The organism is Actinospica robiniae DSM 44927 (assembly GCF_000504285.1).
Classification (GTDB): Bacteria; Actinomycetota; Actinomycetes; order Streptomycetales; family Catenulisporaceae; genus Actinospica; species Actinospica robiniae.
In genome coordinates this window covers 5171513-6094258 of record NZ_KI632511.1, presented here as the reverse complement: position 1 = coordinate 6094258, position 922746 = coordinate 5171513, and the positions used below count along the sequence as shown (strand labels likewise).

The 922746-nt window shown below is 70.2% G+C and carries 824 protein-coding genes, 19 tRNA genes, 2 other RNA genes, 5 pseudogenes and 3 riboswitches (2 of these 853 only partly in view); of the genes and pseudogenes, 540 read left to right on the top strand and 310 right to left on the bottom strand.

Annotated elements, in window-relative coordinates; genetic code table 11:
- The 6 genes in view from ACTRO_RS25925 to pglW are tightly spaced (each overlapping or abutting the next) and all read right to left on the bottom strand, a layout consistent with a single transcriptional unit that may run on beyond the window.
- Nucleotides 1-1691, bottom strand: the 5' portion of a protein-coding gene (locus ACTRO_RS25925; protein WP_034267108.1) for a DEAD/DEAH box helicase. It extends 457 nt beyond the left edge of the window; the window shows 1691 of its 2148 coding nt (coding positions 1-1691); the start codon lies at nt 1689-1691; its stop codon lies off the left edge, out of view.
- A complete protein-coding gene (brxD, locus tag ACTRO_RS25920) occupies nt 1688-3043 on the bottom strand; it encodes a BREX system ATP-binding protein BrxD (RefSeq protein WP_157436449.1) in 1356 nt (451 codons plus the stop codon). Before brxD ends, ACTRO_RS25925 begins: the two co-directional genes overlap by 4 nt.
- Nucleotides 3043-5985: a BREX-2 system phosphatase PglZ gene (pglZ, locus tag ACTRO_RS25915; RefSeq protein ID WP_034267102.1), complete on the bottom strand. Its 2943-nt coding sequence runs from the start codon at nt 5983-5985 to the stop codon at nt 3043-3045. The genes brxD and pglZ overlap by 1 nt, the downstream gene beginning before the upstream one ends.
- Complete coding sequence (gene pglY, locus ACTRO_RS25910) at nt 5982-9881, bottom strand: BREX-2 system ATPase PglY (protein WP_034267098.1); 3900 nt, start codon at nt 9879-9881, stop codon at nt 5982-5984. The genes pglZ and pglY overlap by 4 nt, the downstream gene beginning before the upstream one ends.
- Nucleotides 9881-13597: a BREX-2 system adenine-specific DNA-methyltransferase PglX gene (gene pglX, locus ACTRO_RS25905; RefSeq protein ID WP_034267095.1), complete on the bottom strand. Its 3717-nt coding sequence runs from the start codon at nt 13595-13597 to the stop codon at nt 9881-9883. The genes pglY and pglX overlap by 1 nt, the downstream gene beginning before the upstream one ends.
- Nucleotides 13594-18180 (bottom strand): BREX system serine/threonine kinase PglW, encoded by a 4587-nt coding sequence (gene pglW, locus ACTRO_RS25900; protein ID WP_211244411.1) that lies wholly within the window; start codon nt 18178-18180, stop codon nt 13594-13596. Before pglW ends, pglX begins: the two co-directional genes overlap by 4 nt.
- Nucleotides 18181-18409: 229 nt before the next feature.
- Between pglW and ACTRO_RS25895 the strand changes: the two genes are divergently transcribed.
- From ACTRO_RS25895 to ACTRO_RS25885, 4 genes are all read left to right on the top strand, one after another.
- Nucleotides 18410-20239 carry a DUF262 domain-containing protein gene (locus tag ACTRO_RS25895; RefSeq protein ID WP_034267088.1) on the top strand — a complete coding sequence of 610 codons (1830 nt, stop codon included), beginning with the start codon at nt 18410-18412 and terminating at the stop codon, nt 20237-20239.
- Nucleotides 20240-20244: 5 nt separating this feature from the next.
- Nucleotides 20245-21240, top strand: coding sequence for a CBS domain-containing protein (locus ACTRO_RS25890; RefSeq protein WP_034267085.1), 996 nt, complete (start codon nt 20245-20247; stop codon nt 21238-21240).
- 179 nt (nt 21241-21419) lie between these two features.
- Nucleotides 21420-21848, top strand: coding sequence for a hypothetical protein (locus tag ACTRO_RS47515; protein WP_157436448.1), 429 nt, complete (start codon nt 21420-21422; stop codon nt 21846-21848).
- An 89-nt stretch (nt 21849-21937) separates the two neighbouring features.
- Nucleotides 21938-24424: a tetratricopeptide repeat protein gene (locus ACTRO_RS25885; RefSeq protein ID WP_157436447.1), complete on the top strand. Its 2487-nt coding sequence runs from the start codon at nt 21938-21940 to the stop codon at nt 24422-24424.
- Nucleotides 24425-24497: 73 nt separating this feature from the next.
- Here the strand turns inward: ACTRO_RS25885 and ACTRO_RS43905 are convergent, their stop codons facing one another.
- The 3 genes from ACTRO_RS43905 to ACTRO_RS25870 all read right to left on the bottom strand — a co-directional run bounded on the left by ACTRO_RS43905 (nt 24498) and on the right by ACTRO_RS25870 (nt 26914).
- Nucleotides 24498-24839 (bottom strand): hypothetical protein, encoded by a 342-nt coding sequence (locus tag ACTRO_RS43905; protein ID WP_051451394.1) that lies wholly within the window; start codon nt 24837-24839, stop codon nt 24498-24500.
- A gap of 402 nt (nt 24840-25241) precedes the next feature.
- Nucleotides 25242-26414, bottom strand: coding sequence for a hypothetical protein (locus tag ACTRO_RS25875; RefSeq protein ID WP_034267077.1), 1173 nt, complete (start codon nt 26412-26414; stop codon nt 25242-25244).
- Nucleotides 26411-26914, bottom strand: a complete 504-nt coding sequence (locus ACTRO_RS25870) for a SigE family RNA polymerase sigma factor (protein ID WP_034267074.1) — start codon at nt 26912-26914, stop codon at nt 26411-26413. Before ACTRO_RS25870 ends, ACTRO_RS25875 begins: the two co-directional genes overlap by 4 nt.
- Nucleotides 26915-27203: 289 nt before the next feature.
- On the opposite strand from ACTRO_RS25870, the pseudogene ACTRO_RS49870 reads away from it, so the two are divergent.
- From ACTRO_RS49870 to ACTRO_RS25840, 5 genes and pseudogenes are all read left to right on the top strand, one after another.
- A pseudogene (locus ACTRO_RS49870) lies at nt 27204-27936 on the top strand (transposase); the annotation flags it as partial.
- Between the two features lies 1 nt (nt 27937).
- Nucleotides 27938-28438 carry a hypothetical protein gene (locus tag ACTRO_RS49865; protein ID WP_169739949.1) on the top strand — a complete coding sequence of 167 codons (501 nt, stop codon included), beginning with the start codon at nt 27938-27940 and terminating at the stop codon, nt 28436-28438.
- An 878-nt stretch (nt 28439-29316) separates the two neighbouring features.
- Nucleotides 29317-29583 (top strand): type II toxin-antitoxin system Phd/YefM family antitoxin, encoded by a 267-nt coding sequence (locus tag ACTRO_RS25855; protein ID WP_034267071.1) that lies wholly within the window; start codon nt 29317-29319, stop codon nt 29581-29583.
- Entirely contained in the window at nt 29580-29837 is a 258-nt protein-coding gene (locus tag ACTRO_RS25850; protein WP_034267067.1) for a Txe/YoeB family addiction module toxin, read from the top strand. The genes ACTRO_RS25855 and ACTRO_RS25850 overlap by 4 nt, the downstream gene beginning before the upstream one ends.
- 1153 nt (nt 29838-30990) lie before the next feature.
- On the top strand, nt 30991-31242 hold the full coding sequence (locus ACTRO_RS25840) for a MerR family DNA-binding transcriptional regulator (protein ID WP_342673776.1): 252 nt from the start codon (nt 30991-30993) through the stop codon (nt 31240-31242).
- Here ACTRO_RS25840 and ACTRO_RS47510 read toward each other — a convergent pair.
- From ACTRO_RS47510 to ACTRO_RS25825, 4 genes are all read right to left on the bottom strand, one after another.
- Entirely contained in the window at nt 31217-31462 is a 246-nt protein-coding gene (locus tag ACTRO_RS47510; RefSeq protein WP_157436444.1) for a hypothetical protein, read from the bottom strand. The genes ACTRO_RS25840 and ACTRO_RS47510 overlap by 26 nt on opposite strands.
- Before the next feature lie 614 nt (nt 31463-32076).
- A complete protein-coding gene (locus ACTRO_RS25835) occupies nt 32077-32472 on the bottom strand; it encodes a DUF6262 family protein (RefSeq protein WP_034267059.1) in 396 nt (131 codons plus the stop codon).
- The gene (locus tag ACTRO_RS25830; RefSeq protein ID WP_211244409.1) at nt 32462-34735 is read right to left on the bottom strand and encodes a tyrosine-type recombinase/integrase; all 2274 of its coding nucleotides are present in this window, start codon (nt 34733-34735) and stop codon (nt 32462-32464) included. The genes ACTRO_RS25835 and ACTRO_RS25830 overlap by 11 nt, the downstream gene beginning before the upstream one ends.
- Nucleotides 34732-35841, bottom strand: coding sequence for a site-specific integrase (locus ACTRO_RS25825; protein WP_034267055.1), 1110 nt, complete (start codon nt 35839-35841; stop codon nt 34732-34734). Before ACTRO_RS25825 ends, ACTRO_RS25830 begins: the two co-directional genes overlap by 4 nt.
- A 116-nt stretch (nt 35842-35957) precedes the next feature.
- Between ACTRO_RS25825 and ACTRO_RS25820 the strand changes: the two are divergent.
- A pseudogene (locus ACTRO_RS25820) lies at nt 35958-36122 on the top strand (ISL3 family transposase); the annotation flags it as partial.
- 376 nt (nt 36123-36498) lie between these two features.
- On the opposite strand, the gene ACTRO_RS47505 reads toward ACTRO_RS25820, so the two are convergent.
- Nucleotides 36499-36657 (bottom strand): hypothetical protein, encoded by a 159-nt coding sequence (locus tag ACTRO_RS47505; protein ID WP_157436443.1) that lies wholly within the window; start codon nt 36655-36657, stop codon nt 36499-36501.
- Between the two features lie 728 nt (nt 36658-37385).
- Here ACTRO_RS47505 and ACTRO_RS25815 point away from each other — a divergent pair.
- Complete coding sequence (locus tag ACTRO_RS25815) at nt 37386-37595, top strand: hypothetical protein (RefSeq protein WP_034267049.1); 210 nt, start codon at nt 37386-37388, stop codon at nt 37593-37595.
- 118 nt (nt 37596-37713) lie between these two features.
- Nucleotides 37714-37914: a hypothetical protein gene (locus ACTRO_RS47500; RefSeq protein WP_157436442.1), complete on the top strand. Its 201-nt coding sequence runs from the start codon at nt 37714-37716 to the stop codon at nt 37912-37914.
- A gap of 28 nt (nt 37915-37942) precedes the next feature.
- On the opposite strand, the gene ACTRO_RS25810 is transcribed toward ACTRO_RS47500, so the two are convergent.
- Nucleotides 37943-39271: a YhjD/YihY/BrkB family envelope integrity protein gene (locus ACTRO_RS25810; protein ID WP_084316526.1), complete on the bottom strand. Its 1329-nt coding sequence runs from the start codon at nt 39269-39271 to the stop codon at nt 37943-37945.
- A 328-nt stretch (nt 39272-39599) separates the two neighbouring features.
- On the opposite strand from ACTRO_RS25810, the gene ACTRO_RS25805 reads away from it, so the two are divergent.
- Entirely contained in the window at nt 39600-40517 is a 918-nt protein-coding gene (locus tag ACTRO_RS25805; RefSeq protein WP_034267045.1) for an NADP-dependent oxidoreductase, read from the top strand.
- Nucleotides 40518-41332: 815 nt separating this feature from the next.
- Here the strand turns inward: ACTRO_RS25805 and ACTRO_RS49090 are convergent.
- Nucleotides 41333-42499: a helix-turn-helix domain-containing protein gene (locus tag ACTRO_RS49090; protein WP_051451392.1), complete on the bottom strand. Its 1167-nt coding sequence runs from the start codon at nt 42497-42499 to the stop codon at nt 41333-41335.
- 663 nt (nt 42500-43162) lie between these two features.
- Between ACTRO_RS49090 and ACTRO_RS25795 the strand changes: the two genes are divergently transcribed.
- The 3 genes from ACTRO_RS25795 (at nt 43163) to ACTRO_RS25785 (ending at nt 45773) form a co-directional block, all read left to right on the top strand.
- Nucleotides 43163-43894, top strand: a complete 732-nt coding sequence (locus ACTRO_RS25795) for a TNT domain-containing protein (RefSeq protein WP_063628075.1) — start codon at nt 43163-43165, stop codon at nt 43892-43894.
- An 811-nt stretch (nt 43895-44705) separates the two neighbouring features.
- Entirely contained in the window at nt 44706-45371 is a 666-nt protein-coding gene (locus ACTRO_RS43890) for an STAS domain-containing protein (RefSeq protein WP_051451391.1), read from the top strand.
- A 159-nt stretch (nt 45372-45530) separates the two neighbouring features.
- The gene (locus ACTRO_RS25785; protein ID WP_034267041.1) at nt 45531-45773 is read left to right on the top strand and encodes a hypothetical protein; all 243 of its coding nucleotides are present in this window, start codon (nt 45531-45533) and stop codon (nt 45771-45773) included.
- A 144-nt stretch (nt 45774-45917) separates the two neighbouring features.
- Here the strand turns inward: ACTRO_RS25785 and ACTRO_RS25780 are convergent, their stop codons facing one another.
- The 4 genes from ACTRO_RS25780 to ACTRO_RS25765 form a co-directional block, all read right to left on the bottom strand.
- Nucleotides 45918-46241, bottom strand: coding sequence for a hypothetical protein (locus tag ACTRO_RS25780; RefSeq protein ID WP_034267038.1), 324 nt, complete (start codon nt 46239-46241; stop codon nt 45918-45920).
- A gap of 355 nt (nt 46242-46596) precedes the next feature.
- Nucleotides 46597-47064, bottom strand: coding sequence for a MarR family winged helix-turn-helix transcriptional regulator (locus ACTRO_RS25775; protein ID WP_034267035.1), 468 nt, complete (start codon nt 47062-47064; stop codon nt 46597-46599).
- A gap of 34 nt (nt 47065-47098) precedes the next feature.
- On the bottom strand, nt 47099-48568 hold the full coding sequence (locus ACTRO_RS25770; protein WP_034267033.1) for a hypothetical protein: 1470 nt from the start codon (nt 48566-48568) through the stop codon (nt 47099-47101).
- Nucleotides 48569-48668: 100 nt separating this feature from the next.
- Complete coding sequence (locus tag ACTRO_RS25765) at nt 48669-49484, bottom strand: ERCC4 domain-containing protein (RefSeq protein WP_211244408.1); 816 nt, start codon at nt 49482-49484, stop codon at nt 48669-48671.
- Between the two features lie 1060 nt (nt 49485-50544).
- On the opposite strand from ACTRO_RS25765, the gene ACTRO_RS25760 reads away from it, so the two are divergent.
- From ACTRO_RS25760 to ACTRO_RS25750, 3 genes are read left to right on the top strand one after another with little or no spacing between them, the layout of a single operon-like run.
- Entirely contained in the window at nt 50545-50961 is a 417-nt protein-coding gene (locus tag ACTRO_RS25760) for a hypothetical protein (protein ID WP_034267026.1), read from the top strand.
- Nucleotides 50958-52394, top strand: coding sequence for a WXG100 family type VII secretion target (locus tag ACTRO_RS25755; protein ID WP_034267023.1), 1437 nt, complete (start codon nt 50958-50960; stop codon nt 52392-52394). Before ACTRO_RS25760 ends, ACTRO_RS25755 begins: the two co-directional genes overlap by 4 nt.
- Before the next feature lie 17 nt (nt 52395-52411).
- The gene (locus ACTRO_RS25750) at nt 52412-53851 is read left to right on the top strand and encodes a S8 family serine peptidase (RefSeq protein ID WP_084316524.1); all 1440 of its coding nucleotides are present in this window, start codon (nt 52412-52414) and stop codon (nt 53849-53851) included.
- Between the two features lie 337 nt (nt 53852-54188).
- On the opposite strand, the gene ACTRO_RS25745 is transcribed toward ACTRO_RS25750, so the two are convergent.
- Genes ACTRO_RS25745 through ACTRO_RS25730 form a run of 4 tightly spaced genes read right to left on the bottom strand, consistent with a single transcriptional unit; the run spans nt 54189 to nt 56284 of the window.
- Entirely contained in the window at nt 54189-54668 is a 480-nt protein-coding gene (locus ACTRO_RS25745; protein ID WP_034267020.1) for a hypothetical protein, read from the bottom strand.
- Nucleotides 54661-55290 carry a glycosyltransferase gene (locus ACTRO_RS25740; protein WP_342673734.1) on the bottom strand — a complete coding sequence of 210 codons (630 nt, stop codon included), beginning with the start codon at nt 55288-55290 and terminating at the stop codon, nt 54661-54663. The genes ACTRO_RS25745 and ACTRO_RS25740 overlap by 8 nt, the downstream gene beginning before the upstream one ends.
- Nucleotides 55287-55607: a hypothetical protein gene (locus ACTRO_RS25735; RefSeq protein WP_157436441.1), complete on the bottom strand. Its 321-nt coding sequence runs from the start codon at nt 55605-55607 to the stop codon at nt 55287-55289. The genes ACTRO_RS25740 and ACTRO_RS25735 overlap by 4 nt, the downstream gene beginning before the upstream one ends.
- Nucleotides 55608-55636: 29 nt before the next feature.
- On the bottom strand, nt 55637-56284 hold the full coding sequence (locus tag ACTRO_RS25730; protein WP_034267011.1) for a hypothetical protein: 648 nt from the start codon (nt 56282-56284) through the stop codon (nt 55637-55639).
- A 113-nt stretch (nt 56285-56397) separates the two neighbouring features.
- Between ACTRO_RS25730 and ACTRO_RS25725 the strand changes: the two genes are divergently transcribed.
- Complete coding sequence (locus tag ACTRO_RS25725) at nt 56398-56709, top strand: hypothetical protein (RefSeq protein ID WP_034267008.1); 312 nt, start codon at nt 56398-56400, stop codon at nt 56707-56709.
- 37 nt (nt 56710-56746) lie between these two features.
- On the opposite strand, the gene ACTRO_RS25720 is transcribed toward ACTRO_RS25725, so the two are convergent.
- From ACTRO_RS25720 to ACTRO_RS25705, 4 genes are all read right to left on the bottom strand, one after another.
- Nucleotides 56747-57448: a maleylpyruvate isomerase N-terminal domain-containing protein gene (locus tag ACTRO_RS25720; RefSeq protein WP_034267006.1), complete on the bottom strand. Its 702-nt coding sequence runs from the start codon at nt 57446-57448 to the stop codon at nt 56747-56749.
- Nucleotides 57449-57467: 19 nt separating this feature from the next.
- Nucleotides 57468-59090 carry a leucyl aminopeptidase family protein gene (locus tag ACTRO_RS25715; RefSeq protein WP_034267003.1) on the bottom strand — a complete coding sequence of 541 codons (1623 nt, stop codon included), beginning with the start codon at nt 59088-59090 and terminating at the stop codon, nt 57468-57470.
- Between the two features lie 61 nt (nt 59091-59151).
- Nucleotides 59152-60255, bottom strand: coding sequence for an MFS transporter (locus tag ACTRO_RS25710; protein WP_051451389.1), 1104 nt, complete (start codon nt 60253-60255; stop codon nt 59152-59154).
- Between the two features lie 118 nt (nt 60256-60373).
- On the bottom strand, nt 60374-61561 hold the full coding sequence (locus ACTRO_RS25705; protein ID WP_034266999.1) for an endo-1,4-beta-xylanase: 1188 nt from the start codon (nt 61559-61561) through the stop codon (nt 60374-60376).
- A gap of 273 nt (nt 61562-61834) precedes the next feature.
- On the opposite strand from ACTRO_RS25705, the gene ACTRO_RS25700 reads away from it, so the two are divergent.
- Nucleotides 61835-62503, top strand: coding sequence for a nucleotidyltransferase domain-containing protein (locus ACTRO_RS25700; RefSeq protein WP_034266997.1), 669 nt, complete (start codon nt 61835-61837; stop codon nt 62501-62503).
- Nucleotides 62504-62509: 6 nt separating this feature from the next.
- Here ACTRO_RS25700 and crcB read toward each other — a convergent pair whose 3' ends face one another.
- The 3 genes from crcB to ACTRO_RS25685 are packed head-to-tail and all read right to left on the bottom strand — an operon-like array spanning nt 62510 to nt 63662.
- A complete protein-coding gene (gene crcB / locus ACTRO_RS25695; protein WP_169739948.1) occupies nt 62510-62881 on the bottom strand; it encodes a fluoride efflux transporter CrcB in 372 nt (123 codons plus the stop codon).
- Between the two features lie 2 nt (nt 62882-62883).
- The gene (locus ACTRO_RS25690; RefSeq protein ID WP_034266993.1) at nt 62884-63225 is read right to left on the bottom strand and encodes a DUF190 domain-containing protein; all 342 of its coding nucleotides are present in this window, start codon (nt 63223-63225) and stop codon (nt 62884-62886) included.
- Nucleotides 63222-63662: a fluoride efflux transporter FluC gene (locus ACTRO_RS25685; RefSeq protein WP_063628074.1), complete on the bottom strand. Its 441-nt coding sequence runs from the start codon at nt 63660-63662 to the stop codon at nt 63222-63224. The genes ACTRO_RS25690 and ACTRO_RS25685 overlap by 4 nt, the downstream gene beginning before the upstream one ends.
- Before the next feature lie 26 nt (nt 63663-63688).
- On the opposite strand from ACTRO_RS25685, the gene purD reads away from it, so the two are divergent.
- The 9 genes and pseudogenes from purD (at nt 63689) to ACTRO_RS25640 (ending at nt 72958) form a co-directional block, all read left to right on the top strand.
- Nucleotides 63689-64990 (top strand): phosphoribosylamine--glycine ligase, encoded by a 1302-nt coding sequence (gene purD / locus ACTRO_RS25680; protein ID WP_034266987.1) that lies wholly within the window; start codon nt 63689-63691, stop codon nt 64988-64990.
- Nucleotides 64991-65195: 205 nt separating this feature from the next.
- Complete coding sequence (locus ACTRO_RS43885; protein ID WP_157436440.1) at nt 65196-66497, top strand: hypothetical protein; 1302 nt, start codon at nt 65196-65198, stop codon at nt 66495-66497.
- An 88-nt stretch (nt 66498-66585) separates the two neighbouring features.
- On the top strand, nt 66586-67896 hold the full coding sequence (gene purB / locus ACTRO_RS25670) for an adenylosuccinate lyase (RefSeq protein ID WP_034266984.1): 1311 nt from the start codon (nt 66586-66588) through the stop codon (nt 67894-67896).
- The gene (locus tag ACTRO_RS25665) at nt 67893-68801 is read left to right on the top strand and encodes a phosphoribosylaminoimidazolesuccinocarboxamide synthase (protein WP_034266981.1); all 909 of its coding nucleotides are present in this window, start codon (nt 67893-67895) and stop codon (nt 68799-68801) included. The genes purB and ACTRO_RS25665 overlap by 4 nt, the downstream gene beginning before the upstream one ends.
- Nucleotides 68802-68939: 138 nt before the next feature.
- Nucleotides 68940-69185, top strand: coding sequence for a phosphoribosylformylglycinamidine synthase subunit PurS (purS, locus tag ACTRO_RS25660; RefSeq protein WP_034266978.1), 246 nt, complete (start codon nt 68940-68942; stop codon nt 69183-69185).
- Entirely contained in the window at nt 69185-69886 is a 702-nt protein-coding gene (gene purQ / locus ACTRO_RS25655) for a phosphoribosylformylglycinamidine synthase subunit PurQ (protein ID WP_034266975.1), read from the top strand. The genes purS and purQ overlap by 1 nt, the downstream gene beginning before the upstream one ends.
- Nucleotides 69886-72156: a phosphoribosylformylglycinamidine synthase subunit PurL gene (purL, locus tag ACTRO_RS25650; protein WP_034266972.1), complete on the top strand. Its 2271-nt coding sequence runs from the start codon at nt 69886-69888 to the stop codon at nt 72154-72156. The genes purQ and purL overlap by 1 nt, the downstream gene beginning before the upstream one ends.
- 33 nt (nt 72157-72189) lie before the next feature.
- Nucleotides 72190-72462 (top strand): annotated as a pseudogene (locus ACTRO_RS25645) (sterol carrier family protein); the annotation flags it as partial.
- A 127-nt stretch (nt 72463-72589) separates the two neighbouring features.
- Nucleotides 72590-72958, top strand: coding sequence for a hypothetical protein (locus ACTRO_RS25640; RefSeq protein ID WP_034266966.1), 369 nt, complete (start codon nt 72590-72592; stop codon nt 72956-72958).
- Here ACTRO_RS25640 and ACTRO_RS49085 read toward each other — a convergent pair whose 3' ends face one another.
- Entirely contained in the window at nt 72959-73240 is a 282-nt protein-coding gene (locus ACTRO_RS49085) for a hypothetical protein (protein WP_051450305.1), read from the bottom strand.
- The gene (locus ACTRO_RS25630; RefSeq protein ID WP_034261336.1) at nt 73215-74480 is read right to left on the bottom strand and encodes an IS4 family transposase; all 1266 of its coding nucleotides are present in this window, start codon (nt 74478-74480) and stop codon (nt 73215-73217) included. Before ACTRO_RS25630 ends, ACTRO_RS49085 begins: the two co-directional genes overlap by 26 nt.
- Before the next feature lie 127 nt (nt 74481-74607).
- Between ACTRO_RS25630 and ACTRO_RS25625 the strand changes: the two genes are divergently transcribed.
- The 3 genes from ACTRO_RS25625 to purM all read left to right on the top strand — a co-directional run bounded on the left by ACTRO_RS25625 (nt 74608) and on the right by purM (nt 79557).
- A complete protein-coding gene (locus tag ACTRO_RS25625) occupies nt 74608-76788 on the top strand; it encodes a PKD domain-containing protein (protein WP_157436439.1) in 2181 nt (726 codons plus the stop codon).
- 152 nt (nt 76789-76940) lie between these two features.
- Nucleotides 76941-78437: an amidophosphoribosyltransferase gene (gene purF, locus ACTRO_RS25620; RefSeq protein WP_034266961.1), complete on the top strand. Its 1497-nt coding sequence runs from the start codon at nt 76941-76943 to the stop codon at nt 78435-78437.
- 40 nt (nt 78438-78477) lie between these two features.
- Complete coding sequence (gene purM, locus ACTRO_RS25615; protein ID WP_034266958.1) at nt 78478-79557, top strand: phosphoribosylformylglycinamidine cyclo-ligase; 1080 nt, start codon at nt 78478-78480, stop codon at nt 79555-79557.
- 301 nt (nt 79558-79858) lie between these two features.
- Here the strand turns inward: purM and ACTRO_RS46000 are convergent, their stop codons facing one another.
- Entirely contained in the window at nt 79859-80107 is a 249-nt protein-coding gene (locus ACTRO_RS46000; protein ID WP_084316522.1) for a DUF3073 family protein, read from the bottom strand.
- A 265-nt stretch (nt 80108-80372) separates the two neighbouring features.
- Nucleotides 80373-81464, bottom strand: coding sequence for a Glu/Leu/Phe/Val family dehydrogenase (locus ACTRO_RS25610; RefSeq protein WP_034266955.1), 1092 nt, complete (start codon nt 81462-81464; stop codon nt 80373-80375).
- Between the two features lie 502 nt (nt 81465-81966).
- Here ACTRO_RS25610 and bldC point away from each other — a divergent pair.
- Nucleotides 81967-82170, top strand: coding sequence for a developmental transcriptional regulator BldC (bldC, locus tag ACTRO_RS25605; RefSeq protein ID WP_034266952.1), 204 nt, complete (start codon nt 81967-81969; stop codon nt 82168-82170).
- Nucleotides 82171-82312: 142 nt separating this feature from the next.
- Here bldC and hrpA read toward each other — a convergent pair whose 3' ends face one another.
- Nucleotides 82313-86284 carry an ATP-dependent RNA helicase HrpA gene (gene hrpA / locus ACTRO_RS25600; RefSeq protein WP_051452497.1) on the bottom strand — a complete coding sequence of 1324 codons (3972 nt, stop codon included), beginning with the start codon at nt 86282-86284 and terminating at the stop codon, nt 82313-82315.
- Between the two features lie 172 nt (nt 86285-86456).
- On the opposite strand from hrpA, the gene ACTRO_RS25595 reads away from it, so the two are divergent.
- The 6 genes from ACTRO_RS25595 to ACTRO_RS25570 are packed head-to-tail and all read left to right on the top strand — an operon-like array spanning nt 86457 to nt 91862.
- Nucleotides 86457-87419: a metal ABC transporter solute-binding protein, Zn/Mn family gene (locus ACTRO_RS25595; RefSeq protein WP_051451387.1), complete on the top strand. Its 963-nt coding sequence runs from the start codon at nt 86457-86459 to the stop codon at nt 87417-87419.
- Nucleotides 87420-87446: 27 nt separating this feature from the next.
- Complete coding sequence (locus tag ACTRO_RS25590; protein ID WP_084316521.1) at nt 87447-88382, top strand: metal ABC transporter ATP-binding protein; 936 nt, start codon at nt 87447-87449, stop codon at nt 88380-88382.
- Nucleotides 88379-89293 carry a metal ABC transporter permease gene (locus tag ACTRO_RS25585; RefSeq protein WP_051451386.1) on the top strand — a complete coding sequence of 305 codons (915 nt, stop codon included), beginning with the start codon at nt 88379-88381 and terminating at the stop codon, nt 89291-89293. Before ACTRO_RS25590 ends, ACTRO_RS25585 begins: the two co-directional genes overlap by 4 nt.
- Nucleotides 89294-89295: 2 nt before the next feature.
- Nucleotides 89296-90153 carry a metal ABC transporter permease gene (locus tag ACTRO_RS25580; protein ID WP_245594485.1) on the top strand — a complete coding sequence of 286 codons (858 nt, stop codon included), beginning with the start codon at nt 89296-89298 and terminating at the stop codon, nt 90151-90153.
- The gene (locus ACTRO_RS25575; protein ID WP_034266949.1) at nt 90150-91271 is read left to right on the top strand and encodes a methyltransferase; all 1122 of its coding nucleotides are present in this window, start codon (nt 90150-90152) and stop codon (nt 91269-91271) included. The genes ACTRO_RS25580 and ACTRO_RS25575 overlap by 4 nt, the downstream gene beginning before the upstream one ends.
- A 39-nt stretch (nt 91272-91310) precedes the next feature.
- A complete protein-coding gene (locus tag ACTRO_RS25570; RefSeq protein ID WP_051451385.1) occupies nt 91311-91862 on the top strand; it encodes a methylated-DNA--[protein]-cysteine S-methyltransferase in 552 nt (183 codons plus the stop codon).
- A gap of 29 nt (nt 91863-91891) precedes the next feature.
- On the opposite strand, the gene ACTRO_RS25565 is transcribed toward ACTRO_RS25570, so the two are convergent.
- The 4 genes from ACTRO_RS25565 to ACTRO_RS25550 all read right to left on the bottom strand — a co-directional run bounded on the left by ACTRO_RS25565 (nt 91892) and on the right by ACTRO_RS25550 (nt 94854).
- Nucleotides 91892-92530: an FMN-binding negative transcriptional regulator gene (locus tag ACTRO_RS25565; protein WP_034266946.1), complete on the bottom strand. Its 639-nt coding sequence runs from the start codon at nt 92528-92530 to the stop codon at nt 91892-91894.
- 2 nt (nt 92531-92532) lie between these two features.
- Nucleotides 92533-93789: an MFS transporter gene (locus ACTRO_RS25560; RefSeq protein WP_051451384.1), complete on the bottom strand. Its 1257-nt coding sequence runs from the start codon at nt 93787-93789 to the stop codon at nt 92533-92535.
- The gene (locus tag ACTRO_RS25555) at nt 93786-94364 is read right to left on the bottom strand and encodes an ArsR/SmtB family transcription factor (protein WP_051451383.1); all 579 of its coding nucleotides are present in this window, start codon (nt 94362-94364) and stop codon (nt 93786-93788) included. The genes ACTRO_RS25560 and ACTRO_RS25555 overlap by 4 nt, the downstream gene beginning before the upstream one ends.
- Before the next feature lie 79 nt (nt 94365-94443).
- A complete protein-coding gene (locus ACTRO_RS25550; protein ID WP_034266942.1) occupies nt 94444-94854 on the bottom strand; it encodes a hypothetical protein in 411 nt (136 codons plus the stop codon).
- A gap of 198 nt (nt 94855-95052) precedes the next feature.
- Between ACTRO_RS25550 and ACTRO_RS49080 the strand changes: the two genes are divergently transcribed.
- The gene (locus ACTRO_RS49080) at nt 95053-95397 is read left to right on the top strand and encodes a hypothetical protein (RefSeq protein ID WP_211244407.1); all 345 of its coding nucleotides are present in this window, start codon (nt 95053-95055) and stop codon (nt 95395-95397) included.
- Here ACTRO_RS49080 and ACTRO_RS25540 read toward each other — a convergent pair.
- Both ACTRO_RS25540 and ACTRO_RS25535 read right to left on the bottom strand, forming a co-directional pair.
- Nucleotides 95394-95594: a hypothetical protein gene (locus ACTRO_RS25540; protein WP_034266935.1), complete on the bottom strand. Its 201-nt coding sequence runs from the start codon at nt 95592-95594 to the stop codon at nt 95394-95396. The genes ACTRO_RS49080 and ACTRO_RS25540 overlap by 4 nt on opposite strands.
- Before the next feature lie 182 nt (nt 95595-95776).
- Nucleotides 95777-95850 (bottom strand) — tRNA-Gly (locus ACTRO_RS25535).
- 101 nt (nt 95851-95951) lie between these two features.
- Between ACTRO_RS25535 and dcd the strand changes: the two genes are divergently transcribed.
- From dcd to ACTRO_RS25520, 3 genes are all read left to right on the top strand, one after another.
- Nucleotides 95952-96527, top strand: coding sequence for a dCTP deaminase (dcd, locus tag ACTRO_RS25530; RefSeq protein WP_034276720.1), 576 nt, complete (start codon nt 95952-95954; stop codon nt 96525-96527).
- Nucleotides 96528-96581: 54 nt separating this feature from the next.
- Nucleotides 96582-96995: a hypothetical protein gene (locus ACTRO_RS25525; RefSeq protein WP_034266932.1), complete on the top strand. Its 414-nt coding sequence runs from the start codon at nt 96582-96584 to the stop codon at nt 96993-96995.
- 77 nt (nt 96996-97072) lie between these two features.
- Nucleotides 97073-97999: a hypothetical protein gene (locus ACTRO_RS25520; protein ID WP_157436437.1), complete on the top strand. Its 927-nt coding sequence runs from the start codon at nt 97073-97075 to the stop codon at nt 97997-97999.
- A gap of 60 nt (nt 98000-98059) precedes the next feature.
- On the opposite strand, the gene ACTRO_RS25515 is transcribed toward ACTRO_RS25520, so the two are convergent.
- From ACTRO_RS25515 to hutH, 4 genes are all read right to left on the bottom strand, one after another.
- A complete protein-coding gene (locus tag ACTRO_RS25515) occupies nt 98060-98707 on the bottom strand; it encodes a hypothetical protein (RefSeq protein ID WP_034266926.1) in 648 nt (215 codons plus the stop codon).
- Nucleotides 98708-98802: 95 nt separating this feature from the next.
- Complete coding sequence (locus ACTRO_RS25510; protein WP_034276718.1) at nt 98803-100980, bottom strand: (Fe-S)-binding protein; 2178 nt, start codon at nt 100978-100980, stop codon at nt 98803-98805.
- A gap of 218 nt (nt 100981-101198) precedes the next feature.
- Nucleotides 101199-102068: a MurR/RpiR family transcriptional regulator gene (locus ACTRO_RS25505; protein WP_157436436.1), complete on the bottom strand. Its 870-nt coding sequence runs from the start codon at nt 102066-102068 to the stop codon at nt 101199-101201.
- Nucleotides 102069-102092: 24 nt separating this feature from the next.
- Entirely contained in the window at nt 102093-103640 is a 1548-nt protein-coding gene (hutH, locus tag ACTRO_RS25500; RefSeq protein ID WP_051451382.1) for a histidine ammonia-lyase, read from the bottom strand.
- Between the two features lie 144 nt (nt 103641-103784).
- Between hutH and hutU the strand changes: the two genes are divergently transcribed.
- The 17 genes from hutU (at nt 103785) to ACTRO_RS25415 (ending at nt 124666) form a co-directional block, all read left to right on the top strand.
- A complete protein-coding gene (gene hutU, locus ACTRO_RS25495; protein WP_034266918.1) occupies nt 103785-105440 on the top strand; it encodes a urocanate hydratase in 1656 nt (551 codons plus the stop codon).
- 3 nt (nt 105441-105443) lie between these two features.
- The gene (locus tag ACTRO_RS25490) at nt 105444-106655 is read left to right on the top strand and encodes an allantoate amidohydrolase (protein WP_051451381.1); all 1212 of its coding nucleotides are present in this window, start codon (nt 105444-105446) and stop codon (nt 106653-106655) included.
- Between the two features lie 56 nt (nt 106656-106711).
- On the top strand, nt 106712-108001 hold the full coding sequence (locus ACTRO_RS25485; protein ID WP_425394884.1) for a formimidoylglutamate deiminase: 1290 nt from the start codon (nt 106712-106714) through the stop codon (nt 107999-108001).
- A gap of 70 nt (nt 108002-108071) precedes the next feature.
- Nucleotides 108072-109250 (top strand): imidazolonepropionase, encoded by a 1179-nt coding sequence (gene hutI, locus ACTRO_RS25480; RefSeq protein ID WP_034266914.1) that lies wholly within the window; start codon nt 108072-108074, stop codon nt 109248-109250.
- Nucleotides 109251-109434: 184 nt separating this feature from the next.
- Nucleotides 109435-111291: a molecular chaperone DnaK gene (gene dnaK, locus ACTRO_RS25475; protein WP_034266912.1), complete on the top strand. Its 1857-nt coding sequence runs from the start codon at nt 109435-109437 to the stop codon at nt 111289-111291.
- 115 nt (nt 111292-111406) lie between these two features.
- On the top strand, nt 111407-112036 hold the full coding sequence (gene grpE / locus ACTRO_RS25470; protein WP_051451380.1) for a nucleotide exchange factor GrpE: 630 nt from the start codon (nt 111407-111409) through the stop codon (nt 112034-112036).
- 26 nt (nt 112037-112062) lie between these two features.
- Nucleotides 112063-113226 (top strand): molecular chaperone DnaJ, encoded by a 1164-nt coding sequence (dnaJ, locus tag ACTRO_RS25465; protein WP_034266909.1) that lies wholly within the window; start codon nt 112063-112065, stop codon nt 113224-113226.
- Entirely contained in the window at nt 113223-113708 is a 486-nt protein-coding gene (locus ACTRO_RS50445; RefSeq protein ID WP_034266907.1) for a heat shock protein transcriptional repressor HspR, read from the top strand. The genes dnaJ (ACTRO_RS25465) and ACTRO_RS50445 overlap by 4 nt, the downstream gene beginning before the upstream one ends.
- A 129-nt stretch (nt 113709-113837) precedes the next feature.
- Complete coding sequence (gene clpB / locus ACTRO_RS25455) at nt 113838-116429, top strand: ATP-dependent chaperone ClpB (protein WP_051451379.1); 2592 nt, start codon at nt 113838-113840, stop codon at nt 116427-116429.
- Between the two features lie 243 nt (nt 116430-116672).
- Nucleotides 116673-117329 carry a DUF2617 family protein gene (locus tag ACTRO_RS25450; RefSeq protein WP_051451378.1) on the top strand — a complete coding sequence of 219 codons (657 nt, stop codon included), beginning with the start codon at nt 116673-116675 and terminating at the stop codon, nt 117327-117329.
- Nucleotides 117265-118182: an SRPBCC family protein gene (locus ACTRO_RS25445; RefSeq protein WP_084316519.1), complete on the top strand. Its 918-nt coding sequence runs from the start codon at nt 117265-117267 to the stop codon at nt 118180-118182. The genes ACTRO_RS25450 and ACTRO_RS25445 overlap by 65 nt, the downstream gene beginning before the upstream one ends.
- A gap of 183 nt (nt 118183-118365) precedes the next feature.
- On the top strand, nt 118366-119163 hold the full coding sequence (locus ACTRO_RS43875; RefSeq protein ID WP_051451377.1) for a FadR/GntR family transcriptional regulator: 798 nt from the start codon (nt 118366-118368) through the stop codon (nt 119161-119163).
- An 86-nt stretch (nt 119164-119249) separates the two neighbouring features.
- Nucleotides 119250-119810, top strand: coding sequence for an orotate phosphoribosyltransferase (pyrE, locus tag ACTRO_RS25435; RefSeq protein ID WP_034266900.1), 561 nt, complete (start codon nt 119250-119252; stop codon nt 119808-119810).
- 143 nt (nt 119811-119953) lie between these two features.
- On the top strand, nt 119954-120715 hold the full coding sequence (locus ACTRO_RS25430; protein WP_211244406.1) for a DedA family protein: 762 nt from the start codon (nt 119954-119956) through the stop codon (nt 120713-120715).
- A 57-nt stretch (nt 120716-120772) separates the two neighbouring features.
- Nucleotides 120773-121792 carry a class II fructose-bisphosphate aldolase gene (gene fbaA / locus ACTRO_RS25425; RefSeq protein ID WP_034266895.1) on the top strand — a complete coding sequence of 340 codons (1020 nt, stop codon included), beginning with the start codon at nt 120773-120775 and terminating at the stop codon, nt 121790-121792.
- Nucleotides 121793-121876: 84 nt separating this feature from the next.
- Nucleotides 121877-123160 (top strand): adenylosuccinate synthase, encoded by a 1284-nt coding sequence (locus ACTRO_RS25420; RefSeq protein ID WP_034266891.1) that lies wholly within the window; start codon nt 121877-121879, stop codon nt 123158-123160.
- Nucleotides 123161-123277: 117 nt separating this feature from the next.
- The gene (locus ACTRO_RS25415; RefSeq protein WP_034266887.1) at nt 123278-124666 is read left to right on the top strand and encodes an aspartate aminotransferase family protein; all 1389 of its coding nucleotides are present in this window, start codon (nt 123278-123280) and stop codon (nt 124664-124666) included.
- A gap of 53 nt (nt 124667-124719) precedes the next feature.
- On the opposite strand, the gene ACTRO_RS25410 is transcribed toward ACTRO_RS25415, so the two are convergent.
- A complete protein-coding gene (locus ACTRO_RS25410; RefSeq protein ID WP_034266885.1) occupies nt 124720-125493 on the bottom strand; it encodes an enoyl-CoA hydratase/isomerase family protein in 774 nt (257 codons plus the stop codon).
- Between the two features lie 91 nt (nt 125494-125584).
- On the opposite strand from ACTRO_RS25410, the gene ACTRO_RS25405 reads away from it, so the two are divergent.
- On the top strand, nt 125585-126907 hold the full coding sequence (locus ACTRO_RS25405) for an MFS transporter (RefSeq protein ID WP_063628072.1): 1323 nt from the start codon (nt 125585-125587) through the stop codon (nt 126905-126907).
- Here ACTRO_RS25405 and ACTRO_RS25400 read toward each other — a convergent pair.
- The gene (locus ACTRO_RS25400; protein WP_051451375.1) at nt 126849-128291 is read right to left on the bottom strand and encodes a CCA tRNA nucleotidyltransferase; all 1443 of its coding nucleotides are present in this window, start codon (nt 128289-128291) and stop codon (nt 126849-126851) included. The two genes, ACTRO_RS25405 and ACTRO_RS25400, sit on opposite strands and share 59 nt — an antisense overlap.
- Nucleotides 128292-128385: 94 nt before the next feature.
- On the opposite strand from ACTRO_RS25400, the gene ACTRO_RS25395 reads away from it, so the two are divergent.
- The 5 genes from ACTRO_RS25395 to ACTRO_RS25375 all read left to right on the top strand — a co-directional run bounded on the left by ACTRO_RS25395 (nt 128386) and on the right by ACTRO_RS25375 (nt 135938).
- A complete protein-coding gene (locus tag ACTRO_RS25395) occupies nt 128386-130554 on the top strand; it encodes a DUF6049 family protein (protein WP_157436435.1) in 2169 nt (722 codons plus the stop codon).
- Between the two features lie 115 nt (nt 130555-130669).
- Nucleotides 130670-132733: a murein biosynthesis integral membrane protein MurJ gene (gene murJ, locus ACTRO_RS25390; protein ID WP_051451374.1), complete on the top strand. Its 2064-nt coding sequence runs from the start codon at nt 130670-130672 to the stop codon at nt 132731-132733.
- Between the two features lie 61 nt (nt 132734-132794).
- The gene (locus tag ACTRO_RS25385; RefSeq protein WP_034266879.1) at nt 132795-134483 is read left to right on the top strand and encodes a protein kinase family protein; all 1689 of its coding nucleotides are present in this window, start codon (nt 132795-132797) and stop codon (nt 134481-134483) included.
- Nucleotides 134473-135150, top strand: a complete 678-nt coding sequence (gene sigM, locus ACTRO_RS25380) for an RNA polymerase sigma factor SigM (RefSeq protein WP_051451373.1) — start codon at nt 134473-134475, stop codon at nt 135148-135150. The genes ACTRO_RS25385 and sigM overlap by 11 nt, the downstream gene beginning before the upstream one ends.
- Entirely contained in the window at nt 135147-135938 is a 792-nt protein-coding gene (locus ACTRO_RS25375; protein ID WP_034266877.1) for a hypothetical protein, read from the top strand. The genes sigM and ACTRO_RS25375 overlap by 4 nt, the downstream gene beginning before the upstream one ends.
- Here ACTRO_RS25375 and trxA read toward each other — a convergent pair.
- The 10 genes from trxA to rpmH form a co-directional block, all read right to left on the bottom strand.
- Nucleotides 135928-136254, bottom strand: a complete 327-nt coding sequence (gene trxA / locus ACTRO_RS25370) for a thioredoxin (RefSeq protein ID WP_034266875.1) — start codon at nt 136252-136254, stop codon at nt 135928-135930. The genes ACTRO_RS25375 and trxA overlap by 11 nt on opposite strands.
- Nucleotides 136255-136296: 42 nt before the next feature.
- Nucleotides 136297-137268, bottom strand: a complete 972-nt coding sequence (gene trxB / locus ACTRO_RS25365; protein WP_034266874.1) for a thioredoxin-disulfide reductase — start codon at nt 137266-137268, stop codon at nt 136297-136299.
- A 128-nt stretch (nt 137269-137396) separates the two neighbouring features.
- Nucleotides 137397-138416 (bottom strand): ParB/RepB/Spo0J family partition protein, encoded by a 1020-nt coding sequence (locus ACTRO_RS25360; RefSeq protein ID WP_034266872.1) that lies wholly within the window; start codon nt 138414-138416, stop codon nt 137397-137399.
- Nucleotides 138413-139303 (bottom strand): AAA family ATPase, encoded by an 891-nt coding sequence (locus ACTRO_RS25355; RefSeq protein WP_051452496.1) that lies wholly within the window; start codon nt 139301-139303, stop codon nt 138413-138415. Before ACTRO_RS25355 ends, ACTRO_RS25360 begins: the two co-directional genes overlap by 4 nt.
- A gap of 614 nt (nt 139304-139917) precedes the next feature.
- Entirely contained in the window at nt 139918-140604 is a 687-nt protein-coding gene (gene rsmG, locus ACTRO_RS25350; protein WP_034266870.1) for a 16S rRNA (guanine(527)-N(7))-methyltransferase RsmG, read from the bottom strand.
- A gap of 140 nt (nt 140605-140744) precedes the next feature.
- Entirely contained in the window at nt 140745-141248 is a 504-nt protein-coding gene (locus ACTRO_RS25345) for a R3H domain-containing nucleic acid-binding protein (RefSeq protein WP_051452495.1), read from the bottom strand.
- A 46-nt stretch (nt 141249-141294) separates the two neighbouring features.
- On the bottom strand, nt 141295-142305 hold the full coding sequence (gene yidC / locus ACTRO_RS25340; protein WP_157436434.1) for a membrane protein insertase YidC: 1011 nt from the start codon (nt 142303-142305) through the stop codon (nt 141295-141297).
- 61 nt (nt 142306-142366) lie between these two features.
- On the bottom strand, nt 142367-142645 hold the full coding sequence (gene yidD, locus ACTRO_RS25335; RefSeq protein WP_051452494.1) for a membrane protein insertion efficiency factor YidD: 279 nt from the start codon (nt 142643-142645) through the stop codon (nt 142367-142369).
- A gap of 5 nt (nt 142646-142650) precedes the next feature.
- A complete protein-coding gene (gene rnpA / locus ACTRO_RS25330) occupies nt 142651-143061 on the bottom strand; it encodes a ribonuclease P protein component (RefSeq protein ID WP_034266863.1) in 411 nt (136 codons plus the stop codon).
- 53 nt (nt 143062-143114) lie between these two features.
- Entirely contained in the window at nt 143115-143252 is a 138-nt protein-coding gene (gene rpmH, locus ACTRO_RS25325) for a 50S ribosomal protein L34 (protein WP_034266859.1), read from the bottom strand.
- Between the two features lie 416 nt (nt 143253-143668).
- On the opposite strand from rpmH, the gene dnaA reads away from it, so the two are divergent.
- The 15 genes from dnaA to ACTRO_RS25255 all read left to right on the top strand — a co-directional run bounded on the left by dnaA (nt 143669) and on the right by ACTRO_RS25255 (nt 159441).
- Nucleotides 143669-145240: a chromosomal replication initiator protein DnaA gene (gene dnaA / locus ACTRO_RS25320; protein WP_034276687.1), complete on the top strand. Its 1572-nt coding sequence runs from the start codon at nt 143669-143671 to the stop codon at nt 145238-145240.
- A 585-nt stretch (nt 145241-145825) separates the two neighbouring features.
- Nucleotides 145826-146965, top strand: a complete 1140-nt coding sequence (gene dnaN / locus ACTRO_RS25315) for a DNA polymerase III subunit beta (RefSeq protein WP_034276685.1) — start codon at nt 145826-145828, stop codon at nt 146963-146965.
- A gap of 100 nt (nt 146966-147065) precedes the next feature.
- Complete coding sequence (gene gnd, locus ACTRO_RS25310; RefSeq protein ID WP_051451371.1) at nt 147066-147980, top strand: phosphogluconate dehydrogenase (NAD(+)-dependent, decarboxylating); 915 nt, start codon at nt 147066-147068, stop codon at nt 147978-147980.
- A 49-nt stretch (nt 147981-148029) separates the two neighbouring features.
- Complete coding sequence (recF, locus tag ACTRO_RS25305; RefSeq protein ID WP_034266856.1) at nt 148030-149193, top strand: DNA replication/repair protein RecF; 1164 nt, start codon at nt 148030-148032, stop codon at nt 149191-149193.
- A complete protein-coding gene (locus tag ACTRO_RS25300) occupies nt 149190-149696 on the top strand; it encodes a DciA family protein (protein WP_051451370.1) in 507 nt (168 codons plus the stop codon). Before recF ends, ACTRO_RS25300 begins: the two co-directional genes overlap by 4 nt.
- A gap of 356 nt (nt 149697-150052) precedes the next feature.
- Nucleotides 150053-151990 carry a DNA topoisomerase (ATP-hydrolyzing) subunit B gene (gyrB, locus tag ACTRO_RS25295; RefSeq protein WP_211244732.1) on the top strand — a complete coding sequence of 646 codons (1938 nt, stop codon included), beginning with the start codon at nt 150053-150055 and terminating at the stop codon, nt 151988-151990.
- A gap of 49 nt (nt 151991-152039) precedes the next feature.
- Complete coding sequence (gene gyrA, locus ACTRO_RS25290) at nt 152040-154640, top strand: DNA gyrase subunit A (RefSeq protein WP_034266854.1); 2601 nt, start codon at nt 152040-152042, stop codon at nt 154638-154640.
- Nucleotides 154641-154724: 84 nt separating this feature from the next.
- The gene (locus tag ACTRO_RS25285) at nt 154725-155372 is read left to right on the top strand and encodes a DUF3566 domain-containing protein (RefSeq protein ID WP_051451369.1); all 648 of its coding nucleotides are present in this window, start codon (nt 154725-154727) and stop codon (nt 155370-155372) included.
- A gap of 80 nt (nt 155373-155452) precedes the next feature.
- Nucleotides 155453-155526 (top strand) — tRNA-Ile (locus ACTRO_RS25280).
- 440 nt (nt 155527-155966) lie between these two features.
- Nucleotides 155967-156104, top strand: coding sequence for a DLW-39 family protein (locus tag ACTRO_RS48240; protein WP_169739947.1), 138 nt, complete (start codon nt 155967-155969; stop codon nt 156102-156104).
- 39 nt (nt 156105-156143) lie between these two features.
- Nucleotides 156144-156216, top strand: a tRNA-Ala gene (locus ACTRO_RS25275).
- Nucleotides 156217-156383: 167 nt separating this feature from the next.
- Complete coding sequence (locus ACTRO_RS25270) at nt 156384-157310, top strand: hypothetical protein (protein ID WP_157436433.1); 927 nt, start codon at nt 156384-156386, stop codon at nt 157308-157310.
- A complete protein-coding gene (locus tag ACTRO_RS25265) occupies nt 157304-157738 on the top strand; it encodes a GntR family transcriptional regulator (protein WP_051451368.1) in 435 nt (144 codons plus the stop codon). The genes ACTRO_RS25270 and ACTRO_RS25265 overlap by 7 nt, the downstream gene beginning before the upstream one ends.
- Nucleotides 157739-157883: 145 nt before the next feature.
- On the top strand, nt 157884-158099 hold the full coding sequence (locus tag ACTRO_RS25260) for a hypothetical protein (protein ID WP_034266848.1): 216 nt from the start codon (nt 157884-157886) through the stop codon (nt 158097-158099).
- A gap of 49 nt (nt 158100-158148) precedes the next feature.
- Nucleotides 158149-159441 carry an aspartate aminotransferase type Ic gene (locus ACTRO_RS25255; RefSeq protein WP_034266846.1) on the top strand — a complete coding sequence of 431 codons (1293 nt, stop codon included), beginning with the start codon at nt 158149-158151 and terminating at the stop codon, nt 159439-159441.
- 57 nt (nt 159442-159498) lie between these two features.
- On the opposite strand, the gene ACTRO_RS25250 is transcribed toward ACTRO_RS25255, so the two are convergent.
- Nucleotides 159499-159921, bottom strand: coding sequence for a hypothetical protein (locus ACTRO_RS25250; RefSeq protein WP_034266843.1), 423 nt, complete (start codon nt 159919-159921; stop codon nt 159499-159501).
- A 252-nt stretch (nt 159922-160173) separates the two neighbouring features.
- On the opposite strand from ACTRO_RS25250, the gene ACTRO_RS25245 reads away from it, so the two are divergent.
- Both ACTRO_RS25245 and ACTRO_RS25240 read left to right on the top strand, forming a co-directional pair.
- Nucleotides 160174-160716 (top strand): peptidylprolyl isomerase, encoded by a 543-nt coding sequence (locus ACTRO_RS25245; RefSeq protein WP_034266840.1) that lies wholly within the window; start codon nt 160174-160176, stop codon nt 160714-160716.
- 103 nt (nt 160717-160819) lie between these two features.
- Nucleotides 160820-161779, top strand: coding sequence for a rhomboid family intramembrane serine protease (locus ACTRO_RS25240; protein WP_051451367.1), 960 nt, complete (start codon nt 160820-160822; stop codon nt 161777-161779).
- Nucleotides 161780-161951: 172 nt separating this feature from the next.
- Here ACTRO_RS25240 and ACTRO_RS25235 read toward each other — a convergent pair whose 3' ends face one another.
- Nucleotides 161952-162206 (bottom strand): cell division protein CrgA, encoded by a 255-nt coding sequence (locus tag ACTRO_RS25235; RefSeq protein ID WP_034266837.1) that lies wholly within the window; start codon nt 162204-162206, stop codon nt 161952-161954.
- Nucleotides 162207-162484: 278 nt separating this feature from the next.
- On the opposite strand from ACTRO_RS25235, the gene ACTRO_RS48235 reads away from it, so the two are divergent.
- Nucleotides 162485-162643 (top strand): hypothetical protein, encoded by a 159-nt coding sequence (locus tag ACTRO_RS48235; RefSeq protein ID WP_034266835.1) that lies wholly within the window; start codon nt 162485-162487, stop codon nt 162641-162643.
- A 22-nt stretch (nt 162644-162665) separates the two neighbouring features.
- Here the strand turns inward: ACTRO_RS48235 and ACTRO_RS25225 are convergent, their stop codons facing one another.
- From ACTRO_RS25225 to ACTRO_RS25195, 7 genes are all read right to left on the bottom strand, one after another.
- Nucleotides 162666-163298 carry an aminodeoxychorismate/anthranilate synthase component II gene (locus tag ACTRO_RS25225; RefSeq protein ID WP_034266832.1) on the bottom strand — a complete coding sequence of 211 codons (633 nt, stop codon included), beginning with the start codon at nt 163296-163298 and terminating at the stop codon, nt 162666-162668.
- 58 nt (nt 163299-163356) lie between these two features.
- Nucleotides 163357-165354: a Stk1 family PASTA domain-containing Ser/Thr kinase gene (gene pknB / locus ACTRO_RS25220; protein WP_084317153.1), complete on the bottom strand. Its 1998-nt coding sequence runs from the start codon at nt 165352-165354 to the stop codon at nt 163357-163359.
- A gap of 120 nt (nt 165355-165474) precedes the next feature.
- Complete coding sequence (locus ACTRO_RS44945) at nt 165475-166968, bottom strand: penicillin-binding transpeptidase domain-containing protein (RefSeq protein ID WP_034276665.1); 1494 nt, start codon at nt 166966-166968, stop codon at nt 165475-165477.
- Nucleotides 166965-168422, bottom strand: a complete 1458-nt coding sequence (locus tag ACTRO_RS25210) for an FtsW/RodA/SpoVE family cell cycle protein (protein WP_157436432.1) — start codon at nt 168420-168422, stop codon at nt 166965-166967. Before ACTRO_RS25210 ends, ACTRO_RS44945 begins: the two co-directional genes overlap by 4 nt.
- Nucleotides 168423-168486: 64 nt before the next feature.
- Entirely contained in the window at nt 168487-170136 is a 1650-nt protein-coding gene (locus tag ACTRO_RS25205) for a PP2C family protein-serine/threonine phosphatase (RefSeq protein ID WP_051451365.1), read from the bottom strand.
- Nucleotides 170137-170263: 127 nt separating this feature from the next.
- Nucleotides 170264-170755, bottom strand: coding sequence for an FHA domain-containing protein FhaB/FipA (locus ACTRO_RS25200; protein ID WP_034266829.1), 492 nt, complete (start codon nt 170753-170755; stop codon nt 170264-170266).
- 94 nt (nt 170756-170849) lie between these two features.
- Nucleotides 170850-171710 (bottom strand): FHA domain-containing protein, encoded by an 861-nt coding sequence (locus tag ACTRO_RS25195; protein ID WP_034266827.1) that lies wholly within the window; start codon nt 171708-171710, stop codon nt 170850-170852.
- A 241-nt stretch (nt 171711-171951) separates the two neighbouring features.
- Here ACTRO_RS25195 and ACTRO_RS25190 point away from each other — a divergent pair.
- Nucleotides 171952-172034, top strand: a tRNA-Leu gene (locus tag ACTRO_RS25190).
- A gap of 243 nt (nt 172035-172277) precedes the next feature.
- Here ACTRO_RS25190 and ACTRO_RS25185 read toward each other — a convergent pair.
- Nucleotides 172278-172643, bottom strand: a complete 366-nt coding sequence (locus ACTRO_RS25185; RefSeq protein WP_034266824.1) for a hypothetical protein — start codon at nt 172641-172643, stop codon at nt 172278-172280.
- A gap of 76 nt (nt 172644-172719) precedes the next feature.
- Between ACTRO_RS25185 and ACTRO_RS25180 the strand changes: the two genes are divergently transcribed.
- Nucleotides 172720-173709 carry an acetylxylan esterase gene (locus ACTRO_RS25180; protein WP_051451364.1) on the top strand — a complete coding sequence of 330 codons (990 nt, stop codon included), beginning with the start codon at nt 172720-172722 and terminating at the stop codon, nt 173707-173709.
- Nucleotides 173710-173777: 68 nt separating this feature from the next.
- On the opposite strand, the gene ACTRO_RS25175 is transcribed toward ACTRO_RS25180, so the two are convergent.
- The 3 genes from ACTRO_RS25175 to ACTRO_RS25165 all read right to left on the bottom strand — a co-directional run bounded on the left by ACTRO_RS25175 (nt 173778) and on the right by ACTRO_RS25165 (nt 175797).
- The gene (locus tag ACTRO_RS25175) at nt 173778-174785 is read right to left on the bottom strand and encodes a hypothetical protein (protein ID WP_034266822.1); all 1008 of its coding nucleotides are present in this window, start codon (nt 174783-174785) and stop codon (nt 173778-173780) included.
- A gap of 2 nt (nt 174786-174787) precedes the next feature.
- Nucleotides 174788-175342: a SigE family RNA polymerase sigma factor gene (locus ACTRO_RS25170; RefSeq protein WP_034266820.1), complete on the bottom strand. Its 555-nt coding sequence runs from the start codon at nt 175340-175342 to the stop codon at nt 174788-174790.
- Between the two features lie 95 nt (nt 175343-175437).
- Complete coding sequence (locus ACTRO_RS25165; RefSeq protein ID WP_034266811.1) at nt 175438-175797, bottom strand: DoxX family protein; 360 nt, start codon at nt 175795-175797, stop codon at nt 175438-175440.
- A 127-nt stretch (nt 175798-175924) separates the two neighbouring features.
- Here ACTRO_RS25165 and ACTRO_RS25160 point away from each other — a divergent pair, with 127 nt between their 5' ends.
- Genes ACTRO_RS25160 through ACTRO_RS43870 form a run of 5 tightly spaced genes read left to right on the top strand, consistent with a single transcriptional unit; the run spans nt 175925 to nt 180398 of the window.
- A complete protein-coding gene (locus tag ACTRO_RS25160) occupies nt 175925-176959 on the top strand; it encodes a serine hydrolase domain-containing protein (protein WP_051451363.1) in 1035 nt (344 codons plus the stop codon).
- 44 nt (nt 176960-177003) lie between these two features.
- Nucleotides 177004-177540, top strand: a complete 537-nt coding sequence (locus ACTRO_RS25155) for a MarR family winged helix-turn-helix transcriptional regulator (RefSeq protein WP_211244404.1) — start codon at nt 177004-177006, stop codon at nt 177538-177540.
- A complete protein-coding gene (locus ACTRO_RS25150) occupies nt 177537-179372 on the top strand; it encodes a chloride channel protein (RefSeq protein ID WP_211244403.1) in 1836 nt (611 codons plus the stop codon). The genes ACTRO_RS25155 and ACTRO_RS25150 overlap by 4 nt, the downstream gene beginning before the upstream one ends.
- Nucleotides 179369-179911: a cupin domain-containing protein gene (locus tag ACTRO_RS25145; RefSeq protein ID WP_034266808.1), complete on the top strand. Its 543-nt coding sequence runs from the start codon at nt 179369-179371 to the stop codon at nt 179909-179911. The genes ACTRO_RS25150 and ACTRO_RS25145 overlap by 4 nt, the downstream gene beginning before the upstream one ends.
- A gap of 31 nt (nt 179912-179942) precedes the next feature.
- The gene (locus ACTRO_RS43870) at nt 179943-180398 is read left to right on the top strand and encodes a GNAT family N-acetyltransferase (RefSeq protein WP_051451362.1); all 456 of its coding nucleotides are present in this window, start codon (nt 179943-179945) and stop codon (nt 180396-180398) included.
- Between the two features lie 22 nt (nt 180399-180420).
- Here the strand turns inward: ACTRO_RS43870 and ACTRO_RS25135 are convergent, their stop codons facing one another.
- Both ACTRO_RS25135 and ACTRO_RS25130 read right to left on the bottom strand, forming a co-directional pair.
- Nucleotides 180421-181266, bottom strand: coding sequence for a siderophore-interacting protein (locus ACTRO_RS25135; protein ID WP_034266806.1), 846 nt, complete (start codon nt 181264-181266; stop codon nt 180421-180423).
- Between the two features lies 1 nt (nt 181267).
- Nucleotides 181268-182332: an ABC transporter substrate-binding protein gene (locus tag ACTRO_RS25130; protein ID WP_051451361.1), complete on the bottom strand. Its 1065-nt coding sequence runs from the start codon at nt 182330-182332 to the stop codon at nt 181268-181270.
- Between the two features lie 102 nt (nt 182333-182434).
- On the opposite strand from ACTRO_RS25130, the gene ACTRO_RS25125 reads away from it, so the two are divergent.
- From ACTRO_RS25125 to ACTRO_RS25115, 3 genes are read left to right on the top strand one after another with little or no spacing between them, the layout of a single operon-like run.
- A complete protein-coding gene (locus ACTRO_RS25125; RefSeq protein ID WP_051451360.1) occupies nt 182435-183412 on the top strand; it encodes a FecCD family ABC transporter permease in 978 nt (325 codons plus the stop codon).
- On the top strand, nt 183409-184371 hold the full coding sequence (locus ACTRO_RS25120; RefSeq protein WP_034266804.1) for a FecCD family ABC transporter permease: 963 nt from the start codon (nt 183409-183411) through the stop codon (nt 184369-184371). The genes ACTRO_RS25125 and ACTRO_RS25120 overlap by 4 nt, the downstream gene beginning before the upstream one ends.
- Before the next feature lie 5 nt (nt 184372-184376).
- Nucleotides 184377-185183 carry an ABC transporter ATP-binding protein gene (locus tag ACTRO_RS25115; RefSeq protein ID WP_034266801.1) on the top strand — a complete coding sequence of 269 codons (807 nt, stop codon included), beginning with the start codon at nt 184377-184379 and terminating at the stop codon, nt 185181-185183.
- 12 nt (nt 185184-185195) lie between these two features.
- Here ACTRO_RS25115 and ACTRO_RS51090 read toward each other — a convergent pair whose 3' ends face one another.
- From ACTRO_RS51090 to rpsF, 6 genes are all read right to left on the bottom strand, one after another.
- Nucleotides 185196-185534, bottom strand: a complete 339-nt coding sequence (locus ACTRO_RS51090) for a cyclic-phosphate processing receiver domain-containing protein (protein ID WP_034266798.1) — start codon at nt 185532-185534, stop codon at nt 185196-185198.
- 11 nt (nt 185535-185545) lie between these two features.
- Complete coding sequence (gene dnaB, locus ACTRO_RS25105) at nt 185546-186991, bottom strand: replicative DNA helicase (protein WP_084316516.1); 1446 nt, start codon at nt 186989-186991, stop codon at nt 185546-185548.
- A 330-nt stretch (nt 186992-187321) separates the two neighbouring features.
- Complete coding sequence (rplI, locus tag ACTRO_RS25100) at nt 187322-187768, bottom strand: 50S ribosomal protein L9 (RefSeq protein WP_034266795.1); 447 nt, start codon at nt 187766-187768, stop codon at nt 187322-187324.
- Nucleotides 187769-187786: 18 nt separating this feature from the next.
- A complete protein-coding gene (gene rpsR, locus ACTRO_RS25095) occupies nt 187787-188023 on the bottom strand; it encodes a 30S ribosomal protein S18 (RefSeq protein WP_034266792.1) in 237 nt (78 codons plus the stop codon).
- Between the two features lie 27 nt (nt 188024-188050).
- Nucleotides 188051-188629 (bottom strand): single-stranded DNA-binding protein, encoded by a 579-nt coding sequence (locus tag ACTRO_RS25090; protein ID WP_034266789.1) that lies wholly within the window; start codon nt 188627-188629, stop codon nt 188051-188053.
- Nucleotides 188630-188678: 49 nt separating this feature from the next.
- Nucleotides 188679-188981, bottom strand: a complete 303-nt coding sequence (gene rpsF, locus ACTRO_RS25085; protein WP_034266786.1) for a 30S ribosomal protein S6 — start codon at nt 188979-188981, stop codon at nt 188679-188681.
- Between the two features lie 233 nt (nt 188982-189214).
- On the opposite strand from rpsF, the gene ACTRO_RS25080 reads away from it, so the two are divergent.
- The 4 genes from ACTRO_RS25080 to ACTRO_RS25065 all read left to right on the top strand — a co-directional run bounded on the left by ACTRO_RS25080 (nt 189215) and on the right by ACTRO_RS25065 (nt 192872).
- Nucleotides 189215-189514 (top strand): hypothetical protein, encoded by a 300-nt coding sequence (locus ACTRO_RS25080; protein ID WP_034266784.1) that lies wholly within the window; start codon nt 189215-189217, stop codon nt 189512-189514.
- A 104-nt stretch (nt 189515-189618) separates the two neighbouring features.
- Nucleotides 189619-190425 (top strand): deoxyribonuclease IV, encoded by an 807-nt coding sequence (locus ACTRO_RS25075; RefSeq protein ID WP_034266781.1) that lies wholly within the window; start codon nt 189619-189621, stop codon nt 190423-190425.
- 66 nt (nt 190426-190491) lie between these two features.
- The gene (locus ACTRO_RS25070) at nt 190492-191646 is read left to right on the top strand and encodes a lipid II:glycine glycyltransferase FemX (protein WP_051451359.1); all 1155 of its coding nucleotides are present in this window, start codon (nt 190492-190494) and stop codon (nt 191644-191646) included.
- A gap of 182 nt (nt 191647-191828) precedes the next feature.
- The gene (locus ACTRO_RS25065; RefSeq protein ID WP_034266779.1) at nt 191829-192872 is read left to right on the top strand and encodes an alanine racemase; all 1044 of its coding nucleotides are present in this window, start codon (nt 191829-191831) and stop codon (nt 192870-192872) included.
- 12 nt (nt 192873-192884) lie between these two features.
- On the opposite strand, the gene ACTRO_RS25060 is transcribed toward ACTRO_RS25065, so the two are convergent.
- The 3 genes from ACTRO_RS25060 to ACTRO_RS25050 form a co-directional block, all read right to left on the bottom strand.
- Nucleotides 192885-193043 carry a hypothetical protein gene (locus tag ACTRO_RS25060; protein ID WP_157436430.1) on the bottom strand — a complete coding sequence of 53 codons (159 nt, stop codon included), beginning with the start codon at nt 193041-193043 and terminating at the stop codon, nt 192885-192887.
- A 163-nt stretch (nt 193044-193206) separates the two neighbouring features.
- Entirely contained in the window at nt 193207-194733 is a 1527-nt protein-coding gene (locus tag ACTRO_RS25055) for a glycosyltransferase family 87 protein (protein WP_051451358.1), read from the bottom strand.
- Between the two features lie 135 nt (nt 194734-194868).
- On the bottom strand, nt 194869-198090 hold the full coding sequence (locus ACTRO_RS25050; protein WP_169739946.1) for a transglycosylase domain-containing protein: 3222 nt from the start codon (nt 198088-198090) through the stop codon (nt 194869-194871).
- 245 nt (nt 198091-198335) lie between these two features.
- On the opposite strand from ACTRO_RS25050, the gene ACTRO_RS25045 reads away from it, so the two are divergent.
- From ACTRO_RS25045 to ACTRO_RS25025, 5 genes are all read left to right on the top strand, one after another.
- Complete coding sequence (locus tag ACTRO_RS25045) at nt 198336-198911, top strand: PadR family transcriptional regulator (RefSeq protein ID WP_084316515.1); 576 nt, start codon at nt 198336-198338, stop codon at nt 198909-198911.
- 105 nt (nt 198912-199016) lie between these two features.
- On the top strand, nt 199017-200096 hold the full coding sequence (locus ACTRO_RS25040; RefSeq protein ID WP_034266771.1) for an inositol-3-phosphate synthase: 1080 nt from the start codon (nt 199017-199019) through the stop codon (nt 200094-200096).
- 81 nt (nt 200097-200177) lie between these two features.
- On the top strand, nt 200178-200474 hold the full coding sequence (locus tag ACTRO_RS25035) for an LppU/SCO3897 family protein (protein WP_034266769.1): 297 nt from the start codon (nt 200178-200180) through the stop codon (nt 200472-200474).
- A gap of 85 nt (nt 200475-200559) precedes the next feature.
- Nucleotides 200560-200648 (top strand) — tRNA-Ser (locus tag ACTRO_RS25030).
- 237 nt (nt 200649-200885) lie between these two features.
- Complete coding sequence (locus ACTRO_RS25025; protein WP_157436428.1) at nt 200886-201989, top strand: hypothetical protein; 1104 nt, start codon at nt 200886-200888, stop codon at nt 201987-201989.
- 95 nt (nt 201990-202084) lie between these two features.
- Here the strand turns inward: ACTRO_RS25025 and ACTRO_RS25020 are convergent, their stop codons facing one another.
- The 9 genes from ACTRO_RS25020 to ACTRO_RS43865 all read right to left on the bottom strand — a co-directional run bounded on the left by ACTRO_RS25020 (nt 202085) and on the right by ACTRO_RS43865 (nt 210906).
- Complete coding sequence (locus ACTRO_RS25020) at nt 202085-203512, bottom strand: tyrosine-type recombinase/integrase (RefSeq protein ID WP_051451357.1); 1428 nt, start codon at nt 203510-203512, stop codon at nt 202085-202087.
- 80 nt (nt 203513-203592) lie between these two features.
- Nucleotides 203593-203778, bottom strand: coding sequence for a helix-turn-helix transcriptional regulator (locus ACTRO_RS25015; RefSeq protein ID WP_034266765.1), 186 nt, complete (start codon nt 203776-203778; stop codon nt 203593-203595).
- A 355-nt stretch (nt 203779-204133) separates the two neighbouring features.
- Complete coding sequence (locus ACTRO_RS25010) at nt 204134-206113, bottom strand: DUF3987 domain-containing protein (RefSeq protein WP_157436427.1); 1980 nt, start codon at nt 206111-206113, stop codon at nt 204134-204136.
- 100 nt (nt 206114-206213) lie between these two features.
- Complete coding sequence (locus tag ACTRO_RS47485; RefSeq protein WP_157436426.1) at nt 206214-206387, bottom strand: hypothetical protein; 174 nt, start codon at nt 206385-206387, stop codon at nt 206214-206216.
- 29 nt (nt 206388-206416) lie between these two features.
- Nucleotides 206417-206617, bottom strand: a complete 201-nt coding sequence (locus ACTRO_RS25005; protein ID WP_034266760.1) for a hypothetical protein — start codon at nt 206615-206617, stop codon at nt 206417-206419.
- Nucleotides 206618-206630: 13 nt separating this feature from the next.
- On the bottom strand, nt 206631-207077 hold the full coding sequence (locus ACTRO_RS49075; RefSeq protein WP_063628070.1) for a GIY-YIG nuclease family protein: 447 nt from the start codon (nt 207075-207077) through the stop codon (nt 206631-206633).
- A 23-nt stretch (nt 207078-207100) separates the two neighbouring features.
- Nucleotides 207101-207298 (bottom strand): hypothetical protein, encoded by a 198-nt coding sequence (locus tag ACTRO_RS47480; RefSeq protein ID WP_157436425.1) that lies wholly within the window; start codon nt 207296-207298, stop codon nt 207101-207103.
- Between the two features lie 262 nt (nt 207299-207560).
- Nucleotides 207561-209768 (bottom strand): hypothetical protein, encoded by a 2208-nt coding sequence (locus tag ACTRO_RS24995; protein ID WP_051451356.1) that lies wholly within the window; start codon nt 209766-209768, stop codon nt 207561-207563.
- A gap of 139 nt (nt 209769-209907) precedes the next feature.
- Entirely contained in the window at nt 209908-210906 is a 999-nt protein-coding gene (locus ACTRO_RS43865; RefSeq protein ID WP_051451355.1) for a DUF2637 domain-containing protein, read from the bottom strand.
- Between the two features lie 182 nt (nt 210907-211088).
- On the opposite strand from ACTRO_RS43865, the gene ACTRO_RS47475 reads away from it, so the two are divergent.
- Nucleotides 211089-211283, top strand: coding sequence for a hypothetical protein (locus ACTRO_RS47475; RefSeq protein ID WP_157436424.1), 195 nt, complete (start codon nt 211089-211091; stop codon nt 211281-211283).
- A 297-nt stretch (nt 211284-211580) separates the two neighbouring features.
- Here ACTRO_RS47475 and ACTRO_RS24985 read toward each other — a convergent pair whose 3' ends face one another.
- The 4 genes from ACTRO_RS24985 to ACTRO_RS24970 form a co-directional block, all read right to left on the bottom strand.
- The gene (locus tag ACTRO_RS24985; protein ID WP_034266757.1) at nt 211581-211967 is read right to left on the bottom strand and encodes a RapZ C-terminal domain-containing protein; all 387 of its coding nucleotides are present in this window, start codon (nt 211965-211967) and stop codon (nt 211581-211583) included.
- 92 nt (nt 211968-212059) lie between these two features.
- Nucleotides 212060-212542, bottom strand: coding sequence for a hypothetical protein (locus ACTRO_RS24980; protein ID WP_034266754.1), 483 nt, complete (start codon nt 212540-212542; stop codon nt 212060-212062).
- 88 nt (nt 212543-212630) lie between these two features.
- Nucleotides 212631-213035: a hypothetical protein gene (locus ACTRO_RS24975; RefSeq protein WP_157436423.1), complete on the bottom strand. Its 405-nt coding sequence runs from the start codon at nt 213033-213035 to the stop codon at nt 212631-212633.
- Between the two features lie 162 nt (nt 213036-213197).
- A complete protein-coding gene (locus ACTRO_RS24970; protein WP_157436422.1) occupies nt 213198-213419 on the bottom strand; it encodes a hypothetical protein in 222 nt (73 codons plus the stop codon).
- Between the two features lie 147 nt (nt 213420-213566).
- Here ACTRO_RS24970 and ACTRO_RS24965 point away from each other — a divergent pair, with 147 nt between their 5' ends.
- Both ACTRO_RS24965 and ACTRO_RS24960 read left to right on the top strand, forming a co-directional pair.
- On the top strand, nt 213567-214433 hold the full coding sequence (locus ACTRO_RS24965) for a winged helix-turn-helix domain-containing protein (protein ID WP_034266745.1): 867 nt from the start codon (nt 213567-213569) through the stop codon (nt 214431-214433).
- Entirely contained in the window at nt 214430-215128 is a 699-nt protein-coding gene (locus tag ACTRO_RS24960; RefSeq protein ID WP_034266740.1) for an HAD family hydrolase, read from the top strand. Before ACTRO_RS24965 ends, ACTRO_RS24960 begins: the two co-directional genes overlap by 4 nt.
- Before the next feature lie 9 nt (nt 215129-215137).
- Here the strand turns inward: ACTRO_RS24960 and ACTRO_RS24955 are convergent, their stop codons facing one another.
- Entirely contained in the window at nt 215138-215668 is a 531-nt protein-coding gene (locus tag ACTRO_RS24955; protein WP_034266737.1) for an NUDIX hydrolase, read from the bottom strand.
- 306 nt (nt 215669-215974) lie between these two features.
- Between ACTRO_RS24955 and ACTRO_RS47470 the strand changes: the two genes are divergently transcribed.
- A complete protein-coding gene (locus tag ACTRO_RS47470; protein ID WP_157436421.1) occupies nt 215975-216148 on the top strand; it encodes a hypothetical protein in 174 nt (57 codons plus the stop codon).
- A 186-nt stretch (nt 216149-216334) separates the two neighbouring features.
- Here ACTRO_RS47470 and ACTRO_RS24950 read toward each other — a convergent pair whose 3' ends face one another.
- A complete protein-coding gene (locus ACTRO_RS24950) occupies nt 216335-217666 on the bottom strand; it encodes an NsdA family TPR-like regulatory protein (protein WP_034266734.1) in 1332 nt (443 codons plus the stop codon).
- A gap of 166 nt (nt 217667-217832) precedes the next feature.
- On the opposite strand from ACTRO_RS24950, the gene ACTRO_RS24945 reads away from it, so the two are divergent.
- A complete protein-coding gene (locus ACTRO_RS24945) occupies nt 217833-218237 on the top strand; it encodes a hypothetical protein (RefSeq protein ID WP_034266731.1) in 405 nt (134 codons plus the stop codon).
- Nucleotides 218238-218276: 39 nt separating this feature from the next.
- Here the strand turns inward: ACTRO_RS24945 and ACTRO_RS24940 are convergent, their stop codons facing one another.
- Both ACTRO_RS24940 and ACTRO_RS51625 read right to left on the bottom strand, forming a co-directional pair.
- A complete protein-coding gene (locus ACTRO_RS24940) occupies nt 218277-219245 on the bottom strand; it encodes a hypothetical protein (protein WP_157436420.1) in 969 nt (322 codons plus the stop codon).
- Between the two features lie 347 nt (nt 219246-219592).
- Nucleotides 219593-220117 carry a hypothetical protein gene (locus ACTRO_RS51625; RefSeq protein ID WP_483758845.1) on the bottom strand — a complete coding sequence of 175 codons (525 nt, stop codon included), beginning with the start codon at nt 220115-220117 and terminating at the stop codon, nt 219593-219595.
- Here ACTRO_RS51625 and ACTRO_RS24935 point away from each other — a divergent pair.
- Together ACTRO_RS24935 and ACTRO_RS24930 are read left to right on the top strand one after the other, a co-directional pair.
- On the top strand, nt 220031-220336 hold the full coding sequence (locus ACTRO_RS24935; RefSeq protein ID WP_157436419.1) for a hypothetical protein: 306 nt from the start codon (nt 220031-220033) through the stop codon (nt 220334-220336). The two genes, ACTRO_RS51625 and ACTRO_RS24935, sit on opposite strands and share 87 nt — an antisense overlap.
- Nucleotides 220337-220549: 213 nt before the next feature.
- Entirely contained in the window at nt 220550-221575 is a 1026-nt protein-coding gene (locus tag ACTRO_RS24930) for a tyrosine-protein phosphatase (RefSeq protein ID WP_051451353.1), read from the top strand.
- Between the two features lie 61 nt (nt 221576-221636).
- Here ACTRO_RS24930 and ACTRO_RS24925 read toward each other — a convergent pair whose 3' ends face one another.
- A complete protein-coding gene (locus ACTRO_RS24925; protein ID WP_034266721.1) occupies nt 221637-221969 on the bottom strand; it encodes a heavy metal-binding domain-containing protein in 333 nt (110 codons plus the stop codon).
- Between the two features lie 101 nt (nt 221970-222070).
- On the opposite strand from ACTRO_RS24925, the gene ACTRO_RS24920 reads away from it, so the two are divergent.
- From ACTRO_RS24920 to ACTRO_RS24900, 5 genes are all read left to right on the top strand, one after another.
- Nucleotides 222071-223336: an IS4 family transposase gene (locus ACTRO_RS24920; RefSeq protein ID WP_034261336.1), complete on the top strand. Its 1266-nt coding sequence runs from the start codon at nt 222071-222073 to the stop codon at nt 223334-223336.
- Nucleotides 223311-223592: a hypothetical protein gene (locus ACTRO_RS49070; RefSeq protein ID WP_051450305.1), complete on the top strand. Its 282-nt coding sequence runs from the start codon at nt 223311-223313 to the stop codon at nt 223590-223592. Before ACTRO_RS24920 ends, ACTRO_RS49070 begins: the two co-directional genes overlap by 26 nt.
- A 154-nt stretch (nt 223593-223746) precedes the next feature.
- The gene (locus tag ACTRO_RS24910) at nt 223747-224568 is read left to right on the top strand and encodes a glycerophosphodiester phosphodiesterase family protein (RefSeq protein WP_051451352.1); all 822 of its coding nucleotides are present in this window, start codon (nt 223747-223749) and stop codon (nt 224566-224568) included.
- A gap of 320 nt (nt 224569-224888) precedes the next feature.
- Entirely contained in the window at nt 224889-225488 is a 600-nt protein-coding gene (locus tag ACTRO_RS44935; RefSeq protein WP_084317150.1) for an ATP-binding protein, read from the top strand.
- Nucleotides 225489-225550: 62 nt separating this feature from the next.
- Nucleotides 225551-226504, top strand: coding sequence for a DUF5926 family protein (locus ACTRO_RS24900; RefSeq protein WP_034266719.1), 954 nt, complete (start codon nt 225551-225553; stop codon nt 226502-226504).
- A 41-nt stretch (nt 226505-226545) separates the two neighbouring features.
- On the opposite strand, the gene ACTRO_RS24895 is transcribed toward ACTRO_RS24900, so the two are convergent.
- Nucleotides 226546-227136 (bottom strand): TetR/AcrR family transcriptional regulator, encoded by a 591-nt coding sequence (locus ACTRO_RS24895; RefSeq protein ID WP_051451351.1) that lies wholly within the window; start codon nt 227134-227136, stop codon nt 226546-226548.
- Nucleotides 227137-227257: 121 nt separating this feature from the next.
- Entirely contained in the window at nt 227258-227851 is a 594-nt protein-coding gene (locus ACTRO_RS24890) for a hypothetical protein (protein ID WP_034266716.1), read from the bottom strand.
- Nucleotides 227852-228113: 262 nt separating this feature from the next.
- Between ACTRO_RS24890 and ACTRO_RS24885 the strand changes: the two genes are divergently transcribed.
- On the top strand, nt 228114-228854 hold the full coding sequence (locus tag ACTRO_RS24885) for a glycosyltransferase (protein ID WP_051451350.1): 741 nt from the start codon (nt 228114-228116) through the stop codon (nt 228852-228854).
- 69 nt (nt 228855-228923) lie between these two features.
- Here the strand turns inward: ACTRO_RS24885 and ACTRO_RS24880 are convergent, their stop codons facing one another.
- On the bottom strand, nt 228924-229262 hold the full coding sequence (locus tag ACTRO_RS24880; RefSeq protein ID WP_034266714.1) for a rhodanese-like domain-containing protein: 339 nt from the start codon (nt 229260-229262) through the stop codon (nt 228924-228926).
- Between the two features lie 76 nt (nt 229263-229338).
- Between ACTRO_RS24880 and serS the strand changes: the two genes are divergently transcribed.
- Together serS and ACTRO_RS24870 are read left to right on the top strand one after the other, a co-directional pair.
- Entirely contained in the window at nt 229339-230607 is a 1269-nt protein-coding gene (serS, locus tag ACTRO_RS24875) for a serine--tRNA ligase (protein WP_034266711.1), read from the top strand.
- Nucleotides 230608-230731: 124 nt separating this feature from the next.
- A complete protein-coding gene (locus ACTRO_RS24870; protein WP_034266708.1) occupies nt 230732-231724 on the top strand; it encodes a phosphotransferase enzyme family protein in 993 nt (330 codons plus the stop codon).
- Between the two features lie 179 nt (nt 231725-231903).
- Here the strand turns inward: ACTRO_RS24870 and ACTRO_RS24865 are convergent, their stop codons facing one another.
- From ACTRO_RS24865 to ACTRO_RS24845, 6 genes are read right to left on the bottom strand one after another with little or no spacing between them, the layout of a single operon-like run.
- Nucleotides 231904-232461 carry a bacterial proteasome activator family protein gene (locus tag ACTRO_RS24865; RefSeq protein WP_034266705.1) on the bottom strand — a complete coding sequence of 186 codons (558 nt, stop codon included), beginning with the start codon at nt 232459-232461 and terminating at the stop codon, nt 231904-231906.
- 47 nt (nt 232462-232508) lie between these two features.
- Nucleotides 232509-233489, bottom strand: coding sequence for an NAD(P)H-quinone oxidoreductase (locus ACTRO_RS24860; RefSeq protein ID WP_034266702.1), 981 nt, complete (start codon nt 233487-233489; stop codon nt 232509-232511).
- 4 nt (nt 233490-233493) lie between these two features.
- Complete coding sequence (locus tag ACTRO_RS24855) at nt 233494-234564, bottom strand: potassium channel family protein (RefSeq protein WP_051451348.1); 1071 nt, start codon at nt 234562-234564, stop codon at nt 233494-233496.
- 40 nt (nt 234565-234604) lie between these two features.
- Nucleotides 234605-234835, bottom strand: a complete 231-nt coding sequence (locus tag ACTRO_RS47460) for a DUF6457 domain-containing protein (RefSeq protein WP_157436418.1) — start codon at nt 234833-234835, stop codon at nt 234605-234607.
- The gene (gene mobA / locus ACTRO_RS24850) at nt 234792-235427 is read right to left on the bottom strand and encodes a molybdenum cofactor guanylyltransferase (RefSeq protein WP_169739945.1); all 636 of its coding nucleotides are present in this window, start codon (nt 235425-235427) and stop codon (nt 234792-234794) included. Before mobA ends, ACTRO_RS47460 begins: the two co-directional genes overlap by 44 nt.
- 13 nt (nt 235428-235440) lie before the next feature.
- On the bottom strand, nt 235441-235896 hold the full coding sequence (locus ACTRO_RS24845; protein ID WP_211244402.1) for an ATP-binding protein: 456 nt from the start codon (nt 235894-235896) through the stop codon (nt 235441-235443).
- A gap of 261 nt (nt 235897-236157) precedes the next feature.
- Here ACTRO_RS24845 and ACTRO_RS43855 point away from each other — a divergent pair, with 261 nt between their 5' ends.
- The 3 genes from ACTRO_RS43855 (at nt 236158) to ACTRO_RS43850 (ending at nt 238840) form a co-directional block, all read left to right on the top strand.
- Nucleotides 236158-236826: an SCO family protein gene (locus tag ACTRO_RS43855; RefSeq protein WP_051451347.1), complete on the top strand. Its 669-nt coding sequence runs from the start codon at nt 236158-236160 to the stop codon at nt 236824-236826.
- Between the two features lie 83 nt (nt 236827-236909).
- Nucleotides 236910-237839, top strand: a complete 930-nt coding sequence (pheA, locus tag ACTRO_RS24835; protein ID WP_034266699.1) for a prephenate dehydratase — start codon at nt 236910-236912, stop codon at nt 237837-237839.
- Nucleotides 237840-238054: 215 nt separating this feature from the next.
- A complete protein-coding gene (locus ACTRO_RS43850; protein ID WP_051451346.1) occupies nt 238055-238840 on the top strand; it encodes a hypothetical protein in 786 nt (261 codons plus the stop codon).
- On the opposite strand, the gene ACTRO_RS43845 is transcribed toward ACTRO_RS43850, so the two are convergent.
- The gene (locus ACTRO_RS43845; protein ID WP_051451345.1) at nt 238837-239658 is read right to left on the bottom strand and encodes a hypothetical protein; all 822 of its coding nucleotides are present in this window, start codon (nt 239656-239658) and stop codon (nt 238837-238839) included. The two genes, ACTRO_RS43850 and ACTRO_RS43845, sit on opposite strands and share 4 nt — an antisense overlap.
- 246 nt (nt 239659-239904) lie before the next feature.
- Between ACTRO_RS43845 and ACTRO_RS24820 the strand changes: the two genes are divergently transcribed.
- Nucleotides 239905-240180, top strand: a complete 276-nt coding sequence (locus tag ACTRO_RS24820; RefSeq protein WP_211244401.1) for a TfoX/Sxy family DNA transformation protein — start codon at nt 239905-239907, stop codon at nt 240178-240180.
- A gap of 36 nt (nt 240181-240216) precedes the next feature.
- On the opposite strand, the gene ACTRO_RS43840 is transcribed toward ACTRO_RS24820, so the two are convergent.
- The 3 genes from ACTRO_RS43840 to ACTRO_RS24805 form a co-directional block, all read right to left on the bottom strand.
- Nucleotides 240217-241350 (bottom strand): peptidoglycan-binding domain-containing protein, encoded by a 1134-nt coding sequence (locus ACTRO_RS43840; RefSeq protein ID WP_051451344.1) that lies wholly within the window; start codon nt 241348-241350, stop codon nt 240217-240219.
- Between the two features lie 242 nt (nt 241351-241592).
- Nucleotides 241593-242498: a fructosamine kinase family protein gene (locus tag ACTRO_RS24810; protein WP_245594480.1), complete on the bottom strand. Its 906-nt coding sequence runs from the start codon at nt 242496-242498 to the stop codon at nt 241593-241595.
- A gap of 177 nt (nt 242499-242675) precedes the next feature.
- Nucleotides 242676-243065, bottom strand: coding sequence for a phage holin family protein (locus ACTRO_RS24805; RefSeq protein ID WP_034266695.1), 390 nt, complete (start codon nt 243063-243065; stop codon nt 242676-242678).
- Nucleotides 243066-243225: 160 nt separating this feature from the next.
- Between ACTRO_RS24805 and ACTRO_RS24800 the strand changes: the two genes are divergently transcribed.
- The 3 genes from ACTRO_RS24800 (at nt 243226) to thiC (ending at nt 246159) form a co-directional block, all read left to right on the top strand.
- Nucleotides 243226-243786, top strand: a complete 561-nt coding sequence (locus tag ACTRO_RS24800) for a MarR family winged helix-turn-helix transcriptional regulator (protein WP_211244400.1) — start codon at nt 243226-243228, stop codon at nt 243784-243786.
- Between the two features lie 401 nt (nt 243787-244187).
- Nucleotides 244188-244400 (top strand): hypothetical protein, encoded by a 213-nt coding sequence (locus ACTRO_RS24795; protein WP_034266692.1) that lies wholly within the window; start codon nt 244188-244190, stop codon nt 244398-244400.
- A 77-nt stretch (nt 244401-244477) separates the two neighbouring features.
- Nucleotides 244478-244584, top strand: a riboswitch (TPP riboswitch).
- Entirely contained in the window at nt 244582-246159 is a 1578-nt protein-coding gene (thiC, locus tag ACTRO_RS24790) for a phosphomethylpyrimidine synthase ThiC (protein WP_034276605.1), read from the top strand. Its footprint overlaps the riboswitch before it by 3 nt.
- A 352-nt stretch (nt 246160-246511) precedes the next feature.
- Here the strand turns inward: thiC and ACTRO_RS24785 are convergent, their stop codons facing one another.
- Nucleotides 246512-247534 carry a LuxR C-terminal-related transcriptional regulator gene (locus ACTRO_RS24785; RefSeq protein WP_051451342.1) on the bottom strand — a complete coding sequence of 341 codons (1023 nt, stop codon included), beginning with the start codon at nt 247532-247534 and terminating at the stop codon, nt 246512-246514.
- Nucleotides 247535-248016: 482 nt separating this feature from the next.
- On the opposite strand from ACTRO_RS24785, the gene ACTRO_RS24780 reads away from it, so the two are divergent.
- Nucleotides 248017-250614: an MGH1-like glycoside hydrolase domain-containing protein gene (locus tag ACTRO_RS24780; protein ID WP_034266689.1), complete on the top strand. Its 2598-nt coding sequence runs from the start codon at nt 248017-248019 to the stop codon at nt 250612-250614.
- A 212-nt stretch (nt 250615-250826) separates the two neighbouring features.
- Nucleotides 250827-252704, top strand: a complete 1878-nt coding sequence (locus tag ACTRO_RS24775; protein ID WP_034266686.1) for a DUF262 domain-containing protein — start codon at nt 250827-250829, stop codon at nt 252702-252704.
- Between the two features lie 36 nt (nt 252705-252740).
- Here ACTRO_RS24775 and ACTRO_RS24770 read toward each other — a convergent pair whose 3' ends face one another.
- The gene (locus ACTRO_RS24770) at nt 252741-253553 is read right to left on the bottom strand and encodes a metallophosphoesterase (protein WP_034266683.1); all 813 of its coding nucleotides are present in this window, start codon (nt 253551-253553) and stop codon (nt 252741-252743) included.
- A gap of 141 nt (nt 253554-253694) precedes the next feature.
- On the opposite strand from ACTRO_RS24770, the gene ACTRO_RS24765 reads away from it, so the two are divergent.
- The 6 genes from ACTRO_RS24765 to ACTRO_RS24740 all read left to right on the top strand — a co-directional run bounded on the left by ACTRO_RS24765 (nt 253695) and on the right by ACTRO_RS24740 (nt 260114).
- Nucleotides 253695-254474: a nuclease-related domain-containing protein gene (locus ACTRO_RS24765; RefSeq protein WP_034266679.1), complete on the top strand. Its 780-nt coding sequence runs from the start codon at nt 253695-253697 to the stop codon at nt 254472-254474.
- A 114-nt stretch (nt 254475-254588) separates the two neighbouring features.
- Nucleotides 254589-255671: a histidinol-phosphate transaminase gene (gene hisC / locus ACTRO_RS24760; protein ID WP_034266676.1), complete on the top strand. Its 1083-nt coding sequence runs from the start codon at nt 254589-254591 to the stop codon at nt 255669-255671.
- Nucleotides 255672-255771: 100 nt separating this feature from the next.
- The gene (gene pdhA, locus ACTRO_RS24755) at nt 255772-256950 is read left to right on the top strand and encodes a pyruvate dehydrogenase (acetyl-transferring) E1 component subunit alpha (RefSeq protein ID WP_084316507.1); all 1179 of its coding nucleotides are present in this window, start codon (nt 255772-255774) and stop codon (nt 256948-256950) included.
- 1 nt (nt 256951) lies between these two features.
- Nucleotides 256952-257932 (top strand): alpha-ketoacid dehydrogenase subunit beta, encoded by a 981-nt coding sequence (locus ACTRO_RS24750; RefSeq protein ID WP_034266669.1) that lies wholly within the window; start codon nt 256952-256954, stop codon nt 257930-257932.
- Nucleotides 257933-257950: 18 nt separating this feature from the next.
- Nucleotides 257951-259309 carry a dihydrolipoamide acetyltransferase family protein gene (locus ACTRO_RS24745; protein ID WP_034266666.1) on the top strand — a complete coding sequence of 453 codons (1359 nt, stop codon included), beginning with the start codon at nt 257951-257953 and terminating at the stop codon, nt 259307-259309.
- Nucleotides 259310-259316: 7 nt separating this feature from the next.
- Nucleotides 259317-260114: a carbon-nitrogen family hydrolase gene (locus tag ACTRO_RS24740; protein WP_034266663.1), complete on the top strand. Its 798-nt coding sequence runs from the start codon at nt 259317-259319 to the stop codon at nt 260112-260114.
- A gap of 26 nt (nt 260115-260140) precedes the next feature.
- On the opposite strand, the gene ACTRO_RS24735 is transcribed toward ACTRO_RS24740, so the two are convergent.
- Complete coding sequence (locus ACTRO_RS24735) at nt 260141-260590, bottom strand: hypothetical protein (protein ID WP_034266660.1); 450 nt, start codon at nt 260588-260590, stop codon at nt 260141-260143.
- Nucleotides 260591-260678: 88 nt separating this feature from the next.
- On the opposite strand from ACTRO_RS24735, the gene ACTRO_RS24730 reads away from it, so the two are divergent.
- The gene (locus tag ACTRO_RS24730; RefSeq protein ID WP_034266657.1) at nt 260679-262430 is read left to right on the top strand and encodes an NHL domain-containing thioredoxin family protein; all 1752 of its coding nucleotides are present in this window, start codon (nt 260679-260681) and stop codon (nt 262428-262430) included.
- A gap of 9 nt (nt 262431-262439) precedes the next feature.
- Here ACTRO_RS24730 and ACTRO_RS24725 read toward each other — a convergent pair whose 3' ends face one another.
- The 4 genes from ACTRO_RS24725 to ACTRO_RS24710 all read right to left on the bottom strand — a co-directional run bounded on the left by ACTRO_RS24725 (nt 262440) and on the right by ACTRO_RS24710 (nt 268166).
- Nucleotides 262440-262871 carry a MarR family winged helix-turn-helix transcriptional regulator gene (locus tag ACTRO_RS24725; protein ID WP_034276600.1) on the bottom strand — a complete coding sequence of 144 codons (432 nt, stop codon included), beginning with the start codon at nt 262869-262871 and terminating at the stop codon, nt 262440-262442.
- Between the two features lie 106 nt (nt 262872-262977).
- The gene (locus ACTRO_RS24720; protein ID WP_034266654.1) at nt 262978-264273 is read right to left on the bottom strand and encodes a M18 family aminopeptidase; all 1296 of its coding nucleotides are present in this window, start codon (nt 264271-264273) and stop codon (nt 262978-262980) included.
- A 95-nt stretch (nt 264274-264368) separates the two neighbouring features.
- Complete coding sequence (locus ACTRO_RS24715) at nt 264369-266129, bottom strand: TIGR03767 family metallophosphoesterase (protein WP_051451339.1); 1761 nt, start codon at nt 266127-266129, stop codon at nt 264369-264371.
- A 207-nt stretch (nt 266130-266336) separates the two neighbouring features.
- The gene (locus tag ACTRO_RS24710; RefSeq protein ID WP_034266651.1) at nt 266337-268166 is read right to left on the bottom strand and encodes an acyl-CoA dehydrogenase; all 1830 of its coding nucleotides are present in this window, start codon (nt 268164-268166) and stop codon (nt 266337-266339) included.
- Nucleotides 268167-268337: 171 nt separating this feature from the next.
- Between ACTRO_RS24710 and ACTRO_RS24705 the strand changes: the two genes are divergently transcribed.
- The 3 genes from ACTRO_RS24705 (at nt 268338) to ACTRO_RS24695 (ending at nt 270688) form a co-directional block, all read left to right on the top strand.
- Complete coding sequence (locus ACTRO_RS24705; protein WP_084316506.1) at nt 268338-268739, top strand: SseB family protein; 402 nt, start codon at nt 268338-268340, stop codon at nt 268737-268739.
- A 161-nt stretch (nt 268740-268900) separates the two neighbouring features.
- A complete protein-coding gene (locus ACTRO_RS24700; protein WP_034266648.1) occupies nt 268901-269644 on the top strand; it encodes a class I adenylate-forming enzyme family protein in 744 nt (247 codons plus the stop codon).
- Nucleotides 269645-269815: 171 nt separating this feature from the next.
- The gene (locus ACTRO_RS24695) at nt 269816-270688 is read left to right on the top strand and encodes a DUF1906 domain-containing protein (RefSeq protein WP_051451338.1); all 873 of its coding nucleotides are present in this window, start codon (nt 269816-269818) and stop codon (nt 270686-270688) included.
- A 122-nt stretch (nt 270689-270810) separates the two neighbouring features.
- Here the strand turns inward: ACTRO_RS24695 and ACTRO_RS24690 are convergent, their stop codons facing one another.
- Entirely contained in the window at nt 270811-271719 is a 909-nt protein-coding gene (locus ACTRO_RS24690) for a hypothetical protein (protein WP_034266645.1), read from the bottom strand.
- 253 nt (nt 271720-271972) lie between these two features.
- On the bottom strand, nt 271973-274774 hold the full coding sequence (locus ACTRO_RS24685; RefSeq protein WP_034266643.1) for a PAS domain-containing protein: 2802 nt from the start codon (nt 274772-274774) through the stop codon (nt 271973-271975).
- 263 nt (nt 274775-275037) lie between these two features.
- Between ACTRO_RS24685 and ACTRO_RS24680 the strand changes: the two genes are divergently transcribed.
- Entirely contained in the window at nt 275038-275799 is a 762-nt protein-coding gene (locus ACTRO_RS24680) for a GPP34 family phosphoprotein (protein ID WP_034266641.1), read from the top strand.
- Between the two features lie 43 nt (nt 275800-275842).
- Here the strand turns inward: ACTRO_RS24680 and ACTRO_RS24675 are convergent.
- The 3 genes from ACTRO_RS24675 to ACTRO_RS24665 all read right to left on the bottom strand — a co-directional run bounded on the left by ACTRO_RS24675 (nt 275843) and on the right by ACTRO_RS24665 (nt 277709).
- A tRNA-Ser gene (locus ACTRO_RS24675) sits at nt 275843-275935 on the bottom strand.
- Between the two features lie 80 nt (nt 275936-276015).
- Nucleotides 276016-276564, bottom strand: coding sequence for an NUDIX hydrolase (locus ACTRO_RS24670; RefSeq protein ID WP_051451337.1), 549 nt, complete (start codon nt 276562-276564; stop codon nt 276016-276018).
- Nucleotides 276565-276704: 140 nt separating this feature from the next.
- On the bottom strand, nt 276705-277709 hold the full coding sequence (locus ACTRO_RS24665; protein ID WP_034276584.1) for a serine protein kinase RIO: 1005 nt from the start codon (nt 277707-277709) through the stop codon (nt 276705-276707).
- 454 nt (nt 277710-278163) lie between these two features.
- Between ACTRO_RS24665 and ACTRO_RS24660 the strand changes: the two genes are divergently transcribed.
- Nucleotides 278164-278236: transfer RNA gene (locus tag ACTRO_RS24660), tRNA-Arg, on the top strand.
- Between the two features lie 321 nt (nt 278237-278557).
- Here ACTRO_RS24660 and ACTRO_RS24655 read toward each other — a convergent pair.
- The 4 genes from ACTRO_RS24655 to ACTRO_RS43835 all read right to left on the bottom strand — a co-directional run bounded on the left by ACTRO_RS24655 (nt 278558) and on the right by ACTRO_RS43835 (nt 282369).
- Entirely contained in the window at nt 278558-280120 is a 1563-nt protein-coding gene (locus ACTRO_RS24655) for a tyrosine-type recombinase/integrase (RefSeq protein ID WP_051451336.1), read from the bottom strand.
- Between the two features lie 95 nt (nt 280121-280215).
- Nucleotides 280216-280593 carry a helix-turn-helix transcriptional regulator gene (locus ACTRO_RS49065; RefSeq protein ID WP_063628067.1) on the bottom strand — a complete coding sequence of 126 codons (378 nt, stop codon included), beginning with the start codon at nt 280591-280593 and terminating at the stop codon, nt 280216-280218.
- Complete coding sequence (locus tag ACTRO_RS24645; RefSeq protein ID WP_211244399.1) at nt 280590-281630, bottom strand: TRM11 family SAM-dependent methyltransferase; 1041 nt, start codon at nt 281628-281630, stop codon at nt 280590-280592. The genes ACTRO_RS49065 and ACTRO_RS24645 overlap by 4 nt, the downstream gene beginning before the upstream one ends.
- Before the next feature lie 16 nt (nt 281631-281646).
- On the bottom strand, nt 281647-282369 hold the full coding sequence (locus tag ACTRO_RS43835; RefSeq protein ID WP_051451334.1) for a hypothetical protein: 723 nt from the start codon (nt 282367-282369) through the stop codon (nt 281647-281649).
- A 375-nt stretch (nt 282370-282744) separates the two neighbouring features.
- Between ACTRO_RS43835 and ACTRO_RS24635 the strand changes: the two genes are divergently transcribed.
- The 7 genes from ACTRO_RS24635 to ACTRO_RS43830 all read left to right on the top strand — a co-directional run bounded on the left by ACTRO_RS24635 (nt 282745) and on the right by ACTRO_RS43830 (nt 292397).
- On the top strand, nt 282745-283635 hold the full coding sequence (locus ACTRO_RS24635) for a hypothetical protein (RefSeq protein WP_034266639.1): 891 nt from the start codon (nt 282745-282747) through the stop codon (nt 283633-283635).
- A gap of 276 nt (nt 283636-283911) precedes the next feature.
- Entirely contained in the window at nt 283912-284193 is a 282-nt protein-coding gene (locus tag ACTRO_RS24630; RefSeq protein WP_245594478.1) for a pilin, read from the top strand.
- 65 nt (nt 284194-284258) lie between these two features.
- Entirely contained in the window at nt 284259-286268 is a 2010-nt protein-coding gene (locus ACTRO_RS48230) for a hypothetical protein (protein WP_034266635.1), read from the top strand.
- Nucleotides 286268-287185, top strand: coding sequence for a PrgI family protein (locus ACTRO_RS24620; RefSeq protein ID WP_034266632.1), 918 nt, complete (start codon nt 286268-286270; stop codon nt 287183-287185). Before ACTRO_RS48230 ends, ACTRO_RS24620 begins: the two co-directional genes overlap by 1 nt.
- Complete coding sequence (locus ACTRO_RS24615; protein WP_169739944.1) at nt 287182-288867, top strand: VirB4 family type IV secretion system protein; 1686 nt, start codon at nt 287182-287184, stop codon at nt 288865-288867. Before ACTRO_RS24620 ends, ACTRO_RS24615 begins: the two co-directional genes overlap by 4 nt.
- 33 nt (nt 288868-288900) lie before the next feature.
- Nucleotides 288901-291393, top strand: a complete 2493-nt coding sequence (locus ACTRO_RS24610) for a type IV secretory system conjugative DNA transfer family protein (protein WP_051451331.1) — start codon at nt 288901-288903, stop codon at nt 291391-291393.
- On the top strand, nt 291390-292397 hold the full coding sequence (locus ACTRO_RS43830; RefSeq protein ID WP_051451330.1) for a replication-relaxation family protein: 1008 nt from the start codon (nt 291390-291392) through the stop codon (nt 292395-292397). The genes ACTRO_RS24610 and ACTRO_RS43830 overlap by 4 nt, the downstream gene beginning before the upstream one ends.
- 89 nt (nt 292398-292486) lie before the next feature.
- Here the strand turns inward: ACTRO_RS43830 and ACTRO_RS24600 are convergent, their stop codons facing one another.
- On the bottom strand, nt 292487-294202 hold the full coding sequence (locus ACTRO_RS24600; protein WP_157436768.1) for an IS1182 family transposase: 1716 nt from the start codon (nt 294200-294202) through the stop codon (nt 292487-292489).
- Between the two features lie 142 nt (nt 294203-294344).
- Here ACTRO_RS24600 and ACTRO_RS24595 point away from each other — a divergent pair, with 142 nt between their 5' ends.
- The 8 genes from ACTRO_RS24595 to ACTRO_RS24560 all read left to right on the top strand — a co-directional run bounded on the left by ACTRO_RS24595 (nt 294345) and on the right by ACTRO_RS24560 (nt 300375).
- Complete coding sequence (locus ACTRO_RS24595) at nt 294345-294875, top strand: hypothetical protein (protein ID WP_051451329.1); 531 nt, start codon at nt 294345-294347, stop codon at nt 294873-294875.
- Nucleotides 294876-295622: 747 nt separating this feature from the next.
- Nucleotides 295623-296237, top strand: coding sequence for a hypothetical protein (locus tag ACTRO_RS24590; RefSeq protein ID WP_034266627.1), 615 nt, complete (start codon nt 295623-295625; stop codon nt 296235-296237).
- Between the two features lie 260 nt (nt 296238-296497).
- Nucleotides 296498-297052 carry an SPDY domain-containing protein gene (locus tag ACTRO_RS24585; RefSeq protein ID WP_034266624.1) on the top strand — a complete coding sequence of 185 codons (555 nt, stop codon included), beginning with the start codon at nt 296498-296500 and terminating at the stop codon, nt 297050-297052.
- A 224-nt stretch (nt 297053-297276) separates the two neighbouring features.
- Nucleotides 297277-297675, top strand: a complete 399-nt coding sequence (locus ACTRO_RS24580; RefSeq protein WP_034266622.1) for a hypothetical protein — start codon at nt 297277-297279, stop codon at nt 297673-297675.
- A 103-nt stretch (nt 297676-297778) separates the two neighbouring features.
- Nucleotides 297779-298219 carry a hypothetical protein gene (locus ACTRO_RS24575; RefSeq protein WP_157436415.1) on the top strand — a complete coding sequence of 147 codons (441 nt, stop codon included), beginning with the start codon at nt 297779-297781 and terminating at the stop codon, nt 298217-298219.
- Nucleotides 298216-298713, top strand: coding sequence for a hypothetical protein (locus ACTRO_RS24570; RefSeq protein ID WP_157436414.1), 498 nt, complete (start codon nt 298216-298218; stop codon nt 298711-298713). The genes ACTRO_RS24575 and ACTRO_RS24570 overlap by 4 nt, the downstream gene beginning before the upstream one ends.
- Before the next feature lie 140 nt (nt 298714-298853).
- Entirely contained in the window at nt 298854-299438 is a 585-nt protein-coding gene (locus ACTRO_RS24565; protein ID WP_034266614.1) for a hypothetical protein, read from the top strand.
- Nucleotides 299439-299571: 133 nt separating this feature from the next.
- Nucleotides 299572-300375 (top strand): DUF2637 domain-containing protein, encoded by an 804-nt coding sequence (locus ACTRO_RS24560; protein WP_169739943.1) that lies wholly within the window; start codon nt 299572-299574, stop codon nt 300373-300375.
- 91 nt (nt 300376-300466) lie between these two features.
- On the opposite strand, the gene ACTRO_RS43825 is transcribed toward ACTRO_RS24560, so the two are convergent.
- Nucleotides 300467-301171 carry a helix-turn-helix domain-containing protein gene (locus ACTRO_RS43825; RefSeq protein ID WP_084316503.1) on the bottom strand — a complete coding sequence of 235 codons (705 nt, stop codon included), beginning with the start codon at nt 301169-301171 and terminating at the stop codon, nt 300467-300469.
- A 234-nt stretch (nt 301172-301405) separates the two neighbouring features.
- Here ACTRO_RS43825 and ACTRO_RS43820 point away from each other — a divergent pair, with 234 nt between their 5' ends.
- Nucleotides 301406-301876 (top strand): ATP-binding protein, encoded by a 471-nt coding sequence (locus tag ACTRO_RS43820; protein ID WP_051451327.1) that lies wholly within the window; start codon nt 301406-301408, stop codon nt 301874-301876.
- A gap of 4 nt (nt 301877-301880) precedes the next feature.
- Here the strand turns inward: ACTRO_RS43820 and ACTRO_RS24545 are convergent, their stop codons facing one another.
- The 3 genes from ACTRO_RS24545 to ACTRO_RS24535 form a co-directional block, all read right to left on the bottom strand.
- Nucleotides 301881-302357 carry a prepilin peptidase gene (locus ACTRO_RS24545; protein WP_157436413.1) on the bottom strand — a complete coding sequence of 159 codons (477 nt, stop codon included), beginning with the start codon at nt 302355-302357 and terminating at the stop codon, nt 301881-301883.
- A 369-nt stretch (nt 302358-302726) separates the two neighbouring features.
- Complete coding sequence (locus tag ACTRO_RS24540; protein WP_211244398.1) at nt 302727-303629, bottom strand: inositol monophosphatase family protein; 903 nt, start codon at nt 303627-303629, stop codon at nt 302727-302729.
- 44 nt (nt 303630-303673) lie between these two features.
- The gene (locus tag ACTRO_RS24535; RefSeq protein WP_034266607.1) at nt 303674-304810 is read right to left on the bottom strand and encodes a hypothetical protein; all 1137 of its coding nucleotides are present in this window, start codon (nt 304808-304810) and stop codon (nt 303674-303676) included.
- A 370-nt stretch (nt 304811-305180) separates the two neighbouring features.
- Here ACTRO_RS24535 and ACTRO_RS24530 point away from each other — a divergent pair, with 370 nt between their 5' ends.
- The 21 genes from ACTRO_RS24530 to ACTRO_RS24435 all read left to right on the top strand — a co-directional run bounded on the left by ACTRO_RS24530 (nt 305181) and on the right by ACTRO_RS24435 (nt 326563).
- Nucleotides 305181-305600, top strand: a complete 420-nt coding sequence (locus tag ACTRO_RS24530) for a hypothetical protein (protein WP_034266605.1) — start codon at nt 305181-305183, stop codon at nt 305598-305600.
- Nucleotides 305597-306649 carry a GPP34 family phosphoprotein gene (locus ACTRO_RS24525; RefSeq protein WP_157436412.1) on the top strand — a complete coding sequence of 351 codons (1053 nt, stop codon included), beginning with the start codon at nt 305597-305599 and terminating at the stop codon, nt 306647-306649. The genes ACTRO_RS24530 and ACTRO_RS24525 overlap by 4 nt, the downstream gene beginning before the upstream one ends.
- 45 nt (nt 306650-306694) lie before the next feature.
- The gene (locus ACTRO_RS24520) at nt 306695-308146 is read left to right on the top strand and encodes an APC family permease (RefSeq protein WP_157436411.1); all 1452 of its coding nucleotides are present in this window, start codon (nt 306695-306697) and stop codon (nt 308144-308146) included.
- A gap of 29 nt (nt 308147-308175) precedes the next feature.
- On the top strand, nt 308176-308772 hold the full coding sequence (locus ACTRO_RS24515) for a GNAT family N-acetyltransferase (RefSeq protein WP_063628282.1): 597 nt from the start codon (nt 308176-308178) through the stop codon (nt 308770-308772).
- 526 nt (nt 308773-309298) lie between these two features.
- The gene (locus ACTRO_RS24510; RefSeq protein ID WP_034266601.1) at nt 309299-309499 is read left to right on the top strand and encodes an FxLD family lanthipeptide; all 201 of its coding nucleotides are present in this window, start codon (nt 309299-309301) and stop codon (nt 309497-309499) included.
- An 88-nt stretch (nt 309500-309587) separates the two neighbouring features.
- Nucleotides 309588-311630 (top strand): lantibiotic dehydratase family protein, encoded by a 2043-nt coding sequence (locus tag ACTRO_RS24505; RefSeq protein WP_157436410.1) that lies wholly within the window; start codon nt 309588-309590, stop codon nt 311628-311630.
- Nucleotides 311627-312685, top strand: a complete 1059-nt coding sequence (locus tag ACTRO_RS24500; RefSeq protein WP_034266599.1) for a lanthionine synthetase C family protein — start codon at nt 311627-311629, stop codon at nt 312683-312685. The genes ACTRO_RS24505 and ACTRO_RS24500 overlap by 4 nt, the downstream gene beginning before the upstream one ends.
- Before the next feature lie 48 nt (nt 312686-312733).
- Nucleotides 312734-314788 (top strand): methyltransferase, FxLD system, encoded by a 2055-nt coding sequence (gene fxlM / locus ACTRO_RS24495; protein ID WP_034266597.1) that lies wholly within the window; start codon nt 312734-312736, stop codon nt 314786-314788.
- 12 nt (nt 314789-314800) lie between these two features.
- Nucleotides 314801-315940, top strand: coding sequence for a hypothetical protein (locus ACTRO_RS24490; protein ID WP_051451323.1), 1140 nt, complete (start codon nt 314801-314803; stop codon nt 315938-315940).
- A gap of 151 nt (nt 315941-316091) precedes the next feature.
- Nucleotides 316092-316658 (top strand): hypothetical protein, encoded by a 567-nt coding sequence (locus ACTRO_RS24485; RefSeq protein ID WP_157436409.1) that lies wholly within the window; start codon nt 316092-316094, stop codon nt 316656-316658.
- A complete protein-coding gene (locus ACTRO_RS47455) occupies nt 316646-317551 on the top strand; it encodes a hypothetical protein (RefSeq protein ID WP_157436408.1) in 906 nt (301 codons plus the stop codon). The genes ACTRO_RS24485 and ACTRO_RS47455 overlap by 13 nt, the downstream gene beginning before the upstream one ends.
- A 189-nt stretch (nt 317552-317740) precedes the next feature.
- Nucleotides 317741-318412, top strand: coding sequence for a hypothetical protein (locus ACTRO_RS47450; RefSeq protein WP_051451322.1), 672 nt, complete (start codon nt 317741-317743; stop codon nt 318410-318412).
- Nucleotides 318409-319773: a TadA family conjugal transfer-associated ATPase gene (locus tag ACTRO_RS24475; RefSeq protein WP_051451321.1), complete on the top strand. Its 1365-nt coding sequence runs from the start codon at nt 318409-318411 to the stop codon at nt 319771-319773. The genes ACTRO_RS47450 and ACTRO_RS24475 overlap by 4 nt, the downstream gene beginning before the upstream one ends.
- Nucleotides 319774-319934: 161 nt before the next feature.
- Complete coding sequence (locus ACTRO_RS24470; RefSeq protein WP_169739942.1) at nt 319935-320771, top strand: type II secretion system F family protein; 837 nt, start codon at nt 319935-319937, stop codon at nt 320769-320771.
- On the top strand, nt 320768-321664 hold the full coding sequence (locus ACTRO_RS24465; RefSeq protein ID WP_051451319.1) for a type II secretion system F family protein: 897 nt from the start codon (nt 320768-320770) through the stop codon (nt 321662-321664). Before ACTRO_RS24470 ends, ACTRO_RS24465 begins: the two co-directional genes overlap by 4 nt.
- 28 nt (nt 321665-321692) lie before the next feature.
- Nucleotides 321693-321938 (top strand): hypothetical protein, encoded by a 246-nt coding sequence (locus ACTRO_RS24460; protein WP_034266593.1) that lies wholly within the window; start codon nt 321693-321695, stop codon nt 321936-321938.
- A 268-nt stretch (nt 321939-322206) separates the two neighbouring features.
- Entirely contained in the window at nt 322207-322608 is a 402-nt protein-coding gene (locus ACTRO_RS47445; protein WP_034266592.1) for a TadE/TadG family type IV pilus assembly protein, read from the top strand.
- A gap of 44 nt (nt 322609-322652) precedes the next feature.
- Nucleotides 322653-323039 (top strand): TadE/TadG family type IV pilus assembly protein, encoded by a 387-nt coding sequence (locus tag ACTRO_RS47440; protein WP_034266590.1) that lies wholly within the window; start codon nt 322653-322655, stop codon nt 323037-323039.
- Complete coding sequence (locus ACTRO_RS43815) at nt 323036-323503, top strand: hypothetical protein (protein WP_051451318.1); 468 nt, start codon at nt 323036-323038, stop codon at nt 323501-323503. The genes ACTRO_RS47440 and ACTRO_RS43815 overlap by 4 nt, the downstream gene beginning before the upstream one ends.
- The gene (locus ACTRO_RS24440; protein WP_034266587.1) at nt 323500-326178 is read left to right on the top strand and encodes a LysM peptidoglycan-binding domain-containing protein; all 2679 of its coding nucleotides are present in this window, start codon (nt 323500-323502) and stop codon (nt 326176-326178) included. The genes ACTRO_RS43815 and ACTRO_RS24440 overlap by 4 nt, the downstream gene beginning before the upstream one ends.
- 202 nt (nt 326179-326380) lie before the next feature.
- The gene (locus tag ACTRO_RS24435; protein ID WP_034266586.1) at nt 326381-326563 is read left to right on the top strand and encodes a hypothetical protein; all 183 of its coding nucleotides are present in this window, start codon (nt 326381-326383) and stop codon (nt 326561-326563) included.
- Nucleotides 326564-326748: 185 nt separating this feature from the next.
- On the opposite strand, the gene ACTRO_RS24430 is transcribed toward ACTRO_RS24435, so the two are convergent.
- The 12 genes from ACTRO_RS24430 to ACTRO_RS24380 form a co-directional block, all read right to left on the bottom strand.
- Nucleotides 326749-328023, bottom strand: coding sequence for a hypothetical protein (locus ACTRO_RS24430; protein WP_051451317.1), 1275 nt, complete (start codon nt 328021-328023; stop codon nt 326749-326751).
- A 67-nt stretch (nt 328024-328090) separates the two neighbouring features.
- On the bottom strand, nt 328091-329359 hold the full coding sequence (locus tag ACTRO_RS24425; RefSeq protein WP_051451316.1) for an McrC family protein: 1269 nt from the start codon (nt 329357-329359) through the stop codon (nt 328091-328093).
- Nucleotides 329356-331314, bottom strand: coding sequence for a DUF4357 domain-containing protein (locus tag ACTRO_RS24420; RefSeq protein WP_063628066.1), 1959 nt, complete (start codon nt 331312-331314; stop codon nt 329356-329358). The genes ACTRO_RS24425 and ACTRO_RS24420 overlap by 4 nt, the downstream gene beginning before the upstream one ends.
- Nucleotides 331311-335378, bottom strand: coding sequence for an Eco57I restriction-modification methylase domain-containing protein (locus tag ACTRO_RS24415; RefSeq protein WP_034266584.1), 4068 nt, complete (start codon nt 335376-335378; stop codon nt 331311-331313). The genes ACTRO_RS24420 and ACTRO_RS24415 overlap by 4 nt, the downstream gene beginning before the upstream one ends.
- A gap of 1 nt (nt 335379) precedes the next feature.
- Nucleotides 335380-338337 (bottom strand): helicase-related protein, encoded by a 2958-nt coding sequence (locus ACTRO_RS24410; RefSeq protein WP_034266582.1) that lies wholly within the window; start codon nt 338335-338337, stop codon nt 335380-335382.
- A gap of 70 nt (nt 338338-338407) precedes the next feature.
- Nucleotides 338408-344719: a protein kinase domain-containing protein gene (locus tag ACTRO_RS24405; protein ID WP_034266579.1), complete on the bottom strand. Its 6312-nt coding sequence runs from the start codon at nt 344717-344719 to the stop codon at nt 338408-338410.
- 809 nt (nt 344720-345528) lie between these two features.
- Nucleotides 345529-345819, bottom strand: coding sequence for a hypothetical protein (locus ACTRO_RS51085; RefSeq protein ID WP_342673773.1), 291 nt, complete (start codon nt 345817-345819; stop codon nt 345529-345531).
- 18 nt (nt 345820-345837) lie between these two features.
- Complete coding sequence (locus ACTRO_RS24400; RefSeq protein ID WP_084315865.1) at nt 345838-346758, bottom strand: IS3 family transposase; 921 nt, start codon at nt 346756-346758, stop codon at nt 345838-345840.
- Nucleotides 346755-347045 (bottom strand): transposase, encoded by a 291-nt coding sequence (locus ACTRO_RS24395; protein WP_034260505.1) that lies wholly within the window; start codon nt 347043-347045, stop codon nt 346755-346757. The genes ACTRO_RS24400 and ACTRO_RS24395 overlap by 4 nt, the downstream gene beginning before the upstream one ends.
- A gap of 43 nt (nt 347046-347088) precedes the next feature.
- Nucleotides 347089-347760: a methionyl-tRNA formyltransferase gene (locus tag ACTRO_RS24390; protein WP_211244397.1), complete on the bottom strand. Its 672-nt coding sequence runs from the start codon at nt 347758-347760 to the stop codon at nt 347089-347091.
- Nucleotides 347761-347837: 77 nt separating this feature from the next.
- Nucleotides 347838-348365, bottom strand: a complete 528-nt coding sequence (locus ACTRO_RS24385) for a DUF6879 family protein (RefSeq protein WP_034266577.1) — start codon at nt 348363-348365, stop codon at nt 347838-347840.
- Nucleotides 348352-348567, bottom strand: a complete 216-nt coding sequence (locus tag ACTRO_RS24380; protein ID WP_034266575.1) for a hypothetical protein — start codon at nt 348565-348567, stop codon at nt 348352-348354. The genes ACTRO_RS24385 and ACTRO_RS24380 overlap by 14 nt, the downstream gene beginning before the upstream one ends.
- 253 nt (nt 348568-348820) lie before the next feature.
- Between ACTRO_RS24380 and ACTRO_RS24375 the strand changes: the two genes are divergently transcribed.
- Nucleotides 348821-351241, top strand: coding sequence for an NB-ARC domain-containing protein (locus ACTRO_RS24375; RefSeq protein ID WP_157436403.1), 2421 nt, complete (start codon nt 348821-348823; stop codon nt 351239-351241).
- 5 nt (nt 351242-351246) lie between these two features.
- Here the strand turns inward: ACTRO_RS24375 and ACTRO_RS24370 are convergent, their stop codons facing one another.
- From ACTRO_RS24370 to ACTRO_RS24335, 7 genes are all read right to left on the bottom strand, one after another.
- Nucleotides 351247-351696: a hypothetical protein gene (locus tag ACTRO_RS24370; protein WP_034266573.1), complete on the bottom strand. Its 450-nt coding sequence runs from the start codon at nt 351694-351696 to the stop codon at nt 351247-351249.
- Between the two features lie 237 nt (nt 351697-351933).
- Nucleotides 351934-353403 (bottom strand): SAVED domain-containing protein, encoded by a 1470-nt coding sequence (locus ACTRO_RS24365; protein WP_211244395.1) that lies wholly within the window; start codon nt 353401-353403, stop codon nt 351934-351936.
- Nucleotides 353400-354326 carry an AAA family ATPase gene (locus ACTRO_RS24360; protein ID WP_034266571.1) on the bottom strand — a complete coding sequence of 309 codons (927 nt, stop codon included), beginning with the start codon at nt 354324-354326 and terminating at the stop codon, nt 353400-353402. Before ACTRO_RS24360 ends, ACTRO_RS24365 begins: the two co-directional genes overlap by 4 nt.
- 30 nt (nt 354327-354356) lie before the next feature.
- Nucleotides 354357-354866, bottom strand: coding sequence for an HORMA-1 domain-containing protein (locus ACTRO_RS24355; RefSeq protein WP_034266568.1), 510 nt, complete (start codon nt 354864-354866; stop codon nt 354357-354359).
- Nucleotides 354867-354872: 6 nt separating this feature from the next.
- On the bottom strand, nt 354873-355871 hold the full coding sequence (locus ACTRO_RS24350) for a CBASS oligonucleotide cyclase (protein ID WP_034266566.1): 999 nt from the start codon (nt 355869-355871) through the stop codon (nt 354873-354875).
- A gap of 229 nt (nt 355872-356100) precedes the next feature.
- Complete coding sequence (locus tag ACTRO_RS24340) at nt 356101-358356, bottom strand: P-loop NTPase fold protein (RefSeq protein WP_034266562.1); 2256 nt, start codon at nt 358354-358356, stop codon at nt 356101-356103.
- On the bottom strand, nt 358353-359078 hold the full coding sequence (locus tag ACTRO_RS24335; protein WP_034266560.1) for a sigma-70 family RNA polymerase sigma factor: 726 nt from the start codon (nt 359076-359078) through the stop codon (nt 358353-358355). Before ACTRO_RS24335 ends, ACTRO_RS24340 begins: the two co-directional genes overlap by 4 nt.
- A gap of 212 nt (nt 359079-359290) precedes the next feature.
- Between ACTRO_RS24335 and ACTRO_RS24330 the strand changes: the two genes are divergently transcribed.
- Together ACTRO_RS24330 and ACTRO_RS24325 are read left to right on the top strand one after the other, a co-directional pair.
- Entirely contained in the window at nt 359291-359755 is a 465-nt protein-coding gene (locus ACTRO_RS24330) for a GIY-YIG nuclease family protein (protein WP_051451315.1), read from the top strand.
- Between the two features lie 243 nt (nt 359756-359998).
- Nucleotides 359999-360457 carry a hypothetical protein gene (locus ACTRO_RS24325; RefSeq protein ID WP_034266559.1) on the top strand — a complete coding sequence of 153 codons (459 nt, stop codon included), beginning with the start codon at nt 359999-360001 and terminating at the stop codon, nt 360455-360457.
- A gap of 194 nt (nt 360458-360651) precedes the next feature.
- Here ACTRO_RS24325 and ACTRO_RS43810 read toward each other — a convergent pair whose 3' ends face one another.
- Both ACTRO_RS43810 and ACTRO_RS50440 read right to left on the bottom strand, forming a co-directional pair.
- Nucleotides 360652-362016 carry a D-alanyl-D-alanine carboxypeptidase family protein gene (locus ACTRO_RS43810; protein WP_051451314.1) on the bottom strand — a complete coding sequence of 455 codons (1365 nt, stop codon included), beginning with the start codon at nt 362014-362016 and terminating at the stop codon, nt 360652-360654.
- Nucleotides 362017-362254: 238 nt separating this feature from the next.
- Nucleotides 362255-368125, bottom strand: a complete 5871-nt coding sequence (locus ACTRO_RS50440) for a LamG-like jellyroll fold domain-containing protein (protein ID WP_034266557.1) — start codon at nt 368123-368125, stop codon at nt 362255-362257.
- Nucleotides 368126-368505: 380 nt separating this feature from the next.
- On the opposite strand from ACTRO_RS50440, the gene ACTRO_RS24310 reads away from it, so the two are divergent.
- Both ACTRO_RS24310 and ACTRO_RS24305 read left to right on the top strand, forming a co-directional pair.
- Nucleotides 368506-374949, top strand: coding sequence for an RHS repeat domain-containing protein (locus ACTRO_RS24310; protein ID WP_157436402.1), 6444 nt, complete (start codon nt 368506-368508; stop codon nt 374947-374949).
- Nucleotides 374950-375046: 97 nt separating this feature from the next.
- On the top strand, nt 375047-375508 hold the full coding sequence (locus tag ACTRO_RS24305) for a hypothetical protein (protein ID WP_034266555.1): 462 nt from the start codon (nt 375047-375049) through the stop codon (nt 375506-375508).
- Nucleotides 375509-375710: 202 nt separating this feature from the next.
- Here the strand turns inward: ACTRO_RS24305 and ACTRO_RS24300 are convergent, their stop codons facing one another.
- Nucleotides 375711-376253, bottom strand: a complete 543-nt coding sequence (locus tag ACTRO_RS24300; RefSeq protein WP_084316500.1) for an IS3 family transposase — start codon at nt 376251-376253, stop codon at nt 375711-375713.
- A gap of 25 nt (nt 376254-376278) precedes the next feature.
- On the opposite strand from ACTRO_RS24300, the gene ACTRO_RS24295 reads away from it, so the two are divergent.
- From ACTRO_RS24295 to ACTRO_RS47430, 3 genes are all read left to right on the top strand, one after another.
- A complete protein-coding gene (locus tag ACTRO_RS24295; RefSeq protein ID WP_034276499.1) occupies nt 376279-377568 on the top strand; it encodes an IS256 family transposase in 1290 nt (429 codons plus the stop codon).
- Nucleotides 377569-377902: 334 nt separating this feature from the next.
- Nucleotides 377903-379030, top strand: a complete 1128-nt coding sequence (locus ACTRO_RS45970) for a polymorphic toxin-type HINT domain-containing protein (RefSeq protein ID WP_084316499.1) — start codon at nt 377903-377905, stop codon at nt 379028-379030.
- 49 nt (nt 379031-379079) lie between these two features.
- Nucleotides 379080-379784 carry a hypothetical protein gene (locus tag ACTRO_RS47430; protein WP_157436401.1) on the top strand — a complete coding sequence of 235 codons (705 nt, stop codon included), beginning with the start codon at nt 379080-379082 and terminating at the stop codon, nt 379782-379784.
- Nucleotides 379785-379995: 211 nt separating this feature from the next.
- On the opposite strand, the gene ACTRO_RS24290 is transcribed toward ACTRO_RS47430, so the two are convergent.
- The gene (locus ACTRO_RS24290; protein WP_051451312.1) at nt 379996-380970 is read right to left on the bottom strand and encodes an IS3 family transposase; all 975 of its coding nucleotides are present in this window, start codon (nt 380968-380970) and stop codon (nt 379996-379998) included.
- 80 nt (nt 380971-381050) lie between these two features.
- Nucleotides 381051-382304, bottom strand: a complete 1254-nt coding sequence (locus ACTRO_RS24285) for an IS256 family transposase (protein ID WP_034276495.1) — start codon at nt 382302-382304, stop codon at nt 381051-381053.
- A gap of 258 nt (nt 382305-382562) precedes the next feature.
- Between ACTRO_RS24285 and ACTRO_RS24280 the strand changes: the two genes are divergently transcribed.
- The 5 genes from ACTRO_RS24280 to ACTRO_RS24260 all read left to right on the top strand — a co-directional run bounded on the left by ACTRO_RS24280 (nt 382563) and on the right by ACTRO_RS24260 (nt 386689).
- Entirely contained in the window at nt 382563-383699 is a 1137-nt protein-coding gene (locus ACTRO_RS24280) for an ISL3 family transposase (protein ID WP_157436399.1), read from the top strand.
- A 264-nt stretch (nt 383700-383963) separates the two neighbouring features.
- Nucleotides 383964-384656 (top strand): WXG100-like domain-containing protein, encoded by a 693-nt coding sequence (locus ACTRO_RS24275; protein WP_034266554.1) that lies wholly within the window; start codon nt 383964-383966, stop codon nt 384654-384656.
- Entirely contained in the window at nt 384656-385567 is a 912-nt protein-coding gene (locus ACTRO_RS24270) for a hypothetical protein (protein WP_034266553.1), read from the top strand. The genes ACTRO_RS24275 and ACTRO_RS24270 overlap by 1 nt, the downstream gene beginning before the upstream one ends.
- Nucleotides 385564-385965: a hypothetical protein gene (locus ACTRO_RS24265; RefSeq protein WP_034266552.1), complete on the top strand. Its 402-nt coding sequence runs from the start codon at nt 385564-385566 to the stop codon at nt 385963-385965. Before ACTRO_RS24270 ends, ACTRO_RS24265 begins: the two co-directional genes overlap by 4 nt.
- Nucleotides 385958-386689 carry a hypothetical protein gene (locus ACTRO_RS24260; RefSeq protein ID WP_034266551.1) on the top strand — a complete coding sequence of 244 codons (732 nt, stop codon included), beginning with the start codon at nt 385958-385960 and terminating at the stop codon, nt 386687-386689. Before ACTRO_RS24265 ends, ACTRO_RS24260 begins: the two co-directional genes overlap by 8 nt.
- Before the next feature lie 804 nt (nt 386690-387493).
- Here ACTRO_RS24260 and ACTRO_RS50435 read toward each other — a convergent pair.
- The 4 genes from ACTRO_RS50435 to ACTRO_RS24245 all read right to left on the bottom strand — a co-directional run bounded on the left by ACTRO_RS50435 (nt 387494) and on the right by ACTRO_RS24245 (nt 391054).
- Nucleotides 387494-387616 carry a hypothetical protein gene (locus ACTRO_RS50435; RefSeq protein WP_281177889.1) on the bottom strand — a complete coding sequence of 41 codons (123 nt, stop codon included), beginning with the start codon at nt 387614-387616 and terminating at the stop codon, nt 387494-387496.
- Nucleotides 387617-387684: 68 nt separating this feature from the next.
- Nucleotides 387685-388902 carry an acyltransferase family protein gene (locus tag ACTRO_RS24255; protein ID WP_051451310.1) on the bottom strand — a complete coding sequence of 406 codons (1218 nt, stop codon included), beginning with the start codon at nt 388900-388902 and terminating at the stop codon, nt 387685-387687.
- 247 nt (nt 388903-389149) lie between these two features.
- Complete coding sequence (locus ACTRO_RS24250) at nt 389150-389374, bottom strand: hypothetical protein (RefSeq protein WP_034266550.1); 225 nt, start codon at nt 389372-389374, stop codon at nt 389150-389152.
- 105 nt (nt 389375-389479) lie between these two features.
- The gene (locus tag ACTRO_RS24245; RefSeq protein ID WP_157436398.1) at nt 389480-391054 is read right to left on the bottom strand and encodes a hypothetical protein; all 1575 of its coding nucleotides are present in this window, start codon (nt 391052-391054) and stop codon (nt 389480-389482) included.
- A 366-nt stretch (nt 391055-391420) separates the two neighbouring features.
- On the opposite strand from ACTRO_RS24245, the gene ACTRO_RS24240 reads away from it, so the two are divergent.
- Nucleotides 391421-391678 (top strand): hypothetical protein, encoded by a 258-nt coding sequence (locus ACTRO_RS24240; RefSeq protein ID WP_157436397.1) that lies wholly within the window; start codon nt 391421-391423, stop codon nt 391676-391678.
- 8 nt (nt 391679-391686) lie between these two features.
- Here ACTRO_RS24240 and ACTRO_RS24235 read toward each other — a convergent pair whose 3' ends face one another.
- The 4 genes from ACTRO_RS24235 to ACTRO_RS24215 all read right to left on the bottom strand — a co-directional run bounded on the left by ACTRO_RS24235 (nt 391687) and on the right by ACTRO_RS24215 (nt 394155).
- The gene (locus ACTRO_RS24235) at nt 391687-392025 is read right to left on the bottom strand and encodes a hypothetical protein (protein WP_034266548.1); all 339 of its coding nucleotides are present in this window, start codon (nt 392023-392025) and stop codon (nt 391687-391689) included.
- Nucleotides 392026-392064: 39 nt separating this feature from the next.
- Complete coding sequence (locus tag ACTRO_RS47425; RefSeq protein ID WP_157436396.1) at nt 392065-392499, bottom strand: hypothetical protein; 435 nt, start codon at nt 392497-392499, stop codon at nt 392065-392067.
- Between the two features lie 108 nt (nt 392500-392607).
- Nucleotides 392608-393150 (bottom strand): DUF4240 domain-containing protein, encoded by a 543-nt coding sequence (locus tag ACTRO_RS24220; RefSeq protein ID WP_034276485.1) that lies wholly within the window; start codon nt 393148-393150, stop codon nt 392608-392610.
- 42 nt (nt 393151-393192) lie between these two features.
- Entirely contained in the window at nt 393193-394155 is a 963-nt protein-coding gene (locus tag ACTRO_RS24215; protein ID WP_034266544.1) for a GlxA family transcriptional regulator, read from the bottom strand.
- A gap of 71 nt (nt 394156-394226) precedes the next feature.
- Between ACTRO_RS24215 and ACTRO_RS24210 the strand changes: the two genes are divergently transcribed.
- From ACTRO_RS24210 to ACTRO_RS24190, 5 genes are all read left to right on the top strand, one after another.
- Nucleotides 394227-394868 (top strand): HD domain-containing protein, encoded by a 642-nt coding sequence (locus ACTRO_RS24210; protein ID WP_034266542.1) that lies wholly within the window; start codon nt 394227-394229, stop codon nt 394866-394868.
- Between the two features lie 79 nt (nt 394869-394947).
- Entirely contained in the window at nt 394948-395937 is a 990-nt protein-coding gene (locus tag ACTRO_RS24205; RefSeq protein ID WP_051451308.1) for a serine hydrolase domain-containing protein, read from the top strand.
- A 60-nt stretch (nt 395938-395997) separates the two neighbouring features.
- Nucleotides 395998-397551, top strand: coding sequence for a M48 family metalloprotease (locus ACTRO_RS24200; protein WP_084316497.1), 1554 nt, complete (start codon nt 395998-396000; stop codon nt 397549-397551).
- Between the two features lie 209 nt (nt 397552-397760).
- Nucleotides 397761-398501 carry a dienelactone hydrolase family protein gene (locus ACTRO_RS24195; RefSeq protein ID WP_034266539.1) on the top strand — a complete coding sequence of 247 codons (741 nt, stop codon included), beginning with the start codon at nt 397761-397763 and terminating at the stop codon, nt 398499-398501.
- A 4-nt stretch (nt 398502-398505) separates the two neighbouring features.
- A complete protein-coding gene (locus ACTRO_RS24190) occupies nt 398506-398763 on the top strand; it encodes a DUF6295 family protein (protein ID WP_034266538.1) in 258 nt (85 codons plus the stop codon).
- An 82-nt stretch (nt 398764-398845) separates the two neighbouring features.
- Here the strand turns inward: ACTRO_RS24190 and ACTRO_RS43805 are convergent, their stop codons facing one another.
- From ACTRO_RS43805 to upp, 3 genes are all read right to left on the bottom strand, one after another.
- Entirely contained in the window at nt 398846-399667 is an 822-nt protein-coding gene (locus ACTRO_RS43805; protein ID WP_051451307.1) for a PH domain-containing protein, read from the bottom strand.
- 8 nt (nt 399668-399675) lie between these two features.
- Entirely contained in the window at nt 399676-399843 is a 168-nt protein-coding gene (locus ACTRO_RS47420) for a hypothetical protein (protein WP_157436395.1), read from the bottom strand.
- 352 nt (nt 399844-400195) lie between these two features.
- Nucleotides 400196-400834, bottom strand: coding sequence for a uracil phosphoribosyltransferase (gene upp, locus ACTRO_RS24180; RefSeq protein ID WP_034266537.1), 639 nt, complete (start codon nt 400832-400834; stop codon nt 400196-400198).
- 118 nt (nt 400835-400952) lie between these two features.
- Between upp and ACTRO_RS24175 the strand changes: the two genes are divergently transcribed.
- The 5 genes from ACTRO_RS24175 (at nt 400953) to ACTRO_RS24155 (ending at nt 403159) form a co-directional block, all read left to right on the top strand.
- Nucleotides 400953-401177 (top strand): hypothetical protein, encoded by a 225-nt coding sequence (locus ACTRO_RS24175; protein ID WP_051452488.1) that lies wholly within the window; start codon nt 400953-400955, stop codon nt 401175-401177.
- 144 nt (nt 401178-401321) lie between these two features.
- Nucleotides 401322-401843 (top strand): tRNA adenosine deaminase-associated protein, encoded by a 522-nt coding sequence (locus ACTRO_RS24170; protein ID WP_051451306.1) that lies wholly within the window; start codon nt 401322-401324, stop codon nt 401841-401843.
- 76 nt (nt 401844-401919) lie between these two features.
- Entirely contained in the window at nt 401920-402519 is a 600-nt protein-coding gene (locus ACTRO_RS24165; RefSeq protein WP_034266536.1) for a tRNA adenosine deaminase-associated protein, read from the top strand.
- Between the two features lie 104 nt (nt 402520-402623).
- Nucleotides 402624-403064 carry a nucleoside deaminase gene (locus ACTRO_RS24160; protein WP_034266535.1) on the top strand — a complete coding sequence of 147 codons (441 nt, stop codon included), beginning with the start codon at nt 402624-402626 and terminating at the stop codon, nt 403062-403064.
- Nucleotides 403065-403074: 10 nt separating this feature from the next.
- Nucleotides 403075-403159: transfer RNA gene (locus ACTRO_RS24155), tRNA-Ser, on the top strand.
- A 110-nt stretch (nt 403160-403269) separates the two neighbouring features.
- On the opposite strand, the gene ACTRO_RS43800 is transcribed toward ACTRO_RS24155, so the two are convergent.
- The 3 genes from ACTRO_RS43800 to ACTRO_RS24140 all read right to left on the bottom strand — a co-directional run bounded on the left by ACTRO_RS43800 (nt 403270) and on the right by ACTRO_RS24140 (nt 404608).
- On the bottom strand, nt 403270-403998 hold the full coding sequence (locus ACTRO_RS43800; protein ID WP_051451305.1) for a LytR C-terminal domain-containing protein: 729 nt from the start codon (nt 403996-403998) through the stop codon (nt 403270-403272).
- Nucleotides 403999-404032: 34 nt separating this feature from the next.
- A complete protein-coding gene (locus tag ACTRO_RS24145) occupies nt 404033-404329 on the bottom strand; it encodes a type II toxin-antitoxin system VapB family antitoxin (protein WP_034266534.1) in 297 nt (98 codons plus the stop codon).
- Nucleotides 404330-404523: 194 nt separating this feature from the next.
- Nucleotides 404524-404608: transfer RNA gene (locus tag ACTRO_RS24140), tRNA-Ser, on the bottom strand.
- 63 nt (nt 404609-404671) lie between these two features.
- On the opposite strand from ACTRO_RS24140, the gene ffs reads away from it, so the two are divergent.
- From ffs to ACTRO_RS24100, 9 genes are all read left to right on the top strand, one after another.
- An RNA gene (gene ffs / locus ACTRO_RS44930) (signal recognition particle sRNA small type) lies at nt 404672-404768 on the top strand.
- Between the two features lie 34 nt (nt 404769-404802).
- Nucleotides 404803-407046 (top strand): DNA polymerase III subunit gamma and tau, encoded by a 2244-nt coding sequence (locus ACTRO_RS24135; RefSeq protein WP_034266531.1) that lies wholly within the window; start codon nt 404803-404805, stop codon nt 407044-407046.
- A 126-nt stretch (nt 407047-407172) separates the two neighbouring features.
- Nucleotides 407173-407508, top strand: a complete 336-nt coding sequence (locus ACTRO_RS24130) for a YbaB/EbfC family nucleoid-associated protein (RefSeq protein ID WP_034266528.1) — start codon at nt 407173-407175, stop codon at nt 407506-407508.
- A gap of 31 nt (nt 407509-407539) precedes the next feature.
- On the top strand, nt 407540-408151 hold the full coding sequence (gene recR, locus ACTRO_RS24125; RefSeq protein ID WP_034266526.1) for a recombination mediator RecR: 612 nt from the start codon (nt 407540-407542) through the stop codon (nt 408149-408151).
- A complete protein-coding gene (locus tag ACTRO_RS24120) occupies nt 408144-408677 on the top strand; it encodes a DUF5063 domain-containing protein (RefSeq protein WP_051451303.1) in 534 nt (177 codons plus the stop codon). Before recR ends, ACTRO_RS24120 begins: the two co-directional genes overlap by 8 nt.
- A 242-nt stretch (nt 408678-408919) precedes the next feature.
- A complete protein-coding gene (locus tag ACTRO_RS24115; RefSeq protein ID WP_034276471.1) occupies nt 408920-410185 on the top strand; it encodes an aspartate kinase in 1266 nt (421 codons plus the stop codon).
- A 79-nt stretch (nt 410186-410264) separates the two neighbouring features.
- Nucleotides 410265-411335, top strand: coding sequence for an aspartate-semialdehyde dehydrogenase (locus ACTRO_RS24110; protein ID WP_034266524.1), 1071 nt, complete (start codon nt 410265-410267; stop codon nt 411333-411335).
- Nucleotides 411336-411568: 233 nt separating this feature from the next.
- Nucleotides 411569-412105: a SigE family RNA polymerase sigma factor gene (locus tag ACTRO_RS24105; protein ID WP_051452487.1), complete on the top strand. Its 537-nt coding sequence runs from the start codon at nt 411569-411571 to the stop codon at nt 412103-412105.
- Entirely contained in the window at nt 412105-413337 is a 1233-nt protein-coding gene (locus ACTRO_RS24100; protein ID WP_034266521.1) for a hypothetical protein, read from the top strand. Before ACTRO_RS24105 ends, ACTRO_RS24100 begins: the two co-directional genes overlap by 1 nt.
- A gap of 15 nt (nt 413338-413352) precedes the next feature.
- On the opposite strand, the gene ACTRO_RS24095 is transcribed toward ACTRO_RS24100, so the two are convergent.
- From ACTRO_RS24095 to dtd, 3 genes are all read right to left on the bottom strand, one after another.
- Nucleotides 413353-414402, bottom strand: coding sequence for a cytochrome c oxidase assembly protein (locus ACTRO_RS24095; RefSeq protein ID WP_051451302.1), 1050 nt, complete (start codon nt 414400-414402; stop codon nt 413353-413355).
- A gap of 94 nt (nt 414403-414496) precedes the next feature.
- Nucleotides 414497-414922, bottom strand: coding sequence for a VOC family protein (locus ACTRO_RS24090; RefSeq protein WP_034266520.1), 426 nt, complete (start codon nt 414920-414922; stop codon nt 414497-414499).
- A 32-nt stretch (nt 414923-414954) separates the two neighbouring features.
- Nucleotides 414955-415380: a D-aminoacyl-tRNA deacylase gene (gene dtd / locus ACTRO_RS24085; protein WP_034266518.1), complete on the bottom strand. Its 426-nt coding sequence runs from the start codon at nt 415378-415380 to the stop codon at nt 414955-414957.
- A gap of 81 nt (nt 415381-415461) precedes the next feature.
- On the opposite strand from dtd, the gene ACTRO_RS24080 reads away from it, so the two are divergent.
- A complete protein-coding gene (locus ACTRO_RS24080) occupies nt 415462-415986 on the top strand; it encodes an O-acetyl-ADP-ribose deacetylase (RefSeq protein ID WP_034266516.1) in 525 nt (174 codons plus the stop codon).
- A gap of 18 nt (nt 415987-416004) precedes the next feature.
- Here ACTRO_RS24080 and ACTRO_RS24075 read toward each other — a convergent pair whose 3' ends face one another.
- A complete protein-coding gene (locus tag ACTRO_RS24075; protein ID WP_051451301.1) occupies nt 416005-416661 on the bottom strand; it encodes a class I SAM-dependent methyltransferase in 657 nt (218 codons plus the stop codon).
- A 907-nt stretch (nt 416662-417568) separates the two neighbouring features.
- On the opposite strand from ACTRO_RS24075, the gene ACTRO_RS24070 reads away from it, so the two are divergent.
- Entirely contained in the window at nt 417569-418036 is a 468-nt protein-coding gene (locus ACTRO_RS24070) for a hypothetical protein (protein WP_034266514.1), read from the top strand.
- 220 nt (nt 418037-418256) lie between these two features.
- On the opposite strand, the gene ACTRO_RS24065 is transcribed toward ACTRO_RS24070, so the two are convergent.
- A tRNA-Pro gene (locus ACTRO_RS24065) sits at nt 418257-418330 on the bottom strand.
- A gap of 139 nt (nt 418331-418469) precedes the next feature.
- Nucleotides 418470-419381, bottom strand: coding sequence for a metallophosphoesterase (locus ACTRO_RS24060; protein WP_034266512.1), 912 nt, complete (start codon nt 419379-419381; stop codon nt 418470-418472).
- 99 nt (nt 419382-419480) lie between these two features.
- Here ACTRO_RS24060 and ACTRO_RS24055 point away from each other — a divergent pair, with 99 nt between their 5' ends.
- Entirely contained in the window at nt 419481-419939 is a 459-nt protein-coding gene (locus ACTRO_RS24055) for a GatB/YqeY domain-containing protein (protein WP_034266511.1), read from the top strand.
- A gap of 86 nt (nt 419940-420025) precedes the next feature.
- Here the strand turns inward: ACTRO_RS24055 and ACTRO_RS24050 are convergent, their stop codons facing one another.
- Nucleotides 420026-422302, bottom strand: coding sequence for a transglycosylase domain-containing protein (locus tag ACTRO_RS24050; protein WP_157436394.1), 2277 nt, complete (start codon nt 422300-422302; stop codon nt 420026-420028).
- Between the two features lie 347 nt (nt 422303-422649).
- On the opposite strand from ACTRO_RS24050, the gene ACTRO_RS50430 reads away from it, so the two are divergent.
- On the top strand, nt 422650-423042 hold the full coding sequence (locus ACTRO_RS50430; protein ID WP_051451299.1) for a WhiB family transcriptional regulator: 393 nt from the start codon (nt 422650-422652) through the stop codon (nt 423040-423042).
- 28 nt (nt 423043-423070) lie between these two features.
- Here the strand turns inward: ACTRO_RS50430 and bagB are convergent, their stop codons facing one another.
- The gene (gene bagB / locus ACTRO_RS24040) at nt 423071-424240 is read right to left on the bottom strand and encodes an ArsA family ATPase (protein WP_063628065.1); all 1170 of its coding nucleotides are present in this window, start codon (nt 424238-424240) and stop codon (nt 423071-423073) included.
- Nucleotides 424241-424298: 58 nt separating this feature from the next.
- Entirely contained in the window at nt 424299-425342 is a 1044-nt protein-coding gene (bagA, locus tag ACTRO_RS24035) for an ATPase BagA (RefSeq protein ID WP_051451298.1), read from the bottom strand.
- Nucleotides 425343-425487: 145 nt separating this feature from the next.
- On the opposite strand from bagA, the gene sp36 reads away from it, so the two are divergent.
- The 3 genes from sp36 to ACTRO_RS24025 are packed head-to-tail and all read left to right on the top strand — an operon-like array spanning nt 425488 to nt 426910.
- Nucleotides 425488-425664, top strand: coding sequence for a Sp36 family protein (gene sp36 / locus ACTRO_RS47415; RefSeq protein WP_157436393.1), 177 nt, complete (start codon nt 425488-425490; stop codon nt 425662-425664).
- On the top strand, nt 425664-426134 hold the full coding sequence (locus tag ACTRO_RS24030; RefSeq protein ID WP_034266509.1) for a RidA family protein: 471 nt from the start codon (nt 425664-425666) through the stop codon (nt 426132-426134). The genes sp36 and ACTRO_RS24030 overlap by 1 nt, the downstream gene beginning before the upstream one ends.
- Nucleotides 426131-426910 (top strand): MBL fold metallo-hydrolase, encoded by a 780-nt coding sequence (locus tag ACTRO_RS24025; protein ID WP_051451297.1) that lies wholly within the window; start codon nt 426131-426133, stop codon nt 426908-426910. The genes ACTRO_RS24030 and ACTRO_RS24025 overlap by 4 nt, the downstream gene beginning before the upstream one ends.
- Before the next feature lie 135 nt (nt 426911-427045).
- On the opposite strand, the gene ACTRO_RS24020 is transcribed toward ACTRO_RS24025, so the two are convergent.
- Nucleotides 427046-427729 carry a Crp/Fnr family transcriptional regulator gene (locus tag ACTRO_RS24020; RefSeq protein WP_034266507.1) on the bottom strand — a complete coding sequence of 228 codons (684 nt, stop codon included), beginning with the start codon at nt 427727-427729 and terminating at the stop codon, nt 427046-427048.
- A gap of 386 nt (nt 427730-428115) precedes the next feature.
- On the opposite strand from ACTRO_RS24020, the gene nth reads away from it, so the two are divergent.
- Genes nth through ACTRO_RS24000 form a run of 4 tightly spaced genes read left to right on the top strand, consistent with a single transcriptional unit; the run spans nt 428116 to nt 431621 of the window.
- On the top strand, nt 428116-428949 hold the full coding sequence (gene nth, locus ACTRO_RS24015; protein WP_051451296.1) for an endonuclease III: 834 nt from the start codon (nt 428116-428118) through the stop codon (nt 428947-428949).
- 13 nt (nt 428950-428962) lie between these two features.
- Entirely contained in the window at nt 428963-429706 is a 744-nt protein-coding gene (locus ACTRO_RS24010; RefSeq protein WP_034276448.1) for an NUDIX hydrolase, read from the top strand.
- Nucleotides 429693-430877 (top strand): MarP family serine protease, encoded by a 1185-nt coding sequence (locus ACTRO_RS24005; RefSeq protein WP_034266504.1) that lies wholly within the window; start codon nt 429693-429695, stop codon nt 430875-430877. Before ACTRO_RS24010 ends, ACTRO_RS24005 begins: the two co-directional genes overlap by 14 nt.
- Nucleotides 430878-430913: 36 nt before the next feature.
- Nucleotides 430914-431621: a metal-dependent hydrolase gene (locus ACTRO_RS24000; protein ID WP_034266502.1), complete on the top strand. Its 708-nt coding sequence runs from the start codon at nt 430914-430916 to the stop codon at nt 431619-431621.
- 52 nt (nt 431622-431673) lie between these two features.
- Here the strand turns inward: ACTRO_RS24000 and ACTRO_RS23995 are convergent, their stop codons facing one another.
- The 6 genes from ACTRO_RS23995 to ACTRO_RS23970 form a co-directional block, all read right to left on the bottom strand.
- The gene (locus tag ACTRO_RS23995; protein ID WP_034276446.1) at nt 431674-432591 is read right to left on the bottom strand and encodes an alpha/beta fold hydrolase; all 918 of its coding nucleotides are present in this window, start codon (nt 432589-432591) and stop codon (nt 431674-431676) included.
- A 116-nt stretch (nt 432592-432707) separates the two neighbouring features.
- Nucleotides 432708-433088 carry a phage holin family protein gene (locus tag ACTRO_RS48225; protein ID WP_169739941.1) on the bottom strand — a complete coding sequence of 127 codons (381 nt, stop codon included), beginning with the start codon at nt 433086-433088 and terminating at the stop codon, nt 432708-432710.
- Between the two features lie 239 nt (nt 433089-433327).
- Entirely contained in the window at nt 433328-435286 is a 1959-nt protein-coding gene (gene acs, locus ACTRO_RS23985) for an acetate--CoA ligase (protein WP_034266500.1), read from the bottom strand.
- 191 nt (nt 435287-435477) lie between these two features.
- Nucleotides 435478-436077 (bottom strand): acetate uptake transporter, encoded by a 600-nt coding sequence (locus ACTRO_RS23980; RefSeq protein WP_034266497.1) that lies wholly within the window; start codon nt 436075-436077, stop codon nt 435478-435480.
- A 126-nt stretch (nt 436078-436203) separates the two neighbouring features.
- A complete protein-coding gene (locus ACTRO_RS23975) occupies nt 436204-436953 on the bottom strand; it encodes a LytR/AlgR family response regulator transcription factor (protein ID WP_211244393.1) in 750 nt (249 codons plus the stop codon).
- A 54-nt stretch (nt 436954-437007) separates the two neighbouring features.
- Complete coding sequence (locus ACTRO_RS23970; RefSeq protein WP_084316493.1) at nt 437008-438174, bottom strand: histidine kinase; 1167 nt, start codon at nt 438172-438174, stop codon at nt 437008-437010.
- Between the two features lie 104 nt (nt 438175-438278).
- Here ACTRO_RS23970 and ACTRO_RS23965 point away from each other — a divergent pair, with 104 nt between their 5' ends.
- Nucleotides 438279-439097, top strand: coding sequence for a Fic family protein (locus ACTRO_RS23965; protein WP_157436867.1), 819 nt, complete (start codon nt 438279-438281; stop codon nt 439095-439097).
- Between the two features lie 413 nt (nt 439098-439510).
- On the opposite strand, the gene ACTRO_RS23960 is transcribed toward ACTRO_RS23965, so the two are convergent.
- A complete protein-coding gene (locus ACTRO_RS23960) occupies nt 439511-440311 on the bottom strand; it encodes an HAD family hydrolase (protein ID WP_034266494.1) in 801 nt (266 codons plus the stop codon).
- A 750-nt stretch (nt 440312-441061) separates the two neighbouring features.
- Between ACTRO_RS23960 and ACTRO_RS23955 the strand changes: the two genes are divergently transcribed.
- From ACTRO_RS23955 to ACTRO_RS51485, 7 genes are all read left to right on the top strand, one after another.
- Entirely contained in the window at nt 441062-441787 is a 726-nt protein-coding gene (locus ACTRO_RS23955; RefSeq protein ID WP_051451293.1) for a CpaE-like family protein, read from the top strand.
- Nucleotides 441784-443151, top strand: coding sequence for a TadA family conjugal transfer-associated ATPase (locus ACTRO_RS23950; protein WP_084316492.1), 1368 nt, complete (start codon nt 441784-441786; stop codon nt 443149-443151). The genes ACTRO_RS23955 and ACTRO_RS23950 overlap by 4 nt, the downstream gene beginning before the upstream one ends.
- Nucleotides 443151-443903: a type II secretion system F family protein gene (locus tag ACTRO_RS23945; RefSeq protein ID WP_051451292.1), complete on the top strand. Its 753-nt coding sequence runs from the start codon at nt 443151-443153 to the stop codon at nt 443901-443903. The genes ACTRO_RS23950 and ACTRO_RS23945 overlap by 1 nt, the downstream gene beginning before the upstream one ends.
- Nucleotides 443900-444970, top strand: a complete 1071-nt coding sequence (locus tag ACTRO_RS23940; RefSeq protein WP_157436392.1) for a type II secretion system F family protein — start codon at nt 443900-443902, stop codon at nt 444968-444970. The genes ACTRO_RS23945 and ACTRO_RS23940 overlap by 4 nt, the downstream gene beginning before the upstream one ends.
- A gap of 135 nt (nt 444971-445105) precedes the next feature.
- Nucleotides 445106-445423, top strand: coding sequence for a DUF4244 domain-containing protein (locus tag ACTRO_RS23935; protein ID WP_245594476.1), 318 nt, complete (start codon nt 445106-445108; stop codon nt 445421-445423).
- Nucleotides 445420-445830 carry a TadE family type IV pilus minor pilin gene (locus ACTRO_RS43790; RefSeq protein ID WP_051451291.1) on the top strand — a complete coding sequence of 137 codons (411 nt, stop codon included), beginning with the start codon at nt 445420-445422 and terminating at the stop codon, nt 445828-445830. Before ACTRO_RS23935 ends, ACTRO_RS43790 begins: the two co-directional genes overlap by 4 nt.
- Nucleotides 445827-446414, top strand: coding sequence for an Rv3654c family TadE-like protein (locus tag ACTRO_RS51485; RefSeq protein WP_084316490.1), 588 nt, complete (start codon nt 445827-445829; stop codon nt 446412-446414). Before ACTRO_RS43790 ends, ACTRO_RS51485 begins: the two co-directional genes overlap by 4 nt.
- A gap of 1335 nt (nt 446415-447749) precedes the next feature.
- Here the strand turns inward: ACTRO_RS51485 and ACTRO_RS23915 are convergent.
- Entirely contained in the window at nt 447750-450152 is a 2403-nt protein-coding gene (locus ACTRO_RS23915; RefSeq protein ID WP_034266487.1) for a DEAD/DEAH box helicase, read from the bottom strand.
- Nucleotides 450153-450367: 215 nt separating this feature from the next.
- Here ACTRO_RS23915 and ACTRO_RS23910 point away from each other — a divergent pair, with 215 nt between their 5' ends.
- From ACTRO_RS23910 to ACTRO_RS43775, 12 genes are all read left to right on the top strand, one after another.
- Nucleotides 450368-450709, top strand: a complete 342-nt coding sequence (locus ACTRO_RS23910; RefSeq protein ID WP_034266486.1) for an anti-sigma factor antagonist — start codon at nt 450368-450370, stop codon at nt 450707-450709.
- A 46-nt stretch (nt 450710-450755) separates the two neighbouring features.
- A complete protein-coding gene (locus ACTRO_RS23905; protein WP_051451290.1) occupies nt 450756-451247 on the top strand; it encodes an ATP-binding protein in 492 nt (163 codons plus the stop codon).
- 801 nt (nt 451248-452048) lie between these two features.
- The gene (locus ACTRO_RS23900) at nt 452049-454403 is read left to right on the top strand and encodes a sodium-translocating pyrophosphatase (RefSeq protein WP_034266484.1); all 2355 of its coding nucleotides are present in this window, start codon (nt 452049-452051) and stop codon (nt 454401-454403) included.
- Between the two features lie 85 nt (nt 454404-454488).
- Nucleotides 454489-456012, top strand: coding sequence for a DUF7782 domain-containing protein (locus tag ACTRO_RS23895; protein WP_245594474.1), 1524 nt, complete (start codon nt 454489-454491; stop codon nt 456010-456012).
- A 294-nt stretch (nt 456013-456306) separates the two neighbouring features.
- Complete coding sequence (gene topA, locus ACTRO_RS23890; RefSeq protein ID WP_034266482.1) at nt 456307-459054, top strand: type I DNA topoisomerase; 2748 nt, start codon at nt 456307-456309, stop codon at nt 459052-459054.
- A 35-nt stretch (nt 459055-459089) separates the two neighbouring features.
- A complete protein-coding gene (gene tmk / locus ACTRO_RS43785; protein WP_051451289.1) occupies nt 459090-460337 on the top strand; it encodes a dTMP kinase in 1248 nt (415 codons plus the stop codon).
- On the top strand, nt 460334-461755 hold the full coding sequence (locus ACTRO_RS23880) for a DNA polymerase III subunit delta' (RefSeq protein WP_245594473.1): 1422 nt from the start codon (nt 460334-460336) through the stop codon (nt 461753-461755). Before tmk ends, ACTRO_RS23880 begins: the two co-directional genes overlap by 4 nt.
- A 213-nt stretch (nt 461756-461968) precedes the next feature.
- Nucleotides 461969-463513 carry an alpha/beta hydrolase gene (locus tag ACTRO_RS23875; protein WP_063628063.1) on the top strand — a complete coding sequence of 515 codons (1545 nt, stop codon included), beginning with the start codon at nt 461969-461971 and terminating at the stop codon, nt 463511-463513.
- Nucleotides 463514-463560: 47 nt separating this feature from the next.
- Nucleotides 463561-463634: transfer RNA gene (locus ACTRO_RS23870), tRNA-Thr, on the top strand.
- 186 nt (nt 463635-463820) lie between these two features.
- A complete protein-coding gene (locus ACTRO_RS23865; protein WP_034266480.1) occupies nt 463821-464327 on the top strand; it encodes a hypothetical protein in 507 nt (168 codons plus the stop codon).
- A gap of 51 nt (nt 464328-464378) precedes the next feature.
- Nucleotides 464379-465494, top strand: a complete 1116-nt coding sequence (locus ACTRO_RS43780; protein ID WP_051451288.1) for a C40 family peptidase — start codon at nt 464379-464381, stop codon at nt 465492-465494.
- Between the two features lie 84 nt (nt 465495-465578).
- Nucleotides 465579-466265, top strand: a complete 687-nt coding sequence (locus tag ACTRO_RS43775; protein WP_211244391.1) for a C40 family peptidase — start codon at nt 465579-465581, stop codon at nt 466263-466265.
- 71 nt (nt 466266-466336) lie between these two features.
- Here the strand turns inward: ACTRO_RS43775 and ACTRO_RS23845 are convergent, their stop codons facing one another.
- Both ACTRO_RS23845 and ACTRO_RS23840 read right to left on the bottom strand, forming a co-directional pair.
- Entirely contained in the window at nt 466337-466876 is a 540-nt protein-coding gene (locus ACTRO_RS23845; protein WP_034266477.1) for a DinB family protein, read from the bottom strand.
- Between the two features lie 132 nt (nt 466877-467008).
- The gene (locus ACTRO_RS23840) at nt 467009-467509 is read right to left on the bottom strand and encodes an inorganic diphosphatase (RefSeq protein WP_034276417.1); all 501 of its coding nucleotides are present in this window, start codon (nt 467507-467509) and stop codon (nt 467009-467011) included.
- A 184-nt stretch (nt 467510-467693) separates the two neighbouring features.
- Between ACTRO_RS23840 and ACTRO_RS23835 the strand changes: the two genes are divergently transcribed.
- The 11 genes and pseudogenes from ACTRO_RS23835 to ACTRO_RS23785 all read left to right on the top strand — a co-directional run bounded on the left by ACTRO_RS23835 (nt 467694) and on the right by ACTRO_RS23785 (nt 478685).
- Nucleotides 467694-468845 carry a zinc-dependent metalloprotease gene (locus tag ACTRO_RS23835; RefSeq protein ID WP_245594472.1) on the top strand — a complete coding sequence of 384 codons (1152 nt, stop codon included), beginning with the start codon at nt 467694-467696 and terminating at the stop codon, nt 468843-468845.
- Between the two features lie 45 nt (nt 468846-468890).
- On the top strand, nt 468891-469928 hold the full coding sequence (gene tilS / locus ACTRO_RS49060) for a tRNA lysidine(34) synthetase TilS (RefSeq protein ID WP_063628062.1): 1038 nt from the start codon (nt 468891-468893) through the stop codon (nt 469926-469928).
- An 18-nt stretch (nt 469929-469946) separates the two neighbouring features.
- A complete protein-coding gene (gene hpt, locus ACTRO_RS49055; protein WP_034276410.1) occupies nt 469947-470498 on the top strand; it encodes a hypoxanthine phosphoribosyltransferase in 552 nt (183 codons plus the stop codon).
- 309 nt (nt 470499-470807) lie between these two features.
- Nucleotides 470808-472742, top strand: a pseudogene (gene ftsH, locus ACTRO_RS23820) (ATP-dependent zinc metalloprotease FtsH); the annotation flags it as partial.
- 211 nt (nt 472743-472953) lie between these two features.
- Entirely contained in the window at nt 472954-473577 is a 624-nt protein-coding gene (gene folE, locus ACTRO_RS23815; protein WP_084316487.1) for a GTP cyclohydrolase I FolE, read from the top strand.
- 284 nt (nt 473578-473861) lie between these two features.
- Nucleotides 473862-475649 (top strand): phosphatidylglycerol lysyltransferase domain-containing protein, encoded by a 1788-nt coding sequence (locus ACTRO_RS23810; protein ID WP_034276403.1) that lies wholly within the window; start codon nt 473862-473864, stop codon nt 475647-475649.
- Entirely contained in the window at nt 475646-476548 is a 903-nt protein-coding gene (gene folP / locus ACTRO_RS23805) for a dihydropteroate synthase (protein ID WP_051451286.1), read from the top strand. Before ACTRO_RS23810 ends, folP begins: the two co-directional genes overlap by 4 nt.
- Nucleotides 476545-477021: a nuclear transport factor 2 family protein gene (locus ACTRO_RS23800; protein ID WP_051451285.1), complete on the top strand. Its 477-nt coding sequence runs from the start codon at nt 476545-476547 to the stop codon at nt 477019-477021. The genes folP and ACTRO_RS23800 overlap by 4 nt, the downstream gene beginning before the upstream one ends.
- Nucleotides 477022-477158: 137 nt before the next feature.
- Nucleotides 477159-477530 carry a dihydroneopterin aldolase gene (gene folB, locus ACTRO_RS23795; RefSeq protein ID WP_034276397.1) on the top strand — a complete coding sequence of 124 codons (372 nt, stop codon included), beginning with the start codon at nt 477159-477161 and terminating at the stop codon, nt 477528-477530.
- The gene (folK, locus tag ACTRO_RS23790) at nt 477527-478072 is read left to right on the top strand and encodes a 2-amino-4-hydroxy-6-hydroxymethyldihydropteridine diphosphokinase (protein WP_051451284.1); all 546 of its coding nucleotides are present in this window, start codon (nt 477527-477529) and stop codon (nt 478070-478072) included. The genes folB and folK overlap by 4 nt, the downstream gene beginning before the upstream one ends.
- Nucleotides 478073-478142: 70 nt before the next feature.
- On the top strand, nt 478143-478685 hold the full coding sequence (locus ACTRO_RS23785; protein WP_034266475.1) for a DUF3180 domain-containing protein: 543 nt from the start codon (nt 478143-478145) through the stop codon (nt 478683-478685).
- 30 nt (nt 478686-478715) lie between these two features.
- Here the strand turns inward: ACTRO_RS23785 and ACTRO_RS23780 are convergent, their stop codons facing one another.
- Complete coding sequence (locus ACTRO_RS23780; protein ID WP_051451283.1) at nt 478716-479870, bottom strand: NADH-quinone oxidoreductase subunit D; 1155 nt, start codon at nt 479868-479870, stop codon at nt 478716-478718.
- A gap of 6 nt (nt 479871-479876) precedes the next feature.
- Nucleotides 479877-480914, bottom strand: coding sequence for an SAM-dependent methyltransferase (locus ACTRO_RS23775; RefSeq protein ID WP_034266472.1), 1038 nt, complete (start codon nt 480912-480914; stop codon nt 479877-479879).
- A gap of 76 nt (nt 480915-480990) precedes the next feature.
- Here ACTRO_RS23775 and ACTRO_RS23770 point away from each other — a divergent pair, with 76 nt between their 5' ends.
- Both ACTRO_RS23770 and ACTRO_RS23765 read left to right on the top strand, forming a co-directional pair.
- Nucleotides 480991-482241, top strand: coding sequence for a sensor histidine kinase (locus ACTRO_RS23770; RefSeq protein ID WP_063628061.1), 1251 nt, complete (start codon nt 480991-480993; stop codon nt 482239-482241).
- Nucleotides 482238-482915, top strand: coding sequence for a response regulator (locus tag ACTRO_RS23765; protein ID WP_034266467.1), 678 nt, complete (start codon nt 482238-482240; stop codon nt 482913-482915). The genes ACTRO_RS23770 and ACTRO_RS23765 overlap by 4 nt, the downstream gene beginning before the upstream one ends.
- Nucleotides 482916-482925: 10 nt before the next feature.
- Here ACTRO_RS23765 and ACTRO_RS23760 read toward each other — a convergent pair whose 3' ends face one another.
- Nucleotides 482926-484164, bottom strand: a complete 1239-nt coding sequence (locus ACTRO_RS23760) for an FUSC family protein (RefSeq protein ID WP_034266464.1) — start codon at nt 484162-484164, stop codon at nt 482926-482928.
- Between the two features lie 127 nt (nt 484165-484291).
- On the opposite strand from ACTRO_RS23760, the gene ACTRO_RS23755 reads away from it, so the two are divergent.
- From ACTRO_RS23755 to ACTRO_RS23720, 8 genes are all read left to right on the top strand, one after another.
- Nucleotides 484292-485227, top strand: coding sequence for a Rossmann-like and DUF2520 domain-containing protein (locus ACTRO_RS23755; RefSeq protein ID WP_063628060.1), 936 nt, complete (start codon nt 484292-484294; stop codon nt 485225-485227).
- On the top strand, nt 485224-486093 hold the full coding sequence (gene panC / locus ACTRO_RS23750) for a pantoate--beta-alanine ligase (RefSeq protein WP_034266462.1): 870 nt from the start codon (nt 485224-485226) through the stop codon (nt 486091-486093). Before ACTRO_RS23755 ends, panC begins: the two co-directional genes overlap by 4 nt.
- A 3-nt stretch (nt 486094-486096) precedes the next feature.
- Nucleotides 486097-487758, top strand: a complete 1662-nt coding sequence (locus ACTRO_RS23745; protein ID WP_245594471.1) for an L-aspartate oxidase — start codon at nt 486097-486099, stop codon at nt 487756-487758.
- Nucleotides 487758-488675, top strand: coding sequence for a carboxylating nicotinate-nucleotide diphosphorylase (gene nadC / locus ACTRO_RS23740; RefSeq protein WP_157436391.1), 918 nt, complete (start codon nt 487758-487760; stop codon nt 488673-488675). Before ACTRO_RS23745 ends, nadC begins: the two co-directional genes overlap by 1 nt.
- 79 nt (nt 488676-488754) lie before the next feature.
- The gene (locus ACTRO_RS23735; protein WP_034266458.1) at nt 488755-489546 is read left to right on the top strand and encodes a type III pantothenate kinase; all 792 of its coding nucleotides are present in this window, start codon (nt 488755-488757) and stop codon (nt 489544-489546) included.
- 140 nt (nt 489547-489686) lie between these two features.
- Nucleotides 489687-489911, top strand: coding sequence for a type II toxin-antitoxin system VapC family toxin (locus ACTRO_RS23730; RefSeq protein WP_211244388.1), 225 nt, complete (start codon nt 489687-489689; stop codon nt 489909-489911).
- A 53-nt stretch (nt 489912-489964) separates the two neighbouring features.
- Nucleotides 489965-491491 (top strand): bifunctional lysylphosphatidylglycerol synthetase/lysine--tRNA ligase LysX, encoded by a 1527-nt coding sequence (gene lysX, locus ACTRO_RS23725; protein ID WP_051451282.1) that lies wholly within the window; start codon nt 489965-489967, stop codon nt 491489-491491.
- A 103-nt stretch (nt 491492-491594) separates the two neighbouring features.
- Nucleotides 491595-491828, top strand: coding sequence for a hypothetical protein (locus tag ACTRO_RS23720; RefSeq protein WP_157436390.1), 234 nt, complete (start codon nt 491595-491597; stop codon nt 491826-491828).
- A 9-nt stretch (nt 491829-491837) separates the two neighbouring features.
- Here ACTRO_RS23720 and ACTRO_RS23715 read toward each other — a convergent pair whose 3' ends face one another.
- Both ACTRO_RS23715 and ACTRO_RS23710 read right to left on the bottom strand, forming a co-directional pair.
- On the bottom strand, nt 491838-492584 hold the full coding sequence (locus tag ACTRO_RS23715) for a M56 family metallopeptidase (protein ID WP_051451281.1): 747 nt from the start codon (nt 492582-492584) through the stop codon (nt 491838-491840).
- Between the two features lie 7 nt (nt 492585-492591).
- On the bottom strand, nt 492592-492942 hold the full coding sequence (locus ACTRO_RS23710) for a BlaI/MecI/CopY family transcriptional regulator (protein WP_034266454.1): 351 nt from the start codon (nt 492940-492942) through the stop codon (nt 492592-492594).
- A gap of 59 nt (nt 492943-493001) precedes the next feature.
- On the opposite strand from ACTRO_RS23710, the gene ACTRO_RS23705 reads away from it, so the two are divergent.
- From ACTRO_RS23705 to ACTRO_RS23680, 6 genes are all read left to right on the top strand, one after another.
- Complete coding sequence (locus ACTRO_RS23705) at nt 493002-494381, top strand: cytochrome ubiquinol oxidase subunit I (RefSeq protein ID WP_051451280.1); 1380 nt, start codon at nt 493002-493004, stop codon at nt 494379-494381.
- Nucleotides 494378-495388, top strand: a complete 1011-nt coding sequence (locus tag ACTRO_RS23700) for a cytochrome d ubiquinol oxidase subunit II (RefSeq protein WP_034266453.1) — start codon at nt 494378-494380, stop codon at nt 495386-495388. The genes ACTRO_RS23705 and ACTRO_RS23700 overlap by 4 nt, the downstream gene beginning before the upstream one ends.
- A gap of 100 nt (nt 495389-495488) precedes the next feature.
- A complete protein-coding gene (locus ACTRO_RS23695) occupies nt 495489-496676 on the top strand; it encodes a globin domain-containing protein (RefSeq protein ID WP_034266449.1) in 1188 nt (395 codons plus the stop codon).
- A gap of 142 nt (nt 496677-496818) precedes the next feature.
- Entirely contained in the window at nt 496819-497832 is a 1014-nt protein-coding gene (locus ACTRO_RS23690) for a M48 family metalloprotease (RefSeq protein ID WP_169739939.1), read from the top strand.
- Nucleotides 497829-498335, top strand: a complete 507-nt coding sequence (locus tag ACTRO_RS23685; protein WP_034266443.1) for an amino-acid N-acetyltransferase — start codon at nt 497829-497831, stop codon at nt 498333-498335. The genes ACTRO_RS23690 and ACTRO_RS23685 overlap by 4 nt, the downstream gene beginning before the upstream one ends.
- A 143-nt stretch (nt 498336-498478) precedes the next feature.
- Nucleotides 498479-498814 (top strand): histone-like nucleoid-structuring protein Lsr2, encoded by a 336-nt coding sequence (locus ACTRO_RS23680; protein ID WP_034266441.1) that lies wholly within the window; start codon nt 498479-498481, stop codon nt 498812-498814.
- A 171-nt stretch (nt 498815-498985) separates the two neighbouring features.
- Here ACTRO_RS23680 and ACTRO_RS43770 read toward each other — a convergent pair whose 3' ends face one another.
- Nucleotides 498986-499465 (bottom strand): hypothetical protein, encoded by a 480-nt coding sequence (locus ACTRO_RS43770; protein ID WP_051451278.1) that lies wholly within the window; start codon nt 499463-499465, stop codon nt 498986-498988.
- Nucleotides 499466-499776: 311 nt separating this feature from the next.
- On the opposite strand from ACTRO_RS43770, the gene ACTRO_RS23670 reads away from it, so the two are divergent.
- Nucleotides 499777-502320, top strand: coding sequence for an ATP-dependent Clp protease ATP-binding subunit (locus ACTRO_RS23670; protein WP_034266439.1), 2544 nt, complete (start codon nt 499777-499779; stop codon nt 502318-502320).
- 159 nt (nt 502321-502479) lie between these two features.
- Here the strand turns inward: ACTRO_RS23670 and ACTRO_RS23665 are convergent, their stop codons facing one another.
- The gene (locus tag ACTRO_RS23665; protein WP_157436389.1) at nt 502480-502821 is read right to left on the bottom strand and encodes a hypothetical protein; all 342 of its coding nucleotides are present in this window, start codon (nt 502819-502821) and stop codon (nt 502480-502482) included.
- Nucleotides 502822-503075: 254 nt separating this feature from the next.
- Here ACTRO_RS23665 and ACTRO_RS43765 point away from each other — a divergent pair, with 254 nt between their 5' ends.
- Nucleotides 503076-504248 (top strand): GGDEF domain-containing protein, encoded by a 1173-nt coding sequence (locus ACTRO_RS43765; RefSeq protein ID WP_157436388.1) that lies wholly within the window; start codon nt 503076-503078, stop codon nt 504246-504248.
- Between the two features lie 127 nt (nt 504249-504375).
- Here the strand turns inward: ACTRO_RS43765 and ACTRO_RS23655 are convergent, their stop codons facing one another.
- From ACTRO_RS23655 to nagA, 3 genes are all read right to left on the bottom strand, one after another.
- The gene (locus ACTRO_RS23655) at nt 504376-506109 is read right to left on the bottom strand and encodes an ATP-binding protein (protein WP_034266434.1); all 1734 of its coding nucleotides are present in this window, start codon (nt 506107-506109) and stop codon (nt 504376-504378) included.
- 21 nt (nt 506110-506130) lie between these two features.
- Nucleotides 506131-506325, bottom strand: coding sequence for a hypothetical protein (locus ACTRO_RS23650; RefSeq protein ID WP_034266431.1), 195 nt, complete (start codon nt 506323-506325; stop codon nt 506131-506133).
- A gap of 250 nt (nt 506326-506575) precedes the next feature.
- Nucleotides 506576-507748: an N-acetylglucosamine-6-phosphate deacetylase gene (gene nagA, locus ACTRO_RS23645; RefSeq protein ID WP_034266428.1), complete on the bottom strand. Its 1173-nt coding sequence runs from the start codon at nt 507746-507748 to the stop codon at nt 506576-506578.
- Between the two features lie 152 nt (nt 507749-507900).
- Between nagA and ACTRO_RS23640 the strand changes: the two genes are divergently transcribed.
- Nucleotides 507901-508164 carry a DUF3263 domain-containing protein gene (locus ACTRO_RS23640; protein ID WP_034266425.1) on the top strand — a complete coding sequence of 88 codons (264 nt, stop codon included), beginning with the start codon at nt 507901-507903 and terminating at the stop codon, nt 508162-508164.
- 18 nt (nt 508165-508182) lie between these two features.
- Here the strand turns inward: ACTRO_RS23640 and ACTRO_RS23635 are convergent, their stop codons facing one another.
- Nucleotides 508183-508821, bottom strand: a complete 639-nt coding sequence (locus ACTRO_RS23635) for a thymidine kinase (protein WP_034266422.1) — start codon at nt 508819-508821, stop codon at nt 508183-508185.
- 245 nt (nt 508822-509066) lie between these two features.
- Between ACTRO_RS23635 and ACTRO_RS23630 the strand changes: the two genes are divergently transcribed.
- A complete protein-coding gene (locus ACTRO_RS23630) occupies nt 509067-509447 on the top strand; it encodes a VOC family protein (RefSeq protein ID WP_034266419.1) in 381 nt (126 codons plus the stop codon).
- 42 nt (nt 509448-509489) lie between these two features.
- On the opposite strand, the gene ACTRO_RS23625 is transcribed toward ACTRO_RS23630, so the two are convergent.
- Nucleotides 509490-510959 (bottom strand): alpha,alpha-trehalose-phosphate synthase (UDP-forming), encoded by a 1470-nt coding sequence (locus ACTRO_RS23625; RefSeq protein ID WP_034266417.1) that lies wholly within the window; start codon nt 510957-510959, stop codon nt 509490-509492.
- Between the two features lie 93 nt (nt 510960-511052).
- Nucleotides 511053-511186, top strand: a riboswitch (SAM riboswitch).
- A 15-nt stretch (nt 511187-511201) separates the two neighbouring features.
- Here ACTRO_RS23625 and thrC (ACTRO_RS23620) point away from each other — a divergent pair.
- The 4 genes from thrC (ACTRO_RS23620) (at nt 511202) to groL (ending at nt 515338) form a co-directional block, all read left to right on the top strand.
- A complete protein-coding gene (gene thrC / locus ACTRO_RS23620; protein ID WP_034266415.1) occupies nt 511202-512479 on the top strand; it encodes a threonine synthase in 1278 nt (425 codons plus the stop codon).
- A 119-nt stretch (nt 512480-512598) separates the two neighbouring features.
- Entirely contained in the window at nt 512599-512877 is a 279-nt protein-coding gene (locus ACTRO_RS23615; protein ID WP_034266412.1) for a ubiquitin-like small modifier protein 1, read from the top strand.
- Between the two features lie 399 nt (nt 512878-513276).
- Nucleotides 513277-513480 (top strand): cold-shock protein, encoded by a 204-nt coding sequence (locus ACTRO_RS23610; protein WP_034266409.1) that lies wholly within the window; start codon nt 513277-513279, stop codon nt 513478-513480.
- Between the two features lie 232 nt (nt 513481-513712).
- Complete coding sequence (gene groL / locus ACTRO_RS23605; protein WP_034266406.1) at nt 513713-515338, top strand: chaperonin GroEL; 1626 nt, start codon at nt 513713-513715, stop codon at nt 515336-515338.
- Nucleotides 515339-515536: 198 nt separating this feature from the next.
- Here groL and ptsP read toward each other — a convergent pair whose 3' ends face one another.
- The 4 genes from ptsP to ACTRO_RS23585 are packed head-to-tail and all read right to left on the bottom strand — an operon-like array spanning nt 515537 to nt 518246.
- Nucleotides 515537-517207, bottom strand: coding sequence for a phosphoenolpyruvate--protein phosphotransferase (gene ptsP, locus ACTRO_RS23600; RefSeq protein WP_051451276.1), 1671 nt, complete (start codon nt 517205-517207; stop codon nt 515537-515539).
- Nucleotides 517204-517470 (bottom strand): HPr family phosphocarrier protein, encoded by a 267-nt coding sequence (locus ACTRO_RS23595; protein ID WP_034276371.1) that lies wholly within the window; start codon nt 517468-517470, stop codon nt 517204-517206. Before ACTRO_RS23595 ends, ptsP begins: the two co-directional genes overlap by 4 nt.
- A gap of 45 nt (nt 517471-517515) precedes the next feature.
- Entirely contained in the window at nt 517516-517965 is a 450-nt protein-coding gene (locus ACTRO_RS23590; protein ID WP_245594470.1) for a PTS glucose transporter subunit IIA, read from the bottom strand.
- Nucleotides 517966-518015: 50 nt separating this feature from the next.
- Nucleotides 518016-518246: a PTS sugar transporter subunit IIB gene (locus tag ACTRO_RS23585; RefSeq protein WP_034266403.1), complete on the bottom strand. Its 231-nt coding sequence runs from the start codon at nt 518244-518246 to the stop codon at nt 518016-518018.
- A 255-nt stretch (nt 518247-518501) separates the two neighbouring features.
- On the opposite strand from ACTRO_RS23585, the gene ACTRO_RS23580 reads away from it, so the two are divergent.
- Both ACTRO_RS23580 and ACTRO_RS23575 read left to right on the top strand, forming a co-directional pair.
- Nucleotides 518502-519275: a GntR family transcriptional regulator gene (locus tag ACTRO_RS23580; protein WP_034266400.1), complete on the top strand. Its 774-nt coding sequence runs from the start codon at nt 518502-518504 to the stop codon at nt 519273-519275.
- A complete protein-coding gene (locus ACTRO_RS23575) occupies nt 519272-520621 on the top strand; it encodes a PTS transporter subunit EIIC (protein ID WP_051451275.1) in 1350 nt (449 codons plus the stop codon). Before ACTRO_RS23580 ends, ACTRO_RS23575 begins: the two co-directional genes overlap by 4 nt.
- Before the next feature lie 10 nt (nt 520622-520631).
- On the opposite strand, the gene ACTRO_RS23570 is transcribed toward ACTRO_RS23575, so the two are convergent.
- The 3 genes from ACTRO_RS23570 to ACTRO_RS23560 form a co-directional block, all read right to left on the bottom strand.
- Nucleotides 520632-521348 (bottom strand): TetR/AcrR family transcriptional regulator, encoded by a 717-nt coding sequence (locus tag ACTRO_RS23570; RefSeq protein WP_211244387.1) that lies wholly within the window; start codon nt 521346-521348, stop codon nt 520632-520634.
- 200 nt (nt 521349-521548) lie between these two features.
- A complete protein-coding gene (locus ACTRO_RS23565) occupies nt 521549-521734 on the bottom strand; it encodes a hypothetical protein (protein WP_034266394.1) in 186 nt (61 codons plus the stop codon).
- Between the two features lie 178 nt (nt 521735-521912).
- Nucleotides 521913-525290 carry a glucodextranase DOMON-like domain-containing protein gene (locus tag ACTRO_RS23560; protein WP_051452483.1) on the bottom strand — a complete coding sequence of 1126 codons (3378 nt, stop codon included), beginning with the start codon at nt 525288-525290 and terminating at the stop codon, nt 521913-521915.
- 418 nt (nt 525291-525708) lie between these two features.
- Here ACTRO_RS23560 and ACTRO_RS23555 point away from each other — a divergent pair, with 418 nt between their 5' ends.
- Nucleotides 525709-527829 (top strand): HelD family protein, encoded by a 2121-nt coding sequence (locus ACTRO_RS23555; RefSeq protein ID WP_034266392.1) that lies wholly within the window; start codon nt 525709-525711, stop codon nt 527827-527829.
- Nucleotides 527830-527977: 148 nt separating this feature from the next.
- On the opposite strand, the gene ACTRO_RS23550 is transcribed toward ACTRO_RS23555, so the two are convergent.
- Entirely contained in the window at nt 527978-528682 is a 705-nt protein-coding gene (locus tag ACTRO_RS23550) for a copper homeostasis protein CutC (RefSeq protein WP_034266389.1), read from the bottom strand.
- 144 nt (nt 528683-528826) lie between these two features.
- Here ACTRO_RS23550 and ACTRO_RS23545 point away from each other — a divergent pair, with 144 nt between their 5' ends.
- Nucleotides 528827-529795 (top strand): hypothetical protein, encoded by a 969-nt coding sequence (locus ACTRO_RS23545; protein ID WP_157436387.1) that lies wholly within the window; start codon nt 528827-528829, stop codon nt 529793-529795.
- Here ACTRO_RS23545 and ACTRO_RS23540 read toward each other — a convergent pair.
- Nucleotides 529779-530618 (bottom strand): sucrase ferredoxin, encoded by an 840-nt coding sequence (locus ACTRO_RS23540; protein ID WP_051451274.1) that lies wholly within the window; start codon nt 530616-530618, stop codon nt 529779-529781. The genes ACTRO_RS23545 and ACTRO_RS23540 overlap by 17 nt on opposite strands.
- A gap of 268 nt (nt 530619-530886) precedes the next feature.
- On the opposite strand from ACTRO_RS23540, the gene ACTRO_RS51080 reads away from it, so the two are divergent.
- Nucleotides 530887-531270 carry a cold shock domain-containing protein gene (locus tag ACTRO_RS51080; protein WP_034266383.1) on the top strand — a complete coding sequence of 128 codons (384 nt, stop codon included), beginning with the start codon at nt 530887-530889 and terminating at the stop codon, nt 531268-531270.
- Between the two features lie 37 nt (nt 531271-531307).
- Here the strand turns inward: ACTRO_RS51080 and ACTRO_RS23530 are convergent, their stop codons facing one another.
- The 3 genes from ACTRO_RS23530 to ACTRO_RS23520 all read right to left on the bottom strand — a co-directional run bounded on the left by ACTRO_RS23530 (nt 531308) and on the right by ACTRO_RS23520 (nt 534386).
- Nucleotides 531308-532090, bottom strand: coding sequence for a 1,4-dihydroxy-6-naphtoate synthase (locus tag ACTRO_RS23530; protein ID WP_051451273.1), 783 nt, complete (start codon nt 532088-532090; stop codon nt 531308-531310).
- The gene (gene mqnB, locus ACTRO_RS23525) at nt 532084-532734 is read right to left on the bottom strand and encodes a futalosine hydrolase (RefSeq protein WP_034266380.1); all 651 of its coding nucleotides are present in this window, start codon (nt 532732-532734) and stop codon (nt 532084-532086) included. Before mqnB ends, ACTRO_RS23530 begins: the two co-directional genes overlap by 7 nt.
- 77 nt (nt 532735-532811) lie before the next feature.
- Nucleotides 532812-534386, bottom strand: a complete 1575-nt coding sequence (locus tag ACTRO_RS23520; RefSeq protein WP_051451272.1) for an MFS transporter — start codon at nt 534384-534386, stop codon at nt 532812-532814.
- Nucleotides 534387-534494: 108 nt separating this feature from the next.
- Between ACTRO_RS23520 and ACTRO_RS23515 the strand changes: the two genes are divergently transcribed.
- Complete coding sequence (locus ACTRO_RS23515; protein ID WP_034266377.1) at nt 534495-535331, top strand: DUF3027 domain-containing protein; 837 nt, start codon at nt 534495-534497, stop codon at nt 535329-535331.
- Between the two features lie 274 nt (nt 535332-535605).
- On the opposite strand, the gene ACTRO_RS23510 is transcribed toward ACTRO_RS23515, so the two are convergent.
- Nucleotides 535606-535884, bottom strand: coding sequence for a DUF2530 domain-containing protein (locus ACTRO_RS23510; RefSeq protein ID WP_051451271.1), 279 nt, complete (start codon nt 535882-535884; stop codon nt 535606-535608).
- Nucleotides 535885-535940: 56 nt separating this feature from the next.
- Here ACTRO_RS23510 and ACTRO_RS23505 point away from each other — a divergent pair, with 56 nt between their 5' ends.
- The 3 genes from ACTRO_RS23505 (at nt 535941) to thpR (ending at nt 539411) form a co-directional block, all read left to right on the top strand.
- Complete coding sequence (locus tag ACTRO_RS23505; protein WP_034266374.1) at nt 535941-537353, top strand: NCS2 family permease; 1413 nt, start codon at nt 535941-535943, stop codon at nt 537351-537353.
- Nucleotides 537354-537476: 123 nt separating this feature from the next.
- Nucleotides 537477-538766, top strand: a complete 1290-nt coding sequence (locus ACTRO_RS23500) for an MFS transporter (protein WP_051451270.1) — start codon at nt 537477-537479, stop codon at nt 538764-538766.
- Nucleotides 538767-538853: 87 nt separating this feature from the next.
- Nucleotides 538854-539411 (top strand): RNA 2',3'-cyclic phosphodiesterase, encoded by a 558-nt coding sequence (gene thpR / locus ACTRO_RS23495; RefSeq protein WP_051451269.1) that lies wholly within the window; start codon nt 538854-538856, stop codon nt 539409-539411.
- Between the two features lie 194 nt (nt 539412-539605).
- Here thpR and ACTRO_RS23490 read toward each other — a convergent pair whose 3' ends face one another.
- A complete protein-coding gene (locus ACTRO_RS23490; RefSeq protein ID WP_051451268.1) occupies nt 539606-540265 on the bottom strand; it encodes a serine hydrolase in 660 nt (219 codons plus the stop codon).
- 10 nt (nt 540266-540275) lie between these two features.
- Here ACTRO_RS23490 and ACTRO_RS45955 point away from each other — a divergent pair, with 10 nt between their 5' ends.
- Nucleotides 540276-540692: a hypothetical protein gene (locus ACTRO_RS45955; RefSeq protein ID WP_157436386.1), complete on the top strand. Its 417-nt coding sequence runs from the start codon at nt 540276-540278 to the stop codon at nt 540690-540692.
- Nucleotides 540693-540797: 105 nt separating this feature from the next.
- Here the strand turns inward: ACTRO_RS45955 and serC are convergent, their stop codons facing one another.
- Nucleotides 540798-541928: a phosphoserine transaminase gene (gene serC / locus ACTRO_RS23485; protein WP_034266371.1), complete on the bottom strand. Its 1131-nt coding sequence runs from the start codon at nt 541926-541928 to the stop codon at nt 540798-540800.
- A 175-nt stretch (nt 541929-542103) separates the two neighbouring features.
- The gene (locus ACTRO_RS23480; protein WP_034266368.1) at nt 542104-543207 is read right to left on the bottom strand and encodes a citrate synthase 2; all 1104 of its coding nucleotides are present in this window, start codon (nt 543205-543207) and stop codon (nt 542104-542106) included.
- 214 nt (nt 543208-543421) lie between these two features.
- Here ACTRO_RS23480 and pdxH point away from each other — a divergent pair, with 214 nt between their 5' ends.
- Nucleotides 543422-544096 (top strand): pyridoxamine 5'-phosphate oxidase, encoded by a 675-nt coding sequence (gene pdxH / locus ACTRO_RS23475; RefSeq protein ID WP_084316485.1) that lies wholly within the window; start codon nt 543422-543424, stop codon nt 544094-544096.
- 97 nt (nt 544097-544193) lie between these two features.
- On the top strand, nt 544194-544895 hold the full coding sequence (locus tag ACTRO_RS23470) for an iron-dependent transcriptional repressor DtxR (protein ID WP_034276345.1): 702 nt from the start codon (nt 544194-544196) through the stop codon (nt 544893-544895).
- Between the two features lie 164 nt (nt 544896-545059).
- On the opposite strand, the gene ACTRO_RS23465 is transcribed toward ACTRO_RS23470, so the two are convergent.
- Nucleotides 545060-545734, bottom strand: a complete 675-nt coding sequence (locus ACTRO_RS23465; protein WP_084316484.1) for a bifunctional DNA primase/polymerase — start codon at nt 545732-545734, stop codon at nt 545060-545062.
- Between the two features lie 253 nt (nt 545735-545987).
- Here ACTRO_RS23465 and ACTRO_RS23460 point away from each other — a divergent pair, with 253 nt between their 5' ends.
- From ACTRO_RS23460 to purU, 5 genes are all read left to right on the top strand, one after another.
- The gene (locus ACTRO_RS23460) at nt 545988-547424 is read left to right on the top strand and encodes an NsdA family TPR-like regulatory protein (protein ID WP_051451266.1); all 1437 of its coding nucleotides are present in this window, start codon (nt 545988-545990) and stop codon (nt 547422-547424) included.
- Nucleotides 547425-547671: 247 nt separating this feature from the next.
- Entirely contained in the window at nt 547672-548784 is a 1113-nt protein-coding gene (locus ACTRO_RS23455) for a hypothetical protein (RefSeq protein WP_157436385.1), read from the top strand.
- Nucleotides 548785-548936: 152 nt separating this feature from the next.
- Nucleotides 548937-549788: a winged helix-turn-helix domain-containing protein gene (locus tag ACTRO_RS23450; RefSeq protein ID WP_051451265.1), complete on the top strand. Its 852-nt coding sequence runs from the start codon at nt 548937-548939 to the stop codon at nt 549786-549788.
- Nucleotides 549789-549847: 59 nt separating this feature from the next.
- Nucleotides 549848-550711 (top strand): sirohydrochlorin chelatase, encoded by an 864-nt coding sequence (locus ACTRO_RS23445; protein ID WP_034266363.1) that lies wholly within the window; start codon nt 549848-549850, stop codon nt 550709-550711.
- Between the two features lie 58 nt (nt 550712-550769).
- On the top strand, nt 550770-551636 hold the full coding sequence (gene purU / locus ACTRO_RS23440) for a formyltetrahydrofolate deformylase (RefSeq protein ID WP_034266360.1): 867 nt from the start codon (nt 550770-550772) through the stop codon (nt 551634-551636).
- 430 nt (nt 551637-552066) lie between these two features.
- On the opposite strand, the gene ppc is transcribed toward purU, so the two are convergent.
- Together ppc and ACTRO_RS23430 are read right to left on the bottom strand one after the other, a co-directional pair.
- Nucleotides 552067-554934: a phosphoenolpyruvate carboxylase gene (ppc, locus tag ACTRO_RS23435; protein ID WP_084316483.1), complete on the bottom strand. Its 2868-nt coding sequence runs from the start codon at nt 554932-554934 to the stop codon at nt 552067-552069.
- Between the two features lie 282 nt (nt 554935-555216).
- A complete protein-coding gene (locus ACTRO_RS23430) occupies nt 555217-556245 on the bottom strand; it encodes an SMI1/KNR4 family protein (RefSeq protein ID WP_051451263.1) in 1029 nt (342 codons plus the stop codon).
- A gap of 317 nt (nt 556246-556562) precedes the next feature.
- Here ACTRO_RS23430 and mfd point away from each other — a divergent pair, with 317 nt between their 5' ends.
- The 8 genes from mfd (at nt 556563) to ACTRO_RS23390 (ending at nt 567010) form a co-directional block, all read left to right on the top strand.
- Entirely contained in the window at nt 556563-560156 is a 3594-nt protein-coding gene (gene mfd / locus ACTRO_RS23425) for a transcription-repair coupling factor (protein WP_034266358.1), read from the top strand.
- A gap of 222 nt (nt 560157-560378) precedes the next feature.
- The gene (locus ACTRO_RS23420) at nt 560379-561446 is read left to right on the top strand and encodes a nucleoside triphosphate pyrophosphohydrolase (protein ID WP_034266355.1); all 1068 of its coding nucleotides are present in this window, start codon (nt 560379-560381) and stop codon (nt 561444-561446) included.
- 100 nt (nt 561447-561546) lie between these two features.
- Complete coding sequence (gene tatA, locus ACTRO_RS23415) at nt 561547-561825, top strand: Sec-independent protein translocase subunit TatA (protein ID WP_051451262.1); 279 nt, start codon at nt 561547-561549, stop codon at nt 561823-561825.
- Between the two features lie 230 nt (nt 561826-562055).
- Nucleotides 562056-563360 (top strand): cytochrome P450 family protein, encoded by a 1305-nt coding sequence (locus ACTRO_RS23410; protein ID WP_034276325.1) that lies wholly within the window; start codon nt 562056-562058, stop codon nt 563358-563360.
- 145 nt (nt 563361-563505) lie between these two features.
- Nucleotides 563506-564786 (top strand): phosphopyruvate hydratase, encoded by a 1281-nt coding sequence (gene eno / locus ACTRO_RS23405; protein WP_034266352.1) that lies wholly within the window; start codon nt 563506-563508, stop codon nt 564784-564786.
- 100 nt (nt 564787-564886) lie between these two features.
- Nucleotides 564887-565480, top strand: coding sequence for an FtsB family cell division protein (locus tag ACTRO_RS23400; protein ID WP_051451261.1), 594 nt, complete (start codon nt 564887-564889; stop codon nt 565478-565480).
- 31 nt (nt 565481-565511) lie between these two features.
- A complete protein-coding gene (locus ACTRO_RS23395; protein WP_051451260.1) occupies nt 565512-566075 on the top strand; it encodes a DUF501 domain-containing protein in 564 nt (187 codons plus the stop codon).
- Nucleotides 566072-567010 carry a Ppx/GppA phosphatase family protein gene (locus ACTRO_RS23390; protein ID WP_034266350.1) on the top strand — a complete coding sequence of 313 codons (939 nt, stop codon included), beginning with the start codon at nt 566072-566074 and terminating at the stop codon, nt 567008-567010. Before ACTRO_RS23395 ends, ACTRO_RS23390 begins: the two co-directional genes overlap by 4 nt.
- A 71-nt stretch (nt 567011-567081) precedes the next feature.
- Here the strand turns inward: ACTRO_RS23390 and ACTRO_RS23385 are convergent, their stop codons facing one another.
- Nucleotides 567082-567711 carry a GNAT family N-acetyltransferase gene (locus ACTRO_RS23385; RefSeq protein WP_051451259.1) on the bottom strand — a complete coding sequence of 210 codons (630 nt, stop codon included), beginning with the start codon at nt 567709-567711 and terminating at the stop codon, nt 567082-567084.
- Between the two features lie 178 nt (nt 567712-567889).
- Between ACTRO_RS23385 and secA the strand changes: the two genes are divergently transcribed.
- Both secA and ACTRO_RS23375 read left to right on the top strand, forming a co-directional pair.
- Nucleotides 567890-570604, top strand: a complete 2715-nt coding sequence (gene secA / locus ACTRO_RS23380; protein ID WP_034276312.1) for a preprotein translocase subunit SecA — start codon at nt 567890-567892, stop codon at nt 570602-570604.
- A 167-nt stretch (nt 570605-570771) separates the two neighbouring features.
- Nucleotides 570772-571299, top strand: a complete 528-nt coding sequence (locus ACTRO_RS23375; protein WP_034266347.1) for an Rv3235 family protein — start codon at nt 570772-570774, stop codon at nt 571297-571299.
- Here ACTRO_RS23375 and ACTRO_RS43755 read toward each other — a convergent pair.
- Nucleotides 571231-573027, bottom strand: a complete 1797-nt coding sequence (locus ACTRO_RS43755) for a bifunctional lysylphosphatidylglycerol flippase/synthetase MprF (RefSeq protein ID WP_051451258.1) — start codon at nt 573025-573027, stop codon at nt 571231-571233. The two genes, ACTRO_RS23375 and ACTRO_RS43755, sit on opposite strands and share 69 nt — an antisense overlap.
- A 239-nt stretch (nt 573028-573266) precedes the next feature.
- Here ACTRO_RS43755 and ACTRO_RS23365 point away from each other — a divergent pair, with 239 nt between their 5' ends.
- The 3 genes from ACTRO_RS23365 to ACTRO_RS23355 all read left to right on the top strand — a co-directional run bounded on the left by ACTRO_RS23365 (nt 573267) and on the right by ACTRO_RS23355 (nt 579949).
- Nucleotides 573267-574274 (top strand): patatin-like phospholipase family protein, encoded by a 1008-nt coding sequence (locus ACTRO_RS23365; RefSeq protein ID WP_051451257.1) that lies wholly within the window; start codon nt 573267-573269, stop codon nt 574272-574274.
- Nucleotides 574275-574329: 55 nt separating this feature from the next.
- A complete protein-coding gene (locus tag ACTRO_RS23360) occupies nt 574330-574830 on the top strand; it encodes a DUF6912 family protein (RefSeq protein WP_034266344.1) in 501 nt (166 codons plus the stop codon).
- 205 nt (nt 574831-575035) lie between these two features.
- Entirely contained in the window at nt 575036-579949 is a 4914-nt protein-coding gene (locus ACTRO_RS23355; protein WP_034266341.1) for an NAD-glutamate dehydrogenase, read from the top strand.
- A gap of 30 nt (nt 579950-579979) precedes the next feature.
- Here ACTRO_RS23355 and ACTRO_RS23350 read toward each other — a convergent pair whose 3' ends face one another.
- Entirely contained in the window at nt 579980-580396 is a 417-nt protein-coding gene (locus ACTRO_RS23350) for a hypothetical protein (protein ID WP_157436384.1), read from the bottom strand.
- A gap of 387 nt (nt 580397-580783) precedes the next feature.
- Nucleotides 580784-583654, bottom strand: coding sequence for an FHA domain-containing protein (locus ACTRO_RS23345; RefSeq protein WP_034266334.1), 2871 nt, complete (start codon nt 583652-583654; stop codon nt 580784-580786).
- 277 nt (nt 583655-583931) lie between these two features.
- Here ACTRO_RS23345 and ACTRO_RS23340 point away from each other — a divergent pair, with 277 nt between their 5' ends.
- The 3 genes from ACTRO_RS23340 to prfB all read left to right on the top strand — a co-directional run bounded on the left by ACTRO_RS23340 (nt 583932) and on the right by prfB (nt 588720).
- The gene (locus tag ACTRO_RS23340; protein ID WP_051451256.1) at nt 583932-585395 is read left to right on the top strand and encodes a serine/threonine-protein kinase; all 1464 of its coding nucleotides are present in this window, start codon (nt 583932-583934) and stop codon (nt 585393-585395) included.
- A gap of 63 nt (nt 585396-585458) precedes the next feature.
- Nucleotides 585459-587555, top strand: coding sequence for a serine/threonine-protein kinase (locus ACTRO_RS43750; RefSeq protein WP_051451255.1), 2097 nt, complete (start codon nt 585459-585461; stop codon nt 587553-587555).
- 67 nt (nt 587556-587622) lie between these two features.
- Nucleotides 587623-588720, top strand: coding sequence for a peptide chain release factor 2 (gene prfB, locus ACTRO_RS23325; protein ID WP_169739938.1), 1098 nt, complete (start codon nt 587623-587625; stop codon nt 588718-588720).
- A gap of 206 nt (nt 588721-588926) precedes the next feature.
- On the opposite strand, the gene ACTRO_RS23320 is transcribed toward prfB, so the two are convergent.
- Nucleotides 588927-589115: a hypothetical protein gene (locus ACTRO_RS23320; RefSeq protein ID WP_034266327.1), complete on the bottom strand. Its 189-nt coding sequence runs from the start codon at nt 589113-589115 to the stop codon at nt 588927-588929.
- A 149-nt stretch (nt 589116-589264) separates the two neighbouring features.
- Between ACTRO_RS23320 and ftsE the strand changes: the two genes are divergently transcribed.
- From ftsE to ssrA, 5 genes are all read left to right on the top strand, one after another.
- Nucleotides 589265-589954, top strand: coding sequence for a cell division ATP-binding protein FtsE (gene ftsE, locus ACTRO_RS23315; RefSeq protein ID WP_034266324.1), 690 nt, complete (start codon nt 589265-589267; stop codon nt 589952-589954).
- Between the two features lie 57 nt (nt 589955-590011).
- Nucleotides 590012-590923: a permease-like cell division protein FtsX gene (gene ftsX, locus ACTRO_RS23310; protein WP_034266321.1), complete on the top strand. Its 912-nt coding sequence runs from the start codon at nt 590012-590014 to the stop codon at nt 590921-590923.
- Between the two features lie 14 nt (nt 590924-590937).
- Nucleotides 590938-591414 carry an SsrA-binding protein SmpB gene (gene smpB, locus ACTRO_RS23305; RefSeq protein ID WP_034266317.1) on the top strand — a complete coding sequence of 159 codons (477 nt, stop codon included), beginning with the start codon at nt 590938-590940 and terminating at the stop codon, nt 591412-591414.
- 120 nt (nt 591415-591534) lie between these two features.
- Entirely contained in the window at nt 591535-592491 is a 957-nt protein-coding gene (locus ACTRO_RS23300; protein WP_034266314.1) for an NADP-dependent oxidoreductase, read from the top strand.
- 183 nt (nt 592492-592674) lie between these two features.
- Nucleotides 592675-593079: a transfer-messenger RNA gene (gene ssrA / locus ACTRO_RS44925) on the top strand.
- A 234-nt stretch (nt 593080-593313) separates the two neighbouring features.
- On the opposite strand, the gene ACTRO_RS23295 is transcribed toward ssrA, so the two are convergent.
- The 8 genes from ACTRO_RS23295 to ACTRO_RS23265 all read right to left on the bottom strand — a co-directional run bounded on the left by ACTRO_RS23295 (nt 593314) and on the right by ACTRO_RS23265 (nt 600912).
- A complete protein-coding gene (locus tag ACTRO_RS23295; protein WP_051451254.1) occupies nt 593314-594606 on the bottom strand; it encodes a DUF2786 domain-containing protein in 1293 nt (430 codons plus the stop codon).
- Nucleotides 594607-595022: 416 nt separating this feature from the next.
- A complete protein-coding gene (locus ACTRO_RS23290) occupies nt 595023-595373 on the bottom strand; it encodes a hypothetical protein (protein WP_034266308.1) in 351 nt (116 codons plus the stop codon).
- Between the two features lie 12 nt (nt 595374-595385).
- Complete coding sequence (locus ACTRO_RS47410; protein ID WP_157436383.1) at nt 595386-595544, bottom strand: hypothetical protein; 159 nt, start codon at nt 595542-595544, stop codon at nt 595386-595388.
- Between the two features lie 110 nt (nt 595545-595654).
- On the bottom strand, nt 595655-596668 hold the full coding sequence (locus ACTRO_RS23285; protein ID WP_034266305.1) for a hypothetical protein: 1014 nt from the start codon (nt 596666-596668) through the stop codon (nt 595655-595657).
- Nucleotides 596661-597191 carry a SigE family RNA polymerase sigma factor gene (locus ACTRO_RS23280; RefSeq protein WP_034266303.1) on the bottom strand — a complete coding sequence of 177 codons (531 nt, stop codon included), beginning with the start codon at nt 597189-597191 and terminating at the stop codon, nt 596661-596663. Before ACTRO_RS23280 ends, ACTRO_RS23285 begins: the two co-directional genes overlap by 8 nt.
- A gap of 137 nt (nt 597192-597328) precedes the next feature.
- Nucleotides 597329-599278, bottom strand: a complete 1950-nt coding sequence (locus ACTRO_RS23275) for a S9 family peptidase (RefSeq protein ID WP_034266300.1) — start codon at nt 599276-599278, stop codon at nt 597329-597331.
- A gap of 64 nt (nt 599279-599342) precedes the next feature.
- Nucleotides 599343-600032, bottom strand: coding sequence for a ribonuclease H family protein (locus ACTRO_RS23270; RefSeq protein WP_034266297.1), 690 nt, complete (start codon nt 600030-600032; stop codon nt 599343-599345).
- A 40-nt stretch (nt 600033-600072) separates the two neighbouring features.
- Complete coding sequence (locus ACTRO_RS23265; RefSeq protein WP_034266294.1) at nt 600073-600912, bottom strand: hypothetical protein; 840 nt, start codon at nt 600910-600912, stop codon at nt 600073-600075.
- 293 nt (nt 600913-601205) lie between these two features.
- On the opposite strand from ACTRO_RS23265, the gene ACTRO_RS23260 reads away from it, so the two are divergent.
- The gene (locus tag ACTRO_RS23260; RefSeq protein ID WP_034266291.1) at nt 601206-603209 is read left to right on the top strand and encodes a S53 family peptidase; all 2004 of its coding nucleotides are present in this window, start codon (nt 601206-601208) and stop codon (nt 603207-603209) included.
- Nucleotides 603210-603285: 76 nt separating this feature from the next.
- On the opposite strand, the gene ACTRO_RS23255 is transcribed toward ACTRO_RS23260, so the two are convergent.
- Nucleotides 603286-603771, bottom strand: coding sequence for an NUDIX hydrolase (locus tag ACTRO_RS23255; RefSeq protein WP_034266288.1), 486 nt, complete (start codon nt 603769-603771; stop codon nt 603286-603288).
- A gap of 71 nt (nt 603772-603842) precedes the next feature.
- Nucleotides 603843-604010, bottom strand: a complete 168-nt coding sequence (locus tag ACTRO_RS48215; protein ID WP_169739937.1) for a hypothetical protein — start codon at nt 604008-604010, stop codon at nt 603843-603845.
- Nucleotides 604011-604232: 222 nt separating this feature from the next.
- Between ACTRO_RS48215 and ACTRO_RS23250 the strand changes: the two genes are divergently transcribed.
- From ACTRO_RS23250 to ACTRO_RS44920, 3 genes are all read left to right on the top strand, one after another.
- Nucleotides 604233-604661: a hypothetical protein gene (locus tag ACTRO_RS23250; RefSeq protein WP_034266286.1), complete on the top strand. Its 429-nt coding sequence runs from the start codon at nt 604233-604235 to the stop codon at nt 604659-604661.
- 104 nt (nt 604662-604765) lie between these two features.
- Nucleotides 604766-607342: a helix-turn-helix domain-containing protein gene (locus ACTRO_RS23245; RefSeq protein ID WP_084316480.1), complete on the top strand. Its 2577-nt coding sequence runs from the start codon at nt 604766-604768 to the stop codon at nt 607340-607342.
- Nucleotides 607343-607452: 110 nt separating this feature from the next.
- Entirely contained in the window at nt 607453-608058 is a 606-nt protein-coding gene (locus tag ACTRO_RS44920) for a helix-turn-helix domain-containing protein (RefSeq protein ID WP_063628059.1), read from the top strand.
- Nucleotides 608059-608119: 61 nt separating this feature from the next.
- Here the strand turns inward: ACTRO_RS44920 and ACTRO_RS23235 are convergent, their stop codons facing one another.
- Together ACTRO_RS23235 and ACTRO_RS23230 are read right to left on the bottom strand one after the other, a co-directional pair.
- Complete coding sequence (locus tag ACTRO_RS23235; protein WP_051451252.1) at nt 608120-608713, bottom strand: ClpP family protease; 594 nt, start codon at nt 608711-608713, stop codon at nt 608120-608122.
- A 149-nt stretch (nt 608714-608862) separates the two neighbouring features.
- Nucleotides 608863-610767, bottom strand: a complete 1905-nt coding sequence (locus tag ACTRO_RS23230; RefSeq protein ID WP_157436382.1) for a DUF4132 domain-containing protein — start codon at nt 610765-610767, stop codon at nt 608863-608865.
- 253 nt (nt 610768-611020) lie between these two features.
- Here ACTRO_RS23230 and ACTRO_RS23225 point away from each other — a divergent pair, with 253 nt between their 5' ends.
- Nucleotides 611021-612421, top strand: coding sequence for an NAD-dependent malic enzyme (locus ACTRO_RS23225; RefSeq protein ID WP_034266279.1), 1401 nt, complete (start codon nt 611021-611023; stop codon nt 612419-612421).
- 106 nt (nt 612422-612527) lie between these two features.
- Here ACTRO_RS23225 and ACTRO_RS23220 read toward each other — a convergent pair whose 3' ends face one another.
- On the bottom strand, nt 612528-613502 hold the full coding sequence (locus ACTRO_RS23220) for a quinone oxidoreductase family protein (RefSeq protein WP_034276290.1): 975 nt from the start codon (nt 613500-613502) through the stop codon (nt 612528-612530).
- Nucleotides 613503-613662: 160 nt separating this feature from the next.
- Nucleotides 613663-615051, bottom strand: a complete 1389-nt coding sequence (gene murA / locus ACTRO_RS23215; protein WP_051451251.1) for a UDP-N-acetylglucosamine 1-carboxyvinyltransferase — start codon at nt 615049-615051, stop codon at nt 613663-613665.
- A 125-nt stretch (nt 615052-615176) separates the two neighbouring features.
- Between murA and ACTRO_RS23210 the strand changes: the two genes are divergently transcribed.
- From ACTRO_RS23210 to ACTRO_RS23190, 5 genes are all read left to right on the top strand, one after another.
- A complete protein-coding gene (locus ACTRO_RS23210; RefSeq protein WP_034266276.1) occupies nt 615177-615749 on the top strand; it encodes a YqgE/AlgH family protein in 573 nt (190 codons plus the stop codon).
- A 133-nt stretch (nt 615750-615882) separates the two neighbouring features.
- Complete coding sequence (locus ACTRO_RS23205) at nt 615883-616185, top strand: DUF3039 domain-containing protein (protein WP_051451250.1); 303 nt, start codon at nt 615883-615885, stop codon at nt 616183-616185.
- Between the two features lie 66 nt (nt 616186-616251).
- The gene (locus ACTRO_RS23200; protein WP_084316479.1) at nt 616252-617292 is read left to right on the top strand and encodes an FAD binding domain-containing protein; all 1041 of its coding nucleotides are present in this window, start codon (nt 616252-616254) and stop codon (nt 617290-617292) included.
- On the top strand, nt 617289-617933 hold the full coding sequence (locus ACTRO_RS23195) for a (2Fe-2S)-binding protein (protein WP_063628058.1): 645 nt from the start codon (nt 617289-617291) through the stop codon (nt 617931-617933). Before ACTRO_RS23200 ends, ACTRO_RS23195 begins: the two co-directional genes overlap by 4 nt.
- Complete coding sequence (locus tag ACTRO_RS23190; protein ID WP_034266273.1) at nt 617926-620343, top strand: xanthine dehydrogenase family protein molybdopterin-binding subunit; 2418 nt, start codon at nt 617926-617928, stop codon at nt 620341-620343. Before ACTRO_RS23195 ends, ACTRO_RS23190 begins: the two co-directional genes overlap by 8 nt.
- Before the next feature lie 36 nt (nt 620344-620379).
- On the opposite strand, the gene ACTRO_RS23185 is transcribed toward ACTRO_RS23190, so the two are convergent.
- Nucleotides 620380-622680: a preprotein translocase subunit SecA gene (locus tag ACTRO_RS23185; RefSeq protein ID WP_157436381.1), complete on the bottom strand. Its 2301-nt coding sequence runs from the start codon at nt 622678-622680 to the stop codon at nt 620380-620382.
- Between the two features lie 131 nt (nt 622681-622811).
- Here ACTRO_RS23185 and ACTRO_RS23180 point away from each other — a divergent pair, with 131 nt between their 5' ends.
- The 4 genes from ACTRO_RS23180 (at nt 622812) to ACTRO_RS23165 (ending at nt 628608) form a co-directional block, all read left to right on the top strand.
- Nucleotides 622812-624284 (top strand): MFS transporter, encoded by a 1473-nt coding sequence (locus ACTRO_RS23180; RefSeq protein WP_034266268.1) that lies wholly within the window; start codon nt 622812-622814, stop codon nt 624282-624284.
- A gap of 101 nt (nt 624285-624385) precedes the next feature.
- Nucleotides 624386-625804: a hypothetical protein gene (locus ACTRO_RS23175; protein ID WP_034266265.1), complete on the top strand. Its 1419-nt coding sequence runs from the start codon at nt 624386-624388 to the stop codon at nt 625802-625804.
- Between the two features lie 219 nt (nt 625805-626023).
- Complete coding sequence (locus ACTRO_RS23170; protein WP_034266261.1) at nt 626024-627817, top strand: DEAD/DEAH box helicase; 1794 nt, start codon at nt 626024-626026, stop codon at nt 627815-627817.
- A gap of 134 nt (nt 627818-627951) precedes the next feature.
- Nucleotides 627952-628608, top strand: a complete 657-nt coding sequence (locus tag ACTRO_RS23165) for an IclR family transcriptional regulator domain-containing protein (protein ID WP_034276277.1) — start codon at nt 627952-627954, stop codon at nt 628606-628608.
- 12 nt (nt 628609-628620) lie between these two features.
- On the opposite strand, the gene ACTRO_RS23160 is transcribed toward ACTRO_RS23165, so the two are convergent.
- From ACTRO_RS23160 to ACTRO_RS23150, 3 genes are read right to left on the bottom strand one after another with little or no spacing between them, the layout of a single operon-like run.
- Entirely contained in the window at nt 628621-630114 is a 1494-nt protein-coding gene (locus tag ACTRO_RS23160; protein ID WP_157436380.1) for a DCC1-like thiol-disulfide oxidoreductase family protein, read from the bottom strand.
- Nucleotides 630096-630767, bottom strand: a complete 672-nt coding sequence (locus ACTRO_RS23155) for a DUF5819 family protein (RefSeq protein WP_157436379.1) — start codon at nt 630765-630767, stop codon at nt 630096-630098. The genes ACTRO_RS23160 and ACTRO_RS23155 overlap by 19 nt, the downstream gene beginning before the upstream one ends.
- A gap of 10 nt (nt 630768-630777) precedes the next feature.
- Nucleotides 630778-631257, bottom strand: a complete 480-nt coding sequence (locus tag ACTRO_RS23150; RefSeq protein WP_034276268.1) for an Lrp/AsnC family transcriptional regulator — start codon at nt 631255-631257, stop codon at nt 630778-630780.
- Between the two features lie 179 nt (nt 631258-631436).
- Here ACTRO_RS23150 and hppD point away from each other — a divergent pair, with 179 nt between their 5' ends.
- Together hppD and ACTRO_RS23140 are read left to right on the top strand one after the other, a co-directional pair.
- A complete protein-coding gene (gene hppD, locus ACTRO_RS23145) occupies nt 631437-632579 on the top strand; it encodes a 4-hydroxyphenylpyruvate dioxygenase (protein ID WP_034276266.1) in 1143 nt (380 codons plus the stop codon).
- 137 nt (nt 632580-632716) lie between these two features.
- A complete protein-coding gene (locus ACTRO_RS23140) occupies nt 632717-633907 on the top strand; it encodes an RDD family protein (RefSeq protein WP_084316478.1) in 1191 nt (396 codons plus the stop codon).
- 28 nt (nt 633908-633935) lie between these two features.
- Here ACTRO_RS23140 and ACTRO_RS23135 read toward each other — a convergent pair whose 3' ends face one another.
- Together ACTRO_RS23135 and ACTRO_RS23130 are read right to left on the bottom strand one after the other, a co-directional pair.
- On the bottom strand, nt 633936-634448 hold the full coding sequence (locus tag ACTRO_RS23135) for an isochorismatase family protein (RefSeq protein ID WP_034266257.1): 513 nt from the start codon (nt 634446-634448) through the stop codon (nt 633936-633938).
- Nucleotides 634449-634451: 3 nt separating this feature from the next.
- Nucleotides 634452-635789, bottom strand: a complete 1338-nt coding sequence (locus ACTRO_RS23130) for a nicotinate phosphoribosyltransferase (protein WP_425394863.1) — start codon at nt 635787-635789, stop codon at nt 634452-634454.
- 78 nt (nt 635790-635867) lie between these two features.
- Here ACTRO_RS23130 and clpS point away from each other — a divergent pair, with 78 nt between their 5' ends.
- From clpS to ACTRO_RS23065, 14 genes are all read left to right on the top strand, one after another.
- Nucleotides 635868-636164, top strand: coding sequence for an ATP-dependent Clp protease adapter ClpS (clpS, locus tag ACTRO_RS49825; RefSeq protein ID WP_034266253.1), 297 nt, complete (start codon nt 635868-635870; stop codon nt 636162-636164).
- Nucleotides 636165-636224: 60 nt separating this feature from the next.
- Nucleotides 636225-636800, top strand: a complete 576-nt coding sequence (locus ACTRO_RS23120) for a DUF2017 domain-containing protein (RefSeq protein WP_034266250.1) — start codon at nt 636225-636227, stop codon at nt 636798-636800.
- 43 nt (nt 636801-636843) lie between these two features.
- Complete coding sequence (locus tag ACTRO_RS23115) at nt 636844-637317, top strand: M67 family metallopeptidase (protein ID WP_051451246.1); 474 nt, start codon at nt 636844-636846, stop codon at nt 637315-637317.
- A gap of 2 nt (nt 637318-637319) precedes the next feature.
- On the top strand, nt 637320-638636 hold the full coding sequence (locus tag ACTRO_RS23110) for a glycosyltransferase family 87 protein (RefSeq protein WP_051451245.1): 1317 nt from the start codon (nt 637320-637322) through the stop codon (nt 638634-638636).
- An 88-nt stretch (nt 638637-638724) separates the two neighbouring features.
- The gene (locus tag ACTRO_RS23105; RefSeq protein ID WP_034266247.1) at nt 638725-640239 is read left to right on the top strand and encodes an MptA/MptB family glycosyltransferase; all 1515 of its coding nucleotides are present in this window, start codon (nt 638725-638727) and stop codon (nt 640237-640239) included.
- A 92-nt stretch (nt 640240-640331) separates the two neighbouring features.
- The gene (locus ACTRO_RS51075) at nt 640332-640445 is read left to right on the top strand and encodes a putative leader peptide (RefSeq protein WP_342673733.1); all 114 of its coding nucleotides are present in this window, start codon (nt 640332-640334) and stop codon (nt 640443-640445) included.
- Between the two features lie 96 nt (nt 640446-640541).
- Nucleotides 640542-640820, top strand: coding sequence for a MoaD/ThiS family protein (locus ACTRO_RS23100; RefSeq protein ID WP_034266243.1), 279 nt, complete (start codon nt 640542-640544; stop codon nt 640818-640820).
- Between the two features lie 8 nt (nt 640821-640828).
- Nucleotides 640829-641776 carry a PLP-dependent cysteine synthase family protein gene (locus ACTRO_RS23095; RefSeq protein ID WP_034266239.1) on the top strand — a complete coding sequence of 316 codons (948 nt, stop codon included), beginning with the start codon at nt 640829-640831 and terminating at the stop codon, nt 641774-641776.
- A 49-nt stretch (nt 641777-641825) separates the two neighbouring features.
- Nucleotides 641826-642632: a glutamate racemase gene (murI, locus tag ACTRO_RS23090; protein ID WP_034266235.1), complete on the top strand. Its 807-nt coding sequence runs from the start codon at nt 641826-641828 to the stop codon at nt 642630-642632.
- A complete protein-coding gene (rph, locus tag ACTRO_RS23085; protein WP_051451244.1) occupies nt 642629-643396 on the top strand; it encodes a ribonuclease PH in 768 nt (255 codons plus the stop codon). The genes murI and rph overlap by 4 nt, the downstream gene beginning before the upstream one ends.
- Nucleotides 643397-643404: 8 nt before the next feature.
- Nucleotides 643405-644004 (top strand): RdgB/HAM1 family non-canonical purine NTP pyrophosphatase, encoded by a 600-nt coding sequence (rdgB, locus tag ACTRO_RS23080; RefSeq protein ID WP_034266231.1) that lies wholly within the window; start codon nt 643405-643407, stop codon nt 644002-644004.
- Nucleotides 644005-644400: 396 nt separating this feature from the next.
- Complete coding sequence (locus tag ACTRO_RS23075; protein ID WP_034266228.1) at nt 644401-645678, top strand: extracellular solute-binding protein; 1278 nt, start codon at nt 644401-644403, stop codon at nt 645676-645678.
- Between the two features lie 87 nt (nt 645679-645765).
- Nucleotides 645766-646734 (top strand): carbohydrate ABC transporter permease, encoded by a 969-nt coding sequence (locus ACTRO_RS23070; RefSeq protein WP_245594466.1) that lies wholly within the window; start codon nt 645766-645768, stop codon nt 646732-646734.
- A gap of 1 nt (nt 646735) precedes the next feature.
- A complete protein-coding gene (locus ACTRO_RS23065; protein ID WP_084316476.1) occupies nt 646736-647611 on the top strand; it encodes a carbohydrate ABC transporter permease in 876 nt (291 codons plus the stop codon).
- 55 nt (nt 647612-647666) lie between these two features.
- Here ACTRO_RS23065 and ACTRO_RS23060 read toward each other — a convergent pair.
- The 3 genes from ACTRO_RS23060 to ACTRO_RS23050 form a co-directional block, all read right to left on the bottom strand.
- Nucleotides 647667-647740: transfer RNA gene (locus ACTRO_RS23060), tRNA-Leu, on the bottom strand.
- Nucleotides 647741-647893: 153 nt separating this feature from the next.
- A complete protein-coding gene (locus tag ACTRO_RS23055) occupies nt 647894-648499 on the bottom strand; it encodes a malonic semialdehyde reductase (protein ID WP_034266224.1) in 606 nt (201 codons plus the stop codon).
- Nucleotides 648500-648580: 81 nt separating this feature from the next.
- The gene (locus tag ACTRO_RS23050; protein WP_034266222.1) at nt 648581-650233 is read right to left on the bottom strand and encodes a hypothetical protein; all 1653 of its coding nucleotides are present in this window, start codon (nt 650231-650233) and stop codon (nt 648581-648583) included.
- A 209-nt stretch (nt 650234-650442) separates the two neighbouring features.
- Between ACTRO_RS23050 and ACTRO_RS23045 the strand changes: the two genes are divergently transcribed.
- From ACTRO_RS23045 to ACTRO_RS22955, 18 genes are all read left to right on the top strand, one after another.
- Nucleotides 650443-650515: transfer RNA gene (locus ACTRO_RS23045), tRNA-Thr, on the top strand.
- Between the two features lie 62 nt (nt 650516-650577).
- Nucleotides 650578-650650 (top strand) — tRNA-Met (locus tag ACTRO_RS23040).
- Nucleotides 650651-650792: 142 nt separating this feature from the next.
- Nucleotides 650793-650957 carry a 50S ribosomal protein L33 gene (gene rpmG, locus ACTRO_RS23035; protein ID WP_034266220.1) on the top strand — a complete coding sequence of 55 codons (165 nt, stop codon included), beginning with the start codon at nt 650793-650795 and terminating at the stop codon, nt 650955-650957.
- A gap of 125 nt (nt 650958-651082) precedes the next feature.
- Nucleotides 651083-651544 carry a MaoC family dehydratase N-terminal domain-containing protein gene (locus ACTRO_RS23030; RefSeq protein WP_034266217.1) on the top strand — a complete coding sequence of 154 codons (462 nt, stop codon included), beginning with the start codon at nt 651083-651085 and terminating at the stop codon, nt 651542-651544.
- Entirely contained in the window at nt 651544-651966 is a 423-nt protein-coding gene (locus ACTRO_RS23025; protein WP_034266214.1) for a MaoC family dehydratase, read from the top strand. Before ACTRO_RS23030 ends, ACTRO_RS23025 begins: the two co-directional genes overlap by 1 nt.
- Entirely contained in the window at nt 651963-653033 is a 1071-nt protein-coding gene (locus tag ACTRO_RS23020) for a UDP-N-acetylmuramate dehydrogenase (RefSeq protein WP_051451243.1), read from the top strand. The genes ACTRO_RS23025 and ACTRO_RS23020 overlap by 4 nt, the downstream gene beginning before the upstream one ends.
- Nucleotides 653034-653073: 40 nt before the next feature.
- Complete coding sequence (locus ACTRO_RS23015; RefSeq protein WP_084316475.1) at nt 653074-653685, top strand: TetR/AcrR family transcriptional regulator; 612 nt, start codon at nt 653074-653076, stop codon at nt 653683-653685.
- A gap of 101 nt (nt 653686-653786) precedes the next feature.
- Entirely contained in the window at nt 653787-655289 is a 1503-nt protein-coding gene (locus ACTRO_RS23010) for an MFS transporter (protein ID WP_051451241.1), read from the top strand.
- A 62-nt stretch (nt 655290-655351) separates the two neighbouring features.
- Nucleotides 655352-655424: transfer RNA gene (locus ACTRO_RS23005), tRNA-Trp, on the top strand.
- A 288-nt stretch (nt 655425-655712) separates the two neighbouring features.
- The gene (secE, locus tag ACTRO_RS23000) at nt 655713-656000 is read left to right on the top strand and encodes a preprotein translocase subunit SecE (protein ID WP_034276240.1); all 288 of its coding nucleotides are present in this window, start codon (nt 655713-655715) and stop codon (nt 655998-656000) included.
- Nucleotides 656001-656083: 83 nt separating this feature from the next.
- Entirely contained in the window at nt 656084-656812 is a 729-nt protein-coding gene (gene nusG, locus ACTRO_RS22995; protein WP_034266210.1) for a transcription termination/antitermination protein NusG, read from the top strand.
- A 199-nt stretch (nt 656813-657011) separates the two neighbouring features.
- Complete coding sequence (rplK, locus tag ACTRO_RS22990) at nt 657012-657443, top strand: 50S ribosomal protein L11 (protein ID WP_034266206.1); 432 nt, start codon at nt 657012-657014, stop codon at nt 657441-657443.
- 100 nt (nt 657444-657543) lie between these two features.
- Complete coding sequence (gene rplA, locus ACTRO_RS22985; protein ID WP_034266203.1) at nt 657544-658257, top strand: 50S ribosomal protein L1; 714 nt, start codon at nt 657544-657546, stop codon at nt 658255-658257.
- 197 nt (nt 658258-658454) lie between these two features.
- Nucleotides 658455-659321, top strand: a complete 867-nt coding sequence (locus tag ACTRO_RS22975) for an SCO4651 family lipoprotein (RefSeq protein WP_051451240.1) — start codon at nt 658455-658457, stop codon at nt 659319-659321.
- Nucleotides 659322-659706: 385 nt separating this feature from the next.
- Nucleotides 659707-660228, top strand: coding sequence for a 50S ribosomal protein L10 (rplJ, locus tag ACTRO_RS22970; RefSeq protein WP_034266193.1), 522 nt, complete (start codon nt 659707-659709; stop codon nt 660226-660228).
- Between the two features lie 84 nt (nt 660229-660312).
- Complete coding sequence (gene rplL / locus ACTRO_RS22965; protein WP_034266190.1) at nt 660313-660699, top strand: 50S ribosomal protein L7/L12; 387 nt, start codon at nt 660313-660315, stop codon at nt 660697-660699.
- 811 nt (nt 660700-661510) lie between these two features.
- Nucleotides 661511-664996, top strand: a complete 3486-nt coding sequence (rpoB, locus tag ACTRO_RS22960) for a DNA-directed RNA polymerase subunit beta (protein WP_034266186.1) — start codon at nt 661511-661513, stop codon at nt 664994-664996.
- Nucleotides 664997-665010: 14 nt separating this feature from the next.
- Nucleotides 665011-668889, top strand: a complete 3879-nt coding sequence (locus tag ACTRO_RS22955; protein ID WP_034266183.1) for a DNA-directed RNA polymerase subunit beta' — start codon at nt 665011-665013, stop codon at nt 668887-668889.
- Between the two features lie 103 nt (nt 668890-668992).
- Here ACTRO_RS22955 and ACTRO_RS22950 read toward each other — a convergent pair whose 3' ends face one another.
- Both ACTRO_RS22950 and ACTRO_RS22945 read right to left on the bottom strand, forming a co-directional pair.
- Nucleotides 668993-670456 (bottom strand): glycosyl hydrolase family 28-related protein, encoded by a 1464-nt coding sequence (locus ACTRO_RS22950; protein ID WP_034266180.1) that lies wholly within the window; start codon nt 670454-670456, stop codon nt 668993-668995.
- Nucleotides 670457-670541: 85 nt separating this feature from the next.
- Nucleotides 670542-672005 (bottom strand): MFS transporter, encoded by a 1464-nt coding sequence (locus ACTRO_RS22945; RefSeq protein ID WP_211244384.1) that lies wholly within the window; start codon nt 672003-672005, stop codon nt 670542-670544.
- A 102-nt stretch (nt 672006-672107) separates the two neighbouring features.
- Between ACTRO_RS22945 and ACTRO_RS22940 the strand changes: the two genes are divergently transcribed.
- The 21 genes from ACTRO_RS22940 (at nt 672108) to ACTRO_RS43730 (ending at nt 702349) form a co-directional block, all read left to right on the top strand.
- Nucleotides 672108-672614 (top strand): MarR family winged helix-turn-helix transcriptional regulator, encoded by a 507-nt coding sequence (locus tag ACTRO_RS22940; RefSeq protein WP_034266178.1) that lies wholly within the window; start codon nt 672108-672110, stop codon nt 672612-672614.
- A gap of 124 nt (nt 672615-672738) precedes the next feature.
- Nucleotides 672739-673131, top strand: coding sequence for a hypothetical protein (locus tag ACTRO_RS43740; RefSeq protein WP_051451239.1), 393 nt, complete (start codon nt 672739-672741; stop codon nt 673129-673131).
- A gap of 72 nt (nt 673132-673203) precedes the next feature.
- A complete protein-coding gene (locus ACTRO_RS22930) occupies nt 673204-674712 on the top strand; it encodes a protein kinase (RefSeq protein ID WP_034266175.1) in 1509 nt (502 codons plus the stop codon).
- A 444-nt stretch (nt 674713-675156) separates the two neighbouring features.
- Complete coding sequence (gene rpsL / locus ACTRO_RS22925) at nt 675157-675531, top strand: 30S ribosomal protein S12 (protein ID WP_034266172.1); 375 nt, start codon at nt 675157-675159, stop codon at nt 675529-675531.
- Entirely contained in the window at nt 675531-676001 is a 471-nt protein-coding gene (gene rpsG, locus ACTRO_RS22920; protein WP_034266168.1) for a 30S ribosomal protein S7, read from the top strand. The genes rpsL and rpsG overlap by 1 nt, the downstream gene beginning before the upstream one ends.
- Before the next feature lie 94 nt (nt 676002-676095).
- Nucleotides 676096-678216, top strand: coding sequence for an elongation factor G (gene fusA / locus ACTRO_RS22915; RefSeq protein WP_034266165.1), 2121 nt, complete (start codon nt 676096-676098; stop codon nt 678214-678216).
- 80 nt (nt 678217-678296) lie between these two features.
- Nucleotides 678297-679490, top strand: a complete 1194-nt coding sequence (gene tuf / locus ACTRO_RS22910; protein ID WP_034266162.1) for an elongation factor Tu — start codon at nt 678297-678299, stop codon at nt 679488-679490.
- A 724-nt stretch (nt 679491-680214) separates the two neighbouring features.
- The gene (locus ACTRO_RS22900; protein ID WP_051452476.1) at nt 680215-681399 is read left to right on the top strand and encodes a glycosyltransferase; all 1185 of its coding nucleotides are present in this window, start codon (nt 680215-680217) and stop codon (nt 681397-681399) included.
- A gap of 99 nt (nt 681400-681498) precedes the next feature.
- Nucleotides 681499-683397: an arabinofuranosyltransferase gene (locus ACTRO_RS22895; RefSeq protein WP_034266156.1), complete on the top strand. Its 1899-nt coding sequence runs from the start codon at nt 681499-681501 to the stop codon at nt 683395-683397.
- 371 nt (nt 683398-683768) lie between these two features.
- Complete coding sequence (locus ACTRO_RS22890; protein ID WP_051451238.1) at nt 683769-687392, top strand: bifunctional glycosyltransferase/CDP-glycerol:glycerophosphate glycerophosphotransferase; 3624 nt, start codon at nt 683769-683771, stop codon at nt 687390-687392.
- A gap of 133 nt (nt 687393-687525) precedes the next feature.
- Nucleotides 687526-688977, top strand: a complete 1452-nt coding sequence (locus tag ACTRO_RS22885) for a N,N-dimethylformamidase beta subunit family domain-containing protein (RefSeq protein WP_051451237.1) — start codon at nt 687526-687528, stop codon at nt 688975-688977.
- Nucleotides 688978-689380: 403 nt separating this feature from the next.
- Nucleotides 689381-690289, top strand: coding sequence for an ABC transporter permease (locus ACTRO_RS22880; RefSeq protein ID WP_034266153.1), 909 nt, complete (start codon nt 689381-689383; stop codon nt 690287-690289).
- Nucleotides 690276-691079, top strand: a complete 804-nt coding sequence (locus ACTRO_RS22875) for an ABC transporter ATP-binding protein (protein WP_084316472.1) — start codon at nt 690276-690278, stop codon at nt 691077-691079. Before ACTRO_RS22880 ends, ACTRO_RS22875 begins: the two co-directional genes overlap by 14 nt.
- 279 nt (nt 691080-691358) lie before the next feature.
- Nucleotides 691359-693302, top strand: a complete 1944-nt coding sequence (locus tag ACTRO_RS43735) for a protein kinase domain-containing protein (RefSeq protein ID WP_051451236.1) — start codon at nt 691359-691361, stop codon at nt 693300-693302.
- Nucleotides 693303-693646: 344 nt separating this feature from the next.
- On the top strand, nt 693647-694369 hold the full coding sequence (locus ACTRO_RS22865) for a hypothetical protein (protein ID WP_034266150.1): 723 nt from the start codon (nt 693647-693649) through the stop codon (nt 694367-694369).
- Nucleotides 694370-694464: 95 nt separating this feature from the next.
- On the top strand, nt 694465-696810 hold the full coding sequence (locus ACTRO_RS22860) for a DUF2206 domain-containing protein (RefSeq protein ID WP_157436378.1): 2346 nt from the start codon (nt 694465-694467) through the stop codon (nt 696808-696810).
- On the top strand, nt 696807-697958 hold the full coding sequence (locus tag ACTRO_RS22855) for a glycosyltransferase family 4 protein (RefSeq protein ID WP_034266142.1): 1152 nt from the start codon (nt 696807-696809) through the stop codon (nt 697956-697958). The genes ACTRO_RS22860 and ACTRO_RS22855 overlap by 4 nt, the downstream gene beginning before the upstream one ends.
- On the top strand, nt 697955-698416 hold the full coding sequence (locus ACTRO_RS22850) for a hypothetical protein (RefSeq protein WP_034266139.1): 462 nt from the start codon (nt 697955-697957) through the stop codon (nt 698414-698416). The genes ACTRO_RS22855 and ACTRO_RS22850 overlap by 4 nt, the downstream gene beginning before the upstream one ends.
- On the top strand, nt 698417-699985 hold the full coding sequence (locus ACTRO_RS22845; RefSeq protein WP_157436377.1) for a lipopolysaccharide biosynthesis protein: 1569 nt from the start codon (nt 698417-698419) through the stop codon (nt 699983-699985). It abuts the gene before it with no gap.
- Between the two features lie 14 nt (nt 699986-699999).
- A complete protein-coding gene (locus ACTRO_RS22840; protein WP_034266133.1) occupies nt 700000-701127 on the top strand; it encodes a glycosyltransferase family 4 protein in 1128 nt (375 codons plus the stop codon).
- A gap of 28 nt (nt 701128-701155) precedes the next feature.
- A complete protein-coding gene (locus ACTRO_RS43730; RefSeq protein WP_051451235.1) occupies nt 701156-702349 on the top strand; it encodes a glycosyltransferase family 4 protein in 1194 nt (397 codons plus the stop codon).
- Here the strand turns inward: ACTRO_RS43730 and ACTRO_RS43725 are convergent.
- Nucleotides 702338-703504: a cellulase family glycosylhydrolase gene (locus ACTRO_RS43725; RefSeq protein WP_051451234.1), complete on the bottom strand. Its 1167-nt coding sequence runs from the start codon at nt 703502-703504 to the stop codon at nt 702338-702340. The genes ACTRO_RS43730 and ACTRO_RS43725 overlap by 12 nt on opposite strands.
- A 567-nt stretch (nt 703505-704071) precedes the next feature.
- Between ACTRO_RS43725 and rpsJ the strand changes: the two genes are divergently transcribed.
- The 16 genes and pseudogenes from rpsJ to ACTRO_RS22750 form a co-directional block, all read left to right on the top strand.
- Nucleotides 704072-704380: a 30S ribosomal protein S10 gene (gene rpsJ, locus ACTRO_RS22825; RefSeq protein ID WP_034266131.1), complete on the top strand. Its 309-nt coding sequence runs from the start codon at nt 704072-704074 to the stop codon at nt 704378-704380.
- Between the two features lie 14 nt (nt 704381-704394).
- Complete coding sequence (rplC, locus tag ACTRO_RS22820) at nt 704395-705036, top strand: 50S ribosomal protein L3 (protein ID WP_034266128.1); 642 nt, start codon at nt 704395-704397, stop codon at nt 705034-705036.
- A gap of 5 nt (nt 705037-705041) precedes the next feature.
- Entirely contained in the window at nt 705042-705668 is a 627-nt protein-coding gene (rplD, locus tag ACTRO_RS22815; RefSeq protein ID WP_034266125.1) for a 50S ribosomal protein L4, read from the top strand.
- Complete coding sequence (gene rplW / locus ACTRO_RS22810) at nt 705668-706003, top strand: 50S ribosomal protein L23 (protein ID WP_034266123.1); 336 nt, start codon at nt 705668-705670, stop codon at nt 706001-706003. The genes rplD and rplW overlap by 1 nt, the downstream gene beginning before the upstream one ends.
- A gap of 34 nt (nt 706004-706037) precedes the next feature.
- On the top strand, nt 706038-706874 hold the full coding sequence (rplB, locus tag ACTRO_RS22805; RefSeq protein ID WP_034266121.1) for a 50S ribosomal protein L2: 837 nt from the start codon (nt 706038-706040) through the stop codon (nt 706872-706874).
- A gap of 12 nt (nt 706875-706886) precedes the next feature.
- A complete protein-coding gene (gene rpsS / locus ACTRO_RS22800; protein ID WP_034266118.1) occupies nt 706887-707168 on the top strand; it encodes a 30S ribosomal protein S19 in 282 nt (93 codons plus the stop codon).
- A complete protein-coding gene (gene rplV / locus ACTRO_RS22795) occupies nt 707161-707553 on the top strand; it encodes a 50S ribosomal protein L22 (protein WP_084316471.1) in 393 nt (130 codons plus the stop codon). Before rpsS ends, rplV begins: the two co-directional genes overlap by 8 nt.
- Nucleotides 707553-708401, top strand: a complete 849-nt coding sequence (gene rpsC / locus ACTRO_RS22790) for a 30S ribosomal protein S3 (RefSeq protein ID WP_034266115.1) — start codon at nt 707553-707555, stop codon at nt 708399-708401. Before rplV ends, rpsC begins: the two co-directional genes overlap by 1 nt.
- Nucleotides 708402-708404: 3 nt before the next feature.
- Nucleotides 708405-708824, top strand: a complete 420-nt coding sequence (gene rplP / locus ACTRO_RS22785; RefSeq protein WP_034266112.1) for a 50S ribosomal protein L16 — start codon at nt 708405-708407, stop codon at nt 708822-708824.
- Nucleotides 708824-709051 (top strand): 50S ribosomal protein L29, encoded by a 228-nt coding sequence (gene rpmC, locus ACTRO_RS22780; protein WP_034266109.1) that lies wholly within the window; start codon nt 708824-708826, stop codon nt 709049-709051. Before rplP ends, rpmC begins: the two co-directional genes overlap by 1 nt.
- Nucleotides 709048-709338, top strand: coding sequence for a 30S ribosomal protein S17 (gene rpsQ, locus ACTRO_RS22775; protein WP_034266106.1), 291 nt, complete (start codon nt 709048-709050; stop codon nt 709336-709338). Before rpmC ends, rpsQ begins: the two co-directional genes overlap by 4 nt.
- A gap of 99 nt (nt 709339-709437) precedes the next feature.
- Entirely contained in the window at nt 709438-709806 is a 369-nt protein-coding gene (gene rplN / locus ACTRO_RS22770) for a 50S ribosomal protein L14 (RefSeq protein ID WP_034266103.1), read from the top strand.
- A gap of 2 nt (nt 709807-709808) precedes the next feature.
- Nucleotides 709809-710177, top strand: coding sequence for a 50S ribosomal protein L24 (gene rplX, locus ACTRO_RS22765; protein WP_034266100.1), 369 nt, complete (start codon nt 709809-709811; stop codon nt 710175-710177).
- Nucleotides 710177-710749 (top strand): 50S ribosomal protein L5, encoded by a 573-nt coding sequence (rplE, locus tag ACTRO_RS22760; RefSeq protein ID WP_034266095.1) that lies wholly within the window; start codon nt 710177-710179, stop codon nt 710747-710749. The genes rplX and rplE overlap by 1 nt, the downstream gene beginning before the upstream one ends.
- A gap of 2 nt (nt 710750-710751) precedes the next feature.
- The gene (locus ACTRO_RS22755) at nt 710752-710937 is read left to right on the top strand and encodes a type Z 30S ribosomal protein S14 (RefSeq protein ID WP_034266093.1); all 186 of its coding nucleotides are present in this window, start codon (nt 710752-710754) and stop codon (nt 710935-710937) included.
- Between the two features lie 176 nt (nt 710938-711113).
- Nucleotides 711114-711635, top strand: a pseudogene (locus ACTRO_RS22750) (sigma-70 family RNA polymerase sigma factor family protein); the annotation flags it as partial.
- Nucleotides 711636-711647: 12 nt separating this feature from the next.
- Here ACTRO_RS22750 and ACTRO_RS22745 read toward each other — a convergent pair.
- The gene (locus ACTRO_RS22745) at nt 711648-712235 is read right to left on the bottom strand and encodes a hypothetical protein (protein ID WP_034266090.1); all 588 of its coding nucleotides are present in this window, start codon (nt 712233-712235) and stop codon (nt 711648-711650) included.
- 358 nt (nt 712236-712593) lie between these two features.
- Here ACTRO_RS22745 and rpsH point away from each other — a divergent pair, with 358 nt between their 5' ends.
- The 22 genes from rpsH to glmM all read left to right on the top strand — a co-directional run bounded on the left by rpsH (nt 712594) and on the right by glmM (nt 727981).
- Nucleotides 712594-712992 carry a 30S ribosomal protein S8 gene (gene rpsH / locus ACTRO_RS22740; RefSeq protein ID WP_034266088.1) on the top strand — a complete coding sequence of 133 codons (399 nt, stop codon included), beginning with the start codon at nt 712594-712596 and terminating at the stop codon, nt 712990-712992.
- Between the two features lie 24 nt (nt 712993-713016).
- Nucleotides 713017-713556 (top strand): 50S ribosomal protein L6, encoded by a 540-nt coding sequence (gene rplF, locus ACTRO_RS22735; RefSeq protein ID WP_034266086.1) that lies wholly within the window; start codon nt 713017-713019, stop codon nt 713554-713556.
- A gap of 2 nt (nt 713557-713558) precedes the next feature.
- Nucleotides 713559-713942 carry a 50S ribosomal protein L18 gene (rplR, locus tag ACTRO_RS22730; protein WP_034266084.1) on the top strand — a complete coding sequence of 128 codons (384 nt, stop codon included), beginning with the start codon at nt 713559-713561 and terminating at the stop codon, nt 713940-713942.
- A 40-nt stretch (nt 713943-713982) separates the two neighbouring features.
- A complete protein-coding gene (gene rpsE, locus ACTRO_RS22725; protein WP_034266081.1) occupies nt 713983-714612 on the top strand; it encodes a 30S ribosomal protein S5 in 630 nt (209 codons plus the stop codon).
- A 1-nt stretch (nt 714613) separates the two neighbouring features.
- A complete protein-coding gene (rpmD, locus tag ACTRO_RS22720; protein ID WP_034266078.1) occupies nt 714614-714796 on the top strand; it encodes a 50S ribosomal protein L30 in 183 nt (60 codons plus the stop codon).
- Complete coding sequence (gene rplO / locus ACTRO_RS22715; protein WP_034266074.1) at nt 714796-715266, top strand: 50S ribosomal protein L15; 471 nt, start codon at nt 714796-714798, stop codon at nt 715264-715266. Before rpmD ends, rplO begins: the two co-directional genes overlap by 1 nt.
- Before the next feature lie 362 nt (nt 715267-715628).
- A complete protein-coding gene (gene secY, locus ACTRO_RS22710) occupies nt 715629-716963 on the top strand; it encodes a preprotein translocase subunit SecY (RefSeq protein ID WP_034266071.1) in 1335 nt (444 codons plus the stop codon).
- 5 nt (nt 716964-716968) lie between these two features.
- On the top strand, nt 716969-717619 hold the full coding sequence (locus ACTRO_RS22705) for an adenylate kinase (RefSeq protein WP_034266068.1): 651 nt from the start codon (nt 716969-716971) through the stop codon (nt 717617-717619).
- Nucleotides 717620-717699: 80 nt separating this feature from the next.
- Nucleotides 717700-718512: a type I methionyl aminopeptidase gene (gene map / locus ACTRO_RS22700; protein ID WP_245594464.1), complete on the top strand. Its 813-nt coding sequence runs from the start codon at nt 717700-717702 to the stop codon at nt 718510-718512.
- A 101-nt stretch (nt 718513-718613) separates the two neighbouring features.
- Nucleotides 718614-719045 carry a DUF1707 SHOCT-like domain-containing protein gene (locus ACTRO_RS22695; RefSeq protein ID WP_051451233.1) on the top strand — a complete coding sequence of 144 codons (432 nt, stop codon included), beginning with the start codon at nt 718614-718616 and terminating at the stop codon, nt 719043-719045.
- Between the two features lie 189 nt (nt 719046-719234).
- Nucleotides 719235-719456, top strand: coding sequence for a translation initiation factor IF-1 (gene infA, locus ACTRO_RS22690; RefSeq protein WP_034266061.1), 222 nt, complete (start codon nt 719235-719237; stop codon nt 719454-719456).
- A gap of 53 nt (nt 719457-719509) precedes the next feature.
- Nucleotides 719510-719623, top strand: a complete 114-nt coding sequence (gene rpmJ, locus ACTRO_RS22685; RefSeq protein WP_034266058.1) for a 50S ribosomal protein L36 — start codon at nt 719510-719512, stop codon at nt 719621-719623.
- Nucleotides 719624-719872: 249 nt separating this feature from the next.
- A complete protein-coding gene (rpsM, locus tag ACTRO_RS22680; RefSeq protein ID WP_034266055.1) occupies nt 719873-720253 on the top strand; it encodes a 30S ribosomal protein S13 in 381 nt (126 codons plus the stop codon).
- 69 nt (nt 720254-720322) lie between these two features.
- Nucleotides 720323-720736 carry a 30S ribosomal protein S11 gene (gene rpsK / locus ACTRO_RS22675; protein WP_034266051.1) on the top strand — a complete coding sequence of 138 codons (414 nt, stop codon included), beginning with the start codon at nt 720323-720325 and terminating at the stop codon, nt 720734-720736.
- A gap of 32 nt (nt 720737-720768) precedes the next feature.
- A complete protein-coding gene (gene rpsD / locus ACTRO_RS22670; RefSeq protein WP_034266048.1) occupies nt 720769-721395 on the top strand; it encodes a 30S ribosomal protein S4 in 627 nt (208 codons plus the stop codon).
- A 158-nt stretch (nt 721396-721553) separates the two neighbouring features.
- On the top strand, nt 721554-722579 hold the full coding sequence (locus ACTRO_RS22665; RefSeq protein ID WP_034266045.1) for a DNA-directed RNA polymerase subunit alpha: 1026 nt from the start codon (nt 721554-721556) through the stop codon (nt 722577-722579).
- Between the two features lie 202 nt (nt 722580-722781).
- Nucleotides 722782-723324, top strand: a complete 543-nt coding sequence (gene rplQ / locus ACTRO_RS22660) for a 50S ribosomal protein L17 (RefSeq protein WP_034266043.1) — start codon at nt 722782-722784, stop codon at nt 723322-723324.
- Nucleotides 723325-723419: 95 nt separating this feature from the next.
- The gene (gene truA / locus ACTRO_RS22655; RefSeq protein WP_051451232.1) at nt 723420-724247 is read left to right on the top strand and encodes a tRNA pseudouridine(38-40) synthase TruA; all 828 of its coding nucleotides are present in this window, start codon (nt 723420-723422) and stop codon (nt 724245-724247) included.
- Between the two features lie 63 nt (nt 724248-724310).
- Nucleotides 724311-725297, top strand: a complete 987-nt coding sequence (locus ACTRO_RS22650; RefSeq protein WP_034266042.1) for a hypothetical protein — start codon at nt 724311-724313, stop codon at nt 725295-725297.
- 228 nt (nt 725298-725525) lie between these two features.
- Nucleotides 725526-725969, top strand: a complete 444-nt coding sequence (gene rplM / locus ACTRO_RS22645) for a 50S ribosomal protein L13 (RefSeq protein ID WP_034266040.1) — start codon at nt 725526-725528, stop codon at nt 725967-725969.
- Between the two features lie 21 nt (nt 725970-725990).
- Nucleotides 725991-726491: a 30S ribosomal protein S9 gene (rpsI, locus tag ACTRO_RS22640; RefSeq protein WP_034266038.1), complete on the top strand. Its 501-nt coding sequence runs from the start codon at nt 725991-725993 to the stop codon at nt 726489-726491.
- Nucleotides 726492-726622: 131 nt separating this feature from the next.
- Complete coding sequence (gene glmM, locus ACTRO_RS22635) at nt 726623-727981, top strand: phosphoglucosamine mutase (RefSeq protein WP_034266035.1); 1359 nt, start codon at nt 726623-726625, stop codon at nt 727979-727981.
- 106 nt (nt 727982-728087) lie between these two features.
- On the opposite strand, the gene ACTRO_RS22630 is transcribed toward glmM, so the two are convergent.
- Genes ACTRO_RS22630 through ACTRO_RS22615 form a run of 4 tightly spaced genes read right to left on the bottom strand, consistent with a single transcriptional unit; the run spans nt 728088 to nt 731790 of the window.
- Nucleotides 728088-728804 carry an ABC transporter permease gene (locus tag ACTRO_RS22630; protein ID WP_034266032.1) on the bottom strand — a complete coding sequence of 239 codons (717 nt, stop codon included), beginning with the start codon at nt 728802-728804 and terminating at the stop codon, nt 728088-728090.
- A 3-nt stretch (nt 728805-728807) separates the two neighbouring features.
- A complete protein-coding gene (locus tag ACTRO_RS22625) occupies nt 728808-729743 on the bottom strand; it encodes an ATP-binding cassette domain-containing protein (RefSeq protein ID WP_051452473.1) in 936 nt (311 codons plus the stop codon).
- A 35-nt stretch (nt 729744-729778) separates the two neighbouring features.
- A complete protein-coding gene (locus tag ACTRO_RS43720; RefSeq protein ID WP_051451231.1) occupies nt 729779-730891 on the bottom strand; it encodes an ABC transporter permease in 1113 nt (370 codons plus the stop codon).
- A complete protein-coding gene (locus ACTRO_RS22615; RefSeq protein WP_034276204.1) occupies nt 730888-731790 on the bottom strand; it encodes an ATP-binding cassette domain-containing protein in 903 nt (300 codons plus the stop codon). Before ACTRO_RS22615 ends, ACTRO_RS43720 begins: the two co-directional genes overlap by 4 nt.
- Nucleotides 731791-732077: 287 nt before the next feature.
- On the opposite strand from ACTRO_RS22615, the gene glmS reads away from it, so the two are divergent.
- From glmS to tsaE, 6 genes are all read left to right on the top strand, one after another.
- On the top strand, nt 732078-733940 hold the full coding sequence (gene glmS / locus ACTRO_RS22610; RefSeq protein WP_034266026.1) for a glutamine--fructose-6-phosphate transaminase (isomerizing): 1863 nt from the start codon (nt 732078-732080) through the stop codon (nt 733938-733940).
- Nucleotides 733941-734011: 71 nt separating this feature from the next.
- Entirely contained in the window at nt 734012-734365 is a 354-nt protein-coding gene (locus ACTRO_RS22605; protein ID WP_034266022.1) for a holo-ACP synthase, read from the top strand.
- A 17-nt stretch (nt 734366-734382) separates the two neighbouring features.
- Nucleotides 734383-735822: a bifunctional ADP-dependent NAD(P)H-hydrate dehydratase/NAD(P)H-hydrate epimerase gene (locus tag ACTRO_RS22600; protein ID WP_034266019.1), complete on the top strand. Its 1440-nt coding sequence runs from the start codon at nt 734383-734385 to the stop codon at nt 735820-735822.
- On the top strand, nt 735819-736979 hold the full coding sequence (gene alr / locus ACTRO_RS22595) for an alanine racemase (RefSeq protein WP_051451230.1): 1161 nt from the start codon (nt 735819-735821) through the stop codon (nt 736977-736979). Before ACTRO_RS22600 ends, alr begins: the two co-directional genes overlap by 4 nt.
- 162 nt (nt 736980-737141) lie before the next feature.
- Entirely contained in the window at nt 737142-738302 is a 1161-nt protein-coding gene (locus ACTRO_RS22590; protein ID WP_051451229.1) for an alpha/beta fold hydrolase, read from the top strand.
- Between the two features lie 23 nt (nt 738303-738325).
- Nucleotides 738326-738796, top strand: a complete 471-nt coding sequence (gene tsaE / locus ACTRO_RS22585) for a tRNA (adenosine(37)-N6)-threonylcarbamoyltransferase complex ATPase subunit type 1 TsaE (RefSeq protein WP_084316470.1) — start codon at nt 738326-738328, stop codon at nt 738794-738796.
- A 25-nt stretch (nt 738797-738821) separates the two neighbouring features.
- On the opposite strand, the gene ACTRO_RS22580 is transcribed toward tsaE, so the two are convergent.
- A complete protein-coding gene (locus tag ACTRO_RS22580; protein ID WP_051451228.1) occupies nt 738822-739460 on the bottom strand; it encodes a L,D-transpeptidase in 639 nt (212 codons plus the stop codon).
- 149 nt (nt 739461-739609) lie between these two features.
- Between ACTRO_RS22580 and tsaB the strand changes: the two genes are divergently transcribed.
- From tsaB to ACTRO_RS22560, 4 genes are all read left to right on the top strand, one after another.
- Nucleotides 739610-740326 (top strand): tRNA (adenosine(37)-N6)-threonylcarbamoyltransferase complex dimerization subunit type 1 TsaB, encoded by a 717-nt coding sequence (gene tsaB, locus ACTRO_RS22575; protein ID WP_051451227.1) that lies wholly within the window; start codon nt 739610-739612, stop codon nt 740324-740326.
- Between the two features lie 53 nt (nt 740327-740379).
- Nucleotides 740380-740958, top strand: a complete 579-nt coding sequence (rimI, locus tag ACTRO_RS22570) for a ribosomal protein S18-alanine N-acetyltransferase (protein WP_051452472.1) — start codon at nt 740380-740382, stop codon at nt 740956-740958.
- Entirely contained in the window at nt 740955-741998 is a 1044-nt protein-coding gene (gene tsaD, locus ACTRO_RS22565; RefSeq protein WP_034266013.1) for a tRNA (adenosine(37)-N6)-threonylcarbamoyltransferase complex transferase subunit TsaD, read from the top strand. Before rimI ends, tsaD begins: the two co-directional genes overlap by 4 nt.
- 201 nt (nt 741999-742199) lie before the next feature.
- A complete protein-coding gene (locus tag ACTRO_RS22560) occupies nt 742200-743162 on the top strand; it encodes a hypothetical protein (protein ID WP_034266010.1) in 963 nt (320 codons plus the stop codon).
- Nucleotides 743163-743232: 70 nt separating this feature from the next.
- Here ACTRO_RS22560 and ACTRO_RS22555 read toward each other — a convergent pair whose 3' ends face one another.
- From ACTRO_RS22555 to ACTRO_RS43715, 4 genes are all read right to left on the bottom strand, one after another.
- Nucleotides 743233-743664 (bottom strand): FMN-binding protein, encoded by a 432-nt coding sequence (locus tag ACTRO_RS22555; protein WP_051451226.1) that lies wholly within the window; start codon nt 743662-743664, stop codon nt 743233-743235.
- Nucleotides 743665-743720: 56 nt separating this feature from the next.
- The gene (locus ACTRO_RS22550; protein ID WP_051451225.1) at nt 743721-745160 is read right to left on the bottom strand and encodes a ferredoxin reductase family protein; all 1440 of its coding nucleotides are present in this window, start codon (nt 745158-745160) and stop codon (nt 743721-743723) included.
- Between the two features lie 120 nt (nt 745161-745280).
- Nucleotides 745281-745709, bottom strand: a complete 429-nt coding sequence (locus tag ACTRO_RS22545; RefSeq protein WP_034266007.1) for an OsmC family peroxiredoxin — start codon at nt 745707-745709, stop codon at nt 745281-745283.
- Nucleotides 745710-745767: 58 nt separating this feature from the next.
- Nucleotides 745768-747387 (bottom strand): DUF2079 domain-containing protein, encoded by a 1620-nt coding sequence (locus ACTRO_RS43715; RefSeq protein ID WP_051451224.1) that lies wholly within the window; start codon nt 747385-747387, stop codon nt 745768-745770.
- Between the two features lie 35 nt (nt 747388-747422).
- On the opposite strand from ACTRO_RS43715, the gene ACTRO_RS22535 reads away from it, so the two are divergent.
- Complete coding sequence (locus ACTRO_RS22535; RefSeq protein WP_051451223.1) at nt 747423-748631, top strand: THUMP-like domain-containing protein; 1209 nt, start codon at nt 747423-747425, stop codon at nt 748629-748631.
- On the opposite strand, the gene ACTRO_RS22530 is transcribed toward ACTRO_RS22535, so the two are convergent.
- Complete coding sequence (locus tag ACTRO_RS22530; RefSeq protein ID WP_034266004.1) at nt 748582-749994, bottom strand: sensor histidine kinase; 1413 nt, start codon at nt 749992-749994, stop codon at nt 748582-748584. The two genes, ACTRO_RS22535 and ACTRO_RS22530, sit on opposite strands and share 50 nt — an antisense overlap.
- A gap of 50 nt (nt 749995-750044) precedes the next feature.
- Nucleotides 750045-750749, bottom strand: coding sequence for a response regulator transcription factor (locus ACTRO_RS22525; protein ID WP_034276183.1), 705 nt, complete (start codon nt 750747-750749; stop codon nt 750045-750047).
- Between the two features lie 94 nt (nt 750750-750843).
- Here ACTRO_RS22525 and ACTRO_RS22520 point away from each other — a divergent pair, with 94 nt between their 5' ends.
- The gene (locus ACTRO_RS22520; protein WP_157436376.1) at nt 750844-751383 is read left to right on the top strand and encodes a hypothetical protein; all 540 of its coding nucleotides are present in this window, start codon (nt 750844-750846) and stop codon (nt 751381-751383) included.
- A gap of 290 nt (nt 751384-751673) precedes the next feature.
- Nucleotides 751674-753182: a cellulose binding domain-containing protein gene (locus ACTRO_RS22515; RefSeq protein ID WP_051451221.1), complete on the top strand. Its 1509-nt coding sequence runs from the start codon at nt 751674-751676 to the stop codon at nt 753180-753182.
- Nucleotides 753183-753296: 114 nt separating this feature from the next.
- Here ACTRO_RS22515 and ACTRO_RS22510 read toward each other — a convergent pair whose 3' ends face one another.
- Nucleotides 753297-753995 carry a class I SAM-dependent methyltransferase gene (locus ACTRO_RS22510; protein ID WP_034266000.1) on the bottom strand — a complete coding sequence of 233 codons (699 nt, stop codon included), beginning with the start codon at nt 753993-753995 and terminating at the stop codon, nt 753297-753299.
- A gap of 170 nt (nt 753996-754165) precedes the next feature.
- Between ACTRO_RS22510 and ACTRO_RS22505 the strand changes: the two genes are divergently transcribed.
- Nucleotides 754166-755068 carry an alpha/beta fold hydrolase gene (locus ACTRO_RS22505; protein WP_034265996.1) on the top strand — a complete coding sequence of 301 codons (903 nt, stop codon included), beginning with the start codon at nt 754166-754168 and terminating at the stop codon, nt 755066-755068.
- A 1483-nt stretch (nt 755069-756551) separates the two neighbouring features.
- Here the strand turns inward: ACTRO_RS22505 and fxsT are convergent.
- The 5 genes from fxsT to ACTRO_RS47405 form a co-directional block, all read right to left on the bottom strand.
- Nucleotides 756552-760478, bottom strand: a complete 3927-nt coding sequence (gene fxsT, locus ACTRO_RS22500; RefSeq protein ID WP_034265992.1) for an FxSxx-COOH system tetratricopeptide repeat protein — start codon at nt 760476-760478, stop codon at nt 756552-756554.
- Between the two features lie 82 nt (nt 760479-760560).
- Nucleotides 760561-761859 carry a TIR-like protein FxsC gene (locus tag ACTRO_RS22495; protein WP_034265988.1) on the bottom strand — a complete coding sequence of 433 codons (1299 nt, stop codon included), beginning with the start codon at nt 761857-761859 and terminating at the stop codon, nt 760561-760563.
- Nucleotides 761860-761971: 112 nt separating this feature from the next.
- Nucleotides 761972-762754 (bottom strand): AAC(3) family N-acetyltransferase, encoded by a 783-nt coding sequence (locus ACTRO_RS22490; protein ID WP_034265985.1) that lies wholly within the window; start codon nt 762752-762754, stop codon nt 761972-761974.
- Between the two features lie 40 nt (nt 762755-762794).
- Nucleotides 762795-765197, bottom strand: a complete 2403-nt coding sequence (locus ACTRO_RS22485) for an FxsB family cyclophane-forming radical SAM/SPASM peptide maturase (protein ID WP_051451220.1) — start codon at nt 765195-765197, stop codon at nt 762795-762797.
- A 175-nt stretch (nt 765198-765372) separates the two neighbouring features.
- Nucleotides 765373-765525, bottom strand: coding sequence for a hypothetical protein (locus ACTRO_RS47405; RefSeq protein WP_157436375.1), 153 nt, complete (start codon nt 765523-765525; stop codon nt 765373-765375).
- Nucleotides 765526-766099: 574 nt separating this feature from the next.
- Here ACTRO_RS47405 and ACTRO_RS49820 point away from each other — a divergent pair.
- Both ACTRO_RS49820 and ACTRO_RS22475 read left to right on the top strand, forming a co-directional pair.
- Nucleotides 766100-767143, top strand: a complete 1044-nt coding sequence (locus ACTRO_RS49820) for an NAD(P)-dependent alcohol dehydrogenase (RefSeq protein WP_034265982.1) — start codon at nt 766100-766102, stop codon at nt 767141-767143.
- Between the two features lie 159 nt (nt 767144-767302).
- Nucleotides 767303-768442, top strand: a complete 1140-nt coding sequence (locus ACTRO_RS22475) for a glycosyltransferase (protein ID WP_051451219.1) — start codon at nt 767303-767305, stop codon at nt 768440-768442.
- Between the two features lie 71 nt (nt 768443-768513).
- Here the strand turns inward: ACTRO_RS22475 and ACTRO_RS22470 are convergent, their stop codons facing one another.
- The gene (locus ACTRO_RS22470; RefSeq protein ID WP_034265975.1) at nt 768514-768882 is read right to left on the bottom strand and encodes a hypothetical protein; all 369 of its coding nucleotides are present in this window, start codon (nt 768880-768882) and stop codon (nt 768514-768516) included.
- Nucleotides 768883-769232: 350 nt separating this feature from the next.
- Between ACTRO_RS22470 and ACTRO_RS22465 the strand changes: the two genes are divergently transcribed.
- Nucleotides 769233-769589: a hypothetical protein gene (locus ACTRO_RS22465; RefSeq protein ID WP_034265972.1), complete on the top strand. Its 357-nt coding sequence runs from the start codon at nt 769233-769235 to the stop codon at nt 769587-769589.
- Nucleotides 769590-770078: 489 nt separating this feature from the next.
- Nucleotides 770079-770603: a hypothetical protein gene (locus ACTRO_RS22460; RefSeq protein ID WP_034265969.1), complete on the top strand. Its 525-nt coding sequence runs from the start codon at nt 770079-770081 to the stop codon at nt 770601-770603.
- A gap of 383 nt (nt 770604-770986) precedes the next feature.
- Here the strand turns inward: ACTRO_RS22460 and ACTRO_RS22455 are convergent, their stop codons facing one another.
- The 7 genes from ACTRO_RS22455 to ACTRO_RS43710 all read right to left on the bottom strand — a co-directional run bounded on the left by ACTRO_RS22455 (nt 770987) and on the right by ACTRO_RS43710 (nt 777094).
- Nucleotides 770987-771478 carry a hypothetical protein gene (locus ACTRO_RS22455; RefSeq protein WP_034265965.1) on the bottom strand — a complete coding sequence of 164 codons (492 nt, stop codon included), beginning with the start codon at nt 771476-771478 and terminating at the stop codon, nt 770987-770989.
- Nucleotides 771479-771698: 220 nt separating this feature from the next.
- Nucleotides 771699-772220 carry a hypothetical protein gene (locus ACTRO_RS22450; protein WP_034265962.1) on the bottom strand — a complete coding sequence of 174 codons (522 nt, stop codon included), beginning with the start codon at nt 772218-772220 and terminating at the stop codon, nt 771699-771701.
- 195 nt (nt 772221-772415) lie between these two features.
- A tRNA-Lys gene (locus tag ACTRO_RS22445) sits at nt 772416-772491 on the bottom strand.
- A 104-nt stretch (nt 772492-772595) separates the two neighbouring features.
- A complete protein-coding gene (locus ACTRO_RS22440) occupies nt 772596-773654 on the bottom strand; it encodes a threonine aldolase family protein (RefSeq protein ID WP_034265958.1) in 1059 nt (352 codons plus the stop codon).
- A gap of 68 nt (nt 773655-773722) precedes the next feature.
- Entirely contained in the window at nt 773723-775123 is a 1401-nt protein-coding gene (locus ACTRO_RS22435; protein WP_034265955.1) for a DUF6421 family protein, read from the bottom strand.
- Nucleotides 775124-775355: 232 nt separating this feature from the next.
- On the bottom strand, nt 775356-776096 hold the full coding sequence (locus tag ACTRO_RS22430) for a M50 family metallopeptidase (protein ID WP_034265953.1): 741 nt from the start codon (nt 776094-776096) through the stop codon (nt 775356-775358).
- Nucleotides 776097-776131: 35 nt separating this feature from the next.
- A complete protein-coding gene (locus ACTRO_RS43710; protein WP_051451218.1) occupies nt 776132-777094 on the bottom strand; it encodes a peptidoglycan-binding domain-containing protein in 963 nt (320 codons plus the stop codon).
- Nucleotides 777095-777400: 306 nt separating this feature from the next.
- Here ACTRO_RS43710 and leuS point away from each other — a divergent pair, with 306 nt between their 5' ends.
- Both leuS and ACTRO_RS22415 read left to right on the top strand, forming a co-directional pair.
- A complete protein-coding gene (leuS, locus tag ACTRO_RS22420; RefSeq protein ID WP_034265950.1) occupies nt 777401-780298 on the top strand; it encodes a leucine--tRNA ligase in 2898 nt (965 codons plus the stop codon).
- 162 nt (nt 780299-780460) lie between these two features.
- Nucleotides 780461-780937 carry a prepilin peptidase gene (locus ACTRO_RS22415; protein WP_157436374.1) on the top strand — a complete coding sequence of 159 codons (477 nt, stop codon included), beginning with the start codon at nt 780461-780463 and terminating at the stop codon, nt 780935-780937.
- Nucleotides 780938-780956: 19 nt separating this feature from the next.
- Here the strand turns inward: ACTRO_RS22415 and ACTRO_RS22410 are convergent, their stop codons facing one another.
- Entirely contained in the window at nt 780957-782120 is a 1164-nt protein-coding gene (locus ACTRO_RS22410) for a hypothetical protein (RefSeq protein ID WP_157436373.1), read from the bottom strand.
- Complete coding sequence (locus ACTRO_RS22405; RefSeq protein ID WP_034265944.1) at nt 782105-782587, bottom strand: hypothetical protein; 483 nt, start codon at nt 782585-782587, stop codon at nt 782105-782107. Before ACTRO_RS22405 ends, ACTRO_RS22410 begins: the two co-directional genes overlap by 16 nt.
- A 443-nt stretch (nt 782588-783030) precedes the next feature.
- Here ACTRO_RS22405 and ACTRO_RS43705 point away from each other — a divergent pair, with 443 nt between their 5' ends.
- From ACTRO_RS43705 to ACTRO_RS22355, 10 genes are read left to right on the top strand one after another with little or no spacing between them, the layout of a single operon-like run.
- Nucleotides 783031-783834 (top strand): hypothetical protein, encoded by an 804-nt coding sequence (locus ACTRO_RS43705; protein ID WP_157436372.1) that lies wholly within the window; start codon nt 783031-783033, stop codon nt 783832-783834.
- Nucleotides 783835-783845: 11 nt separating this feature from the next.
- Nucleotides 783846-784982 carry a CpaE/TadZ family protein gene (locus ACTRO_RS22395; RefSeq protein ID WP_063628056.1) on the top strand — a complete coding sequence of 379 codons (1137 nt, stop codon included), beginning with the start codon at nt 783846-783848 and terminating at the stop codon, nt 784980-784982.
- 1 nt (nt 784983) lies between these two features.
- A complete protein-coding gene (locus ACTRO_RS22390; RefSeq protein WP_034265941.1) occupies nt 784984-786282 on the top strand; it encodes a TadA family conjugal transfer-associated ATPase in 1299 nt (432 codons plus the stop codon).
- 13 nt (nt 786283-786295) lie between these two features.
- Nucleotides 786296-787165 carry a type II secretion system F family protein gene (locus ACTRO_RS22385; protein ID WP_084317136.1) on the top strand — a complete coding sequence of 290 codons (870 nt, stop codon included), beginning with the start codon at nt 786296-786298 and terminating at the stop codon, nt 787163-787165.
- A 10-nt stretch (nt 787166-787175) separates the two neighbouring features.
- Entirely contained in the window at nt 787176-788072 is an 897-nt protein-coding gene (locus tag ACTRO_RS22380; RefSeq protein ID WP_084317135.1) for a type II secretion system F family protein, read from the top strand.
- 25 nt (nt 788073-788097) lie between these two features.
- A complete protein-coding gene (locus ACTRO_RS43700) occupies nt 788098-788370 on the top strand; it encodes a hypothetical protein (protein ID WP_051451214.1) in 273 nt (90 codons plus the stop codon).
- Between the two features lie 13 nt (nt 788371-788383).
- Complete coding sequence (locus tag ACTRO_RS22370; protein ID WP_051451213.1) at nt 788384-788851, top strand: TadE/TadG family type IV pilus assembly protein; 468 nt, start codon at nt 788384-788386, stop codon at nt 788849-788851.
- Nucleotides 788826-789296 (top strand): TadE/TadG family type IV pilus assembly protein, encoded by a 471-nt coding sequence (locus ACTRO_RS43695; RefSeq protein WP_157436371.1) that lies wholly within the window; start codon nt 788826-788828, stop codon nt 789294-789296. The genes ACTRO_RS22370 and ACTRO_RS43695 overlap by 26 nt, the downstream gene beginning before the upstream one ends.
- Nucleotides 789293-789787, top strand: coding sequence for a pilus assembly protein TadG-related protein (locus tag ACTRO_RS22360; RefSeq protein WP_051451211.1), 495 nt, complete (start codon nt 789293-789295; stop codon nt 789785-789787). The genes ACTRO_RS43695 and ACTRO_RS22360 overlap by 4 nt, the downstream gene beginning before the upstream one ends.
- 23 nt (nt 789788-789810) lie before the next feature.
- Nucleotides 789811-792969 (top strand): AfsR/SARP family transcriptional regulator, encoded by a 3159-nt coding sequence (locus ACTRO_RS22355; protein ID WP_034265934.1) that lies wholly within the window; start codon nt 789811-789813, stop codon nt 792967-792969.
- An 11-nt stretch (nt 792970-792980) separates the two neighbouring features.
- On the opposite strand, the gene ACTRO_RS22350 is transcribed toward ACTRO_RS22355, so the two are convergent.
- Nucleotides 792981-793838: a DegV family protein gene (locus ACTRO_RS22350; RefSeq protein ID WP_034265931.1), complete on the bottom strand. Its 858-nt coding sequence runs from the start codon at nt 793836-793838 to the stop codon at nt 792981-792983.
- A 190-nt stretch (nt 793839-794028) separates the two neighbouring features.
- Here ACTRO_RS22350 and ACTRO_RS22345 point away from each other — a divergent pair, with 190 nt between their 5' ends.
- The 6 genes from ACTRO_RS22345 (at nt 794029) to holA (ending at nt 802274) form a co-directional block, all read left to right on the top strand.
- Nucleotides 794029-794973: a ComEA family DNA-binding protein gene (locus ACTRO_RS22345; RefSeq protein ID WP_051451210.1), complete on the top strand. Its 945-nt coding sequence runs from the start codon at nt 794029-794031 to the stop codon at nt 794971-794973.
- Entirely contained in the window at nt 794970-796502 is a 1533-nt protein-coding gene (locus ACTRO_RS43690; RefSeq protein WP_051451209.1) for a ComEC/Rec2 family competence protein, read from the top strand. Before ACTRO_RS22345 ends, ACTRO_RS43690 begins: the two co-directional genes overlap by 4 nt.
- Nucleotides 796495-797709, top strand: coding sequence for a ComEC/Rec2 family competence protein (locus ACTRO_RS22335; protein WP_051451208.1), 1215 nt, complete (start codon nt 796495-796497; stop codon nt 797707-797709). Before ACTRO_RS43690 ends, ACTRO_RS22335 begins: the two co-directional genes overlap by 8 nt.
- Nucleotides 797710-797771: 62 nt before the next feature.
- On the top strand, nt 797772-799109 hold the full coding sequence (locus ACTRO_RS43685; protein ID WP_051451207.1) for a hypothetical protein: 1338 nt from the start codon (nt 797772-797774) through the stop codon (nt 799107-799109).
- A 70-nt stretch (nt 799110-799179) separates the two neighbouring features.
- Complete coding sequence (locus ACTRO_RS22325) at nt 799180-801357, top strand: S9 family peptidase (protein ID WP_084316465.1); 2178 nt, start codon at nt 799180-799182, stop codon at nt 801355-801357.
- The gene (gene holA, locus ACTRO_RS22320) at nt 801354-802274 is read left to right on the top strand and encodes a DNA polymerase III subunit delta (RefSeq protein WP_034265928.1); all 921 of its coding nucleotides are present in this window, start codon (nt 801354-801356) and stop codon (nt 802272-802274) included. Before ACTRO_RS22325 ends, holA begins: the two co-directional genes overlap by 4 nt.
- A 72-nt stretch (nt 802275-802346) precedes the next feature.
- On the opposite strand, the gene rpsT is transcribed toward holA, so the two are convergent.
- The 4 genes from rpsT to ACTRO_RS22300 all read right to left on the bottom strand — a co-directional run bounded on the left by rpsT (nt 802347) and on the right by ACTRO_RS22300 (nt 808651).
- A complete protein-coding gene (gene rpsT, locus ACTRO_RS22315; protein ID WP_034265924.1) occupies nt 802347-802613 on the bottom strand; it encodes a 30S ribosomal protein S20 in 267 nt (88 codons plus the stop codon).
- Between the two features lie 201 nt (nt 802614-802814).
- Complete coding sequence (locus ACTRO_RS22310; RefSeq protein WP_034265921.1) at nt 802815-805985, bottom strand: ATP-binding protein; 3171 nt, start codon at nt 805983-805985, stop codon at nt 802815-802817.
- Nucleotides 805982-807238: a metallophosphoesterase family protein gene (locus ACTRO_RS22305; RefSeq protein WP_211244381.1), complete on the bottom strand. Its 1257-nt coding sequence runs from the start codon at nt 807236-807238 to the stop codon at nt 805982-805984. The genes ACTRO_RS22310 and ACTRO_RS22305 overlap by 4 nt, the downstream gene beginning before the upstream one ends.
- Nucleotides 807239-807295: 57 nt before the next feature.
- Nucleotides 807296-808651: a hypothetical protein gene (locus ACTRO_RS22300; protein WP_157436370.1), complete on the bottom strand. Its 1356-nt coding sequence runs from the start codon at nt 808649-808651 to the stop codon at nt 807296-807298.
- Nucleotides 808652-808787: 136 nt separating this feature from the next.
- Between ACTRO_RS22300 and lepA the strand changes: the two genes are divergently transcribed.
- Nucleotides 808788-810650, top strand: a complete 1863-nt coding sequence (gene lepA, locus ACTRO_RS22295) for a translation elongation factor 4 (protein WP_034265915.1) — start codon at nt 808788-808790, stop codon at nt 810648-810650.
- A gap of 87 nt (nt 810651-810737) precedes the next feature.
- Nucleotides 810738-811457 carry a DUF899 domain-containing protein gene (locus ACTRO_RS22290; protein WP_034265912.1) on the top strand — a complete coding sequence of 240 codons (720 nt, stop codon included), beginning with the start codon at nt 810738-810740 and terminating at the stop codon, nt 811455-811457.
- Between the two features lie 105 nt (nt 811458-811562).
- On the opposite strand, the gene ACTRO_RS22285 is transcribed toward ACTRO_RS22290, so the two are convergent.
- A complete protein-coding gene (locus ACTRO_RS22285; protein ID WP_051451206.1) occupies nt 811563-812384 on the bottom strand; it encodes a GNAT family N-acetyltransferase in 822 nt (273 codons plus the stop codon).
- Between the two features lie 247 nt (nt 812385-812631).
- On the opposite strand from ACTRO_RS22285, the gene hemW reads away from it, so the two are divergent.
- Nucleotides 812632-813852 (top strand): radical SAM family heme chaperone HemW, encoded by a 1221-nt coding sequence (hemW, locus tag ACTRO_RS22280; RefSeq protein WP_034265903.1) that lies wholly within the window; start codon nt 812632-812634, stop codon nt 813850-813852.
- 43 nt (nt 813853-813895) lie between these two features.
- Here the strand turns inward: hemW and ACTRO_RS22275 are convergent, their stop codons facing one another.
- Entirely contained in the window at nt 813896-814747 is an 852-nt protein-coding gene (locus ACTRO_RS22275; protein ID WP_034276141.1) for a DUF3097 family protein, read from the bottom strand.
- Between the two features lie 187 nt (nt 814748-814934).
- Between ACTRO_RS22275 and hrcA the strand changes: the two genes are divergently transcribed.
- Genes hrcA through ACTRO_RS22260 form a run of 3 tightly spaced genes read left to right on the top strand, consistent with a single transcriptional unit; the run spans nt 814935 to nt 817926 of the window.
- A complete protein-coding gene (gene hrcA, locus ACTRO_RS22270) occupies nt 814935-815999 on the top strand; it encodes a heat-inducible transcriptional repressor HrcA (protein WP_034265902.1) in 1065 nt (354 codons plus the stop codon).
- Between the two features lie 56 nt (nt 816000-816055).
- Nucleotides 816056-817183 carry a molecular chaperone DnaJ gene (gene dnaJ, locus ACTRO_RS22265; protein ID WP_034265899.1) on the top strand — a complete coding sequence of 376 codons (1128 nt, stop codon included), beginning with the start codon at nt 816056-816058 and terminating at the stop codon, nt 817181-817183.
- Nucleotides 817184-817185: 2 nt separating this feature from the next.
- The gene (locus ACTRO_RS22260) at nt 817186-817926 is read left to right on the top strand and encodes a 16S rRNA (uracil(1498)-N(3))-methyltransferase (RefSeq protein WP_034265897.1); all 741 of its coding nucleotides are present in this window, start codon (nt 817186-817188) and stop codon (nt 817924-817926) included.
- Between the two features lie 57 nt (nt 817927-817983).
- Here ACTRO_RS22260 and ACTRO_RS50425 read toward each other — a convergent pair whose 3' ends face one another.
- Entirely contained in the window at nt 817984-818397 is a 414-nt protein-coding gene (locus tag ACTRO_RS50425; protein ID WP_034265894.1) for a hypothetical protein, read from the bottom strand.
- Between the two features lie 140 nt (nt 818398-818537).
- On the opposite strand from ACTRO_RS50425, the gene ACTRO_RS22250 reads away from it, so the two are divergent.
- The 7 genes from ACTRO_RS22250 (at nt 818538) to ACTRO_RS22220 (ending at nt 824350) form a co-directional block, all read left to right on the top strand.
- Nucleotides 818538-818933 carry an HIT domain-containing protein gene (locus ACTRO_RS22250; RefSeq protein ID WP_051452471.1) on the top strand — a complete coding sequence of 132 codons (396 nt, stop codon included), beginning with the start codon at nt 818538-818540 and terminating at the stop codon, nt 818931-818933.
- A 130-nt stretch (nt 818934-819063) separates the two neighbouring features.
- Entirely contained in the window at nt 819064-820092 is a 1029-nt protein-coding gene (locus ACTRO_RS22245) for a PhoH family protein (RefSeq protein WP_034265893.1), read from the top strand.
- 8 nt (nt 820093-820100) lie between these two features.
- A complete protein-coding gene (gene ybeY / locus ACTRO_RS22240) occupies nt 820101-820574 on the top strand; it encodes an rRNA maturation RNase YbeY (RefSeq protein WP_034265890.1) in 474 nt (157 codons plus the stop codon).
- On the top strand, nt 820571-821866 hold the full coding sequence (locus ACTRO_RS22235; protein WP_034265888.1) for a hemolysin family protein: 1296 nt from the start codon (nt 820571-820573) through the stop codon (nt 821864-821866). The genes ybeY and ACTRO_RS22235 overlap by 4 nt, the downstream gene beginning before the upstream one ends.
- A 116-nt stretch (nt 821867-821982) precedes the next feature.
- On the top strand, nt 821983-822702 hold the full coding sequence (locus ACTRO_RS22230) for a sensor domain-containing protein (protein ID WP_034265885.1): 720 nt from the start codon (nt 821983-821985) through the stop codon (nt 822700-822702).
- Between the two features lie 53 nt (nt 822703-822755).
- The gene (locus tag ACTRO_RS22225) at nt 822756-823100 is read left to right on the top strand and encodes a cytidine/deoxycytidylate deaminase family protein (protein ID WP_034265882.1); all 345 of its coding nucleotides are present in this window, start codon (nt 822756-822758) and stop codon (nt 823098-823100) included.
- 59 nt (nt 823101-823159) lie between these two features.
- Nucleotides 823160-824350: an LCP family protein gene (locus tag ACTRO_RS22220; RefSeq protein WP_051451205.1), complete on the top strand. Its 1191-nt coding sequence runs from the start codon at nt 823160-823162 to the stop codon at nt 824348-824350.
- A gap of 41 nt (nt 824351-824391) precedes the next feature.
- On the opposite strand, the gene ACTRO_RS22215 is transcribed toward ACTRO_RS22220, so the two are convergent.
- Both ACTRO_RS22215 and ACTRO_RS22210 read right to left on the bottom strand, forming a co-directional pair.
- Entirely contained in the window at nt 824392-824973 is a 582-nt protein-coding gene (locus ACTRO_RS22215; protein ID WP_034265879.1) for a TMEM165/GDT1 family protein, read from the bottom strand.
- A gap of 97 nt (nt 824974-825070) precedes the next feature.
- Nucleotides 825071-825307 carry a hypothetical protein gene (locus ACTRO_RS22210; RefSeq protein WP_034265876.1) on the bottom strand — a complete coding sequence of 79 codons (237 nt, stop codon included), beginning with the start codon at nt 825305-825307 and terminating at the stop codon, nt 825071-825073.
- A 493-nt stretch (nt 825308-825800) separates the two neighbouring features.
- On the opposite strand from ACTRO_RS22210, the gene ACTRO_RS22205 reads away from it, so the two are divergent.
- The 4 genes from ACTRO_RS22205 to ACTRO_RS22190 all read left to right on the top strand — a co-directional run bounded on the left by ACTRO_RS22205 (nt 825801) and on the right by ACTRO_RS22190 (nt 830987).
- Nucleotides 825801-826775, top strand: a complete 975-nt coding sequence (locus tag ACTRO_RS22205) for an acyl-ACP desaturase (RefSeq protein ID WP_342673771.1) — start codon at nt 825801-825803, stop codon at nt 826773-826775.
- Nucleotides 826776-827166: 391 nt separating this feature from the next.
- Complete coding sequence (locus ACTRO_RS22200) at nt 827167-828189, top strand: LPXTG cell wall anchor domain-containing protein (protein ID WP_034265873.1); 1023 nt, start codon at nt 827167-827169, stop codon at nt 828187-828189.
- A 523-nt stretch (nt 828190-828712) separates the two neighbouring features.
- Nucleotides 828713-829933: a glycosyltransferase gene (locus ACTRO_RS22195; RefSeq protein ID WP_051451204.1), complete on the top strand. Its 1221-nt coding sequence runs from the start codon at nt 828713-828715 to the stop codon at nt 829931-829933.
- A 61-nt stretch (nt 829934-829994) separates the two neighbouring features.
- Nucleotides 829995-830987, top strand: coding sequence for an acetylxylan esterase (locus ACTRO_RS22190; RefSeq protein ID WP_034265870.1), 993 nt, complete (start codon nt 829995-829997; stop codon nt 830985-830987).
- Here the strand turns inward: ACTRO_RS22190 and ACTRO_RS22185 are convergent.
- The 4 genes from ACTRO_RS22185 to ACTRO_RS22170 all read right to left on the bottom strand — a co-directional run bounded on the left by ACTRO_RS22185 (nt 830984) and on the right by ACTRO_RS22170 (nt 834513).
- Entirely contained in the window at nt 830984-831898 is a 915-nt protein-coding gene (locus ACTRO_RS22185; RefSeq protein WP_034265867.1) for a GNAT family N-acetyltransferase, read from the bottom strand. The two genes, ACTRO_RS22190 and ACTRO_RS22185, sit on opposite strands and share 4 nt — an antisense overlap.
- A 47-nt stretch (nt 831899-831945) precedes the next feature.
- Complete coding sequence (locus tag ACTRO_RS22180) at nt 831946-832776, bottom strand: isocitrate lyase/PEP mutase family protein (RefSeq protein WP_034265864.1); 831 nt, start codon at nt 832774-832776, stop codon at nt 831946-831948.
- Between the two features lie 43 nt (nt 832777-832819).
- On the bottom strand, nt 832820-834274 hold the full coding sequence (locus ACTRO_RS22175) for a glycosyltransferase family 39 protein (RefSeq protein WP_034265861.1): 1455 nt from the start codon (nt 834272-834274) through the stop codon (nt 832820-832822).
- 164 nt (nt 834275-834438) lie between these two features.
- Nucleotides 834439-834513, bottom strand: a tRNA-Arg gene (locus tag ACTRO_RS22170).
- Between the two features lie 151 nt (nt 834514-834664).
- Here ACTRO_RS22170 and ACTRO_RS22165 point away from each other — a divergent pair.
- The 12 genes from ACTRO_RS22165 to ACTRO_RS22110 all read left to right on the top strand — a co-directional run bounded on the left by ACTRO_RS22165 (nt 834665) and on the right by ACTRO_RS22110 (nt 848025).
- Nucleotides 834665-835072 carry a response regulator gene (locus tag ACTRO_RS22165; RefSeq protein WP_051451203.1) on the top strand — a complete coding sequence of 136 codons (408 nt, stop codon included), beginning with the start codon at nt 834665-834667 and terminating at the stop codon, nt 835070-835072.
- A gap of 11 nt (nt 835073-835083) precedes the next feature.
- The gene (locus ACTRO_RS22160; protein ID WP_084316462.1) at nt 835084-835614 is read left to right on the top strand and encodes a MarR family winged helix-turn-helix transcriptional regulator; all 531 of its coding nucleotides are present in this window, start codon (nt 835084-835086) and stop codon (nt 835612-835614) included.
- A 133-nt stretch (nt 835615-835747) separates the two neighbouring features.
- A complete protein-coding gene (argS, locus tag ACTRO_RS22155) occupies nt 835748-837424 on the top strand; it encodes an arginine--tRNA ligase (protein WP_034265858.1) in 1677 nt (558 codons plus the stop codon).
- Between the two features lie 123 nt (nt 837425-837547).
- Entirely contained in the window at nt 837548-838972 is a 1425-nt protein-coding gene (lysA, locus tag ACTRO_RS22150; RefSeq protein WP_034265855.1) for a diaminopimelate decarboxylase, read from the top strand.
- A 107-nt stretch (nt 838973-839079) separates the two neighbouring features.
- Nucleotides 839080-840372 carry a homoserine dehydrogenase gene (locus tag ACTRO_RS22145; protein WP_034265852.1) on the top strand — a complete coding sequence of 431 codons (1293 nt, stop codon included), beginning with the start codon at nt 839080-839082 and terminating at the stop codon, nt 840370-840372.
- Between the two features lie 95 nt (nt 840373-840467).
- Entirely contained in the window at nt 840468-841550 is a 1083-nt protein-coding gene (gene thrC / locus ACTRO_RS22140; RefSeq protein WP_034265848.1) for a threonine synthase, read from the top strand.
- Between the two features lie 5 nt (nt 841551-841555).
- Nucleotides 841556-842533, top strand: coding sequence for a homoserine kinase (thrB, locus tag ACTRO_RS22135; protein ID WP_034276127.1), 978 nt, complete (start codon nt 841556-841558; stop codon nt 842531-842533).
- 353 nt (nt 842534-842886) lie between these two features.
- Nucleotides 842887-844842, top strand: coding sequence for a transcription termination factor Rho (gene rho, locus ACTRO_RS22130; protein WP_051451201.1), 1956 nt, complete (start codon nt 842887-842889; stop codon nt 844840-844842).
- 162 nt (nt 844843-845004) lie between these two features.
- Nucleotides 845005-845214: a 50S ribosomal protein L31 gene (gene rpmE, locus ACTRO_RS22125; protein WP_034265844.1), complete on the top strand. Its 210-nt coding sequence runs from the start codon at nt 845005-845007 to the stop codon at nt 845212-845214.
- Between the two features lie 148 nt (nt 845215-845362).
- The gene (prfA, locus tag ACTRO_RS22120; RefSeq protein ID WP_034265841.1) at nt 845363-846436 is read left to right on the top strand and encodes a peptide chain release factor 1; all 1074 of its coding nucleotides are present in this window, start codon (nt 845363-845365) and stop codon (nt 846434-846436) included.
- A gap of 7 nt (nt 846437-846443) precedes the next feature.
- Nucleotides 846444-847337: a peptide chain release factor N(5)-glutamine methyltransferase gene (gene prmC, locus ACTRO_RS22115; protein ID WP_051451200.1), complete on the top strand. Its 894-nt coding sequence runs from the start codon at nt 846444-846446 to the stop codon at nt 847335-847337.
- Between the two features lie 46 nt (nt 847338-847383).
- Complete coding sequence (locus ACTRO_RS22110; protein ID WP_034265838.1) at nt 847384-848025, top strand: L-threonylcarbamoyladenylate synthase; 642 nt, start codon at nt 847384-847386, stop codon at nt 848023-848025.
- 70 nt (nt 848026-848095) lie between these two features.
- On the opposite strand, the gene ACTRO_RS22105 is transcribed toward ACTRO_RS22110, so the two are convergent.
- The gene (locus ACTRO_RS22105) at nt 848096-848782 is read right to left on the bottom strand and encodes a LysM peptidoglycan-binding domain-containing protein (protein WP_034265836.1); all 687 of its coding nucleotides are present in this window, start codon (nt 848780-848782) and stop codon (nt 848096-848098) included.
- A 9-nt stretch (nt 848783-848791) separates the two neighbouring features.
- A riboswitch (cyclic di-AMP (ydaO/yuaA leader) is annotated at nt 848792-849008 on the bottom strand.
- 339 nt (nt 849009-849347) lie between these two features.
- On the opposite strand from ACTRO_RS22105, the gene ACTRO_RS22100 reads away from it, so the two are divergent.
- From ACTRO_RS22100 to ACTRO_RS22040, 13 genes are all read left to right on the top strand, one after another.
- A complete protein-coding gene (locus ACTRO_RS22100) occupies nt 849348-850652 on the top strand; it encodes a serine hydroxymethyltransferase (protein WP_034265834.1) in 1305 nt (434 codons plus the stop codon).
- A 208-nt stretch (nt 850653-850860) separates the two neighbouring features.
- Nucleotides 850861-852126: an MraY family glycosyltransferase gene (locus ACTRO_RS22095; protein WP_063628054.1), complete on the top strand. Its 1266-nt coding sequence runs from the start codon at nt 850861-850863 to the stop codon at nt 852124-852126.
- 207 nt (nt 852127-852333) lie between these two features.
- On the top strand, nt 852334-852732 hold the full coding sequence (locus ACTRO_RS22090; RefSeq protein WP_034265832.1) for a Cg1360 family ATP-synthase-associated protein: 399 nt from the start codon (nt 852334-852336) through the stop codon (nt 852730-852732).
- 123 nt (nt 852733-852855) lie between these two features.
- Nucleotides 852856-853185, top strand: coding sequence for a hypothetical protein (locus ACTRO_RS22085; protein WP_157436369.1), 330 nt, complete (start codon nt 852856-852858; stop codon nt 853183-853185).
- A 76-nt stretch (nt 853186-853261) separates the two neighbouring features.
- A complete protein-coding gene (gene atpB / locus ACTRO_RS22080) occupies nt 853262-854095 on the top strand; it encodes a F0F1 ATP synthase subunit A (protein WP_084316460.1) in 834 nt (277 codons plus the stop codon).
- A 79-nt stretch (nt 854096-854174) separates the two neighbouring features.
- Nucleotides 854175-854420 (top strand): ATP synthase F0 subunit C, encoded by a 246-nt coding sequence (atpE, locus tag ACTRO_RS22075; RefSeq protein WP_034265826.1) that lies wholly within the window; start codon nt 854175-854177, stop codon nt 854418-854420.
- A gap of 38 nt (nt 854421-854458) precedes the next feature.
- Nucleotides 854459-855019 (top strand): F0F1 ATP synthase subunit B, encoded by a 561-nt coding sequence (locus ACTRO_RS22070; RefSeq protein ID WP_084316459.1) that lies wholly within the window; start codon nt 854459-854461, stop codon nt 855017-855019.
- 2 nt (nt 855020-855021) lie between these two features.
- Complete coding sequence (locus ACTRO_RS22065) at nt 855022-855834, top strand: F0F1 ATP synthase subunit delta (protein WP_034265823.1); 813 nt, start codon at nt 855022-855024, stop codon at nt 855832-855834.
- A gap of 96 nt (nt 855835-855930) precedes the next feature.
- Complete coding sequence (gene atpA, locus ACTRO_RS22060) at nt 855931-857571, top strand: F0F1 ATP synthase subunit alpha (protein ID WP_034265821.1); 1641 nt, start codon at nt 855931-855933, stop codon at nt 857569-857571.
- 51 nt (nt 857572-857622) lie between these two features.
- Nucleotides 857623-858531 (top strand): F0F1 ATP synthase subunit gamma, encoded by a 909-nt coding sequence (locus ACTRO_RS22055; RefSeq protein WP_034265818.1) that lies wholly within the window; start codon nt 857623-857625, stop codon nt 858529-858531.
- A gap of 5 nt (nt 858532-858536) precedes the next feature.
- Nucleotides 858537-859964 carry a F0F1 ATP synthase subunit beta gene (gene atpD, locus ACTRO_RS22050; protein WP_034265815.1) on the top strand — a complete coding sequence of 476 codons (1428 nt, stop codon included), beginning with the start codon at nt 858537-858539 and terminating at the stop codon, nt 859962-859964.
- Between the two features lie 101 nt (nt 859965-860065).
- The gene (locus ACTRO_RS22045; RefSeq protein ID WP_034265812.1) at nt 860066-860458 is read left to right on the top strand and encodes a F0F1 ATP synthase subunit epsilon; all 393 of its coding nucleotides are present in this window, start codon (nt 860066-860068) and stop codon (nt 860456-860458) included.
- Nucleotides 860459-860503: 45 nt separating this feature from the next.
- Nucleotides 860504-861055: a DUF2550 domain-containing protein gene (locus tag ACTRO_RS22040; protein WP_034265810.1), complete on the top strand. Its 552-nt coding sequence runs from the start codon at nt 860504-860506 to the stop codon at nt 861053-861055.
- Nucleotides 861056-861070: 15 nt separating this feature from the next.
- On the opposite strand, the gene ACTRO_RS22035 is transcribed toward ACTRO_RS22040, so the two are convergent.
- Entirely contained in the window at nt 861071-861655 is a 585-nt protein-coding gene (locus tag ACTRO_RS22035; RefSeq protein ID WP_034265808.1) for a cob(I)yrinic acid a,c-diamide adenosyltransferase, read from the bottom strand.
- A 37-nt stretch (nt 861656-861692) separates the two neighbouring features.
- Between ACTRO_RS22035 and ACTRO_RS22030 the strand changes: the two genes are divergently transcribed.
- Nucleotides 861693-862544 carry a 3-hydroxyacyl-CoA dehydrogenase family protein gene (locus ACTRO_RS22030; protein ID WP_034265805.1) on the top strand — a complete coding sequence of 284 codons (852 nt, stop codon included), beginning with the start codon at nt 861693-861695 and terminating at the stop codon, nt 862542-862544.
- Nucleotides 862545-862640: 96 nt separating this feature from the next.
- Here the strand turns inward: ACTRO_RS22030 and pepN are convergent, their stop codons facing one another.
- On the bottom strand, nt 862641-865196 hold the full coding sequence (gene pepN, locus ACTRO_RS22025) for an aminopeptidase N (RefSeq protein ID WP_034265803.1): 2556 nt from the start codon (nt 865194-865196) through the stop codon (nt 862641-862643).
- 133 nt (nt 865197-865329) lie between these two features.
- Between pepN and ACTRO_RS22020 the strand changes: the two genes are divergently transcribed.
- A complete protein-coding gene (locus tag ACTRO_RS22020) occupies nt 865330-865953 on the top strand; it encodes a mycothiol-dependent nitroreductase Rv2466c family protein (RefSeq protein WP_034265800.1) in 624 nt (207 codons plus the stop codon).
- A 38-nt stretch (nt 865954-865991) separates the two neighbouring features.
- Here ACTRO_RS22020 and ACTRO_RS22015 read toward each other — a convergent pair whose 3' ends face one another.
- The gene (locus ACTRO_RS22015; protein ID WP_051451199.1) at nt 865992-867569 is read right to left on the bottom strand and encodes a sensor histidine kinase; all 1578 of its coding nucleotides are present in this window, start codon (nt 867567-867569) and stop codon (nt 865992-865994) included.
- Nucleotides 867570-867571: 2 nt separating this feature from the next.
- Nucleotides 867572-868318 (bottom strand): response regulator transcription factor, encoded by a 747-nt coding sequence (locus ACTRO_RS22010; RefSeq protein ID WP_034265798.1) that lies wholly within the window; start codon nt 868316-868318, stop codon nt 867572-867574.
- Nucleotides 868319-868532: 214 nt separating this feature from the next.
- Here ACTRO_RS22010 and ACTRO_RS22005 point away from each other — a divergent pair, with 214 nt between their 5' ends.
- The 3 genes from ACTRO_RS22005 (at nt 868533) to ACTRO_RS21995 (ending at nt 870902) form a co-directional block, all read left to right on the top strand.
- Nucleotides 868533-869144: a biotin transporter BioY gene (locus ACTRO_RS22005; RefSeq protein WP_034265795.1), complete on the top strand. Its 612-nt coding sequence runs from the start codon at nt 868533-868535 to the stop codon at nt 869142-869144.
- A gap of 4 nt (nt 869145-869148) precedes the next feature.
- Complete coding sequence (locus ACTRO_RS22000) at nt 869149-869613, top strand: ribose-5-phosphate isomerase (protein WP_034265792.1); 465 nt, start codon at nt 869149-869151, stop codon at nt 869611-869613.
- Nucleotides 869614-869768: 155 nt separating this feature from the next.
- The gene (locus ACTRO_RS21995; protein WP_211244378.1) at nt 869769-870902 is read left to right on the top strand and encodes a PP2C family protein-serine/threonine phosphatase; all 1134 of its coding nucleotides are present in this window, start codon (nt 869769-869771) and stop codon (nt 870900-870902) included.
- A gap of 10 nt (nt 870903-870912) precedes the next feature.
- Here ACTRO_RS21995 and ACTRO_RS43680 read toward each other — a convergent pair whose 3' ends face one another.
- From ACTRO_RS43680 to ACTRO_RS43670, 3 genes are all read right to left on the bottom strand, one after another.
- Nucleotides 870913-872091 (bottom strand): hypothetical protein, encoded by a 1179-nt coding sequence (locus ACTRO_RS43680; RefSeq protein WP_051451198.1) that lies wholly within the window; start codon nt 872089-872091, stop codon nt 870913-870915.
- 17 nt (nt 872092-872108) lie between these two features.
- A complete protein-coding gene (locus ACTRO_RS43675; protein WP_051451197.1) occupies nt 872109-872912 on the bottom strand; it encodes a WXG100 family type VII secretion target in 804 nt (267 codons plus the stop codon).
- 137 nt (nt 872913-873049) lie between these two features.
- A complete protein-coding gene (locus tag ACTRO_RS43670; protein ID WP_051451196.1) occupies nt 873050-875911 on the bottom strand; it encodes a penicillin-binding transpeptidase domain-containing protein in 2862 nt (953 codons plus the stop codon).
- Nucleotides 875912-876233: 322 nt separating this feature from the next.
- On the opposite strand from ACTRO_RS43670, the gene ACTRO_RS21975 reads away from it, so the two are divergent.
- Nucleotides 876234-876806 carry a dihydrofolate reductase family protein gene (locus tag ACTRO_RS21975; RefSeq protein WP_034265790.1) on the top strand — a complete coding sequence of 191 codons (573 nt, stop codon included), beginning with the start codon at nt 876234-876236 and terminating at the stop codon, nt 876804-876806.
- A 159-nt stretch (nt 876807-876965) separates the two neighbouring features.
- Here the strand turns inward: ACTRO_RS21975 and ACTRO_RS21970 are convergent, their stop codons facing one another.
- Complete coding sequence (locus ACTRO_RS21970) at nt 876966-877526, bottom strand: RDD family protein (protein WP_034265786.1); 561 nt, start codon at nt 877524-877526, stop codon at nt 876966-876968.
- 789 nt (nt 877527-878315) lie between these two features.
- Here ACTRO_RS21970 and ACTRO_RS21960 point away from each other — a divergent pair.
- Nucleotides 878316-879038 carry a pentapeptide repeat-containing protein gene (locus ACTRO_RS21960; RefSeq protein ID WP_051451195.1) on the top strand — a complete coding sequence of 241 codons (723 nt, stop codon included), beginning with the start codon at nt 878316-878318 and terminating at the stop codon, nt 879036-879038.
- Nucleotides 879039-879786: 748 nt separating this feature from the next.
- On the opposite strand, the gene ACTRO_RS21955 is transcribed toward ACTRO_RS21960, so the two are convergent.
- Both ACTRO_RS21955 and ACTRO_RS21945 read right to left on the bottom strand, forming a co-directional pair.
- The gene (locus tag ACTRO_RS21955) at nt 879787-880134 is read right to left on the bottom strand and encodes a hypothetical protein (RefSeq protein WP_157436368.1); all 348 of its coding nucleotides are present in this window, start codon (nt 880132-880134) and stop codon (nt 879787-879789) included.
- A gap of 857 nt (nt 880135-880991) precedes the next feature.
- Nucleotides 880992-881065 (bottom strand) — tRNA-Gly (locus ACTRO_RS21945).
- 105 nt (nt 881066-881170) lie between these two features.
- On the opposite strand from ACTRO_RS21945, the gene ACTRO_RS21940 reads away from it, so the two are divergent.
- The 5 genes from ACTRO_RS21940 to clpX all read left to right on the top strand — a co-directional run bounded on the left by ACTRO_RS21940 (nt 881171) and on the right by clpX (nt 885998).
- A tRNA-Pro gene (locus tag ACTRO_RS21940) sits at nt 881171-881244 on the top strand.
- A gap of 280 nt (nt 881245-881524) precedes the next feature.
- Complete coding sequence (tig, locus tag ACTRO_RS21935; protein ID WP_034265775.1) at nt 881525-882901, top strand: trigger factor; 1377 nt, start codon at nt 881525-881527, stop codon at nt 882899-882901.
- A 373-nt stretch (nt 882902-883274) separates the two neighbouring features.
- Nucleotides 883275-883862 (top strand): ATP-dependent Clp protease proteolytic subunit, encoded by a 588-nt coding sequence (locus ACTRO_RS21930; RefSeq protein WP_034276103.1) that lies wholly within the window; start codon nt 883275-883277, stop codon nt 883860-883862.
- Nucleotides 883863-883890: 28 nt separating this feature from the next.
- Nucleotides 883891-884556, top strand: coding sequence for an ATP-dependent Clp protease proteolytic subunit (locus ACTRO_RS21925; RefSeq protein WP_051451193.1), 666 nt, complete (start codon nt 883891-883893; stop codon nt 884554-884556).
- A 146-nt stretch (nt 884557-884702) separates the two neighbouring features.
- Nucleotides 884703-885998, top strand: coding sequence for an ATP-dependent Clp protease ATP-binding subunit ClpX (clpX, locus tag ACTRO_RS21920; protein ID WP_034265772.1), 1296 nt, complete (start codon nt 884703-884705; stop codon nt 885996-885998).
- Between the two features lie 390 nt (nt 885999-886388).
- Here clpX and ACTRO_RS43665 read toward each other — a convergent pair whose 3' ends face one another.
- Entirely contained in the window at nt 886389-887204 is an 816-nt protein-coding gene (locus tag ACTRO_RS43665; protein WP_169739936.1) for a hypothetical protein, read from the bottom strand.
- A gap of 249 nt (nt 887205-887453) precedes the next feature.
- Here ACTRO_RS43665 and ACTRO_RS21910 point away from each other — a divergent pair, with 249 nt between their 5' ends.
- The 6 genes from ACTRO_RS21910 to ftsY all read left to right on the top strand — a co-directional run bounded on the left by ACTRO_RS21910 (nt 887454) and on the right by ftsY (nt 897269).
- Complete coding sequence (locus tag ACTRO_RS21910; RefSeq protein ID WP_034265769.1) at nt 887454-890105, top strand: valine--tRNA ligase; 2652 nt, start codon at nt 887454-887456, stop codon at nt 890103-890105.
- 498 nt (nt 890106-890603) lie between these two features.
- Nucleotides 890604-890813: a hypothetical protein gene (locus ACTRO_RS21905; RefSeq protein ID WP_034265766.1), complete on the top strand. Its 210-nt coding sequence runs from the start codon at nt 890604-890606 to the stop codon at nt 890811-890813.
- 317 nt (nt 890814-891130) lie between these two features.
- Nucleotides 891131-894727, top strand: a complete 3597-nt coding sequence (gene smc / locus ACTRO_RS21900; protein WP_034265763.1) for a chromosome segregation protein SMC — start codon at nt 891131-891133, stop codon at nt 894725-894727.
- A gap of 216 nt (nt 894728-894943) precedes the next feature.
- A complete protein-coding gene (locus tag ACTRO_RS21895) occupies nt 894944-895264 on the top strand; it encodes a hypothetical protein (RefSeq protein ID WP_034265761.1) in 321 nt (106 codons plus the stop codon).
- 3 nt (nt 895265-895267) lie between these two features.
- Nucleotides 895268-896014, top strand: coding sequence for a hypothetical protein (locus tag ACTRO_RS21890; protein WP_157436366.1), 747 nt, complete (start codon nt 895268-895270; stop codon nt 896012-896014).
- A gap of 52 nt (nt 896015-896066) precedes the next feature.
- Entirely contained in the window at nt 896067-897269 is a 1203-nt protein-coding gene (ftsY, locus tag ACTRO_RS21885) for a signal recognition particle-docking protein FtsY (RefSeq protein ID WP_425394862.1), read from the top strand.
- 70 nt (nt 897270-897339) lie between these two features.
- On the opposite strand, the gene ACTRO_RS21880 is transcribed toward ftsY, so the two are convergent.
- A complete protein-coding gene (locus ACTRO_RS21880) occupies nt 897340-897873 on the bottom strand; it encodes a bifunctional DNA primase/polymerase (protein WP_051451191.1) in 534 nt (177 codons plus the stop codon).
- A gap of 293 nt (nt 897874-898166) precedes the next feature.
- Here ACTRO_RS21880 and ACTRO_RS21875 point away from each other — a divergent pair, with 293 nt between their 5' ends.
- The 4 genes from ACTRO_RS21875 to ACTRO_RS21860 all read left to right on the top strand — a co-directional run bounded on the left by ACTRO_RS21875 (nt 898167) and on the right by ACTRO_RS21860 (nt 904016).
- On the top strand, nt 898167-899681 hold the full coding sequence (locus tag ACTRO_RS21875; protein WP_051451190.1) for an NsdA family TPR-like regulatory protein: 1515 nt from the start codon (nt 898167-898169) through the stop codon (nt 899679-899681).
- Between the two features lie 189 nt (nt 899682-899870).
- The gene (locus tag ACTRO_RS21870; protein WP_034276091.1) at nt 899871-901253 is read left to right on the top strand and encodes an ammonium transporter; all 1383 of its coding nucleotides are present in this window, start codon (nt 899871-899873) and stop codon (nt 901251-901253) included.
- Nucleotides 901253-901591 (top strand): P-II family nitrogen regulator, encoded by a 339-nt coding sequence (locus ACTRO_RS21865; protein ID WP_034265757.1) that lies wholly within the window; start codon nt 901253-901255, stop codon nt 901589-901591. The genes ACTRO_RS21870 and ACTRO_RS21865 overlap by 1 nt, the downstream gene beginning before the upstream one ends.
- Nucleotides 901592-901688: 97 nt before the next feature.
- Nucleotides 901689-904016, top strand: coding sequence for a [protein-PII] uridylyltransferase (locus ACTRO_RS21860; protein WP_051451189.1), 2328 nt, complete (start codon nt 901689-901691; stop codon nt 904014-904016).
- A 159-nt stretch (nt 904017-904175) separates the two neighbouring features.
- Here ACTRO_RS21860 and ACTRO_RS21855 read toward each other — a convergent pair whose 3' ends face one another.
- On the bottom strand, nt 904176-905069 hold the full coding sequence (locus ACTRO_RS21855; RefSeq protein WP_063628053.1) for an exonuclease domain-containing protein: 894 nt from the start codon (nt 905067-905069) through the stop codon (nt 904176-904178).
- A 129-nt stretch (nt 905070-905198) separates the two neighbouring features.
- Here ACTRO_RS21855 and ffh point away from each other — a divergent pair, with 129 nt between their 5' ends.
- The 19 genes from ffh to pyrH all read left to right on the top strand — a co-directional run.
- Nucleotides 905199-906740: a signal recognition particle protein gene (gene ffh, locus ACTRO_RS21850; protein WP_034265755.1), complete on the top strand. Its 1542-nt coding sequence runs from the start codon at nt 905199-905201 to the stop codon at nt 906738-906740.
- Nucleotides 906741-906945: 205 nt separating this feature from the next.
- A complete protein-coding gene (rpsP, locus tag ACTRO_RS21845; RefSeq protein WP_034265753.1) occupies nt 906946-907401 on the top strand; it encodes a 30S ribosomal protein S16 in 456 nt (151 codons plus the stop codon).
- A gap of 2 nt (nt 907402-907403) precedes the next feature.
- Nucleotides 907404-907643 carry an RNA-binding protein gene (locus ACTRO_RS21840; RefSeq protein ID WP_034265751.1) on the top strand — a complete coding sequence of 80 codons (240 nt, stop codon included), beginning with the start codon at nt 907404-907406 and terminating at the stop codon, nt 907641-907643.
- A gap of 44 nt (nt 907644-907687) precedes the next feature.
- Complete coding sequence (gene rimM, locus ACTRO_RS21835; RefSeq protein ID WP_034276086.1) at nt 907688-908230, top strand: ribosome maturation factor RimM; 543 nt, start codon at nt 907688-907690, stop codon at nt 908228-908230.
- A gap of 12 nt (nt 908231-908242) precedes the next feature.
- Nucleotides 908243-909022 carry a tRNA (guanosine(37)-N1)-methyltransferase TrmD gene (trmD, locus tag ACTRO_RS21830; protein ID WP_051451188.1) on the top strand — a complete coding sequence of 260 codons (780 nt, stop codon included), beginning with the start codon at nt 908243-908245 and terminating at the stop codon, nt 909020-909022.
- Nucleotides 909023-909216: 194 nt separating this feature from the next.
- Nucleotides 909217-909570 carry a 50S ribosomal protein L19 gene (rplS, locus tag ACTRO_RS21825; RefSeq protein WP_034265750.1) on the top strand — a complete coding sequence of 118 codons (354 nt, stop codon included), beginning with the start codon at nt 909217-909219 and terminating at the stop codon, nt 909568-909570.
- Nucleotides 909571-909762: 192 nt separating this feature from the next.
- Complete coding sequence (gene lepB, locus ACTRO_RS21820) at nt 909763-910659, top strand: signal peptidase I (protein WP_211244375.1); 897 nt, start codon at nt 909763-909765, stop codon at nt 910657-910659.
- Nucleotides 910660-910739: 80 nt separating this feature from the next.
- A complete protein-coding gene (gene lepB / locus ACTRO_RS21815) occupies nt 910740-911765 on the top strand; it encodes a signal peptidase I (RefSeq protein ID WP_157436365.1) in 1026 nt (341 codons plus the stop codon).
- Between the two features lie 9 nt (nt 911766-911774).
- Nucleotides 911775-912581 (top strand): ribonuclease HII, encoded by an 807-nt coding sequence (locus ACTRO_RS21810; protein WP_245594456.1) that lies wholly within the window; start codon nt 911775-911777, stop codon nt 912579-912581.
- Nucleotides 912578-912886: a DUF2469 domain-containing protein gene (locus ACTRO_RS21805; protein WP_034265747.1), complete on the top strand. Its 309-nt coding sequence runs from the start codon at nt 912578-912580 to the stop codon at nt 912884-912886. Before ACTRO_RS21810 ends, ACTRO_RS21805 begins: the two co-directional genes overlap by 4 nt.
- A 282-nt stretch (nt 912887-913168) precedes the next feature.
- Entirely contained in the window at nt 913169-913690 is a 522-nt protein-coding gene (locus ACTRO_RS21800) for a YraN family protein (RefSeq protein ID WP_051451186.1), read from the top strand.
- A gap of 61 nt (nt 913691-913751) precedes the next feature.
- Nucleotides 913752-915455 (top strand): YifB family Mg chelatase-like AAA ATPase, encoded by a 1704-nt coding sequence (locus ACTRO_RS21795; RefSeq protein ID WP_034265744.1) that lies wholly within the window; start codon nt 913752-913754, stop codon nt 915453-915455.
- A gap of 18 nt (nt 915456-915473) precedes the next feature.
- Nucleotides 915474-916742 carry a DNA-processing protein DprA gene (gene dprA, locus ACTRO_RS21790; RefSeq protein WP_051451185.1) on the top strand — a complete coding sequence of 423 codons (1269 nt, stop codon included), beginning with the start codon at nt 915474-915476 and terminating at the stop codon, nt 916740-916742.
- A gap of 642 nt (nt 916743-917384) precedes the next feature.
- On the top strand, nt 917385-918149 hold the full coding sequence (whiG, locus tag ACTRO_RS21785; RefSeq protein WP_034276075.1) for an RNA polymerase sigma factor WhiG: 765 nt from the start codon (nt 917385-917387) through the stop codon (nt 918147-918149).
- A 40-nt stretch (nt 918150-918189) separates the two neighbouring features.
- A complete protein-coding gene (locus tag ACTRO_RS21780) occupies nt 918190-918786 on the top strand; it encodes a TetR/AcrR family transcriptional regulator (RefSeq protein ID WP_245594454.1) in 597 nt (198 codons plus the stop codon).
- 222 nt (nt 918787-919008) lie between these two features.
- Complete coding sequence (locus ACTRO_RS51480) at nt 919009-919818, top strand: M23 family metallopeptidase (protein WP_425394861.1); 810 nt, start codon at nt 919009-919011, stop codon at nt 919816-919818.
- A gap of 336 nt (nt 919819-920154) precedes the next feature.
- Nucleotides 920155-921117: a 30S ribosomal protein S2 gene (gene rpsB / locus ACTRO_RS21770; RefSeq protein ID WP_034265738.1), complete on the top strand. Its 963-nt coding sequence runs from the start codon at nt 920155-920157 to the stop codon at nt 921115-921117.
- A gap of 43 nt (nt 921118-921160) precedes the next feature.
- Entirely contained in the window at nt 921161-922000 is an 840-nt protein-coding gene (tsf, locus tag ACTRO_RS21765; RefSeq protein ID WP_034265735.1) for a translation elongation factor Ts, read from the top strand.
- A 201-nt stretch (nt 922001-922201) separates the two neighbouring features.
- Nucleotides 922202-922746: the 5' portion of a UMP kinase gene (gene pyrH / locus ACTRO_RS21760; protein ID WP_169739935.1), read on the top strand. 205 nt of this gene lie beyond the right edge of the window; 545 of the gene's 750 nt are visible here — the first part of the coding sequence; the start codon lies at nt 922202-922204; its stop codon lies beyond the right edge, outside the window.

The window sequence follows — 922746 nt, the reverse complement described above, 5'->3', positions numbered from 1 at the left end:
AGAAGTACCTCCCGCATTGCGCGCATGAGGTCGAATGATCGCGCGCTCAAACCTGGACTAATCCACCGGGCACGGCCACCGGAATCGACAGGGTCAACGAAACAGCGCTTGCGGACCCAATCAATATACGTGACCTGCCAACTGCGGCCAGCTAACAGGAGCCGTCTGGGCCCTGCGACCTTGTCCGTGAGCAACGAAGGATCCGTGCGGCCGATCTCGCGCCGACCACTGAGAACGGTGAACTGGGGCGCGGCGGTAAAGACGGCCGTGAGATTCATGAAGTGCCGGTGCCCGAAGCGCTTCTCGGCCTCGGGACCGATGAACAGCATGCCATCGTCGGAGTCGACGTAGCCACCAGCCACGAGGTGGCTCACGATCGGCCCGTTCCCCGATCCAAAGCCTGCAAGCCCGTTCCAAGCCTCGGGCCACAGCTTTCCGCCCACCTGGTGTTCCTGCAGGCAGAGGGCGAGCAACTGCTGCGCGGCGATGTGCCGGGGCTCCGGCGGCGCGACGACGGGCTCCACCCAGTGGCGGGCCCAGAGGGTGAGCAGCCCGGCCGCCTGGACGAGGTCTTCCTCCGTAAGGGCGAGAAAGAGACAGTTACGGATAGTCTCGGCGCGCCGACCGGTGCGTCCGAGGCGCTGGAGGAACGCGGCCACTGTGGCGGACGCGCCGACTTGGATGACACGGTCGAGGTCTCCGACGTCGATGCCGAGCTCCAGGGTGGAGGTCGATACGATCACGCAGTCGCGGGCTTCGGCGAATGCTGTCTCTGAGCGCCGCCGTTCGTCCAACGAAAGAGAAGCGTGAGACAAAAACACCGTCAGACCACGTTCGCGCAAGGCCGCGCCGAGTTGCTCGACGAGTGTGCGCGAGTCGCAGAAGACGAGCCTCTTTTCGCCGCGGTGCAGCTTCTCGATCACGGTCGCGGCGTTGGAGATCGTGCCGACGAAATCGAGGGCGATGTCGCCGGGCGGCGGTTCAGACGGTTGCCCGGCCGGTCGAGCCGACGCGTTGGGGACGACGACGCGGGCCGGCCTCGAATTCGCTCCGGCACCTTGAAGCCAGGTCAGCAGGTCACCCGGGTTGCCGACCGTGGCGGAAAGACCGACGCGCTGGATCGGGCGGCCGACGACACGAGTGACGCGTTCGAGGACAGCCAGAAGATGCCAGCCGCGGTCGTCGCCGGCGAAGGCGTGTACTTCGTCTACGACGATGGATCGCACTCCACCGAAGAACGCATGGTGATCTACGTTCGCGCTCACCAGCATCGCTTCGAGCGACTCCGGGGTGGTCAGGAGGACGTCGGGACGCTCCCGCAGGATTCTGCGGCGCGCGCCCGCCGTGGTGTCGCCATGCCAGAGCGCGGCGGTACGGCCGACCCAGTCGCTGTACGTCTCCAGGCGTGGTAGCAGATTGTTCAGCAGTGCTTTGAGCGGGCACACATATAGGACCGAGGTCCCCGTCCACTGCTCGGCAACCATGCGGCTGAGCATCGGGAACATCGCGGCCTCGGTCTTGCCGCCCGCAGTCGGGGCGAGCAGTAACGCGTCGTCGCCGTTCATGACCGGGTCGATCGCTTGCTGTTGCAGAGGCCGGAGGGACGGCCAGCCGAGAGAGTTCACGATGTGGTGGACGAGGGAGGGCTGCAAACGGTCCCACGCGGTCGGCTCGTCTGTCGCGACGTTCACGGCAAGTCGAGTTCGACGTCGTCCATGCCGGGGGTCGCACCACCGGTCGCACCACCGGCTGCGGCATTGCGTTCCACTGCGGTCAGCTCCTGGCTACCGAGAGTCAGAGCGTAATGTTCGCGAGGACGGAAGTCTTCGAACTGATCGACGCGGTCGAGCACGTCCCCGACGAGCTTCTTCAGATAGAGGCGCGGTGCGATTCCGACTTGGCCGCCGAGCCCGCCCGTCACAGCTTTGGCCAGATCATCGAGGTAGGCGGCATCGACGAGCTCGGTGATGCGGTCAGGCGTCGAGGCTCCGCCGAGATAGAGGTCGCGGACCCGGCTGCCGAGCTCGACAAGGCTGCCCTCGTCGAAACCGGGAAGCCGGATTTGGACGGCGCGCGGGTTGTCGAACCGGGGGTCGGTGTTGAAGTCGGTGGCCAAGCGCTGGGCCAGGGGAGCCAGGCGCGCGGCGCCTTGTCGGCCGTCGTAGAACGCGGGAGTGCCGGTGATGACCAGGTACAGTCCGGGGAATCGGCCCGAATGTACTTCGTCGATCAGCTGACGCAGGGCATTGAGCGCTTTGTCTCGTGCGTCCGCGCGCACCCGCTGCAGCGTCTCGACCTCGTCGAGAACCAGCAGGAGGCCGGCATGGCCGGAGTCACGCAGGACGGTGAGCAGTCCTTGCAAGAAGCCGAGTGCGCCGAAGTGGTCGAGGTTGCCACGCACGCCGGCCGCTTTGCGCGCGGAGGCGGCGACGTGCGGCTGCCCGCCGAGCCATGCGAGCACCGCATCGGCGGAAGCATCGTCTCCCGCCGCGCGTGTGGTGCGGTAGCCGCGCAATGCTGCAGCGAACATCGGGGCGGTACGCGACACCTCGGCCAGCCGCGTAGCGAGCAGTTCGTCGACTGCCGCTACCAGATTGCTTTCCGAAGCACCTGCAGCCAGCGAGTCCTCTTCGAGAGCGTAGAACCAGGCGTCGATGACGGCGCGCAAGGCGCTGGGCGGGAAGCTGGAAGTGGCCAAGCGTTCGCACAACCGCCGATAGACGGTTTCCAGCTTGTGCAGCGGAGTCTCGTTCTCAGAGACCTGTACTTCCGCAACGGCGAAGCCACGGCGTTTGGCGCGTTCGCCGAGCCAGCGGGTGAAGAAGGTCTTGCCCGAGCCGTATTCGCCGCGCACGGCCTTGAAGACGGCGCCCCCGGCCGCAGCCGTGTCGAGTTCGACATCGACAGCGGCTTCGAAACGGGATAAACCGACGGCGAGAGCGCCGAGACCGACCTCGGGGACAGCGCCGCGCCGCAGTGCGTCGACAATCTCGCGGCGCCGTGCCGGGGTGAGCGCGGCGTCGGGCTTGGTGGATGCGGTCATCAGCCGGCGCCGGGTAGGTCGAACTGGCGGCGTAGCAACTCGGTGTTCAAGCGCAGCATCCGATTGCCGTCGATGATTTCAAGGACTTCGACCTGATCGTAATTGAACAGCCGTTGCAGTGTCACAGCGAACCCGGCGGCACGGGCGGCCGGCTTGTTCGCCCGCTGAGCGACGAAGCTCAGCGGAGCCACCCCGCCTGATTCCAGCAGTGCGAGCAGCGCGGCTTCGATCGCATCTGCGGATTCGGGCCGCGGCAGCGCGCCGAGCTGGGCATCGAAGAGCTCGGAATCGCGGAGGGCCGCGAGCAGCGCGCTGTGCCGGGATGGGCGCGATCCAGACGTGGATCCGACGACTTTCGCGGTGCGGTCGGCGCTCGATTCGGACACCGGATCGGTCCGGCCAGCTCTCGAGTCGACTGGCTGTTCCAGGAACAGGTCCATCGCCTGCTGGCCCTCGACCTGCTTGCTCCGACCCCGGGGGCGGCGGCTAACGGGCGCCAGTTGCTGCAAGGGCGAGCCCTCGCCGGCGTCCTCGTCGGTTTGGTACAGGTCACTCAGGCGTGTTCCAGACTCGGCATCCATCCACCACGCCGGCTCCTGCGGCCCAAGCTCACGCCAGCCCTTGGGCACGTTCGCTCCGTGTGGGAGGAAGGCCAGCACCGGGATGGCGACTTCGGCGAGAGATGCACCCCCGTGGTACCCGGCCTTCTGATCGGTGTAGCGCAGCTCGGTGTCCCAGAGCGCGGTGATCTCGCCGGATCCGGTGACCACCCGCGTTCCTGCCAACAGGACCTCGCCGTCAGCCACCGTTCCATCGATGGTGCGGTGCCGTGCGGAGAGCGGGTCGCTCGCACCTGTCTTGCGGGCGCCGCGGTCCAGCATGTGTCCGTGGTCGGAGGCGATGACGACGGCGCGGCCGGTATCGCGCGCCATCGTGAGCAGCGATTCCACACCCAACAGCTCGCTTATGGTCCAGGCGGAGACCGGGCGTTCCTCCTTGAGCCGGTCGTCGATGGTGTTGACGACGACGGCAACGTGTACCTCGGGCCTGCTCAGGGCATCGGTGAGCTCGTCTCCCAGCACGGAGCCAGCCAGGCCGCGCAAGTCGGCCTTGTGAAACAGGCGCACCGCCGCACGATTCCAGAAGTCGTGCTTCTCGAATCTGCGGCGCTCCTCATCTTGCCTGATGTCGGCGAGGGATCCGGAGAAAAGAGAACCGCGCGAGACGCTGGTGAGGGTCGGCAGCGCCGCGAACATGGCGTGACGACGCGGGTGAGAGCCGGAGGCCTGACCAGTCGGAACGGGCACGGGATCGTACTCGATCCACTGCCGGCGCAGGTGACGCGCCAGGCCCGTGGCGACCGCGCCGCTCATGCCGTCAAGGAGGAGGAACAGCAACGGCGTAGCAGACTCGGGCTGGTCGGCTTTCGCACTCTTGACCACGGGAGCCAGGACACGCCGCGCGAAGGACTCCACAGTGAGTTCTTCGCCGGACATGGACCCGTCCGCCGTGTATTCGGCGAGTCTGGTGGCGAATTCCCGGTCGATGGCGCGGCGTCGGTCGCGGACAGCGCCGTAGAGCTTGCGGAAAACCGCCTGTAGCTGCGCGTCGGTGTCATCGCCGTCGAAGACGTATCCAAGGGCGTGATCGACCCATGCGTGATCTGCCGCAAAGCGGTCGAGAGCCTGAGGCGCCGTGGCGAAGTCTGGACGCGGGTCGCAGGCGAGCCAACTGGTCAGCCGCACCGCCATGCGTACCGTCTCGACCCGCTGCGGAGTCGTGTCGAAGCGGGCGAGAGCGTGTGAAGAAAGGTCATCGAGCGCATGCCTGAGCGCTGAGAACGCGAGCTCGTGCTCGGCCCTGGTCGAGCCGATCGTCGACAGGCAGGTCTCCAACGCGCTGGCGACAGCCGTGAAGCGCGCATCGAGTCCGGAGGGAAGCAACGTGCTCAAAGCAGCTGCATCCTCGGCGCCGAACTGGCGTACCAGGCTTTCCGCGCGGTCCAGAAGATACCTCGTCGCGGGATCCAGCTCGCCGACGACTCGGGCAAGCCGCGTGCGCACGTACTCGGCCACTGCTTGGCCATACGTGCTCAACTCGCCGTCGGACGGCGTGCCATCCCGGAAGAATTGTTCGGCGCGGCCCTTGGCCCGATCGCTCGACGCGGGCGCGTGCGGGAGCCACAAGGCGCTGTACAGCAGGCCGATCGGGACGGACTGCTCACCGGACCCGCTCTCGCACAAGGCAAGTAGGACCTTACCTGCCTGGCCGGTTCGTTCGGCCAACCAGCGAGTCAGGCCCCGGCGCTCGGCGGGGCGCAGCGCGTCAAGACGTGACACGCCGTCGGGGGCGCAGGTCCAGTTGAGCAGAACCCGGAAATCAAGGCCCGCCGGGTCGAGCGGATACGCGGCGGTGGACAGACGGCGCGCCGCGAGGTGAGCAAGTGCGGTGTCTTTGGACAAAATCGTGCCGACGAGTTTCTGATCACGGCCGACGCCGGAGTCGAGGAGTGCCTCGGCAGCCCAGCCCTCGTCGGCAAGCCGAGGGTCGAGGCCGGTCGCGCCGGACGCCTGGCGCACGGCCTCCCAGAGGTCGGTGATCAGCACCCGGTACCGGAAAACGTGCGCGAGCACGTTCGGACCGAGGTCGTGCTCCTCGGCGTCGGTGATGATCGCGAGGAGCGACTCGTCCCGCGTCTCGGCGTGTCGGACGATGAGCTCCCAGACCTCGAGCGGAGACACCGCCGTGGCAATGCGGACATCATGACCGTCCGGTCCGGGTAGCGTGGCGGGTCCGTTCCACGACGGGGCGCCGCGCACCAGGTAGACGCGCGGCTCATCGTCCTGGGGCAGCCGCCTGTTCAGCAGGAGCTGGCGCAGAGCTGCCAGGTGGAGCGGACGTGCGGCAGCACGCGGCGCCGACGTGTCGGAGGCGATGCTCATTCGACCACCTCCCACGTGACCTTGATCTGTGCGTTCGGGTGCGCCTTCGCGAAAGCGAGGAGTTCGGCGAGTTCGGACTCGGCCTGAGAGACCAACTTTCGAGCCGCGTAGCTTCGGCTCCCGCTGCGTCCGGATGCGCCGGATGATTCGGGCCCGCGGCCGGCCGGCTTGCCGGTGTCCGGAAAATCGTGCCCCGAAGTACCGATATCGATGGTCGGCTTCGACTGCCCTCCGCCTTGGCCGTCGGTGCCATGGGTCGGCGGCTTGGGCTGGGGCTGCCGCTTGGCGTTGTTCACCCGCTCCAGCAGGGCACGGACATCGCGCCGAGTCCGGTCCAGGACCGGCGCGATCGGGTTGGTCATCTCGTCCGCATTGGCCGCACTGCCCAGCGTGCTGAAGATCTCAGCAGCCTCGAGGTCGAAGGGCTCGTCGAGGTCGCGCGCGAACTTGAGGAAGTCCCACGCAGTGCCCTGGATCGCGGACGCCACCTCGTGCGCGCTGCGAATCGACTTGCCCAGACGCTCCGCGGGGCCGCCGAGGTCGGCGTTCGCCAGAGCTTCGACGAGGGTGACCGGACCGATCGCGTCCTGGCTCAGGGACTTGAGCATCTCGACGGCGCGCCTGGCCGTGTTCAGCCGGCCGCTACTCGCCGTGGTGTCGAGGCCGAGGTCCCGGGCGTGCAGCTCCAGGGATTGCGCCAACGCGATCGCCGGGCCCTGGTACTTGGCCACCTCGGCAGTCAGAACCTTGGCGAACTGGGCAACGATACGGGCGCGGCGCAGCTTCGGAGTGGGCCGCATCCCGAAGATCGTCTCGGATCGCACCCGGGCCTCATCCCAGTCCTCCGGCGAGGGCAGCGGCTGCGCGCGAAGAGTCCAGTCGGCGTTCAGCTTCGTGACGTCGGTCAGCTCGGCCAGGCCGCCATGGTGGTACCAGACGCGGTCGGTCCGCTCCGCGTAGGCCGCGAGGATCAGGTTCGCCACCTTCGGGTCCAGGCCATAGTCCCCGTCCGCGTCGATCCACGAGCGCATCGCTGCGACTTGGAGCGCGCCACCGGCTTGCTTGGCCTTGGGCTCGAACTCGTCGACCCAGTGCGTGCCGAGGGTGAAGTAGGACTCGTTCACCGTGCCGATACCCAGCCGATCAGCGATGCGGCGCATCAGGTCCCGCTCGGCACGGGTGGGGACCTCGGCGAGGTTCGGGGTCTCCTGGTTTTCCGCGGCCTTGCGGATGAATCCCGCGACAGCGCGGATATCGGCGTCACGGACGAGGTCCGGACCGAGATCCGGGTGCTTGCTGAACTGCCGGGCGAGCAACTGGCCGGCCAGCGCCCGCAGAGCCTCGTCCAGGTTCAGACCCATGGGGCGCTTGAGAGCGACGGTCGTGAGCGGAACGAGATGGTCGTCGTAGTCGTCGACGTCGCTGGTGGTCCGATCGGCCTGCCCGTAGGCCTGCTTGAGTACCTTGCGCACCCGGTCGAGCAGAGCTGACTTCTGGTTCTCCAACTCCGTGCGTGCGCGCACGCGGTCGTCCGGGGACAGATGGCTCGCGTTGGACTCGAACCGCTGCCCAGCGAGGACGTAGTCGATGACGGTGAGCTCTTCGAACTCCCGGAAGCGCTCCCTGGTCATGTGTGCCGGGATCCAGCAGACCGTGCGGGTATCGCTGCCGAGGAGTTCCTTCATCCCGTATGCGCGGGATCGATCGTCGGCCGGGCCGTTGCCCTTCTCGTCGTACGGCAGGTCGATGACGAAGCGCCAGCGGTCCGGCTCCATCGGAGCGAACTGGCCGTCAGCGAGGGAGGCCGGGTCGAAGATGTTGCCGAAGACGACCTCGACGCTTCGTGCCGAACCACGCCAGACCAGGTCGAGGGTATCGACGATGGCCCGGTCCCCCTTGGCCTCCTTGAGGCCCAACTCCTCGCGGACGAGACGCTCCATGAGGGAACGGCGATTCTGGGCGTTGTTGGCGCCCGCAGCCTTGGTCAGGACCGACTTGTAGTCGACGGTGACGAGCTTGAGGGAAACTACCTTGTCGCTCTCGCCGTCGCTGACTCGGATCCCAGGCAAGGCCACAGCCCAGCGCGCCAGCTTCTCCTGGACGATCCCGGATTCCAAGCCGGGCAGCGGCGAAGCGACCACTCCGTGGTTGAGCGCGGTGAGGCGGCGAACAGTCAGGTTCTGGAACGCGGGGACCGCCGGAGCGAGGCTGGAGAGCAGCAGGGTTCCGATGAGCCGATTGTCGGTGCGGTACTGCTCGGCGCGCCGCGCTAGTTCCGGGACGACGTCCTGCGGGCTGCGCAGGTACCGCTCGACGTCCTCCTGGGTGAGCTGGTGCTCCCCAAGCAGATAGGGAGTGACTTCCTGTCGGTAGAACGCCTGAGCCTTGTGGAACTCAGCCTTGAGATCCTCCATGAACGGCTCGTCGCCGCTACGGCTGATCACGTCGTACAGATCGCCGAGCGGGATGATGTTGCCGAGCTTCGCAGTCTCGCGCTGCTCGACGAGAATCTGCTGGATCAGCTTCAGAGCGGTCCGCGAGCGCATCAGCGAGTCGGAGATGCGGACCAGGGTGTCCATGAAGGCGGGAGTGAACGGGTAGGACTGCTGAAACGATTTCTCGTCCGCGCCGGTCGTACTGCTGCCGTTGTCGCCGAGCAGCGCGTCCCACACGGCAGGCTGGATGCGCTTGATGCTCTGGAACGCCGCCGCCATCTCGGCCTCGTGACCGCCCTTGGGCTTGAGCAGCCGTTTGCTTGCGATCTCGGGGAGGTTCGTGTCGGCGAGCGTGATCTGCGTGAACCTACCGGCGGCGAGCTTGAGCGTGTCCTGGATGGAGACTTCAGCGGCACCTGCACTCAGCTCATCGCCGACCAGCTCGCGCAGGTCGCGCTGCCGAGCCAGCAGCGAAATCACCGGAATCGGCCGGACGGCACCGCTGCCCTCGACGAAGTTCGTGATCTTGCCGGCCTCCCGGCCGACGAACTTCTCGTCCTGGATCGACTGGGCGAGCCAGAGCACGATCTCGTCGACGAACAGCACGAGCGCGTCGAAGCCAAGCTCCTTGGCGTGTGCCGAGATGACGGACAGGCCGCGGTCCAGCGGGATGAAGCCGGTCTCGTCCTCCCTGGCGTTGCTGAAGAAACCAGGCGCGTACGTCAGCTGCATGTCGGTGACTAGCTTCGCGCGCAGTTCCTCGGGCGACGTCGGGTTGACGAGGTCGAGTGTGTCCAGGCTGTCTGATTGGGAGGCGGACAGGGCGATGTCGAGCCGTTCCGGCGTCCACGCCCAGGCGTCGTCGCCCCACTCGTCGTCGAAGGCCTCCGCCGCGCCCTCATCAGACAGGCCCTTGATGAAGTCGACGTCACCGAGGCGTGCCCGCATCTGCCGCACGTTGTCGAACAGCGCGTCGGTCCGGTACACCTGCGGGATCGGCGCGTCCGGGCGGATCTTTCGGACATGCTCGACGTAGCCGCCTAGCACCCGCTGCTCTATCGACTTGGCACCGAGCATGTGCAGCGGAACGACGAGGAATTCTTTCGTCCCGAGCCAGTCGTCGTGCCGACGCAGCAGCGGCGCGAACGCGTCTATGGCGCGTGCGTCGGGCAAGTTGCGCAGCAGGGCGTAGAGAACGGCCATGTAGTGCGACTTGCCGGAGCCGAAGGAACCGTGGAGGTACGCGGCCTTGGACTTACCCGAGTCCAGCGCCGACTTGATCAGGTCCAGACCCTCGCCGAAGTTGTCGACGAGCTTATCCGTGACGACGTAGTCGCCGAGTGCTTCGCGCAAGGACTCTTCATCGCGAAGCGCCTCGGTCAGCTTGAGGACGAGATTCCCTGCATCGACCCGTTCCGGGATGTCGATGACCTCGCGCAGCAGCGGCTGGCGGACAGGCATTACGACGCGTCTCCTTCGAGGGTCTCGTCCGCGGGGGCGGTCTTCTTCGCGACGGTCTTCTTGGCAGCACGAGCTCGGGACTTGGCGGCGGGAACCCAGGATTTCAGGTCCTCGTCGGTCAGACCCAGCTGTTCCTGGAACTGGTCCAGCACGCTGGAAAAGTAGGTGGCCGGCGTGCCCGGGTACGGGTCAAGTGGCTCGTTGTGCCACTGCTTGACCCAGGGTTCGAGCTCGAGGAGACCGGCCAGGTAGGGCGTCAGTTCGACAGCGGACCAACCGGCGTTCTGCATTCGGTCGACCACCAGCATGGCCAGGGCCTGCGCCTGCTCCCGGTGATCCCACCCGGCCCAGCCGAGCACCTCGATGTCGCCGAGGGTACGGGTGTAGGAGATGAAGCGTTCCTTGGGCACGTCGAGCCCACCGCGGTAGGCCGCATACCAGGGCTGGAGAAAGTCGGTGGTGACGTACTTGGGCGGGACGGGGATGGCGTCGCGGATCTTGCGCTTCTTCAGCTCGTCCGGCTCAGCGTCTTCGAGGCGCTGTTGCTCCCAGACGGACTCCCAGACGGCGCGCTTCGCGAGGCCGGACGGCTTGTATCGCAGGGCAGCGAGGAAGGGGACCTGCTCCTGCTTGATCAGCTCGGGGACGAGGGCCGAGAGATGCTCGCCGGGGGCGTAGAGTTCAGCGACATCAACGAAAGATTTGTCGTTGGCGAGTTCGTCGGCGAGTTCGGACGGGGTCCACGTGCGGGGCTGCTCGGTGCCCGTGGCATCCACGGCGTACCAGAGATGACGCTGCTCGATCCGGTCGAGAAGCCAGTCACGGAGCGCAGCATGCTTCTGGTCTTCCCAGTACCAGGGCTGGCTGCTAGTCGCCAACAACCAGCGACGCTTGTGCTCGGGACGTTCGAGCAGGCCGAAGCTCTTCGGCTGGGCGTTGATGAGCTCGATGCGGCGCTCGACGATGGCGCGATACTCCTCGGGCCACTCGGCGGGAATATCAGTGGTCTTAGTGGAACGGTGCCGCCGGATCCACTCGTCGGTGTCGATCCCAGCATCAACGCGACGCGCGAGGATGATCTCGAAGGCACGCTGGCCGTGGAGGAGACCGGATTCGGGAAGCGAGCCTTCGGGAGCGAGGTAGTCGGAAGCGTTGTGGCCCTCGGGGAACAGGTTGTAGAGCCCGTAAACCTGCCAGTCGAGCTCCTCCTGCAATAGGATCATACGAGCGCGAAGACTGTCCCACTCGGTCTTCGCAGCTTTGATGCGGACAGCAGTAAGGGGAGTGCCCGAGTCATTGGCGATAGCACGAGGGCTCACGGCGGCAAGCTGTCGCGCTAAGGAGTCAAGTTCAGCAGCTAGGACGCCCGGAAGCACCTTGGGCAGCGGAAGGTCTTGAACATTTGTTGCGTTGAACTGAAATCGAGCCGTCCACTTCTCAGATTCGACACTGCGGCCGATGCCATTGCTCGGCTTGTCCTGGCACATTTGCTTCAGCCAGAAACATGCAGTCGACGAATTAAGCACGCCGAGCACGTCGAGATGATCCTGTTCGCTTGAGCCGGCCCGCAGTTTGATGACGGGCGCGGTCCGATTGAATACACTCCCGCCCCGATCGAGCGCGAAGTGATTGTGTGTCGCCACTTCACCGAAAGTGATCGTCAACGGCGTCTTAAGCTTGCTCGACGTCAGACGGCCGTATTCATACCATCGCAGACCGCCCTGAATCTTCGTCTTACCACCGAATAGGATGTTGTTGGCCAGGTTTGTCCGACCAGGCCACATATAACGCAGGAGGCCGGGTTCATGGTCGATCACAATAGGCTTGAAGTCAGACCCATAGGGGAAAAGAGCAGCACTATCATGTTCCCCAGCCCAGTCCCTAATCCCATCGCCTAAGACCATCGTCCGGACCAGATCTTGCGGCACACGGTTACGGCCTGCGCTGCGTGGCGGTAACACATAAAGGTCGTCCTCGAGCGTAAAGCTGACGATCCCGACCGAGTCGGCAATAGCGCCCAGCGGCCCTGTGGCACTCCTTTCAATCTCGTTTACCAACTCCAGGCCGCCTGCGGCCAGAATCCAAGGATGCTTCCCGAAGTAGCGCTTACGATCCAAATCCTCGATCGAGACGAATCCACCCACGAAACCCGGCTCGTCGATATGATCGCGGATCTCCGACCACACTCGTCCTTGCGCCGGATCTGCGGGGGCCGAGGGCTCGCCTTGGATGCCACGGACGGTCCGGACCTTCTCCTGGCGCCCTTGCCCAGAGCGTCGCTTGCCGATCATGATGACTGTCGGGGTCCCGTGTCCAGGGATATACGCGCCCGAGGTATCGATAACCTCGGTGAGCTCCACCGAGTGCGCGAGGAACACCTGGATCAGTCCCTTGCCAAACTCGCGCTTCATGAAGTTGTTGCCGGTGATCTGACCCACGTAGCCCGGCTTGTTGTCCGTCCCCGCAGGCTTCGCCAGCTGGAAGAATCGCTCCGCAAAGGGCACTGTCAGCACGTACTTGCCGGTGCAGCTCTTGTACAGCTCCCGGTACAGCTCGCGCAGTTTGGCATCCTTGATCGCGATGTAGGGCGGGTTTCCCACGACCGCGTGGTACCGGCCCTCCTCGAGGATCCCCGGGTGGTCATCCACATCCTCGAATGCGTACTTGAAGAGAGCGAGCTCGTCTGCGCTCTCTTGCCCCCCGAACAGCGTGTCAGCTCGCCAACGCTCCTTGATCAGCGAATCGCCGACCGCCAGGTGCATTGGCCACTCGCCATTGACGGCCTCAGCTAGAGTCTTGAGGTTTGCCGCCTTCATCGCCGCGATCAGCAGCCGGAACCGCGCGATCGAGACCGCGAACGGGTTGATGTCCACACCGTGCACTGCGCCAAGCGCTTTGCGGACTCGGGCCCAGCGGTCCAGGTTCGGGGACTTCTGCTCCCATTCCTTCAGTATCCGCTGAAACGCACCTAGCACGAAGTGGCCCGACCCGCACGTCGGGTCGATCACCTTCACCACGTCGTACCCGAAGTCCCGGATCGCAGGCTTCAGGGTCCGGTCGAGAATGAACTCTTCGATGAACTCAGGGGTCTGTTTGAGTGCGTACTTGTCCTGAGCCTCCTGCGATAGATCCTGGTACAGATCACCCAGGAACCGCGTGCTCCACTCCTCGTCGCAAAAGTCGTGCACGACCGCCGTGTCCGAGCCCGGCGCCGCCGGCGTCCGCCAGGAGTCGATCAGTGCCTTTGCCGCGAAGTGCGACAGCGGGATCTCGTACAGCGGGTTGTGCTGCGGGTCGAACATCAGCCGTCCGGCATCGCCCGCCCCCAGGTCCGCGAACGCCGTCAGCAGCCAGTCGCGCGGGTTCACCTTTCCCTCGCCCTGGGCCAGGAACTCCGTCTGCGACTCCTGCGCCAAGGTCAGCTGGTCGGCCGTGTGCCCCGCGATGTAGGCCGTCTCCTCCCCCAGCAGTCCATTGTCCTCGCAGAACCGGACGAAGACCGTTCCCAGCACCCACGCCACCGCAGCCTGCGTGACGCGCTCCTTGCGCCACATCGTCCAGCTGTCGTTGGTCCGCTTGATACGGAACGCGACGGCGTGTTCGGTCTTGAGCTTGGCCTCGAGACCCTCGACCTCCGAGATCTGCGCGGTCAGGTCCTTTTCGGCCAGCTTGACCTGGTTCTTCAGGTCTACCAGCAGCTTCGCCCGGTCAATCACTTGTCCCGCCCACCTACCGTCTCGTTCTCCACACCGACAGCGCCGTCCGCACCGCGGTGCTTGTTGGTCGCCCACTCGTCCATCAGCTTGATCCAGCCCGAACCTGCCTGCACCCTGACGATCTCCGTATGCAGACGGGGCGGATTGCCCGCGTCTTCGGCCGGGCACAGCAGCCACAGCGCGCCGCCGCCGGACTCGCTTCGCTCGATCAGCCGCCCGAGCAGACCGAATCCACCGAAACGCGCCAGCACCTCGGCGTCCGCGAGCAGCACAGGACGTCCCAGATTACCGTCTGCCACGCTGGCCAATACCGGTTCGACGTCACTCCACGCACTCGCGGCGTACTCCGCGAACTTAACCGCGGCACGGCTGCCCAGCTCCGCGCTCGCCGCAGTCAGGATCGTCTCCCAGGTCGGCTTCGGCCTGCTATCGACGCGCGCGTGCAGTGCTTGCAGAAACAGCGCTGCGACATTCACCTCGTGCGCGTCGTACCGTGTCGCCAGTGCCTGACGGGCCAGGTTGTAGCTCGCCACCTTCACCGTGAGCGCGCGGAAGCCGCCGCTCTGCTTCGCCTCCGTCAACTGTGCGTCCGTTCGATGCGCGGCTGCGCGTGCCGGGTCGTTCGCTGTCCACTGGTCCTCACGAGGCCTACTCGGGCTGCGCAGCGCGGTGGCGTAGTGGCCGCTGCGGAACGTATCGGTGCCGTTGACGTCCCCCGCGCGGGCGACGAACACGACGTCGCCGTTTTTGAGCGTCTTCTGTTCGACGTCGAACCCGGCCTGATTGAGCAGGTTCGCCAGATCGGTCGACTTCTCAGGAAGGCGGGTCGTCAGGCCGGGGAAGCGGGCAGCCACCCGATCCTGGACCGTCTTGGCGGTCAGCCCGGGCTCGTTGCTCTTCGAGTTCTTTGCGCCGCGAACGACCAGGCCGGCCTGTGAAAGGCGCAGGGCGCGCACAGGCTCCAGGTCGCGCGGATAGATTTCGTAGCGGGCATTCGACGCGGCGTCGCGTGAGGCCGCCGTCGACAGTGTGACCAGGCGTGACTCCGTCAGAACGACCGGGCATCCCCGCGCCGATTCCACGAACCCGGTCATTGCGGCGGCAAGTTCTTCCAGGACCGTGGTCGGGGCCGCGAGGGCGTCACGCGCGGCCAGGCCGTCGGCCGCCTTGCCGAGGCGGTCGGCGAGGTCGAGCAGAGCCGGTCCAGGCGGAGTGTCTGCCGGATCGTTGTCCTCGTCCACTTCGAGGGCGATGAGCGTGATCTGTGCTCCCGCCTCTCCATGCTGACGCAGGCCGAATCGCCGCGTGTCCCCCTGCCAGTCGGCCTCGTAGGCCGCCCGAACCGCTGCCAGCGCCATCGCCTGCCTGACGCCTTCAGCGTTCTGCATCGTGCCGCGGCGCCTGATCAGCAGGCCGGCGAGCTCCGTCGCCGAGGCGACACGTCCGAGATCGGACAGCAGCTCGACGAGTTCGGCCCGCAACTCCCGGATGGCCTTGTCCTTCGCCCAGAGTTTGCGTTGCTTGCCGAGGATCTGTGCGACCCGGCCGCCGCTCACGCCGACGGCTACGGCGACCTCGACGTTCCTCGGCCACGCCGACAACCCGCGCGGCCGCGTACCGCGCTCGTCGGGAAGCCCCAGCAACAGTCGAGTCGCCTCAACCTCCGTTGCGTTCCCGCCCTTGTCGTCGAGGAGCGGAACGAGCCTGCCGACGAGAACGTCCAGACTCAAGATGCGCAGGGCGTCCGGCGACTGGTCGCGAAGGGCCTGCTTGAACTCGGCCTCTGCGACACTTCGATTCTCCGGCGACAGTGGCGCAGGCTCGGGTGTGTCCCTCGGTTCGGTGGCGTTGAGCAGCAGCCGCCAGTGCTTCATCCTGGCGTTGATCTCGTCGCGGGTGCGCGCGCCCAGGCCGGGCTTGTTGACTAGACGGCCGGGCGAAGCGTAGCCGAGCAACTCACCGACCGTCGTCAGACCGAGGCCGGCCAAGAATGAGGAGGCCCGCTGCGATAGTCCGGAGGTGAGCAACGCGGTCTCGGCTGTCACCTCCTCGGCTTGCGCCGAGTGCGGCAACTCGCCCAACTCCGCCGCTGCCACCTTTTCCGAAGTGGTCGCAGTCTGCGGATGCAACGTGTGACCGCCGCTGCCGCGCCGGGCAACCGGCTGATCCGCGAGAAGGAAGACGCGCTTCCAGTCGTCGCTCATCGCCTTGAAGTCCGGATACCGCTCAGCGGTGTCGCGATGCAGAGCCCTGCGGAAGAACCGGGTGAGGCCATCGCGGATCGAGGCGTCGAAAGCCTCGGAAGCGATCTTCGGGTACGGCTCCTGTTCCGGGTCGGTCTGCTTCGGATCGACCTTGCCCGAGCCCCATTCGGGCAGTTCGCCCGAGGCCATTTCGTGCAGGGTCACGGCCACGGCGTAGCGTTCGGCGTGGGGATCGTAGTGCGGCCGCTTGAGCGAGCCCAGGAAGGGATCGAGATAGCCCTCCGTGCCCGCCTTGATCTGCTCGACCGGGTAGCCGGCGAGCGAGAAGTCGAACAGGACCAGCCGCTTGGTCTCGTTGGACATCACCCGGATCGCGATGTTGTCCGGCTTCACGTCGCGGTGCCAGACGCCCTCGCTTTCGAGGAAGTCAACGGCTGAAAAGAGGTAGTCGCCGTAGAGCTCCAACTGGTCCGTGAGGAGCCGGCCGTCCTCGCGCAACTGCCGGGCAACGGTCTTCTCACCCGCATGCTCGAGCACCAAGGTCGTGCGCCGGCCCAGCTCGATCGGGTTCGGCACAGCCAATCTGATGATGCGCGAGTCATTGCGCAGCTTGCCGAGCACATCCGCTTCCCGCCGCAGCGCCGCCTCGTACTTACTGGAGCGGGCGACCTTCAGCACCACGAGCGCGCCGTCTCGTGAGGTGTCCTTCGCCAGCAGCGCTTTGCTGGTAGAGCCCATGCCCAGCTGACGCTCGACGAGGAATCGGTCGGCGAGGAGGGTTCCCTTCACCGCTTCGAGGGGGTCCGGGTCCTCCTGCGCCGGCTCGGCCACCGCCTCAGGAGCAGTCAGCCGGTCGTCGATGTCGTCGAGCAGTTCAAGGATTTCATCGACGGTACGCACCCGCCGCAGCGGGTCGTAGGCTGTGGCGCACTGTACGAGAAGGTCGACGTCATCCGGAAGGCCGTCGACTGCCGAGGACGGTGACAGCCCGCTCTCCCCGGCCAGGCGCCCGATCAGCTCGGCCTGGCTGGCAGCCGGCGGTTTTCCGGTGAATAGCAGGTATGCGAGGGTTCCGAGACCGAACACATCCAAGGCGATCGGATCGGGGTCGCGCGCTGTCAGCTCAGGCGCGAGATACGCCTCAGCGGCCGTGTCGATCGACAGCTCCTGATGTGACGGAACGGCCTCCAGGTCCTTGGTGATGCCGCGCCGACCTGTCGCGACTGCGGTCGAGCCCGCGGTGAACCGACGAACCGCGGTCTGCCACTCGGAGATCTGGATTCGCGGAGCAAGCCACGACTCCTCGTCGCTGCCCTCAGACCGGGAACCTTTGCCGCGTGGTCCTGGGATCACATGGATGGCGCGCGCACACAGCGTGCGGTGGAAGGCACGGCGGCCATGCGCGAACCTGATCGTCTCGGCGATCTGGCGGAGCAGGTGGGACCGCGTGAGCATGTCGAGGCGCTCGCCGTAGCGGGCCATGTACTCATCGAGACGCAGCGTCTCGGGGTGGTAACCGTAGATCAGGGCGGGGCCGGCCGGATGCCCGTTCTCGGAGTAGTCCTCCAGCTGCACCAGTCCCGGGTGCAGAATCCCCTGCAGAACCTTGGCCTCGCGCTCCGCTACTCGGTTCACCGACTCGCGCAGCGATTTATCAGCATTTCGCTCACGCAGATAGATGCGTACCCTACGGAGCTTGCGCAACGATTTGTGGGAGGCCAGGTAGTCGGCCCAGTTCTCACCGGTATCGAATGGCCTGGGCTTGAGCTGGTAGGAGCCGACCTCGTACTCGGCGGCGGACCTCCCGATCCCGATCTGATTGAGGAGATCCGGCAGCTTGTTCGACATGGCGACGTCGATGGCACCGCGTCCCCCACCCGGCCCGGTCAAGAGATCCAGGATGCCCTGGAGTGGCGTCCCGGCCTGCGTGCTGCCGTCCTTGCCGTAGAGCTTGAGCACATCATTCGTGCTCAAGCGCACGTTCAGTGAAGGGCTTGTCAGGAAGACCGCTTCAGAGACGTACGGTGCCCGTGCACGGCCGCCCGACCGGTTCAGCGCGTCCTGCAGAAGCCCTCTGAGCTCCTTGGCCTTCTGGTTAGCCAGGTGCACGGCATTCGTGTGCGAGCGCTCGTGCCCGCTCGGGGTGTGCTGCACCCACCCGGAGCCGGCCGTCTCCAGTCTTCCGTGCCAATCCTTGAGCTCGATGAGATACAGACCCGAAGGGCACGCCACCAGCAGGTCCACCTCGCGTACGTGCCCGGTGTTCGCAGTGAACGTGAAGTTCGACCACGCTCGGTACGGCGCGGCGTCCGGTAGCCCGTTCTTGACGAACTCCAGGCCCTCCCGCTCATGCTGGAACGCCGACTCGGTGACGGTCACCCACCGGCCGTCCCGCATAGCCGCACCCCTCTGCTCCATCGCCGGTCACCTGCCAAATCACTAGCCTATCGCGCAGGAAAAGGCTAGTTGCGGACCTCACCGGCTGCGCACGCCCCGCCACCGGGCCGTCGTCCTCGCCTTCAGTGGCGCGACTTCCCCAAATAGTGCGCATAAACCAGTGCCCTGATGCCATGATGTCCTATCAGTCGATGAGAGGAACCGTGAGTCGATGGCACTGGACAGCGTGCGGCTGGGCGAGCTGCTCGCGAGGATCGGGGACGGGAAGATCCAGCTTCCCGTCTTCCAGCGCGACTGGAAGTGGGACGATGACCGCATCCGCGCGATCCTCGCCACCGTCGCACTCGACTTCCCCCTCGGGGTCGTCATGACGCTCGAGTGTGGTGGCGAAGTCCAGTTCAAGGCCAGACCGCTGGCCGGAACGCCCGCGCAGCCGAGTGCCGAGCCGGAGCAGTTGCTGCTCGACGGCCAGCAACGGCTCACCTCGCTTTACCGAGCCCTGTACTCCGACACCCCTGTCGACACAATGGACAGCCGGAACAAGCCGCTCCGACGGTGGTACTACATCGATATCCAGGCAGCCGCAGAGGACGGCGCGGACCTGGAGGAGTCGATCTGGTCGGTCCCCGAGGACAAGGCGGTGCGTGACGACTTCGGCCGGCGCGTGGCCCTGGACCTGACGACACGCGAGAGCGAGTGCGCGGCGGGGATGTTTCCGCTGAACCTCGCTTTCGACGTCACCAAGACGAACGGGTGGATGTTCCAGTACACCGGCGGCAGTGAGCAGCGGCAGGCGCTGTGGACCCGGTTCCAAGAGCAGGTCCTCAACCGGATTACGCAGTTCCAGGTACCGATGATCAAGCTCCCGAAGGAAACCTCGAAGGTCGCGGTGTGCACCGTCTTCGAGAAGGTGAACACCGGGGGCGTCATCCTCAACGTCTTCGAGCTGCTGACGGCGACTTACGCCGGCGACAGGGAGTACTCGGCCGCGCACGAGGGGAACGACTTCAACCTGCGTGACGACTGGGACGCCATCCGGGGCAAGCTCTCTGCGGCGTATCCGGTGTTGGAGGGCTTGGAGAGCACCGACTTCCTGCAGGCCATCGCCCTGGCATCCTCGTGGGAGCGGAGGAACGCGGTCCTCGAGTCCCGCGCCATCGGCCCTGTCCCCGCGGTCGGCTGCAAGCGTAAGGATCTGCTGAATCTGCCGCTCGCCTCCTACGAGGCCTGGAGCCCGCGCATCGCCGCCGCGCTGGAGTGGGTGGGCGGCTTCTTGGGCCGGCAGCGGATCTTCCAGAAGATGGACCTGCCGTATCGGACTCAGCTGGTGCCGCTGGCGGCCATCCGCGCGGCACTCGGCGCCGAGACGGACCAGCCCGAGGTGGAGGCCAAGCTGCAGCGCTGGTACTGGTGCGGGGTACTGGGCGAGATGTACAGCGGCAGCATCGAGACGCGATTCACCCGAGACGTCGAGGAAGTACTCGACTGGGTGCACGGCAGGCTCACCGACCGAACGTTGCCCGACACGGTCGACCGAGCCGACTTCGGCGAGCAGCGCCTCACCTCGATGGTCAGCCGCAACAGCGCCGCGTACAAGGGGATCTACGCCCTCTTGATCAAGCAAGGGGCCGTGGACTGGTATTTCAGCTCCGCGCCCATCGATCAGGAACTCGTCGAGGGTCAGAACATCGACATCAGAACAATCTTCCCGAAGGGCTGGAAGTCACCGGTGCCCGTCGAAAACCTCGATTCCAAGCTCTCGAGCATCGTGAACAAGACGGCCCTGTCGCATCGGGCAAGCACGTCTCAAGGCAAGCGTGCTCCCGGTGCCTACCTGGAGCTGATGGCGCGAGAGTACGGCCAGCCTGACGATTGGTTCGACGACATCGTCGGGACACACCTGGTGAGTCCGAAACTACTGCGCGCCAACGACTTCGATGCCTTCTACGCGGACCGGGTCGATCGGCTGCTGAAGTTGGTCGGCGAAGCGATGGGCAGGCCCGTCACCCGCACCTCTCACGGCGATGATCTGGAGGGCTGATTTACATGGGCCCTTCTCCAAATGCCGCCGTCATCGCGGCTCTCATCGGCCGAAAGCTCAGCATCCTCGAACTCCTGGCCGTGTGGGACGCGCGGGTTCGCGGACACGAAACGAACCAGCGCATCGCGATCGACCTCGACCGCCACGGCTTGACGACGGTGCCCGCATTCGACGTCGGCCCGAGTGACACCCTGGTCGAGGTCGTGTCGCTGGAATCCCTCAGCGCCTCCCCGACGGCGGAAGAGTCGGTCCTGACGGATGAGCAGGAGGACCCGCTCAGCACACCGCCGCAGACGAGGCTGAAGGTCAGTTTCCTGCCCAGCGCACGCGCAGGCATGAGCAGCCTCTCCTCACAGAGCACTCTCGAGGAGGCACTCGTGCACATGTTGATCGGCCAGAAGTCCGAGATCGCCGTCATCGATGAGCCCAGCACGCTGCACGGAGTCGTGAGCTACCGGGGCATGGGCCAAGCACACGCGGCGAATAAGCAGCAGACCCTCATGAACGCCATGGATTGCGAACCTGAAGTCATAGGCGTCAACGACGATCTGCTAGAGGTCACACCTCGCATCCTGGAACATGGGTACGCCCTCGTCCGCGACGTGGACGGCAGTTACTGCGGCATCGTCACGGCAGACGACCTGGCTAGGCAATTCGCGGTCATAGCCGGTCCTTTCTTCCTTGTGGGCGAGATCGAGCGGAGGTTGCGTCGTCTTCTCAACAAGACGTATACCAAAGCCGATTTCCTGGCCCTGACCAACCAGAAGCACAGCAGCGCGGACGAGCTCATGTTCGATCAATACAAGCAGCTGATCAGCCCGGCGCACCGGTGGCAGATGCTCGGCTGGAACCTCGACAAGAAGCTATTCTTGGATCATCTGGACGCTGTCCGCAAAGTCCGTAATCAGATCATGCACTTCCGCCCAACCCCAATGACGGATACCGAGCACAATCACCTGAAGGCTCTTCGCCATATGCTCCTGGTTCTTGACCCGGACTGATGTGAAGCCTCCTCCTCGGTGCGAGCAACGATGCGCGTTCCGGGCTGCGTCAGCAGGCCGCTCAGCTTGCGGCATCGCGTTGCCGCCGAGGCAGAGGGCCGCTTGGCTGAACTCCGTGAAGTACCCGAATGTCCCAAATTGTGATGGCTAACCTCCAATAGCTCGCTTGGGAGAGTGCAATGGATGGAGTCGAGCAGGTTGTCGGAGAGCTGGCGCCGATGGTCGCCGTGGCGGTGAGACAGTACGGGGCCGACCTACTCACGCGAGGAGAAAATCAAGCCGCCGACCTCACAGTCGGTGTAGCTCGACGGGCGCTCCGGAAGCTGCTGAAAAGCACAGCCAAGCCGGAGGCCCTGGCCGAAGCTGTCAACGACCTGGAGTCCGCTCCGCAAAATTCTGATGCAATGGCGACGCTGCGCCAGCAGTTACGGAAGATACTCACACAGGACTCCGAACTGCTCGGGCAGATTGCTGCCATGCTTCCACATACCGGTGCCGAAGCTTCCGCCGGCGGCCAGCGAGCCGTGGCCATTGGCGGAAATAACACCGGCGCCGTGAGTACTGGTGACCACTCAGAAATACACGTCCACTCGTCAACGGACTCCTAGTTGTGAACGTCGACGCCCACGAGGGCCGCGGCGATGCCCGGACCCAGCCCACCGCCGGCTCGGCCCACCGAAACCCGCGGTCAGTGACCGTGTCCGGCGACAACCACGGCCCCATCACCACAGGTGACTTCTCTCCCATCACCCAGGTTTCTCTCGACCCACTGCCACCGATTGCGCAGGCGGGACCGGCTGCGGGACCGATCGGCGTGCCCGGGGCCTCTAGGGACTTCGCCGGACGGCACGCAGAGCTCACTGAGCTGCACCGATTGCTCATGACCGGTCCTGGGAAGGCGCACGTGATATCCGGCTTGGGCGGGATAGGTAAGAGTGCCCTCGCAGCGCGCTACACGCAGGTCTACGCCGGCTCCTATCAGCAAATCATCTGGGTCGCTGCAGACAGCCCGGCCTCGATCAACGCCGGGCTCGCCCGATTGGCAGTCGCGCTCGAGCCACATCTGGCCGCCTTCCTCACCGACCTTGCACTTGTCGATCGTGCCGCCGCGTGGCTCGTCGAGAAGAGTAAGTGGCTGTTGGTACTCGACAACGTCGAGCGCCCCGCCGACCTGAGCGAGCTTTTCGGACGGATCGCGCCTAGCTCGGGAAGCATTCTGGTAACGAGCCGACGCCAGCACGACTGGGAACGCATCGGTGCGACACAGTCCAGGCTCGATGTTCTCCCACGCCTCGATGCTCTGGCACTGCTCGCAGGGCTTGTTGGGGAATTTGCGCCGACAGAGTTGCCGACCGCCTACCGCCTCTGCGAACTACTCGGGTTCCTGCCATTGGCTCTGGAACAGGCCGGGGCCTATATAAGGCAATGCCAGTCCGACGTCCGAGGGTACCTGGAGTTGTTCCAGTCTCAGCCTGCCGCCTTTCTTGGAGCAGCGGATCTCGATACCCCGGCCGCGGCCACCATTGCACGCGTCTGGAACGTGACTCTGGAGCAGATAGCCGAGGTCCCCTCGGCCCTTGAGCTGCTTCTGATTATCGCTTGGTTGGGGCCGCACGGGATACCCGAGTCCCTATTCGACTTCCTTCCGCCGGACCGTCGCGGCGAGGTGCCATACGCGCTCGGTGCGCTGGCCGACTACAGCATGATATCGAGGGCACCAGCGCCTCCTGGAGATTCTGATACGTCACAGCGCATCTCGGTGCACCGCCTCGTCCAAGCCGTAGCACGCACGGCCGACCCAGACGACCGGTATCGCGAACCGCTCCTCGTGCGGATATCTCGCGGAATAGCGTGTTTAATGCTGCGTGCCGCACTATCCGGCCATCCGGAGCACCCCTCTGCGTGGCCGGCTTACCGCAGACTGGGCGAACACGCAGAAGCCTATATAAATCACGCGACTCCCGACACCGATGACGGCGAGTCTGCCGCTGTCCTTGTCAACTACGCGACCTACCTGCAGAACCAAGGACACACGGCGCGATCGATCGAACTGTTCAGCCGCGCCTACGAGTGCTGCCTGCGTGTGTACGGCCCCGACCACGAGCAGACAATCGCCACGCTGACGAACATGGTTCGCCCCCACGAATCTGCCGGAAATCTCAAGTCCGCCGTGAGCGTGGGTGAAGCTGCCTTGCAAAGCGCACAGAACGCATTCTCAGACGACAACCGCGTCACGCTCATCGCAAGCCGAAACCTCGCCTACGCTCTGCAGAGGTCGGGATCCGTAGACAGAGCCATCGAGCTCTTTGAACGCACCCTTGTAATGTGCACCCGGTCGCTCGGCGCGGACGACGAGCTGACCCTTGGCACCCGAGCCATGCTCGCGGGCGCTTATGCCACGTCGGGAGACATTACTCAAGCAATCGGGATTTTCCAGCACGTGGTCGCAGATTCAGATCGTGAACTCGGGGCCAGCCATCCTGATACGATTGCCGCCCGCTGCAATATGGCTGATGCGTATCTGAAAGCAGGAGACGCGCTGCGTGCGGTTGTTACGCTCGAGCAGACTCTCGGGATCGCCGAGAAAACCCTCGGAACGCGCCATCCTGGGATGCTCACCATACGAAGCAATCTTGCCAATGCCTATGTGCAGGCTGGTCGCACAGCGGCAGCGCTCAAGCTGAACATCGCATTGCTCAAGGATTGCCTCGATGCCTTAGGCGAGAATCATCATGAAACCCTACTGTCCCGGATAAATCTGGCGATGTCCTACGCATCGGTTCGGGATATGAGCCAGGCCATCGCCTCCGGCACGATCGCGTTGTCGGAATGCCACAGAGTACTCGGGGACGATCATCCGACAACACTTTCCGCCAAAATCAATCTAGCGAACCTGCATCTCTTGGCAGGAGAACCAGAATTGACAGTACGCCTGCTGGAGGAAGCACTCAGCGTCGTCAGGCGTATTCTTACCCCCAACGATCCGCAGATCGTTACTACCCTCAGCTCACTTTCCCTGGCCCATGCAGTGTTGGGCGACATACGTCAAGCTCTCGACGTGGCCGCCGAGTGCCAAGCACTCGCTGAGCGCTCGCTCAGTGACCAAGACAAGCGTATGGCGCAGGTCCGCTTCAATCTCGCCATCGTGAGCGCGAAGGCTGGTCGGAGGCCTAATGCTGCATAAGTCGGCTTCTGCATGGCAAGCCCGCCAACTTAACCTTCGAGTGGGCTTCACGCAATCAGCGACCGACCGAGAATCAGCTACCGTACAGGTGACTCAGTCCGACCAGCAGGACGTCCCGACGCGCCGCTGCGGCCGCTTGGAGGTTGCGGTCGAACCCGTGGAGGGAGAAGAGGGCGAGTTTCGCGTCACGCACGTCGTGTCCTTGCTCGCCGATCAGGGTCCGGATGCGGTCTAGACGGTCGAGATCGGCGGGCCCCCTCGGGCTGAGGGTGGCCTTGGCTTTGCCGAGCAGGGCGATTCGGGCACGGGGACTTTGCGGTCGTGCGCGCTGGGCGAGCGCCAGGATGTCCACCTCGTGCTTGGTCCGCGTCTTGGCGTCGGAGATCTCGGCTGCCCCGACCGGCCCGATCTCCACGTCGTCGGCCTCGTCGCGGGCGTAGCGGCGGGTCCAGATCCTGGTTAGCTCTTCGAAGTGCGGGCCGGGGAACCTCGCGTGGAAGGTGGGGCGGCCGGCGGTCCGGGCATCTGCTGCGCGCCCGTCTTCGATGAGCGGGGCGTACGGCAGTGTGATCAGCTGGTTGAATCGGGATGGGGTCGGTCAGGGTGAGCGTCGGTTTGCGGGACCGGAGTATGTCCTCGGAGCGGGTGACGTAGCCGGTGGCGCACAGCAGGCTGCCGACCTCCGCGGTGGACCCGGCCACCGGGGAGATCGAGCTCGATCGGCGTGACGTGTCCCTCGCGAGTAGCTCGACCTATTTTGGTCACGTCGCTTCTGACCATGCCCAGACGCTACCCAACGTGTGATCGGCCGGACGCTTTAGCTCGGACTGTGTACATGCTCGAGGATCTGCCCGTCTGCGGCATAGCTCGTCATGGTCTCCAGACCGTTGCCGGCGGGAAGGACATCTGCGAACAGCACCGCGTCGCTGAGCCGTTTGACCGGTAGCGTCACGCTCTGACCGTCTGCAAGAACGGCTACGACGCGCGCTGTGTCGGGTGTGAGCACTCCGGCGAGTACGAGCGGAAGGCTGTTGTTGGAACTGCGGATGCCGTAGGTGAGGCCTTCGGCCAGGCTCTTGCCCGGGGCGACGCAATCGGAGGTGCTGCTGCTCGCGAGCATGCTGCCCGGCATGGCGTAGCTAACGCAGGAGCCGAACGCACCCTCGTGGAGGGCGACAGTCCACTTCTGAGAGCCGAGGGAGCCCCTGATCGAGACTGAAGCCGACCGCGTCGAAGGTGACTCATTGGGCCGGTACCAGGATACGAAAGCGGGCGTGATGCCGCCGTTGAACGGGATCGAGTAGCCGAGATCTATCCCCGCGTTGTCGTATGCGGTAGCTCTGGTGATGGCTAGGGACGGAGTTCCGGCGAAGGCGATGAAGCTCCTGCCGGACAACGTGACCACAGGCACGTTCGCAGATTCGCCGTTCGCGAACGCGATCACGAAGTGCCCGATGTTGTCGGGGACCACGCCGAACGTGGTGTAGAGCCCTTCGCCGGTATTCCCGTATCGGTTCTGGCCCTCGCTCACAACGGACAGGAGCGGGTTCGAGGGCGTCGGATCCTGCCCGGACTCCACCAGCCCCATCTCGTTGGCGGGCGATCCACCGATCGACTCGCTGTAGGTTCCCCCGCCATCGGAAGACACCTTCACCGACCATGCGATCCCGTCCACCGCGCCTGCGCCGATCAGCCCGTGGGACATGTCGTAGGCGAACGGCCGTACCGTGGCTGTATGCGTGGTCGGAGACTTGGGGACCGAAGCGGAAGGGGTGCGCAACGTCCCGGAGCCGAGCAGACCCAGTGGCACGGCCGCCGCCAAGATCACGGCCGTCCCGGCACTCACCGCTCGTCGCCGTTGGCGCTTGATCCGCCGACCGTGTGCCGCGATCGACACGTGCGGAGCGGGACTGGGCTGGGCCCGGCCGAGCTCCGACTCCAGACGGTCGCGCAACAACTCTTCCTCGGGGCTGTACTCGTAGACGCTCATCGCGAGCCTCCATCCGTCAAGTGCGAGCTTGTGCGCAGCCGGCGCAAGGCATCCGAGGTCTGGCTCTTGACGGTGCCGATCGACACACCGAGAACGGCGGCGGTCTGCGCCTCGCTGAGATCCTCGAAGTAGCGCAGCAGTACCGCTGCGCGCTGTTTGGGCGCGAGCTCGGCCAGCGCCGCCCACAAGGCAGCACGCTCTTCCACGGTCGCGGTCTCGTCCGGTTCCCCAGGCTCGGACATCAGCACACGGTAGTCCTCGACCACCCGGCGTTTGCGGAACCGGTCGTTGTTGGCGTTGCAAAGAACCCGATAGACGTAGCCGTCGAGATCCTCGGCTTGCCGCACCCGCCTCCACGAGGCGTACACCTTAGCCAGTGCCGTCTGTACCAGGTCCTCGGCCAGATGAAGATCCCCTGTGAGCCCGAGGGCTAGACGCACCAGCCTCGGCCAGCGGCTGGCCACGAACTCATGGAATCCCTCCTCGTCCGCTTCTCGCACGAGCGTCCCCTCCCTTCACGGCCTACAACCACCGGATGCCGCTGAAAGGTTGGGCGGCGGACACAACTTCTCATTTCCGCAGATCGGGACTCACATGGCCGCCCACCACGTCCGCCGTCAGAGCAATGATCGAGACTTGTGGACCGGTCTGACGGAAGGGCGTACGAAGGCGTACCTTCCCGGGGGATCGATGAGTCTCGAGACTGGCCGGCGTTGGCGCGCCGGTCGGGAAGGTACGCCCGGTGTTGACGGTAGTGGCTGAGAACGGTTCGATGCGAACGGGGCCTCGCTGCTCGACGATGTGGTGCGGGAGGGGGCGCGGCGGATGCTGGCTGCCGCGTTGGAGGCGGAGGTCGATGCGTATCTGGCGGACCTGGCCGATCAGCGCGGCGAGGATGGTCGGCGCCTGGCGGTGCGCAACGGCTACCACCGGCCGCGGCGGGTGACGACCAGTGCCGGGGCGATCGAGGTGAAGGCGCCGCGGGTCAACGACAAGCGGGATCGACCCGGAAACCGGTGAGCGTAAGCGGTTCTCTTCGGCGATCCTGCCGCCGTGGGCGCGTAAGACCCCGCGGGTCGCCGAGGTGCTGCCGTTGTTGTATCTGCATGGCCTGTCCACCGGTGACTTCGTCCCGGCGCTCGAGCAGTTCCTCGGCTCGGCCGCCGGCCTGTCCCCGGCCACCGTCAGCCGGCTGACCGAGCAGTGGCAGGCGGATCACGCCGTGTTTGTCCGGCGGGACTTGTCCAAGCTCGACTACGTATATGTCTGGGCGGACGGTGTGCACCTGCGCATACGCTTGGGTGAGAGCAAGGCGTGCGTGCTGGTGCTGATCGGGGTGCGTGCCGACGGTACCAAGGAGCTGATCGCGATGGACGAGGGCTACCGGGAGTCCGGCGAGTCCTGGGCGAGCCTGCTGCGCGACTGCGCCCGGCGCGGGATGCGCGCCCCGGTTCTTGCGGTTGCGCGGCTCCTCGCTGGGCGACGCGTTCGGGATCTGCTGGTTCCTCAAGCACGTCGGCGGGGTGACGACGGTCGGGCACGGCGGATCCGCGAACGGCCAGTTCGCCGATCTGTTGCTCGTGCCCGAGCGCGACTTCGCAGTTGCGGTGATGTCGAACGCGGGCCCGGACAGCGGGATGGCGTTCAACCAGGCGATCCTCACCTGGGCGTTGGAGGAGTATCTCGGCGTCGTCGAGCAAGCCCCCGAGCCCCTGCCCTACGACGCGACGCGCGCGAGCGAGGTGGCGGGCAGGTTCGGTAACGAGGTGATGGTGCTTACCATCACCGACGACGGCGAGAAGCTCGCAATCGCCTGCGATGTCAGGCCCGAGATCCGCGCGTCGAGCGAGATCGAACTTCCGGCGGACCTGCCACCAGCACTCATGGGCCTGCTGCCTGGGGAGACGGGCGAGTTCATCATCACCGAGGGCGGACTCGCGAACCAGCGAGGCATCTTCACCCGCGACCAGTCCGGCGCCATCATCGCCGCTGACCTCGCCGGGCGCACCTTCGCTCGCGAGTAGTCGAGCGAGCCCGTCCGTCGAGATCAGGATCCAGTCTCGACGGACGGGTACATTCGACGCTCGATCTACGCTAGCCAGGCCACCTGACACTCCAGACGGAAACCCGCTCACCCCCGACTCGCGCCCAGAATGGGCGCGGCTCCCCCTCCGGGGAGCCGCGCCCATTCTGATTCCAGTCCTAAGAGCAATGATTTCAACACCGCAAGGTCGATGGCTGATTCGCGGCGTGCGCCAGCCGCCCGCTCGGTCTCCTTCCGCGAGGGCAAGATCGCTCATTACCACGGGAGCGAGGACACCGCCCGGACCGAGGCCTCGCTCAGACCGTAGCCGGATCTAATCCCCGTCGATCACGCCCGAACCCGGGCTCGTGAATGCCGTCGCTGGACCCGAGCACAAGGATCGAGCCGGGCTCCCCGACCGATCGGCAGCAGGACTCGGTTGATCATCTGGTCAGAGAAGACGAGCCACAGGAGCTACGCGATGTATCTGCATACTGACGGGTGAAGGAGCTGAGCAAGCTCGACGACAACCTCCGTACTCCGTAACGCCAGCCATCCACCGCTCCGCCCTGTACTGGTCACCCCGACCGCTGCCAGAACGCAGAGGATCAGGACGCACGCGTTCAGCGCGATGAGCGCAGCCCATGCGTTCGACCCGCCACGCCACAGCCTCCGCCGCGGAACCCGGCCTCGCGGTGCATCGCGCGCACTCGTTCATCGGTACCGCGAACACCATCCGCGATGGCGTTCGGGCGGTTCGTTGGCTCCGCTCGCGCCACCGACGAACCGCCCGACCCGGCTGTCCTGACAGTGGCTGCCCCTACGCCCCACTACCCCGCATGCTGGTACCGTAAGTTGTACCAATCGAGAGGAGAGGTGATGTCCGTCACCGCGAGCGAGGCGCGCCGCCGGCTGTTCCCCCTGATCGAGGAAGTCAACGACAACGCCGAAGCTGTCGAGATCGTCTCCCGCTCCGGGAGCGCCTACCTCGTCCCGGCCGCCGAATACGAGGCATGGCGCACCACAGCGCACTTGTTCGCCGCACCCGCCAACGCACGCCACCTGCTCGAGTCGTATAACCAGGCGACCAGCGGAGACACACAGGTCCACGAGCTGATCGACCCGGAGGCCGGGAACGCTCGGTGAAACTCACGTTCACCGAGCGCGCCTGGGAAGACTACCTCTGGTGGCTAGCCCAGGACCGCGCAACCCTCAAACGGATCAATCGACTGATCGAGGATGCGAAACGCGACCCGTTCGACGGCATCGGCAAGCCCGAGCCGCTCAAGCACACCCTCGCGGGCGCTTGGTCACGGCGAATCACCGAGGAACACCGACTCGTCTACCTCCCGCAAGACGACCAGATCACCATCATCGCGGCCCGCTACCACTACGAGTAGCCCGAGCGCACTGCCAGGCGGAGCAATTCCCCACCGGAGGCTCTGCCCAACGGGCTTTACGGCGCAAACTCTTTGGCTGGCGTAGCCTGCGGGCTCGCTACCGTCCTGGACGGTCTCCTCCGCGTGGACGGCGAGGCCTTTCCGATTCCGCGCACTACACCGCCTCACTCGGGGGCGCTGCCCTGGGGCGCAAGCACAGAACTCGCGCTCGACAACGTGCTCCCGTTCCTGCGAACCCTTGACCCCGGCTCAGCCGATCCCAGCCAGCAACCAGCCGAAGTCGTACTTCGAGGCGCTGACGAACCGAGACCTGCGGCCGGCCCCTGCGCGCGGTGACCCCATCGCGAGACCGGCCTCCATGGTCATGGCGTCCCGGCTTAGTGTCTGCAGGTTCGTCCACTGCCGTGCGAGCGTCTTGTGCAGGCCGCTCCGGGCATCCGCACAGGCGACTCCGGAACCTGACAGCCCGGTGGACCGGTGGGCCGAGGACGAGAACGCCCTGAGCGGCACCGGCTTGTGCAGCGCGGAGGCCGTCCGCCCGGGCCAGCCCCGACAGCGCCCGCGGGACGCGACTGCTCCGCACGAGTGAGCCAAGAAAATCTTGCGTCTCCGATGTAGATATTCCCGGCTGTCTTGGGTATGGTTCCCCGTGTCGAGAGAAGAAGTCTCAGGGACGTGGCAGAGACGAACTGCCCGTGGATGTGACAGCAGGAAGCCAGACGCGAAGGCCCAGCATCCGGGCGCGCGCGGCTGGCGAAGACAGTCCGACGCGCTGGGACCGTGCAGGTGAACGGGGTTCCGGTAGGGGACTGGTTGTGAGAGATATCCGAGGAGAAGGGAAGGGCTCACCGTCAGATCGCCCGCCGCGCCCGGTTGTTCCGGTCCGGCGGCTTACCGCAGGTCCTCGCTAGGAAAGGTGGTCTCCGGTCACGCTTACGCGATCCCCGCACCCGGTCGTTCCGGCCGGAGCGTGCGGATGACCGTCACCGGCTCTCTCCCCCCGGCCGGTAGACGGTAGATGGTGTCAACCCGAATAACCCCGGGCCCCGGTGCTTGCGCACCGGGGCCCTCTTACCGTGTGGAGAGGCATTTGGAACCCGAGTCGCAGACCGCGGCCGAGAAGCTCGATGACGAGACCTACCCCGCCTACAGCATGGGACGGGCCGCGGAGATCCTGGGAGTGACCCCGGACTTCCTGCGCAGCCTGGACGAGGCGAAGCTCATCACCCCCCAACGCTCACCCGGCGGACACCGCCGCTACTCGCGCTACCAGCTGCGCATCGCCGCCCGCGCCCGCGAGATGCTCGATGCGGGAACCGCTCTGGAAGCCGCCTGCCGCATCATCATCCTCGAAGACCAACTCGAAGAAGCCCGGCACATCAACGCCAGACTTCAAAAGCCCTGAGCGCTCCCATCACCGCCGGCGCCACCACCGGACGCACTCCGGACTCTCCGATCCCGCCGGTGATCAACTGCTCGCCCTGCCGCTGTCGGCTGCCCGGACGCCGCGCGTGCTCGGCGTTGACGACTTCGCGCCGGCCTTGCTTATCTAGAGCTGATCGCTTGGGTGACGCTGTGACCTGGGCTGCCTCGTTGTGGACAGTGTCGTTGATGAAGCGGCGCATGTGGTGGCGACCACGGTCGGCAGGGTTCGATCGAGATGGAACCGCGTCGTGGCTGTAGTCATTGGCGGGTGTGGCAGCTGCCCGACGCATTGCCGAACGGCTCTGGCCGGGTGTGGAGTCCGGCTCCGGCGTGTCGTGTGCTGTGGCACTATGTTCTGCATGCTGACCCGAAGGGACGATGCCGCGTAGGCGGCCGAAGGGGCTGCGCGCTGAGCGCTGGCGGCCCAGACGAGGTGTTCCGGTCCGTCGCATTCGTGGCGTCTCCGCGCTGACGCGTCTAGCGATTCGGAAGCTGGAGGACGATCGGTTGTGGGCTGGTGCCGTTGCCGCGGCGCTGGCGGAGTGCCGGTGGTATCTGGCCCAGCCGGGATCGGTTTTGCCGGACCCTGAGACCGGATGCGACTGCTGTAACCCCGTATTGGCACGTGACCTGCTCGAAGCCGTGCTTCTGTGGCTTCCCCGAGGTGCGCGTATTGACCTTGGGCGTGTTGTCGCCGTTCTTGATGCTGACTTCGATCGCAGGACGGAGCCGCGCCCATGGCTCCTTCTTCCCCGAGGGGTGTGGGGCGCCGATGGGCGGTGGCGTCGACGCTTTCTAGATCAGTGACCCGGTTCTATGGTTCCGCGGCGATGCCTGCGGCGCGCAGGTGTCCGATGGCGGTGGCGAGCTGGCGGCGCAGGCGTTGGTTATCGGCGGTCAGTTCACGGTTGCGGGCCAGTGCGATCTCGAGGCGGCGGGCCAGGGAGGCGTCGCTGCCGCGCTGGCCGGTGGTTGCCGGCTTGGGCAGCGGGCGGCGGTCGAGATCGCGCAGGCGCTGGATCTCGGCTCGGATGTCGGGCTGGGTGTAGAGCCAGGACCGTGAGACGCCGGCGGCGCGGGCCAGTGCCTCGAAGGTGACCGGGTGCTCGGCGGTGTCGAGCTTACGCAGGGCCCGTATCGCCTTCGCCCTGGTCAGTTCGTGACGTGTGCGGGCCGAGGTGATCAGGTGGGCGGTGTTGTCAGCTCGCATCGGCTATCTGTCCTCGTGCGTCGTTCTCGTCGGCGTCCTCGTCAAGCGAGGTGATGATGTTCTCGAGGTTGGTCAAAACCTGGCGGTTCATCTCCACCAGACGCTGTTGTCCGCGGGCTTCAGCGGCGGCGATGATCTGGAGGACTTCGGTGCGTTGTCGGCGGTGCTGGGGTAGGAATTCGGCGGTGGTGACGAACATCGGGCAGGTCAGACAGGAGTTGGCGTGCGGACAGGTCTTGACCACGGGCAGGGAGCAGTAGCCGTTGGGCAGCGCCTGGGAGGCGCGTCCGACGCGCTGTTTCGCCCAAGCCGCCTCGGCCAGAGGTCCGTCGGGGTCCAGGACGACCTGCTCGCCGCCGATGTTGACTTTGCGTGCGGCCTCCCAGTGGCGGCGGATGGTGGTGTCGTGCAGCCGGGCGTAGTGGGCCGTCATCTCATGGGAGTCGTGGTCGAGGATTCGGCGGACCACCTCCTGTGGGACGTCGCGGTTGATCAGCCGGGTACCGAGAGTGTGGCGCCATTGGTGCGGAGTGAGGTGGACCGCGGCTCCGTTGGCGTCGCGGACCTGGCAGCGTTCTAGCCAGAGGTCGAGGACCTGGCGGTAGGTGTCGCCTCTCATCGGCTGACGCCCGTGGATGTTCTTCAGCTTGCGTGGGAAGAGCACCGGCACACCGCCGGGCCAGCGTTCCAGCACACGGCGCTGCTGGTCGCGGATGTCGTGTTCGAGTTCCTCATCGATGGGGACCAGGGCCTCGCGCTTCATCTTGTGGTTGGTGTAGCGCAGGTAGGGGGCGCCATCGGCGTCGTGGACGATGCACTCGAACATGACGCGGGTGGCGTCGTTGATCCGCAGGCCGCAGCGCATCAGGATCAGCGTGATCAGCCGGTAGGCGGGCTCGGTCCAACGGTCGAGGTTGGCGGGGTCTTCCAACTGCGCCATCACGTACTCAGCCAGCGCGCGAGGCAACTGCTTGGCCCGGCGCGGGATGTCCTCGCGGTAGAAGACGACATCGGCCGGCAGCGTCTCGTCCCAGCGGTGGCGGCGAACATCGGTAAGGAAAATGCCCAGCTGTCCGATCGCGCGCTGGCGCCGGTACTCGCTTTGCGAGGCGATGTCGGCGAGGTAGCGTTCCAGCACGGCCCGGCTGAGCTGGCCGAGGCGTTCGATTCCGGGTTCGGCGCGGGCAAGGAACTCGGTGAACCGGATCAGGGCCCGCAGACCGATGTCCGCGTTGCTCAGGCTACTTCCGGCCGACAGCCGCCAGCGGACCCAGCGCTTGGCGAGCGTCTTGAACTGGTCCTGTCCGATCGCGCCGAACCGCAGGGTGGCCCGGCCGCAGTCCTCGATTCCCAGATTCTTCAGCCGCCACACGTCCCGGTCGAACTCGACCTCCCAGCCGGTGCCGTAGAGCAGGTTCTCCACCTGCCGCCGGGCGTAGGACAGGAACGGTCCGGAGGCCTTGCGCCGCATGCCGGGCAGAGAGTTCACGCGCTCGCGCCACCGCTCCTCGGGGTACTCCAGCAGCGAGACCATCCCCGAGGCGGCCAGCACGTTGATCGCGTGCCGGGCGTGCTTCGGGATCAGCGGCGCCTTCTGCTCGTCATGACGCTGCTGGAGCGCGTACTGGACCTCCAGGCGGAGCCGGGGCGGCAGGATTAGCAGGTCTATCGTCTCGCAGTGCGCCGGGGTCGCGGCGTGGGCAGCGACGAACGCCTCGACGTCCGGGCGGCCGGCCTGGCGCCACCGCTGGGCGTGCGAAACGCACAGCCCTGTCTTCGCCGCCCACAGTTCGCAGCCGGCCAGGCGGCAGATCCCGTAGCGTGCGCTCGATACGGCAACGACACCCGAGCCGATCCACGACTCGGTCTCCGGGCCGCCGGCGCGGCGCCATGCCTTGATGTGCATGACACAGAGCCCTGTGCTGTTGCGTCCGAAACCGCATCCCGGCACCGCGCAGGACTTCACCCGGCCGTCGCCGCGGACCGCGGCATCGGCCGCCTGGACCCAGGCCGACTTCTCCGGCCGCCCGAGCGCGGCCCAGCGCTGGAAATGAGCGCTGCACAACTCGTGCACCCGCGCGGCCCGCCGACACGTACCGACCAGGCACGGCACGCCCCCGAACACCGGATCGGCCGGGTCGATGACCAACACCGCAGCGCGGAACTCGATGCGCACCGCCGCCACCAGCATCTCGCTGAGCCCCGGCGGATAGCGCCAGCCCGGCTCGTCCGGCGCGGGTCCGGGCATCGCCTCGCCGCTCACAGCCGTACCTCACGGCCGGCGAACCAGCCCGCAGCCTCCAGGGCCCGCCGGGCATCCTCGGCTGTGAGATGGCCGTAGACGTCCAGGGTCGTACTCAGGTCCGCATGGCCGAGGATCGTCGAGACCACCTCGATCGGCACACCGTCGCGCAGCATGCGGGTGGCCGCCCCGTGCCGGAACCAGTGCGGGTCGAAATCGATCCCGAGCGACCGGCGCAGCCTTCGGACCAGGTCGTAGACCGCCCCGTAGGCCAGCGGCCGCCCGACCGGTTCACCCCACAGATTCACGAACACGTAGTCGCTGTCCAGATCCCCGTACTCGCCGTGCAGGTAGTCGGCGTAGAGCCGGACCAACTGCGCGCTGACCGGAACGGTGCGCGACTGCCGGGACTTGGTGCGGGCGCCGTTGTCGTTGTGCCTGGGAACCACCACCAGCTCCCGCTCGGCGGCGGCGACGTCCTCATGCCGCAGCCCGAGCGCCTCGCCGATCCGAACCCCGGTCTCGTGCAGCACCGCGAACAAGAACCGGTCCCGCAGCCGGGTGCAGCCATCCAGCACCGCCTGCGCCTCCGCCACGGTCAGCACACGCGGCAGCTTCTTCGGCGCCTTCATCGCGATCGTGCGCCGCGCCACCGGAGCACCAGGATTGACATGGTGCAGGAACGGCTTCCACGAACCCCGCCGGGCCCGGGCCGGCTGCCAGGTGACCAGCAACTCACCCAGGTCCACGCCCTGACGGGCCGCATGCTGGTAGAACGCAGACAACGCCGCCAGCTTCCGGTTCACCGTCGACTCTGAGCAGTGCGCGGTCACCGACGGAAGCACCGCTATGTTCCGGCCGCGCATCCGCGGCGGCCTGCGCAGCCAGGCTACGAACTCGCCGATGTCCTCCAGCCGCACCTCCCGCCAATCCAGCCCGTGCTGTCCGAGGAAGACGAAATAGTCCTTCAGATCGTGCGCGTACGCCTTGACGGTGTTCGGCGACCGCTCGATATCAGTCAGGTAGGCCAGATACCGCTCGACCGGCCCGACCGGAAGCCCGTCGCCCCCGAGCACCGTCCAGGACTCCAGCCGCGTAGCCGGCGACACGACACGTTGAACAAGCATGAACACACTCCAGAAGCTGCGTGATGGACAGCGGTAGATAACCACCGCCACCACGCAGCCCCGGACCGTCCCTCCGCTCGTCTTCTACGTCACAGACACTCTCCGAATGACTCTTGATAACCAAGCGCCGCCGCTACGCCACCATCCTGATCGACCCCGGGACGCGCGAGCGCATCGACGTGCTACCCGACCCGGGTGCCGACACCCTCGAAGCCTGGTTGCGCGAGCACCCCGGGGTGCAGATCGTGCGCCGCGACGGCTCGGGCGCCTACGCCGAGGCCAGGAGCCAGCCGAGGGGTGGGACGCGGGATCGCCTTGGCGCTCGGCCGCGCCGACTGGAGTGAGTACGTCACCGCCCGCTCCGGCGCCGCCGGACGCACCTGGCACCTGCAGGCACGATCGAGGCCGCCGCGCACGCCCGGGAGCGGACGCCGAGCCGCACCAGGCAGGCCGGGTGGCGTGGGTGTCCTTTACTTGCGGGGGCGAACCGGCTGCGCTCTCCGCCACCTTCGCCACCGGGGCGGCCCCGGCCGAGCCGGCCGGCCTAGGCACATCGCCCGCGTACGGTTTGGACCGATCACCGCATCACCCTCGGCGCCGACCAGCACTGGGACGGGCACGAACATCCCCGGTCAGCCTTGTCCCGATATGGCCTTGTCACTTGCGAAACGTGATGACTGCGCGGCCCGCGTTGTAGAGCGATCGCGCGACGGTTCGCGGGTCGCCGAGGTAGCCGGCGACCATGGCGCCGTCGCGCAGCATGAGCAGTTGGTCGGCGACGTTTGAAGTGTCGGCGACGCCGACCTGCCGGAGCATTGAAGTTCCCCCGCAGAGCTGGACACGTTCTGCTTGCGCTGCCCACGTGTGTTCGCCCCGGAGCCGCTTTCGCGTCTCTGCTGGGGTGAGGTAGCCGAACTCGGGGTGTCGGCGTAGCCGCTTGCCGGGATCCGGGCCGGCATGGGAACGGTCGGAGATTCATACGACAACGCGCTGGCGGAGAATTTCTGGAGCGTGCTGAAGACCGAGTGCGTGCGCCGGGCCGAGTTCGCCACCCGGCGCCGCCACCGCCGCCTCCCCGGCCAGCGCCCCGGAACCCACCCTCGAACCCGCACCGATACAACCAATCGAGTACGCCCAACCGGGCGAACCCTGAGCTTGAGCATGGGTAAGGGAAATATCGCGCACTGCACCAAGTCGGTACTCGCTCCACGCCTGTCGCAGGAGAACACCCCACAACGGTCCACCAGCTCTGGGGACTTCGGCCAACACCGCGACGGCGGCGTATATCGGCACCCAAAGTGTGACTCCTGACACTTTGCGATACGGCGGTGAGGGGCAAACCAACGCCAGGTGATGCAGGATTTTTCACACGTCGCCGGCACATCCGTCCGCTGTTTCGCGCCGTGGGCCGACCGTCGTGCGAGAGAAGTGCGAGGGGCGTGTAAGGAAGTCGGCGGTAGGGTATCCCGTCGGAAGCGCCGCGAAGGACCCCCCGTGGGTGCCTGGAGTTCGCGGGCGGCCTTGCCGACCGGTTCGATGGGGCCATGAGCAAAGAGCAGTTCGTCCACCACCGCCAGCCGAACGCGGTGCTGCGCGGCGGTCCGCTCGCTGGCGGCCGGATCCGGGTCGAGCGCATCGCGCCGTACGTCGACCTGGTCGAAGCCCAACGCGTCTTCTACCGCCCGACCGCGGAGGTGGACGAGGAGTTTCCGAACCTCGTCGTGTACGCGTTCGACCGCGCCGAAGCCGCCTGACCTCAGTCGACGTGCGCACGAACGTCGACCGCACCGCCCAGATGGCCGGAGCGCTCGCCGCCGACCGCGCTGGGCGGTTCGATGGGCCTATGAGCGATCGGCGGGTCACGCCGTAGTCGTGCCGAACGCGGTGCTGCGCGGCGGGCCACTCGACGGCGAACAGCGGCACGCCGAGACCAGGGCACCGATCGGTATCGGGGTCGCGGACATCGTCCTGGCGCACGTGCTACCGGAGGCTCGGAACGTCACCAGGCACGGAATCCGCCCCTCGGGAGCTGCTGAAGGCGTCACCGACGCCCATCTAAAAATCCAGACCTGAGCAAAAAATGTGCTCAAAGGCAAACATCTCACGTCTGTCGCGGGTGGTGGCGTCGTCCGTCGGCGCAGAGAAGCGCTTCCACCTCCCCGGCGTCCAGCCCGCACTCGGCCGCGATGGCATCGCGCGCGACGCCCGCCCGCGCAGCGGCCAGCACGGCCTCAAGCAGATCCTCGCGGCGGGCGGCGAGGCCGGCCTCGCGCACCTGGTCCGGGGCGGCGGTGACCAGCTGTACGGCATCGGCCCTTAGCCGCGCCACCGTTTGGCGCAGCCGGTCCAGCCCGGCCTGGCACGCGTCCCGGACCGAGTCGCCCGGCGGGTGCGCGCCCGCAGCCGGGGCAACATCCGCAGGGCGCGCTCCATCCGTGCGCGCGGGTTCGGGCACAGCGGGTTCGTCCAGCGGCTGGCGATCCGCCTCAGCGTTGAAAGTCACCTCCACCGTCTGCTCGGGGCGGCGCTCCTCCATCTTCGCCAGCAGCACGAACGCGGTCTTGTCCGGCGCGCTGAACGGCGGCTGCGTCATCGAGCGAGGCCACAACCGGTAGCGCAGCACCACGTTGATCTCGGCCGCCAGCAGGGTGAGGCGCGCGCCCATGTACAGCCAGGACAGCAGGCCGATCACGATCGCGAAGAACCCCGACACATCCGTCGCATGACTGATCACGTAACGGACGTAGATTCCGCCCGCTGCCTGCAGTACCTCCCAGAAAACCGTCGCGAACACCGCTCCGACCAACACGTCCCGTACTCGCACTGCGGCCGCGGTCAGCATCGTGAACGCCGCGAGGAACACGCCGAAGTTGACCAGCGCCGAGACCGCCCAGGTTAAGGCCGATCCCAGCGGCGCGCGCGGCGCGAACCCGATCAGCGTGGTCGACACGAGGATCCCGATCCCGAGCACCACCAAGATCGCGAAGCCGCGAACGCGCCGGCCCACGAACCCCGGCCACTGCTTGAACGGCACATTCCACACCGTGTTCATCGCGTTCTGCGCCGCCTGGCCCACCCCCTGCGCCCCGTAGATGGCGCCGGCGACGCCCACCACCAGGGCGAGCGCGTTGCCGCGTAGCGGGTGCGCCGAACTGCGCAGCTGGGTGCCGATGATCGGGAAATTGGCCAGGGCCGAGTTCACCAGTCGGTGCTCAAGCCCCGGGTTTCCACCCACGACGAAGCCGAGAACCGTGGAGAAGAGCAGGAGCAGGGGGAACAAGGCGAACAGGCCGTAGTAGGCGATGATGGTGGCCTTGCCGCCGGCCTGGTCATTGCCGAACTTCTGGACGATCGCGAACGGCAGCCCGACCGGGCCGTGGTTCTGTTGAAACCGGTCGAACCGGCGCACAACGATCTCCGCGCGATTCATGGGGCTCTCCCTCCGAGCCGCGGTCGGCATCCCTGCTTCCATACTGCGCTCGCACGGCCTGCTGGTCACCGTTACGGGAACCCGACCACATTGCTCCAGCTCAACCGCCGGTCCGCCACCCCATGGCGGCGTGCACAAGCCCCTTCGGGGCCGATCGGGCGCGTCGCGCTTGTGCGTTGACTGCCGATAGTGGGCTGACAAGCCCAAAAAGGGTCCGCCGGCGCGGGCGAATGGACTACTGAGACGCGTCGAGTCGCGCCGGAGTGGACAACACACAGTCACGGACCTGCGCATAGAGGCAGCGGACACGGGATACACGGAGGTAGCAGTGAAGGCGATCGTCGCGACCGATCCGGCGGCGGAAGCGGCCGGTATCAAGCTGGTGGAGCGACCTGAGCCGACGCCGGCGATCAACGACGTCGTCGTCGAAGTCCATGCGTCGGGCTTCGTCCCCGCGGAGTGGGAGTGGCCCTCGACGTGGGTCGACCGCTCCGGTCACGAGCGGGCCCAGGCGATCATCGGCCACGAGTTCGCCGGAGTGGTCACCTCCCTCGGCTACGGCACGACGGGACTCTCGCTAGGGCAGCGGGTGTTCGGGATCACGGACTGGCACCGCGATGGAACCCTGGCCGAGTACGCGGCCGTGGAGGCACGCAACCTCGCGCCGCTGCCAGGCAACGTCGAGTTCACGGTCGGTGCGAGCCTGCCGATCTCCGGCTTGACCGCATGGCAGGGCCTGCTCCAGCACGGTCGCCTACGGGCGGGGCAGGCCGTCCTCGCGCACGGCGCCGCCGGGGCGGTCGGGTCCGTGGTGACGCAGCTCGCCCGGGAGTTCGGCGCCTATGTCATCGGTACCGGGCGGGCGGCGGACCGCCAGGCGGCGCTCGACTTCGGCGCGAACGAGTTCCTCGCCCTCGACGACGAAGACCTCGAAGACATCGGCGGGGTCGACCTGGTCTTCGACGTGATCGGCGGTGACGTCCAGAGGCGCTCGGCAAGCATCATCCGGCCCGGCGGGACCCTGGTGTCAGTAGTCGGGCCCGCCGAGACACGCCCCGTCGACGGTCTCGCGGTCGACTTCGTCGTCGAGTCCGTTCCGAGTCAGCTGGCGGAGATCACCGATCGGGTGCGCGACGGGCGCCTTCGCACCCACATCGGAACCGTCGCGAACCTCGACGACGCCATCCCCGCGTTCAACCCGACCGAGCGACGCAAAGGCAAGACCGTCATCCGCGTGCGCCCCTGAGCCTCCCGAAAGGCCCGCAGCGGCAGAAGCCAACAAGGCAGAAGTCCAGCCGGGTCGACGCCCGGCCTCGCTCGTTGCACCCGCCCTACGACCGATGGCGGGCCGGTTGCGGTGCGTGCCCGGCGCCTTCGGGGGCGGTCAGGCCGACGGGGTTCACCATGCCGTCGCGGAGGGCTTCGGGAAGGACGCCGGCGAACCGGAGGCGATGCCGCCAGAACCAAGTCGGGCTCCTACCTCGCCAAGCGGAGCACAGCGAACACGGGAACTGTCCGGTACCGGTTCCCGCCGCCGCGCAGCCGGTGCGGCGGCGGGATAGACGCATCGACCGTCGAACGGAGGATGCCGCAACGCCACGAGACGCGCCGTCGAATCGCGGTGCCGGCGCCCACGTGGTGCAGTAACGGAGATGCAGGCCAAGCTTCGGCTGGGAACCAGGGGGCGAATACCCCGGGGATCGACGGCGTGAAGGCCGGGATCCTCACGCCGCTACTGGACAACATCGTGCTGTCCGCGCTCGATGAGCACTTCACCCGCGATGTTGGAGGACTGCGGAAGCATGTCCACGCAAAGGCAGCACAGGGAGCTGCCGACATGACCGAGCCAGCCCGACGGTTCGAGGCCACCCAATTCCCGGAAACACGATACGCAAGGTGCCTTGGCACGAGGCGATGAAGCTGCGGAGTGCGCCGCCCCCGCCCGGCATGGACGCGGCTGCAGCCTGCTCGGACGGTCGCGCCGACGGCTTCCTGCCGCCGCGCATCCACGGGGCATCGACTTCGCGCCGGGTCCGGCCCGTGTCTCGTTCATGTCCGCGGTCACGTTGCACTGAGAGTGGCATACACCTGGTCCACGAAGGTCAGCATGGCCCCGCTCTTGAGCCGGGACGTGTTGTCGAAGCCTGGTATCACCCTGACGAGGCCGAACACCGGTTGCCGGCCGGCTGGCCCCGGTCCGGCCCACGCGCAGATGTCCGTCACCATCAGGACCTGGCCGCACTCGAGCACGACGTGCGCCGCGGACAGGTGCGGGCCGGGATCCACGGTGCTGATATCGCCGACGTCTCCCCGTCCGGCCGCGATCGCGAGGGTGTCGTAGGCGAGCAGCTCCCAGCACTGGCCGGGCTTCGGCGTACCGATGGTGACGTACATGTACGGCTCACCACCGTTATCGGTCTGCCTCGGGTCGATGTACCCGGCGCCGGTGACATCCACGAGGCTGCCCGCCACTGCGGCGACCGCCGGAGGGCCGGCCAGCTGCGACCCGAAGCTCGCCGGCAGCAGGGGCCCACCAGCCAGCGACCCCGGGCCGAACTCGCCCGGCAGGTGCTGGACGTCGCCGGGCAGCGAGGCGGGGAGCGTCGAACCCTCAGGCCGAGGCGTTCCGCTCGAGCCGCAGGAGGATTCCGCGCCCAGGACGGCGCCCGTGGCCGCGGTGCTGACCGGGATCGTGCTCACGGTCACTCGCGCCGGGAGGCCGTATGAGGAGGCGGTCGAGGAGACCGGGCGCGGGCGAAGGGCACCGGCGAGCCGGAATCCGCCCACGCACACCAGGAGCACGACCGCACCCGCGATCACGGAGGCGATCAAGGCCCGCATCCCGCGGCGCGGGCCGGAATCCGCGCCGTCCACGGGCGAGAACACCCCGAGCCGAGCACGGTCGAGCGACAGTCCCACCGGCTTGCCCTCGTACGTCGGGAGGCGGTCGTTGACCAGCTCGGCAAACTGCTCCGCCACCTGATGCCAGCGGGCCCGCCATGCCTCGGAATCCCCGCCGCACGCCTGCGCGTAGGCGAGCGTCACGTCCAAAGAGGGCAGCATCGTTCCCGAAGCAGCGATGGACAGCGTGCTGGCGGAATAGCCGGCGCGCTTGGCGAGCGCCCGGTACGTCATGTTTCCCGCCTCGGCGCGCAGCGCGCGCAGATCACGCGCGAACTCGGCAAGCGGACCACCGCCGGGATCCACCGGCTTCTCTTTGCGCGCCATACTCTGTCTCCCTCCCGGGCGGCCTACTTTGCGCCCTATGGTCGGGCGAGGTGAGCGTGCCTGAGCGGCGAGCGGATGTCGAGAGCGTGACGTTCGGAATTGATTGATCGGTGACCGGATGACAGCCGCCCCGAGTCTCCGGCCTTCGCGCGTGGCACACCCGGTGCCACGCGCACGGCTGCAACGCCCGAATGCCCGACCACGCAACAGGTGCGCACGCCGTTCACAGGGTTCCGGATGGGCCCGATTCACCATGCCGGCAGGACCGACTGCGGCTCCGAGAAGCCGGCCGACCGCCAGGTCACAGGGAACTCATTTCGACCGGATTCACCGAGCCCGGACAGCTCTGATCCCGGGTCGGATCGGGCCATGCCTCCGCCGACTCCGTACACGACCCTGCGCGATCCGGTCGGTACTCCGGTCGGTGTACGCGCGAGAGGGGAAGCGGATCAATTTCACTCAGCGGCGCCATGGGCGGCAGGCGCGACGCGCAGTCTGATTGATCGTTCGTCAGGTGGAAGGACTTTTCCATCGATGAGCGCAGCGGTGCGGCCGGGCACGGCCGAGGCGGCTCGGAACCCTGCTAGAACTTCGAGGCACATACGGAAAATCACTGATTTCACCGTATTGTCCCCTGACGCTCCCGACCGTTCTGGAGATCCTGTGGTCTCATTCCGCCTTCCCGCACTCGCCGCGGCAGTCGCCACGCTCGGCTTCATCGCCGCCGCCCCCGCGACTGCCGACGCCGCTTACGGCAACAGCAACGTCAGCTGCTCGGACGCCTTCTACCAGCACGACCCGCGACTCGGCCCGCTCGACCTTCCCAGCAGCGGACCGGTCGGCAACGAGCTCGCCGGCTACCACCGCACCGGATACCTGACCACCACCCAGTTCCTGGACGACTACTACAACCCGGCCACGGGCGGATACATCTTTCCGCCCGAAAACGGCTACGCGCTCGACCTCAACGGGAAACCGATCAAGTCCACCATCCAACTGGTGCCCGGGCAGGACATCGATCGTTACGGCAGCGAGGCCGGCGGATTCCTCGCGCCCGAAGGCACTCCCTACGCGCAGCGCGCGCTCCCGCCGCAGAGCCTCGACAACACCGCCAGCGCGTCGTGCAACTACCACGACTACCGTGTGCTGAGGGCCTTCAACGTGACCGCCGGGCCGATTGCTCCCTGGTTCGCGCAGTCCGGCGGAGGCCTGCAGTTCCAGCTCGACTCGACACAGGTGCCGGGCGCCCCCACCCCGCTGAACGTCCTCTGGCTCGTGCAGCACGGCTACCTGCAGCCGATGGACGGAACCTCCCAGTACGAGTCCGACCAACACGCGCCCGGTTCCGAGGCCGACCAGCAGCAGACCCCGCTGGCGGGCGCGGAGCAGAACTGAGGGCTGTCGGTCCCTTCCCCGCTCCGCGCCTTCACCACCACAGCTTCGCTCCCTAGCCCACCGCCATTCCTCGGGAGCGAAGCCACACACCTCACGGCGCGGGCGGCGCCATCGCCGCGAACCTCATCGCCGGAACCGCGACCCTCAGTAGCCTGCAACGGTCCGTCACCCTCGACGCGACGGTTCCCCTGGGGACACGTGTGCGCACACCAGGCTGTGCCACACGGGTGCACGGGTCGGCAGGGGAAGTCGTACCCGACCTTCTCCCTGACGTCAGCCGTGATCTCGAGCCCGGTCAGCCCGGCCGCCGCGCCGACGGGCGCGCGGGCGCCTCGGAGCCACCGGGGGTAGCGCTGATGGGCACCTCGGCAAGAGCTCCTTCTGCGGAAGAAGTTACGCCCGAAGTCGGACGAACCCGCCACGGAAGCAGCCGGTCCGAAGCCCTGAACGTCGGCCGCGGGAATGAGTCGCCGGCTTTGCCCGTGCCCGTGCTCGTGCCCGCCCGGCGACGCGTCAGCGGCGCTGCACCCTCCGCGAAGAAAAGCGCGCGGAGTCCCTCGACGACGTCGAAGTCGAACCGGGCTGCGGCCCGGCCCATCCCCGCCGCAGCCGAAGGAGAGAAACGGCGGCGCGACGATCGGCTCGCACAAGCCCGCGAGCCGCTGACCGACATATACAAGACATGTACAACCAGTCGGGGCCGCGAGTCGCGCAAAGCGTATATACATCGCACCCCGCCTGACCTAGCATCAGGTATATCGCCCCGGACCCCGGTGATGGCCCCACCCTTCCCGGCCATCCCGAGGCGATCATGGAAACCAGCACGGGCACCGAAGACATCCTGGCCATCCAGCTGCTCTCAGCGGGTGCGGACTGCGCGGTAGTGGCACTGCACGGCGAACTCGACATCGCGCAGTGCGAACACGTCATCCGCTTCTTCGAAACTCTGATCTACGGCGGCCGAAACTCGATCGCGCTCGATCTCAGCGCTCTCACCTTCTGTGATGCGTCCGGCCTCCGGACCCTATGCCGGATCCGGCTGCTCGCGGCCGAGAACGGCGGCCAGCTGAGACTAATCACGCCCTCACCCAAGTTGATCAGGCTCTTGGTCATCACCCGGCTCCATGCCGACTTCATCGTGGACGCGACGGTCGAACACACCCGGAGGGCTCGTCGCGTCCCAGTGACCGGCCCGACGAAGACACGCTGCAGGCAGGAGGCCGACACGCCCAGAACTGGGCCGACCGTACCAGCCTGCTGTCGGTTCGCGCAGGTCTGCCGCACGGTCGAGGCCTTGTACGGCGAGGGGGGAGGCTGGAGAGCACTGGCAGTGCGGGCGGTTTCCAACGACCCGGGCGATGCGCTGCTGGCAAGCTTCCTCGAGCAATGGGCAGTGATCACCGGCATGTCCGGCACGACACCGCATACCGAGGAAATATGTCAGGCATGCCGCTCACGGCTTCCCGGTCGCTCGTGAGCTGCGACCTGCTCCTCTGCTTCGTCGGCCGGGCGTAGCAAACCCCATGGGGAGGGTGAGGGAGACGGGTACCGCCGCACCGAAGGGAGGGGGCGAGGACCTCCGGTGGCTCCCCGCGGCCCGGTCGCGGCGTGTGAGCACCCTGGTGATAATTGCGGTATGGAGATCGCGCAGCGTTACCGCTGGTCATACGGCTCTGTGCCGCTCAACGACGACGAATGGCACGTGGTGGAGATGGAGGCGGAGGGCGGCGCGCGCCGGGCTTTGTGCGGCTTCCCAGTCGAGCTCGAGAAGCAGGGCGCGAGCTGGGGATCCGAGGGCACCTTCCCCCGGCACGACGAGTGTACACATATTTACAACGTGGAGCACCCCGGCGAGCCGCTGGCGATGCAGTCGGATTGAGTCTGCCCGTGGTGCGTGAAGGGCTGTCGGTATCCGGACGTCGCTGTGGTGACCGGCAAGCGCAGGGCGTCGCAGGCAGGTTCGCAGGTTCCCGCTCGACACCGCGATCCGCCGACGCCGGTGCGTCGGCGGATCGGAGGTGCTCTATGCCCCCGTCTCGGCCGCCTCGGTCACTTCGATGGCGATGCCGAGCGCTTCGGCGATGTTGCCGGCAGCCGACATGACGCGCGCGGTGCCGACGATGGGGGCGATGGCGACCAGGACGTCCTGCAGCCGGCTCGAAGTCAGCTGGGCTTTGAGGCCGGGATCGATGTGGGCGAGGTAGGAGACCGGGGGCGCGTCCATGGCGGCGAGCGCGGCGATGCGGGTGAGGATGAGCATGTCCGGGGGCAGGCCGCAGCGCTCGATCGAGTCGACCGTCATGGCGGCGAGGGTGCCGAGGACAGGGGTCTCGGAGTTCGGGGTCACGCGGTCCTCCAGGTGAGGTCGGGGTCTTCGCGGACACCTTTCGAGGCCGTGAGGGGATCCGTGTAAGCAGATTCACAGCGTCGAACATCGGCCCTTCGACCGTAGGGAGCTGTGAGACCGGGCGCACTAAGGGTGGGCTGTCCACGTGGAAAGGCCCACGCCACCGACACCGTCTGATCGCCCAGCGCGCGCACCCGGTCAGGTGAAGGGGATGGATGGAGGGCCTCCCCGCGTAGTTCGGCATCGCCGCCTGGCCGGTGGCCGCGGCAACGGGGGATGGGCAACGGGGACGCTCACACAGTTATGCTGCATAAGCTCGATTACGCACAGCAGCACATCAGCCCGTCGAACCGGCTCATGGGCAGCTCAACGCAATCTGCGGCCGACTGCGGTAGATCCCGGCTGCCCCGACCGGGCCGATCTCGAGGCCCTCGGCTTCGTCGCGGGTGTAGCGGCGGGTCCAGACCCGGGTGAGCTCTTCGAAGTGCGGGCCGAGGATCTTCGCGTGGAAGGTCGGGCGGCCGGCGGGCCAGGCGTCGGCTGCGTGTCCGTCTTCGATGAGCGGGGCGTAGGGCAGCGCGATGAGCTGGTTGAAGCGCACGATGGGGTCGGTCAGGGTGAGTGTCGGTTTGCGGGGCCGGAGTACGTCCTCGGAGCGGGTGACGTAGCCGGTGGATTCGAGGACGTCGAGAGGGTCGGTCATCGCGCCGCGCTCGCGGCCGAGGAGGCTGCCGATGCTGCTGGCGGTGCTCGCGCCGGAAGCCACGGCACCGAGGATGTCGTAGTAGAGCGAGCGGTGGGTGATCCTCGGATCTTCAGTCAAGCCCGGCGACGGCGCGATGACAGGGCCGGGCGTCCTATTTCTTGACAGGGACGATGTTGCCTTCGGCGCGCAGGTTCTCGCGCATGCCCCAGGTACCGAGCGGGGTGAGTTCGATGGTCAGACCCGGTAGCTCGAGCATCTGCCACGGTTCGGTGCCGTGTTCGACCAGCCGCTGGGCCGTGGCGCGCGTCTGTTCATCCAACGCAGCCAGCGCCGAGGTGTCCCAGGTGGCGCTGACCGCACCGTGGCGCATCGCGGCGTGCAGCCTGGCCCGGACGCTGGTACTGATGAGCAGCCCGAGCAGCTGGTCGTCCTCGGCTCCTTCGAACTGCGAGTCTGCGAGCGTCTCGGCGATCAGCTCGTCCCAGGCCAGCGGACGGCCGGCGATGTAGAGCGCTTCGAGCGCCCATGCGCTGATCGGTTCGAGCTCTTCGATGATCGGGTCGAGCTTCGCCAGGCGGCGGTCCCGGACAGGAGTCCGGTCCGGCCGCATGACGCAGTCGAAGGCCTCGAGCCAGTACGACAGGATGTCGGCGGCGCAGGCTCCGCCGGATAGCACGACGGTCAACTCGCCGAGCCGCTCGCCGGCCGCGAGACGGCCGTATCGGATCTCGACGCACTCCATGGCGTACGCGACCGGCAGTACCTCGGATCCCAGCACCAGCGCCGAGCTAGGAGCATCGCAGTACTCTGTGACGAACTCGGCTGCGGTGGTCAAGTCCCGGTCGAGCAGTTCGCCCTTCTTGGTCACCGCGCGCCCCGGTCGCGCCCACTCGGCGAGCGCTGCCACGCGATGCAGGGTGAGGCTGCGGGCGGCGTGCACGGCGAGTTCGGTCTCAGGGCGCAGACGCACAGCCCGATAGGTCTGCGGCTGCGGAACATGCAGTTGCGCAGGCAAGTGTGCCGGAGCGAGCGTGTCCCGCTGGTCACGGCGTACCGCCGCAACGGTGCCGTCACGGGCGACGAAATAAGCGTCGTGCAGTTCCGGTTGGCTGGTGAGAAGGGCTGTGAGCACGGTGTGGCGGCGCTGCTCGTCGGCCTCGTTGAACGCGGCGAACCAGTTCTGTGCGCCGGATTCGTCGCCGAGGGCGACACCGTCGGCCAGCATCGCCGTGTACAAGGTCTTGGCCATGCCCCACCGGGAGCGGTCGGCCATCGCGGGCGCCATCTTGTCCGCGGCCCGTGCGAGTTCCTTGAGTAGCGCCGGGATCTTCGTGCTGGCCGGGTGCAGTCTGCCGCTCTCGTCCAGGAAGCGTAGGAACGCCTCGAGCGCGGCGGCGCCGCGCTCGGCCAGAGCGCCGGGGTCAGTCAACCGTTCCGGCGCTATGACGAGGAGCAGCGCGTGGATATCGCCGCTGCGCCAGTAGGTCGGCTCTTGAGAAGCGCTGTAGTCTCGTCGCCCCGTCAGCAGGAACTGCGCGGGCTCGGCCAGTTCGCTGAGTCCTTTGTCCGACAGCCAGACCTCGAAGCGGTCAAGGAGCTGCCGGGTTAGGTCGCGTCGCACCCGGTAACGGTATCAGGGCCGCGCACGTGACAGGTCGCCTCCAAGCGCCGCCGGCCGGCCGGAGAAGGTCCGGCATGCGGCAGCGGGCCGGCGGCCACGGTCAGCCCCGTGGATGGGCTCTGCGCCAGGCGGCCCAGAGCTCTGGACGGATCGGGCCGTTCTCGGGCTGAGGCAGGCCGACCGTGTACGCCCACCTGCGCACCTCGGCTTCTTGAGCCGAATAGGCAACAGGGGCGCGACGAAGCGCACGATTCCCAGCGCGGCCTTCGCCTTCTACGCGCTCGATGGCGGACGGCTCGTTCACCGCCCACTGGCGTGCGGCGGCTAGGAATCGGTAGATCCACTCCTGCGCGAGGCCGCGGGTGGCGAGGAAGAGGATCGGCACACCCGGGTAGCGGATCTGCAACCGCGCGAGCCGCTCCGCGATCCGCGCCTCACGCAGGTACTCGAGGGCGAACAGCCGGCCGTAGTCCTCCTCGACGACCACGGCGGCGCGCGGCAGGACGGCGAGCTCGGCAAGCGCGTACTCCAGCCGCCGGTCGGTGAGAGAGCCGGCCAGGTCCGGCAGCGACTTGCGCTCCACCGCCGCCACCAGCCGGCCGTCGTGTACGACGCCGTAGTCACCGCAGGCCAGCTTGTGCCGAACCGGGCGCACCGGCTGGTAGGCGAAGTCGTATCCGTCCTTCTCACGGGTGTCCACGATGATCTCAAGGCCGCTCAACCCGGCCGCCGTGCTCGCGGGCACGACCGAACGCTCCGGATAGTGCCCGCGCGCCCGCGGATTCTGCCAGAAGACCATCTCGCGGCCGCGGCAGGTCGTGAACACGAGCTGGGAGCGGTTCCTCGTAGGCCGGTCGAGAACCACGTCGATGCTCGCGCCGCGCCGCTCGCATGAGAGCACTCTGGACCGATCCACCAGGTCAGGAGATCGGGGCCAACACCGCGATGGCAGCTCGATGCAGAAGAGGCTCCGCTCTCGAGGCCACGTGCCGGCCGAAGCGAGGAGCAGCCCATCGCCATAGGGGACCAGCAGGAGGAACGGCAGGCTCGAGCTGGTGTTCGGATTCACCGCCACCAGCAGCTCCCGTGCCGCCACCTTCTCCATGTGATGACGATACGTGTTGACCCTGACACTATCGGCCGATGTCCGTTCCGTCTTAGCCGCTGAGTCGCGCGAGAGAAGCGCGAGGGGAGTGCACGGAAGGCGGCGGCAAGAGCGAGCGAAAGGTGTACCCGGTTCCGCCGGTCGGGCGGTGCGTTCCTTCGCCGCCACGTGCCTTTTCGCGCCCGGAGCGCCCATCCGAAACCATCGCATGCGCTCTGGCCCCGCGACCTTTATCAGACCTTTTAATCCTTGGGTTGTGGGTTCGAGTCCCACGCGGCCCACCCAAGTACCATCCCGCTGGCCTGCGGAGAAGACGCCGCCGGATGCAAGACTCAGGCGCATACGGTGGCGTAGGGCCCGGGGGACGCGCAAGGAAAGCCCGCCGAGACCAGAGCTCTGGCATTGATTCGCTACCCACCGTGACGTACGTCGGTAGACTCCCGTGCTGAACTGGGTACTCAAACCGGGGAAGGGACGCCGGGTCGTAGCCCGCTCTCAGACCCCTGTGCAACCGCAGCTGACTCTCGCCTGACCCTGAGCGCACAGCATGCGTATTCATCGCAATTCACACGTTTATGCGGTCGTTTTCTACCGCGGCGCGGACCATCTGACGACGCCTTCCAAGCCGGAGAGTCGGATGGCACCAGGTCGAGCAGGCGACGCTACGCCGGCGCAGCTGGAGCGATGGGCCGATCAGGCTCAAGCGGCAGATACTCGGCGGAAGAACTCGGGGTGTCGCTGTGGGTAGCCGTATGGCGGCGCCTTCTACTATTCTGGCAGGGTACTGATTCATCCCGCGATGGCGGGACGACGCGGTGCGGGCGGCGCCTTGGGTGAAGTCTTACCGAGGGCGCGGGGGGATGAGGAGGAGATGAGTTCTAGCTTCGAGGTCCGCTTGGAGGAACTGGAGCAGGCGCGCGCCAATTTGGCGAACCTGCTGACCGACGTCTTCGAGGAGACCACCAGCCCGGCCAACGCTACGAAGCTTCGGGGCCGAACCGCGTCCTGTGACGGGCAGGCGGGCCTGGCCGGGTACAGCCGGCTGGCTGCGGCGAACCCCGAGGTCACCGGGAACTCCACTTTCGGCCCGGTGGATCACGGGATCACCGAGGTCTCCGCGCTCAACACCGCGCACGGCCAGGCGCAGGAGACGCTGCTAGCCCTCGTGGGCCAGCTCAACGATCAGATCGCAACGCTTCATGAGCGGGTCGACAAGACGCATCAGGCGTACGCGGGCACGGAGGCTGACCTGCATCTGAGCATCAAGCAGCAGGGGACGGACACGTGAACGCGCTCTTCATGGGGGTGGCGGACAACTACAGTGCCGACTGGCTTCAGCGCAACGGAGGCGTCGCCTGGGCGAAGCAGTTCGCCGCCAGTCTGGATCCGGGCGCGGTCGCAGACCAGGTTGTGGCATATCAGCAGGCGGCTGGCCGAATCGCGGATGCGCAGAGGTCGCTGAAGAGCACGCAGGGAAACCTCGCGTCGTCCTGGACCGGAAGTGCTGCCACCGCGGCCCACCAGGTGTTCCAGAGCTCGGTCGACCACGCGCAGCTGGTTCAGGACACGATCAATCAGAACATCGTGCCGCACCTGCAGACGGCCCAGGCGGCGCAGCAGGAATTCCGCGAGACGATGCAGAACGTCCCGGACGAGAAGCCGCTGACACCGGAAGCGCTGCTGTATCTGGGGACCAAGAGCTTCATCAACTACCCCAGCAACTTCCCCGGACGGGTTCTGGTGGAGCAGAACAACGCCGCACGGTTCAAGGCTGCCGCAGCGATCAATGTGCTGGCAGCCAAGTACAGCGGCGCGGCGGCGCAGTTGGGTGAGCTGAACGAAGGTGGCCAGAACGACGAGGTGGCGCAGCCCGACACCAGCACCTTCAATCTCGGCTCGACCTCCTCGTCGAGCGGCAACGGCGCCGCAGCAAACTATCGACAGAATGCCCGCTCCAACAGCGGCTCGTCCCGCTCGTCCGGTTCCGGTTCAGGCATTCCGAGCACTCGGACGCCCAGCCCCGTGGTGGCGTCCGGTGGAGGCACGCAACTTGCTTCAGGCCCAGTCGGCGGCAGCATTCCGCCGTCCGGGACTCCGATCTCGAGTCCAACGCAGAACCCGACGCCGGTGGGAGGCCAGCCGGTTGATCCGGCGCCGGTGGGGGTTGCGCCGGTGTCGTATCCGGTGAACTCTGTCGGCAGCGAGCCGCCTGCCGCTGGTAGGTACGGCCGCTCAGGCGGGGGTTCTACCAACTTCGGCGAGGGCTCGAGTGACGGGCAGGTGACCGGCGGAACGGGCACTGGTACGCAGCGCGGCAGGACGCTCGGCAAGGACAGCGAGCTGCTCGAGGAGAATCGAAGCCCCGTAGTCGGCGAGAAGGCCGGAGCCGGTGGTGCCGAAGGCGAATCCACTGGCGGCCTCATGGGCGAAGGCATGGGCGGGCTCGGCGGTGGTCTGAGCTCGGGCAGCGGCGGCCGTTCCTCAAGCCGTACCCGCGGCCGCTACTTTGACGAACCCGAAGAGGAAGAACCGCTCACGCCACGCGTTCGCTCCGTCTACGAGGACGCCACGGACGAGCAAGGCAATAGTCTGAATTTGCTGGCCGGGCGGCGTGCCGCCGGCGGCGAGGACGAGGACGAGCGTGGCAAGCGCCCGTCGTATTCGAAGGAAGACGGGTTTTGGGACAGCGCGCAACGCATCGTGCCCCCGGTCATCGAGTAGGCGGGCACGTCAGGCTGGTGGGCAGCGCGATCGTCGCGGCCGCGCTACTCGTCATGCCACTAGGCGTTGCTGCTCCTGCATCCGCGGACTCGTCGAGTCAGTGGCCGCTGCAGTACTTGAAAGCCAATCAGGATTGGGCGATCAGCAAGGGCGCGGGCGTGACGGTCGCAGTTCTGGACAGCGGCGTCGCTCAGATCCCCGATACACAAGGCAGTCTGCTCTCCGGCGCTGATTTCTCCGGCGGCACAACGAGTTCCGGCAACGGGCAAGAGGACCTACACGGGCACGGCACTGAGATGGCGGTCATGATCGCCGGGGCCGGTAGCCCGTCTCACGGCCTCGCGCCGGGATCCAAGATCCTCCCCGTCCGGATCACGTCAGGGGAGACGGACGGCCAAGTAGACGAGATGGCAGCCGGCATCGAGTTCGCCATCAGCCACCACGCTTCGGTGATCAACATCTCGCAGCGTCTCACCTCCACTGATGACACCCTGATTAAGGCAGTTCGAGATGCCGACGCTGCCGGCGCCGTCATCGTTGCTTCGTCTGGCAACGAGTCCCAGTCCATCGTCGACATCCCAGCCTCAATCCCCGGGGTGGTTGCGATCGGGGCGACCGACCACAACGGCACGATCTGGCCACAGTCCAACACCGGCTCGCGGGTCACGCTGTCCGCGCCTGGCGTAAACGTGCAGTCTGACGACAACTCCGGCGGTGTATCCGTAAGCGACGGCACCTCTGACGCCACTGCCTACGTCTCCGCGACCGTCGCCCTCATCCGTTCCGCCCACCCCTCTTGGACTGCGGGACAGGTCATCCGGGACCTGATCGCCACCGCCGATCCGGGACCGGGCCAGAGCGCCGGCGCGCACAGCGACCAGTATGGCTACGGCATCGTCGACCCGCTCAAGGCACTGCAGGCAAGCGCGCCGACCGACACGTCCAATCCCCTGCTCGGATCGGCGTCGGCCGCGCCGACCGGCGGTGCGAACTCCGGCGTCAGCCCGACTGACACCGCGGCCTCCACACCCGGGGGGAATTCGACACCGAAGTCCTCCGGCAACGCGCTGGTGGGCGGGATCATCGTCCTCGTCGTGCTGGCCGGCGCCGTGCTGCTTATCGTGTGGCTGGTACGCCGCAATCGGAACCGCCGGGGTCCTGGTGCTCCTGGCGGTCAGCCGCCGTACCAAGGCGGCGGCCCAGGCGGGCCCGGCTACGGCTATGGCGTTCCGCCCCAGCAGCAGCAGGGTTCCTACCAACCGCCGCAGTACGCTCAGCCGCCCTATTCGCAGCCTCCATCCATCCAGCCGCCCTACCCGCAGCCGCCAGCGCAATATCCCGCGCCGCAGCAGTACCCGACCCCGCCTGCCCCCGCCCCTGCCCAGTACCCGGTCCAACCCCCGCCACAACAACAGCAGCCCCCGGAGCAGCAGCAGAACCCCTACGGCTACCGCTGAACGCCCGCCCTGCACCTACCGGCGACGGCTGGCGCCGCCGTCACCGATTCAGTAGTTGCGAGGTCGCGGCCGCTCGGATCTCCGCGGGAACCTCTGGCGCCGCGTAGTTCCGGGCGCGGATGTGGTTGAGCAGGTCGGGCTCGGGAGGCATGCCGTACTTCTGAACGTAGTAGGTCAGCGCTCCGGACCAGATCCACGTGCCGTCGGTCGAGAAGGTCCGTGGAACGGCCGGTGCGTCCGCGAGTGCCCGCGCGTGGGGTCGAGGCCGCGGCCGAACAGGGCGGTCGGCGCGGCCTTGAGGTAGCCGACGATGCGCATGATCGCGTCTGACGGGCGGTCAGTCGCCCAGACCAGCCAGATTCTCCAGCCGCTTGCTGCACTCCTCGGCGACCGCGGCGAGCGCGCGTCCCGATTCAGCCGTGCCCATGGCGGGTCCCGGGTTGAGCCGTTTCGTCAGTTCTTTGAGTAGCGAGGCCATACACATCGCCCGCGCGTCGGTCAGCTGGACATCGCGTACCGGGTGGTCTGGCACGTGCTCGCCTCGGATGCGGTCAGCGTCGAGTTCCGCGCGGATCTCCGCCCCGAGTCGTTCCAGGTCGTATGGTTCGGACGTGCCGTCTTCTCGGTAGTGCGTGAAGGCGAGGCTATGCCGCCTCGGATCCACTGCGCCGGGCACGTGCATGGATCCGTGCTCCGTCGAGGTGGGTCGCTCGGGCGTGTAGGGCGCGGGGTACTCGCTCAGGAGCGCGGAGTGCACCACCTCGGCCGCCGCCGCTCTTAGGACCGCGTACCGCGTAGCGAGATCCTCGTCAGTCATCGCCGTTCCCCTCCCCACGTGCTGCCACGATCGCCTTCACCAGGTCTGCGGCCGAAGCCCCGGCGCTCTGCAACGTCACAAGGGCCTGCCTCAGGCCTTCACGCAACCGTGCGGCGCGCACCTTGGCGGTCTCCGGGTCCGCCAGAACATCCGCGAGCCTGGCTGTCCACCGCTCGAGCGGCGCATACCGCTCACCGGGCTCCCGCCCGATCACCGCGTGCTCCGCCACCCGTGGATCGACCCGACCGCTCCTGAGCAGAAAAGCGCCCAGGCCACTGGTGTCGGCTACCAGGATCAGCACTCCGGCGGCGATCGCGTCCAACGCGGTCAACCCGACATGCTCGTCCCCGGAGGGCACGATCACCACGTCCGCCGTACTGATCGCCTGCCGCTGTGCCTGCTTTTCCCCCGTCAGCGCGCGCACCTCGACATATCGCCCCGCCGCGTTCGACAGCAGACGTCGCGCGGCTCCCACGGTCTCGGCGGGCGCGCCGTTCACGATCAGACGTACCGGCCGGTCGCCGGCGGCCGCGCGCACCATGAGCGCGGCCTCAAGTGCCCCGTGCTGCATCTCATCGCAGCGCCCTGAATACACGACCGTCGGCCGTGGCTCCCCGGTCACCGCGCCACCCCCGGTCGCTGCGCACCGGCGAACGTCGGGGCAATGATCTCCTCGGCGAGAGCGAGTGCGATCTCGGCCAACTCCATCGCGCCCATGTCACCGGTGACCTCAAGCCGGGCCGCCAACTCCTGGAGCAATGTCCCGATGGTCATCGCCTTCAGCTCCGTCAGCGTCGGATACTCCTCCGGCCAGTCCCGCTCCGGGTGCTCGGCCACGTCGTCGAGAGCCATGCTCTCGCGCAGTTCCCGCGCCTCGACGGCGAAGGACGACGGAGCGCCGTCGCGCAAGCCCTGGTCGTAGTCCCGCGTGCTCAGCATATGCACATCCTGGTCCTGGAGCTCACGGATCACCGTGCTCTGAGGACCGCCGCCGTCCAGCACCGATGCCAGCGCGTCCAGTTCCGCTGATGGGCGACGTAGGCGGGAGTCGGGTCTGCCGCGGCCGCTTCGAGCACGGCCGCCGCGGCCTGCCGGAGGGCTTCATAGCGCAGCGCCAGGTCCTCGTCGGTCATTGCAGCCTTCTCAGAGCTTCGTCGAAGGATTTTACGGCTGGGGCCCAGGTCGCCGGTTGATCCTTGAACGCCTGTTGCAGGTCCAGGGCCCTTTGCTGCGCGGCCGGATAGTCCTGCAGGACGTTCCAGTCGATCCTCGGCAGTGGGGAGGTACCACTGGAGCCCGGTACGCACGGTGAGTAGATCGGCGATGTAGGCGCTGATGTCCACCTCATCAAGCTCAATCCGGCTGCCGTCGGGCGCATGGATGAGTCTGGGTTCGCCGATGTTCGACATCAGCTTCGCGACTTGCTTGCCGCCGATGCCGGACCTGCCCACCAGCGACAGCTTGAGACCGAACACGAATGCGACCTGCGCGTACCAGCGCTGGTGCTCGCCCTCGGCGAAGGTGCAGTTCAGTGCCTGCCCGACGAGTGCGGCGACGTGCTCTAGCTTCTGCGTGCTGTCTGCGCGCACATCGAGCTCGATGATCTGTCGTGCCATCTTGCCCCCTCTTCTCGTGACCAGAACCTCGCTTCCGGCACGTAGACCTACCGTAGAGCGTGGCGCCCGAGCGTGGACGGGCGGCGGCGAGGCGACGGGGTTACGGTCGGGGTATGGACGAGACCAGACCGCTGGATGGACAGGACCCGGGTCGCGCGGCGGCTGAGGAGTTCCTCGACGAGGTCCGGGAGGCGTTGCATTCGACCCAGGGGGTCTCCGCCCTCGATCTCGACACGGACGTGACGCAGACCGACCACTGGTGGGTGAAACTGGCCATTCCGGCGCCGAAGCCGGGGTTCGCCGACGTGGTCATGAGCGCGCTCGAGGAGCACGGCCTGTCTGCTGTGCCGATGGACACCGGGTCGGGGACCGTGGTGGAACGGCTCGCGCGCGGGGAGCGCGTGAAGATCATCGAGTACGCGTAGCTGCGTAACCCACATGGCGCAACGCCCGCAGCTCGCCTCACCCCAGCGTGAGCCAGTGGATGCCGAGTCGGTCGAGTTCGGCCCGCTCCGCGTCGCTGACGGGTGCGCGGCCGGTGGCCTTGGCGACGAACGCGGCCGGCTCCCATCCGAGCTGTTGACGCACCTGTTCGGCGCCCTCGTCTCCGGCGAGGAGCACCATGAGCAGGTCCGCGGCAGACGCGGTCAGCCACGGTTCGCTGTGGACGGCGGCGGCGAGGTCCATACCGTGCACGGCCACTTCCACGACGCGTGTGACGAGGAAGTCGTTGAGCAGCATTGCGTCGCCATGGCGGGTACGCACGACGCGGCCTTCCGGCTCGGCCGCGCACATCGCTGCGGCTCGGCGCCATTCGTGCTCGAACATGGCCAGCGCCGTTGCTCCGTTTCCGCCTGAGCGCGCCGCGTATTCTCGGCCCAGCTCGATCCGTCGGCTGTTCGTCTCCAGCGAGAAGCGGGGGTCGGGGCGGTAGTAGTCGCGCGCGCTCACCAGCGGGTCTGCTGGGTCCGTCGGAACGGGCGCGGGCGAGTGCAGCATGCCGGGCAGCCAGCTGATGGTGACGGCGATATGGCCGAGCAGCTCCCTGACCGTCCACGGCTCGCATGCCGTCGGGAGCGACCACGCGTCTTCGTCGAGGTCACGCAGTTTCGCCGACAGCCGCTCGGCTTCGGCGATGAGTACTTCGAGCGGGTCGCGGCGCATGTTCGGACGATACCGGCCGCTACTTCTTCGGCGGCGTGAAGCTCACGGCGAAGTGCGCGAGCAGCCGTGCGCCGAAGCCGGTGCAGCCGCGGGGGCGCCAGCCGGCGGCGCGCTCGTTCTGGGCCGGGCCGGCGATGTCGACGTGCGCCCACGGGACATCGCCGGTGAAGTGGCGTAGGAACAGTGCGGCGTGGATCGCGGCACCGTTCACACCGCCGATGTTCTTGATGTCGGCGATGTCTGAGTCGAGTTCGTCCCGGTAGATCTCGGCCAGGGGCAGCTGCCAGGTCGGCTCGTCGGTATGCTCGGAGGCGCCCTTGATCTGGTCGATCAGGCCCTGATCGTCGCCGAAGACACCGGCGATGCGGGGGCCGAGGGCACGCAGGCAGGCGCCGGTGAGGGTGGCGATGTCGACGAGTGCGTCGATGGGCTCGTCTCTGGCCAGCACCAGTGCGTCGGCCATGACCAGCCGGCCTTCGGCGTCGGTGTTGAGGACTTCGACCGTCGCACCGCCGTAGATCGTCAGCACGTCGCCGAGCCGCGTCGCCGTGCCGGAAGGCATGTTGTCCGTGCACATCAGATAGCCCGTCACCTCGTTCGGGCAGCCGAGGTCGCGCAGCACGGCCATCGCGGCGAGGATCGCGGCCGCACCGGACATGTCGTTCTTCATCGTCGCGTGGACGGCGTCGCTGGGCTTGAGGCTGATGCCGCCGGAGTCGTACATGACGCCCTTGCCGACCAACGCGAGCTTGCCCGGCCGCGAGGGCGCGGCGGGTCGGCCGGTACCGCCGGGTCCGCCCGGGCCGCCGACGCCGGACTGCGCCCCGGATTGGGCGTCGGCCTGCGCCTGGGCTTGGGCCGCCGGGTTGTCCTCGGGGCGGTAGCGGAGCCTGATCATCCGGGCCGGTTCGGCGCTGCCCGCGTTGACGCCGAGCAGGCCGCCGCAGCCGAGTTCCTTGAGTTGGTCCTGGTCGAAGACCTCTGCTTCGAGTCCCGCGCTCGCGGCCAGCCGGGTGGCGCAGGCCGCCATGGCCGACGCGGTCAGCCTGTTGGCGGGGCAGTTGGCCAGGTCCCGGGCGAGCATGGTGCAGCGGGCGAGCAGCAGACCTCGGGCGGCGCCACGCACGGCGGCCGCTTCGTCGCCGTCGTGGACGAGCAGGGTCAGGAATCCGACCGGCACGTGGCTGGAGCCGGTCTTGAGCGGCTCGTAGCTGTAACGGGCCAGCAGCACGCCTTCGACGAGCGCCTGCGCGACCGTCTCCAGGCCGAGTTCGGAGCGCGGGACGGCGAGGGTGATGGCCGAGTCGTCCTTGACGGCGAGCGCGAAGGCGGCGGCCGCGTCGCGCAGGCCGTGCGGGCTCTTCGCGTCGCCGACGCCGACGTAGACCGCCCGCGCGAGGCCGGATCCGGGCAGTGCGGCCGACAACGTCTGGCCGATCGCGCCGCTCAGTCCGGCTGCGGCGAGCACGTCGCGGCCTAGCCCGGGTGCGCCGGGGACGGGACCGTCCGAGGCGATGGGCACGCCGAGGGGCTCGCCCTCTGCGACGGCTTCCCAAGCATCGGGCGAGGAGGCCCGGACGTTGACGGTGGGTTCCCGGGTCCAGGAGGGGACCGGGTCGAAGGCGGTGTGCGCGGCGACCACGTTGTCAGAATGAGGGCGCTCGCCCGGCGCCGCCTCCGGACACGCGGGCAACACAGCTGGCTTAGGCCGCTCGGGCTACCGCGATCAGTGCTACGAGCAGGCCGAACGTGGCTATGCCGGCTCCGGTCAACGCGGTGTCCTGGATGCCGGCGTGGGCGACGGTGGCGGCGCCGAGGGCGGATCCGAGCCCGATGCCGACGTTGAAGGAGGTGGCGTTCCCGGCGCCGCCGAGCTCGATGCTGCCGGGAGCGATACGCATGACCCGGTTGCTCAGGACGGGTATGGCGGCGCCGATGGTGAAGCCGGTCAGGGTGAGCAGGATGACGGTCGCCGCCCCCTGATGCCCGAAGAAGTAGAGCCCGAGCAGGCTGGTCGGGAACAGCGCGGAGGTCACGATGACCCCGAGCCGCTCGTTGCGGTCGCTGAGGTAGCCGCCCACCACCGTGCCGCCCAGGTCGCCGATGCCGCGCACGATCAGGACCGGTCCGATCGCGGCGGCCGGGAACGCGGTCACGGCGGTGAGGAACGAGGCGGTGTAAGTGAAGAACGAGTAGAGGCCCGCGACCGTCAGAGCCGTGATCAACAGAACCTGGACGTACTTCACGACGCTGGGTTCGTCACCCCGCTGCGTCTTTTCCCGGTGCGCGGGCGAGGAGGGCACCGCGAAGAGCGCGGCGACCAGCGCGAGCAGTTCGAGGCCTGCGATCGTGCCGAAGGCGAGGCGCCAGCCGTCGAGCTGGCCCAGCCAGGTCCCGAGCGGCACGCCGAGCATGGGGCCGAGCGAGCCGCCGGTGAAGACGACGGAGGTGGCCCGGCCACGTTGTTCGAGCGGGAAGAGCAGTGCTGCGAGCGGCGCGGCGAGCGGCCAGAACATCGCCTGAGCCAGGGCCGTGACCACGCGGGCGGCGAACAGCGCGCCATAACCGGGGGCCAGCGCCGAGGCGAGGGTGGAGACGACCAGGATGCTGAGCAAGATGAGGATCAGCGGCCGCCGGGGGATGCGGGCGGCTATGAAGGTCAGCGGCAGCGTGGCCAGCACGACGGTGGTGCCGTACGCCGTGACCAGCAGTCCGGCCCGCTCGGGGGAGATCCGCAGGCCGCTTTCGAGCAGCGGCAGCACGCCGACCGGCAGCGTCTCGACCGAGGTGAAGCTGAACGCGACCATGGCCAGGGACGCCAGCGCGACGGCCGCCCTGGCCCGGTCTCCGTGCGGAAGGCGGATCCGACCCGGGCCGGAGGCGGCCCGGGTCGGAGACGTCGCTTCGATGTCGATCCTGTGATCCTTAGCGGCCGCCGTTGCGGCGCGGCGCGCCGAATGCGGCGAGCTGCAGGTTCCGCTGGAGGTCGGTGTAGGCGGGCTTGGGGTTGAGGTTGACGTCGTAGAGGCAGGCATAGCCTTCCCCCGCGAACGTGCCGGGAACCCAGGAGTCTGCGTCGCCGAAGCCCCAGACTGTGAAGGAGATGCAGTCCGGCGACGACAGCGCGGCCTGGAGCATACCCGCGTACCAGTTCGCGTGCGCCCACTCGGCGAGGCGGTCGGTGGGCACCTGGGTCGTGGGACCGTCCACGAAGGTGCGCACGTCGGCCTCGGTGATGGCGGTCTTCAGGCCCAGATCGGCGTACGCCTTGAGGTCGTCGGCCATCGAGGTCGGGAAGCCGTACTGGGTGTCGAGGTGCGCCTGGCTTCCGATGACGTGCAGCGGAACGCCCTTGGAGAGCTGCTTCTTCGCCCAGGCGTGGACCGCGTCGAACTTGGCGTTCGTGCCGTCTTCGCCGGTGATGTTGTAGTCGTTGACGACCAGCAGCGCGTGCGGGTCGGCGTCGTGGGCCCAGCGGAGGGCGTCTGCGACGATGTCCTCGCCGAGGTTCTGGATCCAGAAGTCGGTGCTGACCAGGCCGTCGGCCGTGGGGGTGTCCCAGGAGTTGGCGAACACCTCGTTGGCCACGTCCCACTGCCAGATCTTGCCCTTGTAGCGGCCGACCTCGGTGTAGATGTGCTTCTTGAGCAGGGCGGCCAGTTCGGTGGCGCTGATGGAGCCGTTGGCCACGCCGTCGGTGAGCCAGTTCGGCAACTGGTTGTGCCACATCAGCGTGTGGCCGCGCACGAGCTGGCCGTTCTTCTGCGCGAAGGCGACCAGGTTGTCGGCACCGGACCAGTCGTAGACCCCTTGCTCGGGTTCGACGACCTGCCATTTCATCTCGTTGCCCGGGGTGACCACGGAGAACTGCTGCGCGGCGATCTGGGCGTAGGCGGGGGTGACGAGTTCGGAGGGGATCAGCGCGGTCCCGAAGCGCAGCCCCACCTTCGCGGCGAGGGCGCGCAGCGAGTCGGCCGGGATCGAGCCGGCCGATGCGGCGTTGCTCGCGGCGTTCGCCTTCGCGCCGCCGGTGGCGGCCTGGGCGACGGCCGGGGCGAGCATCGGGCTGGCGATGGCGCCGGCGCCCAACGCGAGGAAACCACGTCGCTTCATTGCGTATTGCCTCCTCTTCCACAGCCGGCCGAGCGCCGGGTGTGGGAATTCGAAAGTTTCGACAAGTCTGTCGGAACGAGCGAGGCCAAACTAGGCGTGAAACTGCGGAGTGTCAACGGTTACCACCGCAGGTCCTCGGGAAACATCGCAGGTGACTGAAGAAATTCAGATCGAACTTGAGTCAGGCTTCATCCGAAACTTTCGGCATACCTGTGGTGCAGAACGGACCATATCGAGTGGACTTTCCGCGCTCGGCCCCGAACACTGACATCCATGGACGTGCTGCTCTCCGGGATCGTCGGCTCCACCGCGTACGGACTGGCCGGACCGGACTCCGACGTGGACCACCTCGGCATGTTCGCGCTGCCCACGATCGAGTTGGTGGGCCTGGGCAAGCCGCAGCTGAGCCGGGTCGCCAAGAACCCTGATTCCACCTGGCACGAGGCGGGCAAAGCCGTGGGCCTGTTCCTCGCGGGCAATCCGACCGCGATGGAGCTGCTCTGGCTGCCGGACGACCTGTACGAGGCGCGCACTCCCTTGGGGGACGAGGCGATCGCACTGAGGTCCCGGTTCCTCTCCGCGCACCGGGTCAAGGACGCGTATCTGGGCTATGCGACGCATCAGTTCAGGAAGCTGCAGACCCGCTACGAGAACGACGAACAGCAGCGTGCGCGCGACGCCAAGCACGCGCGCCACCTGATGCGCCTGGTCGAGCAGGGCTACGAGCTCTACACGACCGGCAACGTGCGCATCCGCCTGGAGGACCCGCAGCGCTTCCTGGACTTCGGCGCCACCGTGGCCGAGGACGCGCGCCGCGCGATGCCGATCATGGCCAAGGCACAGGACCGCTTCAGCCGGGCCCGGACGGTACTGCCGCAGGAGCCTGACTTCGCTGCCGCGGAGGACTGGCTGCTGCGCGTGCGCCGGGAGTTCTGGGAATAGAGGCCGTCAGAAGGCGAGGGCCAGGCCGAGACCGGCCGCGGCGGCGAGCAGGCCAGCGGCAAGGCTGCCGACGACGTTGCCGGCGGCGGCGAGCCGGGAGCCGTCCTCGGCGAGGCGCTCGGTTTCATAGGAGAAGGTGGAGAACGTCGTGTAACCGCCGCAGATCCCGGTGCCGAGCACAGTCAGCACGTGCGTCGGCAGGCCCTGATGCGCGGCCAGACCGGTGAGTAGGCCCAGGGCGAAAGAGCCTGAGACGTTGATGACGAAGGTGCCCCAGGGCAGCGCGGACTCCCAGCGCCGGGAGACCGCCTGGTCCAGCAGGTAGCGGGCGAGCGCGCCGACGGAGGCGGCCAGGCCCACCAGGAGCGCCAGACCCACCGTCAGCCGACCTTGCGACCGACGTACCGGATCACCTCGACGTCGTCGAGGATCACCAGTCCCTCCTCGACCAGTTCGTCGAGCTGCGGCAGGAAGGCGTCGATGCGCTCGGCCGCGTCCACGATGACGATCGCGATCGGCAGGTCCTCGGAGAGGCTTAGCAGGCGCGTGGTGTGGATGTGGCTGCTCGCGCCGTAGCCCTCGATCCCGCGCAGCACGGTGGCGCCGGCCAGGCCGGCCCGGTGCGCGCGGTGCACGATCTCGGTGTAGAGCGGGTGGTGCCGATATTGGTCGCTCTCGCCGATGAAGATCGTCAATCGGCGAGCCGGACCTCTGAGTCTCATCGCAGCGTCCTCCATCGTCCGAGGCTCACCCCCAGCATCGTCGCCAGCAGTCCGGCCGCCAAGGCCCCGAACAGGTTGGCCGCGGCCAGCCCGTAGCGTCCGGCGGAAACCAGCCGGTCGGTGTCCACCATCCAGGTGGAGAAGGTCGTGTAGGCGCCGCAGAAGCCGGTGCACCAAAGCGGCCGCACATACTTCGTCGGCCGCCAGACCTCCAGGATCAGCACCAGCAGCAGGGCCAGCACGAAGGCGCCGGAGATGTTGACCGCGAAGGTGGTGGCCGGGAAGCCGCCGCGGCTGGTCGGGAAGGCCAGGCCGAGCAGATAGCGCGCCTCGCCGCCGGCGAATCCGCCCACGGCCACGGCGAGCAGCACCCGGGGGCTCGGCCCACGACGAGGCGCGGGCGCTTCGAAAGGGCGCACGTCAGCTTCGGGGGCCACGCGATCAGCGTATAGGCTCGGTGCCCGTGAAGATTCTGGTCATCGGCGGCGGCGGCCGCGAGCACGCCATCTGTGTCGCGCTCAGCAAGGACGATTCGGTCACCGCGCTCTGCTGCGCCCCGGGCAACCCGGGCGTCGCGGAGGTGGCCGAGCTGCGCGAGGTGGACGCGCTCGACCCGGCGGCGGTGGCCGCGCTCGCCCGCGACTTCGGCGCCGACCTGGTCGTGGTCGGTCCGGAGGCGCCGCTGGTGGCCGGGGTGGCCGACGCGGTGCGCGCGGCCGGGATCGCCTGCTTCGGGCCGTCCGGCGAGGCGGCCCAGCTGGAGGGGTCCAAGGCCTTCTCGAAGGAGATCATGGCCGCGGCCGGCGTGCCGACGGCCGAGTCCTTCGTGTGCGCCACGGTGGCCGAGGCGGAGCGCGCGCTCGACGCGTTCGGCGCTCCGTACGTGGTCAAGGACGACGCGCTGGCCGCGGGCAAGGGCGTGGTGGTGACCGAGGACCGCGCCGAGGCGCTGGCGCACGCCCGCGCCTGCGTGGAGCGGGCGGACGGCCGGGTGGTGATCGAGGCCTACCTCGACGGGCCCGAGGTCTCGCTGTTCGCGATCACCGACGGCACGACGGTGCTGCCGCTCCAGCCCGCCCAGGACTTCAAGCGGATCGGCGACGACGACCAGGGCCCGAACACCGGCGGCATGGGCGCCTACTCGCCGCTGCCGTGGGCACCGGCCGGGCTGGTGGCGGAGGTGCTCGAGCGGGTGCTCCAGCCCACCGTCGACGAGCTGCGCCGTCGGGGCACCCCGTTCGCCGGGCTGCTCTACGCCGGCCTCGCGCTCACCAGCCGGGGCACCCGGGTGGTGGAGTTCAACGCCCGCTTCGGCGACCCGGAGACGCAGGTGGTGCTGCCGCTGCTGCGCACGCCGCTGGCCGAGGTGCTGATGGCCGCGGCCACCGGCACGCTGGACCGGATCGAGCCGTTGCGCTGGCATGACGGCGCCGCGGTCACCATCGTGCTCGCCTCGGCGGGCTATCCGGCGAGCTCGCGCAACGGCGACGTGATCCGCGGCGTGCGGGCGGCCGAGATGCTCTCGTCCGCGGCCGGCGGCTCGGTGCGCGTCTACCAGGCCGGGACCGCGCTCGACGCGGACGGAGAGCTGGTGACGGCGGGCGGCCGGGTGCTCGCGGTGACCGGGCGCGGCCGGGATCTGGCCAGCGCGCGCAAGATGGCCTACTCCGGGCTGACCGAGATCGACTTCGCCGGCGCGCAGCACCGCGGCGACATCGCGAGCGCGGCGGTGGCCGGCAAGGTGCGGGCGGCGTCCGAAGGCTGATACCGGCCGGGCGGGCGCCTGGTCAGCCGGGCCGGCCGTGCAAGTGCAGCCCAATAGTCGTACAGGTAGTCAGTCACTCATACGAGCGCATCCGGGTCAATCCCGGGTGCCGGTCTGCCCCCACCGGCGCTACAGTCCGGAACTGGAGGGACTCATTCCGTCCCCGCCCGCGCTGTACGACGCACTCGGGAGCAGGTGAACGCCGGTGGCCGCCCCTTTGGACCAACCGGTGCGACTGGCCAGGGCGATCCTGCGGATCGGCGCCCTGGCCATGGCCGGTTGGACGGTGCTGGCCCTCGGCTGCCTGCTGGCCGCCCTGGTGCTGCTGCCGCTGACCGCGGCGGTGCCGGTGTGCGTGGTGCTGGCGGCCGCGGCGGCGGCTCCGGTGTGGCGCTTCCACCGGATAGTGCCGCCGGGTTCGAGCACGATCCCGGTGGAGGGCGGGACGCAGAGCGAGCTGCACCTGATCGTGCGCCAGATCTCCTCCGCCCTCGGCGTGCCCACCCCCAGCGCGGTGGAGCTCTCGCCGGACTGCGACGCCTGGCTCGAGCCGCGGGCCGGCGGCCCGGTGCTGGTGATCGGCACGCCGTTCCTGTGGTGGCTGCGGGTGAGCGAGCTGCGCGGACTGCTCGCTCCGGTGATCGCCGGGCTCGAGGCCGCGCACGATCCGGCCGTGGTCCGGGCCCGCCGAATGGTGCGCCGACTGGACGTGGCCGAGCACCGCGGCTGCCCGCCGTGGCCGCGCGGAGTCTTGGCGCAGGTGGCGCAGCTGTGCCGCAACCGGGCCGAGGGCATGGAGCGCCTGATCGCGGCGCAGGCCTCACAGCGCGCCCGGATCGTCGAGCCGGCCGGCCGGGTCTACGCGCACGAGCAAGTGGGACTGGTCGCGGCCGGCTGGGATCGACTGCTCAGCCGACTGGCCCGCCCCGCCTGGGAGGCCGGGTACGCGCCGAACACCCTCAACGCCGGCCTGGTCGCGGCCCTGGTGGAGCTCGGCGAGCGGGACCGGGTCGGCGTGGGGCTGGCGGACCGGCTCAGCGAACGGCCGGCCTGCGACCTGCTGGACGAGCCGGGTCTGGTGGACCGGGCCGTCTCCGAGACGGTGCCCGAGGTCTTCGCCGACCGAGCCGACCGGCGGCCGCTGGAGTGGGGCCGGTATACCGCGCTGGTGGCCGAACCCGGCCTGCGCCGGGCCGCGGCCGCGGCACCGGACCATCCGCTGATCGCCAAGACCCGGGCGCTGCTGCATCTGCCGACCCCGTCCGGGGTGGGCGATCCCGGCCACGACGCCGGTGACGGGGAACTGCCGGCCGGGCTGCGCGCGGTGCTGCAGTGCGGGCTGGTCGACCTCGGCCACGCCGAGTTCGCACTGGACTGGCTGGACGGCGTGGTGCTGCGGGACCGCGCAGGACTGACCGTGCCGGTGGACGAACTGGTGCACGCGCTCGTCGACTCGGCCGACTTCGCCCCGCTGCGGGACTGGCTCTCGTACGCCTCCCGGCTCTGAGCGGCCGTCGGCGCGCCACCGACATTAGGATCGATCCCGGCGGGCCAGGTCTGTCTCGCCGAGCCTTGAGAAAAAGGAGCGATCCGCCGTGATCGGACGGTACACCCTCCCGGAGATGGGCCGCGTGTGGAGCGAGGCCCGCAAATACGAGCTGTGGTGCCAGGTCGAGACCCTGGTGATGGAGGCGCACGCGCAGGCCGGCGTGGTGCCCGAGGACGCGCTCGAGGCGGTGCGCAAAGCGCCCGCCCCCACGCCCGAGGCGGTGGCGGAGATCGAGGCCGTCACCCAGCACGACGTCATCGCGTTCCTGAGCGCCTGGGCGGACAACACCGAGCCGCGCGAGGCCGCCGCCTACGTGCACTTCGGCATGACCTCCTCCGACCTGCTCGACTCCGCGCTGGCGCTGCAGCTGGTGGAGTCGAGCGACCTGCTGCTGGAGAAGGCCGACCGGCTGGTGGCGGTGCTGCGCGACCACGCGCTGGCGCACCGGGGCACGCTCCGGGTCGGGCGCACCCACGGCATCCACGGCGAGCCGGACGTGTGGGGCCACCGGGTGGCCGACCTGGCCTACGGCGTGGCCCGTTCGCGGGACCGGATCCGCCGGGCCCGCGAGGCGGTCGGGGTGATGGCGATCTCCGGCGCGGTCGGCACCTATTCGAACATCGACCCTGCGGTGGAGCAGTACGTCGCCGAGAAGCTGAACCTGCGGGCCGCGGACGTGTCCACGCAGGTGGTGCTGCGGGACGGGATCTCCGAGTGGGTCGGCGCGCTGGCGATCATGGCCACGGTGCTCGAGGCCATCGCGCTCGAGGTGCGGCACGGGCAGCGGACCGAGGTGCGGGAGCTGTCCGAGGCCTTCGGCAAGGGCCAGAAGGGCTCCTCGGCGATGCCGCACAAGAAGAACCCGATCGTCTCCGAGCGCATCGCCGGCATGGCCCGGGTGGTGCGGGCGCAGGTGGTGCCGGTGATGGAGGGCATCCCGCTGTGGCACGAGCGGGACATCTCGCACTCCTCGACCGAGCGGATCGCGCTGCCGGACGCCGCCATCGCGCTGGACTATCTACTTAATCTGACTATTCGTCTGGTCGAGGGACTGGTGGTGGACAAGGAGCGGATGAAGGCCAACCTCGAGTCCACCGGCGGCCTGATCTACACCTCCACCGTGCTGCTCGAGCTGATCGAGATGGGCCTGGAGCGCGACAACGAGGCCTACCCGCTCACCCAGCGCGCGGCCATGAAGACCTGGGAGACCGGCCGGCCGTTCCGCGAGACCCTGCGCGAGGAGGCCGCGGCCGCGAACCTGGAGATCGACGAGGCCCGGCTCGACCTGGTCTGCCGCCCGGAGCGCTTCGTCGAGCGCCTGGACGGGATGTTCGAGAAGCTGGCGGAACTCCGGTGAGCGCCGGCGACGGCCTCTCCGGCGTCCCCGGCGTGCGGCACCTCGGCTCCGGCAAGGTGCGCGAGCTGTTCGAGGTGGACGGCAAGCTCCTGCTGGTCGCCTCCGACCGGATCTCCGCCTACGACTACGTGCTGCAGACCCCGATCCCGGACAAGGGCCGGATCCTCACCCAGCTGAGCCTGTGGTGGTTCGAGCAGCTGGCCGACCTGGTTCCCAACCACCTGGTGACCACCGATCCGGCGATGTTCCCCGTGGAACTTCGCGATCACCAGGACGCGCTCTCCGGGCGGAGCATGCTCTGCGAGCGACTGGCGATGATCGAGATCGAGTGCGTCGCGCGCGGCTACCTGACCGGTTCGGGCCTGGCCGAGTACCGCGAGCACGGCACCGCCTGCGGGATCGCGCTGCCGCCGGGCCTGGTGGACGGCTCCCGGCTCGATCATCCGATCTTCACTCCGGCGGCCAAGGCCGCGGTGGGCGAGCACGACGAGAACATCGACTTCACCCAGACGGCCGAACGCGTCGGCGCCGAACTGGCCGCCGAGATCCGCGACCTGACCATGGCCGTCTACCGCCGGGCCGACGAGATCGCGACCGCGCGCGGCCTGATCCTGGCCGACACCAAGTTCGAGTTCGGCCGCCGCGCCGACGGCACCGTGGTGCTCGCCGACGAGGTGCTCACGCCGGACTCCTCCCGGTTCTGGCCGGCCGACGAGTGGGAGCCCGGCCACGCGCAGCCCTCGTTCGACAAGCAGTACGTGCGCGACTGGCTCACCTCGCCCGCCTCCGGCTGGGACCGGCACTCCGGTGAGGCCCCGCCGCCGCTGCCGGACGAGGTGGTCGAGCGGACCCGGGCCCGCTACGCGGAGGCCTACCAGAAGCTCACCGGAGAGGTCTTCCGGTAGCCACGGCGCCTCGCGCTACCTGTCTGACCTGGCGTGATCGGCGACCGGGCGGGGGCACCGCTCCCGCCCGGGTACCCTAGAGGAACCGCCAACTGCGATCACACGCGGACGTGTGTGATCACGACACCGGGAGCGTTCATGGCACGCGTCGTGGTAGACGTCATGCTGAAGCCGGAAATCCTCGACCCGCAGGGTCAGGCCGTCCATCGCGCCTTGCCGCGCCTGGGCTTCGACGGGGTCGTCGACGTCCGCCAGGGCAAGCGCTTCGAGGTGGAACTGGAGGGCGAGGCCGACGAGGCCGCGCTCGCCCGGGTCCGCGAAATGGCCGAGAAGCTGCTGGCCAACACCGTGATCGAAGAGTACCGAGTGCGGGTGGAGGACTGATGCCGGCCCGCATCGGCGTCGTCACCTTCCCCGGCACGCAGGACGACGCGGACGCGCTGCGCGCGGTGCGGATCGCCGGAGCCGAGCCCGTCTCGCTCTGGCACCGCGACGCCGACCTGCACGGGGTGGACGCGATCGTCCTGCCCGGCGGCTTCTCCTACGGCGACTACCTGCGCTGCGGCGCCATCGCCCGGTTCTCCCCGGTGATGGAGTCGGTGATCGCGGCCGCGCACGAGGGCATGCCCGTGCTCGGCATCTGCAACGGCTTCCAGGTGCTGTGCGAGTCGCACCTGCTGCCCGGCGCCCTGATCCGCAACGACGGCATGCTCTTCGTCAACCGCGACGTGCGGCTGTCGGTGGAGTCCGCCGACACGGCCTGGACGAGCGGTTACAAGGTCGGCCAGGAGATCCTGATCCCGATCAAGAACGGCGAGGGCAAGTTCACCGCCGACGAGCGGACCCTGGACGAGCTCGAGGCCACCGGCCGCATCGTGGCCCGCTACCTGGACAACCCGAACGGCTCGGCCCGCGCCATCGCCGGCGTCGCCAACGCGGCCGGCAACGTGGTGGGCCTGATGCCGCACCCGGAGCACGCCGTGGACGAGCTGACCGGCCCCTACCCGGGCCCGGCCACCGACGGCCTGGCCTTCTTCACCTCCGTCCTGCAGCGGCTGATCGACTCCGAGCTGGTGACCGCCTGATGTCCGAGCACTCCTACCAGGCCGACACCGTCGAGCGCGCGAGCGCGACCCCCGAGACCGAGCAGCCCTACGCCGCGCTCGGGGTCAAGGACGACGAGTACGCGCGCATCCGGGAGATCCTCGGCCGCCGGCCGACCTCCTCGGAGCTGGCCATGTACTCGGTGATGTGGTCCGAGCACTGCTCCTACAAGTCCTCCAAGGTGCACCTGCGCCAGTTCAGCGAGCGCGCCCCCGACGTCGACTTCCTGCTCGTCGGCCCGGGCGAGAACGCCGGCGTCGTGGACGTGGGCGAGGACCTCGCCGTCACCTTCAAGATCGAGTCGCACAACCACCCGTCCTACGTCGAGCCCTACCAGGGCGCGGCCACCGGCGTCGGCGGCATCGTGCGCGACATCCTGACCATGGGCGCCCGCCCGATCGCGGTGCTCGACCCGCTGCGCTTCGGCCCGGCGGACGCCGCCGACACCCACCGGGTGCTGCCCGGCGTGGTGCGCGGCGTCGGCGGCTACGGCAACTCGCTCGGCCTGCCGAACATCGGCGGCGAGGTCGTGTTCGACGCCTGCTACTCCGGCAACCCGCTCGTGAACGCGCTGTCCGTGGGCGTGCTGCGCAAGAGCGAGATCAAGCTGGCCAAGGCCGACGGGCCGGGCAACCAGGTGGTGCTCTTCGGCGCGCGCACCGGCGGCGACGGCATCGGCGGCGCCTCGGTGCTCGCCAGCGCGACCTTCGACCAGGACAAGCCCTCCAAGCGGCCCAGCGTCCAGGTGGGCGACCCGTTCATGGAGAAGGTCCTGATCGAGTGCTGCCTGGAGATCTACGCCGAGGACCTCGTCACCGGCATCCAGGACCTCGGCGCGGCCGGACTGTCCTGCGCCACCACGGAGCTGGCCGCGGCCGGCACCGGGGGCATGGACGTGCGGCTCGACCTCGCACCGCTGCGCGACGCGACGCTGGTGCCGGAAGAGATCCTGATGAGCGAGTCGCAGGAACGGATGATGGCGGTCGTCACGCCGGAGAACCTGCCGCGCTTCTTCGAGATCTGCGAGAAGTGGGACGTGACCGCCACCGTGATCGGCACGGTCACCGACACCGGCCGGCTCCGGATGACCTGGCACGGCGAGACGATCGTGGACGTGGACCCGCGCACCCTCGCGCATCAGGGCCCTGTCTACGAGCGGCCGTACCACCGCCCGGACTGGCAGGACGCGCTGCAGGCCGACGCCCCGGACGCGGCCCGGCTGGAGCGGCCCGCCACCGGCGAGCAGCTGCGCGAGACGCTGCTGCGCATGGTCGCCAGCCCCAACCTGGCCGACAAGACCTGGGTGCTCGAGCAGTACGACCACCGCGTGCGCGGCAACACGGTGCTGGCCCACGGCGAGGACTCCGGCATGATCCGGCTCTCCGAGGACTCGGGCCTGGGCATCGCGCTGTCCACCGACGGCAACGGCCGCTACGCCAAGCTCGACCCGTACACCGGCGCGCAGCTGGCCCTGGCCGAGTCCTACCGGAACGTGGCCGCGACCGGCGCGACGCCGCTCGCGGTGACCAACTGCCTCAACTTCGGCTCGCCCGAGGACCCCGAGGTGATGTGGCAGTTCGCCGAGGCCTGCCGCGGTCTGACCGACGCCTGCCAGGTGCTCGGCACCCCGGTCACCGGCGGCAACGTCTCGTTCTACAACCAGACCGGCGCCGAGGCGATCCACCCGACCCCCGTCGTGGGCGTGCTCGGCGTGATCGACGACGTGGCCCGGCGCACCCGCTCCGCCTTCGAGACCGACGGCGAGGTGCTGCTGCTGGTCGGTGAGACCCGCGACGAGTTCGGCGGCTCCGAATGGGCGCACGTGGTGCACGACCACCTCGGCGGACTGCCGCCGCGGGTGGACCTGGAGCGCGAGCGTCAGCTGGCCGAGATCCTGGTGGCCGGCTCGCGCGACGGCATGCTCTCGGCCGCGCACGACCTGTCCGACGGCGGCCTGGTGCAGGCCCTGGCCGAGTCCTGCATCCGCGGCGGCAAGGGCGCCCGGGTGGTGCTGCCGGGCGAGCTCGACCCGTTCGTGGAGCTGTTCGCCGAGTCGGCCGGCCGAGCCGTGGTGGCCGTGCCGCGCAGCGAGGAGAAGCGGTTCACCGACATGTGCGTCTTCCGCAACGTGCCGGTGGCCCGGATCGGCGTGGTGGACGGCGACGCCCTCGAGGTGCAGGACCAGTTCTCCGTTCCGCTCGCCGAGCTGCGCGAGGCCTGGACCGGGACCTTCCCGAAGCTGTTCGGCTGAGGCCGGCCGGGTAGGTCCGAGGGGATGGACAAGGAGCTCGCCGCCGCGGTCCGGGAATCAGTGCGCGCATTCGCCGCCAAGGTCCCGGGCCGCAGCGTCGAGCTGCGCGTGCCGCCGTACGTGGCGGTGCAGTGCGTCGAAGGGCCCCGGCACACCCGGGGCACCCCGCCCAACATCGTCGAGACGGACGCGCCGACCTGGCTGGGCCTGGCCGACGGCACGATCAGCTGGGCGGACGCGGTCGCCGACGGCCGGATCTCGGCGTCCGGCCCGCGTAGCGACCTGAGCGAACATCTGCCGTTGTAACCGCACGTGTAACAACTGCCGTAGGGGCGGCTTTCCTCGTTGTACGGCGAGATGCCCGGGGTTAATCTGGGCTCTGGTTTCCCGTGCGGGATGCCAGGCTGCACAACAGAATAAGAGGTGGGGGGACATGCGTTCTCGAAGCATCGCCGCGTCCGCGGCGGCGCTCATCGCTACAGCCTCGTTGGCGCCCGTCGCGGCGACTGCCGACGGCCAGAACACGCTGTACGTCAACAACACGAACTCCAGCTGCACCGACGCGGGCAGCGGCACCAGCGCGGCGCCCTTCTGCACGATCCAGGCCGCCGCGGACATCGCCGACCCGGGCGACGTCGTCAACATCGTCGCAGGCACGTACGCCGCGACGACGATCACCCGCTCCGGTACCGCGTCCGAGCCGATCGTGTTCGACGGCAACGCCGTGGCGGGAGTGAACGAGACCTTCCTCAAGGGTGCGGTGGCGACCGGGCTCGACCCAATGCCGCTCACGGTAGATTGATCATGCGGTGAGTTCGAGGTTTCCCGTGCTGATCCGTCCCGGATGCAGCACTTGGCGTGCCGGCGGGAGGTTGGCGATGCGTAGGGTCGGCGGCCCGGCGTGGCGTACCCCGACATCAGTGGCCTTCTTCACGGCGTACTGGTTGTGACGTGCCCGTTTGACCACGCGCGGGTAGGAACGGTGGCGCCGCTCGCGATGCAGCTCGCGCGGTGCGGTGATCTCCGTGTTGAACCGCTCGAGCAGGGCCGCCAGGCCCTCAGGGGGAAAAGGCCGCCGGATCATCGATCCGGCGGCGGATGATGCGGACCGCGTTGGTGAACTTCACCCGGTCCGGGTCGATGTCCGCCTCGGTCGCGGCCCGACAGATCAGGGAGTTGATCGCATAGTGGGTGAGCAGGTAGCCGTAGAGCTCCTGGATCACCATGTCAGGGCTCTGGGACCGCATGACCTTCCCCGGTCCCCGTAGAACCGTCTTGGCCTGCGCGTTCGCCTGCTCGTGCTCCCACCGCTCGTGATATCCCGCCGCCAGCAGCGCGGCCGGGGCACTGCGCGCATCCAGCAGCGTCGTCAGCAGGCAAAACAGCTCCCGCTCCCCAGCGGTGCCCCGGTCCGCCACCTCGTACTCCACCACCCGAACCAGCCGCGCGCGATCCTCGAACTCCTCCAGATCCGCCCCCGCCCGAGCCGCCGCCAGGACCTGCTCACGGACCTTCGCCGAGGTACGCGACGCGAACACCACCGAGGTGTACGAGCCGTCCCCGAGCTTGGCGACCAGCGGCAGCGCAATCGTGTCACCCAGGCGCCACAGCAGCTCAGCACCCGTCTGCGACGCCTGACACCAGTCGGCGAACGAGTAGAAGTTGCGATCGGCCAACAACAGCATGTCCTGGTCGAGGAACCGGTAGAGCCGACGCGCCGCGGACTGCTCCCCGCTGCCCTTGCCGCCGCACGGCCCCGCGTCCGCGCCGATCGGAGCCCGCGAGCCGCACTCGACCAACGTCACCACCCGCATCTTCGGGAACGCCGACCGGTTGCCGCCCGAACCGGCGTACCCGAAGTACCCCGCGTTCGCCGCACTGTCCGGCACATCCCACTCGAACCCGTCGATCGAGACCATCCGCCTGCCCGCCAGCCACGCCCCCCGCGTCAGCATCCCCGCCACCGGCTGCGCAACCTGCTCGAACACCTCCCGGACCACGTCAGAACCCAGACGCTTGCGCGCCTGGGTGATCCCGCCCGACCCGGGACACTCCCACCCGGCGTCCCAACGCCCCCAATCCTTCAGGACCTCGGTCAACCGGGTCAGGACCTCCTGATAGTCCTCGTCCGCGAACAACGCCATCGCCATCGCGAAATACACCATGACATGCGCCGGAAGCTTCGCATCCGCCCGCTTCGCACCCCTGCCGAACTCCGCCACCGCGTCATCGATCACCACACGCGGCACCGCCGCCGCCAACAACCCGACCGACACATGATCCGTCAAACGGCCCGACAGGCCCTCCACAGCACTATGCGACACCCCCCGACCGTAACGCCCCACCAATCACCGCACGAACACACAGGTCACAAGCATGATCCCACTACGCTGAGCGGCATTGGGGCTCGACCTGTCCGGCGCCAGCGACATCCGAGTCGAGAATATCAGGATGCTGTCGGGCGCCGGCGGCGACGCCGTCGTCGCCGGCGGGTCGAATGTCACGTTCACCCACGACGCGTTCAACCTGTCGACGGGCGCGACCGGGCCTGCGCTGCACGTCACCGACTCCGCGGCGGAAGTGACGGTGCTCGACTCGAGACTCATGTCATCCGTTGTGGTCGACGGCGGCGCCGACGGCACGGTCCTGACCAACGACGTGCTCGTCGCAACCGGCCCGAACAACGTCTCGATCGTCGGCGCGAGCAACACCGCAGTGACCGGCAACACGATCGGCGGCTGCGGTCAGTCTGTATCGGTCACGGGCTCGGCCGTCGGCACGAGCCTCGAGAACAACATCATCGACAGCACCTACAACACTTGCGTGGCTCCCCCGCAGTCATACGGCCTCCTCGTCGACGCGAGCTCCGCGCCTGGCACGACGTCGGACTACAACGACGTCTACGCCGGCGGATCCGCTGCCTACGACTGGGCCGGTGCGGCCTACCCGACGGCCAGTGCGCTCTACGCCGTGACCGGGCAGGGGCAGCACGACGACAACAGCCTCGCGGGCACGGTCGCGAACGAGGGATCGCCGGCCGTCAACTCGGCGGACTCCGCCGCCGTGGACGAGCAGCCGGTCGACTTCAACGGAGACCCGCGCGTCCTCGACCCGCTGGTGAAGCCCACCGGCGTCGGCCCCTACGACTACTACGACCGCGGCGCCGTGGAATTGCAGGACCCGCTGATGCCGGCGACCACAAAGCTCATCGCCTCGGCGACGCAGGCCCCGGTGGGCGGCGCGGTCACACTGCAACCCGCCGAGACTGACACCTGGTCATACCCGCTCACGTACGAGTTCGAGGACAACAACGAACCGTTGGCCACCACCCTGGGCGCGAACGGGACTTACACCGCGTCGCTCAGCACGCTGGGGGACCACACGATCTGGGCTATCGTCGTGGCGCCCAACGGCGTAGCTTTGAACGCCTCATACGTCCGCACAATCATCAACGTGGTTCCGGCGGCGCCGCTGGTGGCGAAGCAGAAGCTGAGCACAAGCGGCGACGCGCACGGCGTGCCCCTCACCGAAACCTCCGTGATCGCCTCGTCTGTCGGCTCCACAGACTCCTGGAACCTCACCGGTGCCAGCTTCAGCTTCGGTGACGGCACTCCGGCAGTGCCCGGCATCGACAATCACGACGGCACCTGGTCGACCGCGCACACCTACGCCAAGGCCGGCACCTACAAGATCACCGAGACGGTGACGGACGCGGGCGGGCACACCGCGAGCACCACGAGCTCGTTCACCACCACCGCTCCCCCCGCCGGAACCCTGGAGATCGGCACCCGCTCGACCGGCGGCACCTCGCAGACCCCGCCGTGGCCGACCCCGGCCGGCCTCACCGGCATCGCCCAAGCGGCGATCACCGCCCTGCCCAACGGCACCGCCCAACTCGTCGCCGTCACCACCTCGGGCGTCGTCGAGCTCGACATCCGCAACGCCGCCGGCACCTGGCAGGGCTGGCACGCCCTCGCGCAACCGGGCACCACGGTGAAATGGGTGAGCATCGCCGGCATGCGGGACGACTCCACCCAGATCATCGAGGTCACCTCGACCCACAAGATCCTCCAGAACATCCGCAAGGCGAGCGGCACCTGGCAGGCCGGATGGACCAACCCCACCAGCTCCAGCGGCGTGGCCCAGGCAGTCATCACCGCCATGCCCGACGGCACCAGCCAGATCGCCGCCGTCACCACCGCGGGCAAGCTGCTGTACGACATCCGCTACACCAACGGCACCTGGCGAGGCTGGCAGACGCTCGCCCAATCGGGCATCACCGTCAAGGCCGCCGGCATCGCCGGCATGCCCGACGGTTCCACCCAGTTCACCGAAGTCACCTCCACCGGCCTGGCGAAGCTCCTGATACGCAAGGCCAACGGATCCTGGGCGACCACCACGTGGACGCAGATCGGATCCGGGGCGGCCCAGATCTCCAGCGCGGCCCTGCCCAACGGCACGGCCCTGTGCGAGATCGTCACCACCAGCGGCGCCTACGAGTCCGATGTGCGCAACACCAACGGCACGTGGCAGGGCTGGCGGGCCTTCGCCCTCCCCGGCACGGTCGGCACCGGCTCCGTCGCCGGACAGCACAACGGCACCGCCCTGATCGTGGCCGTGGCCGCCGGCTGACCTGATCGGCCCTGCACCGACCCGGCACCGTTCGGCCCCGGTACGCGCTCCCCGCGCGGACCGGGGCCGCACGCGTCCCAGGCGGCTCCGGAGCCCTCCGGGCCTTCTCAACGACTGATCGGACACCCGCGGCCATGACGTAGACTGAAGCAGTGAAGCGGCCAGATGGACGACTGACCCACGACATACTCCCCGGCGAAGACAAGCACCCTAACGACGCCTGCGGCGTGTTCGGTGTCTGGGCACCGGGCGAGGAGGTCGCGAAGCTGGCCTACTACGGCCTCTACGCCCTGCAGCACCGCGGACAGGAGTCGGCCGGCATCGCCGCGTCGAACGGCAGCCAGATCCTCGTCTACAAGGACATGGGCCTGGTCTCCCAGGTCTTCGACGAGGAGACGCTAGGCTCGCTGCGCGGCTACCTGGCCGTCGGCCACACCCGCTACTCCACCACCGGCTCCTCGGTCTGGGAGAACGCCCAGCCGACCTTCCGGGGCACCCCGCACGGGGCGATAGCCCTCGGGCACAACGGCAACCTGACCAACACCGCCGAGCTCGGCGAGCTGGTCGACGCGGCCCGCGCGAACGGGGAGGTGCTCGGCAAGGACCGCGGCGCCACCTCGGACAGCGACCTGATGACCGACCTGCTGGCCAGCCGCTCCGAGCTCAGCCTCGAGGACGCGGCACTGCAGGTGCTGCCGCAGCTGCGCGGCGCCTTCTCGCTGGTCTTCATGGACGAGACCACGCTCTACGCCACCCGCGACCCGCAGGGCATCCGGCCGCTCGTGCTCGGCCGGCTCGAGCGCGGCTGGGCGGTGGCCAGCGAGACCGCGGCCCTGGACATCGTCGGCGCCACCTTCATCCGCGAGGTCGAGCCGGGTGAGCTGCTGGTCATCGACGAGGACGGGCTGCGCTCGCAGCGCTGGGCCGAGCCCGAGCCGAAGGGCTGCGTCTTCGAGTACGTCTACCTGGCCCGGCCGGACACCTCCATCGCCGGCCGTTCGGTCAACGCCTCCCGCCTGGCCATGGGCCGCCGCCTCGCGGTCGAGCACCCGGTCGAGGCCGACCTGGTCATCCCCACCCCGGAGTCCGGCACCCCGGCCGCGATCGGCTACGCCGAGCAGTCCGGCATCCCGTTCGGACACGGCCTGGTCAAGAACGCCTACGTGGGACGCACCTTCATCCAGCCGAGCCAGACCATCCGCCAGCTCGGCATCCGGCTCAAGCTCAACCCGCTGCGCGAGGTGATCGAGGGCAAGCGGCTGGTCGTGGTCGACGACACGATCGTGCGCGGCAACACCCAGCGCGCCGTGATCAAGATGCTGCGCGAGGCCGGGGCGGCCGAGATCCACCTGCGCATCTCCGCGCCCCCGGTCAAGTGGCCGTGCTTCTACGGAATCGACTTCGCCACCCGGGCCGAGCTGATCGCCAACGGGCTCTCGGTGGACGAGATCGCGCACTCGATGGGCGCGGACTCGCTCGGCTACATCTCCCTCGACGGGATGATCGAGGCCACCACCATCCCGGCCGACCGGCTGTGCCGCGCCTGCTTCGACGGCGTCTACCCGGTGGAGCTGCCCGATCCGGAGCGTCTCGGCAAGCACCTGCTCGAGGTGCCGGCCTCCGCCGCCTCCCCGCTCGCCCGCCCCTGACGGACCCCGCGTCCGCCCCCGGCCCCGAAAGGCCCGATCCGTGAACGACAACGCGCGCGCCGGCGCGACCTATGCCGCCGCCGGAGTGGACATCGAGGCCGGAGACCGGGCCGTGGAGCTGATGAAGGAGTGGGTGGCCAAGACCGCCCGCCCCGAGGTGCTGGGCGGGCTCGGCGGCTTCGCCGGCCTGTTCGACGCCTCCGCGCTCACCCGGTACCGGCGGCCGCTGCTGGCCACCTCCACCGACGGCGTGGGCACCAAGGTGGCCCTGGCGCAGCAGCTCGACGTGCACCACACGATCGGCTTCGACCTGGTCGGCATGGTCGTGGACGACCTGGTCGTGTGCGGGGCCGAGCCGCTGTTCATGACGGACTACATCTGCGTCGGCAAGGTGGTGCCGGAGCGGGTCGCCGCGATCGTGCGCGGCATCGCCGAGGCGTGCGTGCAGGCCGGCTGCGCCCTGATCGGCGGAGAGACGGCCGAGCACCCCGGGCTGCTCGACCCGGACGAGTACGACGTGGCCGGGGCGGCCACCGGTGTGGTCGAGGCGGACGAGCTGCTCGGTCCGGACCGGGTGCGCGCCGGCGACGCGGTGCTGGCGATCGGCTCCTCGGGCCTGCACTCGAACGGCTACTCGCTGGTGCGGCACGTGCTGCTGAACCAGGCCGGCTGGGCGCTGGACCGCCAGGTTCCGGATTTCGGACGCTCGCTCGGCGAGGAGCTGCTGGAGCCGACGAAGATCTACGCGAAGGCCTGCCTGGAGCTGGCCCGCCGGTTCGAGATCCACACCTTCGCGCACGTGACCGGCGGCGGCCTGGCCGCCAACCTGGCCCGGGTGATCCCGGCCGGGCTGCACGCCCGGCTGGAGCGCTCGTCCTGGACGCCGGCTGCGGTGTTCCAGACGGTCGGCGAGGTCGGCGGGATCGATCGGCTGGAGCTGGAGAAGACGCTGAACATGGGCGTCGGCATGGTGGCCGTGCTGCCGGCCGGGCAGGCCGACGCCGCGCTGCGCGAGCTCGAGGCGCTGGGCCAGCGGGCCTGGGTGCTCGGCGAGATCGTGCCGGGCGAGCACGCCCACGCCGCCGGCTCGGCGCTGCTGACCGGCGACTACGCCGCCTGAGCGAGGCGCGCGGAAGCATGAGGGGGCGACGGCGTCCGCGATGGCGGGCGCCGGGCCCGGTTCCGAGTCGGCCAGGTTCGGTGCCCTGTCCGCCATTCGGGTGAGGACAGGGCCGGGAGACCGACGGTTTGTCGTAACGACGGATGGTCTGCTCACCCGCTCGGATGCCCGAAGAGCCACGAAAAGGTGCGCCGGACGGTTCAACCGTCCGGCGCACCCTTCACGCAGGTCCCACCGACCTCAGAAATGGTGCGGGCTGCGGTCTGCTTCGAGGCTCACCTCGTCGGCGCAGACCGCAGGATCAACGATGAGGATACGAGTCGCCCTCGTCATCCTCGTCGTCGTCCTCATCCTCATCTTCGGCGTCTTCGTCATAATCCGCGTAGGCCGCGTAGCGGTCGTCGGGCTCGTGGTCGCGAGAACCATTGCTCCTCGACGGCGGATCATTTACGCCCAGCTCTGACCGCAAACGGTCCAGGTCACCGGCCGGCTGGTACTTCAGCTGGCGAGCGACCTTGGTCTGCTTGGCCTTGGCCCGGCCGCGCCCCATGGCTCGACCCCCTCAACGACGGGGCGTTTCGCACGGCCCCGGGTCTCGACAACGATCAACGACACAGTCACTGGCGTGACCGATGCCTCACGTGGGGATCGCTAGACCGGTCACACAGCTAAAGGTACCTGGTTCCGCGACGAATCGGTACGGCAGGGGGCCGAAACTTCTCCTGCGCGGGGACTCGATACCTCGGTTGAGGATACATGGCTTCCGTGCTGATGGTCGATTCCACCACGCGCCGCCGGGCGCCGCGGCGCGGCCGCTAGCCCGGAAGCAGGATCCCGCGCAGGCGTCCCACCGCGCGCATGCGTTCCTCGGCGAGGCGGTCGGCGGTGGCGGCCGGGGGGACCCCGTCGGCCTTGGACCGGCGCAGGATCTCCCGGGTGGTCTCGAAGATCCCGGCGGCCCTGGCCCGGGCCCGGTCGAAGCTGAACCCGCCCTCGTGCAGGTGGGCGGCCTCGTCGCCGACCTGGATCACGCCGCCGGCGTTGACCAGGTAGTCCGGCGCGTAGAGCACGCCGCGCTCGGCCAGGGTCTTGTCGATCCCGGCGTGGGCGAGCTGGTTGTTCGCCGCGCCGCAGACTATCGAGGCGGCGAGCCGCGGCACGGTCTCGTCGTTGAGCGCCCCGCCGAGCGCGCACGGCGCGTAGACGTCGAGCTCGTCGGCCAGCAGGTCGTCCGTGCTGTCCGCTATCCGTACATCGGGGTGGCTGCGGCGCACCCAGTCGAGGGCGGCCGCGGCCGTGTCGGTGACCACGATCTCGGCGCCGTCGCCGTTCAGATGCTCGATCAAGTGCCGGCCGACCTTGCCCACGCCGGCTATGCCCACCCGCCGGCCGCGCAGGGTGGCCTCGCCCCAGCGGTCCTCGGCGCAGGCGCGCATCGCCTGGTAGACGCCGAAGGCGGTCAGGATCGAGGAGTCGCCGGCTCCGCCGTTCTCCGGGGAGCGGCCGGTGACGAAGGAGCACTCGCGGGCGACCATGTCCATGTCGGCCACGTACGTGCCGACGTCGCAGGCGGTGAAGTAGCGGCCGCCGAGGGACTGGACGAAGCGGCCGTAGGCGCGCAGCAGCGCCTCGGTCTTGTCAGTGGACGGATCTCCGAGGATCACCGCCTTGCCGCCGCCGAGGTCGAGCCCGGCCAACGCGTTCTTATACGCCATGCCGCGCGCCAGGTTCAGCACGTCGGCGAGAGCCTCGTCCTCGTCGGCGTACGGGTAGAAGCGGGTGCCGCCAAGCGCGGGGCCGAGGGCGGTGGAGTGCACTGCGATGATGGCACGCAGCCCGGACGGCTCGTCGTGGCAGTACATGACCTGCTCGGGTCCGCCGGACTGGAAGGGGGAGAAGGTGCTCATGTCGAAGGGGTCTCCTCGTCGAGACTTGGGCGCTTTCGCCTGATACGGCGGACATCAGGGGTCTCCTGGGCCGCCGGTGGGACCAGACTAGATCCTCGGGTCCGCCGAGGGGCCGCCGCAAGGGTCTTGTCGCGCCCAGCCATGATCCAATATCGTTCGGTTTCAAGTCGGTACAGTGGACACGTCTGCTATGGCCGCCCCGCCCTCTGTGGCGACGTTCCGGCGGGTGCATGACGAAAAGTCACCATGTCGCCACTGTCCGCAAATGGGCGCCTCGCCACTTCTGCCTGCTTCCAGTGATTTGCCTCTTCTATGTATCGATTTCATAGAGTTCGCGGCCAAGCGGGCCCGGATGGTGTAGTTCTAGTTCTTGAACGACAAGCCGTTCGTCCGATTACCGGCACGCCCGACCTTGCACCAGACGGCATGACGGACCATCGGGGAGGATCCTGCCGAATCGGCCCTGGCGGGCCGTTCACCATGGAGATGGAGGAAGCCGCTCATGACCGCGCGCACGCCCGACGCTGAGCCGCTGCTGACCCCGGCCGAGGTTGCCACGATGTTCCGTGTGGACCCCAAGACGGTCACCCGGTGGGCCAAGGCCGGCAAGCTCACGTCGATCCGCACGCTGGGCGGGCATCGGCGCTACCGCGAGGCCGAGGTGCGGGCCCTGCTGGCCGGTATCCCGGCCCAGCGCGAAGGCTGAAGAGCCCCGCACAAGACGTACCGGCGGCGCCTGGCGCCGACCGGTTTCCGCCGCGAACGGCAGTCCGTCCCGCTACCCAGGCGGACTGCCGTACCGGGTGCCCACCCCGGTCCCCGGCGTGTCCGGCACCGTATGGAGCCCGTCACGCCAGCAGCTTGCGGATCCGCTTCTCCGAGACCGTGGTCGCCGTGCCCATCTGCTGGGCGAACAAGGACACCCGGTACTCCTCGATCAGCCATCGCGCCTGACGCAGCTCCGCGCTCGGCCGCCGGCCCTTCGGCACCCGGGCGAGCGCGTCCTCGTACTCCCGCTCGAGCTGCCCGACCTTGGCCATGTTCGACTGGTCGCGGTACGGATCGTCCGCCATCTTCTCCAGCCGGTAGCCGATCGCGCGCAGGTAGCGCGGCAGGTGCCTGAGCTGCTCGTAGCCGGTGGCGGAGATGAACCCCTTGCCCAGCAGGCGGCCCAGCTGCGTCCGCACGTCCGTGAGCGAGGGCAGCAGCCCCAGCGTCACGGTGCCCTTGAGCCGGCGCTCCAGCTCGTGCGCGGCGGCGAGTGTGTCGGCGACGGTGACGAGCGCGTTCTCGGCCGTCTCGGCCAGATCCGCGCGCACCTTCTCCCGCAGCACGGCGAAGCCCGCCGCGTCCCAGACCGGCCCGCCGGCCTGATCCATCAGGTAGTCGGCCGCACACGCGACGCAGTCCTCGAACAGCAGCGGAACCGGGCCGTACGGGTTCGTGCCGAGAGCCAGCTTCTGCTTGTTGTCCAGGGCCGCGAGCATCGCCTTGACCGGTGACGGGATCGTGAGCAGCAGCAGCCGGCGCACGCCGAGGTGCATCGCGTCGGCCTGCTCCTGCGGGGTGTCGAGCAGCTTGAGGCCGACCGTCTGGCCCTCGTCCACCAGCGCCGGATAGGCCTTCAGCGCCACGCCGCGTTGATGTTGTTCGTAGACCTGCGGAACGTCGCCGACCTCCCAGCCGCGCATCCCGGTGCGCTCCAGGTCGTCCGCCGCCGAAGACAGCTCCTCGCGCAGCTTCGGCTTGAGCTGTTCCTTGAGCGCCGCCAGGTCCTTGCTCTCGGCCAGCTTGCGGCCGCGCTCGTCGACGATGCGGAAGGTCATGGTCAGGTGCTCGGGCAGCCGGTCCAGATCCCAGTCCCGGCGCTCGAGATCGCGCGCGCCCATCCGGCGCATCTCCCGCTCGAGGCCGTCGAGCAGCGAGCCGCGTCCGTCGGCGTGCGCCGGCAGCTTCTCCAGCAGGGCCTTGGCGTAGTTGGGCGCGGGCACGAAGCTGCGCCGGATCGGCTTGGGCAGCGAGCGGATCAGCTCGGTCACCAGCTCCTCGCGCAACCCGGGGATCTGCCAGTCGAAGCCCTCCGGCTCGACCTGGTTGAGCACGGCCAGCGGGATGTGCACGGTCACGCCGTCGGCGTCGGCCCCGGGCTCGAACTGGTAGGTGAGCTTGAACCGCAGCCGGCCCTGGCGCCACGTGTTCGGGTACTGCTCCTCGGTGACCGCCGCGGCGCCCTCGTTGACCAGCATGGAGCGCTCGAACGAGAGCAGGTCCGGCTGCTCGCCGCGGGTCTTCTTCCACCAGGTGTCGAAGTGCTTGGCCGAGACGCAGTCGGGACCCACGCGCTGGTCGTAGAAGTCGAACAAGGTCTCGTCGTCCACGACGATGCCGCGCCGCCGGGCGCGGTTCTCCAGCTCCTCGACCTCTTTCAGGAGCTTGCGGTTGTCGTGGAAGAACTGATGGCGCGTGGTCCACTCGCCGTAGACCAGCGCGTGCCGGATGAACAGCTCGCGGCTGAGCTCCGGGTCGATCCGGCCGTAGTTGATCCGGCGCTGGGCGACGATCGGGATGCCGTAGAGGGTGACCTTCTCGTAGGCCAGCACCGATTCCTCGGACTTCGACCAGTGCGGTTCGCTGTAGCTGCGCTTGACGAGGTGCTCGGCGAGCTCCTCGATCCACTCGGGTTCGATCCGCGCGGCGACCCGCCCCCACAGCCGGGACGTCTCCACCAGTTCGGCGGCCATGACCCAGCGCGGTGACTTCTTGAACAGCGACGAGCCGGGGAAGATGGCGAACCGGGCGTTGCGGGCTCCGATGAACTCGCGCTTCTCCGGCTCGTACATGCCGATGTGCGAGAGCAGTCCCGCGAGCAGGGCCCGGTGCACGACCTGCGGCTGGGCCACGGCCGAGTTCGGCACGACGTCGAGGTCGCGCACGGACTGGCGCAGCTGCGCGTGCAGGTCCTGCCACTCGCGGATGCGCAGGTAGTGCAGGTACTCGCCCTTGCACAGCTTCCGGAACTGGTTCGAGGACAGCTCGCGCTGCTTCTCCTTGATGTAGTCCCAGAGTTTGAGGTACGTCAGGAAGTCCGACTGCGCCTCTTTGTCCACGAAACGCGCGTGCGACTGCGAGGCCTGCGTCTGCTTGTCCACCGGCCGCTCGCGCGGGTCCTGGATGGAGAGCGCCGAGGCGATGACGAGCATCTCGTTCAGGCAGCCGGAGCGGTCCGCCTCGATGACCATGCGGGCCAGGCGCGGGTCCACCGGGATGCGCGCGAGCTTGCGGCCGACGGGCGTGAGTCGCGGCTGGTGGTCGCTCTGCACGGCCTCGATCGCGCCGAGCTCGTGCAGCAGGTCCAGGCCGTCCTTGATGTTGCGGCGGTCCGGCGGCTCGACGAACGGGAAGCCGGCGATGTCGCCGAGCCCGATGTTGGTCATCTGCAGGATGACCGAGGCCAGGTTCGTGCGCAGGATCTCCGGCTCGGTGAACTCGGGCCGGGCCAGGAAGTCGGCCTCCGAGTAGAGCCGCACGCAGATGCCGTCCGAGGTGCGCCCGCAGCGTCCCTTGCGCTGGTTCGCCGAGGCCTGCGACACCGCTTCGATCGGCAGCCGCTGCACCTTGAGCCGGTGGCTGTAGCGGGAGATGCGCGCGGTGCCCGGGTCGATGACGTACTTGATCCCCGGGACGGTGAGCGAGGTCTCGGCCACGTTCGTGGCCAGCACGACCCGCCGCTCGGCGTGCGGCTGGAAGACGCGGTGCTGCTCGGCGCTGGACAGGCGCGCGTAGAGCGGGATGACCTCGGTGCGCCTGAGCTGGAGCTTGCCGAGCGCGTCGGCGGTGTCGCGGATCTCCCGCTCTCCGCTCAGGAACACCAGGATGTCGCCCTCGCCCTCGGCCTGCAGTTCGCCGACCGCGTCGCAGATGGCCTGCACCTGGTCCCGGTCCGGGTCGCCGTCGGGGTCTTCGAGGTCGACGATGGGCCGGTAGCGCACCTCGACCGGGTACGTGCGGCCGGAGACCTCGACGATCGGGGCGGGCGTGCCGTCCGCGGCGGCGAAGTGCTCGGCGAAGCGCTCCGGGTCGATGGTGGCCGAGGTGATGATGATCTTGAGGTCGGGGCGGCGCGGAAGCAGCTGTTTGAGATACCCGAGGATGAAGTCGATGTTGAGGCTGCGCTCGTGCGCCTCGTCGATGATGAGCGTGTCGTACTGGAGCAGGTCCCGGTCGTGCTGGAGCTCGGCCAGCAGGATGCCGTCGGTCATCAGCTTGACCAGGGTGCCGGCGCCGCCCTTGTCGGTGAACCGGACCTTGTAGCCGACGACCTGCCCGATCTCGGTGCGCAGCTCCTGGGCGATGCGCTCGGCGACGGTGCGGGCGGCCAGCCGGCGCGGCTGGGTGTGCCCGATCACGCCGCGCACCCCGCGCCCGAGCTCCAGGCAGATCTTGGGGATCTGGGTGGTCTTGCCGGAGCCGGTCTCGCCCGCGACGATCACCACTTGGTGATCCCGGATCGCGGCCAGGATCTCCGCGCGCTTGGCGCTGACCGGCAGGTTCTCCGGATAGTGGAGTTCCGGCACGGCGGCGCCGCGGGAGGCGAGCCCGGCTATGGCGGCGTCGATCTGCGCCGAGATCTCGGCGGCGATGGCCTCGAGCGCCTCCGGTTTGCGCACCTTGCGGGCGCCCTCTATCCGGCGCCGGAGCCGGGCCGCGTCGCGCGGCGGGAGCTCGGCGAGGCGGGGGCGGAGAGCGGCGAGGGCGGCGGCCGCGGGTCCCGCGGGGGCCGTGCTGGAAGAGCCTGCGGCAGGCCGGCGTTGTGCGCACATGACGCCCACCAGCATAGGCGGGCGGCGGCCCGGGCCGCCTCAGGTTATCGCCCGGGCCGGCCGGATCCGCCGCCTGAGCACGATCCTTTGCATATGAAAACCATTGTCGATATCGTGGGGACTGCTACTAGGGTTAAAATGATGTTCATTACCACCAGATGGGGGCTCCGCCATGACCGCACGTCGCGCCCACGGGCCGCGCCGGGGTCCGGGGCGCACCCGCACGTTCGCGGCGCTGGTGGTGGCCGGGGGACTGGCGACGACGGCCTGCGCGACCACCGCGCCGGGCTCGGCCTCCGCGGCCGGGCGCGGCCGGATCGACGTCGTCGCGGCCGAGAACTCCTGGGGCTCGATCGCCGCGCAGCTCGGCGGCGACAAGGTCGACGCGGTCTCGCTCATCTCGAACCCGCAGACCGACCCGCACTCCTACGAGCCGACCGCCGCGGACGCGCTGCGCATCTCGAGCGCGCGGCTGTTCATCCAGAACGGCATCGGGTACGACAGTTCCTGGGCGCCGAGCCTGGTCGCGGCGAACCCCAGCTCCGCCCGCACGGTGCTCACCGTGGGCGACGTGCTCGGGCTGCCTGACGACGCCAACCCGCACCAGTGGTACTCGCACGCGAGCGTGTACGCCGTCATCGACGCCATCACCGCCTCCTACCAGCGCATCGACCCGGCTGACGCGTCCTACTTCGCCGAGCGCAAGACCTGGTTCGAGACCACCGCGCTGGCCGAGTACAACCAGCTCGAAGCCGCCATCAAAGCCGACTACGCGGGCACGCCGATCGGCGCGTCCGAGTCCATCGTCTCGCCCCTCGCCGAGAGCCTCGGGCTGGACCTGCTCACGCCGGCCTCCTTCCTCAAGGACATCAGCGAGGGCGCCGACCCGACCGCCGCCGACAAGAACGCGATCGACCAGCAGATCACCGACCGCCGGATCAAGGTCTACGTCTACAACTCGCAGAACTCCACGCCGGACATCCAGGCGCAGATCGCATCGGCCCGGCAGCAGGGCATTCCGGTGACGACCGTCACCGAGACCCTCTCCCCCGCCGGCGACACCTTCCAGCAGTGGATGGCCGGGCAGTTGCGCAGCCTGCAGGCGGCGCTGGCCGAGGCGACCGGGCATGAGTGAGCGACAGGCGCGAGGAGAGATCAGCCGATGAGGAACACCGATACGCAGCGATCGGACACCGAGGTGTCGCCGGTCACCGGCGCCGTGGTCGAACTGCGCGACGCCGCCGTCGCGGTGGGCGGCCGGCGGCTGTGGAGCGGCGTGGACCTCACCGTGCGGCCGGGCGAGTTCGTCGCCGTCCTCGGACCCAACGGCGTAGGCAAGTCGACCATGATAAAGGTGCTGCTCGGCACCCTGCCGACCGCGGCCGGCCAGGTCAGCGTGCTCGGGCAGCGTCCGGGCGCCGCGGGCGACCGGATCGGCTACCTGCCGCAGCGGCGCAACTTCGACAGCTCACTGCGCATCCGCGGCGTCGACCTGGTGCGGCTCGGCCTCGACGGGGACCGCTGGGGCGTACCGATGCCCTTCGCTTCGCGTCTGAGCGCCCGCCATCGGGCCGCGGAGGCGCGGGTGCGCGAGGTGATCGAGCTGGTAGGCGCGACCTCGTACGCGGACCGGCCGATCGGCGAGTGCTCGGGCGGCGAGCAGCAGCGGCTGCTGATCGCGCAGGCGCTGGTGCGCCGACCCCGGCTGCTGCTGCTCGACGAGCCGCTCGACTCGCTGGACCTGCCGAACCAGGCCGGCGTGGCCGCGCTGATCCACCGCATCTGCCGGCACGAGGACGTGGCGGTGGTGATGGTGGCGCACGACGTCAACCCGATCCTGAGCTACCTGGACCGGGTCGTCTACATCGTCAGCGGCGGCGCCGCCTCCGGCCCGGCCGAGGAGGTCATCACCGGCGACACGCTCACCCGGCTCTACGGCACGCCGGTCGAGGTGCTCAAGACCGCCGACGGCCGGCTGGTCGTGGTCGGCGGCCCGGAAGCGCCCGCGCTGCACAGCGATCGGCACCACGCCGGCCACACGCACGCCGTCGCGCCGACGGCGCCGCGCGGACTGGGGCGGCAGGTCCGCCGTCGATGAACCCGCAGTTCAGCTGGAACCCGATCACCGACGTCGAATGGCTCTGGTCGCTGCCGTCGGTGCTCAACGCCTACCGGGCCGGCCTGGTCGTCGCAGTGCTGGCCGGGATCGTCGGCTGGTTCATGGTGCTGCGACGCCAGTCCTTCGCCGGCCACTCGATCGCGGTCACCGGCTTCCCGGGCGCGGCGGCCGCCGTCTACGCCGGCCTCAGCGCGACGCTGGGCTACTTCGGGTTCTGCGTCGGCGCGGCCCTGGTGATCGCGTTTTACACGCGGGGCAGCGGATCCGGTGACACGGTCGGCGAGCGCGCCCACTCGTCCGCACTGATCGCGGTGGTGCAAGCCTTCGCGCTGGCCCTCGGCGCGCTCTTCCTGCAGCTCTACGGCGGATTCCTGAACAGCACGGCCAACTTCCTGTTCGGCAACTTCCTCGGGATCACCTCGACCGACGTGCTGGTGCTGGTGGCCGTCGCGGCCGTGGTGCTCGCGGTGATGGCCGCGATCGGCCGGCGGTTGCTGTTCGTCTCGATCGACCCCGCGGTCGCCGCCGCGCGCGGCGTCCCGGTGCGGGCCATGAACGCGCTGTTCCTGGTGCTGCTCGGGGCGACGGTGGCGGAGGTCTCGCAGTTCACCGGCTCACTGCTGGTGTTCGCGCTGCTGGTCATGCCGGCCGCGACGGCGCAGGTACTGACCGCGAAACCCGCGCTGGGCCTGGCGATCAGCGTCGTCATCGGCGCGCTGGCCACCTGGTTCGGACTGGCCTGGGCGTTCTTCGCCAAGCAGGGCACCGGGTTCACCATCACCACCATCGCGTTCGGCTGCTACCTGCTCGCGCTGCTCGTCCGAGCGCTCCGAACCCGGCGGCAGCCCGCGCCGATGGTGCCGCACGGCGTGCTGGAAGGGGCGTCGTAACGGTGTTCCAGGACTCTTACATGCTCACCGCGTTCGTGGCGGGCACCGGAATCGCGCTGGCCTGCGGGCTGGTGGGCTACTTCCTGGTGCTGCGGGCGCAGGTGTTCACCGGTGACGCGCTCTCGCACGTGGCGTTCACCGGCGCTCTGGCCGCCCTCGCGTTGGGCATCGACCTGCGGGTCGGCCTGTTCGCGGGCTGCGTCCTGGTCGCGGTGCTGTTCGGCGCGTTGGGCCGCAGAGGCCGCGCGGACGACGTCGTCATCGGCAACGTGTTCGCGTGGATCCTGGGGCTGGGCGTGTTCTTCATGACGCTCTACATCACCAACCAGTCCGGATCGGGCGGCCAGGGAGGGACGACCACCGTGCAGGTGCTGTTCGGTTCGATCCTCGGCTTGTCCTCGGGCATGGCGCTGACGGCGCTGGCCATCGGGCTGGCGGTCAGCCTGGCCATGCTGCTGATCGCGCGCCCGCTGCTGTTCGCCACGCTCGACGAGGCAGTCGCCATGGCGCGCGGCGTCCCGGTCCGGCTCCTGAGCTATGGATTCCTGGTACTCATCGGCGTCACGGCCGGAGAAGCGAGCCAGGCCGTCGGCTCGATGCTGCTACTGGGGCTGCTCGCGGCACCGGCCGGCACCGCGCTCCTGCTGACGGACCGGCCGTACGCCGGCCTGGCCCTCTCGGCCGGGCTCGCCGTGGCCGACATCTGGATCGGCCTTGTGCTGACCCAGTTCGTCCCGGGTGCGCCGACTAGCTTCTGGATCATGACTGTGGCGACGGTGGCTTACGCCGGTGCCATCGCCTACTCCCGCATCCGGCGGCCGAAGCAGATCGCAGGTCCGGCAGAGGCGACGACCGTATGACGAGCACGACACCAGCCGACGAGAGCCGGCCCGCGCCCGATGCCGCGGACGACTACGTTCTCCGGCACCTGGCCGAAACAGCGGTAGACCTCACGGGCACGGTTGTCGTACTCGGTGACCGGACCGGTGAACTCGTGCGCGGGCTCGTCACGCTCGACGAGTCGTGCCACCCGCTGCTGATCACGGACTCCTACCTCGCCAGCCGTACGTCCGGCGCGCAGCTGGCGCAGGTGCTTACGACGCAGGACGAGCCGCCTGAGCGGATCGATGTGCTCGTCGTGCGGATCCCGAAGAGCCTTGCGCTGCTTGAGGACCAGCTACACCGCTTGGCACCTCGGCTGCGTCCGGACTCGATGGTCGTCGGCACCGGCAAGGCCACCGAGATCCACACGTCGACGCTCACGTTGTTCGAGCAGCTGGTCGGGCCGACGCGCACCTCGCTCGCCGTCCGCAAGGCCCGCTTGATCTTCAGCGCACCCGCCGGACGGCCGGCTGAGGCCCTCGAGCCCGGCGCACCCGAGAACCCCTGGCCGCTGCGTTATCAACTGCCTGTGGATAAATATCTCGGCGCCGCCGCCGGGCGCACGGTGGTCAACTACGCGGGCGTCTTCTGCGCCGATCGGCTCGACATCGGCACGCGCTTCATGCTGGAGAACCTGCCGGTCAGACGCGGAGCAGAGCGCGTCGTCGACCTCGGTTGCGGCAACGGCGTCCTCGGACTCGCAGCGGCGGTGGCGAATCCGGCCGCGAGACTGACCTTCCTCGACGAGTCGTTCCCTGCCGTCGCCTCAGCACGCGCCACCTTTGCCGAGAACGTCCCGGTCGAGCGGTACGAGCAGGCCGAGTTCGTCGCCGGAGACGCGCTCACGCCGCTGTCGACCGCGAGCGTCGACCTGGTCCTGAACAACCCGCCCTTCCACGCCCACCGGGCCACCTCGGACGAGACCGCCTGGCGGATGTTCACCGGCGCGCGGCGGGTGCTGCGGCCCGGCGGAGAGCTGTGGGTCGTGGCCAATCGGCACCTCGGCTACCATGGAAAGCTCCGCCGGGTATTCGGGAACTGCGAAACCGTGGCGGGCAACGCGAAGTTCGTGATCCTGCGTGCTGTGAGGAAGTGAAGGTCGCTGAGCTCCTCGGTACCGCCGTCGGCTCCCGTCGTGCGCTTCAGCCTGGACACGCCGCTGCCCTCGGGCCGGATCCGGGTGGCCGCGAGCGAACAGGGCGTGCTGTGGGCGGCCTTCCACGAGGATGACACGATCCTGCGGCCCGAAGGCCTGGACCTCGAGGACATATCCACGGACCGCCGTGCCGCGATGGTGGCCGAACGGTACGCCGACTACTTCGCCGGCCGACGCCGCGGCCTCGACCTGCCCATCGACTGGAGCCTGACCAGCGGCCTACAGCGCAGAGTCCTGCAATGCCTCTACGGCACCGTCGGCTACGGCGAGACGGTGACCTACGGCGAACTGGCCGAACGCTGCGGCGCCTTCGACACCGAGGATGCCCGCGGCCCGGCCGCACGCCTCGTCGGCACACTGATGGGCACGACCCCGATCGCGATCCTGATCCCGGCGCACCGCGTCGTCGCCGCCGACGGCATCGGCGGCTTCGGCAGCGGCCCGGACGCCATTGCGACCAAGCGCTGGCTGCTCACCCTGGAAGGCAGCCTGGCCCCCACCCTGGACTGGGACGGGCCCGACCCGGCGTGATGCTCCGCCGGTCCGCCGCGTCTACCGGCTCACCTCGCCGGCCGGCGCTTCTCCCGCGCCTGCCGCACAGCCTGCGCGTGCTCGTCGAAGCCGTCGCGCGAAAGCCCCGCCACCACACCGTCCACGTCGGCGGCGGATCGGTTCTGGCTGAACTTCGCCTTCGCCTCGATCCGCTTGATCAGCAGCTCGATCCCGACGATCGCCCGCAACTGTCCGGCAATGTAGTCGGCCGGTGCATCCGAGACAGCCCACGGGTGCTCGCGCTCCGACTCGTGCTTCTCGGTCAGCCGCTCCACCAGCGAGCGCACCCAGTCCGGATCGTCGTGCACCACTAAAGTGCCGTAGACGTGCAGAGTGAGGTAGTTCCACGTCGGCACGACGCGCCCGTGCTCAGCCTTCTCCGCGTAGTACGACGGCGAGACGTAGCCGTTCGCCCCGTGCGCGATCACCAGCGCGTCGCCGATGGCCGGCCGCTTCCACTGCTCGTTGTTCCGGGCCACGTGCCCGAGCAGAGCGCCATGCTCCCCGCGCGACGCGTCGAACAGCAACGGCAGGAACGTGGCGTCCATCCCGTTGTCCGTGACGGTGATCAGATCCGCCGCACCGAGGTTCGTCAGCAGCTCGACGACAGTGTCCTGGTCGGCGGCGAAATGCGCGGGTATATACATGATCACAGCCTACTCGGAGCCGCGATCCCGGGTGCCTGGCGCTCGGACTCAGGCGCGGGCGCGGGCGCGGCGGCCGGCTTCAGCAGCAACGTCGCCGCGCAGACGGCCATGACCACGACGATCGCGAGAAGCAACACTCGGTAGTCCACGACCGCGATGAGCCACGCGCCCGCGGCTATGGAGCAGGTCTGCGGGGTGAGGACGACCATCGACCAGGCCGCGTTGACCCGCCCCTGCAAGAAGGACGGCGTGTGTACCTGGGCCGCCGTGCTCAGACCGACGACGAGCCACACCAGTCCGAGCCCGTCCCCGACCGACCCGATCAGGCAGAGCACCACGGAGTGGGACGTGTAAAGCAGTGACGCGACGCTGAAGCCGGCCAGCGCCAATCCGACCACCCGCGCTTCCCCGAGCCGCTTGAGCATGAACGAGACCGCGATGCCGCCGAGTACCGACGCAGCACCCTGCGTGCTGTTGAGGACGCCGAAGAAGGCGGGCGACCGGTGCAGTCCCTGATCCACCACGGCGAAGATCGCCGTCTCGGTCAGACCGATCACCGTGAAGCCGCACGCGGTCACGACGGTGATCTGGAAGAGCAGCCGCACGGAACGGATGTGCCGAAAGCCCGCTGTCACGTCCGCGAAGAAGGATCCCGAGGAGCCCGGCGAACCGGCGGGAACGGCGTGGCCACGCGGCTCGTCCAGGCGGATCGTCAGCAGCGCGACGATCGCCGCGGCGAAGGTGACGCTGTCGAGGATGGCCACCGACCCGCCGCCGAACGCGACGAACATGCCCGTCCCGACCAGCGGCGCGACGATACGCAAGCCCTGCGAGACGGTCTGCAGCATGGCGTTGGCCGAAGCGGTCTGCTCGGGCCCCAGCAACGACTTGCGCAGCCCCGCGCCCGCGCTGCTCAGGATGCCGGACGCCAGTCCGTAAGCGAAGGCGACCGCGTAGATGATCCACAGCTGCCCACGCCCGTGCACGGCGAGCAGCGACAAGACGACGACCCCGGCGGCCGCGTTCGTCCCGATCAGCAGCGGACGCCGCCGCACCCGGTCGGCCAGGTGCCCGGTGAGCGGCCCGAAAAGAGCCGGCAGTCCCAACGCCAGAAAGACCCCGCCGGCGGCCGAGTTGCTGTTCGTCAGTTCCTTGGCCCAGATGCCGAGCATGAGGTAGAGCGCGGTGTCCCCGAAGCTGGAGAGCGACTGTCCGGCCAGCAGCCTGCGGAACCGCGGATCCGCCAGCGGCCCGGTCACGGCGCGTCCGCCTGCTCGCGAGGCAACCGAGGCGCCACGGTGTTGGTGGCGAACATCCGCACCTGCCGCGCACCCTCCGGCCGCAGCGAGGGATCGCCGTCACGCGCGGAGTAGCGGCGCGCGATCTCCATGAGCTGCGTCTTGATCTCCGTCATCTCCGAGACGGTCACCCACATCGAGGATCCGACGATGCACGAAGCGTCCCGCCACTCCGGCTCCTCCCGATCCCGCTGCCGCACCCGCTGGCGCAGCCGCCCGAACTCGTGCTCCAAGAAGGCCTCGACCGCGGCCTGCGCCGCGAGCTCCCCGTCGATGTCCTCCCGGTCGTCGTTCCCGATCCGCTGCTCCTGCCCCGTCAGCCGCCACGGCTTCTCCCGCCCGGTCCGCCCCGGCGAAGCCTCGACGTAGCCGTACTTGGCCAGGATCCCGAGGTGGTAGGCGCAGCTCGCGACGCTCTCCCCGGTCAACTCCGCACAGCGGGTGGCGGTCGCGTCGCCCTCCCGCTCCAAGACGTCGATCAGCTTCCAGCGCAGCGGGTGCGCGAGGGCGCGAAGCGCCTGGGGATCTGTGCTCATGCGGCCAGCGTAGATGCTCAAGGTTTCTTAATCAAGACTCCTTGAACAAGACTTCTTGAACGAGCTCGAGAGCCCGGCGTCAGTCGCTCTCCTCCGCAAGCGGCTCTGAACCGACGCCGTAATAGCGACGCTGAGCAGGCCATAGGGCCCCGGTTGCCGCGGTCCCGAGGGCTAGAGCAATGCTCAAGCTCCCCCATGCGGGCAGCTTTGCGGGCGGGCCGCCGAACTGGATGACGACGAAGGTCACGAAGCAGAGCAGCACCGCCGAGAAGGACATGAGATTGAGTGCGAACGCCAACGCCAGATGACGCCTCGGCCAGGTGGCGCCGCGCATGGCGTAGAGCTGATAGATCGTGAGGTACAGCCACAAACCGTAGGGTGCTGCCCACCGGATTCCGTAGGCAGCGCCCACTACCGCTGCGAGAAGCAGCGGGCCAAGCGCGACGTAGAACCCCAATGCGATCCTGGCGCGTCTCGGAGTCTTCCTCATAGCCGCACAGTGACTTCGGCGCCTTCTTCAGCGCTGCTCAGTATGTCCACGTCACCACACCCCCGGGACTCAGGCTACTCGCAGAGGCGCCGAACAGGGTGTGCGAGTAAGCGTCCTTCGAAAGGAACCGCGGCGCAGGCAATCACGTCGCCTGAAGGCAGACGGCGGCTGGAATCTGTCATGAGGGGGCGACACGACGTGGACTTGGTCACGGGCACCACGTTCATCCTGCCGGCGGTGCTATTCGCCGTGTGGCTCGTGTCCTGGCGGTGGGAGCGGTGGACCCGTTGGGTCCTGGTGTGCCTCGGGATCAGCGCTTCGGTGCTCTTGGCCGTCATCCCGACCGTGATCATCGGAAGGCAGCCGGCAGCGCCGTTCGTCCCCCCCATGTGTGACTCGCCCATGTGCTGGGAATCGGGTCGTTCGGACCCGCTTGCCTGGTGGGTGGCCGGCTTCGTCGGTGTCGCATTCTGCGTGGCATTGGCCTTGCTGACGGGCTTGATCGAAATCGCCCTCGACGTCAGGCGCAGAGCCTCGGCCTAGGCGCCATTCCCGGACGGCATCTGGTCGTGCGGCGGGATCTGGTCGCGTGGGACGACCAAAGCCCACGTCGCCGCCACCCGCTCCAACTGCTTGCCGGGCGCTACGTGTCTCTCCAGATAGCCGCACGTCACGCAGATGTAGTCCATGGTCTGCGCACCATTGAAGCTGCCGCTGAACGACAAGCGGCCCTGCTCCACGGCGCTCCTGGCGCAGTGGACGGTAGTGGCTCCGCAGCTTGGGCATCGCCCGTTCAACATGGTCACAGGCTAGACCTCATTTTTCGGGTGTGCGGAGTGCGACCGGCGCCGGCTTGGGCGAGTTGGTCGGCAATACGTCGAAAGGCCCGGACCGGAATCCATCTCCGGTCTGGGCCTTCTCGTGGAGCGGGTGACGGGAATCGAACCCGCGCTGTCAGCTTGGGAAGCTGATGTTCTACCATTGAACTACACCCGCGTGAGCACCGTCCGTCACCGTTCGCTGATGGTGACGCCCTGTGCAGCTCGCCCAGGCTACCAGATGCGTGCGGCGGAGTGGAGTGCGATACCTTCGGTCTCGTGTTGCTCTCAGACAAGGACTTGCGTGCGGAGATCGCCTCGGGGCGGGTGCGGATCGAGCCGTATGACGACACGATGGTGCAGCCGTCGTCGATCGACGTGCGGCTGGACCGGTTCTTCCGGGTGTTCGAGAACCACCGCTACCCGCACATCGATCCCGCGCGGGAGCAGCCGGAGCTGACCCGGCTGGTGGAGCCGGAGTCTGACGAGCCGTTCATCCTGCACCCCGGCGAGTTCGTGCTCGGATCGACCTACGAGCAGGTCACGCTGCCGGACGACGTGGCTTCGCGGCTGGAGGGCAAGTCCAGCCTGGGGCGGCTCGGGCTGCTGACGCACTCGACGGCGGGGTTCATCGACCCGGGGTTCTCCGGGCACGTGACGCTCGAGCTCTCGAACGTGGCGACCCTGCCGATCAAGCTCTGGCCGGGTATGAAGATCGGACAGCTGTGCATGTTCCGGCTGTCCTCCCCGGCCGAGAACCCCTACGGGTCGTCCGCGGCGGGGTCGCGGTACCAGGGGCAGCGGGGGCCGACGCCGTCGCGGTCGCACGTGAACTTCCACCGTACGAAGATCTGATCGGACGATCCGACTTCTCCGATCGGTCCACGGGCATTCAGGGGGGCTTGAATCATGCCGATGTTTCCGTCCGATCCGCGCGCGGTGACGGTGCTGGCGCCGGAGCTGGTGGACGCGGTTGCGCTGCTCGACGCGCTGGCGCCGTTGGGGACGGGGGACGTGTTCTGCGCGGCGGCGCCTGACGACGGGCTCGACGACGCGTACGACGACGAGGAGCCGTTCGCCTACTACAGCGCGACCTTCTCCGACACCGTCGCCACGTTCGTCGTCGAGGTCGAGCGGTCGACATCCAGCGCGCAGGCGCGGTACGAGGTGCACGTCGCGGATTCCGGGCCGGGCGCGGAGCGGCTGCGCTACCGGCTGGCGAAGGCGGTCGTAGCGGCGACGGGCGGGTTCGCCGCCGACGCGGAGGGCGGGCCGGTGGTGCTGGCCGCTCCGCCGGAGGACCCGTTCGGCGCACTCTGGTAGGCCTCTGCTTGCGCGATTCGAGTGAATTCGGGGCCTAATCCCTCTCAATTCGGCCAGAACCCTGCGACAGTGGCGGCGTGAAGTCGAGGCCTTGGACACTGCCGGGCCGGTCCCGCGCGGGGTCGGCCGAACCGGGATCGCTGCTGCGGCGGCACCCGGTGCTGCTGCTTGCCGGCACGCCTGTGGACGCCGACGTCAGACGGCTGGTGCGGCTGTGGAATCCGTCCTCGGACAACGGGATCACCGGTCCGGGAACGACGGAGGCGGCAACAGGCGATGCCGGCGGCGACATCGGCATCGACGTCGCCGACGGAGTCCGCTTCGCGGGGCCGTTCCGGCTGGACCCGGAGACGCTCGCGCTGGCGGGCCTCGGCTCACCGTGGACCACGGCGTACGCCGCGTTGTGCACCCAGGAACGAGTTCGGGTGGTGCACGGCATCGACGCCGACCTGCTCCGATTGCGTTACCCACATGGGCTTCCGGTCGGCGCCGAGGGCTTGGCCTGGTCGCTGATCATCGGGCTGGCGCGGCGGCTGGGCGGCGCGGCGCGGCTGCCTGCGGACTCGCCGCGCGCCACTCGGGCCGTCGCCGTGCGTCGGATCCGTGGGCACGACACGGTCTACTGCGTCTACGGACATGAAGCGCTGCCGTGGTCGGTGCTGCGTTCCGTCCTGTCTCTGACGCTGCCGGAACTCGACCGCAACGGCGCACTGGCCGCGAACGATTACTGCCTCGACCGGCCCGGAAGCTTCGAGGTGCGGGTACGCCCGTTCGGCGGCGAGGGGTTCATGCCCTACGCGCTGAGACCGCGCGCCGCCGCCGACTGGCCGTGCACGGTCTACCGCTTCCGCTGTCTGCCGCAGGCCACTGACATCGACGCGGACCGCATCGACACCCGGTTGCGCGCCGCGGCCTGCCAACTCGCCGACGTCGTCGGCGGCGTGGTGCTCGACGGCGAGGGCTTTCCGCTCTCCGCCGCCGTGCCTGCCGTGGCCATACGCTGACGACGGGCACAGCGGGCGGTCGGCGGCGGACAGCGGGCGGCGCGCCCGGGGTCCGCCGGCTCAGGACTTGGCAGTGGCGATGTCGGCGCAGTCGGCGGGGACGTCGCAGGAGAGGGTTCCGAGCACCGCGCCCGTGGCCGTCGTGTCCGTGATGAAGACCTTCGCCGGCGCCGCCATGATCGTGGCTCCGCCGCCGACACCGTCGAGGTCGATGACGGCCGAGTTCATCCGCAGCGCGTTCCCGGCGACGACACTCACGCTCGCGTCCGGGCGCACGGTCAGGCTCAGCTGCGCCGAGCACCGGGAGTCGGGGCAACGCTCCGTCAGGTACAGCGTCGCGCCGATGACGTCCGTGCTGCGCACCGGGTCGTCGAACGGCGTCGAGGTGTCGATGGCGGTGAGGGTCGCGGTCTGGCCGCTCGCCTTGCCCACCACGGTGAGCGAGACGTCGCCGTCGAGGACGACCACCACCGAGGTCACGCCCGAGTACGAGCTCGTACTCGTGTTGGTGTGCCGCACCTCGTGCAGCACCACGTCGGTGACGGTGCCGAGCACGGCCAGCACTGCCAGGGTGATGACGAGCGCGGTCAGGGCGCGGCCGAGCCCGGCGAACCAGGCGCGTATTCGGTCCGATCTGGTCTCGGCGGCCGAGCCGGCTTCGGTGTCCGGTTCCTGTGCTTGCGCACCGATCGGTTCCTCGCCGCTCATGAAGCCGCTGCCCTCCACGTAGCCGGACCTGCGCGCGCCGTCCGTACGGCCGCTTGTGCACGGCAGCCTACTCCTGGCGGCTGCGCCGCCCTAGCTCACTTCACGGAGCGCAACAGCAACTGCGAGACATCGACCACTTCCATCGATTCCGGCACTTCGCCGCTCTGCTTGCGCGCGGTGATGGAGTCGCCGAGCATCACGAGGCAGTACGGGCACGCGGTGGAGATGACGTCAGGGTTCGTCGAGAGCGCCTCGTCCACCCGCTCGTTGTTGATGCGCTTGCCGATCCGCTCCTCCATCCACATCCGCGCGCCGCCGGCGCCGCAGCAGAACCCCTTCTCCTTGCAGCGGTGCATCTCGGTGTTGCGCAGGCCGGGCACCTTGGCGATGATCTCGCGCGGCGGGGTGTAGACCTTGTTGTGCCGGCCGAGGTAGCACGGGTCGTGGTAGGTGATGTTCTGGTCGATCGGCGTGATCGGGGTCAGCCGGCCCTCGGCGACGAGGGTGTCGAGCAGCTGGGTGTGGTGGATGACCTCGTACTGACCGCCGACTTGCGGGTACTCGTTCGCCAGCGAGTTGAAGCAGTGCGGGCAGGTGGCCACGATCTTCTTCGACGGCTTGTCTCCGAAGACCTCGTTGAGCATCGCCACGTTCTGCTGGGCCTGCATCTGGAACAGGAACTCGTTGCCGAGCCGCCGCGCCGGGTCTCCGGTGCAGCTCTCCTCGCCGCCGAGGATGGCGAACTTCACCCCGGCGATGTGCAGCAGTTCGGCGAAGGCCTTGGTGGTCTTCTTCGCGCGGTCCTCGAGCGAGCCGGCGCAGCCGACCCAGTACAGGTACTCGATCTCGGAGACGTCCTCGACGTCCTCGCCCACGATCGGGACCTGGAAGTCGACCTCGGAGACCCAGTCCAGCCGCCGCTTGGCCGGCATGCCCCAGGGGTTGCCCTTGTTCTCGATGTTCTTGAGCATCGTGCCGGCCTCGGACGGGAACGCGGACTCGATCATGACCTGGTAGCGGCGCATGTCGACGATGTGGTCGACGTGCTCGATGTCCACCGGGCACTGCTCCACGCACGCGCCGCAGGTGGTGCAGGACCACAGCGCCTCGGCCGCGAACACGGCGTTGTCCTCGGGGGAGCCGACCAGCGGGCGGGCCGCCTCGGCCAGGACGTCGTGCGGCACGCCCTTGAGCATCTCCTCGGTGGCCTTCTCCTCGCCGGCCAGGTCCAGCCCGCCGCCGGCCAGGATGTAGGGCGCCTTGGCGTGGGCGTGGTCGCGCAGGGCGAGCACCATGAGCTTGGGCGAGAGCGGCTTCTCGGTGTTCCAGGCCGGGCACTGGTCCTGGCAGCGGCCGCACTCGGTGCAGGTGCTGAAGTCCAGCAGGCCCTTCCAGCCGAAGTCCTCGACCTTGCCGACGCCGAAGACCGCGTCCTCGTCCGGGTCCTCGAAGTCGATCGGCTTGCCGCCCGAGAGCATCGGGTTGAGCGCGCCGAGCGCGGTGCCGCCGTCGTCCTTCTTCTTGAACCAGATGTTGACGAAGGCCAGGAAGCGGTGCCAGGCCACGCCCATGGTCGAGTTGAGCGAGATGGTGATCATCCAGGCGAAGGAGATCACGATCTTGAGGGTGGCCACGGCCCAGATGACGTTCTGCAGGGTGCCCACCGAGGCGCCCTGGAACAGGCCCTTGGCGATCGGCGCGGAGAAGAAGTACTCCATGGAGAAGCGCGAGCCGTTCTCCAGCGCGCACTCGGCCCCGCGCAGCACCAGGATGCACAGCAGCACGCCGAGGATGGTGTATTCGACGTAGTACGCCTGCCACATGACCGAGCCGAAGAACCGGGACTTGCGGCCCTTGGTCCGGGGCAGGTTGGCCAGCCGCACCGCCATCAGGAAGACGATGGCGAACAGGCCGACCACGCTGAACAGCTCGGTGACGAACTGGTAGGGCCACCAGTGGCCGATCAGCGGGATCTGGAAGGTCGCCGAGAACAGCTGCCCGAACGCGGTCACCAGGGTGAGGAAGAGCAGCCCGAAGGAGACCATGACGAACCAGTGCGCGATGCCGATCCAGCGCTTGCCGCGGCGGGCGAGCCGGGTGTGCGCGCCGAACTCGACCACCAGGTTCTTGGTGCGGGCCCACGGGTTGGAGGTGCGGCCGGGCACCGGCTGGCCCATGGCGATCGTCTGGTACATGCGCACGAGGACCTGCGCGAAGAGCGCGAGGCCCACCACGGCGATACCCAGCGAGATGATGATCGCGGCGATCTGCATGATCCGGACGTCACTCCTTCGGTGCCGGTCCGCCCGGGGGCGGGGCGGGCGCTGCGTCGAACGGCCGCAGTCTACTCGCCAGTAACTTATTTGGCGACCTTGGACTGAACGCTCATTCAGTCTGACTTATCGGGCTTATCGTCGCATTTACCCACGCGCACGCGCCGTCCGGGGCCCGGCCGCATTCATCCGGTCGGCGGGTGTGTGATCAACGCCACTCAGTGCAGGTAGTACGCGTGATTCTCGTGAAGAGCCTCGTGCTCTTCGAGGCGCAGCTGGGTGCGCGCGGGCTCGGCGTCGGCTATGGCCTGGACGAGCAGGCCCGCCAGGACCATGGGCGCGGCATGCGAGTCGAAGACGAGGCGGGAGCCGACCGGGGCCGGGAAGACGACGTCCGCGCGATCGGCCCAGGGGGCGAGCCGAGAGTCGGTGACGAGCGCGACCTTGAAGCCCTGGCGGTGGGCTTCATCGAGCACTGTGATCGTTTCCACGGCGTAGCGCGGAAGCATGAACGCGAGCAGCCAAGTGCCGCCCGCCTGCCTCGCCTGCAGCAGCAGGTCGAAGGCGGCGGATCCGGCACTGTCCACGAAGCGCACGTCCGGATGGATCCGGGCAGCGCCGTAACAGAAGTAATAGGCCACAGGGTCGGACATGCGCAGGCCGAGCACCGGGAGGCAGGCACTGGCCGCGAGTTCGCGGCCGAGGGCGGCGAACCGCTCCGGGTCCGCGGTCAGCTCGTGCAGGGTGGCGAGGTTGGCCTCCTCGGCCGCGATCGCCGCTTGCAGCTCATTGCGACGCACCTGCTGCGGGGTCTCCGCGACGGCCCCGAGCACTATCGGACGCAGCGCGTCGCGCAGCGCCGGGTAGCCGGAGAAGCCGAGCGCGGCGGCGAACCGGCTCACCGCCGGCTGGCTGACCCCGGCCCGCTCGGCCAGGTCGACGCTGTTGAGGAACGCGGCCTCGGCCAGGTTGTCGATCAGGTACTGCGCGATCCGGCGCTGGGCGGGCGAGAGCCGCCGCCCGTCCAGCAGGGCGAGCAGCTGCTCCGACGCGGGCTTGCGCTGGTCCACGTGCTTGTGCTGGTCCATGAGCCTCGCAGCCTATCGGCTCGGCTAGCGCAGCGGACCGGTCACGGCCTCGACCGCGGCCAGCACCGAACCGTCGAGCACGGCCTGCTCGGCGGCGCGCAGCTCGATGGACAGGTAGCGGTCCGGGCCGGGGCCGCCGACGCCGCCCGCGCGCAGGGCCGCGACCGCCGCGGCGGTGGCCGGAGCGGGGGCCAGCGGGGCGCGCAGGTCGAGCGCGCGAGCCGCGGTGAGCAGCTCGATCGCCAGCACCCGGGCCAGGTTCTGCAGCGAGCGGCGCAGCTTGCGCGCGGCGGACCAGCCCATGGAGACGTGGTCCTCCTGCATGGCCGAGGACGGGATCGAGTCCACGCTCGCCGGCGCGGCCAGCCGCTTGTTCTCGGACACCAGCGCGGCCTGGGTGTACTGGGCGATCATCAGGCCGCTGTCGACGCCGGGGTCGTCGGCGAGGAACGGGGGCAGGCCGTGCGAGCGCGCCACGTCGAGCATCCGGTCGGTGCGGCGCTCGGCGATGGAGGCGAGGTCGGCGACGGCGATGGCCAGGAAGTCGAGCACGTAGGCGACCGGGGCGCCGTGGAAGTTGCCGTTGGACTCGACCCGGCCGTCCGCGAGCAGCACCACCGGGTTGTCCACGATCGCGGCGAGTTCGCGTTCGGCGACGGTGGCGGCGTGGGCCAGGGTGTCCCGGGCGGCGCCGGCCACCTGCGGGGCGCAGCGCAGCGAGTAGGCGTCCTGCACCCGGGTGCAGGTGTTCTCGCCGCGGTGGGAGGCCATCACGCCGGAGTCGGCCAGGATGTCGATGAGGTTCGCGGCCGAGGCGGCCTGGCCCGGGTGCGGCCTTATCGCGTGCAGTTCGGGGCGGAAGACGCGGTCGGTGCCGAGCTGCGCCTCCACGCTCATCGCGGCGCTGACGTCGGCGATCTTCAGCAGCCGGCCGAAGTCGCGGATGGCCAGGATCAGCATGCCGAGCATGCCGTCGGTGCCGTTGATCAGGGCCAGGCCCTCCTTGGGGGCCAGCTCGACCGGGGTGATCCCGTGCGCGGCCAGGACCGGGCCGGCCGCGGTCTCGGTGCCGTCCGGGCCGATCACCTCGCCTTCGCCCATGAGCACCAGCGCGACGTGGGAGAGCGGCGCGAGGTCGCCGGAGCAGCCGAGCGAGCCGTACTCGCGCACGGCCGGGGTGATGCCGGCGTTGAGCAGCGCGGCCATGGTCTCGGCGACCACCGGGCGCACGCCGGTGTGCCCGGTGGCCAGGGTCTTGAGCCGCATCAGGATCAGTGCCCTGATCACCTCCGGCTCGACCAGGTCGCCCATGCCGGCCGCGTGCGAGCGGATCAGCGAGCGCTGCAGCGCGGCCCGCAGCTCGGGGTCGATGTGCCGGGTGGCCAGGGCGCCGAAGCCGGTGGAGATGCCGTAGGCCGGAGTGGGCGCGGCGGCGAGCTCGTCGACCACCGCGCGGCCGCGGGCGAGGGCGTCGAGCGCCGCGGGGCCGAGCTCGACCTTCGCGCCGTCGCGGGCCACGGCCAGCACGTCGTCGAAGCCGAGGTCGCCCTTGCCGAGAGTCACTACGGTCACGGATCCTCCAGAGCCTTCCGGGTCGCCAACCCAAAATGAATATAGCCATGCGGTTGACCGCACCACTGAATGATTGCATAACATGTCTGGTGGCTCCATCGGCCCCCGTCCGTTACCGCCGTCCACCAGAAGGTGAGCTCCCGCATGACCGGTCCCCGGCTCGTCACCGCCCCGCGCGGCACCGACCTCAACACCCTCGGCTGGCAGCAGGAGGCCGCCTACCGGATGCTGCAGAACAACCTCGACCCCGAGGTGGCCGAGCATCCCGAGGAGCTCGTGGTCTACGGCGGCACCGGCAAGGCGGCGCGCGACTGGAACTCGTTCGACGCGATGCTGCGCACCCTGCGCACGCTCAAGGGCGACGAGACGATGCTGGTGCAGTCCGGCAAGCCGGTCGGCGTGATGCGCACGCACGAGTGGGCGCCGCGGGTGATCCTGGCCAACTCCAACCTGGTCGGGGACTGGGCGAACTGGGAGGAGTTCCGCCGGCTCGACGCGCTCGGGCTGATGATGTACGGCCAGATGACCGCCGGGTCCTGGATCTACATCGGCACCCAGGGCATCCTGCAGGGCACCTATGAGACCTTCGCGGCGGTCGCGGCCAAGCGCTTCGGCGGCACGCTCGCCGGCACCATCACGCTGACCGCGGGCCTGGGCGGGATGGGCGGCGCCCAGCCGCTCGCGGTGACCATGAACGACGGCGTGGCCCTGTGCATCGACTGCGACCCGCGCGCGATCACCCGCCGGATCGAGCACCGCTACCTGGACGTGCAGGCCGACTCGCTCGAGCACGCCCTGCAGCTCGCGATCGAGGCGCGCGACGCGCGCCGGCCGCTCTCGATCGGCGTGCTGGGCAACTCCGCCGAGCTGGTGCCCCAGCTGCTGGCGATGAACGCGCCGATCGACATCGTCACCGACCAGACCTCGGCCCACGACCCGCTCTCCTACCTGCCGCTGGGCATGGCGTTCGAGGACATGAAGTCCTTCGCGGCGGCCAAGCCGGCCGAGTTCACCACGCGGTCCCGGGAGGCGATGGCCAAGCACGTGGAGGCGATGGTGGGCTTCCAGGACGCGGGCGCGGAGGTGTTCGACTACGGCAACTCGATCCGCGGCGAGGCCAAACTGGCCGGCTACGAGCGCGCCTTCGACTTCGCCGGCTTCGTGCCGAAGTACATCAGGCCCCTGTTCAGCGAGGGCAAGGGCCCGTTCCGCTGGGCGGCGCTCTCCGGTGACCCGAAGGACATCGCCGTCACCGACCGCGCCGTGCTGGATCTGTTCCCGGAGAACGAACCGTTGGCGCGGTGGATCCGCCTGGCCGGCGAGCGCGTGCACTACCAGGGCCTGCCGGCCCGGATCTGCTGGCTCGGCTACGGCGAACGGCACCAGGCCGGCCTGCGGTTCAACGACCTCGTGGCCTCCGGCGAGGTGCAGGCGCCGATCGTGATCGGCCGCGACCACCTCGACTGCGGCTCGGTCGCCTCGCCGTACCGGGAGACCGAGGCGATGCTGGACGGCTCGGACGCGATCGCCGACTGGCCGCTGCTGAACGCGATGATCAACGTGGCCTCCGGCGCCTCCTGGGTCTCGATCCACCACGGCGGCGGGGTCGGCATGGGCCGGTCCATCCACGCCGGGCAGGTCTCGGTCGCGGACGGCACGCCGCTGGCGGCGCAGAAGCTCGAGCGGGTGCTGACCAACGACCCGGGCATGGGCGTGATCCGGCACGTGGACGCGGGTTACGAGCGCGCGCAGGAAGTCGCGGCGGAGCGCGGTGTGCGCATCCCCATGAACGAGGGCTGATCCGTGGAGAGCTTCCACGAGCTGTGGACGTCGCTGCTGCCGCTGGGCTACTCCCGTTCCAGCGGCGGCTACCGCCGCTTCGCCTGGTCCAAGGCGGACTTCGCCTGCCGGGCCTGGTTCACCGCGCAGGCCGCCGACCGCGGACTGAGCGTGCGCACCGACCGCAACGGCAACCAGTGGGCCTGGTGGGGCGAGCAGCTGCCGGGCAAGGCGCTGGCCATCGGCTCGCACCTGGATTCGGTGCCGGACGGCGGCGCGTTCGACGGCCCGCTCGGGGTGATCAGCTCCCTCGCCGCGGTGGACGAGCTGCGCGCGCAGGGCTGGCAGCCCGGCCGCCCGGTCGCGATCGCGAACTTCGCCGACGAGGAGGGCGCCCGCTTCGGCGTGGCCTGCGCCGGATCCCGGCTGCTGACCGGGCAGTTGGATCCGGACCGGGCCAGGGCGCTGACCGACGCCGACGGGATCCGGCTGGCCGACGCGATGGCCGCGGCCGGTCAGGACCCTGACGCTCTCGGCCGGGACGAGGAGCTGCTCGACCGGATCGGCGAGTACGTGGAGCTGCACATCGAGCAGGGCCGCGGGCTGGTCGAGCTGGACCGCGCGGTCGGCGTGGCCGCTTCCATCTGGCCGCACGGCCGCTGGCGCTTCGACTTCGGCGGCGAGGCCAACCACGCCGGCACCACCCGGCTCGAGGACCGGCGCGACCCGATGCTCGCCTACGCCTTCACCGTGCTGGCCGCGCGCAAGAAGGCGGCGGCGCACGGCGCGCTGGCCACCTTCGGCCGGATCCAGGTGGAGCCCAACGGCACCAACGCGATCCCGTCGCGGGTCAGCGCCTGGCTCGACTCGCGCGCCCCGTCCGAGGAGGCGCTGGCCGCGTTGCTGGCCGAACTGGAGACGGCCGCGCGGGAACGGGCCGAGCGCGACGGCGCGTCACTGTCTGTCGTGAACGAATCGCTGACCCCCATCGTCGAATTCGACCATGCCCTGCGCGACCGTCTGATCAGGACGCTGCACGACGCGCCGGTGCTGCCGACCGGGGCCGGGCATGACGCCGGCATTCTCGCCGCGCGCATTCCGACCGCGATGCTGTTCGTGCGCAACCCTTCCGGGGTCTCGCACTCACCCGCCGAGCAGGCGGAGACGGCCGACTGCGAGGCCGGCGTGCACGCGCTGGCCGGCGTGGTGCGCGAGCTGGCCGGGGGTGGACGGTGACGGCTTACCTGGCCGAATACGCGTTCGTCGACGGCGTGGTGCGCCGGGACGTGCTGATGCAGGTGCAGCAGGACCGGATCGTGCGCGTCACCCCGGACGCGGCGCAGACGCCGATGGCGGCGCAGGCCACGCGGCTGACCGGGTTCACCCTGCCCGGTATGGCGAACGCGCACTCGCACGCCTTTCATCGAGCACTGCGAGGCCGCACCCAGATCGGCGAGGGTACGTTCTGGACCTGGCGAGAGCAGATGTACGCGGCGGTGGCCGGCCTCGATCCGGATACCTACCGGGAGCTGGCCACCGGCGTGTTCGCGGAGATGGCCTTGGCCGGCATCACGAACGTCGGCGAGTTCCACTACGTGCACCACGCCCCCGGCGGCGATGCGTACGCCGACCCGAACGCGATGGGCCACGCACTCATCGAAGCCGCGCGCGCGGCCGGCATCCGGATCACGTTGCTGGACACGTGTTATGTGGCCGGCGGCATCCGCAAGCCGGTGAACGAGACACAGCAACGCTTCTCGGACGGCGACGCGGAGAAATGGGCGACGCGGGTGGAAGACCTGCGCAGCCGTTACGCCACGGCGACGGATGTCGTGGTGGGTACGGCGATCCACTCCGTCCGGGCCGTGCCGGTGGAGCAGTTGGCGACCGTCGCCAAGGCCGCCGAGCAGTGGACGGCGCCGTTGCACGTGCACCTGTCCGAGCAGCGCGCGGAGAACGACGCGTGCCTCGATGAGTACCACCGCACCCCTGCGCAGTTGCTGGAGCAGCACGGCGCGCTCGGTCCGCGCACCAGCGCGGTGCACGCCACCCACCTGTCGCAGATGGACGTCGAGATCCTCGGCGACTCCCGGACCAGCGTCTGCATGTGCCCGACCACCGAACGCGACCTGGCGGACGGCATCGGCGGAGCGCGCTGCGCGTTCCAGGCCGGCTCCCCGATCACCCTGGGTTCGGACAGCCACGCCGTGATCGACCTGTTCGAGGAGGCCCGCGCGGTCGAGCTGAACGAGCGGCTCGCGACGGAGCGGCGCGGACACTGGCCCGCCGCGGACCTGCTCGACGCCGCCACGTCGGCCGGTCACGCGAGCCTGGGCCGGTCGGATGTGGGCCGGCTGGCGGTGGGCCAGGGCGCCGACTTCGTCACCGTGGATCTGGACTCGGTCCGGCTGGCCGGGACCGACCCGGACGCCGCGGTGGAGTCCGTGGTCTACGCGGCGACGGCCGCTGACGTGCGGCATGTCGTGATCGCCGGACGAGTGGTCGTCTGGGATGGTGTCCATCAGTTGGTGGACGGAGTCTCGAGGCGGCTGGGCGCGGCCATCCACGCTCTCTACCTCTGAGTCCGCGCCAGGCAAGCCCGTACCCGGACGCCGCCGTGCGTCCGGGTCCCGACGCAGGAAGGACGCCCGCATGCCCTCCACCCTGCTGGTCACCGGAATCGGCGAGCTGACGGCCAACGATCCACAGGCTGTGGACGACGCGGCGCGGCCCGACCCGCGGGAGCAGGCCGCGCTGATCGTGGCGGACGGCCGGATCGCCTGGACCGGCCCCGCCCTCGGCGCCCCGGCCGCGGACGAGCAGATCGACCTCGGCGGCCGCGCCGTGATCCCCGGCTTCGTCGACAGCCACGCGCACCTGGTCTTCGCGGGCGACCGGGCGAAGGAGTTCAGCGCCCGGATGACCGGGTCGAGGTACTCGGCCGGCGGAATCCGGACCACCGTCGCCGCCACCCGGGCCTCGGACGACGAGACGCTGCGGGCGAACACGCGCCGGCTGGTCGCCGAGATGAGGAGTCAGGGCACGACGACGGTCGAGTGCAAGACCGGCTACGGCCTGACCGTCCAGGACGAAGTACGGGCGCTGCGGATCGCCGCGCAGGAGTGCGACGTCGCCACCTTCCTCGGCGCGCACGTGATCCCGGCCGAGTACACCGATCGCCGCGAGCAGTATGTGGATCTGGTGCGCGGCCCGATGCTCGAGGCCTGCGCCGCGCACGCCGACTTCGTGGACGTCTTCTGCGAACGCGGCGCCTTCGACGAGGTGGAGACGCGAGAGATCCTGGATGCTGCGAAGGCGCGCGGGCTGGCGGTCCGGCTGCACTCGAACCAACTCGGGTACGGCCCCGGCGTGCAGCTAGCAGTGGAGTACGACGCGGCCAGCGCGGACCACTGCACTTATCTGGACTCGGCCGACATCGAAGCCCTGGCCGCCTCGTCGACGGTGGCCACGCTGCTGCCCGGCGTCGAGTTCTCCACCCGCTCGCCGTATCCGGACGCGCGCGGCCTGCTCAACGCGGGGGCGCGGGTGGCGATCGCAACGGACTGCAACCCGGGATCCTGCTATACGTCCTCGATGGCGTTCTGCCTCGCGCTGGCGGTCCGGGAGATGCACATGACCCCGGCCGAGGCACTGCGCGCCGCCACCCTCGGCGGGGCCCAGGCGCTCCGGCTCGAGGACGTCGGCCATCTCACGGTCGGCGCCCGGGCCGACTTCGCCGTCCTGGACGCGCCGACCTATCTGCACCTGATGTACCGGCCCGGCGTCCCGCTCGTCCACAGCGTGTGGAAGAACGGCGCGCGCGTGGCGTGACCGCGGCGGGCGGAAACGGGGCCTCGGCCGGGCCGGCCGACACACGTGAGCGGCGGGAACGGACGCGACTTGAGTCGAAAGCGCTCAAGGCTTACTGTTGAGTCTGCTGGACTCAACTAGAACAGGGTCCGCCCCGCGCAGCGACACCCCAACAGCTACACCGTCCTATCCAAGGAGTCCCACGATGGCACGTCCGGTCGGCATCGACCTCGGAACGACGAACTCCGTCGTCTCCGTCCTGGAGGGTGGCGAGCCCACCGTCATCACCAACGCCGAAGGTTCCCGGACCACTCCGTCCGTGGTGGCCTTCGCCAAGAACGGCGAGGTGCTGGTCGGCGAGGTCGCCAAGCGCCAGGCCGTGACCAACGTCGACCGCACGATCCGCTCGGTCAAGCGCCACATGGGCACCGACTGGAAGATCCGGATCGACGAGAAGTCCTTCACCGCCCAGCAGATCAGCGCCTTCGTGCTGCAGAAGCTCAAGCGCGACGCCGAGGCCTACCTGGGCGAGAAGGTCACCGACGCGGTCATCACCGTCCCGGCCTACTTCTCCGACTCCGAGCGCCAGGCGACCAAGGAGGCCGGCGAGATCGCCGGCTTCAACGTGCTGCGCATCATCAACGAGCCGACCTCCGCCGCGCTGGCCTACGGGCTGGACAAGGGCGAGGGCGAGCAGATGATCCTGGTCTTCGACCTCGGCGGCGGCACCTTCGACGTCTCCCTGCTCGAGGTGAGCAAGGACGAGGACGGCTTCTCCACCATCGAGGTCAAGGCCACCAACGGCGACAACCACCTCGGCGGCGACGACTGGGACCAGGCCGTGGTGGACCACCTGGTCAGCCAGTTCCGCAACGCGCACGGCGTGGACCTGTCCAAGGACAAGATGGCCATGCAGCGCCTGCGCGAGGCCGGCGAGAAGGCGAAGATCGAGCTGTCCGCCTCGAGCGAGACCACGATCAACCTGCCCTACATCACCGCCTCCGCCGAGGGCCCGCTGCACCTCGACGAGAAGCTCACCCGGGCCCAGTTCCAGCAGCTGACCTCCAGCCTGCTCGAGCGCTGCAAGGCGCCGTTCCACTCGGTGATCAAGGACGCGGGCATCTCGGTGCGCGACATCGACCACGTGGTCCTGGTCGGCGGCTCGACCCGCATGCCGGCCGTGGCCGACCTGGTGCGCGAGCTGACCGGCGGCAAGGAGCCGAACAAGGGCGTGAACCCGGACGAGGTCGTCGCCATCGGCGCCTCGCTGCAGGCCGGCGTGCTCAAGGGCGAGGTCAAGGACGTCCTGCTGCTCGACGTGACCCCGCTCTCCCTCGGCATCGAGACCAAGGGCGGCATCATGACGAAGCTGATCGAGCGCAACACCACCATCCCGACCAAGCGCTCGGAGATCTTCACCACCGCCGAGGACAACCAGCCCTCCGTGCAGATCCAGGTCTACCAGGGCGAGCGCGAGATCGCGGCGTACAACAAGCGCCTGGGCATGTTCGAGCTGACCGGCCTGCCGCCGGCCCCGCGCGGCGTGCCGCAGATCGAGGTCACCTTCGACATCGACGCCAACGGCATCGTGAACGTCTCGGCCAAGGACCTGGGCACCCAGAAGGTCCAGTCGATGGTCATCACCGGCGGTTCGGCGCTGTCCAAGGACGAGATCGACCGGATGCAGCGCGAGGCCGAGCAGTACGCGGAGGAGGACCACCGCCGCCGCGAGGAGGCCGAGGCGCGCAACCAGGGCGAGGGCCTGGTCTACCAGACCGAGAAGTTCCTGCGGGACAACGAGGACAAGGTCCCGAGCGAGATCAAGACCGAGGTCGAGGCGGCCATCGCGGACGCCAAGCAGGCCCTGGCCGGCAACGACGTCGAGGAGATCAAGTCCTCCTGCGAGAAGCTCGCGACCACCAGCCAGAAGCTGGGCACCGCGATCTACGAGCAGGCGCAGGCCGCGCAGAGCGCCGGCGCCGCCCCGTCCGACGGCCCGCAGGACGCGGCGCCGAACGACGACGTGGTCGACGCCGAGATCGTGGACGACGGCAAGAACTGACCCACCGCCGCGGGCCGGGGGTGGGCTTCGGCCGCACTCCCGGCTCGCGGCGCACCGCCGCACCCGCCCCCGGCTCGGGCCGAACAACGCGCTTATTGATCGCAGGAGAGCAGAAGTGACTGAGCAGCCCTACCGCTCTGACGAGGAATACGAGCCGGAGGACACCGGGCTCGAGTCCGGGCAGGAGCGCCCGGAGGACGCGTACGACGAGGACGACTTCGCCGGCCGCGTCAACGAGGCGATCGGCGAGGGCGTGGCCGACCTCGCCGTGGCCGACCTGATCCAGAAGGTGGCCGAGCGCACCAACGAGCTGCAGACCGCGCAGCACGAGCTGAGCGAACGCACCGCGGACCTGCAGCGGCTGCAGGCCGAGTTCGTCAACTACAAGCGGCGGGTGGAGCGCGACCGGCAGGCCGTGGTGGAGCTGGCCCAGGGCAAGGTGATCGGCGAGCTGCTCGGCGTGCTCGACGACATCGGCCGGGCCCGCGACCACGGCGAGCTCGAGGGCGGATTCCGCCGGGTGGCCGAGTCGCTCGAGGCGGCGCTGACGAAGATGGGCCTGGAGCAGTTCGGCGCCGAGGGCGAGGTCTTCGACCCGAACATGCACGAGGCGCTGATGCACCAGATCTCCCCGGATGTGGAGGAGGACACCGTCGCGGCGATCCTGCAGCCCGGCTACCGCTTCGGCGAGCGGATCCTGCGGGTGGCCAGGGTGACCGTCGCCCAACCCGGCGACGCGGAGTGATCCGAGCTGCTGCGAAAGGCTGAGCGATGAGCACCAAAGACTATGTGGAGAAGGACTACTACAAGGTGCTCGGCGTGGCCAAGGACGCGACGACCGCCGACATCAAGAAGGCCTACCGGAAGCTGGCCCGCCAGTACCACCCGGACGCGAACAAGGGCGACGCCCAGGCCGAGGAGAAGTTCAAGGAGATCTCCGAGGCCTACGACGTGCTCTCCGACGACAAGCGGCGCAAGGAGTACGACGAGGCGCGCTCGCTCTTCGGCGGCGGCCTGCGCGGCGCCGGGGCCGGCGGCTTCCCGTTCGACCTCGGCGACCTGCTCGGCAACCAGGGCGGGGGCGGCGGGGGGATCGGGGACATCCTCGGCGGGATCTTCAACCGGGGCCGCACCCAGGCTCCGCCCACGCCCGGCACCGGCCGGCGCGGCCAGGACATCGAGACCGAGGCCGCGATCACGTTCATGCAGTCGATAGAGGGCGTGACCATCCCGCTGCGGATGACCAGCGAGCAGCCCTGCCGCTCCTGCTCGGGCACCGGCGCGAAGGCCGGGACCACCCCGCGGGTGTGCCCGGAGTGCTCCGGCACCGGGCAGATCAGCCGCAACCAGGGCGGCTTCGCCTTCTCCGAGCCCTGCCGCGCGTGCAAGGGCCGCGGCCTGGTGGTGGACGACCCGTGCCCGACCTGCCACGGCTCCGGACGCGCCGCGTCCACCCACACGCTGCAGGCGCGCATCCCGTCCGGGGTGCGCGACGGGATGCGGATCCGGCTCAAGGGCAAGGGCGCGCCGGGCGAGCGCGGCGGCCCGCCCGGTGACCTCTACGTGGTGGTGCATGTGAAGCCGCATCCGATCTTCGGGCGCGACGGCGACAACCTGACCGTGACCGTGCCGGTGACCTTCCCCGAGGCGGTGCTGGGCGCGGAGATCAAGGTCCCGGTGCTCGGCGGGATGCCGGTGACGGTGAAGCTGCCGGCCGGCAGCGCCAACGGCCGCACCCTGCGGGTGCGCGGCAAGGGCGCGCCGGTCCGGGACGGCGGGCGGGGCGACCTGCTGGTCACCTTCGAGGTGGCCGTGCCGGTGAACCTGAGCGACGATGCCAAGGCCGCGCTGGAGAGCTTCCGGGCGGCCACGGACGACCACGACGTGCGGGCCGAACTGCTCGCGCAGGCCAAGGACGGAGGTGCGGGAGTATGACGGCACACGGCGGGCACACGGCGCACGAGGCGGTCTCGGCGGACAGCCCGGTCTACGTGATCTCGATGGCGGCGGAGCTCTCCGGCCTGCACCCGCAGACCCTGCGCCAGTACGACCGGCTCGGCCTGGTCAGCCCGGACCGGGCGGCCGGACGCGGCCGGCGCTACTCGGCCAACGACATCGACCGGCTGCGCGAGGTGCAGCGGCTGTCCCAGGACGAGGGCGTGAACCTGGCCGGGATCAAGCACATCCGCGGGCTGCAGGACGAGGTCGCCGTGCTGCGTGCGCGGGTGGCCGAGCTCGAGTCGACGCTGGCCGCGGTGGCCGCCACCACCATCCCGGTGGCGCTGCCGGTGAGCGCGCCGAGCGTCGCGCCGCAGCCCGAGCCGAACCCGCTCTACCGGGGCGACCTGCTGCCGGCCATCCCGGCCTTCGGCTCCTCCACCGCGCTGGTGGTGTGGCGCCCGCAGCACGAGCGGTGAGCTCGCGATCGGACCCGTCCCGCAACTGACCGGGCCGCGTTGACCTTGCGGTCGGCGCGGCCTTCGTCGTCGCACGGGGATTCAAGGCAGTGACCTGATGGCAGTGACCTGAACGTGTAAGGAGCGCTGATGGAAATCGACCAGCTGACGACCAAGGCCCAGCAGGCCCTGTCCGCGGCGGTCCAGGAGACCCAGACAGGCGGCAATCCGGAGGTCGAGCCGGTACACCTGCTCAAGGCTCTGCTCGCTCTGCCCGAGGGCACCGCCGTACCGCTGCTCGAGGCGGTGGGCGTGGATCCGGCGACGGTGGCCGCGGGTGCCCGGGATCTGGCGGCGAGACTGCCCGCGGTCTCCGGTCCGACCGTGTCGGACGCGCCGATCAGCCGGGAGATGCGGGCTGTGCTCAGCACGGCCGAGGGCGAGGCCAGGCGCCTGGACGACGCGTACATCTCGACCGAGCACCTGCTGGTGGGCATCGCCGGCGGCTCGGACGACGCGGCGAAGCTGCTGGTGCGCCTCGGCGCCTCGGCCAAGGCCCTGCGCGACGCGTTCGGCCAGGTGCGCGGCTCGGCCCGGATCACGTCGCAGGACCCGGAGGCGACGTATCAGGCCTTGTCGAAGTACGGCATCGACCTGACCGAGCAGGCGCGCGAGGGCCGGCTCGACCCGGTGATCGGCCGCGACTCGGAGATCCGGCGCGTGGTCCAGGTGCTCTCCCGCCGCACCAAGAACAACCCGGTGCTGATCGGCGAGCCCGGCGTGGGCAAGACCGCGGTGGTCGAGGGGCTCGCCCAGCGCATCGTGGCCGGCGACGTGCCGGAGTCGCTGCGCGGAAAGCGCCTGGTGTCGCTCGATCTCGGCGCGATGGTCGCCGGCGCGAAGTACCGCGGCGAGTTCGAGGAGCGGCTCAAGGCGGTGCTAGCCGAGATCAAGGACAGCAACGGACAGGTCGTCACCTTCATCGACGAGCTGCACACAGTCGTCGGCGCCGGCGCCACCGGGGATTCCTCGATGGACGCGGGCAACATGCTCAAGCCGATGCTCGCCCGCGGCGAGCTGCGCATGGTGGGCGCGACCACGCTGGACGAGTACCGGGAGCGGATCGAGAAGGACCCGGCGCTGGAGCGCCGCTTCCAGCAGGTGCTGGTGGGCGAGCCGAGCGTCGAGGACACGGTCGCGATCCTGCGCGGCCTCAAGGGCCGGTACGAGGCGCACCACCAGGTGCAGATCTCGGACGGCGCGCTCGTGGCCGCCGCCGCCCTGTCAGACCGCTACATCACCTCGAGGTTCCTGCCGGACAAGGCGATCGACCTGGTCGACGAGGCGGCCTCGCGGCTGCGCATGGAGATCGACTCGCGTCCGGTGGAGATCGACGAGCTGCAGCGCACGGTGGACCGGCTGCGGATGGAGGAGATGGCGCTGGGCAAGGCGCAGGACCCGGCCTCGCGCGAGCGCCTCGCCCGGATCCGGCGCGAGCTCGCGGACAAGCAGGAGCAGCTCTCCGCCCTCACCGCCCGCTGGGAACAGGAGAAGTCGGGGCTGAACCGGGTCGGCGAGCTCAAGAAGCGGCTCGACAACCTGCGCGGCCAGACCGAGCGGGCCCAGCGCGACGGCGACTTCGCGGCGGCCTCGCGGCTGATGTACGCAGAGATCCCGGCGGCCGAGCAGGAGCTGGAAGCTGCGTCCAAGGCCGCCAACGACCGGGACGCGATGGTCAAGGAGGAGGTCGGCGCGGACGACATCGCCGAGGTGGTGGCGGCCTGGACCGGGATCCCGGCCGGCCGGCTGCTCGAGGGCGAGGCGGCGAAGCTGCTGCGGATGGAGCAGGAGCTCGGCAAGCGGCTGATCGGCCAGCAGACGGCGGTGCGCGCGGTCTCCGACGCGGTGCGCCGCGCCCGGGCCGGGATCTCCGACCCGGACCGGCCGACCGGCTCGTTCCTCTTCCTCGGCCCGACCGGCGTGGGCAAGACCGAGCTGGCCAAGTCGCTCGCGGACTTCCTGTTCGACGACGAGCACGCCATGGTCCGGATCGACATGTCGGAGTACGGCGAGAAGCACTCGGTCGCCCGGCTCGTCGGCGCGCCGCCCGGATACGTCGGCTACGAGGAGGGCGGCCAGCTGACCGAGGCCGTACGCCGTCGTCCGTACACGGTGGTGCTGCTGGACGAGGTGGAGAAGGCCCACCCGGAGGTCTTCGACGTGCTGCTGCAGGTGCTCGACGACGGCCGGCTGACGGACGGTCAGGGCCGCACGGTGGACTTCCGTAACACGATCCTGATCCTCACCTCGAACCTGGGATCCCAGTACCTGGTGGACGAATCGCTGGCGGTCGAGGCCAAGCGGGACCGGGTGATGCAGGCCGTGCGCGCGGCGTTCAAGCCGGAGTTCCTCAACCGGCTCGACGACATCGTGCTCTTCGACGCTCTCGGCACCGAGGAGCTGGGCCGGATCGTGCTGCAGCAGGTCGCCTCGCTGCAGCGGCGCCTGTCCGACCGCCGGCTGACCCTCGAGGTGAGCGACGCCGCGCAGGAATGGCTGGTACTGACCGGCTTCAACCCGGCCTACGGCGCGCGCCCGCTGCGCCGTCTGGTGCAGACCTCGATCGGCGATCAGCTGGCCAGGGAGATCCTCTCCGGCCACATCCCGGACGGCTCCACCGTGCGCGTGGACGTGGACGGTGCCGAGCCGACCACCGAGCGCCTGGTGGTCACCGCGGTCTAGCCGGGCCGCTCGTGCGCACCGGGCACCTCTCGACCAGGTCTGACCAGGTCTGGGAGGCCCGGTGCGCAGCGCGAGCGTCGCAGCCTCCTGCGTCATGGCGGAAAGATCGAGTCCTGTTGTCACTCACTCGGCCCAGTAGTCACTCTTTAGGGTGATCAGCTTCCGGCGTGGCGTCAGCGCCCTCCCCGATCCGCGTCTTCGACCGTGACAGAACGGATTGGGAGCCGTGGAGGTGTACACGCCATGCCGGAATCGCCGCCTCTCGCCGGGCACGCGGTCGTGGAGCTCGTCGCCCCGTACCGGGACACCCGGGCCGAGGAACTGTGCTGGAGCCTGACTTTGCCGGTCCAGCCGGCGCTGGCCGTCCGCACGGTCCGGCTGGGCCCGTTCGTGCTCGAACTGCGTCTGCTCGGCGCTTCGCATCAGGTGCTGCTGTGGTCCGAGCCGCACGGCACGCTGCGTTGCGTGGAGACCGTCGCCTGTGTGCCCGAGCTGGCCGGGCCGATGCCCGAGCACGCCGCCATGCCGATGGCCGAGGGCTGCTACCGGTTCGCCTCGCGCGTCTCGGTGCTCGACCGGGCCCGATTCGCCGCCGCGGCCGGGCGCGTGCGCCGCGACTGCGCGCGCAACGCGGCGAGTCTGGTCGGGGCCTATCCCGGTTCGCCGGACGCGCTCACCGCGATCCTGCCCGAACTCGAGGGCGCGGGCGTACGCTGGACCACCTGGCACAGCTATCCGCAGAACGGCCGGCTCGTGCGCACTAGTGGCGCGTTCCGGCGTACGCTGGCCCCCAAGCAGGGCGGTTCGGCGTTCGGTGACCAAGGGGAAGGTTTAGATGGCGTACGAAGCTACGGTGCCGGTCCACCGCCGGTTGCTGTGGTCAGCTGTCACCGACCCTGAGCGTCTGCTCGGCGCCGTGCCCAACCTCCTCGTCGAGGCCAGCAGCGACCACGGCGTGGCCGCCCGGTTGCGCCTGCGCGCGGGGGAGAAGTCCATCACCTTCCGCGGTATCGCCCGGCTGGTCGACCTCGCGCCGGACGAGCTGCACGCGGTGCTCGAGATCGAGGCGGTGCACGGCCGCTCCGACGGTGCGCTGGACGGACGCGTGAAGATCACGCTGCGACCGGACGGCGACGGCACCCGGGTCGAGCTCGAACCCGAGTTCGTGCTCTCCGGACACGCCCCCACGGTGTCCGCGGAGCAGCTGACCGCCGCCGGAGCGCGGCTGATACCGCGTTGGTTCGCCCAGCTGGCCGGATCCGGCCCGGCGGCGCCCCCGGCCCCGGTTGCGCTGACGGTGGTGCCGGACGAGCCGGAACCGTCGCGCGTCCCGACCCCCGAGCCGCCCGCCGCGGACGTGGACGTCGACGAGGACGAGGACGAGGACGAGGACGAGAACCTGAACGACCGCGGCCTGGAGCCCGCCGCGGCGGAACCGGAGTTCGAGCCCGAGGCCGAGCCCGCGTTCCCGGCCGAGGCGCGGCCCGGCCCCACCTTCACCCTGATCCCCGGCGCCGGCGACGCGCAGGACGGCGCGAGCGCGCCGGCCGCCGCCAAGGCTCCGTTGCGCCTGGTCGCGCCGCGTGAGCCGGACTCCGAGGACGAGCTCCCGGAGGAGCGCGACCTGTGGAGCGAGCGGCCCGGGCAGCTGATCGCACCGGTGTGGGTGATCGGCGCCGCGCTGCTCGCCGCCCTCGGTCTGCTCGTCGCTGCGCTGCGCCGGATCGCCCGGCACCGCCGCGACGTCGGCTGATCCGAACTGATCACCCTGGTCGGGTACTAGCGCCGTGGCGTTTTTCTCACTAACGAGTGAGTCTTGTCATCGGATCGAGTGGTTGTCGGCTGAATCTCCGTCAAATGGCCGATTCTTCAGCTTAAGGTGAGCGGCACCCGGATCCCCGTGATCCCTCCGTGCACAAACCAGGAGCCGAACGTCATGTACGTCGAAGGGTGGAACGCCCACCGAGTCGTCCGTCCCAGCCGCCTGGCCAACGCCGTGATCGAGCGGCTGCTGCTGCGCATACTGGACGGCGAGTTCCAGCCCGGCGGGGACCTGCCGCCGGAGGCCGCCCTGGCACAGGAGTTCGCGGTCAGCCGCACGATCCTGCGCGAGGCGCTCAAGGCGTTGGAGGAGAAGCGGGTGCTGCGCATCCGCCACGGCCGCGGCACCACGGTGCGGCCCAAGAACGAGTGGAACATCCTCGACCCCATGGTGCTCACGGTGCTGCTCGAGTACGGGGGTTCCTCGACCCTCGCCACCGAGCTGGACGAGGTGCGCACCGCGCTGCAGGGCCTGATGGCCGACCTCGCCGCGCAGCGGATCACCCCGGAGCAGCGCCGGGACCTCGACCTGTGCCTGAACCGGATGCGCGCGGCGCTCCCGGTCGAACCCGGCATCGGCGACCCGCTGGCCTACCGGGAGGCGGCGCACCTGTTCGCCCGGGTGCTCTCCGAGGCGGCCGGCAACGAGGTGGCCCGCTGTGTGGTCGAGACCATCGACGTGCCGCTGCGCGACGAGGACCCGGAACACATGCAGGGCGTCATCCCGCGCACCCAGGAGTTCGCCGAGCGCCTCTACGCCCGTGTGGTGGGCCTGCCCGCCCCGGACGAGCAGGTGGTCGACCTGGCCGATCCCCCGGGCGGGGCCGGCTCGGCCCCGGTCTCACTGCCCAGCCAGCCCCCCGTGCTCACCACCCCGCTGCGGCGGCGGCCCATGGTGAGCGTCTCCCGCTAGCCGTCGCGTCGCGGCGCTGGTGGAACCGAGCAGCCCGACGATCCTTCCTGACGGCCCGGCCGGCCCGGGCCGTTAGGATCAGGGGCATGACGGTCAACTACCCCCAGCCCAGCCCGGAGCGCTCCGCCCTGCTCGAGCAGATCAAGGACAAGGCCCTGTTCCGGGGCGAGTTCACGCTCAGCTCGGGGCTCAAGGCCGACTACTACGTGGACCTGCGCCTGATCAACCTGGCCGGCGCCACCGCGCCGATGGTCGGCCGGGTCATGCTCGAGACCGTCAAGGACGTGGACTTCGACGCGGTCGGCGGACTGACCATGGGCGCCGACCCGGTGGCCGCCGCGATCATGCACGCCGCGGTCGCGCAGGGCCGGCCGATGGACGCGTTCGTCGTGCGCAAGGCCGGCAAGGCACACGGCCTGCAGCGCCGGATCGAGGGCCCGGACCTCGCCGGCCGCCGGGTGCTGGTCGTCGAGGACGCCTCCACCACCGGCAACTCCCCGCTGGCCGCCGTCGAGGCGGTGCGCGAGGCCGGGGCCGAAGTGGCGGCAGTGGCCTGCATCATCGAGCGCGGCGCGGCGAAGACGATCGAGGCGGCCGGCCTGCCGTACTACGCGGCCTACAACGAGGCGGATCTCGGCGTGCGCTGAGCCGCGTGGGACCGGGCGGGCCGCTGGAAGTTTCGCGGCCCGCAGGTCACCGGGCCACTCGTGCGGCCGCACGGGGCCGCGGATTCTCAAGTAGTCCTACAGGAGGACGCGATCCACCTGGTCTCCACATGTACGCTGCTGCGGTGACCAACCTCGCGCTCAACATCCTCAGCCCGGCGTCGCTGATCAGCACCTTCGGTGTGGCCGGGGTACTCCTGATCATCTTCGTCGAACTGGCGGTGATCGTCGGGTTCTTCCTGCCCGGCGACTCGCTGCTGTTCGTGGCTGGAATCGCGTCCTCCAGCGCGGCGAACACGCTGGTCCACGCGCACATGAGCCTCGCGGCCCTGCTGATCGCCACCCCGATCGTGGCCATCGTCGGATCGCAGATCGGCCACTACATCGGTGCCAGATTCGGCCGCCGACTGTTCGACCGCCCGGATTCGCGCTTCTTCAAGCGCAAGTACGCCGTGCGCGCCGAGTTCTACTTCAACAAGTACGGCGGCGCCAAGGCCGTGCTGGTGAGCCGGTTCATCGTGGGTGTGCGCACGTTCGTCAACCCGCTGGCGGGCATGCTGGACATGCCGGCCCGCACGTTCTTCCTGTGGAGCGCGCTCGGCAACATCGTCTGGGTGGAGCTGATGCTGGTGCTCGGCTACGAGCTCGGCGACAAGATCAAGGGCAACATCGACACCACGATCCTGCCGATCGCCCTGGTGGTGGCCGTGATCACGCTGATCCCGCTGGCGCTGGAGATGAACAAGGAGCGCAAGGCGGCCAAGCGCGGCGAGGAGACCGAGCTGCAGCGGTTCGAGCGCGAGCACGAGCGCGCCTACGCCGAGCGGGTGGGCTACCAGGACGCGGTGCCCGCCGTCTCGACGGCCGGAGCCCGGCACAGGAAGTAAGTTGTTTCTGCGAGGATTACGCCGCAGGCACCATCGTTGGATCAGTTTGGAGTCCCCATGCCCATCGCAAGCCCAGAAGTCTACGCCGAGATGCTCGACCGGGCGAAGGCCGGCCGCTTCGCGTACCCGGCGATCAACGTCACCTCGTCGCAGACGCTGAACGCGGCGATCCGCGGCTTCGCCGAAGCCGAGAGCGACGGTATCGTCCAGGTCTCCACCGGTGGCGCCGAGTACCTCAGCGGCGGCCTGAAGGACATGGTCACCGGCTCGGTCGCGCTGGCCGAGTACGCGCACGTGATCGCGGCGAAGTACGACGTCAACATCGCGCTGCACACCGACCACTGCCCCAAGGACAAGCTGGACGGCTTCATGCGTCCGCTGGTCGCCATCTCCCAGGAGCGCGTGGCCAAGGGCCTCGAGCCGCTGTTCCAGTCGCACATGTGGGACGGCTCGGCCGTGCCGCTGGACGAGAACCTGCGCATCGCGCAGGAGCTGATCGTCGAGTGCGCCAAGGCCCGCACGGTCATGGAGCTGGAGATCGGCGTCGTCGGCGGCGAGGAGGACGGCGTCGCGAACGAGATCAACGAGAAGCTCTACACCACCGCCGAGGACGTGCTCAAGACCGTCGAGGCGATCGGCCTGGGCGAGAAGGGCCGCTACCTGCTGGCCGCCACCTTCGGCAACGTGCACGGCGTCTACAAGCCGGGCAACGTGAAGCTGCGTCCGTCCATCCTCAAGGACATCCAGGACGCGGTCGGCGCCAAGTTCAACCAGGACAAGCCGTTCGACCTGGTCTTCCACGGCGGCTCCGGCTCGCTGCTCGAGGAGATCCGCGAGGCGCTGGACTACGGCGTGGTGAAGATGAACGTCGACACCGACACCCAGTACGCCTTCACCCGGCCGGTGGCCGACCACATGCTGCGCAACTACGAGGGCGTGCTCAAGGTGGACGGCGAGGTCGGCAACAAGAAGCAGTACGACCCGCGCGCCTACGGCAAGGCGGCCGAGGGCGGCATGGCCGCGCGCGTCGTCGTGGCCTGCCAGGACCTGCGGTCGGCTGGCACCAAGCTCAAGTAACCAGTAAGCTCTTGTTGCAAGAGGCCCGGTGCGCTTGCGCTCCGGGCCTTAAACTTTTTTGTAGTACCCGGAGGTGTACCCGGAATGCCGGCACTCGTGCTCGTCGGCGCCCAGTGGGGCGATGAGGGCAAGGGCAAGGCCACCGACCTGCTCGGTGGATCTGTCGACTACGTGGTCCGTTACCAGGGCGGTAACAACGCAGGGCACACGGTGGTCATCGGAGACCAGAAGTACGCGCTGCACCTGCTCCCCTCCGGCATCCTCACCCCCGGGTGTGTGCCGGTGATCGGCAACGGCGTGGTGATCGACCCGGCGGTGCTCTTCCAGGAGCTCGACGCCCTGACCGACCGCGGCGTGGACGTCTCCCGGCTGGTGATCTCGGCCAACGCGCACCTGATCACGCCCTACCACCGGACCATCGACAAGGTCACCGAGCGCTTCCTGGGCAAGAACCAGATCGGCACCACCGGCCGCGGCATCGGGCCCACCTACGCGGACAAGATCAACCGGATCGGCATCCGTGTGCAGGACCTGTTCGACCCGGGCATCCTGGCCAAGAAGGTCGAGGGCGCGCTGCGCGACCGCAACCAGATGCTGGTGAAGATCTACAACCGGCGGGCGATCGCGGCCGAGGCCATCGTCGAGGAGTACCTGGGCTACGCGGAGAAGCTGCGCCCGTACGTGGCCGACACCTCGCTGCTGCTCAACCAGGCGCTGGACCAGGACAAGGTGGTGCTGCTCGAGGGCGGCCAGGGCACCCTGCTGGACGTGGACCACGGCACCTATCCGTTCGTCACCTCCTCGAACCCGACCGCCGGCGGCGCGTGCTCCGGCTCGGGTATCGGCCCGACCCGGATCACCCGCAGCATCGGGATCCTCAAGGCCTACACCACGCGCGTGGGCGCGGGCCCGTTCCCGACCGAGCTGTTCGACGAGGACGGTGCCGCGCTGCGCCGGATCGGCGGCGAGCGCGGTGTGACCACCGGCCGGGACCGGCGCTGCGGCTGGTTCGACGCGGTGATCGCGCGCTACGCCACCCGAGTGAACGGGCTGACCGACTTCTTCCTGACCAAGCTGGACGTGCTCACCGGCTGGAAGCAGATCCCGGTGTGCGTGGCCTACGAGGTGGACGGCGTGCGGCACGAGGAGCTGCCGATGACGCAGACCGACTTCCACCACGCCAAGCCGGTCTACGAGTACCTGCCCGGCTGGGACGAGGACATCAGCAAGGCGCAGGAGTTCAGCGACCTGCCGCCGAACGCGCAGGCCTACGTCAAGCGGCTGGAGGAGCTCTCCGGCGCCCCGATCTCGGCGATCGGCGTGGGCCCGGACCGCAACGCCACCATCGAGATCCGCTCGTTCCTGTAGCCGACGGCGCCGCGCGCCGCGTGGACCGGCGCCGGCGAGCAGGTTGATGCAAGAGGGCCGCCCCACCGTACACAGTGACGGTTGGGCGGCCCTTGTCCCGTTATCTACGCTGGTCGCATGACCGACTCCGCCGCCGCCAGCCACGCCGCGTTCACCCCCGACCCCGAGCAGGGGAAGGCGGTGGTCGCGCTCGACCGGGCCCACGTCTTCCACTCCTGGTCCGCGCAGGACCAGATCGCCCCGCTGCCGATCGCGGGGGCGGCCGGCTCCCGGTTCTGGGACTACGAGGGCAACAGCTACCTCGACTTCGCCAGCCAGCTCGTCTACACCAACATCGGGCACCAGCACCCCAAGGTGGTGGCCGCGATCCAGGAGCAGGCGGCGCGACTGTGCACGGTCGCCCCGGCCTTCGCCAACGACAAGCGGGCCGAGGCGGCCGAGCTGATCACCCGGCACGCGCCGGAGGGCCTCAACCGGGTCTTCTTCACCAACGGCGGCGCCGACGCGATCGAGAACGCGGTGCGGATGGCCCGGGTGCACACCGGCCGGCCGAAGGTGATGACGGCGTACCGCTCGTACCACGGCAACACGGCCACCGCGATCACCATGACCGGCGACCCGCGCCGCTGGGCCAACGAGAACGCCGGCCACCGCGACGGCAACGTGCTCAAGTTCTTCGGGCCCTACCTGTACCGCTCCGCCTTCTACGCCACCACCGAGGAGCAGGAGAGCGAGCGCGCCCTGGCCCACCTCGAGCAGCAGATCCAGTTCGAGGGCCCGGGCACCGTCGCCGCGATCGTGCTCGAGACGGTGGTGGGCACCAACGGCATCCTGATCCCGCCGCCCGGCTACCTGGCCGGGGTCCGGGCGCTGTGCGACAAGTACGGCATCCTCTACATCGCCGACGAGGTCATGGCCGGCTTCGGCCGCACCGGCACCTGGTTCGCGGTGGACAACTGGTCGGTCACCCCGGACCTGATCGCCTTCGCCAAGGGTGTGAACTCCGGCTACGTCCCGCTCGGCGGCGTGATCATCTCCGACCACGTCCACGAGACCTTCCGCAACCGGGTCTTCCCCGGCGGCCTGACCTACTCCGGCCACCCGCTGGCCTGCGCCGCGGCCGTGGCCACCATCAAGACGATGGAGGAGGAGGGCATCGTGGAGCACGCCGCCTGGCTCGGCGAGAACGTGCTCGGCCCGGGCCTGCGCGAGCTGGCCGAGAAGCACCCGAGCGTCGGCGAGGTGCGCGGGCTCGGCGCGTTCTGGGCGCTGGATCTGGTCAAGGACCGCGAGACCCGGGAGATGTTCGTGCCCTACGCGGCGGCCGGCCCGGACGCTGCCCCGATGAACGCGGTGATGGCCGAGGCCAAGAAGCACGGCGTGTGGCCCATGCCGCACTTCAACCGACTGCAGGTGACCCCGCCGCTGAACCTCACCGAGAACGAGGCGCGCGAAGGGCTCGCCGGCATCGACGCGGCGCTCGCGGTGGCCGACAGCTACCTCTGAGCTCACCGGCCCCCGCTCCCCCGGCGATCCCGGCGGCAGCGGGGGCCTTCGCGTCATTCGAACCGGGGCCGCCGCTTCTCGGCGAAGGCCTGGATCCCCTCGACCCGATCCGCCGAGAACGCGGCCTGGCGCCAAGCGGCGTCCTCGATGTCGAGACCCGCGGCCAGCGGCAGGTCGTATCCGGTGCGCAGGGCGTGCTTCGCGCTGCGCAGGGCGACGGGGGAGTTCGCGGCGATCGTCCCGGCCAGCTCCAGCGCGGCGTCGAGCGCGCTCGCTCCGGTCTTGGCCACCTGATCGACCAGACCCAGCTCACAGGCCTCGGCATAGGCGATCTGGCGTCCGGTGTAGAGCAGGTCCGCGGCGCGGGCCAGGCCGATCCGGCGGGAGAGCAGCTGCGTCCCGCCGCCCCCGGGCACCAGCCCGACGCTCGTCTCCGGCAGCCCGAACACCGCGTTCGCGTCGGCGGCGATCAGGTCGCAGCACAGCGCCAGCTCGAAGCCTCCGCCCAACGCGTACCCGCCGACCGCCGCGACGGCCGGCATCGGCAGCTCGCGCGCCGCGTCGAACAGCTCACGGAAGACCGGCCGCTGGGCATAGAGCTCGGCGTCGCTGAAACCCTTGCGCTCCTTGAGATCCGCGCCCACGCAGAAGGCCCGGCCGCCGTTGGAGGCCAGGACCAGCGCACGCAGCCGCGGCTCCGCACCGAGCTCGCGCAACCGCTCGGCCAGCTCGGCGGCGAAGGCCGTGCTGATCGCGTTGAGAGCCTCGGTCCGGTTGAGCAGCACGAGCGCCAACGCTCCGTCACGGCGCACTTCGATCATTGCCATCCGACCAGTCTGCCAGCCGGGACCCTCCCGGAGGCCGATGCGCCGCGGCGCGGAAAAATCTAGGCTGACCTCTGTGAAGAGCCTCCGCCCATTGAGCAGTGTCGTTTTCGGTCCCGGTCTGCGCCGGTTCCGGCTGCTGCTCACCGTCCGCCTGGTCGGACAGTTCGGCGACGGCGCCTTCCAGGCCGCGCTGGCCACCTACGTCGTCTTCTCCCCGCAGAACGCGGCCACCCCGGCCAAGGTCGCCGAGGCCTTCGCCGTGCTGCTGCTCCCGTTCACCGTGATCGGGCCGTTCGCGGGCGTGTTCCTGGACCGTTGGCGCCGACGCCAGATGCTGCTGTGGGCGAACCTCGCCCGGGCCGCCCTGGTGCTCGGGGTCGCCGCGTGCGCCGCCGCCGGATCGGCCGGGCCGCTGTTCTACCTGCTCGCGCTGGGCGGGTTCTCGGCCAACCGCTTCATCCTGGCCGGGCTCTCGGCCGGTCTGCCGCACACGGTCACCGGCAAGCAGCTGATCGTCGCCAACGCCGTCTCCCCCACCCTCGGCACGCTGGCCACGACGATCGGCGCGGGCGTGAGCGTGGTCGTGCACGCGGTGGCCGGCCACGGCTCCGGCTCGGTCGCCGGCGTGCTGGTGTGCACGGCCGGCCTCTACGCGCTGGCCGGGTTGTTCGCGCTGATGATCCCGGCCGGCGCGCTCGGTCCGGACAACCCGGCCCTGACGGCGCTGCGTTCCGACCTCGGCGCGGTCGTGCGCGGAGTGGCCGCCGGTGCCCGGCACGTGGTGGAGCGTCCGGCCGCGGGTCGGCCGTTGGCGGCGGTCGCGGTCAGCCGGTTCTGCTACGGCGCGGTGACCATCATGACGCTGCTGCTGTTCCGCAACGCCTTCGACGACCCGCACGACACCAACGCGGGCCTGGCCGGCTTCGCCTTCGCGGTCGGCGTCTCCGGCGTCGGCTTCGGCCTCGGCGCGGTGACCACCCCGTTCGTCGCCCGGCGCACCAGCCTGCACCGCTGGATCCCGCTGTGCCTGGCCGCCTCCGGCATCATCGAGCTCGTCTTCGGCTCGCCGTTCCGCGAGCTGCCGCTGCTGATCGGCGCGTTCCTGCTCGGATTCTTCGCGCAGGGCCAGAAGATCAGCACCGACACCCTGGTCCAGCGCAACGTCGACGACGAGTTCCGCGGCCGGGTGTTCGTGTTCTACGACATGCTCTACAACGGCGCGTTCGTGCTCGCGGCCGCGTTCGCCGCGGCCGCGCTGCCGCTGAACGGCAGGTCGTACCTGGTGCTCGGCGTGGTCTCCGGCGCCTACCTGCTGGCCGCCCTCTGGTACACGCTGCGCCGGCCGGACAAGCCGATCAGCCGGCGTCCTGAGCCGATTCCGGCTGACCAGCCCACCACGCCCGCAGTTCCGTGACCGCGCGGTCGTGGCCCAGCGGGCCCTCGTCCAGCCGCAGCTCGAGCAGGAACTTGTAGGCGCGCCCGACCACCGGCCCCGGCCTGACCCCGAGCAGCTCCATGACCTGGTTGCCGTCGAGGTCGGGGCGGATCGCGTCGAGCTCCTCCTGCGCCTTGAGCCGCTCGATCCGCAGCTCGAGGTCGTCGTACGCGGAAGCCAGCGCAGCCGCTCGGCGCCGGTTGCGGGTGGTGCAGTCCGAGCGGGTCAGCTTGTGCAGCCGGTCCAGCAGCGGCCCGGCGTCGCGCACGTAACGGCGCACCGCCGAGTCGGTCCACTCGCCGTCGCCGTAGCCGTGGAACCGCAGGTGCAGCTCGACCAGCTCCGAGACGTCGTCGACGAACTCCTTGGAGTACTTCAGGTCCCGCAGCCGCTTGCGGGTCATCTTCGCGCCGACGAGCTCGTGGTGGTGGAACGAGACCCCGCCGCCCGGTTCGAACTTGCGGGTGCGCGGCTTGCCGATGTCGTGCAGCAGCGCGGCCATCCGCAGCACCAGGTCGGGGCCGTTCTGCTCGAGCGCCATGGCCTGCTCGACCACGATCAGCGTGTGCTCGTAGACGTCCTTGTGCCGGTGGTGCTCGTCGATCTCGAGGCGCAGCTTGGGCAGCTCGGGCAGGAACTGGTCCGCGAGCCCGGTGTCGACCAGCAGGCCGAGGCCGATCCGCGGGTGCGCGCCGAGCAGCAGCTTGGAGAACTCCGCCTGGATCCGCTCGGCCGAGACGATGGAGAGCCGGTCGGCCATGTCCCGCATCGCCGCGGAGACCTCGGGCGCGACCGCGAAGTCGAGCTGCGAGGCGAACCGCGCGGCGCGCAGCATCCGCAGCGGGTCGTCGGTGAACGAGTCCTGCGGCGTCCCGGGGGTCCGCAGCACCTTGCGGGCGAGATCCTCGAGACCGTTGTGCGGGTCCGCGAAGACGAGCTGCGGCAGCTTCACCGCCATCGCGTTGACGGTGAAGTCGCGGCGCACCAGGTCGCCCTCGAGCGAGTCGCCGTAGTCCACCGCGGGCTTGCGCGACTCTCGGTCGTACGCCTCGCTGCGGTAGGTGGTGATCTCCAGCTTCAGCCCGTCGCGCTGGCAGCCGACCGTGCCGAAGGCGATCCCGACGTCCCAGACCGCCTCGGCCCACGGCTTGACCAGGGCCAGGATCTGCTCCGGCCGGGCGTCGGTGGTGAAGTCGAGGTCGTCGCCGAGTCGGCCGAGCAGCGCGTCTCGGACCGAGCCGCCGACGAGTGCGAGCTCGTGCCCGGCCGCGGCGAAGCGCTCACCGAGCTCGCGGGCGACGGGATTCAACTGCAGCAGCGCGAGGGCGGTGGCGTGCTTGGGATCCGGATCAGAGCTAGACACGTCAACCTAGGGTAGTTGGCCCGGCCCCGTGCCTTGGCACGGCCGCCTCGCCCGTGCTCTTCTCGACCTCTCCAGCGCCCCTAGGATGCTCCCTGTGATCCGGCTCTCCCTGACTCACCGTATGGCCCGCGTGTGGCTCGCCATCGCGCTGGTGGCGGGCGTATCCGCGTACGGGTTCACTGGATCCGCGCCGAGCGCCGAGGCAGCGCAGTCCGGGACTTCGCTGAGCCTGACCACGATGTCGCCGACGGAGGCGAACTCCTCGTCGCAGACGGTGAACCTGGGCGGCCAGCTGAAGGTGGCGTCGGGGCAGACCTACGGCGACGTGATAGTCCAGCTGGACATCATCGCGATTCAGAACCGCTCGGAGATGAGCCAGGGCCCGGAGAGCAGCGCCGACGAAACCCAGCTCTCCTCGGTCCAGGACCACCTCGGCGACGTGTCCGGCACGACGGCCTGGTCGCTCAACCCCACCGTGGCCCAGATGGGGCTGACCCCGGGCACGGTCTACGCCCTGGACGTGCAGGCGTGGTCGGGCGGCCTGGTGCTGCTGGGCTCGGTGCGCACCTACCTCCCCTACAAGATCACCAGCGGATCGTCCTTCACCGCGACCCAGCTGGCCGTGCTGGTCCCGGTCACCGCGGCGTCGCCGCTGGACGGCTACCAGTACCAGCCCAAGGACAACGGCTCGCCGTGGGACGAGGCCACCTCCAACGAGCTGGTCTCGCAGATGGGCGCGACCGGCAGCCTCAGCACGCTGCTCACGCAGGGCGAGGCGCTCAAGGGCGTGGACCTGTCCTGGGCGGTGGACCCCGACCTGCTGGACACGGCCTCGGCGATCCAGAGCGGATACTTCGTCGCGGCCGGCGAGGGGGCCGACGACCAGGCCGGTTCCGGCGCGGCCAACGCCTCCGCCTGGCTCAAGCTGGCCGACTCCGTGCTCGGAAAGAACGGCGAGCTGTGGCAGCTGCCGTCCACCGACCCCGACCTCGGGTCCCTCTCGAACCTGTCGAGCGCGCAGGGGGAGCAGTTCGTCAACGTCTCCGCCGCGCAGACCGCGAAGAGCACCACGCTGGCCGCCTCGACTCAGCGCAAGCCCCTCGGACTGCTCGCCTGGCCCGCCGACGGACAAGTCGACACGAGCGCGCTCGCCCTGTCCCAGTCGCTCAACCCGACCGCGGTGGTGACCGCCTCGAACTCGGTGAACCTCACGGCTGACGGCGGCCGCTACACCCCCACCGGCCGCGCCTCCATCAACGGCAAGAACAACATCACCGTCGCCGACTCGGATCTCGACGCGATCATGTCCGGCGACGCGGCCGACGCCGGCTACGTGACCGCCGGCTCCGACTCCACCCTGCTCGCCAAGCAGCGGCTGATGGCCCAGACCGCGCTGATCGCGCGCGAGGAGCCCGACCTGAGCGGCTCGCGCACCGTCCTGATCACCCTGCCGCGCTCTTCGGCCGAGTCGTCCGCGGACATGTCGGTGCTCTCCGCCCTCGGCCAGGCGGACTGGGTCCGGGCGTCCGGCTTCTCCACCCTGGTCGGCGCCCGCCCCGACCCGAAGTCCTCGACCGGGCACCTGACCCGCTCCGCCGCGGTGGTCAAGACGGATCTGACCACCGCTCAGCTCGACCAGGCGGTCAGCCTCTCCTCGCAGTTCTCGCTCTTCCAGTCGATCCTGGTCGGAGGAGACTCCAGCGACGGCCTGTCCCTCGCCGTCGAGCGCACCGTCTCCACCGACTGGCGCGGCCAGCCCGGCGCCTGGGGCACCTTCGCCGCCGCCGTGCAGCGCCGGCTGACCGGCCAGATGGGCCAGGTCTACCTGATCCAGAAATCCGACATCACCCTGTCCGGCACCAGCGGCTCGATCCCGTTCACCGTGCACAACGGTCTCAACCAGCGGGTCCGCCTCGGCTTGAACTTCAGCATGAAGCCCACCGGCCGGCTCGACATCAGCTCGGTCGCCGCGGCCGAGATCCCGGCCCACAGCAGCCGCACGATCCAGGTCCGGGTGACTTCCCGGTCGCCCAGCGCCACCATCCAAGTCACCGCGTACCTGGTCAATCCGGCCGGGGCGCACTACGGTGGCGCGGAGGGCGACGGCTCGCAGACTCTGCAGGTCAGCGTGACCTCGATCGGGTTCGTGGCCCTGCTGCTGTTCGCCGGTTCAGCCGCTCTTCTGGTGATCGCTGTAGGGTTGCGTATCTATCGGGGTAGGAGAGGCTCGCGGAAGAAGCCGGGGACCCGAGAGGGTGACTGACCGACCCGGTTACACCGCGGGCGCACAGAACCCTGGAGAATGAAGCACGAGCGCTCGGCGTGGGTCCGCGCGCACCGGCCGCGGTGGGCCGTGTGGCACAGGAGGAAACCGAGCGATGTCAGGGTGGCACGAGGGCGACCGGTACCGGGGACAGGAATACGTCTCCGAATACCGGTCCGACCAGCAGCCCGGCCCTCAGCAGCCGACGCAGTTCCACGCTCCGTATCAGCCTGCTCACTATCCGGAGCAGGAGCACGGCTACGAGCAGCACACCGACGAGTGGTACACCGCCACCCGGTACGCCGAGCAGGACCTGTGGTACCCGGAGATACCGCCGGACGAGGCCCCCGAAGCCCGGGCCCAGCGCCGCGCCGCGTACGCCGAGGCGGTCGACGCCACCCGGTTCAACCTGCCCGCGTTCGGTACCGCGTTCCTCGACCCGACCTCGCTCCAGCAGCTGATCCCGCCGCGCCGCGGCCAGGTCCAGGGCCCGGCCACCCGTCCGGGCGACCCGACCGCGGTCGGCACCGAGGTCGAGGCCCGGCCGCAGGAAGCGGCGAAGGTCAGCGTCTCCAAGGCCAGCCGGATCATGGCGATGGGCACCATCGTCTCCCGGGTGACCGGCATCGTGCGCACCTCGCTGATCGTCGCGGCGCTCGGCACCGGCGCGCTCTCGGACTCGTTCAACGTCGGCAACAACCTGCCGAACATGATCTACGCGATCGTGGCCGGCGGCGCGGTCAACGCGATCTTCGTGCCGCAGCTGGTGCGCGCGATGAAGGACGACCGGGACGGCGGCCAGGCCTTCATCGACCGGCTGCTGACCATGACCATCGTCTTCCTCGGCTCGCTCACGGCGCTGGCCGTGCTCGCGGCGCCGCTGCTGATCGACGTCTACGCGGGCGGCTACACCGGTGCCCAGCGCGAGGCCACGATCAACTTCGCCCGCTTCTGCCTGCCCCAGATCATCTTCTACGGCCTGTCCGTCATGCTCGGCCAGATCTTGAACGCCAAGGACAGCTTCGGGCCGATGATGTGGACCCCGGTGCTGGCCAACGTGGTGCAGATCGCCACGCTCGGCGCGTACCTGTGGATCGTCAACGGCGTGGCCAACACCCCGCAGACGATCACCGGCGGGGAACAGCTGCTCCTAGGCCTCGGCACCACCCTCGGCATCGTGCTCCAGGCCGTGACGCTCATCCCGTACCTGCGCGGCGCGGGCGTGTCCTATCGGCCCCGCTTCGACTGGCGCGGCACGGGTCTGGGCAAGTCGATGACCCTGGCCAAGTGGACGCTGGCGACCGTCGGCGTGAGCACCGTGGTGAACTGGGCCGTGACGTACATGGCCACGTCGATGGGCTCGCGCGCGCACAACGCGAACGCCGGCGTCGGCTACTCGGCGTACTCGAACGCGATCACGCTGTGGATCCTGCCGCAGTCCGTCATCACCGTCTCGATCGTCACCGCGCTGCTGCCGCGGATGAGCAGGTTCGCGCACACCGGGGACAAGAAGGCCGTGGGCGACGCGATCTCCTACAGCCTGCGCGCCTCCGGCGTGGCGATCGTCCCGTGCGGCTTCGCGTTCCTGGCCTTCGCCCAGCAGATCGTCTCGATCCTGCTCGGCCACGGCAACATGACGCCCGAGCAGTCGCACAACCTCGGCTACATGCTCATGGCCTTCAGCATCGGCCTGATCCCGTACTCGGCCCAGTTCGTCATGCTGCGCGGCTTCTACGCGTACGAGGACACGCGCACGCCGTTCTTCATCTCGCTCTGGATCGGCGTCGCCAACGCCGGGCTGGCCTGGCTCTCCTACGTGGTGCTCGGCGGTACCTCGTGGGCGGTGGCCGGAATGTGCGTGGCGTACTCGGTCTCCTACCTGGTCGGCATGGTCATCACCGCCGGGAAGCTCAAGGCCCTGGTCGGCGGGTTCGACGCCAGGCGGGTGCTGCGGGTGCACGTCAAGCTGTGCGTGGCGGCCGGAATCGCGACCGCGATCGGCGGGCCGGCCGGCATCTACGTGACCGACATGCGCGGCGCCGGCACCATCGGCGCGATGGCCGGACTCGCCAGCGGCGGCGCGCTGTTCCTGCTGATCTTCGTGCTGATCGCGCGGGCCATGCGGGTGCAGGAGCTGAATTCCTTGTTGGGTACGGTGAAAGCGCGCCTCGGCCGATAGCACTAGCATGGGGCGGGAAGCGAACGACCGAACCGCCGCAAGAAAACCGTGAGGGAGGGCCGTGGCTGCCCTGGCCGACACCCCCGACGAAAACCCCACCGACACGACCGTGTCCGCGGGACAGCTGTGGTCCCCCGGACGCCGTCTCGGCGGCCGCTACCGGCTCGAGCGCCTCGTTCGCGGCTTCGGCGGCACCCACACACCGGACCCGCAGCTCTGGGTCGGCGTCGACGAGCTGCTCAACCGCAAGGTCGGGGTGGACCTCATCGCCGCGGACCATCCGCTGCTCGAGGAGGTCGCCCGAGCCGCCCGGGACGCCGCGGCGGTGGCCGACGCCCGGTTCGTCCAGGTCCTCGACGCCGTGCGCGACGAGGACCTTCTCTACATCGTCACCGAGTGGGTCCCGGGCGCCGAGCAGCTGGGGGAGCGGCTGCAGGAGGGCCCGCTGAGCCCGGCCAAGGCCACGGCCATGATCCGCGAGGCGGCCGAGGCGATGGTGCGGGCGCACGAGGCGGAGGTGGCGCACGGCGCGCTCAACCCGGCCACCGTGCTGATCACCGCGGCCGGGCAGGTCAAGGTGCGCGGGCTGCTGGTGGAGGCGACGCTCGGCGGCGACGCGCCGGAGGTACACCCGGCGGAGGCCCGCTACGCCGCGGACGTGCTCGCCCTCGGCCGGATCTGGTACGCCGCGCTGACCGCGCTCTGGCCGGAGGCCCAAGGCGAGCTCCCGCTCCCCCCGGCCCCCCGGGACGCGGCCCTGGACCGCCCGTACAGCCCGGCCCAGGTCCGCGCCGCGGTGCCCAAGCAGGTGGACACGGCGGTGCGCCGGGCCCTGGGCATGGGCGACGAGTCGGCGCCGGCGATCACCACGGTCAAGGAACTCGCCGACGTGATCCGCTCGCTGCCGCGGCTGCACGACGAGCTGGCCGAGCCGACCTCCGTGCTGCCGCGCAGCCGTTCCCGCGAGTCCGCGCCGACCACCGTGATGTCCTCGGCCTCGGCCGGGCGCCCCACCGAGCTGCACGACTCCCCGCCGTCGTGGACCCCGACGTCCGCCGGCCGTGCCGGCGGGCCGTTCTGGCGCCGCCGCGGCGTGCTGGCCGTGGCCGGCTGCGCGGTGTTGGCGCTGGCCACGCTCGCCGCCTTCCAGTTCGCCGGCGGCGGAAACGGCGGCTCCTCGGCGATCACCAGCAGCGGCGGCACGCCGTCGGTCGGCACGGTCACCATCCCGCCCGGCACGGTGGGCTCCCAGCTGAGCATCCACACCGCCTCGGTCTGGGACGAGAACCCCTCGCAGAGCTCGATAAAGTCCGCGAAGTCGGCGTTCGACGGCAGCTCGACGACCGGCTGGAAGACCACCACCCAGCTCCAGGGCGTCAGCTTCAACGGCTCGTACACCGGCGGCAGCGGGATAGGGCTGATCTTCGACCTGGCCGCCCAGCACGAGCTGGACGAGGTGAAGTTCCAGGTGCCGTTCAGCGGCGGCACGGTGGAGGTGCTGACGGCCGGCGCTTCGGCGTCCGCCTCCCCGACCTGGTCCAAGACCGCCGGTCCGGCCGGCTACACGGTCCAGGGCACCGACTCCCAGCTGACGGCCGGCCAGGACATCGCGGTCAAGTTCTCCCCGGTGACCACGCAGTACGTGATGGTCCTGTTCACCACGCTGCCGTACGAGTCGGCCGTGACCTCGACCAGCACCCCCGAGGGCTATCGGGACGGTCTGATAGACGTCCGCGTCTATGGCGCCTGACGACAGCGCTGATCTCGACTGCCTGCGCAGGCATCTCGCGGGGGAGCGCGAGGCCTTCGGGGAATTACTCGCGCGCCACCGCGGCCGGATGTGGGCGGTGGCGCTGCGGACCACCGGGAACGCCGAGGACGCCGCCGACGCGCTGCAGGAGGCGGCGCTCTCCGCCTTCAAGGCGGCCGCGAGCTTCCGGCGCGACTCGGCGGTGGGCACCTGGCTCTACCGGATCACCGTGAACGCCAGCCTGGACCGCTTGCGCCGGGCCGCGGCGCGTCCCACGGTGCACTACCCCGATCCCGAGTCGCCGGTCTGGCGTGAGGCCACCGCGGACCCGACCGACATGGCCGAACAGCGTGCGCTGCGGCTGATACTCGAACAGGCTCTGACGCAGCTCCCCTCCGACCAGCGCGCCGCCGTGGTCCTGGTGGACGTGCAGGGGCTGCCGGTGGAGGAGGCGGCGCGAGTGCTCCAAGTGCCGTCCGGGACGGTCAAGAGCCGCTGTGCCCGCGGCCGGGCGAAGCTCGCCGGAATCCTGCGGGAGGCCGAAATCTTCCGCACGACCGGGAACGCGAGACCGGATCGTGACGTCCCAGTACAGAACGACCCGAAGGCCGCGCCGTTGACCGAGTCCTCAACCGCGCCGGAGAGCAAGGAACGGGGTGCCCGATGAGAAACCTGCAGGAGCCCCGTGACGCGGCGAGCGAGCACCTCGACGATGAAGGGGTGTCCGAGTGCGCGTTCAGCCCGGAGCAGGCCGCTCCGGGCGCGCTGGAGCACGCCTCGGGCTGTGCCGACTGCTCGGCTCGGATCGAAGAGCTCGGGCGGCTGCTCACCTCGCTCGCCGACCTGCCCGAACCCGAGATCCCCGAGTCGGTCCTCATCCGCCTCGAAGCGACCGTGGAGCGGGCCTGGCGGGAGGCCGACGCCGAAGCCGAGCAGAAGACGCGGACCGAGCAGCGTCGCCCGCGAGCCAAAGCGTGGAGACCACTGGTCGTACCGACGGCGGCACTCGCCGTCATCGTCGGCGTGGTCGTAGCGCTCTCGTCCCTGCTCCATGCCGGCGGCACTGCTTCCACTTCCAACTCGGCCGGCGCACCCGCGGGTGCTGCCGCGGGGTCGACGACGTCAAGGGCGGTGCGTCCGATGGGCCAGTCAGAGCTGACGACGATGGTGATCGCGGCCCTGGACGGCACTTCGGGCTCCGAGAGCACGGCCACCGTGTCCTCGCCGAAGTCCCCTGCGATGGCGACGTGTTTCCGCGCACCGGCCCGAGCCGGCTACACCGTCGCGGCGGTCGCGCCCGAGGCCTACTCCGGTGGCGACGCCAGCCTCGTCGTCTACCGGAACGACGAAGAGCCCGCATCCACCACCACGTTCTACGCGGTGCTGTACGCGGGCTCCTGCCCCGGCTCCACGAGCCAGGTGCTGGACGAGGGACTCGTCTCGGTCAGCCGATGAAGTCTTCGAGGTCCTTGAGCAGAACGCGCTTCGGCTTCGCCCCGACGATCGTCTTGACGACCTCGCCGTTGACGTAGACGTTGAGCATCGGAATGTTCAGCACGCCGTACTTGGTCGCGACTTCCGGATTCTCGTCGGTGTTGAGCTTGACGATCTCCAGCTTGTCACCGTGCTCCTGCGAGATCTGCTCGAGGATCGGCGCGACCATGCGGCACGGGCCGCACCACTCGGCCCAGAAGTCGACCAGGACGGGCTTGCCGCTCCTGAGGACTTCCTCGTCGAAAGTCGCATCCGTGACCTGCTTGAGCGCCGACATCGGCGGCCTCCTTCGTGAGAGAACTGCTCTGTGGGTGGAACGTCAGGACTGGCGGGTGGATTCCGCGTGCTCCTGGGCGGCCAGGAAACGCTCCGCGTCGAGCGCGGCCGAGCAGCCGGTACCGGCCGCGGTGATCGCCTGACGGTAGACGTGGTCGACGACGTCGCCGCACGCGAAGACGCCCTCGAGGTTGGTCCGGGTGCTGGGCGCGTCGACCTTCACGTAGCCCTCGTCGTCCAGGTCGATCTGGCCGGCGAACAGCGTGCTGCGCGGTTCGTGGCCGATCGCGATGAACAGGCCGTCGGCCTTGATGTCGCGCTCTTCGCCGTTGACGGTGTCGCGCAGGCGGAGGCCGGTGACCCGGTCCTCGCCCAGGATCTCGGCGACCTCGCTGTTCCAGGCGAACGAGATCTTCGGGTTGCCGAAGGCGCGCTCCTGCATGATCTTGCTGGCGCGCAGCTCGCTCCGGCGGTGCACGATGGTGACGCTCTGCCCGAAGCGGGTGAGGAAGGTCGCCTCCTCCATCGCGGTGTCGCCGCCGCCGACCACGACGATCTCCTTCTCCCGGAAGAAGAAGCCGTCACACGTGGCACACCACGAGACGCCGTGCCCGGACAGCCGCTTCTCGTCGCTCAGACCGAGTTCGCGGTAGCCGGAGCCGGTGGCGATGATGACGGTCTTGGCGAAGTGCGGATCGCCGTTGCCGTCCACCACGCGCTTGATCGGACCGTCGAGCTCCACCTCGATGACGTCGTCGGTGACGAGTTCGGCACCGAAGCGCTCGGCCTGCTTGCGCAGCCCGTCCATCAGATCGGGACCCATGATGCCGTCCGGGAAGCCGGGGAAGTTCTCGACTTCGGTGGTGTTCATCAGTGCGCCGCCGGCGGTCACCGAGCCCTCGAACAGGAGAGGCTGGAGCCCGGCCCGAGCGGTGTAGATCCCGGCGGTGTACCCCGCGGGTCCGGAACCGATGATGATGACGTTCCGGACTTCGCTTCCCTCTGGTACCTGCACGGCCTGCTGCCCTCTCTCCGATTTCAACTTCTCGTGGATGCAAACGGCGCCTCGGGGGCGCCTATTCCGCAGCCCGCGCCGCCGCGAAGCGGTTCGCGGCGGCGCGGGCTGCGGAGGTGGTGGTGCGGCTATGAGCTGGCGCGCACCCGTTCGCCGGGAGCGATCATCTCAAGGATGCGGTCGAGGTCCTCGATCGAGCCGAACTCGACGATGACCTTCCCGATCCGTCCGCCGACGTTCACGGTGACGCGGGTGTCGTAGCGATCCGAGAGCCGGTCGGCCAACTCGGTCACCTCCGGCGCGATCCGGCTGCCGGCCCGCGCCTTGCGCTGCTTGCGCGGCCGCTCGGCTCCGAAGGTCTGCACGATCTCCTCGACCGTGCGCACCGAGAGCCCCTCGGCGATGATGCGCTGCGCGATCTCGTCCTGGGCCGTGTGCGTCTCCAGACTGCACAGCGCCTTGGCGTGCCCGGCCGAGACCGTCCCGGCCGAGATCTTCACCTGCACCGAGGGGGAGAGCCGCAGCAGGCGCAGCGTATTGCTGATGTACGCGCGGGAGCGGCCGACCTTGCTGGCGAGCTCGTCGTGCGTGCAGCGGAAGTCCTTGAGCAACTGGTCGAAGGCCGCGGCTTCTTCCAGCGGATTCAGCTGGGCGCGCTGCATGTTCTCCAGCAACGCGTCGAGCAGCATCCGCTCGTCTTCGGTCTGCCGCACGATCGCCGGGATCTCGGCGAGCCCGATCGACTGGGAAGCGCGGAAACGCCGCTCCCCCATGATGAGTTCGTACTTGTCCTCGCCGGTCTTGCGCACCACGATCGGCTGCAGCAGACCGACCTCGCGGATGGACTGACCGAGCTCGGCGAGTTCGTCCTCATCGAAGTACTCACGCGGCTGACGCGCGTTCGGAACGATGGCGGAGAGCGGAAGTTCGGCGAAGTAGGCACCAGCGACGAGTCTCGGTTCCACGTGGAACATCTCGCTCGGCGCTTCCGCCTCCTCGGCCTCCGGCCGGTAGACCTCGCCCAGCGGAAGCCGGCGTGAGGGGACGGGAGCCGGCGCGGAGCTCGCGTCGGGCGCCTCGTCGCCCTCGGGACCGGTGGGGATCAGCGAGCCCAGGCCACGGCCGAGCCCTCGCCGACGGTCGTTCATCGTGCTACCTCACGGAAGGTGGAGCCATCGGCCGACGCCGATGTGGGCGAGTTCGAGGAATCGGTCGACCGTTGCCCGGGAACCTGGCCGAAGCGCTCGGCGATTTCCCGTGCGGCTTCCCGGTAGGCGAGCGCACCGGTGGAAGCCGGGTCGTACGTCATCACAGTCTGGCTGTAGCTGGGCGCCTCCGAGATCCGCACCGAACGCGGAATCGCGGTGCTGAGCACCTCGGCCGGGAAGTGCATCCGCACCTCGTCGGCCACCTGGGAGGCGAGGCGGGTACGGGCGTCATACATCGTGAGCAGGATCGTGGAGATGCGCAGGTCCTTGTTCAGATGCGCCCGCACAAGCTCTATGTTGCGGATCAGCTGGGTCAGACCTTCCAGCGCGTAGTACTCGCACTGGATCGGGATCAGCACTTCCTTGCCGGCCACCAGGGCATTGACCGTCAGCAGCCCCAGCGAGGGCGGGCAGTCGATGATGATGTAGTCCATGGTGTCGTGGTAGACCTGCAAAGACCGCTGCAGGCGGCTTTCGCGAGCCACCATGGACACCAGCTCGATCTCCGCACCAGCAAGGTCGATCGTGGCGGGAGCGCAGTAGAGCCCGGGGATGTCCTCCACCGGCTGCACGATCTCTTCCATGCTGTAGCGCTCGATCAGCACGTCATAGATCGAAGGCACATCGGCGTGGTGCTCGATGCCCAGGGCAGTGGACGCGTTGCCCTGCGGGTCGAGGTCGACCACCAGAACCTTGGCACCCAACTGCGCCAGCGACGCGGCGATGTTGACGGTCGTCGTGGTCTTACCCACGCCGCCCTTCTGGTTGGCCACCACCATGACGCGGGTGTGGGCCGGACGCGGTAGCGGCTGGACGTTGCGCGACATGGCGGCGATGGCCGCTTCCGCTTCTCGTGCGATGGGCGTATCGCCGGCGCTGTCGGCTGCAGGCGCCCGACGACCCCCGTGCAGCGTGTCGGTGTCCACCTCGGTCGGCGCCTGCTGGAGGTATGCACCCGACCCGATCGGCTGGTCGTACGGCATCGGCCAACTCTCTTCCTCCGTCGCCGGCGCGACGGCTCGTTCAGCTTCCCGCGGTTGACTGCCCGGAGCGTCCGAATGCCATGTCCAGCTGAAGCCGTCCGGTGGCACGCTTTCCGCTTCCAGAGATTCTTGCAGGCGCCACCCGCGAGGCAGTGGAACGCCGCTGCTTAATTGGTCACCGTTTCCGGGACCCCTAGTGGGATGGCCTTCGGATCGCGCGACCATCGTGTCCCCTCGTCGCATCCGTCGTCGATGCCTAGGTGCCCTTGCTTGCGCTCCCATGTTTCACGTGGAACATGCCGTTCCACGTGGAACCGGCGCTATCGAGATCTCATGTTCCACGTGGAACCGGCATCCTGTCGAGGTGTCATGTTCCACGTGGAACGGCAAAAGCGGGTCGTCCGCCGGCGGTTCCACGTGGAACACGCGCCTAGGAGCAAGAAGTACTGTATCCGTTCTTACTTTGCTGCGCGGCGAGATCGGGGCTTGCGGTATCCCTGTGCCCCCAAATCAATCCGCACCACCCGGGTCGCCGCGTCTCCGAGCTCTGCTCCGACCTCCACGACGCTCCATTTCACCGCGCCCAGGCTCTGCAGCTTCGGAGCCACGGCTTCGAGCTCGCTCGCCGCCGTCTCGCCCTTGAGCGCGAGCATGTGCCCCTTCGGTGCGAGCAGGGGGAGGCACCAGCCGACCAACTTCTCCAGCGACGCCACCGCGCGGGCGGTCACCACGTCTGCCGCCACCCGGCCGGCCCACTCCTCGGCCCGGCCGCGACGCACCTCCACGTTGCGCAGCTCAAGCCGCTCCACGCATTCGCTCAGGAAGACGGTCCGCCGCAGCAGCGGCTCGAGCAGGGTGATCCGGAGGTCCGGGCGGGCGATCGCCAGCACCAGACCCGGCAGTCCGCCGCCGGAGCCGACGTCCACCACGTCGAGGCCCGGGGCGATGAGTTCGGCCACCGCTCCGCAGTTGAGCAGGTGGCGCTCCCAGAGCCGATCCACCTCGCGCGGACCGATCAGCCCGCGCTCCACGCCCGGCCCGGCCAACAGCTCGGCGTAGCGCGCCATCGCGGGCAGGTGCTCGCCGAAGAGGCGCTCGGCCTCAGCCGGCGGCGGGGAGAGGGTGCAGCTGTGCTCGTCGGTCATTCACACACCTCGATTGTTTCACGTGGAACATGGTCCAGATTAACGATCCGCGCTCAGAGGCACCAAGAAGGGCCACCCTGCGGCGCGTCCTCGCCGTGGGTGGCCCTGTCATGGATTGCAGAGTGGTCGGATCCGATGCGTCAGACCGGGTAGACGATCACACAGCGATTGGGCTCCTCGCCCTCGGACTCGCTGCGCAGACCCGCGGCGGCGACGACGTCGTGCACGACCTTGCGCTCGAACGGCGACATCGGGCTCAGCCGGACACCCTGCTGGGTCTCCTTCGCCTGGGTCACCGCCTCGGCGCCGAGGCTCATCAGTTCGGCCTTGCGGGCGGCCCGGTGGCCGCCGATGTCCAGCATCAGCCGGGTGCGCTCGCCGGTCTCCCGGGTCACCGCGAGCCGGGTCAGCTCCTGCAGCGCCTCGAGCACCTCGCCCTTCGCACCCACCAGGTGGTCGAGCCCCTCGCCGACGATGGACACCGCGGCGCGGTCGCCCTCGACGTCCATGTCGATGTCGCCGTCGAGATCGGCGATATCCAGGAGGCCCTCCAGGTAGTCGGCGGCGATGTCGCCTTCCTCCTCGAGCCGGGCCAGGCGGCCTTCCGGCTCAGCCTCCGCTCCGTCTGCCGGCTGCGTCGACACGGCGCTCTCCGACTGCGTCGTCACCGTTCCGCTCCTCACTCTCGCGCTACCGCTTGGTCCGCTGGCTCTTCGTGGTACGGCTGGGCTGGTTGCGCTGCGGCTTGGCCCGGCCGGTCGAGGTGACCGCGATCGGGGTGTCGTCCTTCGACGGGGCCTTGTCCTCCACCGGAGCCGGCTGGCCCTTCTTGGACGCCTTCGCGGCCTTGCGCTCCAGGTGCTGCTGGTGTGCCACCGAGCCCGGCGTCGGACTGTTGCGCAGCACGTAGAACTGCTGGCCCATGGTCCAGAAGTTGGAGGTGAGCAGGTACATGAGCACACCGACCGGGGCGACGAAGCAGAAGAACGCCATGATGATCGGCATGAAGTACATCATGGTCTTCTGCTGCTTGACCATGGGGTTGTCCGGCGAGCTGTTCTTGACGATCATCTGCCGCTGCGTGATGAACTGCGTCGCCACGTAGATCACGGTCATCACGATGATGACGGTCTTGACGTCCGCCACGCTCGAGCCGTTGGCCCTGAGCACAGCCTCCGAGGTCCCGAAGTGGGCCGAGATCGGCGCTCCGAAGACGTGCGCCTGGTTCGCGCTCAGCACGAGCGCGGTGGTCATGAAGGCGAAGGTCTTCTCGTTCGAGACCTGGTAGAGCAGCCGGTAGAGCGAGGTGAAGAACGGCGACTGCACCAGCAGCGGGAGGCAGCTGGCGAAGGGGTTGGTGCCGTGCTCCTTGTACAGGGCCATCAGCTCTTTCTGCTGCTTGGCCTGGACCTCGCGCTTACGGACCGGATCGAACTTGACCCGCTCCGCCTCCTTCTTGTACTTCTCCTGCAGCGCCTTGACCTGGGGCTGGATGACCTGCATCGCCCGCATGGACTTGATCTGCTTGACGAACAGCGGGATCAGCGCGGCACGGATGACCAGGGTGAGGAAGACGATCGAGAGTCCCCAGGCCCAGCCGCTGTTCGAGATGAAGAACAAGCTGAAGAACTTGTGGAACTGCACAATCACCCAGCTGATGACCCACATGATCGGGGTCAACACTGAATAGATACCACTCACGATCAGGCTCCTCGCCTAAGGCCTGCCAAGTCCACTGCTTCCAGGTCCATTGTCTTCTTGCTCACTCGTTGGCCGTGCTGCTGACGCCTACCTTGGCACCCTCCGCGGCCGGTGTCTTCCACCGTCCGCGGGGCGGCACCTCGTCCACTCCGCCCGGGCTCCACGGGTTGCACCGCAGAACACGCCACGCAGTCAGTATTGTCCCCTTGAACGCCCCGTGGACCGACATCGCCTCGTACCCGTAGTGCGAGCAGCTCGGGTAGTACCGGCAGACCTCGCCGAGCATCGGTGAGATCGTCTTCTGGTAGATCCGGATGAGCCCCATGAAGAGGTACTTCATGCTCGTCACTCCGCCGTCGGGATCTTCGGCGGGGACGCCCCGCCGCCTGTCAGACGCTTGAGCGCGCCGTCGAGTTCCCGGCCGAGCAACACTGAGTCGGCCTCGGCCGCCGGCGGCAGCGCCCTGACCACCAGGATAGATCCAGTCGGCAGCGATCCGAGCCGCTCGGCGCACAGATGGCGCAGTCGACGACGGACCCGGTTACGCACCACGGCGTTGCCGACGGCCTTGCTGACGACGAAGCCCGCGCGGGCCGGGGGACCCGTGCGGGCTTCGTCGATCGCCTTATCGGGCCCCTCGGGGCCCATCGTCGCGGCCAGGTACGCCACCAGGTGGGTACGACCGGACCTACGTCCGAAGCGGATCGCCCGGGCGAACTCGTCACCGCGACGTACGCGGCTCTCGCTGGGCAGCACGCGCTACTCCGAGGTTCGGTCGGCCTGGGCCACCCGCCGGGCGGGCGGGGTGCTTACGCGGACAGGTCCTTGCGGCCCTTGTTCCGACGCGAGGCGAGGATGGCCCGGCCGGCCCGGGTGCGCATGCGCAGCCGGAAGCCGTGGGTCTTGGCGCGGCGCCGGTTGTTCGGCTGGAAGGTGCGCTTGCTCACTGGAGGCTCCAGACAGGTACTGACGTGACTCGGTCTACGGTGCGAGCGCCGCTGGGCGGCAACCCCGGGCAGCATTCACCGCTGGAGCATCGACTCGACCTGCTTACGGTACGCGGGCACCGGCCACCGGGTCAAACTCAGCCGCTGTCCACATCTATCCCCCAACTGTGGACAACAAGTTGAACAGCGGGCTCCGGGTGGCTACCGTCATGGGGTCGCCTGGTGGCTCGCACACTGATCCACAGCGGGATCCACAACTTGTCCACAGGACTTGTGGAAAACTAGGGCATGCGCCCCCGTAGTACCGATCACAATGAGTGGTAGCCGTGCCTGAAGACTTCCCCAGCCAGCCTTCCCCGGGCGGACTCCCGCCGTTGGGTGACTTCGCCACGGTCTGGAAGTACTTCACGGCCCGGATGGAGGCCGAAGACCATCCCGGCCCGCGTGACCGCGCCTTCCTCGCGCTCACCGTGCCGATGGCCCTGGTCGGCGACACCGCTGTGCTCGGCGTGCCGGACAACTACACCAAGGACAAGCTCGAGGGTAACCTGCGCGACTTCGTCGCGGGCAGCCTGGAGCAGCTGCTCGGCCATCCGGTGCGCCTCGCCGTGACGGTCACCGACCAGCCGCAGCCCGCCGCGCAGCCATTCGCCCCGGTACGGGAGCAGGCTCCGGTGCCGCGCCTGCCGTTCGCGCCGCCGTTCGCGCCGCCGGCCGTGGAGCCCGAGCCGCGCGTGCCCGGCCTCAGCGCCAGCCCGATCAGCCTGCCGCCGCAGGGCGTCCGGGCCGTCTCGCCGAACCTGCAGCCGTCCCCCGCCCCGCTGCCGTTCTCCCCGCGCGCGGCCGGCGGGCACACCGAGGACTCGGCCATGTCCGCGCCCGGCACGGCGGAGCCGCGCCCGACCGCGTTCGGCAAGCACTCCGGCGCCTCGGACGGACCGCCCAAGGAGGGCGAGGCCGGCCGGCTCAATCCGAAGTACCTGTTCGAGACCTTCGTCATCGGCTCGAGCAACCGGTTCGCGCACGCCGCCGCGGTGGCCGTCGCCGAGGCCCCGGCAAAGGCGTACAACCCGCTGTTCATCTACGGCGAGTCCGGACTCGGCAAGACCCACCTGCTGCACGCGATCGGGCACTACACCCGCTCGCTCTACCCGGGCACCCGGGTGCGGTACGTGAGTACCGAGGAGTTCACCAACGACTTCATCAACGCGATCCGCGACGGCAAGCAGGACCTGCTGCGGCGCCGGTACCGCGACATCGACATCCTGATGATCGACGACATCCAGTTCCTGGAGAACAAGGAAGGCACCCAGGAGGAGTTCTTCCACACCTTCAACGCGCTGCACAACTCGAACAAGCAGATCGTGATCTCCAGCGACCGGCCGCCCAAGCAGCTGACCACGCTGGAGGACCGGCTGCGCTCCCGGTTCGAGTGGGGCCTGATCACCGACGTGCAGCCGCCGGAGCTCGAGACCCGCATCGCGATCCTGCGCAAGAAGGCCGCGCAGGAGGGCCTCAACGCCCCGCCGGAGGTGCTGGAGTTCATCGCCAGCAAGATCTCCACGAACATCCGCGAGCTCGAGGGCGCGCTGATCCGGGTCACCGCCTTCGCCTCGCTCAACCGCTCCCCGGTGGACTTCCCGCTGGCCGAGACGGTGCTCAAGGACCTGTTCCCGGAGACCGGCGGCACCGAGATCACCGCGGCCACCATCATGGCGCAGACCGCCGCGTACTTCGGCCTGTCCATGGAAGACATCTGCGGCACCTCGCGCAGCCGGGTGCTGGTGACCGCGCGTCAGATCGCCATGTACCTGTGCCGGGAGCTGACGGACCTGTCCCTGCCCAAGATCGGGCAGCTGTTCGGCGGCCGCGACCACACCACGGTCATGCACGCGGACCGCAAGATCCGTTCCCTGATGGCCGAGCGCCGCTCGACCTACAACCAGGTCAACGAACTGACCAACCGCATCAAGTCGATGCGCGGCTGAGTCCGCCGAGTTTTCCACTTCTTTCCGGGTTTTCCACCGGGATTATCCACAGCCCTGCGCGGGTACACAGGCCGAAGAGCCTGGTCGCGCCCATCGCCTGTGCACAGATGTGGAAATCGACCGGGAATAGTGCACAGCCTGTGGATGCCTGGGGATAAACTCTGTGCAGAACGGGCGCACTCAGCGGACGAGTCACCGTTTCGGGTGAGAATCTTTTCCCCAGGCCTGCAGATCCTTTTGGGGAAAACATGTGCACAAACTTAGCGAGCCTGTGGACGCGGTGGGGAAAACTTTGCGTCATCCACAGCCGACCGCTGATAATCCCCAGGTTTCGCACAGCCCCCTGTGTACAGAAATTTCCGGGCTGAGCTGCGAAAAGACCGCTTTTCCACAGTATCCACAGCCCCTACTACTACTACTACAGAAATAACTCCACGGATCCAAAAAGCCCGTGGTCGGCGCGCATTTCTGTGGATAACCTTGATGGATCTTCAGAAGTCCAATCTCCATCTGTCCGACCGAAGCGCTATCCTTCTGCGAAGCATCGAGAGCATGCGGTCGACGAACAGTGGAGGCGGATCAGCGGTGAAGTTCCGGGTGGAACGAGACGTCCTGGCCGAGGCGGTCGCCTGGACCGCCAAGTCCCTCCCGGCACGGCCGCAGGCGCCGGTGCTGGCCGGGCTGATGCTCAGCGCGGCCGGCGAGGAGCTGGTCATCAGCGGGTTCGACTACGAGGTCTCCTCCCGCTCCCAGCTGCCGGCCCAGGTCGAGCAGGACGGCACGGTCCTGGTCTCCGGCAAGCTGCTGGCCGACATCGCCCGCGCGCTGCCCAACCGCCCGGTGGAGTTCAGCACCGACGGCCCGAAGGTCCAGCTGGTCTGCGGCAGCTCCCGGTTCACCCTGCAGACCATGCCGGTGGACGAGTACCCGGCCCTGCCGCAGATGCCCAAGGCCGCCGGCAGCATCGCCGCCAACACCTTCGCCGCCGCCGTGGCCCAGGTCGCCGTCGCCGCCGGCAAGGACGACACCCTGCCGTTCCTGACCGGCGTCCGGGTCGAGATCAGCGGGGACACCCTGCGCCTGGTCGCCACCGACCGGTACCGGCTGGCCGTGCGCGAGATCATGTGGAAGCCGGAGACCCCGGACCTGGACGCGGTGGCCCTGGTGCCCGCCCGCACGCTGCACGAGATCGCCCGCTCGCTCACCGGCGGCGAGTGGGTCACCCTCGCCCTGTCCGGCACCGACAAGGACGAGGCGGGCCAAGGCCTGATCGGCATCGAGGCGGCGGGCAAGCGCACCACCACGCGGCTGCTCGAGGGCGAGTTCATCAAGTACAACTCGATCTTCCCGAGCGAGTTCGCCGGCGACGCCGTGATCGAGACCGCGGCGCTGATCGAGGCGGTCAAGCGGGTGGCGCTGGTGGCCGAGCGCAACACCCCGGTCCGGCTGGCCTTCTCCACCGGCCAGGTCACCCTCGAGGCGGGCACCGGGGACGAGGCCCGCGCCAGCGAGACCATGGACGCGGTGTTCGAGGGCGAGGAGATCTCGCTCGCCTTCAACCCGGGCTACCTGCTCGAGGGCCTGAGCGCGCTCGACGCCCCGTTCACGCAGCTGTCCTACACCACCTCGACCAAGCCCGCGGTGCTCACCGGCCGCCCGGCAGTGGATGCCGAGCAGGATCCGGCCTACCGGTACCTGGTCATGCCGATCCGGCTGACCGGCTGACCGGCTGAGCGGGGCACGCGGGCGCGCCGCGAGCGCGATACCGTGGCGCGAGAGACACAGTGCGGACGTCTGACGTAGACGACAAGGAAGGTGGGCTCAAATGGAGCTCGGACTGATCGGCCTGGGCAAGATGGGCGGAAACATGCGCGAGCGCATCCGCCAGGCCGGCCACACCGTGGTGGGCTATGACCGCAACCCCGAGCTGGCCGACGTCGGCTCGCTCAAGGAGCTGGTCGAGTCGCTCAGCGCGCCGCGCGCGGTGTGGGTCATGGTTCCGGCCGGCGCGCCGACCCAGTCGACGGTGGACGAGCTGGGTGATCTCCTCTCGCCCGGCGACCTGGTGATCGACGGCGGCAACTCGCGCTGGACCGACGACAAGAAGCACGCCGAGCAGCTGGCCTTCAAGGGCATCGGCTTCATCGACGCGGGCGTGAGCGGCGGCGTGTGGGGCCTGCAGAACGGCTACGCGCTGATGGTCGGCGGCAAGGCCGAGGACGTCGCCAAGGCCCAGCCGATCTTCGACGCGCTCAAGCCCGAGGGCGACTACGGCTTCGTGCACGCCGGCTCGGCCGGTGCCGGCCACTTCGCCAAGATGGTCCACAACGGCATCGAGTACGCCATGATGCAGGCCTACGCCGAGGGCTGGGAGCTGCTTGAGGCCGTGCCCGAGGTGACCGACGTGCACGAGGTCTTCCGCAGCTGGAAGGAGGGCACGGTCATCCGTTCCTGGCTGCTCGACCTCGCGGTCAACGCCCTCGACGACGACGAGCACCTCGAGGCCCTGCGCGGCTACGCCGACGACTCCGGCGAGGGCCGGTGGACCGTGGAGGCCGCGATCGACCACGCGGTGCCGCTGCCCGCGATCACCGCCTCGCTCTTCGCCCGCTTCTCCTCCCGCCAGGAGGACTCGCCGGCCATGAAGATGATCGCCGCGCTGCGCAACCAGTTCGGCGGCCACGCGGTCACCGACGCCACCGGCCACACGGCCAAGGAACACAAGTCCCCCGGCGCCTGACGGCGCCGCCGCGTCCGCGGCATCCGAGAGACACACGGCGAGGATCGTCTTGCAGCTTCAGCAGTTGTCGTTGGTCGACTTCCGAAGCTACGCCGGGCTCGAGCTCGAGTTCGAGCCCGGCGTCTGTGTTCTGCTGGGCCCGAACGGGCGCGGCAAGACCAACATCGTCGAAGCGGTGGGCTACCTGGCCACCCACGGCAGCCACCGGGTCGCCCAGGATGCCCCGCTGGTGCGCATCGGCGCCGAGCGCGCGGTGCTGCGGGCGCTGGTGCGCAACGGGGATCGCAATGCCCTGCTGGAGCTCGAGATCAACCCGGGGCGGGCCAACCGGGCCCGGGTCAACCGCAATGCCGTCTCCCGCGCCCGGGACGCGCTCGGCTACCTGCGCACGGTGCTGTTCGCGCCGGAGGATCTGGCCCTGGTGAAGGGGGATCCGGCGCAGCGGCGGCAGCTCCTGGACGATCTGCTGGTCAACCGCGCGCCCCGGTACGCGGCGGTGCGGGCCGACTACGATCGCGCTCTCAAGCAACGCAATGCCCTGCTGCGCAGCGCGGCACAGCTGCGACGGGCCCGGCGCGGCGCACAGGTGGACCTGTCCACCCTGGACCTGTGGGACGAGCATCTGGCCCGGGCCGGCGCGCAGCTGCTGGCCGGCCGGCTCGAGCTGGTCGAGGCGCTCAATCCGTTGGTGGGCAAGGGATACGGCGCCATCGCCGGCCGGGACGAGGCCTCCTTGGACTACCGGCCGTCCTTCACTCCGTCCACAGCCTGGGGACAGGGATCGCCCTCCCCGGCCGAAGCGGAGCTCTACGGCGAACTGGCCGCGGCGCTGGCCGCCGGGCGGCAGGACGAGATCGACCGCGGCATGACGCTCGTCGGCCCGCACCGGGACGAACTGGCCCTGCTGCTCGACTACGGGCACAGCGGCCCGGTGCCGGCGAAGTCCTTCGCCAGCCACGGGGAATCCTGGTCCTTCGCGCTCAGCATCAAACTCGCCGCGTTCGAGCTGCTGCGCGCGGAATCCCTGGAACCGGTGCTGATCCTCGACGACGTCTTCGCCGAACTCGACTCCACCCGCCGTTCCCACCTCGCCTCCGTCGCCGCGTCCGCGGAGCAGGTGCTGATCACGGCCGCGGTGGAGCAGGACGTGCCGGAAAGCCTGACCGGCACGCGGTATCGGGTCGGCGAGGGAACCGCGGAGCGCGAGCGATGACGGGTAAGGAGCAAGGCGGCGAGGCCGCGGCCAGCGGGGTGGACCTGGCCCGCGCGGCCTTGGCGGCGGCCCGGGCCCGGGCCCGCGAACTCGAGCAGAACCGGCCCCAACGCGGCGCGGCCGCACGCCGCGCCGGGGCGCAGAAGCGCTCCGGATCCCGTGCGGACGACCGGGATCCGCAACTGCTGCAGGCGACCATCGGCCGGCTGATGGCCGAGCACGGCTGGGAGACTCCGGTCGCCGTGGGCGGCGTCGTGCACAACTGGGCCGAGGTGGTGGGGGAGCGGATCGCAGAACACTGCGTGCCCGTCTCCTTCGCCGAGGGCGTGCTGACCATCCAGGCCGATTCCCCGGCCTGGGCGGTGGAGATGCGCAACCTGTCCCCGCAGCTCGCACAGCGTTTGAACGAGACTCTGCCTGGCTCCCCGAGCGGCGGCGCGGTCAAGCGGATCAACGTGCTCGGCCCGGCCCGTCCGCGTATGGGCTTCGGCGGCTTCCGATGAGCTGAGCCGTCACGACCCCCCACAGGTGTAGGGATACCGACGCCAGGGGTGAAGGCTTGAGAACCGCCTTTCCGCCGCGTATCGCGCTTCCTGTCCCCCGGAACCGGTAGAATGGAACTCAGCTTTCGCGGCTGTCGTGTTCCGCTTCGGCGGGGCCCGGCGCCGCTGTGTCGTCCGCGTGGTCAGATCACGCCTGCTCGCGGCTTCCGTCTCGGCCCTCAAGGCCGGATCGGGGGCCGCTGCCGCCCAGAAAGGGTTCCGCCTCCGTGGAAAACAGCGAAAACCCGCAGTCCGAAGCAGAGAAGAACAGCGCCACCCCGGTCTCGGGTTCCGCCGCATCATCCAGGGTCGAGGCGGTGTACGACGCCAGTGCGATCAACGTACTCGAGGGCCTCGAGGCGGTGCGCAAGCGCCCGGGCATGTACATCGGATCCACCGGCGAGCGCGGTCTGCACCACCTGGTGCAGGAGATCGTGGACAACGCGGTGGACGAGGCCCTGGCCGGCTACTGCGACCACATCGTGGTGACCCTGCGCGGCGACGGCGGAGTCAGCGTCGAGGACAACGGCCGCGGCATCCCGGTCGGCATCGTCCCCGGCCAGGACAAGCCGGCCGTCGAGGTCGTGCTCACCGTCCTGCACGCGGGCGGAAAGTTCGGCGGCGGCGGCTACGCCGTCTCCGGCGGTCTGCACGGCGTCGGCTCCTCCGTGGTCAACGCCCTCTCCACCCGGCTGACCGTCGCGGTCAAGACCGACGGATTCCTGTGGACGCAGGCCTACCTGCGCGGCGTGCCGACGGCCCCGCTGCACAAGGGCGAAGCCGTCACCGACACCGGCACGACGGTCACGTTCTGGGCCGACGACGAGATCTTCGAGACCACGGTCTACAACTTCGAGACCATCTCCCGCCGCTTCCAGGAGATGGCCTTCCTCAACCGCGGCGTCTCGATCGAACTGGTCGACGAACGGCCGGAGTACAAGGACGACGAGGGCAACGCGCGGTCGGTGCGCTACAAGTACGACGGCGGCATCTCCGACTTCGTCAAGCACCTCAACGGCGCCAAGGGCGAACTCGTGCACCCGCAGGTGATCGAGTTCGGCTCGGAGGACAAGGAGCGCAAGATCTCGGCCGAGGTCGCGCTGCAGTGGAACAACCAGTACAGCGAGAGCGTGTACACCTTCGCCAACGTCATCCAGACCCCTGACGGCGGCACGCACGAGGAGGGCTTCCGCTCGGCGCTGACGAACGTGGTCAACCGGTACGCCAAGGAGAAGCAACTGCTCAAGGAGAAGGACGACAACCTCTCCGGCGAGGACATCCGCGAGGGCCTGGTCGCGATCGTCTCCGTCAAGCTCGGCGAGCCGCAGTTCGAGGGGCAGACGAAGGCCAAGCTGGGCAACACCGAGGCCCGCACCTTCGTGCAGAAGATCACCTACGAGTCGATGGCGGACTGGTTCGACCGCAACCCCAACGAGGCCAAGGACATCATCCGCAAGTCCATCCAGGCCGCCACCGCGCGCATCGCCGCCCGCAAGGCGCGCGAGCTGACCCGACGCAAGGGCCTGCTCGAGTCGATGTCGCTGCCGGGCAAGCTGGCCGACTGCCAGTCCACGAACCCGAAGGAGTGCGAGATCTTCGTGGTCGAGGGCGACTCCGCCGGCGGCTCGGCCAAGCAGGGACGGGACCCGCGCACCCAGGCGATCATGCCCATCCGCGGCAAGATCCTGAACGTGGAGAAGGCCCGGATCGACAAGGTCCTGCAGAACACCGAGGTGCAGGGGCTGATCTCGGCCCTGGGCACCGGAATCCACGACGACTTCGACATCAGCCGGCTGCGCTACCACAAGATCGTGCTGATGGCCGACGCCGACGTCGACGGCCAGCACATCAACACGCTGCTGCTGACCTTCCTGTTCCGGTTCATGAAGCCGCTGGTCGAGGCGGGCCACGTCTACCTGGCCGCGCCGCCGCTCTACAAGGTCAAGTGGAGCAACACCGACTTCTCCTACGCCTACTCCGACGCCGAGCGCACCGCGCTGGTCGCGCAGGGCGTCGCGGCCGGCCGCCGGGTCAAGGACGACAACATCCAGCGGTTCAAGGGACTCGGCGAGATGAACGCCGAGGAGCTGCGGGTGACCACCATGGACCGCGAACACCGGATCCTGCGCCAGGTGACCCTCGACGACGCGGCCCAGGCGGACGAACTGTTCTCGATCCTGATGGGCGAGGACGTCGAAGCCCGCCGCTCCTTCATCCAGCGCAACGCCAAGGACGTGCGCTTCCTCGACATCTGATCGACCCCGCCAGACCCGTGGTACCGCAAGGCGAAAGGACATAGCCCTCGTGGCTGACGAGATCAACACCGCGCAGGACGTGGCGGAGCCGGAGCACGACCGCATCGAGGTCGTCGATCTGCTCACCGAGATGCAGCGGTCCTACCTGGACTACTCGATGGCGGTCATCGTCGGGCGTGCGCTGCCCGAGGTGCGCGACGGCCTCAAGCCGGTGCACCGCCGCGTCCTGTACGCCATGTACGACGGCGGCTACCGGCCGGACCGCGGGTACTTCAAGTGCGCCCGCGTGGTCGGCGAGGTCATGGGCGTCTACCACCCGCACGGCGACACGGCGATCTACGACACCCTGGTCCGGCTGGCCCAGCCGTGGGCGCTGCGGATGCCGCTGGTGGACGGCAACGGCAACTTCGGCTCGCCGGGCAACGACCCGGCGGCGGCCATGCGCTACACCGAGTGCAAGCTCGCCCCGCTGGCCATGGAGATGCTGCGGGACATCGACGAGGAGACCGTCGACTTCCAGCCGAACTACGACGGTCGCTCGCAGGAGCCGACCATCCTGCCGGCCCGTTTCCCCAACCTGCTGGTGAACGGCTCCTCCGGCATCGCGGTCGGCATGGCCACGAACATCCCCATGCACAACCTGCGCGAGGTGGCCGAGGGCGCGCAGTGGTACCTGCGCAACTTCGAGGCGACCCCGGCCGAGCTGCTCGAGGCGCTGCTGGAGCGGATCAAGGGCCCCGACTTCCCGACCGGCGCCCGGATCATGGGCCGGCGCGGCATCGAGGAGGCCTACCGGACCGGCCGCGGCTCGATCATCATGCGGGCCGTGGTCAACGTCGAGGAGATCCAGAACCGCACCTGCCTGGTGGTGACCGAGCTGCCCTACCAGGTCAACCCGGACAACCTCGCCTCCAAGATCGCCGACCTGGTCAAGGACGGCAAGATCCAGGGCATCGCGGACGTGCGCGACGAGTCCTCCTCGCGCACCGGCCAGCGCCTGGTGATCGTGCTCAAGCGCGACGCCGTGGCCAAGGTCGTGCTCAACAACCTGTACAAGCACACCCAGCTGCAGGACAGCTTCGGCGCCAACATGCTGGCGATGGTCGACGGCGTGCCGCGCACCCTGAGCCTGGACGCCTTCATCCGGCACTGGGTCGAGCACCAGATCGAGGTCATCGTCCGGCGCACCCGGTTCCGGCTGCGCAAGGCCCAGGAGCGCGCGCACATCCTGCTCGCGCTGCTCAAGGCGCTGGACGCGATCGACGAGGTCATCGCGACCATCCGGCGCAGCGACACCACCGAGGCCGCCCGGATCGGCCTGATGAGCCTGCTCGAGATCGACGAGGTGCAGGCCAACGCGATCCTCGAGATGCAGCTGCGCCGCCTCGCCGCCCTCGAGCGGCAGCGGATCCAGGACGAGTACGACGAGCTGATGCTGCGCATCGCCGAGTACCAGGCGATCCTCGCCTCCCCCGAGCGGCAGCGGCAGATCGTCTCGGAGGAGCTCGCCGCCATCGTCGAGCGCTACGGCGACGACCGGCGCACCGAGATCGTGCCGTTCGAAGGCGACATGTCCATCGAGGACCTGATCGCCGAAGAGGACATCGTCGTCACCATCACCCGCGGCGGGTACGCCAAGCGCACCAAGACCGACCAGTACCGCTCGCAGAAGCGCGGCGGCAAGGGCGTGCGCGGCGCGGCGCTGAAGCAGGACGACATCGTCGACCACTTCTTCACCACCACCACCCACCACTGGATCCTGTTCTTCACCAACAAGGGCCGGGTCTACCGGGTCAAGGCCTACGAGCTGCCCGACTCCGCCCGCGACGCCCGCGGCCAGCACGTGGCCAACCTGCTCGCGTTCCAGCCGGACGAGCGCATCGCCCAGGTCCTGGACCTGCGCGACTACGAGGTCTCCCCGTTCCTCGTGCTCGCCACCAAGAAGGGCCTGGTCAAGAAGACCCCGCTGAAGGACTACGACTCGCCGCGCTCGGCCGGCGTCATCGCGATCAACCTGCGCGAGGACGACGAGCTGGTCTCGGCCGAGCTGTGCTCCGCCGAGGACGACCTGCTCCTGGTCAGCAAGGAGGCGCAGGCGATCAGGTTCACCGCCACCGACGAGTCGCTGCGCCCGATGGGCCGGGCCACCTCCGGCGTGATCGGCATGAAGTTCCGCGAAGAGGACGAGCTGCTCTCGATGAGCGTGGTCAAGGAGAACACCTTCGTGTTCACTGTGACCGACCGGGGCTACGGCAAGCGCACCGCGGTGGAGAAGTATCCGCTGCGCGGCCGGGCCGGCCTCGGCGTCATCGCCGCCAAGACGATCGAGGAGCGCGGCGACCTCGTCGGCGCGCTGATCGTGGAGGAGAACGACGAGGTCCTCGCGATCACCCAGGTCGGCGGGGTCATCCGCACCCGCGTCGCGGAGGTGCGCGAGACCGGACGCGACACCATGGGCGTCCAGCTGATCCACATCGGCAAGAAGGACGCCGTGGTGGCCATCGCCCGCAACGCCGACCCCGGCGACCTACCCGAGGACGAGGCGGCGGTCGCCGAGAGTGACGAGACCGGTACGGGGAATCACCCGGGTGAGGCAACGGTGACGGAATCGGGACCCGACACGGCACCCGAGTCCGAGTTGGACGGGTAGATTGCGTTATACCAGTTCGTGGATTGAGACCCCCGGCGCGGCCGGCCGCGCCGGGGCGCATCCAGCGTGAAAGGGCATTGAGGCGTGAGTGACAGCGTCAACCCGGCGGGCGGCCGTCCCGGCGGCGGCCGAGGCTACGGCGTTTCCGCCCGCCCCGGTGCCACCCCGATGGACAGCGTGCTCGGTGCGCCGACGGCGCCCCCCACCCTCGGACCGAGCGAGGAGGTCGCGCAGGTCTCCGGCTTCGGCCGGGCCCTCGGCCGCGTCGGCAACGCGATGGCCGCCGGCGTGCAGACGGCCTCGAGCGCCGCCGGCCGCGGCGCCGCGACCGCCCGCCCCGTCGGCGCCCAGGTGCGGGTGCGCAAGGCCAGGCTGCGAGTCGCCCGGGTCGACCCCTGGTCGGTGATGAAGGTCGCGTTCGTGCTCTCGATCGCCCTCGGCATCGTCACCCTGGTCGGCACCGCCGTCGTCTGGGAGGTGCTCAACGGTCTCGGCGTGTTCTCCTCGCTGAACAAGACCATCGGCGACCTGACCAGCAGCGGCAGCGGCACGTCGAGCTCCTTCAACATCTCCTCGGTGCTCTCCTTCGGCCGGGTCGAGGGGTACATGCTCATCGTGGCCCTCGTCGACGTCGTCCTGGTCACCGCGCTGGCGACGCTCGCGTCGTACCTCTACAACCTCTCCTCCGGCTTCGTCGGCGGACTCGAGGTCACCCTCGCCGAAGACCAGTGAGCCCGCCCCGCCCCACGGAACCGGTTTGGGAACACCCCGGCCGATGCGGTACTCTCATCTAGCGCCCGCGAGGGTGTGATGGACCTATAGCTCAGTCGGTTAGAGCGCTTCCCTGATAAGGAAGAGGTCGGTGGTTCAAGTCCACCTAGGTCCACGGAGTTGACGAAGTGCCTGGCTGGCTGACGCTGGCCAGGCACTTCTTTTTCGCTGGTCGGCCACGTCGCTGCGCTCCTCGGCCGGCCGGCTGTGCCGTGGTCCGCTGTTCGTCGCGGGGGCACGGCCCCCACACCCCCACGCCAAAGGGCTCCGCCCTCTGGACTCCCGGCCCGCGCCACGTCGCTGCGCTCCTCGGCGCGGGGACGCTGCGCTGGCTTGACCCCGCCCGCCCGCCCCTTTCAAGCTTGCCGCTCGCTTCGCTACGCGGTGGTGGTGGTGGGGCGGTGAACCGGAATCGGGGGGCGGGGGCGTGCTAAGCTGCGGGACGGTTGGAGAGTCGAGTTCGGGTGCGTGTACTCCGCCCGAGTCGGTGGCTTGTCAGCCCTGTCCCCCTATGTCGCGGGGAGGGCCGCTTCCCGAGTGAGAGGTTTGGGTCCGATGAAGAAGCTGCTTCTGCTGGGTGTGGTCGCCGCTGGTGGCTTCCTGGTCTACAAGCAGGTCAAGGCGGCGGACAAGTCCGAGCAGGACCTGTGGACCGAGGCAACCGACCCGGTTCCCGCCGCAAGCCGCGGTTGATTCTTTCCGCGCCGCGGACACGTTCGCGGCGCGATGCCCGGGGCCATAGCTCAATTGGCAGAGCACTGCCTTTGCAAGGCAGGGGTTAGGGGTTCAAGTCCCCTTGGCTCCACAGTGAAACAGCAGATCAGGGCCGTACGCGAGAAACAGGCGTACGGCCCTGGATCGTCTTGAGGCGCGTCGGCGGCCGCCGGTATGGACAAGCCGGGGGTGGGTTGGTACAACGGTTGCGACAAAGTGCGTGCAGAGTCCAGGGTGGAGTGGGCAATGAGTTCACGTTTGGTGTGGTCGCTGGTTCCTGCGGGCATCATTTTGGCGCTGTGGGTGGTGGCGCTCGTGGTCGGGCGGTTCGACCGGCCCAAGGCACAGGCCCGCGCCGTAGAGCATCTGGCGCAGCTGTTGCGCCTCGCCGTGCCTCCGGGCTACGAGGACCGGCTCATCGCCCGGATGCGGCGGCGGGGCACGGTCCTGGTGCTGATCCTCGGTCCGATCGCCGCGCTTTGGATGGGCTGGATGACCTATGCCGTCACCTTGGCTCCGGAGGGCGGGCCGCGCACGGAGTCGCCGATACTCTTCAGCCTGCCGTTCTGGGCTTTGGGCGCGCTGGCGCTCGCCGCGAGCCATGTCTACGACAGTCTGCGCAGTTCCAAGGAATCGGGCCCGCGGGTGGCGCGGATCGTGGAGCCGGCCCTGACTGATGCGGTTCCGCCAGTCCTCCTGTGGGCCGCCCGTGCCGTCGCGGTGCTTCCGCTGCTGGCAGCGCTGGTGTGGTTGATCGCTCCGGTCTCCGTCCAGTACGCGTCGTTCGCCGCCGCGCGGCCGCAACCGGTTCTCTACGCCGTGGCCGTGGTGCTCTGCCCCGCGCTCGTCGCCGGCACGGAGCTCGGCCAGAAGCGCATCCTGTCCGGCCGGCAGAACGCCGCGACCCCGCAGGAACTGGCCTTCGACGATGCGTTGCGGGTCCAGGCGGTTCTCGCGCTGCTGAACGTGCCGTTCGGCGTGTGTATCAGTGCCGCGCTGCTGATCGCTTCACCCCTGGGCGACACGGCTGGCTGGTCCGGAGACTCAGCCGTGTTCGCCGCCACGATGATCGTCGGATTGTCCATGTACCTCCTCCCTCTCGTCACTCGATCGCAGTGGGCCTCGCGCTACTACCTGCGGCGCTTTGCGGCCTTCTCACAGCCCGGTCCGGCTGCCGCATGCTGATCCGCGTCGATGCAGCCGCAGCCACGCCGCCGTATGAGCAGGTGCGCGCACAGCTCGCGGCGCTCGTCCGGTCTGGCTCGCTGCTTGTGGGCACGCGGCTTCCAACGGTGCGCAGACTTGCGGAGGACCTCGGCCTGGCCGTGAACACGGTCGCGCGGTCGTATAAGGAGCTCGAGGCTGACGGAGTGATCGAGACGCGTGGCCGGCACGGGACGTTCGTCGCTGCGCTCACCGACGCGCAGCGCGAAGCGGCCGAGGCCGCCGCAGCCTACGTCGAGCGCGTGCGGCGCCTCGGGATCAGCGACGAGGAGGCTGCTCGGCTCATCGCGACCGCGCTGAATGCCGGGTTGACCAGCACCTATGCAGATGCCAGTATCCGAGGGTGCTCAAGTGGATCGACCTGCACCCCCGGCAAGCTGTCGTACTGATTTCGGCTGTTGTGCTCGTGGCGGCGCTCGCTCTGGACAACGAGGTGCCGCTGACCCAAGGGTTCACGCCGCTGGCACTCTTCGCACCGACGGCCGTGAATGCGGTGATACGCCGTAGACAGCGGCGATAGGCCATGATGTCAGCATGATGTCTTGGATGCATTCGCGGCCGTTGGGGATGTTCTTCGCGCTCGCGTTCGTCTTCGGCGTGCTGCTGGTGGGGGTGGCGGTAACCGCGGCCTCGGCGCTGATGAACCACGGTGGGGTGCCCTGGTCTTACATCCTCAACTCGGCTGCGTGGATGTTCGTCCTCGCGGGCGTGGCGACCGGAGCCGAGAGGTCGCGGCGGGGCGCGCGGTAGGTTTCCACAGGGTGAAATCGCGCTCGGGTTCGTTCCCGGGCGCACTAGGATGGGGCACGTGGACGAGTTCAGCACACTTGGTTCCGAATCCCTCCTGGCCCTGCGTGAGCAGCTGCAGAAGGAGTACCTGCGACTCCAGGAGCGGGGGCTGAATCTCGATCTGACGCGCGGCAAGCCCTCGGCGGAGCAGCTGGACTTCTCCAACGGGCTGCTCGCACTCCCGGGGGTGGACGACTTCCGCGCCGCCGACGGGACCGACTGCCGCAACTACGGCGGACTGCTCGGGCTGACCGAGCTGCGCGAGATCTTCAGCCCGCTGCTGCAGGTGCCGGTGGCGCAGCTGCTCGCGAGCGACAACTCCAGCCTCTCGCTGATGCACGACACGGTCATCCACTCCATGCTCTTCCCGCTGCCCGGTGGGCAGACGCGGTGGGCGGACGTGGAGCGGCCGGCGTTCCTGTGCCCGGTGCCGGGGTACGACCGGCACTTCTCCATCTGCCAGAAGTTCGGCATCGAGATGATCCCGGTCGAGCCGACCGCGGACGGGCTGCTCGACATCGACGAGATCGAGCGCCTCGCGGCCTCGGACGCGCGGATCAAGGGCATGTGGTTCGTGCCGAAGTACAGCAACCCCACCGGGACCAGCATCTCCGACGAGCACGCGCGCCGGCTGGCGGCGATGCCCACGGCGGCGGACGACTTCCGGCTGCTGTGGGATGACGCCTACAGCGTGCACCACCTGACCGGGGATCACATCACCGTGGCACCGATCCTCGAGCTGTGCGCCGAGGCCGGGAACGCCGACCGGGTGTTCGTGTTCGGATCCACGTCGAAGGTCACCTTCGCCGGGGCGGGGGTCTCGTTCCTGGGCGCCTCCGCGGCGAACCTCGCCTGGTTCCAGGGGCACCTGTCCAAGCGGACCATCGGCCCGGACAAGGTCAACCAGCTGCGGCACGTGCGCTTCCTCAAGGACGCCGCCGGCGTGCAGAAGCTGATGGAGCGGCACCGCGAGAGCCTGGCGCCGAAGTTCGCCAAGGTGCGCGAGATCCTGACCGAGGGCCTCGGCGGCACGGGTGTGGCCACCTGGACCGAGGCGTACGGCGGCTACTTCATCAGCCTGGACGTGCTCGACGGCACCGCCTCCGAGGTGATCCGGCTGGCGAAGGAAGCGGGCATCGCGCTGACCCCGGCCGGGTCGACCTACCCGTACGGCAAGGACCCGCGCGACCGCAATATCCGGCTCGCTCCCTCGTTCCCGCCGGTCGCGGACCTGGACACGGCGATGCGCGCGGTGGTGGTCTGCGTCAAGCTGGCCGCGACGGAAAAGCTGCTCGACAACTGACGCACCGACACTTCGAGGCCCCGCCGGCAGGTTCCGGCGGGGCTTTCGTGTCGAAGGTCAGTTGTGCGCGTCGACGTGCGGGGCTTCCTCCGGCATCATCGTCTGCTCTTCCGCGCATTCCTCGCACCAGCATTCCTGGGCGCGCTTGCGCTGCCAGACGAAGGCGCCGGCGCCGAGGGCCGCCCCGGCCGCGCCGGCCATGGCGATCAGCCGCCACTTGTTGCTGCGTTCGCGCTGGGCCTCGACCTCCGCGCCGCGCAGCACCGCGGCGGCGAGCATCGCCCGTTTGGTGGCCTCCGGCAGGATCTCGTTGCGCATCTTCGTCGACATGTCCATCGCCCGGTGCGAGACGTCCACGGCCATCGGCACCGCGACCTCGCGGGTGTGGGCGAGCTTCGGAGCGAGCCCGTCGCGAGCGTTGGCGTACTGGTCCCGCAGGTAGGGCTGCGCGTTCTGCAGCAGGCTGGTGGTCTTGGTCACGACCGTACCTCCTCAGGTGACTTACCACCTACTGCCCCGGTATGACTGTCGTATTCGCATTTTGGGCCGTTCGGTTTCCCCGTCCCGCGCTGGTCAGGTGCCCGGCCGCCGGCGATGTACGCCTCTCTTCGCCGACAGGACACGGATCGGCAACCAAGCCAGGGCTCGGCGTACTTCGAAACCTGCCGCATGGGAGGATGGAGCCCGCAGCGCTTCGCGGGGGTACCACAGCTACGGAAGGAAGAGCCCGTCATGGCCGAAGAGACGTACGCCGTCCTGAAGACCAACCACGGCGACATCACGATTCAACTGTTCCCGAACCACGCGCCCAAGACCGTGCGCAACTTCGTGGAACTCGCCGAGGGCACGAAGGAGTACACCGACCCGAACACGAACAAGCCGGGCAGCGGTCCGTACTACGACGGGACGATCTTCCACCGCATCATCTCCGGCTTCATGATCCAGGGCGGCGACCCGCTGGGCCAGGGCTACGGCGGCCCCGGCTTCACCTTCGACGACGAGATCCACCCGGACCTGACCTTCAACCGCAAGTACCTGCTGGCCATGGCCAACGCCGGTGTGCGCGGCGGCCACGGCACCAACGGCTCGCAGTTCTTCATCACGGTCTCGACGCCGGAGTACCTCAACGGCAAGCACACCATCTTCGGCGAGGTCGCCGACGAGCAGAGCAAGAAGGTCGTGGACGAGATCGCGGGCGTGCGCACCGGCGCCAACGACCGCCCGGCGCAGGACGTGGTCATGCAGTCCGTCACGATCGAGCGCCGCTCCTCCTGATCCGCGTCGCGCGGGGGCGTCGCCTGAGCGCGCCCCCGTCGTCCCGGCCCCGCGCAGCCGCGCACAGCCTCGATCACGCCCATCCTCTGGGGAGGATTCCACGGTGACCACCTCACCCGACGGAACCGCGCCGATGGACGACGCGATCCGGGATCAGCGGCCCGCGGGAACGCCGAAGTGCTTCCGGCACCCGGACCGGGAGACCTACCTGCGCTGCCATCGGTGCGAGCGCTCGATCTGCACCGACTGCATGGTCAGCGCGGCGGTCGGCTTCCAGTGCCCCGAGTGCGTACGCGGCGGGGCGAAGACCACCCGGCAGCCGCGCACCGCGGTCGGCGGCCGGGTGCACGTGCGCCAGGGCGTGGTCACGATCTCCCTGATCGTGGTGAACGTCGTGATGTACGGGCTGCAGCACGTGGGCGGCGCCGGGTTCTCCGCCCGTTTGGATCTGACCGCGGTCTCCGGTGCGATCACGGCCGACCCGCACATAGGCGTCGCGAACGGTGCGTGGTACCGGCTCGTCACGGCGATGTTCCTGCACCTGAGCCCGGCCCACATCGTGATGAACATGCTCTCGCTGTGGTGGATCGGCCTGCCGGTGGAGAGCCGGATCGGGCGGCTGCGCTTCCTGATGACCTACCTGGTCTGCGGGATCGGCGCCTCGGCGGTGTCCTTCGCCTTCATGGGCCGCTACAGCTACACCTCGGAAGGCGCCTCGGGGGCGATCTTCGGACTGCTCGGGGTGCTCGCCGTGCTGGCCTACCGGGAGCGGCTGAACATGCAGCCGATCGTCGCGGTGATCGTGATCAATCTGGCGTTCAGCTTCGCCGTGCCCGGGATCGACTGGCACGACCATCTCGGCGGACTCGCCAGCGGCCTGGTCCTCGGTGCCGCGTTCGCCTTCGCCCCGCGGCCGCAGCAACGGGTGCCCTGGTACCGCGACACTCAGCTGCTCGTGCCGCTCGGCGCCGGCGTGGCCATCCTGGCGGCGTCCGCGTTGACCGTGGTGATCCACTCCGACTCGCTGCTGCACACCGGCGTGGCCGGCGCTCTGCTCGGCTGAGCGCCGGGGCGCCCCGAGCGGGGCGCCGCTCCCTCGCGATGTCGGCTATCCACAGCCGCGGAGTTATCCACAATCTCCGCGGCGCGTCCTCCACAGGTTTTCCACAGTGTGGAAAAAGCGTTCGAGTCTGTGGATAACCTGCTCGTCGAATCTCTGGTCCGACGCGCCCGGGCTAGCGCCAGCGGGTCGCCACGCCGAAGCCGGCGGCGATGAAGCCGAAGCCGATCACGACGTTCCAGGCACCCAGGGAATCGACCCAGGAGATGTTCGAGGCCAGGTAGTAGAGCACCATCCAGGCGAGGCCGATGACGAAGAAGGCCACCATGAACCGAGGCACCCAGGCCGAGGACTCGAGCTTGATCTTCTGCGGCGTCGGCTCGGTCGGCGGGGTGTAGGCCACCTTGTCCCGGGTCTTGGACTTCGGCACGGAACTCTCCACGTCATTAGGTCAGTCGGCGACTTGTGTCGCGGATACAGCGTAGCCGGGAGGGACGCTCAAGGACAGTCCGCTTGTGCTATGGGTACCGCTCCGCTTCCCGCCGAGTCCGGTCCGAACCGCCCTCACCGGCGTGTCGAGCCCGTTCGGAGCACCTTGTGTGGCACGGTTTCGATGGGCCCGCTGTGCGTTCAAGGTCCGGATCCGCAATCGCGGCGTGTCCCCAGGGTTATCCACAGCCGGGTCCGGATCATGGGGAAGGAGCACCCGTGTACGGCTGGATCTGGCGTCATCTGCCCGGGAGCCTGTGGATGAAGCTGCTCTGCACGTTCATCCTGGTTTCGCTTACGGTCGTCGCATTGTTCGGCTGGATTTTCCCCTGGGCGGAGCCGCACGTGCCGTTCTCCGGCAGCGGCTCGATGAACTGAGTGCCCGACCCGGGCGGGCGCCTCAGCCGCCCGCGCGCCCGGAGAGCGTCGAGGCGAGGCCGACCGCGGCCTCGAGCGCCTGTGGATAGCCGCAGACGGCCAGCCAGTTCGCCAGCATGCGGTGGCCGCCGTCGGTGAGCACCGACTCCGGGTGGAACTGCACCGCCTCGATCGGCAGCTCCCGGTGCCGCACCCCCATGATCACCTCGCCGGTGCGCGCGGTGACCTCCAGCGCGTCCGGCACGGTGGCCGGGTCGATGGCCAGCGAGTGGTACCGCGTCGCGGTGAAGGGATCGGGCAGACCGGCGAACACGCCGCGCCCGTCGTGCGTGACCAGGCTGGTCTTGCCGTGCATCAGCTCCGGCGCGCGCCCGACGGTGGCGCCGAACGCGACGCCGATCGACTGCAGGCCCAGGCAGACGCCGAACAACGGCTGTCCCGTGCCGGCGCAGTGGCGCACCATGTCGATGCACACCCCGGCCTGCTCGGGTGTGCCCGGCCCGGGCGAGAGCAGTACGCCGTCGAAGCCGTCCGCGTCCGCCACGGACACGGTGTCGTTGCGTCGAACCTCGCACTGTGCACCGAGCTGGTACAGATACTGCACCAGGTTGTACACAAACGAGTCGTAGTTATCCACAACCAGGATGCGCGCCATGGGGAAACCCTCGTGCTCCGTCGCTGCGTCGGCTTCGTCGTCGGTCCGGCCGGGCGGCCTAGTTGTTGCCGCCGCCCAGCCCGCCGATCAGATTGGGGGAGGGGCTCATGGACGGGCTGGCGCCGCCCGCGGGCCCGCCGTTGTCGCCGCCGTTCCCGTTGCCGCCGTTGCCGCCGTTACCGTTACCGCCGTTCTGGGCGCCCAGCGAGCAGATCAACGTGACCGGGCTGCCGATGTCGACGGTCTGGTTGGCGCTCGGGTTGGTGCCGATCGCGTAGCCCTGCTGGGTCCCGTCGGTGGCGAGCTGGTTGCTCTCGTTGACCACGAAGTTGTACGGCGAGCCCTTGAGCGTCTGCTGGGCCGCGTCGCAGGTCTGTCCGGCCACCGGCGGAACCGTGGTGGTGCTCGGGCCGCCGGAGATGATCACCACCAGCGGCTGGTTGACCGGCTCGGTCTTGCCGAGCAGCGAGTCGCCCTTCGGGTCCTGGATGTCGATGGTGTATCCGGCCGCGACCGAGTTGCTGCTCACCTGCTTCGAGGTGACGTCGGTGTAGTTGTACTTCTGCTCCAGCGTGGCCACCGTCTGCTGGCCGTTGAGGTCGTACTGGCCGTCGGGGTTCTTCACCGTGCTCATCAGCACGTGCGTCTCCGGGCCGAGGGACACGCAGTAGTCGACCGCGGTGCCGGTGTTCACGGTGGCGCCGCCCGCCGGGCTCTGCTTGACGATCAGGCCGGCCTTGACGTCGGTCGTGGCCAGACCGTCGCCGCAGTTCGACTTGCCCAGCACGTAGCCCGAGGTCTTCAGAGTGGCCTCGGCCTGGGTCGTGGTCAGGTTGGTGATCGGCGGAACCGTGCCGACGGTGCCGTTCTTGCCGGAGAAGACGGTGTTGAACACGATCACCGCCACCACGACGAGCACGAGCACCACGACGCCGATGATCACCCAGCCGGTCCGGTCCGCGCCGCCGCCCGACTTGCCGCGTCCGCCGCCGGTGGAGGACGGCGCGCGCCGCGAGCGCGGCACGGACTCCTCCGGGGCTTCCTGCGGGTATCCGGCGCCCTGGTAGCCGGTCTGCTGGTCGTAGCGGCCGCCCGAGCCGTAGCCCGCCGCCCCGCCCTGCCCGGAGCCGTAGCCCCGGCCGGACTGGGACATCACCTGGGTCGGCGCCGGCGTGGCGCCGAAGCCGGCCGCCACGGTCGGGGCCGCGGCCACCGGGCGTCCGTCGAGGGCGCGCTCGAGGTCGGCGCGCATCTCGTCGGCGGACTGGTAGCGCTCGTCCGGGTGCTTGGCGAGCGACTTCATCACGATCGAGTCGACCACCGCGGGAACCTCGGGGTCGTAGAACGACGGGGGCTGCGCCGCCTCCCGGACGTGCTGGTAGGCCACCGCGACCGGGGAGTCGCCGATGAACGGGGGCCGGCCGGTCAGCAGCTCGTAGAGCAGGCAGCCGGTGGAGTACAGGTCGGACCGCGCGTCCACCTGCTCGCCCTTGGCCTGCTCCGGGGAGAGGTACTGGGCGGTGCCGATGACCGCCGCGGTCTGGGTCATGGTCATGCCGGCGTCGCCCATGGCCCGGGCGATGCCGAAGTCCATCACCTTCACCGCGCCGCCGCGGGTGAGCATCACGTTCGCGGGCTTGATGTCCCGGTGCACGATGCCGTTGCGGTGGCTGTAGTCCAGCGCCTGGAGCACCCCGCTGGTGATCTCCAGGGTGCGCTCCGGCAGCAGCTTGCGCCCGGAGTGCAGCAGGTCGCGCAGGGTCGAGCCGTCCACGTACTCCATGACGATGAACGGGAGCGACACGCCGCCGATGAAGTCCTCGCCGGTGTCGTACACCGCGACGATGGCAGGATGGTTGAGCGACGCGGCGGACTGGGCCTCCCGCCGGAACCTGGCCTGGAAGGTGGCGTCCCTGGCCATGTCGGCGCGCAGCGTCTTGACCGCCACGGCCCTGCCCAGACGGATGTCCCTGGCCATGTAGACCTCGGCCATCCCGCCTCGGCCAAGGACCGCGCCGAGTTCGTACCTGTTACCCAGGCGACGCGGCTCTTCCATCATCCAGCCCTTCTCCGGCCGTAGCGCCATTCCTGCTTTCGGGCGAAGTGTATCGGCCCGCGGCGGACACTGCGGAAGTGTCCGGCCCGATCCGGCACGTCAGACGCCCGATTCTCGGATTCAGTTGGCGGCGGGGTTGGCGAGCACGGCCTTGATCACATTCGCCGCGATCGGACCCGCCAGGGTGTTGCCGAAGGCCTCGTTCGAGGTCACGCCGTTGTCCGCGACCATGACCGCGACCGCCACCTTCGGATCGTTCGCCGGAGCGTAGGCGACCATCCAGGCCACCGAGTTCTGTCCGGCCCCGCGCTGGGCGGTGCCGGTCTTCGCAGCGACAGAGACGCCGAGGTTCTGCAGGTTGGTTGCCGTCCCGTCGGTGACCACGCCCTGCATCATCGTGGACAGCTCGGATGCGACCGAGGAGGAGATCGGCTGGTACAGCTGCGTCGGCGACGCGCTGGCGATCACGTTGCCCTTGGTGTCGAGCTCCTTGGCGATCAGGTACGGCGCCTCGATCACGCCGCCGTCGGCCACCGCCGAGGCCATCATCGCGCCCTCGAGCGGGGTCATCCGCACGTCGAACTGGCCGATCGCCGACTGGGCCACCTGCGGCTGGCTCAGGCTGCCGGGGAAGACCGAGGAGGCCGCCTGCATCGGCACCGCCGGGCCGGTCTTGTTGAAGCCCCAGCCCTCGGCCTCAGTCTGCAGCTCGTTCGCGCCGAGGTGCAGGCCGATGTAGCCGTAGACGGTGTTGCAGGACTGGGCGAAGGCGGCTTCCAGGACCAGGCTGTTGCAGGTCTCGCCGCCGGAGTTGGAGATGGTGGCGGTCGAGCCGGGCAGGTTCAGCACGTCCGGCGGAGCGCCGGTGATCGTGCTGGTCGGGGTGATCTGGTTGCCGTCGAGCCCGTCGGTCAGGGCGGCCGCGGAGGTGATGATCTTGAACGTCGAACCGGGCGGATAGGTGGCCTGCAGCGCCTGGTCCAGCTTGGGCTGGAGCGGGTTGTCGTTGAGCTGCTTGGCGTAGTTGTTCTGCACCGTGCTGCTCGAGGAGGCCAGCTGGTTCGGGTCGTAGCTCGGCAGCGACACCAGCGCCAGGATCGCCCCGGTCTTCGGGTCGATCGCGGCCACCGCGCCCTGGCCGACGTTGGTCAGCGTGTTCGACAGGCCCTGGTAGGCGGCCTGCTGGGCGGCCGCGTTGATCGTGGTCACCACCGAGCCGCCGGACTGGTCCTTGCCCTGCACCTTGCGCAGGAAGTTCTGCGTGGCCAGCCGGGTGTCCTTGCCGGACAGCAGCGAGTTCTCGTAGTTCTCGAGGTTCGCGGTGCCGTAGTCGGAGGAGAAGTAGCCGGTCACCGCGGCGTACTCGGACCCGCTCGGGTAGACCCGCTGGTACTTCATGGTGGAGCTGCCGCTCGCCTTGGAGTAGGCGATCTGGGTGGAGCCGACCAGGATCGAGCCGCGCTGCACGTCGTAGTTGTAGATCGTGTTGCGGAAGTTGTCGGCGTGGTCCGAGTAGGAGCCCGCCTGCACCACCTGGATCCAGTTGCCCTCCAGGAACAGCGCGGCGAACAGGGCGAAGCAGAAGATCGCCACCTTCTTGATGGGCCTGTTCACCCGTGCACCGCCTTTTTCGCGCCGTCGTTTCCGCCACTGCGGGGGTCGAAGAATCCGGGTGGAGCGGACAACGGGAGCGCCGGCGGCAGCGGCCGGCGTGCCGCGTCGGAGATCCGCAGCAGCAGCGCCGCCAGGATCCAGTTGGCCAGCAGCGCCGAACCGCCGTAGGCCAGGAACGGCATCGGCAGGCCGGTCAGCGGGATCACCCGCATCACCCCGCCCGCGGTGATGAACACCTGCAGCGCGAAGGTGACCGCGAGTCCGGCGGCGAACAGCTTGCCGTACGGGTCGCGCACCAGCAGCGCGGTCTTCAGGCCGCGGGCCACGAACAGGCCGTAGCCGATCAGCAACGCGGCCAGGCCGACCAGGCCGAGCTCCTCGCCCACCGTGTCCATGATGTAGTCGGCGTTGTTGGCGAACCCGACCAGGTACGGGTAGCCCTGGCCCAGCCCGGTGCCGAACAGGCCGCCGTTGGCGAAGGCGTAGAGCGACTGGGCGGTCTGCCGGGAGTTGCCGGTCACGTCCCCGAACGGGTTGAGCCAGGACTCGAACCTGACCTGCACGTGCGAGAAGGTCAGCCCGACCAGCACGGCGCCGCCGATGAACATCAGCACGCCGAAGATCAGCCAGCTGGCCCGCTCGGTGGCCAGGTAGAGCATGATGACGAAGGCGCCGAAGAACATCAGCGAGACGCCGAGGTCGGTCTCCCGGATCAGCACCAGCATCGCGAAGGCCCAGCACACGATCAGCGGGCCCATGTCGCGTCCGCGCGGGATCCAGATGCCGAACACCTTGCGGCTGGCCAGCGCCAGGGTGTCCCGCTTGGCGTGCAGGTAGGCGGCGAAGAAGCTGACCATGAGCAGCTTGGCGAACTCGGCCGGCTGGACGGACAGGCCGGCGAACTTCACCCAGCTGCGGGCGCCGTTGACCTCGGACATCGAGGCGGGCAGCACGGCCGGCAGCGCGATCAGGATCAGGCCGACCAGCGCCGAGATGTAGGCGTAGCGCTGGAGCACCTTGTGGTCGCGCAGGAAGTAGAGCACGGCGATCAGCACGACGACGCCGATCACGGAGAAGATCGCCTGCTGCTTCGCCGCGCCGCCGGCCGGCGCGAGCTTGTTCGCGATGTTGTACGGGTCGAGCCGGGAGATGAGCACCAGCCCGAGTCCGTTGATCCCGGCGGCCAGCGGCAGGATCAGCGGGTCGGCGTAGGGGGCCAGCCAGCGCACCGCGAGGTGGGCGATCAGGAGCACGACGGCGAAGCCGAAGCCGACCGGCCAGAAGTTGGCGGGGAGCTTGTCGTGCATCGCCAGGCCCACGTTCGCGTAGGCGAACATGCCGAGAACCAGGGCGAGCCCGAGCAGCAACAGCTCGGCGTTGCGCCGCTTCGGGATCTCGGGCTCGGCCGGCGGCGGCGGGGCGTAGGCCTCGCTGGCCGACGGTTTGGCAGCCATCGACATCGTGCTTCCTGTCCGTATTCCGAGCCGGCAGGCCTGCGCAGACCTGCCGCCGCTCTCATCAGCTTGTGCCGGGACCTCCGCCGACCCCGGCATTCGACGGGCATTGGGCCGAAAGTTGCTTCAATCCAGTGGTACCGGAGCTTAGCGAGGCTGACGGGTCGGCGCTGGCGGAGGGGGTCGCGCTGGGGCTCGCCGGGGACGAGGCGTCACCGGTCGGGGTCGTGGTGTGACCGGCGGTCGCGCTGGCCGAGCCGGACGGCCGGCCGGCGCCGTCGACCGACGGGCTCGACGCGGACGGGGAGGAGCTGGCGCTCGGCGAGGCCGAGACCGGGGGCACGGCGGTCAGGGCGGAACAGTCGTTCTCGACGAGGGAGAGCATGTTGACGATGTTCTGCGCGTCGTCGAGGTTGTTCGCGGTTATCGAGGCCAGCACCCGGGACTTCTGGACGTCCGGCAGTCCGGAGACGGTGACCGGCTCGGTCGAATAGACGTGCGAGAGTTTGAGCCCGGCCACCGACATGTGCACGCCCTGATAGATCGCCACATGCCCGCTGCCGTCGGCGCCGACGTAGTACTGCTGCTGGCTCCAGTAGTACGCGCCGCCCGCGGCCGCGCCGAGGACGATGACGCAGGTGCCCACGATCGCGGTCGGTTTGACCCAGCGTCGCCGCTTTCGTCCGCCGTTGCCCGCCTCTGACGGCGCGTCGACCGCGTCGAGCTCGGCCGTGTCCGATTCGCCGGGTCCGGCCGGCGCCGGCGCCGGGATCACGGGGGGCTGGCCGGGGGCGGGGCTCGGGGCCGCGGCGCCCACGGTCTGGATCATGCCGGTGACGGACGGGTCCGCGCCGCCGGCGACCGGGCGCGGGGCGGTCGGTGAGTAGGACGGGAGCGAACCCTGATTCTCCGCCGCCGCGCCCACGATGACCGGCAGTTCCAGGTACTGGGTCTCGGCCTGGCTCGAGGAGCCGCCGGCCTGCTGCTCGTAGGCGTCCGCCACGATGCAGGTGATGTTGTCCGCGCCGCCGCCGCGCAGCGCGTGCTGGATCAGCGTCTCGGCCGCGTGGTGCGGATCGCCGTAGCCCGCCAGCGTGGAGGCGAGGGTGGAGAAGGGGACGAACCCGGACAGTCCGTCGCTGCACAGCAGGAACCGGTCGCCCGCCTGCAGATCGAGCACGGTCAGGTCCAGGTCGACCTCGCCGCTGGTGCCGAGCGCGCGCATGAGCAGCGAGCGCTGCGGGTGGCGCCCGGCCTCGTCCTCGGTGATCTGGCCCTCGTCGATCAGCCGCTGCACCCAGGTGTGGTCGGTGGAGATCTGCTCGAGCACGCCGGCGCGCAGGCGGTAGGCGCGCGAGTCGCCGATGTGGGCGAAGGCCACGTGGTTGCCGCCGGCCAGGAACAGCGCGGTGACCGTGGTGCCCATGCCCTCGAGCTCGGGCTGCTGCGCGATGATGGCGCGGATCTTGTTGTTGGCCAGCTTCACCCGGTCGTCGAGGTCGCGCACCGGGTCGCCGGTCAGACCGGTGGTGTGCGGCGAGTCGAGCTCGGCCAGCGTCTCCAGCGCGACCGCGGACGCGATCTCCCCGGCGGCCTGGCCCCCCATCCCGTCGGCGATCACGAGCAGGCGGGCGCTGGCGTACCCGGAGTCCTCGTTGCCGTCGCGGATCAAGCCCACGTGGGATCGTGCGGCGTAACGCAGGGACAGGCTCATCGAATCTTCTTCCGCTGCAACGTCGGGGGGAGAGGCCGACGCCGTCCCGCGGCCCGCCGAGCGGGTCGGCCGGGACGGTCCGGCGCCGTTTCCTGATGCGGCAACCGTAGTCGGGCCGACAGCCTAGTCACTTCTTGAGTTCGAGGGCGGTCTTGCCGATCCGGATGGGCACACCCAAAGGTACCGGTGTCGGCGCGTTGATCTTGGCTCGGTCGAGATATGTCCCGTTCGTGGAGCCGAGATCCTCCACCACCCACTGGCCGGTGGCGTCCGGGTAGATCCGGGCGTGGCGGCTGGAGGCGAAGTCGTCGTCGAGCACGATGGTCGAGTCGTGCGCCCGGCCGAGGGTGATCTGAACCCCCGTCAGCGCGACGCTGGTGCCCGCCAGCGAGCCCGAGGTGACCACCAGATGGGTCGGCACCGCGCCGCGGCGCGGCTTGGCGCTGGGGCGGTCGACCACGGCCGCCGGGGGCGTGGGGCGGGAAGAGGGGCGGGAGCGGCCGGACCGGCCGCCCGCCCCGAACAGATCCGTACGCACCACGCCGAGCGCGAGCAGCACGAAGATCCAGAGTATCGCCAGCAGGCCGAGCTTCATCACCGTGATCGTGAGGCCGGTCAAGTTTCAGCTCCCTGGGTTCCAGGCCGTGGCGCTCGCGGCCGGGGCGGACAAGTGTGCCGGGGATAAGTGTGCCCGCTTGCCCGCCTCGTGTGCGCTACCGGGGGTCCTGGCGGAAGATGATCGTGGTGTTGCCCAGGTGGATGACCGAGCCGTCGCGCAGCTGTGCCTGGCGTACGTGCTGGTCGTCGACCACAATGCCGTTGGTCGAGCCGAGGTCGGAGATGACCGAGGGCATGCCGACCCGGATCTCCGCGTGCCGGCGGGAGACCGAGGGGTCGTCGATCCGCAGGTCCACCTCGGTGCCGCGGCCGAGGCTGGTGACGGCGCGGGAGAGCGGGTGGCGCACGCCGTTGACCTCGATCCAGCAGGTGCCCGGGCCGGCCTGCGGCTGCGGGAAGCCGCCGCCCATCGGCGGTTGCTGCTGCTGCGGGGGCGCGCCGAAGCCGCCCTGGCCGGCGGGCGCGCCGAACGGCTGCTGCGGCGGCACCGGGGGCTGCTGCGGGTAGCCCTGGGGCTGTTGCTGCTGCGGCGGCGCGCCGAAGCCGGCGGCCTGCTGCGGCGGGTAGCCCGGCATCTGCACCACCCCGGCCAGCGCCTGGGAGCGGATCCGGAACATGCCGGTGCTCAGGTCGGCCACCCGCTCGAACTTCACCTCGACCGGGCCGACGAACATGTAGCGCTGCTCCCGGCCGTGGTCCTGGAGCAGCTCGCCGAGCTCGGCCGAGAGCGGCCCGGCGTAGGTCGCCAGCCGCTCGTAGTCGTGCGCCCCGAGCTCCACGGTGAAGTCGTTGGGCACCATCACCCGCCCCTGGCTGACCGGGGCGGCGCGGTCGTCGCACTCGCGCTGGAGCGCGCTGGCGATCTCGACCGGCTGCACCTCGGACTTGAATGCCTTGGCGAAGGCGCCGTTGACCAGGCCTTCGAGGCGTCGCTCAAAGCGCTGGAGAACACCCACGGCTACCTACTCCTTCAGTCAATCCCTCGGCGCGCGCTGGCGTGCCCCCACGGCGCGCCCGCTGATGCCATCCCCTCGATCGTATCGATGGTTAGCTCTGCTGCGCGCGTCCGTGGGCACCATCGTGGCCCGCATCCCGCGCCGGGCGCGAGCCGGACTCTGCCGAAAGGGGTTCCCGGCGGAGGGCCCCGGTAATCGATTTGGGGCTAGCCGGGGTTCCCGTGCTATCTTTTTCCTCGTTGCGCGAGTGGCGGAATGGCAGACGCGCTGGATTCAGGTTCCAGTGCCCGCAAGGGCGTGGGGGTTCAACTCCCCCCTCGCGCACTCAGGTGCTCCGATGGAAGTCGGGAGCACGAGTACGAAACGGCCCGGCCGAGGTGATCAAGATCACCCAGGCCGGGCTTCTTCGTGCTCGGGGGCTTCGGCAGGGTTTTCAGCCGCCGGCGGGCGCGTTGAATCAGCCTGTGTAACGGTCTGGCTATAGAACCCGTGCCGGGCTGGTGGTCAGGCGGGCCGGTCCGTCGGTCGAGAAGCTGCCCGAACCGGTCGTGATCGGCTCGGGCAGGCTCACCAGACGGCGTTGGCCGAGAGGCCGCGCTGGGTGGGAACCATGTTGTCCGTGCTGAACTGGCTGATCTCGCTGTCGGCATTGATCCGGAGTTCGCCGCGGTCTGCCGTCTCGTTGGCACGGCACCCGTGCTCAGGATGCTGACGTTCAGCCGGAAGGTCAGCTGGATGGACCATGCTCGTCGGCCCGGCCGCAGTGATCTGCAGGTACTCGGGCTCGGGGTCGGCCGAGGCCTGCGCGAGCACGCGGGCGCCGTCGAGGACCTCGGCGGTGATGTTGTCGTCGACGTTCGTGCCGAGCTGCACGTCGAGGTCGAAGGTGCTGGTTCCGGCGGGCAGCGTGGCGGGGGAGCTCACCACGTCCACCGCGCGCTCCGACCCACGGCGGGAAACGCTCGTGTTCCGGGGTCGAAGCGGGCGATCAGCCCTACGCTGTGGCCCCATGAAGATCAGTCAGATCTCGCCGGGCGCCGCCGTCAACGAGCACCCGTTCCCGTTCGATCCGTCCTACGGGATGGATCTGGACGCGCTGCTGCAGGTGAGCGCGCCGGACAACGCCCCGTCCGACTTCGCCGAGTTCTGGTCGCGACGTTATAACGAGGCGCGGGACACGACGGTCGAGCCGAAGCTCGGTCGCAAAGTCCGCAGCGCCCGGGGCGTCGAGTTCTACGAGATCGAGTTCACTTCGGTCGGCGGAGTGCGGCTCGGCGGCTGGCTGGCGCTGCCGGCGGACGGGGAGGTCGAGCGCGGCTTCGTCTTCGGCCACGGCTACAGCGGCCGCGACGCGCCCGACTCCGTACTGCCGGTGGCCCGGGCGGCGGCGATCTTCCCGGCGTCCCGGGGTCTGCCGACGAAGGGCCTGATCCCCGGTGTTCCCGCGGACCCGGGCGGCCACGTGCTGCACGGCGTCGAATCGCCGGCCACGTATATCGTCGGCGGCTGCGTCGCCGACCTGTGGTGCGCCGCGACGGCTCTGACCGAGCTTGTGCCCGCCGCTGGGCGGCGCCTGGACTACTCGGGCATCAGCTTCGGTGGCGGGACCGGCGCGCTCGCCCTGCCCTGGGACGACCGTTTCACCGCGGCCCAACTGATCGTGCCGACCTTCGGCAACCATCCGCTCCGGGTGACGCTCGAATGCAACGGCAGCGGCGCGGCCGTTCGCGAGCGTTTCCTCACCGACCCCGCGGTACTGGACGTCCTGGCCTACTTCGACGCCGCGACAGCCGCCCGCCACCTGCGGCTTCCGGTCCACGCGGTGCCGGCGCTGTTCGATCCCTCGGTGCCGCCGCCGAGCCAGTTCGCCATCGTCAATTCGCTCGCCGGGCCGGTCGAGGCGCTCGTCGCCACGGCCGGGCACTTCCACGAGTTCCCGCAGTACACCCAGGAGACGGTGCGCCTGGTCCGTGCGACCCGGGAGTTCTTCGCCGCATGACGCAAGGCGCCGCACCCGGGCTTCACGACCGGGGGCGGCGCCGACTGACGGGGTGTACGGACTATCGCCTACTGCTGCTGGCAGGAGCCGCCGTAGGCGCAGGCGTGGCCGGCGATGGTGTTCAGCTGCGTGACGTCGTCGTACGTGGTGGGCAGGGTCTGCGTGTAACTCAGCACCGAGACGTAGGTGATGGTGCTGCCCCGCAGCATGAAGTACTCACGCGAGTAGTCGGGCAGATCCGGGCTCCCCGAGGTGCCCTTGCGCATCAACCACGTCGCCTCGGTCGAACTGGCGGCGGTCTTGGTGAACTGCGCGCCCTTGAAGGTCGAGAAGCAGGTCGAGTTGTACTGGCCCAGCAGGTACGTGAAGGCCGATTGGGCCGTCTCGGCGTTGGTGAAGAAGAAGACGTACTGGACGGCCTGGTTGTTCGCCGTGGCGGTCTCCGGCGGCGTCGTGGGGGCGTACCCGGTGACCTGGCCACCGATGGTGCGGGCCAGGAACGGGGTCGGGTCCCCGCATGTGGTCAGCGACTGGCGGCTGTCGTTGCTCGGGAAGTAGCTCACGGTCTTGGAGAGCGTCTTCCAGCCCGGGACGCCCGACGGGGCCGGGTCGGACGTCCAGTTGAAGGTGCTGTCGAATGGCATCTGACTCGAGGTCAGCCACGCCGCGCTGACGAGCTTGAGGGGGTCGGCGGCGGTCGGCGTGCCCGTCACGGACGAGCCCGCCGTGCTCGGGTTCGTGCTCGGGCTCGAACTCGTCGAGCCGGAGGCCGCAGTCCTGGGGGCGGAGGTGGCGGAGTCGCTCGGGGTCAGCGTCGGCGCCACGCTCACGGCGGAGGTGGCGCTGGGAGTGGGCTTGGTCATCATCGGAGCCCCGTCGTGGCCGGGGGAGGCGACCTTGAAGGCCGCCGTCGCGCCGACGGCGATCAGGGCCAGGGACGCGGTGGACAGCGCGATTCGCTTACGCATGGTTCGTTGCCTTCCACGGATACGGGCGGCGTTGGGGCCGGCGGTCTGGGCGGAGTGCGCTGCGAGGTCGAGCGCGTCCGAGAGAGTGCTGTCGAAGTCCTTGGGCATGGTCAGATCCCCCTCCCACTGGACTGAGGTTGTTCGGATGAGTTCGTTGTGCGGGGTTTCTCGAGGCTCTCGGCGAACTCCGACAGGTGCGGAGCCAGCGCCTTGCGACCGCGCGACAGGCGTGCCTTGACCGTGCCCGAAGGCACTCCGGTCTCGATCGCGATCTCCTCGACCGAGAGCCCGGCGTAGTGGTAGAGCACGATCGCCATCCGCTGGTCGGCCGAGATCCGGCGCAGCGCCGCGACGACGGCGATGTGATCCGGGTTCATCCCGGACACCTCGTCCGCGCGGCTCTCCCGGCGGTGCGCCTTGAGCCGGTTGACCGCCTTGCGCCAGGAGGAGACCGCGAGCCTGGCGGCGACCGTGCGCACCCACGCCTCGGGGTTGCCCACCTCGGTGGTGAGCCTGTTCCATTGCTGCCAGGCCCGCGCGTAAGCCTCCTGGACGCAGTCCTCCGCCTCGTGCAGACTGCCGGTCATCGCATAGACGTGACTGACTATGCGCCGGTGCGTGGCCGTGTAGAACGCATCGAACTCGACGTCGTCTCCGACCGCCATACCGCCCCCCTCCCGCTTGTGCCGCGGTGCCGCCCGCGACTTCGGTGAGATTACGTGCGGGCGGCCGAGGCGGTTACATCACGGTTCGATATCACTCAGCGGTTCCAGGCGATGAAGCCGGCGACGGCCAGGTAGACGAGGTTCACGCCCACGAGCGGCAGTTCGCGGCGCCGCCCGTGCGTGGCCATCGCTCCGATCATCAGCACGATCCAGCAGACGGCGGTCACCCTGCTGAGCGCGGGCACGATGTGCAGCGCCACCGGCAGGATCAGCCCGGGCGCGGCGAGCAGTTCGAGTACGCCCAGGGCCTTGATGAGGCCGGGATCGACACTCGCGGTCCAGCCGCCGCCGTGCGCCGCGGCCAGCTTCGCCTTCGGCACGAAGGTCTTTGTGGTGCCGCCGAGGAGCGCGACGACGGCGAGCAGGCCGGACGTGATCCACAGTGCGAGGTTCATGGGTCTCTCCTTCATCGGGCTTTGTGTCCGTTCCCGAGACGAGATGGCGAGATCCGCTGTGACATCGCTTCGAAGCAGTGGGTTGTGATGTGTCTCACGGCATGGAGACACTGCCTAAGCTCGATGTATGACGGTGAATGGGGAGTCGCTGCGTGCCGCGCTGGTCGAGACCCTCGCGGACCACGGACCGGGGGTCTACGGGCTGGTGACGGAGTCCGGTCGGGCCGTCTTCGCCGAGTCGGTCGGCGTCGCGGATCTCAAGGATCCGCGCCCGCCGGCGGCGAACGACCAGTACCGGCTCGGCAGCGTCACCAAGATGTACACGGCCACGCTCGTGCTTCAGTTGGTCGCCGATGGCCTGCTGGCCTTCGATGACACGGTGGAGAAGCTGCTGCCCGGTCTCGTTCCGGACAGTGGCGGCATCACCGTGGAGATGCTGCTGCGGCTTCGATCCGGTCTTCCCGACTACAGCGAAGCATTGTTCGGCGATTCCCTCGACGATTTGTCGGCTCTCGAGAGCTACTGGTCTCCGCGCCGAGTGGTCGAGGCCGCGCTGAGCCGCGACGGCCGGGTCGCGCCCGATACCGAGTACCGGCACGGCAACACCGAGTTCATCCTGCTCGGCCTGATGATCGAGGCAGCCACCGGAGAGCGCTACGACGCCCAGTTGTGGCAGCGCATCATCAAACCTCTGGGTCTGGTTGACACGACTCTGCCCACCGTCGATCCGTATCTCCGGGGGCCGCACGCCACAGGCCACAACCGCATGTCGCCGGACGCCGGCTACACGCCCTTCACCACGATGACCCCCTCGGAGGGCTGGAGTGCGGGGGCGATGGTGGCCACGGCGGCCGACGTCGCGGCCTTCCTCGACGGGCTGTTCGGCGGTGCGTTGCTGCCGGAAGCGATGCTGGCCCGGATGGTCGAGCCGCTTCGGCGGATCGACGAGTGCCGGAGCACAGGGCTCGGGGTGATGCGGTTCGACTTCGGCAACGGTGCCGGCAACGTCGCGTACGGGTACACCGGGGGCTCGCCTGGTTTCTCGACGGTGTGCCTGCGCACGGTCTCCGGCCGGAGCGTGGTGCTGTGGCAGAACGGCATAGAGCTCTACAACCCGATGGGCTCGCGCGCGGCGTTCGTCCAAGCGGCATTGCGCCCCTGAAGTCTTGTTGACAGCAAATGTTGTTCTAGATAACCATTGTCTGTGTGAAGACCACCGCCACGTCGACTGAGACAGTCACGCAGAGCAAGCAGCGGCAGGCCGAGCCGATCCCGCGCACCGGCCCGCGCCCCGACGTCGCCGCCTTCGAGCGCCTGACCCAGGCGCTCGTGGGCGTCACCGCGCAAAGCCTCGACGCGCTCGACGGAGCCGTCACCGTCTCGCAGTTCCGGCTGCTGCGGACGCTCGACGGACTCGGCCGAGTGCCCTCGTCCACCCTGGCCGCGGCCCTGGGCACCGCCGCATCCTCGGTCACCCGGCTGGTCGACCGGCTCGAAGCGGCCGGCTATGTCAGTCGCGGCACGGACGCGCACAGCCGCAGCATCGTCACGGTCGACGTGACCCCGCACGGCCGCGACGTGGTCACGGCCGTACTGGCCCGCCGGCACGAGCTGCTCGAGGCCGTTCTGGACCGGATGTCCGCCGAAGACCGCGCGCACGCCGCGGCCGCGGCCGAAGGCTTCGTCCAGCTGGTCGGCGACGTCACCGTGGAAGCCGGGGCGATCGGGCCGGTGGCGCTGTGAGCCAGCACCGCGAACGGCCCGTGCACCTGGGCGACTTCAACCTCGATCCGCGGGTGGTGCCGATCGCCGGCCTCGCCCTGCTCGTCGGCGGGGCCGGCGCGCTCGCCTCCTTCCTGCTGCTGCGGCTGATCGGCCTGATCACCAACCTGGTCTTCTTCCAGCGCGTCTCGACCGCGCTGATCGCCCCCGGCGCGGACCGGCACGACCCGCTGCTGGTGCTCTGCGCCCCGCTCGCCGGCGGCCTCGTGGTCGGGCTGATGGCCCGCTTCGGCTCCGAGAAGATCCGCGGCCACGGCATGCCCGAGGCCATCGAGGCGATCCTGACCGGCGGCAGCCGGGTGGCGCCGCGGGTGGCCATCCTCAAGCCGATCTCGGCCGCGATCAGCATCGGCTCCGGCGGCCCGTTCGGCGCCGAGGGCCCGATCATCATGACCGGCGGCGCGGTCGGCTCGATCCTCGCCCAGGCGCTCAAGCTCACCGCGGACGAGCGCAAGACCCTGCTCGTCTCCGGCGCCGCCGCGGGCATGGCGGCCACCTTCAACGCGCCGCTCGCCTCGGTGCTGCTCGCGGTGGAGCTGCTGCTGTTCGAATGGCGTCCGCGCAGCCTCATACCCGTCGGCGCGGCCGTGACCATGTCGGTGATCTGCCGCGGCTGGCTGCTCGGCACCGCGCCCATCTTCCCGGTGACCACGCTCGTGCACCCCGGCCCCGGCGCCGTCACGCTGGCGCTGATCCCGGGCCTGACCGGCGGACTGCTCGCGATCGGCGCCACCGGCCTGGTCTACCTGGCCGAGGACGCCTTCACCCGGCTGCCGATCCACTGGATGTGGTGGCCCGCGATCGGCGGCCTGGGCATCGGCATCGGCGGCCTGTTCGAACCGCGCGCCCTCGGCGTCGGCTACGACGTGATCGACCAGCTGCTGACCGGCCGGGCCGGGCTGAGCCTGATCCTCGGCATCCTCATCGTCAAGACTCTGATCTGGTCGTTCTCGCTCGGGTCCGGCACCTCAGGCGGAGTGCTCGCCCCCGTGTTCATGATCGGCGGCGCCCTCGGTGCGCTCGAGGGACACGTGCTGCCGCAGGTCTTCCCCGGCTTCTGGGCGATGGCCGGCCTCGCCGCCGTGGTCGGCGGCGTGATGCGCTCCCCGCTCACCGGCATCGTCTTCACCCTCGAGCTGACCCACGCCTGGAACGACCTGATGCCGCTGCTGGTGGCCTCGGTCAGCGCGTACCTGCTCTCGGTGCTGCTGCTCAAGCGCTCGGTGCTGACCGAGAAGATCGCCCGCCGCGGCCTGCACCTGACCCGCGAGTACTCCACCGACCCGCTCGAGATCTTCTTCGCCCGTGAGGTGATGACCCAGGACCCGGTCACGCTGCGGGCGGACGAGTCGCTCGAGCAGGCGCTGAGCCGGCGGATCCCGGATGCGGCCGAGCCCAAGCGGGAGCCCGCGCTCTACCCGGTCGTCGACGGATCCGGCGCGCTCACCGGCATCCTCACCCTGCGCGAGCTGCTGGCCGCCGAGGCCGAGCAGTCGCCTGGGCGAACCGTCGGCGAATTGGCCAGACCTCCCCGTACAGTGATTCACGCGGACCAGACGCTGCGCGAGGTGGTCAACGCGTTCGCCGTGCACAGCACCACCAGGGCCCCCGTCGTGGACCGGTCCGACCCCACCCGGCTGCTCGGCGTGGTCACCCTCACCCAGCTGCTGCACGCGCGCCGCCAGGACCACCGTGAGGAACATCACCGGCAGCGTCACCTGCTCGCCCGGCCCCTCGTCGAGCGCGCGCAGGCGCCTGTGCTGACCACGACCGCGACGAGTGAGGGACCATGACCGAGCAATCCGCCGCACAGCCCCGCCTGCTGGCCGAGATCGACCGGCTGCTCGACTCGGCCGGCGCCACCGACGCGCCAGAGCGCTCCGGCGCCCTGTGGCGGCTGGAGGAGGACGAGCGCCAGCTGGACGCCAACGTGATCCGGCTGCCGGCCCGGCACCGGATCGAGGTGCACCGCGAGCCGGACGTGGACGTGCTGCCGGTCGTGCTGGCGGGCGAGGGCACGGTGCACACCGATGAGGGCGCGCTGACGCTGGCGCCGCACGCGCTGCTGTGGCTGCCGCACGGCTCGCAGCGCGCCATCGAGGCCGGATCGCGCGGCTTGTCCTACCTCACGGTGCACCGGAAGAGAACGGGTATGCGGATTCAGCTGCCACGTGACGCGGAGGCGCTGCGTCGGCTCGAAGCCCGCGAGGAGGAAGCCGAGGGCGGCGAGCCGGCGTGCCTGCTGCCCCGGCTGTGCCCCGAATGCGGCGCGCCGAACGAGCGGTCATCCGGGCAGGCCTGTTCGACCTGCGGAGCCGAACTGACGCGATGACACTGGTTGCGAGAGAAAGGCGGGACGCGCGATGACGACGATGGAGATCCGGGACGAACGCGAGGAGCACAACCGCTTCTCCGCCTACGTGCAGGGCAGTCGGATCGGCTACGCCAGCTGGATCCTGGTGGGCGAGACGGTCCTGCTGCCGCACGTCGAGGTGGATGCGGACCGCCACGACCTGGGCATCGGCTCGCTGCTGGTGCGGCGGGTGTTCGACGAGGCGCGCAGCCGCGGCTACACCGTGCTGGCGCTGTGCCCCTTCGCCCACCGCTGGGCCGACCTGCATCCGGCCTACCGGGACGTCGTGCGCAATCCGAAGGCGGGTGAGCTCGCGGCGGTCAACGCCCTGCTGGCCGCCGACCAGACCATGCGCACCCTGCACCGGGACGAGCCGAAGCTGCTCACGAAGATCATGGAGCCCGGGGTGGTCCCCGACCCGCTGAGCCCGACCGGCCCGGCGGATCAGGGCACCAACGCCTGGTGACGGATCCGCGTCCGGCCGCTCGTCACTCGGCGCCGGCCGCGGCGCCCGCGGCGGCCAGGACCGCTTCCTCCAGCAGCTCCTCCTCGGTCGTGCCGCGGCGCCAGTAGCCGGTGAAGGTGACGTGGCGGCGGTCCAGATTCGCGCGACCGACGAGATGCCGGCGCAGTCTTCTGACTTCGCCGGCCTCGCCCGCGATCCAGGCGTAGGCCTGTCCGGTGGCCGGAGCGGCCGCGCTGACGGCCTCGGTCAGCCGTACGCCCGCGCCGCGGATCAGCCAGCTGATTTCGGCGTCGGCCCGGGTCGGCAGCTCCTGGATGTCGTCCGGGTGGCCGACTTCGATCCACCCGCGCACCCGGGTGCCGGCACCGAGCCGGGCCAGGATGCCGGCGATGGCCGGCAGGGCGGACTCGTCGCCGGCCAGCAGCACCTCGGCGGTGCCCGGCGGAGGCCGGAAGTCCACGCCGCCGTTCTCCGAGTCGGTCGGCCCGAGCGCGATCAGCCGATCCCCGGCCAGGCAGCCGTTCGCCCAGCGGGTGGCCGGCCCTGATTCGTGGTGCAGCGCGAAATCTACGTCGATCTCGCCCGGCTCGCGGCGCTGCTCCCGCACCGTGTACGTGCGCATGATCGAGCGCCGGTCCGGGTCCTGCGCCCGCCATGCCGCGTACCAGAGCTCGCCGGCGTCCACCGGCGGCGGATCGGTCGGGCCGTCGTCCTCGGGCCGTGGCAGGAAGAGCTTGAAGCGCTGGTCCCGTCCCCCGGAGGCGAACTCGGCCAGCCCGCCCGGTCGCGCGGCCCGGAACGTCACGCGCTGCATACCGGTGCTGAGCCTGCGCGTCCGGGCGACTTCGAGCTCGAAGAAGCCGAACATCTCAGGCGACCTTCTGCGCGGAGGCGAGAGACGTGGCGAACCCGGAGACGATCGGAGCCAGCGCCTGGTAGGAGTAACGCAGCTCACTGCCCCAGCCGACGACCTGGCCGGCCTTGACGGCGGGCAGCCGGGTCCAGGTCGGCTTGCCGGTCAGGTCCTTGGGCTGCAGGGCGGAGCTGCGGTCGTCGAGCAGGATCACGTCCGCGTCGTACTTGTCGGCGTTCTCCCAGCTGAGGCTCTCGAAGAAGCCGCCGACGACCTTATTCGGGCGGACGAACTGCACGCCGAGCGACTCGAAGTAGGTCAGATCCGGGTAGACCGAGGGGTCGGATATGTAGAGCAGGTCGGCCGATGCCGAGGCGGCCATGACCTTGATCGTGCCCTTCGACTTGGCGGTGGTACGCAGCGTCTCAGCAGCCTGCTGGAACGCGGCCTTCGCTGAGGTGAGCGCGGTGGAGTTCAGGTCGGCGCCGAGCAGTCCGGCCAGCTTCTCGTAGCGGGCGAGCGGCTCGGTCATCGGCGTGCTGGTGACCGTGATTCCTATGCTGGGCGCCAACTTCAGGATCGTGGCCTTGCTCGTGTCCGGCACGTACCAGAGCGAGTCCTTCTCCCACATGTTGGTGATCAGCAGCTGCGGATCGAGCTTGGCGTACTTCTGCACGTCGAACTCGCCCCAGGCCTGGCCGAGGATGGTCACCTTGTCCACCGGCAGGTTTCCGGCCATCGGATCGGCCGAGCCGTCGGACTGCTTGGTCGGGCCGAAGACGCCGACCAGGCGGTTGGACACGCCGAAGTCGTAGAGCGCGGCGGCCGTGTCCACGTACGCGACGACGCGGGTCGGTGAAGAGGACAGCTCGACCGCCGTGCCCCGATCGTCGGTGAAGGAGAACGGGCCCGAGCTCGGGCCGGCGCTCGTGGACGCGTCGCTGCTCGAGTTCGCCAGACCGCAAGCGCCGAGCAGCCCGGCCGCTCCGACTCCGAGCCCTGCGCTCATACCGGTGCGCAGAAGGCGGCGGCGGGTGGGTGCCGCGTCGCGGAGCGAGGGGAGCTGGACGGACAGGGGCATGGCGGTACCTCGATTCTCGGGCGGGGGCCGGATGCGACCCTCGATTAAGGTTAGGCTAGCCTAACCTTAATCACATCGAGCCCAGGAGATTGCAGGAGATCCATGACGCACCGCCGCGCCATCGGCATACCGGCAGCGCTCTGCGTACTGCTCGCGATCTGCTTGCTGAGCCTGGCGATCGGCGCGCTGCCGCTGGCTCCCTCCGCCGTCTGGCACGGGCTGACCGACCCCGCCTCCACGGCGTATCCCGTGGTGCACCAGATGCGGCTGCCGCGCACCGTCCTCGGGCTGCTCGTCGGCGCGGCCCTCGGCGTGGCCGGCGCGCTCATGCAGGCCCTGACCCGCAATCCGATCGCCGACCCGGGCCTGCTCGGCGTCAACGCGGGGGCCTCCGCCGCGGTCGTCACCGCCACCGCGCTGTTCGGCATATCCGGGCTCGGCGGCGTGATCTGGTTCGCCCTGGCCGGATCCGCGCTCATCTCCGTGCTCATCTACTTCATCGGCGGCAGCGGCGTCGGCAGTCCGGCCCGGCTGGCCCTGGCCGGCACCGCGGTCAACGCCGCGCTGTATTCCTATGTCGGCGCAGTGGAACTGCTCGACACGGACGCCCTGGACCGCATGCGGTTCTGGACCGTCGGATCGCTCGCCGACGCGAATCTCCCCACCGTCAGCTGGATCGCGCCGTTCCTGCTCGTCGGCATCGTGCTCGCGGCCGGATGCGCCAGACCGCTTGACGCGCTCGCGTTGGGCGACGACGCGGCCACCTCGCTCGGCGGCCGCCCCACCCTCACCCGCGCCGTCGCGATCCTCGCCATCGTGCTGCTCTGCGGCGCCGCCACCGCAGCCTGCGGCCCGATCGTGTTCGTGGGCCTGATGATCCCGCGGCTGGTCTCGCGGTTCACCGGACCCAGCCTGCCCAGAATCCTGCCCTACAGCGCGATCCTGGCCCCGGTGCTGCTGCTCGGCGCGGACGTCCTCGGCCGGATCCTGGTGCGCCCGGCCGAATTGGAAGTGGGAATAGTCACAGCCGTGCTCGGCGGGCCCGTGTTCCTCCTCACCGTCGCCGGACGTCGCTCATGAGCCGCCGTCGCCCTGTTTTCGTCGGCGTGGGCTGCGCCGCGGTCGCGCTCGGCGTCGCGCTCGCCTCGCTCGAGCCCGGCAGCCTGTTCACGTCCATGACGTCGGCCGACGTCTTCGTGTTCGAACAGATCCTGCTCCCTCGGGTGCTCACCGCACTGATCGCCGGCGCCTCGCTCGCCCTGTCCGGCGCCGTCTTCCAGTCCCTGACGCGAAATCCGCTCGGCAGCCCCGACATCCTCGGCTTCACCCAAGGCGCCGCCACCGGCGCGCTCATCGGCGTCACCCTGCTCGGCGGCAGCACGCTGCTCGTCGCCGGATCAGCCTGGCTCGGCGCGGTCGTCAGCGCTGCGGCCGTCTACTTCGTCGCCCGACGCGGCGGAATCACCGGCGGCACGCGCCTGGTGCTCGTCGGCATCGGAGTCGCGGCCATGCTCACCGGCGTCAACGACTACCTGATGACGCGGGCGAACATCAGCGACGCGGCCCAGGCAGCGGTGTGGATAACCGGAAGCCTCGACGGCAGCACGTGGAACAGCGTCGTGCTCCTAGCCGTGGCAGCCGTGGTCCTCATGCCCTGCGTGATCCTCACCTCGCGCGCCCTGCGCATCCTCGAAATGGGCGACGACCTGGCCATCGGCCTCGGCATACCCGCGGAACGCCTGCGCCTGTTCGCTCTCGCCGGCGCAGTCGTCCTCGCCGCCACCGCCGCGTCGCAGGCCGGCCCGGTCGCGTTCGTCGCCCTGTGCGCCCCGCACGTCGCCCGCAAGCTCACCCGCGCCACCGGGCCGAACCTGGTGCCCTCACTCCTGGTCGGATCCGTGCTCCTGGTCGGCGCGGATTGGGTTGCGCGCTACGGCATCCCGAACCGGGAACTGCCCGTCGGCGCCGTCACCGGCCTCCTCGGGGGCGGCTACCTCGCCTACCTCCTCGCCCAGCAGCGCAGAACCGGACGGATATAGCGCCCATGCAGACGAATCAGGGCAGCAGGCTCGCCGCCCACCGGCTGAGCGTCTCGTACACCCATCGCACCGTCGTTCGCGAGCTCGACCTGGAGATCCCGGACGGGTCTTTCACGGTACTGATCGGCCCGAACGGCTGCGGCAAATCGACCGTCCTGCGCGCGATGGCCCGCATCCTCAAGCCGAGCGCGGGCGAGATCACCCTGGACGGCTCGCCCATCCACGACCTGCACAGCCGCCACGTCGCCCGCACGATCGGCCTGCTGCCGCAGGCGCCGATCACGCCGGACGGCATCACCGTCGGCGAACTCGTCGCCCGCGGCCGATATCCGCACCAGGGCCCGCTGCGGCGGGAGTCGGCCGAGAACCGCCGCGTCATCGAGCAATGCCTCGAACAGACCGGCATCCGCGAGTTCGCCGAGCGCCCGATGGCCGAGCTCTCCGGCGGCCAGCGCCAACGCGCCTGGATCGCCATGGCCCTGGCCCAGGACACCGAACTGCTGCTGCTGGACGAGCCGACCACCTACCTCGACCTGGCCCACCAGATCGACGTCCTCGAACTCTGCGCCCGCCTGCACCGCGAAGGCCGCACCGTCGTCGCTGTCCTGCACGACCTGAACCAGGCCGCCCGCTACGCCACCCACCTGATCGCCATGCGTGACGGCGCCATCCTCGCAGCCGGCCCGCCCGCCGAGATCCTCACCGCTCAGCTCGTCGAGCAGGCCTTCGACCTGCCTGCCCGCATCATCGAGGACCCCGAGAGCGGCACTCCGCTCGTCATCCCCCGGACCCGCCGCCCCGCCGACGGGTGATCCCAGGGCTGTCTACGCCGTCGCCCGTCGGACGTGGTAGTTCCAGCGTGCGAGCAACCGGACGACGGTTTCCGCGCCGATCGGATTGGCGCTATGCACGAATACCGTCCCGATCTGGAACGGTCGTCCGCTGAAGGCGGCTTCTTCCAGAAGAGTCACCACGGGCATGATGGTGTCGTCACCACCGAGATCGTGATCGAGCCAGAGTTCGTCGATGAGCTGGTCGCGGTGCTCCTGCAGGAGTTGGATGCCGTCGCGGCTGGTGCGGGCGATCCGGGTGGCTCTGGGGAGCGGTCGGAGATCGTCTATGCCGAGGATGACGGGCGTCCGCGCAGCTGGATCCTCAGTCACCCGGGCAGCCGCTAACTCTGCTGCATGTCCACGAAGCGCGAGTAGTGGCCCTGGAACGCGACGGTGATGGTGGCGGTCGGACCGTTACGGTGCTTGGCGATGATGAGGTCTGCTTCGCCGGCGCGGGGGGATTCGCGCTCGTAGGCGTCCTCGCGGTGCAGCAGGATGACGACGTCGGCGTCCTGCTCGAGGGAGCCGGACTCACGCAGGTCGGACATCATCGGCTTCTTGTCGGTGCGCTGCTCGGGACCTCGGTTGAGCTGGGCGATCGCGACGATCGGGACCTCGAGCTCCTTGGCCAGCAGCTTGAGGTTACGGGACATCTCGGAGACCTCCTGCTGGCGGTTCTCCGGGCGGCGCGAACCGCTGGCCCCGCTCATCAGCTGCAGGTAGTCGACGATGACGAGGCGCAGGTCGTGGCGCTGCTTGAGCCGGCGGCACTTGGCCCGGATCTCCATCATCGACATGTTCGGCGAGTCGTCGATGAACAGGGGGGCGGCGGAGACCTCGCCCATGCGGCGGGCGAGGCGGGCCCAGTCGTCGTCGGTCATGGTGCCGGAGCGCATGTGGTGCAGGGCGACCCGGGCCTCGGCCGAGAGCAGGCGCATGGTGATCTCGTTGCGGCCCATCTCCAGCGAGAAGATGGCCGAGGTCAGGCCGTTCTTGATGGAGCAGGAGCGGGCGAAGTCCAGGCCGATGGTGGACTTTCCCATGGCCGGGCGGGCCGCGACGATGACCATCTGGCCGGGGTGCAGGCCCTGGGTGAGGCTGTCGAGATCGGTGAAGCCGGTGGGGACGCCGGTCATCTGGCCGGAGCGGTTGGCGATGGACTCGATCTCGTCCAGCGCGCCTTCCATGATGTCGGCCAGCGGGGCGTAGTCCTCGCCGGCCCGCTGCTCGGTGACGCTGTAGATCTCGGACTGGGCCCGGTTGACGATCTCGTCGATGTCCGAGCCGTCGGTGGCGTAGCCCATCTGCGTGATCCGGGTGCCGGCCTCGACCAGCCGGCGCAGGATGGCCCGCTCGTGCACGATCTCGGCGTAGTAGCCGGCGTTGGCCGCGGTGGGCACCGACTCCATCAGAGTATGGAGATAGGCGGGGCCGCCGACCCGGGCCAGCTCGTTGCGCTTGGTCAGCTCGTTCGCGACGGTGACGGCGTCGGCGGGCTCGCCACGGCCGTAGAGGTCGAGGATCGCGTCGAAGATCTGCTCGTGCTTGGGCTGGTAGAAGTCCCGGCCCTTGACCACGTCGATGACGTCGGCGATGGCGTCCTTGGACAGCAGCATGCCGCCGAGCACGCCCTGCTCGGCCGCGACGTCCTGCGGCGGCGTGCGTTCGAAGGCCGACGGACCGCCGGCCCGGGGGCCGGGGTCGTGGTATCCGGGCCCGGGGCCGGGATCGAAGGCGGTCGGCGGCTCCGGCGGACCGTACACCTCGGTCCCGTCGTAACCGGGCACGGCGGGACCTCCTTCTCGGGTACGGGTGCGGGTGCGGAAGAACCACGGTAGGGCCGATGCGGCCCCAGAGCGAGTCAGTCATCCACATGGCTTGTGGATAACCTGGGGATAAGTTGATGCTTCTTGTGGAGAAACCGGGTCGCGCCTGTGGGCGGCGCGGTGGACGGCCGATCCGGACGTACGCGGGCGGCCACAGGTGCGGCCTGTGGCCTGGGCAACGCCGCGGGGGCGATGCCCACAGCCTGTGCACAAAAAATTCCGGGCGCCGCATTCCCCCGTTCGGGAGAAGACGGCGCCCGGAACCGACGTGACGTCGCGTCAGGTCCGCCGTCAGGCGGCGACGATGGTCACTCCGACGGTCGCGGAGACCTCCGGGTGCAGCCGGACCGAGACCTTGTGCGCGCCGACCGTCTTGATCGGCGAGGTGATCTCGATCTTGCGCTTGTCCACCGCCGGGCCGCCGGACTTCGTCACCGCGTCGGCGATGTCCGCCACGGTGACCGAGCCGAACAGCCGGCCGGACTCGCCGGCCCGGGTGGCCAGGCGCACGTTGAGCCGCTCGAGCTCCGACTTCAGCTCCTGGGCGTGGCCCAGGTCGCGCACCTCGCGGCTCTTGCGAGCCTTGCGGATGGTCTCGACCTGCTTCTCCGCGCCCTTGGTCCACGCGATCGCGTAGCCGCGGGGCAGCAGGTAGTTGCGGCCGTAGCCGTCCTTGACCGTGATGACGTCGCCGGGGGCGCCGAGGCCGGTGACCTCGTGAGTGAGGATGAGCTTCATGATCTAGTCCACCCTCCCTTAACGAACGGTGCTCGTGTACGGCAGCAGCGCCATCTCACGGCTGTTCTTCACAGCCGTGGCGATGTCGCGCTGGTGCTGGGTGCAGTTGCCGGTCACACGACGGGCACGGATCTTGCCGCGGTCGGAAATGAACTTCCGCAGCAGGTTCGTGTCCTTGTAGTCGATGTACTCGGTCTTGTCCTTGCAGAACGCGCAAACCTTCTTCTTAGGCTTGCGCACCGGGGCCTTGGCCATGGTGTCTTACTCTCCTGTGAAGATCAATTAGAACGGGGGCTCGTCCGAATAGCCGCCGCCCCAGCCGCCGCCCGAGCCACCGCCGGTGGCCCAGGGGTCGTCCTGCGGGGCGGGGCCGGACTGCTGGCCACCGCTACGCTGCACGGAACCGCCGTTGTTCGAACCCCAGTCGCCGCCGCCCGAGCTCGCGCCCGAGCCGCCGCCGTAACCGCCCCCGCCGCCGCCGCCGCCACCCGAGCCGCGCTGCGACTTGGTGACCTTGGCGGTGGCGAAGCGCAGGGTCGGGCCGACGTCGTCGACGTCGAGTTCGATCACGGTGCGGTTCTCGCCCTCGCGGGTCTGGTACGACCGCTGCTTGAGCCGGCCCTGCACCATCACCTGCATGCCCTTGGTCAGCGACTCGGCCACGTTCTCCGCGTACTGACGCCAGACCGAGCAGCGCAGGAACAGCGGATCGCCGTCCTTCCACTGGCTGGTCTCGCGGTCGAAGCTGCGCGGCGTGGAGGCCACGGTGAAGCTGGCCACCGCGGCGCCGCTGGGGGTGAACCGCAGTTCGGGGTCGCCGGTCAGGTTGCCGATGACGGTGATGACGGTCTCGCCTGCCATGGGGTCCTACTCGCCTTCCGCTGTTCGTAGCAGTGCCCGGCGCAGCGTGCTACCGCTGGTCGGGACGGATGACCTTGGTCCGCAGCACGCCCTCGTTGAGGTTGAGCTGGCGGTCGAACTCCTGGACCACCGCGGGGGTGGCGTTCAGGTTGATGACGGCGTAGATGCCCTCGGACACCTTCTTGCCGCCCTTCTTGATCTCGTAGGAGAGGCGACGGCGGCCCCAGATGTCGGTCTTCTCGACGGTGCCGCCGTTGGAACGGATGACACCGAGGAAGTTCTCGACGGAGGGAGCGATCTGGCGCTCCTCGAGGTCGGGGTCGAGGATGACCATCACTTCGTAGTGACGCATGTGCGTACCCACCTCCTATGGACTCGAACGGCCGCGGGCTTTCCGCGACAGGAGGGTCATGCATCGATCCGGGTCCGGGTCCCCAAGGCATGGGGACGAACCAGGATCGGTCAAGTGTACCGGCACCCGATCGGCCTCTTGAAATCGGGATGTTCCGGGTTGATGCTGACACGAGACGCGTACCGGACGAGTCGTGACGGTACGTAGTAGTGACAGGTAGGGAGGTCCTCCTTGTGAGCCAGACCGCTTCTTCCCGGCACGGCCACCTCACCCTCAACACCGACGGCCGACCCCATCCGCTGCAGAACGTCCTCGCGGTGTTCGCCGCGGCGTGCGGACTCGTCGCGGTCGTCAGCGCCTGGTACCCCTCGACCCACCTGGTGGGCTCCTGGGCCGGGCTGGTCGGTCTGCTCACCGCGTTCTGGTCGCAGATGATCTCGGCCACCACCGCGGAGCGGTGGATCAACGTCTGCGCCATGATCGCCTCCGGGATCGGGCTCCTGTTCGGTCTCGGTCACGGTGGACTCTACTGACGACCACCGACAGGAATAGTGACGCCGGTCACTCGGCGCTCGCCCCGCGAGGGCGGACGCCGAGTGACCGCGCGATTGTCGGCGGGCCTCGCTAGGCTCGACGCGTGACTCGCATCGGTGCCACCGTCGACCAGCACGACCCGATCTCCGCCGCGCGCGAACGCGGCGCGGACGCCGCCCAGATCCTGCTGGGCGACCCGCAGTCCTGGACCAAGCCGGCGCCCGCCTACCCGGGCGGCGCGGCCGCGCTGGCGGCGGCCGTGAAGGCGGCCGACCTGCGGCTCTACGTGCACGCGCCGTATGTGATCAACGTGGCCTCGACGAACAACCGGATCCGGATCCCGAGCCGCAAGCTGCTCCAGCAGGCCGTGACGGCCGCGGCCGAGGCGGGCGCGGCCGGCGTGGTGGTGCACGGCGGCCACGTGACCAAGGACGACGACCCGGCGGCCGGCTTCGACAACTGGCGCAAGGCGGTCGAGGGTCTGGAGCTGCCCGTCCCGCTGCTGATCGAGAACACCGCCGGCGGGAACTTCGCGATGGCCAGGCATCTCGAGGCGATCGGACGCCTGTGGGAGGCCGTCTCCGCCCACCCGCACAGTGATCGGATCGGCTTCTGCCTGGACACCTGCCACGCCTTCGCCGCGGGTCTCGAGCTCGAGACGGTGGTGGAGCGGGTGCTCGCGGTGACCGGCCGGGTGGACCTGGTGCACGCGAACGACTCGCAGGGCGGCTTCGACTCCGGCCGCGACCGGCACGCCAACTTCGGCAAGGGCCAGATCGACCCGGCGCAGCTCGCCGCGGTGGCGGTGGCGGCGGCCGCCGCGGGCGCCGACTTCGTCTGCGAGACGCCGGGCGAGGCGGCGGAGCAGGCCGCGGACGTGGCCTGGCTGCGCGAGCACATCAGCAGCTGACCCGTCCCGGCGTTTCGGCGCCGACGCAGCGCAACGCGGGTGCCGGCCCAGGCGTATGTAGCGGCTGTGACCGATCGCGCAGGGATTGTCGTACGAAAGATCGAGGGCGCCGCTCACCTCGCGTTCCTCAAGTACCGGGCCGACCCGGAGCAGTTGAGCTTCCTGCAGGCTCCGGCCTGGGGAGGCGTCAAAGCAGCGTGGCGCTCCGAATCGCTCGGCTGGTTCCAGCAGGACGAACTCGTCGGAACGGCCCTGGTGCTCTACCGGGACCTGCCCGCGTTGCCGCTCCTCGGCAGGCGATGCCTGGCCTATATACCGGAGGGGCCGACACTGAGTTGGTTCGCCGACGGGTGCACCCCGGCTGACTGGCTCGGCCCGCTGGTCGGGCATCTGCGTGCGGCGGGCGCATGCTCGGTCAAGCTCGGGCCGAAGGTCGTCACCCGCCGGTGGAGTGCCGAGAGCGTGAAGCGCGGCATGGCGCAGGAGGCGGTAACCGACTTCGCCGAACTCGCAGCGGACGCGGCCGAACCCGAGGCCGAGCGATTGATCGAGCACCTGCACGCTCTCGGCTGGCGACGTCGGGCGGCCCCCGGAGGCGGCATCGCCGATCAGCAGCCGCGGCACTTCGTGCGCATCCCGCTAGAGGGCCGGACCGAGGCCGACCTGTTCGCCTCGTTCAACTCGCAGTGGCGACGCAACGTGCGGACGGCTGAACGCGCCGGGGTGAAGGTCTGGCGAGCCGATCCGGAACAGCTGCCGGTCTTCCACAGGCTGTACTTCGACACCGCGCGGCGCGACGGCTTCACGCCCCGGCCGCTGCAGTACTTTCAACAGATGTTCCGAGTGCTCGGGGAGCGGGATCCGGACGGGATAAGGCTCTACTTAGCGGGTGCGGACGCAGTGCCCTCGGCCGGAGCGACGATGGTCCGGCTCGGTCGGCACGCCTGGTTCGGGTACGGCGCCAGCGCGGACTCCCAGCGGGAGCTGCGGGCCTCGAACGCCTTGCAGTGGCGGATGATCCGCAATTGTCTGGCTGAGGGCATGGCGGTCTACGACCTGCGCGGCGTCGGCTCGACCCTCGATCCCGCGCACCCGATGTTCGGCCTGCTGCGGTTCAAGATCGGCACCGGCGGCGAGGTGGTCGAGTACCCCGGAGAGTACGACTACCCGATCAGCCGCTGGCTCGACGCAGCTCTGAGGTACTACCTCAGACGGCGATAGAACGAGGGCGCCGTAGGCAGTACGCCGTGATCAGAGCACAGCGAACAAGACGTTGTGGCGTATTCGTCGCATTGCGCGTGCATCCGGCTGCCCCCGCCGGACGTATTGCCACCGAAGGTCCGGGCGAGGGAGAAGCGCGGACCGGTTCGGGCGCACGACCTGTTCCGGAAGGGCTGATTCTCATGCCGCTGACGCTCTATGTGGACCGCCGCGCTTGGCAGGCCCACCACCACAAGGTGGTGGCCGAACGACCCGGTCTGGTTCCGGTGGTGAAGGGGAACGGCTATGGCTTCACTCTCCCGGTGCTGGCCGAGGCGGCCGCCGCGCTCGGCCGGTCGGCCGGGGTGGACCAGCTCGCGGTGGGCACGGCCGACGAGGCCGTCCGCGTGCTCGGCTACTTCCCGCACGACCTAGTCCTGCTCGAGCCGTTCCTGCCCGCCGCGCCCTGGGTGGAGCTGCCGGACCGGGTGGTGCGCAATGCCGCCTCGGTCGAGGCGGTCCGTGCCTTGGCCGGGCGCCGCATGGTGATCGACTGCCGCAGTTCACTGCGCCGCCAGGGCGTGGCCAAGAGCGAGCTCGCCCAGGTGCGCGAGGCACTCGACGGTGCCCGGCCCGAGGGGTTCGCCCTGCACCTGCCGATAGACCGGCCCGGACGGGCCGAACCGGTGCGCGAAGTCTTCGAGTGGATCCGTGCACTGACGGAAGCCCAGCTCGACGTGCCGGTGATGTACACCAGCCATCTGACCGCCGCCGAGCTCGCGCAGTTGGGTTCGCTCTTCCCGCGGACCAGGTTCCGCGTACGCAGCGGCACCGACATCTGGCTCGGCGACCCGGCCGCGCTCGAGGCGCGGGCGACCGTGCTGGACGCGCTGCCGGTGGCCCGCGGCGACCGCGTCGGCTATCGCCAGGGGCGGCTGTGGCATGCGGGCTGGGTGGTCGTGGTCAGCGGCGGCACCGTTCAGGGCGTCGGTCTCGAGGCGCCACGGTTGCTGCGCGGGCTGCTGCCTCGGGCTAAAGAGCTCGCCCGCTGCGGGTTGCGCGCCTCGAACCGCACGCTCTCGCCGTTCAGCTGGCAGGGGCGCCGGCAGTGGTTCGCCGAGCCGCCGCACATGTCGGTGTCCATGATCTACGTGCCCGGTCCGATCGAACCGCCGGCGCCCGGCTCGGAGCTGGTGGCGCAGTTGCGGCACACGGCCACGCACTTCGACCGGGTCGCGATCGTTTAGCGATCGGCCGCCTTACTTGTGGTGTTGCTTGCGCTTGGCCACGAAGCTGCCCACTCCGACGAGGACGAGGCCGGTCACGGTCAGTCCGGTGTCGAGGGTGTGCTTGACCGAGGCCTTGCTCAGCGCGGTGGCGGCGGCGAGCACCTGGTCGTGGGCCATGGCGTCGCGCATCAAGGCAGCGTGGTTGATGAGACTGGCGGCGGCTTCCATGCCTTCCTACCTACGCCGCGGGCGGCGAGGTCACACCTCGCCGCCCGCGTGTCGTCGCCTAGTCTCACCCGGTCACGGTAGTCGAGTGATGATATGACCGAGCCGGGCCGGCCCGGCCTTCTGATCAGGTCAGCGCCGGTGCCGCGTCGTCCGGCAGGGCCTTGCCCGGGGTCTCGGCCTCCGCCTCCGAGCGCGCACTCGAGCCGAAGCCGAAGCCGTAGACGTCTTCCGCCTCGTCGAGCACGCCGCCGGCCGGGTCGTCCATCCCGCTCATCCGGATCGGGTCCCGGCGCGGGTCCATCGCGTCCCGGATGACCTGGACGCAGAAGAAGATCGTGCCGGCCAGGTGGATGGCGATGGACATGTCGTAGGCCACCTGCGGCAGGCCCCGGGTCGGGGCGCTCAGATCGGCCAGGTACAGCCAGATCGCGCCGTAGTAGACCACCTCGCACGCCTGCCAGATCAGGAAGTCGCGCCAGCGCGGGCGCGCTATCACGGCGAGCGGGATGAGCCAGAGCACGTACTGCGGCGAGTAGACCTTGTTGAAGATGATGAACGCGGCCGCGACCAGGAAGACGATCTGGCCCACCCGGGGCCGGAACCTGGCCAGCCAGGTCAGCAGGCCCACGCCGACGCAGGAGACCGCCAGCAGCAGCGCGAACAGCAGGGTGATCCGGGAGGGCGAGAAGACGATCGGGTGCACCGGGTTGTACTCGAGGAAGAGCCAGAACGAGCCCCAGTCCGCGCCGCGGTCCTCGTTGAACTTATAGAAGTAGACCCAGCCCTGGTAGTTCTGGATCATGAACGGCAGGTTCACCACCAGCCAGGAGCCCACGGCGCCGGCCAGGCACAGCGACCACTGCTTCATCTTCCCGGCCCGCCAGCACAGCAGCACCAGCGCCACCAGGATCAGCACCGGATAGAGCTTGGCCGCCGTGCCCAGGCCGATGAACACGCCCGCCAGCACCGGCTTCTTGCGCGCCCAGGCCAGCAGGCCGACCGCGGCCAGACCCACGGCCACCAGGTCCCAGTTGATGGTGGCGTTGAGCAGCAGGCCGGGTGCCAGCGCGAACATCGCCGCGTCCCAGGGTCTGCGCGTGCCGTTCAGGCCGGCCAGCGCGACCACCGTGATGCAGGCGAAGGCCAGCAAGAACCAGGTGGTGATCAGGTAGAACCAGCGGCCCTGGTTGTTCGTGTCGCCGGGCAGGTGCTGGGCGAGCAGCGCCGCCGTCTCCATCGCCGCCCCGGTCACCACCGGGTACTCGAGGTAGTCGCTCTGGTTGGTGGAGACGTAGGGGACCTGGTCGTTCGAGAAGCCCCGGCCCTGGTACATGAACGGGATGTCGGTGTAGCACATGTGGGTGTACTGCTGCTGGCCGCCGCCGGTCCACGCGGTCTGGAAGCACGGCTCGCGCATCCCGATCCCCACCGACATGGTCAGCAGGGTCAGCACGATCAGCATGAAGGCGACCGTCCCCCGGGCGACCACGTTCGCCCGCAGCCTCGCCCGCTTGCCCATGACGCCGCCCACGCCCTCGGCGCCCAGGTTGGGCAGCGGGTCGTCCAGGCTCGGAGCGATCAGGGTCGCGGGCTCGGGCCCGGGCTCCGGGGTCTCGTCCGTGTCGTCGAACGCGCTCGTGCTGACGGTCATGCGCAAACCCTAGCGTCGCTTCCTGATAAGCGGCACTGCCGCTGCCGATCCGGACCGGCCGTGACCGAAAACGGCGCGGGCGCGACGGTAGACCCGTCGCGCCCGCGCCGTACTTTCATTCATCCGGCCAGGTCGCTAGAAATTGCCGCCTAACCCGCCGGGGTTGCCGGTGGTACCGGAGGCCGAGGAGCTCGGGCTGGCACTGGCCGAAGAGCTGGCCCCGTTGCCGCCGTTCCCACCGTTCCCGCCGTTGCCGCCGTTCCCCCCGCCGTTGCCGATGCACCGGCCGAAGCCGTTCACCGAGCAGGTTGCGCTCGGCTCCTCGCCCGGCTCGGTGCTCGCCGGCGAGCTCGGGCTCGACGACATCGTGGGGGTCGAGCTGATCGACGGCTTCGGGCTGGCCGACGGGCTGTTGTACACCGTCGCGTCCGGGTTCGGCTGCGCCGCGGTGAACGTCTCGTCGCCGCCGAGCGGGGAGCCCTGCATCTGCTTCATGAAGTCGGCCCACACCGCGAACGGATAGGTGGCGCCGAAGTCCATGCCCGAGTTGGCGATGTTGTCCACCGGCAGCTGGGTCGATTTCGACTGGCCGTTCACGGTCAGATCATCCCACCGGCTGATGCCCACCGAGATGGACAGCTTGCTGCTGTACCCGTCGAACCAGATACCGGCCGTGGAGTACGAGCCGCCGTGGTTGTTGTACTTGTCCTGCGCCATCAGGGCCTTGGTGTTATCGGTGTAGTCCAGGGTGGACGTGCCCGTCTTGCCCGCGATGTTGGTCATGTGCAGGCTGCTCTGGTTGTACGCGGTGTTCGCGGTGCCGTCCGAGTTGTGGATGACGCCGGTCAGCAGCTTGGTCTCGGTGGCCGCGACGTTGCTGGAGATGGGCTGCGAGGTCGTGGTCTTCGGAGTCCAGATCGTGCCGTCCGGCCGCTTGATCTCCTTGATCTCGGTCAGCTCGTGCAGCGTGCCGTCGGCCGCGAACACGCCGTAGACCGAGGCCATACGGGCCGGGTCGGTCGGGCACACGCCCAGGGTGAACCGGGCGTTGTCACAACCGGCCTGGTTGCTGGTCCAGCCGGGGGTGGACTGCGGCATGCCGAAGGCGTCGGCAATCTCCTCGACCGAGTCGTACTGCTTGGGCTGGGCCATCTCCAGCCGGACGAACGCGGTGTTGACGGAGTCGTCGGTGGCGTGCTGCAGCGTCATCCAGCCGGGTTTGCTCGTCATGTCGCCGTCGTTGGTGATCGGCTTGGCTCCGGCGTCCTGCTGCACCTCGTCCGGGTTGACCGTGGCGTCCGGCCACACGTTGCCGTTGAGGAAACTGTTCGGCGACCAGTTGTTCGTCAGCGCCGTGGCCAGGGTGAACGCCTTGAAGGTCGATCCACCCTGGGATGTCCGCTGGGTCGCGTTGTTCTCGAAGGTCGTACCGCCGTAGAACGCCACCAGGTCGCCGGTGGACGGGTCGACCGCCGCGAGCCCGGGTTGGAGCGTCTTCTTGTCGAAGGCGGTCTCCTTCGACAGCAGCCCGCTCTGCATGGCGGTCGCGGCCATGTTCATGTACTTCTGGTTGAAGGTGGTGACGACCGTGTAGCCGCCGTTGTCCTCGATCTCGGCCTTGGTCGGTGCGGTCGGGTCCTTGTGAGCCGAGTTGTAATTGTCGAGCCAGTCCTCCGCGGCCTGCTGCATCTGGACGTCCGTCATGGTCCGGCCGGGCGTGGCGGTGCTGAGCGGGATCACGGTCGGCGGCTTCGCCACGGCCTGGGCGTAGACGTCAGGCGTGATGAGCTTGTACGCCTCCATGTTGGAGAGCGTGTCCTTCCACCGCGCCAGCGCCTTCGCCTGCGCCGCGTGCTGGGTGGCGGCGGACTGGGTCGGATCCCATCCGGCCGAGTAGGTCGAGGGCGAGTTGAGCATCATGGCGAGGAACGCGGATTGGGAGGCCTGGGTGGCCGCCGGTTCCTTGGCCATCTGAGCCATCGTCAGGTTGAACCACGCCTTCGCCCCCGCCGCTATGCCGTCGGTGTTGCGACCGAAGGGCGAGGTGTTGAGGTAGTCCGCCATGATCGTCTTTTTGTCCATCGAATGCGAGAGCTTCAACGCGATGAAGATCTCGTCGACCTTGCGGGACGTGGTCTGCGCCTGGGTCAGATAGGCGTTCTTGACGAACTGCTGCGTGATGGTCGAACCACCCTGCGTGCTGCCGCCCATCAGGTCGACCAGCAATGCCCGCGCGGTACCGGTGTAGGAGACGCCGGGGTTGGTCCAGAAGGTCTTGTCCTCCTGGGCCACGACGGCGTTCTGGATCATCATCGGAATCTGCGAGTAGTCGACCAGGGTCCGGTTCGCCGGGCCGACGTTCGCGAACGAGACGGAGTTGTCGTAGGTGAACGACGACCCCTGCGCGAACACGTTCGAGTGCACGTCCGGGATGCCCACGGCCTCGTACTCGAACACCACAAGGCCAAGCACCAGGAAGAAGCAGCCCAGGAAGCAGCCGGTGAGCTGCTTGACCGACGGCGTCCAGCGCTTCCAGCCGTACTTGCCGGTGCGCGGGTAGTCGAAGTAACGGTGGTAGCCGGTCTTCTTCACCGGGCCGGCCGGCGGCCGGCCCCCGGCGCCTCGGGCGCGCGCTCCGGCGCGGGCCGCGGCCCCGTTGCGGGTGGAGCGGCCGTTGAGCGCGCTCTCCGGGTACTGGTCCGACCTGGTCTGGCTGGCGTCGTTGGGCTCGCCGCCGCGCGCGGCGCGGCGCTCCTCGAGCCGGCTGCGGCGCGGGCCGGGGACCCCGGGCGGAGCGTCCGCCGGGTCCTGGATCCGGGTGGCGGCCGGCTCGTCGTAGGGCTGCGGTCCGGCCGTGCCCACCAGCTCGCCGGTGATCGGCTCGCCGGCTCCGCCGCGTCCGCGGCCGCCGGAAGCGCCGCCCTGGCCGCCGTAGCCGCGGCGTCCGCCGCCGCCCGCGCGCCCGCCCTGGCCCGCGGAGCCGCCGTAGGGGTCGCGCCCGCGGGAACCGCCGCCGGACCCGGAGCCGCTCTGCGCACCCCCGGACGGGTACTGCGGCTGCTGCGGCGCCTGGGGCGTCTGCGGCCCCGGAGACGGAGCCGAGGGGCGCTGGGAGTACGGGTCCGGCCCGGCGCCCGGATCGGGCGAGCCGTAGCCGCGCGAGCCGCCGCCCGCGCCGTATCCTCTGGACTGCCCGCGGTCGGCGGCGTCGCCGTCACCGGAGGAGCCGTAGCCGCGACGTCCGCCGCCACCCTGCCCCCGGGAGCGAGGATCGTCGCCGGTCGAGTCGCCTCGTCCGTACTGATATCCGCCCATCGTGGTCTGCTCCCTCGGCGTTGCTTCACCTGTGCGCCCCATGAAGACGGCTCTCCCGGGCTGCGCGGTTGCCAAGAGGGTACGCGGCTTGTCTGATCCAAGTGCGCCGGGGTGGGCTTCTGTCCGCATCACGGCCCTGAGGTCCGGATTGATCGGATAAATGGCTGAATCAGGCGACCCGGCGCCGTGCCCCCGGCGGGGGGACTTGTCAGTGACGTACGGTCCGATCTATCGTGAGGATGTATCGAAGCGATACATCGACGGAGAAGTCTCGAAGGGAGGGCCCGGTGGCCAAGCGCTCGGGAGTGCTCGAGTTCGCCGTGCTGGGCCTGTTGCACGAGTCGCCGATGCACGGCTATGAGCTGCGCAAGCGGCTCAATCTACTGCTCGGATCGTTCCGTGCCTTCTCGTACGGCACGCTCTATCCGTGTCTGAAGGGTCTGGTCGCCTGCGGCTGGATCGTAGAGGACCGGCCAGTGGTGGAGCCACGCGGGGTCGAGACCAACCGTCGTTCGAAGATCGTCTACAAGCTGACCCCGGCCGGTGAGAGCCGCTTTCGCAGCCTGCTCTCCGATGCCGGGCCTTCGGCCTGGGAGGACGAGAACTTCGGGGTCCACTTCGCCTTCTTCGGGCGCACCGACGCGGCGATCCGCTTGCGGATTCTCGAAGGCCGCAGAACGCGCCTGGAAGAGAGGCTGGATCTGATCCGCCAACAGGTCACCAAGACCAGGGAGCGGATCGACGGATACACGCTGGAACTCCAGCGCCATGGTCTGGAGTCGGTCGAACGCGAAGTCAGGTGGCTCAACGAGCTGATCCGGACCGAGCATGACCAGCAGCAGGTAGGACCACCTGCGTCCTGACCGACCGGACCGCACAGTCCGATCAATCCACCCCTGTCCCCTGACGATCGAGGGCGCGACCACTCCGCCCTGCGAAGATCGACTGATTGAAGGAGCATTCACCGCATGGGTTCGGTTCGCGTAGCCATTGTGGGCGTGGGCAACTGCGCCTCGTCCCTCGTGCAGGGAGTCGAGTACTACAAGGACGCCGACCCGGCCTCGCGGGTCCCCGGCCTGATGCACGTCCAGTTCGGCGACTACCACGTGAGCGACCTCGAGTTCGTCGCCGCGTTCGACGTGGACGCGAAGAAGGTGGGCCAGGACCTCGCGCACGCCATCCACGCGTCCGAGAACAACACCATCAAGATCGCCGACGTCCCGCCGACCGGCGTGACCGTGCAGCGCGGCCACACGCACGACGGCCTGGGCAAGTACTACATGCAGACCATCGAGGAGTCCACCGAGTCTCCGGTCGACGTGATCCAGGCGCTCAAGGACACCAAGGCCGACGTGCTGGTGTGCTACCTGCCGGTCGGTTCGGAGCAGGCCGCGAAGTTCTACGCGCAGTGCGCCATCGACGCCAAGGTCGCCTTCGTCAACGCCCTCCCGGTCTTCATCGCCGGCACCAAGGAGTGGGCCGACAAGTTCACCGAGGCCGGTGTCCCGATCGTCGGCGACGACATCAAGAGCCAGGTCGGCGCGACCATCACGCACCGCGTGCTGGCCAAGCTGTTCGAGGACCGCGGCGTCGTGCTCGACCGGACCATGCAGCTGAACGTCGGCGGCAACATGGACTTCATGAACATGCTCGAGCGCGAGCGCCTGGAGTCCAAGAAGATCTCCAAGACCCAGGCCGTGACCTCGCAGCTGCAGCACGACCTCGGCAAGGGCAACGTGCACATCGGCCCGTCCGACTACGTCGCGTGGCTCGACGACCGCAAGTGGGCCTACGTGCGCCTCGAGGGCCGCGCCTTCGGCGACGTGCCGCTGAACCTGGAGTACAAGCTCGAGGTCTGGGACTCCCCGAACTCGGCCGGCGTCATCATCGACGCGGTGCGCTGCGCCAAGATCGCGCTCGACCGCGGCATCGGCGGCCCGATCCTCTCGGCGTCCTCCTACTTCATGAAGAGCCCGCCGGTCCAGTACTTCGACGACCAGGCCCGCGACGCCGTCGAGCAGTTCATCAAGGGCGAGGTCGAGCGCTAAAGGTCCAGCGAGAGACCCGGTTCGGCAAAGGACCGGGCACGGACTAGGCCGTCCGCACGGGCCCCGGCTACGCTGCTTCCCATGTCACGCAAGGTGCTGTGGGGGATAGTGGCCGGGGCCCTGGTCGTAGCCGGCTACCTCTATTGGGTGGGCGACAACCGGCACACCGACCTGGCCGTCGGCGACTGCGTATCGACGGCCGACGGCGGACAGCTCGACGTCGTCGGCTGCGGCGCCGGATCCGGGGTCTACAAGATAATCGCCGAATACGACGGGTCCGACTCGAACCAGTGCGACGCCGTCGCCGGCACGATGAAGTCGTTCGTGATCAGCCAGTCCGGCACCGGCGGCCTCGTGCTCTGCGCCGGCAAGGCGTAGCGCGGCGATCCGGCGACGCGGCGACGCGGCGCGGATAAGCGGCTTGCCCGGCGGGTGGGTACCCGTGAGACACTGGCCGCTGCTTGGAGGGCTCGCCTAGTGGCCGATGGCGGCAGTCTTGAAAACTGCTAGGACGGGTGACCGTTCTCGTGGGTTCGAATCCCACGCCCTCCGCTTTGAGCATCAGTAAGGCCACCTCAGGGCCGGTTCCGAACCCTCGGAACCGGCCCTGAACTGTCTCATCCTTGGGCTTTCGTACGCTCACGTACGCATTGATCGCGGCACATGCGCGGCACGGTTTTAGTTCATGGAAGGCTATGGAGATGTGACCCAGAGCACCCCCACTGGTACGCCTGTGGAAGTCGGCGGCACGAGTGACGGAATTGATCGCTTCCCCTAGCCTGTGCTCTCATGACCTCCCGATTCGATGCTCGACTTGCTGAGATACGCGACGCCATGCGGCAGGGTAGTAACGACCGCTTCTTCGAAGAATTTCGCAGCCTGGCCGCGGAGGTCGAGCACTGCGGCGTCGACGAACTGAACACACTCGTTGAGAAGCTGGCGCCGATGTTGGGCGGAAAGGCCGGATACTACGCCAGTCTCGGGAGGATCGCCGGGGCCGCCATCGCCCGCGGCGCATCACCTTTGCCCCTGATCGAGGTTCTGCCTGAGCGCGCATTTGCGACGATGGCGCGTTACGTGGTGGTTGAGATGGTCTGGCCGCGGGCTGCACCGGACAGACAGCTGCCGAGGTCGCATGATATGTCCGATTCGGCGGCCGTACCAGAAGTGGTTGACGCGCTCGTTGCCCTAGCTCGGCGGGAGGGGCGCGACGAGCAGGAGTTTGCGATCATCGCATGCGCCTGGTTCACCCTGGATGACTGGATCGGCCCATTGAACACGGCGATGATGACCAGCCGCGAATTTCGAGCCCGGATGGCCCGGCGCGAAGACGTCACCGAAGCCGCCGAGACTCTGAAAGATCGATCAGAGGGCGCCCGCTGCCTCCACGGCTTGTGCCTCGTACTCGATGACGAGCCGCTCATCGTCCTCGACCCCTCCTCCAGGCGTGGTTTCCATCTCACGATGAGCGGGGTGGGCGACAACTACCAGTTGCACACACTGCTCGCCGACCGGTTGATGGGCCCAGGCCGCGGCGGCCTGCTCGACGCACAGCCACCCGAGCCCGCGTGGGTCGACGCAGCCACAACCGCCCCGCCGGGACCGTTCAACCTGACCACGCCGATCACGCGCCGCTTCCGCCTGTTCGACGGCCATGGCAGCTACATAGCCCCCGAGGGCTGGCCCGCCGACATCGAGCCGCTCGATGGCGTGCGCGTTCTCGTGGTCCGCCCAGCGAACGGGATCTATGGGTGGGACAACGGACGCGTTTACCCATCGATGGTGCCCACACTGACCCTCGACCGGGAGATCGAGCCAGCCGAAGCAGCCCATTGGCTATCCCGCATCGCGCCCGCCCGCGAAACCGACCTCATGGGCCGCAACGGCGGCTGATGCGCACAGCTGCCCCGGGAAATGATCACCTGTACGCCGGGATTCCGCCACGTGGACCAACTGACGGCAGCTCATCCGATTTACGTCGCCGCACCTCACTCGTCTGGGGCTTGCTCGGTCTCGTCTCTGCGAACGGTCTCGGTCGACTCGCTCGACGGCTCCGCCCCAGTCTCCGCAGCGCCAAGCGCGTGCTCGATGAGCTTGCGGCTCTGCGCGTCCTGGCCCTCGATGCACTTCGCGTAGACGCGCAGGAGCACCTGAACGCTGTGGCCCGCCCACTCGGCAACGAGGGTCGGCTGAACCCCGGCGTTGAGCCACGTCGAGACGGCCGCGTGGCGGAGGTCGTAGGGCCGCTTAGCCAGTGGGGAAGCAGCCTGGCGGGCGTCGAGTGTGGCGCTGCGTGCGGCGCGCCAGACTCGGCCGCAGGAGTCCTCTGATAGCCGCTCGCCACGTGTTCCCCTGAGAAGACGTCCGTCCGGCGCAGTGCCGTAGCTCTTGGCGTGCCGTCTGATCCAACTCACCAGCTCCGGGCACGCTGGCACCGGACGGACTTCCTCCTTTGCGCGGTGCTTGAGCGAGCGGCTCTCGTGTGGCTCACCGCTGTCGGTCCACTCGGCTCCGGTCATGGGGATTGACCGCGAGAGATAGAGCATGCCCCAGCCCTGTTCCGGGAGCTCGCAGTCTTCGAGCCTGAGCGCGACCGCTTCGGCCGGGCGCAGCGCCGCGAAGTACATCAGCGCGAAGAACAGCGCCATCCGACCGTTGATCTCCGAGACGGAGGTGATCAGCGCTCGCGCCTGGGTCGGGTTGACGACAGATCTCCGGTCCACGGAGTCTGACGTCTTCGGCGCCTTCCACTTGACCCTGTCAAGCGGGTTGGCTTCGAGATGGCAGCGCTCTACCGCGTACTCAAGCGCCTGGTGGAAGACCATCCGCTTCCGGTTGGCCGTGGTCGCGGCGGCCGGGCTGCCGTCGAGCTTAGACGAGATCGCTTCCAGGGCGCGGCGGACGGTCGCCGCATCCGTCAGCGCGCCCACCGACACGGAGTGCTCCTGAAGCCAGCCGACCGCCACGACGTGCGCCTCGGGCACTTCCCCTCCGTCGCGGGCAGCCTTGTTGAATGCCCACTTTTCGAGGGCATGCCGGCGCTCGACGACGTCCGGGCCGTGGTCACTGTCGACCAGAACAGCAGTGACGGTGGCGAGAGCTTCGGCGGCGGCAGCGCGGCTGCCTGGGGCCCAGCGCTTCCATTTGGTGTCGCAGAACGCGACGGCCAAGTCATACCAGGTGGTGTTGTTCGCGCTGCGGGCGAGCGAGACGGGCAGGCCAGAGGCGATATCGAACGCCTCGCCCCGCGCCATCGCAGAGGTGAGGGTGGCTCGATAGCTCTCGGCGAGAGCTTTGGTTGCGAACGTCTTGGTGTGGTTCTCGGGGCCGACGACCCACCTGACTTGGTAGGTGGTCTTGGTCGCACGCTTCAGAGGGCGGATGTTCCAGATGCGGACAGTGAACGAGATCGCCATGCGTTCTCCTCAGGCTGTGGACAGCAAAACGGGGCGCCCGCTGATAGGCGGGCGCCCCGGACGGGCATTCACGCAGGTTGTTAGACGAGCGCGGAGCACTCGGTGAGGAACCGGTCGAGAGCGGAGCGGCGGAAGCGGAGCGTTCCGCCCGGGAGCTTGAGCGGCTTGGGTCCCTTGCCGGTCTCCACCCAGCGGTAGAGAGTTGCGCGGGAGATCTGGAGTTCGCTGGCGACTTGGGGGACGGTCAGCAACTCGTCTCGTGCCATCGCGGATCCTTTCGGAGCGCGCACCCCTGGCAGCCCTGTCGGGACTGCACAGGGCCGCGCGAAGGGACGGACTGAGCTGTCCGACGCGGAGGCATCGGGGGTGCCGACAAGCTGACAGAACCGACACAACCGGCGGCCGTACTGGGTTGTGTCGGTTCTGTCAGCTCGTCAGCGGGGCGTCTTGCGCGTCAATGGCTCTGTCGGTGCCACGGGTTAGGCTCTGCACGTCGGTCGGACAGACTGCCCAGCGGGCGTGCGCGACCAAGGGGGGTGGGTATAGATGGGGACCCCGACGAACGGGGGTAGCGGTCCCCGGAGTGGATTCCATGACCCCACCCCCTCCTAATCGGCCGCGCTACTTGTGCAGAGCAGCACCGGTCGTGAGCGGGTTGGTTTCGAACTCGGGCGCGGCGGGCCGTCCGCCTCGCGCAGAAGACGGCGGAGCCGGGCGACGCCGGATGTAGCCGTGCTGTTCGAGCAGGGAAAGAGCGGGCTCGACGTCCGACATCTTCGCCGCCTTGGATCGGGGCATGGCCCGGAAGGCGTCGCGCGCGGTGAACCGTACCGGCTCGGTCCGCTGGATCCAGCGGAGTACGGCGGTGGCGCGGTCGGTGGCCGGGTCCGTCGTCATGCTGTCGAACGCCGCGAGGGTATGGGCGGTGTAGTACTCGATCAGAGTGTGAGCAGCGGCAAGGGTCTCGACGCTGATCGGTCGGCCGTATCCCTCGCTCAGGTGCTCGGCGAGGTGAAGCAGACCGGCGATGCGCATCATGGCGCCGGCGGACTTCGCTCCCCAGTCGCGGAGGTGCGCCAGAGAGCCGCCCTCGGCCATGGAGCGCTCGATCTCCTCGGCGACTGCGTCGAGAAGATCCGAGGCACCAGCCGCGAGACTGAGGCGAACGGGCTCGGCACGGTCTCGCATCGTCAGAACCAGCGTGGTGAGCGTGCGGTCATAAGCCTCATGCGCGGCACGGTCGGCCGGACGGGGCTTGGTGTCACGCATTCCGATGTTGACCTCAGGAATGCTGAACAGGAAGCGCGCGAGCAATCCGCGTCCGGCTGCGCCGGGAATCGCGGCGAGATCGGCGAGAGCAGCGGGCTGAGTGCATACCCCGAGCGTGAGCGCAGGGTGGTCAATGGACTCGGAGGGTCGCCCCTTGCGGTCTACGCGGATCGCGTCGCCCGCATGGCCCTTGAGAACGACATTGAGATTCGGGTTCCCGCTGTACCTTCCGGCGATCACGTCGAAGATCTCCGACTCGGCGGAAAGCACGGCCAAGCGGCCATCCTGGTCAGCGAGCATCGTCGAAATCTGTTCCGGCGTGGCGTCGTCAGTGAACAGCCGCGGTTCCTTCGGAACGACGATTGCGGCGGCATTCAGCGCGGCCTGGTGGGCTTCGTGCCGGGCCGAGTCCCGTTCATCGATCGGGGACTTCGCCAGTGCGTCAGCCATCCGTGCGGCGTATTCGTCAGCGGCCTTCCGATCCACCGCGAGTTCGGTGATGCGCGGCACCATCTCTTCCTGAAGCTGCCGTTCGGTGGAGAGGATCGGCGAGGTCATGGAGGAGAACACGGGAGACTTCCGCGAGCCGGGCGGGAGAGCCGCGACAAGGTAAAGATTGACCGGCTCGGACCAGCCGGATTCCGGCCGAACTTCGACGATTGCGAGCCCTCCGGCGGCCGTGGCGAGGCAGGCGAGGGCGAGCGTACCGGCGAGATCGAGAGGCGTTTGGGTGTCGTGCGCGACGGCTTCGACCTTCGCACGTACCCACCGAGGCAGGGCGTGGATGGGGAAGGGGACGACGGGCCTTTGCGTGGACAGGGGCACGGGTTCGCTCCATCCGCGTGATGAGCGTGTGGTGAGGGTGAGGATTTCGCGCTGTGCGGCGGCGAGTAGGTCCGGTTCGAACTCACTGCGACCCATCTGCGCCAGACGCATGCCGACTTCGACGAGCTTGCGCGCGTAGGCCTTATCCCTGACCAGCTCGGCGTAGTAGGGGCCGTTCGCTGCGGTCGGTACTACCTCCATCAGGCTGTGGAGGTAGCCGAGTCCACCGACGCGGTTGAGTTCGGAGCCCAACGCGTTCGCTACGGCGAGCGCGTCAAGCGGGCGGCCGGTGTCGGCGAGGTCGCACAGGATGTGGAAAACGGACTCATGGGCAGGCCGGTAGAAGGCTGCTGCGTCGAGCGTGTCCCGGATCTCGTCAAGGATCGCGGGGCCGCCGAGCATCGCGGCGCCGAGCACAGCGCGCTCAGCGTCTACGTCATGGGGAAGGCTGAATTCCGGGCCGTCGTCGGGCTGGTTGGGAACGAGATGGAGAGCGCGAGCGGACACAGGTGGCTCCAATCGCCATTGAGTGCGGGGTGGCCAGACGCAGACCGGCCCGGCCGGGCTCGCGGTGAGCTCGACCGGGCCGACGCCGGCATGCGGTGTGTCAGTCCTCCGCGTCGAGGAACGCGAGGGTCAGGTACCGAAGGCGAAGCTTCGAGGTGGAGTTCTTGCGCGGCGTCACGTCGCCGGAGTCTTCGAGAATCTCGAAGACCTTCCCGAGCTCGGCGACAGCGTCGGCGTTGTCCTGCGGCAGCGCGTGCAGGCGTATGCGGATCACGGCGGGCTCCGTCTTGGTGGGGTGAGGGGTCAGCGGTGCTGGAAGAGGTGGACGAGCGCGTTCGCAACGGATTCGGTGGCGTTGCGCAGGACCGGTCCGGCCGACGTGGAAGCCACGAACAACCCGGCGAGGAAAGCCGCCAGGGCGTGACCGAAGTTGTGACCGGCCCACCGGATCGTGGCGACAGTGACGAGGCAGAGCAGGACTGCGAGCGGGAGAACGACGTCCATAATCGAGGTCCTTTCAGGCGGCAAGGCCGAGGTCAACGCAGGTGAGGCAGACGTGCCGATCGGGGATGGCGGGATCGAACTCGAAGCAGCCTTTGCGGGCGCCGCACGTGGCGCAGTCGGCTTCGAGCCGGAACACGCCGTTAGCTGTGGTCTCGATCCAGTCGAGAACCGCGGGATTCTCGTGAGGCGTACGGGGCTTGACCCCGCAGAGCGGACAGCGGCGTGACGCTCCGCCTTGGTTCTTGAGCTTGCGTTCGTATGCGCGGGTGACGCCCGGCCAGGTGCGGGCGAGCGTCCAACCAATCCCCGCGTCGGCGACCACTTCCGTTAGCCGCGCGCCGCGTCCGGTGGTGTGCTCGGCGAGACGCAAGGTGAGGTTGGCGGACCAGCCGGTGTAGTGGCGGGCGTGCTTGAGCGGGGTGTCGAAGTGGAGCAGGTAGACGGTTCCTGTCGGGGACATCGGTTCGCTCCTGGGTCCGTGGGTCAGCGGCGGCGGGCAGCCTTGCGGCGCTCGCGCTTGAGAGCGCGGCGGGTCTCGCGTCGCGCGGCGCGCTTGGCATCGCGGACGGAAGGAACCGCGGTGCGGGAGCGGCGTCCGCGTCGGGCGAGGGCGGAGCCGCCGGCATAGACGAGTGGGTAGACCGCCATGCCGAGGGCGAGGGTGTGAGCGTCCGGGGTCAATCTGGTCTCCAATCGGTCGATGGGTTGGGCAAGCGCAATGGCCCCGGAATCGGGTTCCGGGGCCGCCGATGGGACTGAATTCGGTGTTCGGACATGGAGTTAGGTTGGGGCGAGCGGGTTAGGTTCGTAACTGGGGCACCTAACCCAGCGGAAAACGCCCTGATCAGCGGAAAGTTAGGAAGTTAGGTCGGTTTGGAGGGTGCGCGGACACCCCTCGGACCCCCCGGAATTGGGGGTCCGAGGGCTGTGGATGCGGCTAACTTCAATCGGCGTCGTCGACCGAGCGGAGTGCCAGGGCCTTGCGAATCTCGGCGGGGTCGACCGGCCACCGGTTGCCAGTGGAAGCGACCTTGACCCCGAGCGTGGCGAGCTGCTCGCGCAGCGCCTTGCCGGACAGACCGGCGTACGGCTTGTATCCGGGGGCGAGGTCGCGCAGCAGCGGGGGCACGTCGGCGACCGGAACGGGTTCGGCGCCGAGGATCTCGGCGAGGTCGGCGAGCAAGTCCCGGTTGGCTTCCGCCTCCGCCCTGCGGGCGTTGGTGACGATCGCCTTCCGCTTGGCCTTGGCCCGCTCCGCGAGGGTGACCGCGTCATCGCCACCGATGAAGTGCGTGCGCACCGTCACCGAGGACTGTCCCGGAGCGAGCTTGACCCCGTCGCCCGCGACCACGAGCGTGCCCTTGTCGAGGCCTTGGCGCAGTTCGTGCGGCGCGGCTCCGCCGTCGACGGCCTTGTCTCCCAACGCCATCCGCGACTGCGACTCGGTGCCGAGTGCGAGGGACGCCCGGGTGTGCGCACCCTCGCGCACCAGCTTGGGCAGGTTCTGGTCGGTCGGGTCCTGCGTGCCCTGCCAAAGGGTCTCGTTGAGCGCACGGCCCTGGTTGTGCAGCTTGCGGGCAGCCATGAAGTAGCGAGACGTGGCCTTGGATCCACCGTAGGGGCGCCCGTCATCTCCCTTGGCCGGGCACATGAACGCCACCTGAGCCTCATCGACGATGACGACCAGCGGGTGGAACCCGGAGCCGGGCGTACGCTCCATCTCGCGCGTAATGCCCTCCGTCGAGCCGGACTCGGCGAGCGCCATGATGCGCCGCTCCATCTCCTCGATCGCGTCTTCAAGCATGTGCGTGGTCTCGATCACGTGCTCATCGGTCGGGCCCTGGATCAACCGCGTGGCGAGGCCTTCGAACATGGCCCAGTCGCCCACGCCCTTGAGGTCCGCGATCCACAGTTCCACGGTCGGGTCTTGCGCCAGCCACAACGCCAGAGCTCGCAGACTCGCGGTCTTGCCCTGGTTGGACAGGCCGGTGACCAGCTGGTGGCGCTGGAATACGGACACGCCCACGGCGTCGCCGCGCAGGTCGACGCCCCACGGGGCCCGGCCGGTACGCCAGTCCGCGCCCATGGTGGAGTCCAGAACGAGCGGGGACGGGCCGATCGGTTCGTCCAGAGCGCCGGAATCAGCGATCCACAGCCGCACCGTGCGCGCAGCCTCCGGGATCGTGATGAACAGTTCGTGGCGGTGACGACCGAGGTTCTCGGCGAGCTTGCGCCGGCGGTTCTGGACTTCCTCGGTGGACACGCCGGACGGAAGGGTGACATCGACTTCCACGCCGCATCCGGCAATCCGGATCGGGGAGAGCATGGCGGCGCCGGCGTCGGCCATGTCCGTGATCGCTTTGCGCATCGCGGCAATGCCGAGGTCGCGCAGCGCGGTGACGACGATGGACGGGGTGATAGCAACCGTGTCCGGGGTCTGTCCGGCCGGGGCGAAGCGGGCGGGGATCTCGCCCCTGGTGTGCCCAGCCCAGGAACAGAAAGCGGCGGTCAGGAAGGGCGAGGCGGTCAGAGCCGGGCGCCACGTCGCAGAGACGAACCCGGTCACGGCGTCGATGACGTCGGCGACCCCGATGAACGGGGCGAGAACCTCGCCCGGGTGGCCGGACTTCCAGGTCATTGCGATGCCGAGGGCGAGCATGCCCCCGGCGACGTAGGCAGCGCCGCGCGCGATGTGGACCGGAGCGGCGAGCAGGGTCATGACCCACTCGCGGCGAGCCTGGGCGTGAGCGGCGGCGCGCGCCTCCCACTCCAGGGCCATCGCGTGATCGCCCACGGCCGCAGCGGACTTCATCATCCGGCGCTGCGGCGAGTTGGTCAGGGCGTCGCGGATCCACCCCGCAACGACCCTGCTCCCAACCAGCGTGTACACGATCTCGCGCGCCAGGAAGCGGGCGACGGCGCGGGTGGTTTCGTGCCGGACGAATGCGACGGCCCGAACACGCCCGGAGCGGGCGAGTCGCAGGGCGCGGCGGGATCGGCGAATTTGACGGGCCAGGCGAGCGCGCTGCGCGGTCGTAGCGACGCTGCGCGGCGTCGAGGTCGACGTGCCGTCCGCGAGTTCTCCGATGATGACTCGCACGTCGGCGTTCGGGTGGGCGTGGCCGTTTACGGGCTCGGTTTCGATGGACATAGCAGGGCCCTCCTTCCTATCGCTGCTTGTCTTCGTGAGCGGACTGGTCGGCCGTGTCGGCCATGGGCTGACTCCCTTGGAAGCAGTCCGGCCCGGATCGCGTGGTGGCGATCCGGGCCGGACAGTGACGAGTGCGGAGCTATTTGCCGGTCATGTAGCGGCGGGCCGTGCGCTCGCCGATTTCGAGCTTCTCGGCCACCTGCGCGGCCGACCAGTCGGGGTGAGTGGCCGTCAGCTTGGCCACCTTCTCGGCCGTCGACTGGCCGCGCGACGGCCGACGCTTCGGCCGGGGCTTGGCCGACTCTTGGCTGTCTCCCTGGCCGTCGTCGGCCGAGTCCATGGCCGTCTCCTGGCCGCTGTTGTGGCCGTCGCTCCGGTCCGTGATCTGGGCGTTGAGCTGTTCGGCGCCGAGTTCGCCCATGGCGATCTGCATGCGCAGCAGCGGCGAGACGCGCCAGCGCCACGCGCGTCCGTGCGTCTCGCGGACCACGGCGATAGCCGCCAGGCGTCGCCGCTCGGCGGCGAGTGCGGCGGTGTAGGAGTTGATGCGCCACAGCACCATCCGCCGCCAAAGTTTCGCGGTCGGCCACGGGGCGAGGAACCAGCGCGCGGCCGGGATCGGGTCACGGCGTCGGCCGGTCTCCAGGCTGACCCGGCGCCGCACGATGTGTCGCATCAGTTCGATGAACACAACCCAGATCGAGGGCATCAGCACGTGCGCGACGCGACCGGCGGCGTCTCCGCCAGCGGTGTAGTTCAGATACACCGTGCCGAAGGTCGCGCCGTACACGGTCCATCGGGCCAGCGGGTGGGGCATGTCGAGCTTCTCCAAGACCAGGTCGACCCCAGAGAACACCAGGACGGACAGGTCTGCGACCACCGGCACCAGCCATGCCCACGCCCCGAACGCCGGCCGCATCTCCGCGGAGACCGCACGGAACGAGAGCGTCATGCCGCCGAGTGCGAGGTAAACAGCCAACAGGCCGGTAATGGCGGTCAGTACCGTCCATCCGCCGGAGAGACGGGAAGCGGCACGGTCCGGCGGCGGGGTCGGGTCGAGCTCAGTGAAGGGTGGAGAGCGGTCGAACCGATGGCCGTTGATCGGCGCCGGAGCCGCTTCGTATGTGGTGGTGGACATGCGGGATCACATCCGATCTCAAGGATTTGGGCAGACGAGGGCGGGCCCTGGCGGAAAGCCAGGGCCCGGGCGGGTCGTGCTGGTGGTGGCGTTGGGTCGTGCCCCGATCGGGGCACGTGGAGGTGAGCGGCGATTTCGTCCCACCAGTTGACCGGTACCCGCGTACATGTCAACATGCGAGCGTGTTGAAGTGGGCGGATGAGCATCCGATTCGAATCCTGGTATTGCTGGAGCTGGTCGTAGCCGTCGCCGGAATCGTCGGGATATACGCGGCGCCCCTGTCCGATATGGGGGATGTGGTGGCCGTGGCGGCCATGCTGAATCTGGCGATGTCGTTGGCTTTCATCGCTCGCAGGCACCGGCGGAACGCGGGTTGACCGCCGCCCGCGCGCATGTCAACATCCGAGGGTGCTGAAGTGGATCGACCGTCACCCGCGCCGGGCCCTGGTGTTGATCTCGGCGGTAGTGATCCTTTTGGCACTCGCCCTGGACAATGAGGTGCCGCTGACCCGAGGGTTTACGCCGATGGGGCTCTTCGCGCCAGCAGCCGTGAATGCGGCGATACGCCGGAGACAGCGGCGTTAAGCCGTTTCTCGGAGCGAGCATCGTTTCGGCAGGGCGCAGATTGGGTCATGCTCCAAGGGACAGGGCGGCGCGGACGGCGGCGAAGCCGGTCACGAGCGGGCGACGACGGGCCGGTCGACGTGCAGGTGGGTCACGGTGACTTCGTGGCCCTCGGCGGTCAGTTCGTCGGCGATGAGCATCGCCAGGGCGGCGGAGCGGTGCCGCCCGCCCGCGCAGCCGATCGCGAGGGTGGTCGGGTGGCCGGTGACCTGCGCGAGCATGCTGAGCACGGCGCCGACCTCGCGCAGCCGGTCGGCCAGTTCGAGCGCGCCGAAGGTGCCGGCGACCTTCGCGAACACTTCGGCGTCGCGGGCGTCCTTGGCGCGCAGTGCCGGGTCGATGTGCGGGTCGCGCAGGATCTGACGCAGGTCCACAGTCATGGTCGCGTCCGGCACCTCGTGCAGGTAGCCGAACGAGAGGATCGTCAGGTTCGCCATAACAGGCATCTCCTTCACCTAGCGGAGCCGGGCTGATTGCCCATGTGCGACGGCAGCGCCCTTCACAGGCGCCTGCCGCCGGTCGTGGGCCGTCAGGGCCGAGAGTCGTGTCTGTGCAGCGCGGCGAGCGAGCCGCCGGCGCCGAAGAACGCGAGAACGAGCGCGGCGACGGCGTACGGGTTGCCTGAGGTCAACGCCACAGCAACGGCGGAGCCGCCACCGGCCCAGGTCGACAGCAGCAGCACCAGCGGCGCAACAGTGCGCGACTCGCCCACAGCGGGAAGCGGTGCCAGGTTCGTCGGCAGGGCCGCGTATCCGCCGCTGCCGTAGCAGGTCAGGTCGACGTCGATGCCGGGATGGCCGGCCGGGGCCGCGTAGGGCTGGGCGGCCGGTGTGGTGGCGACCACGGCGGGTGCGGCGTGGTGATGAGTGACGCTGGTAGGGGCGTAGACGACGGTGACCGCCGCGCCAGCACTGTGGGCGCGGGTGAGCACGTCGCGTAGCTCGGCGAGGTCGTCAGTGCTTTGCGCGTCGCGGATGACCAGCGACGCGGAGTTGGGAACAGGACGATTCACGGTGGCCTCCGAAACCGGTGATAGGGCCAGGGAACGCCTCGCCCCGGTCACGCGAGTCGTGACCGGGGCGAGGGCGTGAGAGAGCGGGTCAGGCGAGAGCGCGTTCGAGACGACCGATCGCGGCACGCGCTTCGATCTCCTTGCCCCGGCGGCGGGCCAGGTCGACGACCGATTCCGATGTCTGGGGCTGGGGCTTGCAGAACGAGCGGGAAGAGCGGATCTGTCCGGCATGGCGCGACGCGGCGGCGTATGCGCTCGTCCACTGGGCGTCCGTCAGGTTATTGATCAGCGCGCGGCGGGAGTTGACGCACCGGGTGCCGTTGCTGTCGTCGTGCGCGACCAGTCCATTGCGCTTGACCTGGGTGTAGCTACGGCACGCGGGGCAGATGACGAACTTTCGGGTGACTCCGCCGGCCGTTTCCACCATGGCGGTGACGGTGGAGGCTCGCAGCGGGCGAACCGGGCTGTTGCGTTGGGGCATGGTCTGGGCCATGGTCGACTCCAAGAGTGCGAGTAAGTCAGGGTCTTGGGGATCGCGTCCGCCAAAGTTGCCTCCGGGCTCTTTCGTCAACCGGTTCGACCAGGGCGTTCGACGCGTCGTGCCGCTCTTGAGTTGTATTTGGGTGGGCCGCCCCAAGCGGCCCGGATTAGCGGGCTACTGCGCGGACTCGGCGGCGGCCTGGTCCGCTTCGTTGACAGCGGCGAGGAGGGCTCGGGCGGCGGCGAGAACCTGGGCGCGGGTGCCGTGGAAGACGGTGCCCTTGGACACCGCCGCCTCCACACGGCACGACCGGGCCGGGAGGATCTCCACTCCGGTGAGGTTGGCGATCGGGACGTAGACGCCGGGGAACCAAGCGCGAGTGATCTGAACAGCCATCAGAATCTCCATCGGTCTCGTGTCGGGGCTTGCCTCACCTGGCTAGCCATCTGGTGATGAGATGAAGCTAGACCGGCTTGGCTAGCCATGTCAAGCGAATCGCGGAAAACTTCCCTGGCTTGGCTAGTCAGCTGTAGGCTGGGAGGTATGACAGACGTTCTGGACTTCCTCGGACAGCTCGATCCCGACGACCCCAAGCAGGCATCGCAGCAGATCACAGACCGGCTCAGGGCTGCGATCCTCACCGGCAAGCTTGCCCCCGGCGACAAGCTCCCCTCTCAGCCCGATCTCGCTGCCCGCTTCGGAGTGGCCCGCGAAACGGTCAAGCGAGCCCTCGACCCGCTGAGGTCGGAGCGTCTGATCATCAGTCGGCAAGGAAGCGGCGTGTTCGTTCGGGCCAAGACCCAACGAGCCGTCGAACTGCGCCCCCACATCGAAGCAGCGTTCTCGAAGCAGCACGTCAGCATCGACTTTGCGGGTTTCTCGGGCGAGACTCTCGCCGCCGCGATTTCTGAGGCACTCGATAAGATCCGGGTTGGAAAGCTCGCCCCCGAGACGATTGCGATCCGGGTGCTGCTCTCGGACATGACCAGGCCGATGGCGCTGCCGGCGCGGGCCGAGACTCAGTCGGATGACCCGATGGTTCGGGCGCGAGCAGAGCGCATCACGCGTCGTGCGGCCGACGGCATCTTGGACCAGGTCGGCGAGCTCGCGGAGCTGGGCCTGGTGCGCTCAGCCACGGCTGAAGTGCGCGTCCACGGTGCTGCGCCGCTGTTCAAGCTCTACTTTCTCAACAGCGAGGAAGCGTTCTTCGGCTTCTACCCGGTGACTGAGCGGAACGTCATGATCAAGGGCGAGCCCGTGGCCATCTATGACCTGATGGGGAAGGACGTCCCGCTGTTCCACTACGCGCTCAGCGATGATGAGACCTCGACTAGCGCCCAATTTGTCGAGGCGGCTCGTGCGTGGTTCGAATCGGTGTGGTCGACGATCGCAACGGAGTACGCGGAATGAGTGCTCGGGCCGATCTCGTAGAGCTGCTGTCTCGCAAGACCTCGATTCTGCTCGATTTCGACGGCCCGGTGTGCAGCATCTTCTCCAAGCGCCCGGCCCCAGGAGTCGCCGAGACCCTGCGTGGCGTGCTAACCGGTGCCGGCGTGGCGATCCCCGCAGGACTCGCCGCGGAACTGGACCCGCTCGAAGTCCTGAAGTGGACGGCCGAGCTCGGCCGCGCCAACCTACTTCGCGAAGTGGAAGCGAAGCTGTGCGCCGAGGAAGCTGAGGCCGCGCAGGTGGCCCAGCCGACGCCGTACGGCCGTGAGCTCATCATCGGTGGGTTCGAGGCTGGCAAGGCCCTTGCGGTCGTGAGCAACAACTCGGCGGGCGCGATCAACCGCTATCTGAACCGGCAGCGACTGATCAGGTACGGCATGCCCGTGAGCGGACGCGTCTTCGCGCGACCGGACCTCATGAAGCCGAACCCGGAGCCGATCCTGGCAGCCATAAAGACGCTCAGCGCCAGCCCTGCGGACTCCGTCCTGATCGGCGACTCTCTGGCAGACATTGACGGCGCCCACGCTGCCGGCGTCGCCGTCGTTGGGTACGCGAACCGGCCGGAGAAGATCGACCGGTTCGCCAACGCTGGTGCGGATCTCATCGTGACTTCTATGGCCGAGGTGGCAACCGCTGCTGTGGAGCTCCGCGTCTGACGGGCTGCTCTACCGCCCGGACGACACGAGTATGAGCAAGGTGGCTACCGTGTTCGCAGCTCGAATCTTGCCCTGGGAGATGAGCTCCGGGATATCGGCGAGCGGAACCCACTCGATCCGGTCGGACTCAATCGCGTCGGCCGGGTCGCCCACGTACTCGGCCGACTCCGCGTAGTAGGCGTGGTGGACCGCATCGGAGAACCCGGCCGACGGTTCCACTGTCAGTAGGTGCTTGAGCGGGCCAGGCTGCCAGCCAGTCTCTTCGAGGGTCTCGCGCGCTGCCGCGGCTTCGAGGTCTTCGCCCGGCTCCACGACGCCGGAAGGCAGCTCGTAGCCGTAGGTGTCTGGGATGAAGCGATGGCGCCAGAGCATGAGCACCCGCTCCTGAGCGTTGAGACAGGCCGTGAGAACGACGGGCCGTTGACGCAATAGATAGTGATCGAGGTGGCGACCGTCCGGAAGTTCGACATCGGCGAGGTTCAGCCGGAACCACGGGCTTTCGTAGACAGTGCGCTCGGCGCGGTTGATCCATGCAGCCACTGGGAGCCTCCTCGGGATGGTCTTCTGCTCCGTACAGCAGTGTCCCAGCCTACGGTTGCTGGGCTTGATGGCGATTATCCGATCCAGAATCGGGCTCGGCGAACCGAACTACCTGGTGGCAGCCCTCATGCAAGATGTCCGGTGAAAGTCCGGTCGGGTAGCAGTTCCGGCAGCCCAGTTCGAGGGGTGAGCCAGTACTGTTCATCACATCAGCCCTCCGGGCCCGCCCCCGCTGCGCATCAGGTGGCCACCGGCGAAGCCCACCCCGCGCGAACGGCGAGGGGTATGGCGGAACGGAGGTAGCTGATGGGTGGAGATCAGTTCGAGCAGAAAGCAGAGGTCAGCTTGGAGGGCCGGGCGTTGGACCCCCGGACCCTCCAGGAGCGGAAGGACCGTCGGTTGAGGTGGGCCCAGTTGGCCGCATCGTCGATCGATGCGGTGGCCAAGCTCGCGGACATCGCCGTGCGGCTCATTCGCTGACTGTGCCCTGTCGGGCTGACATGTGGGCGCCCCCTGCGGTTGGACCGCGCAGGGGGCGCCGGGCCATTCCATCATGGCGAGGCTGTTTCTATCCAGAACAGGGATGGATTGCCGCGGAGTAGTTCGGTCACCGGGCGGCGAGTCCCCTGGAGAAGTTGCTGACCGGCGGCGCTGAGCTCGCTGGTTCTAGAACGGCACAGACAGACTCGCGTCGATCCGCTCGACCACCTGCCGTGCGCACACCGCATCCTGGGGCCTGAGCGTGTCAGCGATCGTCCGAAAGCGGCTGCTGAGTCGGACGGACTCCATGCCCTCGGCGAGATCGAGCATGGCGTCAGCGGCGCTGGCAGCTCGATCGATGTCCCGCTGAGCGACTGCCACCCGGGTCAGGGTCACCAGGCGGTTTACTTGCCCGCGTGGATGGGTCGCCAGGTCTGCGGCGTGCTGGGCGAAGGTGACCGCGGCGGAGAGGTCGCCGAGACTCAGCAGGGTCTCTGCAAGCTGGGTGTCGACTAGACCGGGCTGGACGTAGCCGGTTTCTGGTGGCTCCTGTCGTTCGCCGATCCGGTCCGCCGCACGCTCAGCCGCCGCCATGGCCTGGTGGGCGTAAGGCTGCTCTCTGATCCTGCCGTACGCCTTGGCCTTCATCGCGTTGAGGTCAGCGGCGAGAGCCGGGCTGAGTTCCGCCCCGGCCGTTCGGAGGGCTGCCTCGGCGAACGCCAGGGCTCGGCGGTAGTCCCGAAGGAACATCGCCTGGTTGGTCATCAGACCGATCACATAGGCGCCGAACGCGCGGTCGCCACTCGCCTTGGCGAGGCGCAATGCCTGGTGGAAGTAGCTCTGCGCGAAGCCCTGCGAGTCCGCATCGTAGGCGCAGATGCCGGCGATGCTGACCAGCCCTCCAACGGCACGGTGCAGCTGCCTGCCGACGGCGTCCGTATAGCCTCCGCGCAGAACGGGCGCGGCGTACTCGTTGAGGAAGAACACGACCCGCCCGCGCGTCGCCACTCCGCCGGCGCGCTGGTACATCAGCTCGTACCGGTCGCGGGCTCGGCGGATGTACTCGACGTCTTCGATGCCGACGCGGCTCGAACCGCGGCGCGAGACGTCGCTGTCCTCTGGCGGGTTCTCCCATTCCCAGACGGGAGCAATCGCGTTCATGCCGGAGGAGACCGGAGCGGCAGCCTGGCCGGGTCTGTCAGAGCGCCACAGTGCCGGGGCGCGGTTGACGAACTGCTCGAGCTCTACGGTGCCCGGAGCGGGCGCTGTAGTTCGGCCTAGACCGATGTCGTCCAGGCTCAGAGGCCGGCCCACCGCCTCAGAGAGCACCTGCCGCAGGAACTCGGGCACGTCGCCGCGCGGACGCTGCCCAGCGAGCCACCGCCCGACCGACGTGTGGTCGTACGTAAGCGCCCGGCCACTGGTTCCGCCCTGGCGATTGACTCGGCTGGCCAGGCCGGCGCGGGACATCCCAGCCTCGTCGAGTAGTGCGTCAAGCAGCGTGTTCGGCTCGCGCATGGTGGAGCCTCCGAGACTTCGACGTCTTGTGTGGAAACCACTCCTGAGCGTAGCCGCGCGCGTTTCACACGGGGTGTGAACGGCACGAATGCCCTGGCTGCGCGCACATGGTGCCCACGGCGGGCGCACCGTAGTTCGCTGGTCTTATCACCGATTGGAGGCCACGATGGCGGCTGATGAGACCATTCCGACTGCGTACGTGCCGGGGCCGCTAACCCCGGCGGAACTGGTGGACGTGCTGAGTACGTCGGTGCAGGTGCTCCATAGCGACCGGGGCCACGACGTGTTCACGTACTTCGACATCCTGATCCAGGATCACCTGCGTGCACTCAGCCCGGAAGCCTGCTACCAGGTGGCGCGGGCGGTCCTGAAGCACCTTACGGGCATCGGGGCGCTGGAGACGCAGGAGCCCATTCGGGCACTGCACCGTTGGCACCATCGGAATCGGAGCACTTCCGGATCCGTCATGACTCTGGAGCGTGCATTCACCGAGACCCTGAAGGCCTTCCAGGGCGGCTTGCTCGATCGCGCGGCCGCGGTCAGCGAGTCACACGCCCCACAAAGCGTGTGACAGCTAGCGACTGGTCAGCTGAACGCGCCTTCCCGTCGGCTACTTGGAAGTGCGGGCTAGGCGGCGCCGTGTGGTGTACACCGTCATCACATCTTGGCTCAACTGCTCCCAGGGGGAGCGTGTGACCACACCTTCTGTGAGTTCGAATGCCCGCCGAGCCTCGGCCTGCATTCCTGCCAAGCTGAAGACCATCGCGAACAGGTTCGCGTCAGCGAACGGCATGTGCGGGACCGCGTATCCGGGCCGGAAGACGGAGACCTCGGCTGCTTGGACAAGCTCGGCATGGACATGCGGTTGGGCCAGGTACGCCCGGCGCTCCGGGCCCACCTCGAGCGCCATAGCGTGCTCGAGGTGGGCGAGTGCCGTGAGAAAGGCCAGGTTGGCTTCATACGGACCGCGCCGCGCCTGGTCGACGAACTCGTGCATCAGCTCGTGCGAGCCGAGCCACTTCTTGCACAGTGCCAGCGTCAATTGGCGATGTGCCACCCGGTCCCCTGGAGTCCGAGTGATAGCCGCTTCAAATCGACGTCTGATCACATCGAGTCCGACCTGAAGTCCGCGGCCTGCGGCGAGGAGTCCGGTCCACGGAGCGGAGGAGCCAGGGTCGAGTTCGGCTGCCGCATACAGGCGCGGCTCAGCCTCCCGCAGTAAAGCGTGGAAGCCTTCGAACTGAGCACGTGAGACGTGCCGTGCGAAGAGACCGGAGCGGACAGACCACGCGTAGCCCACGGTCACGACGCCCAGGAGCAACTGAGCTACCGCGTCGTTCTCTTCAAGTCTTGGCTCCTTCCGAAGCCACTGATACAGCTGAGGCTGCTCCCAGGCGAGCGACCATACGAGCTGGGAACGCTCTTGGTCTTCGAAGTGGCCGAGAGTCTCACGGACGGTGTCCCATTCCCGGCGGCCAGCTGCGCCGTGGAGCTCCTCAGCCACTGGATCTCCGTTGCCAAGCAGCATCCGCGCCTTGGCGTTCAGTGCAGTTTTCTTCCCCAGCCCGAACACCGGCACTTCGCTCCCTCTGCCCGTCCCTACCGGATGAACGCCTGATCATACTTTCGGCTTCGACGGACGACAACTAGCCGACCAGATCCACGCCATAGTCGTCACCACGTTGCCAGTACAACCTCGCACGCTGGAGGACTGCTCGGTCATGATCGCGACACATACGCGGTCGCGGACCGGCCGAATCGGCTAAAACTGCTGGTCAGCGCCACGTCGCGGGTACTCTTGAAAACTGCTAGGACGGGTGACCGTTCTCGTGGGTTCGAATCCCACGCCCTCCGCTTTGAGTACGTGAAAGACCAGCTCAGGGTCGGTTCCGCGAGATCGGGAACCGGCCCTGAGCTGTCTCATCCTCAGGCTGTCGTACTTATGCATACGCTGTGATCGCGACACATACGCGACGAAGTCTTGAGCAATGTGAACAGCAATACTTGCTGCATAGAGGTGGTGCGCTGCGCGGCGTCAGTGCCATCCCCATCCGGACGACCTTGGGCTGCACTCCCCTTCCAAGGCGGGAGCGTCGACGAGGCCCGGGTAGAAGTCATGACGGTCGGGATCGGTGACTGCGTCGGCGAGCCACTCCCAGATGGTCTTTCCGGCGGGGAAAAGGCTGTGTCGTGTGCAGCATGAGTGGGATCCCACGCCCAGATCTCCCCGTCCGAGGAGCTGAAGTCGCAATATGACCAGAGCGCACACCCCCACTCGACTACAGGGACGAGTCCAGAGAATGCGGGATCGCCTCCCCAGTACGCCTTGGTGATATCCGCGTAGTCGTCGCAGGTGAAGTGGTCGTGGCCGCGAACACCGAGGATGCCGAACCTTGGCCCGAAGCCGCCATTAGCGACTTCGACGTAGAGGCGGCGCAGGATTGCGGGCACTGGAAAGCCGATCACGGACTCTGCCTCGATGATGGCCGCCTCGGTGGCTGGTTCGGGTGCCGCCCGCTCGACCAGGCTCGCCCGTATGGCTGCAACCAGCTCATCATCAGTCACGGCAACAGGCTAGGCGTCGACGCTGACATGCGATGCCAAACCTTTGCCGACGGAGTGCAGCAGGAGGCGAGCGTCGGCATCGGGGCGTCCTGGGCTCGCAGGTAAGTGACTCTTGCGATGCGATGCAGTGCCGGCTGCGGTGTCGCCGGCGCCGGCGGCGCGTTGGACCGGTAGGGGACATCCAGGGGTGGGCGGGGGGACACGGGATGTTTACTAATGGGGATTAGCTTCGCCAACATGAACTCCGTTTCGCGTTTGAGTCGAGTGGCTTGTGTGGCGGCCGCGGCGACGTTGCTTGTTGGTGGGACTGGTACGGCGATGGCGGCGGCGGGAGGGCCGGCGAAGCAGCGGCAGACGCAGTCGTTCGCGCGCGTTCCGTTCACTTCCGCTGCGGTGACGGCGGGGGCGAAGCCCGGCACGCTGACCGTCGGCTGGGCGTCGTCCGCGCACCTGCGGGGGGTGACGGTGTACGCGGGGACGAGCGAGTCCTCGCAGAAGCACCGGGTGGGGGCCGGCTCGGGGAACGGCAAGATCACCGTGACCGCTGCGTACGGGTCCTGGATCCGGCTGGTGCCGTCGCAGGGCTCTCCGCTCGTTCTGAGCGTGCGGGACCTCGGGCTCGCCAGCGACCCGAACCTGCGCGACATCGGCGGCTACCGCACCGTCGACGGGCAGTGGGTGCGGATGGGCGTGGTCTACCGGTCGCAGGCGCTCTCGCTCTCCGCCGCGGACCTGGCCACCGTCGACGGGCTCGGCATCACCGCCGACTACGACCTGCGTACGACCGCTGAAATCGCCTCGGCGCCGGACGTGGTCCCGGCCGGGGCCACCTACACGAACCTGAACGTGATCGGCGACTCGACCTCGACCTCGATCTCCGGGGTGACCTCGGCGGCGTCGGCCGAGCAGTACATGCAGGAGGGCGAGCGCGAGTTCGTCACCGGCGCGACCGCGCAGGCCGCCTTCAAGTCGCTGCTGACCGGGATCGCCGACGGCGACGGCGCGGCGCTCTACCACTGCACCGCCGGCAAGGACCGCACCGGGTGGGCCACGGCCGTCATCCTGACGCTGCTCGGGGTTCCGCAGGCCACTGTCATGCAGGACTACCTGCTCAGCAACACCTACTACTTCGACTCCCCGGCCGTGCAGGGCATGCTCGCCGCCATGCCCGCGGCCGAGGCCGCGATCTACACGCCGTTCATGGAGGTCGAGCCCTCCTACCTGCAGGCCGGCTTCGACCAGGTCAAGACCAGCTACGGCAGCATGTACGACTACGCCGTGCACGGGCTCGGCCTCAGCCCGCAGACGATCCAGAAGCTGCGCGAGCGGCTGCTGACCCACTAGGGCCGAATGGACCCTTGCCGGCCAGGCCGCGGCCGACGTCCCCGCGTCGGCCGCGGTCGTGCTACATGTGCTGCTGGTCGACCGGACTGATCCGCACGGCCGTGCCGTACGCGCAGATCTCGGTCCACACCCCGCCCATCTCCGAGGTGTCGAAGCGCATCGCGACGATCGCGTTGGCGCCGCGGGACTGGGCTTCTCCTATCATCCGGCCCATCACTTCGTTGCGGCTGTCCACCAGAGCCTTCGTCATTCCGCGCAGTTCCCCGCCGAGCATCGACTTGAATCCGGCGCCCATCTGGCTGAAGGCGTTGCGCGAACGCACGGTCAGGCCGAAGACCTCGCCGAGAACCTGCTCGATCCGGAATCCCGGTACGTCGTTGGTGGTCACCACCAGGAACTGCGGGCCGGTCCAGCCTCAATGCCGCTCAGCGTAGTGGGATCATGCTTGTGACCTGTGTGTTCGTGCGGTGATTGGTGGGGCGTTACGGTCGGGGGGTGTCGCATAGTGCTGTGGAGGGCCTGTCGGGCCGTTTGACGGATCATGTGTCGGTCGGGTTGTTGGCGGCGGCGGTGCCGCGTGTGGTGATCGATGACGCGGTGGCGGAGTTCGGCAGGGGTGCGAAGCGGGCGGATGCGAAGCTTCCGGCGCATGTCATGGTGTATTTCGCGATGGCGATGGCGTTGTTCGCGGACGAGGACTATCAGGAGGTCCTGACCCGGTTGACCGAGGTCCTGAAGGATTGGGGGCGTTGGGACGCCGGGTGGGAGTGTCCCGGGTCGGGCGGGATCACCCAGGCGCGCAAGCGTCTGGGTTCTGACGTGGTCCGGGAGGTGTTCGAGCAGGTTGCGCAGCCGGTGGCGGGGATGCTGACGCGGGGGGCGTGGCTGGCGGGCAGGCGGATGGTCTCGATCGACGGGTTCGAGTGGGATGTGCCGGACAGTGCGGCGAACGCGGGGTACTTCGGGTACGCCGGTTCGGGCGGCAACCGGTCGGCGTTCCCGAAGATGCGGGTGGTGACGTTGGTCGAGTGCGGCTCGCGGGCTCCGATCGGCGCGGACGCGGGGCCGTGCGGCGGCAAGGGCAGCGGGGAGCAGTCCGCGGCGCGTCGGCTCTACCGGTTCCTCGACCAGGACATGCTGTTGTTGGCCGATCGCAACTTCTACTCGTTCGCCGACTGGTGTCAGGCGTCGCAGACGGGTGCTGAGCTGCTGTGGCGCCTGGGTGACACGATTGCGCTGCCGCTGGTCGCCAAGCTCGGGGACGGCTCGTACACCTCGGTGGTGTTCGCGTCGCGTACCTCGGCGAAGGTCCGTGAGCAGGTCCTGGCGGCGGCTCGGGCGGGGGCGGATCTGGAGGAGTTCGAGGATCGCGCGCGGCTGGTTCGGGTGGTGGAGTACGAGGTGGCGGACCGGGGCACCGCTGGGGAGCGGGAGCTGTTTTGCCTGCTGACGACGCTGCTGGATGCGCGCAGTGCCCCGGCCGCGCTGCTGGCGGCGGGATATCACGAGCGGTGGGAGCACGAGCAGGCGAACGCGCAGGCCAAGACGGTTCTACGGGGACCGGGGAAGGTCATGCGGTCCCAGAGCCCTGACATGGTGATCCAGGAGCTCTACGGCTACCTGCTCACCCACTATGCGATCAACTCCCTGATCTGTCGGGCCGCGACCGAGGCGGACATCGACCCGGACCGGGTGAAGTTCACCAACGCGGTCCGCATCATCCGCCGCCGGATCGATGATCCGGCGGCCTTTTCCCCCTGAGGGCCTGGCGGCCCTGCTCGAGCGGTTCAACACGGAGATCACCGCACCGCGCGAGCTGCATCGCGAGCGGCGCCACCGTTCCTACCCGCGCGTGGTCAAACGGGCACGTCACAACCAGTACGCCGTGAAGAAGGCCACTGATGTCGGGGTACGCCACGCCGGGCCGCCGACCCTACGCATCGCCAACCTCCCGCCGGCACGCCAAGTGCTGCATCCGGGACGGATCAGCACGGGAAACCTCGAACTCACCGCATGATCAATCTACCGTGAGCGGCATTGGGTCCAGCCTGATGCGTCGTGAGACATTCGATTCGCTCCCCTATTGCGGTCAACGGAAGTTCGCGAGCATTTTCTACCCCAGAGGGCTCTTGCGTACCAACACACTCCGATGGAATTGAGAGCATGGGGTCGTGGGCCACTCTCCTGTACGCATCGCGCCCGTCGTGCCGCAGATCGTCGCGCACCGCGGAGCCTCCACCGAGGCGCCTGAGCACACCTACGCGGCCTACGTCGCCGCGCTCGCGGCGGGGGCGGACGCGCTCGAGTGCGACGTCCGGCTGACCGCGGACGGGCACCTGGTGTGCGTGCACGACCGGCGGGTGGACCGGACCTCCGACGGGCACGGCCGGGTCTCCTCGCTCGAACTCGCCCGGCTCGAGGAACTGGACTTCGGCTCCTGGCACGTCTCCGCCTCCCCGGGCGGCGAGGCGCCGGACCGGGACGCGAGCACGGTGCTGACGCTGCGCAGGCTGCTGGATCTGGTGGCGGCGCACCCGAAGCCGGTGCAGATGGCGATCGAGGTCAAGCACCCGAGCCGGTACGCGGGGCAGGTGGAACGTCGGCTGATCCGGTTGCTGGATGAGTACGGCTGGGCCGGATCCGGTTCGCCGGTCCGGGTGATGAGCTTCTCCCGGGCCGCGCTGTGGCGCGCCCGTCGGCTCGCCCCGGCTCTGCCGACGGTGTTCCTGATGGAGCCGTTCGTCTACCGCGCGTTCGGCGGCTCCCTGCCGGCCGGGGTGCCGATCGCCGGGCCCTCGGTGGAGATCCTGCGCACCCGGCCCGACAGCGTCGAACGGTGGCATCGCGCCGGCCGGCAGGTGCACGTGTGGACCGTGGACGAGCCGAGCGACTTCGAGCTCTGCCTCTCTCTCGGCGTGGAAGCGGTGATCACCAACCGGCCGCGGCGGATGCGGGCGGAGCTCGAGGCGCGGGCCGCCGGGCACGTTGAGTAAGCGTCCTGCTACCGCCGCTCCGCGGCCATGGAGCTTTCGTCCTTAATTCGGCGCTAAATCAGCTCCGGCGCGGATCTTCGGCGCTGCGGGGCGGTCGGCGCCGACCTGGACCGATCGCTTTTACCAGAGGGTTATTTCCGGCGAAAGGGGCGCTCAAGGCTTCCCGTGCGCCCCGGATGCACCGTCCGCGCGGGCAAGCCCGCCGTTTCCACCCTCCGGAGGCCGGGCATCGATTCCCTTGTGAATGCAAGAGCGGTCGCATCGATGCGCCGCCCGGTGGATTGCCTCAACGAGGAAAAGTGGGGTCGATGGGGGTGATCATGCCCGCAGTCCGAGTAGCGCCTACCGCATACGAGGCTTACTTACCGCACTCATCCGTCAGTGTCCGCCAGGCGCGGGCGAGACTGGCCCAGGATCTGAGCGAACGCGACGTCCTGGGCACGGTGGTCGACGACGCCATCCTGATTCTGTCCGAGTTCGTCACCAACGCCTTGCGCCACGCCCGAGCCCTGACCAGCGACACCATCCGGGTGTCGTGGTCGCTGACCGGGGACGGGCTGCTGCGGATCGAGGTGACCGACGGGGGCGGCACCACCCGCCCCGTGACCAAGCCGTACTCCATGTCCGTCTCGGCGCAGGCCGGGCGCGGGCTCGAGATCGTGGACCGGCTCGCCGACCGCTGGGGCTCGCAGCGCGAGGAGAGCGGGGACGAGTACACCGTGTGGGCCGAACTGGCCGTCCGGGCCCGCCACGCCGGACGCCGGACCCGGGGCCGCGGTGTGCGGCCGAGTCAGGCGACCGCCGGCACCGGCACCCTCACCGCTCTGCCCACGCTGGCGGAGCAGAACCCGCAGACCACCACCACTCCCGCCTCGGCGCAGGTCATCCCGCTGCTGCCGACGTATCCCAACCGGGCCTGAGCACCACTCCGGCGGCACTATCCTTTTCCGGTCACAGCAACGCACCGGACAAAGGGTGAGTCATGGGCAGGAAGCACCATTCCGCAGCACGTCCGCGCCAGCTCGCGGAGGGAGAGACCATCCCCGTGGTCGGCGGGCGCGAGCCGTGCCCGTGCGGATCCGGACGTCGCTACAAGGCCTGCCACGGCCGGGATCAGGGCGAGACCGTCGCGCTCAACCCGCGGCCGTTCGCCGAGTTCGAGGGCGAACTCGACCTGATCGCCCTGCACACCTTCGTTCCGGCCGCGACGACGCGGCTGACCCTGCGGGACGCCTCGGCCGGTCCGGCCACGCTCGCCACCGTGCTTCCGCTCGCGGTCCCGGCGCTGCGGCGGGCCGACGGCGAGGTGCTCGTCGCCGCGCAGACGCTCAACAGCTCCGGCGATCCGGCCCGGGATCTGGCGCACTCGCTCACCCGGGCGCTGGCGGCCGAGCCCGGCGAGACCCTCGGCTACGAGGAGCCGCCGGCCGCCGGGCCCGCGCTGGCGGAGCTGGTCGACCCGAAGGCCGCGCTGGAGCTGGAGCTGCGCGACAGCTTCGACTACTGGTTCGAGCCGGACGACACCAGCGCCGACCGGGCGATCTCGCTGGAGCGGGCGAACGCCGCGATCGAGCCGACGGTGCGCCTCTCCTCGGTCGAATCGGCTTACTGGGTGCGCCGTTCCGCCGACCGCTGCCACCTGCGCTGGGTGATGCCGCAGGACGAGGAGCCGCTGCTGGACGCCCTGGCCCGGCTGCACGCGGCCGACGCGCTGCGGCTTGGCGAGGGCAGCAAGTACGCCGGCTCGCTGCGCGCCTGCGGCCGGCTGATCGTGGTCTGGGACCTGGCGCTGGACAAGCAGGCCACGGATTGGGAGGAGCCCGCGGCCTCGCTGGCCGAGCGTCTCGGCAACGCTCTGGTCGCGGACGCGCCGCTGAGTTCGGCCGAGCGCCGTTCCCGCTCGGGCCTGACCAACCGCCAGCTGACGCTGCGCTAGGCCGTAGGTAGCTCGCGGACGCGGACGGGGTCCGGGTCGGGTCAGGGCTCTCGCGGCTGGAGGTAGCCGTCCAGGATCAGCCTGAGCTCGGCGCGCAGGCGATCGGCCGGCACCGGGCCGCTGGCACTGGCGGAGACGATGAAGGACTGCACGGTGAGCACGATCGCGTGCGCCTGCACCGCCACCGAGCCGGCTCGGATCGAGCCGTCCCGGTGGCCCGCGTCGAGCCGGTGGGCGAGCAGGTCGATGGCGATCTGCTGGGTGGAGCCGAACTTGTTGAACAGGTACGGCGTGAGGATCTCCGGCTCGGCGTCGAGGACCTGCGACATCAGCGGGTCCTCCTGGAACGCCTCGACCACCGCGACCACCGTCTCCACCAGCCGCTGCCGGGCCGGGCGCGGATCGGGCGGCGCGTCCGGGGCGATCCGGGTGTGCTCGCGCAGGATCCGGGCGAACTCGCGCCCGAGCAGCTCGCTGATCAGCGAGCCGACGTCGCTGTAGCGCCGGTAGAGGGTCATCCTGCTCACCCCGGCCCGCCGCGCGATGTCGTTGAAGGTGGTCTCGTGCACGCCCGCGGCCAGGACGCAGGCGCGTGCCGCGTTCAGAATCTGCCGGTCGCCTACAGTGCTCACGACTCCAGCGTACGCGTGAAGCTACTCGTTGGTAACTACCTCGAACGAGTGGTTGCGGATGCCGTGGTGAAAGACGTGCGGCGGCCCGGGATCCGGGCCGCCGTCAGAGGAATGCGGGGTCTCAGGCCGCCGGCGAACCGGCGCCGGCCGACGCCGGGGCCACCTGGCCGGACTCCACGTGCAGCACGCCGTCCGCGACCGGGGCGCCCACCGGCACCGCCTCGGCGACGGCGTCGTAGGTGCCCTTGCCGGAGGCGTCGGTGAGCGCGCCGGTGACGCACTCGCCGTTCGCGTCGCCGGCGGCCACGGTGCAGGACATCTGCGTCTGCGTGCTGCCGGAGGTGGAGGAGATCAGGTTGATCACGACCGTCAGCGGCGAGGCGGTGGAGTTGTCCACGTAGACCGTGCCGGTGACCGCGCCGCCCGTCTCGTTCACGCACGCCTGCGCGGAGACCTGCTGCCCGAAGCCCTGGAGCTTGTCCCCGCAGTACTGCGGGAGCACGGCCACGGCCGTCCCGGGCGCGCCGGCGGCGGGGGTCCCGGTGACAGAGGGCTGCTTCGCGCCGTGCGACGGGTTGGCCTCGGCCGCGGCGATCGGAAGCACCACCACGCCGACCACGGCGGCCGCGAGCGCGATCGAGCGCACATGCCCGCGTCGCAGGGAGCTGACGGAGGAGGCGGGGGTCGGGGTGCGGTTCTCGTTCGTGCCCGGCATCAGCCTGGCCCTCCCACGGTGGTGACGGTGCTACGGCAGGGGGTACTCGGGCAGCGCCGACCGAGGATTCGATCAAGGCGCTGCGGCAGAGGTTTGCGTAAGGACGGCGACGTGCCGGGAGCCGGTCGGTGATGGGCTGGATCTCGGTCGGCCGTCGGGAGAATGCTAGTCCTATCGTGCGGTGAAGCGATACCCGGTTCATTCGTTTGGGCGTGTAGATTCACCGAATCGCGACAAGACCGTACCCGTACACTCGTCTGCCATGAGTGACACGGCAGTGGTGATCCCCGCCTACCTCGAGGCGGAGCGGATCGGGGCGACGGTGGACGGCGCCCGGTCGCTGTCCGGGGTGAACCTCGTCATCGTGGTCGACGACGGGTCGCGGGACGAGGGGGCCACCGCCAGGATCGCCCGGGAGCACGGGGCGGTCGTGGTGCGCCACAGCCGCAACCGGGGCAAGGGCGCGGCGCTGGAGACCGGCGCCGCCACGCTGGCCGCGATCGAGAGCCGGGACGGACGGGGCGCGCCGCGGCACCTGCTGCTGCTCGACGCAGACCTCGAAGACTCCGCGGCCGCGGCCGGCCCGCTGATCGATCCGATCCGCACCGGCGAGGCCGGGATGACGGTGGCGATCCTGCCGCCCGCCGCCACCCCGGGCGGCGGCCACGGATTCGTGCTCAAGCTGGCCCGGGACGGGATCCGGCGCGCGGTCGGCTTCGAGGCGCAGGCGCCGCTCTCCGGCCAGCGCTGCCTGACCCGGGAGGCGTTCGAGGCGGCGCTGCCGCTCGGCTACGGCTTCGGGGTGGAGGTGGGGCTGACCATCGACGTGCTGCGGGCCGGGATCAGGGTGCTGGAGGTCGAGGCCCCGCTTCGGCACCGGGTGACCGGCGGCGACTTCGCCGCGCAGCTGCACCGCGGGCGGCAGTACCGGGACGTGGCGATGGCGCTGGCCGCGCGGAGCATCCCGGCGAACCTGAGGCCGGAGACCTGGCGCGGCCGCTGAGCCGGCGTCAGCTCGACCGCCGCGACCGGCGCGGTCGCGGCAGGGCGAGGCGTCGGTAGGCGCGCAGGCTCAGGCGACGGTCGGCGTGCCGCCGGACGGGGCGACCATGGGCAGGCCCGCGGCCGCCCAGGCCATCATCCCGCCGGCCACGTTCACCGTCTCCCGGCCCTGTGCGTTGAGGAACTGCACGGCCTGGGCCGAACGCCCGCCCACCTTGCAGATCACGTGCACCTCGCGGTCGGCCGGCACCTCGTCGAGCCGGGCCATCAGCTCGCTCAGCGGCAGGTGCACCGCGTCGGGGGCATGACCGCAGTGCCACTCGTCGTCCTCGCGCACGTCCAAGAGGTAGGCGCCGGCCGGCAGGGCGCCGACCTCGACCGTGGGAACGGCGGGACCGTGCTGGAACATGACCGAGTTCTCCTCGCGGGTAGGCGCGGGCAATCGCATTACCGATCACCCCACCCTACCCGGTACCGTTTGCCCTGTGATCGACCTCCGTATCCTGCGCGAAGACCCGGACCGCGCCCGCGCTTCCCAGCGCGCCCGCGGCGAAGACCCCGCCCTGGTCGACCAGGTGCTGGCCGCCGACGAACTGCGTCGATCGTCCGCCTCGCACTTCGACGCCCTGCGCAACGAGCAGAAGGGCCTCGGCAAGCTCGTGGCCCAGGCGCCGAAGGAGGAGAAGGAGAGCCTGCTCGTCCGGACCCGCGAACTCGCCGCGGAGGTCAAGGCCGCCGACGCCGCGCAGAACGAAGCCGCCGCGGAGGCGCAGCGGCTGCTGCTCGGTCTGTCCAACCTCGTCGAGCCGGGCGTGCCCGAGGGCGGCGAGGAGGACTACGTCGTGCTCGAGGAGCACGGCAAGCCCCGCGACTTCGCCGCCGAGGGCTTCGAGCCGCGCGACCACGTGGAGATCGGCCGCATCCTCGGCGCGATCGACCTCGAGCGCGGCGCCAAGGTCGGCGGCGCCCGGCAGTACTACCTCACCGGCGCCGGCGCGCTGCTCGAGCTCGCGCTGTGCAACCTGGCCATGGCCCAGGCGGTCCGCTACGGCTTCACCCCGATGATCACCCCGTCGCTGGTCAAGCCCGAGGCGATGCAGGGCACCGGATTCCTGGCCCAGGCCGCGGAGAACGTCTACCACCTGCCCGACGACGACATGTACCTCGTCGGCACGTCCGAGGTGCCGCTGGCCGCGTACCACATGGACGAGATCCTCCCGGCCGACCGGCTGCCGCTGCGCTACGCCGGCTACTCCTCCTGCTACCGGCGCGAGGCCGGCTCGTACGGCAAGGACACCCGGGGCATCATCCGGGTGCACCAGTTCGAGAAGGTCGAGATGTTCTCCTTCTGCGCCCCCGAGGACGCGGCCGCCGAGCACAAGCGGCTGCTCGGCTGGGAGAAGGAGTTCCTCACCGCGATCGAGGTGCCGTTCCGGGTGATCGACGTGGCCGCCGGCGACCTCGGCAGCTCGGCCGCGCGCAAGTACGACTGCGAGGCCTGGATCCCGACCCAGGGCAAGTACCGCGAGGTGACCTCCACCTCGAACTGCACCGAGTTCCAGGCCCGCCGGCTCTCGGTGCGGATGCGCGACGGCGACGGCGTGCGCCCCCTGGCCACCCTCAACGGCACGCTGTGCGCCATGACCCGCAACATCGTGGCGATCCTGGAGAACCACCAGCAGTCCGACGGGTCGGTCCGGGTGCCCGAGGCGCTGCGCCCGTACCTGGGCGCCGACCTGCTCAAGCCGGTCTGAGACTGGACCTTTCACTCCACCGGGCCCCGGTAAACCCGAGGTCCGGTGGAAGTCCGCTTCGAGTCCTTGCGCGGGGGCGCGCGGCCGGGGTCCGCGGCGCACGCTGGCGCGTACTCTCAGCCCCATGGCGCGCCCCTTCGCAATGGCCGCGCTGCTTCAGCGCTACGGGGTCACTGAAGTACACGCGATCCGGCCTCTCACCGAAGGCCTGTTGAACCGGGCCTATACCGTCGATACCGACAGCGGGAAGTTCTTCCTGAAGGACTACCTCAATCAGACCCCGGAGATCATCCGGGCCCAACACCTCGTCACCCGCCGGCTGAGCCAAGCCGGCCTGCCCGTCTCCGCGCCGCTCGCCGATTTCGCGGGCGAGACCCTCCAGGCGGAGCAGGAGCATCTGCTCGCGCTCTATCCCTGGATCCAGGGCCACCACAAGCGCGGCGCCGGGCTCGATCTGGCGGACTGCAGGGAGCTCGGCGCCCTGCTCGGCCGCCTGCACGACGAGCTCGACCGGCTGCACGGGCCGATCGAGCAGCCGCTGTTCCTGCCCTGCGAAACCGCGGAGCGGGCCGGCGAGACCGCGTTCCGACTGCTGTCGGCCATAGACCGGCTCAGCGTGCGCGAGGGAGTGGACGAACTCGCGGAGTTCCGATTGCTCGAACGGATCGGACTGCTGCGCGAGCTCGCCGACCGCCGGCCCGGCCCCGAGGTGAACCTCACCGTCGGGTCCGTGCACGGCGACTTCCACGACCTGAACATCATGTACGGTCAGAGCGGCGGGGTGAACGCGGTCGTCGACTTCGACCGCCTGTGCCTCGCGCCCAGCCTGGAGGAGCTGATCCGCTCGGCGCTGATCATCTTCGTCGAGTTCGGCCGGCTCGATCTCGGCCTCGTGCGCGAGTACGTGCACGGGTACCTGGACCAGCGGCCGTGGCTGGCGCCGGAGATCCCGGCGGCGCTGCACCGGCTGTGGTGGGAGCGGCTGACCGACTTCTGGATGCTCACCTGGCGCTACGACCTGCACGACGAACGTCCCAGCGTGCAGTTCGCCGACCAGTCCGCGCTCATCGTCTGGTGGACCCACCACTACGACAAGGTCCTGCACGAACTGAGCTGACCCGCCGTCGGTGCCGCGCTCCCCGTGCCCGGCGCCGCCGTCCGCGTCCCTGATCCCGCGCAACCCGCTGTCCCTGCCCCCTATCCCCCCATCCGAACGCCGCGGGGACGGGCCCTGATTCAAGGGTCCCGTCCCCGCGCACCCGTCCCGAGGGACGCGGCGTTCAGCTGCCGGTCGCCCTAAAGGTAGGGTCCGGCGCCGGTCGACTTGCCCGGCTGGTACTCGGCCACGTCCGCGGCTCCCGGCGGCAGCGCCCGGCGGATCTGCTCGAGCTGCGCCCGCGCCGCCATCTGCTGCGCGAACAGCGCCGTCTGGATCCCGTGGAACAGGCCCTCGAGCCAGCCGACGAGCTGAGCCTGGGCGATCCGCAGCTCCGCCTCGCTCGGCACCTCGTCCTCGGCGAAGGGCAGCGAGAGCCGCTCGAGCTCGTTGATCAGCTCCGGGGCCAGGCCCTTCTCCAGCTCGGCGATCGAGGAGCGGTGGATCTCGGCCAGCCGGGCCCGGCTCGCCTCGTCCAGCGGCGCGGCCCGCACCTCCTCGAGCAGCTGCTTGATCATCGACCCGATCCGCATGACCTTGGCCGGCTGCTCGACCATCTCGGCCACACTGGTCGGGTCCTCCGCCTGCTCGGCGAGGTGCTCCTGGTCATCCGGACGTCCGTCCGGGCCCACCACGATGACATTGTTCTCGCCGCGGAAAGGCGAGGGGGGTTGAGTGTTCGCATCGATGTCCGCCATGACTCCATCCTTTCCCACTCCTCGGCCACTGCGCGACCAGGACCCGCTCACTCGGCGAGCAGAAGCACCTTGCCCACGTGGCCGGAGGACTCGATCACCCGGTGGGCCTCGGCCGCGTCGGGCAGCGGCAGCCTGCGGTCGATGATCGGGCGCAGGGTGCCGTCGGCCACCAGCGGCCAGGCGTGCTCGCGCACCGAGGCCACGATCGCGGCCTTCTCCGCGGCCGGGCGGGCCCGGAGTGTGGTGGAGATCACCGCGGCGCGCTTGGCCATCAGCTTGCCCAGGTCCAGTTCAGCCCGGTTCCCGCCCTGCAGCCCGATAATCGTCAGCCGGCCGTTGACCGCGAGTGTCTCGACGTTCCTGGCCAGGTACTTGGCGCCCATGTTGTCGAGGATCACATCGGCTCCGTGGCCGTCGGTCAGCTCGGCCACCCGGGCCACGAAGTCCTCGGTCTTGTAGTCGATCGCCGCGTGCGCGCCGAGCTCCAGGCAGCGCTTGGCCTTGGCCGCGGAACCGACCGTGACCAGCACGGTCGCGCCGAGCGCGCGGGCCAGCTGGATCGCGGTGGTGCCGATGCCGCCGGCTCCGCCGTGCACGAGCAGGAACTCGCCGGGCCGCAGGCCGGCCGCCATGAACACGTTGGACCACACGGTGCACACCGTCTCCGGCAGCCCGGCCGCGGCCTCCAGGTCCAGGCCGGCCGGCACCGGCAGCAGCTGCCCGGCCGGCACAACCACCCGTTCGGCGTAACCGCCGCCGGACAGCAGCGCGCACACCGGGTCGCCGACGGACCAGCCGGTCACGCCCTCGCCGAGCTCGGCCACCCGGCCGGAGCACTCCAGGCCCGGTACCTCGGTCGCCCCGGGCGGCGGCGCGTAGAAGCCCTGCCGCTGCAGGAGGTCGGCCCGGTTCACCGCGGTCGCGACCACCTTCACCACGACCTCGCCCGGACCGGCCACGGGATCGGGGACCTCGGTCCATTCCAGCACCTCGGGGCCGCCCGGTTTACTGCACACGATCGCCTTCATCCGGTCAGCCTATGCCCCCGGAAGACGCCGCGGAGCTGGCGGAGTCGCGTGCCCGCACGACGATCACCCGGTCCTCGGCGCGCACGGTGCCGATCGCCGGATCGTCGAACCGCAGCAGCCGGCCGTCGCGGACGACGCCGAGGACCGGGAGCGCGCAGGCGCGCGGCGTGGAGCCGATCTGCTCCGGCCCGGCCGGCTGCTCGACGATGTCCATGCCCTTGCCGTAGTCGAGCAGGTCGGTCACCACCGCGCCCACCTGCGGGCTGAGCATCGAGGTGCCGAGCAGGTTCCCGGTCATCTCCGAGGAGGTGACCACCGTGTCAGCGCCCGACTGGCGCACCAGCGGCGCGTTCTCGGCCTCGCGCACGGCGGCGGCGATGAAGGCCCGCGGCGCGAGCTGACGGGCCGTGAGAGTGCACAGCACGGCCGTGTCGTCCCGTTCGGTGGCGACCACGACCGTGCTCGCCCGGGAGGTCTGCGCCTTCTCCAGCACCCCGCTGCGGGTGCCGTCGCCGGAGACCGAGACCAGGCCCATCCCGTTGGCCCGGGCCAGCGCCGGGCGGCTGTGGTCGATCACGACGATCCGGTCCGCGGCGATGCCGTGCTTGAGCAGCGTCGCGACCGCCGCGCTGCCCTTGGTGCCGAAGCCGATGACGACGATGTGGTCCTGCATCCGGTTCCTCCAGCGGCGCTGGTCCCACAGTCTGCGGGTGCCTTCGGCCAGCACCTCGAGGGTGGTGCCGACCAACACGATCAGGAAGACCACCCGCAGCGGCGTGATCACCAGGGCGTTGACCAGCCGGGCGCCCTCGGTGGCCGGCACGATGTCGCCGTAGCCGGTGGTGGAAAGGGTGACGGTGGCGTAGTACAGGCAGTCGACGAAGGTCAGCGGCCCCGGGGAGGCCGAGTCCTTGTAGCCGGACCGGTCCACGTACACCAGCGCGACCGTCAGCACCAGAGCGCCCACCGAGAACGCCACCCGCACGCCGATCGACCGCAGCGGCCGGGTCGGCGAGCCGGGCAGGTGGACGTCCGGGTCCACCACGTCGGCGGCCCGGGGGGTGGGGACCTTCACGGCCGGTGGTTACCCCGGTGGCCCGGCGGAGATGTGCCGGCTACTCCGTCCGCGCCGCCTCGGCGGAGCGCGCCGCCTCGCTCAGCTGCGCCACCAGCGCCGACAGTCCGGCCAGCCCGGGTCCGGCGCCCAGCGCGTAGCCGGCCAGGAACGTGGTCAGCGGAGCGGCCGGCCGGGCCACGCCGTGGGCGGCCTCCCGGGCCAGGTCCAGCACCAGCGCCTGCTGATCAGGATTCAGATTCAGCTCGGGGCGGCCGCTGATCTCCGCCACCGTCCGCAACCAGTCTTCGAACATGGCGCACATCCTCCCAGGTGTCGCAATCGAAGCCGAGGCCCTGCGGGTCCGCCACGCGGCGCAGGGCGAGCGGCGAAGCCAGGGCCCTGAGGGAGGCCCCGGCCAGGGCGCCGCGTTCGGCGCGCAGCCGGTCCAGGCCGGCGGCGAGCGCGGCATGCTGATAGCAGCCGGCCAGCCACTGGTCCCGGCCCCCGGCGTCGACGAGCACCGCGCCGTCGGCCGCCTCGGCCGCCCGGACCAGGGCGCGCACGAGTCCGGCGGTCAGAAAGGGCAGATCCGCGGCGAGCGCGAGCACCCGCCCGGCCGAGACGTTCTCGAGGCCGACGGCGAGCGCCGCCACCGGGCCGCCGCCGACCGGGTCCTCCCGGGTCCAGCGCACCGGCCGGAGGGTGGGCCGCTCGGGCCCGACGCACACGGTCCGGCCCGCGTCGGCGCAGGCGCCGAGGACCCGGTCGAGCAGGCTGGTGCCGCCTATCCGCAGGGCGGGCTTGTCGGTGCCGTCGAGCCGCCGCGCGCCGCCGCCGGCGAGCACCACGGCGTCGAACGGGTCGGATCCGTCGATGGCCACGGATCGGATTGTCTCAGGCGGCGACCGGCTCGCGCGGCTTGAGGTCGCGCTCGAAGTGGATCATCGCGCCGCGGGCGGGGTGGTTGCGGATGTCGACCCGGTCGCAGAGGGCTTCGATGAGCATCAGGCCGCGGCCGGACTCGGCCATGTCCGGGGCGGTGGCCACGGCCGCGGTCGGCCGCCGGGCCCCGCGCACCTCGACCAGCCGGCGCGGGGCGAAGCCGACGCCGTTGTCGATCACGTCGACCCAGCACCGGTCCGCGCTGATCCCGGCGGCCACCCAGTAGCCCTCGGCCGGCCCGGAGTGCTCGATCACGTTGGCGCAGGCCTCGGTGAGCGCGACGCCGAGGTCGAAGGTGATATCGGGATCCATGCCGACCAGGTCGGCGGTGTCCCTCAGCATGCGCCGTGCCTTCCCCACGCTCTGCGCTTCGCGCGGAAGCAGCAGGGTCCAGTTCACGTCCACCACGAGCTCTACCTCCCGCGTCTTCGGGACACGCAGATAGGTATTACCGGCTTCCCGGATCAATACGCCATCATTGCGCGCTAAAACTCCCGCGCGAACACGGTAAATTCCCCCGAATGGCCCCGAAATAGCATTGATTGTCTGCTCGCGCCACCGGGCCGCGCGCGGGGCCGGCGCCGCGCCCCGGCCTAGTTTCTACAATTCGTAGAATAATGTGCCACCCCGGTGCCCGCGGCCCGAGGCGGGCGTGGCACCATCGTCGGTGTGAAACTCCTCCGCAACGGACGAATCGCCGCGTTCGCCGCGCTCGGCACCGCGCTGGCCGCCGCCGCGGCCGGCTGCTCGTCGAGCGGCTCGGACCAGCCCACCGCGCAGATCTCCCAGATCGGGCCGAGCTCGGCCTACGCGGGCCCGGTGCTGACCAAGCCCTTCGGCCTGCCGAGCGGGACCTTCCAGTCCACCGCGGGCGGCACCGAGTCGATCGAGGCGCCCGCCAAGGGCGACCTGACCCTGGTCTTCTACGGCTTCACCCACTGCGACGACGACTGCCCGACCACGATGGCCGACATCAGCGCGGCCTGGCGGGGCCTGCCGAAGGACGAGCAGGGCCGGATCACCATCGACGTGGTCACCACCGACCCCTGGCGCGACACCACGCCGGTGATGGCCTCCTGGCTGGCCGGCTTCAACCTGCCCAGCTCGACCGGGCTGACCGCCTCGTTCGCCACCATCCAGGCCTCCGGCGCCTCGGTCGGCGTGGACGTGGAGAAGCCCGCCGACATGTCCGGCGACTACCAGGTCACCCACGGGCTGCAGGTGCTCGGCTACACCTCGGACGGCAAGGCGCACATCGAGTGGCTGGTCGAGGACGTCACGGTGGCGCAGCTGCGCGCCGACTTCGCCCGGGTCCTGTCCGGCGCCCCGATCCAGTAGCCGCGCCGGCCGCGCTCCCGGCGTTCCGCCCGATCCCTGAGAGGCCTGGGATCAGACGGGACGGGAGCGATAGCTTGGGTCTCATGCCGCAATCGCCGCGTTACGCCTACCTCGGGCCGGCCGGGACGTTCACCGAAGCCGCGCTGCTCGCACTGCCCGAGGGCGGCGAGGTCGAGGCCGTGCCCCATCCCTCGGTGCCCGCCGCCTTCGACGCGGTGCGCTCGGGCGAGTGCGACGCCGCCGTGGCCGCCATGGAGAGCTCGGTGGAGGGCGCCGTCACCGCGACCATCGACGAGCTGGCCAACGGCGAGCCGCTGATGATCGAACGCGAGCTGCTGCTGCCGGTCTCCTTCGCCCTGCTGGTGCGCCCGGGTACGCCGCTCGAGCAGGTCAAGACGGTGGCCAGCCACCCGGTGGCCGAGCCGCAGTGCCGCCGCTGGCTCGGCCGGCACCTGCCGGAGGCACGCTGGGAGACGGCCGCGTCCAACGCCGAGGCGGCCAAGCAGGTGCGCGACGGGACCTTCGACGGCGCCCTGGCCGGCGCCTTCACCGCCGCCCGGTACGGGCTCGAGGTGCTGGCCGAGGGCATCCACGACAACGAGGGGGCGCAGACCCGTTTCGTCGTGGTGACCCGGCCCGGTCCGCCCGCCGCGCCCACCGGCCAGGACAAGACCTCGATCACGGTCGGGCTGCGCGACAACCACCCGGGCGAGCTGATGGAGATCCTCGAGGAGTTCGCCGGGCGCGGGGTGAACCTGTGCCGGATCGAGTCCCGGCCCACCGGCGAGGCCATGGGCAAGTACTACTTCTTCATCGACTGCGAGGGCCACATCGCCGACGAGCGGGTCGGCGAGGCCCTGCTCGGCCTGCGCCGCAACAGCGCCCGGCTGCGCTTCCTGGGCTCCTACCCGCGGGCGGACCGGCAGGCTCCGGTCATCCGCCCGGGCACCACCGACGCCGAGTTCGCCGAGGCGCGGGACTGGCTCGCGGCCGTCCGCGACGGTAACCGGTAGGTAACAACTTGTGCGTTTCGCCGCTCGGGTGCCGTCGTACCCTCACTTGCGGTCGTGCTTCGGTTACGCTGGAGCTATACGATGATCTGACGCACAGTCAGGATCGGCGCATGGCCGGTTCAAGCAGGTGAGACGGGGTCGGGTGACCCGCGGTGGCACGGGCACCGCGGCGCACGGCTCCGGCACGGCAACGCACAACCCCGAGGGGGCCACGGATGGCGGTCATAGTCGTGGTGCCGGACCCGGACACCGAGACCGGGCTGTCCCGTATCTCCGCCGCGCTGGTCTCGTCGCTGCGGGCGGTGCGCGGGCAGGTGCCGGCCGGCGACCGGATCAAGGTGGTCGAGTTCGCCGATCTGCGTGCCCGGCCCGAGGCCGCGCCGACGCCGGAGGGACTCGGCCTGGAACGTGCGGTGCTCGAAGGCTGGTGGAACGCGGCGGTGCGCACCGGGCAGGCCCGCGGCGAGGCCGCGGACACCTCCGCCGCGCTGCGCGCCACCCCCCACTTCGCCCGCCAGGCCAAGCCGCCGCACAGCGGCGCGGCCCAGGTGCGCCGCTACCTGACCGACCGCAAGTACCGGCACGAGCTGCGCGACCGGACCCAGGCCTGCATCAGCGCGGAGACCAGGGTCGTGGTCGGCCACGCCCTGGGCGGCCTGATCGCCTACGAGAGCCTCTGCGCGGTCAGCGACTCGGTCGCGGTCACCCTGGTCACCCTCGGGCCCGCGCTGTGCGGCCCGCGGGTGATCTTCGACCGGCTCGAGCCGCCGCCGCGCAACAACCAGGGCGAGTGGCCAGCCGCGGTGCGCCACTGGTTCAACATCGTGGCGCACACCGACGTCACCGCGCTCAGCCGGCCGCAGCTGACCGCGCGCTTCGGCCCGGGGATCGAGGATCTGACCATCGAGCCGCGGGCCGTGACCGACAGCCTCAGCACCTACCTGCTCGACCGCTCCACCGGCCTCGCCGTGGCCACCGGCCTGTCCGCGGAGCTCCGCTAGCGCGGCATCAGCAGCTGCTGGCGCAGCAGGTTCAGCTGCTGCTCCTTGCCGCTGATCTGCTCCCACAGCCGGGCCGAGAGCACCTCGAGCACGTGCGCGGCGCCGACCTCGACCAACACCTGCCCGATCGGGCTGGACAGGAGCGTCTCGCGCTCCACCCGCGCCTCGGCGGTGCGGGCCTTGAGCCAGATCAGCCGCTGGCGCAGCCACATCTGGCGCACCCCCGGGTCGGTCGGGCCGGTGTTGCTGACCACGGCCCACTCCTCGGCCAGCCGCTGCAGCTCGTACAGGTCGAGCTTCCGGTAGGCCTCGTTGACGCGGGCGATGAAGGCGCTGCGCCGTTCCTTCTCCACCGGATCCTGCACCAGGTCCGGGTGCGCCCGGCGGGCGAGGTCGCGGTAGATGCGCTGGGCCACCTTGGCCGGGCTCAGCTCCTCGGCCACCGCGCCGTCCGGCTGGGTGAAACGCAGGGTACTGGTGTACTCCGGGTCCACCGCGGGGGCGGGGGCCACGAGCGGATCGGTCAGCGGATCCGGCTCGGGCGTGGCGGCGCCGTAGAGCGCCTGGAGCCGGCGCAGGTCCTCCGGATCGCCGGTGAGGGTGGCCCGCATGGCGGCGATGTCGAGGTCGAGCTGGTCGAGCCGGTCGTAGAGCGGCCCGAGCTGGCTGTGCTGCTGCCGGGTCAGATGGTCGAGCTGGGCCCGGGTGTGCTCGAGTTCTATCTGAGCCTGGGCAAGGTCAGCCTCGGCGCCCGCGACGGTGTCTTCCAACGTCAGGGGCGTCGTCGGTGTCGAGACGCCAACGTTGGCGACGTCCATGACCCCTCCATTTCTGATGCGCACTGGTCACAGTAACGTGGCCTGCGCGGACCATGAGCGTATCGGGTGGTTCTGACATGCGATCGATACAAAGTGAGCGGAGTGCGGCCCGGGTATGACGGGACGTGACCCGCAAGGCCGATTCGGGTGGCCGTCGCGGCGATCGCGGGCGAAGGTGGAGGCACCGTCTAAGGAATGTTTTCTCCAGCACGCGTCAGCGCGGGATCGGGCAGAGGGTGAGTTTCGGTGGGAACTGTCATCCACGGACTGGCGATAGACCGGGCCGTCAACATCGGGCCGGTGCTCTCGGCGAGGCTGCGCGCGGCCGGGGTCGAGACGCTCGAGCAGCTCAAGCGGCAGGGCGCGCTCGAGGTCTGGCAGCTGATCGCCGCGCAGACACCGCCGGAGGAGTGCGTGCACACCCTGCTGGCGCTCGAGGGTGCGATCCGCGCGACCCGCTGGACCGCCATCGACCAGGCCGAGCGCGACCGTCTGGTCGCCGCGGCCGGGCTCGACGGCTGACATCCGCGGATCCCGCCGCGCCCGCCGCCCCGCTCCCTAAAGCGCCCCGCTCTGCAGCTTGGCCCAGGTCGCCGCGTCGACCTGGCCGGTCGGCGGCAGCCCGACCGCGGCCTGGTAGCGCATGACCTCCTGGGTCGTGTTGGCGTTGAAGCGGTTCGAGGCTTGGATGTGCGTGCCCAGCGCCTCGTTGAGCGCCTGGTCGAGCCGGCTCACGTCGGCGGACCGGCTGCCGGTGTGCAGATCCGGCGTCTTGCCGGCCGCGATCAGGGCGACCATCGTGTGCTGACCGACCGTGCTCGCCGGGTCGCCGGTGACGCCCGCGGCGCCCTGGAACTGCTGCACCGCCGCGGCGGTCGTCTGATCGAAGTTCCCTGACATCGGGCCGTGGTAGTAGCCGAGCTCCTGCAGCCGCCGCTGCACGTAGCTGACCAGCGATCCGTGCGAGCCGGGGCCGAGCGGCAGGTTGTCGCCGCTGAAGCTGCCGGCCGCGCTGGTGGTGGGCGCCGCCGGGGGCGCGGTGGTCGGCGTCGTGCCCGCACTCTCCGTCGGCACCACGACCTGCCCGGCGTTGCCGGTGGCGGACGGAGCGGGGCTCTGTCCGGTGCTGGAGGTCGAGGTGGCGCCGGCGTCCGCGGTCACGCCCGGATCCTTGTTGCCGCCGATGGCGAGCATGCCCAGAATGATCGCCGCGGCGAGCAGGACCGCGCCGAGCGTGCCGTACATGAGCAGGCGGCGGTGCCGGGCGTCCTCCTCGTCCTCGTCGGGGCCCTGGTCGTGGACCGGAGGCTGCGGCGGGACGCGGGAGCCCTCCGGCGGGTCCATCCGGTAGTCGCGCGGCACCGGCGGAAGCAACTGGGTGTACGAGTGCGGTGACGGTGTGCCGTCCTCGGACCGGAAGAAGCCGTCGAACTCGGCCGGGGTGCTCGGGATCGGCGCCGTGGCGGGCGCCTCGTAGAGCGAGCCGGCGGCGAAGTGCTGGGTCGATTCCGCCTCACCGGCCGGTGCGTAGGCCACAGGGGCGCCGTAGCCGTGCCCGTAGCCGTCCTGGTAGCCGGCTGCCGCGCCCGCGGTCGAAACCGCCGCCTGGGCGGTCGCCACGGCCGTCGCCGCGCCGCACATGCGGCAGAAGCGCCCCTCTACCAGTTCGCCGCACTGATTGCAGTACTCCATTGGGCAAGCTCCTCGTAATTCCGCCGGACCGCCTCGATCCGGCTCGAGCCCCACCGAGCCGCCACTCTAATCGGTGCTCGTCCGTTCGCTGTACCTGCCATGGCACAGCTTTTGCCCGTCCGCGTCCGAATCGTGTCCTGATCGAGGCATCGGCGGAGTACGGGCAGGTCAAAACGATGGCGCCGGGTGGCGGCGACGTCACACAGGGGCACTTCGCCGGCGCGGGCGCCGGGCCGGACCCGTCACAGGTACTGCCGCGCGGCCGCGACCGCCTGAGCCCCGTAGGAGCCGCCGAAGAGCGACGCGTGCACCAACAGCGGGTGCAGCTGGTGCAGGGCCACCCGTTCGCGCCAGTCGTCGTCCAGCGGGTGCACCTCGTCGTAGGCGGCGATGATGGTCTCGAGCAGCGGCGGCTCGAACAGCGCCATCATGGCCAGATCGGTCTCCCGGTGCCCGCCGTGCGCCGCCGGGTCGATCAGCCAGCCTCGACCCCTGACATCCCACTGCACGTTGCCGGCCCACAGATCCCCGTGCAGCCGGGCCGGCAGCTCGGGCGCTCCGGCGATCTCCTCGATCCGGCCGCACACGCGTTCCACCGCCGAGGCCTGCTCCGCGTCCATCGCGCCGCGGCGCACCGCGGCCCGCAGATACGGCAGGACCCGGCGTTCGGCGTAGAAGGTGGGCCAGTCGTCGGACTCTGTGTTGTCCATCGACAGAGCCCCGATATACCCGGGCCAGGAGGCGCCGAAGGACTGCGCCCCGCGGGCGTGCATGGTGGCGAGCTCGCGCCCGAACTCCTCGGCGCCCGCCGGAGTGGGACGTCCGGGGGTGATGAAGGTGGTGACCAGCAGGTCTTCGCACTCGCCGAGCACTTCGGGCACCGGTGCCCCGTCGGCCTCGCGCAGCCAGCGCAGGCCCGCGGCCTCCGCCGCCAGGAAGCCCGGCGCGTCCCCCTGGTAGGACTTGGCGAACACGGTCTCCCCGGACAGCAGGGAGACGCGGTAGACACCGCTGCCGCCGGCACCGGTGCCGAGCGCGGTCACGCCGGCCACCTTCGCGCCCAGGACGGCGGCGACCTGGTCGCCGATCATCGCGGGCCCGGCGCTCGGCGCGGGGCTGGCCGCGTGCGGGTGGGCCCTGCCGTGCACGCGGACGTCAGCGTCCTCGCTCCCGCGGTTGTCACCGTTGGTTCCCTCGCTTAAGCCGTGCGGTGTGGCCGCGACCGGGCACACTTCGAAGTCTGCCAGGCAACGGTAGTACGGATCCGCGCGGCGGCGATCAGCGGCCCGCCGCTCGGCCGCGGCCCGGGGCCGCTGTGGGCTTGCTCACTTCTTGTCCTCCGGCAGCACCGCGTGCAGCACCATCGAGACCACGGTGATGATGAGCGAACCGATGAGCGCGGAGACGAAGTTCTTCACGTGGAAGTGCACGGCGAAGTGCGAGCAGATGGCAGAGGTCAACAACAGCATCAGAGCATTGATCACGAAGGTGATCAGGCCCAGGGTGAGCACGATCAGGCCGAAGCCGAGAAGCTTCACCACCGGACGGATGAACGTGTTGACCAAGCCGAAGATGACGGCGACGAGGAGCACCGTCCCGACCAGCTGCGCCTTGGACCCCCCGTCTTGGTCGAAGGTGATGCCCGATTTGAGTATCAGCGAGGCCACCCACAGTGCCACCGCGTTCACGCCGATCTTGATGACGAATTTCTTCATGGGCGAATGTTGCCCCAATCCGCACCCTGCGGTCGAGAACCTGTGGCAAGCTGTTGCACACAACCCGGGTGGCGCTCGCAGGGCGCTGTGTATCACCCGTACGCGTCAGGGCCCGACGCAAAAACGGGCATTTTGTGCGACACAGGATATGATCGACGCTATGACAGCAATGGATGACCGGCTCGGCCACGTGGTCAAGAGCCTTGAGCAAGAGCTCTCCGGAGCTAAGGACGCGGTGCTGCGACCCATGGGTCTGACAGTCCCGCAGTACTCGGCGCTTTTGGTGATCGCTGAGACGCCGGGCATCAGCGGTGCGGAACTCGCCCGCCAATGCCTGGTCACGCCGCAGACGATGACCACGGTGCTGGGGAACCTCACGGTGAAGGGTCTGATCGAGCGCCGCACGGTGCCCGGTCAGGGCCGGGCGATGGAGACCACCATCACCCGCAGCGGCAAGAGCCTGCTGGCGCGCGCGGACAAGAAGGTCGAGGAGGTCGAGGGACTGCTGGCGGGCCAGCTGTCCAAGACCGACCAGGCCACGCTGCGCAAGCTGCTCGAGAAGTGCCGCGGCGCCTTCGCGGAAGGCAAGGCGTCCTTCGCGGAATCGGTCGAGGCCCCCGCGGCCCGTCCGGCCCGTAAGGCCCCTGCGAAGAAGGCGGTGACGCGTCCGGCGAAGAAGGCCGCGACGAAGAAGACCGCCTCTCGTGCCAAGAAGGCCTAGAGAACCCTTCACGCTCCTCCAGCCCGCCGGATCGTCGTTCGATGAGCCGGCGGGCTAAAGCGCATCCAGGGGAGCCGTGTGGTGGGCACGGCTCCCTTCGGTGCTTTCCCGCGGCCGCCCGCACGTCCCGGCGGCGCTGACGCCGCGCTGCGCGCCTTCGCGCATGTCCCGCAGCCCCGCGTCGCCCACGCGGCCGTCCGCCCCGCGCCTCCCCTCTGCGCCGTCCAGGTGGCCGCTCCCTGGCCTGCGTCAGGTTCGTCCTGCTCAGCGACGTGGGTATGTACCTGCTGGCGCGAACGGAGAACGCGATATATCGTGGATGTCAGAGGGAACGAAGGCGGCCTGCCGGTCGTTCTCCCATCAAGGACGCAGGAAAGATTCGAAGGGGTAGGGAAAGCGAGATGCCGTTCTGGTTGAAGGCGGTCCTAGTGGTCGCCGGAGTCTTCATCGTCGGATCGATCGTGGTATCGGTCATCAGCTGGGCGCTGCACTCCCTGCTGTTCATCGCCATCGGCGCGGTCGCGGTCGGGGCGCTGTACGTCGGCTACCACCGCTTCATGATGTCGATCCCGGCCTACCGTCGTCGGCAGCTGCAGAAGAAGCGCGACTTCTGATATCGCCGATGCGCGCCGACGAGCGACGGGACCCTCGTGTCCCCGGGAGGGTCGGCGCGCTACGCTGACGGAGACAATCGAACATCCGCGGGAGCTCGGGGCGGATCCGGGCTGAGAGGGCGATACGCCGACCGCATGAACCTGTCCGGGTAATGCCGGCGTAGGGAGTGTGAGCGCAGCCGTGGCTGCTTTGTCTCCGACGAACGTTCTTCGCAAGACCTACCTCACCGATGCGCACGGCACCCTCAGGGTGCCGATGCGCGAGGTCGTGCTCAGCACGGGTGGCAGCATCCTGCTGTACGACACCTCGGGCCCGTACACGGACGAGAATCTGCGCACCGACGTCCGGGCCGGCCTGCCCGCGCTCAGGGCCCCCTGGACGGCCGAACGGGCCGCCCGGGCCGGATCCGGGGCGCCCACCCAGCTCGGCTACGCCCGCCGCGGCGAGATCACGGCCGAGATGGAGTTCATCGCGCTGCGCGAGGGCGTGAGCCCGGACAAGGTGCGCGAGGAGGTCGCCGCCGGCCGTGCGGTGATCCCCGCCAACGTCAACCACCCGGAGATCGAGCCGATGATCATCGGCGAGGCCTTCCTGGTCAAGGTCAACGCCAACATCGGCAACTCGGCCGTCTCCTCCTCGATCGAGCACGAGGTGGAGAAGATGGTCTGGGCCACCCGGTGGGGTGCGGACACCATCATGGATCTGAGCACCGGCAAGGACATCCACCAGACCAGGGAGTGGATCCTGCGCAACAGCCCGGTCCCGGTCGGCACCGTGCCGATCTATCAGGCTCTGGAGAAGGTCGGCGGCAGGGCCGAGGAGCTCAGCTGGGAGGTCTACCGGGAGACCGTCGTCGAGCAGTGCGAGCAGGGCGTGGACTACATGACGGTGCACGCGGGCGTGCGCGCCGACTACGTTCCGCTCACCGCCCGGCGCAAGACCGGCATCGTCTCGCGCGGCGGCTCCATCCTGGCCGCCTGGTGCATGGCGCACCGCCGGGAGAACTTCCTCTACGAGCACTTCGAGGAGCTCACCGAGATCCTGCGCGAGTACGACGTGACGTACTCGCTCGGCGACGGCCTGCGCCCCGGCTCGATCTACGACGCCAACGACCGCGCCCAGCTGGCCGAACTCGAGACCCTCGGCGAACTCGGCCGGATCGCCCGCGCCCTGGACGTGCAGGTGATGATCGAAGGCCCCGGGCACGTCCCGATGCACAAGATCAAGGAGAACGTCGACCTGCAGAAGCAGCTGTGCGACGACGCCCCCTTCTACACGCTCGGCCCGCTCACCACCGACATCGCCCCCGGCTACGACCACATCACCTCGGCCATCGGCGCGGCCATGATCGGCTGGTACGGCACCGCGATGCTCTGCTACGTCACCCCGAAGGAGCATCTCGGCCTGCCCGACCTCGAAGACGTCAAGCAGGGCATGATCGCCTACAAGATCGCCGCCCACGCCGCCGACCTGGCCAAGGGCCACCCCGGCGCGCAGGCGTGGGACGACGCCCTGTCCGACGCCAGGTTCGAGTTCCGCTGGGAGGACCAGTTCAACCTGGCCCTCGACCCCGCCACCGCCCGCGCGTACCACGACGAGACCCTGCCGGCCGCCCCGGCCAAGCAGGCGCACTTCTGCTCCATGTGCGGCCCGCACTTCTGCTCGATGAAGATCACCCACGAGATCCGCACCCGGCACGGCGACGGGGCCGCGGAGGCCGCTGTGGTCGAGCAGGCCGCCACGGCACCGGTTTCTTAAAGCCGACTGGCACGAAGGTGCCGCTGACCGGCTTCAGGGCTCGCACCTGGCGGTGCGAGCCCTGATTCTTTTGCGCATGCAAGTGCGCCGACCTTCAGAATCCTGCGAAAGCGCAGGTCACGGAATCCGCTGGCAGCATGTTGCCGGGCAGGGTCATGCCAGCACCAACCCCTTCAGAAGCCCTGACCGGATAGGGCAGACTCGGTGTCACGAGCCGGATCCCCCACCAGATTCCCGGCCCTCGGCGCGGCCTCGCGAAGCCGCTGCCTGAACCCCTGTGGCGGGGCCACGGGCCCACACTGGCCCCGCCCAGGGCGGCAGGCTTCACTGCCTCCCGAACGAAGGCTTCCCCTCAGAGCCAACCCCGCTTGGTCGCTTTGTGCCCGGCCTCGAAGCGGCTCGTCGCTCCGAGTCGCTCCATCAGATCCGCCATGATTCTGCGGACGGACCGGACCGACATCCCCAGTTTCTTCGCGGCGGCCTCGTCGATGCTTCCGGAGGCGAGCAGTTGCAGGAGCGCGAGTTCCTGGCTGGTCGGCGGGGCTTCGGGACTCGCCTCCTTCACGTCGGGCTGCATCAGCGGTTCCGCAGCCGCCCAGCTCAGTTTGAAGTACTCATGGAGCGGGCTGAGAATTCCGGGCTCGCGGATCACGAACATCTCGTACGGCAGGCTTTTCTGGACATGGCCCACCACGGCGGCCGTGCGGTCGATCAAGATGATGCGCATCGGAATGACGGGGGCTACCCTGACTTCCGCGCCGAGCTCAGTGAGCCAGTGTATGTAGTCCATCGTGCGACGGTCCCCGCGTATGGAACTCTGATAGAGCGCGCGTACCCGCAGTCCACGCTCCAACGTCTCTTGATCGACCTGCCGCGCGGCGTCGAGGGTTTCTTTGCGCAGCGGGCCGCCGTCCAGCATGGAGTAGACGCTCTCCTGCGCGTGCACGAACGTGGCCTCGATCCTGGTCTGGATCATCTCGGCGCCGCTCACAGCCTCGACGTCGACCTCTCGCAGGACGTTGGAGCCCACCGATTGGGTCACCATCTCGTCCATCGCGGACTGGAGCGAGCGCAACGCATCCGCCTGCGCCGTCAGCTGATCCGACTGCTGGCGCAGCAGCGTGTGCATGGCTCGTTCGATGGACACGGGGCGGAGGCGGCCGTTGGGCGCGAGTCCGGGGCGGAGCAAGGTGAGATCGGCGAGGTCGTCGAGGGCATCGATCACTTCGGCGACCTGCAGCCTGAGCTTCTCCGCGAGTTGCTCGGCATCGGCGCCGGGGGTGGAATGCATGGCCAGATAGACTTGAATGCTCACAGGGTCGAGCCCGAGAGCTTGGAGGACCTGCTCCCCCATGTTGCCAGACACGTCGGCCATCGCTGTCTCGACTCCTTAGTCGGCTCTGCCATCGCGCAGCCCCGTCACCATCGATCTGACGGCATCGTATGCCCTGGCAGTTAGCTTCATGGCACCTACATGCCAGGCCGGAGTCTTCCGGCCCGGTGCAGGTGAAAGCATACTGACTATAGTTGGGCGGCCAGCTGGAAAGCATGCTCGGAGGTGGACGAGTACGCTCATCGCGGCCGGTAAGCGGCGATTGCACTCGAGCGACGCGATTTTGAGGGTGGAGATGTCCAGGTTTAACAACTTTCGTAGCGGGCTGACTGGTATAGCCCTGCTCGGCTTGCTGGCAGTCGGTGCCGTTCTGGCGCCCGGGCATGCGCCGGCGCCGAAGACCGTGACTGCCTGTCTGGCTTGCTTCAACCAGGCGGGCGTGCCTGACACCGAGACTGTCTCGGTCTCTGTCTGACCTGGCCGCTCCGCGAGCGGTCACGCACGACCCACGGCACACTTGAGCCGTGGCTGAAACTTCCGAGCACAGCGAGCACGAACGGCTCACGGGGGCCGACGAGGGTACGGCTCCGTGGCGCGACTGGGGGCCGTACCTGTCCGAGCGGGCGTGGGGAACCGTCCGTGAGGACTACAGCGCAGATGGGGACGCGTGGTCGTACTTCCCGTTCGACCACGCACGCTCGCGGGTCTACCGCTGGAGCGAAGACGGCATGGCCGGTCTGTGCAACCGGAACCAGGACTGGTGCTTCGCCCTTGCCTTTTGGAACGGACGCGACCCGATCCTCAAGGAGCGCGCCTTCGGACTCGTCAACGCCGAGGGCAATCACGGCGAGGACGCCAAGGACTACTGGTGGTATGAGGACGCGACTCCCACCGCTTCCTGGCTCTCCTGGCGCTACCACTACCCGCAGGCCGAATTCCCTTACGCTCGGCTGCGCGCGGAGAACGCGGGGCGGTCGAAGGACGAGGCTGAGTTCGAGCTCGTAGACACCGGCGTCTTCGACGAGGACCGGTACTTCGCGATCACGGCGGACTACGCCAAGGCCTCGCCGCATGCTTACGCCATCCGCGTGACGGTGACCAACTGCGGACCGGATCCGGCCACGCTGCACGTGCTCCCGCACCTCTGGCTGCGCAACATGTGGGCTTGGGGGCGTGCCGCGGACATCGAGGACGCGGTGGACTCGGGGTTGGTCGGCGTGGTCGGCTCGGAAGGCATGCTCACCGCTCGGCACCCGCACTTCGCGTCGATCACCCTCACCGACGTCTCCAGGCTCTCCCCCGAGCCGCTGGTGTGCGACAACGAGACCAACGCGGAGCTCCTCTACGGCGCGGGCGCCTCGAACGCCTCCGCGTATCCGAAGGACGGCATCGGCGACCACGTCCTCTCCGGAGCGGCCACGGTCAATCCGGAGGGCACCGGGACGAAGGGCGCGCTGCACTACGTCCTCTCGCTCGGTCCGGGGGAGACACAGACCCTTCACCTGGCCCTGACGGAGGCCGTGGACGAGCTGCCGGACCTCGCCGCGACTACCGAGTGCCTGGCTTCGCGCGAAGCCGAGGCGGACCAGTTCTACGCCTCCGTCGCGCCTTCGGGCGCGTCAGCGACGGACGCGCGGATCCTGCGGCAGGCGTACGCGGGGCTCGTCTGGGCGCAGCAGTTCTACCACTACGACGTCCACCGCTGGCTCGAGGGCGATCCAGCGCAGCCGCTGCCGCCCGAGCACCGGGCGCACGATCGCAACGCCGACTGGAGCCACCTGTGGGCCCGCGACGTGTTCATCATGCCGGACCCCTGGGAGTACCCCTGGTTCGCGGCGTGGGACCTCGCCTTCCACTGCGTGGCCGTCAGCGGGATCGACCCCGGCTTGGCGAAGGAGCAGCTCTACACCTTCCTGTCCCAGCGCTACCAGCACGCCAACGGCCTGCTGCCCGCCTACGAGTGGGACTTCAACGACATGAACCCGCCGGTGCTGGCCTGGGCCGCGCTGGCGGTCTACCGGGCGGCCGGCGAGGACGTCGACTTCCTGCGCGCCTGCTTCCACAAGCTGCTGCTCAACTTCACCTACTGGGTCAACCGGAAGGACGACGGGGAGAACAACATCTTCGAGGGCGGATTCCTCGGCCTCGACAACATCGGCGCCTTCGACCGCTCCAAGCTGCCGGTGGGCGGGGTGCTGGAGCAGTCCGACGGGACGGGGTGGATGGGTTTCTTCTGCCTGTCCATGCTGGAGATGTCGGTCGAGCTGGCTCTGCGCGACCCCATCTACGAGGAGATGGCCTGCAAGTTCGCCGAGCACTACGCGTACATCGCGGCGGCCATCAACGACGGCGGCCTGTGGGACGAGGACGACGGGTTCTTCTACGACCGGCTGCGCTGCCCGGACGGGACCGCCGTCACCATGCGGGTGCGCTCGATGGTCGGACTGGTGCCGCTGCTGGCGATGCTGCCGATCTCGCCGGAGACCATGCGCCGGCTGCCGCGCTTCGCCCGGCACCTGGTCGAGTTCACCACGCGCCGGCCGGAGTACATGCGCGCGGTCACCCGGTTCCGGGACGACGGCGGGCTCATCTTCTCGCTGGTCGACGTGGACCAGGCGGACCGGGTGCTCGCCCGCGTGGCCGACCCGGAGGAGTTCCGTTCGCCCTACGGGCTGCGCTCGCTCTCCCGCTACCACCGCGACCACCCGTTCGAGGTGGAGGTGGCCGGGGTGCACGCCGGGGTGGACTACGAGCCCGGGGAGTCCACCTCGGGGCTGTTCGGCGGCAACTCCAACTGGCGCGGGCCGATCTGGATGCCGATGAACTACCTGCTGATCGAGACGGTCGAGCGGGTGCTGCGGGCGCTGGACGGCCAGGTGGTGCTGCGCACGGATCGGCGCAAGCTGCCGGGGGAGCTGCGCGAGGGCCTGCTCGACATCTTCCGGCCGGACGAGCACGGGCGGCGACCGGTGCTGGGCGAGGCAGAGCTCTTCCAAGGCGACCCGCGCTGGGCCGAGCGGCCGTGGTTCCACGAGTACTTCCACGGGGAGACCGGACGCGGGCTGGGGGCCTCCCACCAGACCGGATGGACCGCGCTGGTTGCCCGACTCATCCGTGGATGACACGAAACCGTGGCTTTCCGTTGGGTTTTCCAGCTTCCTGATCAGGGCACATGCCCAATGGACAGCGCGGACAAGGGGCGCACTGGGGCAGGAAGCGGGTCAACTCAAGGCGCGTTGGGCGCGCGGCGGAGCCATCCGTACGCCACCGAAGCGCGCGACTCCTCGCGTGTCGGGGCCCGGCGCGCACGGTCCTTTTCGGGGGACGGTACATCGTGGCAAAGCAGGCTCAGGAGCGAATCGACGGACGCGGGCATTCGGTCCGGGAACTGTTCACCGGCCGCCGCTACGGGTTGGAACACTATCAGCGCGAGTACGACTGGAACCGCACGCACGTCACGGACCTGCTCGACGACCTGGCCGGACGCTTCCTCGAGCAGTGGCATCCGGACCACGAGCGGGCGGACGTGGCCGACTACCGGCCCTACTTCCTCGGCCCGTTCGTCACCTATCCGGTGCCGGGCATGTCCTTCCTGGTCGACGGGCAGCAGCGGTTCACCACCCTGCTGCTCCTGCTGATCCGGCTGCGGCATCTGCTCACCGAGGCGGACGAGCACGCCGGCGCGGCCGTGCTGGACCAGATGATCTGCACCGTGCAGTACGGCGTGCCCACGTTCACCGTGCACGTGGACGAACGCGAGCCGGCCCTGCGTCAGCTGCGGGCCGGGCGCGACTATCCGGTGACCGAGCAGACGCCGCTGGCCGTGCGCAACATGTGCCAGCGCTACCGGGACCTGGTCGAGGACCTGCCCGCGGGCCTGCGCGGCAGGGCCCTGCCGTACTTCGTGGACTGGCTGCTGGAGCGGGTGTTCCTGGTGGAGATCTCGGCCAGGGACCGGGACCACGGCTGGGAGATCTTCGAGTCGATGAACGACCGCGGGGCCCGGCTGACGCCGTTGGACCTGCTCAAGTCGTTCCTGCTCTCCCGGGCCGACAAGGATCACAGCGCCCTGAACGCGGTGTGGCGGCGCACCATGTCGGCGCTCGCGGTCACCGACGACCAGGCGCCCGGCGACTTCGTCAAGACCGTGCTGCGCGCCCGCTACGCGCCGACCGACCAGGCGACCGCGGAACGCATCGGAAAAGCTTTTCACGAGTGGGTGCGGCAGAACCCGGACGCGCTCGGGCTGCACCGGGCCCGCGACTACCGGGTGTTCATCCGGGACACCATCAGGCCGCTGGCCGACCGCTACCGCAGCCTGGTCGAGGCGAGCGCGGCACCGGTGCGCGGCTTCGAGCCGGTGTTCTACAACGCCGCCAACGGCTTCGGCGCGCAGCTGGTGCTGATCATGGCCGCGATCGGGCCGAACGACACCGACGCGGCGTTCCGGGAGAAGAGCCGGCTGGTCGCGGCGTTCTGCGATCTGCTGATAGCCCGGCGGATGGCGAACTACGCGTCACTGCACTCCGCGGATCTGGCGTCGTCGATAAGCGGTCTGATCATGCCGTTGCGCGAGGCGGGCACGGTGGACGAGGTGCGGGCGCTGCTGACCGTGGAGATCGGCAAGATCGAGCACGGATTCACCGGCCTGGAGACCTTCGGGCTGCGCTCGGACAACCGCCGGCAGGTGCGCTACCTGCTGGCCCGGATGACCGGGTTCCTCGAGTCCTGCTGCGGCCAGCCCGACCTGATCGCCGAGTACCTGGGCTTCGGTCCGACCGGCCGGCCGTACGAGATCGAGCACATCTGGGCGGACCACTTCGGCCCGTACGCCGAGGAGGTCGGCACGCCGGAGCGCTTCCGCTCGGTGCGCAACCGCTTCGGCGCGCTGCTGCTGCTGCCGAAGGAGATCAACGCGGCGTTCCGGGACGACCCGTTCTCGCTCAAGGCCGAGCACTACCGGGCGCAGAACCTGCTGGCCAAGTCGCTGCATCCGCTGTGCTACGAACGCAATCCGGGCTTTCGCCGGTTCATGGTGCGGCACGGGCTGACCGAGCTGTTCCGGCCGTATCCGCACACCTTCGGCATCACGTCCATCACCGAGCGCCAGCGGCTCTACCGGGCCCTGTGCGAGCTGATCTGGGATCCGGTCAGGCTCGGCTTCACCCTCCCGCAGACCGAGGCCGAGACCGGGCACCAGCAGGCGGCGTAAGCCCCGTCGGCTGAGGCCGGCGGCAGCCTCCAGGACCTAATCGCGCGGCACCGTCGGCAGCGGGGCGACGAAGCACGGTCCGCCGAGGAAGGTGCCGGTGTCGAAGTTCGCCGCGTAGCCGCCGGCGTACACGAGCGGGCCGGTCACCTCCTGCGGGTCCTTGCCCAGCAGCAGCGGCACCGGGGAGTGCCCGTGCACGATCTGCCGGCCGCCGTACTCGCCGAGGAACTCGCGCGCGGCCTCGCCGTCGTCCGAGGCGAAGGCGAAGCGCTTGGTCATCATGTGCGTCAGCTCGTCGATCTGGGCCAGCCGCACCGGTTCGGTCAGTATCTCGGCGACCCGGGCGTTGACCTCCTCCACGCTCGAGCCGTAGCCGCGGTAGCCAAGGGTGTCGGCGTGCATGAGCAGGTGCTCGCCGATCCGGGCCATGGCCGGCAGCCCGGAGACCCAGGCGAGGTGGCGCTGCGTCAGCCGGGCCGAGTCGCTCTCCTTGCCGCCGTTGCCGGTCCAGCGCTCCCAGAACAGCCGCCGGGCCGCGTCGGTCTCGCCCGGGCGCGCCGGCACGGCGGCCGGCAGGTGCGCGGCGAGCAGCATCAGCTCGTGGTTGCCGAGCAGGCAGCCGACCTCGCCGCCGCTCTCGCCGGCCTGTTCCTGCAGGCTCATCACCAGTTCGATCACGCCGACCCCGTCCGGGCCGCGGTCGGTCAGGTCGCCGAGGAACCAGAGCCGGGTGTTCCCGGCGATCCAGCGGTCGTCTCCGTCCACGAAGCCGCCCCGGGCCAGCGCCTCGCGCAAGGGCGCGAGACAGCCGTGGACGTCCCCGACCGCGTAAGCCGACTGGTCAATCATGAATGCGAGGGTAACGGCAGGAGGCCGCACAGCGGTATACCCGCCCCGAATCCGGGTACCGCGATAGCGTGTTCCCCCGCCGCCCGGTCGGCATCGCGCCACCGGTGTGCGAGCGGCCATGGGCTGAAGGAGGCGGGCGGCGTGCCGGGGCTAGGAGCGGGCGAGAGCGGCGCGAGGACGGCGGGGTCGTTCCTGCGCTCCGAGTACGAGGACGGACGCCGCCAGTGGGCGGCGCGGCGGCGACGCGCGGTGTTCCTCTCCGCGCTCTGGTGGGCTCCGGCGGCGGTGGCGTTCGGCCTGCTGGCCGGGATCGGCACCCATTTCGCGTTCTTCGGGGTGCTGGTGGCGGTGCTGGCGCTGGCCGCGGTGATGGACGTGGCGTTCCAGCGGCCGGAGTCGCTGGACCGGATCAAGGCCCGGGCGGCCGCTGAGTCGAGCACCGCGCGCACCCTGGAGATGCTCAAGGTGCGCGGCGGCGGACACACCATCAACGACCGCTACTTCGGCGCTAGCGCCGACCCCTTCGAGGTCGAGCATCTGGTCGTCACTCCCCGGGGTGTCTTCCTGGTGGACTCCAAGGAGTGGCGCGGCTTCGACGTGCGGCTGCTCGGCACCGAGCTCTACGTCAACCACGTCCACCAAGGGGCCGCGCTCACCGAGATGGTCGCGCACGCCCAGACCCTCGGCGAGGCGCTGAGCGTGGCCGCCGCCGCGGACGAGGAGGTCGGCGTGGTGACGATCTCGTGCGTGCTGGCCGTGCACGCCGACGGGCTTACCGGCACGCCGCGGGTGATGGGCGGGGCGATCGTGGTGCGTCCGGAGCAGCTGCTCGCGGTGCTGCGCTCGCCGGACCTGCGCTGGTCCGCCCGAGCGACCCGGCACCTGGCCGACGCGGCCGAATCGCTGCTCCGGCCGAGGTGACGCCGCGGGGGCGGCCCGCGTGTCGTACGCCCGTTCCATGATCCTCGATTTCCTCGTCGGCTTCGGGGCCGTACGCTGTGCCCCACAGGGCAGTGAAGGATTGAGGAGCGCGACGTGGCCGACGTCAGGATTCGCCAGGAGATCGCCGGGCTTCCGGCGTACAAGGCGGGCAAGCCGGCCGCCACGTTCGAGGGCACCGCGTTCAAGCTCTCCTCCAACGAGAACCCCTACCCTCCGCTGCCCGGCGTGCTCGAGACCGCGGTCGCGGCGGCCGGGCAGGTCAACCGGTACCCGGACTTCGGCTCGAGCGAGCTGATCGCCGAGATCGCCGCGTTCGTCGGCGTCGGCCCGGAGCGGGTGGCCGTGGGCACCGGGTCGGTCGGCGTGCTCCAGCAGCTGGTGCAGGCGACCTCCGGCCCCGGCGACGAGGTGGTCTTCGCCTGGCGCTCCTTCGAGGCCTACCCGATCGTGGTGCAGATCGTCGGGGCCACCTCCGTGGCGGTGCCGCTCAAGCCGGACGAGACGCACGACCTCGACGCGATGGCCGAGGCGATCACCGACCGGACCCGGCTGATCCTGGTGTGCAACCCGAACAACCCGACCGGCGAGACGATCGGCCGGGACGAGCTCGAGCGCTTCCTCGACCGGGTGCCCGCGGACGTGCTGGTGGTGCTGGACGAGGCGTACGTCGAGTTCGTCCGGGACGAGAGCTTCCCGGACAGCATCGAGCTCTCGCTCGGACGGAGCAACGTCTGCGTGCTGCGCACCTTCTCCAAGGCCTACGGCCTGGCCGGGCTGCGCATCGGCTACGCGGTGGCGGACGAGCCGGTGGCGGAGGCGCTGCGCGCGTGTGCCGTGCCGTTCGGGGTGAACCTGGTCGCGCAAGCCGCGGCGGTGGCCTCGCTGCGGGCCCAGGACGCGCTGCTGGAGCGGGTCGCCGCGCTGGTGGTCGAACGCGACCGGGTCTTCGCCGAGTTGCGCGCGATGGACCTGCCGGGCCGGCTCGGCGTCGAGGTGGTGCCCAGCCAGGCGAACTTCTTCTGGCTGCGCCTGGGCGAACGCTCCGGCGCCTTCGCCGACGCCTGCGAAGCCGTCGGCGTCTCGGTACGGCCGTACGGGCACGACGGGGTCCGTGTGACAATTGGCGAGCAAGAGGCCAACGACCGGGTCCTGCAGGTCCTGCGATCCGGCTTCTGAGGTACCCCGGGCGGTCCCGGCCCTTCATAGTCCGGTGACCGGTGGGTAACGTGACCTCGGAATGACCCCCGTGGTCCTCGCCAACGATGAGGGAGACCGCATGACTGGGCGCAGGGCAGTGGAAAAATCCACCACCCCCACCCCCGCATCCGGGAGTACGAAGCGCGCCCCACAGGGCCGCGGTACCCGCCGGACCCCCGGGCTCGACGACGAGCCCGAACTCATCCAGCTGCTCACCCCCGCCGGGGAACGGATCGATCATCCGGACTACCCGCTCGAGGTGACGCCGCAGGAGGCGCGCTCGCTCTACCGCGACCTGGTGCTGGTGCGCCGGGTGGACGCGGAGGGCACCGCGCTGCAACGGCAGGGCGAACTCGGCCTGTGGGCCTCGCTGCTCGGCCAGGAGGCCGCGCAGATCGGCTCGGGCCGGGCGCTGCGTCCGGACGATTTCGCCTTCCCCACCTACCGTGAGCACGGCGTCGCCTGGTGCAAGGGCGTGCCGCCGGTCAACCTGCTCGGGATGTTCCGCGGCGTCAACAACGGCGGCTGGGACCCGAACGAGAACAACTTCAACCTCTACACGATCGTCATCGGCTCGCAGGCCCTGCACGCGGTCGGCTACGCCATGGGCATCCAGCGCGACGGCGCGGACAGCGCGGTGATCGCCTACTTCGGCGACGGCGCCTCCTCCCAGGGCGACGTGCTCGAGTCCTTCGTCTTCGGCGCCTCGTACAACGCGCCGGTGGTCTTCTTCTGCCAGAACAACCAGTGGGCCATCTCCGAGCCGGTGGAGCGCCAGTTCCGGGTGCCGCTGTACAAGCGCGCGGCCGGATTCGGCTTCCCCGGCGTGCGGGTGGACGGCAACGACGTGCTCGCCTGCCTCGCCGTGACCAGGGCCGCGCTGGCGCACGCCCGCTCCGGCCAGGGCCCGATGCTGATCGAGGCGTACACCTACCGGATGGGCGCACACACCACCTCGGACGACCCGACCAAGTACCGGTCCGACGAGGAGGTCGAGTCCTGGCGCGAGAAGGACCCGATCCAGCGCCTGCGGGCCTACCTGGACAAGCAGGACCTGGCCGACGCGGAGTTCTACGCCGAGGTGGACCGGGAGGCGGACGAGCTCGCCGCGCAGATCCGCGCGGCCTGTCTGGCGCTGCCCGACCCTTCGCCGACTTCGATGTTCGACCACGTGTACGCCGACGCGCACGCGCAGATCACCGAGGAGCGCGCCTTCCTGGCCGACTACCTCGCCGGCTTCGACGGACAGGAGGGCTGAGATGGCTCAGGTGACTCTCGCCAAGGCGATCAACGCCGGCCTGCGCCGGGCGATGGAGCAGGACCCGAAGGTCCTGCTGATGGGTGAGGACATCGGCAAGCTCGGCGGCGTGTTCCGGGTGACCGAGGGCCTGCAGAAGGACTTCGGGCCGGACCGGGTGATCGACACCCCGCTGGCCGAGTCCGGCATCATCGGCACCGCGCTGGGCCTGGCCCTGCGCGGGTACCGGCCGGTCTGCGAGATCCAGTTCGACGGCTTCGTCTTCCCCGCGTTCGACCAGATCACCACGCAGGTGGCCAAGTTCCGGGCCCGCTCGCTGGGCACGGTGCGGATGCCGATGGTCATCCGGATCCCGTTCGGCGGCGGCATCGGCGCGGTCGAGCACCACTCGGAGTCCCCGGAGACGCTCTTCGCGCACACCGCGGGCCTGCGCGTGATGGCCTGCTCGAACCCGCTGGACGGCTACTGGATGATCCAGCAGGCGATCGCCAGCGACGACCCGGTGATCTTCTTCGAGCCCAAGCGGCGCTACTGGGAGAAGGCCGAGCTGGACCTGCCGGCCACCGAGCCGGCCGCGCCGTTCGACCGGGCCCGGATCGTGCGCCCGGGCACCGACCTGACCCTCGCCGCGCACGGCCCGATGGTGCGCACCTGCCTGGACGCGGCGAAGGCGGCCGAGGCCGAGGGGCGCAGCCTCGAGGTCGTCGACCTGCGCAGCATCTCCCCGCTGGACACGGACGCCGTGGCCGAGTCGGTGGGCCGCACCGGAAGGCTCGTGGTCGTGCACGAGGCCCCGGTCTTCCTCGGCCTCGGCGCCGAGCTCGCGGCCAAGATCACCGAGCGCTGCTTCTACCGGCTCGAGTCGCCGGTGCTGCGGGTGGGCGGTTTCCACACGCCCTACCCGCCGTCCCGGATCGAGGAGGTCTACCTTCCCGACCTCGACCGGGTGCTGGAAGCAGTCGACCGCGCGTTCGCGTTCTGAGGCGAGAGGAAAAAAGCAATGGCGCTCAAGCACTTCCGCCTCCCGGACGTCGGCGAGGGACTGACCGAGGCCGAGATCCTCGGCTGGTCGGTCGCCGTCGGGGAGAGCGTGACGGTCAATCAGATCCTGGTGGAGATCGAGACGGCCAAGGCGGCCGTGGAACTGCCCTCCCCGTTCGCGGGCGTGGTCAGGCAACTGCTGGTGGAACCGGGCAGCACGGTGGACGTGGGCACCCCGATCATCACCATAGAGACCGCCGACGCCGAGGGCGGCGCGGTCGAACCCGGCCCCGGGCAGGGCGAGCCCGCGGCCAAGCGCGAGCCGGTGCTGGTCGGCTACGGCGTGGCCGAGTCCGCCACCACCCGGCGGGCCCGGCGCACGCCCGGCGGCCCCGGCGCGGGTGTCGCGCCCGCTCCGGCTCTCGCGCCGGTCGCGCCGGTCGCGCCCGAGCCGGCCCCGGCGCCCGAGCCGGTCGCGGCCACGGCGACGGTCACCACTTCGGCGACGCACGTGCTGGCCAAGCCGCTGGTGCGCAAGCTGGCCAAGGACCTCGGCGTGGACCTGACCACGATCGTCCCGGCCCGGCCGGACGGCGTGATCACCCGCGAGGAGGTCGAGCGGGCCGCCGCCGCTCCGGCCGCTCCGGCCGTGTCGGCGACCGCTCCGGCTCCGGCGGCGCTCGCCGAGGACCGGCGGGTGCCGATCAAGGGCGTGCGCAAGGCGACCGCGGCCGCGATGGTGGCCTCGGCCTTCACCGCGCCGCACGTGACCGAGTTCCTCACCCTGGACGTGACCCGGACGGTGAAGCTGGTCGAACGCCTGCGGGCCCAGCCCGAGTTCACCGGCCTGAAGGTCTCCCCGCTGCTGATCACCGCGCGGGCGCTGGTGCGCGCGGTGGCCAAGCACCCGGAGATCAACGCGTCCTGGGACGACGCGGCGCAGGAGATCGTGCTGCGCGGCTCGGTGAACCTCGGCATCGCCGCGGCCACCCCGCGCGGCCTGGTGGTGCCGAATATCAAGGGCGCCGAGCGACTGGGCCTGCGCGAGCTGGCCGGGGCGCTGGCCGGCCTGACGGCCACCGCCCGCGAGGGCAAGACCCCGCTGGCGGACCTGACCGGCGGGACCGTCACGATCACCAACGTGGGCGTGTTCGGCGTGGACACCGGCACCCCGATCCTCAACCCGGGCGAGGCCGCGATCCTGGCCTTCGGCGCGATCAAGCAGCAGCCGTGGGTACACAAGGGCAAGGTCAAGCCGCGCTGGGTGACCACGCTCGCGCTCTCCTTCGACCACCGCCTGGTCGACGGCGAACTCGGCTCGCGCTTCCTGCGCGAAGTCGGGCGCGGGCTGGAGGATCCGGCGGCCGTGCTGCTGTAATGAGGGCATGAAGGTAGCCCTGGTACAGCTCGACGTGGACCTTGACCGCGACCTCGCCGCGACGCGGGAGTCGGCCGTGGCCAAGGTCCACGAAGCCGCCGAAGACGGGGCGGAGCTGGTCGTGCTGCCCGAACTGTGGCTCAACGGCGCGTTCGACCCCGAGCCCTGGCCGGCCACAGCCGAGCCGCTGCACGGCGAGACCGCCCGACTGCTGCGCGAGACGGCGATGGACTGCGGCATCGTGCTGCACGGCGGCTCGATCGCCGAGCGGACCCCGGACGGCAGGCTGTTCAACACCTCGCTGGTCTTCGACGCCGAGGGCGAGCTGCTGGCCGGCTACCGCAAGATCTACCGTTTCGGCTTCGACCAGGGCGAGGCCGCGGTCATGTCCGCGGGCGACCACCCGACCGTCTTCCCGCTGCGCGACATCGACGACAGCGTGCTGACCACGGTCGGCCTCGCCACCTGCTACGACCTGCGGTTCCCGGAACTCCACCGGGAGCTGGTCGATCTCGGCGCCGAGGTGCTGCTGCTGGTCGCCTCCTGGCCGGAGCGCCGGCTCGAGCACTGGCGGACGCTGCTGCGGGCGCGGGCTATCGAGAACCAGATGTACGTCGTCGCGTGCGCGGCCACAGGGACCCAGGCGGGCATGCGGATGTCCGGGCACTCAGCCGTGATCGACCCGTGGGGCGAGGTGCTGGCCGAGGCCGACGCCGAGCCGACGACGCTCTTCGCGGATCTGGACTTCGCCTACGTTCCCAAGACGCGCGAGCGCTTCCCCGTGCTGCGCGACCGTCGCCGCTGACTCGCACGCTCACTCGCGCCCGCCGCTCACTTTCGCGGCGGGCCGACGACGTCGTGGACGATGCCGCTGATCAGCCGTAGGTCGTCGGTGGCCGCTTCAGCCTCGTAGGCCGCCTCCAGCGCGGCCTTGCGCGGGTCCGGGCTCAGGGCGAAGGCCAGCGTGCTCGCGGCTCGGGCCCGGCGGTAGGCGACGTCGTAGTCGGCCACGCTCGCGGTGCCGTCGTCCACGCTGTCCTGGATGTCCCAGGCCACCTCGTCCAGCCGTTGCGCCACCGCCTCGGCGTCGCGCAGCGCGGGCGCGCCCCGGCGGCCCGAGCGCAGGTCGGCGAGCGGGACGGCGAGCTGGGGCTCGTCCAGCGGCGCGGCGGCCAGGGCGGCCTCGGCCACCCGGTCCGCGATGCGGCGCTGCTGGTCTGCGTTCGCCGCTTCGATCAGCTGGGACAGCTGCGCCGATCGGGTTTCGAGTCGAGTGGCCACGGCCGCCATTTTCGCAGAGTCCTGCCGGCGGCGACGGGATGGACGAGCCGGGGAATGGCTTCTCAGGCAGGTGGGGTTAGATAGACACATGGCTGCACATGCTCGCGTTCGCGCCCCCCAGCTCGTGGGACGGGGCGGTTGGATCAACACCGGAGGCTCCGCCCCCGACCTCACCGGCAAGATCGTCCTGCTCGACTTCTGGACCTTCTGCTGCGCCAACTGCCTGCACGTGCTCGACGAGCTGCGCGAGCTCGAGGCCGAGTTCGCGGACGTGCTGGTCACCGTCGGCGTGCACTCGCCGAAGTTCGCGCACGAGGCCGACCACGACGCGTTGATCGCCGCCTGCGAGCGCTACGGCGTGCACCACCCGGTGCTCGACGACCCGGATCTGACCACGTGGAAGGCCTTCGCGGTGCGCGCCTGGCCGACGCTGACCGTGATCGACCCGGCCGGGTACGTCGCGGCGCAGATGTCCGGCGAGGGCCACGTGCACGGCCTGCGCGCGCTGCTGACCGAGCTGGTCGCGCAGTTCGACGCCAAGGGGGCGCTGCGCCGTGGCGACTCCCCGTACGTCGCGCCGGAGCCGGAGCCGACCGAGCTGCGCTTCCCGGGCAAGGTGGCCGCGCTGCCCGCCGGCGGTTTCCTGGTCTCGGACACCAGCCACCACTCGATCGTCGAACTCGCCGCGGACGGCGCGACCGTCGTGCGGCGCTTCGGCTCGGGTGAGCGCGGCCTGTTCGACGGCGGCGCCGAGAAGGCCGAGTTCAACGAGCCGCAGGGCCTGCTGGTGCTCGACAAGCACACCGCGCTCGTCGCCGACACGGTCAACCACGCGCTGCGCGTGATCGACCTCGACGGCGGCGAAGTGCGCACCGTGGCCGACACCCGCGAGCGTGCCCAGGCCAGTCCCTGGGACCTGGCGTGGGACGGCGAGCGGGTCGTGGTGGCGATGGCCGGCATCCACCAGCTGTGGAGCTTCGACCCGGCCGACGGCACGCTCGAGCCTTGGGCCGGCACGACGAACGAAGGGCTCGTAGACGGCCCGGTGGCGCAGGCCTGGTTCTCCCAGCCGTCCGGTCTCGCCACGGACGAGAGCGGTCGGATCTGGATCGCCGACTCGGAGTCCTCGGCGCTGCGTTACATCGAGCGCGTGGACGGCGAGGCCGTGGTGAAAACCGTGGTGGGCCAAGGGCTTTTCGACTTCGGTCTGCGCGACGGAGCGGCCGAGCAGGCGCTGCTGCAGCACCCGCTCGGCGTGACCGTGCTGCCGGACGGCTCGATCGCCGTCAGCGACACGTACAACGGCGCCGTGCGGCGCTACAACCCCGCGGACGGCCTTGTCACGACCCTGATCACCGGCCTGAAGGAGCCTTCTGACGCGCTGGTGACCCCGGAGGGTGAGCTGCTCGTGGTCGAGTCGGCCGCGCACCGGCTGACCCGGGTCAAGCTGCCGGAGGAGGCGCTGAACGTCGCGGCGACGGCGTACCGCACGCAGCGTCCGGCGACGGAGGTGGCCCCGGGCGAGCTCGAGCTCGAGGTGGTCTTCGAGCCGCCGCCTGGCGAGAAGATGGACGACCGCTACGGTCCCTCCACCTACGTGAAGATCTCCTCCTCGCCGGCCGAGCTGCTGCTCGACGGCCCGGTCGCGAGCGTGGAGACGGCCCACCGGCTGCGGTTGAACCCGGAACTGACCGAGGGCGTGCTGCACGTCGCGGCCAAGGCGGCGTCCTGCGACGACGGCGAGTTCCCGGCCTGCCACCTGCACCAGCAGGACTGGGGCATCCCGCTGCGGATCGTGGCCGGCGCGCCGGACCGGCTGCCGCTGATCCTGCGCGGCTGAGCCCCGGGCTCAGCCGCCCGGCTCCTCGTTGGCCTGGGCGTTGAAGCGCTCCAGGTAGCCGGCGAAGCGCTCGAGGTCCTCGCCGCTCCAGCCGGCCAGCCGTGCGGTGACGGTGTCCCGCATGGAGTCGTTGGCGGCCGCGAGGGTCTGCTCGCCCTTCGCGGTCAGAATGATGTCCTGGCCTGCGCGCCCGCCGCCCTCTCGAGCGATCATCCCCAGCTCGTCCAGGGCGGCGAGCTGGCGGCTGACGGTGGACTTGTCCAGGTTGTAGTGCCGGGCCAGGTCGGTGGCGCGCACTCCCGGGCCGGTCGCGATGTGCGCGAGCAGCGTGTACGCGACCAGGGACAGGTCCGGGTGCACCCGGCTGCCCAGCGCCCGGGCCCGCCGGGAGAGGACGGCGAGCTCCCGGTAGACGTCGGCGGCCCGCTCCGGTCGGTCCACGCTCTGCTCCCTGCTCATGCCCAAGGATCTCGGTTCCACGGGGAACCAACTTGAGTTGCAGACTACAACTTCCTGGCGGAAGAGCTCGAAGCCGTCGCCGCCCTGATCAGACCTCGAGGAAGGCCTTGAGCGCCGCCGCGAGCCGCCACGGGTCGTCCGCGCCGCACAGCTCGCGGGTGGAGTGCATCGACAGGCTCGGCACGCCCACGTCGAAGGTCTCGATGCCCAGCCGGGTCGCGGTGATCGGGCCGATGGTGGTGCCGCAGGGCAGGTCGTTGCGGGAGACGAAGGACTGCGTCGGGATGCCCGCGGCCGCGCAGGCCCTGGCCCAGATCGCCTGGGTGCGGCCGTTGGTGGCATAACGCTGATTCGCGTTGACCTTCAGCGCCGGACCGCCGTTGACCCGCGGGCGGTGCCCCGGCTCGTGCTTCTCCGGGTAGTTCGGGTGCACCGCGTGCGCCATGTCCGCCGAGGCCACCACCGAGCCGGAGTACGCCCGTGCCCGCGCCTCGGCCCGGCCGCCGCGTGCCTCGAACAGCCGGTCGAGCACCGTCTCGAGGAACGGCCCGCCCGCGCCGTAGGCCGAATCAGAGCCGGTCTCCTCGTGATCCATGGCCGCCAGCACCGGGATCGGGCCCTGCGGATCGAGCCCGTCGGTCACGGCCGCGGCCAGCGCCGCGACGCTCGCGTGCACCGACATCAGATTGTCCAGCCGGCCGGCGGCCACCAGCTCCGCGTCACGCCCCAGGTAGGAGGGGGCGGTGACGTCGTAGGTCATCAGGTCCCAGCCGAGCACGTCCTCGGCCCGCAGGTTGTGCTCCGCGGCCAGGAACGCGATCAGGTCCCCGTCGTGCGACTCGCCGAGGCCCCAGATCGGGCGCAGGTGCTGCTGCGGGTTGAGCTTGACCCCCTCCGAGTTCACCCCGCGGTCCAGGTGGATCGCCAGCTGCGGCACCCGCAGCAGCGGACGGTCGATGTTCACCAGGTGCTCGGAGCCGTCGCGCAGCACCAGCCGCCCGGCCAGCCCGAGGTCCCGGTCCAGCCAGGAGTTGAACAGCGGCCCGCCGTAGACCTCCACGGCCACCTGCCGCCAGCCCTCGGTGGTCACGTCCGGCGAGGGCTTGACCCGCAGGTTCGGCGAATCGGTGTGCGAGCCGAGGATCCGCAGCGGCCGCTCCGGCGGGGTGTCCAGCGGCAGGTACCAGGCGACGAGGGCGCCCGAGCGGATCACGTACCGGGCGCCGTGCGCGGCCTCGGTCCAGGATTCGGCCTCGGACAGGGGGGCGAAACCGGCCTTCTCCAGCCGGGCCGCTGCCTCGGCCACCGCGTGGAACGGGGTCGGAGCGGCCTTGAGGAACGCCAGGAGATCGTCGGTGTGGGTGCGGTCGAAAGTCGTCGCCATGCGATCAGCTTAAACTCCCGGTACGGAGATCGCCGGGCCCGGACTACCTACCCGGCGATCTCGGGGACGGGGCCCGCTTTCGATCTAAGACACGACTAGAACGGCGCGGGCAGCAGCAGCTCCACGTTGCGGTCCGCGGGCGCCCCGCGCCGGCCGTCCGAACCGGGCTCGGGCCGTGCGCGCTGCTGCCAGTCGTTGATGCCGAGCACCCGCGAGAGCGAGGCCAGCTCGGTCGGCGTGGACAGATCCCAGGACGGCTGCTCCGGCCCCGCGTGGTCGATCACGGTGGCGAGGACCGAAAGCGTGCCGTCGCCGTTGCGGACCAGTTCGAGCAGCCGCGCCTGCTGCGGCCAGTCGATATGCGAGGCCGTGTTCACCTCCCAGAACCCGCCGGGCACCGGGGAATCCGGGTGGCGGGCGAACGGGGCGACGCCGTTGACGTGAGTGTGCCCGTTGACCCACAGCACCACGTTGGGGTAGCGCAGCAGCAGATCCCTGATCTTCGGCCCGAGTACCCGGTGCTTGTCCGGATCCGCGTCGGTGAGCCAGTTGTCCATGGTCGCCACGGTGTGGTGGCTGAAGAGCACGATCAGCCGGTCCACGCCGGGGCCGGTCACCAGCCGCCCGTTCTCGTCCAGGAACCGGGACGAGGCGTTGTAGAGCTCTGCTTCGAGCCAGTGGTACTGCCGCTCGTCCAGCGAGCCGTTCGCCCCACCCGCCGGGTTGACCGTGTCGAGCACCAGGCAGCGCACACTCGATCCGTCCGCGCAGGGCGCGTCGAAGCCGTAGTACGCGGTACCTTCGGTCTTGTTCTGCTCGGTGAACCCGTGCCCCACCGGAGCGCCGAGCGTGTGGAAGTGCTCCGCCACCAGCTCGGCACGCCGCAGTGGCCTGCGATCCGGATCCGGAGTGACCGTGCGGAAATCGCCGGCCACCAGTTCCCGGATGGCGTGCGGCGAGACGCGCAGCAGATCCAGCGCCAGCCGGACCAGGCTGATGCCGTTGGGCAGCTCCACGGCCTTGTGGTCCTCGGTCGCGTAGTCCGTGCTGCCCCAGATGTGCGGAAGATTGCCCTGCAGCAGCGCATCGTGGTTCCCGTACGCCGAGTACCACGGCATCCGCAGCCCCTCGGCGGTGAACTCGGCCAGCGCCTTCTCCAGCAGCCCGTGGATCACCGGGAATCCGTGCAGCGCGCGCGGGCGGTCCACCAGGGCGCCGTCCGGCGTGCCCTCGGGATGCCAGTAGTGCACGTCGTAGCGGGCCCAGTCCATCACGCCCTCGTACTGCCCGAGCTGCCCGGAGTCCGGGCGCAGCGGGCCGCCGTCGAGCACGTCGATGAACCAGCGGAACTCGTTGTACTGGCTGTTGTCGGCATTGTCCCCGGTGCTCACGGTGAACGCGAGCGGCGCGCCGTACGCGGGCCCGACCCCGATCTCGTTGATCCGGCGCACCATCGCGTCCACGACCTGCACCGAGAGCATCTCGTTCGGCCGGTACGAGCCGGTGACGTTGGCCAGTCCGGCGAAGCGCGAGCCCGGGTCGTTGTAGCGGTCCAGGAACTCCACCCGGGCCGGGGACTGGTGGTCGACGAGGTGCACGTCGGTGAGCTGGGCGAACGCGAGCAGCGGCCGCGGCTCGACCGGCCCGGCCGGCTGCGGGCGCGCGGTCAGCTCGGTGCGCAGCAGATACGGCTCGCCCGGTCCCGCGACGATCGGACGGAACCCCCCGGGGCCGGGCGGACCGGCCGTCAGCGTGCGTTCGATCGTCGTGCCCTGCGGTGCCACCGCCACCACGGTGCTGAAGATCGGCTGCCGCAGAGCCTCGGCAGCCGGCGTACTGAACTCTGATTCAGTCACGTCGGCAACATACCCCCCTCATCAACTTCCATACAGCCGGAATCGGCGTCCGCCAAGGCCTTCGCCAGGGAGGACGCCGATTCCTGCGTGCCGATGTCGGGGCTGAGTCAAACCACTTCGATCGGGTGGTTCAGGCCGAACGGCCCGGGCTGTGCGCCAGGGCGCGTTGGAGAAGTATCGCCGGGGCCGCTACTTCTCCAACGCGCCCTAGAAGGCCGCCTCGTCCAGGTCCATCAGCGACAGGTCGGTGCCCTCGATGACGGACCGGGTCGCGGACAGGTGCGGCAGCACGTTCGCGGCGAACCACCGGGCCGCGGCGATCTTGCCGGCGTAGAAGGCCGCGTCCTTGCCGGAAGCGCCCGCGGCCAGCTTCTCCTGGGCGATCGCGGCCTGGCGCAGCAGCAGCCAGGAGCAGATCAGGTCGCCCACGGCGTGGAGGAACGCGGTGGTGGACTGGGCAGCCACGTGGATCTGCCGGGCGTCCTCCATCGCCTTGGCCGCCTGGGTGAACAGCGTGTTGAGGATGCCCTCGACGTCCGCGACGCCCGAGGCCAGCTGCTCGCGCGCCGGGGCCAGGCTCTCGCCACCGGCGCCGGCCGCGAGGAACTCGTCGATCTGGGTCTTGACGTGGGTGAGTGCCTGGCCCTGGTCCTTGACGATCTTGCGGAAGAACAGGTCGAGACCCTGGATCGCGGTGGTGCCCTCGTACAGGGTGTCGATCTTGGCGTCGCGGATGTACTGCTCGATCGGGTAGTCCTGCAGGAAGCCGGAGCCGCCGAGGGTCTGGAGCGAGCGGGCCAGCTGCTCGTAGGACTTCTCCGAGCCGTAGCCCTTCACGATCGGCAGCAGGAAGTCGTTGACGCGCTCGGCGGTCTCGTCCTTCTCGTCCCGGTTGCGCGCGGCCCAGGCCCGGTCCTGCCAGGAGGCGGTGTAGAACACCAGCGCCCGCATGCCCTCGACGTAGGCCTTCTGCTGCATCAGCTCCCGGCGCACGTCCGCGTGGTGGGTGATGGTCACCCGGGGCGCGGCCTTGTTCGCGGACTCGGCCAGGTCGGCGCCCTGCACCCGGTTCTTGGCGTATTCCAGGGCGTTGAGGTAGCCGGTGGACAGCGTGGCGATGGCCTTGGTGCCGACCATCATCCGGGCCATCTCGATGACCTGGAACATCTGCGCGATGCCGTTGTGCACCTCGCCGACCAGCCAGCCCTTGGCCGGCTGCTTCTCGCCGAAGGTCACCTCGCAGGTGTTGGAGACCTTCAGGCCCATCTTGTGCTCGACGTTGGTCACGTACGCGCCGTTGCGCGCGCCGATCTCGCCGGTGTCCCAGTCGAACTCGTGCTTGGGCACGATGAAGAGCGAAAGCCCCTTGGTGCCGGGTCCGGCGCCCTCGGGACGGGCCAGCACCAGGTGGATGATGTTGTCGGACAGGTCGTGCTCGCCGGAGGTGATGAAGCGCTTGACGCCGGTGATGTGCCAGGTGCCGTCGTCCTGCCGCACCGCCCTGGTGCGCCCGGCGCCCACGTCCGAGCCGGCGTCGGGCTCGGTCAGCACCATGGTGGCGCCCCAGCCGTTCTCCACCATCCGCTGGGCGACCTTGCGCTGCTCCTCGGTGCCGACGTGCCAGATCACCCGGGCGAACGGGGCGGTGCAGCCGTACATCCAGATGGCCGGGTTGGCGCCGAGCACCAGCTCGCCGATGGCCCAGTTCAGCGAGGCCGGGGCGACCGTGCCGCCGAGGCCCTCGGGCAGGCCGAGACGCCAGAACTCGGTGTCCATGTAGGCCTTGTAGGAGCGCTTGAACGCCTCGGGCAGCGGCGCGGTGCCGCTCGCCGGGTCGAATATCGGCGGATTGCGGTCTGCCTCGGTGAAGGACTCGGCCAGGTCTGTCACGGCCAGCCGCTCGGTCTGAGCCAGCACGTCGCGTGCGGTCTCGACGTCGACGTCGGGAAAATCCGCGGAGCCGAACGTCTCCGTGCCGCCGAACACCTCGAACAGGTTGAACTCGATGTCCCGCAGATTCGCCTTGTAGTGGCCCATGGGCTGGTCCTTTGCGCTGTCGGCCGGTCCGGCCGGATAACTGACCCGTCAGTAACCAATCATGCTACCCGCTGGTAACTTCATGCAAGGCGTCCGCCTCCGCCCGGGTGCCGCGAACGGACGGCCGGAGCCGGTAGTCCGGCCGGGCCCCGGCCGGATACCCTCGAAGGTGTGTACGGCTATCCGGGAGAAGAGAACGGCGGGGCGCAGATCCTGCAGCCCTCCTTGGCCGACGCCATCCGCGCCTTCGCGACCGGCGCCATCGGCCCCGAGGACTTCCACGCGGTCTTCACCGTGTCGAAGATCTACTGCCCGCGCGGCGAGCGCCCCGGCTTCCTCGCGCTGCACGACACCCCGCAGCCGGTGATCCCGATGTTCTCCTCGATCGCCGAGCTCGAGCGCTACTCCGGGGAGAAGGCGCGGCACTTCACCGTCACCGGCGCCGAGGTGCTCGACCTGCTCACGGCCGGCTACGGGATGATCCTGGACATCGAGGGCGACCACCGGGTGGTGTTCGACTCGCAGACCGTCGAGCAGATGATCGACTACACCATGAAGCGGATGTACGGCTGATCCTCCGCCGGGCCGGTCGCCCGGCCTTGATGATCACCCGCGAACGGACGGTCGCGGAGTGTAGCCAACCGGGGGAATGTGCGGCTACCTTACTGTCACCGTGGATACGGGTCTGACGGATATTCAGCGGTCGATTCCGGCCGCAGGCAAGGGGGCTGAACTTGTCGACGCACGCCACCACGCCCGGCTTCGGCCTGATCGGCGAGCTGGTCAAGCACCAGCTGGGCCGCACGCCGCAGGCCACCGCGCTGCAGTACGGCCAGCACAAACTCACCTGGCGCAAGCTGGACTCCCGGATCCGGCGCGCCGCCACCGGGCTGCGCGCGGCCATGGTCCGGCCCGGTGAGCGGATCGGGGTGCTCTCGCCCAACCATCCGGTCTGCATCGAGGCCGTGTTCGCCGCGGCACTGACCGGGACCACCGTCATGCTCGTCAACTGGTGGCTGCCGGAGGAGGAGATCGCCCGGCTGCTGCGTGAGGGCGAGGTGAAGCTGATGTTCGTGGCCACCGAACTGGCCGAGATGTTCGAGCGGATAAGGCCCGGCCTCGAAGACCTCGACTCGGTGGTGATCATCGGCCGCCCGGCCGGCGACCCGTACGCCACCGACGACTACGAGCTCTGGCTCGAGACGCACGAGACCGGCGAGGGCATGTACGAGGCGGCCCAGTTCCACCCCAGCGCGGACGACCCGGTGGTGCAGGTGCACGAGGCGGACGGCGCGAACCTGGCACTGAGCCACCGCACCCTGCAGCTCGCGGTGGCGGCCGAGCCGCCGGCGCTCGGGGACAGCAAGGTCGTCTCCGAGCCCTTGTTCCGGGTGCAGGGGATAAGCGCCGCGCTGCACGGACTGCGGGAGGGCATGCGCACGATCCTGGAGCACTCGGAGCCGGCGCCGGAGGCCTGAGCCGTACGTCGCGGTAGGGCGCGGGCACGGCCCGGCGCGGCTGGTCCGGCCAAGGGATCAGTGGACGACACGCGAGGACAATGTCCGTATTCTGAACATTAGCACCTTATTGTGCTGACTGTGGATACTCCTCGCCCTTGCTCGGCTCGCCCGCACCTGAACCGATGCCTCGTGCTCTCGGCCTCCGTGCTGTGCGCGGTGGCGTTGGCTGTCCCGGCCCAAGCCGCGACGTCCCAACACCGGACCGCCGCCCATCACGCCCACCATGACCACCATGCCCGCAGCGCCCGAGCGGCCGGGCACGCGGGCCCGCTCTCGCTCAAGCCCCCGGTCGTGAGCGCCACGGGCTTCGACACCTGCGCCGCGCCGAGCGCCCAGGCCATAGCGAGCTGGCGCGCCTCGTCCTCCTACCGGGCGATCGGCGTCTACATCGGCGGATCCAACCGCGCCTGCGGCGCCGGGAACCTCAGCAAGAGCTGGGTGCACACGGTGAGCGGCCAGGGCTGGCGGCTCGTGCCGATCTACGTCGGGCTGCAGGCGCCCTGCGCGCAGGAGCGCAAGGGCGCGAGCGTGATGTCCGCGGCCAAGGCCGCCGAGCAGGGCACCGCGGCCGCGAATGACGCCGTGTCAGGGGCCAAGCACTTCGACATCGCGGCGGGCAGCCCGATCTACTACGACCTCGAAGCCTTCACCGAGACCGACCAGTCCTGCGTGCGCACGGTCACGGCCTTCTTGAACGCCTGGACCAGGCAGCTGCACGCGCACGGCTACTACGCCGGCGTCTACGCCTCGGCCGACGCGGGCATGTCCACGCTGGCCGGCGTGGTGCGCTCGAACCGGAGCTTCGCGCCGCCGGACGCCATCTGGATCGCGCGCTGGGACAAGAAGGCGAAGACCGCGGACGCATCAGTGCCCGACAGCATGTGGGTCCATCACCAGCGGATCAAGCAGTACCAGGGCGGCCACACGGAGACGCACGGCGGAGTCTCGCTCAACATCGACAGCGACTACCTGGACGGACCGGTGGCCCGGATCGCCGGCTGACCGGCCTGATCCGAGTGAGCCGAGTGAGTCGACTGATCTGACGATTTGCCCCGATCCGCGGGGCGAACGAACGGGGCCCGGGCAGATCGCCCGGGCCCCCTTTCCACGCTCGTCTTCGCGCCCTACCAGGCGCCGCCCTGGTCCGGGCGCGCCGAGGGACGCGTCGGCGGACGGCCTGCCATGTCCCCGCCCCGGTACGGCTCTTCCTCGTAGCGATCGGGCCGCGGCATCGGCCGGCCCTGCTGCGGGCGGCCGCCGCCGGCACCGGCGCCCGGCTGCGGGTAGCGCCCGCCCTGCTGCGGACGGATCGGCTGCCCGGACAGCGGCGCCGGACGCTGCGGATAGCCGCCGGAGTTGCCCATCGGAGGCGTACCCGGACCGCCGGGGCCGCCGCCCATGCCGCGCGGCGGGACCGCCGGACCGCGCGGAGCAGGGGGCATACCGTAGCCGTCGGACGGGACCGGCGGGAGAACCGTGGTCGCCGCGGCGGAGACGGGCATCGCAGGCATCGCAGGCGCGGCCGGGCTCGGGTACGGCGTGCCGTACGGATCGTTCGAGGCCTGGTACGCGGGCGCCGCGGCGTAGGCACCCGAGTCGTAGCCGGCGGAGGCGCCGAAGGACGCGCCGGTGGGCTGGTATCCGGTCTGCGGCAGGCCCAGCGCGCTGCCCGTGCCCAGCGAGGAGCTCGAGGAGCCGAGGCTGTCCAGGGACATCCCCAGCGGATCGTCCTCGATGGCCTTGCGCGCCAGCTCGCCCACCGTCAGCGCCAGCTCCGTGGCCAGGTCCAGGGCGCGCGAGGAACGCGCGTTCTCCCGCATCCACCAGCAGGCGATCTGCACGATCGAGCCCGCCGCGTGCGGGCACAGGATGATGGCGGACCGCAGCGGAACCGGACGCGGGGCACCGGAGTTCACCCGGAACCAGACCCCGTCACGGAATCCCAAGGCTGCCTGCCCCACCGAATCGGGCAGTACGACCTGGTACTGGCGCTCGAGTTCGCGGATCGACTGGTCGTACGGCGGCAGGCTCATCGCGCCGCCGAAACGAAAGGCTGTGGGTGCTTCATGACGCCGCCTCAGGCTAGCCGCTTGACTGGGTGTGACCGTCGTGGAAAGGCGCACGCACGGTATCTGGTCCGAAGGTACTCAACAAGTGCGGTTTCCAACAGTCCCCCCACTCGCGCAGTTGTCCCGTCGCTTGGTTCGCGACCGGACCAACGCGGTCGAAAGGGTCGAGTCGGACACCGCGTCCCGAACCGCGCCGTGAGCACGACGCGGGCCGGGGTCAGGGGGCTATCTTCGCCAGCAGGTCGCCGATGCGCCCGGCCGGCTCGGAATCGGTGGCGCGCTCGGTCAGATACAGCGACGCGAAGCCGCCGGAATCCGTGCCCTCGGCCGTGTAGACCACCAGCGGGGTGCGCGCGAGCAGGCCGCGGTCGCGCAGCCAGTCCACCACGCCCACCCGGCGCCGCCGGATCTGCATCAGGTCGAGTACGACCAGATCGGGCGGGCAGGCCACCGCGGACTCGCGGCTCTCCGCGTCCGTGGTCGCGTGCGCCACCTGCATGCCCTGACGTTCGAGCATGTCGGCGAACGCCTCGGCGAGATCCGCCCTGGCCTCCACCAGCAGCACCCGCGGCATCCGCACCCCGTCCGGGCACAGCGCGGTGAGCAGCAGTGAGGGGTCGGGCCCGAGGTCGCGCGCGTCCTCGGAACAGCCGATCCCGGCCGTCACCAGCAGCGGCAGCTCCGCCCGGGCCGCGGCCAGCCGCAGCTCGCGCAGCCCGCGCCGGGTGATCGGCGCCGAGATCGGGTCGACGAAGACCGCGAACGGATGTGCCAGCCCGTTGCCGTTGGCCGCGTAGGTCGGCAGCTTCTCCGGCTGCCCGAGGGCGACCGGCTGGTAGCCGCGGGACCGCAGCAGATCGTTGGTGCCCTTGTCCGGATCGGGCCACAGCAGCAGCCGCGGCGTGTCGTCGGGCTCCGGCTCGGGCTCGCTGACCGGCTCCTCGGGCACTGACACCGGCGCGTCCTGCGCGCCACCGCGGCGCCGGCCACGCGGCTCGACCTGCGGGCTCGGCGAAGCCGGCGAGCTCTGCGGCGGCGCGGGCGGCGCCGGGGGTTCGGGCTCTGCCTCGGGCTCGGCCCGCCACGGCCGGCTGAACTGGCGCGTCTCCTCCGCCGCCGACGCCGATCCGCCCGAAGGCTGCGGCTCGCCGGTGACCGAGCGATCCGGCTTCGACCAGACGTCCCCGGTGGGCATCGGCTTGGACGGACGCAGGTCGGCGATCGAGCCGATCGTGCCGGAGAGCGCGGAACGAGACTGCGCCGGGATGCGTGCCTGCACCTCGGGCGTCGTACGGCGGCGGCGGTCCGCTCCGTGCGTCGTGTGGTGCCCGTTGACCTTCGGCAGCTGTCCGGTCGACTCCGCCTCCGTCTGCGCCGAGCCGTTGGCCACCGAGCGGGCAGGACTCTGCTGCTCGTCGGACGCCGGCCCGGCGGTGACCTCGCGCGGCTTCGACCCGTAGGCGCGCCCCGAACTCCGCTCGGCCGGAGCGTTCGCAGCGCGCGAACTGCCGGCGGCGGGGCTGGGCGCGCCCGGAGTGCCCGGCTTGGCGGGGACGGGCTGGGTGACCGGCACCTCGACCACGTGCGTGTTGCCCTTGCCGGCGATCCGGTGCGTCGTGACCGTGCCGCCGTGGCGCGCCGCGATGGCCTGCGCGATCGGCAGGTGCAGCGGACCGCCGCCGGTGTGCGGCCCGCGGATCTCGATCCGGGCCAGCGCCCCGCGCCGGGCCGCGGTGACCACGATCTTCCCGCCCACCGGTGAGACCGAGACCATGTCGGCGAGCAGATGGACCAGCAGCTTCACGAACAGCGCGGGATCGAGCTCGACCTCCACGTCGGCGCAGTGCGCGGCGATCTCCACCCCGACCGCGCCGGCCGCCGGCTCGGCCGCCGCCACGGCGTCCTCGACCAGGTCGGCCAGCTCCACCGGCTCGGCCTCGAAGTCGAGCGTGCCCAGCACCGACTGCTGGAAGTCGACCAGGTCCGCCGAGAGCAGGGAGAGCCGGCCCAGGTCGGCTTCGAGCTCTTCCAACGCGGCGAAGGCCACGCCGTCGAAGGCCGAGGCCTGATACCCGGAGTTCGTGTACTCGACCACGCTGCGCTCGAGCAGGTCGTGCACCCGCACGCCGAGGTCGGCGATCCCACTGCGCAGCTCCTGGTCGAGCACTTCGGCCAGCTCCGCGGCCTGCCGGGCCGCCGCGCGCGAAGCGGTGTTGTCCACGAACGTCATCACCGCGCCGATGATGTTCTCGCCCTCGTAGACCGGAGCCGTGGTCAGATCCACGTACACCGGCCCGCCGTCGCTGCGCCACAGCACCGTGTCCAGAGCCCGGTGCTTGGCGCCGGTGCGCACGCTGTCGAGCAGCGCGCACTCCTCCTCCGGCAGCGGCGTGCCGTCCGCGCGGGAATGGGTCAGCAGCTCGTGCGCGTCCTGGCCGCCGAGCTCGGCCGCCCGGTACCGCAGGATCTTCGCGCCGGCCGGGTTGACCAACACGATCCGGCCCTCGTGGTCGACCCCGATGATGCCCTCGGAGGCCGCGCGCAGAATGAGCTCGATCTGGCGCTGCTGCCGGCGCAGCTCCGCCTCCACGTCCAGCACGCCGGTCAGGTCGCGCACGACCAGCAGCGTCAGACCCGCGTCGTCGTCCTCGCCGAGCTCGGCCGTGGTCACCTCGGCCGGGAACATCCCGCCGTCGGTGCGCCGCGCGGCCATCCGCTCGGGAGGCCGGCGCACCGGGCCGGTGACCGGCGTGGCCGTGGCGGCGGACGGACCGGCCGGCAGTGCCGTCGGGTCCGAGCCCGGGGTGGCCAGGGTCCGCCCGATACCCGGCAGGACCAGCACGATCTGCTTGCCCAGCAGCCGTTCCGCGCTCTCGCCCTCGAACAGGTTCAGCGCGGCGGCGTTGGCGTTGACGATCGCGCTCGAGCCGTCCACCAGCAGCAACGCGTCAGGCAGGGCGTCGAGTATCGCGGCGAGCCTGGCGGCGCCCCGGACCGGGGTTCGGTTTGTCGGGCCCACCGGGACGTCCCTCCACTCGCTGTTCGTGCGTGCCGCCGTGGGTCCGACTATCCCATATGTCGGCCGCTGGCGGGAGAATCTCCGTCGAGGTGCACCAGTCGTCTTGGCCGCACATAGCTCCTGAGCGGGCAGGCTACACGGTCAAGATCACCGTGTGAACCCCCGAATAGCGCCCGCCGACAGCCGACCGGCCACGTCACGGGCCCCGCCGTCGGCGGCCTGAGGGGCTTGCCATTCGGAGCCGGAGCCGTACTGTGTCGCATATGGGGACCGGGGAGGACCTTCTGCTGCTCGCCGTCGACGACCGGCACGCCCGCACTCGCGGCGGCGTACGGCTCGCGGCCGCGTTGGCGGCGGCGCACCTGGTGGATCTCGCGGCGGCCGAGCGGATCACGCTGGACGGAACGCGGCTGCGGGTGACGCGGATCGAGCCGGTCGGCGACGAGCTGCTCGATCCGGCCGTGGCCGCGATAGCGAAGAGCACGTCGCCGGTCACCGTTCATCGATGGCTGACGGGCCACGCGCATCCGGCCGTGATCGCCCGGTACGCGACGGCAGCGAGAGCCGCGGGGACGGTGAAGACTGACGAAACATTGAGCTACGACCGCGACAAGGCACGCGTGCGGAGAAGTGAGCCGCGGATCAACGTCGCCGACGAGTCTGCGCGCGACCAGATCGTCGCAAGAGTCTCAGCCGCCCTGGCCTTGCCCGGGACCGTCGCTACCGCGCCTGTGCCTGTCCAGGACGTCGCGCTGGCTGTACTCGTCGACGCCGTCGGGCTCACGAAGCTCTATCTCGGCTCGCGCTCGGACCGGCAGGCGCGCGCAAGACTGTCGGAGCTCGCCACTGGTAAGTCCGGCGGGCTGCCCGACCCGGACCGTACCGTGATGAGCATCGCCCGCTCCGCTCACCGCATGCTCAGCCAGTGGAAGGAAACCGACCCCGGCCCGGCCATCGAGATCGGCCCGATCCCGATGAGCGCTCAGTGGGTGATCAAGAACGCGGGCGCCGTCGGAGGCGTCTGACGCTCCCGAGAAAGCCGAAACGCCCGCCGAAGCGGGCGTTTACTGGCGGAGGCTGAGGGATTTGAACCCTCGATGGGCTTGAGACCCAAACCGCATTAGCAGTGCGGCGCCATAGACCGGACTAGGCGAAGCCTCCCTGCCGCACAGCATACCCGGCGCCATGGCCCCGGACCAAAATCTTTCCGCGCGAAGGTCCGTGGCCGCGCCGGGCGCCGGTCAGCGCACCGGCAGATCGTGGTCGGCGAAGTCGATCGCGGCAAGCTCGGCGTAGGGCAGCCAGCGCAGCTGAGTGGACTCGTCGTTGAGCGTCACCGCGAGCCCGGGCAGCGTGCGGTAGGCGAAGCGGAAGTCGAAGTGGTGGTGCAGCGGCTCCCGGCGCCCCTCGTGCGCCGGGATCGTGTGCACCGCGATGTGCAGCGGAAGCGCCTCCTCGCCGCCCACCGGCTCGAGGTCCTCGACCCCCACCCCGCACTCCTCCGCCAGCTCCCGCAGCGCCGCCCCCACCAGTGACTTGTCCTCCGGCTCGCAGTGGCCGCCCGGAGTGAGCCAGCGGCCCAGGACCGTGTGCTTGACCTGCAGCACCCGGTCCTGGTCGTCGAGCAGCACTATCCCCGCCGTCACGTGCGCCGGGAAGCGGCGGCGCGAGGTGAAATCGAACCCTTTGGCCAACGTGTCTAGCACCGGCACCAGAATCGTGCTCTCGGACGGGTAGCGGTCCAGGTAACCGCGGACCGTGTTTCCGATCTGCTCCAGGGCGATGGTCATCGTTGTCCGTCCCACGTGCTCGTGTGCCAGGGGGATGTGCTTGGTCTATGCCCGCCCAGCTTACGGTCTGACGGCGCATCACGGAGGTTTCCTCGGGAATCCGTCCGGTGAGGTGTCCCGCCTCCGCCGCTGAAACCTCGTCACACCAGGCGTGCCTGGTAGCGCAGCGTGGTGAGCAGATCCTCCCCGCACCGCTCCGCGTCGGGCAGCCCGCGCGCCGTGAACCAGTCGGCCACGTTGCGCACGTCCCGGTCGAGGTACTCGCCGCCGCGCGGGTTGACGGTGAGGTCCACGATCTGCGGCAGGTCGATCAGCACCAGCCGGCCCTCGTGCACCAGGATGTTCCACGGCGAGAGGTCTCCGTGCGTGTACCCCGCCCCCGCCACGATCTCCAGCGCCGAGCACAGCTGCCCCCACAGCTCGGCGAGCTCGTCCGGCGTGGGCCGGAGCGCCGCCAGCCGCGGCGCGGCCGAGCCGTCCGCGTCCCCGATGAACTCGATCAGCAGCTCGGTGCCGACCCGCTGCACCGGATAGGGCACCGGAGCCCCCGCCGCCCACAGCGTCCCGAGCGCCGCGAACTCGGCGATCGCCCACTGCTCCGCGATGATCTTGAGCCCGAACCGGGTCCGGTTCGCCACCGCCCGATCCATCCGCGACTCCCGCGTGCGCCGGCCGTCGACGTAGGCGGCGTCCCGGTGGAAGTTGCGGTGCTCGTTGTTGCGGTAGATCTTCTCCGCGAGCAGGCAGCTGGAGTCGACCGACGGGGTGCCCGGCCCCGCCACCGGCCTGGGCCCCGGCAGCCACCGTTCGACGAGGTGGACGTCCGCCTCCTTGCCGGTCTTGACCACCCCCAGCCGGCTGTCCACCGCCCCGTCCGCGACCACCAGCCAGCCCGGCCGCGGCTCCGGCCCGAGCTCCCCCTCCCCCCAAGTGGACCAGCGGTCAGCCCCCTCCGGCAGCGACGGCGCGTAGAACTGGTCCTCCCGCCGCTCCGCCAGCCGCTCCCGCTCCCGGTCGGTCAGCCGCCCCCGCCGCAGCAGCCGCTTCTCCGCCTTCTGCTCCTGCTCGCTGAGCAGGCTGCGGGCCCGAACCCGCTCCTCGGCGTGGAAGTCGTCGGAAAGATGCTCGTCGTACGAGTCGTAGATGTTCTCGGGGTTCTCGGGGTTCTCGGGGTCATCGGAGTCCTCGAGGCCCGCGAGGCTCTCGTCAGCCGGGAGCCCGGCCGGGTAGTCGTCCGGCCGGAGGGCCTCGAAGTCGTCCGGTCCGTCAGCCGAGGTCGACGGAGCGTGGCCGGCCGAAGCCGGCGAGTTGTGCGTGTGCGAAGGCACGATGAAGGTTCCTTTGGTTCGATCCGTGAAGGTGATGAAAGCGCTGGCCCATGGCCACGACCGTGTTCGTCATCGCGCACCTCCTGCAGATCGACCGGGCGCCGCGAGCGGCGCGGCGAGCAGCTCCTCGCCAAGCCGCGAGTATGCACGCCCCGTACTCGCCCCGCAACAGCTTTTACGGCCCGCCTATTCGGTTTGCGGACCTCCCCCCACAACCGTGTACACTCGAGCAGTCGGCAACCGCGGGTCGAAGATCCGCGGAACGGCACCTGCGCCCGTAGCTCAACGGATAGAGCATTTGACTACGGATCAAAAGGTTAGGGGTTCGAATCCCTTCGGGCGCACCGAAAAGTCCCCAGCTCGGTGGTTCTGAGCTGGGGATTCTTTGTTTGTCGGTTGATTCACTGGTCTAGTCCACTGATACCTTCGCAGGGGTATGGCGCCCTGTGGGCGAGTGAAGGGCGAGTGGATGAAAGAACCTTCGGCGGATGCGCGTGTCGTCCCGGGGTTGCGCCAGCATCGGCCCTATGATCCCGCGCGGTTCGTGTCGCATGGTGCTTATCCGTCTCCGCGCAGGGGGCGCGATGAGGCTGGACGGGGGCGGTCGCCGAACCGTTGTGCGGTTCGGCGACCGCTCCGGCTGGTCGACGTGGGCTGGTTGCCGTCTATGCGGTCTCGTCGGGATCAGGGTGCGTGTCTTCTTCGTCGTTGTGTTCTGCGGCGAGGAGGTCGGCGATGAGGTCGGCGGCCTCCCGTTTCGCCTCGTCGACGACGGAGGTGTAGATGTCGGCGGTGATGGTGACGGAGGAGTGGCCGAGCATCGCGGAGACGGTTTTGAGGTCGACTCCGGCGGCGCGGGCCAACGTTGCCGCGCCGTGCCGGAGGTCGTGGAGACGTACCGGGGGCAGGCCGGCCTGCTTGGTCAGGGCTTGGAAGCAGGTGAGGAACTGGTCGGGGGTGAGGTGGTCGCCGTAGTGGTCGGTGAAGACCCAGCCGGCGTCGTTCCATTCGTCCCCTGCTTTTGCGGCCCAGGTGCGCTGGCGTCGGCGGTGTCTGGCGAGGGCGGTCAGGACGGGTTTGGGGGCGATGACGGTGCGCTCGCCGGCGGCGGTTTTGGTGGGGGTGACCTGGGGGGTCCAGTTGACTTGGATGATCTGCCGGTCGATGCCGATCGTGCCGGTGCGGAAGTCGATGTCGGACCAGCGTAGGCCGGCTGCCTCGCCGCGGCGCAGGCCGAGGTGGGCGACCAGGACGTAGTAGGCGTGGAGCTCGTGGTTTTCGGCATGGGCGAGGAACGCGCGGGTGTGGGGCGCGGTCCAGACCATGACCGGGCTCGGGATCTCGCCGGTACGGCGCCACTGTCGGACTCTGGGCTCGGTCCAGAGCATGGGGCGGGCGCGGCGGTGGGCGGGCAGTTCCACGAGCTTGGCGACGTTGACGGTGACGAGTTCCTCCTTCATAGCGCTGGTCAGCGCGGAGCGGAGGGTCGCGCGGATGCGCTGGAGGGTGACGGGTCCGGGCACGTGCCGCAGCGGGGGCATCAGGGCGAGGCGGGCGCGCAGTTGCCGGGCGCGGGCGTGGTCTTTCACGTGGTAGGCGGCTTTCGCGGCGGCCTGGAGTTCGCGGCGTTCGGTGTTCTGCGCCTCGATGAGGGCTGCGTCGGCGGCGATGTCGTCGAGCAGCTGTTGGACGTGGTGCTTGCGCAGCTTGGTCAGCTGGAGGTGTCCGAGGGCGGGGATGAGATGGTGCTCGCAGTAGATCCGGTAGCTGGTGTAGGTGCTGGCGGTGCGCGAGCCGCGCTTGGTCTCGAGCCATTCGCGCAGGAACACCTCCACGGTCAGGTGCTGTTCGACGGGGCGGCCCAGGCGCAGCCGGGCGCGCAGTTCATCGGCGTCCGGGAGCGGTCGCCGCTCGCGCAGGGCTTCCTGGATGAGGCCTGCGATCTGGAGTCTGGCCTGGTCGGGCCGGTCGGCGGTCTCGGCGAGGGCGATCAGGGTTTTGATGTCGTTCAGGACGCTCTGGGCCTGGTCTCGGGTGTCGTAGCCGCCGGAGCGCAGGTGGGTGCGCTCGTGGCCGGCGGGGACTTTGACCTCGAGCTGGAGGGACCAGGCGCCGTGCTTGGAGTCGTAGGCGCCGGTGGGGCGCCGCAGCTTGGGGCACGAGCCGCCGAGCTTGCGTCCGTTCTCGTCGCGGCAGTGGCAGCGCTTGTAGAGTGCGCCCTCGTTCATGGTGGCAGCAGCCTTTCTCGTCGATCGGGTCGCCACGCCCTGCGTACAGAGGGTGTCTGTACGGCAGAGCGCGGCATGGGCCTTTTGATTTCGCGTCAACGGGTCCGGGGTTGATCGACGCTCCACTTGGCGGGGTAGCGCAACGGTGGTCGGGGAGGATCTTCTTGGCCGTGCGGCGCGGGCGCGGGGAATGCCGCGGATCCGCGTGCGGCGGCCGGGTCGGCGCCGCCGGGTTCCGGTGCGGTGTCCGCGATGTCGGGCGCGGTGATCCCGAGGACCTTGAGCAGCGGCGCGGTCGGAACGCGCAGTGCGGTGCCGATCCGCAGCACGGGTACGGGCAGGGTGCCCTTGGCGGCGAGGGTGTAGGCGGTGGTGCGTCCGATGCCGAGGTAGCGGGCTGCGGTGGGCAGGTCGATCATCGGCGGCAGGTTGGCTGCGTCGGCGAGCGACGGCGTGCCGGTGGGCGGCTTCATTGTCCGGCTCCGTCGCTTTCCTGGTCAGGGTGCTTGGATAGGACGACGAGGTCTTCGTGCACGATCCCGGAGCGGGGGATGCCCGCGGCGATCGCGTCGCGCACGCCCTTGGCCTGAAGGAACGACAGGTGTGCGATCAGGCGTTCCTGGCTGCGGTATCGGGTGGCGCCGCCGGTACAGCCGCACCCGCAGGAGACCGAGTCCTCGAGGTCGGATGCCTCGCAGCGGGCGAGCAGTGCGACGCACCGTTCGACCGGGACGAGTCCGGCGGCTTTGCCGGCGGCGATGACGGCGCCGGGCAGGTCGATCAGGGCGCCTTGGCGTCTCCAGGGCCGGGCGGTGACCGCGACGTACCCGCCCGGGGCGAGCAGGGGTTCTGTGGCCTGGAGGATCTGGGCGAACCCGGCGAGCAGTTCGCGTGGGGGTCGGTGGGCGAGGTTGCGCCGGTCGGTCGAGTAGCGGTTGTCGTGTTTGCGCACCGGCCCGGTATGTCCGGCGCGGCCTTGGACTTGGACCTGACCGTGGCAGGACGGGCCGTACGGGGGCGAGGTCAGCAACAGCCTGACCCGGCCGTGGGCCGCCTGCGCGAGTTCGTCGGGGATGTGGCGGGCGTCGGCGTTCCAGACGAACCCGGCTCCGGTCGCGCCCTGGGCGCGGGCGTGGTTGATCCCGCGCTGGGCGAGGGTGGTCCACTGCTTCTCGTATTCGACGCCGAGGGCGTTGCGCCCGAGATGCATGGCTTCGATCAGGGTGGTGCCGATGCCGCACATGGGGTCGAGGACGAGGTCGCCGGGGTCGGTGTAGGTCTCGATGGCGTGCCGGGCGATGGCCGGGAGCATCCGGCCGGGGTGTTTGACGGATTCGGGCAGGTAGCGGCCGCGCCGCTGGGTCTTGGAGACCTGCTGGCCGGTGCAGAGCACCGAGGCCGGGCGGAGGGTGTGCCGGGCGGTGGGGTACCAGCGTTCCATGCCGGGCAGCGGCTGCTGGCTGTCGCAGGGCCCGGATGCGGGCGCCCGGTCGTTTCCATGAAAAGACATGATGATCTTCCTTTGATCAGTTGGCCTGGAGGGCGATGAGGTCGGAGTGCACACGCCGGTGCCGGGGGCGGATCTTCGCGTGGCGGGGTGCGGGGCGGTCCGCGTGGTCGCGGGCGGAGAGGGGTTCGGTCAGCAGCCGGGTGTGGACGATCACGTGGTGCTGGAGGTAGCCGAGCCCTGCGTATCTGGCTGCGCGCACGTAGGGGCCGGTGGGGTCGAGCATCCCGTCCAGACCCGTGGCCTGATGGGTGTGCACCAGTACCACACCGCCGGGGCCGGCTGCCCTCCGCAGTTCCCGGAAGAACGGGACCGCGGTGTCGAGGTCGGGGGCCGGTTCGTGGTCGAGGGGGTCTGCGATCACGAGGGCGGCGTCCAGGCCGCGGATGGGCTCGGCGCCGTGGAAGACGGTCGCGTCGTTCATCCATTCCGGAGCCCATACGGTGGGGGTCACGTCGAGGCCGGTGCGGCCGGGGCCGGGTCCGTGGCTGATGCCGAGCGCGCCGCCGTTGGGCAGGAACTGTGCGGCGATGCGCATCAGGGCCCAGGCGGGCAGTTCGGACTCGTCGATGACCGGTGCGCCCGGGCCGCCGGCCGGGGGAAGCCAGACGCTGTGGCTGATGCCGGGGCTGCCTCCGTCGGGGACGAAGTGGCCGGGGTTCGTGGTCGCGGGTACCGGGACCTTGATCAGGGTCCGGCCGAGGCCCGGGCTCCGGTCGTGGTGGTTCCTGTCGTCATGCATCGTCGGTCCTTCACGGACCTGCTTGCGCCGTCCTGACGGATCGGCACGACCCGTAGAAGAAGAAGATCAGGAGCCTGTGCAGGTAACCGGCTTCGGGGTGCTGGGCGCCGGTATTCACTCGTGCGGGCGAAGCCGGGGAAACTCGGTGTGCAGGCCCGGGTTGCACATGGACCGCACACGGATCACGCCTTGGTTGGACGTCCGACATGTCGCCCGGTCGGCCCGTGCGCCCGGGTCCGCACATGGCCGCACATTGGCCTCAGGGCTCGAAGTCGCAGGGTTTTGCACACGGTCTGCACATGCGGTGGCCGAGAACTGTCCTCGCCGGAGGCACACCGCCCCTGGCCTCGTTCTTCGGACAGGAAGGCCACCCCTGTGGACACGAACTTTCCCACCGTCTCCTGCGACCGCCTCTCCCGCCCCGGTCGGACCGTGCAGGCCTCGAGCCTTTGCACCCGGCCGCGTACCGCGCCGGCACTGGCGGGCCGTGCGTATCGGCTGGCTGCCGGGTCGGCGTATCCGCAGATCGCCGCCGCCCACGCAGCCGCGCTGTCGGTGATCGAGCGCGGGCGTCTGTGCGATGTTCCCGTCGGTGCGCAGGTGAGTGTGCCGGTCGCGGAGCTCCACCGGTTTCTTGTCAGCTCCGAGCGCGCCGGGGCGGAGTTGGACGCGGTGTGGGAGGTGCTGATCGACCGGGCCCGGCGGGATGTGGACTGGCAGCTGGTGGCGCTCGGGGTTACTGCGCCGCGCTTGGCGCAGATCGCCGCGCGTACCGCGGGACGGGTGTACGTCGAGCTGCGCGAGGAGATCGCCACGGCGGTGCTCGGCGCGTTCGCGGAGGCGCTGCTGACGCTGGTCCCGGAGCCCGGGCGCGGGCTGGTCGTGCATCAGCTGTTGCGTCGGGCGCAGGCGGCCGGGCAGAAGGTGGTCGACCAGCGCACGGCCGCGTGCAAGCGCCGGCCCGCCGAGACCGAGCGCGAGGAGCATCTTCCGGAGCCGGGTTCGGTCGGGCGCGGGGTGAACCACCCGGATCTCGCGCTCGCGCGGCTGGTGGCTCGCGGCGTGATCACGGCGGACGAGGCGGATCTGATCGGGCGCCACCGCATCGAGGGCGTGACGCTGCGGCGGCTGGGGGCCGAGCGCGGGTGGTATCCGATGCAGACGACCAGGGCGCTGCGCGCGGCCGAGTGCAAGGTCGCCCGTGCGCTCGGGCACGCGCAGCCCGGACCTGCCCGGTTCACAGCAAGCCGCACCACAGAAGCGTGATGATCATTCTTTCCCGGGTCGGCGCCCGGCGCTGTTACAGCGTCCGGGCGCCGTTCTTCTTCTACTACGAAGGCGCGGAACAAAGCGCCTGAAGGTATCCGTCCGGCCGCGATCAGCGAGGCTCGCCTCCCGCAGGGGCCTGCGGTCGGCACGACCCAGCCATCCGCGACCCGCAAGCAAGCGGACCCGCCCGCCTCCCTCGAGGAGCGGCCCGCGATGGCGGCCGGACGGATACCCCCACGCAGCTTCTCTTCGATCGTGGAAGGAGCCTGTCCCGTGCTGCTGTCCGCCACTTCCACCCCGGAGCCGACCGTGCTCGCGGTCGCCTCGATTCCGCAGGTCATCACCAACATCACCAACGTGGTCGCCGGGCTCCTGGCCGGCGCCGCCACGCTGTCGCTGACAATCGGCGGACTGCGGCACCTGCTGTCGGCCGGCGACCCCGGAGAGGTCTCCGCCGCCAAACGCGCCTATAAAGAGGCCGCGTTCGGCTACCTGATCGCAGTCCTCGCTCCCGCGCTGGTGGCCCTGCTCAAGACGGTCGTGGGGGCAAGCTGATGGGCGCGCCCCCCAGCATCCGTGGCCCAATCAGGCGGTCGACTCGCGGTCTACTGGTCGGCGCCGTGGTGTGCGCGGTACTCGCTCCGAGCCTCGCGCGCGCCGACGCGCTGCCCGCCCCGCCCCCGCCCGCATCCACGTCCGCGCCCGCCGCGGGCACTCCGGCTCCGGCAGCGAAGCCCTCGAACTCGTCCGACGCGCACGGCTGTCCGATCCCTTCGGCCGGTCCGACGAAAGACGGCAAGCCGCTGCCGGACCCGGCGGCCGGTGCGTCTCCGTCGCCGGACTATCCGAAGGCCGGAACGCCGGGCAACTGCCGCCCGGTCGCACCCAACCTGGGCAAGCCCCAGCAGATCCCGAACGCGAACCCGCTGGGATCGGGGCCGTCCTGGTGGGACATCCCCGGGCAGATCGAGCAGGCCATCAACACGTGGATCGGCGACCTGGCGCAGGCCGCCCTCGCCCCGGTCATGGGCCTGTTCAGCGTGGCGCTGCTTACCGAGCCGACTCTCACCAGCGGGCGGATCGCGCAGCTGTGGCAGGCCAATGCGGTGCTCGCCGACTCCTTCTACGTCCTCTACGTGCTCTTCGGCGGCCTGCTGGTCCTCGGCTACGGCACGGTCCAGACCCGGTACACCGCCGGGCAGATCGTGCCCCGGCTCGTGGCCGGCATGATCGCGTCGAACCTCTCGCTGCCGGTGATCGGGCTGGCCGTGGAGTTCACCGGCGCACTGGCCGGTGCGCTGTGGAACCAGCCGCTGGACCCGGCCGGGATCGGCGACCAAGTCGTCCAGGTGATTATCGGTCTGATCCTGATGCCCGACGGACTCACCCAGATCGTCATGGCGATCTTCGCGCTCGTGATCTGTGTGCTCGCTCTCGCCGTGCTGGTGACGTGCGCCGCACGGATCGTCGGGCTGATGCTGTTGACGCTGCTCGCGCCGCTCATGCTGGCTACTCACGCACTGCCGGGGATCGACGGGTGCGCCCGGCTGTGGTGGCGGGCCATGGGCGCGGTGCTCAGTACGCAGATTCTCCAGACCCTGACGTTCATGCTGATGCTGCAGGTCTTCAGCAACCGCCATGCCGCGATCCTGGTCTTCCCCACCGCGAGCGGTATCACCGACTTCCTCGTCGGCACAGCCCTGCTGCTGATCATGCTGAAGATCCCGGGCTGGATGAACCGCATGACCCTGGGGCACTCCCCGCGCACGTTCATCGGCCAGGTGCTGCGCACCGCAGCCGTGGCCGCAGTCGGCTACCGGCTCGGGGTGCCCGGTGCCTCCAGCACCCGGACGCTGACGAGCCGCATGGTGACGGACCGGATGCGCGGCGGCGGACCGGGGCCGGCCGGAGCGCTGCCGCTTCGCCAGCCTGGTCCGCGCGGCCCTCGCCCTGCGCCGGTCGGCGGGTACCGCCGGATGCCCGGAGCGGACAGCAGCAGGCTGATCCGCGCGGTCGCCCGGGACAACGGCGGGGACCTGGTGGCGGCGGCGCAGCACGTCAACGCGATTTCGGCCGCGAACCCGTCGCCGTCGGCAATCGCGGCCCCGAGCACGTCATCGACGTCGGGCTCCACTACCGGGGAGCGGAAGCCGGATAGCGGGCTCGCTTCGATCGGCGGGCGGAGGTTCGGCTCGTCCCGGGGCTCGCATGCTTCGGGGCAGTTGGCTCTATGGCCCGTGCCGAAGGGGCAGGCCGTACCGCGGCCGTGGTCCGGGCCGCAGCAGGGTGCATCGCCAGCACCGCCCCCGGCGGCGACAGTGCCGGGCCAGCTCCAGCTTCCCGGGTTCACACGGATGCCGCCGCCTCATTCCCCGGGCCCGTTCCCGACCGGGTGGCGCAGCGTCCCGGCCTTCACGATCCCGCGCGAGCGGCGCGCCACCGCGCTACCGCACCTGCCCGAGCCGAAGCCGCCGGTCGCACCGCGCCCCCAGGACTTCCCCGGCCAGGCGCCGCTGATCACGGTCCGCGCGGCCAAAGCCCAGAGCAGCCCGCCTCCGCCCAAGCGTGTCCGAGCGAACCTCGCAGTGCTCTTCCTCGCCCCCGACTTCCCGAACGACGGAGACTCCTGATGAACACCGCGTCCCCGCGCCCCGTGCCGGTGCCCGCGAACATCGAGGTCGACGCGCGCCTGGCCGGTCCCTTCACCGCCCGTCAGTGCGCGATCCTCGCGACCACCGCGGCGATCACGCTGGGCGAGGGCGAGGTTCTGCACGTGGCCCTGCGGCTTCCGCCGCTCGTGGTGATCGGCGCCGTGGCTCCGGTGGTGTTTGCTGGATGTCTGCTGGCGCTGGTCAAGCCTGGCGGCGTACCGGCAGACCGCCTGCTGCGCGCGGCGCTAAAGTATGTCCGGACCGGGCGCAGGCGAGCCGACGTCCCGGAGCGCCTTCCGGTTCCTGCGGGGATCTCCCGGCTCGGGCTGCTCTACCGGCAGGTCCTCGAGCTGGACGGGGCCGGGGTCGTCGAACTCGACGGGCAGGAAGTCGCCGTCGTGATCGAGGCGCGGCCGCGATGCCTCCAGCTCGCCGACGCAGACGAGGCCAGAGCCGTGCTGGCCGCGATCGGTACCGTCCTGGCCGCGCAATCAGGGCCCTTCAGCATCTCCACCCTCACGCAGCGGGTCAGCCTCGACGAGCGAGCCCAGGCCACGGCCGCCGAACACCTCTCGACGGCGCAGCTGACCGATTTTGCCCTTCGGCAAGCCGAATACCTGCGGGACTTGGCCGACGGCCGCGAGGTATGGCAACGCAGGCACTTGATCACGATCCGCGAAGCGGGTGGTAGCGCTGTGGCGCGTGCCGCGCACCGCGCCCGGGCCACGGCCCAGTTGCTCGAGTCCTGCGGTCTCAAGGCCCACGTGCTCGATCCGGCCGAGGTGACCGCGCTGCTCACAGCGGCGTGCACGCCCGAGCGCCGTGTCATCCCGCGGCGTCTCGCACCGCCGGGCCGCCCGATCACGGCATGTCTCGACTTCACGGAGCAGCGATGAATGCCGTGGCGTCACCGGCGGGTATCCACATCCGTCCCCGCTCTGTGGAAATCGACGGCGTCCACGCGGCCACGCTGGCGGTGACCGGCTATCCGGCCGAGGTGCTGCCGGGCTGGCTCGAAGCACTCACCGCGTACCCCGCCCGTCTCGACGTCGCGCTACACGCCGAGCCGGTCCCGCCGCAGATCGCAGCGGACAAGCTGCGCAGGCGGCGGACGAGGCTGGAGGCCGGGCGCCGTGAGGGCGCGGGCCGGGGCCGGATCGATGATCCGCAGGTCGAATCGGCTGCGCACGACGCCGCGGAGCTTGCCGGGCGCATCGCCAGGTCCGAGACGAAGCTGTTCACCGCCGGCCTCTACCTGACCTGCTACGCCGACACTGCCGAGGACCTCGCGCAGCTCGTGGACGAGGTGAAGGCTCTGCTCTCGGCGTCGCTGACGAGCGCGCAGACCCCGACGTTCCGCATGCTCGAGGCCTGGCAGACAACGCTCCCGGCCGCCCCGGACCGCATCGGCCAGGTCAGAATCCTCGACACCGCAGCGGTTGCCGCGTGCGCGCCGATGACCAGCCCCGATGCTGATAGCGGTGAAGCGCTCTCCGTGACGGCCGTCTTGGCAGGGGTCTCTGCGGTTACCGGCGCTCCGGTGTTCCGCGACCGTTGGGCGCAGGCGAACCACAATAGCCTGATCCTCGGCACGTCCGGGGCCGGCAAGTCGTACCTGGCCAAGACGGACCTGATCAGAGAGTTGTGCACCGGGACGCTCGGAACGGTCATCGATCCGGAGGGCGAGTACGTCGCGCTCGCCGAGGCGGTCGGCGGCCGCGTCGTCGAGCTCGGGCTGCCCGGCGGCGCGGTCAATGTCCTGGAGCTTCCTCATCGGGAGGCGGCAGGGCCCTGTGAGCTGGCGAGCCGTGTCCTGGATCTGCACGCCCTGTGCGCGGTGCTCCTCGGTGCCGAGCGTGCAGAGCGGCTGCGCCCCGCGCTGGACCGTGCCGCGATGCACGCCTACCGCATGGCGGGGATCAGCGAGGACCCCTCGACGTGGGCCCTGCCGGCGCCGGAATTCGCTGCCGTCGCGCAGCAGGCGGCCGCCGGGTTCGATCCCGCTTCTGCCGAGCTGGCTGGACTTCTCGAGCCGTATGCGACCGGGTCGTACGCGGCGCTGTTCAACGGCGCCCGGCCTGCAAGTGCGGGCGAGGTGCCGCTGACGGTGTACACGCTGCGGCATCTGCCCGACGCGCTGCGGCCCGCCGGGATGCTGCTGGTGCTCTCAAAGATCTGGAACGAGGCGCGTCGCGGCGAGCGTCGTCGTCTGCTGCTGATCGACGAGGTCTGGCAGCTGCTGCAGGAGCCGGCCGCCGCCCGGTTCGTCCTGCGGTTCGCGAAGTCCGCTCGCAAATATCGGCTCGGGCTCTCCCTCGCCACCCAGGACGTCGGGGATCTGCTCGCATCGGATCTCGGTACGGCGGTGGCGTGCAACGCGGCGATCCAGATCCTGCTCGGCCAAGCTCCCCAAACCCTTACCCGCATCAGCGAGGCCTTCGACCTCACCGCAGGTGAGCGCGACTTCGTGGCCACCGCGCCGCGCGGCTACGCCCTGCAGCGCACCCGCACCGGCCGCACCGCCCTCGCCGTGGTCGCCACCCCCGACGAAGAACCGTTCCTGCACACCGGCATCTAAACCGAAGGCCCGAACAGACAAGGACGTATCGCGATGCACCTACACATCGAGACGTTTACCGCGACCGTGCCAGGCGGCTGGCTCACCTCCGCACTGTGCGCAGCCAACGCCCTGGCCGCACGCGACTGGCCGCAGATCTCGACCACGGCTGCAGTCGCGGCGTACGGCGCTACCGCAGCCGTGAGCCGGATGCGGCGCCACAAGAGAAACCGGTTGCTGACCGGCGCGCGTGTGCTGGAGATCGCCTGCCCGCCCGAGTCATCGCCGTCAGGCGCGGTCACGCTGTGGAGCAATCTGCTCGGGTTGCACCGTCCGCGCCTCGCGCGGCTGGTGCACGGCCAGCCGCACGTCGCGTTCGAGTACGTGTTCACCGGCCGGGAACTGGCGATCCGAATGTGGGTGCCGGGGTGTGTCCCGCCACGCATGGTCGAGCGCGCGATCGAGGCTGCGTGGCCCGGCGCCCGTGCCAAAGCGCTGCCGCTGCCCGTCTCCCCGTTGTCTCCGGCGGGCCCCGGCGACGCGGTCACCGGCGGGCGGCTGGTGCTCGCGCGCACCGAGGCGCTGCCGCTGAATGTCAAACACGACGCGGATCCGTTGCGTGCGCTGATCGGCGCGGGGACCGCGCTGGGAGCGGGCCAGGGCGCATGCGTGCAGGTGCTGGCGCGGCCCGCATCGTCCTGGCGGGTCGCGCGGGCGCGCCACCGGTTGCGCAGCCTGGAGGGCAAGCGGAACACGACGACCAGATCCATGCTCTTCGACACCATCAGCCCGGGCCGTATGGAGGTCGCGCCGGGAGCGTTCATGGACGCGCGCCTGGCCGCCGACGCCCGCGCGGCCGCCGGCAAGCTCGCCGGCCCGCTGTATGAGGCGGAGATCCGCTACGCGGCTGTTGTCCCGGGCACCGATCGGGCCGGCGCGAATCCGAGTCAGCGCGTGCGGCGCCGCACCTGCGACCCGGTTGCGATGGCCCAGGCGCGCGGTACCGCGCACGCCCTGGCGTCGGCCACCTGCGTGTATGCGGACCGCAACTTCCTGCGCCGCCGCACACTCGCGGGTCCCGCCCGCCGCATCCGGTCGCGTGACATGGGCCGTGGCCAGCTCTACTCGGTCGCCGAGCTCGCCGCGCTCGCGCATCTGCCCTGGGACGTCAATGCCCCCGGCCTGACCAGAGCCGGCGCCCGCTCGACCCCGCCCGCCCCGGCCCTTCCCACGGGCACCGGCGGCGGCGCGAAGGTGCTCGGCGACGCGGACGCCGGTCCGCCGCGTGCGGTCGCGTTGCCGGTGGCCGATGCGCGCCAGCACGTGCACATGCTGGGTAAGACCGGGTCGGGTAAATCCACGCTGCTGGTGAACCTGATCCTGCAGGATGCCGCGGCCGGGCGCGGCCAGGTCGTGATCGATCCGATGGGCGACCTGGTGACCAACGTCCTCGATCGGCTACCGTCCGCGGCGCTCGAGCGCCCGATCGTGCTGTTCGACCCATGCGACGAGAGCGTGCCGGTGCCGCGGGTGAACATGCTCGACGGCGCGGAGCCGTACCTGGCCACCGACCACCTCGTCGGGATCTTCTCGAAGATCTACGCCGGGTTCTGGGGGCCGCGCACAGACGACCTGCTGCGCGCCGCGTGCCTGACGCTGATGCAGGCGGACCGGGCCCGTGCGGACCTGCCGTTCCCGACCCTGGCCGAGGTGCCGGAGCTGCTGACGGACGCGCGGATCCGCCGGCGCTACACCGACGCGCTGCGCCACGACCGGCACCGGGTGCTGCTCAACTTCTGGGCGGGCTACGAGCAGCACTCCGAGGCCGCCCGCGCCCAGCTGACGGCGCCGCTGCTCAACAAGTTGCGCGGGTTCCTCATGCGCGACTACCCAGCCAAGGTCATCGCCTCGGGTCCCACCGATATCGACATCCAGGCGGTGCTCTCCGGCGGGCTGCTGCTCGCTCGGCTGCCCAAGGGCGTGCTCGGGGAGGAGACCTCGCGGCTGCTCGGCAGCTTCCTGATCGCCAAGACCTGGCAGGGAGCCACCGCCCGCGCGGGGATGCACCCGGACTCGGACCGGCCGGACGCGGCGCTGGTCGTCGATGAGGCGCACACCTACCTCAACCTTCCGCTGCGGGTCGAGGACATGCTCGCCGAGGCGCGCGGCTACCGGCTCTCGCTCATTCTCGCGCACCAGGACCTCGTGCAGCTGCCGGCCGCGATGCGCGAAGCGATCTCCGCCAACGCCCGCAACAAGATCTACTTCAACGCCTCGCCCGAGGACGCCGCGAAGCTCGCCAAACACACCTACCCCAACCTCGGCGAACACGACCTCGCGCGCCTCGGCGCCTACCAGGCCGCCGTCCGGCTCGTGGTCGCCGGAGCCGAACAGCCCGCGTGCACGCTGGCGACCAGGCCCATGCCACCGGCCATCCCCGGCCGCGCAGCCGAACTGCGCACGCGACTGACCGGCAACGACATCCCAGCCGAAACCCCCGGCACCACCGGCGCTAGCGGCACCACCGAGCAGGAGGTATCCGCATGACCCGCACCGATGCTGGCACCGAGGCGGCCATCCCTCTCAACCCGGCCACGAAAGGACGCGGTGGCTCGAGCAATTATCCGGCGCCCGTCGACGGTCTGGCCTATCTGCTGTTTCGCACGACACCGCGGGATCGGTGGCTGCTGGCGATGCTGGGTGAGCACCGGCTGCTGACTGCGATGCAGATCCACGCCCTGGCCTTCACCCGCGCCCGCACGATGAACTACCGCTTGTCCCAGCTGCGCGAGCTCGGCCTACTCGACCGGTTCCGGACGCTCAGCGCATCGTGGTGCGGGGCGCAGTGCTACCGCTACATCCTCGGCCCGCGCGGCGCGCTGCTGGCGGCGGCGGCACACGACATGACGCCGAAGGAATACGGCTACAACCACGCCAAGCTCCTGCGCCAGGGTGCGCGCCCGGATCTGGCGCACACCATCGGGCTGACCGACGCGCTCGTCTCCCTCGCCGCGCGCGGGCAGCTCGCCGCGTGGTGGAACCAGTACACGTGCACGGGCCTGTGGGGGGATCTGATCCGCCCCGACGCCTACGCCGTGCACCGCGACCCGGCGACGGAGAAGGGGTTCGGGTTCTTCTTCGAACACGACACCGGCAGCGAGCACCTGCCGCAGTTGGCCGAGAAGCACGTGGGATACGCGCGCTACGCGGCCGCCTACGGAGGGCACCGCCCGATCCTGATCCAGCTGCCCGACGCGGAACGCGAGCACCGGCTGCACGGGCGGCTCGCGAGGATCCCGGACGCGGCCGGGCTGCCGATCGTCACCACCGTCACCGCGCCCGCCGAACGCCTCACTGCGCAGATCCACGAACTCGGCGAGCAGCTGGCCGGGCCGGCCTGGAGGCCGATCGGAACCGACACGCGCCTGATGCTCCCGCAGATCCCGAGCCACTTCACGAACCGAGGGATCAAGCTTCTCCCCCCGCTGCTGGGTGACCGTGCGGTGCGCGCCCCGATCCCGATCGCGCCGAAACTCACCAGCCAGCGGTAGCCGCCCCAGGGAGATGTGCGTGCTCGCTAGAGCCGGGATCGCCGCCGGTACGCTCGTCTTTTGCTTCCTGGACCCTGGTGGTTTATTCGTCAGGCGATAAGTGAGAGTTCGAGGCGGCCGAGGTGACTTGTTCTGGTTCGGTCGAGAATCTGGCCGTTCCAGTAGGCGTCGAGGCGGATCAGGTTGATAGCGCATGCGGTCAGGACGTGGTGTAGTCGGGTCTTGTCGATGCCTCGGTAGCGTGTCCGGCGGATCCCGAGGTCGATGGCCTGGTTGATGGTGCCCTCGACTCCGGCGCGGAGGGCGTATCGGGCCTGCCAGGCCTTGGTCGACTGGTCGGCGCGGGCTTTGAGCTGGAGCTCGTGGACTTCTCGCTGGGGCACGGTGACTTGTCGGCCGCCTTTCTTGCGGCGGGTGCACAGGTCTCGGGCCGGGCATCGGATGCAGCCGGCCGCCGGGAACGTCACGACGATCTTCGCGGTGCCGTTCTGGACGCATGGGGTCCACGCTGAGCTGCTCTGGCCTTGCGGGCAGGTCGCACTCCGGGCGCCGAAGTCGAAGGTGAAGGCCGACCGGTCGTATCCGGCACCGGCTTTGGCCTGCGCCGAGGTGTCGGCCAGCAGAGGGGTGACCAGGTCGATCCCGTGCTCGGCCTTGGACGAGAGCACCAGAGCCGCAGACGGGTAGCCGGAATCGAGGTAGTGCTCGGCCGGGGTCAGGCCCCGATCGGCGAGCATGGTGTGGACCTGCGCGGTCATCGCCACATCCGGCACGGTCGCGTTCGTGGTGGCGACGTTGGTGATGATGTTCGGCGGATCCAGCCTGCGGGAGGCATCGCCGGGAGCAGGCTCATCCGGCCAGTCGCAGGTCTCGGTCAGATGGACCTTGTAGCCGCACCAGAACAGGTCATCGCCTTTGGCCGCCCACCGGGCCTCGGGATCATAGGGGGAGGCGATCCGCGATGGGGCCGGCGGGATGCCGTCCTTCTCCGCATCCCGCCGTCTGATCACCTGCTTCCCGGTCTCCTCCTCGTACACGTAGTAGTTCTGCAGCAGCACCCGCCGCAACACCCCCACCGCCGGAATTTCACGCAGCCACACCGGCGCCGAGGCCGCGTACACGGCGTTGACCAGGGCGAACCCGTCCTGGCCGTAGTCGGCCGTGAGCTGGTCGCGTTTGGTTTGCGAGGTCGGCAGACGCCAAGAATCGATCCGCCGCCCGTAGCGCGCCGACCAACCCGCGACATCGAACTCGGACGCGAACCACCCCGGAGCCGCCGCGACGAGGGCTTCGGCCGCGGCCCGCACCGACTCCCCGGCCAGCTCCAGCCGGTTCAAATCCCGCACCGCCGAGACCACATGCGTGGAATCCGTACGCTGCTTCCCACCCGCCTTGACCAGGCCCCGCTCCACCAACGCGACCAGCAGCACGTCCAACAGATGCTGCTCGAGCCCACCTTCGAGCACCCGGGAACGGAACTCCGGCAGCACGCTGTGATCGAATCCGGGATCATCCAGCCCCAGCCCGAGCGCGTACTTCCACGACAGATCCCGGCCCGCCGCCTCCGCAGCCTGCCGATCGGTCAGCTTCTGCGCCATCTGAAACACGCTCACCAGCGCAAGGCGCCCCGGCGAATAGCCCGGCCGACCCCGCACCCCGAACCCCGCCACGAACCCCTCATCCGGGAACACCTCCCCGAGCATGTCCCTGACCTGCACCGCCAACGGCAGCACCTTGCGCCGGTAGATCGCCTTGATCGCCGCAGCAACCTGCGGATCCGGCTCCGGCCACGGCGCGGGCTGCATCGACACGACCCTCATCCTCCCCGCAGGCGAAGATCGGAGACAAGCCGCCCGCCAGGCAACCCTACGAGATCAGAACCCTGCCGAATAAACCACCAGGGTCTTCCTGCTGCTGATCGCAGCCGCGGCGGCCGCGGTCCTCAGCTTGGTTACCGGTGGGCTGCTCGGCTCCGGCGACAGCAGCCTGCGCGCTCCGCAGCTGAGCGGCGACTACGGCTCGGTCGTCTGCCGCCTCGACGGCGGCATCCACGGCGGCGGGCTGAACCTGACCGCACAACAGGCTGCCAACGCCGCCGTCATCAGCCAGGTCGCCCTCGACGACGGCATCGAGCCGGCGGACCGCGCAGTCGTAATCGCGCTGGCCACGGCGATGCAGGAGTCGAGCCTTGAGAACCTCGACCACGGCGACCGCGACAGCCTGGGCCTGTTCCAGCAACGCCCGTCCCAGGGCTGGGGCACACCCCAACAGATCATGAACCCCGCCTACGCCGCGCAGCAGTTCTACCGCCACCTCCAGCGCGTCCCAGGCTGGTGGAGCATCCCACTGTGGAAGGCCGCCCAGGCCGTGCAGCACTCCGCCCTGCCCACCGCCTACCAGAAATGGGCTCGGACAGCGGAGTCCCTCCAGCATTTCCTCACCGCACATCCCCGTATCTGTAGACCCACCAAGGAATGACCGCGCGCGCCGTGTTACGCGCCGCCGCCCACGGAATTCGCCGTGAAGAACCTTCGCCGACCGGGGGTAATTGCGCACCCGGAATATCCGGCGGACCGCTATCGTCGAAAACATAAAGCGGGGCCCCGGTAAATCGGGGCGAACACTAAATAGGCTGCCGCTCCAAACGCCCCCGGGCTTGCGGCGCGCCCGAGTCGCAGGGCCGTAGCCGCTGGCAACAGGTGACTGAGACCGGGAAGGAACGCAGGAGCGAATCAATGTGCGGTTACCCGGACCCCGCCCTCCCTGACCTCCACCCTGAGCCCGGCGCTGAGCGCCACCCTGGCCTCCTCGATCCTGAAGGAGGGGCAGGTGTCTGCATACGTACAGCTCATTGGCTATGTGCACGGCGCGCCCGGCCGGGGCTGATAGGTCATAGACGACCTATCCACGCGATCCAGTCCGCCCCGCGCACACAGTCTCCAGCGCACTGAGGCCGCTCGCATCCCCTCTGTCCTGATCCCCGCCCCCTCCAGTCCGCCGGCGCGGCCGGCGCCGCGACGAGCCCGAGCCGAGCCGGATCCCGCGACGAGCCGGGCGAGGCCGAACACTGATACTCGGAGCCCGGAATTCCCTATTTCCCGGCGTTTCCGAGAATCACCCGAAGGACGTACCCGTATCAGTTGACTTCGTTAATTGCACGGGAATAGCGTCCATGGCACCGGTTAACCCGACCGGCCCGAAACAAGACGGAAAGCGAGTACTGACATGACCCAGACGACCGCCCCCACAGCTACCCCGGCCGACCCCTACGTGGCCATGGCCGCGCCCATCCGCGCCGCGTTCACTGCGGCGATGGCTCCCTACACCAACGGGGAGGCCGCCGCCCCCGCCGGGTTGACCGGCATCCTGATGGAGGCGGTCACGGCTGCCGAGCCGACGGCGGAACTGATCGGCATGCTCTGCCAGTTGCTGACTTCCGCCGCCCCGGACGCCGATACGCTCTCGATCATGCACCGGGCCATGGGCGCGGCCCTTGGCCTGGGCACCGGGCCGGGCCGCCCGCCGCGCACCGTGGCCACGGCTCCTCGCCCTGCGGCGACTGGCACGGGTGGCGGCACGCGCCCCGGCTCGATCGGCGCACGGATCCTGGAAGTGTTCGCCGCCAGCCCGGGCGCACAGTTCACCGTGACCGAACTGGCTCACGAGCTGGGCAACGGGACCGGTGCCACTGGCGCCGCCATCAGCGGCCTGATCAACCGGGGCGAGCTCGCCATGACGAGCGAGCACCCCCGCCGCTACGCGGCGCCCGCCGCCGCGCCCACCACAGCGGCCGACACCACACCGGCCGAGAGCACCGAGGACGCCCCCGAGGCCGCATAGCCAAGGACGACGTACACGGAACCGGCCGCGCCTAACCCAAATAGGCGCGCCCGGTCCGGTCGTACCCTACCTGCCTGGCTCTTATCTCCCCAGCACGTCTCTCCTCCTCGGCGCGCCCATCCATCCAGCCGATCTGGTGCGCCGCCCAGCCGCGTCGCGGCCCCCTGTCTCCCGTCACCGCGCCCGACCCTGCCCGCAGGACAAGGTCCGGCGACGGGTTCACCCCAGCACCCCATCAACCAGTAAAGGAATGTCCTGTCATGACTGCTACCCGTACCCCCGCCCGCACCGGCCGCCGCACCGGCACGCCCGACACCACCACGGAAGCCGCCCCGGCTGACACCGTCGAGGCCCCCGCGCGCACGGTGCCCGCCTACGCGGCCGGTTGCGGACTGCCCGAGTCCGCTCTGAACGCCGGTGCCGAGGCCGGCTTCCGACGCGGTGCGGACGAGAACGAGATGAGCTGGGTTGTGAGCCCGGATGAGCGGCTGCGCATCGAGTTCGGGCCCGAGTCCGCCCGCTACGCGGGCAACCCGATGGGCGGACTCTGGCTGGTCACCTACACCGACCCCGAGGCCCCGCGCGGCGGATGGCGCGCGCAGTTCGGGGACAACTGCCCGGCCGAGGCCATCGCCGCCTTCATCAAGGCCCTGGCCATCCCGGGCGGCCTGGACCCCGATCGCGCCGACGCCGACCCGGCCGAGACCCGGGTCAGTGTCCAGATCATCACCGGAACCACCCCGGCACAGGCGGAAGAGCAGGCGGAGCCGGACACACAGCCGGAATCAGCCCAGGCCACCGCTGCCGGGCAGTAACAAGCCCGGAGTTTTCCGCCCTCGCCGTGCGGCCCGCGACCTCACGTCGCCGCACGGCGGGGGCGGCCCGCCGGGGCCCCGCCCCGGCCCACCAGCACCACGCCGCAGGCAGCAGGACACCTCATGCGGCCGGATATCAGCTGCCCGCGACACCCGGGCTGGCCGCCCTTGTCGTCCTCGCCGCCCTTTTCCCTGTTCGCATCACACTTTCCTGGAGTCATGGCATGACCGATCCCAGCAGCGAGACACAGCACGCGCAGGAGCCGCCCCCGCCGCCGCGTCCCGGACCCGTGCCGCCTACTCGCACCCAGGTATACGACGCAGCCGCCTATGTCACGGCCCTGGCGTATCACCACCGCGCCCAGCTCTCCCAAAGCAGCCTTCCGCTGGTGCACCCCGACCTGCACTGGCTGCTACTCGCACACACCGCTCCCGCCTTCGAGCTCGCCGGCATCCGAAGCACTCCCGCCACCGAGATCGCCGTGCTGCGACTGGTGTTCGCCGCCCTGCGCAAAGCCACAGCAGTGCGCACGGCCGAGTTCGGCGGCTACCTGGAATCGATCACCCCGGGACAGCAGCAGCACATTCTCGCGCTCGCCCACCGGTATCTGTCCGACCAGTGAACGTCGTGCACGAGCCCCGGAGTCGAGTGCGCGCCCCGCCAGGCACAGCGCATGGAGCAGCACCATCCCTGCACGCACTACCCGAAAATGGAGAAGCAAGACCATGAATGCGCCACCATCACCGCACGCCGCCACAGACGTGTCCGACTGGCCCGAACGGGAGGGCTGGAGGACCGAACGGCCCTGCCCGTGCTGTCCCGCGTCCGCAACGCCGACGTTCCGCGCCTCCGCGCCGTGCGGCCGCCTGATCCTGCACGCGGCCGACCCGTACGAGACCGGCACCCTGCTCTACAGCCTCAGCCCCGCGAAAGGCCTGGGCTCCTGGACGCTGACCATGCCAGGAGAGCTCGCGGTATCGGTCCTCGCGGCTGTTCGCGACGCGCTCGGCCCCGCCACGGCCCCGCCCACCGGGCGGCCGATCCCCCCGCTGCAGGGCATCGACCTGCTCGATCACGCGCTCAGTCGGATCCGCCAAGAGGTGGTCACGATCTGCCTGCGCATCGACGACGACATCGAAACCCGTGAGGCGGTGATGTGCCGGTGAACCGCCCGCACCTGACCGCCCGGGAAGCCCAGGAGCTGTTCGAGCACTGGTACGACAGCGTCGCCGACCGCGTGCGCGAGGCGGCAGCCAAGGCGCGCGGTCGCGGGGACCGGCACCGCAGCGACCTCGAGGACCTGCACCGCGACCTCGGGTCGGTCGAACTGCGCCGACTGCTCGAGCCCGAACCTGAAGCCCGGCCGGGCACGGCCGCCCAAGCGGTGGCTGAGGCGGACATGCTCCTGGCGGAGGCAGAGCAACACCACGCGTGGGGCGCGCACAAGGCCGCGATCGTATGGCTCCAGCAGGCCCAGATCGCCGCGAATCTGGCCATTGAGCTGGCGGGCGGGACCGCGAAGCTCGAGGCAATCGTCGAAGGCCCCATCCCGCCCCGACCTGCCACTTCGGCACGACCGGAAGACGGCCCGGACCAGCCGCAGGGCCCAGATGATCCGGACTGGTTCCCGCAAATCCCGGCCCCGCGCCGCCCACTCTAAGCCGCGCGGGCGACCGGCGAGCAGCCAGGCGGAAAGCGCGGACCGGACTCACCACTAATGAGTCCGGGCCGCGCCCGCCCACGCTACCGGCTTCGCCTCCTTCGCCCGCCGCACGACACGAGGAGAAGGACCGCCCAACGATGAACTACTGCCCTGACAACGCTTCACCCCGCAGCAAGGAGTGCCGCAGCCTGATCTCCGCCCTCGCCGACGACGGCTGGGAGGTGAGGTACACGGCCGATAGCCCGGACGTGCAGACCGCCAGGCTCGTCAGCCCGAACTGCCTGCTGCACATGACGATCGACCAGAACACCCTCGACGGATCCGCCTACATCTGCCTGGGCATCCTGCCCGGCGGTATCGGTGAACCGGGCCACTGGCGTGCGTGTGACCCCGCACCATCCTGTGCCTTGTGGCTCGCGGCGGCGCGCGCCGCCATCCAGGCCCAGGAGCCCGCGCATCGGCCGACGCTGTATCCCGGCGAGGTGCTCGCGAGCCTGGGCTGGGTCTACAGCAGGACTCGCCATGACGGGAGGGTCGTGGAGGAATACACCTGTCTGTCCACTAACCGCCGCCTGGCCTACCACTACTCGACGCGCTGCGCCCCGGCTCTGTGGACCGTCACCCGGCCCGAGACCTCGATCGGAGTCGCGGTCACCGCCGCCGAGCCCTACGCCCTGCCCGCCCTCGTGCTCGCCCTGATCCTCGACACATCCGACACGTAACCTGCCCGCAGATATAGCCCGGCTCGGGACAGTCTCCCCGAGCCGGGCTCCGCGTCTCGCATCGACCCCGAAACCCGGACTCGACCAGTCAGGAGAGCAGATGCAGCCGGCAGCGCCGATCCGCAGGTCGCGGATGAGTAGAACGCATCTGGCTGCATTGGCCATCGCCACTGCCCTGGCCGGCGCTATCGCCGGCATCGGCATGCTCGCCTCGTTCCACACGGTCAGTACCCAGATGCGCCCGAGCTTCAGAGGCTGGGCCTGGACCGCGCCGGTCACCCTCGACGCAAGCATCGGCTCCTTCAGCATCCTGGAACTCGTGCTGCTCAGGATGGCCCTACCCCATCTGCTTGCACGGCTCGCGGTCTACGCCGCCACGGCCGCCACCGTCTACCTCAACACCCGAGGTACCGCAGCAGGCGACCACGCCCAATTGATCGCGCACGCCGCGATGCCCTGCGTCTGGGCCCTGTACATCGAACTGCTGCGCAGTGCCGCCGCCGCATTCACCCGCCGCGAACGACGCCACCCTGAGCATCCCGTGCTCGCGCTTCTGCTCGCACCGCGGCCCGTCCTGGCTGCGTGGAGACGCGGCATCCTCGCCTCGGCCGCACCGTCACGGCCCCACCAGCCGAAAATGTCCGCAGCGAGAGGACATTTTCGGCTGCCCCCTGACCTGCGCGATCACGGCGCGGTGAGAGACAGGGCGGACATTTTCCCTGCCACACTTCCGGGCCTGACCGGACCTGCCTCGACAGTCCCTATCACCCCCGCGACCGGGGACCTGCCTGATCGGATCGGCAAGGGCCGGGGCCTGACCAGCCGGCACGCCGTCCTCGACCTCGCCCGCCGAAACCCGGAACTGACCAGCGCGCAGATCGCCGAGCGCCTGAACCTCACCCCCCGCACCGTCCGCCGCCATCTCGGCCGCCGATAGGCACGTCCCCCCGCTGGTCATCCACCTATCGAGCAGCACGCGCACGCCCAGGAGCCAAGGGGGCGTGCGCGTCGGCGTCACCGAATATGGGCTACTCCAGCGGGTTTGCCGCCGTGAACCTCAACGGGGCTTGGCAGGTGCACACGGCCTCGCCCTTCGCGACCAGTCGTTTACAAGCGTTGACCACCGCGCCCTGCGAACGCCCGCCCAGGGCTCGGGACACATGCAGGGGGCTGAATTCCTCGCCGGGTCGTGACAGCAGCAGCTCGTGCACCTGCTCCTGCAGCTCCCCAGCCGCCAGCCGCCGCAGGGCGAGCTCACCGCGCGTCCCCGGCGCCGCCGGAGGGGTTGAGCTCGCAGCACGCATCCGGGCCTGCCGCGCGGAAACCAGGAAACCCGAGTGCGGCGCGTCGGGCGCCGGTGGGGCCGCGCGAATGGGTTCCGCCTGCGGCGCATGTTCGGTCAGGTCGGCCTCGCGCGACCCGGCTACCGGGGACCAGAGGTCCGGCGTGCTCGCTTGCACGTTCCCTCGTTCGCGCTGTGCCCAGCCTGCCCGCTCAAGCTGGCCCAGTGCCCGGTTCGCCGACTCCCGCCGGGTGCCGAGCGCATCCGCCACCTCCCGCGCGGTGACCGGGCGTTCGGCCGCGCATAACGCGGCCCACACGCCCCGGACCACCGCCCCGCCCGGCACGCCGCCCGCCCGACCGTCCGGCGCCGGGCCACGGCGCCCCACAGCGCCCCACACGGCCCCCACCGCCGCGCCCGTGCCGCCCGGTCCTTCTGTGTGATCCGGCATACCGCCGACCGCCTTCCCGTGCCGTGTGATCCCGGGGCCGACCGGCCCCGGGATCACATGCACGCTCGCACCCCCGGACGATGTCAAGACCCTTCGTCACCCCGGCACGCGCGGCATCACCCGATCCGGTGACCGGCGGTGAAGAACCTTGATTGCCCATCCCCGCCGCCGTGGCACCACGACGGTGCGCCGCCCGACCGGCCGCACCGCCACACTGCACGGAAAGGGTCGATCATGCCCCACCTGCCCGCCTTCTTCCCGGTAATCCAGGCCTCGAAGACGCCCGCGTCCCGTTCCTGGCACGAGCTGACCGTCCCCCTCGCCGCGGGCGACCGTGCTGCCGTCAGCGCGCTGCGCCACCTCGCGCACTCCACCCTCACTGCGTGGGAAATCACCTCGGAACAGGCTGAAGACGTGGTCGTGGTCCTCTCGGAGCTGGCGACGAACGCCCTATGCCACACCGACGGCCCCGCCCGCATCCGCCTGCGCGCCCACGCCGACCAGCTCATCCTGGACGTCGCCGACACCAGCCTCACCCTGCCGGACTTCATCACCGGCCCCGACGATCAGGACGAGCAGCCCCACGGCTTCGGCCTCGCGCTGATCGCCTCCGTCCTCGCCGGGACACTGACCGTCACCGTTCATCCCGGGCGCGGCAAGACCGTCACCGCCACCTTCACCATCGCCGTAGACGACGACCACTGAGCTGCTACGCCCGGGCCCGCAGCAGCAGCGCGAGCCAGGCGCCGAGAATCAAGAAAGGCCCGTACGGCACCATCCTGCGGTGTCCAGCACTGCCTACCAGCAGCAGCACACCGAACACGCCCCCGATCACCGTCCCTAGGATCAGGCCGGTAAACACGCTACCCAGGCCGACCCAGCCGAGGAACAACCCCAGCAGCCCGGCCAGCCGCACATCACCGCGCCCGAGCCCACTCGTCGCGTGCAAAAGCAGGAACACCGCCACAAGCACCGCCGCCGACACGAGCGCGACGGCCAAGCGATGCCACGAGCCGGACAGCGCGGCAGCGCAGGCCAGCAGTAGCAGCCCGGACCACGAGACCGGGTACAACACCCGGTTCGGAAGCCGCATCGTGCGCGCGTCGACGAAAGCCAGCACCGCAGTCCCGACCAGGAACACCGCGAACGCGGCCGCCTCGAACTGGCGCGCCAGGAACATGTGCATAGCGATGGAACATAGCCGCACCAATTGGCGCGTCCCAAACACCACGCCGTCAGGACCCTACGGTCTTCAGTGCAACGTATGAGCGGGTGACCGATCGGGCAATTCCCGCGATGGCGGGCGCGCCAAGGCGATAGTGACGGACGCGGCCCGGTCGAGCACGAGGTGCTGCGCAACATCTCATGTCAATGGCGCGTCAAGGCGTCACTGTGCGAGCGAGCCCTTGACGGTTGCTGATCGGCGGGTAGAGCTCAGGCTTCAGACAGCGCACGTCGTGGCTGGTCGTGGGAGAACGCGGGTGGCCGGATTGAGGCCTGATTCAGATCGATACTGTCTGGAGTGAGCGTGCCTCGAAGGCGTGACCCCACCTCATCAGGTATCGAGGCGGTCGAGGATTTCGTGGGCCAGTGACGTGCCGCCGGCTGCGATGAACTTTCGCCGCTTGTTCATCGCGGCGGCGATGTCATGGAGGCTGTCGAGACCGTAGTCGAGGGGCAGTTCTTTGCCCTGCAGGTCGATGACGGTTCCGCCTGCGGCGTGCAGGATGTAATGGCCGGGCGAGAGGTCCCAGATCGCGAAGCCTTTCGCGAACTCGATGGTGGCGTCACTCTGGCCGGAGGCGACGTGGCACAGGCTGATCGAGCCGAAGTCCACCCCGATGCGTCCTCGTGCGGCGCCGTCCTGGCTTGGTGTCGTGAGCGCGTCGATGAGCGCCTGCTGACGGGCGACGGGCTGAAGGCGCTCGGCGGGCCGCATCAGGTAGTTCGTGATCAGTGCTTGTGAGATACCGACGGGCGCGCGTGTAGACAGGTGATGCACGTCGTCGTCAGCAGTGACCAGGTAGGCGCGGTCCCGGCCGTCGTCGTGACGGCAGCCGATGAAGAGCTGCAGGTGGTGGTAGATGTCGCCTACGACGGCGGTGACGGGGCGGCGCAGGGACCTGGAGTAGAGCATCACGTGCGTGTACCCATGCAGCGCTCTGACGGCCAGTTCGCTCGTGTCGAGTGGATCGACGAGGACTACGAGGTCCGGGTCTGGATCGGCGCCGATGACGCGCGGGTCGTCTTCTTCCGACGCGTAGACGAATGAGCCGAGGGCATCCGCGAACAACTCTCGGTAGCGGTTATGCATCCGCAGATCGTGTTCGGAGAGGAAGTTGTCCTCGTGCCGCAGGTTCTCGCTCTCTCCGCGCTGACCGGTCAGTGCGGCTGCAAGAAGGGCGGGGCGCGACTCGGCCATCACGGTGCGGACGATGCGTGCGACCGCGTTGGCCACGCCGGTGGGCTCGAGGGCAGATGTGGTCATGGTCCTTCCTGTGTTCAGCGCAGTTCCAGCGGAGGTTCGATACCAGGCGGGCTCATGGTGGCGGCGATGAAGACCGCTTCGAAGTCCGCTGCGCGCATGATCTTTGCGCCTGTCAGATCGTCGAAGCTGTCCACTTTCAGGTCTGTGTCCTTGGTCATCGCCCCGAAGACCGCGAAGTACAGACTAGCCCTGGGGTAACGCGTGCGTAGGTCGCGGGCGATGAACCCTACGACATCGGCGTGTTTGACCTCGAAGTCGCAGACGACGATGGTCGGCATCTCGGGTGCGGCAGGGTACGAGGAGGCATCGTCGAGCGTGATTCCGTCTCGAGACTTCACGCACTTGAGGTAACCGATGGGGCATCTTCCAAACTGCGCGGAAGACAGGAAGGTGGCCATGACCAGCCCGGCCTCGTTGATACCGAAGCAGATGTCGGCTTCGAGCCGGCGCCCGAGGTTCTTGATCTGCCGACCCAGGCGCTCGATGCCGTGTCCGAACACCTCCCACGGCAGGTCGAGAAGCTGGCCGGGCTGAGGGTTCGGGAGAGTAAAAGGGTGGATCTGTGGATTTCCATACTCGACAGTCGGCACGATGAGGTCGAAGTCGGGGCCGATCAGCGCTGGCGTCTGCCCGGACGCGACCGTTTCCCCGGTCTGCTGCGACGGCGGCGCGGAGGCTAGAGGTGCCGCCTGCGACTCGCGTTGGTGGGCTGTGTAAAGCTTGAGCGCGATCTGGTCCTCTGGGGGCAGCCGTTCGTACACGTCCGCGATCAGGTCGGAAGGCGCCAGCCGCTCTTCGCCGATTCCGAGCGGACCACGGCCATATGCCAGCGCAAGGATGAGCAGACTCGAGAACGGCGGCGGCGAGCCGATGCCTCGGCTACGCGCCCACGACTCCCAGGCGTTGATCGTCGTACTACCAAGACTGGTTTGGTGATCCGTCACTTCGTTGTATCGGGTCGCGGCCTGCTCTTGCGATAAGCCGGCCGCATAGCGAAATGCCTGAATGGCGGGCAGGTCACGAAATCTACTCATCAGCTCAGCAGCCGCGCCCTGCACGGTTCCGATCTCCTGCCACAGGGAGCGGCCCTGCCGCGCAAGCTCACGCCCGCGGGCCTGGGGGCTGGTGATCTGGCGGTTTGATGCCTGCATTGCTCCTCCGGTCCACGTGATCCATCCAGTCCGCGGAATCCCAACGCTGGCTGCTTAGCACTCTACCCATTCGAATGGGTAAGTGAAGCTGGCCGTGCGCACGAGCCCGAGCGTTTTCGCCCACGAACTCGTATGGCGTCCCGCCCGCGTCGCAGGTGTCTGAGCTGCACTGTACTGGCACGGTAGACGACAGCAGTGAGCTACCAAGCGGCAGGAGGCCAGGCCATGTGCGCAAGCGCGGAATTCGAGACCGAAGCTCAACGGCAGAACCTCCCCCGTCCCGGCCGAGCGCGCCAGGCTGCCGCAACGAATACTCACGGTCGAGGGGCATCCAGAGCTCATGTCAGACACGAGACAAGCGGAGGCGCTGATGAGTGAGCGGATCTCGAACGCCGAAGCCGGCGATCCGCTGACCGCCGTTGAACTCGGCCAAGTTCTGCGTGCGGCAGCGACGGTGGCAGCAGGTGATCGGCACCACGATTTCGCGACGATCCTGTACGTCCTCAACACCGATGTGCTGTGCCCTGCTGGCCAGCGCCAGCTCTACACGCTGGAGGCCCGTCAGATCGCCCGTGCCCTGTGCGAGGTCATCCCCGGCGAGGGGCGCGCGAGTCTGCCGGTCGACCCGATTGCCGCCGTCAATCAGTGGACGATTTCCCGGCGCAACGGCGGCCAGCCCGCCGTTGCTTCTGGGAAGGCGCTGACGGAGCTGTTCCGTACTGCCGCCGCTCAGGTCGAAGGCGGCGCCCAAGCGGCGGATGGTTTCGGGGTGCAGGAGGCTGCCGGATGAGTGTGCATGCGCGCACGCTGAGGCCAGCGGACTACGCCGGTCGGCTGACGCAGGCAGAGCTGGCGGATCTGCTCCGCGTGGCGGTCCAGCAGTGCGGTCGGCCAGATGGGCCGCCCGCGAGCCTTTCCCATGTGATGGACCTGGCGGCGGCGAGGCTCGGGCGCACGTTGAGCGAGGTGGCGCTCTGGCAGGTCGCCGAGACGGTGGTGAACGCGAATGGGCTGCCTGCAGTCGTGCACGGGGGTGATCCGCTCACGGCCGTGACCGCAGCGATTGCGGCGGCACAGGAGCAGCCGTCTGACGCGCTACATGCTCTGCTGGTCGAGGCGTGGATGGCCTGTGAACCCGAGCCGCGCTCGGGCGCCGGGCAGCAGCGTGCCAATCTCGAGGACCTCGAGCGGGCGGATCTCGCGCGGTTGACGCTGGCGGGGCGGTATTTCCTACTTGCGCACGACGATGTCGGTGATCTGCTCGTGTCTGAGCGGGTGTGTGCGCTGGGTCTGGCTGGGGCTCTGCTTGCCGAGATGCTGCTGGCGCACAGCATCCGCTTCGTTCCGGCGAATGGGTCGCTTGTCGCCGATGGCGCCGTGGAAACGCCGACGCTGATCTCGCCGGTGGCGCAGGACATTGCTGGGCGGCTGCGCGAGCCGTGCCCCGCGCAGCGGGTTCTGGACTATCTCGCGTCGGATGCATACGAGCGTGTGCGTGGCGTATTGCTATACGCCGGCATCCTCACGCCCCGGGAGTCGCCTCGTCTTCTCCGCGCCCCCCGCACGCTGTTTCCGCCCACGCGCCCGCGGCTGACCGAGCGAGTGTTCAACGCCGTGACCGCGCTGCCGACCACGGACGCGGCTCGACTAGATCTGCAGGATGCTGCGCTCGTCGCGCTGGTACGCGCCTCAGGCCTTGCCTCCGCGGCCGGACGGCAATGGTGGATGGCCGATGCAGTCCCGGCGGAACACGCAATGGCCCGACATCCAGGCCTCGGCCACCTGATCGGGCAGGTCGGTGCGGCGGTGACCGTGACGGTGGCCGTCCGCCAACGCTGACTACTGATAACCCCTTATCCACCTTCGAACCAAGGAGTGATCACGATGGTGCAGACGACCGCCGCGGCGCCGCCCGGCGCGATACCGCAAGGTCTGGCCCGCGGGAAGCTCAATGCGCCGATGGTCTCGTTCTTTATGATCGCGTCGCTGGGGCCGCTGCTGGTGTGCGCGGGAACGCTGCCATCCTCGATCGGCGCGACGGGCTTAACGTCGTTCCCGGCCGCGTTCGTACTCACCGCGCTCATCCTTGGCATGTTCGCGCCCGGGTACCTCGCGATGAGTCGGCACGTGGTCAACGCCGGTGCGTTCTACGCCCTGATCACGCGCGGGCTCGGCCGACCGGCAGGCGTGGCCGGGGCACTGGTGGCGTTCGTGGGCTACTCGGGAATGCAGTGCTCGCTCTACGGGATCATCGGCGTGCAGGGCGCGGCGTTCGTCGCGGATAACTCGACCTGGCACCCGAGCTGGTGGGCGTGTGCGCTGGCGGCCTGGGTGCTGGTCGGGACGCTCGGGCTGGTGCAGGTGGAGTTATCCGGCAGGCTGCTCGGAGTGCTCTCGGTCACCGAGATCCTCGTGATTCTCGCGATCTCGATGGCGGGGCTGGCACACCCGGCCGACGGCCGTACGCACCCGGGCGCGCTGAACCCGTCGCACCTGACGGCCGGTTCGCTCGGCCCTTTGGCCGCGATCTGCGTGCTGTGCTTCCTTGGGTTCGAGCAGTCGGTCGTCTACGGCGAGGAGGCCCGCCGACCGCGGACCACGCTGCTACGCGCGAGCGTGGTCAGCCTGAGCGTCGCGGCGGTGATCTACGTCGGTGCTTCGCTCGCGGTGGACATGCACTACGGGAAAAGCGTGGTGGCCGAGGCACAGGCCAGGGGCCCGGAGCTGTTCCTGGCAATGAGCCCCGGGCTGCTCTCGGACTGCGCGGACGTGCTCTTCTTGACGTCGTTGTTCGCGGCTGCGCTGGCATACCACAACACTCTGATCCGTTACGGCTACTCGCTTGGGCGGGATGGCGTGCTGCCCCAGGCGCTCGCGACGGTGCGCCGATCCGGTATCCCGCGTACTGCCTCGCTGCTGCAATCCGCGATCGGTCTCGGGGCGATTTTGGCGACGTTGACGTTCCAGTGGGACCCGATGACGCAGTTGTTCTACCTCGCCTCGACGACCGGCGGCTATGCGATCATGGTGCTGCTGGCGGTGACGGCCGTGGCCGTCGTCGTGTTCTTCGCCCGTGACCACCGCGGTGAGCCCGGCGCGGTACGCCTGTGGCTTCCGGGGATCGCCGCCGCGGCGTTGATCGGCATGGTGTGGGCCTGCACGGCCAACCTGTCCGGGTTGCTCGGGATCTCCCCGTCCGATCCGACCATCGACCGCGTTTTCATCCTGCTCGGCGGGACCGCCGTGCTCGGCTTCGGGTGGGCTCTGGCGCTCAAGCTGACCCGCCCGAGCATCTACGCCGCGCTCGCCCCGATCCTGACGGAAGTAGCCGCCTGATGCCCAGTATCAGTTCGAAGGACGCGCCGGTGGAGATCGACTGCCCGCCGCGCCGTGATGCCCTGCTGCTCGGCAGAACGATCGCGAAGGCCTTTCACTCTCTGCCCGCTTCCCAGTACCTGATCCCGGACGTCGAGTGGCGTAAGCGCGTATACGCGGCTTACTTCAAGCTCGCCGTCGAGGACGCATTGGACCAAGGCACGGTGTACTCCGTGAACGGCGGCGAGGGGGTGGCGCTGTGGCTGCCGGTGCCGGCCGAAGGGCTGCCCGCCGTGGAACTCGATGAGCGCATCGCCGGTGATGACCTGGATCTGGCGGAGCGCGATCGCATGTTCCATCAGACCCTGCTTGAGCGTCATCCGTTCGAGCGCGGTGCCCATCACTGGCTGATGATCCTCGCGGTGCGACCCGACCGGCAGGGGCAGGGCCTCGGTTCGGCGCTCCTGGACGCGCACCACGCTTACCTCGACCAGCAGGGCCTGGGCGCGTACCTCGAGGCAGCGAGCATGCGCGCTCGAGACTTCTACCGCGACCGCCACGGCTACGCCGACGCCGGCGACCCGATCCAGTTGCCGAACCGGAGTCTGATGTACCCGCTCTGGCGCGAGCCTCAGCCCGCGCCCTGACCCAGGCCCCTGGCTGGCGTTTCCCGTGCGCGAGCGAGGACCGTGCCGGGCTGCCTGTCTCCCTGCGCTCATGTGGGCAGCCGACCCCGATCACCAGGTTCAGCGGGAGTGAAGACCCTACGGAGAGGAGGACTACAGCCGAATGGCGAGATCAACGCGTGCTTCAGCGCTTCGCGCAACGGTGGGGGCGTTGGAGCGGGTTCTTCCCGAACTGCCAGGCGAGGAGGAGTTGCTCCACCGCATCTTGGGACCCGACGCGGCGGTGCCAGAGCGAACCACCGCCAGCACAAGTGCGCGCAGGGATAGCGGTGGCGCCTGTCACCCGTCTGAGACGCCCTGCCACGGACCCGAACCGACTGGAGGTGAAACACGCAGTAGATGACCGCTTCTGATGTCCCCCGCTGAGCTCAGAGCCTTGGTCGACACGACAGCTTCGGCCCGGGCTGCGAGCCGCGAGATGACGCGGTTCAGCGGGACGTGAATCCAGATTTCTAATCGGCTCGGCTTGACAAGAAATGAGGACAGGATGAGCACGCAGACCCACGTGGGCAGCACCGATGTGCTGCTCGCCGACCCGGACGACGACACCGACAGCACCGCGGCCGGTGACCCGTTCGACTTCGACATCAACTTCATCGAGGGCGTCGACGCCTCCGAGACCGTGCTGATGTGCAGCACCAGCGATAACTGCGGCAGCTCCTGCGGCAGCGCCTGCACCACTTCCTAGGCAAACGCAGCAGGCCTCTGATGGACGCGCGGGCCGGCTGGCCCATCCGGTCGGCCCGCGCTTAGGCGTGACGTTGGCGGAAGGAGCAATGATGACGCGTTCGCGACACAACCTGTATCAGCGCGGCGACGGCGGGATCCTACGAGCAGCGCTTCACACCACGGGTCCGGTGCTGGAGCCGTGGCCCACTGCAGACAGTCCTTTCGAGGTGTGGCGTGTGTGGCTGCGTGGCGCGTGGGCTGATGAAGGCTTCGCCCGTGCGGTGGGGGTGGCGAGCCCGGATCTGGCTCGGCAGGTCGATCTGCTGCTGAGCGGACGGCTCAGCGATGCGCGCCGTGCCCGTCGCGCAGCTCTGGCGGTCGGACGGTACGCGATCAGGTTCACAAGCCGGTCGACGCCCTTCGGCCTGTTCGCCGGGGTAGCACCGATCTCATTCGGCCCGGGGGCGCGGGTGCGCTTCGGGGAGCGGCACGAGGAGTACGTTCGCCCCGAGCCTGTGGCGCTGGCTGGGACGATAGCCGCACTGGAGCAGGACGCCCTGTACATGTCTACCGTCGACGTGTGCGTCAACAACCTCGTGACCGTGCGCGGAGACCGTGTTCTCGTTCCGGCCGAAGGCGCCGACGAGATCTCCGTGGCGCTCACGCCCGTGATCGCGAACATTCTCGAAGCAGCGACCACGCCGATTGCCTACGGCGCACTGGTCGGCAAGCTCGTCGCCGACTTCCCGGGGGCGACGGAAGCCCGGTGTACGGAAGCGTTGAGCGAACTGCTGCGGATCGGTCTGCTCCGTTCAGCGCTTCGGGCACCGGCAACCGTCGTCGACCCCAGCGACGCCCTCCCCGCTACCTCGGCCGCCGAGTTCCGCGACGACGAGAAGATCGCCGTCGATGTCCGGTTGGAGGTGGACGTGCGGCTTCCCGAGCCGGTCGGGGTCGAGATGGAGACCGCGGCGACACTGCTTGCCCGGCTGGCGATGTACCCCTCGGGCATTGTGGAGTGGAGCAGGTATTCCGAACGGTTTGCTGAGCGCTACGGCGAACATGCGCTGGTCGCGGTTCCAGAACTGACAGATCCTGAGCGCGGTCTCGGCCTCCCGGACGGTTTCACGAGGCTGTCCGTGCCGCCGCGGGCGATGTCGCGCCGCGACCGCGTGCTCCTCGAGCTGGCACAGACCGCAGCCTTGGACGGTGCCCGGGCCGTGACCCTGACCGGCGCCATGATCGAAGAGATCCAGGCGGCCGCCGGCCCGTTGCCCGTGTTCCCGGCCCCGCACATGGAAGTGTGCGCGCAGGTGTGCTCGCCCTCGATCGCAGCGCTCGATCGCGGTGACTTCCGCGTCCTGGTGCACACGGCATCCCGCGGCGGCGGCTCGATGGCGGGCCGGTTCTGGCATCTGCTTCCCGGCCACATCGAGGGCAGCTACGCAAATCTGCCGACGGTGGAGCCCGGCGCCACGACGGCGCAGCTGTCCTTCCATCCCAGTCGGCTGCACGCCGACCTGCTCACCCGCGCGCCGCAGCTCCTGCCCACGGTGGTGAGCGTCGGGGAGTTCCGTCGCCGGGGCGAGGGCGTGCTGACGCCAGAGGATCTCGTCGTCGGACTGGCCGACGGAAGGCTCTTCCTCGCTGTGGCCGCCACCGGCAAGCACATCGAGTTGCTCACCCCGAACGCGCTGAACTTCATCTGGAACAACTACACGCCACCGCTCGCCCGGTTTCTGGCGGAGATCGCTCGTGCCGCCTGCCCGCAGGTGACGGGCTTCGCCTGGGCTGCGGCGCTGGTATTGCCGTTCACCCCGGCCCTACACCACCGCCGCACGATTCTGATTCCGGCCCGTTGGCGTCTGCGCGCCCGCGATTTACCTGGCCGCACAGCGCCGGCAGCCGAGTGGGTCGATGCGCTGGGTCGGTGGCGCGAGTGCCACCGGATGCCGACCCGGGTCCTGTTGACGGTTGACGATCAGCGTCTTCCGCTGGATCTGGACGACGCCATGCACCTGGACGTGCTGCGCACGTCGCTGGCAGCCAGCGGCACCGCGCTTCTCCAGGAGGCGCCGCCGCCGGGTAGCGACGGGTGGATCGGCGGGCGCGCCCACAGCATCCTCGTGACGATGCGAGCGCGTCCATGAACGCGCCGACGCATCAGGCCCTGGCCGAGAGCTCGCTCGGTGTGGCGCTGCTGCACATCGAGCGCGGCGAGATGGCCGAAGCGCGCGCCTTGTTGGTCGAGGCTGTCGCCGGCGGCGTGAGCGTCGGCGCCAACGCCAGCCTGTACCACGGTGCTCCGGCGTTGGAGTTCGTGCTGCGCTGCGGCGGCCACCGTGTCGGCGTGCACATCACCGATGCCGTCGACCGTGTCGTGGCGGCTCGCTTAGCCGCAGCGCGTGAGCGGGCGCGGACCGGGGAGCGCCCGTCTTCGGCGGAGTTCGATCTCATCAGCGGGCTGACCGGCCTCGGTGCGCTGCTGTTGGGGCGCGGTCCACGTGATCCCGCGCTCGCCGAGGTCTTGTCGTACCTCATCGACTTGGCACATCCGATACAGCGCGGGAGTCTCCAACTGCCTGGCTGGTGGTCCGACACCAACGTCGGCACGGGCGCCGCCGTACCCGGTGGGCATGCGAACAACGGGATGGCTCACGGAGCCGCAGGCCCTCTGGCGCTGTTGGCCATGGCAGCTCGACGCGGCGTAAGGGCCGCCGGCCAGCACGCGGCGATCGATATCTACGCACACTGGCTGGAGACCTACGGCCGCTTCTACTGGATCACCCTGGGCCAAGTGCCCAACCCGGGAACACCTCCGCGGTTGCGACCGTCCTGGTGCTATGGCGTCCTCGGAATCGCCCGAGCGCTCCAGCACGCGGGCATCGCGCTCAACGACCCCGAACGGAAAGCCGCCGCCGAAGAGGCCGCCCTTAATGCCCTGACGGACCCGGTCGTACGAGAGCTGACCTGCGATGCCAGTCTCTGCCACGGATGGGCCGGATTGCTTACGGTCATCCGGGCCATCGCCGGTGACAGCCCCGACCCCAGCCGCTTTCACGACCTCGTCACCGAGCTGCGCGAACGTACGGAAGCCAGCCTTGGCACGCTCACCAAGCCCGGCTTCCTCGAAGGCCGGGCAGGCGCTCTCCTGGCCCTAAGCAGCACCGACAGCGGGTGGACGCGCGCACTGCTGATCGACTGACTGACTGACTGACCCCACTGTCCCGACCGACCTGAGTGAGAGGCCCGAATGGATCTCGATGACGAATACCTGCCCGTCGCCAAAGACGGCGAATGGCACCACGCGACCGTCTCCTTTCCCACCGGCCGCGGCCCGACCCCCCAAGCCGCCACCGCGCTGCTCGCCGGGCTGGCCGGACGACGCTTCTGGTTCTTGCGCAAGAACGGCCAGCTCAGGCTGCGCACGACGGCTCCCATCGACGCCATCCTGGACCAGTTGGTCACCGACCGCCTTGCCTCCGGGTGGGTTGCCGGCATCTACGAGCCCGAGGCCGCGGCGTTCGGCGGCCCCGAGGGCATGGCCGTCTCGCACGAGCTGTTCTGCGCGGACAGTCCGGGTGCGCTCGCCGCGACCGGCCGGGCCGGATCACGTGAACGGTGCGTCCTGCTCCTGTCCGCACTGACCCGCGGCGCCGGCTTGGACAGGTTCGAGACCGGAGACGTGTGGGCGAGACTCGGCGCCGAGCGCCCGCAGTTGGAGCTCTCGCAGCTACCGAGCGGACAGCAACGCACCGCCGCCGTCACCGCGGTCCGGCGACTGATGAACGTCGACGCCGCCAAGGCCCCCGATGAGAATCCGACGTGGCCCGACCGTGTCGCAGCCTTCGAGGGCGCTGGTCGCCAACTCGCCCTGTTGGCCGCCGAGGGCCGACTGACCCGGGGGCTTCGCGCCGTGCTCGCGCACCACGCCATCTTCACGCTCAACCGCGGAGCGATCGATACCGCGGACCAAGCCGCACTCGCGTGGCTGGCCCAACAGGTCGTGTTCTCCGACGACCAAGCGGCCGTCGTGTCAACCAGAAGGCTGTCCGCCAGCACCCCTAAAGTCGGGCAAATGGAGACCACACTCAGCCCCACCGCCGATCCGGACGCACTGCGCACCGCCCTCGTCACCAAACTCACCGACTCGCAGTGGCTGCGCACACCTGCGATCATCGACGCCTTCCGGCAGGTACCCCGCCACCTGTTCGTCTCCGACGTGGACGTGGAGACCGCCTACCGAGACGACGCAGTCTCGGTGAAGACCGACGAGGCCGGGGAGATGATTTCCTGCATCTCCCAGCCGACGGTCATCGCCACCCAACTCGAACAGCTCGACGTGCGCCCGGGCCACAAGGTCTTCGAGGCAGGCGCGGCCACCGGATACAACGCTGCGCTGCTGGCCCACCTGGCCGGACCGGGCGGCCACGTCTGGACCGTCGACGTGGACGAAGACCTGGTGGACCAGGCGCGGCAAAACCTCGCCGCGGCTGAGGTGGCGAACGTGACGGTGGAGCTGGCCGACGGCGCCGCTGGGCTGCCCGAGCACGGACCCTTCGACCGCATCCAGTTCACCGTCGGCACCGCGGACATTCCAGCCCCGATCCTGAACCAACTGGCCCCGGGCGGACGCCTCGTCATCCCCATGCGGGTGCGCGGCAGTATCTCCCGCAGCTTCGCGTTCGAACGCGACGGCGAGACGTGGCGGGCCGTGTCTACCGAGATGGCCACTTTCGTGCCGCTGCGCAAGGGCAGCATGGACGATAACCGCGACATGCCGGCCTTCGACGGGCCCGGCGACGTGCGCATCGAGATCTACCCCGAGCAGGACGTCGACTTCGACGCGCTGCGGACTGTGCTGGAGACGCCCGCCACGAAGCTTTACAGCGGGGTCAAGTTCCGCGCCGGCGGAGCGTTCGAGTGGCTTTACCTCTGGCTGGCTTGCGCGCTGCCCAACGGGCTGTCCCGGATGCCCGGCAAGCGCCCCGGGTTCACGCCCCACTTCTCGTGGGGCTCGATGGCCGCGCTCAGCAAGGACAGCCTGGCGTATCTGACCATGCGCGAAGGCGCGGACGAGGACGGCGACTACTGGGAGATCGGCGTCATCGGCCACGGCCCGGTCGGTGACGTCCTCGCGGAGCAGGTCACCGAGGAAATCCGCGCGTGGGATCGGCACGGCGGCAACGGTTCGGCAAGCCCGACGTTCCGCATGGCCAGCGGCCCGGCCCGCAACACGCTTGCCACCGGCGCCTCACGATTCGTGATCGACAAGCCCACCAGCCGCCTCGCAGTCGACTGGCCGTAGGAGTAGCCCCCGATGAACTCTGCGATAGCCGGCCGCTTCCCGCTGATGAGCCGGCCGCGTCCACTCGGGCTTCCGCTGCCCGCGCGCATCGCGGCACTCGCCGAGCCGCTCCTCGGCGCCGAAGGCGTGGGCCACCACGAACAGGTGGCCCACGCCAGCTCCGTGATCAATCTCGCGTCCTTGATCGCCTCGGACGTCGGACTGGACGGCCTCGCCTGGGAGATGTGCTGGAAGCACTACGGACTCTTCGCCGGCGCCAGACGGCTGGAGAACCCAGCCACGGCGGTCATGGCGGTACAGCCGCTGATGAACATCGCCAGGCTCCTGACCCGGCACGGAGACGGCCGAGACGCCTACGAAGCCCTGGAACAGCTTTACCAGGCAGCCAAAACGCGCAGCGTCGCCGAGGTCTGCGGCCGGACAGTCGATGTATCCGCGATCATCCGTAGCCCGGAAGGCCACAGAAAGATCGCAGCCGAACTCTGGGCAGCGGTCGTCACCGACGGGATTCGTGCCCTGACCCGGGTCGGCGAATGGGCCGAGGCGGCAAGAGCGGCGGCCGAGCACAAAGGCGTCGGGAAGCTGCTGTGGGAGGGGCGGCAAGCGACGATCCTAGCGCTTCTCGAACGCGGCCTGACCGCCGACGCCGCCGCGATGGTCGAGTCCAGCGAGATCAGCAACGCCCCGCAGAAGGCGGTGGCCTCGGTACTACGTGCGTTCTGCGCCCTGGAAGCAGGAAGCGCCGACACTGCGTTGCTCGAAGGCGCCGTCGCCGAGGCATTGGCCATAGCCGAGCTGCACATGCCGCCGACCGCGGTCTTCCGCACTCACCTCGCCTTGGCGGCCCTGGCACTTGCCGACGTGGCCGACGCGAGGACGGACAAGGTAGCCCGGTTACGAGAAGCGGTGATTGCGACTGCGCACACGGACGCCTACGCAGCACGCGCCGTTGCGTCAGCGCTCGGAGATGAAACCGGCTCACTTCGGCTCGTCGTGGAGAGCTGCGGTCTCGGGCAAGGCTCCATTGCTTCCGAACTGCTGGAGCCCATGATGAATAGCGTGGCGGAAGCCGAGTCACGCCTTCACGATCTCCTGGGCACGAGGGCCTGTTCCGACGTCGCAAGGGCTGACTTTGCCAACAATGCGACATAGCGTGCAGTGAGTCGACGATTCACCAGATCGGGTGGAGACCGACCCGCGAACGGGCGGAATCTGCTGTCCCCCTGTCACACCCCGGCTACCTTACGAGGCTGATGGACGAGGCAAGCCGTCTCGTATGCAGAAGAGGCCTGGGGATGAGCGGATGCGGAGAATCCAGGGCAGAGCCCTGCTTGGCGTGGTTCTGACCGGTGCTCTGGCTGCGTGCAGCGGCACGCCGACAACTCCGGCAGCGGAGAAGAAGGCTGCTCCGACGCGCTCGACGCCAACACTGTCGCCATCCAAGGCGACAGACCCGGCTGCTCAGGCCGCGTTGACCGCGTATCGAGAGATGTGGGCGGACTTCGCCGCCGTGGCGGACAGCGGAAACTACCGGGAGGCGCGCCTCGGTGATCACATGACCGGCAAGCTGTATCTCGACTCGTCACAGAACCTCTTCGTGACCGAGCAAAGGGGGATGGTCGGGAAGGGCGAGCCGAGGCTGCTCCGGCCGACGGTGGTTTCGGAGAACCTGACCGCCCATCCGGCGGTTGTCACCGTCACGGATTGCGTGGATGGTCGTGGCTTCCTCTTCTACTACGCGGCAACAGGAAAGCTGGTGGACGATGTCCCCGGTGGCCTGCAAGGGGACACGACGCAGATGACGCTGGTGGGCACCACCTGGAAGGGCGCCGAAGAACAGCTTGGGCCGGAGGGTTCGTGCACCGCGTGAGCCGCCGTCGGCGTGGCCGCTGCTTCACCGTGCTCGTCTCGGCAGCATGCGTCTTCGGCGCGCCGGGCACGGCTTTGGCCGACAGCGTGACTGGGGCGACCACGAGCTGTCAGACCGACCAGGAGGCCTGCTCGCTGGACGTGCACGAGGCCACTCCTGCGGAAACAAAAACCTCAGTGCACAGGGCTTCGTCCCAACTCACTCCCGAGCAGCAGTTCTACCGCTATCTCGGCATGTGCCGCGTGGACTATCAGGCATCTGGGGCAGATCCGCAGCATCGCGCCGGGTCCGGAGGGTGGTACTCCGCGCCCTGCGTGGGGGCTCTCGGGATTGTGAATCCGTCCGGAAGCCCCTTGATGTGGATCCCGAATGGTTCGGCTGGCGTTGCCGTGACGGCTGTAGCGCAGACGGCCGAGCAGAATTTGAAGCTGCCGAGGCCGTCCATCACCTCCTCACCGGGGCCGGCCGCGGCCACGCCCAAGGTGGTCAACGTGCCGACCTGGGCGTGGATCGGCGATGCCGGCTGGGCGCCGGTGACGGCGACCGCCTCAGTGCCGGGCGTGTCGGTGACGGCGACGGCGTCGCCGCAGTATGTGGTTTGGTCGTGGGGTGATGGTGCGTCGAGTGTGTGCCGGGGGCCGGGCACTGCGTATTTGCCTGGTGTGTCGGATCCGGCCGCGTCGTCCCCAGACTGTGGACACACCTACACGCAGACCTCGAAGCGCGGTCCCGGTCTTCGCTTCCCAGTGTCGGCGACGGTTCACTGGCGGATCGCGTGGCGGGCTACGACGGGGCAGTCCGGTGTGTTTCCGGATATGACGAGCAGTTCGGCGCAGGCGTGGCCGGTGGAGGAGATCGACGCGCTGAACATCCCGGGGAACGAGTCTTCGTAAGCCGTCCGCCTGTGATCGAGGTGAGCGGGCCGCGTCACCAAATCGTGTATATCTCGCGTCGTTGCGCTATGTCTTTAGGCCCGACCTGCACGGCGTCACGCTAGGTTACGGGTCTGTCGGTCAGCCGGCAGTCGTCGTTGCTTTGTAGGCGCTGCTGGTCACGGGTGCTTGGAGTGAGGGGACGCGCTGGTGGCGCTGTCATTCGATCAGGCCAGGGTCAAGGAGCTGTTGTCGCGCAAGCCGGTGCAGTATTCGGTCGGCGGGTTCGCGGCTGTGGCCGGGGTGATGGGCACGTTCGTGCTCGCGCCGTCGCATTCCCACCCGCAGGTTCTGGCCGTGGCCCGACAGCTGCCGCCGGGGGCGGTGCTCACGCGGGCGGACTTGAATCAGGTCGACTCGGCGGAGCCGGGTCGCGGTGCGGTGCCTGCGGACCAGGAAGGCGCGTACATCGGCAGGACATTGAGTTTCGGGCTGCCGGTCGGGGCGTTGCTCGCCCCCGGTGATGTAGGCCGGTTCCCGCCGGCCGGGTTCATGACGGTCTCGTTGCTGCTCAAGCCGGGCCAGTACCCGCAGGATCTCACGCCCGGACAGAAGGTGGGCATCCTGCCGCTCGCCGCGGACGGCTCGGGCGCGCTGGCGGGGCAGCAGGCGCAGACGGCAACCGGTGCCGAGGGCTCGTCCGCGAGTTCGCCGGGTGCTGCGGCGTCCGACGTCGTCCCGGGTGAGCTGCTGTCGTTGTCTTCTGCCGGGAACACGGAGGACGGAGTGGTCGCTGAGTTGCTCGTGCGCGGTGACCAGGCCGCGCAGGTTGCGGCGGCGCCGAGCGCGGCGCTGCTGGGCACGGCCGGTGCGGGCCTGTGAGCGCCACCGATATCGGGTCGGCGCTCGCTCCGGTCCTCGATCGTGAGGGCACGCGGGTGTACCGGCTGGCCGACGCACAGGAGGAGCTGCTCGCCACGCAACTGGCCGAGCACCTGCACACGGTGCTGGGTGAGGAGGCGCGGCGTGCGGGTATGGCTATCCCGCCGCAGCGCCGTGCGGAGCTGGTCGAGGAGATCACGGACAAGGAGCTGCGTACCTACGCCGGCGCCGCCGAGCGCAGCGGTCACGCGGGTCTCTCTCCGGTCGGGGAGGAGCGGATCAGGACGCGGGTGCGCGCGGACGTGCTCGGCTGCGGGCCGCTGCAGCTGCTCCTGGAGGACCAGGACGTGGAGACGATCAACGCGCAGGGCTGCGACACCGTCTTCACGGTCCGCGTCGACGGCGAGCGTCGTCGGGAGCTGGCGATCGCGCCGGACAACGACACGCTGGTCGACCTGATCCGGTCGCTGGCGAACTCCGGCGGGCAGGAGCGCCGTTTCGACCGTGCCGCACCGATCCTCAACGCCCGCCTGCCGGACGGCTCCCGTCTCTCGGCGATCATGGCTCTGTGCGAGCAGCCCTCGTTCTCCATCCGCCGCCATCGGCTCTCGGATACGACGCTCGAGGAGCTGGTCGGCAAGGGGCTGTGCGACGAGGAGCTCGCACGATTCCTCGCGGCGCTGGTGGGTGCCAGGTTCAATCTGCTGATCTCCGGGGGGATGGGTGCGGGTAAGACGACGCTGCTGCGTGCGCTGGCCGCGCAGATTCCGCGGCTTGAGCGCCTGCTCGTGATCGAGGACACGTTCGAGTTGGGGTTGGACAAGCTTCCGCACCGGCACGCGGATGTGATCGCGCTGCAGGCGCGGGAGGCGAATACCGAGGGATACGGCGAGGTGTCGCAGGCCGAATTGCTCAAGGCGTCGTTGCGGATGACGCCGGACCGGGTGATCGTCGGGGAGGTGCGCGGGGAGGAGCTGATCCCGATGTTCAACGCGATGAACCTGGGGTTGGACGGTTCGCTCGCGACGCTGCACGCCTCCTCCTCCGCGGAGGTCTCCGACCGGTTGATCCAGATCGGGCTGCAGACCCGTGAGCGCCTGGAGCCGGCGACGACGATGCGCCTGGCGGCGTCCGCGATCGACTTCATCGTCCAGCTCGGCCGCGCGCTCGATGGCACCCGCATTATCACCTCGGTGCGGGAGGTGTGCGGCAGCAACGGCGATCAGCTGGTCACGGGCGAGGTCTACCGGCCGGGCCCGGACCGTCGCGCGGTCTTCCACATCCGCCCGGAGCATAGGTCGCTGGACCGGATCGCAGAGTGCGGGTACGACCCGCGCACCTGGCGGAAGGTCGTGGCCTGATGAGCCTGACATTCCTTCTGTGTGCCACGGCGGTCGGCGGCGGGCTGGCCGTGATCGTGGTGGCCATGCTGCCGAAACCTCCCGGCCCACAGGAGGTTGAGACCACGACGGCGGGATCGGCGGGCGGTCGATTCCGTACGACTCGGCATCCTGCCAGGGGTGTGAGGGCCGCTGGCGCGCTGGCGCGCCGCGTGCTGCTGTCCGCCGGCACCGGTATCGCGCTGGCCCTGGTCACGTCGTGGCCGGTGCTGCTGCCGATCGGGTTCGCCGGGGCGTTGTTCCTGCCGGAGGTGCTGCGTTCGGACGGCGGCGCATCCGCGAAGATCGACAAGGTGAGCGCGATCGCCGCGCTGACCGAGATGATGCGCGACACGCTCAACGCGGCGGCCGGACTCGGGCAGGCGATCACGGCAGCGGCCCGCAACGCCCCGGACCCGATCGCCGCCGAAGCGCGCGAGCTCGCGGCGGTGATCGAGGACCGCACCGTCCCGATCGACAAGGCGCTGCGCGCTTTCGGCCACAAGCTCGCCGACCCGACCGGCGACCTCGTGGTGATCGCCCTGTCGCACGCGGCGCGCAATAGCGCGCGCGACCTCGCGCCGCTGCTGGCGGACCTCGCGCGCGCGGCCCGCGCGGAAGCTGCGATGCGGGTGCGGATCGGTGTGGCCAGGGCCAGGACCCGCACCGCCGTGCGCGTGATCACCGGGGTGGTGCTCGGCCTCGGCGTGGTGCTCTACGTCTTCGACGCCTCCTTCCTCGCCTTCTTCGGCGCCCCGATCGGGCAGCTCGTCCTGTTGGGCATCAGTGGCCTGTTCGCGGCCGGGTTCGCCTGGCTGGCTCGGCTTTCACGTCCGACCGAGCAGCCCCGGCTGCTGTACTCGGATCCCGACGCCGAACACGACCCTTTCCGGGCGCTGGCGCCGGATCCCGCGGTGCATCTGCCCGGACCGCGCCGGAACACAGCGCACACCTACGCGGGCATGTGGGGCCGGGGATGATCGCCACGTTCGCCTGCGCACTGCTGGTCGGCCTCGGTGTGTTCGTCGTGGCCACCGCCGCGCTCCCGAAACCGGCCGCCGTGAAGCCGCAGGCCGCTCCCTACAGCCCGAGCCACCGGCCCGAGCAGCAGGTCGCCACCGGTCCACGCCCGGGCCCGCTCACCAGGGCCGCCGCCCCGCTCGTGCCCTGGTGCACCCGTCTGGGCCTGCCACGGGAGCCACGCCGACGCGATCTGGCGCTGCTGGAGCGTGAGGCCGCCACACATGTGGCCTCGCAGATCGCCACCGCTCTCGCGCTCGCCGCCATGGGCGCCGGCCTGTTCGCGTTCCTGTGCGCTGACGCCCTGCCCGTCCCGCCCGTCTTCGCCACGGCCATCGTCGGCGTTCCCGCGCTCTACGGGTTCACCGCCCCGAACCAACGCCTCAAGGCCGAGGCCGCTACGCACCGCGACGGCCTGCGCCAGGCCATCGGCAGCTTCCTGACGCTGGCAAGCCTCGCGCTGGCCGGGGGCGGCAACCTCAACGAAGCCCTGGCCACCGCGTCCGAAGCCGGCCAAGGCGCCGCCGCTGCGCAGCTGCGCGGAGCGCTCGCCTACGCGCAGTCCTCCGGGACCCCTGCGTGGGACGCCCTGGCCGAGCTCGGTCGGTGCGCCGAGGTGCCCGAGCTGACGGAGCTGGCCGCAGCCGTCAGCCTGGCCGGGCACGAGGGCGCCCGCCTACGCGCCACGCTCTCGACGAGGTCCGCGGCTATGCACGAGCGCCAGCTCGCCGCCCGCGAGGCCACCGAGATCGCCGCGACCGAGAAGACCGTGCTGCCGACCGCGCTCATGATGCTCGGCTACCTCCTGCTCGTGATCACCCCCGCCGCGGCGACAGCCATGCACGCGCTCTAGCCCACAGCCCGCACACACAAGGAGACCCATGTCCCCGATCCCCGGCGCCCAGGACCTTGTCCTGTCCGTCATCAGCCACGTCCACGGCCGGTACCTGAAGCTGGCTGACTGGGCCGCGCGGTACGCGCAGCCGAGCGAGAGCACGCAGGACGAGGCGGGAAACTACTCGACCGAGATGGTCGTGATCATCGCGGGTATCGTCCTGCTCGCCATCGGGGTGCTGGCCGTGATCACGAAGAAGGTCCTGGACAAAGCGAACTCGATCGACTTCTGATCCACGGAGACACGCACACCCATGCACGCCCGCCCTGGTTGTAGGGATCCATCGAACATGTCGACTCGACGGCCTACTTGTCCACCGGGTGGCCAGTCCACGCTCTGTGCTCGCTTGGTTGTCCACTAGGGCGCTGTGACCTGGCATCTGGCCACTCAGGCAGGGTCATGGCATGGGACCACGAAGAGTTGGATACGAACAGCGCTCGCAGGGCCCGACATGCCTCGACGCATGGACGACTTCGCCCGCGCGCGAGAGGACAAGTCCAGTGGAAACCTACAACGACGCCACCGCCGCGTCCCTCGGGGACGAGTCCGGCTCCGTCAGCGTCGAGCTCACGCTCCTGGCCGGGCTGCTCGCGGTCCTCGCGCTCGGCCTCGTGCAGCTCGCCTTCCTGGGCTACGCCCGCGAGGCCGCCGGGTACGCCGCCCACGACAGCCTGGATGCGGCCACCGCCTACGGCGGCAGCCTCGCCGTGGCCCACGACCTCGGCGAGCAGATGCTCGGACAGCTCACCGGAACCCTGCATCATCCCCAGGTCACCGTCCGCCGACAAGGGCACGAGGCCGTGGTGACCGTGACCGGCCAGAGCACCCCGCTGCTCGGCATCGCAGAGACGATCACCGTCACCGACACCGGGCCCATCCAGGAGTTCGGGGCCGCCGGATGATTCAGAACCCTGCGCCCGAGACGCGTTGCCCGCAGGACGGGTCGTTGAGCGTCGAGACCGTCATCGTGATCCCGCTCGTCGTGCTCCTGCTGCTGTTCGTCGTCGGCGCCGCCCGCGCCGTGCACGCCAGGGACCTGATCGACCAGGCCGCTGACCAAGCGGCCCTCGCCGCAGCCCTGGGCACCGACACCGGCAACGGGGCGCAGTCCCGCGCCCAGGACGCCGCCCGCGCGATCCTCGCCGGCTCCTACGACTGCACCGACCCGCACGTCACCCTCACCCAGAACCGCGCGGCCGACTCCGTCACCGCCGCCGTGAACTGCACCGTCCCCCTCCACGACCTGCTCACGGCCGGATTCCCCGGACACGAAACCGTGAGCGCCGCCGAAACCGCACCGCGCAACCTCTACGCACCCGGAGGCGCCCCGTGACTCAGAACCCAGACCCGGCCCTGGTGCACGAGGAGCACGAACGCGGCTCCGCGAGCGTCTACTTCCTGCTCGCCGCGACCGCCATCATCGCCGCCACCGGGCTGCTGGTCGACGGCGGCGAAACCCTCGCCGCCCGAGCCCAAGCCATCGACCAGGCCGAACAAGCCGCCCGCGCGGGAATCGAGCAACTCCAACTCGACCAGTTACGCGACGGCCGCCTCATCCCCGCCTCGGCCCGCGCGATCGACACCGCGGAAAACTTCCTGCGCGCACACGGCGACACCGGCACTGCCAGCCTCCACGGACACACGCTCACCGTCACCGCCAGACGCACCATCCCCGCCCGCATCCTGCAAGCCTTCGGGCTCCGCGGCTTCACCGCCACCGGCACGGGCGTGGCCACACTCGTCGCCGGCATCGCCACGCCGGGCGATACGGGCCGCAACCAGGGAACCCGTCCATGACGGCCCCACCGCGCGCACCGCAGCCCGTGCCGAAGCGCCCCGGCCCGCTGCGGCGGGCCGAACCGTTCATCGTGCTCTACATCGCCCTCGCCGCCATCCCCGTCGGCCTGTGGCGCGCCGCAGAAAACCCCCTCACAGCGACCCTCCCGTACCTCAACCTCAACCAGGCCGAACTGTTCTGGAACACGCTCCAGGCCGACCCGTCCGCCGACGCGCCCGAGTTCGCCCTCGCCGCCATCGACCTGGCGTGGATCATCTGGGCGCCCTTCGCCCTCGCCGCCGCCCTGCAACTGCTCGTCACCGTCTTCCACATCCCACGCACCGCCATCCCGCACATCCTGTTGCGCCTGACCCCGACCACGGTCGTGAGCGTCATGGTCACGGGCACGGCGGCCGCAGCCCAAGCCCCCGCCGGGGCGGTCCACGCCACGACCCTCCCACACCACCACCTGCGCCACGGGTATGAACGGGGCGATCGCGGGATGCGCGGGCACAGCGCCCTGGAGGCGCAGGTCCGAAAGGCGATCGCGCACTGCGAACACCAGCGGCACCACGGGGGCGCCGGCGCGCACACCGTCCAAGAAGGCGAGACCCTGTGGGCCATTGCTAAGGACGCATACGGCGAAGGCCAGGACTGGCCAGAGATTTACGACGCCAACCTCGGGCGCACCGAGCAAGGTGGCGACGTCCTGGCCAACCCCGAGCTCATCCAGCCCGGCTGGACGCTGACCGTTCCCCGCACGGGCGTCACGATGCCGCCGCCCCATACAACCCGTGCGACCCCCGCGCCGCCCCGCCCCACCACCGGCTCCGACGGTCCGGCCGCCACCGCCGCGACGTCGGCCACACCGCGCCCCGTCGCGCCCGAAACCCCCACCCCGGCCGCCACCGGCCACCGCCCCGTCCCGTCCGCCGGAGCCCGCCGCGTGCCGCCCGACACCGCGACAGCCGCAAACCGCGCGAACCGCCCCCCGAACCCGGCCCACGGCCCGCGCGCACACGCCCCGTGGACCACCGGCCTCGACCTCCCGGACGGCGGTTACATCGGCATCACCCTCCTGATGGCCGCAGCCGGCGCGACGCTCACCCTGCGCCGCCTCGCCCGCCGCACCGGCCACGACCCGCAGATGCCCAGGTCCGTCGAGCAGCTCACCGTCATCGCCACCCGGGCCGAGATGGCCGCGACAGGCGACTGGGACCCCGAACTCGAAACCGAACCCAACCCGCCCCCGCTGCTGCGGCCACGCCCCGAACACCTCGTCTTCGGCACGGCCCCCACCGGCTCCGACGAGGCGATCCTCGAGCCCGAACACCACCCCCTGACCGTCTACACCGGCCCCAGCGCACACGACGCAGCCGCCGCCCTCGCCCTCAGCGCCCTGGCCTCCCAGCCCCCGCACCGCCTCGTCACCACCGAAACCCTCGCCCACCAGCTCATCGGCGCCGCTATGGACCCGCACGACCCCGACTGGCTCGTCCTGCTTCCGGACACCGCCGCCGCCCTGAACGCCGCCGCCGACCGCGCCGGGAACGCCGAGGGCGCGCGAACCCTCGTCATCGCCGATGCCCAGTCAGCCACCACCTTCCAGATCAGCGCCGCACTCGCCGCCGACAGAGGACACAACGGTCTCGCCATCCTGCTCATCGGCGACCCGGGTCACCTCGCCGCCCACCCCTTGACCAGCATCATGATCGACGACGAAGGCCGTCCATCCAAGGTCACGGGCCCGCGGGCCGCCGCCTTCGCCGGCACACGCTTCCACACCGTGCCCCGCCCGATGGCCGCAGACCTCTACACCACCCTGCGCCACGACCGCGCTGCCAGGACCGCACAGCGCATCCCCGCCCAGACCCACGGGGAACACCACGCCCGACTCGCAGACCAGCACCCCGAGTCCGACCCCGCCGACGACGAACGCCACCAGGACGCCACCGCCCCGCCCGCAGCGCCCGAGGAAGCCGAGCCGGATCCGCCCGCGACTCCGCTGACAGGCACCTCCACCTCGGCGAGCGCCGTCCGCCGCACCCCGCCGACCGGCAGCCCGGCGACGCCGGCCCCGCTGCGTGCCCCGATTCTGCTGCGCATCCTCGGCCCGCTGGTCTTCGAGAACACCTCCGGCCAGACAAGGCCCGGCCCCGGCGGGCGCAACGCCCAACTGCTCACCTACCTCGCCCTCCACCCACGCGGCCGCACTCTCCAGCAGATCACCACCGCGATCTGGAACAACGGCGGCCCCGGCGGCCCCAACCGCACCCTCGTACGCCTCCGACAAGAGCTCCACACCGTCATCACCGAACTCGCCCCCGACCACATCCCAGAGGACGGCGAAGACGTCCAGTCGGTCATCCGCGAACCACACGGCACCTACCACCTCAACCACCGGCTGATCCGCACCGACCACGCCGACTTCACCCAACTCGAAACCGAAGCCCGCACCGAGCACAACCCCGCCCGCCGCACCGAGCTGGCCGCCCAAGCCCTCGCACACGTACGCGGCGACCTCGCCGAAGGCGTCTCCGACCTCGACCAGACATGGCTCCTCGATGAACGCACCGACCTCGACGACCGAACCGCCTCGCTCGCAACCATCAGCCAGTCATCCGACCTGACCGTGGAGGCGACGCCACGAACAACGCCGACTACCTCCACGGCGGCGACAACGGTCAGTCAGTAAACCGACGCATCAGACCACCCCCGCGTCCGCGGGGAGCACAGTGCCCGACCAGCCTCGTTTTCCTGGCGCGGAGAGGAAACGCTTCAGATCGCTAGGGTCGGGCATTAACGGCATCACTCGCTCATTCTGCTCGCTCATTCTGCTCTAGTGGCGAGTGGAATTCGACGACGATCTACGCGGAACCGGGCGTGGGAGTGAACCCGTGAAATGGGAGGACCAGATCCCGGACGTCGAGCGTGAGCGCTGGGCCGTCCTGTGGGCGTACAGCGTTGAAGCGTACAACGACTTCGAGGCGGATGCTCTGACGCCCCGCGAAATGGTGCGCACCCCGAACGATGAACCTGCCCGCACGAGAAACACGATGGGTGTGGCTCGGGCTGAGTGAGCGTCGCTTCGCCTACCAGGCGCATTCCGCAATCGCGTACCTGACCTGCGTCGAAATCATCGCTGCCCTCGCAGGTCAGGGGCAGTCACTCGATCCGATCTACACCCTTGTCCGTTTTTACCGGCGGGGTGCCGGGTGGCTTTGAGCGGTGCGGTATCGCTGGCATTATGCTGTGCCGGTTCGGCTCACGGCGTGAACGCGTGCGGGCTGATGCGCCATCCGTGTTCGGGGTCGCCGTCGCAGGTCAACACCCCTGCTTCAGCCAGCCGTGCGACCGCCGCGTTGATCACTTCGGGTGTGAGCCCGGTGACCTTGCCGATGCCGGTCACTGTGATGTACCTGTATGAGACTATTCCCGGCCGAGGCTGGTCCGGTTGGTCGGGTCCTGCCACAGGGACCACGGCCGCGAACACCCGCATTGCGCTCGCGTCGGACAGGGCTGAGACGATTGCCCGGTCCGCTTTGCATCGCGTGCTCGTACGCGGCATCGGCGGTGCGGACTCCGCGACGCGCGCCGAACGCGCGGCCCGCGCGCGGCCGGGCTGCGCCGCTACCGCCACGACCGGGGCGACCGGGGCGACCGCGGGCAGGACGAGGTCCTCTGCTGGGCGTGCCCGCAGGACGGCCGCACCAAGCGTGTTGACGCGCACCGCGACAAGGCCGTCATAGCGGGAGAGGTATCCGTAGTCCTCGGCGCCCCACAGGTGGCGGAAATCGTTGCGCGCGTCTTCGGGATCGCGGTAGGCGACATCGAGCAGCCCGAGCGTGGCGGCGTACTCGAACATCACGCATAACGCGTAGCGGCCTTCGAGCACCTCCCAGCTCCCGAATCCGTCATAGCCCATCGAGCCGTACTGCGCGTCCTCCAGGTACAGGTTCCACGCCGCCCGCTCGTTGCGGGCGATCTTGAGTTCCGGATGTCGTCGAAGCCCGCGGAACGCCGCGTCGGTCTCGATCCACTCGCCCATCGGAAGGTCGGCGAGCCCGAGCGCGACGCCGGTGCGCCGTTTCAGCGGGGCGGTGAGGGTGGCCGCCTTGCGCTGGCCTTTGATCGCCTCGACCCTGGAGAACTCGTCGATCAGTGCCTTGGCCTGCCACTTGCCCCACAGGCCCGCCAGGGCCGGGTACGTCGGGGCGGCCATAACGGCCCGGCCGCGGGTGGTCGGGTCCAGGCGGGTGCCGTTCATCTGAGCGAGACCGCCGGCCTGGATCAGCAGGGGCCACGCGAACGCGGCGATCGGCCCGAGGCTCTCATCGCGGTAAAAGTCGCCGCCTTGCAGCACTCGCGCGACCGCTTCCACGCTCGCCGCGGTCGGACGCCTGGTCTTCTCGCTGCACTTGATCTGGCCACGGCCTGCCAGGTCCAGCACGGCGACCAGGTTCGACAATGCCGCGTGCGAGGTCTCGCGAACCTCAGTGTCGTCGCTCCAGCCGGGGAGAAGGTGGTCGGTATCCGTCACGAGGAACGACTTTAGCGACGCCTGAGCCCGCGGCGCACGGGATCATCCGCGTGTGCGCATCCTCGGTTCAACTGGTGACGAGGCTTTTCTCCGACAGCCGACCGGCTGATCCTTCGCAGTGGCGGGCGATTGAGGCGAGTTGGGCGAGGATGGCGTCGGGGGGCTGTTGCAGGTCGAGAGCGTGTTGGTGGATGCGGATGCCGGCGCGGCGCACCACGTGGTCGGCGTGCGCGGCGTTGCCCTTCGCGTAGACGAGGTGGCCTTCGGGCAGACCGAGGACGGTGCAGTAGGCGAGCAGCTGGTAGAGGTCCGCGCCGGGGAACCCCTCGGGCTTTTCCGCCTTGTACTTCGCGTCGATGACCGCGAGGGGACGGTGTGCCGCGTCGTACCAGACCAGGTCCGGTTTCAGCAGCACGGTGTCGGCCTCGTCGAGGTGGTGGCGGGCCTGGAGCTTCACCGCGCCCGCGGAACCGGCCGCGTCGACGGTGAGCTGTTCCCGGATCGCGACGGTGACGAAGTCCTCGAAGATCTTGGCCATGTCGAACAGGAAGCCGTTCACGCGCACCGCGCCGAGATCGTGCTCGACCGATCCGCCGCGCAGGATGATCTCGGCGAGACGCAGCGCCGGAACGTATCGGGCGTTGAGCCTGTTCGGGGACCACGAGGGCGGTTGCGTGCCGCGCACCAGCGGCGAGGTGTCCAGGAGGCGGGCGCGCTGGTGAAGCAGCCGGCGTCGGACCGGGGCCGGGACACCGGGCAGGCGCAGCAGCCGGTTGGCGGCGGCGCGCAGGATCCGGTTCTCGGGGATGTCGGTGGTGAATTCGTCGTACTCGATCTCCACGGGCAGTGCGGCCCCGAAGCGTCGGCGTAGCTGCTCGGTCTCGCGCAGCCGGCCGCGCACGACCCACGCGCTCTCCTCGGTGCGTCGATACCCCTGGAGCAGCCCCTGTCGCAGGGCGCGGTCGGCCTGCCGTTCGAACGCGTGCGCGAGCGCGGGCAGCAGATCGGGGTGCTCTGCCAGTTCGATCTGGTCCTCGCGCCAGCCTCTCGGGTTCAATGCGTACCCGAGGAGGAAGAACAGGCGGCTGATCGAGACCTTCGGGACGATCCGTACCGTCACCGCGTGCGCCGTGTGTTCAGTGGCGCCTGGTGTGGCGGCGGTCGCCACCACGGTGGCCGAACCGACGAACCGGTCCGCGGACAGCCGCCAGATCCCTGGGAGAAATGGATCGGGGGACGCCTTGACGATCCCCGACGCGGCGAGAGCACGCCCAGTCGCGTCGTCGAGGCGCAGCTCGACCGGCTGGGCGTGCTCGCGCAGTTCGATGACCGTCAACGCGAGGCTTCCGGATCGTCGTCATCCGGTGCGGCCAGCAGCGCTGCCGCGTCCCGCTCAAGCGGGGAGGAGGATTCGGCGGCATCGACGGCCGCCGATGCCGTGGACGCGGATATCGCCCGGCGCAGCGCGGCGAGCCCGTACCGGCGGTCGATGCCGATGCCTTCGCCGTAGTGGTGTTCTTCCAGCAGCGGCAGGATCTTCGTGCGCCAGGTGCGTTCCAGGCCGCCGTCCCGGTATACGCCGGGCTTCATGAGGTAGGACGGTCCGATCTTGAAGTCGGGGTCGTCGATGCGCGCGTTGAGCGCGTCGAGGAGTAGGGCGGGCTCGGGCTCCCTACCTTTGCGGGCCAGCCACCGGTGAAGCAAACCCTTGGTGGGTTCTTCGGCCGGGGAGAGTTCGATGAAGGCGAAGCGGCGCCGCATCGCGGTGTCCACGAGCGCGATCGACCGGTCGGCGGTATTCATGGTTCCGATGATGAACAGGTTCGGGGGCAGGCCGAAGTCATCGCCGGAGTAGGTGAGGCGGACGGTGCGCTTGCGGTATTCGAGCAGGAAGTAAAGCTCGCCGAAGACCTTCGCGAGGTTCGCGCGGTTGAGCTCGTCGATGATCAGGAAGTGCGGGATGTGCCGGTTGCCTTCGCGCGCGGCGAGTTCGGCGAGCTCGCGCAGCGGGCCGGCGGTGATGCGGAAGGCGACGTTGCCGGTCTTCGGATCCTCGCGCGGCCGGAAGCCCTCGAAGAAGTCCTCGTAGGAGTAGGACGGGTGAAACTGCACGAGCTTGACCCGCTGCGGGTCGCGGCCGGAGAGGTACTCGGCCAGGTGCTGCGCAAGGTACGTCTTACCGGTGCCCGGCGGGCCGTACAGGACGATCTGCTTGTCGTCCCACAGGAGATCGCGCACTTCCTGGAGCCAGTCGCGCGGGATGAGCAGCTCGTCGGCGAGTTCGGCATCCGGCTCCGGCAGGCGCAGCTCGCGGCGCGCGATCTCGACGCTCTCAAGCGTCGGGTCGTCCTGCTTCTGCTCGTCGATCTCCTGGTCGGACACGCCGAGACCGCGTATCAGGGCCGCGACCTTGGCGAGGTTGACGACGTCTCGCTGCACGGAGAGCAGCTGCTGTAGTTCGTCCGGCAGTTCGGTGTAGTCGAAGGATTCGGTGGACCATTCGACCGTGCGGCGCAGGTTTGACAGCCCGTTGGACGACTCGACCTGCTCCGGCTCCCCGACAATGCTCCCGAGTCGCAGTTCGCCGCCGGAGAGCGTGACGATCTGGTCGTCCGGGTGCATCAGGGTGACGAAGGCGTGGAGGTCTTCGGCGAGCTGTTCGCGGACGCTGTAGGTCTCGGCGTCCGCGTAGTCCTCGTCGACGATGCGCCGGATCTGGTCGAGGCTGAGCGCCGGTGCGGGCTCGTCGGGGGCGAGCAGCTGTCGCAGCCGGGTCGCGGGCAGCGAAACGACGCCTTCTGGGAGCCAGAATCGCTGCACGAGATCGACGCCGTGCACGCTCGATCCACGTACCAACCAGGCCCCGGCGACTCCGGGCGCTCGCCGGCCGATGAACTCGCCGAGCGAACGGCCGTCCTGCGTCTTCCACTCCCGCAGCCCGTTCGCCGACGAGCCGGTCAGAATCTCGACGCCTTGGGACGGGGAGCTGCACTCCACGTCACGTGTCAGCTCCAGCCAGCCGGGCCAGTGATCGGACTGCTTGAACGCACCGTCCGCTATCAGCCGGTCCCGCAGACGGCTGGAACTGACCATGTGCACCTTGAAGGAGGGCACCTCCTCGGCGCGTGCGGGTGAGCCGGCGAACACGACGAAGCGCCCGGCTCGCCCGCCCACCGGACGATCCATGAGGCGACCGCGTCCGGTCGGCCCGTTGCCGGGCAGTTTGACGAAGAAGTCGGGCAGGGCGTCGAGGCTTGGTCCTTCGAACACTGAGTCTGGCGCGCCGTTCATGACTGTGCTCCCGAGTCGCGGGCCGGATGCCGAGGGCCGAAGCCGGGGGCGGGATCGAGGAGAGTGCGATAGGTGGAGCCGGAGCCGTTGGCGGCGGCCATCGCGTCGTAGATCGCGAGGATCTGGTCCTTGGTGCGGTAGGTGCCGTGCGCGGCGATGTCCTTGCGCTTGACGATCGGGAACGTCTCCATGATGTAGTCGACGTCATCGCGGTCGATGCCGTAGAGGTGGAAGAAGAGCGCGTCGAGCTCGGCCCGGAGCAGGAAGCGGCGGTCCTCGTCCCAGTGGAAGGGAGCACCGGAGTCGCCGAGGTCGCGGGCGAAGGGCTCCATGTCGCAGGCGGTGTAGGTGAGCTCGATGACGCGGGGGGTGATGAAGGCGGCGTGCGGGTCGAGCGCTTCGGGAATCAGCACCGGAAGCTGCGTCACATAGCCGTACGTCAGGTGTACTCCACTGATCTTCTGCCTGGACACGTAGTCGAGCACGAAGGATGCTAAGAGCGCGTTCAATGACCCGATTTTGCTGTAGTCCCTCATTAGCATAAGCGGGAACGGGTGCCCGATGGCGGCGATTGGCAGCACGGAGTTGACCATCGTGCGCTCGTCAGTGGCGCGGCAAATGTCGCGCCAGCCGAGGAGCCAGCCGCGGTCCCAGTGCTTATCCGCGAGCTGTTTCGTGACCTCCGCCTCGGCGACCCAGTAGCGCGGGATTGGCACCCGAGACGGATCGTTCTTCTCGTCCAAATCGAGGCGAGGAAGTTCTGTATCTTGGCTGCCCGGAGCTCGCTTATCGTACGAGCTGAGCCGATGGTCGAAATGGTGGATTAGCTTGGCTTCATAGAGCGGAAGCATCTGCGCTCCGGCGCGGAAGAAGCGGTTGCCACTCAGGTTCCAGCCATCGCGCTCCAGCTGCTCTTGGGTTCGGAACAGTCCGGAGTCGTTCGACATGTGGAACATAGTCATGAACGAGATGCCCCACGGGTTGCCGTTCTTCTCGGCCTCATTGATGAGGACGGGGACTCGGCGGTAGATGCCGAGTGTGATGTCCGCGTCGCGCCGGGTCTGGAACAGCGCCGTGGTGCCGGTATTTGGGTTGACGAGCAAGAGGTCTCTCAGCGAAATCTGAATCCGCTCGCCACGGGGTGGGAGCTCGTCCGGATGTTTCGCCAGGGTCCAGAACTCCGCCTGCTCGACGTGTTCTGCATCGCCAGTGACAACGACGAGCGAGAAGCGATAGCGGCGGTTTCCGATATCGGTCCACATTCGCGGATTTGTCACAAAGTCAAGCAAGGAGTCTAGCGTGGCTGCTTCAACGATGCTTCTGAAGAACGGCGCGGTTGTCGCGTCGGTTGCGATGCCCGTCGGGATGATGATGCCGAGGCGGCCGCGCGCCGATACCAGGGATCGTGCAGTCTCAGCGAAGACCGCGTACGTGTTGATGTCGCCGCGGCCAGTGAGCGGGTAGCGCTGGCTGACGCGCAGGAAGTGGCTTTCGCCTTCGGATCGGCGTTTGGCGGCGGCGAACTCGTCGGCGAGCTCGGGATGGTCTTGAGGCAGTTTGGCGATCAGCTTCTTGCGCGCGGCAGCATTCGGCGCCTTGGCGATCTCCTCGTCTCGTTGGGCGAAGAACTCCTGCTCCTGCAGCTTGATCCGCTCCCACGGCGGGTTTCCGAGCACGCAGCTGAAGCCGCCGGACCAGCCGGTCCGCTCGTCGATGTCGGCGGAGCCGCCTTCGCCCTCCGGAACGCGGAAGACCTCGGGGAACTCCAGGTGCCAGTGGAAGAACTCGTATTCCTTCGCGATCCGCGCGATCTCCTCGTGCGTCTCGAGCGCGATGCCCGCGCCGGTCGGAGTGTCGAGGGCCTTGAGGGCCGCTTCGGTCACGGCCTGCGGCGCGTCCTTCGTCTTCACCCACACGAACGCCGCGCACCACGCGTCCGCGACGTGCCTGCGCTTGCGGTAGTCCTCGGACTGCTCCCATGCGTGGAACGCGGCTTCCTGCCGGTGCACGTCGGCGAGTGCGTCCGCCTTCGTGCCGGTGATCTTCTCGACGTTGCGCGCGAACTCGAGGTTGCCGACCTTTATCCCCGGTGCGAGGTCGAACAGGGAGTCCTGTCCGCCGCGCTCCTTCTCGTTCTGCTTGCGCAGCGCTGCCGCCCACTTCTTGTCGTCGCCCTCGATCGGCTTGAACGCGTCGTCGGGGATGCCGTCCGCGAGCAGCTTCGGTGTCGTTCCGAGCAGCGCGTTGCCCTGCTTGACGTGCGCGTCGAGGAAGCCGAGGGGTTTGCCCGGTTCCAGCGCCTCGAGCCACAGCGAGACTTTCGCGAGCTCGACCGCCATGGGGTTGAGGTCGACTCCGTAGACGCACTTGGCCACCACGTCCCGCATCGCCGTGCGTACCGCGTCCAGCGTGGGCTCGGGGTTGCCTTCGCGCACGGCGGCGAGCCGTTTCGCGATCCTTCTGGCCGCCGCGACGAGGAAGTGCCCCGACCCGCACGCGGGGTCACAGACCTTGATGTTGAGCAGCATCGTCTCCAGCGTCTGCTCGGGTGTCATCCCCGACTTGTACGCGCCGATGCCGACCTGGCCGTTCAGCCTGTCCAGTACGGGATCGAGTGCGGAGTCGAGCAGGCAGTCGATGAGCGAGGTCGGTGTGTAGTACGAGCCGGTGGTCTTGCGCTCGTTGCCGGCCAGTTCGATCAGTTGGAAGCTGCGGTCGGCCGGGTCGTACTTGGGCACGAGTTCCAGCAGGGACTCGTAGATCGAGCCGAGCTCTTCCGCTCCGAGGTGCCGGTAGTCGATGACGCGGTTGCGCTTGGCCTTCGGGTCGTACACGACCGACAGCGCCCGTACCGCGCCGAGCAGCGCCTCGTTCGACAGTGTGGCGCCGTCGAGGACCGCGTCGGCGTCGTTGTGCTCGAAGATGCCGCCGAGTCCGGGCAGGCCGAGCGGCGGGAATCCCTGCTCGTCGCGCAGGTGGTCGAGGACCTGTCGGAGTGTCTCCCAGCGGTCGCCGTGGCTCGTTCCCACGCTGCGGCGTGCTGTCTCGCGCAAGCGTGATGTGGAGAAGTAGCGTTCGTAGCGTTCGCGCGCCTTCGCGTCCGCGTCCGCCGGGATGAGCACGTCGCGGTCCTCGGCCACGAACAGGAACAGCATCCGGTAGACGAGCCTGAGCAGCGCCTTCTTCAGCTGGTCCGGGTCGATGTCCTCGCGCAGCGGCGTGTTCCGCGCGTGCTGCGTGAACCCTGTGCCCAGGCTGGTGATCGCGCGCTGTACGCCGTCGCGTAGCTGCTCGAGTGCGCGGGTGCCGGAGTCGATGGCGTCGGTGCGCCATTTCTCCAGTCGGCAGGTCGTCGGCGCGGCGCCGGGTTCGACCTCGAACCGCGAGACGTGCAGCAGCCTGTACAGGAGCACGAACTCGGAGAAGAGTTCTCCGTCGAAGATGGCTTCGAGGTCGAATTCCACGTATGAGGCGCCGACCAGTGAGGCCGAGTCGCGCAGGAGTCTGAGCTGTCGTCCGTTGGAGAGCACGGCCCACAGGTGGGCGTCGGCGCGGTTGAGCAGTTCCTGCACGAGCGACTGCGGCGGGGTGCCGGCCGCGCGTGGCGTGTTCGGTTTGCGGTCCAGGTCCGCGTCCCAGGGGACGAGGTGGATCGGCACGTGTGCCCAGGTGTGGGTGATCGGGAAGGTCTTCGTCTCGTCGTCGCACGCGATGCCGGTCGCGGGCACCGGTTGCAGCCGCCCGAAGCCGAGTTCGGCGAACAGGGGCTCGAGCCAGTTACTGGCGGCCAGTCCGGTCGGGTCGGGGGGGACTGTGCCTGGCGTGGCATCGGCGGGGGCGGCTTGGGGCAGCTTCTCGCGCAGGACGCGCCAGGCGCCCTTGAGGTAGTCCCAGTGGCGTTCGGCCTCGTCGCGCACCGAGCCGCCGCCGACGATCCCGTAGTCGGTCGGGGTCGAGCCGGTGACGTCCTTGCCTTCGCTGATTCGCACGAGCATGTCGGCGGGCAGGAGCGAGCCGACGGTCTGGACGGCGGAGAAGACCTGGTTGCGTGCGGTCGATGACATCTCAGGCCCTCCCGTCGCTGTTCATCGCCGCCGCGGCGACCGGCAGGTACACGTATACGCCGAGCACGTCGGCGGGTTTCTGCACCTCGACCCGCAATCCTCTGAGCCGCTGCTCGCTCGCTCCGCGGACCCGGCGGTGGGCCTCGCTGAGTTCGGTGGCGCGCTGCGCGCCATGGGCGTCTAGGTACTCCGTGACCGCGTCCAGCGCGCCGAGGATGCGTTCCGCGGTGGCTTGTGCGAGTTCCGGAGCCGTGTTCTCGGTGGCCTGCGCGGCGGTCAGTGCGAGGGCCGTGTCTTCGTCGAGCCATGCCGCTTGGGCGGGTGCGCCTTCGAAGGCCAGCAGGCGAGCGTCCTCGGCGACCAGCTGCCGCTCTCCGGTCCGTGAGGGCAGGGTGAGGTGGAAGCGGTAGCGCACCAGCAGCAGTGTCGTGCGCTTGCTGACCGCGTTCGTGCGGATGACGCCGCAGCGTCGGGCCGGCCGGTGCTGCGCGGGTAGCTGGTCGTCGAGCGCGGCGTTCAGGACGAATTGCGCGATCGCGCCGACCGCGGGGTCGGTGCGCACGAGCGCTGCCTCGCCGCGCGGGACGGCGGGGTTGTGCCGGAACCACAGCTTTCCTGCGGAGCCGAGCTCCGGGCTTCCGACGGCGGCGGTCACCGATTCGCGCAGGCCGACCGGCAGGCCGTGCGTCGCGGCGGTGAAGTCTCCCTCCGTGGGCGTGCCGCCGACGAGTTGGGCGCCCAGTGCGCGCAGTGCGGTGCGGACGAAGCCACGGACCTCGCCTACCTGGCCCAGGGCCGCGCGTACGGCTGCCACCTCGGCCGCGACCTCGTCGGGATGGACGGCGCCTTGTGCGTAGCGTGATCGTGAAGCGCGCTCGACCTCGGCGAGCGAGTTCCAATCCACATCGAGCTGCTGGGATGTGGAGGACAGGTTCGACTCGAACAGGGACAGCTGCTCGCCGCGGTCCGCGCCGTCGGCTGATCCGCGCATCAGCAGCCACTCGATCAGTGCGTCGGTGACGCCGGCGGAGGTCTCGTCCGGCACGGGAACGCAGATGCCGGTGGCTTTGCGGATCTCCCGGTGCTTCTTGATCAGCACGTCGAGGACCTTGCCGTCGATGCCGTTGTCGCTGCCGTAGAGCGTGACGACGCGCACCTCGTCGCGCTTCTGGCCGAACCGGTCCACCCGGCCTTCGCGCTGTTCGTGGCGGGTCGGGTTCCAGGCGAGGTCGTAGTGGAGGACGGCGTCGAAGTGGTGTTGGAGGTTGACGCCCTCGGACAGGCAGTCCGTGGCGATCAGCACTCTGCGCGCGGCCGGGTCCTCGGTGGCTTCGGCCGCCAGCTCTTCGATCCGGGTCAGGCGCTGCTGCGGAGAGAGCGTGCCGGTGACGGCCCGCACGACGGTTTTGCGCCCGAGCTTGCCGTCGAGTTGCTCCGCGACGTACTCGGCCGTGGGGATGTAGCGGCAGAACACGATCGGGTGGTAGCCGTCGGCCAGCAGGGACTTGAGCTGCTTGATCAGCAGGGCGAGTTTCAGGTCGTGCTCGGGGCCCTCGAGTGCCGCGGCTCGTTCGGCCAGTTCCTTGAGACGTGCGGACGCGCCGCCCAGCTCCGTCTCGGCGCCGGGTGCGGCGTCGAGGCCTTCGAGGTTGTCGTCCTCGGCGAGGTCCGCGATGATCGGGCGGCCGAGCTCGTCGGCCTCCTGCTCGCTCCGGGCGAGCGCGGAGGTGGACCTCGTGGTGAGGGTTTGGGCGGCGGCGCGCGGGGAGGAGACGAGCGAGCGCAGCAGCGCGATCGCGGACCACCAGGCGATGCGCGCCTCGCGCCGGTTGCGTCCGGCCGCGTCGCTCACCCGCTCGCCGGCGTAGGCGATGGCGTCCTCCAGCAGCGCCTTGTACGCGGGGGTGAGCCGGTAGGTCTCGTCTTTGAACAGCCGGTCGGAGGGGAATTCCGTGTCCTCGCCGAGGTACCTGCGGATATCGGCCCGGCGGCGCTGGACGAAGTGGCGTGCGAGGTGGCGCCGTCCCGCATCCGAGCTCAGATCCGCATTCTCCAGGCGCGGGTCGAGCAGCCCTATCAAGGCGCGGAAGGACTCGTCCTTGCCCGAGTGCGGTGTGGCGGTCACCAACAGCAGGTGCCGGTCCGCATCGGCGGCGATGCGTTGGAGCAGCTCGTGGCGCAGCTGATTGTGCGCGCGGCGCCTACCGCCTGCCGCTGCCGCCGTGGCCGCGTCGGCGGTGACGCAGGTGTGCGCCTCGTCGACGATCACGAGATCCGGGCAGTGCTGGACGAAGTCGTCGCGGTGCCTCGGCGATTTGATGAAGTCGGTCGAGACGATCACATGGCGGTACTTGTCGAACAGGGATTGGCCGTAGTCCAGGCCGCGCTCGAGGCGCGGGACGGTGGAGGCGAGGATCAGTTCGGCGTCGATGCCGAACTTCGAGCGCAGTTCCGCCTGCCACTGCTCGGCCAGCGCCGGGGAGCACAGCACGGCCAGGCCGCGGGCGTCGCCCTGGGCGAGGAGTTCCGCGGCGATCAGCGCGGCCTCGACCGTCTTGCCGATACCGACGTCATCGCTGATCAGCAGCCTGACGGTGTCTTGGCGCAGCGCCATCAGCAGCGGAACGAGCTGGTAGGGCCGCGGCTCGACGGCGATCCCGGCCAGCGAGCGCAGAGGACCGGCGCCGTTGCGGAAGCCGATGCGCAGTGCGGAGCGCAGCAGGCCCGCCGCGGCGGCATCTCCCAGGTCGGCCGGGTCCGGCGGGGCGAACCGGGCGCCGGTGACGTCCTCGACCGCGGGGAACACGGCCGCGACGTCGTCGTCCGAGCCGCCGAGGGGCCGCAGCACCAGCAGGTCGTCCTCGGCCCCGGCGACCGCCGAGTCCGGCAGCACCACCCAGTCGCGCCCGCGCGCGGTCACCAGTGAGCCGACGGCGTAAGCAGTAGTCGGCGTCGTCATGGACGGTCCTCTTCCTGGGCTGATTCCCGGACAGTGCGGGTCGATGCGGGCGGTGACGGCGCGCGCTGGCTCACGTTACCGGGCCGGCGTTGGCACCCGCGCCGAAAACGGTGCGGTTCTTCGCCACGACGCCCGGCCAGGTCGAGCGGTCGTACCCGACGCGGATGACGTGCCAGCCGACGTCGAACAGGCGCTCTTCGGCCGCGACGTCGCGTCGTGCCACGTCGTCGTGCTCGTGCATCGGGCCGTCGACGAACACGGCGACGGACGCCCCCGGCAGCCGGTAGACGTAGTCCGGGCGCGCCTGCGCGTCCTCGACGAGGGTCTGCGCCTCGTCCGGGAGCCGGTAGCCGTTGTCTTTGAGCCAGGTCGCGAACTCCCCTTCCAGCGACGAGTCGGCTTGCTGCACGAGTGCTTCGAGGTGCTCGGTGCGGGTGCGTCCGGCGACGGTCGGCGAGGTGGACGAACCCGCGAACGCCATCAGCAGGTCCTTGATGCCGTGGCGGTCGATCTGCTGGTGGTGGAGCTGGTTGCCATACGTCAGCAGGCAGTCATAACAGCCCTTCGCGCACGGGCGCGACGCGTCGAAGCCGCCGGTGTCCGCGCCGGTGTCCGGGTCGAAGTGCGCGATGGCCAGGGCTTCGCGGGCCGCGCGCGCGAGCGCGTCGGGCTCGGCCTGCAGGCGCCGCAGTACCCCGGCGCCGCCCTCGGCCGACTCGGCGAACAGCATCCGGTCGCGCGGGCCCTCATCCGGTGGCAGCAGTTCCCCGGTCAGTTCGGCGTCCTCGAGTTGGAAGACCGCCTCGATGCCGCGCTCGAGCGCGAACATCAGCGAGAGCGCGATCTCCGGCGCCACGGCCTTGGCCAGCTTCAGCACGAGGATGTTGCGCCGGTCCTCGACGAACGGCAGTACCCGCATGCGGCGCGTCGCCTCGCCCGGGTCGAGCACGTCGAGCGTCGGCAGCTCACTCGAATCGCCCGCCGCCTCCGCGGCCTGCTTCTCGTTCATCCACTGGCCGGTGACCGGGTTGAGCCAGAACCCGTCGGACTCGTCCTTCGGGCGCCGGGTGCGCCCGGTATTGGTGATCCGCACGGTCGCGGAGTCGCCGTAGGACAACATCGCGATCGGGCCGACGTCCGAGCCGGTCGCCGCGGCCGGGTTGACGAAGGCGTCGAGGCGTCCGGCGCGCTCCCCGTGGTCCTGGAACCGGAACGAGGTGACCAGGCGGAACCCGGCGCGGCGCCGCTCCTCCTCGTCCGAGGAGATCCGTTCGCGCCGCTGGGTGAAGACGGTGTGCAGCTGGAGCAGACCGGGGGTCTCCTCCGTCAGCGGGGCTTTGCACAGTTCGCACTTGTCCGTGCCGGCGCGCACCTCGTGGTGGTACCCGCAGTGCGGGCAGCGCCGCGCGCTGTGCGTGACGATCTGCCCGGCGGCGTCCGGCGGCAGTTGGATGCGCGCGACCTGGTAGCGCGCGCCCTCGTGGTAAATCAGGGCTCCGGGCCCGAACTCGCGGATGGCCAGGAACCGCGGGCGCTGCACGTAGTCGCCTTCGGCGCCGAACCGGCCCGAGCCCGGGATGTAGGCGGCCAGGGGCAGGCGTGGGAAGGAGTAGCCGGGCAGGAAGCCCTCGGAGGCGAGGTAGCGGTACGGGTTGAAGTCCGAGAGCACCGACTTCGTCCCCTGGCCCTCGTTGAGCAGCAGCGAGATCTGAGTCTCGGCCTGACGTCGGCGGTTGACCGCCATGTTGCGCGCCGCCTGCGTGAGCGACCGGTCCAGGCGCCGGCGGTTCTGCTCGGCCTGATCCTGCAAAGCCGTGCGGTAGAGCGTGCGCCACCGTTCGCAGGCCTCATCGAATCTCGCCGCGGCGTGACGCACCGTCCGCTCGACCCACTGCGGATCCCACCACGCAGTGGCCTCCAGCTCCGATTCAAGAGGACCGAGCGCGGCGTGGGCCCGAGCTACCGCGCGCGTGCCGGCCGACTCGGAGGCGAGCTGCTGCGCGATGCTCGAAACCAGTTCGAGCTTCGGGTCGGGCTTGCGCACGCTCTCGTCCGGAACCGAGGCGTCGATCATGTCCGGGAGCGCACTGCCGAGCTTCGCCCCCGTCTCGGCCAGCCAGATCGCATGCACATGCGAGCGCAGCAGATCCTCGTTGCCCAGGTCCAGGCGCGGCGGCGCGACGGAACCGGCGACCATCTGCTCGGAGCGGCGGAAGTAGTACTGGTCGTGGCTGTTGCCCGTGGCGCAATAGGTGGTCACCAGTGCCGGCTGCCCGGATCGCCCGGCCCGGCCGGAGCGCTGCGCGTAGTTCGCCGGAGTCGGGGGGACGTTGCGCATGGACACGGCGTTGAGCGAGGCGATGTCGACGCCGAGCTCCATCGTCGGCGAGCAGTAGAGCAGCCGCAGCCGCCCGGCGCGGAACTCCTCCTCGCGCTGTTCGCGCTGATCCGGTGCGACCTGGGCGGTGTGTTCGCGCGCCGAGAGGCCCTGGAGGGTCCGCGCGGTGTCGCGGTACAGGTTGCGGAAGAACGGGTTGACGCGCGGAGTGGCGTCCGCCGCGAAGGTCTTCGCGAGCGGGTCCATGATGCCCGTCATCCCGTCGCCCGGCTGCCAGATGAGCGAGGACGCGCGCACCCGGTAGCCCGGCGCGCCGCCCTGCTTCGGGTCCACGGCCACCGCGAGCACCCCCGCGTCGGCGAGGACCCGCAGAAGATCACTGATGGCCCGCTGAGCGTCGTCGATGCCGAGCGGGTGGGGATGGTCCGGGAAGGTGCCGGTGCGGCGCAGGTACCGGCCGAACTTGGCCCGCCCGGACAGATTCACATCCCCGCGACGCCCGCCGGCGCGACCCGAGCGGGCGAAAGCCGTCGCCACCTGCGGCAGGTCCGCCTCCGCGAGCAGCCATGCCTCGTTCAAGTGCTGCCCGGCGCGCTGAACGAGCTTGTCGAACTCCTCGCGCACGAAGCAGTCCACATCGATCGCGAGCGCCCGGCGCAGCTCGTCGAGCAGAATCCTGATCAGCTCGGCGCGCAGCGCGGGCGCAGCGGTGGCGAGCGGATCGCTCGCGGCCGCCCACAGCGGTTCGTGCCCGGCGATCTCGTCGGCGTCCTGATAGCCGACCCGCAGCAGGCCGGTCTGCTCGAGGTTGGGCATCGTCACCCGCCAACCGCGCTGCAGGTCCACGTACAGGTGGAAGCCCACGACCTCGCGCAGCGTCGCATCGGTGCGCTCCAGAGCGCTGAACAGCTCGCCGGGATTGCGTGCGTATTCGGTCCGGTCGAGCTTGAGCTCGCGGGCGACGGCGGCACCGATCTCATCGTGGCGCAGCCCTGCACGCCCCTGGTCCACCGTTCTACGCGCGGCCTGGTACAGGGCCCCGCGCAGCTGGGTCACCTGCACGAAGTCGTTGAAATGCCCGGCCTGCAGCGAGGCATCCTGCCGGTTGTCGACGAACGTGAGCAGCTTGCGCGCCTCGTCGCCGAGAGCGGAAGCCGGCAGCGCCCGCAGCGAACTGACGATCGAAGCGGAGATCAGCGAGGTCGCCGACGAGCGCCCCTCCTGATCGAGGGTGGCCAGCTTCGCGAAGTCCCGCCCACGCGCCTGCTCATACGACACGCCGCAGCGCAGGCAGAACCGGAACGGCGCGGGAATGTACGCCGCCTCGATACCCGAGCCCTCATGCCCGTACACGTCGACGGCGACAGGCCGCGGCACGTACTTGCGATAGCTCGAGCGGATCGTGTCACGGTCCTTGCGCTCGTCGGTCTCGAGCCAGTTGTCCGGCAGACGGCGCTGCGCGAGCACCTGCTCGAGGTCGCGAGGCCATGGATGATCGGAACTGACATACAGGTATCCGTCGGTCTCATCGCCTCCTGTAGCCACCGCGTCGCGCCGGGAGCGGTAGATGATTTTGCCGCCGCGTTCCGTGCGCCACACAGTCAGATACTCCTGCCCGCACTCCCGGCAGAACGCCAGCGGAAGCAGGACCTTGCCACCCGATCCGGGCTGCTCGATCTGGTAGTCACGGGTCCGATGGCGCGTCAGCTCGTCCTCCAAGGTGACGTAGACCGTGTCACCCTTCGAGAGGAACTGGTGCAGGCGGAACGCGAACAAGGGGCGCCCGGTATGCGGCTCGCGCGCCTGAGCCCCAGCCTCAAGCGTGCGCCGAATCGCAGCGGCGCACTCGGCAACCGGTACACCACTTTGCCCGCCGAGCTCTTCGGCCGCCATCTCCACGCTCGACGGCGCACGCCGCACCAGCCGCCCCGAAGGGTCCGTGCCCAGCCCGAACGCCGACTCGACCCAGGACGCGAGCGGGTCCATCACCAGGTCCGCGTAATCGCGCGGCGCGGCCGGGGCGTTGATCCGGGCCGCCGGGACCGCGCCTGCATCCGACCGGGTGGCGCGTACCAGCGTCTCGCCGATGACGTGCTCAGGCACCACCGTGGTGCCGAACAGCGTGGAGGCCACGGCGGCGACCGTCTCACGCTGATCCTGCTCGCTGCCCTCGCTCGACATGGTCGCTGAGGTGCCCACGCACTGAAGCGACGGCGCGTCGCACGCGTCTCGGATCCGGCGCACCAGCATCGCCACGTCCGCGCCCTGTCGGCCGCGGTAGGTGTGCAACTCGTCCAGGACCAGGAACTCCAGGCCCTTCGCCATCCGGATCAAGGACCTGCGGTCATCCGGCCGGGTGAGCATCAACTCGAGCATCACGTAGTTCGTCAGCAGGATGTCCGGCGGGTTCTCCCGGATCCGATCGCGATCCGCCCGCGATTCCTGACCGGTGTACCGCTCGAACGTCACCGGCTCCCGGCCCTCGCCGTATCCGGCGCGCAGGAACTTGCCCAGCTCCTGCTGCTGACTGTTCACCAGGGCGTTCATCGGGTAGACGATGATCGCGCTCACCCGTCTGGCCGACGGTGTGCCGTTTCCGGCGTCCGCGGCACGGCGGCGCACGACCCGATCGACGATCGGGACGATATATGAGAGCGACTTGCCCGAGCCCGTGCCCGTGGTCAGCACGTACGAGGCACCTGAACGCGCGGCGTCGATCGCCTCACGCTGGTGGCAGTGAAGCGTCAGCGGGCGCCCGTTGCAGCTCGTCGCATCGTCGCGCTTGCCCGCCTGGAAGATCCGGCCGCACTCCTCGTGCAGAACGCCCTCGGCAACCAGATCGGTGACGCTTCCCCCGGAGGCGAAGAACGGGTTGAGCGAGAGCCACGGATCAGGCCACTGCGACTTCGCATCGAGATCATCCTGCACGAACTGCGCGATGCGGTCGTCGCGAATCACGGCCGCGCCCTCGGTGAAGGCACGGTAGTCGGAGATCAGTCGGCGATGGATCGCAAAGACGTCCATGCCGGAGGTAGCCGCTGTACCGGAATCGATGCCGGGGTTGACGATGCGCGCCGCATCTGTGGCAGCGCCGTGAGTGGCCGACTGGGCCGAGGCGCGCAGCGGGGCCGTCGGGTCGTGCCGCTGCGGGTCCGCAGTTGCCGACTCGCCTGCTTCCGCGTCGTCGAGGGCAAACGGCAGCAGCACCTCCCGAACCTCTTCGGGGCTCGGGCGCTCAGTCGGCGACTTGGCCAGCAGGCGCGCGACCAGTCCGTCGAACTCCGCCGGAACGGCGCTGCGAAGCGACCGCACTGCGGTCGGCTCCTGTTCAGCGTGCTTGCGCATGACTGCGAACGCGCTCTCACCGTCGAACGGTGCCGCACCTACAAGGGCCTCGTACAACACACAGCCGAGCGCGTACATGTCCGCGGCCGCGCCCACGGCCCGCCCCGACGCCTGCTCCGGCGCCATGTACTGCACCGTGCCCACAGTCGCGTCGGTGCAGGTGAGCCGGGTCGCATCGGGATCGTCGACGATCAGGCCGATACCGAAGTCCAGCACCTTGACCACCCCGCCGGGCGTGAGCATCACATTCGAGGGCTTCAGATCGCGATGCACGATCCCCGCCTGGTGCACCGCGGCCAGAGCGTCAGCGATCTGCACGCCAAGCGCGGCCGCCCAGCGCACCGGCAACCGATGACGCTCGTCGAGTTCGTGCCGCAGCGTGGCCCCGTCGATCAGCTCCATGGCCAGATACGGGACATCGCCGTAGAAGCCGCCGTCGACCGTTCGCGGAAGATTGGGGTGGTGCAGCCTCTCCATGATGCGGATCTCCCGCTCGAAGCGGGCCAGCAGCCGCCCGGCCTCCGACGCCGCTCCTGCGCGCACTCCGACCTGATCCCCGGCCCGGGTACGGCGGATGAGCTTGACGGCCACCTCCTCGCCGGTCAGCTCGTCATGGGCGCGATAGACCTCGCCCATATTCCCCCGTGCGATCGGCCCGGCCACGATGAATCGCTCGGCGACCCACTGCGATCCACTCACCCGCACACTCGTCCTTCCAACGGCCAGACGCGCCGGGACCCGGGAGTCGGCGCAGACAGTTCTCTGTTCTACACCTTGCGTCGTCTTCGCCGCTTACACGCCGAAGCCCGTCGATCGCTCACACGACGACTTCTCCCATCGTGCCGCTCCCATGCCCGCCTGCGCAGCGCCTTCGCACACGAGATTCACCAAGCCGGAGACTAGCTTGGCGACCCGGCGGTAATCCTCCGCGATGGGCGCCCGCAGGATAGGCGCTCGGCAAGTCCCGACCAAGTTCCAATCCTTCCCGTCGAGGTGGGTTCCGCTTCGCGCCGGAACGCAGGTGAACTGAAGTGTTAGCGGGCGGATCGACGCTGGCACGCTGAAGGCTGGCGAGAGGTTTTCCGCCAGCCGCCCGGAGGACACGTTCATCGCAACGCTGCGGTACGACGCGGGCTGGAGCTGCCCACGGGCGAGGTCTACGCCTCGCTATCGAAGGCAGAGCAGATGCGGGCGGCCGACCAGCACCGCGCAAGCGTGAGGCGGCCCCCGGTGGCGGGGCTGGCCACCCCCGCGCCGTCAACAAACTCGCCATTACCGCGTTCACCTCCCCCTTCGCCGAGAACAAGGCCATCGTCGGTCCGCGCCGCGTTCAGCAAGATGACGACAGACTGACGATCTCGACGACACCGTGACCGCGAAAAGCTCTGACGGACCCGCCCGTCAGGGCTTTCCCACATACCAAGCATCGTCACCGCGAGCGTCGGCAATAGCGTCATCTTCCGTGGCGCCTGACAACCGACCACTCGGCCTCGTCAGTCCGCCCCGAGCTATCCGGCGCAACGCGCAACGACTGTAGTCAGGTGCTCCGAAGTTGGATGCATCGCCGGCTGCGCGAGCTCGAACTCGGTGATCCAAAGGGGTCGGCCGTCACCGCAGACGATCTCGAGGCCTTCGGCCGGTTCCAGGCTCGTGCGGATAACGCGCAGGCGATCTTTGCCCACGGAGGCCAGAGGATCCGTGCGTGAGCGCATGTAGCGGTGGGTTCTGACTTGGTTGTGGATCTCGAACGCGCTCTTGGACCAATCGATGACGGAGAACTCGGGTTGGACGCCGCGCAGTTTCGTAGACAGGCAATATTATGCAGCTAATGAAAGCTTATTGTCAAATATTGACTCGTACTGAGCTGGGCTCAGGTATCCGAGCTGACGCTGGATCCGAGTGCGGTTGTAGTAGGTCTCGATGTACTCGAAGCTGGCGGCGCGTACCGCCTTGCAGTCGACCCAGACCGACAGATGTATCAGTTCTTTTTTATACAGAGCGTTGAACGATTCGGCGGCGGCGTTGTCGAAGCAGATCCCGGTCTTGCCGACGGAGGGCAGGATGCCCTGGTCGAGGCACAGGTCGCGGAATGCGCGTCCGGTGTAGACGCTGCCGCGGTCGGTGTGCATCACGGTCTGGCCCCGATGCGGCCGGCGCCGGGCGATCGCCATGCGCAGCGCGTCCAGGACGAGTTGTTCGCGCATGTGCTCGGCCACGGCCCATCCGATCACCTGGCGGGAGAACCCGTCGATCACCGTGGCGAGGTAGCACCAGCCGGTCATGGTCCATATGTAGGTCACGTCGCCGTACCAGATCTCGTTCGGCGTGTCGGGGAAGAAGTCGCGTTCGACCAGGTCGACGAGGCCGCGGCTGTTCGCAGGGTCCTGGGTTGTCGTGGTGGTGCGCTTGGCGGCGGGGTGGACGCAGCGCAGGCCCGCGGCTCGTGCCAGGCGCCGGACGCGGCGCTGGGAGGTGGCGTGGCCCTGCTTGGCGAGTTCCGCGTGGATGCGGTCGATCCCGTAGCGGCCCTCGTGCGCCCGGTCGATCGCGACGATAGCGGCGGTCAGTTCCGCGTCGCGCTGTGCGTGTGCGCAGGCCTGGCGATTGGACCAGGCGTAGTACCCGGATCGGGAGACCGCCAGGATGCGGCACATCAGCTCGATCGGGTAGCGGTATCGGCGCGGTATGCCCGATTCCTTCTGTTCCTCCACGGCGGAGGAGATGAAGGCGAACCTCACTGGTTCTGGCTGGCAAACCACGCGGCTGCTTTTTTTAGGAAATCTCTTTCCATGCGCAGCTTGCGGTTTTCGTCTTCGAGTTCCCGCAGGCGGGCGCGCTCGTCGGCGGTGACGGGCTTCTCGGCGACGGTGCCGTTCTTCTTGGCAAGGTTGACCCAGTTGCCGAGGGTCGCCTCGTGGATGCCGAGGTCGCGGGCGATCTCAGCGACCGGGCGCCCCGAGTTGACGACCAGGTCCACTGCCTCGGCCTTGTACTCGGCCGTGTACTTCTTCCGTGCTGCTCCCACTGCTCAACCTCCGTAGACCAGCCACCTTAGCGGCTCCGAATGTCTACGAGACTGACGGGGGTCCAGGTTCCATAAATCCGGCATATGTCGCGGCGCTGTGATCCTGCGGTGTTCCCGGAGTGCCTGCGGCCGCCAGGGCCAAGGATTTGTCCAGCAGGTCGTGGATGACGGGCAAGGCCTCGTCGCAGTATGCGGACCACGTGATGTCCTCGACGAGGGGGATGCCGTCCTGTTGGGCGAGGATGTTGCCGGTGTCGAAGTTCTCGTCCATCCAGTGCACCGTTGCTCCGCCTGTCCGGTCGCCGTTGCGGATTGCCCAGAGTAGTGGGGCTGGGCCGCGGTATTTCGGGAGCATGGAGACGTGGATGTTGAGTGCGCCGAGGCGCGGGATGGCGAGGACGTCGGGCGGTAGCTTCCACGCGAATCCGAACACGATCAGCAGGTCGATGTTGTAGCTCTCCAGCATTCTCGCGAGCCCGTCGATGCCGCCGGGTAGCAGGAGGTCCATGCCGGTGGGGACGGCGTCGAGGATCGCGGCCGTGGTTTCGCCGGCGTCGGACAGTGTCGGGCCGCCGGGGCGTAGTGAGCGGCCGTAGATGTAGGCGACGGGGGTGTGACCGGCCCGTGTGCAGGCCGTGTGGATCGTGGAGAACTCGTCGGGACCGGACGAGATCACGGCGATCCTCAGCCCGCCCGCCCCGTGGCTGTTCGGCACGGCGGTCTACCTCGCTTCGCGCAGCTCGAGAGCACAGCGGCGGGCGGGTGAAGCGTGGCGCGGCACGTGGCCCATTTTCAGATTAGCTGGTATGCGGCGTGGGGGATGGCGAGTTTCCACACCGCTTCGAAGGCTTCGGTGCACAGCGCGGCGATGGAGGGATCGGTGGTCAGTTCGTTTCCGATCCAGCCGCCGTCCCCGGTGAAGTGGTTGAAGAGCACGGTCGTGCCGTCGAAGACCCAGCAGTCGTTGCCGGGCAGGGCCAGGCCGGAGGCGCGGGTACGCGGGAGCCAGCGCACATCCTCGCCCGCGGCGATGTTCTGCGGCGTGCCCTCGTGCTCGAAGCGGATGTACTCGGTGACCGGTTCGGACACGATGCGCGCTCGGCGCAGCCGCACGCCGCGCGCGGCGGTCGCGCGCATGAGCTCGAGCCAGCCTGCCTTGCTCTCGGCATCCTGCTCGGGCCCCCACTGCCCCGCGCGCCATTTCTCGATGTCGGCTAATTCCTCCTGGACGGCGTACTGGTCGCGCATTTCCAGGTGGGAAGCTGAGTGCTGGCATGCGCGGAAAAGTCGGGCCCAGCCTTCCGCGTCAAGCGACTCCATCCGCATCGTCCTTCGGCAGATAATCGAACAGGGACCGGGGGACTCGCACGACACTCTCGCCGTCGGGAATCTTCATCTGTGCCAGGTCGGACGGATCGGTCACGAGGTAGCCCTGAACGATGAAGTCGCCGCTCAGCTCGTCCCGGTACAGCCGGGGCGAGCCACCCTGGCCAGTGCTGCCGCCGACGAAGACAATCTGCATGATTCCCCCTCCACCTGGAGTTGCCCAACCCTACCACCATGTAAGGGGACTACCAGCTAAGGGCCATGTCAACCGCAAATGCTCCTTCACCACCCCGCTCGTTGAAGCGCGAGTATAGATTCAGTGTTGCCTTCCGCGGCGGTGCATGCTCATATCACGGAGGGACCATAGTACGGATTGCTCGCGTGGCCCGCGCTTGTCGTGCATGCTCGGCAGCCTGGTCGGCCCGGGCAAGGTGGAGGGGGAGAATTCCATGGCGTCGCCTTTGCACGGTGGCCTGCCGGAGCCTGCATCCAGCCAGTCGATCCGCTCCGAGCTGTCCGGCTCGGCGGGCAACGTGGTTCAGGCTAGAGACGTCAGCGGGGGCGTGCACTTCCACGAGGCTACGCCCTCCCTCCAGGCGCGCCCCGCTCAACTGCCCGGCGATGTGAGCGGGTTTGTCAACCGCGCTCATCAGCTGCAGAGCCTCGACGGCATGGTCGCGGGCGACGACGCCGGCGAGCCCGGTGCGCTGCGGGTGGCGATGGTCGTGGGCACGGCCGGGGTGGGCAAGACATCCCTCGCCGTGCACTGGGCGCACCGGATCAGGAGCCGGTTTCCCGGCGGACAGCTGTATGTCAATCTGCACGGCTACGACCCTGTTCCCCCGGTGCCTCCAGCCGACGTGTTGGCGCGGTTCCTTCGCGCGCTCGGGATACCGTTGGAGCGCATTCCCCCGGGCGAGGACGAACGAGCGGCGCTGTTTCGCTCGGCCGTCGCCGACCGGAAGGTGCTCGTCATCCTGGACAACGCCGCAACGGCCGGCCAGATCTGGCCGCTGCTGCCGGGAGACGGGAGTTCGCTCGTTGTCATCACGAGTCGTACCCGCCTGTCGGGTCTAGCGGTTCGAATTGGGGCGCATCGCGTGAGTGTGGAGACGCTGTCGCAGGCCGAGTCGATCGAGCTACTGCGCGCGGTCTTATCCCGCTATCGCGTCGGAGACGACGAAACCGAGTTAGCCGAACTGGCCCGCCTGTGCGCATACCTGCCCCTCGCCCTGCGGATCGCGGCCGAGCGCGCCGCCGCCCGGCCACGGATGCCGCTGCGCGAATTGATCGCCGACCTGCGCGACGAACCCGGGCTGTGGGACGCCCTCTCAGCTGAAGACACGCACGGCCCGGCCGAGGCGGAAGCGGTGCGCACCGTGTTCCACTGGTCCTACCGCGCCCTGAGCCCCGAGGCGGCACGTCTCTTCCGGCTACTCGGACTCCAGCCAGGAAGCGATTTCGGCCTCCCGGCGGCAGCGGCCCTTGCCGAGCTGCCTGCGGTGCAGGCTCGCAGACTCCTTGACACCCTGGCCGGCGCACACCTGCTGGAGGAGTGCGGACACAACCGCTATCAGTTCCACGACCTGCTACGCGCCTACGCGCTCGACCAAGCGCAGCGCGAGGAGCCCGAAGAGAACCGGCAGGAAGCACTGCGAAGGGTCCTGGCCTGGTACCTACACGCCGCTGCCACAGCTGCGCACGCCAGCGTCGGCGTGTACCGTCTTCCCGTCGCGCTCGAGCCGCTGCCCGAAACGATCAACGTGCCGGTATTCGACGACGGGAAAGCGGCCATCACCTGGTACGAGGCCGAACGCGAGAATCTCACGACAGCCGTCCACGCGGCAGCGCACGCCCGGATGCACCGCATCGCCTGGCAGATCCCCGCCGTACTCACCCCGATCATCGTCGATCGAGAACCCGCCGACACGTGGCTGCCCGCCCAGCGCGAGGCTCTCGCCGCGGCACGACGCAGCGGCGAGCGCTACGGCGAAGCGATCACCCTGGAGAACCTCGGCATCGCACACCGGCACCTCTACCACCTCCCCGAAGCGGCCGAAGCCCTCAGCGCCGCCCTGGCCGCATACGACGATGTCCACGACACCCTCGGACAGATGCGTTGCGCCAACGGCCTGGGCGTCGTGCATCTGTTCGCGCGCCGACTCGATATGGCCGTAGCCGGCTTCGAGCACGCGGCCAGGCTCGCCACAGAGCACGGAGACCAGCAGGCGTACGCCGGCGCCTTCACCCGCAACATCGCCTGGGCGCTGCTCGAACGCGGCGACCTGCAGCACGCGGAGCCGCTGCTGCACCAGGCGCTCGGACTCCTGCGCGCAGCCGGTGAACCGCTCGAGGAAGCCGAGGCGCTGACCCTGATGGCCGCGCTCTACCGTCGTCAGGAGCGGCTCGCGCAGGCCCGCGCCGTAGCAGAGCAAGCCCTCGCCATGGCAGGAGAGGCTGAAGGAACGCTCTTCGAAGCGCTCGCGCTGCTGGAACTCGGCCGCATCGCCGTGGCACAGGGCGAGAACGGCGAAGCTCTCGGGCACCTGCACCAGGCCGCGGCCCTGTTCCAGCGGATCGGGCGGGCAGATCTACAGGCCGCCGTGTGGGATACGACAGGCGAGGCATACCGTGGGCTGGGACGGTGGCAGGAGGCTGCAGACTTCAGCCACCGCGCCGCCATTGAGCACCGAACCCGCGCAGACAGGTGGTCGCTCGCCCTCTCGCTCGCGGATCTCGCCGCCGCCCAAGCGCAACTGCAAGACGCGACCGGAGCCCTCACGAACCGCCGTGAAGCGATCGAACTGCTCACAGCGTTCACCGACCCAATCGCCACGGCGAAACGCGCCGAGTTGGAACGCGATACGTGAGTCCCTCATCTGCCGAAGCTGATCCCACCAGAGACGTCATCCGCCTGAACAGCGCCACCGTGCACGGTTCCGCTGATGGTCTTGGTCGTTGTCGCCGTGGTAAACGATGCCGTCGGCTGAGAGGTGAGCAGCGCCGGCAGTGCCTTCATCGCGTCCGACAGTTCCGGACGTGCCGCGAGCTGGCCGGCGAGGTAACCGGCCCAGAACAGCTCCATCCGGCCGGCGCGCTCGGACTCTGACCCCTGGCCGGCAATCGCGAGCGCCTGTTCTCTGGCGAGATCGAGTTCCGCGCCGGCCGCCTCAAGCGCTGCGGCGCTCGAGGCGGATGCGTGATCTTCAGGCCGACGGCGCGCCCACAGTCGGGACAGTGCCGCGCGAACCTGGCTCCACGAGTCGGTCAGAATCGCCGTGACCAGAGATTGCGCGCCGGGCATCACCACAGACGTCAGGTCCACGCTTCGATCGTACGCACTCGACGTGTGTTGCGCGCCTTCGGGCGCATTGAACGTGCGGTCAGCGGCGCACGCCCCGGCCCCGCGCGTGGTGGCGCGCCAAATGATCACGAAATATAAGCTGTCAGCTGGCTGGCTGCCCGTAGCTTCAACACCGCCCTTTCAAAGTCGGTGACGCTCGTTCCTCCACACGGGTACGAGGCTTCCGTTTCCATCGCGCGCTTCGCTGCGCGGGATTGCTCAGGCGTCGATGGTAAAGGCGGGTTCGTAGATATCGGCGGCGGCAACGTCCTCGTACACGGTCGTGGGGCAGACCCGGTTCCATCGGTGGCCCAGCAGGAGGGCCAGCCCCATCGGTCCGGCGAGGAACAGGTGGACGTGGGGAGCTGTGCGGGCGGCGCGTCGTACGGTGTCGCGGATGACGACAGCCAGTGCGTTGGCGGATGACGCGTCAGGTACCGCGTTGTCCTTGGCGCCGACGGGCGGAGCGATGACGAGCAGAGCGTCGACGGGCAGTCCATGGGCGCGCAGGTAGTCCAGCACGTCCGCGGTGGGGTCCGTGGCGACGGCGATCGCGACCGCGAGGTCCGGGCCCTGGCCGAGATTGTGCCTGGTGATCACCGGATCTGCCGCGGCCTCGTAGCTTGCGGAGGTACTCCATACTTGTCCGCGCTGAAGGACCGCCAGGTCGGCGCCGGTGACCATGCGAAATGCGCTTCCGGTGAGGAATGCGGTTGCTTGCCGCAGACTTCCGGTCACGGCGATGTTCGTTGCTCCCGGCAGGTGGCGGGGAGCATCTTCGATGTCACTCTGGAGTTGCTCCCAGGTGGCCGGCGCTTTGGGACGGCGTTTCGCGTAGGCGCTGGCGCCGTCGAAACGATCTGTCCACTCGAGGCTCCAGTCTGCCTCGGCGGCCATCGGGTCTGGTTTGAGGGTGGCGATCGACAGGACGGCGCGGGCTGGACCGGTTGCCAGCTCGAGGTCCTTGACCGCCTTTTCTATGAGGTCCAGGGTGAGCTTGCGGTGGCCGTCACGGACCATGCGCGCGACCCAGTCGGCGCCAGCGTCGATCGCCGGGTCCTCGTGTCGCAGCCCGGCGGCCACCATCAGGTGCTGGACTAGTTCGCGTAGGTGCGCCGGGTCTCGGCCGATGTCGAAGCGTAGGACTGCGAGCAATTCCATCAATTTCTCAATACTCAGGCCCGCGCCATCGGCCCAGCGCTGCCGGGCCTGGCCTCGGCCGCTGCGCGGGCCCGACTGGGCGGCCCTGGGCAGGAGTAATTGGGTGCGGGGGTCACGATCGCGCACAAGCAGGTCGGCGGCGTCGGGGACTCGATTGCTGATGAGGGCGAGGTCTACCACCGACCCGTCGGCGGTCAGATCCCGCCACGCGGTGGCTACCTTGGCGAGGATGGAAGGGCCTCCGGTAGGACCGGGGGCCAGCAGGTATGCCTCGTTGACGGGTGTAGAGCTTCCGACGGCGTATTTGACCTGCCCGTAGGTGTGAGGCGGCTTCTGATGGTAGAGGATGACGTCATCGAGGTTTCCGACGCCGTCAACCTCCACGCCAACGCCGATGACGGGCTTGGCCGGGCGAATGACGTGGTCGCGCAGCACGGTCACGCAACCGTGCCAGACGATGAGCCACTGGTACATGTCGCCGGCGATGCGTACCCCGCTGCGGCTGGGTGTCGGCAGTACGCCGGTCACGATGCCTGCTCGGTGAAAATGGGGCTGGGGGACATTTCCGCAGCGAGTGTGAGCAGTTCCGCGTCGCGAATGGGCTGGTCGGGGAAGGCCTGCAGGATGGCAGCCGGGATCAGACGTTGGGTGAGGTCGGAGTAGGTGTAGCCCGGGCGGTCCCGGGTGGGGCCGGTGAGTTCGACGAGCTTAGCCACCGTGTCTCCCTGGATCCCCAGGCCCAGAAGGGCGTGCTCCAAGACGGAGCGTCGCTGCTGGTCGTCGGGACGCCCGAAGGTGAACACGGCTGCGGCCCGGCGCATGATGGCCGGGTCGAGCGCTCCGACGCGGTTGGTGCACATCACTACGAGGACCGGGACCTTCGCTCCGGCCAAGCCGTCGATGCCCGCCAGGAACGCATCCACGCCGGCTCGGTCCTCGTGGTGCATCTGCCGCGCTTCACGTGACTGGGCCAGGGCATCGGCCTCGTCGACGACGAACACCAGGACCGATGACGCGCCGCGCGTTCCCAGGGCTCGCTTGCCTTCGTGCTGCAGGTGTGCGAAGGCCTCGCCGATAAGGGTGGTCATCTCGCCGACCAGGCCGCTGCCGCGTGTGGACAATTTGAGTCGGTAGAGCAGGACCGGCAGGTCCAGGTACTCGGCCAGATCACAGCCGAAGGACTCGGCCAGAGCGGATTTGCCGGACCCGACGTCGCCGGCGAACACGAACAGCGGCGCTCGGTCGGCGAACAGATCCAGCGCCGCCACGCGGCCGCCTCGATGGTGTGTCTCTGCCCAGTCCTGCAGCCGGCGCGGGTCGGCCAGCATCGCTGCCTCCTTGCGCAGCCGCAGTTTGACGTCGTCGAGCCCGACCAGCCTCCGGTAGCGGTTGTGGCGGACCGGCTCGGGCAGTTCGATCACCGGGTGGAACAGGTCGTCCTGGCTGGCCATGCGGCGCATCCGTTCTGCGAGGGGTGGGAGTTACAGAGCGAGATAGATATCTCGGGTGACACCGCTGCCGGCCCGGCTGTATCCGTTGCCGTTGGTAGTCGTGCCTGACGATGCAGTCGGTTCGGGCGCGCCCGTTCTCTGGAACGGAAGGCCATCCTCGAAGCTCGATCTCTCGGTCGCGTTCAGCGAGTGGAAGGACCGGCTGTAGGTCAGGTAGCTGTAGAAGCTCAGACCCGAGACTGCGACGCTGGTCGGCAGGCTGCCGGGGCGGGTGTCGAGCAGTTGGCCCCCTGTGGTGGCGCGGTAGCGCAGACGCAGCAGCCACGACTCGCCGTCCTGCTTGCGGAAGCCGTAGTCGACGGTGTCCAGGTAGCCGTTCTTGAGCAGTAGGGCGACTTCCTCGACGTAGTTGGGGATGTCGGCGAGTGCGGGCTTGCCGTACAGGTTGTTCAGCAGACGTAGGTCGGTCCCGACCTTGGCGCCGACGTAGCGGGCGTCGGTGATTGTGAAACTGGCGTTGCGGGTGATGGAGACGGTCACGGGTACTCACACTCCGGGAAAGGTGGGGCCGAAGAGCTCGCGCCACGCATCGGCGGCCTCGGCTTTCGTGGGAGCCATCGCGGCCCAGGACACGGAGTCCAGTGCAGAGGCGGCGGCGTCCACCAGGCGGCGCCGTTCCATGTCGTTGTAGCTGGAGGCGACGTTATTGCCAGGGTTAACGGGGTCCCACACCTGGATCGGGTCCGAGGACGTGATGACCTCATCGGCGCCGTAGTAGTCGTCGAAGAGGATCGGCGTCTTCAAGCCGGTCGTCGCGATATAGGACAGGACCTGCTCGAATGCCCTTGGATAGTCGTTGACCTGCAGCGCCTCGCTGTGCCAGCCGTTCTCCCACAGATGGGCTACCAGCAGTTCCAGCAAGAAGCTCTTGCAGCGCAGCGAGCTGTCCTGCGTCTTGGTCCACCGGATCCACGCCTTGAGGAGGCGGATCAGTTCGGCGTACCCGCGACCGGCCTCGCGCTTACGTGCCTCGATGAACCGCAGGTGCAACGTCACTGACGTCAGCACTCGCTGCCCCTGGCGGGTGACCAAGAAGCCCTTGTCGTCCGGCTCGCCTGTGTAGAGCACCGGCGCGACGTCGATCTTCAGGCCCGAGCCGCGCATCGTGATGCCTACGGCATGCTGTGAGATGGCGAAGTCCGCCTCGTCCTTCGTCTCTCCGTACACTTCGCGGCAGCGCTTCAACAGCCATTCCAGAAGCAGATGCTCATCGATCTCGATGTCTCCGGTACGCAGGTATGCCGCCACGTCGGCGTCCGAACCCTCTGACTTCCTGCGTCGGATCGCGGTGTGTTTCGCCGTACTCCCGGAGGCGCGCAGCTTCACCAGGTCGTACTCCGGGTGTTTGGCGATGTGCAGTTCCAGGCGCCGACGCAGATGGTTCACCTGCGCGCGCCGCTCCTCGGCCTCATCCACCGGCACGTTCACGTGGTCCTGCGCGAACTGTGCCAGCACCCGATGATCCACATAGGTCTTGCCCGCCATGCTCTTTTCCGCTCTCGTGCTCCAGTTCGTTCCCAGAACGTTCACCATCATCTCTATCAGTCGCCTCCGACAGTTTTCGGTCGTGAACGCTCGGCTGGACTCGAGTCGGGCTCCGCAGGCTCACGCGCGGCGGAATAGCGGCCACACCGTCAGGCTCTTCCGCGCGGGGCGCAGCATGCTGTCGTGACCACCCCGTACGTGTGTTCCTAGTGAGCAGCATTTCGACGCACTACACACCGTCAGACGCGATGACGGGCTGGACATGCAAAGGCGTGATGGTTGCTGCCGCGCCTTCGCAGCCGGGCTGCTCATCGTCCGCGGAGTTGTCCCGCTCATCGGTTTCGACACCGGGCTGGTTGCGCTCCAGTCGTTCCCACGGCCTGAGCGGCCGGCTGCCGCTCGCATATTCGGCCGCGAGACCCAGTGCCGCGGCCTCCTCGTTGGAGATCTCGGTGCCGTTAGCAACGGCGGTGATCACCTCGGCGAGCCGATGCAGGAACGTTTCCTCGCCGAACCACTCCAGCAACTGCTCCCAGGGCAGTACTGCTGTTGTCTCGACGGCCGCGGCGCCGATTGTCTGGCGGCGTGTCGAGCCGACGCAGTCGGCGAGCAGGGCGAAGATGACGCGGTCGTTCTCGGCAAAGGTATGAAGGGCGCTCTTTCCCTCGTCAGTCTCCGCCACGAAGGACGCGAGACGGGCGATGCGATCCTGGGAGGCGAAGTCCTCAGGTGATAGCGCCATGAGGTCGCCGCGGAGCTGATCCTCGAGCTCTGTGGCGACCGTGGCGTCAATCAGTGCGTTGCCGATGTTTTCGCGATGACCGGCGACCGCCAACAGGATCAGCCGGCCACTCATCGTCTTCACGTCTGCGATGGCCGCACAGAACGCCCCGGTTCGGGTTTGCTCCTCCGGCATCCGCCGCAGCAGTCGCACAGCGACCCGCATGAGCGTCATCGTTCCGCGACGTCCGTAGACGGCGTCTTCCTCAGGAAGCCGGGGAAGAAGATCCATCAGGACGGGGATCGCGGTTCGCGCCGGATCCGCCTCGATGTCGTCGGAATCGAACGGCAGGTCTTCAATCGGCCGGGTCAACCGCTCAAGCAGGTCCATGAGCTCGGAGGAAGAGCATTGATCGACAATTTGGCGAAGCCCGTCGCGATCGGCGAGGTGCTCGAAGGCGTTTGTCACCAGAGCTGCGGGCACGACCCCGGCTGGCAGTTGGCGCTCCAGATAGAACCGGAAGACCGCCGAGCTCGCGATCTTGCGCTGCCATCGCCAGGTGGTCTCCCACTCCGATCCATGATGCATGTTCTCAAAGTGGCGTCGCGCTGCCGGGAACAGCCAGCGACAGACCGCCTCGGCAAGCTCCGGCGAGGCGGCGTGCATCGCGGCGATGGGGCTCTCCGCCGCAGAGCGGTTCCGCTGGTACCCGCCCTCGGCGAATCCTCCCCGTGCGAACAGGTGGTCGGCGACGGAGACGGTGGCTTCGTACAGTGCCGGGTGCAGCACACGCACGGCCTCGATACCGACCAGGTCGGTGAGGGCAATTTCATCCCCAACCATCCGCAGGGTCATCGAGACGGATCCGAGTAGCCGCTGAACGTGGCGCGGCGTCACGAGCAACGGTCTGATGACGAGGCTGAAGATGTTCTGCCAGTCTTCGCGGACGAACGGGCCGGCGGGCAGGGTGTCGAGGACCGACAGTAAGCCGTCAGTGAACAAGGTGGCCACTTCTGGCTCGCGGGCGGCCGGTACGTCGTGGGTGACCTGCACGATCTTTTCCAGGTAGGCGCGCCCGCGCGCGAGGTCCCCATCACCCAGGCACTCCTCCACGCGCCCGCGGTCGAATGCGAGAAGATAGAGGGTGTTCGGGAAGTCGCCGACGAGTCGAACGAGGCGGACGATGTCGCGAACCTCGCTGGGGCGCAGCCGGTCGACATCGTCGACGATGACGACGAGCCTTTTCTCGAGTTCGCCGAGCATGGTGTGCAACTCCTGGCGCTGTTCGAACACCGAGGGTGCCCCAGCAAACTCCTTGAGAACGTTGGCAACGCCCTGCGTCGCGCCGCCGGCGCCGGCGAGAGCGGCGAAGGGCGAGAGCACTTGCCCGTAGGTTGCCAGCTTTCCCGCGATTCCCTTCAGCTTCGCCGTCTTCCTGCCCAGCTGCTTTCCGATCTCCGTGAAGAATGCGCTGACGAGAGCCTCGGTTCCGGAGAACATCCACGGGTTGAAGTGGACGACGATCGCATCGCTGCCGATGGCCTCCGCGACCATGTTCAGGACAGATGTCTTGCCGCTTCCCCATGGCCCGGTCAGGCCCATTACGCAGCCGCGTGCCGCGGGGGCGGTGAGGACCTCGGCGGCCAGAGCTCGGGCGAACCGCTCGCGCCCGAGCCGGTCTTCGTTCAACGACAGGATCGGCGCGTCCGCCCTGCCGGGCAACGACGTGGCATCCGACGTGTCGATGGACTCGTGCTTGCTCATGCTGTCCTCCGTACTCGAGCGGCCTTTTGTGCCCTATTGATCCGTGCGTCGAGTGTGTTGCGCTTGACACCCAACTCCTCGGCGATCTCCGCGCGACTCCAACCCCGCGACTCAAGGGCAAGTGCGACCAGATCGTCATCCTTGAGCGGCGCGGTCGCTCGGGCCAGCTCATCGCGGAGCTCGGCCCGGTAAGCGGGATCCACGGGCGGATAGGCGACCACGGTGAACACACCCGCCGGGCCCCCCTCGTCGAGGGCCTCCAGGTCCATCGCCTCGACACGGCGCTGGTGCAGGTGGAAGCGCCATCGGTTGACTAGGCGCCCGAGGCAGCACTGAGTGAAGAACACCTCGAGGCTGGCACCGCGCTCCGGATCCCACTCGCCGTCGGGGAGCACCTTGGTCTCAAAGTGCACGAGACACTCCTCAACGGCCTCTGCGGCGATGTCTTCGCACAGTGGCCGGCGCTGCAGTTCCTGACTGACTTCGATCTTGTAACCGGCGCGACGGCAGCGGCGATAGATCGAGCCAGTACGGATCGCGCGTTCAAGATCCGGCAGGGCCGTGGCCACGAGGCGGCACGTTAGTTCGGCCCACGTGTGCCCGGTGTAGCCGGACTCGATGACCGCGTCGAGCAGTTCGAGGGTCGTCAGGTCAGCGACCTCGTAAGGCCGCAGTGCTCGGGGTGGGCCATCCTCCGGGACGGCGCTCGGAATCGCGCTCACACTCCCTCTCTGTCGCAGGGCTCACGATTGCTGACAGCTCCGCGACAGGATTTTCTCGCAAGGTGCTCGCGCCGCGGGTCTTCTCGCATGATCACGTGGTGCTTGCTGCCGTCCTGCCCTGTCCGCTTCATAAGCGGCTGATGCGACGACAGAGGTCTCGCCCCAACGCTCTGGCGGTTGGGAATGCGGCTGCTGAGCCGGATACTGGCGAGGTGGAGTTCACGTGGGAAGCGCTGCATGAGAGCGGCTTCGTTGGCTTCGTCCGGCTGTCCGAGTCGAAGGCCGCCGAGGTACCGCAGGGGCCCGGAGTGTACGTCGTGTACCGCTCGTCCACCGTCCGGCCCGTGTTCTTGCCCGAGAACAAGGCCGGTCTGCGTGACCACACGGTGCCGGTGGAAGGGCTGACGGGCAAGTGGGTGGAAGGTGCGCAGGTGGTCTATATCGGGAAGGCCATCCGTTTGCGCAGGCGGATCGGCGAGTACCGCCGGTTTGGGGCCGGTACGGCGGACAACCACGTCGGCGGCTGCTGTGTCTTCCAGTTGGCCGACCATGCCGATGTATTGATCGCGTGGCGGGTGACAGCGGCAGGGGAGTCCCCCGAGGATACCGAGAAGGAGCTCATCGGGCAGTTCAAGGCTCAGTATAGGTCCCGGCCGTTCGCAAACCACCTCGGCTGACCTCCCTGAGCCTGGCCAGGGCGGGTTCGGACGCCTTGTTGTACCGCCCGCTTCGTCTCGGTCATAACCGTCATTATGCGTCAGATGGCGGAGCCGGAACTTCGGTTTCTGCTTGAAGACCGTGCACCTCTACTGTCCGGACTCGGTGAATCTGGTCTTGACTCAGGAGATCTGGTCCAGGCGTGGCTCATCTGGTTCAGGGCTCAAAACCTCTGGATTGGTGACGGTGGCACAATACCCTGCGTGGACCTACGCCAGGAGCTGCTGCCGCCGGTCGTCGACCAATGGCGCATAGACGAGATTGGCGCCGAGATCACACGGATCGCTGATCTGGTACACCAGGGGCTGCGGTCCGAAGCCGACACAGCGATGGCCGAGTTCAGCGCGGCAGCGGGCCGCGATTACGGAATCGATGCCTTCCTTGAATACGACGGCGCTCGGAGCCTTGAGGACTTTGCCCGCGAAGCCGCGCGGCCGCCATGGCCAAGGGTGCCCGATGTCACCAGATCCGAGCTGGTCGAGATCGTACGCAGGATCCAAGCCGTAGACCCGGACTCCGACTACTACCTTCTGCTCCTGCGGGCGAACACACCGCACCCGCACGTCAGCGACCTCATCTTCTACCCGCCGGACGAACTCGTCGACGGCAACGCCGCCGCGATCGTCGACGCCGCGCTCGCCCACCGTGCCATCGCCCTGTGATCGGACAGCCGCAACTACGAACCCGATGTTGAATACTTCGGGTCGGGCCAGGTCGACTGAGTCCATAGCCCCCGTTCCTGACTCGATCGATCTGGTTTGACGCTGGCCAACGCGTGGTCGGGGACCGGATGCATGGGCCCGGGCATCTACCGCCGCCATCTCGGTCGGCGGTAGAGCCCGATCAGTGCTCTGTGTTACTGGAGCGTGGTGGTGCCGAGGAGTGTTCCGTCGGAGGCGTAGGCCTTGAGGGTGTGGGTGGTTCCTGAGGTGCTCAGGCGCAGGGTGACGGATTCGCCGGGCCATGCGGTGACGGTGAGGTTGCCGGTGGTGTGCAGGGTGGCGGTGGTGCCGTCGGCCAGGGGTGCGGTGGCGACTGCGGTGCCGGCGGGGATGAGGGTGCGGGCGGTGACCTGGGATTCGGTGCTGGATATCGCTGTCTTCGCGGCGGCGAGTCCGACGCCGAGTTCCTGGCCGGTGGGTGCGTCCTGGCCGAGGACGGCGCCGGAGAGGGTGAGGGTGCGGCCGTTGACGGTGAAGTCGGCGTGGAAGAGGAGGCAGCCGCCGGCTTGGCCGGTGGAGCCGGTTTTGATGCCGTTGACGCCGTCGTAGCCGAGGAGGCTGTTGTAGTTGGAGATGGTGCCGGCCACGGGGATGCTGGCGCTGCCCTGGTCCACGAGTTGGGCGAAGTAGCCGAGGCCCATGGCGTGTTGGGCGAGGGTGATCTGGTCGGGTGCGGTTGAGACGGAGTCGGGGTCGTAGCCGGAGGCGTCGGCGTAGTGGGTGTGGCTCATGCCGAGGGCGGAGGCTTCGGAGTTCATTTTGCTGACGAAGGCGTCGTCGGTGGTGGTGCCGGTGTCCCAGTGGGCCAGGACGTCGGCGATGTTGTCGGCGGAGGCGAGCATGAGGGCCTGGAGCGCCTCGTTCTCGGTCAGCTGCTCGCCGGCTTTGACGGGCACCGAGGACATGTTCTCGCTGACGTCGTATTTGTAGGCGGCGACGTCGGCGGCGGTGATGGTGATGCTCGGGCCCTGCTGCCCCGGGCTGAGCGGGTGGTCGTGCAGGATGAGGTAGGCGGTCATGGTCTTGGTGACCGAGGCGATCGGCTGCGAGCTGTCGACGGGTCCGTAGCTTTTGATCGAGCCGCCGCCGTCGAGGTTTATCTCGGCCTGGCCCTGGTCGGGCCAGGCCGGCGCCAGGGTGCCGGCGACGGTCCGGCTGGAGCCGATCGAGAGCTTGGGCGGGCCGGAGAACGCAGCGCTCGAGGTCGGCGTCGCGGAACCGGAGGCTGACGCCGAGGCCGACGCGAACGCAGATGTGGACGCGGAGCTTGAAGCCGAGGCCGAGGCCGATGCGCCGGCCGATGCCGTGCCGGTCGTCGAGGCCGTGGGCGCGCCGGAGCCGTCACCGATCGCGGAGTTCGCGGCGCGTGTGTCGGCTGTCGTGTGGGTGTCGGGTCCTGGGATGAGCAGCACGGCGCAGCCGGCCACGAGTGCGGCGCCGACGGCGGCCGAGATGATGGTGGCGCGACGACCACGGGGAAGGCGGTGCACGGGAGACATCGGCGGCTGGTCCTACGTTCTTCGGGCACCTGTGTGCGAGATCAGTGCGTGTGGGTTCGGCGCAGTGTATACGCGGGCCCAGTGTAGATGGACCTGTACCGGGAACTGGGACTTGTTGCGCAGTGATGACACAATCATCAGTGTACTGTGACGTATCACTGCAGGGCTGGAGTGGGGTATTGCGGATGCGGGGTCCCGCGATCGGGGACCCCGCGTGTGGCATGGCTAGTCGCGCTCGTTAGTTGATCTGGTGGTAGAGCGCGGTGATCTGCGGTGCGCTCAGGGCGTAGTTGAAGGTCTGGATGTCGCTGATCTCTCCGGGGAAGAAGTCGCCGATGTTCGCGTCGTACTGGTCCGCGCCGATGAGCAGCGGACCGGTTGCGGACCAGTCGGTGATGGTGGCGCTACCGGCCTGTGTGCCGTTGACGTACAGCACGGCGGCATTCGTGGTGGCGTTGTAGGTCGCCACGACGTGATACCAGGTGTGCGCTGTGGGGGCCGTGGAGGCGCAGGGGATGGGGTAGGCGCCGGGCGGGTCGGCGGTGTCGGTGGACATGAAGTTCAGGCACCATGCCGCGTTGTCCGGGTCGTATTGGAGGTAGAAGCCGGAGGCCTGGGTGCCGGCTTGGGCGGCGATCGTGGCGTATCCGGTCGGGATCTGGCTGAGGTTCACCCAGGCGCTGATGGAGTAGCTGCCCGTGGTGTCGAGCACGGCCCCTGAGGTGGTGGCGTATCCGCTGGTGCCGTCGAGGCTCAGGACCGTCTGTCCGGTCAAGGTGCCCACGGTGGCGGTCGGCCATGTGTAGTTGGTGCCCTGCGTCCCGTTGAGGGTCAGGGGGTTTCCGCCGGGGTTGAGGGATGGGTCGGAGTAGGCGAGGTAGAGGCTTCCGGTGCTGGTGGTGTTGTTCAGGTTTCCGGTGGATCCGACGGTGTTGTCGGCCGCGGTGCTGGCGCCGGTGCCGTCGTTGAGTTCCCAGATGTCCTGGGGGGCGAGGATGGCGTTGGCGAGGGCGCCGGTGGCGGCGTTGGTCAGGTTGACCGGGTCGGAGGGGGCGTTGTTGCGGCTGGTGCCGACCATGGACAGGGGGCTGAGGGCGGCGGTGCAGTCGGTGTCGGCGGCGGGGCAGTAGGTTGCGGTGGCGGGTGTGCCGATGGTGGTGTCCGGCTCGACGTACGCGTAGTTGGCGATTTCGGGCCCGTCGGCTTCGAGCCAGTCGTTGACGCTGGTGCGTACCGCGTCGACGTCTGCGGTGCACGGGTCGTTGCCGCTGGCCGCTCCGTCGCCGGCGTAGCCGATACACGGGGTCATGCCGATGGCGGTGACGAGCGTGGCCTGGGCGTCGAGGTCCCCGAGGTAGCCGAACAGGGTGGTGAGCGCTCCGCTTTCGAACGCGCTGGTGTCGGTGGTGACGTCGTCGGCGGTTGTCGGCTGCTCGGCCAGGACGTCTTCGAGGCCTTCGTCCATGACGGTGTTGGTGACGCCGGGTTCGTCCAGGACGTCGCGGTCGATGCGGGCGAGCAGGGACGGGCCGCCGACGGGTGTTCCGCCAGTGGTGCCGTTGATGGTGTCGGCGTAGCCGGCGAGGATCTGGTTGGATTCGATGCCCGCGTTCACGACGCCGAAGCTGTAGCCGCTCGGCGTGGTTGCTCCTGCCGCGGCAAAGATGTCGGACAGGCGCTGGGCCGCGCCGTTGTTGGCGCTGAGCGGGGCGGTGTTCGGCTCCCAAGCGTCGATCAGGTTGTCGCCGATCACGACCTGGGTCTGCTCGCCCGCGGTCTGCACATCCAGGCCGGTAACGAGGTTGGTGTAGGTGCCGGAACTGAAGCCGCCGGCGGTGTACGCGGTCGCGGCGCTGCTCATGGTCGCGTCGGCCGAGTTGACCGGGGACATGTACTCGTAGGCGTCGGTGGCCCAGGAGTGCTGGACGAGTGCCGGGACGCTGGTGGAGGAGAGGTAGAAGGAGACGGCGACCCATTGGTCGTTGACCATGGAGTAGGAGAGCGGGTCGGAGTAGACCATGGCGCCTGCGGGAACGGTTGTGGACTGTGATCCGCCGAAGGTGAGGGCCACGGGGGCGGTGCTGGTGGCGGCAGTGGGGCTGGCCGCGGTTCCGGTGGTGCTGGCGATGGTGAGGTGGCCGATGGCCAGGGCAGTGGTGCCCAGGGAGTTGTCGAGCTTGATCCGCACGGTGCTGCCGGTGACGGTCGGCTGGAGCAGGATGCGCACGGACTGGGCGCCGTAGCTGCCGGAGGCCGGTGCGTAGTCGCCCTCGGTGTCGGAGGCCCACGCGCCGGTCCAGGTGTCGCCGGTGGCGGCGGAGACCGTGGTGCCGCCGGCTTCGACGGTGCCGGCGGTGGTGTCGCGGGTGCCGAGGGAGAAGACGTGCAGTGCCTCGCTGCCGCTGGCGTCGTTGGACACGTCCGGCAGGGTGATCGAGGAGATGGTCTGTCCGGGGATCAGCGGGACGGAGAAGGCGTAGACCTTCGGGTGTTTGGTGGTGTTCGCCGTTCCGCTCTGGGTGTTCTCGTCGGGGAAGGCCATGGTGGCGATGTCGCCGATGGCCGTGTTCGATGTGACCCAGTCGGGCACTGCCATGACGTAGGAGTAGCAGGTGCCTGCGAGCGCGCCGGTGTAGTAGACGCAGCCCGTCGGCACACCCAGCGTGCCGTTGAGGGTGGAGCCGGAGCCGTCGAGGTCGTCGTAGTAGGTGCCGGTGACCGGGGTGCCGGCGGGGATGTAGGGGGCTGTCTCGTTGCCGGAGACGGATGAGGGCATCGTCAGGCTGCTGCCTACGCGGGTAGCGGTGACCAGGAACACCAGAGAGCTCGAGCCGGTGCCGGAGACGGCGCAGGTGATTCCGGCGGTGGCGCAGGTGACGGACTGGCCGTAGGCGAGGGCGTTGTCGCTGTGCCCGGTGCCGTAGGTCGGCAGGCTCAGGCTCGCCCCGTCGACGGTGATGTGTCCGTTGCTGGTCCAGCCCGCATTGGTCCAGTCGGTCGCGGAGAAGCTGTTGCCTCCGTCCGCGGCGCCCTGGGTCATCGCGGTGTTCGAGCTGACCGCGATGTTGTTGTAGCAGGCCGAGAGGCTCGCGCAGGTGGCTGTGGCGTGCTGGGCGGCGATGAAGCTGTAGCTGGCGGTGGCCGAGATGTCGCCGGCGCCGTCGATGGCGTCGACGTAGAGGGTGTGCGGGCCGGGGGCGTAGGGGGTGATGGTGATGTCGGCCGTCGCGGTGTTGTACAGCGATGCGGCTTGCGTCGAGGTCAGAGCACTGCTGTAGGTCTGGACATCGCTGATGTCGCCGTGGAAGAAATCGGCGTTGCTTCCAGAGTAGAACGACCGACCGATCGCCAGATCGCCGGTCGCGGCGTACTCGCTCGGATTGGTCGCCGTACCGGCCAGGGCGCCGTCGACGTAGAGCTGCATGAGCCCGGTGGATTTGGTGTAGACACCGGTCAGCTGGTACCAGACGCCGGCGGCGGGTGTGGAGGCCCCGTGTGCGTGGTAGCTGGTGTGGGTGGTGGAGTTCGCCGAGAACTGGGTGAACGCCCAGGCTTTGTCGGTGGTTTCGTATTGGAGATAGAACCCTGAGTTGAGGGAGGTGTCCTGGGAGAGCGCGGTCTGATTGGCCGTGGGGATCGCAGTGAGCTTGACCCAGGCTGAGACGGAGAAGTCCGCGGCGGTGTTCACGGAGGTGGTGGTGGACTGGGCGTAGCTGGTGGAGGTCCCGGAGGTCGCGAGGACGTAGCCGCGGCCGGGATCGGCGGCGAACGAGGCTCCGGACTGCAGCGTGGCCGTGTTCGTGCCGCTGGAGTCGGCCGCGCTGGTGCCGGAGGAGGCGTTGAGTGGCCACGAGTCGGTCAGCCCGGTGGCCGAGGTGGTGATCGGCGCGATCTCACTGGCCGGCGTTCCGCTCGCGGCGGGGACGCTGTCGAGGTTGTAGTAGAACCCGGTGGTGTCGGCGCCGGTGCTCGACCCGCTCACGGCGAAGGTCGCGCTCGTTCCAGCGTCCGTAACGGCAATCCCGGCGGGGTAGGTGGAGTTCGGGGCGATCGTGGGTGCGTCGGGCGACGTGGGCTCGGCGGTGAACGCGCAGGTCGGTGACCAGCCGCTGGTGTAGGTGCCGTTGGTCGTCTGCACATCCCAGTACACCGTCTCACCCGAGGTCAGGGTCGAGGTGAAGGAGGAGGGCAGTGAGTATTTGGCGGTGGCGCCGGAGGCGAGGTTGTCGGCGGAGGCCCCGGTCTGGTGAGTGGAGCTGGCCGAGGTCCAGTAGTTGAAGTTGGCCCGGAGCTGGTCGCCGTCGGGGCTGGTGATGTTGCCGGCGACGAGGCTGACCGTGTTGGTGGCGATCGACTTGCCGATGAACGGGTACGGCGCGGCGCTCGCGCAGGCGACGGTGTTGCTCGCGCCGTTGGCCGTGGTCAGCTGGCTCGCGGCGGGGGTGTTCGGGTTGTGGTCGTACTTGATGACCAGGCTGGGGTTGTCGGTGAAGCGGGAGAAGTCGGTGGTGCTGCTGTCACCGGTGAGCTCCACGGTCAGCTGGCTGGAGTGGTTGTTCGCGCTCGTCTGGACCGGGGATTGGAAGTCGAACCCGGCCTTCGAGGATTCGGTGGTGGTGCAGCCTGAGGCGTTCCACGCCGCGCCGACGCTCTGTGCGTTGGAGTACGCGGACGAGCCGGTGAGCGGCCCGGGCTGGTTGTTGTAGTCCGTGCCCGAACCGATGCCACCGGCCAGGTGGGCGGTCACGGTGCGCGAGGTGGAGCAGGAGAACGAGGCCTGCCAGTTCTCGGTGACCTGGACTTGGGCGCTGCCGATGTGCGCGCCCCAGATCTGCGGGGGCAGTGACCACTGGTAATACGTGTTCTGCCAGCCGCCGCAGGATCCGGCCGCGTAGCCCACGCCCAGAGAGTTGTCGTCCATCCCGGTGTCCTTGTAGTAGGACTGGGAGTTGCACGGGGCGTCCTGCTTGACCTCGTCGTAGGCCGGCGCGCCGCCGGAAGCTTCTTGCCAGGACAGGGTCGGATCGATGTAAACCGGGTAGACCGCGTGCTGGTCCGCCAGCAGGGCCTTGCTGGGCGTGAGAACCAGAGCGTTGCCGGTCACGGCGACCCCGAGCGGCGCCTGGTTCGCGGCATAGCCAGGGGCGGCCGCGCTGGACGGGTCCGAGGCGCCGATCTGATCGAGCTGAGCCTGGGTCGGAGCCGACGAACTGGGCGTGCCCACGGCTCCGGACTCGCGGGCCGTTGAGGCCCTTGCCGCGGCCACGGCCGCATCGGCGGGCACGGCCGTGTTCGAGTCCCACATGGACGCACCCGAGATCGACAGCGCCAGACCGCCGGCCGCGGAACCCACGGTGCTGCCGGAACCCTTCGTCACGCCACTGCTGTGCACGGCAAGCTCGAGTTTCGATAGGGCCGGATTCGCGGCGGCGCGCGCGTCATGTACGACGAGGACCTCGGAGAACCCGCCCCCGACGGTGGCCGAGACCTTCAGATCGACCCCACTGAGCACATTGGTGTAGGTGGCACTTGACCCAGAGACGACGGGGGCGGGCAGTACGGTGGGCCAGGTCACCGCGTAGCTTGCGCCCGACTCTGTCGTAGTGACTGCGAGCGGGCCGCTTCCGCCGGCGGAGAGGGCGACGTTCGCGTAGGCGGTGGCAGCGGGAGAGTAGCTGCCGTTCGCGTTGCGGTGAAGAGTCGTGTCCACCGCAACCCACGCGTTGTCCTTCAGGGCGCGCACCGGCAGCGTGTTCTCCGTCAGCGCAAGCTTGCCGTCCGGCTCCGCGGTGACCTGCGACGTCTCGGTGGTCAGGGCGCTGATGGGCACCGCCTTGCCGGTCTTACGCGCGGTGAGCACGGCGGCGTCCACCGCCTGCTGCTGCGCGACAGTCAGGCCGTAGCCTTCACTCATGGCCTGGGCGGCCGCGCGGGCCTGGGCGGCGGAGTCGGTGTGCGCGGACGACGACGCGCCGAGATCACCCTGGACCGTGGCCGGGGGCTGAGCCGCCTGCGCGGCCGGCGCGGCGATGGTGAGCCCGGCGGCCACCGCGAGCGCGAGCGCCCCGACGCCGGCGTGGGACCGCCGTATTCGCGTATAAGTCTGCATGACGCCCTTCTATATGGGTACTGCGATAGGCGACCGCCCCGCACGCGGCGCGACAGGTAGCTTGCCCATGTTCGGTGCAGAGTACGCATGGTGGCGAAGCCGGACCCTGATGGTGCTGACCCAGCGCCGGACACCGGATTCCCCTGGTCCTGGGCGGACCGCGGCGGCTCGAAGCGAAGCCATTGACGCGGTGCATACTGATCGCTACTTTTCATGGTGCTGACTTCCTATCCTGATTTAGGGACAGGGACACCCATGTCAGGGAGGGACCCATCGTGTCGGGCATATTCGCTCGTCCGTATCACCATGCCGTCGCGCGCTGCCGACGCTTGCCGCGCTCTTCCCGCCGCCCGGCGGCGGCGATCAGCAGCCTCGTGCTGGTGGTGCAAGTCGCGTTGGCCGGCCCGGTCTACGCATCCGGACACGGTGGGAACGGCGCCGGATACCAGGACACCCCGTCTTTACCGGTGACGGCCGTTACCTCGCACTACGCCAAGCCGACGCCGATGGCCGCCTACCACGCTCCGAAGGTGGTCTGGCCCTCTGGCACCGGCAGCGTCGCAATGAGCGAAGGCAAGGCCGCGCGGGTCGGGTCGCTGCCGCTCGTACTCACCGCGGAGCCCTCCGGCGCGGGAGCCGCCGCGCGGACCCCCGCGGACAAGAGCACGCCGGTCGCCACCTCGATGCCGAAGCAGGCGCGGGTCAGCGTCGAGCCGCAGTCGGTCTCGGATGCGCTGGGCCTTAAGGGCGTGGTGGTCCAGGTCGGCCGTGCGGACGGTGTCGCCGCGTCAGGTCAGGTACAGGTCTCGCTCTCGTACGCATCCTTCAAGGACGCCTACGGTGGCGGCTGGGGGCAGCGTCTGGCGCTGGTCGCGTTGCCCGCCTGCGCATTGACCACGCCGCAACTTGCCAAGTGCCGCGTTGAGACACCGGTGAAGTTCACCAACAGCGGCAAAACACAGACCTTGACGGCCGCGGTCACGCTGCCTGCCGCGCAGAGCCCGACGCCGGACTCGACGTCCGCGCAGGCCCAGTCCGCGCAGGTGCAGCGCGCGGCGGCATCCTCGTCTGCCCTGGTGCTGGCAGCGACAGACACTTCCTCCTCCTCGAGCGGTTCCGGCGGGGGCAACTTTTCCGCCACCACCCTCAAGCCCTCCGGATCGTGGTCAGCGGGAGGTGCGACCGACGCGTTCACCTGGTCCTATCCGATCTCCGTTCCGGACGCGCCGGGCGGCCTTGAGCCCTCGCTCGCGCTGTCCTACAACTCGCAGTCCGTGGACGGACTGACCTCGAACACGAACAACCAGGCCGGGGACGTCGGCGACGGCTGGATGCTGACCGAGTCCTACATCGAGCGCTCTTACGCTTCCTGCCACCAGAACCCCGACGGCGATAGCAAGACCTACGACAACTGCTGGTCGAGCAACAACCAGTTGACGTTCGATCTCGACGGCCAGACCACGACGATCATCAAGGACGACGCGACCGGCGACTACATCGCCGCAGACGACTCGAACGAGCGGATCGCGTACGAGACCGGCGCGGTCAACGGCGCCCGGAACGGCGAGTACTGGGTCGTCACGACAACTGACGGCACCCAGTACTACTTCGGACTCAACCAGCTTCCCGGGTACGGCTCGGGTGATGCGACCACGAACTCGGTGGACACGGAGCCGGTCTACGCGACGGCCTCCGGGCAGCCCTGCTACAACGGCACCTTCTCATCCTCCTACTGCGAGCAGGCCTACCGGTGGAACCTCGACTACGTCGTGGACACGCACGGCGACGCGGTCACCTACTGGTACGACACGGCGACCAACTACTACGCCCAGGACCTCGCCACGACCGCCGCGTCCACCTCGGCCTACACGCGGGACTCGTACCTGTCGAAGATCGAGTACGGACAGCGCTCCAACTCGCTGTACACCGCGACTCCGGCCGCCGAGGTACAGCTCACCATGAACGGACGTTGCTCGACCTCCCCGACCGGCTGCGATACCAGCACCTTGTCATCCGCGACCGCGACCAACTGGCCGGACGTTCCCGATGACCTGCTGTGCACGTCAGGCGCCAACTGCTCGTCGCAGTCGCCCTCCTTCTTCTCCGAGGAGGAACTCACCGGCATCCAGACACAGGCGTTGGACGGAACCAGCCTGGATAACGTGGACTCGTGGGCCCTGACGTACTCGTTCCCCGCGATCACAGGCGCCGGCGACACCTCGACCCCCTCGCTGTGGCTCGCCTCGATCACCCATGCCGGTCAGGACACCACCGCGGAGCCGAAAGGCACGACCACGGCACCGCTGCCCTCGGTGACGTTCAACGGCACCCCTCTGCAGAACCGGGTCGACCTCACCAACGGCTACCCGTGGATCACCCGCGACCGGCTCACCAAGATCACCACCGAGACCGGTGAGCAGATCACCGTCAACTACTCGGCGCCGACCGCCGTCGCCGACGAACCCTCGAGCGACGACGCGAACACCACACTGGCATACCCGGTCTACTGGTACCCGACGATTACTGCAGATCCGACCAAGGACTACTTCAACGTCTACATCGTCAACTCGGTCACGGAGAACGACGCCACCGGCGGGAACCCCAACGAAGACAGCGACAACGACGCGATCACCACGAAATATACGCCGGTCGGCAAACCTGCCTGGCACTACGACGACAATCCGCTGACACCGTCGAACCAGGTGACCTGGGACCAGTTCCGCGGCTACCAAGGCATGACCGTCTCGACCGGTACCGCGCCCGACCCGGTGACGGAGACCCAGTACAGCTACTTCCAGGGCATGAACGGGGACTTCCTGACCTCCACGTCGAAGCGCAGCGTCACGGTGACCGATTCGCGCAACGACACCCCGGTCCCAGATGACGATCAGTACGCCGGTATGACGTACGAGACGCAGGTGCTCAATGGGTCCTCGCTCGTGACCGACACGATCGACACGCCGTGGACCTCCAGCGCCCAGGCGACCCACACCCTGGCCGGCGGCGTCCCTTCTCAACAGGCGTTCTTCGTCGGGCAGTCGGAAGCGCAGGTCTACACCCCGCTCGCCTCCGGTGCGACCCGGGAGACCGAGACCACGTACGGGCACGACGCCTACGGCAGGGTGACCCAGACCAACGCGCTAGGAGACGTCACCGATCCCTCGCAGAACAAGTGCACCACCGTCACCTACGACGACAACACCAGCCTGTGGATCCTCGACGCGACCTCCGAATCGAAGACCGTGTCGGTGAACTGCTCGACCACCCCGTCGTATCCGGCGGACGCGATCAGCGACTCCATCACCTACTACGACGGCGCATCGAACGCCACGACCGCTCCAACAGTTGGCGACGCCACCGAGACCCTGGCAGCGACCTCCTACGGCTCCAGCGGCACACCCACGTACACGATGCAGGCGAAGAAGACCGTAGACGAGTACGGACGCGTGCTCAGCAGTACCGACGCCGACAATCGGGTCACCGCGACGGCCTACAGTCCGGCCACCGGCGCCGAGCCGACCAGCACCGTGGTCACCGACCCGAAGAACATGGCCACCACCACGACGTACGACCCCCTGCGGGAACTCGCCACCCAGGTCACGACCGCCGCAAACGACACCACAGCCAGCCAGTACGACGCTCTCGGTCGCGTCATCGCCGTATGGAAGCCCGGCTTCAGCACCGCGGGCTCGCCGAACCTGAAGTACTCATACACGGTCGACGACATGCACCCGTCCGTGACCGACACCTACACGATCAACGACGACGGCACATACCGGCTCTCAGAGACCCTGTACGACAGCATGCTGCGGGCCAGAGAGGTGCAGACCGAGACGCCCGACGGCGGCCGCGACATCGTCGACACCTACTACAACACCGACGGCTGGGAATCCGAGACCACCGGCGCCTACTACAACCCCGACGCCGTCTCGAACGTCTATGTTCAAGCGCAGGCCGGAACAGTACCCTCAGCCACCGGCTACACCTACGACGGTGCCGGCCGCAAGACCGCAGAGATCGCCTACACAGACGCCAATCAGACCTGGGAAACCACCTACAACTACGGCGGCAACTTCGTCACCACCATCCCACCCGCGGGCTCAACAGCGCAGACAGTAGTCACCAATGCCCTCGGCGAACAGACCGACCTCATCCAATACCTCGCCGGCCAGCCGACAAACTACGCCACAGACCCGACAAGCGACTACACCGACACCAAATACACGTACTACCCCTCGGGTAAGAAGGCCACCGAGGTCGACGCGGCCGGCAACACCTGGTCCTGGACCTACGACCTGCTCGGAGACGAACTCACCGCTGTAGACCCGGACGCCGGCACCAGCGTCAACACCTACGACAACGCCGGACTGCTGATCACCACGAAGGATGCCCGCGGCAAGCAGACCACCTTCGTGTACGACCAGGATGCCCGCAAAACCGCCGAGTACGACACCACCTCCACCAGCACCCTGACCGCAGGCGCGTCGGGCAATGAGATCGCGTCGTGGACCTATGACACGATCAAGACGGGGTATCTGACTTCGTCCACGTCGTACTCCAACGGCGACATCATCACCTCGGCGACCACCGGATACACCACGCTCGGCGAACCCCAGGGCACCAAGGTCACCCTGACGGGAACCGATGCCGCGCTGGTTCCGGCCGCCGGATACACCACGAAGTACGGGTACACCTATACCGGGCTGCTCCAGGGTCAGACTGACCCAGTTATGGGGGGCCTTCCGCTGGAGACGATCAAGTACACGTACAACGAGTTCGGCCAACCCACCGAGCTGGCTGGCACGACCACAAGCACCCAGACATACGTTGCTGGCATCACGTACAACGAGGACAACCAGCCGCTCGAGTACCGGCTGCCGGCCGGAAGTGGCCAGGTGAGAGTCGACGAGGCCTACGACCCGCAGACGCTCGCACTCGACTCGGTGACCACGTCCGATTCAAACAGCTCAGCTGCCGTCGACACCCTCACGTACACCTACGGTAATGCGAGCCGTACAGTCTCCCCGGGTTCGGGTCTGGTCACCCAGATCCAGGACGTGCAGAACACTGCCGGGAACACGGGCACCTCCACAGCCCAGACTGACACCCAATGCTTCACCTACGACTACGCGCAGCGGCTGGCCGCAGCGTGGACGGCCACTGACGCGTGCGCCGCCACTCCCTCGCCCGGCAACTCCCCCACCGTCGGCGGACCGATCAGCCCCTACTGGCAGTCATGGACCTATGACGCCGCCGGAGACCGGGCCAGCGAGACCGATCACAACACCTCCGGCAGCACCGCTGACGATACCGTCATCACCTATGACTACCCTGCAGCCGGCTCCAGCACCGACCAGCCCACCACGCTCAGCAATACGACCGCGACCGGCCCCAACGCGAGCGCCGAAACCGCCACCTACGGATACAACTCCTCCGGAGAAGAAACCTCCGTTACCGGCGGATCACACGGCAACCAGACCTACACCTGGAACGATCAAGACCAACTCCAGTCCACCACCAGCACAGCCGGCACCACCAACTACGCCTATAACACCGATGGCACGCAGGTCCTCATGCGAGACCCGGCCTCGACCACACTCACCATCGGCGACGCCCAGCTCAACCGAGTCTCAGGCAGCGGCAACGTCACCGCCACCCGCTACTACACGATCGGCGGAGTCACGGTCGCCGAGCGCACCAACACCGGCGCCGTCAACTACCTCATCCCCGACCGCCAAAGCACCGACCAACTCGCCATCAGCGCGACCACGGCCCAGACCATCACCCGCCGCCAGTACCTCCCCTTCGGCGGCTCACGCGACGGCTCCACCACCACCGCAACATGGGTCGGCGGCAACAAAGGCTATATCGGAGGCCTGACAGACGACACTACAGGCATCGAAACCCTCGGCGCCCGCGAATACGACACGCAAACCGGTCGGTTCATCTCACTCGACCCCCTCTTCGAAGGCGCCGATCCGACCCAGATGGCAGGCTACGACTACGCCGGCAACGACCCCGTCACCGGCAGCGACCCCACAGGCAAATGGTGCGTCATGGTCGACGGCGAATTCTGCGCTGGCTCGCATCCCAGCGGTGGCGGTGGCGGTGGCGGTGGCGGTGGCGGTGGCGGTAACACGACCTTGCCTGACGGCAACTGCACCGACCAGTTCACCTGCGAAGCCGCAACCCATCCGGGGCAAGGGTTGATTCAGGACCCGAACACGGGCATCTGGCACGTGGAGGGCGAACCGCTGCCGAAGTGGGTTCCCAACCATGACGGCCAGGCCTGGGGCTCGGAAGCCGGCTGGGCGACAGGGTCGGACAACTCGGAACATAACATGCTGCTCGAGATCGCTTCCGTGATGTGCTGGAAGAAAGGCTGGTGCAACGCTTCGAAGTATCTCCTGGACTGGCTGGAAAACAGCGGACAAACTCAGTCTGTGGATCCCATGCAGATCCTCGAGGACGCGCCGACGTCCGACTACGCCGCGCAGGTGAACACGGCGATCGCTGCCGCCCAGAACAGCAAGAAGCCGTACGACAGCGGTTGGCACAACGCCGAGATCTCGGCCAAGTCGAGCCTGGACTGGTACTACGCGCTGCACGATGTCCAGTACCGTGTCTCGTCTACGATTCAAAACGGCGTGACCACGGTGAGGGTGCAGGTGTGGAAGCGTTACGCCTTCGGCAGTCCCGGAGACAACCGCTCGGACCTGCACTTCTTAGGGGTGAATATTCCCCAAACACAATTGTCTAAGCTGAACCTGCTAGGACTTGCACAGGACTACAACATCTATGGTGAGTATGACTACTCGTACTGAGAATCAATCCGCTGTGCGCCGCCTGCGGCGCACAGCGGTCGGCTGGCTCGGAGTCGTCTTTCTCCTCTCGGCTTGCGCCGCGTGCGGATCACGGCCGGTGACATACGTGTCGACGCTGCCAACGGATACCGATTCGCGGGCCTACGCTGGCAGCCGGTCGGGCGAAACGTTCGACGCTGTCTTGGCTGAGTTCGGGATCGCGCTGCCTAGTGGGAGTTCGTCGGTGCGGTACTTCGTCTCGACGAGTCAGGACACACGAGACCTCTACCTCACGTTCGTCCTCGCGCCGTCCGTTGCCGCTTCATTTTTGCGTGCCTATGGCAGTTCCACATCCAACGTGGAGCCCGGGTGCAGTTCGCTCTGCGGGGACGTGCTGGGGTCCGACATAGTGCCGTGGAATCTCAGTGACACGCAGTCGGGTCTTGAGGCGGTGTTCCCGAGCGTTTCGGCGAGCAGTGATGGGCCGGTCACGACTAAGGGCGACACCATGGACGTCGTGCTTGACGAGAGAGATCCGCAGAAGTACACGCTCTACCTGCACGTGATTGGAACCGACTGACAGGTGAGGTGCCGAGAAGTCCATCCATGCTGTGGCCATTGACAACACGGTCTTGCACCTCTTCTTGATGCCTGAACGAGTTGAGATGGTCGGGCGGTTGCTACAGAAGCATCCGTATTGCGGCTTGGTTCGGTAACTTGATCCCGTGCGGCTCGACCGGTGCGGCACGGTGAGGTGACCCCCGGGATGTAGACACCGGGTTTCATGCGGCTATGGATATGAGTGTAGCAGGGGCGTCAGGACGCTGACCAGTGAGGTGGTGGCGCTGCTCGTAGTCGGCGGGTGAGAGCATCCCGGCCCGGCGGTGCCTGCGCCTGTGGTTGTAGAACGCGATCCAGCGGAAGGTCTCGCGGCGGGCCTCGGCCTCGTCGGCGAACCGGCCGCGTTCGGTCATGGTGACGGTCTCTCTCTTGTAGGCCGCGAACAAGCTCTCCGCGGCGGCGTTGTCAAAACACGAGCCCACTCGACCCATGGACCTGCGTATGCCCTGACCTGCGCAGTAGTCGGCAACGAGGCGGGAAGTGTATTCACTGCCCCTGTCCGAGTGGAAAATCACTCCGGCCACCTGGCCGCCGCGGGCGGCCACCGCGGCGGCGAGGGCATCGCGCACGAGTTCGGCCCGGTGGTGCTCGGCGATCGACCAGCCGATCAGGCGCCCGGAGAAGAGGTCGATCACCGTGGCGAGGTACATGAACCCTGATTCACCGGTCGGGACTGTACCGTCTTCGGTGTAACTCCTGAACATGATGGAGTTGCATCAGATGAGCGTGATGGAAGTGGAACAGTCCGTGACCGAGCAGGTTGTCGATGGTGAGCCGGCGGGCCTTGATGCTCTTGACCAGCAGTTGCTTGACCAACTGGTCGGGCAGGCCAAGGAGCGAGGGGTCAGGCTCGCCGGCGAGGGCGGTCTGCTGCAGGAGCTGACCAAGCGGCTGCTGGAATCGGCCCTGGATGGTGAGATCACCGACCACCTCGGCTACGAGAAGCACGACGGCGCCGGGGACGGGTCGGGCAATTCCCGCAACGGCAAGCGCACCAAGACGGTGCTGACGGACATCGGCCCGGTCGAGATCGAGGTGCCGCGGGACCGGGCCGGGAGCTTCGAACCGCAGATCGTCAAGAAGCGCCAGCGGCGGATGTCCGGCGTGGACGAGATGGTGCTCTCGCTCTCGGCGCGGGGACTGACGCACGGGGAGATCTCCGCGCACCTGGCCGAGGTCTACGGGACGCAGGTGTCCAAGACCACGATCTCCACGATCACGGACAAGGTGATCGAGGGCATGGCGGAATGGCAGAACCGGCCGTTGGACGCGGTCCTGCCCGTGATCTTCATCGACTGTATTCACGTGAAGATCCGCGACGGGCAGGTCGCGAACCGGCCGATCTACGTCGCCGTCGCCGTGACCTGCGAGGGCACCCGCGAGATCCTGGGGCTGTGGGCCGGAGACGGCGGCGAGGGCGCGAAGTACTGGATGCACGTGCTCACCGAGATCAAGAACCGCGGGGTCGCGGACGTGTGCATGGTCGTGTGCGACGGGCTGAAGGGCCTGCCCGACGCGATCGAGGCGGTCTGGCCGCAGGCGGTGACGCAGACCTGCGTGGTGCACCTGCTGCGGGCCTCCTTCCGTTATGCGGCCCGGCAGCATTGGGACGCGATCGCCAAGGCGCTGCGGCCGGTGTACACCGCGGCGACCGAGGAGGCGGCGATGGAGCGGTTCATGGAGTTCGAGGCCGCCTGGGGCCGCAAGTACCCGGCGATCATCAAGCTGTGGAACTCCGCGTGGGCCGAGTTCGTCCCGTTCCTGAGCTTCGACGTCGAAATCCGCCGCGTGATCTGCACCACGAACGCGATCGAGTCCATCAATGCACGCATACGCCGCGCCGTGCGCGCGCGAGGTCACTTTCCGAACGAGCAAGCAGCCCTCAAGTGCGTGTACCTCGCCGTGATGAGCCTGGACCCGACCGGCACCGGGCAGAAACGCTGGATGGCCAGGTGGAAGGCGGCCCTGAACGCCTTCGACATCACCTTCGACGGCCGCCTGTCCGCCGGCCGCCTGTAGAACTACTCACAATTACACCGATAGCTTTACAGACTCCAGCAGCGACCCCACTGGCAAACTCCCCAGCAACAGCAACCCCGGTAGCTGCGGTTGGGGCGAGGGCGGTGAAGTGCTTCCGTGCGGTTCGTCGGGTGGCAGTAGCAGCGGCGGCAGCGGCGGTGGCGGGTGCTGGGGGCCTGGCGGAGAACAGCTCTGCGGCAGCCAGGGTACAGGCGGCACTAACAAGACCGGTGGAACCAACGATAGTTCTGGCAGCGGCAGCGGCAGCGGCCGAGGCTGCAGTTGGCGCCATCCGAGTAGCTATGGCCAATGCGCCTCCGACGTCGGGAATGCGGTGAGCACCGCCTGGAACGACTCCACCTCGTATATCTCCCACAACTTTGTGGGGGTTGCTATCGGTACAATCGTGACGATCGGTGCTGTGACGTGCATCGTGGTCTCCGAAGGCGCCTGCGCCATTGCACTGGCCGCCGGTTGGGAGGCAGGCGGACTCGGAGGTGCGGCCTTCGCGTGCGTGATCTCCACTGTCTGCGAGGGTACAGGCGCTGCCGCCTTTTGCACGTTGATGACCTGTGAAGGCACCTTAGGAGGTGGCGGAGGCGGCTGTGTCTCGGTTGGTGGGGAGAGTTTCACTTCCGGCACGCAGGTACTGCTAGCGGACGGGAAAGCCGAGCCGATCGCCTCCTTGAAGATCGGTGACAAGGTCAAATCCCATGACACGGCCACCGGAAAGAGCGAATCGCAAACCGTCGATGCCGTGCTGGTTCACCATGACTCCAATCTGTATGACCTCGCCGTCACGACAGCGTACGGCACCGCAACCATCCACACCACTCTCAACCACCCAATCTGGGATATCACCAAACACGCCTGGATCGACGCTGGCGACCTGCACATAGATGACCAACTCCTCGCCGCCGACGGCACTGCCGTAACAGCTCAAGGGGGCGGCGCCCCCAAGCAGGACGAGGGCTGGATGTGGGACCTCACCATCAGCAACGACCACGACTTCTACATTGTGGCGGGCAATGATGCTCTCCTAGTCCATAATGATTCCTGCACTCTAAGTCAGTACCAGGCCGGTCTCGATCGCGCGAATTCGATCGATCGCAGTCAATTCCCGGATCCATCTGATGGGAGAATGACCGGCCTTCTTGTAATGGATAATGGGCAAAGTAAGGAGCTCATGTCGGGCACGCCGAATGCGTACCCCGGCTATGTTCCGCCACCAGGGGCTGGGCCGGGAACATATGCCTATCATCTCGAGCCGCAGGCGGCAGCGCTGGTTCGCGGCGCTACTGGCGTACAAAAGGCGACTCTATATATATCAGGAACATATGTCTGCGACACATGCTCATCCACGCTCGGCAATATGCTGCCCAATGGCGTGCAACTTACGGTAGTATATAATGGGTCAAACGGAATGCCAGCATCCAAAATGTTCCAAGGCGGATGGCCCTGATGTCGGAATGCGCCTTGGTGGCAGCGCTGCGAATAGGCCAGGAGTTCCCGTGATTGATCCACGAAGCATTGATCTGCGAGCTTTATTCGCGCAGTGGTATGGCCCGGAGAGCAGGCCTGCCTTGCAATTGGAGGACTCCTTTGGGTGGCTGCCGCAAGCATTGAAGGATTGGTATGTGCTGGATTCACGGCGCATATCCACAATCAAGCTGGCGCGCACCTTGTTTGCCCCAGGGGAGATTGAATTTGACGGGCAGATGGCCGTCTTTATGGCTGATCCAAACGAAGGATGGCGATGGGCATTCGATGTGAGCAATGTGGACGTAGTGTATGCCAAGAGCTGGCAGTCGGTACACTGGATGCCGCTTGAGGGTGGAATTGCGGAATTTTTAACACATCATGCACTCAATAATTTAACCGTTTCGCCAAAGTCGTGGAGGCTCCATGCAAGAGGGGTGAGCGAAGACTGTGTATCCTCTATTACTGATCGCCTGCAAGAGGTGGCATTGCAAGATTGGCTTTACCCCTACTCCGGGGTGCGCCTGTTTCTTTGCAATGGACTAGTAGTAGAAAGAAGCAATTCAATCTCGAGCTTTCAACCCTTAATCTTCCGGGACGGCTATTTCGATGTGGCCATCGCGGCCAATAGTCTTGATCGGGTCCGGGCATATGACCATCTTACGACTCCCGAGTGGTTTCGGCAGAGGCCGGATATTCTCCCGCCGAGCGACTGGCCGCCGTTTGACACTATCTAACCTCGCCAAGGCTGGGTTGTGCTTGCCGAAAATAGCGTCATACATGGGATCCCGCCTTCAACGCCTCGTCTAACGGTACGACAGACAGCGGCGCGTGGCCAAGAGCCTCAAGTAGCTGGCCCGCCCTGCGCACGTTGCGCTGGCGTCGGGTGCGCCGAGGCCCGAGCAGTTGTCCACATTGGAGTCGACACGGTTTTGCCACCACCTCGCCTCATGCTGTGGTTGACATGCGGGTTTGCCATGCGAGGCGGATGGTGGCGGGTGGCTGGTAGTCGATTGCGGAGTGTAGCCGCCGGGCGTTGTAGTCGGTGATGTAGTGTTCGATGTCGCGTTGGGCGCTGGCTCTGTCGGGCCAGGAGTCGGTTCCGATTTCGGATTTGATGGTGGCGAAGAAGGATTCTGCGGCGGCGCCGTCGAGGCAGGAGCCGGTTCGGCTTGTGGATTGTCGTATCTCGAGGCGCTGCAGGAGTCGCTGGTATGTCTTCGCAAAATATTGACTGCCTCTGTCGGTGTGCATGATCGTGTTGCCGGCGGTCAGGCCGCGGCTGTGCGCCATGGTCATCGCTTCGGCCACGAGGCTGGTGCGCATGTGCGCCGCGATGGCCCGGCCGATCAACTCCTTGCTGCAGAGGTCGATCACGGTCGCGAGGTAGATCCAGCCTTCGGACGTGCGGAAGCAGGAGATGTCGCCGGTCAGTTTCAGTCCGGGCATGGGAGCGGTGAAGTTGCGTTGGAGCAGGTCCGGGATCTCAGCTGCGCCCTTGTCGGGCTTGGTCAGGTTGCGTCGCTTGCGCCGGGTGATCCCGGCGATGCCGTTCTCTCGCATGAGTCGGGCGATTCTGCGCCGGCCGACCTGTGTCCTCTGGTTCTTCAGCTCCCGGGTGATCCGCTCGGCACCGTACGCCGGATGGGTCGTGTGAATCTCGGTGATCAGCTGCAACAGCTCCCGATCGCCGAGCTTGCGGGCCGTGCGCTTCTGTTGCGCGCGGACCCGGGCGAAGTAGCCGGCGTGGTCGGTGGCGATGATCCTGCAGATCCGCCGGGCTGCGAACCGTTCGCGGAGTGTATGGACGAAAGCGAAGCGTTCCCGGGCCGGCGCGTGGTGGATCAGGGCTTCGGCTGCTTCCCGCAGAATGTCGGCTTCCTCGCGCAGCGCCTGCAGGTCGCGTTCTTGCGGGTGTGTCAACCAGATTGTGTAAGTGCGTGTTGAGTGTTCCTGCCGCTGGCTGTCAGCTCTCTGGTTTCTGATTACTGGGTGTTGGCGGGTCAGAGGGGAAGCCGGTCGCCGAATCGGATCTTGAACTGGTTCATGGCCCGGTTCCAGCCGAGGGTTCCGGTGCCGCGCAGCGTCGTGCCCTTGCCGGTGCCGTCGATGTGACGTCCTTCCAGGCGGCGGATGCCGAGGTAGATCAGCTTGACGGCGGCCTCGTCGGTCGGGAAGTGGCCGGAGGTCTTGAGCAGTTTGCGCAGCGACCGGTTCCAGGCCTCGATCGTGTTCGTCGTGTAGATCACCCGACGGATGTCCTGGTCGAAGTCCAGGAACGGGATGAACTGCTCCCAGGCGCGTTCGAAGGTGTCGATCAGGCCGGGGTAGCGCCTTCCCCAGTCCTCGCGGACCTTCTCAAGGGCTTCGAGGGCGGCGGTCTCGTTGGCCGCGGTGTAGACCGGTTTGAGCGCGGAGGCGACCTTGCGCTGGTCGGCGTAGGTCACGTAACGCATCGCGGCCCGCACGAGATGAACGACGCAGGTCTGGGTGATCGCCTGGGGCCAGACCGCGTCGATCGCCTCGGGAAGGCCCTTGAGTCCGTCGCAACACACGATCAGTGCGTCGCGCAGGCCCCGGTTCTTGAGCTGGGTGAGTACGTGCAGCCAGAACTTCGCGCCCTCGTTCTCCTGGAGCCAGAGCCCGAGCACGTTCTTGACCCCGTCGAGATCGACCCCGATCACCAGGTACGCGGACTTGTTGACCACGGCGCCCTCGTGGCGCACCTTCACCCGCAGCGCATCGATGTACAGGATCGGGTAGACCTCGTCGAGCGGGCGGTTCGCCCAGGTCTCGACCTCGGCCCCGATCACGTCGGTCACCTTCGAGACCAGGCCCGGGGAACACGAGGCGCCGTAGACCTCCTGCAGGTGGCTGCTGATATCGCGGGTGGACATGCCGCGGGCGTAGAGCGAGAGGATCATCTCGTCGATCTGCCCGATCCGGCGCGAGCCCTTGGGCACGATCACCGGTTCGAAGCTGCCGGCCCGGTCCCTGGGCACCGCGAGGTCCACCGGCCCGGCCACCGTGGAGACGGACTTCGGGTAGGACCCGTTGCGCGTGTTGCCCGACCGGCGCCCGGCGGCTTCGTTCCTCTCGTAGCCCAGGTGCTCGGTCAGCTCCGTCTGCAGCGCGCGTTCCAGCACGGCCTTGAACATCTGGTTGAGCAGCCCGCCACTGCCGTCCAGGCCCATTCCGGAGGCCTTCGCGTCCGCGACCAGCTGCCCGATCGCCTCCGAGGAGAGCGCCTCGGCCACCCGCGCCGCCGCCGCGTCCTCGCGGTAGTGCCCATCGCCTTCGGCCTCGTCACGCCGAGAGGCACGGTCCATCGAAATCGTCACTGTCGGTAACTTCCTAGTGAGGTAGAGAACCCGACAGCCAAGGTCAAGCCCATCAACTACTTACACAAGAGATTAAACACTCCCGTTCTTGCCGCCGTAGCAGTCCGCGGGCGTCGGCGAGGGCGGCTTCGAGATCACGGCGGCTGGCGCGGCGGGACGACATGAACCAGAACTCTGGCAGTCGTAGCCCCACCACCTACGCACTGTTGCTGTCCTGTAGCGCGACGAACGCAACGCAGGAACCCATCCCGCCGCATGTCAAAGCTACGATGCGGCGAGTGGTGGCACAAACCGTGTCGACTCCTGCGCTGCCCGGCGCACGGGGTGGTCACCGAGTGGGCGCCGTTCGCCCGGTACCGCTCCGGATTCACCGCCGAGTTCGAGGACGTGGCGGCGTTCCCGGCCACCCGCACCGATAAGAGCGCGATCGCCAGATTCCTGCGGATCGACTGGGACACCGTCGGACGGATCATCGAACGGGTCGTGGACACGGAGCTCGACACCGGCCGTCTGGACGATCTGGTGACCATCGGCGTGGACGAGATCTCCTGGCGCAAGCACCACGAGTACCTCACGCTCGTCTCGAACCACGCCACCGGGAAGATCGTGTGGGGGCGGGCGGGCAAGGACACCGCGGCCCTCGACGCGTTCTTCGACGAGCTCGGCACCGAGCGCGCGCAGCAGATCGAGGCGGCGAGCATGGACATGGGCGCGGCATTCCGCAAGTCCGTGGCCGCCCACGCGCCCGGCGCCGTGATCTGCATCGACCCGTTCCACGTGGTCAAGCTGGTCACCGACGCGTTCGACAAGGTCCGGCGCATCGAATGGCAGGCCATGCGGCAGATCGACCCGGTGAGCGCGAAACTGTTCAAGGGCGCCCGCTGGGCACTTTTGAAGAACCCTGAAAACCTCGACGAGGACCAGGCCGCACAGCTGCGCAGATTCCGCCGGCGCGGCGGCACGCTCTGGGCAGGCTACAAGCTCAAAGAGGCGCTGCGCGCTATCTTCCACGGCGACCTGGCACCCGGCGACGCACTGTGCCTGCTCGAAACCTGGTGCACCCAGGCCGAGAACAGCGGCATGGCCCCGTTCGCCAAGGCCGCGGGGACCCTGCGCAAACACCTGGCCGGGATCAACGCCGCCCTCGAACGGAAGATCAACAACGGGCGGCACGAAGGCATCAACAGCAACGTCCGCCTGATCATCCGCAGAGCACGCGGCTTCCACTCCGCCGACGCCGCCCTCGGCCTCGTCATGCTCACCTGCGGACCAATCACCCTCCACCTACCATGGGAACAGAGCCCTGCGTAACCCACACTCATACCGGGAGCGCCCAAAATCGGCTGATGCGGCGGCAGAGCCTTGTACACGTCGCCGGCCTCCTGCTCCGTTTCAGGTTCGCCGCGATGAGGTCCGTTGCCGCCTGGGACCTTGCTGCCAGAGCCGGTCGGTGGCGTATTGTGTGACCGTACGACTACGCATCGGGCTTGGCCGGTTGCTGTCCAAGGGCGCTGGCCCGAGGTGTAGGGCCGGGGGTGGGCAAGGGGGCGGGTAATGGCGGTTGATGATCTGCCGATGCCGGTGGTGACGTTTCTGAACGCCATCGGGATTAAGTGGCCTTACATAAACGAGGATTCGCTGGCTCATCTCGCGACGCTGACGCGGGAGTTCGGGCAGGCGGTCGAGCAGACGCACGAGGACGCCACGCAGGCGGTCGCCGGCATCGCGCAGGGCTACCAGGGTTCATCGACGCAGGCGATGTCCTCCGGATGGGCGCATCTGTCGTCCACGCACGTCAAGGAGCTGGTGGCGGCGTGTGACGTGATGGCGGCGGCGATCGACGCATGGGCTGCGTACGTGGTGGTGCAGAAGGGGCAGGCGCTGGTCCAGCTCGTGGAGTTGGCGATCTCCTATGCCACCGCCCTGGCGGCGGCTCCGGAGACCTTGGGGGCGAGTTTGGCCGCGTTGCCGGGTCTTGAGGAGATCGGTGAGGCGATCGGGAACTCGTTGATCCAGGACCTGGAGATGTACGTGCAGGGCAAGGTGATCGAGGCGGCGAGCAAGCCGCTGGTGGCGAAGGTGGAGCAGATGCTCCAGGGCCTGGACTGGTCGAACGCGCCGGGCGGGGTCGATCCGCTGGGCGGCGGCACCGTCACCTTGGAGAAGGGCGTGGTCGATCAGCATGTGGGCCTGCTGCGTTCGCACGCGGCGACCATGCGTTCGCACGCGGAGACTTTCCAGTCGCAGGCCGAGGGGATCGAGTTCTGATGGCCGACGGGGAGGAGCAGCGCAACCTCGCGGTGGGTCTGAAGGACACGATCACCGGGGTGGTGAAGGATTCCTCGGGCAAGATGGCCGAGTTTCACGAGGACACCGCGGCGATCGGCGAGCAGACCTCGCAGGCACTCGTCGACCAGGACGCGAACATAGCCGGGGACCTGGCGAAGGTCCATCCGGACGAACAGGCACCGCAGATCCCCGAGCAGGAGGCTCCGCCGGCAGCGTCGCCCGTCGACGACGCAGCGGCCAAGGAGACGGCTGACAAGGCTGCGCAGGAGGCCGCGGCCCGACGGGCGGAGAAGGCAGCGGTGCCGAAACAGATCGGTGAGCTTCGCACCCAGGGACACGCCCCGGCCCGGCACCTGGACCCGAGCGAGAAGCAGCTCAATGACCGGCTCGGCAAGCCGATCATGGAGGGTGATCCGCCGACCCCGAAGATGACCCCCGACGGGTACGTCATGACGACGCAGAAGGTCGACCCCGCGCGCCCCGGCGCTGGCGGACTGCCTGACACAGACCCGCTCAAATACAAGGACATGTACCGCACCAAGCCGAACGGCCAGCCCGCGAACCACAGCTGCGGGCCGTTCGCCACGGCCTTCGGCGACCCCGAGAGCATGGCGAAGGCCGACGCCGCGGCCCGCGCCGCGATTCCCGCAGGAGCAGGCACCCACGAATTGGTCACCATCGACGCGGCCGGCGCCATCGGGCCCGAGGGCATGGGCAATCTGCGCGGGAAGTACATCGACCCGTCGAACCCGCTCACCGGCACGAACATCAATTACAAGGACGTCGACTTCACCGGCACTAAGATCACAGCGGTGTACGACAAAGCCCCGGACGGATCATGGAATCTGACCACGATCTACCCCGAGCCTGACCGGAGCATTAACCAATGAGGTGGCAGGACCAGATCCCGAACATCGACAACGTCCGCTGGGCGTTGCTCTGGGTGCACAACGTCGAAGCGGAATTCCATCGTGACGCGGCGAACCTACGGGACGAGGTGCGCGCGCACGCGGAGCTTCGCGCCGCGTACCAGGCGGCCTACGACTACGTGCTCGCGTACGACCCGACACTGCGCGAGTGGGCCAGCGCTACCGACACGCCCTTCTGCACACGCGAGCAGCTTCGCGAGTACCTCCAGGCGTTCTACGATTACGTTTTCGGCGACCGGCCCGAGCCGATCTACCCGCCCCCGAACGACGAACCGTGCCCACACGAGAAGAACAAGCGCGGCCAGTGCGTACTGGCCGTTGCCGAGCGGGAAGCCCAGGAACGGAACGACGATGACTGATCCGACCGGCGACCCCGGAGCGACGAGCCGCACGGAACTCCCGCACCGGGTCGGGCCCTGGGCCACGCGCTTCGACTCCGAGGAGGCTCTGGTCACCGCGGACAATGTGGCACGCGCCCACGCGGTCGAGCACCACGACCTCGCACCGGTGCTCCCGTTCGCTGACGTCTACGGACCGGGCCTGCATGCCGACAAGGCCACCGCGATCGGCATCAGCACCCGAATGCCGATCAACGAGGACGGCTCCACCAACTACACGCGCGGCGACTTCCTCGGCGGCCTGGTCTACGGCGTCTATCGGCCTGCCGAGACCGCCGACGCCGCCACCGGGCCGGCCGAAGGCGACCAGTTGTGGAACACGACGCTCTACCCGTACCCGGCCGGCGATCTCGACCCGCTCTGCGTGCCGCTTTCGTCGCTGGGGCTCGAGGTGCCCGGTGTCGACCGCCGCTTCCTCAACTTCTGCGCCGGACTACTCGGCTGCGAGGCAGTGGACGACCTGGGCATGCTCCAGCCGACCTTCGCCCTCGCCTGGCCCGACTACCGCGACTGCGTCGCCATGGGCCTTCGGCATCTCATCCAGCAGCGGCCGATCACACCGCAGACATGGCACCAGCTGACGTACGTGCCATTCGAAACCGCCGACCAGCTTGCGCTCTACCTCGCCCAGGTCTACGCCTACCTGTTCGACGGGTTCGGCTCGATGCCGGTGGCACCGAGTTAGGCGCGCGTTCAGCGGACGACACGTGACGGCCCCTTGGACGTGTCGGAAGTACGCACCACGGAGCGGCCGGATTTCGAACGTTGGGCGAGCGGCGGGCGAGCGGATAGGCGCGGACGGCACGGCACCATCGGCTACCGGTAGGACGGGACGGCGGCGGGAAGCCGGATCGGCTCACGCGAGAATGGACATTACGGCACGAGCCGATATGTTCGGCACCTGATTTGCCTCAGCTACGGATCAAAAGGTTAGGGGTTCGAATCCCTTCGGGCGCACCGATGAAATCCCCGGCTCAGTGGTTCTGAGCTGGGGATTCTTTGTTTTGCCGTTGATTCACCGGTCTAGCTCACTGCTACGTTCGCATGGCGCATGGCGCATGGCGCTCCGTGGGCGAGCGAAGGGCGAGTCGACGAAAGAACCTTCGGCGGATGCGCGTGTCGGGCTTGATTTCGGGCGCATTCGCCCCTTAACCCCAAGCAGCCCCGTCGCATGGCGCTTATCCGACGGATGCGAAGCGGGATGCCGCTCGGCGAATCAGGCGGCTGCCGGAGCACGATGGCACGATGCGCGTCGTGCCGAGTCTCTCGCCGCCCGCTCCTCGCATGACAGTGTCGTGACACGCCGACCACCGCCCGGCAGAAACGCTCGAAGTCGGGGAACTCCGGCCGTGCCGCCGCCACCGACTCCCGCACGGGCCTGCGCTGGCCCGGCGGTGCTGATCGGCGATCTCTACTGATTCGGTCGGCTCGACGGCGCACCAGTCGTCCCGGCGCCACTCCGGCATTCCCGCTTCCACAGGCCCCGCCCCTAGCCCTGCGCCGGCAGCCAGAGCAGCCCGAAAATACGGAAGTGGTCGCTCGGCCGCTCCAAGACGAGCGCCATCTCGATCGCGAGCGCCTGGGGCAGTTCAAGGTCTTCACCCGCCTCCACGACGGGAAGCAATCGGGAGGCGGGGTGTGAGCGGTACGGCAGCGCACTACAGGAGAGGCGACGAGCACTTATGAATTCGGGTCCGGGCTCGCGACCCGGGGCGCTGGGACACGCGGGGCGCCCGGGTCGCCCGGGTCGCCCGCGTTTGCCAGCGTGCGCTTGAGGGCGGCGTTCATCCGGGTGGCGATGGGCTTCTCGACCCAGCGCTGAACGACGTAGGCCAGTGCGAGCATCGTCAGCGTGACGAGCGCGAACAGAACCCAACTGTTGACATGGCGCATGGCACCGTGGCTGAGAACGTAGATCAGCGGGAATCCCAGGCCGACGTGAAGCAGGTAGAGCGGGTAGGTCATCGCCCCGGCCGGCCGCAGCCAACGCCAGCGGATCCAGTCGGTCCAGTGCAGGGCGGCCACGGCGATGACCGCGTAGATCAAGGTCATCAGTGCGAGCATGGTCAGATGTGAGGGGTGCCAGGTGGTGTAGTCGAAGCGGCCGCCCTTCGCCTCGAGCAGCGTGTGCTGGACGAGCAGCCAGGAGCCGAAGACCAGGAGCCACAACTGGAGGTTCGGCCCGAACCGGTAGATCAGGTAGAAGGCGATTCCGCCGATGAAGTACGGCAGGTACACCGGATCGACGATCTCGAGCACCAGTCGCGAGTTCGCGACGACGCCCATGGTCGACGCGATCAGGCCGAGGACGCAGAAGACCACGACTCTGCGGTACGTCAGTCCACGCCAGACGAGGAACGCGAACAGCAGATAGAACTGCAGCTCGCAGCGCAGTGTCCAGTAGACGCCGTCGACGTTGGGGACGCCGAGCGGGCGCTGGAAGAGAGTCAGGTTCGTCACGATGTCGGTGAACCGGGTCGGGCCGAACACGTGCGGCTCGAGCTTCATCACGAGGCCGGTGACCAGCACGGCGATCCAGTAGATCGGGTAGAGCCGGACGAATCGCGCGACCGCGAACTCTCCCACCGTCCTGTTCCAGCCGCTCATGCAGATGACGAAGCCGCTGATGAGGAAGAAGAGGTCGACGCCGAAGCGTCCGTAGGTGGTGATGTTCGCGACCCCGACGAACACGCGCGTTCCAGGCCCCCACAGATGGGAGTTGACGTGGATGAAGTGGGCCGAGAGCACTGCCAGCGCCGCGAGGATGCGCAAGCCGTCGATGAAGGGAATCCGTCTGGAGAACCGTTTGCCGGCCTCGGCGGCCGGAGCCTCTGGCCGGGTCTGTGGGGAGCCCGTCGGCACCGACTCCAACATCGCGCCGACGTCGGTTGCATCCACGGTGGCCCTCTCATCTTTCGTGAACTGAAGTTTCGATCCTTCTTGACCAAGATCTCACGCGGGTATCATGATCTTCACATTTCCGCGACGGCGGGCCTGCGGCAGCCACGCGGCAGGCGTGTATTCCGCTTGTCGCAGAGGGGGGAGCTGGAACTCGCGGTGCAGGCGGCGGCGCAGTACCGCCGCGAACCGGCCGGTGTACGTCGCGATCGCTGCAGACCCTCACACGGACGAGCGATGCAACGCGCTAGTTCCAGGGGCCGATGGTGTAGTCCTCGCCGAGCGCTTCCGCGGCCGCCGCGCAAAGGTCCATGCCGTATAGCTGGTTGCTCCCGTACGGGGATCCCCAAAGCTCAGTCGCGGACTCCGCGACACCGCGGTAGCTGAACTCCTCATCGACGCGCCATTGACGAATCTGAGCGACCATCTCAGGGGTGAGATCGGCCGGATCGACGAGTCCACGGGACGGCATACGGGCGACTCTAGACGCCATCGGCAACTGACAGCACCCGGATACGAGCTGTCCGCCGAGGCGCGGCCGCGCCCGCCGTGTGCCTGCACGGGGCGGTACTGACGGTCAGCTGAGGACCCGGTAGAGTTGGAAGCCGTCGCCTTCTGCCGTCAATCGGATGTCCGCTCCTGCCGGTGGCGCTTCTGACGTGGTCAGCAGGAGCCAACCGACGTCGTACTTGCGCAGGAGCGAATCGCGCTCGGCTGCCGGCGTGGTCGGGGCGAAGATCGCTCTGGTCGCGGCGTTGCGGGCCGCCCATTGAGACGTCGAGATTTCGGGCAGATACCAGGGCGTAGTCACGTCGTACGCGCCGTGTGCCGCTACCTCGTACTGCGCGACGCGGACGTCCGCGGCGACCACGTCGTTCGGCCGGAGGTAGCGATCGAGCCAACTGAGCCGCGGACGGTTGTCGACGTACGCGCGGGTGGGCACCGGGGTGTGCCTGAGCAGGCTGGTCGCGCTCGGCTGCCAAGCCGATGGGAGCACGTATACGAGCGCGCCGGCCTGTGTCATCAGCCCGACCGTGGTCATCACCGCCACGACCGCAACCCATAGCCGCAGCAGACGCGCGCGGGACTCGGCTACTGTCACCGCCACTGCCAGCTGCGCGGCGAGCATCGTCGTAGGCCAACTGCGACCGTACGACCAGTGCCCGGTGAGCCAGCCGTAGGCCACCACGGCGCCCGCGAAGAGGAAGAGCAGCACCAGAACATCCGTCTTGGCCCGCCGCCAGCGCAGCGCCAGGGCAACCGCGCCGACGATGACGCCCATGGCATACCAGGTGGCCATGTGTGCGTACAAAGGCCTGTGGACGGGATCGAGGACATCGAGCTCCCCCTGGCTGATGCTCCACAGGTGGTAGTAAGGCCATATGACGACCACGGCGACGCATGCAGCGAGGGCGGCCCCGAGCGCGCGTGCCGTTGCTTTGGTGCGCAGCTCGCGGTGCCGGGAGATCAGGATCGCGGCGCAGCCGATCGCCGCGTTCATCGCGGTGAACTGGTGAATGAGCAGGATCACGCCGTACCACGCGCCGAGGCCGGCCATTCGTAACGGGCTGGAGAGCGTGCGCGCTTCGCGATCGTTCAGAGACGCCCACAGATGTAGGGCCAGAGCAGTGGCCAGAGTGCTCGGATACGCCTCGGTGCCGGCGAGAGAGAGCAGCGAGAGGAAGCCGCTCCACCCTATGGCCGACGTGCCCCACCAAGTGGCGAGTCCGATCCATGCGAGCGGAGGCGCCCACCCCGCCGGCGTCAGTGTTCGTACGAATCGGTACATGCCGGTCAGGAGGAGCAGCACATTGATGATCGCGGCGACTTTATAGAGCGTGATCGCGCTCAGCCCGAAGAGCTTGCCGGGCAGGGCGAGAGCGAGCATGTAAGGGCTGTAGTAAATGCTGCTTCCGCCCGTGTCGATCACGGGATTGCCCGGGTGTAGGGGGTCGGCGATTATGCGGCGCAGCACAGCGACGTGCAGCGTCAGGTCGTCGCCCAGGGGCAGCCGTATCGCGATCATGATCAGCAAGGCGCCGACGACGCTGCCCACGACGAGCGAGGGGCGTTGACCGGCCACGAAAGCCCGCAGCCGACCCGGCTCTTGTTCGACCGTCGGCGCGGTCGGCGGTATCAATGCAACAGACACGGCAGGGGGTTGTCCCCTCGACACGGAGATGACTTTCGGGTGATCCTACCAGCGCAGCATAAGGACCCTGTGGGGCGATCGTTCAACCCGTGTGTCTGCGGCAGTTGTGGTAACAGTTTGTTAGGTTGTTGTTGATATATGAGATTACTGTAGCGCGCCAGTTCATGGGTCACGGCGAGTCCGAGCAGGCGGTAGAAAAATGAGGCGGTCGACCTCCATCCGCCAGACCCCCCGGAACGTCGGGCAGTGCTCAGCGAGGTAGCTCGTTCTGGTTTGTTCCGCTTTGGCCGAGTGTTCTGGCGAGTTCGTGTCGAGGTGGTTGAGGCATGCCTGGGAACGCAGCCGGTTTTGGTGCATCCTTGGCGCATGAACACATGGATGCAAGGATGGATACGAACACTGTCGCTGTCGGCCGTCTTCCTCATCTCTGCGTGCGTGGTGCTCGTTTCCACCCTGGCAGTGGTCAGCGCGGTATCGCTCTTGATGCTGCACGACCACTGGACCGGGTTCTCCCTGGGCTTCATGGTCTACCTGGCGCTGCAGACGGCGACCGGAACGACGCTCGGCGAGCGCAGGCGGCGGCAGCGAGAGGCCGCTTCGGTGATCGCTGAGCGCGCTATCTAGCGCAGTATCTAGCGCAGTCCACGCGGGATCTCGTCCTGGGGCGGCTCGAGCCGGATCCGGGCGTACTGGCGCCACACTCGGAAGATCTCGTCTGAAGCCCGGTTGAAGGCCCTGCTCCGCCAGCGTCCTGCCACCGGTGCGGGCAGCGGCACCGTCCGTCCGTCAGTGATCCGTAGCCGGATGATGCGAGCTCGCTGCGTACGCCGACCGAGCCCGCTGAGGTACATATGGCCGATCGAATGCCACGGCAGGAACAGCCCATCGCCGCCGCCATAGCCGATCACTTCGATGCCGGTGTCGTCGACGGTGACCCTGCCGTGCCGCGATCGGTACTCCAGCGGGTTCATGCGTATGAATCTAGAGGAGGACGGTCCGCCACCACCGCGCTACACGACGGCGCAGTCGCCGGCGATCGCCCGCTCGTCGGACGTGGCATGAAGCTGTGCTCTGTACAGATCGGAGTCGGCCACAGGGAGGCCGACGACGTTGCCGAGCCCGCTGAGGTCGTTCTCCACAGTCGTCAGTTGGTCGCCGAGATCCGAGAGATCTCCCATGAAGTCGGTCACCGGCTTAGCGCTCATATAGTTTCCGACCTCTGCTTGAAGCAAACCGAGAGCAGCGATCTCAGCATTGAGACTGTCGGCGGTGGGGAACGGACTCTCGGCTGTCATGGTCGGCGCGAACGCTTTCCAGGCCGACTCGATCGCGGCACACGCGGATGCGGAGATCGGCGGCGGGGCCGTACTCGACGGCGCGGGCGACGCTGCTGTGCCGCCCGAGCAGCCCGCGAGTACGAGCGGCACGGCGACGGCGACGGCCACACATATCAAGACACGCCGAGGTATGGAGGCCCCCCTCATAGGCCGGATACACCAGTCAGAGTACTGAATGACCGCGTGCGCGACCACGCACGGACCGTGCGCCGAGGTTCACGAGCGGTCGCGCTGCTGGGTGAGGGCGGTCAGGCGTGGAAGCTGAAGCTGCATCGCTTCTTCGTCGTCGAAGTCCCAGCCGGGTTCCAGGTCGCGGTACCGGATCGTGTACGCATCGTCCGGCATCTGTACGCCGGTCGCCGTGATGTACGCGGTCCATGCGATGGACAGCGCCGTCTCGCACTCGACGTCCTCCTCATCGGCGATGATCCGCTGGATCTCCGGGACGTCGGCGAGGCTGTCGGGGTCGGACACGACGCGCTCGTATGTGGCACGGCCCTGCACGATCAGCCAGCCGCGGAAGTAGTCGAACAGGTCGTCCGAACGGCCGCCGTTGATCTCGTAGGCGGCGCCCCACAGCCTGGTCGTGTAGGACTCCGTCATGAGATCCCACAGCGACTGTTGAGCGGCGACGATCTCCTGCTCCGGACAGCCGGCGAGTATCGCAGCTGCCTGTGACGCGACGGCTTCGGTGCCGCGCGGTTCGCCGACTTCGCGGCGAGCATCGTCGATGAGTGCCCAGAACTTCGCGTGCTCCATGGAACAGAGCATGCCAGTCGGATCCGACACCAGGCCGGAAAATCAGGAAATTGACGCCGTCCGCCGGAACGTGGCCCGGTAGGTGCTCGGCGCCGTGCCGACGTGGCGGTTGAACAGGACCCTGAGGTTTGCCGGTGTGCCGAGTCCGGCGAGCCGGGCGACCGTCTCCATGGGGGCGTCGCTGGTCTCCAGCAGTTCCCGGGCCCTGGTCAGCCGGACGTCGAGCAGCCAGCCGGCGGGTGGACGGCCGGTCTCCTCCAGGAATCGTCGACTCAGGGTGCGGCGCGAGACCCCGGCCCGGCGCGCCATCTGGTCCAGGGACTGCGGCTCTTCGAGGTGCCCGAGGAGCCAGCCGCGGAGGTCCGCCAAGGTGTCGCCCGACGTCGCGGGCACGGCCCGATCGATGTACTGGGCCTGGCCTCCGGTCCGATGCGGTGCCGCTACCAGGCCGCGGGCCCGCTGGTTGGCTGCTGCGGCGCCGTGGTCGCTGCGGATGATGTGCAGGCACAGATCGAGCCCTGCGGCGACCCCGGCGGACGTCAGGACCTCCCCCTCGTCGACGTAGAGCACGTCCTCTTCGACGGTGACCGCAGGGTAGTACTCGGCCAGCTCGGCAGCCTTGGCCCAGTGCGTCGTAGCCCGGCGGCCGTCGAGAAGGCCGGCAGCGGCCAGGACGAAAGCGCCGCTGCAGATCGAGACCATCCGCGTGCCGCGTGCGGCCGCCGCGGCGAGAGCCTCGAGCACCTCCGGAGTGGGGCGCTCCTCGTGGGCGAGTCCGGGGATGATCACCGTGTCGGCGTCGGCGAGGGCTTCGAGGCCGTGCTCGACATAGAGCGCCGGGCCGGCGTCGCACGGCACCGGGCCGGGCTCCTGGCTACAGACGGTCAGTTCGTACGGGCCTCCGGCCCAGCTCCCGAAGACCTGTACCGGAATGCCGTAGTCGAGGGCGAGGACGCCAGGCAGGGCAAGGACCACGACGTGGTGGGGCCGGTGGCGCAAAGGCATGGCACGATCCTATCGATACGTGTCATCTGTGCCACTGTCGGTGCCAATCCGCAGCTCATAGCGTTGTGGCCATGACTTCCATCCCTGCCTTCCCCGACACCCCGGCTGCGCAGCATGCGAGCGACTACGTCCGGGCGTGCGTCACCGAATCCGTCGCGAACCACAGTTTCCGCTGCTACTTGTTCGCGATGCTCATCGCCGAACGGGACGGCATGCAGCCGGGATCCGAGTTCGACCCGGAACTGCTGTTCCTCGCATGCGTCCTGCACGACCTCGGTACCTCGCCCGAGGCACGAGGTGGCCAGCGCTTCGAACTCGACGGCGCGGACATGGCCGCGGAACTGTTGACCCGCCAGGGTTTCGGCGCCAAGGAGGTGGACGTCGTCTGGGAAGCGATCGCCCTGCACTCGACGCCGACCATTCCCGAGCGCCGGGGTCCGATTGCGGCCCTCACCCGACGCGGCGTCGGCATGGACTTCGGCGTCGCGGCGGAGATCGTGAAGGAGGACCAAGCCGTGGCGATCCACGCGCGGTTCCCTCGCCTGCGGATGGCTTCGTCGCTCGCGGACGTGATCGCACGGCATGCGGCGCGCGCTCCGGAGAACGCGCCGCCGCTGACGATCGCTGCAGAGATCGTGCAGGGGCGGGCGAAGGATCCGGACGGGCTGAGCGGCATGGAGCGGATGGCGCTGGCGTCGCGGTGGGGTAGCTGACGTAGCTGATGTCCTGCGGGCCGCCGGTTCCCTGAAAACGCGGACTCCCGGAAACGGTGCGGCGTGCGATCATCTCGTCATGCGTGCCAAACGGTTCGGCGTGCTCTCTCAAACTCTCCCGGGCTTCAGCGGCGCCGTACTGGTGACGCGCGAGAATCGGGTGGTCCTGCGTGAAGCCGTGGGCGTCGCCGACTCTGTGACCGGTGAACCGCTCGCGCCGGATTCGATCTTCCAGATCTGTTCCGTCAGCAAGCAGATCACCGCGGTTGCGGCCCTCGTCTTGTGCGAGGACGGCGTCCTCGACCTGCGCGCGCCGATAAGTCGCTGGATCGTCGAGGCGCCGCCGAGCTGGAGGCAGATCACGCTGCATCACCTGCTCAGCAACACTTCGGGGCTCGGGCACTGGGACGTCGTGCCCGGATTCGACGCGCTGCATTCCTTGGGCGTCGACGAGTACGTCAGCCGGCTTGCCGAGCAGCCGTTGCTGTTCGCCCCCGGCACCAAGTGGAGCTACAGCAGCCCCGGCTTCATGCTCGCCGCGCTCGCCATCGAGAGGGCGAGCGGCGAGGCGTACGGCGGCTTTCTGCAGCGGCGTATCTTCGAGCCGCTAGGCATGGCATCTACCAGTGCTGGCGTACCGCTTCGGACCCCGGCGCGCGGTCACGTAGGCGGTCAGCCGGGCGACGCGCTCGCTTTCGTGCGTCTTCCCGGTGCTGGCGACGTGTGGTCCACGGTCGATGACCTCGCTCGGTTCGCCGCCGCATTCGACGCCGGAGAGCTGTTCGGCAACGAGTCATGTCGGCTCGCTACGACCGCCCACTCTCGCTTGCCCAGCACGACTTCGGCCTGGCCCGATGCGCTGATGAGAGGCGGGTACGGATACGGATGCGTCGTCGGCTCGCTGCTCGGGCACAGCGTGCGCTACCACCCCGGCGACAACCCGGGGTTTCGTGCGCTCCAAGTCCGCGTTCCCGACCTCGACTTCTCGGTTGTCATCCTCAGCAATCAGGATGAGACCGACATCGACGCGGCGGGCCAACGCCTCATCACATGCCTGGCTGACGCATGACCGTTCCAGGTCCCGTGGCCGCTCACCCGCTGCTAACCTCTCCGCGAAAGGGCGGGGAGAATGAGCATAGGTTTACGCGCTGCTGCAGCCGTCATGCTGCTGATTGGTTTCTACGTCCTGGGTGTCGGGCTGCTCGTTGTGGTGGTGGGCCTGGATGCGCTCATGCTCTACGGCAACGCCCTTGTGCTCCTGCTGTTCGGGCTGCCTCTGAGCGGCGCGGCGTTCATCGTGGTGGTCCGGGCGTTCTACGCCTCGCTGCTGCTGGGCTCCGGTAAGGTCTCGGGCGTCTCAGTACTCGAGTCCGAGCATTCCGACCTGTGGGCGGCGGTCCGTGCTGCGGCCGACGCTGCCGGGACGGCGGCGCCGACGTTCCTGTGGATCGATTCTCGGTTCAATGCGGCCGTGTTCGAGCGGACGCGGTGGCTCGGTCTGCGTTCCGGCCAGCGGCATCTGATCATCGGCGCGCCGATGCTGGTCGCGTTGTCGCCGACCAAGCTCGATGCGGTCCTGGCGCACGAGTTCGGCCACTTCGCCGGTCGTGACACGCGGCTGCTGCCTGTGGTCATGCGCGGCCGGGCAGGCTTGGCCAGCGCTCTGGACACGGCTGCCGGCTTCGCGGCCGACGCGAAGAGCGGCGGGTGGATGCTGCGAGGGCAACCGCTGATCTACGCGTTAGTCCGGGCTTACGCAGTGCGCTTCCTCACCGCCACCCAGAAAGTCAGTCGCGCCCAGGAGTACGCGGCCGACCGGATCAGCGCCGAACTGTGCGGGCGCGATGTCGCAGCCGACACGTTGGCCGAGATGTCGGCGTACCGAGCTGCTTACCGACACTTCCGGACCTGGTTCGCCGACGCCGGTACCGGCTTCGGCCTCGTGCCGCACCCGAACACGCTGTTCGCCGGCTTCGGTTCGATGCTCGACGAGTCGAACTGGCGGGACGTCGTCGAATCGGAGCGCGACGCTCCTTCGCCGAAGAAGTCTTCGGCGTTCGACTCCCACCCGCCGATCGCAGAGCGCGTTGCCGCGCTTCGCGCTCTGCCGGACGACGGCCGTACCCAGGACACATCCCGCGGCCGAGCCGTCGATTCCTTCGCCGGTACCTACGACCTGCTCGAAGCAGTCGCCGGCCTCGAGCCGCAGCACCTTGAGAAGCGTCGAGTGGATTGGGACGTGCTGGCCGACACAGTCGCCAGGGCACATGCACGCAAAGCCGCACAGCCTCTTGTGGATGCTTTGCACCTGATCAAAGGCGCGCCACCTGTCCTGGCGGATTTCTTCGATCAGATCGAGGCCGGTCAGATGGAACTGGTGCACTACCGCCTGCTGACTCCGGCGCAGCTGCGCTACGCATCGACCGGGACGACGGTGGTCCATGAGATCGGCGCGAGAGCCTTGGCATCCACGCTGCCGGCCTGGGTGATGGTCGAACTCGCCGATGCCGGACTGGTGCGGTGGACGCATTCCTGGTCCAAGGTGGCGGTCTTGAAGGTGGACGGGGCGCCTGCGGATATTGATAAAGCGCTTGCCGCTCTTCTCGCCGCAGCGCCGTCCGCTGCCGCTCCCGCTGCCGGGCGGCTTCGCGAGATCTTGAGGGGCACGCGCATTGCCGTATGAACGCGGCGGATCGTCAGGCCTTCACCGAATGCCGGGCGTATGGGCAGCGTGGTTCGACTGTCGAGTCCGACGGTCCGGCCGCGCCGCCTGGCCCCGCCGCCTGGTCTGACGACCGTGGTCCTCGACCGGCCGGGTCGGTCGGACGACTCTCGGTCACCACGCTGTGGCGCAGTTGCTGAGCCTGCCTAAATAGTCTAAGACTGGTGGCCATGAGCGATGCCTTCCTCTCCCAGACCATCACCATGACCGCCGACGGCGACGAGATCGAGGCGTACGCCGCCTTGGTCCAGGACTCCGCGCCGCGCGGCGGGGTGGTCGTGATCCACCACCTGCCCGGCTACGACGATGAGACCAAGGAGATCGTCCGCCGCTTCGGCTCGATGGGCTACAACGCCGTCATGCCGAACCTCTACTGGCGCGACGCGCCGGGCGCCTCGCCCGACGACGCGGCTGCCGCGGGCCGGGCCAAGGGGGGCGTGCCGGACGAGCGTCTGATCGCGGACGTGGCCGGCGCGGCGGACTTCCTCCGCGCGCTGCCGAACGCCAACGGCAAGGTCGGCGTCATCGGCTACTGCTCGGGCGGCCGGCAGAGCGTGCTCTCGGCCTGCTCGCTGGAGCTGGACGCGGCGGTGGACAACTACGGCGCCTTCGTCGTGGGCACGCCGCCGGACGGCTTCCCGCTCAAGGTCAAGCCGCTCTACGACATCCTCGGCGACCTGTCCTGCCCGCTGCTCGGCCTGTTCGGCGCGGACGACCAGTACCCGTCCCAGGAGCATGTGGCCGAGCTCGAGGGCCTGCTGGCCGAGCACGGCAAGGAGTTCGAGTTCCACAACTACGAGGGCGCCGGGCACGCCTTCTTCGCCGTCAACCGGCCCGCGTTCCGGCCCGAGGCGGCCAAGGACGGCTGGGAGAAGATCAACGCCTTCTTCGGCAAGCACCTGGGGGCCTAGTCCCGTGTGCACCTACATCATCGAGAAGGCCGCGGCCGAGGGCAGCGCCAAGGGTCCGGACGGCTGGTTCACGGTGACCGACGCGACGGTCTCCTACGACCATCCGGTGCACGCCTCGGCCGAGCACACGCTGAACATCGATTTCCTCAACCCCGGCAAGGGCGCTTCGGCCCGGGTCGCGGTGGAGCTGACCGCCGAGAGCGCGCGCGAGCTGATCGCCGCGATCCAGCGCACGCTCGAGCAGGTTCCGCCGGGACTGTGATCTCCGCCGGGACCGAGATCCCGAGCCGGTAGCAGCGCAGCGGCAGCACCGCGCCGTCGCAGGCGAGACGCGGACGGGCTTTTCAGCCGTCCATCTCGCCGGCCACGGTGATGTTGCTCGGCGGGCCCGCGGGCGTCTCGCCGGCGCGCGGGGCCTGCGCTATCTGGCCGGAGAGGGCTATCTTCTTCGGCTTCGGCGGGCCGGAGGCGCCCCAGAGCAGGTGCGAGATCTGCAGGTAGGTGTTGTCCGGGCTGCCGACGTAGGGGATCTTGCCGAGGTTGACCGCCGCGCCGGGCACCTGCAGGTCGAAGGTGCCGTAGCCGAGGGCGCGGCCCAGCGCGGTGCGCTGGTAGATCATGTCCGTCAGCTTGGGCAGCGGCAGCGACTTCACCTGCTGGTTGACGATCCCCTCGGCCACCATCAGCCGCTTGTTCGTCAGGATCAGGTAGCGGTTCCAGTACCGGGCGAACTGCAGCAGCGCCCAGAAGCCGAAGGCGCCGAGCACGCACCACAGCAGCGTCGCCACGCCCTTGGTCTTGCCGACGTAGCCGCACAGGGCCAGCACTCCGGCCGTCAGCACCACCGCGAACAGCCGTCCGCTGGCAGAACCCTTATAGAAGCCTGTCAGGGTCTTGTAATCCCAGATGGTGGTCAGGGCCCAGGCGGCCCACAGGATCCACAGCCCGATCACCACTTCGCGGGCGTTGCCGCCGCCGCTGGAGTGCACCGCCACGGCGGCGAAGCTGGTGATGGCCAGTCCCACGGCCACCACCGCTCCGGGTTCGAGCAGCACCGCCCAGTGGAACCTGCGGTGGAAGACCACTTCCTCGGTCGGATCCAGATACTTGCGTATGGAGCCAGGAGCCTGGGTGGCCGGAACCCGGGAGAAGTCGGTCGACGCCATCGAGCCCCTCAGGCGTTCGAGTGGAAGGAGAACACTGAGAAGAGGCTGTGGATCGTGTCGGAGATGAAGTTGAAGGCGTTGCCGACCAGTCGGGTCGAGTCCGAGGGGTCGTGCACTATATAGAAGAGCAGGAAGATCACGATGCCCCACTGGATGGCGGGCTTTGCCTTCGGCATGGGCCTCTCCTCGTCCCCTCCGACTCCTGATGGTCCGGTACCAGCGTAGCCTGATTATCCGTCTGGTATCGGCGGCTCGGCGAGACGCGCCGACCGCCTCCCGCCAAGGGTTCCACTACGAGCACCTACCCGAGGCGCGGGTGGGTGGAAACCGGTACCGGGGTCACAATCGGACGTGCCGTCAGCCGCCGATCGCGCCCCCCGGCCCGGTGGCCGGGAGGCCTTCCGGCCAATCATCGAGGTCTGCGACGTGCGGGTGAGTCAAGGCTCTGGTTCGAACCCCCGCGCCCCCCGGAGGCGGGCGCCGACGGAATCGGCCCGTCGCGGCGGGCGGGGCGCGGCCGCGGCCGGCTCAGACGACGCCGTAGAGCCGGTCGCCCGCGTCGCCCAGGCCCGGCACGATGAAGCCCTGCTCGTTGAGCCGCTCGTCGATGGCCGCTGTGACGATGGTCACCGGCACGCGGCAGTCGCCCAGCGCCTTCTCCATCGTGGCGATGCCCTCCGGCGCGGCCAGCAGGCAGATCGCGGTGATGTCGTCCGCGCCGCGGTCGGCCAGCAGGTTCACCGCGGCGATCAGGGTGCCGCCGGTGGCCAGCATCGGGTCGAGCACGTAGCACTGGCGCCCGGCCAGGTCGTCCGGCATGCGGGTGGCGTAGGTGGACGGGGTCAGGGTGCCCTCGTCCCGCACCATGCCGAGGAAGCCGACCTCGGCCGTGGGCAGCAGCCGGACCATGCCGTCGAGCATGCCGAGGCCGGCTCGCAGGATCGGCACCACCAGCGGCTTGGGCGAGGTCAGCCGGACGCCCTGGGTGGCGGCCACCGGCGTCTCGAGCTCCACCGGGGAGACGCGCACGTCCCGGGTCGCCTCGTACGCCAGCAGCGTCACGAGTTCGTCCGCTAGCCGGCGGAAGGTCGGCGAGTCGGTCTGCCGATCGCGCAGCGTGGTGAGCTTGTGGGCGATCAGGGGGTGGTCGGCGACGTGGATGCGCATGCCGAAGAGTCTACGGCCCCGCAGGTGGCGCGCTTCGGGCTTGCCCTCTGGGCTGAGCGCGGTAGGGTCGAAGAGGGAAGATCACGAATCGATATCGCCAGTACCAGGCGAGGTGACGATGAGTACGACGGGACCGCGGAACAAGGGCGGGCAGACGGGCGGCACGGCGAAGACGAGGAACGTTCAGGGGGATGAGGCCGCCGCGCCACCGGAGCGGGGCATGCGCCGGGCCATATTCCTGGCCGAGCTGGCCGAGGCGCGCGAGCTGCGCAGGCGGGTCGCGCCGCGCCGGGCCAAGGCTCAGGAGATGCACGCCAGGCTGCTCCGTACGTTCCGGTACTGACCCGCCCGACTGATCTGCGTCCTGCGGCGCACTCCATGCGCCGCAACCAGTGCCGCCGCGCGCCTCTTTCTGCGACGATGCCAGTGAGCAGACCCCGTCGGCGACGGCGGGGCGCGGGCGGCGCGAGAGGCCGGAAGGACGCGGATGGCACTGGCCGGGCAGGCCTCGTTCGACGAGAGCCTCGTCGACTTCGCGGTGGTCGTCTTCCAGGAGGACGGCCGCTGGGCGGCGGCTCCGCTGCCCCCGCACGTCGGCGCCGACCTCGACCTGTTCGCGGCGGCCGTGCGCCAGCAACTGTCCGAGGGCCCGATCCTGGGCCTGCTCGGCCTCGGCGACGAGTACTTCATCGCGCTGCGGCTGGTCGGCGGCCGGGAGCTGCTGTTCATCTCCGAGCGCTCCGCGGCCGAGGACGACGCGGTGGCCCGGCAGGTGCTCGACCGGCTCGCGCCGGAACTCGCGGACGGCTCGGGGCCGGCCGGGGACGAGGAGCTGTTCGCAGACCTCGGTCTCGACTCCTTCGAGCTCGGACTGGCCTGCGAGCAGCTGTTGGATGAACGAGCGCTGCGATTGACCGACCTGGTGGCACACTTGGCTGGGCGCATCGGATTCGCACGCCAGTTCACTGATTGCGTGCGCCCGGGATACGACACGGTGGACGGATACTGAAGTGGGCCCGCGTCGTCGCGAGGTGCCGCGGGCAGTGAAGAAGAGTACGTCGGAGTGAGGGGAGAGTGGGCAGGTCGTGGCCTATTTCGCAGCTCTGCTAGCGCGCTACGCGGACGAATGGCAGGCGCGTGATGTCGACTTGGACGAGGTCGACGACGGCATGGGCCTCGTCGAGTTCATCCGCGAGGCGGCCGAGGACGAGGAACCGGACACCGCCGTGCTCCTGCTCGAGCAGGAGGACGTGTGGTTCGCCCTGGTCCGGCTTGATATCGACGAGGATCCCCGGGTGTTCGCCGGGGACCTGGCGGCGGTGCGCCGGTCCGGCTACGCGGACCTGCTCACCGCGGACTCCCTGCCTCCGCTCGCCCCGGACGGCACGCCGCTCGAGCCGGTCCCGCACGCCGAGGCGGAGGCGGACGACGAGGACGACGACGAGGACGCGGAGGTGGACCTCGACGGGGCCGAGGAGCTCGACGAGGTCGCCGTCGACGAGGAGGAGTACACCGGTCCGGCCGCGCCGAGCGGTCCCGCCGGAGACGCCAACCTGCTCGCCGACTTCGGGCTCAGCGCCAAGGACCTGATCGCGCTGTGCGGCGGTCGCCTCGTCCCGGCCGACGCGCTGGCCGAGATCGCCGGGGTGCTCGGCGCGGCCGAGGAGCTCGAGGCGGTCCGCTGACCGCTACCGGGCCGGCCGGGCCCGAGCCGGGCCCCGGCGGTCCGAGGGGCGCGGCGCGCCCCGGTGCCCTGCCGGCCTGGCTGGTCGAGCGGTACGCGGGCTGGATGGCCGGCGCCCTGGCGCAGGCGCGGCTCGCCCCGGCCGGCGGCGACGTGCCCATCGGCGCCGTGGTGGTGGACCGCGACGGCCGGGTGCTCGGCCGCGGCCACAACGTGCGCGAGGCCGAGGGCGACCCCGTCGGCCACGCGGAGGTGCTCGCGCTGCGCGAGGCCGGCCGGGCCGTGGGCTCCTGGCGGCTGGCCGGCGCCTCCCTCGTGGTCACCCTCGAGCCCTGCGCCATGTGCGCCGGCGCCGCCGTGCTGGCCCGGGTCGAGCGGATCGTCTACGGCGCGGCGGATCCGAAGGCCGGCGCGGTCGGCTCGCTCTGGGATCTGCCGCGTGATCAGCGCCTGAACCACCGCCCTGAGGTGGTCCCGGGCATCCTCGCGGAGGAGTCGGCGGCGCTGCTGGATAAGTTTTTCGCCTCCAGGCGCCCCATCGGGTAGTGTTCTCCCCGGTGACGTGTCCGAGCGGCCTAAGGAGAACGCCTCGAAAGCGTTTGTGGTGCAAGCCACCGGGGGTTCAAATCCCCCCGTCACCGCTGATGAGAGCCGGTAGCCCCTTGATGGGGATACCGGCTCTCATGCTTCCCGGCGAGCTCGGATCTGGCGGCTCGTCATCTCGAATGGCCGTAAGGCGCCTCCTACGGCCCTACTGCGCGCACCCGGAGTCCGGGGCCGCCTCGGCGTGCGCGCTCGCGTTGGCCATCGCGACCGCCGCGCGGAGCGCCGCGTCCGCCTGCTCGGTGCTGGCGAGGTCGGCGAAGCCGTTGCCCAGCACCAGGTCCACGCTCGGGTCCGTCCGGTTGTCGGTCCGGATCTGCGCTCCGGGCACCTCCGCCGCGACCTGGCGCAGCTCGTCGAGGTTCGACTTGGCGCCGCGGACCTGGGCCGAGACGGCCAGCTTCGACTTCAACGGGTCGTTGGTGACCTGGCCGATGACGAAGCCGCGCAGCTTGAGCTGGTTGGCCGTGTTGGCGGCCAGACCGCGGCGGTCGGTGGAGTTGTAGACGTTCAGGGTGAACTTGGGTGTGCCGTCGGAGGACAGCGCCGCACCGGACACCGGGGGCGTGGCGGCGGTGCTGGGCGGGTCGGCCGCGCGCACCGAGCCGGCCTTGCAGGCGTCGGTGCCCGAGGACGGCGCGGTGACCAGGTTGACCAGGCCGTACGCGCCTACGCCGGTGATCAGCAGTCCGGACAATACGAACCCGATGGTCCGGCGGCGGCGCCGGGTGCGGTTTCGGAAGGGCACGTAGGGCGCGTCCAGGCCCACCCGGAACCTCTTGCCGCCGATCTCGCCGGGCGGCCGTACGGCGTGTTCCGAGGCCGGCATCGCGACGGCGTAAGGGTCCTGATCCTCCGGCGGGGTGTTCGCGTCCATGTACGGAACGTACCCGAGCGGATACCTGAAGTATTCACAGATCGAGGTCAAGTACGCGCGCATGGAGTACTGTGCGCTGCTGCAGCGCCGCGCGCACGGCCCGGTGCAGGCCGTCCTCCAGGTAGAACTCGCCGTGCCACTTGACCACGTGGGCGAACAGGTCGCCGTAGAAGGTGGAGTCGTCGGCGAGCAGGGCGTCGAGGTCCAGCTGCCGCTTGGTGGTGACGAGCTGGTCGAGCCGGATCTGGCGCGGCGAGACCTCGGCCCAGCCGCGGTGGGTGCGGCCGTGCTCGGGGTAGGGACGGCCCTCACCGACTCGTTTGAAGATCACCGTTGCCCTTCCGACCCGCCGCACTGCCTTTGCCGAAGCCTTGAGTATGTCTGCCAGAATCCCGCGACCGCCGCCGCGCGCGCAACCGCGATGGTGCGCCATGCCACCTTCGGGGCCGGCCCCGGGCGGTTTTCGGCCCATTGACGAAACAGCCCCTGACCATTGCTTTCGCAGGTCAGGGGCTGTCCCTGGGGCGGAGGATACGAGATTTGAACTCGTGAGGGGTTGCCCCCAACACGCTTTCCAAGCGTGCGCCCTAGGCCACTAGGCGAATCCTCCGTGGGGTAGCTTACCCGACGATCGGGGGTGCTCCGCCACTCTGATTTCTGGGCTATCCTGTTCCCGGACCCCTCGTGTGGCGTCATCCCACCGAACCCCCCCAGGGCAGGAATGCAGCAAGGGTAGGCAGGCTCTGGCGGGTGCGCGAGGGGTCTTTCGCATTGTTGTCGGCGGAAGCGGCTAGGCTCACAAGCGTGTCGCTAGCGCTCTACCGCCGGTATCGCCCCGAGACCTTCGAAGAGGTCATCGGGCAGGAGCACGTGACCGGACCGCTGCAGCAGGCGCTGCGCAACCAGCGGGTCAATCACGCCTATCTCTTCAGCGGGCCGCGCGGGTGCGGCAAGACCACCAGCGCGCGCATCCTGGCGCGCTGCCTGAACTGCGAGCAGGGGCCGACGCCGACGCCGTGCGGCGTGTGCAGGTCCTGTGTGGGCCTGGCCCGCGGGGCGGCGGGGTCGCTCGACGTGATCGAGATCGACGCGGCCTCGCACGGCGGTGTGGACGACGCGCGGGATCTGCGCGAGCGGGCGTTCTTCGCGCCGGTCGAGTCGCGCTACAAGATCTACATCCTGGACGAGGCCCACATGGTGAGCTCGGCCGGGTTCAACGCGCTGCTCAAGGTGGTCGAGGAGCCTCCGCCGCACCTCAAGTTCATCTTCGCGACCACGGAGCCGGAAAAGGTCATCGGCACCATCCGCTCGCGTACGCATCACTACCCCTTCCGGCTGGTCCCGCCCGGCACGTTGCGCGACTACCTGGCGCACCTGTGCGAGCAGGAGCAGATCAAGGTCGAGCCCGAGGTGCTGCCGCTGGTCGTGCGGGCGGGGGCGGGGTCGGTGCGCGACTCCCTCTCGGTCATGGACCAGCTGCTGGCCGGCGCGGACGAGAACGGCGTGAGCTACCAGGCCGCCGCCGCGCTGCTCGGCTACACCGACTCGGCGCTGCTCGACGAGGCGGTCTCCGCGCTCGCGGCCCGCTCCGGCGCCGCCGCGTTCGAGATCGTCGACCGCGTGGTCGAGGGCGGGCACGACCCGCGCCGCTTCCTCGGCGACCTGCTCGAGCGGCTGCGCGACCTGCTCATCCTGCAGGCGGTGCCGGACGCCGCGGGCAAGGGCCTGATCTCGGTGCCGGCCGACCGGATGGCCCGGATGTCCGAGCAGGCCGCGGGCTTCGGCCAGGCCGAGCTCTCCCGGGCCGCGGACCTGGCCAACACCGGGCTCACCGAGATGCGCGGCGCCACCGCGCCCCGGCTGCTGCTCGAACTCGTCTTCGCGCGGATCCTGTTGCCCGGCGCCGAGGATTCCGCCCGGGCCATGGCGACGCGGCTGGAACGGCTCGAGCGCTTCGGCGCCACCGCGGCGGCGGCTCCGGCCGGGTACGTGCCCGCGCCGGGCGCCGCGGCCGAGCAACCCCCGGCGCAGCCCGCCGCGGCCGCCCCGGTGCCCGCCGCGATGGCCGCGCCGGCCCCGGCGCCGCCGGCTCCCGCCCCGCCCTCCTCGACGCTCGGCGCCGCACCGTGGCGCGAGCCCGCGGCCCCGGCCGCCCCCGCCGCGGCGGCGCCGTCCGCCGGCCCCGCGCCGAGTGCGTCGCCCGCGCCCGCGGGCGACGTGTCCGCCATACGCGCCCGCTGGCCCGAGATCCTCGAGCTGGTGAAGTCGCAGAGCCGGGTCGCCTGGACCATGATCTCGGCCAACGCCAACGTGGTCGGGGTCGAGGGGCGGGTGCTGCAGATCGGCTTCAACAGCGCCGGCCTGCGCGACAGCTTCGCCGGGTCCAACCGCGAGGAGACGCTGCGTCAGGTGCTGCGCCAGATCTTCGGCGGCGAGTGGCGGATCGACGCGCTCGTCGATCCGGGCGCCGGGTCGGGATCGGGGCAGAGCCAGGGATTCGGGCCGGGCGGCGGGCCGGGGCACGGCGGCCCGGGCTTCGGGTCCGGCGGCCCGGCGGCACCGGGTCCGGCGAGCCAGGGCTTCGGCTCGGGTCCGGCCGCCCAGAATCCGAGTGCGGGCCCGGCTTCCGGCGGTTTCGGCGCCCCGTCGCAGAACGCTGCGCCGCAGGCCGCCGCGCCCGCGTCGGCGATGCCCGCGGCCGGCCCCGAAGCGCGCATCGACGGGCCGGGTACGCCCCCGACCCATCCGCCGCCGGACCGGCCCGCTCCGGGCGCGCCGTACGCCGCCGGCTCCGCCGCGGCCCCGGCCATGCCCCCGGCTCCGAACGTCTCTTCGGCCGTGTCCGCCGCCACCGCGCCGCCGGCCCAGTCCAGGCCACCCCTCGCCACGGCGCCCGAGCCGGCCGAGGAGGAGGACCCGTTCGAGGCGGGTCTGGTGCGGATGGACGACCGGGCCGCGGTCAGCCTCGGCCCCGGTCCCTCGGCCCGCGACCTGCTGGTTCGGGAGCTCGGCGCCAACCTGCTCGAGGAGATGCAGGGCACTGATTGAGACGGGCCGCCCGCAGCCGCACAAGCTCCGGGCCCCGTAGGCTCGTCGAGACAGGGACCGGCCGCCTCCCGCGGCCGCCGCACGGAAGACAAGGGAGCGACGACGGTGTTTCCAGAAGGATTCGACATGGGAGCGCTGGTCCAGCAGGCCCAGCAGATGCAGGAGCAGATGCTGGCGGCGCAGCAGGAGCTGGGCGAGCAGACGGTGACCGGCAGCGCCGGCGGCGGCCTGGTCGAGGCCACGGTCAGCGGACTCGGCGAGATCAAGGGTCTGAAGATCTCGCCGGAGGCGGCCGACCCGCAGGACACCGAGACCCTTGCCGACCTGATCATCGCGGCCATCCACGACGCGAACCGGAAGTCCGACGCGCTGCAGCAGGACAAGCTCGGCCCGCTCTCGCAGCTGGGCCAGGGCGGCGGCCTCGGCGGCCCGGGCGGCGCCTCGTTCCCGCTGGGCTTCTAGGCCCTCGGGCGAATCGACAAGAAGGATCGGCATGTACGAGGGCGTGGTCCAGGACCTGATCGACGAGTTGGGCAGGCTGCCCGGCGTGGGGCCGAAAAGCGCCCAGCGGATAGCCTTCCACGTGCTCCAGACCGATCCGGTGGACGTCAAGCGGCTGGCCGAGGTGCTGGTGCGGGTTAAGGACACGGTGCGCTTCTGCGAGGTCTGCGGGAACGTGGCGGCCGGCGAACGCTGCCGGATCTGCCTGGACGAGCGCCGGGATCCGACCGTGCTGTGCGTGGTCGAGGAGTCCAAGGACGTGGTCGCGATCGAGAAGACCCGCGAGTTCCGCGGGCGCTACCACGTGCTGGGCGGCGCGCTCTCCCCGATCGAGGGGATCGGACCGGACGAATTGCGGGTACGCGAACTCATGGCCCGGCTCGCCGACGGCGTGGTGACCGAGCTGATCCTGGCCACCGACCCCAATATGGAAGGCGAGGCCACCGCCAGCTTCCTGGCCCGCATGGTCAGGCCGCTGACCGCGGACGGCACGCTGCGGGTGACCCGGCTCGCCTCCGGCCTGCCGGTGGGCGGGGACCTCGAATACGCCGATGAAGTCACCCTGGGCCGCGCGTTCGCCGGAAGAAGGAAGATCGATGGCTGATATCGCAACGCTGGACGACGATCTGGCCGAGTTCACCTCCGCCATCGCCGACCAGGTGGAGTCCTTCCTGGTGGCGGTCCGCGCGGTGGCCCGCGGCGAGGCCGCGGCCTCGGCCGTCTCCATGCTGCTGCTCGAGGTGTCCCAGCTGCTGCTGGCCGGCGGCCGCCTCGGCGCGATCGCGGACGTCATCCCGGAGGAGCGGTTCGAGGAGGACCCGGGTCCGGACCCGGACCTCGACGAGCTGCGCGACCAGCTCGCGCTGCTGCTCGACCCCTGCGACAGCTACCGGGAGGTGTTCGACCCGCTCGCGGTGCCCACCGAGGTGGAGACCAGGCGGATCTCGGACGATCTCGCCTCCACCGTGGCTGATCTGGCGCACGGCCTGACCCACTTCCGGGCCGGGCGCGAGACCGAAGCGCTGTGGTGGTGGCAGTTCTCGTACTTGTCCGGTTGGGGCCCGGCCGCCTCGGCCGCCCTGCGCGCGCTGCACTCGATCGTGGCCGGCTCCCGGCTGCAGGGGACCTGAGCCACTCAGCATTACGGAGTCGTCGCACTGGGTAACCCGGCGTCGCTCGCGAACGCCGCCCCCGCCGGCCCGGCCGAGGCGGCGGCGCCCACCAGGCGGAACGAACGGGACATCCCGACGCCAGGCCGGATACGATGGGCGCGCCTCTCGGTTCGTCGGAGCACGCCAGTAGACGTGCGCGGCCGGGAGAGGCGTCGCCGGGTCAGTAGGCCCGGGGCGCACGAGAGAGTTTGGAGCTCACGGTGAGCCTTGTCGTACAGAAGTACGGTGGCTCCTCGGTGGCCGATGCGGAGAGCATCAAGCGCGTAGCCAAGCGGATCGTCGCGGCCAAGCGCGCCGGAAACGAGGTCGTGGTCGTCGTCTCCGCCATGGGAGACACCACCGACGAGCTGATCGACCTCGCCCAGCAGGTGTCCCCGCTGCCGGAAGGCCGCGAACTGGACATGCTGCTCACCTCCGGCGAGCGGATCTCGATGGCGCTGCTGGCGATGGCGATCGGGTCGCTCGGGGTCGAAGCCCGTTCCTTCACCGGTTCCCAGGCCGGGGTCATCACCGACCGGGTGCACAACCGGGCCCGGATCATCCGGGTCACCCCGGGCCGCATCCACAAGGCGCTGGAAGAGGGCGCGATCGCGATCGTGGCCGGCTTCCAGGGCGTCTCGCACGACACCAAGGACATCACCACGCTCGGCCGGGGCGGCTCGGACACCACCGCGGTGGCGCTGGCCGCCGCCATGGGCGCGGAGGTCTGCGAGATCTACACCGACGTGGACGGGGTCTACACCGCCGATCCGCGCCTGGTCCCGACCGCGCGCAAGCTGCCGGCCGTCCGGTACGAGGAGATGCTCGAGCTCGCCGCGTCCGGCGCCAAGATCCTGCATCTGCGCTGCGTCGAATACGCCCGCCGGTTCGACGTCCCCATTCACGTAAGGTCCTCCTTCTCCACGCTGGAGGGCACCTGGATCCGCAACACCGCCGAAGGAGCCGAGATGGAGCAGGCGATCATCGCCGGGGTCGCCCACGACACCAGCGAGGCGAAGATCACCGTGGTCGGCGTCCCGGACAAGCCGGGCGAGGCCGCCCGCATCTTCCGGGCCGTGGCCGACGCCGAGATCAACATCGACATGGTGGTGCAGAACGTCTCCGCCGCCGCGACCGGCCTGACCGACATCTCCTTCACCCTGCCCAAGACCGACGGGGCCAAGGCGATGAGCCTGCTGGACAAGCTCAAGGAGCACATCGGCTTCGACTCGCTGGCCTACGACGACCAGATCGCCAAGGTCTCGCTGATCGGCGCCGGCATGAAGTCGCACCCCGGGGTGACCGCCTCCTTCTTCGAGGCCCTCGCCCAGGCCGGGGTGAACGCGGAGATGATCTCCACCAGCGAGATCCGCATCTCCGTGGTCTGCCGCGCGGACAGCGTCAAGCCGGCGGTCGCGGCCATCCACACCGCCTTCGACCTCGACACGGACGACGAGGCCGTGGTCTACGCCGGGACGGGCCGATAGCCATGAACGAGCTTGCGAGTGAATCGATGAGCACAGTGCCTGCGCGAATGCGCCGACCGAGCGCTAGCGAGGTAGCGTCATGAACCAGTACACGAAGAAGCTGCCGACCCTCGCCGTGGTCGGCGCCACCGGTGCCGTCGGCACCGTGATGCTCGAGATCCTCTCCACCCGGCAGAACGTCTGGGGCGAGATCCGGCTGATCGCCTCGGCCCGGTCGGCGGGCAAGCTGCTGACCGTGCGCGGCGAGCAGATCCCGGTGGTGGCCCTGAGCGAAGAGGCCTTCGACGGCGTGGACGTCGCGATGTTCGACGTGCCGGACGAGGTCTCGGCGCAGTGGGGCCCGGTCGCGGCGGCGCGCGGCGCGGTCGTGGTGGACAACTCCGGCGCGTTCCGGATGGACCCGGACGTCCCGCTGGTGGTGCCGGAGGTCAACCCGGCGGCGGCGCGGCAGCGTCCGCGCGGGATCATCTCGAACCCGAACTGCACCACGCTCTCGATGATCGTGGCGATGGGCGCGCTGCACGCCGAGTTCGGGCTGACCAAGCTCGTCGTCTCCTCCTACCAGGCGGCCTCGGGCGCCGGGCAGGCCGGCATCGACACGCTGCGCGACCAGCTGGCCAAGGTCTCCGCGACGCCGAACCTGGGCACCGCCCCGGGTGACCTGCGCCGCGCGGTCGGCGACCTCGGGCCGTTCCCGGCGCCGCTGGCGCTGAACGTGGTGCCGTGGGCCGGCTCGCTCAAGGACGACGGCTGGTCCTCCGAGGAGCTGAAGGTGCGCAACGAGTCGCGCAAGATCCTCGGCCTGCCGGAGCTGAAGGTCTCGGCCACCTGCGTGCGGGTGCCGGTGATCACCACCCACTCGCTGGCGGTGCACGCCTCCTTCGAGCGCGAGATCACCGCGGACCAGGCCCGCGCGGTGCTGCGGGACGCGCCGGGGATAGTGCTGTGCGACGACCCGGCCAACGGCGAGTTCCCCACGCCCAACGACGTGGTCGGCACCGACCCGACCTGGGTCGGGCGGATCCGGCAGTCGCTGGACGAGCCGAACGAGCTCGAGCTGTTCGTGTGCGGGGACAACCTGCGCAAGGGCGCCGCGCTGAACACCGCCCAGATCGCCGAGCTGATCGCCGCGGAGCTGACGGAGATCTAGCCGAGATCAGCGCCCTGCGTCCAACCCCCCGCCGGTTCACTCCTGCGGGGGGTTTTTCTCTTGTCCGGGCGCGCGCGGGCGGATGCCGGTGCCATCCTTGGCACTCGTGGAAGCCCCCGACAGTCCATCCCCAAGAGCACTCGAATGGGGTACAACGGTCGGTGGGTTCCATATGTCTAACTGTCGTGACTCTGTCCGCGTCCGAAGGGTTCTGTCCGTCGCCGCCCTTCGCCATACGGCCGCGCCCGGCTCCGACGGGAGGTGCGGTGGCGACTGACGTCGATGTGACGACCGATCTGTTGACCGAGACCTACCAGCGCCACTACACCTCGCTGCTGCGCCTCGCCGCGCTGCTGCTCGACGACATCGGGTCCTGCGAGGACGTGGTGCAGGAGGCGTTCATCCGGGTGCACGGCGCCCGGGCGCGGGTGCGCGAGGCGGACAAGCTGCTCGCCTATCTGCGCCAGACCGTGGTCAACCTCTCCCGCTCGACCCTGCGCCGGCGGCTGCTCGGGCTCAAGCTGCTGCCCAAGCCGATGCCGGACGCGGCGAGCGCGGAGGAGGGCGCGTACGCGGCCCTGGAGAAGGACGCGCTGATCAAGGCGCTGCGCGGCCTGCAGCGGCGGCAGCGCGAAGTACTGGTCCTGCGTTACTACTCGGACATGACGGAGGCTCAGGTGGCTTCGGCACTCGGGCTCTCCATCGGTTCGGTGAAGGCCTACGGCTCACGGGGCATCGAGGCCCTGCGCAGCCGGCTGGAGGAGCAGTGATGAACGAGGAGCGCGCGTCCCGGGAGGGGCCGCCGCGTCGCTCCGGGGGTGCGGGCGGCGGACGGCGCCGGGCGGCGGCGCCGCTGGATCCGGCGGACCTCGCCACGGCGCTCCAGCGCAGCGTGGCGGAGATCGGCACGGCGGGGCCGCCGAGGGCGGGCCTGGCCCGGATCCGTCGCAAGGCCAAGGCCAGACAGCGTCGCCGCACCGTGATGGCGGGCAGCGCCGGCGTGCTGTTCATGGCGATGGCGGTCAGCGTGGTCACCGGCAACAGCTTCGACATCGTGCCCGTACTCACCAGCGTGGTGGGCTTGGGCGGCGGCGATTCGACGCCCTCGAGCGGCGTCACAGCCACTCCGGACGGCCACGGCCAGGTGCGCACGGTGCGGCCGATGGCCGGGCGCAAGGGCCCGGCCATCGGCCCGGGCGACGTGACGGCCACGCCTTCGGCGCTGGCGGGTACCAAGGTCGCAGCGTGCACCGCGGCAGATCTGATCACGGTGGACTCCGTGGATTCGGTGATCGGCGGTGTCTCCTACGGCCATGTCGAGGCGGTGGCGCAACACCCGTGCGCGGTGGCCGGTCCGCCGGTGCTCCAGGTCGCCAATGCCACGGCGAACGCGGCGAGTTCGGTGGTGCTGCTGCGGCATAACGCCTCGGACGGCTCGCAGCTCCCGCAGGTGCCGACTTGGGGCACGGTGCTCGTGCTCCAGGCGGGTCAGGGCTATGACTTCCAGTTCGCCTGGGCGCCGGACGCTTGTCCGGCGCCGGGGACGAGCGGGGCTCCGGCCGGTTCGGGCACGGGCGGCGGGCCGAGCGGCGCGTCGGGCGAGCCCGGCGGGACGTCTCCCGGGAGCGCGTCGCCGGCCTCGGGCAAGTACCAGCTCAGCTACCTGGTGACGGCGACGAGCCTGACTTCGCCGGTGACGCTGGAAGCGGCTTGCGGGGCGACGGTGTACGTCACGGACGTCTACGCCCGCGGAGCCTACCCGCTGCCCAAGCCGGAAACGACGCCCACGCCGCAGCCCGCGACCACGAGCGCAGCGGCGCCGGACTCCCCGTCCACGCCGCCGTCCACGAGCAGCAGCGCGCCGCCGCCGCCACCACCACCGCCCTCGTCCGACGTCCCCACCAACGGTTCCGGGGTATCACCCGGGGCGCCGGCGGCCAGTCCGGTGGTCAGCACCCCGTCCAACGACGGCGCGACCGGCGGATCGGCCGAGCAGAGCTAGGAACTATGCGAGGGATCAGGCCGTCGACTCTTCGGAGTCGACGGCCCCGAAGCGGCCCGCGAGCTCCGGGTCCGTCTCCCACCAGGGCCGGAACCGCTCCTGGGCCGAGCCGTCGCCCGGCGCGTACTCGACGGCGACGACTTCGAGCTCGTCGTCGCGCACCTCGCCGCGTGCGTGCTCCTCGCGGCGCAGGCCGCGCCAGAGCGCGCCGAGCAGCGGGATGCTGGTGAGGTCGCCGACGATCCAGAACACCGCGCCGCCGATGGCCTGGTTCCAGGCCAGCCCGGAGTGCGCGCCAAGGCTCAGCGGGGCGTAGAGCTGGTCGTGCGGCAGGGTGCTGAGCGAGGCGTAGTAGGAGCCGGCGACGAGGCCGTTGCCCAGCCACAGGATCATGGCCACGCCCGCGTCGCCGATCCCCTCCACGAAGCTGATCCACACCGAGATCATGTGCGAGAAGCGGCGCGGCACCGGGTCGATCTGCACCCGGCTCCAGAAGTACAGGAAGCCGATCGCGATCAGTTCGAGGTGCAGCGTCTCGTCGACGAAACCGTTCGTCAGGGAGACCCGGTACCAGCTGCTGAAGTACAGCAGGTACGGCGTGACCAGCAGGATGATCGAGACGACGGCCGGAAAGGTGAGGACCTTCAGCGGCTTCGAGGCGATGATCCGGGAGACCAGCGCGGCTCCGCGGCCGTCGCCGGTGGTGGCCAGGGTGAGTGGCGCCGAGCAGGTCAGGAACAACGGCACCGTCATCAGCAGCAGCGCGTTCTGCAGCGCCCGGTCCCAGAACAGCACCAGCGCGTACGAGCCGATGAAGGACATGGTGGCCAGGGTGAACAGCAGCGCGGCCATGATGAAGCAGACCGTCCGGGCCAGCGGCCAGCGGCCGACTTCGCGCCGGTACTTGCGCACGCCGTAGATGTAGCCGGCCACGCCGAGCAGCAGCACGGCCAGCATCGCGGGATCGAACTTCCAGCCGGTGAAGACCTGGTTCAGGGTGAGCGGAGAGGCCGGACCGCACCCCGCGCTCAGGCACCGACCGGCCGCTTCGGGAAGCACCGCCATCCGACTCGACCTCCACTAGGACCCGGAACGTGCCTTAGCACGGTACCCCGGACCCGCAGCGGTCCGTGACGCCGGGGTCGCTCCGCCGTCCCGGTCAGCCGTCCCAGGAGCAGAATTCGATCAAGGTGCCCTCGGGCGCCCGGACATGCGCGACCCGCATGCCCCAGCCGGCCTGGTCGGCGGGCTCGGACACGCCGGGAGCGCCCCCGGCCACCGCCGACGCGTACGCGGTGTCCACATCGCCGACCCGGAAGGCGAGCACCAGGTGCTCGGCCGAACCGCGGGGCGGCAGGCTCCCGTCGTCGGCGGTCGTGCCGATGGCGGAGGTCATCGCGGCGCGGTCGAAGAGTGCGACATCGGTGCCGCCGTCGGCGAACTTGAAGCAGGCGTACGGACCGGCTGACTGCCCGTCCTGGGGGGTGAGGCCCAGCACCGACTCGTAGAAGCGGAAGCTCGCCGCGAAGTCGTCGACGAGGATCCTCAGCTGGCTTGGGCGTATCGCGTCGGCGGTGGTCGCCATGACGTGCTCCTTCGCTGGAGTTCGGGACCGGCTTAGATTTCGAGCAGCACGGTGAACGGCCCGTCGTTCGTCAGCGCCACCTGCATCTGGGCGCCGAAGACGCCGGTGGCGACGGTCGCGCCGAGCCCGCGCAGCGCGCTGACGACGGCGTCGAACAGCGGCTCGGCGACCGGACCGGGCGCCGCCGCGGTCCAGGACGGCCGGCGGCCCTTGCGCGCGTCACCGTAGAGAGTGAACTGGGAGACGAGCAGCAGCGGGGCGTCGAGGTCGGCGCAGGAGCGCTCGTCCTCGAGGATCCGCAGCGTCCACAGCTTCTCGGCGAGCCTGGCCGCGGTCGCCGGGGTGTCCTCGTGCGTCACGCCGACCAGGACGCACAAGCCGGGCTTGTCGATCGCGCCCACGGTCTCGTCGCCGACCTGCACGCTCGCCGAAGTGACGCGCTGAACCACTGCTCTCACGGGTATCGATCATGCCACGCGAGTGGATTGCGTGCGTTCAAACTGCTGCGGTTCGCCGGCCCGGCATCGTAGCCTTTCGCCATGGCGAAAGCGGTGATCAAACTCATGCAGGGGGACATCACGAATGTCCACGCGGACGCGCTCGTGAACGCCGCGAACTCGTCGCTGCTCGGCGGCGGCGGAGTCGACGGCGCGATCCACCGCAAGGGCGGGCCGGAGATCCTGGCGGAATGCCGGAAGCTGCGCGCCGGGCACTACGGCGGCGGCCTGCCGACCGGCCAGGCCGTGGCCACGACCGCCGGCCGGCTGCCCGCGCAGTGGGTCATCCACACGGTCGGACCGGTGTACGCGCGTTCCGAGGACCGCTCGGAGCTGCTCGCCGACTGCCATCGCAATGCCCTGCGGGTCGCGGACGAACTCGGCGCGCGGAGCGTGGCCTTCCCCGCGATCTCCACCGGCGTCTACGGCTGGCCGATCGACGACGCGGCCCGGATCGCGCTGGCCACCGTCGCCGCCACCGACACCGACGTGCAAGAGGTCAGCTTCGTGCTCTACGACCAGGGCGCGCTGGAGGCGTTCCGGGCCCACGCACCACGGATCGGCTGACCATCCGCTGGACGGCGGCTACCGGAAGCGTCCGACCGCCCACGCGCGATCCGCCGGACCCTCGATGTCGCTGACGATCCGCCCGTCCACGATGTACTCGAGCGCTTCGATCTTGCCGGCGTCGACGGCCTCGTGCCACGCCCGCGTGGGCCCGGCGCCCCACAGGTACCACGGCGTCAGGTCGTCCATCACGACCGTGGCCCGGTGCGCGGCGATCCGCCGGATGTTGTCGATGTCGTGAGCGGCGACCTCGTACACGTGACTGCCGTCTATGAAGACGAGGTCGAAGCCGATGCTCCCGCCCCGCTCGGCATCGGCGAACTCCGGCACGGTCACCTGCGAGTCGCCGATCACCAGCTCGTGCCGTCCTGGATAGCGCTGGTCGATGAACTCCTTGGCCAGCTTCACGCACGGCCTCATATCCAGCTCGAAGGAGACGACCTTGGTCTCCGGCGAGCTCTCCAGGAACCCGATGGTGGAGTAGCCCACGTTGAAGCCGATCTCGGCGATCCAGGTCGAGTCGCTGCGTCGGGCCACGTCCCGCAGATGCGAGATCTGGGCCAGGCTCGCGCCGCCCTCGTAGATGCCGGCCTCGGCCTGCATCACGTGGCGGAACGCCTGCTTGATCACGAGTTCGAGCCCGGCCGGCGCGAACGGTAAGGAGGAGATGAGCATGGCGGGACATCCTGTCGATCAATCGCCGAAGCGCCTTGACGCTCCGACGCACGGTTGTCGATGTCGATGGCGCTCGACGCCCGCCCACAGGCCCGGACTTCAGGCTGTACCGCCGCACCCGCGACACAGGCCACCCGCCGGCACCCGCCGGCCGGACGTCACCGGATAGCGAGTCACCTTTCTGTCTTCGATCGCTTTCGTGCCGGAATGTCCCCACGGCCCGAGAAAGCGAGAGCACCGGGGGCGACAAGTCTCCATCTTCGAAGAGCCCTGTGCCGCGACCGCACCACTGTGGCCCGATCGGCTCGGGACTGGAACCGTTTCTCGATAAGCGCGCGCTCGTGATCCGAAGTCCGGCCATGGGCCACCCCCTCTTCGGACGTCATCGTCGAAGCGCTTCGACGCGCACTCTATACAGACTCGACCGGCGCGGTCTAGCGTGCCGCGAAGATTTCTTCCCGCTGAGGCTGCGGCTTCCGGCCAAGGAGCACGCAGAATGTCGAAGCGCTTCACCAGGCCGAACTAGCGAGCCCCGCCGCGCAGGTGCGTTGACCTCGGCGCTTGCCGCCCGCGAGCATTCGTGTCCTGCGTTGCGAGAGGCGCCGGTGCTGAAATATCGCTATTCTGCTATACGACCACTGATGAACCCACGCAAGGGGCGTGCTGCAGCAGGGCGGACGGCGCGGAAACCGAGCGCGCACAACGAGATCGTCTAGCGGGCATGCACAAAACCTGTTCTTCGCATGTTTGGTGATTGAACCGCCATGGAAGATCAGGGGCGGGAGGGCTCGTTGAAGTGGCGAGAGCCCACGCCACTACGTGCAGGTAATGGACGTCAAGATGGTGTCGAGACCCATGCCTCGCCTCCCGTTCGGACTGCTGCGCACCCACGATGAAGGGTCTCTACATGAAGGTTTTGCTGCCAAGTCGACGCGTCGTCCGCGTCGGCGCGGCCGTCACGCTCGCCTCCGCCGCGGTGTCTGCCAGCGTGATGCCGGCCCAGGCCGCCACGTACCCGGTCGTGAACTTCAAAGTGTCTGCCGGCGCGACCTATACGAGCGGCACGGCCACCTTCTACAACCGATCCGTCATCCTGACCGGTGCGGACCGGGCCGAAGCGGGCGAATGCCGATGGACGGCCGTGTACACCTTTGACTCGGGCGGCAAGTTCCTCAACGAGGACATCTCGGGCCAGGGCTGGGTCTGCGGCAACGGCGGCCCCAACAACGCGACCTTCACCATCAACGTGGCCGCTGATCAGGCGGGCGGCGCGGCCTACATCGAAGTGCTGCTGATGGGCGGAGACAATCTCTCAGGTACCGGCCAGTGGGGGACGGTGCTCAAGACGAACGACTTCTCCCGTACGGCCAGCTGAGATTCACCTGGCGCTGACCACCACTGCTTCGAAATGGTCTGTGACATCGGCGAGAGACGTTGTTGCCACTCGTCTGCGGGCAGACCCTCGAATCCTGCGCGGCGACGTGGTTGCCTGATCAGGCAGCCGCCCTTGGAAACCCGCACTGAGCCCCGCGCATGGGGGTGCTGGAAAACTTCAGGGCCAGTGACCATAAGCAGGTCACTGGCCCTGAACAGCGTCGGGGTGGCGGGATTCGAACCCACGACCTCTTCGTCCCGAACGAAGCGCGCTACCAAGCTGCGCTACACCCCGGCTGTGCCCCGCTAGCTTAGCGGAGAGTCCGGCTGAACCGGAAATCCATTGTCGTCTTCCGCTGCGCCGCAGCTCACGACGGGCGTCGGCGGGTCCGGTGGGGTATGGCGACGCGGTGGCGGGCGGGCGGCGGGGGCGGCTAGTGGCGGGGGACGAGGGTGAGCAGAGAGGCTTCCGGCGGGCAGGCGAAGCGGACGGGAGCGAAGCGGGAGGTGCCGCAGCCGGCCGACACGTGGAGGTAGGACGTGCGCTCGTTGGGGGCGGTGTGGGTGTTCAGGCCCTTGACCCGGTCGGTGTCGAGGTCGCAGTTGGTCACCAGGGCGCCGTAGCCGGGGATGCACAGCTGGCCGCCGTGGGTGTGGCCGGCCAGGATCACCGGGATCCCGTCCGCGGCGAAGGCGTCCAGAGCCCTGAGGTAGGGGGCGTGGGTCACGCCGAGGGTGATCTCGGCGTCGATGTCCGGGCCGCCCGCCACCAGCTCGTAGCGGTCGCGCTTGACGTGCGGGTCGTCGAGGCCGACGAAGGCGAAGCGGCGGCCGCCCAGCTCGAGGGCGCCGCGGGCGTTGTTCAGCTGGAGCCAGCCGTGCTTGGCCAGGCCGGCCTCGAGCAGCTGCCAGTCGTTCTGCTCGCGCTTCTTGCGCGGGGCGTGCGAGAGGTCGCCCCTGCGCAGGTACTTCGCCGGGTTCAGCTTCGTGGCCTGGTAGTAGTCGTTCGAGCCGAACACGAACACGCCGGGGACGCGCAGCAGCGGCTCGAGCGCGTCGAGGACCGGGCCGACCGCGTCGGGGTGGGAGAGGTTGTCGCCGGTGTTCACGACCAGGTCGGGCTCGAGCTCCGCCAGGGACCTGAGCCACTTCTGCTTGCGCCGCTGACCCGGGACCATGTGGATGTCCGAGACCTGCAGGATCCGGATCGGATCGCTGCCCGGCTCGAGCACCGGCAGCTCGAATCGGCGCAGCCGGTAGAAGTTGACCTCCACGCCCGCCGCGTAGCCCAGGCCGGCCAGACCGACCGCCGCCACGCCCAGTGGTACCGCGATCTTCTTGCGCACCGGTCCATGCTAGCCCGGCTCGCCCGCGGGAAGCGGCGCTCGGGCCCGTCGCGCACAATTGCGTACGCTCCCGGAGCCGGTTCATGACACTCTTGTGTCATGACCACGACGACTCTCAAGGATCGGCTCCGGGCCGATCTGACCGCCGCGATGAAGGCGCGGGACGCTCTGCGTTCGGCCACCATCCGGATGGCGCTGACCGCGATCACCAACGAGGAGGTCGCCGGCGCCAGCGCGCGCGTGCTGACCGACGACGAGGTGCTCAAGGTCCTCGGCCGGGAGGCCAAGAAGCGCCGCGAGGCCGCCGAGGCGTTCGCCGGGGCGGGCCGGGCCGAGCAGGCCGCCCGTGAGGAGGCGGAGGGCGAGGTGATCGCCGAGTACCTGCCGACGCCGCTCTCCGACGAGGAGCTCGACTCGCTGGTCGCGGCCGCGGTGGCGGAAAGCGGAGCCGAGGGGCCGCGGGCGATGGGGGCCGTCATGAAGGTGCTCACGCCGCGGGTGGCGGGCCGGGCCGACGGTTCGCGGGTGGCGGCGGCGGTGAAGGCCGCGCTGAGCTGAGCCGGAGAACAGGCGTCTGACACGCCGTAGGGGCCGTACCGCCGAGCGGTACGGCCCCTACGTGTTGTCAGGAGCGGTGCAGGGCGCTAGAAGACGCCGCCGAACAGGCCGCCGTTCCCGTTCCCGCCGTTGCCCCCGTTTCCGCCGTTCGCGCCGTTTCCTCCATTGCCGCCGTTGGCCCCGCCGACTCCTCCGTTGGCCCCGCCGGGAGGGGGGCCGGCGTTCCCGCTGTTGTCGAAGCCGACTGGCGGGGTGAAGTCCTGGGGAGTGGTGCCGGCGAGGGCGGCCGTCATGGCCTTGTTGAAGATGGGCGCCGAGATCGAGGCGCCGGCGACCTGGCCCGAGTAGTACGTGGAGCCGATCTGCATGCGTGCCATCGTCGACTTGGAATTCCAGTCGATGAAGCCCGTCCACACCGCGGCGGCGAGTTGCGGGGTGTAGCCGTCGAACCAGGTGGCCACGCCGAGGTCGGTCGTGCCGGTCTTACCTGCAACCTCACGGCCGTCCAGCGGGACCCTCGTCTTCGCCGTACCGTGCTCGACCACGCCCTGGAGCAGGTACGTCAGTTCATTGACCGTGTTCGTGTCGAGCACCTTGGCGCAGTTCTCGGCCTGCGCCGGGTACTGCTTGCCGGAACTGTCGCTCACGGCTGTGATCACGTACGGCTGGCAGTAGGTGCCGCCCGAAGCGAGGGTGGCGTAGGCCTCGGCCATCTCGACCACGGTGATGTTGTTGGTGCCGAGGGTGAACGACGGGATCTGCAGCAGTGCCTTGCCGTCGCCCGAGTCGTTGTCCTGGGTCACGCCCATGGACTTGGCGATCGTGGCGGGCTGGCACAGTCCGGTCTTCTCCTCGAGTCGGATGAAGTACGTGTTCACCGAGTTGGCGAAGCCGTCGATCATGTTCGTCGGGCCGTTGGTGTCGTCGTCATTCGACGGCGAGTACGGCTTCGTCTCACCCGGCTCGGACCACGGCACCGAGGTCTGGCCGTTGGCGCACGCGGCGAACGTCGTGCCGGTGTCCTGGATCTGGTGCGGCGCGTCGATGGTCATGCTCGGGCTGATGTTCTGCTCGAGCGCGGCGAGGCCGACGAAGATCTTGAACGACGAACCGGCTTGGAAGCCGTTGGTCCCGGCGTGTTCGGGGTCGGACGTGAGGTTGATATAGGTCTGGCCTGCGCCGTTGCCCATCGGTTTGGACTGGGCCATGGCGACGATCGCGCCTGTCCCGGGCGTCGCCTCGACCATCGCCGAGGCCACCTTGTCTGTGGAGTAGACGTATTTCTTGATGGCGGCGTCGGCGGCGGTCTCGTTCTTGGGCACCATCGTGGTGGTGATGTTCAGGCCGCCCTTGCTCCACATCGCCTCGCGCGCGGCCTTCGTCGCGCCGTACGCGGCGTCGTTGATGAAGGTCTCGTAGACGTAGTTGCAGAAGAACGCCGCGGAGCCCTGCGCGGTGATGCAGCCGTTGTGCGGCGTGGTGGGCTTCAGGTTGAGCGGTTGCTTCGCGTACTTGGCGGCCTGCGCGGCGGTGATGTAGTGCAGCGACGGCAGGGCCATGTCCTGGAGCACGATGTTGCGCCGGGCCAGCGCCTCGGCCGGATGCTGCAGCGGGTCGTACATCGACGGGCTGTTCACGATCGCGGCCAGCAGCGCGGCCTGCGGGACGGTGAGCTTCGCGGCGGAGGTGGAGAAGTAGCGCTCGGCCGCGGTCTCCACGCCGTAGGAGTCGTTGCCGAAGTAGACGATGTTCAGATACCGCTCGAGCAGTTCCTGCTTGGACATCTGCTTCTCGACCGCGATCGCGTCCTTGAGCTCGACGATCTTGCGGTCCAGGGTGTCGGCGACGGCCGCCTGCTGCGCCGCCTTGTTCTCGCCGGCCTCGACCTCGAGCACGTTCTTGACGTACTGCTGGGCTATGGAGGAGCCGCCCTGGAGGGAGCCGCCGGAGGAGTCGTTGACCAGGGCGCGCAGGGTGCCCTTGAGGTCGATGCCGCCGTGCTGGTAGAAGCGCTGGTCCTCGATGGACACGAGGGCTTCCGGCATCGCCGAGCTGATCTTGGTCAGGGGCACCACGACCCGGTTGCCGCCCAGGTCGTCGTCCCACGTGGTGGCGATCACCGAGCCGTCCGCGGCGAATATCTGGGTGCGCTGCGGCAGCGTGGGGGTCTGGAAGTCGACCGGCAGGCTCTCGAACCCGTCCGAGGCGGACTTGGCGGTCAGCCCCGCGGCCGCGGCCCCGGGCAGCACCAGTCCCGCGATCAGCAGGCCCGCGGCACCGCTGATCGCGACGAATATGCCCAGATGGGACATAAGGCGGCCGAAACCGCCCAATCCGGAATAATCGCGCCCTGACTTGACCATGGCAAAAGGGTACTTTCCCATTCCCGCCCGTGGGCGGCCTGGGGGCCGCAGGCCGGAACTGTGGCCCACTTGCGACAGGCCGCATAGTCCGGACGGGCCATCAGAGATTGACCAGGATGGGGGCTGTCGCGCGATGTCGCCATTCCGTACTGTCGTGCTTACTGAGGGAAACCGAAACCGTAGGGTCTCGGGGACGCTCGGCACCGGGCAGGCCGTCCGAGCAGGACGGTCGAGGTCGAACGTGAGCAATGCGGCTAGTGCGGAAGCCGCTTCCTCACTCCGCGGGGGCGGTCACGCGGATGAGGAGGCGAAGGGGAGCCTCGAGTGCGGAGAGGACTGCACCGGAAATGGCGTGGGTTGAGGATTGGACCATAGTCGCGGGGTGCCGGGGGATGGACCCGGATGAGCTGTTCGTTCAGGGAGCGGCGCAGAACCGGGCGAAAGTCGTGTGCGCGACCTGTCCGGTGCGCACCGAGTGCCTGGCCGACGCTCTCGACAATCGTGTCGAGTACGGCGTGTGGGGCGGGATGACCGAGCGTGAGCGGCGCGCGCTGCTGCGCCGCCGGCCGGAGGTCCACTCCTGGCGGCAGGTGCTCGAGGAGAAGCGGGACGCGTACTTCGAGCGCACCGGCACGATGCTGATCGTGCCCGAGCCGGGCCAGATGCTGCCGGCCCAGCGCGAGGCGGCCGAGATCGAGGCGCTGACCGAGGACCTGGCACAGCCCGCGCCGGTGGGGTGAGCGGGCTGAGCCGGTCCGCGGCCGAGTTCTACGCGGCCGCGCCGTCCGACCCGGCCGTCACCAGCCGCAGGCCCGCGAGGTCGTGCACGTCCTCCGCCAGCGCGGGCAGCCGGAGCAGGTTGATGCCCGGGTGGCTCGCCACGAAGCGGTCGGCCAGCTTCGTCTCCCGACGGCTGAGCTCCACCCGCTCCGCGTGCAGCCGAAGCAGCCCTCCGGCCAGCGAGTGCTGCGGGCTCGAGTGCTGCGGATCCGCCGGGGCGTCCAGCTGCTCGGCCGCCGCGAGGGAACGCTCCGCGGTCAGGTCGGTCAGCCGAGGGTGCACCCGGTTGAGCACCAGGCCGGCCAGCGGCATGCGCTCCTCGGCCAGGCGCCGGGCGAAGTACGAGGCCTCGCGCAGCGCGTCCGGCTCCGGCGCGGCCACCACCACGAACGAGGTGCCCTTCGCCTGGAGCAGCCGGTACGTCGCCTCGGCCCGCTCGCGGAAGCCGCCGAACATGGTGTCGAGCGCGTTGACGAAGGCCTGCACGTCGGCCAGCAGGCCGGAGCCGAGCAGCTTGCCGAGCGCCCCGGTGACCAGGCTCACCCCGCCGGTCAGCAGCTTGAACGCGCCGCCGAGGCCGCCGACCTTGGCCGGCGCCGACAGGATCTTGATGAACTTGCCGTCGAGGAACGAGCCGAGCCGGTTCGGCGCGTCCAGGAAGTCGAGCGCGGAACGGCTCGGCGGCGTGTCGACGACGATCAGGTCCCATTCGCCCTTGTCGTAGAGCTGGCCGAGCTTCTCCATCGCCATGTACTCCTGCGTGCCGGCGAAGCTGGCGGAGAGCGACTGGTAGAACGGGTTGTCCAGGATCTGCTGCGCCCGGCCGGCGTCCGCGTGCTCGACCACGATGTCGTCGAACGTGCGCTTCATGTCCAGCATCATCGCGTGCAGACGTCCGCCGGCCGCGGTGTCGATCCCCTGCACCGGGCGCGGGGTGTTGTCCAGCTCGGTCAGCCCGAGCGACTGGGCGAGGCGCCGGGCCGGATCGATGGTGAGCACGACCACGTCCCGGCCGCGCTCGGCCGCGCGCAGCGCGAACGCCGCGGCGGTGGTGGTCTTGCCGACGCCGCCGGAGCCGCAGCACACGATGATCCGGTTGCCGCGGTCGTCGAGCAGGGCGTCGAGATCCAGGTTCGCGGCCACAGTCGGCACGGTCACGCTTCCACCTCACTGTCCGGGCCCGAGGGCGGGTTCACCGAGTCGCCCATGAGCTTCCTCACGCCGCCCCCTGGCTGCGCAGCGCCCGGGCCAGCCGGTCGAGGCCCACCCGGTCCACGCCCTCGTTCAGCAGCGGCAGCTCGTAGATCGGCGCCTCGTTCGCGCTCAGGGCCTCGCGCTGCTCCTGCTCGAGCAGCACCCGGCGGGCGTGCTCGGTGGCCAGGTCGGCGAGCGCGTCCACGATCGGCGGCTGGTCCAGCTTGACCGGGGCGAGGCCGGCGGCCAGTTCGGCCCGGTCCACGCCCTCGCCGGCGGCGCGCTTGAGCTGATCGTCCGTCAGCACCACGTCTCGGGCCTGGTTCACCACGATCCCCCCGACCGGCAGCCCGGCGTCGCGCAGGCCGGCGATCCCGTCCAACGTCTCCTGCACCGGCATCTCCTCCAGCAGGGTCACGAAGTGCACGGCGGTCTGCGCGCTGGTCAGCACCCGCATCACCGCGTCGGCCTGGTTGCGGATCGGCCCGACCCGGGCCAGTCCGGAGACCTCCGAGTTGACGTTGAGGAACCGGGTGATCCGACCGGTGGGCGGCGCGTCCATGATCACCGCGTCGTAGTGGAAGGTGCGCCCCTCCTCGGTCGAGCGCCGGCGCACCGCCTCGCAGGTCTTGCCGGTCAGCAGCACGTCCCTGATGCCGGGCGCGACGGTGGTGGCGAAGTCGATCGCGCCGAAGCGCTTGAGCGCGCGGGCGGCCGGACCGAGCTTGTAGAACATGTCCAGGTACTCGAGCAGCGCCTGCTCCGGGTCTATCACCAGCGCCCAGACCTCGCCGCCGCCGGGCACGGCCGCGATGCGCCGCTCCTCGTAGGGCAGCGGCGGCGCGTCGAAGAGCTGGGCCACGCCCTGTCTTCCCTCCACCTCCACCAGCAGCACGCGCGCGGCGGGCTGCCCGGTGCCGCCGGGCCGCTTGGGCGAGCGGCCGGCCAGGGCGAGCGCGAGGGCGCCGGCCACCGTGGTCTTGCCGGTGCCGCCCTTCCCGGTCACCACGTGCAGGCGGACGCCGGGCCAGTCCCTGGCTGAGTCGGAGCGGGCATTGGTCACCATCCGAGCGTAACCCTTGCCCCGTGCTCAGTGCCGCCAACGGGGACGAACCCGGGTGCGCGCTCGTTCCCGCCGACGCGTGATCTGCGTCCGTCCGAGTAGGGCTGCGAGAGACGATCGGGCGGGGTGAGGCGTTACGGTAGGCCCCATGGCGAAGAAGTTCGAATACGCGACGGTGCCCCTGCTGGTGCACGCCACCAAGCAGATCCTGGACAACTGGGGCCAGGACGGCTGGGAGCTGGTCCAGGTCGTGCCGGGCCCGAACCCGGAGAACCTGGTGGCCTACATGAAGCGCACGGTGTCGGACGGCGGGGGAGACTCCTGATGTCCGACGGCAAGCACCCGGAGGAGCGCCTGGCCGAGCTCGGCCTCAAGCTCCCCGAGCCGGCCAAGCCGGTCGGCGCGTACGTGCCGGCCCTGCGCAACGGCTCGCTGGTCTACACCTCCGGCCAGCTGCCCACGGTCGACGGCGCGCTGCCGGCCACCGGCAAGGTCGGCGGGGTGGTGAGCCCGGAGGAGGCCAAGGAGCTGGCCCAGCGCTGCGCTCTGAACGCGCTGGCCGCGATCAAGGCCGAGGTGGGCGATCTGGCCAAGGTGCGCCGGATCGTGAAGGTGGTAGGTTTCGTGGCCTCCGTCCCGGACTTCACCGCCCAGCCGGGTGTGGTCAACGGGGCGAGCGAGCTTCTCGGGCACGTCTTCGGCGAGGCCGGGGTGCATGTGCGCTCGGCCGTCGGCGTCGCGGTGCTCCCGCTCGACGCGCCGGTCGAGGTCGAGCTCGTCGTGGAAGTCGACTGAGCGTGACCGAGCGGGCCACGCTGGTCCTCGCGCCCAACCCGTCGCCCTACACCTTGGAGGGCACGAACACCTGGGTGCTGTGCGAGCCGGGGTCCTCCGCCGCGGTGGTGGTGGATCCCGGCCCGCTGGACGAAGGGCACCTGGCGGCGGTGGTCGCGGCGGCCGAAGGGCTCGGCGCGCGCGTCACCCAGATCCTGCTGACGCACGGTCACCCGGACCACGCCGAGTCGGCGCGGCGCTTCGCCGAACTGACCGGCGCTCCGGTGCGTGCGCTCGATCCCGCGCTGCGGCTGGGCTCGGAGGGCCTCGCGGACGGCGACGTGGTCGACGCGGGCGGGCTCGAGCTGCGCGTCGTCGGCACGCCCGGGCACACCGGCGACAGCCTTTCCTTTCTGCTCCCGGCCGATCGGGCGGTGCTGACCGGCGACACCGTGCTCGGCCGCGGGACGACACTGGTCGCCTATCCGGACGGGACGCTGGGGGACTATCTCGACTCGCTGCGCACGCTCCGCTCGTCCGCGGCCCGGCACGAGTTCGACACCGTGCTGCCCGGGCACGGGCCCGTGCTCGACGACGCGGTGGGCGTGCTCGACTTCTATCTACGGCATCGGGCCGAGCGGCTGGCCCAGGTCGAGGCGGCGCTCGCGGCGGGTGACTCCTCGGCCGCGGAGGTGGTGCGCCGGGTGTACGCGGAGGTCGATCGGGCTCTGTGGCCGGCGGCCGAACTCTCGGTCCGGGCTCAGCTGCACTATCTGGATCCGGCCCGGTTCGACTGACCGGGCCGTGGGCCCCGCCTGAATTTCGGCTTACAAACGTTCACCGAAGTGTTACGTCAGCGTACGCCGGTTTTCCGGATTCCGGGCTGCGCCGTCCGCGAACGCGCCCGCGAGCGGCCCCTGGTCCGGGGCCGCTCAGCGGGCCCGGCGGGCCAGGCGGACGGTGTCGAGCAGGACGACGGCGCGGGCCTCGAGCTTGATCCAGCCGCGCTGGGCGAAGTCGGCCAGCGCCTTGTTCACCGTCTCCCGGGAGGCTCCGACCAGCTGGGCGAGCTCCTCCTGGGTCAGGTCGTGCGAGACCTTGATGCCGTCCTGCTCCTCGCCGGCCGGCTGGCCGAAGCGGGTGGAGAGGTCCAGCAGCGCCTTGGCCACCCGGCCGGGCACGTCGGAGAAGACCAGGTCGGCCAGGGTCTCGTTGGTCCGCCGCAGCCGCCGGGCCATGGCCTTGAGCAGGGCGCGGGCGACCTCGGGCCGGGCCGAGAGCCAGGGCATGAGCTCGGCGTGGCCGAGCGCGAGCAGCTTGGTGGCGGTCAGCGCGGTGGCGGTGGAGGTGCGCGGCCCGGGGTCGAACAGGGAGAGCTCGCCGAACATCTCGCCGGGGCCCATCACCGCGGTGAGGTTCTCCCGGCCGTCGCCCGAGCTGCGGCCGAGCTTGATCTTGCCCTCGACCACCACGTACAGCTGGTCACCCGGGTCGCCCTCATGGAACAAGGCGTCGCCGCGGCTCAGCACGATCTCGGTCATCGACTTGAGCAGGGAGGCCGAGGCCTCCTCGTCGAGCGCGGCGAACAGCGGGCTCCGACGCAGCACGTCGTCCACTGGCCAACCCTCCAACAGTCCTCGCGGACACTAAGGTCTCCGTTGGCCGGTGGCTGTCCACTCGACCTCGAATTCCAATCTGTTATGTCGTTGCCCCTCCAGTGTGGCCTACGACACCGCCTAACACCTAGTCGGGAACCGGGCTCGCGAGCGGCCCGATCACGTCTCTTAAGAGTGCGTGAACGAGCACGGGAAGAGCCCGGGAACGGCAGGGGGGCTTCGGCGCGTTTTGTTCTCTAGGGTGCGGATGTTCGCATAGCCGAGACCGGCGCCCGTAGGCTTGGCTCCTGGGCCCGGGCACGAGACCCGAGCCGTTGCGGTAGTCGGTAGGTACAGCGGTGGTCGGCCGAAACGGCCGTGGTCGGTGGAAGGTCGGCGAGGCGAGCGTGACGGAGCGCAAGGCGGGCGGCAAGCCCGAGTCCCGCGTGGCGCTGGTGCGCCGGGCCCGGAAGATGAACCGCGTGCTGGCCGACCTGTATCCGGACGCCCACTGCGAGCTCGACTTCCGCAACCCCCTCGAGCTGATAGTGGCCACGATCCTGTCCGCGCAGTGCACGGACGTGCGGGTGAACCAGGTGACCCCGGGCCTGTTCGCGCGCTACACGACCGCGGAGGAGTACGCGCAGGCCGAGCGGATCGAGCTGGAGGAGCTGGTCAGGCCCACCGGCTTCTACCGCAACAAGGCCAGGTCGATCATCGGACTGGGCCAGGCGCTGTGCGACCGCTTCGGCGGCGAGGTGCCCGGTCGGCTCGAGGACCTGGTCACGCTGCCCGGCGTGGGGCGCAAGACCGCCAACGTCGTCCTCGGCAACGCCTTCGACGTGCCGGGCCTGACCGTCGACACCCACTTCGGCCGGCTGGTGCGGCGCTTCGGCTGGACCGCGCTGGAGGACCCGGTCAAGGTCGAGCACGCGATCGGCACGCTCTTCCCGCGCTCGGAGTGGACGCTGCTCTCGCACCGGCTGATCTTCCACGGCCGCCGCGTCTGCCACTCCCTCCGGCCCGCCTGCGGCGCCTGCCCGCTGGCCGCGATGTGCCCCTCGTACGGCGTCGGCGAACTCGACCCGGTCAAGGCCGAGGCGCTGCTCAAGCCCGCATCCGCGCGCGAGGCGGCGGCCTTGGCCGAGGTCCGCCGGCAGCAGGCCGCGGCCCAGGTCGCGGTGGTGGCCAAGCCCCGGCGAGCCTCGGCCTCGGCCGCGCCGGCCGGAAAGGCCCGGTGACCGGAGCGTGCCGATGCCGATGCCGTCGCCGGGCGATGTCCAGTTCGCCGACCCCGACGCGCTGCCCGGCTGGCTCAGCCCGCTGGCCCGCGCGACGCAGGAGGTCGCCACCGAGGCGGACTGGATGGACCGGCCGCAGCTGCGCCGCTCGGCCTCGAAGCCCGGCGAGCCGCGTCGCTCGGCCGTGCTGCTGCTGTTCGGCGAGGGACTTCCGCACGGCCCGGACATGCTCATCACCGAGCGCGCCGCCACGCTGCGCGCGCACGCGGGCCAGGCGGCGTTCCCGGGCGGCCGGCTCGACCCGGCCGACGGCGATCCGCACGGCGAGGGCCGGATCCGGGCCGCGCTGCGCGAGGCACAGGAGGAGACGGGGGTGGATCCGGCGGGCGTGAGCGTGTTCGGCGTGCTGCCCGAGCTCTACCTGCCGCCCAGTGACTTCCTGGTCACCCCGGTGCTGGCCTGGTGGCGCTCGCCGGCGCCGCTGCTGGCGGGCAGCCCGAGCGAGGTCGCCCGGGTGTGCCGGGTGCCCCTGGCGGACCTGGTCGATCCGGCCAACCGGATCCGGGTGCGCCATTCGTCAGGATTCAACGGCCCGGCCTTCGTCGTGGGCGAACTGCTGGTCTGGGGCTTCACCGCGGGCGTCCTGGACGCGGTGCTCCGGCTCGGCGGCTGGGCGAGGGACTGGGATGAGAAGGCCGCGGCCTTCGACCTGCCGCTCGACCTGAGGGAGTTCCGGAGCGCACATGGACCTGCTTGATCTCATCATCATCCTGATCTGTGTCGGCTTCGCGATCTCCGGCTACCGGCAGGGCTTCGTCGTCGGCGTGATGTCCTTCATCGGCTTCGTCGGCGGCCTGCTGGTGGGCGTCTGGCTGGTCCCGGACGTCATGCGCCGCTTCGAGTCCTCGCTCGTGGTCTCCACCATCTCGCTGTGCGCGGTGCTCGCCCTGGCCGTGCTCGGGCAGGTGCTCGCCACCTCGCTCGGCGGCCGGGTGCGCCGGGAGCTGACGTGGCGTCCGGTGCAGGCGGTGGACCAGGGCGCCGGCGCGGTCGTCTCCGTGGTCTCGGTGCTGCTGGTCTCCTGGTTCCTAGGCCTCGCCCTGGCCACCTCCTCCATGCCGGTGGTGGTCTCCCAGGTGCACCAGTCGCGGATACTGGCCGGCATCCAGCGGCTGCTGCCGGCCGACTCGACCACCTGGTTCCACTCGTTCTCGCTGGTGCTCGGGCGCAGCGGCTTTCCCCAGGTGTTCGGGCCCTTCACCCAGGAGACGATCGCCAACGTGCCGGCGCCGGATCCGGCCGTGCTCAACGAGCCCGGCGTGACCGCGGCGAAGAACTCGATCGTGAAGATCGTGGGCGACGCGCCGAGCTGCGGCAAGCAGATCGAGGGCTCCGGCTTCGTCTTCTCGCCGCACCACGTGATGACCAACGCGCACGTCGTCGGCGGCGTGAGCAACCCGACGGTGCAGATCGGCGGCGAGGGCACCCCCTACCCCGCGAAGGTCGTGCTCTACGACCCCGAGCGGGACATCGCCGTGCTCTACGTCAAGGACCTCGACGCACCCTCGCTGCAGTTCGACACGAGCGGTAAGGCCGATGACAACGCCGTGGTGGCCGGCTTCCCCGAGGACGGCTCGTTCACGGCCGTACCCGCGCGCATCCGGCAGGAGATGGACGCCCAGGGCCAGGACATCTACGACCAGAACACGGTCACCCGGGACATCTTCTCGCTGTATTCGACGGTGCTTCAGGGCAACTCCGGCGGCCCGCTGCTGACCGCGGACGGCGAGGTGTACGGGGTCGTATTCGCCAAGTCGCTTCAGGACTCTGCCACGGGGTACGCGCTCACTGCGAGCCTGGTGCAAGGCGATGCCCAGCGCGGCATCGACGCCACCGCGCCGGTCGACACGGAAGGTTGCGCCGTGTAGGTTCGCGGACTGATCGGATAATCGTAAGGGGGGGCCATGCTCGGCCATTCGCATTCGACCAGCGGTGTGCTCACCTGGGGGGCCGCCACCGCGGCCGCTCCGGTGGCCTGGTGGTCGGATCTGCTGAGCCATCAGAAGCTGACGCCGGCGGACATCGTGCTCGGCACGTTCGCCACCGCCGGTGCCGCGCTGCTGCCCGACCTCGACCACCCCGACGGCTCGATAGCCCACTTCCTCGGGCCGGTCTCGCACCAGTTCTGCAGGCTGGTGGAGAAGATATCCGGCGGCCACCGGCACGCCACCCACTCGTTCCTCTTCGTCGCCCTGGTGACCTTCGGCACCTGGGAGGGCGCGCACCACTGGGGCCGGCCGTTCGTGCTGGCGATGATGTACATCCTGCTCTCGCTGGCCGTGCGCGCGCTGCACCTGTGCCCGCCCGGAAAGGGCATCCACTCCTGGGGCGTGGTGGTGATCATCGCGGCCGTCGGCACCTTCGCGACCTATCAGTACCTACCGGCCAACCCGGCCTGGCTGCCCGCGGCGGTCGGCCTCGGCGCACTGACCCACCTGGGCGGGGACTGCATCACCAAGGAGGGCTGTCCGCTCTTCTGGCCGGTCAAGATGCGCTTCGAGATACCGCTGATCAAGCGCACCGGCAACAAGTTCGAGACGGCCTTCCTCACCCCGCTGTTCGCCGTCGCCGGTATCGCCCTGCTCGTCATGGCGGTCCGCAACCCGCGCTAGCCGGTCTCGCGCCGGCCGGCCTCGGCCGCGATCCGGCGGGACCCGCCCGCCGTCAGCGGTCCGGTTCCTCGTCCCGCAGCCAGCCGAGCACCTCGGCGGTGAACGTGTCGGGCGCCTCCTCCTGCGGGAAGTGCCCGATGCCGTCGAGCAGCCGCCACCGGTACGGGGCGTTCACGTGCACCCCCGAGCCGCGCGCGGTCGAGTCGAGCACCGCGCGGTCGAGCGCGCCGTGCAGGTGCAGGGTCGGCACCTCGGTCAGGGCCCGCATCCGCTGGTGGTAGCGCAGCCCGTCCGGACGCACCAGGGAGCGCACCTGCCAGCGGTAGTACTCCATCGCGTTGTGGGCGACGCCCGGGATCTGGATCGCCTGCCGGTAGCGGCTCTCCACCGTGGCGTCCGGCCAGCCCGGCCGGCTCCAGTTCTCCAGCATCCGCGCGACGTGCGCTCCGCCGTCCTTGACCAGCGAGCGCTCCGCCTGCATCGGACGCTGCGCCGCGAAGATGTGCCTGCTGGCCGCGATCTGGCCCGGGTGGGTCAGCAGGGCCGAGCGGAACACCCGCGGATGCGCGGCGCCGACGATCACCAGCCGGCGCACCGCCTTGGGGCGCATGGTGGCGGCGGTCCAGGCCAGCCCGGCCCCCCAGCCGTGCCCGATCAGCACCGCGTTGGACTCGCCGAGCGCCCGGATCACCCCGGTCACGTCCATGGTCAGGGTCAGCGGGTCGTAGCCGCGCGGCGGTTTGTCGCTGCCCCCGATCCCGCGCAGGTCCATGGCCACCGCGCGGTAGCCCGCCTCCGCGAAGGCCGGGAGCTGGTGCCGCCAGGTCCACCAGAACTGCGGGAAGCCGTGCAGGAACAGCGCGAGCGGCCCCTCACCGAGTTCGGCGACGTGGAAGCGCGCGCCGTTCGCCGGCACGTCCCGGTGTGTCCACGGTCCGTCCGCGTACACCGGGCTGAGATCTGAAGCCATGCTCGTCAGCATGGCACAACTGGATGGCGGAGCAGTGTCCCCGACACCACACGCGAGAGTGATAAGTACGATCAACACTCGCTTTCGCGAGCGTCAGCGCAGGCCGGAGCCGTCGCTCACTCCGCGCGCTTGAGCACCGCGACCGTCTGCGCGCTCGAGCGCTTGGTGGCCTCGACGCCCTTGATCTTCTTGAACCTGGCCATCCCTATGGCCCCCGCCGCCCCGCCGAGCACCAGCAGCGCGCCGCCGGCGATCAGGAAGCACCAGGCCAGCCCGAGGCCGGTGGCGTGCAGGCCGTACGCCGCGGCGAAGCACAGCATCATCATCGCGAACAGCGCCAGCAGCGCCGCCGCGCCGAACAGCCCGCCGCCGGTGGCCGCCTGCTTGACGTCCTCGCGTACCTCCGCCTTCGCCAGCGCGATCTCGCCGCGCACCAGCGCGGAGACATCCTGCGCCGCGCTCGAGACCAGGGTGCTCAGTTTCTGCTCGGTATCCACGGACATCGCATTCCTGCCCTTCTGTGCGTGCTCGGTCCACCAAGGTCGCTCCTCGCGTACCCGGCCCACGCGGTCGCTATCCGGGGGTTGCGCCACTCGGGGGGGAGCCGGATATCGGCAAATCGATTTGTCGATAAATCTCCTTGACGACATAGATCGTGCCCTCCCGCCCCGGAACACGACGAGGGCCCTGCCCGGCCGAAGCCGGACAGGGCCCTTCATCACCGTTGCGGCGCGCTTTACTCCTCCGCGGCGTGCGGCAGCTTCGCCGCGATCAGGTCCATCACCGTCGAGTCCGCGAGCGTGGTGGTGTCGCCGATCGCCCGGTCCTCCGCGACGTCCTTGAGCAGCCGTCGCATGATCTTGCCGGACCGGGTCTTGGGCAGCTCGGCCACGAACTGGATCTGCTTCGGCTTCGCGATCGGCCCGAGCGCCGTGCCGACGTGCGCCTTGAGCTCGGCGTCGAGCGACTCGTCCTCGGCGTGCCCGCCGCGCAGGATCACGAAGGCCACGATCCGCTGCCCGGTGATCTCGTCCTTGGCCCCGACCACCGCGGCCTCGGCCACCTTCGGGTGCGAGACCAGCGCGGACTCCACCTCGGTGGTGGAGATGTTGTGCCCGGACACCAGCATGATGTCGTCGACCCGGCCGAGCAGCCACAGGTCGCCGTCGTCGTCCTTCTTCGCGCCGTCGCCGGCGAAGTAGTAGCCCTGCTCGGCGAAGCGGGACCAGTACGTGTCCTTGTACCGCTGCGGGTCGCCCCAGACGCCGCGCAGCATCGAGGGCCACGGCTTGTCCAGCACCAGGAAGCCGCCGCCGCCGTTCGGTACGACGGTGCCGTCCTGCTCCACCACGTTCGCCGAGATGCCCGGCAGCGGGGTCATGGCCGAGCCCGGCTTGGTCTCGGTCACGCCCGGCAGCGGGGAGATCATGATGGCGCCGGTCTCGGTCTGCCACCAGGTGTCCACGATCGGGCAGCGGCTGCCGCCGATGTTCTCCCGGTACCAGATCCACGCCTCCGGGTTGATCGGCTCGCCGACCGAGCCGAGCAGCCGCAGCGAGCTCAGGTCGAACTTCGCCGGGATCGCGTCGCCCCACTTCATGAACGTGCGGATCGCGGTCGGCGCGGTGTAGAGCAGGGAGATCTTGTACTTCTGCACGTTCTCCCAGAACCGGCCCTGGTGCGGGGTGTCCGGGGTGCCTTCGTAGAGCACCTGGGTGACCCGGTTGGAGAGCGGTCCGTAGACGATGTACGAGTGCCCGGTCACCCAGCCGACGTCGGCGGTGCACCAGTAGACATCGGTGTCCGGCTTCAGGTCGAACACCGCGTTGTGGGTGTACGAGGTCTGGGTCAGGTAGCCGCCGGAGGTGTGCAGGATGCCCTTGGGCTTCCCGGTGGTGCCGGAGGTGTAGAGGATGAACAGCGGGTGCTCGGAGTCGAAGGCCTCCGGCGTGTGCTGGTCGGACTGCGCGTCCACCAGCTCGTGCCACCAGATGTCGCGCTCGGCGTTCCACGGCACGTCCTGGCCGGTGCGCCGCACCACGAGCACCTTCTCCAGCGACTCGGCGCCCTCCACGCCCGCGTCCGCGTTCGGCTTGAGGTTGGCCACGCCGCCGCGCCGGTTGTAGCCGTCCGCGGTGATCAGGACCTTGGCGCCGGCGTCGTCGATCCGGGAGCGCAGCGCGTCCGGGGCGAAGGCGGCGAAGACCACCGAGTGCGGCGCGCCGATCCGGGCGCAGGCCAGCATCGCCACGACGGTCTCCGGGATCATCGGCATGTAGATCGCCACCCGGTCGCCGGCCGCCACGCCCAGCGAGGTCAGCGCGTTCGCGGCCTTGCACACCTCGCGCTGCAGCTCGGCGTAGGTGATCGAGCGCGAGTCGCCCGGCTCGCCCTCGAAGTGGATGGCCACCTGCTCGCCGTGCCCGGCCTCGACGTGCCGGTCGACGCAGTTGTAGGCCACGTTCAGCTTGCCGCCCACGAACCACTTGGCGAACGGGGCGTCAGACCAGTCCAGGGTCTGGGTCCAAGGCTCGGCCCAGTCCAGCCGACGCGCCTGGGTCTCCCAGAAGGCGAGCCGGTCGGCCTCGGCCGCGGCGTAGGCTTCGGCGGTCACGTTGGCCGCCGCGGCGAACTCCGCCGGCGGTGCGAACCGTCGCTCCTCGTGCAAAAGGTTTGACAGCGCTTCGTTGGACACGCGCGAACTCCTTCACGGGCAATCTATGTTGCAGACCGGCTCGATCTCATGCGGAGGGTTTCGGAACCCTCCAGCGCCCAAGCACACCAGGCCGCAGAGGGATACGCAAGGTCTGCGCCGAATTTGGTCTAGACCACGATAGCGGGCCGCGGCCCCGGAAGGGGGCCGCGGCCTGGGTTTCGCCGACCGGATCAGCGCTTGAGGTTGGCCGGCAGCAATTCGCGCTTGTGCGTCGTGTTGACGATCGTGGAGGCCGCCGTGTACCAGGCCAGCAGCCCGGTCACGATGCCGAGCCAGCCGCCGACCTTGGTCAGTGCGGCCGGGTCGGTGCCGGTCGCGTTCTGCCAAGACCCGAAGGCCAGGAACAGGAACGTGAGGGTCAGGAAGAACAGCGTCGCGATCAGCGCGTGCGAGTTCTTCAGCGCGGCGAGGGTGAAGATCGCCGTGATGACGGCCCAGCCGAGGAAGAACCAGGCCACACCGTTGGCGGTGGCGCCCTGGCCACCTTCCTCCTTGGCCCAGTACCAGAAGATCAGCCAGAACGAGCCGTACGAGAAGAACGCCGTGGCCCCCAGCAGGTTGCCCCGCCGGAAGTCCCAGATGCCGGCGACCAGCTGCGCTCCGCCGCCGTAGAACACGGCCAGCGCGAGGACCAGCCCGACTCCGTCAGCGCCCTTGAACAGGTTGGCGTTGCTCAGCGAGAGCATGAGGGTGGTGAAGCCGAAGCCGAGCAGGCCGAGCGGGGCCGGATCGGCGATGGCCGGGGCGGACGCGGGAGATTCGTTGCTCATGCAGCCTTCAGATCCCTTCTCCATTGTAGGGTCCTGAGCGACCTCTTCCCGTTTCACCCGTTCGCGGTAATGATCCCCGGCGCACTTGCGCCCAAAGGCGGGCGGAGCGCGCCGAACGGAGCTGCCTCAGGAGCGCTGGCCCGGCAGGTTTACCAGCCGTTCACGCAACTCGCGCGCGTGCCGCCGGCTGACGGCGAGCACCTTCCCGCCGACGGTGACGGTGGTGTGCCCGGCATCCCAGCGCACCTCGGAGATGTGTCGCAGGGCGACCAGGTAGGAGCGGTGGATCCGGGCGAAGCCGTGCTCGGTCCAGCGCTCCTCCAGCGTCGCCAGCGAGATCCGGACCAGGTGCGAGCCGGCCGACGTGTGCAGCCGGGCGTAGTCGCCGTGCGCCTCCACGAACCGGATCTGAGAGCGCAACAGGAACCGGGTGACTCCCGCCAGCTCCACCGGCACCACCTCGTCCGGCGCCTGATCGCCCTTGGCCCGCGCGCTGCGCCGCTCCTCCACCCGCCGCACCGCCTCGGCCAGCCGGTCCTGGCGCACCGGCTTGAGCACGTAGTCGACGGCGTGCAGGTCGAAGGCGTTGACCGCGAAGTCCTCATGCGCGGTGACGAACACCACGTGCGGGCTGTCCTTGCGCCGCGCCAGCGTCCCGGCCAGATCCAGCCCGGTGACCCCGGGCATCCGGATGTCCAGGAAGACCGCGTCGATCCGCCCCGGCTCGCCGAGTGCGCGCAGCGCCTCCGCGGCGCCGTTGGCCGTGCGGATGTTCGAGATCCGGGAATCGGCGCCCAGCAGATAGGCCAACTCCTCGAGCGCCGGCTTCTCGTCGTCCACCGCCAGGACCGAAAGTCCGCTCTGCTGTTCCGTCACCGCGCCGCTCCTGTCGCGCCTGCTGGTCGTCGTCGGCCCGTCGCGGGCGGGTCCCTAGCGGGGAATGCGCACCGTGACGCTGGTACCGGCGTCCGGCGCGGAATCGAGCTCGAGCCCGTACTCCGGTCCGAACGCGGCGCGCAGCCGCTCATGGATGTTGGACAGCGCGTGCGCTTCGTTGGACCCGCGTCCGTCCAGAGCACTGCGGCCGGCCTCGGCGTCCATGCCCGCGCCGTCGTCCCTGATGACGATGGCGTAATGCTCGTCGGGCCCGTCGGCGTCCCGGCGCTCGGCCGTGATCGTCACGGTGCCTTGGCCGCCTCGCTCGCGCAGCCCGTGCCTGACCGCATTCTCCACCAGGGGCTGCAGACACAGGAACGGGATCTCCACCGCGAGTATGTCCGGCGCCACGCGCACGGCCAGTTGCAGCTGGTCGCCGAACCTGGCCTGTTCGAGCTCGAAATAGCAGTCGATGCAGCGTAACTCCTCGGCCACCGTCGTCATCGAGCCTCCCCGCCGGAACGAGTACCGGGTGAAGTCGGCGAACTCGAGCAGCAGATCCCTGGCCCGGCCGGGGTCGGTGCGCACGAAGGAGGCGATGGCGGTGAGCGAGTTGTAGATGAAGTGCGGTGAGATCTGCGCACGCAAGGCCCTGAGTTCGGCCTCGACCGCACGTGCCCGCGACTGGTCGAGCTGGGCGAGCTCGAGCTGCGAGGAGACCCAGCGGGCCACCTCGCACACGGCCCGGGTCAGCGCCACCGACGCCGCGGTGTTGTAGGCGGCCAGTGTGCCGACCGTCTCGCCTTCGACGACCAGCGGAGCGATCACCGCGTCCCGCACGGTGCAGTCCTCGCTGCCGCACTCGATCCAGTCCAGCAGTTTGACGCGCCCGGTCGAGATGACTTCTTTCGCGTGCGTATACGCGTCGGACTCGTGCCGGTGCCCGCTGCCCTCCCAGGCCAGCAGCTGCTCGGAGTCGGTGATGGCCACCGCGGTGGTGTCCAGCAGCCGGCGCAGATGCCGGGCGGCCTTGCGCGCGGAATCGGCCGACAGGCCCTCGCGCAGTGCCGGAGCGGCCAGGGAGACGGTGTGCATCGCTTCGTACGCGGCCCGTTCGGTCGCCGTCCCGTAGACATGGTGGCGCCGCGCCGCGCGCATGGCGGCGCCCACAGGGATCGCCAGTACTCCGGCTACCGCGATGGTCGTGGTGGCTGAATCCACACAGCGACGGTACGGCAGTCCGCAGCCGGGCGGAAGAAGACGGGGCGGACAAAGCGCCGGATCCGGCGAAGTAGTATCCAGATGTGCGACAACCAGTGACAGGAGTGCAGGTGCAGGCGGATCCTTTGGCGGCGGTGGCCGCCCTGCCCGGCGTGGAGGAAGCGGTCGAGCGGTCCCGCGTGGCCGTGGACCGGCTGCGTGGTCACAAGGTGTTGCGAAGCCGTAGCGCGCAGGTGACGGCCGAATCCGCCCTGCGCGGTGCCCGCGCGTCGGCCGCCCTGGCCGGAGCCGACTGGCCGTTGGAAGAGCTGCGACGGCGCACCGACCTGGGCGACGAGGTGGGCGCCGCGGCGGTCCGCGGCGCGCTGCGGATCTCCGGTGAACTCGGCGAGCTGCTCCCGATCCTCCGTCAGGCCCCGGCCCAAGCACTGACGCGGATGCACCTGCTCGCGGCCGCCGGCGAGGTGGACCCGACCAGGATCGGCCGCCCGCGCATCGAGGGCGAGCCCGTCGCGGCCGAGCCCGCGATGCCGCAGGAGCCCGTCGACGCGCAGGAAGCGGCAGCCCGCCTGACCGCCCTCGCGGGCGTGCTCGCCGCGCCGAGCAAGGCGCCGGCCCTCGTGGTCGCCGCCATCGCGCACGCGGAGCTGCTGTCCATCGCGGCGTTCGGCTGGGGCGACGGGCTCATCGCCCGCGCCGTCTTCCGCCTGCTTCTGGTCGACCGCGGCCTCGACCCCAACTCGCTGGCCGTCCCCGAGGTCGGCTGGGTCGAGCTGGGCCTGCCCGCCTACCGCGAGGCGCTCGCCGCGTACGCGCAGGGCACCGCGGTCGGGATCGCCGAGTGGATCACCGCGTGCGCCCAGGCTCTGGAGCTGGGAGCGCAGGAGTCGATGGCCGTCTGCGAAGCACTGATGCGCGGATAGGCAGGCTTCTGACCTGCGGCGATGGTGTGGCGGTGGGGCGACCTTGGGCCATCCGGGTGAAGATCCCGGCGTAGGCCCGGCGCCCCACTTTCCATCTCCCCGGGATGGGCCTAGAAAGGAAGTACGGCCCGCGAGACCGCTTCGAAGGATATGTGTATATCCGAGGAAGAAGGAGTTGGAGTCGACCGGCCCACGGACCGCACGCGGAGATTCGGGAACCCACGCGCGACCGACCCTCGTCAGGGCCCGCCGCCGGACCGCCGAGACCTGGGTGGAGAGAAACCAGGTGACGGCCCGGAACTGGGCGAAGAATGGTGCACGCTGCTACCCCGGATCCCGCTGCTTAGGCGGCGCCCCGGACCGTAGTCCGGAGCGCCGCCTTGCCACGGTCTTCGGCGGTGCCCCGCGGCCGCTCAGTCCCCCGACTTCGTCTTCCGCCGCGCGTACCAGACGATGCCCGCCGCGGCCGCCGTCCCCACACCCACCGCCGTCGCCGCCAGCACCGGCTTCGTCGGCAGCTGGATGTTGGCCATCTTGGCTCGGAGCGAGACTGGGTTCGTGAACACCAGCACCGGCCAGTCCCGCGACCCGGCCTCCTTGCGCAGCGCCCGGTCCGGGTTGACCGCGTAGGGGTGCCCGACCGCCTCGAGCATCGGCAGGTCGGTTGAGGAGTCGCTGTAGGCGTAGCTGTCGCCCAGGTCATAGCCCTCGGCTTCGGCCAGCTCCTTCATCGCGGCAGCCTTGTTTTCGGCGTACGCGTAGAACGCGATGTCGCCGGTGTAGCGCCCGCCCTCCTCGACCATGCGCGTGGCGATGACCCGGTCGGCCCCCACCATCCGCCCGATCGGTTCAACCACCTCGGCGCCCGAGGACGAAACGATGATCACGTCCCGTCCGGCCGCCTTGTGCTGGGCGATCAGGTCCGCGGCCTCTTGGTAGATGAGCGGGTCGATCAGGTCGTGCAGTGTCTCGGCCACGATCTCCCGGACCTGCCCGACGTCCCAGCCGGTGCACATGTCGGAGAGGTACTTGCGCATCCGCTCCATCTGGTCGTGGTCGGCGCCGCCGGCCAGATAGACGAACTGGGCGTATGCGGTTTTGAGCACCGCGCGCCGGTTGATCAGCCCACCCTGGTAGAAGGAACGACCGAAGGCCAAGGTGGAGGACTTCGCGATGATCGTCTTGTCTAGATCGAAGAACGCCGCCGTGCGCATGAGGGAAGCATACGTGCTTCAATGCCGCACGGGACCGGCGCCCGGAGACGAGGGCACAAGCGCCCCAGTCGTACGCACCTGACGCGCGGATCCGTGCCGCGCCCAGCGGGCCGGGGTCGTCCCGCCGACGCCTGAGACCGGGCTCCAGGCGCCGGAAAACGAGCGCCAGGACGAAGCTCACGGTGACAGACTCAGCCGTTTGGCGTAGTCAGCCGGGTGTCAGTTTGCCTTTAGGGCGGTTCGGGTACACCATGGAAGTCACGGATCGTTCGCGACCGTGCAGCCTTGGCCCGGCTCCTCCCCCCCGAGCCGCGCCAGGGTGACGACCCCCGCTCTCCCCCCCCGGCGGGGGTCGTCCTTTTTCTCCGGGCGACCCGTCCGGAGCTTTTTTGTTTCCGCGCTTTGTGCGCCGGTCTCCCCGTTCGCTCGCGCACGTCTCGCGCTTCTCGGCAGCTTTCTCGCGTCCGCGCCCTTCGCTTCGCTCTGGTCTTCGTTCTGGCGGGGCCCGTGCCTGGCGCTGCTGCGTCCGCTCCGGATGATGGGCGCTTCTGCCCGCTCAGATCGGGACTGAACATCCCTTCATGTTTCCCATCAGCCAACTTATCCACAGGCTCAAGGCCAACTTATCCACAGATTTCAATGATCAGTGGAATTGATGCTCCCTGATAGCCGATGGTGATAGTGCGGGCACGCAAAGTGTCCGCCCGGTGGTGAAACGCCGGTTGCCCAGGACCCAGGGGGTCGAAGACGATGCCGACCAGTGCGTCCCGCTACCACTCCGCGCCGTGCGTCGCCGTGTTCGGCGGTTGCGGCGGCGCGGGAGCGTCCACTCTCGCCGCCGGGCTCGCCCGGTCCGCTCTGCGCAGCGGCCGCGCCGTCGTCCTCGTCGACGGCGATCCGCTAGGCGGCGGGCTCGAGACCCTTCTGTCCGAAGAGCTCTCGCCCGGGGCTCCCGGCCTGCACGGCGCCGCCGGTCCGCGCGCGTCTGCCGGATCGGTGGGGCCGGCCATCGCCCTGTTTCCGCTACGTCCAAGGGAATCCGCGCTGACGGTGCTCAGCTGGGGTCGTCCAGACGGGGCGTCCATTCCGCCGGACGCCATGCGTCTGGCCCTGAGCGAGTTGGCCGGCACGGCCGAACTCCTCGTCGTCGACCTGCCGCGCACCCTGGGCGATGCGACCCGCGTCGCCGCCGCGTACGCCACCCACAGCCTGTTGATCGTCCCGGTTGCCGAGCGCGCGGCCATCTCCGCTCATCGACTGCTGACTCAGCTCGGGGTGCTCGGCCCGCGCCCGGGATTGGTCGCCCGATTGCCCTCCCGAGACCTGCTCGATCCGGCACATCTGGCCAAGGCTCTGCGCCTGCCGCTGGCCGGCGTCCTCAAGCACGGCCGCGACCGCTCGACGCTGCAGCGTGCCTCCCTCGACCGCTTCTGCCTGCGCTTCGTCGACTCGCTCTTCGGCTCGGTGACGACGTGAATCCGCAACCCCAGCCTCAGCCTCAGCCTCAATCTCAGCCGCAGTCCCAGTCCCCAGCCTTCGGATCCAGTGGAGGCGTCCTCAGCGCTCTGCATGCGCAGCTGGCGGCCGGCAAGCTCGCGCCCGAGCCCGCGGCGGTCCGGGCGGCCTTGATCGAGCAACGCTGCACGCTCGGCCCCGAAGGCCTCGACGCGCTCGCGCGGGCGGTTTGCGACCAATTCCTCGGCTCCGATCCGATCGCCGCGCTGCTGCGCGATCCGGAGGTCACCGACGTGCTGATCAACGGCCCGGGCACGTCCTGGGTCGAGCGCGCGGGCCGGCTCGAGCCGGTGGAGAACGGCTTCGTCGACGAGGCGGCTGTGCGGCGTTACGCCCAGCGCCTGGCGGTGCAGGCAGGACGCCGTCTCGACGACGCGAGTCCCTACGTCGACGTCCGCCTCCCGGACGGAAGCCGGATGCACGCCATCCTGCCGCCGCTCGCCGTCGAGGGCACGACGATCTCGCTGCGCACCTCACGCCGCCGAGCGTTCTCGTTGGCCGAGCTGCACGAGATGGGCACGGTGAACGAGCTCTGCGTCGCACTGCTCGCCGAGATCGTGGCCAAGCGAGTCTCGTTCCTCGTCACCGGTGGCGCGGGGACCGGGAAGACCACGTTGCTATCCGCCTTGCTGTCCCTGGTCGAGCCGACCGAACGTCTGGTGCTGGTCGAGGACTGCTCGGAGCTGACTCCCTCGCATCCGCACGTGATCCGTCTCGAGGCCAGGCCGGCCAATCAGGAAGGCCGGGGTGAGGTGGGCGTGCGTGATTTGGTCCGGCAGGCCCTGCGGATGCGCCCGAACCGGATCATCCTCGGTGAGGCACGCGGCGCGGAGATCATGGACCTGTTCACCGCCCTCAACACCGGCCACGAAGGCGGCTGCGGGACGCTCCACGCGAACCGTCCGCAGGACGTGCCCGCACGCATCGAGGCGCTCGCGCTCATGGCGGGCGTCTCGCGGGAGGCAGTGCACAGTCAGGCCGCGGCCGCCGTTCGACTTCTGCTGCACCTCGAACGTGACAGCTGCGGGCGTCGCCGCCTTCAGTCGATCGCGGTCTTGCGACGTCGGCCGGGCACCGGGCCGCTGCAAGCCGCGCTCGCATTGAGCTTCGACGAATCCGGCAAGGTTCGCGATTGGCCCGGGCTCGGCCAACTCGAAGAGGAACTCGGCCGGGTCGACGGGGCACAGCCCGCACCTCGCCAGACCCGTTCCGCACCGACCGACTTTCCGCGCGCCATCGCGCAGGAGTTCAGCGGGCGCGACCGTCCCTACATCCACCGCAGCGGAATGTATCAGCCGACCGCCGACCGTCATGGAGAAGCCTGATGAACATTGCCGAATTGCTGGGGCCGGGTCGGCGATTGCCCGCGGCCGCGACGGTGCTCGTCGCCGGATTGTTGAGCCTTATCTGCCATTCGCTGATGCCGCTGCTGGTTTTGCCGCCGACGGTGGCGGTCCTCGCGTACCGACGTGCCCGGCGTCGCCGATGGGCACACTACGACGCCCAACGCGAGGCGGTGGCTGCTCTGTGCACCGCCCTGCGCGCCGAACTCGAGGCGGGCCTTCAGCCGCGAGCAGCCTTCATGTCCGCGATTTGGAGCCGTCCGGAGTTGCGTGACATGGCGGAGAAGGCGAGTGTGCCGAGCCCGAACCTCGACCTCGTCCGCTTTCTCACCGCACACGCTGCACTCCCGGGCCGTCGCGCTTTGCGAGCCCTCGCAGCGTGCTGGCATGCCGCGGACCGCCACGGCGTGAGGCTGACTGAAGCGGTGGCCGGCATCGAGGAAGGGCTGAAAGCGGAAACGGCACGCGCGCGGGCCGTGGCGGTCGAACTCGCCGGCATCCGCGCGACCATCCTCCTACTCGCCGCGTTGCCTGCCTTCGGCATCGCTCTCGGGCTCGCGCTCGGCGCGGATCCGGGTGGCGTGCTCCTGCATCACATGGCAGGTCAACTGTGTCTGATCTTCGGCATCGGCCTCGATCTGTGCGGGCTGCTCTGGACGGACCAGCTCGTCGCCGGTCTCCGACTGGAGCCAGGTCCGTTCCGCACCGGACGTAAGAAGGAGGCGTGGGCATGAGTGGAACGCCGAACGAGGCAGGAATCACCATGGGCGGCTCTCAAGGTGAGACGTGGCCTACCCCCTGGCCGAAGCCCACCGGCATCACTGGTGCCACGGGTACTCCCACGATGTCGGGCGCTCGCACCATCCTTCTGATCCCCCAGCACGTCAACGCGCTCAGCCAGCCGGGCTCGCGAGCCTGGGAGGCGGCGGCCGCGATGATGCTCGGAATCTGTGCGCTCGCTCTGCGCCGAAGCCGCTTGCCGTCGCTGCCGAGCATGCCCGCTGTGGTTCGGGCGGATCCGTTCGCTGTCGCGTGGACCTCGATCCGGCTCCGACGTCCCACGATGCCGGACGCCGCGTGGGCGGTACTCGGCGGTGTGGCGGCGGCATGCCTCATCGGCGGGCCGATGGCTGTTCCAGCAGCACTCTTCGGCGCCGTCGGCACGCTGATCGCATTGGCGCGACGCAGAGCGAAGGTCGGCATGCGCCGAAAGACCCGCGCATGCGCCCAAGTGCCGCCGCTCGCCGACCTGTTCGCCGCAGCGTTGGCAGCCGGGTTGCAGCCTGCTGATGCCGCTCTGACAGTCGCCCAGGCATTCGGGAGCGACGTGGTACCCGCCCCGCCTGCTCGGGCCGAGCGAGAGTTCGAGTACGCGCAATCCGGTGGGCTCAGAACGGATCCGTCAACACAGGTCATCGAACTGCCCGCCATGCAGCGAGAAACGAACCGCGAAGCATTGACCGATACCGACTTACTGGCATGCCGATTCCATGACGCGGCCATGGCGCTTCTCGCAGGCACCGACGCTCAAGCAGCCTGGAGTGCATTCGCCGAAGACGAGGCGACCGCCCCGCTTGCTGCGGCGGTCATCCGCGCCGGTCGGACGGGAGCCCCAGCCGCGACCACGGTGGCCAGGGCTGCGCACGAATTGCGCGAGGCGGCATCGGCCGCGCTTCTCGCCGAGGTCCACGCGGTCGGTGTCAGGGCGACCGCGCCTCTCGCGGCCTGTTTCCTGCCGGCGTTCGTGCTTCTCGGCGTCCTACCGACTGCCCTCGGGTTGCTATCTCGCGTCCACGCTTAGCTTCCATCTTCCGCCCTTCCGCCTTCCGCCCTTCCGCCTTCCGACTTCCGCTGCGCCGCATCCCGCGTCCGCCATTTTCAGCCGCAATGCCGACTGCTCAACCTTGCGCATAACGCGCCCGACGAAAGGTCCATCATGGCCATGCTCGCGCCGCATCAGCGGCCCACGCCGCACCTGCCCGCGCTCGCCTTGGCGTTCGCTTCCGGCCCGGTCCCGAGCGCCTTCATCCACCTCGCCCCGAATCCGCGCGCGTATCCCGTTCCGCGTTTCCGCCCGCGCTACCGCATCGGGCTCAATGCCGACCCGGAAGCGGGCACCACCACGGCCGAATACGCCATCGGAACGCTCGCAGCATGCGCATTCGCGGCAGTGCTCTACAAGATTCTGACCGGCGGCTCGGTGGCCGCCGCGCTGGAAGGGCTCATCCACCGTGCGCTCGGAGTCGCCGGATGACGCGCGACTGGCTGACCCGGCACTTCGCCCGGTCCTGGCCCTGCGGCTCGGAGCTGGAGGCGGGATACGTCACGGCCGAGACGGCCCTGCTCCTGCCGGTGCTCCTCGGCTTCGGCTACGCCCTGACGATGCTCGTCGTGCTGGCGGGCGACCAGATCAGATGCACGGACGCTGCTTGGGAGACGGCGCGTGCGCTGGCGCGAGGTTCCCCGAGTTCAGCCCTGACGACTTTGGTCGGCCAATATGCGCCGGCCGGAGCAAGCGCCACGGTTCGTGAGGCCGACGGGTCACTGACCGTGCGGGTGGAGCACGACCGGGGAATCGTCAGCCGATTCCTGCCGGACGTCAGCGTCGTGGGAGTCGCGACAGTGCCCTGCGAACCAGCAGTCGAAGGATGTGATGCATGATCGCTTCAATTCACCCACCGTTGTCGGCAGCGTGGCACCGAGGGCGAGCGGGGCGCCGGCTGACTGGTCGCATCGTGTTCGGGCGCATTGCGACTCGGCAGCTGGGTCCCGTGGGCCTTGGAGGTCACCGGGCGGACCGGGAGCGCGGCTCGGCGACGATCTGGGCCATCTGTGCGCTGACGCTGGTCTCGTCCGCGGTCGCCTGGGCGCTGCTGTGGACCGCCGCAGAGAGCACGCGCCACTCGGCGGAGCGCGCCGCCGACACCGCGGCGCTCACCGCGGCACGAGCCGCCTTGCAACGGCTCTCGGCACAGGACGGCCCGGCCCCCTGCGCCGCCGCTGCCATCGCGGCCCGGCGAGCAGGGGCGAGCCTGGTGTCCTGCGCCTGCGAGCCCCTCGACTGCTCGATCTCGGTGGCGCGGAACATGCCCCTGCTCGGCTCATTCGCCGAAGGGCTTCCTGGCTCGTCGCGGATCGACTCCGTCCAGGCCGGCAGCCGGGCTGGTCCCGTCGGCGAGAGCGGGACCGACGGGTCCGCAGCGCGGCGGGACGGCGTCGCCGGGATCGGAGGCGGCATGACCTGAGCAGGGGTACTCGGCCGTGGCCTGAAGGGGATCGGAGGTGAACTGATCGAAGAAGGGCGGTGCGGCGGAGAACGCCGAAGGACGGAGCGGGTCGAAGCCGAGGAAGTTGCCGAACGCCGTGGGCTCGTCATCCAAGCCGGTCAGCGGACCGCTGGCCCAGTAGTCAGGCGCCGACGGCCTGCGGCGAGGTGCCTCCGCGTCGTCCGACGAGGGTGCGAGACGGCTTGCCCAGTCGTCGGGCTCTGCCCGCAGGCTGTGGGGTGCCGACCACTCCGGCGGGGCCTCCCGCGAGCCGAAGGCCATGAGCTCGTCAGACGGCCCGTCGTCGGATGAGGTCGGCGCGTCCTGGCCCTCGCCGTTGACGGCAGGGCCTTGGCCCGGCTGACCCGTCGGTGGAGCCGCGGCGTGGGCCGTCCAGCTCCCGGGTGCGTTCGCTCCCGGATAGCCATACGCATCTCCGCCCGGATAGCCGTGGGCTCCCGCTCCGGGGTAGGCGTTCGGGTACGAGGCCATGGACCCGGCCGCCGCCGCTGCGGCAGCCGCCGCGGCAGCCTGCTCCTCGGCCTCGAAGTCGACGCCGGACGCCGCGGCGCGCAGGGCCCTGAGCTCGATGCCGCGCTCGCGCGAACGCCTGATGCCCGCGGACAGCAGCCAGAGGGCGGCGAAGAGTGCCCAGGTACATATGGCGCCGGCGAGGAAGATCTGGGCGGCAGTGGTGCGGACCATGACGCCGAGGAAGGCGAGCGAGTCCGGATGATTCGAGTCGGCGACGATGCCGCAGGTCACGGCCACGACGCCGATGATCACGGCTACCGCCACGGCTATCATCCGGGTCGCCTGCCTTCGCTGTTCGTCGATGCTCGGTCGTCAGTGGTCGTCTGCGGTGGCCGTGGGCCGTCAGCCGGTGGCAGCCGCCGTCAGCTGTCAGCTGTTCAGCCGGAGGCGCCTCGCCGTCCGGGGCCAGCGCTAGGCCGGGGCGACTTGCCCGCGACCGGCTGATGCATGACGGTGAACGTGCGGGGCAGACCAGGAGTGCAGAACATCGCTGGTTCATACCGGCCTGTGCTGATTACTCAGCACTTGAGTATGTGGCGCACGCGGACCGCCCAGCTGATGCTCACTCAGCCCCGCTGAGAGCTCAGTCTCTGGTCCGTGAGCGTGACGTGCCCGCTGGTCTCGACTCGTCCGACCCGACTGGTCTCGACTCGTCCCGCGGTGCTCGCTCGCTCAGCGGTCGTTCCGCCTGCTCGCCTGCATTGCCGGCTCTGCCCGTTCCGCTCTTGCCCTGCCTGTTCAGCTCCGCTCGTTCCGTGCCGCTGACGAGCTCCATACCCTCTAGCTGGGCTTGAGCAAAACCTCCAGGAGCCGGATGGCACCCGTCTTGTCCAATGGTTCGTTGCCGTTGCCGCACTTCGGGGACTGCACGCAGGACGGGCAGCCGGTGCGGCACTCGCAGGCGGCGATGGCGTCGCGTGTCGCGGTGAGCCAGTCTCGGGCCTTGGCGAAGCCGCGCTCGGCGAAGCCGGCTCCGCCTTGCAGGCCGTCGTGCACGAACACGGTGGCGAGGCCCGTGTCGGGGTGCTCGGCGGCGGACAGGCCGCCGAGGTCCCATCTGTCGCAGTCGGCGAACAGGGGGAGGAGGCCGATCGAGGCGTGCTCCGCCGCGTGGGCGGCGCCGGGGACGTCGGGGGCGCCGAGGAGGGCTTCTTCGAGGCCGGCGGGGGTCACCGTCCACCACACTGCCTTCGTCGTCAGCGTGTGCTCGGGCAGGTCGAGCGGCTCTTCACCGAGCACCTGGCCGGTTCGGCTGTCGCGCTTGAGGTAGCCGACGACGCGGCTGGTCACCGCTACGGTGCCGTATGCGATTCGGCAGTGGCTGTTCCACTCCTCGACGCGTTCTTCCTTGAGGATCCTGACGTCGGCCTGCTCCCGCGCGTACGTCGCGTAGCCAGGGTCCTTTGCCTCGACCAGCGCTATGGACGCGTCCAGGTCGAGGTCGCGCACCAGGTAGCTCTCGCCTTGGTGCAGGTAGACCGCGCCCGGGTGTACCGCTCCGGCCGCGGCGGCGCCGTCCGCCATGCCGAGCAGCCTGCCGGTGTCCGCCTCGATGATGCGCACCGGCTCGGCGCCGGAGCCGCGCAGGTCGCTCAGGTCCGCCGCACGTTCGGGCCTGGTCCAGTACCAGCCGTCGGCTCGCTTGCGCAGCCAGCCGGTGCGGCCCAGCTCCTCGGCCAGGGCGTGGGCTCCGGGGCCGAACAGGTCGAGGTCGTCCTTGCGCAACGGCAGCTCGGCCGCGGCGGCGCAGAGGTGGCCCCAGAGCACGTACGGGTTGCCCGGGTCGAAGACCGTAGCCTCCACCGGCTTGCCGAACAGGGCTTCGGGGTGGTGCACCAGGTACGTGTCCAGCGGGTCGTCCCGGGCCACCAGAACCGCCAGGGCCTCTTGGCCGGTGCGTCCGGCTCGGCCAGCTTGCTGCCACAGCGACGCGCGGGTGCCCGGGTATCCGGCCATCACGACGGCGTCCAGGCCGGCGATGTCCACGCCCAGCTCGAGCGCGTTGGTCGCCGCGACCGCCGTGAGACGTCCGGACTGCAGCGCCGCCTCCAGCGCTCGGCGGTCTTCGCGCAGGTAGCCCGCGCGGTACGCGGCGACCTGCTCGCCTCGCACGCCGCTGCGCTCCAGCTGCTCGCGGGCCATGATGGACACCAGTTCGGCGCCGCGCCTCGACCGGATGAACGCCACCGTACGGACCTGCTCGCCGGCCAGGTCCGCCAGCAGCGTCGCGGTCTCCGCCACGGCCGTGCGCCGGGTCGGCGCGCCGCGCTCGCCGCGGGCGTCGGTCAGCGGCGGCTCCCACAGGGCGAACAGCATCCTGCCCCGGGGGGATCCGTCTTCTGTCACCGCCTCGACGTCGAGGCCTGTCAGCCTCGAGGCAGTGGCCTGAGGGTCGGCCGTGGTGGCCGAGGCCAGGGCGAAGATCGGATCAGCACCGTAGTACGCGCACAGCCGCCGCAGCCTTCTGAGGACCGCGGACACGTGCGCGCCGAACACGCCGCGGTAGCCGTGGCACTCGTCCACCACGACGTACGCCAGCCTCCTGAGGAAGCCGGCCCAGCGGCGGTGGTCGGGCAGCATCGAGTAGTGCAGCATGTCCGGATTGCTCAGGACGAACCGGCCGTACTCCCGGATCCACCGGCGTTCCTCGGCCGTCGTGTCGCCGTCCAGGCATACCGCCGGGGGCAGCGGCAGGTCGAGTTCGCGCAGGCGACGCGCTTGGTCAGCAGCCAGCGCCTTGGTCGGGGCGAGGTAGAGGACGGTCGCGGCGCGCTGCCGGGCGCTCGGCGCGGCGGGGGCGAGGGTCTCTTCGGACGGAGCCAGGAGGCTGGCGCGCACTGGCGCGGGCGTCCGCTTGCTACGCGCCTCAGCGTCGCCGAGCAGGCGGGAGAGGGCCGGCAGCAGGTAGCCCGCGGATTTCCCCGAGGCCGTGCCCGTCGACAAAACCGTGTGGCGGCCGGCGTGCAGCAGCTCGGCCGCCTCGACCTGGTGCGACCACGGGCGCTCGACGCCGTTCGCCATCAGCCGCTCGACCAGCAGCGGGTCAGCCCACTGCGGCCACTCCCCGTAGCGCGGCAGGCGGGCGTCGACCTGCTCGACATGGACGGCGCTCCCCTCGCGCGAGGGGCCGCCGAGAAAGACAAGTCGCCGAAGGATCTCCTCAGCGGTCCGCGAACGTGGCATGGTAGTAAGAGGTTAGGCGCTCCTGGCCGTCGTGGTACGCACCAAGCCACTCTTCGTGGTGAAGCAGGGGAAGGCTTTGCCGGAAAGGTGGGGCAATCCGTCACCGGCTGTCCCCGGAGAGTGATTGAATGCAGGGTACCGATGGAACCGGGCCCGGCTCGCGCGCTCGGCGAGACGGTTGCGGAATACGCATATGAAGCAGTGCTGGAGGACCCGTGGATCTGTACCTGTCGACCCGGCACGAAGGTGACCGCACGGTCATCGAAGTCGGCGGCGAAATCGACGTCTACACCGCCCCGAAGCTGCGCGAGCAGCTGGTGGACCTGGTGAACCAGGGACGTTACCACCTCGTGGTGGATATGGAGGCGGTGGACTTCCTCGATTCCACCGGCCTTGGCGTGCTGGTTGGCGGCCTCAAGCGGGTGCGCGCCCACGACGGCTCGCTGCGTCTGGTGTGCACCCAGGAGCGCATTCTGAAGATCTTCCGGATCACCGGTCTGACCAAGGTCTTCCCCATCCACCAGAGCGTCGAGGAAGCGACTTCGGCCACCGACTGACGGCCCGGCGCCGGTGCACCCAAAGCTCGAGATTGCGGAGGATCAGATGACGGGTGTTGAGGCTGCCGGGCCCGCCGCGGCCGAGGAAGGGCAGGCGGCGGACGGCGTGTCCCTCCGGTTCGCGCCGCTGCCGGAGCACGTGCGCACCGCGCGGTTGGTGGCGGTGGCGCTCGCCCGCCGGGCAGGCGTGGAGGACGGCCTGCTCGACGAGGTCCGGCTGGCGGTCGGTGAGGCGTGCTCGCGGGCCGTCGGGCTGCACCGCTCGGTGGCCCCCGGCGAGCCGGTGCTCGTCCGCTTCGCTCCGCCCGGGGAACGCTTCCGGGTGGAGGTGGCCGACCTGGTCACCGGCGGTCCCGTGCCCAAGCAGGAGGACGGCGGCGAGGGCGGGGAGTCCGGCGGATTCGACCCCAACGGCGTCGAGGTCGACATGGGCCTGGCCGTCTTGCGCGGCCTGGTGGACGACCTGGAGGTGGAGACCGTGCCGGCCGGCGGAGTGATCCGCATGGGCTGGCCGGTGCAGCATCCGGATTACAGCTGAAGGACGGCCGGACGAAGGCCGCGCAGCGATGCGCGGTGGTGCGCGGAAGTAGTGCCGCGCACAGTCCGGCGGGTTTGGGCAGAGCGCCCAGACGCATGAGGCACCCGAAGACTGTCGAATCGGGGGCCGTCGACGGCATGACGCCGTGGCGGCCCCCGATCGGCATATCGGGGGATAGACGCATAAGCGCTTAGCTATATGAGTTCGATTGGCGGGGTGGAGGGTGTGGGGGTCAATACAGAGTCAGTGCATAGCGGGATGAAGAAATAGGCGTTAGGGAAACGCGGGCGAATAAACGGGGCAGGGATGCGGAAGACCGCTGCGGCCGTCCACTCGCGGCGCGAACCGAGCGGAGTGTGGGCCTCCACGCCGCCGGCGCCCGGCCCGGCCGCGTGAAGCACGGACACGGACCCGACCGTGCGAACCACAGACCCGAGTGCGCGGCCCCGCCGCCCGGATTAACTGACGCCGTGTCGGAACCCTTGCTGTGCGGGCCGCCGCGCGCAGCACGATCCCCCGCCGTACGGCCCTCCGCCGCCGTATCCTCCGCGAAACAGACGTCTGGTCAGAGACCGGGGCACCCGCAGGGGTGAACTTCGCCCTGCCGGGATGCCGCGGGCCGCGTCATCCTCGCTCGTTGAGACGTGGATCACATGTCCTTACGTGATCAACTCTTCACTCGGCGCTGGTCTAAGCCAGTGCGCGTGCGTAAACTCCGGATCCACTGAACGCTCCGCACTGTCAGGAGTACCATCAGCTCTCCTTGACGGAACCTGGGGCGACTACGTCAAGGAGGACGCGATGCCCCGGCTCTCAGAGCCGACACTGGCCGCCGCGCCGAAGCTTTCCGGCGGCAACTTCACACTGGTCATCCTGGTCGCGATCGTCGCGTTGGCAGCCCTCGCCGTAGCGGGCTACCTCGTGCGCGAGGTCAACGCGGCCAGCGAGGGTACCGAGAAGATGAAGGAGATCGCCGGAGCGGTTCAGGAAGGCGCCACCGCCTATCTCGCGCGGCAGTTCCGCACCCTTTCCATTTTCGCCACAGTGGCGTTCTTCCTGCTGCTGGCGCTGCCCGCGGACAACTGGAACGTCCGGATCGGCCGTTCCGTCTTCTTCCTGCTCGGCGCCGGCTTCTCGGCGATCACCGGCACCGTGGGCATGCGCCTGGCCGTGCGGGCGAACGTGCGGGTGGCGGCGGCGGCCAAGGAGTCGGGGGCCAACCGGGCCACCCGGATCGCCTTCCGCACCGGCGGTGTGGTCGGCATGTTCACCGTCGGCCTCGGCCTGCTCGGCGCCGCCGTCGTGGTGATGGCCTATCAGGGCGAGGCGCCCAAGGTGCTCGAGGGCTTCGGCTTCGGCGCCGCGCTGCTGGCCATGTTCATGCGAGTCGGCGGCGGCATCTTCACCAAGGCCGCGGACGTCGGCGCCGACCTGGTCGGCAAGGTGGAGAACAACATCCCCGAGGACGACCCGCGCAACGCCGCCACCATCGCGGACAACGTGGGCGACAACGTCGGCGACTGCGCCGGCATGGCGGCCGACCTGTTCGAGTCCTACGCGGTCACCCTGGTGGCGGCGCTCATCCTGGGCTCGGCCGCGTTCGGCAACCAGGGGCTGGTCTTCCCGCTGCTGGTCCCGATGATCGGCGTCATCACGGCCGTGATCGGCATCTTCGCGGTCTCGCCGCGGCCGGGCGACCGCTCGGGCATGCAGTCGATCAACCGCGGCTTCTTCGTCTCGGCGGCGGCGTCGGTGGTCCTGGTGGTCATCGCGGCCTTCGCCTATCTGCCGAGCTCGATGTCGAAACTGACCAACACCACGATCGCGAACGCGACGGGCAACCCACGCGTGATCGCGATCATCTCGGTCATCATCGGCATCGTGGTCGCGGTGGCGATCCAGCAGCTGACCGGCTACTTCACCGACACGGCCTTCCGTCCGGTCAAGGACGTCGGCAAGACCTCGCTGACCGGTCCGGCCACGGTCATCCTCTCCGGCATCTCGCTCGGCCTGGAGTCCGCGGTCTACTCGGCCCTGCTGATCGGCGCGGGCGTGTTCGGCGCCTACCTGCTCGGCGGCGGCTCGATCATGCTCTCGCTCTTCTGCGTGGCGATGGCCGGCACCGGTCTGCTGACCACGGTCGGCGTCATCGTGGCGATGGACACCTTCGGCCCGGTCTCGGACAACGCGCAGGGCATCGCGGAGATGTCCGGCGACGTGCACGGCGAGGCGGCCCAGGTGCTCACCTCGCTCGACGCGGTGGGCAACACCACGAAGGCGATCACCAAGGGCATCGCGATCGCCACGGCCGTGCTCGCGGCCACGGCGTTGTTCGGCTCCTTCCAGGACGCGGTGGCCCAGGCCGTGGGCGACAAGCACTACGTGCCCAACAGCGGCGTCTCCGGGGACCTGCAGTACCTCGGCATCCTCAACGTCGCGGACCCGCGCAACCTGGTCGGCCTGCTGCTGGGCGCCGCGGTGGTCTTCCTGTTCTCCGGGCTGGCGATCAACGCGGTCTCCCGCGCGGCCGGCGCGGTGGTCTTCGAGGTGCGGCGGCAGTTCGCCGAGATCCCCGGGATCATGGAGGGCACCGGGCGGCCGGAGTACGGGCGGGTGGTGGACATCTGCACCCGCGACTCGCTGCGCGAGCTGGTCACCCCGGGTCTGCTCGCGGTGATGGCGCCGGTCGCGGTCGGCTTCTCGCTCGGTGTCGGCGCGCTCGGCTCGTACCTGGCCGGCGCGATCGGCACCGGCACGCTGATGGCGGTGTACCTGGCCAACTCCGGTGGCGCCTGGGACAACGCGAAGAAGCTGGTCGAGGACGGGCACCACGGTGGCAAGGGCTCGGACGCGCACGCTGCCACGATCATCGGTGACACCGTCGGCGACCCGTTCAAGGACACCGCGGGCCCGGCCATCAACCCGCTGATCAAGGTGATGAACCTGGTTTCGCTGCTGGTGGCGCCGGCGATCGTGGGCCTGTCGCTGGGCACCGGGAGCAACCCGGCGGTCCGCGGGCTGATCGCCGCGGCCGCGTTCCTGGTGATCGTGGTCGCGGTGTGGAACTCCAAGCGCAAGTCGATCGCGGTCAAGGCGGAGGTGCCGACTCAGGGCACGCCGACCCTGGACCACGACGGCGCGACCAGCGTCGCGTAGTTCGAACACTCGCGAGGCCCGGCACACATGTGCCGGGCCTCGTGCTTTGCCGGGGGCTCCAGGGCGGGGACAGTAGGCTGGCCGTGTGAACGAGCTGATGCGGGATCCCGCGGCGATCGAGCGGCTGCGTGCGGCGCTGGAGAAGGCCGACTACACCGTCGACGGCTGCCTGGAGGCGATGGGCGCGACGGCTTACTCGGCTCTCGCGCGCAACGAGTCTGTGGCCGCGTCATACGCGGTGGCCGAGGACGACTCTCCGGTGGCGACGCTCACCAAGCTCTTCGTGCTGCAAGAGGACGTGGACCGGGGCGCGGCCGGCGCGGCGCTGCCGCTCGAGGACGCGCTCGCCGGCGGGCTGGTCGCCGAGGACCGCACGGACGGTACCGTGCGGGCGCTCGTGGACATCAGGCCCTACGGGGAGTCGGATATCGACTGGTGGCTCGTGTCCGACCTCGGCGCGGGCCTGGTGACCGGACGCAACGCGCCGATGCGGCCGGACTACGTGCTGGGTGTCGGCGGGGCCTCGACCACGCTGGCTCAGCTGACGGTCCGCCAGGACGTGGACAGCGCGCTCGACGTGGGCACGGGGTGCGGGGTGCAGGCGCTGCATCTGTCCCGGCACGCGCGCCGGGTGACGGCGACGGACCTGAACCTTCGCGCGCTCGACTTCGCCCGGCTCACTGCGGCACTCTCGCTGGGGTCGGCCGAGGCCGAGCGGATCGACCTGCGCGGCGGGAGCCTGTTCGAGCCGGTCAAGGACGAGCGCTACGACCTGATCGTCTCCAATCCTCCGTTCGTCATCTCGCCCGAGTCCGCAGCGGGCAAGGGCCGGTTCACGTACCGCGACGCGGGCCTGCCGGGCGACGAGCTGTGCCGTCGCTTCCTGGAGCAGGCGCCGAGCCACCTGGCCGAGGGCGGCTACTGCCACGTGCTGGCCAACTGGCTGCACGTGGCGGGGCAGGACTGGCGGGAACGGCTGGCGCCCTGGATCCGCGGCACCGGCTGCGACGCGTGGGTGGTGCAGCGGGAGCTGCAGGATCCGGCCGAGTACGCCGAGCTGTGGCTCCGGGACTCCGGCGACCACAGCTCGTCCCAGTACATCCAGCGCTACCAGGCCTATCTCGACTATTTCGCAGCGAACCAGATCGAGGGCGTGGCCTTCGGCTGGATCATCCTGCACAACTCCGGGGCCGACCTGCCCACCGTCCGGCTCGAAGAGCTGACCCGGCAGATCGAGCAGCCGCTCGGCGCGCACGTGCCGGAGTGGTTCGCCCGGCACGAGTTCCTCACCGAGGTCGAGGACGAGGAGCTGCTGGGCACGGCGCTGAGCGTGGCTCCGGGCGTCGTGCTGGAGCAGAGCGCGGAGCTCGGGGACGACGGCTGGGCGCCGGCCGCCACCCGGCTGCGGCAGACCGGCGGCCTGCGGGCCAGCGGCGAGATCGACCCGGTCGGGATCGCGGTGGTGGGCGCGGCGGACGGCGAGCGGCTGCTCGGCGACCTGCTGGACGCGATCGCCGGGCAGTTCGGGATCGACCCGCCCACCTTGCGCTCCGGCTCCCTCGACGCGGTCCGGGCGCTGATCGAGGAAGGCTTCTTGACGGTCGGCTGAGCCGCCGCGGCGCCCGGCCCACCTGCGCGGATGCGCCGAACGGCGGACGTTTCGGCGCTGTACGGCGCCGGAAGGGGGCGCCGGGGCGCCCTGGCTTGGCCATACTGACGCTCAGGCGGGCGTAACCTGGTGGGCGTGTCGCGCCCCTCGGGGGCGCCCGGTCGGGTGCGCGCCGCCGCGGCGCGGGACTACGGGTGATTCCATCAGGAAGGTCCGGGGTATCTCCCGCGCGTGGCGGAGGCCGAATGACGCCGCCGCGAAGATGACCGAGAGAACCGGAAGGACGCCACGACCGTGCCGCCGAGCAGCAAGAGCGCGAGTGACCTGCGCCGCCTCGTGATCGTCGAGTCGCCGGCCAAGGCGAAGACGATCGCGGGTTACCTCGGCCCGGGGTACACCGTCGAGGCCAGCATCGGGCACATCCGCGACTTGCCGAACAAGGAGACCAGGGACAAGCTCACGGACGAGGAGAAGGCGTCCCCGTGGGCCAACCTGGGGGTGGACCTCGACCACGACTTCCGCCCGTTCTACGTGATCTCCGAGAACAAGGACGCGCACATCGCCAAGCTGCGCAAGCTGGTGCGCGAGTCCGACGAGCTCCTGCTCGCGACGGACGAGGACCGCGAGGGCGAGGCCATCGCGCAGCACCTGGTCAGCGCGCTCACGCCGAAGATCCCGTACCGCCGGATGGTCTTCCACGAGATCACCAAGGACGCCATCCAGGGCTCCCTGCACCAGCTGCGCGACATCAACGACCAGCTGGTGGAGGCGCAGGAGGCGCGCCGGGTACTGGACCGGATCTACGGCTTCGAGATCTCCCCGGTGCTCTGGCGCAAGATCGCCAGCGGGACCTCCGCGGGCCGGGTGCAGTCGGTGACCACGCGCCTCGTGGTCGAGCGTGAGCGGGAGCGGATGGCCTTCCGTTCGGCCGAGTACTGGGACCTGACCGCGGTCTTCGACACCGATCGCGCCGCGGACGACCCGCGCACCATGGGCGCGCGGCTGGTGGCGGTGGACGGCAAGCGGGTGGCCCAGGGCCGCGACTTCGGCGCCGACGGGCAGCTGAACAGGCAGGACGCGCTGCACCTGGACCAGGCCGGGGCGGCCGCGCTGGCCGCCGCGCTCGACGGGGCGGCGTTCTCGGTCAACTCGATCGACCGCAAGCCCTACCGCCGCTCGCCCTCCGCGCCGTTCCGCACCACCACGCTGCAGCAGGAGGCGAGCCGCAAGCTCGGCTTCGGGGCGCAGCGGACCATGTCGGTGGCGCAGAAGCTGTACGAGAACGGCTTCATCACCTATATGCGTACCGACTCGGTGACGCTCTCCGAGACGGCCATCACGGCAGCCCGGTCGCAGGTCAAGGAGCTGTACGGGGCGGACTACCTGCCGGACAAGGCGCGCACGTACACCTCCAAGGTGAAGAACGCGCAGGAGGCGCACGAGGCGATCCGCCCCTCCGGCACGACCTTCCGCACGCCGGCGAGCACCCGGCTGAGCGGGGACGAGTTCCGGCTCTACGAGCTGATCTGGAAGCGCACCGTCGCCTCCCAGATGAAGGACGCGATCGGCAACTCGGTCTCCATCCGGGTCGCCGGCACCGCTTCGGACGGGCGCGCGGTCGAGTTCTCCGCCTCCGGCAAGGTCATCACCTTCCACGGCTTCATGAAGGCCTACGTGGAGGGCTCCGACGACCCGGACGCGCAGCTCGACGACCAGGACCGGCGCCTGCCGGACGTCAGCGAGGGGCAGTCGCTGCGCGCGGCCGAGCTGGGCGCCGAGGACCACTCCACCAAGCCGCCGGCCCGCTACACCGAGGCGAGCCTGGTCGAGGAGCTGGAGAAGCGCGAGATCGGGCGCCCCTCGACGTACGCGACCTTCGTCGACACGATCCAGCAGCGCGGCTACGTGTTCAAGAAGGGCACCGCGCTGGTGCCCTCGTTCCTGGCCTTCTCCGTGGTCGGCCTGCTGGAGAAGCACTTCAGCGACCTGGTCGACTACGAGTTCACCGCGCACATGGAGGAGGACCTCGACCGGATCGCCCGGGGCGAGGCCGAGCGGGTGCCGTGGCTGAAGAACTTCTACTTCGGCGAGGGCGGCCTGAAGGACCTGATCTCGGACAAGCTCAACGAGATCGACGCCCGGGAGACCAACACCTTCCCGATCGCCGACGGCATCGTGCTGCGGGTGGGCAAGTTCGGTCCCTACATCGAGCAGTACGACGGCGAGGGCAACTCGATCGGGCGCAAGAACGTGCCCGAGGGCACGCTGCCGGACGAGCTGACCCCGGAGCTGGCCGAGGAGCTGCTGGCCCAGCCGAGCGGAGATCAGGAGCTGGGCACCGATCCGGACACCGGCTACTCGATCGTGGCGAAGGACGGACGCTACGGCCCGTACGTCACCGAGGTGCTGCCCGAGGACGCCCCGAAGACGGGCAAGAACGCGGTCAAGCCGCGCAACGCGTCGCTGTTCAAGTCGATGACGCTCGAGACGGTCGACCTGGCCACCGCGCTCAAGCTGCTGGCCCTGCCGCGGGTGGTGGGCAAGGACCCGGAGTCGGGCGAGGAGATCACCGCGCAGAACGGCCGCTTCGGCCCCTACCTGCGCAAGGGCAACGACTCGCGCTCGCTCACCGGTGAGGAGCAGATCTTCGAGATCACGCTGGACGAGGCGCTGGCGATCTACGCGCAGCCCAAGCAGTTCGGCCGGCGCGGGGCGGCCAAGCCGCCGCTGCGCGAGTTCGGTGAGGACCCGACCAACGGCAAGCCGGTGGTGGCCAAGGACGGCCGCTTCGGGGCGTACGTGACCGACGGCGAGACGAACGTGACCGTGCCGCGCGGCACCACGGTCGAGGAGCTGACGGTCGAGCAGGCGTTCCAGATGCTCGCGGACAAGCGCGCGAAGGGCCCGGCGAAGAAGACCGCCAAGAAGACGGCGGCGAAGAAGACCGCGGCCAAGACCACGACGGCCAAGAAGACCGCCGCCAAGAAGACCACGACGAAGAAGACGACGGCCAAGAAGAGCTCGGCCGACAAGTCCGAGTGACCTGATTGTCGCCGGACCGAAGTAGCCTTGTCGGCATGGTCGGGAAGATGCGCGGACGGCGGTGGCGGCTCGGCGGTCCGTCGCGGGCCGTCGGGGATCCGGGGCGCGGGTATCCGGGGTGGTTCGTCGCGGTCGAGGGCGGCGACGGCGTGGGCAAGTCCACCCAGATCACGGCGCTGGCCAAGTGGCTGCGCGGGCGGGGCTTCGAGGTGGTGACCACCCGCGAGCCGGGCGGGACGCCGCTCGGCGTCGAGGTGCGCGATCTCGTCCTGCACGCGCGCGAGCACCAGCTCGGGGCGCGGGCCGAGGCGCTGCTGTTCGCCGCGGACCGGGCCGATCATATGGAGAGCGTGGTGCGTCCGGCGCTTGAGCGCGGCGCGATCGTGCTGACGGACCGGCATGTGGACTCCTCGGTGGCCTACCAGAGCGGCGGCCGGGGGCTGGACGCGGCGGACGTGGTGGCGCTTTCCGCGTTCGCCACGGAGGGCGTGCGCCCGGACCTCGTGGTGCTGCTGGACCTGGACCCGGCCGTCGCGCGGGCCAGGCGGGAGGAGCGCACCGGCGTGCCGGACAAGCTCGAGGCCGAGGCCGGGGACTTCCACGCCCGGGTGCGCTCGACGTTCCTGGCCCGGGCCAAGCAGGACCCTGAGCGCTACCTCGTGCTCGACGCGGACCAGGGCCCGCAGATACTGACCGGCGCGATCCAGGACCGGCTCGACCAAGTGCTGCCGCCCTCCGCGGCGGAGGCCGAGGCGGCGGCACGGCGCGAGGCCGAGCTCGCGGCGGCGATCGCCAAGGAACGCGAGTTCCAGGCGGCCAAGGCGGCGGAAGAAGCCGAAGCGCGGGCCGGGGCGGAGGCCGAGGAGCGCAAGCGGCGGGAAGAGGAGCTGGCGGAGCGTCAGGCGGCCGAGCAGGAGCGGACGCGCAAGGCCGCCGAGGACCGGGCCGCGCGCGAGGCCGCGGAGCACGAGGCGCAGGCGCAGGCCCAGGCCGACGAGGCGGAGCGGACCGAGACGCAGAAGCGTGAAGCGGAACGGCGGGAGCAGGAGCGCCGGGTCCAGACCCAGCAGGACGCGTTGCGGCGGCGCGAGGCGGAGCTGACGGTACGCCAAGCCGAGGCCAGGGCCAAGGAACGGGCGCGGCTGGCGGCAGCGGCGGCCAAGGCGGCGCAGGAGCAGGCGCGTCGTCAGCCGAGCCTCGCAGACGATCTGATGCAGCTCGGCCACGCCGAGGCGGATGAAGAGGCGGCCGACGGGCCCGACGCCGAAGGCGAGCAGCCGTGAGCGACGACTTCGAGGACGAAGCCGACGAGTACGAGGTCGGCGACGAGTACGGCGAGAGTGACGGGTACGGCGGCGATGAGGACGGCGACGGGTCGGATCCGAGCTGGGGCGGCCAGTCCGCCGCGGCCGGCGGCGATGCCGGGGCGGCCGCGGCGTGGGGTGAGCTCGCCGACGAGCACGAAGGGCCGGCTCCGGACGGCTCTGCACCGCCGGTCGGCGCGGTCTGGGCGCAACTGATCGGCCAGCCCGAGGCGGTCGCGCGGCTGGGCCGGGCGGCGGTCGCGGCCCGCCGGGTGCTCGGCGGCGCCGGCGGCCCGAGCGTGAACGCGATGACGCACGCCTGGCTGCTGACCGGCCCGCCCGGGTCCGGCACCGGCCAGGCCGCCCGGGCGTTCGCCGCAGCGCTGGAGTGCACCGGGCCGCGTCCCGGGTGCGGCCGCTGCCCGCAATGCCACACCACGCTCGGCGGCACCCACCCGGACGTCAGCGTGGTGCGCAGCGATCAGCTCAGCATCGGCGTCGACATCGCCCGCAAGCTGGTGCGCGACTGCGCGATGGCGCCGGCCGGCGGGCGCTGGCAGATCATCGTGTTCGAGGACGCCGACCGGCTGACCGAGGGCGCGGCCAACGTGCTGCTCAAGGGCATCGAGGAGCCGGCCGCGCGCACGGTGTGGATCCTGTGCGCCCCGTCCAGCCGGGACCTGCTGCCCACCATCCTGTCCCGCTGCCGCCAGCTGGCCCTGCGCAGCCCGGCCGCCGCGGACGTGGCCGCCGCCCTGGTCGAGCGGGACGGCGCCGCCCCGGAGCAGGCCATGCACGCGGCCCGGGCGGCGCAGGGCGACTACGAGCGGGCCCGCAGCCTCGTGCTCGACCCGCAGGCCGCCGCCCGGCGTGCAGCCGTGTTGCGCCTTCCGGGTGACGCGCGCGACCTCGGCCGCGCGCTGAGCGGCGCGCAGGCGCTCGTGGACGCGGCGGAGGCCGAGGCCAAGGCGGCCACCGAGACCCTCGACGCGACCGAGACGGAGGAGCTCAAGCTCGCCCTCGGTTATGGCCAGGGCAAGGGCGCCGGATCCGCCCGCGGCGTGGCCGGCTCGGCCGGGCTGCTCAAGGAGCTCGAGACCAAGCAGAAGCGGCGGCTGACCCGGATGCAGCGCGACTGCCTGGACCGGGCTCTGACCGACCTGCTCGCGTTCTACCGCGACGTGCTTGCGCTGCAACTGACCGGCGGTGGCCACGGCGGCGCCGCCCCCGAGCCGGTGCACGCCGACCAGGCCGCGCAGGCGGCCGAGTCGGCGGCCGGGTCACGGCCGGAGGACACGCTGCGGCGGATCGACGCGATCCTCGGCGCGCGCGAGGCGATCGCGGCGAACGTGGCGCCGCTGCTGGCCGTCGAGGCGATGGCGGTTTCGCTGGGCTGAGCCGGGCGCCGGGTCGCATCGCCGGAGTCACGGCCGGTCCCCCCGGCCCGACGTCGCCCGGTCGGCCGCGCCACGTCCCCCGTTCCGCCCTCTCAACCACCGTCGGATCACCGGCTCGGAGTACGGTGTCAGAACCATGCGGCACTGCCGCCGATCGTCTGAGCAGCACTTGAAGCGGCCCGACAAGCCGTCAGCTCTCCGAAGGGACCGCCGATGACGCCTCGCGCCGCCATGCGCTACCTAGCCCTCAGCGCGGTCGTGGCCGCGCTGCCGTTGGCCGCCTGTACGTCCTCCTCGCAGGAGCACGCGGCCGGCTTCGCCGTCGGCAAGCCGGGGCTGACCGCCGGAACCGCGCCCGATCTGGCCAAGTTCTACGGCCAATCGCTCAGCTGGTCCGCGTGCGACAACGGCTACCAGTGCAGCACGCTCCAGGTCCCGCTCAATTACGCAGACCCCTCCGGCGCCACGATCGGCATCGCCGTGGTCCGCAAGCAGGCCACCGACCAGGCGCACCGCCTCGGCTCGCTGCTGGTCAACCCGGGCGGGCCGGGCGGTTCCGGGCTGCAGTACGCGACGTCGGGCAACGTGGTCGACGCCAAGGTGCTCGCCCGCTACGACCTCATCGGCTTCGACCCGCGCGGCGTGGGCAAGTCCGACCCGGTCCAGTGCCTGACCGACAGTCAGATGGACACCTTCATCGACGCGCCGCCGGTTCCGTCGGACCCGCAGCAGATCGCCAAGGTCCAGTCCCAGGCGAAGTTCTTCGCCCAGCAGTGTGAGGCCAAGTCAGGCAACCTGCTGCCGTACGTGGGCACGGTCTATGCCGCAAGGGACATGGACATCCTGCGCGCCGCGCTCGGCGACGAGAAGCTCACCTACCTCGGCAAGTCGTACGGCACCTACCTCGGCGCCGTCTACGCGCAGGAGTTCCCGCAGCGGATCGGCCACGTCGTCCTCGACGGCGCGCTCGATCCCGACCTGACCGCCGAGCAGGAGAACCTGACACAGGCCGTCGCTTTCGACAAGGAGCTGCGGCTGTTCCTGACCGACTGCGCGAAGCAGAGCAACTGCGTGCTCGGCAACGACCCGGACGCCGCGTTCACCAAGCTCAAGGACTGGGTCGCCGGCCTCGAGGCGAACCCGATCAGCGGCGACGCCACGCGCAAGGTGGACGAGGCCTACGCCCTGACCGGCATCTCCGTCGCCATGTACGACCAGGGCTGGTGGCCCGACCTGCGCATCGCGCTGACCCGGGCGTTCAAGGGCGACGGCACGGTCCTGCTGACCATGGCCGACGCGTACAACGACCGGCAGGCCGGCCACTTCGTGGACAACGAGGCCGCGGCCAACTACGCGGTGAACTGCGTGGACCACCCCGACGAGGCCACTTCGGTACAGCAGATCGAGGCCGAGCTGCCGGCCTTCGAGAAGGCCGCGCCGTTCTTCGGCCCCATGGTCGACTGGTCCAGCCTGCCCTGCGCCTACTGGGGCGCGAAGCCCACCGGCACCCCGCACAAGATCTCCGCTCAAGGTGCCGCGCCGATCCTCGTCGTCGGCACCACGAACGACCCGGCCACCCCGTACCCGTGGGCCCAGCAGCTGTCCGCCCAGCTCGCCAGCGGCCGGCTGCTGACCATGAACGGCGCCGGCCACACCGCCTACCGCCGCGGCTCGACCTGCATCGACTCGGCCGTGGACGCCTTCTACCTCTCGGGCACCGTGCCCGCCGCCGGAACCGTTTGCCAGCAGACCACATAGGTCCGCTACACTGGGGCAGCGGCCGGGATCTTCGTGTCCCGGTCACTGCCTCCTTAGCTCAGTCGGTCAGAGCGACGCACTCGTAATGCGTAGGTCATCGGTTCGATTCCGATAGGAGGCTCAGTAAAGGCCCTGGTCACCGCGAGGTGGGCTGGGCCTTTCTCGACTCCCTCCTTCAGTTCGCCGGGTAGAACACAGTGCGGCGGCCCTCGGCAGGACGCCGGGGCATCTGATGCACTTTCACTCATCCGGATTAGCGGCGGGCAGCCTGCGTCGTCGTGGGGCCGTCCCGACGTATACCGGGGGTATGAAGACCGGTCAGCGCACGACGCGAGACGCGCGCCGCGAGGCGCTTCTGCTGGATCTGCCGGCGGACCAGGCGGAGCTCTACGCACGGCTGCGGACGGTGCCGGCCAGCCGTTTCGCCGAGGGGGTGGAGGCCAGGTCGGCCGGGCAGCGGCTGCCTTTCGCGGTGCTCACCCATTGCTATCTGATGATCCTGATCGACGAGGCGGCCGCGGCCGAGCCCGACCCGGCCCGGGCTCCGCTGCTGCCCTACGCCCCGGCCGAGGCGGCCTCCCGGCTGGCGCTGGCGCTCTCGCGGACCTTCCGCGAGGAGTCGGACCCGCTGGCCGACTCGGTGCGCAACGCGCTGATCATCTCGGCCTGCCGGGAAGGGCGGCGGGTGGCCTCGGTGCGGGAGGAGGTCACCCGGGCGTACTGGGCGGCGGCCTCGTCGGTGCCGCGGCAAAGGTCTGCCACCGGCGTGTCCGATGGCCCGGATGCCGCCGTACGGAGCACGATTGTGAGCTGATCGCGCACGGCACGGGAGGTACGCGTGCGACTCCAGGGAAGAACCGGCTGGATGCCGCTCGTGGCTCCGGCCGCCTGCGTGGCGCTGGCCGCCGCGGTTCTCGTCGGCTACGTGGGCGACGCGACCGCGGACCCGCCGGGCACCTCGGCGCACCGCCAGGTCCTGGCGTCAGCCCGTGATGCGCTGACCCAGGCCGAGCTCGACCTCGGCCGGCTCGAGGCCACCGCGGCGCAGGCCGAGGCGGCCCATCAGCAGGCGGCGGCCCGGGTGACGGCGGCGAAGCAGGCCTCTGTGCAGGCCGCCGCGCACGCGCAGGTGGCCAAGGCGGCGGCCGCTCAGGCGGAGTCGAACCTGGGCAGGCTGGTCGCGGCGGTGTACCGCTACGGCGCGGCGCAGGATGCCGGGACGCTCTTCCTCATGCTCGACGTGAGCGATCCGATGCAGTACCTCGAGGGCGTGCACACCGTTCGGCGCGTCGTCGTCAGCAGTTCGTCGGTGCTGGCCCAGGCCAGAACGGCCAGCCACGACGCCGACGCGGCGAGCGCGCGGGCCAGCGCGCAGGAGACCGCGCTGACCGAGGCGGAGCAGAACGTCGGGCGCACCGCCAAGACCGCGAGCGACGCGGCGCAGGTGGCCGAAGCCAGGGTGACGGCGCTGGGCAACGCGCTTGACGCACTATTAGGCCGCCAGGGCGCCGGGCAGACGACCGCCTCGGAGCTCGCCCTGGAAGCCGCGGCCGAAGCCGAAGCGGCGGCGGAGCACCCGTCGCCGGTGTCCTACGACGCCGCGTTCGAGGCGAAGGCGGTCTCCTACGCGCTGGCCCAGCTCGGCAAGCCGTACCTGTGGGGCGGGACCGGGCCGGATTCGTTCGACTGCTCGGGGCTGGCGATGCGCGCGTACGAGTCGGCCGGAACCGAGCTGCCGCACTTCGCGGCGTTCCAGTACGCCGCTAGCCGTCCCCTGACGTACGGTCAGTTGCGGCCCGGTGACCTGCTCTTCTGGGCCTCCGACCCCGGGGAGTCGGGCACGATCTACCACGAGGCGATCTACCTCGGCGGCCAGCAGATGGTGCAGGCGCCGAAGACCGGGTGGGACGTGATGGTCTCGAACATGTGGATGTGGGGGCCGATCCAGTTCTACGCGCGGCCGGGGACCGCGGGCCGCTGACCGGGCGAATTCACTACTCGATAGGCGCAGTTTGCGGGCTGTGCCCAGGACGCGTGTACATGAGCACGTCATATGAATGGATGTGTGCCTCTATCAGATGTGGATCACACCGCGAGCCCCATTGATACGTACATCGCCGGCCCTCGACGGGTACGTGTCCTGACGCGCCTGCGCGGCCGGGCGATGAGAGCCACGCTCGCCGTGGTGATCGCCGCGTCCGCCGGCTTCGCCGGAAGCATCGAGGACTCGGCCGCGGCCGGGCGCGGCTCGGGCTCCTCGCACCATTCCGCCCACCACAGCGGCTCCCGCCACCACCGGTCGCGTCCGGCCCGCGGCTCGCGCACCGGGCGCGCCGTCCCGGCCCGCAAGCCGCCGGCCCGGGTCGCCGTCATCGCCGTGCAGCCACCGCCCTCCGCCGTCGGGACCAAGGGCGAGATCGCGCTCAGGTTCGCGCTGGCGCAGATCGGCAAGCCCTACGTGTACGGCGGGGCCGGGCCGGACGTCTACGACTGCTCCGGTCTGGTCCAGCGGGCCTGGCGGGCCGCCGGCGTGCACATCCCGCGCACCACCCGGCAGCAGGCCGGCTTCGGCAGGCCGGTGCCGGTCGGCCAGATGCGGCCGGGCGACCTGGTGATCTTCTACCCGGACGCCTCGCACGTGGGCCTGTACGCCGGCAACGGGAAGGTGGTGGTCGCGCCGCACCAGGGCGCCACCGTCACCATCCAGCCGGTGAAGTGGATGCCGATCTACAGCGTGCGCCGGCCGGGCTGACGGCGCGCCGCGGACAGAGCCGCGGACAAGCCACGGTCGCATCCGCGGGCAAAGCCGCGGAGGGGGGCGCCCTACTCGCCGGTCTCGCCGTCGATCGCCTCGCGCAGCAGGTCGGCGTGGCCGTTGTGCCGGGCGTACTCCTCGATCATGTGGCACAGGATCCAGCGCAGGCTGGGTTGCCCGCCGTCGTCGAACACGCGCACCGTCCGGCGGTCCAGGCCGCCGTCGGCGAGCGCCTCGGCCGTGCGGGCGCGGGCCTCGTCCACCTTCACCTGCCACAGCGTCCGCAGCTGCTCCGGTGTGTCGTCGGCGGCGGTCCGCCACTCCCAGTCCGGGTCGTTCTTCCAGTCCACCCCGACCCACGGCTCGGTCCACCCGCGGTCCCACAGCGAACGGGAGAACCAGATCTCCTCCACCAGCGCCATGTGCTTGAGCAGGCCGCCGAGCGTCATCGTGGACGCGGCTACGGTAGCGCGCAGCTGCGCGGCGTCCAGGCCGGCGCATTTCCAGGCGAGCGTGGCCCGCTGGTAGTCCAGGAAGCCGAGCAGGGTCGCCGTCTCGTCGCCCGCGCTCGGCGGCTCGGGGCGTCCTTGTGCGTCCGTTTGCGTCATAGCGGCGGAGCCTAGCCGCCGCCCCGATCGGGCGATGCGCACCGGACGCCGATACGCCGCACCCCGTCGGGCCAAGGACGACGCCCGACGGGGTGCTCACGGTGTTCGGCGCCGCCGCTCGGGCGCCGCGGGTCAGTGCCCCTGGCCCTCCGGCGACTCGGCGAAGCGCAGGCGGGAGCGGCGGATCTCCTCCTCGGCCTCGGTGCGCCCGACCCAGCTGGCGCCCTCGACCGACTTGCCCGGCTCCAGGTCCTTGTAGACCTCGAAGAAGTGCTGGATCTCCAGCCGGTCGAACTCGGAGACGTGGTGGATGTCCCGGATGTGCTCGACCCGCGGGTCGTTCGCCGGGACGCACAGGACCTTGTCGTCCCCGCCCTTCTCGTCCGTCATCCGGAACATGCCGATGGCGCGGCACATCACCAGGCAGCCGGGAAAGGTGGGCTCGTCCAGCAGCACCAGCGCGTCCAGGGGGTCCCCGTCCTCACCGAGGGTGTCCTCGATGTAGCCGTAGTCCGCCGGGTAGCGCGTGGAGGTGAACAGCATCCGGTCCAGCCTTATCCGGCCGGTCTTGTGATCCACCTCGTACTTGTTGCGCTGTCCCTTCGGGATCTCGATCAGGACGTCGAACTCCATCGATTCCTCCATGTGCGGCTGCCGTCGAACCGCCTCCGTCGCCGGGACGCGTGCCCGCGTTTCATCGAACAGTGTCCCGCACGCGGACGGCCGAGCGGCACGCCGTGCCGAAGGACGTGATCAACGCAACATTAGGGCGGCGCACACAGACATTGTTCGTGCCGGATCGGGATACCTTGACAGTGTGGTGAACGACGAGCTCATCGACTGGCAGGTGGCCGGAGCGACCGCGCGCGGGCTGGCCCGGCCCGGTCCCGCGATCTCCCGAGCGGGCGCCGAACAGGCGGTGGCCGAGCTGCGCGGCTGCGCGACGGCCGCCGAGGAGCATGTGCGCGCCTTCACCGGGTTGCGCGTGCCCTCCGCCGAGCGGCCCGTGCTGGTGGTCGACTCACCCGGATGGGTCACCGCGAACCTGGATGTCATGCGCACCCTGTCCAGCCCGCTGGTGGAGAAGGTGCGCCAGTACCGCGAGGGCGTGCCCTCCGGCCTGATGCGCTCGACCGCCAACACCCTCGGCGCCAAGTTCACCGGCGCGGAGGTCGGCTCGGTGCTCGCCTTCCTCTCCTCCCGGGTGCTCGGGCAGTTCGACCCGTTCGGCGACCCGGAGCGCGCCCCGGCCGGACGGCTGCTGCTGGTGGCGCCGAACATCGTCCGGGTCGAGCGCGAGCTCGGGCTGCGCCCGTCCGACTTCCGGCTCTGGGTCTGCCTGCACGAGGAGACCCACCGGGCGCAGTTCGGCGCCGTGCCGTGGCTGCGCGACCACCTGCTCGACGGCCTCGCCGCCCTGGTCGCCGAGCTCGACCTGGAGCCGGCCCAGCTCGCCGCCCGGGTGCGCGAGGCGCTGCGCCGGCCGCTCGGCTCCGGCCCGGCCGGCGGGGGACACGCCGGGCTGCCCGCCGAACGAGTGGAGACGGACCCGAACGCCGTCACCCCCGGTACGCGTCGCTCGTTGCTCGATGTGGTGCGGACCCCCGAGCAGCGCGCCGCGATGGACCGTCTGACCGCCGTGATGACGCTGCTCGAAGGCCACGCCACCTATGTGATGGACGGGGTCGGCCCGCTGGTCGTGCCGTCGGTCGCGGAGATCAGCCGGCAGTTCGCCCGCCGTCGGACCGCCTCGCGGGTCCGGCCGGACGCGCTGCTGCGCAAGGTGCTCGGCCTGGACGCCAAGCTGCGCCAGTACCGGGACGGGGAACGCTTCGTGCGCTCCGTCGTCGGCGAGGTCGGGATGGACGGGTTCAACCGCGTCTGGACCTCGCCCAACACCCTCCCGACCATGGCGGAGATCGCGCGGCCGCAGGCCTGGGTGCGGCGGGTCCCGCTGCGCCGCGGCTGACCCGTCTCCCAGCGCACCGGCAGCAAGTGAAGGAGCAACCCGAAGATGGGACCGGTACCCGCGGTAGCCGCGATACGACTCGCCGTCCGTACGGCGCTCGCCGACCACCAGCCCGGCGACCTCGTCCTGGTCGCCTGCTCGGGCGGCGCCGACTCGCTGGCCCTGGCCTGCGCCACCGCCTTCGTCGCACCCCGGCTCGGGCTGCGCTGCGGCGGGGTGAGCGTGGACCACGGGCTGCAGGACGGCTCCCCCGAGCGCGCCGCCGAGGTGGTCGCGCTGCTGCGCCAACGCGGCCTCGACCCGGTCGAGTCGGTCGCGGTCACCGTCGGCCGGGCCGGCGGACCGGAGGCGGCCGCCCGCACCGCCCGCTATGAGGCCCTGGACCATTTCGCCGAGCGTTTCGGCGCCCGCAGCGTCCTGCTCGGGCACACCCGGGACGACCAGGCTGAGACCGTGCTGCTCGGCCTCGCCCGAGGGTCCGGCGCCCGGTCCCTGGCCGGCATGCCCACCGTGTTCGGGCCGGCCGGCCGCTACCGCCGCCCGCTGCTCGACCAGCCCCGCGCCACCACCGTCGAGGCCTGCGACGCCGAGGGCGTGCGGCCGTGGCTCGACCCGCACAACGCAGACCCCGCCTACACCCGGTCCCGGGTGCGCCACCGGCTGATCCCCGAGCTCACCGCGGTGCTCGGACCCGGCATGCCCGAGGCCCTCGCCCGCACCGCCCGGATGCTGCGCGAGGACACCGAGGCGCTCGACGACTGGGCCGCGCGCGAATACCCCTCCTGCGAGCACGCCGAGGGCGGGCTCGACGCCCGCCGGCTGGCCGAGCTGCCCACGGCCGTGCGCCGCCGGGTGATAAGGCTCGCCGCGCTGCGCAGCGGCGCCCCGGCCGGCACCCTCGCCGCCAGCCACATCGAGGCCGTGGACGCTCTGGTCACCGGCTGGCGCGGCCAGGGGCCGTTGCAGCTGCCCGGGTCGGTCGAGGTCCGCCGGACGAATGGCAGACTGGCCTTCGGGGAGTCGACGCCGCCCGCGCGGCCGGCGCCGACCCGTCCCGAGCTGACCGGCGCGACGTCGCCCTAGGACGAGGAGAACGTGGACGTGGACGAGAAGGACATGGGCGACAAGCTCGAGAAGATCCTGCTCAGCGAGGCGGAGATAAGCGAGGGGATCTCCCGGCTGGCCGCCGAGGTCGACGCCGACTACGCCGGTCGAGAGCTGCTCCTGGTGGGCGTGCTCAACGGCGCCTTGATGGTGATGGCAGACCTGTCCCGGGCGCTGCACAACCCCATCACCATGGATTGGATGGCGATCTCGTCCTACGGCGCCGGCACCAAGTCCTCCGGTGTGGTGCGCATCCTGAAGGATCTCGACACCGACATCAAGGACAAGCACGTGCTCGTGGTCGAGGACATCATCGACTCCGGGCTGACCCTGTCCTGGCTGCTCTCGAACCTGACCCAGCGTCAGCCGGCCTCGCTCGAGGTGTGCACCCTGCTGCGCAAGCCGGACGCGGCGAAGGTCGAGATCGACGTGAAGTACGTCGGCTTCGACATCCCCAACGAGTTCGTCGTCGGCTACGGCCTGGACTACGCCCACCGGTTCCGCAACCTGCCCTTCATCGGGAAGCTCGCCCCGCACGTCTACTCCTGACCGGCCGCGCGCCGAGCGGCGTCGCGGCGCCGGAGGGGCGGTATCGCCCCTCCGGTTTCCAGCCCGGCGGCCGGCCCTGCGAAACTGGGTGCGTCAACCGGGAACGCGACGACACCGTAGGATCGTTGCCACCATGTAATGACCCGGTACTCCGTTAGGGCTGGGTCACCCGGTTGCCCGGGGCAGGTGCCGAGTAGCGGTGCCGTGGCCTGGGCATTGCCGGTTTAGGCAGAGCGAGTATTGGTTCCCGCCGCGAAAAGCGGCGGGTGAAGAGCCGGCAGGAGGGACGGGGCGCACTGCCCCGGAACGATGGACGTGAAGCGAATTTTCCGTGGCCCGGTGATCTGGGTCGTGCTCGTCGTGCTCGCTGTGCTCGCCGTGATGAACATCATGTCCTCGGGCAGCGGCTACAAGTCCGTGGACACCTCTCAGATCGTCTCGCAGATCAACAGCGGCCAGGTCACCTCGGCGACGGTGAACACCGGCTCCAGCCAGACCGTCCAGGTCGTCCTGAAGGACGGCACCAAGGAGCAGGCCACCTACCTCAACGACCAGCAGGGCGTGAACCTGACCAACGAGCTGGACAAGGCCAACGCGGCCAACCAGCTCTCCGGCGGTTACAACGTCAACGTCACCAAGACCTCCTGGGTCGTCTCCGCCCTGGTGACGCTGCTGCCCTTCCTGCTGCTGGTGGTCGTCTTCATCTTCCTGCTGAACCAGATGCAGGGCGGCGGCTCGCGGGTGATGAACTTCGGCAAGTCCCGGGCCAAGATGCTCACCAAGGACACGCCGAAGACCACCTTCGCCGACGTGGCCGGCGTGGACGAGGCGATCGAGGAGCTGCAGGAGATCAAGGACTTCCTGCAGGCCCCGGCCAAGTTCCAGGCCATCGGCGCGAAGATCCCCAAGGGCGTGCTGCTCTACGGCCAGCCCGGTACCGGCAAGACGCTGCTGGCCCGCGCGGTGGCCGGCGAGGCGGGCGTGCCGTTCTTCTCGATCTCAGGCTCCGACTTCGTCGAGATGTTCGTCGGCGTCGGCGCCTCCCGGGTGCGCGACCTGTTCGAGCAGGCCAAGGCGAACGCCCCGGCGATCGTGTTCGTGGACGAGATCGACGCGGTCGGCCGCCATCGCGGCGCCGGCCTCGGCGGCGGCCACGACGAGCGTGAGCAGACCCTCAACCAGCTGCTGGTCGAGATGGACGGCTTCGACGTCAAGGGCGGGGTCATCCTGATCGCCGCCACCAACCGCCCGGACATCCTGGACCCGGCGCTGCTGCGCCCGGGCCGGTTCGACCGGCAGATCGCGGTGGACGCCCCGGACCTCAACGGCCGCAAGCAGATCCTCGAGGTGCACGCCAAGGGCAAGCCGATCACCCCGGACGTGGACCTGATGGCGGTGGCCCGGCGCACCCCGGGCTTCACCGGCGCCGACCTGGCGAACGTGCTCAACGAGGCGGCGCTGCTCACCGCCCGCTCGGACAAGAAGCTCATCGACAACCACGCCCTGGACGAGGCGATCGACCGGGTGGTGGCCGGACCGCAGAAGAAGACCCGGCTGATGAGCGAGAAGGAAAAGAAGATCACCGCCTACCACGAGGGCGGGCACGCCCTGGTGGCACACGCGCTGCCGAACACCGACCCGGTGCACAAGGTGACGATCCTGCCGCGCGGCCGGGCCCTGGGCTACACCATGGTCCTGCCGGACGAGGACAAGTACTCGACCACCCGCAACGAGCTGCTCGACCAGCTCGCGTACGCGATGGGCGGCCGGGCGGCGGAGGAGATGGTCTTCCACGACCCGACCACCGGCGCCAGCAACGACATCGAGAAGGCCACCAAGGTGGCCCGGGCCATGGTCACCCAGTACGGCATGACCGAGCGGCTCGGCGCGATCAAGCTCGGCCAGGACAGCGGCGAGGTCTTCCTCGGCCGCGACATGGGCCACCAGCGCGACTACTCCGAGGACGTCGCGGCGCTGGTGGACGAAGAGGTCAAGAAGCTGATCGAGAACGCGCACGACGAGGCCTGGGAGATCCTGGTGGACAACCGGGCGATCCTGGACCGGCTGGTGCTCGAGCTGTTCGAGAAGGAGACGCTGGACAAGGCGCAGATCGCGGAGATCTTCCGGGACGTGCGCATGCGCACTCCGCGTCCGGCCTGGACCGGCTCCTCCCGCCGGGTGCCCTCGGACCTGCCGCCGGTGCGCACGCCGAAGGAGCTCGCGGCCGCCAACGGCAGCGCCGGCGAGTGAGCCGGCGCCGCGAGCGCGGCGCTCAGCAGGTGAGACGAGGGCCCGGGCCGATGCCCGGGCCCTCGCCCGTCGCCGCCGCACGGATGACGGCGTGGCGGCCGCGCGGAGCGGCGCGGGAAACGGTGATCGCCTACGGCGCGCTCGGCGCTAGACTGGCGAAGAAGGCTTTCAGGACACGCGAGCGGCTGGTGGGCAGGTAGTAGCGGTGATCGATCCGATCTCTCTGCACGGCGAGGAGTCGGTGGACGCCGGTCGCGCGGTCTCCTCCTTCGACGAGAAGCGCGCCGAGGACGCGATACGCGAGCTGCTGCTCGCGGTCGGCGAGGACCCCGACCGCGACGGCCTGCGGGACACCCCGGGACGGGTCGCCCGCGCGTATCGGGAGATGTTCGCCGGCCTGCACCAGGCGCCCGAGGACGTCCTGACCACCACCTTCGACCTCGGACACGACGAGATGGTCCTGGTCAAGGACATAGAGCTCTTCTCGTGCTGCGAACACCACCTCGTTCCGTTCCACGGAGTGGCCCACGTCGGCTACATTCCTTCCGTGGACGGGCGCATCACCGGTCTGTCGAAGCTGGCCAGACTGGTGGATGTTTACGCGAAACGGCCCCAGGTCCAGGAGCGTCTCACCACTCAGGTAGCGGACGCGCTAGTCCGTATCCTGCAACCGCGTGGGGTCATCGTCGTAGTGGAGTGCGAGCACCTGTGCATGTCGATGCGAGGGATCAGGAAGCCTGGGGCGAAGACGGTGACGTCGGCCGTCCGCGGAATGCTGCGCTCACCGGCGACCAGGGCCGAGGCGATGAGCCTGATCCTGGGCCGGTAGCGGCCGAGCCCGACCCCGGGTCTGATCCCGGGCCGGTCGATCCGGCGGCGTCGCCCGCGCGCAAGAAGCAGGGCAGGACGCAACCGGGCCCTAAGGTCGGCAAGCCGCGCGAAGCGCGCGAGACGCCGGCGCAGCCCACGGCGGGCGGGGAATCGGGCGAGCGGCCCGACGGTTCGTCAGGCGCGGGCGGCAAGGGGACTTCGGGTGCGGGGAGCAAGGGGAGTGCCGGTGTGCCGCGCGCGGGTGCGGTAGGGCCGGACGAGGACTCCGACCAGCTCGCCGCGATGCGGCGGGTCGCGCAGCCGCTGGTGCAGCAGTTCGTGGCGCCCCGGCGCAGGCCGTGGATCCCGCGTGCCGCGGGGCTGGCGTGCTACCTCATCGGGCTGCTCGACATTCTCTACGCGCTGGTCCCGGCCCTGCGCAACACCTCGCCCATAAGGCCTCTGCACCACTACTCGCGGCTCGTGCCCGGGCTGGAGATCAACCCGTCGCTGGTGGCCGGCAGCATGATCGACGGAGTGCTGCTCCTGCTGCTCGCGCACGGGCTGCGCCGGCGCAAGCACCGGGCCTGGATGGGCACCGTCGCGCTGCTGTGCCTGTCCGTCGCCGGGCACTTCTACGCGCTGGCCGGGCACTACGTCCCGCGCGGCACCGGGAACGGCGAGGTGCTGCCGCTGGTCCTGCTGGTGCTGCTGGTCGTCTACCGGCGCGAGTTCTACGCGCTGAGCGACCCGCGCTCGCGCTGGCGGGCGATCTGGACCTTCTGCTGCCTGATCATCATCGACCTCGGGCTCGGCCTGCTGCTCGTCTCGGTCCGGCCGCACGAGATCGTGTCCGGCGGCGGGGTGCTCGACCGGATCCAGCAGGTGCTGCTCGGACTGCTCGGGATCAGCGGGCCGATGCACTTCCGGATGGACCGGTACGGCGACACCGTCTACTACTCGCTGGTGGGCCTGAGCCTGGTGACGCTGCTGGTCACCATCTACCTGTTCCTGCGTCCCGCCCTGGCCGAGGCGCTGCTGACGCCGGCTCAGGAGACGCGGGTGCGCGAGCTGCTGGTCAAGCACGGACGGCGCGACTCGCTCGGCTACTTCGCGCTGCGCCGGGACAAGGCGGTGCTCTTCTCCGCCAGCGGCAAGGCCTGCATCGCCTACCGCGTGGTCGCCGGCGTGATGCTGGCCAGCGGCGACCCGGTCGGCGATCCGGAGGCGTGGCCCGGCGCGATCAAGGAGTTCTGCGAACGCGCCGACAAGTACGCCTGGATCCCGGCGGTGATGGGCTGCAGCGAGCTCGGCGGGGAGATCTGGTGCCGCGAGGCCGGAATGGACGCGCTCGAACTCGGGGATGAGGCAGTGGTCGAAGTCGCCGACTTCACCCTCGAGGGCCGGGCCATGCGCAACGTCCGGCAGATGGTCAACAAGATCGAGCGCAAGGGCTACGTGTGCGAGACTCGCCGGCTGCGGGAGATCCCGCAGACCGAGGTGGTCGCGATCCGGCGGCTGGCCAACGACGGGCGCTCGACCGAGACCGAGCGCGGCTTCTCGATGGCGCTGGGGCGCTTCGGCGACTCGGCCGACGGGGACTGCGTGGTGGTCACCGCCCGGCGGGAGGGGGAGATCCGGGCCGTGCTCAACTTCGTGCCCTGGGGCACCGACGGGCTCTCGCTGGACCTGATGCGCCGCGATCGCACCGCCGACCCGGGGTTGAACGAGCTGATGATCGTGGCGGCGCTGCGCGAGGCGGACCGGCTCGCGGTGGCCCGGATCTCGCTGAACTTCGCCGTCTTCCGCTCGGCCCTGGAGCGCGGCGAGCGGATCGGCGCCGGTCCGGTGCTGCGGCGCTGGCGGGCGCTGCTGGTGTTCCTCTCCCGCTGGTTCCAGATCGAGTCGCTCTACCGGTTCAACGTGAAGTTCCGCCCGATCTGGGAGCCGCGCTTCGTGGCCTTCCGGCAGACCCGCGACCTGCCCCGGATCGCGCTGGCCGCGCTGGAGGCGGAGGCGTTCCTGGTGCTGCCCTCGATGCTCCAGCGCGGGCACCGGCGGCCGGCCGCCGAGATCGACAGGACGGCATGACGAGCCGCTCGGTCCTCGGGCTGCCCGAGTACGGCCGCTGCGCGGTCTTCGGGATCCTGAACATCACCCCGGACTCCTTCTCCGACGGCGGGGCGAACTTCGCCGCCGAGGACGCGATCGGCCGGGGCCTGGCCGCGGCGGCGGCCGGCGTGGACGTGCTCGACGTCGGCGGCGAGTCCACGCGGCCGGGCGCGGCCCGGGTGAGCGTCGAGGAGGAGCTGCGCCGGGTGCTGCCCGTGGTCGAGGCGCTGGCCGCTGCGGGCGCGGTGGTCTCGGTGGACACCATGCGGGCCGAGGTGGCCCGGCGCTGCGCCGCGGCGGGCGCGCGGATCGTCAACGACGTGAGCGGGGGGCTGGCCGATCCGGAGATGTTCCGTACGGTTGCGGATCTCGCGCTCCCGTACATCCTTATGCACTGGCGTGGGCACAGTGTGGACATGAACGCACGCGCCGTCTACCGGGACGTGGTCGAGGACGTACGGCTGGAGCTCGCCGAGCGGCTCGACGCCGCCGTGGCGGCCGGGATGGCGCCGGAGCGGATCGTGCTGGACCCGGGGCTCGGCTTCGCCAAGAACGCCGGGCACGACTGGGCCCTGCTGCGCGGCCAGGAGCGGCTCGCCCGCGAGCTCGGCCGGCCGCTGCTGATCGGGCACTCCCGCAAGCGCTTCCTCGGCGCGCTGCTCGCCGACGCCGGCGGCACGCCCCGTCCGGCCGCCGAGCGGGACGCGGCGACGGTCGCGGTGGCCGCGGTGGCCGCCGCCCGCGGCGCCTGGGCGGTGCGGGTGCACGCGGGCGCCGAGGCGGCGGACGCGGTCCGCGCGGTGGCGGCGATGAGCCCGCCGGATCCGGCCGGCCGGCCGAGACCGGGCAGCGACGGCGACGGGGAGGTCGCACGGTGATCGAGCCCGACGAGTTGCCCCCGCCCACGCCCGCGGTGGCCGCCGTGCTCAAGGCGAACGAACGCTTCTACCAGGCCATCGAGACCGCCGACCTCGACCTGATGCGCGACGTGTGGGTGCCGCCGGAGGTCGGCGACGCGGCCGCGCACTGCGTGCACCCCGGCCAGGCCGCGGTGCACGGGGTCGGCAAGATCCTGCGCTCCTGGGCGCTGGTGCTCTCCCGGATGAGCTACCTGCAGTTCTTCCTCACCGACGTGCGGGTGGTGCTGATCGAGTCGGTGGCCGTGGTCACCTGCGTCGAGAACATCCTGTCCAACCTGCCCGGGGACGAGGCCGGGCAGGCGGGCTTCGCCGGCAGCCACTACGAGGCGGTCAACGTCTACCGCCGGGAGGCCGACGACTCCTGGCGGCTGCTCGCGCACAGCTCGGCCCCGGTCTTCCCGTCCTCGGCCGAGTCCGCCGACACAGAGTGACCCGGCCGCGCCCGGCCCCGGGCGCCGGCGCACCGGATGGGTGCCGGAGGTGATCAGCCGCGCTGGGATTGGGTAGGTTCTTCGCCGGCGGGAAACTAGACAGGTGAGCCGGGAGTCGCAGCAGCATGCAGGTGGGAATCGATCGCATCACCCTCAGCGGCCTGCGCGGCCGGGGGCTCCACGGCGTCTACCCGCGCGAACGCGTGGAGGGACAGACCTTCGTGGTGGACGCCGCGCTCGAGCTCGACACGCGGCCGGCGGCCGCGGACGACGAGCTCTCCCGCACGGCCGACTACGGCGCGATCGCGGAGAAGCTGGTCGCCGTGATCGAGGGCGAGCCGGTCAACCTGATCGAGACGCTCGCGGCCCGGCTGGCCGAGATCGCGCTGGCCGAGCCCGCGGTGCGGGCGGTGGAGATCACCGTGCACAAGCCCGACGCGCCGATCACCGTCCCGTTCGACGACGTGACGGTCTCGATCCGGCGCGAGAAGCCGGGAGGCACCCGATGACCACGACGCACTCCGTCCACCGGGCCGTGCTGGCCTTCGGCAGCAACGTCGGCGAACGGCTCGAGTCACTGCAGGCGGCGATGGACGCCCTGGTGGACGCGCCGGGCGTGCAGCCGCTGTCCATCTCGCCGGTGTACGAGACGAGGCCCTTCGGCGGCCCGGCCGGCTCGGCCGAATCGAAGGACCTGAGCGGGCAGGACGACTACCTCAACGCGGTGGCCGTCATCGGCACCGACCTGACCCCGCAGCAGCTGCTCATCCGCACCCAGGCGATCGAGCAGGCGTTGCACCGGGTGCGGGCGGAGCGGTGGGCCCCGCGCACGATCGACGTCGACATCATCGTCTACGACGACCTGCAGATGCACGACGAGGAGCTGACCGTGCCGCACATGCGCGCGCACGAGCGCCCCTTCGTGCTGCGCCCCTGGCACGACATCGAGCCGGAGGCGGTGCTGCCGGGCCGCGGGCCGATCGCCGAGCTGCTCGCGCGGCTGCCGGACGAGGGCATCGAGGAACGCTCCGACCTCGTCCTGCAGTGGTAGCCCCGGTGCCTCGTCCGGCCGCGACCGGGGCCGTGCGACGCCCAGGACGCTTTCCTGACACACTGGCTTCGTGAAACCGACCAGGCCCGCCGTCCTCGCCGGGATCACCGCCGCGTGCGGGGTCCTGGCGTATGCGGCGCTGCGCTTGTGGCAGCACTTCGGCGCCCCGCCGCCGGTCCCGCTGTCGGCGCCGATCACGCTGGCCGTGCTGGCGGTCGCGGTCTTCGGCGTCGCGCTCGGGCTGCGGGCGCGGCTGCACGCCTACCGGGAGGCCCGGCTGCGCGCGATGCGCGGCGAGCCGCGGGTGGACCGGCACGGCCGGGCGCCCAAGCCGATCGACCCGCTGCAGGCCGCCCGCGCGCTGGTGCTGGGCAAGGCGGCCGGGCTGGTCGGGGCGGTCTTCGGCGGGATGTACGGCGGGTACGGGCTGACCCTGGTCAACCACCTGGACGTCTCGACCTACCGGGCCGAGGCGCTGCGCTGCCTGCTCGCCTTCCTGGCCGGGGTCGCGCTGGCGGCCGCGGCGATCTTCCTGGAGCGGGTGCTGCGGGTGCCGCCGGACCAGCCCTCGCCCCCGTCCACCGGCGACAACAAGCACGCCGCCCGCGCCTGAGGCCGGGCCGCGCGCCCGTCGCCGGGCCGGCTACTTGTCGATGTCCCCGACGACGAAGAACATCGAGCCGAGTATCGCGACCATGTCGGCCACGAGGTGGCCGGGCAGCAGCTCTTCGAGCACCTGGATGTTGTTGAACGAGGCCGAGCGCAGCTTGAGCCGCCACGGGGTCTTGTCCCCGCGCGAGACCAGGTAGTAGCCGTTGATGCCCAGCGGGTTCTCGGTCCAGGCGTAGGTCTCGCCCTCGGGCACCTTGAGCACCTTGGGCAGGCGCAGGTTGATCGGGCCCTGCGGCAGCGTGGCCAGCCGGTCGGCGCAGGCCTGGGCCAGGTCGAGCGAGTTGTAGGTCTGCTCGAGCAGGCACTCGAACCGGTCGAAGCAGTCGCCGCCGGCCCGGGTGACCACCTTGAGCACGTCGCCGAGCTCGTCGTAGGCCAGGTACGGGTCGTCCCGGCGCAGGTCGAAGTCCACACCCGAGGCGCGGGCGATCGGACCGGAGATGCCGTAGGCGCCGACCAGGTCCGGCTTGAGTATGCCCACGCCGCGGGTGCGGGCGTGGAAGATCTCGTTGCCGTGGATCAGCTTCTCCACCGCCGACATCCGCCCGCGCACGGCGTCGATCGCGGCCCGGGCCCGGTCCAGCCAGCCGGCCGGCAGGTCCTCCTTGAGGCCGCCGACCCGGTTGAACATGAAGTGCATCCGGCCGCCGGAGATCTCCTCCATCACCTTCTGCAGCTCCTCGCGCTCGCGGAAGGTGTAGAAGATCGGGGTGATCGCGCCGAGCTCGAGCGGGTAGGAGCCGATGAACATCAGGTGGTTCAGCGCCCGGTTGAGCTCGGCCAGCATGGTGCGCGCCCAGACCGCGCGGACCGGGACCTCCATGCCCAGCATCCGCTCGGCGGCCAGCACCACGCCGAGCTCGTTGGCGAAGGCGGAGAGCCAGTCGTGCCGGTTGGCCAGCATGACGATCTGCCGGTAGTCGCGCACCTCGAACAGCTTCTCGGCGCCGCGGTGCATGTAGCCCACGATCGGCTCGGCCGAGACGATCTTCTCGCCGTCCAGCAGCAGCCGCAGCCGCAGCACCCCGTGCGTGGCCGGATGCTGCGGGCCGACGTTGAGCACCATGTCCTCGGTGGCCAGGCCGGTACCGATTCCGGCAGTGCGCTCGACCAGTCCCTGTCCCATGACCGATCAGTCTTCCAGATCGGTGAGCCTCGGCATATCCACACCCTGGAGCAGCCAGCCGAACCGGCCCAGACCGGCCGGGTCGGTCAGCTCCGCGGCCTCGCCCGCCCGGGAGAGCGCGCGGATGTAGCCGCGCGGATCGGCGCCGGCCATGGCCAGCTCAGGGCGCTTGCCGGACACGCCCAGCCGACGCAGCGCCGAGCGCTGGTCGAGCATGCGGGTCCAGTGCGCCGCCGAGGACGCGGCCGCCGCGCACGCGTCCAGCGCGACGTGCGCGGTCAGGTCGCACGAGCCGTCGGGCACGGGCGTGGCCTCCCGGCCCCGGGCGTACCCGGTCAGGCTGCCGTAGGGCGGGCGCGTCTCTGCGGTGTGCGCGTAGTCGACGGCGACGGCCAGGCCGGCGGCGAGCGAGCCGACCGCGCCGGCCCACGCGGCGTCGCGCATCAGCCCGAGTTCGGCCCGGGTGCCGGGCTCGCCGGTGTCCCAGCCGGGCCACCAGTACTCCAGCCAGGCCTGCTGGGACCGGTCCGGCTCGGGCCCGAGCCGTTCGGTGCCGTCTGGCGCGACCTCCACCAGCCGCGGGCCGAGCGGGCCGAGTTCGACCACGTCGCACGGCACGTTGTCGAGCCATTCGTTGGCGATCAGCAGCCCGGTCGAGCCCGCCGGCGGACGTGCGGCCCACTCGATCTCGTCCGGCAGCCCGGCCGGCCGGTCGGCCAGCTCCACGGCCGTCAGCCGCAGCCGCGCCCGCAGGCCGTCGTCCTCGGAGCCGTCGCCCAGCTCGGCCAGGATCGCGGTGAGCAGCTCCGCCCGACCGGCGCCGACGTCGACCAGATCCAGCTGCTCGGGCCGGCCCAGCGCCTCGTCGAGGAGGCGCAGCAGCCGCAACACGGAGCCCGCGAAGAGCGGAGAGGCGTGGACCGAGGTGCGGAAATGCCCGCCCGGGCCCTCCGGCCTGCGGAAGAAGCCGGCCGGCCCGTACAGCGCCCGGTCCATCGCGGCCGACCAGGGCAGGAAACCGCCGTCACCGTCGGTAGGGTCCATCACTCGTTCCACGGGATGAGACGCTACCGCCTTCCGGCGTATGGGCAGGCCGCGCCGCGTTACGTACCCTCGAAGGGTGACCCGGCTCTACATCTGGCTGCAACGCCATCCCACCCATGTGGACGGCGCGATGGCGGCCGTCCTCGTCGTGCTGGGGCTGATCGCCTTCCCGGTGATGCTGCGCGCCGAGCACCAGAACGCCGTGCTCGCCATCCCGGCCGCCGTGATCGGCGCCCCGATCGTGGCCCGGCGCAAGCACCCCGACTGGGTCTTCTGGAGCGTCATCGCGATCGGCGCGGTGCAGGTGCTCACCCCGCAGCCGCTCTGGCCCTCCGACTTCGCCGTGCCGGTCGCGCTCTACGGCCTGGCCGCCTACCGGCCGCGCCGGGACTCGCTGCTCGGGCTCGGCGTCTGCATCGTCGGGGTGCTCGTGCTCGTGCCCCGGCTGCACGCCAACGCGCCGTCGGACATGCCGACGGTGCGCCGCCTGGTCGTCTACACCTTCATCATCGGCTTCTTCAGCGCCCCGATGGTCGTCGCCTGGGTGATGGGCGACTCGATGCAGTACCGCCGCGCCTACTACCTGGACCTGGAGGCCAAGGCCCGCCGACTCGAGCTCGAGCGCGATCAGCAGGCGCAGATCGCGGCGGCCACCGAGCGGGCCCGGATCGCGCGCGAGCTGCATGACGTGGTCGCGCACAACGTCTCGGTCATGGTCGTCCAGGCCGAGGGCGCGGCCTACGCGATGGACTCGGCGCCGGAGAACACCCGCAAGGCGCTCGGCGCCATCGCCGAGACCGGCCGCTCGGCGCTGGTCGAGATGCGCCGGCTGCTCGGCGTGCTGCGCACCCAGGACGGAGCGGCCGAGCGCGCTCCGCAGCCGGGCGTCGGCCAGCTTGAGGACCTGCTCGAACAGGTGCGCTCGAGCGGCCTGCCGGTCGAGTTCACGGTGGACGGGGTGCCGGTGGAGCTGCCACAGGGCGTGGCGCTGGCCGCCTACCGGATAGTCCAGGAGTCGCTGACGAACGCGCGCAAGCACGGCGGCCCGGCCGTCCGCGCCTCCGTCGGCATGTACTACGGGGAACGGGAGCTGCGGCTAGTGGTGCAGGACGACGGCCGTGGCGCGATGGCGCTGACGGACGGTCAGGGCAACGGGCTGACCGGCATGCGCGAGCGGGTGGCGATGTTCGGCGGGGCGCTGCACGCCGGCCCGCTCGGCGCCGACCGCGACGGGTTCCAGGTCGAGGCCGTGCTGCCGTACGAGACGGTCGTGCTGCCCTACCCGTCCGTCAGGGTGCTGTCGCCGCGGGATAGGGTCGTCGGATGATCCGCATCGTTCTGGTCGACGACCAGGAGCTGCTGCGCACCGGGTTCCGGATGATCCTCGAGGCGCAGCAGGACATGACCGTGGTCGGCGAGGCGCCGGACGGCCTGGCCGCGCTCGACCTGCTCGGCCGCTGTCCGGCCGACGTGGTGCTGATGGACGTGCGGATGCCGAAGCTGGACGGGGTCGAGGCCACCCGCCGCCTGCTCGGCGCGGCCCGCGGCGGCGGGCTCGACGGCGCGCCGCGAGTGCTCATCCTGACCACCTTCGACCTCGACGAGTACGCCTTCGCCGCGATCAAGGCGGGCGCCTCCGGCTTCCTGCTCAAGGACGTCCCCCCGGCCGAGCTGCTGACCGCGATCCGGGCCGTGCACTCCGGCGACGCGGTGGTGGCCCCCTCCACCACCCGCCGCCTGCTCGACCGCTTCGCGCCGATGCTCCCGGCCGCCGAGGCGCCGCCCCCGCCGAGCCTGGCCGGCCTGACCGAGCGCGAGCGCGAGGTGCTGATCCTGATCGCGCAGGGCCTGTCCAACGCCGAGATCGCGGCCAAACTGGTGCTGTCCGAGGCGACGGTGAAGACGCACGTCGGCAGGATCCTGATGAAGCTGGAGCTGCGCGACCGGGTGCAGGCGGTGGTGCTCGCCTACGAGACCGGGCTGGTGCGCCCGTCCCGGTGACCGCGGCCCGTCAGCGCGAGGGGTGCACCGCGTAAGAACGCAGCTTCGCCGGGATGCCGTCGCGGTGCGGGCCGTTGTCCGGGTCGAGCTCGCGCAGCATCCGCCGGGCGTCGTCCAGCAGCGCGCCGTAGACGGACCAGACCATGGTCGGCGCGTTCTCATCCGGCTGCATCGCGTGGGCCGCCTCGCGGGTGTGCGGCTGGGCCTTCTTGATCCGCTCGCTCAGCTCGTCGTACACCTTCGGGCTGGCCTTGTCCGGGATCTGCAGCCGGCCGTACGCGGCCAGCGCCTTGGCCGTGTCGTCGAGCAGCAGCGCCATCTCCTGCGGCACCACGCGCATCTTCTCCGGCACCGGCGAGCTCTCGGCCCGCATGTCGCTCAGGCCGCGTACCAGGGAGTTGAGCTGGGTGGAGACGTGGTCGAGCGCGATCGCCGCCTCGTCCACCCGATGCACCTCGCCCATGTGCGCGCCGCGGCGCGGGTGGAAGCGCACCGCCTCCTCGGCCTGCTGCGCGATCTTGCGGGCGTCGCGGGCCTTGCCGGACAGCTCCCGGCTGCGCGAGAGCCACGCCCGGGCCTGGTCGTGCGTCCAGTCCCCGCGCAGCGCCTTGGCCACCCGCGCCGCGTGCGTGGACAGGTCGTCGGCGAGGTCGGCGAGCTCCTTGGAGGCGGTCCGGGAGAACGCGGGCGGCGCGATCACGGCGTTGACCCCCACGCCCACGGCCGCGCCGATGACGGAGTCGTAGACGCGGTCGAGGCCGTACGCGCTGCCGAAGCTGAGCACCAGCAGGCCGGTGATCGCCACCTGGTTGACCTGCGTGCCGAGCTTGAGCGTGCGGCCGAGCACCAGGCCGATGACCACGATCAGCGAGACGGTGCCCACGTTCAGGCCGAGGGTGGCGCCGATGCCGATGGCGCCGATCATCCCGGCCACGATGCCGGCCGAGTACTGCACCGCGCGCCAGATCGACTGGTACACCGTCACCTGCACGGTCACCAGCGCGGCCACCGAGGCGAGCACCGGCTTCTCCACGTGGAACAGGCCGACCGCGAGCACCCACGCGATGGCGGAGGCCGCGGCCGCCTTGGTGGTCTGGGTGAAGGCGTCCCGTTCGCGCACGAACCAGTGCCGGAAGCCGTGCAGCTGGACCGAGCGCAGAGCCTGCGCGAGGGCGCCCTCGCCCGCCGAGTCGCGGGAGCCGCGCCGGTCGGTCAGCGCACGCACCAAACGGCCGTCACCCGAACCCATGGGCTGATCCTAAGATCCCCTCGGCGAAAGTGACAGCCAACGCGTACGCTTGGGTCCGAGATCCGAACGGTACCCCCGCCGGGGGACTGGAACGGAAAGTCAAGCTGTGAAGGTGAGGTGACGCCCGGTGAGCGGCGCACCGCTGAGCGAGGCGCAGGGCGTACGGGAACGGCCCGGCCGCTTCGCCGTCGGCGTCATCGGCACCGGCCGGGTCGGCTCGGTGCTCGGGGCGGCGCTGGCCCGGGCCGGCCACCGCGTGGTCGCGGCCAGCGCGGTCTCCGACCGCTCCCGCCGCCGCGCGGCCGAGCTGCTGCCCGGCACCCCGCTGCTGCCTCCGCCCGAGGTGGCCTCGGCCGCGGAGCTGCTCGTCCTCGGCGTGCCGGACGACGTGCTGCCGGAGCTGGTGGCCGGGCTGGCCGAGACCGGCCTGCTCCGGCCGGGCCAGACGGTGCTCCACCCCTCCGGTCGGTACGGCATCGGCGTGCTCGACCCGGCCCGCGCGGCCGGCGCGCTGCCGCTGGCCCTGCATCCGGTGATGACCTTCACCGGCACCGACGTCGACCTGGCCCGGCTGACCGGGTGCAGCTTCGGCGTCACCGCGCCCGAGGCCTTCCGCCCGATCGCCGAGGCGCTGGTGGTGGAGATGGGCGGGGAGCCGGAGTGGATCGCCGAGGCCGACCGCGCGCTCTACCACGCCGCCCTCGCGTTCGGCGCGAACTACCTGACCACGCTGGTCGCGCAGTCCGCCGAGCTGCTGGCCGGGATCGGCGTGGGCGCGCCGGGGCGGATGCTCGGCCCGCTGCTCGGCGCCACCCTCGACAACACCCTGCGATCCGGCGACGCGGCGCTGACCGGCCCGGTGGCCCGCGGCGACGCCGGCACCGTGGCCGCGCACCTGAGCCAGCTCGCCCGGGTCGCCGGGACGGGGAGCGACCCGCTGGTCAACGCGTATCTGGCGCTGGCCCGGCTGACCGCCGACCGCGCCCTGGAGGCCGGGCTGCTCACCCCGGACGCCGCGGGCCGGCTGCTCGAGGTCCTCAACGACGACAGGGCGGAGTCATGACCCTCAACCCCAACGAGACAGTGCTCGTACACACCCGGGCGCAGCTCGAGGCTGCCCGGGCCGGGCGGATCGGCGACGTCGCGGTCGTGATGACCATGGGCGCTCTGCACGAGGGCCACCAGGCGCTGTTCCGGGCCGCCCGGCAGTCCGCGAAGACGGTGGTGGCCACCATCTTCGTCAACCCGCTCCAGTTCGGGCCGAACGAGGACTTCGACCGCTATCCGCGGGCGCTGGAGGCGGATCTGAAGCTGTGTCAGGAGTCCGAGGTGGACGTGGTCTTCGCGCCCACCGTGGACGAGGTCTACCCGGGCGGCGACCCGCTGGTGCGGATCGTGCCGGGGCCGATGGGCGAGGTCTACGAGGGCGCGCACCGGCCGGGGCACTTCTCCGGCATGCTCACCATCGTCAACAAGCTGATCAACCTGACCGCACCGGACTACGTGTTCTTCGGCCAGAAGGACGCCCAGCAGCTGGCGCTGGTGCGCCGGATGGTGCTCGACCTGAACCTCCCGGTGGAGGTGGTCGCCGTGCCCACCGAGCGCGAGCCGGACGGCATGGCCCGCTCCAGCCGCAACCGCTATCTCTCCGCGCAGGAGCGGGTCAGCGCCCTGGCTCTGAGCCGCGCGCTGTTCGCCGGCGCGACCCAGGCCGCGCCGGACGCGATCCGCGACGCCGTGCGCGAGGTGCTGGCCGAGGCCGGACGGGCACAGCCCCCGGTGGTGCTGGACTACCTGGCCCTGGTCGACCCGCGCGACTTCACCGAGATCGCAGACCCCGGATACGCAGGGCCGGCCGTGCTCGCGGTGGCCGCCAAGGTCGGCGCCACCCGGCTCATCGACAATCTTCCGCTCGAGATCGGAGGCTGACCCGTGGCGCTCCGCACGGCGATACCCGTAAGCCGCACCCGTCTGCTCGCCCCCGAACCCGGCTGGACCGCTTACGCGGACACGGTCGTGGTCGGCTCCGGCATAGCCGGCCTGACCGCCGCCCTCGCCGCCCGGCACGCCGGCTCGGTACTTCTGGTGACCAAGGCCCGGCTCTCCGACGGCTCCACCCGCTGGGCCCAGGGCGGCATCGCCGCCGCGCTCGGCCGCGGCGACACCCCCGAGGCGCACCTGGCCGACACCCTGACCGCCGGCGCCGGCCTGTGCGACGAGGCCGCGGTGCGCACCCTGGTGACCGAGGGCCCGGCCGCGGTGCGGCGGCTGATCAGCCGCGGCGTCCAGTTCGACACCGCCGAGGACGGCGCCATCGCGCTGACCCGGGAGGGCGGCCACCACACCGACCGGATCGTGCACGCGGGCGGCGACGCCACCGGCGCCGAGGTCTCCCGCGGCCTGCTGGCCCGGCTCGACCAGCTGCCGGACGAGATCGAGGTGATCGACCACGCGCTGGTGCTCGACCTGCTCACCGACGCGGACGGCCGTGCCGCCGGGCTGACCCTGCACGTGATGGGCGAGGGCGCCCGGGACGGGGTCGGCGCGATCCGCTCCCGGGCCGTGGTGCTCGCCACCGGCGGGCTAGGCCAGGTCTTCAGCGCCACCACCAACCCGGCCGTGGCCACCGGCGACGGCGTCGCCCTGGCGCTGCGGGCCGGCGCGGACGTGGCAGACCTCGAGTTCGTCCAGTTCCATCCGACCGTGCTCTGGCTCGGCGAGGGCGCCCGCGGCCAGCAGCCGCTGATCTCCGAGGCGGTGCGCGGCGAGGGCGCGTTCCTGGTGGACGCCAAGGGCGAGCGGTTCATGCCCGCGCTGCACCCGATGGGCGACCTGGCCCCGCGCGACATCGTGGCCAAGGGCATCCTGCGCCGGGCGATGGAATCCGGGCTCGAACACCTCTGGCTCGATGCCCGGCACTTCGGCGAGGACAAGTGGCGCGGCCGGTTCCCGACCATCTGGGAATCCCTGCACACGCACGGGATCGACCCCGTCAGGGACCTGATCCCGGTGGCTCCGGCCGCGCACTACTCCTCCGGCGGCATCCGCACCGACGAGTTCGGACACACCTCGATCCCGGGCCTCTACGCCTGCGGCGAGACCGCCTGCACCGGCGTGCACGGCGCAAACCGGCTGGCCTCCAACTCGCTGCTCGAGGGCCTGGTGTTCGCCGAGCGGATCGGGCGCGACCTGGCCCGGGCCTTCGGGCCGGAGGGCGACCCGGTGCCCGGCGAGCCCGCCCCGGACGAGCGTCCGGCCGTGCTGCTCGCCCCGACCGTGCGCTCGGCCACCCAGCAGGCGATGAGCGCCGGCGCCGGCGTGCTGCGCAGCGCCAACTCGCTCACCAGCACCGCGACCCTGCTCGAGGAGCTGCGCGAGCACACCGACGAACAGCCGCGGGCCGAGGCCTGGGAGGCGACGAACCTGCAGCAGGTGGCCGTCGCCATGGCCGCGCTGGCGGCCCGGCGCGAGGAGACGCGCGGATCGCACTGGCGTGAGGATTACCCGAAGACGGACGACACCCGGTGGCGGGTGCGGCAGGTGCTGTCGGCCCGCGCCGACGGCTGCACGGTGACAGAGGAGAGCGTGGCCTGATGAGCACGAGGACGATGACGGACAAGCTGCACGACGAGCGCGTCGCGGAGGGCCTGCGGGCCGGCGGCCTCGACCCGGAGCACGTCGCCCGGCTGGCCCGGGCCACGGTCGAGGAGGACCTCGGCGGCGGCGTGGACGTGACCAGCGAGGCGACCGTGGACGCCGAGGCCCGCGCCGTGGCCGACTACACCGCGCGCAAGCCCGGCGTGGCCGCGGGCGTCTTCGTGGCCGCCGCAGTGCTCGACCTGGTCTCCGGCGGCGAGGCGGAGTTCGAGTTCCCGCTCGAGGACGGCGCCCGGGTCGAGCCCGGCACGGTGCTGCTCACCGCCCGCGCCCGGACCCGCGACCTGCTCACGGCCGAGCGCTCGGCGCTGAACCTGATGTGCCACCTGTCCGGCATCGCCACCGTCACCCGGCAGTGGGTGGACGCGGTGGCCGGCACCGGCGCGCAGATCCGCGACACCCGCAAGACCACCCCGGGCCTGCGGGTGCTGGAGAAGTACGCGGTGCGCTGCGGCGGCGGTGTCAACCACCGGATGTACCTGTCGGACGCGGGGCTGGTCAAGGACAACCACGTCATCGCGGCCGGCGGCGTCGTCGAGGCCTTCGACGCGGTCCGGGCCGAGTACCCCGGCCTGCCGATCGAGGTCGAGGTCGACACCCTCGAGCAGCTGCTGCCGGTGGTCGAGGCCGGCGCCGAGCTGATCCTGCTGGACAACTTCACCCCGGAGCGGATGCGCGCCGCGGTGATGCTGGTGGGCCGCAACGAGCCGTACGGCCGCACCCGGCTCGAGGCCAGCGGCGGCCTGACCCTGGACCAGGCCCGTGCGGTGGCCGAGACCGGCGTCGACTACATCTCCGTCGGCGGGCTGACCCACTCCGCCGCGATCCTCGACATCGGCTGCGACTTCCGCTGACGCCCGCCCGGCGCCGGCCCGCCCGGCGCCGGCCCGTCCGCCTCCACCCGTCCGCCCGCTCGACGAAAGACACCCGAAGATGCTGCTCACCATCGACATCGGCAATACCCACACGGTGCTCGGCCTGTTCGAGGGGTCCGAGATCGTCGAGCACTGGCGCATCTCCACCGACCCCCGGCGCACCGCGGACGAGCACGCCGTGCTGTTCCAGGGCCTGATGAACAACCACCCGCTGATGGGCCAGGGCGGCGTGGACGGGATAGCCATCTGCTCCACCGTGCCCTCGGTGCTGCACGAGATGCGCGACATGGTCCGCCGCTACTACGGCGACATCCCGGCGCTGGTGGTCGAGCCCGGGGTCAAGACAGGCATGCCGGTGCTGGTGGACAACCCGAAGGAGGTGGGCACCGACCGGATCATCAACGCACTGGCCGCCGTGCACCTCTACGGCGCGCCGTGCATCGTGGTCGACCTCGGCACCGCCACCTCTTTCGACGCGGTCTCGCGCAAGGGCGAGTGGATCGGCGGCGCCATCGCCCCCGGCATCGAGATCTCGGTCGAGGCCCTCGGCGCCCGCGGCGCGCAGCTGCGCAAGATCGAGCTGGCCCGCCCCCGCAGCGTCATCGGCAAGAACACGGTCGAGTGCATGCAGGCCGGCATCCTCTACGGCTTCGCCGGCCAGATCGACGGTGTGGTCAACCGGATGGCCGAGGAGCTGGCCGACGACCCCAACGACGTCACCGTCGTGGCCACCGGCGGCCTCGCCCCGCTGGTGCTGGAGGAGGCGGAGGTCATCGACGAGCACGAGCCCTGGCTCACCCTGATCGGCCTGCGGCTGGTGTACGAGCGCAACATCGGGGTGTCCGGGTAACCGCACTTATACGGAGAGCAATCGTGCACGTAATCTTGCATGCATGGTTGCTTTGCAGATTCGAGACGTGCCCGCGGGCGGCCAGGAAGCGCAACATCGCCCTGATCGAGAAGATCCGCGCTTCCGGCGGAGGGACGAACATGACCCTCGAGGAAGCGAACGAGATGAAGGACCGGGTGTTGCTCGAGTTCGAGACCGTGCCCGTCTCGCAGTTGATTCGCCGTATCTGGGAGCTGCGCTCCAACATCACCGCTTACGACGCCGCATATGTCGCCATCGCGGAGCTGCACCGGTGCCCGCTGGTGACCACCGACCTCAAGCTGGTCGCCGCCACCGGCCCCGCTCGCGAGTTCCGACACCCGTGACCGCCTGGTAAAACCCGGCGAGGACGGTCTGGCGCTCCCTCTATCCTTGGACCATGACTTCCGAGCCGAATCCCAGCGCCCCAGCAGCCGCTTCCGACGAGCCCGAGCAGATCCGGGTGCGCAAGGAGAAGCTGGAGCGGCTCAAGTCGAAGGGCATCGAGCCCTACCCGGTCGGCTACCCGCGCACCGGCACGATCGCGCAGCTGCGGGAGAAGTTCGCCGGGCTCGAGGCGGACGTCGCCACCGGCGAGACCGTCGCGGTGGCGGGGCGGATCCTGCTCTCGCGCACCGGCGGCAAGCTGTGCTTCGCCACCATCCGCGAGGGCGAGGCCGAGATCCAGGTCATGGCCTCGCTGGACAAGCTGGGCGAGCAGTCGCTGGCCGACTGGAAGGCGGACCTCGACCTCGGCGACCACATCGGCGTCACCGGCGAGGTGATCACCTCGCGCCGCGGCGAGCTCTCGATCCTGGCCACCTCCTGGGCCATCACCTCGAAGTGCCTGCGGCCGCTGCCGGACAAGCACAAGGGGCTGTCCGACCCGGAGGCGCGGGTGCGCCAGCGCTACGTCGACCTGATCGTGAACCCGGACGCGCGCGAGATGATGCGCAAGCGCTCCGCGATGATCCGCTCGATCCGCGACACCATGCACGGCGAGGGCTACATCGAGGTCGAGACCCCGGTGCTGCAGAAGACGAACGGCGGCGCCACGGCCCGGCCGTTCGAGACGCACATCAACGCCTACAACATGCGCCTGCTCCTGCGCATCGCCACCGAACTGCCGCTCAAGAAGCTGATCGTGGGCGGCGGCGAGCGGGTCTTCGAGGTGGGCCGGCTCTTCCGCAACGAGGGCGCGGACGCGACGCACAACCCCGAGTTCACCACCATCGAGTGCTACGAGGCCTACGGCGACTACCGGACCCAGGCCGAGCTGACCCGCAAGCTGATCCTCAACGCCGCCCTCGCCGTCAACGGCCACACCCGGGTGACCGGCCTGGACGCGCACGGGGTCGAGCACGAGATCGACCTGGCCGAGCCGTGGGGCGAGGTGCACGTCTACCCGGGCATCTCGGAGAAGCTGGGCACCGAGATCACCCCGCAGACCTCGGTGGACGAGCTGCGCAAGCTCGCCGACGCCGCGGGCGTGCCCTACGAGAAGAAGTGGGGCCACGGCCAGATCGTGCTGGAGATGATCGAGCGGCTGCTCGAGGAGAGCATCGTCACGCCGACCTTCATCATGGACTACCCGACCGAGGTCTCCCCGCTCTCGCGCAAGCACCGCTCGATCGAGGGCGTGGCCGAGAAGTGGGACCTGGTGATCTTCGGCCGCGAGATCGGCACGGCCTTCTCCGAACTCGTCGATCCGGTCGACCAGCGCGAGCGGCTGACCGAGCAGTCCCGGCTGGCCGCGGGCGGCGACGACGAGGCGATGGAGCTGGACGAGGACTTCCTCGCCGCGCTCGAGTACGCGATGCCCCCGACCGGCGGCATGGGCATGGGCATGGACCGGCTGATCATGCTGCTCACGGGCAAGAACATCCGCGAGACGATTCTGTTTCCCCTGGTTAAGCCGTCATCCTGACGGATCCGGCCGCACGCACGTCACCGGCCCCGGTCCCGCGCCCCGGCGCGCCGGACCGGGGCCGGTGTCCGTGGCCGGCGCGGTGGCGCGTAGAGTTGCCGACGTGGTGGCGGACCTGGAATCCCTTATCCCGCCGGCCTGTCTCGCGGTCGGCTTCGTCCTGCTGATCCGGGCGATCCTGCGCAATCAGAACCCGCAGCGCCGGGCGGCCGCCCGGGCGCGCGAGGCCGCGGCCGAGGCCGCGGATCCGCGCATCCGGACCGACCAGACGCTGCCGAGCGAGCTGTCGGGCAGGAACAAGACGCGTGGCGCCAAGGTGCGCAAAGCAGACAGCTGAGTCAGCGGGCTACTGCACCAGCCGGCGCACCCGGGGCAGTACCGAGGCCGGAGCCGTGCCGTCCGACGGCAGCCGGTCCGAGCCGACCTGGGCCAGTGCCCGGGCGAGCGCGCGCGGGCTGGTGGCCAGGGCCGCGGCGTCGTCGGCCAGCATCTCCACGAGTTCGGCCACGGCCGCGGTGGCCCGGTGGGCCGGCGGCAGGAACGGCAGCGCGGATTCCCAGGCCACGAACGGCTGGATGATCAGCTCGTGCCGCCCGACGGCGTGGGCCCGCTCGTGCGCGAGGACCGCGGCGAGCTCTTCCGGTCCGAGGCTCGCGATCGCCCCGTGCGTCACCACGATCCGCGGGCGCGGGCCGGGCAGGCAGTAGGCGGCCGGCTCCGGATGATCGAGCACGAGGACGCCGTCGTCGTCGATCCAGGACAGCAGGTCCACCGCGTCGCGCTGGCGCCGCAGCTGCCGCTCGATCCGGATGGTGTTGGTCAGCAGCACGCCGAGCAGCCAGGTCAGCAGCACCGCGGCGCCGGCCAGTCCGACCAGGTTCAGCAGGGTCCAGTCCCGGCCGAGGGGGTCGAAGCCGAGCAGCAGCAGGCAGCCGACCGCGCTCAGGCCGCCGAGCAGGCCCACGGCCTGCCACAGCGCGATGGCCCGTTTCGGGTGCCGGCTCGGCCAGGCGGCCCGGGACAGGCGCTCGGGCACCGGCCAGGCCAGTACCACGGAGATGAACGCGGCCAGGGCCGCGAGGACGGAGACCATCCCCCGCTCAGCCGCTGGCGAGCAGTTCGCGCAGGACGGCCTTCTCCTCTTCGGAGACGGCTCCGGCGAAGTGCACCAGGGCCGAGCGCCGATCCGAGGTGGTGCCGAGGGCTTCGAGCATCGTGTTCGCGATCAGCTCGGCCTTGGTCGTGGTGGCCGAATAGCGGTAGGCGCGGCCCTGCCGGACCCGGGTGACGAAGCCCTTGGCGCCGAGACGATCCAGAACCGTGAGGATCGTGGTCACCGCCGGCGCGTGCTCGCGCGGCAGTACGTCGCAGATCAGTGTGGCGGGTACGGGCTCCGGTGTGTTCCAGAGCACGTCCATCACCGCGCGTTCGAGTTCCCCTAGCCGTGCCATGAGGTCTACTCTACCGATGAAAGAAAGTTCTACGGTACGTAGAAGATAGGTGGATCCGCATGTCCGGAGTGGACGCGGCACGCATCGAGACCGCTTTCTCGCTCTCCTTCCACATTCTCTTCGCCGTCTTCGGCGTCGGCATGCCCTGGCTCCTGCTCTACACCGAGGGGCGCTGGCTCAAGACCGGGGACGCCTCGTGGTACGCGCTGACCCGCAAGTGGGCCCGGGTCGGCGCCGTGCTCTTCGCCATCGGCGCCGTCTCCGGCACCGTGCTCTCGTTCGAGTTCGGCCTGCTGTGGCCCACTTTCATGGCCACCTACGGCGGCGCCATCGGGCTGCTGTTCACGCTCGAGGCCTTCGCCTTCTTCCTCGAGGCCATCTTCATGGGCCTCTACCTCTACGGCTGGAAGCGGCTGACCCCGCGGGCGCACTGGCTCACCCTCTGGCCGATCGCCATCTCCGGCACACTCTCCACGCTTTTCATCGTCTTCGCCAACTCGTGGATGAACGATCCGGTCGGGATCGGGGTGAGCCACGGGCGGATCACCGCCGACCCGCTCGCGATCTTCCGCAGCTCGGCCGGCTGGTCCGAGGTCACGCACATGTTCGTGGCGGCCATGATGTGCACCGGCGGCGCGGTGGCCGCGGTCTACGCCTGCGGCATGCTGCGCGGCCGGCGTGACCGATATCACCGGCTGGGCCTGAACGTGGGCCTGTGGACGGTACTCGGGCTCACCCCGGTGCAGATGTTCCTCGGCGACTGGTCGGCCCGGGTCGTGGCCACCACACAGCCGCTCAAGCTCGCCTCCATGGAGGGCGTCTACCAGACCGGCACGCACGTCCCGCTGACCATCGGCGGCTTCTACGATCAGCACACGCACAAGATGATCCTCGGGATCCCGGTGCCGGACGGGCTCTCGATGCTGCTCGGCTACAGCCCGAACACCAAGGTGACCGGTCTGGACACCACCACGGTGGCCGACACTCCGCCGGTGGCGGTGGTGCACCTGGCCTTCGACTCCATGGTCGGCTGCGGCATGCTGGTGTTCGCGATCGCCGGGCTGGCGGCGCTCACCTGGTGGCAGCGCCGTCGCAAGGGTCTGAGCCCGCGCATCCCGCACACGAAGTTCTGGCTGTGGGCCGCGATCCTGACCGGTCCGGCCTCCGCCGTGGCCATGCTCGGCGGCTGGGAGGTCACCGAGGGCGGGCGCCAGCCGTGGATCGTCTACGGCCGGATGCTGGTGGCGGACGCGGCTTCCAAGAGCGGCGGCCTGGGCTGGAGCGTGGTCGTCACGATCCTGATCTACGTCGGCCTGGCCGTGGCGCTGCTGCTGATCCTGCGCAAGCTCGCCACCGGCGCGCCGCCCGAGCTCGCCGCCGCGGACGGCGAGGACGAACCGAAACCCGTCGCACCCCAAGCAGAAGAGGTCCTGGCATGACCGCCGTCAACCTCATGCTCGTCGTGATCATCCTCGCCCTGCTCGCCTACGCCCTGCTGGCCGGCGCCGACTTCGGCGGCGGCGCGTGGGATCTGCTGGCGGGCACGGGAAAGGCCAAGGACGGCGCGGAGGATCAGCGGAAGCTGATCTCCGCCTCGCTCGGGCCGGTGTGGGAGGCCAACCACGTGTGGCTGATCTTCGTGATCGTCTGCACCTTCTCGGCCTTCCCCGCGGCTTTCGGCGACATCGCCACGTCTCTCGAACTGCCGCTCGCGCTCGCCCTGGTGGGCATCGTGCTGCGGGGTGCGGCGTACGTCTACCGCGCTTACGGCGAGGGCGCTTCACTGCCGGACCAGTGGTGGAGCCGGATCTTCGCCTGTGCCTCCGTGCTCACCCCGTTCATGCTGGGCGTGAGCGGCGCCGCCCTGGCCACCGGCAAGCTTCGGCCGGGCACTTCGCCGCTGGTGCCGTTCCAGAGCCCGTTCACGGTGCTGGCCGGCCTGCTCGCGGTGGTCGTCACGGCGTTCCTCGCGGCGGTCTACCTCTGCTACGACGCGGCGCAGCAGCCTGATACGCACCACCTGGTGGCGGTCTTCCGGCGCAAGGCCATCGGCGCGGCGGTGGCCTCCGGACTGGTCGTGCTGGTGATGCTGCCGTTCTTCTACCACGACGCCCCGGTGGTCGCGCACCGCTTCACCGACCGCTCCCTACCGCTCGCCGCATTCTCCGCGCTGTGCGGCTTCGGCAGCCTCGCGGTGCTGTGGCGGCAGCGGTTCCTGCTGGCCCGGGTGACGGCCGCGGCCGCGGTGGTCGGCGTCCTCGGCGGCTGGGCGGTGGCGCAGTACCCTGATCTGCTGGTCGGCCGGTACACCGCGCAGCAGGCCGCGGCCGCGCCGTCCAGCCTGGACGCCATGGTGGTGGCCATGGTCGCGGGCATGGCCGTGGTCATCCCGTCGTTCTTCTACCTGCTCAGAGTGTTCACCGCGCCGGTGCTGGAAGAGCACTGAATCGGGCCCGTTTCGGCCCGCGCCGAGGGCGGCGCGGGCCCGGTCGCGCTTGCGGCCTCCCCCGTCCGGAGCGCATGGGGTTACCGGTAAGCTCACCCGGGTGAGTGACGTGGTGGCGATGGATGCGGCAACGGCGGCGGACAACATGCTAAGCGGGGTCGAGGACTACGACTACGAGCTACTGGCCGAGATCCGGGAATCCTTCGCGCTGATCGAGCCGCACGCGCCGCAGGCCGCGGCCTGGTTCTACGAGCACTTCTTCGCCCACAATCCGCGCTACCGCAAGATCTTCTCCGGCGACCCGGCGCTCCAGCAGCGCCGGCTGTTCCAGGCCGTGTCCCGGATGATCGCGGACTTCGACGACCTCGACGCCTTCCTGCCCTACCTGCGCCGCCTCGCGCTGCGCCACCGCAAGTTCGCGCTGCGTCCGGCGCACTACATCGCGTTCGGCGACTCGATGATCGCCACCGTCGAGGCGTTCACCGGGCCCGCCTTCACCGACCGCACCCGGGTGGCCTGGGAGGCCGGGTTCGGCCTGGTCGCCAGCGTCATGCAGGAGTGCGCGGCCGAGGCCGAGGCGCTGGCCCCGCCGTACTGGGAGGCCGAGGTGATCGAGCACGAGCTGATCTCCCCGGACATCGCCCGGCTGCGCGTGCGGGTGCTGCAGGACCCGGACCGGCCGGGGCCCTACAACTACCGGGCCGGCCAGTACGCGGGCCTCGAGTCGGCCGACAATCCGCGGGTGTGGCGCGATTTCTCCTTCGCCTCGGTGGACTGCGACGATAACCTGGTCGACTTCCACATCCAGGCCGGCCGGACCGGGGGGCTGAGCCGGCTGCTGGTGCACGAGACCGCCATCGGAGACCGGATGCGCATCGCCGGCGCCGAGGGCGACCTCGGATTCGCGGACGGCGCCGAACGGCTCGTCGCGGTCGCCCACGGCACCGGCGCCGCGCCGGTGGCCGGACTGGTGCAGGAATTGGTGAACGCCGGCGACGAACGCGAACTGTGCGTCCTGCTCGTGGTCGAAGACCCCACGCCCGGATTCGAATCGCGCCATTATCTGGCCGAGCACTTCGAGGATCTGGCCCGGCGCCACGGCGCGATGACGGTGCTGACGACGGCGGAGAGCCGGCTGCCGCAAACCGCCCGGGAAGTGCTCGCCCCGGAACACCCGTGGTCCGCGGCGGTGTTGGTCGGACCCAGTGTGCTGATCGATTTCTGCCGGGCCGAGCTGGTTGACGCCGGCACTCCGCCGGAGGCCGTGGCCACCGACCAGTTCGACTGAGCCGCGCCGCGCGCCGAGGGCCGCAATTGCCATTTCCGCGGCGCGAGTTCGCCTTGACGGTCGGGCATTCCTGGTCGGTTCGAAGGATTTCCCGGCCCATCACCCGCGCGGCGGATGGGCACGGTGGCCGGAAACTGCCAGAGTGCGACGTGTGGTGCTGCGCGGTTTCTCGACCGAGGGCGGCCCGCGGCCGGACCGGACCGCGCTGCTGTCCCTCGGCCTGGTCGTGCTCTTCGCGCCGCTGGCCGCGCTCAGCCTGCTGCCCCTGCTCTGGCCGCTGAGGCTGGCCGGCGTTCCGCTGAGCCTCGGCTACACCGTCTGGGCCTGCTCGGCCGGACTCTACGGGCTGCGTCCGGTGCAGCTGGCGCTGGCCCGGCTGCTGTGGCCGGTGCGCCGGCCGACCGCGGCCGAGCGCGAGCGGCTGGACCTGGTCTGGTCCCGGGTGCTGCGCCGCGCCGCGGTGTCCGAGCGGCGCTTCCGGATCTGGGTGGTGGACCTGGCCGACGTCAACGCGCACTGCGTCGGACGCGACCTGATCTGCGTGACCACCGGCGCCCTGGCCGAGCTCGGCGACCGGGAGCTGGCCGGCGTGCTCGCCCACGAGCTCGGCCACCACCTGCGCATGCACACCGCCGCCGCGGCCTTCCTGGTCTGGGTGCTGCTGCCGCTCCAGGCCCTCGCGCTGCTCGGCTCGGGCCTGGCGCTGCCCTTCGCCCGGCTGGGCCGGCACCTGCGCCGGACCGAGCGCGGCTTCGGGGCCCGCCGCTGGGCCCTGATCGCGGCGGGCCGGCTCGAGGCCGGGCTGCGGCTGGCGTTCGCGGCGCCGGGCGTCGTCGCCTTCGCGGTCAAGAACGCGGCCGGCCGGGAGGCCGAGTACCAGGTCGACGCGTACGCGGTGGACCTCGGCTTCGGCGCCGAGCTGCTCAGCGCGCTGCGCTGGTTCGAGGCCTGCGCCGCCCCGGCGGCCGTCGCCCCGCTGGTCCCCGGCCCGCGCCGGGCCCGGCACGCCGCGGCGCGCGAGGCCCGCCCCACCCATCCGCCGCTGGAGCGCCGGATGGCCGCGATCATCGCCCGGCTCGATGCGGCGCCCGCCGCGGTGCCGCCGCAGGGCAGGGGTCGGGGCCGGAGCGAAAGCTCCCGTACCCTGCTGCCGTGAACGACGTGACGGTACGCCGGGCCCGCACCGGCGACGTGCCCGCCATCAGGCGACTGATCGACCACTACGCCGCCGATCGGATTCTTCTCGACAAACCCACAGTAACGCTCTTTGAGGACATTCAGGAGTTCTGGGTGGCCGAGCGGGATGCCGACGGGGCGGTGGCCGGGTGCGGCGCGCTGCATGTGATGTGGCGCGACCTCGCCGAAGTGCGCACGATCGCGGTCGGCCCCGAGTTTCGCGGCAGCGGGGTGGGCCACGCGATTCTGGAAAAGCTTTTGGCCACCGCGGGCTGGCTCGGGGTCCGCCGGGTGTTCTGTCTGACCTTTGAGACGCGCTTCTTCGCCGGCCACGGTTTCACCGAGCTCGACGAGTCCGGGGTCGATCCCGGGGTGGCGGTGGAGCTCCTTCGCTCGGCCGACGAGGGTATCGCGGAGTTCTTGGATCTCGAGCGCGTCAAGCCGAATACGCTCGGCAACACCCGCATGCTAAAGCTGCTTTGAGACTTGGCGGACCGTTGACCTAGAAAAGTCCGCCACAGAGTTGAAAGACTCGCTAAACTACGGTTTTCTTAGACTGTGCGGATGCCCGGGCCGTGGCCGGCGCCGCGAATAGGTCGTCATCGCCCTGTGCGAAAGGGAAAACAATGGCAAAGCAGACAGTGACCATCGATGACCTCGATCAGACCCCGGGGGCACGGGAGGTCCATTTCAGCCTGGACAACTACGAGTACGTCATCGACCTGAACGAGAAGAACTTCGAGGCCCTCAAGGGCGCGCTGGCCAAGTTCATCGACGCGGCCACTCCGCTCGGCAAGGTCTACCGGGCCACGCCGCAGCGGCCGACCGCCCGGCGCCGGGCCGCGGCCGAGGGCCCGAGCACCTCGGAGATGCGCGAGTGGGCGAAGAAGAACGGCCACGAGGTGAGCGACCGCGGTCGGCTCAACCAGGAGGTCATCGACGCCTACCTCTCCGCGCACTGATCTCTCGCGGAAGCAGGCTTCCGGCGCGCCTGGGCGCGCCGTAGGCGCACCTCGGCACCACGCAGGGTTCGACCTGATCGGACACGGGCGCGGGCGCGGCCCCTACTTCGGTCGCGCCCATGCCCTGACGCGGTGGCCACTCCCGCGTCCGGAAATCCCCACCGCACCGGCTCAGCCGGTCCTGGTCTCCTCACCCGCCGCCTCGGCCCGCTGGGCCGGCACCGCCCCGCGCAGCAGCCGCCGCGAGCAGCACTGCGCGATCGTCGCCAGCAGCGCGATCACCTCGGGCGCGGGGGCGTGCGGATCGTGCAGCCACACCCTCGGGCCGGGGATCGACTCGCCCGCGCCGTACGCGCGCAGCCCCAGGTCGATCCCGCCCCAGTCCAGCCAGTCGAGCAGCTCGGGCAGGTCGTCCCTGGCCCCCGGCGCGACGATGAACAGGCAGGCCGCGGCGTCCTCGGCCAGCGCCACCGGCCCCGGGGCCAGCGCGGGCTGGCGGTAGCCGATCAGCCGGCGCAGCGCCCACCGCCCGGCCGGTTCCGGCACCCACAGCACATCGAAGCCGTCCCCGCAGGTCAGCGGCGCGGTCTCGGCCTCCTGCGAGCCCTCGCGCAGCCAGGGCGCGGGCCGGGACGGGTGGGTCCGGTGCATGCGGCTCAATGTAGAGGACCGGGCCCGGCCAGGGCGGCAAGACGCCGAGGTATTGCCCCGGCCGGGTGGCACCGGGGCCCATCGCCGCGCTCGTTCGCTTCAGGCGTACACCCGTCGCGAGTACCGCCCTGATCTGCGGGAAAAGGTGTTCCAACAGGGTGTGGCGCCGACGCGAAGGCGGGATTGGCCAGCGCGTGGCCCGCACTGTCCCTTAGGGTCGATACCTGGCGACTAGCATTCGGTAGGACAGGCCGGGGTTGCGGTTCCGGGTCGGCCCGGTACTTCCCGACCGCTCCGGGGAGCGAGAAGAGATGTTCGAGAGGTTCACCGACCGCGCACGGCGTGTTGTCGTCCTGGCCCAAGAAGAGGCCCGGATGCTCAACCACAACTACATCGGCACCGAGCACATTCTGCTCGGCCTCATTCACGAGGGCGAAGGCGTTGCCGCCAAGGCCCTCGAATCGCTGAACATCTCCCTCGAGGCGGTTCGGCAGCAGGTCGAGGAGATCATCGGGCAGGGACAGCAGGCACCGTCCGGGCACATCCCGTTCACGCCGCGGGCCAAGAAGGTCCTCGAGCTCTCCCTGCGCGAGGCTTTGCAGCTCGGCCACAACTACATCGGCACCGAGCACATCCTGCTCGGTTTGATCCGCGAGGGCGAGGGCGTGGCCGCCCAGGTCCTGGTCAAGCTGGGCGCCGACCTCAACCGGGTGCGCCAGCAGGTCATCCAGCTGCTCTCCGGCTACTCCGGCGGCAAGGCCGAGGCCACCGCCGGGGCGCCGGCCGAGGGCACGCCGGCCACCTCGCTGGTGCTCGACCAGTTCGGCCGCAACCTCACCCAGGCCGCCCGCGAGGGCAAGCTCGACCCGGTCATCGGGCGCGAGAAGGAGATCGAGCGGGTGATGCAGGTCCTCTCCCGGCGCACCAAGAACAACCCGGTGCTGATCGGAGAGCCCGGCGTCGGCAAGACCGCCGTGGTCGAGGGCCTGGCCCAGGCGATCGTCAAGGGCGAGGTGCCCGAGACGCTCAAGGACAAGCACCTCTACACCCTCGACCTCGGCGCCCTGGTGGCCGGCTCCCGGTACCGCGGTGACTTCGAGGAGCGCCTGAAGAAGGTGCTCAAGGAGATCCGCACCCGCGGCGACATCATCCTGTTCATCGACGAGCTGCACACCCTGGTGGGTGCGGGCGCGGCCGAGGGCGCGATCGACGCGGCCTCCATCCTCAAGCCCATGCTGGCCCGCGGCGAGCTGCAGACCATCGGCGCGACCACGCTGGACGAGTACCGCAAGCACCTGGAGAAGGACGCCGCGCTCGAGCGCCGGTTCCAGCCGATCCAGGTGGCCGAGCCCTCGCTGGCGCACGCCATCGAGATCCTCAAGGGCCTGCGCGACCGGTACGAGGCGCACCACCGGGTCTCTATCACCGACGGCGCGCTGGTGGCCGCGGCCACCCTGGCCGACCGCTACATCTCCGACCGGTTCCTGCCGGACAAGGCCATCGACCTGATCGACGAGGCCGGCTCGCGCATGCGCATCCGCCGCATGACCGCGCCGCCGGACCTGCGCGAGTTCGACGAGAAGATCGCCACCGTCCGCCGGGACAAGGAGTCCGCGATCGACGCGCAGGACTTCGAGAAGGCCGCCGCGCTGCGCGACCAGGAGCGTCAGCTGCTGTCCGCGAAGGCCAAGCGGGAGAAGGAGTGGAAGGACGGCGACATGGACGTCGTCGCCGAGGTCGACGAGGAGCTGATCGCCGAGGTCCTGGCCACCGCCACGGGCATCCCGGTGTTCAAGCTGACCGAGGAGGAGACCTCGCGGCTGCTGCGCATGGAGGACGAGCTGCACAAGCGCGTCATCGGCCAGGAGCAGGCGATCAAGGCCCTGTCGCAGTCGATCCGGCGCACCCGGGCCGGCCTGAAGGACCCGAAGCGCCCCGGCGGCTCGTTCATCTTCGCCGGCCCGTCCGGCGTCGGTAAGACCGAGCTGGCCAAGACGCTGGCCGAGTTCCTGTTCGGGGACGAGGACGCGCTGATCCAGCTGGACATGTCCGAGTTCTCGGAGAAGCACACCGTCTCCCGGCTCTTCGGCTCCCCGCCCGGATACGTCGGGTACGAGGAGGGCGGCCAGCTCACCGAGAAGGTGCGCCGCAAGCCGTTCTCCGTCGTGCTCTTCGACGAGGTGGAGAAGGCCCACCCGGACATCTTCAACTCGCTGCTGCAGATCCTGGAGGACGGCCGGCTGACCGACTCCCAGGGCCGGCTGGTGGACTTCAAGAACACGGTGATCATCATGACCACCAACCTGGGCACCCGGGACATCTCGAAGGGCTTCAACCTCGGCTTCGCGGCCGTGGGCGACGTCTCCACCGGCTACGAGCGGATGAAGGCGAAGGTCAACGACGAGCTCAAGCAGCACTTCCGGCCGGAGTTCCTCAACCGCGTGGACGACACCATCGTCTTCCCGCAGCTGACCGAGGACAACATCATCCAGATCGTGGACCTGATGATGGCCAAGGTGGACGAGCGGCTCAAGGACCGGGACATGGGCATCGAGCTCACCCAGTCGGCCAAGCAGCTGCTGGCCAAGAAGGGCTACGACCCGCTGCTCGGCGCCCGTCCGCTGCGGCGCACCATCCAGCGGGAGATCGAGGACAACCTGTCCGAGAAGATCCTGTTCGGCGAGCTGCGCGCGGGCACCATCGTGGTGGTGGACGTGGAGGGCACCGGTGCGGAGGCGAAGTTCTCCTTCTCCTCCTCGCCGAAGTCCGCCCTGCCGCACGTGACCACGCCGGCCGACATAGTGCCGGGAGAGGCGGTCTCCGCCGAGGTCACCGACGCGATTCCGGAGAACTGACCGGGCACAGCGCGACCGCCCTCGTCGCCACGGCGACGGGGGCGGTGTGCGATGCGCGCACGGTCGGCCGGATCCGCTAGGCCGGGCCCGCGGATCAGCCGTATGCCAGGGCTCGGATGCGGTCGGCCGAGGTCGGCCGGACCGCGAGGCCGGGCAGCGTCAGAATCCGAACCAGCGTCGGACCGAGCGCAGCGGAGCCAGCAGCGAATACCGGCGCGTGCCGGCCGGCCGCGCGGCGGCTCCGGAGCGCGGCGCGATCTCCCGCAGCAGGGCGGTGGCCTGGGCCACGTCCTGGTGCGTCGGAGCCGGCCGGGTGGCCGTCGCGGTCGCGGAAGGAGCCAAGGCGGCCAGATGCCGCTCGAGGCGCTCGCTCGAACCGGGCGAAGCCTGCCGTGCCAACTCGGGCACATAGGCGGCACGGCGAGCGGCGGCGAAGTCCCGTCGCGACGGGGCCGGCCGCTCGGTCCCGATCAAGGGATGGTCCATGCCTGATACACCCACGATGCAACGGTACCCCACGTTCGCCCGGACGCGACAGGTTCCCTTCCGCTTGTTGCCGATCCGCGACGAAGGATGGGGGATTCTTTACCCGGGCCGACCGACGGATCATCAGAGCACGTATAAGATCTGGTGCTAAGCGCGGTTCATGATGTACATTCCGTGTCTGGCCCGGTGCAATCGGTGGAGGCGCGGGCGGCGGTACCGCTCACAACGGTAAGTGACGTGATCGGGGTTGAGACATGGTGGATCAGGGCTTGGAGGGACACATACCGCTGTCCGCCCTGCGCCCGATGTATCGAGCCCTGGCCGCGGTCAACGCGGCGATCGGCCTGGACGAGACCCTGCAGGCCATCGCGGACGGCGTGGCCGCCTGCACGCCGTTCCAGCACGTCGCGGTGAACGTGGTGCGCCCCGGCGGCGACCTCGAGGTCACCAACATCGCCGGTCCGGAGACCCTGCGCGAGATGATGGTGGGCAAGCTCATCCCGGGCGACGTGATGAAACGCGCCATGGAGGACGCCGAGGAATGGGGCCGGCTCCATTTCCTGCGCAGCTTCGACGTCTTCCTCGAGGAGAACGTCACCGTCCACACCACCGAGTCCCTGCCCGCCGGGAGTACCGACCCGGAGGAGTGGCTCGCCGACTACGGCCTGATGGCGCCCATGTTCGGCCCCGGCCAGGAGCTGGTCGGGGTCATCTCGGTGGACGTCCCCTCCGACGGCCGGATGCCGCGGGCCTGGGTGCTCGAGGTGCTCGAGGCATTCTCCGAGCAGGCCGCCATCGCGATCGTCAACGCCAACCGGCACGAGGCCGCCACCGCCCGGATGCAGCGGTTGGAGCGCGAGCGCGAGGCGCTGCGCAAGGACATAGCCCAACGTCAGGCGCATGAAGCCGATCTGCGCCACCAGGCCAGGCACGACCCGCTCACCGGGCTCGCCAACTCCACCGAACTGCGCGAGCGCCTCGCCGACCTGGTCGCCGACCAGGTTCCGCTGGCGGTGTACTTCTGCGACCTGGACCTGTTCAAGACCGTCAACGACAACTTCGGCCACGCGATCGGCGACATGGTGTTGCGGCACGTCGCGGACCGGCTGCGCAACGCCGTGCGTGGCGGCGACATCGTAGCCCGGCTCGGCGGGGACGAGTTCGTCGTGGTGGCGGTGGACGTGGGCCGGGCCGAGGCCTACGCCCTGCTCGACCGGTTGGACCAGGCCTTCGCCCATCCGGTCACCGTCGACGGTCATCCGCCGCAGCTGGTCGGCGCCTCGCTCGGCATCGCCTACGACCCCGGCGTGGAGCAGGCAGATCTGGTGGCCAACGAGCGGGCCGAGGAGCTGCTGAGCGCCGCGGACAGCAAGATGTACGCCAGGAAACGGTCCCGCGCGGCGATCAGCCGGCTCACCGCCCAGGCCTGGCCGCAGCAGTAGGCGTGTAACTTCCGGCCGCAGGGGGCGAGGGCGCGACTTTACGAAGAATTGCCGCTCGTGCACAGCCGGTGTCCGAAAGGACCTCGGCTCGGCCCCCTTCGACCCTGCCCGGCCCGCCTCGGGGCGCTCAGTCCGCGGCCGGCTCCGGGGTCGGCGCCTCGGCCGGCTCGGTACCCACCGTCGCCACCACCTCCACCGGTTTGGCGTGCGCGATCGAGCCCGGCGCCACGTAGGGCGACTGGAGCCGGATGACCGGGCCGGTGCCGCCGACCCGCACGTAGCCGCGCCCCGGCGGCAGCTGCTTGGAGCCGCCGAGCTCCAGCGTCCCGCCGAACAGCGCGGTCGAGACGGCCGAGTCCACCGACCCTATGGCCGCCCGCACGGTCAGCTGCGAGCGCAGCGCCGCACGCAGGCCCACCACGCGGTCGGTCCGGGCTGTGACCAGCAGCAGCACGTCGGCGTACCGGGCCTTGCGGGCCAGCGTGGCGAGCAGGTCCTCCACGTCGGTGCGGCCCAGCCGGGCGGCCGCGTCCAGCAGCTCCGGCAGTCCGTCGATGCACAGCCACAGCGCCTGGGCGTGCTCGATCACGTCCTGGTCGCCCGGCGCGCCGTCGCCCGGGGCGCGGATCACCGGGATGTCGGTGGTGTCGGCTTTCTCCACCGCGGCCACCGCCGCCGCCGCGGCGGACCGCTTGCGCTCGGCCCGGCGCTCGCACTCCAGGCCGACCCAGTCCAGCAGCTCCAGCGCCTGCGCCGGGTCCTCGACGACTCCGCGCACGCCCGGACGGTCGCGCAGGTCCTCGTAGCCCTCGGTCTGTTCGATGTCGATGACGGCGATCTGCTGCCGGCGTGCCAGCGCCTGGCCGATCAGGGCCCGCAGCACGTTGGTCTTGCCGGTGCCCGGCTCGCCGACCAGCAGCAGATGCGGGTTGGGGCAGGGCGAGCCGATCCGCCAGATCACCGGCGCCACCAGTGCGGTGTGCCAGCCTTCGGGCAGCACCCGACCCCGGGCCGAGACGGGGGCCGGGGCGGGCAGGGCCGGATCGTCCGGCAGCACGACCGGGATCAGCCGGCCGGCCGAGTCGGGGTCGGTGATGCCGAGCACGTATTCGATCTCGGCGACCGGCCACTGCTGGGCGCACAGTCCGGCGGACAGCGGCGGCAGGACCCGGACGTAGAGGTGGTTGCCCTCCTCGTCCCAGTCGTAGAGGAACTCGTTGGTCCGCCCGACCTTGCCCTCGATCGCCCGCTCCACCTTCGCCCGGTACTCGGCCTCGCCGTCCCGGACGTACTCGGAGTAGTCAATCTTGAAGCTGGTGAGCCGGTCGGACTCGTCGAAGCTCCATTCGGTGAAGGCGTCTCGGTAGCCGCCGCCCGGACGGAAGTGCTGGTCCGGGTCGTGCTCGTCGTGCAGGTAGGGCACCAGGCCGTTGTAGACCGCCTGGAGCCGGGCGATGTGGTCGGCCGACTCCGGATCGGCGCTCTTGTGCGAGGTGTCCCGGCCGAGCCAGCCGGCCCCGGCGAGGTAGCCGAGGGCGAGGACGACCGGCCCGAACGGCGCGACGGCCAGGCCCGCGATCAGCGCGAGGGCCACCAGGACCTCGATGCGCCGCCGCTCCTTGTTGCCGCCGGCGTACCACTTGCGCAGCCGGCCGGCGGCGCGGCGGGTGCCGCGCAGCACCATGACGACCGGGTAGCAGATCTCCTTGAGCCGGCCCCACAAGTCCCTGGTGAACTCCCTTGTCCAGACCAGGAACCGGTGGTGCAGCACGGTCTCATGGAACCGGGCGACGGGGGCGAGCTCGCGCAGGCTGCGGCCGAGTCTGGACCACAGCGAGTGCGTGCGGGCGGCGGGCGACACGGATCTTCGGCCTCGCTCCAGCTAGAAGTGCAGGCCGCTGATGAAGCCGGCGATCGAGTCCGTGCTGTTGCGGATCGACGAGGCGAGCGAGGTCGAAGCCAGGTAGAACCCGAACATCATGCACACGATCAGGTGCGACACCTTCAGCCCGTCCTTGCGGAACAGGATGAAGACGATGACCCCCAGCAGGAGGACCCCCGAAACCGACAGGATCATGATTTTGCTCCTCTACACAGACGCACGAACCTCGGTGGGTCGTAGGGCGTGCCGTCCGTTCACGAGAAGCCACGCCGAGCGCGGCGTTGAGAATGAAAACGGTTGGCACGTTCACCAGTGATTCTTTCAAGGTGGATCCCACCTTAAAACCGTCAATCGGGTGGCTTTGTCCCGGTTGTCACCCTTTTGGTAGATATCGAGGGTGCGGCCGGTCGTGGAGATTCACTGGAAAGAGAACGTGCCGTATCGCCTAGACGGGTGAGGCGGTGTCAACCCCTTCACCGTTTCGGAGTACCGCCTGCACGCGCAGGTCCTGGTCCAGGACCACGAGGTCGGCCTGCTTGCCCACCTCGATGCTGCCGATCCGGTCCGCGAGGCCCAGAGCCCGCGCCGGCGTCAGCGATGCGGAGATGACCGCGTCCGCGAGCGGGACGCCGGCCAGGTGCACGGTGTTGCGCAGCGCGGCGTCCATGGTGAGGGTGGACCCGGCGAGCGAGTCCCCTTCGGCCAGCCTCGCCTCCCCGTCGCGCACCCGCACCGTGAGCGGGCCGAGCGGGTACTCGCCGTCGGGCATGCCCGCGGCCGCCATCGCGTCGGTGATCAGCGCCACCCGGTGCGCCCCGGCCGCCGAGAACATCAGGCTGACCACCGAGGGGTGCACGTGTATGCCGTCGTTGACGACCTCGCCGATCACCTGCTCCTGCTCCAGCAGGGCGGTGACCGGGCCGGGCTCGCGGTGGTGCACCGGCCGCATGGCGTTGAACACGTGTGTGCCGACCGGCGCGCCGAGCTCGATCGCCTGCCGGGTCTGGTCGTAGGTCGCGTCGGTGTGCCCGACCGCCGCGATCACCCCGGCCTCGGTCAGCAGCCGGACCGCGTCCATGCCGTTGTCGAGCTCGGGCGCGAGTGTGACCATGCGCACACTCCCGCGGCCCGCCCGCAGCAGCCGCTCCAGGTCCTCCCGGGCCGGGGCCCGCAGCAGGTCCGGGTCGTGCGCGCCGCAGCGGTCCTTCGAGATGAACGGGCCCTCGAGGTGCAGACCGGCCAGCACCCCGTCCTGGACCAGGCCGGAGAGCTCGCCGATGTGGTGTTCGAGGACTGAGAGCTCGGAGGTGACGGTGGAGGCGACGATCGTGGTGGTGCCGTGCCCGAGGTGGAAGCGGGCCGCCACCAGCGCCTGATCCGCCTGCCCGGCCGAGAAGGCCGCCCCGCCGCCGCCGTGCACGTGCATGTCCACGAAGCCGGGAACCAGGTAGTGGCCGCCGAGGTCGCGCACCTCGGTCTCCGGGCCGACCGCGGGCTCCGGCTCGCCCGGGATAGCGCTTACGGCGGTGATCTGCCCGTCCTGCACGCAAACCCAGCCGCCCTCGACTATCGCACCGGGCAGGACCAGTCGAGCGTTGCGCAACAGAAGCGAGGGCATGGTTACCTTCTTCGGGACGGCTTAGTGGTATAGACCATAGCGGATCTCGACTCGTCCTGTCTCGGAGGCCCGGATCGCAGGCGGCGCGCACGCCTCGCGCGCCGGGCCCGTCGCGGCCCCGGCGGGGCCGCTCGCGGGACTAGGGTTCCGATATGGACAGCGAGGAGCCCGCCGCGGATCCGGCCGTCGCGCGACCGGGCGCCCGCGAACGCGCCGTGCTGGATTTCGAGCTGAGGCAATGGAAACACGCCGGCGCGAAGGAGGAGGCGATCCGCGCGAGGTTCGGGATCTCCGCGACGAGCTACTACCAGATACTCAATGCCCTGCTGGACGACCCGGACGCACTGGCCTACCGGCCCGCGGTGGTGACCAGGCTGCGCCGGATCCGCGACGCCCGCCGCGAGGCCCGGGGGTAGCGGGCGCTCGGCCACCCGTCAGCCCGCGAACCCGCCGATCCGCCGGCCCGCGGCCGCGGTGGAGTTCTGCGCCTGCTTCTGCCGGTGGTGCAGCCGGCAGAGCACCTCGTAGCTCACGGCCGCCTGCCGCCCCACGTCCCCCACGACCTTCTGCTCGCCCTCGACCACCATCGAGCCGTCGACCGTGCGCGCGTTGTGCGTGGCCCGCGCCCCGCACCAGCACAGCGTCTCGACCTGCAGTATCTCGATCCGGTCGGCGAGCTCGATCAGCCGCTGCGAGCCCGGGAAGAGCCGGGTGCGGAAGTCGGTCGTGATGCCGAACGCGAACACGTCCAGGTGCAGCTCGTCCACCACCAGCGCGAGCTGCTCGACCTGCGCCGGTTCGAGGAACTGCGCTTCGTCGCAGATCACGTAGTCGATCTCCGGGTCGGCCGCCAGGATCCCGTTGACGTACCCGTAGAGGTCGATCCCCGGCCGTACCTCCACCGCCGCGGTCGACAGGCCGAGCCGGCTGGAGAGCACACCTTCCCCGGCCCGGTCGTCCCGGGTGAACACCACCCCGCGCCGTCCGCGCGCGGACCGGTTGTGGTCCATCTGCAGGGCGAGGGTGGACTTGCCGCAGTCCATGGTCCCGGTGAAGAAGACTAGTTCGCTCATCGCGGAAGGGAACTCTCCTGCTGACGTGGGCTGACGGGGTGACGCGAGTCTAACCAACCTCCGGATCGGAACCGCGCTCCGCACGAAGGCGCCGATCCGGTGCGGAGTGAACGATTGCCATCGAAAAGTGGTGTTCTTGTGGATTTCGCCCGAATGACCCGGTCGGCCGGGATCACGCCGCGGTCGTGGCCCCGAGGCTATGGTCGATCGAAGTGAACTGATCGTCCCCCGAAAGAAGGTCTGTGATGGCGTGCCGCATCGGCGAGGTCGTACTCGGTTGCCGGGATCCGGAGGTGCTGGCGCGGTTCTGGTGCGAGGTCCTGGACTTCGTCGTGCTCGGCCGGGAGGAGGACGGCAGCATCGAGATCGGGTCGCCGGAGGGCTTCGGCGGCGCGCAGCCGACGCTCTTCCTGAGCAAGCGGGACGAGCCGGAGCCGGGCAAGTCCCGGCTGCACATCGACGTGAACCCCACCGACCGGGACCAGGCCGCCGAGCTCGAGCGGCTGCTCGCGCTCGGGGCGCGTCCGGCCGAGATCGGGCAGACCGGCGAGGAGCACTGGCACGTGCTCGCCGACCCGGAGGGCAACGAGTTCTGCCTGCTCAGGGCCCGCATCAAGCAGCTGTGAAAGCCTGCTCGGCTGCGCGGCGGACATCAGGCCGCGCAGCCCCTAGAGCTCCTCGAGCTGGTCGGCGAACCACTTCTGCGGCGGGAGGGCGCCGCCGAGCTCGGCCAGCCGGGCGCAGTCGGCCGCGCGACGGGCAGAGTCCTGCGACAGGGCCGTGTGCAGAGCGGCGGCGGTGGCCGAGACGTCGTACGGGTTGATCGTCAGCGCGGCCTCGCCGAGCTCCGCGCACGCGCCGGCCTCGTGCGAGAGCACCAGCGTGCAGGCGCCGCCGGCCGCCGCGGCCACGATCGGGATCTCCTTGGCCACCAGGTTCATCCCGTCCCGGATCGGGTTGACCACGGCCACATCCGCCATCCGGTACGCCGCGAGCGAGCGGGCGAAGTCGTCCTCCACGTGCACGATCAGCGGCCGCCAGTCCGGCAGGTCGGGCGTGCTGAACTCCTCCTCGATCTCCTTGGCCAGCCGCTGCACCGCCGCGGTGTAGTCGCGGTACTCGGCCAGGTCGGTGCGGCTCGGGTAGGCGAAGGCCACGTGCGTGACGCGGCCGCGCCACTCCGGGTGCTCCCGCAGCAGCAGCGCGTACGCCTCGAGTCCGCGCACGATGTTCTTCGACAGCTCGGTGCGGTCCACCCGCACGATCACCTGCCGGTCGGGGCCGACCGCGGCGCGCAGCTCCTTCTCCCGGGCGGCCACGTCGGCCGCGGCGGCGCGCTTGCGCAGGGCGGCCGCGTCGACGCCGAGGCCGTGTACGCGCAGGGTGCCCGACCCGGGGCGGCGGCCGAGCACGTGTTCGCAGCAGTCTGCGAACGCCTCGGCCCAGCGCCGGGTCAGGAAGCAGACCCGGTCCGCGCCGAGCATGCCCTCGAGCACCTCGGCGGCCACCTTGTCCGGCAGCAGCCGGAAGTAGTCCGGCGGAGCCCACGGGGTGTGCGAGAAGTGGCCGATCCGCAGGTCCGGCCGCAGGTCCCGGAGCAGCTTGGGGGCCAGGCACAGGTGGTAGTCCTGGATCAGGACCCTGGCTCCCTCCGCCGCCTCCCCGGCCAGCGCCTCGGCGAAGTCCCGGTTGTAGGCCTCGAACGAAGCCCACTGCCGGCGGAACTCCGGGCCGAAGGCCGGATTGGTCGGGGTGGCGTAGAGCAGATGCTGGATGAACCAGAGCGTGGAGTTGGCCACTCCGTTATAGGCGTCGTGGAAGACCTCGGGGTCGGGTGCGAGCATCCGCACCGCCGCGCCGCCCTGGTCGAACAGACCCGAACGGTCCAATCGTCCCCCGGGGGAGCGGCCGGCGGCCTCGCGGTCGCCGTCCGAGAGGGCCGAGCAGACCCAGACGATCTCGCCGGGACCGGCGGAGATGGACGAGAGGCCGGAGACCAGGCCGCCGCCGCCGCGTTTCGCGGCCAGGTGGCCGTCCTCGCCGCGCGCGAAGGAGACCGGCCCGCGGTTCGAGGCCAGCAGGACTCCGGCGCGGGCGGCGGAGGTGGAGACACTGGGTGATTGTGCCGAGACCGACATGATTACTGACTATCTCCCCATGCGGACAGGGGCAAACTCCCGACCACCGGTCGGGTACAGTGAGAGTCAGCCTCACCACAACTACATAAGTACAGCTCATCCAGAGGAGCAGAGGGTACGGCCCGACGAAGCTCCGGCAACCGCCCAGGACCCCCCGCATTCGCGAGGCCCGGCCTGGGAGCAGGTGCCAAATCCGGCCCGTCGACAGTCGGCGGGGAAGATGAGGGAAAGGCCTCGCCCGCATGTCCACGATCCAGCTCGACGCCCCCGCCACCTCTGCCGCGTTCGGTCCCGCCGTAGCCCTGTCCTGCCGGGAGTGCGGCGCCCGCGTCCCGCTCGGTCCGCAGTATGTCTGTGTGGAGTGTTTCGGCCCGCTCGAGGTCGCCTACGACTTCCACGCCGCCGGCCGCGCCCCGGTCACCCGGGAGCTGATCGAGTCGGGCCCGGCCTCCATCTGGCGCTACGCCCCGCTGCTGCCGGTGCCCGCCGACGTGGCGTCCAAGCCCAACCTGAACCCGGGCTGGACCCGGCTGGTGCGCGCCGAGAACCTGGCCCGCGAGCTGGGCCTGCGCTCCCTGCACATCAAGGACGACTCCGGCAACCCGACCCACTCCTTCAAGGACCGGGTCGTGGCGATCGCCCTGGAGGCGGCCCGCACCTTCGGCTTCACCACCCTGTCCTGCTCCTCCACCGGCAACCTGGCCGGCGCGGTGGGCGCCGCGGCGGCCCGGGCCGGACTGGACTCGTGCGTGTTCGTCCCGGCCGGCCTGGAGGCGGGCAAGATCGTGATGGCCGGGGTCTACGAGGGCGAGCTGATCGCCATCGACGGCACCTACGACGAGGTCAACCGGTTCTGCTCGGAGCTGATCGGGGACGAGGTCGGCGAGGGCTGGGGCTTCGTCAACGTGAATCTGCGTCCTTACTACGCTGAGGGCTCCAAGACCCTGGCCTACGAGATCGCCGAGCAGCTCGGCTGGCAGCTGCCGGAGCAGATCGTGATCCCGGTGGCCTCCGGATCGCAGCTGACGAAGATCGACAAGGGCTTCAAGGAGCTGATCGCGCTCGGCCTGGTGGAGGAGCGCCCCTACAAGATCTTCGGCGCGCAGGCGGACGGCTGCTCGCCGGTGGCCGCGGCCTACCGGGACGGGCACGAGGTGGTCCAGCCGGTGCGGCCGGACACCATCGCCAAGTCGCTGGCCATCGGGAACCCGGCGGACGGCCCGTACGTGCTGGACATCGCCCGGCGCACCGGCGGCGCGGTGGAGTCGGTCTCGGACGAGCAGGTGGTGGACGCGATCCGGCTGCTGGCCCGCACCGAGGGCGTGTTCGCCGAGCCCGCGGGCGGCGTCACCGTCGGCGTGCTGCGCAAGCTGCTCGAGGCTGGCACGCTGGACCCGTCGGCGCAGACCGTCGTGATCAACTCCGGCGACGGCCTCAAGACTCTGGACGCGGTGGCCGGCGCCGGCGTGACCGCGACCATCGCGCCGAGCCTGGCCGCGTTCCGCTCCGCGCGCTCCTGATCCCCCCGGCGGCGCGGTCCCCGACCGCGCCGCCGTTCCGCGCGCCGTCCGACGCCGCGCGGCTGTAGCATCCGCCGACATCCCGTCCGGCTCCGCTCGAGGAGAAGAGAGGCCCGTCCATGGCCGTGACCGTCCGCATCCCCACCATCCTGCGCACCTACACCGCCGGCTCCGCCGAGGTCACCGCGCAGGGCGCCACGCTGGCCGAGGTCATCGAGGACCTCGAGGTGAACCACCCAGGCCTGCGCGCCCGGCTGCTCGACGACGCCGGCAAGCTGCGCCGGTTCGTCAACGTGTACGTGGACGACGACGACGTGCGCTTCGCCGACGGTCTGGCCACCGCGACCGGCGAGGGCGCGAAGCTCTCCATCATCCCGGCCGTCGCCGGCGGCTGCTGAGCCCGAGGCCGGGGCGGTGCGCGCCGTGAAGCAGGGGGGCCGGTGCGCGATCCGGCGGACGGTCGGCGTAGAGTGTTCGGCCGTCCAACCGGTGAGATGATCAGTAACCGTCCGATTACAGTTTCACCAAGCGGACGAGATTATGTCCGATTGAGATGTTGTTCATCCCGGTTTGGCGGAGGTCCGTACCACGGGCGGATTTGCGCAATGACCTGTTGCTTGCCTGGTGGTTAAGGATAATCTCAGCGCCGGTCGCACAGTTCGGCGAGGCTCGGCCGAGCGGAACGAAGAAGCAGTCATCACCGACCCTGTTGTGTACATGGGGCGGGGGACGTACGACCCCGGTCTCGCGGTGTGCGGGACCGAGCAGGGTGAGCAGGGCGGCAACAGGGAGTAAGCATGGCTCAGGGCACCGTCAAGTGGTTCAACGCGGAGAAGGGCTACGGCTTCATCGCGGTCGACGGTGGCGCGGACGTCTTCGTCCACTACAGCGCGATCCAGATGGACGGTTACCGCAGCCTCGAAGAGGGGCAGCGGGTCGAGTTCGAGATCTCGCAGGGCCAGAAGGGCCCGCAGGCCGACATGGTTCGAGCGATCCAGTAGTCGGCGCGAGACACTCACGCACCTTGACGGGGGCGGGTTCCGGTGGGAACCCGCCTCCGTTCTCTTTGCCCTGCGGCTTGCACTCTCGGGGGGAGAGTGCTAATCATGGGAGCTGGCACTCCCGCCTGGAGAGTGCTACCGAAGAGCCGAATGTGGTGAGGGGTGCCGACCCCGGCCGTCGCGGGCGTCCACACGGCCTGCTCGTCCACACCTGTGGGAGGACTGTACCGATATGGCTAAGATCATCGCCTTCGACGAAGAGGCCCGTCGCGGCCTCGAGCGAGGCATGAACACGCTTGCGGACGCCGTGAAGGTGACCCTCGGCCCGCGCGGGCGCAACGTCGTGCTGGAGAAGAAGTGGGGCGCCCCCACCATCACCAACGACGGTGTCTCCATCGCCAAGGAGATCGAGCTCGAGGACCCGTACGAGAAGATCGGCGCCGAGCTGGTCAAGGAAGTCGCCAAGAAGACCGACGACGTCGCGGGCGACGGCACCACCACCGCGACCGTGCTGGCCCAGGCGATGGTCCGGGAGGGCCTGCGCAACGTGGCCGCCGGCGCCAACCCGATGGCCCTCAAGCGCGGCATCGAGTTCGCCGTGGAGAAGGTCGCCGCCGAGCTGCTCTCGATGGCCAAGGACGTCGAGACGCGCGAGCAGATCGCGAACACCGCCTCGATCTCCGCCGCCGACACCGCGATCGGCGAGCTCATCGCCGAGGCGATGGACAAGGCCGGCAAGGAAGGCGTCATCACCGTCGAGGAGTCCAACACCTTCGGCCTCGAGCTCGAGCTCACCGAGGGCATGCGCTTCGACAAGGGCTACATCAACTTCTACTTCGCCACCGACATGGAGCGGCAGGAGGCGGTCCTCGAGGACCCGTACATCCTGATCGCCAACTCCAAGATCGGCAACGTCAAGGACCTGCTGCCGATCCTGGAGAAGGTCATGCAGTCGGGCAAGCCGCTGCTGATCATCGCCGAGGACGTCGAGGGCGAGGCCCTGGCCACCCTGGTGGTCAACAAGATCCGCGGCACCTTCAAGTCCGTCGCCGTCAAGGCCCCGGGCTTCGGCGACCGTCGCAAGGCCATGCTCGGCGACATCGCCATCCTGGCCGGCGGCCAGGTCATCACCGAGGAGGTCGGCCTCAAGCTCGACTCCGTCGGCCTCGACCTGCTCGGCCGCGCCCGCAAGGTGGTCGTCACCAAGGACGAGACCACCATCGTGGACGGCGCCGGCGACGCGGACGCGATCGAGGGCCGCAAGGCCCAGATCCGCGCCGAGATCGAGAAGTCGGACTCGGACTACGACCGCGAGAAGCTGCAGGAGCGCCTGGCCAAGCTGGCCGGCGGCGTCGCCGTCATCAAGGCGGGCGCGGCCACCGAGGTCGAGCTCAAGGAGCGCAAGCACCGCATCGAGGACGCGGTGCGCAACGCCAAGGCCGCGGTCGAGGAGGGCATCGTCGCCGGCGGCGGCGTGGCCCTGCTGCAGGCCGCGACCAAGGCCTTCGAGAAGCTCGAGCTCGAGGGCGACGAGGCCACCGGTGCCGCGATCGTGAAGCTGGCCGTCGAGGCCCCGCTCAAGCAGATCGCCGTCAACGCCGGCCTCGAGGGCGGCGTCGTGGTCGAGAAGGTGCGCAACCTGGAGCCCGGCTTCGGCCTGAACGCCGCGACCGGCGAGTACGTGGACATGCTGGCGGCGGGCATCCCCGACCCGGCGAAGGTCACCCGCTCGGCGCTGCAGAACGCCGCGTCCATCGCCGCGCTGTTCCTGACCACCGAGGCCGTCATCGCCGACAAGCCGGAGAAGAACGCGGCTCCGGCCGGCGGCGGCATGCCCGGCGGGGACATGGACTTCTAGTTAGTCCCAGCGCCAGGCTGCGGTTGCGGGGGTTCGGGTCCACTGCGCTGTTCGCAGTGGGGGCCCGGCCCCCACACCCCCACGCCAGGGGGCTCCGCCCCTGGACCCCCGGCGCGTGGTGGCGCAACGTCGCATCGCTGAAGTCCCGTCCTGCTCGGCAGGGCGGGACTTCAGCGTTCTGTCATCGCGCGCGTTCCGTCATCTCGCCAGGGCGGCGCGCAGTTCCGGGATCGCGGCGGGGGCCATCGAGAGCGAGGTCACCCCGAGCCGCACCAGCTCGGCGGCCACGCGCGGGTCGGCGGCCGCCTCGCCGCAGACGCCGACCGGCTTGCCGAGCGCGGCGCCGGCCTCGGCGACCATCGCCACCAGGCGCAGCACGGCCGGGTGGCCGGCGTCCTGGAACGCGCCGAGGGAGCCGAGCATCCGGTCGGCCGCCATCGTGTACTGCGTCAGGTCGTTCGTACCGATCGAGGCGAAATCCACCTCGGCGAGCACCTCACGGGCCGTCAGCGCCGCGGCCGGCACCTCGATCATCACGCCGGCCTTGGCGATCCCGGCCGCGTGGGCCTTGGCCGCGAACCAGGCGGCCTCCTCGACCGTGGTGATCATCGGCGCCATCACCCACAGGTCGGCCGCGCAATCGGCCGCGGCCGCGGCGAGCGCGGCCAACTGAGTGTCCAACAGATGTTCATACGGCCCGCGGAACGCGCGCAGCCCGCGCACGCCGAGCGCCGGGTTGGGCTCCTCGCCGAGGGGCAGGAACGGCAGCTGCTTGTCCGCGCCGACGTCCAGGGTCCGGGCCGCCACGGTCCGGCCGGGGAATCCGCCGAGCACCGCGCGGTACGCCTCGACCTGCTCGTCGTACGTCGGCGGACGCAGCGTGCCCAGGTACAGCAGCTCGGTCCGGAACAGGCCCACGCCCTGTGCCCCGGCCGCGACGGCGGCCGGCACGTCCCCGCCGCCGCCGACGTTCGCCAGCAGCCGCACTTCACGGCCGTCCGGGCCCAGGACCGGCACGTTCGCCGCCTCCGGGTCGGCCGCGGCCTCGCGCCGGTCCCGCTCGCGCTGCCGGACGGCCGCCACCAACTCCCCGGCCGGGGACGGGATCACCTCGCCCGTGGCCGCGTCGACCACCACGTGCTCGCCGTCGAACAGGCCCAGCGCGCCGTCCACGCCGACCACGGCCGGGATGCCCCGGGAGCGGGCCAGGATCGCGGTGTGGCTGGTCGGGCCGCCTTGCTCGGTCACCAGCGCCAGCACCAGAGACAGGTCGAGCACGGCGGTGTCGGCCGGGGCCAGGTCCCGGGCGACCAGCACGAACGGCTCGTCGCGCACCGGCACCCCGGGCATCGGCCGGCCGCCGGCCGCGGCGACCGCGCGGGCGCTGAGGTCGTCCAGGTCGGCCACCCGGGCGGCGAGGTAGTCCCCGGCGCCGGCCAGGGCGGTGCGGAAACCGTCGAAGGCCTCGTACACGGCCCGCTCCGCGGCCGCGCCGGCGGCGGTGAACGCGCGCACCGCCTCGGCCAGGCTCGGATCCTCGGCCATCATCGCCTGCGCCTCGAGCACGTCCGCGGCCTCCCCGCCGGCCACTTCGGCCCGGCGGAGCAGATCCGCGGCCACCTCGGCCAGGGCGGCCTCGGCCCGGGCGTACTCCTGCGCCGGGTCGCCGGCCGGGACCAGGCCCGCGGGCGGCGGGGCCTCGGGCTCGGCCATCAGCGCCACCGGGCCGACCACGGCACCGGCGCCGATGCCGATCCCGGCCAGCCTGCGCGCCGTCACGCCCTCGACCCGGCCCGCGGCGCCCGTGGACGGCGCCGTACGGCCCGCGGCCGGCTCCTCGGTCCGCTCTGCGCCCACCGCGCCGCTCACCCCTCCAGATCCTCCGTCAGAAGCTGGGCCAGCTCGTCGAGGACGTCCTCGGCGGCGTCGCCCTCGGCCTCCAGCTCGACCTGCTCGCCACCGCGCACGTCCAGGCCGAGCACGGCCAGGATGGAACGCGCGCTGACCGGTTCCCGGCCCTCCTTGGCGATGGTCACCGGCAGGGCGGCCGCGCTGGCCGCCTTGACGAACACGGCGGCGGGCCGGGCGTGCAGCCCCACCCGTGAGGCCACCGTCACGATGCGCTTGGACATGGTCACTCCTTACGACTGAGCGCTACTCGACGTCGCCCACCAGTATCAGGCCCAGGTGAACAGACGGTCGTCCGCCGACACGGGCCCGAGCGCGACGGAGGCCGCGATGGCGGCGGCCGAGGCCGGGTCGGCGTCCAGCGCGATCACCGGGCACACCGGGCTGAGCCCGCAGGCCTCGATCGCGGCCGGGTTCCACCGCACCACCGGCGCGCCGGCGTCCACCGGCCCGCCCTCCTCGGCCAGCAGCACGAATCCGCCGCCGTCCAGGTTCACCGTGTCGATACCCAGGTGTACCAGGACGCCGCGGCCGTCGGTGGCGGTCACCACGAAGGCGTGCGGTTTGAGCTTGACCAGGATCCCGGAGATGGGGCTGAGCACCTCGCCGGGCTCGCGCACCGGATCGATCGCCGCCCCCGGGCCGACCATGGCCTGGGCGAAGACCGCGTCCGGCACCCGGTCCAGGCCGATCGCCCGGCCGGCCATCGGCGCGTGCACGCGCAGAGCCGGACGTACCGGGGGCGCGGCGGCCCGCTCGGGTTGTGTGTTCAGAGCAGATCCTCGATGTCCATGCACAGCGTGTCCGCCTCCGGGCCCACCACCACCTGGACCACGGTGCCGGACTTCATCACGCCGTGGGCGCCGGCCGCCTTGAGCGCCCTGTCGTCCACCTTGCCGCCGTCGCGCACCACCGTGCGCAGCCGGGTGATGCAGGGTTCGATCTCGACCACGTTGTCGGCTCCGCCGAGTCCGGCGAGGATCGCCTCCGCCTTGTCCATACACTGCTCCCGTCCTCAGCCGGCCGACCTCGTCGTCGGGCGCGGCGCGCCCGTGCGGTCACGGGCCGTGGTTGCGATTGGGTACCGACCGGACCGTATTGTCTTGACAACAGTAAACCGATAGTGGTCTAGTCCGGTCTATAACAGTATGGCGTGACCGACTTCACATCAAATCAGGGAACTCCCGGACACGCCAGCCCCTTCTCCCGGAGCGAGACGTCGCGCGCGGGATGAGAGACAGGCGAGTGAGGATCGATGGAGATCAATCCGCGTAGCCCGGTGCCCAAGCACCAGCAGCTGCGGGAGATCCTGCTGGAGCTGATCGCCACCGAGCTCGAGCCGGACACGCCCATCGCGTCGGAACGGGAGCTGGGGGAACGCTACAGCCTGTCCCGGATGACGGTGCGTCAGGCCGTCAACCAGCTGGTGGCCGACGGACGCCTCTACCGGGTGCGCGGCCGCGGCACCTTCGTGGCCAAGCCGAAGATGGACCTGCAGGTGCGGCTGGCCTCCTACACCGAGGACATGACCCGGCGCGGCATGGTGCCGGCCTCGCGCACGCTCGCGTTCGAGCGGATCGAGGCCTCGCCCTCGCTGGCCCGGCAGCTCGAGATCCAGCCCGGCGACGGCGTGGTGCGCCTGGTGCGGCTGCGTTACGCGGACTCGATCCCGATGGCGGTCGAGCGCACCCACCTGCCGGAGAAGCGGGTGCCCGGCCTGCTCGCCCTCGGCTCGCCCAAATCCCTTTACCACACGCTCGCCGAGCACTACGGCCTCACTCTCACCTGGGGTGAGCAGGTGATCGAGGCCAGCAACCCCGACACGGAGGACGCCGCGCTGCTGGAGATCCCGCTGATCGGCGTGGTGTTGCAGATGACCCGGCGCAGCTACAGTGACGACCTGCTCGTCGAATACGCGAGCTCCGCCTACCGAGCCGATCGGTACCAGCTCTGGGTGCCGTTGGAAAGGCCCGCACAGCCGATCACGAATCCCCGTGCCGCACCCAACCCGCTGGAGGCTCATCGATGACGGCGACGGCGCCGGCGAGCACCGCCGATGGACTACCGCCGGCCGCGCCCACCGCGAACCGCGTCCTCGCGGTGATGCAGCGCGTCGGCCGTTCGCTGATGCTCCCGATCGCCGTCATGCCCGCGGCGGGACTGCTGATCCGGCTCGGGTCCCCGGACATCCTCGGCGAACGTCCCACCGGCGCCGCGGCGGTGGGCACGCACGGGCTCTACCTGGCCACGGTCACCGGCTGGCACTGGCTGATCTACGTGCAGCAGGTGTTCTCGGCCGCGGGCAACGGGATCTTCAACTTCATCCCGCTGCTGTTCGCCATCGGCGTGGCAGTGGGCTTCGCCCGGCGCGCTGACGGCACCACGGCCCTGGCCGCGGCGGTGGGCTACCTGGTGTTCAACGAGGTCAGCACCACGATGTTCGCGATGCCGATCAACGCCTCGTTCGCCGCGCGCTGGTACAAGGGCGGCGTCGTCGACGACACCATCGTGAACAATCCCACCTATGCCTTCGGCGGCATCACGATCGGCATCATGACGGCGCTGTTGTTCCAGCGCTACTACCGGATCAAGCTGCCGGCCTATCTGGCGTTCTTCGGCGGCCGCCGGTTCGTGCCGATCGTGACGGCGTTCGCCTCGATCTTCGTCGGCGTCCTGTTCGGCCTGCTGTGGAAGTTCCCCGCGGCCTGGATCTTCGACGCGGGCAAGTGGCTGAGCGCGCACGGCACCATGGGCGCGGGGCTGTTCGGCGTGATCAACCGGGCCCTGCTGCCGTTCGGCCTGCACCACGTGGTCAACAACGTGGTCTGGTACTCCCCGGTGGGCCCGACCTGCCAGCTCAACGGCACCGTGTACTACGGCGACTTCGGCTGCTTCATCCACGGCGACCCGAGCGCGGGCACCTACATGACCGGCTTCTTCCCGATCATGATGTTCGCGCTGCCCGCCGCCGCCTTCGCGATGGTGCGCTGCGCCCACCCGGAGAAGCGCAAGCTGGTCGGCGGCATCATGCTCTCGGCGGCGCTGTGCTCGTTCCTGACCGGGGTGACCGAGCCGATCGAGTTCGCCTTCCTGTTCGTCGCGCCGGTGCTCTTCGGCATCCACGCCCTGCTCACCGGGGTCTCGCTGGCGCTGTGCAACGCGCTCGGGATCCACGACGGCTTCTCGTTCTCGGCCGGGTTGTTCGACTACATATTCAACTTCGACATCGCCACCCGGCCGCTGCTGCTGATCCCGATCGGCCTCGGCTTCGGGGCGGTCTACTACGCGCTGTTCACCTTCGCCATCAAGAAGTTCAACCTGCCCACGCCGGGCCGCGAGCCCGACGAGACGCCGGCCGCCGGCTCCGGCGGCTGATCCGCGGGGCTCAGTCCTTCGCCGCCGCGTCCGGGTCCGCGGGCTCGGGGTCGGGGTCGGTGATCAGGAACTCGCGCAGGATCGAGTCGGCTTCCCGGACCAGCGGCCGCACGACCTTGTACTTGCACAGCCGCACCGCCTTGGCCACCGTGCCCGAGGTGCGCACGGCCAGCCGGCGGGTGCGCTCCGCCTGCGGTGTGCGGTCGTGCGCCCAGTAGAGCACCAGCGCGAGGTGGTGGAGCCAGAGCAGCTCCGGCATGATGCGCGCGATCTCCGCGTCGTAGCGCAGGTTCGAGCCGGACAGCACGGTCCGGTGCAGGTCGATCACGGCTTCCCGGGCGTCGGCGGACTCGGCCGCGAACGGGCTGAGCGGGCTGGAGGGGTCGGCCGCGTTGCGGAAGAAGTGCTTGGCGAAGGCGTGGTAGGGCTCTGCCACGTCCAGCCAGGTGGTGAGCACCAGCCGGATCCGGTCCGCCAGGTCGGTCACGCCCCGCATCGCGGCCAGCGCGACCTCGGCGTGCTCGGCGGCGAGGCGGTCGTAGAAGCCTTGGACCAGCTCTTCCTTGCCAGAGAAGTAGTAGTAGGCGTTGCCGACCGAGACGCCCGCCTCCTGCGCGATGGCGCGCATGGTGGTCTGGTCGTAGCCGCGTTCCTCGAACAGGCGCATCGCCGTGTTCAGGATCAGCGTGCGGGTCTGCTCGCTTTTCGCGGTCTTGGTCGCGGCCATCGGTTCTTGCACCATCCCACCGTACGGGCTGACGCCCGCCTCCGGACGGATCGGCTCCCCTCCTCGTCGCCGATCCGTCCCGGGCGGGTCCTCCCTCGCGGTGCATCCGTGCCGGAAGCAAGGCTTCCGGCACACTGAGCACCGTACAGAAGTCCACTGACAAGACCGCACTCGGGCAGGTCAGTGCTTCTGCAGTCTCGTCATCCCGGCCATCCGAGCCGGCCCGGGCGGCCGGCGCGGCTGAAACCGGCCATCGCGCCCGCGATCAGACCCGGTACGGCGATCAGCGCCATGCCCACGACGTTCCCGTCGGCGACGACGTGCCGGGCCCCTCCCGAATCGACGCAGCCGACGCACGGGATCGCCACTGCGGCCACCGCATCCATCGTCCCTCCCCGGAGCAGTTGAACGCGTTCAAAAACTCGCGCCGGGACGAGCGTAGCGGAGTTTTTGAACGCGTTCAACAGGTTTTCCCTCCGGCCCGGCCGCGGACGCGAAACCGGCCGCCACCCTGGGAGAGGGCGGCGGCCGGAGTCGGCGGAACGAGACGGGCGCGGGGGCCTGCTACGGCACGGTCACGCCCTGGAGCACCACCGGGCCGAGCGTCGGGTCGAGCTCAGTGGCCTGCGACACGCCGGCCGGGGTGATGGTGTCCATCACCTTCGGCACGGAGTTCGGGTCCAGCGCGCAGATCGCCGCGTCGTCCCCGGCCGGGCAGACGCCGAAGCTGTAGCCGCCGGCCGTGGCGGTGAACGCGCGGGCCTGGTCCGAGCTGTAGCCGTCCTGTCCGGCCAGGGCGACGGTGAAGGTCCAGCCCGAGGTCGGCGTGCCGAACTCGGATTCGGGCAGCGCCACCGTGATCGTGTTCGCCACGGTCGAGGCGACCACCGCCGTCGGCGTGCCCACGGCTGCGCCGCTCGCGTTCTGCCACACCGGCGAGGCGAAGCCCTGCACCTCGATCCGCTGGTTCCACGCGTCCGCCGAGGCGATCGTGTAGTTGCGGCTCGGGTACGCGGCGGCGGTCGACGTGCTCGTCGCGTTCGGGTCGTGGATGTAGTAGTCGAGCAGCTGCGCGCCCATCGTGGCGCCGAAGGTCGGCGTCAGGTCGGCCAGCGTCAGACGCAGGTAGACCGTGCCGTCGGCCGTGATCACCTGGAAGCGGTCGATGTCGAAGGAGCCTGCGACGAAGTCCGCTGCGGTCGGGTACTGATACGTGCCCGGGCCGTCGTGGTTGCCGGCGTGCGTCACGTCCAGCACGGTGGTGCCGCCGGCCACGTCGCCGACCACGTCAGTCTGGGCGAAGCCGGTCGCACCGGAGGCGGTGGCCGCGACACTGATCACGTTGGTGCCGAAGCCGACCGGCACCGCGGCGGAGAACGCCCCGGTCGCGTCGGCGGTGGCGGTCACGCTCTGCGCGGCCGCGCTGGTGTCCGTGTCCTGCGACGAGACGGTCAGGCGCGCGCCCGGCGTCGTGGTGCCGGCCACCGTGGTGCTGCCGCCCTCGATCGTGCTGCCCCCGGTCGGGGAGGTCAGCGTCACCGGGGCGGTGCCCGGCGCCGCGTGCGCGACGTAGCGCTGGGTGGTCAGCTGCGGCGTGCTCGGGTCGTGGCCGGTGCCGAGGTCCACGATCAGCCGCAGTTCCTGGGACTGGGCCCAGGTCAGCGGCGAGGCGGAGCCGGCGGCCTGGCCGTCGACGAAGCCGATGCTGGCGGTGGTCGGGTCCGAGCCGTACGGCGAGGCCGCCAGGTTCGGGTCCTCCCAGACCTGCTCGGGCACCAGGCCCTCGCCGGAAGCCGAGCTGATCATGAACTTCAGCAGGCCGCTCGCGGTGCTCGGGTCCTTCTCGGCGACGGCGGATTCGGCCCGCTCGCCGGAGAGCACGGGCCACAGGTGGCCGGTGCCGGTGTCGGTGGTCGGCCACGGCTCGCCCGCGGTCGTGCACGAGGTCTGGCTGTTCGTCGTCGAGCAGTCGCCGTAGCCGTCGGTGCTGCCGAGGCTCGCGCCGTCGCCGTACCGGTAGTAGCCGGTGCCGGACGGCGTGGAGACGGAGATCGTGTCGTCGAGGACCGAGAGCGAGTTCTGGAAGGTGGTGTCGGACGGCGAGAGCTCGCCGAGCCGCACCAGCTCCTGGAAGCCGCCGTCGATCACGTCGCGCTGATCGACGCTGGGTGCGCCGTTCGAGAGCGAATAGGTGATCGCCGCGTTCGGGTCGCCGGTCTTGGACAGCCGCATGAAGTACGGGTTCGAGCTCTGCGAACCGGTGCTGGTGACGGTCCAGTTCTCGATGTTGCGCTGGAAGTCGTCCGCGGCCGCCTGGTAGAGCGCGGCGTCCGCGCCGTCACCGTGCATGGTCGCGATGGCCGACGCGGCGGTCAGGCCGGCGATCTCGGCCGCGATGGTCGAGGGCGAGTAGCCGGACTGCTCTTCCCAGCGCTCCACCCCGAAGGACGGGCCGTGCGCGACCAGGAAGTCGGCCGCGGGCTTGATGTGCTCGGTCCACAGCGACGCGTCGCCGCCGAGGCCGGCCTGGTAGGCCATCAGGATCGGGTACGCGGTCTCGTCGAGCTGGTCGCCGCCGGTGTCCGGCGCGGCCTTGCCGTTGACCAGCGAGTTGCGCGGGATCTCACCGGTGGGCAGCTGCTGCTTGGTCAGCAGGAACTTCGCGGTGTTCCGGGCGGTGCCGAGGTCTCCGTCGGCGAGCAGCCCGGTGAAGGCCTCGTACAGGTCGCGGGCGAAGACCTCGCGGTACGAGCCGAAGTAGACCGCCTTGCCGCCGACGTACGCCCCGGCGTTCACAGCCTGGCCCCAGGGCGAGGCGAGCGACGCGACGATGGCGCCCGGGAAGGTCTTGTCCTCGCTGGACTTGAGCACGTTCGCGTCGAGGTAGTACGTCTTGCGGATCGTCTGCTCGTCGACGCCGTCCACCCGGGCGGGCGGCTGCTTCAGGGTGCTGTCGTACAGGCGCCACGTGGTCAGGTAGAGCTGCTCCTGCGCAGCGAAGGGGAGCAGCAACGAGGCCTTCGCGGTGGCAGCGGCCTGCGTTTGGGTACGGCCGAAGCCGAGCGCCAGCGTGAAGTCCTCAGCCGCGTTGGACGCGCCGTGGGTGCGCGGCGTGACGTCCTCGGTCGCGACGATGTGCCCGTTCGCGGCGGAGTTGTACGCGGTGAGCGCATGGGCCGAGTCGAGCTGGGTCAGCCCGTCGCCGGCGGTGCCCGCGTAGCCGACCGAGGCCTCGCCGGCCGAGGTGGCGGTCAGTGCCATGGAGGTCGGCACGGCGTAGTCCCGGTTGACCGCTTCGGTGCTGGTCAGGGTGTTGCTGACGACCGGGGTGCCGCTCGCGTCGATGACGCCGGTGTTGCCGCCCGCGTTGTCCGTCCCACCGCCGCCGGTGCCGTTGACGTGCGCGTCGAGGCGCGCGTAGACGTGCAGGGCGGAGAGGTTGGTCTTGCTTCCCGGCACCGCCGAGAGCGTGGTGTGCATCAGCACCGTGTCGCGGACCGGGTCGGTGACGTACTCGGTGGTCAGCCGGAACCCGTGCGCCTTGTCGGTGGCGGTGACCGTGCACGCCATGCCGGTGGTGTCGGCGGCCACCGTGTAGGTCATGTCCCGGGTCTGCAGGTCGGTGAAGCTCGAGCCGTCGGTCACCACGTACTGCAGGGTGCTGACGTTCGTGTTGTCCACGGTCGGCTCGTACACGTCCGAGAGCACGCCGTCCGCGACCGTGTACCAGACCTTCGAGGTGGTGTCCCGGGCGGTGCCGAGGCAGTCCTTGCGGGCCAGGTCGTAGTACGAGGCGGCGCCGGGGCCGCCGGACGCGGCGGAGCCGGCGGCCGAGGAGGCGGCCGCGTGCGCCGGGCCGGTCGCGGCCACCAGCGCCAGCGCGCAGAGCACGCCGAGGCCGCCGCGGCGGGCGGGGGAGTGAAGGGGATTGCGTGGGGTCATCCGGACCTCATCGTCGACAGGCGGAGTCGCCCGGTCGTCGGCGACGACCGGGTGACGCCCGGCGGCCAGGTGACCGTCGGCCGCGCGCGGCCGGCCGTGATCCGCTGGACCCGCCGGCGCCGCACCGCCGACCAGGTCTCGAACCACGGCCCGCCTGTCGGACCGCGCGCGTCCGACGGAGTCTTCGGTGCCACCGGCGCCGCCGGAGGGCGGCGCGGTCGGCACGTGCCGGGCGCCTGTGCAGCCTGTCGCCGGTTTGCCCCCGTGTCAAGAGCCCTGGTAAAGTGCTTTCCTCCATTTCACACGGCAATACCCCGCCGTGCTCAGTGCACGTACGGGCCCACGCGGCCCGGACCTCTGCCTCCGGAAATACGCAACCTGATAGCGAAAGATCGACGTATTTTTTGGAGGCTTCGCCATGCCCGAAAACTCTGCCGCCGCACCGCTCTCCCCGCAGGTCGTCGCGGAACGCGAGCATCTGGAGCGCTCCCGCGCGGCGCTGCGCGCGATGCGCGCGGAGACCCTCGCGCTGCGCGCGCAGGGCGGCAACGCGGTCTCGACCGAGGTGATCAACTCCGCGATCCAGGCCCGGGCCGCCGCCCTGGCCGACCGTCCCGACGTGCCGCTCTTCTTCGGCCGGCTCGACTACGACCCCGAGGCCGGCTCCGAATACCGGGGCGAGCATTTCTACGTGGGCCGCCGCCACGTGCACGACGCGCACGGCGATCCGATGGTGGTGGACTGGCGCGCCCCGGTCTCGCTGGCCTTCTACCGGGCCAGCGTGAAGGAGCCGATGGGCCTCGGCCTGCGCCGCCGCTTCGGCTTCTCGGCCGGCCAGCTCACCGCGATCGAGGACGAGCCGCTCGGCCCCGGTGCCAAGCCGGCTCAACAGGGCGCTCACGGCACTGAGCCGGGCTCGCAGATCCTGCGCCAGGAGATCGAGCGCCCGCGCACCGGCCCGATGCGCGACATCGTCGCCACCATCCAGCCGGAGCAGGACGAGATCGTCCGCGCCGACCTGGGCACGAGCATCTGCGTCCAGGGAGCGCCCGGCACCGGGAAGACGGCCGTGGGCCTGCACCGGGTGGCGTTCCTGCTCTATGCGCACCGCGATCGGATCAAACGCGGCGGCGCGTTGGTGGTGGGGCCGAACCGGCAGTTCCTCAAGTACATCGAGCAGGTGCTGCCCGCGCTCGGCGAGATCGACGTGGCCCAGGCCACGGTCGCCGAGCTGGTGGCGCGCGCGCCCGTCCGCGCGGTCGACGGCGCGGCGGCGGCGCGGCTCAAGGGCGACGCGCGGATGGCCCGCGTGCTGCGGCGCGCGGTCTGGGCGAACGTGCAGACGCCGACCGAGTCGCTGACCGTGATCCGCGGCTCGCGGCACTGGCGCGTGCCCGCCCACGAGATCGCCGAACACATCGAGACGCTGCGCGGCCGCGAGGTGCGCTACGGCGCGGGCCGGGTGATGCTGGCGCAGCGGATCGCCCACAGCGTCCTGCGACGGATGGAGATGGCCGGCGAGTCCCCGGACGACCGGATCCAGGACGCGGTGGCGCGGATGCGCCCGGTCAAGCTGGTGGTCGACCATGCCTGGCCTGCCATGGAGCCGGCCAAGGTGCTGCACGCTCTCTTCAGCGACCCGGAACTGCTGGCGCTGGCGGCGAAGGACGAGCTGACCGAGCCTGAGCAGCAGCTGCTGCTCTGGGAGAGGGCGCCGCGCTCGGCTGGCGCGGCCAAGTGGACCATGGCCGACGTGGTCCTGCTCGACGAGCTTTCCGACCTGCTCGAGCGGACCGCCTCGCTCGCCCACGTCGTGGTCGACGAAGCGCAGGACCTCTCCGCGATGCAGCTGCGGGCGGTCGCGCGCCGGTGCACCACCGGGTCGGTGACCGTGCTCGGCGACATCGCCCAGGCGACGACGCCGTGGGCCACCGGCAGCTGGGAGGCGGCACTGGAGCACCTGGGCAAGAGCGAGGCGGTCATCGAGGAGCTGACCCAGGGCTTCCGCGTGCCGCGCCAGGTGATCGAGTACGCGGCCAGGCTGCTGCCCACGATCGCGCCCCATCTCGCTCCGCCCACCTCGGTCCGCCAGCAGGGCGGCGGCCTCGACGTCCTCGGGGTCGAGGGAGAGGCGGAGCTCGAGGAATGGCTGCTCGACTCCGTCCGCAGCGCTCTGGCCGACGAGGGCTCGGTCGGCGTCATCACGGCGGACGCGGCGCTCAACGCAGTGGCCGCGAGCCTCGATCGGGCCGGCATCGCCTACTCCCGGCTCGATCAGGAGGCTGAGGAAGAGGACGAAGTAGCGGATCCAGCTCCCGAGCAGGGCGCCGACGCAGAGACGGCACGGCTCGTCCTCGTCCCGGCCAGCCTGGCCAAGGGCCTCGAGTACGACCAGGTGATCGTGCTCGAACCCACCACCATCGCCGAGGCCGAACACGATGAGGTGCTCGGCCTGCGCCGGCTCTACGTCGTGCTCACCCGTGCCGTCACCAGGCTGGTCGTGCTGCACTCCCGGCCGCTTCCGGCGGAGCTGGCCTGAGCGGGTGCGGCCGCTCCGCGGAACCGCCGTGCACTGATCGACTATTGATATAGTCGCGGCGGTTCGGCGGACAGCACGGCGGCCGCCGAGCCTGACGACCGGGCCGTCGCCGTCTGCGTCCTGACGGCCCGGCACAACCGATTCCGGCTCAGCTCTCGACCGCTGCGTGCCAGTGCTCGACGATGCCCGGGTCGACCGGGTTCTCCCAGGAGCCGCCGACCCGCACGGCCGTGCCGACGTGGAAGTCGGTCAGGCCGCGGGCTCGGAGCACCGGGACATCGTCGAGCCGCAGTCCCCCGCCCACCAGCAGTTGCAGTCCGGCCTCGCCGAGACCGGCCTCCCGGGCCGCCTCCGCGGCGAGGACGTCCGCGCCTTGGCCGGCCGGGAGCGGACCGCCCGAACTGAGCACGGTGTCCAGGCCGGGCAGGCCGCGGATCGCCTCGAACAGCGCGGGCCGGTCCACCGATCCGTCGTCCACAGCCTTGTGGAAAGTCCACGGGAGGCCGTCCAGAGCCTCGAGCACGGCGCCGATCGCGGCCAGATCCGCCGCGCCGGCGCCGTCCAGCCACCCCAGGACGAACTCCCGTGCGCCGGCCTCGCGCAGCCGCCCGGCCGTTTCGACGAGCCGTGCGACACCCTCGGTGCCGCCCACGCCGAAACCCTCACGCAACCTCAGCATCACCCGCACCGGCACGTCCACGGCGGCTGACACCGACTCGACCGTCTCGGGCGCGGGGCAGAAACCCGCGTACTGCATCGAACTGACCAGTTCCAGCCGGTGCGCTCCGGCGGACACGGCGCGACGCGCGTCTTCGGCGTCCACCGCGATGACTTCCAACAGTCCCTTCGGCATGGCTCACAGCGTGCCACACCGCATGCCACCACCCCCAGCCCGGAGGTGAAACCGCGCACGCGCGTGCTCCTCGACACATTCACGCGCCGGGTCATCGCGCCCACCCGCCGGGCATATATAACAGGACTCGGTGATGTGGGATCCATGAGGGGTGGAGCAGTGCGCAGCGGATACGAGTTCGACGCCTACGGCAGGCGCTCGGCGCGACCGGACCGCGATCCGGAGCAGCAGCTCGCGGCATTCCTGAGCAAGGTGGCCGACGTCGCGGCCCCGCACCTCTCGCCCGCCTCGCGCAGCCGGCTGCTCGACACGCTGCGCCAGCGGATCGAGCAGGAGCGCGCGGCCAACGGCCGGGACATCCGTACCCTCGAGCGCATCCTGAGCTCCCTCGGCGACCCGATCACCCTGGTCGACGCCGAGGTGCAGCGCGACCCCGAGTCGCAGCAGGCGCTCGCCGCGCGGCTCAGCCGGACCGGGCCGAGTTCGAGCGCGGGCGCGGTGGACGCGGAGCTGGCCAAGCAGCTCGCGCCGGAGACGCACGGACACGGCCCGGTGCACCCGGTCGGGCCGCCCGGTTCGGGCCCTGAGATCTGTCTGGACCCCGACCCGTTCGCGGCGGCGATCGACTACCGGTCCGAGACCGTCGGCGCGCTCAACCAGGGCGTGCAGGTGCCCACCGGAGACGTCGGCCTGGCGCTGCCGCCGGCCGAGGAGGACGGCGGCGACGTCTCGGCCCGGCTGCGCAGCTTCTGGGTGGGCGGCCCGCGGGTGCACCCGGTGGAGACCGCCGCGATCGTGCTGCTGCTGGCCGGCGCGGTGATGGGGCAGTGGCTGTTCCTGGTGGCCGGCGGCCTGGTCGCGTTCGCCTCCCGGTTCTACAGCCCGGTGGAGAAGTGGCTGCTGGTGGTGGGTGTGCCCGCGGTCAGCTTCCTGCTCTTCAGCTTCGGGTTCTGGCTCACCCGGCACGGCAAGCCGGGCGGCACCGTGGACAAGCCGGTCGACCTGCTCAGCGGCATGGACTCGTTCTTCGGCGCCTTCCCGCGGATGATCGCGGTGCTCGGCGCGATGTTCCTGGCCTGGCGCCTGGCCCGCGGCGTCATCCGGCGGACGTGACCGGCACCTCGTAGTGCCTGCGCGCGCCGTCCGGTTGTATGTGGATGAAGCAGTGCACGTCGGGAGCGCACGGCGGCAGCGGGCGCAGCGTGGCGAGTGATCGCTCCCCGAGGGTGTGGCGCAGCTGCGACTCAGCAGCCTGCGCCCCGGCCGATCGGCCCGCCGTACCGCGGTACGCGTCGAGCTCGAGTTCCCCGGCCAGTGCGCGCTCGGCCACGATGACGGCCTGACGTGGGTCGAGCCGGCCGAAGTAGGCGCCTTCCGGCAGCAGTACGAGGTTGGCCGCGAACTCGTCGCCGCCGACGTGCGTGGTCTCCCAGACCAGCGGACCGAAACGGGCGGCCAAGGCCACTGCGACCGGCCGGCCGAAGCGGGCGCAGCTCACCTCGCGCCGGCCGTGCGTGCACACCAGAAGCAGCGGCCCGGCGGCTCGCCCGAGGCCCGGTGCCTGCGCGGTACGGAACGTCGCAGAGTTCAGTCGAGAGCCAGGGTGACGGTCCGTCAGCAGTGCCGGATCGACCCGCTCGATCCAGGTCGATCCCGCGGCGTCTCCGCCCGCCAGGAAGACGGCGCGCACGCCGTCTCCGCGCCGTCCGAGGCGGTCCGTGCGCCGGATCAGCTGCGGGCGCACGCCGTGACCCAGCAGCCGCTCGGCGGACCGCGCCAGGCCGGCCGGGAGGTCACTCGGATAGCCGAATGCGGGCCACGGTCCGGCGTGTTCGATCAGCAGCCAGCCGCGGGTGGCCGCCGGTGCGCTCGCGCCGAGCCCGACGCAGGCGCCGGCGCAGGTCGCGGCGGGGTCGGCACACGGCGGCAGCGTCATCAGGCCCTCCCGGGAAGTCCGCGGCACGGCGCCCGGGCAGCCGAGACGACGAGAAAAGTAAGGTTCGCCTAACCTTAGGTGTCCGGGCCCTGAAGCGCGCGTTGACTACGCCGTACGAGGGATGTCCGCAGGAAATGCTCACGCGTCCGGATCAGCTCGATAATGCAGCGTGACCAGGCGGCGCCGGGCAGCTAGCCTTAACTCGTCAGGGTGAACGCGGTCAGCGTGCGAAGCCCGGGAGTTACGACGAGAGTGATGAGGTAGTTCGGTGCCGACCGGCAAGGTGAAGTGGTACAACGCCGAAAAGGGCTTCGGTTTCATCGCCCGCGAGGACGGCGGCGACGTCCACGTCCACTCCTCCGCGCTCCCGCCCGGGGTCGATACGCTCAAGCCCGGCCAGCGGGTCGAGTTCGGCATCGCGGACGGGCGGCGCGGCGAGAGCGCGCTCAACGTCCAGCTGATCGACGCCAAGCCCTCCGTCGCGGTGGCCCAGCGCAAGCCGGCCGAGGACCTCGTCGTGATCGTCGAAGACGTGATCAAGGTGCTCGACCACGTCTCGACCACCCTGCGCCGCGGCAAGTACCCCGAGCGCGAGCAGGGCCGCAAGGTGGCCAAGCTGCTCCGGGCGGTGGCCGACCAGCTCGACCTGTGACCGCCGCCCCCGCCCGTCGCTCCCGGCCCTCGAACAGCTAAACGAACAAGCGTTCGAGGGCCTTCTCGCCGTCCGGGCCGAGGTCCCGGGAGAACTCGTTGACGTAGAGCTCGATGTGGCGGCGGGCCACATCCGGATCCATCTCCTCGGCGAGGGAGAGCACGTATTCGTGCGAGTCCTGCGGGTGGGCGAAGGCGTGTTCCACGGAAGCGCGCAGCGCCGCGGTGACCCCGCCGATCACCTCGGGCCCGAGAGCCGAGCGGGCCACGATCACGCCCAACGGGATCGGCGCGCCGGTCGTCGCCTCCCACCACTCGCCCAGATCGGCGAGGCACTCGAGGCCGAACTGCTGGTAGGTGAAGCGGGCCTCGTGGATGACCAGTCCGGCGTCCACCTCGCCGTCGCGCACCGCGGGCATGATGTCGCGGAACTGCATGACCCTGATCTCAGGCTGCTCACCCCGCGCCGCAGCCCACTGCTTGAACAGCAGGAACGCGGTCGAGCGCAGGCTCGGCACGGCCACCGTCCGGCCGGCCAGGCTGCCGCCGAACCCGGGCGCGGCCAGCACCAGCGGCCCGCAGCCCCGGCCCATCGCGCCGCCGCACGGCAGCAGCTCGTAGCCGTTCGCCAGCGCCTCCGGCAGCGCGGCCGCGGAGATCTTCATCACGTCCAGGCCGCGCTCGTCGGCCAGCCAGCCGTTGGTCTGGTCGATGTCGGCGTAACTGACCGTCAGCTCCGGTGCTCCGGCGATCAGGCCGTGCGTCCACGCGTGGAAGATGAAGGTGTCGTTGGGGCAGGGAGAGTAGGCGATGGTCAGCATGCCTGGAGTCCTTCCGCGATCGGCCGGGCCGCCGCGGTGAGCGCGGCCAGCGCGGGACCGATCCGCCAGGCCTCCCGCTCCCGCCGCCCGACGAAGTTCGACACGGCTCTGATCTCGGCGAAGGGCAGGTCGAACAGCGCCGCCGCGGCGGCCACGCCGTAGCCCTCCATCGCCTCGCCGACCGCCTCCGGGTAACGCCGCGTCAGTTCCTCGGCGCGCTCGTCGGTTCCGGTGGCGCAGGTGACGGTGAGGATGGTGCCGACGACGGCCTGCACGCCCGGCAGCCGCCCGGCCTCCGCCGTGGCCGAGCCGAAGCCGAGCTCGTCCACACTCAGGAAGCCGTCCGGATGCTCCTCGTCCCGCGGGGCCCCGGCGCCGAAGTCCGCGGCCACGACCTGGCGGGCCAGCAGCAGCCCGCCCAGCTCGGCCCGGCCCCGGAAGGCGCCGGCGATGCCCGCGCTGATGACCGCGCCGTAGCCGCCGCCGTCCGTGCCCAGCGCCCGGGCCGTCGACGCGGCCGCGTGGGCCGAGCCCACCCCGCCCACGAGCACGGTGACCCCCGGCGCGTCGGCTCCGCCGGGCAGGCCCCGGCGCAACGCCTCGGCCTCGGCCTCGACCGCGGTGACGATCAGAATCCGGTTCACCCGGCCAAGTTACACCGAGCGGGTGAGCGCACTCGGCCCCGGTCCGGTCAGGCTCGGCCGGGCCCGGCGGACACGGCCTAGGACGGGGAGGAGTGCCGCTGGTCGGTCAGCGCCTTGGCGGTGATCAGCGTCACCACGCTGAGCCAGACCGCGCAGGTGCTCACCGCGAGTACCGGGTGGCTGCTCGGCATGACCAGGCCGAGGCCGGCACCGAGCACCCAGCACAGCTGCATCAGCGTCTCCGACTTGGCGAACGCGGACGTGCGCACCTGCTCGACCGTGTCGCGCTGGATCATCGCGTCCAGCGAGAGCTTGGCCAGCGACGGTGCCAGCCCGGCCAGGCCGCAGGCGAGCAGCACCATCGGCAGGTTGTAGTAGAAGGCGGTGAGCACCGTCACGATCGCGCTGACCGTGATGCAGCCGGTGACGATGCCCTCGGGCGCCCGCGCCTTGAGCCAGCCGCCGACCAGCGAGCCGAGCCCGCCGCCGACCGCGATCGCCCCCGCGACCAGGCCGATGGCGGTCAGGTTGTGCAGGCCGCCGATGGAGTTGGTGCGCAGCATGAACGCGAAGTACAAGGCCGTGAACCCGGCGTACGCGCGCAACGCGCCGGTCGCCCGCAGCGCCAGCAGCACACTCGTGCCGACCGAGCGCAGCCGCTTGTCCGGCAGCGTCTGGGCCAGGGTGTGCTCGTTCTCGTCCAGGCCGTGGTCTTCCCGGCGCAGCTGGGCGCGCATCTCGCCCTCGTCCGAGTCCACGTGCTTGGGCAGACGCAGGGCCAGCCAGGTGCCTGCGAAGAAGACCAGAGCCGCGAGCAGCAGCGGCAGGGCGTGGCCCAGCTTGCCCAGGCCGTAGCCGATGGGCGTGGCCACCAGGGTCGCGAACAGCGTGAACAAGTTGATTCGGGAGTTGGCCCGAACCAGTGACGTGCCCGGCGGCAGCACCCGCGGGATGACCGCCGAGCGGCTCACCCCGTAGGCGCGCGAGGCGGCCAGGCAGCCGAAGGCCGCCGGGTAGACGGCCAGGCTGCCGCCGGCGATCGTCTTCGCCAGCACCAGCGCGAGCAGCGCCCGGATCAGCGCGGTCAGCGCCATGGCGAAGCGGCGTCCGCCGCGCAGCCGGTCCAGCACCGGGCCGATCACCGGCGCGAGGAGCACGAACGGCACCATCGTGACCAGCAGGTACAGCGCCACCTTCGGGCGGGCTTCGTTCGGCTGCAGGCTGAAGAAGAGCGAGGTGGCCAGGGCCACGGTGACCAGCAGGTCGCCGGTGGCTACCACCGCGTTGAGCTCGATGACGTGGGCCAGGCCGGACTGGCCCGCCCCTTCCGCCTGGGTGATCCGCTGGATCCGGCTGTAGACCGCGTCCGCGGCGTCCATCGCCTCGTCCGCCCCGTGTTTGACCTTGTTGCCGGTCTGCCGCACCCAGGCCGCGTTGCGGCCGTCGCGTCCGTCGCGGCCGCCCTTGCCGCCGTCGCCGTGCACGCTCATGGTCGCGACCGCCGGATCCGCCGGGCCCCCGGGCGGCGCCGCGCCGGGGCCGACCACGTCGGTGGCGTGCAGGTCAGCGGGCGAACCGAGCGCCGTCTCCTGAAGCGGCGGCATCCCCGCCGCTCCGCGCAGCTGCTCGGAAGCGTTGTCCCGACCACCCATGCCTTCGATCTCCCCCTCAGGTTCGTCGCGTCAAGTGTGTACCCCGCGGACGTCCCTTGTCACGGACGCCTGACGCTGGCGGCCCGCGGAACGACTACCATCTGGAGCGTGACCACCGCGACGCCCGCCAAGCCCCGAACCAGCCGTACCCCCGTCCTGGACTCCGCTTGCGCCGAAGCCGTTGAGCTCGCGCTGGCCGCCGCCGAAGACGTGGCCGGCATCGGCAACGTGGGCGCGCACCTCGGCATCCAGTCCGACGGCGAACGGGTGGCCACCCACTACTTCGAGGCCAGGGAGCGCGGCTACGTCGGCTGGCGCTGGGCGGTCACGGTCACCCGGGCCTCGCGCTCGAAGCTGGTGACCGTCGACGAGACGGTGTTGGTACCCGGTGACGGCGCGATCATGCCGCCGCAGTGGCTGCCGTGGAGCGAGCGGCTGCAGCCGGGTGACATCGGTGTGGGCGACCTGCTGCCCACCGCCCCCGACGACGTGCGGCTCGAGCCCGGCTACACCGGCGCGGACGAGCCGGAGATCGCCACCGGCAAGGCCGCGGAGGAAGAGAAGTGGGAGCGGCGCGACTCGCTGCCGCTGATCGCCTTCGAGATCGGCGCCGGCCGTCACCGGGTGCTCTCCCGCGAGGGCCGCGAGGCCGCGGCCGAGCGCTGGCTGCAGGGCCGCGGACCGGAGTCCGACATGGCCCAGGCCGCCCCGGGCACCTGTTCCACCTGCGGCTTCCTGGCCCTGATGGCGGGCTCGCTGCGCCAGGCCTTCGGCGTGTGCGCCAACGAGTACTCCCCGGCCGACGGCCAGGTCGTCTCGCTCAACTTCGGCTGCGGCGGGCACTCCGAGGCGGTCGCCTCGCCCGAGCCGCGCGAAGCGCCCGGGCCGGTGCTCGACGAGTTCGCGATGGACTCGGTCGACTCCGCCGAGCTGGGCCACTCTTAGCGCTTTTCCTTCGGCCCGGCCCTACGCTTCGCTACGGGTCGGGCCTGCGTCGAGCGCACGTGTCCCCTGTGTCTTGTGGGGCACGGCCCCACGCCCCACGCCGGGGACACCCCGGACCCCGCGCGCGGGTTCCGGATGAGGAGAGTGGCGGCGGCGGAGGTCAGTAAGGCCAGGGGCGGGAAGAGCTCTCACATGTGCGCGCGGGGCGGCTTTAAGGTTTTCCTTCGGCCCTGCCCGGCCCTACGTCCCGCTATCAGCCGGGCGGGAAGAGGTTTCACGCCTTTGCGCGGGCGTTCGCGCGGTCGCGGCGCTTGAGATAGTAGAGGCCGAGCAGGCCGAGGGCCGTCCCGCTCACCGCCACCCAGGGCCAGCGACCGTGGCCGTGGTGGGTCAGCGTGGTGTTCATCGCGAGCAGGACGACGGCGGCGATGGCGTAGAGCACGGTGCCGATCAGGACGATCCGGGTGATGTCCACCTCCATCGGCTTGAGGTCGCGCAACCCCCCGTTCGGCGGCTGCTCGGTCGTGTTCTCGGAATCCGCGGGAATGGCCACGGGGGCAAGCGTAGACAACACGCCCGCTCACCCGCACCACCGCCTCCGGAGCAGCCATGGCCGCCGATCCCGTCTCCCTCGCGTTCAAGCTGCCCGAGCGCAAGAGCACCGTGCTGCGGGAGCTGCGCGGGGGGTTCGCGACCTTCTTCGCCATGGCCTACATCGTGGTGCTCAACCCGCTGATCCTGGGCGGCGGCAAGGACCTCTACGGGCACACGCTGAACCCGGCGCAGCTGACGGTGGCCACGGCGGTGGTGGCCGGGGCGATGACCATCATCATGGGCGTGGGCGGGAACCTGCCGCTCGCCATCGCCGCGGGCCTGGGCCTGAACGGCGTGGTGGCCTTCACGATCGCGCCGACCATGTCCTGGCAGGACGCCATGGGCCTGGTGGTGCTCGAGGGCATCGGCATCTGCGTGCTGGTGGTCACCGGGCTGCGGCGGATGATCATGGACGCCATCCCGATGCCGCTCAAGCGGGCCATCGGCGTCGGCATCGGCCTGTTCGTCGCGCTGATCGGCCTGGTCGACGCGGGCTTCGTCACCCGGGTCCCGGACGCCGCGCAGACCACCGTGCCGGTGCAGCTCGGCTCCGACGGCCAGCTCAACGGCTGGCCGGTGCTCATCTTCTGCCTCGGCGTACTGGCCACCTTCCTGATGCTCGTGCGCCGGGTGCCGGGGGCGATCCTGATCTCCATCATCGTCTGCACCGTGGTCGCGGTCATCGTCAACCACGTCGCGCACCTGACCGTGACGGACTGGGGGCTGATCCAGCCGAAGCTGCCCAGCCACCCGTTCGCCAGCCCGGACTTCAGCCTGCTCGGCAGGTTCTCGCTGTTCGGCGGCTTCGTCCACGCCGGCGTCGTGACCTGCATCGTGTTCATCTTCACGCTGATCCTGTCCGACTTCTTCGACGCCATGGGCACGATCGTGGGCGTGACCGCCGAGGCGGGGCTGCTGACCGAGCGGGGCGAGGTGCCGGGGATCAACCGGGTGCTGTTCATCGACGGGCTGGCCGCGGCGGCCGGCGGCGCGGGCTCGTGCTCCTCGAACACGACCTTCGTCGAGTCCGCGGCGGGCGTCGGGGAGGGCGCGCGCAGCGGACTGGCCAGCGTCGTCACCGGCGTGCTGCTGCTGCTGACCACGTTCGCGACGCCGCTGACCGGGATCGTGCCGCAGCAGGCGGCGGCGCCGGCGCTGGTCGTGGTGGGCTTTCTGATGATGACCCAGATCAAGGACATCCCCTGGACCGAATGGGACATCGCGATCCCGGCGTACCTGGCGATCGCGCTGATGCCCTTCACCTACTCGATCACCAACGGTATCGGCGCCTCGGTGATCGCGTTCGTGGCGATCCGGCTGGTGCTCGGCCGGGCGCGCGAGGTGCACCCGTTGATGGCCGTGATCTCGCTGCTCTTCGTCGCCTACTTCGCGATCAGCCCGATCGAGCACTGGCTGAACGTGAAGTAACCCCGCCCCACCTGGCCTGTAAGTGGCTGAGTGGGGAATAGACGGTTTCCACTTAGCGCTGCTAATGATGTAAGCTTCTCAGTGTGATTTAAGCCATAGCAGTACCGCCGGAGGGGGCCGCCCGTGAGCGAGACCGACTCGATACGCAGCACATTCCGATCCCTGCGCAACCGCAACTACCGCCTGTTCGCGGCCGGGCAGGTCGTCTCCAACACCGGCACCTGGATGCAGCGCATCGCCCAGGACTGGCTGGTGCTCACCCTCACCCACAGCGGCACCGCCCTCGGCGTGGTCACGGCGCTGCAGTTCCTCCCGATCCTGCTCTTCTCGGTCTGGGGCGGCGTGCTCGCCGACCGGTTCCCGAAGCGCACCATGCTGATGATCACGCAGAGCGGCATGGGCGTGCTCGCCGGCATCCTCGGCCTGCTCACCGTCACCGGAAGCATCACCGCCTGGCAGATCTACGTCTTCGCCCTGCTCCTGGGCACCGTCACGGCCGCCGACACCCCGGCCCGGCAGTCCTTCGTGGTCGAGATGGTCGGCCCGGAGGACCTGCAGAACGCGGTCTCGCTCAACTCCGCCAACTTCAACCTCGGCCGCGTCCTCGGCCCCGCCGTGGCCGGCCTGCTGATCGGCCTGTTCACCTCGCAGATGACCGGCTCCGGCTGGGTCTTCCTGATCAACGCGGCCTCCTATGCGGCCGTGGTCACCGGACTGGCCCTGATCCGCAAGCGCGAACTGCACGCGGACACCCGGGCCAAGCGCGGACGAGGCGGCCAGCTCGAGGCCTTCCGCTACGTGCGCACTCGGCCCGACCTGCTCGCCGTGCTGGTCACGGTGGCCGTGTTCGGCAGCTTCGGCCTCAACTTCCCGGTGCTGCTGCCGCTCTACACCACCCAGGTCTTCCACTCCGGCGCCTCCACCTACGGCGTGATCTCCGCGATCATGGCGGTCGGCTCCCTGCTCGGCGCGCTGCTCGCGGCCCGGCGGCGGGTGGCCCGGATCCGGCTGGTGCTCGGCGGGGCCATGCTCTTCGGCCTGTTCGAACTGGCCGCCGCGGTGATGCCGGACCTCGGCTCGTACGCCGCGATGCTCGCGCTTACCGGCATGTGCGGCCTGACCACGGCCACCACCGCCAACGCGGTCATGCAGACCTCGGTGACGCCGGAGCTGCGCGGCCGGGTCACCGGCGTGTACGTGCTGGTCTTCATGGGCGGCACCCCGGTCGGCTCGCCGATCGTGGGCTGGCTGGCCGGAGCGATCGGCGTGCGCTGGACCCAGAGCCTGTGCGGGCTGCTGACCGTCGCGGCCGGTCTGGGCGCCGCGTACTGGCTGGCCCGGCGGACGGACCGGCAGATACAGACGAGGCTCTTGGCCCGTCCGCACATCGCAGTGGTGGCGCGCCCTGCATGATGATGAGCTGACACTCATCGCCGTGTGCCCGTGCCTCCCGGTACGGGGGAGGCCGGCGACGCCGGACCCCTCATCCGGAGGTGCGCGATGCGCTTGTTCGTGGCCGTGGTACCCCCTCGACCGGTGCTGCTCGAGCTGCGCGCTGCACTCTCCACGCTCCCGCACGGGGACGCCCACGTGCGCTGGACCCATCCGGAGAGCTGGCACATCACCCTCGCCTTCCTCGGCGAGGTGCCCGAGCCGACCTTGCCCGACCTGACCGAGCGCCTCGCCCGCGCGGCCGGGCGGGCCACCCCGATGGAGCTCGCGGTGGCCGGTGGCGGCCAGTTCGACTCGCACGTGCTGTGGGCCGGCATCCAGGGCGACCGGGACCGGCTCGGGCGGCTGTCCGAGTCCGTGGCCGCCGCGGCCCGCCGCTGCCGGGTGAAGGTGGACGAGCGCCCGTTCCGGCCGCACGTGACCCTCGCCCGGGTGCGCGGCGAGGGGTCGACCGACCTCAAGCCCTACGTCGAGCGGATGCAGGCCTTCCGCACGCCGCGCTGGCTGGTCAAGGAGATCACCCTGTTCGAGTCGCTGACGCCGGTCGGGGCCGGACGTCCCCCGATCTATGTGCCCCGCGGGCGCTGGGCGCTGACCGGGCGCTGAGCCGGCCTCCGCCGGCCGTCGGCCGGGCCCGGCGCGGAGCCGCCCGGACGGCCCGCCTAGACTGCTGAGGTGGATCCCCGCATTCGTACCCGCATCGTCACCGCGACGCTCCTGGGCCTGTTCGCCCTGGTGCTGGTCGGGACGCTGGTCAAGCACATGCACTGAGCGCCGGACAGCGCGCCGCGCCGAACGCCTCAGCCGAGCGCGTCGACCGCCTCCTTGGCGACCTTCTCGATCACGCTGATCCCCGAGTCCATCGACGTGTTCTCCGCCGAGAGCACGGCCACCAGGTACTCGTGGCCGTTGTGCTCGACTTCGCCGATGCTGTTGACCTCCCAAAGGTTCGTGGCGCTGCGCGGCAGCCAGCCGTTCTTGAGCAGGTAGTCGCTCGCGCCCTCGCCCGGGTCGTCGGCGCCCGCGCTCACGCCCCAGCGCTGGTCCGTCTCCACGTGCGCCATCAGACCCTGGATGTAGCTGCGGTCGGCCGAGGTCAGCTTCGAGTCCGAGGTGAAGACCTGGCGCAGCAGGAGTATCTGGTCACTGGTCGTGGTGGTGGTGTCGCCGAAAGCTGAATTGTCGATGTCGGTGTCGGTCAGGCCGAACGCCTTGTTGGCGGCCGTGATGCCGGCCGAGCCGCCCGCGTCGTCGTAGAGCGCCGAGGCCGCGTCGTTGTCGCTGTTCTCGATCATCGCAGTGGCCAGCGAGCGCTGCGAGGAGCTCATCGAGGTGCCCTCGCGCTGGTCGTTGTAGAGCACCGTCGAGAGTATGTCGACCTTGATTATGGAGGCCGTGACGTAGTCGTCGCTGACGTTGTAGCTCGCGGTGGTGCCGGTGGAGAGGTCCTCCACGGCCACGCTGACGTGCTTGCCGTCGGCCGAGACGGTGCTCGCGACCGCTTCGGCCAGGGCTGTGGCCGGGTCTTCGACCGGCGAGGCGGACGCGGAGGGCGAGGAGCTCGCGCTGGCCGAGGCGGAAGGCGACGGCGATGCGGACGCCGATGCCGATGCGGACGCCGATGCCGATGCCGATGCTGATGCGGAGGCCGATGCTGAAGCAGAACTCGAATCCGCCCCCGAGGACGAAGCGGCCGCGGCGGGTGCCGCGGCCGCTGAGCCGTCAGGTCCCACGATGGCCAGCGCTATCGCCACCGTGACGAGCACCGTGGCGCCGGCCGTCAGGATCGTGCCGGTGCGCACCGGTACGCCGCCGTTGACCCGGGGGCGCTTGAACTTCAGCTTGGCCTTACGCATGATGCGAGGTTATGCGCCGGGCCGCAAATAAAGCTGCGCTCAAGGTGAAGCGGAGCTAAGAGTTCGTCCGGACCCGTCGCGATCCGGACCGTCGCGCTCCGTCGTTCCGCCCCACCGGCAAGCGGATCGGTGACACTCAGCCGCGAAGCTGCTCCACCACGTAGTCGACGCAGTTGGTCAGCGCCTCCACGTCGGCCGGCTCGATCGCCGGGAACATGGCGATGCGCAGCTGGTTGCGCCCGAGCTTGCGGTACGAGTCGGTGTCCACGATGCCGTTGGCCCGCAGCACTTTCGAGACCTGCACCGCGTCGAGGTCGTCGGCCAGGTCGACGGTGCCCACGACCTGCGAGCGCTGCTGCGGGTCGGGCACGTACGGGGTCGTGTACTCGCTCTTCTCGGCCCAGGCGTAGAGCCGGCCGGCCGAGTCGGCGGTGCGGGCGGTGGCCCAGTCCAGGCCGCCGTTGCCGTTGAGCCAGTCCAGCTGATCGGCCATCAGGAACAGCGTCGCCACCGACGGGGTGTTGTACGTCTGGTCCTTGGTGGAGTTGTCGATCGCGGTCGGCAGGTCGAAGAAGGTCGGGATGTACCGGTCGGAGGCGGCGATCTCGGCCGCCCGGGCGAGCGCGGCCGGGGAGAACACGCCGATCCACAGGCCGCCGTCGGAGGCGAAGCACTTCTGCGGGGCGAAGTAGTAGACGTCGGTCTCGCGCACGTCCACCGGCAGGCCGCCGGCCCCGGAGGTGGCGTCCACCAGCACCAGCGCGTCCTCGTTCGCCCCTGCCGGGCGGCGGATCGGCATCGCCACGCCGGTGGAGGTCTCGTTGTGGGTGAGCGCGTAGACGTCCACGTCGGCGGCGGCCTCGGGCAGCGGGTGGGTGCCCGGCTCGGACTTGATCACCTGCGGGTCGGCCAGCCAGGGGGCGGCCTTGGCCGAGGCGGCGAACTTGCCGGAGAACTCGCCGAACTGCAGGTGCTGGGACTTGTTCCGGATCAGCCCGAACGCGGCGATGTCCCAGAACGCGGTGGAGCCGCCGTTGCCCAGGACCACTTCATAGCCCTCGGGCAGCGAGAAGAGCTCGGCTACGCCCTCGCGCACCCGCTTGACCAGGTTCTTCACCGGGGCCTGGCGGTGCGAGGTGCCGAGCAGCAGGGACGTGGCCGCGAGCGCCTCCACGGCCTCGGGTCGGATCTTCGACGGACCGCAGCCGAAGCGGCCGTCCGAGGGCAGGAGCTCGGTGGGGATCTTGATCTGGTTGGGGTCAGACACGGTGCGTGCCTCCGGCGTTCGAGAGGGAACCGCCGACACGGCCGCGCCGACGGGAATGACCCGGTCCGGGCGTCGTCGTCCGAGAACGTGAAGCAGAGGTTACCGGAAAGGCACAACGCCCCACAGCCCCCCTGAAGAGGGATTGTGGGGCGTTGTGCGCAGCCGCGGGTGCGGCTTAGTGCACGATCATGGTGTCGAAGCCGTCGACGTCCTGCAGCTTGCGGGTGCCCGGGCCGATGTAGCGGGCCGAGGGGCGCACCAGCCGGCCGGTGCGCTTCTGCTCCAGGATGTGCGCGGACCAGCCCGCGGTGCGGGCGCAGGTGAACATCGAGGTGAACATGTGCGAGGGCACCTCGGCGAAGTCGAGCACGATGGCCGCCCAGAACTCCACGTTCGTCTCGAGCACGCGGTCGGGGCGGCGGGCGCGCAGCTCGGCGAGCGCGGCGTCCTCGAGCGCCTTGGCGACCTCGTAGCGCGGAGCGTTGAGCTCCTTGGCGGTGCGGCGCAGCACGCGGGCACGCGGGTCCTCGGCGCGGTAGACGCGGTGGCCGAAGCCCATCAGCCGCTCGCCGCGGTCCAGGATGCCGGTGACGTACTTCTTCGCGTCCCCGGTGCGCTCGATCTCCTCGATCATGTGCAGCACGCGCGAGGGCGCGCCGCCGTGCAGCGGGCCGGACATGGCGCCGACCGCGCCGGACAGGGCCGCGGCCACGTCCGCGCCGGTGGAGGCGATGACCCGGCCGGTGAAGGTCGAGGCGTTCATGCCGTGCTCGGCGGCGCTGGTCCAGTAGGCGTCCACGGCCTTGATGTGGCGCGGGTCGGGCTCGCCGCGCCAGCGGATCATGAAGCGCTCGACGATGGTCTCGGCCTTGTCGATCTCGCGCTGCGGGACCATCGGGCGGTCTATACCGCGGGCCGACTGGGCCACGAAGCTCAGCGCCATCACGGCGGCGCGGGCGAGGTCGTCGCGCGCCTGCGCGTCGCTGATGTCGAGCAGCGGCTTGAGGCCCCAGATCGGGGAGAGCGTGGCGAGCGCCGCCTGCACGTCCACCCGGACGTCGCCGGAGTGGATGGCGAGCGGGAAGGGCTCGGCCGGGGGCAGGCCCGGGTTGAACTTTCCGTCGACGAGCAGGCCCCACACGTTGCCGTAGGTGACGTGCCCGACCAGGTCTTCGATGTCGACGCCGCGGTATCGGAGCGAGCCGCCATCCTTGTCGGGTTCGGCGATCTCCGTCTCGAAGGCGACGACGCCTTCGAGTCCGGGTACGAAGTCGGGCATCCTACGGCTCCCTTGCTGTGGCAAATGTCCTTCGTGAGGTTCTCCGGCGCCGCTCCGCCCCCAGCCCGTGCGGGGCGCGCGGGTGACGGTCGGCGCTGTGGAAACGTCGCGGGCCGCTTGGAGGTTCCCGCCAAGTGCGACCGGCTACCTATATTGGACCGCTACAACGGCCGGAAGGAAATCCGGGGCCGCGAACGGACGTGGAGGCGACCGTATGAGCGCTGAGCAGCCAGATCTCGCCGCCTTGCGGCGAGATTACTCCGAACGGGCCATTGAGGTGACCGAGCTCACAAGCGACCCGAGCGCGCAGTTCGGGCGTTGGTTCGCGGAAACCGACGCGGTTGCACGAAAATCGGACGCCTCCTGGTTCGAACCGAACGCCATGGTCTTGACCACCTGCGATCCGGCGGCTGGGCCGTCCAGTCGAACCGTCCTGCTCAAAGGGTACGGACCGGAAGGATTCACCTTCTACACCAACCTCCGTTCGCGCAAGGGGCGGCAGCTCGCGGCCGACCCGAGGGTGAGCCTGCTCTTCCCGTGGTACGTGCTCGAGCGCCAGGTGATCGTGCAGGGCACGGCCGAACGGGTGCCGGACTGGGAGTCCGATGCCTATTTCGCCAGCCGGCCGCGCGGCGCGCAACTCGGCGCCTGGGCCAGTCCGCAGTCCGAGCCGATCCCGGATCGGGCCTGGCTGGAGCAGGAGTTGGCGCAGTACGCGCAGCGTTACCCCGATCGGGTGCCTCGCCCGCCGCACTGGGGCGGGCTGCGGGTGCGGCCGGAGACGGTGGAGTTCTGGCAGGGCCGGCCGAACCGGCTGCACGACCGCGCGCTCTACCGGCGCGACGCGTCCGCGCCCGGGGGCTGGCGGATCGAGCGACTCAGCCCGTGAGCAAGCATTTCCGCTGTCGGCACGGTGCGTCACAATGGTCGGTGACCGTATCCTCCCGGCGTTGCCGGGCTTGCCGACACCCGTGGGAGCCGTGCCGATGAGCGACCTGATCGATACCACGGAGATGTATTTGCGTACGATCTTCGAACTGGAAGAAGAGGGCATCGTCCCGCTGCGCGCGCGCATCGCCGAGCGGCTCGGTCAGAGCGGTCCGACGGTCAGCCAGACGGTGGCCCGGATGTCCAGGGACGGCCTGCTGACGGTCGAGGGCGACCGGCACCTGCAGCTGTCCGACAAGGGCCGCGCGCTGGCCACCCGGGTGATGCGCAAGCACCGGCTGGCCGAGCGGCTGCTGGTGGACGTGATCGGGCTCGAGTGGGACGAGGTGCACGAAGAGGCCTGCCGCTGGGAGCACGTGATCAGCGAGCGGGTCGAGCGGCGGCTGCTGGAGCTGCTCGGCAGCCCCACGCACTCGCCCTACGGCAATCCGATCCCCGGGCTCGAGGAGCTCGACTCGGAGCTGCACTCGACCGCGTTCCGCGAGGAGGGCCTGATCTCGCTGCGCGAAGTGGCGCACGCCCTGCCCGAGGGCGAGCACGCGGTGGCGGTGATCCGGCGCATCGGCGAGCCGGTGCAGTCGGATCTCGACGTGATGCACCGGCTGCGCCGGGCCGGCGTGCGTCCCGGCAACGCGGTGCAGGTGAGCCTGACCGAGGGCGGCGTGCTCATCGGCGCGGCCCGCGAGGCCACCGAGCTCGACCTGGAGCTGGCCGCGCACGTGTTCGCGGACGAGGACTGAGCACGCGGAGGGCCGGCAACACAGAGGCCTGAAGGAGACCGGCGGGCGCTGCGGCAGGGTTCTGATCCCTGCGGCGGCGCCCGCCGGCGTTGGAGCGGCTCGGGGCCGCTCAGTCGTTCATCAGTTCTGACATCAGTGTCTCAGTGCTTGAAGTCCGGCACGGCTCAGCGGATCCGGTGCAGTCCACAGGCGTAGGCCAGCGGCGCCAGCACCTCCTCCGGATCCGGCAGCCAGCGCGCCGAGTCGGCGGGGGCGCGCACCCACTGCACCTGTCCGCGCGTGCCCATCCGCGACGGCGGCGCCACGATGTAGTCGCCGGTGCTGCGGCAGACCAGATCCAGCGTCGTGCGGCCCCAGCCGAGGCCGGTGAGCGTCCTGGCCACCTTCGTCCTCGCGTTCGGCAGTACGAAGAAGTACAGCCGTCGCGACGGCGTGGCCGCCACCGGCCCCGGGTGCGCCCCGGAGCGCTCGAGCCGGGCCAGCGCCAACAGCCCGGCCTGCTCCGAACATTCGAGCACGTCGAAGGTGCGCCCGGTGGGCAGGATGATCGAGCCCTGAGGCTGCTCGGTCCACCACTCGTACGCCCGGCTCGGCTGCCCGCTGATCTTCTTCTGCCAGTCCCGCATGGCCGGATGCGCCCCGATCGAGACGCACCGCCGGTCCCCGCAGGAACAGGACCACATCCCGTCCGCCCGCTGCACACTGGTCCCGAGCACCACATCCCAGTGCCGGTCTTCGATATAGCCGAGTGCGGCCTCGAGCAATCCGAGACCGTCCGTACTCTGCGTGCGGTCGGGTCGGGTGAGCGGGCGGGGCAGTTCGGCGATAGTTCTCTCCACGGCCCTAGAACCCCTTCGCGGCGTGCCGGGTTACGGCCGGGACCGGCTGTTTCGGGAATATTCCGGGCTCGTCCGGGCACGACGAATTCCTACCATCCGATTACGCTGGGCTACCGCTCGGAGCGATTCGCCGCTACTCTTCGCGACATATGCGCATGCAGTACTCACCGACGCACGGCGAGACGCACCGGTGGGCGCGCGTAGACCGTTCCCGTGCACACGCCTGTGGACCCGAAGGACAAGGGGAGGCCCGATGGCCGTACGCACCGCCGGACCGCGGCAGCCGAACCAACGGCTCGCCGCGCTGATCCAGGAGGCCGCGAGCTCCAACGCGGGGCTGGCCCGTCGAGTCAACATGGTCGGCGCGGAGCACGGCCTCGACCTGCGCTACGACAAGACCTCGGTCGCCCGCTGGCTGCGGGGCCAGCAGCCGCGGGGCATGGCGCCGACCCTCATCGCCGAGGCGCTCGGGCGCAAGCTCGGCCGGCCGGTGACGGTCGAGGAGATCGGCATGGCCGACGGGCGCAACGGCTCCTCCAGCGTGGGCCTGCACTTCGCGCCGTCCACCGCCGCCGCCATCGAGGAGGTGACGGAGCTGTGGCGGGCCGATGTGAGCCACCGTGAGTTCCTGCTCGGCTCCTCCTTCGCCGTGGCCGCGCTGATCGCGCCCAGCCGGGACTGGCTGATCACCCCGCCGGACGCGGAGGTGGCCCGGCCGCCCTCGCTGGCCGGGCGCGGCCCGCGGGTCGGCCCCTCCGATGTCTACGCGCTGCGGGCCGCGGCCAAGGTCTTCCGCGACCTCGACCACCAGTTCGGCTCCGGCTACGTGCGCTCGATCGTGGTGCACTACCTCGACGACGTGGTCGCCGAGATGCTCACCGGCACCTATCCCGAGCGCACCGGGCGGGCCCTGTTCTCTGCCGCCGCGCAGATCACCGAGCTGGCCGGCTACATGGCCGTGGACACCGGCCGGCACGGCCTGGCCCAGCGCTACTACATCCAGGCTCTGCGACTGTCCCAGGCGGCCGGGGACCGCGCCTACGGCGGATACGTGCTCGCGGCCGGGATGAGCCATCTGGCCGGGCAGCTCGGCTCCCCGCGCGAGATAACCCAGCTCGCCCGCGCGGCCAACGAGGGCGCCCGGGATCAGGCCACGCCGACGGTGCGCGCGATGTTCCACGCCGCCGAGGCCCGCGGGCACGCGGTGCTGGGGGACGTGCGCTCCTGCGAGGCAGCGCTCTCCCGCGCGGCCGCGGAGATGGAGAAGACGAATCCGGCCGAGGATCCGGACTGGATCAGGCATTTCACACCCGCTTATCTGTCCGACGAGTTCGCGCACTGCTATCGGGACCTGGACCGGCCCCGGCAGGCCAAGGACCACGCGCAGCGGGCGCTGGCCGAGCACGCGCCCGGCCACGTGCGCCGCCGGGTGGTCGACACGGTGCTGGTGGCCACCGCGTACGCGCAGGAGCGCGAGGTGGAGGCGGCCTGCGCCACCGGTTCTCAGGCGATCGAGATGCTCAGCCAACTGCGTTCGCACCGGGGTGTGGAGTACCTGCACGATCTCGACCGCAGGCTCGACCCGTACCAGGACAGCTCGGCGGTGCGCGGTTTTCGCGAGCGGCTGGGCCGGCTCGCGGTCAGGCAGAGCGCGTTGCCGCTGGTCCTGGCCCCGGCGCTGCCGCGCTAGCGGGTATCGAAGCGGCCCGGCGGGGCGATCCGCGCGGGCCGCGGCGGACGACGGCGCAGGCGGATGCGGAGCCGCGGCTATTTCGAAGCCTGGTAGAACCGAGTTGCAGTTCTGTGACAACCCCGGCCGTGATCGTGGCAGGGCTTGCCTGGGCGAGTAGCGTCTATTCGGTCGCCGTGGCGAGGGGTTCACCCTGCCCGCGGCGCCGGACGAACGCCTATCTGCGAGGAATTGCACTGTGTCCCAGATGCCCGAAGTGCCGGGGAGCTGGCCGGAAGAAGGCTCTCCGTACCAGCCCGGTGCGCCGATGGAACCGGTGCAGCAGTCCTACCAGCAGCAACAACAGTACCAACAGCCCTACCCGCAGCAGTCCTACGGCCAGAGCCCGCAGTACCCGGCGGGGCAGCAGCAGCCCTACGGCCAGCCCCAGCAGGCCTACCCGGAGCAGGCCGCGGCGCAGCAGGCGATGTTCGGGCAGGAGGAGCAGGCCTCGGTACCCAGCGAGTTCGACCACCTCTTCCGCGACTCGGTCCCGACCGACCGGCGCTCGATATCGCGCCAGGCCGTGGTCGGCGCGGCGCCCCCGGCGGCCGGGTTCGCCCAGGCGGCGCAGGCGCAGCCGCAGCCCGCGGCCACCGCGATGTTCACCCCGCAGCAGGAGCAGGCTCCCGGCTACCCGCAGGCCCAGCCCGCGTACGGCGGCCCCGGCCAGGGCTACGGCGGGGCCGGATACGACCCGCTGCCGCCGCGTCCCGGCCGCAGCCGCACGCCGCTCGTGATCGGCGGCGTGGTCGTCGTGGTCGCCGCGGTGGGCCTGTACCTCGGCCTGTCCGGCGGCGGCTCCGGCACGCCCTCGAGCCAGTCCAGCGGCAATCCGAGCGCCAGCAGCTCCGCCGGGTCCAAGCAGAGCGCGCAGCAGGAGGCTGACGCGCTCTACCAGCTGGTGACCGAGGCCAAGGACCTGCGCAGCGACGCCAACGGGGGTGTCAGCGCCCTGGTCGCCTGCAACATCCCGGTCGCGAAGGCGGAGATCAACAGCGCGGTGACCGGCCGTCAGGCCGCGCTGAACACGCTGGCGAAGCTGGACGTGAGCAAGATCGACGGCGGCACCGCTCTGGCCGCCGCGCTCAACAAGGCCTGGCACGACTCGTACACCTCGGACAACGACTACGCCAAGGCCGTCGCGGACTTCGACGGCGGCGCCACCTGTTCGGCGGCGGCGGTCAAGGCCGACCCGAACTACGCGGCGGCGAGCCAGGGCAGCAGCGAGTCCACCCAGGCGAAGCAGTCCGCGGCGAAGCTGTGGAACCAGGCCATGCCCACCTACGGCAAGCCCCAGATCACCAGCGCCCAGCTCTGACGCGGCTCTGACATCCGAGCGCTGATCGGGTGAGCGGAGCACCGGCGGGTTCACTCCCGCCGGTGACGTTGCGTCACCCACTCGGAGGAGCTCTAACCCGGGCACAACGACACGGCAACACCGCCGAAACCCGGGGCGTGGATCGTGGGCCCATGGCATCGGCAGAGACGCTCGACCAGCGACCGCCCACCTCCCTGCCCGCCCGGCCGCCCCACCCCGACGCGTCCACCACCGCGGCGGAGTTCGACGGCGGGCCGCTGACCGGCAGCGTCGTGGCGATCACGGCGGACCGCAGACGCGAGGAGCTCGCCGCCAGGCTGCACGGGCTCGGCGCGCGCACCGTGGAGACCCCCGTCGTCCGGCTCACGCCCGGGGACGAGGGCGCCTCCGCCCGCCGTGCCGGCGACCGCGCCGCCGCGGCCCGGTTCGTCGGGGCGCTGGTCCGCCGGGACGTGCACGCGGTCACCTTCACCACGGCGCCGGGCGTCACCGGCCTGCTCGAGGCCGCCGCCGTCACCGGCTCGCTCGACGTGCTGCTGGCCGCGCTGCGCTCGGACGTGCTCCCGGTCTGCCTCGCCCCGGCCTGCGCGCGGCCGCTTCAGGCCGTGGGGGTGGAGCCGCTGACGGCCGAGCGCCCGCGCTTCCCGGCCCTCGCCGACCTCCTCGCCGCGACGCTGCCGCAGCGCATCCGGCACGAGGTGCGGCTCGACGCGGAGCGCACGCTGGTGCTGCAGGGCTTCAGCGTGGCCGTGGGAGGGCACTGCGTCACGCTCCCCCCGCTCCCGGCGGCGGTGCTCGCCGAGCTCGCCCGACGGCCCGGCTGGGTGGTCTCGCGCTCCGAGCTGCTGCGCCGCGTCTGGGATATCCGGGACGGGAACGGCGCCCACCGCGACGAGCACGCGGTGGAGGCGACGGTGGCGCGGCTGCGCACGGCGCTCGGGCCGGCCGCGGGCTTGGTGAAGACCGTGACCAAGCGCGGTTACCGGCTCGACATCGAGCCCTGACTGTTCGACCCGCCGGCGTCGGCGCAACCCGCTAGCCGTCCACTCACAGGGAGGCCCGCATGCCCGTGTCCCGCCCCTCGTCCGCAGCCGTCGCGCCACGGCCCGCCCCGAGCGTCCTCCCGCCCGCGCGCGACGACGTGCCGGCGGTCGTGGTGGCTCACGGCACCACCCATCTGGAGGGCCTGCTCACCCTCGACGCGCTGCTGGAGCGGATCAGGTTCCTGCGGCCGGGCCTGCCGGTCCGGCTCAGCTTCGTGTCCAAGGCCGAGCCGCGCCCGGACACGGTGCTGCGCGAGCTGGCCGCCCAGGGCGCGCGGGAGGCCGTGGTGCTGCCGCTCTTCCTCGGGTCCGGCTACCACGTGCGCCACGACATCCCGGCCGCCGTGCGGGCCGTCACGAAGACCGTGGCGATGGCCGGTGCGCCCGGCCAGGATCGCGCCGCGCGGCTACTGGTCCACGTGGCCCGCGCGCTCGGCCCCGACCCGATGCTGGCGCAGGTGCTGGCCGAGCGCCTCGGCGCGGTCAGCGGGCGCGTCTTCGGCACCGAGGTGGTGCTGGCCGCGGCGGGCTCGCTGGACCAGCGGGCCACGGCCGACGCGGTGGCGATGGCGGGCCTGTTGGCCGAGCGGCTGGGAATGCCGGTGCGCACCGCCTTCCTGACGGCCGCGGAACCCTCTGTCAGCGCTCTGCTGGCCCGGCTGTGCCGCCGGGGGCGCCCGGTGGCCGTCGCCACCTACCTGCTCGCCGAAGGCGGCTATACGCGCCGTCTGGGGGACATCGCGGCCCTGTCCGGCCTCGAGCCCGGCTCAGTGCGTACTCCGCGCGTCGCCGCGCCGCTCGGCTCGCACGACCTCGTGGCGAAGCTGCTGCTGCGCCGCTACGACCAGACGCTGTCCGGGCCGGCGGCGCCCGCGTCCCGATGACCTGCTCATCTGACGGTCGATATGGGCGCGCCGGAGGGCACTGCCCTAGCCTGGCCCCATGACTGAGGACGCGTCCGCCGACTACATCCTGACCTTGTCGTGCCCCGACCAACGGGGCATCGTGCACGCCGTGGCCAGCTTCCTGCTCGTGACCGGATGCACGATCGTGGACAGCCAGCAGTACGGCGACCCGGACACCGGGGTCTTCTTCATGCGGGTGCACTTCCGGGCGCAGGAGCCGGGCGTGGACCTGACCACGCTGTCCAACGGGTTCGCGGCGACCGGCGCGTCGTTCCACATGCAGTGGCAGATCCACCAGGCGGCGACGCACATGCCGATGGTGATCATGGTCTCGAAGTTCGGCCACTGCCTCAACGACCTGCTGTTCCGGCACAGCATCGGCGCGCTGCCGGTCACCATCCCGTTCGTCGTCTCCAACCACACCGACTTCCGCACCCTGGTCGAGTCCTACGGGATCGAGTTCGTCCACCTGCCTGTGGACAAGGAGAACAAGGCGGCGCAGGAGGCGCGCCTGCTCGAGCTGGTGGCCGAGCACCGGATCGAGCTGGTGGTGCTGGCCCGCTACATGCAGGTGCTCTCCAACGACGTGTGCAAGGCGCTCGAGGGCCGGATCATCAACATCCACCACTCGTTCCTGCCGTCGTTCAAGGGCGCCAAGCCCTACCACCAGGCGCACGAGCGCGGCGTGAAGCTGATCGGCGCGACCGCGCATTATGTGACGGCGGATCTGGACGAGGGCCCGATCATCGAACAGGACGTGGCCCGGGTGGGCCACGGCATGACGCCGGATCAGCTGGTCGCGGCCGGCCGGGACGTGGAGTGCCGGGTGCTCTCCCGCGCCGTCGGCTGGCACGCCGAGCACCGGGTGCTGCTCAACTCGCGCCGTACGGTGGTCTTCTCCTAACGTAATCCGGCGTGATCCGGCGCCCTTAACACACCCGCCGCCGATCCACAGGCGGATCCGGGAACTGGTGCGCCTTGTCCGGAGTTGTCCCCAGGCGAGCCCCGGCGAACCCGGTGGAAAGTGGTTATCCACAGCCCGGTCCGCCGGAGTTTTCCCCAAGCGAGTCCATTTCGTTACGCCAGACCGGGGGCACGCGACCGGGTTATCCACAGGATTTATACACACCGTGGACAAGATCTGTGGATCCTGTGGATAACCGGCTGGCGCTGTGGATAACTCGGTGTAGCGCGCTGCATCCGCCCGGCTATCGGCGCTGCGCGGCCAGGCCCCGCGACGCCCCACCCCCAGCCGCCACGCATCCGGCCCCACACGCCCGTGTGCCCGGCACCCATACGGGGTGCCGGGCACACGATGGTTCGGGGCGCCGGACTCAGCCGGTGTTGCGCAGACCCGCCGCCACGCCGTTGACCGTCAGCAGCAGCGCCCGGCTCAGCTGCGAATCCGGCTCCTCGCCGGCCGCCACCGCCTCGCGGTGCCGCTTGAGCAGCGCCACCTGCAGGTAGGAGATCGGGTCGAGGTACCGGTCGCGCACCTGCAGCGTGCGGGCCAGCACCGGGTCGGTGCCCAGCAGCTCGCTCTGCCCGGTCACCTTGAGCACCTGCTGCACCGTCAGCTCGTGCTCCTCGACGATGCGGTCGAACACGTGCCGCAGGTGCTCCGGCACCAGCTGCTCCACGTACAGCCGGGCGATCCGCAGGTCCGTCTTCGCCAGCGTCATCGCGACGTTCGACAGGAAGTTGCGGAAGAAGTGCCAGTCCTCGTACATCTCCTGCAGCACGTCCGCGTGCCCGGCCTCGTACGCCCAGGCCAGGCCGGTGCCCACGCCGAACCAGCCCGGCACGATCTGGCGCGACTGGGTCCAGCCGAACACCCACGGGATCGCCCGCAGGCCCTCGAGCCCCGCGCCCGAGTCCGGCCGGCGCGACGGGCGCGAGCCCAGGTGCAGGTCGCCCAGCTGGTCCACCGGCGTCGAGGCCAGGAAGTAGCGGGGCAGGTCCGGGTCGTCGACCAGGTCCCGGTACGTGGCGAACGCCGCGTCCGAGATCCCGCTCATCGTCGCCGTCCAGCGGGCCAGCGCGTCCGTGCTCTGCCGCGGGCCCAGGTGCAGCACCGAGGCCTCCAGCGTGGCCGCGACGGTCAGCTCCAGGTTCTCCCGGGCCAGGCTCGGCAGCGCGTACTTGTCCGAGATCACCTCGCCCTGCTCGGTGACCTTGATCTCGCCCTCGAGCGTGCCCCACGGCTGCGCCATGATCGCCTCGTGGGTCGGACCGCCGCCGCGGCCCACCGTGCCGCCGCGGCCGTGGAAGAGCCGCAGCCGTACGCCGTGCCGGTGCGCCACGTCGCGCAGCTTGCGCTGGGCGAGGTGGATCTCCCACTGGCTGGTGGTGATGCCGGCCGACTTGTTCGAGTCGCTGTAGCCGAGCATGACCTCCTGCACGTCCCCGCGCAGCCGCACCAGCTTGCGGTAGGACGGGTCGTTGAGCAGGTCGTTGAGGATGGTGTCGGCCTGGCGCAGCTCCTCGACCATCTCCAGCAGCGGCACGAAGCCGATCGCGGCCCGGCCGCCGCGCAGGTCGATCAGGCCCGCCTCGCGGGCCAGCAGCACCGCCGCGTACACGTCGTCCACCCCGCGGCACATCGAGATGATGTAGCTCTCGATGACGTCCGGACCGAAGCGGTCGATCGTCTCCTTGATCGCGGTGAAGATGCCGAAGGTCTTCGCCCCGGCGTCGTCGAGCAGCGGGGTGGCCCCGCCCCAGGCGTCGAAGCCCTCGATGCCCTGCCGGTGCGCGCGCTCCGGCAGCTTCGCCAGCGGCCGGCGCGAGCGCAGCTCCTTGGCCAGCAGCCCGGCCCGGTAGTCGCGCGGCATGTCGTCGTAGCGCCAGGCCTCTCCGCCGAGCCGGTCGATCAGCTGGCCGACGGCGTGGTGGTGCGCGTCCGCGTGCTCGCGCACGTCCAGGGTGGCCAGCTGCAGGCCGAAGGCCGAAATGGTACGGATCACCTGGTCCAGGCTGCCGCGGGCGATCAGCTCGCCCCGGTCCGCCAGCAGCGACTCGCGCATCAGCAGCAGGTCGGCCACCAGCTCTTCGCCGTTGAGATAGTCCTGCCCGGGCACGTGCGGGCGCGCCTCCGCGATCCGCTTGCGGGTGTTGAGCAGCTTCTCCCGGATGCAGGTGGCCTTGAGCCGGTAGGGCTCCTCCAGGTTCTGCCGCCGGTACCGGGCCGGAATGTCCGGCAGGGCCTCGAGATCCCGGGCGAGCGACTCCTCGAGCTCCGGGGTGACCCGGGCGATCCGCTTCGAGGTGGACAGGGTCGAGCGCAGGCCCTCGACCAGCTTGAGCGCGTCGTCGATGGCCCGCTCGTGCTGCAGGCCGAGGATCTCCAGGGTCAGCGTCGGGGTGACGTTCGGGTTGCCGTCCCGGTCGCCGCCGATCCAGCTGCCGAAGCTCAGCGGCCGCGCGTCCACCGGCAGCCGCACGCCGATCCGCTCGAGCTCGGCGGCGAGCTCGTCGAGCACGTCCGGCACCGCGCCGGAGTGCAGCTCGTCCAGGTAGTACAGGGCGTTGCGGGCCTCGTCGGTCGGCTCCGGCCGGGTCACCCGCAGCTCGTCGGTCTGCCAGAGCGACTCGACCAGCTCCTCCAGCCGGCGCGAGGCGCGCCGCTGGGCCACCGGGTCCACCGGCGTGCCCGGCTGCGGGAACGGGTTGGCGTCGAGCAGCAGGGCGATCTGGCGCAGCTTGCCGAGTATGGTCCGGCGGGCCGCCTCGGTCGGGTGCGCGGTGAAGACCGGGCGCACCGAGAGCCGGGAGATGACCTCCTCGACCCAGTCCCTGGTCACCTTGGACTCGGGGTCCTCGATCGCCGCGCCGATCCGCTCGACCGCGCGGGAGAGCCAGGAGCCGGTGGTGGCCCGCTCGCCGTGCAGCTCGCGGGCGCGGTGCACCTGCTCGGTCACGTTCGCCAGGTAGAAGTAGCTGGAGAACGCGCGCACCAGCCGGATGGCCGTGCCCAGGTCGATCTCGGCCAGCCTGGCCTGCGCCTCGTCCGCCGCGCCGGCGTCCGCCGACCGGGTCAGTGCCCTGATCTGCTCGACCAGGTCGAACAGGTACTCGCCCTCCTGCCGCACCAGCGTGCGGCCGAGCAGCTCTCCCAGGGCTTTGATGTCTCCGCGCAGGGCGGCGTCGGGCGCGGGCGGCGGCGCCGAAGGCGGACTGGGGACGGCGGCGGTGTCGGCCACGGCGGCACACTCCTCGGTTCACGGGCGATGCGCCGGACGCCGTTGTCCGCGCGGAAGGGCTTTGGCCCCATCGTATGCGGCGTACGTCACAGTGTCTTCATCTCGCCCACCCGCTGAGACCGACAATGGGCCGGTGGGAGGCAGAAACGGCGAACGCCGCCCCCGCGCGGGGGGCGGCGTACGGAAGGCGTACGGAAGGGTTCGAAATCCGAGCGCGCCCCGATCCGGAACCGGCGGACCGCCGCCGCGAGACCCGCTCGGGGCCCCGCGCCGGCGGGCGTGTCAGCGTCGGTGGAACGCCAGGTGCGGCGGCAGCGCGGAGCCGAGGTAGGCCACGTCCGTCACCAGGTTCGCGAAGCCCTGCTGCACCGCCGCCTCGGAGATCTCCTGGATCTGCGGCGGCAGCGCCACCAGGTGCCGGGCGAAGTCGTCGAAGTCGTTGCCGACCCGGATCAGCAGCTCGGCGCAGACCGAGGCGGCGTCCCGGTTGTCCCGGTCCCGGTAGTCGTCGTCGTCGAAGAACCACACCGAGCCCAGGTCGTTGCCCCGGATCTTGAGCACCAGCATGCCGCCGCGCACGAAGCCGACGCCCAGGTACTCCTCGGTGAACCGGTCGAACAGCGCCTGGTTCGCGTACACCAGCTCCTGGTGCGGGTCCGAGCGGCGCACGCCGAAGAGCCAGCCGTCCGAGACGAAGCCCGCGGACAGGTTGACCGCGGGTCCGAGCGGCCGGCCGCCGTCGGTGCCGGCCAGGAACCGCCGGTAGGAGACCGGCAGCTGGAAGCCGAGCTGCGACTCGAGCTGGACCATCGCCTCCTCGGGCACCGAGCCGGAGCGCTCGAAGGCGACCGGCTCGAGCATGCCCTCGTGCCACAGGCCCGACTTGGCCCGGTCCGCCTTGAGCGTGGCGATCCCGCCGTGGTGCCGGAACGAGCCGTTGAGCTCGGCGGGCACCATGAACATCCGGCGGCTGCGCGCCTCGTGCGTCCAGGTCCAGCCCTCGGGCGTGGCCGTGGGCGGCCGGCCCTGCTGGTAGAGCGGATCGCCGGTGCGCGAGGCGAGCAGGTTCGCCGCCACCACGTCGGTCACCCGCACCTCGTCCACCGACAGCTCGGCCGGCGGGTCGGCGATCTGCACGGCGTGCCGCGCGTACACCGAGAAGTCCGGGTAGCCGTGGAAGTTGAGGTACACCCCGCGCGGGTACTTGCGGTCCAGCTCGACGTCGCTGAACTCGATGAGCCGACCGGCGAACTGACCGTTGGGTATCCCGGCCGTGTTCGTCGGAAGGCCCGTGCCCGTTCCTTGCGTCATCGCTCTCCCAGTCCCTACGTCACAACTCTTGCGCCCGCCGCGGCAGCGCACCCCGGCACACAGTGCTCCTGGACGACGGTACCCGGCGCACCCGGATTTGCGGTAGGCGGGAGTGCCGTCCAGGTAAACCGGAATCGTGTCGGTCGCCCGGTTCGTTCCGGTTTCGAGATCCGCTCGCGCCTGACGCGTGATCCTCCCAGACCTCGGTCGGGCCGTGTGTCGGATCCAGTGCGTACCCTAGATGCATACCAACCCCCGGCCCCCCTCCTGCGGGCCGCTCGGGGTTAGTCGGCGTTGCCACCACCATGGAGTAGCCCATGCCCATGCCCGGTTTGCTCGAACCTCTGCGCACCGATCCCGCGGTCAAAGCGGCGATCGAGGCCGGCCGCGACCGCACCCGGCCGCGGCTCGACCTGACCATGGTCGCAGGCCAGCGCGCCCCGCTGCTCGCCGCTGTGGCCGAGGGCGCCGGCGCGCCGGTGCTGGCCGTCACGGCCACCGGCCGGGAGACCGAGGACCTGGCCGCGGCGCTGCGCTCGCTGCTCGGCGAGGACGCGGTGGCCGAGTTCCCGGCCTGGGAGACGCTGCCGCACGAACGGCTCTCGCCGCGCTCCGACACGGTCGGCCGGCGCCTGGCCGTACTGCGCCGGCTGGCCCACCCGGAGGATTCCACACCTCTTCAGGTCGTCGTCGCGCCGATCCGCTCGGTGCTCCAGCCCCAGGTGGCCGGGCTCGGCGATCTCGAGCCGGTGCGGGTGACGGCGGGTCAGGAGATCGAGCTGGAGGAGGTCACCCGCCGCCTCGCCGACGCCGCGTACCTGCGCACCGACCTGGTCGAGCGGCGCGGCGACTTCGCCGTGCGCGGCGGCATCCTGGACGTCTTCCCGCCCACCGAGGAGCACCCGCTGCGGCTGGAGTTCTGGGGCGACACGGTCGAGGAGATCCGCTACTTCAAGGTGGCCGACCAGCGTTCCCTCGAGGTCGCCCAGCAGGGCCTGTGGGCACCGCCCTGCCGCGAGCTGCTGCTGACCGAGACCGTGCGCAAGCGGGCGCACGGCTACGCCTCCGAGTACCCGGAGCTCGCCGACGTCTTCGGCAGGGTGGCCGAGGGCATCGCGGTGGAGGGGATGGAGTCGCTGGCCCCGGTCCTCGTGGACAAGATGGAGCTGCTGGTCGACGTCCTGCCCGAGCACGCCCGGCTGGTGCTGTGCGACCCGGAGCGGGTGCGCGCCCGGGCCGCGGACCTGGTGCGCACCTCGCAGGAGTTCCTCGAGGCGTCCTGGGCCGCCGCCGCGATGGGCGGCAAGAGCCCGCTCGACCTCGGCTCCGCCTCGCTCTGGTCGCTGGCCGGCCTGCGCGACCACGCCCGCGCGCTGGGCCTGCCCTGGTGGTCCGTCACCCCCTTCGCCGCCGACGCCGAGCTGGCCGAGCTGATGCCCTCGGAGCCCGGCGCCGCCGGGGCGGAGGGCGGCGCGGCGCTGGAGTCGGACGACACGGTGCTCTCCCCGGCGCTCGAGGCCCCCGACTACCGCGGCGAGGGCCCCCGGCTGATCGCCGACGTGCGCGCCTGGCTGCGCGAGGGCTGGCGGGTCGTGCTCACCACCGAGGGCCCCGGCCCGGCCGAGCGCACCGCCGAGCTGCTGCGGGCGGCCGACCTCGGCGTGCGGCTGGTGCCCGAGCTCAAGGAGACGCCGGAGCCCGGCATCGCCTACGTCACCTGCGCCTCGTTCGGCCGCGGCTTCGTCAACGAAGCGGTGAAGCTGGCCGTGCTGACCGAGTCGGACATCTCCGGCCAGCGCTCGTCCACCAAGGACATGAGCCGGATGCCCTCGCGCCGGCGCAACATGGTGGATCCGCTGCAGCTGCGCACCGGCGACTTCGTCGTGCACGAGCAGCACGGCGTCGGCCGGTACGTGGAGATGGTCCAGCGCACCGTCGCCGGCGCCACCCGCGAATACCTCGTGATCGAATACGCGAGCTCCAAGCGCGGCCAGCCCGGCGACCGGCTCTACGTCCCCACCGACCAGCTCGAGCTGGTGACGAAGTACGTCGGCGGCGAGTCTCCCTCGCTGCACCGGCTCGGCGGCGCGGACTGGCAGAAGGCGAAGACGCGAGCCCGCAAGGCCGTGCGCGACATCGCCGCCGACCTGATCCGGCTCTACTCCGCCCGCCAGTCCGCGCCCGGCCACGCCTTCACCACCGACACGCCGTGGCAGCGCGAGCTGGAGGACGCGTTCCCCTACGTGGAGACCCCGGACCAGCTCGCCTGCATCGACGAGGTCAAGAGCGACATGGAGAAGACGGTCCCGATGGACCGGCTCATCTGCGGCGACGTCGGCTACGGCAAGACCGAGATCGCCGTGCGCGCGGCGTTCAAGGCGGTGCAGGACGGCAAGCAGGTGGCCGTGCTCGTGCCCACCACGCTGCTGGTGCAGCAGCACTTCTCCACCTTCGCCGAGCGCTACGCCCAGTTCCCGGTGACCATCAAGGCCCTGTCGCGATTCCAGACCGACAAGGAGTCCACCGAGGTGCTGCGCGGCCTGGCCGAGGGCACGGTGGACGTGGTCATCGGCACCCACCGGCTGTTCGCCAAGGACACCCGGTTCAAGGACCTCGGCCTGGTGATCGTGGACGAGGAGCAGCGCTTCGGCGTCGAGCACAAGGAGCACCTCAAGCAGATGCGCGCGAACGTGGACGTGCTGACCATGTCCGCGACCCCGATCCCGCGCACGCTGGAGATGGCGGTGACCGGCATCCGGGAGATGTCGACCATCCAGACCCCGCCGGAGGAGCGCCACCCGGTGCTCACCTTCGTCGGCGCGTACGAGGAGAAGCAGATCGGCGCGGCGATCCGGCGCGAGCTGCTGCGCGAGGGCCAGGTCTTCTACATCCACAACCGGGTCGAGTCGATCGACCGCGCGGCCGCCCGGATCCGCGAGCTGGTGCCCGAGGCCCGGGTGGCCATCGCGCACGGCCAGATGAACGAGCACGCGCTGGAGAAGCTGATCGTCGACTTCTGGAACCGCGAGTTCGACGTGCTGGTGTGCACCACGATCGTGGAGTCCGGCATCGACATCGCCAACGCCAACACCCTGATCGTCGAGCGCGCCGACAACTTCGGCCTGAGCCAGCTGCACCAGCTGCGCGGCCGGGTCGGCCGGGGCCGGGAGCGCGCCTACGCGTACTTCCTCTACCCGCCGGAGAAGCCGCTGACCGAGACCGCGCACGAGCGGCTGGCCACCATCGCCCAGCACACCGACCTGGGCGCGGGCATGTTCGTGGCGATGAAGGACCTGGAGATCCGCGGCGCCGGCAACCTGCTCGGCGGCGAGCAGTCCGGCCACATCGAGGGCGTCGGCTTCGACCTGTACGTGCGGATGGTGGGCGAGGCGGTCAAGGATTTCCGCGAGCAGGCGTCCGGCCTCGAGGTCCAGGAGGAGATGCCGGAGATGCGGGTGGACCTCCCGGTCGACGCGCACATCCCGCACGACTGGGTCCCCGACGAGCGCCTGCGCCTCGAGGCCTACCGCCGGATCGCCTCGATCGCCGCCGAGACGGACGTCGTCGCCGTGCATGACGAGCTGGTGGACCGCTACGGCAAGCTGCCCGAGCCGGTCGGCAACCTCCTCGCCGTCGCCCTCTTCCGCGCCCACGCCCGCACCGCGGGCCTGTCCGAGATCGTGCTGCAGGGCAACTATGTGAAATTCAGTCAGACCTTCCTGCGCGAGTCCCAGGAGCTGCGCCTCAAGCGCGTCTTCCCCGGCTCGATCGTCAAGAAGCAGACCGACCACATCCTCGTCCCGCGCCCCAAGACCAAGGGCTTCCCGGCCGAGCCGATCACCGGCCTGCCGCTGCTCGAGTGGTGCCGCTCGCTGATCGACGGCGTGCTGCTGATGGGCAACGGGTCCTGACGGGAAGCGGGGAGGCAGGGCCGGCCTGACGGTTGATTCCGTGGAAGCAGTTGGCGCAGACGGCTCCACCGGAGTTCGCGGGCGCACGCCGAGATGACCGTCACGCTCGGTCCCAAACAGCGCCCGCGACCGGCTGACCATGTCCTGGCCGTTCGAGGCCGACCTCGACTCGACTGGGATCGCGCTGCCGGAGAACTGAGACACGCCCAGTAGGCTGCTTTCATGACCGGTCGAATCGTGCTGATCCCGTTCTCGCCGAGAGTGGCGCCGGGGCTGATGTCGGGCGCGGCGTGGGCGGCGGTGACGGAGCCGGGGGCCCGGGTGCATGCGGGGGCCGAGGAGCACCCGATCCTGGAGTACCTCGACGACCTGGACGTGGCGATCGAGCTGATCGAGGGCGAGTCGGCGGAGGTGGCCGAGGAGCTGCTGGCCGAGGCGGCGGCGGGGGCGCGGGTGGTCTGGCTGGCCGATCCCTCCGGCGCGGACCAGCGGCTGGTGCAGGCGCTGGGCCAGCGGCTGGCGGCCGGGCTGCCGGGGGCGCCGGGCGCGGCGGTGTCCGCGGACATCGAGCTCGAGGTGCTTCCGGGCAGCTACGACCTGCCGGGCGCCAAGCTGCTCGACCTGGTCGCGGTGATGGACCGGCTGCGCTCCCCGGGCGGATGCCCCTGGGACGCCAAGCAGACCCACCAGAGCCTGGTGAAGTACCTGCTGGAGGAGGCATACGAGGCGGCCGAGACGATCGAGGACGGCGACTGCGAGGTTCCGGGCGACGGGCGCGACGCGCTGCGCGAGGAGCTGGGGGACGTGCTGCTGCAGGTCGCCTTCCACTCCCGGATCGCCCAGGAGCACGCGGAGGATCCGTTCGGTATCGACGACGTCGCGCAGGGTATCGTCACGAAGCTGATCGGGCGTCACCCGCACGTGTTCGGCGACGGGGCCGCGCGCGACGCGGCCGAGGTCGAGGCGACGTGGGAGCAGTTGAAAGCAGCTGAAAAGTCCCGGACTTCGGTGGTTGAGGGCGTTGTGCTGGCCCAACCGGCCCTTTCGCTCGCCGACAAGCTGCTCAAGCGGGCCGGGGGCGCCGGGCTGGAAATAACGGTTCCGCAACTGCCCGCTCAGCTGGAACAGGCTTCTGATATATCGGCCTCTACACCGAAGGAGCAGGTCGGAAGGCTGTTATTGGCCGTCGTGGGCCTGGCTCGGGAACTGGGAGTCGATCCGGAGGAGGCACTGCGGATTCAGGCTCGCGGGCTACGGGATCAGATTCTTCACCGTGAGGCCTCCCGATAGTCGGGTAAGTACGGTTAGTCTGGTCAGTGCACCGGCGCCAAAAACCCGCCATCGGTGCGGAGAACGGCTACGGCATCAAGATCACTAGGAGTGCGGAACCATGCTGCGTGGCGGACTTGAGCCCTGGCACATCATCGTCATCCTTGTACTGCTCGTGCTGCTCTTCGGCTCGCGCAAGCTGCCCGACGCCGCCCGGTCGGTCGGTCAGTCGCTGCGCATCTTCAAGTCGGAGATGAAGGCCGCGGCCAAGGACGACACCCCGGCTGCCCCCGCGCAGCCCGCCGGCCCGGTCACCCCGCCGGCCGCCGTCGAGGCCTCGGTGATCACCACGGCCGCCCAGCAGGACGCCGTGCCGACCCCGGCCGCCGAGCAGCGCTGAAACTTTCACACGGGCCTCGTCGCCGAAGCTGATCCCTCCGGGCCGTCGGCGACGAGGCCCTGTGGCGTTCCCGGAAACGGCGGCGATCCCCGGCCCGGGTGACGCGAAGCGGTGAAGCGGTAACCCGATCGGGCTACTCCCAGCGGGTGAACCTCGATCCGGAGGACGCCGCCGCCCGGCACGACGGTCCCGGCCGCGGCGGTCTTCCGGCCCCGTGTGACCATGGATCGGTGAACGCGCCCCCTCCCGCTCCCGAGCCCGGCTCCGCCGCGGCCCGCCCGGCGCCGTCCGAGCAGCCCGAGCCGCCCGCGCTCTTCGACCGCGCGTTCATCGACGATCCCTACCCGGCCTACGCCTGGCTGCGCGAGCACGCCCCGGTCCACCGGACCCGGCTGCCCAACGGGGTCGAGGCCTACCTCGTCACGCGGTACGACGACGTCAAAGCAGTGCTCGCGGATCCCCGGCTGTCCAAGAACGCGGCGGCCTCGTTCCCGGGCTGGAAGCCGGGGCGCACCGGCATCCCGGGCGAGCACCGCTCGGGCATCGCCGCGCATCTGCTCAACCTCGACCCGCCGGACCACACCCGGCTGCGGCGGCTGGTGGCCAAGGCCTTCACGCCGCGCCGTATCGCCGACTTCGAGCCGCGCATCCGGCGCATCGCCGACACGCTGCTGGACGAGTGTGCCGCGCGGGCCGCGGCCGATCCGGACGGCAGCGTCGACCTGATCCGGGGCTACGCCTGCCCGCTGCCGGTGGCCGTCATCCTGGAGATGCTCGGCGTGCCGGAGGAGGACCAGGCGATCTTCCACGAGTGGGCCTTCGGCGTGGTCGACCGCAGCGGGCCGCGCGGCGGCGTCGGACGCTCCGTCAAACGCATCCGCGGCTACCTGCGCGAGATCATCCACAAGAAGCGGCTCGCTCCCGGCGACGACCTGCTGACCGCGCTGGTGCGCGCCTCCGACCACGGGGAGCACCTGAGCGAGGACGAGGCGGCGGCGATGGCGTTCATCCTCCTGTTCGCCGGCTTCGAGACGACGATCAACCTGGTCGGCAACGGGTATTTCGCCCTGCTCACCCATCCGGAGCAGCGAGATCGACTGCTGACGAACCCGGGCCTGCTGCCGAACGCGGTCGAGGAGCTGCTGCGCTACGACGGTCCGGTGGAGTTCGGCACCTGGCGCTTCACCACGGAGCCGATCACCGTCGGCGGCGTCGCCATACCGGCCGGCGAGCCGGTGCTCGCCGTGCTCGCCGCGGCCGACCGCGACCCGTCCCGCTTCGCCGCGCCGGACGAGCTCGACCTGGGCCGCGCGGCCACCGGGCACGTCGCGCTCGGCCACGGCATCCACTTCTGCATCGGCGCTCCGCTGGCCCGGCTGGAGGGGCGCATCGCCTTCGAACGGCTGCTGGCGCGCTACCCCGCCGCGGGTCTGGCCCGGCCACCGGAAGCGCTGCGTCGGCACTCGGGGCTGATCATGCGCGGGCTCTACGAATTGCCGGTTCGTCTGGAAGTTCCCTCCACGGCGTCCGTCTGAGCGCCGGCATCTGGCCGGGCGTCAGGCCAGCCGTCAGGATGATGATCGGCGACGAAGGACGGACAGCTGCGCGGGTCGTTCACGCCGTGAACTAGGCTGGGCCCGAAAACGAGACCTGAAGACAGCTTGGCGAAGGAGTACGCACGTGGCGTCCATCGAAGCAGTCGGAGCGCGGGAGATCCTCGACTCCCGTGGGAACCCCACCGTCGAGGTCGAGGTCGCGCTCGACGACGGCGTGATCGCCCGCGCGGCGGTTCCCTCCGGCGCGTCCACCGGTGCCTTCGAGGCCGTGGAGCTGCGGGACGGGGACAAGGACCGGTACCAGGGCAAGGGCGTGACCAAGGCCGTGCTCGCGGTGCTCGACGAGATCGGCCCGGCGCTGATCGGCTTCGACGCGCACGAGCAGCGGCTGGTGGACCAGGAGCTCAAGGACCTGGACGGCACCCCGAACAAGGCCCGCCTGGGCGCGAACGCCATCCTCGGCGTCTCGCTCGCGGTGGCCAAGGCGGCGGCCGAGTCGGCCCAGCTCCCGCTCTACCGCTACCTCGGCGGCCCGAACGTGCACCTGCTGCCGGTGCCGATGATGAACATCCTCAACGGCGGCGCGCACGCGGACTCCAACGTCGACATCCAGGAGTTCATGGTCGCCCCGATCGGCGCGGAGACCTACGGCGAGGCGCTGCGCTGGGGCGCGGAGACCTACCACGCGCTCAAGTCGGTGCTCAAGAGCCGCGGGCTGTCCACCGGCCTCGGCGACGAGGGCGGGTTCGCGCCGAACCTGGACTCCAACCGGGCCGCGCTGGACCTGATCCTCGAGGCCATCGAGAAGGCCGGCTACACCCCGGGCGAGGACATCGCGCTGGCGCTCGACGTGGCGGCCACCGAGCTGTTCAAGGACGGCGTCTACGAGTTCGAGGGCTCCAAGCTCACCGGCGCCGACCTGTCCTCCTACTACGCCGAGCTGGTGGCGAACTACCCGCTGGTCTCGATCGAGGACTCGCACAGCGAGGAGGACTGGGACGGCTGGAAGGCCGTGACCGACGCCCTCGGCACCAAGGTGCAGCTCGTCGGCGACGACCTGTTCGTCACCAACCCGGAGCGGCTCGGCCGCGGCATCAAGGGCGGCCAGGCCAACGCGCTGCTGGTGAAGGTGAACCAGATCGGCTCGCTGTCCGAGACCTATGACGCCGTCACCCTGGCCCACCGCAGCGGCTACCGCACCATGATGTCCCACCGCTCCGGCGAGACCGAGGACACCACCATCGCCGACCTCGCCGTGGCGATGGAGTGCGGCCAGATCAAGTCCGGCGCCCCGGCCCGGACCGACCGCGTGGCCAAGTACAACCAGCTGCTGCGCATCGAGGAAGAGCTCGACGACGCGGCGCGGTACGCCGGCCGCTCGGCCTTCCCCCGCTTCCAGGCCTAGAAGCGGATCACGCAATAGCATGGGTGGCGCGCTCCGATCCGGAGCGCGCCACACTCGTCTCGGCTGCCGGGACGCCGGAAGGTGAGGGGGTGTCAGGCCGATGGCCGACCAACCGCGGCGCCCCGCGCGCGACGTGTCGCAGCGTTCGTCCTCCGCGCGCCGCACCCCGTCCCGGCTCGGCCTGGTGCCGCCGACGCGCGCGGCCGAACGGGAGCCGCGCGAGCGGGAGCGGCAGGCCGAGGCCGAGCAGCCCGAGGTCGAGCCGGCCAAGCCGCGCACGCTGCCGCGTCCGTCCGGCCGGCGTCCTTCGGTGCCCCGCCCGAAGTTCCGGCTGACCAGGCGTGCCACCATCCTCGCGCTCGCCGTGTGCGCGGTCGTGGTCACGGTCGCCTACCCGTTCCAGGAGTACCTGTCTCAGCGTTCGCAGCTGACGAGCGTGGAGCGGCAGAACGACGCGCTGTCCAAGAAGGTCACCGAGCTTCAGTCGCAGATCGCGCTGTGGTCCGACCCGGGGTACGTGGCGATCCAGGCCCGCTCGCAGCTGCACTACGTCAAGCCGGGTGAGGAGGGGTTCACCGTGGCCGGCCCGGCCAACGGTTCCGAGCAGCTCGGTCTGCCCACCCCGACACCCTCGCCCTGGTACGACAAGCTGTGGAACACGGTGAAGGACCCGGGCTCCACGGCGACGCGCTGAACCGCCGTCGCCGGGTAGTACCGTAGAGCGGGTGAACAGCGTGGAAGGCAAGGACGTCGCGGCCGTCGAGGCCCAGCTCGGGCGCACGCCCAGGGGCCTGCTGGCGGTGGCGCATCGGTGCCCGTGCGGCAACCCGGACGTGGTGGAGACCGCCCCCCGGATCAAGACCGAGCGCAACCCCGACGGCGAGCCCTTTCCCACCCTCTTCTACCTCACCTGCCCGAAGGCGGCCTCGGCCATCGGCACCCTCGAGGGCGGCGGCCTGATGGCCGAGATGACCGAGCGGCTGGGCACCGATCCCGAGCTCGCCGCCGCCTACCGCGCGGCGCACGAGGACTACCTGCGCCGACGTGACGCGATCGAGGTGCTGGAGGGCTTCCCGAGCGCCGGTGGCATGCCGGACCGGGTCAAGTGCCTGCACGTGCTGGTGGCGCACTCGCTCGCGGCCGGCCCGGGCGTGAACCCGCTGGGCGACGAGGCGCTGGCGCTGCTGCCGGAATGGTGGCGTTCCGGGCCGTGTGTGCACGCGGGTCAGACGGCGGACGCGGCGGAGCCGGCCGGCGAATCAGGGCACTCCGAGAAGGGCGAGCTGTGAGCACCGGCAAGCGCGTGGCGGCGGTCGACTGCGGCACCAACTCGATCCGCCTGCTGGTGGCGGACCTCGACCCGGAGACGGGCGCCGAGACCGAGATCGACCGGCAGATGGAGATCGTCCGGCTCGGCCAGGGCGTCGACGCCACCGGCCGGCTCGCCGACGAGGCGCTGGCCCGCACCTTCGCGGCCTGCGACCGCTATGCCGAGATCATCCGCGCCCATGGCGCCGAGCACATCCGCTTCGTCGCCACCAGCGCGACCCGGGACGCGAGCAACCGCGACGAGTTCTTCGCCGGGGTGCGCGAGCGGTTCGGGGTCGAGCCCGAGGTGATCACCGGGCACGAGGAGGCCACGCTCTCCTTCCGCGGCGCCACGTCCGCGCTGGCCACCGACGCGGCCGAATACGCCACGCCGTACCTGGTGGTGGACATCGGCGGGGGCTCGACCGAGTTCGTACTCGGCGGCGACAAGGTGCAGGCGGCCAAGTCGGTGGACGTGGGCTGCGTCCGGATGACGGAGCGTCACCTGACCCAGGATCCGCCGACTCAGGATCAGATCGACGCCGCCCGCCGGGACATCGACGCGGCCATCGACGTCGCGGCCGAGAGCGTGGACCTCTCCCGTGCCCGCACGCTGGTCGGCCTGGCCGGCTCGGTCACCACGATGGCCGCCCTCGCGCTCGGGCTGGAGCAGTACGACCGCGACCGGGTGCACCTGTCCCGGATCCCCGCCGCCGTGGTCCGGCAGACCGCGTCCGACCTGCTCGCGATGACGCACGAGCAGCGCGCCGCGATGTCGGTGATCCACCCCGGCCGGGTGGACGTGATCGCGGCCGGCGCGCTCATCCTCGAGCGGATCGTGGATCGGCTCGGAGTGTCCGAGGTGGTTGTCTCCGAGCACGACATCCTCGACGGAATAGCGCTGTCGCAGATCTGACCGGCCCGCTGGCGCCGGTCCGATCAGAGACACGGATGTAAATTGCGGGCGCCGGGGCGTTTCCTCGGCGCCTACTGCTCGACCTTCTCCTCCGCGTTCTCCTCCGCCTTCGGATCCGTGAGGAGCTCGGTCCTCGGATCCGAGAAGAGCTTGGCGTGCAGGTGCTCGTCGTGCCACGCGCCGTCGGCATAACGGAATGAGCCCCGCAGTGTGCCCTCGTGCGGGAACCCGGCCTTCTGCGCTACTCGGCAGGATGCGGTGTTGCCCACGGAGTGCACCAGCTCGACCCGCCGCACACCGAGGCCGCCGAGCTCGCTCGCGGCGAACGCCCACGTGCTCACGGCCGTCAGCGCGTTCGGCGCGATGTTGCGGCCGCGTGCCCGCGGGGCGATCCAGTAGCCGACCTCCGCCGTGTCCCCGCCCTCGCCGTCGGCGTCCCGCCCGAAATCACGTAGAGTGATCGATCCGGCGAGCGGCCCGCCCGCCGCCTCGATGGCGAACGCGGCCCGCTTGCCAGTGCGCCACTGCTCCCGATTCCAGGCCACCCAGTGTTCCATTCCCTCCACGCTCGGTAGTCTCTGCCCGTAGCGGGCCCACCGGCGGATCTCCGGATCTGCCCAGGCGGCGACCATCGCCTCGGCGTCCGAGCGACGCCAGGGGCGCAGCAGTAGCGGGCCGGCGGCGATTTCCGGCTGATTCATGGTGGAGACCTCTTCCGCGTGGTTCGGAAATGGAACGCGCACTGTCTTTGTGCCACCCCGGTCGCTTACGATGGCATAACGACCGGCCCGACGCCGGTCCCTCAGGCTGCGTCCACGGTGCTCTCGAACATGGGGCGCAGTGGCCGCGTCCGATTTCCAGCAAGGAGTCGTCCTCAAAGTGCCTGCCCTGTTCGACAAGGTCCTGCGCGCCGGCGAAGGGAAGATCCTTCGCAAGCTGGCCAAGACGGCCGACCTGATCAACTCGATCGAGGACGACTTCGTCGACCTCACCGATGAGGAACTGCGCGCCCTCACCGAGGAGTACAAGCAGCGGTACCAGGACGGCGAAACGCTGGACCAGCTGCTTCCGGAGGCGTTCGCCACCGTTCGCGAGGCCGCCAAGCGCAGCATCGGGCAGCGCCACTACGACGTGCAGCTGATGGGCGGCATGGCGCTGCACCTCGGCAACATCGCCGAGATGCGCACCGGCGAGGGCAAGACCCTGGTGGGCACCCTGCCGGCGTACCTCAACGCGCTGGCCGGCGAAGGCGTGCACATCGTCACCACCAACGACTACCTGGCCGAGCGCGACTCGGAGTGGATGGGCCGGATCCACCGGTTCCTCGGCCTGACGGTCGGCTGCATCCTGGCGAACATGTCGCCGGATCAGCGGCGCGAGGCCTACAACTGCGACATCACCTACGGCACCAACAACGAGTTCGGCTTCGACTACCTGCGCGACAACATGGCGTGGGACAAGGCCGACCTGGTGCAGCGCGGCCACTTCTACGCCTGCGTGGACGAGGTCGACTCCATCCTCATCGACGAGGCCCGTACCCCGCTGATCATCTCCGGCCCGGCGGACCAGGCCACCAAGTGGTACGTGGACTTCGCCCGGATCGCCGCGCGGCTGGTGCGCGACACCGACTACGAGGTGGACGAGAAGAAGAAGACCGTCGGCATCCTGGAGCGCGGCGTCGAGCGGGTCGAGGACCTGCTGGGCATCGACAACCTCTACGAGTCGGTCAACACCCCGCTGGTCGGCTACCTGAACAACGCCATCAAGGCGAAGGAGCTGTTCAAGCGGGACCGCGACTACGTGAACATGAACAACGAGGTGCTCATCGTCGACGAGCACACCGGCCGCATCCTGGCCGGGCGCCGGTACAACGAGGGCATGCACCAGGCGATCGAGGCCAAGGAGGGGGTGGAGATCCAGAACGAGAACCAGACGCTGGCCACCATCACCCTGCAGAACTACTTCCGCCTCTACGACAAGCTCGGCGGCATGACCGGTACCGCGCTGACCGAGGCGGCGGAGTTCCACCAGATCTACAAGCTGGGCGTCGTGCCGATCCCGACGAACAAGCCGATGATCCGGGCCGACCGCCAGGACCTGATCTACATGACCGAAGAGGCCAAGTTCAAGGCCGTGGTCACGGACATCGAGGGCCGGCACAACGAGGGCCAGCCGGTGCTGATCGGCACCGTCTCGGTGGAGAAGTCCGAGTACCTCTCGCAGCAGCTGCGCAAGCAGGGCATCCCGCACGAGGTGCTCAACGCGAAGTACCACGAGCGCGAGGCGCAGATCATCGCGCAGGCCGGGCGCAAGGGCGCGGTCACCGTGGCCACCAACATGGCCGGCCGCGGCACCGACATCATGCTCGGCGGCAACTCCGAGGCGCTGGCCACGGCCGAACTCGCGCAGCGCGGCCTGTCCCAGGCCGAGACGCCGGAGGAGTTCGCCGCGGCGTTCCCGGACGCGATGGAGAAGGCCAAGAAGGCGGTCGCGGCCGAGCAGGACGAGGTGCGCGAGCTCGGCGGCCTCTACGTGCTGGGCACCGAGCGGCACGAGTCCCGCCGGATCGACAACCAGCTGCGCGGCCGTGCCGGTCGCCAGGGCGACCCGGGCGAGTCCCGGTTCTACCTGTCCCTGGGCGACGACCTGATGCGGCTGTTCAAGGCGCAGATCGTGGAGCGGGTGCTGGCCGCGGCCAACGTCGCCGACGACGTGCCGATCGAGTCGAAGATGGTCACCCGGGCGATCCAGTCCGCGCAGAGCCAGCTCGAGCAGCAGAACTTCGAGATCCGCAAGAACGTCCTGAAGTACGACGACGTGATCAACAAGCAGCGCACGGTGATCTACGCCGAGCGGCTGCGCGTGCTCGAGGGCGAGGACCTGCGCGACCACGTCCGGCACATGATGGAGGACACGGTCGCCAGCTACGTCGGCGCCGCCACCTCCGACGGCTTCGCCGAGGACTGGGACCTGGAGAAGCTCTGGACCGCGCTGCGCACGCTCTACCCGATCTCGATCACGCTCGAGGAGGTCGAGGAGTCGGTCGGCAGCAAGTCCTCGATCACGGCCTCGGTGCTCTCCGAGGAGCTGACCGCGGACGTGCTGGCCGCCTACGACCGGCGCGAGGAGGCTCTGACCGCGGAGATCACCCGTGAGCTCGAGCGCCGGGTGGTCCTCTCGGTGCTCGACCGCAAGTGGCGCGAGCACCTCTACGAGATGGACTACCTGCAGGAGGGCATCGGCCTGCGGGCCATGGCGCAGCGCGACCCGCTGGTCGAGTACCAGCGCGAGGGCTTCGACATGTTCAACGCGATGATGGACGCCATCAAGGAGGAGTCCATCGGCTACCTGTTCAACCTGGAGGTCCAGGTCGAGGCGGCCAGCGACGACCCGGAGGCCCAGGCCCAGGCGCAGGCGGCCACGGCCCAGCTCAAGGCCAAGGGCCTGGAGACGCCGAAGGCGCCGGCCAAGCTGAACTACTCCGCCCCGACCGCCGAGGGCGCGGTGGAGGAGCGCACGGTGGCCAACGACGCCGCGACGCAGGACGCCAAGCCGGCCGCGAAGAAGCAGCAGGGGCGCCGTCGCAAGAAGTGACGCCCGCAGCGTGAACGAAGCCCCGTCAGGTCGCACCTGACGGGGCTTCGGCTTTCCGGCCCAGCGCGGCTCACCGGATCGGGTGATCTTGGCCTCCCGACGACAACGTTCCGGCGTCGTCACCAGTCTGACGGGTCATCAGCCTGGCGAAAGAACGGGGCGAGACGATGCTCGAGGACGACACCTACTTCATCACCGAGGTCCGCTTCCCGGACAGCCGGCTGCAGCGCGCCGCCGGACCGCTGGCCGAGTGGGGCGGCACCGGCGCGGTGCCCGGGCAGCGCGGCTGGCTGCGGTCCTGGGTGACCGGCTGGACCCACCGGCTCGAGGTCGACGCCCGCGGGCTGGCCGCGCCCGAGCCGACGGCCGGGGTGGGCCGGCTGGCCGAGGCCGTGGTGGACGTCCTGCTCGAGCGCCGTCCGGTGGAGCAGATGCGCCGCTGGCTCTCCCGGGACGTGGCCGGGCAGCTCGCCGCGCCCGGCGGCCGGCGCGGCGCCGCCCGGTTCGCGGCCCGTTCGATGATCCGTTCGGTCCGGCTGCACCAGCCGGCCGCCGGGATCGTGGAGTCCACCGTCGTGATCCAGGACGGCACCCGGGTGCGGGCGGTGGCGCTGCGGTTCGAGCAGTCAGCCCCGGTGGCCGCGCAGGGGCGCGGCGGCTTCGACTGGCTGTGCACCGCCCTGCAGTTCAATTGACTCCTCGCCGGCCGTCACGGCCCGGCCGGTGCGGCGCCGGTCGTAGGGCAGCGCGAACTCCAGGCCGAAGGCGGCCAGGGCGAACCGGGGCAGGTCCAGCCAGGAGCCGATCAGCACCGACCGGGCCACCCAGCCCGGCTGGAACTTGTCGTTGAACCGGTAGAGCGAGTCCACCTGGATCAGCGGGTCGAGCAGGCCGATGGCCTTGATGGTGGCCCGCTGGGTGCGGGTCAGCCGCTCCGGCTCGGTCCTGGCCTGGGAGAGCAGCGGGCGGAAGGCGGCGAAGTTGAGCGAGACCCGCGGGTAGCCGTGGCTGCGCGCGTAGGCGATCACGTCCACGATCAGGCGCTCGTTCACCCCGTTCGGCGAGAGCGGCGTGCGCGGCATCACGTCCAGCGAGAGCGCCGCGGCCGGGCCGTACTGCGCGGCCGGCAGGTACCGCTGGAAGGCCACGGCGTAGCCCTCGGGGGCGAGGGCGACCGCGATCAGCGCGTCCGGGTGGGCGCCGCGCGCCATCGAGTCCAGGTTCATCGCGAAGCCGTGCTCGCGGCCGGCCGGGCCCAGCCACTCCCGGTGGATCCGGCGCAGCTGCCCGGCCAGCCCGGGCTCGAGATCACGCTCCAGCAGCACCTCGGTCACCAGCCCGGCCCGCTCGGTGCGGCGCACGGCCTGGCGCACGTTGCGCATCGCGCGCCCGTCCAGGTTGAACGCCGCGGAGTCCACCACCACCTCGTCGCCGATGCCGATCCGGTGCATGCCGTGCTCACGCCACAGCTCGAGCGCCTGCGGGCCGGCGCCGAGCACGGCCGGACGCCAGCCGCTGCGCCGCACCAGCGAGTCGAACTCGGCCACCGCGTCCGGCCAGGACTCGACCGCGCCGACCGGGTCGCCGCCGGCCACCGCCATCCCGGCCAGCACCCGGTAGCCGATCGCGGCCCGGCCGTCCGGGGAGAAGACGTAGCTCTTGTCGTAGCGCAGCGCGAACGGCGCCAGGGTCTCGGACTCCGGGTGGGCCACCATCGCCCGCACGATCGCGCGCTGGGCCCGGCCGCCCGGGCTCGGTGCCGGGGCCGAGGCCATCAGCCAGGCCAGGGCCACCAGCAGCAGCACGCCGCTGAGCAGAGCCAGACCGCCCAGCTGCCATGACGGGCCGTCGAACTCGGTCGGCCCGGGGTTCGCGGCGGCCGCGGAGACCACCTCGCGGCCTATGTCCCCGGCCGCGACCGGGGTGGCGAAGCTGCCGCGCTCCATGAACAGGCCGCCGCCGCCCACCAGCAGCACCGCGACCATGGACACCGCGCTGAACTCGGCCGTCTGGCGCAGCCGGCCGGCGTTGAGCGGGACCTGGAAGTGGAAGCGGCCGTGCCAGAGCCCGATGATGGCGAAAGCCAGCGGGGCCAACCGCCACGGCTCGGCCGGGCTCGGCGCGATCAGCGCCTCGGTCTCGGCGCCCGCGCTCCACACCAGCACGCCCAGGGTCAGCGCCCAGGCCGTCTGCCGGCGCCGGGCGAGGCCCCAGGCGAGCACCAGCAGCACCGCGCCGAGCAGTCCGGCGTGCGCGGAGGTGGGGCCGGTGCCGCACACCGTCAGCGCGAGCGCGCTGAGCCAGCCCGGCGCGGCCGGAAGCGCATACGCCAGCATGGCGGCCCCGGCGGCGCCGATCAGCGCTGCGAAGGGCCACACCGACGGTTCCCGGCTGCGGTCCTGGCGGACGGTCTTCACATTCATGGCTACCTCCCCGCAATAGTGCAACTACCCGCCCGGGGGGCCGGATTCCCCACAACGGCCGGAGTTGTCGAGTCGTTATGCGCGTGCCCGTGCGCGCCGGTCCCGGTCACGACGCGGGCCGCGCGCCGCGGAGGCACCGCGCCGGACCGGTGCGCCGGGGCCGGTTTCAGCCCCGCGCCTGCGCCAAACGGCTGGAGTCCGGGGCATGGCCGCACCCGTCCGGTGGGAAGGAAAAGTACGTGTTCGAGAACGTGCGGGGCCGCGGTCCGGCGGCGACGGTCCGCCGCGGCTTCGTGCTGGGCGGCGGCGGGACGCTCGGTGCCGCCTGGATGATCGGCGCGCTGCGGGCGCTGGAGGAGGACGCGGGGGTCGACGCCCGCGAGGGGCTGCTGATCGTGGGCACCTCGGCCGGCTCCATCCTGGCCGCGCTGCTCGGCGCGGGCGCCAGCGCCGGGGATCTGTGGAGCCATCAGCGCGGCCGGCAGGTCGAGCAGGGGCCGCTGGCCGGCCAGCTGTTCGACTACGACGCGGCCGCCGGCGGCGCCTCGCCGCCCTGGCCGCAGGTGCGCCTCGGCTCGCCCCGGCTGATCGCCCGGTCGGTGCGCCATCCGCGCAGCTATCCGAGCACCACGGTGCTCTCGGCCATACTGCCGCCCGGCCGCGGCTCGCTCGGCGACATCGGCAAGATGGTCGAGGAGGTCATCCCCTCGGGCGCCTGGTCCCCGCATCCGGGCATCCGGGTGGTGGCGATGGACTACGACTCGGGCGAGCGCGTGGTCTTCGGCCACCCCGGCGCGCCTCCGGCGGGCCTGGCCGAGGCGGTGGTGGCCTCCTGCTCGATCCCCGGCTGGTTCCCGCCGGCCCGGATCGGCGGGCGCCGCTTCGTCGACGGCGGCGCCATCTCCAACACCAACGTGGACCTGCTCGGCGCGGCCGCCCTGCCCGGCGGGACGAAGCTGGACGAGGTCTACGTGCTCGCCCCGATGGCCGCCCGCGGCTACGACCGGCCGACCGGCTTCATCGGCAAGATCGAGCGCGGCTACCGGCACCGGGTCACCCGGCAGATGCTGCAGGAGGTGATCCGGGTGCGCGCGGACGGCACCACCGTGACAGTGCTCTGCCCCGGCCCGGAGGATCTGCAGGCGCTGGGCGCCAACCTGATGGACCCGGCCCGCCGGGTCGAGGTGCTCGACACCGCCCGGCGCACCGTCGGCGAGGTGCTGGCCGCGGCCCAGCCCGTGGTCTGACGCCGGGTCGGGCGAGCACGGCGCGAGGGTCTGCGTCCTGCGTTAGTCTCGTGCCATGCGCGTCTATCTGCCTGGCACGATCGCCCTTCTGGAGCAGCTCGAGAAGGAGCGCACGGTGCCCGCGGGCCGGGCGTACGCGGTCACCGAGGCCCTGCGCGCGTGGTACCTGGAGGGCGACGAGGAGGAGCTCGAGTACGCGGCCCTGACCGCCGCCGCACGGGCCTCGCTGCGCCTGCTGGCCGCCGATCCCGCGCTGCCGGACGCCCGCGCGCTGCGGGTGGTGCTGGCCGCCGACGTGCCGGAGGCGCGGATCCGCGCGGGGGCCGCGGAATCGGAGGACCCGGGCGTGATCGATATCACAGAGCCCGTACGGCTCAAGGACATCGCCTCGCTGCACGTGGACGAGGCCGCCGCTCGGGAGGCGGTGCGGGCGGCGCTGGCCGCGCTGGCGGCGGACCCCGCCGAGGGTGACCCCGAGGCCGAGCTCGCCGTCGACGCCGTCGAGGACTTCGACCTGCTCTGGTACGGCGTGCAGGAGCTCGGCCAGCTGACCTGACGCGGCGGAATTTCGCTTGCCTGTTCCCCCGTACGGTCCACACTGTAGGAATCCACAACCCAGACGTGACAACGTGATCGGACAGGTGCGTCCCGGCGTTGCACTTTGGCGGGTAGCCTTTCAGGCGTACCCGAGACCGGGGAAAGCCCCGGCCCGACACGCTGATGCCGTGCAAAGGCGCACGGCTGGTATGGAGCGAGCGCTCATGGTGACGCAGACGGACCCGGCGAAGACGCAGCTGCTCGGGGAGGCGGCCGAGCTGGCCAGATCCGGCGAGCCGACGCCGGCCGGGGCGGGCGAGGTCGGCGAGACGGTGATCAACCGCTACTACCGGCATGTGGCCCTGGACGATCTGGCCGACCGCTCGCCGGCCGATCTGGTCGGCGCCGCCGCCTCCAGCGCGCAGCTGGCCGCGCAGCGCCCGCAGGGCACCGCCAAGATCAGGGTGCTGACCCCGACGGTGGAGCAGGACGGCTGGCGGGCCCGGGGCGGGCGCAGCGTGGTCGAGATCGTCACCGACGACATGCCGTTCCTGGTCGACTCGGTCACCGCCGAGCTCTCCCGCCGCGGCCACGGCATCCACACCCTGTTCCACCCGGTCCTCGCGGTCGACCGGGACCTGGCCGGCAAGCTGCGCGAGATCTACGACGCCGACCCGGCCGGGGCGCCGGCCGGAGCCGTGGTCGAGTCCTGGATGCACATCGAGATCGGCCGGCTGGCCGACGAGGCGGGCGCGGCCTCCTCGCTCGAGGCCGACCTGCGCCGGGTGCTGCAGGACGTGCGCGAGGCGGTGGAGGACTGGCCGAAGATGCGCGCGGCCGCCCTCGGCGCCGCCGACGCGCTGGACGGGGCGCAGGGCGCCGGCGCGCAGGCCGCCGGGCTGGGCTTCGACGAGCTCTCGGCCGGCCAGGAGCTGCTGCGCTGGCTCGTGGACGGCCACTTCACCTTCCTCGGCTACCGCGAGTACGAGCTGCTGACCGAGAACGGCGAGGACCGGCTGCGCGCGGTCACCGGCACCGGCCTCGGCATCCTGCGCGCCGACCAGGCGCTGGCCGGCCCCGGTTCGTTCTCCAAGCTCCCGCCGGAGGTGCGCGCCCGCGCCCGCGAGCCGCGCCTGCTGGTGCTCACCAAGGCCAACTCCCGCTCCACCGTGCACCGTCCGGGCTACCTCGACTACATCGGCGTGAAGGTCTTCAACGAGGCCGGGCAGGTCGTCGGGGAGCGGCGCATCCTGGGTCTGTTCTCCGCCGCCGCGTACTCCGAGTCGGTGCTGCGCATCCCGGTGGTGCGCCAGAAGGTCCGGCAGGTGCTGGACGTGCACGGCTACTCGGTCAACTCGCACTCCGGCAAGGACCTGCTGCAGATCCTCGAGTCCTACCCGCGCGACGAGCTGTTCCAGATCCCGGTGCCCGAGCTCGCGGACATCTCCGGCTCGGTGCTGCACCTGCAGGAGCGCCGCCGGGTGCGGCTGTTCCTGCGCGAGGACGTCTACAGCCGCTTCTTCTCGGCCCTCGTCTACCTTCCGCGCGACCTGTACGACACCGCCAACCGGCTCAAGCTCCAGCGCATCCTGCTCGAGGAGCTGCACGGCGACGTCATCGACTACACCGTGCGCTCCACCGAGTCGGTGCTCACCCGGCTGCACTTCGTCATCCGGGTGGCCGGCGGCGAGCGGCTGCCCGAGGTGGACGCCGAGCAGATCGAGCGCCGGCTCGCCCGGGCCCTGCGCACCTGGAACGACGCGCTGACCGACGTGCTGGGCGAGCAGGTCGGCGGGCAGCGGGCGAACGCGCTGCTGGCCGACTACGCCGACGCGTTCCCGGAGGGCTACAAGGCCGACTTCCCGCCGGAGCGGGCCGCCCAGGACCTGGCCCGGATCGAGGCCATCCACGGCGACGACCGCACCGACTCCTCGCTCGCGGTCTACCGCCGGCCGGACGCCGCGCCGGACGAGTACCGGCTCAAGATCTTCCGGGTGGGCCGGATGATCACGCTGGCCGAGGTGCTCCCGATCCTGCAGCGCTTCGGCGTCGAGGTGCTCGAGGAGCAGCCCTACGAGCTCAACCGCCGGTGCGGGGACACGGCCTGGATCCTCGACTTCGGCCTGCGGGTGACGGACGCCGAGGTGCTCCAGGACCCCTCCGCCCGAGACCGGTTCACCGCCGCGTTCGCCGCGGTGTGGTCCGGCTCGGCCGAGAACGACGGCTTCAACGCGCTGGTGCTCTCCTCCGGCCTTGGCTGGCGCCAGGCCAGCATCCTGCGCGCGTACGTGAAGTACCTGCGCCAGGGCGGGGTCTCGTTCAGCCAGGACTACTTCGAGCAGGTGCTGGGCGCCAACACCCGGATCGTGCGGCTGCTGGTGCGCCTGTTCGAGGCGGCCTTCGACCCGGCCCACGTCAGTGCCGGGCACGAGCTGGTCGACGGCATGATCGAGGAGATCGAGGGGGCGCTCGACACCGTCGCCTCGCTCGACGAGGACCGCATCCTGCGCTCCCTGCTCGCGGTGATCCGGGCCACCCTGCGCACGAACTTCTACCAGCTCGACGCCGAGGGCGGGGTCAAACCGTACGTCTCGTTCAAGATCAACGCCCCGGCGGTGCCGGACCTGCCGATGCCCCGGCCGAAGTTCGAGATCTGGGTCTACTCGGCCCGGGTCGAGGGCGTGCACCTGCGCTTCGGCAAGGTCGCCCGCGGCGGCCTGCGCTGGTCCGACCGGCGCGAGGACTTCCGCACCGAGATCCTCGGCCTGGCCAAGGCGCAGATGGTCAAGAACGTGGTGATCGTGCCGGTCGGGGCCAAGGGCGGGTTCGTGGTGAAGAACCCGGTCGACCCCTCCGACCGGGAGGCGTTCCTGGCCGAGGGCGTGGCCTGCTACCAGATGTTCATCAGGGGCCTGCTGGACATCACGGACAACCTGGTGGACGGTCAGATCGTCGCGCCCAAGGACGTGGTGCGCTTCGACGGGGACGACCACTACCTGGTCGTCGCGGCCGACAAGGGCACCGCGACCTTCTCCGACATCGCCAACGCGGTCGCCGCCGAGTACGGCTTCTGGCTCGGCGACGCGTTCGCCTCCGGCGGCTCGGTCGGCTACGACCACAAGGTCATGGGCATCACCTCGCGCGGCGCCTGGGAGTCGGTCAAGCGGCACTTCCGCGAGCTCGGCGTGGACACCCAGAGCCAGCCGTTCACCGTCGTCGGCATCGGCGACATGTCCGGCGACGTGTTCGGCAACGGCCTGCTGCGCTCCCGGCACGCCAAGCTGATCGCGGCCTTCGACCACCGGCACATCTTCGTCGACCCGGATCCGGACCCGGAGCGCTCCTTCGTCGAGCGGCAGCGGCTGTTCGAGCTGCCCCGGTCCAGCTGGGCGGACTACGACCAGTCGCTGATCTCCGACGGCGGCGGCGTCTTCCCGCGCACGGCCAAGTCGATCCCGGTCACCCCGCAGCTGCGCCACGCGCTCGGCCTGCCGGAGAACGCGCTGCGCACCACCCCGGCCGAGCTGATGCGCGCGATCCTGCTCGCACCGGTGGACCTGCTGTGGAACGGCGGCATCGGCACCTACGTGAAGTCGGCCGGCGAGTCGCACGCGGACGTCGGCGACAAGGCCAACGACGCGATCCGGGTCAACGGCGGCGACCTGCGGGTCAAGGTGGTCGGCGAGGGCGGCAACCTCGGCTGCACCCAGCTCGGCCGGATCGAGTACGCGCTGCAGGGCGGCCCGGACTCCGCCGGCGGCCGGATGAACACCGACGCGCTGGACAACTCGGCCGGCGTGGACACCTCGGACCACGAGGTGAACATCAAGATCCTGGTGGACCAGGCGGTCAAGTCCGGCGCGCTGCCGACCGGGGAGCGCACCGCGCTGCTCTCCTCGATGACCGACGAGATCGCCGACCTCGTGCTCGCCGACAACTACGGCCAGAACGTGGCGCTGGCCTCGTCGGTGGCCCAGGCGCCGCAGCTGCTGCACGTGCACGCGCGGTACATGCGGGCCCTGGCCTCGGCCGGCCAGCTCAACCGGGAGCTCGAGTTCCTGCCGCGCGAGCGGGTGATCCAGGAGCGCCGCCAGGCCGGCGCCGGGCTGACCCAGCCGGAGCTCGCGGTGGTGCTGGCCTACACGAAGATCGTGCTCAACGAGGAGCTGCTGGCCAGCAACCTGCTCGAGGACCCGTACCTCGAGGCGGACCTGTTCGCCTACTTCCCCAGCGCCGTGCGCGAGCGGCTGCGCGACCTGATCTCCACCCACCCGCTGCGCCGCGAGATCATCGCCACCCAGGTGGTGAACAACCTGGTCAACAACGCCGGCACCACCTTCATCTTCCGGATGCGGGAGGAGACCGGCGCCGGCGCCGAGGAGATCGCCCGGGCGCACATCGTGGCCCGCGAGGTGTTCAACCTGGAGACCTTCTGGACCGCGGTCGACGAGCTCGACAACAAGGTCTCGGCCGAGGTGCAGACCCGGATGCGGCTGACCGGGCGGCGGCTGACCGAGCGCGGAGCCCGCTGGTTCCTGCTCAACCGCAAGCACCCGATCGACATCTCGGCCCAGGTCGAGGCGTTCGGCGCGGGCGTGGCCGAGGTGGTCGGGCAACTGCCGAAGCTGCTCAAGGGCAACGACGCGGCCCAGCTCGCCGCGGCCACCAACGAACTGGTGGCGGCGGGCGTCCCGCAGGCGCTGGCCGCCCGCTGCGCCGCCGCGTCGGCCGCCTACTCGGCACTGGACATCGTCGAGGTGGCCTGGGACAGCGGCCGGGCCCCGGTGGAAGTGGCCGAGTGCTACTTCGACCTCGTCGACCGCCTCGGCATCGGCGCGCTGCGGGACCGGATCACCGCCCTGCCGCGCACCGACCGGTGGGAGACGATGGCCCGCGCGGCGGTGCGCGAGGACCTCTACAGCGCCCAGGCCGCGCTCACCTTCGACGTGCTGGCCGCCGCCCCCGGCGAGGCCGACGCGGAGGCCCGGTACGCCGCGTGGGTGGAGAAGAACCAGGCGGCGGTGGAGCGCGCGAAGGTGATCCTGGACGAGATCTCCTCGGCCGACTCGTTCGACCTGGCGATCCTGTCGGTGGCGCTGCGGGTGATCAGGACCCTGCTGCGGGCCAACGCGATGTAGTGGTTTGACGCTGCCGCGGACGGCCGGGCCTCAGCGGGACCGAGGCTCGGCCGGCGTCGTCAGGACACCGCACCGGGAGATCCAGAGGAGCGCAAGGCCTTCGCGGATGGCCTCGAGCGCCTCGGTGGACTGGGCTCGGACGGTCAGCCAGGCGTCGTCGTACACGTGCGCGAGCACCCCCTCGGCAAGGAACCAGGCGGACTCGTGCTCTTCCGGCAAGACCGAGGGCAGTGGCTCGAAGGCGGCCGGCAGGGGCACCATCAGATCGGCCGCGTCCGACAACCCGTCGCGCTCGTACGACACCGTCTCCGACATGACCAGCTCGACCAATGCCGTGGACAGGCGCTCCGTCCACGGTTCCCAGCGCTCCTCTGTCTTGTCGAACAGATCAGGGCGACGGAAGGTCGCGGGGTCCTCGGCCCGAGGTCGTCCAGCAGGATGCCCCACTCCGCGGCGCCCTGGTTCTCAGTGTGGTAGATGAGCGCGCCTTCACGCAGGTACAGCTCATCCGGCCGCTGCAACCGGTCGTGATTGCGCGTCAGGTCGCCGCGGCGGCCGAGCAACTCGTACGCTTCGCGCAGGACTGCGGGCAGCCGGACTCCAAGGCGCGCCTCGGCCTGGTCCAGCTCGGCCGGCCGGTAGCCGTCCTCCGGGGCGAGCGGCGCCCGCCATTCCGCGGCGAAGTCAGTCAGGAACCGCCAGGCTTCGGCGCGCTTTTCGGCGGCAGCTCGTATACCGGCACTGAGATCCGCGGCGCTCGTCATGGCGCGACCGTACTGCCGACCACTGACACCCGCCGCCGACTCGATCGCGCCGTACCGGGCAATGCCGCCCTCAGGCCGAGACGGAGCGCTGCGCCGGCGCCTTGGCCGCGGCCGCCCGCTGCGCGCTCTCGACGAGCAGGGCCAGATCGGTCGGCGCGCCCGGGGATACGGACTGGTGGGCGCCGGTGCCGGCCAGGCCCGCGCCGCGCGGGGGCAGCGGGTCGCCGAGCTTGCGCCAGTCCTCCGCCGTGACGTTCGCGCGCGCGGTCGCGCTCGAGGCCATCCGGCCGCCGACCCGCGGCACCTGCACCGGCAGCACGCGGCCGTCGGGCAGGGCCAGCCAGGCGCGGCCGGGGAGGGACGGACGGATCGCCGCGGCGTCCGGCAGCGACACCAGCCGGCGCGACTCCTCCGGCCCGTACGTGCGCAGGGCGAGGCGCAGATCGAGCTCCTCGCACAGCTCGCCGTCGAGCAGGCGCCGGGCGGCGCCGTCGTCCAGGGTGATCCCGAGCAGCAGGTGCACGCCCGCCGCCCGGCCCTGGCGGGCCAGCTCCGTCAGCTCCTTGACGAACCACGGCTGCTGTGCGGCCAGCCGGTCGAACCCGTCCACGCCGAGCAGCACCCGCAGGCCCTTGTCGCTCAGCGCGACGGCGAGCGCGAGCAGGCGGCGCAGCTGCGGCTCGGTCGGGGGCTCGTCCAGGTGCTCGGCGACGTGCGGCAGCTTGGCGCTCTCGCCCCAGGACGGCCCGGCGCCGCCGGAGACCAGCAGCACCCGGAGATGCTCCGGCGGGGTGGGCAGCGCCGCCGAGCAGAGCACCGAGCGCAGTGCCTCGGAGATGCCGGAGCCTGACACGCCGCCGACGAGGATGTGGTGGCCCGTCAGCTCCGCGCGCACGGCGCCGTGGCTGTCCGCGCCGAGGACGACCGGCAGTCCCTGCGCGCCGCGCGCGTCCGCCTCCCGCTGGGCCGTCCAGCGCGCGGAGAGCTTCGTCGGCGTGAGCAGGTCGAGTTCGAGCAGCGGCAGCAGCCGGGCCTCTTCGGGCAGCTGACGCTGGTTGGTGCCGTGTATCCCCTGCACGCCGCCCTCGCGCGAGTCGCGCAGCGGCGCCAGCGCGTGCGCGAACCGCAGCGCCCACTGCGGCGAGGTCAGGTCGGCCAGTATCCCGTCTATGGCCAGCGCCTCGGGCTGGTCGAGCCGCAGCCGGGTGTGCACCTCGCCGCCCACCGTGGCCACCGCGCCGACGCCGGGCGGCAGGTCCTCGATCCGCGGCGCGAGGACGAGCGCGTGCATGCCCACCTGCGGCCCCTCGGCCAGCAGCCGCAGCAGCTCCGGCGGATACCCGGCCTGTCCGGCCAGGTCTCCCTGGTCGAGCACCAGCACCGTGCGCCGGCCGGGCCAGGGCTCGTTGCTGCCGCGCAGGGCGCCCTGGCGAGCCTCCAGACGGACCGTCAGCTCGGCCAGCCGGGCCGCCGCCTGGGTGGCGTCGAAGCCGACCAGCGCGCGGCAGTTCTGGCCGTCCTGCGGGACGCAGTGCGGCAGCCAGGTCGCCCAGCGCCACGGCTCGGGCTGATGGGGGCTGAGCACGACCAGGTCCACGTCGAGCGGCGAGCACAGCGCGGCCAGTTGCGCGACCAGGCTGCGGCCGAGGGCGCGCACCGAGTAGGCCGCCGAAGTGCCCGTCATAGTGCCGGCCTGGGCTTGAGCCTGGCCCGGCACGCCGCTCGACACGCCGATCGTGCCGACTCTGATGCCCCGCGAGCGGCTGGGCGAGAGCGTCTCCGCGTCTGACGCCGGGTGCGAATCCGCGCGCGGCCCCGGGTTCGCGACCGAGTTCGCGCTCGTCCGCGGCAGGCTCGAGGCGAGGGAGCCGTCGTCCACCCCGACCACGCCGAGCACGCCGACCCGGGCCAGATCGACCGTCACCGGGGCGGCCGGCACCCGCGGCCGGAAGCTGTGCGTGCCCTGCCGGACCGTCACCGCCGAGGGCAGCCGGGCCGTGCCGAGCCGCAGCTCGAGCAGCTCCGGCTGGTCCCGGCCGCGGCTCCACAGCGCTTCGCCCGGGCGCAGGGCCGTGGTCAGCAGCGCCGCCGGGTCCGGATACCGGCCGCGGCGCAGCGCGGACTCCTGCGCCAGCGCCGCCGAGATCTTCGCCTCGGTCGCCGCCTTCGCCTGCTCGTAGCCCGCCTCGGCCCGCCGCCGGGCCGCGGGCAGGCCGCGCGGGCTGGGCGGGGGCGGCAGCTCGAACCGGGGCGAGGGCACCAGCGGGGCCGTCCGCGGCCGCACCCGCACCAGCACCCGGCCGAGCCGGTCCGGCTCCGTCTCCAGCGGCTCCTCGCCGAGGCGCAGCAGCAACGTGGTCTCGCCCACCCGCACCGGCGTCTGCGGTGCGAGCAGCAGCGGCTCGGTGCCGATCCGGGCGCCGCCGAGCACCGTGCCGTTGGTCGAGCCGCAGTCGGCCACCCGGACGCAGTCCGCGCTCACCGTCAGCTCGGCGTGCCGGCGCGAGAGGTCCGGATCCTCGATCCGGATGTCCGCCTCGGCGCCGCGCCCGATGGTCAGGCGCAGTGGAGCGCGACCCGGCGCGGGGGGAGTGAGCAAATGCACGCCCCCGGCGTCCGGGCCGCCGATCACGTGCAATTCCAGGTTCCCCGGCGCCGGGAGGGTCGCGGCGGGCTGGTCGGCGGTCAGTACGGCGCCGTCCACCAGCGGCGGGACGCCGAGCGGGTGGTCGAGCGCGGGGCGCTCCGGCCCGACGTGGAAGACCGGCTCGGCCAGTCCGGCCAGATTCGCCAGCTGCCCAAGGGCTGCCCGCAGCGGAGTCCCGGCCGGCGCGCTGACCAGCACGTCCAGCAGGGAGCTCGGGTTCGCGCCGCCGGCCGTGGCCCGGCCCGCGGCACGGGCCGGCCCGGTCGGCACACTGACGGACAGTCGCAGCTGCATGGGAGTACGCGGTCCTTGTGCGGCGGGTCGGTGGGAGCTACCAAAGATAACGGTAGCCGAGAGTTCTGACACCGCTCGCCGGGCGCGCGCCGCCGGCATCGGACGCACGGGCGGCGCGTCAGCCTGCTTTCGCTCGGTTCGAGGTAGCGATTAGGGTACAAACCCCCATCCCCGACGCCGGGGGATCGCCGCCTCGCACTAGTCTGGCTGCGCACCATCGCAGGACCGCTTCATCTGCACCACCGACGTACCGCGTTCGGGGAGGAAAGGGTTTGACGTGGGTCAGCCGATCGGCAGCCGCTACGAGCTGCAGTCCCAACTGGGCCGAGGTGCCTTCGGTTCGGTATGGCGCGGCCGTGTGCGGGACACCGGGGAGGCCGTGGCGATCAAGGTCCTGCTCGAGGAGCTGGCCAACGACGCCGATGTGGTGACCCGTTTCCTGCGCGAGCGCACCGCCCTGGTCTCCATGCGGCACCGTTCGCTCGTCTCGGTGCGCGACCTGGTGGTCGAGGGCGACCTGCTCGCGCTGGTGATGCAGCTGGTCGAGGGCCCGGACCTGCGCGCCTACCTGCGCGGCCGGGGCACCCTGGGCGCCGCCGAGGCCGCCCTGCTGGTGGCCGACGTGGCCGAGGCCCTCGCCGTGGCCCACGCGGCGAAGATCATCCACCGCGACGTCAAGCCCGCGAACGTGCTGCTGCACCCCGAGGACGGCGGCTACCGGCCGCTGCTGACCGACTTCGGCATCGCTCGCCTCGCCGACGCCCCGTCCGTCACCCGCACCAGCCAGGTCGTGGGCACCCCGTACTACCTCGCCCCCGAGGTCATCTCCGGCCAGCAGCCGACCCCCGCGGTCGACGTCTACGCCTGCGGCATCATGTTCTTCGAGCTGCGCACCGGCCGCCCGCCGTTCCGCGGCAACGACGCCATGGAGGTCTTCCAGGCGCACCAGACCCAGCCGCCGCCGCGCCCCGAGGGCGTGCCCGACGCGCTGTGGTCGGTGATCGCCTCGGCCCTGGCCAAGGACCCCTCCCGCCGCCCCGACGCGGCCGCGCTGGCCAGCCGGCTGCGCGCCGCGGTCAAGGCCTCCGACCCGGGCGCGGCCGCGCTCGTGCCGGTCCACCCGCGCGAGGGCACCGTGGTGCTGCCGAAGCTGCCCGGCGAGCCCGCGCCGGTGGCCCCGTCGCCGGTCACCCCCGGCCGCACCCCCGCCGCGGTCGCGGCGGCGGCCGCCGCGCCGACCCGGCCGATCCCCGCGTCGTACGGCGCCGCGGCGGCGGCCGCAGCCGCGCCCGCCGCGCCCACCCACGTCACGCCGAAGCCCAAGCCGAGCGGATACCCGCCGCAGCCGGTCTTCCCCGGCCCGCAGTTGCCGCCCGCGCACAACAACGTGCCGCCGCGCGGCGCCTACGCCCCGCAGGGCGGCTCCGCGTACCGGCCGCCGCAGCAGGCGCCGCAGCAGCGGATCGTCCAGCCCCAGCCGCAGCGCCGGGTCGACGCCCCGCCGCCGCTGCGCCAGGCCCCGCGCCAGCCCCGCCCGGGCGCCGCGTACGACCCGCTGCCCAAGTCCGGCATCGGCTGCCTCGGCAAGCTGGCGATCCTGCTGATCGTGCTCGCGCTGGCCGCGCTGATCGGGGTGGAGATCGGCAACCGGATCGCGCGCAACCACAACAATCCGATGAACAACAGGTCCGGTGTCTCGATCATCGTGCCCTGGAACGGATTTGGTGGGTCGTCACACTGAACGCTTCCGCCGCCGTTAGGGTGAACTCGTTTCGCCGGTAGGCAGCCCCAGGGAGCAACTGAAGTGACGCGCAGGATCGGCAGCCGCTACACGGTGACCAGGGTCATCGGCCGGGGCACGTGCGGCACGGTCTGGGCCGGTCGGGGGCCAGAGGGGCCGGTCGCGATCAAGCTGCTGCACGATGATCTGACTGCGGATCAGACGCTGATCGCCCGGTTCGTCCAGGAACGCACGGTCCTGACGAGCCTGCGCCACCCGCGCATCGTCGGCGTACGCGACCTCGTCGTGGACGGCAACGATCTCGCGCTGGTGATGGACCTGGTCTCCGGATCGGACCTGCGCGAGCGGATCGAGCAGCGCGGCGCGCTGCCGCCGGCCGAGGCCGTGGCCGTCTGCCGGGACATCGCCGAGGCGCTCGCCGCCGCGCACGCCCGCGGCGTGGTGCACCGCGACGTGAAGCCGGAGAACGTGCTGCTCGACGAGAACGGCTTGGCCCGCCTCACCGACTTCGGCATCGCCCGCCTCGTCGACGGCCCGCGCCACACCCGCACCACCCGGATCGTGGGCACCCCCGACTACCTCGCCCCCGAGGTCATCGAGGGCTGCCCGCCGACCCCGGCCGTCGACGTCTACGCGCTGGCCACCGTGCTCTTCGAGCTGCTGACCGGCTGGAGCCCGTTCGGCGGCGGCCACCCCGGCGCGATCCTGCGCCGGCACGTGACCGAGCCCGCCCCGCGGGTGCCCGGCATGCCGCCCGGCCCGGCCGAGCTGCTCGAGCGCTGCCTCGCCAAGACCCCCGCCGCGCGGCTGTCCGCGGCCGAGTTCGCCTCGCTGCTGCGCGCCTGCGAACCCGCGCTGGCCGGCCTGCCCCCGCTCCGCGTCGCCTCTCCGCGTGGCGACCGCCCCTTCACCGACCCCAACCTGATGACGCATGCCGGCGCCGTGCCGCTCGTGCAGTCCGTCGCCGACGCGGTCGGCGACGAGTCGCGCGACACCCATGTCAACATGATCCGCGCCATCCGCGAGCCGCTCGGCCCGGACACCCCGGCCCGGGCCGAGCCGGTCGACTTCGGCCCGGCCGAGACGTTCGGCGGCGAGTCGTACGAGACCGGCGTCTTCGTCCCCGGGCAGCGGCACCCCAACGTGCGCAAGCTGCTCGCCTTCTTCGGCATCGGCTCGGCGATGGTGGGCGCGCTCGGCTACACACTCAGCCAGGACGGCAACTCGCCGGTCGGCGCCTCCGACGCGTCCGTCCCGGGCGTGGCCCAGGCCACCCTCGCCGACGGCTCGGCCGGCGGCCCGCAGGCCATCCCGGTCTCCGGCGACTTCGGCTTCAGCCCGCTGGCGACCCTGCCCGCCCCGGCCCCGCACGTCATGGGCGCGGTCCAGCTGGCCTACGCCAAGGGCACGCTGTACGCCGCGTCCACCGGCTCGGACGGCCTCGTGCGGGTGGCGGCGGCCACCACGGCCTCCGCCACCTGGGCTGTCGTCCCCGGACTGACCAGCTCGGTCCAGCCCGCGCTCGTCGGCCGCGCGGACGGCGGCCTTGAGCTCTACGCCACCTCGTCCTCCGGCCGGGTCGAACGCAACCTGCTCACCCCCGGCGTCGGCTGGGCCGGCTGGAAGGTCCTGGACGACGAGCAGGTGGCCGGGCCGCCGGCCGCCGCCGCGTACGCCGGCGAGACCGTCGTGATCGCCTCGTCCACCGACCAGGCCCTGCTCGAGGCCGTCCTCGACCACGACGGATCCGGTTCCGGCTGGCGCCGGCTCTCGCAGGCCGGCGCGATCCTGCCGCAGGTCGCCCTGGCCGCGCGCGGCGCGGACCTGGCCGCGTACGTCGTGCGGGCCTCCGACGGGGCCACCATGCGCGTCTACAACGAGGGCGGCGCCTGGCAGTACGCCTGGCCCACCGGCGCCGCCGGCCAGCCCGCCACGGCGTACGGCCCCGACGGGCACCCGGACCTGTTCGTGCTCTCGGCCTCGGCCGGGATCCAGGTCTTCCAGTTCTCCGGCCGCGATCTGCACGGCCCGATGACCTGGTTCCCGGCCGGCGTCCCGGCGGCCGGCCAGCCCGGCGTGACCGCGATCCCCGGCGGCGGCGTGGCCCTGGCCGCCCCCGCGGCCGACGGCGCCATCGGCGTTTACCGCACCCCGCGGTGAGCCCGCCGGCGAGCGGAGGCCGCCGAGTGGAAATCCGAGTGGCGCGCTTCGCATAAGCTTGGTTGCTGTGTCGGTAGACCTTGCTGAAGAGCTCAAGAACCTCAAGTCCACGATGGCCTCGATCGAGGCGGTGGTGGACCTCGACGCGCTGCGAGCCGAGATCGAGCGGCTCAACGAGGAGGCCGCCGCGCCGGACCTGTGGGACGACCAGGCCAAGGCGCAGCAGGTCACCAGCCGCCTCTCCTACCTGCAGGGGGAGCTCGGCCGGGTGGAAGGCCTGCGCCGGCGCCTCGACGACGTGGAGGTGCTCCACGAACTCGGCCTCGCCGAGGACGACGCGGACACCCTCGCCGAGGTCGAGACCGAGCTGCCGAAGGTGGCCAAGGCCGTCTCCGAGATGGAGGTGCGCACGCTGCTCAACGGCGAGTACGACTCCCGCGAGGCGCTGGTCACCATCCGCTCCGAGGCGGGCGGCGTGGACGCGGCCGACTTCGCCGAGATGCTGCTGCGGATGTACCTGCGCTACTGCGAGCGCCACAGCTTCCCGACCGAGGTGTACGACACCTCCTACGCCGAAGAAGCGGGCATCAAGTCCGCCACCTTCCAGATCAAGGCCCCCTACGCCTACGGCACGCTGTCCGTGGAGCAGGGCACCCACCGCCTGGTGCGCATCTCGCCCTTCGACAACCAGGGCCGGCGCCAGACCTCGTTCGCGGGCGTCGAGGTGCTCCCGGTGGTCGAGCAGACCGACCACATCGAGATCCCCGAGGACGAGCTGCGAGTCGACGTCTACCGCTCCTCCGGCCCCGGCGGCCAGGGCGTGAACACGACCGACTCCGCCGTGCGCCTGACCCACCTGCCCACCGGCATCGTCGTCTCCTGCCAGAACGAGCGCTCGCAGCTGCAGAACAAGGCGTCCGCCATGGCCGTCCTGCAGGCCAAGCTCCTCGACGTCAAGCGCCAGGAGGAGCAGGCCAAGATGGACGCGCTCAAGGGCGACTCCGGCGGCTCCTGGGGCAACCAGATGCGCTCTTACGTGCTGCACCCGTACCAGATGGTCAAGGACCTGCGCACCGAGTTCGAGACCGGCAACACCTCGGCCGTCCTCGACGGCGAGATCGATGGCTTCATCGAGGCCGCCATCCGCTGGCGTCGGCAGAAGTAGCCGGGACGCAGCACTTTTACCGAGGTAAGTCACGCGCGCATGACGAAGGTCGTCGGATCCACCCGGATCCGGCGACCTTTTCCCTGGATCAAACCACCGCGAGCATCCCGATTTGCCGACAGGGCGCCGGTTTCGGCGTCAGCTCACGGTAATGCCGTGGTCACGCGGTCCCAAAAGGCGCGAACGTGACCGGAGTCACATCCGGGTCAGGCGAAGCGGCCCTCCAGCGCCACCGCGGCTATCAGCGCGGCGAGCACGGCCAGCACCATCCACACCGTCGCGCTGGGCCCGGTGCGCCCATATCCGTACTGGTCACGGCTAGCGCGGCAGACCGGGCAGCGTCCCTCGGACACCCTCCCGGCGCAGTTCGCGCAGACCAGGTCGTCTCGTCGCATCGTCTCCTCCTCGTTACGTGGACTAACGCCCTGGCGCCCCCATCCGTTCCCTCCTACCCGGGCCGCGCGCCCTACACTCCAGGGAAGTTCGCGCAACTCCCTCCGGCGGGGGCGGCGTTCCTCACTACACTGCCGGATGTGATGCAACCGTGATTAGCTTCGAGAACGTCAGCAAGACGTACCCGGGCCAGGAGCGTCCCGCGCTGGGCAACGTCTCCTTGGAGATCGAGCGCGGCGAATTCGTGTTCGTCATCGGTTCCTCCGGCTCCGGGAAGTCCACCTTCATGCGGCTGATCCTGCGTGAGGAGCGGCCCACCACCGGCCGGGTGATCGTGGCCGGCAAGGACCTGTCCCGCCTGTCGAACTGGAAGCTTCCGCACCACCGCCGGCTGATCGGCACGGTGTTCCAGGACTTCCGGCTGCTGCCGAACAAGACCGTGTTCCAGAACGTCGCGTTCGCGCTCGAGGTCATCGGCAAGCCGAAGAGCCACCTGAACAAGGTGGTGCCCGAGGTGATCGACCTGGTCGGCCTGGCCGGCAAGGAGGACCGGCTGCCCAACGAGCTCTCCGGCGGCGAGCAGCAGCGTGTGGCCGTCGCCCGCGCGTTCGTCAACCGCCCGATGGTGCTCATCGCGGACGAGCCGACCGGAAACCTCGACCCCGAGACCAGCGTCGGCATCATGAAGCTGCTCGACCGGATCAACCGCACCGGCACCACCGTGGTCATGGTCACCCACGACCAGGCCATCGTGAACCAGATGCGCAAGCGCGTGCTCGAACTCGACCAGGGCACCCTCGTGCGCGACCAGGCCCGCGGCGTCTACGGATACGTCCGCTAGCACCCGCGCGCCCGACGAAGACGTAGCCACGACACCCTCGGCAGGATTAGAACCGACATGCGGATCCAGTACGTACTCCAGGAAATCGGCCACGGCCTGCGCCGGAACCTGACGATGGTGATCGCGGTCATCGTGTCCACCGCCGTCGCCCTGACCATGCTCGGCGCCGGCCTGCTCATGCTCGAGCAGACCAAGGCGATGCAGGGCTTCTGGTACGGCAAGGTCGAAGTCGCCGTCTACATGTGCAACAAGAACGACGTCGACCACTCGCCGAACTGCAGCAGCGTGGTCACGGCCGCGCAGCGGCAGGCGATAGACGACCAGCTGGCGCACAAGACGCCGTACGTGCAGAAGGTCGAAGAAGAGACCCAGGCACAGGCGTTCCAGCACTACGAGCAGGCGTACGGCAGCACCGCGCTCGGCCAGACCGCGACCGAGCAGGACATGGAGGACAACTACCGGGTCAAGCTCACCGACCCGAACAAGTACCAGGTCGTGCAGGACGCGGTCGGCAACATGCAGGGCGTGGCCTCCGTGGTGGACGAGCAGCAGCTGCTCCAGCCGCTGTTCACCTTCATCCACATCGCCGAGTACTCGGCCGGCGGCGTGGCCGCGGTCATGCTGGTGCTGGCGTTCCTGCTGATCTTCAACACGGTGCGGCTGTCCGCGTTCAGCCGACGGCGCGAGACGGGCATCATGCGGCTGGTCGGCGCCTCGAACTTCTACATCCAGATGCCGTTCCTGCTCGAGGGCGCGGTGGCCGGCCTGCTTGGCGGCGCGCTCGCGTCCGGCGTGCTGATCGCCATCAAGGCGTTCTTCATCGACGGCATCGTGGCCCCGCACCTGAGCTCGATCCAGTTCATCGGCTGGCGCCCGTTCGTCTTCATCATCCCGTTGCTGCTGGTGGTGGGCATACTGATGTCGGTAGCGGCATCGGTGTTCACGCTGCGTAAGTACTTGCGCGTCTAAGGGATACTTGTTCCATGGTCAAGGAGCGCGGGCAGAAGGTCATCGCCCGGAACAAGAAGGCGCGGCACGAGTACTTCATCGAGGACACCTACGAGGCCGGCGTGGTGCTCACCGGCACCGAGGTCAAGTCCCTGCGGGAGGGCCGCGCCTCCCTGGTCGACGGCTTCGCCCAGGTCCGCGACGGCGAGGTGTGGATGCACAACGTCCACATCCCCGAGTACAACCAGGGGACCTGGAACAACCACGCCCCGCGCCGGCTGCGCAAGCTCCTGCTGCACCGCTCCGAGATCCAGAAGCTGATCGGCAAGAGCAAGGAGTCCGGTCTGACGCTGATCCCGCTGGAGCTGTACTTCAAGGACGGCAAGGCGAAGGTCGAGCTGGGGCTGGCCCGAGGCAAGAAGGACTACGACAAGCGGCAGACGCTGCTGGAGCGCACCATGAAGCGCGAGGCCGAGCGGGACATCTCGGCCGCGCGCCGGCGCCAGCGGTAGCCGCCGGGCCGCGCGGCCCGGCGGCCCCCGCGGCCTGACGCTCCGTCCCGGGTGTGCCGCCGTCCCCATTCCGGCCTAGCCCGGCCAGCCCGGCTCGGCCGCAAGCGGTTGACTGTGAGCATGAGAGCGATCACGTATGCCGCGTACGGGGACGAATCAGCACTCGCCATGGACGCGCAGTACCCGGATCCCAAGCCGGGCCCGGGCGAACTGCTGATCCGGGTCAAGGCGGTCGGAGTGAACCCGGTGGACTGGCAGGTCGTACAGGGCGACCTGCACGGCAAGCTGGACGTGCGCCTGCCCGCGATCCCCGGCTGGGACGTCGCCGGCGTGGTCGAGGCCACCGGGAACGGCGTGGAGAACTTCATGCCGGGCGACGAGGTCTTCAGCTACGCGCGGCTCGCCATCGTCCAGCACGGCACGTACGCCGAGTTCGCCGTCGTCCCGGAGAAGTACGTGGCGCTGCGCCCGCAGGCAGGCAGCTGGGCCCAGGCGGGCGGCCTCCCGCTGGCCGGCCTCACCGCCCTCCAGTCGCTCGCCGCGGTCGGCGTGGGCGCGGAGAAGGGTCCGCGGGTCGGCGTCGGCGAGATCGTCCTGATCCACGCGGTAGCGGGCGGCGTCGGCTCGACCGCCGCCCAGATCGCCGGAGCGAAAGGCGCCCGCGTCATCGGCACGGCCTCCCCCCGCAACCACGAGTTCGTCACCGACCTCGGCGCCGAGCCGGTCGAATACGGCCCCGGCCTCGAAGCCCGGGTCCGCGAACTCGCCCCCGACGGCGTCGACGCCGTCGTCGACTACATCGGCGGCGACACGATCGAGCGCTCGGTGCCGCTGGTGAAGGACCCCAGCCGGATGGTCTCGGTGGTCAACCCCAAGGTCACCGAGTTCGGCGGCAAGTTCGTCTTCGTCGAGCCCGACGCGAAGGGCCTCAAGGAACTCGCGCGCCTGGTCGACGAGAAGGAGCTCGAGGTCCACGTGCAGCAGGAGCTGCCGCTGGAGAAGGCGGCCGAAGCCTTCCAGCTCTCGAAGCAGCGCCACACCCGCGGCAAGCTGGTCCTGGTGCCTGACCTGCGATGATCGCCGCAGCACAGACACGGGTGTTCGCTGATCGCAAACAAGTGGCTCCCCGGCCACGCCAACGGCTATCCTGGTAGAGGCCGCGTCGACCAGACGTCGGCTGCTGTTTGAGAACTGCACACATCGCTCTTCTGCCGGCGCGCCCCGAGCGCGCGGCCGACCCGTGTGTGGTTCCACCACCCCGGGGGTGAACGGTTTCGACATTGGACGTTGACGCAGGGGAAGCGGGCCGAGGAAGCCGTGATGATCTCGTTAACCAAAAACACGGCAAAAAAACAAATGCCAACTCTAAGCAGATGGCCAAGGCCGACCTCCGTCTCGCTGCCTGATCTAGTTCTCTAGAAACGCAGTGAGGCGCTGGCACAGCGCCTTTGTCGCCCCAGGATCGCCCCCGACCTGGACGCGGCATCGCTAGGGGGCTAAACCTCATGAGCAGGCTACGGGCGAATGAGGGAAACTCACGTGGCTGGGCTTGTCGGTGACCCGTCCCGGGGATCACCGGAGCCGAGAAACTCGCACGGGACTACGCCCGTAGAAGCCTTGCTGAGCCGCTGATGGACCCGGGTTCGATTCCCGGCACCTCCACGCTGACCTACCTGTAGCCCCGCCTACGCGCTTGCTTCGCTGCGCGCTACGGCGGGGCTTCGTCGTAGGCGCGGAGGTCCTGTTTTCGAAGTGGGGCACGGCCCCACACCCCACGCCAGGGGGCTCCGCCCCCTGGACCCCCGCGCGTGACTGCCGGCTGGTTCGGAAAGGGTCGGCGGCTGTCGGTTTGCGCGGTTGGCTGACACATCCATGTCTGCCCGCCGCTCGGCGGCGATTTCAGCGAGATCCGGGAATCCGTCTGTTCTCCTGAAGTCTGGCCTCATCGGCGGCAGCGCGGCCGGACATCCACCCCTCCATGTCGTACCGGGCGGCGACTCGGTGCTTCTTCGTTTTGCCGAACATCTCATCCACGGCTTCCTCGATCGCTCGGTCGCGGGCTGCGAGGACGGGTAGCAGGCCTGCGTGCCCGGGTTCGGCAGAGGCTTGATGCACCGCTTCGCCCGCCGCGGCGGACAACCGTTCGCCGATGCGCTGGGCATAGGACGTGAGGAACGCCGAGCGGAAGGCTCGGGTCCTCGACTGGCCGTCGCCGTGGGCGCGCGTGCCGGACTTCACCAGCGCGGTCGTGGCCTGGACGAGGAGAGAGGTGTGAAGAAGTTCTACTGCGTCGAGGTCGGCGGGGAAGCCGATGACCGTGGAGAAGCCCAGTTCCTTGTTCCACACCGCCTGGCAGCGGTTCGCTTGTGCGACCACGGTCACCAGCATCGCCTTCGCGGTCTCGTACGGGGCGTCGATGCCGAGGCGACGGCCTCGGGGGGCATCGGGGGCGTCGCCGGACTCTGCCCAGAGCATGGCGGCGTCGATGCTGTGGCGGGCCATCAGCGCCTGCGCGCCGGCGGTGAACGTCTCGGCCTCGGCGGGGTAGTCGGTGGACTCGGCTTTGGACAGGAGCGCGCGGACTCTGACGAGTATGCGCTGGTTGACAGCTGCCTTCGACGGTGACCCACGGCCATCGGCGCGGGCATCCGCGCCCGAGGGCGGCCGCCGGGCAGTGCCGGGAAGCGGGCCGAGCTGCTCGAGCCTCGGAAGGACGGCGAACATCGAGAGCACTTCCAGAACGCACGCGATGCCGGCCTCCCGATCGAGGCCCTCCCGATGGCGCCACTCCTGCAGGTGGTTTCCCCGGTCCTGCCACCAGACCTGCGCGTTCAACGCCGAGAGCTGCTCCAGCCACCGCTCGTCGACGGTCGTCGTGGCGTAGGTGCGCATCTCCGCCGCGATGGTGTCCGTGGCCAGCCGTGCGTGCACGGCCCCGAAACGTCGGTTCGCCATGCGGACCACGTCGGTGGGCTGCCATCCGCGCCGCCACAGTTCCGTGAGGTCGCGTTGCAGGCGGGCCGTGATGGTCCGGTCGACGAGGTGTTCCCAGCCCGACGCATTCGGCCGCACCGTCAGGAGTCGCAAGCAGCGCTCGTAGCCGGCTTCGTCGGACCCGCGCAGGGCGTAAACCGCTTCGGCGGCCAGTTGCTCGGCCGCGTCCTTGTCGGCGCCAATCGGGTTCGTGCCCATCGGAGGATTTTATCCCGGTGCGCGGGCGTCGCTCGCATCGCCGCGATCGACGCTGCGACTGACAAGTACGTGGCACTTGGGCGAGGAATCCTGCTGGCCAAGGGTGTTCGAGGCACTCATCACGGAGCTCGCGAGACGGGGTATCGGCATTCCGCTGTTCATTCCCGAGCCGCAGCAGCTTCCGCGCGGCTTGGGCGATCAATTCGAGGAGAAGCTCATACTGGACATGAACGGCTCCTCGACCTTTTGCGTGAGCGAACTGGGAGCAGCGAGGGCTCGCAGAACGCACCTGCCCCCGCGCCTGACTGCTTGGTCACGCCGCAGTGTGTCGGAGAGCAGCCGCTCGGACGGTGCGCGCCAGGAGCGAGATGCCCGCTATGTAATCCTCGCGCAGGATGGCCGTCGGCCCGCGCCCATCAGGTCGGCCACTCGGCGTCCTCGATCTCGTCCGCGTTGAGGCACTCCCGAAACTGCGCCGCGATGTCCTCTTCCGCGAGACTCGGCCAGAAGGAGATGCGGCCGGAGGACTTGTCGAGTACCGAGACCGACCGGCCCAGGTCGACGGACAGCAGAGTGTCGGGCTCGGACAGATCGGTGACCGGCTTGAACACCACGATCGTGAAGAACTCGCCGAAATCCTGGATCGAGACTTGTCTTGGCTCCTCGGCGGCCTCGGCGGCCTCGGCGAACAGCTCGTGGGCGACTCGATCGGCCTCGGCCCGGCTCACCGGAACCTGTGCGGACGTCGAAAAGGCCTGAGCCTTCATCGAGGGCTCCCATCACGTCGTGAGCCGTTCTTCATAGCTTTTCCCGTTCGCGTCGAGGACGATGGAAGCTACCGCGCCGGCATGGAGGTACAGCGGATTCTCGCTGACCTTGCCGCTTTGCATGTCTACCCAGAGAACCTTGCCCTGCTGGTTCACCGGGTTGAACGGCAACCGATCCTCAGGTCCGCGCTGAGGTATCTGTAGCCCCGCGTACGCGCTTGTTTTCTGCGCGCCAGGCGGGGGTTCGGCGTACGGCGGTGTTGTCTGCTCGCTTCCCCTGTTCAGCTGCTGCCATATGCGTTGAGGGCCTGGGCCAGTTCCGAGGCCAGGGTCGCGTCGGCGGCGCTGAGGTCGAGGCTTGAGAGCGTCGGCGGGCCCTCGAAGTCGAAAGCGACGCTACTGATGAGGGTGCCGTGCCGGACGAAGCAGGCATCGTTCATGAAGTCCGATACGCCCGCCTCCAGGGTGACCGCGTTGAGATTCGTCCAGCACTGGACGTTGGGCTCGCTGCGGATCCGGCTCACTGTGCCCGTCGACGGGTAGACCTTGTTCTCGGCTGAGACGGAGCCCGTCTCAAACTTGGCGCAGGCCGAGTAGCCGCTTCCGATGGCGTCCCAGGCGGCGGTGGCGGCGCTCGGGCTGGCGTAGAAGATCGTGCTCTGCGCGGCCGTGGCCGGGACGCCCGCGGTGCTGGGCAGGATCGAGCCGGTGATCTGGCCGTAGAACGATTCTCGCTGGCTGGCGACGGCGTTGTCGGCCAGGGCGGTTATTGCGCAATATGTACTGAACCCCCCTACGAGGTTTGCGAAGGAATCGGTGGACGCCGGGATCAGCTGCACTGCGCCGCCGATCTTGGTGCCGAGAACCTGCGGGTTGGGCTGCCAGGCGATGTTGGTCGCGTAGGGCAGGTGGCTCTCGCTCAGCCAGGCGGCGGCCACGTAGTGGTCCGGATTTGGCGACGAGGCCGTGGACACGCTCTCCGGCATCGAGGATGTAGACGTGGACGAAACTGCGGCCGAGGTCGAAGGCGAAGCCGACGGCGTGGTCGCGTTGCCAGCGGTGGCTGAGTTCGCGATGGCCACGGTGTTACGCGTGGCGCCGCCCTGGTGTTCGAGGCCGAAGGTCACGCCGCCGAGTGCGAGGACTGCGACGGCTGCCAAGGCGGCCGTGCCGGTCCTGGCTCGCCGGGCGCGGCGGTTGGAGTGCTCGCGGACGGCGGCGGCCGTGGGGGCGGTGAGTGAGCCGGCTACGCGCGCGCTGCCTTCGCGCAGCTGTGTGTCGAAGTAGTCAGACATGGCTCGTTGCCTCCCGCGCGAGGGCCTGTGAGTTTCCTTGGTACGCACCGGATTCGGCCAGCAGGGTGGCCAGTCGTGCCCGGCCGCGGGACAGGTGGGCCTTGACCGTGCCCGGGGCCACGCCCGTCTCTTGCGCCACCTCTTCGACGCTGAGGCCGAGCAGGTGGTGCAGGACTATCGCGCGCCGCTGTGAGGGCGCGATCTCGCGCAAGGCGGCGATGATCGCGACGTAGTCGACGCTCAGTTCGGGCACGTCCGGGGCGACGCCGTGGCGCTGGTGGGCCCTGAACCTGGCCGTGACGCGGCGCCATTGGCTGACCCGGATCCGGTAGGCGACCGTGCGCACCCAGGCCTCGGGGTCGCCGTGGGAGCTCAACTTGTCCCAGTGCTGCCATGCCCGGGCGTAGGCCTCCTGGACGACGTCCTCGGTCTCGGCCCGATCCCCCGACAGGGCGTAGACGTAGCCCGAGACGCGCAGGACCGACTCCGCATAGAAGTCGTCGAACTCGTCGCTGTCGCGCACCCTCACTCTCCCCACTTCTGCCCGAGCCGCCTGGTGCGCCCCCACATCGACTAGTCACGCGGCGCGCGGGTCAGAAGTTGCGAAGATCTTTTTCGACGATCTGGGCCACCGGGCAGGCCGGTGGCCCTCCCGCCCGCCTACGCCAGGTGGCGCCCCCACCATGCGAGGACTGCGTCGAAGCGCTGCACCCGGTGCCGCGGGCGGCCGGAGCGGCTCAGTTCGTGGCCTTCGCCGGGGAAGAGCAGGAACTCGGCGTCGACGCCGGCGCGGCGCAGGGCGACGAACATGCGTTGACCCTGCTCTAGGGGGCAACGCCAGTCGTTCTCCGAGTGGACCACGGCGAAGGGGATCGAGATCTTGTGCGCGTGGTAGAGCGGGCTGCGGTCGCGCATGACTTCGGGGTCGGTGCCGATGTAGGCGTCGACGAACGTGTAGCCGATGTCGGAGCTGCCGAGCATCGAGTCCCAGGCGTTCACCGCTCGCTCGCTCCAGGCCGCGCGGAAGCGCTCGCCGTGGTGGGATGCGAGCCAGCTGGTCATGAATCCGCCGTATGAGCCGCCCATCAGGCCGACGCGCGACGCGTCGATCTCGGGGCGTTCGAGTGCGGCGTCGAGCAGCGCGAGGGTGTCGTCGACGTCGACGGTGCCGAATCCGTGGGTGATCGCCCAGCCGTGGGTCTGGCCGTAGCCGGCGGATCCGCGCGGGTTGCCGAGCACCACGGCGTAGCCGGCGGAGGCGTAGACCTGCGCCTCGTCGAACACTCCCCATTCCTGCTGGGCGAACGGGCCGCCGTGCACGACGTGGAGCACCGGGTGCGGTCCTTCTCCCTCTGGAAGCACCAGCCATCCGTGCACCGGGTAGCCGTCCGGGGCGGTCGCGTTCAGCTCTTCGACCGGACGAAGACCCCTGCTTCGCAGCGGCTCGGAGTAGTCCGTCAGGGTACGGATGTCGTTTTCGCCGAGCACGATTACGTCGCCTGCGCTCTCCGGCGTGGCCACTACCGCAACGATCACCTGGCCGTCTGCGGCGAAGGCGCGAACGGCGGTCCGGTCCGCGTAGACCACGCGCAGCTCTTTCAGCTGTGCGAGGTCGGCATCGACGGGGACGGCGCGCAGCTCGATCGCACCACGGTTGCGGACCGCGACGAGGACTTCGTCGCCGCTGGGCACCGGCGGGCCGGACGCGTACTCGCAGTCTACGGTCTCGATCTCGGTCAGGCGGCGTGGCTCGACCGGCCCTTCGCCGAAGCGCGGGACGGCCGCGTAGAGCCCGGTGTGCGAGGCCTCGAAGTGCTCCTCGTGGGACGCGCAGTAGAAGTACAGAGTGCCGTCGTCGCCGAACACCGGGTACGCCGACGATCCGGGGCACGTGACGATCACCTCGGCCTCGCCGCCGTCGGCCGGGATCGCGCAGATGTGCTGGGTGGAGGATTCCGCCGCGCCCCACTCCGGCGGCGCGGTGAAGACGATCCGGGCGCCGTCAGGGGTCCACGCGGGGTCTTCGGCGTCGAAGCCGTCGTCGGTCAGGGGCTTGAGGTCGGTGGCGTCCGCGGTCTCGAACGCGTCGACGACGAACAGCCGCTTCATCCGATCGCGCAGGAAGCCGATGTTGTCGATCCGGTAGTCCATCCGAGTGATCCGCCGCGGCGCCTCCGCAGGGGTCTCCGCGGTCTCGCCGGCGCCGTCCGGGGTGCCGTAGCGGCCGGCTTCGGGCACGCGCGCGAGGAAGGCGATCCGCCGCGAGTCCGGCGCCCACACCGGGTTCTCGACACCGAGCGGGAGCGCCGTGATCCGCTTGGCGTCACCGCCGTCGGCCGGGATGACGTGCAGCTGCGGACGCCCGTCCGCGCCCTCCCCGTCTCCGCTGCGCAGGAACGCGACCCAGCGGCCGTCCGGCGAGATCGCCGGGGCCGAGTCGTGCGGCCCGTGCGTCCACGGACGCGCGCCGCCGTCGAGCGAGACGCGGTGGAGGGCGACGTGCGCCTTGTTCGTCTTCAGATCGGGGTTGCTGACGGCGGTCAGCAGCATGCTGCCGCGCAGAGTGGGTCGGCCGGGAACCAGCAGGACTTCGATATCGACTGGAAGCACGTTTCCGACCGTATCGGATCGACACAAGCTGTTGAAGAGGTCGCGGGCCGTGTTCGCGCGGTTCTCAGCCGGCGGCGCACTCCAGGTGGCCCCAGCCCTTCGGCCCCTTCGCGATCTTCTCGCCGGCGGCGTAGCGCCGGCCGCAACCGCAGGTGCCGGCGAACTTCGCCGAGATCGATCTGGGGGCCGAGCCCTGGCTCGGCTTGGCCGCGGACGTGCGGGTCGCGCCGGCCTTGGGTACGGCGGTGACCGCCGGCACGGCCAGCAGACGCGCCTTCTCGGCCGTCAGGGCCCCGGAGGCCGCGTTCTGGCTGACGGCGCAGTCGCTGGCCGCCTCGTCCGCGAAGGCGTTGAGCGGATCGCCTCCGGCCTGGTGCGCCGGCACGTAGACGAACTTCACGTCGCGCCCGGCGAGCAGCGCGTCGATGCGCACGACGAGATCGCGATTGGCCACCGGGGTCCCGGAGGCCGTCTTCCAGCCCCGCTTGCGCCACCCGGGCAGCCAGGCCGTGACGGCGTTCATCGCGTACTGGGAGTCCATGCGCACTTCCAGCGCCACATCGGGGTCGACCGAGTCGAGCAGCTGCTCCAGCGCGGTCAGTTCGGCGATGTTGTTCGTGGCGCTGCCGAGCGGCCCGGCAGCCCACCGGCCGGGGCCGCCGTCCGCTTCGCGGGCGATCACCCACGCCCAGGCGGCAGGTCCGGGATTGCGCTTGCAGGCGCCGTCACAGGCGGCGAGAACGCGGTCGGTCATCCGTTCATGATGCCAGCTCGCGGCGCGGACGACCGCGACGTCACGGCCGCTCGGAGAATTGGAGGATTCCGCCGATCGAGAAGCACAGCGCTCCGGCGAACGTGCCCCAGTCGGCGATGTCCGCGTTGACCAGGCTGCCGGTGTCCGGGCGGGTGAAGGCGGCCAGCGCCGAGACCATGAACAGCACCGAGCCGAGCTGGTTGACGCCGACGATCCACCAGCCGAGGCTGCGCGTGCACAGGCAGGGCCTCGCGCGATGGCAGACCTCTGTGACGGCGAGGTGGCCGGAGGCCAGGAACAGCACGCAGCCGACGATGTCGGGGGCCCAGATCAGTCGGTTGACCTGTCGGGCGGTGAGGCCCTGGAGGAACGAGTCGAGCAGGTTGACGCCGAACACGAGCGTGCCCAGGAACAGCACGAAGGCGCTGAGCCAGTCGATCCGTGACGGCTCGTATCGCCACCAGCGCCACCGGCCGGATCGAAGTGAAGCGCCGTCAGGTGCCGGTCGCGGCGCGTTGATCGTCTGCAGAAGCGACGCGTAGCCGCCGGTGTTGAAGAAGAGCCCGCCGGCGAAGTAGACGCAGGCGCCCGCGGTCGGGCCGACGACCGAGAGCTGAGTCAGCACCGCGCCGAGGGCGAACAGGCCGCCGCCGATGGTGAACGCGCTTGAGGCGATGGCGTTGAGGCGGCGCAAGCGGTCGAGCGTTGTCCCGTCCGCGTGGCGCTGGAGCGCCCGATGCCCCGCCGCGCGCACGGACAGAGTCCCGCGCTTGCGCGCCGTCCTCGACTCCCACGTGGCGACGGCGCCGTCGTCGAACCGCCGGCGGACCCGGGTGACGAACGGCCCCGCGCCTTCCGCGACCTGATCGGGATGCTCCACGAGCCAAGCCTGCGGGACCGGTGCTGCGCCCCAGGTCCGCGACTCGCCGAGCCCTGACCCGTTCGGCCCAACGGGCCGGGCCTCTCGGCGGCCGGGGAGGCCGAGCGTCATCGTGTACTGTCCCGCCGGGCCCGGTCGGATATTTCATTCCGCCATCGGATGTTCATGAACCCTTGCTTTTCCCTGGGGCGGCTCCATATAAATAGCCGATGCCTGTCCAAATGAGCACACGGATATGGCAACCAACCGGACATTAAGTGCATCTCGTCCTCAATGGAAGGGAATCGCGCCCCATGAGTTCAGCCGTACAACGGCGCCACCGGCGGATCGCCTCGACGACGGCCATCTCCGTCGTCCTGGCCGCCCTCACCACCGGGTTCGCGGCCGCGGGCCCGGCCAGCGCCGACCAGGCTGCTGCCACCACCTTGGCCGGCAGCAGCCCGAGCTACGCGACCGCTTCCGCGGACCAGGGACAGACCTCGTCTGCGACGCAGCTGTCTTTCCGGGTCTACCTGGCCGGGCAGAACGCCTCCGGGTTGGCCGCCTACGCCCAGGCGGTATCCGACCCGACCAGCTCCCTCTACCGCCACTTCCTCTCAGCCTCCCAGGCCGAGGCGCGGTACGGGGCGACGTCGAGTCAGATCTCGGCGGTCACCGCGTGGCTGAAGGGTGCCGGATTCACCGTCACCTCCACGAACGAGCACTGGATCGACGTCAAGGGCGCGGCGGCCGACGTGCCCAAGGCCTTCTCCACGTCGATGCACAACTACAAGACGTCGGATGGCACGCTGCACGCCCCGCAGCAGAACGTGCGGATCCCGTCCTCGGTCGCGAGCGCGGTCTCGGGCGTGTCCGGGCTGGCCCAGGCCACCACCCACGCGGTGACCATGTCGGAGTCCACGGGCAAGGCCCCGTCGAACAACGACCCGTCCTGCTCGGACTACTACGGCCAGAAGAAGGCGCCGTCCACGGCGCCCGCGGTCCCGGCCGGGTACTCGAACCCCTCCACGCTCGCGCAGTGCTCGATGGTTCCGTCCGAGCTGCGCCAGGCCTACGGGGTCACCCAGTCCAAGCTGACCGGCAAGGGCGCCACGATCGCGATCGTGAACTGGTACGGCTCCTCCACCATGGAGGCCGACGCGGACCAGTACTCGGTCAACCACGGCGACAAGCCGTTCGCGCCCGGCCAGTACTCCGAGGTGAGCACCCCGTCGCAGTGGACGAATGAAGACGTCTGCGGCTTCGGCGACAACTCCGAGGAGGCTCTGGACGTCGAGATGGCGCACGGCCTCGCGCCGGCCGCCAAGGTCGTCACGGTGGCCGCCAACTCGTGCTTCGACAGCGACCTGCTCGCCGCCGAGGCCGAGATCGTGGACAACCACCTGGCCGACATCGTCTCGAACTCGTGGGGCGAGTCGATCTACTCGACCGCCGGCAACCTGGACCCGTCGCTCGAGGCGGCCTACAACCAGGTGTTCGAGCAGGGTGCCGTCGAGGGTATCGCCTTCGACTTCTCCACCGGCGACTGCATGAACAACGACTCCTTCTCGGTCTCCACCGGCCTCAACTGCGACCCGACGGTCGTCGGGCCGTCGGTCGACTGGCCGACGTCCTCCCCGTGGGTGACCGCGGTCGGCGGCACCGCTCTGGGCCTGAACAAGCAGGGCGGCTACGGCTTCGAGACCGCGATGGGTGACGAGCGCAGCGGGCGTACCGCGCCGGGCTCGGCCTCCTGGGCGGTCGAGGGCACCACGTTCGGCGGCGGCGGCGGCATCAGCCAGACCGAGCCGCAGCCGTGGTACCAGACCTGGGTCGTGCCGAAGAAGCTGTCCACCACGCTCCCGGACGGCTCCAAGACCTCGCCCAAGCGCACCATCCCGGACATCTCGCTCAACGGTGACCTGTACTTCAGCAGCACGCAGGTCGGCCAGACGACCGACGGTGTCTACTCGGAGGCGGGCTACGGCGGCACCTCGGTCTCGGCCCCGTCCTGGGCCGGTGTCCTCGCCGACGCGCAGCAGGCGCAGGGCGGCCCGATCGGGTTCGCCAACCCGTCGATCTACCTGCGCGCCTCGCTGGCCACGGACGTGACCGGCAGCCCGCGTCAGATCGGCAACTCGAAGGTCGACTCGGTGATCTTCGAGTACCCGGCGGGCAACGCGTTCGCCGGAGCGTTCCGTCTGGTGCAGTACAACGCCGACGAGGGCCTGCCCGCGACGAAGGGCTACGACCTCGCCACCGGCGTCGGTTCGCCCAACCTCGCGTTCCTGGAGTCCTTCGGGTGGTTCAGGTTCTAGTCTTCGGCTAGAAGACGCGTTCCTCTCGGCTGCGGCGCCCTGCACTTGGGCGTCGCAGCCGAGCTGTCTCCCCCGGTCATCCATCGGCGACTTCGTGGCCTGCTTCGCGCAGCTTCGCGATCAGCCGGTCCACGAACGCCGCCTGTGCCGTGACCAGCTTCCGGCGGGCCTCCCGCGGCTCGAACCACTGGGCCCGATCGACCTCTGGGAACTCGCGCGGCGCCGTCCCCTTCGGCCACGCGAGCTCGAACGTGTTGCTGACCAGCGTCGTCACGTCGAAGTCCTGCTGCGCCGCCCATGCCGTGACGACCTTGCCGCCGCTCTGCCGGACCGTCTCGAGCGGGATGAGCTCGACGTCGGCGAGCACGAGACCCGTCTCCTCGCGAAGCTCCTGCAGGGCTGCGGCCTGCGGGTCGTGCCCCTCTTCGTACTCGCCCTTGGGGATCGACCACGCGCCGAGGTCCTTCTTGGCCCAGAACGGACCGCCCGGGTGCACGAGCAGCACCTGCAGCCGCGCGTCGGTCAGTTGGTAGAGGACGATGCCGGCGCTGAGCTTCTTCACTGCTACTCCCTCGTCTGAACACGAATGGCGCGCGGACCGGCCGGTCCGCGCGCCATTCGTGTTCAGACCGCTCAGCGGCGGCGCGAGTACCAGCCCGTACCGACGCCCAGCAGGTGCAGGGCCAGGCAGCACAGGCCCGCGAGCATCAGGCTAGTGGGACTGAACCAGACATCGGTGGAGGTCTTGGTGCCGTTGAGGAAGAACGCGATGCCGAAGAGCACGGCGGCGATGACTCCCATGTTCGAACTCCTCACATCGTTCGTCGCAGGGTGCGGACAATGCCGCATGCCCTCCGGCGGCTGAATCATGCGCCGCCGCCCTTCCCTCGCCGGTCGGCGGGCCGTGCCCGTCAAGGGCCCGGCGGCCCGGCGGGGGTGGTGTGCGGGGACTTGCGCAATACGCCGAAGCACCTTTCACTAGACGCCTGTGAGGGTTTGTCTGCGATGTGAGGGTTGCGAGCGATGATGGGACTGCTGCTGACTGCGTTCGGGCTGGTCACCACCGCGGCCGGATGGTGGGTGGTCTGGCGGGTCCGTTCCGTCGTCAAGCGGATCTCGCGCAGTTACAACGGTCCGCAGGTGCCGGCGTGGGCGCTCCGCACGACGCCGTGGCGGGCCGTCCCGGTCGTCGGCGAGGCCGTGATGGTCTGGAACCGCCGGGCCAAGCTGGCCAAACTCATGGCGGTGCCGCTGCTGGCGTTCGGGCCGATCATCACGACGCTCGGCATCCTGCTTCTCGTGCACGAGATCCGCGGCTACCACGGGTCGGAGGCGACCCCGCTCGCGGCCGGCGCGCTCCTGGCCGCGGCCGTGCTGGTGTGGCGGTACTGGCGACGTCCTCGCCGCGGCGTGAACGGCGCCGCTCCGTCCGGTGAGGATCGGACTTGGTAAGGGAGCATTACAATCCGTGGATACCAGCGTCGCGCCCTGTGTTATTCTCGGCGAGCCGATCTGCAGATGTCTGCTGAGCAGACTTCGCTGAAGGGCTTGAGGTCATGGTGGGCACCAGTGGGTCACAGTTGCCGGAGGGAATCGGGCCGGCCGCACGACGGTTGGCGCAGGAACTGCGCGCGCTCAAGGACGCCCGAGGCCTCACGCTCACCCAGCTCGGGGCGCAGACCCACTACAGCCGCGCGTCATGGGAACGCTGGCTCAACGGCAAGCGCCTGATCACGCCGGACGCCCTGGCGTCACTCGCCACGCGCTACGACGTCGATGTCAGTCCACTGATGACGCTGCTCGAGCTGGCCCACGCTGCTCAGGGCCTCGGCGGAGACGACGCCGCCGTCGCCGACGCGTCGGCAGAGGTCGAGGCCATGGCGCTCGACGGTGCCGCCACCCTCACCGCTACCGCTTCTGGCGCCGGGGACGACGACCGCGACGGAGACGCCGACCCTGCTCAGACGATCGCGCGCGGCGGTGCTCGTACCGGAATCCTCACAGGTTCTCTATCGTCGAAGGCTGTTCCGGCTTCGCCGAGCCCTGCCGCCGCTACCCGGTTCGGTCAGAATCCCTTTGCCGGCGCGGCCCCGATAGCCGCCCGCATAGCGCAACTGCCGCCCACCACGAGCGATTTCACCGGCCGGCTCGAACAGATCACTCGCATCCGCGCCGCCCTCACGCCGGGATCGGGCGACCCGGGCCAACTTCCGATCGCGGCCGTCACCGGAGGCGGCGGCCTCGGCAAGACCACGCTCGCCGTGCACGTCGCGCACCTCGTCGCGGCCGAGTTCCCGGACGGACAGCTCTACGTCGACCTCCTCGGCGCCTGCGATTCCCAAGCCCGCACGCCCGAAGACGTGCTCGAAGAGTGGCTGCGCGTGCTCGGCGCGGACTCGGCCACGATCCCGCCCCGCCTCGACGAGCGCGCGGCATTGTTTCGCAGCCTCCTGAGCCGCTCCCGCATGCTGCTGCTGTTGGACAACGCCCGCGACGTCGAGCAGATCCGCCCCCTGCTACCGGCCGCCAACACCTGCGCCGTGCTCGTCACCAGCCGCAATCGCATGGCCGAACTCCCGGGCGCGTACAAGCTGGGCCTCGAATCCCTGCCCGACGACGAGGCGTGGACGCTGCTGGCCCAACTCGCCGGCGCGTCAAGGCTCGCCGCCGAGCCCGAAGCGACCGGAGAGCTGCTGCGAGCCTGCGGCGGAATCCCGCTGGCACTGCGCATCGCCGGCGCACGCCTCGCCGCGCGGGCGAACTGGCGCGTCTCGACCCTCGCCCACCGCCTCCGCGACAAGCGCAGAAGGCTCGATGAGCTGGAGATCGGCGATCTGGCCGCGCGTGCCAGTTTCCAGGTCAGCTACGCCGCGTTGGCGAAGACCGAGAGCGACGCCGTCCCGTCGGCCGCCCGCGCGTTCCGCCTCCTCGGCCTGGCGACCGGCCCCGACATCTCGTTGCCGGCAGCAGCCGCACTGTTCGGCGTCTCGGCGAGGCGCGCGGAAAAGGTGCTGGAAACCCTCGTCGACGGCCACCTTCTCGAATCTCCCACCCCTGACCGCTACCGCATGCACGACCTGGTCCGCCTCTACGCCGCCGAGCAAGTCCGCCGCGACGAGGACGAGGCCGTCCGCAAAATCGCCGTAGCTCGGCTGACCGGCTGGTACGTGGCCACCGCCGCCAACGCGAACGCCTGGCTGGCGCCGCAAGCCAGGCCCGTCCCCGTCGACCCGCGGCCGTGGTCCTGCCCGCCGATCGAGTTCGGCGTGCACGAGCAGGCCCTGGCCTGGTGCGACGCGGAGCGCGCCAACCTCAGCGCCGCAGTCCAGTCGGCCGCCGACCACGGCTGCCGCGAGAACGCTTGGAAGCTCGCCGCCGCCCTGCTCGGCTTCTACAACCTGCGCCGCCACCTCGCCGACTGGACGGTCACCCACCAGACCGGCCTGGCCGCCGCAGCGGAAGCAGCCGACCGCGTCGGCGAAGCGTGGATGCACAACAACCTCGGCTTCGTGTACTTCTACTGGGAGGAATCCGACCGCAAGGCGCTGAACTGCTTCGAGCGCTCTCTCGAGATCCGCATCGAGCTCGACGACCTGACCGGCCAGGCGATCGCGCTGAACAACATGGGCGGCGCATACCACCGCCTCGGCGACCCGGAAGAGGGGATGCGCTGCCTCGAGCGCGCCACCCGCATCCGCGAGGAGCTGGGAGATCGTCTCGGCGTCGGCATGAGCTGCCTGAACATCGGCTGCATCTACGTAGGCTCCCGCCGCCCCGCCGAAGCCGAGCCGTACCTCCACCGAGCACTCTCGATCGTCGAGGAACTCGGAAACCGCCAGCTGACCGTGACGACGTTGAACAACCTGGGCGACGTGTACATCCAGCTGCAGGACCAGCAAGCAGCCATCGGTTACCTCAAGCGCTCGCTCACCCTCAGCCGCGAACTCGGCGACGTACCCGGCCAGGCCCTGGCGCTGCAAAGCCTCGCCAAAGCCCACTACAACGCCGGCGCGGTCGACATCGCGCTGCCCCTCTGGCAGCAATCGCTGGAACTGTACGAGTCCGTCTCCGACCCCGTAGCCGACGAAGTCCGCGCCGACCTCGCCCAAGCCGGCTCCGGCGGCCTCCGCTGACGCTGGGCGTTGAGAGCCGGCGGATCGCTGCCGGCGTTGTTCGCTGACAGCAGAGAGAGATCAAGCCGTGCGCCCTCCCCAAGAGCCGGTCGCGATCTACGCTGAGTTTCATGGCCGATGAGGCCGAAAGCGGAGTCGGTGCCAAGGAGGTCACGATGCCCAATCCCAACAGCGGGCCCCCCGAAGCATGCCCCAGCGCCGTCCCCCTTGCGGTAGTTGCAGCCGCCGCGCCACCTGCCGACCTTGCCGTCACCCCCGAGGGCGAGCGCCGCAGCCGCGGCGCTTCTCGTGAGCCGCTGTGGCGCGACGTCGTCGGCGAAGTGCTGCGCGAGGTCCGTCAGACCAGGCATCGCACCCTTCAGGATGTCGCGGACGTGGCTCGGATCTCGATGCCGTACCTCTCGGAAATCGAGCGCGGACGTAAAGAGGCGTCGTCCGAGATGCTCGCGGCGGCGACGCGGGCTCTCGGCATCAGCATGACGGAGTTGCTGGTGAGAGTGCAGGTGCGGCTGGTCGAGTACGAGCGTGCCGCGGCAGCTGCCGCAGCGCTTGTGGTCGGCGTCCCGCAGTACTCGCGGGCTGAGACAAGCACTGTCGCTGTGGCAAGTACGGTCGCTGTGGCAAGCACTGTCGCTTTGACAGGTACGGCCGCTTTGACAAGTACGGCCGCTGCGATGGCGCTCCAAGGCAGGGACTCACTCTGCTTGGCTGCCTAGCCGATCGCGCCCCGCACACCTAACCGCCTCTGGCGGGTGTGCACGCCATCCGGTCGCTTCGTCACAGGCCCACCCTTCGGGACGGCTCGGGCGACCGGATGTCCTTCAGCGCCGTCACGACGCGGTCGACTAAGCGGTACTCGCGCGCCTGTTCGGCTGTGAACCAGCGGTCGCGCTCGCTGTCGCGTTCGATTGCCGCTTCGGGCTGGCCGGTGTGCTCGACGATGATCCTGCGGACCGTCGATTTCGCGTGTTCGTGGCTCTTGGCGCGGGTCGCGATGTCGGCCGCGGTTCCGCCGACACCTGCTGCGGGCTGGTGCATCAGCACGCGAGCGTTGGTCAGGGCGGAGCGCTTGCCGGCCGTCCCCGCGGTGAGGAGCAGTTGGCCCATGCCCGCCGCGAGCCCGGTGACGATGGTGGCGAGGTCGTTGGGGATCAACTGCATGGTGTCGTAGACCGCCAGGCCGGCGGTGACCGAGCCGCCGACACTGTTGATGAACATGCTGATGTCCGCGCGCGGGTCCTGCGCCGAGAGGACGAGAAGTTGAGCGCAGACGCGCTCGGCCAGCCCGTCGTCGATCTCGCGGCCGAGGAAGACGATCCGCTGGTTGAACAGCTGATGCGCGAGTTCGTCGTCGAAAGTGAAGTGAGTCATGACTCAAGTCTGACTGCCGCGGAGTGGTATGCGCGGGCTTTTCTGCTGTGGGCAGATCTGCTGAGAGCAGAGAGGAAATATGCGGTTTTAGGGCACTGGTCCGAAACAAGGCTCGTTGATCGAATTGAAGGTGGTGGACAGTGGCGGGCCTACTCGGGCACTGCGTCGGTAGGGCCGTCGTCGGGTGTTGCGGTGTGCGCGCGATGAAGGAGGCCGGCGGCGACGTCGGTCGCAGGGCTCATCAGTACATGGAGATCGCGCTCGACTTCGGAGACGAGTCTGGCGGAGACGGCGGATAGGGGGAGGGGCGTGCGGTTCTTGTCGTCCGTGCGGTGGATCCAGGCCGCGCCGAGGCGGATGCGGTCGGGGAGGGCGTCGGCGAGTGCGAGCGGCCGCACGGGGGTGGTGAGGCGCGTGAACATGGCTGTGGCCGTGACCTTCTCCCCGGGGAACTCCCGGTGGACCAGGTCCTCTCGGTCGGAGGTCTTCCCGCCTGCCTTCGTCGCTGCAGCCCAAGGGAGCTCGGCCAACGCCGTCTCCCATGAGGACGTGTCCGTCACTTCGCCGACGAACTGGTCGAACTCCGTCTTCTCCGGGTCGCTCTCGCTCGCGACGAAGTCGCGCTCAATCTGCTGGAACGGCTGGTCGAAGGGCAGTCCGCGCAACGCGACTCGCCACGCGGCCAGGTCTTCGGGGGCTGCTTCGCGAGGGTGCCAGAGTTGGACGCTGACGACGCCGTCCGGCCAGGGGAAGGTGGCATCCGTGCTCTGCTGCTGCGCGTTTATGACACGCAGGAGACCGACGGGATTCCAGGCGGGAATGACGTCGACGGTTCGGCCGACGGGGGAGCCGGCGGCATGGCTGCGAGACCTGGCACCGGCGCCGAATGGGAAGCCGATCCTGGGGCGAGCTCCGGGCATGTGTGCGCCTGTATCGGCCGTCGCTTCCGCGTTGGCGTGGCCGCCTGCCATGGTCCGGGCGGAGGTGCCTGCGATGTTGCCGGCATCAGCGACGGCGTCGGGTCGGGCGTCGTTGATTGCGGCGGGCCCGGCGTGGGTCCAGCTCGGCTGCCCGGTCGCAGCGCCGCCGGCGGTCTCGTCCAGGGTGAGCCGCCAGATCAGGCGCGAGGCGACGGCGCGGGTGATCGGGTGGTCCAGGTACAGCTTCCGCCAGGTCGCCGACGACCACGAGTGCTCTGTCGCGAGCAGCGCTTCGACGCGCGCTATCTCCTTGCGGTACGTCGCGCTGATCGCCCGCGTTTCCGCACGCAGAACTCTGTCTGCCGCCGCGTTCTCCACGACCTCCGCGTCGTCCAGCGTTCTGCGGCTGACGCTTCCGTCCTCACGCAGCGCCAGTTCGAAGTTCCGGTGGTGTGCCGTCAGTTCCCGTCTGCCGGCTGCGTCTAGGCCGTGCGCCGGCACGACGAGCTCAGCCATGCTCGCGCCGGCGGCCCTCGCGTCTTTCGCCGACCACGGCATTCTGCTCAGACACAGCAGCAGCATCTCCCGCTGCGCCTTCGTCTGCGCTCTGGGCACCGCTGCTTTCAGTTCCTCGAAGGCTGCTTCCGTGCCTATCGCGGTCAGCGCTCCCGAGCACGCGTCGCGGATGCTGGTGGAGTCCGCCGTCCACGGCTCCTCCATCAGCCTGCACAGGACTTTGCCGAGGTCCGGGATCGCGTCCTCGCCCAGCACGTGCGCGGCGGCGGCGACCGTGTTCACGGCGACGATCGTGTTCTCGCGGCCGACCAGGATCGGGCGGGCGTCGGCGCCACGGGCTCCCGCGGCTGTGGGCGCCGTGCCGGGGGGCGCGGTCGCCAGGGCCGAGAGCAGCGCGCGCAGCTTCCGGGGCGCCGACTTCTCGGCCAGCGCCCGCATCCTCACTTCGGCCGCCCAGCTCTTGCTCGCTGACGGGCGCGGGTCGGCGGCGAGGGTGAGGAGTTCTTCGAACTTCGACTCGGCGGATCGAACCAGCAGACCCGACTTCGCCACGGCCAGCGACCACCCGTCGCCGGGTATGAGCGATATGAGGAGGCCCCCTCCGGGTGCGCCGGCCACGGTGCCGACCGCAAGGCCGGCCGCGTCGCCGGCGGCTCCCGCCGACGATTCACCCCCGGCCTCCCCCGTCGCCCCCGCCCGCTCCGCCCTGCCCCGCCTCAGCCAGTCCCCTGCGTGCACGTCGGCGAGACTACGCTCACATCCGCCGATTTGTCGCCCGCGGGCCGCCGTACGCGTGGGAACATGGGCTGGAACGCGAATCAGGAGAGCGACGCTCTTACCAGCAGCGGCGCAGGAAGAAGGCACGACCCCGATGACGACCCAGCCCAACGCCTCCTACTCCTACACGGTCCGCCTCGAGGCGCCGTCACGAGGCAACGCGGTCTCCAAGCTGACCCGTACCGTGGAGGACGCCGGGGGCGAGATCACCGCGCTCGACGTCTCGGGCTCGGGCAACGACCGGCTGCGCATCGACGTCACCATCGCCGCTTACTCGAGCGCGCACGCGGCGCAGATCACCGACGGCCTCAAGGTGATCGAGGGGGTCGAGGTCGGGCGTGTCTCGGACCGCACCTTCCTGCTGCACCTCGGCGGCAAGATCGAGATGGCCTCGAAGGTGCCGCTGCGCAACCGCGACGACCTGTCCATGGCCTACACCCCGGGCGTGGCGCGGGTGTGCAAGGCCATCGCGGAGAACCCGGAGGACGTGCGGCGGCTGACCATCAAGCGCAACTCGGTGGCCGTGGTCACCGACGGGTCGGCGGTGCTCGGGCTGGGCAACATCGGGCCGATGGCCGCGCTCCCGGTGATGGAGGGCAAGGCCGCGCTGTTCAAGCGCTTCGCCGGCATCGACGCCTGGCCGATCTGCCTCGACACGCAGGACACCGAGGAGATCATCCGGACGGTCAAGGCCATCGCGCCGGGGTTCGCCGGGATCAACCTGGAGGACATCTCCGCGCCGCGCTGCTTCGAGATCGAGCGCCGGCTGCGCGAGGACCTCGACATCCCGGTCTTCCACGACGACCAGCACGGCACCGCCATCGTCGTCCTGGCCGCGCTGACCAACGCGCTGCGGGTGGTGGGCAAGGACCTCGCCGCGGTGCGCATCGCCTGCTCGGGCGCGGGCGCCGCGGGCACGGCGGTGATCAAGCTGCTGCTCGACGCCGGGGCCAAGGACATCACCGTCGCCGACTACCGCGGCGTGGTGCACTCGGGGCGGGACGACCTCGGACCCGAGGGCTCGGACCTGCGCTGGGTGGCCGAGCACACCAACCCGGCCGGCTACGCGGGCAGCCTGCGCGAGGCGCTGGCGGGGGCGGACGTGTTCATCGGCGTGTCCGCGCCGAACATCCTCACCGGTGAGGACATCGCCACGATGGCGCCGCACTCGATCGTGTTCGCGCTGGCCAACCCGGACCCGGAGGTGGACCCGGGCGAGGCCCGCGAACACGCCGCGGTGGTGGCCACCGGGCGCAGCGACTACCCGAACCAGATCAACAACGTGCTGGCCTTCCCCGGCTTCTTCCGCGGTCTGCTGGACGCGCAGAGTCACGACATCCGGCCGGAGATGCTGGTCGCGGCGGCCCGGGCGCTGGCCGACGTCGTGCACGAGGACGAGCTCAACGCCAACTTCATCGTGCCGTCGGTGTTCGACCCCGAAGTCGCCTCCTCCGTCGCGGCCGCGGTGAAGAACGTGGCCGCGACGGCCAAGTAACGGGCCGTCAGCAGGACGCAGTGGCTTGCGACGGCGGCGTGCGGCGGCATCGGCAGCAGGACCCTGCCGGCGCCGCGCGCACCCGCAGCACGTCCGCCGTCCGCCGCTACGGCAGCAGCAGGACCTTGCCGGTGGTCGCCCGGCCGCTGAGCGCCGTGTGCGCGTCGGCGGCTTGGCTCAGCGGGAAGCGGGCGCCGATGTTCACGGCCAGGTCGCCCGCGGCCACCGCGGCCAGGATCTCGCTCGAGCGCCAGGCGAGATCCTCGCGGGTCTCGACGTAGTCGGTCAGGGTCGGGCGGGTCAGGAAGACCGAGCCGGCGCGGTTGAGCCGCTGCGGGTCGACCGGCGGGACCTGGCCGGAGGCGCCGCCGTAGAGGGCGAGCAGGCCGCGCTTGCGCAGCGAGGCGAGCGAGGCGTCGAAGGTGGAGGCGCCGACGCCGTCGTAGACCACGTCCACGCCCTTGCCGTCGGTCAGCCGGCGCACCTCGGCGGCGAGGTCGTCGACCTCGGTGTACCGGATGACCTCGTCGGCGCCGGCCGCTCGGGCGATCCGCTCCTTCTCCGCGCTGGACGTCGTACCGATCACTCGCGCGCCCTTGGCCTTGGCCAGCTGGGTCAGCGCCTGTCCCATACCGCCGGCCGCGGCGTGGATCAGCGCGGTCTCGCCGGCCTTGAGCGGCCAGGTCGAGTTGATCAGGTAGTGGGCGGTCATGCCCTGGAGCATCGCCGCCGCGGCGGTCTCGAGCTCGACCCGTTCGGGGACGGCCACCAGGCGGTCGGCCGCGACCACGTCGAACTCGGCGTACGCGCCGGTGTTGCCGTCGGCCCAGGCGACGCGGTCGCCCACGGCCACCTGCGACACGCCCTCGCCGAGCTCCTCGACCGTGCCCGCGCCCTCGCTGCCGAGGATGGTCGGGAACGAGCGCGGGTAGACGCCGGAGCGCAGGTAGGTGTCGATGAAGTTGACGCCCACAGCCGCCACCCGCACCAGCACCTGGCCGGGGCCCGGGCGGGGGACCGGGACCTCCCGGTACTCGAGGACCTCGGGTCCGCCCGCCTTCGCGGCCACCGTCGCACGCATCTGAGTCTGGGTCATATCAGCCGCAACGCCCGGCCGATTCCCGGGCATTCCGCTGTGCGGCAGACGAGTCAGCGCCGCACGGCAGACGAGTCAGCGCCGCACGGCGGTCAACCGAGGACCGCCGTACGGCGCTGAGGATCGAACAAGAGCCCTGCGGCGCTCAGGCCGGGAACTCCACCTGGGCGCCGAGGTCGGCCAGCTTGCGGCCGAAGTCCTCGTAGCCCCGGTTGATCAGCGAGATGCCGTGCACGCTCGAGGTGCCCTGGGCCGCCAGCGCCGCGATCAGGTAGGAGAAGCCGGCCCGCAGGTCCGGGATCTCCAGGTCGGTCGCGTGCAGCTTGGTCGGTCCGGAGATCACCGCGGAGTGCATGAAGTTGCGCTGGCCGAACCGGCACGGGGTGCCGCCCAGGCACTCCCGGTAGAGCTGGATCTGCGCGCCCATGTCGGTCAGCGCCTTGGTGAACCCGAGCCGCTTCTCGTACACCGTCTCGTGCACGATCGACAGGCCCTGCGCCTGGGTGAGCGCGACCACCATCGGCTGCTGCCAGTCGGTCTGGAAGCCGGGGTGCACGTCCGTCTCCAGCGCCAGGGCGCTGAGCGGGCCGCCGGGGTGCCAGAACCGGATGCCCCAGTTGCCCGGCTCGTCCTCGACCTCGAACGCGCCGCCGACCCGGCGGAAGACGTTGAGGAAGGTCATCATCGGGCCCTGCAGCGCGCCGCGGACCAGGATGTCGCCGCCGGTGGCCAGGGCCGCGCAGGCCCAGGAGGCGGCCTCGAGCCGGTCCGGCAGGGCACGGTGGCTGTAGCCCTCGAGCCGGTCCACGCCGGTGATGTGGATCACCCGGTTGTCCAGGGTGGAGATGATCGCGCCCATCTTCTGGAGCACCGCGATCAGGTCCTGGATCTCCGGCTCGGTGGCCGCGTTGCGCAGCTCGGTCACGCCCTCGGCCAGCACCGCGGTCAGCAGCACCTGCTCGGTGGAGCCCACGCTCGGGTACGGCAGGGTGATCTTCGTGCCGCGCAGCCGGTGCGGGGCCTCGATGTGCAGGCCCTCCGGGCGCTTGTCGACCACCGCGCCGAACGCGCGCAGCGCGTCGAGGTGGAAGTCGATCGGGCGGTCGCCGATGCGGCAGCCGCCGAGGTCGGGGATGAACGCGTGCCCGATCCGGTGCAGCAGCGGGCCGCACAGCAGGATCGGGATGCGGCTCTCTCCCGCGTGCGCGGCGATCTCCGCATGGTCGGCACGGTCCACCGAGGACGGGTCGAGGACGAGGTCGCCGGGCTGCTCGCCGGCCCGCACCTGGACGCCGTGCGCCTCGAGCAGACCGGTGACGATCCGCACGTCGCTGATCTGAGGCACGTTGCGCAGCAGGCTCGGGCCGCTGCCGAGCAGAGCCGCCACCATGGCCTTGGGGACCAGGTTCTTGGCCCCGCGCACGGTCACCTCGCCGGTGAGCGGCGTGCCCCCGGTAACCCGGATCAGGTCCGTGGAGTCGAAGGACTCGTTCGGTTCGGCGGGGCGGGGCAGGGTAGTTGCTGAACTAGTCATGGCTCCTGGTGCGTGTTCTCGTGAGCGGTCGCACAGGATGCCAGTCTGCCAGAGACGCACCGGCTGTGCCCAACGCCGCACACGTGTCGAATTGCCTGTCAGTATGTACTCCATGGGTGTAGCGAATGTCCGACACTGAGCTCACCGGCCGTCTGCTGGTGGCGACGCCGTTGCTGGTCGACCCCAATTTCGACCGCACCGTGGTGCTCGTGCTCGACCACGACACCGACGGCACCCTCGGCGTGGTGATCAACCGTCCGACCACGGTGCCCGTACACGAGGTGCTCCCCGCCTGGAGCGAGCTGGCCGGGCCGATGCCGATGGTCTTCCAGGGCGGCCCGGTGGCGTTGGACTCCGCGTTGGGCCTGGCCGAGCTGCGGGCGCTGCCGCGCGGCGAGGACCCGGATCCGCTCGGCTGGCGCCGGGTGCACGGGGATCTGGGGCTGGTGGACCTGGACCTGCCGCCGGAGCTGCTGGCCGCCGAGATATCGGCCTTCCGGGTCTATGCGGGTTACGCCGGATGGAGTGCCGGGCAGCTCGAGCGGGAGCTCGGCCAGGGCGCCTGGTACGTGGTGGACGCCGCGCCGGCCGACGCCTTCACGCTCTCGCCGGAGCTCAGCTGGCGGACCGTGCTGCGGCGCCAGCGGGGCGGTCTCGCCCTGCTCTCGACCTTCCCGGACGACCCGGAGCTCAACTAGCGCCTCCCCGGCCGGTCCGCGGGCCCCGCCCTGCTCCGCCGCGGCCCCGTCACACCCCAGCTGACCTGCGGCGGAGTGGGCGGGTGCGGTAACCACTCCACAGGAGTGGCCACAAGCTCCTACACTCGGATTCATGAGCACCGTAGATGAGATGACCGTTTCGGGCGGCACGTCCACGCTGATCGAGGAGCGGACCGACTACCGCACGGACGACGGCGACCACGAGCGCTTCTCCCACTACGCTCCCAAGGACAAGATCACCGAGGCGATGGTCTTCGGCACCCCGATCACCGCGCTGTGCGGCAAGACCTGGGTGCCCAGCCGGGATCCGAAGCGCTACCCGATCTGCCCGACCTGCAAGGAGATCTACGACGGTCCCGGCTGGGCGGACGACCCGGCGGGCGACAAGTCGGGTGCCACCGGCGGCGACGCGTAGTCCCGCCGGCTGCCCTCCCCCGGCCAGGCGCCCGACCCACCCGCACCCACCGGTTCACGAGACTTGATGCCGCCGTCAGCTGTGCCCGCACTGCGCCCGACCGAGCTTGAGCCCGCCGTCGAGGCGCTGGCCGCCGACCCCAGCCTGCGCGTGCTGGCGGGCGGCTCGGAGCTGATGGTGCTGGCCAACGCCGGCCGGCTGCGGCCGAGCGGATTCCTGCTGATCGACCGGATCCCCGAGTTGCGCGGGGTCTGGTTCACCGAGCAGGAGATCATCGTGGGCGGGGCGACGACCTGCGCCGACCTGACCCACGCGGACGTGCGGGCGGTGCTGCCGGCACTGGCCCAGGCGGCCCGCTCGATCGGGTCGGCGGCGCTGCGCACCCGGGCCACGGTCGGGGGCAACCTGGCCTCGGGCAAGCGGCCGGGCGGCGGTCCGGCGCCGCTGCCGGGGCGGGACCTGCTCACGGCGCTGATCGCGCTGGGCGCGGTGGCGGTGTGCCGGTCCGCGGCGAGCTGGCGGCAGATCCAGGTGGCCGAGCTCTACGCCCGGGACGGCGGGGTCAAGCTGGAGCCGGGCGAGCTGATCACCGCGGTGCGGCTGCCCACCGGCACCGGCCAGCAGGGCTTCATGAAGATCGGCACCCGCGGCGGCCCGGGTCGCCCGGTGCTCACGCTCGCGCTGGTGGTGGACCCCTCCACGCGGCAGGTGGCCTGCGCCCTCGGCGGGCACGGGCCGGTGGCGGCGCGGGTGGACCACGCCGGACAGTGGCTGGCGGACCACGTGGACTGGGACGCGGGGGCGATCCCGGACCCGACGACGTACCAGACCTTCGCCCGGCTGGTGGCCGAGGGGCTGCTGGCGCCGATGACGGCGGGCCCGGCCGGGGCCTCGACCTCGCGGGTTTCGGACGACTACCGCCGCCAGGCCGCCGAGGTGCTCGCGCGCCGGGCGCTGGTGCGGGCGCTGCCCCCGTCGGGCTGGCTCGAGCAGGTGAAGCAGATTCAGATCAAGGCCGAGATGATGCGCGCGCGCTCCGCGTTGGAGCGGGCCGAGCGGGGGCTGCCGTCGGTGCCGCCGATCCCGGCCGCAGGGAGGACGGCGTGACGCAGGGGTATGGGGACGCCGGGGACTACGACCCGCTCGGCACGAGCGGCTCGTACGCGGCGGCCGCGCCGGACGGCGGCGAGGCGGAGCCGGTGACGCTAGTCGGGGTGCCGATCCGCTGCGTGGTCAACGGCGACCCGGTCGAGGTGCCGCAGGTGTGGGTGGCCGACAACCTGCTGTTCATGCTGCGCGAGCGGCTCGGCCTGACCGGGGCGAAGGACGGCTGCGGCGAGGGCGAGTGCGGCGCCTGCGTGGTGCTGCTCGACGGTGAGCCGGTGCTCGGCTGCCTGACGCCCGCGCTGGCGGCCGAGGGTTCGTACGTCACCACGGTCGAGGCGTTCGGCGACGGTGACGAGGTCTCCGCCGCGCTGGCGGTGCACTGCGGCGCGGGCTGCGGCTACTGCCTGCCCGGGATCGGGCTGAGCGTGCGGACCCTGCTGGCGCGCCAGCCGGAGCCGAGCGAGTCGGCGATCCGGGAGTCGCTCTCCGGGCATCTGTGCCGCTGCCTGTCGCCGGGGCCGTTCATCGACGCGGTGCGCGAGGCCTCCGAGGCGCGGGCGAAGCAGGGGCTCGGCGGCAGCGGGGCGCACGACGTGCCGGCCGCGCAGCTGCCGCACCAGGCGGTGGCCCCGCGTGGATAAGCCCTCCGCCCTGCCCGGGTTCCTGATAGGCGAACAGCTGCCGTCGGAGTCCGCCGAGGCCACGCCGGTCGATCTGGTCCCGGCGCCGACGTACGCGGCGGTGGACCCGCCGGCGGACGGCATCGGCAAGCTCGTGCCCACGGCCAAGGCCGCCGGGCGCTACCCGTACGCGGCCGACCGGCCGGGCGGGCCCGGCATGCTCTACGCCGCGCTCGCGCGCAGCCCGTACCCGCACGCGGCGCTGCTGCGACTCGACGTGAAGCGCGCGCTGGAGATCCCCGGCGTGCACGCCGTGCTGGCCGGCCCCGAGCTCGGGGTGACCGCGGTGGAGTACCGCGGCCAGTGCGTGGCGGTGGCCGCGGCCGAACATCCGTCGCTGGCCCGAGCCGCCCTCGACGCGGTGGAGATCCAGTACGCACCGGGGGAGCCGCTGCTCGACGCCCGGCACGTGTTCGCGGCCGCCCGCCGCAGCGGGAACGACGCGCGGATCGCGGCGTACCGCCGCTACACGCTCGGCGGGGGCGGGGACCTGGCCGAGCCGGGGTCCGACGAGTCCACGGTCATGTACGGGTACGAGTTCGGCCGGGGCGCCGACCCCGCGGCCGCGCCGGGCGCGGTGCTCGCGGTGCCGGTGACCGGGCCGGACGGCAACGGCGGCACGCAGCTGCGCGGGCTCGACCTGCACACCGCGAGCAGCGACCCGGCCCGGGACCTGCGCGCGGTGTCCGAGGCGATCGGCCTGCCGCCTTCGGCCATCCGGCTGGTGCCCGCGCCGTTCACCGGCACGCGGGCGGGCGACGATCCGGACCTGCGGGTGGCCGCGGCCCTGCTGGCCGTGCGGACCTGGCGCCCGGTCCGGGCCGAGGGCGGCCCGGCCGACCGGCTGGCCGGGGACGCCGCCACGCCCGCGGTCCGGGTGCACGCCACCCACCGCGTGGACGCCGAGGGCACGCTGCTCGCGGTGCGGGTGGAGCTGGTGGTGGACGGCGGGGCCGATCCGGCCGGGGCCGAGCCGCTGCTGGACGAGCTGTGCCGGAGCGTGGTCGGGCCGTACCGCTGCCAGGATGTGGAGATCCAGGGCTGGGTGGTGCGTACGCACAACCCGCCGGTCGGCCCGTGGCCCGGCGGCGCGGCGATGATCGCGGCCGTGGTGGCCGAGGCGCAGATCGACGCGGCCGCGGCGGCCTGCGGGCGCGGACCGCTGGATCTGCGGGTGAAGAATTTGATCCGTTCGGGTGACCAGCTGCCGGACGGGCGCCGGCTGGCCGGCGCGGTCCCGCTGCCGGAGCTGCTCACCGCCGTGCTCGACACGCCGATGCCGCCGTTCCCGCCCGGCCCGGACATCCGCACCTTCCCGGGCACGGTCGGGCGCACCGGCGAGCTGACCCGGGTGCGCCGCGGCGCCGGGATCGCCCTGGCCATGGTGGACCTGGTGCCGCCGGATCTCGCCGAGGAGTTCGCCACCGCGCAGGTCGCGCTGACCTCGGACGTCAACGGCCCGATCGTGCACGTGGCCACCAGCATGGTGGACACCGGCAACGGCCAGCACGCGCTGCTGCGCCGGGTGGCCCGGGAGGCCCTCGGGGTGCGGCGGGTGATCGTGCGCCGCCCGGCCAACCCGGCCGACCTGCCGGCCACCGCGATCGGCCCCGGCCGAGGCGCCTGGCTACACTGCATGGCGGTGCAGCGCGCCGCGCGGGCCGCCCGGGCCCAGGCGCTGGCCAAGATCGCGGCGCAGTTCGCGGTCTCCCCGCAGCTGCTCGAGATCCGCGACGGCATGGTCGTGACCTACGACGGCACGCTCTCCAAGCCGGTCGAGGAGGTCTACCCGCAGGTGTTGCGCGGCGCCGCGGTGTACGTCGCGAACGGCGAGTTCCGGGTGCACGGCGGCGGCGAGCCCTCGCCCGGCGTGTTCGTGCCCGAGCCCGGCACCGCGCACGTGGCGGTGGCCGCGTACCGGGCGGTCGTGGACGCCGACACCGAGCTGCACACGCTGCGCCCGGTGCGGGTGACGGCGGCCCAGGACGCCGGCCGGGTGCTGCTGCCGGAGCGGGCCGAGGCGGCCGTCGGCTCGGGCGTGCTGACCGCGGTGGACTTCGTCTTCAACGCCCAGGCCGAGGAGATCGACCTGGCGGGCGCGCAGCTCGGCGGCTTCGGCGCGCTCGGGCCTGGTCAGTTCCCGACGATGCTGGAGCAGCCGGAGCTGGAGCTGCTGCCGTTCCTCGAGTCCTCGATCGGCGAGCTCGACTCGACCATGCTGCGCCGCCGCGGGTTCGCCGCGCCGCTCCCGCTCGGCTACGTGCCGCTGCGTCGGGCCGCGTACGCCGCCTGCGCCGCGGCCCTGGCCTGCGCGACGCGCGACGCGCTCGAGTCGCACCCCACCAGGATGCCGCTGCGTCCCTGGGGCTGAGCGGCGCGTCGGCGTATCGGCGCGGCGGGCGGCGGGTCAGAGGTCTGTCCGGCCGGCCACGTCGTACTGGAAGACGAGCTCGACGATCTCCTGCGCGATGCTCCGCTTCGTCTCGCGCAGCGCCCGGTTGGCTTCCTGCTGATAGCGCGTCAGCCAGTTCGAGCCGGTGAGCGAGTGCAGAGTGACGTCCTTGGCGACCTCGTCCAGTGCGGTGACGTGTTTCTGCCAGGCGCGGTCGTGCACGGCCATTCCGGCCCGGCGCTCCAGCCTTCGCATGCGTTCGGTGCCGACCTCGGCTTCGCGCCGTTCGTACGCGCGGGTGATGTCCTCGACGAGCAGTGTGCGCAGGCCGTTCCCGGATGCCGCGAGCTCTTCGGCCGGTCGGAGGATCGGATAACAGTCGGCGAGCTTCAGGCGCATCTGCTCGACACTTGCCGACCCGCGCTCCACCGCTCGCACATGTCGGCCTATCAGGGCTTCGCAATACCCGATCACGCGCTCTCGGGTGCGATCACCGTCGAAAAAGGACCAGCGGACGGCGAAGAGCTCGTCGAGGTGCCGCCACTCGACACCCTCGACTCCGAACAGGTACAGGTAGCGCTGCTCCCACTGTTCGTTGGCCCGGTCGAGCGACCGGCGGACGGCGAACTCGACGAGACGGCCCGAGACCGTCTCCTGCGTGCTCGCCGGGATCAGCTTGCGAAACGGCGAGCCGGCCTGCTGGTCCTCGAGTGACACGACGATGGCCGACTCGCCCGGATCTCCGCGCCGTCCGGCCCGGCCGCGCACGTGCAGCTCCAGCCGGCGGTTCTCGAACACGTCGAGGCCGAGCACGTACAGGCCGCCCGCCCGGGCGACGGCGGCGTGCTCGGCCGGGTCGCCGCCGCCGAGCTTGATGTCCACACCGCGTCCGGCCATCCGGGTGACGACGGTGACCGCCCCGGCCCGCCCGGTGCGGCCGATGATCTCGGCCTCCTGCTCGTGGTTCTTCGGATTGAGCACCTCGGGGGTGAACCCGTGCTCGCGCAGCCGGTCCGCGAACTGCTCCGACTGGGCGATGGAGCCGGCCACCACCAGGACCGGGCGCCCGGCCGCGAAGGCCTGCCGCACGGCCTTGACCGCCACGTCCGCGTGCACCTGCCCGGTGCCGCACAACTCGACGGGGTGGTCGATCCGCCCGATCGGCGAATGGGTGGGAACGCGTTCGACCTCGAGCCCGTAGACGTCCCGGTAGAGGCGCTCCTCCAAAGCCGTGCCGGTCGCGGCGGCCACCCGCGGATGGCGTTTGATGAAGTGCGGGTGGTTCATGCCGTAGAGGACGGTCTCGCGCGGGGAGACCGCGAGCCCCTCCTTGACCTCGATCGCCCGGGCGACCGCGTTGGGCAGATGAAGGAACCCGTCCAGTCGGCCCGTCAGCTTGTCCAGGGCGCCCACCTTGCCGTCCAGCACGATGTAGTCCTGATCGCGCTCCCAGGCGAAGACGGCGCAGAGCGCGTCGGCGAGCAGGCGCTGGAGGTCCGGGTCCGTGCCCTGATAGAGGTCCTCGACGCCGAGGACGTCCTGCACCGCACGTTCGCCATCCGCCGTGAGCGTGGCCAGGTGCCGGTGGCGGTCCACCGCAAGGTGTCGCTCCGGAACGAGGCGCTCCACAGCGCGGACCAGACTGCGCAGACGCTTCGTCTCGGCTGCGGACTCCTCCTTGGTCCAACGGGAGGTGCGGTTCATCATCGCGTCGATCAGGATCAGGTCCGCCTCGTCGACGATCACGGCGGGCAGACCGCGCCGGATCTGCCACTCCGCCCGCTCGAACTGTATCAGATCATTGATATAGTCCGGGCACATCGCAAGGCAGGTGCCGTAGACGATGTCGGCGTCGTACAGGGCCCTGTGGTCTTCCCCCGCCCGCGCGACCAGGGAGCACGAGGTGCCCAGGGCCTCGTACACCGGCCCCATCCACTCCGCGTCCCGGCGGGCCAGGTACGCGTTGGCGGTCAGCACGTGCACGCCTCGGCCTTCGAGCGACCACGCGTAGGCCGCCATGGCGATCGCCAGCGTCTTGCCCTCGCCGGTCTTCATCTCGGCCAGCCGGCCCCGGGCCATCGCGGTCGCGCCGAGCACCTGCTCGTCCACCGCGCGCTCGCCGAGCACCCGCCAGCCGGCCTCGCGCGCCGCGGCCAGGGCCTCCGGCAGCAGCGATTCCGCCGACGCGCCGTCGGCCAGGCGCCGCCGGAAGGCGGCGGTCAGCGCGCGCAGCCCGGCCTCGTCCAACGCCCGGTACTGCGCTTCGAACGCGGCTGTCTCCGCGATGATGTCCACGGTCTTGCGCCTGAACCGCATGAGCCCCACCCCTAGTCGCCACCTCGGTCAATGGCGTGACGATCGCCGGTCAGCCGAGCGTAGCGCGCACTCGGGCCGGCGGAAGGTGTAATAGGTGGAAAGCCCCATGAGCTATGACGTAGCATGCGGCGGTGACCACGCTGCTCGACACCGACTCCGACCTGCCCCCGATCCCTCCGGCCCTCATCGACACCGCCCTGCCCGCCGCCCCCGTCTCGGCGGAGTCCGCCGCGGCCGCCGGTCACGAGAGCATCTTCAGCCCGCGCTACCTGCCGATCACCATCGGCTTCATCTCCTCGGTGCTGCTGACCGCCTTCGAGGCGATGGCCGTGGGCGCGGCCATGCCGGTCGCGGTGGCCCGGCTGCACGGCCTGCCGTACTACTCGCTGGCCTTCTCCGCCTATCTGACGACCAGTCTGTTCGGCATGGTGCTGGCCGGGCAGCGGGCCGACCGGCGCGGGCCGCGGCTGCCGTTCCTCGGCGGAATAGCCGCGTTCGGCGTCGGGCTGGTGACCGCGGGCACCGCCACCACGATGGCGCAGCTGGTGGCCGGCCGGGCGATCCAGGGCTTCGGCGGCGGGCTGACCATCGTGGCGCTGTACGTGCTGGTCGGCCGGGCCTACCCGGAACACCTGCGGGGCAAGGCGTTCTCCGCCATGGCCGCCTGCTGGGTGCTGCCCGCCGCGATCGGCCCGGTCGTCGCGGGCGTGCTCACCGAGGATCTGAGCTGGCGCTGGATCTTCCTCGGCGTGGCCGTGCTGATCGTGGTGCCGCTGTGCCTGCTGGCCAAGCCGCTGCGCGACCTGCCGCGGCCGGACCAGGCCGAGCGCTCCGAGGCGGAGGCCGCCCGGGAGCGGCGTGTCCGGCTGGCCGCGGGCCTGACCGCGCTCGGCGTCGGGCTGCTGCAGCTCGGCAGCCAGGAGATCAACCTGCTCGGCCTGGCCATGGCCCCGGTCGCGCTCGCCCTGCTGATCCCGAGCGTGCCCAAGCTGCTGCCGCCCGGCACGCTGCGAGCCCGCCGCGGGCTGCCCAGCGTGATCCTGATGCGCGGGCTGATGGCCGGCTACTACTTCGGCATGGAGGCCTTCATCCCGCTGATGCTCGAGCAGCATCGCGGCATGAGCGTGACCATGGCCGGGCTCTCGCTGGCCACCGCCACGGTCGGCTGGGCGGCGGCGGCCTGGGCCATCAACAAGCCGTTCGTCACCACGCGGCTCTCCCGCCCCGCGATCGTCCGCCTGGGCATCACCGTCTGCGCGATCTCGCTGCTCGGCAACCTCCTGGCCATCGACACGCGCACGCCGCTGTGGACCGTGGCCGCGGCGATGCTCTTCGCCTCGGTCGGCGCCGGCATGGCCTTCCCGGTCATCGCGCTGCTGACGCTGGAGTACTCCGAGCCCGAGGAGCAGGGCGCGAACTCCGCCTCGCTCCAGGTCGCCGACGGCATCACCAGCACCGTTGCGATCGCCCTGGCCGGCGGCGTCTTCCACGCCCTGAGCAGCGGCGGCACCGCCTCCGGCCGGGTGTTCCTGCTCATCTTCGCGATGTTCATCTCGATCGCGTTGCTGGCCTGGGCGCTGGCGCCGCGGGTGCGCAAAGCCTGATGCCCGCATGGTGAATCAGGGCTAACATTTCCCCGGCGCCCGTAAGGCAGCGCACATCAGTGGGCTGTAACCGGGCAACGCACCGGGGAGGATCCACCGCCTTGCCAGTAGCCGACCTGACCCGCTATCGGGCCGTCCTCGTCTCCATCGCCGTCCTCGGCACCGCGCTGGCCGGCGCGATCGCGCCGGCCAGCGCGGCGGCCACCGGCGCCGAACGGCCCGATCACCTGGCCAACGGCCTGTTCACCTGCTCCACCGACCCGTCCGCACCCGCCTACGTGGCCTTCGGCGTGTCCGGCGCGGACAGCGGCATCGACCTCGAGGGCGTACCGCGGGACACGGACACGACCGACTACCCGACGCCCACCGCGCAGTACCAGCTCTGGCCCGTCAGCGATCCGACCCAGATCACCACCTACGCGGCCGCGGAGGCCCTGGCCGGCTTCGAAGCGCCGGTGAACGTCCCGATGTCCTCGCTGGTGGAGGGCCAGACCTACGCCTGGCAGGCGCGCACCGTCGCGGGCAGCGACACCTCGCCGTGGACGCACACCTGCTACTTCAGCCTCGACACCACGCCGCCGTCCGCGGCCCCGACCATCACCTCGGCGAACTACCCGAGCAACGGCGGATGGGACCAGGGCGGCGCGCCCATGCAGGTCACCTTCGGGGCCGACGAGGTCGGGGACGTCGCGGGCTACGGCTTCTCCTGGGAGGAGCCCATCCCGGTGCCCCGTCTCGGCGGCACCGGCGCCTACGGCATCCTGCAGAAGACCAACCCGTGGGCCGACACCGACTCGTTCGTGCAGGCGCCCACCGTCGGCGGCTCCGCCAGCCTCGACCTGCTCCCGCCGGCCGGCGCCTACGGCCCGCTGACGCTGTACGTGGAGAGCTTCGACCGGGCGTTCAACGCGTCGAGCGTGACCTCCTATCAGGTCTTCGTCTCGTCGACCGAGCCCACGATCACCCCGCCCGCCACCACGCCGGCCTTCGACAAGAAGGCCTCGTTCACCTTCACCCCGAACGCCACGGCCGAGGCGGCGAGCCCGATCGTGAGCTACACGGTGACCATCGGTGCCGGAGCCGCGCACACGTACAAGGCGGACCCCGACGGCTCGGCCACGGTCTCGCTCAAGCTCGATCAGCCCGCCAACGACGACGTGACGGTCACCAGCACCAGCGCCAACGGCTGGGTGAGCGACGCCGCCGAGCAGAACTACTACTACGACACCACCCCCACGGTCAGCTCCGACGTCTACCCGGAGAACGGCTTCGGCGGCGGCGTGGGCGTGCCCGGCACGTTCACGTTCGCGCCCAAGGTGGCCGGGGTCGTGAGCTACACCTACTCCTTCGACTACGGCAACACCGAGACCACAGTGCCCGCGGACGCGAACGGGGATGCCCAGATCACCTGGGCCCCGACGGGCGACAGCGGCTTGCCGTTCTACGACCTGACCGTGTACGCCACCACAAAGGACGGAGTGAACCTCACCTCGTACGACTACTCCTTCATGGTGAACTGACGGAGTTTCAGTAGCCCGAGCGCGACGGCCGGTGACGTGATCCACGCCACCGGCCGTGGTGTGTCCGATTCCGCCGATCCTGTCGCCGGGGCCCGGTACGGTAGAAGACCGCCGAGCTTGAACCGACGAGGGGGACGATCACGTGAGCGAGCTTGCGAGCGAGCCATCAGGCACAGTGCCTGCGCGAACGCGCCTACCGAGCGCCAGCGAGGTGGAGTCGTGAGTACGAACGCCGCCTCCCATCTGTCTCCGGCCTACCCGGATCGCGCACCCTGGGGCACCGCCGGCAAGCTGCGGGCCTGGCAGCAGGCCGCGCTCGACGAGTACCTCATGCGCGAGCCGCGGGACTTCCTCGCGGTGGCCACGCCGGGCGCCGGCAAGACCACGTTCGCGCTGCGGATCGCGACCGAGCTGTTGGACCGTCACCTCGTCCAGCAGATCACCGTCGTCGCGCCGACCGAGCACCTCAAGCACCAGTGGTCCGAGGCCGCGCGCAAGGTCGGGATAGCGATCGACCCGACCTACTCCGGCGCGGTCGGCGGCACCTCCCGCGACTACACCGGCATCGCCGTCACCTACGCGGGCGTGGCGGCGCACCCGATGCTGCACCGGGCCCGGGTGGAGAACCGCCGCACGCTGGTCATCCTGGACGAGATCCACCACGCCGGCGACGCGCTGGCCTGGGGCGACGCGATCTCCGAGGCCTTTGAGCCGGCCGCCCGGCGGCTCGCGCTGACCGGCACCCCGTTCCGCTCGGACGTGGCCCCGATTCCCTTCGTCACCTACGCCCCGGACGCCGAGGGCGCGCGCCGCTCCGTCGCCGACTTCACCTACGGGTACGGCGCGGCGCTGGGGGACGGCGTCGTGCGGCCGGTCATCTTCATGTCCTACGCGGGCCAGATGCGCTGGCGGACCAAGGCCGGCGACGAGATCGCCGCCTCGCTCGGCGAGCCGATGACCCAGGACGCGGTCAGCCAGGCCTGGCGCACCGCGCTCGACCCGGCCGGCAACTGGATGCCCTCGGTGCTGCGGGCGGCGGACAAGCGGCTGACGGAGGTGCGCCGCTCGGTTCCGGACGCCGGCGGCCTGGTCATCGCCACCGACCACAACGCCGCGCGCGCGTACGCCCGGATGCTGCGCGAGATCACCGACGAGTCGCCCACCGTCGTGCTCTCGGACGACCCGAAGGCCTCCTCGCACATCGAGAAGTACAGCGACGGCGACAAGCGCTGGATGGTCGCGGTGCGCATGGTGTCCGAGGGCGTGGACGTGCCGCGCCTGGCCGTGGGCGTGTACGCCACCTCGATCTCCACGCCGCTCTTCTTCGCCCAGGCGGTGGGCCGGTTCGTGCGGGCCCGGCGGCGCGGCGAGACCGCCTCGGTCTTCCTGCCCTCGGTGCCGCTGCTGGTCCAGTTCGCGCACGAGCTCGAGCTGGAGCGCGACCACGTGCTCGACCGGAAGAAGCGCGGCGAGGACGACCTGTGGGCCGAGGAGGAGGACCTGCTCGCCGACGCCAACGCGGAGAAGAACGAGGCCGACCTCGGCGAGTTCGCCTTCAAGGCGCTCGAGTCGGAGGCCACCTTCGACCGGGTGATGTTCGACGGCGACGACTACGGCCTGGCCGCGCAGGCCGGCAGCGCCGAGGAGGCCGACTACCTCGGCATCCCCGGACTGCTCGAGCCCGAGCACGTGCGGACGCTGCTGCAGCGCCGCCAGACCCGGCAGATCGCCCGGCAGAAGGGGCGGACGCGGGCCGACGAGGACGCCCCGGCGGCGATGCCCGCCGAGCAGCGGCCGGTGGTCTCGCACCAGCAGCTGCTGAGCCTGCGCAAGGAGCTGCACACGCTGGTCGGGGCCTGGCACCACCAGTCCGGCCTGCCGCACGGCGTGATCCACAACGAGCTGCGCCGCAGCTGCGGCGGTCCGCCGGCGGCCCAGGCCAGCGCGGCCGAGCTGCGCTCCCGGATCGACCGGGTGCGGGCCTGGGCGACGGAGCGGGCCCGGCAGTCCTAAGGGCTCGAGCCCGGTGGTCCGGCGCGTCGAGTCCGGCGGTTCCAGCGCGTCGGGCCCGATCCGGGCTCGCTCCGGGCGGTCCGCGAGCTTCCCGACGTGCTTACACTGCTGGGGTGACTTCAAGCACCCCGCACATCTCGAGCGCTCCGGTCGAGCACCATCCGGAGACCTCGCAGACCCTCGACCGGGGGCTGCGCGCGCTCGAAGAGCTGGCCGAGGTGCCGGCCGGACTTACCGTGACCGAACTGGCCGAGCGGCTGCACGTCAACCGCACGATCGTCTACCGGCTGCTGGCCACGCTGGAGCTGCACAATCTGGCCCGCCGGGACGCCTCCGGCCGGGCGCGCCTGAGCATCGGTGTGCTGGCGCTGGCCCGGCGGGTGCAGCCGCTGCTGCGCGAGGCCGCGGCGATTCCGCTGCGCCGGCTGGCCGAGGAGGTCGGCGCCACGGCGCACCTGACCGTGGTGGACGGTACCGAGGCGCTGGCCGTGGCCGTGGTCGAGCCCACCTGGACCGACTACCACGTCGCCTACCGGGTCGGCTCCCGCCACCCGCTGGACCGCGGCGCGGCCGGGCGGGTCATCCTGAACTACCGCCAGGACAAGAACACCGGCTACCTGCTCACCGACGGCGAGCTGCAGCCGGGCGCGTACGGGCTGGCCGCGCCGGTGGTCGACGTGCCGGGAGTCGAGGCCTCGGTCGGCGTCGTCTCCTTCGGCCAGCTCGATCCGCACCGGGCCGGGCCGCGCGTCGTGCGTGCGGCCGCCGAGGTGGCCGGCGCGCTGCGCTGACCGGCGGTCGGCTCAGCCCAGCTCGTCCGCGTGCGGTTCGCTCGCCGCCGGCTTTCTCGGGACGGCGCAGGCGGGGGTTCCGCCGGGCAGCCGGTGCCGGTTGACCGCGATCAGATGGTAGAGGCCTGCGCCGATCCAGGAGAACGGCGGCGTCAGCAGCAGCGCGCCGAACGGCCGCCAGGGCCAACGGCTGCGCAGCAGCAGCCGGCCGACGGCAGCCGCGCCGTGGGGGGCTCGGCCCGATCGGGGCGCACCCGGGGCGAGCCAGCGCACCGCCGAGGTGACCTGCTCGTATGTCAGCCCATTGGCGTCGAGGTCGATCTCCTGCCAGGGCACGAAGCGCACCGCCGGCCGGCACCAACGCTGCGCCCAGCGCACGCTGGAGCTGCAGAACGCGCAGTCGCCGTCGAAGACGAGCGTCGGAGTGGGAGCGGTGGCGATCACAGACTCAGCAACCAGTACTGACCCGTTCATGCTCTCAGCGTACGCCGGTCCCGCCACCGCCCTTTCGACGGCCCGCCATACTCGGTCGGACAGGAAGACCGCGTCTCCCACCAGCATGATCAGGGAGAAGAACGGCAGGCCGAGCAGGACGGCTATCGCCAGGTGCATCCCGGCCAGCACGACCAGCGACGGGTACTTCAGCTTGGCCGTGAAGACCGTGAACGGGAACGCCACCTGGACGAACACGGTCAGGTAGCCGGCCAGCGCGAGCAGCACCGCGTGGCCGAGCAGCCACGAGCTCAGGGCGGGCCAGGGCTCGAACCAGTGCAGGCGCAGGATGAACCCGAGCGCGGTGCCGTCCTGCCACATCGAACCCTGCACCTTGTACAGGCCCGCGGTCGCGTAGATGACGCACACCTGCGCGGCGATCACCAGTACCGCGCCGTTGTGCAGCACGTTGGCGATCTGCTCGCGTATCGCGGCGAGCTCGTCCCGCCAGGCCGGCCGCGCCGCCGGTTCCGGCTCCGGCTCGACCCGCAGCGCCGACGCCGTCCGCCGCGCGTCCAGCGACCAGTGCCGGCCGCACCGGGCGAAGCACAGGTACAGCGACATCAGCACCAGCACGTTGTCGCCGCCGTCGGTGATGAACGGGCTGCGATTCTCCAGCGCCACCACCACGAAGCAGAACAACAGGGAGCTGATGCGAGTGCGCCAGCCGAGTGCGAACAGCACGCCGGCGAGGATGGCCAGCAGGTAGAACAACTGGAAGCCGGTGCCGCCGAGGCCGGCCACCGCGGTGAGCCAGTCGCGCAGGATGCTCGGCATCAGCTTCTGCGCCTCGAACGAGCGCTCCATCGTGGGCGACCAGTAAGCGTTCGGGCCCCACGCCGCGTCCCGCTCGCCCCACTCGCGCAGCAGGAACAGCGTCCACAGCGTCCCGTAGCCGATGCGCAGCGCCGCGGCTCCCCGCAGGGCCAGAGCGGTCTCGGTGATCAGCTCGTAGCGCCGCGCCGCCCAGGACCCGAGCCTGGCGAGTCCGGGCCTCACGAGGCCGTCACCCACCACGGCAGCGTCTGCGTCTGCGGGGCCATCTGCTGCGCGGTCCGTCCGTCGCCCGGGGCCAGCGTGACGACGAAGCGCACCTGGACCGATCCGATCGTTCCGGTCACGTGTGGGCGCAGGTAGCCCAGGACCAGGCTCTGCAGGTACTGCTGCGCGGTGTCGGCCAGCGGCGCGGTCGCCCGGCCGTTCGCGTCATGCGTGCTCGTGTATTCCAGCCATGCGTTGCGCAGGCCGTTCATGGTCAGGTGGCTCGGCGCGAGGTTGTCGGTCGAGACGGCCTGGTCGAGCGTGGACAGGTCGATCCAGGACGTGACCGAGGCCGACGGTCCGACGCTCGCCCGCGCGTCGATCTCCAGGTTCTCCGAGATCGGGTTCGGCGCGAACAGCTGCCAGTTCTGGTTCAGCAGCGGGCTCGTCCACCAGGTGAGCTGGGCGCGGTACTTCTGGGAGACCACGTTGTCCGGCGCGTTGAAGAAGAACGTCGCGGTCAGGTGCACCGCCGCGGCTCCCGCGGTCAGCACCGCGGCGAGCGCCACCACGGCCCTGGACCAGCGCCGGCTCGGGCGCGGCGGGGTGCCCGGCGAACGGGGTGCGTCCGGGCGCGGCGGGGATATCGCGCCCGACGGCGTCGGGAGCTGCGCAGGCTCTTCCACCGCGCCGAGGTTACCCTTCCGCCCTGGCCCGCGCAGCAGCCTCGGCCAATTGCACCACCCGCAGCGGGATCGGGTTCTCCAGGGCGATCATGGTGGAGGTGCGCACGATGCCCTCGAAGTCCACGAGGCGGTCGATCACATGCTGCAGGTCCGCGTTCGACCTCGCCACGATCCGGCAGAGCATGTCGCCGGAGCCGGTGACGGTGTGCATCTCCAGCAGCTCCGGCACGCTGGCCAGGTGCGCCCGCACGTCCCGGCCGCGGCCCTGGCGGATCTCCAGGGTGGCGAACGCGGTGACCGGGTAGCCCAGCGCCGCCGGATCCAGCTCCGGGCCGAAGCCGCGCACCACCCCGTCCGCCTGCAGCCGGTCCAGCCGGGCCTGCACGGTGCCGCGGGCCACGCCGAGGCGGCGGGAGGCCTCCATCACCCCGATCCGCGGCTCGTCGGTGAACAGCCGGATCAGCCGGGCGTCCAACTCGTCCACGGCCATACGGGCGACCTCCTCGGCGATCTTCGGCAATCTGTGCGACTTGTCAGCCGGATGCCCCAAATGGCTGAGCGATATGTATAGCGCAATCGCGCACTGTTGACCACTCTGCCGGACGGATGCAGGATCGGCCCTACCGGAGATCCCGGAACCCCAGCTTCTTCGACGCCGCGGAGGCCGCCATGACCGACCTGCTCGCCGACACCGCATCCCAGGCCGCCCGCCAGGCCGATCCGTTCCCGGTCAGGGGGATGGACGCGATCGTGTTCGCCGTGGGCAACGCCAAACAGACGGCCCACTTCTACGCCGCCGGCTTCGGCATGCGCCTGGTGGCCTACTCCGGCCCGGAGACCGGCAGCCCGGACCGCGCCTCCTACGTGCTGACCTCGGGCTCGGCCCGGTTCGTGATCGACGGCCCGGTCAAGGCCGGCACCGAACTCGGCGAGCACATCGCCCGGCACGGCGACGGGGTGACCGACCTGGCCATCGAGGTCCCGGACGTGCACGCGGCCTACCGCTACGCGGTCGAGCACGGTGCCCGTGGCCTGGAGGAGCCGCACGAGCTGACCGACGAGCACGGCACATTGGTGCGCGCCGCCATCGCCACCTACGGCGAGACCCGGCACAGCCTGGTCGACCGCTCCCGCTACCGCGGCGTCTACGCCCCCGGCTACGTGGAGCACGCCCCGCTCGTGCAGCCGCCGGCCAAGCGCTACTTCCAGGCCGTGGACCACTGTGTGGGCAACGTGGAACTGGGCCGGATGGACGAATGGGTCGAGTTCTACCGGCGCGTCATGGGCTTCACCAACATGGCCGAATTCGTCGGCGACGACATCGCCACCGACTACTCGGCGCTGATGTCGAAGGTGGTCGCGGACGGCAGCCGCAAGGTCAAGTTCCCGCTGAACGAGCCGGCCGAGAGCAAGCGCAAGTCCCAGATCGACGAGTACCTGGAGTTCTACGGCGGCCCCGGCGTGCAGCACATCGCGCTGGCCACCAACGACATCGTCCGCACCGTCGACGAGATGCGCGCGGCCGGCGTCGAGTTCCTCGACACTCCCGACTCCTACTACCAGGACGCCGAGCTGCGCTCCCGGATCGGGTCGGTGCGGGTGCCGGTGGAGGAGCTGCAGGCGCGCAAGATCCTGGTCGACCGGGACGAGGACGGCTATCTGCTGCAGATTTTCACCAAGCCGGTGCAGGACCGTCCCACCGTCTTCTTCGAACTCATCGAGCGGCACGGCTCGCTCGGTTTCGGCAAGGGCAACTTCAAGGCCCTGTTCGAGGCGATCGAGCGGGAGCAGGAGCGTCGCGGGAATCTCTGATTTCGGCTAACCTCCCAGCAGTGTTCTTCGAAGGATCGGCCGCTGTCGGGGGAGGGCGTCATGTGCGAGCTTGCGAGCGCGTCAACGGGTGCAGTGCGTCCGCGAAGGCGCCTTCCGAGCGCTAGCGAGGGGGCGTCATGAGCGAGAATCCGTCTGCTGGTTACTACTCGGATCCGTCGATTCCGGGGTATATCCGTTATTGGGACGGTAACGCCTGGGTGGCCGGCACCAGCCGGCCCGCGCCCGACGAGCCGGGCGGGGACGCCCGGGCGAGCAGCTCGGGCGGCTCCTCCGGCGCCGGCGGCACGTCCTCCGCCGGCAGCGGCGCATCCTCGGCGGGCGGTGCCTGGCGACCGGAGCCGGCGCTCGATGCGTCACAGGGGTCTGCATCAGTCGGCGGGCAGCAGGTTCAACAGCAGCCTGTCGTCCAGCAGCCGGTCGCTCAGCAGCAGATCGCCCAGGCCGTCCCGGAGCAGTTCCAGCAGCAGTACGCGCCCCAGCAGCCGGCCCCGCAGCAGCCGTACGGGTACGGACAGCAGGCGGGCGCCCAGATCCCGCAGCAGTTCCAGCAGCAGCCGGCCCCCGCGCCGGCGCCGCGGCCGCAGATCCCGCAGCAGTACCCGTCCGCTCCGCAGGCCCCTTATCAGGCGCCCGCCGAGGAGGTCGAGTCGCAGCGGCCCGCCACGGTGGCCGGCATGGTAGTCCCGTCCGCGTTCGCGGCCCGGCAGACCGGCACCTTCCCGGTCTACAGCAGCGCGGCCAACCCCTTCGCCGGATTGCCCGGCTCGCCCTCCGCGTCCTCCGAGGACGCGGAGGACGCGGGCGAGGTCACCGTGCTGGAGCTGGCCACGCCCGGCTCCCGGTTCCTCGCCCGCATCATCGACCTCGGCATCGCCACCGTCTTCTCCGCGCCGATCACCGTCTCGCTGCTGCTGGTCGCGCACCGCCACGACCACCAGTACGTGCTCAACCTCGACGCGCAGGCCACCACGACCTACACCACCCTCGGCATGGACGCCGTCGGCATCGCGCTGTGGGCCGGCGCCGCCGTGGCCCTGGTGCTGGTCGCCGTCATGTACGAGGGCTACCGGCTGGGCCGGGGCGGGCAGACCGCGGGCAAGCGGCTGGCCGGGATCCGGGTGGTGCGACTGACCGACGCGCATCCGATCCGCGGCGGCGGCACCGGCATACGCAGGGCCCTGATCTTCTGGATCCTGGCCGTGCTGCCTGTGATCGACCTCGTCGCGCTCGGCGGCGTGCTGTGGGGCCGGCCCTACCGGCAGGGCCTGCACGAGCGGGTCACCTCCACCGCGACGGTAAAGGCCTGACAGTCCCGGCCGGCCCCCTGGCAGCGCGCTACTCCTGCGCGACGTAGACGAAGTCAGGGTCCACCGACGCGCTCAGCTCCAGCAGCACCCGTGTGCCGAACCCGGCCGTGCGCGCGTCCTTCGCCGTCGCCGCGACGCAGAAGTCGGTGGCCAGCCCGCACACGTCCACCTCGGTCACCCCGCGTCCGCGCAGCCACTCGGCCAGCCCGAGGCCGCTCCCGGCCGCGTCCACGCCTTCGAAGCCCGAGTAGGCCGCGGCCCGCTCGCCCTTGCGGAACTCCGCGTCGAACGGCAACCCGGCCACGGCCGGGTGGAACTCGGCGCCCTCCGTGCCGACCCTGCAGTGCACCGGCCATTCGCCGAAGTGCGCGCCGGGATCCACGTGGTAGTCCCGGGTGGCCACGACGAGGTCCGCCCCGCCCGAGCCCGCCCGCACGTACTCGCGCACCTTCTCGGCGACGGCGTTGCCGCCGGTCACCGGAAGGGACCCGCCCTCGCAGAAGTCCTTCTGGACGTCCACCACGATCAGTGCCTTGGCCATGAGTCAATCCACCTTGTAGACAGTGGGGATCACCGCGTCCCCACGGGACAACTGGGTCGCCGAGACCGGCAGCTGCGCCACGCTCTCCTGGTGCAGCCGGCGGCTCTCGGCCAGGTCGGTGCGCTCGACGATCTCGCCGTCGACGATCAGCGGGAAGGACAGCGGCCGGCCGAGCGCGGGGTCCGGCCGCAGCGCGACGACCTCCTCGGTGGCCACGCCGTCCTCCTCGATCCGCCGGTACGGGTGCTTGCGTCCGCCCAGGCTGGGCTTGCCGGCCGAGCGCTTGGCCACCGCCTCCAGCGGGGCGTCCGGCTCGGCCGTGCGGGCCCGGGCGACCAGCTTGTAGACCATGGACGAGGTCGGCGCGCCGCTGCCGGTCACCAGCTGGGTGCCCACACCGTACGCGTCCACCGGCGCCGCGGCCAGGGCCGCGATCGCGTACTCGTCGAGGTCGCTGGTCACCACGATCTTCGTGTCCACCGCGCCGAGCTCGTCGAGCTGGCGGCGCACGCGGTGCGCCATCCACAGCAGGTCGCCGGAGTCGAGCCGCACCGCGCCGAGGTCCGGGCCGGCCACCTCCACCGCGATCCGCACCGCCTCGGCCACGTCGTAGGTGTCCACCAGCAGGGTGGTGCCCTTGCCGAGGGTCGCGACCTGGGTCTGGAAGGTCTCGCGCTCGCTGTCGTGCACGAGGGTGAACGCGTGCGCGGCGGTGCCGACCGTCGGCACGCCGTAGCGGAAGCCGGCCTCCAGGTTGGAGGTCGAGGCGAACCCGGCGAGGTACGCCGCGCGGGCGCTGGCCACCGCGGCTTCCTCGTGCGTGCGCCGCGAGCCCATCTCGATGCACGGCCGGCCGGCCGCCGCGGCGACCATCCGGGAGGCCGCGGCCGCGATCGCCGAGTCGTGGTTGAGGACCGAGAGGATCAGCGTCTCGAGCACGACGCACTCGGCGAAGGTGCCGGACACCGTCATGATCGGGGAGCCCGGGAAGTAGCACTCGCCCTCGCGGTAGCCGCTGATCGAGCCGCGGAACCGGTAGGTCTCGAGCCAGTCCAGCGTGGGCCGGTCCACCACGCCGGCGCGCTCGAGGAAGGCGAGCTGCTCCGGGGTGAACCGGAAGGCCTCGACCGCGTCGAGCACCCGCCCCGTCCCCGCCGTGACGCCGTACCGCCGACCCTCCGGCAGCCTGCGCGTGAAGACCTCGAACACCGAACGGCGGTGTGCCGCGCCGCTGCGCAGGGCACCCTGGAGCATGGTCAGCTCATAGTGGTCCGTGAGCAGTGCCGGAGTACTTATCGTCACCATGACGATAAGGCTAGCACATCCCGCCGGATTCGGCATGCGCAGGCGTCCGGCGCCGCTCCCGGCGCGCCGCCGCCGACCAAGCGGGAGACGGCCAAAGAGTGCGAGGATAGGACCGTGAGCGCCGCACCCGCCGAAGTCGAACAACCCGAGGTCGCCGAACCGGACCCGCTCGAGGCCGCCGACCGGCCGTGGACCACCGTGGTGTGGAACGACCCGGTGAACCTGATGAGCTACGTCACCTACGTCTTCCAGACGTACTTCGGCTACCCCCGGAGCAAGGCCGAGAAGCTGATGATGGACGTGCACCAGCGCGGCAAGGCCTCCGTCTCCACCGGCAGCCGCGAGGAGATGGAGCGCGACGTCTCGGCCATGCACGGCTACGGCCTGTGGGCCACCCTCCAGCACGACTGAGCCCCGGGCCCCGGGGGAGCCCGCCGCCCGCACCCGCCAGCAGACCTGAGAGCCAGCCACGTGACCTACACCTTCCGCGCCGGTCCCGACCGCACGATCGAGGGCGACCTGCAGCCGCCGGTGGCGCAGCTGCTGGTGCAGCTGTTCGGCGAGATGATCGAGCTGCTCGGCCCGGACGAGCCGCCGGCCGCGCCGACCTCCACCGACCCGCTCGCGGTCGAACTCGGCCTCGACGACCTCGGGGTCGAGCAGCCCGGCGCCGAGATCCCGGCCGACCCCGCGCTGGCCCGGCTCTTCCCCAACGCCTACCCCGAGGACGAGCAGGCCTCCGCCGAGTTCCGCCGCTACACCGAGGGCGACCTGCGCACGGCCAAGCGGGACCGGGTCCGCAGCGCGCTCGAGACCCTCGGCACCGGCCAGGGCGGCAAGTTCGAGCTGACCGAGCAGCAGGCGCTGTGCTGGCTCGGCGCGCTCAACGACCTGCGCCTGGTGCTCGGCGCCCGGTTCGGGCTGAGCGACGACGGCCAGGAGCCCGGCTCCGACCTGCCCCCGGAGGACCCGATGCAGATCCTGGTGCCGGCCTACTACTACCTCGGCTACCTGCAGGAGAGCCTGCTCGAGGCGCTGCCCCGCTAGGCTCTCGGCTTCGGCGCGGGCCGGTGCCGTTACCCTGAACCCTGTGCTGACCATAGGACAGGCGATCCGCGACGCCATCATCGACCACGCCCGCGCCGACCACCCCGACGAGGCCTGCGGCGTCGTGGCCGGCCCCATCGGCTCGGACCGGCCCGCCCGGTTCGTCCCCATGGCCAACGCCGAGCGCTCCCCGACCTTCTACCGCTTCGACTCCGGCGAGCAGCTGCGGGTGTGGCGGGAGATGGACGACCGGGACGAAGAGCCGGTGATCATCTACCACTCGCACACCGCCACCGAGGCCTACCCCTCGCGCACCGACATCTCCTACGCCTCCGAGCCGAACGCGCACTACGTCCTGGTCTCCACCCGGGACGCCGACGGCCTCGGCGAGTTCCAGTTCCGCTCGTTCCGGGTGCTCGACGGCGTGGTCTCCGAGGAGGAGATCGCGGTGCTGCCCGAGGGCGCGGACGCGGACGGCGGCGCCGACGCGGCGTCCGGCGCGGGACCGGTGGCCTGACCATGCGCCGCCTCGCCCAGCCCGCCTACCGGCGCCCGCTCCTGTGGTGGAGCGGGACCCGGCTGCTCCTGGTGCTCTGGGCGACGACCGTGCTGCCCTGGTTCTCGCACGGCTCCGAGATCGGCGACGTCGCGCTCTACCGCGGCTGGGCCGAGCTCATGCAGACCGGCACCTACCCGGTGCACGACACCCAGTGGCAGTACCCGCCCGCGGCCGCGCTGGTCTTCCTGATCCCGCAGTGGCTCACCCACCTCGGCCTGAGCTACATCCTCGCGTTCTTCCTGTTCGCGCTGGTCGCCGACCTGGCGGTGTTCGCCCTGCTGGTCGCGCACGCCGACCGCAACGCCGCCAGCGACGGTGTGCCGGCGCACCTCGGCGGGGTGTGGGCGTGGATCTTCGGCGGGTTCGCGATAGGCCCGCTGCTGCTGATGCGCTACGACGTGATCGTCACCGCGCTCGCCGTGGGCGGCCTGCTCGCCCCGGCCCGCTCGGCCAAGGTCCGCTGTTCAGTGCGCGGCGCGCTGCTCGGCCTCGGCGCGATGGTCAAGGCCTGGCCCGCCGGGCTGATCCTGGGCCTGCCGCCCAAGGAGTACGGCCGGCGCGCGGTGATCTGGGCCGTGGGCACGGCCTTCGCGGTCACCGCCGGGCTCTCGTTCTCCATGAGCGGCGCCCTCTCGTTCCTCGGCGGCCAGTCCAGCCGGGGGATAGAGGTCGAGTCCGTGCTGGCCACCCCGTTCATGATCGCCCACTGGTTCGGCTACCCGGTCAAGGTCGTGCACCAGTACGGGTCCTTCCAGATCTCCGGCCCCGGCGTGGGCGCGGTCGCCTCCTTCGCCGAGCTGCTCACCGTGCTCGGCCTCGGCATAGTGCTGTGGTGGCGGCTGCTGCGGTTCAAGCCGCGCGCCTGGACCCCGGCCCTGATGTACGACGTCGCGCTCACGGTCGTCCTCGTGCTCGTGGTCACCAGCCGCGTGCTCAGCCCGCAGTACCTGATCTGGCTGCTCGGCCTGGTCGCGCTGGTGTTCACGGAGAACGCCCCGGCCCGCCGCGCCACCCTGCTCGCCCGGCCCGCGCAGCTCGTGCTGTGCTGCGTGCTGATCACCCAGTTCGAGTTCCCGCTGCTGTTCGGCGAGGTCATGGGCGGTCAGTTCTGGGGGACCATGCTCGTCGCGCTGCGCAACGCGGTCCTCGTGCTGGCCTGCGTGCTCGCCCTGCGCGCGCTGTGGAACTCCGGCCCGGCCGACCCGGCCGTGCCCGCCGAGGACGAGGCCGGGCTCGCCCGCCCGGCCGCCGTGGCCCAACCGACACACGGCCGTTGAAATGGCACTAGCATCACCCACGGACCCGATCGGCGCAATGCCTGGACGGGCACCGGGACCGACACGGGACGAGGGCGTTCGAAGCGCAGTGAGCGAACCGACGATAAGCAGGCCACGCGCCGCGGCCGCGGCCGCGCCCGACGGCGCCCGCGAGGCCGCGCCGGCCGGCCGGCGGCCGCCCCGGCGCGCCTCCGGTCCCGGCCGGTGGCTCGGCGACCTGTTCGAGTTCGTCTACCGGCTCGCCGACTCCACCCTGGCCACCCCGCGGGTGGCGGTGGCCGTCTCGCTCACCGGCATCGCGCTGGTGATGCTGGTGGGAATCTTCTCGCCGAACTACAACACGCTCCCGCGCGTCCCGATCAGCCAGTCCTACGTCGCCGTCGTGCTGCCGCTCTCGGACCACCTCGGCCGGCTGCCGGACTGGGCCTCGATCAGCCTGACCTTCCTGGCGATCATCCTGCAGTGCCTCGGCCTGGCCGGGCTGCTGTGGGCCAACAGCCGCGGCTGGAAGCCCAATCCGTGGCACCTGTTCTTCGCCGCCTGCGTGATCGTCGCGATCATGGTGAACATCAGCCCGGTCGGCTCCTCGGACACCACCAGCTACGCCGCGTACGGCCGGATGGCCAGCATCGGCATCGACCCGTACGGCAACGGGCCGACCCAGCTGGGGCTCGGCGACAACTACACGCTCGTGGTCGGGCCGATGTGGCAGAACACGCCCTCGGTCTACGGCCCGCTGGCCACCTGGGTCCAGCAGCTGGCCGCGCACTTCGGCGGGGCGGGCAACCCGGCCGCCGCGGTCTCCGCGCTGATGATCATGAACGGGATCGTCTTCCTCGGCGTCGGCCTGTTCCTCATGCGCACCGCGGACGACCCGGTCCGGGCCAGCCTGATGTGGGTGGCCAACCCGGTGCTGATCCAGCAGCTGGTGGCGGGCGGCCACCTGGACACGTACGTGGCCGCGGCCACCGTCGTCGGCATCCAGATCGCCCGCGGCCGCGGCAGCGGCTGGCGCTACCTGTGGGTCGGGGTGGCCATCGGGGCCGGCTGCTGCTTCAAGATCAACGCCGCTTTCGCCGGCATCGCGGTCGGCTGGATGCTGCTGGTGCGGCGCGAGTGGTGGAACCTGGCCCGGCTGGCCCTCGGCGGCCTGGGCACCGTCACCGTGCTCTACGCCTTCTACGGCTGGCACGCGCTCAAACAGCTCTCGGCCGCCTCCGGGCTGGTGGCCACCCCCTCGCCCTGGCGGCTGTTCCAGATCGTGGTCGAAGGCCTGTTCGACCTGTTCGGCGCGGACTCGCTGGGCCGGACCGTCTCGAGCGACCTGATCTCGGCGATCTGGCCGCTGATGATGATCGCGGTGGCCTACCTGATCTACAAGCAGTTCGGCCCGAACCAGTCCGCCATGGTCACGGTGCCGTTCGCGCTCAGCTTCGCCTGGGTGATCGTCGCGCCCTGGGGCCTGCCCTGGTACGCCGCCGTCTCCTGGGTCGTGCTGGCCCTGGTGCCGCGCAACCCGATGACGAGATGGCTCACCCTCGTCACCGTCTACCTGGCCCTGATGCACTGCTCCGGCGGCGGTCCGGCGCCCTGGGCGAACTAGGGCCGCGACCGGGCCCGTCCCGCCGCCCGAACAGGCGTCCAACCCGTGGTTGCGGCTGGGAGCGCTCAGACGGGAATCGGTAGACTGGCTCTATGCGTTCCCCCGATGTGATGACGACCGCCCAGGGCAAGAGCGTGCTGCTCGTGTCGCGTCGCCACGTCGATCTGGGCCGCCTCGCCAGCGCGCTGTGTAGCGCCGCCGCCTAGCCGCGCCGCTCCGCGTCCGCGTGCCCCCGCAGGCACGCCGGCCCGCCACGGCCGCGCCCGCAGCAAGCCGACCCCCACACGATCAGGAGCCCCGCTATGGCCGTCCAGGTCTCCATTCCGACCATTCTGCGCAGCTACACCGACGGCGCCAAGAGCGTCGAAGGCGCAGGCAGCACGCTCAAGGAACTCATCACCGACCTCGACTCGCGCCACCCGGGCCTCGGTGACCGCCTGCTCGACGAAGGCAAGCTGCGCCGCTTCGTCAACGTCTACCTCAACGACGAGGACGTGCGCTTCATCAGCGGCCTCGACACGACCCTCGCCGACGGCGACAAGGTCACCGTGCTGCCGGCGGTCGCCGGCGGTATGCGCTGAAGGCAGCCATGCGCTACGACTCGCTGCTCGACTCGCTAGGGCACACCCCGCTCGTCGGCCTGCCCCGGCTCTCCCCGTCCGCCGAGGTGCGGGTCTGGGCGAAGCTGGAGGACCGCAACCCGACCGGTTCGATCAAGGACCGCCCAGCGCTCGCCATGATCGAGGAGGCCGAGCGTTCCGGCCGGCTCACTCCGGGCTGCACCATCCTGGAGCCCACCAGCGGGAACACCGGCATCGCGCTGGCCATGGCGGCCAAGCTCAAGGGCTACCGGCTGATCTGCGTGATGCCGGAGAACACCTCCGAGGAGCGCCGGCAGCTGCTGCGGATGTGGGGCGCCGAGATCATCCCGTCCCAGGCCTCCGGCGGCTCCAACGAGGCGGTGCGGGTGGCCAAGCGGCTGTCCGCCGAGAACCCGGACTGGGTGCTGCTCTACCAGTACGGCAACCCGTCCAACGCGCTGGCGCACTACGCCGGGACCGGGCCGGAGCTGCTCGAGGACCTGCCGAGCATCACCCACTTCGTGGCCGGGCTCGGCACCACCGGCACCCTGATGGGAGTCGGGCGCTACCTGCGCGAGAAGGTCCCGGGCATCGAGATCGTCGCCGCCGAGCCGCGTTACGACGACCTCATCTACGGCCTGCGCAACCTCGACGAGGGCTTCGTGCCGGAGATCTACGACGAGTCGGTCCTGACCACCCGCTACTCCGTCGCCTCCGCCGACGCGCTGCGCCGCACCCGCGAGCTGCTAGCCACCGAGGGCATCTTCGCCGGAATCTCCACCGGCTGCGCGCTGCACGCGGCGCTCGGCATCGCGGCCAAGGCGCACAAGGCCGGCGAGCGCGCGGACATCGCGTTCGTGGTGGCGGACGGCGGTTGGAAGTATCTGTCCACCGGCGCCTACGAGGGGACTCTGAACGAAGCGGAAGACCGCCTTTCCGGTCAACTCTGGGCCTGATACTGCGTCATACGATCAGCTAAGCGCCTCGGTGCCTTATGGTGGGCGAGTGTCAGACGCACCGATCGGGATCTTCGACAGCGGCTACGGGGGACTGACCGTGGCCCGGGCCTTGCTGGACCAGTTGCCACACGAGCCCGTGTTCTACCTCGGCGACACGGCCCGGGCCCCCTACGGCCCGCGGCCCATCGCCGAGGTGCGCAAATACTCCCTCGAGTGTCTCGATCAGCTCGTCGAGCACGGCGTGAAGATGCTGGTCATCGCGTGCAACTCGGCCAGCTCCGCGATGCTGCGCGACGCCCGGGAGCGCTACGCCGTGCCCGTCGTCGAGGTCATCCACCCGGCCGCCCGGCGCGCCGTCGCGGCCACCCGCAACGGGCGGATCGGCGTCATCTCCACCCTGGCCACCAAGACCTCGCGCTCCTACGAGGACGCCACGGCCGCGGTGCCCAACGTCAAGCTCTTCACCCAGGCCTGCCCGCGCTTCGTCGAGTTCGTCGAGGACGGCGTCACCGGCGGCGACGAGCTGATCAAGGTCGCGCACGAGTACCTCGACCCGATCGCGGCCGAGAGCGTGGACACCCTGATCCTCGGCTGCACCCACTATCCGCTGCTCACCGGCATCATCTCGTACGTCATGGGCGCGGACGTGACGCTGATCTCCAGCGCCGAGGAGACGGCCAAGGACGTCTACCGCGAACTGGCCGAGCTCGGCCTGATGCGCGACGAGACGCTGGCCGCGCCGGTGCACGAGTTCCGCACCACCGGCGACCCGGAGCGCTTCCGCGAGATCGGGCGGCGTTTCCTCGGGCCGGAGCTCGCCGACGTCCGGCGGGCCGTTACGCTCGAGGTATGACTTCAGCCGCCGACCAGACCACGGCCACCGCCTCCGGCGCCCCCCGCCACGACGGACGCGTCCCCGACCAGCTGCGCCCCGTGACCATCACCCGCAACTGGCTCGACCACGCGGAGGGATCCGTGCTCGTCGAGTTCGGCCGCACCCGGGTGCTGTGCGCCGCCTCGGTCACCGAGGGCGTTCCGCGCTGGCGCAAGGGTTCCGGCCTCGGCTGGGTCACCGCCGAGTACGCGATGCTGCCGCGCGCCACCCACGACCGCTCCGACCGCGAGTCGGTCAAGGGCCGGATCGGCGGGCGCACGCACGAGATCTCCCGGCTGATCGGCCGGGCGGTGCGCGCGGTGGTGGACTACAAGGCCCTCGGCGAGAACACCATCGTGCTCGACTGCGACGTGCTCCAGGCCGACGGCGGCACCCGCACCGCCGCGATCACCGGCGCGTACGTAGCGCTCGAGGACGCGGTGACCTGGCTCAAGGAGAAGGGCGCGGTCAAGGCCGGCAAGGAGGTGCTGACCGGTTCGGTGTGCGCCGTGTCGGTCGGCATCATCGACGGCCGGCCGCTGCTCGACCTCTGCTACGAGGAGGACGTGCGCGCCGAGACGGACATGAACGTGGTGTGCACCGGCGACGGACGCTTCGTCGAGGTGCAGGGCACCGCCGAGGGAGCGCCCTTCGACCGCCGCGAGCTCGGCCACCTGCTCGACCTCGCCGAGCTCGGCTGCACCGAGCTGACGCTGCTTCAGCGCAAGGCGCTGGGTCGGTGACGGCAGGCATGCAGCGCATCGTTCTGGCCACCCGCAACGCGCACAAGGTCGGCGAGCTGCGCGCGATCCTGGCCGGCCTCGGCGTGCAGGTGGACCTGGTCGGCGTCACCGAGTACCCGGACGTTCCGGACGTGGCCGAGACCGAGCTCAGCTTCGCCGGCAACGCCCTGCTGAAGGCGACTGCCGTGGCCGAGGCCACCGGCCTGCCCGCCATCGCCGACGACTCAGGGATCTGCGTCGACGCGCTCAACGGCATGCCCGGCATCTTCTCCGCCCGCTGGGCCGGCCGGCACGGCGACGACGCGGCGAACCTGGATCTGCTGCTGGCCCAGGTCGGCGACGTCGCCGACGAGCACCGCGGCGCCCAGTTCGTCTGCGCCGCCGCGCTCGCCGTGCCGGGGCCCTCCGGCCGCCAGGTCGTGCGCGAAGGACGGATCGAGGGCACGCTGCTGCGCGCCCGCCGCGGTGAAGGAGGGTTCGGATACGACCCGGTCTTCCTGCCGGCCGGCTCCGAGCGCACGACCGCCGAGCTGAGCGCCGAGGAGAAGAACGCCGTCTCGCACCGCCGCCTCGCCTTCGAGGCCCTGGCCCCGCTTCTTCCGGTCTGAGGCCCGATCGGCCCGACCGCTCCCACGCGTCGAACGGCCCGTACCCCCGATAGTTTCGGGTGGTACGGGCCGCTCTGTTTGGGTCGAGGGACCCGACTAGACCAGTTCGGCCCGCCCGGCCGATCCGCCCGGCCCGATCACCGCGTTTTCCCGCCCGTCAGCGTCGAACGCTGACACCGATGATCCTCATCGCAGGTCACAGCGTCGTCGTGCGATCTTCCCTTGGCAACGCTCACATCACGCCGCGGTGGTGCAATCATTGCGGTTTCGTAACTGGTCTATACCTGGCCCCGTCCTGGTATAGACCAGCCCGGACCGCCGCACCTACAGTGACGGCACCCCCTCGCGGGTCCATCCTCAAAACAGCGCGCACGTGAAGTGTGAAAGGCCATAGCAATGAAGCGTCGCCTTGCTGCCGCGGCAGCCGTCGGTCTCTCGGCCTCCCTGGCCCTGACCGCGTGTAGTTCCTCGAAGAGCACTTCCGGCTCCGGCTCCGGTGACTCCGGCAGCCCGATCACTCTGAAGCTGTTCGGCGCCGACTACGGCACGGCCGGCACCTCCAACTCCACCCAGAAGTACTGGCAGGACATAGCCGACGCCTTCCACAAGGCGAACCCGAACATCACGGTGCAGGTCCAGACGATCGACTGGACCGACTTCCCGACCAAGCTCAAGACCCTGATGCAGTCGAAGGACTACCCGGACATCATCGAGGGCGACGCGCCGCAGGCCTACGCCCAGTCCGGCATCGCCTACAAGGCCTCGGACGTGCTCGGCGCCTCCACCCTGTCGAACCTCATCCCGACCTTCGCCAAGCAGGGCGACTACCAGGGCACCGAGTACGGCATCCCGTTCACCACCAGCACCCGCGCCCTGTACTACAACAAGAAGCTGTTCACCCAGGCCGGCATCACCGCCGCGCCGACCACCTGGGCCGAGCTGCAGACCGACGCGGGCAAGCTCGCCAAGATCGGCAACGGCACCATCGGCTACGGCATGCCGCTCGGCCCCGAGGAGGCGCAGGGCGAGTCCCTGATGTGGATGCTCGGCGCCAACGGCGGCTACCAGACCAACGGCGCCTACACCATCAACTCCGCGGCCAACATCAGCGCCTTCACCTTCATGAACGGCATGGTCAAGGCCGGCGACACCGAGGCCAACCCGGGCACCGTGGACCGCAAGGACATGTGGTCCGACTTCGCCGCCGGCACCGTCGGCATGGTCGGCGGCTCCCCGGCCGTGGTCCCGATCATCCAGGCCGCCGGCAAGCTGCAGTCCTCGGACTGGGCCACCGCGCCGTTCCCCGGCCAGGCCGGCCCGATCACCAACCCGCTCGGCGTGGACGACCAGATCGTGGCGCTGAACGTGCACAAGCAGCAGGACGCGATCCAGAAGTTCCTGAACTTCGCCTACCAGGACACCTACCAGGCGCAGTTCGACTCGCTCTACGACCTGCTGCCCGCCACCACCTCCGCGGCCAACGCCGAGGCCAGCGACCCGATCTTCGGCCCGTTCGTCAAGGCCATCCCGACCTCGTCGGCCTACCCGACCTCGGCCAACTGGACCGACGTCAGCACGAAGATCAAGAACAGCATCGGCGCCGCGGTGGACGGCACCAGTGCGACCTCCGTCCTCGGCCAGATCCAGCAGTTCGCCCTGAGCAGCGGCAGCTGATCTGTCACAGCGAGCAGCCACCCCTGACCCCGGCGCCCGCCGCCGGGGTCAGGGGCTCACGCCGCACTGGAGAAAGAGACCGAAACGGTGGACCAAGTAACTGAGACCGCGGCGGCGGCGCCCGGCGCGGGCGCCCCCGTACGCGCGGCCGTGCGGCGCACCCCCGCGCGCCGCCGCTTCGCCCGGGCCCTCGCCCCGCTGCCCTGGCTGGCCCCCGCGCTCGCGCTGATCGCCTTCGTCGTGCTCTGGCCGGTCTGGGAGATGTTCCAGACCTCCCGGCAGCACATCAACTCGTTCGGGTTCGACCTCGGCGACTACGGCTGGAAGAACTACACAGCCGTGTTCGACGACCCCAACCTGGCCTCGGTGATGACCCGCACGGCCGTCTGGGTGTTCGCCGTCGTGGCCCTGACCGTGGTGATCTCGCTGGCCTTCGCCCAGCTGTTCAACCAGAAGTTCCCCGGCCGCAAGGTGGTGCGCTGGGCGCTGATCGCGCCGTGGGCCGCGTCGGTGATGATGACCTCGATCGTCGTGCGCTGGATGCTCAACCCCAACAACGGCGTCATCAACGTCTTCCTGCACCAGATCGGCGTGGTCAAGCAGTTCAACCAGGGCACCGCCTCCTGGCTGGGCAACCCGACGGACGCGATGTACTGGATGGTCGCCGTCGCGGTGTTCGTCTCGGTCCCGTTCACCACCTACGCCCTGCTGGCCGGGCTCACCTCGATCCCGACCGAGGTCTACGAGGCGGCGCGGGTGGACGGCGCCGGCCGGGCGCGCACGTACTGGTCGATCACCTTCCCGCTGCTGCGCCCCGCGCTGACCGTGGCGATCCTGATCAACCTGATGAACGTGTTCAACTCGTTCCCGATCATCTGGGTGATGACCCAGGGCGGCCCGGACAACCAGACCAGCACCAGCACGGTCTACATGTACAACCTCAAGACACTGAACATCGGGCAGGCAGGTGCCCTGTCGGTGATCAACTTCGGGGTCGTGATCGCGATCGTGCTGATCTTCCTGCGGGCCAACAAGAACAGTCTGAAGGAGGGCTGAGATGGCGAGCATCACCGCGTCCGCCGCGCAGCACCCCGCGGCCAGGCCGGCGCCGGCCCGCAAGCTGCCCTCACTCAAGTCGGCCTGCATCGCGGCGGCCGCCTACCTGGTCGGCGTCATCTTCCTGCTGCCGTACCTGGAGATGGTGATCACCGCCCTGCGACCGCAGAGCGAGATCAACGACCGGGACTACTTCCCGCACCACGTCAGCTGGGCCAGCTTCACCAACATCTGGTCCACCGGGCTCGGCACCAATCTGACGATCAGTCTGGAGGTGGGCGTCGGGACCACGGTCCTGGTGCTGCTGGTGGCCATCCCGGCCGCCTACTACACCGCCCGGCGCCGGTTCCGCGGCCGCGCCGCGTTCCTGATCCTGGTGCTGATCACCCAGATGTTCCAGCCGACCAGCCTGATCGTGGGCATCTACCAGGAGTTCACCAACACGGTGCACGTGCCCAGCACGGTCGCGCTGATCCTGGTCAACTCCGGCTTCAACCTGGCCTTCGCGGTCTGGATCCTCAACGCCTACTTCGGCGCGATCCCGAAGGAGCTCGAGGAGGCCGCGATGGTGGACGGCGCCTCCCGGACGGGCGCGATGTTCCGCATCATCATCCCGCTGGCCCTGCCCGGCATCGTCACGGCGCTGATCTTCACCTTCATCGCGGCCTGGAACGAGCTGATCGTCGCCCTGGTGCTGACCAACGCCGACTCCAGCCAGCCGCTCACCGCGAAGCTCGACACCTACCTCGGCCAGTACTCGATCGACTGGCAGCACCTGTTCGCCGGCTCGGTGATCGCCACGATCCCGGTGATCATCCTGTTCGCGCTGATCGAGCGCAAGGTCGTCTCCGGCCTGACCGCGGGTTCGGTGAAGTAGCCGGCGCGGGGTGGCGAACGGCACGTGGCCAGGCTGAAAGCCTGGCCACGTCACGTGGGACCGATGGGATTCGAACCCACACTGGACAGGACCTAAACCTGTTGCCTCGACCAATTGGGCTACGGTCCCCGTCCGGACATCCTAGCCGAGGCCGCTGTTTCGGCAGAAGCCGTTTGCGCGCGCGTGGTGATCCGACCGCGCCTTGGGAACGCGTCAGGGCCGGTGCGAGAACCCGCACCGGCCCTGACGCCGTCTCACCCGCCGCGGCGGGCGCGGCCTCGCTCAGACGGTCTTGACGACCTGGCCGAGCTCGAGGCGCGGGCTGCGCGGGAACCAGGCGTCCTCGCCCGGCTTGCCGATGTTGACCACGACGAGGGTCTTGTAGCCGGTCTCGGCGAAGAACTCCTTGTCGATGGCCTCGGCGTCGAAGCCGGTCATCGGGCCGGCGGCGAGGCCGGCGGCGCGCACGCCGAGGATGAAGTAGCCGACCTGGAGGCTGGCGTTGAGGGTCGCCGCGCCGAAGCGGTGGTCCTGGCCCTTGAACACGTCCTGGGCGCCGGCGAAGTGCGGGAACTGGGTGGGCAGGTGCTCGTGGAACTCGGGGTCGTAGGCCAGCACGGCCACCAGCGGGGCGCTGAGGGTCTTGGCCTTGTTGCCGTCGGCCATGTGCCCGACCAGGCGCTCGCGGGCCTCGGCGGAGCGCACGATCAGCACCCGCAGCGGCTGCATGTTCATCGACGTGGGGGCGTACTTGACCAGGTCGTAGATCGCGGCGACCTGCTCCTCGCTGACCGGCTCGTCGGCGAAGGTGTTCGCGGTGCGGGCGTCGCGGAAGAGCAGATCCTGCGCGGTCTTCTCGAGGACCAGGGTCTCGTGCAGCTCGGTCATGGGTGTCCATCCGTAGTTCGGCGCGTTCCCGGGCGGGGCCCGGGGGTGGGCTCGGTGTATCGAGCGCAACCATGTTGAATCTTAAACTATTCCGCCGCCGCCCTTGGACAGGGCCCGGGAGGCCCCCGCCACGATCGCCACCCCCAGCGCCCAGCCGAGATACGGCAGGGCGAAGGCCACCCAGGCGGCGAAGCCGTGCGACTGGAACGCGTCGGACTGGCCGAAATGCACGATCGGGACGAACAGGTCCGCAGCGTAGAGCACCGGATCGTAGGTTATGCGATCTTCCGGATGGATCGCCGTGGGCATCTGGAACGCGTAGAACACGCTGGCCGCGATCTGGATCCCGGCCGCGAGGAACGCCGCACGTCGAGGCAGGTATCCGTAGCCGAGCACTGTGCCGGATATCACACTGCCGATCCGGGAGAGCCGGCGGAAGTCCCGGTGGCGCACCCGCTCCTTCTCGATCAGGATCTCCCGGGCGGCCACGTCGTGGCCGAGCGCGCGGTAGTACGCCGCCATGAACTCGTACGGCTGCGCCGCGTAGGTCGGCTGGCGCCGCAGCAGCTTGATCCGGTCCTGCGGAGGCAGGTACGGGTCGAACGCGTCGTAGGTGAAGCCGTCCAGCATGACCCAGTCCGGCCAGCTCGCCGAGCCGCCGGCGAGGGGTATGCCGCGGCGCGACGTACCGTCGCGCACGGTGGCGGCGTGGGCGTGGTAGAGCTGGATCCGGCCGGAGTTCGGCCGCATCTTGTAGATGTCCAGATGCCCGCCGATCTGAACTCCGGTCAGCCGGACCGTGCCGTCGGCGTGGAAGCCGTCGCCGATGTAGAGGCCCTGGCGCACCGTGGACCCGGAGAGGTTCAGCGCCGGGAAGTCGTCGAGCGCGGCCAGGCTCGCCGCCTTGAACTGGAGCTTGCCGCCGAACGTGCCGCCGCTCAGCTCGATCTGGGCGGGCGCCGTCAGCTCGTTGAACAACGCGTCTCCACCGATGTTCGACGACTCGCCGCTCAGTGACTGGTTCGCGAAGTGGCCGGACTCGGGCGGGTCGGTCAGCACCATGCCGACCAGGCTCAGCAGGCCGCCGACGCCGAGCCCCGGCATACGCAGCTGTCCGGCGACGCGCAGGCCGTTGCCGTACACGTCCCGGCCGATGACCGCGCCGCCCAGGTTCAGCCCGATCTGGCCGGCGTACTCCACGCGGGCGCGGTTGAGCACGAGCGCCGCGCCGATCTTCGCGCCGCTCAGGCTCAGGTGCCCGGCGCAGTGCAGGCCCTCGGCGTTGAAGTCGGTCTCGACGGTGAGCTTCTGCAGCAGCGCGGCCTCCCGCCCGCCGGTGATCCGGGCGTGGCGCAGGCTGAGGCTGCCGCGTACGTAGGCGCCGGTGGCCCGCACTCCGGCCAGCCGGCTGCCGCCGAGGTCGATCGAGCGGGTCTCCGCCTCCTCCATCCGCAGCGGTTCGGTGAAGGTGCACGCGAGCATCGTGAGCGGGACGGCGACCGCGCCGTGGCGCAGGTCCAACTCGCCGACGATGCGCGCGCCGCGGATGCGCACCCCGGCCGTGCGTCCGGGTACGGCGGCCACCGCGCCCAGCGCGAGCGCCGCGACCACCTCGGCCCGGAGCTCGTCGCCTGGCTGATAGTCCACCAGTTGCCCGTGTGGGAAGGCGTCCCAGAGTCGCTGCTCCGCCTCGGTCTTCTCGCCGAGCCAATCCTGGTCCGCTTCGCGCGCCATACGCCTATGGTGGTCGCTGCCCCGGATCTGTGGCGCGCCGTGCCGGGCAGGGCCTTTCGGGCCTGCGCTTGCGCAGCTCAGCGCCCTGCGGTGGGCGCTGCGGCGGCGTACGGCGGAAACCCGATTTCACTGTGGTCCGCTGGCCGTGTATGGTTTTCCACGCAGCGCCGGTCACCCGGATCCGCAAGGGTCCGAGTGGGTGGAGCGGTGCCCCTTTAGCTCAGTCGGCAGAGCGTCTCCATGGTAAGGAGAAGGTCTACGGTTCGATTCCGTAAAGGGGCTCTTGATCGGCAGCCCGCCCGTGACCTCTAACGAGCGTCGACCGGCGGGCTTTCGTCGATCATGGCGGTGTAGCTCAGTTGGCAGAGCAAGCGGCTCATAATCGCTGTGTCACCGGTTCAAGTCCGGTCACCGCTACCGAACCCTCGATCCCGCGCTTTCCCAGCGGTCAGAGGCCCCTGCTGGTATGGGGTAAGCTCGTGGGGTCCGTTTATCGGTCTGCGCCCAAAGCGGCGCGGACCCAGCAGCAGCCTTCCGATTGGCAGTAGGAGTCGTTCCCGTGGCAGCCACCGACGTCCGTCCCAAGATCACGCTGGCTTGCACCGAGTGCAAGGAGCGCAACTACATCACCAAGAAGAACCGGCGCAACGACCCGGACCGGCTGGAGCTGAAGAAGCACTGCCCGCGTTGCAACAAGCACACGGCGCACCGCGAGACGCGCTAGTCGCCAGGCTCGAGCCTCACTCTTCGTCAGGGCCGTCCGCCCCTTCCCTGGGGCCGGGCGGCCCTTGGCGTACCCCGGCGCCGCTAAGCTCAAGCCACCTGAGATGTGACAGATAGAGGGTTCCCATGGCGTTGGACCAGTCCTTCGTGGGGCGGACGTATCCGCCCACCCCCGCCTACGAGGTGGCCCGGGAGAAGATCCGCGAGTTCGCGGAGGCGATCGGCGATCCGCACCCGGCGTACCGGGATCCGGAGGCGGCCAAGGAGCTGGGCTACCCCGACGTGATCGCCCCGCCGACCTTCCCGATCGTGATCTCCATGCCGGCCGCGGACCAGGTGGTCTACGATCCGGCGCTCGGCCTGGACTGGACCCGGGTGGTGCACGGGGACCAGCGCTTCACCCACGAGCGGCCGATGCGCCCCGGCGACCGGGTGCGCGCGACGGTGGTGGTCGAGTCGATCAAGTCCTTCGCGGGCAACGACATGATCACCCTGGTGACCGAGATGAGCACCGAGGAGGGCGAGCTGATCAGCACGGCCCGGGCCCTGCTGGTCGCGCGCGCCGAGAACGCGGCGGAGGAGGGCTGATGGCCGGGACCGAGGACCGTTTCGCGGTGGGCACCGCGCTGCCGGCGGCGAGCTTCCCGATCACCCGCAAGGATCTGGTGCGCTACGCCGGGGCCTCCGGGGACTTCAACGACATCCACTGGAACGGCCGCTTCGCCCTCGAGGTCGGGCTGCCGGACGTGATCGCGCACGGCATGTGCACGATGGCGGTGGCCGGCCGGGTGGTGACCGACTGGGCCGGGGACCCGGGTGCGGTGGAGGAGTACTACGTGCGCTTCTCCAAGCCCGTGGTGGTCCCCGACGACGGGGTCGGCGCGCTGATCGAGGTGACCGGCAAGGTGGTCAAGGAGCTCGACGAGCGCCGGGTGCAGGTGGACCTGACCGTGCTCAGCGCCGGGCAGAAGGTCCTGGGCAAGGCGTCCGCGGTGGTGCGCCGCTCATGACCGAGACGATCGCGGCGGTGGCCGGCGGGGGTTGGCGGCACGGGGTGAGCCTGGCCGAGATGACCACGCTCCGGCTCGGCGGTCCGGCCGGGCACTATTTCGAGGCCGATTCCGAGCAGACGCTGATCGCCGCGATCCGGGACGCGCACGGGCACGGCGAGGACGTGCTGGTCCTGGGCGGCGGCTCGAACCTGGTGATCGGCGACGAGGGCTTCGCGGGCTCGGTGGTCAAGGTCGGGCTCAAGGGGATCTCGCTGCGCGAGGGCCTGCTCTCGGTCGCGGCCGGCGAGGAGTGGGACGCGGTGGTGGCCCGCTCGGTCGCCGAGGGCCTGGCCGGGATCGAGTGCCTCTCCGGCATTCCGGGGCTGGCCGGGGCGACGCCCATTCAGAACGTCGGCGCCTACGGCCAGAGCGTGCATCAGACCGTGGTGATGGTCGACGCGTACGACCGCGCCGCCGACACGATGGCCGTGCTCGACAGCGCCGACTGCGCCTTCTCCTACCGGCACAGCGTGTTCAAGGGCTCGGACCGGTACGTGGTGACCTCGGTGCACTTCCAGCTCGAGGACCTCGGCGGGCTCTCGAAGCCGGTGCAGTACAAGGACGTGGCCGAGGCGCTCGGGATCGAGATCGGCGGGCAGGCGCCGCTGGCCGAGGTGCGCGCCGCGGTGCTGGAGCAGCGCCGCCGCCGCGGGATGCTGCTGGACCCGGCGGACCACGACACCTGGAGCGCCGGATCCTTCTTCACCAACCCGGTTCTGACGCCGGATCAGTACGCCGAGTTCGAGCGGCGCTGCGCCGGCCGGCCGCCGGCTACCTGGCCGGACGAGGACGGCCGGGTGAAGATCTCGGCGGGCTGGCTGATCGAGCACGCCGGGTTCGGCCGGGGCTACGGCAGCGGTCCGGTGACCCTCTCGACCAAGCACACCCTGGCGCTGACCAACCGGGGCGGCGCGTCGAGCGCCGACCTGCTCAAGCTGGCCGGCGAGGTGCGCGACGGGGTGCTCGCACGGTTCGGGGTGACCCTGGTGCCGGAGCCGGTCTTCGTGGCTCCCTTGACTTGGTAGTTATCAGTCACTAACTTTGTCGGTGAAAGGAGTCGCGCCCATGAGTCCGCGGATGTCGGCTGAGGAACGCAAGGAGCAGGTGCTCCGCGAGGCGATCCCGGTCTTCGCCCGTTACGGGTTCGAGGGCGCGACGACCGCCGAGATCGCCAAGCGGGCGGGCGTGGCCCAACCGTACGTGATCAAGCTGTTCGAGACGAAGAAGGCGCTGTTCATCGCCGCCTGCGAGCTCAACATGCGCACCACCCTGGGCCAGATGCGGGACTCGGCCGGCGGCAAGACCGGCCATGACGCGATGGAGGCCATGGGCCACGCGTACGTCGAGCGGATGGAGACGGACCGGGACTCGCTGCTGCTGCAGATGCAGCAGTACGCGGCCTGCTGGGACGAGGACATCCAGCGCACCGTGCGCCAGTGCATGCAGGACATCTGGAACATGGTCGTGGACATCTCCAAGGAGCCGCTCGAGGAGGTCGCGGTGTTCTTCGCCAAGGGCATGATGTGCAACGTGATCGCGGCGGCGGGGCGTTCGGACGGTCGGGATCCGCAGTGGCGCCCGATCATCATGGCGCTGTGGCCGGACCGGTTCGACGAGGAGGCGGAGCCCGCGGAGGGCTCGGAGCCCCCGCCGTCCGCCGGGCCCGCGACCGCATAACTTCACAGCTTCGGCGTCTTCGGCGCCCGCGTCGTCGGGCGCCTTTCTTTTCGACCAGCGAAGTTAGTTATCGATAACTATGCAAGGGGAGTGCAGGAATCATGACCGAGACGACAGTGGCCGGGACGCGGGGAACGTCCGCGGCCGGCCCCGACCCCGCCCCCGATGCCACGGCCCCGGCCGCACCGCACGAGGCCGGCCAGGAGGCCGCCACCGTCGGCCACCCGTTGCGCACCTTCATCATCGTGGGCACCGCCATGTTCATGGCGCAGCTGGACAACCTCGTGGTCACCTCGGCCCTGCCGTCCATTCAGAAGTCCCTGCACGCGGGGCTTTCCGGGTTGCAGTGGACGATCTCGGCCTACACCCTCACCTTCGCCGTCTTCCTGCTCAGCGGCGCGACCCTGGGCGACCGGTACGGCCGCAAGCGGCTGTTCGGCATCGGGCTGACCGTCTTCACCCTCGGCTCGGTCGGCTCGGCTCTCGCGCCGGATATCGGAACCCTGATCGGCGCCCGCGCGATCCAGGGGCTCGGCGGCGCGATCATGGTGCCGCTCACCCTGACCATGCTCTCCGCCGCGGTCCGGCCGGAGCGGCGCGGCCTGGCCATCGGCGGCTGGGGCGCGCTGGCCGGCGTGGCGGTCGCGCTCGGGCCGGTGATCGGCGGCGGGGTGACCGAGGCCGCCTCCTGGCAGTGGATCTTCTGGATCAACGTGCCGCTCGGCCTGGTGCTGCTGCCGCTCTCAAGGCTCTGGCTCGCCGAGTCGCGCGGCCCGGCCCGCAAGCTCGACCTGCCCGGGATCGGCCTGGCCAGCCTCGGTTTGTTCGGCCTCGTCTATGCCCTGATCCGGGGCGGGCAGATCGGCTGGAGCCGGCCCGAGGTGGTCGCGGGCTTCGTCCTCGGCGCGGCGGTGACCGGCGGATTCCTCGCCCGGGAGGCGCGCATCCCGGAGCCGATGCTGCCGCTCCGGCTCTTCCGCGGCCGCTCCTTCAGCCTCGTGAACGTGGCCTCGATGCTGATGTTCTTCGGCATGTTCGGCTCGGTCTTCTTCCTCATCCAGCTCTTCCAGGACGTCGACGGGCTCTCTCCGCTGGCCTCCGGCGTGCGGGCGCTGCCGTGGACGGCCGTGCCGATGCTGGCCGCGCCCATCGCAGGCGCCCTGTCCGACCGGATCGGCGGCCGCACCCTCGTCGGCGTCGGCCTGCTCTGCCAGGCCGCCGGCCTGGCCTGGCTCGCCTCCGCCCTGGGCGTGGACACGCCGTACAGCCACCTCGTCCCCGGACTGGTGCTCGGCGGCATCGGCAACGGCCTGTTCTTCGCGCCGATCGCCAACCTGGTTCTCGGCTCGGTGCGGCGGGAGCAGGAGGGCATCGCCTCCGGCGTGAACAACGCCATCCGCGAGTTCGGCGGTGTGCTCGGCGTGGCCGTGATGGGCGCCGTCTTCGCCGCCCGGGGCGGCTACGGCCCCACCGCGACGCTCAGCGCGCAGCAGCATTTCGTCAACGGCGTGATCCCCGCGGTCTACATCGGAGCCGCCGTTCTGCTCGTCGCCTCGGCCACGATCTGGGCCCTGCCCCGGCGCGCTGCGGCCTCGGCCGGGTAAGGCATTCGACGGCGGACCATGGAACCCGTTAGACTGCTCGCCAGTGCAGAGCGATCTCACCTAGGGTCGTAGCTCAATTGGCAGAGCACCGGTCTCCAAAACCGGGGGTTGGGGGTTCAAGTCCCTCCGGCCCTGCACGCAAGCGGTCCCCGGGAGGGGTTCAAGTCACAGAACCTCTCCGGGGCCCTGCACAGCACGGCGTACGAAAGGTTCATATCAGTGGACCTCTCGCGGGCCCTGCGGACTTTCACAGCCGCGCCAGGTCTTCTCCGCTCGGAGGTAGCCCTGGCGCGGTTGTGCGTCGTACGCTGTGCGTTGCACCGCCAAGAGCGTGCCGAGACTGAGCAGTGAGGTAGACACGTGAGCCAGACGCGCAGCAACGCCGACGAGGAAGTGGACGGCGTTTCCGACGGCGAAGAGGAGATCGAGGACGCCGTCGTCAAGCAGACGCGCGCACAGCGCAAGGCGGCCAAGCGCCGGGCCAAGGCCCGTCGTGCCGCCGGCGGCTCGTCCTCCCCGCGGCGCAAGCGCACCAGCCCGGCCCTGTTCGTCCGGCAGATCATCGCTGAGCTGCGCAAGGTCGTGTGGCCGACCCGCAGCGAGCTGTTCACCTACACCAGCGTGGTGGTCGTCTTCGTCGCGGTGATCATCGGCCTGGTGGCCGCCTTCGACTTCGGTGTCACGCACGCCGTCAGCGCCGTCTTCGGCTGAACACCCCTGCCGATTCCGGCTACTCTGGAGACAGACAGAAGTGGGGCGGGACACCCCGGTGTGCCCGCCCCCCAGGTTTTTGTGTGAGCTTCAGGGAAGAAGAGGCCGTAGTGTCCGACATGAACGAATCGGATTCGGAGCTGCTCGAGGAGCCGCAGGAGCAGGTCGCGGCCGAGGACGTGGAGCAGGTCGCGGCCGAGGACGTGCCGGAGCCCGAGGAGCCGGGCACGACTGAGGACTACCGAGAGGCGCTGCGCCGCCTGCCGGGTGACTGGTACGTGGTGCACTCGTACGCCGGGTACGAGAACCGGGTCAAGCAGAACCTCGAGACCCGCCTGGTGTCGCTCAACGCCGAGGAGTCGATCTTCCAGATCGAGGTCCCGATGGAAGAGGCCATCGAGGTCAAGAACGGCCAGCGCAAGAAGGTCAAGCGCAACAAGTTCCCCGGCTACGTGCTCGTGCGCATGGAGATGACGAACGAGGCGTGGGGCGTCGTGCGCAACACGCCCGGTGTGACCGGCTTCGTCGGCGACGCGCACAACCCGTACCCGCTGACCCTGGACGAGGTCGTCAAGATGCTCGCCCCGGAGGAGGCCGAGGTGCAGCCGGGCGCGCCCAAGCCGGCGGTCGAGGTCAAGGTGCTCGACTTCGAGGTGGGCGACTCGGTCACCATCATCGACGGGCCGTTCGCCACGCTGCAGGCCACGATCAACGAGATCAACGCCGACTCGCAGAAGGTCAAGGGCCTGGTGGAGATCTTCGGCCGGGAGACGGCCGTGGAGCTCTCGTTCTCGCAGATCCAGAAGAACTAGCGCCGCCGTCTCGGCCCGCGTCCGCGTACCCGAGCCCGTCCCCGCACGTTTTGGTGTGCGGTGACGGGCTCGGGTACTCTTGGCGTTTGTGCCATGAATCCGCCCGCGCCCGTGGCGACGAGCGCGCCGGCCGGAGGCACGATTCCGCGGCCCAAGGCCGCGGCCCCTTTCACTGTTCAAGCAGTTAGGACCCCGGAGCATGCCTCCCAAGAAGAAGCTGTCAGCGATCATCAAGCTGCAGATCAAGGCCGGTATGGCGAACCCGGCCCCGCCGGTCGGCCCCGCGCTGGGCCAGCACGGCGTGAACATCATGGAGTTCTGCAAGCGCTACAACGCGGAGACCGAGTCGCAGCGCGGGCAGATCGTTCCGGTCGAGATCTCGGTCTACGAGGACCGTTCCTTCACCTTCGTCACCAAGACCCCGCCGGCCGCGCGGCTGATCCTCAAGGCCGCGGGTCTGGACAAGGGCAGCGGCGTCCCGCACAAGGACAAGGTGGGCTCGCTCACCCCGGCTCAGGTGCGCGAGATCGCCCAGCTGAAGATGGAAGACCTCAACGCCAACGACATCACGGCGGCCGAGAAGATCATCGCCGGCACCGCCCGGTCGATGGGCGTGACGATCTCCGAGTAACCCGCCGGATCCGACCGGATCCCGCGCCACGCAAGGGTGGTAGGGCCTGCGCAGGCCCGGACGACCACGAACTCCACGAATCAACGGAGCTGTTTACCTCATGAAGCGCAGCAAGGGTTACCTGGCGAACGCGGCGAAGATCGACCGCGACGCCCTCTACTCGCCGCTCGAAGCGGTGAAGCTGGCCAAGGACACCGCCTCGGCCAAGTTCGACGCGACCGTCGAGGTCGCCCTCCGCCTCGGGGTCGACCCCCGCAAGGCCGACCAGATGGTCCGCTCGACCGTCATCCTGCCGCACGGCACCGGTAAGACCGCCCGGGTCCTGGTCTTCGCCACCGGTGAGCGCGCGGAGGCGGCCCGTGCCGCCGGCGCCGACCACGTGGGCGGTGACGAGCTGATCGACGAGGTGGCCAAGGGCTTCCTCGACTTCGACGCCGTCGTCGCCGACCCGGCGCTGATGGGCAAGGTCGGCCGACTCGGCCGGGTGCTCGGCCCGCGCGGCCTGATGCCGAACCCGAAGACCGGCACGGTCACCCCGGACGTGGCCAAGGCCGTGTCCGACATCAAGGGCGGCAAGATCGAGTTCCGGGTGGACCGGCACTCGAACCTGCACCTGGTGATCGGCAAGGCCTCGTTCAGCACCGAGCAGCTGGTGGAGAACTACGCCGCCGCGCTCGACGAGATCCTCCGGGTCAAGCCGTCCGCGTCGAAGGGCCGGTACCTGCGGAAGGTCACCATCGCCACCACCACGGGCCCGGGCGTCCCGGTCGACCCGAACCGCACCCGCGGCCTGCTGAGCGACGACGAGGCCTGATCCGGCCCCGCTCGCCCGGTCTGATCGTCCCTCAGGGGCGTCCCGTTCGCGGGGCGCCCCTGAGGCGTTTCCCGGGGATGTGTCTCAGGTTCGTACAGTTTCGGTCCGAGGGCGCATGTCCGTCCGCCGCCCTGGTTACTGTGGAGAGCAGAACGCGACCGGCGGCTTGGAAGGCCGCCGGGACGGGAGGGTGAGACATGAGCGGGCAGCACAAGCGGATCGGGATCGGTGCGGGCGTCGTCGCGCTGGCGGCCCTGGCGATGGCGGGATGCTCGAGCCACGGGGGCTCGAGCGCGGCGCCCGCGCCGGGCACGGGTTCGCAGGGCGACGGCGCGGCGATCGCACTGGTGGCCGACGCCATGGACCAGGCCGGCAAGGCCGACACGGTGAAGATCACCGGCACGATGGTCACCACCGGGCAGAGCGCGATGACGGCGGATCTGAGCGCGCAGGAGCAGTACAGCCCCTCGCTGGAGATGTCGATGAGCATCGGCGCGGACGGGCAGAACATCAGTGACGTGCTCGTCGGCTCCACGATCTACCTGCAGTACCCGGGTCTGTCCACGCTGACGGAGGGCAAGCCCTGGGCGAAGATCGACCTGGACAAGGCGGGCGGCTCGGCGGGCTCGCTCTCCACGATCCTGAGTCAGGCCAAGAACTACGACCCGACCACGCAGCTGTCCGCGCTGCTGGCCACCGGCGACGTCAGCGAGGTGGGCCAGGAGACGGTGGACGGCCGGCAGGCCACGCACTACTCCGGCACGCTCACCTCGGCCCAGGTGCTGGCCCTCGGCAGCAGCCAGGCGCACCTGACGGCCGATCAGGTCGCCCAGCTGCAGAGCGAGTTCAAGGCGGCCGGCATCAAGTCCGAGGCCATCGACCTCTGGGTCGCCGCGGACAAGCTGCCGGTCGAGATCAAGATCGCGCAGCAGGCGAGCACCACCTCGGTGAAGATGGACATGCACCTGTCCGACTGGGGCGCGAAGGTGAACATCGGCGCGCCGCCGGCGGACCAGGTCTTCGACCTCACCGGCAAGCTCGGCTCGATCGGCATGGGCGGCTGATCCGATCCCGTCCGATGATCGCAGGATCCGGCCCGCGCCGCTCACGGCGCGGGCCGGATCGCGTTCGAGGCGCGTTCCGGGGCGGGGAGGGCGCCGGAGAGGAGACCGCGGGGCGGGCGATTTGCCCTGTGTGCGGGCCGCGGGTTAGCCTTGACCCGATCCGATGACCGCTGGTCGCTGCTCGCGTTCGCGTAGAGCAGTCGAAGGTCCTGCGACCGCAGGTGGCCCGCGCAGGTGTATGTAGGTGAGCTTACGACTCGATCGCCCGAGTCGGCCCTGACCCCGTGCGCCCGCGCATGGGGTTTTCTTGTTGCCGCAGCATCTCCGCCCGCCGTGATACGCGGGACCGACGGTCCTCACACACCACCGTCCCGGAAGGAGGGCCATGGCGAAGGCTGAGCGTCAGGCCGCCGTCGAGGAGCTCACGGCTCAGTTCCGTGAGTCCAACGCGGCCGTGCTGACCGAGTACCGCGGGCTCACCGTGAAGCAGCTCAAGGAGCTGCGTCGCGCCCTGGGTGCGGACACGCAGTACGCCGTCGTGAAGAACACCCTGACCCAGCGTGCGGCCAGCGAGGCCGGCATCGAGGGTCTCAACGACCTGCTGGCCGGGCCGTCCGCGATCGCCTTCATCAAGGGCGACGCGGTCGAGGCCGCCAAGGGTCTGCGTGACTTCGCGAAGGCCAACCCGCTGCTGGTGATCAAGGGTGGCGTGATGGACGGCAAGCCGCTGTCCGCCACCGAGGTCACCAAGCTCGCCGACCTCGAGTCCCGCGAGGTTCTGCTGGCCAAGGCCGCCGGCGCCATGAAGGCGTCCCTGGCCAACGCCGCTGCGCTGTTCCAGGCCCCGCTCACGCAGTTCGCCCGCACCGCGGACGCCCTGCGCGCGAAGGTCGAGCAGAACGGCTGAGCTGCCGTCCAACCCCCGGGCAGCGCGACACCTCACGGTGCACCGCCGCCCGACCCCGATTCGTAGTACCGAAAGGAAGTCATCATGGCGAAGCTGAGCAACGACGAGCTGCTTGAGTCGTTCAAGGAAATGACGCTGATCGAGCTCTCCGAGTTCGTCAAGCTGTTCGAAGAGGTCTTCGACGTCAAGGCCGCCGCCCCGGCCGCCGCCGTCGTGCAGGCCTCCGGTGGCGGCGAGGCCGCCGCCGAGGTCGAGGAGCAGGACGAGTTCGACGTCATCCTCGAGTCCGCCGGCGACAAGAAGATCCAGGTCATCAAGGTCGTGCGCGAGCTGACCTCGCTCGGCCTGAAGGAGGCCAAGGACCTCGTCGACAGCGCGCCGAAGGCGCTGCTGGAGAAGGTCAACAAGGAGGCCGCCGAGAAGGCCAAGGCCGACCTCGAGGCCGTCGGCGCGGGCGTCTCGGTCAAGTAGTTCCAAATAGCCGCCCTGCGCCCTCCACGGGGCGTAGGACAGCTTGCCGCAGGGCCGTATCGGGTGGATCGCCCCACCCGATACGGCCCTGTGCCGTTTCCCGGCAGTCGTCTCCCGGCGGCTGCCTTCCGCCGTCCCCGGTCCCGGCCGCCGCACCGCCCCCGAGGGCCCCTGGCGCCCCTGGCGCGCCGCCGCTCGACCGTGTGGACTTCCACGGCCCCGTACGCGGCCCCCGGGCCGAGGCGGCGCGCCCTACGGGCGTCTCCGGGCCAGTATCGCGACCCCTGTTCTCCATCCGCCTTGGAATTCGTCCCCGAAGCGGCGAGTGATCTCGTCGGGCCGCGGGTACACCCTCGTCTGGACGAGTCCGCGGGTTGCCGATTTGGGCCGGTAGAGACGTCAAGGGGCTTGTCACTCTTGACGAAACGGCTCCGGCGCGCAATTCTCTGGTCGTCTGCACGAGACGCGGCGGTCCCTCATGGGCAGCGCAAGCCGGGGCTGGCCGCCCGCGTCTCCGACACGGTTCACGCGTGTTGCGCCGTCTTCTGCCACGGCCGCGCGGGGAACGTGTCCAGCGCACTGCCGAGCGGCTCTGAACTGGGCTTTCATAAAGCCCGCGAGTCGGACTCGACAGCAGTTGGCCTTTCGGCTACACTGCTCGTTTGCGCTGCCTTCTACCGTATGAGCACGTTCCGGAGTCGGCCGGTCACCCCCTCCACGGGTGTCGGTCTTGTCGAGTTCTCCGGTTCCGTGCCCGATCGGGCACCGGTGGCGCGAAGTGAGTCCGAGCCCTCGGAAGGACCCCGTCACCTTGGCCACCGCCGCCCCGCACGCCGTGAACGGTAATAACACCAGCACCGCCCCCCGCCGTGTCTCTTTCGCCAAAATCCGCGAACCGCTCGAGGTTCCGAACCTGCTGGCGCTCCAGACCGAGAGCTTCGACTGGCTGGTGGGCAACCAGGCATGGAAGGACCGGGTCGCTGCCCAGCAGGCGGCCGGCCTGGAAGTACCGACCACCTCCGGTCTGGAGGAGATCTTCGAGGAGATCTCCCCGATCGAGGACTTCTCCGGGTCGATGTCCCTGACCTTCCGCGACCACAGGTTCGAGCCCGCCAAGTACTCGATCGACGAGTGCAAGGAGCGGGACTTCACCTTCGCCGCGCCGCTGTTCGTCACCGCCGAGTTCACCAACAACGAGACCGGCGAGATCAAGAGCCAGACGGTCTTCATGGGCGACTTCCCGCTCATGACCAACAAGGGCACCTTCATCATCAACGGCACCGAGCGTGTCGTGGTGTCCCAGCTGGTGCGTTCCCCGGGCGTGTACTTCGAGCGCTCGATCGACAAGACCAGCGACAAGGACATCTTCACCACCAAGGTGATCCCGTCCCGCGGCGCCTGGCTCGAGCTCGAGATCGACAAGCGCGACCTCGTCGGCGTCCGCATCGACCGCAAGCGCAAGCAGAACGTCACCGTCCTGCTCAAGGCGCTCGGCTGGGACGACGCGAAGATCCTGGAGGAGTTCGGCGAGTACGAGTCGATGCGCCTGACCCTGGAGAAGGACCACACCGCCACCCAGGACGACGCGCTGCTCGACATCTACCGCAAGCTGCGCCCGGGCGAGCCGCCCACGCGTGAGGCCGCGCAGAACCTGCTCGAGAACCTCTACTTCAACCCGAAGCGCTACGACCTGGCCAAGGTCGGCCGTTACAAGATCAACAAGAAGCTGGGCACCGGTCAGCCGATCAACCAGGGCGTGCTCACGGTGGACGACATCGTCGCCACCATCCGCTACATGGTGAAGCTGCACGCCGGCGAGGTCGAGATGGCCGCCACGGCCGAGGGCGCGCCCGAGATCGTGGTCGAGGTCGACGACATCGACCACTTCGGCAACCGCCGCCTGCGCACCGTCGGCGAGCTGATCCAGAACCAGGTCCGCACCGGCCTCGCCCGGATGGAGCGGGTCGTGCGCGAGCGCATGACCACTCAGGACGTCGAGGCGATCACCCCGCAGACGCTGATCAACATCCGGCCGGTCGTCGCCTCCATCAAGGAGTTCTTCGGCACCAGCCAGCTCTCCCAGTTCATGGACCAGACCAACCCGCTCTCCGGACTGACGCACAAGCGCCGCCTGTCCGCGCTGGGCCCCGGCGGTCTCTCCCGTGAGCGGGCCGGCTTCGAGGTCCGCGACGTGCACAACAGCCACTACGGCCGGATGTGCCCGATCGAGACGCCGGAAGGCCCGAACATCGGCCTGATCGGCTCGCTCGCCTCCTTCGGCCGGATCAACGCGTTCGGCTTCGTGGAGACCCCGTATCGCCGGGTGCGCGAGGGCCGGGTCACCGAGCAGGTGGACTACCTGACCGCCGACGAGGAGGACCGCTTCGTCATCGCGCAGGCCAACTCCCCGCTGAACGAGGACGGCTCCTTCACCGACGAGCGCGTGCTGGTCCGCCGCCGTGGCGGCGAGGTCGACCTGATCCCGCCGACCGACGTGGACTACATGGATGTCTCGCCGCGGCAGATGGTGTCCGTGGCCACCGCCATGATCCCGTTCCTCGAGCACGACGACGCCAACCGCGCCCTGATGGGCGCGAACATGATGCGCCAGGCCGTCCCGCTGCTGCGCAGCGAGGCCCCGCTCGTGGGCACCGGCATGGAGTACCGCTGCGCCGTGGACGCCGGAGACGTGATCCGGGCCGAGAAGCCCGGCACCGTCGCCGAGGTCTCGGCCGACTACATCACCGTCACCAACGACGACGGCACCCAGACCACCTACCGGGTGGCCAAGTTCCAGCGTTCGAACCAGGGCACCTCCTTCAACCAGAAGGTGTACGTGGACGAGGGCGTCCGGGTCGAGTTCGGCCAGGTGCTGGCCGACGGCCCGTGCACCCAGGCCGGCGAGATGGCGCTGGGCAAGAACCTCCTCGTGGCGTTCATGCCGTGGGAGGGCCACAACTACGAGGACGCGATCATCCTCTCCCAGCGCCTGGTGCAGGAGGACGTGCTCTCCTCGATCCACATCGAGGAGCACGAGGTCGACGCCCGGGACACCAAGCTCGGCCCCGAGGAGATCACCCGGGACATCCCGAACGTCTCCGAGGAGGTCCTGGCGGACCTCGACGACCGCGGCATCATCCGGATCGGCGCGGACGTCGTGCCGGGCGACATCCTGGTCGGCAAGGTCACCCCGAAGGGCGAGACCGAGCTGACCCCGGAGGAGCGGCTGCTGCGCGCCATCTTCGGCGAGAAGGCCCGCGAGGTGCGCGACACCTCGCTCAAGGTGCCGCACGGTGAAGAGGGCAAGGTCATCGGCGTGCGCATCTTCGACCGCGAGGAGGGCGACGAGCTGCCCCCGGGCGTGAACCAGCTGGTGCGCGTCTACGTGGCGCAGAAGCGCAAGATCACGCACGGCGACAAGCTGGCCGGACGCCACGGCAACAAGGGTGTCATCGCCAAGATCCTGCCGCCGGAGGACATGCCGTTCCTCGAGGACGGGACCCCGGTCGACATCATCCTCAACCCGCTCGGCGTGCCCTCCCGGATGAACCCGGGGCAGGTCATGGAGACCCACCTGGGGTGGGTGGCCAAGACCGGCTGGAAGGTCGAGGGCGAGGACGAGGACTGGAAGAACCGGCTGCACGCGATCGGCGCGAGCGAGTCCGAGCCCGGCACCAACGTCGGCACCCCGGTGTTCGACGGCGCCCGCGAGGACGAGATCAGCGGTCTGCTGGACTCCACCCTGGCCAACCGGGACGGCGTGCAGATCGTCAACCGCACCGGCAAGGCCAAGATGTTCGACGGCCGCTCCGGCGAGCCGTTCCCGTACCCGATCTCGATCGGCTACATGTACATCCTGAAGCTGCACCACCTGGTCGACGACAAGCTCCACGCCCGTTCGACCGGTCCGTACTCGATGATCACCCAGCAGCCGCTCGGTGGTAAGGCGCAGTTCGGCGGCCAGCGCTTCGGCGAGATGGAGGTGTGGGCCCTGGAGGCCTACGGCGCCGCCTACGCGCTGCAGGAGCTGCTGACCATCAAGTCCGACGACGTCACCGGCCGAGTGAAGGTCTACGAGGCCATCGTCAAGGGCGAGAACATCCCCGAGCCCGGCATCCCCGAGTCGTTCAAGGTGCTGATCAAGGAAATGCAGTCGCTCTGCCTCAATGTGGAGGTGCTGTCCTCGGACGGCAACAACATTGAGTTGCGCGACACGGACGAGGACGTCTTCCGTGCCGCTGAAGAGCTCGGTATCGACCTGTCCCGGCGCGAGCCGAGCAGCGTCGAGGAAGTCTGAGGGGACTGATAAACATGCTCGACGTCAACTTCTTCGATGAACTGCGGATCGGTCTGGCCAGCGCGGAGCACATCCGGGAGTGGTCCTACGGCGAGGTGAAGAAGCCGGAGACCATCAACTACCGGACTCTCAAGCCGGAGAAGGACGGCCTGTTCTGCGAGAAGATCTTCGGTCCCACCCGGGACTGGGAGTGCTACTGCGGCAAGTACAAGCGCGTCCGGTTCAAGGGCATCATCTGCGAGCGCTGCGGCGTGGAGGTCACCCGCGCCAAGGTGCGCCGTGAGCGGATGGGCCACATCGAGCTGGCCGCCCCGGTCACCCACATCTGGTACTTCAAGGGTGTGCCCAGCCGGCTCGGCTACCTGCTCGACCTCGCGCCGAAGGACCTCGAGAAGGTCATCTACTTCGCCGCGTACATGATCACCTGGGTCGACACCGAGCGCCGCACCCGCGACCTGCCCTCCCTCGAGGCGAAGATCTCGGTGGAGCGCCAGCAGATGGAGCAGCGCCGCGACTCCGAGCTCGAGACCCGCCAGCGCAAGCTGGAGGAGGACCTCGGCGTGCTCGAGGCCGAGGGCGCCAAGGCGGACGCGCGCCGCAAGGTGCGCGAGGGCGCCGAGCGCGAGATGAAGCAGATCCGCGACCGGGCCCAGCGCGATCTGGACCGGCTCGACGAGGTCTGGTCCCGGTTCAAGAACCTCAAGGTCCAGGACCTCGAGGGCGACGAGGTGCTCTACCGGGAGATGCGCGACCGCTTCGGCCTGTACTTCTCCGGCGGCATGGGCGCCGCGGCGCTGCAGAAGCGGCTGGAGAGCTTCGACCTCGACGCCGAGGCGGAGAACCTGCGCGAGATCATCCGCTCGGGCAAGGGCCAGAAGAAGACCCGCGCGCTCAAGCGGCTCAAGGTCGTCTCGGCGTTCCTGCAGACGAACAACAGCCCGATGGGCATGGTGCTCGACTGCGTCCCGGTGATCCCGCCGGACCTGCGCCCGATGGTCCAGCTCGACGGTGGCCGCTTCGCCACCTCGGACCTCAACGACCTCTACCGCCGGGTGATCAACCGGAACAACCGGCTCAAGCGGCTGCTCGACCTCGGCGCGCCCGAGATCATCGTGAACAACGAGAAGCGGATGCTGCAGGAGGCCGTGGACTCGCTGTTCGACAACGGCCGCCGCGGCCGTCCGGTCACCGGTCCGGGCAACCGGCCGCTGAAGTCCCTGAGCGACATGCTCAAGGGCAAGCAGGGCCGGTTCCGCCAGAACCTGCTGGGCAAGCGGGTGGACTACTCCGCCCGTTCCGTGATCGTCGTCGGCCCGCAGCTCAAGCTGCACCAGTGCGGTCTGCCCAAGGCGATGGCGCTGGAGCTGTTCAAGCCGTTCGTGATGAAGCGCCTGGTGGACCTGAACCACGCGCAGAACATCAAGTCGGCCAAGCGCATGGTCGAGCGGGCCCGCTCGGTCGTGTGGGACGTGCTGGAAGAGGTCATCACCGAGCACCCGGTGCTGCTCAACCGCGCCCCCACGCTGCACCGCCTGGGCATCCAGGCCTTCGAGCCGCAGCTGGTCGAGGGCAAGGCGATCCAGATCCACCCGCTGGTGTGCACCGCGTTCAACGCGGACTTCGACGGCGACCAGATGGCCGTGCACCTGCCGCTCTCGGCGGAGGCGCAGGCCGAGGCCCGCATCCTGATGCTGTCCTCGAACAACATCCTCTCGCCGGCCAACGGCCGTCCGATCACCGCGCCGACCCAGGACATGGTCCTCGGTCTGTTCTTCCTGACCATGCACAAGGAGGACGTGCGCGGCGAGGGCCGGGCGTTCGGCTCGACCTCGGAGGCCATCATGGCCTTCGACAACCGCGAGCTCGATCTGCAGACGCCGATCGACCTGCGGCTGATCGAGGCCGTGCCGCCGCGCGACTGGGAGGCCCCCGAGGGCTGGGAGTCGGGCCAGCCGTTCCGGATCCGGACCACCCTCGGCCGGGCCATCTTCAACGAGGCCCTGCCGCTGGACTACCCGTACGAGAACCGGCCGATCGCGAAGAAGCAGCTCAGCTCGATCGTCAACGACCTGGCCGAGCGCTACCCGAAGGTCCAGGTCGCGATGACCCTGGACAACCTGAAGGCGGCGGGCTTCCACTGGGCCACCCGCAGCGGCGTGACCATCGCCATCGAGGACATCGTGGTGCCCCCGTCCAAGGGCCAGATCCTCGAGGGCTACGAGGCCAAGGCCGACCGGGTGCAGAAGCAGTACGAGCGCGGTCTGATCACCAAGCAGGAGCGCACGGAAGAGCTCATCGGCATCTGGACCGAGGCCACCAACGAGGTGGCCAAGGCGATGGAGAAGAACTTCCCGCGGGAGAACCCCATCTTCATGATGGTCGACTCGGGCGCCCGAGGAAACATGATGCAGATGCGCCAGATCGCCGGTATGCGCGGCCTGGTGTCGAACGCGAAGAACGAGACCATCGCCCGTCCGATCAAGGCCTCGTTCCGTGAGGGCCTGACCGTGCTGGAGTACTTCATCTCCACCCACGGTGCCCGTAAGGGCCTCGCCGACACCGCGCTGCGCACCGCCGACTCGGGCTACCTGACCCGTCGTCTGGTGGACGTGTCGCAGGACGTGATCATCCGCGAGGAGGACTGCGGCACCGAGCGCGGCATCGTGATGAAGATCGGGGACCGCACCGAGGCCGGCGTGCTGGTCCAGGCCGAGGACGTCGAGTCCTCCGTGTACTCGCGCACTCTGGCCGAGGACGTGGTGCACGAGGGCAAGACCCTGATCAAGGCCGGCGCGGACCTCGGCGACGTGGTCATCGGCGAGCTGATCAAGAACGGCGTCGGCGAGGTCAAGGCCCGTTCCGTGCTCACCTGCGAGTCGAAGGTCGGCACCTGCGCCATGTGCTACGGGCGCTCGCTGGCCACCGGCAAGCTGGTGGACGTCGGCGAGGCGGTCGGCATCATCGCGGCCCAGTCCATCGGCGAGCCGGGTACGCAGCTGACGATGCGTACCTTCCACACCGGTGGCGCGGTCGGCGGTGACGACATCACCCAGGGTCTGCCGCGTGTCATCGAGCTCTTCGAGGCGCGCAACCCGCGCGGTGTGGCCCCGATCGCCGAGGCCAACGGTGTCGTCAAGATCGAGGACACCGACCGGACCCGCAAGATCGTGGTGGTGCCGGCGGACGGTTCCGAGGAGATCGCCTACCCGGTCTCGCGTCGGTCCAAGATGCTGGTCACCGAGGGCGAGTCGGTCACGGTCGGCCAGAAGCTGATCAACGGCGCGGCCAACCCGCACGACGTGCTGCGCGTGCTGGGCCAGCGGGCGGTGCAGATGCACCTGGTCGCCGAGGTCCAGGGCGTGTACCGGAGCCAGGGTGTCTCGATCCACGACAAGCACATCGAGATCATCGTCCGGCAGATGCTGCGCCGGGTGACGATCATCGAGACGGGCGACTCCGAGCTGCTCGCGGGCGACCTGGTCGAGCGCGGCAAGTTCGAGGGCGAGAACCGCCGCGTGGTGGAGGAGGGCGGCCAGCCCGCCTCCGGCCGTCCGCAGCTGATGGGTATCACGAAGGCCTCGCTGGCCACCGAGTCCTGGCTCTCGGCCGCCTCCTTCCAGGAGACGACCCGGGTGCTGACCGACGCCGCGATCCACGGCAAGTCGGACTCGCTGGTGGGCCTGAAGGAGAACGTGATCATCGGCAAGCTGATCCCGGCCGGTACCGGCATGCAGCGCTACCGCAACATCAAGGTCGACCCGACCGAGGAAGCCAAGGCTCAGATGTACACCTTGGCCGGCTACGACGACCTGGACTACAGCCCGTTCGCCATGGGCGGATCGGGCCAGGCGGTGCCGCTCGAGGAGTACGACTTCGGTGGCTATGCGGGGTAGGGCCCCCGCATGGGTTGAACACCGGGCGGCCTAGTCGCGCGTCCGAGGGTTGCGAGCGCCCCCGCTGTGCTTCGGCACGGCGGGGGCGTTCGCGTTTCGCGGGTCAGCCGGTGTGCACGGTGTACACACCCTGGCCGTACCAGTAGGACGTGCCCGAGCTCGTGTACGAGGGTCCCGCGTACTGGAACGACGCCTTGGCGGTGATGAACGCCGGAGCGTAGGTGTTGCCGCTCAGGCCTCCGCCCTGGTTGTTGCCGGGGATGACCTTGTTGTCGGTGTAGGCGAACCTGCTCGCCACCGCGACGATGCTCTCCCCGGAGGTGAGCTTGGTGCCTGACGCGATGTCGAGGGCCCAGGTCACCATGATCTCGCTGCCGGTCGGCAGGACGCGGAAGGCCACGTGGCCGGTGACGCCGGTGGGGAAGCCGGTGCCGTAGCTGACCCACGCGTCCTCGGGCAGCGTGGCGTCGCCGTTGACATGGCCGATGAAGTTGGCGACGTTGCCCGCGTTGTTGGACGCGGTGAAGGTGGTGCCGGCCAGCCCGAAGTTCAGCCCGCCGTGGCAGTTCTGGATCTGGTTCGCCGAGGTGCCGAAGACGACGGTCTGCGGAGTGTAGGTGCCGCCGGCGCACTCGACGCCGATGTCCAGCATGCTGTCGGCGATCACCGAGGCGTTGGAGTAGTTGTTCGTCGCCTGCGAACCGGTGAGCCGCAGCGCGGCCGAGCTGACCGCGGTCTTGCCGTACCCGAAGTTGCCGCGGATCTTCAGTGAGCTGTTTCCGGTGAAGGCGCCGTTGCGGAAGACGACTCCGTCGTTGGCCGCGCCGTCCTGGTTGATGTAGAGGTCGAGGTCGCAGCGCTCGAAGCTGCCGCTGCTCGTGCTCGTCACGCTGCCGGGGGTCCAGTCGAACACGACGTGGCTGGCGCAGGCTTGGGCGTAGACGCGGCCGAAGAGCTGCTCGGTCCAGTAGTACTGGTTGTCCAGGTGGATGCCGATGCTGCCGGGCTGGTCGAAGGCCTGCACGGTCAGGTCCAGCTCGTACTGCAGCAGGTCGCCGAGGTGGACGCCGGTGGAGCTCGCGCCGGTCGCCGCGTTCGACCCGTCGATCGTGAGCCCGAGGATGCCGCCGCCGAACCTGGCCCGGCCGGCGTAGGTCGTGCCGTCGTAGATGCGCAGGCAGTCGCCGGATCCGGTGAACGAGAGGATGCTGGCCCACGCGCCGTCGCCGACGAAGTAGATCGGCATGAAGGGCGTGGGCGCGCAGGTGACCGTTGTGGCGATGTTGTAGGTGCCGGCCGGTATGTAGACGACGCCGCCGGTCCCCGCCAGAGCCGCGATGGCGTCGTGGAAGGCGCCCGAAGCGTTCACCGCTCCGGTCCGGTCGGCGCCGTAGGCGGTCACGTCGGCCCAGGCGGGCGTCGTGGTGGCGGCCGCTGCTTCGGCGGACGTGGCGGAGCCGGCCTCGGCCGTGACGACGGCGCCGGTCAGCAGCCCGCTCGCGCCCAGCGCCAGCAGACTCCGGCGCGACGGCGCGACGCCCGGTGTGGCCCGCGTGGTGGTTGTCATGAAGCTCCCTGAGACGGTGGAGTGGCAACCGCCTGACGCGGTCGCCGATCCGAGTATCTCAGAGCTCGAATTTCTGGGATGGACGTCAGAGCTCGAGTGGTCCGGCCTCGCCGCGGCCGGCGGCGCGCGGGTGCAGCAGGTTGCTCGCGAACACGCCGACGGCGACCACGGCGAGCACCGCGGTGGCCGCGTGCGCGGCCCGGGCGGGGTCGGGCACCAGGTAGAGCGTCAACGTCACCAGCGCCACGCCGAGGGCCGTGCCGAGGCCGCGGGTCATGTTGACCAGGCCGCCGCCGGTGCCGGCCGCGCGGGCCGGGATGGCGCCCATCACGAGGGTGTTGTTGGCGGGGGTGAAGGTGCCGAGGCCGAGGCCGAGGATCGCGTACAGCGGGATCAGCGCGGCCGGGTCGAACGGCAGCGGGATCAGCGCGGCCAGCGCAGCGGCGGCCACGGCGGAGCCGATCAGCGCCCGGCGGCGGTCGGTCCAGCCGGCCGGCAGCACGCGGTTGGCGCCCAGGGCGCCGGCGGCGAAGCCGAGCGGCAGCGCGGTGAGCACCAGGCCGGCCCTGGCCGCGCCGTGGGCCGCGCCGAGGACGTCGGGGACGAGCACGAGCGGGCCGAAGAGCACCAGGTAGCCGCCGAGCGCGCCGACGAGGCCGGCCGAGATCTGCCGGGTGCGCAGCAGGATCGGATCGATGAGGGGGAGCCGCGCGCCGTTGATGCGCCGCCAGAAGCAGTATCCGGCCACGGCCGCGACGACGAACGCGCCCGCGGTGGCGATGCCGGGCAGGCCGAGCCCGGACGCCGCGGAGATGCCGAGCAGCAGGGCCGTGCTGGAGACTGCGAGCAGCGCCAGGCCGGGCCAGTCGAACCCGGCCGTGCTCGCCTTGGTCCGGGTGCGCGGCAGCAGGTAGTGGCCGGCCACGACCGCGAAGACGCCGACCGGGACGTTGACCAGGAACACCCAGCGCCAGCCGAGCGTGCTCACCAGCAGCCCGCCCAGCGCGGGGCCGAGCGCGAGCCCGAGGGCCTGGGCGCCGGCCTGCACGCCGAGCGCGGCGCGCATCCGCGTCCGCGGCGCGCTGGTGGTGACCAGGGCGACGCTGTTGGCCTGCAGCAGCGCCGCGCCGAAGGCCTGGACGAGGCGGAAGGCGATCAGCGCGGCCAGGGTGGGCGCGAGGCCGCAGGCCGCCGATGCCGCGGTGAACACGAGGAAGCCGTAGAGGTAGCAGAGCTTGCGCCCGTGCGCGTCGGAGAAGCGCCCGACCGGCACCAGCAGCGCGACCAGGACCAGCATGTAGCCGAGCGAGACCCAGGAGACGGCCGCGTCCGACGCGTGGAACCGCCCGCGCAGCGCCCCGTAGGTGAGCGTGGCGATGGAGGCGTCGAGCTGGCCCATGAAGGCGCCGAAGCACACGGTGGCGACGGCGAGCCACCAGCCGTTGGGCAGCTCGCGTATCTGCCGGGGCCGCGCCCGCTCGGTGCGCAGCGCGTGCGCCAGCGGGGTCTCGGCGAGGCGGGAGAGCACGTCGGAGGGGTTCGCGGTCACATGTCCAGTGTAGCCAAGTAGCTTGGGAGCCGAAATATTCGGAAGCCGACGCTGTGATGGACGGCAGGATACTTCCGGCTTGCGGGCCGCTAAAGTACCCCCATGACCAGCGCGGAGAGTGACGTCGCGGTACCGGGTCCGGCCGCCGGCGAAGGGCGCGAGGCGCCCGGCGACGCCCGGCGGCTGACCGACGTGGTCGCGCGGCTGCGCCGGGTGCTGCGGGCGAGCATCCGGGCCGACTACCCGTGGGAAGCCCTGCCGATGGCGCAGGTGGAGCTGCTCCAGTCGCTCGCCGAGACCGCGCCGGCCCGGGTCGGCGACCTGGCCGCCCGGCTGCGGCTGGCGCCGTCCACGGTGAGCGGGCTGATCTCCCAGATGATCAACGCCGGGCTGGTCGAGCGCGGCACCGACCCGCGCGACCGCCGGGTGGCCGTGGTCGCGCTCAGTGAAGCCGGCCGCGGACAGCTGGCCGAGTGGAACGCGGCGCACCAGCGGCGTATCGCGGCCGCCTTGGGCGAGCTCGAGCCGGCCGACCGCGAGGCCATCGACGGCGCACTGCCCGCGCTGGCTCGGCTGGTCGAGCGGCTCGCCCAGACCGAACGGCCGTAGTACGGCTCCGAACTGGCCTTTCGCTGACGCGGCATCACACTCGGGCCTGGACAAGGCTTCCCGGGCCGCCGCCTGTCGGACACCGGGATACGTACGGCGCCCCCGGCGCGCTATGGTGCGGGGCATGTCGGATCCGCACGGCCCCGAACTCGGTCGTCCGCGCTACCAGTCGCAGGCGCCCGGGGGTCCGGTGGCGCCCGGCTCGCGCCCCATGGCGTCCTCGTCCTCGGGCGGGGAAGGCCCGGAGGGCACCGCGAACGCGGCGGTCGGGGCCATCATCATCGCCTCGATCGGATGGGTGCTGCCCATCCTGGGCGGGGTGGCCGCCATTCGGCGCGGAAACGCGGCGCTTCGGTCGATAGCGGCTTCCGGCGGCGCGCTCGACGGATTAGGACTGGCCTTGTGGGCAAGACGACTCGGATGGGCATACGTGGTCGTCTGGAGCGCCCTGCTGTTCCTGTGGCTGGGCGGGCCCGGTATCTCCTTGCTCTTTGTACTGATCAAGCATCTCTTCTAAGGCCCCCGGGCGCCCGCATGGGCGACAATGAGGGGGCATTCCGAACGCGGCGCGTGACCAAGAGGCGGATTGATGACGACTTCCGGGCAGGCCGGAGCGCTGATCGCCGGGCGATACCGGCTCGAGCGGCCCACCGGCGGGGGCACCTGGCCCGAGGAGATCTGGCAGGGGTTCGACGAGACGCTCGGGCGCCCGGTCATGCTCCGGCTGCTGCCGGTGGACGAGCAGGTCGAGGCGGACGTCGAGGAGCAGGCGCACTCGGTGGTCGCGCAGGTGGCCCGGCTCGGCCACCCGAACATCGCGCAGGTCTACGACGTCGGGCAGGACGGCCGGCTGCGCTACGTGGTCTCGGAGTGGACCGGCGGGCGCACCCTGGGCCAGATCATGGACACCGGCCGGCAGCGCTGGCAGCGGGCGGTGGACTGGGGCCAGCAGATCGCCGACGCGCTGGCCGCGCTGCACTCGGTCGGGCTGGCCGACGGCGTGCTCGGCCCGGAGACCGTCTCGGTGCTCGACGACCGGCGGGTCAAGCTCACCGACGTCGGCCTGGGCATCGCGCAGGAGGAGGCCGGCTTCGTCGGCCCGGACGACGAGGCCACCCGGCTGCTGCCGCCGGAGGAGCCGGAGCGGCCGGAAAAGCCGGCCGGTCAGGCGGGCGAGCCCGGCGAGGCGGCCGAGGCCGACGAGGAGGCGACCCGGATCGTGCCGCCGGTCGGCGCGGGCGACCAGGGCGCCGAGACCGCCGTGATCGGCCAGGGCGGCGAAGCCGGCGGCGCCGACGAGCCGACCCGCCCCGCGGCCCGGCCGTTGCCCGAGGGCGCGGCCGCCGACGTCTACGCGCTCGCCGCCATCCTGTGGACCGCCATAGTCGGCGAGCCTCCGCTGGTCGAGCCGACCGACCTGCGGGGCCCGGACACCGCGCCGCTGCGGGCCATAGCGGCGCCGGAGGACCTCGCCGCGCTGCTCGGCTCGATGCTGGCCGCGTCCGAGCAGGTCCGGCCGACCGCCGCGGTGGCGGCCCGCCGCTTCGGCGCGCTCGCGATCGAGGGCCGGGAGCGGGTGGAGACGCGGCCGACCGCGGTCGTGGCCCCGGCGACCCAGGTGCTCGGCGGCCCGGCCGGCGTCCGCCCCGCGGGCGCCACGGCCGCACGCGAGCCGGAGGGCGCGGCCGGGCACGGGCGGGCCTGGGCCATGGCGATCGGCCTGGTGCTGCTGCTCGGCGCCCTCGCGGCCGCCCTGGCGCTGTGGCTCAACCACAACCGCAGCGGCAACTCGCCGGTGGTGCCGCCGCCCACGGTGACCACGTCCGCGGACCAGGTGAGCATCTCCGCGGCGCCCTCCGCCTCCACCGCCGCCCCGCACACCAGCACGCCGGTCACCCACTCGGCCAGCCCGTCGCCCTCGGCCAGCCCTTCGGCCAGCGCCTCGCCCAGCGCCTCGCCGTCCGCGAGCGCGTCGCCGAGCGCACCGGCACCGAGCGTCACCCCGTCCGAGTCCACCTCGTCCTCGAGCGCGGACGGCGGCGGCGATTCCTCGCCCACGCCCACGGCCGGGGCCAGCCAGGCCGCCCCACCCGCGTAATTCCGGTGCAAGCAGGTCGCGGCGCATGAGAGGATGGCGCAGGCGCGGTGTACCGACGCGGCGAAACGTAAACCGGTCGTTTTGACCGGAAGGCGGGTGCGTCGGTAGGCTCTCGCCTGATGCTGGGGTACCCCCGGCTTTGCCCGTGTGCGCGCGTATTCCCGGGGCTTGACCCCAGGACCCTGCGATGGCGGACGTCCGGTAATGGACCGCACGGGGCTTGGTTGACTCCTCACGCGCTGTCTCGGCAAAGCGTGAGCGGGGCGACACACCCGACCTCGTGGGCGGGAGCAAGCGCTGCGAAGCCGGACAAACCCCCAGCACGACCCAGAGGCACCCGCGAGGGTGCGACATTCGCCAGAGGACGCCTGGCGGCCCGTACGACGTCTCCGGACGCCGGCGCGGGTCGGCCGAAGGCTTGGCTGAACGAAAGACGGAGACGTAGTGCCTACGATCCAGCAGTTGGTCCGCAAGGGCCGGCAGGACAAGGTCTCGAAGACCAAGACTCCTGCGCTCAAGGGCAGCCCGCAGCGGCGCGGAGTGTGCACGCGCGTGTACACCACCACCCCCAAGAAGCCGAACTCCGCTCTGCGCAAGGTCGCCCGTGTGCGCCTTTCCAGCGGCATCGAGGTCACGGCCTACATTCCCGGTGTCGGCCACAACCTGCAGGAGCACTCGATCGTGCTCGTGCGTGGCGGCCGTGTGAAGGACCTTCCCGGCGTGCGGTACAAGATCATCCGCGGCTCGCTCGACACCCAGGGTGTCAAGAACCGCAAGCAGGCCCGCAGCCGCTACGGCGCCAAGAAGGAGAAGAAGTAATGCCTCGTAAGGGTCCTGCCCCGAAGCACCCGGTCGTCATCGACCCGGTTTACAACTCTCCGCTGGTGACCGCGCTGGTCAACAAGGTCCTGCTGGACGGCAAGCGTTCGACCGCCGAGCGCATCGTCTACGGCGCCCTCGAGGGCTGCCGCGAGAAGAGCGGCACCGACCCGGTCATCACGCTCAAGCGGGCTCTGGAGAACGTCAAGCCGTCCATCGAGGTCAAGTCCCGCCGCGTCGGCGGCGCGACCTACCAGGTGCCGGTCGACGTCAAGCCCGGCCGCTCGAACACGCTGGCGCTGCGCTGGCTGGTCAGCTACTCCCGCGCCCGGCGCGAGAAGACGATGACCGAGCGGCTGATGAACGAGCTTCTGGACGCTTCCAACGGTCTGGGCGCCTCCGTCAAGCGACGCGAGGACACCCACAAGATGGCGGACGCCAACCGCGCGTTCGCGCACTACCGCTGGTAGTAAGGGGTATCGGCCGCCGACGGGTACCACGCGGCGGCGGCCTCCCGCCCCCCTGAGCATCAACCCCTCGACTCGCGAAAGTAGACGAGCCACCATGGCCACGAACGCCGCCGTAGACCTCGCCAAGGTCCGCAACATCGGCATCATGGCGCACATCGACGCCGGTAAGACCACCACGACTGAGCGCATCCTGTACTACACGGGCATGAGCTACAAGATCGGTGAGGTCCACGACGGCGCCGCCACCACCGACTGGATGGAGCAGGAGCAGGAGCGCGGCATCACCATCACCTCCGCCGCGGTGACCTGCCACTGGAAGACGGAAGACGTCGACCACACCATCAACATCATCGACACCCCCGGTCACGTGGACTTCACCGTCGAGGTCGAGCGCTCGCTGCGCGTCCTCGACGGCGCGGTCACCGTGTTCGACGGTGTCGCCGGCGTGGAGCCGCAGTCGGAGACGGTATGGCGGCAGGCCGACCGGTACGGTGTGCCCCGAATCTGTTTCGTCAACAAGCTCGACCGCACCGGCGCCGAGTTCCACCGCTGCGTGGACATGATCGTCAGCCGCCTCAACGCCATCCCCCTGGTGATGCAGCTGCCGATCGGTGCCGAGGCCGACTTCAAGGGCGTCATCGACCTCGTGAAGATGAAGGCCCTGATCTGGAACATCGAGGCCAAGCTGGGCGAGATGTACGACGAGGTCGACATCCCCGCCACGCACGCCGAGATCGCCGACGAGTGGCGCAACAAGCTCGTCGAGACCATCGCGGAGAACGACGACGAGCTGATGGAGCTCTTCCTCGAGGGCACCGAGCCCACCGAGGAGCAGCTGTACGCGGGCATCCGCCGCGCCACCCTCGCCTCGAAGCTCACCCCGGTCTTCTGCGGCACCGCGTTCAAGAACAAGGGCGTCCAGCCCCTGCTCGACGCGGTCGTGCGCTACCTGCCCTCGCCGCTGGACGTCCCCTCGATCGACGGCCACGCCGTCGGCGACGAGGAGGAGATCCTGCACCGCAAGCCCTCCGACGATGAGCCGCTGGCGGCGCTCGCGTTCAAGATCATGAGCGACCCGCACCTGGGCAAGCTGACCTTCGTGCGGGTGTACTCGGGCCGTCTGGACGCCGGCTCGCAGGTGCTCAACTCGGTCAAGGGCCGCAAGGAGCGCATCGGCAAGATCTACCGCATGCACGCGAACAAGCGTGAGGAGATCCCGTCGGTGGGCGCGGGCGACATCGTCGCCGTCATGGGCCTGAAGGACACCACGACCGGCGAGACGCTGTGCGACTCGGCCAAGCCGGTGGTCCTCGAGTCGATGACCTTCCCGGCCCCGGTCATCCACGTGGCGATCGAGCCGAAGACCAAGAGCGACCAGGAGAAGCTGGGCACCGCGATCCAGCGGCTCGCCGAGGAGGACCCGTCCTTCTCCGTGCGGACCGACGAGGAGACCGGCCAGACGATCATCGGCGGCATGGGCGAGCTCCACCTGGAGATCCTGGTGGACCGCATGCGCCGCGAGTTCAAGGTCGAGGCGAACGTCGGCAAGCCGCAGGTGGCCTACCGCGAGACCATTCGCCGCGTGGTGGAGAAGGTCGAGTACACGCACAAGAAGCAGACCGGTGGTTCCGGTCAGTACGCGCGCGTGATCATCAAGCTCGAGCCCCTCGAGGGCGACGGCGAGGGTGACAACGGTTACGAGTTCGTCAACGCGGTCACCGGTGGCCGTATCCCGCGGGAGTACATCCCGTCGGTGGACGCCGGCGCCCAGGAGGCGATGGAGTTCGGCGTCATGGCCGGCTACCCGCTGACCGGTGTGAAGGTGACCCTCCTCGACGGTCAGTACCACGAGGTGGACTCCTCCGAGCTCGCGTTCAAGATCGCCGGTTCGATGGCCTTCAAGGAGGCGGCCCGCCAGGCCAGCCCCGCGATCCTCGAGCCGATGATGGCGGTCGAGGTCACCACGCCCGAGGACTACCTCGGCGATGTGATCGGCGACCTCAACTCCCGCCGTGGCCAGATCCAGGCCATGGAGGAGCGGTTCGGCGCCCGGGTCGTCAAGGCCCTGGTTCCGCTGTCCGAGATGTTCGGCTACGTCGGCGACCTGCGGTCGAAGACCTCCGGCCGGGCCTCGTACAGCATGCAGTTCGACTCCTACGCCGAGGTTCCCCGGAACATCGCGGAGGAGATCGTCAAGAAGGCGCGCGGCGAGTAGCCCAAGCCGACCCACCTGATCAATCCATGCCGCCGGGGCATCCAGCCGTCCGGCACCGCACCAGTCCACAGGAGGACAAAGTGGCGAAGGCGAAGTTCGAGCGGACTAAGCCGCACGTCAACATCGGCACCATCGGTCACATCGACCACGGTAAGACGACTCTTACCGCGGCGATCACCAAGGTGCTGCACGACAAGTACCCGACGCTGAACCAGGCGTCGGCGTTCGACCAGATCGACAAGGCTCCCGAGGAGCGTCAGCGCGGCATCACCATCTCGATCGCGCACGTCGAGTACCAGACCGAGAAGCGCCACTACGCGCACGTGGACTGCCCGGGTCACGCGGACTACATCAAGAACATGATCACCGGTGCCGCCCAGATGGACGGCGCGATCCTGGTCGTGGCCGCCACCGACGGCCCGATGCCGCAGACCAAGGAGCACGTGCTGCTCGCCCGCCAGGTCGGCGTCCCCTACATCGTCGTGGCTCTGAACAAGTCCGACATGGTGGACGACGAGGAGATCCTGGAGCTCGTCGAGCTCGAGGTCCGCGAGCTGCTCTCCGAGTACGAGTTCCCGGGCGACGACGTGCCGGTCGTGCGCGTCTCCGCGCTCAAGGCGCTCGAGGGCGACGCCGAGTGGGGCGAGAAGCTGCTCGGTCTGATGGACGCCGTCGACGAGTCGATCCCGCAGCCGGAGCGCGAGACCGACAAGCCGTTCCTCATGCCGATCGAGGACGTCTTCACGATCACCGGTCGTGGCACCGTCGTCACCGGTCGTATCGAGCGCGGCATCATCAAGGTCAACGAGACCGTCGACATCGTCGGTATCAAGACCGTGAAGCAGACGACCACCGTCACCGGTGTCGAGATGTTCCGCAAGCTGCTCGACGAGGGCCAGGCCGGCGAGAACGTCGGTCTGCTGCTGCGCGGCATCAAGCGCGAGGACGTCGAGCGCGGCCAGGTCGTCATCAAGCCGGGTACGGTCACGCCGCACACCGACTTCCTCGGCCAGGCTTACATCCTGTCGAAGGACGAGGGCGGTCGCCACACCCCGTTCTTCAACAACTACCGCCCGCAGTTCTACTTCCGCACCACGGACGTCACCGGCGTCGTCACCCTGCCCGAGGGCACGGAGATGGTCATGCCCGGCGACAACACCGAGATGTCGGTCAAGCTGATCCAGCCGATCGCCATGGAGGAGGGCCTGCGCTTCGCCATCCGCGAGGGCGGCCGCACCGTGGGCGCCGGCCGGGTCACCAAGATCGTCGCCTAGTTGCCGCGGGTGTAGATCGAGAGCGCGAGCGCCCTCGAGATCACCTTCCAAAGCCGATCCCCGGCTCCCCCCATGGGGGGAGCCGGGGATCGGCTTTTTTGCGCCGGGCAGACGGTGGCCGCACGCGGCCGTCGCTGGCTGGTGACGCCCGCGTTCACGAACAAGAGGTCGAAGACGCACCCGGCCGGCCGCTGTCGCAGAGCCGTGATCAGCGCCTGTCTGTTGCGGTGGCCGCGCATGAAGGACAACGCTGCGGGCGCGCGGCAAAGCCCACGAGGCGATCCGAGTGCTGTCCGATCAGGCTTCTGAGCTCCGGGAGGCATTGTGAGAATTGCGACGAAACGGGCCAAGCGTTATCGCGAGTCTCAGCGCGGTCCGGGGCCGCACACCAGCGACACGTACTGATTCCATCGCACGGCCGCTACAGTTCGGCGACGAATTGTTTCTTTCAGCCCCCGTTCAGAGATAATTCACGCGGGGTGAAGAGGTTGATGGTGGAGCGGGAGGCAACGACATCATCGCGCGGCGACGATGGACGTCCCGTGCCCACTCCTGGCCATGGCTGACCGGATGGACCGACTTCCCGGGCCGTCCGAACGCAGCCGCGGACTCGCCGGCGAGATGCCGCGCGGCCGCCGCCCTGCCCCTGGTTCAGTCTTGTCAGCGCCCGCACGTGGGCGGCTGGCTTAGTGGTTGAGGAGATCTAGTGGAACTCTCCGTGGTCATGCCGTGTCTCAATGAGGCGGAGACCGTCGAGACCTGCGTCCGCAAAACGCTGACGTTCTTCCGTGAGCAGGGCATCGACGGCGAGGTGGTCATCGCCGACAACGGCAGCACCGACGGAAGCCAGCAGCTCGCCGCGGACGCCGGCGCCCGGGTCGTGCCGGTCAGCGCCAAGGGCTACGGCAATGCCCTGATGGGCGGCATACGCGCGGCCCACGGCACCTACGTGGCCATGGGCGACGCCGACGACTCCTACGACTTCGCCACCCTCGGCCCCTTCCTCGAGGACCTGCGCGGCGGCGCCGACCTGGTCATGGGCAACCGCTTCAAGGGCGGCATAGCCCCCGGCGCGATGCCGCCGCTGCACCGCTACCTGGGCAACCCGGTGCTCAGCTTCGTCGGCCGGCTGCTGTTCCGCAGCGAGATCGGCGACTTCCACTGCGGGCTGCGTGCCTTCAACCGCGAGTCGATCCAGCGTCTCGGCCTGCAGACCACCGGCATGGAGTTCGCCAGCGAGATGGTCGTCAAGGCCACCCTGGCGAAGTACGACATCCGGGAGCGGCCCACCACCCTCTCCCCGGACGGCCGCTCGCGCGCCCCGCACCTGAGCACGTGGCGCGACGGCTGGCGCCACCTTCGCTTCCTGATGCTCTACAGCCCGCGCTGGCTGTTCCTGATCCCCGGCCTGCTGCTGATGGCCATCGGCCTCATCCTCGGTGTCGCCCTCGAGTTCGGGCAGTTCTCGGTCGGCGGCGCCCACCTCGACGTGGACACGCTCGTGGGTGCCTCCGCGATGCTCGTCATAGGCTTCCAGGCGGTGATATTCGCCTTGCTGACCAAGGTCTACGCGATGGAAGAAGGCTTCCTTCCACACGACGGCCGGGTAGCGCGCATCCACCGGTTCTGGAGCCTGGAAAAGGGCCTGGCCGTCGGCGGCCTGCTGGCGCTGCTCGGACTGGCCGGGCTGATCGCCTCGGTGAGCCACTGGCACGGCGCCGGCTTCGGAAACCTCGACCCGCGCAACGAGCTGCGCATCGTCGTCCCGTCCGCGGCCGCGTTGATGATGAGCCTGCAGGCGATGTTCGCCTCGATCTTCGCCAGCATCCTGGGCATCCGTCACCACGCCGCCCCGGCCGAGCAGGAGTCCGAGCCCGCCGCGCCCGCGCCCGAGCGCGTCGGCGTCTGATGCGATCCGGCCGCGTCCAAGCACTCGAGTCGATGACGGCGGCGCCCTCGGCGCACGCCGGCGTCGGCGTACCACCTCTACCGTCGAAGTTGGTCCGCTGTGCTATCTGAACTGATCTCCCAGACTCCGGCCCAGAGCTCGCACGCCGAGGAGAACGAGCAGGCCGCGCCCGTCGACCTCAGGAAGGTCGCTCTGGTCACCTGCGTCACGTGGCTGGTGCTCCTGCCGGTGGCCTGGTTCGCCCCGAGGGCATTGCACATCGACCCGTTCTCGCTGCGCGGCACCATGCTTCCGGTCGCCGCGGCCGCGATCCTGATCGCCGTGGGGCTCGGGATCGGCCGCTGGCGCCCGGCCCACGTGTGGTCGGCGAGCGCGGGCATGTTCGCGGCCTGGGTCGTGTTCGCCTTGCGGCAGGCGCTCAGCGGCACGCCGTTCGGGTTCTACGGCATGACCGACGACATGGTCCGGATGGCCGCCTCGGCCACGCGCTACTCCGTCACCGCCGTTCCGAGCGACGGCATCGTGGCCGGCGTGCCGACGGAGTACCCGCCGCTGTATCCCTGGCTGGTCGGCCGGGCCTCGGCGATCACCGGTGTCCCGGCGTGGCAGCTGTTGCCCATGGCGGAGATCGCGGTCACCGCGATCGCGGTGCTCGCCGCGTTCCTGATCTGGACGCGGCTGACGCGCTCGGTCCCGCTCGGCCTCGCGGCGGCCGTCGTCGGCTTCGCCGTCTACCACAGCCCGTGGAAGGCGTACGAGCTGCTCTCCCTCGGCATTACGGTCGCGTGGTCGCTGCTGGTGCTGTGGCGTCCGCCGAGCGGTCGGCTGCACTGGGTGTCCGCGGGCGTGATCGGCGGATTCCTCCTGCTCAACTACCAGGGCTACCTCATGTACGCGGCGCCCGGGTATCTGGTGCTGGCCTTCGTGACCTGGCGGGCCTCGGCCGAGCGGCGGGGGTATGCGATCTACCTCGTGAAGGTCGTCCTGCTGACCGTGATCGTCGCCTCGCCGTTCCTCATCCCGCTGGCCTGGCAGCGGCTGACCGGCGGCGGACAGTACGTCGCCGACCTCTTTCCCGCGACCACCATCGCCGACGACTGGCTGCCGTTCCTGTCGTTCTCGATCCTCGGCGCGTTGCAACTGGCCGGCCTCGCCGGGATGGTGTTCGCGCGCTCGCGGAGGTGGTGGGCGTACCCGCTGCTGGTGCTGACGCTCGGCACGTACGCATACCGGCTCATCTACTCGGTCTACTTCGTCATGAGCGGCCACACCGGCATGATCCATCACGCCGCGGTCATGACCGACTACCTGTTCGCGGTGGCCGGCGTCCTCACCGTCGTGGACGGCACGGCCTGGCTGCTGCCCCGGGTCAAGGTAGTCCGGCCGCGCCACCTCGGTGCGATCGCGCTGACGGTCGTGATGGCGTGGACGGCCAACATGTGCTGGCAGGTGTGGACGCCCAACCCGACCGGCAGCGCCCTCACCGCGACGAGCACGAGCGGTCTGCAGAACCCGCTCATCCTCGCCTACACGCAGCCCTCGCAGAGCGGCCACCGCGCCCGCGACCTGAGCATCGACCAGACTGTGTGGTTCCCGGTCACCCCGATCCGCGAGTTCGTGGACTCGGTGCTGGGCAACGGTGCCGAGCCGTCCACCCTCTCGTACTCCGAGCAGATGTTCGCGTTCCAGCCGTGGCACGGCTACATCACCGTCGACCGGACGGCGACGATGTCGACGGTCAACTGGGACAAGCGTTACGCGCAGCTCGAGGCTCTGTCGCAGATCCCTGATCCGCAGCAGTTCGCCCGGTCCTCCGCGAACACTGAGTTCGGTGGCATCGACGTGTTCATTCTGCGCAAGAAGTCGAACGGCTGGGTGTTCTCGCCTGAGGACTGGTCCCAGAGCATCGTCTTCCAGCCCGCGCAGTTCAGCTCCGCGCAGTTCGTCGTCGACGACACGCTGCCGAACAACACGGTCGTGGTGGTGCGCCGCCCCTGAGGCCGATGGGACGCGGTTGCCGAGCCGGCCCCGGTCGTACCGGAGATCGCACACGTGGACAGGCCCTGCCAGAGCAACGGTTCCCGCTTCTGCGGGGCCGTGCTCGAGCAGGGCCTCGCAGGGGTGGAACCACGACGCGGCCGTCACCTGCGCGCTTCACCGGCGCGCGGGTGACGCTGGAGAGTGACCATCCGGTTGGCGAGGGTGACGGCAAGGTTGCTTCGTTGACCCTAATGGGTGAATGAAGTATAAAGATTCGACTGGTTGTTGGGGCCCACTGGGGTGTTATGCCCGATTTGCACCAGTGTAGAGGGAAATTTTCGCGTGTGGGCGGACTTCTGTCTGCTCTGTGTCAACCTGTGGAGTTGCGTGTGACCAGGGAGTTCGATTCTCCGCGGCTGACCGTGGTGGTACCGATCTACAACGTCGAGCGGTATCTCGCGGAATGCCTCAGCTCAGTGGAGGCGCAGAGCTTCCCGGACTTCGAGTGTGTGATGGTGGACGACGGGGCCACCGACTCGAGCGCCGCGATCGCCCGCTCCTTCAGCCTCCGCGACCCGCGGTTCCGTCTGATCAGCCAGGCGAACGCGGGGCTCGGCGCGGCCCGCAACGCCGGCGTGCGGGCGGCGCATCCGGAATCGGAGTTCCTGGTCTTCCTCGACAGCGATGACACCGTCCCCAACTACGCCTACAAGCTGATGGTGGACACCGCGCTGGAGACCGGCTCCGAGATCGTGTCCGGCAACGTGCAGACCTTCACGGTCTCCGGCGGGGCACAGCAGTCGCCGATGCACCGCAACATCATGAAGTCCACGCGGCTGACCACGCACATCTCCCGCGACCGCAGCCTTTTCTACGACCGTCTGGCGCCCAACAAGCTCTTCCGCTTCGACTTCTGGCGCGAGCACGGCTTCCGCTTCCCCGAGGGCGTCCTCTACGAGGACAGCCCGCTGACCCTGCCGGCGCACTTCGAGGCCAAGCAGGTCTCCGTGCTGGCCACGTCGGTCTACAACTGGCGGCAGCGCGAGCCCGGCGAGCAGCTGTCCATCACCCAGCGGCGCTTCGAGCCCAAGGCGGTGCGCGACCGTGTGTCCGCGGTGGACTCGTTCAGCCGTTATCTCGCCAAGCGGACACTCGAGGACAAGAAGTTCCGCGAGCACAAGGCCTACTACGACAAGATCGGCCTGACCAGCGAGATCAACGTCTTCCTCAAGCTGCTGCCGGAGGGTGACGCGGAGTTCCGGACCGCGTTCCTCGAGTCCGCCCGGCACTTCGTCGGCCAGGTCGACAAGGAGACCCTGGAGCGGCTGCCCGCGCTCATGCGGCTCAAGTGGCACCTGATCGGCAGAGGGCTGATGCCCGAACTGCTGCAGGTGCTCGCCTATGAGGCGAAGAAGGAAGTCATGCCGGTGGTGCGCGGGCTGCGCCACCGGTACGCGAACTACCCCTTCTTCGAGGACAAGGCACTGGACGTGCCCAAGTCGGTCTATCAGGTTGACCGCGAACTCAAGCTCAAGTCCAGGGTGGATTCCGTCGTGTGGCGCGACGGCAAGATCGTGCTCGGCGGCTACTCGCTCCTGCAGTGCGTCAACGTGCACGAGAAGCGCATGTCGGTGAAGATGATCGCGCTGCGCTGGGGCAAGTCGCGCAAGCTCGTGCCGCTGATGACGCACACCGTGCACCGCCCGGACGTGACCGCGGAATCCGGTCAGCCGCGCTACTGCTATGACTGGGCCGGCTTCGAGACGGTCATCGACCCGGAGCGGCTCAAGGTCGACGGCCAGTGGCGGGAGGGCACCTGGCGCGCCGCGCTGGTGCTGCACACCCGCGGCCTGACCCGCAAGGGCCTGCTCAACGCGGAACTGCTCAAGGACGGCAAGCAGCCCAGGCCCCTGTACCTGGACGGCGACGTCTGCATCGTGCCCAACATCGGCACCGGGTCCTTCGAGGTGAGAGTCGAGAAGATCAAGGCCTGGTACGAGTCCATCCGCCTCGAGGGCGACCGGATCGTGTTCACCGGCCGGTTGCGCGCCGACCTCGGCGAGGGTGCCGCGCTGCGTCTGCGCCGGAGCCAGGGCGACGGCGTGCAAAGCGGCCCGATCGAGCTCGGGCCGCTGGGCGCGGACGGCTGGCGGCAGTTCACCGCCGCGGTCCCGATCCCCGGGCTGTTCGAGAACCTCGGCCTTTCCGCCGCCGACCCCGGCGACCACGGCCACGGCTGGTTCGTGCTGCTCGAGTCCGCCGACGCCAGCACGGTGGTGCGCGGCCGCCTCAAGCCCGGTGTCGCGGACGCCTGCCTGCCGCTGGATCCGCGGCTCGCGCCTACCACGAAGGCCTGGGAGATCGCCCCGTTCCGCACCAACTCCGACGAGCTGAACGTGCACGTGCGCACGGTTCGGCCCATCATCACCGCGGTCGAGGCCGGCGCGGACGGCGGCTTCCGGCTGCGCGGGCACTTCCCGGTCGAGGAGCCGGCCGCTCTCGAGATGGTGCTCGCGATCCGCGGCCACGTCGAGGAGCACGTGTTCCCGGCCCGCCGCGTCGGCGAGTACGGGTTTGAGGCCGAGGCCACCCCGACCGCGATCCGCTCGCTCGCCGGCGTGCTGCCGCTCCCCAGCGGCGTCTGGGACGTGCGGCTGCGGCCGGTCGGCAGCAACGAGCCGGGGCTGCCGGTCAAGCTCGGCGAGGCGGTGCGCGACTCCGGCCTGCCCGCTCCCGCGGAGGTGCTCGGCCGTGCCTACACGCTGCGCGTCGCCCTGAGCGACCATCTCGCCCTCGTCGTCCGCTCCGACCTGGCGCCCGACGAGATCGGCCCGTACAGCCAGTACCGGCTGCGCCAGCGCGTCTACGAGCCGGCCATGCAGCAGCCGCTGCGCGCGGCGGTGCTCTACGACAGCTACACCGGCAAGCAGTACTCGGATTCGCCCAGGGCGGTGCACGAGCGGCTGGTCGAGCTCGGCGCCGACGTCGAGCACCTGTGGGTGGTGCGCGACGCGCAGGTGGAGGTGCCGCCCACGGCCAAGCGGGTGCGGATGTGGAGCGCGGACTGGTTCGACGCCCTCGCGCGCAGCCGGTACATCGTGACCAACGCCCACCTGCCGCACTGGATCAAGTCCCGTGAGGGCCAGGTGGTGGTGCAGGCCTGGCACGGCACGCCGCTGAAGAAGATAGGCCACGACATCGAGAACGTCGCGTTCAGCGACGGCTATCTGGACCGGGTCGCGCAGGAGTCGAAGAGCTGGTCGTTCATCGTCTCCCCGAACAGCTTCAGCACCCCGATCCTCAAGCGGGCCTTCAACTACGACGGTGAGATGCTCGAGTCCGGCTACCCGCGCAACGACCTGCTCTACGGCGCGGACCGGGACGAGCGGGCGGCTGAGATCCGCCGCACGATCGGCATACCCGAGGGCCGCAAGGTCGCGCTCTACGCCCCCACTTGGCGCGACGACAAGTTCTACTCCCCGGGCCGGTTCAAGCTCGACATGCAGATCGATCTCGAGGACGCGCGCCGGCGGCTGGGCGGGGAGTACGTGCTGCTGGTCCGCCGCCACCCGAACATCGTCGACACGGTGCCGCACGCCGGCAACGGATTCGTCTTCGACGTCTCGAAGTACCCGGACGTCGGCGAGCTGTTCCTGGCCTCGGACGTGCTGATCACCGACTATTCCTCGCTCATGTTCGACTACGCCCACCTCGAGCGGCCGATGCTGTTCTTCACCTACGACCTCGAGCACTACCGGGACACGCTGCGCGGCTTCTACTTCGACTTCCAGGAGCAGTCCCCGGGGCCGCTGCTGAGCACCTCGGACGAACTGGTCGACGCGCTCGCCCGGATCGACGAGGTGGCGCACGCATACGCTCAGCGCGCGCGGGAGTTCCGCAAGATGTTCTGCGACCTCGACGACGGCCACGCGGCGCTGCGGGTGATCAAGCGCATGGGCGAACTGTCCGGTTCGCCCCTTGTTGCCGGCGTCGCTGAGCTGGTGGCCGTGTAGACGCAACCGGTAAGGCCTCCGCAGGCATCCTTAGCGCTAAACCGGACCATTATGGTCGGGTGGACTTCGGGTGACTGACTGGAGCGTGGGCAGTGTGACGAGAAGTTGGTGGGGCGGGCGGCGCAGTGCCGGAGTGACCGACGTTGCGAAGCCCGCCGAGCCGGGCGAGCGGTCTGTGTCCGCTGAGAACCGGCAGCCGGGCACCACGGCGTGGAAACTGACGAAGCCGGCCCCTCTCGGCGTCCTCGAAGGCTTCGCGAGCCGGACCGCGGTGGACTCGGGCGAGAGCTTCACGCTCCACGTGAACACGACGGCGGAGACGTTCTTCGCCACCGCGTTCCGGATGGGCTGGTACGGCGGTATGCGGGGCCGCCGGGTATGGCAGAGCACGAACGTACCGGGCGTCAGGCAGCCCGGGTCCATCCTGGACCCGGGGACCTACACGGTCCGCACCGAGTGGCCGGCCTCGATGACGGTGGACACCACCGGCTGGCCGGAGGGCTGCTACCTGCTGAAGCTGGTCTCCTCGGACGGCTACGACCAGTGGGTGCCGATCACCGTGCGCTCGCACTCGGCCGTAGGCAAGACGGTGTTCGTGAACGCGACCACCACCTGGCTCGCCTACAACCTGTGGGGTTCGCACAACATCTACGGCGGCCCGGGCAAGGAGTACGCCCGGCGTTCCAGGAAGGTCTCGCTGGACCGGCCGTACGACAAGAACGGCAACTACTTCGGCTGGTTCGAGCTGCCGATGCTCGGCCTGGCCGAGAAGATGGGCCTCGACCTCGCCTACGCCACGGACTTCGAGCTGCATGGCGACCGGGACCGCCTGGAGGGCGCGGCCGCGCTGATCTTCGCCGGTCACGACGAGTACTGGACCACAGGCATGATGGACAACGCCATGTGGCTGCGCGACCAGGGCACCAATCTGGCCTTCTTCGGCGCCAACACTGCCTATCGGCACGTGCGTTTCGAGGACAGCGCGCTCGGCGCGAACCGGATCATGGTCTGTTACAAGAGCGACCCGGATCCGATCGCGGAGACGGAGCCGAAGGAGGCCACCCGGCAGTGGCGCAGCGACCCGAACTACGAGCCCGAGAGCATGCTGCTCGGGGTCCTGTACGAGGGCAACGGCGTCAAGGCCGACTTCGTCGTCACGGAGCCCGACGCGTGGATGTTCAAGGGCACCAAGGCGCGCCGGGGCGATGCCTTCTCCAATGTCGTCGAGGTCGAATACGACAAGCTGATCGAGGGCATGCCGACCCCGAGGCCGCTGCAGGTGGTCGCCGAGTCCCCAGTGGTCAGCCGTGACATCGCGACCCACGCCCACGCGTGCTATTACACGGTGCCCTCGGGCGCCGGGGTGTTCAGCTCGGGCACGCTCGGCTGGTCGGTCAGCCTGCCCGAGGCGGCCAGGTCCAAGCAGAACGGCCCGAAGGCCGCCTCCTTCGTGGAGCGCACCACGATGAACATCCTGCAGGTCTTCAGCGAGGGCCCGGCCGGCAACAAGTACCCGGCCAAGGACAACTACGATCAGTACGTCCGTCCGCTGGCCACGGACATGCAGTACGACTACGACCTCTGAGGCCGTCAGGGTGACGGCGGCCGTCGGCAGCGCGACGACCGCCGCCGCTGGTGGGGGCGAGTGCGGTCACGGCGGCGAGCGGGACGGTGGCGCGCAGTCGCCGCCCGCTGACGCTGTGCGGCCGAGTGCTACAGGCTCGGAACTAGATGGTCCACGGTATATCCGCGCCGTGTTCAATCCAGGTACTCTCTCACGGTGTCTTCGGTTCGCGGACCCTTTCCCGGGTCGGGTGTCGCCCGCAGTGCCCGTTTCGTCACGCGCGGTGCCCTGACCTCGGTGTTCGCGGGACGGGGAACCCCGTGCGTCCTGCTAGCCTTACAGCGGGGTCCGGCAGGACAGGCACACCCCGCGCACGACAACGACGCGACCTTCGCGAGGCCTGCCATCAAGATGGACGATAACTATGAGCACTGATACATCCCCGGCGCAGGCCGGGGAGGGCATACTGTTCGTCGCCGAGACGGCCGCGCAGCGGGCGCAGCGGTTTGGCCTGGCGCAGAGCGGCGCGCGTCCGACTCTGCTGGAGTACGTCAGGGACGTCTGGGCGAAACGGCACTTCATCAGCTCCTTCGCCACCGCGAACACCCTCGCTGCCTACACCGGCGCGAAACTCGGCCAGATCTGGCAGATCCTGACCCCGCTGCTCAACGCGGCCGTCTACTTCCTGATCTTCGGCGAGCTGCTGCACACCAGCCGAGGCATCCACCACTTCCTGGGCTTCCTGGTCACCGGTGTGTTCGTGTTCAACTTCACGATGTCCTCGATCAACTACGGGACCAGGGCGATCAGCGCCCGGCTCGAGCTGATCCGGGCGCTGCACTTCCCTCGTGCCTGTCTGCCCATCGCGTACACCCTGACCCAGCTGCAGCAGCTCGCGGTCTCGGTGCTCGTCTTCATGGTCATCGACGTCGCCAACGGCGCCGGCATCTCCTGGCGCTGGATCCTGGTCGTGCCCGCGCTGGTCCTGCTGACCGTCTTCAACACCGGCTGCACCATGATCGTGGCCAGGCTCGGCGCGCGCACCCCGGACGTGAGTCAGCTCATGCCGTTCCTGCTGCGCACCTGGATGTACTGCTCGGGCCTGTTCTACAGCATCTCGTCGATCACCAAGAGCCACAGCCCGTGGATCAAGCAGGTACTCGACCTGAACCCGATGGTGATGTTCATCGACGTGATCCGCTCGGCGATGAACGTGTCCGGCGGGCCGCTGCCGCACCACGCGTGGATCGAGCTGGTGGTGTGGACCCTGGTGGTCGGCGTGGGCGGCTTCGTTTACTTCTGGCAGGCTGAGGAGCAGTATGGCCGCGGTTGAGATTCCCCAGCAGCAGATCAGGCAGGCGGCTCAGGCGGCGGAGCCGAGGCCCACCGTGATCGTGGACGAGTTGCACATCGTCTACCGCGTGCACGGCGCGGGGACCGGCAAGGGCAGCGCCAGTTCGGCGCTGAACCGGATCGTCAACCGCAAGATCGGCCCCACCATGCGGGAGATCCACGCGGTCAAGGGCGTCTCCTTCGAGGCGGCCGAGGGCGACTCCATCGGCGTGGTCGGCCGCAACGGCTCGGGCAAGTCCACCCTGCTGGCCGCGATCGCCGGGTTGCTGCCGCCGGAGACCGGCAAGGTCTACACCCACGGCCAGCCCACGCTGCTCGGCGTCAACGCCGCGCTGCTGCGGGACCTGACCGGTGAACGCAACATCCAGCTGGGCTGCCTGGCCATGGGGATGAGCAAGGAGCAGGCGCTCGCCGCCCGCGACGGCATCGTCGAGTTCTCCGGCCTCAAGGAGGACTTCATCTCACTGCCGATGCGCACCTACTCCTCGGGTATGAGCGCGCGGCTGCGCTTCTCCATCGCCGCCGCGAAGTCGCACGACGTGCTGCTCATCGACGAGGCTCTGGCGACCGGCGACGTGGAGTTCCAGCGGCGCAGCGAGAAGCGGATCAAGGAGCTGCGCAAGGACGCGGGCACGGTCTTCCTCGTCAGCCACAGCCACGGCGTGATCCGCGAGACCTGCAACCGCTCGATCTGGATGCACGACGGCGTGATCAAGATGGACGGCGCCACGGACGAGGTGCTCGACGCCTACGAGGGCAGTCTCAAGTAGAGCCGGCGGGCTCGCGCCCGCCGTGCCGGCGCGGCCGGGCCCGGCCGGTATCGCCCGTACGCGCGTGCCCCGTTCTCCCGGTGGGAGGCGGGGCACGCGGCGTTCTCGGCGCCCGACGCGTACCGGAGCGTCACCGTGGCCGCGCCCGAGCCCGCCGTTCTGGCTGGTGGGCCGGGCCGTATTCGAACCCTGAGGCTCGCACCCGGTGTCCGAATTTCCTTTGCCTGCGCTAGAATTGCGGACAGTCATCGGTAGGCCGGTTGGGAGCGGAGTCGACGGGTGAGCGACGAGGTGGGGGCCGGGCTGCGGCTCGGTAGCGTGTACCTGCTCGAGGAGCGCATCGGCAGCGGGGGCATGGGGACGGTATGGCGGGGGCGCAACATCGAATCCGGCGAGGCCATCGCGGTGAAGATGCTCGCGGACAACCTCAGCCAGGACCGCGAGCTGGTGGCGCGGTTCCTGCAGGAACGCGCGGTGCTGACCGGCGTGCACCACCCGCACCTGGTCGAGATCAGGGACCTGGTGGCGGAACGCGACCGGCTCGGCCTGGTGCTCGACCTGGTTCAGGGCACTGACGCGAACCGGCTGCTGCAGGACAGCGGCCCGCTCGGCCCGGCGCAGGTGTGCCGGATCGGATACGAGGTCTGCCAGGCGCTCGCCGCGATCCACGCGGCCGGGATCGTGCACCGCGATCTCAAGCCCGCCAACATCCTGCTCGACGCGCGCACCGGGGACGCCAGGCTGGCCGACTTCGGCATCGCCCTGCTGGCCGGCAGCACCCGGCTGACCGCGGTCAACTCCGTGGTCGGCACGCCGCACTACCTCGCGCCCGAGCTGCTGACCGGCAACGACGCGGGCGCGGCCGCGGACGTCTACGCGCTCGGCATCTGCGTGTACGAACTGCTCACCGGGACGGTCCCGTTCACCGGCGACCACTACGCGCAGATCCTGCAGCAGCACATCAACGCCGAGCCGCAGCCGCACCCGGCGATCCCCGCCGACATGTGGCCGCTGATCCAGCGTCTGCTGGCGAAGAATCCGGCGCATCGCCCGGACACGGTCACCCTCGGCGGCTGGTTCTTCACCCTGCTCTCCGAGTTCGGCGGAGCCGGGACGGTCGGGCCGGGCGTGTGGCCCCAGGGCGCCGTGGGCTCCGGCTCGATGCCGCCGGCCGCCCGGGTGCCGAGCAACACCATGATGCTGGGCTACACCGCGCGTGCCGCCGGAACGCCGGTGGACGCGGCGGCGTACGCGGCCGGCGGTCAGTCGCAGCCGGGGATCTCCGCTTGGAACAACCCGCAGCAGCTGCCGCCCGTCGCGCAGCCGGACCCCCGGGCGTTCGACGGGTCCGGTTCGATGCCGCCGCTGTCGATGTCGCAGGGTCCGTTCACCTCGCTGCCGACGGTCAAGCGGGGGCGCGGGAACAGGAAGCTGTGGATCACCGTGTCCTGCGTCGTGGCCGCGGCGGCGGTGGGCACGGCCTTGGTGTTCGCCACGCAGGGCGGATCCAACCCGGCCGCCGCGGGCGGCGGGGGCGCCTCGAAGTCTCCGTCCGCCTCCGCGAGCGCGAGCGCCACCGCGGTCGCGGCGGCGGGACCGCTGCTCGACACCTGGCTGATGACCGGGACCGCGCACGACACGGTGGGTCATCGAGACGGCGTGGCCACCGACGTCAAGTGGACGGTGCTGACGGACGGTACCGGCTCGGTCGGGCTGCACGGGGTGACCGGATCCGAAGTCCTCGTCGACGGGCCGATCGTCAACACCACGCAGAGCTTCAGCATCGGCGTCTGGGTGACCATGCAGGGCCCCACCTCCACCTCGAGCGGCTGGCAGACCGTGGTCGCGCAGCGCGGCACGAAGGTCGAAGGCGCCGCGATCGAGTACGACCCGACGGCCAACCGGTGGGCCTTCGACATGCCGCAGTCCGATTCCGACCTGGCCTCGGTCGACGCGGTCCTGTCGCATTCGGCCCCGGTCAAGACGACCTGGTACCACATCATCGCGACCTATGACGGCAGGTCGCACGTGATGTCGCTCTATGTCAACCGTCAGCTGCAGGGCACTTCGGTGCACGCGACCGACTGGCTGGCCGGCGGCAAGCTCAGCATCGGCAGCGGCCTCGCCGACGGCGGGGAGTCGAACTGGCTGGACGGGTCGCTCTCGGACGTTCAGGTCTGGAACAAGGCCCTGAGCTCCGACGAGGTCGGCGGGCTCGGATAGCCCTCCCGGCACAACGGGATCGGGCACCCCCCGGACGCCTCGCCGTTGCGGTTCCGCTACGTGTTAGACGCCTGGGATCAGGGTTCGATAGCGGCCGTCACTGGTAGTATTTGGCCTCCGGGGGGCTGGAACGCGGCTTCCGGCGTGTTCGGCGACTCGCGGACGCCCCCTGACGTACCGGCATATGCGGGGTCGAGCCCGAGATGTGCCGTGCGGGCCCGGTACCGGTTCAGCATTGGGGGTTGCCTTGAAGACGCTGTCGACACTGATTCCGGCCCACCGCGAGGTGGACGACATTCCGGCGGTCCGGGCAGTGGTCCCGACCCCGACGGAGGCAGCGCGGAATGTCCACTGGTGACGGCGTCGACGGCCATGCGAGCACGCGCTCGCGTTCGAGGCCGTCGAAGTCCGACCCCGACGATCCGCCGCACCCGGACGCACCCGCTGAGACGGATCCGGCCGCAGGCAGGGATTCTGACGCCGAGTCGGCGGCGCAAGCGCCCTCCGAGACGGAGGCGTCATCGAGCCCGGATGCACCGTCCGAGACGGACGTGCGCTCCGATCCTGATCCGGATCCGGGCGCGGTGAGATCGCGCGGTTCGAAGGCTCCGTCCCGGGCGCGCAGGGAACGCCGTCGCAGGCGGGTCTTCGGCGCCACGGCCGCGGCCCTCGTGGTCGCGCTCCTGTTCGGCATCGGCCGGATCCCGGCGGTGCGAACGGTTCTGCGACAGTCCTTCACGCGGATGTCGAGCCCTGCTCCGGCGATCTACTTCACCGCCGATCCCACCGTGGACGGCGCGGTGCTGCACGTGCCGCTGGCCCTCGATCCGCACGCGAGCGGCACGACGACCTTCACGGTCAAGGCGTGGCTGGTCACCGGCTCCGGGTCCACCGGCCCGACTCTCTCGGCCAAGGTGACCGCGCGGGGCACCGTGGTCAAGACAGTGCTCGACGTCCTCCTGCCGAAAGACCCCGAAGTAGTCTGGGTGAGCCTGGCCGGAGCCGACGGGCAGACCCTGCACTACCGCATCGCCGGGAACCCGATTCCCACCGCGACGGCGTACTGACCGCTCCATCTTCCGCCCGCGTCGAGCCGTCTCGGTGCGTACGGGACCGTAGAAAGTCGGGACATCCGATCCATGCAGCATCCTGAGGTATACGCGTGAGGCTTCCGCGGTCGGCCGGCCCCTTGGAGTTGCGGGCGCGGCAGTGGGTGCTGATCGCCACCACCCTGGCGTTCCTGGCCGAGGCGTTCGGGCCGGCCGAACTGTGGCTGCGCGATTCCGAGGGCCTGTGGCTGATCTTCGGCGCCCCGGTGGCGATCTGGTACGGCTGTGCCACGCGTGTCGTGACCACCCGGGAGTCGGCTGGTCTGATCGCGCTGGGCTTCGGTCTCATGACGGATCTGGCCGCGATGTTCGGCCTCAACGAGATCTCCCCGCTGCTGGGCGACGAACACCCGCTGACCAAGGTGCCGATCCTGGTGACCGCGGCGGCCACCGTACTGGTGCTGGGTGCGGCGCTGCCGGAGGCGCGGTCGGAGGACTTCGAGCCGTGGAGCCTCGGCGCCGGCGGCGTGAAGATCGTGACCGCGCTGGGGCTGCTCGCCCTGGTCTTGGCCGTGGCCGGGCCGGTCCGGCTGAACAACGGGTTCAGCGACCACGTCAGCATCGCCGCCTTCCTGTGTGTCACGGTCCTGCTGGTCCTGGTGTTCGTCAGAGAGCAGTTCTCGCTCGAGGCGACGGAGATCGGCGTCTACTGCGGCTCGCTCGCTCTGCTGTTGCTGACCTCGTTGCGCGGATGGCTGGTGACAGGGCACGACATCCAGAAGGAGTACGGGTACTTCTCTCTCGCGCTCAGCGGCGCGCACTGGGATGTCCGGTCCTTCTCGGACGCCTACAACGCCTGCCTGAGCATCACTCTGCTGCCGGTCGAGATGGTCAGGCTGACCGCGATCCCGGGCGAGTACTTCTTCAAGGCGCTCCTGCCGGTGCTGTTCGCCACCTGCCCGCTGATGATCTTCCGGGCCGCGCGCCACGTCGCCGGGCACCGGGTCGCCGTCCTCTCGGCCCTGTTCTTCGTGATGTTCCCGACCTACTTCACCGACATGCCGTACGAGGGCCGGCAGGAAGTCGCGTTCGTCATGTTGGGCGGCGCGATGCTGCTCGTGACGGACTCCGGGCCGAGCGTGCGCCGGCGCCGGATCGCCTTCCTGGCGCTCATGTCCGGCCTCGTGGTCGCCCACTATTCGACCACTTACGTGGTGGTCCTGGTCCTGGGCGCGGCCGTCGCCGCGGACCTGGTCTGGCGGCTCGGCACACGGCTACGCCGACGCCGGACGCCGTCGTCGGCAGGCTCCCGCTCGCGCGGGCCGCGTCGGCGGGAAGAAGGCAAGAGCTTCATCACCTGGTGGATGGTGATACCGGTGGCGGCGTTCGCGGTCTTCTGGGCCGGCCCGGTCACCGGTACCGCGGGCCAGTTGCTCTCCACCGTCTCGGTCGCGTTCCAGGAGATGACCGGCGCGATCTCCGGGAGCGCCTCGTCGGGCACCGCCTACAGCATCTTCGGCGCCGCGAACGAGTCGGACGCGCAACGGCTCGGCCAGTACCGGGACGCCTCGATCACCGAGTCGGCACCCTGGCGCGCGCAGGGCGGACTGCCGCTTTCGCTGGTGGACCAGTACGACATGTCCTATGTGAAGCCGTCGGTCCTCCCGCTCACCGGCATCGGCAAGCGGTTGCAGTCGGCCGGGGTCGACGTGCAGAGCACGAACGGGCTGGTGCGCGATTTCGCGGCCTACCTGCTGCAGGCGATGATCTTCATCGGCCTGCTCGCGGCCTGGCTGCGCTACCGGCCGGCGAGCGGCCTGACCCGGGACCAGGTGACGCTCACCTTCGGCGGGCTGCTGATGCTGGCGCTGGTCACGGTGATTCCGCAGCTGTCCGTGGACTACAGCATCCTGCGAGCCTTCCAGCAGGGCTTCTTCTTCTTCGCGCCCGTCATGGCCGTCGGGATGATGTGGCTGCTCAGCTGGCTCAAACGCGGCGCGGTACCGGTCTGCTGCGCCGTGATCGCGGCGCTGATGCTGGACCTGACCGGGGTCGTGCCCCGCGCCACCGGCGGATATCCGGCGCAGCTGTCGCTGAGCAACTCGGGTGAGTACTACGACATCTACGACCCCACGGTCGCCGAGGAGCAGGGCGCGACCTGGCTGGAGGACCACATCGCCAAGGGGACCGACCCGAGTGGAGTCTCCATCCAGACGGACGAGTTCACGTACAACCGGCTGCTGACCCTGCTCGCGGGCAACGGCATCATCTCGGACAACCTCTACCCCACGCTGCTCGAAAAACAGGCGTACACCTTCGTCGGCGCCCAGACGGTGGAGAAGCACCAGGCCACCATCTTCTACCAGGGCGACCTGGTGACCTACCGGTATCCGATCACCCTGCTCCACAGCGTCTACAACGAGATCTACTCGAGCGACGGAGTGGAGATATTCCAGTGAGAGCGCCGGAGAAGGCCCTACGGGTGCTCATGGTCTGTCACTACTACCCGCCGCACCTGGGCGGCATCGAGAACGTGGTCCACGACGAGGCCGTCCGCCTGGTCGAGCTGGGCCACGAAGTGGTGGTGCTGACCAGCGGCGAGAAGAGCGGCACCGTGGACGAGGACGGCGTGACCGTGGTACGGGTCGCGGCCTGGAACGGGCTGGAGCGGCGCGCCGGTGTGCCGTTCCCCGTGTTCTCGCCGAGCCTGCTCGCCCGGGCTCTGCGCCGGGTCGGCTGGGCGGACGTCGTCCACGTGCACGACTGCTTCTACCTCACCTCGTGGGCCGCGGGCTTCGCGTCGATCCTGCTGCGCACCCCGCTGGTGCTCACCCAGCACGTCGCCATGGTCGACCACCCGTCAGGTGCGGTCAGGCTGGTACAGAAACTCGTCTACGGCGTCGCGAAACGCGCGCTGGTGCGCTGGGCTCGCCGCGTGTTCACCATAAACGCGCACGTGGCGCACTTCGTCGCGCGGCTGGGCGCCGCGGAGGACAAGGTGACGGTGCTCGAGAACGGCGTGGACGGCCGGATGTTCCGGCCCGCCGCCGATCCGGCCGAGCGATCCGCGCTCCGGGAGAGATACGGGCTGACGCTCGATCGGACTCTGGTGCTGTTCGTGGGCAGGATCGTGCCCAAGAAGGGAATCGACCTGCTCCTCGCGGCGGCCGACAAGAGCTACGACCTCGTCGTCGTGGGCGGCGGTGACGCGCAGGTGCTGGGCGGACGCCCGGGCGTGCACTTTCTCGGGAGGCAGCCGAGCGCGTCGGTGGCGGAGATCTACCGCGCCTGCGACATCTTCGCGCTGCCGACGACGGGCGAGGTGTTCACCCTCGTGGTCAAGGAGGCGATGAGCGCGGGTTTGCCGGTGGTCACGACGGATGAGCCCGACTACCGGCGCTACGGCCTGGACGGCACCGAACTGACGCTGGTGCCGCGCGACGCCGACGAGTTCCGAGACGCGCTGGCGCGGATCGCCGGCGACGAGGCGGGGCGCGCCGCCACGGGCAGTGCGGCCAGAGCCTTCGCAGCCGACCGGTTCTCCTGGCCCGAGCACGTCGATACCCTGGTGCACCACTACCGCTCCCTCCTCGAGGAAGTGTCATGAAGCTGACGGTCCGCCCGGTGGCCGAGACGGCGATGGTCTACGGGCTCCTCGGCTGGCTGTACGTCGCGGCTTACGCCGCGTTCCGCCCGGCGGACTTGAGCGCGCCGATCACGGCGTTGGTGCCGATGCGCCGCGACACCTTCGGCTGCCTCTGTTTCGCGGTCTCCGCGCTGTGTGCGGCAGGGCTGCAAGTGGGCGGCGGACGGGTGCTGACGGCGGGGCGCGGCGGCGGTGGCGTCGCGAACGCGCTGGTGCGTACGGTGGCGGGGTACTGCCTGCTGGTCTGGCTCTACCTGTGCGTCAACTCGATCACCCATCCGTACACGATCTCGACGCGGCTGACCCATTTCGCCGCGGTACCGACCGAAGGCGCGACGGCGGTGGCCTGCTTCCTGCTCTCCCTCGCGGCCTTCCTGACCGTCCGGCTCCGCGTGCACCGGGCGCCCGAGGCGACGTAGGTGGCCAGGCACTCCCGTGGCACCATGAAGGTGCTGCAGAACTCCGTCTTCCTCATGGCCTCGACGGGATTGACCGCCGTCCTCGGCCTGCTGTTCTGGCGCCTGGTCGCGCACCTGTTCACCCCCACCCGGGTGGGTCTGGCGACCTCGCTGATCTCGGCGATCTCGCTGATCTCCTACATGAGCCTGTGCGGCCTCAACAGCACCCTGATCAGATTCCCGGCCCCGCAGCGGACGCGCAACAGCCAGATCACGCTCTCCCTGGTCGCCGTGGGCGGCGCGGCCTTCGTCATCGCCTCGGGCTATCTGCTCGGGCTGCCCTGGTACGGCCAGAAGCTCATGTTCATGCGCGACAATCCGGGGCTCTCGGCGCTCTTCGTCGGCTTCTGCGTCTGCGCGGCGCTCAACGTGATCACCGACACGGTGTTCATCAGTGCCCGGATCCCGCAGTACAACCTGCTCGCGGACGGCGTGATCCAGGGCGTGGCGAAGCTCGTCCTGCCGCTCTTCCTGGTCGGGTTCGGCGCCTTGGGCATCGTCGGGGCGACCGGCGGCGGGTACATGATCGCGGTCGTCGCCTCGCTCACGCTGATGTGGTGGCGGCTCGAGTACCGCCCGGACTTCAGGACCCGCGCGACCGGGCTGCGCAAGTACTACAAGTTCTCGTTCGCGAGCTACCTGTCCTCGCTGATCGGTCTGCTGCCGACGCTGGTCCTGCCGCTGATCGTGCTCCAGCGGCTCGGCGCGGACGCCGCGGCGTACTACTACATCGCGTTCCAGGTCTCGAGCATGCTGACCGGCGTCAGCTCCGGCGTGGGCGAGTCGATGTTCTCCGAGGCCGCGTTCGACCTGGCCAACACGGCCGAGGTGTTCCGCCGGTCCGCCAAGATCATGGCGATCGCCGTCGTCCCGGCGGGGATCGTGCTCGCGTTCGGCAGCCGCCTGCTGCTGACCTTCTTCGGCGCGGCCTACTCGGCGCACGCCTCGGGGCTGCTGAGCGTGATGTCCGTGGGTGCGGCGGCCGTGGCGCTCAACATCTGGGGGAGCAGCGCGCTGCGGGTGCACCGGCGGCTGCGGGCCATGCTGGTGAGCAACGCCGTCTTCCTGGTCGTGGCCGTCGGCCTCGCCCTGGTCATGGCCTCGCGGGGCCTGGTCTGGGTGGGCTGGGCCTGGGATGCCGGAAACCTGGCCGCGGGCCTGGTCGCGCTCGTGTGCGTGCCGTGGCCCCGGCGCGAGCCGGAGCCGGCGGCGGACGCCGCGCGGGCGGCGGTCGCGGAGGCGGCGGAGGCGGCGGAGGAAGCGGCCGCCGCCGCGGCGGACGCGACAGAGCCGGAGCCGGAGCCGGAGCCGGACGAGGCCGTAGCCGTCGACGCCACGTACCTGGACGACACGTTGGCGACCATGCCCATGGTCTTCCCGTGGAACCGGCCGGAATGGTCGGCCGTGGTCAGCGCGATGCGCTCCGAGGCCAAGCGGCCCGGCGGTGAGCTGCGCACCTCCACGGGCATGAGGGTGCGGCCTCGGCCGGAAGCGGACGAGAAGCTCGAGGAAGCTGGCCGGCAGTGGTAAAGGGTGAGGATCCGATGAAACGCGTCATAGCCTTCGTCTGCGCCTACTATCCGCCGAAGATCGGCGGGGTGGAGAACTACGTCGCGCGGATCGCGCGGGCGGTCGGCGAGGAGGCGGACCTGGAGCCGGTCGTGATCACCACCCGGGAGTCGGGGTGGCGCACGTCCGTCGGCACCGAGGACGGCGTGCTCGTCGTCCGGCTGGGCGTGCTCCTGCGGCTGTCGAACTCCCCGATCAGTCCGCTCTGGCCGATCCAGGTGCGCAGGTGGCTGCGCAGGACCGGCGCGCAGATCGTCAACGCGCACGCACCGGTGCCGGGCCTGGCGGACACGGCGATGGCCGTCGCCGGCAAGCGCCGTACGGTCCTGACCTACCACGCCGGCACCATGCACAAGGGCGAGCCGGGGTCCGGGCTCGCGGACTGGATCATCGCCCGGTACGAGCGGCACGTCCTGCCCCGGGTCCTGCGCTCGGCGGACGTCGCCGTGCCGGTGGGACCGTCCTCGCTGGCGGCGGAGCGGCCGGACGCCGTCCTGATCACGCCGGGCGTGGACCTCGAGCGCTTCGTGCCCGGCCCGGCGCCCTCGCAGCGCCCCCGCGACCTCGTGTACGTGGGGCGGATCGACCGGACCTCGGCCTGGAAGGGCATCGACGTCCTGCTGCGCGCGATGACCCTGCTGCGGGACCTGCCGGACGTGCGGCTGCGCCTCGTGGGCAGCGGCGACGCGCTGCCGGACCACCTCCGGCTGGCCGGCGAGCTGGGCGTCGCAGACCGGGTCGAGGCGACCGGGGCGCTGCACGGCGCCGAGCTGGTCGAGGCGATGCGGCACGCCGCGGTGCTGGTGCTCCCGTCCACCAGCCACGCCGAGTGCGCCGGGACGGTGCTGATGGAGGGGATGGCCTGCGCCACCCCGCTGGTGGCCTCCGACGTCGGCAGCCTGGCCTACGTGGTCCAGGACGGCGAGGCCGGGCTCATCGTGCCGCCCGGAGACGTCGAGGCCCTGGCCGCGGCCTGCCGCAGGCTGCTCGTGGACGACGAGCTGGCCGACCGGATGGGCAAGGCCGGGCGTGCCCGCGCTGAGGCCCGCTTCGCCTGGCCGCTGCTCGCCCGCACGTACATCGACCTGTTCCGTTCGCTCTAGCCGCGCTCGAACTGCCCGGAGGCTTCGCATGCGCATTCTGCAGATCGTCAACATCGCCTTCGAGGCCGGCGGGGCGGAGAAGAGCGTCCGGATCCTGCGCGACGGCCTGACCGCGCGCGGGCACGAGGTCCGGGTGGTGGCCACCGACAAGCTGCTCACCGGCGAGCAGGAGGTGTTCGCGGACCATCTGATTCCGGCGGTCGAAGGCCGGGGGGCAGCGAAGGCGCGCGGTTACCTGTGGCATCCGGCGGCGCGCCGCGGGCTCGAGCGGATCCTGGCCGATTTCCGGCCGGACTGCGTCCACCTGCACACCGTCGGCGAGTTCAGCCCGGCGGTGTTCACGGTCACCCGGGACTACCCGCGCGTGCTGACCGTCCACGGCCCGGAGAGCTGGACCAGGGACCTCCTGCGGTGGAACCTGCCCAGCGCGACCGCCGGCTCGCTCTCGGCGCCGGACCGGGCCCTGCTGGCGTATCTCCGCCTGGTCCAGCGGCCTGCCTTCCTGCCGCTGGTGCGGCGGGTGGACCGGGTGCTCGCGCCCAGCCGCTATTTCGCCGAGGCCGTGCGCCCGGACGTCCGGAGGGTGCCGGTGCACGTCCTGCCGAACGGGATCGAGCGCCTCGCCGAGGCGTCCCCGGTGAGCGGCGCCCGCCGCCTCGTGTACGTCGGCCGGCTGGAGCGGGTCAAGGGCGTCCACCACCTTCTGGACGCCCACCGCCGGGTGCGCCGCGAGCTGCCCGACGCCACGCTCGCGGTCGTCGGGGACGGCCGGGAGCGCGCCCGGCTGGAGGCGGACGCCGCCGACCTCGTCGCGGACGGCGCCGTCCGCTTCCTGGGCTGGCGGGACGAGGCCGGGGTGGCCGAGCAGCTGGCCTCGGCGAGCGTCGTCGTGCTGCCCTCGCTGTGGCCGGAGAACTTCCCGACCGTCGCCCTGGAGGCGCTGCAGCTCGGCCGGGCGCTGGTGGGCTCGCGGGTGGGCGGGATCCCGGAGCTGATCGGCCCGGACAACGGCGCCCTGGTCGAGCCGGGCGACCCGGCCGAGCTGGCCCGGGAGCTGACCCGGCTGCTCGGCGACCGGGAGCTGCTGCGGGAGATGGGCCGCGCTTCGGCGCGGCGCTCCGCCGCCTATGACGTGGACGCCTTCGTGGACGCCGTGGCCGCGCACTACCGCGAGGTGGCCGGCGCCCGCGCCGGGCGCCGGGCCTCGGCGTCAGTTTCCTGAGTCGCACCGGCATTGCGCGATGGCGGTCTTGAGCGCGTCGAACGAGGGCCGGGCGGTGCCGTTCGCCCGGCGCAGGCCGAAGAAGAGCTTGTCCTGCGGGGCGTCCTGGTCCGCGTACCAGAAGTCGGCGGCCACGTGCGGGTTGGCGGCGACGGTCTGGACCAGGTTGGTCGCGTACGCGGCCTGCTCCTGCTCGGCCTGCTGGGTGGCCGGCTTCGCGGCGGTCGGGTCGGTCGCGGCCTGCGCCACGTTGGCGCCCGACTCGGTGATCCAGATCGGGACGTCCGGCGTGCCGGACTGGGCCAGGGCCGCGACCAGGTTGTACGGGGTGCTGGAGATGTTCGCGAAGTTCGTGGCGGCGCTGGGCATGACCGGAGCCGAGTACGGGTGGAAGCCGACCGCGTCCACGTAGCGGGTGCCGCCCAGCCTGCCGACGGCGGCGAGGAAGTCGTAGGCCGAGACCTGCTTCAGGCTCGGGTCGGTCGCCACCGCGGCGAGGCCGCCGAAGATGATGTACGCGTGCGGCTGGACCGCGCGGATCGCCTTCGACGTGGCGACCAGCAGCTTGTCGTATCCGGCCGGGTCGGGCTCGGGGGCCCAGGCCTTCAGGTTCGGCTCGTTCCAGATCTCCCAGGTGTCCACGCCCATCGGGCCGAAGTGCTTGGCGGCCGCCGCGGCGAACGCGGCGAACGCGTTCGGGTCGGCCGGCGGGCACTCGTAGTCCGAGGCGCAGTCCGAGGCCCGGGCCCACTGCGGCACCTGGTCTAGAATCGGGTCCACGTGCAGGTGGCGCGTGCCCGCGGCGATGACCAGGGTGTCCAGGCCGCTCCAGTCGTACCCGGATTCGGCGGTCGGCTGGATCGCTATCCACGGCAGGTCCACCCGGACCCACTCGGCGCCGACGGCGACCGCGTCGTTCAGCGCCGCGTCCACGGTCGCGGTGGGCGCTCCGAGCAGGGTGTTGCCGTAGGCCACGCCGAAGTGCAGCTGATGGCCCGTCGAACCGGTAGCGGCGGAACCAGCGGCGATCGCCGGATTCGCCGAGTTCGCCTGGGTCGAACCGCTGTTGACGGCGAAGACGGTGGCGAGCGCGACCGCGACCAGGCAGACACCGGCGAGGACCCCGCGGGACCGCCGCTCTGAGCTTATGGACATGGTCGCAGACTATATGAACTCTGTATCAGAAGCCGTTGACGTGAGCGCGGACGGCGGGTACGGCGCCCGGCCGGCCTCGGCCTTCGGCCCCTCGCGCCGCGGCGCCGCCGGACCGCGGGGTGGATTTGGTATCGATCGCCGAAATACGGCACACTGTTGTAGTTGCTCGGAGCAGGCATGCCCTGTTCCGGGTACCCCCGGAGTCGCGCCGGCCCCCCGGCGCGCCCGTCCGCGCGGCCGCCCCCTGTTATCCGGAGGCGTGGGCCGCCGGATGCCTCTCCGGACCCGCATCACCGTCCTCATCGAGTGATAGTGACCGGCAGGTTGGCGCCTGCCTGCGGGAAGGCGTGCGGCCGCAATGCGACACGCCCGACCGCGTGGGTCGGAGAAATCCGGACAAGACCTACCGCCGGGTACGGTCCGTCGGGCGCCCGCCCGGTGGATGACGGCCTGAAGATCTCATGCGGCCCCCCGCGTGCGGTCGAAAGACAGCAGGGCTTCCCTGTCGGTCCGCTGGACCGCCGGAGAGGCCGCAGAGGTTAACGAGAAGAAGGAAACTACGCAGCCATGGCGGGACAGAAGATCCGCATCAGGCTCAAGGCCTACGACCACGAGGTCATCGACTCTTCGGCGCGCAAGATCGTCGAGACGGTGAGCCGGACTGGCGCCCAGGTCGCGGGCCCGGTGCCGCTGCCGACTGAGAAGAACGTGTACTGCGTCATCCGCTCGCCGCACAAGTACAAGGACTCGCGCGAGCACTTCGAGATGCGGACGCACAAGCGGCTCATCGACATCCTCGACCCCACGCCCAAGACGGTCGACTCGCTCATGCGGCTCGACCTGCCGGCCGGTGTCGACATCGAGATCAAGCTGTAAGGACGCTTAGGATCATGGACAAGCAGATCAAGGGCGTCCTGGGTGAGAAGCTCGGCATGACCCAGGTCTGGGACGCGGACAACCGGGTCGTCCCGGTGACCGTGGTCAAGGCCGGGCCGTGCGTCGTGACCCAGGTGCGCAGCATCGAGAAGGACGGCTACGCCGCGGTCCAGCTCGCCTTCGGCGAGATCGACCCGCGCAAGGTCAACAAGCCGGAGAAGGGCCACTTCGAGAAGCACGGCGTGACCCCGCGCCGGCACCTCGTGGAGATCCGCACCTCGGACGCCGGCGAGTACACCGCCGGCCAGGAGATCACCGCCGAGGTCTTCGCCTCGGGCCAGAAGATCGACGTGATGGGCACTTCCAAGGGCAAAGGCTTCGCCGGTGTCATGAAGCGCCACAACTTCAAGGGTCTGGGCGCCGGACACGGTGTGCAGCGCAAGCACCGTTCGCCCGGTTCCATCGGCGCCTGCGCGACCCCCGGTCGCGTCTTCAAGGGCGTGCGGATGGCCGGCCGGATGGGCAACGAGCGGGTCACCGTGCAGAACCTGACCGTCCACGCGATCGACGCCGAGAAGGGCCTGCTGCTGATCAAGGGTGCCGTTCCCGGCCCCAACGGCGGCCTCGTGCTCGTCAAGACGGCGGCGAAGGGCTGAGAGAGATGACTACCACTGTTACCGTCGACCTCCCCGCGGAGATCTTCGACGTCCAGGTGAACGTCCCGCTGGTGCACCAGGTCGTGGTCGCCCAGCTCGCGGCGGCTCGCCAGGGCACGCACAGCACCAAGCGCCGCGGCGAAGTCCGTGGTGGCGGCAAGAAGCCGTACCGGCAGAAGGGCACCGGCCGCGCCCGTCAGGGCTCGACCCGCGCGCCGCAGTTCGCCGGCGGTGGCGTCGTGCACGGCCCCAAGCCGCGTGACTACGCGCAGCGGACGCCGAAGAAGATGAAGGCCGCGGCCCTGCGCTGCGCCCTCTCGGACCGCGCCCGCAACGGCCGGCTGCACGTCGTCGACGCGTTCGCCGCGGACGTGCCTTCGACCAAGGCCGCCAAGACCGCGATCGCCGCCGTCACCGAGCGCCGCAACGTGCTCGTGGTGCTCGGCCGCGAAGAGACCAACGCGTGGCTCTCGCTGCGCAACCTCCCCGAGGTGCACCTGCTGCACGCCGACCAGCTGAACACGTACGACGTGCTGGTCAGCGACGACGTGATCTTCACTCAGGCCGGTTTCGACGCCTTCGTCGCCGGCCCGAAGAAGGCCTCGGCCGACACCGAAGGGAGCGAGGCCTGATGGCTGCCAAGGACCGTTACGTTCTCGCCCGCGACCTGCTGATCAAGCCGGTCGTCTCGGAGAAGAGCTACGCGCTGCTCGACGAGAACAAGTACACGTTCATCGTGCACCCGGACGCGAACAAGGAGCAGATCCGCGACGCGGTCGAGCTGCTCTTCGACGTCGAGGTGACGGCTGTGAACACGATCAACCGCAAGGGCAAGCGGAAGCGGACCCGGGTCGGCACCTACGGCCACCGGGCCTCCACCAAGCGCGCCATCGTGTCGGTCGACCCTCAGCCGAACGACGCCAGCAAGAAGAGCCGCATCGACATCTTCGGGGGTCCGGTCTCCTAAGGCCGGTCCGAGGAATTAGAGGAATCTCAAAGCCATGGGCATTCGCAAGTACAAGCCGACGACCCCCGGTCGCCGCGGCGCCAGCGTTGCCGACTTCGTCGAGATCACCCGGGACACCCCGGAGAAGTCTCTGGTCCGCCCGCTGCACTCCAAGGGCGGCCGTAACGCGCAGGGTCGCGTGACGGTCCGTCACCAGGGCGGTGGCCACAAGCGCGCCTACCGTGTCATCGACTTCCGTCGGGATGACAAGGACGGCGTGCCGGCGAAGGTCGCGCACATCGAGTACGACCCCAACCGCACCGCGCGCATCGCGCTGCTCCACTACGTGGACGGCACCAAGCGCTACATCATCGCTCCCGCGAAGCTCAAGCAGGGCGACCCGATCGAGTCCGGCCCCAACGCGGACATCAAGCCGGGCAACAACCTGCCGCTGCGCAACATCCCGACCGGTACGACCATCCACGCCATCGAGCTGCGGCCCGGCGGCGGCGCGAAGATCGCCCGTTCGGCCGGCGCCAGCGTGCAGCTCGTCGCCAAGGACGGCCCCTACGCCCAGCTGCGTATGCCCTCCGGCGAGATCCGCAACGTCGACGCGCGCTGCCGCGCCACCGTCGGCGAGGTCGGCAACGCCGAGCAGGCCAACATCAACTGGGGCAAGGCCGGCCGCATGCGCTGGAAGGGCAAGCGCCCGACCGTCCGCGGTGTCGCGATGAACCCGATCGACCACCCGCACGGTGGTGGTGAGGGCAAGACCTCCGGTGGTCGCCACCCGGTCTCGCCCTGGGGTCAGAAGGAAGGCCGCACCCGCCAGCCGGGCAAGGCCAGTGACAAGTACATCGTCCGTCGCCGCAAGTCGAACAAGAAGCGCTAGGAGGAGGTCTAGATGCCGCGCAGTCTCAAGAAGGGTCCCTTCGTGGACGACCACCTGATCAAGAAGGTGGACGCCCAGAACGAGAAGAACACCCACAACGTCATCAAGACGTGGTCTCGGCGCTCGATGATCGTCCCGGCGATGCTGGGCCACACGATCGCCGTGCACGACGGCCGCAAGCACATCCCGGTGTTCGTCACCGAGTCGATGGTCGGCCACAAGCTGGGCGAGTTCGCCCCGACCCGCACCTTCAAGGGTCACGTGAAGGACGATCGGAGGTCGCGCCGTGGCTGAGAACAAGGCCAAGGACCTGGCGGACAACCAGGCGCTCGCGCAGGCCCGCCACGTCCGGATGACCCCGATGAAGGTCCGTCGCGTGGTGGACCAGGTCCGCGGCGTCCCGGTGGAGCAGGCGCTGGACTACCTGCGCTTCGCCCCCTGGGCCGCAGCCGAGCCGGTCTACAAGTGCGTCGCCTCGGCGGCCGCCAACGCCCGCAACAACAAGCAGCTCCACGGCGATCTGGTCATCACGGCCGCCTACGTGGACGAGGGCCCGACGCTCAAGCGGTTCCGTCCGCGCGCCCAGGGCCGTGCGTACCGTATCCGCAAGCGTTCGAGCCACATCACCATCGTGGTCGAGCAGTCCGAGGTCGCCGCGAAGAAGGGCAGGACCCGGTAATGGGCCAGAAAGTCAACCCGCACGGGTTCCGCCTCGGTATCACCACCGACTTCAAGTCGCGCTGGTACGCCGACAAGATGTACAAGGCGTACGTCAAGGAAGACGTCGAGATCCGCAAGCTCATGACCAAGGGCATGGAGCGGGCCGGCATCTCCAAGGTCGAGATCGAGCGCACCCGCGACCGCGTCCGCGTGGACATCCACACGGCGCGTCCGGGCATCGTGATCGGCCGGCGCGGCGCCGAGGCCGAGCGCATCCGCGGTGAGCTGGAGAAGCTCACCGGCAAGCAGGTGCAGCTCAACATCCTCGAGGTGAAGAACCCCGAGATGGACGCCCAGCTCATCGCGCAGGGCGTGGCCGAGCAGCTCTCCTCGCGAGTCGCGTTCCGGCGCGCCATGCGCAAGGCGATCCAGACGACCATGAAGGCCGGCGCCAAGGGCGTGAAGGTCCAGGTCTCCGGACGTCTGGGCGGCGCGGAGATGTCGCGTTCCGAGCAGTACCGCGAGGGCCGCGTGCCCCTGCACACGCTGCGCGCGAACATCGACTACGGCTTCTACGAGGCCCGTACCACCTTCGGCCGGATCGGCGTGAAGGTCTGGGTCTACAAGGGCGACGTCACCTCGCTCAGCGCGGCGCGTGCCGCGGCCGCCGCCGAGCAGCGGCGCCCGTCCACCGGCGGTCGTGACGACCGTCGTGGCGGCGACCGTCCGCGCGGCGGGCGTCCGGCCCGCGGCGGCGAGCGCGGCGGACGCGGCGGCGAGCGCCGTACCGAGAACACCGCTCCGGCGGCGACCGAGGCCCCCGCGGCCGAGGCCGTCGCGGTTGCCGAAGCACCGAAGGAGGGCTAGGCCATGCTGATCCCCCGCAGGGTCAAGCACCGCAAGCAGCACCACCCGGACCGCCACGGTGCGTCGAAGGGCGGCAACGAGCTGAACTTCGGCGAGTACGGCATCCAGGCGCTGACCCCGGCGTACGTGACGAACCGGCAGATCGAGTCGGCGCGTATCGCGATCAACCGGCACATCCGCCGTGGCGGCAAGGTCTGGATCCAGATCTTCCCGGACCGTCCGCTGACCAAGAAGCCGGCCGAGACCCGGATGGGTTCCGGCAAGGGCTCGCCCGAGTGGTGGGTCGCGAACGTCAAGCCGGGTCGGGTGCTGTTCGAGCTCTCCTACCCCAACGAGAAGGTCGCTCGGGAGGCTCTGCTGCGCGCGTCGCACAAGCTGCCGCTCAAGTGCCGGATCATCAAGCGCGAGGCAGGTGAGATCTGATGGCAGCCGGAACCGCTACGCAGGAGCTGCGTGAGCTGTCGGACGAGGCTCTGGTGGACAAGCTCCGCGAGGCCAAGGAGGAGCTGTTCAACCTCCGTTTCCAGCAGGCCACCGGCCAGCTGGAGAACCACGGCCGGATGAAGGCCGTCAAGGCGGACATCGCCCGGGTCTACACGATCCAGCGCGAGCGCGAGTTGGGCATCACCACGTCGGACGGTGCCGCATGAGCAACGAGGTGACCAACGTGGCGGAGACCGCCGAGCAGCGTGGCGCGCGCAAGACCCGTGAGGGCCTTGTCGTGTCGGACAAGATGGACAAGACCGTCGTCGTGTCGGTCGAGGACCGGGTCAAGCACCGCGTGTACGGCAAGGTCATCCGCCGTACCAGCAAGCTCAAGGCCCATGACGAGCAGAACAGCTGTGGCATCGGCGACCGCGTGCTGCTCATGGAGACCCGGCCGCTCTCGGCGACCAAGCGCTGGCGCGTGGTCGAGATCCTGGAGAAGGCCAAGTAAGCAGCCTCATGCTCCCGGCGCCGCACGGCGCCGGGGGTGGAGCTTTCTGCGAAGAGACGGGTCGCACCGAGCGGTGCGGCCACCAGTCAGGAGTAGAACGTGATTCAGCAGGAATCGCGGCTGCGGGTCGCCGACAACACCGGTGCTAAGGAAATCCTGTGCATCCGGGTTCTCGGTGGCTCGAGCCGCCGCTACGCGGGCATCGGCGACGTCATCGTCGCCACCGTCAAGGACGCGCTTCCGGGCGCCGGCGTGAAGAAGGGCGACGTCGTCAAGGCCGTCGTCGTGCGCACGGTCAAGGAGCGTCGCCGTCCGGACGGCTCGTACATCCGCTTCGACGAGAACGCGGCCGTCCTGATCAAGGACGGCGGGGACCCGCGCGGTACCCGTATCTTCGGCCCGGTCGGCCGTGAGCTGCGTGACAAGCGCTACATGCGCATCATCTCGCTCGCGCCGGAGGTGCTCTAACCATGCCGAAGCAGAAGATCCGCAAGGGCGACCTGGTCCAGGTCATCGCCGGCAAGGACAAGGGCCTGCAGGGCAAGGTCATCGTGGCGCTGCCCAAGGACGGCAAGGTCATCGTCGAGGGCGTGAACCGGGTCAAGAAGCACACCAAGGTCGGCCAGACCGCGCGTGGCTCGCAGACCGGCGGCATCATCACGACCGAGGCTCCGATCCAGGTCAGCAACGTGATGCTGGTGGTGGAGCACGAGGGCAAGAAGGTCGTCACCCGCGTCGGTTTCCGGCGTGAGGAGCAGGAGCGCAGGCTCCCGGACGGCACGACCAAGACGGTCACGCGTTCCGTGCGGTTCGCGAAGAAGACCGGAGAGGCGATCTGATGACCGTGACCGACGAGCAGACCAAGGTCGCGCCGCGCCTGAAGGAGCGGTACCGCGCCGAGATCGCCCCGGCGATGCGCGAGCAGTTCAAGTACGAGAACGTCATGCAGATCCCGGGCGTGACGAAGGTCGTCGTGAACATGGGTGTCGGCGACGCCGCCCGTGACTCGAAGCTGATCGAGGGCGCCATCCGCGACCTGCAGGCCATCACCGGCCAGAAGCCGGCCGTGACCAAGGCCCGCAAGTCCATCGCGCAGTTCAAGCTGCGCGAGGGCCAGCCGATCGGCACCCACGTCACCCTGCGCGGGGACTACATGTGGGAGTTCCTGGACCGCCTGGTCTCGATCGCGCTCCCGCGCATCCGTGACTTCCGCGGCCTGTCGCCGAAGCAGTTCGACGGCAAGGGCAACTACACCTTCGGTCTCAACGAGCAGTCGATGTTCCACGAGATCGACCCCGACCGGATCGACCGGGTCCGCGGTATGGACATCACGGTCGTGACCACCGCTAAGAACGACGCCGAGGGCCGCGCGCTGCTCAAGCTGCTCGGCTTCCCCTTCAAGGAGGCCTGATCATGGCGAAGACAGCGCTGATCAACAAGGCGAACCGCAAGCCGAAGTTCAAGGTGCGCGGCTACACCCGGTGCCAGAAGTGCGGCCGTCCGCACTCGGTGTACCGCAAGTTCGGCCTGTGCCGGGTCTGCCTGCGCGAGATGGCGCACGCGGGCGAGCTGCCCGGCGTGACCAAGTCGAGCTGGTAGTCCGCCCCGCGCGTTGACGCGGAGCAGAACGACTCGTCAGGCCCCTCACACGTCAGTGTGAGGGGCCTGATCGTTTCGGCGTGGCATGATGGGTGCGGGGGAGGCGATGGCATGGCCGATATCAGCAGCAAGCCGGCGGCGTCCGCGCGGGTGACAGAGTTCGAAGAGCTGCGGCCGCTGCCGCGGTCGGCCGGTCGGAGGCGGCCTGCCGCCAGCTCGCGGTCCGCGCCCGCCGGCACATGGACCTCGGCCGGCCCAGGTTCGAGGCGGACCACCGCGAGCGCGAGAAGCTCGCGGCCCGCTTCTTCGACGCCCTGCGCGACGGGGACGTCGACGGTCTGCGCGAGCTGCTCGCCGCTGACGTGCAGCTGGTCGGCGACACCGGAGGCAAGGCGCCGGCGCTCGCCACCGACGCGGCCGGGATCGACGCGGTCGCCCGCGTGCTCGCGGCCCTCTACCCCGCGATGCTGCGGCTCGTCCGGCCCGAGCTGTGCGAGATCAACGGCCAGCCCGGCGCGGTCATGCGCGACCGGGACGGCAACGTGGGCGGCGCGGTGTCCCTCGACGTGGTCGACGGCCGGATCCGGGCGATCCGCTCGGTGATCAACCCGGACAAGCTCGGCCACCTCGGCCCGGTCGCGGACGCCTGGGCCGTCGCCCGCGAGTTCCAACAGTCCCGGCGCGAGGAGCGAAGCTGAGCCGAGTGGCGGCTACGGCCGCAGCTCCCTGTCCTCGGGCTTCTCGGCCTCGGGCGCTACGGGCTTGAGCTCGATGACCCTGGGCCTGTTCCTGGCGGGCTCGCTGGCGGGCTCGTCCTCCCGCCGCCTGCTCGAGCCGCCGAGATCGGCACCGCCGACGCCGTCGAATCCGTCGAAGCCGTTGTCGAGTATGACGATGAGCAAGGCGATGACGAGCGCGACCACTCCGAGGATGAACGCCCCGCCCATGGCGGCCAGCGGCACGACGACGACCAGCGTCACGATGTTCTTCGTGAACGGCCGGGCCAGCAGCACACTCCCGATCGCGAACAGCACGAGGCCCACGGCGAGCGTCACCGCGCCGGCCCTGGTGTGCAGCGAGTTGTGCCAGGCCAGCTTGAACGTGGCGAACGTCAGTGCGTCGCCGACCCCGAGATGCTTGGCCTTGCTGTACACGTAGTCGACCGGAGCGCCGACGCCGACGAGTTGCAGCGCGAGTCCGCCGGCGATCCAGCGGCCGCGGCGGGCGACCGGCCGCAGCCTGCCGGGTCGGTGCGAGAGCTGCTGCGCGCCGAAAGTAGGATTTCCCCCCGAAGTCATGCTCCGCAGGGTACGCGCACCGCGGTCCGCGCGGCGGGTTCGCGCCACTGTCCGATTTGGGCGGGCCGGGGATGCTCTGTTAGCCTGGTCCGACGCGTGTGCGCCCTCGGGCCTGCGCGCGTCTGGGCGCTCTAGCGAAAGCGAGTCCGTCACCCAGGTCCGCGGCTTCTGCCCTGCGCAGCAGTCTTCCGGATACCCGGTGACCGCTGGTTCGGTCGTAGGCCATTCCAGGTGCCCTAGCAATTGTCACTACGACGCCGTAGGTCCTCCCGGCGAATCAAGGGCACCGCACCTCAGGGTGGGTACTCCACGATGCGCGTGGGCCGGAAACCGCGGTGGGAAGGCCCAAGGCCCCCTTATGACCATGACTGACCCGATCGCAGACATGCTCACGCGTCTGCGCAACGCCAACTCGGCGTACCACGACCAGGTCACCATGCCGTCCTCCAAGCTGAAGGCTCGCATCGCCGAGATCCTCAAGCAGGAGGGCTACATCGCCGGCTACGCCGTCGAAGACCTCGAGGTCGGGAAGAACCTGATCATCGACCTCAAGTTCGGCCCGAACCGCGAGCGGTCGATCGCCGGCATCAAGCGCATCTCCAAGCCGGGTCTGCGCGTCTACGCCAAGTCCACCAACCTGCCGAAGGTGCTCGGCGGGCTCGGCGTCGCCATCATCTCCTCGTCGTCCGGTCTGCTGACCGACCGACAGGCCGCCAAGAAGGGCGTAGGCGGAGAAGTCCTCGCCTACGTCTGGTAAGTCCGGAAGGGAGTAAAGACAGCTATGTCTCGTATTGGACGGCTGCCGATCCCGGTCCCGGCCGGCGTCGAAGTCAGCATCGACGGAAGCGACGTGACGGTGAAGGGCCCGAAGGGCACCCTGAGCCACACCGTCGTCAACCCGATCTCGGTGGAGAAGGCCGAGGACGGCACCCTGCAGGTGACCCGTCCCAACGACGAGCGCGCCGCCAAGGAGCGCCACGGCCTGACCCGTACCCTGATCAACAACATGATCATCGGCGTGACCACCGGCTACTCGAAGGTCATGGAGATCTCCGGTGTCGGTTACCGCGTCACGGCGAAGGGCTCCAGCCTGGAGTTCGCGCTCGGCTACTCGCACCCGATCCTGGTGGACCCGGCCGAGGGCATCTCCTTCACCGTCGAGGCCCCGACCCGGTTCGTGGTCTCCGGCATCGACAAGCAGTTGGTCGGTGAGACGGCTGCGAACATCCGCAAGCTGCGCAAGCCCGACCCCTACAAGGCCAAGGGCGTGCGGTACCAGGGTGAAGTCATCCGCCGCAAGGTCGGAAAGGCTGGTAAGTAGCCATGGCGTACGGTTACAAGATCGCCAAGGGCAACGCCAAGAAGTCGGTCGCGCTCAAGCGCCGGCACATCCGGGTGCGCAAGCGCGTCAACGGCACCGAGGAGCGTCCGCGCCTCGTCGTGACCCGCTCCAACCGGCACATGGTGGCCCAGGTCGTCAACGACAAGCTCGGCCACACGCTGGCCTCCGCCTCCACCATGGAGGCCGGGCTGCGTTCGGCCGACGGCAAGAAGGTGGACCTGTCCCGCGAGGTCGGCAAGCTCGTCGCCGAGCGCGCGAAGGCCGCCGGCGTCTCCACGGTCGTGTTCGACCGGGCCGGCAACAAGTACCACGGCCGGGTGGCCGCGGTCGCCGAGGGCGCCCGCGAAGCCGGACTGGACTTCTGATGACGACCATGAACCAGAACACTGAAATGAGGGATTCCTGATGCCCGGACCCCAGCGCCGCGGTGGCGCCCCGGGTGGCCAGGGTCGTGGTGAGGGTGGAGAGCGTCGGGACCGTCGCGACCGCCGGAACCAGGACTCCACCCCGGCCGCCGAGAAGACCGCCTACGTCGAGCGCGTCGTGACCATCAACCGCGTGGCCAAGGTCGTGAAGGGCGGACGTCGGTTCTCCTTCACCGCCCTGGTCGTCGTGGGCGACGGCGACGGCACCGTCGGTGTCGGCTACGGCAAGGCCAAGGAGGTGCCGGCCGCCATCGCCAAGGGCGTGGAGGAGGCCAAGAAGCACTTCTTCAAGGTGCCGCGCATCCAGGGCACCATCCCGCATCCGATCGTCGGCGAGGCCGCGGCCGGCGTCGTGATGCTCAAGCCGGCCTCCGCCGGTACCGGTGTGATCGCCGGCGGCGCCGTGCGCGCCGTGCTCGAGTGCGCGGGCATCCACGACGTGCTGTCCAAGTCCATGGGCTCGGACAACGCGATCAACGTGGTGCACGCCACCGTCGCCGCGCTCAAGGGCCTCGTGCGTCCCGAGGAGATCGCGGCCCGCCGCGGCCTGCCGCTCGAGGACGTGGCCCCGGCCGCTCTGCTGCGCGCCCGCGCGGGAGTGGGTGCCTGACATGGCCAAGCTGAAGATCACGCAGGTCCGGTCGAAGATCGGCACGAAGCAGAACCACCGCGAGACGCTGCGGTCGCTCGGCCTCAAGCGGATCAACGACGTGGTGATCAAGGAGGACCGGCCGGAGTTCCGCGGCATGGTCCACACGGTCCGCCACCTCGTCGAAGTTGAGGAGGTCGACTGATGTCGGAGCAGGAGAAGCAGCACGTGCTCAAGGTGCACCACCTGCGGCCCGCCCCGGGTGCCAAGACGCCGAAGACCCGGGTGGGTCGCGGTGAGGGCTCCAAGGGTAAGACCGCCGGTCGCGGTACCAAGGGCACCAAGGCCCGTTACCAGGTGCCGGAGCGCTTCGAGGGCGGGCAGATGCCGCTGCACATGCGGCTGCCCAAGCTCGGCGGGTTCAAGAACCACTTCCGGGTCGAGTACCAGGTGGTCAACCTGGCCAAGCTGGCCGAGCTCTACCCGCAGGGCGGCGACGTCACCGTCGCCGACCTGGTGGCCAAGGGCGCGGTGCGCAAGAACGAGCTCGTCAAGGTGCTCGGCACCGGCGAGATCTCGGTCGCGCTGAACGTCAAGGTCGACGCGTACTCCGCGTCCGCCAAGACGAAGATCGCCGCCGCCGGCGGCAGCGCCGAGGAACTCGGCGCCAAGTAAGGCCCCGCAGACGGCGGCGGCTCCCCCCACGGGGGGAGCCGCCGCCCGACGCGCCCGGCGTCCGCGCCCTGGATCTTTCATGGATCCGGGGCGTTTTGCCGCCGGTATCACGGAGCTTTCCCCGGGCTCTCGCTTTGGGCGATGAGTATTGCGTAAGATGTCGCGAGCCGAGGTGTCCGCAGGTGACTCAAGCCTGCCCGCGGGAACCGAAAGCCAGTGGATCGCATCTTCACCTGAAGTGCCGGGTTGAGACAGCAATGTCCGACTCCGTCTGCGGGTCCACGCCCCCACCCAGTACCGCATCATCGTCAACCGCCGCCGCGGGCCTCGCACGGGCCGTCGGCAAGCGCGCAGGAGGAACAGTGCTCTCTGCCTTCGGCCGGGCCTTCCGGACCCCGGACCTGCGCAAGAAGCTGCTTTTCACGCTCGGGGTCATGGCCCTGTTCCGGGTCGGCTCCCACATCCCGGCCCCCGGTGTGGACTCGGCCGCGATCAAGGCCTGTCTCGGCGTCTCCGGTGCCTCCGGCAACGCCCTCGGCCTGATCAACCTGTTCTCCGGCAACGCGCTGCTGCAGCTGTCGGTCTTCGCGCTCGGCATCATGCCGTACATCACCGCGTCGATCATCCTGCAGCTGTTGACGGTGGTGATCCCGCGCCTGGACGCCCTCAAGAAGGAGGGCCAGGCGGGTCAGACGAAGATCACCCAGTACACCCGGTACCTGACGGTGGGTCTGGCGATCCTGCAGGCGACCGGCCTGGTGGCCACCGCGCGCGGCAACAGCGCCTACCTCTTCGGCGTGCAGTGCTCGACCCCGATCATCTACCCGAAGGTCGACACGTTCGGCATCGCGGTCATGGTCGCGGTCATGGTCGCGGCCACCTCGATCATCATGTGGCTGGGCGAGCTGATCACCGACCGCGGCGTCGGCAACGGCATGTCCCTGCTGATGTTCACCTCGATCGCCTCGCAGCTGCCGACCCAGCTGTGGTCCATCAAGTCCTCCTCCACCCTCGGCGGCGGCTGGGTGGTCTTCTTCGGAGTCATCCTGATCGGCATCGTGCTGGTCGGCCTGGTGGTCTTCATCGAGCAGGGCCAGCGCCGGGTGCCGGTGCAGTACGCCAAGCGCATGGTCGGCCGCCGGATGTACGGCGGCTCCTCGACCTATATCCCGATCAAGGTGAACCAACCGGGTGTCATCCCGATCATCTTCGCCTCCTCGCTGCTCCAGCTGCCGGTGCTCGTGGTCCAGTTCGCCGACCCGACCTTCTCGCACGGCTGGGCCCAGTGGATCCACAACGAGCTCGGCTACAACGTCCAGGGCTACTCGGGCCTGTACATGGCCGCGTACTTCCTGCTGATCCTGTTCTTCGCCTTCTTCTACGTGGCCATCACGTTCAACCCCGAAGAAGTCGCGGACAACATGAAGAAGTACGGTGGCTTCATCCCGGGCATCCGCGCGGGCAAGCCGACCGCCGATTACCTGAACTTCATCCTGACCCGGATCACCTGGCCCGGATCGATGTACCTGGCGCTGATCGCGATCATCCCGATGATCGCCCTCGCGGAATTCCACACCAGCAACAAGTTCCCGTTCGGCGGTACCTCGATCCTGATCCTCGTCGGCGTCGGCCTCGAGACGGTCAAGCAGATCGAGAGCCAGCTGCAGCAGCACAACTACGAAGGGTTCCTCCGGTAACCAGTATGCGCATCGTCCTCGTGGGCCCGCCGGGAGCGGGCAAGGGTACCCAGGCCACGGTCGTCGCCGGACGTCTGAGCATCCCGGCCATCTCCACCGGAGACATCTTCCGGGCGAACGTGACGGCGGGCACCACCCTCGGTGTGGAGGCCAAGAAGTACATGGACCAGGGCCTGCTGGTCCCGGACGAGGTCACCATCGGCCTGATCCGGGACCGGCTGACCGAGCCGGACGCGGCCGCGGGTTTCCTGCTCGACGGCTTCCCGCGCACCGTGCCGCAGGCCGAGGAGCTCGAGACCATGCTCGCCGGCATCGAGGTCAAGCTCGACCGGGTGGTCGAGCTGAAGGTGGACAACGACGAGGTCGTGCGGCGCATCTCCGGCCGCCGGCTGTGCCGCAACGACAACACGCACATCTTCCACGTGGAGTCCAAGCCGCCGGCCGAGCCGGGCGTGTGCGACGTCTGTGGCGGCGAGCTCTACCAGCGCGACGACGACCGCGCGGAGACCGTGCGCAAGCGCCTGCGCGAGTACGAGGAGAAGACCGCCCCGATCGTCGGCTTCTACGCCGAGCGCGGCCTGCTCGCCTCGGTCGAGGCCATGGGCACGCCGGACGAGGTCACCGAGCGGATCCTGACCGCGCTCGAAGCGCACTAGCACCCCCCCCACACCTGTCTGACGACGCGGGCGGACGCCGAAGGGCGTCCGCCCGCGTCGTCGGTGAGAGAATGTCTCCCATGATCGAGCTCAAGACCGAGGAACAGTTCGCGCTGATGCGCGAGGCCGGGCTGATCGTGCGCGGCGCCCTGGAGACGCTGCGCGGCGAGGTCAAGGACGGCGTGACCACCGGAGGGCTGGACGCGATCGCGGAGGAGTACATCCGCTCGCACGACGCCGTCCCCTCGTTCAAGGGCTACGGCGACCCGCCCTTCCCGGCCGTGATCTGCGCCTCGGTCAACCACGAGGTGGTACACGGCATCCCGGGCCAGACCGTGGTGCGCGACGGGGACATCCTGTCCATCGACTGCGGCGCGATCTACCAGGGCTGGCACGGGGACGCGGCGATCACGGTCGGCTGCGGCGAGATCGGCCCGGAACTCGCCGAGCTGCTGCGGGTGACCGAGCAGTCGATGTGGCACGGGATAGCGGCGATCCAGGACGGCAAGAAGCTCGGCGAGATCGGCTCGGCCATCCAGAGCTACGTCCGCTCGCAGGGCCCGTACGGCATCGTCGAGGGCTACGGCGGCCACGGCATCGGCACCGAGATGCACATGGACCCGTTCGTGCACAACCAGCGGATGCTGCGCGACCCCGGCTCCCGGCTGCGGATGCGCACCGGCATGGCCCTGGCGATCGAGCCCATGCTCGCCCTCGGCAGCAAGTTCACCCTCGTCACCGACGACCAGTGGACCGTGGTGAGCCGGGACGGCTCGCCCGCCGCGCACTTCGAGCAGACCGTGTGCCTGACCGAGCAGGGGCTGTGGGTGACCACGGCCGAGGACGGCGGCAAGGCCGGCCTCGCGCCCTTCGGCGTCGCGGTGCACCCCTGAAGTTCCCGCCGCCCGCTCCGGGATCCCGCGGCGCGGCCGCGGACGCGTCCCCTGACATCCGTCACTAACGCGGCCGCCCCGGCCCTGGCTAAGCTGGTCGTATGGGGAAGAACGATGGCGCCGGCGCCCTGAACCCGGCGATACGGGCGTCCGACGCGGATCGCGAACGGGTCGTGGAGATCCTGCGGCAGAACAACGTCGAAGGACGGCTGACCTCGGACGAGTTCGAGGAGCGGATGAGCGCCGCGTACGCCGCCAAGACGATGGGGGCGCTGGCCGAGCTGACCACGGACCTGCCGGTGGACCTCGCCGCGCACACCCGGCAGCAGGCGGAGCTCGCCCGCAGGCAGGCGGCGCAGGTGCCGATGACCAAGCAGATGCGCGCCGCCGTCTCGAGCTGGGCGAGCCTGGCCGTCGTGCTCACCGTGATCTGGGCGGTCACCGGAGCCGGCTACTACTGGCCGGGCTGGCCGCTCGGCGTGCTCGCCGCGCTGGGTCTCTCGCGCGGAATCAAGGAGTGGGGCCGGCGCTGAAGGCCGCGTGCGCAGGCGCCGGAGACCGCGGGAAAGGGCCCGCACTTCCAAGATCGTCCGATTGGCCTTTCCGCGGGAACGCAGCGTAGACTGCCTTGCTGTATGTGTCATGGGTGTTTTGCGCCCTCGACACGTGCGGTGCCGGCCTAGGCCGAAAGCCCACGTTTCCGACCGAAGAAGTGCGAGGATATGGCCAAGAAAGAAGGGGCCATCGAGATCGAGGGCACCGTCGTCGAATCTCTGCCCAACGCCATGTTCCGGGTGGAGTTGCAGAACGGGCACCAAGTTCTTGCGCACATCAGCGGAAAGATGCGGATGCACTACATCCGCATCCTGCCGGATGACCGGGTCGTCGTCGAGCTCAGCCCGTACGACCTGACCCGTGGGCGGATCGTCTACCGGTACAAGTAAACAATCGCGATCATGCGTCGCCCTCCGGCGGCGCCGCTCGAAAGGGACCTGCAGTGAAGGTCAAGCCGAGCGTCAAGAAGATCTGCGACAAGTGCAAGGTGATCCGCCGTAACGGCCGGGTCATGGTGATCTGCGAGAACCTCCGGCACAAGCAGCGCCAGGGCTAGTTCACAAAGCCCTGATCTGCGTGTGCGAGGCTTTTTCTGCTCTTGCCTGCGCTTGCTCGTCGTCTTCGCGTTGACGTCCAGCACCCGTAAGAGCGCGGTATCCCGCCCCCCGTCCCACCGGCTCGTCCGGCGGAACGGGACGCCACCCCCGGCACGGAGGCCGGGGACCTTCCATGTACGGCCGCCCGCGGCCGCGACCGGGAACGGTACCGCGCCAGACCTCCGGTAACGAACCTAGGAGACAGCCAGATGGCTCGCCTCGTCGGAGTCGACCTCCCCCGTGAGAAGCGGGTGGAGATCGCGCTGACCTACATCTACGGCATCGGCCGTACCCGGGCGCAGGCTACCTGCGCCGGGGCCGGGATCTCCCCGGACCTCCGCGTCAAGGACCTGTCCGAAGACGACCTGATCAAGCTGCGCGACTGGATCGACGCCAACTACAAGACCGAGGGTGACCTCCGTCGCGAGGTGGCCGCCGACATCCGTCGCAAGATGGAGATCGGGTGCTACCAGGGTCTGCGCCACCGCAAGGGCCTCCCGGTCCGCGGCCAGCGCACCCACACCAACGCGCGTACCCGCAAGGGCCCGCGTCGCGCCATCGCCGGCAAGAAGAAGCCGGGCAAGAAGTAGTCCCCTCCGGTTCCCTCTGGAATTCCGGAAATCAGGGACCGATCACCTCAACCTGGAGTACACCGAGAAATGCCTCCCAAGAGCCGTCAGGCTGCGGCAGCCGCCAAGACCAAGGTGCGCCGCAAGGAGAAGAAGAACGTCGCTCACGGGCACGCCCACATCAAGAGCACGTTCAACAACACGATCGTCTCGATCACCGACCCGCAGGGCAACGTGATCGCCTGGGCTTCGTCCGGCCAGGTCGGCTTCAAGGGTTCGCGCAAGTCGACCCCCTACGCCGCCCAGATGACCGCCGAAGCCGCCGCTCGCCGCGCCATGGAGCACGGCATGCGCAAGGTGGACGTGTTCGTCAAGGGTCCGGGCTCCGGCCGCGAGACCGCGATCCGTTCGCTGCAGCAGACCGGCCTCGAGGTCGGGTCCATCAACGATGTGACCCCGTCCCCGCACAACGGCTGCCGTCCGCCGAAGCGCCGCCGCGTCTGAGTCGCGTTCGAGTCCGAGGAGATTAGAGAACCATGGCCCGTTACACCGGAGCCGACTGCAAGCGGTGCCGCCGCGAGAAGACGAAGCTCTTCCTCAAGGGCGCCAAGTGCGAGTCGGCGAAGTGCCCCATCGAGATCCGTCCGTACCCCCCGGGCGAGCACGGCCGCGGCCGCTCGAAGGACAGCGAGTACCTGCTGCAGATGCGCGAGAAGCAGAAGTGCGCGCGTATCTACGGCGTGCTCGAGAAGCAGTTCCGCGGCTACTACGAGGAAGCCAGCCGCAAGCAGGGCAAGACCGGCGAGAACCTGCTGCGCATCCTCGAGACCCGGCTCGACAACGTGGTCTACCGCGCGGGCTTCGCCAAGTCCCGTGACCACGCCCGTCAGCTGGTGCGCCACGGCCACATCACGCTCAACGGCCACAAGGCCGACATCCCGTCGATGCGGGTGACCGAGAACGACATCGTCGAGGTGCGCAAGTCCTCGCTCGAGCTCACCCCGTTCGTGGTGGCCCGGGCCGAGGCCGGCGACCGGACGTCACCGGCGTGGCTCGAGGTCGTGCCGTCGAAGATGCGCGTCCTGGTGCACGCGCTCCCGCAGCGCGGCGCGATCGACACGCTCGTGCAGGAGCAGCTGATCGTCGAGTTCTACTCGAAGTAAGGCTGATCCCGCGGCGCGAGGCGCCGCGGTGCTTGACGCAGGGTGCCGGTTTCGGTATACGCCCCATGGGGTATACTGGATCGGCACCCTGTGTGCTTCTCGCCCGGGTGTACCAACGGACGTCATATATCGGGCGTCCATGAACATGGAGGTTTCCCTTGCTCATCGCTCAGCGCCCCACGCTGACCGAAGAGGTCGTCGACGAATTCCGCTCCCGGTTCACCATCGAGCCGCTGGAGCCGGGCTTCGGCTACACCCTCGGCAACTCGCTGCGCCGCACCCTGCTCTCCTCGATCCCGGGTGCCGCCGTCACCAGCCTGCGCATCGACGGCGTGCTGCACGAGTTCCAGACCATCCCGGGCGTCAAGGAAGACGTCACCGACATGATCCTGAACATCAAGGGTCTGGTCGTCTCCTCCGAGCACGACGAGCCGGTCGTGATGTACCTGCGCAAGCAGGGCCCCGGCATCGTCACCGCCGCCGACATCGCCCCGCCGGCCGGCGTCGAGGTGCACAACCCCGAGCTGATCCTGGCCACGCTCAACGCCAAGGGCAAGCTGGAGATGGAGCTCACGGTCGAGCGCGGCCGCGGCTACGTCTCCGCCGTGCAGAACAAGCAGCCCGGCCAGGAGATCGGTCGGATCCCGGTCGACTCGATCTACTCGCCGGTGCTCAAGGTCAAGTACGAGGTCCAGGCCACCCGAGTCGAGCAGCGCACCGACTTCGACAAGCTGGTCGTGGACGTCGAGACCAAGCAGTGCCTGCGTCCCCGCGACGCGGTGGCCTCGGCCGGCAAGACCCTGGTCGAGCTGTTCGGCCTGGCCCGCGAGCTCAACGTCGAGGCCGAGGGCATCGACATGGGCCCGTCCCCGACGGACGCCGCGCTGGCCGCCGATCTGGCCCTGCCGATCGAGGAGCTGGAGCTCACCGTCCGCTCCTACAACTGCCTCAAGCGCGAGGGCATCCACACCGTGGGCGAGCTCGTCGCGCGTTCCGAGGCGGACCTGCTCGACATCCGCAACTTCGGCGCGAAGTCGATCGACGAGGTCAAGGCCAAGCTGCACGGCATGGGCCTGGCGCTGAAGGACTCGCCCCCCGGGTTCGACCCGTCGGCCGCCCTCGCCGCCACCGACGAGGGCTACGAGGACGACGACCTGTCGTTCGCGGAGACCGAGCAGTACTAAACCGAGCAGTACTAAACCGAGCAGTACTAAGGAGGACGCCGACCACTGTGCTGGTTGGCGGAGACCGAGCAGTACTGATTTTCACCACCTCCTGACTTCACGTCAGGAGGGCACGCCAAACGTCCGGGGCTCCGACACCGAGGAGCCCCGGGACTGTGCGAGTACCTAGTCCGGCTCACACAGGATCAACAGGGAGAGAAACATGCCCGCCCCCAAGAAGGGTCCGCGTCTCGGCGGTTCCGGTGTGCACCAGAAGCACATCCTGGCGAACCTGGCCAAGTCGCTGATCGAGCACGAGCGGATCACCACCACCGAGGCCAAGGCCCGTCAGCTGCGCCCGTTCGTCGAGCCGCTGATCACCAAGGCCAAGAAGGGCGACCTGCACTCGCGTCGCCAGGTGGCCGCGACCCTGGAGCTGCGCAACACGCCGTTCTACAGCGGCCGTGACACGCTCTACAAGCTCTTCGAAGAGATCGCGCCGCGCTACGTGGCCCGTCCGGGTGGTTACACCCGCATCGTCAAGCTCGGCCCGCGTCGCGGCGACAACGCCCCGATGGCGATCATCGAGCTCGTCGAGCCGCTGACGGTCGCTCAGGAGGCCACGCGCGAGGCCGAGGCCGCGACCAAGCGTTCGGCCAAGGACAAGGCCGCCAAGGCCGAGGCTCCGGTCGTCGAGGACGAGGCGCCCGCCGCCGAGGCCGCCGAGGTCGAGGACGAGGCGGTCGAGGAGACCACCGAGTCCTGAGCCCGCGGCTCCTCGAGAGCTCACGGCGCAGTACGGTGAAGGGCGTTCCGCAGGGCAACCTGACGGGGCGCCCTTTCGGCATGGAGAGGCAGAGCATGACGCGGGTGACCCGGGTACGGCTGGACCTGGCCTACGACGGCACGGAGTTCGCCGGCTGGGCCAGGCAGCGCAGTGGCGTGCGGACGGTGCAGCAGGTGCTGGAGGAGGCGCTCACGGCGGTGCTGCGGGTGTCCGAGCCGGTGCAGTTGACCGTGGCCGGGCGCACCGACTCCGGCGTGCACGCGTCCGGGCAGGTCGCGCACTTCGACCTGCCGGACGGCGTCTGGGCCGCGCACCAGGAGAAGCTGCTGCGCCGCCTCGCCGGGAAGCTGCCGATGGACGTGCGCGTGGCGAAGGTGTCGGTAGCGCCTGAGGGCTTCGACGCTCGGTTCGCGGCCACCTCGCGCCGCTACATCTACCGGGTCTGCGACTCGAAGGTCGGCACGCTGCCCACTCGGCGCGGATTCGTGCTCTGGCACAACCGCGAGCTCGACCTCGACCGGCTGACCGAGGCGTCGAAACTGCTGCTCGGCGAGCACGACTTCGCCGCCTACTGCAAGAAGCGCGAAGGCGCGACCACCATCCGCCGGCTGCTCGACGTGCACTGGGAGCGCACCCGGCCGGACGAGGTCGCGGCCACCATCGAGGCCGACGCGTTCTGCCACTCCATGGTGCGCGCCCTCGTCGCCGCGCTGCTCATGGCCGGCGACGGCCGCTGCGCGCCGGAGTTCCCGGCCGAGGTGCTCGCCGGCAGGGAGCGGCACCCGTCGGTCAATGTCCTGCCACCGCACGGACTGACGTTGGAGGAGGTCAAGTACCCCGACGACGCCGAGCTCGCGGCCCGGGTGGAGGAGACCCGGAGGATAAGGGTGCTGGGTTGCTGAGCCAGTGGGCGTACCAGTAATATCCGACCGTTTCGATGGCGATCGCGGGCGGGGAGTCGGGTCATGGCGGGCAAGTGGCGCGCTTTCACGGTGGTGGTGCTGGCGGCGCTCGCCGGGACTCTGAGCACGGGCGCGAGCCATGCGGACAGCTCGGCGTACGGCCTCTTCTTTCCGGAGAGTCCCTACCAGTACGACAGCAACACCGGAACCCATACGGCGCAGATCCGCATCACCGCGGACTCTCCGCTGGTCGGTGCCGACGTACCCGTCGACTTCACCGTCAACGAGGCTTCCGGGATCGCGTGGTTCGGCGGCCTGTCGGCGTCGGGCGAATCCGGCGCGAGTTGCGGCAAGCAGTCGGCGTCGGGAACGAAGATCTCCTGGAAGTGCGTGCCGGGCTCGTCCGGCTGGAGCGTCGGTTCCCTGGCGGTGAGCGTCGACACCGCCACCACGAAGACGGCATGCACGCTGCTTCCGAGCGGTGAGATGTGGGAGTGCACCGCGGACTCGGTGGACTTCGGCGGCCCGGACGCGCCGGCGGCGGGTTCGACGGCGTCGGACGGGGGGACGTGGAGCGCCGGATTCGCCATCGAGATCGTTCCCGGCCCCGCACCGTGTGCCGCCGCCCCGCCTCCGTGCTCCGCCTCCGACACGGCAGCCGCGAAGACGACGGCGCCGCACGCGGCCTCGAGCTCCGCCCCGGCGGCCGGCCACACGTCCGCCGCCGCAGGCTCGACGACGACGAACGCAGAGGCGGCCGCTTCGACGAGCGGCTCGTCATTCGTGTCGGCCCCCGCCTCGGCCTCGGCCGCCGGGTCCGACGCCTCGGCGTCGCCGACCGACGTGCCCGTCGCCTCGAGCGCGCCCGCCGTGCTCGACGCCGTGCCGACCGCCTCGGCCTCCGGCTCCGGCTCGAACGGGATCGAGGTCGCGTTGCCGATCGTCCTCGTCGTCCTCGCCGTCGCGTTCTTCGGCTGGCGGTTCAGCACGCGTCGCCGTCGGCCGGGCGGGCCGGACGACCAGGGTGGCCAAGGCTCCACGGACGAGTGACCGTTTTGACCTGAGCCGTCCACGGCCTGTACCGTAAGCCCAGTTGTGTTCCGCGCGATCTGATGCGCGCCCGGACTTCTATCCTGACCGGCTCGCCGGGTGAGGGTACAAGAAACCGGGGGGCCCGGTGCCTGATGCCGTAGGTGTCGAGTGCACTCCGCCTGCGGTTCATCACGTCAACTTCCACGAACCCGTGGACTTCCGACATCGAGTGAAGGCATACGACCCGTGCGTACGTACAGCCCCAAGCCCGGCGAGGTCGAGCGCAAGTGGTACGTCATCGACGCCACTGACATCGTTCTCGGCCGGCTCGCCAGCCAGACGGCCATCCTGCTGCGCGGCAAGCACAAGCCGCAGTTCGCTCCGCACGTGGACACCGGTGACTTCGTCATCATCGTCAACGCGGAGAAGGTCCACCTGTCCGGCAACAAGCGCGAGGACAAGCTCGCCTACCGTCACTCGGGCTACCCGGGTGGTCTGCGTTCGGTCAAGTACGGCGACCTGATCGACAAGGACCCGCGCAAGGCCCTCGAGAAGGCCGTGCGCGGCATGCTCCCGCACAACAGCCTCGGGCGCGAGATGCTCAAGAAGCTGAAGGTCTACGGCGGACCGAACCACCCGCACGCCGCACAGCAGCCCGTTGCGTTCGAGCTGTCCCAAGTCGCCCAGTAATCGATCAAGGAGTTTGCGGCAGTGTCCGACCTGACCACCGACGTCGAGACCCTCGACGACGAAGAAGTTCCCGAGACCTACACGACGGAGACCGCCCCGGCCGCCGACGCCCCCGTGCGCCGCGCCGCCAACCTGGTCCCGGCGGGTGGCACCGGCCGTCGCAAGGAGGCGGTCGCGCGCGTGCGCATCGTCCCCGGCACCGGCAAGTGGAAGATCAACGGCCGTACCCTCGACCAGTACTTCCCGAACAAGGTCCACCAGCAGGAAGTCAACGAGCCGTTCCACGTGCTCGAGCTGGACGACCAGTACGACGTGATCGCCCGGATCAACGGCGGCGGCATCTCCGGCCAGGCCGGTGCGCTGCGCCTGGGCATCGCCCGCGCCCTGAACGAGGCCGACGTCGAGGCGAACCGCCCGACCCTGAAGAAGGCCGGCTTCCTGACCCGGGACGCGCGCGCGACCGAGCGCAAGAAGGCGGGTCTCAAGAAGGCGCGCAAGGCGCCTCAGTACTCGAAGCGTTAATCGCCGAACACACCGGAGGTCCTTTCGGCCTCTTATCGGCAAGTCAGACAGCCCCATCGTCCGCTCGACGGCGTACGGTGGGGTTGTCTGTTCCCTCCCTGACCGACCACACAGCTAAGGGGTCCGCATCCATGGCCCGACTTTTCGGCACCGACGGAGTACGCGGCACGGCGAACCGCGAGGTCACCGCGGAGCTCGCGCTCGACCTCTCGGTCGCCGCGGCCCACGTGCTGGCCGAACGCGGCGACTTCGCCGGGCACCGGCCCAAGGCGGTCATCGGCCGGGACCCGCGGGCTTCGGGGGAGTTCCTGGAGGCGGCGGTGGCCGCGGGCCTGGCCTCGGCCGGCGTGGACGTGGTGCGGCTCGGCGTGCTGCCGACGCCGGCGGTGGCCTACCTGGCCATCTCGCTCGGCGCGGACTTCGGCGTGATGCTCTCGGCCAGCCACAACCCGGCGCCGGACAACGGCATCAAGTTCTTCGCGCGCGGCGGGCTGAAGCTGGCCGACGAGGTGGAGGACGCGATCGAGGCCCGGCTCGGCGAGCCGTGGCAGCGGCCGGTCGGCGCGGGCATCGGGCGGATCACCGACCTGCCGGACGGGGTGGAGCGCTACGTCGACTACCTGGTGGCCACGGTGCCCAACCGGCTCGACGGGCTGCGGCTGGTGCTCGACACCGCGCACGGCGCCGCCGCCGCGGCGGCCCCGGCGGCGCTGCGCCGGCTCGGCGCCGAGGTGGTCACCATCGGCGACGCGCCGGACGGGAACAACATCAACCACGAGTGCGGCTCCACCCACCTCGAAGCGCTGCGGGCCGCGGTGCTCGAGCAGGGCGCCGACCTCGGCGTGGCGCACGACGGGGACGCGGACCGGATCCTGGCGGTGGACCACACCGGCGAGGTGGTGGACGGCGACCAGATCATGGCCATCCTGGCCCTCTCGCTGCGCGAGCGTGACGCGCTGGCCTCGGACACGGTCGTGGCCACGGTGATGGCGAACCTGGGCTTCAAGATCGCGATGGAGCGGGCCGGGCTCAAGGTGGTGCAGACGGCCGTGGGCGACCGCTACGTGCTCGAGGCGATGCGCGAGGGCGGCTTCGTGCTGGGCGGCGAGCAGTCCGGCCACATCATCATGCAGGAGTACGCGACCACCGGCGACGGCGTGCTGGCCGGGCTGCACCTGCTGGCCCGGGTGGCCGAGAGCGGCAAGCCGCTGGCCGAGCTCGCCGCGGTGATGCGCAAGCTGCCGCAGGTGATGGTGAACGTGAAGGACGTGGACAAGTCCCTGCTGGCCGCGAGCGTGGAGCTGGCCGCGGCGGTGACCGAGGCCGAGGCCGAGCTCGGCGCGAACGGCCGGGTGCTGCTGCGCCCCTCCGGCACCGAGCCGCTGGTGCGGGTGATGGTCGAGGCGCAGACGCAGGACCAGGCCGAGCAGATCGCGCACCGGCTGGCCGAGGCGGTGCGCTCGGCGCTGACGGTGGCCGAGGCGGCTTGAAGGTGAACGACCGAAGCGGGGGCTGACGTCTCGTCAGCCCCCGCTTCGCTGCGCGGATCGGGTTCGGTCCGCAGTGCCCGTACAGCAGCTGGTTCGAAGACGCGCCCTAGTCCGCCCGGACCGTGAAGGCGCTCAGCCGGCGTGTCCCGTAGCCCAGCAGCACGACCACCGCGATCGCGGCGAGCACCAGCGACGGGGTGATGGTCAGGTGCGCGTTCAAGTCGCCACTCTTCGAGACCGAGTGCGCGAGGCCGAGCGACCACTGCTCGATCGAGAGGTACTTCGCGCCGCTGACCAGGTTGCTGATCAGCTCCTCCCACAGCGCCACGTAGGCCAGCGCGTAGATCACCGGGTGGCGCAGCGCCGCCGAGATCATCACGAACAGGCACGAGTAGACCACCGAGCCGAGCGTGGCGCCGAGGAAGCAGCCCACGGACAGCGCGTGCACGCCGCTCTGCGCGATGACGCCGGCGATCAGCACCGGCAGCGCCGCGAACAGGAAGGTCACCGCGGCCGAGACGGCCGTCTTCGACAGGATCACCGCCCGCCGCGGCACCGGCGTGGCCAGCAGGTGCAGCACGCTGTTGTCGTCGATCTCCGAGCCCAGCACCGAAGTGCCCACCAGCAGCGCCGTCAACGGCACCACGGCGCCCGCGCCGACCCGGCCCAGCACGATCGCGGGCCAGTCCTGCACGGTGCCGTTGGCGCCCTTGAGCGCGAGCGTGATCAGCACCAGGATCGCCGCGGGCAGCGCGAACAGCAGGGCCCGGCGCCGTCCGAACAGCGCCCGGAAGGAGATCCAGGCCACAGTGGAGTTGAACATGGCTCAGGCTCCCACGAGGTAGGCGAACACGGATTCGAGCGACTCGTCCGACGGGATGAGCTCGCGCAGGCCGATCCCGGCGGCGCGGCAGGAGCCCGCCAGGCCGCGGGTGAAGGTGCCGTGGTCGCTCGCGCGCACCTCCAGCCCCTCCTTGGTCAGCGCCACCCCCTGCACCGCCGGGCTGGCCATCAGCACCCTGGCCAGCTCCCGGTCGTCGCTGCTGCGCAACAGGAACACGTGCGGCCGGTTGGTCATCAGGCGCCTGATGGTGCGGTAGTCGCCCGAGGCGGCCAGCCGCCCGGCCACCACCACCTGCACGGTGTCGGCGAGCCGCTCGACCTCCTCCAGGATGTGCGAGGAGAACAGGATGGTGCGGCCCGCGCCGCCGAGCGCGCGCAGCAGGTCCATCATGTGCAGCCGCTGGCGCGGGTCCATGCCGTTGAACGGCTCGTCCAGCAGCAGCACCTTCGGGTCGTGCACCAGCGCCGCGGCCACCTTGGCCCGCTGCCGCATGCCCTTGGAGTACGTCTGGATCGGCCGGTCCGCGGCCGCGGTCATCTCCACCTGCTCCAGCGCCCGCTCGGCCGCGGCCTTCGGGTCCGCCAGCTTGTGCAGCTTCGCCGAGGCGACGACGAATTCACGCGCCGTCAGGAACGCGTAGACCGAGTCGCGCTCGGGCACCAGGCCGACGGTCTCGAAGATCGCCGGGTTGCGCCACGGCGAGACGCCGCCGATGGTCACCGAGCCGCGCGAGGGCGAGAGGAAGCCGGAGAGCAGGTGCAGGATGGTGGACTTGCCCGCGCCGTTCGGGCCGAGCAGGCCGGTCACGCCCGGGCCGAGCTCGAGGGAGATGTCGTTGACGGCGACCACGTTGCCGTACCAGTGCGTGACGTGGTCGAAGCTGACGATCGCCGGAGCGGAGCCGGCATCGGCGGACATCCGCGCCGCGGGCACGGCGGAGGGTTCGACAGCGGTCACGAGACGCTCACCTTCCGGTATCGCAGGAACAGGCCGCCGGTGCCGGCGGCTACGAGCAGGACGAGTTCGAGGCCGTAGACCGGGCCGAGCGGGGAGGGGTCGGGCAGATCGCTGTCGGTCGCGTGGAACACCCAGATCCGGGTGCCCTCGACCAGGTTCTCCGGGTTGAGCAGCCCGCCGGCCTTGGCGATGTCCGAGTAGACCGGGACCTCGTAGGTCACGGTGATGTCGGCGTAGCCGGGCTTGTTCGGGTCCTCGGCGCCGGTGATGCCGTCGATGCCGTACTCCCGCGCGTTCACGCCCTGGCAGTACTGGTTGACCAGGAACTGCGGCGGGCCGTTCTCGCCGCCGCCGACCGGGAAGATGTCCCCGCTCAGGTTCGGCGAGTTCGGGTCGAGGGCGGGCACCACACAGCTTTCCCGGTGGCTGGCCCACGTCTTGCCCAGCGCGTTCGACATGACCTGCGAGATGGCGAGCGTCACCAGGAAGAAGATCGCGATCATGCCGGTGGCGATGACGCGGCGGCCGGTGGTGGAGGCGAGCAGCAGCGCCAGCACGCTGAAGACGGCGGCCTGCAGCAGTGCGACGACCACGCCGGGGAAGGCCTGGCGGGTGTCGAGCCAGATCTGGTGGCCGCCGTTGGACGAGGCCACCTGGCCGAGGTAGGTGATCAGCACCGGCAGAGCGGTCACGATCAGCACGCTGGTGGCCAGGGCGAGCAGTTTGGCCAGCGGGTAGTCGAGCCGGCGCAGCGGCCGGGAGAAGTAGAGCGGCAGCGTGTGGTGGCGCAGGTCCCGGGAGACCAGCTCGGGCGCGGCCACCGCGACGAACAGCACGGTGAACAGGGCCATGTCGATGCCGATGACGGAGTAGTTCAGCACCAGGTCCTTGCCGCTGGAGGCCATGTACACGTTCAGCGCGGCCGGGATCACCATGACGAGTACGACGAACCAGGGCACGATCTTCGCCTTCGGACCGCGTCCGAAGCCGAAACAGGCGCGCAGGCCGTGGACGTAGAGGGCACGCAGGATCTGCGCCCGGCCCAGCCGTGGACCGGTGTACGGCTTGTAGCCGATGTCGTGGATGACGCTCGTGGTCGGACTGCTCACTGGATCGTCGCCTCCATCGGTTCGCCGGTTTCGCGCTGCTCGAACAGTTCCTCGACGTGGTGCCGGCGGTGCTCGAGCCGGGTGAGCGGGAGGTCGAGGTCGGCGACGGCGTCGCGCACGGTGTCGAAGACCGGGTCGGCGTCGAGGCGGACCAGCAGGGCGCGGCCCTGGACGCTCACCACCAGGCCCTGGCCCTCCAGCTGCCGCCGGAGCGCCTCGAAGCCCTCGTCCACCTCGACGGCGAGCCAGGGCAGCGCCTGCGTCATCGAGTCCAGCGACGCGGCCCGCAGCAGCTTGCCGCCGTCGATGGCGACCAGGTGGTCGCAGATCCGCTCGATCTCGCTCAGCAGGTGCGAGGCCACCACGACGGCGATGCCGAACTCCGAGCCGATCCGGCGGATCAGCGCGAGCATGGCGTCGCGCCCGGCCGGGTCGAGGCCGTTGGTCGGCTCGTCCAGCAGCAGCAGGCCCGGGTTGCCCACCAGCGCCTGGGCCAGCTTGACCCGCTGCTTCATGCCGGTGGAGAAGGTGCCGATCTGCCGGTAGCGCTCCTCGTGCAGGCCCACGTGCCGCAGCGCCTCGGCGGCCTGCTCCTTGGCCGCGGTCGGCGGCAGGCCGGTCATCCGGCCGAGGTGGGTGACGAACTCGGTCGCGCTCACGTCGGCCGGCAGGCAGTCGTGCTCCGGCATGTACCCCACCCGCCCGCGGATCTCCGCGCCCTGCTCCCGGGCGTCGAGGCCGAGCACCCGGATCTGGCCCGCGCTCGGCGTGATCAGGCCGAGCAGGATCTTGATGAGGGTGGATTTGCCGGCGCCGTTGGCCCCGACCAGGCCGGTGATCCCCGGCTGCACGGACAGTTCGAGGTCGCTCAGGGCGGTCACGCCGCCCGGATAGCGCATCGTCAGCGCCTTCGCCTCGATGATCGGTTGCTCGTAGTCTGACACGCTCCGACGCTAGTGCCCCGCCCGCCGCTACGGCGTCCGGCCGTGGGCGGGTTTCCGCGTCATCCGGAAGGATGGCGGACCCTGGGCCGGAGTCAGGGACTTACCCCGACCCGCGACGGCCGGACACCCCCGTCCGATCACTGGTCTATACCTCTACCTGCGGTTTTCCCGGCTTGGCGGCGGCAGCGTACGCCTCGGGACGGCTAGAGTGGGGGCATCTACGGCGAGAGGAAAAGATCCAGGTGTGCGGAATCGTGGGTTATGTCGGAGCCAAGTCCGCCCTCGACGTGGTGCTCGAGGGACTGCGGCGGCTGGAGTACCGCGGCTATGACTCCGCCGGGGTGGCCGTGGTGGCCGACGGCGAGCTGACCGCGCGGAAGAAGGCCGGCAAGCTGGGCAACCTGGAGAAGGAGCTGGCCGCCAACCCGCTGCCGGCCTCCGGCCTCGGGCTCGGGCACACCCGCTGGGCCACCCACGGCGGGCCCACCGACGCCAACGCGCACCCGCACTTCGACTACGGCAGCCGGGTCGCGGTGGTGCACAACGGGATCATCGAGAACTTCGCGGTGCTGCGCGAGGAGCTGCGCGAGGCCGGGATCGAGCTGTCCAGCGAGACCGACACCGAGGTGGTCGCGCACCTGATCGGGCTGGAGTACCCGGGCTGCGTGGAGTCCTTCGGGGACGGCGCGCTGGCCGAGGCGATGCGCCGGGTCTGCCGCCGGCTCGACGGCGCCTTCACCCTGGTCGCGGTGCACTCCGACGTGCCGGACGTGGTGGTCGGCGCCCGGCTCAACTCCCCGCTGGTGGTCGGCGTGGGCGCGGGCGAGGCCTTCCTGTGCAGCGACGTGGCCGGCTTCATCGGCCACACCCGGGAGGCCATCGAGCTCGGCCAGGCGCAGGTCGTCGAGGTGCGCAGCAACGCCGTGGTGATCACCGACTTCCACGGCGAGCCCGCCGTCGGCAAGCCCTTCCACGTGGACTGGGACGTGGCCGCCGCGGAGAAGGGCGGCTACGACTACTTCATGGAGAAGGAGATCGAGGAGCAGCCGCAGGCGGTGGCCGACACCCTGCTCGGCCGGGTCAGCGGCGAGGGAAAGCTCGAGCTCGACGAGATGCGGATGAGCGAGGCCGAGCTGCGCAGCGTGGACAAGGTGATCGTGATCGCCGCGGGCACCTCGTACCACGCGGGCATGATCGCCAAGTACGCCATCGAGCACTGGACCCGGATCCCGGTCGAGGTCGAGCTCGCCTCCGAGTTCCGCTACCGCGACCCGATCCTGACCCGGGACACGCTGGTGCTGGTGATCTCGCAGAGCGGCGAGACGGCCGACACGCTGATGGCGCTGCGGCACGCCAAGGACCAGCACGCCCGGGTGCTGGCCATCTGCAACAGCAACGGCGCCACCATCCCGCGCGAGGCCGACGCGGTGGTCTACACCCACGGCGGCCCGGAGATCGCGGTCGCCTCCACCAAGGCCTTCCTCACCCAGCTGATCGCCTGCTACCTGGTCGGGCTCTACCTCGCCCAGGTGCGCGCGGCGAAGTTCCCGGACGAGATCAGGGAGATCCTCGACCAGCTCTCGCAGGCCCCGGCGAAGGTGCGCGAGACGCTGGACCGGATGGAGCCGGTGCGCGAGCTCGGCCGGGCGCTCAAGGACCACGGCCGGGTGCTGTTCCTCGGCCGGCACGTGGGCTTCCCGGTGGCGCTCGAGGGCGCGCTCAAGCTCAAGGAGCTGGCGTACGTGCACGCCGAGGGCTTCGCCGCCGGCGAGCTCAAGCACGGCCCGATCGCGCTGGTGGACCAGGACCTGCCGGTCGTCGTGGTGGTGCCGCCGGCGGACCGGCCGCTGCTGCACGACAAGATCGTCTCGAACATCCAGGAGATCCGGGCCCGCGGCGCCCGCACCATCGTGATCGCCGAGGACGGCGACGAGGCGGTGGTCCCGTTCGCGGACACGCTCATCTACGTGCCGGAGCTGCCGACGCTGCTGCAGCCGCTGGTGGCCACCGTGCCGCTGCAGATCTTCGCCTGCGCGCTCGCGGACGCGAAGGGACTGGACGTGGACCAGCCGCGTAACCTGGCGAAGTCCGTGACAGTCGAGTAGCAGCCGATCGGCTAACCTGGCGAAGTCCGTCGCAACGACGTCGGGGGAATAGCAGGGCCGGAGGCTGGGCGATGATCGTGGGTGTGGGGATCGACGTGGTCGATGTCGCCCGGTTCCAGGCCACGCTCGAGCGCACCCCGGCGCTGCTCGAGCGGGTCTTCACGCCCGGCGAGCGGGGCCTGCCGACGGCCTCGCTCGCGGCCAGGTTCGCCGCGAAGGAGGCGGTGGGCAAGGCGCTGGGCGTGCCCGGCGACCTGAGCTGGCAGGACGCCGAGGTGCGCAGCCAGCCGACCGGGCGGCCGTACCTGGTGGTCTCCGGCGGGGTGGCCCGGCGTGCGGCCGAGCTCGGCGTCACCCGCTGGCACCTGTCGCTGAGCCATGATGCCGGGATCGCCTCGGCGATGGTGGTGGCTGAGGCGAGCTGACCGGGCAGAATGGCGGGATGAGGTACGCATACGAGGTGGCGGCCGTCCGCGCGGCGGAACAGGAACTGATGGCCGCTCTGCCCGAGGGCGCGCTCATGCAGCGGGCCGCGACCGGGTTGGCGAACGTGGCCGCGGCCATTCTGGGTTCGGCCCGCGGCGGCGTGTACGGCTCGCGCGTGCTGCTGCTGGTGGGCGTGGGTGACAACGGCGGCGACGCCCTCTACGCGGGAGCGATGCTGGCCCGGCGCGGCGCCGCGGTCCACGCGGTGCTCGCCGACCCCTCCCGGGCGCACGCCGGCGGGCTCGACGCGCTGCGGACGGCCGGCGGCCGGGCCGCACCGGCGGGTGACGCCCGGGAGCTCGCTGATCGCGCGGACCTGATTCTGGACGGGCTGCTCGGCATCGGCGGACACGGCGGGTTGCGCGGCGTCTTCGCCGAGCTCGCCGAGGCCGCGCACGCCGCCGTCGCGCAGACGGGCGCGCCGATCGTCGCGGTGGATCTGCCCAGCGGCGTGGACGCGGACACCGGCGAGGTCGGCGGCGTCGCGATCCGGGCCGACGTCACCGTCACCTTCGGCACGCACAAGCCAGGGCTCTTCATCGATCCGGCGGCCGCGCACGTCGGCGTCGTCGAACTCGTCGACATCGGCCTGGAGTTCGGCTCCGCCGAGCCGGCCGTCGAGGTCTTACAGCAGGCGGATGTGCGTGCTCTGCTGCCCGAGCCGGGCCGGTTCGCGCACAAGTACAGCCGCGGCGTGCTCGGCCTCGCGGTCGGCTCCGAGCGTTACCCCGGCGCGGCCCTACTCGCGGCCGGAGCTGCGCTGCGCTCCGGCGTGGGAGCGGTGCGCTATGACGGGCCGGTCGACGTCGTCAGCGCCCATCCGGAGGTGCTGCAGGGCGACGGGCGGGTGCAGGCGTGGGTGGTCGGCTCCGGGCTCGGGGAGGGCGACGAGGCGCGGGGGCGGCTGACCAGGGTCCTGGCCGGGGACGTGCCGGTGCTCATCGACGCCGACGGTCTCAGGCTGCTGCCGAAGAGCCGCCTCGAGCGGACCGCGCCGACGCTGCTGACCCCGCACAGCGGCGAGGCCGGCGCGCTGCTCGGATGCAGCGCCGAGGAGGTCGACGCGCGGCGGCTGGACGCGGTTCGGGACCTGGCGCGCACCTACGATGCCACGGTGCTGCTGAAGGGGGCGTTCAGCCTCGTCGCGGACCCTGGCGGCGGCACTGTCCGGGTCAACACCCATGCCACCTCGTACCTGGCCACGGCCGGGAGCGGCGACGTGCTCGCGGCCCTGGCCGGCGGCCTGCTGGCGGGCGGGCTCTCGCCCATGGACGCGGCGTCGGCGGCGGCGTATCTGCACGGCGCGGCCGGGCTGGTCGCGGCACGCAGCGGGCCGGTCGCCGCAGGTGACCTGGTCGCGGCCCTGCCCGGGGCCTGGCAGAATGTCGCCGGATGAGCACCCGTACCGCCGCACCGCCCGCACGGCTCGAGGCCCGTGTGGATCTCGACGCGCTTCGCGCCAACGTGCGGCGCCTGCGCGAGATCGCCGGGCCGGCTCGGGTGATGGCCGTGGTGAAGGCCGACGCGTACGGGCACGGCATGGTCCCGTGCGCCCGGGCCGCGGTCGAGGCCGGCGCCGCCTGGCTGGGTACGGCCGTGCCGGAGGAGGCGCTGGCTCTGCGCGCCGCGGGCCTCGACGTGCCGATCCTGACCTGGCTGCACGCGCCCGGCGACGACTTCGAGGCGCTGGTGCGGGCGGAGGTGGACGTCTCCGTCTCCGGCCAGTGGGCGCTGGCGGAGGTGCTGGAGGCGGCCGAGCGCGCCGGCCGCCTGGCCCGGATCCAGCTCAAGGCGGACACCGGGCTGGGCCGCAACGGGATCCAGCCGCACGAGTGGCCGCTGGTGGTGGACGAGGCGGTCAAGGCCGAGCGGGCCGGGCTGCTCGAGGTGACCGGCCTGTGGTCGCACTTCGCCTGCGCGGACGAGCCCGGGCATCCCTCGATCCGAGCGCAGCTGACCCGCTTTCACGAGGCCTTGGAGTACGCGGAATCGGCCGGCCTGCGCGGCCGGCTGCGGCACATGGCGAACTCGCCGGCCACCCTCACCCTGCCGGAGAGCCACTTCGACCTCGTCCGCCCGGGCCTCGCCGTCTACGGGCTCAGCCCCGCGCCGGAGCTCGGCACCCCGGCGGAGCACGGGCTGCGGCCGGTGATGACCCTGCGCGGGCGCCTCGCCCTGGTCAAGTGGGTCCCGGCGGGCCACGGCGTGTCCTACGGGCACACCTACCGGACCGGGGGCGAGACCCGGCTCGGGCTGGTGCCGGCCGGGTACGCGGACGGCATCCCGCGCGCGGCCTCGGATCGCGGCCCGGTGCTGGTCGGCGGGCGGCGCTACCACGTCGCGGGCCGGGTGGCGATGGACCAGTTCGTGGTCGACTTCGGGCCGGGCGGCCCGGACGAGCACGGGCCGGCGGCCGGCGACGAGGTGGTGCTGTTCGGACCGGGCGAGCGGGGCGAGCCGACGGCGCAGGACTGGGCCGAGGCGATCGGCACCATCGGCTACGAGGTGGTCACCCGAATCGGTGGCCGGGTGCCTCGGGTGTACGTCGGCTGAGCGCACGTCAGGCGGCCTGCCTCGGCCGCCGCGATCTCGGCCGGTCGAACGCTTGAAGCGCGGCTGCCGGGCAACAATAGTGAACAGATCGCGGCGGCGTGGCCGCGGTGGCGGCGCGGAGCGAGCGCCGGGCGTGCGGCAGTGGCGGAAGGCGGCCGAGCGGTGGCAGAGGCGTCGGGCAAGGGCAGGCGGGCCGGGCTTCTCGGCGCCGCCGTCGGGGTGGTGGCGGCGGGAGTCGCGGTCGGCTTCACCGTGGAACGGCTCACCATCGGGCGGGCGGTGCGGCGGATGGCCGCGATACACGACCCCGGCGAGCCCTTCGGCTCGCTGCGAGGCGACGCGCGCACGGTGCGCGCGAACGACGGGGTCGAGCTGCACGTGGAGGTGGACGAGCCGCGCGGCCCGGCGACGGGGCGGGCGGCGGAGGCCGCCGATCCGGACGAGGCCGAGCGCCCCACTCTGCTCTTCACCCACGGCTTCTGCCTGGACCAGGACTGCTGGCACTACCAGCGGGCCGAGTTCTCCGCGACGCACCGGATGGTGTTCTGGGACCAGCGCGGCCACGGCCGCTCCGGCAAGCTGCCGCGCGAGCGCTCCGGCCGTTCGGCCTCGGTGACGGTGGATCAGCTCGCCGACGACCTCCACGCCGTGCTCGAGGCCGCCTGCCCGCAGGGCCCGGTGATCCTGATCGGGCACTCGATGGGCGGGATGACCATGATGGCGCTGGCCCAGCGGCATCCCGAGCTGTTCGGCGACCGGATCGTGGGCGCCGCGCTGATCAGCACCTCGGCCGGGCGCTTCGAGGACGTCGTGTTCGGGCTGCCGCGCCCCGGCGCGCAGCTGCTGCACCGGGCCACCCCCGGGCTGCTCGGCCTGCTGGCCCGTCAGGCCGCGCTGGTGGACCGCGGCCGCACGCTCGGCGGCGACCTCGGCCTGGTGCTCACCCGCCGCTACGCCTTCGGCTCCGAGGTGCCCGAGTCAGTGGTGCGCTTCACCCTGGACATGATCGAATCAGTGTCCATCGACGTCATCGCCGAGTACTACCCGGCGCTGAGCCACGTGGAGCTCGGCGACGCGGTGCCGCTGTTCGACCGCGTGCCCACGCTCGTGCTCGGCGCCTCCGGCGACATGGTGCTGCCGGTGGCGCACAGCGAGGCCCTGGCCGCCGCCATCCCCTCGGCCGCCTACACGGTGCTGCCGAACGCCGGACACGCGGTCATCCTGGAGCATCCGGACGAGGTGAACGAGGCGTTGCGTACTCTGGTGGACCGGGTCGAGGCTCAGCTCGATCCGGCTCCGTCCCCCCGGAGGGCGGCGCAGTAGGGACTCGCAGTGAGGGATGCGCAGTGAACGATTCCGAGTCCGGCCGCGGCCGGACCGCGCCCGAGGTGGTGCGGGCCGAGGACGCCGCGGCCACCCGCGCGGCCGGCCTGCGCTTCGCCGAGCGCCTCGGCCCCGGCGACCTGGTGATTCTTTCGGGTGGACTGGGGGCGGGCAAGACCACCTTCACCCAGGGCCTGGCCGAGGGACTCGGCGTGCGCGGCCCGATCACCTCGCCCACCTTCGTGCTGGCGCGGGTGCACCCCTCGCTCACCGGCGGCCCGGCGCTGGTGCACGTGGACGCCTACCGGCTCGGCGGCCTGGCCGAGCTCGACGACCTGGACCTCGACGCGTCGGTGGAGGACTCGGTCACCGTGGTGGAGTGGGGCGAGGGCAAGGCGGAGGTGCTGGCCGAGGGCCGAGGCGGGCACTACGTGGTCAGGTTCGACCGTTCCCGCGAGGACGACGTCCGGGAGATCGCCTTCGAAAGGTCCTGACGCGGCGCGCGGATCGCCGGGCGTGTCAGGACACGACGACGACGTCGGTGCCGACCGAGGCGAACTGGTAGAGCACCAGCGCGTCGGTCTGTTCCATCCGCACGCCGCCGGTGCTGCCGGTGGGCTTCGGCGGCATGCCGGCCAGGCCGGCCACGGCGTCGAAGCCGAAGACGGTGTCGGAGCTGGAATCGAAGCGCACCAGGTAGACCACGGCCTTGCCGTCGCCGCCGGTCGAGCCGGGGCTCTTGGCGTAGACCTGGAAGGTGCCCGCGGGCGGTGTGACGGTGCCGGGCACCACCTGCATGGTCCGGCTCACCGTCGATCCCTGCACCAGCCACACCCGGTGCTCGCTCGGCGAGTAGACGATCCGGGTGCCGCTGCCCGAGTGCGCCGGCAGCGTGGTGGGCAGGGGGGCGGTCTTCGAGGTCGAAGACGCCTTGGCGCTGTTGTTCGTCGACGCGTGCGGCGCGGTCGCCTCCGCCTGGGCGGCGAGGATTCCCACGCCGGCCAAGGCGGCCAGCGTCATCGTCAGCACCGAGAAGGTCGCGCCGCGGCCGGACTTGCGCGGTGCGCGGACCCCGCGCGGCGCGCCCGGATCCGGGGCGGCGGGGGCCGGGTCGGCGCCGTATCTGCGGGCGCCGGCGGCCCGGGTTCCTCTACCCATGGGGGCCATCATGCCCTACCGGTACGGCGCGGGTTAAGTGGCAGGGACAGGGCAATGCGCTCCGGCACGGTGCGTGCCCGCGCGGTAGCGGGCGCCGACGGATGGGAGCCGTGACGGGCTCCGGACGCGCGGTGATGAATAATGGCCGGGTGCTGCTCTTGGCTTTCGACACGGCGACCCCGGCGGTGACCGTCGCACTGCGGGGCGGACAGGGCGTGCTCGCGCAGCACACCGTCATCGACGCGCGCAGGCACGGGGAACTGCTGGCCCCCGGCATCGAGCGGGTGCTGGCCGAGGCCGGCGCCGCGCGCGCGGACCTGACCGCGGTGGCCGTCGGGGTCGGGCCGGGCCCGTTCACCGGGCTGCGGGTCGGGCTGATGACGGCCCGGGCGCTCGGGGACGCGCTGGAGATCCCGGTGCACGGCGTGTGCACCCTCGACATCCTGGCCGCCGAGGTGCTCGCGGACGGCGGGCCTGGCAAGGATTTCGCGGTCGCCACCGACGCGCGCCGGCGCGAGGTGTACTGGGCCGTGTACGACGCGGCCGGGCGGCGCGGCGGCGAGCCGGCCGTGGACCGTCCGGCCGAGATCGCCGATCAGTTGGCCGGACGCGCGGTGGCCGGGCAGGGCCCGGTGCTCTACCCGGACCGCTTCCCGGCGCCGCTCGCGCCCGAGCTGCCCAGCGCGGCCGTGCTGGCCGACCTGACGGCGCGCCTGCTGGCCGAGGACCCGAGTGCGCTGCTGCCGCCCTATCCGCTCTACCTGCGCCGCCCCGACGCGGTCGAACCGGGCGCGCCCAAATCCGTGCGCCAGCCGGACGCGCGCGAGCTCGGCGGCCGCGCGGCGACCGGGGCGGGCCCGGCGTGACCGGCTGGGGACCGCCCGCCGCGGCCGGCGAGACCGGGATCCGTCTGCGCCGGATGCGCTGGTGGGACATCCCGGGCGTGGTCCTGCTCGAGCACCTCGCCTTTCCCGAGGACGCCTGGTCGGTCGGGATGTTCTGGTCGGAGCTGGCCGAGTCCGCCAGCCGGCACTACGTGGTGGCCGAGGACACCGGCTCGCGCGGCGGGCGGCCGGGCGAGGCGGAGCCGCGCATCGTCGGATACGCGGGCCTGCTCGCCGGGGCGGGGGAGGCCGAGGTGCTCACGATCGCGGTGGATCCGGCCCGGTCCGGGCGGGGGCTCGGCGCGCGGCTGCTGACCGAGCTGATGCGGGAGGCGGCCCGGCGCCGCTGCGACGAGGTCGTGCTGGAAGTGCGGGTGGACAACGAGCGGGCGCAGAAGCTTTATCAGCGCTTCGGTTTCGCCGGGATCGGGGTGCGCAAGGGCTACTACCAGCCGGCCGGGGTGGACGCGCTGGTGATGCGCAGCAGCGGGGTGCTCGGCCGGTTCGGGCCGGGCCCCGGCGGCGGATTCGGCGGCGCGCACGCGCTGCCCGGGAACTCCGCGCTGCCCGAAACCGGGATGGACGCTGATTTCGAGAACAGGGTGAACCCATGACCGCCGACCAGCCGATCGTGCTCGGCTTCGAGACCTCCTGCGACGAGACCGGGGTCGGCATCGTGCGCGGCACGGAGCTGCTCGCCGACGCGGTGGCCACCAGCGTCGACGAGCACGCCCGCTACGGCGGCGTGGTGCCGGAGGTGGCCTCGCGGGCGCACCTGGAGGCGATGGTGCCCACCGTGCGCCGCGCCCTGGACCAGGCCGGCCTCAAGCTCTCCGACATCGACGCGGTGGCGGTCACCTCGGGCCCGGGCCTGGCCGGCGCGCTGCTGGTCGGGGTGGCCGCGGCCAAGGCGTACGCGCTGGCGCTGGGCAAGCCGATCTACGGGGTCAACCACCTGGCCGCGCACGTGTGCGTGGACCAGCTCGAGCACGGCCCGCTGCCGCAGCCGGCGATGGCGCTGCTGGTCTCCGGCGGCCACTCCTCGCTGCTGCTGGTGCCGGACGTGGCCACCGACATCCGCCCGCTGGGCAACACGATCGACGACGCGGCCGGCGAGGCCTTCGACAAGGTGGCCCGGGTGCTCGGCCTCGGCTTCCCGGGCGGTCCGCTGATCGACAAGGCGGCGCGCGAGGGCGGCGACCCGCAGGCCATCGCCTTCCCGCGCGGGCTGACCGGCCCGCGTGACGCGCCGTTCGACTTCTCCTTCTCCGGCTTGAAGACCGCGGTCGCGCGGTGGATCGAGGCGAGGGAGCGGGCCGGCGAGCCGGTGCCGGTGGCCGACGTGGCCGCCTCGTTCCAGGAGGCCGTGGTGGACGTGCTCACCCGCAAGGCACTGCGCGCCTGCAAGGAGCACGGCGTCGAGCATCTGCTGATCGGCGGCGGCGTCGCGGCCAACTCGCGGCTGCGCGCGCTGGCGGTGGAGCGGGCCGAGGCGGTGGGAATCAGGGTTCGGGTACCGCGGCCGGGCCTGTGCACCGACAACGGCGCCATGGTGGCCGCGCTGGGTGCGCAGCTGGTCGCCAGCGGCGTGGCACCGAGCGCGTTGGACCTGCCGGCCGACTCCTCGATGCCGGTGACCGAGGTCGTCGCGTAAAAGAGCGTAAAAGCCTTGTCTGTTTTCGTCTCCACTGTGTGTTTCCACCGTGTCACAGCCGGAACGCACAGGGCGCTTGACGTGGGCCGGAAACGGCCGGAACCTCATCGAACGCGCAGCCACGGGGTATCCCAGACCTGACACCCTTCCGGGCCGGGCACTATCCTCTTGAGGTGGTGGGCTCGTAAAGGTGTGGGGAGCATGCTCGGGAACGACGATCTCGTAGGCGGAGCCGTCCGGCAATGGCGGCCCTCGACGACCGTGCGCATCGTGGGCGGTTGGGTCGCGATCGTGGGCTGCTGCGTGCTCGGATCGACCGCGGGCGCCTGGCTGCGCGGGGATCTCGCCACGTTCCCGGCCGTGCTGTGCGTCGCCGCCGGGGCGCTGGCGATCTGGTTCGGCTACGGCTACCTGCACCGCTACCGGATCGCCCTGGGCAACGGGGTGCTGATGATCGTCGGGGTCTGGCGCACCTACCGCGTCCCGGTGCAGCTGGTGGACGGCGCGCGGGCGACCCGGACCGGCGTGGTGTTCGAGCTCGCCGACGGCTCGCGCTGCCTGGCCGGCGCGGTGGCCGCGCCCTCGCCGCGCGCGGACGCCGCGGTGGACGCGGTGCTGGCGGCCGCGGCCACCGAGCGCGCGCTGCAGGGCCTGGGCGAGTTCGGCCTGGACCTCAAGCCGATCGGCGCGTCCTGGCCCCGATCCCGTTCTGCCGCGCGGATCGCCGGGCCGACCCAGCCGATCGCAGCGACGCTCGGCCTGTGGGGCCGGCTCACCTCGCGCAGCCCGCGTGCCACGGTGCTGCGATACGCGCTGTGCTGGCTGATGCTGGCCACCGCCTACGGCGCGTTCTTCGTCGCGCAGGACAGCGACGCGGCGACCTCCTCGGCCGCGCCCACGACGCTGCCGCAGCTGAAGGTGGGCGACTGCCTCGCCGATTCGAACGATCCGAGCACGGTGACGCCTTGCACCTCGCCGCACACCGCCCAGGTGTTCATGGTCAGCGACTACACGCCGGGCATCAGCTGCGACAAGAGCGACATCGACCAGACCGTGCTGCCGGCGCAGACCTCGTACTCGGTGATCACGGTCTGGAACGGCACCAGCCGGACGTCCTGCCTGGTGATCACCAGCTCGATCAGCTGGTCCGTGGTCAAGTTCTGAGTCCGGGCCGGCCTCGGCCGGGCCTCGTGACGAGGCCCGGCCGAGTAGCCGTGTGGTGTTCCCAGCGCCCTTACTGGATCGCCGTCGCCGACATCTTGGGCGCCGGCGGTGCCGCCACGTCCAGCGCCGCCTGCAGCGACTGCAGGTAGGCCTCGCTGGTGTAGGTGGCTCCGCTGACCGCGTCGAGGTGGTAGCTCTGCTTGCGGAGCACCTCGCCGCGCAGCACGGCCGCCGCGTGCTGCGAGTCCTCCCAGGAGTGGTTGTTGTCGTGCGGCAGCTGCAACGCCTTGACGTCCACGATCCGGGAGCCGACACAGGTGACCTGCACCTGCACGATGCCGTGCGCCAACGCGATCTCGGGGCCGACCGCGGTGCGGGTGCTCGCCGAGGCGCTGACGTCGTCGAGCGCGGCCGAGGGCCGCGGCGACGTGTACGCCTTGTCCAGGATGACCGCGGCCATCACCGCGATCGAGGCCACGACGCAGAAGACGAATTTGCGCATCAGGTCCTCAGGGGTGTTTTCGTCGTACTCGAGGGCACTTGAGGGTATCCGAGGTCTTAGAAGTCGAAGAGTTCGCTGTGGATGTAGCGCCGCTTGACCCCCGCTTTGCGCAGATTGCGGATGGACGCGCCCACCATGCCGGGCGAGCCGCAGATGAACACCTCCCGCTCACGCAGGTCCGGGATCCGCCACAGCAGCTGCTGCGGGTGCATCGGATCCTCCTTCGGATCCTTGCCGCGCTTGCCGAGGATGGGCAGGAAGGTCAGCTTGCCCTGCCGCTGCATCCGCCACAGCTCGTCCGCCATCAGCAGCTCGTGCTCGGAGCTGGCCCGCTGCGCGAAGATCACGTCGCGCTCGTTGCCCTCCAGCGTCTCGGCGATGGCCCGCAGCGGGGTCACCCCGACGCCGCCGCCGAGCAGCAGCACCCGCTTGCGCCGCCGCAGCACGGCCGTGAAGGCGCCGTACGGGCCGTCGGCGAACACGCGCTGGCCGGGCCGCAGCCGGCGCTTGAGCCGGCGCGTGTAGGCCCCGACGCCCTTGATCGTCAGCCGCAGCGTGTCGTCGGTCGGGTGGGCGGAGAGGGAGAAGGGATGCGACTGGTACCACACGCCGCGGGCCATGAAGCGCCAGCGGAAGTACTGGCCGCCGACCGCGTTGAGGTCGTCGATCCGCTTGCCCTTGATGTAGATGCTGAAGGTGTCCGGCGCCTCGGCCACGATGTGCGAGATGTGCAGCCGGTGCTTGAGGTGGCGGCGGATCGGGATGTAGAGCCGGTGGTTGAGCACCGCGAGCGCCACCGCGACGCTCAGCGCCGTCCAGGTGTAGCGGGCGGCGGTGTTGCGGGTGAACTGCGCGCCCATGGCGATCTCGTGCCCGTAGGCGAGCACGCCGGCCGGGTAGGCGATCAGGTGGATCATGTGCCAGCGCTCATAGCCGAGCTTGCGCCGGATCTTGCGGGCAGAGCTCAGGCCCAGGCACAGCAGCAGCAGGTAGGCGATGGTCGCGAAGAGCACGTCGGGGTAGGTCTGGAGCACGCCCACGAGCACGGCGTTGACCGGGGCGCCGAGGCTCAGGCTGTAGCCGGCCAGCACCAGCACCACGTGCATGGTGAGCAGCAGGAACAGGTACCCGCCGAGGTACCGGTGCAGCGACGCGAGCCACGAGCCGATCCGGTGCTCGAGCCAGGGTATCCGCGCCATCAGCGTGACTTCGATCAGCAGCAGGTAGCCGCCGATCAGGCCGGTCAGCTGCGCGCCCATGATCAGTTCTTCGGACAGATTGGCCACCCGTGAGGGCGGGGTCTGCATCCACCACAGCGTCAGCAGCTCGACGGCGCCGCCGACGGCGAGGATCAGCAGCAGCGTGCTCAAGGCCAGCCGAGAGAGCATCGGCCGGGCGTCGCGCACGGACTTGGTATGCGGATTGGGGAAGGTGCGTACGAACGGGTAGATCGAGCCGGTGGTTTCCGCATCCGCCGGCTCGATCCGTCGTATCACTCCCGCTGGACCTGGACTTGGCTCCATGGCCGGAAGTAAACCTCGTCTGCTCGGTTGATCGTGAGGCTTTGGTCGAAGATTTCTTCGAGATTTGAAGAAAAATTGCTAAACGGCCCAGGCTCAGGCTACGAACTCGGTACTCAGCGTGATCGGCACGGCCTTGAGCGCCTGGGAGACCGGGCAGCCCTCCTTGGCCGCGACGGCGAAGTCCACGAACTGGTCCTCGGTCAGCCCGGGCACCGCGGCCCGCACCGACAGCCGGATCGCGGTGATCCCGGTGCCCGGCTGGAAGTCGACCTCGGCGGCGGTGTCGACCGTGGTGGGCGGGGTGCCGTTCTGCGCCAGCGCGTGCGAGAGCGCCATGGAGTAGCAGGTCGAGTGGGCCGCGCCGATCAGCTCCTCCGGCGAGGTGACGCCGTTGGGCTCGGCCGAGCGCGCGGCCCAGTTGACGTCGAATTCGCCGGCGTGGGACGAGTCGAAGGCGACCCGGCCCTTGCCCTCCATCAGGCTGCCTTCCCAGTGGGCCGAGGCCTTGCGTGTCGTGGCCATGAGGATCGCTCCTTGGTTGGTGAATGACCGTCAGGGCCGATCCTAGGGCCAGCCACCGTCAACTCATCTGCTTGAGCACGTAGATCCCGTACGGGTTGCTCCAGATGATCTCGTAGCTGCTGCCGGTGTGCCGGCCGTCCACCCACTGCACCGGATCCGAGATGGTGCCGGGGAAGCCGGAGACCACCGCGTCGAGCACCACGTACTGCGGCGCCGGGTTGGAGTTGCCGACCCAGTACGCGTCGTCCCGGGCGGCCAGCGGGGCCAGCACGTTGATCGTGGCCTCCACGGTGACGCCGCTCGGCACCATCGCCACGGCCTGGCGCAGCGCGTCGGTGCGGGCGTCGAAGGTGAAGGTGCCCGGGTTGAAGAACTGGTTGAACGCGAACTGCGGGACCATGGCCAGGCTCGCCGCGAGCATCGCCACCGCGCCGTGCCGGCCCATCGCGCCGCTCGCGCCCGCGCCCCAGCGCCGGATCGCACCCGGCGCGTATGGCTCGCCGCGCACCGGTTCACTCGTCGGAGTGAACGGCTCGGCCGATTCCTCCGGCGCTTCGGTGGCGACGACCTCCGGTTCGGCCTCCGCTTCGGCCGCGGCCGGGTCCGCTTCGAGCGGCACCGCGGCCTTGGCCCGCCGGGCCCGGTCCATCGCGTCGATCGCGGCCACGCACAGGACCGGCATCAGCACGGCGTTGTAGTGGTAGCCGGTGCCCCAGAAGCTCGAGTCGGTGGAGATGAAGCGCAGCGCCAGGTTCGGCACCGCGAGCAGCCCCAGCGGCGAACGCAGCGCGCAGAACGCCGTCACCGCGAGCAGCAGGAAAACCAGCTCCAGCTTGGTTCCGGCGTTCGACTGGGCGGAGCTGAGCAGGCAGGTGATCGGGTCGGAGCCGGGGGTGGCGGGTGCGGCGCCGGTCGCGGCGGCCCCGTGCGCGCCGAGGCAGCCGTTCTTGCTCCAGTACGTGTAGATGTGCTGCGGGTTGAACATCGGGATCAGCCAGTAGATCGCGATCAGCGATCCGGCCGTGCCCATCGCCGAGACCACCGCGCCGAGCACCAGCCGGCCGCGCAGCATCACCGCGATGCCGATCGGCAGCACGAAGGTCAGCCCGATGTCCTCCTTGCACAGCAGCGCCAGGAAGCAGCAGGAGATCAGCACCGCGTCGCGGTCCTCGAGCATCGCCCACAGCGCGAAGGCGAGCAGGGGTACGGCGAAGGCGATCTCGTGGAAGTCGAAGTCCACCGCCTGCGCGATCCCGAAGCTCAGCCCGTAGGCCACGCCCACGGCGTAGGCCCCGCCCTGGCCCAGCCGGGAACGGCCCAGCCACACCAGCGGCACCGCCGCGACGGAGAACAGCGCGGCCTGCGCGATCAGCAGCGTCAGCGGGCTCGGGAAGACCAGGAAGATCGGCCCGAGCACGGCCAGGATCGGATGGAAGTGGTCCCCGAGCAGATTGAAGTTCTGCCCCATGACGTCCACGATCGGCGCGTGGAAGTGCCCGTACTGCTTGACCGCCTCGACGAAGATGCCGAGGTCGTAGGATCCGGGCGCCATCCGGTAGTACCGGGCCAGCGAGTCGGTGCCGTAGACCAGGAAGAGCGCGAGAGCCAGCAGCCAGGGGCCGTAGACCGACCGATTCGGAGATTGCGACCGGTCTGAACCTATTCGTGGGAAACGCACAGGGGGCAGAGTACCGAACCGCGCAGTGAGCCAGAATATGTCGCGTGGATCTCACTGAATTCGACTGCTTGCTCACGGAGCGTGGCCGGGCGTTGCTCGCCGAACTCGCGGCCGGATCGGATTCGGCGGATCCGCTGGCCGCCGCGACGGCGCTGCGCGCCCGCTACCCCGCCGAACTGGTCTCCGCGGCGCTGACCCAGGACCGGCTGCGCCGCCGGGCCCGGGCGAAGTTCGGCGAGCAGGCCGCGGACCTGTACTTCACCGAGGCCGGCTACGAGCAGTCCACCCGTCGTCAGGTGGCCCGGCTGCGGGCTGAAAGATTCACGGCCGCCGGCGTACGCCGCGTCGCCGACCTGTGCTGCGGGATCGGCGGGGACGCGCTCGCCTTCGCCGCGGCCGGGATCGACGTGCTCGCCGTCGACCGCGATCCGCTCACCTGTGCCGTGGCGCGGGCCAACGCCGCGGCCCTCGGTCTGGCCGAGCGGGTGGAGGTGGTCTGCGCCGACGTCGCCGAGGTGTCGCTGGACGGCTGCGACGCGGTCTTCCTCGACCCGGCCCGCCGCGCCGAACGCGGCCGGGTGTTCGATCCGGCCGCCTACTCGCCGCCGTGGTCCTTCGCGGTCGGGCTGGCCGAGCGGGTGCCCGCGGCGGGCTTCAAGGTCGCGCCCGGCATCCCGCACGGCGCCCTGCCCGCGGAGGCCGAGGCGGAGTGGGTCTCGGACGGCGGCGACGTCAAGGAGGCGGGGATCTACTTCGGCCCGCTGCGCACCGCCTCCCGCCGGGCCACGCTGCTGCCCGGCCCGCACAGCCTCGCCGCGGGCTCGGCCGACCCCTCCGAATCCGCCATCCCCCACGACCCGGCCCCCGGCGAGATCGGGCCCTACCTGTACGAGCCGGACGGCGCCGTCATCCGTGCCCGCCTGCTCGGCGACCTCGCCGATCTGCTCGACGCCCGCACGCTCGACCCGACCATCGCGTATCTGACCTCGGATAAGCACACGGACACGCCCTACGCCGCCGGCTACGAGATCACCGATGTGCTGCCGTTCAACGTGAAGAAACTGCGCGCCTTCGTCGCCGAACGCGGTTACGGCACGCTGACCATTAAGAAGCGCGGTGCCGATATCGACCCCGAGGCGCTACGCCGTCAACTCAAGCTGGGCGGGCCCAAGACCAACGCCGCCACGCTGATCGTCACCCGTCACCTCGGCCGGCACGTCGCGCTCGTGGCACACGCGCTTTGAACGGCGCCTTGGGCTGCGGCTGACGCGACGCCAGGGTCGGCAGGCTCACGTGCACCTGCAGGCCGCCCAAGGGCGAGCGGCCGGTCGAGAGCGCGCCGCCGACCCGCTCGGCCAGCTTGCGCACGATGTCCAGGCCCAGCCCGGTCGAGCCGTCGCCGCCGGTGCCCGCGCCGCGCTGCAGGGCCAGGCCGTCCGGCACGGCCAGGCCGGGCCCGGAGTCGTCGATCAGCACTGCGACGCTGCCCTCGCCGGTGTGCACGGTCACCTGGAAGCCGGTGCCCTCCGGCGTGTGCCGGAAGATGTTGCCCAGCAAGGTGTCCAGCGCCGCGCTGAGCTCCTGCGCCGAGATCGCCACCACGTCGGTGCGCTGCTCCGTGCGGACCGTGCCGGAGCCGTCCGGCACGCCGGAGGTAGGACCGAAGAAGCGCCAGGGCCGGTCCTCGTCCTCGGCCAGCGCGGACCAGAACGCGATCCGTTCCCGGGCCACGGCCGTGACCTCGCACACCGCGCCGGCCAGCGGTGCGGCGCTGCCCTCCTTGCCGGCCCGCGCGGCCCGGATGATCCGGTCCACTTCCTGCTCGAGCCGGGCGACGGACTCCTGGGTCTGCCGGGCGGCCTGGCTGTCGCCGAGTCCGGCCGCGTTCAGCCGCAGCGCGGTCAGCGGCGTGCGCAGCCGGTGCGAGAGGTCGGCGACCATCTCGCGTTCCGCCGCTATCAGCTGCACGACCCGGTCGGCCATCGCGTTGAACGCTTCGCCGGCCTCCGCCAACTCGCGCGGGCCGCCGGCCACCACCCGCACGCCGGTCTCGCCTTCGCCCAGCCGCCGGGAAGCGTCGGCCAGGTGCCGCGAGGCGCCCACGACGCGGGTGGCCAGACGGTCGGCCACGACGGTCGAACCGAGCACCAGCAGCGCCGCCACCGCGCTCAGCGTCGCCCAGGCCCGGACCAGGCCGTGCTCGCTGGCCGAATCGGCGAGATAGACCTCGATCAAAGCCATGCCAGAGCTCAGCTGCTCGGGCTGTACGAGCTCCTGCCCGCCCGCGACGGCCAACGAGGTTGCGCGGCGTTGTGCGACGGCTTCGGTGAGCTGCGAGGCCGCGGCATGATTCGTGCCCAGCACGGCCCCGCCCGGCAGCACGATGCCGACGATCTGGCCGCCGCTGAGGGTGGCGAGCGCGTCGTCGAGCCGGGCCTGATCCGTCGTCACCGCGAGCAAGGGTTCGAGGGCGGTGATCTGGGCCTCGGCCTGGTGCCGGGCGTTCTCCTGCGCGATGTGCTCCATCGCGACGCCCAGCGGGATCAGGAAGGCCAGCGCGATCATGCTGGTGACGGCGAAGGCGACGCGGGCCAGGGACCAGCGCATCCCGGCTTCCGGGCGACCCCCTCGCACGGCCCCGGGCCCGCGCGGGGCCGTCACGGCGAGGACTCGGGAGGCACGGGATCGGCGGGCTCCATCAGCCGCACCCCGACGCCGCGCACCGTGTGCAGATAGCGCGGCCGGCTCGCCCGCTCGCCGAGCTTGCGGCGCAGCCAGGACAGGTGCACGTCGATGGTCTGGTCGTCGCCGTAGGGCAGCTGCCACACCTCGGAGAGCAGCTCGCGCCGGGTGACCACCTCGCCGGGCCGGGCCGCGAGGTAGGCCAGCAGGTCGAATTCACGCCGGCTCAGGTCCAGCCGGGCCCCGTCCAGGGTGGCCTGGCGCCGCCGCGGGTCGATCTCCAGCCCGCCCACCTTCAGCGCGGTCGGCTGCGCGCCGATCCCGGATCGCCGCAGCACGGCCGCGATCCGGGCCGCGAGGTGGGCCGAGGAGTACGGCTTGACCAGGTAGTCGTCCGCGCCCGCGTGCAGCAGCCGGATGATCTCGGCCTCGTCGTCCCGGGCGGTGGCGATGATCACCGGGGTGCGGGTGACCGCGCGCAGCATCTTGAGCGCCTCGGACCCGTCGAGGTCCGGCAGGCCGAGGTCGAGCACGATCACGTCGCCCGGGTCGCGAGTGGCCTCGCGCAGCGCGGTCAGCGCGGTGCCCGCGCTGCGCACGCTGTGTCCGAACTCGGACAATTGGCGTATCACGGTGGTGCGAATATCCGGATCGTCTTCGACAAGCAGTACGCGAGCCATAGTGTGGCAACCTAACGGATTGACCGCGGTCAGCCAATGGATGAACGCGGCCGGACCCGCGACGAGGCGGGGCCCGGACAGAAGCGGAGCGAGCGTGTCGAAGCGGGCGTTGTACGCGGTCCTGGCCTGGGCCGCGGCCACGGCCACCGCGATGGCGGTGGTCTGGGCGGGTCTGAACTCGGTGCTGTCCACCGCCACCGCCGGACCGCACGTGGCCGACATCGCGGCCTGGCCGGTGCAGGACGCGGCCACCACCCCGGTGCGCAGCCCGGCGCGCGGCTCCAGCGCTCCGGCGCCGGCCACCTCGGCCGCGCCCAGCCGGTCCCGCGGCGCGAGCAGCGCCCCGGCCACCCACGGCAAGCCGTCCACCTCGCCCTCCGCCCCGGCCGAGGCGCCGGACGAGATGCAGCGCCGGTACACGACCCCGGGCGGGACCGTCGTGCTGGACGTGGGCACCACGAAGGCGACGCTGGTCGCGGCCACGCCCAACTCCGGTTTCACCGTCCAGTCGTGGCAGACCGACGGTTTCGTCGAGGTCGAATTCTCGCCGGCCGACGCGGGGACGGCGTACGAAGTGATCGCCACCTGGGCTGGAACCTCTCCTACCGTGCAGACAGTGACGGCGGGCGCATAGAGCGTCATGTGCGCCACGGCTGAAATCCTCGCCGCTGCCAAGCCGTTCCGCCGCCGTCGGGCCGCCGCGGCGACGAGCCCTGAGCGAGGCTTAGGCCCTGGTTAAGGTTCCGGGACCGGCGCCGGACGCGGCGGCCGGTCCTGAGGGAGCCTTAGGGCGCGGTTAATGATTCGGGGCTGTGGCCTCGGATCCGGCTCGCTACGTTGGGGACCCGTCCCGGCCCGACCCACAGGTCTGGACCAATCACGGCACCCAGCCGTCCGAAGCGTTCTCACCGTAAGGACCTCCCCATGGGCCAGCACGCCTCGTCAGCCCCCGCAGACCCTTCGCGCGGCTCCCGCCCGCGCGCCCCGCGCTTCTCCCGTCGCGTGAAGCTCACCGCGATCGGCACCGGGGCCACCCTCGTCGCGGCCGGCGCCGGAGTGGCCCTGGCCACCGGCGCCAACGCGGCCGTGCCCGCCGCCGCGTTCGCCGAGACCAGCACCTGGGACGGCGGCTACACCGGCCAGTACACGATCACCAACACCACTTCGAGCGCGATCAGCAACTGGACCGTGGTCTTCGGCCTGCCCGCCGGCTCGAGTGTGGACAGCCTGTGGAACGGCACTGAGACGGCCAGTGGCCAGACCTACACCGTCGCCAACGCGAGCTGGAACGGCACCCTGGCCGCCGGCGCCAGCACCACCTTCGGCTTCACGGTCAACGGCACCGGCGAGCCGTCCAGCTGCACGATCAACGGCAGCGCCTGTTCGGGCTCGACCACGACCACGCCGTCGGTCCCGGCCTCGGTTCCGGCGAGCGCGTCGGCGAAGCCGTCCGCGTCCGCCAGCGCGTCGGCCTCGGCGAAGCCGTCCGCGAGCGCCTCGGCCACCGCGACCTCCACCGGCGGCTCCGGATCCGGCGGCTACGGCAGGTTCTCCCCGTACGCCGACCTCTCCCTCTACCCGCTCTACAACCTGAGCGGCGCGGCCGCGACCGAGGGCACGAAGTACTTCAACCTGGCCTTCATCACCAGCGGCACGACCGCGTGCACGCCGGAATGGGGCGGAGTCACCGCGCTCAACGACTCGTCCATCGCGTCCGACATCTCGGGCCTGCGTGCGGCCGGCGGTGACGTGCGCGTCTCCTTCGGCGGTGAAGCAGGCACCGAACTCGCCCAGAGCTGCACCTCGGCGAGCACGCTGGCCGCGGCGTACCAGTCCGTGATCAAGCAGTATTCGCTCACTGAGATCGACTTCGACGTCGAGGGCGCGGCCGTCACCGACACCGCCTCGATCAACCGGCGCAACCAGGCGATCGCCACCCTCGAGTCCGAGGACCCGGGCCTGCAGGTCTCCTACACCCTGCCGGTGCTGCCCTCCGGCCTCACCAGCGACGGCGTCGCCGTGCTTTCCAACGCCAAGGCCGACGGCGCGTCGATCGCCGCGGTGAACGTGATGGCGATGGATTACGGCAGCTCTTTCCCCGGCGACATGGCCACGCTGGCGGAGCAGGCCGCGACCGCGACCATGCAGCAGGTGCAGTCGGTCTGGACCGGCCTGACCACCGCTCAGGCCTACGCGAAGATCGCCGTCACCCCGATGATCGGCGTCAACGACGTGAGCACCGAGACCTTCACCGTGGCCGACGCGAGCGCGCTGGCCTCCTGGGCCAAGAGCAACGGCCTCGCCTGGCTCGCGATGTGGTCCGCCACCCGCGACAGCGAGTGCTCCGGCGGCGCGCAGACCTTCGCCGAGGCGACCTGTTCGTCCGTGGTCCAGTCCGCCGGCGCCTTCGGGCAGGGCCTGAGCGCTTACTAGAAGAAGCGCCTCTGAACGCCCCGGACCCCACAAGGGAGCGGCTTCGCCCACGAGCCGCGGGCAGCCCGGGGAAAGCTCAGGCCCGTGACGCCATGTCACGGGCCTGAGCGGCTCCTATGCCGTGGGCACTGCGACGAACCACGAGCCGTCGTCCGTCAGTATCCGATCGAGCCGCAGATCCGCCGCGGCGAGCACGTCCGGCAGATCCTCGTCGAGCAGGTCGCGGGCCGTGAATTCGTGTTTCCACAAGGAATCCCCGAGTTCATAGGTCATGCTTCCGTGCAGCAGGCCCGGCGCGGGACGGCCGAGCACGCGGAGGCTGCTGCGCAGGGTGCCGTCGTCGTGGGCGGAGTCGGCGGCCTCGGCGATCCAGCCGCGCCGATGGCGCTGAATCAGAACCATGCCGGAGCTCTCGACGTGCTCGCGGCAGGTGCGCAGGAACGCGTCGCGCAGTTCGACGTCCGAGGAGTTGACCAGATGCGAGGGCAACACGACGACCGGGAAGCGCTCGGGCAGCCGCAGCGACTGGATCCCGGAGCGCACGGTGGTGATTCCGACGCAGCGCGCGAGCATCTCGGCCGACTCGTCCACCCCCACGACCCGGTGCCCGAGCCGTGCGAGCGGGGTGCTGATCCGGCCTGTGCCGCAACCAAGCTCCAAGACCGCAGCGTGCGCCGGTACCGAGGCGTGGATGAGTTCTGGTTCACCGCGGGCCGGCACGGCGGCATAGAGGTCGACCGCGCAGCCGTCGGGCGTGATCGGGCCGGGCCCGGAGCCCGGTGCGCGGGTACGGGCGCCTTCGGGTGTCTGCATCCGGACAGTCTGCTCCCCGTTCACTGTGGCCGCGTCGCACGTTTCGGAACGGTTCCGATTCGGCGCGAACCGGGAGTGATCACGATCCCGGGGGGTAATGGCCATAAATCCAAAGCGCCTTACCGGCGGCGGCGAGCCGCGGGCGGCATGCGGAAGGAGAGGCTGCCAGAGTGGAACGCACGGTGTTCGCGCGGGACGGACGAAGACTCAGGATCCTGACACTCGGCCCACGCGGCGCGACCCCGGTCTTCTTCCTCCACGGCACCCCGGGCAGCCGCCTCGGCCCGCACCCGATGCCGATGCGGCTGCACCATCTGGGCATCCGTCTGATCGCCTACGACCGCCCCGGCTACGGCGGCTCCGACCGCCTGCCCGGCCGGTTCGTGCGCCACGCCGCCGAGGATGTGGAGGACATCGCCGACGCGCTCGGCCTCGGCCGCTTCGGCGTGGTCGGCCGCTCCGGCGGCGGCCCGCACGCGCTGGCCTGCGCCGCCCTGCTGGCGGACCGGGTCGTTCGCACCGCCGCGCTGGTCTGTCTCGCCCCGTTCCGCAGCGAGGGCTTGGACTGGTACGAGGGCATGACGGACTCGAACGTGCGCGAGTACCTGGTCGCCGAGAAGGGCGTGAGCCTGCTCGCCCCGATCATCGAGGCCACCGCGGAGGAGATCCGGGGCGATCCGAACCTGATGCTGCGCAACCTCGGCCCGGAACTCGAGCAGGCCGACTGGCGGGTGGTGGCGGACAACACGATCCGCTCCGGCTTCAAGCGCGCCATGGCCGAGGCCGTGCGCACCTCCGGCGGCGGCTGGGTGGACGACGCGCGCTCGTTCACCCAGGACTGGGGCTTCGACCCGGCCGACATCCCCGGCCAGGTCTACCTTTGGCACGGCGAACAGGACCACTTCTCCCCGGTCGGCCACACCCGCTGGCTCGCCGGACGCATCCCCGGTGCCACCCTCGAGATCGCCCGGCACGCCGCGCACTTCAGCGCCATGGAAGTGCTCGTCGACATCCTGCGCTGGATCGACGGCGACGGCGACCCGTCGAAGCCGGCCGAGCCGTCCGCCGCGTAGGGGCCAGTCCTCGTCGGCGGGTGCGAGCAGCGTGATCAGTGCACTAATGATGATCGGCTGGGTCCTCGTAGGGAGGGTTGCCTTGTCGGGTCGGGTCGGGGTGGTTGTCGTCGTGGTGTGGGCGGCCGCTTCGCGTCGCCTGGTTCTTCTGTCCACCCGCCCACCCGTTGCGTTGGTGGGGTGGGCTGGGGTTTCAAGCTTTCGCCTCCGGCGGGGGCCTTCCCTCGGAGAGATGCCGGGGTTGCGTGGTTGTTGTCGTTGGCGGGGCGGGTTGGGGTTCGGGGTGGTGGGGTTGCGGGGGTGTGCTCTCTCCTCGGCCGGTCCCCGGAGGCAATCAGGGACCTGCCGGGAGCTCAAGCGGCGGCGGCCTGGGTTGATGCTGGATCTTGCATGGCGCCGCTTGACCTCCCGGCAGAACCCTGATCGGGCTTCGCCTGCCCGACCGAGGAGAGAGCCCACCCCCTGAGGTACGAGTCTGAGCTGCGCTCGGGCCGAGTCCGAGTCCGAGCCCGTGGCCCGGTCGCGTTCGATGCGGAAGGATTCTGCATCACCCTGATCCGGCCATCCCGATCCTTGATCCGCGCGGAGGCGTCGATGCTCGGGTCGCGCCTGAGGTGAAATCCTGCGCCGCCCTCGTGCGATCCACCCCGATCCCAGACCTCGCTGCACAATCCCGCAGGCCGGCCGAGTTCGATGCGGAAGGATTCTGCATCGCCCCGGTCCGATCCACCCGGAGCTCACGCAACGCGCACGATCGCGCGGCTCGATCGCACCCCGAGGGGAGATCCTGCACCGTTTTCCGCCACACCCCGGCCACCCCGCCCACCACCCTCTTGCCACAAGTCCCGATCCCCGTACGCTTCCATGCTAGACGCCACCACCGACAAAAACCGCGTATCCGGCTTCCAGCGAATAAGCAAAAATTATGGAGATTTCCGGGCACTCGGTCGCGTTCCCCGGCGTTGAATCAGTAGAGAAGCGAAGAGCGGTCTCGAACGATGATGCAGGATTCTTCCGGATCGGGCGCGGCCGGGCCGCGGGACGGGATCCGGCCCGAGCGCAGCTCGCACTGCTCCCTCAGGGGGTGGGTTCTCTCCTCGGTCGGGCAGGCGAAGCCTGATCAGGGTTCTGCCGGGAGGTCAAGCGGCGCGATGCACGATTCAGCATCAACCCAGGCCACCGCCGCTTGACCTCCCGGCAGGTCCCTGATTGCCTCCGGGGACCGGCCGAGGAGAGAGCACACCCCCGCAACCCCACCACCCCCAACGTCAGCCCGCCCCGCCAACGACAGCACCCACACGACCCCGGCATTCTCTCCGAGGGAAGGTCCCCGCCGGAGGCGAGATCTTGAAACCGCAGCCCGCCCCGCCAACGCAACGGGTGGGCGGGTGGTCGGACAAAACGGGCGACGCGAAGCGGCCGCCCACACCCGACCCGACAAGCCACCACGCCCCATCAGCACCCAGCCGATCATCGACTCGCGTTAGATCGGCTGCGGCTCCAGATCCCAGTCCAGCCGCTGCGACTGCCGGGCCGCCCGGGTGTTGAAGTGCTGGTGGCCCAGGGTGACCTCCATGTCGGCCACCACGCGGCTGCGCAGGTGGGCCGACTCGGCGGTGTGGCCGAGGTTCTCCAGGGTGGCCGCGTGGTTGGACTCGATCGCCAGTACGTCCGGGTGCTTGGGCCGCAGCACGCCGGCCAGCTTCCGCGCCGACTCGTCCTCCAGCGTGGAGGCGGGGCGCAGGTCGCCGAGGTCGACGAGGCTGTTGGCCACGTTCGCGGCCGCGATCAGCGTGTACGGGTGGTGATCGCCGAGCAGCGTGTTCAGGCCCTCGAAGGCCCGGCGGGCCAGATCCAGCGCCTCCTCGAAGTCGTTCGACTTGCGCACGTAGGTGGACAGGTTGTTGAGGCAGCACAGCGTGTACGGGTGCTGCGCGCCGAGCTGCTCCTCATAACGGCCCAGCACGGTCAGGCACAGCTCCTTCGCGGTGCCGTGCTCGCCCACCGCGGACAGCGCCGCGGCGTAGACCAGGGCGCAGGACTGCAGGTCCGGGTTCGTGTCGCCGAACTCGCCGCGGTAGCGGTCGTAGGTCTCGCGGGCGAGCGTCGCCGACTCGGCCAGTTCGCCGGCCTTGCGCAGTGACACGGCCAGGCTCTTGGCCGTGCGCAGCGTCTCCGGGCTGGTGTCCCCGACCGCCTCGCGGTAGTCCGCCAAGGCCGCCCGCAGCACGTCCGTGGACTGCGTGTACTGGCCGGCGTCGCGCAGGTCGCGGGCCAGGTTCGAGCTCGAATACAGCGTGTACGGGTGCTTCGGGCCGAGGGTGGAGCGGCGCTGGATGTACGTGCTCTCATCCAGCTCCAGCGCCTTGTAGCAGTCGCCCAGCAGACGGAAGTTGACCGCCAGGTTGTTCGCCGCGCCGAGCAGCCGCGCGTCGCCCTCGGGGTAGACCCGGCGGTGGCGCTCGTAGGTCGCCAGGTCGCTGTCCAGCGCGTCCTGGAACCGGCCGAGGCCGCGCAGGTCGCCGGCGATGCACAGGTGGCTCAGCAGCGTGTGCGGGTGCTCCGGGCCGAACAGCCGCTCCTGCTCGGCCAGCACGTCCGAGTCGATCTGGTAGGCCCGGTTGAAGTCGCCCTGCAGCCGCATGATGCTCGCCAGCAGGTTCCGCAGCACCAGCAGCTGCTGGTAGAGCACGCCGCCCGGGTCCGTCTGCAGGCCGCCGAGCTCGTCGATCCGGTCCAGCCAGCGTTCCTCGAGCCGCTCGCCGGACTCCAGCGCGTTCTGGTACTCGCCGCGCTTCCACAGATACCTGATGCGGTCGATCAGCAGCTGGCGTACCGGGCCCTCGTCGCAGTCCATCGCCCTCGACGGGGTCATGTGCGGCCACAGCAGCGCGTACTGCGGCCAGTTCTCCGGGTCGTCGGTGTCCCCGGACTGCGGGCGCGCCGCGGCGAGGATGCCGTGCACGGCGTGCACCACCTCGTCCTGCTTCGACCCGGTCATCCGGGCCTTGATGACCTCCTGGACCAGCCGGTGGATGCGCAGCTCGCGGGCCGCCTGGTCGAGCTGGAGCAGGCTCAGGCGCACCGGCTCGGCCACCACGATGCCGATCATGCCGATGTCCACGAGCGAGCGGTCGAACTTGCGCAGGGTGTCGAGCATCGCGTTGGTGTAGATCATCGAGTGCGTCGAGATCCCGTCCGGGTTCATGAACGCGCACAGCTCGAGCAGCCGCGCCGCCGCCGGCCGCCGCTCCTCCAGGTCCTGCAGCGCGATGGTCCAGGTCGCCGCCACCGACACCGGGTAGTCCTCCGGCGGCGTCTCGAGCACCCGGGTGATCTGCTCGGACAGCTGCTGGATGTACTGCTCCACCGGCGTGCCGGTGGTGCTCAGCCAGGCGCTGGCGCTCTGCACCGCCAGCGGCAGGTGGCCGACCAGCTCGGCCAGCCGCAGCGCGTCGCGGTCGCTCAGGCCGTTGACGGTGTGGGTCAGGTGCTCGATGCTCTCCGCGGCGGTGAACACGTCCACCTCCAGCGGCACCGCCCGCTGCGCCCAGGCCTGGTTGCGCGAGGTGATCAGCACGTGCCCCGAGGTGCCGCTGGGCAGGAACGGCTGGAGCTTGGACGGGTCGGTGGCGTTGTCGTAGATCAGCAGCCAGCGTCCCGCCTCCCCGCGCCGCAGCACCTCGCGCACCAGCTGCGAGTCCTCGGTGATCGACTCGCCGGAGCCGGGCAGGTGCAGCCGCCGGGCCAGGCCGGCCAGGGCCTCGTCGATGAACTCGGTGGACTCGGCGCTGATCCACCACACCAGGTCGTAGTCGGCGCTGAAGCGCAGCGCGTATTCCTGGGCCAGCTGGGTCTTGCCGACGCCGCCGAGGCCGTGCAGCGCCACCGGCAGGATCACCGTCGCCGACCCGCCCACGATCTGCTGGCGCAGCCGCTCCATCGCCTCGTCGCGGCCGGTGAAGACGGTGTAGCGGGCGCTGACGTTCCAGATCCGCGGGTGCCCGGTCGGGTAGCGGTGGCCCTCGGGCAGCCGGGCCTGAACGGCCTCCGGCTCGGGCACGCCGACCAGCCGCAGCAGCTGCGCGGCCGCGGCGGCCGGATCGGTCACCCCGTAGAGCTCGCAGGTCGAGGCCGCGGCCAGCCGGGAGTCGGAGCGCAGCTCGGAGAGCGCGACCACGGACAGCTGCCCGGTGTTCGACCACGAACGCAGCTGGATCATGGCGCCGGGGTTGCGGGTGGTCTCGGCCGACATCAGCGCGACGATCCGGGTGTTCGGCTCGATCACCGGCCGGGTGGCCGGGTCGTCGAACAGCGGGACGATCCGGGCGTCGAAGCCCTCCTGCAGGTAGACCGCCTCGACCCACTCGGCCCACAGCCGGTCCTCCGCGACGTACGCGATGGCCAGCTGCTCCTGCCGGCTCGGCTGGAGCCGGGATACCTCGGCCAGCACCAGTTTCCGGGCCACGTCGTCCATCTCGGGCACCTCGCGCACCTCGCCTTCGGTCAGCACGGCGGTCAGCCTGAGGTAGGCGTCGAGCAGGGTGTGCCGGTCGTTGGGGCTGTCGGCGAAGGTGGCCAGGGTCTCTTCGTAGCTGTAGAAGGGCACGTACGGGATCTCGACCTGGCCCCAGTACCGGGGCGAGGCGAGCTCCTCTATCTTCAGGTCGGCGAAGCGCTCGCGGGCCGCCGCCCGGCCGGCGTCGGCCTTGTTCTTCTCCGCCTCGTCCACCCGCATCGGCACGGCCAGCAGCCGGATCGGGTGGTTGGTGAACTTCGCGACCCCGCCGGCCACGGTCAGCGCGCCCTCCAGGCCCTGGTTGTTCAGGGTGAAGCAGTCCACGATGACGTCGGGCAGGTGCAGGGTGCAGATGTCCGCGACGTCGCTCAGGCCGGTGCGGCTGTCGATCAGCGCGTAGTCGTAGTTCGCCCTCATGTCCGCGCGGAAGGCGTTGAACAGCTCTCCGCCGCCGAGGTGCTCGTAGAAGCGCTCCCAGTCCAGACTGGCCACCGCGCTGGAGTAGCTGCGGTTCTGCAGGCCGGCCGACATGTAGTGCAGCGCGCCGCCGTCGGGGAAGGGCCAGCGGATGGCGATCGCGTAGTCGCTGACCCGGGCCAGGTCGCGGTAGAAGTTCGAGCCGCGCTGCTCCTCCGGTGTCTCCGCGGCCGAGTCCTCGAACTCGCGCACCATGTTGACCACGCCCTTGGTCGCGGCCAGGGCGTCCGGGTCGAGCAGCGACTTGGCGAAGTACCGGTGCAGCCCGGGGGATTCCAGGTCCCAGTCCACCATCAGCACCCGCTTGCCGTTCGCGGCCAGGATCCAGGCGATGTTGGCCAGCGACATGGTGCGGCCGGTGCCGCCCTTGTACGAGTAGAAGGTGACGACCTGACCCGGCTTGCGTGCGCTCATGGTCCTAACCTCTTGCGTGCGGTCTCGGATGTCCTGGGGGCGGAGCGAAGGTGGGCGAACGGGTGCTTCCGCGGCCCCCGGGCTACGGCGGGGACTCCTCGTGCGGTGCCGGGGCCAGCCTCGGCCGGCTCGAGTAGCGGTTGAGCGGGGCGTTGCGCAGGGGCTCGCTCGTGCTCAGGAAGTAGCTGCGGGCCCGGTCGATCACCACGAGCAGGGCCTCGTCGAACTGCTCGGCCGTGGCCAGGTCCTGTAATCGCTCCGGCAGGGACCGGCGCCAGCACCGGAACATCCACGGCACCGTGGTCTGCACCCGGGCTTCGAGGTAGAGCCGCTGCCGGGCGGTCTCGCCGTCGCTGCCGCTCCACGGAACCATCAGCCGCACGGTCTCGCGCCGGCAGCGGTCCACCCGCTCCAGCGCGGTGCGGCTGGTGGGGAACCCGTCGAACACCCACGGGTCGGCCAGCACGATGCTCGGGCCCTGCTGCCGCTGCGATTCCAGCTGCGGGCCCGGCATCTTCGTCTCGGGCGAGGAGGTCGAGAGCACACTGATCCGGGCGGAGTAGCCGAGCGTCCCGGCGATCCGGGCCGCGCGCTCGGCCAGCGGCTCCGCGACCTGCGGCTGGTAGGGGCGCCACTCCTCCGGATTGCCGCCGTAGTACTCCGGATCGCGTTCCCGCGGCACGGTGCGCCGGACCGCGGCGGCCACGGCGATGTACAGCGGGCGCTGCGGACTGGCCCGGCCGGGGAAGGCGGGCTCGACCTCGCCGTGGGAGTCCGGGGAGATCGCCGGCGGCGCCTCGACCCGGGCGCGGTGCACGATCAGCTGGGCGAGGCGCAGCACCGCCTCGTGGTATTCGTGCTCGTAGAGCCGGATCAGCTGGTAGAGCCCGAGATCCAGGTACAGGTCGTTCTCGAGCAGCCGGGCCGGCGGCACCCGGCGGGCGCAGTCGGGCTGCTCGCGGGTGCTCGGGGTCCAGAGCACCGGGACGATCGAGCGTCCGTCGTCGCCGGTGCGGGCCTTGCGCAGCCGGCGCCGGCGCTCGAACACGGCCCATTCCCGGCCGCACTTCTCGCTCTCGAAGTAGTTGTCGCCGTAGAGCGGGACGAACACCCGGCATTCGGCCAGCCGGTGCGCGGCGTACTCGGCCGGGTCCAGGCCGGCCGGTATCCGGTGGTCCACGAAGCCGCCGTGCAGCCGGTGGTCGAGATGCCGGACCTCGGTCTCGAGTTCGTGGAAGAAGCGCTTGATCCAGTAGTCCGGATCGGAGCGGTCTCCGCGCAGCGGCGGGGTGTGCGCGTAGCTGAAGTAGAAGCCGGGTCCGAAACTGACGCCTTCGCCCTCAGCGGGGCCGACCGCGGAATCCCGAAGGCTCGACCCCATGGATCATTCCCTTCGCCTCGCCCCACCCAAGATCCCAGAGAGACAGTCCTCTTACTATAGGACGGATTCCAGCCGCGCTGAAGGGGCGCACGCGGCGCGCGTCCGGAGCGTATCAGCGCGCGAATCGCAGGTAGGGCAGCGTCACCGCGGCGTAGTCCACCGCCTCGGTCAGCGGGAACAGCCGGCAGCGGGCCGCGCCGACCTGCGCCTCGCGCACCCGGTGCGGCCGGGAGCTTTCGAACATCGTGCCCAGTTCGGCGAATTCCTCGTCGCGATGGGCCGGGGCCCGGAAACGCCGCCAGGAATCGCCGATCTTGCACCGGTAGTCCCGTTCCGGCGCGATCTCGGGATTCTCGCCGAGATGGAATGCAGTGCACTTGTCGTAGCCCACCCCGATCAACAGCACCAGGGCGTCGCATTCGTAAAGCCGGCCGAGCGGGGATTCCTTGCCCAGCAGAGAATGGAGCGGATGTGCCGACATCAATTCCGCGGCCAGCCGGCCGACCGCGGCGAACGAGGTGATCGGGTGCGGGCTGCGCCACGCGTCCGGGTGGGTGCGCACCGCCTCAGCCAGCGCGCCCATCTCCTCCGAGGGGGAGTGGTCCGCGTCGAAGCCGGGCAGCCGGTCGAGGTACGCCCGGTACTCGGCCTCGGACCGGCCGGCGGTGGCGGCCGCGAATCCGCTTGAGGTGACCGAGGTCGACCCGGTCTGAGTCGGCACCACCAGCGTGCCGTCCGCCGGATCGAGGATGTCGAGCAGCAGGTCGCGCAACGCCGCGGCGCCGCCAGGGATCCAGCCGACGCTGCGCAGCGAGCTGTGCACCAGGACCGTCTGTCCGGTGCTCAGCCCGAGGTGCGTCAACTGCGCGCGCAGCGGGATGCCGCGTGGCTCCATGGGTTCTATTCTCAACTTCCGCGCCGGGCTGGGGAGCCCTTTAGCTAAGACGGGCCGCCGCAGTGGCGGGCGCGCCTGATTCGAAAGCGGCGCGGTGGGCGGAGCTGGTGTGTACCGCGGCCTCGTGCGCCGCTTCGGAGACAGGCACCTCCAGCCACGGCGTCACGGTGGCGCGCAGCCCGGCGACGAACTGCGATCCGAGCGCGGTCAGCGAGCCGGAGTCCTCGAGTACGTCCAGAGCGGCCCAGGTCTGGGCGCGCCAGCGGGCGAAGTGGATCTGCGCGGCCTCGTCGCTCTCGATCCGCCGCAGCCAGTAGTCGATCACTGCGACGTGGGCGTACGTGCCCTGGAGCAGGCCTTCGAGCGGGCGCGGATCCTCGCGCCAGGGCGCATAGTAGAGCCGTGTGTCGGCCTCGTCGTAGAGGTCGTAGAGATCGAGCACGGCGCCCAGCTTCACGTGCTGGAACTCGTGGATGAGCAGGAGGGCGAGGACGCGCGGGTCCTCGGGCAGGGCGAGTCCGAGCGCGCCGAACGCCTGCCGCGCGGTGCCGCTGACGGCGTGCCCGTCCAGCGCGGGCGGCAGCGGCACCAGGGCGCGCAGCGCGCCGGCGAGGGCCGGGGCGTACTCCGGGTACTGCTGCTCGATCAACCGCCAGGCTTGGGCGAAGGCCTCGCGCCAGCGATCGAGCTCGTCCTCGGAGAGCCGTGGCACCAGCGGCGTGTGGAAGCAGTCGCGGCTCGGGTCGAGGTCTTCGAGCAGCACCCGCGGCACGGATACGCCGTCGCCCAGGTAGCGCGCCGCCTCGATCAAAGCGCGCGGCGCACCGCCGGATTCCAGCCCTGCGACTGCCTCCACCACGGCGATCCGGCCGATGCCCGGCAGATCGATGCCGGTGGAGTCGGGCGGCACCGGGAGCTCGGCCGGCTGCCCTGCCAGCGACGCGGCGGTCAGCGCGTACCCGATCAGCGGGGCGGGGTGCGCGGCCACCGGATCGTCGAGCACATCCAGCGCCCAGGGACGGAAGAAAGGGTGCGCGACGGCCTCGGCCACCGCCTCCGGATGCGCGGCGTCGAGGGCGAGGAGCAGTTCCCAGGCCCGGGCCGCTTCGGAGTGCTGGTCGGCGAGGGCGGCCCCGACCCCGGCCAGCAGGGCCCGGTTGACGCTGGCCTGGCCCGCGCCCAGCTGGCGCAGCGCTTCGGCTCCGCCGTACCCGGCGGCGAGCTGGTCGAGTTGATCGGAGTGCAGGCTGAGCCGTGGCATGGAGGTGGCGTCGCGGCTTTCTCGGTCGTGGAGGTCGGAGACGAGGTGGAGCAGGTCGGCGCAGTAGACCGTGGGATTGCGGAAGGCGGCGGCCGGATCGTCGGCGGAGGCGGCCGCGGACTTGTAGCGGTGGGCGTAGAGCCCGCCGCCACAGCTGGCCAGCGCCGGACAGGACCGGCACTGCGCGCTGAGCGCCGTCGGGCCGTCCTGCCGCGCGGCGATCTGCGCGTGCGCGGAGGCGGCACTGAGCGGATCGCGGTGGACGTTGAGGCCGGTGTCCACGGCCCCGTCGAAAGCGACCTTGAGCGAGTCCGCCTGCTCGATGGCGCCGTCCGTCTCGATGACCAGCACGTCGCTCGGGGCCAGGCCCAGGGCCTCGGTCAGCGGCGGGCCGCCGTGCAGCGTGGAGCGGATCGAGTCGAAGATCCGGATGCCGAAGGGCCGGCCGTCGGCGTCCCAGGCCTCGTACACGCTCAGCAGCCATCGCGCGTAGGCCGGGTCCGCGGCCGTGGACGGACGGGCGATGCCGTCCGGGCGCGGGGGCGGGACATCCCAGGTGGCGTGCGGCAGCAGCAGGTCGATCCGCGGCGGCTGCTCGGCGGCCAGGGCATGGTAGACCGAGACGGGGTCGTTGCGCAGGTCGATGGTGCACAGGATCCCGGCGTACAGGTGCCGGTAGCGCGGCGTACGCAGCAGGGCCAGGGCGTCGAGCACCTGGGCATGGCTCGAGCGTCCGTTGGCGTAGCGGCGGTGCAGGTCGTTGGCCACGCGGTCGCCGTCGAGGGAGATGCCCACCTTGACGTGGTGCTTGGCGAACAGGTCGCACAGCGTCTCGTCGAGGCGCACCCCGTTGCTGTGGATACGCAGGTCCAGCCGGGGCGGGGAGGGCAGCTGCCGGATCGGATCGCCGATCGCGTCGATGATCTCGCCGAGCCGCTCGGCCCCGGCCAGCAGCGGCTCGCCGCCGTGCAGCACCACCCGGACCAGCCCCAGCTCGGCGCCGGCCGCGTGCTCGGCGATCCGGTCCCCGATGGCCCCGGCCGTCGCGACGCTCATCACCATCGGCTGGCCGCGCCAGCCCTGGTCGGCCGCCTCGTACATATAACAGTGGTCGCACGCCAGGTCGCAGCGCGAATGCACCTTGATCACGAACTGGCGGAAGGGGGCGGAGCGGGCGGGCACGGGTGACCTACCTCGACGGGACGGGCCTCGACGGGACGGCAAAGCCGAGGCTCCACGCCGGCCGCTCGCCTGGCGAACCGGCCGACGTGGAGCTGTGGGGTGAAGTTAGGCCGAAAGGCCCCGAAATCCTATCGGCGATCGCGCGGATCGAGGGCGGCGTAGCGCCCCGTCCTCATCAGAGCGATGCGTTGAACGCGGCGACCGGAACCCGCTTGCTGTCAGCCGGCCGAACGCGGCGCAGGGTCTCGGCGCTCGGCAGCGCGCCGAGCGGGGCCTGACGAACGTCGTCCAGGTTCGAGGTGACAAGGGACTTCTCAGTGTTGTCCATGATGGTCCTGCTCCTTTCGTATCCAGTCTGCGCCGGCTGCGGTGCGGATGCCCGCTCTGACGTCGCTTCCTTGATCTGGTTTCGGGCATACCCAGCCCATTTCACAAGCTGGTGCTGCACATTATCACGTTCGTCAATAGGCAGATGTTCACTGCCACTGAATGTTCGGCCATGCAGGTCATGGCGAGAGCGGCGCTACCCCCGGACGAGCAGGTCAGCCCCGATACGCCATCCGGCTCACCCCTGGCGAAGGGCTGGCGGGAGCCGATATCAACCGCTCGATTCTCCACCGTCGGCCAGGTCAGCGAGCCAAACGTCTGATGCTCCGCGGAAGACGTCGCGCAGCGTTTACCGGACTTCTCCCTCCGCAGCCGTACTTTCGCCGTGGAGATCGTATTGCCCGGCACCGCTATCAGAGCCTTGGCACTCGGGCGGTCTCAATCATCCGGTGATTGGTCCGCGGCGTCCGCCCGCGGAACGCGGCTGCCGCCCGCGCGGGCGCCGCACCGCCGGAAGCCGCCGCGAGGGCGGGTGGAAGACTGAGGCGGACCAATCGAGCAGAAAGGGCCCCTTCGTGCTCACCGCGAACGCCTTCGCCGCCCCCGGCGCCAACGCCCCCCTGACCGCCACCACCGTCGAGCGCCGGGACGTCGGCCCGCGCGACGTGCTGATCGAGATCCACTACTGCGGGATCTGCCACTCCGACATACACACCGTGCGCGAGGAGTGGGGCGGTACGCGCTTCCCGCTCGCCCCCGGCCACGAGATAACCGGGCTGGTCACCGAGGTCGGGGCCGAGGTGTCCAAGCACGCCGTCGGCGACCGGGTCGGCGTCGGCTGCATGGTCGACTCCTGCCGCGAGTGCCCCGAGTGCCAGGCCGGGCAGGAGCAGTACTGCCGCAACGGCAACGTGCCGACCTACGGCGGCATCGACCGCGACGGGACGGTCACCCAGGGCGGATACACCACGCACGTGGTCGTCGACCAGGACTTCGTCCTGCGCATCCCCGACGGCATCGCGCTCGACGCGGCCGCGCCGCTGCTGTGCGCCGGCATCACCACTTACTCGCCGCTGCGGCACTGGGGCGCCGGGCCCGGCCGCAAGGTCGCGATCGTCGGCCTCGGCGGCCTCGGCCACATGGGCGTGAAGCTCGCTCACGCGATGGGTGCCGAGGTCACCGTGCTCTCGCAGTCCCTCCGCAAGGAGGACGACGGCCTGCGTCTGGGCGCGGACCACTATTACGCCACCGCCGACCCGGAGACCTTCACGAAGCTGGCCGGCAGCTTCGACCTGATCGTGAACACGGTCAGCGCCCAGCTCGACCTCGACGCCTACCTGCGCCTGCTCGCGGTCGACGGCACCCTGGTCAACGTCGGCGCCCCGCCGGAGCCGCTCGCGGTCAGGGTCTTCTCGCTCATCCCGCGCCGCCGCTCCTTTGCCGGCTCGATGATCGGCGGCATCGCGGAGACGCAGGAGATGCTCGACTTCTGCGCCGCCCACGGCCTGGGCGCGGACATCGAGGTCGTCGCCGCGGCGCAGATCAACGAGGCCTACGAGCGGGTGCTGGCCTCGGACGTGCGCTACCGCTTCGTCATCGACGTCGCCACCATGCGCTGAGCCGCGAGGGCCGGCCGTGCCCGGCGGGCCGGGACGGCGGTTCGTTCGCCGCGCGACCGGCGGGTATGGCAGGCTCTGCGGGTACCTCAGCACAGTGCGAGAGACGAGAGGGCGAGCGTGGCGGGCAGGCGAGAAGTCGAGGGCCGGGCGGTTCGGATCATGGTGACCGGCGGGGGCACGGGCGGGCACGTGTACCCCACGCTGACCACCGTGCGCACGCTCCAGGACGTGCTCGCCGAGCGCGGCGCCGCGCCGGCCGAGGTGCTGTGGATCGGTGCGGCCGGGAGCCTGGAGGAGCGGGTGGCCGGCGAGGCGGGCATCGCGTTCCGCTCCGTGGCCACCGGCAAGCTCCGCCGCGCCGGCAACCCGCTGCGGATGATCACCTGGGCGAACATCCGGGACGCCTTCCGGGTCCCGCTCGGCGCGGTCCAGGCCCTCGGCATCGTGCGCTCGGCGCGCCCGGACGTCGTCGTCGGCTTCGGCGGCTACGTCGCGGTGCCGGTGAGCGTCGCGGCCTGGCTGAGCCGTCGTCCCCTGATGGTGCACGAGCAGACGGTGCGGCTGGGCTTGGCCAACCGGATGCTCGTGCGGCTCGCCGCGCGCACCGCGCTGTCCTCGGAGTCCAGCCTCCAGCTGCTCCCGCCGCGGGTGGGCGGCCGAGCCGAGGTCACCGGCAATCCGGTGCGCCCGGAACTGTTCCAGGGCGAGGCGGACAAGGCGCGCAAGGCCTTGGACCTCGCCGGGTTCGACGCCGCGAAGCCGACGGTCTACGTGACCGGCGGGGCGCAGGGCGCGAAGCAGATCAACGCTCTGGTGACGCAGCTGCTGCCGTGGCTGCTCGAGCGAGCCAACGTGATCCACCAGTGTGGCGCGGCCGACTTGGAGCGGCAGCGGCAGGCGGCCGGCGAACTGTCAGCCGAACTCGCGCGCCGGTATCACGTCACGCCGTACGTCGGCGCGGAGATGCCGGACGTCTACGCCCTGGCCGACCTCGTGATCTCGCGCAGCGGCGCCGGCACGATCGCCGAGATCACCGGCCTCGGCAAGGCCGCGGTGCTGATCCCGCTGGCCTCCTCGGCCGGCGGCGAGCAGGCGCACAACGCGAGGTTCCTGGAAGAGCGCGGCGCAGCCCGGGCCCTGGTCGGCCCGCTGGCCGCCGACGACCTGCGCGAAGCGCTGGAGCCGCTGCTCGCCGACCCTGCCGCGCGCGGCGAGATGGCGGTGCAGGCGCGCCGCCAGGGCCGGCCGGAAGCCGCGCGCACCCTGGCCGCGCTCATCCTCGACGTCGCAGGGAACTGAAGCCAGGCGCGCCGGCCGAGCCGGCGCGCCTGCTTATATATCAGTGCCGTCGTGCTGACGGAGCGTGTGCTTTAGAAGAGGGCTTCGAGCAGGTCGGTGAGCTGGTCGGCGTCGTCGTCGTGGTGGCGGCGGTGGTGGTCGCCGTACCGGTCCCGGTCCATCTGGTTGTCGCGGCACGTGCAGTCGTGCTTGACGTCCTTGCCCTGGACGGACGGGTACGAAGAGTCGCCGTAGGCGTGGCTGCCCATGGCGACGCCTTCGTCGGCCCGGTGGCTGGTGACGCCGTCGGCGGTGGTCGAGTTCGACCCGGAGCTCGCGGCCGAGCTTGTGACGTTGTGGTTGGAGCCGCTGGGGGAGGCGTCCGCGGCGGCGGCGCTGATGCCGCCGACGGTCAGGCCCACGGTGAGCAGCGCCAGCGAGACGGCACGGGAAGCGCGCATGGTTCAAGTTCTCCTTCGTTGGGATGGACTGGCCGCTTCCCTCGTGCCCCGGTCCGCTCGGCACATACCGGAATCATCACTACCTCACCCATTTGGACATGATATGTCCATCTGATCGGAGCGTGGCGGCGCGACACGCTCGGCTGTACGGGCGATCTGGCGCCACCTCAGCTCCGCGGCCGCCGGCCGCGCGACGGTGCGAATAAGGGCCCATAGCGAACAGGACCCTGCGACAGTCGTCCAATCAAGAGACCTGGAGATCGTCGTCGCGTGTCTGTCTTCGGATGCGAGAGGCGGCGACTACATTCCAAGACGACATCCGAATCCCGTCACAGTGGAGGAGTTTTTTCATGGCAGGGATCGCACGGTTCGCGCTCATTCCGCTCGCCCTGGCCGGCGCGGCCGTCCCGGCAATCGCCCAGGCCGACGCGTCCGCGACGGGCACGGCGATGCTCGGCTCGGTCGGCGGCATGCGGCTCTACCCGTTCGCCGGCTCCCAGCTCGACCCGCTCTCCGGCGCGCTCAACGCCACCGTCGCGGGCGCGCCGGTGCGCTCCACGGGCGTGACCCAGGTCTTCGGCGACGGCCTGCCGGTCCACGATCTGCCCGGGGTCAGCCAGGTGCTCGACGCGAACGCGCAGGCCGCGGCGGCCGGCGGCGCGATGCTGGCCGACGAGGACGAGATGACGCCGGCCGCGGGCCACTGACCGCCGGCCAAAGCCGCGCGCCCGCAGCTTTCGCGGACCGGGGCTGCGGGCCGACCGGATTCCCAGCCCAGAGCCGGCTGGTCCGATATCCCCTGTTTGAATCTGTGTGAGATTTTTCCGGGTCCCTTTCATTGCGTTACGCGAGAGGGGGGTGAAAAGTCCGGCGGTCCACAGTTGCGATCGTCCTAAAATTTTCTCCGGCGTCCTCCGGCCGAGTGAATATCGCGTTGATCTAGCTCTGCCAGGCAATACTCTCGATGTGGGCGTCGCCCGCGCGATTTGCTTCGAAGCAGGCGTCGGCTGAACTGAAAATGCTGTGAGTAAGGGCACGCGGGTGATCACTCGTTAGTGTCGGTAACCACGAGACGCCGTGAGTCCGGTGTACGTTTTCAGTCTGAAGGCTGCTACGTTCAGAAATGCGCGACAGCGGGCTTCCGCTATCTGATCCATTAAAAATGTGATATGCATCCCACAGGAAGAACGATCAACATGGCATTGCTGAAGAAGGCCGCGACCATCGCCGTTCTCGCCAGCGCGGGCGTCATGTCCGCAGCCGGCATGGCGGCGGCTGACGAAGGCGCGTGGGGCCCGGCGGCCTCCCCGCAGGCGGGCGATGACCACCTGCAGCAGGACGGTCTGATCCCGGTGAACCTGCTCGACAACACCGACATCTCGCCGAACGCCGGCTGCCTGCTGGACCAGACCGCTCCGGACCTGACCGCGCAGAGCCTGATCGGCCTGATCCCGATCGGTGTCGGCCTGAACCACCTGCTCCAGCACGCCAGCCTCAACGTGCTCGCCAACGGCAACACCTCGACCGAGGTGGAGGACTACTCCTGCAACTCGGACGAGGGCTCGTCCGAGGCCGGCAACAACAGCCACGGCAGCGTGGGCGCGGGCAGCAGCTCGGACGTGCACAGCGCCGGGACCGACGCGGGCGCGAACAACTCCGAGAACGGCAAGGGTGCGGGCGGCCTGCTCGGCGGCACCGGCATCCTCGGCACCGGCCTGTAAACAGCCCGGTGGAGCCGCGCGCGCCAGGTCCTCGACCGGCCGCGTTCTGACGGAACGAGCAGTACACACCCCGGACCGCAATGGCGCGGTCCGGGGTTTTGCGCGTGCACTTTCGGCGTCGTCCCCGCGCTTCGCTACGAGATGACGCCTACATCGGGCGCACAACCCACTGTGTCCTTTCGGGGTACGGCCCCGAGCCCCAAGCCGGGGCTCCGCCCCGGACCCCGCGCCTGGCTTGGCGAGTGGTCGAGATGCCTTCAGCGGCAATGGGATTGCTCTCACTCGGTTCGACGGCTGTTGCTTCTGCGGTACGCGAAAAGACCGCAGCAGCTCCCAGATCGGAGCTGCTGCGGCCTTTGCGTGGTGCAGGTGCAGACAGTGGCTTACAGGCCGGTGCCGAGGATGCCGGTGCCGCCCAGCAGGCCGCCCGCGCCCTCGCCGTCCTTCGAGTTGTGCGAACCGGCGTCCTTGCCGGTCTCGTGCTCGCTGTAGCTGCTGCCCGCGCCGATGCTGCGGTGGCTGTCGTTGCCCGCCTGCGACGAACCCTCGTCGGAGGTGCAGGAGTAGTCCTCCACCTCGGTCGAGGTGTTGCCGTTGGCCAGCAGGTTCAGGCTGGTGTGCTCGAGCAGGTGGTCGGCGCCCACGCCGATCGGCACGATGCCGATCAGGCTCTGCAGCGTCAGGTCGCGCAGCGTGCCGTCGCCCAGGCAGCCGAGGTTCGGCGAGACGTCAACGTTGTTGAGCGCGTTCACGTCGACCAGGCCGGCCTGGTGCGTCGTGTTGTCGCCCGAGTCCGCGGCCGCGAGGCCGGCGGTGGCCATGACGCCCGCACCGGCCAGCACGGCGATTGTGGCGACCTTCTTCAGAAACGCCATAATACTGATCCTCTACCTTCGCTTGAATGATTATCTTATTTACTCACGGCATGATGCCGGAAACTGCCAAGCAACTCGGCTCGGGTGCAAACGTACACGAGTTCCCGACTTTTCGTGTCAAGGAACTCTAACGAGTGATCAGCGGTGAATCGCATGTAAGCGGTGTACGAGAGTATGGACAATCAGACCATCGGCTTAATGCCCTCACCTATTCGGAGTATTAGCCGACTACGGCGTCCTGGTCCTGGGTGACATTGCTCAGCTGGCCGTTGCCGCGCATGTCCGTGCACGTCGTCTTGGTGCTGAAGTGGTCGACGTCGCCCGCGCCCCAGCGGGTGCCCTTGGTCCGGTTCATGATGGTCAGCGGCGCCACGGTGCCCTGATCCGGGAGGACCTCGGTGGCGGAGCCGGCCGCGCCGTTCGGGTCGGTGACGGCCACGGTCATCCGGCAGGTGGGCGTGGCGGACGCGGAGTGGTCCGCGGCGTACTGGAGCACGCCGCCCAGCCAGGAGCCGGCGAAGGAGTCGGCCATCTGCTGCGCCGTCGCGACACCCGCGGCCTGGTCGGCCGAGACGCCGTCGAGCGGCACCGTCAGGCTTCTGCCGCCGTCCGTCACGCGCGGCGGGGTGCCGAAGCCGGCTGAGCCGATCGCGGCGCTCGCCTGCGGTGCCACGGCGAGCACGCCGGCCAGCGCGGCCGCGGCGGCCGCGGCGGCGGTGCGCAGGGGGGTGAGCGAATGCATGGAACTCCCGATTCTCAGACGTCGAAGGTGCTCGGTCGAGAGAGTATAGATCGGGCGTTACAGTGCTCTTCGGTATTACACGGTCCATTCGGACAAGTCGCGCGAGGCTGCTTCGCCCGCCGCGGCATTCGGGTGACGGCGTGTCGTGAAAAGCACAGCGGCCGGGTCGTGGATCACGACCCGGCCGCTGTGCTGTGGTGCGCCGTCAGGGACTTGAACCCCGAACCCGCTGATTAAGAGTCAGCTGCTCTGCCTATTGAGCTAACGGCGCGCTGCCGGTCCGCCTGCGCGGCCGGTGCGAGGATTACGATACCCGATCCGGAGGCGGATCGCCCAATCGAGCGGCATTCCGGGTGACCGGGAGTCGGCCGGAGCCTAGCCGGCGTGCAACTCCTCGGCGATGGCGGCGGCGAACGCGTCCACGTCCGCCTCGGTGGTGTCGAAGCAGGTCATCCAGCGCACCTCGCCGGTGTGCTCGTTCCAGGTGTAGAAGCGGAAGCGCTTCTGCAGCCGTTCGGTCACCGGCTTCGGCAGGATCGCGAAGACCTGGTTGGCCTGCACCGGACGCGGGATCTCCAGCCCCTGCACGTCCTTGACGCCCTGGTAGAGCCGCTGGGCCATCGCGTTGGCGTGCTGGGCGCTGCGCAGCCACAGGTCGCCGGCGAGCAGGGCGTCGAACTGGACGGAGAGGAAGCGCATCTTCGAGGCCAGCTGCATGCCCGCCTTGCGCAGGTACTTGACGCTGCGCACGGCCTCCGGGTTCAGCACGACCACGCACTCGCCGAGCAGCAGGCCGTTCTTGGTGCCGCCGAAGCTGAGCACGTCCACGTGCGCGTCGGTGGTGAACTCCCGCAGCGGGACGCCCAGCGTCGCGGCCGCGTTGGCCAGCCGCGCGCCGTCCATGTACAGCCGCATGCCGAGGCTGTGCGCGTGGTCGGCGAGCGCGCGCACCTCCTGCGGCGTGTAGCAGGTGCCGAGTTCGGTCGTCTGGGTGATGGCCACCACGCCCGGCTGCGCCCGGTGCTCGTCGTCGAAGCCGTAGGCCTGCCGGTCCACCAGCTCCGGGGTGAGCTTGCCGTCCGGGGTGGGGACGGTCAGCAGCTTGAGCCCGGCCACCTTCTCCGGGGCGCCGCACTCGTCGACATGGATGTGCGCGCTCTCGGCACAGATGACCGACTGCCAGCGGTCGGTCATCGCCTGGAGCGAGATGACGTTGGCGCCGGTGCCGTTGAACACCGGGAACACCTCGGCACTCGGGCCGAAGTGCTCCCGGAACAGCTCCTGCAGGTGCTCGGTGTAGGCGTCCTCACCATAGGAGATCTGGTGGCCGCCGTTGGCCACGGCGATCGCCTCGAGGATCTCCGGGTGCACGCCGGCGTAGTTGTCGCTGGCGAAGCCGCGGTAGTCCGGGTCGTGACGGCGCTGCACGGGCACGATGCGTGCTCCCTTTGTTCTCGATGGTGCTTGTTCGGTGGTGCGTTCGGCTCTCTGGCGGGCGCCGGTCAGCTGCGGGCGTCGGCGGTGATGCCGCGGGTGGCGGCGACCACCGGGCGCATCTTCTTCTCCAGTGCCTCGTAGAACATACTCAGCGGGAACTCGTCCGCCAGGACCAGGTCCACCAGGCCCTTGTTCGGCCCGTCCAGCGGGAGCACGTCGGCCCACGGCTGCGAGCCCGGGTGCCCGCCCAGCCCGCGCGCCCAGGTCGAGCCCGGGTGCGGGGTGACGTACCCGGCCACCAGCTCGTAGGCGGCGATCCAGTGCGCGGTCTTGGGCCGGTCGATGCCGTCCCGGTAGAGCTGCTCGACCTGCTCGCACAGCGCGATCACGGCCGGGGCCACGGCCGGCCAGTCGATCCGCAGCCGGTTGTCGGTCCACTGCAGCACGCCGTTCTTGTGCAGGTAGGCGAACAGCAGCTGGCCGCCGAGGCCGTCGTAGTTGCGCACCCGGTCGCCGCTGATCGGGAAGCGGAAGAGCCGGTCGAACAGGATCGCCTGCTGCACCGCCTTGGCCTGGGCCAGGCCCTCGCCCTCGAGCCGCACCGCCTCGCGGAAGGTGTTCAGGTCGCAGCGCAGCTCCTCGAGCGAGTAGAGCCAGTAGGGCATCCGCTGCTTGATCATGAACGGGTCGAAGGGCAGGTCGCCGTGGCTGTGCGTGCGGTCGTGGATCATGTCCCAGAGCGCGAACGCGTCCTGCGCCAGGGCCTGGTCGGCCACCAGCCGGGCCGCGTCGTCGGGCAGCTCCAGCCGGGTGACCTCGGCCGCGGCGGCGGTGACGGTGCGGAACCGGGCCGCCTCGCGGTCGCTGAAGATCGCGCCCCAGGTGAACTTGGGCACCTCGCGCACCGCCACGGTCTCCGGGAAGAGCACCGCGGAGTTGGTGTCGTAGCCGGCCGTGAAGGCCTCGAACGAGATGGACAGGAACTGCGGGTTGTCGTAGCGCTCGCCCTCGAGCCGGGCCAGCCAGTCCGGCCAGAACACCCGCAGCAGCACCGCCTCGAAGTTGCGGTTCGGGTTGCCGTTCTGGGTGTACATCGGGAAGACGACCAGGTGGCGCAGCCCGTCCTCGCGCCGGGCGTCCGGGCGGAAGGCCAGCAGCGAGTCGAGGAAGTCCGGCACGCCGAAGTCCGCGGCGGCCCACTTGCGCAGGTCCGTCAGCAGCGCGCGCAGGTAGTCGGCGTCGTGCGGGAAGGACGGGGCCAGCTCGCCGACCGCGTCGATCATGGCGTCGGCGCACTGCCGGGCGGTCTCCCGGGACTCCGCCTCCACCGAGCCGTCCTTGGCCTGGAACGGGCGCAGCCGCTCGATCGCCTCCACCAGCCGCGGCCAGGCCGGGAACTCGGCGTCCACGGTCGCGCTGCCGGCACTCGCCGTACGGTCAAGTACGGCTTGGTCCACGCTCGTCATCACCGGGCTCCTTCCACAGAAAAATTTGCGCTTGAATCGCGTAGCTACCGTAAGAATTATCGTAGATCATGCGTTTCACGGCAAGACGGGGGTCCGGCCGGGGTCATCCGCCGGGCCGGAGACGCCGCGAACCCCCGGCCCCGGGCGGGGCGCGAGGGTTCGCAGGTGTCAGGGTGAACGGGAGGGAGCCGCCCGCGCGGGAGCGGCGGGAGCGGCGGGGCCGGCGCCGGGGTCAGTGCCCGGGCAGCGCCACCGTGGTCCAGTGCGGCATCAGCCAGTGCGCGCCGAGCGCCGCGCTGCCGAGCGCGACCACTCCGAAGACGAGCACCCAGAGCAGTCCCGGCACGCCGGTCAGCTTGGCCAGCTGGTCCGCGTCCGAGTCCGGCGCCCGGCCTCGGCTGCGCTGCCACTGCAGCTCGAACACCGGCCTTATCCCGCCGAACAGCAGGAACCAGACCGCGAAGTCGGCGAACGCGCCCTGCACCTGCGAGGTCGCGTACCAGGTCACTGCGAACACGCCGGCGCCGGTGGCCACCAGCGTGAGCAGCCCGTAGAGGTTGCGGATCATCAGCAGCATCAAGGCCAGCAGCGCCACGCACGCCCAGAGCAGGGCCGTGATATGCCCGGTTCCGGCCAGCGCCGCGCCGCCGAGGCCGAGCAGCGCCGGGGAGACGTAGCCGGCCAGCGCGGTGAAGACCATGCCCGGCCCGCGCGGCTTGCCGTAGGAGACGGTCACCCCGGAGGTGTCCGCGTGCAGTCTGATCCCGCTCAGCCGGCGCCCGGTGCACAGCGCGATCAGCGCGTGCCCGCCCTCGTGCGCGATGGTGACGGCGTTTCGGGTCAGCCGCCAGACCGGCCGCGGCGCGACCGCGGCCAGGGCCGCGGCGCCCGCGCCGATGATCTGCCAGCGCGGCGGACCCGACTGCGTGCTCACGACTTCATGCCACAGCTCGGACAGACTCGTCACTGACATGCGCACACCTTAGGGCAGTGAGATGAGAGGAGGTTTCACTGCCCGGCGGCCTGGGCCGCGAGCGCGTCGAAGGTGGCCTGATCGCACACCCCGAGCTGGGCGCCGACGCCGTTCGCCTGCTGGAAGGCGGCGACCGCGTTCGCCGTCGCGTCCCCGTAGCTGCCGCTCGGATCCGCGATCATCCGGTTGCGCACGTACACGAACACGGTGTCGTGGCGCTGCCGTTGCTGGCGCAGCAGATCCACCTCGGCCAGCATCTGCTGGAGCGTGGTGACGGTCGAACCGCTCGAACCCTGCTGCAGATCGGTGAAGGGCGAGGAGGAGACCGTGGGCGACGCAGGCGCCTGCGACGGACTCGGATCGGCCGAGGCGGAACTCGAAGCCTGCGACGTGCTCGGGGCGGCCGTGGGGGTCCCGGACTGGGTGGGCGAGGCCGAGGCCGACGACGAGGCCGAAGCCGAGGGGGAGGGCGACGGCGAGCCGGGCGAAGAAGAGGGGTTCGAGCCGGCCGCGGCGGAGGAGGTGGGCACCTGGCCGGGTCCGCCGGCCAGCGCCGTGACCACCGGCAGGTTCCCGTTGGTGGTCGGCAGCGAGACCGAGGCGCCCTGGCCGCCGCTGGAGAGCACCAGCGCCGCGGCCGTGCCCACCGAGAACGCAGTGGCCAGCGCGACGAAGACGCCGATGCGGCCGAGCCGTTTCGAGCCGGTGTGCCCGGGCGGGGCCGCGTGGTCGCCGCCGCGCCTTCGTCGCCGAGGCCCGCCGCCCTCGGCGACCGGCGGCGGCAGGTCCTCGGGCGGAGGCGGCTTGGGATTCGAACCCGAACTCGAGAGCACCGCGCGTATCTCGGCGAAATCGAGCGGAACGGTCAGATCCAGCGGACCCTCTTTCGCCACCCCGGCGTCCAGGGCCTGGTCGTCCAGCGCGCGGCGGAACGCCGAAGCCTGACCCGGCGTGCCCGGGCCGACGCCGGTCGGGTCAGAGGTCTGGGTCGCGTCCAAGTGTCCTCGCGCGGGGAGAGGGGCGGGGTGTGGGTGGGCCCACCGGACGGTATCGCATTACGCGGCGAAAGTTAAGAGCGCGCACGGCTACCGGCCGGTACCCCGGCCGCGATCAGGGCGGATATCGGGACCGTGCGGGCGGGGGCGGGTGGTATCCTGCACACATGCAAGCTGTGCGCCTGCTTCTTGGCCGGCCGCGCTGAGGATCGACTCAGCGTGGCGACCCCTCCTGTGCGAGGGGTTTTTTCATTGCGGCACGAGAACACTTCCGACCAAGCACTTGCGACTGACTGCGAGGAACTTGACATGACTCAGAGCACGGTCGCGGGGCCCGGAGAAGAACCGGCGCACCGCTACACCGCGAAGCTGGCCGCCGAGATCGAGGAGCGCTGGCAGGGCTACTGGCGCGAGCACGGGACCTTCGAGGCGCCCAACCCGGTCGGGCCGCTCAAGGGCGAGGTGTCCGAGGGCAAGCACAGCTTCATCATGGACATGTTCCCCTACCCCTCGGGCTCGGGCCTGCACGTCGGGCACCCGCTGGGCTACATCGCCACCGACGTCTTCGCCCGGTTCCAGCGGATGAACGGCTACACCGTCCTGCACACCCTGGGCTACGACGCCTTCGGCCTGCCGGCCGAGCAGCACGCGGTGGCCACCGGCGAGCACCCGCGCGCCTCCACCGAGCGGGCCATCGAGATCTACCGGCGCCAGCTGGGGCGGCTGGGCCTGGCCCACGACCCGCGCCGCTCGATCGAGACGATCGACCCGGACTACTACCGCTGGACGCAGTGGATCTTCCTGCAGATCTTCAACTCCTGGTACGACCCAGCCCGGCAGTGCGCCCGCCCGGTCGCCGAGCTGATCGAGCAGTTCGCCTCCGGCGTGCGGCCCACCCCGGACGGCCGGGCCTGGTCCGAGCACTCCGCCGTGGAGCGCGACGAGCTGCTGGGCGAGTACCGGCTGGCCTACGCCAAGGAGGTCTCGGTCAACTGGTGCCCGGGCCTGGGCACCGTGCTGGCCAACGAGGAGGTCACCGCGGACGGCCGGTCCGAGCGCGGCAACTTCCCGGTGTTCAAGTCCAAGCTGCGCCAGTGGATGATGCGCATCACCGCGTACGGCGACCGGCTGCTGTCCGACCTGGAGCTGCTGGACTGGCCCGAGGCGATCAAGCTGCAGCAGCGCAACTGGATCGGCCGGTCCGAGGGCGCCCGGGTCTCGTTCGCGGTGCCGGCGCGGCCGGCGGACGCGGACGGCGCCGTCGGCGAGGACCGGATCACCGTCTTCACCACCCGCCCGGACACCCTGTTCGGCGCTACTTATATGGTGCTGGCGCCCGAGCACGAACTGGTGACCAGGATCGTGCCGGCGGCCTGGCCGGAAGCCACCCCCGAGGCGTGGCGCGGCGGGGCGGACACCCCGGCCGAGGCGGTCACGGCGTACCGGGCGATGGCCGCGGCCAAGTCCGACGTGGACCGGCAGATGGACGCCAAGACCAAGACCGGCGTGTTCACCGGCGCCTACGCGACCAACCCGGTCAACGGCGAGCCGGTCCCGGTGTTCATCGCGGACTACGTGCTGATGGGCTACGGTACCGGCGCGATCATGGCCGTGCCCGCCCACGACACCCGCGACTTCGCCTTCGCCCGCGCGTTCGGCCTGCCGATCCGCTGTGTGGTCAAGCCGACCGACGGACGCGGCGAGGACCCGGCCGCCTGGGACGACGCCTTCAGCTCGTACGACGCCGAGCTGGTCAACTCGGCCAACCCCGAAGTCTCGCTGGACGGCCTGGGCGTGGTCGAGGGCAAGGCCGCGATCACGAAGTGGCTGGAGGGCAAGGGGATCGGCGAGGGCACGGTCAACTTCCGGCTGCGCGACTGGCTCTTCAGCCGGCAGCGCTACTGGGGCGAGCCGTTCCCGATCGTCTACGACGAGGACGGCGCGATGCACGCGCTGCCCGAGTCGATGCTGCCGGTCGAGGTGCCCGAGGTGGAGGACTACTCGCCGCGCACCTTCGACTCGCAGGACTCTGCCAGCGAGCCGGAGACGCCGCTGTCGCGCAACGCCGACTGGGTGAACGTGGAGCTGGACCTGGGCGACGGCCGCGGCCTGCGCCGGTACCGCCGCGAGACCAACACGATGCCGAACTGGGCCGGCTCCTGCTGGTACGAGCTGCGCTACGTCGACCCGGACAACAAGCAGGACATCGTCGATCCGGCCAACGAGCGGTACTGGATGGGCCCGACCGAGCACAAGCCGGTCGGCGGGGTGGACCTGTACATCGGCGGTGCCGAGCACGCGGTGCTGCACCTGCTGTACGCGCGGTTCTGGCACAAGGTGCTGTTCGACCTGGGGTACGTCTCCTCGAAGGAGCCGTTCCACAAGCTGTTCAACCAGGGCATGATCACCGCCGACGTCTACCGGGACGACCGCGGCTTCCCGGTGCCGGCCGTCGAGGTGCAGGAGCGCGACGGCGGGTACTTCTGGCAGGACGCCGAGGTGACCCGCGAGGCCGGCAAGATGGGCAAGTCGCTGAAGAACTCCGTCGCCCCGGACGACTTCTGCGCCGAGTACGGCGCGGACACCCTGCGCGTCTACGAGCTGTCGATGGGACCGCTGGAGGTCTCGAAGCCCTGGGACACCAAGGCGGTGGCCGGTTCGATCCGCTTCCTGCAGCGCGTGTGGCGCAACGTGGTGGACGAGGACACCGGCGAGCTGCGCGTGGTGGACGAGGAGCCGGACACCGCGACGCTGCGGGCCACGCACCAGGCGGTCGCCGGGGCGGCCGAGGACGTGGCGGGTCTGCGCTTCAACACGGCCGTGGCCAAGCTGATCGTGCTGAACAACCACCTGACCAAGCTGGAGCGGGTGCCGCGGTCCGCGGCCGAGGCACTGGTGCTGGGCGTCGCGCCGTTCGCGCCGCACCTGGCCGAGGAGCTGTGGTCCCGGCTGGGCCACGACGAGTCGCTGGCCTACGCCCCGTTCCCGCAGGCGGATCCGAAGTACCTGGTCGCCGATGAGGTGACCTGCGTGGTCCAGGTGCAGGGCAAGGTGCGCGACAAGATCCAGGTGGCTCCGGACATCGCCGAGGAGGCGCTGAAGGAGCTGGCGCTGGCGACGGAGGGGGCGCAGCGCGCGCTGGACGGCCGCGGTGTCAGAACCGTGATCGTGCGGGCGCCGAAGCTGGTGAACATCGTCCCGGCGTAGCCCGGCCGGCGCGCGGCCGGCGCCCGGGTGACGGGTCCGGACGCGGTCGGCTGACGTGAATCCGGTGCTTCGGGCGCCGGTTCGCGCGGAAGTTCCCTCCACGGGCCGGTGCGCACGCTGCGCACCGGCCCCGGTGCTGTCCGTCGGGGTATCGTCGGGCGCATGGAGTGGGTAGTCGGGGTGGTGTACGCGGGATTCCTGTTTGCGAGCGGGATCCTCGCGTGGATCGACGCGCGCACGAAGCGCCTGCCGGACAAGGTGCTCTTCCCGCTCTGCGGCTGGGGGCTGCTGGGGCTGACCGCGGCGTCCTGGGCGGGCGGCGCCTGGTGGCGCCTGGCCGTCGCGGCCATCGCGGCAGCACTCTTCTACGGACTGTTCTGGCTGCTGTGGTTCTTCGGCCCGATGGGCTTCGGCGACGTGAAGCTGGTCGGCGTGCTCGGGCTCTTCCTCGGCTGGGCGGCGCTGCCAGTGGCCGTGGCGGGGCTGCTGCTGGGCATGCTCGCCGCCTGCGTGGCCGCGCTCGGCGGGATGGCGCTGGGCCGGGTCGGGCGCAAGTCGATGGTCGCCTTCGGGCCGTACCTGATACTCGGGGCCTGGGCGGCGTTGGCCGCCCAGGCCGTGGAGCTGATCCGGGGTTGACCGCGCGGTGTCGCTTTCGCTAGGAGCTCGGCGTCGCGCTCGGCGAGGTCCGGTTGTAGGCCTGGATGTCCTGCACGTCGAAGGGATCGAGGGTCGTGGCGATCACCGGGTCGTTCGGCGGGCTCCAGTCGCCCCCGTCCCAGGTGATGTGGACGTGCCAGGTCGTATAGACCGTCGGCGTCACGCCCCTGGCCAGCGTCGAGTACTCCACGCCGCAGGTCGGATTCACCGACGCGGACTGGCCGTGCCACTCCGGCCCCAGTGTGTTCGAGGACTGATGGACGCAGTCGCCGCTCCAGGCTCGGCCGGGGGCGGAGCCGCGATCGATCGTGAAGGAGACGGCGTAGGCGGTGAAGTCCACGCAGTACCGCGTACCGAAGACGCAGACTTCCTGGTCCACCTTCGTGTGGGTAGTGCCCTCATCCTGCCAGTACCAGATGGGCAGGCCGACGGTCGCCCTCGCCGGGTCGCCCGCGGCGTCATTGCGTCCCTGACTCGACTTCACCTGCGCCGCGGGCAGCAGCACTACGCTCTCGACGTACTGGGCGAGTTCAAGATCGGTGAAGACGGGTATTTCCGCCGGCGTTCCGGTCGGCTGGTCTTCGTTGTCGGCCCAGTAGAACTGCTTGGCCCCCAGAGCAGCCAGCTCATGGGAGCAGGTGTCCAGCTGGTCCCCGGAGGCGGCACTGTTGTAGAACATGCCGTACCACTCGCCCAGGGGTGTCGTACCGACGTTGTAGCTGTCCCACGGCGGTCCCGAGTCCGACTTGTAGTCGGAGGGCGGGGCGTCGGTGCCGTTTGTGTCGTACTCCTTGGCCAGCATCGTGTACCAGTTGTCCGTGGAGCTTGTGGACTCGAAGGCCTGGACGTAGCCCTGCAGGCCCGCCGGGTCGTAGGCTGGCGCCCACCAGCACGGGACGATGCTCGCAGAGCCGCTGCTGCCGTCGCTCTGCGCGGCGTTGCCTCCGTTGGAGCACGAGGTGATCTGCTGGTTCACCACCTCCCACATCTTGTAGGTGTCGCCGCCTCCGCCGCCGCCTCCGCCGCTGCTGCCGCCGCTGCTCGGGCAGATGGCCACGCTGTCCGCCATGGCGGGTGTGACCGACCCGACCGTGGCCAGGACGCTGGAGGAGACCAGGACCGCGGCGGACAAAGCCGCCCGCCCCTTCACTTTCCGATGCATGAGGACGCTCCGTCCTTGGTCAAGACCTGTTCGACCGCCCACAGTTCGCCCTTGCCCTGCACCAGGATGCCTTGGCGCAGGGTGTAGTTTTCCGTGGTGCCCGCGGTGTTCTGGATCGTCCGGCCGTCGCCCAGGTCCACGTAGTCGAGCCGGGTGGAATCCTCGCAATACGAGTATTCGGCCTGGCCCTTTCCGCTCGCCGAGACCGTGAAGGCGTAGAGCCGGTCGACGCCGGTGAGCCGTTCGTTCTGCTTCTTCCACCAGGCCAGCTGGGAGTTCTCGGTGCTCAGCGCGTCGCCGGCGGTGAGATAGCGGAAGTTCGCCTCGGTCGCCTCGCCGGAGCTGAGTGCCTCGATGAAGCCTTCATACTGATACACCAGGATCGTCTGAATCTCATCGGCCGTGACCGAACCCTGATCCGTGGTCTGGAACTGAAGGCTCAGATCCGAGGGGATCTTGAAGCTCATCGACAATCCCGAGACCGGTGCGAGCGAGGCCGTGGCCGCCGAGCCGGGCGCAAAGGACGCGGCTCCCGTGGCCGCACCGCTGATTCCACCGCTTTGCTGTACGGAACTCGAGCAACCGTAAAGCGCCGCGCATAGCATCATGGCGGTGACGAGGGCAGTTGTCCGCGAACGCACAGTTCCCCCTGCGTAGGTCCCGGATCGCCCATCGAAGACAGATGGGTCGACACCGGATCGTACCGGGCCAACCGCGGCACCGGTAGCCCGATAATGCCGGAGCGTATACGTGTAGCGAAAACGTGTCCTTCGACGCCTCTAGCCAGAACACTGCGATGATCTTGCACGCCTGGTTGCGGTTTGCCACATATTCGGCCGCGGACCCTGTTGAGTTTTCCGACTGCGCCGCTACTATCAGGAGCCAGTCGGCCACTCCGGGGGTACGGATCGTGAGCAGCAGCACGGAGAACAATGTCGCCGGGATGACGGGATGGAAGCCTGCCGGCTCCCCCGCCGCCCGGCCGAGCGCGCCTGCCCCGCCCCCCGGACCGGTACGTCCGCCCACCACCTCGCGCGAACGCAAGCCCGCGCTGGCCGCCCTGGCCCTGCTTCTCATCGCAGCAGGCGTGCTCGCTTCGGTTTACCTGCAGATGCAGGCGGGAAACCGAGTCGGAGTGATCCAAGTGACGCGACACGTCGCCCAGGGACAGCAGATCACTGACGCCGATATCAGCGAAGCCATGGTGGCGCAGGATTCCTCCATCAATTACGTGACCTGGTCGCAGCGCGGCCAGCTGAGTCAGTACACGGCGGAGACCGACCTGGTGCCCGGCACGCTGCTGATCGGGCAGATGCTCAACAGCTCGCCGGCCGCCGACGGCAACCTGATGACCTTCGCGGTCTCCCTGACCGCCTCCCAGTACCCGCCCAGCCTCGGCGTCGGCGACACGGTCTCCGCGTACTACGTCGGGACACAGCCCGGCACCACCGGTGGCGCGGACGTCACGCTTCTGCTGGCGACTTCGGTGAGAATCGTTGAGCTGCCCGGCGACAACGGTTCCTCCAACTCGGCCGGCGTGTTCGAGATCTCCGTCGACAAGGCGGACGCGGCCAACCTGCTGACCGCCTCGCAGGAGGGCAACCTGGTGTTCACCACCGGCGCGAACGGCGTGGCCTCCACGCACGCGAGCGCCGCCCCCTCCGCCGGCGGCAACGGTTCCGCGCCCGGCGGCACGGCGAGCGCTGGGAACTAGGCCGTGTCCTCATGACGCTCATCGCTCTCGCGGCGGACAAGGGTTCCCCCGGGGTCACCACCTCGGCCGTGGCCCTGGCCGCCGTCTGGCCCCGCCGCGCCCTGTTCGCGGAATGCGATCCGCACGGCGGCGACCTGGTCTACCGCATGCCGGCCGACCACGGCGGCCCGCTCGACCCCAACCGCGGCCTCGTCTCGCTCGCGGTGGAGGCCCGCCGCGGCCTGGATCCGGGCACCCTCGCCCAGCACACCCAGCGGCTGCGCGGCGGCCTGGAGATCCTGGTCGGACTTGGCAACGCGGACCAGGCGCGCGGCATGACCGGGCTGTGGCCGACCCTCGGCCGCGCCCTCGACCGCTTCGGCGAGCTGCCGGGCGGGGCCGACGTGATCGCCGACTGCGGACGTATCGGCCCTGATTCGCCCAGCGTCGACCTGCTCGGCCAGGCGGGCCTGGTGCTGCTGATCGCGCGCGCCGAGGCGGAGCAGATCGCGCACGTGCGGGACCGGGCCAACAGCCTCTCCGCCCGCCTGCACGCCAGCCAGAACAGCTCGGTCTCGCTGGCCCGGCCGCCCATCGGCATCGTGCTGATCGTCCCGCCCGGACGGGCCAAGGAGACCGTCAAGCAGGTCGGCGACCTGCTCTCGGCCACGACCGCCGGGGCCGAGGTGGTCGGCGTCATCGCCTACGACGAGACCGGCGCCGCGGCGCTGAACGGCCGGGCCCGCGGCCGCGTCGACAAGGCACTGGTCACCCGCAGCGCGCGGGAACTGGCCGCGACCGTCTCCCACCGCTACGGACTGCTGCGCCCGCAGGCGCCGCAGTCCGCACAGCCGCCGCAGCCCCAGGGCCGGCCCGCGGCGTACCCCCAGCACCCCGGCTTCCAGCCGCCGCAGCCGACGCCGCCGCAGCCGACGCCGCCTCAGCCGACGCCGCCGCCGCAGCCCGCGTACGCCGCCTCGGTCAACGCGGAGACCATGACCTCGATCCCGATCACGCCGACCTCGGTGACGCCCGGCGGCGGCGCGAACGGCAACGGGAGTTCGAACCCGAACTCGACCAACCCGTACTTCAGCAACCCGCGCGGTGGCGCGACCACGGCCGCGAACCTCAAGAGCGTGCCGCATCCGAGCGATCGGACGGTGGGCTGAGATGGACCACGGCCTCGTCAAACGGCTGCGTCAGGAAGTCGGCGACCGGATAGCCGAGCAGCGCCGGCTCGACCAGATCAGCGGCCTGCCGGTGATGACCGCGCAGGACGAGCGGCAGTACGCCCGGGCCGTGATCGGCCAGACGCTGTCCGAGCACGCGCACACCGAGATGACCGCCGGCCGGCGTCCGCCCACCGCCGAGGAGGAGGAGGCCCTCGCCGCCGGCATCCACGCCGCGCTGTTCGGCGTGGGCCGGCTCCAGCCGCTGCTGGACGACCCGGACATCGAGAACATCGACGTCAACGGCTGCGACCGGGTCTTCGTCTCTTACGCGGACGGCCGCGAGGCGATGGTGGAGCCGATCGCCGAGTCGGACGAGGAGATGGTCGAGCTCATCCAGATCCTCGGCGCCTACTCGGGTCTGAGCTCACGGCCGTTCGACGCAGCCAACCCGCAGCTGGACCTGCGCCTGCCCGACGGCTCCCGGCTCAGCGCGGTCATGGACGTCACCCGCCGCCCGGCGCTCTCCATCCGCCGCGCGCGCATGGGCAAGGTCTTCCTGTCCGACCTCGTCGGCAACGGCACCGTGCTCACCGAGCTCGGCTCGTTCCTGGCCGCGGCCGTGCAGGCGCGCAAGAACATCATGATCGCGGGCTCGACCAACGCCGGCAAGACGACGCTGCTGCGGGCCCTGGCCAACGAGATCCCCGCGCACGAGCGCCTCGTCACGGTGGAGCGTGCGCTCGAACTCGGCCTCGACCAGTTCCCCGATCTGCACCCGAACACGGTGGCGCTTGAGGAACGGCTGCCCAACTCCGAGGGCCTCGGCGCGATCACCATGGCGGAGCTGGTGCGCCGGTCGCTGCGGATGAACCCCAGCAGGGTCATCGTCGGCGAGGTGCTCGGCGACGAGATCGTCACGATGCTCAACGCGATGTCGCAGGGCAACGACGGCTCGCTCTCCACGATCCACGCGAACTCCTCGCAGGAGGTGTTCAACCGCATCTCCACCTACGCGCTGCAGGCCCAGGAGCGGCTGCCGGTCGAGGCCAGCCACATGCTGATCGCCGGCGCGATCAACTTCGTGGTCTTCATCGCCCGCCGCAACGACTACCACCGCGGCGGCACCGTGCGCCGCATGGTCACCTCGGTGCGCGAGGTCAGCGGCGTGGACGGGCGGGTGCTCTCCTCGGAGGTGTTCATGGAAGGCCCCGACGGACGGGCCATGCCGCACTCCCCGGTCACCTGTATCGACGAACTGCTGGCCCACGGGTATCAGCCGAGCGGACTGTGGCGATGAACCGGATGTGGCGATGAACCCTCGAGAACTCCTGCAGATCTCCACGCTTGAGGCGATCCTGGCCGGCCTGGTCGTCGGCGGCGGCATCGCCCTGCTGATCGCGGCCCTGGTCGGCTTCAGGCCGAAGGAGCGCCCCGCCGAGGGCGGCTTCAAGATTGGCGACCGGATGCGCAGCGCCGGACAGCGGCTCATCATCGCCCTGCTGGTCGGGATCGTCGCGGGTGTGCTGACCCGGTGGCCGGTCGCCGGCATCGCGGTGGCGGTGCTGGTCTTCTTCTGGAAGCAGCTGTTCGGCGGGCTGGGCAGCGAACGGCTCGGCATGCAGCGGGTGGAAGCCCTCGCCATGTGGACGGAGTCGCTGCGCGACACCATCGCCGGAGCCGTCGGCCTCGAGCAGGCGATCCCGTCCGCGGCCCGGACCGCCGGGCCGTTGCTCATCCCGCACCTCGACGCCCTCATGGACCGGGTGCGCGGGCGGATGCCCCTGGCCGACGCCCTGCAGCACCTCGCGGACGACATCGACGACCCGAGCGCGGACATCATCATCGCCGCGCTGATCCTCAACGCGAAACTGCGCGGCCCCGGGCTTCGCGAGGTGCTCGGCGCGCTCGCCAAGTCGGCCCGCGAAGAGGTGGACATGCGCCAGCGCATCATCGCCCAGCGAGCCGGCACGCGGCGCTCGGTCCAGATCATCGTCATCAGCGTGGCCGCGGTCGTGCTCGGGCTCGCGCTCTTCGACCATCGGTACGTCCAGGCGTACGACTCCGCCGTCGGCCAGGTCGTGCTGCTGATCGTGGTGTCCTTCTTCGCCGCGGGCTTCTTCTGGCTGCGCAAGCTCGCCGAGATGAAGACACCGGAACGCTTCCTGCTACGGGTCAGGTGAACGCGTGATCGTGGAGATCGCCCTCGGCGCGCTGGTCGGCCTCGGAGTGTTCCTGCTGATCCGGGCCCTGATACCGTCGCGGCCCAGCGCCGCGGTGACCGTGGCCCAGATCGACGCGCTGCGCGAACTCGGCCCGCACAGCGCCGAGCGGCGGGAGCGGGCCGAGTCCGTCAGGGAGCTGATCGGCCGGAAGGCGGCCGAGTTCTACGCGAGTCAGGGCTGGCAGATGCGGTCCCTGCGGGCCGACCTGGCGATTCTGGACCGCGGCTGGGAAGCCTTCCTGACGACCAAGCTCGGGCTCGCCGCGGTCGGGTTCTTCCTGCCGCCGCTGTTCTTCGTCGCGCTCTGGCTCGTCGGCTTCCACCTCAGTGCCCTGGTCCCGGTGTGGCTCGCGCTCTGCTGTGCGGCATTGTTCTTCGTCCTGCCTGACCTGGAGGTGCGCCGCGATGCCAAGGAACGGCGTGCGGACTTCCGCCGGGTGGTCACCGCGTTCCTCGATCTGGTGTCGATGAACCTCTCCGGCGGCCGCGGCCTGCCCGAGGCCATCATGTCGGCGGCGGAGATCAGCAACAGCTGGGCGGTGCGCCGCATCCGCGACGCGCTGACCGCCGCGCGGCTCTCCGGCCAGACCCAATGGGCGGCGCTGAGCGCGCTCGGCGACACGCTCGGTGTCGAAGAACTCGTCGACCTCGGACACGCGATCGCGCTCACCGCGGACGACGGCGCCAAGATCCGCCAATCCCTCGCCTCCCGGGCCGAGACCATGCGGCGCCGGGAACTGGCGGAGATCGAGGGCAAGGCGGGCCAGCAGTCGCAGTCGATGCTGGTGGCGCAGCTGCTGCTGTGCACCGGCTTTCTCATCTATTTGATCTTCCCGGCGATCATGCAGATCTCGGGCCTCAGGTAGCAAGTCCGAAGAAGGGAGCACTGCCATGAACACGGTGTTCGGCCCGGCGCTGCAGTACCTACGCGTCTCATTCACGGCGCGCTACGCGAGGGCGAGATCCGAGGAGTCCGAACGCGGTGCATCCGCGGTCGAGTGGGTGATCATCTCGGCCATCGTGGTCGCCATCGTGGTCGCGGTCGGCTTCTGGTTGCTGACCACCCTGGAGGCCAAGGGCCAGCAGGTCTGCGACCAGATCAACGGCACGGGCAAGGGCGCCGCCCCGGGTGCCGCCTGCGCCGGTGTCGGCCCCGGTAATTGACGTCGAGTACGCCATGAAGGCAACGCCCCGTTCCGCTCGCCGGAACAGGCAGGACAAGGAGTCGGGGGCCACGGCCATCGAGTTCGTGCTGTGGACCCCGCTCCTGTTCCTGTTCATGTTCGGCTCGGTTCAGTTCGGGCTGGCCATGTTCGCCCGCCATGTGGCGCAGACGGCTGCCCAGGAAGGGGCTCGTACGGCGCGGGAGCAGGCGGCGGCCAATCCCAAAACCTGGCAGGTACCCGCCGAGAAGGACGCGAAGACGTGGGTGAACCAGCTCATCGGCGGACTGGTCTCGGACGGTTCGCTGCAGGCGACGCCGATCCCGGTCACCCGCGGCGCGTATCCGGAGGTCGGCATGGAGGTCTCGTTCTCGATCGTCTCCGTGGTGCCGGACTGGCAGTTCCATCTCGACGCCGCCAGTCAGGGCCCGGTCGAGTGCTACTACACCCAGGCGGGTGCGTGTGTCGGCCCGAACGGCTAGAGCGCGGCGTGAGCGCGGAGAGGCAGGCATCTCGACCGTCGAGGTCGTGATCGCGGTGCCGGTCATGATGGTCTTCTTCCTGATCTGCGTCGGATGCGGTTTCTACGCCGAGGACGTCTCCAAGGTGCGGGAGGCCGCCGCCGACGCCGCGCGCATGGCCTCCGTCCAGAACCCTGCGAACGATATGACGGGCCCAGCCCGAAAAGCCGCCTGGGCGGACCTGCAGGGCACCTGCACCCGCGACGACCAGAACGACCTGCCGATCACGCCGGCGACGATGCGGATCCAGCTTCCGTCGAAGCAGGCCACCGGGACGACCTCGGCGCAGTCGTTCACGGAAGTCGTCCAGATCACCGTGACCTGTGACTTCACCCTGTTCGGCCAGAATCTCTCGCTCACGGAGTCGTCCTACGCACCTTTCGACTACTTCCGGGAGCAGCGATGAGATCGCGATGCGCGCGGGAGGATCGGGAGCAGGGCTCGGCGACGTTCATCATGATCGGCTGGGCGCTGGTCGTGTGGGTGCTGCTCTCCGTGGTCGTGGACGTCGGCCTCGCCATCTCGCAGCGGGAGCGGGCCGCCGACTTCGCCGACCAGGCCGCGCGGGCCGAGGCGCAGAACCTCGACCTCGGCACTCTGCAGCAGTCCGGGACCGCGGCGATCGCGAACGACGGGTGCGCGCGGGCGAAGGCCTATCTGCTCGACCCGAGAGTGCGTAAGACCGTGGACGCCGGCGGGGTGGTCGCGCTCGACACGAGCTTCGGCAACGAAGGCGCGAATAAGAGCGCTGACGGTTGCCAGCTCGGGCCGGGCAACACCGTCACGGTCTCGGTCCACATCACCTACAAGCCGCTGGTGTTCGACGCCATCTTCGGCGGCGGATCCATCACGGTCACGGAGACGGGTACGGCGACCGTCCAAGCGGGTATTCGATAGCGCGAGGTGGAAGGGGGAGCACGATGACGTACACACCGCCACAACCGGTGAAACTGCAGACCGGGCGGGCCAGGAAGTACCGGCGCACGATAGGCGACGTCTTCCGGGCGCTCGGGGCGCTGCTCCTGCTCGCCGTGCTGCTCGGCGGCATCCCCCTGGCGCTCGTGCACTTCATCGGCTGGCCGCTGCCGCACCACATGCCGAGCCAGGACACCTTCCGCCAGCCGCTGAGCAGCCAGATCCTGCTCAAGGCGCTGGCCGTGGTGGTGTGGCTGGCCTGGGCGCAGTTCACCGCGTGCGTACTGGTGGAGCTGGCCAACGCGCGGCGCGGGGTCGGCCTGCCGGCCCGGGTGCCGGGGGCGGGGCCGAGCCAGTTCCTGGCCCGCCAGCTCGTCGCCGCGCTGCTGATGCTCACCGCCACCGCCGCTTCGTTCGCGCCCGACATCACGCACCTCGGGCACACGCCGGTCGCGATGCCGAGGGCGCAGACCGCCGCTTCCGCGCAGCTGTATCCGGGACAGCCCGTGTCCGCAAACGTCTCCGGCGCCTCGGCGGCGCTCAAGGCGGCCGGGGTGATCGCGAGCGCGAGCAACCTGCCGTCGGTGCGTCCCGGGCAGCAGCTGGCCCGGCCGGACAGCGGAACGCTGACCTCGGTCTCGGTCGACAGCACCTCCGGGACCAAGCTCTACCGGGTGCAGCCGCCGCAGGGGCGCAACCACGACTCGCTCTGGGAGATCGCCGACCGGCATCTGGGCGACGGCCGCCGCTACAAGGAGATCTACGAGCTCAACAAGGACCGGGTGCAGCCGGACGGGCAGAAGCTCACCGAGGCCTCGCTGATCCGGCCCGGCTGGATCCTGGAGATGCCGGCCGACGCGACCGGCGGGGACCTGATCACGCAGATGCCCCCGTCCACCGCCGGATCCTCGTCCACGGCCTCCGGATCGTCCGCGCCGACGACGGACGACTCCTCGGCCGGGACCTCCGCGGCGTCCGCGAGCGCGCAGCAGGGGCAGCAAGGACAGCAGGGGCAAGCCGGATCCGCGTCCGGCACGTCCGCCACGGCGCACACGAAGCTCACTCCGGCCAACCCGCAGGGCGTGAAGGTCCGTCAGACCGCCGAGGACATCGCCTCCGTGGTCTCTCAGGCCGCTCAATCGGCCGGGCAGGGGGACGACGGCGGCACCATCGACGCCGGCGCCCCGCGCACCTCGCACCGCGGCACCGCCTCCGCGGACGAGCGGCAGCTCGGGCCGGTGGAGGAGCGGGTGCTCTACGGCATCGCCGGCGCGCCGCTGATGGCCGCCGGGCTGCTGCTGGCGCTCGGCCGGCACCGCCGCCGCCAGCTGTGGAACCGGGTCGGCGGCCGTCGGCCGACCACCCCGACCGGGGACGCCGCGGTGGCCGAGGAGTCGATCCGGGTCGGCGCCGGCGAGGTCGAGGTCTGGTTCCTCGACCTGGCCCTGCGCGGCCTGTCCGCCGAGCTCGTGCGCCGCGACCGGCCGCTGCCCCCGGCCGCCGGGCTGCGGCTGCGGGCGCAGGGCATCGAGCTGATGCTGGACGAGCCCGCCGACCCGACCGCCCCCGAGCAGGCGCCGCTGCCCTGGTTCACCGCGGCCGACGGCCGGTCCTGGAACTTCCCGCGGCCGGCCATCGGCCAGGTCGACGGGGACGCCGCGCGGGTGCGCTTCGCCCCGTACCCCGGCCTGGTGTCCATCGGCAGCGGCGGAGAGCGCGGGGACGAGCGGATCCTGGTGGACCTCGAGGCCGTCCCCGGCGTGCTCGCGGTGTGCGGCCCGGCCGAGAAGGTCTCGGCGATGATCTCGGCCATGGCCGTCGAGCTCGCCACCAACGCCTGGTCGGACCGGATGTCGGTGACCCTGGTCGGCTTCCCGGGCGACCTCTCGCCGCTGGCCCCGGCCCGGGTCAAGCACGTGAAGCTGCTCGACGAGATCCTGCCCGTGCTCGAGGCCGAAGCCGCCCAGCGGGCCGAGGCGCTCTCGGCGGCCGGCCTCGACTCGATCCTCGGCTCCCGGGCCCGCGCCACCCAGGCCGGATCCTTCGCCCCGCACTTCGTGCTGATCGCCGAGGAGCCGCATCCGGCCCTTCTCAGCCGTCTGATCTCGATCGCGCCGAAGACCACCCGCGTCGGCATGGGCTTCGTGGTGGGCGCGGACGTCGCGGGCGCGGCGGGCCGGCTCGACATCGACGACTCAGGCGTCGTGCGCGAGTCCAGGCTCGGCCTCGAAGCCAAGGCGCAGCTGCTGCCGGCGGACCAGTACGCGGCGATCCTGGGCCTGTTCCGGGCCGTCGGCGACGTCGAGGGCGTGCCGCTGAGCGGCGGGGGCGGCGGGATGGCGCGGGTGACCGGGGTCGGCTACACCGGGCCGCTGCCGGACGAGCAGCCGTCGGTGTTCGTGCGGGTGCTCGGCGAGCTCGAGACCGTGGGCACCAGGTTCGGCGAGTTCGCCGACACCGAGCGGCTCCCGCTGCTCAACGAGGCGCTGGTGTTCCTGCTGCACCACCGCGACGGCGTGCACCCGAGCGTGCTCGCCGCGGCCCTGTGGCCCCGCGGCACCACCGCCGACGTCGCCCGCGCGACCGTGGACCGGCTCGGCGACTGGCTCGGTGCGGACCCGCACGGGGCCCCGAACCTGCTGATCGAGGCCGACGGCCGGATCCGCCTCGGCCGCTACGTGTGGTCGGACTGGGACCTGTTCGAGTCGCTGCAGTCGCGCGCGCTCTACGACGTGAACCTGCAGTCCCCGGTGCACCTCGACCACCTGCTCAACGCCGCCCTCGACCTGGTGCGCGGAAGGTTCCTGGCCAACCGGGCCAAGGGCCGCTACGGCTGGCTGGCCTACGAGATCGTCGAGGCGCAGATCCCCGCGACGATTGCCGACACCGCCCTGCGCCTCGCCGACGCCCGCATCGCCAACGGCGCCGCCGAGCGGGCCATCGCAGCCGTCGAGGCAGGCCTGCGGGCGAGCCCCGAGGACGAGGAGCTCTGGCGCGGCCTGCTGCGCGCCGTCTTCGCCACCGGAGACGCGGAGCGGCTGGCCCGGGCGATCGCAGACCTGCGCGACCGCACCTGGCGGGTGCACGGCGTGCGCGAGCTGCACCCGCGCACCGAGGCCCTGATCGGCGAGCTCGCGCCCTCGAGCGCGGTGGAGGCCGGTTAGCCGGCCCGCTCCTAAGGCCCGAGCACGCGCGGCGAGATGACCACGCCGAGCACGCCCGGCCCGGCGTGCGCGCCGATGACCGCGCCGACCTCGCTGATGGCCAGCTCGCCGAGGCCGGGCAGCCGGCCGCGGAGCTGCTCGGCGAGCAGTTCGGCGCGGGTGAGCGAGTGCAGGTGGTGCACGGCCACGTCGACCGGGCCGTCGCCGGCGCGCTCCACCGCGACCTGCTCGATCCGGGCCAGGGCGCGGGCCGCGGTGCGCACCTTCTCCAGCGGCGCGACCTGGCCGTCGACCAGGTGCAGCAGCGGCTTGACCGCGAGCGCGGAGCCGACGAAGGCCTCGGCCTTGCCGATGCGCCCGCCGCGGCGCAGGTACTCCAGCGTGTCGACGTAGAACAGGATCGTGGTCATGGTCGCCCGTTTGGACGCGACGTCGGCGCACAGCAGCGGGCCGGCGCCGTCGGCGGCGAGGCGGGCGGCGGAGAGCGCGGCGTAGCCGAGGCCCATGCCCACGCTGTGCGAGTCGACCACCTCGACCGGCACGGGGGCGCCCTTGGCGGCCAGCCGGGCCGCCTCGCCGGTCGCGGAGAGCTGCTCGGACAGGTGCACCGAGACGATGCCGCCGGCGCCCTGCTCGGCCAGCGCGCGGTAGCAGGCGGCGAACTGCTCGGGGGAGGGGCGCGAGGTCGTCGCGGGCAGCCGCCGCCGCAGCGCGTTCATCAGCGCGTGCTGGGCGTCCGGGGTGCCCTCGGTGAAGGTCTCGTCGCCCACCACCACCTGGAGCGGCACCACGACGATCCCCGCCGCAGCCGCACGCTCCGGCGCCAGGCACGCCGTCGAGTCCGTCACCACCACCGTCGGGCCACTCATAAATCGCACGATAGCCGAAGATCGCTCACCAGACAGGAGGCGCGGCGCCCGACTACTCGCTCAATCGGCGTCATAGTCCTACGAATCGTCCCTCCCTTCGGGCGTCGCCCTTTATCCACAGGCGGGGTTTGTCCACAGTCGGCCAATCCGGCCTCGCCCGCCGCCGGGAGCCGCGCCTAGCGTCGTGGCCATGACGGATCAGGACAACCACTGGCGATGGGCGACGCCCGAGCCCCTGCTCGCGCCCACGCCCGCCGGCGACGGCGCCGGGGCCACGGGCAGCGGTGCGGGCGGTGCGGGCACCGGCTCGACGCTCGTGGCGGGCGTTGAGGTCGGCGGGGCCGCGCCGACGCGGGCCGAGAGGTGGCGGGCCGCCGTCGCCGACCGGCTGCCGGCCACGCTGCGCGGTCGCTGGAGCATGGACCGCACCACCGCCGTCGTGCTCGCCGTCAGCGTGCTGCTGGCCGCGCTCGTCCTCGGCGGCTGGAGCTGGCTGCGCGACCGCCCGCACGAGCTGTCCGTCGCACGTACCCGCCCGGCGGCGCAGGGCACGGACAGCGGCGACGCGGCTCCGCTGCCCGAGCTGCCGCCGCCCCGGCCCGCCCCCGAGCAGCCGCAGGGCCGGCCGACGCCGCTGCCGCTCCCGCAGATCGACGGCGGTCCGGTGCCGGCCGGCGGGGCCGACGCGGGCCCGAGCGTCGTCGTCGACGTGGAGGGAAAGGTGTCGCGACCCGGGGTGCGGACGCTGCCGGCCGGCTCGCGGGTGATCGACGCGATCACGGCGGCCGGCGGCGCGCGGCCGGGCACCGACCTGACCACGCTCAACCAGGCCCAGGTGCTCGTCGACGGCCAGCAGATCCTGGTCGGCGTCAGCCCGCCGCCGAATCCGTCCGGCGCGGCGCCGCAGGGCCGCGGCGGCAAGGGGCGCGGCGGCGGGGTGGTCACGCCGGTGCGGCTGAACTCGGCGAGCTTGGCAGACCTCGAACAGCTGCCGGGTATCGGACCGGCGCTCGCCCAGCGCATCCTCGACTACCGCAACGAGCACGGTCCCTTCCGCAGCGTCGACGATCTGCAGCAGGTCAGCGGTTTCGGCGGCGCTCGCTTCCAGACCGTCGAACCCTTGCTCGCGCTGTGAGCCCGCGCAAGAACGTCCCCGATCTGCGGCTGCTGGCTCCTGTGTGCGCCGGCCTGGTCGGCACCCGGCTCGGGCTGAGCCTCCCCGGCGTCGACGCGTACGTGCTGGCCGGCGCGGTCTTCGTCGCCGGCATCGGCTGCCTGTGCGTGCCGGGTCGATATGCGGGCACTGTCGTACTGCTGCCGATCGGAGCGGCGCTGCTGGTCGGCGCGGTCCTCACCACCGCGGCTGCGCTGCGCGCGGACGCGGTACGGGGCGGGCCGATCGCGGTGCTCGCGGCGTCCGGCGCGCATGCCCGGATCGACGCCACCGTCACCGGCGACCCGAAGATCGTCAAGAACGTGATTCTGATCCCCGTCCGCATCGAGGAACTGCAATCCCAAGCGGGCGACGGGGATCGAGGCCACGACTACCGAGTGCGGGCGAAGGCGACTGTGCTCGCCTTCGCCCGAGTTCCGCAGAACACCGCCGCGTGGACCGCGATGCTGCCGTCGATGCGCATCCGCCTCAGCGGCCGCCTCGCCACGCCGCGCGACCCGGATTCCCCTGATACCGCAACGATCCTGGCGAATCAGGCCCCGCAGATCATCGGCGGCCCGGACCTGCTGCAGCGCCTCGCCGGCTCGCTGCGCGCCGATCTGCGCCGAGCGGTCGCCGGACTGCCGCCGGAGCCGGCCGGGGTGCTGCCCGCGCTCACTCTCGGCGACACGTCGGCCGTACCGCCGCAGACCGCCGCAGACCTCAAGACCGCCGGGCTGAGCTTTCTGACGGTCGTATCCGGGGAGAACCTGATGTTCGTGAGCGCGGCGATGCTGCCGCTGGCCAAGCGGATCGGGCTGCGCGCCCGCGCTCTCGCCTTCTTCGGCGCGCTGCTCGCGCTCGGCTTCACCGCCTTGGCCCGGCCCGGGCCGCCGATGGTCCGGGCGACGGTGACGGCGTTGCTCGCCAGCACCGCGCTGGCGACCGGACGGCGCTTCCGCGGGCTGACCGCCACGGCGGGCGCGGCGCTGATCCTGCTGCTCCTCGATCCCTGGCTGGCCAATGCTTACGGCTTCATCCTGTCCGTCGCGGCCACCGCGGGGCTGCTCATCAGCGCGCCGGCTTGGCGCGACCGCCTGATCATCCGCGGCGTGCCGAACCCGATCGCGACCGCCGCGGCGTTCACGGCGGCCGCGGAGCTCTACTGCGAGCCGCTGCTGGTCACCTTCACCGGCCGGCTGCCCCTGCTCTCGGTGCCTGCGAACGTTCTAGCGGTTCCGGCCGCGCCGCCCGCGACCGTGCTCGGCGTGGCCGCCATGGCCGCCGAGGCGCTCTTCCCGCCCGCCGGACCCGCCGCGGCGTGGCTGGCGCAGTGGCCCACCCGCTGGATCTGCCTGGTAGCGCGCATGATCGCGGGCATTCCCGGGGCCGCCGTGCCGTGGCCGAACGGGGCGGTCGGGTGCTTCGCGCTCCTGTTCGTTTACGCGCTCGGAGTAAAACTTTGCCGCGCCATGCAACGCAATGGCCCTCTCGGTGATCTGAATGGGTGACCCACGCGTTCGCTCGCGCGGCGCCCACGACCGGCCTACGGCCAAGGGCGCGAGCGGCGCGGCGGGGACGAGCGGCCTGACGTCCGGAGGGGAGCTGACAGGCCGGTACCGAAAGCAGGGCGGATTCTCGACGATCGCGCTCGTCTGCCTGCTGACGGTGACGCTGCTCGGCACAGTGCTCCTGCTGCGCCAGTGCACGCCGCCGGGCGCACCGGCGCCCTGGATCCTGGCCGCCTGCGACGTCGGCCAGGGCGACGCGCTCTTCCTGGCGCTCGGCCCCGGCGAGGCGGTGGCCGTGGACACCGGCCCGGACGCGGCGAAGGAGGACGCCTGCGCGACGCGGCTGGGCATCACCCGGATCCCGCTGGTCATCCTCACCCACTTCCACGCCGACCACATCGACGGCCTGCCGGGACTGATCAAGGGCCGCAGCGTCGGCGCGATCGAGACCACGACGGTGGACGATCCGCCCTCGGGGGCGGACCAGGTGCGCCGGATCGCCGCGGCCGCCGGGATCCCGGTCGCCCGGGTGATGCCGGACGAGCAGCGCACGATCGGGCCGCTGTCCTGGCGGGTGCTGTGGCCGCAGGCCGGACATCCGCTCACGCCGTCGGAAGGCGGCGACGCCAGGGGCTCGGGCGGCATGCCGGGCATGGCGGGGCCCGGCGGCGGCATGGCCGAGGACGGACCGGGCGAGAACTCGGGCCCCAACAACTCCTCCATCGTCATGGCCCTGACCGTCGAGGCCGGCAAGGGCCCGCTGCGGATCCTGCTCACGGGCGACATCGAGACGCCGGTACAGCAGATCCTGCTGGCGGATCGGGCGCAGTACCTCGCCGCCGACGTACTCAAGGTCCCGCACCACGGCAGCGCGAATCAGGACCCGGCGTTCCTCGCGGCGGTGCACCCGAGCGTCAGCGTCATCTCGGTGGGCGCGGGCAACCCGTACGGCCACCCCTCGCCGCGCACGGTGTACCTGGCCGGCGCGGACGGCGCCCGGGTCCTGCGCACCGACGTCGACGGAATGGTGCTCATCGGCGCTCCCGACGGCCCGAGCGCGCCGATCCCGGTGAGCGCGGCCAAGGGCGACGGCGTCGTCCCGACGGCTGAGCCGACGCCGTCCGAGCGGCGCCGCGGCCACAGCCGTCGCGGCCGTCGGAGTCACGCGGAGCATCCGGTCCATGTCAGCCCCCTTGCCCGTATGTAGTCCAATCTCTAGACTCGGATGGCTTTGAATCAGTTCATTGTCTAGAGATTACGGGTGGGGTCATGGACCAGTCGGCTCAGCAGTTCCCGCAGCAGTGGACACCTGAGCCGGAACCGGTCGACGCGCCGCAGCAGCCAGTCGCGGCGCCAGGCCATCAGGCCCCTCATTACGGCGCGCCGGCTCAGTACGCCCCGCCGCCGCAGCAGCAGTACGTGCCGCCGCAGCAGTATGCGCAGCCGCAGTATCCGCAGCAGCCTTACCCGCCGCAGCAATACCCGCAGCCGCAGTACCCGGCCCCCGCGTACCCGCCGCCGATGCCCCAGCAGCCGTACCCACAGCAGCAGCAGTACGCGCAGCAGCAGTACGCGCAGCCGCAGTATCCGCAGCAGCCCTACCCGCCGCAGCCCCCGGCTCCGCAGCAGTACGCTCCGCCGCCCCCGCAGTACCCGCAGCAGCCTTACCCGCAGCAGTACGCCCCGCCGCAGCAGCCCTACGCTCCGCCCCAGCAGCAGCAGCAGCCTCAGCCGCAGTTCCAGCAGCAGCCCCCGCCGCAGCAGGCTTACGTCCCGCCGTTCGGCCAGAGCTCCGGCGCCGTCCAGGCGCCGATGGCCCCGCCGGCCCCGCCGCAACAGCAGCCGCAGTATCCGCAGCCGCAGCAGCCGCCCGCCCCGCAGATCCCGCAGCAGTTCTCGCCCTCCTCCTCCCAGTCCTCGGCGACTCTGCCGCCGATGGACCAGTCCGGCGGCGCGCCGGTCTCGTTCCCGCCGCCGCCGAACCTGCCCAAGGTGCGCGACGCCTTCCTCACCGGCGCCGGCCCCTTCCTGCAGCCGGGCGAGCAGGTCTTCTACGGCTTCATGCTCAAGCTCGACTCCACCATCGAGGAGACGCCGCACGAGCTGAAGATCGCCATCGAGGGCCAGCACCACCTGCTCGGCGACATCAACCGGGCCAGCGGCAAGATGAACCGCGGCATCAAGTGGGCGGTGGCCCCGGGCGAGGCGCTCTCCGAGAAGCTCGCCGAGAAGGCCACCGACGCGATGTTCAAGGCGCTGGCCGGGCCGGTGTTCGTCGGCGGCTGGGTGAGCCAGGCGGGCTGGCTCATCCGCTACATCCGGGCCACCTCCGAGGACTACGGTCCCGGCGCCTACGGGGCCGTCACCAACCAGCGCTACCTCGTCTTCCGTGGTGCTCGGCTCGGCGGAGCCGCCATGCGCCTCGTCTACGCGGTACCGCGCACGGCGATCGCCGGCGTGCGGCTGGAGGGCGGCAAGGAGGCTCTCAAGCACGGGCGTACGCCGCGGGCGGAGCTGCACTTCACCGACGGCTCGATGGTGGCCACGATGATGCCGGGCAAGCAGGGCGAGCAGCTGGCGGCGGTGCTGCAGCCCCCGCAGTACTGAGCCGGAGCGCGCTCCACGCGCCGTGGCGATATTCGGGTCGGCTGTCGGGTCCGGGTCTTAGGATCGACCTATGAAGCCACCCGTCGCCAAAACCGTGCCGCATGAGCGTGTCCAGCACTCCGACCTAGTTGTGGACCCCTATTACTGGCTGATCGACAAGGACGACAAGGACACCACCGCTTACCTCGAAGCGGAGAACGCGTTCACCACCGAGGCCACGGCCGGGCAGGCGGGACTGCGCGAGCGGATCTTCCAGGAGATCAAGCGGCGCACCAAGGAGACCGACCTGTCCGTGCCGGAGCGCAAGGGCGACTGGTGGCACTACTCCCGGACCGAGGAGGGCAAGCAGTACGGCATTCACTGCCGGCTCGCGGCCTCCGGGCCGAACCCGCCGGAGCTGTCCGAGGACGGCTCGGCGCTGCCCGGCGAGCAGATCCTGCTGGACGGGAACGTACTGGCCGAGGGGCACGACTTCTTCTCCCTCGGCTCCTACGACCTCTCCCCGGACGACCGCCTGCTGGCGTACTCGACCGACTTCGACGGCGATGAGCGCTTCACCCTGCGGGTGCGGGATCTCGCCACCGGAGCCGATCTGGCCGACGTCATCCCGGACGTGCACTACTCGACGGCCTGGTCGATCGACAACTCCGTGCTCTTCTACACGGTCGCGGACGAGGCCTGGCGGCCCTACCGGGTGATGCGGCACGTCATCGGCACCCCGGCCGAGCAGGACGTGGTGGTCTACGAGGAGTCCGACGAGAAGTTCTGGCTCGGGGTCGGGCTCACCCGCAGCGAGCGCTACATCGGGATCGAGCTCGGCTCGAAGATCACCAGCGAGTCCTGGCTGCTGCCGGCCGACGCCCCGCTCGGCGAGTTCCGGCTCGTGCGGGCGCGCGAGACCGGCGTCGAGTACTCGGTGGACCACTGGGCGCACCCGGACGACGCGTCGCGCGACGTGCTGTTCGTCGTGCACAACGCGGGCGGCGAGAACTTCGAGCTGGCCACGGCGCCGATCGGCGAGCCGGGCGAGTGGACGCCGCTGATCCCGCACGACGCGGGCGTGCGGCTGGTGGAGGCCGAGGTGTTCGCCGACCACTTCGTGGTCTCCTACCGCAAGGACGGCCTGACCGGCGTGGCCGTGCACCCGTTCGAGGACGGGGTGCCGAGCGCCGTCGGCGTGCCGATCGCCTTCGAGGAGCCGATCTACACCGTGGGCACCGGGGCCAACCCGGAGTACCACTCGGACCGGCTGCGACTGGGCTACACCTCGATGGTGACGCCTTCGTCCGTGTACGACTACGAGATCTCGACCGGCGAGCTGACGCTGCTCAAGCGCACTCCGGTGCTCGGCGGGTTCGACCCGGACGAGTACGAGCAGCGCCGGGTATGGGCCACGGCCGAGGACGGCACGAAGGTCCCGGTCTCGGTGGTGCATCGCAAGGGCCTGGTGCCCGACGGCAATGCGCCTTGCCTGCTCTACGGGTACGGCTCCTATGAGTCGTCGATCGACCCGTACTTCTCGGTGGCCCGCCTGAGCCTGCTCGACCGCGGGTTCGTGTTCGCGATCGCGCACGTGCGCGGCGGCGGCGAGATGGGCCGGATCTGGTACGAGCAGGGCAAGCTGCTGCACAAGCGCAACACCTTCACCGACTTCGTGGCGGCCGGCCGGGCCATGGTCGAGCAGGGCTGGACCTCGCCGGAGCGGCTGATCGCGCGCGGCGGCTCGGCCGGCGGCCTGCTCATGGGCGCGGCCGCGAACCTGGCGCCGGAGCTGTGGCACGGCGTGCTGGCCGAGGTCCCGTTCGTGGACGCGCTCAACACCATCCTGGACCCGAGCCTGCCGCTGACGGTGATGGAGTGGGAGGAGTGGGGCAACCCGCTCGAGTCGGCCGAGGTCTACGCCTACATGAAGTCCTACAGCCCGTACGAGAACGTCGAGCCGGTGCACTACCCGGCCATACTGGTGCGCACCAGCGTGAACGACACGCGTGTCGGGTACCACGAGCCGGCCAAGTGGGTCGCCCGGCTGAGGGTGACGGCGCTGAACGGGAGCACCTCCGACATCCTGCTCAAGACCGACATGGAGTCGGCCGGCCACGGCGGCAAGTCGGGGCGCTACGACGCCTGGCGGCAGGAGGCCTTCGCGCTGGCGTGGGTGTGCGCCACGGTCGGCGTGCTCGACCCGGCGGACGCGGAGGGCGCCGAGACCGCGGCGGCCGACGCGGAGGCGAGTGAGGCGGGGGCGTGACGGTTCCCCCGCTCACCCTGGTCACCGGCCCGGAGGAGCTGCTCGCCGACCGGGCCGTGGCCGAGGTGGTGGCCGCGGCCCGGGCGGCCGACCCGGCCGTGGAGATCTGCGACACCGCCCCGGGGCAGCTCGCCGCGGGCTCCTTCGCCGAGCTGGTCTCGCCCTCGCTGTTCGGCGAGGCGAAGGTGGTGATCCTGCGCGCGGTGCAGGATCTGACGGCAGATCAGGCGACCGAGGTCACCCGCTACCTAGGCGACCCGGCGGACACCACGGTGCTGGTGCTGGTGCACAGCGGCGGCGCCAAGGGCAAGGCGCTGCTGGACGCGGTGCGCAAGCACAAGCCGAACGTGGTCGACTGCCCGAAGCTGACCAAGCCGGGGGACCGGGTCGGCTTCGTCAAGAGCGAGTTCCGCCGGTCCAAGCGCGCGGTGACGGACGAGGCCGCCCGCGCGTTGGCCGACGCGATCGGCTCGGATCTGCGCGAGCTCGCCGCGGCGGTGAGCCAGCTGGCCGCGGACACCGAGGGCACGGTGGACGAGTCGGTGGTGGCGCGCTACTACCAGGGGCGCGCCGAGGTCTCCGGCTTCACCATCGCGGACCTGGCGATCGAGGGCCGGCGCTACGAGGCGCTGGAGCAGCTGCGGTTCGCGCTCGACACCGGCGTCGCGCCGGTGCTGATCGTGAGCGCGCTGGCCACCGGGCTGCGCCGGCTCGGCAAGGTCGCGGCGTCCGGCGGCGGCGCGCGCGACCTGGGGCTGCCGCCGTGGCAGGTGGACAAGCTGCGCAAGCAGGCCCGCAGCTGGAATCCGGCCCGGCTGGCCACGGCGATGCGCGCGGTCGCCGCGGCCGACGCGGCGGTCAAGGGCGCCGGCGCGGATCCGGGCTACGCGCTGGAGAAGCTGGTGCTCACCCTCTAGGACGCGTCCGGAGAACGACCGAGGCCCCGCGCGTCCGAATCGGACGGCGGGGCCTCGGGGAGATCAGCCAGATCAGGCGTTGATCGTGTTGACGGCCTTGGCCAGCGCGGACTTCTTGTTGGCGGCCTGGTTGGCGTGGATGACGCCCTTCGAGACGGCCTTGTCCAGCTTGCGGGACGCGAACGCGGCCGCCTCCTGCGCCTTGGCCAGGTCGCCGGCGGCGACGGCCTCGCGGGTGCGGCGGATCGCCGTCTTCAGCTCGGACTTGTACGCCTTGTTGCGCAGCCGGGCCTTCTCGTTGGTCTTGATCCGCTTGATCTGCGACTTGATGTTAGCCATGAGTGTGAGACAGCCTCTTCTGTTGGAACTCCGTGGTAAGCGCGGCGAGCCGGATCTCCCGTTCGGGGCCGACCGTGCGGTGTCTGATCACCACTGGTTGCTCAGGCTGGCAACACCGCACTACGAGGCCACGCGATCGCCAGTCTACCAGCGGCCGAAGGTCGTTCCGGCCGCCTCGCGCCCAGAGCAAGCCCCACCCGGCTACCCGACGCGGTGGACGTGCAGGCGCTCGGCCGGCAGCACTCCGGCCGCGACGTCGATCAGGTGCGTGTGGTGGGTGAGCAGGATCACCTGGAACCGCTCGGACAGCTCGTCGAACACGCGCAGAGCCGCGGCCGAGCGCCCGTCGTCGAAAGTCATCAGCACGTCGTCGAGCAGCAGCGGCATCGCCCGGCCCTCGTCGGCGTACCGCTCCAGGGTGGCCAGCCGCAGGGCGAGGTACAGCTGGTCGCGGGTGCCTTCGCTCATCCCCTCGACGCCGACGAGCGCGCCGTCCGCGCCGCCGTCTGCCGCACGCCGTGCGCGCAGCACGGCCTTGCCGTCGGGGCCGGTGTCGTCCACAAGCTGTGCAAAACGGCCGCTGGTGAGCTCGGCGAAGACCTGCTGGGCCCGGTTGAGCACGGGCCCCTGGTGCTGCTGGCGGTAGGTCTCGATGTTCTCCAGCAGCAGACGTTCGGCGAGGTAGAGCCGCAGGTACTCCTGACTGTGGGCGACGACGGAGGCCAGTTCCTGTTCCACGGCTTCGGCCTTCTCGGCCGCCGCGGCCGAACCGTCCATCCGGCGCAGGTCCTGTTCGCGTTGCGCCAGCTCGGTGTTCTTCGCGGCGCGGGTGTCGTCGAGTGCTTCGACGGTCTTCTCCCGCTCGGCGATCAGCGCGTCGAGTTCGTCCACATCGTGCTCGGCCACCTCACGCTCGAGCTGCTCGATGCTCAAGCCCTGCCCGTCCAACGCGGTCAGCACCGACTCCAGCCGGTCCTCGATGCGGCGCAGCTGCGTGCCGCGGGCGATGGCCTCGCGGAGATCGTCCTCTGATTCGGCTCCGCATTCGCCCAGCAGCCGCTGGAAGTCGGCTTGCGTCCGCTCCTGCTGCTCCTGCGTCTTGCGCAGCGCCGAGCCGAGGTCCTCGCGCTGCGCGTGCAGCCGCGACCGGTCCTCTTCGACCTTGAGCATCCGCTCGATCGCAGTCTTGACGACGTCCGGAGTGCCGTCGACGCCGTGCGCGGCGGTCAGCTGCGCCCAGGCTCGCTTGATGCCTTCGACGAACTCTGCGATCTCGCTCTCTTCGCGCTGCGCTTCGCCGAGTTCGGCCCGCACGTCGCTGATCTTGGCGATCCCCGCCGCGTGCTCGCGCGCGGCTTCGGCCAGCCGCGTCTCCCGCTGGTCCGCGAGTTCGCGCAGCTCCGGCAGGCTGAGGCTGGCGCTGACATTGCTCACTCCGGCTTCGGTCAACAGCACGCGCAGGCGTGCGGCATGGGTGTCGGACGCTGCTTCGTCAGCCGTGAGATCGAGGAGGTGCTGGGCGTGCGCGTCGGCGAGTTCGCGCAGCTCCGCCCATGCGCGCATCAGGTCGTCCGCAGCTTCCGGTGCCGGCGAGGCGATGGCACTGGGCTCCCACAGCCGCCGCCAGTCGATGTCGAGTTCGTCCCGGGCAGCTCGCGCCACCGCGAGAGCATCATCGAGTTCGACGACGCGATCCGCGGACTCCCGCACGGCCAGTTCCAGCCCGCGCCGCTCGGCCAGGCGCTGAGCCTCGCGGCGCATCCGGTCTGCCGTCTCGTCCCCGGCTGAGACGGCCGCCTCGTATTCGGGCACGAACTCCGGCGACGAAGATGCGTTGCCCTCCAACAGGCTCGGCCGCAGTCGGGTCCACAGCTGGTTTCGCCGAGCCCTGATCTGCTCGAGGTCCTCCTCGGACGGCGGCGGGTCCTGCGCGAGGAAGTTGTCCAGTGTGCGTCGCTGCTCGCGCTCCCGCGCGGTCTCCTCGTCGAGCCGGCGAGTGGCCTCAGCCAACCGAGCCTCGGCCTCGGCGATCCGCTTGAGCTGCGCCGCCAACTCGCGCTCGCCCGGCATCGGCAGCGCGCCGAGCTCTTCCGGCAGCGCGAAGCGAGTGTGCCGCTTGCGCGCCGTCGCCAGCTTCTTCTGCGCCGCATCCGCTTGCCGGCGAAGGCTTTCGACCCGAGCGGTCAGCCCTTCCGGCAGTGCCCTCAGTCCGGCGCGCAGCGCAGTCGAATCCACCGGAGCGGCCAGTTCGGCGAAAGCGGCCTCGTGCCTGGCCAGCTCCTGCTCGCGCTTGAGGACCGTCTTGCGTGCCTCATCCCAGCGCACGTCGGCTTCCCGACCGGTGTCGCGCAGATCCTCCACCTGCACCAGCAGATCCTCGAGCCGGGCGACGTACTCAGGGCCCGATGACGCACCCTCACTGGTGAGCACGCCGGCGGCTTCCGCGCGCAGCTGGAGCTCGGCGAGCTGCGTCTCGATCTTCTCGAGTTCGCTGTGTGCCGCGCCTTCGCCGTCGGTCAGAGCCCTGCGGTCCTTGTCGAGTTCGCTGTAAGTGTCCTGAGCATGGGCCGGTGCCGCCGTGCCTTGCAGCAGCAGCGCGGCGCGGTCGTTCGCCAGCCGCGTGCGCTCGCTCACGGCCGTGTAGGCCTGGCGGATCCGACGCATCCGATTCAGCTCGGTCTGGTCCGCGCGCAGTGTGCCGGTCAGTTCCAGCAGGTCGGCGCGCGCCTGCTCCGCCGCGTCCCGGATCCGTTGGTACTCGCGCGGATCGAGCAGCGCCGACTCGCGTTCGCGCTTCGCTTGAGCCACGCGGCCGTTCGTGCCCAGCAGCAGATTGAGCGGCTGGTTCTTGCCGCGCGAAGTGTAAAGGTCCTTGTACTGCTCGCGCAGTCGCTCCTGGATCGAGGTCAGCCGTGCGCTCGACCGGCTCTCGAACAGGGCCTCGCCGAGGTCCCCCTCGCCCTTGAGTAGCGCTTGCCCACCGGCCCGCACCTCCTCGTGATCGAGGGCGAACACGTGGAGGAAGTCGTCCTTGTCGACACCGGCCAGCAGGCTCTCCAGCGTCCCCTGCGGTAGCGGCTGGTCGTCCGGCGTGCGCAGCGGGTCCTTGTTCTTCTTCAGCCGCACCACTTCGAGCACGGTGCCGTCAGTACCCTGTAAGACCGCGTCTATCCGCAGATCCTGCATGGCGTGCAGGAAGTCGAGCTTCGTCTGCGGATGGATGCCGTAGAGCAGTTCGCCGACCGAGGAGCGCAGCGTCGACTTGCCCGCCTCGTTCGCCCCCACGACCACGTGCAGGCCGGGTGCGGAGAAGTCCAGGGCGCGATCGGTGAACCGGCCGTAGCGGACCAGATTCAGGCTTCTGATCCTCATGCCGACTTCTCCTCCAGCAGCGCGGTGAGCAGATCGGAGGCTTCGTCGAGCAGCTGCCCGCACCACGACGCATCCGTGACGTCGAGCCGGTCCCGGCCGCGCGCCTCGGGCGGGAGCTTGCCCCACAGGTCGCTCTTCTCGATCGCCTTGCGCAGCGAGTCCTCGTCCGCGCGCAGCTCCCGCGCGGTCTGCAGGATCCCCCGGACCAGTTCGCCCGCGCCGGCGCCTTCTTCAGCCGGGTCCGTGGCCAGTTGCGGCGGCGACGTGGCGGCGCGCACCTTCTCCAGCCACACGTCGTCGTAATCCTGGGCGAGCGCGCGCAGTTCGGCGCCGAGCCGCTCGCGCTCCCGCCACAGCTCCGCGTGCGCCTCGGAACGGCCCACCACCACGATCCGCGCGGCCAGCGGCTTGCCCGCCTCGGCCCGCGCCCGGTCGAGTTCTTCCCGGGCCAGGGCGCACACCTCGTCCAGATCGGCCGCGCCGCTCGCGTCCACCTCGAGCCGGGCCCAGCGCACCACGTCCAGATCCCGGTGCTCCAGCTCGGTCCGGCCCGGTCGGACGGTGATCAGCGTGCAGCCCTTGGGCCCGTCCTCCTTCGCGTGCCGGCCCTGGATGTTGCCCGGGAAGACGATGTGCGGCGCGGTGGAGACCTCTTCACGGGTGTGCACGTGGCCGAGCGCCCAGTAGTCGTAGCCGAGCGCCGTGAGCTCCTGCTCGGTGCACGGCGCGTACCGGTCGTGCCCGTCCCGGCCGGTCAGCGCGGTGTGCAGTAGACCTATGTTGAACAGGCCCGGGATCGCCGCCGGGTAGCCGACGGCGAGATTCTCCGTCACGTCCCGGCGGGCGTAGCCCTGCCCGTGCACGACGAAGCCCGCGTCGGCCGCCGGGCGCGCGGTCTGCGGGCGCAGGGTGTCGAACACGGTGACGTTCGCCGGGTACGACAGGGTCCTGCTGATCTGGCTGGCCGCGTCGTGGTTCCCGGAGACCAGGTAGACCGGGATCCCGGCCTCCTCCAACGCGACCAGCTGGCGCCGGAAGAACAGCGCCGTCTCGAAGTCGCGCCAGTCCCCGTCGAAGACGTCGCCGGCCAGCAGCACGGCGTCCACCCGTTCCGACCGGGCCAGCGCCACCAGGTTCTCGGTCGCCCGCCTGGTGGCGCCGCGCAACAGGTCGGCCGGGGCGTCCGGGTAGCGCTCGAGCCCGCGCAGCGGGCTGTCGATGTGCAGGTCCGCGGCGTGCAGCAGCTTCATCATGATGTCGAACGACCCTATCTCCGACCCGCCGACGGCGTCCGCCGGTTCTCCGTCTCGTTACTCGTCCTCGTCTTCGTCCTCGTCGTCGAGGCCCTCGGCACTGCGCGCCTCGGCCACCAGCTGGGCCAGCAGCTCAGAGAGGTCCGCACCGGCGTTGACCTGGTACTCGCGCACCGGCACCGCCTCGAACTCCGCGCGCAGGGCGGCCATCTCCGGGTCCTCGTAGACGTCCACGAAGGCCTCGAGCAGCTGCGGCAGCGCCTCGCGCCACAGCCGCATGCCCTCCTCGCCGAAGCCGCGCCGGCCGTTGGTGAACTCGGCCCAGGCCGGGATCACCGCGCGCGCCTCGATGAGCTCGGCGTCGGTGAGCACGATCGACTCGGCGAACTCCTCGAGCAGGAAGCCGCCGAGGCTCTGCGGCCCGAAGCCCACCGCGGTCCGGTCGCTCAGCGCCGCGGCGTCGGCCATCACGGTGGCCAACGCGCCGGCGAAGTCCCGGTCCAGGTCCGCGGCCGGGCCCGAGCCCAGGAACGCGGCCACCGTCTCGTGCACGTCCTCGGCGCTGCCCACCGCGGTCTGCGCCACCGGCGGCTCGGGCAGCAAGTCGAGCCGGGCCGCCACCAGCGGCCACAGGCCCACCGGGCTGGTCATCTCCAGCTCCTCCGGGTCGAGCCCGGCCTCCTCGGCCAGCTCGGCCAACTCCTCCGGATCGTCCGGGCCCTCGGACAGCAGCCGGTCGACCGCCTCGGCCAGCAGCGTGCGCGCCGCCTCCAGCTCCAGCCGGCTCACGTGCAGGCCCTGCTCCTCGTCCTCGGCCCGCATCTCCTCGGCCAGCGACTCGGCCGAACCGGCCACGATCAGCACCCGGTCGAGCACCGGACCGCCCCGGTCGGCCACGTAGCAGCAGACGGTGTGCTGCTGCCCGCCCCGGGAGAAGCCCAGGTTCACCGCGCCGACGTCGCCGAACAGGTCGCCCGCCCGGAACACCGCGACCGGCTTGACCTCCTCCGCCTGGCGCAGCCAGGCCGGCTCCTTCAGCCCCTGCTCGGCCAGCCAGTTGGCCGCGTCCAGCGCCTCCTGCCGGCTCCACTCCTCGCCCACCATGACCAGCGCGCGCAGCCCGGCCAGCGCCTCCGGCCGGCGCTTCTGCTTGGCCAGGTAGTCCAGCAGCTCCCCGAGCATCCGCTCGAACAGCTCGTCCGGGTCGTCCTCGGTCTCCTCGGCCTCGCGCCAGGCGGCGTCGAACACCCCGCCCAGGACGAAGGAGGCCCACAGCTCCGCGTCCATCACCTCGGTCTCGGGGTCGAGCAGCGCCTTGGCCTCCTCCACCACGTGCGAGTACGGAGAGGCGGGTACATGGTGCGCGGGCTTCACGGGGCGCTTCGGCTTGCGGCTACGGCTCACGGGGCTCATGCGGCGATTGTGCCAGTCTCCGAGGACGGCGTGGCCGATTCGCCCCGCGTCGCGGCGCGGAGCTCTTCGGTGGTTCCCCGGGAAGCTCGCTATGGGACCATGGTGGCGGTCCCTACCAGTCGAATGGATTGTCCGCGTGCCTGCCCTGCCGTCCAACATCCCGCAGCCGTCGAAGACGGACCCCGCGCTGATCCGCAACTTCTGCATCATCGCGCACATCGACCACGGCAAGTCCACCCTGGCAGACCGGATGCTGCAGCTGACCGGCGTCGTCGACGAGCGGCAGATGCGCGCCCAGTACCTCGACCGGATGGACATCGAGCGCGAACGCGGGATCACCATCAAGTCCCAGGCCGTGCGGCTGCCCTGGCAGGTCGAGGGCGTCACGCACGTGCTCAACATGATCGACACGCCCGGCCACGTGGACTTCACCTACGAGGTCTCCCGCTCGCTGGCCGCCTGCGAGGGCGCGATCCTGCTGGTGGACGCGGCGCAGGGGATCGAGGCGCAGACGCTGGCGAACCTGTACATGGCGCTGGAGAACGATCTGACGATCGTTCCGGTGCTCAACAAGATCGACCTGCCGGCCGCGCAGCCGGAGAAGTACTCGGAGGAGCTCGCCAAGCTGATCGGCTGCGAGCCCGAGGACGTGCTGCGGGTCTCCGGCAAGACCGGCGAGGGCGTGCCCGCGCTGCTCGACCACGTGGTGCGCACCCTGCCGTCGCCGACCGGCGACGTCGCCGGCAAGAGCCGGGCGATGATCTTCGACTCGGTCTACGACTCCTACCGCGGCGTGGTCACCTACGTCCGGGTGGTGGACGGCTATCTCTCCAAGCGCGAGCGCATCCTGATGATGTCCACCGGCGCCACCCACGAGCTGCTGGAGATCGGCGTCATCTCGCCCGAGCCCAAGCCGGCCGACGGCCTCGGCCCGGGCGAGGTGGGCTACCTGATCACCGGCGTGAAGGACGTGCGCCAGTCGAAGGTCGGCGACACCATCACCGCGCAGCACAAGGGCGCCACCGAAGCGCTGACCGGGTACAAGGAACCGAAGCCGATGGTGTTCTCCGGCATCTACCCGATCGACGGCTCCGACTACCCGGAGCTGCGCGACGCCCTGGACAAGCTCCAGCTCAACGACGCGGCCCTGGTCTACGAGCCGGAGACCTCGGCGGCGCTCGGCTTCGGCTTCCGGGTCGGCTTCCTCGGCCTGCTGCACCTGGAGATCATCCGGGAGCGGCTCGAGCGCGAGTTCAACCTCGACCTGATCGCCACCGCGCCGAACGTGGTCTACCGGGTGGTGATGGAGAGCCGCGAGGAGCACATCGTCACCAACCCGAGCGAGTTCCCGGCCGACGGCAAGATCGCCGAGGTCTTCGAGCCGACCGTGCGCGCCACCGTGCTGGCCCCGAGCGACTACATCGGCGCGATCATGGAGCTGTGCCAGGGTCGCCGCGGCAACCTGCTCGGGATGGACTACCTGTCCGAGGACCGGGTCGAGCTGCGCTACACCCTGCCGCTCGGCGAGATCATCTTCGACTTCTTCGACCAGCTCAAGTCCAAGACCCGCGGCTACGCCTCGTTCGACTACGACGTGGACGGCGAGCAGCAGGCCGACCTGGTGAAGGTGGACATCCTGCTGCACGGCGAGAAGGTCGACGCCTTCTCCGCGATCGTGCACAAGGACCGCTCCTACAACTACGGCGTGAAGATGGCCGAGCGGCTCAAGGACCTGATCCCGCGTCAGCAGTTCGAGGTGCCGATCCAGGCGGCCATCGGCGCCCGGGTGATCGCCCGCGAGACGGTCCGGGCGATGCGCAAGGACGTGCTGGCGAAGTGCTACGGCGGCGACATCTCGCGTAAGCGCAAGCTGCTGGAGAAGCAGAAGGAGGGCAAGAAGCGGATGAAGATGGTCGGCCGGGTGGAGGTCCCGCAGGAGGCCTTCATCGCCGCGCTCTCCTCCGACTCCGACAGCCCGGCGGACAAGGCAAAGAAGTAGTAAAAACCTGGCCCGTCCTGTCTGTCAGTGCCGGTCGTTACCGTCGTGAGAGCGAAGGTGAACGGACTGCACTGAAGGAGGAGGACTATGGCTCTGCCCGATGTCGTCTCGCGCGAGGAGTGGCTCGCCGCCCGCAAGGCCCTGCTGGTGCGGGAGAAGGCGGCCACCCGCGCGCGGGACGCGCTCAACGCCGACCGGCGCCGGCTGCCGATGGTCCGGGTCGAGGCCGATTACGCGTTCGAAGGCGCCGAGGGCCGGGTCGGCCTGGCCGACCTGTTCCGCGGCAAGCGCCAGCTGCTGCTCCAGCACGTCATGTTCCACCCGGACTGGGACAAGGCCTGCTCGGGCTGCACCGCCGGCATCGACGAGTTCTCGACCGGCCTGCTCGAGCACCTGCACGCGCGGGAGACGGAGTACGTGCTGGTCTCCCGGGCTCCCTACCCCAAGCTCAAGGCGTACGCGGAACAGCGCGGCTGGTTCCTGAACTGGTACTCGTCGCAGGGCTCCAGCTTCAACCGCGACTTCCGGGTGACGCTGGACCCGGACGCCGGCCAGATCGAGTACAACTACGCGCCGCACCCGGAGTTCGTCGCGGCCGGCGAGACCTCGGAGCAGCCGGGCGTCAGCGCCTTCCTGAAGGAGGGCGACGAGATCTTCCACACCTACTCGACCTACGCCCGGGGCACTGACAGCGGCGGCGCGTACGGCCTGCTCGACCTGACCGCGCTCGGCCGGCAGGAGGCGTGGGAGGAGCCGAAGGGCCGCTACGAGCGCGCCCGCGCGGCCGTGCCGGACTTCGCCGAGTAGCGGCCGCGGCGTCGGGAGCCGGGCAGACGAGGGCGCTGCGTCGCCGGGAACGCGACGCAGCGCCTGTCCGCCTGCCGTGGAGCCGCCGTGCGGCTGGCTGAACGGCTAGCCGAGCGCGCACATCAGCGGCGCGTGCAGCCGGCTCTGGTCCATCGGGACCTGCCGGCCGTGCGCCATGTGCGTGCACGAATACGTCGGCTGCAGGCCGTGCCCGCAGGCCCAGGCGGACAGGTCGTCGCCCTCGTGGTCGATGTCCATCCGCACCGGCCCGCCCGCGTCCACGGCCAGGTCGGTCACCAGGTCGCGGGCGCCGGCCACGTCCGGGGCCACCACCGGGCCGACCACCGTGGTCTCGCCGTTGCGCCAGGTGGCGCCGTAGCCGGTGAGCTTGCCGCCCTCGCCGCGCAGCACCCGGATGCGCTCGGCCAGCTGCGGCAGCCGGGCCAGCAGGGCGGCCCGGTCGGCGCCGTAGGCGTCCCGGTCGAGCCGGGCGATCTCGGCGTAGTCGGCCGCGTTCGCCTCGTCCGAGCGGCCCACGTTGGCGCCGGTCGGGTCGAAGGTGCCCAGGTGCGCCTCGACCGTGGCGAAGCGTTTGAAGCCGAGCTTGTCGTAGAGCGGCCGGCCCGGCTGGGTGGCGTGCAGGGTCACGCAGGAGCCGTCGGCCTGCTCGAGCGCGTGCCGCACCATCTTGGTGCCGAAGCCGCGCCGCTCGTGGCTCTTGGCCACCAGCACCATGCTCACCGCCGCCAGGTCGGCCCCGTACCGGGTGAGCACGGAGGTGGCGATCAGGTCACCGCCGGGGTCCTCGACCCCGTAGACCTCGCCCAACTCGAACAGGAGTTCCCACTTCTTCTCCTCGGTCCCCCAGTCCCGGCTGACGGCGAGCGCGCTGCACCGCGTGCGGTCGGCCGCCGTCAGCCGCCGCACCGGTAGGTCTGTCGCTGAAGCTGAAGCTGCTGAACTGGACATGGACAGCCCGTTACCCGCGCGCGGCCTCCCCCGACGGGTTACCGGCGGGTTTCCACCGCATGCCCGGCCGGGGGTGAGCCGAGCGGCCCAGCGGCGTGAGCCGAGCGGCCCAGCCGTTGGTGCGATCGGGGCAAATCCCCGGGCCCCGGTCCGGCGTCGGCCGGAAGGTTCGCCCGCCCGCCGGTGCGGCTGAGACAATGTCCCAATGCCTTCCGTACAACTCGACGGCGATCCGGTCCCCTCGGACGGCGCGCTCCCGGCCGCATCGCTGGAATCCTTCGGGTCCCAGCCCTTCGGCTTCTACGTGCACGTCCCGTACTGCGCCACCCGCTGCGGCTACTGCGACTTCAACACCTACACCGCTTCCGAGCTGGGCGGGGGCGCGTCCCAGGCCGGGTACGCGCACAGCGCGATCGAGGAGATCCGGCTGGCCCGGCGCTCGCTCGGCGAGGCCTACGTGCCGGTGGAGACGGTGTTCTTCGGCGGCGGCACGCCCACCCTGCTGCCCGCGGCGGACCTGGTGGCCATGCTCAAGGCGATCAAGGCCGAGTTCGGGCTCTCGGCAGAAGCCGAGATCACCACCGAGGCCAACCCGGAGTCGGTGGACGAGCGGTACCTGGTCGAGCTGGCCGAGGGCGGCTTCAACCGGATCTCCTTCGGCATGCAGTCCGCCCGTCCGCACGTGCTGGACGTGCTCGACCGCCGGCACACCCCGGGCCGCGCCGAGCAGTGCGTCCGGTGGGCTTACGACGCCGGGTTCGAGCAGGTGAACCTGGATCTGATCTACGGCACGCCGGGGGAGAGCGACCAGGACTGGCGCGCCTCGCTGGAGTCGGTGATCTCGGCCTACCCGGACCACGTCTCGGCCTACTCGCTGATCGTCGAGGAGGGCACCAGGCTCTCCGCCCGGATCAAGCGCGGCGAGCTGCCGATGATCGACGACGACGTGCACGCCGACCGCTACCTGATGGCCGACCAGCTGCTCGCCGAGGCCGGATACCGCTGGTACGAGGTGTCGAACTGGGCCGTGTCCGAGGACGCGCACTGCCGGCACAACCTGCTGTACTGGACCGGCGGCCACTGGTGGGGCGTCGGCCCGGGCGCGCACTCGCACATCGGCGGCACCCGCTGGTGGAACGTCAAGCACCCGTCCGCCTACACCCAGCGCCTCGACGCCGGCCTCTCGCCCGGCCACGCCCGCGAGGTGCTCTCGCCGGAGGACCGCCGGATCGAGCGGATCCTGCTGGAGCTGCGCATCTCCGACGGCCTGGATCTGACCCTGCTCACCGAGAAGGGCCGGGCCGCGGCGCAGCGCGCGCTGGAGGAGGAGCTGGTCGAGCCGCTGCCGTTCGCCGACGGGCACGCGGTGCTCACCCGGCGCGGCCGGCTGCTCGCCGACGCCGTGGTGCGGGACCTGACCGACTGAGCCGGCCCCGGCCGAGCCGTCCGGCCTGGCCGGGGCGCCGCGGTCAGGGCGCGGTGACGAAGTCGATCAGCGCCTCGACCGGTCCGAGCAGGTTCGGCTCGAGGTCCCGGTACGAGCCGACCCGGGACAGGATCCGGGCCCAGGCCTGGCGCGGGTCGAGCGGCCAGGACGGGTCCTTGCGGTGCAGCCGCTCGCACACCCCGGTCTTCCAGTCCTCGGAGCGCGGCACCACCGGCCAGGCCGGGATGCCGAGCGAGGCGGGCTTGACCGCCTGCCAGATGTCCACGTACGGGTGGCCCAGGACGAGGATGAACTCCTCGCGGCCGCGCTGGAGCCGGTCGGCCGTGCGCGTCTCCTTGCTGTTGGGCACCAGGTGGTCGAGCAGCACGCCGAGGCGCCGGCCAGGGCCCGGATCGAACGCCGCGGCGATCTCGTGCAGCTCGTCCACGCCGCCGAGCAGCTCCACCACCACGCCCTCGATCCGCAGGTCGTCGCCCCAGACCCGCTCGACCAGCTCGGCGTCGTGCTTGCCCTCCACGTAGATCCGGCCGGCCCGGGCCACCTTCGCCCGCAGCCCGGAGACCGCCACCGAGCCCGACGCGGTCCGCCCGGATTTCGACGGCGCCTGCTGCGCGGGCTTCGGGCGCACGAGCGTGACCGGCCGTCCCTCGAACAGGAAGCCGGGGCCGAGCGGGAAGACCCGGTGCTTGCCCGCGCGGTCCTCGAGGGTGACGGTGTATCCGCCCGGCGTCTTCTCCAGCCGCACCACGGCGCCGCAGTAGCCGGTGGAGGTCTCCTCCACCACCAGCCCGGCCGACGCCTCGAGTTCCACCGGCTTCTGGCGCCGCCGATGCGTCGGCAGCAGGTCTTCGGGTACATAGCGCTTCGAGCTCACCACACGCCGAGGGTAGACCAAGGGTCGGGGGCACGCCGTACACTGGTCTTGCGAAATCTGGCACTCCCGGTGAACGAGTGCCAACAGCCCGGCGACCGGCGGACCGCCGCCGCCCGCCCCCGCGCCGCCGACCGCCGGGCGGCGCCCGCCCAGGCCGGACCGGCCCCGCTCACAGGAGGTGCGCACGATGGACGAGCCGAAGCTGGACCGCCGCCGCCTCGAGGTGCTGCGGGCCATCGTCGAGGACTACGTGGCCACCCAGGAGCCGGTGGGCTCGCGAGCCCTGGTCGAACGGCACAACCTGAACGTCTCGCCCGCGACCATACGCAACGACATGGCCCTGCTCGAGGAGGAGGGCTACATCCACCAGCCGCACACCAGCGCGGGCCGGGTGCCCACCGACAAGGGCTACCGGCTGTTCGTGGACCGGCTCACCAACGTCAAGCCGCTCACCGGCGCCGAGCGCCGGGCCATCCACAGCTTCCTGGACGAGGCGGTCGACCTCGACGACGTCGTCTCCCGCACGGTCCGGCTGCTGGCCCAGCTCACCCGGCAGGTGGCCGTCGTGCAGTACCCCTCGCTCTCCCGCTCCGCGGTGCGCCACGTCGAGCTGGTCAGCCTCTCGCCGAGCCGGGTGATGCTGGTGCTGATCACCGACACCGGCCGGGTCGAGCAGCGGGTGGTCGAGGTCAGCGCGATCGACGAGGCCACCCTGGGCGAGTTCCGGGCCCGGCTCAACGCGCTGATCGACGGCCGCCGGCTGGCCGAGGTGGCCGCCCTGGTCGAGGAGTTCACCCACTCCCGGCCGCTGTCCGGCCCCGAGCCGGCCGAGGACGGCGCCCGCGGCCCGCAGCCGGCCGCGGTGGACGCGCTGTGCGCCAGCCTGCTCGAGATGATCGTGGAGCAGCGCGAGGAGCGGGTGGTGCTCGGCGGCACGGCCAACCTGGCCCGGTTCGGGCAGGACTTCCCCGACTCCATCGGGCCGGTGCTCGAGGCGCTCGAGGAGCAGGTGGTGCTGCTCAAGCTGCTCGGCGAGGCCACCGCGCCCTCGCTGCTGACCGTCCGGATCGGCCGGGAGAACGGCTTCGACCAGCTCACCACGACCTCCGTGGTCACCAGCGGCTACGGCCGGGGCGAGGACACCCTGGCGCAGCTCGGCGTGCTCGGACCGACGAGAATGGACTACCCGGGCACGATGGGGGCGGTCTCCGCCGTTGCTAGATACGTCGGCCGTATTCTCGAACAGGCGTAGCCTGGGGCGTGGGCCGAACACCGGGCACCAGACCGAAAGCAGTGGAGAAGACTTAAGTGGCGACCGACTACTACGCGGTCCTCGGGGTCAGGCAGGACGCCACCCAGGACGAGATCAAGAAGGCGTACCGCCGTCTCGCCCGCGAGCTGCACCCGGATGTGAACCCGGATCCGGCGACCCAGGAGCGGTTCAAGGAGATAGGGCTGGCCTACGAGGTCCTGTCCGACCCGCAGAAGCGCCAGCTCTACGACCTCGGCATGGACCCGAGCAAGGGCGGCGTGTCCGGCGCGGGCGGCTTCGGCCCGGGCTTCGCCTTCAGCGACATGATCGACGCGTTCTTCGGCGGCGGCGGCCAGCGCGGCCCCCGCTCCCGGGTGCAGCGCGGCCAGGACGCGCTGATCCGGGTGGAGATCTCGCTGCAGGACGCCGCCTTCGGCACCCAGCGCGACCTGCAGGTGGACACCGCGGTGGTCTGCCCGACCTGCTCCGGCGACGGCGCCGCCCCCGGCACCGTGCCGATCACCTGCGACATGTGCCGCGGCCGCGGCGAGGTCGGCCAGGTCAACCGGTCCTTCCTGGGCCCGGTGATGACCTCGCGGCCGTGCCCGCAGTGCCAGGGCTACGGCACCATCGTGCCCACCCCGTGCGTGGAGTGCGCCGGCGACGGACGCGTGCGCACCCGCCGCACCCTGACCGTGAAGATCCCGCCGGGCGTGGACAACGGCACCCAGATCAAGCTGGCCGGCGAGGGCGAGGTCGGCCCGGGCGCCGGGCCCGCGGGCAACCTCTACATCGAGATCGTCGAGGAGCCGCACGAGATCTTCCAGCGCCGCGGCGACGACCTGCACTGCACCGTGACCATGCCGATGACGGCGGCCTCGCTGGGCACCAAGCTCCCGCTGCAGACCCTCGACGGCCAGGTCGAGCTGGACATCCGGCCGGGCAGCCAGTCCGGGCAGTCGATCACCATGCGCGGGCGCGGCATCCAGCACCTGCGCGGCACGAGCCGGGGCGACCTGGTGGTGCACATCGAGGTCCAGACGCCGAAGAACCTCGACCCCCAGCAGGAGGAACTGCTGCGCAAGCTGGCCGTGCTGCGCGGCGAAGAGCGTCCGTCCGGGACGTTCGCGCCGGGACAGCAGGGGCTGTTCTCCCGGCTCAAGGACGCGCTGAACAACCGCTAGCGATGACTGTCCCCGTCTTCCACGCCTCCCGCGAGCTGCTGGCCGGCTCGTCCACCGTCCGGCTGGACGGACCCGAGGGCCGGCACGCCGCACTGGTGCGCCGGCTGCAGCCGCGCGAGCGGATCGATCTGACCGACGGCGCCGGCCTGGTGGCCGAGTGCGTCATCCTGCAGTCCGACGGCTACGCGCTCGACCTCGAGGTGCAGGAGCTGCGCATGCACCCGGCGCCGCGCCCCCGGCTGACGGTGGTGCAGGGGCTGGCCAAGGGCGAGCGCGGTGAGACGGCCGTGGAGACGATGACCGAGATCGGCGTGGACGTGATCGTGCCGTGGTCGGCCGGCCGCTCGATCGCCCAGTGGAAGGGCGAGCGCGGCGCCAAGTCGCTGGCGAAGTGGCGCAGCACCGCCCGCGAGGCGGCCAAGCAGGCGCGCCGCTGCTGGTGGCCGGAGGTGACCGAGCCCGCGTCCACGGCCAGAGTGGCCAAGCTGCTGGCCGGCGCGAGCGTGCCGATCGTGCTGCACGAGGAGGCCGAGCTGCCGCTGGCCGGGATCGAGCTGCCCGGCGGCTCGGACGAGGTGGTGCTGGTGGTCGGCCCGGAGGGCGGGATCACGCCGGAGGAGCTGATGCAGTTCGCTCAGGCGGGGGCCGCGCCCTACCGGATGGGACCGACCGTGCTGCGCACCTCCACCGCGGGCACGGCCGCCGCGGCGGTGCTGCTCGCCCGATCCGGGCGCTGGGACTAGGGCGCGTTACTTCTCAAACGCGCCCTGGCTTCTCGGGCCCCGCGGTCCGGTCGAGGGCTATCCGTGCAGGAACTGACAGGCCGAAGGGTGCCGCGGCGCGAAGCCGTCCTCGACCAGCAGAGTACTGACACAGGGGTGCTCGCGCAGCTCCGGCAGCAGCACCCTGCCGTGCCCGGGGCGCCGGTCGGCCGGGGCCGGGGCGGAGCCGTCGGCTGCGGGCGGGGCGAAGGCGGATCCGGCCGCGGCGGCCGCGGCGGCCTTGGTTTGGGTCTGGCCGGAGAGGGCAGGCAGGACGGCGATGGCCGGAGCCAGCGCGAGAGTCGACGAGGCATGGGTCGCGGCCCGGGTGGTAGCGGTCTGGGGAGCGGCGGACGAGGAGGCGTGGCAGGCGTCGGCGAACAGCACGGGTACCGTGGCGAGGGTCAAGGTCAACGCGGCGGTGGCGATGACGTGGACGGCGAGACGGTCCATGGCTTCCCCTTGGAAGATCTGATGAATCGGGCGTCTGATAGCTTTTGCGACGTCTGGCGTGACGTTACACAGAGTTGGACTCACGGCGAGCCCGAGGATCGCCGTCCCTGAAAGGAAAGGACTCGAACGTGGGACAGGAGATCACCGCATCGAGCGAAACTCCGGGCGCTGATACAACCTTCGAGCCCGGTTGTATTTTCTGCTCGATCGTGCGCGGAACGATCCCGGCCACGGTGGTCCGCCAGACCGAGCGCACGCTGGCCTTCCGCGACATCGCGCCGCAGGCGCCGGCGCACCTGCTGGTCGTCCCGAAGACGCACGCCTACGCCAACGCCGCCGAGCTGGCCGCGGGCGACCCGGGCCTGGCGGCCGAGCTGCTGCGCGAGGCGGGCGAGCTGGCCAAGGCCGAGGGACTGGTCGAGGACGGGTACCGGATGGTCTTCAACACCGGGGACTACGCAGGTCAGACCGTCTTCCACGTCCATCTTCACGTGCTCGGCGGGGACGCGCTCGGCCGGTTCGGCACACCCGACTGACCGGGTCGCGGCGCAGCCGGAACAAAAGCCCGCGACCGGCGCGTTCCCGCGCAGTAGCATGGTCTCGCGTACCAGGCCGAGTCGATCGAGTTTCTTAAGGGTGTGATTCCAAGGCCGTAAGGCCGAGCCTATGTCCGAGCAGCAGACCACGATCAAGATCACCATTCCGGCGGCACTTCCGATGGTCGCGGTTCTCGGGCACGGGGACGGGATCCTGCGCGTCATCGAGAAGCAGCTGCCCGCGGTGGACATCCACGCCCGCGGCAACGAGATCACCGTGACCGGCCCGCGCGAGGACGCGGAGCTCGTCCGCTCGCTCTTCGACGAACTGCTGATCGTGCTGGGCAACGGGGCCGTGCTCACCGAGGACTCGGTGCGCCGCTCGATCACCCTGCTCCAGGCCGCCGGGCGCGGGGAGGAGAGCCTGCGGCCGGCCGAGGTGCTCACCCAGAACATCCTGTCGAACCGGGGCCGCACCATCCGGCCCAAGACGGTCAACCAGAAGCGCTACGTGGACGCGATCGACAAGAACACGATCGTGTTCGGGCTCGGCCCGGCCGGCACCGGCAAGACCTACCTGGCCATGGCCAAGGCGGTGCAGGCGCTGCAGAGCAAGGAGATCACCCGGATCATCCTGACCCGGCCGGCGGTGGAGGCGGGCGAGCGGCTCGGCTTCCTGCCCGGGACGCTCTACGAGAAGATCGACCCGTATCTGCGGCCGCTCTACGACGCGCTGCACGACATGATCGACCCGGACTCGATCCCCAAGCTGATGGCCGCGGGCACCATCGAGGTCGCTCCGCTGGCCTATATGCGCGGCCGCACGCTCAACGACGCCTTCATCATCCTGGACGAGGCGCAGAACACCTCGGCCGAGCAGATGAAGATGTTCCTCACCCGCCTCGGCTTCGGCTCCAAGGTGGTGGTCACCGGTGACACCACCCAGGTGGACCTGCCCAGCGGGGTGCAGTCCGGCCTGCGCGTGGTCCAGGAGATCCTCGAAGGCCTGGACGATATCGCCTTCTGCCGCCTGACCAGCACCGACGTGGTCCGCCACCGCCTGGTCGGGGAGATCGTGGACGCCTACGGGCGCTACGACGCCCGCCAGCAGGCGAACGGTCCGGCGCGGCAGCCGGGCTCCTCCCGCCGCGTGGGATGATGCGGGTTATGTCCATCGACATCAACAACGAGTCCGGGATCGAGGCCGACGAGGCCTCGATCGTCGCGCTGGCCCGCTTCGTCCTGGGCGAGATGGGCATCCACCCGCTGGCGGAGCTCTCCATCCTGCTCGTGGACGTCGGCGCGATGGAGCAGCTGCACATCCAGTGGATGGACGAGCCCGGCCCCACCGACGTGCTCTCCTTCCCCATGGACGAGCTGCGCCCGGCCCGGGCCGAGGACGACAACGAGCCCACCCCGGGCCTGCTCGGGGACATCGTGCTGTGCCCCGAGGTGGCGGAGAAGCAGGCCGCCGCGGCCGGCCACTCCACCGGCGCCGAGCTCGAGCTGCTCACCACGCACGGCATCCTGCACCTGCTCGGCTACGACCACGCCGAGCCGGAGGAGCACGAGGAGATGTTCGGGCTGCAGCGGGACCTGCTCGGCGCCTGGGCCGAACAGCGCGGGGGCGCCGCGAGGTGACCGCCTCCCAGGTGTGGCTGCTGGTCGGCGCGCTGGCCGCGGTGGCCGTGGCCGGACTCGCCGCAGCCCTCGACGCCGCGCTGGCCCGCGTCTCGCCGGTGCGCGCCGCGGAGATGGTCGAGCAGGGAGTGCCGGGGGCGGCGCGGCTGGAGCGGATCACCGCCGACCCGGCCCGCTACTTCAACCTGGTGCTGCTGGCGCGGGTGGTCGGCGAGCTCGCGGCCGCGGTTCTGGTGACCATGGTCTGCGTGCGCCAGTGGGGACTGACCTGGTACGCCGGGGCGATCGCCACCGCGGTGATGGCCGTGGTCTCGTACGTGGTCGTGGGCGTGGCCCCGCGTACCCTGGGCCGCCAGCACGCGCCGCGCGTGGCGCTGGCCGGCTCGAGCCTGCTGCTCCTGCTCAGCCGGCTGCTCAACCCGCTCATCCGGGCCCTGATCGTGCTCGGCAACGCGCTCACCCCGGGCCGCGGCTTCCGCGAGGGCCCGTTCGCGACCGAGGCCGAGCTGCGCGCGCTGGTGGACATCGCCGAGCAGCACAGCGAGATCGAGGCGGACGAGCGGCGGATGGTGCACTCCGTCTTCGAGCTCGGCGACACCCTGGTGCGCGAGGTGATGGTGCCGCGCACCGACATGATCTTCATCGAGCGTGGCAAGACCCTGCGTCAGGCGCTGACGCTGGCGCTGCGCAGCGGGTTCTCCCGGATCCCGGTGGTGGGCGAGAACACCGACGACGTGCTCGGCATCGTCTACCTCAAGGATCTGGCCGGCCGGGTGCACGAGCACCACGCCGGCGAGAGCACCGAGGTGGTCGAGTCGGTGATGCGGCCGGCCACCTACGTGCCCGACTCCAAGCACGCGGACGAACTGCTGCGCGACATGCAGGCGCAGCGCATCCACCTGGCCGTCGTGATCGACGAGTACGGCGGCACGGCCGGCCTGGTGACCATCGAGGACATCCTCGAGGAGATCGTGGGCGAGATCACCGACGAGTACGACCAGGGCCGCGAGGCGGTGCAGTGGCTCGGCGAACCGGGCGACCTGCCGGCCGGCGCCCGGGTCACCGCGCGGCTCGGCCTGGACCAGCTCGGCGAGCTCTTCCACCGGGACCTCGAGGACGTGGACGTGGAGACGGTCGGCGGTCTGTTGGCGAAGGCGCTGGGCAAGGTGCCGATCCCCGGCGCCTCGGTCGCCGTGGACGGGCTCTCCCTGGTGGCCGAGTCGGCCGAGGGCCGGCGCCGCCGGGTCGGCACGATCCTGGTGCGCGAGCTGCCCGAGGAGCCGGCCGACTGAACGGCCCAGTCGCGCCGGACGGCGGGCGCGGCCGTCCTCGGGAACATCCCAGAACGTGTCGCTTTCGAGATCGTCCGGGCCGTCGGCGTCGGCGCGGCAAGGTACTGTGATGCGCCATGACAAGTCGTAAGCTCATAGTTTCGGGCCTGCTCGCTGCCCTGCCCCTGGTGCTGGCGGGCTGCTCCAGCGCCGGTTCCACCCCCGACGCCGGCGGCGCGGCGGTCACCACGCCGGCCGCCGCCCCGACCAGCCACCTGACCGGAACCCAGCTGGCGAGCACCCTGCTGACTGCTTCGGAGATCGGATCCGGGTTCGCGTCCAACCAGAGCTCCGCGGTGAATTCCGGCGGCTCCCTGACCACGGCGGCGGCGAAGTACAAGCCCGAGAGCCTGAGCTGCACTGACCTGATGGAAGACGTGGGGCGACCCGGCTACGGCGAGAGCGCCATGGCGTACGACGAGCTGTCGAACGGCAGTAGCGGTGACGAGCTCGATGAGTCTGTCTACCAGTTCGCCTCGGCGTCGGAGGCCAATGTGGTCTTCACCTCGCTGCAAGCGAAGTGGAACTCGTGCGCCAGCTTCACCGTCACCACGAGCGTGACCGGGAAGGTGACCATCGCGCCGATCTCAGCACCGAGTGGTCTCGGTGACATGGCGTTCGCGGACACCCTCAAGGTCACTCTGCCGAGCACCACCATGAACGGCTCCATGGTGTACGTGCTGAAGGGCGCGGACGTGTATTGCGTGAGTCCCGCGAACATCCTCGGCGAGACTCCCAGCCTCTCCGCGAAGTCATTGATGACGCAGCTGATGACGAAGGTCGCGTCCGCGGGCTGAGCGGATCCGGCCGAGCCCGGACGCCGCCGTGCGCGAGCCGATAGTCTTGCCGCATGGACCTTGAGCTGGACCCGGAAGACGCCAAGATCATCACCCTGGCCCGTTCGGCGCGGGCCAGGTCCGGCGCGCAGAGCGGAGCGGCCGTGCGCGACACTACCGGCCGCACCTACTCGGCGGTCGAGGTGATGCTGCCCTCGCTGCGGCTGAGCGCCCTCGAGGTGGCGGTGGCGATGGCGGTCTCGTCCGGGGCCGAGGGCCTCGAGGCCGCGGCCGTGGTGTCCGGCGCGACCGAGCTGGCCGAGGCCGCGCTCGCCCCGGCTCGCGATCTGAAGGCGGTTCAGGTGCTGCTGGCCGACCCGACCGGCCGGCTCACGGCGGCGTACCCCACCGTGTCCTGACCGCCTGCCCGGCGTAGTGTCCGCACCCGCGTTCCTGCATTCGGATTACGGTGGTGTGTGTGAGCGGTCTCGATCCCCACGAGATGTTGCCGGAACAGTCGTCCACCTACGGCGGCGTGAGCGGCAAACGGCCGAAGCGGCGTAAGCCCGCGCCGGATCCGCTGCCCGACCCGTACGACGGCGGCGGACCGGGCGAGCCAGGCGGTCCGCCGCGGACCGAGGGCGGCGAGGGCCCCAAGCGCCGCCGCTGGGGCCGGATCATCGGATTCACCGTGCTCGCCCTGGTGCTGATCGTCATCGGCGGGTCCATCAGCACCTGGGTCTGGGCCTCCGGCAAGATCACGCACGTCGGCGCGCTGCCCGCGTACGCCGGCCAGCCGGCCGCGGGCGCCGGTACGACCTGGCTGCTGGCCGGCTCGGACGGCCGGGACACGCTCACGCCGGAGCAGGTCAAGCAGTACCACACCGGCTCGGCCGGATCGATCATCGGCAGCCGCACCGACACGATCATGCTGCTGCACTACGGCGCCAGCGGCCCGGACCTCATCTCCATCCCGCGTGACTCCTACGTCGAGGTCCCGGCGTACACGGACGCGAAGGGCGCCTCGCACTCGGCCTCGCACGAGAAGATAAACGCCGCCTACCAGGAGGGCGGCCCGCAGCTGCTGGTGCGCACGGTCGAGCAGAACTTCGACATCCGGGTCGACCACTACCTGGAGATCGGCTTCCTCGGCATCGTGAACATGGTCGACGCCGTCGGCGGGGTGCACATGTGCCTGTCCTCGGCCGTGCACGACCACTACTCCGGCGCGAACCTCGGCGCCGGCTGCCAGACGCTGAACGGGGCCCAGGCGCTGGCCTACGTGCGCTCGCGCTACTCGCTGCCCAACTCGGACGTGAGCCGGATGTCGGACCAGCAGGCCTTCATCAGGGCGCTGCTGAAAGCGGCGGACCGGCCGAGCGTGCTGTTCAACCCGTTCTCGTTCTATCCGTTCGTCGGCGGCGTGCTCACCTCGGTGGCCGCGGACGACGGGACCGGGCTGACGAACCTGATCGGGATGGCCCGCAGCGTGCGCGCGCTCTCCTCCGGCGGCGGGACCTCGGGCACCCTGCCGATAGCGGACGAGAGCTACTCGGTCTCCGGCCTCGGGGACACCGTGCTGCTCGACAAGACGAAGACGGCCGAGGTGATAGGGGCCATGCGGGCGGACAAGCCGATCCCGTCGGGCCTGCTCAACACCGTCTCCTGACCGGGGCCCGCACCCGCCCGGGCCGCGGGCGGGTAAGCGGCTCAGGCGAGGGCGGAGTAGAGCGAGAAGCCGGCCAGCGCCAGCATGATCGCGGCCGCGGCCCGGATGACGAACTTCAGCGGTACAACGCGCAGCAGCGCCTGACCGCCGAGGATCGCGATGGCGGCCACCGCCCACAGCGCCAGCACGGCGCCGATGGCGACCGGCAGCCAGTCGTACTTCGCCGCCAGGTTCGCCGTGACGATCTGGGTCAGGTCGCCGAACTCCGCCACGGTGATGACGCTGAAGCTCACCAGCGTCGCCCGCCACGGGCTGGAGACCTGCTTGACCTCGGGCTCCTCCTCCTGCGCGGCGCCGTCGCGGGACTGCCAGAGCATGAGCCCGGCGCCGATCAGGAACAGCGCGGCGACCACGCCTTCGAGCGCGCGGTGCGGCAGCAGGGCGAGCAGCGAGCCCGCCGCGACCGCGATGGCCACCTGCACGGTGAACCCGGCGGCCGCCCCGATGAAGACGTAGCGGCCCGGGTAGCGGGTGGCGAGGACGAGCGAGGCCAGTGCCGTCTTGTCCGGCAGCTCCGAGAGGAAGATCAGGGCGAACGTGGTGGCTAGGACGGCGAAGCTCACCGGCCGAGTGTACGTCAACGGTCGAGCGGACACATCGCTCCGCAGCGAGCGGACCTTGGCGAATGCGGGCGTGGGACGGTGCGGTGGGCGCGGGCGCTCAGGACCCGTAGAAGGCGCGCTTGAGCGCGAGCATGCCGAGCACCACGCCGCAGCCGACCGCGCCGACGACCGCGCCGTAACCCGGTCCCGCGCCCTCGGTGGCGGCCAGGAAGCCCATGACGACGCCGACGCCCGCGCTCGGCGCGAGATCGGCCCGCAGGGATCCCGCGGCGCGCGGGGGCTCGCCGCTCGGGTCTGCGGCCGGATCGGCGGGCGCGGAGGGCTTGGTCGGCATGCGAAGAGGGTAACCGGCGCTCGGCGGCTGAGACAGGGGCCGAGGCGGAGAGGAGTGGAAGTGGAGCGGAGAAACGCATCGCCGCACCGGTGCGGCGGCGCGGCGATGTCTGGTTTCTCTCCGGTTCGCCCGGGCTCAGGGACCTGGCGAAGCGGTTCGGGCCCCAGCGCACTCACGGCGGCCGGGGTCCACCCTCGCAAGCTAGCGTGGCCCACGTCACCCAATTTGTCAACTGCGGCAACAAAATTGCCCTATTCGGCCACCCTGCGTACACGGACGCGCGCGCCGCGCCGCCTGACACAGCCCTCGAACCGGCTCGATGCGGCACGTCGGCGCACCGGCCGGAAAATTGCTTGACTTCCCGGCACCGGGTTACCCGACAGTGCTGGCGCGCAGCCCCATCTTGGGCTACGGTGGCGTAACTTACGCATCCGTAACCGTAACCCCAACCCCCCGAAAACCCGGTCCAGCCAGGAGAACCGTCGTGAGCCTCATCGCAGAGCAGTCGCAGGCCCCGAGTGTGCCGCTGCGCGCGGAGTTGAGCCAGTCCGAGCTGCTGCGCGAGCTCGAGCCGGTGGTCGAGGCCAACCTCAACCGGCATCTCGGCGTGGCCAAGGAGTGGTTCCCGCACTCCTACGTGCCCTGGAGCGAAGGCCGCGACTTCGACGGCCCGCTCGACGGCGAGGCGTGGGAGGTGGGCCAGTCCCGGCTGGACGAGACCGCGCGCACCTCGATGATCCTGAACCTGCTCACCGAGGACAACCTGCCCAGCTACCACCACGAGATCGCGGTGCTCTTCGGCCGGGACGGCGCCTGGGGCAACTGGGTGCACCGGTGGACCGCGGAGGAGGGCCGGCACGGCATCGCCATCCGCGACTACCTGCTCACCACCCGGGCGGTGGACCCGGTGGAGCTCGAGCGGGCCCGGATGACGCACATGTCCGCCGGCTACGTCTCGCCCAACTCGCACCTGGCGCTCAACTCGATCGCGTACGTCTCGTTCCAGGAGCTGGCCACCCGCATCTCGCACCGCAACACCGGCTCGTACTCCAACGAGAAGCTGTGCGACCAGCTGCTGCAGAAGATCGCCAACGACGAGAACCTGCACATGGTCTTCTACCGCAACCTGCTCGGCGCGGCCTTCGAGCTCAGCCCGGACCAGGCCATGCGCGCGGTGGTGGACGTGGTGCGCAACTTCGCGATGCCCGGCGCCGGGGTGGAGAACTTCGGCCGCAAGTCGGTGCAGATCGCCGTGGCCGGCATCTACAACCTGCGCATCCACCGCGACGAGGTGCTCGCCCCGGTGCTGCGCCACCTGCGCGTGTTCGAGCGCACCGACCTGCACGCCGCGGGCGAGCAGTCGCGTGAGGAGCTCGCCGAGATCATGGACGCGCTCGACGGGGCGGCCGCGCGGTTCGAGGAGAAGTGCGAGGCCCGGCGGGCCCGCGAGGCGGCCCGCAAGGGCTAGCGCGGCTTCGGCGGCTTCGGCGGCTTCGGCAGGGGTAAGGGTGACGGCGGCGGGCGGCGCTGCGGTGCGTTCGTCCGCTCGTCCGCTCGGATGACATCGGCCGGCCGGCTCGGCGATTCCCGCGGCGAACCTCCACTGAATCAGTGAGCGGATGATCTACTTCGAGTGGGCCCCGGCCGCCTCCGCGGGCGCAGCCGCAGGTGCGGGCCTCGCGGGCGGCATTCGGTTAGGCCGCGGGCGGATCGCCGCCGCGGCTGTTAACTAAATACTTTTATCAATATTCATCCTTGTAGCGTAAACCTGAGTGACCTCCGTCGGATTGCGGCGTTGCCCCGGGAAGGGCCGGTCCTTCGACCGCCTCGTTTCCTCCGACTGATCAGTAGAGGTCCCCATGTACGACTTGGCCAAGCGCAGCCTGGTCTTGACGGTCGCCACCGGCGGACTGTTGTTAACCGGCTCGGCCTTCTCCCCGGCGATGGCTGCCGAGGGACTGGGCCCGGCTCAGGGCCCGACGCACGCGCAGGAGTCGGCGGACGCCGTCAGCGCGTACCAGGCCCTGCACGCGGCGACAGCATCCGGATCCGGCGAGGCGGCGGCACCGGCCGTGCCGCACGGCGCGGCGCAGCCGCCCGATCTGCTCTTCCCGCAGGCGTCGACCGGGGATCCGGCCGACGCCGGCGCCCCGCACGCGCTCGACCCCGGCACCGCCCAGGGCCGCGATCCCTTCCAGGTGCCGGTCGACCTCGGCCGGCAGCTGTGCGACTCCGTGCGCGCCGAGTTCTCGGCCGCCGCCGCTGCCGAGAGCGCCTGCGGCGCCGACACCGGAGCCGGCCCGGGCGCCCAGTACCCGGCCGGTCCGGCGCGGCCCGACTGCGCCGGCATGGTCACCGCCGCGCACCTCGGGCAGGCCCAGGCCGACGCGCGCCGTTCCCCCTGCGTGACTGCGGAAGGCAGCGCCGCGCCCCTGCCGGACGCATCGGCAGCGGGTTCCTACGGCGCCAGCGCCACCGCCCCGTCGCCGGGCTTCGGCCGCATGCCGATCGCCGTGCCCGTGTCGATGCCGATGATGCGCTCCGGCGCGCCGATGGGCTGCACCGACGAGGACGCCCCGGCCTTCGGCGCGGACCCGCAGTCCGCCGCCGCCTCGCAGACGAACGACCCCTGCCTGCCGAGCCCGGAGTGGTACCCGACCATCCCGTCGCACCACCCGACCTGCCCCCCGCCGCCGAAGTGCCCGCCGACCGCGCCGCCGTCGCCGGTCACCCACAGCATTCCGCCGACGGCCCCGCCGACCATGAGCCGCCTGCCGCAGACCGGTGCCGACATCGATGTGGCGCTCGGTGTGGCCGGTGCCGCCCTGCTCGCGGGCGCCGGCCTGAGCGGCGCCGCGCGCCACCGCCGGCGCGACCAGTGAGCCGGTCGACCGCGACCGCGGCCTGAGCACGCCGCCAGGCCCCCCGATCGGTCCCCGGGGCCACCGCCCCGGACCGGACCTCCGGCCGACGGCCGGAGGCGCTGTCACCCCGAAGGGCGGTTCCCAACCGGAACCGCCCTTCCCGGCGTCCGCGCCGTGGCGTGCGGCGTGGAAATTTCGCCGATCATCGCACGCCGGCCCGGCCGGAGCGAAACAGCGCTCTGCCGGCCCGCGCGGAGCCGGCCGCCGTCCGCCCGGACCCGGCGCTCTCGGCGAGATGGGGCGCACGGAGGGCTTTTGATGGAAATCTTGCCTTCCCTTGACCTAACTTTGGTGTGGTGCCGGACGGCTCACGGCCGCACCGGGCACCGCCGAGGGGGCAGGCGATGATCTGGGGTCTCGAACCCGTGCATGCGCGCGTCACGACGGGGGCAGAAGTCCATCCGGCTTCTGCTAACTTGCTCCAACCGCGACGGGCGACGGCGCCCGCAGCGTCGGCGATCGTCGTTTCCTGGAGGTACCCATGAGCGCCACCATGCGATCCGGTTCGGGCGCATCGCTCACCGCTCCGGATGCGGCAGCCGCGCCGGCCCGGCCGCAGAGCCCTTTCACGGTCCTGATCCCGAGCCGGGACGAGGCCGAGAACGTCGAAGCGCTGCTGGCCGGACTCGCCGAGGCCCTCGTCGGACTGCCGTCGGCCCGGGTGCTGTTCGTGGACGACTCCACCGACGGGACCGACGAGCTGATCAGGGCACTGGCACCGTCGACCGGCCTGGAAATCCAGGTGCTGCACCGGGAATCGCCGGGCGGCGGGCTCGGCGGGGCCGTGGCCGCCGGCCTGTCCGCGGCCGAGACGCCCTGGTGCGTGGTCATGGACGCGGACCTGCGCCACCCGCCGCGGCTGGTGCCCGCGCTCGTGGCCGAGGGCGAACGCCGCGACGCCCAGCTCGTGGTCGGCACCCGGTACCGCGGCGGGCCGCGGGCCGAGGGCTCCGACACATCCATACGCCCTCTGATATCGGCGGCCTGCGGCCTGCTGGCCCGGCTCTCCTTCCCCCGGATCCTGTCCGGCATCAGCGACCCGATGAGCGGTTTCTTCGCCGTCCGGCGCGACCTGTGGGAGTCCGCCGAGCTCCAACCGGACGGTCACAAGATCCTGCTGGAGCTGGCCGTGCGCACCCGCCCCAGCGCCGTCGCCGAACTGCCCTGCGGCTTCCAGCCGAGGCGCGAGGGCACCTCCAAGGCCGGCCCGCTCGTGGGCCTGCGCTTCCTGCGGAACCTGACCGTGCTGCGGGCCTCCGGCACCCGGGCCCAGATGCTCGCGTTCGGCCTCATCGGCGCCTCCGGCCTGCTGCCCAACCTCGCCGTCACCTGGGCGCTGGTGCGCTGGAGCGGGGTCGGCTACGTGGTCGCCGCGATCCTGGCCAACCAGGCCGCGATGCTGTGGAACTTTCTGCTGATCGACCTGCTGCTCTTCCACCACCGCCGGTCCGGCCACTGGGCCGCGCGGCTCGGCCGGTTCACCGTGCTGGCCAACTTCGATCTGGTCGGCCGGATCCCGCTGCTGTCGTTTCTGGTGCGGGTGGCGCACCTCGGGCCCGTCTGGGCCACCGGCGTCACACTGCTGGCGGCCTCGGCGGTCCGTTTCGTGGTGACCGACCGCGCGCTCTACCGCCGCAAGGGCGAGCCGGCCGCCGTGCTGGAGCCCGTCGCCCTGGCCGAGACCGCGATCGAGGCCGGGTGAGCCGCGTCGCGGGTGAGACGGGCCTTCGTCGAAGCCGGGGTTCGATGTTACTGTCCGATCCATGGCACTGATCGATCTGAGTCTGGACCAGCTGCGCGACTACCGCCCGGAGCGCGTCGAGCCCGAGGACTTCGACCAGTTCTGGGCGCAGACGCTCTCCGCCGCGGACGCCCACCCGATCGCCGCCGCCTTCGAGCCGGTGGACACCGGTCTGCGGCTGGTGTCCGTGGACGACGTCACGTTCGCCGGCTACGACGGCCAGCCGATCAAGGGCTGGCTGGTGCGCCCGGCCCAGGCCGAGGGCCCGCTGCCCTGCGTCGTCGAGTTCTGCGGCTACGGCGGCGGCCGCGGCCTGCCGCACGAGCAGCTGTTCTGGGCCAACGCCGGCTACGCCCACTTCCTGATGGACACCCGCGGCCAGGGCGGCGGCTGGCGGGTCGGGCACACCCCGGACGACGGCGCGGACGGCGCGGGCCCGAGCATCAACGGGTACATGACCCGCGGCATCCAGTCCCCGGAGACGTACTACTACCGCCGGCTGTTCACCGACGCGGTGCGCGCGGTGCAGGCAGCCCGGCAGCACCCCGCCGTCGACCCGGCTCGCATCATCACGGCCGGCGGCAGCCAGGGCGGCGGGATCTCGCTGGCCGTGGCGGGCCTGGTGCCGGACCTCGCCGGCGTGCTCGCCGACGTGCCGTTCCTGCAGCACTTCCGCCGCGCCACCGAGATCACCGACGGATACCCGTACAAGGAGATCGCGGCCTTCCTGGCCACCCAGCGCGACCGGGTCGAGCAGGTCTTCAGCACCCTGTCGTACTTCGACGGCCTCAACTTCGCCACCCGCGCCAACGCCCCCGCGCTCTACACCGTCGCGCTGATGGACGACATCTGCCCGCCCTCGACGGTCTTCGCGTCCTACAACCACTACGCGGGCCCGAAGGAGATCTCGGTCTTCCCGTACAACGGCCACGAAGGCGGCGGCCCGTTCAACGCCCCCAGCCAGCTCGAGTTCGTGCGCAAGCTGCTCAAGGACCAGGCCGTGTCTTCGAACTAGCGTCGGATCAGGCCGCATCCCGGCGCCGGTCGGTCCGCGAGCTCCAGCCGGATCCGGTCGCCCACCGGGCGGAAGCCGAGGCGCTGGTAGAGCGCATTGCTGGTGGGGTTGGCCAGGTCGGTGAACAGCAGGACCTCTTCGGCGCCGTCGTCGAGCAGAGCGCGGCAGACGGCCGCGGTGGCGGCGCCCGCGTAGCCCTGGCCGCGCGCGTCCTTCGGCGTGTAGACCGGCCCGATCCGGCCCGCCCCGGCCACGATCGGGGCGTGGCCGGCCAGGGAGACCACGCGGTCCGCGCCGTCGCACCAGACCCGGAACAGGCCCTCCTCGATCCGGGCCTGGGCCACGCGCTGCGGATTGACCAGGCTGCCCGGCGGCTGGGTGTAGTCCACCTCGGCCCAGAACTCCTCCAGGAACCGCGCCACCAGCGGCACGTCCCCGGAGTCGGCCGGCCTGATCCGGCCGGCCGGCGCCGGATCCGGCGCGACGAGCCGCTCGAGCCGGTACAGCCGCTGCCGTTCCGCGGCCCGCGGCTGATTGCCGGTGCGCGCGGTCCAGGCGGCGACGAAGGGCTCGAGCACGGTGTCGGGCAGATTGACCTCCCGGCCGTCGAGCCCGGTGTCCGCGGCCAGCATCAGCTCCGCGAACGCCTCCGCCGCCTCGGCCGGGACGTGCGAGAGCAGATAGCCGAACGGCGGGGTGCGCACGACCGCTCCGCCCGGCCGCCCGTCCCCGCCGAACCACACCGCGAGCTGCGGATCCGCCTCGCCGAAGGCGTGCGATCCGTGCCGGCGCAGCCGCGCGAACGTGGTCAGCAGCAAGGTGTTCGCCGCCGGGTCGGCGGACAGCAAAGGAATCGCCGTCTCGTCGAACTCGGCTATGTCCCGCGCGAAGATCCAGGTGTCCTGGTACATGGCGCCATTGTGCTCACCCACGAGGCCGGGCGCAGCGGAAACACCCGCTACCTCTTCATCATGAGGGCATTGATCTCCCCGTAGGACATGGTTTCGCGTACCGAGGCGTAGGTGCCGGCGTCCGCCAGCTCCAGCGCGGCGCGCCGCACCAGGCCGTAAGCGGCCTCCGCCACGGCCGAGCCCAGACTGACCCGGGCCACGCCGAGCCGACCGAGCTCGGACACGCTCGGCGTCTGGGGCTGCACCAGGACGTTGACGGGCGCGCCGATCCCCGCGGTCAGCGCCGAGATCTCCTGCGGCGAGGAGACTCCGGGCACGAAGACGCCGCTCGCCCCCGCCGCCAGGTAGGCCTCGGCGCGGGCCAGGGTCTCCTCCAGCCGCTCGGAGCCCTCGCCGACGCCGCGCAGGTAGAGGTCCACCCGAGCGTTGAGGTACAGCGGCACCCCGACTTTGTCCGCCGCCGCGCGAGCCGCGGCCAGCCGCTCCACCTGCTCGGTCACGGGCCGGATCGGGGTGGACCCGTCCCGGCGGCCGTCCTCGATGTTCACGCCCACGGCCCCGGCCGCGATCACCAGGCCGACCGTCTCGCCGACCTCGGCGGGCGTGGCGCCGAAGCCGGACTCGATGTCGGCCGTCACCGGCACGTCCACCGCGTCGGCGATGCGCCGGACCAGGTCCAGCATCAGATCGCGGGCCAGGTGGTCGCCGTCCGCGGCGCCGAGCCCCCAGGCCACGCCGGCGCTCGTGGTGGCCACGGCCGGAGCGCCGGTCGTGGCCACGATCCGGGCGCTGGCGACGTCCCAGGCGTTGGCGAGGGCGAGCGGGGAGCCGGGAATGTGCAGGGCGGAGAATGCCAGAGCTTTGTCGTGCAGAGTCATACCGCCATTAGATCGTTGCGCGCACCCGCGCCGCTAGCGGGAATCAGCCGACGAGCAGGGTCGCGTTACTGGTCAGCGCCGGGCCCATGGTGAACCATTCCATCTCCGCCAGCAGCATCAGCACGAAGCCGAACACGACGAAGCCGGTGCTCGTGCGCAGCAGCCGGCGCCGGCTGGCGACCACCGCGAGACAGGCGATGACCCACGGAATGAAGGCGAGCGCGTAGCGGGCCGAGACCAGGACGAAGTACTCGTCGTTGGCCGTGAACACCTGAAGCTCCACCACGATCGCGATCGAGGTGACCCCGACGAAGGTGGCCGCGCCCAGCATCCAGCCCCAGGAGTAGGACTTGCTCGCGGTCATCAGCATCAGCGGCGCGGCGCAGAAGAGCACCGTCAGCAGCGTCGCCCAGATCACCACGGTCTCGCCGTTGATCTGCTGCTGCAGCTGGTACATCGTGGCCAGGTGCTGGAAGGTGTTGAACAGGTTGCTGAGTATGTCGCCGAGCGTCCAGCCCATTATCGGCACGCCGTTGGCCGCGTTCGGGTTCACCCAGTCCGCCACGCCGCGCCCGTTCTGCCAATGCGTCCAGACGAGATAGACCGCGCAGAAGGACACGAAGATGACCGAGCCCACCAGCGCCGCGCGTTTGGCCGCCGGCCAGTCCCGCTTGCGCGCGGCCGAGATCGCGATGCACCCGAGCACCGCGGCCACGATCACCATCGGCATGCCGTTGAGCGTCTTGGTGGCGCTGGCGAAGACGGTGGCCAGCAGCGGCAGCACCCAGCCGGTCTTCTTCTCGACGACGTAGCGCGCCAGCACCAACAGGGCCAACGCCCCCGAGAGCGCGGCCGGCGCGTCGCTCGTGATCTGCGTCGTGGACGCCAGCACCCCCGGCACCAGCGGCAGGAACGCCGCGCCCGCCGCCGCGTACTGCCACGCCGCCCGGAACCGGCGCAGCGCCAGGTAGAACACCATCATCGCCAGGAAGAGCCAGAGCGCGCCGACCGCCCGCCCGGCCGTGATGAAGTTGTGCGTCCCCGGCATGATCGGGCTGACCGCGCGGGCGATCAGGCCGGTCACGACGTAGTAGAGCGGCGGGTCGCCGAAGGTGTAGTCCTGCGGCACCCCGGTGGGGAACGAGGGTTGGCCGGTGCACGGGGCACCGCCCGTGAGGCCGGCCTGATCGTGGCAGTACGACTCGTAGTTCATCTCCGGCGCGATGAGCGTGCCCTTGGCCGGGAAGTGCAGCGTCGAGGCGCGGTAGGCGTAATCCGCGTGCGGTGCCTCGTCTGTGATCGACATCTCCGGCGCGCGCACCACCGCGATGAACACCATCGCGACCGCGAGGGCGAACAACCCCAGCGCCACCCACACGAACCGCCGCGCCGGCTCCCCGGCGATCAACCGGCCCGCCTGCTCCTCCGGCTCCTCCGGCTCGCCCGGAGACTCCGGCTCCTCATCGACTCGGTCCCGGTGAAGTACGTCAGACGTCATCAGTTCAGCTTTCGCAGCGAGCGTTGTGCGCCCCAAGCTAGGGCTCGGGCATTAAGTAAACATGAGATGGCGAGGTGTCGCTGGCGTCGGGTCGCGGCCGGTAAACGCCGTACGGACAAATAGAAAGCCGCGGCCTGACCGGCTGCGGCTTGCGGTGTGACTCGTGGTGCCCCCGGTAGGATTCGAACCTACGCCACCGCCTCCGGAGGGCGGTGCTCTATCCCCTGAGCTACGGGGGCGGCAACGTGAAGAACTGTACCAGTTCCGCGGAACGCCCCGCGCACGGGTTTGTCCGGCGGTACCGTGTCAACTGTGGCCGACGCACCTGAACCCTCCCCGGAAACCGGCTCTGAGCTGCGTGATCCCTCGGGCCGGCGGCGTGCGCCGCGGGTGCTGGTGGTGGACGACAGCGAGGTGATCCGGCAGCTGATCGCGGTGAACCTGGAGCTCGAGGGCTTCGAGGTGTTCCTGGCCGAGGACGGGCAGGACTGCCTCGAGCAGCTCCGCTCGCTCGTGCCGGACGCGATCACCCTGGACGTCGTGATGCCGCGGCTCGACGGCTTCGCCACGCTGGCGCGGCTGCGCGGCGCGGCGGCGACGCGCGAGCTGCCGGTGGTCATGGTGACGGCGTGCGCGCAGGAGTGCGACCTGGTGCGGGGGCGGGAGTTGGGCGTGCAGGCGTATCTGACCAAACCGTTCGATCCGCAGGAGCTGGTCCGTACGGTCCGGAAGGTAGTCTTCAGTCGGGCTTCAGCTTTTCCGGCCGGGGCCCGCCTTCCCGACACTTCCTACAAATAGACTGTGTGACCATGACCCTAGCGTCCGACCTTGAATCCGCAGGCGCTCCGACGGACACGGCGCGCGACACGGCGAAGACGGCGGGGGCGGAGCCGGGCTTGGCCGAGCTCTACCTGCGCACCGCGCACCGTATCCGACGGCGCTCGGCGCCCTCGTACGACCAGTTCGGCCTGACCGAGGCGCAGGCCAGGGCGCTGCGGGTGATCTCCCGCTACGAGCGGCCGCGGATGGCGGACCTGGCCCAGGCGCTCGAGGTGGTGCCGCGGTCGATCACGTCCATGGTGGACACGCTCGAGTCGGCCGGCTTCGTGGCCCGGCAGAACGACCCGACCGACCGCCGGGCGACCATCGTGGTGCTCACCGACGCCGGCGAGGACGTGCTCAGCCGAGTCGGGCGGATGCGCGCCGAGGCGGCCGAGCAGCTGTTCGCCAAGCTCGGGCCGGCCGAGCAGGGAGAGCTGCGGCGGATCCTCGAGGTGCTCGACGCGGGCGAAGAGCCGCTGCCGCCGCGCCGCGCGGGTGGACGACCGCAGGGTCGCTGACGGTTCGGATGCTCGCCGGGTCGCCGCGCCGGATCGCCGACGCACCCGACGTCGAACACGGCGTCGACGCAGCGCGTGTCCGCGAGCCGGGCGGATTGGGGCCGCGCCCTCGCGGTCCCGTAGCCTTGACCTCGTGACCCCCGCAGAACTCTCCGCCACCGTGCTCACCGCGATCCGCACCAGTGTGGACGCCGGGGAGCTTGCCCTGCCCGCCGACGTCCTGGCTTCGCTGGAGGTCGTCGTCGAGCGGCCGAAGAACCGCGAGCACGGCGACTACGCCACCAACGTCGCCCTGCGTCTGGCCAAGCCCTCCGGGCTGGCGTCGCGGGACGTGGCCGGGCTGCTCGCGACGCGGCTGGCGCACGCCGCGGGGATCAAGAGCGCCGAGGTGGCCGGGCCCGGGTTCCTCAACATCACCTTCGACGCCGCGACGCAGGGCGAGCTGGCCCGCACCGTCGTGCAGGCGGGCGCCGAGTACGGGCGCACCGACACCTTCGCCGGGCAGCGGATCAACCTCGAGTTCATCTCGGCCAACCCGACCGGCCCGATCCACATCGGCGGCGTGCGCTGGGCCGCGGTCGGCGACTCGCTGGCGCGGATCCTGCGGGCGAGCGGGGCCGAGGTCGTCGCCGAGTACTACATCAACGACGCCGGCACCCAGATCGACAAGTTCGCCGCCTCGCTGCACGCCGCCGCGCACGGCCGGCCGGTGCCCGAGGACGGCTACGTCGGCCAGTACATCGGCGACATCGCCCGGCGGATCGTCGAGGAGAACACGGGCGTGCTCGCGCTGCCCGAGGACGAGCAGCTCGCCGTCTTCCGCGCGGCCGGCCTGAAGCTGATGACCGCTCAGATCAAGCAGTCCACCGAGGATTTCGGCACGCACTTCGACGTCTGGTTCTCCGAGCAGTCGCTGCACGACTCGGGCGCGGTGGCCCAGGCCATCGAGCGGCTGCGCGAGCAGGGGCACGTCTTCGACCAGGACGGCGCGGTCTGGCTGCGCACCACCGACTTCGGCGACGACCGGGACCGGGTGCTGGTGCGCTCGAGCGGCGAGACCACGTACTTCGCCTCGGACGCGGCGTACTTCCTGAACAAGCGCGACCGCGGCTTCGCGCCGGCGATCTACCTGCTCGGCGCCGACCACCACGGGTACGTGGGACGGCTCAAGGCGATCGTGGCCTGCGCCGGTGCCGACCCGGACAAGGACATCGAGGTCCTGATCGGGCAGTTCGTGAAGATGCTCAAGGACGGCGAAGAGGTCCGCATGTCCAAGCGGGCCGGCAACATCATCACGATCGACGACGTGGTGGAGTGGATCGGCGTCGACGCGGCGCGCTACTCGCTGGTGCGCCAGTCGACCGACTCGAACATCACCCTCGACATCGACCTGCTGACCAAGCAGGCCACCGACAACCCGGTCTACTACATCCAGTACGCGCACGCGCGGATGTGCTCGGTCAAGCGGATGGCCGCGCAGCTGGACATCGACAGGGGCTCGGCCGGGGACTTCGACCCGGCGCTGCTGACCCACCCGAAGGAGAACGAGCTGCTCGGCAAGCTCGGCGAGTTCCCGCGGGTGATCGCCCAGGCGGGCGAGCTGCGCGAGGCGCACCGGATCGCGCAGTACCTCGAGGAGCTGGCGCGGGACTACCACCGGTTCTACGACGAGTGCCGGATTCTGCCGAAGGGCGACCTGGAGCTGCCGCTCGAGCTCACCCGGGCCCGGATGTGGCTGGCCGAGGCGGCGCAGACGGTGCTCGCCAACGGCCTCGGCCTGCTCGGCGTGTCCGCGCCCGAGCGCATGTGATCCCGCCCTCCAGTCGCCGGCTGTACTTGATTCCCGAGGGGACCGAATGAGCGAGCTTGCGAGCGAATCGTCAAGCACAGTGCCCGCGCGAATGCGCCGACCGGGCGCTAGCGAGGTGGTCGTATGAGCCGAGCCGCGCATCCGGCCGGACCCCGCTACGCCGACGTCCTGACCGCCGGCGGGGTCGGCGCGCCGCCGGCCGATCTGAACGCGCTGGATCCGAAGGTCTGGCCGATAACCGCCGCGCGCGACGAGGAGGGCGAGCTGACCCTCGGCGGGCTCGGCGTGCGCGAACTGGCGCGGCGTCAGGGCACGCCCAGCTACGTCATCGACGAGGCGGACTGGCGTCGCAGGGCCCGTACCTGGCTGGCCGCGTTCGGCAGCTTCGATCCGCAGGAGCCGCCGGTGCACTACGCCGGCAAGTCCTTCCTGTCCAAGGCGATCGCGCGCTGGGCGGCCGAGGAGGGCCTCGGGCTCGACGTCTGTTCCGGCGGCGAGCTCGCGGTGGCGCTGGCGGCCGAGTTCCCGGCGCACCGGATCACCTTCCACGGCAACAACAAGTCGGTGGCCGAGCTCGGCCGCGCGCTCGACGCCGGCGTCGGCCGGTTCGTGCTCGACTCGCACGACGAGATAGACCGGCTCGGCGCGGCTGCGCTCGAGCGCGGTGTGACGGCCTCGGTCATGGTCCGGGTGACGGTCGGGGTCGAGGCGCACACGCACGAGTTCATCGCCACCGCGCACGAGGACCAGAAGTTCGGCTTCTCGCTGGCCGGCGGCGAGGCGGCCGAGGCGGTGCGGCACGTGCTGAAGTTCCAGGCGGGCGGCGACCAGCCGGCCGCGCTGGAGCTGGTCGGCCTGCACTCGCACATCGGCTCGCAGATCTTCGACACGGCCGGCTTCGAGACGGCCGCGCACCGCGCCGTCGGGCTGCTGGCCGCGATCCGCGAGGAGCACGGCCTGGTGCTGCCCGAGCTCGACCTCGGCGGCGGCCTCGGCATCGCCTACACCAGCGAGGACGACCCGCAGGACGCGTTCAGCATCGTCGCCGCGCTCAAGGCGATCGTGGCACGCGAGTGCTTCGGCTACTCGCTGCCGACGCCGCGGATCACGGTGGAGCCGGGCCGGGCCATCTCCGGTCCGCCCGGGATCACGCTCTACGAGGTGGGCACGGTCAAGGTGCTCGAGGGCCTGCGCACGTACGTCTCGGTGGACGGCGGCATGAGCGACAACATCCGCACGGCGCTCTACGACGCGGTCTACAGCTGTGCGCTGGTCTCGCGCACCTCGGAGGCCGAGCCGATGCTGGCGCGCGTGGTCGGCAAGCACTGCGAGGCGGGCGACATCGTGGTCAAGGACGTCTGGCTGCCCGCGGACGTGCGCCCGGGCGACCTGCTCGCGGTGCCGGCGACCGGCGCGTACTGCCGGTCGATGGCCTCGAACTACAACCACGCGCTGCGTCCGCCGGTCGTCGCCGTGCACGACGGGACCGACCGGGTCCTGGTGCGGCGGGAGACCGAGGACGATCTGCTCGCGCTGGATCTCGGTTAGCGCGGCATCTGAAATTTCCGGTCTCACCCTGCGGACGCCGGAGGATTTCCGCGGATCGACGGGTGAGACTTAGGCAACACGAGCGAAGATACGAGAGGTTTCGGATCATGAGCGAACGCCCACTCAAGGTGGCGTTGTTGGGCTGCGGGGTCGTCGGCTCCGAGGTGGCCCGGCTCATGACGAGCACCGCGGCCGACCTGGGCGCGCGGATAGGGGCCGGGGTCGAGCTGGCCGGCATCGCCGTGCGCCGTCCCGGCCGCGCCCGCGACCTCCCGGTGGACCCGGCGCTGTTCACCAGCGACGCCCGCGAGCTGGTGTCCCGGCCCGGCGTGGACGTGGTCATCGAGGTGATCGGCGGCATCGAGCCCGCGCGCAGCCTGATCCTGGCCGCGATGGAGAACGGCGCGAGCGTCGTGACCGCGAACAAGGCCCTGCTGGCCGAGCACGGCGCGCAGCTGCACGCGGCGGCCGAGAAGCACGGCGTCGACCTGTACTACGAGGCCGCGGTGGCCGGGGCCATCCCGCTGCTGCGCCCGCTGCGCGAGTCGCTGGTGGGCGACAAGGTCAAGCGGGTGCTCGGCATCGTCAACGGCACCACCAACTTCATCCTGGACCGGATGGACTCCACCGGCGCCGGCTTCGACGAGGCGCTGGACGAGGCCACCGAGCTCGGGTACGCCGAGGCCGACCCGACCGCGGACGTCGAGGGCTTCGACGCCGCCGCGAAGGCCGCGATCCTCGCCTCCCTGGCCTTCCACACCAAGGTCACCGCCGCGGACGTGTACCGCGAGGGCATCACCGAGGTGAGCGCGTCGGACGTGGCCTCGGCCCGCGAGATGGGCTCCGTGGTCAAGCTCCTGGCGATCTGCGAGGTGGACGCGGCGCGCGAGTCGGTCACCGCGCGGGTGCACCCGGCGATGATCCCGCGCACCCACCCGCTGGCGGGCGTGCGCGAGGCGTACAACGCGGTGTTCGTCGAGTCCGAGGCGGCCGGCCAGCTGATGTTCTACGGCCCCGGCGCGGGCGGCACCCCGACGGCCAGCGCGGTGCTCGGCGACCTGGTCGCGGTCTGCCGCAACAAGGTCAACGGCGGCCGCGCCCCGGCCGTCTCCGCCTACGCCGACCTGCGGGTGGGCCCGATGGGCGAGGCCAGCACCCGCTACCACATCTCGCTCGACGTGGACGACAAGGCGGGCGTGCTCGCGCAGGTCGCCCAGATCTTCGCGCAGCAGGACGTGTCCATCCAGACCGTGCGCCAGTCCGGCCGGAACGAGGACGCGCGGCTGGTGGTGGCCACCCACGTGGCCTCGGACGCGGCGCTGAGCGGCACGGTGGAGCGGCTGCGGGCGCTGCCGACGGTGCGCGCGGTCGCCTCGGTCATGCGCGTCGAGGGCGAATAGCCGCGCTCGCGGTATCGACACGCGCCCGGCCCATCCAGCACCATGACAACCCCAGAGTCCGACGGGACGATCGGAATCCGACAGGAGAGCGCAGCATGACGGTCCAGACTGGCCAGCGGGTCGGGCGAGCATGGCGCGGGCTGATCGAGGAGTACCGGGACCGGCTCCCGGTGTCCGCGGACACCCCGGTGGTCACGCTGGGCGAGGGGGGCACGCCGCTGGTCTACGCGCCGACCGTGTCCGAGCTCACCGGCTGCGAGGTGCACCTGAAGGTCGAGGGGATGAACCCGACCGGCTCGTTCAAGGACCGCGGCATGACCATGGCCATCTCCAAGGCCGCCGAGGCCGGGGCCAAGGCCGTGATCTGCGGGTCCACCGGCAACACCAGCGCCTCGGCGGCCGCGTACGCGGTGCGCGCCGGGATGATGTGCGCGGTGCTGATCCCGGACGGCAAGATCGCCATGGGCAAGCTCAGCCAGGCGCTGGCCCACGGCGCGAAGATCCTGCAGGTGGCGGGCAACTTCGACGACTGCCTGACCATGGTGCGCGAGCTCGGCGAGCAGTACCCGGTGGCCGTGGTCAACTCCATCAACCCGGACCGGCTGGCCGGCCAGAAGACCGCCGCCTTCGAGATCGTGGACGAGCTCGGCGACGCGCCGGACGTGCACGTGCTGCCGGTGGGCAACGCGGGCAACATCTCGGCCTACTGGATGGGCTACTCGGAGTACGCCCGCGACGGGATCGCCACGCACCGGCCGCGGATGTTCGGCTTCCAGGCCGCGGGCGCGGCCCCGTTCGTCTCCGGCGGCCCGGTCAGCCACCCGCAGACCATCGCCACCGCCATCCGGATCGGCAACCCGGCGTCCTGGGACCTGGCCGTGGCCGCGCGCGAGGACTCCGGCGGCCTGATCGAGGCGGTGACCGACCGGGAGATCCTCTCCGCCTACCGGCTGCTGTCCTCGAAGGAGGGCGTGTTCGTGGAGCCCGCCAGCGCGGCCGGCGTGGCCGGGCTGCTCAAGCTGACCCGCGAGGGCCGGCTGGACCCGGGCCAGCGGATCACCGTGACGGTCACCGGCAACGGGCTCAAGGACGCGGACTGGGCCATCAACGGCGCGCCGCAGCCGCCCAAGGTGGCGTGCGACGTGGTCTCCGCCGCCGGGGTGCTGGGGCTCGCGTGAGCCCGGTGCCCGCCTCGTACGCCCCCGGGCCGGTCACCGTCCGGCCGCCGGCCACCAGCGCCAACCTGGGCCCGGGTTTCGACGCGTTCGGACTCGCGCTCGAACTGCGCGACGAGGTCACCGTCGAGGTGACCGGGTCCGGGCTGGAGGTGACCGTGGAGGGCGAGGGCGCCGGATCAGTGCCCTTGGACGAGACGCACCTGGTCGTCAGGTCCCTGCGAGCCGCGTTCGACCGGCTCGGCGGCCAGCCGCCGGGGCTGCGCGTGCACTGCGTCAACCGGATCCCGCACGGGCGCGGCCTCGGTTCGTCCTCGGCCGCGATCTGCGCCGGCATCATGGCCGCGCGGGCCGCGGTCGCCGACGGCGAACTGCGGATGGACGCCTACGGCGCGCTCGATCTGGCCACCGAGCTCGAGGGCCATCCGGACAACGTCGCCCCCTGTCTCGTCGGCGGGTTCACCACCGCGTGGATGGACGGCGAGGGCATGGTGGACGTGCTGCGCTCGGAGCCGGACGAGAGTGTCTCAGCGGTCGTGTTCGTCCCGGCCACGCCGCTCTCCACGCACGTCGCGCGGGGTCTGCTGCCGAAGGAGGTCCCGCACGCGGACGCCTCGTTCAACGCCGGCCGGGCCGGTCTGCTCGCGCTCGCGCTCACGTCGCCGGATCTGGCCCCGGAGCGTCGTAGGGAACTGCTGTACGCCGGCACGGCCGACCGGCTGCACCAGGACTACCGCGCGAGCGCGATGGAACCGAGCGCGGGCCTGATCGGGCTGCTGCGCGCGGACGGACACCCGTCCGTGGTCTCCGGCGCGGGCCCGTCCGTGCTGGCCTTCGGCGTGGCAGGAGCCGCCGCTCTCCGGCCGGCGCAGTATGCTCGCCCCGGAATCGCGGCGGTGGGCGCACCCTTCACCGCCGTGATGCTCCCGGTCGCCGCGCGCGGGGTGGCAGTCGACGGAGTCCGGGCCGGTCAGCGGGAACGGTGAGTGGGCAGCGGCGGCGAAACGCCGGGCACGGAAGGTGGGGAATGCCACAATGGCGAGAAAGTGTTAGTCTGGGTGTCGCAACCGGTGTTCGCGGCGGTACGCGGGCTGGAATCCCTATGACAGCCACCGTTCCCACCGCGCAGTAGAACTCAGTTGCCCCCTCCTCCTGGCAGTCCCGTCGCGGTCGTCCCGCGCGCGCGGCGTCACGCCGCCCGTGCCGACACCCCCGTCGACGGCCAGGCCTCGAAACCCATGGTCCTCGGCCGCCATCGCCTCACGGCGCAGGCCGGGGGCACGACCGGTCGCCGCTCCGGCGCATGCCGCGCGGCGCCCGCTCCAGGGAAGGACCCTTCGTGAGCGAAACCACCGAACTGACCACCGCACGCCGTCGATCCACCGGCGGCGGCCCCGGCCTGGCCGGACTGCTGCTGCCCGAGCTTCGGCTCAAGGCCTCCGAGCTCGGCATCAAGGGCGCGACCCGGATGCCCAAGAGCGCGCTGATCGAGGCTATCGAGCAGCACCAGGGCGGCGGTGTGCAGTCGGAGCGGGAGAAGCCCTCCCGCGGCGGCAAGGGCGGCGAGTCGGCCGCCGAGCCGCAGGAGTCGGGCTCCGCCGAGTCCGCTCCGCGCGAGCGCACCCGTGGCCGTCGCGCCACCGCGCCGCAGCAGCGCATCCCCGAGCAGACCCGCCCGGCGGCCGAGGCCCCCGCCACGTCGAGCCAGCCGGCGGCCGAGCCGCAGGCCGAGGCCCAGCCCTCGCGCCGGTCCCGCCAGCAGACCGCGAGCACGAGCGCGAGCGCCACCGCGGTGGCCGAGGCGCCCGCCGCCGCTCCGGCGCAGATCCAGACGCAGACCCAGGCCCCCGCGGCCGGCGGCGAGGCCGGCCAGGCCGACGGCCAGCGGCTCTCCCGCCGCGAGCGCGAGCGTGAGCGCCGTCGCGGCCGCGACGGCGGCCAGAACGAGCGCGGCGGCGACCGCGGCGACCGTGGGGACCGCGGCGAGCGCGGCGACCGGCGCGGCAGCCAGCCGCCGCAGAGCGGCGGCGGCCGGGACGCGAACCGGGACAACGCGCAGAACGACGACCGGGGCAACCGGTACCGCGAGCGAGGCCGGGGCCGGCGCGGCCGCGACGGCTTCGAGGGCACCCAGGCGCCCGAGCCGCAGTTCGCCGAGGACGACGTGCTGATCCCGATCGCGGGCATCCTGGACGTCCTGGACAGCTACGCGTTCGTGCGCACCACCGGCTACATGCCCGGGCCGAACGACGTGTACGTCTCGCTCGCCCAGGTGCGCCGGTACGGCCTGCGCAAGGGCGACGCGATCGTCGGCGCGGTGCGCCAGCCGCGCGAGGGCGAGCGCCGGGAGAAGTTCAACGCGCTGGTGCGCCTGGACTCCATCAACGGCCTGGCCCCGGACCAGGTGTCCCAGCGGCCCGACTTCAACAAGCTCACCCCCCTGTACCCGCAGGAGCGGCTGCGCCTGGAGAGCGAGTCGGCCAAGCTGACCACCCGGATCATCGACCTGGTCGCCCCCATCGGCAAGGGCCAGCGCGGTCTGATCGTCTCCCCGCCGAAGGCGGGCAAGACCATGGTGCTGCAGGCGATCGCCAACGCGATCACCACGAACAACCCGGAAGTGCACCTCATGGTCGTGCTCGTGGACGAGCGGCCGGAAGAGGTCACCGACATGCAGCGCTCGGTCAAGGGCGAGGTCATCGCCTCGACCTTCGACCGCCCGGCCGAGGACCACACCATCGTCGCCGAGCTGGCCATCGAGCGGGCCAAGCGCCTGGTCGAGCTGGGCCAGGACGTGGTCGTGCTGCTCGACTCGATGACCCGCCTGGGCCGCGCGTACAACCTGTCCGCGCCCGCCTCCGGCCGGATCATGTCCGGCGGTGTGGACTCCACCGCGCTCTACCCGCCGAAGCGCTTCTTCGGCGCCGCGCGCAACATCGAGCACGGCGGCTCGCTCACCATCCTGGCCACCGCGCTGGTGGAGACCGGCTCGAAGGCCGACGAGGTGATCTTCGAGGAGTTCAAGGGCACCGGCAACCTGGAGCTCAAGCTGGACCGCCGCCTGGCCGACAAGCGCATCTTCCCGGCCGTGGACGTGGACCAGTCCGGCACCCGCAAGGAGGAGATCCTGCTGGGCGCCGAGGAGCTGGCCATCATCTGGAAGCTGCGCCGGGTGCTGCACGCGCTCGACCAGCAGCAGGCGATGGAACTCCTGCTGGACCGGATGAAGAAGACCAAGTCCAACGCCGAGTTCCTGATGACGATCCAGAAGACGGCGCCCGGCGGCGGAGAGTAAGCAGTCACTCTCCGTATACCCACTGATGTGCGTACGGTCCGCGACGGCGGAAGGGCGGGAATACCCGGCCTTCCGCCGTTGTAGGATGGTACGTCGGTCCCGGTTCCCGTCCGCGCATCTCCGCGCCGGCGACCCGGCGGCCCCGAGAACCTAGGAGCACCCATGAAGCCCGGTATCCACCCGGAGTACGCGGCCACGACCGTGACCTGCGCCTGCGGCAACACCTTCGAGACCCGCTCGACCGTGGCCAGCGGCAAGATCAGCTCGGACACGTGCTCGCAGTGCCACCCGTTCTACACGGGCAAGCAGCGCATCCTCGACACCGGCGGCCGGGTCGCCAAGTTCGAAGCGCGCTTCGGCAAGAAGAAGTAGCGCGTCGGACGGCGCCAGCGTGCGGGCTACGGCCCCGCAGGCTGGCGCCGTCTCGCATGTGCGGCCGCGGGCCAGTGACCTGCTGTGCCACTGACCCGTCGGCCGTCCACTCGCCGGTCGCATGACATGAGGAGCCGAGGAACCCAAGGTGTTCGAGGCGATTGAGGAACTGCTCGTCGAGTACGGGGAGCTCGAGGCGCGCTTGGCCGACCCCGCGGTCCACGCCGATCAGGCGCTGGCCCGCAAGCTCGGCAAGCGCTACGCCGAGCTGACTCCGATCGCGGAGACGTACAAGTCGCACCAGGCGAACGCGCAGGACATCGAGGCCGCGCGCGAGCTGGCCGCGGAGGACCCGTCCTTCGCCGAGGAGCTGCCCGCGCTCCAGGCCCGCAAGGGCGAGCTCGAGGGCAAGCTGCAGCAGCTGCTGATCCCGCGCGACCCGAACGACGAGAAGGACGTGATCCTCGAGATCAAGGCGGGCGAGGGCGGCCAGGAGTCGATGCTCTTCGCCGGCGACCTGCTGCGGATGTACCTGCGCTTCGCCGAGCGTCAGGGCTGGAAGACCGAGCTGATCGAGTCCACCGACTCCGATCTCGGCGGCTACAAGGACGTCTCACTCGCCGTCAAGTGGCGCGGCACGCCGCAGCCGGGCGAGGGCATCTGGGCCCGGCTCAAGTACGAGGGCGGCGTGCACCGGGTGCAGCGCGTCCCGGTCACCGAGTCGCAGGGGCGCATCCACACCTCCGCCGCCGGTGTGCTCGTGCTGCCGGAGGCCGAGGAGGTCGAGGTCGAGATCAACCAGAACGACCTGCGCATCGACGTGTTCCGCTCCTCCGGCCCGGGCGGCCAGTCGGTCAACACCACCGACTCCGCGGTGCGCATCACCCACCTGCCCACCGGGGTGGTCGTCTCCTGTCAGAACGAGAAGTCGCAGCTGCAGAACAAGGAGTCCGCGATGCGGATCCTGCGCGCCCGGCTGCTCGCCTTCGCCCAGGAGGAGGCCGAGAAGGAGGCCTCGGACGTGCGCAAGAGCCAGATCCGCACGATGGACCGGTCCGAGCGCATCCGCACCTACAACTTCCCGGAGAACCGGCTCTCCGACCACCGCACCGGGTTCAAGTCCTACAACCTCGACCAGGTGCTCGACGGCGACCTCGACGGGGTCATCCAGTCCTGCGTGGACGCCGACCTCGCGGCGAAGCTGGCCGGGCCGGGGAACTGAGCCGACGATGTCCTCCACCCCCGCCGAGACCCCGGCAGTGACGCCGGGCCTTAACCTGCTGCTGACGGAGGTCGCGCTCGCGGCCGCCCGGCTGGCCGAGGCCGGGGTGGGTTCGCCGCGCGCGGACGCGGAGGAGCTTGCCGGCTGGATCCACGGGGTCACCCGCGGCCGGCTGCACACCGTGCCCGACCGCGAGTTCGACGCGCGCTACTGGGAGGCGGTGGCCCGCAGGGAGAACCGCGAGCCGCTGCAGCACATCACCGGCCGCGCCTACTTCCGCTACCTCGAGCTGGCCGTGGGCCCCGGCGTGTTCGTGCCCCGGCCGGAGACCGAGGTCATGGTCGGCTGGGCGATCGACCGGCTGCGCGAGCTCGACATCGCCGAGCCGCTGATCGTGGACCTGTGCGCCGGCTCCGGCGCGATCGCGCTGGCCATAGCCCAGGAGGTGCCGCGGGCGCAGGTGCACGCGGTCGAGCTCTCGGACGAGGCGCTCGAGTGGACCCGGCGCAACGTCGAGGGCAGCCGGGTGACGCTGCATCAGGCGGACGCCCGCACCGCGCTGCCCGAGCTCAACGGCCAGGTGGACCTGGTCATCTCGAACCCGCCGTACATCCCGCTGACCGAGTGGGAGTACGTGGCCACCGAGGCGCGCGACTACGACCCCGAACTCGCCCTGTTCTCCGGCGAGGACGGCCTGGACATGATCCGCGCGCTCGAGCGCACCGCGCACCGGCTGCTGCGGCCGGGCCGCTGGCTGGCGGTGGAGCACTCGGACCAGCAGGGCGGCTCGGTGCAGCGCATCTTCCTGGAGGAGCTGGGCTGGGTGGAGGCGGGCGACCACCGCGACCTGACCGGCCGTCCCCGGTTCTTCACCGCCCGCAAGGACGGGCTCAGGCCCTAGCATCAGCACCTGAACACTCCGCCCGTCAGCATGGAGGTTGATAACCGTGAGCCGCCGCTACGACTGCGCTGATCCGGATCAGCGCGCGACCGGCCTGCGCGAGGCCGGCGCGACCGTCCGCCGGGGCGATCTGATCGTGCTGCCGACCGACACCGTCTACGGGATCGGCGCGGACGCCTTCTCCAGCTCCGGCATCGAGGCGCTGATCGCGGCCAAGGGCCGGGGCCGGGACATGCCGGTCCCGGTGATGGTCGGCGCGCCGAGCACACTGCACGGCCTGGTCTCCCGGTTCTCGGAGAAGGGCTGGGACCTGGTCGACGCGTTCTGGCCGGGCGCGCTGACGATCGTGGCCCGACACCAGCCCTCGCTGCAGTGGGACCTCGGCGACGCCCGCGGCACGGTCGCGCTGCGGATGCCGCTGCACCCGGTCGCGATCGAGCTGCTGACGGCCACCGGCCCGCTCGGGGTCTCCTCGGCGAACAAGTCCGGCCACGCTCCGGCCACCACCGCATCCGAGGCGCAGGACCAGTTCGGCACTCTGGTGGAGATCTACCTCGACGGCGGTCAGACCGTCGACAGCGTCCCGTCCACGATCGTGGACCTGACCGGCGACGCGCCGCGGCTGCTGCGCGAGGGCGCGCTCACCTTCGACGAGATCGCCAAGGTCGCGAGCAACCTCACCCGCTGAGAACGCAGGAGAAGGGGTCCTGCCCGGGGCACGCACCCGGGCAGGACCCCTTCTCTCATGCGCCCGGGGTTCAGCCGAGCTGGAGCACCTGGCCCGGGTAGATCAGGTCCGGGTTCGAGCCCACGACGGACTCGTTGTCCTGGTAGAGCGTGTGCCAGTCGGAGACGCCCTCCTTCTGGGCGATGCCCGAGAGGGTGTCGCCGGCCTTGACGGTGTAGCTGCCCGAGGCGGACGAGGACTTGGCGCGGTGCTTGCCCTGGTAGCTCGAGGAGCCGGAGTCGCTCGAGCTCTTCGACGAGCTCGAGGAGCCGGAGCCGGACGAGTTCGAGCCGCTGCTCTTGTCCGCGGAGGACGAGGACGAGGACGAGCCGGAACCGGAGGTGTTGGTACCGCTGTAGGTGGTCGAGCTGCCGGCGTACGCGCCGCAGACCGGCCACGCGCCGATGCCCTGGCCGGCCAGGACCTTCTCGGCCACGGCGATCTGCTGGGACTCGCTGGCGTCGTTGGCGTACTGCGCGTACTGGCCGCCGCCGTAGGCGAGCCAGGTCGACTCGCTGAACTGCAGGCCGCCGTAGAACCCGTTGCCGGTGTCGATGGACCAGTCGCCGCCGGACTCGCAGTTGGCGATGGCGGTCCAGTTGACCGAGTCGGCGGAGGCGGTGGAGGCCATCACGACCGGCACGGCGATCGCGGCGCCGGCGAGCGCGGCGGTGGCCACGGCGCGGCGGGTGAAAGACTTGGGGGCGAGCTTGGTCATGCTGAAGACTTTTCCTCTCTCCCACGCCTGCGAAGTGAGCTGTCGGATTCGGGCCGGAAGAAAGTGGCCCTACCACCGGGAGATTATTTATCCCCCCGGAAGATTCACCCCAAGCCTTGGACCTGCGGATACAGTCCGCGTCCCGGCGATATTCGGGTCCTCCGCTCCTGCCCCTTACTTAGTTGGAATCCGCTGGCCGATGGGCAGGATTAGGCGTTCTCGACCCGGGTCCGGAATTTCGGACGTCTTCGACCGTAGAGCACTTCTTCCGATATTTTCAAATTCGTCCACAATATGTGATTACTTATGTGCGAGGCGTTTCGAATGTTTCGGAAATATAACCTGACGCAATTTCACACTCACGTTAGGTCATTCATGAACGCTTTCGGGCGCCGAGGGTGACGGCGTGAATGCACGATGCACGCGCCGCCGGGCGAGCCCCCGTGAACCACCGCTCGGCGAAGCGGGACTTTTGGCCTAGTGCCTCGGCTGGGACGCGTGCTTAGTGTGGAGGAGTCCCCCTCAGCACCAGCGGTTTCTCCCCCTCGTGTTAGGAGCGTGGCCCATGGCTCCCGTCGCTGCTCCCACTCCGGCCTCCACCCGGTCCGCCTCTCCCTTCTACGGCCCCGACTTCGCCGACCTCATCCGGACCGATCCGCAGATCGCGGGCGTGATCCTGGACGAGGTGGAACGCCAGCGGGGCACCCTGCAACTGATCGCCAGCGAGAACCCGACCTCGCCGGCGGTGCTCGCCGCCCTCGGCTCGGTCCTGTCCAACAAGTACGCCGAGGGCTACCCGGGCCGGCGCTACTACGGCGGCTGCGCCGAGGTCGACCGGGCCGAGCGGCTGGCCGTGGACCGCGCCAAGGCGCTGTTCGGCGCCCAGCACGCGAACGTGCAGCCGCACTCCGGCGCCTCGGCGAACCTGGCCGTGTACGCGGCGCTGCTGCGCCCCGGCGACAAGATCCTGGCGATGGCGCTGCCGCACGGCGGCCACCTGACCCACGGATCGCCGGGGAACTTCTCCGGCACCTGGTTCCAGTCCATCGGCTATCCCGTGCGCGAGGACGACGAGCTGATCGACTACGACCGCGTGCGCGATCTGGCGAAGGCGCACCAGCCGAGGCTGATCGTCTGCGGCGCCACGGCCTATCCGAGGCTGATCGACTTCGCCGCGTTCCGCGAGATCGCCGACGAGGTCGGCGCGTACCTGCTGGTCGACGCCGCGCACATCGCGGGCCTTGTGGCGGGCGGTGCGGTGCCCTCGCCGGTCCCGTACGCCGACGTGGTCAGCCTGGCCACGCACAAGACCCTGCGCGGCCCGCGCGGCGGCGCGATCCTGTGCCGGGCCGAGTTCGCCGACGCGATCGACCGGGCGGTCTTCCCGTTCGCCCAGGGCGGACCGCTGATGCACGCGGTCGCCGCCAAGGCGGTGGCCTTCGGCGAGGCGGCCACGGACGAGTTCGCCGCGTACACCCGGCAGGTCGTGGCCAACGCGCGGGTGCTCGCCGAGGCGCTCGCCCGCGAGGGCATGCGCCCGGTGACCGGCGGCACCGACACCCACCTCGCGTTGCTCGACCTGCGCGGCGTGCACATCGCGGCCGGGCGCGGGGTGAGCGGGCGCGAGGCCGAGCAGCGGTGCGAGCGGATGCGGATCGTGCTCAACCGCAACTGCGTGCCCTACGACACCGCCAAGCCGATGCTCTCCTCCGGGATCCGGGTGGGCACCGCCGCGGTGACCACCCAGGGCATGCGCGAGCCGGAGATGCGGCTCATCGCGGGTCTCATCGCCCGGGCCGTGCGGGCCCCGGAGCCCGGTGTGGCCGAGGAGGTGGCCGCTCTCCTCGAGCGCTTCCCGCTCTATTCGTGACCCGACGCGGGCGCCCGGCCGTCCCGGGCCCCGACCCCGCCCCCGAGCCGCGCTTGTGACCTGGGCGTATCGCGCCGCCCTGGCGCCCCGGCCCCCCGGAAACCGGGTGGGCCGGACAAGCGTCTGTTTCTGCGTGACGGCCTTGCTGCCGTTACCCTGAAGCTCCACCGAAACATGCCCGGGTCCGGAAGGCGGCGATCAGTCCTCGATGCGCGAGTACCTGGTCGTGCTGACCATCGCCTGGATCACCACCTACCTCACCACCGGCCTCGTCCGGGTCGGCGCGGTCCGCTTCGGCGCCGCGCCCGCGGTGCGCGAGCGCGACGTGCACACCACCCCGATCCCGCGCCTCGGCGGCGTGGGCATGTTCATCGGCATGCTGGTGGCGCTGCTGGCCGCGGCCCACCTGCCGATGATGGAGACCTGGGTCTTCCAGGGCACCCCGACCGTGCACGCGCTGCTGATCGGTTCGTCCATCCTGATCGCCATCGGCATCGTGGACGACCGCTGGGGCGTGGACGCCTTCATCAAGCTGGCCGGGCAGACCCTGGCCGCCTCGATCATGGTCGAGATGGGCATCCAGCTGACCTGGATCTCCATCCCCGGCGTGGGCATCATCAGCCTCGAGCCCAACCTGGCCGTGACCGTCTCGGTGGTCCTGATCGTCGGCATGATCAACGCGGTCAACTTCGTCGACGGGCTCGACGGCCTGGCCTCCGGCATGGTCGCGATCGCCGCGAGCACCTTCTTCGTCTACGCCTACCGGCTGCAGACCGGCGCCTACAACGTCAGCACGATCGTGCCGGCCGCGATGGTCACCATCGTGCTGATCGGGATGTGCCTCGGCTTCCTGTGCCACAACTGGTCCCCGGCCCGGATCTTCATGGGCGACTCCGGCTCGATGCTGCTGGGCATGATGCTGGCCGTCATCACCATCCTGGAGTTCGGCCAGATCGACCCGGACCAGCTCAAGGTGATGATCGGATCGCAGACCGGGGCGACCTACAAGACCGTGCCGGCCTTCCTGCCGCTGGTGCTGCCGTTCTGCGCGGTGGCCCTGCCGATCGCGGACACGGTGATGGCCGTGGTCCGGCGCACCAAGGCCGGGCGCTCGCCGTTCTCGGCCGACGCCGAGCACATGCACCACCGGCTGCTGCAGATCGGGCACTCCCGCCGTCGCGCGGTCCTGATCATGTACTTCTGGTCGGCCCTGATCTCCTTCACCGTCTTCATGGTCTCGGTCTCCTCGCAGTCGCGCCCGGTCGTGCTCGCCGCGATGGGCCTGGCCTTCCTCGGCCTGGTCGGACTGCTGCTGCCGCGGGCACGCAAGCACTTCGACGACCGGGCCGAGCGCAAGCCCGGCGGCCGCGCCCGACACGCCGCGCCGGGTGACGCCGCGTCGGATGACGAGGCCTCACGCGACCTGGTCAACTATTCATCAGCCTTCGAAGTCGGTCCTCGAGACCCGTCTTGACCTGCGCGTACGGTGGCGTGATCCATACCACGCGCCCCACGGCAGACGTGCGACGACACTTGTGATAGGTTTCACGAGCAGATAGAAGACCCGATCGGAGCAATCGCGCACCCCCCTGCTCGAGGCCGATCAAGCATCTTCTAGAATCACAGCCAGAAAGCCGTATCCCCGGCAGCCACCGACCGATGACCGCCTCGGAGACTTGATATGCAGGCCGAAGACGTCCGCGCGCTACGGCGATCCGCGGTGCCCACCGCGCTCGTCGGTGTGGCCTGCGTCGCGGTCGGTTCCATAGTCGATGGGACCAAGGGAGCGCTCGGAGCCCTGCTCGCGCTCGCCGTGGTGACGGTCTTCTTCTCGATCTCGCGCTACGTCGTGGGGCGTGCCGCCCGGACGAGTCCGCAGGCGATGATGATCGCCGCCCTCGGCAGCTACATGGTCAAGATCGTGGCCCTGGCGGTGCTGCTCAACGCCTTCCGCGACTCCACGGCCTTCAACGGCCGGGTGTTCGGCTTCTGCGCCATCATCCTCGTGCTCGCCTGGAGCGGCACGCAGGTCCGTGAGATGTCGCGCAACAAGGTCCTCCAGGTGGAGCCGCGCCCATGAGCGTCCGCTCCCGCCACGCTGTCGCACGGACGAGCCACCGCGCTCGGCCGGGCCACACCTTGCGCCGTCGTCGCGGCGCGCAGCTGTGTCGCGAGCACGCCGGGGCCCGAATCGGTGCCGGTGATGAGCCCGAAGACCCGCCCTTTCCACGCTGAGCCCGATCCGCGCGAGTGGGACGAGGACGAAGCCGAGCGGGAGCGCGAAGCAGGCCGGGCGATGGACTCCATGATGTGGACCATCGTCGGACACATGGCCGCCTCGCTCGTGCTCTACGGCGGCCTCGGTTACCTGCTCGGTCGCTGGCTCGGTCATCCGATCCTGCTGTTGTTCGGCACGCTGTTCGGCATGGTCGTCTCGATCGTCTACACGATCTGGCTGGCCAATCGATCGGCCAGGGCCGACGAGCGACAGCGGATCGCGGCGGCCCCCACACGTCCCCGCTCCGGCGGATGAACCGTCTTACGAAACACTGTCAGACCGTCCCCGACAGATGGCGGACCCCCATGCGTAAAGCCGAAGGAGAAACCCGGTGAGTGCGGCGATCGCGAGCACTGTGCTACTCGCCAGCGGCGGCGACTGTTCCCCCACGGACGCGCACGCCGGCAGCAACTGCGGCTTCGTGCCCCCGTCGCTCGGCGACTTCAACTTCAAGCCGATCTTCCACCTCGGCAGTTACGGTTTCTACAAGCCGGAACTGCTCGCGCTGATCTGCGCCGGCCTGGTCGTGCTCTTCTTCTGGAGCGCCTTCCGCAGCCCGCGGCTGGTGCCCAGGGGTGTGCAGAACATCGGCGAGGTGGGCTACCTGTTCATCCGCGACCAGATCGCCCGCCCGATGATCGGCAAGACCGCGGACCGGTTCGTACCGTTCCTGGTCGGCCTGTTCTTCTTCATCTGGTGCATGAACCTGATGGAGATCATCCCGATCGCGCAGCAGCCGGTGACCGCGTTCATCGCCTTCCCGGCCTCGCTGATGATCATGGTCTACCTGACCTACTGGTATCAGGCGATCAAGCACCAGGGCTTCTTCGGCTTCCTCAAGAACGTGGTGCCCAAGGGCGTGCCGTGGCCGGTCATGATCATCCTGGTGCCGGTCGAGTGGCTCCGGGTCCTGATCATCCAGCCGTTCACCCTGATGATCCGGCTGTTCGCGAACATGTTCGCCGGCCACCTGCTGCTGGCCACCTTCACTCTCGCCACCTGGTACCTGGCCAGCGCCACCTTCAGCGTGATCTTCGCGGCCGGCTCGGCCGTGATGGTCGTGGTCCTGACCGCGTTCGAGATGGTGATCCAGGCGCTGCAGGCCTACATCTTCACGATGCTCACCGCCCAGTACATCGGCGAGGGCGTCTCGGCCGGGCACTGACCGGCCGCCCAGACCACTTTGATCCCCCAGCCAACCGGTGGGTCCGTCCACCGGTTCGACGATAAGGAAAAGACAGAAAATGTCCGCTGTTGTTGACCTCGCTGCTTCCACCGGCGTCACCGGCTCCCTCGGCGCCGTCGCCTACGGCCTGGCCGCCATCGGCCCGGGCGTCGGCATCGGCCTCATCTTCGGCCACGGCGTCGAGGCGATGGCCCGTCAGCCCGAGCTGCGCGGCATGATCCAGACCAACATGTACATCGGCTTCGCGCTGACCGAGGCGCTCGCGCTGCTCGGCATCGTCATGCCGTTCGTCTTCGGCAAGTAAGTCCTCGCGACTCAAGAGTCGAAGAAGGAGGTTCACCCGTGACCCCCGTCACGTACCTGGCCGACAGCTCGGTCAACATCTCCAATCCGATCCTCCCGGAGCTCCCCGAGCTGATCATCGGCATCATCGCCTTCGCGATCGTGTTCTACTTCCTGTACACGAAGGCACTGCCGAACATCCGCAAGACCCTGGACGAGCGGTCCGAGGCCATCGAGGGCGGTCTGCACAAGGCCGAGCTCGCCCAGGCCGAGGCCGCGCAGGTGAAGGCCGACGCTCAGGCTCAGATGGCCGAGCTGCGCCACTCCACCGCGGACATCCGGGCCAAGGCGCAGGCCGACGGCGCGGCGCTGGTGGAGCAGGCCCGCACCGAGGCCAACGTGCAGAAGGAGGCCATCATCGCCTCCGCGCACACCCAGCTCGAGGCCGACCGCAACAGCGCGGTCAACGTGCTCAAGGCCGACCTCGGCAAGCTGGCGACCGAGCTGGCCGACAAGATCGTCGGCGAGCGGGCGCAGGACGCCGCTCTGCAGGAGCGGATCGTCGACCGGTTCCTGGACGAGCTCGACGCCAAGCTGGGCGCGGCCCAGAAGGTGGGCTGAACATGCGTGGCGCTAGTGGGGAGTCGCTCGCCGCGGCGCGCGAGGCCCTGGCGGCGTTGACCTCGGTCCCCACGACCGACGTCACCGCGCTCTCGGACGACCTGGCCGCGATCGCCGGCCTGTTCGGTCGGGAGATCTCGCTGCGCCGGCTGCTGACCGACCCGGCCCGTTCGGGCGACCAGCGCGCGGCGCTGGCGACCGAGCTGCTCACCGGCAAGGTCGGCGGGGGTGCGGTGGACCTGGTCGCGGGCGTGGTCCGCAGCCGCTGGTCCCAGCCGCGCGACCTGGCCGAGGCGATCGACGAGCTGGCCGTGGAGGCCGAGCTCGCCCTCGCGGAGCGCGCCGGCAGCCTCGACGCGGTCGAGGACGACCTGTTCCGCTTCGGGCGCATCCTCGCCTCCGAGCCGGAACTGGCCAACGGCCTGAGCGAGCGGACCCCGTCGGTGCAGCGCACCGGACTGGTCGACTCGCTGCTCGCGGGCAAGGCCAGCCCCTCGGCGCTGCGGCTGATCCACCGGGTGGTGGCCAACCAGCGCGGCGAGTCGGTGCTGACCGGCGTCGAGCGGCTCGGCGCCATCGCGGCGGCGCACCGCGAGCGGATCACGGCCCTGGTCACCGCGGTCGTCCCGCTCACCGAGGCCCAGCGCGAACGGCTCACCGCCATCCTCGCGCGCAGTTACGGCAAGCAGGTCCGGCTGAACGTCGAGCTCGACCCGTCCCTGATCGGCGGAATGACGATCCGGATCGGCGACGACATCATCGACGGCTCGCTGGCCACCCGGCTCGCCGAAGCCTCCCGTGGCTTCGCGGCCTGACACAGTTTCACAGACATAGCAGTACCCCACGACGAGTTCGCGGGCGACGGCGAAGTACCGCAGGCGTCCGAGAAGACTTAGGAGACAGGAACACTGATGGCGGAGCTTACGATCCGTCCGGAGGAGATCCGGGACGCGCTGGAGCGCTTCGTCGCCTCGTACGAGCCTTCGGCCGCCAACGTAGACGAGGTCGGTACGGTCACCGAGATCGGTGACGGCATCGCCAAGGTCGAGGGCCTGCCCTCGGCCATGACCAACGAGCTGCTGAAGTTCGAGGACGGCACCCTCGGCATCGCCCTGAACCTCGACGTGCGCGAGATCGGCGTCGTGGTCATGGGCGACTACAGCGGCATCGAGGAGGGGCAGACGGTCCGGCGGACCGGCGAGATCCTCTCCACCCCGGTCGGCGACAAGTTCATGGGCCGCGTGGTCGACCCGCTCGGCAACCCGATCGACGGCCTCGGCCCGATCGAGGCCGAGGGCCGGCGCATCCTGGAGCTGCAGGCGCCTTCCGTCATGCAGCGCCAGTCGGTCAGCGAGCCGCTGCAGACCGGCATCAAGGCCATCGACTCGATGACCCCGATCGGCCGCGGCCAGCGTCAGCTGATCATCGGCGACCGGCAGACCGGCAAGACCGCGGTCTGCATCGACACGATCCTCAACCAGCGCGCCAACTGGGAGTCGGGCGACCCCGACAAGCAGGTGCGCTGCATCTACGTCGCGGTCGGCCAGAAGGGCTCGACCATCGCGGCCGTGCGCCAGGCGCTGGAGGACAACGGCGCGCTGGAGTACACCACGATCGTCGCCGCCCCGGCGTCCGACCCGGCCGGCTTCAAGTACCTCGCCCCGTACACCGGCTCGGCCATCGGCCAGCACTGGATGTACGCCGGCAAGCACGTGCTGATCGTCTTCGACGACCTGTCCAAGCAGGCCGAGGCCTACCGCGCCATGTCCCTGCTGCTGCGCCGCCCGCCGGGCCGCGAGGCCTACCCCGGCGACGTCTTCTACCTGCACTCCCGCCTGCTCGAGCGCTGCGCGAAGCTCTCGGACGAGATGGGCGCGGGCTCGATGACCGGCCTGCCGATCGTGGAGACCAAGGCGAACGACATCTCCGCGTTCATCCCGACCAACGTCATCTCCATCACCGACGGCCAGTGCTTCCTGGAGACCGACCTGTTCCTCTCGGGCGTGCGCCCGGCCGTGAACGTCGGTACCTCGGTCTCCCGGGTCGGCGGCTCGGCGCAGGTCAAGGCGATGCGCCAGGTCTCCGGCTCGCTCCGGGTGGAGCTCGCCCAGTTCCGCGACCTGGAGGCCTTCGCGGCCTTCGCCTCGGACCTGGACGACGCCTCGAAGGCGCAGCTGGCCCGCGGTCAGCGGATGGTCGAGCTGCTCAAGCAGCCGCAGTACTCCCCGTACCCGGTCGAGGACCAGGTCGTCTCGATCTGGTCGGGCACCTCGGGCGAGCTCGACGAGGTCCCGGTGCAGGACGTGCGCCGGTTCGAGTCCGAGCTCCTCACCTACCTCAAGTCCTCGAAGCCGCAGATCCTGCAGTCCATCGCGGCCAAGAACGAGAAGCTCTCGAGCGACACCGAGGGCCTGCTCAAGGCGGCGGTGAACGAGTTCAAGGACTCGTTCGAGAAGGCGGACGGCTCGCTGCTGCGCGGCGATGTCGCGGTCACGCCGCTGGACCGGGCCGACGTGGGCCAGGAGACGATCACCCGTCACGCGAAGGGCTGAGCACCATGCCCCGAGTGATCCGCATCGAGTTCAGGAAGGAGGGCTGAGGCAGTGGGAGCCCAACTCCGTGTCTACCGGCGGCGCATTTCGTCCGTCAGCGCCACGAAGAAGATCACCCGCGCGCAGGAGCTGATCGCGACCGCGCGCATCGTCAAGGCGCAGCAGCGCGTGGCGGCGTCGACCCCGTACGCCCGGGAGATCACCCGGGCGGTGTCGGCGGTGGCCTCGCACTCCAACGCCAAGCACCCGCTGATCGGCGAGCGGCCGCGGCTGCGGCGCGCGGCCATCGTGCTCATCACCGCGGACCGCGGTTTCGCCGGCGCCTACAACAGCGCCGCGATCAAGCAGGCCGAGCAGCTCGCGGCCCTGCTGCAGGACGAGGGCAAGGAAGTCGTCCGGTACGTCATCGGCCGCAAGGGCGCGTCGTACTACCGCTTCCGGGGTATCGAACTGGCTGGGGCGTGGTCCGGTTTCTCGGACAACCCGCAGTACGGCAACGCGGCCGAGGTCGCGGACGCCGTGATCGCCGACTTCGAGAAGGGCGGCGAGGACGGCGGGGTGGACGAGCTGCACGTGGTGTCCACCGAATTCGTCTCGATGCTCACCCAGAACGCCACCGCCGGCCGGTTCCTGCCGCTGGAGATCGAGGAGTCGACCGCGCCCCCGCAGGGCGGCGCCTTCCCGCTCTACGAGTTCGAGCCGGATCCCGCCGAGGTGCTCGACCGGCTGCTGCCGCACTACATCAAGGCGCGCCTGTTCAACGCCCTGCTGCAGTCGGCGGCCTCCGAGCACGCCGCGCGGCGCCGGGCCATGAAGTCGGCCACGGACAACGCCTCGGACCTCATCCGCCAGCTCACCCGGCTGGCGAACTCGGCCCGACAGGCCGAGATCACCCAGGAAATCAGCGAGATCGTCGGTGGCGCCAACGCCCTCGCCGACGCGAACGCAGGGAGTGAATAGCAGCCATGACGACCACGACCACGACCGGCGTCGGCCGCGTTGCGCGGATCATCGGTCCCGTTGTCGACGTGGAATTCCCCGTCGACGCGATGCCGGAGATCTTCAACGCTCTGACGATCGACTACGACTTCATGGGTGAGACCCGTACCCTCACCCTCGAGGTAGCCCAGCACATCGGCGACAACATGATCCGCGCGATCGCGATGAAGCCGACCGACGGCCTCGTGCGCGGCTCCGAGGTGAAGGACTCCGGCGCGCCGATCTCGGTGCCGGTGGGCGACATCACCAAGGGCCACGTCTTCGACGTGACCGGGAACGTGCTCAACCTCAAGGAGGGTGAGAAGTTCGAGGTCACCGAGCGCTGGCCGATCCACCGCAAGGCGCCGAGCTTCGACAAGCTCGACCCGAAGACCGAGATGTTCACCACCGGCATCAAGGTCATCGACCTGCTCACCCCGTACGTCACCGGCGGCAAGATCGGCCTGTTCGGCGGCGCGGGCGTGGGCAAGACGGTGCTCATCCAGGAGCTCATCTACCGCGTGGCCGAGAACTTCGGCGGCGTGTCGGTGTTCGCCGGCGTCGGCGAGCGCACCCGTGAGGGCAACGACCTGATCGCGGAGATGACCGAGACCGGTGTCATCGAGAAGACCGCGCTGGTCTACGGCCAGATGGACGAGCCCCCGGGCACCCGCCTGCGGGTGGCGCTCTCGGCGCTGACGATGGCGGAGTACTTCCGCGACGTGCAGAACCAGGACGTGCTGCTGTTCATCGACAACATCTTCCGCTTCACCCAGGCCGGCTCCGAGGTCTCCACGCTGCTCGGGCGCATGCCCTCCGCGGTGGGTTACCAGCCGACCCTGGCGGACGAGATGGGCGAGCTGCAGGAGCGGATCACCTCGACCCGCGGCCACTCGATCACCTCGGTGCAGGCGATCTACGTCCCCGCGGACGACATCACCGACCCGGCGCCGCACACCACCTTCGCGCACCTCGACGCGACCACGGTGCTCTCCCGGCCGATCACCCAGAAGGGCATCTACCCCGCGGTGGACCCCCTGGACTCGACCTCGCGCATCCTGGACCCGCGCTACGTCGCCAAGGACCACTACGAGACCGCGACCCGGGTCAAGGCGATCCTGCAGAAGTACAAGGACCTGCAGGACATCATCGCGATCCTCGGTATCGACGAGCTGTCCGAGGAGGACAAGCTCACGGTGCACCGCGCCCGCCGGATCGAGCGCTTCCTGTCGCAGAACACCTTCGTGGCGAAGATCTTCACCGGCATCGACGGCTCGTTCGTCCCGCTGGAGGAGACCATCGCGGCCTTCACCGCGATCGCCGACGGCAAGTACGACCACGTGCCGGAGCAGGCGTTCTTCATGTGCGGCGGCATCGAGGACCTCGAGCGCAAGTACAAGGAACTGAGCAAGTAGGTTCCGGACCACGCCGGTCCCCTCCGATCCGCGAGACGGGTCGGAGGGGACCGGTGGTATCCGGTAAACTTCACGTCACTAGTGGTAGAGGAGCCGCACCCATGGCTGAACTCGACGTGGCATTGGTCGCGGCCGACCGGGAGGTCTGGTCGGGCAAGGCCTCGCTCGTCGTCGCGAAGACGGCGGACGGCGAGGTGGGCATCATGCCCAAGCACCAGCCGATCCTCTCGGTGATGAATCCGAGCGTGGTCACCATCAAGACGGTCGTGGACGGGGCGCCGGGCGAGATCCTGCGAGCCACGGTGCACGGAGGCTTCATCTCGGTGGCCGACGACCGGGTCTCGCTGCTGAGCGAGGCGGCCGAACTCGTCGACGACATCGACGCGGCTCGCGCCCAGGAGTCCCTGGCCACCGCCCAGGCGGGCGGCTACGGCGCGGATTCCGAGGCCGCCGCGGCCCGAGCGGAGCTGCGGCTTCGCGCCGTCGGCCGATAGCCGGCGGGGGGCAGCGTTGAGCACGTGCGGCTGGGCAGGTCGGCGATGTTGAGCGCCGTCCTCGGTTTCGTTCTCTCGCTGTGCCTGCTCGTCCTTCTCGCGATAGGCGCTCTGTTCCTGCGCCGGGTGATGATCCGGCGCCGGGGCGGCACCTTCGACTGCAGCCTGCGTCTGACTCCCGCTCTGCCGGGGGCGACGCGGGCTGCTTCGCGCTTGAGCGGGTCCGCGCCCGAGGACGCCCCGGAGGCCGGCCCGGTGCGCGGCACCGGCACCCCGCTCACCGCCGCCGCCGTGCGCGACGGCCGCGGCTGGTCCTACGGGATCGCGCAGTACGGCGCGGACCGGGTGGACTGGTACCGCATCTTCTCCTACGCCTTCCGCCCGGCCGCGGTGCTCACCCGCCGGGACCTCGAGGTGATAGGCCGCCGGGCGCCCGAGGGCACCGAGGAGCTCGCGCTCTTCCCCGGCTGGACCATCCTCGACTGCCGCTTCGGCGCCGGCTACGCCGAGCTGGCCCTGTCCGAGGACGCCCTGACCGGCTTCCTGTCCTGGCTGGAGGCGGCGCCTCCGGGCCAGGGCGTCTCCCGAGTTTCCTGACGCGCTCTCGGCCGCTCAGCCCTCCCGGCTCGCCCCGGGCACCCACAGCACGTCGCCGCCCGCCTCCCGGTTGGCGTCTCTGGCCAGGATGAACAGCAGGTCGGAGAGCCGGTTGAGGTACTTGGCGGTGAGCACGTTCATGCTCTGCCCCTCCGCCTCCAACGCCGTCCAGGCCGAACGCTCGGCCCGGCGCACCACCGTGCGCGAGACGTGCAGCAGGGCGCTGCCCGGCGTGCCGCTCGGCAGGATGAACGAGCGCAGCTTCTCCAGCGGCTCGAGGTAGTGGTCGCAGTCCCGTTCGAGCCGGTCGATGTCCTGCTGCTCCACCCTGAGCGGGGGGTGCTGCGGGTTCTCGACGACCGGGTTGCACAGGTCCGCGCCCACGTCGAACAGTTCGTTCTGAATCCTCGTCAGGGTCGTGACGACCTCGTCCCGCAGGCCGCCCATGGCGATGGCCACGCCGATCGAGGAGTTGGCCTCGTCGGTGTCCGCGTAGGCGATCAGCCGGGGGTCGGTCTTCGAGGTCTTGCTCATGTCGCCGAGCCGGGTGCTCCCGTCGTCGCCGGTCCTGGTGTAGATGCGTGTGAGGTTGACTGCCATGGGGCCGAGGATACCTACTCGCTAGTAGGCTGCCGACATGACTATGAGAATCGCTGTGATCGGTGCCGGCCTGATGGGTTCCGGCATCGCCCAGGTCTCGGCGGCCGCCGGACACGAGGTGGTGCTCAGGGACGTGTCGGACGCCGCCACCGCGCGCGGTCTGGCCGGTATCACCGCTTCGTACGAGAAGTTCGTCGGCAAGGACAAGATGACCCGGGAGGCGGCCGAGGCCGCGCTGGCCCGGATCACCACCACCACCGAGCTGGCCGCGGTCGGCTCGGCCGACCTGGTGGTCGAGGCGGTGTTCGAGGACCTGGACGTCAAGCAGGGCCTGTTCCGCGAGCTGGACAAGCTCTGCCGGGACGGCGCGGTGCTGTGCACCAACACCTCCGCCCTGCCGGTCACCCAGATCGCGGCCGTGACCGAGCGCCCCGAGGCCGTGGTCGGCACTCACTTCTTCTCGCCGGTGCCGCTGATGGCCCTGTGCGAGCTGGTGCGCGGGTACAAGACTTCTGACGACACGTTGGCCGCGGCCCGGACGTTCGCCGAGTCCGTCGGCAAGACCTGCATCGTGGTCAACCGCGACGTGGCAGGCTTCGTCACCACCCGGCTGATCGCCGCGCTGGCCAACGAGGCGGTCCGGCTGCTCGACAACGGCGTGGCCACCGCCGAGGACATCGACACGGCCTGCAAGCTCGGCTTCGGCCACGCGATGGGCCCGCTCGCCACCCTGGACCTGACCGGCGTGGACATCATGCGCAACGCGACCCGGAACATCTACAACGAGTCGCACGCGGACCAGTTCGCCGTGCCCGAGCTGCTCAACCGCATGGTCGCGGCCGGGGACCTGGGCCGCAAGTCCGGCCGCGGGTTCTACGCGTACGGCTGAGCCGGCCACGCCGTCTCGGCGGCGTCGTCCCGGCATGAAACAGGGCGCTGACCCGGATCGCTCCGGATCAGCGCCCTGTCGCGCGTGCGGTGTTTCTCAGCGGGCGTCCAGCTCCTGGCCGGCCAGGGTGCGCACGGTGCCGTCGCGCTGCTCGAGCAGCAGGCGGCGCAGCGCGGGCGGCACGGTCTGCTCGTCGGCCGAGGCGAGCAGCGCGTCCACGCGCTCGACCACGGACCGCTGCACGATCGCCGCCGGGTACAGGCCGGTGGCGAGCAGCTGGGCCATGTGCGGAGTACGCGCGGCCCAAAGCCCGGCGACCGCGCCGAAGTACTTCTCGGCGTACGGCGCGAGGAGGTCGCGCTGCTCCGGCTGGCGGAAGCCGAGGACGGTCGCCATCAGCTCCTCGTTGGTGAGCTTGTCGTCCTCCACCATCGAGGCCCACGCCGCGGCCTTGGCCTGCTCGGTCGGCATGCCGGCCCGGGCGTTCATGGCGTGCCGCTTGCCCGCCGCGGTCGGGTCCTTGACCAGCTCGGCCTCGACGTCCTCCTCGGTGGCGTGCAGCGTGGCCGCCAGGCGCTGCAGCAGCGCCCAGCGCAGCTCGGTGTCCACCGTCAGCCCGTCCAGCGACTCGGTGCCGTCGAGCAGGCCGCGCAGCAGGCCCAGGTGCGCCTCGTCCCGCGCCGTGCTGGCCAGGGTGCGCGCCCAGGACAGCTGCACGTCGCTACCGGGATCGGCCTGCAGCAGCTGTGCGTGCGCGAATCCGGCCCAGCGCTCGGCCAGCTCCGCGCGCCTGTCCGGCGACGCGTAGAGCTCCACCGCCATCTTGGCCTGCCGCTGCAGCGACTGGAGCACCGTGATCGAGCTCTCCTTCGCCGCACCGGAGATGACCAGCGCGACGTAGTCGTGCGCGGGCAGCTCGGCGTTGCGGACCATGTCCCACGCGGAGACCCAGGACAGCGCGCGCGGCAGCGACTCGGCGAACTCGCCGATCGAGGAGATCAGAGTATTGATCGAGCGCTCGTCGAAGCGGATCTTGGCGTAGCCCAGGTCGTCGTCGTTGAGCAGCACCAGGTCCGGCTGCCGCACGCCGACCAGCTCGGGCACCTCGGTCTGCGCGCCGACGACGTCGAGCTCGATCCGGCGCACCCGCTCGAGGCCGCCGTCGCCGCGCTCGTACAGGCCGACCGCGATGCGGTGCGGACGCAGCGTCGGGTAGTCGGCCGGAGCCTCCTGCAGCACCGAGAAGGAGGCGAAGGTGCCGTCCTCGGCCAGGGTGAACGCGGGCGAGAGGGTGTTCGGCGCGGCCGTCTCCAGCCAGGCCTTCGACCAGGTGCCGAGGTCCCGGCCGCTGGCCTCCTCGAGCGCGCCGAGCAGGTCGGACAGCCGGGTGTTGCCCCAGGCGTGCCGCTTGAAGTACGTCCGCAGGCCCTTGACGAAGGCGTCGTCGCCGACGTACGCCACCAACTGCTTGAGCACCGAGGCGCCCTTCGCGTAGGTGATGCCGTCGAAGTTCACGTACACGGCCTCGAGATCGGGGATCTCGGCCACGATCGGGTGCGTGGAGGGCAGCTGGTCCTGCGCGTACGCCCAGGTCTTCTCGGTGTTGGCGAAGGTGGTCCAGGCCCCGGTCCAGCGGGTGGCCTCGGCCTGGCAGCGCACTGAGGCGTAGGTGGCGAAGGACTCGTTGAGCCACAGGTCGTTCCACCACTCCATGGTCACGAGGTCGCCGAACCACATGTGGGCGAGCTCGTGCAGGATGGTCTCGGCCCGGCGCTCATACGAGGCGTCGGTGGTCTTGGACCGGAAGACGTAGTCCTCGCGGAAGGTGACGCACCCGGCGTTCTCCATCGCGCCCGCGTTGTATTCGGGCACGAACAGCTGGTCGTACTTGGGGAACGGGTACGGGTGGTCGAACAGCGCCTGGAAGTAGTCGAAGCCCTTGAAGGTGATGTCGAACAGCTCGTCCGCGTCGAGGTACTCCATCAGCGAACGCCGCGCGGCGACGGCCATCGGGATCACCGTGCCGTCGGCCGAGGTGTAGTCCTTGCGCACCACGCCGTACTCGCCGGCCACCAGGGCCGTGATGTAGGTCGAGATCCGCGCGGTCGGCTCGAAGCGCCAGACCGCCTTGCCCTCGCCGGCCGGCTCCGGGTCCGGCGTGGGGGAGTTGGAGAACATCGCCCAGTCGGCCGGCGCGGTGACGGTGAACCGGAAGGTGGCCTTGAGGTCGGGCTGCTCGAAGGCAGCGAACACGCGCCGCGCGTCCGGCACCTCGAACTGGGTGTAGAGGAAGACGCCGCCGTCCACCGGATCCACCATCCGGTGCAGGCCTTCACCCGTGTGGCTGTACTGGCAGGACGCCGCCACCTCGAGCACGTTCTGCTCGGCCAGGCCCTCGAGCCTGATGCGCGAGTCGGCGAAGACCTCGGCCGCGTCGAGCTCGCGGCCGTTGAGCACGATCCGGCGCACCGGACCCTCGGTGACCAGATCGGCGAAGGTGGCCGAACCGGGCTCGGCGGTGAAGCGGATGACGCTGACGGAATCGAAGTCCTCGGCTCCCGCCGTGAGATCGAGCTCGACCTCGTAGGACGAGACCGACAGCAGGCGGGCGCGTTCGGCCGCCTCTTCACGAGTCAGATTGGTACCGGGCACTGTATTGCACGGCTCCTTACTGGGGTGCGGTGGTCAGGTGTCTTGTGCTGGGAAGGATCGTATGCCCTCCGGCCCGGCGCGCGGCGGGCGCAGGGCGGGAATGCCGCCGTGCGCGCCGGTGTTGCGAGCAGTCATGACGGAATCTGCGCAGAACCGAGCGGTCGCCGACCTGTGGGTCGACCCGCTGTGCCCGTGGGCCTGGATGACCAGCCGCTGGCTGTTGGAGGTGGAGAAGCAGCGTCCGGTCGACGTGCGCTTCCACGTGATGTCGCTCTCGGTGCTCAACAGCGGCCGGGACGAGCTGCCGGAGCAGTACAAGGAGATGCTCCAGCGCGGCTGGGGCCCGGTCCGGGTGCTGATCGCGGCCCAGCAGCAGCACGGCGACGAGGTCGTGCGCCCGCTCTACGACGCCCTCGGCACCCGCCGCCACATCGGCAAGCAGGAGTTCAACCGGGAGACCATCGAGGCCGCGCTGACCGAGGTGGGCCTGCCGGCCGAGCTCGCCGACGCCGCCGAGACCGACGCGTACGACGAGGCGCTCAAGGCCTCGCACCACGCCGGCATGGACCAGGTCGGCATGGACGTGGGCACCCCGGTGATCGCGACCGAGGGCGTGGCGTTCTTCGGCCCGGTGGTCTCGCCGGCGCCCAAGGGCGAAGCGGCGGCGAAGCTGTGGGACGGCGTGCTGCTCGTGGCAGGCACCGACGGCTTCTTCGAGCTCAAGCGGACCCGCACCCGCGAGCCCATCTTCGACTGAGCCCCGCGAGGCGGCCCAGGCCTCGGATCGTAGGACACTCACTCGTTGATCTGAGTTTGTGCGATTGTGGCCCGGGCTTCCCCCGAAGTTTGTGCGTTTGTGAGATCGGCGCTCCGCGGCCCCGGCACCGGCAGCGCCACGGTGAACACGCAGCCGGCGCCGGGCGCGGAGACCACCCGCGCCCGGCCGCCGTGCGCCTCGGCCACCGAGGCCACGATGGACAGCCCGAGCCCGCTGCCGCCGGTGGAGCCGCCGCCCTCCCCGTCGCGCCCGCGCCCGCGCGAGGCGTCCCCGCGGTAGAAGCGCTCGAACACCATCCCCTGCTGATCCGACGTCAGCCCCGGCCCCGAGTCGGCCACCTCGATCACCGCCCCGCCCTCGGTACGCCGCGCCGAGATCGTGGCCGGCGTGCCGGGCGGCGTGTGCGCGCGCACGTTGGCGAGCAGGTTGGCCAGCACCTGGCGCAGCCGGTCCACGTCGCCGATCACGTGCACCGGTGCGGACGCGTCGTTTGCCGCCTCGACCGGCCACCGCGGGTCGGCCGCCGTCGAGTCGCGCGCCGCGTCGGCGATGAGCGCGGTCAGGTCCACCACCGTGCGTTCGAGCGGCCGGCCCGAGTCCAGCCGGGCCAGCAGCAGCAGCTCGTCCACCAGCACGCCCATCCGCTCCGCCTCCGACTCGATCCGGCGCATCGCCAGCGCCAGGTCCTCCGGCCGGGAGGCCGCCCCGCGGCGGAAGAGCTCCGCGTATCCGCGGATCGAGGCGAGCGGGGTGCGCAGCTCGTGCGAGGCGTCGGCGACGAACCGCCGCAGCCGGTTCTCCGAGCTGCGCTGCTCCTTGAAGGCGTGCTCGAGCCGAGTGAGCATCAGGTTCACCGAGTACCCGACCCGGCCGAGCTCGGTGCGCGGATCCGCCGGGGACACGCGCTGGTCGAGGTCGCCGCTGCCGATCTCCACGATCGTCTCGCCCATGCGCTCGAACGGCCGCAGCTGACGCCGGATCTTCCGACTGGTCATCAGGCCGACGGTGGTCAGCGCGAGCAGCCAGGTGACCACCTCGATCTCGCCGATGTGCACCATCGTGTCCGACACGGCCTGCTCGGAGCTGGCGAGCACGAGCGTGCCCTCGTCGTCGGGCAGGTAGCTCACCCGGATCCGGTAGGTGCGCGTCGATCCGTCGCCGCTGGGCAGCGAGGCGGTGTAGAACTTGGCGCCGTCCTGGTCCGACCCGGTGCCCTTCAAGCCCGGCGTCATGCTCGGCGAGATGCTCGGGCCGCCGCCGATGGTCTGCTGCGAGCCGTCGGCCAGCCGCATCAGCAGCAGCGCGGGCAGCAGGCCCTGGCCCGAGGCCTGGGACCACTGCTTGCTGGTCGTTCCGGTCAGATCAGGGGCCTGGTTGGCGACGTGTTGTGCGATCACGTACTGGTCGGCGAGCACGGCCGTCGCGGAGAGCTGACTGTCGAGGTCCCGGAGCAGCAGATCGTGCACGGCCCACGACGTGGCGGCGTCGGCCAGCGTCAGCGCCAGCACCAGTCGGAACAGCACCGTGCGCAGCAGCCGGGCGCGTAGCGAGACGCGCTGTTGCCGGACGTGCCGGAAGAGGCGTTGCGGGCACACCGCTAACGCGCCGTCTGCTCGTCGAGGTTCGCCTCGCGCGAGTCGCGGGGATCGCGCGGCAGCCGCAGCGAGTAGCCGACGCCGCGGACGGTGTGGATCAGCGGCACCCGGTCTCGGTCGACCTTCTTCCTGAGGTAGGAGATATAGGTCTCCACGACGTTGTCCCCGCCGCCGAAGTCGTACTGCCAGACGTGGTCGAGTATCTGCGCCTTCGACATCACCCGCCCGGCGTTCACAGTCAGGTAGCGCAGCAGCTTGAACTCGGTCGGCGTCAGATCCATCGGCTCGCCGCCGCGCCGGGCCTCGTGCGCGTCCTCGTCGATGACCAAATCCGCGAAGCCGAGCCGCGTCTCCTCCGCGTCCGGCCGGGTGCGCCGGAGCACCGCGCGGATCCGGGCGACCAGCTCGTCCAGCGAGAACGGCTTGGTGACGTAGTCGTCCCCGCCCACCGTCAGACCCGTGATCTTGTCCTCGGTCGCGTCCCGCGCAGTGAGGAAGACCACAGGCACGCGCATGCCCTGCGACCGCAGCCGTGAGCACACGTCGAGTCCGGTGAAGTCCGGCAGCATCACGTCCAGCACCAGCAGATCCGGGGCGAAGTCGGCCGCCGCGGCCAGCGCCGCGCGCCCGGTGGCCGCGCTCGCCACCTCGAACCCCTCGTAGCGCAAGGCGAGTCCGACCAGATCGGTGATCGCCGCCTCGTCGTCCACGACCAGGATCCTGGCCTCCGGCCTCGTCTCGCCGTTCATCTCCCGACTCCCCTCACGTGCGCCCCGGGGCTGCGTGCAGCTCCCACACTGCCCGATCCCACTGTGCCGTAGTTGGGAGTTTCCTGGGAGCGCGCTGTGAGCCGGGACCGGCAACGCCGCGGCCGAGTTTTTGTCGCGATCCGGCAGGGCGAGGCCCCCGCCGGGCCCGCTAGCGTCGAAACGATCGACAAGCAGGCGAAGTGAAGGAGTCCCCATGGCGTCCACGGCCGTACTCGAACCGCGCGGCGACAAGCTCGTGCTGTCCGACTTGATCCCGCTGCTGCGCGGCTCTCGGGCGCGCGACGCCGCGCTCGTGCTCGGCGGCGCCGGCCTGACCGGGCTGGCGGCGCAGATCTCGATACCGGTGCACGGCTCGCCGGTGCCGGTGACCGGGCAGACCTTCGGCGTGCTGCTGGTCGGCGCGGCGCTCGGGACCCGGCGCGCGGCCGCGTCGATGGCGCTGTACCTGCTGGCCGGCTTCGTCGGCGTGCCCTGGTTCGCCGGCGCCACGACCGGCTCGATCCACCTGGCCACCCTCGGCTACCTGGTCGGGTTCATCCTGGCCGGCGCGCTGGTCGGCCGGCTGGCCGAGCGCGGCGCCGACCGTTCGCCCTGGCGCACGGCGTCGACCATGGTGCTCGGAAACCTCGTCATCTACGCCTGCGGCGTGCCGTACCTGGCGCACGCGGCGCACCTGTCCGCCGGCGATGCGCTGCACTACGGCCTGACCGTGTTCCTGCTCGGCGACGCGCTCAAGATCCTGCTCGCCGCCGGACTGCTCCCGGGCGCCTGGAAGCTCGCCGGCCGTCGCCCCGTGGGAGACTAGCCGCATGCGTATCTACCTGGGCTCGGACCACGCGGGCTTCGAGCTGAAGAACCATCTGGTCGAAAAGCTGAAGGAGCTCGGCCACGAGCCGGTGGACTGTGGGCCGCACGAGTACATCGCCACCGACGACTATCCGCCGTTCGTGATGCTCGCCGCCAAGCAGGCCGCGGACGAGCCGGGCTCGCTCGGCGTGGTGATCGGCGGTTCGGGCAACGGCGAGGTCATCGCCGCCAACAAGATCCCGGGGGCGCGGGCCGCCCTCGTGTGGAGCGAGCAGACCGCGACCCTGGCGCGTGAGCACAACGACGCCAACGTCATCAGCATCGGCGCGCGCATGCACAGCCTGGAGCAGGCCACCGGATTCGTGGAGCTGTTCGTGGCCACCCCGTTCAGCGACGACCCGCGCCATGTGCGCCGGATCGGCATGCTGACCGACTTCGAGGCCACCGGCCAACTGCCCAAGCCCTGACGGACGGGCGGGCGACCGGCCGGCGCCACAAGGGCGTCGGCCGGGGCGTTCCGGGCGTATTACTCACTCCAACGGGTGACAGCTGCCCGGTCGACGGCCCTTTTCGTCCGACGGCGGATGACGGTGGCGAGGCCGGGTCGGTAAGGTCACCGTCCATGATGGCGACGGCGGCGTTGGACCGTTATGCGGCGGCCGCGCGCGACGCGGCCCGCCGCCGTAGCCGGCATTGGGTGGCCGCCACCCACTGGATCAGGCATCGACTGCTGCCGGCCGAGGGGTTCGTGCTCCCGGCCCTGCTCGCGCTCACCGCCGTCCTCGGCCTGCTGGCCCGCCTGCACACCCCGTGGATCCAGACCTCGATGGTGACGCTTCCGCTGCTGCTCGGCGGATTCACGCTGCGTTTCACCGCGCAGCTCGTGCTCCTCTCGGCCGCCGCGATCGTGGTGCTGGCCGACTCCGCCGCGATGCGCCCGCCGCACCCCGACCCCGGCACCGTGCTGCTCGTGGGCACGACCGCGTTGGTGGTGCTGGTGATGTCGCGCGAACGCGTCCGGCTCGGCGTGCGCGGCACCCGCGGCGAATCCATGCTCTTCGATCTGCGCGAGCGGCTGCAGGCCCAGGGCCGGGTGCCGCAGATGCCGGACGGCTGGGACGTCGACCTCGCGCTCAAGTCCGCCGACGGCCAGTCCTTCGGCGGGGACTTCCTCATCGCGGCCCGCTCCGACCAAGGCAGTGTGCTGCAACTCGGCCTCGTCGACGTCTCCGGCAAGGGGCTCGAGGCCGGTACCAGGGCACTGCTGCTCTCCGGCGCCTTCGGCGGCCTGCTCGGCTCGGTGCCGGCGGAGGAGTTCCTGGCCGCGGCCAACCGGTACCTGCTGCGCCAGGGCTGGGAGGAGGGCTTCGCCACCGCCGTGCACCTGGTGCTCGACCTGCGTTCCGGCGAGTTCGACTGCTACAGCGCCGGCCACCCGCCGATCGCCCGGCTGAACTCGGGCGCGGGGGAGTGGGAGCTGTGCGAGACTCCGGGCCCGGTGCTCGGCGTGCTGCCCGAGGTGGTCTACCGCCCGACCCGCGGCCGCCTCGTGGCCGGCGACGCGCTGCTGCTGTTCACCGACGGCCTCGTGGAGCGGCCCGGCAAGGACCTCGCCGTCGGCCTCGACCGCCTGCTCGGCGCCGCGCAGACGCTGCAGACCCGTGGATTCGCCGGCGGCGCGGCCCGGATCATCGACACCGTGGCCCGGTCGGTCAACGACGACCGGGCCCTGGTGCTGCTGTGCCGCTCGTCCTGAGCGGCGAGGCTCAGGACACGCCGTTCTTCCGGTAGGGCTCGTACGTGCCGCCCGGCGTCTTGCCGTTCTCCCAGTAGTACGGATACGGGATGACGTGCCCGACCGAACCCTGCGATCCGTTGTCCTCGAGCGCGTAGTACTCGGTGTGCGCCGAGTTGGCCCAGCCGCCGAAGAGCACGACGTGGTCCGCCGCGATCAGCGCGTCCCCCGGCTGCAGGTCGTTCTTGGAGATCTGGTGCGAGACCGAGGAGGACATCAGGCCCGTGCAGTTGGTGCCCGGCTTCTTCAGCCCCCAGGCGGCCGAGACGGAGCCGGAGCAGTCGTCGCGGTAGCCGTCGGTGTCGGCGGACTGGCTGTAGCCGACCTTGTGGTCGATCCGGGCCACCATGTTGCTCATGATCTGCTGGCGGGTCGAGGAGAGCTTGCTGTAGTCCGGCAGCTTGGTCTGCATGCCCTGGCCGGTGCGCGGACCGTGGATGCCGGCAGTCCAGTTTCCGGTGGTGCTCCACGCGCCGCCGGTGGTGCTCGAGACGCCGCCGCCGGTGCCGCTTCCGCCGCCGCCGGATCCGGTGCTGCTTCCGCCGCCACCTCCGCTCGTGACGGTGCCGCCGCCCGAGCCGGTGCCGCTTCCGCCGCCGCTCCCACCGGAGGACGTCGAGCCGCCGCCACCGGTGCTCGTGCCGCCACCGGTGCCGGTGCCCGCGGTCGTGGTGGACCCGCCGCCGGCCGGTGTGCCGACGAGCGCCTGCGCGGCGCCCTCGGCCGTGCCCTGGTCGCTCCCGCCGAGCTGGTTGAGCAGAGCCCTTATCTGAGACGATCCGGGCGCGTTGGAGCTCAGGGCTCCCTGTATGTCGGTGATGTTGTTGGCCGCCGCGTCGTCGGCGATCTGGTACTCGATCGAGCACCGGTTGAGCAGCTGCGAGTCGTCCTGCAACTGCTGTACCAGGGTATTGAGCTCACCCGCGGCCTTCTTCAGCGAATCGCGCAAGGCGAACCAGATCCCGGCCTGGATGACCTCGGCCGCCGGGTTGAAGATGTCCTGCAGGAAGGAGTGCTCGAGCAGCGAGCTCAGATGCCCCTCGATGCTGCTCAGCTGCGCGGGCATCTTGCCCATCGCCTCGGTCTCGGTGGTCCAGTCCTTGGCCACCTGCTGGATCTGCTGCACATCGACGTCGAAAGTGCCTGACATGCCCTACCCCCTGGAAGTCAGATCATCATGGCCGCGAGATCGGCGGCGTGGTTGAGATCCGCCGCGATCTGCGAGAACTGCGAGGAGAGCTGCGAGGTGTGCGAGCGGAAGGCGTCGGCCGCCTCGCCCTGCCACGAGGCCTGCTGCGCATCCTGCTGGAGCTTCTGCCCGAGCTCCTCGACCTGCTTGGCCATCGCCTTGAGCTGCTGCGCCACCTGCTCCGGCTCGCCGATCGCGCCGAACAGGCTCCCGAAGAAGCCCGACACGTCCGAGCCGAGCCCGCCCAGGAAGCTGCCGACGTCCTTGACCGCGCCGACCGCCGCGTTCCCGATGGTGCTCAGCCCGGACTCCGCCACCTCGCCGATGTCCTTGAGCCCGGTGTCGGCGATGTCGCCGATCGTGTCGACGCCCTTGTTGAAGGCCGCGAACCCCGTCTGTGCGACGTCTTTCGCGGCGTCGAGGCCGGCGTGTGTGACGTCGCTCGCGACGTTGAAGCCGCTCTGTGCCACGTCTTTGGCTGCGTCGAAGCCGGCGTGTGTGACGTCGCTCGCGACGTTGAAGCCCGTCTGTGCGACGTCTTTGGCTGCGTCGAAGCCGGCCTGCGTGACGTCGCTCGCGACGTTGAAGCCGCTCTGCGTCACATCTCTGGCTGCGTCGAAGCCCGTATGCGCAGCGTCGCCCACCATATCGAGCCCGGTCTGCGCGACGTTCCCCGCCGCGTCGAGCCCTGATTCCGCCACGTGACCCACGTCCGAGACGGTGTCCGTCGCCGCCTTGCCGAGGTCATGGGCCGCCCCGCCCAGATCGTCCAGAACATTCATGGCTACGCCCCCTGCGTCGTCCGCCACCCGTTGCGCCCGATGGTCGCGATCCTAACGGAACGCGACCATCGAACGCAGGACACTCATCATCCGTACGGTATTCCCGCGCAGCCCCCCGGCCAAGTGCGCGGCCGGGGCTATTGCAGAGCTTTGAGCACGGAGGCCGTCTCCGGGCCGGCGTAGGACGCGCCGAACCCGGCGTTGAGCACCACGCAGGCGATCGCGAGGTCGGCCTTGGGGTCGAACACCACCATCCAGCTGTTCGGCTTCTGCGCGTTGGTGGCGTCCGGGTCCACGTCGGCGGTGCCGGTCTTGCCGTAGACCTCGTCGGTCACCCCGGAGTAGACCCCGGCCGCCGTCCCACCGGACTGGGTGACCGCGTGCATCATCTTCCACAGGGCCTGCTGCACGTCGCTGGGCAGCGACGTCGCGCTCGCCTGCGCCGTGCCGGGCACCACGATCGGCTGCCTGAAGGTGCCGGTGTCCACGGTCGCCGCCACCGAGGCCATCGCCAGCGGCGCCGCCTCGAGCTGGCCCTGGCCGAACAGCTCCATCGCCAGCTCGCCGTTCGAGGTGCTGGCCGGGATGTTGTAGTACGGGCCGGCCGGACCGAGGCCGATGTCCCACGGCTGGTTGAGCCCGTAGTACTTCTCCGCCGTCTGGGCGAGCGTGGTGGGGCCGATCTTGTCGTACCACTGGGTGAAGGCGTTGTTGCAGGAGTCCGCGAAGTCCTCCAGGAACGGCGTGCCCGCGGGCAGGCTCTCACCCGCCGAGTTGCCGAAGCTCGTGCCGTTGATGGTGATCGTCTTCGGGCACTGCACCGCCTGCGAGGTCGAGGAGACGAGCCCGGAGGTCATCAGCGCCGTCGAGGTGATGATCTTGTTGGTCGAGCCCGGCGCGATCCGCGCGGTGAGCGCGAAGTCGTTCTGCCCGGCGTTGTTCGCCACCGCCAGGATGGCGCCGGTGGTGGGCCGGATCACCACCATCGAGCTCTGGTCGTACCTGCCCACCGCGTTCATCGCGGCCGTCTCCACCTGCGCGTCGATGGTGGTCTTGAGCTCGCCGGTGTTGACCGGCTCGCTGAGCTTGTCCGTGGTCCCGGTGACGGCGGTGCCGTCCGCCTTCTGCAGCTGCACTTCGATGCCGGGCGTGCCGCCGACCGGCGCGTTCTTCTTCAGCGCGGCGGCGATATTGCGCAGACCCGCGTCGGCGGCGTCGGAGAGGCTGTTGCCGGACGAGTCCGTCACCTCGTCGGCCTGCGCCGGGATCGCGACGCTGACGACCTTGGTGGCGGCGGTCAGGTTCGGCGCGACCAGCCCGGGTGTCCACTGGATCCACCAGCCGCCGTTCTGCTCATACGCAGTCAGGTGCGAGGTGTACGTCCAGTTCGCGGTCGGCCCCGCAGCCGAGGTGCCGCTTCCGGAGGCCGCGCCCGTCGAGGACGACGTGGACGCCCCGGACGCCGAGGACGAAGAAGCCCCGCTGGCGCTGCTCGTACTCGCCGTCTCCGCCGGCAGCCCGACCTTCGCCTCGACGGAGAAGGTGACCGTCCCGCCGGGCCCCGGCGTCGCGCTGGCCGTGGCACCCGTGGTGCTGTTGGTCGCGGCGATCTGCGGCGTCACGGTCGTAGCCGTGGACGTCTGGGGCGCGAGCTGCAGTCCGGCGAGGTTCAGGTTCTTCTGGAAGCCCGTCAGCGTGGAAAGGGCGGCGGCCGAATCGTCCGTGAGCCCGGCGGCCTTGTTGAGGTCCCCGCTCTGCCAAGCCGTGAGGAACGCGGTGGCCGTCTCCTTCGCCGCGTCGGCCGGAGCCGAAGCGGTCGGATGGAAGCCGGCCGGTATCGGCTTGTTGCCGCTTCCGCCGAGCTGCGTGAAGACCAGCAGCAGCACGAGCCCGACCACGACAACGCCGCCGACGCCGCCCAGCACCCGCTTGGGCGAGCGCCGTCCGCCGTTGCCACCGCCGCCGTTGTTGCTGCTCCCGGTGCGGTTGCCGCCTCCACCGCCGATCGCGGGAGGCGGACTCACCCGCCGTCGCTGCCCGTCGTCCTCCCAGTCGTCCCACTCGCCGTCACCCGCGGCGGGCTGAGCGGCCCGGGCGGCGTAGGCGGGCTGGGGCTGGGCCGGCGGTTGCTGCTGGTGGGACTGCTGCTGCGCGAACCGCTCGCGCGGCGCTCCCCACAGCTGCGCCGGTTCGCTCGGCTGCGGCCAGACCGGCGCGACCCGCTGCGTCGGCGCCACGTCGGGCACGACCTGGGTCGGCTCGTCGGCGAACGGCGGGGCGGGGGGCGGGGCCGTGGGCGGCGAGACTATCTGAGTCGGCATCAGGTCCGACTCGCTCCGGACCGGCCGCACGAACGCGGTCTCCTGCTCCGCGGAGGGCACGGGAGGCGCCGCCGGGGTCGGGCTCCAGGTCGAGGGCTCCGGCGGCTCCGTCTTCATCGCCGCTGGCGGAGCGGGCGGCTGGGGCGCCGCGTCCGGCTCGTCGAGTGCGTCGGCTGCGTTGACTGCGTCGGCTTCAGGCGCGTCCGCGGCCTCGGCGGCCGTCGAGGGCTCGTACGCGGCATGCGGCTTCCGCGTCGGCAGCGGGGGCAGCGGCCCGCTCGTGGACTGCGTCGCCGGCACGACCGGCTCGGACAGCGCGGCCAGCACCGTCGCCGCGGTCATGGTGTCCGCGGCCGCCAGGCTCGCTCGCTCCCAATCCACCTCGTCCGGCTCGGCCTGCGCCTCCGGCTCGTCCCGCGAGTCCCGTGCGTCCGGCTCTTCGGGCTCCGGTTCCGCCGCCGCGGGCACCCACGGCGAGTCCGCGGACAACGCCGCCACCTCGGACGACTCCGGCTTGCCGGCCGCTTCCCCGCGAGCCTCGGCAGCCGACTCCCCGGCCGGCGTCTCTATCGAAGCCGCTTCCGGAGTCTCCTCCGGCTTCGCCCCGGCTTCCTGCTCGGGCTCACCGTCCGCCCCGAACCAGCTATTCCAGCCGCTCTGTGAAGACTGGCCGCTCACCGCGTCCCCTCCTGAACTTGCCTGATCATCGATATATAGGACGCGCGCACCCGGCCGTTCGTTGCGGCTAGACGCGCGATCCTATCTACGCACTGCGCGGCCCGGGGCTACAAGGCGTTACACGATGACAACGATTTGACGAAAGTACCTGCCCATCGCCCCCGTATCGCCTCGCCGACAACACCGCCATCCTTGACAAATTTTCTTGTCGGTCGCATCCTGGAACTACTCAGAACGTGCGGCGCAACCGCCGCCGCCGACGTCGAACCGCGAAAATCGTCGTGGGAAATCGGAATCGGCCCGAGAAGCAAGGAAGAGCCTCATGCGCACCTTGATCAGCACCGCCTTCGTCTCGCTCGACGGCGTCGTGGAAGGCCCCGGCGGCGAAGTCGGCTACCGGAACGCGGGCTGGACCTTCAAGGAGGTCGACTTCATCCCCGAGGCGTACGCGATCAAGGGCCAGGAGCAGGAGGAGGCCACCGCGATGCTGCTGGGGCGGGTCAGCTACCAGGCCTTCAGCCCGGTCTGGCCGGGGATGGAGGAGTTCGCGCGCTACAAGCAGCTGCCGAAGTACATCGTCTCCACCACCCTCGCCGAGGCGGACCTGGTGGAGAACTGGGGCGAGTCCACGATCCTGCGCTCGCTCGAGGAGGTTGCCGCCCTGAAGAACACCGAGGGCGGACCGATCATCATCCACGGCAGCGCCGAACTCAACCACGCCCTGTCCGATGCCGGCCTGATCGACCGCTATCACCTGCTCGTCTTCCCGCTCCTGCTCGGCGCGGGCAAGCGGCTGTTCAGCGCCACCGACAAGGACACCCAGAAGCTGAAGCTGGTCGAGCACGAGGTCTACGCCAACGGCGTGCAGAAGCAGATCTTCGACGTCGTGCACTGATCCGGCTCGGCGGCAAAACGAAGACGGCCGACCCCGACCAACGCGCGGCCGGTAGGAGCGGCACCGGCGTTGCGCCGTGCCTTCCCCCACCGCGCCCGCTGCTGGAAGCGGTCGGCCCCCGGGACTCGGAGCCCGTTATGGCTCCGCGTGCTCAGCGCGTCAGCGCTGCCAGGTGTCGAGAACCTTGTTCGGGTCGTGGAGGACGACCGTGCTGCCGATCAGGTCGGGCAGCGACTGGCGCTTCTTGGTGCCCAGGAACAGGCCGAACGAGACGACCTCGGCGATCGGGCTCAGGAAGTCCTGGGCGAAGATCCCGATGATGTTGCGCAGCGCCATCGTGCCCCAGCCCGCCACGCGTCCCTCCGCGGGCTTCCAGCAGCGCAGGCCGAGCACCTGCATCGCCGGGCCGCGGCCCTTGCTCCACGCGATCAGGCCCCAGATGACCCAGCCGATGCCGAGGGTGACGCCGGCGAGGAGGAGCATCAGGAAGTAGGCGCCGATCCGTCGGCCGAAGCCGGCGAGCTCCACTCCCTGCGGAAGCATGAGCCCCGACTTCGGGTCGAAGTACATGCCGGCCGGCGCGTCCATCTGCGGCGCGCCGTAGCCGTAGCCCGATCCGGTCGGCGGCGCCTGCAGCGTGCCCTGGAAGGGCAGCGGCACCGCGTCTTGCGGACCCTGGGCCGGCGTGGACCACGGGTCCTGGTTGGGCGTCTGACTCATCGATTCCTTACCTTCTAGGCAGGCCGCGCGAAGCCCCGCCCCATGGCACGGCCCCCGCAGCCACCTGTTCGCGGTTGGTACTCCTGCTGACCCGACGGGGGCGGTGCATCCGATGCCCCCGAGCGACTCGCGGTGATCAATGCCTTGAGCTATCCGGTCCCCGGCGCCCAAGTGTGCCCCAGCGTACGGGCGTGCGCCAGCCCTTGACTCCAACGATCCGCCCCCGTTCACCTTCAGCGCATCCGCCGTCTTTCCCGTCGCTCCAGAGCCCAAGTGACTACTGCCATACCAGCCATCCAGAAGACGGCTGTCCGATCGAGCTGGCCAGGCGACAGGCGAGGGGAGCCCCAGAGACTGTTCCCGCAAAGAACAGCGGCCCCCGCGAACAGGAGGCTGACCAGCCGGTCCCACGCGGGCCGCCGAGAGGTCGCCCGCCCCCACGGCCGGGTGAGGCGGTAGATCGCGCCGAGGAGAAAGCCGATCACGACCGGCACGCCGACTACGGCGCCGTTCCACCGCCAACTCAACCACGCCAGACCCCCGAGTACCGCGCTGATGCCAACTATCAAGACCTTGCCCCGAGCCGACAACGGCTTCCCGTCCGCGCTCGGGCGCCGGTCGACTATATCTGCCCCCTGAGTCATGTCGTCAGGATACTCCGGCCACAAGCTGCGCCCGCCCGCGAGCAAGGGCCTCTGCCGCGCGCGTGCTCTACCGTCTGCACTATGGCTGCCTGGGAGTCGGAGAGAGCCGGATCGCTTCACTCGGCGTTATACGGAGGCTGCAAAAGTGTCCACTGACGGCCTGTCGGCATTCATAGCCCGCCTGGCGCAGGCGCGCCGTGCCAGAAGCCTCCGGCGGGCCGACTCGAAACCGGCGTTCGATGCCCCCCTGAGCAGTGTCTTCGCGGGCGGATTAGTCGAGCTCGTCGACCCGGGCGGGACCACCCTGGCGTACGCGGACCTGGCCGGCGCAGACCTCAGCGATGCGAACCTGCCTTACATGAATCTGTCCTCCGCGGACCTGACCCTCGCAGACCTGACGGATGCGTGCCTGGCCGGCGCGACGCTGACCGAGGCGAAGCTGGCGAACGCGATCCTGGTCGGCGCAGCCCTGGCCGGCGCTGACCTGACCCATGCAGACCTCACCCAAGCGGACCTGACTCAAGCGAACCTCACCAACGCGAACCTGTCTCATGCGGATCTGACCCGCGGACGGCTGGAACGTGCGAACTTGACTCAGGCAATCATGGCCGCCGCAAACCTCGCCGATGCGGACCTGACCGGTGCAGTGCTGACCGACGCGGACTTGACCCGCGTGAACCTGAAGGGCGCGAATCTGACCGACGCGGATCTCGACGGCGCGAACCTTCGCTCATGCATGCACGCATCCGGCGCGCTTATCCGGGGCGCCCGATTCTCGGAGCGCACCCTCTGGCCCAGCGAACTCGCCGCCGGAATCCGCGCACGGTCCGAGGCGTTCAGCTTCGGCCGGTGGCGTGTGACGCGTTAGGCCCGGCGGCGAGTGGGCCCGTCTCTCGGACACCCGAAATCGGGAGTCCGAGAGACCTCGCAGACCCCTGCGAAGTGCCTGCGCGCTCGCGCTCGTCCTCGCTCTCGCGCTCGCGCTCGTCCTCGTGAGAAGCCACGCGGATAGCTCGGTGGCCGCGTCAGGCAAGTCTCCGCTCAGGTTCAGGTCGAGCTGCCCGGAGAGCAAGTCCTGCAGCCACCAGCCGGCCATCCACGCAAGTCGCTGATCGGCGTGCCGCCCCGGAGTCGCAGCCCATCGGGTATCTCGTCGACCGGTACGGCCAGGACAGCCAGCTGCTCCGTGATCTGGCTTGGCTACACAGGCTCCAAGGCCAGCGCGCGCTAGCGAACAGGGCCGCGCTCATCCACCAGTACGGTCGGAACGGACAAGAACACATCTCGGTCAACAGGTCCATAGGCGACGTTGAAGTGTCGAGCCGGTACGACCAATCTCGGATTCCCACGGCACTGCTGAACCGCGTCACCGCCTCGCGAGCTTTTCGTCCAGGACGTAGTGATCCACTGCACTGTGATCTGCACTGCGACCGCCTTTTGAGCCTGAGGCTTCGGATCCACCCGTCCAACGTGCGCCCACGGAAGCGGCGGGCGCACCTTCTGCTTGTCCACAGCCTGAGGAGAACCGGCGGTCCGAGAGGCCACGCGGAGTCTCACGAAGCGGCCAAACTCGGCTCGAACGCTCCATCACCGGGCCTACAGGCAGGGCCTGAATGTCATTCCGTTGGCGGCTGCTCGACGCTGAGAGACTCGGCAACCACCTCGATACGAGGCCCCATCGCGTTGATGACCACCCAGACCTGCTCGCTCACATTGTTGTGATGGTGAATCAGGTGGCGCGCCGCGTCCGGCCACCGGCCCTCGCGCGGCAACTCAAGCACGGATATCTCATCGACGAAGACAGTCTCGCTGTCCTCCATCACGAACATCCCCACACCCTCAAAGACCAAGGTCCCCACCAGGTGGGGCCCGCGGTGCAACCCCACCCGTGCCCACGATCCGCGCCAATCATTCAGAAAGGCGACCGCGCCAAGCTCGCAGCCCACATACGCGCTCAGATCCACCGGCCCAAGCTACAAGCCGGCTCCCGAGCAGCGCACGCAAGCGCTGCCCGCCACGAGACCGCGCCGCGCACTCACGCGCGAGCGGCAAAGGGCTGCGTTCTCAGCGGGCCCTAACGATCCTTGGGCCGGTAAGCGTGCCGATCCACGACCCAACGCTCATAGCGGTCGCGCCCGTAGAGCCAGCCGAGGTAGCCCGTCACACACACAGCCCCGGCCACGAGTCCGCCGACGGCGCCCTTTACCGACCACTGGTCGAGAAGCGTGGTCCACAACCCAGCATTCGCCAGGCCGATGACTACCCGCCTGTCAGGGTGCACATCAGATTTCTGTCTCCCCACGGGGCCAAGCATCTCGCGCCAACACGCGGGCTTCAACAACGCCATCGGGCCAAGGCGACAACCCCCAAGCCTTCCACCGCTGGCTCGCACCCCAACCGCGGCGGCTCGTTGGAGAACCCTCAGTGGGGCGAGCCCATCTCAGAGTCACAACCCCCTGTGCCGGGACCCAGGCTCTCAGCGGCCAAGAGCCCTCCCGTGCCAGAAGGTGCCCGCCGTCCACCAGCGGGATCACCTCGCCCTCGCGAAGTGGTCCTCGTATCCGGCTAGAAAGCGCATAGCCTCTCCTCACGGTCACCCAGGCTCGGCCAGAGTCATCGGCCCGGCCGGCTGCGCAGCGCCAAATCCGATGATCCTAACGACGGGCCGGCGCAGGCTGAGGCTGATTCTGGCTCGCGTATGGTCCGCGACGGCTGATTGAACTGCCTAAGAACGTCCACTGATGAGACAAGCCGACCGCAGGTGCACCCCACGTGAGGCACACCCCGACCAGCAAAAAGACCCCCTCGCCGAGGGGGTCCATGGAGCGGACGACGGGAATCGAACCCGCGTAGCTAGTTTGGAAGACTAGGGCTCTACCATTGAGCTACGTCCGCGTGCGCACGCCTATCTTGCCACATGATGACGCGGGCCCGTGCCAGGATTCCGGCTGCGGCAACTCGGGTGCGGCGTGGGGGTCGGAGCGGGTACGCTTCGCTCGCCGGGGTGTGGCGCAGCTTGGTAGCGCGTTCGCTTTGGGAGCGAAAGGCCGTGGGTTCGAATCCCGCCACCCCGACTCCTGCATCTACCTCCACCGCACGTGCTCGCCGCTCCGCCGGGGCGGGGCGGAACGGGCGCGCAGGCGGGGGATCGGCGCTTCTCGCCGCACCGGCCTCCTGTGATCTGCACATTTATCACCCCCGGGGGGTCCGCGGGGTACGATGGGCGCGCAGGTGCGGTATCGGCGTGCGGATCAGCCGCCCGCCGGCGTGGGCCAGTGCCAGCACTTCCCTAGTGCCGACGTCCGGCGCGGCGCCTGCAGCCAAGACCGAAGTCCCAACGAGGAGACCACTGCTGTGAAGAGCGCCGTCGAGAATCTGGACCCGACCCGGGTCCGGCTCACCGTCGAGGTTCCCTTCAATGAGCTCAAGCCCAGCCTCGACGCGGCGTACAAGAAGATCGCCGAGCAGGTGAACGTGCCGGGCTTCCGCAAGGGCAAGGTGCCCCCGCGAGTCATCGACCAGCGGTTCGGCCGCGGCCCGGTGCTCGAGGAGGCCATCAACTCGGCCCTTCCCGACCTGTACGGCAAGGCCGTTTCCGAGGCCCAGCTCGAAGTCGTCGGCCGGCCCGACGTGGAGGTGACCGACCTGACCGACGGTGAGCAGCTGAAGTTCACCGCCGAGGTCGACATCCGCCCCGAGTTCACGCTGCCCGAGTACAAGGGCCTCGAAGTCGAGGTGGATGACGCCGCCGTCGACGACGAGCAGGTCGACGAGCAGCTCGAGAGCCTGCGTAAGCGCTTCGGCTCGCTGGTCGGGGTCGAGCGCGCGATCGAGGACGCCGACTTCGTCAGCCTCGACCTCGAGGCCTCGATCGACGGCGAGGTGCTGGAGGACGGCACCGCCACCGGCGTCTCCTACGAGGTCGGCTCCGGCAACATGGTCGACGGCCTCGACGAGGCCGTGCTCGGCAAGGCCGCCGGCGACACCGTCGAGTTCCGCAGCACCCTGGTCGGCGGCTCGCACGCCGGCGACGAGGCCGACATCAAGGTCGTCATCGGCTCGGTCAAGACCCGCGAGCTGCCCGCCCTGGACGACGACTTCGCCCAGCTCGCGAGCGAGTTCGACACCCTCGACGAGCTGCGTGAGTCCGTCTCCGCGCGGCTGGCCAAGTCGAAGAAGTTCGAGCAGGGCGCGCAGGCCCGGGACAAGGTCCTCGAGGCCGTGCTCGAGCAGCTCGACTTCCCGCTGCCGGCCAAGGCCGTCGAGGCCGAGATCACCTGGCGCAACGAGCAGCTCGACCAGCAGATCGAGGCCGCCGGGATGACCCGCGATGGCTTCTTCAAGCTGCAGGAGCAGACCGCCGAGGAGTTCGCCGCCGACCTCGACAAGCAGGTGCGCGACGGCATGAAGGCGCAGTTCGTGCTGGACAAGCTGGCCGACGCCGAGGAGCTCTCGGTCAACCAGGGCGAGCTGACCAACCACCTGATCCGGCGCGCGGCCGGCTCCGGCATGAGCCCGGACCAGTTCGCCCAGTCCGTGGTCCAGTCCGGCCAGATCCCCGCCCTGGTGGGCGAGGTGCGCCGGGGCAAGGCGCTGCAGCAGATCCTGGACGCCGCCGTGGTCAAGGACGCCTCGGGCAACGTGGTGGACCTGGCCGAGCTCGCCGCCGCGGAGACCGACGCCTTCGGCCGTGCCCCGGGCGACGAGCACTTCGGGCACGCGCACGAGTAGGAGTTCCAGGGAGAGAGCTGCTCTGCTCTCCTGCGCTCAGCGTGGACGGTGAGGGTCCTCCCGGGCCCCATCTTCTGCGCCCGACGTGGACAGTGAGCGACCCTCCCGAGGGCCCCATCTTCTGCGCCCGACGTGGATAGTGAGCGACCCTCCCGAGGGCCCCATCTTCTGCGCCCGACGTGGACAGTGAGCGACCCTCCCGAGGGCCCAATCTTCTACGCCTAGAGCGAACAAGCGACCCTAATCCGCTGCCGATCATCCGGCACGGGTTAGGGTCGTTCCCATTAGGGATCGCGGCGAGAGCCGCTGAGGATCGCACCTTAGAGCTGAACAGGTGGACGACGTGACGAATCAGAACTCCCACTCACCCCGGATGGCAGGCCTGGACGGTCCCGGCGGCCTCAACGACCAGGTGTTCAACCGGCTGCTGCGCAACCGGATCGTCTTCCTCGGCCAGCAGGTGGACGACGACATCGCCAACACCCTGTGCGCCCAGCTGCTGCTGCTCAACGCAGAGGATCCCACCAAGGACATCTGGTTCTACATCAACTCCCCGGGCGGCTCGGTCACCGCGGGCATGGCCATCTACGACACCATGCAGCTGATCAGCAACGACGTCGCCACGGTGGCGATGGGCATGGCGGCCTCGATGGGCCAGTTCCTGCTGAGCGCGGGCACCTCGGGCAAGCGCTACGCCCTGCCGAACGCCGAGGTGCTGCTGCACCAGGGCTCCGCGGGGCTCGGCGGCACGGCCTCGGACATCAAGATCCAGGCGGAGCGGCTGCTGCGGATGAAGCGCCGCATGCTCGAGCTGACCGCCCAGCACACCGGGCAGACCTTCGATCAGGTCGAGCTGGACTCCCAGCGCGACCACTGGTTCTCCGCCCAGCAGGCCAAGGACTACGGACTGATCGACGAGATCTTCACCTCCTCGGCGCACGCCGCCGCCGCCGAGGCCTGACCGCCCGCCCAGAGAGAAGGACACTGACATGTCTCACCCGTCCGGCCTGGACGCGCGGCACTCCTCCGCGCACAGTCCCAACGCCCGGTACATCCTGCCCAGCTTCATCGAGCGCACCAGCCAAGGGCTGCGGGAGCACAACCCTTACTCGAAGCTGTTCGAGGAGCGCATCATCTTCCTCGGCGTGCAGATCGACGACACCTCCGCCAACGACGTCATGGCGCAGCTGATCACGCTCGAGTCGATGGACCCCGACCGGGACATCACCATGTACATCAACTCGCCCGGCGGGTCGTTCACCGCCTTGACGGCGATCTACGACACCATGCAGTTCGTGAAGCCGGACATCCAGACCGTGTGCATCGGCCAGGCCGCCTCGGCCGCCGCCGTGCTGCTCGCGGCCGGCACCAAGGGCAAGCGGATGGCCCTGCCGCACTCGAAGATCCTGATCCACCAGCCGTACACCGAGACCGGCCGCGGGGACCTGATCGACCTGGAGATCCAGGCCACCGAGATCCTGCGTATCCGCACCACGATGGAGCAGATGCTGGCCCGGCACACCGGCAAGACGGAGGAGGACGTGCGCGCCGACGTCGAGCGTGACAAGTACCTCACCGCGGCGGAGGCGCTGGACTACGGTCTGGTCGACTCGGTCCTCTCCACCCGCGCGGAAGCGCTGGCGAGCGGGGCCTGACGGGTGATCGCGCAGGCGGGTCCGGGCGTGGTCCGGGCCCGCCTGGCCCCGCAGGGGCCCGCGAAGCGGTACCTTCAGATAAGCGAGTCATCCACAACAGGGCACCCCGGTCGTCTCTTCGTCTTTCCGTGAAGGAGAACCACCCCGTGGCACGCATCGGTGAGGGCGACCTGCTCAAGTGCTCGTTCTGCGGAAAGAGCCAGCGGCAGGTCAAGAAGCTGATCGCCGGACCCGGCGTGTACATCTGCGACGAGTGCATCGACCTGTGCAACGAGATCATCGAGGAAGAGCTCGCCGGCGTGGCCGAGCACCGCTGGTCGGAGCTGCCGCGGCCCCGGGAGATCTGCGAGTTCCTCGATCAGTACGTGATCGGTCAGGAGGAGGCCAAGCGCGCCCTGGCGGTGGCCGTCTACAACCACTACAAGCGGATCCAGGCCGGCGACACCAGCCGGGCCAACCGGGACGAGACGGTGGAGCTGGCCAAGAGCAACGTGCTGCTGCTCGGCCCGACCGGCTCGGGCAAGACCTTCCTGGCGCAGAGCCTGGCCCGGATGCTCGACGTCCCCTTCGCCATCGCGGACGCGACCGCGCTGACCGAGGCCGGGTACGTCGGCGAGGACGTGGAGAACATCCTGCTCCGGCTGATCCAGGCGGCGGACTTCGATGTGAAGAAGGCCGAGACCGGGATCATCTACATCGACGAGGTCGACAAGATCGGCCGCAAGAGCGAGAACCCCTCGATCACCCGTGACGTCTCCGGCGAGGGCGTGCAGCAGGCGCTGCTGAAGATACTGGAGGGCACCATCGCGGCGGTCCCGCCGCAGGGCGGCCGCAAGCACCCGCACCAGGAGTTCATCCAGATCGACACGACGAACATCCTGTTCATCGTGGGCGGCGCGTTCTCCGGGCTCGAGCGGATCATCCAGGCGCGGGTGGGCAAGCAGGGGATCGGCTTCGGCGCGCAGCTGCGCAGCCGGGCGGAGCTCGACGCGCAGGACGTGTTCGCCGAGGTCATGCCGGAAGACCTGATCAAGTTCGGGATGATCCCCGAGTTCATCGGCCGGCTGCCGGTGATCACGCACGTGCGCAACCTGGACACGGCGGCGCTGCGGCGGATCCTGGTGGAGCCGAAGAACGCCCTGGTCCGGCAGTACCAGCACCTGATGGCGCTGGACGGGGTGGAGCTCGAGTTCTCCGAGGACGCCCTGCAGGCGCTGGCGGACCTCGCGATCCTGCGCGGCACGGGTGTGCGCGCGCTGCGGGCGATCATGGAGGAGGTGCTGATGTCCATCATGTACGACGTGCCTTCGCGCCGGGACATCGCGCAGGTCCTGATCACCGCGGAGACAGTGCGCGAGCGGGCCAACCCGACCCTCATCCCGCGCGACTCGCCGCTGCGCGGCGGGCCGAACCCGCGGGTGCCCCGGGAGAAGTCGGCCTGAGCCGCTCCAAGCCCGCCTGAGCGGCCTCAGCGCTCGCGCATGCCCGCGGTGCCGTCCGTACCCGCTGTGCCCACTTGCGCGTGCCCACGGCGCCCACAACGCCGCGCTGCCCGCCCCGGCCCGGCCACGACGCCCGCACTGCCCGCCCCGCGCGCCCAGGCGCGCGTGCCGAAGCCGCCGGAACCCGGTTGCCCGCACGCAACCCGGTCCGGCCCGCCGTCGGCAGCCCCTCCCCACCACGGGCCCGCCGCGGACGCCTGCCCCGTCTCCTCGCGCCCCGTTCTCCAGCCGACCTGATGGCCTGATGGCCCGACCTGGATGTACTGATGCCCTGACGGACAGATGATCTGACTGCGCGACGACGCGACGACGCGACGGCCTGACGCCCGGTCAGCCCTGCTCGGCGGCGGCGCGCATCTCGTCGGCGGTGGTGGCCGCGTCGTCGAGGGAGTCCGAGTAGAACACCTCGAGACCGCCGAAACTGGTGTCGTCGTCCCAGTAGCAGAACACCACGTCCACGTCGTCGACGTTGCGGCTGCCGCAGGAGAGCGCGCCGTCGGAGGCGGTGGTGTCCTCGTCCTCGGCGTTGCTGATCTCAGAGCCCTTCATCATCGTCGCGACGAAGGAGCTCGGGTCGTAGCCCGACAGCTTGTCCTTGCCGTCGGTGCTGAGCTGCGAGATCGCCTGCGCCTCGAACAGCTCGGTGACCTCGTCGTCGCCGTCGTCGTTGTAAGCCGCGACCACCGGGTCGGGGTACAGGTTGGACTTGGTCAGTTCGCCGCGCATCGACGAGACCGCGCTCTTGGCGTCCGAGCTGTTGAGCAGCGTCAGCCCGCTGACGCTGCTCGGGATGCGCAGCGAGCTGGACGAGGACGACGAGTCGTCGGTCGACGAAGTCTTCGGCGAGCTGGAGGTCGACGCCCCGGGCGTCGCGCTCGGCTGGCCGTCGGCGGTCAGGCTCGATGTGCCCGACTTGCCGGTGAGCATGACGGCTGCCGTGATGCCGCCCCCGGCGACGAGTACCGCGGCCACGACCGTGGCGATCAGCGTGCCGTTGGTCTTCTTCGGCGGCGCGAAGTTCGGATACTCCGGCTGCCCGTACGCCGGCTGTCCGTAGCCGGGCTGCTGCTGGTAGCCGCCTGACTGCGCGTCATAGGGGTACGGCTGCTGCACGGGGGGCTGTCCGTAGCCGGACTGATCCGGCATCGGCTGCTGTGGGTAACCGCCCTGCTGCCCCCAGGCGGGGTTCTGCGGCGGCTGTTGCTGCGGCTGTTGCGGCTGTTGCGGCTGTTGCGGATACGGCTGCTGGGCGTACGGATTATTCGGATCGTACGGCGTTTGTCCTGACGAATCTCCCCACGACATGCAGTGAACCTACCCCGTCAGCCGGACCGGGCGGCACGGTAGGCAATAACGGATGCGTACCGGTCTGCTCGGGCTCCGTACAATCGTCTTGTGAACGATGCCTCCGCCTCTCAGAGCCAGGGCAGCGCAGCCGCTGCCGCCACCTTGCCGCCGCAGTATGCGCCGGCCGAGGTAGAGGGGAAGCTCTACGAGCGCTGGGTAGCCGAGGGCTACTTCGTGGCCGACGCCACGAGCTCGAAGCCCGCGCACACCATCGTGATCCCGCCGCCGAACGTCACCAGCGTGCTGCACCTCGGCCACGCCCTCGACGTGACGATCCAGGACGCGATCACCCGCCGCAAGCGGATGCAGGGCTTCGAGGCGCTGTGGCTGCCCGGGACCGACCACGCCGGCATCGCCACCCAGAACGCGGTGGAGAAGCAGCTGGCCAAGGAGGGCAAGTCCCGCCACGACCTCGGGCGCGAGGCATTCGTCAAGCGCACCTGGGAGTGGAAGGAGGAGAAGGGCGGCGCCATCCTCAACCAGATCCGCAAGCTCGGCGCGAGCGTGGACTGGACCCGGGAGCGGTTCACCTTCGACGAGGTCCTCTCCCGCAGTGTGCTGACGATCTTCAAGCGGCTCTACGACGACGACCTGATCTACCGGGCCGAGCGGATCATCAACTGGTGCCCGCGCTGCCTCACGGCCCTGTCCGACGCCGAGGTGGAGCACCACGACGACGAGGGTGAGCTGGTCTCGATCCGCTACGGCGAGGGCGCGGACGCCATCGTGGTGGCCACCACCCGGGCCGAGACGATGCTGGGCGACACGGCCGTGGCGGTGCACCCGGACGACGAGCGGTACGCGCACCTGGTGGGCACCGAGGTGGAGATCCCGTTCACCGGCCGCCGGGTGCCGATCGTGGCCGACGCGCACGTGGACCCGAAGTTCGGCACCGGCGCGGTGAAGGTGACCCCGGCGCACGACCCGAACGACTTCGAGATCGGGCAGCGCCACGGCCTGCCCAACCTGGTGGTGATGGACGAGCGCGCGGTGATCACCGTGCCCGGGCCGTTCGAGGGCCTGGACCGGTTCGAGGCGCGCCCGGCCGTGGTGGCCGCGCTGCGCGAGGAGGGCCGGGTCGTCGCGGAGAAGCGGCCGTACGTGCACGCGGTGGGGCACTGCTCGCGCTGCGACACGGTGGTCGAGCCGCGGCTGTCCATGCAGTGGTGGGTGAAGGTGGGGCCGCTGGCCGAGGCGGCCGGCGCCGCGGTGCGCGACGGGCGGGTGCGGATCCACCCGAAGGAGCTCGAGCCGCGCTACTTCCAGTGGGTGGACGACCTGCGCGACTGGTGCATCTCCCGGCAGCTGTGGTGGGGGCACCGGATCCCGGTCTGGTACGGGCCGGACGGCGAGGTCGTGTGCGTGGGCCCGGACGAGCAGCCGCCGGGCACCGAGGCCGAGGGCTGGCGCCAGGACAACGACGTGCTCGACACCTGGTTCTCCTCCGGCCTGTGGCCCTTCTCCACGCTGGGCTGGCCGGACGACACCGAGGACCTGCGCAAGTTCTATCCGACCTCGGTGCTGGTGACCGGCTACGACATCCTGTTCTTCTGGGTCGTGCGGATGATGCTCTTCGGCCTGTACGCGATGAAGGACCGCGGCCCGGCCGAGTCCGTGCCGTTCCGTACGGTGGCCCTGCACGGCCTGGTGCGCGACCAGTTCGGGCGGAAGTTCTCGAAGTCGCTCGGCAACGGCATCGACCCGCTCGAGTGGGTGGAGAAGTACGGCGCGGACGCGACCCGCTTCACCCTCGCCCGCGGCGCCAACCCGGGCGTGGACCTCGCCACCGGCGAGGACTGGTGCCAGGCCTCGCGCAACTTCTGCAACAAGATCTGGAACGCCACCCGCTTCGCCCTGATGAACGGCGCGACCAACACCGGCCTGCCGCCGCGGGAGCAGCTGTCCACCGCGGACCGCTGGATCCTGTCCCGGCTCACCACGGTCACCGCCGAGGTGGACGCGTTCATGGAGGACTACCAGCACGCGAAGGCCTGTGCGGCGCTCTACCACTTCGCCTGGGACGAGCTGTTCGACTGGTACGTGGAGCTGGCGAAGGCGCCGCTGAACGCGGGCGGCGAGGCGGCCGAGGCCACCCGCGCGGTGCTCGGGCACGTGCTGGACGTGACGCTGCGGCTGCTGCACCCGTACATCCCGTTCGTCACCGAGGAGCTGTGGAAGACCCTTACCGGCGGCGAGTCGCTGGTGGTGGCCGAGTGGCCGAAGGCGGACGTGGCGCTGCAGGACCAGGCCGCCGAGGAGGAGATCGCGGCGCTGCAGGAGGCGGTCACCGAGATCCGCCGGTTCCGCTCGGACCAGGGGCTGCGGCTCGGCCAGCGGGTGCCCGGCCGGCTCGCGCTGACCGGTTCGCTCGCGGCCCACGAGGCGGACCTGCGGGCGCTGGCCCGGCTCACCGAGCCGGAGCCGGACTTCGCCACCACGGCGACCCTGCAGACGGCCCTGGCGGTGGTGGAGCTCGACCTGTCCGGCACGATCGACGTGGCGGCCGAGCGGGCCCGGCTGACGAAGGACCAGATCGCGGCGGCCAAGGAGATCGCGCAGGCCACCGCGAAGCTGGACAACCAGGCCTTCCTGGCCAAGGCGCCGGAGCCGGTGGTGGCCAAGATCCGGGACCGGCTGGCCGCCGCGGAGGCGGACCTGAGCCGGATTCAGGCGCAGCTCGAGGCGCTCCCGGCCGCCTGACGGCCGGAGGGGGTCGCGCGACGGGTGCGCACAGCCGGGTGCCGGGGACGAGGGCGCCCGGCCGTGGCGTCGGCGGCGAGAGTTGACCCGAAGCGGCTAATCCTTCCGGTGGGCGGCGCGGGCGGCCGGACCCGCGCGCCCGGGGTGGCACAGGCCGTTGAACGCGGGGTGAGCGCCGTCAATACCACGCGCGAGGGGCGGCTAAACCTGGCGGCGGGTGCGAAGTGGCGCCGGATTTGACCGCGGGCGCCCGCGGTGAGACGCTAGAAGCCCGCGCACCTGCCCATTTCAGCGCGTGGGACGCCAGTGGAAGCTGCGTCTGTGCACGGATTCCGACCCCCCTGTGCACACCTACAGCCCCCAGTGCCCCGCGTGTTCGGGCCACTAGGGCGGCGTCGGCGCAGCACAAGATCCACCGTGGCGGAAAAGGTCTCGGTGACAAGTAACGGCACGGTTCCGACCGATCGTGCCGGTCCACTCGACGTGGAGGATCCTGGAATGGCTAAGGCACTACTCGGACACATCGGGGGCACGGACCCGCGGATGCTCGCCGAGGTCCGGAGGCTGCAGCAGCGCGTACGCGATCTCGAGGACCAGCTCGGGCGCGCGAAGGCGGAGAACGACGCGCTGGCCGCGGCCGTGCACTCGGACTCCTTCGACCGCGAACTGCTCGCCGCCGTGGAGCAGCGCGAGCCCGCGCTCACCTGAGGCGTCCCGGCCGACGCCCGCCGTCGGTCCCGGGCAGGGCGCCTCGGAGTCCGAACACATCCGGCGGCGCCGAACACAACTGAACATACGGGAGACCTCTGCCAGAACAGGGGTCTCCGGCGGCGGACGGGCGGCTCGTGACGCCGTGTCAGCACCGCCCGCAGCCCGCCGCGTGGATGCGAGGGGACGGCGAGCCGTCCACCGCATGGACGCGAAGGTACGTTGAAGGGACGCCAAGGCGTCCCTTCTGCTCTTGCACCCAGTACGCTGAGTGGCGTAGTCGGTCAGCCATTGGACACCTAGGAACTCGGGTCGACGTGCACCTCAAGAGCATGACCTTGCGCGGCTTCAAGTCCTTCGCCTCGGCCACCACGCTCCGCTTCGAACCGGGCATCACCTGCGTGGTCGGGCCGAACGGGTCCGGCAAGTCGAACGTCGTCGACGCCCTGGCCTGGGTCATGGGCGAACAGGGCGCGAAGTCGCTGCGCGGCGGCAAGATGGAGGACGTCATCTTCGCCGGCACCTCCGGCCGCCCGCCGCTGGGCCGGGCCGAGGTCAGCCTGACCATCGACAACACCGACGGCGCCCTGCCGATCGACTACACCGAGGTCACCATCTCGCGGATCATGTTCCGCAACGGCGGGTCCGAGTACGCGATCAACGGCACGGCCTGCCGGCTGCTCGACATCCAGGAGCTGCTCTCCGACTCCGGCATCGGCCGCGAGATGCACGTGATCGTCGGCCAGGGCAGGCTCGACGCGGTGCTCCAGGCCGGCCCGGAGGAGCGGCGGGCGTTCATCGAGGAGGCCGCGGGCGTCCTGAAGCACCGCAAGCGCAAGGAGAAGGCGCTGCGGAAGCTGGACGCGATGCAGGCCAACCTCACCCGGATCACCGACCTGACCACGGAGCTGCGCCGCCAGCTCAAGCCGCTGGGCCGGCAGGCCGAGGTGGCCCGGCGGGCCGTGGCGATCCAGGCGGACCTGCGCGACGCCCGGCTGCGCCTGCTCGCGGACGAGTTCGTCACGCTGCAGACCGCCTACCAGCAGGAGACCGCGGACGACCAGGCGGTCAAGGAACGCAGGGCCCGGATCGAGCGCGAGGTGGCGAGCTGCCTGGCGCAGGAGACCGAGCTCGAGCGCTCGGTGCAGGAGCTCGTACCGCATCTGGCGGCGACTCAGGAGGCCTGGTACCGGCTCTCCTCGCTGCGGGAGCGGCTGCGTGGCACCAGCTCGCTGGCGGGGGAGCGGCTGCGCAACCTGACCCAGCTGGCGCAGGGCGCCCAGACGGAGCGGCACGGCCGCGATCCGGAGGAGATGGAGCGCGAGGCCGAGTACATCCGCGAGCAGGAGGACACGCTCGCCGAGGAGATCGCCCAGGCGCAGGAGGCGCTGGCGGACGCGGTGCGTCGGCGCGGCGAGGCCGAGGCGGCGCACGGGGCCGAGGAGCGGCGGCTCGCCGCGGCGGTGCGCTCGGCCGCGGACCGCCGGGAGAACCTGGCGAAGCTGGCCGGCCGGGTGGGCGCGGTGCGCTCGAAGCTGGCCGCCGCGGACGCGGAGCTGGGCCGGCTCGAGGCCGCGCACGAGGAGGCACGGGGGCGGGCCGCCTCGGTGCAGCACGAATACGACGAGCTCAAGGCGCAGGTCGAGGGGATCGAGGACGGAGACGGCCTCGACGCCGAGGTCGAGGAGGCCACCACCGCGCTGGCCGAGACCGAGGAGCGGCTGACCGCCTTGCGGGCGGCCGAGCGCGACGCGGAGCGCGAGCGCGGAGCCTTCGCGGCCCGTAAGGAAGCCCTCGAACTCGGCCTGAACCGCAAGGACGGCGCGGGCGCGCTGCTCGCCGCCACCGACCGGCTCTCCGGGATGCTGGGCTCGGTCGCGGCGATACTGACGATCGAACAGGGCGCGGAGACGGCCGTGGCCGCGGCGCTCGGCCTGGCCGCGGACGCGGTGGCGGTCGGCTCTCCGGACGCCGCGGTCAACGCGATGCGCCTGCTGAAGGCCGAGGACAAGGGCCGGGCGGCCATAGTGATCGGCGGCGCCCACTACCAGGGTGCCGAGCTGCCGGAGCTGCCGTCGTACGCGCGCTACCTGTCCGGGCTCGTGCGGGTGCCGACGGAGATGCGCGCCTCGGTGGAGCGGCTGCTGTACGGCATGGCCATAGTGGACGACCTGGGCGAGGCGAGTCGTCTGCTCGAGGCCCGTCCCGAGCTGGTCGCCGTCACTCGTGAGGGTGACGTGCTCGGCCGGCACATCGCGCACGGCGGTTCCTCCAGCGCCCCTTCGCTGCTGGAGATCCAGGCCGCGGTGGACGAGGCGGCGGAGAAGCTGGCCGAGGCGATCGAGCGGGCCAGGAGCCTGCGGATCGACCTCGAGCAGGCCACCGACCAGCAGCGTGCCGCGAAGCAGCACCTCGACGCGCTGGTGGCCGAGCGCCGGGCCGCGGACGCGCAGAAGGCCTCGGTGGCCCAGCAGCTCGGCCGGCTCGGCGGGCAGGCCCGCGCGGCGCTGGCCGAGGTCGAGCGCTACGCCAAGGCGGCCGACGCGGCGAAGCAGGCCAGGGAGAAGGACGAGAGCACGCTCGTCGACCTCGAGCTCGAACACGAGGAGGCCGCGGCCGCGGCCGAGACCTCGGCCGAGGGCGAGGAGAACTCGACCGAGCTGCGCGACGAGCTCGCCGCCGAGGCCACGGCCGCGCGTGCGGCCGAGATGGAGGCGCGGCTGGCCGTGCGCACCGGCGAGGAGCGGGCGCGCTCGCTGGCCGGCCGGGCGGACGGCCTGGACCGCGCCGCCCGGGCCGAGCGTGAGGCGCGGGCCCGCGCGGCCGAACGGCAGGCGGTGGCGAGCGAGCAGGCGCGGGTGGCCCGGGCCGTGGTCTCCGGCGTGCGCCAGACGCTGGCCTGCCTGGAGATCTCGCTGGCCCAGGCCGGCGCGCTGCGTGAGCAGGCGGAGAAGGAGCGGGCCGAGCGCGAGGCGCGCCTGAGCCTGCTGCGCACCCGCGGCCGCGAGCTGGCCGGAGAGCTCGACCAGCTCACCGACGCCGCCCACCGCGACGAAGTGGCCCGGGCCGAGAAGCGCATGCGCCTCGAGCAGCTCGAGGAGAAGGCCATGGAGGAGCACGGCGTCGCGATCACCGCGCTGGTGGCCGAGTACGGACCGGAGGCGCCGGTCCCGGTCGTGGACGCGAACGGGGAGCCCGGCACGGTCAAGTTCGTGCGGGTCGAGCAGGAGAAGCGGCTGCGCCAGGCCGAGAAGGACTACACCGCCCTGGGCAAGGTGAACCCGCTGGCGCTCGAGGAGTTCGCCGCGATGGAGGAGCGGTACAAGTTCCTCAGCGAGCAGCTCGAAGACCTCAAGAAGACCCGGGCCGACCTGCTCCAGGTGGTCAAGGACGTGGACGAGCGGGTCGAGCAGGTCTTCGCCGAGGCCTACGCCGACACCGAGCGCGAGTTCGTGGGCGTCTTCTCCCGGCTCTTCCCGGGCGGCGAGGGCCGGCTGTACCTGACCGACCCGAGCGACATGCTGACCACCGGCATCGAGGTCGAGGCCCGGCCGCCGGGCAAGAAGGTCAAGCGGCTCTCCCTGCTCTCCGGCGGCGAGCGGTCGCTGACCGCGGTGGCCCTGCTGGTGTCGATCTTCAAGGCCCGCCCCTCGCCGTTCTACGTGATGGACGAGGTCGAGGCCGCCCTCGACGACACCAACCTGCAGCGGCTGATCGCGATCATGGAGGAGCTGCGCGCCTCGTCCCAGCTGATCGTGATCACCCACCAGAAGCGGACCATGGAGGTCGCCGACGCGCTCTACGGCGTCTCCATGCGCGGCGACGGCGTGACCACGGTGATCTCGCAGAAGCTGCGGCGCGACGGCGAGATGCACGACCACGTCCCGGCGCAGGTCGTCTCGGCAGACGTCTAGCTAGGGCGCGTTGGAGAAGTATCGCCGGGGCCGCGACGCCTGCCACGCACGCTCGCTGCGTTGCCGGAGCGGTTACAGACGAGGCGAGTATGCGCCCGACCCGGCGCCTTGCGAGCGCACGCGTCAGACACCGCGGCCTGATCCGACGCTACTTCTCAAACGCGCCCTAGCCACAGGCGTATTCACTTCCCTGATGGGGCTCGATACGCTGCACGCGTGACCGAGCCGGATGGGGTGAACGGGGCTGTCAGGCAGCTGCCGGGGGTCGCGCCGGAACGGGTGCGGGCGCTCGTCGACGCGCTGGCCGAAGTGGAGCGGCGCTGCGCCGGGCTGGCCGCGAGCCTCGAGGCCGCGACCGTGCACGAACACGCCTTCGGAAAACTGATCGACGCCGGGAAGGTGCGCGACGCGTACCACGACCGGCTGCCCAAGGCCGAGGAGAACCTGGCCGAGGCGGGCGCGGTGGCGCGCCAGTTCCTGGCCGAGTTCGCCGGCCCGGCCGCCCCCGTCCCGCCGCCGCGCGAGGCGGGGGAGTAAGCCATGCATTGGATGCACCACTACGACGCGGTGGCGGACGACCCGTCCTGCTACCACGAGCACGCGCCGGCCCAGCTCGACCAGGCCGCGCTGGCCGAGATCGGCCGGAAACACCTGTCCCACTTCCACCTTCCCGCGATCCCGATCCCCGGCATCGGCACGATCGAGCGGAAGCTGATCTTCTTCATCTGCGACCACACCGGCGCGCCCAACCCGTTCCACGCGCTCGAGGCGCTGACCGGCGACGGGGCCGAGCTGGAGCGGGTGGAGAAGCTGTGGGAGCACGGCTACCAGGAGCTGGCCGCCGCGGCCGGGCAGCTGCGCGCGGCGGCCGAGGCGCTGCGGCCGGACTGGCACGGCGAGGAGGCCGACCGCTTCGAGCCGGCCCTGGCCGCGTACTTGGACGAGTTCGACGCGCTGGCCGGCTCGGTCCGCACCACCTGGGAGTGCGTGCGCGCGGTGCGCAGCGAGGCGCAGGTGGCCGAGGGCACCGTGCTGATGTTGATCAATATCCTCATCGGCTCGCTGGGCGGCCTGCTGGTGGCCGAGTTCCTCACCGCGGGCACGGTCACTCCGGTCGCCGCCGCGCAGGCCCAGGCCGAGCTGGCCTATGTGGCCAAGAAGATCGCCTTCCTGGGCGGCAAGCTCAACACCCTGCGCTCGGACGTCACCAAGATCCTGGACGCGGTGCGCGGCTTCAAGCGGATCGAGGCCATGCGCTTCGTGTTCGACCTGGCCGGGCTGGAGTGAGCCGGACGCCCCGGGGAGCGCGTGGCCTGGGCGGCGTCCGGTTCCTGACAGAATGGACCGCATGGAGACTGTGATCATCGGCGTCATCGCCGGAGTGCTGTTCGCGAGCCTGGTGGCCGCGTTCCTCGTGCGGGGGAGGAACAAGCGCGCCTCGGGCCTGCTGCCGCCCTCGGAACGCCGCTCGCCGGAGGACCTGCGCCTCAAGCTCGGCCAGGAGCCGAGCGCCGAGGAGCGGGAGGAGCAGGGCTCGCCGCAGGCGCTCGCTCCGCCGGCCGACTCGATCACGGTGGATCTCGAGGAGACGCCGCGGATAGCGCTCGAGGCGCCCGAGCCGACGGCCGGCCGCCTGGTGCGGCTGCGCTCCCGGCTGGCCCGCTCGAACACGGCGGTCGGCAAGGGTCTGCTCTCCCTGCTGTCCCGGGACAAGCTGGACGAGGACACCTGGGAGGAGATCGAGGAGGTCCTGCTCACCAGCGACCTCGGCATCGGCCCGACCCAGGAGCTGGTGGAGGCGCTGCGCAAGCGCACCCGCGTGCTCGGCACCCGCACCCCGGACGAGCTGCGCACCCTGCTCAAGGAGGAGCTGCTCAAGCTGGTGGACCCGAGCCTGGACCGGACCGTGCGCTCGCTGCGCGAGGACGGCGAGGGCCCGGCGGTGGTGCTGGTGGCCGGCGTCAACGGCGTCGGCAAGACCACGACCACCGGCAAGCTGGCGCGGGTGCTGGTGGCGGACGGCCGCTCGGTCGTGCTCGGCGCGGCCGACACCTTCCGCGCCGCCGCGGCGGAGCAGCTCCAGACCTGGGGCGAGCGGGTGGGCGCGACGACCGTGCGCGGCGCCGAGGGCGCGGACCCGGCGTCGGTGGCCTTCGAAGCGGTGCGCCACGCCAAGGAGCTCGGCGTGGACACGGCCCTGATCGACACGGCGGGCCGGCTGCACACCAAGGCGGGCCTGATGGACGAGCTCGGCAAGGTCAAGCGCGTGGTCGAGAAGCACGGCCCGGTGGACGAGGTGCTGCTGGTGCTCGACGCCACGACCGGCCAGAACGGCCTGGTCCAGGCGCGGGTCTTCCGCGAGGTCGTGGACATCACCGGGATCGCGCTGACCAAGCTGGACGGCACGGCCAAGGGCGGCATCGTGATCGCCGTGCAGCGCGAGCTCGGCGTGCCGGTGAAGCTGGTGGGCCTGGGCGAGGGCGCGGACGATCTCGCCCCGTTCGACCCGGCGGCCTTCGTGGACGCGCTGGTCGGGAGCTGACCGGCGGCCCGCTGATGCACTGAGCATGGACGAAGGGCGCCCACCTCGCGAGGGGGCGCCCTTCGGCGTCTCAGCCGTGCCGCGGCCCCACCCGGCAGCCCGCGATCCCGCCGAGCACGACGTGCGCGGGCGGCAGGGCCGGCGTGCCGACCGGGGCCGGCTCGCGCAGCCAGCGCACCCGGCCGCCGGGCGGCCCGGGCAGCTCGACCAGGTCGCCGGGGTCGAGCACGCGCAGCTCGTAGCCGGCGTCGAGCAGCGAGGTGACCGGCCCGAGCGTGCCGCAGCACACCAGGAAGCCGATCCGGTCGAGCGCGGGCACCCACAGCACCGGGCCGACCGGCACGCCGAGGCGCTCCAGGCGCACCAGCGCGGCCCGGCCGGACGGCGCGTCCGCCTCGACCACGTCGAAGGCCTCGCCGCAGGCCGCGTACACGGACGCGTTGGGCAGCATCGACCACAGCGTCTGCGCCCGCTCCGGGTCCCGGGTCGGGGTGGTCGTCCCCGTCGTCACCGGCCAGCCGTACGCCGCGTAGCGCACCGCGCACTGGCGCGTCGTCACGCGCACGGCCCCCTGAGCCGGGCGGCGCGCCTGGCGCGGCAGCATTCCGAGATTCGGCCCACGCAGCATTTGTTCAGTCCCAAGGATCTTCATGTTCCGGCGAGCGGACAGCCCTCGGCCGTTCCCACGCGGCCGTTCTCCCGGTAAACGCTAGCCATCCGGCGCCCCGTTCGCAGGACGTCACGGGTGGCGAATCCTGGCGCATTTCTTCATTCGCCTGCGGGACGCGGCTCCAAGGCGTTACCTTCGCCTCACCATGAGCGACACGGCTACTTCGGCAAGGCCGGGCGGTCTCGACGCGCGGACCCCGAGGCAGGACGGGACGGCGGGGATCCCCGGTGCCTGAACGCGTACCCAACGCCCTGTTCGCCTCCTGGTTCCAGCGCAGCGGCTGGTCGAAGGGCGAAGTCGCCCGCATGGTCAACCGCCGGGCCCGGGATCTGGGCGCGACGCACGTGGCCACGGACACCTCCCGGGTGCGCCGCTGGCTCGACGGCGAACAGCCGCGCGACCCGATCCCGCGGATCCTGACCGAGCTTTTCAGCGAGCGCTTCGGCTGCGTGGTCACCCTCAGCGACCTCGGCCTGCGCGAGCCCTCCAGCCCGATCGCGGGCACCCTGGCCGACCTGCCCTGGGGCCCCGAGCGCACCGCGGAGCTGCTGGCCGAGTTCTGCCGCAGCGACCTGCTGCTCGGGCCGAACCCGTCGCGGCGGGCCGGGGACGGCGCGCCGCCGCTGGCCGCGGGCACCGCGCTGATCGAGCCGGTCAAGCGCTGGCTGCTGCCGCTGGTCCCCTCGCCGCAGCGCCCGCCGTCCGAGCACGGCGACCCCGCGGCGGCCGGGCACGCCCAGGGCCGCACCCGGCCGGGGCGGGCCGCGGTGCTGGCCGACCAGCTCGAGGAGACCCTCCGGGTCTTCCGCGACTGGGAGGCCGCGGTCGGCGGCGGGATCCGCCGGGCCGCGGTGACCGGGCAGCTCTACGAGGTGGCCGAGCTGATCCGGCACAGCCCGGAGCCGGCCCACCCCAGGATCTTCCGGATCGCGGCCCAGTACTGCCTGCTGGCCGGCGAGATGGCCCTGGACAGCGGGCTGCAGGCGGCCGCCCAGCGCTACCTCGTGCTCGGCCTGCACGCGGCCAAGGAGAGCACGGACCGCAACACCATCGCCGTCATCCTCGCCACCACCGCGCGCCAGCTGGTGGGCCTGAACCGGGCTCAGGACGCCCTCGACCTGCTCATCGTCGGGCGCACCGCCACCCGCGGCGAGCTCGACCCGCTGCCCGCGGCGTTCGTCGACCTGGTCGAGGCGCGCGGATACGGCGCCCTCGGCCGCACCGAGCCGGCCCGGCACGCGCTGGAGCGGGCCCGCACCCTGCACGCCAAGGGCTGGTCGACCGAGCACGGCGGCGGCTGCCCGCCCTCGGCCACGGCGAACCACCCGTGGCCGCCCGCCTTCACCCCGGCGTCGGTCCGGCTCGAGTCCGCCCGCACCCTGCGCGACCTCGCCGCCCGGCTGCCGCAGCTGACGGCCGAGGCCGCGGCCGAGTTCGACACCGCGGCCGGGCTCTACGAGCGGGACTTCCCGCGGCAGCTGCGCGGCCGGGTCGAAGCGCTCACCGGCTCGGCCGAGGCGCACGCCGTGCTCGGCCACCGCGCCGCGGCCGTCGCCGCGCTGCGTACCGCCGGCGGGCTCGCCGTGCGCATCCGCTCCCGGCAGGCCGAGGAGAAGCTGCGCGAGGCCGCGGCCCGGGTGCGTGCCGCCTTCCCGGAGGAACGGGACCACGCCGAGCACGCCCTGCCCGGCATGCCGGGCGTCCCCGGCCTGCACAGCGCCGCCGCCTCGTCCTCCGGCTGATCAGCCCCGGTCCGCCGGAGCGGTCCGGCGGACCGCGGCATTCACGAACACGTAACCTCGCGGAGCATTCCGTCACGGTCAGGAAACAACGCGCGTTCAGAGCGGCAACAGACCGCCGCGATCGTAATGAACCATCGCACCGCACTCCTGACCTTGACGAGAACGTGGCCATCCGAAGGAAACGTGAACATGCCAACAGTGGATACAGGCAACACCGCGTGGGTGCTCGCGAGCTCCGCGCTAGTCCTCCTGATGACGCCGGGCCTGGCGTTCTTCTATGGCGGCATGGTCCGCGCCAAGAGCGTGCTGAACATGCTGATGATGAACTTCATCTGTATAGCCGTGGTCACCGTGGCCTGGGTGCTCTACGGATGGTCGGTATCGTTCGGTAACGCGAACGACGCGAGCGGCAACGGGTTCTGGGGCACCTTCGCGCAGTGGGGGATGCACGGGATCTCCACCGGCATCCAGTCCGGCTCGCACACGGGCACGTACGGGGCCACGAACGTCCCGCTGTTCGCCGTGGCCTGCTTCCAGCTCATGTTCGCCATCATCACCCCGGCCCTGATCTCCGGGGCGATCGCCGACCGCACCAAGTTCGTCGGCTGGACCGTGTACGTGGCCGGCTGGGTCACCCTGATCTACTTCCCGGTCGCGCACTGGGTCTTCTCGCCCAACGGCTTCATCAACGCCAAGCTGCACGTGATGGACTTCGCCGGCGGTACCGCGGTCCACATCAACGCCGGTGCCGGAGCCCTGGCCTGCGCGCTGGTGCTGGGCAAGCGGGTCGGGTTCAAGAAGGACCCGATGCGGCCGCACAACGTGCCCTTCGTGATGCTGGGCGCGGCCCTGCTGTGGTTCGGCTGGTTCGGCTTCAACGCCGGCTCGGCGCTGACCGCGAGCGGCCAGGCCTCGGTGGTCTTCATGAACACGCAGGTCGCCACCTGCACCGCGGTGATCGGCTGGCTGGCCGCGGAGAAGATCCAGCACGGCAAGTTCACCACCGTCGGCGCCGCCTCCGGCGCCGTGGCCGGCCTGGTCGCGATCACCCCGGCCTGTGCCTCGGTCTCCCCGCTGGGCGCGATCTTCGTCGGCCTGATCCCCGGTTTCATCTGCTGCTACGCGGTGAACCTGAAGAACCGGTTCGACTTCGACGACTCGCTCGACGTGGTCGGCGTGCACCTGGTCGGCGGCATCCTCGGCACCCTGCTGATCGGCCTGTTCGCCGACAAGATCGAGGTGGCGGCCTACACCAACGGCGCCCGGCCGGGCCTGTTCTACGGCGGCGGACTCGATCAGCTCTGGGCCCAGGCCGAGGGCGCGGGTATCGTCTTCGCGTACTCGTTCGTGATCTCCTTCCTGCTGGCCAAGCTGGTGGATCTGACCATCGGCCTGCGGGTGAGCACCGAGGACGAGATCGCCGGTGTGGACCAGGCCGAGCACGCCGAGACCGCCTACGACTGGGGCGGCCTGGCCGGAACCCTGCACCGCGCCGCGGTCAGCGTGGCCGCGGCGACCGCCCAAGCTCCCACCGTCGACGGTGGGTCCGTCGAGGAGAAGGTCGACGCCTGATGAAACTGATTACCGCAGTGGTCAAGCCGTACAAGCTGGACGAGGTCAAGACGGCGTTGCAGGCCTTCGGCGTGCACGGGCTGACCGTGGCCGAGGCCTCGGGCTACGGCCGGCAGCGCGGCCACACGGAGGTCTACCGCGGCGCCGAGTACACCGTGGATCTCGTGCCGAAGGTGCGCATTGAGCTGCTCGCCGAGGACCACGATGTGGAAGACCTGCTGAACGTGATCACCAAGGCCGCGCAGACCGGCAAGATCGGCGACGGCAAGGTCTGGGTGACCCCGGTCGAGACCGTGGTGCGGGTACGCACCGGCGAAACCGGCGCCGAGGCGCTCTAGCCACCACGCAGCGGCCCGCGTGGCGCCCCGTCGGACTCCCGGCGGGGCGCCACGGGCCGTGGACATACGAACGCCGAGCCCACAGGAGGGTCGCCGGATGCGGTACGCGCAGGAGCGCAGGGAACGGGCCGAGGCGGCGGACGAGTGGCTGGCCCGGCTTCTGGGCGAGGCCGAAGGGGCGGCTCTGGTGGCCGTCGGAGGCTACGGCCGCCGGCAGCTGTGCCCGGGCAGCGACCTCGACGTCGTCCTGCTCCACGACGGTTCGCGCGACCAGGCCGAGATCGGCCGGCTCGCCGACTCGATCTGGTACCCGATCTGGGACGCCAAGACCATGCTCGACCACTCGGTCCGCACGGTGGCCGAGGCCAGGAGCGTGGCCCAGCAGGATCTGCCGGTCGCGCTCGGCATGCTGACGGCACGTCACGTGGCCGGGGATCCGGCCCTCACCGAGGCTTTGCGCGCGACGCTGTTGGCGGATTGGCGCAAGCACGCGGTCAAGCGGCTGCCGGAGTTGCGGCAGATGCGCGAGGAGCGGCGGGAGCGCCACGGGGAGCTCGCCTACCGGTTGGAGGGCGACCTCAAGGAGTGCGCGGGCGGCCTACGGGACGCGGACAGCCTGACCGCCATAGCGGCCAGCTGGATCGCGGACGTGCCGCACGGGGCACCCGAGCAGGCACAGGAGTTTCTGCTCGACGTCCGCTTCGCCCTGCACATGCGGACGGGCCGGTCCGCGGATCGCCTGCTGTTGCAGGAGCAGGACGACCTCGCCGCGGAACTCGACTTCGCGGGCGCGGATCAGCTGATGACGGCCGTGGCCGACGCCGCGCGCACCATCGACTACGCCTGCGATGTGGCTTGGCGCCGCGTGGAGCAGGCGCTCGCGGCCCGCAACCGTTCCACGGGGATCGGCGGCCTGCTGCGTCGTTCGGCGCCGCCACGTGAGCCGCTGGCCGACGGTGTGGTGCGGGCCGAGGGCGAGGCGGCCCTGGCGCTCGCGGCAGACCTCGGCGATCCCGTGCTGCCGCTGCGAATCGCGTCCGCGGCGGCGCGTGCGGGGCTGCCCATCGCGCCCGCGTCGCTCGAGCGTCTGGCGTCGGCAGGGGCGGATCTGACCGAGCCTTGGCCCGAGGCCGCGCGCGCCGAGTTGCTGCGGCTGCTGGGCGCCGGCCCGGGGTTGGTTCAGGTGTGGGAGGAACTCGACCGCACCGGGATCCTGGTCCGGCTGCTGCCGGAGTGGGAGCGCATCAGGTCCCTGCCGCAGCGCAACGCCCTGCACGTGCACACGGTGGACCGTCACATCATCGAGACGGTGGTGCATGCGGCCGAGCGGACGCGTCGCGTCTCTCGCCCCGACCTTCTCCTCGCCGCGGCGCTGTGCCACGACCTGGGCAAGGGGCTGCCCGGCGACCACTGCGAGATCGGCGCGGACCTGACCGCGAAACTGGCCGCCCGCTTGGGCTTCGCGCCCGCGGACGTCGCCACGCTGACCGCGCTGACGCACTATCACCTGCTGTTCGCCGAGCTTGCCGTGCACCGTGATCCCGCCGATCCGGCGACCCTCGCGCCGCTGCTCGCGGCCGCGGCGGACTCGGGCACCGGCCCGGCGGAGTTCGTCGCGTTGCTGCACCTGTTGACGGAAGCCGACTCCCAGGCCACCGGCCCCGCGGTCTGGTCGCCCTGGCGCGCTTCGCTCTACCGGGAACTGGCCGCGCGGGCCAAGACGGTTCTGACCGGCGGAGTCGGATCCGCGGGAAGCGCGAGCGCCGCGCACGCCGACGACGAAGCGGATCAGACCCTGGTCTCGCAAGCAGTCGCGGCATCGGACCAGATCGCGGTGAAGGCGTTGGCCCCCGGTAGCGCCGGAATCGGCCGGATCGACGTGGCGATCCCGGACCAGGTCGGCGTGCTGGCCCTGGTCGCCGGAGTACTGACGCTACGTCATATCAGAGTGCTCGCCGCCGAGATCAACACCGTGGAAGCGGACGGTGTGCCGTACGCGGTACAGCGGTGGACGGTCGCGGCGGAGTACGGCTCGCTGCCGGACCTCGGGAGGCTGCGGACCGACCTGCGCAGCGCGAGGTCGGGCACGCTCAAGGTCGGCGAGCGGCTGGAGACCAGGGATCGTGAGCGCGCGTCGGTCCGCAAGCAAGCGGCGCTCACCCCGTCGCCGTCGGTGCGGCTGCTCGCCGGAGCGTCCCGTGACGCGACGGTGCTGGAGGTACGCGCGGAAGACTCGCCAGGACTGCTGCACCGGATCGCCTCGGCCATCGCGGGCATCGGCGGCGACATCACCCGGGCCCGGATCGCGACGCTCGGTCCCCAGGCTGTGGATGTCTTCTACCTGCGCCCGGACGCCGGCGCCGAGGCGATCGGCTCGGCCGCCTCGGAGGAACTGGTCGACGCCGTGCACGCCGCCCTGAGCTGAGTTACGCCGAGCTGAGCTGAGCGAGTTCTCGGCCGGACCGAGGGGCGGCGGGTCCGGTGGCGTGTTCCACGTGGAACATTATGCGTACCGATGCATGATGTTCCACGTGGAACATCGGCCGACGAGCGTGGAACACCGCCCGGACCGAGCGTGAAACGGCTAGAACAGCGCCCCGGGCGCTTCCGGCAGCGGCTCGACGGCCGGTGCCGCCTCACGCTCGACTTGGCGCGGCACCGGCGTCCGCAGCCGCACCGGCCACCCCGGCTCGGCCACGTACTCCTCGCCGCGGCGCTGCCGGTAGGCCGCGAAGTCCCGTTCCGAGGCTTCCTTCCACTCCTCCTGCCGCTGGTGCAGGTCGGCCAGCGACGATTGCCCGATCTCCGGGTAGCGCTCGGCCAGCGCCTTGGCCACCTCCAGTGCGGCCACCGCGTCCACCGCCGCGTCGTGCGCCCCCTCGATCTGCACGCCGTAGTGGGCGCACTGCGACTCGAGGTTCCGCTTGCCCTTGCGGAAGCGGTCCACCGCCTTGTCGATCACCAGCGGATCGATCACCGGCGCGATCCGGCCCACCCGGTCGGCCAGCGAGCGCAGCGCGTGCCGCTCCAGCTCGACCTCGAGCAGGGTCAGGTCGTAGGGCGCGTTGAACACCACCAGCGGCCGCCCGGCGGCCAGGTGCGCGGCGAGCAGCTCGGCGATCTGATCCAGTGCCTCGGCCGGCGCGGACCCGTGCTCCCGGGCGTACTCGGTGGTGATGCCGTGCACGGCCGTGGTCTCCGGCGGGATCTCGATCCCGGGGTCGACCAGGAAGTCGTGCCGCGCCCCGTCGCTGGTGACGAACGAGGCCGAGACCAGCCGCGCCTCGAGGGGGTCGCGCCCGGTGGTCTCGCAGTCGTACGATCCGAGCAGGCCCGTATGCCAGCCCGGCCCGGCCGGCGGCAGGCATGCGGCGTGGTAGACCACCCAGGAACCCTGCTCCTTGCGCAGCTCGCCCGCCTCGGCCGGAACCTGCTGGCCGCAGGTCTTGCACGTGCCGGGGAAACGGTTGGTAGCCATCTGCCGACCGACCCTTTCTGAAGTTGACTGACTCTCACGATAGGCGAGCCCACCGACATCCCGGGCGCAACGGTTACCCTGGACGGGAAACCAGCTTCCCGTACCTGACTACTGAGGACTGACGCCGCCGTGTTCGACACGCTTTCCGACCGCCTGGCAGCGACCTTCAAATCCCTGCGCACGAAGGGCCGGTTGTCCGAAGAGGACATCGACACCACCTGCCGGGAGATTCGGATCGCGCTGCTCGAGGCGGACGTCGCGCTCGCCGCGGTGCGCCCGTTCATCGCCGCGGTCAAGCAGCGGGCCATGGGCGCGGAGGTCTCCCAGGCGCTGAACCCGGCCCAGCAGGTCATCAAGATCGTCAACGAGGAGCTCATCGGCATCCTCGGCGGCGAGACCCGGCGGCTGCGCTTCGCCAAGCAGCCCCCGACCGTGATCATGCTGGCGGGTCTGCAGGGCTCCGGCAAGACCACCCTGGCCGGCAAGCTCGGCCGCTGGCTCAAGGCCCAGGGCCACGCCCCGGTGCTGGTCGCCGCCGACCTGCAGCGCCCCAACGCGGTCACCCAGCTCCAGGTGGTCGGCGAGCGCGCCGGGGTCGCCGTCTACGCGCCCGAGCCGGGCAACGGCGTGGGCGACCCGGTCGCCGTGGCCAAGTCCTCGATCGACTTCGCCCACTCCAAGATGCACGACGTGGTCGTCATCGACACCGCGGGCCGCCTCGGCATCGACGACGAGCTGATGCGGCAGGCCGCCGACATCCGCGACGCGGTCGGCCCGCAGGAGATCCTGTTCGTCCTCGACGCGATGATCGGCCAGGACGCGGTCACCACCGCCCAGGCCTTCCTCGACGGCGTCGGCTTCGACGGCGTGGTGCTCACCAAGCTCGACGGCGACGCCCGCGGCGGCGCGGCCCTGTCGGTGGCCCAGCTGACCGGCCGCCAGGTCATGTTCGCCTCCAACGGCGAGAAGCTCGATGACTTCGACGTCTTCCACCCGGACCGGATGGCCTCGCGCATCCTGGGCATGGGCGACGTGCTCACCCTGATCGAGACGGCCGAGAAGGCGTTCGACGCCCAGCAGGCCGAGGAGATGGCCCGCAAGCTCATGGGCGGGGACGGCTTCACGCTGGACGACTTCCTGTCCCAGATGGAGCAGATCCGCAAGATGGGGTCGCTCTCCAAGATCATGGGCATGCTCCCGGGCATGGGCGAGATGAAGCAGCAGCTCGCCCAGGTCGACGACCGCGAGATCGACCGGGTCCAGGCCATGATCCGCTCGATGACCCCGCAGGAGCGGCGCGACCCGAAGATCCTCAACGGCTCCCGCCGCGCCCGTATCGCCAAGGGCTCCGGCGTGCACGTCTCGGCCGTCAACAACCTGCTCGAGCGCTTCGCCGAGGCGCAGAAGATGATGAAGTCGATGGGCCGCGGCGGCATTCCCGGCCTGCCCGGCATGCCCGGCTTCGGCGCCGGCGGCGGCCGTCGGATGAGCGCGAAGGCCAAGGCCAACGCCCAGGCCGCGCGGCAGAAGAACAAGTCCCGCTCGGGCAACCCGGCCAAGCGCAAGGCGGACGAGGCCGCGAAGGCCGAGCGCGCCGCGAACGGCGCCGCCGCCCCCGAGGTGCCGCAGAACTTCGAACTGCCGGACGAGTTCAAGAAGATGCTCGGCTGAGCCCGCTCGCGTGAGCGGCGGCCGATTCGCCCCGGGCGGACGGAACCGCTGCTCACGTCTGGCATAATAGGCGGCTGAGCACTCGGCACCCCTCGGCCCCTCTCTCCGTCGGGCGTCCGTGTCCTTCGGGCGGGCGAGTCGGAGCAATCCCCACGCACCGTTCCCGCCGGTCCACCCGTATCAGAATTCAGGAGATTCCACTCCCGTGGCAGTCAAGATCAAGCTGAAGCGCCTGGGCAAGATCCGCACCCCCCAGTACCGCATCGTCGTCGCCGACGCCCGCACCAAGCGTGACGGTCGCGCGATCGAGGAGATCGGCAAGTACCACCCGAAGGAGGACCCGTCCTTCATCGAGGTCAACAGCGACCGGGCGCAGTACTGGCTGGGCGTCGGCGCGCAGCCGACCGAGTCGGTCGTGGCGATCCTCAAGGTCTCCGGCGACTGGCAGAAGTTCAAGGGCCTGCCCGCCCCGGCGCCGATGAAGGTCGCGGCTCCGAAGGCGGACAAGAAGGCGCTGTTCGAGGCCGCCGCCAAGGAGGCCGAGTCCGAGCCGAAGCCGGCCGCGTCGCCGAAGAAGAAGACCGAGAAGAAGGCTGACGCGCCGAAGGCCGAGGCGGAGACCCCCGCCGAGACCCCGGCCGCCGAGACCACCGAGGCCTGAGCATGCTCGAAGAGGCCCTCGAACACCTGGTGAAGGGCATCGTCGAACACCCCGACGAGGTCAGCGTCCGCGACCGCACGCTGCGCCGCGGCCGGATCCTCGAGGTGCGCGTGCACCCCGAGGATCTCGGCAAGGTGATCGGCCGTCAGGGTCGCACCGCCAACGCGCTGCGGACCGTGATCCACGCCCTCGGGGGCCGCGCCGTGCGCATCGACCTCGTCGAAGCGCCCGGGTTGCGTTGAGCATGCCCACCCCGCACGAAACCGACGACGAGTCGCGCGAGCTGCTGCGACTCGTCGTCGGGCGTATCGGCAAGGCCCACGGCGTCAAGGGCGAGGTCACCGTCGAGGTGCGCACCGACGACCCGGACCTGCGCTTCGCCGCCGGTGCCGAGCTGCTCACCGAACCCGCCGCCCGCGGTCCGCTGACCGTCAGCCGCGGCCGGGTGCAGGGCGGCCGGCTGGTGCTCTCGTTCGAGGGCGTGCACGACCGCAACGGCGCCGAGGCCCTGCGCAACACGATGCTCGTGGCCGAGGTCGACCCGGACGAGCTGCCGGACGACCCGGACGAGTACTACGACCACCAGCTCGAAGGCCTGGCCGTGCGTACGGTGCAGGGCGAGGAGCTCGGCGTGGTCGAGCAGATGATCCACGGCCCGGCCCAGGACCTGTTCTCCATCCGCCGCCCCGACGGCGGCGAGCTGCTGCTGCCCTTCATCGAGGAATTCGTGCCCGAAGTCGACCTCGAGCGCGGCCTCGTGATCGCCGACCCGCCCGAGGGCCTGCTCGAGCTGTCGGAGCCCGCCCCCGCGGCGCCCGAAGAGGACTGATCACCCCCGCGCATGCGCATCGACGTCATCACCATCTTCCCCGAGTACCTCGAGCCGCTGCGGGTCTCCCTGCTCGGCAAGGCGGCCGACCGCGGCCTGCTCGAGGTGCGCACGCACGACCTGCGGCAGTGGACCTACGACGTCCACCGCACCGTGGACGACACCCCGTACGGCGGCGGCCCCGGCATGGTCATGAAAGCCGAGCCGTGGGCGCTGGCCCTCGACGCGGTCACCGCCGCGGACGACGTCGCCACCCCGCCCACACTCGTCGTGCCCACCCCCAGCGGCCGCCCGTTCACCCAGGCCAAGGCGGCCGAGCTGGCCGCCCGCGGCCACCTCGTGTTCGCCTGCGGCCGCTACGAGGGCATCGACCGGCGCGTGATCGACGCGGCGGCCGAGACCATGGCGGTGGAGGAGCTGTCCATCGGCGACTACGTCCTGGCCGGCGGCGAGGCCGCGGTCCTGGTGATCGTGGAGGCCGTGGCCCGGCTGCTGCCCGGTGTCCTGGGCAACGCCGAATCAGCCCGCGACGACTCGTTCGCCGAGGGCGCGATGGCCGGACTGCTCGAGGGCCCGGTCTACACCAAGCCGGCCGAGTGGCGCGGCCGCCCGGTGCCCGAGGTGCTCACCTCCGGCAACCACGGCGCCGTCGCCCGCTGGCGGCGGGACCAGGCTCTGGCCCGTACCGCCGCGCACCGCCCCGATCTGCTCGCCGCCCTCGACCCGGGCACCCTGGACAAGAAGGACCGGGCCGCCCTCGACGCGCTCGGCTGGAACCCGCGCCAGGACTGAGATCCGCCGCCACGGTCGGCGCGTCGGGCTGATTTCTGAAAACACGCGCGCCCGTGCGAGACTGGGTAGCCGGTGTGCCGTCGACCGTTGGCGCCTGCCCCTGCCACAGGGGGAGCGGCCCGGTCCGGACGGCGGCCACTGCTGAAATCCGCCCATTCATCCGTGCGTGACCTGTGGCACGTACGAGGAGAAACATGCACAAGCTCGCAGAGCTCGACGCCAAGTCGCTGCGCTCCGACGTCCCCGACTTCCGCCCCGGCGACACCGTCAACGTCCACGTGAAGGTCGTCGAAGGCAACCGGTCCCGGATCCAGCAGTTCAAGGGCGTAACCATCCGCCGCCAGGGCGACGGCGTGCGCGAGACCTTCACCGTCCGCAAGATCAGCTTCGGCGTGGGTGTCGAGCGCACCTTCCCGGTGCACTCCCCGATCTTCGAGAAGATCGAGGTCGTCACCCGCGGTGACGTGCGTCGCGCCAAGCTGTACTACCTGCGCGACCTGCGCGGCAAGAAGGCGAAGATCAAGGAGAAGGTCGACTACAACCGGTAGTTCCCGCTCCGGCGCAGTCCGTCTTCAGGCGCCCCCGGTACCTTGGAAAGCCAAGGTACCGGGGGCGGCGTCGTTCCCCGGTTTGCCCGCTCGCCCGAGGGGGCAGCGCGGTGATCAGACGGCGTAGTAATCTGCCGCGACGGCAGCGGCGCGAGACGGTCATTCAGGCCGGGCGACTGGAGGATGGACCGGGTGGCGAGAGGGCAACGGCGCAGAGAGGCGCCCCCGGCCGCCCCGGTCAAGGGACGCCGGCGCCGGCTCAAACCGATCAAGCTCTGGCGCGAGGTGCCGCTGCTGCTCGCCATCGCCCTCGTCCTGGCCCTCGGCATCAAGACCTTCGTGGTCCAGGCGTTCTACATCCCCTCGCCCTCGATGGAGAACACGATCATGCCCGGGGACCGGGTGCTCGTGAACAAGTTCTCCCCCTGGTTCGGCGCGCAGCCGCAGCGCGGCGAGGTGGTCGTGTTCAACGATCCCGGCGGCTGGCTGGACGACAGCCCGACCCCGCCCAGCTCCGACTTCGCCGTGCGCTGGGTCACCGACACCTTCACCTTCGTCGGCCTGCTGCCCTCGAGCAACGAGCACGACCTGATCAAGCGGGTCATCGGCGTCCCCGGGGACGAGGTCAAGTGCTGCGACAAGCAGGGCCGGATCACCGTCAACGGCGTCGCCCTGAGCGAGACCGGTTACATCTTCCCCGGAGCCGTCCCCTCGACCATGCCCTTCGACGTGCGGGTGAAGGCCGGGTTCATCTGGGTCATGGGGGACAACCGCGCCGATTCCGCCGACTCGAGGTACCACGTCCACGACAAATTCGGCGGAATGGTTCCTATCAGTGACGTCGTGGGTCACGCGTTCGTGTTGATTTGGCCGCCAAGTCGCGCCGGAGGGCTCGGGATTCCGGCTACCTTTCAGCAGGAGGGTCTGACCGTGCTCTCCACTGTGCCGACCGGCTCCGTGCCCGCGGCCGCGCTGCTCGGCGCGATCCCGCTGCGCCTGGCCGGCGGTCGCACCGCACGCCGGCTGCGCCGAAGACGCAGCCGCGCACAGGATGTGACTGCCGATGGGACGGACGCGGAGAAAGCGTGACTGACGGTGTGTGAACCGAGTACGGCGACAATGAGGACGGCGCCCGATGGGCGCACGACGACCTGGATGAGGGAAGCGCGATGACCGTGGAGAGACCGGAGACCGGGCTGTCGGAGGCCTTCGACCCGGACGAGGGGGATGGCGCCGGATCCTCGTCCTTCGCGTACGCCGCGTCCGAGAGCGAGAACGGCGCGGGCCCCGAGCCCGGCGGCGGGGAAGGCGGCGAATCCGGCGGCGAGCAGGGAAAGCACGGCGGCACCCGCCGGCCGACCAGCGTGCTCGGCTGGATCGTCTTCCCGTTGGCGGTCCTCTGGCGCTTCCTGTTCCCGAAGACCCCGCGGCCGTTCCTGGTGGAGCTGCCGTTCCTGGTCGTCTTCGCCCTGGTGCTGGCCTTCCTGATCAAGACCTTCCTGGTCCAGGCGTTCTACATCCCCAGCGGGTCGATGCAGGCCACCCTGGAGCCTGGCGACCGGGTGCTGGTGAACCGGGCGGCCCAGTGGCTCGGCAGCGAGCCCAGCCGTGGCGAGGTCGTGGTGTTCAAGGACCCGGGCGACTGGCTCGGCGACGAGGGCACCCCCACCAGCAGCAACTGGCTCAAGAGCACGCTGACCTGGGTCGGCCTGCTGCCGGCCGACGAGGGCGACCTGATCAAGCGGGTCATCGGCGTCGGCGGCGACGAAGTGGTGTGCTGCACCCCGTCGGGCCAGATCACGGTCAACGGCATCCCGCTGAGCGAGAGCTCGTACCTCTACCCGGGCGACACCCCCAACGCCGGCTGGGACAAGCCCTTCGCCATCACCATCCCGCCGGGCTACCTGTGGGTGATGGGCGACCACCGCAGCGTCTCGCTGGACTCGCGGCGCCACCAGGACGAGAACCACGGCCTGGTCCCGGTGGCCAACGTGGTCGGCCGGGCGGACGTGGTGGTCTGGCCGATCAGCCACTGGAAGACCCTGCCGATCCCCAGCACGTTCAAACAGACCGGCTTCTCCGCGCTCGCGGCCCCGGGGCTCGTGCCCGGCGCGGCGTTCGTCGGCGGCCTGCCGTTCCTGGCCCGCCGCGGAAAGCGCCGACGCTCGGCGGCGAAGCGGTCCGCCACCAGTTAATCTGAGGTGGTGTCGGTAGTCCCGGAGCAGCATAGGCGGCGGACGCCTCGGCCCGAACCGGCCGGAGCGCCGAGTCCGCTGTTCGACGGTCCCGAACCGCCGCGTCTCGGCGACGGTCGGGATCTGTACGCGTACGGCGAGGCCCTCGCGGCGGCCGGCGTCCTGCCGGTGGCCGGCGCGGACGAGGCCGGCCGCGGGGCCTGCGCCGGCCCGCTCGTGGCCGGCGCGGCCGTGCTCCCGCCCAAGCTGCGGCTGCCCAACCTGGGCGACTCGAAGCTGGTCACCGAGAAGCGCAGGGAGCAGCTCTACACCGAGATCGTCGAGCTGGCCGAGGCCTGGGCGGTGGCGATCGTGCCCGCGGCCGAGGTGGACCGGATCGGCGTGCAGGAGGCGAACTACCGGGCGCTGCGCGAGGCCGTGGCCGGCCTGGGCCTGCGCCCCGCCCTCGCCCTGATCGACGGCTTCGCCGTGCCCGCCCTCGGCGTGCCAGGCCAGGCGGTGGTGAAGGGCGACCGCCTGGTCGCCGCGATCTCGGCCGCCTCGATCCTGGCGAAGGTCACCCGCGACCGGCTGATGACGGCCCTGGGCGAGACCTGGCCGCTCTACGGCTTCGCGGAGCACAAGGGCTACGCCACCGCCACCCACCAACAGGCCCTCGACCTGCACGGACCCTGCCCCGAACATCGTCTTTCCTATGCCAACGTGCCGGGTCGCCCGGTGGGTGACAATGGAGGCGGGACGCAAGCACCGGACCGTCCGGCGCAGGGCGATCTCCTGCTCGACCTGCCCGATACCCAGTGGGGAGCGCGTACATGAGCGCGGAAGACCTCGAGAAGTACGAGACCGAGATGGAGCTGCAGCTCTACCGGGAGTACCGCGACGTCGTCGGCCTGTTCCGATACGTCGTGGAGACCGAGCGGCGGTTCTACCTGACCAACCAGGTCGAGCTCGAGGCCAGGTCCGCGGACGGCGAGGTGTACTTCGAGGTGACCATGGCGGACGCCTGGGTCTGGGACATGTACCGCCCGGCCCGGTTCGTCAAGAACGTCCGCGTGGTCACGTTCAAGGACGTGAACGTCGAGGAGCTCGCCAAGCCGGACCTCGAGGTGCCCACGGAGTGAGTGTCCGGCCGCGAGCGGCGAAAGCTGACGGCGGGCACCTTCATCTGCGACGTTTGCCAAGAATGTCCTGAAAAGCCCGACATAGAGCGACGAATCGGACGCACTCTGGATCCGTGAGCTGGAAACGGACCAGAGAGGGCGGGCGGGCGTATGTCGATGTGGGGGTGGGCGCAAGGCCGTGGGCGCGAGCCCGGGCGGTCGCGGGCCGCTGGCTCCGAGGAGCAGCGGGCGAGGCCGGGCGGCGCCGGCGCCGGCGCCGGGTGGGGCGGCGGTGGTCACTCCGTGGACGCCCCGCCGGTCCATCAGGCCCATCCGGTCCATCCCGCCGACGAGAGCCGTCCCCGACGCGTCGGCCGCCGAGGCGAGCAGGTAGCCGCGGGCTACCTCCGTCAGCGCGGCTACCGGGTGCTGGACCGGAACTGGCGCAGTCCGGACGGCGAGGTGCCCGGCGAGCTCGACCTCGTCCTGCGCTACCGCGGCACGCTCGTGATCTGCGAGGTCAAGGCGCGGACGGGCGGCCGGCTGGCCCACCCCGCCGAGGCGGTCACCCCGGAGAAGGCGGCCAGGCTGCGCAGGCTCGCGGTCGTCTGGCTCAGGGAGCACGACCGCCACCACAGCGTCTGGCGCCCCGCGGTCGGCGGCCTGCCCGCCCTCATCCGCGCCGCGACGAGCTTCGTCGCCCCGTCCGGCGCCTCCCCGGCCCCGCCGCCCGCCGCCATCCGCATCGACGTCGTAGCCGTCCGCCTGGCCCCTCGTGAGCCCTTCCCGGTCCTCGGCGTCGACCACCTCATCGGGGTGGCCTGATGCGTGGTCAGGTCTGTGGTCGGCTACGTCCTCACCTCAGCCTCCAGCCGGAGCGTGCCTGATGCCCGGGTACGGCCGGGCCGCCGGCGTCGCTCTGCTCGGGCTGGCCGGCCTGCTCGTCGAAGCCGAGGCCGTCGTCACCGCAGGCCTGTCCCGCTTCAGCCTCATCGGTCTGCCCGACGCAGGACTCTCCGAAGCACGCGATCGCGTCCGCGCGGCCGTGATCAACAGCTCCATCCCCTGGCCCCAGGCCGCGCTGACCGTTTCGCTCGCGCCGGCGTCGCTGCGCAAGCAGGGCTCTTCGTTCGATCTCGCGATCGCGATGGCAGTCCTGCGCGCAGACGGCAAGGTGCGCCCCGAAGCGTCCGGCGAGCCGGTCTACTTCGCAGAGCTCGGGCTGGACGGCTCGGTGCGTCCGGTGCGCGGGGTGCTGCCTGCCGCGCTTGCCGCCGTGAAGGCAGGGTACTCAGCCGTCTGTGTCGCGGAGGCGAATGCTCGCGAGGCAGCCCAGATCGGCGGCCTGCGAGTGGTCGGCGTCAGGACCTTGCGCCAGGCCGTCGCCCACGCCAACGGCGAGCCGGTACCGGAAGACCCGCCGCCCTCGGACGAGCCACACCTCCGGCCCACAGGCGCATCCTCGCCTTCTGACGCGGCGGCCGGTCCGCTCTCGTCCAAGGCGTCCGCCAGCCTGGCCGGACCGGCGTCTTCCGCCGCGCTCGGCTCCACTTCGTCCACGTCGCTCGTCTCGGCTTCGGCATCCGCCTTCGCCTCAGCAGTCCGCGCGGAGCCCGACCTCGCCGACGTGCTGGGGCAATACGAGGCGAGGCTCGCGCTCGAGGTCAGCGCGACGGGTGGACATCACCTCTTCCTCTGCGGGGCACCCGGTTCCGGCAAGACGATGCTCGCTGAGCGCTTGCCGGGGTTGCTGCCGCCGCTCGACGAGGAGGCGGCGCTGGAGGTCACCGCCGTCCACTCGCTGGCCGGCACATTGAACCCGCTCGAACCGCTGGTCACCGAACCGCCGTTCTGCGCCGTCCACCACTCCGCCACGGCCGCGGCACTGGTAGGTGGCGGGTCGTCAGTCCTGCGACCGGGGGCCGTGTCCCGAGCTCATCGTGGGGTTCTGTTCCTCGACGAGGCACCCGAGTTCGGTCGAGCGGCTCTCGACAGTTTGCGCGAGCCGATCGAGTCCGGCGAGGTGGTCATCGCGCGGAGCTGCGGGATGGCCGCCTTCCCGGCGCGCTTCCTGCTCGTCGCCGCAGCGAATCCGTGCCCGTGCGGACGGTCGATGTCCACGATGGGCGTCTGCACCTGCAGCCCGCGCGCTCGGAGTGCGTACCTCGGCCGCATCTCCGGCCCGCTGTTGGACCGGATCGACCTGCGTGTGGACGTCAGTCCGGTCGGCCCCTCAGAGCTGCTTGCGGCGGCGTCCGGCGGCCAGTCAGGCGAGAGCACCGCCCTGGTCGCCGAGCGGGTCAGGCAGGCGCGTGAGCGTGCTTCTGCGCGGCTGACGGGCACGCCCTGGCAACTCAATGCACAGGTGCCCGCGCGCTACTCGCGAGCGAACTGGCCGCTGGGGAACGAGGCTCTCGCGGGAGCCGAGAAGGCGCTGCACTCCGGGGTGCTCACAGCGCGAGGTCTCGACCGGGTCGTGCGCGTCGCCTGGACGCTCGCCGACTTGTCGGGACGTGACCGGCCGAGCCGCGTCGAGGTCGACACCGCGCTCGGCTTTCGGCTCGCCGCGATGCTGCCCGGAAACCTGTGAGCTCGGGAGGGAGGAACCATGTCCATGCACAGAAACCTGTCGGCGAGCACTGCTCCGATCGACTACGAGGACGAACGCGCCGTGCGTCTTCGGCTCGGGCGGCTGATCGAGCCGGAAGACCAGCTCTTCACGGACTTGCTCGAACTCGTCGAGCCGGCACAGCTGCTCCGCACCATCGTGGAGGGCGAGCCTCTCGACTGCCCGATTCCGAAAGGGCTCGCGACCAAGTTCGACGGGCGGCGCGCCGGGCTGGGGTTCCGGCTCGCTCTCGCCGACCCGGTCGCTGATCTCGAGGCGGGGGAGCGGGCGGGAGCGCGCTACCTCATCCCGGGCGATGAGGACTGGCCCACGGCGCTCGACGACTTGGGCGGCCGCACGCCCATCGGGCTCTGGATGATCGGCGGGTTCCCGGCCGCCGCGCCGACGGTCGCGATGGTCGGGGCCAGGGCGTGCACCGGGTACGGGCTCCAAGCGGCCGGTCAGCTCGCCGCGGAGCTGGCGAAGGACGGGGTGACGGTCGTATCCGGCGCCGCGCTCGGGGTCGACGGGTCGGCCCATCGTGGCGCGCTCGCGGTCGGCGGCGTCACCGTGGCCGTGCTGGCCTGCGGCGTCGACCGCCGCTACCCGGCCGCCCACGGCCACCTGATCCAGGCGATCGGCGAACGTGGCGCGGTGCTCGCCGAACTCCCGCCCGGCACAGCACCCACGCGCTTCCGCTTTCTGGCCCGCAACCGCTTGATCGCGGGTCTGGCCGGCGGCACCGTGGTCGTCGAAGCCGCCGGTCGAAGCGGCTCTCTCGTCACCGCTCGCTTGGCAGCCGAGCTCGGCCGAGCCGTCTTCGCCGTGCCCGGGCCGATCACCTCGCGCCTGTCGATGGGGACCAATGCGCTGCTGTGCGATGGAGCGATTCCGGCGCTCGACGGCAGGCAGGTGCAATACGAGCTCGGCATCGAACCCCGCAAGCCGCCGGCGGCGCCCGAGCCGAGCTCGCCCCGACCACGGCAGCCTGTCGCGGCGTCAGCCCCGGCAGTCCAGACGGATTCGGCTGAAGCTTCGCCACCCCAGCCTGCCCCCGTAGGCGCCCCGTTCGACCGCGCCGCGATCCTCGTCCGCGAGGCGCTCCCGACCGTCCGCTCGGGCCGTGCCACGGACGCGACGGCGCTCGCCACCGAGACCGGTCTCACCCCCGGCGTGGTCTTGGCGGCGCTGGGCCTACTGGCGGCGTGCGGCATCGCTGTGAAGACGGGAGGTGGATGGGCACTCTTGAGCACCACCGAGTCCAAGTGAGACCAACGTCCGAAGGGCCTATAGAAGACACGTACTAGACCCGAGCAGGAGGTACGCCATACCTGAACAAGACACGCATACGGCTAGCGGAGGGTGGGCGCCTGACCGGTACTAGACACTGCGCCGTACGTCCCCTGACGCGGTATCGAATCGGATCACCGGATCGTGTGGAAGCGCGGTTTGTTACCTGAAGTGCCTGATCCCTTGCGCTACGCTCACTGCCTGTCGGTAATCTCCGGCACCTCGTGGCCGCCCGCGTGAAGGTTGACTAGATCAGGGCTCGACATGTCCAGGAACAGCCAGCATCGGGGCGGCGCCGTCGCGGAGGCCGTCGGTCATGCCCCGGTCGCCGCCGAGCGCGATAAGGCTGGGCCGCGGACGTCGGGTGTGCCGGGCACGTCTATGCGCGGCTCCACGGTGCCCGCGAAGAACGGCGGCAACGGCACTATTGGCACTAACGGCGCCAACAGCACGAACGGCGTCAACGGAGCTGCGGGCGTGGCGTACGCGAACGGGTCGTCCGGTGCTTCCACCGGCGCTGCCGGCGAACCGGCTGCCGCGCCGGCTCCTCCCGCCGTCGCCGAGGCCGCCAAGGCGTCCACCGGTTCGAGTCGCGACGACGACTCGTCGGCCGACGCAACCATGGGAGCGGCGGCGATGGCCGATCTGTGGGCGCGGTTCAAGGCGACGGGTGACGCCCGGCTGCGGGAGCAGCTGATCCTGCACTACTCGCCGCTGGTCAAGTACGTGGCCGGACGCGTCTCGGTCGGGCTCGTGGGCGCCATGGAGCAGGCCGACTTCGTCTCCTACGGCATCTTCGGGCTCATCGACGCGATCGAGCGCTACGACCCCGGGCGCGCCATCAAGTTCGAGACGTACGCGATCAACCGGATCCGCGGGGCGATCATCGACGAGCTGCGCGCGCTCGACTGGATCCCGCGTTCGCTTCGGCAGAAGGCGCGCGAGATCGAGCAGGCCGTCGTGCGTCTCGAGCACCGCCTCGGTCGCACGCCGTCCGAGCGGCAGATCGCGGCCGAGCTTGATCTGAGCCTCGGCGAGCTGCACCAGATCTTCTCCCGGCTCTCGCTCGTGAATGTAATCGCGCTCGACGAGGTGCTCACGCTCTCCACCGGTGACGGCGGGCGGCTGAGCCTGATGGAGACGCTCGAGGACCTGTCGGCGGAGAACCCGGTCGAGGTCGCCGAGAACCGGGAGACGCGCCACCTGCTCGCCCGCGCGGTCAACACCTTGCCGGACCGGGAGAAGACCGTGGTCACGCTCTACTACTTCGAAGGGATGACTCTGGGCGAGATCGGGCAGGTACTCGGCGTCACGGAGAGCCGGGTCTGCCAGATCCACGCGAAAGCAGTGCTCACGCTGCGCACGCGGCTGGCAGAACTTCGGTGATGCAGTCCCGCGCGGGCCTGGACTCGTCTACGCTGAGCCTGTGCCGAGGATCAAAGCAGCGACCGTCGCCGAGCATCGCAGCATGCAGCGCGCGGCCCTGTTGGACGCGGCCAGAGACCTGCTCGCGCTGGGCGGCATCTCCGCCGTGACGTTCTCCGCCATGGCCGAACGCGCCGGGCTGGCCCGCTCCTCGGTCTACGAGTACTTCAAGACCAAGGGGGACGTGGTCGAGGCGCTGGCCGTCGAGGACTTCCCGGCCGCGGTGAACGACATCAGGGGCGTGATGCTCGCCCAGCCGACCCCGGAGCGGCAGATCGCCGCGTACGTGCGCCGGCAGCTCGAGCTGGTCTCGCAGCCGGGCCACCGCAACCTCCTCGCGCTCTCCGCGCTCGAGCTCGACGGCACCGCCCGCGACCGCATCCGCAGCGCCCACGGCCTGCTGGTCGACCTCGTCGTCGGCGCACTGCGCCGCCTCGGCCACTCCGACGCCCGCGCGACCGCCGCCGCCCTCCAGGGTGCTATCGACGGCGCCGCCAAGCGCATCGACGCCGGCGCCGACCCGAACGCGACGATCGAGGCGACGCTCACCCTGATCCTCTTCGGCGTCCGCGGGGCGCGCCGCAGGCTGTCCGCGTAGGCGAGCAGCCCACCCGGTCCGGCGAGTCGAGCGCGGCGGGCTGAGCAGGTCTTTCCGGCGGATGTGGCGGGGCCGACCGCGCGCGTGGCAGTCGGACAGCGTGACGTCCCGGCAACGTGGGACTCGGGCACAGGGCACCGGTGCGGCGCAGGTAGCTGAGAACTCTTCAGATGGACCGCGCGCCGTCGTCGCCAGGGCGTGACGTCCTCCGACCGTGGGGTCATGCGCATCCTCACCACCCTTCTCACGGCGTCGGTCGCGGCCTTCGCCGGACTCAGCAGTTCCGCGGCTCCGCTTACGCTCGCGGGCGCGTCGAGGTCGACGTCCTGCTCGCCGCACGCCACCGTCTGGATCTGGCCTCTCGAGGGGGCGACCCCGCAGAGGAACGGGATGACGGCTGGTCCTGGGGCACGAACTCCGGTAGCGCCCGCTCCCGCGCCGAGACCCGCCCCACCGCCAACGCCTTCTCCCGCGACGGCTGCTCCCACCACGCCTCCTCTCACCACGGTGCCGACGCCGACGCCGCCATCGCCGCCACCGCGCCCGCTACCACCGGCACCACTGCCGCCGACTCCGCCCACCACCCCGCCCCCACCCACCATCCTGCGCCCCTTCGCCCCGCCCCGGCATCGCTGGAACTCCGGCCATCGCGGCATTGACCTGGCCGGTTACCCCGGCGAGCCGGTGCTCGCAGCCAACGTGGGCACCGTCCTGTACGCCGGGTTCCTCGTCGACCGGCCGGTCGTCGTGGTCGGGCACGGGGAGCTTCGGACGACTTACGAGCCTGTCCTCGCCGACCCCTCGCTGCGCGTCGGGGCGCAGGTCAGCCGGGGTGAGCGGCTCGGTATCCTGCTGGCCGGGCACTGCGCCGGCGTCGCCTGCCTGCATTGGGGGCTCGTCTCCGGCCGCGGGCATGGCGACGTCTACTACGACCCCCTGCTGCTCCTTGGATGCGGCACCGTACGGCTCGAGCCGGACGACCCGTCCGGCGGCGCGGGCAATCCGGTCAGGGCCACCCCGCGAACCGGCTAGAATGGTTCGGCAGTATCAACCAGAAACCAGGTCCACGCCCCTCGGTCTCGCGCTTTCGCCGGGACCTTCGGTGCGCGGACCGAATTCGCGTGTCCACGGCCGAGTCCGTCCGCCGCTCCCGATCCGGGGGTTTCGGGCAGACCTGACCGGCGGTCGCTCGGTTCCGCTCCGGCCCCCACGGGCGCGGCGCGGCGCGGCCGCCCGCCCGGACACCAGGGCGGTACTTCCGCAAGGCTTCGGGCCTTGCGGGCTTACTCGGCGCAAGCCGGAGCCCGCTCCCGAGTCCTTCGAGGAACACCGCGGTCAAACCGGACTACGAACGAGGAGGACACGGCAATGGCCGTCGTCACCATGCGCCAGCTCCTGGAGAGCGGCGTCCACTTCGGACACCAGACCCGTCGCTGGAACCCGAAGATGAAGCGCTTCATCCTCACCGAGCGCAACGGCACCTACATCATCGACCTGCAGCAGTCGCTGTCCTACATCGACCGGGCCTTCGAGTTCATCAAGGCCACCGTCGCCCACGGCGGCACGGTCCTGTTCGTCGGCACCAAGAAGCAGGCCCAGGAAGCCGTGGCCGAGCAGGCCAAGCGCGTCGGCATGCCCTACGTCAACCAGCGCTGGCTGGGCGGCATGCTCACCAACTTCTCCACCGTCTACAAGCGGCTGCAGCGGCTCAAGGAGCTCGAGCTCATCGACTTCGACGACGTCGCCGCCTCCGGCATGACGAAGAAGGAGCTGCTCGTCCTGCGCCGCGAGAAGGACAAGCTGGACAAGACGCTCGGCGGCATCCGGGACATGCAGAAGGTCCCCTCCGCGGTGTGGATCATCGACACCAAGAAGGAGCACATCGCCGTCGGCGAGGCGCGCAAGCTGCGCATCCCGGTGATCGCGATCCTGGACACCAACTGCGACCCGGACGAGGTCGACTACAAGATCCCGGGCAACGACGACGCGATCCGCTCCGTCGCGCTGCTCACCCGCGTCGTGGCCGACGCCGTGGCCGAGGGCCTCGTGGCCCGCTCCGGCCAGCAGGCGACCGCGACCGAGGGCGCCGAGGTCGCCGCCGGCGAGCCGCTCGCCGAGTGGGAGAAGGACCTGCTGGTGGGCGAGACCGCGGCTCCGGCCGAGACCGCGGCTCCGGCCGAGACCGCGGCTCCGGCCGAGGCCGCCGCTCCGGCCGAGACCGAGGCTCCGGTGGAGACCTCCGCCGAGGGCACCGCCGCGGAGACCGCGACCGAGGCCGCGACCGAGATCGCCGCCGCCGAGACCGAGACCCAGTCGGACGAGCAGGCCTGACCTTCCCGACCCGCGCAAGCCAGAACAGGGGATTAACCGCATCATGGCGAACTACACCGCCGCCGACATCAAGAAGCTGCGGGAGCTGACCGCGGCCGGGATGCTCGACTGCAAGAAGGCGCTCGAGGAGACCGACGGCGACTTCGACAAGGCCGTCGAGTACCTGCGGGTCAAGGGCCTCAAGGGCGTGACCAAGCGCGAGGGCCGTTCGGCCACCAACGGCCTGGTCACCGCGCAGATCGAGGCCGACGGCAGCAAGGGCACCCTGCTCGAGCTGGCCTGCGAGACCGACTTCGTCGCCAAGGGCGACCGGTTCCAGCAGGTGGCCGCCGAGCTGCTCGCCCACACCGTGGCCACCGGCCCGGCCGAGGTGCCGGCGCTGCTCGCCACCACGTTCCCGAGCACCGGCAAGTCGGTGCAGGAGTTCGTGGACGAGGCCAACGCCACGCTCGGCGAGAAGATCGAGCTGCGTCGCACCGCCACCTTCGAGGGCGGCTTCGTCGCGGCCTACCTGCACAAGACCTCGCCGGACCTGCCGGCCCAGGTCGGCGTGCTGGTCCAGCTGGACAAGGCCGACGCCGAGACCGCGAAGGACGTCGCGCAGCACATCGCCGCGTTCGCCCCGACCTACCTGCGGCGCGAGGACGTGCCGGCCGAGGTCGTGGAGAACGAGCGCCGGCTGGCCGAGGAGACCTCCCGCGAGGAGGGCAAGCCCGAGGCCGCGCTGCCGAAGATCGTCGAGGGCCGGGTCAACGGCTTCTTCAAGGACAACGTCGTGGTCGAGCAGGCGTTCGCCAAGGACCCGAAGAAGACCGTGGCGAAGGTGCTCGAGGAGGCCGGCGTCACGCTGCAGGCCTTCGCGCGCTTCCGCGTCGGAGTCTGACCCACCGAAGGGGCGGTCGGGCGCTAGGTTGGTACTTGGCCAGCCGAGCGACCGGCCGCCCCTCGGCACAACGGCTCCCCGGAGCGCCGCGGCCCTGCGGGCCCGGCGCTCCGCCCAGCCCGCAGGGCTCCGCCCCCCACAAGCCCCGCCGGGCGCGCGCCGCGCGCCTCGCACCCGCACGCCGCCAGGAGGTCGATACCAGTGCCGGAAGTTACCCCATCCCCCTATAAGAGGGTCCTGCTGAAACTGTCCGGAGAGGTGTTCGGCGGCGGCCGGGTCGGGGTCGACCCGGACGTGGTGCAGTCGATCGCCCGCCAGATCGCCGAGGCGCTTTGGGCGACCGGCACCCAGATCGCGGTCGTGGTCGGCGGCGGCAACTTCTTCCGCGGCGCCGAGCTCAAGCACCGCGGCATGGAGCAGACCCGCGGCGACTACATGGGCATGCTCGGCACCGTGATGAACTGCCTGGCTCTGCAGGACTTCCTGGAGAAGCAGGGTGTGGAGACGCGCGTGCAGACGGCCATCACGATGGCGCAGGTCGCCGAGCCCTACATCCCGCGGCGGGCGATCCGGCACCTGGAGAAGGGCCGGGTGGTGATCTTCGGCGCCGGCGCCGGCATGCCGTTCTTCACCACCGACACCACGGCCGCGCAGCGCGCGCTGGAGATCGGCGCCGAGGTGGTGCTGATCGCGAAGCAGGGCGTGGACGGCATCTACGACTCGGACCCGAAGACCAACCCCGAGGC

Bases quoted from the DNA above. Each gene is read 5' to 3' on its own strand.
- ACTRO_RS23400 (WP_051451261.1), top strand. From the start codon at position 564,887: ATGGCCGACCAACCGCGGCGCCCCGCGCGCGACGTGTCGCAGCGTTCG.
- ACTRO_RS25360 (WP_034266872.1), bottom strand. From the start codon at position 138,416: ATGAACGACCGTCGGCGAGGGCTCGGCCGTGGCCTGGGCTCGCTGATC.
- ACTRO_RS23345 (WP_034266334.1), bottom strand. From the start codon at position 583,654: ATGCAGCTGCGACTGTCCGTCAGTGTGCCGACCGGGCCGGCCCGTGCC.
- ACTRO_RS24565 (WP_034266614.1), top strand. From the start codon at position 298,854: ATGAACTACTGCCCTGACAACGCTTCACCCCGCAGCAAGGAGTGCCGC.
- ACTRO_RS22930 (WP_034266175.1), top strand. From the start codon at position 673,204: ATGACGACTTCCGGGCAGGCCGGAGCGCTGATCGCCGGGCGATACCGG.
- ACTRO_RS22840 (WP_034266133.1), top strand. From the start codon at position 700,000: ATGAAACGCGTCATAGCCTTCGTCTGCGCCTACTATCCGCCGAAGATC.
- ACTRO_RS24055 (WP_034266511.1), top strand. From the start codon at position 419,481: ATGACCACGACGACTCTCAAGGATCGGCTCCGGGCCGATCTGACCGCC.
- ACTRO_RS22230 (WP_034265885.1), top strand. From the start codon at position 821,983: ATGACAAGTCGTAAGCTCATAGTTTCGGGCCTGCTCGCTGCCCTGCCC.
- ACTRO_RS21795 (WP_034265744.1), top strand. From the start codon at position 913,752: ATGCCCGGGTACGGCCGGGCCGCCGGCGTCGCTCTGCTCGGGCTGGCC.
- ACTRO_RS23520 (WP_051451272.1), bottom strand. From the start codon at position 534,386: ATGGGTGGTCGGGACAACGCTTCCGAGCAGCTGCGCGGAGCGGCGGGG.
- ACTRO_RS25120 (WP_034266804.1), top strand. From the start codon at position 183,409: ATGAGCCGCCGTCGCCCTGTTTTCGTCGGCGTGGGCTGCGCCGCGGTC.
- groL (WP_034266406.1), top strand. From the start codon at position 513,713: ATGGCTAAGATCATCGCCTTCGACGAAGAGGCCCGTCGCGGCCTCGAG.
- pknB (WP_084317153.1), bottom strand. From the start codon at position 165,354: ATGGAAGAGCCGCGTCGCCTGGGTAACAGGTACGAACTCGGCGCGGTC.
- ACTRO_RS22525 (WP_034276183.1), bottom strand. From the start codon at position 750,749: ATGGCTCGCGTACTGCTTGTCGAAGACGATCCGGATATTCGCACCACC.
- brxD (WP_157436449.1), bottom strand. From the start codon at position 3,043: ATGACCGCATCCACCAAGCCCGACGCCGCGCTCACCCCGGCACGGCGC.
- ACTRO_RS25065 (WP_034266779.1), top strand. From the start codon at position 191,829: ATGCCGCTGACGCTCTATGTGGACCGCCGCGCTTGGCAGGCCCACCAC.
- ACTRO_RS43835 (WP_051451334.1), bottom strand. From the start codon at position 282,369: ATGCATGACGACAGGAACCACCACGACCGGAGCCCGGGCCTCGGCCGG.
- ACTRO_RS21975 (WP_034265790.1), top strand. From the start codon at position 876,234: ATGCGCACCTTGATCAGCACCGCCTTCGTCTCGCTCGACGGCGTCGTG.
- ACTRO_RS48240 (WP_169739947.1), top strand. From the start codon at position 155,967: ATGAAGAAGCTGCTTCTGCTGGGTGTGGTCGCCGCTGGTGGCTTCCTG.
- rpsR (WP_034266792.1), bottom strand. From the start codon at position 188,023: ATGGCCAAGGCCCCGGTGCGCAAGCCTAAGAAGAAGGTTTGCGCGTTC.
- ACTRO_RS23295 (WP_051451254.1), bottom strand. From the start codon at position 594,606: ATGGGCACGAACCCGATTGGCGCCGACAAGGACGCGGCCGAGCAACTG.
- ACTRO_RS47515 (WP_157436448.1), top strand. From the start codon at position 21,420: ATGGATGGAGTCGAGCAGGTTGTCGGAGAGCTGGCGCCGATGGTCGCC.
- ACTRO_RS21855 (WP_063628053.1), bottom strand. From the start codon at position 905,069: ATGGCTACCAACCGTTTCCCCGGCACGTGCAAGACCTGCGGCCAGCAG.
- sp36 (WP_157436393.1), top strand. From the start codon at position 425,488: ATGGCGAAGAAGTTCGAATACGCGACGGTGCCCCTGCTGGTGCACGCC.
- hppD (WP_034276266.1), top strand. From the start codon at position 631,437: ATGACCGACCTGCTCGCCGACACCGCATCCCAGGCCGCCCGCCAGGCC.
- thpR (WP_051451269.1), top strand. From the start codon at position 538,854: ATGCGCTTGTTCGTGGCCGTGGTACCCCCTCGACCGGTGCTGCTCGAG.
- ACTRO_RS25160 (WP_051451363.1), top strand. From the start codon at position 175,925: ATGACGGTGAATGGGGAGTCGCTGCGTGCCGCGCTGGTCGAGACCCTC.
- ACTRO_RS22435 (WP_034265955.1), bottom strand. From the start codon at position 775,123: ATGACGAGCGTGGACCAAGCCGTACTTGACCGTACGGCGAGTGCCGGC.
- bagA (WP_051451298.1), bottom strand. From the start codon at position 425,342: ATGGTGACCAATGCCCGCTCCGACTCAGCCAGGGACTGGCCCGGCGTC.
- whiG (WP_034276075.1), top strand. From the start codon at position 917,385: ATGGGAGCGGCGGCGATGGCCGATCTGTGGGCGCGGTTCAAGGCGACG.
- ACTRO_RS23250 (WP_034266286.1), top strand. From the start codon at position 604,233: ATGATGGGACTGCTGCTGACTGCGTTCGGGCTGGTCACCACCGCGGCC.
- smpB (WP_034266317.1), top strand. From the start codon at position 590,938: ATGGTCAAGGAGCGCGGGCAGAAGGTCATCGCCCGGAACAAGAAGGCG.
- rplR (WP_034266084.1), top strand. From the start codon at position 713,559: ATGGCGTACGGTTACAAGATCGCCAAGGGCAACGCCAAGAAGTCGGTC.
- ACTRO_RS22900 (WP_051452476.1), top strand. From the start codon at position 680,215: ATGCCGTGTCTCAATGAGGCGGAGACCGTCGAGACCTGCGTCCGCAAA.
- ACTRO_RS24160 (WP_034266535.1), top strand. From the start codon at position 402,624: ATGGCCGGCGCCCTGGCGCAGGCGCGGCTCGCCCCGGCCGGCGGCGAC.
- ACTRO_RS22000 (WP_034265792.1), top strand. From the start codon at position 869,149: ATGCGTATCTACCTGGGCTCGGACCACGCGGGCTTCGAGCTGAAGAAC.
- dnaK (WP_034266912.1), top strand. From the start codon at position 109,435: ATGGCACGTCCGGTCGGCATCGACCTCGGAACGACGAACTCCGTCGTC.
- hrpA (WP_051452497.1), bottom strand. From the start codon at position 86,284: ATGTGCGCACAACGCCGGCCTGCCGCAGGCTCTTCCAGCACGGCCCCC.
- ACTRO_RS23200 (WP_084316479.1), top strand. From the start codon at position 616,252: ATGCCGCCGTCAGCTGTGCCCGCACTGCGCCCGACCGAGCTTGAGCCC.
- ACTRO_RS24520 (WP_157436411.1), top strand. From the start codon at position 306,695: ATGGTGCAGACGACCGCCGCGGCGCCGCCCGGCGCGATACCGCAAGGT.
- ACTRO_RS43755 (WP_051451258.1), bottom strand. From the start codon at position 573,027: ATGAATGTGAAGACCGTCCGCCAGGACCGCAGCCGGGAACCGTCGGTG.
- rplX (WP_034266100.1), top strand. From the start codon at position 709,809: ATGCCGAAGCAGAAGATCCGCAAGGGCGACCTGGTCCAGGTCATCGCC.
- ACTRO_RS22355 (WP_034265934.1), top strand. From the start codon at position 789,811: ATGACGTACACACCGCCACAACCGGTGAAACTGCAGACCGGGCGGGCC.
- ACTRO_RS23565 (WP_034266394.1), bottom strand. From the start codon at position 521,734: ATGGATGCGGTGGCCGCAGTGGCGATCCCGTGCGTCGGCTGCGTCGAT.
- ACTRO_RS22175 (WP_034265861.1), bottom strand. From the start codon at position 834,274: ATGACGTCTGACGTACTTCACCGGGACCGAGTCGATGAGGAGCCGGAG.
- ACTRO_RS22345 (WP_051451210.1), top strand. From the start codon at position 794,029: ATGACGGATCAGGACAACCACTGGCGATGGGCGACGCCCGAGCCCCTG.
- ACTRO_RS25180 (WP_051451364.1), top strand. From the start codon at position 172,720: ATGAAGATCAGTCAGATCTCGCCGGGCGCCGCCGTCAACGAGCACCCG.
- ACTRO_RS23845 (WP_034266477.1), bottom strand. From the start codon at position 466,876: ATGACGCAAACGGACGCACAAGGACGCCCCGAGCCGCCGAGCGCGGGC.
- ACTRO_RS23460 (WP_051451266.1), top strand. From the start codon at position 545,988: ATGGCCGTACGCACCGCCGGACCGCGGCAGCCGAACCAACGGCTCGCC.
- ACTRO_RS23290 (WP_034266308.1), bottom strand. From the start codon at position 595,373: ATGAAGGCTCAGGCCTTTTCGACGTCCGCACAGGTTCCGGTGAGCCGG.
- ACTRO_RS23585 (WP_034266403.1), bottom strand. From the start codon at position 518,246: ATGGACAAGGCGGAGGCGATCCTCGCCGGACTCGGCGGAGCCGACAAC.
- ACTRO_RS22305 (WP_211244381.1), bottom strand. From the start codon at position 807,238: ATGATGAAGCTGCTGCACGCCGCGGACCTGCACATCGACAGCCCGCTG.
- ACTRO_RS23385 (WP_051451259.1), bottom strand. From the start codon at position 567,711: ATGAATCAGCCGGAAATCGCCGCCGGCCCGCTACTGCTGCGCCCCTGG.
- ACTRO_RS23915 (WP_034266487.1), bottom strand. From the start codon at position 450,152: ATGCCACGTTCGCGGACCGCTGAGGAGATCCTTCGGCGACTTGTCTTT.
- ACTRO_RS43820 (WP_051451327.1), top strand. From the start codon at position 301,406: ATGCCCCACCTGCCCGCCTTCTTCCCGGTAATCCAGGCCTCGAAGACG.
- ACTRO_RS22145 (WP_034265852.1), top strand. From the start codon at position 839,080: ATGAGCGAACGCCCACTCAAGGTGGCGTTGTTGGGCTGCGGGGTCGTC.
- ACTRO_RS24250 (WP_034266550.1), bottom strand. From the start codon at position 389,374: ATGCCGTCCCGTGGACTCGTCGATCCGGCCGATCTCACCCCTGAGATG.
- ACTRO_RS24195 (WP_034266539.1), top strand. From the start codon at position 397,761: ATGAGCGATGCCTTCCTCTCCCAGACCATCACCATGACCGCCGACGGC.
- sigM (WP_051451373.1), top strand. From the start codon at position 134,473: ATGGCGCCTGACGACAGCGCTGATCTCGACTGCCTGCGCAGGCATCTC.
- ACTRO_RS23935 (WP_245594476.1), top strand. From the start codon at position 445,106: ATGGCCATGCTCGCGCCGCATCAGCGGCCCACGCCGCACCTGCCCGCG.
- hrcA (WP_034265902.1), top strand. From the start codon at position 814,935: ATGGACGAGCCGAAGCTGGACCGCCGCCGCCTCGAGGTGCTGCGGGCC.
- rph (WP_051451244.1), top strand. From the start codon at position 642,629: ATGACTTCAGCCGCCGACCAGACCACGGCCACCGCCTCCGGCGCCCCC.
- ACTRO_RS25855 (WP_034267071.1), top strand. From the start codon at position 29,317: ATGTCCGTCACCGCGAGCGAGGCGCGCCGCCGGCTGTTCCCCCTGATC.
- ACTRO_RS23715 (WP_051451281.1), bottom strand. From the start codon at position 492,584: ATGGTCTCCGTCCTCGCGGCCCTGGCCGCGTTCATCTCCGTGGTACTG.
- ACTRO_RS24965 (WP_034266745.1), top strand. From the start codon at position 213,567: ATGACAGACGTTCTGGACTTCCTCGGACAGCTCGATCCCGACGACCCC.
- purQ (WP_034266975.1), top strand. From the start codon at position 69,185: ATGCCGGCCCGCATCGGCGTCGTCACCTTCCCCGGCACGCAGGACGAC.
- ACTRO_RS25555 (WP_051451383.1), bottom strand. From the start codon at position 94,364: ATGAGCACAGATCCCCAGGCGCTTCGCGCCCTCGCGCACCCGCTGCGC.
- ACTRO_RS25225 (WP_034266832.1), bottom strand. From the start codon at position 163,298: ATGGCGCGCATCCTGGTTGTGGATAACTACGACTCGTTTGTGTACAAC.
- ACTRO_RS22630 (WP_034266032.1), bottom strand. From the start codon at position 728,804: ATGTTCAACTCCACTGTGGCCTGGATCTCCTTCCGGGCGCTGTTCGGA.
- pglZ (WP_034267102.1), bottom strand. From the start codon at position 5,985: ATGAGCATCGCCTCCGACACGTCGGCGCCGCGTGCTGCCGCACGTCCG.
- ACTRO_RS23110 (WP_051451245.1), top strand. From the start codon at position 637,320: ATGCGCCGCCTCGCCCAGCCCGCCTACCGGCGCCCGCTCCTGTGGTGG.
- ACTRO_RS23775 (WP_034266472.1), bottom strand. From the start codon at position 480,914: ATGGACCCTACCGACGGTGACGGCGGTTTCCTGCCCTGGTCGGCCGCG.
- ACTRO_RS43805 (WP_051451307.1), bottom strand. From the start codon at position 399,667: ATGGCGTCGACCGACTTCTCCCGGGTTCCGGCCACCCAGGCTCCTGGC.
- ACTRO_RS23615 (WP_034266412.1), top strand. From the start codon at position 512,599: ATGGCCGTGACCGTCCGCATCCCCACCATCCTGCGCACCTACACCGCC.
- ACTRO_RS24950 (WP_034266734.1), bottom strand. From the start codon at position 217,666: ATGCGCGAGCCGAACACGCTGCTTGACGCACTACTCGACGAGGCTGGG.
- ACTRO_RS23135 (WP_034266257.1), bottom strand. From the start codon at position 634,448: ATGGCCAAGGCACTGATCGTGGTGGACGTCCAGAAGGACTTCTGCGAG.
- nadC (WP_157436391.1), top strand. From the start codon at position 487,758: ATGAGCACGAGGACGATGACGGACAAGCTGCACGACGAGCGCGTCGCG.
- fbaA (WP_034266895.1), top strand. From the start codon at position 120,773: ATGCCCATCGCAAGCCCAGAAGTCTACGCCGAGATGCTCGACCGGGCG.
- ACTRO_RS22455 (WP_034265965.1), bottom strand. From the start codon at position 771,478: ATGGCGTTTCTGAAGAAGGTCGCCACAATCGCCGTGCTGGCCGGTGCG.
- ACTRO_RS23570 (WP_211244387.1), bottom strand. From the start codon at position 521,348: ATGGCCGCGACCAAGACCGCGAAAAGCGAGCAGACCCGCACGCTGATC.
- ACTRO_RS25595 (WP_051451387.1), top strand. From the start codon at position 86,457: ATGACCGCACGTCGCGCCCACGGGCCGCGCCGGGGTCCGGGGCGCACC.
- ACTRO_RS22005 (WP_034265795.1), top strand. From the start codon at position 868,533: ATGGCGTCCACGGCCGTACTCGAACCGCGCGGCGACAAGCTCGTGCTG.
- ACTRO_RS24385 (WP_034266577.1), bottom strand. From the start codon at position 348,365: ATGGAGTCGCTTGACGCGGAAGGCTGGGCCCGACTTTTCCGCGCATGC.
- ACTRO_RS25040 (WP_034266771.1), top strand. From the start codon at position 199,017: ATGGGTTCGGTTCGCGTAGCCATTGTGGGCGTGGGCAACTGCGCCTCG.
- ybeY (WP_034265890.1), top strand. From the start codon at position 820,101: ATGTCCATCGACATCAACAACGAGTCCGGGATCGAGGCCGACGAGGCC.
- ACTRO_RS24090 (WP_034266520.1), bottom strand. From the start codon at position 414,922: ATGGCGACCACCGCCGACGCGATACGCCCAAGCCAGCTGAGGATCCTC.
- pdhA (WP_084316507.1), top strand. From the start codon at position 255,772: ATGACTGGGCGCAGGGCAGTGGAAAAATCCACCACCCCCACCCCCGCA.
- rpsD (WP_034266048.1), top strand. From the start codon at position 720,769: ATGGCCCGTTACACCGGAGCCGACTGCAAGCGGTGCCGCCGCGAGAAG.
- ACTRO_RS25875 (WP_034267077.1), bottom strand. From the start codon at position 26,414: ATGAGCGTCTACGAGTACAGCCCCGAGGAAGAGTTGTTGCGCGACCGT.
- ACTRO_RS25745 (WP_034267020.1), bottom strand. From the start codon at position 54,668: ATGACTGACGAGGATCTCGCTACGCGGTACGCGGTCCTAAGAGCGGCG.
- ACTRO_RS24750 (WP_034266669.1), top strand. From the start codon at position 256,952: ATGGCTCAGGTGACTCTCGCCAAGGCGATCAACGCCGGCCTGCGCCGG.
- ACTRO_RS22325 (WP_084316465.1), top strand. From the start codon at position 799,180: ATGAAGCCACCCGTCGCCAAAACCGTGCCGCATGAGCGTGTCCAGCAC.
- ACTRO_RS24730 (WP_034266657.1), top strand. From the start codon at position 260,679: ATGGCTGCACATGCTCGCGTTCGCGCCCCCCAGCTCGTGGGACGGGGC.
- ACTRO_RS25205 (WP_051451365.1), bottom strand. From the start codon at position 170,136: ATGAGCCTGTCCCTGCGTTACGCCGCACGATCCCACGTGGGCTTGATC.
- ACTRO_RS25840 (WP_342673776.1), top strand. From the start codon at position 30,991: ATGGGACGGGCCGCGGAGATCCTGGGAGTGACCCCGGACTTCCTGCGC.
- ACTRO_RS23355 (WP_034266341.1), top strand. From the start codon at position 575,036: ATGGTGACGCAGACGGACCCGGCGAAGACGCAGCTGCTCGGGGAGGCG.
- ACTRO_RS24300 (WP_084316500.1), bottom strand. From the start codon at position 376,253: ATGTTCAGGAGTTACACCGAAGACGGTACAGTCCCGACCGGTGAATCA.
- ACTRO_RS22415 (WP_157436374.1), top strand. From the start codon at position 780,461: ATGGAGTGGGTAGTCGGGGTGGTGTACGCGGGATTCCTGTTTGCGAGC.
- ACTRO_RS25610 (WP_034266955.1), bottom strand. From the start codon at position 81,464: ATGAGCACCTTCTCCCCCTTCCAGTCCGGCGGACCCGAGCAGGTCATG.
- ACTRO_RS23730 (WP_211244388.1), top strand. From the start codon at position 489,687: ATGACCCTCGAGGAAGCGAACGAGATGAAGGACCGGGTGTTGCTCGAG.
- ACTRO_RS23650 (WP_034266431.1), bottom strand. From the start codon at position 506,325: ATGATCCTGTCGGTTTCGGGGGTCCTCCTGCTGGGGGTCATCGTCTTC.
- ACTRO_RS21865 (WP_034265757.1), top strand. From the start codon at position 901,253: ATGAAACTGATTACCGCAGTGGTCAAGCCGTACAAGCTGGACGAGGTC.
- ACTRO_RS22085 (WP_157436369.1), top strand. From the start codon at position 852,856: ATGAGCCCGAAGACCCGCCCTTTCCACGCTGAGCCCGATCCGCGCGAG.
- ACTRO_RS25015 (WP_034266765.1), bottom strand. From the start codon at position 203,778: ATGGCACGAGACGAGTTGCTGACCGTCCCCCAAGTCGCCAGCGAACTC.
- fxlM (WP_034266597.1), top strand. From the start codon at position 312,734: ATGGATCTCGATGACGAATACCTGCCCGTCGCCAAAGACGGCGAATGG.
- ACTRO_RS24610 (WP_051451331.1), top strand. From the start codon at position 288,901: ATGCACCTACACATCGAGACGTTTACCGCGACCGTGCCAGGCGGCTGG.
- ACTRO_RS25700 (WP_034266997.1), top strand. From the start codon at position 61,835: ATGGACGTGCTGCTCTCCGGGATCGTCGGCTCCACCGCGTACGGACTG.
- rsmG (WP_034266870.1), bottom strand. From the start codon at position 140,604: ATGACCGACGAGCACAGCTGCACCCTCTCCCCGCCGCCGGCTGAGGCC.
- yidD (WP_051452494.1), bottom strand. From the start codon at position 142,645: ATGAAGTACCTCTTCATGGGGCTCATCCGGATCTACCAGAAGACGATC.
- folP (WP_051451286.1), top strand. From the start codon at position 475,646: ATGACGAGCCGCTCGGTCCTCGGGCTGCCCGAGTACGGCCGCTGCGCG.
- ACTRO_RS22615 (WP_034276204.1), bottom strand. From the start codon at position 731,790: ATGCGCTATCCGGGCGGCGTGACCGCCCTGAGCGACCTCGAACTGTCC.
- ACTRO_RS25210 (WP_157436432.1), bottom strand. From the start codon at position 168,422: ATGGCTGCCAAACCGTCGGCCAGCGAGGCCTACGCCCCGCCGCCGCCG.
- ACTRO_RS23130 (WP_425394863.1), bottom strand. From the start codon at position 635,789: ATGCCGAATCCGGCGGGATGTGCTAGCCTTATCGTCATGGTGACGATA.
- ACTRO_RS25525 (WP_034266932.1), top strand. From the start codon at position 96,582: ATGCCGATGTTTCCGTCCGATCCGCGCGCGGTGACGGTGCTGGCGCCG.
- folK (WP_051451284.1), top strand. From the start codon at position 477,527: ATGACCACGACGCACTCCGTCCACCGGGCCGTGCTGGCCTTCGGCAGC.
- ACTRO_RS24210 (WP_034266542.1), top strand. From the start codon at position 394,227: ATGACTTCCATCCCTGCCTTCCCCGACACCCCGGCTGCGCAGCATGCG.
- ACTRO_RS43875 (WP_051451377.1), top strand. From the start codon at position 118,366: ATGTACGTCGAAGGGTGGAACGCCCACCGAGTCGTCCGTCCCAGCCGC.
- ACTRO_RS22705 (WP_034266068.1), top strand. From the start codon at position 716,969: ATGCGCATCGTCCTCGTGGGCCCGCCGGGAGCGGGCAAGGGTACCCAG.
- ACTRO_RS23705 (WP_051451280.1), top strand. From the start codon at position 493,002: ATGTCCGGAGTGGACGCGGCACGCATCGAGACCGCTTTCTCGCTCTCC.
- ACTRO_RS47405 (WP_157436375.1), bottom strand. From the start codon at position 765,525: ATGGACAACACTGAGAAGTCCCTTGTCACCTCGAACCTGGACGACGTT.
- ACTRO_RS24655 (WP_051451336.1), bottom strand. From the start codon at position 280,120: ATGAACGAGGGCGCACTCTACAAGCGCTGCCACTGCCGCGACGAGAAC.
- ACTRO_RS43825 (WP_084316503.1), bottom strand. From the start codon at position 301,171: ATGCCGGATCACACAGAAGGACCGGGCGGCACGGGCGCGGCGGTGGGG.
- ACTRO_RS25895 (WP_034267088.1), top strand. From the start codon at position 18,410: ATGGCACTGGACAGCGTGCGGCTGGGCGAGCTGCTCGCGAGGATCGGG.
- ACTRO_RS22185 (WP_034265867.1), bottom strand. From the start codon at position 831,898: ATGTACCAGGACACCTGGATCTTCGCGCGGGACATAGCCGAGTTCGAC.
- ACTRO_RS25005 (WP_034266760.1), bottom strand. From the start codon at position 206,617: ATGGACGTCGTTCTCCCGCTCGCAGTCCTGCTCTGCCTCGTCACTGTC.
- ACTRO_RS22195 (WP_051451204.1), top strand. From the start codon at position 828,713: ATGAGCGCCACCATGCGATCCGGTTCGGGCGCATCGCTCACCGCTCCG.
- infA (WP_034266061.1), top strand. From the start codon at position 719,235: ATGGCCAAGAAAGAAGGGGCCATCGAGATCGAGGGCACCGTCGTCGAA.
- ACTRO_RS25265 (WP_051451368.1), top strand. From the start codon at position 157,304: ATGCTGATCCGCGTCGATGCAGCCGCAGCCACGCCGCCGTATGAGCAG.
- ACTRO_RS23470 (WP_034276345.1), top strand. From the start codon at position 544,194: ATGAGCGACCTGATCGATACCACGGAGATGTATTTGCGTACGATCTTC.
- ACTRO_RS23445 (WP_034266363.1), top strand. From the start codon at position 549,848: ATGCCCGTGTCCCGCCCCTCGTCCGCAGCCGTCGCGCCACGGCCCGCC.
- ACTRO_RS24600 (WP_157436768.1), bottom strand. From the start codon at position 294,202: ATGCAGCCCGCGCCGTGGCCGGAGCCGGATCCGCAGGTTGCTGCGGCG.
- ACTRO_RS23905 (WP_051451290.1), top strand. From the start codon at position 450,756: ATGACGGGTGTTGAGGCTGCCGGGCCCGCCGCGGCCGAGGAAGGGCAG.
- ACTRO_RS25760 (WP_034267026.1), top strand. From the start codon at position 50,545: ATGAGTTCTAGCTTCGAGGTCCGCTTGGAGGAACTGGAGCAGGCGCGC.
- ftsX (WP_034266321.1), top strand. From the start codon at position 590,012: ATGCGGATCCAGTACGTACTCCAGGAAATCGGCCACGGCCTGCGCCGG.
- ACTRO_RS22950 (WP_034266180.1), bottom strand. From the start codon at position 670,456: ATGACAACCACCACGCGGGCCACACCGGGCGTCGCGCCGTCGCGCCGG.
- ACTRO_RS25575 (WP_034266949.1), top strand. From the start codon at position 90,150: ATGACGAGCACGACACCAGCCGACGAGAGCCGGCCCGCGCCCGATGCC.
- ACTRO_RS23140 (WP_084316478.1), top strand. From the start codon at position 632,717: ATGAGCGAGAATCCGTCTGCTGGTTACTACTCGGATCCGTCGATTCCG.
- ACTRO_RS23150 (WP_034276268.1), bottom strand. From the start codon at position 631,257: ATGGCCGTGGACGAGTTGGACGCCCGGCTGATCCGGCTGTTCACCGAC.
- ACTRO_RS24340 (WP_034266562.1), bottom strand. From the start codon at position 358,356: ATGAGCAAGCACGAGTCCATCGACACGTCGGATGCCACGTCGTTGCCC.
- ACTRO_RS22470 (WP_034265975.1), bottom strand. From the start codon at position 768,882: ATGCGCGCTTCCCGTGCCGTCTCGCTGGCGCTGCTCACCGTGGGCCTG.
- ACTRO_RS25690 (WP_034266993.1), bottom strand. From the start codon at position 63,225: ATGAGACTCAGAGGTCCGGCTCGCCGATTGACGATCTTCATCGGCGAG.
- ACTRO_RS25260 (WP_034266848.1), top strand. From the start codon at position 157,884: ATGATGTCTTGGATGCATTCGCGGCCGTTGGGGATGTTCTTCGCGCTC.
- rpsH (WP_034266088.1), top strand. From the start codon at position 712,594: ATGACCATGACTGACCCGATCGCAGACATGCTCACGCGTCTGCGCAAC.
- ACTRO_RS43680 (WP_051451198.1), bottom strand. From the start codon at position 872,091: ATGTCAGGCACTTTCGACGTCGATGTGCAGCAGATCCAGCAGGTGGCC.
- rpsS (WP_034266118.1), top strand. From the start codon at position 706,887: ATGCCGCGCAGTCTCAAGAAGGGTCCCTTCGTGGACGACCACCTGATC.
- ACTRO_RS25890 (WP_034267085.1), top strand. From the start codon at position 20,245: ATGGGCCCTTCTCCAAATGCCGCCGTCATCGCGGCTCTCATCGGCCGA.
- ACTRO_RS24170 (WP_051451306.1), top strand. From the start codon at position 401,322: ATGGCACTGGCCGGGCAGGCCTCGTTCGACGAGAGCCTCGTCGACTTC.
- ACTRO_RS22530 (WP_034266004.1), bottom strand. From the start codon at position 749,994: ATGCGCTGGTCCCTGGCCCGCGTCGCCTTCGCCGTCACCAGCATGATC.
- ACTRO_RS25725 (WP_034267008.1), top strand. From the start codon at position 56,398: ATGGACGAGACCAGACCGCTGGATGGACAGGACCCGGGTCGCGCGGCG.
- ACTRO_RS22310 (WP_034265921.1), bottom strand. From the start codon at position 805,985: ATGAGGATCAGAAGCCTGAATCTGGTCCGCTACGGCCGGTTCACCGAT.
- ACTRO_RS23945 (WP_051451292.1), top strand. From the start codon at position 443,151: ATGAACATTGCCGAATTGCTGGGGCCGGGTCGGCGATTGCCCGCGGCC.
- ACTRO_RS48215 (WP_169739937.1), bottom strand. From the start codon at position 604,010: ATGGGAGTCATCGCCGCCGTGCTCTTCGGCATCGCGTTCTTCCTCAAC.
- ACTRO_RS24360 (WP_034266571.1), bottom strand. From the start codon at position 354,326: ATGGCCAGCCAGGACGACCTGTTCCACCCGGTGATCGAACTGCCCGAG.
- ACTRO_RS24440 (WP_034266587.1), top strand. From the start codon at position 323,500: ATGACGGCCCCACCGCGCGCACCGCAGCCCGTGCCGAAGCGCCCCGGC.
- ACTRO_RS24460 (WP_034266593.1), top strand. From the start codon at position 321,693: ATGTCCCCGATCCCCGGCGCCCAGGACCTTGTCCTGTCCGTCATCAGC.
- ACTRO_RS24235 (WP_034266548.1), bottom strand. From the start codon at position 392,025: ATGAACCCGCTGGAGTACCGATCGCGGCACGGCAGGGTCACCGTCGAC.
- ACTRO_RS25410 (WP_034266885.1), bottom strand. From the start codon at position 125,493: ATGGCAATGATCGAAGTGCGCCGTGACGGAGCGTTGGCGCTCGTGCTG.
- rpsE (WP_034266081.1), top strand. From the start codon at position 713,983: ATGCCCGGACCCCAGCGCCGCGGTGGCGCCCCGGGTGGCCAGGGTCGT.
- ACTRO_RS21970 (WP_034265786.1), bottom strand. From the start codon at position 877,526: ATGAGTCAGACGCCCAACCAGGACCCGTGGTCCACGCCGGCCCAGGGT.
- ACTRO_RS24220 (WP_034276485.1), bottom strand. From the start codon at position 393,150: ATGGAGCACGCGAAGTTCTGGGCACTCATCGACGATGCTCGCCGCGAA.
- rpsM (WP_034266055.1), top strand. From the start codon at position 719,873: ATGGCTCGCCTCGTCGGAGTCGACCTCCCCCGTGAGAAGCGGGTGGAG.
- ACTRO_RS24030 (WP_034266509.1), top strand. From the start codon at position 425,664: ATGTCCGACGGCAAGCACCCGGAGGAGCGCCTGGCCGAGCTCGGCCTC.
- ACTRO_RS22290 (WP_034265912.1), top strand. From the start codon at position 810,738: ATGGCTCTGCCCGATGTCGTCTCGCGCGAGGAGTGGCTCGCCGCCCGC.
- ACTRO_RS49085 (WP_051450305.1), bottom strand. From the start codon at position 73,240: ATGATCCGGCGGCCTTTTCCCCCTGAGGGCCTGGCGGCCCTGCTCGAG.
- ACTRO_RS25835 (WP_034267059.1), bottom strand. From the start codon at position 32,472: ATGCGAGCTGACAACACCGCCCACCTGATCACCTCGGCCCGCACACGT.
- murA (WP_051451251.1), bottom strand. From the start codon at position 615,051: ATGACTAGTTCAGCAACTACCCTGCCCCGCCCCGCCGAACCGAACGAG.
- ACTRO_RS49090 (WP_051451392.1), bottom strand. From the start codon at position 42,499: ATGGCGCGCAAAGAGAAGCCGGTGGATCCCGGCGGTGGTCCGCTTGCC.
- ACTRO_RS25815 (WP_034267049.1), top strand. From the start codon at position 37,386: ATGAGCAAAGAGCAGTTCGTCCACCACCGCCAGCCGAACGCGGTGCTG.
- ACTRO_RS22755 (WP_034266093.1), top strand. From the start codon at position 710,752: ATGGCGAAGACAGCGCTGATCAACAAGGCGAACCGCAAGCCGAAGTTC.
- ACTRO_RS23075 (WP_034266228.1), top strand. From the start codon at position 644,401: ATGAAGCGTCGCCTTGCTGCCGCGGCAGCCGTCGGTCTCTCGGCCTCC.
- ACTRO_RS25255 (WP_034266846.1), top strand. From the start codon at position 158,149: ATGGGGCACGTGGACGAGTTCAGCACACTTGGTTCCGAATCCCTCCTG.
- ACTRO_RS21805 (WP_034265747.1), top strand. From the start codon at position 912,578: ATGAGCGCGGAAGACCTCGAGAAGTACGAGACCGAGATGGAGCTGCAG.
- ACTRO_RS23710 (WP_034266454.1), bottom strand. From the start codon at position 492,942: ATGGCACGGCTAGGGGAACTCGAACGCGCGGTGATGGACGTGCTCTGG.
- ACTRO_RS25415 (WP_034266887.1), top strand. From the start codon at position 123,278: ATGACCGACTCCGCCGCCGCCAGCCACGCCGCGTTCACCCCCGACCCC.
- ACTRO_RS24465 (WP_051451319.1), top strand. From the start codon at position 320,768: ATGATCGCCACGTTCGCCTGCGCACTGCTGGTCGGCCTCGGTGTGTTC.
- ACTRO_RS22395 (WP_063628056.1), top strand. From the start codon at position 783,846: ATGACGCTCATCGCTCTCGCGGCGGACAAGGGTTCCCCCGGGGTCACC.
- ACTRO_RS22210 (WP_034265876.1), bottom strand. From the start codon at position 825,307: ATGCCGACCAAGCCCTCCGCGCCCGCCGATCCGGCCGCAGACCCGAGC.
- ACTRO_RS50445 (WP_034266907.1), top strand. From the start codon at position 113,223: ATGACGGCACACGGCGGGCACACGGCGCACGAGGCGGTCTCGGCGGAC.
- ACTRO_RS49070 (WP_051450305.1), top strand. From the start codon at position 223,311: ATGATCCGGCGGCCTTTTCCCCCTGAGGGCCTGGCGGCCCTGCTCGAG.
- ACTRO_RS22865 (WP_034266150.1), top strand. From the start codon at position 693,647: ATGTCCACTGGTGACGGCGTCGACGGCCATGCGAGCACGCGCTCGCGT.
- ACTRO_RS23455 (WP_157436385.1), top strand. From the start codon at position 547,672: ATGCCCGAAGTGCCGGGGAGCTGGCCGGAAGAAGGCTCTCCGTACCAG.
- thrC (WP_034266415.1), top strand. From the start codon at position 511,202: ATGTCCACGATCCAGCTCGACGCCCCCGCCACCTCTGCCGCGTTCGGT.
- rpmE (WP_034265844.1), top strand. From the start codon at position 845,005: ATGAAGCCCGGTATCCACCCGGAGTACGCGGCCACGACCGTGACCTGC.
- ACTRO_RS25035 (WP_034266769.1), top strand. From the start codon at position 200,178: ATGTCACGCAAGGTGCTGTGGGGGATAGTGGCCGGGGCCCTGGTCGTA.
- ACTRO_RS24525 (WP_157436412.1), top strand. From the start codon at position 305,597: ATGAGTGTGCATGCGCGCACGCTGAGGCCAGCGGACTACGCCGGTCGG.
- ACTRO_RS47505 (WP_157436443.1), bottom strand. From the start codon at position 36,657: ATGCTCCGGCAGGTCGGCGTCGCCGACACTTCAAACGTCGCCGACCAA.
- rplP (WP_034266112.1), top strand. From the start codon at position 708,405: ATGCTGATCCCCCGCAGGGTCAAGCACCGCAAGCAGCACCACCCGGAC.
- ACTRO_RS23760 (WP_034266464.1), bottom strand. From the start codon at position 484,164: ATGGGTTCGGGTGACGGCCGTTTGGTGCGTGCGCTGACCGACCGGCGC.
- leuS (WP_034265950.1), top strand. From the start codon at position 777,401: ATGACTCAGAGCACGGTCGCGGGGCCCGGAGAAGAACCGGCGCACCGC.
- ACTRO_RS22600 (WP_034266019.1), top strand. From the start codon at position 734,383: ATGAGGTACGCATACGAGGTGGCGGCCGTCCGCGCGGCGGAACAGGAA.
- ACTRO_RS24995 (WP_051451356.1), bottom strand. From the start codon at position 209,768: ATGTCCATCGAAACCGAGCCCGTAAACGGCCACGCCCACCCGAACGCC.
- rpsG (WP_034266168.1), top strand. From the start codon at position 675,531: ATGCCTCGTAAGGGTCCTGCCCCGAAGCACCCGGTCGTCATCGACCCG.
- ACTRO_RS25060 (WP_157436430.1), bottom strand. From the start codon at position 193,043: ATGCGCGACGCCATGGCCCACGACCAGGTGCTCGCCGCCGCCACCGCG.
- ACTRO_RS24200 (WP_084316497.1), top strand. From the start codon at position 395,998: ATGAGCATAGGTTTACGCGCTGCTGCAGCCGTCATGCTGCTGATTGGT.
- ACTRO_RS23980 (WP_034266497.1), bottom strand. From the start codon at position 436,077: ATGAGCAACGAATCTCCCGCGTCCGCCCCGGCCATCGCCGATCCGGCC.
- ACTRO_RS25445 (WP_084316519.1), top strand. From the start codon at position 117,265: ATGGCGTACGAAGCTACGGTGCCGGTCCACCGCCGGTTGCTGTGGTCA.
- ACTRO_RS23635 (WP_034266422.1), bottom strand. From the start codon at position 508,821: ATGAGCGAACTAGTCTTCTTCACCGGGACCATGGACTGCGGCAAGTCC.
- ACTRO_RS23545 (WP_157436387.1), top strand. From the start codon at position 528,827: ATGAGGGGTGGAGCAGTGCGCAGCGGATACGAGTTCGACGCCTACGGC.
- ACTRO_RS23050 (WP_034266222.1), bottom strand. From the start codon at position 650,233: ATGGCGCGCGAAGCGGACCAGGATTGGCTCGGCGAGAAGACCGAGGCG.
- ACTRO_RS24070 (WP_034266514.1), top strand. From the start codon at position 417,569: ATGAAGGTTTTGCTGCCAAGTCGACGCGTCGTCCGCGTCGGCGCGGCC.
- rplA (WP_034266203.1), top strand. From the start codon at position 657,544: ATGAAGCGCAGCAAGGGTTACCTGGCGAACGCGGCGAAGATCGACCGC.
- ACTRO_RS22160 (WP_084316462.1), top strand. From the start codon at position 835,084: ATGACCCTAGCGTCCGACCTTGAATCCGCAGGCGCTCCGACGGACACG.
- ACTRO_RS25720 (WP_034267006.1), bottom strand. From the start codon at position 57,448: ATGCGCCGCGACCCGCTCGAAGTACTCATCGCCGAAGCCGAGCGGCTG.
- ACTRO_RS23625 (WP_034266417.1), bottom strand. From the start codon at position 510,959: ATGTCGGTCTCGGCACAATCACCCAGTGTCTCCACCTCCGCCGCCCGC.
- ACTRO_RS24645 (WP_211244399.1), bottom strand. From the start codon at position 281,630: ATGTCTTTTCATGGAAACGACCGGGCGCCCGCATCCGGGCCCTGCGAC.
- ACTRO_RS21995 (WP_211244378.1), top strand. From the start codon at position 869,769: ATGATGGCGACGGCGGCGTTGGACCGTTATGCGGCGGCCGCGCGCGAC.
- ACTRO_RS23630 (WP_034266419.1), top strand. From the start codon at position 509,067: ATGGCGTGCCGCATCGGCGAGGTCGTACTCGGTTGCCGGGATCCGGAG.
- ACTRO_RS21880 (WP_051451191.1), bottom strand. From the start codon at position 897,873: ATGCTGCCGCGCCAGGCGCGCCGCCCGGCTCAGGGGGCCGTGCGCGTG.
- rpmD (WP_034266078.1), top strand. From the start codon at position 714,614: ATGGCCAAGCTGAAGATCACGCAGGTCCGGTCGAAGATCGGCACGAAG.
- hutU (WP_034266918.1), top strand. From the start codon at position 103,785: ATGACCGGTCCCCGGCTCGTCACCGCCCCGCGCGGCACCGACCTCAAC.
- ACTRO_RS23560 (WP_051452483.1), bottom strand. From the start codon at position 525,290: ATGACCCCACGCAATCCCCTTCACTCCCCCGCCCGCCGCGGCGGCCTC.
- ACTRO_RS43800 (WP_051451305.1), bottom strand. From the start codon at position 403,998: ATGGACGCGAACACCCCGCCGGAGGATCAGGACCCTTACGCCGTCGCG.
- ACTRO_RS25510 (WP_034276718.1), bottom strand. From the start codon at position 100,980: ATGCAGATCGCCGCGATCATCATCTCGCTGGGTATCGCCGTGGTGGGC.
- ACTRO_RS23245 (WP_084316480.1), top strand. From the start codon at position 604,766: ATGGTGGGCACCAGTGGGTCACAGTTGCCGGAGGGAATCGGGCCGGCC.
- ACTRO_RS24690 (WP_034266645.1), bottom strand. From the start codon at position 271,719: ATGAGCCTGCCGCCGTACGACCAGTCGATCCGCGAACTCGAGCGCCAG.
- clpB (WP_051451379.1), top strand. From the start codon at position 113,838: ATGGAAATCGACCAGCTGACGACCAAGGCCCAGCAGGCCCTGTCCGCG.
- ACTRO_RS23640 (WP_034266425.1), top strand. From the start codon at position 507,901: ATGGACAGCGAGGAGCCCGCCGCGGATCCGGCCGTCGCGCGACCGGGC.
- prmC (WP_051451200.1), top strand. From the start codon at position 846,444: ATGTCCTCCACCCCCGCCGAGACCCCGGCAGTGACGCCGGGCCTTAAC.
- ACTRO_RS22190 (WP_034265870.1), top strand. From the start codon at position 829,995: ATGGCACTGATCGATCTGAGTCTGGACCAGCTGCGCGACTACCGCCCG.
- ACTRO_RS23375 (WP_034266347.1), top strand. From the start codon at position 570,772: ATGCTCGAGGACGACACCTACTTCATCACCGAGGTCCGCTTCCCGGAC.
- ACTRO_RS24785 (WP_051451342.1), bottom strand. From the start codon at position 247,534: ATGGCCGACGTGTCTGGCAACATGGGGGAGCAGGTCCTCCAAGCTCTC.
- ACTRO_RS24075 (WP_051451301.1), bottom strand. From the start codon at position 416,661: ATGCTCATCTCCTCCTTACCGTTCGCGCCGGCCGGGCTCGAACTCGTG.
- ACTRO_RS25135 (WP_034266806.1), bottom strand. From the start codon at position 181,266: ATGTTCGGCTTCTTCGAGCTCGAAGTCGCCCGGACGCGCAGGCTCAGC.
- purU (WP_034266360.1), top strand. From the start codon at position 550,770: ATGACTGAGGACGCGTCCGCCGACTACATCCTGACCTTGTCGTGCCCC.
- dprA (WP_051451185.1), top strand. From the start codon at position 915,474: ATGTCCATGCACAGAAACCTGTCGGCGAGCACTGCTCCGATCGACTAC.
- atpD (WP_034265815.1), top strand. From the start codon at position 858,537: ATGACGACCACGACCACGACCGGCGTCGGCCGCGTTGCGCGGATCATC.
- ACTRO_RS23540 (WP_051451274.1), bottom strand. From the start codon at position 530,618: ATGACGCTGCCGCCGTGTGCCGACCCCGCCGCGACCTGCGCCGGCGCC.
- ACTRO_RS47420 (WP_157436395.1), bottom strand. From the start codon at position 399,843: ATGCCGAAGGCAAAGCCCGCCATCCAGTGGGGCATCGTGATCTTCCTG.
- rpsF (WP_034266786.1), bottom strand. From the start codon at position 188,981: ATGCGTCACTACGAAGTGATGGTCATCCTCGACCCCGACCTCGAGGAG.
- pglY (WP_034267098.1), bottom strand. From the start codon at position 9,881: ATGCCTGTCCGCCAGCCGCTGCTGCGCGAGGTCATCGACATCCCGGAA.
- rplJ (WP_034266193.1), top strand. From the start codon at position 659,707: ATGGCGAAGGCTGAGCGTCAGGCCGCCGTCGAGGAGCTCACGGCTCAG.
- tsf (WP_034265735.1), top strand. From the start codon at position 921,161: ATGGCGAACTACACCGCCGCCGACATCAAGAAGCTGCGGGAGCTGACC.
- pheA (WP_034266699.1), top strand. From the start codon at position 236,910: ATGCCGCAATCGCCGCGTTACGCCTACCTCGGGCCGGCCGGGACGTTC.
- map (WP_245594464.1), top strand. From the start codon at position 717,700: ATGATCGAGCTCAAGACCGAGGAACAGTTCGCGCTGATGCGCGAGGCC.
- ACTRO_RS22695 (WP_051451233.1), top strand. From the start codon at position 718,614: ATGGGGAAGAACGATGGCGCCGGCGCCCTGAACCCGGCGATACGGGCG.
- ACTRO_RS24970 (WP_157436422.1), bottom strand. From the start codon at position 213,419: ATGGCTGTTCAGATCACTCGCGCTTGGTTCCCCGGCGTCTACGTCCCG.
- rpsC (WP_034266115.1), top strand. From the start codon at position 707,553: ATGGGCCAGAAAGTCAACCCGCACGGGTTCCGCCTCGGTATCACCACC.
- rplF (WP_034266086.1), top strand. From the start codon at position 713,017: ATGTCTCGTATTGGACGGCTGCCGATCCCGGTCCCGGCCGGCGTCGAA.
- lysA (WP_034265855.1), top strand. From the start codon at position 837,548: ATGAGCCGAGCCGCGCATCCGGCCGGACCCCGCTACGCCGACGTCCTG.
- ACTRO_RS22495 (WP_034265988.1), bottom strand. From the start codon at position 761,859: ATGGGGTCGAGCCTTCGGGATTCCGCGGTCGGCCCCGCTGAGGGCGAA.
- ACTRO_RS22040 (WP_034265810.1), top strand. From the start codon at position 860,504: ATGTTGAGCGCCGTCCTCGGTTTCGTTCTCTCGCTGTGCCTGCTCGTC.
- ACTRO_RS43845 (WP_051451345.1), bottom strand. From the start codon at position 239,658: ATGGACGTCGCCAACGTTGGCGTCTCGACACCGACGACGCCCCTGACG.
- ACTRO_RS24795 (WP_034266692.1), top strand. From the start codon at position 244,188: ATGCCGTTCTGGTTGAAGGCGGTCCTAGTGGTCGCCGGAGTCTTCATC.
- ACTRO_RS24175 (WP_051452488.1), top strand. From the start codon at position 400,953: ATGAGTACGACGGGACCGCGGAACAAGGGCGGGCAGACGGGCGGCACG.
- ACTRO_RS24620 (WP_034266632.1), top strand. From the start codon at position 286,268: ATGAACACCGCGTCCCCGCGCCCCGTGCCGGTGCCCGCGAACATCGAG.
- ACTRO_RS24590 (WP_034266627.1), top strand. From the start codon at position 295,623: ATGACCCAGACGACCGCCCCCACAGCTACCCCGGCCGACCCCTACGTG.
- ACTRO_RS24120 (WP_051451303.1), top strand. From the start codon at position 408,144: ATGGCTGATATCGCAACGCTGGACGACGATCTGGCCGAGTTCACCTCC.
- ACTRO_RS23285 (WP_034266305.1), bottom strand. From the start codon at position 596,668: ATGTCTGACTACTTCGACACACAGCTGCGCGAAGGCAGCGCGCGCGTA.
- pdxH (WP_084316485.1), top strand. From the start codon at position 543,422: ATGAGCGCTGAGCAGCCAGATCTCGCCGCCTTGCGGCGAGATTACTCC.
- ACTRO_RS43725 (WP_051451234.1), bottom strand. From the start codon at position 703,504: ATGTCCATAAGCTCAGAGCGGCGGTCCCGCGGGGTCCTCGCCGGTGTC.
- ACTRO_RS22010 (WP_034265798.1), bottom strand. From the start codon at position 868,318: ATGAACGGCGAGACGAGGCCGGAGGCCAGGATCCTGGTCGTGGACGAC.
- ACTRO_RS21930 (WP_034276103.1), top strand. From the start codon at position 883,275: ATGGCAGGCCTGGACGGTCCCGGCGGCCTCAACGACCAGGTGTTCAAC.
- ACTRO_RS22100 (WP_034265834.1), top strand. From the start codon at position 849,348: ATGGCTCCCGTCGCTGCTCCCACTCCGGCCTCCACCCGGTCCGCCTCT.
- ACTRO_RS24870 (WP_034266708.1), top strand. From the start codon at position 230,732: ATGGCGCGCCCCTTCGCAATGGCCGCGCTGCTTCAGCGCTACGGGGTC.
- ACTRO_RS43685 (WP_051451207.1), top strand. From the start codon at position 797,772: ATGGACCAGTCGGCTCAGCAGTTCCCGCAGCAGTGGACACCTGAGCCG.
- ACTRO_RS43770 (WP_051451278.1), bottom strand. From the start codon at position 499,465: ATGCACCGGACCCACCCGTCCCGGCCCGCGCCCTGGCTGCGCGAGGGC.
- ACTRO_RS24670 (WP_051451337.1), bottom strand. From the start codon at position 276,564: ATGACCATCGCCCTGGAGCAGATCGGAAACACGGTCCGCGGTTACCTG.
- tmk (WP_051451289.1), top strand. From the start codon at position 459,090: ATGGTCGGGAAGATGCGCGGACGGCGGTGGCGGCTCGGCGGTCCGTCG.
- ACTRO_RS24580 (WP_034266622.1), top strand. From the start codon at position 297,277: ATGACCGATCCCAGCAGCGAGACACAGCACGCGCAGGAGCCGCCCCCG.
- ftsY (WP_425394862.1), top strand. From the start codon at position 896,067: ATGGACCGCATGGAGACTGTGATCATCGGCGTCATCGCCGGAGTGCTG.
- gnd (WP_051451371.1), top strand. From the start codon at position 147,066: ATGGAGCTCGGACTGATCGGCCTGGGCAAGATGGGCGGAAACATGCGC.
- ACTRO_RS24010 (WP_034276448.1), top strand. From the start codon at position 428,963: ATGCCGATGCCGTCGCCGGGCGATGTCCAGTTCGCCGACCCCGACGCG.
- ACTRO_RS25050 (WP_169739946.1), bottom strand. From the start codon at position 198,090: ATGGGGCGCACAGGTGAAGCAACGCCGAGGGAGCAGACCACGATGGGC.
- nagA (WP_034266428.1), bottom strand. From the start codon at position 507,748: ATGCCCTCGCTTCTGTTGCGCAACGCTCGACTGGTCCTGCCCGGTGCG.
- ACTRO_RS22880 (WP_034266153.1), top strand. From the start codon at position 689,381: ATGAGCACTGATACATCCCCGGCGCAGGCCGGGGAGGGCATACTGTTC.
- ACTRO_RS23810 (WP_034276403.1), top strand. From the start codon at position 473,862: ATGCGGCGGGTCGCGCAGCCGCTGGTGCAGCAGTTCGTGGCGCCCCGG.
- ACTRO_RS23030 (WP_034266217.1), top strand. From the start codon at position 651,083: ATGGCGTTGGACCAGTCCTTCGTGGGGCGGACGTATCCGCCCACCCCC.
- ACTRO_RS22045 (WP_034265812.1), top strand. From the start codon at position 860,066: ATGGCTGAACTCGACGTGGCATTGGTCGCGGCCGACCGGGAGGTCTGG.
- tilS (WP_063628062.1), top strand. From the start codon at position 468,891: ATGGGACCGGTACCCGCGGTAGCCGCGATACGACTCGCCGTCCGTACG.
- ACTRO_RS24535 (WP_034266607.1), bottom strand. From the start codon at position 304,810: ATGCAGGCATCAAACCGCCAGATCACCAGCCCCCAGGCCCGCGGGCGT.
- ACTRO_RS43790 (WP_051451291.1), top strand. From the start codon at position 445,420: ATGACGCGCGACTGGCTGACCCGGCACTTCGCCCGGTCCTGGCCCTGC.
- rplI (WP_034266795.1), bottom strand. From the start codon at position 187,768: ATGAAGCTCATCCTCACTCACGAGGTCACCGGCCTCGGCGCCCCCGGC.
- ACTRO_RS23020 (WP_051451243.1), top strand. From the start codon at position 651,963: ATGACCGAGACGATCGCGGCGGTGGCCGGCGGGGGTTGGCGGCACGGG.
- ACTRO_RS24885 (WP_051451350.1), top strand. From the start codon at position 228,114: ATGAGTGACACGGCAGTGGTGATCCCCGCCTACCTCGAGGCGGAGCGG.
- ACTRO_RS23185 (WP_157436381.1), bottom strand. From the start codon at position 622,680: ATGCGGTTCAGGCGCAAGACCGTGGACATCATCGCGGAGACAGCCGCG.
- ACTRO_RS25825 (WP_034267055.1), bottom strand. From the start codon at position 35,841: ATGCTTGTTCAACGTGTCGTGTCGCCGGCTACGCGGCTGGAGTCCTGG.
- ACTRO_RS51485 (WP_084316490.1), top strand. From the start codon at position 445,827: ATGATCGCTTCAATTCACCCACCGTTGTCGGCAGCGTGGCACCGAGGG.
- tsaD (WP_034266013.1), top strand. From the start codon at position 740,955: ATGACCGCCGACCAGCCGATCGTGCTCGGCTTCGAGACCTCCTGCGAC.
- fusA (WP_034266165.1), top strand. From the start codon at position 676,096: ATGGCCACGAACGCCGCCGTAGACCTCGCCAAGGTCCGCAACATCGGC.
- ACTRO_RS23505 (WP_034266374.1), top strand. From the start codon at position 535,941: ATGGCCGCCGATCCCGTCTCCCTCGCGTTCAAGCTGCCCGAGCGCAAG.
- ACTRO_RS24295 (WP_034276499.1), top strand. From the start codon at position 376,279: ATGGAAGTGGAACAGTCCGTGACCGAGCAGGTTGTCGATGGTGAGCCG.
- ACTRO_RS23100 (WP_034266243.1), top strand. From the start codon at position 640,542: ATGGCCGTCCAGGTCTCCATTCCGACCATTCTGCGCAGCTACACCGAC.
- rplO (WP_034266074.1), top strand. From the start codon at position 714,796: ATGTCGGAGCAGGAGAAGCAGCACGTGCTCAAGGTGCACCACCTGCGG.
- ACTRO_RS22335 (WP_051451208.1), top strand. From the start codon at position 796,495: ATGGGTGACCCACGCGTTCGCTCGCGCGGCGCCCACGACCGGCCTACG.
- ACTRO_RS22475 (WP_051451219.1), top strand. From the start codon at position 767,303: ATGGTGACCGGCGGGGGCACGGGCGGGCACGTGTACCCCACGCTGACC.
- ACTRO_RS24865 (WP_034266705.1), bottom strand. From the start codon at position 232,461: ATGGCGGACATCGATGCGAACACTCAACCCCCCTCGCCTTTCCGCGGC.
- ACTRO_RS24745 (WP_034266666.1), top strand. From the start codon at position 257,951: ATGGCGCTCAAGCACTTCCGCCTCCCGGACGTCGGCGAGGGACTGACC.
- rimI (WP_051452472.1), top strand. From the start codon at position 740,380: ATGCGCTGGTGGGACATCCCGGGCGTGGTCCTGCTCGAGCACCTCGCC.
- ACTRO_RS23270 (WP_034266297.1), bottom strand. From the start codon at position 600,032: ATGACCGACCGCGTTCTCGCCGCCTGTGACGGCGCCTGCAAGCGCAAT.
- rpsB (WP_034265738.1), top strand. From the start codon at position 920,155: ATGGCCGTCGTCACCATGCGCCAGCTCCTGGAGAGCGGCGTCCACTTC.
- ACTRO_RS24485 (WP_157436409.1), top strand. From the start codon at position 316,092: ATGCGGAGAATCCAGGGCAGAGCCCTGCTTGGCGTGGTTCTGACCGGT.
- rplS (WP_034265750.1), top strand. From the start codon at position 909,217: ATGCACAAGCTCGCAGAGCTCGACGCCAAGTCGCTGCGCTCCGACGTC.
- dnaA (WP_034276687.1), top strand. From the start codon at position 143,669: ATGGAGGCCGAAGACCATCCCGGCCCGCGTGACCGCGCCTTCCTCGCG.
- ACTRO_RS25735 (WP_157436441.1), bottom strand. From the start codon at position 55,607: ATGCTGAGCACGCGGGACTACGACCAGGGCTTGCGCGACGGCGCTCCG.
- ACTRO_RS22065 (WP_034265823.1), top strand. From the start codon at position 855,022: ATGCGTGGCGCTAGTGGGGAGTCGCTCGCCGCGGCGCGCGAGGCCCTG.
- ACTRO_RS51480 (WP_425394861.1), top strand. From the start codon at position 919,009: ATGCGCATCCTCACCACCCTTCTCACGGCGTCGGTCGCGGCCTTCGCC.
- ACTRO_RS22035 (WP_034265808.1), bottom strand. From the start codon at position 861,655: ATGGCAGTCAACCTCACACGCATCTACACCAGGACCGGCGACGACGGG.
- ACTRO_RS24585 (WP_034266624.1), top strand. From the start codon at position 296,498: ATGACTGCTACCCGTACCCCCGCCCGCACCGGCCGCCGCACCGGCACG.
- ACTRO_RS23065 (WP_084316476.1), top strand. From the start codon at position 646,736: ATGGCGAGCATCACCGCGTCCGCCGCGCAGCACCCCGCGGCCAGGCCG.
- ACTRO_RS50430 (WP_051451299.1), top strand. From the start codon at position 422,650: ATGGCGTGGGTTGAGGATTGGACCATAGTCGCGGGGTGCCGGGGGATG.
- ACTRO_RS23420 (WP_034266355.1), top strand. From the start codon at position 560,379: ATGACCGGTCGAATCGTGCTGATCCCGTTCTCGCCGAGAGTGGCGCCG.
- atpE (WP_034265826.1), top strand. From the start codon at position 854,175: ATGTCCGCTGTTGTTGACCTCGCTGCTTCCACCGGCGTCACCGGCTCC.
- ACTRO_RS25175 (WP_034266822.1), bottom strand. From the start codon at position 174,785: ATGCCCAAGGACTTCGACAGCACTCTCTCGGACGCGCTCGACCTCGCA.
- ACTRO_RS22225 (WP_034265882.1), top strand. From the start codon at position 822,756: ATGGACCTTGAGCTGGACCCGGAAGACGCCAAGATCATCACCCTGGCC.
- ACTRO_RS24380 (WP_034266575.1), bottom strand. From the start codon at position 348,567: ATGCAGATTGTCTTCGTCGGCGGCAGCACTGGCCAGGGTGGCTCGCCC.
- ACTRO_RS22465 (WP_034265972.1), top strand. From the start codon at position 769,233: ATGGCAGGGATCGCACGGTTCGCGCTCATTCCGCTCGCCCTGGCCGGC.
- ACTRO_RS24560 (WP_169739943.1), top strand. From the start codon at position 299,572: ATGAGTAGAACGCATCTGGCTGCATTGGCCATCGCCACTGCCCTGGCC.
- ACTRO_RS25625 (WP_157436439.1), top strand. From the start codon at position 74,608: ATGCTGTCGGGCGCCGGCGGCGACGCCGTCGTCGCCGGCGGGTCGAAT.
- atpA (WP_034265821.1), top strand. From the start codon at position 855,931: ATGGCGGAGCTTACGATCCGTCCGGAGGAGATCCGGGACGCGCTGGAG.
- ACTRO_RS22545 (WP_034266007.1), bottom strand. From the start codon at position 745,709: ATGGCCACGACACGCAAGGCCTCGGCCCACTGGGAAGGCAGCCTGATG.
- ACTRO_RS24000 (WP_034266502.1), top strand. From the start codon at position 430,914: ATGCTCGGCCATTCGCATTCGACCAGCGGTGTGCTCACCTGGGGGGCC.
- hemW (WP_034265903.1), top strand. From the start codon at position 812,632: ATGCCTTCCGTACAACTCGACGGCGATCCGGTCCCCTCGGACGGCGCG.
- ACTRO_RS23575 (WP_051451275.1), top strand. From the start codon at position 519,272: ATGACGGCGACGGCGCCGGCGAGCACCGCCGATGGACTACCGCCGGCC.
- ACTRO_RS23735 (WP_034266458.1), top strand. From the start codon at position 488,755: ATGCTGCTCACCATCGACATCGGCAATACCCACACGGTGCTCGGCCTG.
- ACTRO_RS25730 (WP_034267011.1), bottom strand. From the start codon at position 56,284: ATGGCACGACAGATCATCGAGCTCGATGTGCGCGCAGACAGCACGCAG.
- ACTRO_RS24080 (WP_034266516.1), top strand. From the start codon at position 415,462: ATGGCGAAAGCGGTGATCAAACTCATGCAGGGGGACATCACGAATGTC.
- ACTRO_RS22200 (WP_034265873.1), top strand. From the start codon at position 827,167: ATGTACGACTTGGCCAAGCGCAGCCTGGTCTTGACGGTCGCCACCGGC.
- ACTRO_RS22390 (WP_034265941.1), top strand. From the start codon at position 784,984: ATGGACCACGGCCTCGTCAAACGGCTGCGTCAGGAAGTCGGCGACCGG.
- ACTRO_RS50425 (WP_034265894.1), bottom strand. From the start codon at position 818,397: ATGGACCGTCTCGCCGTCCACGTCATCGCCACCGCCGCGTTGACCTTG.
- ACTRO_RS24350 (WP_034266566.1), bottom strand. From the start codon at position 355,871: ATGGCGGGCAAGACCTATGTGGATCATCGGGTGCTGGCACAGTTCGCG.
- ACTRO_RS21925 (WP_051451193.1), top strand. From the start codon at position 883,891: ATGTCTCACCCGTCCGGCCTGGACGCGCGGCACTCCTCCGCGCACAGT.
- ACTRO_RS24205 (WP_051451308.1), top strand. From the start codon at position 394,948: ATGCGTGCCAAACGGTTCGGCGTGCTCTCTCAAACTCTCCCGGGCTTC.
- ACTRO_RS21890 (WP_157436366.1), top strand. From the start codon at position 895,268: ATGCATTGGATGCACCACTACGACGCGGTGGCGGACGACCCGTCCTGC.
- ACTRO_RS22020 (WP_034265800.1), top strand. From the start codon at position 865,330: ATGACGGAATCTGCGCAGAACCGAGCGGTCGCCGACCTGTGGGTCGAC.
- ACTRO_RS25125 (WP_051451360.1), top strand. From the start codon at position 182,435: ATGACGCACCGCCGCGCCATCGGCATACCGGCAGCGCTCTGCGTACTG.
- ACTRO_RS24215 (WP_034266544.1), bottom strand. From the start codon at position 394,155: ATGCCTTTGCGCCACCGGCCCCACCACGTCGTGGTCCTTGCCCTGCCT.
- ACTRO_RS23430 (WP_051451263.1), bottom strand. From the start codon at position 556,245: ATGACGCAAGGAACGGGCACGGGCCTTCCGACGAACACGGCCGGGATA.
- ACTRO_RS23955 (WP_051451293.1), top strand. From the start codon at position 441,062: ATGCCGACCAGTGCGTCCCGCTACCACTCCGCGCCGTGCGTCGCCGTG.
- ACTRO_RS25170 (WP_034266820.1), bottom strand. From the start codon at position 175,342: ATGGCGGTCGGAGACGACGTCGAGTTCGATGCGTTCTACACGGCCACG.
- ACTRO_RS24005 (WP_034266504.1), top strand. From the start codon at position 429,693: ATGGACCTGCTTGATCTCATCATCATCCTGATCTGTGTCGGCTTCGCG.
- ACTRO_RS24975 (WP_157436423.1), bottom strand. From the start codon at position 213,035: ATGGCCCAGACCATGCCCCAACGCAACAGCCCGGTTCGCCCGCTGCGA.
- ACTRO_RS24510 (WP_034266601.1), top strand. From the start codon at position 309,299: ATGAGCACGCAGACCCACGTGGGCAGCACCGATGTGCTGCTCGCCGAC.
- ACTRO_RS24800 (WP_211244400.1), top strand. From the start codon at position 243,226: ATGACAGCAATGGATGACCGGCTCGGCCACGTGGTCAAGAGCCTTGAG.
- rplL (WP_034266190.1), top strand. From the start codon at position 660,313: ATGGCGAAGCTGAGCAACGACGAGCTGCTTGAGTCGTTCAAGGAAATG.
- ACTRO_RS25785 (WP_034267041.1), top strand. From the start codon at position 45,531: ATGGAGATCGCGCAGCGTTACCGCTGGTCATACGGCTCTGTGCCGCTC.
- truA (WP_051451232.1), top strand. From the start codon at position 723,420: ATGACGCGGGTGACCCGGGTACGGCTGGACCTGGCCTACGACGGCACG.
- ACTRO_RS46000 (WP_084316522.1), bottom strand. From the start codon at position 80,107: ATGGGGCGCGGCCGGGCCAAGGCCAAGCAGACCAAGGTCGCTCGCCAG.
- ACTRO_RS24410 (WP_034266582.1), bottom strand. From the start codon at position 338,337: ATGACGACGCCGACTACTGCTTACGCCGTCGGCTCACTGGTGACCGCG.
- ACTRO_RS47510 (WP_157436444.1), bottom strand. From the start codon at position 31,462: ATGCGCCGCTTCATCAACGACACTGTCCACAACGAGGCAGCCCAGGTC.
- ACTRO_RS22405 (WP_034265944.1), bottom strand. From the start codon at position 782,587: ATGAGCTTCAAGATCCCCTCGGATCTGAGCCTTCAGTTCCAGACCACG.
- rpsK (WP_034266051.1), top strand. From the start codon at position 720,323: ATGCCTCCCAAGAGCCGTCAGGCTGCGGCAGCCGCCAAGACCAAGGTG.
- ACTRO_RS22650 (WP_034266042.1), top strand. From the start codon at position 724,311: ATGGCGGGCAAGTGGCGCGCTTTCACGGTGGTGGTGCTGGCGGCGCTC.
- ACTRO_RS43840 (WP_051451344.1), bottom strand. From the start codon at position 241,350: ATGGAGTACTGCAATCAGTGCGGCGAACTGGTAGAGGGGCGCTTCTGC.
- ACTRO_RS24900 (WP_034266719.1), top strand. From the start codon at position 225,551: ATGGGCAGGAAGCACCATTCCGCAGCACGTCCGCGCCAGCTCGCGGAG.
- ACTRO_RS23580 (WP_034266400.1), top strand. From the start codon at position 518,502: ATGGAGATCAATCCGCGTAGCCCGGTGCCCAAGCACCAGCAGCTGCGG.
- ACTRO_RS22245 (WP_034265893.1), top strand. From the start codon at position 819,064: ATGTCCGAGCAGCAGACCACGATCAAGATCACCATTCCGGCGGCACTT.
- ACTRO_RS23610 (WP_034266409.1), top strand. From the start codon at position 513,277: ATGGCTCAGGGCACCGTCAAGTGGTTCAACGCGGAGAAGGGCTACGGC.
- ACTRO_RS22385 (WP_084317136.1), top strand. From the start codon at position 786,296: ATGAACCCTCGAGAACTCCTGCAGATCTCCACGCTTGAGGCGATCCTG.
- bldC (WP_034266952.1), top strand. From the start codon at position 81,967: ATGACCGCGCGCACGCCCGACGCTGAGCCGCTGCTGACCCCGGCCGAG.
- ACTRO_RS25550 (WP_034266942.1), bottom strand. From the start codon at position 94,854: ATGAGGAAGACTCCGAGACGCGCCAGGATCGCATTGGGGTTCTACGTC.
- ACTRO_RS22090 (WP_034265832.1), top strand. From the start codon at position 852,334: ATGCAGGCCGAAGACGTCCGCGCGCTACGGCGATCCGCGGTGCCCACC.
- rplE (WP_034266095.1), top strand. From the start codon at position 710,177: ATGACCGTGACCGACGAGCAGACCAAGGTCGCGCCGCGCCTGAAGGAG.
- ACTRO_RS24100 (WP_034266521.1), top strand. From the start codon at position 412,105: ATGAACGAGGAGCGCGCGTCCCGGGAGGGGCCGCCGCGTCGCTCCGGG.
- ACTRO_RS23205 (WP_051451250.1), top strand. From the start codon at position 615,883: ATGAGCACCGTAGATGAGATGACCGTTTCGGGCGGCACGTCCACGCTG.
- ACTRO_RS25565 (WP_034266946.1), bottom strand. From the start codon at position 92,530: ATGTATATACCCGCGCATTTCGCCGCCGACCAGGACACTGTCGTCGAG.
- ACTRO_RS23530 (WP_051451273.1), bottom strand. From the start codon at position 532,090: ATGCTGACCATCGCCTACTCTCCCTGCCCCAACGACACCTTCATCTTC.
- rpsT (WP_034265924.1), bottom strand. From the start codon at position 802,613: ATGGCTAACATCAAGTCGCAGATCAAGCGGATCAAGACCAACGAGAAG.
- ACTRO_RS24490 (WP_051451323.1), top strand. From the start codon at position 314,801: ATGAACTCTGCGATAGCCGGCCGCTTCCCGCTGATGAGCCGGCCGCGT.
- ACTRO_RS22745 (WP_034266090.1), bottom strand. From the start codon at position 712,235: ATGACTTCGGGGGGAAATCCTACTTTCGGCGCGCAGCAGCTCTCGCAC.
- ACTRO_RS23765 (WP_034266467.1), top strand. From the start codon at position 482,238: ATGATCCGCATCGTTCTGGTCGACGACCAGGAGCTGCTGCGCACCGGG.
- ACTRO_RS23450 (WP_051451265.1), top strand. From the start codon at position 548,937: ATGGCATCGGCAGAGACGCTCGACCAGCGACCGCCCACCTCCCTGCCC.
- rplD (WP_034266125.1), top strand. From the start codon at position 705,042: ATGACTACCACTGTTACCGTCGACCTCCCCGCGGAGATCTTCGACGTC.
- ACTRO_RS23555 (WP_034266392.1), top strand. From the start codon at position 525,709: ATGCCCGAAAACTCTGCCGCCGCACCGCTCTCCCCGCAGGTCGTCGCG.
- ACTRO_RS24505 (WP_157436410.1), top strand. From the start codon at position 309,588: ATGATGACGCGTTCGCGACACAACCTGTATCAGCGCGGCGACGGCGGG.
- ACTRO_RS23055 (WP_034266224.1), bottom strand. From the start codon at position 648,499: ATGACCGAGCTGCACGAGACCCTGGTCCTCGAGAAGACCGCGCAGGAT.
- ACTRO_RS24680 (WP_034266641.1), top strand. From the start codon at position 275,038: ATGGGGACCGGGGAGGACCTTCTGCTGCTCGCCGTCGACGACCGGCAC.
- ACTRO_RS25020 (WP_051451357.1), bottom strand. From the start codon at position 203,512: ATGGCGATCTCGTTCACTGTCCGCATCTGGAACATCCGCCCTCTGAAG.
- ACTRO_RS23680 (WP_034266441.1), top strand. From the start codon at position 498,479: ATGGCAAAGCAGACAGTGACCATCGATGACCTCGATCAGACCCCGGGG.
- ACTRO_RS25585 (WP_051451386.1), top strand. From the start codon at position 88,379: ATGAACCCGCAGTTCAGCTGGAACCCGATCACCGACGTCGAATGGCTC.
- ACTRO_RS24860 (WP_034266702.1), bottom strand. From the start codon at position 233,489: ATGAAGGCGATCGTGTGCAGTAAACCGGGCGGCCCCGAGGTGCTGGAA.
- ACTRO_RS25505 (WP_157436436.1), bottom strand. From the start codon at position 102,068: ATGGACCAGCACAAGCACGTGGACCAGCGCAAGCCCGCGTCGGAGCAG.
- rdgB (WP_034266231.1), top strand. From the start codon at position 643,405: ATGCAGCGCATCGTTCTGGCCACCCGCAACGCGCACAAGGTCGGCGAG.
- ACTRO_RS23840 (WP_034276417.1), bottom strand. From the start codon at position 467,509: ATGGAGTTCGACGTCCTGATCGAGATCCCGAAGGGACAGCGCAACAAG.
- ACTRO_RS22625 (WP_051452473.1), bottom strand. From the start codon at position 729,743: ATGTCCGCCGATGCCGGCTCCGCTCCGGCGATCGTCAGCTTCGACCAC.
- ACTRO_RS24095 (WP_051451302.1), bottom strand. From the start codon at position 414,402: ATGGCGGTGCTTCCCGAAGCGGCCGGTCGGTGCCTGAGCGCGGGGTGC.
- ACTRO_RS24275 (WP_034266554.1), top strand. From the start codon at position 383,964: ATGCCGGTGGTGACGTTTCTGAACGCCATCGGGATTAAGTGGCCTTAC.
- ACTRO_RS25145 (WP_034266808.1), top strand. From the start codon at position 179,369: ATGACCGAGCAATCCGCCGCACAGCCCCGCCTGCTGGCCGAGATCGAC.
- ACTRO_RS25420 (WP_034266891.1), top strand. From the start codon at position 121,877: ATGCCGGCACTCGTGCTCGTCGGCGCCCAGTGGGGCGATGAGGGCAAG.
- ACTRO_RS47470 (WP_157436421.1), top strand. From the start codon at position 215,975: ATGGGTGGAGATCAGTTCGAGCAGAAAGCAGAGGTCAGCTTGGAGGGC.
- ACTRO_RS22260 (WP_034265897.1), top strand. From the start codon at position 817,186: ATGACTGTCCCCGTCTTCCACGCCTCCCGCGAGCTGCTGGCCGGCTCG.
- ACTRO_RS43890 (WP_051451391.1), top strand. From the start codon at position 44,706: ATGGAAACCAGCACGGGCACCGAAGACATCCTGGCCATCCAGCTGCTC.
- ACTRO_RS23360 (WP_034266344.1), top strand. From the start codon at position 574,330: ATGCGCGTCTATCTGCCTGGCACGATCGCCCTTCTGGAGCAGCTCGAG.
- ACTRO_RS23700 (WP_034266453.1), top strand. From the start codon at position 494,378: ATGACCGCCGTCAACCTCATGCTCGTCGTGATCATCCTCGCCCTGCTC.
- ACTRO_RS22350 (WP_034265931.1), bottom strand. From the start codon at position 793,838: ATGAGTGGCCCGACGGTGGTGGTGACGGACTCGACGGCGTGCCTGGCG.
- ACTRO_RS24880 (WP_034266714.1), bottom strand. From the start codon at position 229,262: ATGTTCCAGCACGGTCCCGCCGTTCCCACGGTCGAGGTCGGCGCCCTG.
- ACTRO_RS21870 (WP_034276091.1), top strand. From the start codon at position 899,871: ATGCCAACAGTGGATACAGGCAACACCGCGTGGGTGCTCGCGAGCTCC.
- upp (WP_034266537.1), bottom strand. From the start codon at position 400,834: ATGCGCATCCACGTCGCCGACCACCCCCTGATCGCCCACAAGCTCACC.
- ACTRO_RS22180 (WP_034265864.1), bottom strand. From the start codon at position 832,776: ATGACTCTGCACGACAAAGCTCTGGCATTCTCCGCCCTGCACATTCCC.
- ACTRO_RS23865 (WP_034266480.1), top strand. From the start codon at position 463,821: ATGAAGACCGGTCAGCGCACGACGCGAGACGCGCGCCGCGAGGCGCTT.
- ACTRO_RS24960 (WP_034266740.1), top strand. From the start codon at position 214,430: ATGAGTGCTCGGGCCGATCTCGTAGAGCTGCTGTCTCGCAAGACCTCG.
- ACTRO_RS22560 (WP_034266010.1), top strand. From the start codon at position 742,200: ATGCTCGGGAACGACGATCTCGTAGGCGGAGCCGTCCGGCAATGGCGG.
- ACTRO_RS23225 (WP_034266279.1), top strand. From the start codon at position 611,021: ATGACGACCCAGCCCAACGCCTCCTACTCCTACACGGTCCGCCTCGAG.
- ACTRO_RS23320 (WP_034266327.1), bottom strand. From the start codon at position 589,115: ATGCGACGAGACGACCTGGTCTGCGCGAACTGCGCCGGGAGGGTGTCC.
- ACTRO_RS24945 (WP_034266731.1), top strand. From the start codon at position 217,833: ATGGCGGCTGATGAGACCATTCCGACTGCGTACGTGCCGGGGCCGCTA.
- ACTRO_RS22490 (WP_034265985.1), bottom strand. From the start codon at position 762,754: ATGGAGCCACGCGGCATCCCGCTGCGCGCGCAGTTGACGCACCTCGGG.
- ACTRO_RS22580 (WP_051451228.1), bottom strand. From the start codon at position 739,460: ATGGGTAGAGGAACCCGGGCCGCCGGCGCCCGCAGATACGGCGCCGAC.
- ACTRO_RS24740 (WP_034266663.1), top strand. From the start codon at position 259,317: ATGAAGGTAGCCCTGGTACAGCTCGACGTGGACCTTGACCGCGACCTC.
- rpsQ (WP_034266106.1), top strand. From the start codon at position 709,048: ATGAGCAACGAGGTGACCAACGTGGCGGAGACCGCCGAGCAGCGTGGC.
- ACTRO_RS25165 (WP_034266811.1), bottom strand. From the start codon at position 175,797: ATGAACCTCGCACTGTGGATCACGTCCGGCCTGCTCGCCGTCGTCGCG.
- lysX (WP_051451282.1), top strand. From the start codon at position 489,965: ATGACTTCCGAGCCGAATCCCAGCGCCCCAGCAGCCGCTTCCGACGAG.
- ACTRO_RS43665 (WP_169739936.1), bottom strand. From the start codon at position 887,204: ATGCCGGATCAGTCCGGCTACGGACAGCCCCCCGTGCAGCAGCCGTAC.
- ACTRO_RS24805 (WP_034266695.1), bottom strand. From the start codon at position 243,065: ATGAAGAAATTCGTCATCAAGATCGGCGTGAACGCGGTGGCACTGTGG.
- purL (WP_034266972.1), top strand. From the start codon at position 69,886: ATGTCCGAGCACTCCTACCAGGCCGACACCGTCGAGCGCGCGAGCGCG.
- ACTRO_RS23025 (WP_034266214.1), top strand. From the start codon at position 651,544: ATGGCCGGGACCGAGGACCGTTTCGCGGTGGGCACCGCGCTGCCGGCG.
- ACTRO_RS22410 (WP_157436373.1), bottom strand. From the start codon at position 782,120: ATGCATCGGAAAGTGAAGGGGCGGGCGGCTTTGTCCGCCGCGGTCCTG.
- ACTRO_RS43810 (WP_051451314.1), bottom strand. From the start codon at position 362,016: ATGTCTCCCGTGCACCGCCTTCCCCGTGGTCGTCGCGCCACCATCATC.
- ACTRO_RS23900 (WP_034266484.1), top strand. From the start codon at position 452,049: ATGCCCCGGCTCTCAGAGCCGACACTGGCCGCCGCGCCGAAGCTTTCC.
- ACTRO_RS21840 (WP_034265751.1), top strand. From the start codon at position 907,404: ATGCTCGAAGAGGCCCTCGAACACCTGGTGAAGGGCATCGTCGAACAC.
- recR (WP_034266526.1), top strand. From the start codon at position 407,540: ATGTACGAGGGCGTGGTCCAGGACCTGATCGACGAGTTGGGCAGGCTG.
- trxA (WP_034266875.1), bottom strand. From the start codon at position 136,254: ATGTCGGCGCTCAAGCAGGTCACGGATGCGACTTTCGACGAGGAAGTC.
- ACTRO_RS23670 (WP_034266439.1), top strand. From the start codon at position 499,777: ATGTTCGAGAGGTTCACCGACCGCGCACGGCGTGTTGTCGTCCTGGCC.
- ACTRO_RS24575 (WP_157436415.1), top strand. From the start codon at position 297,779: ATGAATGCGCCACCATCACCGCACGCCGCCACAGACGTGTCCGACTGG.
- ACTRO_RS25810 (WP_084316526.1), bottom strand. From the start codon at position 39,271: ATGAATCGCGCGGAGATCGTTGTGCGCCGGTTCGACCGGTTTCAACAG.
- ACTRO_RS24050 (WP_157436394.1), bottom strand. From the start codon at position 422,302: ATGGTCAAGTCAGGGCGCGATTATTCCGGATTGGGCGGTTTCGGCCGC.
- purS (WP_034266978.1), top strand. From the start codon at position 68,940: ATGGCACGCGTCGTGGTAGACGTCATGCTGAAGCCGGAAATCCTCGAC.
- ACTRO_RS23210 (WP_034266276.1), top strand. From the start codon at position 615,177: ATGTCCGACACTGAGCTCACCGGCCGTCTGCTGGTGGCGACGCCGTTG.
- ACTRO_RS25485 (WP_425394884.1), top strand. From the start codon at position 106,712: ATGCAGGTGCAGCAGGACCGGATCGTGCGCGTCACCCCGGACGCGGCG.
- ACTRO_RS23875 (WP_063628063.1), top strand. From the start codon at position 461,969: ATGACGCCTCGCGCCGCCATGCGCTACCTAGCCCTCAGCGCGGTCGTG.
- ACTRO_RS23995 (WP_034276446.1), bottom strand. From the start codon at position 432,591: ATGGCTTCAGATCTCAGCCCGGTGTACGCGGACGGACCGTGGACACAC.
- ACTRO_RS51075 (WP_342673733.1), top strand. From the start codon at position 640,332: ATGCGTTCCCCCGATGTGATGACGACCGCCCAGGGCAAGAGCGTGCTG.
- ACTRO_RS24270 (WP_034266553.1), top strand. From the start codon at position 384,656: ATGGCCGACGGGGAGGAGCAGCGCAACCTCGCGGTGGGTCTGAAGGAC.
- ACTRO_RS22875 (WP_084316472.1), top strand. From the start codon at position 690,276: ATGGCCGCGGTTGAGATTCCCCAGCAGCAGATCAGGCAGGCGGCTCAG.
- ACTRO_RS25710 (WP_051451389.1), bottom strand. From the start codon at position 60,255: ATGGTCGCGTTCAGCTTCACCTCGGTCGAGACGCTGCCGGTCGGCGTG.
- ACTRO_RS23300 (WP_034266314.1), top strand. From the start codon at position 591,535: ATGAGAGCGATCACGTATGCCGCGTACGGGGACGAATCAGCACTCGCC.
- ACTRO_RS22555 (WP_051451226.1), bottom strand. From the start codon at position 743,664: ATGCGCAAATTCGTCTTCTGCGTCGTGGCCTCGATCGCGGTGATGGCC.
- rplQ (WP_034266043.1), top strand. From the start codon at position 722,782: ATGCCCGCCCCCAAGAAGGGTCCGCGTCTCGGCGGTTCCGGTGTGCAC.
- ACTRO_RS25705 (WP_034266999.1), bottom strand. From the start codon at position 61,561: ATGAAGCGACGTGGTTTCCTCGCGTTGGGCGCCGGCGCCATCGCCAGC.
- ACTRO_RS23095 (WP_034266239.1), top strand. From the start codon at position 640,829: ATGCGCTACGACTCGCTGCTCGACTCGCTAGGGCACACCCCGCTCGTC.
- hutI (WP_034266914.1), top strand. From the start codon at position 108,072: ATGCCCTCCACCCTGCTGGTCACCGGAATCGGCGAGCTGACGGCCAAC.
- ACTRO_RS24930 (WP_051451353.1), top strand. From the start codon at position 220,550: ATGGCGGCGGCGGGAGGGCCGGCGAAGCAGCGGCAGACGCAGTCGTTC.
- rplC (WP_034266128.1), top strand. From the start codon at position 704,395: ATGGACAAGCAGATCAAGGGCGTCCTGGGTGAGAAGCTCGGCATGACC.
- ACTRO_RS43730 (WP_051451235.1), top strand. From the start codon at position 701,156: ATGCGCATTCTGCAGATCGTCAACATCGCCTTCGAGGCCGGCGGGGCG.
- ACTRO_RS43700 (WP_051451214.1), top strand. From the start codon at position 788,098: ATGAACACGGTGTTCGGCCCGGCGCTGCAGTACCTACGCGTCTCATTC.
- ACTRO_RS22360 (WP_051451211.1), top strand. From the start codon at position 789,293: ATGAGATCGCGATGCGCGCGGGAGGATCGGGAGCAGGGCTCGGCGACG.
- ACTRO_RS24130 (WP_034266528.1), top strand. From the start codon at position 407,173: ATGGGAGCGCTGGTCCAGCAGGCCCAGCAGATGCAGGAGCAGATGCTG.
- ACTRO_RS25300 (WP_051451370.1), top strand. From the start codon at position 149,190: ATGACGGGTAAGGAGCAAGGCGGCGAGGCCGCGGCCAGCGGGGTGGAC.
- ACTRO_RS49075 (WP_063628070.1), bottom strand. From the start codon at position 207,077: ATGTCCCCGACAGGAACCGTCTACCTGCTCCACTTCGACACCCCGCTC.
- thrC (WP_034265848.1), top strand. From the start codon at position 840,468: ATGACGGTCCAGACTGGCCAGCGGGTCGGGCGAGCATGGCGCGGGCTG.
- ACTRO_RS25590 (WP_084316521.1), top strand. From the start codon at position 87,447: ATGAGGAACACCGATACGCAGCGATCGGACACCGAGGTGTCGCCGGTC.
- ACTRO_RS22300 (WP_157436370.1), bottom strand. From the start codon at position 808,651: ATGAGCCCCGTGAGCCGTAGCCGCAAGCCGAAGCGCCCCGTGAAGCCC.
- ACTRO_RS43780 (WP_051451288.1), top strand. From the start codon at position 464,379: ATGCCGCTCGTGGCTCCGGCCGCCTGCGTGGCGCTGGCCGCCGCGGTT.
- ACTRO_RS23595 (WP_034276371.1), bottom strand. From the start codon at position 517,470: ATGTCCAAGCGCATCGTGACGGTGGCCTCACGGGTGGGGCTGCACGCC.
- rplW (WP_034266123.1), top strand. From the start codon at position 705,668: ATGGCTGCCAAGGACCGTTACGTTCTCGCCCGCGACCTGCTGATCAAG.
- ACTRO_RS24420 (WP_063628066.1), bottom strand. From the start codon at position 331,314: ATGAACGGCGCGCCAGACTCAGTGTTCGAAGGACCAAGCCTCGACGCC.
- rpmC (WP_034266109.1), top strand. From the start codon at position 708,824: ATGGCAGCCGGAACCGCTACGCAGGAGCTGCGTGAGCTGTCGGACGAG.
- ACTRO_RS44920 (WP_063628059.1), top strand. From the start codon at position 607,453: ATGGCCGATGAGGCCGAAAGCGGAGTCGGTGCCAAGGAGGTCACGATG.
- ACTRO_RS21860 (WP_051451189.1), top strand. From the start codon at position 901,689: ATGCGGTACGCGCAGGAGCGCAGGGAACGGGCCGAGGCGGCGGACGAG.
- ACTRO_RS25025 (WP_157436428.1), top strand. From the start codon at position 200,886: ATGACCTCCCGATTCGATGCTCGACTTGCTGAGATACGCGACGCCATG.
- ACTRO_RS24545 (WP_157436413.1), bottom strand. From the start codon at position 302,357: ATGCACATGTTCCTGGCGCGCCAGTTCGAGGCGGCCGCGTTCGCGGTG.
- ACTRO_RS22850 (WP_034266139.1), top strand. From the start codon at position 697,955: ATGAAGCTGACGGTCCGCCCGGTGGCCGAGACGGCGATGGTCTACGGG.
- ACTRO_RS22430 (WP_034265953.1), bottom strand. From the start codon at position 776,096: ATGTCAGTGACGAGTCTGTCCGAGCTGTGGCATGAAGTCGTGAGCACG.
- ACTRO_RS24260 (WP_034266551.1), top strand. From the start codon at position 385,958: ATGACTGATCCGACCGGCGACCCCGGAGCGACGAGCCGCACGGAACTC.
- lepB (WP_157436365.1), top strand. From the start codon at position 910,740: ATGACCGTGGAGAGACCGGAGACCGGGCTGTCGGAGGCCTTCGACCCG.
- ACTRO_RS24890 (WP_034266716.1), bottom strand. From the start codon at position 227,851: ATGCCGGGCACGAACGAGAACCGCACCCCGACCCCCGCCTCCTCCGTC.
- ACTRO_RS23220 (WP_034276290.1), bottom strand. From the start codon at position 613,502: ATGCGTGCGACGGTGGCCGCGAAGGCGGGCGGACCCGAGGTCCTCGAG.
- pyrE (WP_034266900.1), top strand. From the start codon at position 119,250: ATGACGGTCAACTACCCCCAGCCCAGCCCGGAGCGCTCCGCCCTGCTC.
- fxsT (WP_034265992.1), bottom strand. From the start codon at position 760,478: ATGAGCGCACGCAAGCCGGGTCAGGTCGTCACCTTCTACTCGTACAAG.
- ACTRO_RS43865 (WP_051451355.1), bottom strand. From the start codon at position 210,906: ATGTCCACCACCACATACGAAGCGGCTCCGGCGCCGATCAACGGCCAT.
- ACTRO_RS22460 (WP_034265969.1), top strand. From the start codon at position 770,079: ATGGCATTGCTGAAGAAGGCCGCGACCATCGCCGTTCTCGCCAGCGCG.
- alr (WP_051451230.1), top strand. From the start codon at position 735,819: ATGAGCACCCGTACCGCCGCACCGCCCGCACGGCTCGAGGCCCGTGTG.
- ACTRO_RS21905 (WP_034265766.1), top strand. From the start codon at position 890,604: ATGGCTAAGGCACTACTCGGACACATCGGGGGCACGGACCCGCGGATG.
- ACTRO_RS25055 (WP_051451358.1), bottom strand. From the start codon at position 194,733: ATGACCGTCAGCACGAGCGCGTTCGACGACACGGACGAGACCCCGGAG.
- ACTRO_RS50440 (WP_034266557.1), bottom strand. From the start codon at position 368,125: ATGCAGACTTATACGCGAATACGGCGGTCCCACGCCGGCGTCGGGGCG.
- ACTRO_RS43675 (WP_051451197.1), bottom strand. From the start codon at position 872,912: ATGAATGTTCTGGACGATCTGGGCGGGGCGGCCCATGACCTCGGCAAG.
- rplK (WP_034266206.1), top strand. From the start codon at position 657,012: ATGCCTCCCAAGAAGAAGCTGTCAGCGATCATCAAGCTGCAGATCAAG.
- ACTRO_RS23780 (WP_051451283.1), bottom strand. From the start codon at position 479,870: ATGGGACAGGGACTGGTCGAGCGCACTGCCGGAATCGGTACCGGCCTG.
- trmD (WP_051451188.1), top strand. From the start codon at position 908,243: ATGCGCATCGACGTCATCACCATCTTCCCCGAGTACCTCGAGCCGCTG.
- ACTRO_RS24265 (WP_034266552.1), top strand. From the start codon at position 385,564: ATGAGGTGGCAGGACCAGATCCCGAACATCGACAACGTCCGCTGGGCG.
- ACTRO_RS24240 (WP_157436397.1), top strand. From the start codon at position 391,421: ATGAACACATGGATGCAAGGATGGATACGAACACTGTCGCTGTCGGCC.
- ACTRO_RS23940 (WP_157436392.1), top strand. From the start codon at position 443,900: ATGAGTGGAACGCCGAACGAGGCAGGAATCACCATGGGCGGCTCTCAA.
- glmM (WP_034266035.1), top strand. From the start codon at position 726,623: ATGGCCCGACTTTTCGGCACCGACGGAGTACGCGGCACGGCGAACCGC.
- ACTRO_RS43740 (WP_051451239.1), top strand. From the start codon at position 672,739: ATGTCGGATCCGCACGGCCCCGAACTCGGTCGTCCGCGCTACCAGTCG.
- ACTRO_RS24720 (WP_034266654.1), bottom strand. From the start codon at position 264,273: ATGGCGACGACTTTCGACCGCACCCACACCGACGATCTCCTGGCGTTC.
- ACTRO_RS25355 (WP_051452496.1), bottom strand. From the start codon at position 139,303: ATGTCGCGCAACGTCCAGCCGCTACCGCGTCCGGCCCACACCCGCGTC.
- ACTRO_RS22975 (WP_051451240.1), top strand. From the start codon at position 658,455: ATGAGCGGGCAGCACAAGCGGATCGGGATCGGTGCGGGCGTCGTCGCG.
- ACTRO_RS23960 (WP_034266494.1), bottom strand. From the start codon at position 440,311: ATGCGCACGGCGGCGTTCTTCGATCTAGACAAGACGATCATCGCGAAG.
- ACTRO_RS23235 (WP_051451252.1), bottom strand. From the start codon at position 608,713: ATGACTCACTTCACTTTCGACGACGAACTCGCGCATCAGCTGTTCAAC.
- rplB (WP_034266121.1), top strand. From the start codon at position 706,038: ATGGGCATTCGCAAGTACAAGCCGACGACCCCCGGTCGCCGCGGCGCC.
- panC (WP_034266462.1), top strand. From the start codon at position 485,224: ATGACCCTCAACCCCAACGAGACAGTGCTCGTACACACCCGGGCGCAG.
- ACTRO_RS22105 (WP_034265836.1), bottom strand. From the start codon at position 848,782: ATGACCAAGCTCGCCCCCAAGTCTTTCACCCGCCGCGCCGTGGCCACC.
- ACTRO_RS43850 (WP_051451346.1), top strand. From the start codon at position 238,055: ATGGCGGTCATAGTCGTGGTGCCGGACCCGGACACCGAGACCGGGCTG.
- ACTRO_RS25090 (WP_034266789.1), bottom strand. From the start codon at position 188,629: ATGGCAGGCGAGACCGTCATCACCGTCATCGGCAACCTGACCGGCGAC.
- ACTRO_RS25375 (WP_034266877.1), top strand. From the start codon at position 135,147: ATGAGAAACCTGCAGGAGCCCCGTGACGCGGCGAGCGAGCACCTCGAC.
- ACTRO_RS44935 (WP_084317150.1), top strand. From the start codon at position 224,889: ATGCCCGCAGTCCGAGTAGCGCCTACCGCATACGAGGCTTACTTACCG.
- ACTRO_RS23010 (WP_051451241.1), top strand. From the start codon at position 653,787: ATGACCGAGACGACAGTGGCCGGGACGCGGGGAACGTCCGCGGCCGGC.
- ACTRO_RS22510 (WP_034266000.1), bottom strand. From the start codon at position 753,995: ATGCAGACACCCGAAGGCGCCCGTACCCGCGCACCGGGCTCCGGGCCC.
- ACTRO_RS22940 (WP_034266178.1), top strand. From the start codon at position 672,108: ATGACCAGCGCGGAGAGTGACGTCGCGGTACCGGGTCCGGCCGCCGGC.
- ACTRO_RS22095 (WP_063628054.1), top strand. From the start codon at position 850,861: ATGCGCGAGTACCTGGTCGTGCTGACCATCGCCTGGATCACCACCTAC.
- ACTRO_RS22450 (WP_034265962.1), bottom strand. From the start codon at position 772,220: ATGCATTCGCTCACCCCCCTGCGCACCGCCGCCGCGGCCGCCGCGGCC.
- ACTRO_RS24375 (WP_157436403.1), top strand. From the start codon at position 348,821: ATGGCGTCGCCTTTGCACGGTGGCCTGCCGGAGCCTGCATCCAGCCAG.
- ACTRO_RS25515 (WP_034266926.1), bottom strand. From the start codon at position 98,707: ATGAGCGGCGAGGAACCGATCGGTGCGCAAGCACAGGAACCGGACACC.
- ACTRO_RS22030 (WP_034265805.1), top strand. From the start codon at position 861,693: ATGACTATGAGAATCGCTGTGATCGGTGCCGGCCTGATGGGTTCCGGC.
- ACTRO_RS25130 (WP_051451361.1), bottom strand. From the start codon at position 182,332: ATGCCCCTGTCCGTCCAGCTCCCCTCGCTCCGCGACGCGGCACCCACC.
- rpsJ (WP_034266131.1), top strand. From the start codon at position 704,072: ATGGCGGGACAGAAGATCCGCATCAGGCTCAAGGCCTACGACCACGAG.
- ACTRO_RS24415 (WP_034266584.1), bottom strand. From the start codon at position 335,378: ATGTCATCGACCGCACGCAACCAGGTCTTCTCCGCCGTCCAGACCGTC.
- ACTRO_RS23550 (WP_034266389.1), bottom strand. From the start codon at position 528,682: ATGCCGAAGGGACTGTTGGAAGTCATCGCGGTGGACGCCGAAGACGCG.
- tatA (WP_051451262.1), top strand. From the start codon at position 561,547: ATGCTGCGTGGCGGACTTGAGCCCTGGCACATCATCGTCATCCTTGTA.
- ACTRO_RS24710 (WP_034266651.1), bottom strand. From the start codon at position 268,166: ATGGGCCACTACAAGGCGAATCTGCGGGACATCGAGTTCAACCTGTTC.
- dnaJ (WP_034266909.1), top strand. From the start codon at position 112,063: ATGAGCACCAAAGACTATGTGGAGAAGGACTACTACAAGGTGCTCGGC.
- ACTRO_RS24770 (WP_034266683.1), bottom strand. From the start codon at position 253,553: ATGATTGACCAGTCGGCTTACGCGGTCGGGGACGTCCACGGCTGTCTC.
- ACTRO_RS25640 (WP_034266966.1), top strand. From the start codon at position 72,590: ATGCGTTCTCGAAGCATCGCCGCGTCCGCGGCGGCGCTCATCGCTACA.
- ACTRO_RS22370 (WP_051451213.1), top strand. From the start codon at position 788,384: ATGAAGGCAACGCCCCGTTCCGCTCGCCGGAACAGGCAGGACAAGGAG.
- ACTRO_RS22515 (WP_051451221.1), top strand. From the start codon at position 751,674: ATGGGCCAGCACGCCTCGTCAGCCCCCGCAGACCCTTCGCGCGGCTCC.
- ACTRO_RS24530 (WP_034266605.1), top strand. From the start codon at position 305,181: ATGAGTGAGCGGATCTCGAACGCCGAAGCCGGCGATCCGCTGACCGCC.
- ACTRO_RS25450 (WP_051451378.1), top strand. From the start codon at position 116,673: ATGCCGGAATCGCCGCCTCTCGCCGGGCACGCGGTCGTGGAGCTCGTC.
- ACTRO_RS22955 (WP_034266183.1), top strand. From the start codon at position 665,011: ATGCTCGACGTCAACTTCTTCGATGAACTGCGGATCGGTCTGGCCAGC.
- ACTRO_RS24500 (WP_034266599.1), top strand. From the start codon at position 311,627: ATGAACGCGCCGACGCATCAGGCCCTGGCCGAGAGCTCGCTCGGTGTG.
- ACTRO_RS49065 (WP_063628067.1), bottom strand. From the start codon at position 280,593: ATGAAGCCGCCCACCGGCACGCCGTCGCTCGCCGACGCAGCCAACCTG.
- ACTRO_RS24615 (WP_169739944.1), top strand. From the start codon at position 287,182: ATGAATGCCGTGGCGTCACCGGCGGGTATCCACATCCGTCCCCGCTCT.
- mfd (WP_034266358.1), top strand. From the start codon at position 556,563: ATGCCCATGCCCGGTTTGCTCGAACCTCTGCGCACCGATCCCGCGGTC.
- ACTRO_RS23260 (WP_034266291.1), top strand. From the start codon at position 601,206: ATGAGTTCAGCCGTACAACGGCGCCACCGGCGGATCGCCTCGACGACG.
- ACTRO_RS22605 (WP_034266022.1), top strand. From the start codon at position 734,012: ATGATCGTGGGTGTGGGGATCGACGTGGTCGATGTCGCCCGGTTCCAG.
- ACTRO_RS23480 (WP_034266368.1), bottom strand. From the start codon at position 543,207: ATGCCCGACTTCGTACCCGGACTCGAAGGCGTCGTCGCCTTCGAGACG.
- ACTRO_RS24110 (WP_034266524.1), top strand. From the start codon at position 410,265: ATGAACCAGTACACGAAGAAGCTGCCGACCCTCGCCGTGGTCGGCGCC.
- ACTRO_RS25115 (WP_034266801.1), top strand. From the start codon at position 184,377: ATGCAGACGAATCAGGGCAGCAGGCTCGCCGCCCACCGGCTGAGCGTC.
- murJ (WP_051451374.1), top strand. From the start codon at position 130,670: ATGTCAGGGTGGCACGAGGGCGACCGGTACCGGGGACAGGAATACGTC.
- ACTRO_RS23015 (WP_084316475.1), top strand. From the start codon at position 653,074: ATGAGTCCGCGGATGTCGGCTGAGGAACGCAAGGAGCAGGTGCTCCGC.
- ACTRO_RS25245 (WP_034266840.1), top strand. From the start codon at position 160,174: ATGGCCGAAGAGACGTACGCCGTCCTGAAGACCAACCACGGCGACATC.
- ACTRO_RS43870 (WP_051451362.1), top strand. From the start codon at position 179,943: ATGACGACGATGGAGATCCGGGACGAACGCGAGGAGCACAACCGCTTC.
- ACTRO_RS43830 (WP_051451330.1), top strand. From the start codon at position 291,390: ATGACCCGCACCGATGCTGGCACCGAGGCGGCCATCCCTCTCAACCCG.
- ACTRO_RS24985 (WP_034266757.1), bottom strand. From the start codon at position 211,967: ATGGCGAACCTGACGATCCTCTCGTTCGGCTACCTGCACGAGGTGCCG.